This is a genomic window from Pseudomonas wadenswilerensis (genome assembly GCF_024749185.1).
Lineage (GTDB): Bacteria > Pseudomonadota > Gammaproteobacteria > Pseudomonadales > Pseudomonadaceae > Aquipseudomonas > Aquipseudomonas wadenswilerensis.
Window position 1 is genome coordinate 3,045,945 of the sequence record NZ_CP087191.1, and the last position, 913,082, is coordinate 3,959,026.

Genomic DNA, 913,082 nt, shown 5'->3' on the forward strand with positions numbered 1-913,082 from the left:
GTCGGCACTGGCGGCGCAGGTAGAGGGAACGCCGGCGCACGTCACGTGCAACCGGTCGACCTACGCCCGTTTTACCCGGCTCAACGATCTGTTGTTCTCTGCGGCCAGTGCCCATGAGAAAGAAGCCGCTTTGTTCGCGTTCATTGGCGATCACTACAGCCCGCCAACCCAGACCTTGTCGCCGCCACCGCAACGCCTTGAGCACAACCTTGAAGCGTTGCTCCAACGGCTTGCCCAGGAAGACGCCCGCAGCGTGTCGCTGGGCGAACTGGCGGACAGCGTCGGCATGGGCCGATACCAACTGATCCGGGCGTTCCGTGCCGCGACCGGCCTTACCCCCCATGCCTGGCAATTGAACCTGCGCATCAACCGCGCGCGCCAGTGGTTGCGCAAGGGCCAGGACATGGCTGACATCGCCTATCGCCTGGGCTTTGCCGACCAGAGCCACTTCCAGCGCGTGTTCAAGGCCCACACCGGCGTAACACCTGGGCTGTACCGCGGCTGAACACGCAATTTCGTTCAATACAGGCCCCTTGCACGGCACCGACAATCAGCCCCCCTCTCGCTGAAGAAGTCCGTCATTCATGGAGCAGTTTCTGATCGTGGCGGCAGCGCATTTTCTTGCCCTGCTGTCCCCCGGACCTGATTTTTTCCTGGTTGCGCGCACCTCGATGAGCGCCGGCTGGCTAAAGGCGACCGGCGCCTGCCTGGGTATCGCCCTGGCCAACGGCGTGTTCATTCTTGCCGCTTTCAGCGGAGTCTCGGCGCTGCGCCCGGACAGTGCGCTGTTCGTCGCCATCCAACTGGCCGGTTGCGCCTACCTGCTGTACATCGGCGTGTTGTTCATTCGCCATGCCGGAAGTACTTCGCTGATTCAGGTAACCGCAGCGAATGACGGGCTGGCGAGCCCCTGGATTCAGGGTTTGCTGATGGGCTTTGTGTCCGGCATTCTCAACCCGAAAAACGCCCTGTTCTATGTCAGCCTGGCAAGCATGGTCAGTGGCAGCCACACCAGCCTGGGCTGGAAGCTGGTCTACGGCCTGTGGATGTTCAGCGCCGTGCTGCTGTGGGATGTTCTGGTCGCCGCAGCCATCGGCAACCTGCGAGTACGCCGGCGCTTTTCCCGGGCACTGCCGTGGCTTGAGCGGGTGTCCGGCGCCGTGCTGATCTTATTGGCACTGGCAGTGATCATTCACCTGGGCTGGCGCTGAGCGCGGTCAGGCTGGCCAGGTCCAGCAGGCTGAACTGGCCGCTGGCCCAGCCACCGGTATCGATATGCCATATATTGCCCAGCACCTTTACTTGCCGCTGGGGGGTATGGCCGACAATCAATGCGCGCAGCCCGTCGATGGGCGTGACATCGCCGACATACAGGCGCTTACGCGACCATTGGCAGACCTCCTGGACCTCGCTCGGCGGGGTGCTCGCCAGTTGCTCACGCAAGTCGGCCCAACGGCGGTAAGGGCTATCGGCATGCAGCAGGCCGATCAGCCCCCCTGCGGTTTCGACCTCGATTGCCAGTGGCATGCGCCGAAAGCGTTCGGCAAAGCGCACCTGTTCAGCCTCGCTCAGGGCCAGGAACCAGCCGCCGCCCGCTGCGCGGTACTGGCTGTAATCAAGCAGGCCGCCATCAACGTGGGTGATCGCCAGCGCCTCGTGATTGCCTTGCACGGCGTGGAACCAGGGTTGCGCCAGCCACTGCAGCGCCTGCGGGCACTCTGGCCCGCGGTCGACCAGGTCGCCAACGCTGAACAGGCGGTCCACCGCCGGATCGAAACCGATCGCCGTCAGCCGTTCCTGCAGGCGCGAGAAATACCCGTGGATGTCACCCACGGCGATGTCCCTGCCGCGCCGATTGGCGGTGAATCGCTCGATCCTGCGCACTACCCACTCCTCTGCTTTCAATCGCCACAGGCGTACAATGAAGCCTGTGCAGCGAACTGCGCAAGGCTGCACCTGGAGGTGAATCATGCGCCCTGCCCTGACCTTGGCCACATTGAGCCTGGTGGCCTTCAACAGCCTGGCGCAAACCGCGGCCACGCCCAACGTTGAAGTCACCTTCGACAAACCCGAACACTTTCGCGACGCCAGCCTGGACAGCAACGGCTACCAACGCGGCGCCGATGCTTACGTCATGAAGGAGCTGAGCGCCTACCTGGTCAAACTGGGCCAACGCTACCTGCCCGCGGGCCAGACCCTGCGCATCGACATCCGCGACATCGACCTGGCCGGGCACTACGAGCCTTGGCGCAGCAATGCCTACTCGGTACGGATCCAGCGCGACGTCACCTGGCCCAGTATCGACCTGCACTACACCCTGTCGCAACCCGGCCAGGTGCTCAGCCAGGCCGACGCGCACCTGAGCGACAAGTTCTACCTGCAGCGCCCGGGCCGGCGCGCCGACACCGACCGCCTGTATGCCGAGAAGGCCATGCTCCAGGAGTGGTTTCGCAAGCAGTTCAGCGTGCAGCAACAGACCTCGGGCTTTTAGCCAACTCCAGTGGGTCTGTGTATGCCAAACCTGTGGAAGCGGGACTTGCCCGCGATCGACCGCGCAGCGGTCGTAGTTCAGGCAACACAGAATGTACAGGCTGCAACAGCCTCAGGCACAGCTGTCATGCTCGCCAATTTCCGGCCGTCCGATGATGACTGCAAGCACGGATGCTTATGCACAAAACCACCCGCCCCCGGGATAGCCACACCCTGAGCCTCCTCGCCCTTGCCTTCGCCGCGCTGACTATGGATGACGCTGTTGGTCACCAGAGAGTAGCGCCGAACCTGCCCGTGCCCAAGCGGTCCAATCCTAAGAGCCTGTTGTCAAGCAACAGTGCCGAGGAGGATACCAATGGTCACCCACTACAAGACCGCCGGCCACCTTGCTTGCGGTCACCACGGCAAGAACCTGGTCACGACCACCGAACTCAATCGGGTCAAATGCCGCAGCTGTCGCAACACCGAGGCGTTCAAGACTGCCCGCAAGGACCAGCGCAATGCCGCACGGCGCAGCGCACGCAAGGCCAGAACTCAACACACCGGCACTGACTGGCGCAGCGCCTGGGTCGAGCGCCTGAGCGCCCTGCCCGGCCGGCAGCGTTTGCCACGCGGGTTCGCCGGCCAAGGCTTCGTCTGAGGCAAGCCTTTACCTGGCGCGGATCAAGCGCTTGAGGGCGATGGGCGCGATAAATCGGTGAAACGGCGCGACCGGCAGCATGTACAACCGGCCGAGACGATTGTGGGTGTGCACCACGGTGGACACCACGATCTCGCGGCGGTTGTCGGCGTTCAAGGGTAGCCGCAGCAACGAGATGTAGACGTCCAGGTGCTTGTCGCGGTCGACCAGCAGCACTTCATCCGGGCTATTGCTGATCAGGGTGAAAATCCCGACGCGCTCATTGACCTGGTAAGACGCCTCGTCGCGCTGAAGGTCGACTCTCGACAAACGCCCCAGGTCTTTCAGGCCGCACAGTCGAACCAGGCGATTGCGCAGCACCATAAGGTTGTCGATCCAGCGCGGCATGCTGCTCATCAACGTCAGAAAATGCCCCAGCGCCGAGCGTTCGATATTGCCGACTGCGGCTCGGTGGGCGTCAACGAAGTCGGCGCCGGGCAGTTGCGGGTGGATCTGCGAGTTGGCAGGTACAGCACAGGCATTGATCGGTTGGTTCATCTGCAAGTGCCCTTACTGGCAGTTTCGCATTCCCAGGTTCTCGCTGAAACGTAACAGGTAGCCATCCGGGTCCTGGATGAGGAAGTTGCGCTGACCGTTCAGGCGGTCGTTACTGCGGTACCAATGCGCCTCGACCGCCCGGCGCAAGGGGTACCCCGCTGTTTCGAAGGCATCTGCCAGGTCCTGGGCGTTATCGCACAGTATCTGCAGATTGAGGCCTCGTCCGAACGGTTGTTCCAGCGGTTCCACGCGCCAGGGCGAGTCGCTGTGCCAATCCTGCTCCAGCATCAGCTGACTTTGGCCAAACGACAGGAAGGCGAATTTGTCTTCAGGGCGCTGGTATTCCAGGGTGAAACCCGCGGTGCTGCAGTAGAACTGCAGACTGCGCTGCAGGTCGCTTACGATCAGTTCGGGCACCAGGGCGTTCATCGTGAACATCGGGATCTCCATGGCAGGTTCAGGGGCCAAGCTGCGCGAGTCTACAACAGCGCGGCATCAGTATCACCCCTCCTTTTTCCTTGCTTGCGATCGGCTTCAGCCCGTTTCGGCGGGCTCTCTGTTGCAGTGGCATTCACAATCCTTTCACAAGCCAGGGTGCATAGTCTTGCCACTCCTCGTGACACCTTTGGCCCGCCTTCCTCTGCGGGCTTTTCTTTGCCAGGATGATGGGCTAAGTGCCCTGCCTTGAACGCTCGACAGCACGGGCAAGGAAGAACTGACGGGAGATCTCAGTCGGTTGCGCGACACCGGACACCCCAAAGCACTCCAAAAGCGATATTCGGCAACATCATCATCGCGAACATGCCCCAAAACCTCGTTTCAGCACACTGGGCTGGTGCACTACTCAAAGGAGATGAAATGGCATGAAAGATCAATCTGGCCCTATCCCACTTGTTATCCTTGACGTCCAAGATGCCATTGATCGGCCGAACTGGGATGGCAAAAATAATCCTGACTATTTGCTGGTCATCCTACGCCTTCTCAATCACTGGCGATTGATCGGTTGGCCGGTTCTTCACGTGAAGCACGATGAGCAGACTCCTACATCCAGCTATTACGTCCATGGCCCATGGAATGGCATTAAGAAGGACGTCGCCCCTATAAAGGGAGAAACCATCATCACCAAACAGGAAAACTGCGCTTTCATTGGCACCGAACTAGACGCCATTCTTAAACGGATGCAGGTTACGCGATTGGTGCTGACGGGTGTTGTCATTCACAACAGCATGGATGCCACAGTCCGTGCGGGAAAAGCACTCGGATACAGCATCATCCTTCCCTCAGACGCCACGACAGCTGTGCCCGTCATTGGGGCGCATGGAAAGTCATGGGACGCCATAACTGTCCATGAATTGACCTTGGCTATATTGGGTGATGAGTATGCCGATGTCATGTCATCGGATGAAGTGGTCGCTCAGTTCACCCTATGAAGTTATCTGCCGCCATGCACGGCGTGGGTTGACTATTCTCTGCGACTTCTCTTCCACCCTGAATAGGTCATGGCGACACCAATAACCAGAAGAGAAATCACGGGAATATCAATTCTCTTCGACCTCAGAAAAAAGTTTATGGCCATCCCTGTCCCGGCCAGCAAAAGCAGAAGACCAGATACAAATGAGGAGCGATTAAAAGCCTTGTCCATAGCGAACTTCTCCTAAAACGTTACGCATTGATTGGGGCTGATCGCTTGACGCGCAGGGCCTTTAATCCAAGCGTTGGTATAGAGCCAATGTGCCGGGCGAACGAGTAAAAATTAACCGAGGCTTTGCCCGGAATCTTTAGGACAAGCCTGAAAAATTCAAAAAGTACCTGTCTTGCGATGAGCGACGGACAGCCGAACCACTTGCGTCCCCCTATCCATGGCAGCGGCGAGACTCCATTCCAGACCAAGGCAACCATCCGTGGCCATGAACTGGAGGGCAGTGTCAGGGCGGCCTGTGGGTGTCGGAGCGCGAGTGGCTGGGGCGTAGCCATGATCGCCACAATCGCCCCGCCGTGAAGTACGCGGCGGCCATGGCCACGTCCACTGGTCAGCCTGGGGCGTGTATTGCGCAAACAAGCGTCTACTAGTGGTCATGCCCCCTGGCTCTACAAACAAGAAGCCAATCGAGGTGTGCCACCCATGAGACGCATCCAGAAGATCACCCAGCAGCGCCGTCGGCAACTGCATGTTCACTTGCCGCCAAGCGGATTAAAGGAGGCGTCACATGGCGATGGACCAGGCCGAGCGCGACCGGCGCAGGTGCGAGAAGTCCGCGAAGCTGCAGGAAGAAGACCTGCGCTTGAAGGTTCGACCAGGGACTAAGCAGGCCCTAGAATGGGTCAGGCTGATATCCGGCCAGATTTTCATTCAGAGACGAAGCTATCTCCTTCGCCTTTTCAATGCTTGTACCTGGGCGACGCTCAAAAGTCAGCGGCGCTTTCGGAAACGTTGGGATTTCATCAAGCGCCTCCCCGCTCTGGGAGGGAATACCATTTCCGCTTTCCTTAACGATGAATTTGACACGAGTCTTGTAGGCCATTCTCGCTCCTTGACCCGGCCCCATGCCGATCCCCCGTAATACCCCATCCCAAACCACATTGCCACCATGCCGCATCCGGCCACGGAGGACGGCGCATGCATGGAGAAAGCCACGAGCTGCTACAACTGCGACTACGTTCGCCGCCACTACAATGTGCCGGCCGAGATCGAGCGCCGCGCAATTGCCAACGGCGAGCCTGGAGTGCTCATACGGCGAAATGGCCGAGAAGCTACCGCTGAAGGAATGGAAAGTCATCCCGCCCTGGTGCGACTGGTTCAACGTCGAACACTGGGTTGGCGACGACCACCACTGGGTGCAACAGGTATGGGGCGCGACGCGCTCGCAGGCGAAGTACCTGGCCTACCAAGAGTTGCAGGACAAGCAAGGCGATGTGTTACTTCAAAGCACGGCTTGCCTGCCCCTCGTCTGCTACCCGCCAGCACACTGGTATATCAGTCCTGATCTGTCAGCTCGCACACTCCATTCGCACCACCCTTGCCGGTGTACGACACATCGGGCGAGCCATCGGGCTTGATGGTGAGCGAGATAGTTACCCCGCTGCCTTTGGCCTCGAAATAGTTGTCGTTGAATTTCTTCAGCTTCGCCTCTTTGCCATTGATGTAGATCGGGCCGCCTTCATCGGCATGCACCTCAATGTTTCCTGGGCAAGTTGCATTCACCAGTGGGATGTCCGCATTGGCAATGCCGGCGACGGAAACCAGCAAAGCGCCCAACAGTAGCTGCTTCATCGAATCACCTGCTGCTTATCGACCAGGGACAGTCACCTGACGTAGAAGATGAATATTGATATCAATCTTCGTTATCCAAGGCAGTTGCTTATTCACCGCTCGCATCGCCAGGTAGGTCCTCGTTCTGTCCTTATCGAGCCGCCACTCTCCTCTCAGGATCTGTTGGACTAAGAACCTCGGAACTCCGTAGTAACCACACACGGGGCAATCAACTTCGACAAATACAGCAGCTGTAGACAGTGCCCTCGCCTTCTCACCGCAGATTAAGCATTCCATGCTTCACCCGTTGTTTGTGCCAAAAAATCTCAATTTTAGTCGCTTCTCAGCGAGGTATCTCCATGCCCACAGAAAACCGATCCAGCAACACCGAACAGATGGTCAGCGTGCCGTGCGATGAAGTTGAGCGTCTGCTGAAGCTGCTTCAGTACCAAGCCCATCTGTGCCGGTCCCCTCATGCTGAGTTCTGGCAGAGCCTGCTTGATGCCTTAGTCGCACAGCACCAGGGTGAGCCAGGGCCGTGGCGCAGGACCTGAGCGTGGCGGTCTCGCGCAACCTGGACACCGGCACACTCGCCTTCGCTAGCCGGATCAACCTGAGCGAATGGCGCGCCAATCCAGCGTCCCGCCAGTACATCTCGTTCATCAGGCCCAAGGGCGGACGGCGCGCTGTCGGGTATTTCCGCGACTTCATTGGCGTGACCGAGGGCGTCGACTCACCGGGCGAGACTCGCACCCTGCTCAAAGCGTTAAGCGACTTCGTAAAAGCCGAGGACCTGGCCGACGATGCCGCCAGCGAGAAGACCCACAACCTCGCGAACTACGCCCAAGCGCAGGACAAGGTCGGCGAGCCTATCAGGCTGGACGAACTGTCGGCGCTGCTGAACGAGGATGCCCCAAAGACCTTCGCCGACTTCATCAAGGCCGGCAACTACGGCCTGACCGAGAACTTCGTTCCGGACAAGCGCACCATCAACCAGTTCCGTCGCTACACCGGCCGTGCTGAAGGCATTTCGATCAGCTTCGACGCTCATCTGCTCGGCAAGAGCGTCGAGTTCAACCAGGCTAGCGCCAGCTTAACCATCAGGAACCTTCCGACACAGCTGGTTGACCAGCTCAAGCGCAAAGCTACTTAACAGTGCTCGCGTCAAACAACTTTCAAGTTCCTATTCTCTGAGAGGCGGCAGCTTTATCGTAGACTTAAGAGGTACTGTAGCATCACGAATTATACTTCCATCTATCTCTTTAACCTTGGTTGTTCCGTTACCGTAAACATCCGCCGTTAGGATATAGCATTGATCGATGGCTTTTCCTCTTGCTACCCCGATGCTGCCACTGTCTGCAAAAACTTTGTCTAAGTCTCTTTTTTGCTGGGCGGTTAGATCAAGCCCCTTAACCTTATCAAGAACCTCAGCCGACTTTAACGTTCCCGACTCGTCAAATTTGAAAGATGAGTTCGCAACAGTCAATTCAGTAACACAATGCGTATAGACCGCCATAATTTCCGGGAGACAAACACCAACATCAGCATCTCTATAATAGTAGACGCTATACCCAGGATTGCACCTATCAGTTTTTGAATCCTGCCCAAGCACGGCAACCTGCCTCGGCAAGATGTAAGAACACCCGGACATTACAACTAAAATAAAGATTAATGCAAAACCCGATAATCCCTGTTTCATTTTTATGCTCCTGCTGTCATAGTGGCGTAAAGCTATTGTTATGCCACTTCGACTATAGATCAGCATGGAAAAGCTGCCAGACTCCCTTACTGATTCGTTGCCGCATTCGGTCACGGAGGTCGGTGCATGCATGGAGAATGCCATGAACTGCTACAACTGCGACTACGTTCGCCGCCGCTACAATGTGCCGGCCGAGATCGGGCGCCGCGTAATCGCCAACGGCGAGCCCGGCGTGATCATCGCCGACCGCGGCCATTACATCGGCGTCATCCTCGACAGCGACCCGAAGAAGCGCATCCGCAACTACCACCCGACCTGGGAGATGCAGTACGGCGAAATGGCCGAGACGCTGCCGCTCAAGCAGTGGGAAGTACTCACCAACGGCATGTACGACTGGGATGACGTGAAGTACATGCTCGGCGATGCGCGTCATTACGTGCGGCGCGTCTGGGCGGCCACTCGCAGCCAGGCCAAGTATCGAGCCTACCAAGAGTTGGACGAGTGCTTCGAAGACGCCACAGCGATGCTTACCTTTAAAGTCCGCGCCGCCTGACCCTCCCGCGCTGCCAGCCAGCGCCTCCCCACTTCAACGAATCACGCCACCCCGGCGAGGGTGGCGCCTGCACGAAAGGACAACACGATGGCCGAACACAACATCGCCAGCAAGAAAAGCGCCGCATCCTTCCTCGTCAGGGTGACTGATCCGACAGTTAGTTCTATTGAGTAGATCAGTGCCGAAACCCACTGAATCAATCGCATGGTTGACTGGGGGCTCACCGTACAGGGAATCCACCGGTTCGACTTGGTCAATCTCGTGGCGAGAACTGAAGCCCGGGACCAATGCTTTTCTGCCTACGCGCTCTATGAATAAGATCCACAAAATTCATAATTTTTCAATTCAATAGCTAATTACAACAGACAGTCACTCAACACCAGGCGAAAATGTCCGCTCAGGGTAAAAATATCTCTCGATTTCGGGGCAGGGGAAATAGCTTTCGCCCAAATCTACGATTCTCCACTCCTTCAGCATTTTGCGAGCAGCCTCGTATTTATACATAATACCCACCACAATAACGCACTCAGTAGGATAAATAGTATCGCGCAGTATTGATGCATAGCTCTGACGAGTACCCTTAGGCAGCTTCGAATTATTAATAAATTTGACTACCCTCATAGCCCGCTGCGCCAAAATTACACACTCAGCGCCTCCCGTAAGACTTGCCATGTGCTCCAACGCTTTATCAAGCTGCTCATCTGCTGGAAGCTTTCCAAACTCTTCATATGTCTCCCACAGACTCTCCGAAACTTCTTCCCCATAGGACGTACCATCAATCATCACCCTGAAATGCTTTTCACAATGAGACTCTAATTGGGCGATAAGTTGAAAGAAAGTATTCTCGAATTTTTCAACCTCCATGATATTTTGTTGAGCACGCATAAACTGGGTAGTTTTACGTGCCTCCATTGTCTGGATTCTGGTTGTCCGCAACAACACCAACAAAGCTAAAAAACTCAACACCGGATTTGTCAAGCCACCTATAAAATCACCTATCTGACCTACATCTTGCGGAATTCTTGGCTCATTATCACCAAAATAAACATATAGGCTGACAATCATAAAGACAAACACCAGCGCAACCCATGCTATAAAGCCTGTGTCTAACGGTTGGACTTCCTCCTTACTTTCAGCGCCCTTCAATTTCAACCAAAAATACATCGAGAGCCCAGATAGCAAGACCACTATTACTAACAATCCCTGAACCAAGTTCATGCCACCCCCTTAAAAAAATGGCAGAAGGCTATCACGGAATGCTGTCCGATTGAACAATATATACACTGCCGCGATATGGCGGCCGAGGAATCGTCATGCCTGAAGAAATCAAGCTGATCCAGCCGGCGCCTGTCGTGCGCGACGAATACGGAATGTTTGAACATCCCGATCTGCCCGACTTCAACGAGGGCGACGGCGAGAAGTGCAAGGCCTGGATCGCGCAACAGGGCCTGCAGGTTGCAAAGGTCAGCCTAGAGACCGACGCGCCGGATGAGATCGCAGATCGCTACTTCGAGGCTGGCGAACCCCATTGTGGCTTTTGGGAACCAGGCAAGCCCGACGGCGACGGCTGGTTCTGCCTGGCTATCCACGACACCGACGATGGCCCGGCGTGCTGGTGGGGTCGCCGGGTGGTGATGCCATGACGAACAAACAGCATCCGCTCGACGTGCAGAGCGTTGGCGAAGACACCTACATCGTCATGAGCAAAGGGCATCACGACCTTGAACAGTTCATGGCTGCCGCAATCAAGCGGTACCCGGGCTGGGCGCTGGGAGGCCCTGTCCACGCTTGGGTTAAGACCACCCCTGGGCACGGTACCTACGACCGTATGTATAACCTGGTTCCTGAAGGCACTCGCGGCTGCTGGCCGGCAACCTACTGCTACGAGTATGGCGACGACTACGAGCGCTACAGCGGCGAGGTACAGCCATGACCCGCCTCGCCCTCTGCCTCCTGCTGCTGGCCACCGGCGCCAGCGCAACCGAGAACGTCATCGACGTGCAGCACGACAGCCATCGCGGCGTCACCTGCTATATCCTGAACGGCGTTGGAATCAGCTGTATCCCGACAGCCAACTGCAGGACGGTGAACGGCGCCAGCTATCCCCGTACGAAAAAGAAAACATCAGGACTTCCACAAAGGCGTCAGCGCCATGGAAGGAAGACAGGTATTCGCTATGAAGGCACTTTCAATTCGCCAACCCTGGGCATGGCTCATCATCCACGGTGGCAAGGACATTGAGAACCGCAGCTGGCACACGAAATTCCGGGGACGATTCTGCGTGCATGCTTCACAGGGTATGAAGCGTACCGATTACGCCTGGGTGGCCTGGTACGCTGCTGAGCGCCGAATATCCATCCCACCTTTCGAAGAGCTGGAGCGAGGCGGCATTGTCGGTACGGTTGAACTGGTCGATAGCGTCGATGCCAGCGAATCACCGTGGTACACAGGTGAAAAGGGGTTCGTCCTCCGTGACCCGCGCCCTTGGGGCTTCATACCCGTGAAGGGCCGACTGGGTTTCTTCGAGGTACCGAAGGAGCTTCTGCCATGACCCCTACCCATCGTCGCCCCGGTCTACGTGGCGCGGCTCATTTGGAGGGGACCTTGACGAATGTGATGGCGTCGGAGAACTGCTTGGCTCGGTCAAGGCTGAACGTTCTGATGGAGGCAAGGGGGCTGCCATCAATGGCGCGAACTATCACCACGAACCGGTTACTTCGACCACGCTTCTGGTAAAGCGTTACTTCGCCTATCGAGTTGAGGTAAATGCGGCGACTGGCTTCCCGTGTAACAACCGTGCTGTTTCCCACTGCGAGTGCGCCAGTACCAATTGGAACTGCAGAACCGACGCTACTGCCCTGAGAAATGACGCCGTCCGAAAGAATTATCACTTTGTCTGTGACCAAGACCGATTGCGGGCGGGACTTCTTGCTGTAGTCCTCGAAGAAGGCTTGCTCAATCACCTCCACGGCATGGGCTCTGTCCGCGATGTGCGATCCAGACGGCGTGTACGCCAGCCTTTGGCTACCGCAGCCAGCAAGCACCGCAACTAAGAACACAATGCCGGCCCATTTCATCGACTTAGACATTCAGACGTCTTTCCCTGATGGCGAAAAGCCGCAGCTTACCCTTCCCAAATTTAACTATCCATCCACCTCTGCCGCCATGCGCGGCGTGGAGCCTATCCCATGGAAACCGAAACCAGTGGTGACGTCGACAAGGTCACCGAACAACGCATGGCTGAACTACTCGGCTGCACCAAACGAGCACTTGAAGGCCGACGCCTGCGCGGCGTACTGCCCGAAGGCGTCTGGATGAAGCACCACGGCCGCATCATTTATAGCAAGAAGAGGTACGACGAATGGCTCGAAAGCCAATGGATTTACCCCCAGGGATCGACATCAACCACGGATCGCTCCGCCTCCGATTCATGTGGGAAGGTACTCGACGCACCGAAACCCTTCCCTACCCCTCGACACCGAAAGGCCTCAAGGCTGCATTCCAGCTTCGCGATCAGGTAACAAGCCTCATCAAGTACGGGTTACTGGACCAGGACAAATACGCGGAGTTGTTCCCAAACTCCGCCACCGTCGTCGGTGGGGTGCCGGTATTCGGTGAGTACGCTCAGCTGTGGCTGGATAGTCGCGAGATCGTCGACGGCACGCGCAATGGCTACAAGAGCGCGCTCAACCTTTACTGGATGCCGCACCTTGCGCTGGTCCGGATCGACCTGCTGTCAACGACGCGGATTCGCCAAATCGTCAGCACAACGAAATGGACCTCACCTTCGGTCAAGCGCAACGCACTGGTGAAGCTGTCGACCATCCTCAAAGCCGCCGTGGGTGACGGACTGATACTGCGCAACCCTGCAGAGTCGGTACAGCTGCCCAAGCGAAGCAGAAAAGAGATCGAGCCTTTCACCCTGGACGAGGCAAACCGCATCGTCGCGAGGATGTACGCGGGAAAGCACTGGCACAGCTCGATCTATGCCGCGTTCTACGAGTTCGTCTTTTTCACTGGAATGAGGTTATCCGAAGCGTTGGCCCTTCGTTGGGACGCGGTGGATCTTGAGAAGCGAACGGCGCATGTGAAGCGCACCGTTGCATTAGGAAAGGTGGTGGAACGCACCAAGACAGGAAAGGATCGTTTCGTGCTGCTGAATGAGCGTGCGCTGCACGCGCTGGAGTTCGCCAGGCTGTAAGCGGAGCGGCGCAAGCTGGGCAAAGGAAAGGTGACTGAGACGCCGTACATTTTCCCACCGTCGAAAAACGCAGAATTTGTGCAGCAAACGTCCGATCTGCATCACCAATGTCGGCCAATCCTCAAGGAATTGGGGATCGGCTACCGGCGGCCATACAACTGCCGTCACACCTATGCGACAATATGCTTAATGTCTGGCCTCAACCCCGCATTTATCGCCCAACAGCTCGGGCATAGCGTGCAGATGCTCTTATCGACTTATGCACGTTGGATCAACTCGACCTCGGATTGGCAGGAGCTTGAAAAACTCCAGATTGGTCTCAAATTGGTCTCAGGCTGTGAAAGCGTCACATAAGTTATTGATAGGTAAGCCCTTTGATCTCCACCGCTAACATCACCATGCAGTTCGGCGCCAAGCCCTTGTTCGAGAACGTCTCGGTCAAGTTCAACAACGGCAACCGCTACGGCCTGATCGGCGCCAACGGCTGCGGCAAGTCGACCTTCATGAAAATCCTCGGCAACGACCTGGAACCGTCCGCCGGCCAGGTCATGCTCGAGCCGAACGTACGCCTGGGCAAATTGCGCCAGGATCAGTTCGCCTACGAAGAATTCACCGTGATCGACACCGTGATCATGGGCCACGAGGAGCTGTGGAAGGTCAAGGCCGAGCGCGATCGCATCTACTCGCTGCCGGAAATGACCGAAGAAGACGGCATGGCCGTTGCCGAGCTGGAAACCGAGTTCGCCGAGATGGACGGCTACACCGCCGAATCCCGCGCCGGTGAGCTGCTGCTGGGCCTGGGTATCCCGCTGGAACAGCATTTCGGCCCGATGACCGAAGTCGCGCCAGGCTGGAAGCTGCGTGTACTGCTGGCCCAGGCGCTGTTCTCGAACCCGGAAGTGCTGCTGCTCGACGAACCAACCAACCACCTGGACATCAACACCATCCGCTGGCTGGAAAACATTCTCACGGCGCGTAACAGCACCATGATCATCATTTCCCACGACCGGCACTTCCTCAACAGCGTCTGCACCCACATGGCCGACCTGGACTACGGTGAGCTGCGCCTGTTCCCGGGCAACTACGACGAGTACATGACCGCCGCGACCCAGTCGCGCGAGCAGCTGCTGTCGGACAACGCCAAGAAGAAAGCCCAGATCGCCGAGCTGCAGACCTTCGTCAGCCGCTTCTCGGCCAACGCCTCGAAAGCCAAGCAGGCCACTTCGCGGGCCAAGCAGATCGACAAGATCCAGCTGGCCGAGGTCAAGCCATCGAGCCGGGTCAGCCCGTTCATCCGCTTCGAGCAGACCAAAAAACTGCACCGCCAGGCCGTGACCATCGAGAAGATGTCCAAGGGCTTCGACGGCAAGACCCTGTTCGAGAACTTCAGCTTCACCGTTGAAGCCGGCGAGCGCGTGGCGATCATCGGCCCCAACGGTATCGGCAAGACCACCCTGCTGCGCACCCTGGTCGGTGAACTGGCCCCGGATGCCGGTGCGGTGAAATGGACCGAAAGCGCCGAACTGGGCTACTACGCCCAGGACCACGCCCACGACTTCGAAGAAGACCTCAGCCTGTTCGACTGGATGGGCCAGTGGACCCAGGGCGAGCAAGTGATCCGTGGCACATTGGGGCGCATGCTGTTCTCCAACGACGAGATCCTCAAGTCGGTGAAGGTGATCTCCGGTGGTGAGCAAGGCCGCATGCTGTTCGGCAAGCTGATCCTGCAAAAGCCCAACGTACTGGTGATGGACGAACCGACCAACCACCTGGACATGGAATCGATCGAGGCGCTCAACCTGGCGCTGGAAAACTACCCGGGTACGCTGGTCTTCGTCAGCCACGACCGTGAGTTCGTGTCGTCGCTGGCCACCCGCATCATCGAGCTGAGCCCGAGCGGTGTGGTGGACTTCAGCGGTACCTACGATGACTACCTGCGTAGCCAGGGTGTGGTGATCTGATCCAGACCTGATCGCGGGGCAAGCCCGCTCCTACAATCCTGTAGGAGCGGGCTTGCCCCGCGATGCTGGAAAATCCGTTAGCCTGCTTCCTTTTCTCTTCGCACCCAGCGATCATGGGCCCTCTCCCACCGCCCGCCAGCGAACGAGCTCATGTCCGCGCAACAACCCGCTCCCGTCGACACCAGGTCGATCACCCGGCAAATCCTCTCGATTGTCTTCTACACCTTCATCGCCTTCCTCTGCATCGGCCTGCCGATCGCGGTACTGCCCAGCTATGTGCATGATCAATTGGGTTTCAGTGCGGTCATCGCCGGTATCACCATCGGCCTGCAGTACCTGGCCACCCTGCTCAGCCGGCCCTTTGCCGGGCGGGCGGCGGACAGCCTGGGCAGCAAACGGGCAATCATCTACGGGCTGATCGGGATCGCCGCCAGTGGTGTGCTGACCTTTGCTTCGGCGCTGACTGTAACTGTGCCGCTGCTGAGCCTGCTGGCACTTCTGGGCGGGCGCGTGCTGCTGGGGGTTGCCCAAGGGCTGATTGGTGTAGGCACCTTGAGCTGGGGCATCGGTGCGGTAGGCGCCGAGCAGACTGCGCGGGTGATTTCCTGGAACGGGATTGCCTCGTACGGCGCCATCGCCATCGGCGCGCCGCTGGGGGTGATGCTGGTCGACCAGGTCAATTTCGCCACCCTGGGCCTGGCCTTGAGTGGCCTGGCACTGTTGGCGTTGCTGGTAATCCGCAACAAGCCGTCGACGCCGGTGGTGCGCGGCGAACGCCTGCCGTTCTGGGCCGCATTCGGCCGAGTGGCGCCGTGCGGCGTCAGCCTGACCCTGGCATCGATCGGCTACGGCACCCTGACCACCTTTGTCACCCTGTTCTATCTTGAGCAGGGCTTCGGCGTGTGCTTCATTCTTTCGCGACTGCTGTTCGTCAACGCGGTCAACCGCTTCGGCGGCTATCAGGTGGCAGTGGCCTGCATGGCCACCGAAGCCCTCGGCCTGGCCTTGCTGTGGCTGGCGCCAAGCCCGGCGCTGGCGCTGATTGGCGCCGGGCTTGCGGGCTTTGGCCTGTCGCTGGTGTATCCGGCGCTGGGTGTGGAGGCGATCAAACAGGTACCCAGCTCCAGCCGCGGCGCGGGCCTGGGCGCCTACGCGGTGTTCTTCGACCTGGCCCTGGCGATTGCCGGGCCGGTAATGGGCGCGGTGGCCCTGTACCTGGGCTATGCCTGGATCTTCTGCGTGGCAGCCTTGCTGTCCCTGCTAGGGGTCGGCTTGACCGTGCTGCTGTCGCGTCGCGCCAACGCTCACTGATCGGCCATAGGCAGCCCGCCCCGGTGGCGGTCACCCAGGGTGTGGTTGAAAAACCGTGCGGCCTCCGCCTGCAACGACAGGTGAATATCCTCCCGGTCGACGCCGTCCGGGTCATTGCACAAGGCGGCCATCTTCTGCCGCTGTTCGTCGTCGCACGGCGCCATGAAGACAAAATGCCCGGCGCCGGCCAGCAGCTTGTAGTTGGGTGTGACCGGCAGTTTGCGCGCCAGGGCCTGGGCGTTCTTGTCGATGGCCAGCAACTGGTCCTGGTCGCCGCTGTAGATCAACGCCGGCACCTTGACCTCGGCCAGGGCATGACGGCCGAACATCAGGCTCAGGGGCGCCATCAGCAGCAGCGCCTTGACCCGCGGATCAGGCGCAGCCCGCAGGTCGGCACGATCGGCGATCAGAATCCCCTGGGTCTTGCAGGCATCGGCGTCCAGCGGGCGCTCCCGACAGTAACGTTGCAGACGTTCCAGGTCCGGTTGCGCGCCGGACAGGATCAAGGCGGTCTCGCCACCGGCCGAGTAGCCGATCACACCCACCTGCGGGCCATTGATGTAAGGCGCCAGAAAGGCATCGCTCAGGCTGGCAGTGATCGCCGCGCTGATCTGCAAGGGACGTCCGTAGAGGTTGCTCAGGGTCCCCAGGCGGCTATGGTCGCGGGCATTGTCGCCCGGATGGGTCACGGCGACGACGATGAAGCCGCGACGTGCCAGGGCGGTCGCCAGGTCATGCAAGGCCAGGGGCGTACCGGTGTTGCCGTGGGAAAGCATCAACAGCGGATAGCGGCCCATGACCATCGGTGCGCCTTCCCAGGCCTGGATCCGATAGCCGTCGATACGGCTGCTGCGTTCGGGGCCGCTGGACGGATAGAACGCCAGTGCCTGCACCGGTTGCGCATCCAGCGGGTCGGCAAAGCTCAACCGGTGCACGCCGACACTCCAGTGCGCAGCCGGCTCGGCGTGCACCGTCAGTGGGCCGCCCAGCAGCACAAGCAGGAATAACGCGCCAAGACGCCGCATCGTTTTGCACCTTACCCAACGCTGTCGATCAATGCTGACAGTGCGCAGCATAGAACGGGCCGGATCGGCGCAGATGAAGACTCCATGAAAAAACCGACTGCAGGCCATGCCTGCAGTCGGTTTGGGTGGCGCTAGTGCAATCAGGCAGCGGCGAACAGGTCGTTGCTGATCTGCAACTGGGCAGCGTTCAGGGCCTTGACCCGGTGCTCATCGCCATAGGCCAGGCCATGGGCGCGGACGATTTCCAGGTCGGTAATGCCGATGAAGCCGAGGAACACCTTGAGGAACTCTTCATGCCCGACCGCGGTAGGCTGGCCGGCATGCAGGCCGCCGGCGGTCGATACCAGGATCACTTTCTTGTTGCCGCACAGGCCTTCAGGGCCGGCTTCGGTGTAGCGGAAGGTCTTGCCTGCCACGGCGACACGGTCGATCCAGGCCTTGAGCTGGGTCGGCACGGTGAAGTTGTACATCGGCGCAGCCAGCACCACGGCATCGGCGTCGAGGAATTCCTGCAGGGTCTCGGCGCTGAGTTTGGCCTCGTGCTGTTGCGCGGCATCGCGCAGTTCTTCCGGGGTACCGGCAGCCACCAGGGTCGCGGCCGAGAAGTGGCTGATGGCGTCGCCGGCCAGGTCACGGTAGGTCACCTGCAGCGACGGGTCGGCGGCTTTCCAGGCTTCAACCACGCTGCGGCTCAGCTGACGGGAGGCGGAATTGTCGCCCAGAATGCTCGAATCGATATGCAACAGTTTCATGGGACTCTCCTGAATGAAGACCGCGAGTGGGCGATCACGATGGGAAGAATCCTACTTGAGTGGCGAATAGCTGATAAGTCAGCAAAAATGCGTTAGTTTGTCCTACTGGCAGGACAATGGTGATATCCCATGCAAGACCTCAACGATCTTTTCTACTTTGCCCGCGTGGTCGAAGCCGGCGGTTTTGCTGCCGCCGGCCGTCTGCTCGGTATTCCCAAATCACGCCTGTCCCGGCGTATCGCCGAGCTCGAAGAACGCCTGGGTACGCGTCTGCTGCAACGCACCACGCGCCAGCTGAAGCTGACGGCCGTGGGCGAACGCTACCTGCGCCACTGCCAGGCCATGCTGCTGGAGGCAGAGATGGCCGACGAAGCGGTGGCCAGCATGACCAGCGAACCACGCGGGCGCTTGCGGGTGTCGTGCCCGGTGGGCCTGGCCCATGAATTCTTGCCCGATGTGATCAGCCGCTTCCTGCAGCAATACCCGCAGGTGCAACTGGACATGATCCTGCTCAACCGCCGCGTCGACCTGATCACCGAGGGCGTCGACGTAGCCCTGCGCGTGCGCGACCTGGGTGATGAAGACCCGGCCCTGGTCACCCGCCGCCTGCGTCAGGCGCAGATGCTCCTGGTGGCCGCACCGCAATTCGCCGCCGCGCAGGTGCTCAATCACCCGCAAGACCTGGCCAGCCTGCCGGTACTTGGCGCGGTGGACGCCGACCGCCTGGTGCATCTGCGCCTGCTCGACGCCAAGGGTCACAAGCATGAGCTGGCCATGGAGGCACGGCTGGCGATCGACGACTTTGTCGTGCGCAAGGCCGCCGCCATTGCCGGGCTGGGCTTTACCGCCCTGCCGATCATGCACTGCGAAGAAGAACTCGACCGTGGCGAGCTGGTGCGGCTGCTGCCAGACTGGTCGCTGCCCGGCGGGTATCTGCAGGCAGTCTACCCACATCGGCGCGGGCTGCTGCCGGCGGTGCGGGTGTGGATCGATCATCTGGTGGCGGAATTCGCCCAATGCGGGGAACGTTATGTCTGAAGGGAAAATCACCGAAGACCAGGTCGCGGCCTTGTGCCTGAGCCTGCCGGGTGCGCGGGAAGACTACAAGTGGGGCGGCGTGCGCGTGTTCTCGGTGGCCGGCAACAAGATGTTCGCCGTGCTTGACCTGGCCGGCGCCGGGTTGTCGTTCAAGGTCGATAGCGATCTGTTTCTGGGTTACGCCGACCGCCCCGGCGTGCGCCCGGCGCCTTATCTGGCGCGAGCGCACTGGATCAGCATGGCGCCGCCCTACCCCATGGGCCGCGCTGAACTGAGCGAGCTGCTGCAACGCTCCCACCAACTGGTGGTCAGGCGCCTGCCCAAGCGCCTGCAACCGGGTTTGCTTATCTGAGTACTGGCGCCAACGCCACACCCAACCAACGGCCGTCGAGCAGCAGGTGGTCGACCCAGAACAGCTGATGCACGGCGACAATGGCCCAAAAGCTCAGCTGGAACGACAGCTTGCGGGTCTTGTGCCGGAACCGTTGCTGGGCGAGCAAGGCGCCCGGCCAGCCGCCACACAGCTCACTGGCGTGCAAAACCTTCTCCGGCGTGCGCCAGGCCTGGTTGCGGGCCTGCTGCTTGTCGCGCCAATACAGTACAAAGCTCACCAGGCTGGCCAGCGGATAGGCCAGCGCCGGCACCCAGGACTGCCCGCTCAGCAGCATCTGCAGGGCCCCGCCCACGGGCAGCAGGCACAGGGCGACAAAAACCAGCAGCTTGCTGCGCGGGTTTTGCATGGCGCCGCTGGCAGAGGCTGCGCGGCGCTGTTGGCTCTGGCTACGGCTCATCTCAACCGTGCGCCGTGGTCCAGTCGACCCAACCGAACAGCCAGGTGCCGAGAATGATCAGGCCGAACCCGATGCGGTACCAGGCGAAAGCCGCGTAGCTGTGGTTGGCGATGAACTTGAGCAGGCCGCGTACCGCGATCATGGCGAAAATGAACGACACCACGAAGCCGATGGCAAATACCGGGAAGTCGTCGGGCTGGAACAGCTCGCGGTATTTGTAGCCCGAGTACACGGCGGCACCGACCATGGTCGGCATGGCCAGGAAGAACGAGAACTCGGTGGCCGCCTTGCGCGACAGGCCGAACAGCAAGCCACCAATGATGGTCGAGCCGGAGCGCGAGGTACCCGGGATCATCGCCAGGCACTGGGCGCAACCAATCTTCAGGGCATCGCTCCAGCGCATGTCGTCGACCTGGTCAACGCGGATCACATGCTCGCGGCGCTCGGCCCAGAGCATGATCACGCCACCGACCACCAGGGCTGCGGCCACGGTGATGGGGTTGAACAGGTACTCGTGGATCAGGTCGGCGAACAACACCCCCAGGACCACCGCCGGCATGAAGGCGATCAACAGGTTGACGGTAAAGCGCTGTGCTTCACGCTGACGTGGCAGCCCCACCACCACGTCGAAGATCTTGCGGCGAAACTCCCAGACCACCGCCAGGATCGCGCCCAGCTGGATGATGATGTTGAAGGCCATGGCCCGCTCACCACCGAAGTTGATCAGGTCGGCCACGACGATCTGGTGGCCGGTACTGGAAATCGGCAAGAACTCCGTCAAGCCTTCGACAATACCTAGAATGACAGCCTGCAGGCCGGTCCAAAGATCCATGCTTCCCCCGTGAGGCAATGCCTGCGGCATGCCCCTTTATAGTCTTTTAGTTGCCAATGGCTGTTCAGCGCCTGGCCGTTTTACAGCGACAGTTGGTCGCAAAGCCAGCAGAAAAGTTCACGCGGCCTTCAGGTTTACCCCGTCGAGGCCGAAATCCTATCAGACCTCTCGGATAAACGCTGCTGGGACGACGCAACAGACCTCAACGAATCAAGCACTTAGCCCTTGGTCGAGTAGGTTCGGGGGGCAAAGCATGCTTGGATGTAGGCAACAATAAAAAGAATTCGGGGTAAGCATTCCATGAAAACTCTTCGCAGTATGTCGATCAGCCGGCGCTTGTGGCTGATCCTGGTGGTGGCAGTGGTGATGCTGGTAACCCTGGGGCTGCTGATGCTGCGCCAGATCCACGGTGACCTGTACCAGGCCAAGGCCGAAAAGACCCGCCACGTGGTCGAGACCGCCGCCGGGGTCCTGGCGTATTACCAGGGCCTGGAAGCGGCCGGTACCCTCAGCCGCGATGCCGCCCAGCAACAAGCCTTGAGCGCGGTGCGCGGCCTGCGTTATGACCAGAATGACTACTTCTGGATCAATGACCTTGGGCCGAAGATGATCATGCACCCGACCAACCCCAAGCTCGACGGCCAGGACCTGTCGGCGATTCGCGACCCGGACGGCTTTGCCCTGTTCAACGAGATGGCCGCCCTGGCCAAGGCCAAGGGCGCCGGCAGCATCGACTACCGCTGGCCCAAGCCCGGTGCCAGCGAGCCGGTGAAAAAAACCTCCTACGTTCAACTGTTCAAGCCGTGGGGCTGGGTGATCGGCTCGGGCGTCTACATCGACGACATGCAGGCCGAGTTCATCCGCCAGTTGCGCGACGCCTCGATTCTCGGCCTGGGCATCGCCCTGGTGATGACTCTGCTGGTGGTGCTGATCGCCCGCAGCATTGCCCGGCCGCTGCAGGAGGCGGTCGATGCCATGGCCACCATCGCCAGTGGCGAGAGCGACCTGACCCGGCGCCTGGATACCCACGGCAGCGATGAAGTGACCCAGCTGGGTACCCACTTCAACAGCTTTACCGGCAAGTTGCAGGGCGTGGTCAGCCAGTTGCAGGGCGCAGTGCATGCTTTGGGGCAGTCGGCCACGGACGTTGGCAACAACGCCGGCCAGGCCCAGCAACGCAGCGAGCAGCAGTCGCAGCAGATGGAACAGGTGGCCACGGCAATCAACGAAGTCACCTACGCGGTGCAGGATGTGGCCAAGAACGCCGAACAAGCCTCCAGCGAGATGCACGATGCCCAACTGCGCGCCGAACAAGGGCAGCACAGTATCCATGGCAGCCTGCAACGTATCGATCAGCTGTCGGCGACCATCGATGAAGCCGTGCAGGTCATTCGTGCCCTGGCCGGCCAGAGCACACGCATCGGCAGCGTGCTTGAGGTGATTCGCTCGATTGCCGAGCAGACCAACCTGCTGGCCCTCAACGCCGCCATCGAAGCGGCCCGTGCTGGCGAACAGGGTCGCGGCTTTGCCGTGGTGGCCGACGAGGTGCGCTTGCTGGCCCAGCGCACCCAGCAGTCCACCGCAGAAATCCAGAGCATGATCGAGCATTTGCAAGGGCAATCCGAAGCGGCGGTGAAAGCCATCGACGCCAGCAGCGAGGCCTCGCGCCAGACCGTCGAGCAGGCCAGCGAAGCCGGGGTGAGCCTGGATGCCATCAGCCAGGCGCTGCACAACCTGACGGCGCTTAACGCCTCGATTGCCAGTGCCACCTTGCAGCAGTCCCATGTGGTCGAGGAGATCAACCGCAACGTGACCGAAACGGCAGACCTGTCCCAGCAAACCGCCCTGGCGGCGCAGCACTCCAGCGACTCGGGCAAAGCACTTGCGCGGCTGAGCACGCAGCTTGAACAACTGCTGCGACAGTTCCGGGTTTAACGCAAATCATGTAAGACTTTTGCCAATTGTCTAGTCCTGAACAGGTGTAAACCTTATTTAGGACGGGACACACTGTAGAAAAAGGCCAGTATCGGCAGTTCATCTTCTTTCGGGTTGCCCAGGCGAAACTCCGTCTGGGTCTGGAACTCGCGGGTATTGATGACCTGCCGGGCGCCCATGAAGTTTTTAAACGCGTCCACCCGCTCCTAGCTGCTCATCGGGTTGCGCATGTTGAAGCCGCACTGCAACTGATCCTGCTTCTTGTCGTTGTTGAACCTGGTGAAGTGCGCGATCCAGGCATTGGCACTGTCGATCGGCGGCTTCATCGCCTGGCATACGGCCTCGGCCTGGCCGGTATTATTGTTGTTGCCACAGCCGCGATCATCACGAAAGTCAGTCCAGGCGTCGTTGGGAAAGGCGCAGTAGATATGGACCGGCGTCTCGGGTTTGCGCACCAGATCAATCGGCGTAATGAGGTAGCCGTTCTGCGTGCTCATGCCGGGATCCTCATAGCTGATACCGTCTGCACGCATCCACGAAGCGGCAAAGGTGCCCAGCTCTTTGGCCTTGGGGCTGGGGTTCCATACATCCCATTGTTGCCCTTTGGCAGGGTCGGCACGGTGGGCACCCCTGACCAACAGTCCCGAACAGTCCGATGCCGGATCTTCGTCGCAGCTGGACACGGTCTTGTTGTACAGCGTCTCGACCTGTTTGAGTGTGACCAATCTCAATGTAAAGACCTAAAAATCGCCTATAACACTTTGTTTATAAATGATTAACAGTAATCTTCACGTGTTGCTCACCCTATACTTGTTACAACTTCGAACAACTCGCCACAGGCAAAAAAAGGCCGCCTCAATGGGCGGCCTTCACCAGCACGCGCTGGTTTAAATCAAGTAAACCTCATAGTTTTACTAAACGTCCCCCATATACCGTCGAATACTCCAAAGGTGAGGACAACCTCTTCAGCTCGGGTATGGGTAACGTCAAATTCGCAACATAGGCCGTACCAAGTGCCGGCCGCCGCCCCCGTTCGATACAGCGGCATTACCACAGTGGATCCGGGATGCCCAATAATCCTGGCTCCCCCCGAGAGTGTGACTGTGATAAAAGGTCTTTGGGTGGCTGGCGCATTAGGGTAGGCCAATTTAGAAAAAAAGACCCGATTCGAGCTTCGTCCATCGGCTCTTGCCCCACTAGCCGAGCCCCCCATGGCTTGGAAATGGGAGTTACTTATGTCTAGGGGCATTCTATCTCGGAAGTTCAACTGCGCGGTGACCGCAACGCCCCCATGGGGCACGGCGGTAAATGTCGTGCTGGTAGCACCGTAAATACCAACCTTTTCATGCCATTCACCATACGCGTCCAGTGTCACATCTTTCTGGATTGCGCCGCCAACAAAACTCGCTGGAGGATTGACCCGCAGTGTCACTCGCTGTCCCGGTGTTCCCAAGACAGTTACACCATTTGATTCGGGTCCCTTTTCATAAAGAAAGGCCACCATATTACGGGTATAGCCTCCGTTAGAGACCGCCAGCGCCGCCGTACTGAGCACCCGCATCTCATAAGCAATCACCGGCGCAACGATGTCCTCCACCCTTAAATGAATACTCAGGCGCGAACGGTCAGCCAGGCCTTCAAGGGCCGAGCGCATGATCGAACGCGTGATGCCCGCGCTCACTTCATCCGCAGACACAGGATGCGCCACCAGCAGCGGCAGCGTCCAGTTCCCACCGTTTTTGAGCGTGCCCCGCAGATCGACCCATACCCGTTGATCCCGGGCAATGCCCTGCCACCTGTCAATCCGCAGAGTGGCGTTGCCGGAAAAGGCTGCCAGTTCCAGCACATTGCCGCGTGCCTCGACAATCCGCGGATCGGTCAGGCTGATCTGCACCTGCAGGATCTGGTACTCGCGCACCGGGAACCTAATTGCCTGCGACTCTTCGGCATCCAGGCGCAATGCCACCGCCATCTCCAGGGTTATCCGGCTCTGATGGGCGAATGCCTGCAAATCTGCCCTGGTCAGCGTAGCGCTTACGCCCAAGTTGACTTCACCAGGCGAGACCGGTTGCCCGTCGGCTAGAACGATAGTCTTGGGATTACCTTGTGTATCGGTGCCACGGCAACGGAACCAGTAGCGCTGGCGCTCATTGATTCCGTTCCACTTTGCCACGGTTGCCCGCGCATTGCCGGGAAAACTCAGCAAATTGAGTGTATCGCCATTGGCCTCCTCGATCCGCGGCCGTGGCGGGTTGCTCAGTACCGGCCCGATGCCCAGGTGCAGGAAGTCCGAATAGCGTCGGCGTTCCGCCGGTTCGCTAACATAGTAGCGGATGCGTACCTCATGCCCGAGGCTGGGCACGATATCCTCCTCATAAACGGGAAACGTCACATCATCGGCAACTTGCACTGGGAAGAAGTCGATGATGTCCGCCCCCGCGACCGGGCTCAGCCACTCCATCCACACTGTCTGCCCAGGGGCCATGCCTTCGTACAGGGGAGCCTCAACGGTAGCCACCACGATACCGATCGGGTCGAGGGTATCGTTCTCGGCCTCCGGCACGGTCGGGCGGACCAGCTCGGGGGCCGGCTCACCGACCCACAATGGCAACACCTGCGACTCCCGCGGCTCGCTGCTGCCGAAGTACACCCGGTAGAACAGTTCCAGGTTACCGCCCGACAGCGCGGCAATATGCTCGGCCGGTACGATAAGCACGACCGGGTTGTCCACTTGGGACCCGGTCAGGTACCAGTCTCGCATAAAGGCGTAGGCGTGGCCGTTCTCCCGTTTGCCTTGCCAGACCAGGCGGACCTGTTGGCCGGCAAACATGCCCACCCACGGCGGAATCCGCACCACGGCTTGCGGCAATGTGTCGGGCAGAAAGTCTTCCTCGCGACTATCCACATCCGGCGGCAGCAACTCGGCCGCCTTACCCCGCACGCCGACGGCAGTGGTTCTGGACGGTATCTGCTGCCCGTCGCGGGTCACCTTGTAGGAGACATAGGCCAGGCCACCGGCGATTGACTCGGCGATGCTGTTGGGTACCTTGTGGGTAATGGTCCGCGGGGGTGGAATGATGCCCACCGGGTACGCGGGGGAGACATGCGACGGGATTTCCACCACGTCTTCGGTGTAACCGCGGAAGGTGAATACCACCTGATCGCCAACGCGAAAATCCGGCCGATCGGCAATCACCGAGATCTCGACATCGGCGCCCTGCAGAGACCCCAGGTCGAGGAAACCTTCCTCGTCAATCCCGGCCACCCCTGGCCGTGGCAACAACAGCAGGCTGACTTCGACAAAGGCATAGCTGGGCAACGAGGCGCCATCGGACTCGTTGCCCACCTCGTCTTCCAGCCAGTACAGGACCAGCAGGCGCTCATCATCGCCGCCCGCCTCGATGGTGGCAAAGTCGACGAACACCGGTATGGTCTTGCCCACCTCGCCTTCCTGGACGACGTGAGTGACCTTGGCGCCGCCCCAGCTCAAATTGAGGGTGTCGCCCACTTCCATGACGCGCCAGCGGTTGACGTACACCGTCACGCCGTCCTGGGCCATCTCCCAGTCGATCAGGCCGAAGGGCACGTCCGGTGACATCAAGCCGATATGATGAGGGCTGCCTGGGATCGGATTGGGCCCGCCGGGCAAGGTGACCTTGACCTTGACCCGCAAGCGCGCCGACGCCCGTTTGTTGCCGCTGAGCGGCTCGACCGTGAACCATACCTCGCTGACGCCTTTGGGAATGCGGTCAGCCCGCACGAACAGGGTGACCAGGTTGTTCACTTCCTCGGGCAATACCACGATCGGCAATGGCGTGGCAGGCACCTCTTCGTCGCCGAAGTGCACGTGAATCTTGTCGCCGGCGGCCATTTGCAGGTAAGGCTCGACCAGCACCAGCAACCCCTTGCTGTCGGCTTCCATGGCCCCCACGCCAATGCCGCCATCAAGGCCTGCGGGATGATCGCTGAACTCGCGCATGTGCGGGATGCGCACATGGCTGGTTTCGACGCTGCTGATCTGGTTGACGCGCATGAACCAGGGAATGCCGTCGGCCGCCACACCCCGGGCCGCATAGCGTGAAGCCAGGCTGGAGAAGTACAGGGTCTTGCTGAAGCGGGTCCAGCTGCCGCCCTGGGGCAACAGAAAGGTCACCGTCACTTCTTCGGCGACGCTGTCGACCACGTCGAACTGGCAATCACCGCTCAGTACCATCAACGGCAGGCTGACCACCTGGCCAGGGTGGCCGACAATCCGTGCACTGCCGCTCAGTTCAACCTGCACGTAAGTGACATCGGTGAAGCCGCCAGCATCAAAACACACGCGGTTGGCGGCACGGCCGTTGGCCAGCGCACCGCTGGCCGCGCGGGCGCGCACGCGTTGATCTTCCTGCTGTTGATCGAACGGGAAGACATCGGTAAAGCGCACCGGCACATGCTGGGCCTGGCCCGTGCCGATCGCCGCGCTGACCAGCACCGTCTCGGCGTAGGGGTCGCCCAGCCAGGCAATGAACTCACCCTTGGCATCCAGGGTGAAGTCCAACTGCTGGCTGTCGTTGTCGAATTGCGCCGAGCCATTGACGCTGAGGCTGCCTTGCGCGCCCGGCCGCCCGACCAGGGTCACCGCACAGGTCTGGGTCGGCAGCGTCCAGTCCTCGGGCAAGGCGGAACGGGCCAGGCCCGAATCGGAGACACCGATGTGCAGTTGCCCCTGGCGCACGGTGTAGGTCCTGACCGGGAAATCCAGCGTCGCAGCGCCACCGAAGTTGACCCTCAGGTGCAGCGACAACGCGCTGCCATCGTCGAGCTCGTCGAGAAACTCGCGCGGTAGCGCCACGGTCAGCCCCGCCACCTGCTCTACCGGGCTGTCCACCAACAGCGGCAGCGTGGCATTGGCGCTGCGCACCTCCAGCCACAGCCGCTGGCCCACGGCAATGAACGGCCAGGCGCTGACACTGATGTTGGCATCGCCCTCGAACAAGTCCAGGTCCAGTTCGCTGCCGTTAGCCTCATCGATCCTCGGGCGCGGCAAATCATCGGCGCTCGGCGCGCCAATTTGCACGGTTTGCCTGGGCGATTCGAGCGCCGCCAGTTCATTGCGCAGCACCTCATAATACAACTGCACCGAACCGTTGAAGTTCGCCGCCACCGCCGCCGCCGGCACGCTGATGGTGATGCTGCCGGTGTCACTGCCCGCACGCTCAGGCAGCACCGGGGTGCCAGCGCCCGCAGCGCCTTTCCAGAACAAGACAATCCGATCACTGTCGCGCATGCCCGGGTAGCTGATCAGCACCTGGGCGCCATGCAGCCCGAGCATCGGGTCGTAGCTGCCGTTCTGCGCGCCCGTCAGCTGCGGCAGTTGCGGCACTGGGGCGACGGAGCGCAACGCCAGCGCCCGCTCCTGGGACGGCAATCGCCGCCCGCCCAGCGCCGGCTCGACCTCGTAGCGCATCAATACCGTGCTACCCAGGCCGGCGTTGGCGATGGCCTGGGGTACGCGAAACGTTGGCAGCGCGCCGCTGCTGTCGACTGTCTTGGTTTCGCTGTAGCTGCTCTCCGCTCCGGCGCCTCGCCAGGTGAACGTGACCTTGTCGCCCACGTGCTTGCCCGGGTAGTTGACCGTCACCTGGACCCCAAGCGGGTAGAAATGCGGGTCCAGTTCATTGACCGGCTCGTCCACCTCCGGCGCCGGCAACAATCCGGCGGCGCTGATGCGCAGCTCCAGCGGTTCCGATTGCCGAAAGCCGACGCTGCGCGTGCTGAGCATGCGCACCTGGTAGTAGACCTTGACCGAGCCCGACTCCAGCAGGCGGATGTGTTCCGTGCCGACATTGATCGCCAGCTCGCGGTCCCCTGCCCCCTCCGAGGCGGTCACCACACGCCGGACTTCATGCAGGGTTGGTCTGCCGCCAAGTTGGGTGCCCTGCCACACCTGGGTAATCTGGTGGCCCGCCGTGCGCCCCTGGTACTTGGGGATCATCACGGCAGCCCGGGCGATATCGTAAGCCAGTTCGCCCGCCACAGCCTGCGCCACCCTCGGCACGCTCAACGCTTTGGGCTGCCCTTTGAAACCGATGCTCAGGCGCTGCGAGTGCTGCTCGCCGCCAGCCTTCACCAGCGTGTAGCCCACGACCGCCAGGCCGCTGGCCAGGGCCCAGGCTTTGTCATTGGCAATGCTGAAGGTCAGGGTTTGCGGCAACGTCCCGCGGAGGGTCTGGTCCAGGTCGATTTGGGTCGGCTGGCCCGAATCGATGTAGCCGGTAAAGCGCAACCTGACCGTGTCGCCGATGGCGAACGCCGGTGCGCTGGCCAGCACATGTATCAGCAGGTCATCGCTACCCAGCACCTCGAGGTTGATATAGCCCTCGTTATCGAGCCCCGGTACCGAAACAGCCGGCAATTGCGCCTGGCCGGTATCGACCACCACCGACACATGGGGCGCCCAGCTCTGGCTGGTGTTGTGGACAATATCGTGCACTTCCCAGGTCACCACCAGGTTGGGGCTGTCACCGGCCTGGCGAATGACGCTGCCGGGCACCGTGAACACCACCGGCTGATTGAGATCGGCCTCGACCAGGGTATAGCTCAACATCACGCCGCCCCAGCTCAGGCGGATCACATCGCCAACGGCGCGGTGCTCGTAGAAATAGACCTGCACCTGGACGCCGTTCTCCAGGTGTTCAGCGGTCACCGGATTGACTGCGACATCCGCCGCCACCAGGCCTTGGTGCCCGGGCTCGGAACCGCCCGGGCGGTCCAGCTTGACCAGCACTGAGAGGTCGCGGGAATTGCCATACTCGATAGTGTTGCGGCTGAAGCGGTAGCGCAGCGCATGCGCGCCCGGGGTAAACCGCTCGGTGGGCAGGTGCAGGTGCAGGGGCCCGCCGAGATCGAAACCCTCGAGCACCAGCGGCGCAACAACCGGGGTGCTGTCCGCGTCCATGTACACCCGCAGCTCGTCGCCGGCACGCACGTCGGCGAACGCCGGCACGGTCGCCAGCACACCTTTGTCGTCAGTGCTCAGGGTATGCAGGTTGACGCCCGCGTCATAGCCGCTGACCGGCGTCACCGAGGCGAACAGCGACAGCGCAGGCAGCTCGCTGGTGGTAGTGGATTCGATGGTATCGGTTTGCATGTCATTCATGGCAGACAGCCTCGGTAGCAGGGGAAACAGCGTTTCGGCCCTGCGTGCTTACCGCCATGAAAAAGGGCCGACTGGGTGAGAGTCGACCCTTATTCAATACCTCGTTATCGAGGCCAACAACTGACAAAAATGCTAGGTGGCAGTCCGAACCTCATGCCTGGGCGTCCCGCGCGTATGCCAGAAGTGGCGCCAACAGGTACAATCGCACCCTTGTGCAAACTACCAAGGAACGCCGATGTCCGGCCTCGAACTGTTCGCCGCCGTGCTCGGCGTCATCGCCGTCTGGCTGACTGCCAAGCAGAACCCCTGGTGCTGGCCGATCGGCCTGGTGATGGTGCTGCTCTACACCTGGGTCTTCTATGACGTGAAGCTGTATTCGGACATGCTCCTGCAACTGGTGTATGCCGTGCTGCAGCTCTATGGCTGGTGGCAATGGACGCGTCCGGACAGCGTGCGCGAGGCGCGCGAGGTCAGCCTGCTGACGCCGCAGGCGGTTGCCTTTGGCCTGGGCATAGGCTTGCTCGGCAGTCTGGGCCTGGGTGCGGCCATGGCCACCTGGACCGACGCCGCCCACCCTTGGCTGGACGCCGCCCTGACCGGCTTCAGCCTGGTCGCGCAGCTGTGGATGGCGCAAAAACGTCTGCAGTGCTGGCCGCTGTGGATCGTGCTGGATGTGATTTTCGTTGGCCTGTTCCTGTCCAAGGCCATGTACCTGACTGCCGCGCTGTATGCGCTGTTCACCCTGATCGCGGTGCAGGGCTGGCGCGATTGGCGGCGCGATCCGGCGCTGGCGTACACATGAAGGTACTGGTACTCACAGGCCCTGAATCCAGCGGCAAAAGCTGGCTCGGCAACGAAATCCAGGCGCACTTCGGTGGCGAGCTGGTGGGCGAGTTCGTACGTCACTTCATTGACGAACAGGCACGCGATACCTGCTATGCCGACATTCCGACCATTGCCCGCGGACAACTGGCCTGGGAAGACGCGGCCCGCGCCCGGCAACCGCAACTGCTGATTCTCGACACGCACCTGCTAAGCAACATGCTCTGGAGCCGTACGCTGTTTGACGATTGCCCGGCGTGGCTGGAACAAGCATTGTTGGCACGCCATTATGACCTGCACCTGCTGCTCAGCCCCGAGTCCATCGCCTGGCACGACGATGGGCAACGCTGCCAGCCGCAGTTGTCTGAGCGCCAGGCGTTTTTCCAGGCCACCGGTGACTGGCTGGTACGGCACCGGCAGCCTTGTCAGGTAGTACAAGGCGACTGGGAGCAGCGCAGGTGCGCAGCCTTTGCAGCGGTAACGCGCTTGCTCAAGGTATAAATGGCCGCCCAATGCGGCCAGATGTCCATTCCTGAAACACTGCTCACGGCGCAAACCCGCGATCTAAAGCGGGCCCGGCGCGTGTACGCAAAAGTGTTAAACACCTGAAACAGCCGACCTCCGGGCCCCTTGATGAGCGCGGGCGCCCACTGGATCCAGGTTTGTACGATGCCTTTGTCTCAACGGCGTTACACGAATTTTTCACAATTGCGGTGAATAAACTCAAACCGTTGTTTTTCCATGACAAATAAAAACCGGCACACCTTCTGCTCTCTTCCTCGCAACGCTGAACAGGCCTGCGCACCGAAGAAGGAATTGCCATCGTGGGAAATATTGGTAAAGGCATGTATCGCCTCCTGTTGCTCGGATGGGTACTGACACCGAGCGTCAGCCTGCCGGTTCAGGCCGAAAACGGGATCATCGTCATCACCCGCGATGTGCAACCGCGCAACGCAATGCGTCCCCCCCTGGTTCCCGACCCCTACCCGGTCACCGTCAATACCAACCCGTCCGCACATGTCATCAAACAAACCAACGAGCTGAGCGATGGTGACTTTGCCAGCATCAGCAGCGGTGCAGGCATTACCCCCCTGATCACGCAACAGACCAACAACCTGGGCGGCAACTTCGGTAATCAGACCCAACTGCCCAACCTGGCTGGCGGACGTTCCGGGGGCTCCGGCAATGGCATTTCCAACATGGTCAACTCCAACATCCAGAAAGGCCTTGCCCCCCTGCAGATCTTGACCGGAGGCCAGTGAGATGAGGCACACGCTGCTGATTCTGGCCACGTTTTGCAGTGCACCGGCCTTCGCCCAACCCCCAGTAATCAATAACGCCAACATCGACAGTTCCGGCAAGCAATACCAGGGCAACCTCACGGTCAACCAGGCTGCCGGCGATCAACAGCAGCAGGCTAACGCCCGGGCCATCGCGGTTGGCCATGGCGCCAGCGCAACCACACAGATTCGTCAACGCTTGCGCACCCATGTCGACCCGGCGATGGATGCCCGGTCCGGCATCCAGGGCGACGCCTTCAGTCACGGCAACGGTGCGCTGGGAGTCAACCAGAGCGCGGGCGCCAGTAACCAGCAAGCCAACGCACTGCGCATCAGCATCGGTGCTCAGCCGCAAAGTATCGACGACAGCGTCCTCCTGCAACAGAACGTGGCGCTGCTCAACAACTCCGATCCAACCGACTCTGCACCCGGCTATCGCCAGGTCACTACAAGTGACCAGGCTTTCACCGGTAGCCGTGGGGTGATTCAGTTGAATCAGAGTGCCGGGGTGGGAAATCGAACGGCCAACACCCTGAGCATACGGGTCGCGGACTGACCCAAACAGGTAGGAACAACACTTAACCTAAAATAAAGTACGGAGAATCACCATGAAACCCTCGATGGCATTAAAGCCTCTGGTTTTCGCAATTGCTGCGGTCATGGCTGTTGCTGTACAAGCTGGGCAGAACGATCGGCGTGGCAATGATCACCATAATAATGGTCATCATAACAACGGCCACCACACCCCTCCTCCAACCAAGATCCCTGTCTATGCGACTGCCAATGCCTATGACAGTCAGCGCAGCACCGGCAACCGGATCCACAACGAAGGGACCGAGAACTCAGCCGAGATGACCGATTCCGCCGAAGGCTCGAGCGGCAACGTCGGTGTCAACGTGGCGGCCGGTAACGGCAACCAACAAGACAACGCCGCGGCCATCGCCAACGCTCAGTCCGAATCGAGCGTCGACAACACCTTCGTGTTCGGCACTGCCGAAGCTACCGCCCGCGTCACGCAATACAGCAACAACAACAAGGTCAACAACTGGTCGACGCAAAACTCTGCGGTCATGAGCGGATCTGCCAGTGGTGCCAACGGCAACGTCGGTATCAACATTGCTGGTGGCGACCTTAACCAACAGAAAAACACCATGGCCATTGCCAATACCAATGCGCCACTCGGTAACGCAAGGGCCACCGCCTCTGCCAATCAAAACGGCCCTGGCCTGACTGTCAACAACTACGCCGATCGGGAAACCCGTCTGGATACGCTGACCTTTACCAAAACCATCAGCGGTTCGTCTTCTCGCGAAGGCACCTTCGACGCCAGTGTTGATAAGAGCGCTTCGTCGAGCTCCAGTGCCAGCGGTTCGCGCAGCTCTGAGGCCAGCGGTTCGAAGAGCTGGAGTGCCAGCGGTTCCAACAGCATGACTGCCAGCGGTTCCAACAGCTCGAGTGCCAGCGGCTCCAACAGCTCGAGTGCCAGCGGTTCGGGCAGCTCGAGTGCCAGCGGTTCCCACAGCTCGAATGCCAGTGGTTCCAACAGCCGCGATACCAGCGCAACCAGCAGTGCTTCGCTGGACGTCGCGCTGAACGCCGCCGCCGAGGCTGCCAGGTCCGTCACCACGGATGATGGCCGTCGCGAACGCACCCGCAGCGAAGAAGCCAGTGCATCGCTTGATGTAACGCTTAATGCATCGATCGATGCATCGCGCGAAACTTCGTTCGACTCTTCGTTCGACAGATCGCGCGACTCGTCGTGGGATAAATCGCGTGACTATGCGTACGACAAATCGCGTGATTCTTCCTACGATAGATCCCGTGATTCTTCTTACGATAAGTCCCGTGACTCTTCTTACGATAAGTCGCGTGAATCTTCGTACGATAAATCGTCGTCCTCCTCGTTCGAGAAAGCCTACGAAAAAGCTTCTGAGTCTTCGAGCTCCATCTCGAAAAGCTACAGCGAAGCCGACTCGTTTGAGCTGAGCAACAGTGTTTCCTTCCAAGTGCTGACTCCAATTGGCTGGGCAAACCCTGTGACCAACACTGCAACCCTGAACGGTTCGGTTAATGGTGGCAGTGGCAACCTGGGCGTCAACGTAGCTGCCGGTGTGGGCAACCAACAAAGCAACTCGCTGGCCATCTCCAACACCTCGATGTAATTGCCGTGGCCTGGAGGCCCCCTTCGGGGGGCCTTTTTTCACTACCAGCAGGGGGGCATCGAACATGCGCATTATCGCTTTGGCGTTTCTGCTTTGCCTGGCCAGTCTGAGTGAAGCTGCACAAATGCCACTTTCCGTATTGCCGGGTGGTGCGGTGATATTCAAGCCCATCCAGAGCATACGCGAGCGCAAATTCGCCGACCTGGTGCAACAGAAAACCGACTTCAGTTGCGGCGCCGCGGCCCTGGCGACCATATTGCGCCAGGCCTATTGGCTGGACGTGGATGAACAACAGATCATCGAAGGCATGCTGGCCCATGCCGATCAGGACCTGGTCCGTACCCAGGGCTTCTCCATGCTCGACATGAAGCGTTACGTGGAAAGCCTGGGCATGCGTGCCCGTGGTTACCGGGTGGCCGTCGAGACCTTGCACACCATCCGCATTCCGGTGGTGGTACTGATGGACATCCGTGGCTACAAGCATTTTGTGGTCATGCAAAAAGTCGCCAACGGCTGGGTATACATCGGTGACCCGGTACTTGGCCATAAGCGCTTCAAGGTCGACGACTTTGTCAAAGGCTGGAACGGCATCATCTTCGCCGTCATCGGCCAGGGTTACGACAAGACCAATGCCCTGCTCGACCCGCCTCTGCCGCTGACCGCCAAGAACCGCATCAACAACTTCACCCCGGTGCAAGACGCCGAGCTGATGGATTTCGGATTCATCCAAAGCGACTTCTTCTAATGACAAGGGAGCACGAGGCTCCGGGAGCATCCAATGAAGACCCCAATCTGGCTAGCGGCCGTTTGCCTGGCCGCCAGCCTGCCGACCCAGGCACAGACGCTCAAGCCGATTGAACTGAAGGATCAGGAACTGGCGAACCTGCGAGGCCGCTATGTCATGCCGGGGCGAATCATCAGTTTCGGCATTGTCATGACCAGCACCTGGCAAAATGCCAACGGTGAAGTGATCGGCGCCACGTCGTCGATGCAAATTCAACAATCGACGATCAAACCGCAGTTCTATGTGTCGATGATCGACGAAAAAGGTCATGCCTCGGCACACTCGCAAAGCAGCGGTACCGGTACCATCACGGGCGGCAGCGGCCTCAACAGTACCGAGGGCGTCACGCAGGTCGTGCGGGCTGCCGGAGACAACAACACGGCCTACAACAACGTTGATATCAACGTCACCAAGGCTAACCAGGCGCCAGCAACGCAGCAGCAGGGCCAGGTACTGGCCGCTGGCTCGACCCTGGTCGGCGCCAACGGCGCGGGCTCGCTGAGCGTTTCCTCGAGCGGTACCGGCGTGCAAATGAATATCGTCGCCAACAACAACCAGGGCAGCACCGCGCAACGCCTGGCCCAGGGTGGGCTGATGCAGAACACCACCTTGCTCGGCGGTGGCAACCGGGTCAGCAACCTCACGTCCCTCAATGTCGTGCTGCGTGACAACGCACCGACCGCAGGGTCGGTCAACGGCAACCTGGATCAGCTCAAAGGTCTTCGCACTCTCGGATTCTGATCTACGCTCAGTCTCATCAAATGTAGTCAGAAGGGACGGCCAACCCATGCATCGATCGTTAACGTTCAGAGCTATCGTCTGTTTGAGTAGCCTGACTCCGGCCACAATGCTTTACGCAGCCGCCGACCCTCAGGTAGAAGCATTAAAACAAGAACTCATGGAGTTGAAACAGCGTTACGAAGTACAGCAGCAAGCACTGATGGTCCTCGAACAACGCGTTCGCCAAGTCGAAGAAACACCTGCGACACCTGCTCCCAAACGCCTGACCAAATCCCCGGCTGAGACGGTCAAGGGTGGTCAGACAGTGGCCGCAGGCGCGCCGGGCACCACAGGCAGCTCATACGGCCAGTCACTCAAGGAAGATTCGGAGCCCGCGCAAAGCGTTTCCAACCTGTATGACGAGGCCAGCGGATTCTTCGGTGGCGGCAAGTTCAGCGTCGAAACCGGCCTGACCTACACCCATTACGATACCCGGGCGCTGGTGCTCAACGGGTTCCTGGCCCTGGACTCTATTTTCCTCGGTAACATCAACCTCGACCGCATCAAGGCGGATAACTGGACCCTGGACCTGACCGCCCGCTACAACCTGGATCAACGTTGGCAGTTCGACATCAACGTCCCGGTGGTCTACCGCCAATCCACGTATTCCTCTGGCGGCGCGGGTGGCGCCGGGCCGGTGTCATCCGACGCAACCGTCAGACGCGATCCCACAATCGGCGATGTCAACGTCGGCATAGCCTACAAGTTCCTGGACGAATCGGAAAACTGGCCCGACGCAGTCGCCACCTTGCGGATCAAGGCCCCCACCGGTGAGGAGCCCTATGGCATCAAACTGGTCAACGATCCCACCAACGACAACCTGTCGGTACCTGAAAGCCTCCCTACCGGCAACGGGGTCTGGGCCATCACCCCGGGTATCTCGCTGGTCAAGACCTTCGACCCTGCCGTGCTGTTCGGCAGCCTGTCCTATACCTACAACATGCAGGACTCCTTCAGCGACATCAGCCCTACCATCAACACCAAGGTCCCGGGTGACGTGAAACTCGGCGACTCATGGCAGATCGGCGCCGGTATTGCCTTTGCCTTGAACGAGAAGATGAGTATGTCGTTTTCGTTCTCCGACCAATTTGCCAGCAAAAGCAAGATCAAGCCTGATGGCGGCGACTGGCAGTCGGTTCCCAGCAGCGACTACAACTCGGCAAACTTCAACATCGGCATGACCCTGGCGGCCACCGATAACCTGACCATCGTCCCCAACCTCTCCATTGGCCTGACCGACGACTCGCCGGACTTCTCCTTCAGCCTGAAATTCCCTTACTACTTCTAAGCAAAAAGCCCGCTTCGGCGGGCTTGTGGTATCTACCAGGCTTAGCGGATCTGGTGCTTGTGCAGCAGCCGGTAGAAGGTCGGCCGGGAAACCCCGAGTACCTTGGCGGCAATGCTCAGGTTATCGCTGTGCCGGTTGAGCACATCGCACAAGGCCTGGCGCTCGGCCCGATGTTTGTAGTCTTCCAGGGTGCCCATGCTCGCTTCGAAATTCTGCTGGCTGTGCAACCCCAGGTCCTGCGCCTCGATCTGCCGGCCTTCGGCCAGAACCAGGCCCCGCCTCACCCGGTTGGCCAGTTCGCGCACATTGCCCGGCCAGTCATGCTTGCCCATGGCCGCCAGGGCTTCCTCGCTGAACGAACGTGGCCGGCGGCCGGTTTCCAGGCTGTAGAAGTGCGAAAAATGGCTGGCCAGCATCGACAGGTCGCCATGCCGGTCGCGCAGCGGCGCGGTCACGACCTGCAGCACATTGAGGCGATAGTACAGGTCTTCGCGAAAGCGGCCGCTATCAATGGCTTTTTCCAGGTCCACGTGGGTTGCCGCCAATACCCGCACATCCACGGCAATCGGTTGGCTGCCGCCGACCCGCTCGATGTGCTTTTCCTGCAAAAACCGCAGCAGGTTGGCTTGCAGCTCCAGCGGCAGGTCGCCGATTTCGTCGAGAAACAAGGTGCCGCCGTTGGCCACTTCGATACGGCCGATCTTGCGTTGATGGGCGCCGGTAAAGGCGCCTTTCTCATGGCCGAACAGCTCGGACTGGATCAGGTGTTCGGGGATGGCACCACAGTTGATCGGCACGAAGGGTTTGTCGCGGCGCTGGGACTGGCGGTGCAAGGTCCGCGCGACCAGCTCCTTGCCCGTGCCGCTTTCGCCACGAATCAGCACCGGCGACTCGGTAGGCGCCAGCTTGCTCAGCAGCTTGCGCAGTTCGCGGATCGGACGGCTATCGCCCAACAGCTCATGCTCGGTCTCGTCGACATGCACATTGCCCTTGCCTCGCAGGCGCGCCATGCCAAAGGCGCGGCCGAGGGTGACCTGCACCCGCGAGACATCGAACGGCAAGGTATGAAAGTCAAAAAACCATTCACAGACAAAATCGCCGACATTCTGCGCTCGCAGCTCTTCGGCGCTCAAGACCGCGATCCATTCGGTGTTGCTGCGGCTGATCAGGTCCTTGACCGCATCCGGGGGCTGCAGGTGCGAAGCCTGCAAGCGCAACAGGCCTACGTCGCAGGGATGCTCAAGGGCCGAAGACAAGGTACAGCTATGCACATCCCAGCCCACACTGCGCAAGCCTGGCAACAGGCGATGACAGTCATCGCACGGATCGACGATCAGCAGGCGGCGGTTGGATGCAGGCTCTAGCATGACCTTTTCCTTGGCGCCAATAGTTGGAATTTTAAGTAGAAACAGGGTGTTGGCAGGCCCGTTTTAACAGTAGCAACGATGCGTCAATATCCCACTACCGTCTGTCTGTTGAGAGGGCGCATTGGTCGCGGATTTCGGGTCAAAAGCGGCGCCGCAACGAGCTGGATACCGGGGCGGTATCACTGCGGCCACCGTGGGGGATTATGCAGTCAAGCGCATAAGGTGATCTGTGAGGCCTGGACTCAAGAACCGGACCGTTTCACAATTAATCCGCACCATCTCATTCTGGGACCGTACACCTAAGCCCAGTGCGCAGGGTCAGGCGAAGCAAGGGGAAGGTTACCGCGTTACTTTCCTGCGGTGTCTGGTCGAAGCTGACTTTGAACTCCACCCGAAACTCGCAGTTGTCCCGTAGCAGCAACAAACGATTGCGGGCAAGTACCCTGCTGAGGCCACTCGCAGCTTCACCTTCATTGAGCTCGCCTGCGCTGATCAACTCGATGATATCGGGCTCACCATTGAGCTTCGTACCATGACAGCGTAGCCAGACCCTTTGACCCGCCCGGGCGAAACGCCAAAGTATTAACGAGACAGCCGAGTCGCCGACAAAACGATCAAGGTCCAGAGTCGACCCGACTGCACCCGCGACCTCGGGTAGTGGCAAGCCTGCCAGGGGCTGTATACCGAGTCTCAGTAGCGGTGACTCCTGCGCTTCAGCCCCCAGGCGAGTCACGCCATAGCGGACCGCCACTTCGCGCTGGCTAGGGCCAATGTTTGCGCCTACAACGTCAGGGGGAACGGTGAACTCAAGCTCACCGGCAGGATCGCCCGTAAGCGGCCCCAGCGTGGTCGACCCCAAAGCCGTGCCTGTCCAGTGCAAGGTGATTCTTTCCTGCGTGGTCATATGCGCATAGCGAATCTTGATCCTGACGCCAGACAACGCCAGCAGCGGATCAAGTTGGCCACCACAGGCCTGGACAACCGAGGGTAACTGTAGCTCCAGGGTCTTTAGCCTGATCTGCAGCAACAGAAACCACGAGTGCCTGGCTCGTACACCCGCTTCAACCACCCAGTAACGGAAAATAATGTTGTGGCTAACGGCCGGGGTGATGAAGTCGACAGGTACGGCAAAGGTCAGATCTTGTATGTCGGTAACCTGGATATGCTGGGAATGGCTTCCGCCGACACCTGTTCTCACACACTCCAGGTACACCGTCTGCCCAGATAACATGCCATCGTAGATTCCAACCCGCACGGTGGCGGCCGTCAGGCCGACAGGATCCAGCCTGCCGTTCTCGGATTCGTCCACCAACGGAGGGGGAAGTACCAGTTCAAGGCTACCCACCTCCAGGTCAAGGTATTCAGACTCGTGCCAGCCGCTGTCATAATCGAACACTCGATAGTGCACCGACACTGTACCGTTGTTGAGCGGAGCGATATGTTCCGCCAGCACGATGAAATCGATGGCCCCTCCCACCTCATCGGCTTCAATGACACGGTCCTCGCTATGAAAATAGTGCTGGTTGTTCGCCCGCCGGCCATCCCAGATCATTCGCACCAGCTGCTGGGCGGCCATTTGCGAGTACGCAGGAATTTGCACTGTCGCACGCTCAAGTGTATCGACGAGGTTGTTTCCCACGGCCTCGAGTACAACCGGAGACTGCAAGCCCTGCCTCGCTGATGTTCCTTGGCTCATGCCTCCCCCTGTCATCATTAGTGCCCTGCGGCCGGGAGCTTATTCAACTCCCCTCCCAACCTGGCCGCTACTGACAAAAATGCCAGGTACCCCGGTATGAACCGATAAACGGTATTAAAATATTTTCCAAAGAAGTGTGACTTACCCCCCGGTCGGGTGCATCAGTACAAGTAACTCACCGCTGCGCAAACAGGCGCGCGGGTTTATTCCATGTTTGGGCCCACAGAGAGACCGAACCCATGAACGCCCCGCTGCGTGTCAACGATGCCCTGCTGATTGCCGACCACGCCTTTGAACCTTTCCAGTGTGTTGCCTGGGATGTACCCAACGGTACCGGCGAGTTGAGCCTGGCGGTCATCGACCGGACCAGCACCCGCATTGGCAGCAAGCAAGTCCCTTGCAGCACCTACTCCGACCCTGCGCAACTGGCTCATTTGATTGAAGAAGTTCGTGCCGAGTTGAGCGAGAAAGGTTATACCCTGCAGCCTTGGTCGATGCCCAAGTAATAGCGGTTAATTGCCAAAGGCGCTGTATTCGCGCACGCCTTTGGCAACTTTGCTATAACTCGCTGGACAAACTGCGACACTTGGCCGCAGTTGTTTTTATTGATACCAGGTTATCCGCCGAGTACCGCCAGTGTCTCCAGGTGCTGGTAATCGGCATGCAGTTGTTGCGCAAGTAACTGTGCCCTTCCCAGCTTGACCGGCGAACTTTCGATATCCACCAACAGCGATTGGCAAGGCAGCGGCTGTAGCGCCTGCCAAGCCTTGAGCCGGCCATCGGTCACGATCAGGCATCGCTGCAGTTCTGCCGGATAGCGTCGTTGACGCTCCTGCAGCCAACTCCGTGCCTGCTCCAGTGCCGCCAGCAATGGCGTACCGCCCCCCGCCCCCAACGCCTCCAGCCACGGCTGCAAGCTCGCCGAGGCTTTTAGCCCGTGACGTTGCCAGCGCGGCGCATTGCCGCTGGCGGTGAGCAGGGTCAGTCGCGCGCGGTTGCGGTAGGCCTGATCGAAAAACCCCGCCAGCATGCCCTTGGCCCGGCTCAGGGCCTGGTGACGGCGGGTTGACGCCGAAGCATCGACAATCACCAGCCACAGCTCTTGGGCGCTGGCCGTGCGCTGCTGCCAGCACAGGTCGTTGCGCGTGCGCGGGCGGCCCTTGAGCAAGGTCGCCGGCCAGGCCACCGCGCCGGATGCCGCCTGCTTGCCACGCCCACGCGGGCCCGCAGTCAGTGCACCGGGTCGGGGTCTGGCATCCGCGCTGGTGTGCCGGCGGATGCTCAGGGCTTTTTTGCCCAGCTCGGTACCTCGCGCCGGGCGCCGCTCGGGGTGGCTTGTGGCGGCAGTTCGCCCCATTGACCCTGGCCTTGCTGGCCGGCCGATGGCGGCATCGCCCCACCGTTGTCTGGCGCTTGCGATTGTGGCGCCGGGGCTTCACGGCGGCGATGGCGCAAGGCGAATTCGGCCACGGCATCGATATCCTCAGCTTCGATCGCCAGCGCTCCGCGCCAGGCCGCGTGGGCCCGGGCCGCACGCAGCCAGACCAGGTCGGCACGCAGGCCATCGACGCCAGCGGCAAAGCAGCGCTCGGTAATCTGCGCCAGGGCCAGGTCGTCCAGGGCAATCTGTTGCAGGCGTTCACGGGCGCCATGGCAACGCTCGCGCAGGGCCGCCTGAGCGGGTGCCCACTGGGCACAGAACGCCTCGGGATCACTGTCGAAATCCAGGCGCCTGCGAATGATCTGGCCACGGGCTTCGGGCAACGGCTGGCCCTCGAGCAGCACATTGAGGCCGAAGCGGTCGAGCAATTGCGGGCGCAACTCGCCCTCTTCCGGGTTCATGGTGCCAATCAGCACGAAACGGGCACTGTGGCGGTGGGAAATGCCGTCGCGCTCGACCCGGTTGGTGCCACTGGCGGCGACGTCCAGCAACAGGTCGACCAGATGATCCGCCAGAAGATTGACTTCATCGACATACAGCACGCCGCCGTCGGCCTTGGCCAGCACCCCGGGGGAAAACTGCGCCTTGCCCTGGCCCAACGCCGCATCCAGGTCGAGGGTGCCGACCAGGCGCTCTTCGCTGGCACCCAGCGGCAAGGTCACGAACGGCCCCGCTCCGAGCAAATCCGCCAGGCCCCGGGCCAGGGTGCTCTTGGCCATGCCGCGCGGGCCTTCGATCAGCACGCCGCCGATCTTCGGGTCGATGGCGGTCAGGCACAGCGCCAGTTTCAGCTCATCGGCGCCGACCACGGCAGCCAGGGGGAAGTGTGCAGGTTCACTCATTTCAATTCTCTTCTTCGCCGTCCAGCAGCTGTTCTTCCAGGGCTTCGCGGTACTCGCCGGGCTCCTGCCAGAGCCCGCGTTGCTGGGCTTCGAGCAGGCGCTCGGTGATGTCGCGCAGCGCCTCGGGGTTGTGCTGGCGGATAAAGTCGCGGGTCGGGCCATCGAGCACATAGGCGTCGGCCAGCGACTGGTAATGGTGGTCGTCGATCAACTGCGTGGTGGCATCGAACGCGAACAGATTGTCGACGGTGGCAGCCAGTTCGAAGGCACCTTTATAGCCGTGGCGCTTGACCCCGTCGATCCACTTGGGGTTCAGCGCCCGGGCACGGATCACCCGGTTCAGCTCTTCTTTCAGCGTGCGGATGCGCGGCCGATCCGGCTGGCTATGATCGCCGTGGTAGCTGGCGACGCTGCTGCCGCCCAGGCTTTCCACGGCGGCGAGCATGCCGCCCTGGAACTGGTAGTAGTCGTTGGAATCGAGCAGATCGTGCTCGTGGTTGTCCTGGTTCTGCACCACCGCCTGCACCTGGCTCAGGCGCCGGGCAAAGTGGGCGCGCGCCGGCGTGCCGTCATCGGCAGCGCCGTAGGCATAGCCACCGTGGTTCAGGTAAACCTCGGCCAGGTCCTGGCGGTCATTCCACAGGCGCCCGTCGATGGCATTCTGCACGCCAGCGCCATAGGCGCCCGGCTTGGCCCCGAACACCCGCCAGCCGGCCTGACGGCCCGCCTGTTCGGCATCCACACCCTGGGCCAGCAATTCAGTACGTTCGCTACGGACCTTGGCCGCCAGGGGGTTGAGGTCATCCGGTTCATCCAGTGCCGCCACCGCTTGCACAGCAGCGTCGAACAGTTTGATCAGGTTGCCGAAGGCATCGCGGAAAAAACCCGAGACGCGCAAGGTGACGTCCACCCGCGGCCGGTCGAGCAGGCTCAAGGGCAGGATCTCGAAATCGTCGACCCGCTGGCTGCCGCTGGCCCACACCGGTCGCACACCGAGCAAGGCCATGGCCTGGGCGATATCGTCACCACCGGTGCGCATGGTCGCCGTACCCCACACCGACAGGCCCAGTTGGCGCAGGTGATCGCCATGATCCTGCAGATGACGCTCGAGGATCAGGTTGGCCGAGGCAAAGCCGATGCGCCAGGCGGTGGTGGTCGGCAGGTTGCGCACATCGACAGTATAGAAGTTGCGCCCGGTCGGCAGCACGTCCAGGCGCCCGCGGCTTGGCGCGCCACTCGGGCCAGCGGGCACGAAACGGCCGTCGAGGGCAGCGAGCAGGCCGTGCATTTCTGCCGGGCCGCAGCCGTCCAGTCGCGGTGCGACCTGCTGCTCCAGCGCCTCGAGAATGGCCTGCACTTGCGCCCATTCCGGGCCGCCGACAAGCTGCACGGTGCCGTCGAGCATCTGCTCGATCAACTGGCTGGCATACAGCTCCAGGCGCTCGCGGGTATCGCCCGCCGTGCGCCATGCCTCGTCCAATGTAGCCAGCAGTGAAGGCCTCGGGCCCTGCCAGGGTTGGCCAAGGTCGCAATCGAGCGGATCGAAGCCCAGGTTCAGCGCCCTGGCCAGGGCCCGCAACAAACTGCCGTTGGCCCCGCGCCCATCACCGCGCTCCACCCGCAACAGGGCCAGCAAGGTATCGGTGCGCAAACGCCCGGCAGGCGACTCGCCGAACACATGCAGGCCATCGCGGATCTGCGACTCCTTGAGGTCGCACAGGTAGGTGTCCAGGCGCGGCAGCCACACCGCGGCATCGTCCAGCGCACCTTCGATCTGCAGCTCGCGGTCGATATGGTTGTCGCGCACCAGCGCCAGGATGTCGCGCTGCAGCTCGCGGGCCCGGCGCGGGTCGAGCAACTGCGCCTCGTAGTACTCGTCGGCCAGCAGTTCCAGGTGACGCAAGGGCCCATAGGTTTCGGCGCGGGTCAGCGGCGGCATCAGGTGGTCGATGATCACCGCCTGGGTGCGCCGCTTGGCCTGGGCGCCCTCACCCGGGTCGTTGACGATAAACGGGTAGATGTTCGGCAGCGGGCCGAGCAAGGCGTCCGGCCAGCAGCTGTCGGACAAGCCGACGCCCTTGCCCGGCAGCCATTCCAGGTTGCCGTGCTTGCCGACATGGATCAGCGCATCGGCGGCAAAGCCGTGACGCAGCCAGAAGTAGAACGCCAGGTAAGCGTGCGGCGGCACCAGGTCGGGGTCATGGTAGACCGCGCTCTGGTCCAGCTGGTAACCACGGGCCGGCTGGATGCCGACGAAGGTCAGGCCGTAGCGCAGGCCGGCGATCATCATCCGCCCGCTGCGGAACATCGGGTCCTGGCTCGGCTCGCCCCAGCGTTCGCGCACGGCTATCTGGTTGGCCTCGGGCAAGGCGGCAAACGCCGCCAGGTAATCCTCCAGGGCCATGCTCTGCATGCACGGGCGCAGGTCGAGGCTGTCCAGGTCATTGCTGACGCCACCGAGCAAGGCCTGGATCAGCGCCGTACCACTGGCGGGCAAGGGGGCCAGGGGATAGCCCTGCGCCTGCAAGGCGCGCAGGATATTCAGCGCCGCGGCCGGGGTGTCGAGCCCCACGCCATTGCCGATGCGGCCATCGCGGGTCGGGTAGTTGGCGAGGATCAGCGCCACACGCTTCTGTGCGTTGGGTAGCTGCGCCAGGTCACACCAGCGCCGCGCCAGCTCGGCGACAAAGTCCATGCGCTCGGGCTGGGCACGGTAGCAGACCACGTCGGACTGGCTGCGCTCGCTGCGCCAGGCCAGGTCCTTGAAGCTGATCGGCCGGGTGATGATGCGCCCGTCCAGCTCCGGCAAGGCGATGTGCATGGCCAGGTCGCGGGCACCCAGGCCCTGCTCGCTGGCCTGCCAGGCCGGCTCGTTGTCCTGGGCGCAGATCGCCTGCAACACCGGGACATCGCGGCGAAACGGCCGCAGGTGCGGCTGCTCGGGGCTCGACTGGGCAAAGCCTGTGGTGTTGATGATCAGTGCAGCGTCGACCTGGTCCAGCCAGTCCTCGACCTGCTGCAGGCAACCGGCCTCCTTGAGGCTGGCCACGGCAATCGGCAAGGGGTTGAGCCCGGCCAGCTGCAAACGCTCGCAGAATGTATCGATGAAGGCGGTGTTGGCCGCCTGCAGGTGCGAGCGATAGAACAGGATCGGCACCACCGGCTGCTCGACCTGCCACTCGCCGAACCAGTCCTCCAGCGCCGCAGCCGCCTTGCGCGGGTGATACACCGCAGTGCGCGGCAGTTGTTGCGGCTCGCTCCAGGAGTAGGCGCAATTCAAGTACTGGCTGGCGAGGCAGTTGAACAGGTTCAGGGCATTGGCCTTGCCGCCCTGGCGCAGAAAGTGCCAGAGCCGTTCGGCCTGCTCGGCCGGCACCGTGCTGAGGCTGGTCAGCTCCGGGTCCGGACGGTCGTCGCCCGGCACCAGGATCAGTTGTACACCACGGGCGGCCAGCTCCAGCAGCTGTTCCACACCATAGCGCCAGTAGCCGACGCCACCGTGCAGCGACACCAGGATGACCTTGGCATGGCGCAGCACCTGGTCGACATACAGGTCGACCGAGGCGTGATTCTGTACCTGCATCGGGTTGGCCAGACGCAGGCTGGGGAAATCCTCGGGCAACTGCTGGGCGGTTTCGGCCAGCAGCGCCAGGTGCGAGTCACCGCTGCAGAGGATTACCAGCTCGGCCGGGGTCTGGCCGAGGTCGGCAATGCTGTCGTCCGGTACAAAACCACCGGGCTGGGTCCGCAGCAGGTGCATCGGTCAAGCGCCCAGGGCGGCGCGCAGGCTCGCTTCCAGTTGTGCCGCATCCAGTTCCTGGCCAATCAGCACCAGGCGCGTGGTGCGCGGCTCTTCGCTGCGCCAGGCGCGGTCGAAGTGCTTGTCGAAACGGGTGCCCACGCCCTGGATCAGCAGGCGCATCGGCTTGCCCGGGATAGCGGCAAAGCCCTTGACCCGCAGGATGCCGTGCTGCACGACCAACTGGGTCAGGGCATCGAGCAACAGGCTTTCGTCGGCTTGCGGCAGCTCGATGGAGATCGAGTCGAAGGCGTCGTGATCATGGTCGTCGTGATCGTCACCGTCGTGGTGCGAATCGTGGTGGGTGCGGCGGCCATCGATATGCGCCTCGGATTCGGCGCCCAGGCCCAGCAGCACGTCCAGCGGCAGACGGCCGCTGCTGGCTTCGATCACCTTCACCGCCGGTGGCAGCTCTTCTACGACTTCGGCGCGCACCTTGGCCAGGTCGTCGGCAGCGATCAGGTCGGCCTTGTTCAGGACCACCAGGTCGGCGCTGGCCAACTGGTCGGCGAACAGCTCGTGCAGCGGCGATTCGTGGTCCAGGTTGGGGTCGAGCTTGCGTTGGGCATCGACCTGGTCCGGGTAGGCGGCAAAGGTGCCGGCGGCGACGGCCGGGCTGTCGACCACGGTGATCACCGCATCGACCGTGCAGGCGTTACGAATCTCTGGCCACTGGAAGGCTTGCACCAGGGGCTTGGGCAGGGCCAGGCCGCTGGTTTCGATGAGGATATGGTCGAGGTCGCCGCGACGGGCCACCAATTCGCGCATCACCGGGAAGAACTCTTCCTGCACGGTGCAGCACAGGCAGCCGTTGGCCAGCTCATAGACGCGGCCGTTGGCCTCTTCTTCGCTGCAACCGATGCTGCACTGCTTGAGGATTTCGCCGTCGATGCCCAGCTCGCCAAACTCGTTGACGATCACCGCGATGCGCCGCCCCTGGGCGTTGTCGAGCATATGCCGCAGCAACGTGGTCTTGCCCGAGCCGAGGAAGCCGGTAACGATGGTGACGGGGAGTTTGGCCAGTGTTTTCATGTCGATGCCCTTGGCAGGATGGCGGGCATGCGGGACGAGCGCCAAAGGTGTCACGCACCTGGCCTGTTCGCCACCGGATCACCCCGCCCGGTTGAATGTCGGAAACTGTCCGAGGCAGGTCTCCTGGCTTGCATTGCACCGGCGCCAGGGCCAGTCGAACGACGCCTTCCCGCACGCGGTGCAGTGGCTGTGTCGAACGCTTCAATGCTTACAGTTGCGGGGGCAGCCGCGGCTTCAACCGCGTTCCCGTCTTAGCTTCGGCCAGCGCCGAAGAACCTCGAAGCGGCTAGGCTACGCAGTGCCCGGTGAGCGGTCAACTGCTGTCACGATTGACGCCTGCCCGCGCCCGTGATTTGCTAACGCCATTCGTTTGGGTGCCCCTTGAGGGTGAAACTGGGAAACCGGTGCGTCATACACTTCTTTATTTGGTGTACGACAAGTCCGGTGCTGCCCCCGCAACGGTAAGTGAGAAAAGCGTCAGAACCACTGTGCCCGCTGCCTGGCATGGGAAGGTGACGCCTGTGGTGTGGCCAGCTGCCAACCCTCACCAGCCCGGAGACCGGCCCGACGCTTGACCGAACAAACCCGCGGTGGGCGGGCGCTGTTACACCCCCTGGGCGATCCTCGCGCAGGGGTTGGCTGCGCTTGCCTGTTGCCGACAACACCAAGAGGAAAGCGCCATGCGTACCAGTACCGCCAGTAATGAAGCCGTTACCCCTTCAAGCCTCAGCCAGCGCCTGCTGGTTGCTGTCGGCGCCTCGCTGCTGGGCCTGTGCCTGGTCTACTTCGCCGGTTTCTCGCACATCGAAGCGGTGCATAACGCCGCCCACGATACCCGCCACAGCGCCGCCTTCCCTTGCCACTGAGTGCTGCCCCGATGATCAAGCGTATCGCCAGTACTGCAGGCTTTACCGGCCTGCTGGCCGCCCTGCTGCTGACCCTGCTGCAAAGCTTCTGGGTCGCGCCGCTGATTCTCCAGGCGGAAACCTATGAAAGCGCCGCGCCTGCGGTCGAGGCGCCCCATGAACATGCGGCCGGTACCGCCGAGCATCATCACGACAGCGAAGCCTGGTCGCCGGAAGACGGCTGGCAGCGGGTGCTGTCGACCACCGGCGGCAACCTGGTGGTGGCGGTCGGTTTCGCCCTGATCCTCGCCGCGCTCTACACCCTGCGCGCACCGAAGACCGTGATCAGCGGCGCGCTCTGGGGCCTGGGCGGCTTTGCCGTGTTCTGCCTGGCGCCGACCCTGGGCCTGCCCCCGGAGCTGCCGGGTACTGCTGCCGCCGACCTGGCCCAGCGCCAAGCCTGGTGGGTCGGCACGGCTGCCGCCACCGCCGTCGGTCTGGCCTTGATCGCATTCGCCCACAACTGGCTGCTGAAGATAGTCGGTGCAGTGTTGCTGGTGGTGCCTCACGTGATTGGCGCGCCGCAGCCTGAAGTCCACCAGATGCTCGCCCCAGAAGCCCTGGAAGCCGAGTTCAAGGTCGCTTCGCTGCTGACCAACGCCGCGTTCTGGCTGGCCCTGGGCCTGATCAGTGCCTGGCTGTATCGCCGTTCGAGCCAGGCCTGAACGGATGCAGCTGTACCTCGGCCTGGGTTGCCGTCGCGGCTGCCCGGCCGACGCCCTGAGCGACCTGCTCACGCGTACCCTGCTCGCCCATGACCTGCCGCCCGGCGCGGTCATGGGCCTAGCCAGCATCGACCTCAAGCACGACGAACCCGGCCTGCATGAACTGGCCCGGTGCCTGGGCGTGCCGCTGCTGTTCTTCAGTGCGGCGCAACTGGCTGTTTTCGAACAACGCCTGAGCCATCGTTCTGCGGTGGCTTACCGGCACAGTGGCTGTTATGGCGTGGCCGAGAGCGCCGCCCTGGCCCTGGCCGAGCAACTTGGCGGCCCGGCCCGCCTACTGGTACCCCGCACCCTGCAGGCCGACGCCAGCCTGGCATTGGCCTGCACCAGCGGTTTTCGCTGATAATCTGCACTTTCCCCGCAAGGACTCCCCATGACCGTCTATTTCATCGGCGCCGGCCCCGGCGATCCGGAGCTGATCACCGTCAAGGGCCAGCGCCTGATCCAGCGCTGCCCGGTGATCATCTACGCCGGCTCCCTGGTCCCGGCCGCAGTGCTGGAAGGTCACCGCGCCGAGACCCTGATCAACAGCGCCGAACTGCACCTGGCGCAGATCATCGAGGCGATCAAGCGCGCCCATGATCAGGGCCATGATGTGGCCCGGGTGCACAGCGGCGACCCCAGCCTGTATGGCGCCATCGGCGAGCAGATCCGCTACCTGCGCGAGCTGGGCATTCCCTACGAGATCGTCCCCGGCGTCACCGCCGTTGCAGCCAGCGCCGCCCTGCTCGGCTGCGAGCTGACCTTGCCGGACATCGCCCAGAGCGTGATCCTCACTCGCTACGCCGACAAATCACCGATGCCCGCTGGAGAACAACTGACCGATCTTGCCCGCCACCAGACCACCCTGGCCGTGCACCTGGGGGTCAAGCACCTGGCAAAAATCGTCGAAGAACTGCGCCCGCACTATGGCGCTGACTGCCCGATTGCCGTGGTGCACCGGGCGACCTGGCCGGATCAGGACTGGGTGCTGGGGACCCTGGAGACGATTGTCGAGCTGGCCGCGGCCAAGGATTTTCGCCGTACCGCGCTGATTCTGGTGGGCCGGGTGCTGGGTAACGACACCTTCTCGGAGTCGGCGCTGTACCGCGCCGGGCATGCCCACCTGTACCGGCCCTGAGCGTATACACTGACGATTCCGATCCGCCTGCGAGGACCTGACCATGCTCGAACTGCGCCCGAACTGTGAATGCTGTGGCACTGATCTACCCGGCGAGAGCCCGGACGCGTTGATCTGCTCGTTTGAATGTACCTTTTGCCGCGACTGCAATGAGCGTCAGCTCAAGGGCCAGTGTCCCAATTGCGGCGGTGAGCTGGTCAAGCGCCCGGCGCGCTCGGTGGCCAAGCTGGTCAACAACCCGGCGTCGACCCAGCGGATCGTCAAGGAACAGGGCTGCCCGAGCCATTGAGGTAAACCTGACTGGCAAGGCTTTGCCTTGCATCGCCGGCAAGGCCGGCTCCCACGATTGATCTGTGTACGCTGCCGAACCTGTGGGAGCTGGCTTGCCAGCGATGGGTTTCGTCAAGGAACAGGGCTGCCCGAGCCATTGAGGTAAACCCGACTGGCAACGCTTTGCCTTGCATCGCCGGCAAGGCCGGCTCCCACAATTGATCTGTGTACGCCGCCGAACCTGTGGGAGCTGGCTTGCCAGCGATGGGTTTCGTCAAGGAACAGGGCTGCCCGAGCCATTGAGGCAAACCTGACTGGCAAGGCTTTGCCTTGCATCGCCGGCAAGGCCGGCTCCCACAATTGATCTGTGTACGCTGCCGAACCTGTGGGAGCTGGCTTGCCAGCGATGGGTTTCGTCAAGGAACAGGGCTGCCCCACCCATTGAGGTAAACCTGACTGGCAAGGCTTTGCCTTGCATCGCCGGCAAGGCCGGCTCCCACAATTGATCTGTGTACGCCGCCAAACCTGTGGGAGCTGGCTTGCCAGCGATGGGTTTCGTCAAGGAACAGGGCTGCCCCACCCATTGAGGTAAACCTGACTGGCAAGGCTTTGCCTTGCATCGCCGGCAAGGCCGGCTCCCACAATTGATCTGTGTACGCCGCCGAACCTGTGGGAGCTGGCTTGAACTGGCCTAATGATTTTGGACACCTTCGTCGGGCGCTATTATGGCGCCCAATTGGAGGCAAAATCAGTGCGAAAATCTTACTCGAACGAATTCAAAATCAAAGCTGCCGAGATGGTGCTGGACGATGGTGAGTCAGTCCCTGATGTCTGCGAGAGCCTTGGCCTAGGGCGGACCGCGCTTCGTCGCTGGGTCGAGCAACTGCGCCAGGAACGAGAAGGTCAAACACCAGTCGGCGCCAAGGCCATCACTCCAGAGCAGCAGCGAATCCAGGAGCTGGAAGCGCTAGTCCGGCAAAAGGACCGGGATATCGAAATCCTAAAAAAGGCCAGTGCTCTCCTGCTTCGGGACTCCAAGGATCGTTCTCGCTGATCAACGAACTGAGTGAGCAATTTGGTGTTTTCGACTGCTGTCGCGTCCTTGGAGTTCGGCGCAGCAGTTTCTACGCATGGCGAAAACGCCAAGGACGAAAGGATCCGGTCAGAGAGGATCTGCGTTCAACGATGGTCAGCCTTTTCAAGGCCTCTCGTAGCTCTGCTGGGTCGCGAACGCTGGTTCGGGAATTGCGTCGTGCTGGCCATAAAGCCGGGCGATACAAGGTACGTATGCTGATGAAGGAAGCCGGTCTGCAATGCAAGCAACGCAGGCCGCATCGTTACCGATCATCGGGCACAGAAGCATTGATCGCGAGTAACCAGCTCAAGCGAAACTTCAACGTCTCGACGGTCAACCAGGTGTGGTGCGGCGATGTCACCTACATCCAGGTAGGCAAGCGTTGGCTGTACTTGGCGGCTGTGATCGACTTGTATGCTCGCCGAGTGGTGGGCTGGGCTTTCTCAATGATCGCCGATGCCCGGCTTGCCTGCGAGGCGCTACGAATGGCGGCCGAATCTAGAGGTAGACCGGCTGGAGTGATGTTCCACTCGGATCAGGGTTGTCAGTACACCAGCCATAAATTCAGGGCTGCTCTTGAGGAGTACGGTCTGGAACAGAGCATGAGTCACCGAGGCCAGTGCTGGGATAACGCCGTCATGGAGCGCTTCTTCGGTGCATTGAAGTCTGAGTGGATGCCAGCAGAGGGTTACGAAACCGAAGCGCAAGCACAGTTAGACATCCAGGCTTATCTGATGCGTTACAACCTTAAGCGTCTCCACAGCTACAACGGCTATGAAACCCCGGTAGCCATGGAGAAAAAGCTCAAGGTTGCGGCATGAACCTAAACCGGTGTCCAAAATCTGTTGACCAGTTCAGCTTGCCAGCGATGGGTTTCGTCAAGGAACAGGGCTGCCCGAGCCATTGAGGTAAACCTGACTGGCAAGGCTTTGCCTTGCATCGCCGGCAAGGCCGGCTCCCACAATTGATCTGTGTACGCCGCCGAACCTGTGGGAGCTGGCTTGCCAGCGATGGGTTTCATGGGCTCTGGTACTGGCTCAGGTATTTATCCAGCACCGCCTTGTCCCCCGCACCATCCCCGGCCACCTGCCACAAGCGCCGTTCAATGCCCTGGGCCAGCAAGTGCCCGACCGCCGCCTCGATCGCCGACAGCACGCAGAGCTGCGCGGGCTCGTTGGTGGTGTAGCCGACCTCGGCTTCCAGCAGCTTCTTGAACTCGATGAACTTGAACACCCCGGCGCTGCGCCCGACCGAGTAGATGGTCTTGCTGGTCATGACGTTGGCCAGCACCTGGCCGCTGCGCACATCCACCGCCCGCAGGTTGACCGAGACCTGGTCGACCCGGTACTCACGCGACAGGTCGATGCCCAGGTAACGCGCGCCCTCACCGCCGCTGCGCACGTTGGTGTCGTAGGCGATGATACCGCCTTCGAGCATCAGGTTGGCTGCCTGCAGGGGCGGCAGTTCACCCAGGATATTCACCGGCGTATCGGGCTTTTTCTGCGAGGCGCGAATGATCTTGCGTTCGGTCAGCAGGTTCTGCAGCCCTTCGCGTTCGAGCACCACGAACCAGCCGCTGGCCTGCAGGGCATCCATCAGCATGCTCGCCGCCCCCTGGGTGACGCTGGTGGAAAACGAACTGGCCGGGGTCGGCTTGTATTGCCCGGTCTGGTCGCGAAAGCCATACACCACTGCCATCAGCCGGCCCTTGGGCCGCGGCATGTTGAGCAGGTCGTAGTAGGTCGAGGCCCGCGGCGTCAGGGTCGGGCTTTCGCTGTCCTGTTCGGCCGGCATCGGTTCGCGCAGGCTGCAGCCTTGCAAGGCGGCCAGGATCAGCAGTGTGCTCAGAAATCGTTTCATGGCTGTTTCTCCCCGTTGTCCTGTGCCCTTCAAGGGTTCAGGCCGTTGACCTGAATTTCCGAAATCTCACCGGTCACCCGATCGGTCACCTGAATGCTCAGGGCCCCGGAGTCGTCGATGACGTTGATGATGAAGGCGTCGGTCTGCAGGCTGCCGGTGTTGCCGTTGTTGATGTTGGTCAGCAGCTGCGACAGCAGGCGCGACTCCAGCTGGCTGGTGAAGCGCTCCAGCGCCGAGGTGCTGGCGAACGCCGAGGCGCGGTCCTTGATGGCCGGGTCTTCATGATCGTTCTGCGCCTGGGCGTTGTTGAGCAGCCAGGTGCCGTTCAGCGGGTTGCCGCCAAACGCCGGGTTGACCGGGGTGTAGACCAGTTCGGTGGCACTGGCCTGGCTGGCGAGGGCCGCCAGCAATACCAGGGAGGCCAGGCTGCAGGTTTTGTTGTTGTTCATAACTCATCCCTCTCCAGATCAGTGGTGTCCTGCAGCAGCATCTGCAGCTTGCGCTGGATAATCTGCGCCTTGACCAGGTCCGCAGCCTCATAGGCGGCGTCCTTGAGCTCAGTTGTGTTGGGTGGCAGAAAACGCCGGTACACCACCCGTTGCTCGTACTCGACCGTCACCAGGCTGCCCCAGCGCGGATCGGGCCGTTCGCGTACCACCAGGTTGAAATCCAGGCGGCTGGTGGCACGCAGCCGCTCGGCGAAGCTGTAATAGAAGTCGTGGCCGATGTGCGAAATGGTGTTGTCGACGATAAAGCCCATCATCTCGTCCTCGGCGCCGCCCCTGGCGCTGCCGGCCAGCAGCACCAGGGCCAGGGCCAAGGCACTCAGGCGGCGGTTCATTGCCCGGCTCCCTGGGCCAGGCCCTTGCGTGCGCCGGCGGCGGTCTCGGCAAAGGCCTTCTCGGCAACGAACTGCCAGTCGCTGTAGTGCTCCAGGCCCTCGAACTCCGACCACTGGGCGGCAAAGCCGGTTTGCTTGAGCGGCATGGCCTGTGAGCGGCTGTAGACGCCGGTGATGCGCCCGTCGATCGAACGCAGCAGGCCCCAGTCGTCGCTGACGGTGATCGGGTCCAGGTACAGCCTGCGCAAGTGCCGCTTGGGCTCGGGATAGCGGGCATCTTCCAGCAGTTCCTCAAGGCTCTGCGGGTACTGGGCCAGGCCCGGGGAACTGCGAAAGTAGCTGCGCAGGGCCTGGGCATACTGGCCGCCGACCCATAGCAGCTCGCGTTCGCGCTCGCGCTGGGCGACGGTCGACCACAGCGTGCCGGTGGCCGCCAGGGCCATGCCGGTGACGGCGATCAGCAGCAGCACGCCCAGGTAGGTGAAGCCTGCCTGCCCGGCATTACCACTCGGCATAAAGGCTGCCATCACGGGCCCTCCCGGTTGAACCGCTCTTGATGTCGGCGACGGAACCGGCAACGCCTTCGGGCGGCGCCACCACCTGCCAGAGGTCGCGGCGTTCGGTGATCGGGTCCAGCGGTGCGCTGCGCAGGTAGCGTTGCTCCACCAACTGTTCAAGCGACTCGGGGTAGCGGCCGGAGTCGCCGTAGTAGTGGTCCAGCGCCTCGCGCATCACCGCCAGGCTCTGGCGCAGGGTGGTCTCGCGCGAGGTTTCGAGGCTGTTGAAGTAGCGCGGCATGGCGATGGTCATCAGGGTGGCGATGATCGCCATCACCACCAGCAACTCGATCAAGGTAAAGCCCTGGCTGCGTTTCATCATGCTCACCACTGCCCGTAGGCGATGCCGTTGAGGCCCTTGCCACGGGCCCTGGAATACACGTCGAAAACATCCTGGCCGTCGCGCGGGTTCTGCGCCGAGCTGTCGTAGGCGCGTAGCCCCCAGCCGCCCTGCTCATCGTCCTTGCGCGCTGCTACCAGCGGGTCCTGGGGAATCCGGCGCAGGAAGTAGAACTTCGCACCTTTGGCGCTACGCACATCGCGCACGCCATCGACCAGTACCTGCAGGTTCGGCGGATAGCCGCTGGCATCGAGGGATTTCTCGATGTAGCCGGCGTCGAAGGCACGCTTGTAGGCATCGATGGCATCGCGCAGCTGGTACAGCGCAGTGCGCAGCGCCTGCTCCTTGTTGCGCCGCACCAGAGTCTCGGTCAGCGGCGCGGCAATCGAGGCCAGCAACCCGAGCAGCGCCAGGGTCAGCATCACTTCGATCAGGCTGAAACCTGCCATCGGCCGTTTCATGATTCAGGGCCTCACCGCGCCAGGTACCGCCACCAGCGTCTGTTCGTCCTCCACCTCGACGCTGCGGTTGAGGTTGCGGATCTGCATGCTGGTTTCGGTACCGGTGGCAAATTCCATGTCCGACGGGCTCTGGTACGGCAGGTTGCGGATGATTCGCGGGGTGATCGACAGCACCAGCTCCGACTGGCTGTTGTCGCTGCGGTTGCTGCCGAACAGCCGGCCCAGGCCGGGAATGTCGCCAAGGCCGGGGATCTTGTTGCCGCTGGCGCCCTGGTCGTTACGCACCAGGCCCGCCAGTACCTGGGTTTCGCCGTCGTGCAGGCGCAGGCTGGTCTGGGCGTTGCGGGTGTCGACCTGGACCGGGATGGTGCCCTGGCGGGTCGGCTCCAGCGGCTTGGCGTTGCTGACTTCCAGGGCCACCTTGATCGCCACTTCGTTGTTCAGGTGCACCACCGGGGTCACTTCGAGCTTGAGGCCGACATCCAGGTAGGTGACGCTTTCGGTGATCACCGGGCCCTGGGTCGAGGGCACCGAGGTGGCACTGATGATCGGTACCCGCTGGCCGATGTGGATGCGCGCCTGCTCGCGGTTGCTGACGCGGATCACCGGGCTTGCCAGGGTGTTGATGTCGTTGTCCTGGGCGTTGATCTTGGCTTGCGGTGCCGGCGCGATGCTGATGCGCGAGGAGTTGATGCCGCGCAGTTGGTCGAGAATGCCCACCGGGTTGCCGTCGGCGTTGAGCAAGCCGAAGGTGTTGGGCCATTGCAGGCCGAGCTCGAGGATCCGCGAGCGGGCCACTTCCATCACCTGCACTTCCAGCACCACTTCCGGGTTGGACTGATCCTGGGACTGCAACAGTTTCTCGGCCATGCGCACGGCATCGGGGGTGTCGCGCATGGTCAGGGTATTGAGACGCTCGTCGACGAATACGTCGCGGGTCTTGAGCATGGTCTTGACCAGGTTCAGTGCAGTGTTGGAATCGATGCTGGTCAGGTAGAAGGTACGCATCACCAGTTCCTGGTAATCCTTGGTCTTCTGTGGCGAGTCCGGGTAGATCAGCAGGGTGTTGTCGTTCACCACCTTCTGGTGCAACTGGTTCTGCTCCAGCAGCAGGGCCACGGCGTCTTCGATACGCACGTCACGGACGAAGATGGTTGCCTTCATGTCCGGGCGCAGGTCCTTGTCGAAGATGAAGTTCAGCCCCGCCACCTGCGACAGCACCTCGAAGATGGTCTTCAGGTTGGCGTCGCGAAATTCCAGGGTCACCGGCCGTTCGAGCTTGCTGCGCAGTTGCGGGTTGGGCTGGGCGGTGCGGCTTTGCACCAGCTCGATGTCCTTGCGCAGGGCCAGGCCGCCTTCGTTCTGCGGGTCGAGCAGCAGCACTTCGCGCATGTGCCGCTCGGCGCCGAACAGGTCGCCGCCACGCAGCGCCGCCTGGCCCAGGGCGATGCGCTCGCCAAGGTTGCGCATCTGTTCGATCTGGCGTACCGCATCCAGGGCCCGGCGGTTGTTCGGCTCCAGCGTCAGCACCCGGCCGTAGCCGCTGCGCGCACCGCCGAAATCATGGCGGCTGCGGTCGCTGTCGGCCTGGGTCAGCAGCGCTTCGATTGCCTGGCGCCGGCCCTGGATCAGGGCGATGTTCAGCTCGGTGTCGCGCGGGTGTTGCTTGAGCGCTTCTTCGAGCTGAGCGATCCCGGCCTCATATTGCCCTTCACCGATCAGGGCCTGGGCGTCCTTGCGCACACCGGCGGTGCCGCAACCGGCCAGGGCGACACACAGGGCAAGCATCAGGTACGGCGCTTTGTGGCTGAGCCTTGGCAAATTCATGGTGCGCTCCCTACAGACAAAGTCTGGGACAGGTGCAACGGCAGGTAGACCAGGCTCAGCTCCGTGGCGGAGATCTGCTCGATCCGGTAGGTGTCATCGATCACGTCGCCGCGACGCACGACGTAGAGTTTTTCGCCGCTTTGCAGGAACACCTGCTGATCGTCGCGATCATCCAGGCGGCCAACGAACTGGAATGGCAGGGCTGGCACGGCAGGCGCCAAGGCCACCGGGGCCATGGCGACGGGTTGCTCGGTGACCGTGGTCATCTGCACCGCCAGCTTCCAGCTTTTGCTCGGGAACAGGTCGCGAGGCTTGAGGGCTGCGGGTTTGGCGTCTTTCTGCGCCAGCGCTGTCTCGGTTGCTACGGCCTTGCTGGTAACGACAACACCTGCCTCGCCGTCTTCAGCCGCCTCTTCGAAGAAGTACCCTGGCCCCCAGGCCAGCACCGCGGCGGTGCCGAGAAAAACCAGCCAGGCCAGGCTGCGTTGAGTGTTCATCATGACCTCGACAGGTAAAGGGTCATACGCAGGCGCCCGGTCAATTCGCGGTCGCCGATCTTCTTGCGTTGCAGGTCGATGTCTTCCAGCACCAGCGCCGGCAGCTGGCCGAGCATGGCATGCACGTAGCGGCGGATCTGCGGGTAGCTGCCGCGCACCGGCAGGAGGATCTGGTAACGCGCCAGCTGGGTCTTGGGGTCGACACCCAGGGCGTACTCGCCGCGGGCCAGGGTGATCTGCTCGGCCTTGGCCAGGGCGTAGATGCGGTCGATGGCCACGGTGGCCTGGGGCTGGGCCGGCAGCTGCTTGTGGAAATCTTCCAGCTCGTGCTGTGGCACCTGCGGCAGCTTTCGCGTGCCCTGCTTGAACTGCGCGACCTGCGCCAGGGCCTGATCGCGTTGTTGCTCCAGCTGTTGCAGCTGTTGCCATTGCGCCAGCAGCACGGTGACGCCGTACAGCAGCGCCAGGGCCAGCAGCCCGGCACCGGCCAGGCCGACTACACCGAGCTGGCGGGCGCGTTCATGCAGGATCAGGCTAGGGATGCGCATTGCCGTTCTCCCAGGTGGCCGACAGGTTGAACTGCACCGGATGCTCGGCCTGCTTGGCGATGATTTCGTGGTTGAGCAGCGACACATCGCGCAGCTCGGCACTGGCTTCCAGGCGCTTGTGGAAGGCCAGCATGGCTTCCAGGTCGCGGGCCTCGGCGCTGATGCGCAGCTGGCCCTTGCGCGCGTCGGGGGTCAGGGTGAGCAAGGCGATGTCGTCTTGCGGCAGCCCTTCAAGCATGCCGAACAGCCGCTCCCAAGGCCGTTGCAGTTGCTGCGAGACGCTACGCATCTGCGCCAGTTTCTCGGCCTGCTCGCGGCTTTGCGCGGCATTGAGCGGTTGTCCGGCCTGCGGACGTTTACCCAGTTGGCGGTCGAGCTGTTCGAGGTGCTGCTCAAGGTCGGCCTGTTGTTGATCGAGGCCGTGCTGCAGTAGCACGGCGCCGAGCAGCAGGCTCAGCCCACAAGCCAACAGCACCCAGGCGTGCAGGCCGGTGCGGGCGGGCTGCAAATCCAGCATCAGGCGGCGCATCTCAGGCCACCGCCCGGGACATGCTGCACAGCACGTCGCGTACCGCTAACGGGGTGGGCGCCAGCTCGCACAGCTGCACACCCTGCAGCGCTGGCGGTTGTTCCAGGCGACCGGGCGCATGCAGGTACACCGGCAACTGCCCGTGGCCCTGGTGCAGCTCGGCCTGGCGGGCAATCAAGGCGTGCAGGGCCTGGTCGCTGTCAGCACAGCCCTGGGCGCTGACCTGTTGCCAGGCGCCGTTCTGTGCCAGCAGGCAGACACTGCGTTGCGGCTCGGCCAGGACGAAGAGAAAGTCGCCCTGCCCCAGTTGCTCGGCAAAGTGGTTATAGGCCGCCATCAGGTAAGGCCTTGCCGAGCGCAGGCGCAGCCCCAGGCTGCGGCACAGGGCATCGAGCTGATCGAGCAAGCCTTGCGGCGTAGCGCTGGCGATGCGCGGGCAACCGGCGGCTTCGGGCGAGACGACGATGCGCCAGCCTTCCAGGCTCTGCCCGTAATGCGCCTCGAAACAGGCGCGGGCGTACTGCTGCAGTTCGTCCGGACGGCTGATGGCGGCGCTCCAGGGCACCAGGCAGAAGCGGCTGTACTGGGCCGAGAGCAACACTTGCAACTGTGCGCCTTTGCACGGTTGTTCAGCCAGCAGGTGCTGCAGCGACTCCAGGGCAACCGCCCAGACCTGGCTGCGTTCGGCGCTAAAGTCCAGGCTGCCGAGCCACTGTTGCCGGGTGCCCTGGCGTTGGCCCAAACCCACACCCTGGGCGCCGAGCACGGCGATAAAGCGATCAGGCGATAAAAGTGACACGATTGATCTCCTCCAGGGTGGTCCGGCCATCACGCACCAGTTCCAGCGCCGAGCTGCGCAGCAGGCGCAGGCCGCGTTGACAGGCCAGGGTCTTGATCTGGGCCAGGGGCTTGCGCTCGACGATCATCTGGCGCAGGTCGTCGTCCAGGTGCAGCAGCTCGGCAATCGCCGTGCGCCCGCGGTAACCGCTGCCCCGGCACTGGCCGCAGCCGCTGCCGTGAACGAAGCGGTAATGGCCGACCTGGCCGGGCTCCAGGCCCGAGGCGCCGAGTTCGTCATCCGTGGGTTGCTGAGGGGCGGCGCAGTGCGGGCAGACCAGGCGAATCAGGCGCTGGGCCAGCACCGCGTTGAGCGCCGAGACGAAGCTGTAGGGGTCGACCTGCATCTGGCTGAAGCGGCCGATCACATCGAAGACGTTGTTGGCATGAATGGTGGTGAACACCAGGTGCCCGGTGAGCGCCGACTGCACGGCGATCTGCGCGGTGTCCGGGTCGCGGATCTCACCGACCATGATCTTGTCCGGGTCGTGACGCAGGATCGAGCGCAGCCCGCGGGCGAAGGTCAGGCCCTTCTTCTCGTTGACCGGGATCTGCAGCACCCCCGGCAACTGGTATTCGACCGGGTCTTCGATGGTGATGATCTTGTCCACGCCATGGTTGATCTCGCTGATCATGGCGTAGAGGGTGGTGGTCTTGCCGCTGCCGGTGGGGCCGGTGACCAGGATCATGCCGTAGGGTTCGCTGGCCAGGCGGCGCAGGCTGCGTAGGGTCTGCTCTTCAAAGCCCAGGGCCTGCAGTTGCACGCCGCTGACGCGGTCGGCCAGGTCCTGTTTGTCGAGCACCCGCAGCACCGCGTCTTCACCGAAGATGCTCGGCATGATCGAGACCCGGAAGTCGATCTGCCGGGCGCTGATGCCGATCTTGAAGCGGCCGTCCTGGGGCACGCGTTTTTCGCCGATGTCCAGCTCGGCCATGACCTTGATCCGCGAGATCACCTGGTCGGCGAACTCACTGCCGCTGACCTTGCTGATGCTGTTGAGCACGCCATCGATGCGGTACTTGATCACCAGGCCGCTGCCGGTCACGCCCAGGTGGATGTCACTGGCGTGCATCTTCAGGGCATCGTACAGGGTCGAGTTGACCAGCTTGACCACCCGGCTCTGGTCTTCGCTGATGCTGGCCAACGACAGGCTCTGCAGGCTGTCGAGCTCGTTGACCGTTTCGTTTTCGGTGTCCAGTGAATCGACGGCGTGAAAGCTTTCTTCGTGGCGGGCGAGAAAGCCCTTGAGTTCGGCGGCTTGCACCAGGTACAGCGGCGCACCTTGCAGGCACTCGTCGATCCAGGCCAGGCGGGCGTTGTCGAAGGGGTCGGCGAACACTCCGAGGGTCAAGCCGGCATGTTGCAGGAGGATGAATTCGCGTTTCAGGCACTGCGCCAGGCTGACCCGTTCGAACAAGGGCATGGCGGCAAACAGCGACGGGCCATCGAGCACCGGGTAATGCAGGGTGGCGCCCAGGCACTGGACGAAATCGGCAGGTTCAAGACCGCTGAGTGCTTGCAGGGTATCGAGCAGGCGCTCGCCGCTGAGTTCGGCACTGGCCCTGGCCTGGGCCAGCAACGCGCGGCCAAGGGGCGCCGGGGTGCTGGCAACAACGGAAGGAACGAGCGACAACGGTTCCATGGCTTGCTCTCCAACGCGGGGCGCGGAGAGCCTGGTTCAGCCCTGCTCGCGCGTCATTCCCCGGTGAGCAGCTGGTCGTCGTCGGGCCCCGGCGGCCGCGCGCCATTACGTCGGCGATCGGCCAGGACCCAGCTACCGTCGAACAGCTGCAGGGGGAAACTCTCACTCCTGCTTTGGCGTCGTTCGACGAACCCTGTGTCCGTGTCGGCTACGCGTCGGTTTTCTCGCTTGATGCCCATCAGGTCGAGGACTGCGCGGGCCAGTTCCGCCAGGGGAAACGGCTTGAACAGGATATGACTGACACCCAGTTGGCCGGCCCGCTCACGGACCTCGGCGGTCGGGTGGGCGGTGATCAGCACGAAATGACAGTCCCTGCGTTTGCGCACAGCGTCCAGAACCTGAAAACCCTCCATATCGGGCAAGCGATAATCCAGCACGATCACGTCAGGGGTGGTGCGCTCGGCCAGGCCGATGGCACTTGCTCCGTCGTGGGCAACATGGACGTTCAGGCCTTGGGCTTCCAGGTACGCCTGGATATTGCCGGCAAGGGTCTGTTCGTCATCGACTACCAATACTGTGTTCACCAAGGTCCACTCCCTGAAGCATTGCTGGCCCGGTTTCCCGACCCGGCAGAAGTGCGGCCTTGTAGAGGCTTACGCATGCTTCGTGCCAGGCGTGATACCGCGCAAATCGCTGTGCTATGTCGTTGATTCTGTAAGCATAGACGCAAACGGGCGCTAGCCCCTTCCCCAATCCCGGGGGGTAGATGGCGTTTTGCCCCTTGGCCTGCCCCAACATTGGGGGGGCGGCCTGGCGCTCAGTCGATACGCTGCAGTTGGCCGCTGTCGCGCAGGCGTTGCAACAACGCCTGACGCGCCTGCGCCTGCAGCTGATCGATAAGAAGGGTTTTAGCCAGTGCAAGTCCCTGCTCGCGTTGGACAGGGCCTTGCTGGCTTTGGTTCTGCGCGCCGGCAAAGGTTTTGCCATTGGCCGCATAGAAGGCCAGGACCTGAGCCTGGCTGGGCTCTGGCACGCGGCTGGCGGCAAAGAACACCTGCTGCGCCGCCAGCTCCTGACGGGTATAGGCGGCAAAGCTCTGTACATCGAAGCCGGCTTCGGCCAGGCGCCGTTCGAACACTTCATTTGAGCCGAAGGCCTGGCGCAGGTGGCCGATACGCGCCTGGACTTCGTCATTGCTGACCGTCACGCCCTGGCGCTGGGCTTCCTGCCACAGCAGCTCGCGGTCGATCAGGTCGTTCAGCGCCTGTTCGCGCAGGCGTTTGTACACGCTGGGGTTGCGGATGCTGGTCAGCGCCCTGCCCTGGTCCTGCAGGTATTCGGCAAAATAGCGCTCCAGGCGCAACTGGCTGATTTCCACGCCGTTGACCCGCGCCGCGGGCGGAGCGTCTGCGGCGTGCAGCGAAAGGGCCAACAGGCACAGCAGCAACGGCATCAGGCGGTTCATGGCGACCTCGTCTCAAGCACACTCTGGTAGGCGGCGACCGGGTAGAACACCGGGCCGGGCATTTCAACCGTTACCACATGGGCCCCGTTAAGGCCCTGGCGCCGGCCCGGGCCAAAGCCCAGGGCCGGGGTCAGGCCGGTCTGCACGTCGTGCAGGCCTTCCAAAGCCAGGGTGAGTTTCTCGCGGCTGGCATCGCGCCCGGCGCGCTTGAGCGCTTCTTCCAGCAGTTGCATGGCGCACCAGGTGCTGACCTGCAACAAGCCCTGGCGGCCATCCAGGCCCTGGCGCTGGCGCATGGCGGTGAGCGCCGCGCGGCCTTGCGCTGTCCAGTCGCCGGGAATAAACGGATAGGCGAGAAACACGCGCCGCGACCAGGCTGGCGGCACCAGCAGCAGCTCACTGGCGACCTGGTTTGAAGACGCGAACAGGTAAGGCGTGCGCCCCGCCTGTTGCAGGGCTTCGGTCAACCGGCTGAAGCCCGAAGCCTTGCCCAGGTAAAACAGCGCCTGCGCCGCCGGTGCCTGCTGCTCGAATGGCTCGGCGCTGACGTTGCGCCAGCCACGCTCAAGCAATGCCTGACGCAGGTTGGCCGCCAGGGCGGCAAAACTTGCGTCGGCATATACGATGTTGACCTCGGCCCCCTGCAACGACAGGCTGCCCTGGGCGTAGTCGGCCAGGCTCAGCAGTTGTTCGCGCAAACCGGGCAACGGGTCGAACACCTGGCGGCTGCTGGCCAACTGCGGCGCTGCGCCGATCAAGGGCAGGCGCGCCTGTTCCAGGCGGGAGACCAGCGTGGCCTCCAGCCCCGGCGCCATGGGCGCGATCAAAGCAAACACCCGCTCCTGCCCGATCAGTTGCCCCAGCGCCTGCTCGGCACTGGCCTGATCGGGGCCGGGATCGAGGTTGATCAACTGCAAGGCGCGACCATGAATACCGCCCTGGCGGTTGATCTGGGCGATGCGGTCATTCAATACCGCCGCCACCACCCGCGCCGGCTCCGCCAGGGCGCCGCGGGTCGGCAGCAAGGTGCCCAGGCGCAGGGTCTGCTCCTCAAGCCCCGGGTCGCGGTCATCGGCCAGGCGCTTGAGGTAGGCGCTGAGGTTGCGCTGGTCGGCCATGCTCAGGACGAAGCGCGGCATCGCCGGGTCGAGGCGGTTACCGGCAGGGTCGCGGCCCTCCTGGATGGCCCGGGCAAGGCTGGCCTGGGAATAGGCCGGATAGCTGCGCCCGTTGGCCTGCCGCGCGCCCTGCCCGCCGGCCAGGCGCTGCCAGTTCAGCGACGGCGGGCGTACCCCGCCCTCGGCCCGGCCGAGGCCATCGTTGCCGTGACAACTGGCACAGGGCACGACACTGGCCGGCACCCGCATGTCGGCGGCGCCGACCCGTGCCGAGACCTGGGCATCGCTGCTCGACAGGCCTTCGCGGTACAGGCGCTTGCCGGCCTGCTCCTGCGGGTTGAGAGCGAGGGCGCTGGCCAGCGGGCTGACCAGCAGCACGCTCAACAGCAGGCCGATGCGCAGGCGCGCGGACATGACTCAGCGCCCCGCCAAAGGTTGCGACAGCAACTGCAGGCGCTGGGCGATGGCTGGCGCCGGCGCGTCAGGGCGGATCTTGCTCCAGCGCTTGTTGGCCACGTCGCCGGCAATCAACTGGGTCGAGTGCTGCTCGGGGCTGGGAATCAGGTGGCCCAGGCGTGCCAGCACCCGATCCATCTGCGCTTTGTCGCCGGTGAGGAACAGCCAGTTGGGGCCATCTACTCCCTGTTTTTCGGCGAAGGCCTTGAGCACCGCCGGGGTGTCGTTCTGCGGGTCGCTGCTCAACGAAATGAACGTGACCTTGCTGGCCGCCTCCTCGCCCAGGGCTTCGCGCACTTCACGCAACTTGCGGGTGATCAGCGGGCAGGCATCGTTGCAGTGGGTGAAGATCACATTGAGCAGCACCACCCGGTCTTTCAGGACATCTTCGTAGAAGCGCAGGCTGCGGCCGTTCTGGTCCTGCAGCACGGTGTCGGTGAAGTAGCTGCGGGCGTCGCGGGTACCGCCCTCGGTGGTTACCGGGGTGGCGCTCGGGGTCGGCGAAGCGTGGCCTTCATGGGCCAGGGCCACGGAGCTGAGGATCCACAGGCACAGCGCCAGGGCCAACCAGTCGGTGCTGCGCATGCCACGGCTGGCGGCGCTCATGGTTGCACCTCCTGGGCAATGGCGGTGTGCTTGGCATGCACCCGGCGAGCGCTGAGGCGGTCGATCTCGCTGATCAGCAGTTGCGGGTCGGTGAAGCCGTAGAAACGGGTCCAGTGGCCGCTGTGGCCATCGCCGACGAGGATCAACGGCGGGTGCTGGCCCAGGTCGGCACTGAAGCTGCCCAGGCCCTTGAGGGTTTCGTTGATCGCATACGGGGTGCCGGTCAGCCAGCTCCAGCCCGGCCCGTTCTGGAAGGTCTGTGCGTAGCCGAGCAAGCGTTTGGGATCATCGCGCTGCGGGTCAACGCTGATCGACACCAGTTGCACCTCGGTGCCGACCCGGCCACCCAGCTGCTTCTGCACCTTGGCCATGATCGACGAGACCACCGGGCACACCGTGGTGCAGCTGGTGTAGATAAAGCCCATGACCACCAGGTGATCGGCTACCAGGTCCTGTTCCAGGCGCACCGGCATGCCGTTCTGATCAAGCAGCGAGACATCGGCAAAGCGCACCGAGGTCTTTTCCTGATGGGCGGCGGGCGCCCCGTGGGCACTGTGGTCGACACCGTTATGGGCCTGGGCGAGGCCGCAGCTGGCGGCGAGCAGGCAGAGGCTGAACAGTCTGCAGCGATCGAGCAGTTTCATTGCACACTCCTTGGTCCGGCGTCGGATGCTTGCTGTGCGCCAGCGGGCAGTACCCGCAAGCTGGTGTAGTTGTTCTCGGCAAAGCGCTTGCCCAGCGAGGGCGCCTGCACATGCAGGTACCAGGCGCCCGCTTCCAGTTGCTCCAGGGGCGCCTCGTAGATGCCCTCGCCCACTTCCCTGACCACGCTGGTGCGGGCCCGCGAGGTGGGTGCGAGGAAGTAGCGCAGGCTCAGGTCCTTGATTCCGGTACGCGGCGTGCCGTTGCCCTCGCTGATGCGAAAGCGCGCGACAACGGGCCGGCCCTGGTCCACCACCGAGGCGCCGATGAGGAATTCCACCTGCGGCGTCTGCCGGTGCGGTGCGCTGCTGGAGGCCGCCACTTCAGTGCTGAAGCAGTGGATGATCTGTGGCTGGTTGAGCAGGAAGGCGACATCGAAGGTACCGGCGGCCGGCAGCTTGACCGTCGAGCTGTACACCCCCGGCGCCACCTCGCGCAGGCTGCGGTCGATGACCAGCGCGGCGCGGGCGCTGTGGCCACGGTTGGCGTAGCCGGACATCGGCGCGTTCATGCCTTCGGCGTAGAAGTAGGTGGTGTTGTCCACCGGGTTGACCACGAACACCGAGTTCTCGTCACGGGCCACGGTCAGGCCCTGGGCCAGCGGCAGGTCACCGGCCTGGCGTGGCGCCGCAGGCCCGGCTTCAAAGCCCTGGACAATCGGCTGGCGGCCTTCGCCCAGGCTGCCGAGGTTGATCATGCTGACCTTGGGCGACGCCAGGCCACGGATGTAGGCGTAGGCCTGGGTGAAAGTCAGCTGGTAGGGTTCGGCGGCCACCGGCAGGCTGTGGATCAACCGGTCGGTACTGGCGTCGATGACCATGGCCTGGCTTTCCAGGGTGTTGAGGACGATGCCGAAGCGCCCGTCATTGCTGAAGCGCATCGGCCCCAGGCCCTGCTGGCCTGCGATCAGGTGACGCTGGGTGTGGCTGCGGGCATCGATGACGCTGATGCTGCCGTCACGCCCATCGGCCACATACACCGCCTGGGACAGCGGCGAATAAGCCACCGACAAGGGGTGCGAGCCCACCTTGAGGGTTTTCACCAGGCGCATCTCGCTGGCGTCGATCACGCTCAGGGTGGCGCTGTCGCGGTTGCTGACAAAGGCGTAGCGCGAGTCGGCGCTGAAGGCGATTTCATGGTGGCCGGCGCCCGTGGCGAAAAACTTCAAGGTCGTGCGGCTGGGCACATCGATGACCGTCACCCCGCTGTTCTCAGGATCGCTGGCGTTGTTGCCGACCCACAGCAGGCGCTGGTCGGGCTGCATGGCCAGGCGCAGCGGTTGCTTGCCGGCCGGCAGGTTGGCGACGCGCTGGAAGGTCTCGGTGTCGATCAGCGCCACTTCACCGCGCTCGGGGATAGACACGTAGACCTGCTTGTCATCCTTGCTCGCCACCCAGTCCATCGGCGTGCCTGGCAGCTCGATGCGCGCCAGGGTGCTGGTGACGCCGCCCACCGACACCGACGGGTCGATCACGGTGAGGCTGGCATCCTTGTTCAGCACCAGCAGGAAGTAGCTGTTGAGGTCCAGCAACGGCCGCGCGCCGATGCTGCTTTTGAGGAACAGCGCCACCCGTGCCTTGCAGCTGTTGCTGCGGTCCTTGGCGGCATCCCCGGTCAGCGCCGGGTCCAACCAGGCGCCGGGGGAAAGCCCCGACAATGGCTGACCGCTGTTCTGCTCGGTGATGGTGAAGCGCACATTGGCGAAGCTGCCTTCGGTCAGCGTCCCGCCCGAGCCCAACGGCCGCGCCTCGAACTCGACGGTGACACCGTCGCGGCTGAGGCTATGCAAGCCCTGCGGGTCACTCTCGGCCAGCTCGCTGCGCGGGTCGCACCACAGGCTTTCGTAACTCACCCCCAGGCCCATCAGGGTCAGGCCCGCCAGCAGGCCCAGGTACAGCGGTCGATTCTTCTTGGTCATGACCCTTCCCCTCACTCACTGTGCTGGCGGCGTGGCCGGTGGTGTTTCGTTGGTCACCCGCAGGATCCCCCACAAGCCGGACACGTTGCCGTAGGCGGCGTAGTCGCGGAACAGGTAGTCGCCCGGCACCGCGTTGCTGCCGCCGGCGCTGGGCAGCATGAAGCTGAAGTGCGCGGCCGGCAGCACGCTCTCCTGGGCGCCGATGTACATGGCCTGCGGGTTGTAGCCAAAGCGCACCGAACCGATACCCGGCAGGTACATCGGGTAGCCGCCCGGGTCGGCCTTCTCCGGCTGGTAGGCATGCAGCGGCCACAGGTGCCCGTCGAGCTGGTAGGTGATGCCGCGGCTGCCGCCGGTGGGCATCAGCACATGGTTGCGCAACGGCTGGCCAGGTTTGGCCCAGAGCACCGGGGTTTGTGGGTCGCCGCCGACCAGGGCATTGCTGTAGGCCATGTGGGCGTTGGGCACGTCGGCCCAGCCATTGCCATCGGCATGGCCGAACGGCGCATCCGGGGCCAGGCCGAAGCGGAACCACAACGGCTCGGTCTTGTAGTTGATGGCCATGTTCGAGTTGTCCTTCGGATCACCCGGCACGCCGTTGCCTTCAGTGGCAATGCCTTCCACCGGCCGGCCATCGGCCCAGCGCATGTTCAGCGAGCGCTGCCACAGCGTGGCGAAGTCGCGGTAGGCGGTTTGCCCCGGTACCTGCACCGTGGCCGAGGCCCGGCTTGCCGTGTCTTCGCTCCAGGTGGCGTTGAGCGGCAGGATGCTCATGGCGCCGATCAGGCCCTTCTGCCCCTGCTTGATGACATCGGCCGGGGTGATGTTCAAGCCGCCGAACTCGATGGCGGTGGTGTTGATGTTGTCCACCGCGCGGCCCATCTGCAGCACCGGCTTGCCTTCGCGCTCCAGATGCCCGGCGTAGTACTGGTAGACCTTGTTCGGGTACGCGCCGCTGTTGCCTGCGCGGGGCGGCACGGTCTGTACCGGGTTCTGGCCGACGTTGGCGCCGTCCGACTTGGTGATGTCGTAGGCCAGCAATTGGGTATGCAGGCCGACATGGCTGGAGGGGCGCATCAGGTTGTTGTTGAAGGCGGTGGAGCCTTCACTGCCATTGCGGTCGCGCTTGACCACGTTCTGCATCACGGCGGTGCTGGCCAGGTCCGGCATGACCAGCGGCAGGCGGTTCTCCAGGGTGACCTTCAGGCACTCGCCGGCAGCGGCGCGCAGCACCAGCGGTTCCACCGGCACACCGGGCTTGAGTTTGCCGGTGCCGGGGTCGAGGTCGGCCTTGCGCACATAGAGGATCGCGGTCGGGTCATGCAGTGGCCCGCTATGGCCGCCGATGGTGAAGGTCTCGCCATCTTCCGGGTCGGTCACCGTCACCTGCGGGATGCTGGTACGCCGGCTGTTGTACACCAGGGTACCGCCGTTGGCCTTGAGCGGGCCGCCGACATGCTGGCCGACACCGGCCGGGTCGTTGATGCTCACACCCAACGCGTTGCCGAGGATGTCGTTGGCCAGGGCGGCGACGATTTCATAGCTGCGCTGCACCGTCGGCCGGGTGCCGATGCCGTTGCTGTTGGCGGTAAAGCGCGGGCAGATCCCGTCAAACGCCACGGTGTTGCGCGCCGCCATCGGCAGCGGGTTGTTGGGCAAGGCAAACAGGTCGTTGCGGCTGCTGGTGTAGTTGCGCATTACCCCCCAGATACCGTTCCAGTAGCCTTCGTGGGCGGCATCGAGCGAGTACAGGTAATCGCCGTTGGGCGCAGACGCGCTGGAGATCATCGACACCGGCGCCATGAAGCCCAGCTGTTCGGAAATGCCCACCATCTGCGAGGCTTTCCAGCCGGAGTTCGAGCTGTTGCCGAAGCCCGAGCCGTTCTGCAGCCACTTGACGCCGTGCAGGGTCACGTTGTGCTCCTCTTCATGGCCACCGGCATGCATGCGCAGGCGCACGTTGTCACCGGAGTAAGTGCGCAGCATCGGCGTGAACGGGTCGCCCGGCTCTGCCCCGGCGGTATTGATGTGCGGCGGGAACCGCGTGGTGCCACCGGTCGGGCCGACCGCCGAGGTAATCGCCGCCGGCGACAGGTTCATCGCCGGGATGGCGCGGTCGGTGCGACTTTGCATGGCGTAGGCCAGGTCACCGGCCAGGCCATCGGCCTGCATGCCGCGCTTGCCGTCCGGGGCCACCTTGTTGGGGTCGTAGACGCGCAGGGCCAGCGGTTCGTTGCGGTAGTTGACGACGAACATGCCTGGATCGTCCACCGAGATAGCCTGCGGGCACGGCCGGCTCGGGCAGCCCGGGTTCAGGCCGCCGCGCGATTCGACCACCGACTCCAGCAGGTTCGAGGCCTTCTGCCGTACCGGCGGGTTGATCGCATAGCGGAAGCTGTCGGCGCTGGCCGGGTACGCCTGGGCATTGGGGATGCCATCCGGGCCTGCACCGACATACACCCCGGCTTCATAGGCGTGCTGGAAGTCGCTGTACTCAAGGAAGAACTCGCGGTAGCTGTCGTTGCGTCCGTCACCGTCGAGGTCGCCGGTTTTCACCACCGCCTGCCAGGACGTCGGCCCGCCGTCTTCGCGCAGGGCGCTGTTGTACAGCAGCTCGCCGGTTTCGGCGTGGTACCAGGTGGAACCGGCCGGTTCCGCCAGTACGGTGGCGTACAGGCCCAGTTGCTGGTGGGTCGATGGGCCGAGGTGGTCGTGGGTGAAGATGGTGCCCAGGCCACGGTCGACGTTATGCACGTTGACCACCGGGTCGACGAACCAGCGCTGCATGGCGGTACGTGCGCCCAGCCAGTCGGCGCGCCCGTAGCGGCCGAAGAACGGGTGAGCCTTGGCCACCGGGCACTCGGCCGTGCCTTCGCGGGGGTCACCGGCGCGGCATTGATTGAACTCGCGAATCGCATGAATGCGCTCGACCACGGTGCCGGGGGAAAGAATGCCGTCTTCGTAGTTCCAGCCGTTGGCCGAGCCGTCGGCGGCGGTCAGGTCCCATTTCGGCAGGTGGATATGCTGGCCGATGACGTCGGTCGGCGTGCGCACCTGGTAGTCGTCCATCTCGTAGTACGAGGGGATCAGGTTGGTGTGCTGGTACATCACGCAGTCGAAGGTGTTCATGCGCATCACCAGCGGCTCAGGTGGGCGCTGCTTGTTGATCACCGGCCAGGCGTCTTCCCAGAGGCTGATGATCCGCGCTTGCGGGAAGTGGTAGCCGACCTTGTTGTACACCGCGTCGAACTGGATGTTGGCGCCCTTGTAGATGCGCGGGCGGTCGGCGGTAAAGGTCGAGCTGCCGGTAAAGCTCATGCCGTCCAGGCGCTCGCCGCTGTTGAACTCACCGGCCCCGGAGAACTGGGTCAGACGCTTGGCGCGGTCGTCCATGCACGGCTCGTAGTACGGCGCACCGGCGGTGGGCGCCGCGCCGTTGGTGCGAAAGTTACGCGCCACGGTCTGCTTGCCCGGCAGCACGGCATAGCTTGGGTGTTCCAGCTTGGAATGGAAGCTCATCGCCGCCTGTTCGACGTCGGTGCCCTCCTCGGGCAGGAACACCGCCTTGGCCTTGGTGATCGCCTTGGTGAAGTCCAGTGCGGTGGTCGTGACCACGGCTTCGCCACCGGCAGACAGTCCATCCAGGGCATGCCGTGGCAAGCCGCCGTCCCAGCCACCGACCTGGGCCGGGTCGAGGTTGGCCCACAGGGCGTTGCCGGAGTTCTTCAGCTGTTGCGCCTTGGCCGGATCGAGCATGTCCAGCGGTGGAGTTGGCGGGCGTTGGCCGACGGTATTTTCCATGCCGCCGATCCAGAACGGGAAGCCCGGGTTCTTCAGGCTGCCGTCGGCGTTGCGGTTGGCTTCGCTGCGATCGACCAGGGCCAGGGAACCGACAGCGCGTGGCGCGGTGTCGTGATGGCCGGAGTCGTCATCGCCCTCCTCTTGCTCGTCGTCATCGTTTTCCGCGACCAAGGTTTGCGCCAGCTTCGGAATCACCGCGACCTTGCCCGGCATCGGCGCCATGGCCTTGCCTGGCAACGGTACGATGGCCGGGATGGGTGTACCGGCGATGATCTCACCGTCCGGCAAGGCCCGGGCGCCCGCGGCAGGCTTGCCGCTGCGCAAGGCGAACGGCACGCTGTGAAAACCGCTCTCGCTCTGGCCCGACACTTCCAGGCGGGTGCCTTCCTCGAACACATCGTGGACCCGCCACATGCTCCACATGCCCTGGGCAAAGTGCGGGTAGAAGTGGCAATGGTAGATAGCGTCGCCGGCCACGCGGTTGCGGTTGCCCGAGCCGCCGTTGGCGATTTCGTAGGTGTAGCCGACACCCGGGCCGATGCCCTGGGCATCGACATAGTCGGAGTTGTCGTCATTGGGGTTGAACAGCCACTGGTGACCGTGCAGGTGGAAGATATGCTGCTCGTGGCCGTTATGGGTGTTGCGGAACTTGACCATGTCGCCGATGTAGCTGTGGTTGACGTTGGCCGGTTCCGCCGGGTAAAGGGCCATGGTGGCCTTGACCCCGACCTGCTCGGCGCTCGGGGTCTGGCCCGGGCGAATGTTCTCAAGGCCGACGTTGGCCGGTACGTCCACCAGCATCGCCACGTCGCCGACGGTGTGCGAACTCAGGAAGAACTCTTCGTAGGCGCAGGACAGGCAGTCATGCATCGGGCCCACGCCCAGACGGTTGGCCACCACCTCGGCGCCCATGCCGCCGGAGCCGTAGTTGATCATGAACGAATCGCGGGTCGGCTCCAGAACATGCCCCATCACCGGGTCGGCCCAGTAAGCGGGAAAGGCCTGGGTCGAGGCGGCTTCATCGGTGAACTGCGCAGCGAAATCGCGAAACGGCTCCAGGCGGTTGGGGATGGCCGGGTTACGTTTGCCGAGGCTTTCCAGCGGGTAGGTCGAGGCCGGGAAGCTGCCATCGGCGTTGGGCCCCATGACGATGGCGTCGGACTCACTGGAGATGATCTCGTTGCCGTCGGTCATGGCAATGATCGGCGCGCCGGCCTTGCCCTCGCTGATCCAGGGTTCCTGCTGCGGGTAGCGCGCCTGGTAGTCGACGATCGGCTGGCCAGTGGGGGTGCGGCCGCTGCTGCTCAGGCGCATTTCTTCTTCGGTGAGGGTATTACGGAAGGTGCGCCCACCTTTGGGCAGCACCACGACCTGGCCGAACAGGCCGTTGGCGACGTTGCCGGCAGCGCCTTCACCGCCGAAGGTCGCGCCCTGGCTGGTGGCGGCAAACGCGCCTTCGCGTTCGGCATACAAGGTGTAGGAGCGGCTGGCGCCGGGGGCGATCAGGAAGTTGCCATTGCGCCCGGTGTTGGCGGCGATGTCGGCGATGCTGTTGACCGCCTGCATGCCGTTGACCTGAAAGCCGACATGGCGGTCGGTAACCTGTTCGTCGGCGACAAAATGCTCGCCGCCTGGCTCGTTGCCTGCGGCGGCTTCGTTCTCTTCAGCTTCGTTTTCCTCGCCTTCGACCTCGTTCTCTTCTTCGTGGTCGATACCGTGCTTGTTCGGGTTGGCCTGGTAGGCCAGCAGGTTCTGCAGGTTGATGGTCAGGCAGTCGCCCGCCGCCACCCGCAGCACGATCGGCCGCGGGCGCTTGTCCGGGCGCAGGCTGACTTTACCCGGCACTGCCGCTCCGCCACTGGCCAGCGACACCTGGTGCTCGTCGACCACATCGCGGCGCAGGGCGAACATCATGCCGTTGGCATTCTGCGCACCCAGGCGGTTGAACATCAGTGGCTGATCGATCGCCACCACATTGGCCACCAGGTTGCGCTCGCAGCGCACGGCGGCTTCGCTGAGCGGCTGCCAGCCCAAGCTGGCGGCGGCGATCAGCAGTGAAGTCAGGACTGAGCCTTTGATTGGAGTCATCATGGCGTGCCTCTGTGGTGCAAGGGAACTCTGGAGGGGCTGGAGCAAGGCCCATGCCATATTTTTTATTGTTGTTTTTCAGTTACTTACAAAGATGAGTGAATCCTGATTGGGGGTGATTCCCCGGTATTCCCCACTAATCGGGGGTTGCCTCTGGGTTGCGACCGCTGCGCGCTCGATCGCCGGCAACGCCGGCTCCCACGGGACAGGACTACTGTGGGAGCCGGCGTAGCCTTGCCGTTCACAAAGGCGCATCCACCGCCAGGCCCTGCAGCCGCCGGTACTGGCGCAACACCTTGGGCACATAGCGCTGGGTTTCGGCGAACGGCGGTACCACCCGGCCGCGGCGCAGCACCGCGTCGGGCCCGGCGTTATAGGCGGCCACTGCCAGGGTGATGTCATTGTCGAACAGGGTGAGCATGCGTTTGAGGTAGCGCGCCCCACCCTGCACGTTCGCGGCCGGGTCGAGGACATTCTTCACCCCCATCTCCTTGGCGGTGTCCGGCATCAACTGCATCAGCCCCGCCGCGCCACTGGTGGAGCGGGCATTGGGGTCGTAGCGCGATTCGGCCTGGATCACTGCATGCAGCAACGCGGCTGGCAGGTCATGGGTTCTAGCGGCGGCCGCCACGACTTCGGCGTATGGCATGCCGGTGATCAATTGCCGACCATTGCCGGCCAGGCTCGGCGCTGTCTCGCTGACCACCCGCTGGTACGTTCGGCCCGGCCGGTGGACGTTGCTCAACACATAGCTGCCATCGGCCTTGACCGAGATGTACACATCGGCCTGAGCCGGATTGCTTGTGGCCAACCAGGCCAGGATTCCCGCAGTGAGCCAGCGCATCGTGCCACCCTCCCCGTTGCGTCCCCCAGAAAGTGGGGCATATGCCCCGATTGCCAGGGCTTCACCCTCCTGACGCAAGCACTGTGCCGCCTTGCCAGGGCCGTGCGGCAAAGGCCCGGCGCAGACGCGCACGGCATTTGCATAAGCCCTTGCAGCGCACCTACGGAGGGCCTGGCAATGAACAACAACCATCGCGCGCAACGTGGCTTCACCCTGCTTGAACTGTTGGTGGTCCTGGTGGTGCTGGGGCTGCTGGCCGGCATCGTCGCACCCAAGTACTTCAGTCAGCTGGGGCGCTCGGAGGCCAAGGTGGCCCGGGCCCAGATCGAAGGCCTGGGCAAGGCCCTGGACCTGTACCGGCTGGAGGTGGGGCACTACCCCAACTCCGAACAAGGCTTGCAGGCGCTGGTGGTCCCCCCCAGCGATGAGGTGCGCTGGTCAGGCCCGTACTTGCAGAAAAAGGTCCCGCAAGACCCCTGGGGGCGTAACTACATCTACCGCCAGCCAGGTGAAAACGGCGAGTACGACCTGCTGTCGATGGGCAAGGACGGCCAACCCGGCGGCGATGGCGAGAACGCCGAGATCACCAGTTGGCAATAGTCGGGAGGGGCTGCACATGCGCTACGAACTCAAGGCACTGGGCAAGGCCGGCGTGGTCTTGCTGCAGGTCGACGCCCAGGACGCAGGCCTCGCCCGCGAGCAGGTCGAGCAACAGGGCTTGCGGGTGGTCAGCGTGCGCAGTTGCCAGCGCCTGGCCGGCTTGCGCTGGCGGCGTGGCGAGGTGTTCGACCTGGTGCTGTTCAGCCAGGAGCTGACCACCCTGATCAACGCCGGCCTGCCGCTGATTGACGCCCTCGAGAGCCTGGCCGAGAAAGAGACCGCGCCCCAGGCGCGCAAGACCCTCGGTGAGCTGGTGCGCCTGCTGTACGAAGGCAAGTCGTTGTCCCAGGCCCTGGCGCAGTTGCCCAGCGTGTTCCCGCCGCTGTACGTGGCCCTGGTGCAGTCGAGCGAGAAGACCGGCGCCCTGGGCGATGCCCTCGGCCGCTATGTCGCCTACCGCCAGCGCATGGACGAAGTGCGCCAGAAGATCATCAGCGCCTCGATCTACCCGCTGCTGCTGTTGCTGGTCGGTGGTGGCGTGGTGCTGTTTCTGCTGGGGTATGTGGTACCGCGCTTCAGCCTGGTGTTCGAAGGCCTGGGCACCGAACTGCCGTGGATGTCGCGCTGGCTGATGCAGGCCGGGATGTTCCTGCACGCCCATCAGATGGCCATGGGCAGCGGTTTCGTGCTGCTGATGGTGCTGCTGTTTGTCATGCGCCGCGAGCCACGGGTACGCCGCTGGCTGAACCGCCAGCTGGAGCGCCTGCCGGCCCTGCACAAGCGCCTGGTGATGTACGAACTGGCGCGTTTCTACCGCTCGCTGGGGATCCTCCTGCAAGGCGGCATCCCGATCCTCACCGCCATGGCCATGGCTCGCGGCCTGCTCGGTGCAGCCGGCGCGCAGCGCCTGGAGCAGGCCTGTGAACGGGTCACTGAGGGCCTGTCGCTGTCGGCGGCGCTGGAAGCCGGGCAACTGGTGACGCCCGTGTCATTGCGCCTGCTGCGCGCTGGCGAGCAGTCCGGCAACCTCGGGCAGATGATGGAGCGCAGTGCCGACTTCTACGACGCGGAAATCAGCCGCTGGATCGAGTGGTTCGTGCGCCTGTTCGAGCCGCTGCTGATGACCTTCATCGGCCTGCTGATCGGCCTGATCGTGATCCTCATGTACATGCCGATCTTCGAACTGGCCTCGAGCATCCACTAGCACGCGACGTGACAATCATCGGCCCTTGCTGTATAGATTCGGCCACCAAGGGGAGCCCGGCAACGGGCTGAGAAACCGCTGGCACTTGCAGCGCGGTGACCCTTCGAACCTGATCCGGATCATGCCGGCGAAGGGATGGGTATTGTGCACCTGCCTTTTTGCCGGCCTCACTGCGGGGCCGACCATGCCTGATATTGCCGGCTCCGCTGTCGTCACTCTAAAAAGGACAGCAGCATGAGCGCGCGCTTCACCGACAGCCTTCGCCAGCAAAGCGAGCCAAGCTGGACCCAGTGCATCGAGCACCGCTTCGTCAACGAACTGCTCGAGGGCCGTTTGGCCGACCCGGTACTGGTCAACTACCTGATCCAGGACCACCGTTTCATCGATGCCTTCCTGACCCTGCTCGGTGCAGCCATCGCCACGGCGGATACCTTCGAGGCGCGCATTCGCCTGGGGCGCTTTACCGGGGTGATTGCCGGTGAAGAGAACACCTACTTCCTGCGGGCCTTCGAAGCCCTTGGCGTCAGCGAGGCCCGGCGCCTCGAAGCGCCGGATTCAGTACCGACTGCCGGCTTCAAGGCGATCATGCGCGAAGCCGCGGCCACCCGCTCCTACGCCGCCGCCCTGGCGGTGCTCAACGTTGCCGAAGGCCTGTACCTGGACTGGGCCCTGCGGGCCAACCAGCAGCTGCCGCCGCGCTTCGAGCATGCCGAGTGGATCACCCTGCACGACAACCCGGCCTTCCAGGACTTCGTCGCCTTCCTGCGTGCCGAGCTGGACCGGGTCGGGCCCGATCACCCGCAAATCAGCAGCGACTTCTTCCTGCGCACTGTGGCGCTGGAGCAGGCGTTTTTCGACGCAGCCTACGACATCGAGGGGTAAGCCATGGATATCTTCGAGCGCCTGAAACAGGCCGCCAGCGCCGATTGGCACAGCTATGTAGAGCACGATTTCGTTCGCCAGATGGGCGCCGGCAACCTGGCGCAAGCGGCGTTTCGCAAGTACCTGGTGCAGGACTACCTGTTCCTGATCCAGTTCGCCCGCTCCTGGGCCCTGGCCGCCTACAAGAGCCGCACCCTCGCCGATATTCGCGCCGCCCAGGCCGGGCTTGCGGCGATCCTCGACGAAACCGAGCTGCACGTGCGCCTGTGCCAACGCTGGGGCCTGTCGCCCGAAGACCTCGCGGCGACGCCAGAGCACCAGGCCACCGTGGCCTACACCCGTTTCGTGCTGGACTGCGGCGCCGCCGGTGACCTGCTCGACCTGCACGTGGCCCTGGCGCCGTGCGTGATCGGTTACGCCGAGATCGGCCGCAACCTGACCCCCAATGGCGTTGAGGCGCTGGGCGATCATCCTTATCGCGAGTGGATTGGCGAATACGCCGGCGCCGGTTACCAGGGCGTGGCCACCGCTGCCCGCGCGCACCTGGATGACCTGGCTTCACGGACCATGACCGAACGGCGTTTCGAGGAACTGGTCAAGGTCTTCGCCCAGGCCTCGCGGCTGGAAGCGGACTTCTGGCAGATGGGGCTGGAGGCCGCGAGGCCGTAATACTGCACCGGCTCCTGTGGGAGCTGGCTTGCCAGCGATCGAGTGCAAAGCGCTCGCATTCCAGTCAGTACATGGTGCACTGACTGTACCGGCCTAATCGCTGGCAAGCCAGCTCCCACAGGGGGCGTAGGCTGCAGGGCCCACAGGTCAGTAATCGTAGCGATCCACCGCCCGCCGCCGCTCGTTGTCATCGCGCATGTCGTAGTTGGCGGTGGTCTGGATGTTGGTGTGATGGGCAAGCTTTTGCGCGATCGACAGGTCATGTTCCTCGATCACCCGGGTGATGAACGAGCGGCGAAAATCATGGGGCATGATCTTCACGCCGACCTGGGTGCCGCGCTGACGGGCAATGTAGTAGATCGCGTGCTTGGTGATGCGCTCGCGGGTGATGTGGCTGCCGCGGCGGATGCGGTTGAACAGGAACTCATCGTCAGCCTGCCCTTCAGGCAACTGCTCGCGGCGAAACGCCAGCCAGGCATTGAGCTTCTCGAAGGCCCAGGGCGGTGCGTACTTGATCAGTTGCTTGTTGCCTTTGCCCAGCACCTGCAGGCTACGTTCGTCGAAATCCACCTGGCTTAACGTCAGGTTGACCGACTCCGACTTGCGCATGCCGGTGCCGTACAGCAAGGCGATTACCGCCGCATCACGCAGGCCCTGGGGCCGCGGGTCGGCGGCGCAGGCATCCATCAGTTCGCGGATCAGGCTGCGCTTGAGGTTGCGCCCGGCCGGCAGGCGCGTGCCCTGGGTCGGCTTGACCGTGCGAATCTTGAGCAACTGCTCCTGGCTGATCAGGCTCAGGCGCCACGCCTCGTTCATTACCCCACGCACCGCGTTGACGTACAGCGACGAGGTGTTCGGCGCATAGCCGTCGGCGCGCAAGGCCGCCACCAACGCGGTGACATGCCCGGGTTCAAGCTGGTGCCAGGGCACCTCGGCAATATCGCAATCCTCGAAACCCAGGCGGTCGGCGGCATCCTGGAGGATGTACTTCATGGTCAGCTGGCTGGAGGGCGCCAGGCGCGCGAGGTATTGCAGCAAGGGGTTTTGCAGTGAATCGGACAAACCGGGAATCCTGTAGAGCGCAACAGAGGTCAGGGGCCTGCAACGGGCCAGTCTGACTCGTCACAACGCCGCGGCAACTGACCTGCATCACAATCAGGTCATTGATTGGCAAGTCTTTTTAGCCACGGCAAGAATCCCGATAGTACCTCATCGATGCCCCCGGAATCGATTGAGGGCAATTTCATGGCACCGGATCTTCCACGTACAGCTTTACCGTCTCCCGGGTCAGCGACAGCACTTCATGGGTCAGGCCGTCGAAATCGCTCTCGCCATGCTCCAGGTAGCCGTCACTGCGTTTGACCACGTAGGGCACATAGCCGCGCGGCTTGCCGGTGTCGGTGTCGATGATCTGCATCCGGTCACTGTAGAGCGGCAACGGGTCGATCAGCGGCACCAGGGGCGCACGACCGACCACTATCGGGTCGGGCACCCACTCCGGCAGCCGGTCGCGGTGCTTGGCCACTTCGCTGAGCACCTGGGCGACCGGCAGTTGCATGGTTTTCGAGTAGTAGGCGTTGTAGGCAAAGGCGGTAATGCTCAGCTTGCAGGGGATGCTGGTCTTGCCCTCCAGCAGGCGATGGATTGCCGGCTTGAGCAGCGCCGTCTCGGTAGAACGGTCCGGGGTGGTCTTGTTGAAACGTGCCCAGACCACATAGTTGTAGCCCCGAATTTCAGAAATGCCCTCGAAGTCCACCCCGCCACCCAGGTTGTAGATCATTGCATGACCGACAGTGAAGTCCTGGTCGTCACCCAGGGCGCACTTGAGCCACTCACCGATCTGGCCATCGCCGGTGTGCCGTTTGAACAGGCTGACAATCTCTTCGTCGCTGCGAAAGCGCAGGTAATAGGAGCCGTCGTGATAGGTGAAGGAGCTGAACTCCAGCGGCATCGATTCGATACCGTGGCTGCAACCGCCGAGCGACAGTGCAGCGCCCAGGGCACAAGCGGCCAGGCGAAAAGAAGGGGCAAACAAAGGCGGCGTCATCCATGAGCATACAAGGCGCGCAAGGATGCCCAAGGCCACGCCTGCCAGCAAGCATTTCCGTGTCCGGTGGCCGCAGCAATGGGCTACAGTTGCCCAGGTACCCCCCCGACCTGAGGCACCATGGCTTTCCATCGACTGACCCGCACCCACCCGCGCCTGAGCTTTTCTGCCGTCGCCGGTTGCCTGGGGGGCTGGCTGATTCCCGCCGACAACCTGGTCCAGCATATTCTTACCGGCTGGAACATCGGCGTCTGGCTGTACCTGCTGCTGGTGCTGTGGCTGACCTTGCGCGCCAGCCCCGAGAAGGTTCGCGAAGTCGCCTGCATCGAGGATGAAAACGCCGGCCTGGTGCTGTTCACCGTCAGCATCGCGGCGATCGCCAGCCTCGCCGCAGTGACCCTGCAACTGGCCGCCAGCCGAGGGCTGGCCGGTGGCCCGCAACTGCTGCACTACGCCTACACCGGCTTCACCGTCGCGGGCTCCTGGCTGATGATCGGCATGATCTTCAGCCTGCACTACGCCAGGCTGTTCTACACCGCCGGCAGCAAGGAGCCTTTACTGCGCTTTGCCGACGGCGAGCTGAACCCCGATTACTGGGACTTTCATTATTTCTCGTTCACCCTCAACGTCGCGGTGCAGACTTCGGACGTGGGGGTTGCCGATCGGCAGATGCGCCGCATCGTCCTGGCCCACTCCCTGGTAGGCTTCGTGTTCAATACCGCGATTCTGGGCTTTACCATCAACATCGCGGCCGGTTTGCTGAACTGACGGCAAGCCTTCAAGGACTTGTACGGCGCAGCGGGCAATGCGCTGGCAGGCCTGCTCCAGGCGTTCGCTATCAAGTACCAGGCCAAAGCGCAGGTGCCCAGCGGCGCTGGGGCCGAAAGCATCACCGGCCAGCACCGACACCCCATGTTCCTCCAGCAGGCGCTCGGCAAAGGCCTGGGCGCCGATTCCGGTCTCGCGGATATCAATCATCACGAACATGCCGCCATCGGGCTTGTGCACGCGGATACCCGGGCAGCCTTCGAGGCTGGCGCAAACCCGGTCGCGCCGCTCGCGGTAGGTTTCGCGCATCTGCCGCACCTCGGGCAGATCCTGCTCCAACGCCACCTGGGCGGCGTTCTGGATAAAGTCCGGCAAGCCATAGAGCATGCACAGGGCCAGGTTGCCCAGGTGCTCGGCCAATACCTGCGGACCAATCACCCAGCCTACCCGCCAACCGGACATCGCGTGGGACTTGGACAGGCTGTTGATGGTCGCGCTGCGTGCGGCCATGCCCGGCAGGCTCGCCGGGCTGAAATGCTCGCCCTCAAACAGCAGCTCGCTGTACACCTCATCGGAGATCAGCCACAGGTCGTGGTCGATGCACAACTGCGCCAGGCGCTGCCAGGTAGCCTTGGGCAGGCTCGCGCCGGAGGGGTTGTGCGGACTGTTGAGCAGCAAGGCGCGCGTGCGTGCGGTGATCAGCCGGGCGACATCGTCGGGGTCGACCCGAAAGCCCTGCTCCGGGTGCACCGGCACCGGTACCACCCTCGCGGCGCAGGCGCCGAACACGGCCTCATAGGTGACGTACATCGGCTCGGCGACGATGACTTCGTCACCCGGGTCGAACAGGCACTGGGCCACGCCATACAGCGCGCATTGCGCACCGGCCAGCACCACGACTTCCAGCGGGTCGACCGGCTGCCCACTGCGGCGGGTGTGGTGAGCGGCGATGGCGCTGCGCAAAGCCTCGCTGCCGCGCACGTCGGAATAATGGGTATGGCCGGCACGCAGGCTGTCGATGGCGGCGTCGACGATGGGTTGTGGCGTATCGAAATCCGGGTCACCGATCGATAGCAGGATGATATCCCGGCCCTGGCCTTGCAGTTCGACGGCGCGGTAGTGAATGTTCCAGGCTGCAGCACCGTCACCGGCGATACGTTGGGTGAGCGCGGAATAACGCATGGACGGTCTCCTTGACTGAACCTGGACGCGCCATTGGTCTGAAACTCCCTGGCAAGCATCCCAGCCGACTGCCGGTAAAAATAGCAGAACGGTATTGCCCGACGCGGGGAAATATTCCGTGCAAACGTTTGCCTGGCAAACAAATGTGTTCGCCCTGCCCTGCACCGCGCGTGACCTGGGTCAAACAAACGAAAAACCGTCATGATCGGCGGCGGACACTGATGCCGGTGATGCTATGTTTAGGTTTCTGTCCGGGTCACCTCGGCCCGCCCACTCTTGCGTGAGGTTCACCGTACAAGGAGGCCGGCATGAACAAGCTGACGTTCCCCAACGCCTGCCAGATGATGCGCTGGCATTTTCATCCGCTGGGCTTCGAGGCCAGCATGGACGCTCCGCGAAGCATGGTTGCGCGCCTGTTCGACCGGGCCACCGGCGAAACCCTGCTGGCGATTGCCGGCATTCCCTGTGCCACGCTGATGCAGGCGGCTGACGTCGAACGCATCATCGAAGCGGTGGAGGCGGAACTCGACGCCTTCGAACCCTCCTGCAACCTGCGCGCCGTCGGCTGATCAGCTGGCGGCCAGGGGCTCGCGCCCTCGCTCGATATCGGCAATGAAGCGCTCGGCCGGCTGTGGCTGGCCGAGCAGGTACCCTTGCAAGGAATCACAACCCAGCCGGGTCAGGAAGCTCTGCTGGCGATCGGTCTCTACGCCTTCGGCAACAATCCGCAACCCCAATGCCTGCCCTAGCGCGACAATCGCCGAGACGATGGCGGCATCGTCGCTGTCCTGCTCCAGGTCGCGAACAAAGCCACGGTCGATCTTCAGCTCGTTGGCCGGCAGACGCTTGAGGTACATCAGGCTCGAATAGCCGGTGCCGAAGTCGTCGATGGACAGGTCCACCCCCATGTCTGCAAGCTGTTGCAACACTTGCATGCTGGCGTCGGCATCGCGCATGGCGGTGGTTTCGGTGATCTCCAGGGTCAGGCTGTTGGCCGGCAACTGATGGCGCTCCAGGACCTTGGCCACGCTCTCGACCAGCCCGCTGTGGCAGAACTGGATGGCCGAGAGGTTCACGGCGATGCGCCAGTCGCTGTGGCCCTGGTCGATCCAGATGCGCATCTGCCGACAGGCCTCGTCCAGTACCCACTCGCCAATGGGGATGATCAACCCGGTTTTCTCCGCCTGGACGATAAAGCGGTCCGGCAGCAGCAGGCCGTGCTGCGGGTGTTCCCAGCGCAGCAGCGCTTCGGCACCGATCGGCTGGCAGTTGTGGGCATCGAACTTGGGCTGGTAATACAGGCGGAACTGGCCCTGCTCCAGGGCCACGCGCAAATCCTGCAGCAGTTGCAACTGCAGGCGCGCGTTGCTGTTCATTGACACGTCGAAGAAGCTGTAGCCGTTCTTGCCGGCGCTCTTGGCGTGGTACATGGCGGCATCGGCGTTGCGCAGCAGCTCGTGCTGGTCGATGCCATTACCCGGGTACAGGACGATACCGATGCTCGCCGAGATCTGCAGGTTCTGCTCGGCAACGCGAAAGCTGCGCGAGATCAGGTTGACCTGCTTGGCCGCCACGCCCACGGCGTCATCGGCTTCCTGCAGGTCCACCAGCAGCACGAACTCATCGCCGCCGATCCGCGCCAGGGTGTCCTGGCTATGCAGATGTCCGCGCAGGCGCAGGGCGACTTCCTTGAGCAACTGGTCGCCCATATGGTGGCCGAAGGCATCGTTGACCGGCTTGAAGCCATCCAGGTCGATGAACATCAGGGCGAAACAGCCACCCTGCTCGGCCACCTTGCTGATCGCCTGGTCGATTCGGTCGGCCAGCAGCGTGCGGTTGGGCAGGCCGGTGAGCGTGTCGTGCAGGGCCAGTTGGGTGAGTTCCTGATTGGCCAGGGTCAGCGAACGGGCAAGTTCGGCGGTCCGGGCTTCCAGGCGAGCATCCAGCACCGAGGTCAGCAAGGCCGCGGCCAGCACCGCCAGGGTGGTAATCAGCACCAGGTAATCCAGGCCGTTGCCGCTCAGGCCATTACCCAGGGCGCCGCAGTAACTGCCTTCAGGGAAGTTCGCCGCGGCCATGCCGGTGTAATGCATGCCGACGATTGCCACGCCCATGACGATCGCCGCGCCGCCACGGATCTGCCGCACGTAGAGGGTCTGCTGGCGCAGGCGGAAGGCGATCCACAAGGCCGCCGCCGAAGCGCCGACGGCGATCAGCAACGAGGCGCTGAACAACGTGGGGTCGTAGTCGATGCCCGGCGCCATGCGCAGCGCGGCCATGCCGGTGTAATGCATGCTGCTGATACCGGTGCCCATGATCAGTGCGCCAAAACCCAGCTGCAACCAGGGCAAGGTCGGCTGGCTGACCAGCCACAGGGCAAAGCCCGACGACAGCCCGGCGATCAGCAGCGACAGCAAGGTCAGGGTAATGTCATAGCCCAGCTCGATCGGCAGGCTCAGGGCGAGCATGCCGATAAAGTGCATCGACCAGATCCCGGTGCCCATGGCCAGCGCCCCGCCAGCGATCCACAGGTACACCGCACGGCCCTTGGCGGTGGTGATCCGGCCGGTCAGGTCAAGGGCGGTATACGAAGCAAGGATGGCCACACACAGCGAAATCAATACCAGCGAAGAAGAGTAACTACCGATCAGCATGAGGCCTTCCACAACCCGTAGACCGGGCACTGGCAAGGCCCGGATAAAAGCCGATGATTGTACTCAACCTTTGGCGAAACGCACGGAGTTTCGGTGGAAGATGGCAATAACGAATCATCGCCTCTTCAGATAATTTCTAGAATATATTTATCATATAAAACAGTAAGTTAAGATCAAAAATTAAAGCCATATGGCAGAATTCAATGCAATCTGCATCGAAAGCCGCCATACCGAACATATGACTTTAACAAATTTATCTATTCACTTGTTTTATAAGGATTTATCTTCATCTTCCCGCTCAACAAACGCCGCCTGCGAGTCCCAGCCACCACCCAGCGCCGCAATTAACTGCACGCTGGCCACCAGCCGCCCCTGCAGCAGGTTGAGCACGCTGCGCTCGTTGCTCAGGGCGGTGGTCTGCACGTTGACCACGTCCAGGTAGGCGATCAGCCCGGCCTTGTACTGGTTGTTGGTCAGGCGCAGGGATTCGCGGGCCGAGTCCAGGGCTTCGCTGCGCACCCGGGCTTCGTCTTCGTAGACCTTGAGCTGCACCAGGTAGTTTTCCACTTCCTTGAAGCCGTCGAGCACGGTCTGGCGGTACTGGGCCACGGTCTGGTCGTAGACCGCTTCGCTGCGGTCCACTTCGGCGGCGCGCTGGCCGGCGTCGAACAGGGTCATGGCCAACTGCGGGCCGACCGACCAGAAGCGATTCGGCAGGCTGATCCAGTCGCTGAAGCTGCTACTGCTGTAGCCACCGCTCATGCTCAGGGTCAGGTCCGGGAAGTAGGCGGCGCGGCCCACGCCGATGCTGGCGTTGGCCGACATCACGTTGCGCTCGGCCTTGGCGATGTCGGGGCGGCGTTCCAGCAGTTGCGAGGGCAAGGCCAGCGGTACCTGCGGCAGTGCCGGGATGTCCTTGCTGTCGGCCAGGGCGAACTCGGCCGGGACCTTGCCCAGCAGCACGGCGATAGCGTTTTCCAGTTGCGCGCGCTGCCACACCAGGTCGATCAGGTCGGCCTGGGTGCTTTTCAGCTGGGTTTGCGCCTGGGCTACCGCGTCCTTGCCCGAGACGCCGGCACGGTACTGGTTCTCGGTCATTTTCAGCGAACGCTCATAGGCCTCGACGGTGGCCTCGAGCAGGCGCTTCTGCTCGTCGAGCACCCGCAGCTGCAGGTAGTTCTGCACCAGCTCCGACTGCAGGCTCAGGCGGATCGCCGCCATGTCGGCAAGGCTGGCCTCGGCGCTGGCCTGGTTGGCGGCCAGGCCGTCACGCAGCTTGCCCCACAGGTCGGCCTCCCAGCTCACCCCCAGCTGGGTGCTATAGGTGTTGCGGATGCCGCTGCTGTTGTTGCTCAGGCTCGAGCTTGAGCTGCCGGTGCCCTGGCTGGAACGGGTCTTGCCGGCCGACAGGTCGAGGCTTGGGAACAGTGCGCCACGGGCGCTGCGCACCAGGGCCTGGGCCTGGCGGTACTGGGCTTCGTACTGGGCGACGGTCTGGTTGCTGGCATTGAGCTGCTCGACCAGGCCATTGAGCTGGGCGTCGCCGTACAGCTCCCACCAGGCGCCGCGGGCAATGGCGTCCGAAGGGTTGGCCTGGGTCCAGCCTTCGGCGTGCTTGAACGCCACCGGCGCCGGGGTCTCGGGCCGGTGGTAATCCGGGCTCAGGGTACAAGCGCTGAGCATCGCCAGGCACAGGGCCGAGGCCAGCAGGCGCGAGCCGCGGGCAGCCAGCAGCGGCTGCAGCGAACGGTCGGAAAAAAGCGGACGTCGGGTCATAGCGGGGTTTCCAAAGCAGCGTCGGTACGCACGCCGCGCCAGCGGTTGAAGCGATGGCGCAGGCGGTCCAGATAGAGGTAGACCACCGGGGTGGTGTAAAGCGTGAGGATCTGGCTGAAGACCAGCCCGCCGATGATGGTCAGGCCCAGTGGCTGGCGCATCTCGGCGCCTTCAGCGTGGCTGAGCAGCAGCGGCAAGGCGCCGAGGATGGCCGCCAGGGTAGTCATCAGGATCGGCCGCAGGCGCAGCAGGCAGGCACGGCGGATCGACTCCTCCGGGCTCAGGTGCTCGTGACGCTCCAGTTGCAGGGCCAGGTCGATCATCATGATCGCGTTCTTCTTCACCACGCCGATCAGCAGGAACAAGCCGAGCAGGGAGATCAGGCTGAACTCGCTGCCGACCACGTAAAGGGTCAGCAAGGCCCCTACCCCGGCCGATGGCAGCGTCGAGAGGATCGTCAGCGGGTGAATGTAGCTTTCGTAGAGGATGCCCAGCACCAGGTACACCGCCAGCAAGGCGCCGAGGATCATGAACGGCTGGCCCTTCTGGCTTTCGGCGAAGGCATCGCCGGTACCGCCGAGCTTGGCGATCACGTCCTCGGGCAGGCCGACCTTGGCCACCGCCCGCTCCACCGCAGCCAGGGCCTGGTCCTGGCTGTAGCCTTCGGCGATGTCGAAGTTGATGCTCTCGGAGGCGAACTGGTCCTCGTGGCTGACGCGGTCGTCGGCCAGGCTGTTCTCGTAATGGGCGAAGGTGGCCAGCGGCACCCTTGCGCCATCGGCAGTAATCACCTGGACCTGCTCCAGGGTACGCGGGTCCTGGGCGTACCTGGGGTTGATCTCCATCACCACCTGATACTGGTTGAGGCTGTCGTAGATGGTCGAAATCTGCCGCTGGCTATAGGCGTTGTTGAGCACCGAGGTGACCATGCTCATGTCGATGCCCAGGCGCTTGGCCTGCTCGCGGTCGACCACCAGGGTTATCTGCTGGGTGCCACCCCCCTCGCGGGCGTCGATGGCAGTCAGCTCCGGCAGCGCCTTGAACGCGGCGACCACCTTCGGGTACCACTCGCGCAGGGCCGACAGTTCGCTGCTTTGCAGGGTATAGAGGAACTGCGAGCTGCTCTGGTCGCGGCCGCCACCGAACTGCAGGTCCTGGTCGGCCATCAGGAACAGCCGCCCGCCGGGCACCTTGGGCATCTCTTTGCGCAGGCGCTCGATGATCTTCTGCGCCGACACCTTGCGCTCGCTGAGCGGCTTGAGGCGCACGATCACCATGGCGTTGTTGGTGCCGCTGTTGCCGCCGATGAAGCCGGCGACGCTTTCCACCGCCGGGTCGGCCAGCAAGGCGCGGCGGTAGATTTCCATCTTCGGCTGCATCACCTGGAACGACAGGCCGTCGTCGCCGCGGACAAAGCCCATCAGCTGGCCGGTGTCCTGCTGCGGCAGGAAGGTCTTGGGCACCACCACGTACAAGGCAATGTTGACCGCGATGGTCACCAGCAGGCTCAGCAGGGTCAGGCGCCGGTGGCGCATCACCCAGTCCAGGCTGCGCCCGTAACCGGCCATCATGCGCTGGTTGAGCTGCGCGCTCCAGCGTTGCAGGCGAGTCTGCTCGCCCTCTGGCTGGGCTTTGAGCCAGCGTGCGCAGAGCATCGGCGTGAGGGTCAGGGAGACCAGCAGCGACACCAGGATCGCCACCGCCAGGGTGATGGAGAACTCGCGAAACAGCGAACCGACGATACCGCCCATGAACAGGATCGAGACGAACACCACCACCAGCGACAGGTTCATCGACAGCAAGGTGAAGCCGACTTCCTTGGAGCCCAGGTACGCGGCGCGCATCGGCGGCACGCCCTCGTCGATATGCCGGGAAATGTTCTCCAGCACCACGATGGCGTCGTCGACCACCAGGCCGGTGGCGAGAATCAGGGCCATCAGCGACAGGTTGTTCAGCGAGAAGCCGCACAGGTACATGGCCGCAAACGTGCCGACCAGCGACACCGGCACCGCCAGGGTCGGGATCAACGATGCGCGCAGGTTGCCAAGGAACAGGAACACCACCAGGACCACCAGCACCACGGCGATGATCAGGGTGTGCTCGGCTTCCTTGAGGGTCGCCTTGATCACCGGCGAGCGGTCCATGGCCACGTCCAGCTTGACGCTGGCGGGCATCAGCGACTCCAGGGCCGGCAGCTGCTCCTTGATCTTGCTTACGGTCTCGATGATGTTGGCGCCGGTCTGGCGATTGATCACCAGCAGCACCGCGTCCTGATCGTTGAAGAACCCGCTGTTGTAGCGGTTCTCCACCGCGTCGCTGAGCTTGGCCACGTGGCTCAGGCGCAGCACCGCGCCGTCCTGGTAGCGAATCACCAGGGGCTCGTAGTCCTTGGCTTTCTCCAGTTGGTCGTTGGCCTGCACCTGCCAGTTGCGCTGGCCATCTTCGATAAAGCCCTTGGGCCGGCGCTGGTTGGCATTGGCGATGGTCTGGCGCACGTCATCGAGGGCCACGCCATACTGGTTGAGCAACTGCGGCTCGAGTTCGACGCGCACCGCCGGCAGCGAACTGCCGCCGATCTGCACCTCGCCTACCCCCGGCACCTGGGACAGGCTCTGGGACAGGATGGTCGAGGCCAGGTCGTACAACTGGCCCTTCTGCAGCACGCTGGAGGTCAGTGCCAGGACCATGATCGGCGCCTGGGACGGATTGTATTTCTTGTAGGTGGGCATGCTGCGCATGCCGCTGGGCAACAGGTTGCGCGAGGCGTTGATGGCGGCCTGCACCTCGCGCGCCGCCGCGTCGATGTCACGGCCCTGGTCGAAGCCGAGGATTACCCGGGTCGAGCCCTGGCTGGAACTGCTGGTCAGGGTGTTGACCCCGGAGATCGCGCCCATGGAGCGCTCCAGCGGCGTGGCCACGGTCGAGGCCATGACCTCGGGGCTGGCGCCCGGCAGGCTGGCCTGGACCACGATCACCGGGAACTCGATCTGCGGCAGCGGCGCCACCGGCAACAGGCCGAAGCTGACGCCACCCAGCAGCATGATTGCCAGGCTCAGCAGCATCGTCGCCACTGGGCGGGCGATGAACGGAGCTGAGAGGTTCATGGGTGGCTCCAGTTGCAAGCTGCAAGCTGCAAGCTGCAAGCAACTTGAGGTGACCTTCGATGCACAGATCGAACACCGGACCGCTTGCAGCTTGCAGCTTGCGGCTTGCAACTGGAGCCGATCATACCAAGTCTCCGGTCAAGCCACGGGAGCGAAGGCGCCTCGACAACCGATCAAAGTACAAGTAGATGACCGGCGTGGTGAACAGCGTCAGCACCTGGCTGACCAGCAGCCCACCGACCATCACCAGGCCCAGCGGCTGGCGCAGCTCGGCGCCGGAACCGGTGGCGAGCATCAGCGGGATGGCGCCGAACAGCGCCGCCAGGGTGGTCATCAGGATCGGCCGGAAGCGCAGCAGCGCCGCCTGGTAGATCGCCGCCTCGGGCGCCATGCCCTGGTTGCGCTCGGCCTCCAGGGCGAAGTCGATCATCATGATCGCGTTCTTCTTGACGATACCAATGAGCAAAATGATGCCGATGATGGCGATCATGCCCAGGTCGTTGCCCGAGAGGATCAACGCCAGCAAGGCGCCCACCGCCGCCGACGGCAAGGTCGAAAGGATGGTCACCGGGTGGATGTAGCTCTCGTACAGCACACCGAGCACGATGTACATGGTCACCACCGCCGCCAGGATCAGCAGCAAGGTGCTCGACAGCGAGGCCTGGAAGGCTTCCGCCGCGCCCTGGAAGCGGGTTTGCACGCCCACCGGCATGCCGATGTCCTGCTGCACCTGCTCGATGACCTTGACCGCCTCACCCAGGGCCACGCCATCGCCCAGGTTGAACGACATCATCACCGCCGGGAACTGGCCGATATGGGCAATCGCCAGTTGCGCCTGGCGCTGCTCGATGCGCGCCAGGCTCGACAGCCGCACCTGGCCGCCGTCGCTGGCCTTGACGTGAATCTGCTCCAGCACCTGCGGGCCGATGCTGGACGCGGCCTCGGCCTGCAGCACCACGCGGTACTGGCTGGCCTGGGTGTAAATGGTCGAGATCTGCCGCTGACCGAAGGCGTCGTACAGGGCGTTGGTGATGTCGGCGACGTTGATGCCCAGGCGGCTGGCAGCGTCGCGGTCGATCACCAGGAACACCTGCAGGCCCTTGTCCTGCAGGTCGCTGGCGACATCCGTCAGCTCCGGGCGCTGCTGCAGGGCATCGACCAGCTTGCCGCTCCACTGCGCCAGCAGCTCGGCATCGGGCGATGACAAACTGAACTGGTACTGGGTGCGGCTGACCCGGTCTTCGATGCTCAAGTCCTGCACCGGCTGCATGAACAGGCGGATGCCGACCAACTTGTCGACCTCCCCCTGCAAGCGGGCAATTACCTGGGTAGCAGTGAGGTCACGCTCGCCATGGGGCTTGAGGTTGATCAGCAGGCGGCCGCTGTTGAGGGTGGCGTTGTCACCATCGACGCCGATATAGGACGACAGGCTCTGCACCGCCGGGTCCTTGAGGATCACTGCGCTGAGCTCCTGCTGGCGCTGGCTCATGGCGGTGAACGACACCGACTGCGGTGCCTCGGAAATACCCTGGATCACCCCGGTGTCCTGCACCGGGAAAAAGCCCTTGGGCACCACCAGGTACAGCAGCACGGTCAGCCCCAGGGTCGCCACGGCCACCAGCAGGGTCAGCGGCTGGTGCCTGAGCACCCACTGCAGGCCGCGGCCGTAGTAGTCGATCATCCAGTCGATCCAGGCACCGCTGGCCCGGTAGAAGCGCCCTTGTTCTTCTTCCTTGGGCTCGCGCTTGAGCAAGCGCGCGCACATCATCGGCGTCAGGGTCAGCGACACCACCAGGGAAATCAGGATCGCCACCGCCAGGGTAATGGCGAACTCGCGGAACAGCCGGCCGACCACGTCGGCCATGAACAGCAGCGGGATCAGTACCGCGATCAATGAGAAGGTGAGCGAAATCAGGGTGAAACCGATTTGCCGGGCGCCCTTGAGCGCGGCTTGCATCGGCGTTTCGCCCTCTTCGATATGCCGCGAGATGTTCTCCAGCATGACGATGGCATCGTCGACCACAAAGCCGGTGGCAATGGTCAGGGCCATCAGGGTCAGGTTGTTGATCGAAAAGCCGGCCAGGTGCATGACCGCAAAGGTGCCGATCAGCGACAGCGGCACGGCCACCGAGGGAATGAGGGTGGCACTGAAGCGGCGCAGGAACACGAAAGTGACCATGACCACCAGGACAATGGCGATCAACAGCTCGTGGCGCACGTCCTTGACCGAGGCGCGGATGGTCTGGGTGCGGTCGGTAAGCACGCTGACGTCGAGGCCCGCCGGCAGGTTGTCGGTGATCGACGGCAGCATGGCCTTGATCCGGTCGACCACCTCGATGACATTGGCCCCGGGTTGGCGCTGGATGTTCAGCAGCACTGCCTGGTTCTGGTTGGCCCAGGCCGCCAGGCGCTCGTTCTCGGCGCCGTCGACGATCTCGGCGACGTCTTTCAGGCGCAGCGGCGCGCCGTTGTTGTAGGCGAGGATCAGGTTGGCGTATTCCTCGGGCGAACGCAGCTGGTCGTTGGCGTCGAGCATCGATACCCGGGTCGGGCCATCGAAGTTGCCTTTGGGCTGGTTGACGTTGGAAGCGCCGATCAGGGTGCGCACGTCAGCCAGGTTCAGCCCGGCCGAAGCCAGGGCGTCGGGGTTGACCTTGATCCGCACCGCCTGGCGCTGGCCGCCGGCGATGCTGACCATGCCGACGCCGCCAATCTGGGCGATCTTCTGTGCCACCCGGGTGTCGACCAGGTCGTTGAGCTTGGGCAACGGCATGGTTTTCGACGAAATCGCCAGGGTCAGCACCGGTGTGTCTGCCGGGTTGACCTTGTTGTACACCGGCGGTGCCGGCAGGTCGCTGGGCAGCAGGTTGCTGGCAGCGTTGATCGCCGCCTGCACCTGTTGCTCGGCAACGTCCATGTTCATGTCCAGGCTGAAGCGCAGGGTCAGCACCGAGGCGCCACCGGAGCTGGTCGAGGCCATCTGGGTCAGCCCGGGCATCTGCCCGAACTGGCGTTCAAGCGGCGCGGTGACCGCGCTGGTCATCACCTGTGGGCTGGCGCCGGGGTACAGGGTCATGACCCGGATGGTCGGGTAATCGACCTGGGGCAGTGCCGCCACCGGCAGCATCTTGTAGGCGATCAGGCCGGCCAGAACGATGGCCAGCATGCTCAGGGTGGTCGCCACCGGGCGCAGGATGAACAGCCGCGAGAGGTTCATGCGCCGGCCTTGCCCTGTTCAGCGGGAGCGACGGAGGCGTCTTTTTTATCCTGGCCCTGCAGGTGCTGGCCGGGAGTGACCGGTACTTCGGCGCTGTCGTTGACCACCTCGACGTCACTGCCATCACGCAGGCGGTCGGTGCCTTCGAGCACTACCCGCTCGCCCTGGGCCAGGCCCTCGTTGACCACGGTGTGGTCGCCATCGCTGGCGCCGAGGGTAAGTTTGCGGATACGCACCTTGTTGTCGCCTTCCATGACATAGACGAACGAGCCGTCGGTGCCAAACTGGATCGCCGCTGACGGTGCCAGCACCACGCCCTTCAGGGTATCGGCCAGCAGCCGCACGTTGACGAACTGGTTGGGGAACAGCGCTTCGTCCTGGTTCTCGAAGAAGGCCTTGAACTTCAGGGTGCCGGTGGTGGTGTCGATCTGGTTGTCGAGGCTGCGCAGCACGCCGACTGCCTGTTGCTTGATATCGCCACGGTCCCAGGCTTCAACGGGCAGCTGAGCGCCGCTGCGATAACGCGCCAGCACCGTGTTCAGCTCCGTTTCAGGCAAGGTGAAGGCCACGGTGATCGGCTGGGTCTGGGTGATGACCACCAAGGCGGTGGTGTCGTTGGCCGCCACCAGGTTGCCGACGTCAAGCTGGCGTAAGCCCAGGCGGCCGTTGATCGGCGCGCGGATACGGGTGAAGTCGAGGTTGAGCTTGGCGTCACCCACCGCCGCCTGGTTGGTCTTGATCGTGCCCTGGTACTGGCCGACCAGTGCTTCCTGGGTGTCCAGCGTCTGCTTGGCGATGCTGTCTTCGGCGTACAGGCCTTTATAACGCTGCAGGTCGATCTGGGCGTTTTTCAACTGCGCCTGGTTCTGCGCCAGCGTGCCTTCGGCCTGTTGCAGGGCGATCTGGTAAGTGCGCGGGTCGATCTCGGCCAGCAGGTCACCGGCCTTGACCTTCTGCCCTTCCTGGAAATTGACCTTGACCAGCTCGCCGCCCACCCGGCTGCGCACGTTCACCGTGTTGGTCGCGGTCACCGTACCCAGGGCCTTGAGGTACACCGGGAAATCACCCACCGTCGCCGATTCAACCCGTACCGGCACCGGCCCACCGAACGCGCCAAAGCCCGGCCGCCCGCCCTTGCCGCCTGGCGCAGCGCCGGCCTTTTGCGCGGCCGGCGACGGCCACAGCCACCAGCACAGGCCGGCGACCAGCAACAGGATCAGCAGGCCGACAAGCCAGCGACGAGGGGAACGGGAACGAGAAAGCATCGGGTGATCGACCATTGTGCGGGAAAGAATTCTTTTGAGGAGGCTGAACGATAAGCACTGAAGACGGATAAGCAAAGCGCCTTTACCGGCACTTTACCTTGAGCTTACGTTGCTAAAGTAATGAACTATAAATAAAAACGGCCTGGACGAGGGCCAGGCCGCAACAACTCTTAGCAATTATTAACAATAATCGCGTCGCCTTCATCGCCGGCAAGGCCGGCTCCCACAGGAACAGCGTACGCAGGTGCATTGTGGGAGCTGGCCTTGCCAGCGATGGGCTGCGCAGCAGCCCCGGCGGGGTCGCTATTACTTCAGGACTGCCAAAGCAGCCTCATAGTTTGGTTCTTCGGCGATTTCGCCAACCAGCTCGCTGTGCAGCACCTTGTCGTTCTCATCCAGCACCACCACGGCACGGGCAGTCAGGCCGGCCAGCGGGCCGTCGGCGATTTCAACGCCGTAGTTGCCGAAGAACTCACGGCCGCGCAGCAGCGACAGGTTCTGTACGTTCTCCAGGCCTTCAGCACCGCAGAAGCGCGCTTGAGCGAATGGCAGGTCAGCGGAGATGCACAGCACGACGGTGTTGTTCAGTTCACCAGCCTTCTTGTTGAAGGTGCGCACGGAAGTCGCGCAGGTCGGGGTATCGACGCTTGGGAAGATGTTCAGCACTTTGCGCTTGCCGGCCAGGGAGGCCAGGGTCACGTCGGCCAGGCCAGCACCAACCAGGGAAAACGCAGGTGCCTGGGCGCCTACTTTCGGCAGTTCGCCTTTGACCTGAACCGGGTTGCCTTTGAGAGTCACTTGAGCCATGAACGAAGTCCTTATGCGGGGGTGAGTAAAGGACCAGAGTTAACCATGAAAGTGCCCGTCTACCTATGGGCCAGTGTTAAATTGTTGAATTGCCAGACAACTTTTGTGGACAATCTTTAGTTGTTCGGGAGCCGATTGCCGGCTCCCGAACCCAGCGGTTTAACTCAGCAGCGAGTAAACCAGCGCCGAAATGGCCACCAGGCCCACGGCGACGACGAAGACGTTGGACATCTGCCCGCGGTACTTGCTCATGGCCGGCACCTTGCGGATGGCGTACATCGGCATCAGGAACAGGATCGCGGCAATGACCGGGCCGCCGAAGCTTTCGATCATGCCGAGAATGCTCGGGTTGAGGGTGGCGACGATCCAGCAGATGACCAGCATGAAGGCCGCGGTCATGCGATCCAGGGCCTTGGCGCCAGGGCGCTTGCCGGTCTTGACGACCAGGCCCTTGAGGCCTTCGCTGGCGCCAATGTAGTGGCCCAGGAACGACTTGGCGATGGCGATGAAGGCAATCAGCGGCGCGGCGAAGGCGATGGTCGGGTTACTGAAGTGGTTGGCCAGGTACGACAGGATCGACAGGTTCTGCGCCTTGGCCTCGGCCAGTTGCGCCGGGGTCAGGGTCAATACGCAACTGAACACGAAGAACATCACCATGGCCACCATCAGCAGGTGGGCACGGCACAGGATCTGCCCGCTGCGTTCGTCGGCGTGCACGCCATAACGGCGCTTCTGATCAACGGCAAAGGCCGAGATGATCGGCGAATGGTTGAACGAGAAGACCATCACCGGGATCGCCAGCCACAGGGTGTGCAGGAACGCCGAGCCCGATGGCAGTTCGGTAGCAGTGCTAAGGATGCCGCCGTTCCAGTGCGGAATCAGGAACACCGCCAGGAACGCCAGGGCGACGATGAACGGATAGACCAGCCAGCTCATGACCTTGACCGTGGCCTGTTCGCCACAGCGCACGATGGCCAGCAGGCCGAGGATCAGCACAAAGGACAATACCGCGCGCGGTGGCGGCTCGATGTGCAGCTGGTGCTCCATGAAGCTGCCGACGGTGTTGGTCAGGGCCACGCTATAGATCAGCAGGATCGGGAAGATGGCAAGGAAATACAGCAGGGTGATCAGGGCACCGGCGCTGAGGCCGAAATGCTCCTCGACCACGTCGGTGATGTCGGTGCCGTCGCGCCCGGAGAGCACGAAGCGAGTCAGGCCGCGGTGCGCGTAGAAGGTCATCGGGAACGCCAGCAGCGCCAGGATCAGCAGCGGCCAGAAGCCGCCGAGGCCGGCGTTGATCGGCAGGAACAGGGTCCCGGCGCCAATCGCCGTGCCAAACAGGCCCAGCATCCAGGTAGTGTCCTGACGGGCCCAGCTGCCGAGGGCGGCGGGGGTCGATTCGAAGCGTTGTTCAACGCTTGGGGCCTGCTCATTCATCCGGGTGCAACTCCACTCGCAAGACTGCAACAGGGCTGAGAGTGGCGAAACAGACGCCTCACCCCTCTTAGCCATACAAAGAGGGGCGCGATTGTGCGCCGTTTGGTTGCACTTGCAAAGCCCTGGCCGAGGAGTGGTTGCACCTTGGGCTGAAAGCATCGCGGTGCAAGCCCGCTCCCACCGGAACCACCCCATCCTTGAAATCAGGTGAGTAGCGGTGGGAGCGGGCTTGCCCCGCGATTGAAGTGACTTACTGGACCGCAGCGAACGCCTTGGCCACTTGCTGCAGGTTGTCCGGACGCAAGCCGGCCATGCACACCCGGCCGCTGTCGATCAGGTACACCCCGAACTCGTCACGCAGGCGCCGCACCTGCTCGACGCTGAAGCCGGTGTAGCTGAACATGCCGCGCTGGCGCAGGAAGAACTGGAAGTCCTGCCCCGGCAGCAGCTCGGCCAGGGTATCGACCAGAGCCTGGCGCATGTCGAGGATACGCAGGCGCATCTTCTCCACTTCCGCTTCCCACTGGGCGTTGAGCTCAGCATCACCGAGCACCGCGGCCACCAACTGGGCACCGAAGCTTGGCGGGCTGGAGTAGTTGCGGCGCACGGTGGCCTTGAGCTGGCCGAGCACGCTTTGCGCGGTGTCGGCGTCATCACAGACCACCGACAGGCCGCCGACCCGCTCGCCATACAGCGAGAAGATCTTCGAGAACGAGTTGCTCACCAGACACGGCACGCCGGCGCGGGCCACTTCGCGAATGGCATAGGCGTCTTCAGCCAGGCCTTCGCCAAAGCCCTGGTAGGCGATGTCGAGGAACGGGATCAGCTTGCGCGCCTTGACCACTTCAATCACTTGCTGCCATTGCGCCTGGCTCAGGTCGACCCCGGTGGGGTTGTGGCAGCACGGGTGCAACAGGACGACGCTGTTGGCCGGCAAGCCCTTGAGGGTGCCGAGCATGCCGTCGAAGTTGACGCCGCGGCTGGCCGGGTCGAAGTACGGGTAGCTGTTGACCTTGAAACCTGCGCCTTCGAAGATCGCCCGGTGGTTGTCCCAGGTCGGATCACTGACCCACACCTGCGACTCGGGGAAGTAGCGCTTGAGGAAGTCGGCACCGACTTTCAGCGCGCCGGAACCGCCGACCGTCTGCACGGTGGCGACGCGGCCGCTTTCAACGGCTGGATGGCCAGCACCGAACAACAACGCCTGGATCGCCTGGCGGTAGCTGCTCAGGCCTTCCATCGGCAGGTACATCGAGGCTTCGTGAGGCTGGGCGGCAAAGCGCTGCTCGGCTTCGCGCACCGCGGCCAACTGTGGCACCACGCCTGCGGCATCGTAATACAGGCCGATACTCAGGTTGACCTTGGCGGCGCGGGGATCGGCCTTGAAGGTCTCCATCAGGGAGAGAATCGGATCGCCGGCATAGGCATCGACATGTTTGAACACAGCGCACAGCTCCTTGGGTCAGGACAGTTCGGACTAAAAGCTGTGTCGAGGATACCTGTACTGGGGGCTGAGGAACATTACCCTTGGTGCAACTGATCAGTGCATGTGTGCACAGTAATCGCTGGCAAGCCAGCTCCCACAATGATCAGCAAAAACCCTGTGGGAGCTGGCGTGCCAGCGATAGCGTGCTCAAGTTCGCTATTGGGCCAAGCCCTGCAACTGCTCAAGCTCCGCCACTGTCAAACTCACGCCGATCTTCGCCGACTGCTCACGCTCACGGAAACGGCGCTCGCCCGGCAGGCGCTGCAAGCCCACCGCCTGCATCTGCCGCACCAGGTCACGGCTGCGTTCGGCAAAGCGGTTGCCCACCGACCTGGCCGGGTCGATGACGATGATCAGTTGCCCGGTCCAGGGCGTCTTCGCCCCCGGGTGCTGCGACCAGTCGAACTCGAACGAGAAATTGCCGCCGGTCAGCGCCGCCGCCAGCAGTTCGACCATCATCGACAGCGCCGAGCCCTTGTGCCCGCCAAACGGCAGCAGCGCACCGCCGTCGAGAATCGCCTGCGGGTCGCGGGTCGGCTCGCCTTTGTTGTCGACGCCCATGCCTTCAGGCAGCAGTTCACCCTTGCGCGCGGCGATCTGCACATCGCCGTGAGCCATGGCGCTGGTGGCCATGTCGAAGACGATCGGGTCGCTGCCGGCGCACGGCGCGGCAAAGGCGATCGGGTTGGTGCCGAACAACGGTTGCTGGGCACCATGGGGCACCACGCAAGTCATGCTGTTGACCACGCTCAGGGCCACCAGGCCTTCATCGGCAAAGGGCTCGACGTCCGGCCACAAGGCGGCGAAATGGTGGGAGTTGTGGATCGCCAGCACGGCAATCCCGGCACTGCGAGCCTTCTCTACCAGCAGCGTTCGGGCTGCCGCCAGGGCCGGCTGGGCAAAACCGCCCTTGGCGTCGACGCGCACATAACCGCTGGCAACATCTTCGACTTCGGGTACGGCCTGGCCATTGACCCAATGGCTGGCCAGGGTCGAGACATAACCGGGAATACGGAACACACCGTGGCTGTGCGCGCCATCGCGCTGGGCGCTGGCGCAGTTGAAGGCCAGGACCCGGGCCACCGCTTCGCTGCAACCATGACGGACGAAAATGCGCTGCAACAAGGCCTGCAGGTCGGCAAAAGCAATCTGCGCGACAGCAGTGTCGGGACGTGCGGACATCTGAAGCTCCCTTATTGGATTTGGAGTGGGCGACAGCGATGGGCAATGGCCAGACTTTCCTCCAGTGACAGCAAACTGTCAAATATTGACTTGATGACAGAAAACATTCATTTTCTGATTCACCTGCCGCCGCCTTCGAGAATCGCCCTGTGAGCCAACCGATCAAACAGCGCCTGGAACACAGCCTGCACAACGCAGCAGCGTCCGGGCGCAAGATCGCCAGCCACATGCTCGCCAACCTCACCGACCTGCCCTTCGAAACCTCCGCAAGCCTTGCGGCAAAAATCGGCGTCAGCGAGTCGAGTGTCGGGCGCTTCTGCCGCTCGTTGGGTTACGAGCACCTCAAGGCCCTCAAACATGACCTCAAGGACGATCTGGGTGAAGGCCCGTGGCTGGTCGGTGATCGTCTGCAAGAATTTCGCCAGCAGCACGGCAAGGACGCCGCCGGCCTTGCGCGCAGCCTTGAACAGGAAGTTGGCGCGCTGGTGCGGGTTTACGAATACAGCCGCACCGCGGCGTGGGACACCGTCAGCCAGCGCCTGGCGCAGCGACGCAAGGTATTCGTCGCCGGCTTTCAGACCGAGCGCGGCATCGCCCAGTGCATGGCCCACCTGCTGCAATACCTGCGCGATGGCGTGCAGGTGGTCGATGGCAGTGCCGGGCATTTTGGCGAGGTACTGCTCAGCGCTCCGGCCGATTGCGCCCTGGTGGTGTTCGAGGCGCGCCGCTATTCCCGCCATGCCCTGACCCTGTGTCGCAAGGCGCATGCGGCAGGCATTCCGGTAACCCTGGTTACCGACACTTTTTGTGACTGGGCCGATGCCAACGCCAGTGAGGTGTTTCGCATCCCCACCGAATTCAATCTGTTCTGGGAGTCCACCGCGACGATGCTGTCGTGGGTACACCTGATGGTCAACGAGGTCTGCAAGAAGCTAGGACCGGATGTTGAAAAACGCTTGGAAGCAACTGCAGCTCTACACAACGAATTCGTTGGCTACACGTCAACGAGCAAACAATAGCAAGAGTGCAAACAACAACAGATCGAGGTGTGTCATGAAACCCGTTATCCGCTTCGCAGGGGCTTGCGCCCTGCTGCTCGCCGGCTCGACCATGGCCCAGGCCGAAACCCTGAAGATCGCCACCGAAGGCGCTTACCCTCCGTTCAACTACGTCGATTCAGACAACAAACTGCACGGCTTCGACGTCGACATCACCCACGCCCTGTGCGAGCAGATGAAGGTCGAATGCACCCTGGTGGCCCAGGACTGGGAAGGCATCATCCCGGCCTTGATGGCGAAGAAATACGACGCCGTGGTGGCGTCGATGATCAATACCGAAGAACGGCGCAAGAAGATCGCCTTCACCAACCACTACTACAAGACCCCGTTGTCGGTGGCCGTGGCCAAGGACAGCGAAATCACCGACGCGCAGACTGACTTCAAAGGCTACACGGTCGGCGCGCAGTCCTCCTCGACCCAGGCCATCTATGCCGAGGACGTCTACGGCAAGGCCGGCGCCGACGTCAAACTCTACCCGACCCTCGATGAAGCCAACGCCGACCTCGCCGCCGGGCGCCTGGACGGGGTGATTGCCGACAAGTTCCCGCTGACCGAATGGCTGGGCAAGGCCGGCAAGGACTGCTGCAAGATCCTTGGCGACGTCAACGGCACCAAGGCCGACGCCTCGATTGCCGTGCGCAAGGAAGATGAAGCCCTGCGCGAACGCCTGAACAAGGCCCTGGACGCAATCGTCGCCAACGGCACCTACCAGAAGATCGCCAGTCGTTACTTCGACTTCGATATCTACCAGTAAATCTCACGTCCTGTGAGGGACCTGTGGGCGCTGGCCTTGCCAGCGATGCAGACGCCGCGCACTGACTGACTGCGTGTCGATGCCATCGCCGGCAAGGCCGGCTCCCACGGGGCTGTGTGTCTGTCTTGCGAGAGGGTTTGAGCATGCTCGAACAACTGTCACTGCTTTCCTTCGCCAGCGGCGGCTGGGGCCAGGCTCTGCTGGCCGGCGCCCTGGTGACCATTTCCCTGGCCCTGGCCTGCCTGCCCATCGGCTTGCCGCTGGGCCTGGGCGTCGCGCTCGCCGCCCGTTCCTCCAAGCGCTTCCCGCGTGCTGCCGCCACGGTGTTCTCCACCGTGTTTCGTGGCCTGCCGGAGCTTCTGACCCTGCTGATCATCTATTACGGCTGCCAGATTGCCGCGCAGAAAATTCTTGCCGCCATGGGCTACGAAGGTGAAGTGCTGATCAACACCTTCCTGGCGGCGATGATCGCCTTCAGCCTGGTGTTTGCCGCGTTCTCCAGCGAGATCTGGCTGGCGGCGTTCAAGACTGTCGCCAAAGGCCAGTACGAAGCCTCGGCGGCGCTGGGCCTGAGCAAGGCCACTACCTTTCGCAAGGTGGTCTTTCCACAGCTGGTGCGCATCGCCCTGCCGGGCCTGTCGAACAACTGGCTGTCGCTGCTCAAGGACACTTCGCTGGTGTCGACCATCTCCCTGGTCGACCTGATGCGCCAGACCAACCTTGCGGTCAGCGTGACCAAGGAGCCGATGTTCTTCTACGGCGTTGCCTGCCTGGGTTATCTGCTGTTCTCGGCGTTGTCGGGCCGGGTGTTCAATTTCATCGAGCAGTACTTCAGCCGTCATCTGCGGGGGGCACGTACATGAGCTTCGATCAACTGCTGGCCCTGGTGCTCGACCCCGACCTGCTGGAACGCTACGGCCCGCGCTTTCTCGACGGCCTGCTGGTGACCGGCAAGCTGGTGGCACTGTCCTTCACCCTCGGCGCCCTGCTTGGCATGCTGCTGGCCCTGGCCAGGCTGTCGAACAACCTGGTGCTGCAACGCCTGAGCGCAGGTTACATCTACTTCTTCCGCGGCTCGCCGCTGCTCGCCCAGCTGTTCTTGCTGTACTACGGCCTGGGCTCGCTCAAGGGCTTCTGGCAGGACGTCGGTCTGTGGTGGTTCTTCCGGGATGCCTGGTACTGCACGGTGCTGGCCTTCACCCTCAACACCGCCGCTTACCAGGCCGAGATCTTCCGCGGCAGCCTGATGGCGGTCGCTCCCGGTCAGTACGAGGCAGCCAAGGCCCTCAGCCTGAAGCGCTCGACCACGTTCTTCAAGGTGATCCTGCCGCAATCACTGATCGTCGCCATCGGCCCGCTGGGCAACGAACTGATCCTGATGATCAAGGCCAGCGCCATCGCCTCGCTGGTGACCATCTACGACCTGATGGGGGTGACCAAGCTGGCGTTCTCGCGCAGTTTCGACTTCCAGATCTACCTGTGGGCCGCCGTGCTCTACCTGCTGATCGTCGAGATCGTGCGCCGCAGCCTCAAACACATAGAAGCCCGCCTGGGCCGCCACCTGCGCTGACCGCCTGCTTGTGAGGAACGTTCCAATGCATTGCCAAACCATTGTTCTGGGCGCCGGCATCGTCGGTGTCTCCACGGCCCTTCATCTGCAGGCACGCGGGCGCAAGGTGATCCTCATCGACCGCGAAGAGCCCGGCAGCGGCACCAGCCACGGCAACGCCGGGCTGATCGAGCGCTCCAGCGTCATCCCCTATGCCTTCCCCCATGATCTGTCGAGCCTGCTGCGCTATGGCCTGAACCGCCAGCCCGACGTGCGCTACAGTTTCACCCACTTGCCGAAGATCGGCCCGTGGCTGTTCAAGTACTGGAAAAACTCCTCGCCAGCGGGCCTGGCCGTGGCCACGCAGGCCATGCTGCCACTGGTGCAGCGTTGCGTCGAAGAACACGACGCGCTGATCGACGCGGCGGGCCTCGGCGAACTGGTCAAGGCCAACGGCTGGATCGAGGTGTACCGCAATGAGGACGCCTACCAAAAAGCCGTGGCCGACGCCCATGCGCTGCAAGCCTATGGCTTGAAGTACGAAATCCTCGATCGCCAGCAACTGCACGCGCGCGAAGTGGACCTCAGCGACAACGTGGTCGGCGGCATTCACTGGCTCGACCCCAAGACCGTCAGCAACCCCGGCGGCCTGACTCGCGGCTATGCGGCGCTGTTCGTCCAGCGTGGCGGCCAGTTCATCCACGGCGACGCCCGCACCCTGCGCCAGATCGGCAGCGAGTGGCAGGTCGACAGCCGCCAGGGGCCAATCACCGCACCCGAGGTGGTGGTCGCCCTCGGGCCACAGTCGGCCGAGCTGTTCAAGCCGCTGGGTTATCGCATTCCGCTGGAGATCAAGCGCGGTTATCACATGCACTACCGGGCGCGTGACGGCGCCGAACTCAAGCATTCGATCTGCGATGCCCAGGGCGGTTACGTGCTCGCGCCGATGGCCATGGGCATCCGCCTGACCACCGGCATCGAGTTCGCCGCCAGCACCGATGCTGCCAACCAGATCCAGCTGCAGCGCTGCGAAGCCTTGGCGCGCAAGGTCTTCCCGCTGGGTGAGCGGGTCGATGCCGAGCCCTGGCTGGGCCGCCGCCCGTGCCTGCCGGACATGCGCCCGGTGATCGGCCCGGCCGCTCGCCACAAAGGCCTGTGGTTCAACTTCGGCCATGCCCACCACGGCCTGACCCTGGGCCCGGTGACCGGCCGCCTGCTGGCAGAAATGATGACCGGCGAAACCCCATTCACCGATCCTGCGCCGTACCGCGCGGACCGCTTCAACTGATCGCGGGAGAATAACAACATGACCGCTTCACTGAGCCTTGCTAGCCCTTCCCCTGCCCCTCAGGTTGATCCACGCAAGATCGTGGTGACCATTGAGGGCCTGAACAAGCACTACGGCGCCTTCCATGTGCTGCGCGACATCAACCTCAACGTGCGTGAAGGCGAACGCATCGTCCTGTGCGGGCCTTCCGGGTCGGGTAAATCGACACTGATCCGCTGCATCAACCGCCTGGAAATTGCCGAACAGGGCAACATCCGTGTCAACGACACCGACCTTGCCCTGACCACTCGCCAGGCTGCCGACATGCGCAGCGAAATCGGCATGGTGTTCCAGCACTTCAACCTGTTCCCGCACATGAGCGTGCTCGACAACTGCACCCTGGCCCCCATGAGCGTACGCGGCCTGTCGCGCAAGGAAGCCGAAGATCGAGCGCGTTTCTACCTGAACAAGGTGGGGATCGAAAGCCAGGCCGGCAAATACCCCAGCCAGCTGTCCGGCGGCCAGCAGCAACGGGTGGCGATAGCCCGGGCGCTGTGCATGAAACCGAAGATCATGCTGTTCGACGAGCCGACCTCGGCGCTGGACCCGGAGATGGTCGCCGAAGTGCTGGATGTGCTGGTGAAACTGGCCGATACCGGCATGACCATGCTCTGCGTCACCCATGAAATGGGCTTTGCCCGCCAGGTGGCGGAACGGGTGCTGTTTCTCGATGGTGGGCAGATCATTGAAGACGCCAGCCCCGAGGCGTTCTTCAACAACCCGCAGAGTGCGCGGGCCAAAGGGTTTCTGGCGCAGATACTGCACTGAGGCCTTTGGGCAAGGCTTCGCCTTGCATCGCCGGCAAAGCCAGCTCCCACAAGTTCTGCGCAGCTCTCAAGGCCAGCGCCAATCCTGTGGGAGGCGGCCTTGCCGGCGATGGGCTGCGCAGCAGCCCTTGTTCATTGCCTGGCATATTAGTTATGTTATAACGCATAACTTAGCAATTCCACGCCAGCGACCTCACCCATGCCAACCGCCCCACCCGCCAACCAACGCCTGCTCTGCATCGACGCCCTGCGCGGCCTGGTCATTGTCTTCATGCTGCTCGACCACGTGCGCGAAACCTTCTTCCTGCACCGTCAGGTCAGCGACCCGATGGACGTCGCCAACACCGACCCCTGGCTGTTCCTCAGCCGCACCCTCGCCCACCTGTGCGCCCCGGTGTTCGTCCTGCTCACCGGCCTGTCGGCTTATCTGTATGGTGAAAAGCACCAGGGCAAGGCCACGCTCTCGGCCTTCCTGTTCAAGCGCGGACTGGTGCTGGTGCTACTGGAATTTACCCTGGTCAGCCTGGCCTGGACCCTGGAGCTGCCACCCAAGGTGATCTACCTGCAGGTGATCTGGGCCATCGGCCTGAGCATGATCGCCCTGGCCGGCCTGGTGTGGCTGCCGCGATCGCTGGTGCTGGTGCTCGGCGCGCTGATCGTCGCCGGGCACAACCTGCTCGATCCGCTGCACTTCGCTGCAGGTTCGGCGATGCACATCCCTTGGGCGATCTTGCATGACCGCGGCTGGATCGAAGTGTCGGACAGCTTGCGCCTGCGCACCTCGTACCCACTGCTGCCGTGGATCGGCGTAATTGCCTTGGGCTATGCCATGGGCCCCTGGTTTGCCAGGGGTGCGGACGCGCTGGCACGTCAGCGCAAATTGCTAGTCACCGGCCTGGGCGCCCTCGTCGGCTTTGTGCTGCTGCGCCTGCTAAACGGTTACGGCGAAGCGCAGTGGCAGGTCGGTGAAACCACGCTGCGCACCCTGATGAGCGTCTTCAACATCACCAAATACCCGCCGTCGCTACTGTTCCTGGCCCTGACCCTGGGCGTCGGCGTGTTGCTGCTGCGCAGGTTCGAGCACCTGCAAAGCAACCGCGCGATACAGGTGCTGAGCGTGTTCGGCGCAGCACCGATGTTCTTCTACCTGCTGCACCTGTACGTACTGAAGTTGCTGTACCTGATCGCCGTCGCCTGCTTTGGCCTGAACCAGGACAGTTACTTTGGTTTCGACGGGGTCTGGGCGATATGGCTGACGGCAATTGTCTTGAGCATTGCGCTCTATCCGTCGGTTTGCTGGTTCGCCAGGCTCAAGGCCCGGCGCCGGGATATCGGCTGGCTCAAATACTTCTGAGCCAAGGCGTGCCCCTGCAAGCAGGGGCAGCCCCGTCACCGCTTACTGGGTATGCATTTTCGACTTTATAAAACCGGCAATGAAGGTCAGCACCGCGCCGCCGACACCGCCGCTGACGATACTGCTGATCAGCGCCGGCAGATCGAGTGAACCGCCCGCCGCCACTGCAGCGCCGGGTTCACCGGTCAAGGCCGCGAGTATCTGCCCGACGATCACCCCGCCAACCCCACCGAAAATCGAGTTGAGTAACGGGCCCATGCTCTGCTTGCTCATACCGGCTGCGTTGCCGCCCACCACACCGGCAACAATCTGAATGATCAGACTGACAATATCCATGATCCAACCCCTTTGTAGCGTTATGAATTGACGACTCGCGTCCGGCTACTACAGAAAGTCACGACCACGGGAACAGAGGCGCCTGGCTCCGGTCAACGACGGCACGCTGTTGCGGATGGGCACAGTATAGGTAGCAAGCGGCCAGCGCGCCAAAACGGCGCTCAGGGCTTGATGTTCTTCAGGCTATTGAGCAGCCCCAGCAGTGCTTGCAGTTTGTCTTCGCCGAACTGTTCGAGGATGCGCTGGTAGTTGTGCTCCATGTCTTCGCTCATGTCGACGAAGCATTGCTGGCCCTGTTCGGTCAGGCCTACGAACACCCGGCGCTGGTCCTGGGTCGACTTCTTGCGCCGCACCAGGCCATCGCGTTCCAGACGCGCCAGCACGCCGGTCATGCTCGGCTTGAGGATGCAGGCCTGCTCGGCCAGTTGATGGCTTTCCAGTTCGCCTTGCTGGCGCAGGATGCGGATTACCCGCCATTGTTGTTCGGTCAGGCCATGGGCATTGAGCGAGGGGCGGAAGAAGGCCATGGCGGCTTCGCGGGCTTGCAACAGGGTCAGGGTCAGGGACGGTCTTGGAGTGGGCATGGTTCAGGCTGGTAGTCATCGGTGACAGCCAGCTTAAGAGAAACTGCGCGATGCAGCAAAGCTGCACGGGCGCTGCTTCGGCCATACACCGGACGCTTGTTAAATATAATTAACTGGCCGTAGCAGGCGCCACACCGGTTACCGGGGCCTGCAGCCAATAATTGCATTCAGGCAATCTCAAGCTTCGCCCGTGCAATCTGAAGTCGTTTGACATATTAAACGGCTCTGGCAAGCTATATGACAGGTTTCGACCGGATACAGCCCCTTGCTTGGCGTACCGGCAGTGCTCGAAACCTCAGGCAGCGCAAAGGTTTCAGCGGCGCGCCTGCACAATAATGACAGGCTGCGCCTGTCCCAAGGTGACATATGCCCAACAGCAACATTGGCAATAAGAATCAAACCTCTCGCAAACCCGTCGTGCTGATGACCATGGGCTCCCAGGAGCGCAAAGGCCACGACTATCAGGTAATGACCCACAAATACATCGTACCGCTGGTTGAACACGCCGGTTGCGTACCTGTGCTGGTGCCGACCTGCTGCGGTACAGACGACCTCGAAGCCTACCTGGACATGGCTGACGGTGTTTACCTGACCGGCGCCGGCAGCAACATCGACCCGGCCCTTTATGGCCAGGAGAATGAAACCCCAGGCAAGGCCCAGGACCGTGACCGCGACCTGTTCGACCTGCCGCTGGTGCAACTGGCCATCGCCCGTGGCCTGCCGATCTTCGGCATCTGCCGTGGCATGCAGGAAATCAACGTGGCCCTGGGTGGTGACATCTACCAGAAGGTCTACGCCGAGCCAGGCTTCAACGACCACCGGGAAAACCCGGACGATCCGGTCGACGTGCAGTACAGCGCTGTTCACAGCGTCAAACTGGAGCAAGGCAGCTGGCTGCAAAAGCTGCTGCAGAGCGATGAAATCCGCGTCAACTCGCTGCACGGCCAGGGCCTGAAAAACCTCGGCGAAGGCATCGAACCCCTGGCCCGCGCCGAAGACGGCCTGGTCGAAGCCATCCATGCCCCGAGCCTGTCGCCTTTCCTCTTCGCGGTGCAATGGCACCCGGAATGGCAAGCGGCGAAAAACCCGGACTCGGTGAAGATGTTCCAGGCCTTTGGTGAAGCCTGCCGCAAGCAGGCTGCCAAGGGTCAGGCGGTGAAGAAGCTGGGTACGGCTGCCTGATTGCAATCGCGGGGCAAGCCCGCTCCTACACTGTAGGAGCGGGCTTGACCCGTGATAAACCCAGACTTAACTCCCCAAGCCCCAGCGCTCCCCCTTCGCCTCACCAGTCCCCTTGAACCCGCCCTTGCCATCCGAGCGCCAGCCGCTGCCTTCATTGGCACCGGTACCGATGTAGCCACCCCGGCCATCCGGCTCCAGGCCCCGTCCTTTGTTCCTGCCGGTGCCTTCATAGCCGCCGTTGCCATCCGGCTTGTAACCGCGTTCGGTATACAACCCGGTGCCCTCGTAACCGCCCCTGCCGTCGGCCTGCCAGCCACCGCCGAATGCTTCGCGGCTGCCGGAATAGCGCGTGCTGTCATCTGGCTTGTAGTGTTCGCCATAGTTACTGCCGGTACCTTCGTAGCCGCCTTGGCCGTCGTCCCTGAAGCCGCTGCCGCGATTACTCCCGGTACCGCTCAGGCCACCCCTGCCGTCAGGCTCGTAACCGCTGCCCCAGTTGCGCCCGATGCCCTTGAGCGAGCCGTCCGCCTGCATCTCGTAATCGCCACCGGCATTGCTGCCGGTGCCCTTGAAGCCGCCGCGCCCATCCGGCTCGTAGCCACTGCCAAGGCTCACGCCAGCGCCAACATAACCACCTGCCGCAAACACAGCAGTGCCCAGGCCGAGCACGACTGCGCCCAGCAACGATTGCATGACTTTCTTCATGGGGTATTCCAGATCCTGTGGAATCGAGAGGTGCCGACTGGCGGCACACTCTAAAGACCGCCGCCGCGGAAAAGATTCCAAGGATGCTGGCAATTTGATACAGGAGCTTATTTCAAGATACTTCGACGCCCGGCCCTTGCAGCCGCGGTGCCCAGTCCTCGACTTCGGCCTTTTCCAGACGCCGCGAAAGCGTCCGGCGCCAGGAGGCAGCCAACGGCAGTTCCAGGCACTGGCGAATGACCTCAAGGTCGACCTGCTTGTCGAAGAGCACTGACGACAAGCGTGCCACCGACCACTGCGGATGCGGCCGCTCGATCAGCGCGATGCTCATACCGGCGGCCAGCACGCCCTCCTCCAACACCCGGTAGTACCAGCCGGTGCGGCCGCTTTGCTGCACCCGCAGCGACATGTCGTTCACGCCAAAGCGGTCATTGAGCTTCCAGCACGGCATGCGCCCCTGGGAGATTTCCAGCAGGGCGCTGCCAGCGCGAAAACGGTCGCCCAGGCAGACGGTCTGTTCGGTCCAGCCAAAAGTGCTGAGGTTTTCGCCGAAAGCACCCGGTGCTTGCAGCAGCGGATGCTCGCCCAACTCCGCAGCCCAGACGGCATAGTGCTCACGCGGATAGTGGTGGATGGCCTTTTCGATCCCGCCATGCACCCGCAGGTCGCCCTGCTCGTCGCCGGCCAGGCCCAACACGGTCACGGCCACCTCGCCGTCGCGCGGGGTCTTGGCGATGGCGCTGGCTGAACCCGGGCGGGTGAAGGGCACGGCACGGCCGGTCAATACGCTTTGCAGTTGTAGTTGCAGTCCCAGCATGGGCGATTCATTCCTCTACGGATTTGGCCAGCTCAAACACGTCCGGCGGCCTCAACGCAGCGAGCGTATCGGATAAATACGCTACCGACAAAGCGCATCATCGAGCCCATGGCAGAGAGCAACGGATTCGCTATGCTGCAAGGCATGAACGCCACCCTGCCCACCCGCACCCCCTGCCCGCCCGACGCCTGCGATTGCGGCCGCGAGACGCTGCAGGACCCGCGCATCCTGCTGCTGACCCGCCAGGAAGAAAAGCGCCTGCTCGAACGCCTGGAAAACCTGCAGAGCCTGGCGGACCTGGAGCACATGCAACGACGCTTGTATGAGCAGTTGGGCATTCGCGTGCAGATCACCCCGAGCTTCAATGAAGTGCGGACCATGCGTGGCATCAATATTCAAATCGAGGACCTGCCGGGCTTGTGTCGCAAGACCCGGCAGAATATTCCGGCGGCGATCCGGCGGGCGCTGGAGAAGCAACCGGAGATTGCCTACCGGCTGCTCGATGCCCATGACCTGTTGCGCGATGCCTGACACAGCAGCGCGGCAAGCTGACTGCGACCTAAATATCCCGGCCGATAAAACGGTCCGGATCCTCCGCCGCCACCCGCCGCCACTTCAGCAAGCGCCCGTCGATCGCCGCCAACCCCAGGGCAATCAGCCCCATACCGATAAAGTGCCTGGTCTCCAGACGCTCCCCCAGCACCAGCACGCCGAGCACGATGGCACTGAGCGGAATCAGGAAGGTCACCAGCATCAGGTTGGTCGCCCCGGCCGTGGCCAGGATACGAAAGAACACCACATAGGCCAGCGCGGTGGAAAGCAACACCAAACCGGCCACCGCCGCCCAGGTTGTCAGGCTTGGCGCGGCCAGCTTCCAGGGTAGGTCGATCAGCAACGCCAGCGGCACCAACAAGACGGCCGACGCACTGATCTGTCCGGCGGCAGTGATCAGCGGCGCCACCCCCATGACCTTGAAGCGCCGCCCGTAAACCCCGGCCACGGCGTATGACAAGGCCGCCGCCAACACTGCCAGTTGTGCCCACAGGTTGCCGTCCAGGCCGGACCAAGCCGCCGAGCCAATCATGATCGCCACTCCGACAAAGCCCAGCGCAACACCGGCCAGCTTGTTGACGCTGATGTTTTCGTCCTCGGTCAGCAGGTGCGCAACGATCACCGCAAACAGCGGCGTGGTGGCATTGAGGATCGAGGCCAGGCCGCTGCCGATGCGGGCCTGGCCCCAGACGATCAGGCAGAATGGCAGCAGGTTGTTGAGCAGCCCCATGGCCAAAAACGCCCGCCAGATCCGCCACTCTCGCGGCATGTACAGCCCCAGCAGCCGTACCAGCGCAAGCAGTACCAGCGCCGCCAGCCCCACGCGCAGCATCACCAGGGTGAAAGGCGGCAGTTCCTTCACGGCAATACCATTGAAGAAGAACGAACCACCCCACAGTAGCGACAGGGCAATCAACAGGCCCCACTCCCTCAGGCTCATGACTTTGTTCATCGTGGCTAACTCCTCAAACGGGCGATCGAGATTGAGCTCTGCTAAGGTCAGTTGGCAGCCTCTGGAGCCCTTCAATGCCAGTATTCATGGGCACCAGCACCACGACAAACGAGCATTTTTCGCCAGATGATTGAGGTGAACTAAAGCATCATGACCCTCCCCTCACTCAGCGCCTTGCGCGCCTTCGAAGCCGCCGCCCGGCATGTCAGTATCAGCCTTGCCGCCCGCGAGTTGTGCGTCACCCCCGGTGCGGTCAGCCTGCAGATCAAGGAACTGGAAGCGGCCCTGGGCGTGCAGTTGTTCGTCCGCCGCCCGCGCAGCCTCAGCCTCACCCCGGAGGGCGAGGACTACTTCGCGACCCTGCGCAGCGCCTTTCGCATGATTCGTGAGGCCACCAGTGCCCTCACTGCTCGCGCCAGACAACAGGTACTGACGCTCAGTTGCACACCCGGGTTTGCCGTACAGTGGCTGCTGCCACGGCTAGGCGGTTGCGAGGCGCAGCAGAGCGGTGTCGATGTACGCATCAGCGCCTGCAAGCGCCTGGTGGATTTCGCCCGCGACGGCATCGACCTGGCGGTGCGTCATGGCTATGGCCGCTATGACGGGCTGGTCGCCGAACGCTTGCTGGATGACGATCTGGTGCCGGTGTGCAGCCCGCACTTGCGCAACATCCACGCCCTGCACCAACCCGGCGACCTTGCCAGCGTGCACCTGCTGCACGATGAGCACCGCCACGACTGGCGGATGTGGCTGGATGCAGCCGGGGCGCCACAGGTGGAGGCCAGTGGCGGTACCTTGTTCGTAGACAGCAACGGCGCGATTGAAGCGGCCAAGGCGGGGCTGGGCGTGGCGCTGGTGCGCCGCGGCTTTGTCCAGCGGGAGCTGGATGAAGGCATGCTGGTGACGCCCTTTGCACAGGGCATCGCCAGTGAGCTGGCGTATTACCTGGTGTACCCGGCGACGGCACTGGAACGGCCGCAGGTGGCCGGGTTTCGTCAGTGGTTGCTGGCTTGTCGCTAGCAGGGATTGCTTTGCAGCCCATCGCCGGGCAAGTCGGTCTTACCAGTTATAGGTCAGGTCAGTGGTAATGGTCCGCCCTTCGCCGTAGTAGCAATCCACGTCACTGGTGCAACGGCTGACATACACCTTGTCTTCCAGGTTCTGCAGGTTGACCTGCAACTTCACCCCTTTCAGGCGCAATGGCGACTGCTGCAAGTCGTAGGAGACCATGCCGTCGTACACGGTGTAGGACGGGATGCTGAAGTGGCCATCGGCAAAATCGGTGCCGTCACTGCCGCGCACATAACGTGCACCCAACCCCATGCCCAGGCCGGCAATCGGGGTATCACCGGTGAAGTGATAGTCCAGCCACAGCGATGCGGTCATCGGCGGGGTGCCCGACGGATGACGACCTTCACGGCCATCGTTGTCCTTGGTGTAAACCACGTCGTTGCGCGATACCGAAGCGATCAGGCCCAGGTTATCGGTGAGGTTGGCCTTGCCTTCAAGCTCGACGCCGCGCGAGCGCAGTTCGCCGACCTGGCTGTTGAAGCCGGGGTTGCCGACGTCGGCGGTGAGGATGTTCTGCTGGTTGATCTCGTACACCGACAACTGAATGAAGCTGTCCTGGCCAGGCGGTTGGTACTTGATACCCGCCTCGACCTGCTTGCCGGTGGACGGCTCGAACGCCTTGCCCGCGTAGTCGGCGCCGCTCAGCGGCAGGAACGACTCGGAGTAGCTGACATAAGGCGTCACGCCATTGTCGAAGGCATAGCCAAGCCCCGCGCGGCCGGTGAACTTCTCGTCCTTGACGGTGGTATGGGTGCCAGCGATCGGCTCCTTGTTATCGGCCTCGGCCCAGTCGTAGCGGCCACCGAGGGTCAGGAACCAGTTGTCCCACTTGAGCTGATCCTGCACGTACAGGCCGGTCTGATTGATGGTGCGGTCCCATTTGAACGGCTGGCCGAAGTTCATTGGCTTGCCGTACACCGGGTTGTACAGGTCGATGACCGGCGGATTGCGGTCGTACAGGCCGAGGAATTTGGAGTTGGAGTGGTAGTAATCAACGCCGATCAACAGGGTGTGGGCGACGTCGAAAGTGTTGAACTTGGCCTGGGCCATGTTATCGATGCCAAACACCTTGTTGCGCTGGGCCCAGTCGACCCCGTAGCGGGTCATCGCGCTCTGGTCGTCGGCCCCGGTGACCGGGTTGGGCACGAAGGCGTAGCCGTGCAGCGGCGCCCGGTATTTGTCATCGACGTAGGCGTAGCGGGTGTTCTGCTTGAGGGTCCAGACGTCGTCCAGCTCATGACTGACTTCATAGCCAAAGGTGTACTGCTCGCGATCGTAGGAGTTGACCCCCGGCTCGCCGATGAATCGGCTGCGCTTGATCCGCCCATTGGGGCTGGCAAACACCGTGCCCACCGCCGGCAGGCCCTGGGCTTCCGGCACGCCGTTGTCGCGCTGGTAGTGGCCGTAAACGGTCAGGCGCGTCTGCTCGTTGGGGTTCCAGGTCAGGCTCGGGGCGATCATGTAGCGCTGCTGTTCGACGTAGTCGGCCTCGCCGTTCTTGTCCAGGCCCATGCCGGTCACGCGGTACTGGTACTCGCCCTGGTCATCCACCGGGCCGGCAAAATCGAACGCGCCGTAACGCCGGTCCTGGCTGCCGCCACCGAGTTTGACTTCATGCAGCGGCGTCGCGGTCGGGCGCTTGGAGACCATGTTGATCAGGCCACCTGGCTGGTTCTGGCCATAGAGCACCGAGGCCGGGCCCTTCATCACCTCGATACGTTCCAGCGCGTACGGATCGATCTGCAGCGCACCGCCAGTACTGCCGCCGCCATAAGGCAGGTGCAGGCCGTCCAGGTACAGCGGCGTCGGGCTGAAGCCGCGGGAGGTCGGCTCGTCGAAGATCCCGACCCGGTCGGAGAAACCACCACCGGTGATACCCGGGGTGTAGCGCAGGGCCTGGGTGACCGTCTGCGAGCCAAGCGCCTTGATTTCATCCTGGGTGATGACGTTGATGGTCTGCGGCACTTCCAGCACTGAGGTGTCGGTCTTGGTCGCAGTGCCGGTGCGCTTGGCCACATAGCCCTGGACCGGCCCCCAGGCCTCTTCGCCGGCGTTGGAAACGATCTGGGTCAGGCCCAGTTCCAGCGCCCCGCTCTGCTCGGCCGGCACCAGGTTCCAGGTGCCGCCGGCGGTGATGTTGAGGTTGAGACCGCTGCCATTGAGGGCCTGGGTCGCCGCTTGCTCGGGAGTGAACTGACCGCTGACCGCTGCCGAGCGCTTGCCCTGCAACAGTGCCGGCTTGACCGACAGCACCCGGCCGGACTGGCGGGCAATGTGGCTCAAGGCTTCGCCCAGGTCCCCGGCCGGGATATCAAAACGCTGGCTGGCGCTGACGCTGCTGTCGGTTTGCGCCTGCGCGTACAGCGGCGCACTGCTGCCCAGGGCGATGGCAAGGGCCAGCAGGCTGGGGCGGATCATGGAGTCGGGCATGGAGGTGTTGGCTCGTTCGAGGTTGTTGTCCATAACGAGGACACGCCAGTGACCGAATCCCCTCAGCGAAATCGTAATTATTTTTATTCAGATCACATCGATACGGGTCAGCCAGCCGCCAAAGCTGTCGACCCGGATCGGCAGGGTCTCGGCCAGGGAGCGCAAGGTGCGCTCGCTGTCATCCAGCGGGAAGCTGCCATAGACGCGTACCTGCGCGGCCTGCGGGCTGATGCGCAACAGCCCGGCGCGGTACGGGCGCAAGGCCTCGATCAGCTCGCCCAGAGGCTCGTCGCGGACATCGATGCGGCCATCGGCCCAGCTCGCCCGGGTGCGCAGTGAGGCCGCCACAGGCTGGCTGCCGTGGCCATCAAAGCGGAAGGCCTGGCCCTCTTCCACACGCTGGGCTGGCGCGCTGCCGCTGCTGAGCATGACGCTGTGCTGTTGCACCGAAACCAGGCTCTGGCGCTCTTCCAGGCGCACGCTAAAGCGCGTGCCCAGGGCTTGCACCTGGCCTTCGCGGGTAGCGACGATAAAGGGCCGGCCCGGCTCTGCGGCCACATCGGCTTGCAGCTCACCGTCGCGCAGCAGCACCAGCCGCTGCCCGGCGCTGAAACGCACATCCACCGCGCTGCGCGCGTTCAGGCACAGGCGCGAACCATCGGCCAGGGTGAAGGTACGCCGTTCACCGGTGCCGGTGCGCAGGTCGGCAAGCAAATCGCCCAGCGGCGCCACCCGATTACCAATTGCCCCGGCGCCCAGCCCCAGCAACAACATTGCCAGACCGCCGCCCAGTGCCTTGCGCCGCGACGGCGAAGGCAAGGCACGCAAACTGCGGCTGGCCATGGCCAGCTGGCCGGGGTTGCGCTGTTCGGCTTGCTGCAGATCGGCCAGGGGGTCGCCGAGCAAGGCATTGACCCGCTGCCAAGCGGCCTGATGGCCAGGAGACTGTTCGAGCCAGCTGTTGAACGCCACCAGCAACGGGCTGCCGGCAGCAACATTCTCCAGCTTGAGCAGCCAGTCCACTGCTTCGTGGGTGGCGCGGTCCAGTTGTGTGTTGCTCATTCCGGCCTCGCGCTCAGGCAATGCACGAAGGCCCGGCGCAGGTCGCGCTCGACCGTGGCCAGCGACACCCCCAGATGCTCGGCAATGCTCGGCTGGCTCATGCCTTCGAGGCGATGCAGGATAAAGGCGTGACGCACCCGCACCGGCAGGCCATCGAGCACGCGGTCGATTTCGGCCAGCGCTTCACGCACCAGCACCACGTCTTCGGCCGAGGGCATGCAGTGTTCGGGCAGGCACGCCAGCTCGTCGAGGTAGGCCTGCTCCAGCGCACGACGCCGAAACAAGTTGCTCAGCAGGCGGCGGGCGACGGTGGCGAGAAAGGCGCGGGGTTCTTCAAGGGCGGGCAAGGCGCTGCTGGTCATGGCCCGGACAAAGGTGTCCTGGGCCAGGTCCGCTGCATCGTGCGGGCAGTTCAGCCGGCGGTACAGCCAGGCGCGCAACCAGCGATGATGGTCGCTATAGAGGTGGGCGACGATAGCCTTGGAGTCGACAGAGCTCGGCACGAGGGTGATCACACATTAATGGTAATTACTCTCATTATCATGATGCGTGGGAAATTTCACAATCCCCTTTTCGCGGGGCAAGTCGGATCGCCGCACCGCCGCTCCTACAGATCTTGCCCCGCCACCACGGTCGCCAGCTTCTGTGGCTGAACGACGCGTTTAAACGCCGCCTTGACTTGCGCAGGCGTCACCGCCTCAAGCTGTTGGCGCCAGGTCACCAGGGTATCGTCCGGCAAGCCGTTCAAGGCGATCTGCGCAACATGCTCAAGCAGGCGGTGGCGGCTGGTGCCGGCAAAAAGCTCGAGTAGCCGCGCCTTGGCCTCAGCCAGTTCCTCGGCGCTCGGGCCCTCGCTGACAAAGCGCGTCAACGCCTGATGGGCCGCCTTCTGTGCCTGCTCCTGATGCCCGGCAGGGACTTCCAGCGAGATCACGAAGGCCCCGGCCTGTTGGCCCATGGCGAAGTAGCTGGCCGATTCCCAGCTGACATCGCCGCCAAGCTCAGCGCCCACGGCCCGATTGAGCCGCGTCGGCCAGTGCTCGCCACCGAGAATGTCGCTGCCCAGCAGCAACGGGAAAAAGTCCGGGTCGCTGCGTGGCACTGCCGGCTGGCCGATCTGTATCCAGATCGTACCCTGCTGCGGTTCCAGTTGCTCGCGGCTGGCCTGGCTCAACGCCTGCACTTTGGGCAGCGCTGGCAACGCGGTGCAATCACCGTTCGGCAAGCGCCCAAGCACTGCATTGGCCACGGCATCGGCCTGAGCCCGGTCAAGATTGCCGACCAGGCTGACCGTGGCCCGGCATGGCAGCATCATTGCACGGTAATGCGTGCGCAAATCTTCCATGCGGGTGCGCTCGACCATGGCCGGGGTCAGGGCATAGCCGAACGGTAGCGCGTACTCGTCCAGGTCGATCTGCTTGTTGCGCTGCAGCCCCGGGCGGGTCAGTTCGCGGCCATAGGGATGGTCGCCATACACCGCCTGGGCAAAGCGCTGCCCTACCCCGGCAAAACGCCGGGTGGTTTCGCCGTTGACCTGGCGAATGTAATACGGCTTGGCCCGGAACCAGATGCTGCCGGCAAAGGCCGGTTCGGCAATCTGCCGACCGAGCAACGCCGTGGCCTCGGCCTGGCGCTGGGCACTGGTGTCGGTGATCTTCAGGATGTAGCTGAAGCGGTCGGCATCGACCTGGGTATTCAGTTCACTGTCCAGGCGCATCCAGGCCATTCGCAGCGCGTTGCCGTTCAGCTCCGGGGCATCGCCCTGGGCATGGATACCTTCCACCGCAAGCGCTGCGCCAAGCACCGCCAGGCCCGGTTGGTCCAGTGGGTCGCGGCGGCTGCCGGCATCGAAGTCAACCTGGATCTGCAGGTCGCTGGCCTGGCTTTGAGGCAACAGGTAGACCCGCGCGCCGCTGGGCTGGGTCCAGTGTTGAATGGCCAGGTTGTCGGCAGCCAGGGCCGGGGCCATTGCGCTCAATCCAAACGCGCAGGTGAAGAGTCGTTCCATCAGGGTCATAGCGGTTACTCAAAAGGCCAAGGCGCGGACGCTACGCACTTGGCCGCGGCAGATCAAGCCCTGGCGCACTGGCTGACACTGGCGCCGGCAGGCTTTATGCTCGAACCCCATTTTGCCTATGCCATGCACCTTGAGAGGGGGAACCGATGCCAGCCCTGAGCGCCCGTGAGGTTTGCCAGCAACTGCGTGATGCCGCCCTGGGCGTTCGTCCGTTGCGGCGTGTCGGCACTGAAGTCGACATCGACGGTTGGCGCCTGAGCCTGGATTTCGACGGTACCCACCTGCACCATTGCCTCAAGTGCTGCAGCAGTGACGGCCGTGAGGGCACGCTGGACCGTTGGCAATGGGGCACCGATCCGGTGAGTTTGCTCAGCACCTGGGAGCTGGCGCAGGTCGAGCGCTTGTTGCGCGGGGCTACTGCGTAGCCCATCGCCGGCAAGGCCGGCTCCCACAGGGTTGGTGCAGGGCCTGTAGGAGCTGGCTTGCAGCAATGAGGCCTTACAACAACTGGCGCTTGACCGCCTCGTCCAGCGTGCTTTGGGTCAACTGGCGGACCAGTTCGCGGGTGTCCTGCTGGAACGGAATCCCGACGATCAGCACCAGGTGCATCCAGGTGCGTACCGACTCGCTTTTGCTGATGCGCCCCAGCTCCTTGCCGTCCTTGTCCTTGAACACCGTGTCGAGGGTAAAGGTGTTGCGCGCTGTCGACGGGATGATGAAGAAGGTCGCCCCGGTAATGATCGCCGACGCCACGCTGTACTGCTCATGGTTGGTCAGGGTCGATTCGGCGTAGATATCCGCCGCGACTTTCTCGGTGCTCACCCGGGCGAAGCGCCCGGACTGATTGTAGGTCTCGACCAGCGCTTTCTCCCAGGCTTCGGCCGGCCCGCCGGCGGTGGCATTGGGCTGGCCGCGATTGACCTGGTACTGGGCGGTGGTACGTACGTAGGCGGTCGGCTTAACCGCCTGCGCTTGTGCCTGTGGCGGCCAGCTCTGGACCGGCGCCAATTCGTGTTGCGAGTAAGAGACGCAGCCAGTCAGCAGCACAGCGCCGAGCAGCAGGTTGGCCTTGATGATACGCAGCATGGGAATCTTCCTGGAAATTACTGTTTGGCCAGTTTCAGCGTGGCGTCGTCAAGCAGCTTGGCAACCACTTCGTTGAGTTGCGGCGCACCCAGGGTCGGGGCCCAGTATTCGCGGCGGTAGAGGCCGACATTGCGCTCGAGCTTGAGCGCCTGGCGGGAGCTGGCCAGGGTCTTGCCGTTGCGATCCTCGATCACCAGGTCACCGGCGACGTCGAAGCTGTCGACATAGATCGGGCCGTTGACCCAGATCCACACGGTCAGGGTCAGCAAGGCCCCCGGCACGTAGCCTGGATGTGGCCCGCGATGGCCCTTGAGCGAGGTCATGTTGAACTTGAGCATCACGTCCTGCTCATCCAGGCGGGTCGGGTATTCACTGACCTGCTTGAAATACTTGCCGGCCTCGACGTACTGGTCGAGCTGCGCGGTCAGCGAGCGGCTGATGGCCTTGCGCGTGGCCTCGTCGATACCCGGTGCGGTGACCGCCACATCGGCCACTTGCGCCGTGCGCGGGCTGGTGCTGGCGGCAGGATGTTGCGGGGCGCCCAATGGGCCGGTGACGTTGTAGGACACGCAGCCAGTCATCGACAGGGTGGCGATGATAGCGGTGGCCTGGAGCAGCTTTCTCAACACGGGATGTCCTTATTTTTGAGCGGAGGGCCAGAGTGCTTCGGCGCAAGATGGCGAAACTTGAGCGCGGCATGCACCGAAGCTGATGTGCTGGCTGCACCGGCCTCATCTTGGCACCAGCCCTGGCCTTAGAAGCTCCAGCGCGTGGTCAGCATGAAGTTGCGCGGATCGCCGTACAGGTTGCCGCCGTAGCCGGTATTGCCGGCAATGCTCTGGTAGTACTTCTTGTCGAACACGTTGTTGAGGTTCAAGCGCACATCGAGGTGCTCGGAAGCCTGGTAGTTGAGCATCAGATCGACCAGGGTATAGGCCTCCTGCTCGATACGGTAACGGCTCTCGGTGGCATAGAAATTGTTGCCCTTGTTGTAGATCTGGTTCTGCCGGTACAGGCCGCCACCGACCTTCCAGCGTTGCAGTTCACCCGGCAGTTGATAGGTGGTGAAGGCCTTGAACACATGCCGGGGAATGTCAGTATCGAACAGGCGTCCCTCGTTGGCCGGGTTGCTGTCCTTGACGTATTTGACCTGGGCAAAGGTATAGCCCGCGCCCAACTCCCAGCCCGGCAGAACGGTGCCGTTGAGCTCAAGTTCGATCCCTTCGCTGCGCAATTTGCCGGCAGCCTCCGCGCAACTGGGCACCAGCGCCGAGCACTCATCGAGCTCAAGCGTCTTGGCGCGGTTTTGCTGGTCGATGCGAAACACTGCGGCACTGGCATTCAAGCTGCCGTCGAAGTACTCGCCCTTGATCCCGAGCTCATAGTTCTTGCCCTCCATCGGCTCGATCGCGGCGCCCGCCGCGTCCAGTTCCGACTGCGGCTTGAAGATGTCGGTGTAGCTGGCGTATAGCGAATGGTGCACATCCAGGTCATAGATGATGCCGGCGTAACGCGTGACATGGCGCGTCACCGAGTAGTCGCTGCCGGTTGGCGCGCGGCTGCCGTTGCGGGTGCTGGTGTCGTTGTCGTACCAGTCCAGGCGCCCGCCGAGGATCAGCTTCAGGTCATCGGCCAGGTTGAAGCGGGTGGTCAGGTAGGCGCCGGTCTGCGAGGTCTCGCGGTCCTGATGCCAGTAGCTCAGGTCCAGCTCGCGCTTGGGCAGCGAGCCCGGGTCCCAGTTGTAGATATCCATACCGATTGCGTCGTCGCTGTAGTTGCCCTTGCCTTCGAAGGTCAGCTCACGCCGGCTGGCCCCGACCACCAGTTCATGGGTCCGCCCGAGCAACTGGAAAGGCCCCGATGCGTAGGCGTCGTAACTGCTCTGCTCATCGTCATAGTGGTACTGGCCCAGGTACTGACCGAACACCTCGCCCCCGTCGCCCATGCGTTCGGTCATGGTGCCCAGCATCTTCAGGTCCGACCAGGTGCGGCTGGCGGCCAACAGCAGTTTCCAGTCGTTGTCGAAGCGGTAATCCAGGCGGCTGAACACCGTGGTGTTGTCCTGGTCCCAGTACTCCCAGTCATTGCCCAGGTAGGTCTTGCGCGACAAATGCAGGTCGCTGCCATCGATGGCCGTTGGCAAGCCGCCCCAGGTCGCGGTGTTGTTGACACGCTGGTTGGAGACGCCGAGGGTCAGGGTGCTGTTGTCGCTGAGGTCGGCTTCGCCAATGGCGTAGAACACCGAACGCTCGCTGTCGGTGACATCCTGAAAGCTGTTGCGCGTCTGGTACGCCGTGACCACCCGCCCGCGCAAGGTGGCGTTGTCGTTGAGTGGCCCGGAAGCATCCACTTCGCTGCGGTAGTTGTCCCAGCTACCGGCGCTGGCGGTGATGCTCACGCGCGGGTCCGCGGTCGGGCGCTTGCGCACCATGTTGATGGCCGCCGACGGCGTACCCGCCCCCTGCATCAACCCGGTGGCGCCGCGCACCACTTCGACGTGGTCGTAGATGGCCATGTCCGGCGCCGAGTTCATGTCCCGCGACAGGTAATGCGACAGGTCGTTGGACAGCCCGTCGTTCATCAGGTTTTCCACGGTAAAGCCACGCGCGTAGAACGTCGGGCGCTGCGGGCCATCCTTGGTCATGGACATGCCCGGGGTGCTCTTGAGCACATCTTCAAGGCTGCGCAGGTTCTGGTCGTCCATGCGCTGACGGGTGATCACCGTCACTGACTGCGGCGTCTCGCGGATAGTCAGCGGCAGTTTGGTCGCCGTCTGCATCGGCCCGGTGGTGTAGGAACCACTGTCTTCGGTGATGCTTCCCAGCATCTGTCCATTGATACTGGTGGCGCCCAGTTCCAATGCCCCATTGGCGGCGGGCACCTCGACCAGCACATAGCCATCGCTGCTCGCCTGTGCCTGCAATGCATGGCCCCGCAGGACCTGGGCGAACCCTTCCTGCACCGCGTAACTGCCCTGCAGACCGGCACTGGCAAGGCCTGCCACTTGCCCGGCATTGAACGAGATGGCCAGGCCGCTCTCGCGGGCAAAGCGGCTCAGCACGTCACCCAAAGGGCCGCCAGGAATGTCGTAGCGTTTTATCTGCTGCTGGGCCTGTAGCGGCTGGGCTGCCAGCAGAGGCACGGCGCCAAGGGCGAAATGGACCGCCAGGGTCAACGCACGGCAGGGCTTGAATGGCTTGGGTGAAAACATGTTCCCGACTCTCCGATGTATTGGGCTAATACAAGGACGCTCGGGTAACAAGAACTGGAAGCGCTTGATAATAATTTTTATTCGAGTCTGACACGGGTCAGCCAAGGCGTGTAGTGCTCCACCCGGATCGGGAAACTGCGCGCCAGCAGGCGCAAGGCCCGCTCACTGTCGTCGGCAGGCAGCACCGCAGTGACGTTCAGGTGCGCCAGGGCCTTGGCGTCGAACAGCAGGTAGCCCTGATGATTGCGGGCCAGGCGCTCCAGCACCTCGCTCAAGGGTTGTTCGCGCACCAGCATCTGCTGCCTGGCCCATGCCTGCTCCAGGCCCGAGGCATCCACTGCCTGCAGCGCCTGCATGCCCGCGGCACTGAACTGCACCTGCTGCCCGGCACTCACCGTCTGGGTGCTGGCGCCGCTGCGCACTTCGGTGCTCGACTCGATCATCACCAGGCGCGTGCTATCGCCCAGGCGCTCCACTACGAAGCGCGTGCCCAGCGCGCGAATACTGCCGTGCTCGGTGACCACCTTGAATGGCCGAGTGGCGTCCTTGGCCACTTCCACGAGGATCTCGCCACTGACCAGGCGCAAGGTGCGGGTCTGTGCATCGAACTGCAGGTCGACCGCCGAACGGCCATCCAGGCTGATGCGGCTGCCGTCCGGCAATTGCTCGCTGCGCCACTGGCCAGTGCCCGTGCGCAGATCGGCCATCAGGTAGGCTGGCGGATAATGCTGGAGCAACGCCGTGGCCGGCAACAACAGTGCCAGGCCGACGGCCAGCGCCTTGAGTGCGTGCTTGCCGGGGCTTGCTGCCGTCACCCGCTGCAAGGCAGCGCGGGCCGGGGCACGAGGCAGCTGGCGCAGCGACGCGAGGCTACCTTGCAAGCGTTGCACGGCGTCCAGGTGTTCGTCGGATTCAGCCAACCAGGCGCCGAACGCCTGCTGGTCGGCAGCGCTCGGCTCATCGTCCAGGCGCACCAACCATTCGGCAGCCTCGCGCAATACCGCGGCGCTGGGTGACGGGCTCATCGTGCCGACTCGCTGGCGGCGTGACACTGCAACAGAGCCTGGACCAGATCGTTCTGCACGGTTTTGCTCGAGACCTGAAAGCGCTCGGCGATTTGCGCATGGCTCAGGCCTTCCAGGTGACGCAGGATGAACACCTGACGTACGCGAGAGCTCATCTGTTCCAGGGCACGGGCAATGTGTTCAAGGGCATTTACCGCCGCCAGCAGTTGTTCGGGGGATGGGGCCTGGTCGAGGTGCTCGACGTACCGGGCAAGTTCTTCACGGTAAGCTTGTTCGAGCTTTTGCCGACGGCTGCGGTCGACCAGCAGCCGTCGCGCCACCGTGGCCAGAAACGCCCGTGGCTCGCGCGGCGCCACGTAGGCACCCGCACTGAGCAGGCGCACGAAGGTGTCCTGCGCCAGGTCGGCGGCATTGTGCGGACAGTCCAGGCGTCGCCGCAGCCACCCCAGCAACCAGCCGTGATAGCCCTTGTACAAGGTGTCGAGACTGTCAGCAGGAGGAGGCACGTTCATTGGCGCAGGCATTAAATGAGAATGGTTATATCTTAAGTGCCTGAGCCGGGCGGACGCAATCCGCCAGGGCCCTACCGGATGGAAATGCAGGTTAAATATTCTACAGTAAGTTGATATTTCAACTATCTGTTGATAGCTTGATCGCCATTATTCAACTCTCTCGAAGGTCCTGATGAAGGTTTCCAGCGCATTGAGCAGCGAACGACGGCTGATTCTTGGCGTACTGCACAGCACGCTGAAAATGCTCAGCCATGCACTCGGCTCCCACACCGAAATTGTCCTGCATGACCTGCTCAAGCCGCAGCGCTCCATCCTCGCCATCGCCAACGGCCATGTCACCGGGCGCCAGGTCGGTGGTTCGGTATTGGGCGGGCCACGCCATGACCTGGGTTTCGCCGCCGTGCGCCGGGCTATGGACGATCGCTCAAGTAGCGATCCCGTCGTGATCGAGAACTACGCCACCCTCGCCCCCGACGGCCGTCCCTTGCGCAGCGCTACCGTGGTGTATCGCGACAGCAGCGGGCAGCCGTTTGCCAGCCTGTGCATCAACACTGACCTCAGCGCAATCGCTGCCGCGCATCAAGTGCTCGGTGGGCTACTGGGGCTGGCGAGCGCACCTGCGCCAGCACCGGATGAATCCAGAGACATGACGCAGCTGATGGCCGAGATCATCCAGGACGCCTGCCCCGGTGGCGTGCTCGGCATGAAGAAAGCGCAAAAAATCGAGGCCGTGCGGCAAATGCAGGAGCGCGGCCTGTTCATCGTCAAGGGCGGCATCGAAAAGGCCGCCGCCACACTCGGCGTAACCCGCTACACCATCTACAACTACCTGGAGCAGATCCGGGCAGCAGATAACGGACAGGAATGATCAGCATGCAACTTGAAATGTTCCAGGTAGACGCTTTCTCGGCCACGGCGTTTGGCGGCAATCCGGCCGCGGTGTGCCCATTGGAAGCCTGGCTGCCGGATGCCACGCTGCAGCAGATTGCTGCCGAGAACAACCTGTCGGAAACCGCCTATGTAGTAGGCAACGGCGAGCTGTTCGAGCTGCGCTGGTTTACCCCGACGGTAGAGGTCGACCTGTGCGGCCACGCCACCCTGGCGACCGCCTGGGTATTGTTCGAGCAACTGGGTGAACAGTGCGACACCCTGCGCTTTGCCACCCGTAGCGGCGAATTGCGGGTTCGCCGTGACGGTGCTCGCCTGGCCATGGACTTCCCGGCCAAGCAGCCACAAGCCGTGGCAGTGCCCGATGGCTTGTTGCAGGCCCTGGGCCTGGAGCGGATCGAGGCGCTGTACCGCACCGATGACTACCTGGTGGTGGTCGAGGATCAAGCGCTGATTGCCGGTCTTGAACCCGACTTTGCAGCGCTGGCCGCGTTTGACGTGCGCGGCATTGCGGTCACTGCCGCCGGCACGCACTTCGACTTCGTCTCGCGCTGGTTCGGCCCGCGGGTAGGCGTCAACGAAGACCCGGTCACCGGTTCCGCCCACACTTCGCTCGCGCCCTACTGGGCCGAGCGCCTGGGCAAGCGCAGCCTGACAGCCGAGCAAGGCGGTGCGCGCAAGGGCCAGTTGCACTGTGAAGTGCAGGACAACGGCCGGGTGATCATCAGCGGTCAGGCTGCGCTGTTCATGCGCGGTACGATCTTCATCTGAGCAGGCTCAACAACTGGCCGCCCAGGCCACAAGCAATCACCACCAGCCAGGGCGGCAGTTTCCAGAACAGCAGCGCCACCAGTGCCAGCAGCGCCAGGCCAAAGTCCAGGGGCTGGAGGATGGCGCTGGTCCACACCGGCTGATAAAGCGCCGCCAGCAACAGCCCCACCACCGCCGCATTGATGCCGAGCATCGCCGCCTGCATGCGCTGGTTGGTGCGCAAGCGCTCCCAGAACGGCAGCGCACCGAGCACCAGCAAAAACGACGGCAGGAAGATTGCCAGCAGGCACAGGACGGCCCCCGGCCAGCCGGACTGCGGCCCGTGCATCGAGGCACCGAGAAAGGCGGCAAAGGTGAACAGCGGGCCGGGGACTGCCTGGGTGGCGCCGTACCCCGCCAGAAACGTCTCGTTGCTGACCCAGCCAGTGGGCACCACCTCGGCCTGCAGCAACGGCAGCATCACGTGACCGCCACCGAACACCAGGGAGCCGGTGCGGTAGAAGGCATCGATCATGTTCAGGGTCGGGCTGGCCCAGAGTTCGGCCAACAGTGGCAAACCTAGCAACAGGGCAAAAAACAGCAGCAGCCAGAGGCTGCCCGCGCGGTGGCCGATGGCGATCGGCAAGGGATCGTGTTCGACGCTGTTGCCCGGCTTGAACAGCAACAGGCCGGCGACGCCAGCGGCGGCAATTATCGCTACCTGGGCCCAGGCCGCAGGCACCAGCAGCACCAGGCAGGTGGCAATTGCCATCAGGGAGATCCGTGGCACATCCGGGCACAGGTTGCGTGCCATGCCCCAGACCGCCTGGGCGACGATCGCCACAGCCACCACTTTCAAACCATGGAGGATGCCGGCGGGTACCGCTTCAGCGTAACCGGCCAGCCCCAGGGCAAGCAGGATCAGCGCCAGTGCCGAGGGCAGCGTAAACCCGGCCCACGCAGCCAGCGCTCCGGCATAACCTGCGCGCGACAGCCCCAGGGCGATGCCGACCTGGCTGCTGGCCGGCCCCGGCAGAAACTGGCAAAGCGTCACAAGATCGGCATAACTGCGCTCGCTCAGCCAGCGACGGCGGCTGACGAACTCGTCGCGAAAGTAGCCAAGATGGGCGATGGGGCCGCCGAAGGAGGTCAGGCCCAGGCGCAGGAAGATCAGGAATATCTGCCATGGCGTGTGATCGTTGGCGTGGGGCATACGACGCTCGTTTTACCGGACTGCGCCCATCTTGCCAGCGATGGGCTTTGTGCAGCCAGCAAATTACGAGCGCTGCGCGCTCGATCGCGGGGCAAGCCCGCTCCCACAGGTTTGGCGCTACCTACAGGATTGGATTGATGCTGGCTTAGAACGCCTTGCTGGCACTCACCACCACGGTCGCCGAGCACAGGTCGTCATAGCCATACCAACTGCTGCATTCGCTTTTGGACAGGTCGGTATCGATATAGCTCAAGCCCCAGGTCACGCCGACGAACTCGCGACTCAGCCTGGCCTCCCACTCATAGTACGTATTGCGCTCATCACCACTGGCCGACCAGAACGCCGGGTCCTTGACATCGTTGCGCCCTGCCCGCAACTCCAGGCCAACCTCGGCCGGCAAGGCGAAACTGTAGGCAACATAGCTGTACAACGTGTCCTGGTCCTTGCCAAAGGCATTTGGCGCATCATTGGAATAGTAGGCGCCAAGCTTGAGCCCATAGAGGTCAACAATGGCGTAAACCTCGCTCATGTTGAACTGGCCTTCCTTGGGGTAGCTGTACTTGAGATAACCAAGGTCCAGGCTGATGGCCTCGGTAGCCTGCCAGTACCAGCCGGCGTAGTACTCGATTTCCTGGCGGGTCTTGTAGTCGAAGCCGTAATCCACCGTCGAGGCCCAGGCGCCGACGTACAGGCCACTGCTGTGCATCAGCGTGGCACCGGCCTGCAGCGCCGGGTCGCCGAGGCTTTGCGAGATGCCACGGGAGCGGTAGTCGCTGGTGGCGGCAAGGCTCATGTCGAGGCTGAAGTCATCGTTGAGTGGCAGTGCCTGGGCCGTCAGCGGCGCCAGGCAGGCGAAAGCAATGAGCAAGCGTGTGTTCATACCAGACCCTTGTTGTTATGAGTGTGCGGGTAACAGCGGTTTCAGGACTCGCTGGCGTAGACCTGCTTGCCGGCGAAGTAGGTGTTGAGCACCCGGGTCTCGAACAGGTCCTCGGCACTGACCTTGAACACATCGCGATCGAGCACGATCAGGTCGGCCTGCTTGCCGGGCGCCAGCGAGCCGATCTGCCGCTCCAGGCGCAGGGCTTTGGCGGCATTGAGGGTGTAGGCCTGGAACATGACCTGGCGATCGACGCTTTCCCCGGCGTTGAGCACACCCAGCGGGCCCTTGCGGGTCATGGCCTGGGCAATGGCGTTCCACGGGTTGGGGCTGGACACCGGCCAGTCGCTGGCGCCGGCGATCACTGCACCGGCCTGTTGCAGCGAGTGCGCCGGGTATTGGTAGGCGTAGGCCTGGGCGCTGACGTAAGGTTTGACCAGCTCGACCGTGTAGTTCTCGCCGGTTGCCCACAGCAGTTGCATGGAGGCGATTACCCCCAGTTGCTTGAAGCGCGCAAAGTCCTTGGGGTCGACCAATTGCAGGTGGCTGATGCTGTGGGCGAGCGGCGTGCCCTGCAGCGTGCGCGCATAGGCGACGCCATTGAGCGACTCGCGCACCGCCCGGTCGCCGACCGCATGCATGTGCACGATCCAGTCACGCTGCTCGGCCGCCGCCACCAACTCGCCGAAGTGCTGCGGCTCGATCAGCAGTTGGCCATTCTTGTGGCTGTTGCTGTACGGGGTGATCACCGCCGCCGTCTGCCCGGGGTATTCCAGCACGCCATCGACGAACACCTTGATGCCCGGAAAGCTCAGGTTGGGCACGCCTTCGAACTGCTTCACGACCTTGGCCAGCACCTCAAGGTCCGCCGGCCGGCTCTTGGGGTTGGTGATCATCAGCGCCGCGACATGGGCATTGAGCTCGCCCCGTTCGGCCAACGCCCGGTACAACGGCAGCACGCCAACCGTCTGCGCGGTGGCCTTGAAGTCGAACAGCGAGTCACCGCTGCCGGCATTGGCCGCGGCATCCATCCAGGCGGTGACGCCGTACTGGTTGTTGACCCTGACCGCCTCGCGCGCGGCCTTGAGCATCACTTCCTGGCTGGCCGCAGGAATCTGGCTGCGTACCTGGTCCCAGCGCGCTTCGGCAAAGTAGCCGTTGGGGGTGAAGTCGACGTCATGCCCGACATAGCTGCGGTCCTGTTCGGAGAGGCCCTTGACCAGCGCAGCATCGATCTGCAAACGCTTGAGCATGGCCTGGTTGGCCCAGCCGGTGTGGCCGTCGATGCCACTGAGCACCAGCGGCTGGCGGGCCCAGCGGCCCTGGTTGAACAGCTGGCCAAGCTCGCGGCTGTTGTCCCAGTAGGCCGAACTCACCCCGGCGATACTGATCACCTCACCCGCCTTGCCACGGCCTTGCCCGACCTCGGCGAGGATCCACTGCTCAAGCTCGGGCAGCGGCTTGACCTCATCCTGCAGGTTGGCCCCGAGGCTGTCGAAGGCCGCCACCACCGGGTGGCTGTGGCTGTCAATCATGCCGGGCATCAGCACCTTGCCCGCCAGGTCGATACGTTGCGTGTGGGCATCGGCCAGGGCCTGGATCTGTGCGTCGCTGCCCACTTGCAGGACCTTGCCATCCTTGACCGCGACCGCTTGCATCAGGCCCTGGCCGGGTTCGGCGGTGAACACCTTGCCGTTGAACAGCACCAGGTCCGCAGCGGCCAATGCCGGCAGCGCAGAACAGGCCAGCGCAGTGGCCAACAGCGTGGGAATCAATCGTTGCATTGCAGCGCTCTCTTGTTGTTATCGGGGCTGGTCACACCCTATAGAGCGCAGCAAGGCAAGGGACCTCTGCAAATGAGGAGGGTCAGGCAGTTTTTTCCGCCACCGGCAGCGCCGCACGCAAGGCCGCGCCCAGTTCCACCTTGCTCTTGACCCCCAGTTGCACGTAGCAATTGCGCAGGTAGGTGCGCACGGTTGCCGGGCTCAAGGACAGGATCCGGGCGATTTCCTTGTAGGAGTGACCGGCAGCGAACAGCATGGCTGCGGTGCGCTCGCGGGGGGCCAACAGCACCCCTGGGGGTGGCGCCTCCAGCGACAGGATTACATGCTCGCCGTTGCCACTGAGGGTCAGGCTGCTGCGGCCCAGGCGCATCACGCAGGGCGCCCTGGCAAGTTGCGCGCTCACCTGCGGCGGCAGCAGCGAGCCGCTCCAGCCCGGCAGCGCTTGCTCGATCGCCGCGCACACGCGCGCGCCCACATACAGCAGGCTGCCATCCAGACGGGCAATGCCAAAATCGGCAGCGGCGTTGCCGGTATCGAGACGGATCATGTCCTGCACCTGAAAGCGCCACAGTTGCAGCAGTTGCTCGCAGAAGGCGGCGAACAGTTCATCCTCGCTGTCGCTGAAAGCAGCGTCGTGCTGGCCTCGGTACAGGCAGACGTAGAAATTCAGACCGCTCTGTGGCAACTCGAAGGTGATGCACATCAGGTGGTAGAGGTCGTAACGGCGGGCGAACACATTGACCGCTTCGTTGGGGTCGGTGAACTCGCTGTCGCGCACGACCTGCCCCGGCCGCTCCAGGGTGGTGTGGGCGAAGCAGTCGATGCCGGCGACCTCGCTCCATTCGCGGGCAAAGGCCGGCGGCAGGTCGATGCGCCCGTGCATCCAGCTTTGCGGCGGCGCACTGGCGACAGCGCCGGACATCTCGCCCCACCAGGCCGAGGCGAACGGCACGAGCGAGCGAAACGCCTGCAGGCCCTCGGCGATGAAATGCGAACCGCCGCGCTCGCGGGCAAGGCTGGCCAGTTGCAGGACACAACGATTGAATGCCTTGAACTGGGTACTGCTGAGCATTGGCCAACCCCGCTTGCTGCCGATCTGTGGCGCCGACAGTGCCACAGGGGGTGGGATAGCGTCCAGCCTGCGCCGCTGTGGCTAAACGGTCGTCGGCAAACCCGATTGCAGTTGCCGCTCTACCCACCAGGACAGCGGCAGGGTCAGCAGCAGGATTGCCGCGAGCGTCATCACTGCCGCCGTGATGCCGGCCCCATCGCCTACCCGCCCAAACACCACCGGTGCCAGCGCGCCACCGCCGATGGTGCCGGTGTAGAACAAGGCAAAGGCCTGATCGCGCTTGCCCGCCCCCGTCAGTTCCGGCACCACCCCGTACAGCACTGACGAAGTGCCATTGAGCACCAGGCCCAGCAGCGGCAACAGCGCCAGCATCGCCGTCAGCGGCAAAAACAGCATCAACACGATCAGCAGCGCGGTCAGCGACTCGGTGCACCACACGGTTTTCATCATGCCGATGCGCGCGCCCAGGTAGCCGCACAGCAGCTTGCCGAAAGCGCCGCCGACGAACAGCAGCATCAACGCCAGGCCGATACCCGCAGAGCCTGCGCCCTTGCCTTGCAGCAGGAACGGCAGAAAGGTCAGAAAACCCATGCGCACTGCGCTATCGAGGGTGCCGGTCAGCAGCAATGCGGCCAGGCCATTGCTGGACTCGTTGCCACTGGCAATGACGGGTTTGCGCGGGCTCGACGCCAACGAGGTCTGCGGTGCAACCAGCCACCAGAGCACGGCAGCGACAGCCAGGCCTAGCAGGCCCAGCACGGTCACACTGGTCTGCCAGCTGGTCACCAGCAACAGCAAGCCGACCCCGGCGGGCACCAGCATCTTGCCGATATCACCGGCAAAATTGTAATGCGCCAGCGCCTCCTTGACCCCGCCCCCGGTCTCATGGGTGTCGGTGACCAACGAGGACGCCAGGGGGTGTTGGGTACTGGCGCCAAGGCCGCCCAGCAACAACGCGAACAGCAGCATGCCCAGGCCACCGGCCTGCCCGGCAACCAGGTAAGCCAGCCCGGCCAGGGCGGTGCCGCCCACTAACAGCCGCTCCCGGCCCCAGCGTTTCGCTGCGCGGCTGGCCAGCAGCTGCAGGCCAGCCATCATCCCGGCATAGGCGCCACGCAGCAGGCCGACCTGGACGAAGCTCAGGGCAAACTGCGCCTGCCACAGCGGCAGCAATACGTAGATGACGTCGGTGAGGCCATCGTGCACGGCGTGGGCCATGCTCGCGGCGAACAGTGAACGGCGACGGATGTTCATGCAGTGAAGGCTCTGGCCGGAAGACCAGAGCCTTTATAGACCACAGGTTTTGCTGAACACCAATACCGATTTCAGACCGATTGATACCGGAATCAGTACACCGCGCCCACCGGATAGACGAACGCATTGACGTCATAGAACGGCGTGCGCTGGTAGAACCAGTGCAGGCGGGCGCTGGGGCTGGCGGCGAAGGCCTTGTCGCTCTTGAGTTTCTTGTCGAACTCGGCCTTCAAGTCCGGACTCTCGGCGAGCATCTTGCGCGCCATTGGCTCCATCACGTATTCCTCGGGCTCTTCAGCCGCCACCAGGGTCGCGTTGAAAAAGCCCCAGGCCCAGAACGAGTCCGGGCTTTCGGGGTACAGCAGGTTGACCGCCAGCACGCCCAACGGCTGGTCGGTATCGATCACCACCGAACCCGCCGGGAAGGTCTGCAAGCGCTCCAGCGGTTTGGCCACGCCGCTGACCAGCAAACGCCCTTCGTAACCCGGGATCTGGTTGCTTTGCGTGCGATCGGGCTCGAAGCCACCTGCCACTTTCACCTCATCCATGCGATACAGCGTCACCGCAATCGGCGTCGGTTTGTCGAGGGTAGTCATGTGAATGCCATGGGCCTTGAGCCGGGCAATCACCTCGCGCCACTGCCCCGGCACCACGTACTGCCGGGGCCGTTTGACCACCAGGTCGGGCTCGGTGTTGCCGGTGACCGGCACGTTGAGTTTTTTCGGTGTGTTGCTCCAGACGATAGTCCTGGCGCCGGTGATCGGCGACTGCTCATAGCGGTAGTCACCGACGGTGAACGCCGTGGTCTGGGCCTTGCCCGGTTTCCAGGTCAGGGTCACCTGCTCCTGGGCCTCCAGGCGCTCGCGGTCCTGGCGGATGGCTTCGTTGAGCGACACTGCCTGATCGCCGATCACCTGGAACATGCTCTTGAGCATCACGTAGTTACCCAGCACCTGGGTCTGGTAAGGGTGCAAGGCGTGTTGCTCGATCAGGATCGACGGTACGTTGCGAATGTCGCCGTACTGGTTGGAAAAGCGCGCATAGTCGGTGCGGTACGGGTAGTAACCCTGGCCCGGGTCCTGGTTGCTGTTGAGGCTGATGCACTCATGCACCACATGGCCGTCGGCCTCCAGCGCCTGGTACACCGGCGCACGCATGACGTTGTCCATCCAGGCGCTGCTGGCTGGCGACCAGCCGTTGCCGTTGTGGCAATAGGAACTGTCGTAGGGGTACATGGCGCCGTCGGTGGAATGGGTGTCGGCAAAAAAACTCAGCTGGTAGGTGTTGAACACCCAGGCGACGTTACGGATCTCGGCGCTGTCGAGCTTGGTGAAGTCACGGTTGAGGTTGTAGTTCAGGCCATTGACCCGCCAGCCGGTTTCGTCCGGGCCATTCTGGTTGATCCGCCCGTAGGCGCTGCGGCGCAGGTCGCCGTCGACGTTGACGGTGGGAATGAACAGGATGTTGACCTTCTCCAGCAAGGCGGCCAGCGGCTTGTCACCGGTGGTCATGTCACGCAGGAGCATGAACATCGCGTCCTTGCCATTGGCCTCGCCCGGGTGAATTTCGGCTTCGACGAAGATCGTCGGCTTGCCGGACTCATTCAACCCGGCGGGTGATTTGTCGACCTCAAGGGAGGCAATGGCCATCAACATCGGGTGGCCTTCGGCGCTTTTCTCCGGCAGGTCGTTGAGCACGATGCTGCCACCGGAGGCGGCGGCCAGGCGGGTCATGTAGGCGCGGGTTTCATCGTAGTTGCTGGTCTGGCGGAATTCGCTGGCTTCGGCCTGGGTGATCAGCGGGTTGTCCGGCTTGGCAAGGTAGCGGGTGCTGGCCAGGGTCTGGGCGAACATCGGCGGCAGGATGCGCTGCTTGGCAGCCGGCGAATACAGGCTATCGTCGATGTAGGACGGTGCGCTGGGCAAGGCCGCCAGGGCTGGCAGCGCAGTGCCCAGCAACATCGCGACAACGAGGGGCTGCAAAAGCGGGTGTTTCATGATCGATCCCTGTCATGAGAAGCAGGTGCCCACCTTAAACCACAATCTGCAACCAGACGAGAGCCAGGCCGCCATGCTCGACAACCTGTTCAGCCCCCTCCCCACTCCCGGCGCGCAAGAGCACTTCGAAGCCCTGCTGGCCCGGCCGGGGCTGCGCATCGAGCGTATCGTCTCCCATGGCCAGGCCAGCCCGCCGGGGTTCTGGTACAACCAGGCGCAGGGGGAATGGGTGGTGTTGCTGGCGGGGTCTGCCGGGTTGCGGCTGGAGCATGAGCCTGCCGAGCGAGTGCTGCGGCCGGGGGATTTTGTCGAGATTCCGGCGCACTGCCGGCATCGGGTGGAGTGGACCGACAGCACCCAGGCCACGGTGTGGCTCGCCGTGCATTATGACTGATGGGTAGGAGCGGGCTTGCCCCGCGATGAGGCCCGTGCAACCAGCACATCATCTGCCGCCTGGATTGCGACCGCTTCGCGCTCGATCGCGGGCAAGTCCCGCTCCTACAGGTGTAGCGCTACCGATACAGCTGTTCTTCCCCCGGGCTGCGCTCGAAATGGCGTTTGTACTCACGGCTGAACTGCGACGTGCTCTGGTAGCCCACCCGGTGCGCCGCCTGGGCCACGCCCAGGCCTTCACCAATCAGCATCTGCTGGGCCTTGAGCAAGCGCAGGCGCTTGAGGTACTGCATCGGCGACAGCAAGGTGCTGCGCTTGAAATGCTCGTGAAAGGTCGAGGCACTCATGTTTGCACACGCCGCCAGGGCTTCGACGCTCAGCGGCTCGGCATAGTGCTCGCGCAAGTAGCTGAGCGCCGCCGCGATGCGGGCAAAGTGGCCCTGCTGCTCCACCAGCGCCCGCAACACCCCGGATTGCGGCCCGCGCAAGGCCACATACAGCACTTCCCTCACCCGCGCCTGGCCCATCACCTGGCAGTCCAGCGGGTCGTGCAGGCAGCGCAGCAAACGCTCGACACTGTCACGCATGGCCTCATCCAGCGCCGCCGAAGTCATCGACTCCGGGGTCTGCGCCTTGATCGCCCGGTCCGGCGCCAGACCCATGCTCTGCACCAGCTCACCCAGGACGATTCGGTCAATGGCCACCGACACCCCCAGCAACGGCTCTTGCGGGGTGGCGAAGGTCTCGCACATGAACGGCACCGACAGCGCCTGCACCAGGTAATGCCCGGCGCCGTATTCCAGGGTACGCGGCCCGAGGCGCGCCAGTTTGCTGCCCTGGGCGAGGATCATCAGGCTCGGCTCGTAGATCTGCGGGCTGCTGGCCACGTAGTGACTGGCCGACAGCACCTGCACCTGCGCCAGGCGCGTGTCGACGAAGCCCGGGCGCAGCGCCAGGGAGCGGATCAGGGAGCACAGGGTGGCGTTGGCATCGGAGTGGCGAGTGAGCTGCATGGAGAACCGCACGGAGGATTGGACACTGACATCATCGCAGCTTCGCAGCCAGGCGCCAGGGCCCGGCGACCAACTACGGAGTTTTAGGCATGACAGGCGGAGGAATGACGATGGGCGGCGCGGCGCTTGATGCGCAGAATGCGCAGCCTTCACTGATCACCGTTTTTGAGGCCCTATGTACACAGCCATCGGTTACGCCGCCCAGTCTGCCACCGCGCTCCTGGCGCCCATGACCTTCCAGCGCCGCAGCCCGCGTGCCGACGATGTGGCGATCGAGATTCTCTACTGTGGCGTGTGCCACTCCGACATTCACCAGGCCCGCAACGAATGGGGCATCGCCGTCTACCCGCTGATGCCCGGCCACGAAATCGTCGGCAAGGTCACCGCCGTCGGCGCCAACGTCAGCCGCTATCAGGTCGGTGACCTGGTCGGCGTCGGCTGCATGGTCGACTCCTGCCGTCACTGTGAAGCATGCCAGGCGGACCTTGAGCAATACTGCCTGGAAGGCCCGACCATGACCTACGCCACCCCCGACCGGGTCGACGGCAGCAACACCATGGGCGGTTACTCCAGCAGCATCGTGGTCAGTGAGCACTTCGTCGTGCGCATTCCGCAAGGCCTGGACCTGCCCAGCGCCGCGCCGATCCTCTGCGCCGGCATCACCACCTACTCGCCGCTCAAGCATTACGGGGTCAAGGCCGGCGACCGCGTCGGCATCCTCGGCATGGGCGGCCTGGGCCATATGGGCATCAAGTTCGCCAAAGCCATGGGCGCCGAAGTCACCCTCTTCACCCGTTCACCGGGCAAGGCCGAAGAAGCGCGGCGCCAGGGTGCCGACCATGTGATCGTGTCCACTGACGCAGCGCAGATGCAGGCCGCCGCCGGCTGCTTTGATTTTCTCCTCGACACCATCCCGGTCCAGCACGATCTCAACCCCTACCTGGAAACCCTCACGTTCGACGGCGTGCACATCCTCGTCGGTCTGATCGAACCGGTCGACCCGGCGCTGCATGCGGCCAACCTGGTAATGAAGCGCCGGGTACTGGCCGGTTCGTTGATCGGCGGCATCGCTGAAACCCAGGAAGTACTGGAGTTCTGCGCCGAACACGGCATCAGCTGCGATATCGAGATGCTTGATATCGGCAACATCAACGAGGCTTTCAGCCGCATGATTGCCGGCGATGTGAAGTACCGCTTCGTGATTGACATGGCCACGCTAAAGGCCTGAGCCCTTCAGGCGAACACCACGCTGTACTCATGAGCGCGGTGCAGGGAAATGCCCTTGGCCTGCTCCATGGCCAACGGGTGGCTGCTGGTGCTCAGCGTCACACTGGGGCGCGAGGTCGGGCCGCTCAATTGCAGCAGGCCTTCGAGCCCCAGGGTCTGTGGCAGGGTCGGGATACTGTTGGCCAGGCGTACGGTAAAGGGCGGCTCGGCCGCCTGGCGTTCATCGCGCCACAGCTCGCAGACGCGCTCAAAGGCGCTCGGCTGCAGTTCGACCCAGATGCCGATGCAGTAGCTGTCGTTAAGCTCCACCACGCTCAGTGGCAGTAATGCCCGCAGGAAAAACCGCTCGCCAGCGATCACGCACCAGTCGTTGCTTTGCTTGACGCTGTGCTCGCGTTCTTCGGGGGAAAGTTCGAATAGCGCATCGGGGCGGCGAAACGCCAGTTCCCCCAGGTCATCCGCATGGTCCTTGCCGCACTGACTGCACGTGTTCAAAGCTGCCTCCTGCAATGGGTCGAGTCATCAGGGGGGCGACTTTATCAGGCCGGCAGCGCAATGTTGAGCTGCGGCTGATTGCCCTACTCGGCAAGCCGCCGGTTTTCTGGTCTATGGTTAAAGGTTCAGCCCTTGCAACCCACCTGCGCAGGACGCCCAGGTGCTTATTGAAAGGAATGCCTCATGGACGAGAAACCGCTGCTGCATAAATGCCTCGGATTGCTCTACAGCCTGTTCTGCTATGTCTACTCGATGCTGGTGCTGGTGTATTTCGTGGGCTTCATCGGGCCGCCGCAGGTGCCCAAGGACATCGACTCGGGACCGGCGACTGCCTGGTATTTCGCGGCTTTGATCGACGTAGCGCTGATCAGCCTGTTCGCTCTGCAACACAGTGGCATGGCGCGCAAAAGCTTCAAATCATTCTGGTTGCAGTGGGTAGCGGCCCCCATCGAAAGGGCCACCTATGTGCTGTTCAGCAGCCTGGCGCTGAGCCTGATGTTCCTGCTCTGGCAACCGATCCCGCTGACCCTTTGGGATATCGAGACACCTGCGGCGCGCGGGCTGATCAACGGCCTTTACTGGCTCGGCTGGATCATCGCCCTGCTGGCCACCTTCCTGCTCAGCCACTTCGAACTGTTCGGCCTCAAGCAGGCGCTGGACGTTTTTCGCCCGCACCGGGGTGAATCCCGCACCTTCAAGACGCCCTGGCTGTACAAGCTGGTGCGTCATCCGCTGTACCTGGGATTTGTCATGACCTTCTGGGCGACACCGCACATGACGGTTGGCCACTTGCTGTTTGCCGGGGTGGGTACCTTGTACATCCTGATTGGCACGCTGCTGGAGGAGAAGGACCTGGTGCAGTTGTTTGGCGAGCAGTATCGGCAGTATCAGCGCAAGGTCGGGATGTTGTTGCCGTTTCTGGGGCGTAGATAGATTGATCGCGGGGCAAGCCCGTTCCCACAGGATTGCGCGGCCCCGCGATGCTTTTGGCTACACCGGCACTTTCAACATCCCCCGCTCGACGATGAAATCGATCACCCGCTGCAAGCCCTGCCCGGTCTTGAGGTTGGTGAACGTCCACGGCCGTTCCGGGCGCATGCGCTGGGTGTCTTTTTCCATCACCTCCAGCGAAGCACCGACGTAAGGCGCCAGGTCGATCTTGTTGATCACCAGGAAATCCGACTTGGTGATGCCCGGCCCGCCCTTGCGCGGGATCTTCTCGCCCTCGGCGACGTCGATCACATACACGGTCAGGTCCGCCAGTTCCGGGCTGAAGGTGGCGCTGAGGTTGTCGCCGCCGCTCTCGACGAAGATCACTTCGAGGTTGCCGAACTTGCGCGCCAGCGCTTCCACCGCCGCCAGGTTCATCGAGGCGTCTTCGCGGATCGCCGTATGCGGGCAACCGCCGGTTTCCACCCCGACGATACGTTCCGGCTCCAGGGCGCCGGCCTCGGTGAGGATGCGCTGGTCTTCCTTGGTATAGATGTCGTTGGTCACCACGGCGATTTCATAATGGTCGCGCATGGCCTTGCACAGCGCTTCGAGCAGCGCGGTCTTGCCGGAGCCGACCGGGCCGCCGACACCGACGCGCAGGGGTTGCTGATAGCTTTGCATGGGGCTTTCCTCAGGATCGGAACAATCGGGTGTATTGGGTTTCGTGCCGCGCCGAGGCGATGGCCAGCAACGGCAGGCCGCCGCCGAGCTGGTCATCGCCGAGGGCCAGGGCGGTTGCCAGGGCATCGGGCAAGGCTTCGCTCAGATCACGCAACAGGGTTTGCGCCGCTTGCTGGCCGAACGGCACCAGCTTGACCCCGGCCATCACTGCACCTTCGAGCCAGGCATAGCCGTGAGCGAGGGCCAGATCAGGCAACGGGAGCCGCCAGTGCACCGCCAGCCAGGCCATGCCGCCAAGCTGGCTGAGCTCCAGCGACGCACGCCATTCGGGCGCCTGGCCCAGTTGCCAGCCATCGAGCAGGCGGGTCAGGGCCATGCCACGCTGGCGCTCTTCCAGGCGCAGTTCAGCGGTTTCGCGGTTGGCCAGCAAAAAGCGGCTCCAGCGCGCGAACGCCTCGGCATCATCATCGAGGCAAGCTTGATACAGCCGCGCCAGCAGCGGCCAGTCGAGGTGGCACAGGGTGTCCTCGACCTGCTGGCGTTGCCAGGCGCGAAAGCCTTCGGCGCCCTGCACCCAGCCGGCCTCCACCGCCCACTCCAGGCCTTGCGAATAGGTAAAACCACCCACCGGCAGACTCGGGCTGGCCAGTTGCAGCAGGCGCAGCAGCTTGAGGTCGTTGCCCATCAGCCAGCCAGCACGAACGCGGCACCGGCCAGCAGCCCGCCAGCGAAGGCTTTCTGCAGGCCCTGGTGCCGGCGCAGCAGGCAACCGGCGCCAAAGCCGACCAGCAGCAACAAGCCACTGACAGTGACGAAACCTGCGCTGAACACCCAGAACGCACCCGGGCTGGCTTCAACGCCATGGGCCCAGCCATGGAACAGGGCAAACAGCGGCATGGCCAGGGCCAGCAATACCTGACGGCTGGGCAACAGCAGCGCGGCGGCGGCCACCAACAGTGAACCGATGATCATTGCTTCCATGCCGATCACATCACCGAACAGGTGGCCCATCAGCGCCCCGCCGAACATCGCGCCCAAGGTCAGCAACGGCAGTGCCAGGGTGCGCCCGGTCAGGGCCGCGAGCACGCCGGTACCGAGCAGCATCAACAGGTGATCAAGGCCGGTCAGCGGGTGCAGCAAACCGTCCTGCAGCGGGTTGGCGTCATGGCCAGGGTGGGCGAAAGCCGGTACGGCCACCAGCAGCAGTACGAGGGGGACGAGTTTTTTCATGGGGCAATCTCCTTATCAGTAATCAGTGGTGAGCGACGCGAACGAACAGGTGGTCACTGTGGGCGTGGCTGTGCGGTGCACTCTGGTAGGCACCGGCTTCAGGCTCGAACGGCGCCTGCTCGACCGTCACCTGCAGGCCCAGGCCACGGACCATCTCGTCCAGCACATGGTCGTGCTGATAACGCACCAGCCCGGCCTCGATCTGCAGCGGTACATGGCGGTTGCCCAGGTGATAGGCGGCGCGGGTCAGCAACAGCGGATCGGCGCAGCGCACGCTGGACACCTGCTCGGCCGCCGCCAGCACGCGGATCACCTCGCCGCCCTGCGCCTCGCCGAGCAGTTCGCCACCGCGCAGCAACTGACCGCGCTCAAGCATCAAGCCGGCCTCGCGGCCATCGTCGAGGGTGACGCGCACACGGCTCTTGATGCGCGTGTCGACAGTGAGGGTGACGGTGCCGCTTACCGTGGCGGCGTCGCTCAGGCGACGGGTCAACAGGATCATGCTCGCTCCTTAAAACAGAAAATAACGCTGGGCCATCGGCAGCACCGTGGCGGGTTCGCACACCAGCAGTTCACCGTCGGCGCGCACCTCGTAGGTTTGCGAGTCGACCTCGATCATCGGCAACAGGCCGTTATGGACCATGTCGCCCTTGCGCACCGTGCGGCAGCCCCGGGCCTCGCCGATCAGGCTGTGCAGCCCCAGTTGCCGGTGCACGCCACGGTCGATCGCCGCCTTGGACAGAAACGTCATGCGCGTGGCATGGCGCGCGGCACCGAGGGCGCCGAACATCGGCCGGTAATGCACCGGTTGCGGGGTCGGGATCGAACCGTTGATATCGCCCATGGGCGCCATGGCGATCATCCCGCCCTTGATCACCAGCGCAGGCTTGACCCCGAAGAACGCCGGGGCCCAGAGCACCAGGTCGGCCAGCTTGCCAGCCTCCACCGAACCCACTTCGTGGGCGATGCCATGGGTCAGCGCCGGGTTGATGGTGTACTTGGCGATGTAGCGCTTGACCCGGAAGTTGTCGCTGCGTGCGCTATCCGGTGCCAGGGGCCCACGGCGCAGTTTCATCTGGTGGGCCACCTGCCAGGTGCGCAGCACCACTTCGCCGACCCGGCCCATGGCCTGGGAGTCGGACGAGGTCATGGAGAACGCGCCCAGGTCGTGGAGGATGTCTTCGGCGGCAATCGTCTCGCGGCGGATGCGCGACTCGGCGAAGGCCACGTCCTCGGCAATGCTCGGGTCCAGGTGGTGGCAGACCATGAGCATGTCCAGGTGCTCATCGACAGTGTTCTGGGTGTAGGGCAAGGTCGGGTTGGTCGAGGACGGCAGCACGTTGGCAAAGGCCGCGGCGCGGATGATGTCCGGCGCATGGCCACCGCCCGCGCCTTCGGTGTGGAAAGTATGGATGGTGCGATCGCCGATGGCCGCCAGGGTGTCCTCGATGCAGCCGGACTCGTTGAGGGTGTCGGTGTGGATCGCCACCTGCACGTCATGTTCTTCAGCCACGCTCAGGCAGCAGTCGATGGCCGCCGGGGTCGACCCCCAGTCTTCGTGCAGCTTCAGGCCCACGGCCCCGGCTTCGATCTGCTCGCGCAGGGCTTCGGGCCGCGAGGCATTGCCCTTGCCCAGCAAGCCGATATTGATCGGCAACTGGTCGGCGGCCTGGAGCATGCGCGCCAGGTACCAGGGCCCGGAGGTGCAGGTGGTGGCATTGGTGCCCGTGGCCGGCCCGGTGCCGCCGCCGATGAAGGTGGTAATGCCCGAGGTCAGCGCCTCTTCAACTTGCTGCGGGCAGATGAAGTGAATGTGCGAATCGATGCCGCCAGCGGTGACGATCTTGCCTTCGGCGGCGATCACCTCGGTGCCCGGCCCCACCGGCAGGGTCACTCCCGGTTGCACATCGGGGTTGCCGGCCTTGCCGACGCCGACGATGCGCCCGTTCTTGATGCCGATATCAGCCTTGACGATGCCCCAGTGGTCGATGATCAGCGCGTTGGTCAACACCAGGTCCAGCGCCTCGCTGGCGAGCATCTGGCCCTGGCCCATGCCGTCGCGGATGACCTTGCCGCCGCCGAACTTGACCTCCTCGCCATAGATCGTGAAGTCCTTCTCGACCTCGACCCACAGCTCGGTGTCGGCCAGGCGCACGCGGTCGCCGACCGTGGGGCCGAACATGTCGGCATAGGCCCTGCGGGAAATCCGGCTCATGCCTGCGCCTCCAGCTTGCCCATGACCTTGCCCTGAAAGCCGTAGACCTCGCGCTTGCCGCGATACGGCACCAGGTTGACGGTGCGCGCCTGACCCGGCTCGAAACGCACGGCGGTACCGGCGGCGATGTCCAGGCGAAAGCCGCGGGTGGGCTCGCGCTCGAACACCAGGGCGTTGTTCACCTCAAAAAAGTGATAGTGCGAGCCGACCTGCACCGGTCGGTCGCCGTGGTTGGCAACGGTGACGCTGATCAGCGCCAGGCCGGCATTGAGTTCGATGTCGCCGTCGGCAACCTGTATTTCTCCGGGAATCATCCTGTGCTCCTAGACGATCGGGTCATGGACGGTGACCAGCTTGGTGCCGTCGGGAAAGGTCGCTTCCACCTGCACATCGGGGATCATTTCGCTGACCCCTGCCATCACCTGGTCGCGACGCAGCACCTCGCGGCCCAGGTTCATCAGCTCGGCCACCGTGCGCCCATCGCGGGCGCCTTCCATCACCGTGGCGCTGATCAATGCCACCGCCTCCGGGTAGTTGAGCTTCAGGCCACGGGCCAGGCGCCGCTCGGCCAGCAGCGCGGCGGTGAACAGCAGCAGTTTGTCTTTCTCTCGCGGGGTCAGCTCCATGGTGCTCTCTCAAGTGGCCCAGATACGCGGCGGGCATGGCGCCAGGCCGACCACGGCGGGTCGCAAGGCATACCAGAGCCGCTGCAAGGTGGATTGCAGGCGTTGGTTGTCGTGGTCGAGCAGGCGCACCACCAGCAGTTGGCCGAGCAGGGTCGCGCCGGCGGGGGCGCCAAGGTCTTCAATCAGTGCGCGGCTCTGCTCAAGCAGTTCGGTACTGGCCGGATAGGCGCAAAAGGTCGCTTGCAGGGGGAAGCCGGCGAGTTTTTCCAGGTGCCCGCCTTCGATGCGCAGGCGCTCGTGCAGGCCCGGGTCATCGGGCACTTCTATCTGCAGGCGGCTGTCGAGCGCGCCGTGACTGAAAGTCTCACCCATCACCGGGCGGCCCAGGCACAGGGTCTCCCAGGCCAGCAGGCGGGCGCCGGGCGCGAGGGTAAAACGGTTTTCCAGGCGCACTCTGGCGCCGGCAAAGCAGATGCTGCCCTGGGGCAGCCATTCGAGAATGCTGGCTTCGCCCAGGTAAAAATGCTGCTGGAGGACCGAGGTCGGGCCGCCACTGCGGTAGAACTTGGTCGCCCCGGGCATGGTCAGCAGCGCATGGCTACTTGGCTCCAGGTGCACATCGAGCAGCAGTTTGTCGCCACCGACCACACCCCCAGGCGGGTGCAGTACATAGACGTGGCACGGCGCACCCTCGGGATAGAACGGTCGCTGCACCAAAAGAGGACCGAAATGCCGCCGCGCACCAATACAGGTCTTGCTCTCGCCCCGGACGAAACGCAGCCTCAGCTCGGCGCGCCAGCCGGCGTCAGCGGTGACCAGGTCGGGGGTTTCGGGGAGCGACATGCCTCAGGTTCCAGTAAACGCTGCACCTCTCCGGGTGCAGACGCATTTGCAAGAAACAACCTGCGCGCTCAAGCGAATGCGGCGACGTGCAGGTTTGACCAATCGATCAGTAATCGATGGGTGAGGCAAAGCACATAGCGGGCCAAGATGGCGCGCTGGAGGGGTTTGTTTAAACAGCGGGCATGCACCGGTTTAGCGCTGCCCGGTTGCCGCGTGTTTAAACCTGGGCATCAAACCCTGCCTACGGGCGGCTACTCCTGGCGCAGGCGCTTACGGTGTTCGGCGACCTTATGCCGGTTGCCGCACACCGCCATGCTGCACCAGCGCCGGCGGTGGGATTTGGTGCGGTCGTAGAACCAGAGGATGCAGTCCGGGTGTTCGCAGGTTCTGACCAGGCTGAAGTCGCCGCCCGCCAGCAGCTCGGCTGCTTGCTCGGCCAGGGGCGCCAACAGTTGCTCGGCCGAACGCTGCTCGGCCACTCGCCTCAGCTTCGGCTGGTCGTCCTTGTCCCACACCAGTTGCGCATGGCTGGCGCCCTGGGCCAGGAAGCGGTTCAGGGTAGCCGGATCGCCGCGCCCGCCCGCCTTGCGTTGCTCGACCAGCGCGCGCAACGACTCGCGCAAGGTCACTGCCGCCTCCAGCAACGCGCCCTTGGCCAGGCGTGGCGCGGGTCCCTCTAGCACGCCCATACGTTGCAGCCAGGCCAGTACGTCGGCATCGCTGTGCCAGAAATCGGTGCGCTGGCCGTCGACGATGGCGACGGTGTTGAGCATGTCCAGCACCGGGTGGTCGGCAAGGACATAGGGTTCGGTGATGGCGTCGGTCATGGCCGTTCTCGGCAGCGGGCGTTGCTCCATGGTAACCCTTATTTTCAGCGTTTCAAGTTACACGGCCGATCATCACCGCACTATGGTAACCTCTTAAATTGTATTTGACAGGTTACAAACTCCATGCAAGATTTGTTTGCGCAGTAACCTAATAAATCAATTTACCCGGTTACAGAGGACCAGTCCGATGAGCACTCCTGCCCCAACCGTGCGCTACCAGTTCGTCGACGCCGACGGCGTTCGCGTGTTCTACCGTGAAGCCGGCGAGCCCGGTGCCCCGGTGTTGCTCCTGCTGCATGGCTTCCCCAGTTCATCCCATCAGTTTCGCGACCTGATCCCGCTGCTGGCCGCGCACTTTCACCTGATCGCCCCGGACCTGCCGGGTTTCGGCTTCACTGAAGTACCGGCCGAACGCGAGTACCGTTACAGCTTCGATGCCCTGGCGCAGACCCTGGGCGCCTTTGTCGATGCGCTGAACCTCAAGCGCTATGCAATGTATGTGTTCGACTACGGCGCCCCCACCGGCCTGCGCCTGGCCGTGGCGCACCCGCAGCGGGTCACGGGGTTCGTGTCGCAAAATGGCAACGCCTATCTCGAAGGACTGGGCGATGCCTGGGCGCCGATTCGCCAGTACTGGGCTGACCCGTCGGCAGCCAACCGCAAGACCGTTGGCGATGCGGTTCTGCATCTGGAAGGCACTCGCTGGCAGTACCTGCATGGCGTGGCCGATCCGACCCTGGTCGCCCCGGAGTCCTACACCCTCGATGCACTGTTGCTGGAGCGCCCGGGCAACAAGGAGATCCAGCTCGACCTGTTCCTCGACTACGCCAACAACCTTGGGCGCTACCCGCAGTTCCAGGCGTTTTTCCGCGAGTATCAGGTGCCGTCGCTGATCATCTGGGGCAAGCATGACCCGTTCTTCATTCCACCAGGGGCTGAGGCCTACAAGCGTGACAACCCCAACGCCGTGGTGGAGCTGCTGGATACCGGCCACTTTGCCCTGGAGACCCATGCGGCGCACATTGCCCGGCGGATTGTCGAGGTGCTGGGTTGAGCATCGCAGGGCTTCGACTTGCCCCGCGATAGGGTCACAACCCATGCATCAGGTGCAGCAATGATCTGCAACCAACCCGATTGCTGCGCCATGACCGGATCAATACCCTCGACCACACTCACACTGTGCTCCAGGAACCCGATCATGGTCATGCAAATCCGCCTTCAGCAAACCGGTGCCCCCGCCGTCCTGCACCTCGAACAGACCAGCGCGCAAGCACCCGGCCCCGGCGAGGTCTGGCTCGAACAGGCGGCCATCGGCGTCAACCCGCTGGACGTCAGCCAGCGCAAGGGCGATGTGCCTATCGCCCTGCCTTCGGGCCTTGGCCTGGAAGGTGCCGGAACCGTGGCCGCAATCGGCGCACAGATCACCGGGATCAATGTCGGCGACCGCGTCGGCTATGCCACCGGCCCGCTCGGCGCCTACGCCAGCGCCCGGCTGTACCCCGCCGAGCGCCTGGTCAAACTCCCGGACAATCTCGGCCTGGACGAAGCGGCCGCCCTGCTGTTCAAGGGCATCACCGCCCACTACCTGCTTCACAGCACCTACCCGGTCGGGCCCGGCACGCGGCTGATGATCTACGGCGCGGCAGGCGCGCTGGGTCAGCTGCTGGTGCCCTGGGCCAAACATCTGGGCGCGTTTGTCATCGGCGTGGTATCGAAGCCGCAAAGTGTCGCCCGCGCCCGCGCCTCCGGCTGCGATGAAGTGCTGGTGTTCGACGCCGCCACCCTCGCCGCGCAGGTGCTGGACGTGACCCACGGGCAAAAACTCGATGTGGTCTACGACCCGATCGGCCGGGTGTCCTTCGAGGCTTCGCTGGACAGCTTGCGGCCGCGCGGCCTGCTGGTGTCTTGCGGCATGGCCTCGGGCGCGCCGCCGGCCATCGAGCTCAGTACCCTCAACGCCAAGGGTTCGTTGTTCATCACCCGCCCGTCGCTGGCCGCGCACACGGCAACTGCCGGCGAGTACCAGCAACGTGCCGGGGAGGTGCTGGCGGCGGTGGCGACAGGTATCATTCGGCCGCAGATCTGGAAGCGCTATGCACTGGCCGACGCCGCCATGGCCCATGACGACATGCAACAAGGACGCTCACAGGGCGCGGTCATCCTGACGCCCTGACCTACCGAGGTAACCCCCATGGACCCGTTCGACAGTCGCCAGGCCGATGAGCTTGCCACCCTCCTGGCGTTGTTCGAGCAAGGCTCCTTTGCCGCTGCCGGGCGCCTGCTGCAGCGCCATCCCTCGGTGCTGTCCAAGCGCCTTGGCGCACTGGAGCAGCGCCTGGGTATTCGCCTGGTCGAGCGAACCACCCGCCAGTTGCGTTTCACCGATGAAGGCGCGCGGCTGGTAGAGCGCCTGCGCCAGGCCGCGAGCCTGATCAGCGAGGCCGAACGCGAAGCAGCCCAAGGCGCTACGCAGATTCGCGGGCGGCTGCGCATCGCCCTGCCCTCGTCCATGGGCCGCCTGTGGCTGAGCCCGCTGCTCGCCGAGTTTGCCCTGGCGTTTCCCCAGGTACAGCTGGAGACCGAATACGCCGAACGCTTTGTCGATATCGTCGCCGAAGGCTTCGATGCCGCGATCCGCATTGGCGAACTGGCCGACAGCCGCCTGGTGGCGCGCAAGCTCTGTGAGCATCGGCGCATCCTCTGCGCGGCGCCGGCCTACCTGCAACAGCACGGCCAGCCGCAGACACCGGCCGACCTTGCCAACCATAACTGCCTGGGGTTTACCGGGCTGCGCTCGTACCCGGAATGGCGCCTGGCCAGCCAGGGCCAGCAGCAGACGGTGAAGGTGCGCGGCTCGCTGGTCAGCAACGACAACGAAGCGCTACTGGCCGCCGCCCGCGCCGGGGTCGGCATCCTCGCCGGCGGTGACTGGCTGATGCAGCACGACCTGGACAGCGGCCGCCTGCTGCCGGTGCTGCCCGACTGGCAACTGGATGCCGACGCCGGCATTTACCTGGTGCGCCCGGGCGCCCGCTACAACAGTGCCGCGACCCTCGCCTTCAAGCAGTGGATCGAGGCGCGTTTTGCCAACGGCGCGCCCTGGCGCAGCCGCTAAAGCGCTGCTGCCAATCTCGGCGTATGGGCGAGCAGGCTCTGGGTGTAGCCGTCGACGGGCCGGTCCAGCACCTCATCCACAGGGCCCTGCTCGACAATCCGTCCTTGCTTGATCACCACCAGCCGATCGGCAATCGCCCGCACCACACCCAGGTCGTGGGTGACGAACACCAGGGTCATGCCCTCACCTTGCAATTGCTTGAGCAGGGCCAGGATCGCCGCCTGGACTGAAACGTCCAGTGCCGAAGTCACTTCATCGCAGATCAGCACGCTCGGTTCGCACACCAGCGCGCGGGCAATCGCCACCCGCTGGCGCTCGCCGCCGGAGAGGTGATGGGGATACTTGGCGGCCACCGAAACCGGCAAGGCCACCCGCTGCAGCGCCGCCTCGATACGCGCCCGGCACGCCTGGCCCTTGAGCTTGAAGAAGTGCTCCAGCGGTGCCTGTAGGCACTGGGCCACAGTCTGCCGGGGGTTCAAGGCCCGGTACGGGTTCTGGAAGATGTACTGGATGCGATGACGGGTTGTGCCGGGACGTTGCCGGGCCAGCAGGCTCAGCGGCTGGCCCTCGAAGCTCAGCTCACCGCTGGCATTGTCGCCCAGGCCTGCCAGGGTGCGGGCCAGGCTGGTCTTGCCCGAGCCAGACTCGCCGACCACTGCCAGGCATTCCCCGGCCTGTACTTCGAGGGCCAGGTCAAACAGCACCTGGCGGTCGTAGGTCAGGTTCAGGTTGCTGATCGCCATTAATGGCGCCTGATCCACCCGCGTCGCCCGTACCTGCAGCGCCGCTGTGGGCGCCGGCGCCTCAAGCTGTGGATGCAGGCAAGCCACTTGCTGATGGGGCTCAAGTGTTTGCAGGCCCGGCTCAGCCTGCTCGCAGGCCGCCGTACGCCGCGGGCAGCGTGGCGCGAAAGCACAGCCGTTGGGGCGCTGGCCCGGCGCCGGGGCATGGCCGGGAATCGCCTGCAGCGGGTGCTGGCGGGCAACATCCGGGATCGCCGCCAGCAAGCCCAAGGTGTAGGGATGGCTGGGACGGGCGAACAGCCGTTGGCGACTGGCGACTTCAACGATGCGCCCGGCGTACATGACCATCACCCGGTCGACCAGGTCCTTGATTACCGCCAGGTCGTGGGACACATACACCGCCGCCACGCCCTGCTCCTTGCACAGCCGGCGCAGGGTTTGCAGGATGTGCGCCTGGGTGCTGACGTCCAGTGCCGTGGTCGGTTCGTCGAGGACAATCAGCCGCGGGCGCAGGACGAACGCCAGGGCGAGCATCACCCGCTGCTGCTGGCCGCCGGACAGTTGATGGGGGAAGCGCCGCAGGAATTCCGCGTCGCCGGGCAGGCCGACGTCGATCAGGGTCTGTTGCAGGCGCTGTTGCTGCGCATTTTTTTGCAACTGCGGTTCATGGGCGTGCAGGGTTTCCAGTAATAAAGGCCCGATGCGCAGGGCCGGGTTCAGGGCTTGCGCCGGGTCCTGGGCGACATAGCCGATCAGCCCGCCACGGGCTTGGCGCAAGGCCTCGCCGCGCAGCTCGAGCAGGCTGGCGTCGGCGACCTGGATGCGGCCTGCGGCGATGCGCGCACCGCGCCGGGCATGGGCCAGCAAGGCGGTGGCCAGGGTGGTCTTGCCCGAGCCGGACTCACCGACCAGGCCGAGGATTTCGCCGGGGGCCAGGGTGAAGTTGATGTGGTCGATGATGTCGGCGCCAGTGTTGAGTTCAACCCGCAGGTTTTGCACTTGCAGGGCCGGCCTCTCGCTGGCAAGACCGGCTCCCACAGGTTCGGCAGCAGGCCAAGGATCCTGTGGGAGCTGGCTTGCCAGCGATGGGGCCAGTGGGGCATATGAGTTCATCGACGTTCTCCCGCGCTGTGCCGGGCAATGCCTTCGGCGAAGATATTGGTGCCGTAGGCGAACACCCCGATCAGCAGCGCCGGGGCCAACACCGCCCAGGGCTGGACCAGCAGGCCAGCCTGGTTTTCATTGATCATCAGGCCCCAGTCGGCGGCCGGTGGCGCCACGCCGTAACCCAGGTAGCTCAGCCCCGAGAGCATGCCGATGCCCCAGGTGAGCATGTTGCCAAAGTGCACCAGCAACGGCGTCAACACGTTGGGCAGTATCTCGCGCAAGAGGATGCGCGTGCGCGAGAAACCCATCATCTGCGCTGCCTCGACGAACTCCTGGCTGGCCACCGCCACCGCGCTGCCACGGGCCAGGCGGATCACCCCGGGGGTGAAGGCGATGGCCACGGTGAGCACGATCAGCCACGGCGCCCGGCCCAGCATCGAGACAATCAACAGCACCAGGATCAGGTCGGGAAACGCCAGCCAGACATCCGCCAGCCAAGTGATCGCCTGATCCAGGCGCTGGCGCGACAAACCGGCCAGCAGCCCCAGCACGGTACCGGCAATCAGCGCGATGGCGGCCGCCGCCAGCGACATCCACAAGATCGACAGCCCGCCATTGAGCAACCGCGACAGCACGTCATGGCCGAGAAAATCATGGCCCAGCGGTGCGTCGCCGGCGGGGGCGCCATACACCCCGCCCACCATGTCGGTGGGGGCATGGGGCGCCAGCCAGGGACCGACCAGGGCCAGGAGGACGATGGCCAGGGTCACCAGGCCGCCGCGGCGAATCTGTGGCTCACGCCACCAGCGTGCATTGAACATGGACTACTCCTCTCAAGGGGCTTTGGCCGCCGGGCGCCGCCACCAGCTCTGGATGCCGCGGCGGTTGCGCTGGATCAGCGTGGCGCGGCGGGCGGTGCGCAGTTTCGGGGTGAGCAAGACGGTGAGCAGGTCAGCCACCAGGTTGATCAGCACCACCCCCAGGGTGATGACCAGCACCACGCCCTGCACCAGCGGCAGGTCGCGCATCTGGATCGCGCTGTTGAGCTGGGTGCCGATGCCCGGGTAGCTGAAGATCACCTCGGCCAGCAAGGCGCCGCCGATCAGCGTGCGCAGGGTCAGGGCCACGCCCTGGATCGCTGGCACCAGGGCATTGGGCAAGGTGTGGCGCCAGACGATGCGCCATTCGGCGATGCCGCGCAGGCGCGCCGCGCTGACGTAGTCCGAGTCCAGCGCTTCGATCATCGAGGCGCGGACCATGCGCGCCAGGTACGGCAGCGACGACAGGCTCAGGGCGAAGATCGGCAGCAACAGGTATTCAAGCTGCTGCCACAGGGCTTTGTCCGGATCGAGGATCGACACCGCCGGCAGCAGGTTGACCTGGGGCATGGAGAACAGCAGCACCAGGCCGATGGCGAGCAGAAAGCCCGGCGTGGCCTTGAGGAAAATCAGCGCCGACAGGCCAAAGCGGTCCAGGCGGCTGTCGCGGCGCAGGGCCAGGCTGACGCCGATGCTCAAGGCCAGCGGCACCACCAGCACCAGCACCCCGGCCAGCAGCGCCAGGGTATTGCCGAAGCGGCTGAAGATGATCGCCGCCACCGGCTGGTTGGAGTCCAGGGAAACCCCCAGGTCGCCGCGCAGCACCTGGCCGAGCCAGCTGAAGTACTGCACCAGGATCGGCCGGTTCAGGCCCAGTTGCTCGCGCAGGGTCAGCACGCTTTCCAGCGGTGCCTCGGGGCCGAGGATGACCCGCGCCGGGTCCGAGGGCAGCGCCTGGGTGGCGATGAACACCACCAGGCTGATGACCCAGGCGGTGAGCAGGCCGTAGCCCAGGCGGCCGATGAACCACGGCAACCAGGCAGGGAGTCGGGAAGTGCGTGCGCAAGGTTCAGGCATGGTTCAACCACAGGCTGTCAAAGCGCCAGGAGGCGAAAGTGGTCTGTTCGCCGTGCAAGCCGCCGACCTTGCTGGAGGCGGCATCGAGCACGTCGGTAAAGCCCCAGATCAGCAAGCCGCCGCGCTGGTGCTGGATGGTCTGGGCCTCGTGCACCAGTTGCTTGCGTCGCTCAAGGTCAGGCTGGCCGAGGGCCTGGGTGAACAGCTCAGAGAAACGCTCGTCGCGAAAATTGCTGCGGTTGTAGATCGCCAGCGGCGCGTCGTTGTGCAGGCCGGTGGCCAGGAAGCCACGGGCCGGCGTGGAGCCTGGCGACATCAGCCACTGCTCTTTCTGCGGGCCGTTGAACACCGAGCTGTCCACCGGGGTGACCTTGACCTCGACCCCGGCCTTCTTCGCCTGCTGGGCGAACACCAGGGCGGCGTTGACTTCGTTGGCGGTGGTGGTCAGCTCGACCCGCAGGTCGCTGGCGCCGGCCTGGCGCAGCAGCGAGCGGGCCTGGTCGAGGTCATAGCCGCGCTGGGCAATGGCGTGGTTGTAGGTCGGGTCCTGCGGCGAGTACAGGTCGTTGGCGATGCGCCCGAAGCCATTGAGGCCACGGCCGATCAGCTCCTGACGATCGGCCAGCAGGCGGAAGGCCTGGCGTACCCGTTCGTCCTGGAACGGCGCCTTGGCGGTGTTGAGGTTGAAGCCGCTGAACGAAGTGCTCGGCGACACCACCAGTTGCAGCCGCGGGTCGGCCTTGATCAAGGCGCTGTGCTCGGCCTGCACGCCGCTGGCAACGTCGATCTGCCCGGCGCGCAACGCCGCAACCCGCGACACCTGGTCCTTGAATTCGATGATCTCCAGCTCGTCGGCATACGGTTGGTTGGGTTTGAAATAGTTCTCGAACCGGGTGAACAGCGCGCGCTGGCCCGGCACGAAGCTTTTCAGCCGGTACGGCCCCGCCCCCACCGGGTTGCTCACCGGGTCGTAATCGGTCGGCACGATGCCGCCGAAGGCGATCAGGGTTTCATCCAGCGGGAAGAAGCTGCGGCCCTGCTTGAAGCGGATCTCGATGGTGCGCTCGTCGAGCTTGCGCAAGGCCTGGCGGTCGATGGCGCCGACCAGCCCGGCAAACGGCGAGGCCAGTTTTGGGTCGGTCAGGCGCAGGATCGAGAACAGCATGTCATCGGCGGTGATGCTCTTGCCGTGGTGGAACTCCAGGCCCGGCTTGATGCGGATGGTCCAGGCGCTGGCATCGGCGTTGGGCTCGGCGAATTCGGCCAGGCCCAGGCGCGTGCTGACGTCGTCGTTCCACTCCCAGAACTTGCTGTACAGCGCCCAGCCGCGAATGATCCCGCCGCCAGACGGCTTGTGCGCATCGAGGTTGCCGGCCTGGTCGCCGTCGATGATGCCGACGCGCAGGCGCCCGCCACGCACCGGCTGGGTCGGCCGGGCGATGGCTGCGCCTGCGGCCGGTTCAGCACCGCCGCAACCTGTGAGCAGGCTGGAGCCGAGCAACAGGCCGCCACCGACGGCCAGGCTGTTGCCGAGGAACACCCGGCGGGAAAATTCGTTTGGCATGGGCAACTCCTTAAGCCGGTTCGGCAACCGTGCGCGCACTCAGGCGCGGAATGTCGAAACCGTGGTCCAGGTCGAGCAAGGGGAACAGCAGGTCGGCGACCCGGTGGGCTTCATCGATCAGCGGGAAACCCGAGAGGATGAACGCCGAGGTGCCCTGGGCTTCGTACTCGCGAATCCGTGCGGCCACCTGCTCGGCGCTGCCGACCAGGTAGGTGCCGGCCGCAGGACCGAGGATGTTGAAGCCGAACAGGCTCGGGCCGGTCCAGACGTTGGGGTAGATCTCAAGCTCGCGGGCCGTGGGCAGGCGGCCGTCGCGGATGCTCTGCACATTGCGCTGGATTTGCGGATTGTCGCTGCTGAAGGTCTCCAGGGTCTGGCCCGCAGGCAGTTGGCGTTCAATGGCGGCGCGGGCGGTTGCCAGCGAGGTCTGTTGCAGCAGCTTTTCAGCGTGGGCCCAGGCCTCTTCTGCGGTTTCGCGGACGATGATCTGCAGGCGCGTGCCGAAGCTCAGTTCGCGGCCGATCTTCGCGGCCTCTGCCGCTACCCGGCGGAACTTCTCGCCCAGCCTTGGCGGGGTGTCGGCGAAGCTCAGGTAGACATCCAGCAACTGCACCGAATGGGCCACGCCCGGGCCGGAAGTGCCCGCCCCCCACAGCGGCACGGAGGCGCGTTGTGGCGGATGCCAGCCGCCCAGCGGGTGACGTGCCGCCGCAGCCGGACGTGGCGCCAGCTTGACGTACTGGCCGTCAAAGCCTGCGGTTTCACCGGCATAAATACTCTGGAAGGCGCGCCAGTACTCCAGGCTGAACTGGTAGCGCTCATCGTGCGGGTAATGCACGCCCAGGGTGGCCAGGCCGGCGTCGCTGCCGTTGACCACGTTGAACAACAGGCGGCCGTTGGAGAACTCATCAAAAGTCAGCGCCCACTTGGCCAGTACCGCCGGCGATAACTCGCCCGGATGCTGGGCCACCAGAAAGCGCAGGCGCTCGGTGGCGTCGATCAGCGCGGCGGCCACCGCCAGGCTCTCGTTGGGGCTCGAGCCCAGCAGCGAGCCGTAATAGCCCAGGCGGTCGCTGGCCACCGCCAGTTGCTTGAGGTGGGCGAAATCGGTTTTCCAGCGTCCTTGCGGCTCCCACGGATAGGGACCATCGGGGCTGGTGAGGTACCAGAGAATTTTGACAGCCATGGTCTTTCCTCAGGCGCGAATGCGGTCGGTGGCGGGAATCAGGCCCAGCTCGTTGGCCTTGTCGATCAGCTTGCTCATCCGCCATTGCTGGGTGAGCACGCCCGGGCCGAAGGGCCGCGAGCCGCCGATGGCTTCGGCCAGCAGTTGCAGTTGCGCCCCCTCCTCCAGCAGCACGATGAACTCGGCGGTCGCGCGCAGGCCCTGCTGGCCCCAGACCGTGGCGCCACCGTTGGCTTCGAGGATGGCCGGGGTGAACGGGTTCTCGGCCAGGCGTTCGAGGATGAAATCCACCTCGTCCTGGCGCCGGTCGATGTAGGTCGGCAGCTCGCGGGCCAGCTGGAAGCGCTGCACCGGCACGTAGTTGAACGGCAAGGTACGCTGGGTCTGGGCCCAGGCACCGAGGTACGGCGAGTGCACATGCGACACCGTGGTGATCTGCGGTTGTTCGCGAAACAGCTTGGCGTAACGGCCCAGGCCACCCTTGCCCTGGCCATGCACCAGGTTGCCGGCCAGGTCGCTGACCGTGGCCTGCAGCGGCTTGCGGTACTCCCACGGCCCCGGGTAGTTGACCGATACCAGCAACTCGCGGCCCGGTACCCGTTCGATAAAGCCGACGGTGCCGTTGGCGGTGATGGTGTTGGTTTCACGGAACACGGTGAAGGCCTGGTCGGCCTCGTTGATCACCTGCTCGATGAAGGTGTTCAGCGCGGCATCGATCAGGTGCTCGGTAGTCAGTACGGTCATGGCATTGCTCCTTTAAGCGCGGGCGCGGCGTTCGGCCAGCAGTTGCTGGGCGGCTTGCAGTGGGCGCGGGTCGACCCAGTCGGCCAGGGCAAAATCGGCTTCGAGAAAGCCGTGCAGGTTGAGGAAGGTTTTCTGGATATCGAGAAACGCCAGGCGCTCGCTCGAGAGGTCCGGGGCCAGGGTGGTATGGAAGTCGCCGCGGTAGGCTTGATCGACGCCCTGGGCGCCGGCGCGGGTTTCGTCCTGAAGGATGCGCAGCAGGCCGTCGCGGTTGTCGCGGGCCCAGTCGGCGGCGCGCAGGGTCTGGGCGAGAAAGCGCACCACCAGGTCGAAGTGATCGTCGAGCATGCTCTGGTGCACGGTGATCGGCCGTGGCGTGCCGTTGTTGATGCGCAAGCGCGGGTCTGCGATCTGGTCCAGGTCGATCCCCACCACCAGGCCCAGGCGCCGGGCCGCATCGGCGGCGGCAGCGCCCTTGACGTAGACCGCATCGACCTCGCCGCGCACCAGGTAATCCAGGCCCGACCACAGACGCTGCAACCCCTGCTGCGGGGTCGGCGCATCGTCCTGGGATTGCAGCGCCACTTCCACCAGCTGGACATCATCGAAGCTCAGCCCGGCCAGGCTCAGGGCGCCTTTGTAGCCGTGCAGGCTCATGGCCCGGGCGATGCTGCCGGGGCGGTTGGCGCCCCAGGCCGGCAGGGCCAGACGCTTGCCTTTAAGGTCGGTGGCGCTGCGAATCCCTGAGTCGGGGCGAACCAGGATGGTCTGCCATTCCTCGATCCAGGTCAGGCCGATCAACCGGCTCGGGGCGCCAGCAGCGCGCGCCGCCAGGGCCGGGACATTACCGCCCTCGCGAAACAGCCCGGGCAGTTGGTGATCGTAGTGGTGATGGCCCAGCTGCCGGGCTTCCTGCAGGGTTTCCACCGGCAGGCCGTCGGCGGCGAACTCTGCCGTGAGCCAGCCCAGGGTGTAGGCGATACCGGAAGCGGTCGGCACCGGGCAGCGGGTGAACCAGAGTTGCTCCAGCGCCGTTGCGGTGGGCAGCGGCAAGGTGGCGGCGATTGTCATGGGCATGCTCCATCAAGCGGATCGAATCGGCCGGCTGGCCTTTGCCTGAGGTATTGCAGCGCCCGTGCCAACTCGGCAAAGCCCTGAATTCATTGGGCTTTGCGCCTTTGCTTGAAGGTTGACTGCTGATCTGCCAGCAGTGCTGGCGCAGCCCTGCTGCTGCCAGAGCAACAATCGGCAGCCGATTGCTGCCCCAGCAACACCCGCCTTCGGCAAATTCGGCGTAAGCCTTGCTGCACGGGGCTTTGCGGCCACTGGCACAGAACCTGCTCAAGGCCCTGGGTACCCGTTCATTCAAGGAAGCCCTATCGTGAGTACCCTGCCCCGTCGCCTGCACAGCCCCGCCCAGGCCATCGCCGCGGCCCATGAGATTGCCGAGGAAATCGCCGCCCTCGCCGCCGACCCGTTGCTCAACCGCGAACTGCCCCGGCGCCAGGCGCAGTTGCTGTCCGACAGCGGCATCACCGCCATCGGCGTGCCCGCGGCGCTGGGTGGCCTTGGCGCGTCGGTGGCGACGATCGTTGAAACCGTGCGCATCGTCTCCCGCGCCGACGGCGGCGTCGGCCAGTTGCTGCAGATTCACAACGTCATGCTGCGCGGCGTGCTCAGCGGCTATCCGGACGAAGTGCGCGATCGCGTCGTCAGCGACGTGCTGGCCGGCAAACGCCTGGGCAATGCCCTGGCCGAGGTCGGTGGCAAGAACAAGTTCGCCCTCAAGACCCGGGTCGAGCGCCGCGCCGACGGCAAGCTGATCCTCAACGGCAGCAAGTTCTACTCCACTGGCTCTTATCTCGCCGAGTGGATCTCGCTGACCGCCGCCAGCGATGACGGCGGCGCCGGCGTGCTGCTACAGCGCGACACGCCCGGCCTGACCCTGGTCGACGACTGGGACGCCTTCGGCCAGAACAATTCGGTCAGCGGCACAGTGATCTTCGACAACATCGAACTGGACGAGCGCTACGTGCTGCGCCGCCAGGGCCCGATGAAGCGCACCGGCCTGACCTTCCCGCAGATCCTCCACGCCGCCATCGACACCGGCATCGCCGCCGGTGCCCTGCAGGCCGGCATCGACTACCTCAACCAGCACGCCCGGCCGTGGGTCGAGAGCGAGGTGGAACGGGCCAGTGACGAGCCGCATATCATCCGCCAGATCGGCGAGTACGCGGTGGCCCTGCGCGCCGCCGAATCGTTGCTGCGCGACGCCGCGCGGACCTTCGACGCCCATGAGCAGGACCCGGACAACAAGGCCCTGCAAGATGAGCTGATCCTTTCGGTGGCCACCGCCCGTGCCCATTCCGATGGCGCTTCGCTGAAGATCTCCAGTGACATCTTCTCGCTGCTCGGTGCCAGCTCCTCCTTGAGCAAGTGGAACCTCGACCGCTTCTGGCGCAACGCCCGGGTGCACACCACCCACGACCCGATCCGCTGGCGCCTGCACCACGTCGGCAACTACTACCTCAACGGCATCGACCCGGGCGAATACACCGCCATCCTCAATGCCAAGCAAAAGGCCGGCGCCAGCCGCTGAGCACACACTTTCCTTCTGCCGCGAGTCCTTCATGAGCCCTCGACACCCGCTGCTGCGCAGCCTGGCGATCTACCGCGAAATGCCCTGGCGTTTCGCCCTGGTCGCCGGGCTGTTCGTTTCCATCAACCTCGGGCTGGTCTGGCAGCAATGGCTGATCGGCCACGCCCTCAACGACGTCAGCGCCGGCACGGCGGTGCAGCGCCTGGCCGATGGCAGCCTCGACGGCCAGCGCGCCTGGGGCTGGTTCTGGCTTATCCTCGGCGTGGCCCTGGGCCGGGCGCTGTTGCAGTACGCCGCCGCCATCGGCTCGCTGATCCTTGGCCAGGCGTTGCTGACGCGCCTGCGCGAGCGCCTGCTCGAACAAGTGCTGCGCCTGCACCTGGGTTATCACTGGCAACACGGCATGGGCGAGATGGTCACCCGCACCACCCGCGATGCCGACAAGGTTCGCGATGCGCTGGTGAGCTTCTGGCGGCAACTGGTCGAAACGCCGCTGGTGATACTGGCCACCGTCGGCCTGCTGGCCTGGTACGACCCGTTGCTGGCACTCGGGCCGCTGCTGCTGACGGTGGTCGGGGTGTGGATTTTCGTGTTGCAGACCGAGCGCCTGGTCAACCTCGACCGCGCGGTCGGCGCCGCCTACGACCGGGTCAACCAGGACCTGGCCGAAGGCATTGGCGCGGTGCGGGTGATCAAGTCGTTCGGCCTGCAGGCCCAGCGCATCGACGGCTTCGAGCGCCAGGTTGTGCAGTTCAGCGCCCTGGCGCGCCAGGCCCTGGCCTATGCCAGCTCGCGGATTCCGCTGCCGCAGGCGGTGGTGGCGCTGGGGCATGTGTGGATACTCGTGATCGGTGCACGATTGGTCGCAGAAGGCCGGATCGGCATTGGCGAACTGGTGACCTCGCTGCTGATCGCCACCACCCTGGTGTTTCGCATCGAAGGCGTAGGCCGGGTGATGCAGACCTTCGCCGACGCCCGCGCCTCGGCCGGGCGTATCTGGCAGTTGCTGGATGCACCGGCGCTGATTGTCGGGGGGCGTCAGCGCCTCCCCGAAGGACCGTTGGGGCTGAAGCTGGAAAACGTCAGCGTTGCCGCCCCCGGCGGTGGCCAGGCGATCCTGCGCCACTGCTCTTTCCAGCTGGCGCCGGGTGAAACCGTCGCCCTGGTCGGCGCCACCGGCACCGGCAAGAGCCTGCTGGCAAGCCTGCTGCCGCGCCTGAGCGACGTTGCCGGGGGGCGTGTACTGCTGGGCAATCCGCAGTCAGGCTGGCAGGACATTCGCGAACTGGACCTGAGCGACCTGCGCCGGCGCGTGCACGTACTGCCCCAGGAGAGCTTCCTGTTCGCCGACAGCCTGGCCGCCAACCTGCGCCTGAGCGCACCCGGCGCCAGCGATGAGCAACTGCTCCAGGCCCTGCACCAAGCCGCCGCCGAGGATATCCTCGAACGCCTGCCCGATGGCCTCGACAGCCCGCTCGGCGATCGCGGCGTGACCCTCTCCGGCGGCCAGCGCCAGCGCTTGTGCCTGGCCCGGGCATTGCTCGCAGCGCCCGCCATCCTCTGCCTGGACGACGCCACCAGCGCCCTCGACGCGCACAGCGAAGGCCGGGTGCTGGACAACCTGCGCCGGCAACCACAGGCCACCACCCTGCTGTTGATCGCCAGCAAGGTTTCCACCGTGCAACGCGCCGACCGCGTGCTGCTGCTCGACAACGGCGCCATCGCCGACAGCGGTACCCATGCGCAACTGTTGCAACGCAATCCGACCTACCGTGACCTGCTGGGGATCGACCATGGCTAAGCCACTGCCGGGCAACGCCCTGAGCGATATCGAAATCGAAGAACTGCTGGCCAAAAAAGCCCTCGACCGCAGCATGTTCCAGCGCCTGCTGCCGTTGCTGCGGCCGGTGCGCAAGCAGATCGCCTGGGTGATTGTCCTGGAGCTGGTGCTGGTGTTCACCGTGTTCCTGCGCCCCTGGTTCGTCCGTGAACTGCTCGACCGCGGCCTGATCCACGACGGCAACCGCTGGCTGCTCGACCAGCCGCTGGTGCTGTGGTTGGGGTTGGGTCTGGCGGCCAGTTGGCTGGGGCGCTTTTTGCTCGCCGGGGTGTCGCAGTACATTGCCGGCAGCGCCGCCATCGGCGTGCTCAACCAGTTGCGGGTGCGGGTGTTTGCCCATGTCCAGGCCTTGAGCGTCGGCTACTTCGATCGCACCCGCGCCGGGCGCATCATTTCCCGCGCCGACCGCGACGTCGATGCCCTGGAGCCGCTACTCATCCAGGGCCCGCCCGAGCTGCTCGGCGCCCTGCTGCGCTGTAGCCTGGCGGCCGTGATGCTGTGGCTGATCGAACCGCTGTTCTTCTTCAGCCTGATCGGTAGCGTGCCCTTGCTGCTGGCGGCGACCTGGGCCTTCAAACGCATCGCCCAGCGCAACTGGGCGAAGGTCGCCGAACAACGCAGCCGCTTTACCGCGCACCTGGTCGAGAGCGTCAGCGGCGTGCGCCTGTTGCAGCAGACCGGCCAGCAAGCGCCGAACCTGGCGCGCTACCAGCAGTTGCTGCACGCCTTCAACAACGCGCTGATCGTCGGCAGTTTGCGCTCGGGCTGGTTCGCACCCTTTACCGCCCTGCTTACCGCGGCCGGCATGGCGGTGCTGGTGCTGGTCGGCGGCTACAGCCTGGCCGCGGACACCGTCACAGTCGGCCAGGTGGGCGAGAGCCTGTTCTACGTGATGCTGTTCCTGGGCCCCTTGCAAGAGCTGACCGACCTGTTCGAACGCTATGCCACCGGTTCCGCCTCGGCCCAGCGGATCTTCCTGTTGCTCGACACGGCGCCGCAGATCCTCGACCCGCTTGAGCCGGTTGACTTGCCCCGGGCCCGTGGCGAGGTGCATTTCCAGCAGGTGCGTTTTGCCTATCTGCCACAACCCACCCGCCCGGTGATCGACGGCCTCGACCTGCACATCGATGCCGGTGAAGTGCTGGCCATTGTCGGCCCGTCCGGGCATGGCAAAAGTACCCTGGTGCAATTGCTCACGCGCTTCTACGAAGTCGACCAGGGCCGCGTGACCCTGGATGGCGTCGATATCCGCCAGCTCAGCCAGCAGCAACTGCGCCGGCATGTAGGCGTGGTACTGCAGGACAACGTGTTGTTCAACGGCAGCATTCTCGACAACCTGCGCCTGGCCGCACCTGCTGCTGATGATCAAACCCTGATTGCTGCGGTGCGCGAGCTCGGTGCCGACGAGGTGCTGGAGCGCCTGCCGCATCGCTACGACACCCAGGTCGGGCCGCTGGGCAGCCACCTGAGCCAGGGCCAGCGCCAGCTGGTGTGCCTGGTGCGCGCCTACCTGGCCGACCCGGCGGTGCTGGTGCTCGACGAGGCCACCTCGGCGGTCGATGTGCACACCGAGCGGCGCATCCAGCGAGCGCTGCGACGGCTGTGCGAGGGGCGCACGGCGATCATCATCGCCCACCGCCTGGCGACCATCCGCGATGCCGAGCGGATCGTGCTGATTCGCGAGGGCAAGCTGGTGGAACAAGGGCCGCATCAGCAGTTGCTGGAAAAGGGTGGCGAATATGCAGCGCTGTACCGGCGCTATCAGCACAGTGCCGAGTTACAGGGGGAAGCTTGCTGACAAGCAGGAAGGCTTTGCCTTCCATCGCCGGCAAGACCGGCTCCCACAGTGGATCTGTGTACACCAAACCTGTGGGAGCTGGCTTGCCAGCGATGCTGTTGTGCTGCAACCGCCGCAGCCACTGCTGACCGATTGCTGCCCTGGCAACACCCCTGCCCTCAACCCCCGGTGATTCCGGGCCCGCGCGGCGTGGCATGGGCGTTGCACCTCTGTCCTTACATTCACCGAGGAACAGCCATGAGCACCGAATTCTTCTGGCGTCTGCCCCTGGGCACCGACGGCCCGCAACTGAGCACCGACAATCACAACCGCGGCAGCTTCAGCCGCACGCCCGGGCATATCGCCCCCGGCCTGCTGCAGGACGGCAGCGCCGACGGTTTCACCTACATCGACTACATCGCCCAGGTGGCCAAGGCCGCGGAACTTGCAGGCTTCGAAGGCGCGCTGTTGCCCACCGGCCCCGAGCCGTGGATCGCCGCCGCGGCCCTGGCCCGGGAAACCCGCCGGCTGCGCTTTCTGATCGCCTTCCAGGCCACCTGGACCCTGCCCGCCTACGCCGCCCAGCAGGCAGCGATCCTCCAGCACCTGAGCCACGGGCGCCTGGACTGGAACATCATCACCGGCGGCAACCCGGCCAGCCAGCGTGCCCAGGGCGACTTTCTCGACCACGACCAGCGCTACCAGCGCACTGGCGAGTTCCTCGACATCATCCAAGGGCTGTGGAACAACGAACGCTTCTCCTACAACGGCAACATCTACCGCCTGGAGAACGGCGCCCTGCCGCCGCACCTGGGCAACGAACGCAAACCCGGCGTGTACTTCTCCGGTTTCTCCGACCCGGCGCTGGACGTGGCCGCCCGTCACGCCGATGTCTACCTGAACTGGGCAGAGCCTGTTGAGCAGCTCAAACCGCATATCGAACGGGTGCGCGAACTGGCCGACAAGCAAGGTCGCACGGTGCGTTTCGGCCTGCGTGTCGACCTGTTCGCCCGTGAAACCGAAGACGCCGCCTGGCGCGACCTGCGCCGCCAGTTCGACAAACTCGACGGCAAGCCCAGCACCCTCTCCAAGGCCTTCACCAGCACCAGCGACTCGGTCGGCGGCGCACGGCAAACGGCCTATCACCAGAACATCCAGCGCTTCGACGACCTGATCATCGGTCCCAACCTCTGGGCCGGATTTGCCAAGGCCAAGCCGGGGCCGACCGTGGGCCTGGTGGGCAGCCACGAGAACATCGCCGAACGCCTGGCCGAATACCGCGACGCCGGCTTCTCGACCTTCATCCTGGCCGGCAACCCGCACCTGGAAGAGGCCCTGCGCATCGGCCAGGAGGTGCTGCCGCTGGTGCGTCAGGCGCCGGTCGCCAGCCTGCCCCTGACCGCCAGCGCCTGACCGGAGCCTTTCATGAACACACCCCTCGATACCCTCTGGTACACCCGCTGCCCGGTGCCCACGGGCCTGGGCATCGCCGTGCAGCAAGGCTGGCTGCAGGACAGCCTGCGCACCCTCGGCACCCAGGTGCAATCGATCCGCGAAGCCGACGATGCTGCGGTGCGCGAGTCGCACTTCGATCACAGCCTGCGCCATTCGGTGCGCCATGGCGGCAGCATTCCGGCGATCTGGGCCCGCGCCCAGGGCCGCGCCACGCGCCTGATCGGGCTGTCCTGGGCCGATGAGGCGCAGTTGATCCTGACCCGTGCCGACAGCGGCATTCACAGCATCAAGCAACTGGCCGGCAAGCGTTTCGGCTTGCCCGACCGCGCCCGCGCGCAGATCGACTTCACCCGCGCCCAGGCCCTGCGCGGGCTGGAGAACGCGCTGAAACTCGATGGTTTGCAGGTCGGCGACCTGCAACTGGTCAACTACCGCTACGACAGCGGCTTCAGCGACAGCCCGGTGCGCAACGTCGCCGGCAGCACAGTGGCCAGCAGTGAAGAGGCGCGCAACCTGGAGCTGATCGGCCTGCTGCGCGGCGAAGTCGACGCGATCTTCCTCAAAGGCGCCAGCGCCGTACAGCAGGCCCATGATTTCGGCCTGCGCACGCTGCTGGATGTTGGCGCCCACCCCGACCCGCTGATCCGCAGCAACAACGGTACGCCGCGCACCCTCAGCGTCGATCAGGAACTGCTCGACCAGCACCTGCCGGTCGCCACCCAGGTGCTCGACAGCGTGCTGCGCGCCGAAGCCTGGGCCCACCAGCACCCCGAACAGACCCGCCGCTACCTGGCCCTGGAAACCAACAGCAGCGAGTACTGGGTCAGCCGCGCCTACGGTGAAGACGCCCACAAGCGCCTGCACACCGCCCTCGACGAACAAGCCATCGCCGCCCTGCAGGACTTCGTTGCCTTCCTGCAGCGCTGGCGCTTTATCCGCACGGCGTTCGATGTACGCCAATGGATCGACCGCCGCCCCATGGACGGGCTGCATACCGCACTGGCCGGCTAACCGGCCACCAGACAAGGACTAGAACCGACGATGAGCACACCCCTCGACACCCTCTGGTACACCCACAGCCCGGTGCCTACCGGCCTTGGCATCGCCGTGCAAAGCGGGCGCCTGGCCGAAGCCTTCCAGCCCCTGGGCACCTCGATCCAGTCGCTGCGCGAATCCAGCGAACGCGAAGTGCGCGAAGCCCATTACGACCATCACCTGCGCAACTCGGTGCGCCACGGCGGCAACATTCCGGCGATCTGGGCCTACGCCAGCGGCGTGCAGACCCGCGTGCTGGGCCTGAGCTGGGCCGATGAGGTGCAGTTGATCCTGACCACAGAAGACAGTGGCGTGCGCACTGTGCGCGACCTGAAGAACCGCCGCTTCGGCCTGCCGAAATGGGCCAACGTGCAGATCGACTTCACCCGCGCCCAGGCCCTGCGCGGGCTGGAGAACGCGCTGAAGCTCGAAGGCCTGAACGTCGCCGATGTCGAGCTGGTCGACTACCCCTATGGCGGCACCCACAGTGATGAGCAGGTCACCCATGTGCATGGCGCCGCGGTGACCCTCGGCGTCAACCGGGTCAGCCGCCGTAACAACGAGCTGATCGGCCTGCTGCGCGGCGATATCGACGCGATCTTTTTGAAAGGCGCCGCCGCCCTGCAACTGGCCCACGAGTTCGGCTTGCGGGTGGTGATCGACACCGGTTCCCACCCTGACCCGCTGATTCGCTCGAACAACGGCACGCCGCGCACCCTGACCGTGGATATCAACCTGCTGGAGCAGCACTTCGGTGCCTGCAAGCGCATCGTTGATGTGTTGCTGCGTACCGAGCAGTGGGCCTGGGCCAATGCCGATGAAACCCGGCGCTACCTGGCCCGTGAGTTGAATACCAGCGAGTACTGGGTGGCGGCGGCCTATGGCGAGGATGCCCATCGGCGCTTGCGCACCACGCTCGATGGGCGCTCGATCGAGGCGTTGCAGGACTTCACTGACTTCCTGCATCGCTGGGACTTTATTCCGCGACGTTTCGATGTGCGTGAGTGGATTGATTTCAGGGTGCTGGAGGCGGTGATCGGCTCCACTTCGCGGGTCGCGACCTGAGGCTTTTTAGGGCTGCTTTGCAGCCCATCGCTGGCAAGCCAGCTCCCACAGAGGTCCTGCAATCACCACACTTCTGTGGGAGGCGGACTTGCCGGCGATCGAGCGCGAAGCGGTCGTAATTAGGCCGACACCTGATGTACTGGCTGGACCGGACTCATCGCTGGCAAAGCCAGCACACACAGAGGTCCTGCAATCACCCACTTCTGTGGGAGCCGGACTTGCCGGCGATCGAGCGCGAAGCGGTCGTAATTAGGCCGACACCTGATGTACTGGCTGTACCGGACTCATCGCTGGCAAGCCAGCTTCCACAGGGTTGGCGATTGCTGCTGGAGCAACAGGCATTCCACAGCGCCCTGCTGGATAGCTAGCAATCACTCACCAAAAAACCGATAAAACCCTTTAAATACAGTGCCTTACAAACATGGCACAAACCCTGCTCTATCCCTTCAACTGCACATCCGGGGAGACCAGCAGCATGCACACACTTAACCCAATCGCCAAAGGCATCGGCCTGAGCATCCTCCTGGCCAGCCAGTCGGAACTGCTCAGGGCCGAGGACGGCACCAGCAGCACACCGGCCCTGAAGACCGTCACGGTCACCGCCCAGCACCGCGAAGAAACCCTGCAGGAAGTACCTGTTGCGGTCACTGCCGTGCAAGGCACTAGCATCACTGCCGACGGCGTGCGCGCCATGGGCGACATCACCACCTTCATCCCCAACGCGTCGGCGAAGAACCCCGACGGCGACGGCCGCCCGCGCTGGTACATTCGCGGCCTGGGCACCGGTGACACCGGCGCCGCCACCGTCTACCCGGTGGGCATCTACGCCGACGACGTCTACCTCAATGCACCGGTGGCCGGCGGCGGCCCGCTGTTCGACCTGGAGCGCATCGAGATCCTGCGCGGCCCGCAAGGCACCCTGTACGGCAAGAACACCACCGCCGGTGCGGTGAACATCATCTCCAAGAAGCCGGGCTTCGAGACCGACGGCTTCGGCACAATCGGTTTTGGCAGCAAGAACGAGCGCATCCTCAGTGGCGCCATCGGCGGCGCCCTGGTCGATGAACGCCTGGCGGCGCGGGTGTCGCTGTACTCAGAAGAGCGCGATGGCTTCACCCATAACCTGACCAACGACCAGACCTACGGCGACGTCAACAAGAAAGCCGTACGCGTGCAGTTCCTGGCCAAACTCAACCCGGACCTCGAAGCGCTGTGGAAGATCCACGGCCGCCAGTTCAAGGGTGATGGCAGCAGCGGCTCGCTGCCCCTGGGCCGTTACTACAACGTCGGTTACCAGCGCCCGGAAGGCCGGCGCATCGAGCTGAACGTCGATGAAGATGCCAAGCTCGACCACAACGGCACCTCGCTGACCCTGAACTGGGACATCGGCGACTACACGCTGACCTCGATCAGCGCCTACGACTACATCCGCAACCAGCAGCTCAGCGACGCCGACTACACCCCCTATGAAGTCAACGGCGCCGCCGACAGCGACAACCGCTACGACCAGTATTCCCAGGAATTTCGCCTGGCCTCGCCGCAGCAGGAAACCCTGCGCTGGATGCTCGGCGCCCACTACTTCCACGAAACCCTCGACAGCAGCGCCCTGCGCACCGTCACCCCGGGGCCGACTCCGAATGGCACTGGTTCCAACCAGACTGGCGGCGTGGTGGACTTTCGCGACCTGAGCTACACCCACAAAACCGACAGCTACGCGCTGTTCGGCAACCTGGCTTACGACGTCACCGACAACCTGACGGTGACCGGCGGCCTGCGCTGGACCACCGAGAAAAAGGACATCGACCTGGACCTGGTGCAACTGACCCGCGCCACCGCCAACGGCCCGCTGATCCCGCTGACCGCCAATGGCAGCAACGGCTCCCAGGAAGAAGCCAAGCGCTGGGATGCCTGGACCTACGACCTGACCCCCGAGTACCGTATCAACGACAACCTGCGGGTGTTCTTCCGCTACGCCCATGGCTTTCGTTCCGGTGGGTTCAACACCGGGCTGTCGACCAGCCTCGCGCAGTTGACCACGGTCGATCCGGAAGAGCTGGACGCCTACGAGCTGGGGCTTAAATCCGAATGGCTCGACCATCGCCTGACGGTCAATGCCAACCTGTTCTACTACGACTACCAGGACATCCAGGTCAACCTGCTGACGGTCAACAACGGCATCCTCACCACGGCGCTGACCAACGGTGCCAAGGGCAAGGTCAAGGGCGCCGAGCTCGAAATCGAGGGCCAACCAACCGACGCCCTGCACCTGCGTGCGGCGCTGTCGTTCCTCGACACCGAATACACCGACTTCAAGAACACCAACCCCACCACCGGCGCGGTAACCGCCGACTACAGCGGCAACAGCTTCGTCCGTTCACCACGCTACGTGGTGTCGCTGGGGGGCGACTACACCATCCCGCTGGAAGTCGGCGGCAAGCTGGTGGCCGGTGCCGATGTCAGCTTCCGTGACCGCGAGTACTTTCTCGCCGATCGCCAGAGCAGCGCCGACCAGCCCCTCAACCAGCCGCACTACACCCTGGCCAACACCCGCCTGACCTGGTTCAGCCCGGATGAAAAACTCAGCGTCACCGGCTTCGTCAACAACCTCACCGACCGCCGCTACCAGGTCCACGGCCGCCCCAACGGCACCGCCGGCCAGTACGTAATCACCTATGGCGACCCGCGCACCGTGGGCCTGAGTGTCACCAGCCGGTTCTGATCGCTGCACCTCTTTCGCCTTACAGGAGTCCGTTGCCATGTTCCGACCTACCTCCAAGGCCAGCGCCATCGCGCTGGTCATCGGCGGCTTCGGCGCGCCCGACGTTTACGCCCAGGCGCCGGGCGCCAGCGACAGCAAGCTCGACACCGTGGTGGTGGTCGGCACCCGTCGCAGCGATGTCACCGCCCTGGAGAGCGCCGCCCCGGTGGACGTGCTCAGTGCCGAGCAGTTGCAGGAAACCGGCGCCCAGGATTTGTCCGGTGCGCTCACCGCGCTGTCGCCGTCGTTCAGCTTCCCGCAGTCGCCACAAGGGGCCTTTGCCGGCTCCATCGCCCAGGGCGCTTCATTGCGCGGCCTGGCTTCCGACCAGGTGCTGGTGCTGGTCAACGGCAAGCGCCGGCACAGCAGTGCCAACGTCACCCGCCAGGGCCTGGCCAACGGCCGCGGTGCGGCGGCGGTGGATTTGAGCCTGATCCCGCTGAGCGCCATCTCGCGGGTGGAGATCCTGCGTGACGGTGCTGCCGCCCAGTACGGCTCGGATGCCATCGCCGGGGTGATCAATATCGTGCTCAAGGAGAACGACGCCGGCGGCAACATCGGCTATCGCTTTGGCGGCTACGCCAAGGGCGACGGCCTGCAGCGCAAGCTCAGCGGCTGGAAGGGCCTGGCCCTGCCCAACGATGGTTTTCTCAACCTGAGTTTCGATGCCGGCAGCCAGGACCCGGCCAGCGACACCCGCCCGGACAACCGGATCTTTTACCCAGGCTCCACCAGCATCAACAGCGAGCGCGAACAGAACAACCGCTACCGCACCTGGAACTGGGGTTCGGGCAATGTCTCCGACCAGTACAACCTGGTGGCCAACAGCGAGATCGGCATCGGCGATGGCCTGACCGCCTACGGCTTTGCCACCTACGCGCACAAGAACACCGACGCCGAAGGCTTCTTCGACCCGCCGACAACCCTGCGCAACAACTACGGCAGCGTGGCCCTGCAGCGCTACCCGGACGGTCGTTTGCCGATCACCCGCTACAACCTTGAAGACTATGCCGTGACCGGTGGCGTGCGTTACGAAGACGAGCAACTGGGCAAGTTCGACCTGGCGGCCAACTACGGCAACGACACGCTGAAGTCCACCGACCGCAATGCCATCAACCCCAGCTGGGGCAACGCCAGCCCGCAGAAGATCTACACCGGCGAGCGCGAGAACGAACAGACCAACCTGACCCTGGACTGGGTGCGCGACTTCCCCACCGACCTGCTGGCCAAGCCGCTGACCCTGTCGGCGGGCCTGGCCTGGCGCAAGGAGCACTACAGCCTGAGTGCCGGCGAAGCGGCTGGCTGGCAGAACGGACCGCTGTTCAATACCCTCGATCCACTGAGTGGCCGGCGCATTCCCGGTTACTACTCAGGCATCACCCAGGTCGATGCCGCGTCGCTTGAGCGCAAGGTGTTCGGTGCCTATGTCGATGTCGAAGGGCAGATCACCGACAAGTTCCAGGCCGGGGTTGCGGTGCGTTCCGAGCATTATTCGGACTTTGGCGACACCACCAACGGTAAGCTGTCGCTGCGCTACGACTTCACCCCGCAAATCGCCGCACGCGGCAGCATCAGTTCCGGTTACCGCGCGCCATCGCTGGTGCAGAGCGGCCTGTCGTCGTTCAGCGTGCAGGTGGTCGAACAGCCTTCAGGCAGTGGCAACTGGGTCGAAGTGCAGCAGCGCACCCTGCGCGCCGACAGCCCGGAGGCGGCTTTGCTCGGTGGCCGCACGTTGAAGCCCGAGGAGTCCACCAACCTGTCCCTGGGCCTGGTCTGGCGCCCGCTGAACAACGCTTCGGTGACCCTGGATGCCTACCGCATCGACATCGACAACCGCATCACCCTCTCCGACCAGTTGCCGAGCAACGTGGTCGGGCCGATCTTTGCCGGCACGCCCTACGCCAACATCCAGAGTGCGGCGTTCTACACCAACATCGCCGACACCCGCACCGATGGCGTCGAGCTGGCCGGGCAATACCAATGGGACCTGCAGCGGTTCGGCCGGCTCAACCTCAACGCGGGCTTTGCCAAGACCCGCACACGGATCACCGAGCTGCGCGATGTCGGCGGTATCAGCGGCGAGCAAATCGTCGGCCGCGCCACCCAGGGCCTGATCGAACACGGCACACCGGAAGACAAGCTGACCTTGAGCGCCAACTGGCTGTATGAGAACTGGGGCGTGACCCTGACCCAGCGCCGTTATGGCGAGTGGCAGAGCCTGAACAGCAGCAACCCGAACCTGGACCAGACCTTCAGCCCGCAGTGGATCACCGACCTGGACCTGAGCTATAGCTTCGATCAGGGGCTGAAACTGTCGGTGGGCGCGATCAACCTGTTCGACAGCCATCCGGACAAGCTTGAAGGGCCGCAGTTGTACGGGGTGCCGAAGTATTCGATTACGTCGCCGGAGGGGGCGCAGGGGGCGTTTTACTATGCGAGTGTCAGTTATGACTTTTGAGGCTTGAAGACCGCCATCGCTGGCAAGCCAGCTCCCACAGGTACAGCATGCACCGAACCTTGTGGGAGCTGGCTTGCCAGCGATGGGGCCTATGGAGCTAGTAGTAGGCGTTCTCTTTCTGACTGTGGTCAGTCACATCACGCACACCCTTGAGCTGCGGAATACGCTCGAGCAAGGTCCGCTCGATGCCTTCCTTCAAGGTCACGTCGGCCTGGCCGCAACCCTGGCAGCCGCCACCGAACTGCAGCACGGCGATGCCGTCCTCGACCACTTCGATCAGGCTGACCTGGCCGCCGTGGCTGGCCAGCCCCGGGTTGATCTCGGTTTGCAGGTAGTAGTTGATACGCTCGTTGATCGGGCTGTCTTCGTTGACCATCGGCACCTTGGCGTTCGGCGCCTTGATGGTCAGCTGGCCGCCCATGCGGTCGGTGGCGTAGTCAACCACGGCGTCCTCGAGAAACGGCACGCTGACCGCGTCGAGGTAAGCGGTGAAGGTCTTGAGACCGACCGCTTCGTCTTCCGGCTTCTCTTCGCCCGGCTTGCAGTAGGCAATGCAAGTCTCAGCGTAGGTGGTGCCCGGTTGGGTAATGAAAATGCGAATGCCAATACCCGGGGTGTTCTGCTTTTCCAGCAGATCGGCCAGGTAATCATGCGCGGCGTCGGTAATAGTTATGGCGCTCATGGAAGTTCCTCACAGACTTGTCGGCAGTTTACGCCAACCTGGCCGCCGAACAAAGTCCTAGTAATTCTGTCAGGAAAGGGTTACCGCCACCGGCGTGCTGCGCCGCGCCTCGAACCAGTCGCTCATGCGCCGGTACAAACGCTGTTCCAGCAGCAGATAACTGGCCCACGACAGCCCGGCGATCAACGGTACGCACAGGGCGAATACCGCATACGGGCTGAGGTTCAGGCGCTCGCTGGCAAACCAGCCGGCATACAGCACCAGCACGTGGATCAGGTACACCGAATACGAGCAATCACCCAGCGCCTTGAGCAAGCGGTTGCCCTTGAAGTACGGCTCCAGGGCAATGCAGGCGAACACGATCAGCGCACTGGGCAGGCCCCAGTGCAGCAGGCGCATCGAGGCATCCAGGTGATAGATCGCCAGCCCCGCCGCCACCAGGATCGCCAGCGGCAGCCACAGGCCCTGGGTAATCCAGCCCCGGCAATAGAGCACACCGATGCCGATGCCAAGCAGAAACTCGTAGACGATGTTGTTGCGATAGAAGTGGTTGAGCAGCCCGGCCCGGGTCAGCACCTCGCTGACCAGCAGCAAGGCCGCCGCCAGCAAAAGCAGGCGGTGTTGCTGGCGCACCACGAACACCAGGGAGAACAGCAGGTAGAAGAACATCTCGTAGTTCAACGTCCAGCCGACATTCAAGGTCGGGTATTGGCCATAACCACCCGGGTTCTCCGCCGGAATGAACAGCAGCGACAAGACAAAATGCTCAAGCTCGATGGCCTGGTGCGGCATCCACTGGCTGGCAGAAACCAGCAGCAGGGCCATCAGCGCGGTATAGAACCAGTAGGCCGGAGCGATGCGCAGCGCCCGGTTGAGCAGAAAGCGCCGGGCCGGCATGGCCTTGTCGCGGGTCGACAGGTAAATCACCAAGCCACTGATCACGAAGAACACATCCACGCCCACTGCACCGCGGTCAGTCAGAAACTGGCCAATCGGGCCGCTGGCATGGAAGTCGAAAAAAATCTGCATGAAGTGATGGCAGACCACCACCCAGGCGGCAAGCGCCCTTAAAGCCTGAAGCGAATACAGCATCCGGTTACCTACGTCTCAAGTCCCACTCAAGCCCCGGCCGGAACCGGGGCCGCATGAGTGCTCGGACCACAAGTTGCCGGGAAAGGTCAGGCGACCTTCCCGGCGGTCATCTTCACAGGTTCTCGTAGCGGTTCATGTCGAGCACGCCCGACTCCACCGCATCGGTCTCCTTGATGTAGCTATTGAGGTCATGGAAGTACTGCCAGAACTGCGGATGGCTGCGGCGCACGCCCCAGCGCATGACGATGCGCTCGAACCTGGCGGTGTCGTCGCGGGCGGCTTCCAGGTCCTCGACGAACTCCGGCACATCACTGGCCGGGACGTTGAAGATGAAGTTCGGGTAGCTGCTGAGCACGCCCGGCACCAGGGTCAGGGTGTCCAGGCCCGGCTGGTAACGGTAGGCCTCGCCGAGCATGAAGGCGACGTTGCTGTGGGCGCGGTTGCGCAGCAGGCTGTAGACCTGACGCTGGCCACCCGGCCCTTCGATGCGCAGCATGGTCGCTTCCGGCAACTGGTTGATCACCTTAAGGCCGGCCGCCGGGCGTGATACCAGGCGGCTCAGGGCCTGTTCGACATCGCGGAACGTTTCGCTCATCTGCGGGCGCGAGCAGTAGGCGCCCTGGCAACGGTTGATCGGGTCGGGCGCGGCATTGAGGCTGCCGGTGCGCTGGATCAGCTTGAGGCCGAAGTCACGCTTGGGGTCGCGTTTGTCCAGCTTCAGCGCGCTCGGGGTGTCGGTGTCGATGTCCTCATAGTCCATCCACATCTTCACCTTGCCGCTGTTCTGGTACCAGTCGCCGAGGATCGCGCCACGGGCATCGGCCGGCATCAGGCGCAGGAAGTTGACCTCGGCGCCATTGCGGATCAGGTCGAAGTACAGCCGCGTCTGCGCCTGGTGCGAGACGTTGCCATAGACGTCGAAGTTGACCGCCAGCTGGTAATAGGTGCGCTCGAACAGCGGGTAGTCGAACAGCCAGATGGTCTTCGGCACGTCACCGATCAGGCCCTTGCTCACCGAGGCGCTGTCGAAGTGGCGGAAGATGGTCAGCAGCGCGTTGTCATTGCCGGCCCACAGGGTCGACCAGCTCGGCGGCGGGGCTTCGGCATAGGCATCGCGGCGCAGCTTTTCGTACTCGTTGCGCTTGTCGCGGTAGGCATGCCAGAGGGTCAGGATGCTGCCGACGTCGTCGATCTGCCCGGGCATGGCCAGCAGCGGTGTGGCCTGGCCGCGATACTCGGCATCGGTCAGGTAGCGGTCGTGGGCCGGCTCCTGGAACAGCGTCCAGAAGTTGTCGCGGATCACGTCGGTGGCGATCTGGCCACGGCACACCGGGCCACGGATGAAGGTGCGTACGAAGTACTCGGCGTTATCGAGCATGAACTGGTAACGAGCCACCGCCGGAATCGCTTCGAAGGTCTCGAACGGGTTGGCACGGTGGCGCGGGCCGTAGCCGGGCAGCGCATTGGCGTGCCAGTCGCCGCTGTAGAACAGCTGCTTGACGCGCTTGAGCTTGTGCGGGCCCATCGGGTAGGTGATGTGGGTTTTATGCACGATCACGCCCTGCACCGGCATCAGCCGGTAATAGAAGTCGGTGCCCGGCGGGTCGTTGGGCCGGCGCGTGGCAATCAGGTCGATCGGCTGGCCGCTTGGCGTGCGCGAACGCACCCACTGGAAGAAGTGCCCCTGCTCGCCGCCGACAAAATGAATGTGGGCGAGGAACAGGTGCTCGTACAGCCAGCGGCCGACCAGCGCTTCGGTCGAACCCGGGCGGTTGAGCAGCGCTTCCCAGTCGGCGATCTGCGCGGCCTCGTTGGCGCTCGGCTGAATCGGGTTGTGCTCCACCGGCGCACCGGCCGCCAGCCAGCGTTGCAGGGTCTGGTACTGGGCATCGGTGAGGCCGGTGACCGCCAGCGGCATGCCCTCTTTCGGGTGCGCGCCGGCATAGGCGTCGAACTCGCCGGGCAGCGGGCACATGTTGTTGCGGTTCAGGCCCAGGACGATCTCTTCGGGCAGCTTGGCGTTGGGCGTCAGCGGGGTCTTGTGCCCCAGCTCGAGCATCCGCGCCATCAGCGCAGCCTGGCTGCCCTGGTTGTCGAGTACCGAGTAAAAGCCCTTGCGCTGCCAGGCTTGCATGCTGTTGGCGTCGTAGAACAGCCGCGTCGGCGCCACCGCCGTGCTGCGGTCGCCCTGGTACACCGGCACTTTCGAAGCGCCCCGCGAGGCACCCTCGGCACTGCCCAGGTTCAGCTGGCAGGCCGCGTCGTTGCAGGCGTGGCAGGCCACGCATTTCTCGGTGAAGATCGGTTGGATGTCCCGGGTATACGAAATAGCCGAGCTTGATTGAGGGGCTTGCCCCAACGCCACGCCGCTGATGAACAGAGCGAAAGCGCCGGCAAGTAAGCGATGCACCATGTGCCGAATGTCCTGGGTATTGATAGCTTCACGATTCTACCGGTGCTGGCGGCGTGCCAACATGAATGAAATTCATGTAAATCTTCAACACGTCTAAAAACCGCGCAGCTTTGTTATTATTCCGCAACTTTTGTATTTGCCCGACCAGGTAGTCCTATGTCTGACCGCAGCGCTCGTTACCAAGCACTTCAGCAAGCACTCAAAGAGCGCATCCTGATTCTCGATGGCGGCATGGGTACTATGATCCAAAGCTACCGCCTCGAGGAACACGACTATCGTGGCACGCGCTTCGCCGATTGGCCAAGCGATGTCAAAGGCAACAACGACCTGTTGCTGCTGTCGCGCCCCGACGTCATCGCCGCCATCGAGAAGGCCTACCTGGACGCCGGCGCCGACATTCTCGAAACCAACACCTTCAACGCCACGCAGATTTCCCAGGCCGACTACGGCATGGAAGCGCTGGTCTACGAGCTCAACGTGCAAGGCGCGCGCATCGCCCGCCAGGTGGCCGACGCCAAGACCCTCGAAACCCCGGACAAACCGCGCTTCGTCGCCGGCGTGCTCGGCCCGACCAGCCGCACCTGCTCGATCTCCCCCGACGTCAACGACCCGGGCTACCGCAACGTCACCTTCGATCTGTTGGTAGAAAACTACATCGAGGCGACCCGTGGCCTGATCGAGGGCGGCGCCGACCTGATCCTGATCGAGACCATCTTCGACACCCTCAATGCCAAGGCGGCGATCTTCGCCGTGCAGCAGGTGTTCGAAGAAGACGGCGTCGAATTGCCGATCATGATTTCCGGGACCATCACCGACGCCTCCGGCCGTACCCTGTCCGGGCAGACCACCGAAGCTTTCTGGAACTCGGTGCGCCATGCCAACCCGATCTCGGTGGGCCTGAACTGCGCCCTCGGCGCCAAGGACCTGCGGCCGTACCTCGAAGAGCTGTCGACCAAGGCCGGCACCCATGTTTCGGCGCACCCCAACGCCGGCCTGCCCAACGCCTTCGGTGAGTACGACGAAACCCCGGCCGAGATGGCCGAGGTGGTCGAGGAATTCGCCGCCAGCGGCTTCTTGAACATCATCGGCGGCTGCTGCGGCACCACGCCGGGGCATATCCAGGCGATTGCCGAGGCGGTCAGCAAGTACCCGCCACGGGCCATTCCGGACATTCCCAAGGCGTGCCGGCTGTCGGGTCTGGAGCCGTTCACCATTGACCGCAACTCGTTGTTCGTCAACGTCGGTGAGCGCACCAACATCACCGGTTCCGCCAAGTTCGCCCGGCTGATCCGCGAAGAGAACTACACCGAAGCCCTGGAAGTCGCCCTGCAGCAGGTCGAGGCCGGCGCCCAGGTGATCGACATCAACATGGACGAAGGGATGCTCGATTCCCAGGCGGCCATGGTCAAGTTCCTCAACCTGATCGCCGGTGAGCCGGACATCTCCCGCGTACCGATCATGATCGACTCCTCCAAATGGGACGTGATCGAAGCCGGTCTCAAGTGCATCCAGGGCAAGGGCATCGTCAACTCGATCTCGATGAAGGAAGGCGTCGAGGCCTTCAAGCATCACGCCAAGCTGTGCAAGCGCTACGGCGCCGCCGTGGTGGTGATGGCCTTCGACGAGGTCGGCCAGGCCGACACCGCCGCGCGCAAGCGCGAGATCTGCCAGCGCAGCTACGACATCCTGGTCAATGAAGTGGGCTTCCCGCCGGAAGACATCATCTTCGACCCGAACATCTTCGCCGTCGCCACCGGCATCGAAGAGCACAACAACTACGCCGTCGACTTCATCGAAGCCTGCGCCTACATCCGCGACCATCTGCCCTACGCCCTGACCTCGGGCGGGGTATCCAACGTGTCGTTCTCGTTCCGTGGCAACAACCCGGTGCGCGAGGCGATCCACTCGGTGTTCCTCTACCACGCGATCCAGAATGGCCTGACCATGGGTATCGTCAACGCCGGGCAGCTGGAGATCTACGACGAGATCCCGCCAGCCTTGCGCGAGAAGGTCGAGGACGTGGTGCTCAACCGCACCCCGCATGGCACCGACGCCCTGCTCGCTATCGCCGACGACTACAAGGGCGGCGGCGCGGTCAAGGAAGTCGAGAACGAGGAATGGCGCTCGCTGCCGGTTGGCAAGCGCCTAGAACACGCGCTGGTCAAGGGCATCACCGCCTTCATCGTCGAAGACACCGAAGAATGCCGCCAGCAGTGCGCGCGCCCCATCGAGGTGATTGAAGGCCCGCTGATGAGCGGCATGAACGTGGTCGGCGACCTGTTCGGCGCCGGCAAGATGTTCCTGCCCCAGGTGGTCAAATCGGCGCGGGTAATGAAGCAGGCGGTGGCCCACCTGATCCCGTTCATCGAACTGGAAAAAGGCGACAAGCCCCAAGCCAAGGGCAAGATCCTCATGGCCACGGTCAAGGGTGACGTGCACGACATCGGCAAGAACATCGTCGGCGTGGTGCTGGGTTGCAACGGTTATGACATCGTCGACCTCGGCGTCATGGTGCCGGCCGAGAAGATCCTGCAGACCGCCCGCGAGCAGAAGTGCGACATCATCGGCCTGTCCGGGCTGATCACCCCGTCGCTGGACGAGATGGTCCATGTTGCCCGCGAGATGCAGCGCCAGGACTTCCACCTGCCGCTGATGATCGGCGGCGCCACCACCTCCAAGGCGCACACGGCGGTGAAGATCGAGCCCAAGTACAGCAACGACGCGGTAATCTACGTCACCGACGCCTCGCGTGCCGTGGGGGTCGCCACCCAGTTGCTGTCCAAGGAGCTCAAGCCGGGCTTCGTCGAAAAGACCCGCCAGGACTACGTTGAAGTCCGCGAGCGCACCGCCAACCGCAGCGCCCGCACCGAGCGCCTGAGCTACGAACAGTCGATTGCCGCCAAGCCACAATACGACTGGGCCGCTTATCAGCCGGTGGTACCGAGCTTCACCGGGGTGAAAGTGCTGGAGGACATCGACCTCAAGGTGCTGGCCGAATACATCGACTGGACGCCGTTCTTCATCTCCTGGGACCTGGCCGGCAAGTACCCGCGCATCCTCACCGACGAAGTGGTCGGTGAAGCGGCCACTGCGCTGTTCAAGGATGCCCAGGACATGCTCGCCAAGCTGATCGACGAGAAGCTGATCAGCGCCCGCGCGGTGTTCGGCTTCTGGCCGGCCAACCAGGTCAACCATGACGACATCGAAGTCTATGGCGCCGACGGCCAGCCGCTGGCGCAACTGCACCACCTGCGCCAGCAGACCATCAAGCCGGACAACAAGCCGAACTTCTCCCTGGCCGACTTCGTCGCGCCAAAGGAAACCGGTATCACCGACTACGTCGGTGGCTTCATCACCACCGCCGGCATCGGCGCCGAGGAAGTGGCCAAGGCTTACCAGGACAAGGGCGACGACTACAACTCGATCATGGTCAAGGCCCTCGCCGACCGCCTGGCCGAGGCCTGCGCCGAGTGGCTGCACGAACAGGTGCGTAAAACCTATTGGGGTTACGCCAAGGACGAGCACCTGAACAACGAAGCGCTGATCAAGGAACAGTACTCGGGTATCCGCCCTGCCCCGGGCTACCCGGCCTGCCCGGACCATACCGAGAAGGAAACCCTGTTCCGCCTGCTCGACGGCACCGCCATCGGCGAAACCGGGCCGAGCGGCGTGTTCCTCACCGAGCACTTCGCCATGTTCCCGGCGGCGGCGGTCAGCGGCTGGTACTTCGCCCACCCGCAGGCGCAGTACTTTGCCGTGGGCAAGGTCGACAAGGACCAGGTGCAGAGCTACACGACGCGCAAGGGGCAGGACCTGAGCGTGAGTGAACGCTGGTTGGCGCCTAACCTCGGCTATGACATCTGAAGCTGCAAGCTGCAAGCTACAAGCTGCAAGCGAGCGCATCAGCCTCTTGTAGCTTGAGGCTCATAGCTTGCAGCTTCCGTCTACACTGAGGGAGATGCCTTCTACAAGGAGCCCCTCATGGACGAACCCGCCCAAGGCAAACCCCCGACTTTCTGGCAGATGCTGCAAAGCATCCTGGCAGCAGCCTTCGGGGTGCAGAGCGGCAAGAACCGCGCCCGCGACTTCAACCACGGCAAGGCCAGCCATTTCATTGCGCTGGGCACCGTGTTCACCTTGCTCTTCATTCTGGTACTGATCGGGCTGGTGCAATTGGCCATGCACCTTACCGCCCGCTGAACAGCAGTCCGCCCGCAGATGTCCATTCTGCGGGCGGTTTACTGTTACCCATCGCGTGATGTCACTGGTGGCTGACCCAATACACCGCGGTCACCACAACCAGGATGATCAGACAGAGTATCGCCCAGGCATCGACACTGCTGTCATTCTTACCCGCTTTGGTCGAGTTTCCCATTGCATCGCCTCTTGTAGTGGTTATGGGAATGCATGTCACCCGTTGCAGTTAAGTCCAGCAATGCCCATTGCTCAAGCAGGGGCTTTTCAATAATCGACGGGGGCCTTGAGAAACGGATAACGGTAATCGGCCGGATGCCCCTGGGCGCTGTAGCGGTTGAAATCCAGGCCGTAGTCGGCCTGCTCCTGCAGGTTCAACCAGCGCCGCGCCCGCAGCGGGTCGATCAACTGCAGGACCGGTACCTGAAATTCGCGACGGCCATCGAGCTCGCTTGGCAGTTTCAGCGCATCATCGTGCAGTAACACCATAGCCCAGCCGCCCAGCGAGAAGTGCCCGCCCATCAGCACGCTCAGGCGCCCGTCAATGCGCGCCTGCAAGGCCGCCTGCGAACTGTTGACGGCGCTGAACAGCACGTCCTTGCCCGGCACGCGCCCTACTTCTTCAAACGCCTGCATGGCACCCAAGGCCATCTCGTCGTTGGCCGACCACACCAGCTCGATCTTCGGGTAACGCTGCAACAGTTGCGTTGCCTGCTCGTACGCGCGCTGCCTGCCCCAGCCGCCATACACCACCTGGCGCAGGCGCACTTCAGGGTGCTCGGCCAGGGCGCGGCGCATGCCTTGCTCGCGCAGCTGCGAAGCCGGGGTGTTCTTGAGCCCGGAAAACGCCAGTAATTCCAGCGGCCGGGTCAGGCCAGGCTGGGCACGCAAGGCTATCAGCATCTTGAGCATCTGGTAGCCGGCCTGCTCGTCATTGCCCACCAGGGTCCCGAGCAACGGCGGGTACTTGTCCGGGTTGTTGTCGATCAGCTCGGCCTGGTTCGGCGTCAGGCCGTTGTTGACCAGAAACAGCTTGACCCCGCTGCCGCGGGACAGGCGGATAATCTCCGGAGCGATGTACTGTTCGTTGACCAGCACCAGGTAGTCCGGGCGCTGCTGGCCTTCGAGCACTTCAACGGCCTGGGTCAGTGCCAGCTCCGGCCGGCGCTCGCTGTACCTGATACTCAACTGCATGCCCAGGTCGTCGGCGGCGGCCTGCATGAAACGCGAATAACTGACCCAGAAGGTCTCGTTGGAATAGCCCGGATTGAGAAACACCACTGAAGCCGCCTGCGCGCCAGCCACCAGTGGCAGGCTCAGGCAAAGGCTTTGGCACAAGGCCTTGAGCATGCGTTGACGCTCCCGCTATTCAAACCACTCATTATAACCGGCCGTAGTGGCACATTGGCTAAACGCCATTCAGTCTCACTTAGTCCAAATGGTTCTTTTCATATGCAAAAACTTCACTTTTGCGCATAAACGCAAACTGCTATCTTTCTTCGGCTCCGCATCGGAGTGCGCGGCCGTGCGCGCGATTAGCTGCAAGCAGCTTGAGAACAGGACCCCTATGTACGTATACGACGAGTACGATCAGCGGATCATCGAGGACCGCGTCAAGCAGTTCCGTGATCAGACCCGCCGCTACCTGGCCGGTGAACTGAGCGAAGAAGAGTTCCGCCCCCTGCGCCTGCAAAATGGCCTCTATGTCCAACGTTTTGCCCCGATGTTGCGGGTCGCCGTGCCGTATGGCCAGCTGACGTCGCGCCAGACACGGATGCTGGCGAAGATCGCGCGCGACTACGACAAGGGCTACGCCCACATCAGCACCCGGCAGAACGTGCAATACAACTGGCCAGCCCTGGAAGACATCCCGGAAATTCTGGCAGAGCTGGCCACCGTGCAGATGCACGCGATCCAGACCAGCGGCAACTGCCTGCGCAACGTCACCACCGACCAGTTCGCCGGTGTCGCTGCCGATGAAGTGATCGACCCGCGCCCGTGGTGCGAGATTGTCCGCCAGTGGACCACCTTCCACCCGGAATTCGCCTACCTGCCGCGCAAGTTCAAGATCGCCATCAATGGCTCGAGCAGCGACCGCGCGGCCATCGAAGTGCACGATATCGGCCTGGAGCCGGTGTACAACGCAGCCGGCGAACTGGGTTTCCGCGTACTGGTCGGTGGCGGCCTGGGCCGTACCCCGGTGGTCGGCGCCTTCATCAACGAGTTCCTGCCCTGGCAGGACCTGCTCAGCTACCTTGACGCGATCCTGCGGGTGTACAACCGCTACGGCCGTCGCGACAACAAGTACAAGGCGCGGATCAAGATCCTGGTCAAGGCGCTCACCCCTGAAGTGTTTGCCGAGAAGGTCGAGGCCGAGATGGTCCACCTGCGCGGCGGCAGCAGCACCCTGACCGAAGCCGAAGTGCACCGCGTGGCCAAGCACTTCGTCGACCCGGACTACAAGGCGCTGGACAACCTCGACTTCAGCGAACTCGAACAACAGCACCCGGGCTTTGCCCGCTGGCGCACGCGCAACGTGCTGGCGCACAAGAAGCCCGGCTACGTGGCCGTGACCCTGTCGCTCAAGCCCACCGGCGTGGCGCCAGGCGACCTGACCGACAAGCAACTGGATGCCGTCGCCGACCTCGCCGAGCGCTACAGCTTCGGCCAGCTGCGCACCTCCCACGAGCAGAACATCATCCTCGCCGACGTCGAGCAGAGCCAGTTGCACGCCCTGTGGCTGGAGCTGCGCGAAAATGGCCTGGCCACGCCGAACATCGGCCTGCTGACCGACATCATCTGCTGCCCGGGCGGTGACTTCTGCTCCCTGGCCAACGCCAAGTCGATCCCGATCGCCGAATCCATCCAGCGCCGTTTCGACGACCTCGATTACCTGTTCGACATCGGAGAGCTGGACCTGAACATCTCCGGTTGCATGAACGCCTGTGGTCACCACCACGTCGGCCATATCGGCATCCTCGGGGTGGACAAGAAAGGCGAAGAGTTCTACCAGGTCTCCCTGGGTGGCAGCGCCAGCCGCGACGCCAGCCTGGGCAAGATCCTCGGCCCTTCCTTTGCCCAGGACGACATGCCGGATGTGATCGAGAAGCTGATCGACGTCTACGTTGAAAGACGTACCGAAGACGAGCGCTTCATCGACACCTACCAACGTATTGGCATCGACCCATTCAAGGAACGCGTCTATGCAGCGAATCATTAAGAACAACGAGATTGTCGATGAAACCTGGCACCTGCTGCCCAAGGACTTCAGCATCGACGAAGTGACCAACTGCGACGACTACATTGTTCCGCTGCAGCTGTGGCGTGAACACGGCCATATGCTCATGGCCCGCGACGGCGGCCTGGGCGTATGGCTGGACGCCGATGAAGAAGCGGAAGAGATCGGCGAAGTCGCCAACCAGTTCCAGGTCATTGCCCTGAACTTCCCGGCCTTCACCGACGGGCGCAACTACTCCAATGCGCGCCTGCTGCGCGACCGCTACAAGTTCACCGGCGAACTGCGCGCCATTGGCGACGTGCTGCGTGACCAGCTGTTCTACATGAAGCGTTGCGGCTTCGATGCCTTCGCCCTGCGTGCCGACAAGGACCCGGTCGAAGCGCTGCAAAGCCTGCAAGACTTTTCGGTGACCTACCAGGCCGCCACTGACGAACCGCAACCGCTGTTCCGTCGTCGCTGAATGCATCGCGGGGCAAGCCCGCTCCTACCGATGTCATCTGGTGGGAGCGGGTTTACCCCGCGATCAACTTCAATTGCCAGGCACGGCAGCCGGCTATTTACAGACGGGTGACCTGATCGGGGATGCTGTTCCAGATCTGCGTGGTCAAGGTCTCGATCAAACGCTGCTCATCGGCGCCGCGACGTTGCTGGATGGTTTCCACTCGCGTGCGATAAACCTGATCGCGCATTGAACCCTTGTCTGCCTCCAGCGCTTCGAGCCGGGCAAAGAAAGGCTTGTTGACCTCGTCGAAACGCTCACCGTAGCGCGATTTGAGAAAGGTTATCCAGAAGTCCCGACTGGCAATCGCGCTTTTCATGGCCTCGGGGGTCTCCGCTGCCAGCACTTCGGCTGCGGCGCTGTCCAGTTGCGCCGCAGTGACATTGGCCATGTTCGCGAACCGCATGGTTTGCGGTTGCCCCGGAAGCCCCAGACGCTGCGCCAGCTTTATTCGATAGAACAGGCGTACTTCCACCTCGTCCACGCGAATTCTGGCTGCACGGCGCGCGGCGATGTCGCGCAAGGCAATGCGCTCGACACTGTCCAGGCGACCCAGGCCACGCGCCAGGTCGATCAGCGCATATTCCGTGCCCACCGCAGTGCCTGCCTCGTAGGCCTCTTGCACCAGCACCAGTACCTCCAACTGGCTGAACACCAGGATGACGCCGTCTGAACAGGTATTCGGATGCGCCACGAACTCGAACAGCTCTTCACGCAGACGGGTACTGTCGCTGGCGGCCTTGAGCATCCGCCAGACCCGCTCACACAACGCCCGGTAAGCCTGAGTGAAATCGGTACTCTCACCCAGATCATTGAGCAAGCGGAAGAACTCGCCACTGGCCGGGTCTTCCGACAACGCCTGCCAGTAGCCGCGGATCTGCGCCGCTCGGCTCGCGTCCGCCCCCACCAGCCAGCGCGCCGAGGCTTGCGCCGTTGATGCAGGCGCCTGCAGATGCGCACCGCGCACCGTCGGCAGCACCCCCAGGGTCACGCCCGTGCGCTGACGATAGGCCTCCAGGCGTTCGAGGCTGCCTGCATCCAGCGGGTTGCCATGCAGACTGGTGATGCCATTGATCCGCTCGACTCGCTGCGCCTGGCCGGCCGGCTCGAAAACGGTGTCGGGGATGTGGATGATACGGTTGTCGCGCAGGTCCAGTACCGCCAGATTTTCAAGCTCGAACACGCCGACTGGCCAAGTACTGATAGCGGTGTTTTTCAAGGACAGGTTGATCAGCTCCGGCATCGTCGCAACAGCGGGTGGCTGACCAAGCGGGTTGTCGTTCAAGTACAGCAGCTTCAACCCCGGCAATCGCGAAAGTACCGCGCTCATCGCCTCGTTCATCACCAGACGGTTGCGTTGCAGCTCCAACTTGGTCAAACCCTGCAACTCAGCCAGCGCATCAGCAAGCATGGTCAGGCGATTATTGCTGAGGTTGAGCCAGCGCAGCCTGGTGAACACCTGCAAAAAACCCGACGGTACCGATTGCAGGTTCATGCCTGAAAGGCGCACGTCAGCCACATGACTGAAGTCTGCCGTCAACGTCGGCAGCGCGCCGAGGCGCAGGTTGCTCAGATCCAGGCGGTAACCGATGAAACGCCCGTCGCCGGCACGCACGCTGGCGGTTTCCCGGCGCCAGGCTTTCCTGATTTTCTCGGCAACCTGACGCAACACCCGTTCATCGACAACTTCGATGCGATCGTTGCCCGCATCCGTGTATTGCCCACGCTCGACCCACTGGTTCAAGGTATCGGTCAACTGCCTGTATTCACTGCGACGACGCTCCAGTGCTGCGAGCCTTTCGGCATCGGTCAGCCCCAGCTCTTCAAGGAAGCGTTCAGCCTGTTCCGGCTCCAGGATCGGGTAGAGGCTGCGCAGCTGATTGAGCAAGCCACTGTCGAAATGGCGGTCGGCAGCACCGCGACCGCTGAGCGGATAGCCGATACGGCCATCGGCCAGGCGCATGGGCGTACGCAGCCAGGGGCGCACAGGTTGCTGGCCGATTAATTTCGCGGCCCGAAGCCGGTCACCGCTCGCCAGTGCCATCAATTGCGTACGCAGGCGCATGGGTTGGTAAAGCTGCAGCCCCAGTGCCTGGCGCTCACTGTCAGGCAGGGCCTTGAGCAGTGCGCCGGCCATATCGTCGTTGACCGTCAACTCGTTACCTTCGGCATCATAGGCACTGTAACGGCCGTCTTTGCGCAGCAAGGTCTTCAGTGTTGCGTCAGGCTCTCCGGCGGCCATAAGCAACTGGCCATCAGCCGAACCTTCATGCACCTGCAGGCGCACCTGGCCACTCCAGCCGGGCAAGTGCTCCAGCAGGCCGACCATCAGCCGGTCACTGTCCAGGCTCGCCAGCCTGGGCTCGAACATCCCTTCCATGGCGCGGTTCAGGCGAACCTGGCGCTGGTACAGCCGGGCTTCCTCCGCCAGGCGCAGGGGAACCCGGGCAAGCACTTGGCGCATTTGCTCCAGCTCAGCCGGGGTCGCATGGCCAACCAGCTCTTCGGCGGCTTGCAGCGCCAGCGCAGGGAAGCTTCGCTGCAGCAGGCGCACTTCAGCGCTGGCCTGCTCGCCTGGGGTGGCATAGATACTGTCGAAAATGGCCTCGCGCCGTTGTTCAGCACGGGTCGCCAAGGCGTCGCGCAGCACCTGCAGTCGTTCGCTTCGCGGCACATGGACACCCACCAGGCGCTTGATCGCCGGTTCATCCAGACGCTGCAGGATCACTTCCGGCAAGCGGTTGTCGTGCAGCTCACTCATCAACACCTTGAACGTCTCGGTATCGGGCCACCGATCGAGGCCGTAGATCGCTGAGTCGCCCGATAACCCGGCGCCTCGAAATACTTCGATCGGCAGGTTCAGCCAGCCTGGCAGCTCTGTCGCCAGTACCGCACTGAATCCGCGGCCAATACCTCCTGGCGAGCCGCTGCGCAGCTTGCCGATCCAGGTATCGAGCTGACGGTCCAGGCGCAAACGCTGCAGGGTATCGGCCAGCAGCGGCGGCAGCGCCCGCTGGCCAGCATGGACCGCACGCAAGGTATTGTCATCGATACCACTGATTTCGCCCGCCAGCAGCAACTCAGTGTCAGTCAGCCCCTCGGTTGCGTGTCCTGAACGGCGCAGCAGCTGCAGACGGCTCCAGGCCAATGGCTGCTCGCCATGGGCCAGCCAGGCACCGTCGCTATTGTGATCGAGCAAGGGGCGGTAGGCCGTTGGGTCAGATGGGTGCAAGACCTGCCACTGGCCGTCGCCTGCCTGGGCAACCTCGAAGGTGTCGCTGCCCAGGCGGATGTAGCGCTTGCCATCTGCCAGGTAATGGCCATTGGCATCAGGTTCGATCCCTTGCAGATTAACTTCACGGGCGTAGTCGTCCAGCGCAGGCTGCCACAATCGCTGCTGACCGTCTGGCAGCCTGACCTTGACCAGGCCATTGATCGTCTCGCTCGCCGCGACCGGCTCGAGCGCCCTGCCGGCGACGCCCAGCCCGGCGACGACGGCGATGTTGAGGCCGACCGACTTGAGGTGCGCCCAGGCTTCGTCCAGATCGCCAGCCTCCCAGGCATGGGCCCCTTCGACCACCTCGCCGATCAGTTGCGCCGCAGCCACTGCAGCCATCACGGCACCGAGCGACGGGACAAAGAACGCGGCGGCATTGAGCAGGTTGAAACCGATCGACTCCCAGTAAGCGAGACGGGCGCGCCAGGCCTGGTCGTCGACGTCAGCACTCGGCACCGCCAGGGCACGGGCGTCATCCTTGATCTTCTGCACATGGCGATCCTGCAAATAGCCAAACAGCTCCTGGTCGATGAACGTCTCGCGCACATGCAGGTTGGCGCCCGGGTTCGGCCGCCGCCAGTACAGGCCATCGCCATCATTGACCAGGTGATACAGGGTATCCTGCAGCCGCGACAACACATGTTCTTGCGACGAGTGCGGCACATAGCTGCGCAGCAGTGCCTGGTAGGCGGGTTGGCGTAATCTGACCTTGAGGTCATCCCTGGCCGCGCGCACCGACGGGTACTCCTTGAGCGGCGCGTCAGGCGCCCCCGGCAGGTAGAGGAGCACCGGCTCGACGCCATTGTCGTCACGCTCGGGACCGATCACCAGCACCTCGGACAACGGCACGCCAAACATGCTCAGCTGGCTGCAGCGCACCGGCTTGCCACCCCAGCGTGGTGCCCGCCCGCCCTGGACCAGCTCCAGCAGCACCGCGCGGGCCTGCTCGCTGATCTGCTGTTTGAGAAAAGCGACCTGCAGACGGACCCGCAGCAGGTCCTTGTACAGTTCGATGGCCAGGGTACGGCGCCTGGTGCTGCTGCGCGGATGCTCGAACACCTCGCCCAGGTGGCGCTGGTACTGCCCACCCAGATCCAGGTCATGGCACAAGCGGGCAAACGCCTGGGGTTCGATATCGAGCTTTTGCGAGTAGCGATAGCGAAAACGCGGGTAGCCCTGCTCGCTACCCGGCACCAGCTCAAGGAAGAACGCATCCTTGGGGGCCAGCGCGGTACCGTCTTCAAACTCGCTGTCGGCGGCAAAGTTCTGCAACGCGGCCTGCATCAGGCGCTGGCGGCGCGGGACGGTCTTGAGCATTGACCCCAGCAACACCGATTCGCGCTCGATACGCACGAACTCATCGTTGTCGATATCAGGCTCGACACCGAGGTCAGCCTTGAGGCGGGCCTTGAGCAAGGGTTCGCAAAACGCGCCGATGCCCTTGAAGTCCTTCAGCTCACGGGCCAGGCGCTGCCCGGAACGGCGGCTGCGCACCTGGTAATCGGCCAACAGTTTTTTTTCAACTTCGCTGGCGCTCGCAAACCAGTCGCCCTGGTCGCGACCATGCTGTTCCGGCAGCAGGTGGGCGCCCATCTGGTCGAAGTTTTCGGGCCTGGCGTGCCTGATCCAGGCGGGCAGGCGTTGCAAGATGAAGGGGCCATGCAGGCCGGGAACGGATACTGGAGGGGGGGTGGTCATGGCAGGTCTCCTGTTGGCTTGAACGCCTAGGAGACCTGCCGGTAGCACCACCTGGGTGCTAATTAATGCTTGCGCATTGCGCGCCGCGGGGGTTGCCGGTTACCAAAGACGCCCACTGAGACGGCTCCAGAGCTTGACCGCCAGATGCTCGAGCGAACCACTGGCCGCCAGGCCGACGCGCTCCTGCAGGCTTTTGCGTTCGGCAAAGTGCAGGTGGTAGAGGTTGGCTTCGCGGGCTCGCTGACTCAGGTACTCATCGCTGGTCATCAACTGGTCGACCAGTTGCTTGTTCAGCGCCGCAACGCCGAGCCAGACTTCACCGGTAGCCACATCATCAATGTGCAACTGCGGGCGATAGCGCGAAACAAAATCCTTGAACAGCTGGTGGGTGATATCCAGGTCTTCCTGGAACTTTTCCCGGCCCTTCTCGGTGTTCTCGCCAAACACGGTCACGGTGCGTTTGTATTCACCGGCGGTGAACACCTCGAAGTCGACATCGTGCTTTTTCAGCAGGCGGTTGACGTTGGGCAACTGCGCCACCACGCCGATCGAACCGAGGATGGCAAACGGCGCGCTGACGATCTTGTCGCCGATGCAGGCCATCATGTAACCACCACTGGCAGCGACCTTGTCGATGCACACCGTCAATGGCACGCCGGCCTGGCGAATTCGCGCCAGTTGCGAAGCGGCCAGGCCATAGCTGTGAACCATGCCGCCGCCGCTTTCCAGGCGCAGCACCACCTCGTCCTGGGCCGTGGCCAGGCTCAGCACGGCGCTGATTTCATGGCGCAGGCTCTCGGTGGCCGAGGCCTTGATGTCGCCGTCAAAGTCGAGGACGAACACCCGGCTTTTTTCTTCGGGCTTTTTCTTCTGCTGTTTTTCGGCCTTGGCCTGCTGCTTGCGCAAGGCCTTGAGCTGGGCCTTGTCCAGCAGGCTGCTTTCCAGGCGCTCGCGCAAGTCCTTGTAGAACTCGTTGAGCTTGTTGACCTGCAACTGCCCGCCGCCCTTGCGCCGGCCCTTGCCGCGCAAACCGGCAATCGCCGAGAGGACAATCAGAAACGCGATCACCAGGGTCGCGGTCTTGGCGAGAAAGCTTGCGTACTCTGCAAGAAACTCCACAGTAACTCCTTAACATGCCTGCGCCCGTACGGCGCGAACCGATATTCAAGCATACCGAGGCCGCCCTGCCCCTGCCAGCGTAGGAAATGTTCGGCAATGCAGTTCAAACGCTCTTTTCAAACGCTTGTATGTTTTTTCGTTGACAGCCCGACGGTGGCAACCTAACCTCGGCTCATCCTTAGCGCAGGCGGACGACGTGGGCAGTATCTACCTGATTCGACATGGCCAGGCTTCATTTGGTGCAGACGACTATGACGTCCTCTCGCCCGTGGGCATGCGCCAGAGCGAAGCCCTCGGCGAGCATCTGGCGCAACTGGGCCTGCGCCTGGACCGCTGCCTGGCCGGCGACCTGCGCCGCCAGCAGGATACCGCGCGCCTGGCCCTGGCACGCCTGCAGGCAGCCGGTGCTGCGGTACCGGCGCTGGAAACCGACAACGCCTTCAACGAATTCGATGCCGATGGTGTAATCCGCGGCCTGCTGCCCGGCCTGTTGCCGGACGAGCCTGAGGCCTTGCACGTGTTGCGCAACGGCACGCAGAACCGCAGCGAGTTCCAGCGCCTGTTCGCCCTGCTGGTGCAGCGCTGGCACGCTGGCGAACATGCCTGCGAAGGCGCCGAGAGCTGGCAGGGGTTTGTCCAGCGTGTCGACGGCGGCCTGCAGCGGGTGCTGCAACAGGCCGGCAACGGCGACAACATTGCGATCTTTACTTCGGGCGGCACCATCGCCGCCCTGCTCCACCTGGTGACCCGTATCACTGCCGGCCAGGCTTTCGAGCTGAACTGGCAGATCATCAACACCTCGCTCAGCCAATTGAAGTTTCGTGGCCGCGAGGTGGCCCTGGCTTCCTTCAACAGCCAGGCCCATGTGCAGCTGTTGAAGGCGCCGGAGCTCATCACCTACCGATGAACCCCGGCTCGTTGTGACCTCAACCGTCACGCAAATCACTTAATAAGGAACACACCATGAGCGATGTAGCAAAAGCCGTCGAAGCGATGAAAGCCAAATTCAACCCAGCCGCTGCCGCCGGCCTGGACCTGGTTTTCGGTTTCAACATCACTGACGAAGACAAGCACTACGCCCTCATCGTCAAGGATGGCACCTGCGAAATCCAGGAAGGCGAAAACGCCGACGCCAACTGCACCCTGGTGCTGGACAGCGAAACCCTCAAGGGTATCGTCAGCGGCGAGACTGACGGCATGCAGGCTTTCATGGGCGGCAAGCTGCGCGTTGAAGGCGACATGATGCTGTCGATGAAACTGAGCGAGCTGTTCCCGACCTGATCGGCTTGCAGCGATAAAAAACCGAAGCCTGGGCTTCGGTTTTTTTTTTGCCGTACATCGCAGTGTCAGGCCGGCGCCACCGGTGTGATGACTTCCTCGGTCAATGTCACAGACAGCGCTGCACGCTGCTGACCGACAAGGGTCTCCAACCTGTCACGCCATTGCGTCATACGCTCAGGATCATGAGCCACCGTCGCAACCGATGCCGGCTGCACTTGCATGGCCATCGCCAGCAGATCTCTCACTTCATCGTCCGGCGCCTCTGGTTGCTCGCGCCCTTCAGCCAGCGCATTGAGGTAATCCCTGGCCATTCGTGCGCGCTCATTGAGCAACCCATAACGCTCTGCAAACACCGCTCGCAGGTAGCCGGCCCAGTAGCCTTCAGTGCGAAGCCAATTGCCCAGTTCACGGGCTTCGCTGCTCGACACCGCATCCAGCGCCGCTTGCAAGTGGGTCTCTGTGATCCAGTCGTGGGGGGTGCGAATCGCCCGCCCCAGCAATGGCAGGGTCATCGGCAAGCGCTGGGCCAACCTGAAGTGAAAGTCCTCGAACACCTCGTACTGTTCGATTGCCCGCCCAGGCTGGCGCCACTCATGAAAATGCGCCTCGACGTAACGAAACAAGGCGCGCGAGCGGCCGCGCAAACGCCCTTGAGTGATCAATACGCTGCGTGCGTCCCCCCTCTGCTGGATGGCTCGTTGCGCCTGCGCGTACTCCAGCACCTGGTCAAGGATGTAGAAGTCATCACGCGCCTCGTTGGTGTAGAGCACCACGGCTCTACCAATCGCTTCGCGCAGCACCTGCCGCTCATACATCTGGTCAAACAGAGAATGCACTGTTTGCAAGAATGCATCGCGGTTGAGCCAGGCGGACTCGGTACGACTCATGCGTTCAAGGACATCGAAGAGCAGACGCATGCCAACGCCCTGATTCTCGCGCATGATCTGCCAATTGACTCTTTGCAAAGCATTACCACCTTCGACCAGGTTCATGACCGGTTCGTGCTGCGCCCACTCCATCGCACGATGGGGGTTGCCCGCTGCGATCATTTCCCCCTCCACCCTGGCGCGTTCAGCCTGCGGCAGGTACGGCAGCGTCAGCCTCAATCCCGGCACCCGCCCAGCCCCCGCCGGGACTTGTGTGAAACGGTTACCCAGCAGCGATACCAGGGTCAACGAGGGCAAGGTTTCCAGGCCCTGCGGCCACTCGGTGATCCCGGTCTGGTCCAGGCGCAGTCGCTGCAGCCCCGTCAGGCTGCCCAGCTGAGGCGCCCTCCCCAGAGGGTTGCCGGAGAGGTCAAGGTGCTGCAGGCGGGTCAAACCCTGCCACTGGCCCACGGTGTCGGCGTCGAGGGTGATCTGGTTGTTGATCAGCATTAGTCGGTGCAACTGCGCCAACGACGCCAATGCCCCAGCTTCGAACCGGGCCTGACTGGCAAAAATGGACAACTCCCTGAGGGTATCGATGGCAGCCAGTGCCGCAAGATGCTCCGTGGTCCAGAGCGTCGGGGCAGGTGTGGCAAACTCGATGTACAACGCTGTAAGACTGGTTGAGTGACGCAATGGCGCCAAGGCTTCGGGGCTCATACCCGGACAGGTAAGGAGCAGATACTCCAGCGCCGGCAACTGACCGATGTCGGTGGGCAAGGATTGCAGCGCAATACCTTCGATCTGCAGGTCGCGCAGATTGGGAAACGCCCGCAGAAATCCATCGGGAATGCTGGTGATGTCCAGGGCGCTGAGCACCAGAATCTCCACCCCCGCCAGCTCGCCGTTCAATACTGGCAGGCTGTCGAGCGCCAGCCCGCTCAGACGCAACTGGATGCCGCCCGATGGCAGCCTGATCACCCGGTTGTCGACCGCGCGCAAGCGCCACGCAGCGCTAAGCAGTTGGGCAATTTGCTGGCGTTGCTGACTCCTCACCCAGTAATGCTGGTCATGCCCGTGCAGCACGATATCGAATGCACGGCCCTCTACCCAGTTGTCCAGTGAAACGCTGAATGCAATCGATGCTCGCTCAAGCGCTGCCACGGCTTGTTCACTCTGCTCCTGACTGCCGGCCAGGCGTTCAAGCCGCACGGCGATCTGCTCGGGCGTGTCGTCGACGAACATGGCCTCCAGGCGCTGTTGCAGTGTGCGCGAGCCGAACAACCTGTTGACCACGCTATGGCCCGGGTAGGCCCGGCGCCCCGCCACAGCCGGCAGACTGGCTTCAAGCCAGCGCGGCGGTGCCGCGATCCCCAGCAGCCTGCGCGCGCGCTCCGGCTGCTCGGTCGCCAGGTCACGCAGCCTGCGGCGCAACGCTTCGGCACTGGCCATGGAGGTCGGCAAGGCGTTTCTCGTGAGTGCCGGCAAGGCGGCGAACAGGCCGGCAAAAAACCCATAGCGTGCGCTGCTGGTGGTACCAAGGCCCAGGCCGCCGGCGTCATACAGGTGCCAGTTCTGTTCGGTGCGCACCAGCACACGGCTGTTGGTAGCGCTTACCTCGCCCACGCTCGCTACCAGGCGGCCAGTGCGGGTGGACTCACGTAACTCCAGGCGCAATTGCCCAGGCCAGCCGGGTAGATGCTCCAGGAGGTTCAATGCCAGTCGCTGGGTGTCTTCGTTGTGCAGATAGCCAAGCTCGAAGTCGGTGAAAGCCTGACTCAGCCGAACACGGCGCGAGACTTCCACCACACGCTCGGTCAATTCCATGGATGGCTCTTGTCTGGCTTGCCAAAGTGCTCGCTCGCGTACATCCACCGTACGTAGCACCTGCGCCGCTACCGACCGGGTCAAGCCGGGGAACAGTCGCTGCAAGGTCATCAGTACCTGCTCGTCATCCACCGGTACATCCAGCAAGGAGGGCGCAGAATGGTGGTAGAACTGTTCGAAAAGGGCTCGACGCACGCGCTCCAGGCCGTTCGCCAGGTCGGCGCACACTGAAGCCCACCGGGATGCGTTACCCTCCTGCGGTTCTTCCTCGTCGTCGCTCAGGTCACGTCGACGCCGTGGCGCATCCGCCAGCACCTCGACTACCCGGTCGATCAGGCGATTATGCTGCAGATCAGCGCGAGACACCTTCAAGGGCTCTACCCCTTCTTGGCCATCACCGTGCACTTGCAACGGCGCCCCCCAATACTCGACGCTGTCATAGAGCTCTATGGTTTTACCAGGTGGCCAGTTCGGCAGCTTCACCAGAATTTGCACGACGGGCGAGTAGTCCTCAGCCAGCAGGCTTCCCCGGCGAGCCCGGCTGATCAAACCCAGCACCTGACGATCCGCGGCAAGGCGCAACAGCGTTTCGTGCAGCACGATAGGTAGTGGCAGGTCGTCTCGGAAAACCTGACGCAGTTCATCGATCGTCACGCCGCTGATGTCGCCAAGCAGTTGCAGTTCTGCTGCTGCGAACCGCTCAACGACAGTTCCCAGGCGGCGCAGCAAGGTCGCTTTGCTCCAGCGTTGCGGTTGCTCCATCACATGGTGCCAGGCGCCCTGACCATTATGTTCCAGCACCGGGCGGAACAACGACGGGTCCCTGGGCGACAGGATTCGCCATTTATCCAGTTCGGTGTCTTTCTCGACCTGGTAGATATCGTTGTCGATCCGTACCCACTGTTTACCGTCGGCATCATAGATTCCGTTCTGACGGTTCGGCGCCAACTGGTTCTTCCAGCGCACGTCCTGCGCATAAGGCAACAGGTCGGGATGCCATAGCTGTTCACGGCCATCGTCCAGGCGTACCACAACCAGGCGGGCCATGGCTGAAGGCACCGTCAGCTCATCCTCTTCTTCGCCATCGGCAATCGCGGCGTTGAGCAAGATCGCGCGCAAGAAAGCTTGCCCGGTCTCCTGCACCCTTACATTCCAGTGATCGGCGCCATGGAAGAATCTCGCCAGCAGTTTTGCCGCCAGAACGACAGTGAAGGCTACCCCCATCACGGGCATGAACAGCGTCGCGCCCCCCAGAACCGCCAAAGTGGTGTTGTAGCCTGCGTCCAGATCACCACGAAGCATCTCATCACAGTCCTGACTGCTCACCACCAGCGCACGAGACTGATCCTTGATGTACTGAACGCTTTCGTTATAGAGCACATCGAACAGCTCGCGGCGTACGTCAACCTGCTGCCAATGCTGGGCACGGCGCAGACTTTGCGGGTCCACCAGCAGGTCAAGAAAACCTGGCCGTTCCTTGATTGTGGCAAAGCTGGCGAGAAACCGCCGAAACCCCCGATCCGCCAGTCGACTGATCAGGTCAGTCTTGAAGGCCTCGAGCGATGCATACTGCTTGAACGGATGCAGCGGATCGCCCGGGATGTAGACAATGCAGGGGACAATCTCAGTCGAGTCGACTGTGGCAGGCGCTATGATCACGATCTGCGTCAACGCCACACCGAACAGCGCCAGACGGGTACACAGGCTGGCGTCGAAAACATTGCCCTGGGCCAAGGCAACTTTCAGGGGCGCATCGGCCGGTGCGTCAGCGGACTGTCTCAGCAACGCCCGCACCGTTGCATACCCCTGTTCGTCGAGATCGTCCCTGATACGGGCAATGTTGGCTTGCACCTCCATCAGGTCGCGCATAGCGGTCTTTTTCTTGCTGCGCAGAACATCCTTGTCGCCGCCCATGAGCAACACGTTTTCCAGGTGTTCCTGATAGCGTTTGCCCAAGTCCAGCTCGCGACAACCCTCAGCGAAATCAGCCGCAGAGATCGAGAGCAGGTCAGGATAGGGAGCTTCACTGTCGGTTGCGGTCAGCACGCTGGTCTTGTCGCTTGCCAGCGCGATCAGTTCATCGCGGCTGAAGTTCTTCAACGCTGCCTCGAACAGCGAAACGCTGGAAATTCGAAAGCCGGCGGTGCGCCTCACAAAACGGGCCTCGAGGATATCAACAGTCACGTTGAAGCGGGTCTGGAGCCAGTTTTCAAGTACAGGTTCGCAAAATTCATAGGCGCTTTGCAGGTCGGCGAAGGCCCGGGCAGCTTCGTGGCGCGAAGCATGGCTGCGGGCCTGGCTGGCATGCAAGGCGTTGCGCATTGGCCGGGAGGCGCTGCGCAACCATTGCGGCTGGCTGGAGGTTGCACTGTCGGGCAGCATGGCCGCCAGCTCCGAGCGTTTGAGCCGCGCGATCCAGGAGGGGACGCGCGCCTGTAGAAAGGCGACGTTAGGGTGAGAGGATGTCATGGTGTACGTCACTCCAGCGGTTTGGGATAGGCCAGTTGAATTCAACCCGCCCGCTTCGGTGCGTTAGATATATGTAGCCTTGCCGGTCATGGCGGCGCAGGCACATCAGGCACAGTGATCGCAGCGCAACACAGCGGTCTATAACAGCTGGGCAACGCTTGTTAGGGGATGGGCAACCTATTAAATTGCCAATGATCCGCCCCACCGATCATAAGGGAAACGAATGACGCTCACCGACCAGTCCACCCAGGTCCGCCCCGGCGAAGAACTCGACGCTGCGGTGATCGACCCTTATCTGAAGGCGCACATCCCGGGCCTGAGCGGCTCACCGAGCATCAGCCAGTTCCCTGGCGGCGCCTCGAACCTGACCTATCTGGTGCAGTACCCCGGGCGCGAGTTCGTACTGCGTCGGCCACCCTTTGGCCACAAGGCCAAATCCGCCCATGACATGGGCCGCGAGTTTCGCATCCTCAACCAGCTCAACAGCGGTTTCCCCTACTGCCCCAAGGCTTACGTGCACTGCACCGACGAGGCGCTGATCGGCGGTGAGTTCTACGTCATGGACCGGGTCAAGGGCATCATCCTGCGCTCGGACCTGCCACCGGAGCTGGGCCTGGATGCGCAGCGTACCGAGGCGCTGTGCAAGAGCTTCATCGAGCGCATGGTCGAACTCCACCAGGTGGACTACAACGCTTGCGGCCTGGGTGACCTGGGTAAACCCGAAGGCTATGTGCAACGCCAGATCGAAGGCTGGGCCAGCCGCTACGAAAAAGCCCTGACCGCGGATGCGCCACGATGGGAAAAGGTCATCGCCTGGCTGCGCGAGAAGATGCCCGCCGATCACCCCAAGCCTGCGATCGTGCACAACGACTATCGCTTCGACAACGTCATCCTCGATGCCGACAACCCCATGCGCATCATCGGTGTGCTCGACTGGGAAATGACCACCCTCGGCGACCCGCTGATGGACCTGGGCAACACCCTGGCCTACTGGATTCAAGCCGACGACCCGGCGCCGGTGCAACTGATGCGCCGCCAACCGAGCAATGCCCCGGGCATGCTGACCCGCCAGCAGTTCGTCGACTACTACGCTGAACGCGCCGGCATCAAAATCGACAACTATGACTTCTATTACACCTACGGCCTGTTCCGCCTGGCCGGCATTGTCCAGCAGATCTACTACCGGTTCTTCCACGGCCAGACCCAGGACAAGCGCTTCGCCCAGTTCATTCACATGAACAAGCTGCTGGAGCACATGAGCCTGCAGGTCATCGCCAAGTCCCCACTCTGACGACTACAACAAGGAAAAGACCATGTCCAAGACTCACCTGTTCGACCTCGACGGCAAAGTCGCCTTCGTTTCCGGCGCCAGTCGCGGCATCGGCGAAGCCATCGCCCACCTGCTGGCCCAGCAAGGCGCCCACGTGATCGTCTCCAGCCGCAAGCTAGAGGGCTGCCAGCAGGTTGCCGATGCAATCATCGCCGCCGGTGGCAAGGCCACTGCGGTTGCCTGCCATATCGGTGAGATGGAGCAGATCGGCCAAGTCTTCGCCGGCATTCGCGAGCAGTTCGGGCGCCTGGACATCCTGGTCAACAACGCTGCCACCAACCCGCAGTTCTGCAATGTGCTGGACACTGATCTTGGCGCCTTCCAGAAGACCGTCGACGTCAACATCCGCGGTTATTTCTTCATGTCGGTGGAAGCCGGCAAGCTGATGCGCGACAACGGTGGCGGCAGCATCATCAACGTCGCCTCGATCAACGGCGTGTCGCCGGGGATCTTCCAGGGTATCTACTCGGTGACCAAGGCGGCGGTGATCAACATGACCAAGGTCTTCGCCAAGGAATGCGCGCCGTTCGGTATCCGCTGCAACGCCCTGCTGCCGGGCCTGACCGACACCAAGTTCGCCTCGGCGCTGGTCAAGAACGATGCGATCCTCAACACCGCCCTGCAGCAGATCCCGCTCAAGCGCGTGGCCGATCCGAAGGAGATGGCCGGCGCGGTGCTGTACCTGGCCAGTGATGCGTCGAGCTATACCACCGGTGTGGCGTTGAATGTCGATGGTGGGTTTTTGTCCTGAGTACCGTGTGGGAGCTGGCTTGCCAGCGATGAGGCCATTGCAGCCTACGACCGCTTCGCGCTCGATCGCGGGCAAGTCCCGCTCCCACACGTTCGCGGCTGCCTTCAGGATCGATGAGGCGCCTGACAGACGGCCTCGATCTCCATTACCATATCGACCCTTCGGCGCAGCCCTTCTGCGCCCAGTCGATTAAGCCCAGACCATGCCTTTCGAACTCAGCGTAGACCTCACCACCCTCGCGATTCTTGCCGCCGTCGCTTTCGTTGCCGGCTTCATCGATGCCATTGCCGGAGGCGGCGGCCTGCTCACCACCCCCGCCCTGCTCACCGCCGGCATGCCACCGCACCTGGTGCTGGGCACCAACAAGCTCAGCTCGACCTTCGGCTCGGCCACCGCCGGCTTCACCTATTACCGGCGCAAGCTGTTCCATCCGGCGCAATGGCGCCACGCCCTGGTCGGCACGTTTATCGGCGCCTTGATTGGCGCGGTGGTGGCCCACTACCTGCCAGCCGAATGGCTGAACAAGATGCTGCCGGTGATCGTCTTCCTCTGCGGCGTGTACCTGCTGTTCGGCGGCACGCCCAAGGCGCCGCTGGACGCCGACGCACCGGTGAAAAAGAAGTGGCAGATCCCCCAGGGCTTCACCCTGGGCTTCTATGACGGCGTGGCCGGCCCCGGCACCGGGGCATTCTGGACCGTCAGCACGCTGCTGCTCTACCCCATCGACCTGGTCAAGGCCAGCGGCGTGGCGCGCAGCATGAACTTCGTCAGCAACGCTGCAGCCCTGTCGGTGTTCATCTTCTCCGGCCAGGTCGACTGGCTGGTCGGTCTGTCGATGGGCTCGGCGCTGATGGTCGGCGCATTTTTCGGCGCGCGCACCGCCATCAGCGGCGGCAGCAAGTTCATCCGCCCGGTGTTCATCACCGTGGTGCTGGCATTGACCGTGCGTCTAGCGTGGCAGCATTGGTTCGGGCAGGTGTAAGCCCTGCGCCCGCCCATTGAATGCAATAGGCAGGCGCTGGATCAAAGGCGGGTAATTTCGACACCGGCGAAATGATCGATCACCAACTGTTTGAACACGTCGATCTCGTCTTTGGCCTTGTCACAGCTCAACTGCTCGATATAAAAACGGTACAGCCCGTCCTCCAGATGGGGCTGGGCTGCTTCAAGGTCTTCAAAGCGTTCGTTGAAGACTGCGTCATGCTCGCGAAAACGCGTGGGATGCTCCTCTCTGAAGAACCCTTGCCACTCGCTTTGTGCATCAAGCAGAAACTCCGGCACAGCGGCCTTGAGTTGTCGCTCGTCCATTCTGAAAGCCTGTGCAAGCTGCGTCAGCTCAGCAAGCATGTTGTCCTGGCCTTTTCGCTCAATCGCTCCCCACCCCTCATCAGGGCCCAGCAGAAGGCGGCCACTTTCAATAATTACCGCATTGCGCCGCTCCAGGCGCTGGACCGGGATATCAAGCAGTGCGCTGAATGGATTACCCGGTGGCGATGGGCGGACTTCAAGCTCCCAGGGGAAGCTCTCCAACAGGGCATCTGCACCCGAGAACGCGTCCGCGCCGCCGGTACGATCGAAATACACGCACGCCCCCAGATCGCTGTCCTCAAATACCGCCACCCCAAGCTGATGTTCAGGCGCCCCCTCCTGCGCAGGTGCCGACACGTTACGGGGCAGAAGTCGGGGTAGCAGTTCGAAGGGGTTGGCGTCAGTGCCAGAGAGCCCTGCCTGATACAGTATCTGCTCAGCCAGCGCCTGCTGTTCTGACGACATTTGCGTTTCGCTGATACTTGCCGCCAGAAACGCCAATAGATTTTGATAGGCCTCGGGACGTGAACCCCGGCCCTCGCCCAACGCCACGCAAGCCTGCTCCAGCTGCTCGCGTAGTTCATAAGCGCCCGGCGACTCTGCCTGAAGGTCAACAGAATGACTGTAGCTGCTGGCTGCTGGATTCAACTCCACGACGATCTTTCCCGGCTGGTTAGTAAAGTCGGGCAGTTTCTTCTGATAGGGTCCAGGCACCTAGAGGGAATACTTTCCCTGTCAGCTTGTGTCAGCTGAGCAGCACCGGCTCCTGCAACCCCAAGCGCCGCGCCACGTACAAGTCGATCAGGTAACGGGCAATCGAGCGCCCCGCCGGCAACGGCGGCAGCGCGTCGACCCGGAACCACTGGGCGTCCTCGATCTCGTCCGCTTGCATGATGATCTCGCCGCCGGCGTACTCGGCATGAAAGCCGAGCATCATCGAATGCGGGAACGGCCAGCACTGGCTACCGACATACTGGATGTTCTGCACCTCGATCGCCACCTCTTCGCGCACCTCGCGCACCAGGCAATCCTCAGCCGACTCACCCGGCTCGGCAAAGCCGGCCAAGGTGCTGTACACGCCGGTGACAAAGCGTGGAGAACGGGCCAGGAGGATTTCATCGCCACGGGTGACCAGCACGATCATGCTCGGCGAGATGCGTGGGTAGCTGCGCAGCTCGCACGGCGCGCAGTACATGGCCCGCTCCCAGTGGATCTGCGCCATGGGCTGGCCGCAGCTGCCGCAGAAGCGGTGCTCGCGGGCCCAGGTGCCGATCTGCGCGGCGTAGCCAAGGATCTTGTAGGTATCGAAGTCGCCTTCGAGCATGAACTGACGCAAGCCGCGCCAGCTGCAGCCCGCTACCGCCTGCGGGCTGCGCAGCTCGAGAAGGAACACCGGCTGGCCATCGAAATGGCCAATGCCGTGCTCGCACAGTACGTCCAGTTCCTGACGCCTGAGCCAGTCGCGCGGGAACAGCGCACCATTGTCATCGACCAGGAACCCTTCGCTGCTGCGGGCTACTGCCCAGCCGCCGCTGATGTTCGTATCCAGTACTGCGGTGATCCAGCGCGCTGACATCGTGCGGTTCCTTGCGGGGGTTCGCCGCCGGGCGTCAGTCGGCGAACTCGGGTTTCTGTTTGCTCATGTGGGCGGCAACCGCCACCCGCAGATCGGTGGACTGCAGCATGGCGGCGTTCCAGGTGGCGATGTACTCCAGGCCATCGTCGATGCGGTGATCGCGCATGTAGCTGATCATGTGCTTGGTGCCGGCCACGGCAAGCGGCGATTTTCCCGCAATTTCAGCGGCAATGGCAAAGACTCCGTCAAGCAGCGCCTCATTCGTGTCGAACACCCGGTTGACCAGGCCGATGCGCAGGGCTTCGTCAGCCGCGACATTGCGCCCGGTGTAGGCCAGCTCGCGCATGATGCCGTCGCCGATGATCCGTGGCAGGCGCTGCAGGGTGCCGACGTCGGCGGCCATGCCCATGTCGACCTCCTTGATCGAGAACTGCGCGTCACTGCTGCAGTAGCGCATGTCACAGGCCGAGACCAGGTCGATGGCGCCGCCGATGCAATAGCCCTGAATCGCCGCCAGCACCGGCTTGCGGCAGTTGTCCACGGCATTGAACGACGCTTGCATGCGCAGGATGGTCCGGCGCAGCAGGCGTGCGTTGCGGCCGACGTCCTTGCCCAGCTCGTTGGCCACCGAGGCCAGCAGCATCAGGTCGATACCCGCGGAGAAATGCTTGCCCGCGCCGCTGATCACCACCGCGCGCACTTCGTCGGTTTCATCGATCCAGCGGAAGATCTCGACGATTTCGCTCCAGAACGCCGCGTTCATGGCGTTGTACTTTTCCGGGCGGTTGATCTGCACGTGGGCGATGTGGTGAATCAGTTCGACCTTGAACGCTTGGTAGTCAGTCACGGTGCTTTCCTTGATGGCGGCGAGGTTGATCGCAGGACTATAACAAGGTGGCCGTCGGCGCCAAGGCCGCGCTTGTGCCAAAACCGGGACTTTTACCTTGATCTCCTTTCGCACATGCGGCACTTTGCCCAGCTGTTGAATCATAAGGATACATTTTCATGTCCCGCTCCCTGGCCGGCGCCCTGGCCCACAATTTTCTCGGGCAGTCGCCGCGCTGGTACAAGGCCACCTTGTGCCTGTTCCTGCTGCTCAATCCCCTGCTGCTGTTCACCCTTGGCCCGGTGGTGGCCGGCTGGGTGCTGGTGATCGAGTTCATCTTTACCCTCGGCATGGCGCTCAAGTGCTACCCGCTGATGCCCGGCGGCCTGCTGATGGTCGAAGCCCTGCTGCTGGGCATGACCACGCCGCAAGCGCTGTATGAAGAGCTGCAGCACAACTTTCCGGTGATCCTGCTGCTGATGTTCATGGTCGCCGGCATCTACTTCATGAAAGACCTGCTGCTGTTCGTGTTTTCGCGCATCCTGCTCGGGGTAAAGTCCAAGACCCTGCTGGCCTTGCTCTTCTGCTTTCTCTCGGCGTTTCTCTCGGCGTTTCTCGATGCCCTGACGGTCACGGCGGTGATCATCAGCGCGGCGGTGGGCTTCTACTCGGTGTATCACCGGGTCGCTTCCGGCGGCAACCCGCGGGAAGACTCGGACCTGGACAGCGACCAGCAGATCGCTCACCTGCACCGTGACGACCTGCAGCAGTTCCGCGCCTTTTTGCGCAGCCTGCTGATGCATGGCGCCGTCGGTACGGCCCTGGGCGGTGTGTGCACCCTGGTGGGTGAACCGCAGAACCTGCTGATCGGCCACGAGATGGGCTGGCACTTCGCCGAGTTCTTCCTCAAGGTTGCGCCGGTGTCGCTGCCGGTGCTGGCCGCCGGCCTGGTGACCTGCGTACTGCTGGAGAAACTGCGCTGGTTCGGCTATGGCACCCTGCTGCCGGACAACGTGCGCCAAGTGCTGGCCGCCTATGCCGCCGAAGACGACGCCCAGCGCACGACTCATCAACGTGCCGCCTTAGTGGTGCAAGGCCTGGCGGCGCTGATCCTGATCATCGGCCTGGGCCTGCATGTGGCCGAAGTCGGCCTGATCGGCCTGCTGGTGATCGTGTTGATCACCGCCTTTACCGGCATCACCGACGAACACCGCCTGGGCCGCGCGTTCCAGGACGCCATGCCGTTTACTTCGCTGCTGGTGGTGTTCTTTGCCGTGGTGGCGGTGATTCACCAGCAGCAGCTGTTTACCCCGCTGATCCAGTGGGTGCTGGCGCTGCCGGCGGATCAGCAGCCGGGCATGCTGTTTATCGCCAACGGCCTGTTGTCGGCGATCAGCGACAACGTGTTCGTTGCCACCATCTATATCACCGAGGTCAAGCAGGCGTTTGTCAACGGTGGCATGAGTCGCGAGCACTTCGAGACCCTGGCGGTGGCGATCAATACCGGCACCAACCTGCCAAGCGTGGCCACGCCCAATGGCCAGGCGGCGTTCCTGTTCCTGCTGACTTCGGCGATCGCCCCGCTGATTCGCCTGTCGTATGGGCGGATGGTGTGGATGGCGCTGCCCTACACCGTGGTCATGGGTGGGCTGGGGTGGTGGGCGGTGACTTACTGGTTGTAGGAGCGGGCTTGTCCCGCGATGGGTTTCACCCGATGCGGTGCCAGACCCTCCGGTCCCGGGCCAGCAACTCATCCGCCGCCGTCGGGCCATTTTCGCCGGCGGCATAGGGCTGCACCTCGCCGCCCTCCTTCCAGGCATCGAGAAACGGTTGCACTGCGCGCCAGCCGTTCTCGATGTTGTCGGCGCGCTGGAACAACGTCTGGTCGCCGGTCAGGCAATCGTAGATCAGCGTCTCGTAGCCCGTGGACGGCTGCATCTTGAAAAAGTCCTTGTAGGCAAAACCCAGCTCGACGTTCTCCATGGCCAGGGCCGGGCCCGGGCGCTTGGCCTGCAGGTCGAACCACATGCCTTCGTTGGGCTGGATCTGGATCTTCAGGTAGTTGGGCTTGAGCCGCTCGACCTCGGTGTCACGAAACTGGGCATAGGGCGCTGGCTTGAAGCAGATGGCAATCTCGGTATCGCGCACGCTCATGCGCTTGCCGGTGCGCAGGTAGAACGGCACGCCGACCCAGCGCCAATTGTCGATCATCACCTTGAGCGCGACGAAGGTTTCGGTGTTGCTGTCGGGCTCGACCCGCGGCTCTTCGCGGTAACCGGGCACGTTCTTGCGCCCCTGCTTGCCCGCCGTGTACTGGCCGCGCACCGAGTGCTTCAGGGCCATGTTTTTCGACCAGGGCCGGATCGCGCCGATGACCTTGGCTTTCTCGCTTCGGACCGCATCGGCGCCAAAGGCTGCCGGCGGCTCCATGGCGACCATGGCCAGTAACTGGAACAAGTGGTTGGGCACCATGTCCCGTAATGCGCCGGTATTGTCGTAGAAGGCGCCGCGGCTTTCGACGCCGACGGTTTCGGCAGCGGTAATCTGCACATGATCGATGTAGTGGTTGTTCCAGAACGCTTCGAACAGGCCGTTGGAAAAGCGGCTGACGAGGATGTTCTGCACCGTCTCTTTGCCCAGATAGTGGTCGATGCGATAGATCTGCTTTTCGCTCATGACCTTGAGCAGGCAGGCGTTGAGCGCTTCGGCACTGGCCAGGTCCGAGCCGAAGGGTTTTTCCACCACCACCCGGCGAAAGCCATCGGTTTCGTCGAGCAGGCCGGCGGCGCCCAGGCGCTGCACCACTTCGCTGAAAAAGCGCGGCGAGGTGGCCAGGTAGAACACCGCGTTGGCACTGGGGTTGCTGCGGATGCGTTCGGCGATGGCCTGGTAGGTGGCTTCGTCGAGAAAGTCGCCGGTCAGGTAGCCGATGCGCTTGGCCAGGCGCGCCCAGAGCTTGTCATCCAGGCACTTGCTGGCGCCTTCACTGGCCTTGTCGCGCTCGCACATGAAGGCTTCCAGGCGCGCGGCGAATTCACGGTCGGTGGCGGCGTTATGGTCGACGCCGATGATCCGCAGGCCCTTGTCGAGCAAGCCGTCGCGGCTCAGGTTGTACAGCGCCGGCATCAACAGGCGTTTGACCAGGTCGCCGTTGGCGCCAAACAGGAACAGGTTGCAAGGCGGGGCCGCTTCGATTTGTGTTTTGCTCATTCGGCGTTCTTCTCGACATGACCACCAAAGCCGAAGCGCATGGCCGACAGCATGCGGTCGGCATAGGTGCCCTGCTGCTGGCGCGAACGAAAGCGGGCGAACAGGGCGCTGGACAACACCGGCACCGGCACCGCCTGCTCCACCGCCGCATCGATGGTCCAGCGCCCTTCGCCGCTGTCGGCCACAGAGCCACTGTAGCCACCCAGTTGCGGATCGGCCACCAGGGCATCGGCGGTGAGGTCGAGCAGCCAGGAGGTGACCACGCTGCCACGGCGCCAGACTTCAGCGATTTCGGCCAGGTTCAGGTCAAAGCGCTGCTCGGCCGGCAAGGCATCGCTGCCCTTGCTCTTGAGCAGGTCGAAACCTTCGGCATAGGCCTGCATCAGGCCGTACTCGATGCCGTTGTGGATCATCTTCACGTAGTGTCCGGCACCTGCAGGACCGGCATGGATATAGCCTTGCTCGGCACGCTCGGCCGGGCCCTGGCGGCCCCGGGTGCGAGGAATCTCACCGACCCCGGGGGCGAGGGTTGCGAACAGCGGATCGAGACGATCGACCACGGCCTTTTCGCCGCCGATCATCATGCAGTAGCCCCGTTCCAGGCCCCAGACACCGCCCGAGGTGCCGACGTCGATATAGTGCAGGTTGCGCGTGCCCAGCTCGGCGGCACGGCGCATATCGTCCCTGTAGAAGGTGTTGCCGCCATCGATGATCACATCGTCGGCATCCAGCAGGTCGGCCAGTTGCGCAATGGTCTGCTCGGTCGGCTCACCGGCCGGCAACATCACCCACACCGCGCGTGGTTTCTCCAGCTTGCCCACCAGTGCGCCAAGGTCGTGGGCGCCATTGGCACCTTCCTTGACCAGGGTTTCCACCGCCTGGCGATCACGGTCATGCACCACCATCCGGTGCCCGCCACGCATCAAGCGCCGTGCAATATTGCCGCCCATGCGGCCCAGCCCCACGATTCCCAATTGCATGTGCGATGCTCCCCTGGAATGAAAAATGCCGGTTCAGGCCTTCAAGGTTAGTCCAGCCATCGCCCACTTGGTTCAGCGACGAACGGCAAGACACCCAGAAACAAAAAAGTTCCCATGACCGACAAAAGAATTCAGAATCGCCGCCGATCAAGCAGCTACGCTGTTAGAAAAACGACCCACCCTATGCGAGGTGTGCAATGGGAACCCTTCTGCCGAAAATGCCTGCCCAGACCCTCTACGTGACGGTTCACCGCGACGAGTTGCGTCGCCTCAAAGAAGAACGCGACCAGTTGCAACAACAAGTCGCCCGGCTCAACCTGCTGCTGCAGCAAGCGCAGGACGGCCAGGTGCCCGCTCGCGCCTGACGGCGCCGCCTCTATCGTTGGAATGGCCAGCAGTGGCTGATCAGCAGCCACCATTCCTCGCTGTTGCCGCGCGGCTGAATTTGCGCCATGACCTGCGGTACAAATGCTGCAGGTTTTCCCGCCAGCAAAAGTGACCAGCGGGTCACATATTTCACGATATCTCTCCTACACTCGGTATTCGGCCAGACATCGCCCGGAAAACTCGACTGAAATTAGTCGAAACTTCTGGAATCGCGGTAGGTCAGGAACTAAGTAGGCCATCGATTCCGCTTCAACGGACGCGGCCCACCCATCCCATATCGTCACCACGCCGTCGGCAGGACGCCGGCTTGCGTAGCGCTTGTGCGCTTGGCTTCGGGGCATGGAATGCAAGGCAAGACCACTTATAGAGAGAAGTATCAGCAGAGAAACAACAACGGGCGCCCACGCCCGCACAACATAGGGACGGAGAGAAGTATGATCAGTGCCGCTGTCGAACCTCATGTAGAGCATTTCACCCCGGATACGCGTGAGTCGCTTGGAGCGGATTTCACGCCGACAGCCAAGGCACTGGGTGCTGACCCCAGACGTTCATCGAAGAAGCGCAAAGTGTTGTTCGTTACCTCGGAAATCGCCGACCTGGTCAAGACCGGCGGCCTGGGCGATGTCTCGGCGGCATTGCCGCGAGCCATGCGCCACTTGCACGATGTGCGGGTGCTGATCCCCGGTTACCCGCAAGTGCTGGAGAGCGACAACCCGATCCACCTGGTCGGCGAACTGGGCGGCCACGCAGCGCTGCCGCCATGCAAGATCGGCCGCATGGACCTGGCCGACGGCCTGGTGATCTACGTGCTGATCTGTCCCGAGTTGTACCAGCGTGAAGGCACCCCCTACGGTGCCAACAACGGCCGCGACTGGCCCGACAACCATATCCGCTTCGCCCGCCTGGGCCTGGCCGCCGCGGAAATCGCTGCCGGTGAAGGCATGGTCCACTGGAAGCCCGACCTGGTCCACGCCCACGACTGGCCCGCCGGCCTGGCCCCGGCCTACATGCACTGGCGCGGCCTGCAGACCCCGACCCTGTTCACCATTCACAACTTGGCCTACCAGGGCGTGGTCAGCCGCGCCTGCTGCCCGGAGCTGGCGATTCCCAACCATGCCCTGCAGCAGGAAGGCATGGAATTCTACGGCAAGCTGTCGTTCCTCAAGGCCGGCCTTGCCTATTCCAGCCACATCACCACGGTCAGCGCCACCTACGCCCGAGAGATCACCACGCCGTCGTTCGGCTGCGGGCTGGATGGCTTTCTAGCCAGCAAGGCTCAGCAAGGCCTGCTCAGCGGCATTCCCAACGGCATCGACGAAAGCTGGGACTCGGCCAGCGACCCGCACCTGGCCCACCCCTTCAGCCTCAACGACTGGGAGGGCAAAGCCGTCAACGCCCGGCAGGTCCGCGCGCTGTTCGAGCTGCAGCCCTCGACCGGGCCGCTGTTCGCCGTGGTCTCGCGCCTGGTGTACCAGAAAGGCCTGGACCTGACGCTGGGGGTGGCCGACTACATTGTTCGCCAAGGCGGCCAGATCGCGATCATCGGCCGCGGCGAGCCAGAAGAAGAGCAAGCCATGAGCGAACTCGCCCTGCGCTATCCCGGGCAGATCGGCGTGCGCATCGGCTTCAACGAAACCGATGCCCGGCGCATGTTCGCCGGCAGCGATTTCCTCTTGATGCCATCTCGCTACGAACCCTGCGGCCTGAGCCAGATGTATGCCCAGCGCTTCGGTTCGCTGCCGGTGGCACGCAACACCGGGGGCCTGGCCGACACCATCGAGAACGGCGTCACCGGTTTTCTGTTCGATGAGTCCACTGTCGACAGCTACCGCGAAGCCCTGAGCCGGGCGTTTTACGTGTACGGCAAGCAGAACCTGCTCAACGCCATGCGTTGCCTGGCCATGACCCAACCCTTCAACTGGTGCCAGGCCGTCGAGCCTTATGCCCGTCTCTACGAGGAATTGGTTGAAAACGCCCGTGTAACCCCACGCTGACGCGAGGTGGCAGGTATGCCCTTGAGGTCACAGGAACAAGCGACCCACGGGGCCGCGATGCTGGACAGTAGCAGCGCCCGGTTTGCCCTCTGGGCACCGGACGCGCAACGGGTTGAAGTCGAGTTCGAAGCGGGCCCGCGTGAACCTTTGCAGGCACAGGCCGACGGCTGGTTCGTCGGCCGCCTCGCCTGCAAGGCCGGTAGCCGGTACCGCTACCGGATTGACGCTGAGCAGACGGTCGCCGACCCGGCATCGCGCTACCAGCCCGAAGGCGTGCACGGCCCCAGCGAGCTGGTGGACCAGGCGGCCTACCGCTGGCAACATCCGAACTGGCACGGCCGCCCCTGGCACGAAGCGGTCATCTATGAGCTGCACGTCGGCCTGTGCGGCGGCTATACCGGGGTCATCGAGCGCTTGCCGGCCCTGGCCGAGCTGGGTATTACCGCGATCGAACTGATGCCGATCGGGCAGCTCCCCGGGAATCGCAACTGGGGCTATGACGGCGTGCTGCCATTCGCCCCGCAGCACAGCTATGGCACCCCGGACCAGCTGCGCCAACTGATTGACCAGGCGCACGGGCATGGCCTGATGATCGTGCTGGATGTGGTCTACAACCACTTCGGCCCGGATGGCAATTACCTCGGCCGCTACGCCAGCGGGTTTTTCCGTGAGGATCGCCAGACCCCCTGGGGCGCGGCGATCGATTTTCGCCGCCGCCAGGTGCGCGATTTCTTTATCGAGAACGCCCTGATGTGGCTGCAGGACTACCGCGTCGATGGCTTGCGCCTGGACGCCGTGCATGCCATCGACGATCCGGACTTTCTCGCCGAACTGGCGCGCCGGGTGCGCAGCCAGATCACCCCGGGGCGTCAGGTATGGCTGAACCTTGAGAACGAACACAACCAGGCGCACCTGCTTGAACAGGGCTTCGATGCGCAGTGGAACGACGACGGTCACAACGCCCTGCACGTGCTGCTCACCGGCGAACAGGAGGCGTATTACGCCGACTACAGCGAGTCGACCATCGAGAAGCTGGCGCGCTGCCTGAGCCAGGGCTTTGTCTTCCAGGGCCAACCCGACCGCAACGGCCGTCCCCGCGGCGAGCCCAGCGGGCACTTGCCGCCCACAGCCTTCGTGCTGTTCCTGCAGAACCACGACCAGATCGGCAACCGCGCGTTCGGTGAGCGCCTGAACCAGCTGTGTCCGCCACAGGCCTTGCGGGCAGCCACCACCCTGTTGTTGATGTCGCCGATGATCCCGCTGTTGTTCATGGGCGATGAATGGGGCTGCGAGCAACCTTTCGTATTTTTCACCGACCATCACGACGAACTTGCCGACGCCGTGCGCGAAGGGCGACGGGCCGAATTTGCCGGCTTTGCCGCCTTCCAGGACGCAGCCACCCGGGCACGCATTCCCGACCCCAACGCCATCAATACCTTTAACGCCTCACGGCCACGCCCGCCTGAATCGCGCCAGCGACCCTGGCTACAGTTCTACCGGCAGCTGCTGGCTCTGCGCGCCCGGCACATCGTCCCGCACCTGCCGGGTATCCATGCCCTCGGCGCACATGTACTGGGGCCACAGGCCCTGAGTGTGCGCTGGCAATTACAGCAGGGTGGCGAGCTGCGTATCGACCTGAACCTGGGCCCGACTGCGCAACTTGCCGATCTTCCCGATGGCCCTTCGCGGCTGTTCACCTGCAGCCAGGCCAGTGTCGGCACTACACAACTACCGCCTTACACCACCCTGGTCAGCCTGACGCCGACCACCCCAGCGGAGCCTGCCCATGACTGACCCACGCTTGCAGCAACTGGCCGAACTGGCAGGCCTGGCAGTGGACTGGATCGACGCCAATGGCCGTGCCCAGCGAGTCAACGACCCGGCGCTGCAACGGGTTCTGGCAGGGCTTGGCCACCCGGCAGGCAGCGCTGAAGCGATCGAAGTCAGCATCCAGGCCCTGCTCAGCGCCCACGATGCCCGCCACCTGCCGCCGCTGTTGACGGTCGACCAGGACCTGGCACTTGAGCTGTCCGGCTATTTCCCTGCCGCGATGGATTGCCGGGTGCAGCTTGAGGATGGCAGCGAACAGTTGCTGCAATTGGACGCTCAGGCCAGGCTTCCCGCCGGGTTGCCCATCGGCTATCACCAGGTGCAAATCGACCGGCAGCACTTTACCCTGGCCGTAGCACCGGCACGCTGCTACAGCATTGCCGATGCCCTCGACACACCGACGCCGCGCTGCTGGGGCCTGAGTGCCCAGCTGTACAGCCTGCGTCGCCCCGACGACGGTGGCTATGGTGACTGCCTGGCCCTCGAAGCGCTGGTACGCAGCGCCGCCGAGCGCGGTGCCGATGCCCTGGCGATCAGCCCCCTGCACGCCATGTTCGCCAGCGACACCCAGCGCTACAGCCCTTACTCGCCGTCCAGCCGGCTGTTTCTCAACAGCCTCTATGCCAGCCCCGCGGCGCTGCTCGGTGATCGCGCCGTGCGCATGGCCATTGAAGCCTGTCAGTTGCATGGCCCACTGGAGCAGCTTGAACAGCTGCCGCTGATCGACTGGCCCCAGGCAGCGTCGTTCCGCCAGCGCCTGCTGCGGGCGCTGTATCGCGACTTTATCGCCGCCGAGCACCCGTTGTTCGCCGATTTCGACAGCTATCGCCAGCACGCAGGTCCCGCCCTTGAACGTCATTGCCGTTTCGAGGTGCTGCTGGAACACGCGCTCAAGCGCGATATCGGCCAGGACTGGCGCGACTGGCCCGCCGCCTGGCACGACCCGCACAGCCCGGAGGTGAGTGCGTTCGCCCGCCAGCACAGCGAAGAGGTGGAGTTTCACGCCTTTTGCCAATGGTTGATCGAACGCAGCCTGCAGCGCGCCCAGGATGCGGCACGCAGCAATGGCATGAGCATCGGCCTGATCGCCGATCTGGCGGTGGGGGCCGACGGCGCCGGCAGCCAGGCCTGGAGCCGCCAGGACGAGCTGCTGGCCGGCCTCAACGTCGGTGCCCCGCCCGACATCCTCAATCGCGCCGGGCAGAACTGGGGCATCTGCGCGTTCTCGCCCGAAGGTCTGCGGCGCAACGGCTACCGCGCCTTTATCGAAATGCTGCGGGCCAACTTCGCCCATGCTGGCGGCTTGCGCATCGACCACGTGATGGGCCTGCAACGCCTGTGGCTGATTCCCCAAGGCGCCACCCCGGCCGAAGGCGCCTATTTGCATTACCCGCTCGATGATCTGCTGCGCCTGCTGAGCCTTGAGTCGGTGCGCCACCAGGCCATCGTCCTCGGCGAAGACCTGGGCACCGTGCCCGACGGCCTGCGCGAAAAGCTCGCCGCACGGGCGATCCTTGGTATGCGCGTACTGTTGTTCGAACAGGACCCGCCCGGCCATTTCAAACCCATCCTCGACTGGCCCGACAGTGCCCTGGCCACCACCAGCACCCATGACTTGCCGCCGTTGGCCGGCTGGCTGCAGGCGCGCGATATCGACTGGAACCAGCGCCTGACCCTGATCGACGGCATCACCGAACGCCACTGGCGCGAAACGCGCCAACACGAACGCCAGGGCCTGCGGCGGATCCTTGAGCAGAACTACGGCCAGCCCCTGCAAGACAGCGACGCCCTGATCGATGCCAGCATCCGCTACCTCGGCCATACCCGCGCGCCGCTGGTGCTGGTGCCGCTGGAAGACCTGCTGGGCATCGACGAGCAACCCAACCTGCCGGGCACCACCGACAGCCACCCGAACTGGCGCCGGCGTTTTGCCCTGACCGCTACCGGCCTGCTCGACGACGAGGACGCGGCGCGGCGCCTGGAGCTGCTGGCGCAAGCCCGCGAACAAGCCTGGGAGCGTGACCGATGAAAGCCCTGACGGCGACCCTGCGCCTGCAGTTTCATGCCGACTTCAGCCTCGACGATGCCGTGCCTCTGGTGCCCTACTTCGCCCGCTTAGGTATCAGCCACCTGTACGCCTCGCCGCTGCTGCGCGCCCGCCCCGGCTCGCGTCATGGCTACGATGTGGTCGACCCCGGCCAGGTCAGCCCGGAGCTGGGCGGCGAAGCGGCGCTGGAGCGGCTGGTGGCAGCGCTACGCCTGCATGGCATGGGGCTGATCCTCGACATGGTCTCCAACCATATGGCTGTCGGCAGCGACAATCCCTGGTGGCAGGACCTGCTGGCCTGGGGCCGGCGCAGCCGTTATGCCGAATTCTTCGACATCCAGTGGCACTCGCCGGACCCGTTGCTCGAAGGCCAGCTGTTGCTGCCGTTTTTGGCCAGTGACTACGGTGCGGTGCTACAGGCCGGAGAAATCCCCCTGCGGTTCGATGCCGCTACGGGCCAGTTTCATATCCAGCACCACGAACACCGTTTTCCGATCTGCCCCGCAGATTATGGGGTGATTCTCACCAACGGCGGCGCCGCCCTGCAGGAGCTGGGTACACGCTTGAGTGGTTTGCGCAGCGGTGCCGATGCGCCGCTGCGGGCCAGGCCACTGCTGGCTGAGCTGGCAGCAGTGGCCCGGCAGCAGCCTCTGGACGATGTGTTCACTGCGTTCGACAGTCGTACGCCTGAAGGCTTCAAGCGCCTGCACGCCCTGCTCGAACGCCAGCCCTATCGCCTGGCCAGCTGGCGCACCGCCGGCGACGATATCAACTGGCGACGCTTCTTCGACGTCAATGAGCTGGGCGGCCTGCGGGTGGAGCGTGCGGCGGTGTTCGAGGCCACCCACAGCAAGGTGTTCGAGCTGATCGGCCGCGGCCTGGTCGACGGCCTGCGGGTTGACCACATTGACGGTCTGGCCGACCCCCGTGGCTACTGCCGCAAGCTGCGCCGCCGGGTGGACGGGCTGCTGGCCCAGCGCCCGCTTGAGGCGGCGCTGGAGCACTTTCCGATTTTTGTCGAGAAGATCCTCGGTGCCGACGAGCAGTTGCACCGCGACTGGCAAGTCGACGGCACCACCGGCTACGAATTCATGAACCAGGTCTCGCTGTTGCAGCACGACCCGGACGGCGAAGGCGAACTGGCAGCGCTGTGGAGCGCGGTGAGCGACCGCCCGGAGTTTACCGAGGAAGTGCGCCTGGCTCGCCAGCAGATCCTCAGCGCCAGCCTGGCCGGCGATTTCGAATCGGTGTCCCAGGCATTGTTGCAGGTTGCCCGTGACGACCTGATGAGCCGCGACCTGACCTTCGGCGCCATTCGCCGTGCCCTGCAGGCACTGATCGAGCACTATCCGGTGTACCGCACCTACATCAATGCTTGCGGCCGTCCCGCAGAAGACGAAGCGTTCTTCCAGCAGGCCATGCGCGGTGCCCGCCAGTGCCTGAGCGAGGCCGACTGGCCGGTGCTCGATTACCTGCAACGTTGGCTCGGTGGTGAACCCTGGTGCCGCTTGCCGCCAGGACGCCCGCGCAAGCACCTGCGCCATGCCTGCGTACGCTTTCAGCAGCTGACTTCACCCACGGCCGCCAAGGCCGTGGAAGACACCGCCTTCTACCGCTCGGCGCTGCTGCTGTCGCGTAACGATGTCGGCTTTGATGCCGAGCGTTTCAGTGCGCCGATCGAAGACTTCCATCAGCATTGTCTTGTGCGCCTGGAGCAGTTCCCGGACAACCTGCTGGCCACCGCCACCCATGACCACAAACGCGGTGAAGACACCCGTGCGCGCCTGGCGGTGCTCAGCGAACGCAGCAGCTGGTTTGCCAGCCGGGTCGAACACTGGCGTGAACTTGCCAGTCCCTTGCGCAGCACGCTGGCCGACGGCGAGGCACCGGGCGCCGCTGATGAACTGCTGCTGTACCAGACCCTGCTCGGGAGTTGGCCGCTGGACCTGGACGAGAACGATCCGACGGCGCTCGAAGCCTATGCCCAACGCTTGTGCCAGTGGCAGCGCAAGGCCCTGCGCGAGGCCAAGTTGCGCAGCAGCTGGAGCGCACCCAACGAGGCCTATGAGCGGGCTTGCCTGGACTTCATCGACACCCTGTTGCTGGAGCGCGCCAGCCAGCAGTTGCGGCACTCACTGGCCGAGGCGGCGCAGGCGATCGCTTGCCCGGGCGCCCTCAACAGCCTGGCGCAGTGCCTGCTGCGCATGACCGCGCCAGGCGTGCCCGACCTGTACCAGGGCAACGAATTCTGGGATTTCAGCCTGGTCGACCCCGACAACCGCCGCCCGGTGGATTTTGCCAGCCGCCGTCAGGCGCTGGTGGACGGCACCACAACGGCGCAGCGGCTGCAGGACTGGCGCAGCGGCCGGATCAAACAGGCGCTGATCAACCAGGTGCTGGAGTGGCGTCAACAATACCCGCAGCTGTTCCTGCGCGGTCAGTACCTGCCGCTCGAAGTGCGCGGCAGACACGCCGACCGGGTCCTGGCGTTTGCCCGCGTGACGGCTGGCGAGCGCGCCATTGTCGTCGTGCCGCGCCTGGCCTGGGGCTTGCTTGCACAGTCCCCGATCCCCCTGATCCCGGCACAGAACTGGGACGATACCCGGCTGATCCTGCCGTTTGCCTTGTCGCCTGCCACTTGCTCGGGACTTTTTGCCACGGGCGCAGTCACAGCCTCAAAGGAGCTGTGGCTGAGCACTGCACTCAAGGAGTTTCCGGTCAATCTGTTCGTTGAACATACTTAAGTCCTCAGGAGCGTAGAGATGAGTGTCGAAGAAAAACGTATCCGTGAATTCGCCTATCAGATCTGGGAGTCGGAAGGTAAGCCCGAAGGCCAGGAAGAGCGGCACTGGGCGATGGCGCGCAAGCTCGCCGAAGCCGAAGCGCTGGCACCCAAGGTGACGCCACGCAAGCCAGCCAAGGCGCCGGCGGCCAGCACCAGCAAGGCCAAACCGGCCAGCGCGGCGGCGGCGCCGAAAAAGCCCAGGGCAGCCAAGAAGCCACCGGTGGCTTAAGCCGTTGAAAGCATCGCTGGCAAGCCAGCTCCCACAGGGGCTGCTTGCACCGAATCCTGTGGGAGCCGGCTTGCCGGCGATGGGCTGCAGAGCAGTCCCAGCCTCATCAAGGAGCACAAATGACCATCCGCAAAGCCAAGCCTACCGCCGAAGTTCACCTCGAACCCTCGCGCATCCGCGAAGGCCTGCCCTTCCCCCTGGGGGCTACCTGGGATGGGCTGGGGGTCAACTTCGCGCTGTTCTCGGCCAACGCCACCAAGGTCGAGCTGTGCCTGTTCGATGCCAGCGGCGAGGTCGAGCTCGAACGTATCGAGCTGCCGGAATACACCGATGAGATCTTCCACGGCTACCTGCCCGACGCCCACCCCGGGCAAATCTACGGCTACCGGGTACACGGCCCGTACGCCCCGGAAAACGGCCACCGCTTCAATCCCAACAAGCTGCTGATCGACCCCTACGCCAAGCAACTGGTCGGTAGCCTGAAATGGTCCGAAGCACTGTTCGGCTACACCATCGGCCACCCCGATGGCGACCTCAGCTTCGATGAGCGCGACAGCGCGCCGTTCGTACCCAAGTGCAAGGTCATCGATCCGGCCTACACCTGGGGCCGCGACCAGCGCGTGGGCATCCCCTGGGAGCGCACCATCCTCTACGAAGCCCATGTGCGCGGCATCAGCATGCGCCACCCGGCGGTGCCGGAGGCCAACCGCGGTACCTTTGCCGGGCTGATGTGCGACGAGTTGCTCGGCCATATCAAGCAGCTCGGGGTATCGTCGATCGAGCTGCTGCCGATTCATGCCTTCGTCAACGACCAGCACCTGCTGCAAAAAGGCCTGAACAATTACTGGGGCTATAACAGCATTGCGTTTTTTGCCCCACACCCGCGCTACCTGGCCAATGGCAAGATCGCCGAGTTCAAGGAGATGGTCGCGCACCTGCATGACGCCGGCCTCGAGGTGATTCTCGACGTGGTCTACAACCACACTGCCGAGGGCAACGAGCTAGGACCGACCCTGTCCATGCGCGGCATCGACAACTCGTCCTATTACCGCCTGATGCCCGACGACAAACGCTTTTACATCAACGATTCCGGCACCGGTAACACCCTCGACCTCAGCCACCCCTGCGTGCTGCAACTGGTTACCGACTCGCTGCGTTACTGGGCCGGCGAGATGCACGTGGACGGTTTCCGCTTCGACCTGGCGACCATTCTCGGGCGTTATCACGAGGGCTTTGACGAACGTCACAGCTTCCTCGTCGCCTGTCGTCAGGACCCGTTGCTCAGCCAGGTCAAACTGATCGCCGAACCCTGGGACTGCGGCCCGGGAGGTTATCAGGTGGGCAACTTCGCCCCCGGCTGGGCGGAATGGAATGACCGCTTTCGCGATACCGTGCGGGCCTTCTGGAAAGGCGACGAAGGGCAACTGGCCGACTTCTCCGCGCGCATGACCGCCTCCGGCGAGCTGTTCAACCGCCGCGGGCGCAGGCCCTATGCTTCGGTCAACTTCATCACCGCCCACGACGGGTTCACCCTGCGTGACCTGGTGTCGTACAACGACAAGCACAACCTGGACAACGACGAAGACAACCAGGATGGCAGCAACAACAACCTGTCCTGGAACCATGGCGTCGAAGGCCCCACCGACGACCCCGGGATCAAGGCCCTGCGCCTGCGCCAGATGCGCAACTTCTTCGCCACCCTGCTGCTGGCCCAGGGTACGCCGATGATCGTCGCTGGCGACGAGTTCAGCCGTACCCAGCACGGCAACAACAATGCCTACTGCCAGGACAGCGAAATCGGCTGGGTCAACTGGGAACTGGATGACGATGGCGCGGCGCTGCTCAAGTTCGTCAAGCGCCTGACCAAGCTGCGCCTGGCCTATCCGGTGCTGCGCCGCTCGCGTTTTCTGGTCGGTGACTACAATGAGGCGATCGGGGTCAAGGACGTCACCTGGCTGGCGCCGGACGCCAGCGAGATGAGCGTCGAGCAATGGCAAGACGCCCACGGGCGCTGCCTGGGCATGCTGATGGATGGCCGTGCCCAGGTCAGCGGTATTCTGCGCCCCGGCGCCGATGCCACCTTGCTGCTGATCGTCAACGCTCATCACGAAGCGGTCGCCTTCACCCTGCCCGAGGTGCCGGAGGGCGAATACTGGAACTGCCTGATCGACACCGACCGACCACAATTGCGCAAAGGCGAGCATCATGACTTTGGCAGCGAGTTTCAGGTCAGCGGGCGCTCGCTGCTGTTGCTCGAGCTGTACCGCGACGACGATGCCTGAATGCCGGGGAACTGGAGGTTCCCCGGCAAGTCCGATGCTATAGATTTGTCGACTAGGAGTAACCGTGAGCGTCGAATCGGACACCAGCAACACCGCCACTGCCCGCCAGGCTGCTGCGATCAAGCGCCTGCGGGTACTGACCGTCAATACCCACAAGGGCTTTACCGCCTTCAACCGCCGCTTCATCCTCCCCGAACTGCGTGAAGCGGTGCGCAGTACCCGCGCCGACATCGTCTTCCTCCAGGAAGTGCTCGGTTCCCACGACCGCCATGCCGCGCGCTACGCCGGCTGGCCGCAGACCTCGCAGTACGAATTCCTGGCCGATAGCATGTGGAGCGATTTCGCCTACGGGCGTAATGCCGTGTACCCGGACGGCCATCACGGCAATGCGCTGTTGTCCAAGTACCCGATCATCGAACACCGCAACCTTGATGTCTCGATTACCGGCCCCGAGCGCCGCGGGCTGCTGCACTGCGTGCTGGACGTGCCCGGGCAGAGCGAGGTGCACGCCATTTGCGTGCACCTGTCGTTGCTCGAAAGTCATCGGCAAAAACAGCTGCAACTGCTGCGGCGGCTGCTGGACTCGCTGCCGGCCGACGCCCCGGTGATCATCGCGGGTGACTTCAACGACTGGAAACTGCGCGGCAATCGCACCCTGAACCTGCACCGCGACCTGCACGAAGCCTTCGAGCGCCATCACGGCCTGCTCGCACGAACCTACCCTGCCCGCCTGCCACTGCTGCGTCTGGACCGCATTTACCTGCGCAATGCCAACAGCCATGCCCCGCAAATCCTCGGCAACAAGCCCTGGAGTCACCTCTCCGATCATCTGCCATTGGCGGTGGAAGTGCAGCTTTAGCAATGATTCGGCATAGCCGCGACCCTGGAAAGAGCGGTTGCGGCTATCAGATATATATTTTTGTTTGATTTCAGCCTATTGGCGCTTCCAATAGCTTGATAACGGTTGTTTCACGCTTTCTTGACGCACGCCCCGTCCTCTCCTTAGCTAGAAGTAATGCAGCAACTGCAGACTCCATTCCGAACCTCTAGCTCGCGCTTTTCAGCGCGTGACAGGGAGCGGTTTGCTGGTTTGGGTCGCCCTCTGGTTATGCCTTACAGCCGTGACATCAGGCCAGACCTTGGCTGTTAAACACAGAGGAGATCCGCCATGAAAAAAACTCCAAATCCTACGGGCTTTGAGTATGTTTTCTATGCGGTTTCCACGTCGCTGCTCTTGGCAACCCCGTTGGAAACCCATGCATTGGGCCTGGAGGATAACGACCCGTTGATTAATCTTGTGCAAGCCCAGCCTGTACTCTCGCTGACCCCGGTCAGCGCCAGCGGCTTGGGCCTCGGTGCCCTTGGCGCCTTTTCCGAGCGCCTGGCCGAGCGCAACGCCCCGGCCGCCACCGACAGCATCGCCAGCCAGTGGGCGCAGTTTTTCCCGACGCCGGTGCGTACCCCGGGCCCGGAAATCGATCAACTCGATACCCCGAACCAGAGCCTGCAGATCAGCCCGGACCTGTTCATTCGTGAAACAGCCGGCGGCAATACTCACCGTGCCGGTTTCTTCGTCGGCCACAGCACCCTGCAAAGCGGTTTTGACGGCCTGCGCAGACCCCAGGTCGGTGACCAGAAGACCGTCGTCAACCTCGACGGTGAAAGCCTGGGTGTGTACTGGAGCATGACCCACGACCAGGGCTGGCACCTGGATGCAGTGGCCATGGGTACACGCTTCGATATCAATGGCCGCAGCGAAACCGGCCAGCGCCTGGACGGCAACGGCCATGCCCTGACGCTGTCGATCGAAGGCGGCTACCCCATCAGCCTGGGTAGCAACTGGACCCTGGAGCCGCAAGCGCAGTTGATCAACCAGCAGTACTTTCCGGGCAGCCAGAGCCAGACTGACACCCAGGAAGCGTTCGACCAGCAACCGAACTGGACCGGGCGGGTCGGTGCCAGGTTGTCGGCACGCTACAACGTGCACGGCATGCCGATCGAGCCGTTCGTACGTACCAACGTCTGGTATGACTTCACCAACGCTGAAACCGTGAGCCTGGGCCAGGTCGACAAGATCAGTAGCGGACGCAACTCCGCCACCGTCGAGTTGGGGTTGGGCCTGGTGGCGCGGGTAACGCCGAAGGTCGCGCTGTTTGTCAGTGCCGATTACAGCAGCGATGTGGACGACAATGACTTGAATGGCTTGATCGGCAACCTGGGGATCAGGGTGCGCTGGTAAAGGCGCGCTATTACCAGCGCGTGCGACTGTACAGCGCCGGTGCCGCACCCAGGTCCTTGACCGTCAGGCCCTGATTCAGCGGCACCGCCTGCATGGCCGCCGGGTCTATGACCTCGACGCGAAAGTGTGGCAGCGACTCAGGCACAGCAAGCCCATAAGCACTGAGCATGGGTCTTTGGGAAAAGTAGTGCTTAAGTACCGAGCTGTAACCCGACAAGGAATCGGCCGAGATCAGGCCGATGTTGGGGTCATAGAAGTGGAATACCGAGCGCCCTTGTTCCTGACGCACGGCCATCAGCATGGAATGGTTGGGGGTATTGATCTGCAGATAGGCGTTGTGTCGCTCATCCGCCAGGCGTTTGATGACTGCCTCCAGCTCAAGGTTGCCTGGCAGGGTCCTCACTGCAGACCCACCGCTACCGTGCAGCACCCCAAGCGCTTTGCTGAACAGAACCGCTTCGCTGCTCTGGGCATCCGCCGCCACCAGATACATCCTGTCCATCAGCGCGTGTTCGCTGCCCCCTTCCAGTGCTACAGCCATGGTGCGTGCCAATGGCAGACAGCGGCCGTTGTCCGGGCGGGTCACCAGGATTTGCGGCGCCGGCCGGTAACTCCTCGCCCCATGCAGACGCAGCTTTCTGCCATGAGCTCCGGCACGGGCGAAGGCTTGCTGCCAGTGCTGCTCAAGCTCCAAGCGATTGATCCTGCCTGCCAGTGCGCCAAGTTGATGAGGTGTGAGGTTCGAATCGGGACGTATGAACAGCCGTTTCAAATGCACCAGATCACGCCGGGCGCGCAGATCCACACCGGGGACGGTAAGCATTCCGTAATCCCGCAGTCCCTGTTGAAACTCCGTCTTCTTGTTGCTGAGGTTTTGCCAGTCCTTGCACAGCTTGGCGTAACGTTGCTCCACCTGCTTTGCCGGCATGAGCTCGTGACGGGCAAAATTCCCTCCCCCGAGCAGCTCTTCTGTTCGTACCCATTCACGCCCCGACTCGACTTTGTAGAAATCCGGAGCCATCAACAAGACGGACCGTTCCTGATACGCAGTGGCTGCCGTGCTGCGTGCCAACCGCGCCGACGTCCTGGCACTGGGTAGATCGACGAAATCCTGGTATTTCATCAGCCGGTTGCCGCCAGCCTGTTGAAAGCGGGCCGCCCAGACCGGCTCGGGGACAACCATCGGCTCCAGGTCCAGGCGGGTGCGCCGGGCAGCCATCAGGTCGAAAGCCATGTGACCGTGCTCCGGGTGACGACCTACCAACAGGAAATGGCTGCTACTGGCCTTGTTGACCTTGTCCCAGCTGTGCACCACCCTGACCTTGATATCGAAGAAGCCGTGCTTTGCCATGTAGGCTCTGACTGTTCGCAAAAGCGGGCCAGGGCGTTGCTTGCCGGTGGCGAGCAAGCGCGAGACTTTCGGATACTTGCGCAAATCGGCGAGGAAGCCCTGCTCAAGCAATGTTTGCGACTCACTGATTCTGGCTGCTTGTGCACTGCGCAGTTCCTCGGCCCTGAATTCGGGCGCAGCGTGCTCGACAACAATCCGTACGTCGCGGCCGTCCGCCAGCTTGCCCGCCTGTCGCTCGAACCTCAGCAACCGAGCATCCGCCAGGTTCAGCTCATGCCAGCCTTTGACCGATTCACCCAAGGTGAGCGCACTGTTATCGAGGCTGATGACCTTACCCTCGCCCAGGCTCAAACCCGCCTGCAGCACCTTGTTGCTGTCCTTTGCCAATACCACTACGCGGTAACCGGCTGGCAAGCGCTTGATGTCATCCAGGCAATAAAGCTGTTGACCGCTCCCCCCCAGAAACCCCTCGACAGTATCGGCCCCGGGCAGGCTCACCAGCCGTTGCAGCGTCTGCGCATCAATCACCCCGGCGCGTTGCTGCAGATGCAGAACGCCTTCCAGCGGGCCGGCAGCGTCACTGATGGCAGCCGGCACCAAATTCAGTTGCGCCAGCATCAGCGCACGCTGGCGGGGCGACAGGCTGATCAACAGGTCCAGCGACTTGCTGTAGCCTTCGGTTAGCGAAGATGAACGAATCAGCGCGACCAGGTTGCGCACGTCGGCGGCCAAGTGCGCCGCTGCCGACACCGCGCGAGCCACAGGCCTGGCCAGGACCGCCAGATCGCCAGCGCCGACGAAAACCAACGTCAGCTTGCCCAGGGCAATATCCGCCTGGGCCTGGCGGTAGACATCGCCCCGATCAGCAACGTCCAGCATCCGCTCATCGAAGTACAGAGTGCCCGCCGCCAGTGCCACGTCCATCGAGGCAAGTGCCATCGGCATCGCCAAGCCTTCGAATGGCACCATTACCACCATCGAGACCAAGGTCGTGCCGAACTGCATCAGGCGTTCTGCAGCCTGCGTCCAGCGTTGCTGATTCTCTTCCTGGGCAGTGAAGACCGCGCTATTGAGGTTGCTTTTGATCATCTCCAGATCAGCCGCAAGCAACTGTGGCATGACCTCACCACCGCCAAAGGTCAACTGCGATTGATAAAAAGTCACATCGGTCAGCCTGAGCGAGCGCTTGGCGATAATGGCGGTGCGCTCGATCACGCCGTTGTCAAAATCCGACAGATGCGAGCGGATGAACCGCTCCAGGGCAACCGAGGTATCGTCGGCCACCCACGGATATACACTGCCAGTGGTCAGTGAAACCAGAAAGCCGCCAGCGTGGTCTCTCACCGCCAGTAGATTGGGTACAACCTTGTCCGTGACCTTTACCACCTCGGCAACCAGATCACCCGACACCCAACGATCAAGAACATGGCGCAAGGGGCCATTGGTGCTGGCCAGCAGTCGTGTCATTACGCCATTGAAACGGTGATGGGCAAAGCTCTGGTATTGCTGCTTGAACGCGTCATCACTCGCCAACTGGATAAAGTCCTCCATCACCGCGGCCTGCACGCGAGTACGCAGTTGAGCATCGAGGACCAGTGGCAGCAGCGGCGCGGGTAGCCCAGGTGAGGCTGACGGCAATTGATCGACGTAGTTTACGAGGTTGCGTTGATGCTCACCCAAGGCTACCTGACGGACGCTGAACACTTCCTTGCGTGAATGACTGGCGCTGCCCAGGAAAGTCACCGGCGTTTTCGGCTGAAAGGACAGCGTCTGGTTCAGCAGCGCCAGGTTGATGGACCGCGGATCCATACCTGCTGCCTGCGCATCCTGCTGCAAACAGCGGATGATGGTCTCGTCGATATGCTGCGCCTGGCCGAGGACCAGCCCCGTGGTTTGGGAAGTGTCCAGCGCGGGAGCCGCCACAGTGCCAGTGTCTTTCGGCTGCGGCTGCTTCAAGCCCTGCAGTTGTCGGTAGCGCTCGCTGATGGTGAACGCAGCCTTGAGCGCCTCGCGCTGCAACTTTTCTGCCTTAAGCGATAGCACGGCTTTTACCGTGACCAGCCCCAACAGGTCAGGAACCGCTTGCTTGGCATAGGCGGGCGCTGCTGCGGCGCGCTTGCGTAGCCGCGTGGCCTGACGCTCCAATTGCTGATTGTGCTTTTGCAAGCGCTGGATATCCGCTAGCAATTGGGCCTGAGACGTCGAGGTGGGGGCTTCGCGTGCTTGTCGCCTTTTGCCTTGTGCCTCAACCAGCGGCACCTGCCAAGGCTCCGAACGCCAGGGCAGTTGGACCGCCGGTTGAGTATATTCCTCTGCTGCGACGAATGATCCTGCTGAGGAATACGCGACTGCCGAATCCTTTGCTTGGGTGACGACACGCTCGCTGCCATCCTGCTCGCGAACAACCTGGGTAAGCTGCTTCAAATTCAAAGGGGGCTTGCCGGCATAGTATTTTTCACCCGGTATAAAGCCTGGCGCACCCCAGCCCACCAGTAACTCAAGCCCTGCCCCCAAGAGCGTCGGCTTCAGGCTCAGGTCGGGTCTGGACTGTTCCTTTTCGCGGGTATCGCGCAACCAGTCCCAGGGATTGATGCGCTCCAGCAGCTCATTGCCCGTCATGTTCGGGGCGCGCTGTGCGAACTGGCTTCTGAGGTTGTCGACAACGACTTCAAGATCCAGATCGGCCAGCTTCCCGTCAAGTGCCTGCAGCAGGATGTGCAACTGAGCATCGTCGAGCCCGGGCAGTTTCCTGGCGAGCGTCAACACCAGCGCCTCGCGGGTGTCCCGCTGTGACTGGTTACCCAACTGCACCGCTGCCGCCATCGGCAACCCCAGATACCAGGCACCAAGCACCACCGGCAAGCCAAAGGCACCGAACACCCCGAAGCTGGCGGGGATTGCAGCCAGGACGCTAGCGCGCATCACCAGGCTTGCCGGGTTGAGCGGCGCGCCTTGCGGGTTCACCTCCTCAACCGCGGGGTGCGCCTGCGCCCAGATCCGTGCCATCAGCGGATCCGCCATCAGTACCCGCTCGGCCAATTCATTGCGCAGCTCTGCTACTTGCTGATCAGTGATCAACTGCGGATCACAGTCGTTGACCATGGCTACCACCACCTTGAAGAAAGCATCGCCCTCAAGGTCGAGTGAACGGTATTCACCGCGGCTTACTGCACCGATACGCGTAGGCTCCAGCCTGATCCTGGCAGCCTGCTCCAACTGCACAGCGTCCAGTTGTCCAGGCTCCAGCAGGCAAGCCGGATCGGTAATGTCGACCCCGTACAGCACCTGGCCATCCACACCCTCGAGCACCAGGGTGTTGCATTCGAGCACACCACTGGCCACCAGTAGCCCCGGTAGCAGGGTCATGGCAATGTTTTCTTCAACCGCGGCCGTGCGCAGGGCCTGGGCAACACGTTGCAGGTTCGTACCGGGCAGATTCGCAACCGCCGCCTGCCGTTGTTCGCTGACAAGGTACTCGGTCGGTGTGTACTGACGGTTGAGTGGTGGGTTAGAGACCAAGGGCATGGCTGCGCTTCCATGAAAAACCGGAAGCGCAGTAGACACCGATACCCTGCCCCGGGCTTGTACAGAACGCTCAAGCCGTCATTGCGGGCGCAAAATCAACACCCCCAGCGGCGGCAGGTTCAACCCCAGCGACAACGGCTGGCCATGGCTGGACAACGCCTGGCTGGCCACTTCACCGAGGTTGCCGTAATTGGACCCGGCATAACCCTCGGCATCGCTGTTGAACACCTCGACCCAGCGCTCGCCAAACGGCACACCGATGCGATAACCCTCGCGCGGCACCGGGGTGAAGTTGGCCACCACCAGCAACGGCTCGCCGCCAGCGCTCCAGCGCAGCCAGGCATAGACACTGTTGTGCGCATCATCGCCGATCAGCCACTGAAAGCCTTGCGGCAGGCAGTCCTGCTCGTGCAGGGCCCGCTCGTCGCGGTACAAACGGTTGAGGTCGCTGACCAGGCGCTGCACGCCCAGGTGCTCGGGGTACTTGAGCAGGTACCAGTCCAGTTCGCTGTCATGGTTCCACTCGCGCCACTGGCCGAACTCGCAGCCCATGAACAGCAGCTTCTTGCCCGGATGGGTCCACATGAAGGTCAGGTAGGCGCGCAGGTTGGCGAACTTCTGCCAGCGATCGCCAGGCATCTTGTCGATCAGAGAGTGCTTGCCGTGCACCACCTCGTCATGGGAAATCGGCAGGATGAAATGCTCGGAATAGGCATAGATCAGGCCGAAGCTCATCTCGTTGTGGTGATAGGTGCGGTGGATCGGGTCGTTCTGGATGTAGTGCAGGGTGTCGTGCATCCAGCCCATGTTCCACTTGTAGGCAAAGCCCAGGCCGCCCTGCTGGGTCGGCTGGCTGACGCCCGGCCAGGCCGTGGACTCTTCGGCGATCACCAGGGCACCGGGGGCTTCCAGCGCCACCACGTCGTTAAGGTGACGCAAGAAGTCGATGGCTTCCAGATTCTCGCGGCCGCCGTGGCGGTTGGGCACCCACTCCCCGGCCTTGCGTGAATAGTCGCGGTAGAGCATCGACGCCACGGCATCGACACGCAGGCCGTCGATATGGAAATGCTTGAGCCAGTGCAGCGCCGAGGCCAGCATGAAACCGTGCACTTCGGTGCGGCCAAGGTTGTAGATCAGCGTGTCCCAGTCCTGGTGGAAACCCTCCAGCGGGTTGTCGTACTCGTACAAGGCGGTGCCGTCGAAGCGCGCCAGGCCGTGGGTGTCGGTCGGAAAATGCGCCGGCACCCAGTCGAGAATCACCCCGATGCTCGCCTGATGGCAGGCATCGATGAACGCGGCAAAGTCTTCGGCGCTGCCGTAGCGCGCGGTCGGCGCGAACATCGACAATGGCTGGTAACCCCAGGAGCCGCCAAAGGGATGCTCCATGATCGGCATCAGCTCGATATGGGTGAAGCCCAGTTGCTGGATATACGGCACCAGGCGCTCGGCCAGTTCGCGCCAGTTGTAGAAGCGTGCCACTTCACCGTTGTCGTCCAACTCGCACTGCCAGGAGCCGGCGTGCAGTTCGTAGATAGACAGCGGCGCGCTGGTGACCTGGCGTTCCCCGCGCTGCTGCATCCAAGCCTGATCCTGCCAGTCATGGGCCAGGGGGCCGGCGACCCTCGAGGCGGTGCTCGGCGGCAACTCGGTGGCACGGGCCAGCGGGTCGGCCTTGAGCGGCAGGATGCCTTCGCGCCCGAGCACTTCGTATTTGTAGGCTTCGCCAGCCTGCAGGCGCGGCACGAACAGCTCCCAGACCCCGGACGGATGGCGCAGGCGCAGGGGATGACGGCGCCCGTCCCAGTTGTTGAAATCGCCCACCACCGAGACCCGCCGCGCATTCGGCGCCCACACCGAAAAGCGCACGCCGTCGACACCTTCGACCGTCACCGGTTGCGCCCCCATGGCACCGGACAGGTCTCGATGATTGCCCTCGGCGAACAAGTACAGGTCCATGTCGCCGAGCAGTGGCCCGAAGCTGTACGGATCTTCAGTGATCTGCTCACCGCCCGCCCAGTTGATCTGCAACAGGTACGGCTGCGGCTCCCGCAGATGAGTGATGAACAACCCCGGTACCGGGCCCTGCTCCAGCTCTGCCAATACGCGACTGCCGTCGCGAGCCAACACCCGCACGTTCAGGGCATTGGGCAGATAGGCGCGGACAAACTGGCCACCAGCACCATCCGGGTGCGGGCCGAGCACCGCGAACGGGTCGGTGTGTTCGGCTCTTACCAGGGCATCGATATCGCGCTGCCCCAGTCCTCCTTCCTCGCGCTTGCGTTGAATCATTTACTGCTCTCCCCAGGTACTGATCAGACCATGCAGGCCCTGCAAAGGCACGGCCAGCCAATTCGGACGGTTCTCGGCTTCGTAGAGGATTTCGTAGGCGGCCTTCTCGAGACTGAACAACGCCAGCGCCGCCTGCTCGCCGTCGCCATGCTCCCAGGCATGGGGCATGGCCGCACTGGCCAGACCATAAGCCTCGACAAAAGCATGCCGGGCCTGGTGCAGGTAACGCCGGGCGACGCGTTGACGTGCCTGGCGGGCAGCCTCGGAAAGGTCGACAGCGGAAGCACTGCGCAGCACCATCGCTGCAGCATAGTCGAAGGAACGCAGCACGCCGCTGACGTCCTTGTACGGGCTGTGCTTGGCCCGGCGCTCATCGAGTGGCCGCGCCGGTTCACCCTCGAAATCGATCAGGTAGGCATCGCCCTGAACCACCAGCACCTGGCCCAGGTGCAGGTCACCATGCACGCGCATCAACAGCCCACCCACCGCTTGCTTGCTGAGTTCGGCAATGTGCTTGAGCAAGCTCTTGCGCTGCTGTTGCAGATCGTCGATCAGGGCCTGGCTGTCGCTGTCGAGGCTGGCACGGTGTTCCAGCAGCAGGTCCAGGGCGCGGGTCAGCTGGGCACCGACCTGTTTGTTCCAGGCCTGGCTGTCGCGGCGGGTGCTGGCCCGCGACTGGAACGCAGGGTCGGCGCTGGGCGCGGCCAGCAGCAGGTGCATCTCGCCCAGGCGCTGGCCGAGCAAGGCGGCGAAGTCGGCCAGATCCTGCAGGGCATCGGTGTGCACATCCTGGTCTTTGCTCGAAGGCTCCATCTCGTCGCGAATGGCCCGTTCCAGGTTGTTCTGAGTCCAGTCCCAGGCGTCGCCCTGGTTGCTCAGGTAGCCCTGCGCGATCATCAGCAGATGCGGCTGGGCCTGGGCGTCCACGCGGCTGACCCAGCCCAGCAGCGGCGAGATATTGGCAAAACCGGCGGTGGTCAGGTAGGCGCTCATTTCCAGTTCCGGGTGCACCCCGGGGTTGACCCGGCGGATCAGCTTGAGCACCAGGCTGGCGCCGACCACCACCGAACTGTTGGACTGCTCGGCGCTCAGGTAGCGGACTACCGCGTCGTCCCCCAGGTTCAGCGCCGCCAGCTGCCCGGTGGCCTCAAAACGCAGCTCACCCTCGCTGCAGGGCAGACGCAAGCCGTCCCGGCAGCCGCTGAGCACGGCGCGCACGAAGCTCTCCAGGACGAAGCCATCGGTGATCAAGCCCACCTGACGACCGCGACGGACCCGGGCCAGGGCCAGTTGCTGCGGCGCCGGGCTGTTGATGTGCTCTTCGGCGATCAAGCCGAATGGCAATTGATAGCGGCTGCTCTGGCCACCGCCCTGCACTTCGATCTCGCTGAGCAGCACCGGGCTGGTCGCGGCGCCAAAGCGCACGCCATAGATGATCTGCACCTGTTCGATGCGGGTTTCCTTGCCGGCGAACCAGCGGCGCTTGGGCAGGTACTGGGGCAGGATGCCGTCTTGCAAGGTGACCCGTGACGGCGCTTCCAGCAGCTCTTCCATGCGTTTTTTCAGCACCAGGGTGGTGAACTCCGGCAGGCTCTGGGCCGGTTCCACATGCCAACTGGGCATCTGGTCCTTGTCGGCCAGCAGGAACCAGTAAAAACCATAGGGCGGCAGGGTCAGCAGGAACGGCAACTGGCCGATTGGCGGGAAGGCACTGCCACCGAGCATTTCCACCGGCACCTTGTCGGCGTACTGCTGCAGCTCAAGCTCCGCCGCCTGCGCAGCGCGCGATACGTTGGCGACGCAGAGGATGATCTCGCTCTTGCCATCAGGGCCGGTGTACTCACGGACATAGGCGAGGATCCGCCGGTTGCTCGGCGTGAGCATCTTCAGGGTGCCGCGGCCAAAGGCCTTCTGCTGCTTTCGGACCGCCAGCAGGCGCCGGTTCCAGTTCAGCAGCGAGTGCGGGTCATGGGCCTGAGCTTCGACGTTGACCGCCTGGAAGCCGTACAGCGGGTCCATGATCGGCGGCAGCACCAGGCGCGCAGGGTCGGCACGGGAGAAACCACCGTTGCGGTCGATCGACCACTGCATTGGCGTGCGTACGCCATCGCGGTCGCCCAGGTAGATGTTGTCGCCCATGCCGATCTCGTCGCCGTAATACAAGGTCGGCGTGCCGGGCATCGACAGCAGCAGGCTGCACAGCAGCTCGACCCGCCGCCGGTCCCGTTGCAGCAACGGCGCCAGACGCCGGCGAATGCCGAGGTTGATCCGCGCGCGGCGGTCCTCGGCGTAGTAGTTCCACAGGTAATCGCGCTCGCGATCAGTGACCATTTCCAGGGTCAGCTCATCATGGTTGCGCAAGAAGATCGCCCACTGGCAGTTGGCCGGAATCTCCGGGGTCTGGCGCAGGATGTCGGTGATCGGGAAGCGGTCTTCCTGGGCCACGGCCATGTACATGCGCGGCATCAGCGGGAAGTGAAAGGCCATGTGGCATTCGTCGCCCTGCCCTTCGCCAAAATACAGCTGGGTGTCTTCCGGCCACTGGTTGGCCTCGGCCAGGAGCATGCGGTCGGGGTAGTTGGCGTCGATTTCGGCGCGGATCTTCTTCAGCACCTGATGGGTTTCGGGCAGGTTCTCGTTGTTGGTGCCGTCACGCTCGATCAGGTACGGGATGGCGTCCAGGCGCAGGCCGTCGACGCCCAGGTCGAGCCAGTAGCGCATGACCCCGAGCACCGCCTTGAGCACTTGCGGGTTGTCGAAGTTGAGGTCCGGCTGGTGCGAGTAGAAACGGTGCCAGAAGTACTGGCCGGCCACCGGGTCCCAGGTCCAGTTGGATTTCTCGGTGTCGAGGAAGATGATCCGCGTACCGTCGTACTTCTGGTCGCTGTCGGACCACACATAAAAGTCCCGGGCCTTGCTCCCCGGCTTGGCGCGCCGGGCCTTCTGGAACCACGGGTGCTGGTCGGAGGTGTGGTTGATGACCAGCTCGGTGATTACTCGCAGGCCGCGTTTGTGCGCCTCGGCAATGAAGCGTTTGACGTCGGCCAGGGTGCCGTAGTCGGGGTGCACCGCCTTGTACTCGGCGATGTCGTAGCCATCGTCGCGGCGAGGCGAAGGGTAGAACGGCAGCAGCCACAGGGTGTTGACCCCAAGCTCGGCGATGTAGTCGAGCTTGGCGATCAGGCCGGGAAAGTCACCGATGCCGTCGTTGTTGGAATCGAAGAAGGACTTGACGTGTACCTGGTAGATGATCGCGTCTTTGTACCACAGTGGATCATCGATAAAGGCGGCTGGGCGGGCGCGCTTGGCCATGCTCGACTCCTTTCTAGAGGGCTTTTTCGATACGCCAGATAGCAAACGGCAGGTGCCAGGGCTCGATGCGCATCCATTGGGTCTTGCCGTGCCAGGTCCAGCGATGGCCGCTCATCAGGTCTTCGCCGAGGGTGTCGGCAGTGTCGTCCAGCCCCAGCTCCCACAGCGGCAGTTCGAAATGCGCCTCCTGGGCGTTGTGCGGATCGAGGCTGACGGCGACGAGGATGAAGTTGTCGCGCTCGGCGGTGCGTTTGCCGAAGTACAGGATGTTGTCGTTCCAGGCGTGATAAAAAGCCACGCCCAGGTGGGTTTGCAACGCAGGGTTCTGCCGACGGATACGATTGAGCTGGGCGATTTCGGCAATGATGTTGCCGGGCTGGGTAAAGTCCCGCGGGCGGATCTCGTACTTCTCGGAATCGAGGTATTCCTCCTTGCCCGGCACCGGCGTCGCCTCGCACAGCTCGAAGCCCGAGTACATGCCCCACAGGCCCGAGCCCATGGTCGCCAGGGCGGCGCGGATGAGAAACCCGGCGCGCCCGGACTCATGCAGAAAGTACGGGTTGATGTCCGGTGTATTGACGAAGAAGTTCGGCCGGTAGCAGTAGCGCCAGGGTGGCTGGTTGAGCTCTTCGAAGTAGCTTTGCAGCTCGGCCTTGGTGTTGCGCCAGGTGAAGTAGCTGTAGCTCTGGGAATAACCGACCTTGCCCAGGCGCGCCATCATCGCAGGCTTGGTGAAGGCTTCGGCGAGGAAGATCACCTCCGGGTACTGGCTGCGGACATTGGCGATCAGCCAGTGCCAGAACGGCAAGGGTTTGGTGTGCGGGTTATCGACCCGAAAACTCTTGACCCCCTCCTTGACCCAACCCACCACCACGTCGCGCAGGGCCAGCCACAACGCCGGTACCGCATCGGCGGCGTAGAAGTCGACATTGACGATGTCCTGGTATTTTTTCGGCGGATTCTCGGCATAGCGAATGCTGCCGTCCGGGCGCCAGGAAAACCAGCCCGGGTGCTCCTTGAGCCAGGGGTGGTCCTGGGAACACTGAATGGCAAAATCCAGGGCGATTTCCAGGCCATGCTCGGCAGCGGCAGCCACCAGCCGGCGAAAATCCTCGCGGCTGCCCAGTTGCGGATGAATCGCCTCGTGCCCGCCTTCGGCACCGCCGATGGCATAGGGGCTGCCGGGGTCATCCGGCTCGGCCTGCAAGGCATTGTTGCGGCCCTTGCGGTGGCGCACGCCGATGGGGTGGATGGGCGGGAAGTACAAAACGTCAAAGCCCATGTCACGGATCATCGGCAGGCGTTCGTGCACGTCATTGAAGGTGCCGTGGCGCTCAGGGTCGTCGGTGACCGAACGGGGAAACAGCTCGTACCAGCTGGCAAACTGCGCCTGGATACGCTCGACATCCAGCGGGTATTCGGGGCTGCGGCTGAGGTAGGTGCGGTGCTCGGCTTCGGCCATCAGCAGCGCAGTGTCCGGATGCAGCAGCAAGGCCACCTGCTCGTCGGCGGACAGGCCCGGCAGGTGCCGGTGCAAGGCCTGCAACTGGTCGCGCAACGGCCCGTTGCTGCGGCCGATATTGTTTTCGATCAGCAGTTGCCCCTCCTGCAGCTCCAAGGGCACCGCGACGCCGGCGTTGAACTTCTTCTCCAGGTCATGGCAATAGGTGGCGAACGGGTCGATCCAGGCCTCGATGCTGAACAGGTGGCGACCCTGCTCGCTGACGGTGAATTCGGCCTGCCACAGGTCGTTGCCGGCAAACTGCATCGGCAGGCAATGCCAGCGCCGGCTGTGGGCCTGGCGCCAGTTGAGCATCACCACCAGGGCGTCATGGCCATCGGCATAGACCTTGCTGCTGACCTGCACCGGCTCGCCCACCACCGCCTTGACCGCAAACAGCCCGCCATCGAGCACCGGCAAGGTGTTCTCGATCACGATCCGCGGTTCGAGCAAGGCCTGGGACAGGCTCAGGGCCTGGTCCGGGTGGTCGTTTGCCGGGGTCATGCGGTCGGTTTCGAAGGGCTCATCGCGGGTCATCGAACGTTGCTCCGTTATGAAGTGGCACTAAAGGTTCAGAGCGGGGGCGCGGCCCGGGGTTCAAAAAAAATGAGCGATTGGCCAAGGCCAGGGTCGAAACCCCGAGCCGACACGGCCAACACCGCTGAAAGAGTAGTATCCAATCGCTGGCAAGCCAGCTCCCACAAGGTTCTCAGAGCACTCAAGGGCTCTGCTGCACCTGTGGGAGCTGGCTTGCCAGCGATAGCAGCGCCGCGGACTCAGCGCTTGATCAGCTCTTCAATGCTGATCTCGCGCATCCTGAACTTCTGCACCTTGCCAGTTACCGTCATCGGAAACTCTTCGACAAAGCGGAAGTAACGCGGGGTCTTGAAGTGGGCAATGCGGCTCTTGCACCACTGTTGCAGCTCGATCTCGCTGGCGCTGTGGCCGGGGTGGAACTTGATCCAGGCGACGATCTCTTCGCCGTAACGCTCATCGGGAATACCGATCACCTGCACGTCCGCCACCGCCGGGTGGGTAAAGAAGAACTCCTCCAACTCCCGCGGATAGATATTCTCGCCACCCCGGATGATCATGTCCTTGTTGCGCCCGGCGATGCAGACATAGCCCGCCTCGTTCATGGTCGCCAGGTCGCCGGTGCGCATCCAGCCCGCCGGGTCGATGGCTTCGCTGGTCGCCGCCGGGTTGCCCCAGTAGCCAAGCATCACGCTGTAACCGCGAGTGCACAGCTCGCCGATCTGCCCGCGCGGCACGATGCAGCCCTGTTCGTCGATGATCTTGCTTTCCAGCTGCGGCTGGGTGCGCCCGACCGTGGTCACACGCAGTTCCAGGTCGTCATCCGGGCCGGTCTGCATCGACACCGGGCTGGTTTCGGTCATGCCGTAGGCGATTTGCACCTCGCTCATGTGCATCTCGCCGATCACCCGGCGCATCACCTCGATCGGGCAGGTGGCGCCGGCCATGATCCCGGTGCGCAGGGTCGACAGGTCCATGCCAGGCCGTTGCGGATGGTCGAGCATGGCGATGAACATGGTCGGGACGCCATACAGCGCCGTGGCCTTCTCCTCGGCGACGCAGCTCAAGGTCAAAAGCGGGTCGAAGGCATCGTTGGGGTAGATCATGGTGCTGCCATGGGTGATGCAACCGAGGTTGCCCATTACCATGCCGAAGCAGTGGTACAGCGGCACCGGGATCACCATGCGGTCGTGCTCGCTCAGGCCCAGGCTCTCGCCGACCATGTAGCCGTTGTTGAGGATATTGTAGTGGCTGAGCGTGGCACCCTTGGGGAAGCCGGTGGTGCCGGAGGTGTACTGGATGTTCACCGGCTGGTCGAACTGCAGGCTTTGCTGGCGGGCCTGGAAATCAGCGGGAGCGGTTTCGCTGGCCAGCCAGCCCAGGCGCTCCCAGGGCAGAAAGCCGGCTGGCGGCTGCGGGTCGAGGCTGATCAGCCCGCGCAGCTCCGGCAGGCGCTCGCTGCGCAGTTGACCGGGTGCTTGCTGGGCCAGGTCCGGCAGCAGTTCACCGAGCATGGCGTGGTAATCGGAGGTCTTGAAGGCGCCGGCGCTGATCAGCCATTGGCAACCCGACTGCTTGAGCACGTATTCAAGCTCGCTGGTGCGGTAGGCCGGGTTGATGTTGACCAGGATCACGCCGATCTTGGCGCTGGCGAACTGGCTGATGCACCACTGTGCGCAGTTCGGCGCCCAGATGCCCAAGCGATCGCCGGTTTTCAACCCCAGCGCCATCAGCGCCCGGGCATGCAGGTCGACGCTGGCGGCCAGCGCCTGCCAGGTGTAGCGCTGCTGTTGATGACGTACCACCAGTGCCTCGCGCTCGGCAAAGCGTGACACGGTCTGGTCGAACGCCTGGCCGATGGTCATGGCCAGCAACGGCTTGTCCTGGCGGCCCTGGGTATAGCTCGGTTGATTCATGGCGGTCCCTTTTTGTGGTTGTTCTGGGAGCTGATTCAAGCGGATCTTACTCTGGCCCATATTTACGTTAACGTAAAGGTCATGGCGAGATTGACAGCATCCGGCGGCAGGTTTACGTTAACGTAAAGGTTATAAGCCCCATCGCTGGCAAGCCAGCTCCCACAGTGTTCGGTGCACTCGCTACTTGTGGGAGCTGGCTTGCCAGCGATGAGGGCAGACACCACACCCTGATCCAAGAACAAATAGAAGGTGCCAGCATGCGTTATCCGACCCTGAACTTCGCCCTGGGCGAAACCATCGACATGCTTCGCGACCAGGTCCAGTCCTTCGTCGCCGCTGAACTGGCGCCGCGCGCCGCGCAGATCGACCAGGACAACCTGTTCCCCGCCGACATGTGGCGCAAGTTCGGCGACATGGGCCTGCTCGGCATCACCGTCCCGGAAGAATACGGCGGCGCCGGTCTCGGTTACCTGGCCCACGTGGTGGCCATGGAAGAAATCAGCCGCGGCTCGGCCTCGGTCGCCCTCTCCTACGGCGCCCACTCCAACCTCTGCGTCAACCAGATCAACCGCAACGGCAACGCCGAGCAGAAAGCCAAGTACCTGCCCAAGCTGATCAGCGGCGAGCACATCGGCGCCCTGGCCATGAGCGAACCCAACGCCGGCTCCGACGTGGTATCGATGAAACTGCGCGCCGAACAGCGCGGCGACCATTTCGTCCTCAACGGCAGCAAGACCTGGATCACCAACGGCCCCGACGCCAACACCTATGTGATCTACGCCAAGACCGACCTTGAGAAAGGCGCCCACGGCATCACCGCCTTTATCGTCGAGCGCGACTGGAAGGGCTTCAGCCGCAGCAACAAGTTCGACAAGCTCGGCATGCGCGGCTCCAACACCTGCGAGCTGTTCTTCGACAACGTCGAAGTGCCCAAGGAGAACATCCTCGGCGTGCTCAACGGCGGCGTCAAAGTGCTGATGAGTGGCCTGGACTACGAGCGCGTGGTGCTCTCCGGCGGCCCGACCGGGATCATGCAGGCCTGCATGGACCTGGTGGTGCCCTACATCCACGACCGCAAGCAGTTCGGCCAGAGCATCGGCGAGTTCCAGCTGATCCAGGGCAAGATCGCCGACATGTACACCCAGCTCAACGCCGGCCGCGCCTACCTGTACGCCGTGGCCCAGGCCTGCGATCGCGCCGAAACCACGCGCAAGGACGCCGCCGGGGTCATCCTCTATACCGCCGAGCGCGCCACCCAGATGGCCCTTGAGGCAATCCAGATCCTGGGGGGCAACGGCTACATCAATGAATTCCCGGCCGGCCGCCTGCTGCGCGATGCCAAGCTCTACGAGATCGGCGCCGGCACCAGTGAGATCCGCCGGATGCTGATCGGCCGCGAACTGTTCAACGAAACCCGCTGAGCACAAGGAATCGCGCCATGGCTACCTTGCACACCCACATCAACCCGCGCTCGGCGGAATTCGCCACCAACAGCGCGGCCATGCTTGAACAGGTCAACGCCTTGCGCAGCCTGATCGCCCAGGTTCACCAGGGCGGCGGGCCCAAGGCCCAGGAGCGGCACACCTCGCGGGGCAAACTGCTGCCGCGCGATCGGATCGACCGCCTGCTCGACGCCGGCTCGCCGTTCCTCGAAATCGGCCAGCTGGCCGCCCATGAGGTGTACGGTGAAGACGTCCCGGCCGCTGGCGTGATCGCCGGCATCGGCCGGGTCGAAGGCGTCGAATGCATGATCGTCGCCAACGACGCTACGGTCAAAGGCGGCTCCTACTACCCGCTGACGGTGAAAAAACACCTGCGCGCCCAGGCCATCGCCCTGCAGAACCGCCTGCCGTGCCTGTACCTGGTGGACTCCGGCGGCGCCAACCTGCCGCGCCAGGATGAAGTGTTCCCCGACCGCGAGCACTTCGGGCGGATCTTCTTCAACCAGGCCAACATGAGCGCGCTCGGCATTCCGCAGATCGCCGTGGTCATGGGCTCGTGCACCGCCGGTGGCGCCTATGTGCCGGCGATGGCCGACGAAGCGATCATGGTCCGCCAGCAGGCGACGATCTTTCTCGCCGGCCCCCCGCTGGTCAAGGCCGCTACGGGTGAAGTGGTCAGCGCCGAAGACCTCGGTGGCGCCGACGTGCACTGCAAGACCAGCGGCGTGGCCGACCACTATGCCGACAACGACGAGCACGCCCTGGCCATCGCCCGGCGCTGCGTGGCCAACCTCAACTGGCACAAGCTCGGCGAGCTGCAGCAACGCGCCCCGGTGGCGCCGCTGTACAGCAGCGAAGAGCTGTACGGCGTGGTCCCGGCCGACGCCAAGCAGCCCTTCGATGTGCGCGAGGTGATCGCGCGGCTGGTCGACGGCTCGGTGTTCGATGAATTCAAGGCGCTGTTTGGTACCACCCTGGTGTGCGGCTTTGCCCACCTGCACGGATACCCCGTGGCGATCCTGGCCAACAACGGCATCCTCTTCGCGGAAGCGGCGCAAAAAGGCGCGCACTTCATCGAACTGGCCTGCCAGCGTGGCATCCCGCTGTTGTTCCTGCAGAACATCACCGGTTTCATGGTCGGCCAGAAGTACGAAGCCGGCGGCATCGCCAAGCACGGCGCCAAGCTGGTTACCGCCGTGGCCTGCGCCCAGGTGCCGAAGTTCACGGTGATCATCGGTGGCAGTTTCGGCGCCGGTAACTACGGCATGTGCGGCCGCGCCTACGACCCGCGCTTCCTGTGGATGTGGCCGAACGCGCGAATCGGCGTGATGGGCGCCGAACAGGCGGCCGGCGTGCTGGCCCAGGTCAAGCGCGAGCAGAGCGAGCGCAGTGGCCAGGCCTTCAGCGCCGAAGACGAAGCGCGCCTCAAGCAGCCGATCCTCGACCAGTACGAACACCAGGGCCACCCCTACTACTCCAGCGCGCGGCTGTGGGACGACGGCGTCATCGACCCGGCGCAAACCCGCGAGATCCTTGGCCTGGCGTTGTCTGCTGCCCTCAACGCACCGATCGAACAGAGCCGTTTCGGCATTTTCCGGATGTGACCATGAGCGACTTCAGTACCCTTGAACTGATCAAGGACCCCCGTGGTTTCGCCACCCTGTGGCTGAGCCGGGAAGACAAGAACAACGCTTTCAACGCGCAGATGATCCGCGAGCTGATCATCGCCATCGACCACATCGGCGCCGACAGCAGCCTGCGTTTCGTATTGCTGCGTGGCCGTGGCCGGCACTTCAGCGCCGGCGCCGATCTGGCCTGGATGCAGCAGTCGGCAGCGCTGGACTACAACACCAATCTTGATGACGCCCGCGAGCTGGCCGAGCTGATGTACAACCTGGCCCGGCTCAAGGTGCCGACGTTGGCCGTGGTGCAAGGCGCAGCCTTTGGCGGCGCCCTGGGCTTGATCAGTTGCTGTGACATGGCCATTGGCGCCAGTGACGCGCAGCTGTGCCTGTCCGAGGTGCGCATCGGCCTGGCGCCGGCAGTGATCAGCCCGTTCGTGGTCCAGGCCATGGGCGAGCGCGCCGCGCGCCGCTACGCGCTGACCGCCGAACGCTTCAGTGGCGACCGCGCCCGTGAGCTGGGCCTGCTGGCCGAAGCCTACCCGGCCGCGGAACTGGAACAGCAGGTCGGCATATGGATCGACAACCTGCTGCTCAACAGCCCGCAGGCCATGCGTGCCAGCAAGGAGCTGTTGCGTGAAGTCGGCCACGGCGAACTGACCCCGGCCATCCGCCGCTACTGCGAGAACGCCATCGCCCGCATCCGCGTCAGCCCCGAAGGCCAGGAAGGCTTGCGCGCTTTCCTGGAAAAACGCAGCCCGGCCTGGCAGAGCGAACCGTCGAACAAGGAGCCGCGCCCATGAGCCGCACCCCGTTGACCACCCTGCTGGTTGCCAACCGCGGCGAGATCGCCTGCCGGGTGATGCGCACCGCCAAGGCCCTGGGCCTGACCACTGTCGCCGTGCACAGCGCCATCGACCGTGAAGCGCGGCACAGCCGCGAGGCTGATATCCGCATCGACCTCGGCGGTGCCAAGGCGGCTGAAAGCTACCTGGACATCGACAAGCTGCTGGCCGCGGCAAAAGCCAGCGGTGCCCAGGCGATCCACCCCGGTTACGGCTTTTTGTCCGAGAACGCCGGCTTCGCCCGCGCCATCGAACAGGCCGGGCTGATCTTCCTCGGCCCACCGGCCAGCGCCATCGATGCCATGGGCAGCAAGTCGGCAGCCAAGGCCCTGATGGAGCAGGCCGGCGTGCCGCTGGTGCCGGGGTATCACGGCGAAGCCCAGGACCTGGAAACCTTCCGCGCCGCCGCCGAGAAGATCGGCTACCCGGTGCTGCTCAAGGCCACTGCCGGGGGCGGTGGCAAGGGCATGAAGGTGGTCGAACACGAAAGCCAGCTCGGCGAAGCCCTGGCCTCGGCCCAGCGTGAAGCGCAGTCGTCGTTCGGCGATGCGCGCATGCTGGTGGAAAAATACGTGCTCAAGCCCCGCCACGTGGAGATCCAGGTATTCGCCGACCAGCACGGCAACTGCCTGTACCTCAACGAGCGCGACTGCTCGATCCAGCGTCGGCACCAGAAGGTTGTCGAAGAAGCCCCTGCCCCGGGCCTGAGCAGCGCCCAGCGCCAGGCCATGGGCGAAGCGGCGGTCAAGGCGGCCCAGGCGATCGGCTATGTCGGCGCCGGCACCGTGGAGTTCCTGCTCGATGCCCGTGGCGAATTCTTCTTCATGGAGATGAACACGCGCCTGCAGGTCGAACACCCGGTTACCGAGGCGATCACCGGCCTCGACCTGGTGGCCTGGCAGATCCGTGTCGCCTGTGGCGAGCCGCTGCCGATCACCCAGAACCAGGTGCCGCTCAATGGCCACGCCATCGAAGTGCGCTTGTATGCCGAAGACCCGGCCAATGATTTTCTGCCGGCCACCGGTCACCTGGCGCTGTACCGCGAGTCGGCACCGGGCGAAGGACGGCGGGTCGACAGCGGCGTCAGCGAAGGCGACGACGTCTCGCCGTTCTACGACCCGATGCTCGGCAAACTGATCGCCTGGGGCGAAACCCGCGAGCAGGCCCGCTTGCGCTTGCTGGCGATGCTCGATGAGTTCGCCATTGGCGGGCTGAAGAGCAACATCGCCTTCCTGCGGCGCATCCTTGCCCACCCGGCATTTGCCGAGGCCGAGCTGGATACCGGGTTCATCCCGCGCTACCAGGAGCAGCTACTGCCTGCGCCACAAGCCTTGCCAGCGGCGTTCTGGCAGGCAGCGGCCGAAGCTTTCATCCAAAGCCAGCCGTTGCAACCGCGGACAGATGATCGTTATTCGCCGTGGGCAGCCAACAGCGGCTTTCGTGCCGGCGTTCCGTTGCAGATCAGCCTGCACCTGACCTGCAACGGTGAAGCCCAGGCCATCAACCTGAACCAGGCGGCGGCCTCGAACCTGAAGCTTGACGGCGAGCAACTGCTGATCGACCAGGACGGCTTGCGCCGTCGGCACCTGGCGATCCGCCGTGGCGAGACCCTGTACCTGCAATGGGATGGTGAGCTGCACAGCGTCAACCGCTATGACCCGATTGCCGAAGCCGACGCCAGCCACAGCCATCAGGGCGGCCTGGGCGCGCCCATGAACGGCAGCATCGTGCGGGTGCTGGTGGAGGTTGGCCAGGCAGTCGAAGCCGGTACGCAACTGGTGGTGCTGGAGGCCATGAAGATGGAACACAGCATCCGCGCGCCCCATGCCGGGACGGTCAAGGCACTGTTCTGCCAGGAAGGCGAGATGGTCAGTGAAGGAGCTGTGCTGGTGGAGCTGGAAGAGGCTTGAGTCCAAGGGGCTGCTAGCGCAGCCCATCGCCGGCAAGGCCGGCTCCCACAGTAAGGGTAGATGCAGGCCCATTGTGGGAGCCGGCGTTGCCGGCGATGCGGGCAACGCGCAATTTCAGAATTTCACCAATGCCTGCACCACCACCCCCAGCAACTCACACTGCTCGGTGCACAAGGCCTTGGGATAGGTCGGGTTGAGCGGGCGCAAATAGCGCTGGCCACCCTCCTCGCTCAACTGGCGAAAACTCGTCGCCGTGCTGTCGGGCGAACGCGCGATCACCAGCTTGCCGGTTTCGGCCTCAAGCCCGGTATCGACCAGGATCAACATACCTTCCGGCACGCTCAAGCCCAGCGGCGCCGTCATCGCATCGCCTTCGACCTTGAGCCAGAACGCCCTCCCCTGTGCTTTATAGTCAGTTGACTGCAGCGCACGGTCTTCGGCCACCTCGACCTCGTCGAGATTGCCCCAAGCCAGAATCGGATAGCGAAAATACAGTTCGTGCTGTAGGCCATCGGCGCCAGTAACAGTAGTCGGGTTGCCCGCGACTGCGTAGGAACCGTTGTTTTCCGCCACCTGGTGAGGGAAGACCATTTGCAGCGGCGGCAGGCCCACTTCCACCAGAATCTGGTTGAGCACCCTGAGTTTCGGCTCGCGCTCCTCGCGCAGCCAGTGGCCCACGGCGCCCTGGGTGACCCCAATGCGTTCGGCGAGATTTTCCTGCGTGACCTTCAGCTCACGCATCCTGGCTTTGACCAGGTCAGTCCATTTATCCATCGCTGGCACGATACGGACTGCCTCCTGGCGCTCAATACACATATTGTAGTATTTAAACAATAGTCATAACTACAGAGCGTATTAATATCTGTCGGCACCTTTCATTGCTTACCCAGATAGCAGGCAGCCGAATGAAACCGACATTTCCTGAAACGGACCTCAGCCTTGATTCCGAAGCATTAAGTAACAGTGATGCCGCCCGGCGTGCGCTGGACTACTACCTCAACCCGGCACCGGTGACGTTTGGCCCCGACGAACCGCTGCTGGTCGCCCGTCAAGGCCTCAGCGATGCCCAGGCGACCGCCCATGCCACCAACCTGTTGCGCTGCGCCGCCGCCACCGCCTGCGAATCAGCTGACGGCCTGCAAGGGGTGCCGCGCGACCTGGCGCTGGCGTCGATGCACATGATCAACATGGCCAGGGCCATGCTCGAGCGCACAGCGGCCAATCAGGACCAGGCCTGAGCATATTTCTGCAAGTTACGTGGAGAGTCGACCAAAAGCGGGTGTTGGTGTCCGCCGGTCAGGAGGGAGCGCATTCGGTAAAAGATTTTTACGGAATGACAGAAAATTCATTTGACTTGCAAATGATAACGATTATTATTGCTCACAACTGGTCGCGAGACTGGTTGGATAACCTGAAAGCCCTTAGGTCGGACTCTCAGATTATCTCCTCATCAGGCTAATCACGGTTTTTGACCCGGCTTTTTGCCGGGTCTTTTTTTTGGTCTTCAGGCTAATGAAGATGGGTGTTGCTCGAATGGCCGCGATGATAGCAAATGTATGTCGCGCAGTGAATGGTTGTAACAGCGCTTTGCAGAATTAGCACTTGAGAATCAATCTCGTTACGAATAAGCTGGTGCAGCGTCACGGAAGACGCCCCCACTCCACTGACCAGCAAGGAGCTTGTACATGACCCGTCTGTTGCTGCCCCTTGAACACACTCCCCTTTCCCACGAGCTTGCCGACGATGCCTTGCTGCAGCGTCTGAAAAAACTGCCGCGTCGCGTTCAACAGGTATTCCTGCTCAGCCGCCTCGACCAACTGTCGTTCGCCAGCATCGCCGAGCGCCTCGACCTGCCCGCGATCACCGTTGAGCGCCACATGAACCAGGCGCTGCAGATTGCCCGCGAAGAACGCGACGCCCTGGCGAGCATCGCCGGCCAATGGTACGTGCGCCTGCAAAGCCCGCAGGTGACCGCCAGTGAACGCATCGATTTTCGCCGCTGGCTCGATAGCGCCCCCGAGCACCGCGAAGCCTTCCATGCCACCGAGCTGCGCTGGCGCACCTTGCTGGCCCCGGCCCGCCAGCTGGGCGAGGACGGCTGGTACCGGCAACCACGGGCAGCCTTGTCGCTGGGTGGTTGCTCGGTGGCCATCGGCCTGGGCCTGGCCGCCTTGGCAGCGATCGGTTTCTGGTCCTGAGCCAGGCGTGTAGAGTAGTTGCCACAACAACTCTACATGGAGCCTGGTGATGACCGTGACGCTGTCCCCCCTGCACATCGACTGCGATTTCGATTCCGGCAACATCCTCGTCAAGGATGCCAGTGACCCCAAGCGGGTGCGCCTGGATATCCGCCCCGACACCAGCAGCGACCACTTCCAGTGGTTCCACTTCAAGGCTGCGGGGCTGACCCCGGGCCAGACCCATGGGTTCAGCCTGGAAAACGCCGGCGCCTCGTCCTACCACGAGGCCTGGAGCGGTTACCAGGCCGTGGCCTCCTACGACCAGCAACAGTGGTTCCGGGTGCCCACTACTTTCGATGGCAAGGCCCTGAACTTCAGCCTCAAGGCCGAGCAGCCCCAGGCCTGGTTCGCCTACTTCGAGCCCTACCCGCGCGCGCGCCACAACCAGTTGATCGAGCGTGCCAGCACCCTCCCAGGTGTCGAACTGCTGGCCACCGGCCGCAGTGTCGAAGGCCGCGACATCCAGTTGCTGCGTGCCGGCAGCGGTGCGCCGGGCAAGCGCAAACTGTGGATCATCGCCCAGCAGCACCCGGGCGAGCACATGGCCGAATGGTTCATGGAAGGGGTGATCGACCGCCTGCAACACAATGACCCGACCATCCAGGCATTGCTCCAGGAAGCCGACCTGTACCTGATTGCCAACATGAACCCCGACGGCGCCATCCATGGCCACCTGCGCACCAATGCCAAGGGCCAGGACCTGAACCGCGCCTGGCAGGATGCAAGCATCGACAAAAGCCCGGAAGTGTTCTTCGCCCAGCAGCAAATGAAGCTGCATGGCGTCGACCTGTTCCTCGACGTGCATGGCGACGAAGAAATCCCCCACGTGTTCACCGCTGGCTGCGAAGGCAACCCCGGCTACAACGCGCGTATCGCCGCACTGGAAGCCACCTTCCGCGACAGCCTGTGCAAGCGCACCGTGGACTTTCAGCAGGTGCATGGCTATCCGCTTTCCGCTCCTGGCCAGGCCAACATGACCCTGGCCTGCAACAGCGTCGGCCAGGCCCATGACTGCCTGTCGCTGACCCTGGAAATGCCGTTCAAGGACCACGACGACGCACCCAATGCCGAGACCGGCTGGAACGGCCTGCGCAGCAAGGACCTGGCCAGCGCCGTGCTCGATGTGTTCGGGCAGATGGCCGGCACCCTGCGCTAACCCTGCTGGCGAGCAGGATCAACCGCCCTGGCAGGCAAAGCAAAGACCTGCCAGGGCCTTCCCACCCTAAATGACGGCCACCAACGCCGCCGTTTAGGAACCCGTGCCATGACCACCCGCCTCCTCCCTTCGCTCAAGGCAACCGGCCTGTGCCTGCTGCTTGTCCTGCCCCCGGTTCAGGCCCTTGAGCTGTATGCCGATGACGATACTCACCTGAATGCCAACTTCCTCGCCGTGTATGGCCTGTTCAACAGCCGCAAGAACTACGACGGCACCGGCGGCGGCTCGACCTGGCGCGAGGGCTTCATCAAATATGGCCTCAGCGCCGACCAACTCCTGGGCGAGCTGGGCACGGTCTACGGCACCGCCAACCTGGTCAGCTCGGCCACCTGGGGCGACGGCGATGCCGCCGGCATCAGCGATGGCAGCGAACGCACCACCAAGTTCGACGAAGCCTTCGCCGGCTGGCGCTCGGGCAAGCTGATCCCGGCCCTGGGTGACGATGGTCTGGACCTGTCGTTCGGCCGCCAGGTCATCACCCTCGGCGATGGTTTCATCATCAACGACGACGGCCTGAACTTCGGCAAGGGCCCGGCCGATGGCGAGCTCAATCGCGGCGGCGCCTATTACCTGGCCGCCCGCCACGCCTTCGACAAGACCGCAGTGCTGCGCCTGGGTGGCAAGGATGGCCTGCACGGCAGCCTGCTGTGGATGAAGTCGGACAACCGCGCCCAGGCCAACAGCGAACTGGCTGCCAGCACCCTGGCCTACAGCGCCGCCCCCGGCACCCTGGAGCTGACCTACATCCGCGGCTTGAATGTCGATGATCGTTACGCCAGCGAATTGCAGAAACAGCGCGAAGGCATGGACATCTACAGCCTGCGCGGCGCCGGTGACGCCGGGGTCGAGAACGCGCATTTTGCCTTCGAGTACGCCTGGCAAAACAAGGACGCAGGGCCGGAGAAAGCCTGGTATGCCGAAGCCGGCTACACCTTCGCCGAACTGCCCTGGCGCCCGGACCTGACCTACCGCTACAGCCGTTATTCCGAAGGTTGGGACGCGATGTTCAACGGCATGAACCGCGGCTACGGCACCTGGTTCCAGGGCGAGGTCACAGGCAACTATTCAGGCCCGTTCAACAGCAACAACGATGTGCACTTTGTCGGCCTCAAGGCTACCCCGGTCGAGGCGCTGACCCTCGGCGTGCTGCTGTTCAACTACAAGACCCTGCACGAGCGCGACAGCCTCAACCTCGATGGTCGCGAGCTGGACCTGTACGCCGAATGGGCGGTAAGCGAGCACCTGATCATCAGCCCGCTGCTGGGCCTGTACCAGCCGCGCAAGAGCAGCGATAACGGTGGCAACCAGGTGGGCGGCAACGGCACCAACGTCTACAGCCAGTTGACCATTGCCGTGCCGTTTTAAGCGGTGCCGTGGGCCTTGTGCTTGAGTTTTTCAGTATCGACGCGGACGAACACCGAGTCAGCGGTGACGGTCAGCACGTCGTCGGCCCAGACTTCGCAGATCACCCGGGTCTTGCGCCCGACTTCGCCTTCGACCCGGGCCTTGAGCAGCAGTTCGACGCCCATGGGCGTGGGCTTGAGGTAAGTCAGGTTGAGCTGGCCGGTGACGCAGTCGATGCGCGGCAGGCTGCCGGGCTCCCGGCCTTCGGCACGGTAGTGGTAGGCCATGGCGGTCCAGTTGGAATGGCAGTCGACCAGCATGGCGAGCAAGCCGCCATACACCAGCCCCGGCCAACCAAGGAAGGTGCTGTCCGGCGAATGGCGGCACAGCAGGTGGATACCGTCGGCGTCCCAGTGACTCTTCAGGTGCAGGCCGCTGGGGTGGGAACAGCCGCAGCCGTAGCAGACGCCTTCGGGGGCGGCCAGTTCCTGCAGGGATAAGGCTTGGGTACTCATAGGCTTCCTGATTGTCTGTTATTGGTGGGAAAGCGACCCCGATAGTAACGCCGCACAACGAAAAAGCCCATGAACCGGTCATGGGCTTTTGCCTTGCCAGCCGCAGCGCTAGAGGCCTTTGCCCGATACCGCCGGGCTGCCGACCGGCTCGTTGGCCGGCGTTTTGCGCCGGGTCAGCGAGATCAGCAGGATGGCCAGGGTCACACCGGCGGTCATCAGGGTTTCATAGCGGTAGGCCGGGCTGATCAGCATGTAGCCGAGCACCAGCGTGATCAGGCCGATCACCAGCCAGGTCAGCCACGGGAACAGCCACATCTTGAACGCAAGCTCGGTGCCCTGGCGATCAGTAATGGCGCGCATGCGCAGCTGCGACACAGCGATCACCAGGTACACCAGCAAGGCGATGGCGCCGGTGGTCGACAGCAGGAAGCCGAAGACCTTGCCGGGGAACACGTAGTTGACCAGGCAACCGGCGAACCCGGCGAAGGTCGAAAGGATCACTGCCACGGTCGGCACGCCATTGCCGGAGATGCGCTTGGTGATCTTCAGCGCTTCGCCGCGCGAGCCCAGCGAGTAGAGCATGCGCGAGGCGGTGTAGAGGCCCGAGTTCATGCAGCTGGTCACCGCCACCAGCACCACCAGGTCGACCATCAGTTTGGCGCCCGGCACATTGAGCACTTCCAACACGCGCTGGAACGAACCCACCGCCTTGAGGCCCGGGTCGTTCCAGGCCACCAGCGAAACGATGAAGAAGATCGAGACGATGTAGAAGATCGCGATGCGGTACACCACCAGGTTGGTGGCCTTGCGGATCTTGTCCTTGGGGTTGGAGGTTTCGTCGGCAGCGATGGTGACGATCTCGGCGCCGAAGAACGAGAAGATGGTCACCAGCACACCACCGAGCACCGCGCCAAAGCCATTGGGCATGAAGCCCCCGGTCGCCCACAGTTGCTGCACGCCCGAGACTTCGGCCAGTGGCCAGAAGCCGAACACCGCCAGGGTGCAGACGCCGATGAAGGCGAGAATGGCAATGACCTTGATCAGGGCGAACCAGTATTCGAATTCACCGAAGTTCTTCACGCTGATCAGGTTGGTGCCCGACAGCACGATCATGATCAGGAAGGCGAACAGCCACGACGGCACACCGGGAAAGTACGCATGCAGCATATCGGCGCCGGCGATCGCCTCGACCGGAATGATCAGCACCCAGAACCACCAGTACAACCAGCCAATGGTAAACCCGGCCCAGGGCCCGATGGCCTGGCTGGCGTAGGTGGAGAACGAGCCGCTGTTGGGATTGGCGATGGCCATTTCCCCGAGCATGCGCATGACCAGCAGCACCAGCAGGCCGGTCATGGTGTAAGAGATCAGAATGGCCGGCCCGGCCGTGGCGATGGCGGTGGACGAGCCAATGAACAACCCGGCACCGATGATCCCGGCAATGGAGATCATCGACACCTGGCGCGAGGTCAGACCGTGTTGCAGCGAACGCTGTTTCTTTTGTTGTAGCGATGCCATGGGTAACCCTCAACTGGTAGGGTGAAAGCGGTTTTTATTGTTCCACTGGCGGGATCGGTGGCGCGGCCATCGCTGGCAAGCCAGCTCCCACAGAGTCCTTGTGGGAGCTGGCTTGCCAGCGATGGGGCCGACTCGGTAATCAGTCGAACACAATCCCCTGCGCCAACGGCAGCTCACGGGAATAGTTCACGGTATTGGTCTGCCGACGCATGTAGGCCTTCCACGAATCCGAGCCTGACTCACGGCCACCGCCGGTTTCCTTCTCACCGCCAAACGCCCCGCCAATCTCCGCACCGCTGGTGCCGATGTTGACGTTGGCAATCCCGCAGTCACTGCCTGCCGCACTCTGGAAGCGCTCGGCTTCACGCAGGTCGGTGGTGAAGATGCACGACGACAAGCCTTGCGGCACTTCGTTGTTCAGGCGCAGGGCTTCGTCGAATTCGTCGTAGGCCAGCACGTAGAGGATCGGGGCGAAGGTTTCATGACGAACCACGGCGCTCTGCGCGGGCATCTCGGCTATCGCCGGCGCCACGTAGTAGGCATTCGGGTACCGGTCCTCAAGCTGCCGCTCACCGCCAAACACCTGCCCGCCCTCATCGCGGGCCTGGGTCAGGGCGTTCTGCATCGCACTGTAGGACTGCTTGTCGATCAGCGGACCGACCAGGTTGTCCTTGCGCGGGTCACCGATACGCACCTTGGCGTACGCGGCTTTGACCCGGGCCACCACTTCGTCCTTGATCGAACGATGAACGATCAGCCGGCGCAGGGTGGTGCAACGCTGGCCCGCAGTGCCAACGGCGCTGAACAAGATGCCGCGCACGGCCAGGTCCAGGTCGGCGCTGGGCGCGAGGATCATCGCGTTGTTGCCACCCAGCTCGAGGATGCTGCGACCGAAACGCGCGGCCACACGCGGGCCGACTTCACGGCCCATGCGGGTGCTGCCGGTGGCGCTGACCAGCGGCACGCGCGGGTCGTCGACCAGGGCTTCGCCGGCATCGCGATCACCGATGATCAGCTGGCTCAGGCCTTCTGGCGCTTCGCCAAAGGCTTTCAGGGCTTTTTCGAACAGCGCCTGGCAGGCCAGCGCGGTCAGCGGGGTTTTCTCCGACGGCTTCCACACCACGGCGTTGCCGCACACCAGTGCCAGGGTGGTGTTCCAGGCCCAGACCGCGACCGGGAAGTTGAAGGCGCTGATCACCCCGACCACTCCCAGCGGATGCCAGGTTTCACGCATGTGGTGGCCCGGGCGCTCGGAGGCGATGGTCAGGCCGTACAGCTGACGCGACAGACCGACGGCGAAGTCGCAGATATCGATCATTTCCTGCACTTCGCCCAGGCCTTCCTGGGTGATCTTGCCGGCTTCGATCGACACCAGCTCACCGAGTTCGGCCTTGTGCTTGCGCAGTACTTCGCCAAACAGGCGCACCAGTTCGCCACGGCGCGGCGCCGGCACATCGCGCCAGTGCAAAAAGGCCGCATGGGCGGCGTCGATTCGGCGGGTGACCGCCTCTTTGCTCTCCAGGGTAAGCGCTGCGATCTGGCTGCCGTCGATGGGCGTAAAAACAGCATGAGTGCCGCCGTTATATAAACTTTCGGGCACGCCCAAACGGGTAAGTAGTTCAGCAACCATCTTATTATTCTCCTACAGCGGATACGGGTTGAAATCATTGATGCAGGTCAGTATTAATCTATAGGGCCGCTGCTCACAAACGACCTTTTAGAAGCACATGATTCCGTAACGGAATGACCTTATCTCTTTTTCGCCCGGTTGATCCCGCCCATGTCCAAACGCCTGATGCCCTCCACCACCGCCCTGCAGTGCTTCGAAGCCGCCGCCCGGCACCTGAGCTTTACCCGCGCCGCGCAAGAGCTGCACCTGACCCAGAGCGCGGTGAGCAAGCAGGTCGCGCAGCTTGAAGAGATGCTCTCGCACCCGCTGTTCCAGCGTATCCGCCGGCGCCTGCACCTGACCCCGGCCGGCGCCCTGTACCTGGCCGAGGTGAACAAGATCCTGGTGCAACTGGACATGTCCAGCCGCTACATCCTCAGCTACGGCGGCGAAACCGAGGTGCTGCGCATTGCCACCCAGCCGACCTTCGGCGAGCGCTGGCTGGTGCCCAACCTCAAGGGTTTCGGCGAGCGCCATCCGCGAATCCACCTGGACATTCGTAACGAACTGGAGCCCTTCGACCTGGTCCAGGCCAAGGCCGACATCGCCTTCTTTTTCGGCCAGGGCACCTGGCCCGGGGCAACCTGCATCGAGCTGTTCAAGGAGCAGGTGGTGCCGGTGTGCGCGCCGGAGCTGCTGGCCCGACAGCGTTTCGACAGCGCCGAATCGCTCACCGAACACCGCCTGCTGCAGTGCACCTCGCGGCCCGAGGCCTGGCACGAGTGGTTCCTCGGCCAGGGCCTGCACACGCAGAACAGCTACCACGGCCCGCGCTTCGACACCTTCTACATGTGCATCCGCGCCGCCCAGGCCGGCTGCGGCATCGCCCTGATCCCGCGCTACCTGGTGGCCGAAGAGCTGGCCGAGGGCAAACTGGTGATCCCCTGGAACCACCCCAAAACCAGTGAAGGCTCGCACTTCATCGCCCATGCCGAGCATGCTGCCGAGGTGCCCAAGGTACGTGCCTTTGTCGAGTGGATTGCCGCACGTGTACGCGTGGCCGGGCAAGTTCCCGAATTGAAGGAATGATTGCAATCCTTTATTTCGTTTGCACTCAATTACCGTGCCTCGCTTAGATAATAAGAAACTGCAGCGAGGGCACGGGTAAATGAGTCACGAAACTATCAGCCAGTCTATTTCCGTAGTTCACCCTATTACACTGTCCCACGGTAAAAACGCGGAAGTCTGGGACACCGACGGCAAACGTTATATTGATTTCGTTGGCGGCATTGGCGTGTTGAACCTGGGCCATTGTCACCCGCGGATTGTCGCCGCCATCCAGCAGCAGGCCACGCGTCTGACTCACTACGCTTTCAACGCCGCCGGGCATGAACCCTACCTCGAATTGATGAACCGCCTGGCGCAGTTCGTACCGGTGTCCTACCCGCTCAGCGGCATGCTCACCAACAGCGGTGCGGAAGCGGCAGAAAACGCCCTGAAGATCGCCCGCGGTGCCACCGGCAAGACCGCGATCATCGCCTTCGACGGCGGCTTCCATGGCCGCACCCTGGCGACCCTCAACCTTAACGGCAAGGTTGCGCCCTACAAGCAGCGGGTCGGCGTGTTGCCGGGGCCGGTGTATCACCTGCCCTACCCCAGCCGGGACACCGGCGTCAGCAGCGAGCAGGCGCTTCAGGCCTTGGCGCGGTTGTTCAGCGTCGAGATCGACGTCAACGATGTGGCTGCATTCATCTTCGAACCGGTGCAGGGTGAAGCCGGCTTCCTGGCAATGGAACCAGACTTCGCCAAAGCCTTACGCAGCTTCTGTGACCAGCACGGCATCCTGATCATCGTCGATGAGATCCAGTCGGGGTTTGGCCGCACCGGCCAGCGCTTCGCCTTCCCGCGCCTGGGCATCGAGCCGGACCTGCTGTTGCTGGCCAAGAGCATCGCCGGCGGCATGCCGCTGGGCGCAGTGGTCGGCCGCAAGGCGCTGGTCGACAACCTGCCCAAAGGCGGCCTTGGCGGCACCTACTCCGGCAACCCGATGGCGTGTGCGGCAGCCCTGGCGACCCTGGATGAAATGAGCGACGCCAACCTTTCGACCTGGGGCGAACGCCAGGAAGCCGCACTGGTCAGCCGCTTCGAGCGCTGGCAGGCCAGCAAGCTCTCGCCTTACCTGGGCCGCCTGACCGGCACCGGGGCCATGCGCGGCATCGAACTGCTCAAGGCCGACGGCACACCGGCCACCGAGCAGCTGACGCAACTGTTGGCAGCGGCCAGGAGCGCCGGCCTGCTGCTGATGCCCAGCGGCAGGGCCCGGCACATCATCCGTTTGTTGGCGCCACTGACCATCGAGCCTGCAGTGTTCGAAGAGGGCCTGGACATCCTCGAACGCTGCCTCGCCGAGCTAGGCTAGTCCTGCAGTAGCCCCGGCCACTGTTCGACACCCTGAAGATAGTGCCGCGCCCTGAAGCCCCCGGCTTTCAGGGCCGTCACCGCATCACGGGAAAACACGCACCAGGGCCCGCGGCAATACGCGACCACTTCGTGGCTGGCCGGCAACTCGCCCAGGCGCTGTTGCAGTTCAGTGAAGGGAATGTTGATCGCCCCCGGCAAATGCCCCTGGGCAAACTCCTCGGCCGGGCGCACATCGAGCAGGGTCACGCTGTGATCCTGCAAACGCTCCAGCAACTCTTCCCTGCTGATCCCCTCCAGGTGCTCGGGCGCGCTCACGCTATCGCTCATCAGCTCACGGATCGCCGCGCGGTTGAACGCCGCCAACTGGCCGAGCGCCGCCAGTACTTGCGGGATCGGCCCGGGACTGAGCCGGTAGAACACGCGCTTGCCATCGCGGCGGGTCTGCACGAAGCCGGCGCGACGCAAGTGCTGCAGATGCTGGGAAGCATTGGCCACCGACAGCTCGCACTGCTGGGCCAGTTGCTCGACGGCAAGCTCGCCGGCGGCGATCTGTTCGAGCAGATTGAGGCGATGGGCGTGGCCAAGGGTCCGCGCCAGTTCGGCGATGTGCTGGTGCTGCTGGGTTTTCATATCGGTCATTGACAGGAAGGTAGCATTGGCCAATCATTCAATCAATCTATTGAATGATGACGACTGGAGCACGCCATGCTTGAAGGATTAACCCTAGCGGTACTGATTGGCCTGACGGCCACCGCCCTGGCCGACCTCTGGTCGCTGTTCCAGCAGCGCGTGCTGGGCATGGCTGGGCCGAATTGGGGTTTGGTCGGACGCTGGATCGGCCATATGCCACAGGGGCAGTTCACCCATCAGAGCATCGCCAAGGCGCCGGCACTGGCCAATGAACGGCTGATTGGCTGGAGTGCGCATTACACCATCGGGGTGATTTTCGCCGCGTTGCTGCTCGCCCTCTGTGGGCTGGAGTGGGCGCAGCAGCCACGCTTTGTGCCGGCGTTCGTGCTTGGCCTGGCGACCGTAGCGGCGCCCTACCTGATCATGCAGCCCGGCATGGGCGCGGGCTTCTTCGCCTCGAAAACCCCCAAGCCAAATGCGGCGCGGGGCCGCAGCCTGCTGGCTCATGGGGTGTTCGGCGTGGCCTTGTACCTGGCCGGGTTGTTCTGGGCTGCTGTGCTGTAGCCCAACGGATTACAGGCCCAGTTCTTGCGGAGTAAGCATGTCGCATTCAAAGGCGATCCAGCCGCCTTCCAGCTCGGCATGGCCGTTAACGATCGGGCCGTAGTAGCTCAGGCCGTTGTCGAGGGTCACGCAGATGTGCGTCGCCTTGTCCGGAGCGGCCAGGGCACCGACAAAGTGGACCTTCTTCAGCGACTCGGTAACGGCTTCAAGACCCACCCGAATCGCAACGTTTTCCACGGCTTCAACGTCTGCATGCAGGTCGTCGCTGACGGTCACGGTGGCTGTGTAGTTGTACATGGTCGAACTCCAACGACAATTCTATCGGCGTCTGCTGACGCTCACGGGCGCATAGGGTAATGGAGCAGCACGGAAAAAGCCCGCGCCCTTCGACGAGGCGACGCACGAAGGTACCCTCGGCCCGCCCCGGCTGGTATTGTGCCCCCCGGTAAAAACCTGTCAGAGGAATGACATTGAGTGCTGAACAGAACCTGACCTCGGACATGTTCGAGGTCGACAAGCGCCTGGGGCTCAAGCCCGTGGTGGATTTCAACAACTACCTGGGCAAAGCCTTCGGTGATGGTCCGTGCACCTGCATCCGCTGCCGCACCAGCGGCGGTGACGAAACGGGCTACGAGTACCAGCATACCTTCGTCCTCGACGGCCAGACCCTCAACCGCCGCTTTGCCAACACGGCGGGCAGCGATGTGCTCAATGCGTTGAAGAAAGCCTGGCTCTCGTACACCAAGGCCGACCTGCCGGCGCTGGGTGCGCTGGACCTGACGGCAGTGAAAGGCTTCGTCGAACCGCAGCTGCACAAGCGCTTGCTGCCGTTGTTCCTGGCCAGCGGCCTGGTGCGTGAGGTTGACGGGCAATGGATGCTGCAGGTGCAGGCCGGCGATTGAGTACCCGGGGCTGCTCTTCGCAGCCCATCGCCGGCAAGTCCGGCTCCCACAGTTCTGTGGCACCTGTGGGAGCTGGCTTGCCAGCGATTAGGCCTGTCCTGCCAAATGCGCCCTCACCCGCCCACCGCCAACGCAAACGGCCCCTCAGCCAGTTGCTCACGCAAGAACGCCACGCAACTGCGCACCTTCGCCGAACTGCTCGAACGCGCCGCCGTCACCGCCCAGACATCCGCAGGCTGGTGATACGCCGGCAGCACCCTCAGCAATGAGCCCTCCTGCAAGCTGCCCGCCACGTCCCAATACGAGGCCATGATGATGCCGTGCCCGTCCATGGCCCACTGGCGCACGATATCGCTGTGGTTGGCGGCCATGGGCCCGGTAACCTTGACCGTTTCCGGCCCGCCCGGGCCAACCAGCCGCCACACGCCGAAACGATCGTCGCGGCTGCGAAACAGCAAGCAATCATGCTGGGCCAGTTCCGCCGGTACCCGCACCGGGCCGCGCCGGGCCAGGTACTCCGGCGATGCCGCCAGCACCCGCTTGTTCTCGGCAATGCGATGGGCGATCAGGTGTTTTTCCTGCACCTCACCGACGCGAATGTCGATATCGAAATTTTCGCCAATCAGGTCAACCCGCCGGTCGAGCAGCTCCAGCCAGATATCCAGGGTCGGATAACGCTTGCGCAGCAGCGACAGGATCGGCGCGATGTGCTCGCGGCCCAGGCGCAGGCTGGTGCTGATGCGCAAGGTGCCGCGCGGCTCGCTGTGCGCTCCGGACAGCGACTCGAGCATCGACTCGACGTTCTCGAGAATCTTCTGCGCCCAGATGAACGCCGCCTCGCCATCGCTGGTGATGTTCACCCGCCGCGTGGTGCGGTTGAACAGCTTGACCCCGAGCAACGTCTCGAGGGTGGCGATGCGCTTGCTGACGTGGGCCGGCGACAGGCCGATCTCGGTAGCCGCGGCGATGAAGCTGGAGCGCCGCGCCACTTCGCAGAACAACTGCAGGTCGCGCAACAGCGGTTCATTATTCGCTAGTAGCGCATTCTGAATCTTCATCTGGCCCGATTATCTCCTGGGATTTTTTTATTAGCCTCTCACAAAACCGCTGTCGCGGTCCGCATAACAATAATGAGAGCGCCATGCACAAGATCCGTATTGCCGTCGCCGGTGCCGGCCTGATCGGCCGCCGGCATATCGAACTGATCCAGGCCAGCGCCGAGTGCGATCTGGCCGCCCTGGTCGACCCGGCCCCGGCCGCCGCCGAATTGGCTGCCGCCCACGGCGTTGCCCTCTACCCTTGCCTTGAGCAGTTGTTCGCCGAGCAACGCCCGGACGGCGTGATCCTGGCCACGCCCAATCACCTGCATGTCGAAGGCGCCTTGGCCTGCGTTGAACACGGTGTCGCCGCGCTGATCGAAAAACCCGTGGCCCACACCCTGGAGGAAGGCAAGCGCCTGCTGGCCATCGCCGAGCAAACCGGGGCGCGGCTGCTGGTCGGCCATCATCGCGCACACAGTGCGATCCTCGCCAAGGCCCGCGAAGTGATCGCCGAGGGCCTGCTCGGCAAGCTGGTGGCGGTCATGGGCAGCGCGCTGTTCTACAAACCCGACGACTATTTCGACGCTGCGCCCTGGCGCCGCCAGATCGGTGGCGGGCCAGTGTTGATCAACATGATCCACGAAATCGGCAACCTGCGTTCGCTGTGCGGCGAGATCGTCGCCGTGCAGGCCCAGGCTTCCAGCACCACCCGCGGCTTTGCCGTCGAGGACAGCGTCGCCATCAGCCTGCGCTTTGCCAGCGGCGCCCTGGGCACTTTCATGCTGTCCGACACCGCCGCCTGCGCCCGCAGCTGGGAACAGACCGCACGGGAGAACCCCGATTACCCCAGCTACGCCGACGAAGACTGCTACGTGATCAGCGGCACCCGGGGCACGCTGTCAATCCCGACCATGCGCCTGAAGTTCTACGAGCAGCGGGCCGAGCGCTCGTGGTGGAAGCCCTTCAGCACTGCCGTGGCGCCGCGGCAAAACGCCGACCCGCTGGCCCGCCAGCTGGCGCACTTCTGCCAGGTAATTCGCGGCGAGCAACAACCGCTGGTAACCGTGCGTGACGGTCTGCGCAATTTGCAGATCGTCGAAGCCATCAGCAGCGCCGCGCGCAGCGGCCAGATCGTCCACACCGCCAGCCTCTGAGCCCTTTTTACCCGCCTACGACGCCCTGTGCGCCAACACCCTGACTGGAAACCTGCACCATGAAAACCCTGCTCGTGCTCAATGGCCCCAACCTGAACATGCTCGGTCTGCGCCAACCGGAGGTCTACGGCCGCGAGACCCTGGCCGACGTCGAAAGCCTCTGCCAGCGGGCGGCCAGCCGGCTGGAACTGAAGCTGGAATTCCAGCAGACCAACCACGAAGGCCAACTGATCGACTGGATTCACCAGGCCCGGGGCCGGATCGCCGGGATTGTCATCAACCCCGGGGCCTGGACCCATACTTCGGTGGCGATTCATGACGCCTTGATTGCCGCCGAGGTGCCGGTGATCGAGGTGCACATCTCCAACGTCCACCGCCGTGAAGCCTTCCGCCACCACTCCTATGTGTCGCTGGTGGCCAAGGCAGTGCTGGCCGGCTTCGGCAGCCACGGCTATGTGCTGGCGATCGAACATTTTGCCCGCGAGCTCACGCCATTGGCACGCCTGTGCACGACGGCCGAGGTCAGCTGAGCACACACCCCTGCAACCACTCAATCATCACCCGCAAGCGCAGCGGCAAAGGATCGTGCGGCGGATGCACCAGGTAATAGCCCTGCCCCGGCGTCTGGCTGAAGCCGACCAGGGGCAGGATCAGCGCGCCCTGATCAAGCAACGGCTGCACCAGGCGCTGGCGCCCCATGGCCACACCGGCATGGTGGCTGGCGGCGGCGCTGCACAGGTCGGAGCGGTCGAAGGTCAGGTGGCTGGCGGGCAGGTGCTGCTGCACGCCCTGCTCGCGGGCCCAGCGTTGCCACTCGGCGTCAAAGGCAGCGTGTTCCCAGGCCAGGGCATCGTGCAGCAAGGTGCACTGGGCCAGACGCTCGGGGTGGCCGATCAGGCCGTGGCGTTCGGCGTACTTCGGGCTGCACACCGGGGCGACCCGCTCGTCCATCAACAATTGGCTGACCAGCCCCGGAAACTCGCCGTCGCCATACAGCAAGGCCAGGTCCACCGGACGGGTGCGAAAATCCACCGGGTCGTTGCCGGTGCGTATGTCCAGGCTGACCTGCGGATAGCGCTGCTGAAAATCCGCCAGGCGCGGCACCAGCCAGTGCTGGGCCACCGAAGGCCGCACATAGAGGCTCAGGGATCCGCTGACTTCCTGCGTCGAAGGCTGCAGGGCTTCCTGCAGTTGCGCTTCGAAGCCTTGCAGCACCTGATAGAGCCGCTCGCCTTCGACGGTCAGGCGGATGCGCCGGGTCAGGCGTTCGAACAGGCGTAGCGCCAGGGCCTGCTCCAGGCGGGCGATACGATGGCTGACGGCGCTGGCGGTCAGGCACAGCTCCTGCGCCGCCAGGCTGAAGCTCAGGTGCCGGGCGACCGCGAGGAAGGTGTGCAGATTGGCGAACTGGGCGCCGCTCAAGCGGATGCCGAGGCGATCGGGCAGGTTGAGCATGCTCAATTGCCGGCCAGCACGGCGCGGCCCTTGGCCAGGTAGCGGTCCATCTCGTCGCGCGGCACCATGCTGCCGCCGGTGCCCCAGACCAGGTGGGTGGCGCGGGCCATGCGCTCATCGCTCAGACCCAGACGCTGACGGTAGCCTTGCTGCTCTTGCAACACGCTGAACATGCCCGCCAGCCCGGCCAGTGCCGACGGTTCCAGCTCGATGCCTTCACACGCCTGCATTTGTGCGAGCTGGCGGTACAGGGTGGCATCGCTGACGGTGTAGTAGCCGTCGATCAGGCGCTGCAGCGAGCGCCCGACAAAGCCCGAGGGCCGCCCCACCGCCAGGCCGTCGGCGGCAGTCTGGTTGTCGATGCCGAAGTCATACACCGACACACCGTCGTGCAAGCCGGTGTACACGCCAAGGAACATGCACGGTGAATGGGTCGGCTCGGCGAACAGGCAATGCACCGCATCGCCGAAGATATGCTTGAGACCGAAGGCCACGCCGCCAGGGCCACCGCCGACGCCACAGGGCAGGTAGACGAACAGCGGATGCTCGGCGTCGACCTGTATGCCCTGCGCTGCCAGCTGGCGCTGCAGGCGCTCGGCCGCCACGGCGTAACCGAGGAACAGGTTCAGCGAGTTTTCATCATCGACAAAATGGCAGTGCGGGTCGGCCTCGGCCTCCTGGCGCCCCTGCTCCACCGCCACGCTGTAGTCGGCGCTGTACTCACGCACCTCGACACCGCAGGCGCGCAGGCGATCCTTCTTCCACTGGCGGGCATCGGCGGACATGTGCACCGTGGCCTTGAAGCCCAGGCGCGCACTGATGATGCCGATCGACAGGCCCAGGTTGCCGGTGGAGCCGACCGCCACACTGTACCGGCTAAAAAAGGCCCGGGCCTGATCGCTGTCGAGCTTGGCGTAGCTGTCGCCCGGCTGCAGCAGGCCACCGGCCAGGGCCAGGTCTTCGGCGTGCTTGAGCACTTCATAGATGCCGCCGCGGGCCTTGATCGAGCCGGAAATCGGCAGCAGGTTGTCGGCCTTGAGCCACAGGGCGCCGGTTGGCGGCAGTTGCTGTTCGGCACAGAGCACCGCCTGCAGGGCATGCAGCGGCAACAACGGCGATTCGATGATGCCGGCAACGGCTGCGGTCTCGGGGAAGGCCGAGGCGATGAACGGGGCAAAGCGTTCGAGCCTGGCGCTGGCCTCGTGAATATCTTCAGCGCTCAGCGCCACATCACCCAGGGCTTCGGCGCTCGGCGCCAGGGCCGGGTTGAACCAGCTGGTCGGGCGCAACGCCACCAGTTCAGCGATAAGCGGATGGCTCTGGCACCAGGCGTTCACGGATTTTTCCAGCGGCATTGTCGTACTCCAGCAGGCATCGAATAGAACGATTAAGCGTCAGCACCACTGGCTTTACAACCGATGGTTACTCAGGCCATGGATGAAGCCTGTTCAGCCATGCCGCGCCGTGCAAGCCGGCGCACTTCTGCTACCTTGGGAGTACCCTCTTCATCCGCATCACACACAGGTGACCCCTCATGGCGCGCACCACCCCCATCGAGCTGTACCGCAACATCGGCATCGTCGCCCATGTTGACGCCGGCAAGACCACGACCACCGAACGCATCCTGTTTTACACCGGGGTCAACCACAAGATGGGCGAGGTGCACGACGGCGCCGCGACCATGGACTGGATGGCCCAGGAGCAGGAGCGCGGCATCACCATCACCTCGGCGGCGACCACGGCGTTCTGGCAGGGCTCAAGCAAACAGTTCGCCGACAAGTACCGCTTCAATATCATCGACACCCCCGGCCACGTCGACTTCACCATCGAGGTGGAGCGCTCGCTGCGCGTGCTCGACGGCGCGGTGGTGGTGTTCAGCGGCGCCGACGGCGTCGAGCCGCAATCGGAGACGGTCTGGCGCCAGGCCAACAAGTACCATGTGCCGCGCCTGGCCTACGTCAACAAGATGGACCGCCAGGGCGCGGATTTTCTGCGCGTGGTCAAGCAGATCGACCAGCGCCTGGGTCACCACCCGGTGCCGATCCAGCTGTCGATCGGCGCCGAGGAACACTTCGCCGGGCAGATCGACCTGGTGAAGATGAAGGCCATCTACTGGAACGAAGACGACCAGGGCACCAGCTACCGCGAAGAAGAGATTCCGGCCGACATGCTCGAGCTTGCCAACGAGTGGCGCGCGCACATGATCGAAGCTGCTGCCGAGGCCAATGACGAGTTCATGGAGCTGTACCTCAACGGCCAGGAGCTGAGCAACGAACAGATCAAGGCCGGCCTGCGCCAACGTACCCTGGCCAACCAGATCGTGCCGGCGATCTGCGGCTCGTCATTCAAGAACAAGGGCGTGCCGCTGATGCTCGACGCGGTCATCGACTACCTGCCGGCGCCGTCGGAAATCCCGGCGATCAACGGCACCGACCCGGACCACGAAGACAAGCACCTGGAGCGCCACGCTGACGACAACGAACCGTTCTCGGCGCTGGCGTTCAAGATCGCCACCGACCCCTTCGTCGGTACCCTGACCTTCGCCCGGGTCTACTCCGGCGTGCTCAGCTCCGGCAACGCCGTGCTCAACTCGGTCAAGGGCAAGAAGGAACGCATCGGCCGCATGGTGCAGATGCACGCCAACCAGCGCGCCGAGATCAAGGACGTATGCGCCGGCGACATCGCCGCGCTGATCGGCATGAAGGACGTCACTACCGGCGACACCCTGTGCGACATCAACCAGCCGATCATCCTCGAACGCATGGACTTCCCGGACCCGGTGATCTCGGTGGCGGTCGAGCCGAAGACCAAGGCCGACCAGGAGAAAATGGGCATCGCCCTGAGCAAGCTGGCCCAGGAAGACCCGTCGTTCCGGGTGCGCACCGATGAAGAGACCGCGCAGACCATCATCTCCGGCATGGGCGAATTGCACCTGGACATCATCGTCGACCGCATGCGCCGCGAGTTCGGCGTCGAGGCCAATATCGGCAAGCCCCAGGTGGCCTACCGCGAGAAGATCCGCAACACCTGCGAGATCGAAGGCAAGTTCGTTCGCCAGTCTGGCGGGCGCGGCCAGTACGGCCACTGCTGGATCCGCTTCGCCCCGGGCGAGGAAGGCAAAGAGGGCCTGGAATTCGTCAACGAAGTGGTCGGCGGCGTAGTGCCGCGCGAGTACATCCCGGCGATCCAGAAAGGTATCGAAGAGCAGATGCAGAACGGCGTGCTGGCCGGCTATCCGCTGATTGGCCTCAAGGCCACGGTGTTCGATGGCTCGTACCACGACGTCGACTCCAACGAAATGGCCTTCAAGGTCGCGGCGTCAATGGCCACCAAGCAACTGGCGCAAAAAGGCGGCGCGGTGCTGCTGGAGCCGGTGATGAAAGTCGAAGTGGTGACTCCCGAGGAGTACCAGGGCGACATCATGGGTGACCTGAGTCGCCGGCGCGGGATGATCCAGGAAGGCGGCGAGACCCCGGCGGGCAAAGTGGTACGCGCCGAGGTGCCATTGGGCGAGATGTTCGGTTACTCCACCCAGATGCGCTCCATGACCCAGGGCCGCGCCAGCTACACCATGGAGTTCACCAAGTACGCCGAAGCGCCGGCGAGCATCAGTGAGGCGATTATCAAGAAACAGGGCTGATACGGCGACCGCTTCGCGGTCGATCGCCGGCAAGCCGGCTCCCACAGGATAGCGGCGCACTCGAATCCTGTGGGAACCGGCCTTGCCGGCGATGGGGTGCGCAGCAGCCCCACCTCGAACAAAAGCCGATTGAACTCCCAGCCCTGCCGCCCAATCCCAATGCTTAGGACCCGTCCAAAAGCCGCAGGACACCGCCATGGCCAAGCCGTTGCAGGAGTACGCGCGCAAGCGCAATTTCGACGCCACACCGGAGCCGGCTGGTAACCCTGTCCGAGGCAAAAAAACCGCCCACGCCCTGCAATACTGCATCCAGAAACACGACGCCAGCCACCTGCACTACGACTTTCGCCTGGAGCTGGACGGTACCCTGAAAAGCTGGGCCATCCCCAAGGGCCCGTCGCTGGACCCAAAGGTCCGGCGCCTGGCCGTGCACGTCGAAGACCACCCGCTGGACTACGCCAACTTCGAAGGGCAAATCCCCGAAGGCCATTATGGCGCCGGTGACGTGATTGTCTGGGACCGTGGTGTGTGGATCCCCGAAGAAGATCCGCACACGGCCTATGCCAAGGGCAAGCTGCGCTTTCGCCTGCAGGGCGAGAAACTCTCGGGGATCTGGAACCTGTTTCGCACCCACCTGGCCGGCAAGCAGGAGCAGTGGCTGCTGATCAAGTCCGACGATGCCCAGGCGCGCCCGCAGGCGGACTACGACATCCTCGAGGCCGAACCGGACAGCGTGCTCAGCGAACGTACGCTGATCGCGCGCAAACCCAAGGCCGCGACGAGCAAAGCCACAAGCAAGACCAGGCCCGCGAGCAAAACCGAACTCAGCGGCGCCAGGAAAGCCGCCCTGCCCGATTCGCTCAAGCCGGAGCTGGCGACCCTGGTGGAAACTCCGCCCGAGGGCGACTGGCGCTACGAAGTGAAATTCGACGGTTACCGCATCCTCGCCCGCATCGACGGCGACGCGGTGCGCCTGTTCACCCGCAACGGCCATGACTGGACCGCCAAGCTGCCCAAACAGGCCAAGGCCCTGGCCAAGCTCGGCGTGCAATCGGCCTGGCTCGATGGCGAGATGGTGGTGGCCAACGAACATGGCGTGGCGGATTTCCAGGCCCTGCAAAATGCCTTCGACCAGGCCCGCGACGAGCAGATCCTCTACTACCTGTTCGACCTGCCGTACCTCAACGGCATGGACCTGCGCCAGTGCCCGCTGGAGCAGCGCCGCGCGGCGCTGGCGAAGGTGCTGGAGAAAGCCGATGAAAAACGCCTGCGCTTTTCTGCCGACTTTGACCAGACCGTCGAGTCGCTGCTCGACAGCGCCTGCAAGATGGCGTTGGAGGGCCTGATCGGCAAGCGCCTGGGCAGCAGTTACCTGAACCGGCGCAGCAGCGACTGGATCAAGCTCAAGTGCAAGCAGCGCCAGGAGTTCGTGATCGTCGGCTTTACCGACCCCAAGGGTTCGCGCGAGGCCTTCGGCGCACTGCTGCTGGCCCTGCACGATGAGCGTGGCGAGCTGCGCTATGCCGGCAAGGTCGGCACCGGTTTCAACAGCGCGACCCTGGCGCAGATTCACCAGCGCCTGGCGCCGCTTGAAGTCGCCAAGCCGCAGTTCCGCAGGCCGCCAACCGGCGCCGAGGCCAAAGGTGTGCACTGGCTCAAGCCAACGCTGCTGGCCGAGGTCGCCTATGCGCAGATGACCCGCGACGGCGTGGTGCGCCATTCGGTGTTCCATGGCCTGCGCGACGACAAACCGGCCAAGGCCATCGGCCTGGAGCAGCCCGTGAAAACCCCGGCAAGCCCCCCCTCCAACCTGCACCTGACCCACCCTGAACGCGTCATCGATGCCAGCACCGGCATTACCAAGCGCCAGGTGGCCGAGTACTACGCCCAGGTCGCCGAGTGGATCCTGCCCCATCTCAAGCGCCGCCCCGTGGCCCTGGTACGGGCACCCGATGGCCTGGCCGGCGAGCTGTTCTTCCAGAAGAACGCCGCGCAACTGAACATCCCCGGCCTTGAAAGCCACGACAAGGCCGAAGCCGGCCAGGCACTGATGATCATCGACCAGGCTGAAACCCTGCTGGGCGCGGTGCAGATGAACACCCTCGAACTGCACACCTGGAACGCCACCGCCAAGGACTTCGACAAGCCCGACCGGCTGATCCTCGACCTCGACCCGGACCCGGCATTGCCGTGGAAGGCCATGCTCGAAGCCACCCAACTGACCCTGGCGCTGCTCGACGAACTGGGGCTGCAGTCCTTCCTCAAGACCAGCGGCGGCAAGGGCATGCACATTGTCGTGCCGCTGACCCGCCGTGCCGGCTGGGACGAGGTCAAGGGCTTCAGCCAGGCCATGGTCCAGCACCTGGCCGGGCTATTCCCCGAGCGCCTGTCGGCGGTGTCCGGGCCGAAGAACCGGGTCGGACGAATCTTCATCGATTACCTGCGCAACGGCAAAGGCGCGACCACGGTCTGCGCCTATTCAATCCGCGCCCGCGAAGGCCTGGCGGTGTCGGTGCCGATTCGCCGGGAAGAGCTGACCGCGCTCAAGGGCGCCAACCAATGGCACCTGCTCAACCTCGGCGAACGCCTGGCCGAGGGCGATGACCCCTGGGCCGACTACGGTCAGGTACGCCAGTCGATCAGCAAGGACCTGCGCCGCCGCCTGGGGCTTGAATAATGGACGACCTGGACTGGATCGACCTGCTGCAATGGCCGGCCATGTTCGCAACGATCCTGGCCGCCTGGTGGATCGGCTCGCGTCAACCGCGGCGGCGGCGGATCGGCTTTGTCTGCTTCATCGCCAGCAACCTGCTGTGGGCAGTCTGGGGCTGGCACGCCCAGGCCTGGGCGCTGATCGTGCTGCAGGTATGCCTGTGCGCGATGAACCTGCGCGGCCTGAAAAAGAACACCAACGGCACCCCCCCTTCGCCCCGGGAGTCTACTTCATGAACGATGCTCACCTGGGCCGGCAATTGAGTGCAGCACCCGACGGAGGCTGGCAGCTATGACCCTGCAGCAATCGCAAAATCCGATGCGCGCACCCGGTACGCCGCTGGTGCACTGGCAATCCTCGGCGACGCTGCAGGCGGTGCCGGCCATCACCCATGCTCAACTGGTACCGGTTGGCCGCCGCCTGGTGGTGGTCGCCCCACACCCGGATGACGAGGTGCTCGGCTGCGGCGGCGTGCTGGCCGGCATGCGTGGCCGCGAGCAGGATCTGCTGCTGATCTCGGTCAGCGATGGCGAAGCCAGCCACCCTGATTCGCGCCACTGGACCAGTGAACGCTTGCGCCAGCAACGCCCGCGGGAAAGTGCCGACGCCCTGCGTCGCCTGGGCCTGGATCTGACCCGCTTGAACTGGCTGCGCCTGGGCCTGGCTGATAGCGCCGTGGCCAACCATGAACGCTGGCTGGCTGAACGCCTGGTGCAGCTGTTAAGCGCCAGCGATCAGGTACTGACCACCTGGCGCCTGGACGGCCATTGCGATCATGAGGCTGTGGGCCGCGCCTGTGCCCGGGCCTGTGAAACCGTCGGCGCGCGCTTGATCGAGGTGCCGGTCTGGGCCTGGCACTGGGCCCGTCCGAGCGATCCGCGGCTGCCCTGGCAGCGCGCCCACAAGCTGTTTCTCGACCGCGCGGTGCTGGCCCTCAAGCAGCAGGCCATCGCTGCCCATACCAGCCAGCTGCAGGCCGACGAGCAGACACCGCCGGTACTTGACCGCGAGGCGCTGGCACGGCTGCAGCAACCTTTCGAGCTGGTATTCACATGAGCGTATCGGCGAGCTATTTCGAGCAACTGGGTGATCCGACCCAGGCGTCGTGAACAGCACAGCGTAGAAGCCATAACCGCGCGGTGCACTTCTTCACAAAATCCCTCAGGTTAAAAACCATCATAACCATTATGATTTTTTCGCTTGCCTGACGCCTGTCCGACGGTTGCGCAGCATTGAACCGACACGACAGGCAGCAGGTTGAAGTTTCTCAGGTTGTTAACCAACAACCTGCAATTCTGATCGTTGCACCTGTAAAAAATCGTAAGGGAGAACACCATGGATGTCAGTTGGCTGTTTCTGAGTACGCCGGCAGCCGAACATTTTAGCCAGGTGGTTCAGACCACACCTGCGCAAGTCAAAAACGACATGGGCCGAATTTTCAAGGAGCTCTCCAGAAAAGCTGGCCCAGGTTGTGTGTTCAGTGCCGAGAAAGAGAATGCCTTTGTCATACAAGGCGCGACAGGGTTTGCTGACATCGAGAAGAAAAAGCCGCTGACTGCAGATTCGGTATTCAACCTCGCGTCCGTGTCCAAGCAATTCACCGCGTTTGCCATTCACCTCTTGGCCACTGAGAAAAAACTGTCGCTGGATGACTCTGTTCGCCAGTACGTTCCTGAACTGGGCAGCTACGCCGATCCGGTGACCCTGCGCCATTTACTCCATCACACCGGTGGCCTGCCAAGCTACGAGGACGCGGCCGAGGCGCAAGGCATACCTGATACCAAGCCACTGAGCCAGGCCACGGCGTTGCAATTGCTGGCAGCGGAGAAACAACCGTTATTCGCTCCCGGCACCCGGTTTTCGTACAGCAATACCGGCTACTTCATGTTGTCGCTGGTGGTCGAGAGGGTCAGCGGAAAAAGCATTCGCCAGTTCTCCGAACAGGCCATCTTCAAGCCGCTGGAGATGAACCACACCCAGATCGTCGACACCTACCCTTTGACCTTCGAGGTCGCCCGCGGCTACAAGCGCTCGTTCTGGGGGGCGCTCGATTGTATGAAAGCCCGTGGGAGGTGACCGGCGACGGACAAGTGCACTCCACCGTCGGTGACTTGATGAAATGGGGCGCCAATCTGCAAAACGGTACTGTCGGTGGCCCCAACCTGTTGGCCGTCATGTCCAGAGCCGGCCCACGGGTCGCCATCGATCATGAGGATTATGCGATGGGCTTGTCGCCCAAACTGTACAAAGGGACGCGGCTGCTCGAACACTCAGGCGGCTGGGCCGGTTACTCGACTCAGTTCCTGGATTTCCCCGACGCCCATATCACCGTCGCAGTCCTGTGCAACGCAGAAGACCTCGATGCCGCAACCTACAGCGAGAAAATCGCCGATGTACTGGCCGTGGAAAAGTGGGCCAGCGCGCGTTAAGCAGGCGCCCTGAATCTGTTGCTCAGCCATGAACCGCCGGCCTGCCACGCCTTGTGGCAGCTCGGCGGCTGATTACCTGCCCCGTACCCAGGCCGACAGGGCCGCTGCCAGCCTTGCCGTTTGACCATGGCCCTTGCCGGCCGGCTTGAGATGTTTGGCCTGCTGCTTGCGCAAAACATAATAACCGTTATGATCTTTTTCGTTGAGCCGTGTTGTCCATCCACAGCGGAGAACGCCATTGACCCCTCACCCGAGATTTGCCCGCATCGGCCGCATCACCCTCGCCTACGAGACCCTCGGGCCCGAACATGCGCCACCGGTGCTGTTGGTCCATGGCCTTGCCCAGCAGCTGACCGCATGGCCCGACGCGCTGGTACACAGCCTTGTCAAAGCGGGCTTTCGGGTGATCCGTTTCGACAACCGCGACATCGGCAAGTCCAGCCGCATGTGCGGTACACCGCACCTGGCCTGGCACTACCTGAACGCACAGGTTGGCCGCCGCAGCCGCGCGCCCTACTCGCTGGATGACATGGCCCATGACACGCTGGGCTTGATCGACAGTCTCAAGCTGGGCCCGGTGCACCTGGTCGGCGCATCGATGGGCGGCATGATTGCCCAGATCGTCGCCGCGCGTTTTCCCTATGCGGTGCGTTCACTGACCTCGATCATGTCCAGCTCCGGTGATCGACGCCTGCCCAACGCCCGTGCCGACGTGCGCAAGCTGTTGCTCAACCCGGTGCGCCAAACCTCCTTGCAGCGCGAGATCGACCATAACCTGCAGCTTTGGGAGCTGATCGCCAGCCCAGGCTACCCGACACCACGCGAACAATTGCGAGCGCGGCTTGAAGACGATCTCAGGCGCAACGCACCTGCGGCCGGAGGCATCGAACGACAGTTCGCCGCGATCCTGGCCTCGGGGTCGCGCGTGCCGTTGCTGTCGCAGATCGACACCCCCACCCTGGTGCTGCATGGCCTGGAAGACCCGCTCATACCTTTCGAGGCCGGACGCAGCACCGCCGAGCACATCCCCGGTGCGGTGTTCGAAAGCATCGCCGGAATGGGTCACGACCTTCCAGCGGCACTCCTGCCGACACTGGCTGAGCGCCTGCTCAAGCATTTTCGCCAAGCCGTTCGCGCACAGCTGCCCCCTCTGCAGTCGCGGCAGTGCGCCAAGCCCCTGACCTACAACAAAACCAACTGACAGGAACACGACCATGAAGGTGATTGCATTAGGCGGCTGTGGCCATATGGGCCGGCACTTTGTCGAGACGGCGATCCAGCTCCAGGCCTTTTCCTGGCTGACGGTAGCCGACCGCAACGCCGAGGAGGCGCTACGCTACGTGGCCAGCCTGGGCCGATCGAACATTGATGCGTTGCAGGTCGATGCGCGCAATCCCGAGGCCCTCACCCGGGTCTTGCGCAACTACGATGTGGTGGTCTCGACCATCGGGCCTTACTACCTGTTTGGTACGACGGTGCTGCAATGCGCCATCGACGCGGGCTGTCACTACATCGATATCTGTGATGACCCCGAACCCACCCTGGCAATGCTCGACCTCGATGCGCGTGCACAAGCCGCGAACATCACCGCCATCGTCGGCATGGGCGCCAGCCCAGGCGTGGCCAACCTGCTGGCCAGCAAAGCCATCCGCCAGGTCGGTGCCCCGCACCGCGTGGTCACCACCTGGGGCAGCGCCTCGCGTGCCAAGGAAGCAGCCAGTCACGATACCGACATGGGCGCGGCACTCGATCACTGGGTCGAACAACTGACCGGCAACATCCCGGTGTTTCGCGGTGGTCGCATCGCCAGCGGCCTGCCATTGACCGAAATAGACCTGCTGGTGCCCGGCATCGGTGCGGTGCGCGCCCATACGGTGGGGCATCCGGAACCTGTGACCTTGCCGACGACTTTCGCCTCGATCCGCGAATGCGCCAACGCGATGGTGTTTTCCAACAGCCTGATCAGCCTGCTGAAGTTGATCCAGGCCCGCGTCGACCAGCGCGGCCACAGTGTCAGCCAAGCGGCGTCCGAATTGCGCAAAGTCGCGCTGAACAACGACCTTTCGGGCCTGAGCCTGGGTGAGTCCCTGTCCCTGCTAGTGGGTTCGGCAAAAGAAAGTCTGTTTGGCCGGCGCTACATTCCAGCGGAAATGTCCGCTATCGCCGAAGGCCTGAGCCAGGGCCGGCGACATGTGTGCAGCGCCTGGATCAATGGCGAAATCCCCGGCGGCATGGGGCCCAACACCTGCATTCCGACGGCAGTGGCCCTGCTCATGCTGGTGCAGGGCAAAATCAGCCGCAAAGGTGCATTCGCCCCCGAGGCAGGCATCGATGCCGACCAGTTTTTCACCTTGCTGCAGCCCTTCATCAAGGCCGAGGATACCCAGCAACCGGTGATCACGCTGCGTGAGGTTGTACTGTGAAAGGCGTGCCGCCGGGGCTGGTGTTGACCCGCGAACGCCAAGCCATGCTGACGGAGCTTGAACAACTGCTGGGACAGCCGGTGCACGCCTATGTCTGGGCCTTTCGCCAGATCCACCCCGGCTGGCTACTGTTCGTCAGCTTCATGACTTCACAGGTCATCAACGAACTCATCATCTACGAGCTTTTCGAGGCGCGTGGCCGCTACGGCATCGAGCGCACCCTGTTTGAAATCATCTCGCCGCTGCTGCTGTGGTTTCTGCTCGACACGGCCATCCAGCTCGCCTTGACGCTGGCCGGCCGTGGCCATCGCCTGCTGGTACAGACGTTGAATGGCGAACTGCTGGTGTTTCATCGCCGGCTCTTCAGCGCCAGGCCCGAACGCCTGGAGCGGCGCATCAAGGGATCATTGGCGCTGAATGCGCAACTGATGGGCTTTGCGATAGACCGCCTGGACACCGACATCGGGCGCTTTTACGTGTGGGGCCGTTGGCGCGACGTGCGGGTGCTGATGCGGCCTGCCAGGGAGGCTTGCGATGCGCACCACTGAAGCGTACGCCTCAGGCCTGTGGGGTGAGAAACGCCGCGATGTGGCGCTTGACCAGCATGCGCTGCTGCTCAGGGTCAAAACGCTCGGGATCGATGACTCGCCCAACGCCCAGGCCATCGGCCAGGGCAACCATGGCATCGGCTTCGAGCTTCAGGTCGAGGCCGGCCCGGATCGCCTTTTGCGCCTGCAGGCGGGTCAGTTCGTCGACCAGCGCACTGCGCATGAAGGCATACCGCCGTTGGTGTTCGGCACCCAGTTTTTCATTGCCCACGCACGTACGCAGGAACGCCAACCAGATACGCCAGGCAGTTTCACCGGCCTCATCGAGCGGCAACGAAGCGTGCAGGATGCACTCCAGGCGAGCGATACCCTCGACACCTTCAAGGCACTCGGTCACCTCCTCGACCATGCCGGTAATGAGGTGGTCCAGCGCATACAGCAGCACTTCGTCCTTTGTCCTGAAGTAGTGCACGACCGCCCCGGTGGTGGCCTGCAGTTCACCTGCTATCTCGCGGATCGTGACGTTCTCGACCCCCACACGAAGAATCGCTCGCCACGTGGCCTCCAGCACCTCCTGGCGCTTGCGTTCATTGTTGGAAACCGCAGCGCCCGCCTTGCGTCGGGTGCGGGCCGGGGCTTCTCGGGATATCGCCATGGGCATTGATCTCGCTGTTGGCAGGTTCGACTCGTCGCACATCATAACAATGATGATCAAACAATAAGATGCTCGATAACGGAGAACGCTGTGATCAATCAACCAAGAGCCAAGCTTTCGACGGAACTGGACGCCGACGTGATCATCGTCGGCAGCGGCTTCTCCGGGCAGTGCATGGCGATCAAGCTTCGCGAGGCCGGTTTCCACTCCGTATTGCTTCTGGAGCGCGGCGCCACGGTGGGCGGCACCTGGCGTGACAATCACTACCCCGGCGCAGCCTGCGACATCCCTTCGCACCTGTATTCCTTCTCGTTCATGCTCAACCCGAACTGGTCACGCACCTATCCGGGCCAGGCCGAAATCCTCGGTTATCTGCATGCCACTGCCGAACGGCACGGGTTGCTCGAACACATGCGTTTCAACACCCTCGTCAGCGGCGCAAGCTTTGATGCGGGCCGCCTGACCTGGCAGGTAGGAACCGACGGTGGGCCACTACGCTGCCGCTTCCTGATCCTGGGTACCGGCGGTTTGAGCGAGCCTGTGGTACCCCGCCTGGCGGGGCTGGACACCTTTGCGGGACGCACCTTCCACTCGGCGCGCTGGGACCACGACTATGCCCTGCAAGGCAAGCGCGTGGCGGTGATCGGCAGCGGAGCCAGCGCCATCCAGTTCGTGCCGCAGATTGCGCCGCGCGTCGAGCGGCTCAGTGTGTTCCAACGCACCCCGGCGTGGATCGTACCGCGCCAGGACCGCCCGTTCAGCGCCTTGCAAAAAGCGCTTTACCGCTACCTGCCGGGGGTGATGCGGCTCAAGCGCTGGGGCATTCACTGGCTGAACGAAGTGCAGGCCCTTGGCACGGTGGTCGACCCCAAGTACATGGCCCTGGGTGAGAAAATCGCGCTTCAACACCTGCACCGGCAAGTCGCCGATCCCCAGCTGCGGGCCCGCCTCACGCCCGACTATGTGATGGGTTGCAAGCGCATCCTGATCTCTGATGACTGGTACCCCGCCCTGCAACGGGCCAATACCTCGCTGGTGAGCGATGCCATCGAACGCATCACCCCCACCGGCGTCTTGACCTGCGATGGCCGCTTGCACGAGGTCGACGCGATCATCTTCGGTACCGGCTTCCAGGCCACCGAAGCGCTCGGCAAGCTGCGTATTCGCGGGCGCCTGGGACGTGAACTGAACGAGGTCTGGGCCCAGGGTGCCGAAGCCTATGTCGGCGCCAGCGTCAACGGCTTTCCCAACCTGTTCCTGATCACCGGGCCGAACACCGGATTGGGGCATAACTCGATGGTGTTCATGATCGAGGCAAACGTGGCACACATCGTCGGTGCGCTGAAAGCTGCCCGGCAAGCCGATGCCCAGGTAGTAGAGGTCAAGCGTGAGGTCCAGGCGCGCTACAACCAGAATCTGCAGCGGCGCCTGGAAAAATCGGTCTGGGTGACCGGCTGCAAGAGCTGGTACCAGGACAAGGCCAGCGGCAAGGTCACCACGCTCTGGCCTGGTTTCAGTACTCAGTATTGGGCAATCGCCCATCGCTTCAAGGCTGACGACTACCTGCTGCTGGCAGCAGGTTCGCCTCAGGCCCCCGCGCCCGTTTCGGCGAGGTAAGCCTTGATGAAATCGATCCAGGCACGGACCTTGCGCGGTACATGGCGGCTTGCCGGATACAACGCGTAGACACTTTGTCGGGCGAAGCGGTAAGCGGGCAACGCATCGAGCAACTGTCCACTCGCCAGGTCATCGGCCACCAGCCATTCCGGCAGCAAGGCGACACCCGCACCCTGCACGGCGAAAGCACGCAGGATTGACGCGTTGTCGGTCACCAGCAAGGGCGTGCCGTGCGTCTCAAACACCGCACTGCGACCAGCGTCCCCCTGCAGTTCCCAGCGACTGTTCTGCTCGAAGCGGCTGTGCACCAGCTGCGCCACGGCGGCCAGGTGCGAAGGTGAGTCGATGATCTGCGGGCCATGGGCGGCCAGCAGGCTGGGCGCCAGCACCAGGCGCACGTCGTAAGTGGCCAGGCACACGCCACGGTAGCTGGAATCCTGGGCCTGGCCCAGGCGGATGGCGACATCGAAACGCTCGCGCACCAGGTCGACCTGGGAGGTGTGGGTTTCCAGGCGCACGCTCAGGTCAGGGTGCAACCGGCAGAACGCCTGCAACGCCGGGGCGAGGACTTTCAGCCCGTACTCGACGGTGGAGGTAATGCGCAGGCTGCCCTGCAAGCCAGCATGCTCGGCGCGCGCCTCGTCGATGGCGACGCGCGCATCTTCGACCACCTGCAGGCAGCGCTGGTAAAAGCGCTCGCCGGCATCAGTGAGGGCAATTCGGCGGGTGGTGCGGGTCAGCAAGGTCACGCCCAGTTCAGCTTCCAGCTGCTTGATGCTGAAGCTGACGGCGGCGCGGGTTTGCTGCAGGCGCTCGGCGGCGCCGGTGAAGGAGCCGGCCTGGACCACCGCGCAGAACAGTTCGAATCGGTCGAGACTGACCATGCAATGCCTTCGCCATTGTCAAAATAATTTGACCAATCTGCCGGTTTTTTGCGTCTTATTCAAGCACCTGCAAGCCTCTAGACTGCGCCTTTCTCCGGCCCGTCGAACTGCTCATGCCCTATCGCTCGAAAGTCACCCTGATCTATTTGCTGGGTTTCACCCTCGACCTGCTCAACATGTTCGCCCTCAACGCCGCCTACCCGGCGCTGGGCCAGGAACTGCACGCCTCGGTGGCGCAACTGAGCTGGACCAGCAACCTGTACATGCTCGGCCTGACCCTGGTGATACCGCTGGGCACCTGGATGGCCGCGCGGCTGGGCGAACGCCAGACACTGCTGCTGTCGCTGGCGCTGTTCGGCCTGGGCTCGGCACTCGCCGGCAGCGCCGGCACCATCGACAGCCTGCTTGGCTGGCGGTTGTTGCAAGGGCTCGGTGGTGGCTTGTTGATTCCGGTAGGCCAGGCCATGGCTTATCGCTTGTATGCGCCTGAGCAACGCCACCACCTGACCTCGCTGGTAATGATGGTAGCCCTGCTGGTACCGGCGTTGTCGCCGGCACTGGGTGGCGTGGTGGTCGATCAGGGCTCGTGGCGGTGGATCTTCTTTGCCATGCTGCCGCTGACGTTAATGGCTGGCGTACTGGTGCTGGCCTGGCTGCCTGCAAACCAGCCGTTACCGGCCCCTCAGCCAATCCTTGACCTGCACCTGCTCGGCCAGCCGCTGCTGCGTACGGCGATGCTGGTCTACCTGTGCGTGCCGGGCGTGTTCATCGGCGCCAACCTGGTCGCAGCCCTGTACCTGCAACAACGCCTTGGGCTTAGCGCCACGGCCACCGGAGCGCTGATGTTGCCCTGGTCGCTGGGCGCCCTGGGCGCCATTGCTTTTGTGCGCTGGCGTTTCAACCTGACCGGGCCCAAGTGGCTGCTGAGCGCCGGCATACTGATCCAGTGCGCCGCACTCCTGTGGCTGGCCTTGCCCTGGGTAGCCGCGCATCACGCCTGGCTGGCGCTGATCTTCGCCCTGCTTGGCCTGGGCAGCAGCCTGTGCAGCAGCAGTGCGCAAAGCCTGGCATTCCTGGCCATAGCGCCGGAGCAAATGGGCCAGGCCAGCGCCCTGTGGAACCTCAACCGGCAACTGAGTTTCTGTCTCGGTGTGGCCGTGCTCGGCGCTGTGCTCAATCAGCTGCTGCCGGCGCCGCAAGCGTTTGCGCACACGTTCATCCTGGCCGCGCTGCTAACCCTGCTACCGCTGCCAATGGTTTTCAAACTGCCCGGGACTCGCGCCCTGGGGCTTATCACCCGCACTCACTGAGACCTGCCCATGAGCCAACGCAACCCCGCCTTCAAGGAAGTCCTCGACGCCCACGTCGCCATCCAGCAATGGTTGTCCGGCACTGCCCCGGCCGATCGGCTCGATGTGCTGATGGCGCGTTTCAGCCCGCTGTATTCGATGATCACCCTGCCCGGCCAGGTGCTCGATTACCAAGGCCTGCGCGCGCTGTTTCAGCAAGCCCACGGCAAGCGTGCAGGTCTGGAAATAAGCATCGATGAACTGCACCTGATCGCCGAAGGCCCGAGCCTGGCGGTGGTCGGTTATCGCGAGTGGCAGGCCGATGCCGCAGGCAACCGCTCAGTACGCCGTTCGACCGTGGTGTTTGAACGCGCCAATGGCGCCTTGCGCTGGCGCCATCTGCACGAAACGCAGGCATCCGGCTGATCAGGCCTTTTTGCGCGGCTTGCTGGTGCCCGCGGGCTTTTTCGCCGCTGGCGCCGCTTTCTTCGCCGCCGGCTTGCGCCCACCCAGGCTGCGTTTGAGCAGTTCGGTGAGGTCGATGATGTCGGCGCTTTTCTGTTCGCCTTCGCCTTCCAGCGGCTCGACCGTGGCGATCTTGCCCTGGCTGGCTTTTTCTTCGACCAGGCTCATGATGGTGTCCTTGAAGTCATTGCGGTAATCCTCCGGCGTCCAGTGCCCGCTCATGTCCTCGACCAAGCGCTTGGCCATCTGCAGCTCGCGCTTGTCGATACTCGCGTCGCGCACGCTGGCATCCAGTTCCAGGCTGTCCAGACCACGCACTTCCTCAGGCCAGCGCAGGATGATCATCACCATGGCATCCTCCAGCGGGCGCAGCAGCGCGAGGTGCTGCTGGGTGTGCAGCACCACCTTGGCCAGGGCGACCTTACCGGTGCTCTCGAGGGTTTCGCGCAGCAACGCGTACACCTTGCCGCCGCGACGGTCGGGGCTCAGGTAGTACGGGGTAGCAAACTGCTGCAGGGGGACTTCGCCGCTGTCGACGAAAGAAAAGATATCGATGGTCTGGGTCGCCTCCGGCCGGGCCTTGCGGATCTCCTCTTCGCTGATCACCACGTACTGGCCCTTCCGGTACTGCACGCCCTTGACGATATGCTCACGGGCGATCTCCTTGCCAGTGACCTTGTTCACCCGCTTGTAGCCCACCGGCTCCATGCTACGCTCGTCGAGCCAGTCGAAGTCGACCCGGTCGCTGCTGATCGCGGTACTCAACGACACCGGGATGTGCACCAGGCCGAAGCTGATTGCACCTTTCCAGATGGCTCTGGCCATGACGTTCTCCCACAGGCAATTGAAAGGCCCTTTGTCAGTCTGACTGCGCCGGGCCGTGAAGGTTTGCCGCAGCCCGCACCAGGGCCACAAGATCCAGACCCGCCAGCTGCCTTTGGAAAAAACCGAATCGGCTGAAGTAAAGGCGTTTGCCCCGCAGATGATCAAGGATCACACTAAAGCCAATCAGCACCTGCTCGATCTTGCCAAACAGCACGATTTCAGCGTCCCGGATGACGCCCATGAACAGGCGGTGCGCCTGTTCGATGAAGAGAGCCGGTCCACCTCGGACCCTGACGAGCAGAACGCGCACCGCCCGAACTGAAGGAGGCCTCTGGTATGAGAAAGGTCAGCCCGGCCTGCCCGACCTGCCTGCAGATCGATTTTGTCCAGGACACGCTGTTCGGCCCCGTGGCCCACAGCGCCGAATGCGAGGTGCAACTGGCGCCGCTGAACATCAACGGCCTGCCGGGTTTGCGCATGCAGGTGCGGGCGCCCGTGCCCGCCAAGCTCGAGCGCTCGCACAGCGTGGCGTTTGTCTGGGAAGGCCGTACCTATCGCGGGATCGTCCAGTATCACCGGCGCTGTGATGACGGCGGCTTGCAGCTGCAGCTGGAACTGCAGTAACCGCTTCGCTGGCAAGCCAGCCCCCACAGGTCCGGCTTACACAAACCGATTGTGGGAGCTGGCCTTGCCAGCGATGGGCCCAGCGTGGTCGTCAGCCCTGCGGCTTGGCCGCGCAGCCACAGCCACTGCCGTTGCACGGTTTGCCGGACGGATGGTGGTCGTCACTTGTCAGTGACCGGACGCTGCGGTGAGTGGTTCAAAAAAAATGAAACCCCAACGCCGCCCAGGCCTCCATAGAACAGGGAGAGGTGTTTCCTGCCCTGCTTACCCGGAGGTCACCATGAGTACCCATCTGGTTCAACTGTTCACCCACCCCGATGACGCCTGGATGGAAATCCGCCAGGAAGAAGAACTGCACCCGCGTCACTACCTGCCGCACCTGCTGCTGATGGCGCTGATTCCTGCCTTGTGCCTGTTCATCGGTACCACCAGCGTGGGCTGGAGCCTGGCCGGTACCGAGCGGGTACGCCTGAGCGTGGCCAGCGCCGCCGAGCTCGGCGTGTTGCTGTACGCCTGCAGCGTGGTCGGGGTGATGATCATGGGCGGGTTCATTCGCTGGATGTCGCGCACCTTCGATGCGCGGCCAAGCCTGAACCAGTGCATCGGCTTTGCCGCCTATACCGCCACGCCGTATTTCGTTGCCGGTATCGCCGGGCTCTATCCCGGACGCTGGCTGGCGCTGATCGTGCTGGGCGCGGCTTCGGCCTATGCGACCTTCCTGCTCTACGTCGGCCTGCCAACCTTCCTGCGCCTGCGCAAGGAAGACGGCCTGTTGTATTCGACCAGTGTGTGGGCGGTCGGGCTGCTGGTGCTGGTGACCATCCTGGTGTCGATGATTCTGTTCTGGTTCAACGTGCTCAGCCCTGAATACCTGCGCCCGGCCAGCCTTGGCTAACCGGTGGCAGACTGCGTGGTTCAGGCCATCGCCTGGGGTTTGAACGGAATCTGGCTACGCCCCAGGCGCTGTTCTTCGCGCACCTGGGCAACCAGGGTGGCAAGCTCGTGGCAGGTGGTCAGGCTGTGCACATGGATACCTGTGACAGTCAGGCAATCGCCCAGGCTATCGCCCTGCCCCAATTGAATGGTCAGGTGCTCGCCATCGGCGCAGGATACGACACAGCGATCAGGCAGGAACGCCTGTTCGATCAGATGGCACAACTCAAGGGTGGAAACTCCAATCAGTGACATGCTGCGATCCTCGTATCGGAGGGCCCGACTATTGAGTTAGTACCCAGCCAGTCCTCGATGCCAATTGAATTTGCCGATGCCGCGCCGTTGCCCCCATGCAGTGCAGCAATGATCTCTCGGAAGAGCCGTCTGCCCTTGGCCAAGTTCCAGGTATTCGGGCCTGTGGCAGATGAACGGCATGCCTTTACCGTTCGTCTCGCATCGCTGAAATATTTAAAACTTTGCCCACGGCGGCCGCCTCCCAACCTGTGTAAGGCAAACGCCTTGCGAATATTCACAAGAGGAAGAGAATCATGGCTAACAAAGGCACTTCGAATCCCGGGAATTTCGCTAACGACAAGCAAAAAGCGTCTGATGCCGGGAAAAAAGGTGGCCAGGCCTCCGGCGGTACCGCAGGTGGCCAGACCCGCAAGCCTGACATGGACAAAGACCAGGCCCGCAAACCAAGTGGTGGCGGCCGTAGCTAACGGACGAAAGACCGGCGCACTGCACGTGCGTCGGTCCTGAGGCACTGCAATGAGCCAACAGGTGATCCACTTTCATTGCCAGATCGACCAGGACACCACCGAGCGCTTTCGCGACCGGTGCCTGCAGGCCGTCGATGACGGCGCTACCTCGTTGCTGCTGTTTCTCTCGACCACTGGCGGCAGCACCAACTTCGGATTCTCGCTGTACAGCTTTCTCAAGTCCTTGCCGGTGCCGCTTTGCGCAGTCAATGCCGGCAACATCGAGTCCATGGGCATCATCATGTACCTGGCCGCCGCCGAGCGTGTCGCCGCTCCCCATTCTCGCTTTCTCATCCATCCCATGACCTGGCACTTCAGCCAGAGCGCGGTGGACCATTCGCGCCTGCGTGAATACCTGTCGAGCCTGAACAACGACCTGGAGCGCTACGTGCGTATATTCGAACTGGAGACCGCCCAGGCCGAGCGCAAGCTGGACATCTTTCATTGCCTGTCGACCGAAGAAAAGGTCATCCCCGCCTACGACTCGCTGCCCTACGGCATTGCCCATCGCCTGGAGCAGGTGGTGTTTGAAAAGGACGCCCGGCACCTGACCGTCAGCGGCGCCCATTGACCAGGGAAATCCGATGGAATTTTTTCCATCGCCCAGCACTCACTAGAGGCATTGAAGGGATTTTCTTGGTCACTGCTCTGTAAGGATCCTGCCAGCCCCATGAACAACGCAAAACTATTCGTCATCGACTATCAGCTGCACGGCGATCACAAGTCTTTCATCATCCGCGCCGAGACGATGGACAACGCCGAAGCCTGGCACTGGGCAAGCTGCGACGCCGGGCTCGGTCGAATAGGCCGCTACGGCCGCGAGAAGGTCAGGAAAGTCAGCAAGCCCCTGGCCGAGCGCTACGGCATTACCGATGTGAAGTGGCGCCAGTCCAGCTAAGTCAGCTCAATGACGCCCACAGGTGCTGGGCGGCATAGGCGCGCCACGGGCTCCAGGCCTGAGCACGCTGGGCCAGTTGTGCGTCGGCGCCTTCAAGCAGGCGCAAGGCCTTGATCAGGGCCACATCCCCCAGCGGCAAGGCGTCGGCCGCGCCCATCTGGCGCAGGGCCAGATAGTGGGCGCTCCACGGGCCGATGCCGCGCAAGCGGCACAGCCGCTGGACCCAGGCCTCCAGATTGCGCTCAGGGCGTAACAGCTGCGGGTCCTCCAGCAATGCCCGGGCCAGGGTCGACAAGGTCAAGGCCCGCGAGCGCGGCATGCCCAGGCCACTGAGGTCGACGTCTACAATGGCCTCGGCCCTGGGGAACACATGGGTCAAGCCGGGCCACTGCTGGACATGCGCGGGGAGTCGCTGGCCGTAACCCGCCACCAGGCGCCCGGCCAGGGTGATAGCCCCGGCCACACTGATCTGCTGGCCCAGCACGGTGCGCATGGCCTGCTCGAACGCGTCCCAGCCCCGCGGCACACGCAGCCCCGGACGCAGGTTGATCAGTTGCGCCATCAACGGGTCTCGACTGAGCTGTGCCTGGATCTTGTGCAGTTCGGCATCCAGATCAAACACCCGTCGGACCCTGGCCAGCAAACCCGGCAGTGCTCGCGCAGAAGCACCGACCACGGTGACCTTCAGCCGGGACCCACGCGCCTGAGACACCTGGACGATGCCCTGGCCCTGGGCGAGATCAAAACTGCGCGTATACACCCCCGCCGCCACCGTCTCGACCCCTGTGATCGCCCGCGCGGCAAGAAACCCCAGCAGCGATGGCCAGTGCAACGGTGGCTGATAGGGCAGCCAGAAGCTGATGACGCTGCCGGGCCGCACGGTGCGACGATGGCCAGCGAAGGTGGGAGCAGGTTTCATGCGCTGATCATCACCTGCGCAAACGTCACCACACCAGCGGTTTCGCTGAATTTCGGCGCCGCAAAGGTCTGCCCTTCAGGGCGATGTCGAGACGACGACGGCCGGGCTACGCTAGCGCCCGGCCGCCGATCGGTTAACGGCGTTACTTGCCGTTGGTGAGGGTGTTGTAGCTGGTCATCAGGTTGCGGTAGTCGGGGATGTGGTTGGAGAACAAGGTACCCAGGCCTTCGATGTCGTTGCGCCAGTCGCGGTGCAGCTCACAGGCCAGGCCGAACCAGGTCATCAGTTGGGCGCCGGCTTGCGACATGCGATTCCAGGCCGAGTCGCGGGTCAACTCGTTGAAGGTGCCGGAGGCATCGGTGACCACGAACACGTCAAAGCCTTCTTCCAGGGCCGACAGCGCCGGGAACGCCACGCATACTTCAGTTACCACACCGGCGATGATCAGTTGCTTCTTGCCGGTGGCCTTGACCGCCTTGACGAAGTCTTCGTTGTCCCAGGCGTTGATCTGCCCCGGACGAGCGATGTACGGCGCTTCGGGGAACTGCGCCTTGAGCTCGGGCACCAGCGGGCCGTTGGGGCCGGTTTCGAAGCTGGTGGTGAGGATGGTCGGCAGCTTGAAGTACTTGGCCAGGTCGCCAACGGCCAGCACGTTGTTCTTGAACCGGTCCGGGTCGATGTCTCGAACCAGCGACAGCAGGCCGGTCTGGTGGTCGACCAGCAGGACGGCGGCGTTGTTCTTGTCCAGGCGGACGTAGGGCTTGGTCATGGTCTTACTCCTTGCATTGAGACGCCGGTGCCGGGCACCGGACATGAGGGATCAGCGTTGGGAATCGAGCAGTTCGTTGTCGCGTGCGACCTGTTGCGCCTTGAGATAGCTTTCGATCAGCAACTGGTAATGCGGGAACACAGCGCTGTAGGCTTCGGCCCATTGCTGGGCGTCTTCACGGTTCCAGGTACGCTGGACTTCCGAGCACACCGCGGCGGTGTCCATCGGCACCACGCCGGCCTGCATGATGCGCGCCAGGGTGATTTCCTGAGCCATCTTCGAATAGGTGCCGCTGGCATCGATCACCGCAAATACCTTATAGCCCGCATTGACCGCGCTGATGCTCGGGAAGGCCATGCACACACTGGTGATGGTGCCGGCGATGATCAACGTCTTGCGTCCGGTCTGCTCTACCGCGGCAACGAACTCGGGATTGTCCCAGGCGTTGATTTCACCTTTGCGTGCCACGTACCGGGCGTGGGGGGCGGCTTCATGGATTTCCGGGATCAGCGGGCCGTTGGGACCTTGCGGCACGGAAGCGGTGGTGATGACCGGGATCTTGGCGAGCGATGCGATCTTTGCCAGGGTAATGGCGTTGGCCCGCAGCTCGGTCATGGGCATGTCCTTGACCGTCTGGAACAGGCCGCTCTGATGGTCGATCAACAGCATCGCGGCGTCATCGGGGTCGATGCGCGGCACCTGGCCGTTGAAGTTGGCAACGTTGGCAAAAGTACTCATGGCACGTTCTCCTTCGGGATCAGGCTGGGCGTTTTGCGCGCAGCCCGGGTCGAAGGCCGGCCCTGCGGCCGACCTTCGGGTTAATGAGACTAGTTGTGGTGTCGCGGACCGGCCTGCCCGCTCATCTGGCCGAAGCGCCCGGCGCGGAAATCGTCGAAGGCTTCGGCGATTTCGGCATCACTGTTCATCACGAACGGGCCGTAACCGACAATTGGCTCATCCAGCGGCTCGCCGCTGAGCAGCAGCACCGACACATCGCTTTGCGCTTCGAGCAGCAGCTCGTCACCGGCGCGGTCGAACAGCACCAGTTGCGCGGCACCGACCTGACGCTCGCCGTTGACCAGCAACTGACCGCGCAACACCACCAGCGCGGTACTGCGCCCGGCGGCACTGGGCAGGCGCACGGGCGCGCCGGCCTTGAGCTGCAGGTCCCAGACATCCATGGGCGAGAAGGTCTGGGCCGGGCCCTGGTGGCCGCGGAACGCACCGGCAATCACCCGCAGGCTGCCGGCACCGTTGCCCAGCGGCACCACCGGGATGTCGGTGCCGAGCAAGGTCTGGTAGCCGGCGGGCGCCGATTTGTCCTTGGCCGGCAGGTTGACCCACAACTGGACCATCTCCAGGGTGCCGCCTTGGGCGGCGAAGGCTGGCGAGTGGAACTCCTCATGGAGAATCCCGCCGGCGGCGGTCATCCACTGCACATCGCCCGGGCCGATCAGGCCGCCGGCGCCGGTGGAGTCGCGGTGCTCCAGTTCGCCCTGGTAGACGATGGTCACGGTTTCGAAACCGCGATGGGGGTGCTGGCCGACCCCGCGACGCGCCGTGGTCGGGGTGAAGTCGTGGGGGCCGGCATAGTCCAGCAGCAGGAACGGGCTGATGTGCTGGGCCAGGTTGTCGTAGGTGAACAGGCTACGGACCGGGAAGCCATCACCCACCCAATGTGGGTGCGGGCTGCTGTAGACGCCTTGGATCTTTTTCATCAGATGCCTCCTCTCGTGCATGGCTATAACCATACGAGCGCAACGACATCGGCGGTAGATCAGTTAAACTGCCTTCAGCGTTCCATATGGAGAACACTGATGGAAGACCTCAACGACCTTTACTACTTTGCCCAGGTGGTCGATCACGGCGGCTTCGCCCCGGCCGGTCGCGCCCTGGACATGCCCAAATCCAAGCTCAGCCGGCGCATCGCCGGGCTGGAAGAACGCCTGGGCGTGCGCCTGATCCAGCGCTCGACCCGGCACTTCTCGGTGACCGAAATCGGCCAGGCCTACTACCGCCATTGCGTGGCCATGCTGGTGGAAGCCGAAGGCGCCGCCGAGTTGATCGAGCGCAACCGCGCCGAGCCGCAAGGCATCGTGCGCTTGAGCTGCCCCACTGCCCTGCTGGATTTCTGGGTCGGGGCCATGCTCACCCGCTTCATGGTCCAGTGCCCGCTGGTGCAGCTGCATATCGAAAGTACCAACCGCCAGGTCGACCTGATCCAGGAAGGTATCGACATCGCCCTGCGCGTACGCGTGCCGCCACTGGAAAGCAGCGACCTGGTGATGAAGGTGCTGGCGCGTAGCACCCAATACCTGGTGGCCGCGCCCTCCTTGCTCGAGCGCCTGCCACAGCGCCCGGTGCCGGCTGACCTGAGCGCCCTGCCCAGCCTGCACTGGGGTTACCCGCAGCGCGATTACCACTGGCACCTGCTCGGCCCCGACGGCGCCCGTGCCAGCCTGCGGCACAACCCGCGGCTGGTGACCGATGACCTGATCGTCTTGCGCCAGGCGGCGGTGGCTGGCGTGGGGGTGGTGCATTTGCCGCTGGTGGTCATACGCGAAGAACTCGAAGCCGGGCGGCTGGTGCAAGCCACGCCGAACTGGGCACCGGAGTGCGGCGTGGTGCACGCGGTATTCGCCTCGCGGCGCGGGTTGCTGCCGTCGGTGCGCAGCTTGCTGGATTTTCTCGCGGCGGAGTTCGAGGCCAGTGATATCGCCTGACTGTGGGGGGCTGGCGTGCCGGCGATCGAGCGCGCAGCGGTCGCAGTCAACGCCCTTTTTGCTACCATCGCGCTTCCCGCTCAACACGGCCCTTGCTCATGTCGCCTGCCGCCCGCCAGGAAAAGCCCATCCTCACCCTGGCCGAAAACTACCGCCACGGCGAACGCATTGCCGCGCACTGCCACAACCGCGCGCAGTTGATCCATGCCCTGAGCGGGGTGATCACGGTCAATTCGCTGCAGGGCAGCTGGGTGGTGCCGCCAGGGCGTGGGGTGTGGGTGCCGAGCGCAGTCGAACACGACCTGAAGATGGCCGGAGCAGTACGCATGCGCACCCTGTTCATCGACCAGAAAGCCCGCACCGACCTGCCACAGGACTGCCAGGTGATCGACATCTCGCCGCTGCTGCGCCAACTGATCATCAGTGCCATGGACATTCCCGCCGACTACCCGCCCGGCGGTCGCGATGAGCGGGTGATGCAGCTGATCCTCGATGAGATCCGCGTGCTGCCGATCATGGCCCTGCATGTGCCCACCCCCCGCGACCCGCAGTTGGCCGAGCTGTGCCAGGCCCTGCGCAATGCGCCCGGTGAAGACTGGAACCTTGCCCGCGCCGCCCGCCTGATCGGCAGCAGCGCCCGCACCCTGACCCGCGCCTTTCAGCGCGAGACCGGCTTGAGCTTCATCCAGTGGCTGCGGCGCATGCGCCTGCTGGCCAGCCTCGACTCCCTGGCCGCCGGGCATCCGATTCTTGATGTGGCGCTGGACCTGGGCTACGACAGCCCCAGCGCCTTCAGCGCCATGTTCCGCCGCACCCTGGGGGTTTCGCCCTCGGCCTATTTCGGCAAGGCCCAGGCCTATGGCACGGCACAGCCGGACTGATCAACCGTCCTTCTGGCGCAGCAGCAATGCAGCCAGGGCGCAGACGGCCAGGGCCAGGCAGGCCAGGTAGAAGGCATCCGAGTAGGCCATCAGGTAGGCCTGCTGGCGCACACTGTGGTCGATCAGGCTCAGCGTCTGCATCACCGCCGGCGACTGCACATCGACCAGCCCGTCCGGCAGGCGCTGCTGCAAGGCGCCATCGAACATCGTCAAGCCCTCGCCGATACGCTCGGAATGAAAACGCTCACGCTGGGACACCAGTTGCGTAAGCAACGCCGTGCCCACCGCGCCACCGAGGTTACGCAGCATCGAGATCAGCGCCGAGGCCGAGCCCGCCTGGGCCTTGTCCAGGCCTTTGACCGCCAGCACCGAGAGCGCCACCATGATCAGCGGCTGGCCGATACCGCGCACCACGGTAGAGGGGATGATCACGTTGGCGGCGGCATCGTCCGACAGGTGCGCCCCCAGCCAGCAGCCCAGGGCCATGATCGCGAAGCCACTGGCGACCAGCAGTTTAGCGTTGAGCCAGCGCATCAACCGCGGCAGCAACGGCGCCAACAGCAGCTGGACCATGCCGTAGGCGATCAGGCTGATGCCGATCTCGCGGGCGTTGTAACCCTGCACCAGCGACAAGTAGTTGGGCACCAAAAATACCAGGCCGAACGTTGCCGCGCCGAACACTGCCATGGCCAGGCTGGCGACGCCAAAGTTGTAGCTGGCCAGCAGACGCAGGTTGATGAACGGGCGATCCCCCCATAACTGCCGCTGGATGAACAGCGCCAGGGCAAAACCGGCAACCAGGCTGAAGGCGATGATGAACGAAGAATCGAACCAGTCCTTGCGCCCGCCCTCTTCCAGCACGATCTGCAACGCCCCCAAGCCCAGGGCCATGGCGGCGATGCCCAGCCAGTCGGCCTGGCGCAGCTTGCGCCGGTCCCCGGCCTGGGCGCCGATCGACCAGGCCACCGCCGCAATCAGCGCCACCCCCGGGAGCAACTGCAACAGGAAAATCCAGCGCCATGAATAAGCGTCGGTGAGCCAACCGCCAATCGACGGCCCGGCCGCCTGGGCAACGCTGTTGGACAGGCTGAACAAGGCCATGCCCAGGGGGATCTTGCTGGCCGGCAGTTCGGTGATGATCAGTTGCATCGACAGCGGAATCAGCACCGCCCCCGAGGCGCCCTGGATGACCCGGATGGCGATCATCGCCTGCAGGCTTGGCGCCAGGGCGCAACTGACCGAACTGAGCAGAAACACCACCGAGCCCACCAGCATTACCCGGCGCAGGGAGAACACCTGCACCAGCCAGGCGGTGAGCGGGATCATGGTAATTTCGGCGACCAGATAGGCCGTTGAGATCCACGAACCTTCCTCGAAACTGGCACCCAGCGCACCTTCGATCTCCGGCAAGGCGGCGCTGGTGACGTGCACGTTCATCCCGGCCATGAAGCAGCCGAACAAGCCGCCGATTACCGCCACCCAGGCGCGTAACGAGACCTTGTCTTCAACTGCCATGGCGAGCCTCGCGGGTATCGACCGTGGCGATCACCGACATGCCGGGCAGCAGTTGCGCTTCACCGGCGGGCGGCGCATCGAGCTGGATGCGTACCGGGAAGCGCTGGACGATCCTGGTGAAGTTGCCAGTGGCGTTGTCGGGCGGCAGCAGCGCGAACACCGCGCCGGAGCCGGGCGACACGCTGTCGACGGTCCCCTGCCAGTGACGGCCAAACGTGTCGACTTCCAGGGTGACCCGCTGGCCGGGGCGCAAGTGCTCAAGCTGGGTTTCCTTGTAGTTGGCGACCACATAGGCCTGAGCCACCGGCACCACCGCCAGCAACGGCAAACCGGGGGTGACGTACTGCTGCTGGCGAACCTTGCGCTGGCCGACCACGCCATCGAAAGGCGCGCGAATCTCGGTGTCGGCCAGGGCATTCTCGGCCAGACCCAACTCCGCTTCGGCCTGCTCCAGCGCAGCCTGGCGCGAAGCCAGGTCGGCCTGAGCCTGTTGCCGCTGGCTGCTCAGCACCTGTTGCCGCGCCTGCTGGCGCTCAAGCTCGGCAGCGGCCCCGCGTAACAGCGCCTGGGCTTTGACCCGGCTGGCGGTGGCGCTTTCCAGGCGTTGGGCGCTGGCGGCTTGTTGCCCGGCCAGTTGCCGGTAGCGCTGCCAGTCGAGTTGCGCACGCCGGGCCTCGCCTTCACTGGCAGCGCGTTCGGCCTGGGCACGGGCGATGGCCTGGCGCTGCTCATCAAGTTGCGCGCCAAAGGTAACCAGGTGCGCCTGTTGTGCCTGCACTGCCGCTGCGCTGACGGCCTGTTGCGCGCGGGCCTGGCGCAAGCGCTGCCGGTAGTCGCGATCGTCCAGGCGCACCAGCACGTCGCCGGCCTTGACCCTGGCGTTGTCGGCCACGCGCACCTCGGTGACATAGCCTGCCACCCGCGCGCTGACCGGTGCCCAGTCGGCACGCACATAGGCGTCGTCGGTCTGTTCAAAGAAGCGCGCGCTGCTCCACCAGTAACCGCCATAGGCCAGCACGGCCAACAACCCGGCAGCGCCGAGCACATGGATGGCTTGCCGGCGGCGGGTCAGTTTCACGCTGACAATCTGCGGATCAGGGCTAACGGCCTGGTTCATGGGCGGGCTCCGGTGTGCAAGGCAAGGGATCGAGGGGTGTGGACACGCTGCCAGCCGCCACCGAGGGCACGGAACAGCGCGACCTGGCGCTCCAGCAGGCGCAAGTCGGCTTCGGCCAGTTCGGCCTGCTGGCGGACCAGGGTGCGTTGACTGTCGAGCAGCTCCAGGCCATCCACGGCGCCGGCGTCCAGGCTCAGCCGGGCCAGTTCATAGGCGCGCTGGCTCTGGGCCGTGGCGCGGGCCAATGCCGCGCGCTGCTGGCGTTCTCCGGCATACAGCGCCAAGGCCTGCTCGGTGTCGCGCAAGGCTTCCAGCACCACGCTGTCGAAACGCGCCAGGGCACCCTCGCTGCTCGCTTGCGCTTGCTCGACCCGGGCATGGGCCTGCTCGCGGTTGGGAAAGCGCCAACTGATCAAGGGGCCGATGGCAAAGGTCAGCGCCTTGCTGTCACCCATCGCACCGAAGGATGCCGCTGACGATTCCAGTGCCGCGCCAAAGTGCACCTGCGGATACAGTTCGGCTTTGGCGGTGTCGATCCGTGCCCGAGCGGCGAACAATTGGCGTTCGGCCTGGCGGATATCCGGGCGGCGTTGCAGCAGGCTCCAGGCGTCGCCCACTGGCAATGGCCGGGCAATGCTGGGCAGGCGCTGGCAATGGCTGGCCTGCTCATCCAGATGCTGCGGCGGCTGGCCGCTGAGTACCGCCAGTTCGAACAAGGCTGCCTGACGCTGGCCCTGCAACCGGGGCAACAACGCGCGGGTCTGCTCCAGCAGGCTTTGCTGGCGGCTGACATCCAGCTCGGTGAGGACCCCGGCGGCTTGTTGCCGGCGCGTCAGGTCCAGGCTGCTTTGCAACAACGCCACTGACTGCTGCTGCACCTCGCGGCGAGCGCCCAGGGCACACACCCGCAAATATGCACGCGTGGTTTGCGCCGCGACGCTGACCCGCAACAGGTCACGGGCGGCCTGCGCCGCTTCAGCATCGGCGCGGGCCGCAACGATGCCAGCGGCAACCCGGCCCCACAGATCAAGCTCGTAATCCAGGCCCCATTGCGCTTCATGCTTGAACTGGCTGTCCGCATGGCTGGCGGTGGCGTCTGCCAGGGTCTGGTCATCCCCATCACGGCCGTAGCGGTAGCCATAACCCAGCCGTGTGGTTGGCCAGCGCCCGGCGGCGGCACCACGCAGGCCGCCAAGCAACACCTGCACATTCGCCTGGGCAGCGGCCAGCTCGCGGTTATGCGCAAGGGCTGCGTTTACCAGGCGATCCAGCTGCGGGTCCTGGTACAGCGACCACCAATCCTGCGGTAACGCATCCGCACGCGTACCCGCGGTGCGGCTCAGCTCGACTGCAGGCCGCTGCGCCGCGGTCAGCGCCCGGCCCTCGTCGAAATGACTACACGCACCGCTCAGCACGGCTCCCACGCACAGCAACGGCCAACGCGCCTGTCCCATGCTGCTTCTCCTGTTGTTGTCATTGGAGGAGCAGCTTAGGCAAAGGCGCGCTGTCGTTCGCTCGCGATAAGGCCAGCTATCGTCGCAAAATGGACAACAGCCAGATCAACCCAGCAGGAAGGCCTCGACCCGCTCACTGCACGCCGCCGGATCTTCCTGCATGAAGCAGTGCCCGCCCGGCACCTGGGTCGCGGTCACCTGGCGATTGACCTGGGCCCAGCGTTGTACCGATTGCGGCACGAAGGGATAGGTGGATTCGCCATAGAGCACCAGGCTCGGAGTGGCCACCTGGGTCAACGAAGCCCACATGCGCCGGGGGAAGGAGCTGAAGATTTCCACTTCACGGCTGGGCCGGCACTTGAGCACCACGCCTTCACCGCAATCGCCGATGGCGTGTTCGATATAGGACTGCAACGCCGATTCGCTCCAGCCCTTGAAGATCCCCCGCCCCTCCAGCGACGCCCGTGCCGTGCCGCGATCAGGCCAATGGCTGCGACGGGTGGCGGCCTTGCGTGCCAGGGCATGACGACGGTGCAGGCCGACCAGCGCGGCGGCCCCCATGATGCCCATCATCGCCCGGGTAAACAGCACCGGGTCGAGCAGCACCGCGCGCTGGAACAGCTGTGGCTGCTGCGCCAGCATCAAGCCGGTGAGCACCCCGCCAAAACTGTGGCCGACGGCAAAACGCGGCACCTCGCCGTACTCGCCACGGCCCGCCTCGAAGGCCTCGATGGCCAGCTGCGCAGTGCGATTCCAGCCGGCGAACGGGCCGCCATGGTCACTGTCGCCATGGCCCTGGACATCGCACAGCCATAGGTCGAACTGTTCGGCCAGGCGCGCCAGCAACGGCTGGTAGGCCAGGCAGCAAAAGCCGTTGCCGTGCAGAAAATGCAGCAACGGTTTGCCACTGGCCGGGGAGCGCCAGCCGCGCAGGGTGAAGCCAGCACTTGTGTCATGGGACCAGGGAATCAACTGCATGTGCCAGCGTACTCACGTCAGGAAAAACTCGATTCTACAAACAGCAAGGGGTACAGGGATATCACCAGCAGCGCCGCCATCAGCAAATTGAACAGCATCAGCCAGCGCGGGTTCTGCAGCACCGTGCGCAAGGCGCTGCCAAACATCACCCAGACGCACACGCTGGGCAGGTTGACCAGGGCGAACACGGTGGCGATGACGATGACGTTGGTGACGTAGCCCTGGGCCGGGGTGTAGGTGGTAATTGCGCCCACGGCCATGACCCAGGCTTTCGGGTTGACCCACTGGAATGCTGCCGCGCCCCAGAAGCCCAGGGGCTTGCGGCTGGCCGAGTCGCTGACCGACAGCGGCCCGGATGTGGCAATCTTCCACGCCAGGTACAGCAGGTAGGCGGCGCCGACATAGCGCAGCACGGTGTAGATCGGCGGGTAGGCCTTGAACACTTCGCCCAGGCCGAAACCCACCGCCAGGACCATGACCATGAAGCCCACGCTGATGCCCAGTGCATGGGGAATCGAACGGCGCACGCCGAAGTTCACTCCGGAGGCCAGCAACATGGTGTTGTTGGGCCCCGGGGTGATCGAGGAAACGAAGGCGAACAGTACGAAGGCAGTGATCAGGTCCAGTGAGCTGAGCATGGCAGGCATCCGGTTTTTTTATTGGGCTGCACTGACACTATCGGAGTCCCGACCCGCCTCGACCATACAGTTAGTGAAAATAATGCCGCTACACTTGACTGTCCTGCTCAGCCCAACGCTTCCACTACAAACTCCAGGCGATCCTGGCCGAAGAACATCTGCTCGCCGACAAAACACGTGGGGGCACCGAACACGCCTCGGCGCACCGCTTCTTCAGTCGCATCCTTGAGCGCGGTCTTGACCTCGGGCTCGGCCGTCCAGGCCTGGTACTGCTCGGGGTCGAAACCGGCCGCTTGCAGCACACCCGCCAATACCTGCAGGTCGCCAAGATTACGCTGCTGCACCCACAGGGCCTGGAACATCGCACTCAGGTAAGCCTCGAAACGCTGCGGTTGATAGCGCTGCACGGCAACGGTGCCGCGCATCAGGCCCAGGGTATTGATCGGAAAACCCGGTGGCAACGCCAGGGTCACGCCATAGCGCTTGGCGTAGCGCTGAAAGTCGACGAACACATGCCGGGCCTTGGCCGGCACCATCACCGGCGAGGCATTGCCGGTGGCCTGAAACACCCCGCCCAACAACATCGGCCGGTACACCAGTTGCGCATCGTGCCGGGCGCAGAGGCTTGGCAGTTGGGTCCAGGCCAGGTAGCTGGCCGGGCTGCCCAGATCAAAGAAGAATTCGACAATCTTGCTCATGTGCAGCAGTTCCTTTCTTGTTGTTATACGGGTTGTTGTGAGAGGGCTTACCAGCGTTCCATCCACGGCCGCAGGTCGAGTTCGAAGGTCCAGGCATCGCGGGGCTGGCTGTGCAGGAACCAGTAGCTGTCGGCGATATGCTGCGGGTCGAGAATGCCGTCCTGGTCCTTGAGTGCATAGCGCTCGGGGAAGCTGTCGCGGATGAACGCGGTATCGATGGCTCCGTCCACCACCACATGGGCGACATGAATATTGCGCGGCCCAAGCTCGCGGGCCATGCTCTGGGCCAGGGCGCGAATGCCATGCTTGGCGCCGGCGAAGGCGGCAAACCCGGCAGCGCCGCGCAAGCCAGCGGTGGCACCGGTAAACAGGATAGTCCCGCGCTCACGGGTGACCATGCGCCGCGCGACGGCCTGAGCGGTCAAGAAGCCGGCGAAACATGCCATTTCCCAGATTTTGAAGTACTTGCGCGCGGTCTCGTCGAGAATGCTGCAGGGCACATTGGCGCCGATGTTGAAGACAAAGGCTTCGATCGGGCCGAGGGTGCTTTCGATCTCCTCAACCAGCGCGGCCACCTCCTCTTCCTTGCGCGCATCCGAGGCAAAACCATGAGCCTCGCCGCCGGCGGCGCGGATCTCGCCCACCAGCGGCTGCAGCTTGTCGGCACTGCGCCGGGTCACACAGGCGACATAACCTTCGCGGGCAAAACGCTTGGCAATCGCGCCGCCGGTTGCATCGCCGGCCCCTACCACCAGTACCACCTTCTTGCCTTGGGTCATCTGTCGCCTCCATTGGTAAACGATCATTTAGTAAACGAACGCTATGCTATGATTCAGGCTTCGTCAAGCCAGCCCTGCGGAGATTGCCGGCGTGCGCTATTCCACCCAGCACAAGGAACAAACCCGGCAAAAGTTGCTGGAGAGCAGCGGCGCCCTGGCCAAGCGCGGCGGCTTCGCTGCCACGGGTGTGGCCGGGCTGATGAAGGCCATCGGCCTGACCGGTGGCGCTTTCTACAACCACTTCCCGTCCAAGGACGACCTGTTCAGCGAAGTGGTACGCCGCGAGCTGTCCCAGAGCCCCATCGCCCAGCAGCCGATGAACCGTGCGCGGCTGGAGCGCTGCCTGGATCAATACCTGAGCATGGCTCATCTGCACAATGTCGAAGGCGGTTGCGCGATACCAACCCTGGGCGCGGAAATCGCCCGTGCCGAGCAACCGGTGCGTGCAGAAGCCGAACACTGGCTGTGCAGCCTGCAGCAAGCCTGGGCGCAAACCCTCGAAGACCCTGGCCTGGCCTGGGCGCTGATCAGCCAGTGCGTGGGCGCACTGGTGATTGCGCGCATGCTCGCCAGCGAGCCGATTCAGGAACAGGTGCTCAAGGCCTCCCGCGACTTTATTGCCGGGGCTTTGCATGAAGCCTCTTGAGTCGCTATTGCTGAGCTTTGCCCTGACTGCCCCACTCACCGCCCTCGCCGCCTGCCCGGCCGGCCAGTACGAAATCTGCCTGGGCAGTTGCATCTGCTCGCCCATCGACCCGGGCCAGGCCGGCACCGTGCTCGACGACCTCGGGCGCATGGCCAGCAGTTCCCTGGCCCTGGCCTTGCAGCAGGCGCGCGATACTGCGGCGGCCGGCACGGTGCTGCCGATCCCCCTGCACATCCGCGCCCAGCTCGAACCGTTCTATGACTTCCAGGTGCTCGACGCGGCGCGCTACAAGGTCGGCGATCAACAGGCCCTGGACAGCGCCAATGCCCTGCTGCAGAACCCCGACGTCAACGCCGTGACCCTGATCGACATCATCGTCTTTCGCAACGAAGCCGACGCCCAGGACAACGTCGCGCTCTGGGCCCACGAACTGCACCATGTGCAGCAGTACCAGCAATGGGGAGTGGCGGAGTTCGCCCGGCGCTACTCGCGCGACTTCGACGCGGTCGAAACGCCGGCCTACGAAATCCAGGCAAAGGTCAGCAAGGCCCTGCGTGAGCGGGCCTCCGGCCAGGCGCGCTGAATCAGGCCTGGGCCGCGCGCAGTGCGCTTAGTGCCGGTTTGATCATCGCCTGCAGGCGCGCCGTGGCAATGCCGTCGCGGGCCTGGATGGCAATGCCGTGCAGCAAGGTGGCGAACAGGTCGCCCAGTGCCTGCGGATCGGCATCGGCCTTGAGCTCGCCACGGCCATGGGCCTGCTGCAGCAAGTCGATGATCGACTGGGTGCGCTGGCGGCGCAGCTCGCTCATCCAGTCGAGCACGCCGCTGATATCCGGCCCGCCGCTGGCGGTCGATGACACCGCCAGGCAACCGCGCGGGCCGTCCGCCGCGGTGTAGGTGGCGATGGCCTCAAGGAGGATTTGCTCCACGGCCTGGCCCACTGCCAGGTCGCGGTGGATGACCCGCTCGGCAAAGCCGCCCTGCTCGGCCAGGTACAGCGCCACCACTTCGCGAAACAGCTGCTCCTTGCTGCCAAAGGCGGCGTAGATGCGCGCCGAGGCAATGCCCAGGGCACTGACCAGCAGGGCCATCGAAGTGCCTTCGTAACCGTATTGCCAGAAGGTCGCCAGGGCCTTGTGCAAGGCCTGGTCGCGATCGAATTCCCGGGGACGTCCGGCCATGGGTTGTGTGTCCATCAAATCAGGTGTGGCGGATTCTACCCTGCAAAACAGTTGACGCAAGCCTGTTGCCGACCTATTGTTTGTCGATCGACAAACAATAGGAAGTCACCATGCGTACCCTCAAAGGACCCAGCCTGCACCTGGCCCAGTTCAGCGCTGAGCAAGCCCCTTTCAACAGCCTCCCCGAGATCGCCCGCTGGGCGGCCGGCCATGGTTTCAAGGCCTTGCAGGTGCCGGCCTGGGACCGGCGCCTGATTGACCTGGAACTGGCTGCCGAAAGCCAGGGCTACTGCGATGAGCTGCGTGGCATGCTCGCCGAGCACGGCCTGCAGGTCAGCGAGCTGAGCACCCATCTGCTCGGCCAGCTGGTCGCGGTACACCCGGCGTACGACGCCCTGTGCGACAACTTCGCCCCGCCGGCCCTGCACGGCAAACCCCAGGCGCGCACGGCCTGGGCGCTGGAACAATTGCACCTGGCAATCAAGGCCTCGCAACGCCTGGGCCTGACCGACATGGGCACGTTCTCCGGCTCGCTGGCCTGGCCTTACCTGTTCCCCTTCCCGCAGCGCCCGGCCGGCCTGATCGAGGCGGCCTTCGAAGAGCTGGCGCGGCGCTGGCGGCCGGTCCTCGATGCCTGCGAAGACCATGGCATCAACCTCTGCTACGAGATCCACCCCAGTGAAGACCTGCACGACGGCAGCAGCTTTGAACGCTTCCTCGACCTGGTGGATCAGCACCCGCGCTGCAACCTGCTGTTCGACCCCAGCCATTTCGTCCTGCAGCAACTGAACTACCTGGACTACCTGGACATTTACCACGCGCGCATCCGCATGTTTCACGTCAAGGATGCCGAGTTCAACCCAACTGGCCGCCAGGGCACCTACGGCGGTTACTGCGACTGGACCGAGCGGGCCGGACGCTTCCGTTCCCTGGGCGACGGCCAGGTCGATTTCAAGGCGATCTTTTCCAAGCTGGCGCAATACGACTTCCCCGGCTGGGCCACCCTGGAATGGGAGTGCTGCCTCAAGGATCAGGAAGACGGCGCCCGCGAAGGCGCAGCGTTCATCCGTGAGCACATCATCCAGGTCACCACTCGCACCTTCGACGACTTTGCCGGCGCGCCGGTCGACCCGCAACAGATCCAGACCCTGCTGGGCCTGGTTTGAATGCCCTTTTCACATGGAGTGCAACACATGTCAGCAACCCCCGAAACCGACTTCGAACATCACTACCTGATCCTCGAGCCTGGCCGCCGCCTGCACTGCGTACAACTGGGCAGTGGCCAGCCGGTGCTGCTGATCCCGGGCTGGCCGCAGACCTGGTACACCTGGCGGCATGTGATGAAAGCCCTGGCCCGCCAGGGTTACCAGGCCATTGCCGTCGATCTGCCGGGCACCGGCCTCTCCGACCCGGCCGCCGAAGGCCATGACACCGGCAACATCGCCGCGCTGCTGCACCGGGCCATGGGCCAACTGGGCCACCAACGCTACCGGCTGGCGGGCCACGACGTGGGCATGTGGGTCGGTTATGCGCTGGCCAGCGATTACCCCGACGCGGTCAGCCAACTGGTGCTCAGCGAGGCGGTGATTCCGGGCCTGGCCGAGGCGCCGCCGATCTTTGTCAGCGCCGAGCAGAACATTTTCATCTGGCACTTCTTGTTCAACCAGTTGCAGGACTTGCCCGAAGCCTTGATCAGTGGCCGTGAGGACCGCTACCTGACCTTCATGTTCGAGCGCTGGGCGCACCATGTCGACCGCGTTGCCGTCGATACCTACATCAAGGCCTACAGCAAGCCCGGCGGCTTGAGTGGCGGGCTGGCCTACTACCGCTCGATCAGCCAGACCATCGCCCAGAACCGCCAGCGCGCCGGCAAACGCCTGAACATGCCAGTGCTGGCCATCGGCGCCGAGCATGCTACCGGCGAGGTGCCGTTGCAGACCTTGCAAGCCCATGCCGACAACCTGCGCGGCAGCGTCATCGCCGACTGCGGGCACTTCGTCATGGAAGAAGCGGACGAAGCGTTCAGCGCACAAGTGCTGGCGTTCTTCGAAGCGAACTAGACTTAAGAGTTGCCCCCGCAACACATTGGCCCGAGGTTGCCGGCCCCGCTGGCAACCCCGTTGACGTTGGACTTCTTGCAGGAGAACACGCAATGGACGAAGCCAGACTCAATGACTTCATGGGCAAGCTGGTCACCGACATGGGTGCCGCGGCCATGCTTGCCAACCTGATCCTCGGCGATGAGCTCGGTTTGTACCGGGCCATGGCCGACAGCCAATTCATCACACCCGAACAACTGGCCGACAAGACCGGCTGCAATCCCCGCCTGCTGCGCGAATGGCTGAGCGCCCAGGCCGCTTCCGGCTACATGGAGCACAGCGATGGGCGCTTTCGCCTGCCGGAAGAACAGGCCATGGCCCTGGCCATCGAAGACTCACCGGTGTATGTCGCTGGCGGTGCCTCGGTGATTGCCGCGCTGTTTCACGACAAAGACAAACTGGTTGCCGCCATGCGCGGCGATGGTGCCCTGGCCTGGGGCGATCATCACCCGTGCATGTTCAGCGGCACCGAGCGCTTCTTCCGCCCTGGTTACCGCGCCCATCTGGTGGCCGAGTGGCTGCCGAGCCTGACCGGCGTGATCGACAAACTGCAGGCCGGGGCCAAGGTCGCCGATGTCGGCTGCGGCCATGGCGCCTCGACGGTGATCATGGCCCAGGCCTTCCCGGCCTCGCGCTTCAGCGGCTTTGACTACCATGGCCCATCGATCAGCATCGCCAGCGAACGTGCTGCCGAAGGGGGCGTGACCGAACGCACGGAGTTTGTCCAGGCCAGCGCCAAGAACTTCCCCGGCAACGACTACGATCTGATCTGCTACTTCGACTGCCTGCACGACATGGGCGACCCGGTCGGCGCCGCCCGGCATGCCTATGAGTCGCTGAAAGCCGACGGCACGGTGCTTTTGGTCGAGCCGTATGCCAACGACACCCTGGATGAAAACAGCACGCCGGTCGGGCGGCTGTTCTATGCCGCCTCGACCTTTATCTGTACGCCGAACTCGCTGTCTCAGGAAGTTGGCCTGGGGCTGGGTGCACAGGCGGGTGAAGGCAGGCTGCGAGCGGTGTTCGAGGAAGCCGGGTTCAAGCGCTTTCGCCGGGCGACCGAGACGCCGTTCAATTTGATCCTCGAAGCGCGCAAGTAAGCGCTGATCGCGGGTCAAGTCGACTCGACTTGCCCCGCGATGCTTTTCTACCTCCCACCCGTCCCCCAGGCAGAGAAATTTGCAGCAAGCCCTTGCGCGTCAAATATTATGGTATACCATCAGACAACAAGACCAACCCACCCTGCACGGGAGCTGCCCATGAGTTTCGAAATCCGCAAGATCGTCACCTACACCGAACAAACCCTGATTGAAGGCGGCAAGGCCACCGACAAGCCGGTGACCATGGTCGGCCTGGCTGTGGTGATCAAGAACCCGTGGCTGGGTCGCGGTTTTGTCGAAGACTTGAAGCCAGAGATTCGCGCCAACTGCTCGGACCTCGGTGCGCAGATGGTCGAGCGCCTGTGCGCGGCCATCGGTGGTGCCGACAAGATCGAGGCCTACGGCAAGGCCGCCGTGGTCGGCGCCGATGGCGAGATCGAACACGCCTCGGCAGTGATCCACACCCTGCGCTTTGGCAACCATTACCGCGAAGCGGTCCAGGCCAAGAGCTACCTGAGCTTCACCAACAAGCGCGGCGGCCCTGGCACCTCGATCCAGATCCCGATGATGCACAAGGACGACGAAGGCCTGCGCTCGCACTACATCACTCTGGAAATGCAGATCGAAGACGCCCCGCGTGCCGACGAGATCGTCGTGGTGCTCGGTTGCGCCGACGGCGGCCGCCTGCACCCGCGCATCGGCAACCGCTACATCGACCTGGAAGAGCTGGCCGCTGAAAAAGCGCAATAACAATAATTACGCCCTAGGAGCGACCGATGATTCAGCCTGCTGCTGAACGCACCCCGGCCGGCACCAGTTACCTGGCGACCGGCCAAGGCCAACCCGTGGTCCTGATACACGGCGTGGGCCTGAACAAAGAAATGTGGGGCGGGCAGATCGTTGGCCTGGCCAGCGATTACCGGGTCATTGCCTACGACATGCTCGGCCACGGCCAGAGCCCGCGTCCGGCATCCGGCACCGGCCTGCCCGGCTATGCCGCGCAACTGGCCGAGCTGCTCGAGCACCTGCAAGTGCCTCAGGCAACCATCATCGGCTTCTCCATGGGCGGCCTGGTGGCCCGCGCCTTCGCCCTGCACTACCCGCAGCGCCTGGCCGCGCTGGTGGTGCTCAACAGCGTGTTCAACCGCAGCGCCGAACAGCGCGCCGGGGTGATCGCACGCACTGCCCAGGCGGCCGAACACGGCCCCGACGCCAATGCCGAAGCAGCCCTGGCACGCTGGTTCAGCCGCGAATACCAGGCGGCCAACCCGGCGCAGATCGCCGCTATTCGCCAGATCCTGGCCAGCAACGATCCGCAGGGTTACCTGACCACCTACGAACTGTTCGCCACCCAGGACATGTACCGCGTCGATGACCTGGCGAGCATCCAGGTGCCGACCCTGATCGCCACCGGCGAATGGGACCTGGGCTCGACCCCGGACATGACCGTGCAACTGGCCCAGCGCATTCCCGGGGCCCAGAGCGTGGTGCTGGCCGAGCAACGGCATATGATGCCGGTAGAGTCGCCGCGCCTGGTCAACCAGATGCTCCTGGACTTTCTCGGGCACGCCCGAACCCTCTCCGATTCAGCCAAGGGGATCGTTGCATGACACTTGTACCCTTCCAGATGTGCATCGACGGCCAGTGGCGCGATGCCGTCAGCGGCAAGACCTTCGACAGCCTCGACCCGTCCACCGCGCAAGCCTGGGCGCAACTGCCCGATGCCGCTGAAGCCGATGTCGAACTGGCGGTACAGGCCGCGCAAAAAGCCTTCGAAAGCCCCGCCTGGCGTGGCATCACCGCCACCGCCCGGGGCAAGCTGCTGCGCCGCCTCGGCGACCTGATCAGCGACAACAAAGAGCGCCTGGCCCAGCTGGAAAGCCGCGACAACGGCAAACTGATCCGTGAGACCCGCGGCCAGGTCGGCTACCTGCCGGAGTTTTTCCACTACACCGCGGGCCTGGCCGACAAGCTTGAAGGCGGCACCCTGCCGCTGGACAAGCCCGACCTGTTTGCCTACACGGTGCACGAGCCGATCGGCGTGGTGGCGGCGATCATTCCCTGGAACAGCCCGCTGTACCTGACCGCGATCAAACTGGCACCGGCCCTGGCAGCCGGCAACACCATCGTCATCAAGCCGTCCGAGCATGCCTCGGCGACCATCCTCGAACTGGCGCGCCTGGCCCTTGAGGCCGGCTTCCCGCCGGGGGTGGTCAACGTCGTCACCGGCTACGGCCCGAGCACCGGCGCCGCCCTGACCCGCCACCCGCTGGTGCGCAAGATCGCCTTCACCGGCGGCGCCGCCACCGCCCGCCATGTGGTGCGCAGCAGCGCCGAGAACTTCGCCAGGCTGTCGCTGGAGCTGGGCGGCAAGTCGCCGAACATCATCTTCGCCGACGCCGACCTGGACAGCGCCATCAATGGCGCGGTGGCCGGCATCTACGCCGCCTCCGGGCAGAGCTGTGTAGCCGGCTCGCGCTTGCTGGTGCAGGACGAGATCTTCGATGAGTTCGTCGAGCGCCTGATCGAACGCGCCAAGCGCATCAAGATCGGCAACCCGCAGGATGAAAGCAGCGAAATGGGCCCGATGGCCACCGCCCAGCAACTGGCCGTGGTCGAAGGCCTGGTAGCGGCGGCCAAGGCCGAGGGCGCCAAACTGCGCCTGGGCGGCCAGCGCGCCGAGGTCGAAGGCGCTGGCTGGTACTACCAGCCGACCCTGTTCGAATGCGACAGCCACTCACTGAAGATCATGCAGGAAGAAGTCTTTGGCCCGGTGGCGGCGGTGATCCGCTTCAAGACCGAGGCCGAGGCCCTGGCCATGGCCAACGATTCGCAGTTCGGCCTTGCCGCCGGCATCTGGACCCGCGACCTGGGGCGGGCCCATCGCCTGGCCCGGGACGTGCGTTCGGGGATCATCTGGATCAACACCTACCGTGCGGTGTCGGCCATGGCACCGATCGGCGGTTTCAAGAACAGCGGCTACGGCCGTGAAAGCGGCATCGATTCGGTGCTGGCGTATACCGAGCTGAAAACGGTGTGGATCAACCTCTCCACCGCGCCCATGCCCGACCCCTTTGTCATGCGTTAGGAGCGCCAGTCCATGATCGAACCCGGCATTTACAAAGACGTGATGGGCTCCTTTCCGTCCGGCGTCACGGTGGTCACCACCCTGGACGCCGACGGTGGCATCGTCGGCATCACCGCCAGTGCCTTCAGTGCACTGTCGATCGACCCGGCGCTGGTGCTGTTCTGCCCCAACTACGCCTCCGACACCTACCCGATCCTGCGCGACAGCAAGCAGTTCGCCATTCACCTGCTGGCCGCCGGGCAAACCGCCGAAGCCTACGCCTTCGCCGGCAAGGGTAAAGACAAGGCCAAGGGCATCGACTGGCACCTGAGCGAGCTGGGCAACCCGCTGCTAGGCAACGCCACGGCGATCATCGAGTGCGAACTGTGGCGCGAGTACGACGGCGGCGACCACGCCATCATCGTCGGCGCGGTCAAGCACCTGATCCTGCCCGAGCAACCGGCAACACCGATGATCTACCACAAAGGCAAGCTCGGCGCCCTGCCGCCGCTGGCCTGATTGATTGGGAGCGCAGCGATGAACAACGAGAAGTACGAAAAAGGCCTGCAGATCCGCACCCAGGTGCTGGGCCAGGACTACGTCAACAAGTCGATCGAGAACGCCGATGACTTCAACCGGCCCTTGCAGGAGCTGGTCACCGAGTACTGCTGGGGGCATGTCTGGGGCCGCGACGGCCTGTCGCTCAAGGAGCGCAGCATGATCAACCTGGCAATGATTTCCGCGCTCAACCGCCCTCACGAACTCAAGCTGCATATACGTGGCGCCTTGCGTAACGGTCTGAGTCGTGAGCAAATACGCGAAATCCTGCTTCAAGTCGGTATCTATTGCGGTGTGCCCGCAGCCGTGGACAGTTTCCGGCTGGCCCGCGAAGCCTTCGCCGAGGCCGACTCGGAGCCCACCCGATAACGACGGGCTGTGCAACCGCAACAGCCCTCTGCAGAGCACCGATGATGAAACGCCAGCCCCTCGACGACAGCTTCAAGGTCAACCGCAACCCCGTCACCCTGCGTGAAATCGTCCTCGACAAACTGCGCGGGGCGATCATGAGCTTCCAGTTGCTGCCGGGCGACCGCCTGGTCGAGCGCGACCTCTGCGACCGCCTCGGCGTCAGCCGCACCTCGGTGCGTGAAGCCCTGCGCCACCTCGAATCCGAAGGCCTGGTGGAGTTCGCCGACGCCAAGGGCCCACGGGTAGCCATCATCACCCTCGAAGACGCCCGCGACATCTATGAGCTGCGCTGCGTGCTCGAAGGCCTGATCGTTCAGCTGTTCACCCTGAACGCCAAGGCCAAGGACATCCGCGCCCTGGAAAAAGCCCTGGAAGTGAACCGCAAATCCCTGGAAGAAGGCGAACTGCAACAGGTGATCGACTCGGTGCAGGGCTTCTACGACGTGCTGCTCGAAGGCTCGGGCAACCACGTCGCCGCCACCCAGTTGCGTCAGTTGCAGGCGCGCATCAGCTACCTGCGGGCGACTTCGGTGTCCCAGGAAAACCGCCGCGGCGCCAGCAACCAGGAAATGGAAAAGATCGTCGAGGCAATCAAGAGCGGCGACCCGCTGGCCGCCCACCAGGCCTCGGTCGATCACGTGCGCGCCGCCGCCAAGGTGGCGCTGGACTACCTGCGCCTGAAACAGAACGACAACAGCAAGGTGCGCGACATCGCCGCGCCGATTGCCCTCAAAGAACCCCGCATAGGCCGCTGACCATGCCCGCCGCCGTCCCGCGTTACTGCCCGCATTGCACTGCCGAGCTGCACCAGGGACGGCCCAGCGGCGATACCCACGAGCGCTTGCTGTGCAGCGCCTGTGGCTACATCCACTATGTGAACCCGAAGATCATCGCCGGTTGCATCATCGAGCAGGACGGCAAGTACCTGCTGTGCCAGCGGGCGATCCCGCCGCGGCCGGGCACCTGGACCCTGCCGGCAGGCTTCATGGAAAGCGGCGAGACCACCGAACAGGCGGCGCTGCGCGAGGCCTGGGAAGAAAGCGGCGTGCGCGGCGAGATCATCTCGCCCTACTCGATCTTCAGCGTGCCGACCATCAGCGAGGTGTACATCATCTTTCGCGCCATCGCCCTGGAGATCACCGGCCAGTACGGGCCGGAGACCCTCGACTACCGCTTCTTCGCCCCCGAAGACATCCCCTGGGACGAGATCTACTACCCGGCGATCCGGCAGATTCTCGAGCGCTACATCGAAGAGCGCCAGGCCGGGGTGTACGGGATCTACATGGGCAATGACGACACCGGCAAGGTGCATTTCATCCGTTAGCCTTACCCCTGCGCTGTCCGTCGGGCATGTCTGGCGCCGTACCTGGATAGTTTCGTATACCATATCCAGAAATAACTTCGGACGACGCCACCGTGACCGTACCCCGCCTCAACGCCCCGGACCTGGGCAATACGCCTTCGACCTCGGAAATCATCACCCGTCACCTGCGCGATGCCATCATTGCCGGGCACTTCGCCGAAGACGAACCGATCCGCCAGGACGACATCGCCCGTCAGTTCAACGTCAGCAAGATCCCGGTGCGCGAAGCGCTCAAGCGCCTGGAGGCCGAAGGCCTGGTGATGTTCCAGCGCAATCGCGGGGCGATGGTCACGCGCATGTCCGAATCGGAATTGGCGCAGATGTTCGAAGTGCGCATGCTGCTCGAAGACAAGGCCCTGCGCCTGGCCATCCCGAACATGACCGAAGCGACCTTCGCCCGCGCCGAAGGCATCTGCCAGGAGTTCGTCGGCGAGAACGACGTCGGCCGTTGGGCCGAGCTCAACTGGGAGCTGCACGCCTGCCTGTACGAGCCTGCGCAGCGGCCGTTCCTGGTCAACATGATCCGCTCGGTGAACGACAAGCTGGAGCGCTACCTGCGCATGCAGATGAGCCTGTCGGCAGGCAAGGAACGCGCCGACCACGAACACCGCGACATCCTCGACGCCTGCCGGGCCAAGGATGTCGAACTCGCGGTCAGGCTGCTCGACGAACATATCGCCGGTGTCTGCAAGACCCTGTTCGAGCACCTGCCGCCGAGCAAATAATGGGAATCTAATGGACTGGACCTGTGAGAGCTGGCCTTGCCAGCCCGCCTGCCGTACTGAATTTACCGGCCTCATCGCCGGCAACGCCGGCTCCCACAGTGGATCTGCATGCACCAACCTGTGGGAGCTGGCCTTGCCAGCGATCGAGCGCGAAGCGGTCGTAATCCAGACAACACTAAATGTGTTTGATCTACCGGCCTCTTCGCCGGCAACGCCGGCTCCCACAGAGGTTGCGCATGCCGGCCCATAGTTGCCAGGGCACAACCACTGTGCCGATTTCGTCATGGGCGTGGCGTAAAGGCATCAAGCCTGCGCACTGGGGGACAGGCCACTCTGTCGTTCACTTCCCTGAACGGACGCGGCCTTCGATGAAACGCATTACCGTGATCGACTCCCATACCGGCGGCGAACCGACCCGCCTGGTCACCGACGGATTCCCCGACCTTGGCAACGCCAGCATGGCCCAGCGCCGCCAGCGCCTTGCCCAGGAACACGATCAATGGCGCACTGCCTGCATGCTGGAGCCACGCGGCAGCGATGTGCTGGTCGGCGCGCTGCTGTGCGAACCGGTGGACCCGAGCGCCTGCGCCGGGGTGATCTTCTTCAACAACAGCGGTTACCTGGGCATGTGCGGTCACGGCACCATCGGCCTGGTGGTGTCGCTGGCGCACCTTGGCCGGATCGAGCCAGGCGTGCACCGCATCGAAACCCCGGTCGGCACCGTTCAGGCGACGCTGCACAAAGACCACTCGGTCAGCGTGCGCAACGTGCCGGCCTACCGTTACCGCAAGGACCTGTTGCTGGAGGTGCCGGGCCTCGGCCGGGTGGTTGGCGATGTGGCCTGGGGCGGCAACTGGTTCTTCCTGATCGCCGACCACGGCCAGAAGGTCGCCGGCGACAACATCGAAGCACTGACGGCCTACACCTACGCCGTGCAACAGGCGCTGGAGCATCAGGGCATCCGCGGCGAGGACGGTGGCCTGATCGACCATATCGAACTGTTCGCCGACGACCCCGACGCCGACAGCCGCAACTTCGTGCTCTGCCCCGGCAAGGCCTACGACCGCTCGCCCTGCGGCACCGGCACCAGCGCCAAGCTCGCCTGCCTGGCCGCCGACGGCAAGCTGCAACCAGGACAGAGCTGGCACCAGGCCAGCGTGATCGGCAGCACCTTCGAGGGCTCGTTCGAGGTCGACGGCGAGCGCATCATCCCGACCATTCGCGGCCGCGCGCACATCAGCGCCGAAGCCACGCTCATCCTCAAGGAAGACGACCCGTTCGCCTGGGGCATTCGCCCGTGAGCGGCGCTGCCGTGGCCGATGTGATCGTGATCGGCGCCGGGATCATCGGCGCGGCCTGCGCGCAGTCGCTGGCCGCCCGTGGCTTGCGCGTGCTGGTGCTGGACGCCGGGCTGCATGGCGCCACGGCAGCCGGCATGGGCCACCTGCTGGTGCTCGACGACAACCCTGCGGAGCTGGCGCTGAGCCAATATTCGCTGCAACGCTGGCGCGAACTGGCCCCGCAGCTACCCGCGGACTGCGCCTACCGCAGCAACGGCACCCTGTGGCTGGCGGCCAACGCCGAAGAGATGGCCGTGGCCGAGCACAAGTTCAACGTCCTGCAAGCACAGGGGGTGACCTGCGAGCTGGTCGCCGGGCACGCCCTGCGCCAGCGCGAACCAGCGTTGCGCGAGGGGCTCGAAGGGGGGCTGCTGATCAACGGCGACGGCATCCTCTACGCACCGGCCACCGCTCGCTGGATGCTGCAATCGCCACGTATCGAACAGCGCCGGGCGCGGGTCACTGCGCTACAAGGCAAGCGCGTGCGCCTGGATAACGGCCAGTGGCTGAGCGCCGAGGCCGTGGTGCTGGCCAACGGCATCCAGGCCGTTGACCTATGTCCGGAGCTGCCGATCGAACCGAAAAAAGGCCACCTGCTGATCACCGACCGCTACCCCGGCACTGTCACCCACACCCTGGTGGAGCTGGGTTACGTGACCAGCGCCCACACTGCCAGCGGCCCGTCCACCGCGTGCAATATCCAGCCGCGCCCGACCGGCCAGCTGTTCATCGGCGCTTCGCGCCAGTTCGGCACCACCGACCCGGCCGTGGAAGGCTGGATGCTCGCGCGTATGCTCAAGCGCGCGACTGAGTACATGCCAGGCCTGGCACACTTGAACGGCATCCGCGCCTGGACCGGCTTTCGCGCCGCCAGCCCCGACGGCCTGCCGCTGGTGGGCCGCCATCCGCACCAGGACGGCCTGTGGCTGGCGGTCGGCCATGAAGGGCTGGGGGTCACCACCGCCCCGGCGACCGCCGACCTGCTGAGCGCGCAACTGTTCGCCGAAACGCCGCCGCTGGCGGCCAGCCCCTACCTGCCAGATCGTTTCCTGGGAGCACTCGCCCATGCCTGACCTGACCCTCGATGGCCGCCCGCTGCACGTGGCCGACGGCACCAGCGTTGCCGCCGCCCTGGCCCTGGGCGGCGATGGCTGCTCGCGCATCTCGGTCAGCGGCCAGCGCCGCGCACCGCTGTGCGGCATGGGCATTTGCCAGGAATGCCGGGTGCGCATCGACGGCCGCCAGCGCCTGGCCTGCCAGACCCTGTGCCGCGACGGCATGCAGGTGGAGACCCGCGCATGAACGAATACACCAACCTGCTGATCATTGGCGCCGGCCCCGCCGGGCTGGCCGCGGCACTGGCCGCCGCGCCGCGGGCCGCGCGCATCGTGCTGCTCGACGACAACCCGCTGCCGGGCGGGCAGATCTGGCGCGACGGGCCGCAGGCCAAGCTGCCTGCCCAGGCCCGACAACTGCGCGAACAGGTACTCGCCTGTGCCAATGTGCAGTACTACAGCGGCACACGGGTGATCGCCCAACCCGGCCCGGACACCCTGCTGGTGGAAGACGCCGAGCGCGGCTGGCAGATCCGCTACGACCGGTTGATCCTCTGCACCGGCGCCCGCGAGCTGCTACTGCCCTTCCCCGGCTGGACGCTCCCTGGCGTGACCGGTGCCGGTGGCTTGCAGGCGCTGATCAAGGGCGGGATGCCGGTGCACAACCAGCGTATCGTCATCGCCGGCAGCGGCCCCTTGCTGCTGGCCAGCGCCGCCACCGCCAAGGCTAACGGCGCCCGGGTGCTGCGCATCGCCGAACAGGCCTCGCGCGCTGCCGTCGCCGGCTTCGCCGCGCAACTGCCGCGCTGGCCGCACAAGCTGCTGCAATCGCTCAGCCTGTTCGACCGCCAGTACCGCACCGCCAGCCATGTACTGGCCGCACTGGGCACCGACCGGCTCGAAGGCGTGCGCCTGAAGTACAATGGCAAGGTGGTGGAAATGGCGTGCGACCGACTGGCCTGCGGCTTCGGCCTGATCCCCAACATCCAGCTCGCCCAGGCATTGGGCTGCACCGTGGAGCAGCAGGCGATTGCCGTGGACGCCTGGCAGGCAACCTCGCAGCCCGGTGTCTACGCGGCAGGCGAATGCACCGGTTTCGGCGGCAGCGAGCGCGCTCTGGTTGAAGGCGCGATTGCCGGTTGTGCCGCCACCGGCAATCGTCAGGCGGCGCAGCGGCTGTGGCGCCGCCGCGCGCGCTGGCACGGTTTTGCCAACGCGCTGAACAACGCCTTCGCCCTGGACCCTGCGCTCAAATCGCTGGCCACTGCCGACACCCTGGTGTGCCGCTGCGAAGACGTGCCCTATGCCGCCCTCGTCGGCCATAGCGACTGGCGCCAGGCCAAGCTTGCCAGCCGGTGCGGCATGGGCGCCTGCCAGGGCCGGGTGTGCGGCGCGGCCACCGCGCACCTGTTCGGCTGGCAACCTTCGGCGCCACGCCCGCCGTTCAGCCCGGCGCGCATCGACACCCTGCTGAGCCTGGACGAAACCGGCGACGCTTGAGATAAACGCCGGGGGCGCTCTATGATCCCGACGGTCGCCCCCGGAACGTCAGCGCCATGCACGCCACGCTCAACCACTTCGCGCCCTGCGACCTGCCGACCCTGCTCAGCAGCCTGCAGCCCATCGCGCCGCTGCTCGACACGCTCAACGATGTGGTGTTCTTCATCAAGGACCGCGAGGCGCGCTACGCCTTCGTCAACCAGACCCTGGCCCGGCGCTGCGGGCGCAAGCACCGCGAAGAGTTGCTCGGGCTCACCGCCGAGCACGTATTCCCCGCTCGCTTCGGCCCGCTCTACACCGAGCAGGATCGCCGCGTGCTCAGCAGTGGCCGGGAACTGACCGACCAGCTCGAACTGCACCTTTACTTCGGCAACCAGCCCATCTGGTGCCTGACCCACAAACGGGCGCTCAAGGATGCCGAGGGCAACATTGTCGGGCTCGCCGGTATTTCCCGCGACCTGCAATTGCCCCAGTCGAACCACCCGGCGTTCCACAAGCTTGCCGCCGTCGACGCGCATATCCGCGCCCACTTCACCCGCCCGATCAGCCTCGCCGAACTGACCGCGATCGCCGGGCTGTCGGTGGCGCAACTGGAGCGCCACTGCAAACGCATCTTCCAGCTCACGCCGCGGCAGATGATCCACAAGGCACGGCTGGAAGAAGCCTCGCGCCTGCTGCAAGACCTCGACCTGCCCATCACCGACATCGCCCTGCGCTGCGGTTACACCGACCACAGTGCCTTCAGCCGCCAGTTTCGCGCCCTCACCGGGCTTTCACCCAGCCAGTACCGCGACAGCCAGCGCTGAGTGTTCCTTTATCGGGCGCTGCGCGCAGGCAGTGCTCCGATATGTAACACCTGCGCGGTGCCCATCTTGCAGCGGTGAAACCGCCTACAACAGCCCTCCTTTGCTTCAGACGCCCTAGCCCATGGGTCGAGGGATTATTCCTACAGCAAGAACAAAACAGGCACGGCCATTGCACTAAAAAATATCGTATACGAAATCTCCAATACGATATCTAACAGCACTTCTCCGACCACGAGGCACCTATGAAAAACCGCACATTTGCCGTAGCCCTCAGCGCTGTTCTCAGTACCGCCTGCATTGCCAATGCCCAGGCCGACAAACTCGACGACATCATCGGCTCCGGCAAGCTGCGCTGCGCCGTGACCCTGGACTTCCCACCGATGGGCTTTCGCGATGAAGCCAACAAACCCGCCGGGTTCGACGTCGACTACTGCAGCGACCTGGCGAAGGTGCTGGGAGTCGAGCCCGAAGTGGTCGAAACGCCCTTCCCCGACCGCATCCCGGCGCTGGTCTCCGGCCGCGCCGACGTGATCGTGGCGTCCACCTCCGACACCCTGGAGCGGGCCAAGACCGTCGGCCTGACCGTGCCCTACTTCGCGTTCCAGATGGTGGTGCTGACCCGCGACAACACCGGCATCAACAGCTTCGATGACCTCAAGGGCAAAGCGCTGGGCAACACCAGCGGCACCTACGAAGCCATTGCCCTGGAAAAAGATGTGAAGAGCTGGGGCAGCGGCACCTTCCGCGCCTACCAGTCGCAGAACGACACCCTGCTGGCCGTCGCCCAGGGGCACATCGACGCCACCGTGGTCACCAACACCGTCGCCGCGGCCACCCTCAAGTCCGGCAAGTACAAGAACCTCAAGGTCGCCGGTAACGCGCCCTACGTGATCGATTACGTGTCGCTGGGCGCCAAGCGCAACGAGTACGGCCTGCTGCGCTACCTGGACCTGTTCGTCAACCAGCAGGTGCGTACCGGGCGCTACAAGGAGCTGTTCACCAAGTGGGTAGGCACTGAAATCGCCCCGACCGACCTGACCGTGCCACAGGTCTACTACTGAGGTGGGCAGCATGACCAGCACCCCCATCCCCCTGACCGGGCGCAGCCTGGCCGCGGGCGCGGCCCAGGGCCCCTTGCTGTTCGCCGATACCGGGCTGAGCTTCTGGGGCGGGGTCGACGCCTCAAGTGGCGAAGTCATCGACCGTCATCATCCACTGAGCGGCCAGCGCATCGCCGGGCGCGTGCTGGCGATTCCCAGCGGGCGCGGCTCGTGCACCGGCAGCAGCGTGATGATGGAACTGATCAGCAACGGCCACGCACCGGCGGCACTGGTGCTGGCCGAAGCCGACGAGATCCTGACCCTCGGCGTGCTGGTCGCGCAGACGCTGTTCCAGCGCTCCCTGCCGGTGCTGTGCATCGGCAAGGAGGCCTTCGCCGGCTTGCGCGGTGCCGGCTGGGCGCGGGTCGAAGGCGAGCGCCTGAGCCTGTATGCCCAGGCGCCAGGCGATCACTGGCAGGCCCCGTCACCGGCCCAGGGCGACCAGCCTTTCAGCACCCGCCTGAGCCTGGAGCCACAGGACCAGGCGCTGCTCGACGGCAGCCACGGCAAGGCGGCGCAGATGGCGATGCAGATCGTCCTGCGCATGGCCGAACTGCAAGGCGCCGAGCAGTTGCTGGACGTCACCCGGGCACACATCGACGGCTGCATCTACACCGGCCCCGCCAGCCTCGGCTTTGCCGAGCAACTGCTGCGCTGGGGCGCGAAGGTGCGGGTGCCGACCACGCTCAACGCCATCTCGGTCGACCAGCGCCGCTGGCGCGAGCTGGGTATCGACCCGGCGCTGGGCGAGCCGGCCAGCGCCCTGGGCGATGCCTACATGGCCATGGGTGCGCAGATGAGCTTCACCTGCGCGCCCTACCTGCTGGACAACGCGCCGAGCCAGGGCGAACAGATCGTCTGGGCCGAATCCAACGCCGTGGTCTACGCCAACAGCGTGCTGGGTGCGCGCACCCTCAAGTACCCCGACTACCTCGATATCTGCATCGCCCTGACCGGCCGCGCGCCGCGCATCGGCTGCCATCTGGACAGCCAGCGCAAGGCCCAGCTGATTGTTCAGGTGCCGGCGCTGGCGGCGCTGGACGACAGCTTCTACCCCCTGCTCGGCTATCACATCGGCGCCCTGGCCGGCTCGCGCATTCCCCTGGTGTACGGGCTGGAACAGGCGCAGCCGAGCCTGGATGACCTCAAGGCCTTTGGCGCCGCCTTTGCCACCACCTCGGCCGCACCGCTGTTTCATATCGCCGGGGTCACCCCCGAAGCGCTGGACCCGGCGCAGGTACTCGAGCCTGGCGCCAGCCTGGCCACCGAGCGTATTGAACTGAAGGGCCTGCTGCACAGCTGGCGCGCGCTCAACAGCGCCCGTGAGCCGCAGGTGGATGTGGTTTCCCTGGGCAACCCGCATTTTTCCTTGAGCGAATTCACGGCGCTCGCGCACCTGTGCCAGGGCCGGCACAAACACCCGGAGGTGGTCGTGGCCATTACCTGCGGCCGCGCGGTGCTCGAACAGGCCCGCGCCGCCGGGCTGATCGCCGGGCTCGAACGCTTCGGCGTGACCCTGGTCACCGACACCTGCTGGTGCATGCTCGGTGAGCCGGTGATCCCGCCAGCGGCGCGCACGCTGATGACCAACTCTGGCAAGTACGCCCACTACGGGCCGGGCCTGGCCGGTCGCCCGGTGCATTTCGCCAGCCTCGCCGAATGCGTCGAGTCGGCCTGCAGCGGCCAGGCCAGCGGCCGCTTGCCGGCCTGGCTGCAACCGGCTGCCTGCAAGGAGGGCCCCGCACATGTTTGACTACACCTTCCAGTGGCGCTCGGCACTGCGCGCCCTGCCAGACATGCTGGCCGGCGCCTGGGTGACCTTCGAGACCGCCGCGCTGTCGATGATCTTCGGGGTGCTGATCGCCCTGGCCCTGACCGTGATGCGCGAAGGCAAGCAGCCGCTGCTGCGCGGCTTTGCCAATGGCTGGGTGTCGATCGCGCGCAACACGCCGTCGCTGTTCCAGATCTACATCCTGTACTTCGGCCTGGGCTCCCTGGGCCTGCATGTCAGTTCCTGGATCGCCCTGCTGGCAGGGATCACCTTCAACAACGCGGGGTACCTGGCGGAGAACTTTCGCGGCGGCCTCAAGGCCGTACCGACCACGCAAATGCGCGCGGCGCGCTCGCTGGGCATGAGCGCCTTCCAGACCTACCGGATGATCGTCATCCCGCAACTGCTGCGGGTGGTGTTCTACCCCTTGACCAACCAGATGGTCTGGGCGGTGTTGATGACGTCGCTGGGGGTGATCGTCGGCCTGAACAACGACCTGACCGGCGTGACCCAGGACTACAACGTCAAGACCTTCCGCACCTTCGAATACTTCGCCCTGGCGGCGGCGCTGTACTACGTGATTGCCAAGGCGATCGTCGCGCTGGCCCGGCTGATGGCCTGGCGGCTGTTCCGTTACTGAGGAGCTCGGCATGTTTTCCACCGGTTTTACCTGGAACGACTTCGTGTTCCTGCTCGACGGGGCGCGCATCACCTTGCAACTGACCTTCTGGGCGATCCTGCTGGGTACCTTCGCCGGGCTGCTGTTCGGCCTGGCCCGGGCCCTGTGGCCAAGGCTCAGCCTGCCGCTGGCGTGGGTGCTGGATGTGTTTCGCAGCGTGCCGCTGCTGATCCAGTTCGTACTGTTCAACTCGTTCAAGAGCATCGTCGGCCTCGACATCAGCGCCTTCAGCGTCGGCTGCATCGTGCTCGGCGTCTACACCGCCGCGTACTTCACCGAGATCGTCCGCGGTGGCGTCCTGGCGGTGTCGCTGAGCGTGCGCCGGGCCAGCCGTTCGCTGGGCATGAGTTACCTGCAGGACCTGCGCTGGATCGTCCTGCCGATGGCCACCCGGGTGGCGTTTCCCGGCTGGCTGAACCTGGTCCTGGGGGTGATGAAAGACACGGCGCTGGTGATGTGGATCGGCATCGTCGAACTGCTGCGCGCCTCGCAGACCATCGTTACGCGGATTCAGGAACCCCTGCTGGTGCTGTGCATCGCGGGCCTCATCTACTACGTCATGAGCCTGGTGGTTGCCCGCCTGGGCGCCCGTCTGGAAAGAAGGTGGCAGGAAAATGATTGAGATCGAGAACGTACACAAATCCTTCGGCGACCTCGAAGTGGTCAAGGGCGTGAGCCTGACCGTGGACAAGGGCGAGGTGGTGTCGATCATCGGCGGCTCGGGCTCGGGCAAGTCGACCTTGCTGATGTGCATCAACGGCCTGGAGCCGATCCAGAAAGGCAACATCCGCGTCGACGGCGTCGAGGTCCACCACCGGGCCACGGACCTCAACCGCCTGCGCCAGAAGATCGGCATCGTGTTCCAGCAGTGGAACGCCTTCCCGCACCTGACGGTGCTGGAAAACGTCATGCTCGCGCCGCGCAAGGTGCTCGGCAAGAACAAACAGGATGCCGAGGCGCTGGCCGTCAAGCAACTGACCCACGTGGGCCTGGGCGACAAGCTCAAGACCTTCCCCGGCAAACTGTCCGGCGGCCAGCAACAGCGCATGGCGATTGCCCGGGCGCTGGCGATGTCGCCGGACTACATGCTGTTCGACGAGGCCACCTCGGCGCTCGACCCGCAGCTGGTGGGCGAGGTGCTCGACACCATGCGCATGCTGGCCGAGGACGGCATGACCATGGTCCTGGTGACCCACGAGATACGTTTTGCCCGGGATGTGTCGGACCGGGTGGCGTTCTTTCGCAACGGCCTGGTGCACGAAATCGGCTCGCCGGACCAGGTGATCGGCAACCCGTTGCAGCCGGAGACGGCGGCGTTCTTGAAGTCGGTGAAATAGAAGCATCGCGGGGCAAGCCCGCTCCTACAGGGATCTCTGTAGGAGCTGGCTTGCCAGCGATGAGGCCTGCCCTAACAACACAAGGAGTCCTGTGAATGCGCTCATCGAAAATCATCCACATCGTCAATTGCCACGCCGAAGGCGAAGTCGGTGACGTCATTGTCGGCGGCGTCGCCCCGCCCCCCGGCGCCACCGTCTGGGAGCAATCGCGCTGGGTCGCCGCAGACCAGACCCTGCGCAACTTCGTCCTCAACGAGCCGCGCGGCGGCGTGTTCCGCCACGTCAACCTGCTGGTCCCGCCCAAGGACCCGCGCGCGCAAATGGCCTGGATCATCATGGAGCCGGCCGACACCCCGCCGATGTCCGGCTCCAACTCGCTGTGCGTATCCACCGTGCTGCTCGACAGCGGCATCCTGCCAATGACCGAGCCCGAAACGCGCCTGGTGCTCGAGGCCCCCGGCGGCCTGATCGAGGCCGTCGCCCAATGCCGCGACGGCAAGGTAGAGCGGGTGGAAGTGAAGAACGTGCCCTCCTTCGCCGACCGCCTCGATGCCTGGATCGAGGTCGAAGGCCACGGTTCGCTGCAGGTCGACACCGCCTATGGCGGCGACAGCTTCGTCATTGCCGATGCCCGACAACTGGGCTTTGCAATACGCCCCGACGAAGCCAAGGACATCGTCGAGATCGGCCTCAAGATCACCCGCGCCGCCAACGAACAACTGGGTTTCAGCCACCCGCTGAACCCGGACTGGGCGCACATTTCCTTCTGCCAGATCGCCGCGCCCGTCGAGTACCAGGACGGCGTCGCCAGTGGCGCCAACGCCGTGGTCATCCGCCCCGGCAAGATCGACCGCTCGCCCTGCGGCACCGGTTGCTCGGCGCGCATGGCGGTGCTGCAGGCCAAAGGCCTGATGAAGGTCGGCGAGCGTTTCATCGGCCGCTCGATCATCGGCTCGCAGTTCGACTGCCGCATCGAATCACTGACCGAGATCGCCGGGCGCCCGGCCATCTACCCGTGCATTTCCGGCCGTGCCTGGATCACCGGCACCCATCAACTGCTGCTCGATCCAAGCGATCCCTGGCCGCAAGGCTACCGGTTGTCGGACACCTGGCCCGGCGCTTGAAGCCTAACCCGTTGATTTCGAAACACCCTTGAAAACCGATCAGCCACAGCCGTGAAAAAACGCTGGTCCATATTAACCACTTGAAATATCGTATACGAAATACAATAAACAACCGGAGAACACCATGAGCAAGTACGTAAACTGGAGCGGCGTCTTCCCTGCGGTCACCACTCAATTCAACGACGATTTCTCGATCAACCTGGAAAAGACCCACGAGGTGATTTCCAACGTGATCCGCGACGGCGTCTCGGGCCTGGTGGTCTGCGGTTCGGTGGGTGAGAACACCTCGCTGAGCGCCGAAGAGAAAATCGCCGTCACCGAGGTCGCCGTCGATGCCTCCCGCGGCCGGGTTCCGGTGATCTGCGGCGTGGCCGAGTTCACCAGCGTGCAGGCCGCCAAGGTGGCCAACGCGGTGCGCCAGGTTGGCGTCGACGGGGTGATGCTGATGCCGGCGCTGGTCTATGGCTCCAAGCCGTTCGAGACCGCCGAGCACTACCGTTACGTGGCCAAGCACACCGACGTGCCGCTGATGGTCTACAACAACCCGCCGATCTACAAAAACGACGTCACCCCGGACATCCTGATTTCCCTGGCCGACTGCGACAACGTGGTGTGCTTCAAGGACTCCTCCGGCGACACCCGCCGCTTCATCGACGTGCGCAATGAAGTGGGCGATCGCTTCGTGCTGTTCGCGGGCCTGGACGACGTGGTCCTGGAAAGCATCGCCGTCGGCGCCCAGGGCTGGGTCTCGGGCATGTCCAACGTGTTCCCCAAAGAGGGCGAGACGATCTTCCGCCTGGCCAAGGCCGGGCGCTTCGCCGAGGCCATGCCGATCTACGAATGGCTGATGCCGATCCTGCACCTGGACGCCCGCGCCGACCTGGTGCAGTGCATCAAGTTGTGCGAAGCCATCGCCGGTCGCGGCAGCGCGCTGACCCGTCCGCCACGCCTGGCCTTGCCGGAAGCGGATCGCGTCTACGTCGAGCAGATCATGGCCAAGGCCCTGGCCAACCGTCCGCAGCTGCCGGACGTCGGCCTCTGAGTGATTGCCGGGCCGGCTCCGTCCTGGAGACCGGCCTGCCTGTTTTGCGCCCATACAGGAAACGTCAGCATGTCCAGTCACCCTTCCAGCGCAACCAGCCCTTCGGGATTGAAACGTGTCGTGGCCGCGGCCATGGCCGGCACCGTCGCCGAATGGTATGAATTCTTCCTCTACGGCACCGCCTCGGCCCTGGTCTTCGGCCAGCTGTTCTTCCGCCAGACCGACAGCCCCGTCGACGGCATCATCGCCGCCTTCGCCCTCTATGCCGTGGGCTTTCTCGCCCGCCCGCTGGGCGGCCTGGTGTTTGGTCACTACGGTGACAAGTTCGGCCGCAAGCGCCTGCTGCAACTGAGCCTGGTGGTGGTCGGCATCACCACCTTCCTCATGGGCTGCCTGCCGGGCTTCGACAGCATCGGGTATGCCGCGCCGGTGTTGCTGGTGCTGCTGCGGCTGATCCAGGGTTTCGCCTTCGGCGGCGAATGGGGTGGCGCCATCCTGCTGGTGTCCGAGCACTGCCCGGACAACCGCCGCGGCTTCTGGGCCAGCTGGCCGCAGGCCGGAGTGCCGGCCGGCAACCTGGTGGCAACCGTCGCCTTGCTGCTGTTGTCGAGCAACCTGTCGGAAGAGCAGTTCCTGGCCTGGGGCTGGCGTGTCGCCTTCTGGTTCTCGGCGGTGGTGGTGCTGATCGGCTACTGGATCCGCACCAGTGTCGACGACGCGCCGATTTTCAAAGAGGCCCAGGCCCGCCAGGCACAGAAAGCCGAGCAGCAACTGGGCGTGGTCGAAGTGTTGCGCCATCACTGGCGCGCGGTACTGGTGGGGATCGGTGCGCGCTTTGCCGAGAACATTCTCTATTACACCGTGGTGACCTTCTCCATCACCTACCTCAAGCTGGTGGTGCACAAGGACACCTCGCAGATCCTCCTGCTGATGTTCGGCGCGCACCTGCTGCACTTCTTCATGATCCCGCTGATGGGTTACCTGTCCGACCTGGTCGGGCGCAAGCCGGTGTACCTGACCGGCGCGGTGCTCACGGCGTTCTGGGGCTTCGTCGGTTTCCCGCTGATGGACACCGGCAACAACTGGCTGATCATGGCCGCGATCACCCTGGGCCTGGCCATCGAGTCGATGACCTATGCGCCCTACTCCGCGCTGATGGCCGAGCTGTTCCCCACCCATGTGCGCTACACCGCGCTGTCGCTGTGCTACCAGGTGGCACCGATTTTCGCCGGTTCCCTGGCGCCGCTGATCGCCATCAGCCTGCTCAATGAGTTCCACAGCTCGACGCCGATCGCCTGGTACCTGGTCGGCGCCGCGCTGATCTCGATCGTCGCCGTCGGCCTGACCCGCGAGACCCGCGGCAAGTCGCTGCACCAGGTAGACGCCGAGGCCGCCGCGCGCATCGCTGCCGGGCAAGCCGCGCCTGTTCGCCAAGGCCGTTCGCTGGCCTGACCCCCCCATTTTTTCAGGAGTGTTCCATGCCGGATATCATCGGCCACAACTACATCGGCGGCGCGCGCAGCGCCGCTGGCACCCTCACCCTGCAGAGCCACGACGCGGTCAGCGGCGAGGCCTTGCCCTATCAATTCCACCAGGCCACAGCCGACGAAGTGAATGCCGCCGCCAACGCGGCTGCCCACGCTTACCCGGTGCTGCGCAGCCTGTCGCCAGAGCGGCGAGCGCAGTTTCTTGAGGCCATCGCCGCGCAACTGGAGGCCCTGGGGGATGATTTCATTGAGCTGGTGAGCCGCGAAACGGCGCTGCCCGCTGCCCGGATCCGCGGCGAGCGCGGGCGCACTTGCGGGCAGATGCGCCTGTTCGCCCAGGTGCTGCGCCGGGGCGATTTTCTCGCTGCGCGGATCGACCGCGCGCAGCCGGATCGCCAACCGCTGCCACGCGCCGACCTGCGCCAATATCGCCTGGGCGTCGGCCCGGTCGCCGTGTTCGGCGCCAGCAACTTTCCGCTGGCCTTTTCCACCGCTGGCGGCGACACCGCCGCCGCGCTGGCCGCCGGTTGCCCGGTGGTGTTCAAGGCCCATAGCGGCCACATGGCCACCGCCGAGCGGGTCGCCGACGCGATCATCCGCACAGCCGATCTCACCGATATGCCCAAGGGCGTGTTCAACATGATCTACGGCGCCGGCGTCGGCGAAGCGCTGGTCAAGCATCCGGCCATCCAGGCCGTGGGCTTTACCGGCTCGCTCAAGGGCGGCCGTGCGCTATGCGACATGGCGGCCGCGCGGGCGCAACCGATCCCGGTATTCGCCGAAATGAGCAGCATCAACCCGGTGCTGGTACTGCCCCAGGCACTGGCCCAACGTAGCGCGCAGATCGCCCGCGAGCTGGCCGCCTCGGTGGTGCTCGGCTGCGGGCAGTTCTGTACCAATCCGGGGCTGGTCATCGGCCTGCGCTCGCAGGCGTTCAGTGCATTTACCGAACAACTGACCGCGCAACTGGCCGAGCAACCGGCACAAACCATGCTCAATGCCGGCACCCTGGTCAGTTACCGCAAGGGCGTCGAGGCGCTGCTCGCACATCCGGGTATCCGCCACCTGGCGGGGCACCCGCAACAGGGCAACCAGGCGCAGCCGCAGCTGTTCAAGGCGGATGCGCGCCTGCTGATTGAGGGCGATGCGCTGTTGCAGGAAGAGGTTTTCGGGCCGGCCACCATTTTGGTCGAGGTGGCCGACAACGAGCAATTGCAGCAGGCCTTGCACGGCCTGCACGGTCAGCTCACCGCCACCCTGATCGCCGAAGCTGCGGACCTGCACGCCCACGCCGGGCTGGTGCCGCTGCTGGAGCAAAAAGTCGGTCGCGTGCTGTTCAACGGCTACCCGACCGGCGTCGAAGTCTGTGATGCGATGGTGCATGGCGGGCCGTACCCGGCCACCTCGGATGCCCGCGGCACCTCGGTCGGCAGCCTGGCCATCGAACGTTTCCTGCGCCCGGTGTGTTACCAGAACTGCCCGGATGCGCTGCTGCCGCCGGCCCTGCAGAATGCCAACCCGCTGGGCATCGCTCGCCTGGTCGATGGCCAGAGCAGTCGCGCCGCTTTGTAGGAGCGGCGGCGACCCGAACAGGGGCTCAGGCCAGCAGCGCCCTGAGATCGTGGTACAGGGCCTGCGGGATCTCCACGCCCTCCACCAGGCTGCGCGCGCGTGCTGCATAACGGCGCGCAGACGGCAGCCGCGCGCCCTGCCCTTCGATGCTCTCGAATACCGCTTCGGCGCGGGCCAGGTGCTGATCGGCGGCATCGCCCAGAAACCTGCGCGGGTCCAGGGCGATCAGCAATTCGCCGTGGTACGGCGAGGCTTTGCTGCCGTCGGCATGGGCCAGGGATTCGGCACTGGTCAAGTCGCCGATCAAGGGACCGGCGATCAGCTCGACCATTGCCGCCAGCGCCGAGCCCTTGTGCCCGCCGAAGGTCAGCATCGCACCCCGATCCAGCACGACGTTGGGGTCGGTGCTGGGCTGGCCGTGCTCGTCGACGCCCCAGCCTTCGGGAATGGCCTTGCCCGCACGCCGATGCAGTTCGATGTCACCCCGGGCGATGGCACTGGTGGCGAAGTCGAAGACATAAGGATGCTGGCCCGCCCGCGGCCAGCCGAAGGCGATGGGGTTGGTGCCGAACACCGGCCGATGCCCGCCGGCCGGCGCGACCCAGGCATGGCTGGGGGTGAACGCCAGGGCCACCAGGCCGGCCTCGGCCAGTTGCTCGATCTCGACCCATAATGCGGAAAAGTGCACACAGCGGTTGATCGCCAGGGCCGCGATGCCATTGCTGTGGGTCTTGGCTTGCAACAACGGCAAGCCGGCCTGGAACGCCAGCTGGGAGAACCCGCCGCCGGCGTCCACGCGCACGATAGAAGGCGCCTGGTCAACGACCTCGGGGCGGGCATCGGCAACCACCTTGCCGGCCTTGAGCGAGCTGACGCACCCCAGTACCCGGTACAGGCCATGGGATGCGCAGCCATCGCGTTCGCCGGCGACGATGGTGTCGCTCACCGCCTTGGCGTGGTCGGCACAAAAGCCGTTGTGCAAGAGGATCGAACAGGCAAGCGAATGGGCTTCGGACAGGGTCAGTCGGATCATGGTCATCTCCTTGGGCTGACTGTCCAGCCTGCCCTAAGCCCAGCTGCGCCGACTTGATCGCTTTAGCCCCGTGTGATGACGAACTCGGCACAGTGGGCGCGGCGGTGCGACGACTCGACTTGCCCCGCGATGGCCTCACCCGACAATTAACTACCGCAGGCCGCCCCTGTCTCGATGATTCCATGCCACCTCACTCACCACGAGATGCTTGTGATCATGTCCTCCTCCCAAACTTCCTCCTCTGAAAGTACCGTGCGCCATTTTCGCACCCTGCTCTCCCCGCTTGAAACCGCCGAGCAACCACAATGGTTGCTGGCGGCAACCCCGCCCCAGAAGCGTTTGCTCGCCAAACTGCAGCAGCACGGTCGCCAGGCCCGCAAGGCGGCCATGGAACACTTTGCCAGGCTTTCCACCGTGTACGACTACGCCAGGCAATTCGATGACTTCGGCATCAAGGACAGCAAGGACATCACCCCCGCCGACCTGGCCAGGCACAGCAACGCCGACCTTGTGACTTATACCGATTACCTGAAGCCGTATTTTCGCCTGGCATCGCTGCGCGAGGCCAAAATGGATGCCTTCGAGGCGAGCCTGCGTGAAGAAGCGCTGATTGCGCAGATCCAGGGCCATGTACAGGCGAGCGGTTCGAGTTGCCTCAACCAGGTCCTGGCCAATCTGGCGCAAGACAAGCAAGGGGAAACACCCTCCCAGGCGCTCTTGAGCACTCGTCATCCGCTGCTGCACCTGAATGTGCTGGGTAGCATCGCCGTGCCGCAGATCCTGTTGATCTGCCACGACAGCAGCGACGATAGCCACTGCGTTGCCTTCGTGCCGGGCCACCCGCAACACCCGCTGAAGGAATACCCCAACCGCCGGCACTTCCTTGCCAGCCTGCAGCGGGAACTGGAGAACGCCGAGTACCAGGCATTCTTCGAACGTTTCATCCCCGTGCGTCATCATTCGGCCTTCTGGGCCGGCTTGCACGCCACCAGCGATGCCGCCACCGGCCCGGCGCTGGCCACCGCAGCAGTGGCATCCGGGTTGCGCGGCTGGGCGTTCGACAAGATGGTCGAACGTATCACCGACGATGCCTGGACCCTGGTGCGGGCCACCTTGCCGGATGGCCTGGGTAGCAGCGGCGAGATGCGCAATTTTTCCACGCTGATTCAGAGCCACCTGATGTTGGGTGCGGGAGTCGGCGTCAGCGCAGGCGAAGAAGCGGAAGGACGCAGCCCCTCCGACAGCATCGCCCCCCTGCGCTGGGTGCGCTTGCCCGACGGCAGCCTCGAGCGCTGGCCTGTGGACCTGAGCCGCTACCGTCTGCGCGGCGATGTCGAGGCCGGCGAGCCTGATGAGCAAGGCCTCTACCAGATCAACGGCGACACTGCGATCTGCATCAACGGGCGCTTCTACCTGGTCGAGTGGCACAACGCACTGAAAAAATGGCGTATCACCAGCCGGACCGAAGAAAACCGCTACGCGCCGATCCTCGAGCACAACCAGCACGGTGCCTGGCACCATAGCCTGGAGCAGCCGCAGCATTGGAGCAGGCTGGCGCTGCTGCGGCGCCTGGGGCCGATGGTGCAGGGCTTCAGCGATGATCAACTGCTGGATTTCGCCTGCATCAGTGGCGTCAGCAACGCCCAACTGCGCCGGGTCTACAGCCTCGACGAAGCGCCGCCGGCAATGTTGCGCGAAACCCTGCTGCGCGCGCGCATCCACGCCTCGGTGACCGAAACCCTGCAACTGATCAAAGAAGGCAAACCCCTGCCCGACGGCGATGAAGTGCCCGTGCTGTACAGCTTCCGGCAATTAGTGGACATTCGCCTGGACCGCGGCCCGACGTACAGCCGCCCGCGGCGCAGCCCGGGAGATGCCCCGCCGACGGGTACCTGCTCGGCCGATCAGGCCTGCAACAGGCCACCCGAGGACGTCTACCAGGAGTGGGTCAGCCGCCTGAACGCGGCCATTTTCAACCACCGCTACGAACTGGCGCAGGTCAACGTCGACATCGCCGTGGTGGAACTGCAACGCCACTACCCGGACATCCCTCTGACCCTGACCCGCTTTGCCCTCGACCGCGTCAGGGCAGAAGTGCGCAATGCGTTGCGCGCCCCCGGCCAGGGTCTGCTGCGCAGCCTGAGCGAAGACTTCGACCCGTTGCAGGAAGACCTGCGCATGACCCGGGCACTGGAGGGCTTCATCAACCCATCGACCGCCAACTGGGACACCTATCGGCTGGCTGTGGGCTTGCTCGAATATCTGCAGGGCTGGCCACCGGGCACCGGCCTAGTCCTGCGCGAAAGGTACCTGGGGCCCGTCCAGGCTTCGGTCGGGCCGGTACACGTAGATTCCACCAGTGTGTACCGGGACGAGGAAGAAGGCTGGTTCGCCAGCAGTGCGCATCAGGTCCTGCATAGTCAGGACTCCACCGCGCTGGGCTTTTACCGCAGCGTGCTGTACGCCCTGGGTGAATCACTCAGCCAGGGCCTGGGCTTTGGCCTGAACGAGCCTGAACGGCTGTACCAGCAGCTTGGCGAGCTGGCCATGGCCCGCCCGGTGCGCGCGCGACTGCTGTTGGGAATGCCGGTGCATCGCCCCTGGCTCACTCCCGTAGCCCTGGATCCAGCCCAGCGCAGCGACCCGCAAGGCGGCGGCCCCGGCCTGTTCGAACGTGAATCTGTCGCCGTGCGTCTGCGCGCGCTGCACAGCGGCCAAGGCATGTTCGTGCTGAGCGCCCCCTTCGCCGAAGACTTCATTCGGGAACTGCTCAGGCGTGATGAACCGGTTCTGGAGCGGGTCCAGCAACTGGAACGCGAACATCACGCCCTGCGCAGCTTGCAGGCCTGGGTCGCAGGCGGAGCGGACATTCGGACCCGGGCTGCCCGTGCCAATGCGGCAGACCGGGTGAGGTTTGCCTGGGAATCGCAACTCAACCTGCGCATGGTCCAACTCGATCTGACTGACGCGAATCTGGACGAGTTGCCACCTGTTCCAGTGCCATTGCCGGCTGTCGAAGCGCTGACCATCAGCGAGGTGCCCATCACCACAGTCGGCGATGGCTTCCTGCAACGCCTGCCCAACCTGCGCCATATCGACCTCAATAGCCCCACGCTTGCCAACCTGCCGCAATCCCTTGGCGACCTGGCGCACCTGACGCACCTGGATCTGTCACGCACGCAAGTGCTGCCCGGGACCTTGCACATGCTGAGCCGGGCGCGCCATCTGCAGAATCTTTACCTCAATGACATGAACGTCAATGGCTTCCACTGGACTGCGCAGGACATGGCCGCTGTCAGCACAAGCCCGGTCTTGAGTACCCTGACGATAGAGCGCACCGACACCTCATTCGCCGACGGGGTCTTCGAGGTGCTGAGCCGTGCGCCCAGCCTTGTTGCCCTCAGACTGGGCGAAAGCCACTTGCACCTGGGGGCAAGCGAAGTAGCGGCACTGGCCCGGATGACCCGCTTGCGCATGCTTGATCTGTCTGGCAATACACTGGTTGCCGCACCTGACTTCAGCCAGATGAGCGACCTGGAGGATCTCAACCTGCGCAACACCGGCCTTACCCATTGGCCTGTCGGCCTGGAGCGGCTTGGGCATCTGGCCGAAGTGGATCTGCGCGGGTTGTTCTTCTACAGCGTGCCACTGGGTGCCGGGAGCAATGCCGCCCTGCAGATCCGTGAAGAGTCGATCCCCGAGGAGGATCGCGTGCGTTTTCGCAGTGAACTGGAGGCCGCCGGCGGGGATTTTTTGCTGGCGGATCACTCCAGCGCCTCGAGTGCCGGTTCAGAGAGCAGTGGCTCCGGGAGTGGCGGCCCCCTGCCCCCCGCGGCCCTCGCTGCACAGCTGCTCGTCGGCCTTTCACCGCAGGACCGCCAGCAAGCAGACACCCTGCGCGCCGACCCGGCGGCGGCGAATTTTTTCGCGGTTCTGTGGCGCATGCACGGGCGCAATCGCACGCGGCTGGCTGACATCCAGGCCGTGCTTCGCGCGGCATTCAGCGACGAGGTACGCCGCGCGCTGTTTGAAGTGGTCGACGAAATCACCTGCGTCGACCGGGATGCACTGATGTTCTCGCAAATGCAGAACCTGGCCGAAGCCGCACGGATCATGTCCGGCATCCCGGAAGACAGCACACCCCATGAGATGCTCGGCTTTGCCATCAGCCAATGGCGTTCGGCACGGCTGCAGGAGTATGTGGCCGAAAGTACTGGCGCCTGGCGTCGCCAGGGCTTTGATGTCAGCGACCCAGTGGAGGTTGAGCTGTACTTTCGCCGGCACCTGGCCGAGCGCCTGGGCCTGAGGCACCCGCCCACCGAGCAGGCCTACAGTGTCTACACCCGCTGGGTAACCCCGAACATGCTTGAGCAGGCGGCCCGCAGCGTGATCGCCGAGCAGCAGAACCTGCTTGAGCTCTATCTGGTCAGGCAGGCGTTCTGGCAACGCTACCTGCGATTCGCCCACGCGCGCCAGATGTCGTTGATCGACACCTGGCGCGCGCAGGTGGGGGGTTACCTGGATAGCCTGGCCAGCGAAGCAGAACTGCCTGGCGAACTGCCCGAGTTCGAGCACCTGCAACTGAGCCGGGTGCTGGCCCAAGTACGCGGCGTGCCAGTAGCGGAGGCACTTCCCGTCGGTCTACGGCTGAACTCAGTCCAATACACCCGAGCCTACGAGGTACTGGCCACCTTGGTCGAGCAAGCCATGATCGAGCTGAGCACGCCGTTGCTCAGTGCTTACCAGCAGCAAAGCGGCGAACCGCGTCCGGGGCCGTCCTGGCGTTCTTGAGCCAGTAACCCATCGCAGGGCAAGTCCGCTCCCATGGTTGGAGCGGGCTTGCCCCGCGATGAGTGATTTTCACACCCCCTCGACAATAATCACCTCGGCCCTCGCCACTCCCTGCCTGAACGCGCACGCCTGTTGATACTCATCCGACCGGTAACACGCCAGCGCCCGCTCATAGGATTCGAATTCGATCACCACACTGCGCTGCGGCGTCACCCTGCCCTCCACGGCCTCGCTGCGCCCACCCCGGGCCAGCAGCTTGCCGCCAAACGCGGCAAAGGCTGCCGGTGCCCGCTGGGTGTACTGCTGATACTGCTCGGGGTCGCTGACATCGACATGAGCAATCCAGTAAGCCTTCATTGCACGCTCCCGCCTCAGGTTAATTTGTATTATGGTATACCATAAAATCTAACCCAGACAGCGAGCACGCCGCAATGCCCTTCAACAGCATCGAAGACATTCTCGAGGACTACCGCCAGGGCAAGATGGTCCTGCTGGTGGACGACGAAGACCGCGAAAACGAAGGCGACCTGCTGATCGCCGCCGAACGCTGCGACGCCCAGGCCATCAGCTTCATGGCCCGTGAAGCACGGGGGCTGATCTGCCTGACCCTGACCGAGGAGCACTGCCAGCGCCTGGGCCTTGAGCAGATGGTGCCGGCCAATGGCAGCGCCTTCAGCACCGCCTTTACCGTGTCGATCGAGGCGGCGCGCGGGGTGACCACCGGCATTTCCGCCGCCGACCGCGCCTGCACGGTCGCGGCTGCCGTAGCGCCCGGTGCCCGCGCCGAAGACCTGGTGCAACCCGGGCATATCTTCCCCCTGCGCGCCCGCGAAGGCGGCGTGCTGACTCGCGCCGGGCACACAGAAGCCGGTTGCGACCTGGCACGCCTGGCCGGCTTCAGCCCCGCCTCGGTCATCGTCGAAGTGCTCAATGACGACGGCACCATGGCCCGGCGCCCGGACCTGGAAGTGTTCGCCGCCCGCCACGGGATCAAGATCGGCACCATCGCCGACCTGATTCACTACCGCCTGAGTACCGAGCAGACGGTCAAACGCATCGGTGAGCGCGAGCTGCCTACCGTGCACGGTGTCTTTCGTCTGGTGACCTATGAGGATTGCGTCGAAGGCGGTGTGCACATGGCCATGGTCATGGGCGATATCCGCCGCGAACAACCAACGCTGGTGCGGGTGCATGTGATCGACCCGCTGCGCGACCTGGTCGGTGCCGAGTACACCGGCCCCGCCAACTGGACCCTGTGGGCGGCGCTGCAGAAGGTGGCTGACGAGGGCTGCGGGGTGGTGGTGATCCTCGCCAACCATGAGTCCTCGCAAGCCCTGCTTGAACGTGTCCCTCACCTGACCCAGCCACCGCGCCCCTACCAGCGCGGGCAATCGCGCACCTATTCGGAGGTGGGTACCGGTGCGCAGATTCTCCAGGACCTGGGCGTGGGCCAACTGCGTCACCTGGGCCCACCGCTGAAGTATGCAGGACTTACCGGCTATAACCTGGAAGTGGTGCAGAGCATCCCGTTCGGCGCTGCCTTGTAGGGCCTACCGCGGGGCAAGCCCGCTCCCACAGTGTGGTTCCCCGGGCTAGTCCTCAGCCTCGGGGAAATTGCGGCAACTCTTGCGCTCGGCCAGCTCCTTGTCGCTCGGACGCTGCGCCACGAACACGGCGCGGCCATCCTTGTAGATCTCCAGATAGCCCCATTCCAGGTCCTGTTCATGCTGACCGGGCTTGGGCGGATTGCGCCACCAGGGTTCGCGACTGATCAATTCCATGGCAATGGCTCTCGCTGAAACACATTACTTCACTATAGACGGTGAGTTCCGAGCGCTCTGGCCCGGGCCTCCCTACCCGTACAAGTGACCCGGGTGATAGCCGGTAGCCTGCAGCCTCTTGTCAAAAGTTTGGAATACCATAATATGATATCCCGTAGACCGAAAAACAATTGATGCTCCCCACTACAAGGCGGGCAACACAAAGCCCGCTCAAAACACAAGAAACGAGGGCGTACCTATGCTGTTCTCCAAACGCGCAAGCGCAGTGCTGGCTGCCAGCCTGCTGACATTGACCTGCCAGGCCGCCCTGGCCGCCGATAGCCTGAACTTCGTCAGCTGGGGCGGTACCACCCAGGATGCGCAGAAGCAGGCGTGGGCCGAGCCCTTCAGTGCCAGCAGCAAGATCCGCGTGGTCCAGGACGGCCCCACCGACTATGGCAAGCTCAAGGCCATGGTCGAAAGCGGCAACGTGCAGTGGGATGTGGTCGATGTCGAAGCGGATTTCGCCCTGCGTGCCGCAAGTGAAGGTCTGCTCGAACCGCTGGACTTCACCACCATCAAGCGTGATCGCCTCGACCCGCGTTTCGTCTCCGATCACGGTGTAGGATCGTTCTTCTTCTCCTTCGTCCTCGGCTACAACGAAGGCAAGCTCGGCGCCAACAAGCCACAAGATTGGACCGCACTGTTCGACACCAAGACCTACCCCGGCAAACGCGCCCTGTACAAGTGGCCGAGCCCCGGCGTGCTCGAACTGGCCCTGCTGGCCGACGGCGTCACTGCCGACAAGCTCTACCCGCTGGACCTGGACCGCGCCTTCAAAAAGCTCGACACCATCAAGAAAGACATCGTCTGGTGGGGCGGCGGCGCCCAGTCGCAGCAGTTGCTGGCCTCCGGTGAGGCGAGCCTGGGCCAGTTCTGGAACGGCCGGGTCTACGCCCTGCAACAGGATGGCGCGCCAGTCGGCGTGAGCTGGAAGCAGAACCTGGTCATGGCCGACTTCCTGGTCATCCCCAAGGGCGCAAAAAACAAGGACGCGGCAATGAAGTTCCTGGCCAATGCCAGCGGCGCTCAGGGCCAGGCCGACTTTGCCAACCTCACCGCCTATGCCCCGGTCAACCTCGACAGCATCAGCCTGCTCAAGCCCGAGCTCGCGCCCAACCTGCCGACCGCCTACGCTCAGGATCAGGTGACCCTCGATTTCGCCTACTGGGCCAAGAACGGCCCGGCCATCGCCACCCGCTGGAATGAGTGGCTGGTCAAATGAAAGTCGCCATCAATGCCCTGCAAACCCCGTCCGGCGCTGCGGCCGGCGCCAAGGGAGCAGCGATGAAGCACACGCCACCCCTGCGTGAACGCTGGCGCGGCAGCCGCAACCTGCTGCCGGCCCTGTTGTTCCTCGGCCTGTTCTTTTTCGCGCCGCTGATCGGCCTGCTGCTGCGCGGCGTGCTCGAGCCCGTCCCGGGCCTGGGCAACTACGAGCAACTGTTCGCCAACTCGGCCTACGCCCGGGTACTGTTCAACACCTTCTCGGTGGCCGGCCTGGTCACCCTGATCAGCGTGCTGCTGGGCTTTCCCCTGGCCTGGGCGATCACCCTGGTGCCACGCGGCTGGGGCCGCTGGCTGCTGAACATCGTGCTGCTGTCGATGTGGACCAGCCTGCTCGCCCGTACCTACTCCTGGCTGGTGCTGCTGCAGGCCTCGGGGGTGATCAACAAAGCGCTGATGGCCCTCGGCATCGTCGATGCGCCGCTGGAAATGGTGCACAACCTCACCGGCGTGGTGATCGGCATGAGCTACATCATGATCCCGTTCATCGTCCTGCCGCTGCAGGCGACCATGCAGGCCATCGACCCGATGGTGCTGCAGGCCGGCTCCATCTGCGGCGCCAGCCCCTGGAACAACTTCTTCAAGGTGTTCCTGCCGCTGTGCCGTTCCGGGTTGTTCTCCGGGGCCTTGATGGTGTTCGTCATGTCCCTGGGTTACTACGTGACCCCGGCGCTGCTCGGTGGCGCGCAGAACATGATGCTGCCCGAGTTCATCGTCCAGCAGGTGCAGTCGTTCCTCAACTGGGGCCTGGCCAGTGCCGCCGCCGCGTTGCTGATCGCCATCACCCTGGTGCTGTTCTACTTCTACCTGAAGCTGCAACCGGAATCCCCGGTCGGCAACAGTAACGCGAGGTAAGCCAAGATGCTCCTGACGCCCAATGCCATGAGCCGGCGCCTGCGCTTCGGCCTGTACACCACCACCGGGGTGATCGCGCTGTTTTTGCTGCTGCCGATCGTGTTCATCGTCCTGCTGTCGTTCGGCTCGTCGCAATGGCTGGTGTTCCCGCCACCGGGCTGGACGCTCAAGTGGTACGAGCAGTTCTTCTCCAACGCCGAGTGGATGGAAGCGGCCCTGGCCAGCCTCAAGGTCGCGCTGCTGACCACGGTGTTTGCCGTGGCCCTCGGCCTGCCCACCGCCTTCGCCCTGGTGCGCGGGCGTTTCCCTGGCCGGGAGATGCTCTACGGCCTGTTCACCCTGCCGATGATCGTGCCGCTGGTGATCATCGCCGTGGCGGTGTATGCCCTGTTCCTCAAGCTCGGCTACACCGGCACGCTGTTTTCCTTCGTGGTCAGCCACGTGATCGTCGCCCTGCCCTTTACCATCATCTCGATCATCAACTCGCTGAAGCTGTTCGACCAGTCGATCGAAGACGCCGCGGTGATCTGCGGCGCCTCGCGCCTGCAGGCGATCGTCAAGGTGACCTTCCCGGCGATTCGCCCGGGGATGATCGCCGGCGCGCTGTTCGCCTTCCTGGTGTCGTGGGACGAGGTGGTGCTCAGCGTGATGATGGCCAGCCCCAACCTGCAGACCCTGCCGGTAAAAATGTGGACCACCCTGCGCCAGGACCTGACCCCGGTGATCGCCGTCGCTTCGACGCTGCTGATCGGCCTGTCGGTGCTGGTGATGATGATTGCCGCCGCTCTGCGCCGGCGTAACCCGGTCAGCGCCTGAGCGCCTGGAGAATAACAAGATGAGTGCAGTCCTCAACGACAGCCAACAGGCCAGGACCCTGGTCAGCCTGCGCAACCTGAACAAGCACTACGGCGACTTTGCCGCCGTGGACGACATCAGCCTGGACATCCAGGACGGTGAATTCCTCACCTTCCTCGGCTCCAGCGGCTCGGGCAAGAGCACCACCCTGTCGATGCTCGCCGGCTTCGAAACGCCGAGCAGCGGCGAGATCCTGGTCAATGGCGCGTCGCTGGTCAACGTGCCGCCGCACAAGCGCGACATCGGCATGGTGTTCCAGCGTTACTCGCTGTTCCCGCACCTGTCGGTGCGCGACAACATCGCCTTCCCCCTGGCCATCCGCAAACGCAGCGCCGCCGAACGCGACAAGCAGGTCGATGCGATGCTCAAGCTGGTGCAACTGGACAGCTTTGCCCACCGTCGCCCGGCGCAACTGTCCGGCGGCCAGCAACAGCGGGTGGCGATCGCCCGGGCGCTGGTCTATGAGCCACGCATCCTGCTGATGGACGAACCGCTGGGGGCGCTGGACAAGAAGCTGCGCGAAGACCTGCAGGATGAACTGCGCCAGTTGCACCGGCGCCTGGGCATCACCATCGTCTACGTCACCCACGATCAGGAAGAAGCCATGCGCCTGTCCCAGCGCATCGCCATTTTCAGCCACGGCAAGATCGTCGGCCTGGGCACCGGCTACGACCTCTACCAGAACCCGCCGAATGCCTTTGTCGCCTCGTTTCTGGGCAACTCCAACTTCTTGCGGGTCAAGGCCCATGGCAATGGCGCGGCGAGTTTCGAGGGGCAGCCGGTGGCGATGCGCCTTACCCCGGGGCTGGCTGAGGGCCAGGAAGTGCTGCTGATGGTCCGCCCGGAAAAAGCCCTGGCCCTGAGTGTCGAGCAAGCGGCGCGCGAGGCATTGCCAGCGGGCTGGAACGAGGTGACGGCCAGGGTCGGGGAAGTGTTGTTCCTGGGCGAGAGCCAGACCTGCAGCGTGGTGACCGCGGGCGGTACGGCGATGACGGTCAAGGCGCTGTCAGCGGCGGGGATGCCGATGCAGCCGGGCGATACGGTGAAGGTACGCTGGGCGGTGGCGGATGCTTGCGTGTATACCCAGTGGGCGGAAAGTGACCTGAACAAGGCCGCTGGGGCGCATTGAAGCCATCGCCGGCAAGGCCGGCTCCCACAGTGGATGTGTGCACGCATGACATGTGGGAGCAACTGTCTTGATCAGGCTGTTTGCTCTCGCCAAGGGGTATTGTCCCGCAGCATTGCATTCAGCCTGACGATCAGCACCCGCATGCAAGCTACGAGTGCCACCTTGGCGCACTTGCCACGTGCCCGAAGTGCTTCGTAGCGTGCTTTAAATTCTGTGTTGTGACGGATGATGATCCAGCTCGACATGTACAGCACTCGCCTTACATGGGCCCGACCACCCCATATCTGGCGGTGCCCTCGATGGCTACCACTATCGTTGTTGTAAGGCGCTACGCCCACCAGAGCGGCGATCTGACGGCGGTCCAACTGCCCCAGTTCAGGCAGTGAGGCGAGCAGATTTGCGGCGGTTACTCGACCGATTCCGGTCACTGCCAATAACTGACGCGCCCTGGTATCGTCCAGTTGCACCATCGCCTGATCAATTTCTTCGTCGAGGCGTTTGATCAGCACTTTCAGCTGCTCTATATGCTCATCGAAGTGGGCCATCACTGTTGCCGAGCGACATTGCTGGCGACGCCGCTTGTCGTCATCACGGCTCTGCACAAATTGGGCGCGCTGCTTCACCAGCTCTCGCAGCTCTTCGCGTTCAGGGCTGACCGGTTGGCCTTGAGGGGCGCTGAGGTGTGCAGCGAAGTCCGCAAGGACTTCGGCGTCGATCTTGTCGGTTTTGGCTTTTTTACCCATGGCATCGGCGAATTTTCGGGCACGGGCTGGGTTGATGCAGATGGTTTCCAGTCCTGCTGAGGCCAGGGCGATCAACACATCTTTCTCGTAGCCGCCTGTCGCTTCGATCAGCACTCGACTGATATTGAAGTCCTTCAGACGCTCAAGCAACGCCTCGAAGCCTGCGGAGTTGTTGGCCACTTCGAAGCGGATTTTCTGAGGTTTGATGCAGATTTCCAAAGTGGCTTTGGCAGTGTCGATTCCAACAGAAGACAACATGGCTGAACCCTCTTACACTCAGTTGTGAGAGCGCTCTGGCTTGGCCCACGCTTGTGATTCGAGAGGCGCTCAATCAACTGTTCGGGCTCGGGCCAGAGTGGAGAGGTGAATGGCAGCTTTGCTCCCACACGTGCTTTAAGCACTACTGGCGTACAGCTTGCCATTCACCGCTCTCACTTCTGATTCTATTCCTACCTCAAGACACAAGCTGGCCTTGCCAGCGATGGGCCGCAAAGCGGCCCCACAATCGGTCAGGCTGGCGCCGAGCTGCGGATCAAGTGATCAAACGCCGCCAACGAAGCCTTGGCGCCCTCGCCCAGCGCAATCACGATCTGCTTGTACGGCACGGTGGTCACGTCACCGGCAGCGAACACACCCGGCAAGTTGGTCTGGCCGCGGGCATCGACGATGATCTCGCCGCGCGGGGTCAGTTCGACCGTGCCTTTGAGCCAGTCGGTATTGGGCAGCAGGCCGATCTGCACGAAGATCCCTTCCAGCGCGAGGTCATGCAGCTCATCACTGTTGCGGTCCTTGTAGCGCAGGCCGTTGACCTTCTCGCCGTCACCGAGCACTTCGGTGGTCAGCGCACTGGTGATCACCTTGACGTTCGGCAGGCTGTGAAGCTTGCGCTGCAGCACCGCGTCGGCACGCAACTGGCTGTCGAACTCGATCAGGGTCACCTGGGCGACGATACCGGCCAGGTCAATGGCCGCTTCCACACCCGAGTTACCGCCACCGATCACCGCCACGCGCTTGCCCTTGAACAGCGGGCCATCGCAGTGCGGGCAGTAGGCAACGCCGCGGCTACGGTATTGCTGCTCGCCCGGCACGTTCATTTCGCGCCAGCGCGCACCGGTGGCGAGGATCACGGTCTTGGCCTTGAGCGAGGCACCGCTGGCCAGGCGCACTTCGTGCAGGCCGCCGTCAGTGGCTGGAATCAAGGCTTCACCGCGCTGCAGGTTCATGATGTCGACGTCGTACTGCTTGACGTGCTCCTCAAGGGCCATGGCCAGCTTCGGCCCTTCGGTTTCCTGCACCGAGATGAAGTTCTCGATCGCCATGGTGTCGAGCACCTGACCGCCGAAACGCTCGGCGGCAACACCGGTGCGGATGCCTTTACGGGCGGCATAGATCGCCGCTGCGGCGCCCGCCGGGCCACCACCGACCACGAGAACGTCAAAGGCGTCCTTGGCGTTGATCTTCTCGGCCTGACGCTCACCGGCGCTGGTATCGAGCTTGGCGAGGATTTCTTCCAGGCCCATGCGGCCCTGACCGAACACTTCGCCGTTGAGGTAGACGCTGGGCACGGCCATGACCTTGCGGCTCTCGACTTCGGCCTGGAACAGCGCACCGTCGATGGCGACGTGGCGAATATTGGGGTTGAGCACCGCCATCAGGTTCAGCGCCTGGACCACGTCCGGGCAGTTCTGGCACGACAGCGAGAAGTAGGTTTCAAAGTTGAACTCACCCTTGAGCGCGCTGATCTGCTCGATCACCTCTGCGCTGGCTTTGGACGGATGACCGCCGACCTGCAGCAGGGCGAGCACCAGCGAGGTGAACTCGTGGCCCATGGGGATGCCGGCAAAGCGCAGGCTAACGTCAGCTCCGGGGCGATTGAGCGAGAACGACGGACGACGGGCGTCGCGGCCATCTTCACGCAGGGTAATCAGGCTCGACAGGCCGGCGATTTCCACCAGCAGGTCGCGCAATTCGCGGGACTTCGCGCCGTCATCGAGGGAAGCAACGATCTCGATCGGCTGAGTGACCCGCTCCAGGTAGGCTTTCAACTGAGTTTTAAGCGTGGCGTCCAACATACGGGCGATTCCTTTTTCAAACGGTAGAAATAACAACGCCCGGGCGAAAGCGCCCGGGCGTTTTGCGGGGCGGTGACAACGTCAGGTGCGGTAGACCACCGCCCTCGGCTGGCTCACGGTCTTAGATCTTGCCGACCAGGTCCAGCGATGGCGCCAGGGTCGCTTCGCCTTCTTTCCACTTGGCCGGGCAGACTTCGCCTGGGTGGGCGGCAACGTACTGGGCGGCCTTGACCTTGCGCAGCAGCTCGCTGGCGTCACGGCCTACACCACCGTCGTTGAGTTCGACGATCTTGATCTGGCCTTCAGGGTTGATCACGAAGGTGCCACGGTCAGCGATACCGGCTTCTTCGATCAGCACGTCGAAGTTGCGCGAGATGACGTGGGTCGGGTCACCGATCAGCGGGTACTGGATCTTGCCGATGGTGTCCGAAGTGTCGTGCCAGGCTTTGTGGGTGAAGTGGGTGTCGGTGGACACGCCGTAGATTTCCACGCCCAGGTCTTTGAACTGCGCGTAGTTGTCGGCCAGGTCGCCCAGCTCGGTCGGGCAGACGAAGGTGAAGTCGGCCGGGTAGAAGAACACCACGGACCATTTGCCTTTCAGATCGGCATCCGAGACTTCGACGAACTTGCCCTGGTGGTAAGCGGTAGCTTTGAACGGTTTGACCTGGCTGTTGATGATAGGCATGAGTGACGCTCCTTCAGGGGGTTGAAAAAACTGATGGGAGAATCGTAGCCAATGCATTGGATTAATGCTCATTGGCAAAGCTCATGTTGTTGATTGGTTTTGGCTATAAGGCGGGGATATTAATAGAAGGGAATGATACTGAGGCTGCTGTGCAGCCTATCGCTGGCAAGCCAGCTCCCACAAAGCCAGTTGTACCTGTACCTGTGGGAGCCGGCCTTGCCGGCGATAACTTACGCCGCTTAACGCGAAGGCGTACGCAGGGTGACGAACTCTTCCGCCGCCGTAGGATGCACGCCAATGGTCTCGTCGAACTGCTGCTTGGTCGCCCCGGCCTTGAGGGCGATGCCCAGGCCCTGGATGATCTCGCCGGCGTCCGGACCGACCATATGGCAACCCAGCACGCGGTCGGTGTCGGCATCGACCACCAGCTTCATCAGGGTCTTTTCCTGTACATCGGTGAGGGTCAGCTTCATCGGCCGGAAGCGGCTTTCGAAGATCTGCACCTTGTGCCCCTGCTCCAGCGCCTGCTCTTCGGTCAGGCCAACGGTGCCGATCGGTGGCTGGCTGAACACCGCCGTGGGGATGTTCAGGTAATCCACCGGGCGGTACTGCTCAGGCTTGAACAGGCGCCGGGCCACTGCCATCCCTTCGGCCAGGGCCACCGGGGTCAGCTGCACGCGGCCGATCACATCGCCAATGGCCAGGATCGACGGCGCGGTGGTCTGGTACAGGTCATCGACACGGATAAATCCACGAGGGTCGAGCTCGACGCCGGTGTTTTCCAGGCCCAGGTTGTCGAGCATCGGCCGCCGGCCGGTGGCGTAGAACACGCAATCGGCAACCAGCTCGCGACCGTCCTTGAGCGTGGCCTTGAGGCTGCCGTCATCCTGGCGCTCGATGCGCTGGATGTCGCTGTTGAACTGCAGGTCCATGCCGCGTTTTTCCAGCTCCTCCTTGAGGTGATCGCGCACCCCGCCGTCGAAGCCGCGCAGGAACAGGTCGCCGCGGTACAGCAGCGAGGTCTTGGCGCCCAGGCCCTGGAAGATCCCGGCAAACTCCACGGCGATATAACCGCCGCCGACCACCAGCACGCGCTTGGGCAGATCCTTGAGGTAGAACGCCTCGTTGGAGCTGATCGCCAGCTCCTTGCCCGGAATGTCCGGGATCTGCGGCCAGCCGCCAGTGGCAATGAGGATGTGCTCGGCGCTGTAGCGCTGGCCATCGACTTCTACCTCATGGGCCCCCGTCAGTTTGGCGTGGCCTTCAAGCAGGGTCACACCGCTGTTGACCAGCAGGTTGCGGTAGATACCGTTGAGCCGCTCGATCTCGCGGTTCTTGTTGGCGATCAGCTGGCCCCAGTCGAACTGGGCATCTTCCAGCGACCAGCCAAAGCCTGCGGCCTGCTCGAAGTCGTCGGCAAAGTGCGCGCCGTAGACCAGCAGTTTTTTCGGCACGCAGCCAACGTTGACACAGGTACCGCCCAGGTAGCGGCTTTCGGCAACCGCCACTTTTGCACCGAAGCCTGCGGCAAAGCGCGCAGCGCGCACACCGCCAGACCCGGCACCAATCACGAACAGATCAAAATCGTAGGTCATCTCGATGCTCTCAAGCTGCAAGTCTCAAGCTACAAGCTACAAGAAAAAGCCACCCGAAGGTGGCTTTATCAAACCGCTAGCTACCAGGCTCAGTACGCTTTGCCGGTCTTGTAGAAGTTCTCGAAGCAGAAGTTGGTCGCTTCGATGTAACCTTCGGCGCCACCGCAGTCGAAACGCTTGCCTTTGAACTTGTAGGCAATGACACAGCCATCCTGGGCCTGTTTCATCAGGGCGTCGGTGATCTGGATTTCACCGCCCTTGCCCGGCTCGGTTTCTTCGATCAGTTTGAAAATGTCCGGAGTCATGATGTAGCGGCCGATGATCGCCAGGTTCGACGGGGCATCTTCAGGCTTTGGCTTCTCGACCATGTTGCGTACACGGTACAGGTCGTCGCCGATCAGGTCACCGGCGATCACACCGTATTTGCTGGTTTCCTGCGGGTCGACTTCCATGATGGCAACAATGGTGCAGCGGTACTGTTTGTACAGCTTGACCATCTGCTTGAGCACGCCGTCACCTTCGAGGTGGACGCACAGGTCGTCCGCCAGCACCACGGCGAACGGCTCGTCGCCGATCAGCGGGCGACCGGTAAGGATCGCGTGGCCCAGGCCTTTCATTTCGGTCTGACGGGTGTAGGAGAACGAGCACTCGTCGAGCAGACGACGGATGCCGACCAGGTATTTTTCCTTGTCGGTGCCCTTGATCTGGTTTTCCAGCTCGTAGCTGATGTCGAAGTGGTCTTCCAGGGCGCGCTTGCCGCGACCGGTGACGATGGAAATCTCGTTCAATCCAGCTTCCAGCGCTTCTTCAACGCCGTACTGGATCAGTGGCTTGTTCACCACCGGCAGCATTTCCTTGGGCATGGCTTTGGTAGCAGGCAGGAAGCGAGTGCCGTAACCGGCTGCCGGGAACAAGCATTTCTTGATCATATACGTCCTTAACAAGGGCTTTGCGTACGAAATTCGGCGCAGTCTAATCAGGCGGCGGTCACCTTACAATGCCCCACCACCGGGCGGCCAATGCCATCATAGAGAAATCCTGGGGTGGATAGTTCCCCCGGATCATAAATATTGCGCCGGTGGCTGACCACCGGCACGTAAATCCGGGGGCATCGAGGTCCTTACAGGCCCTGCCCGACCAGTACCCCGTCTACCTTCTGGCCATAGAGGTTGACGCCATCATTGGCGTGGAACTTCAGCCGGGTTTTCTCGATCGAGCCGTCTACCAGACGCGGATCCTGCGGCCGCTCGTGGCGGTTGATGTAAGCGGCCACGTCCCAGGCCTGCTGGTCGCTCAGGCTGCCGGGCTTGCCCAGGGGCATATTGTGCTTGATGAAAGATGCGGCCGTATTGATCCGGTGCATGCCGGCGCCCCAGTTGTAGGAGTCCTTGCCCCACAACGGCGGCATCACGTAGTCCTTGGCCACTTTCTGCCCTTCGCCATTGGCGCCGTGGCAAATGGAGCACTGGGCCTGGTACACCTGCTCACCCCGTTTGAAGTCATAGCCTTCGGCCGATTGCGGTACGTCCGGGTAGCCGCGGCCAGCGCTCTCGACACCAATCGGCGCCTTGCTTGCCAGCCAGTAGGCATATACCGACAAGGCAGTCATCTGCGGGCTGTCAGCCGCCGGTGGCTTGCCGTTCATACTGAACTGAAAGCAGCCCTGGATACGCTCGGCGAAGGTGTTGACCTTGTCGTTTTTCTTGCGATAGGCCGGATACATGGGATACGCGCCCCACAGCGGCGCCGAGTTGCCCAGGCGACCCTGGTCGAGGTGACAGTTGCTGCAGTTAAGGCCGTTACCGACGTATTCGGGCATCAACCTGCGCGTGTCGACGAACAAGGCATGGCCATCGCGGACCATCTTGCCGTAGGCATTGTCGGGCAGTTCGCTTTCCGCTGGCGGGGTGAAGCCTGGCGCGGCAGCAGGCGCGGACTTGAGCTGCGACTGGTCTTCCATGGCAATGGGTGCAGCATGGACGTTGCCCAGGCTCAGGGCCAGGGCGGCGAGGATCATCGGCTTCATGGCTTGACCTCCGGGCTGACAGGGTTGGCGAAGTAATTGGCCACGGCCTTAATCTCGTCATCGGTCATGGCCTTGGCCACACCGACCATCAGCTGGTTGGGGTCGTTGCTGCGGCTGCCGTCGCGCCAGGCGTTGAGCTGGGCAACCAGATAGCTGGCAGGTTGATGCGCCAATGGCGGGAAATGTTCGCCGACACCTGCACCACCAGGGCCGTGGCACTGCACGCAACCGGGGATTTTGCGGTTCCAGTCGCCATACAACGCCAGCTTCTGTACCGGATCTGCGGCCATTTGCTGGCGATGGCTGGCGCTGGCCGGTTCACTGGGCATGGCGGCCAGGGTGGCGGTGACCGCCTGGATTTCTTCAGCACTCAAGGCCTTGGCCAGCGGCTCCATGATCGGATGCTTGCGGCTGCCGGACTGAAAGTCCTGCAACTGCTTGCTCAGGTAGGCTGCCGGCAGGCCGGCCAAGCGCGGAAAGCCGGCTGCGGCGATGCCCTTGGCATCCGGGCCATGGCAACCCAGGCAGGCCATGGCGGCAGGGTTCTGGCCACCCTGGGTAAATACTTTCTGGCCGTCGGCGGCGTGGACGGCAGGCAGTGAAAACAGCAGCAGGCTGCTGATCAGGATTCGATCCAGTGGGATCATCACGGACTCCATTTTCTTGTTATAAGCTTAGGCTTAATAGATATAAGCCTATGGATAGTAGGCCTATACGCCGTGAGCTACAACGCAGAAAGATGGCGAGATGCCAGCTGAATCGGTTAGTTGCTGACGAAATTACCCGGAGATGCAGCGCGTCGCCGCGGTCTTCACATCACCCAGGCGCAGCGGGAAATTATTCAACCGCTCATACAGCTTGATGCTGCTGCCGCTGCCACGCTTGTCGATATCCACCAGCGCGGCCGGGCCGGCACCCACCTTTTGCGGCACGACCAGGCGCAAACCGTCGTGGCGTTCCTCCACGGCCAGCTGCCCACGCGACTCACTCAACTGCTGCTGCACGCAGTCGGCATATTCCTGGGGTTTCTTGCCAGAAATCACATTGAGGGTTTCCGGGCTGCGCTCCAGCTCCGACACACTTACACAGCCACCCAGCGTTACTGCCAACGCTGCTACGACCCACTTCATCAAGCACACCTCCACCACGGAAAAAAGATATGACCACGCGCAGACCATTTCGCTCCCTTGATTGGCAGTTTTATCCTGGGCCTGGCACGAAGGCCGACAGTGTAACCGACATCATGGTATCGTTTTGATTTGCTGACAGATCCAATGCGGAGTGCAACATGAAATTCGTACACCAGCGCGAGCACCTCAACGAAGATGACATCGTGGTCATCCATTGCTCCCAGCGCTGCAATATCCGCCTGATGAACGACGCCAACTTCCGCAGCTTCAAGAACGGCGGCCGCCACACCTATCATGGCGGCGCCTTCGTCGACTTCCCGGCCAAGATCACCGTGCCCAGCACCGGCTTCTGGAACATCACTATCGACACCGTGGGCCCGCGTGCATTATCGGCAGTCACCAAGCCAACCTTCACCCACACGGTGAAGATCATCCGTCGTTCGTCGTCGAAACTGAGATAAGCCCATGAGCCAGACCACCAAGTTCGTGATCAAGTACAAGATCGATGGCGAGCAACGTTTCGACTTCGCCCAGTTGACCAGCGATGCTCCCGAGCAAGTGCAGGCAGCGCTGCAACAGCTCCACGGCGAAGACGCCAAGAAGATCACTGATATCAAGGTGAGCAAAGCGCTGTAAAACCACCTCAGCACAAGGAACCCCAGGCATGAGCCAATGGCCGGACACCCGCCTCCTCGATCTGTTCGGCATCGAACTGCCGATCCTTCAGGCGCCCATGGCCGGCTCCACCGGTTCGGCCATGGCCATTGCCGTGAGCAACGCTGGCGGCCTGGGTTCACTGCCTTGTGCCACCCTGAGCCTGGAACAGATCCGCGCCGAGCTTCAAGCCTTTCGCGAGGCAAGCAACGGCCCGCTCAACGTCAACTTCTTCTGCCATCAGCCGCCCGAGCCAGACCCGGCCCGCGACGCAGCCTGGAAGCTGGCGCTCAAACCGTACTATGAAGAGCTGGGTGCCGATTTCGAGGCACCGACGCCGGTCTCCAATCGTGCGCCCTTCGACGACGCCACCTGCCAGTTGCTCGAGCAATTCAAGCCGGCGGTGGTCAGCTTCCACTTTGGCCTGCCCGAAGCCAGCCTGCTCAAGCGGGTCAAGGCCACTGGCGCCAAGGTGCTGTCCAGCGCCACTACGGTGGATGAAGCCCTGTGGCTGGAAGATCACGGCTGCGACGCAATCATTGCCATGGGCTATGAAGCCGGCGGCCATCGCGGGATGTTCCTCAGCAGCGACCTCAATACCCAGGTCGGTACGCTGGCGCTGGTGCCGCAGATTGTCGATGCGGTGAACGTGCCGGTGATTGCCGCCGGCGGCATTGGCGACCATCGCGGCATCGTTGCCGCCCTGGCCCTGGGCGCTTCGGCGGTGCAACTGGGCACCGCCTACCTGTTCTGCCCGGAAGCCAAGGTCTCGGCGGCCCATCGCCAGGCCCTGCACAGCGCCAAGGAAAGCGACACGGCAGTCACCAACCTGTTTACCGGGCGCCCGGCACGCGGTATCCGCACGCGAATCATGCGCGAACTGGGGCCCATGAGTGACCTTGCGCCCCGCTTCCCCCTGGCTGGTGGTGCGCTGATGCCGCTGCGGGCGATCAGCGAGCCGAAAGGCAACAGCGATTTCAGCAACCTCTGGTCGGGCCAGGCGCTACGCCTGGGCCAGGCCCTGCCGGCCGGTGAACTGACGCGCACACTGGCTGAAAACGCCCTCGCCCAGCTCAAACGCTGAAGCAGTACTTCCCGTTGGCCGGGCATTCGCTATATATTCACCTATATAACGAATACCCCTCAGCCTGTGGAGCTGTTTTTCATGAGTAAGTGCGCACCGCGTTTTGCCCTGGCCGCCCTGGCCACCTTCATGACCTTGAACAGCGCCTGGGCCGATGAGGTACAGGTGGCTGTTGCCGCCAACTTCACCGCACCGATCCAGGCGATTGCCAAGGACTTCGAGAAAGACACCGGCCACACGCTGGTTGCCGCCTATGGCGCTACCGGCCAGTTCTATGCGCAGATCAAGAACGGCGCGCCGTTCGAGGTGTTCCTCGCCGCCGATGACAGCACGCCGGAAAAACTCGAAAAAGAAGGCGACACGGTCAAGGGCTCGCGCTTCACCTACGCCATCGGCACCCTGGCGCTGTGGTCGGCCAAGGATGACTATGTCGATGGCAAGGGCGATGTGCTGAAGAAAAACCAGTTCAAGCACCTGTCGATTGCCAACCCGAAAGCCGCACCTTATGGCCTGGCGGCGACTCAGGTGCTGGACAAACTGCAACTGACCGAGGCCACCAAGGCCAAGATCGTCGAAGGCCAGAACATCACCCAGGCCTTCCAGTTCGTCTCCACCGGCAATGCCGAACTGGGCTTTGTCGCCCTGTCGCAGATCTACAAGGACGGCAAGGTCAGCAGCGGTTCGGCCTGGATCGTGCCGTCCAACCTGCATGAGCCAATCAAGCAGGACGCGGTGATCCTCAACAAAGGCAAGGACAGCACCGCAGCCAAAGCCCTGGTTGAATACCTCAAAGGCCCGAAAGCCGCTGCCGTGATCAAGTCCTACGGTTACGAAATCTGATGCCACTGGATGCCAGCGACCTCGGCGCCATCTGGCTGACCTTCAAACTGGCCAGCCTGACCACGCTGATCCTGTTGCTCATCGGTACTCCCATCGCCTGGTGGCTGGCGCGCACACGCTCGTGGCTGCGCGGGCCGGTGGGCGCGGTGGTGGCCCTGCCCTTGGTGCTGCCACCGACGGTGATCGGCTTCTACCTGTTGCTGGCCCTGGGGCCCAACGGCTGGATCGGCCAGACCACCGAAGCGCTGGGGCTGGGCACCGTGGTGTTCAGCTTCAGCGGCCTGGTGATCGGTTCGGTGGTTTATTCGATGCCCTTCGTCGTGCAACCCTTGCAGAACGCCTTCAGCGCCATTGGTGAACGGCCGCTGGAGGTGGCTGCGACCTTGCGCGCCAGCCCCTGGGACTGTTTCGTTCATGTGGTGTTGCCCTTGGCGCGCCCTGGCTTCATCACCGCCAGCATCCTCGGCTTTGCCCACACCGTCGGCGAGTTCGGCGTGGTGCTGATGATCGGCGGCAATATTCCCGACAAGACCCGGGTGGTGTCGGTGCAGATCTTCGACCATGTCGAGGCCATGGAGTACCTGCAGGCCCACTGGCTGGCCGGGGCCATGCTGGTGTTCTCTTTCCTCGTGCTGCTGGCGCTGTATTCCAGCCGCCGCGGCAAATCGGCCTGGAGCTGAGCATGGCAGCGATGATTCACGCCCGCTTGAAACTGGCGCGCGACGACTTCAGCCTGGATGTCGACCTGCAACTGCCCGGGCGCGGCATCAGCGCCCTGTTCGGCCATTCCGGCTCGGGCAAGACCACGTGCCTGCGCTGCCTGGCCGGGCTTGAGCGCGCGACCGAGGCTTACATCGAGGTCAACGGCGAAATCTGGCAGGACTCGCGCCGCGAACATTTCGTCGCCCCGCATCAACGCCCGATCGGCTATGTCTTCCAGGAGGCCAGCTTGTTTGCGCACCTGTCGGTGCTCGCCAACCTGACCTTCGGCTACAAACGCATCCCCGCCCAGCTGCGCAAGGTCAGCCTTGAGCAGGCCTGCGAACTGCTCGGCATCGAGCACCTGCTGGAGCGCAAGCCTGCGACGCTTTCCGGCGGCGAAGCCCAGCGCGTGGGCATTGCCCGGGCGCTGCTGAGCAGCCCGCAACTGTTGTTGATGGACGAGCCGCTGGCGGCCCTCGATGGCCCGCGCAAGCGCGAGATCCTGCCGTACCTTGAGCGCCTGCACAGCGAACTGGAGATTCCGCTGATCTACGTCAGCCATGCCCAGGACGAAGTCGCGCGCCTGGCCGATCACCTGGTGCTACTGGAACAGGGCAAGGTCCAGGCCAGCGGCCCGATCGCCGCCACCCTCGCCCGCCTCGATCTGCCCCTGGCCCAGGGCGATGATGCCGGGGTGATCATCGAAGGCCAGGTCAGCGCCTACAACAGCGACTACCAGTTGCTCAGCCTGCAACTGCCGCACAGCGACTTGCAGGTGCGCGTTGCCCACGAACCGCTGGCCGTCGGCATGCCGTTGCGCCTGAAGGTCCAGGCGCGTGACGTCAGCCTGAGCCTGGGCGCCGATCAGCAATCGAGCATCCTCAATCGCCTGCCGGTGACGGTCAGCGGCCACCGCCCGGCCGACAACAGCGCCCATGTGCTGGTCAGCCTGGACGCGGCCGGCACCACCTTGCTGGCGCGCATCACCCGCTATTCCGCCGACCAGCTCAAGTTGCATGCCGGGCAGTCGCTATGGGCACAGATCAAGTCGGTGGCACTGTTGGGTTGACGTTGCGGTCCATAGTACAAGCCCCGTCACTGGACCCGCGCCATGCCCGACACCGCCCTGCCCGCCGCCTTGCAGTATGTCGATGACACCCAGCCCGGCCTGCGCCGCAAGACGCTGCGCGGCAGGTTCGTCTACCTCGATGCACAAGGCGACCGGGTCACCGACCCGGCCACCCTCGAGCGGATCAGGGCCCTGGTGATCCCGCCGGCCTACACCGATGTATGGATCTGTGCCGACCCGCGAGGCCACCTGCAGGCTACCGGCCGTGATGCCCGCGGACGCAAGCAGTACCGCTACCATGCCGACTGGCGCAGCTATCGCGACAGCCACAAGTACTCACGCATGCTGGCCTTCGCCAGCCTCTTGCCCAAGGTGCGCCGGCAACTGGACAGTCATCTGGCGCGGCCGGGGCTTGATCGACAAAAGGTCATGGCCCTGGTGGTCAGCCTGCTCGACAGCACCTTGATCCGCATCGGCAATCGCCAGTATGCCCGCGACAACAAGTCCTTCGGTCTGACCACCTTGCGCAACCGTCACGTCAAGGTCAACGGCAGCGCCATCCGCTTTCAGTTTCGCGGCAAGAGCGGCATCGAACATCGGGTGACCCTGAAGAACCGGCGTCTGGCCAACCTGGTCAAACGCTGCATGGACCTGCCCGGCCAGGACCTGTTCCAGTACCAGGATGAACAGGGCCAGCGCCACAGCGTCGGCTCGGCCGACGTCAACGCCTACCTGCAGGAACTGACCGGCAGCGATTTCACCGCCAAGGACTACCGCACCTGGGCCGGCAGCGCCCTGGCCCTGAGCCTGTTGCGCCAGCTTGAGTGGCAGCCGGAGCAGGAAGCCAAGCGGCAGATCGTCGAGACCGTCAAACAGGTCGCCAGCCGCCTGGGCAATACCCCGGCAGTATGCCGGCGCTGCTATATCCATCCGGCGCTGCTGGAGCATTTCACCCTGGGCGGGCTGGCCAAGCTACCACGGCCACGCACCCGCAAGGGGCTGGAGGCCGAGGAAGTGGCCCTGGCGTTGTTTCTGCAAAACCTCCCTGCCCCTTGAAAAGCCATTCAGCGAAACCCACCTTCACTATCATGCAGAGAAATTTCCCATATTCCTTCAACCCCCCTATGCTTGCGGGTATGAGCAGTACTCGCTGTTCGGGAGCGCTCATCCAGCCAATCGGCACCTGCGACTAAAGACTCACTACAGAATCTGTGTTCGGGGGAATTAATATCCGCCGAAAGCGTCTTTAATGAAGGGAAAGAGGGATGCACCCCCTGTGTGATCCCGGCTTCTGCGGGCTACGCCTGCAAGGCAACTTACGTTACCAAGGAGAAATACATGCTGATACTCACCCGCAAGGTTGGCGAAAGCATCGTCATCAACGATGACATCAAAGTCACCATTCTGGGCGTCAAAGGGATGCAAGTGAGGATCGGCATCGATGCACCGAAAGATGTACAGGTGCACCGCGAGGAGATTTTCAAACGCATTCAGGCCGGTAGCCCGGCACCGGAAAAAGGAGGCGACGAGCACTAAGTAGCCCCCAGCTCACTCAAGCCGCACGGATGCGCTTGATCCTGACCCTGACAACCCTCCAGGTTGCAGTCGCAGGTCTCAAGGCGCCTCAGGCGCGCCAACCAGTTCCTTCACTTTGGCAATCAGTTGATCGATGTCGAAGGGTTTGTCGAACACGGCAGCGAACAGCCTGGGATTATCCCGCCCCTTGTGAGCCTGTGCCCCGCTCATCAATATGATCGGCAAGGCCTGTAGCAGCGGCTCTGCACGAATACTGACGGCCAGTGCCTCGCCATCCATCACCGGCATCATGTAATCGGTGATCACCAACTCCACTCGTTTGCCTTTCAGCAAGTCCAGGGCCTTTTGCCCATTACCGGCCAGTTCCACGTCGAAACCTTCGTCCTCCAGGGCCCAGCCCAGGATATTGGCGATCAGGTACTCGTCGTCGACGACCAGAATGGTACTCATGGTGTTGCCGGCCCCATTCTCATGATCCAGGCACCTGCGAGGGCGTCCCGGACATCACCCCCGTGGCCTGGGAAAAGGCCTTTTGCAGATCGATACCGTGGTCGCTGATGATCAGTTCCAGCAGCGCCGGATCGTAATAGCTGTCGCGCACCTTGAGGATCGACAGCAATCGCTTGAGCTCGGACTCCATCTCGACAAAGCGCATCAACAGCAGGTTGTCGACGATGCTCGAGAGGTCGGGCGCCGGTGCGTTGATTTCCGAACCGAAGATATCGCGCATTTCCCAGGTGGCCAGGACACTGACGTCACGGGCGCGCAGCTCGCCGGTCAGGGCGCGAAAGAATTCGTTCAGCCGCATCGGATTGCTTGCCAGGCGGGTGAAAGCACCGAGGCTGTCGATCAGCACACGCTTGATGTTGTGCTGCTCGACCAAGCGCAGCAAGCGCATGCCGACATCATCAAGCACGCCTTCGGTGGTCGGTTGCCAGGCAATACGCAAGGCCCCGGCGCGCTCCATGGCGGCAAAGTCGTAGCCCAGGGCGCCGGCCTTCAGGCGCAGGCGATGCGGCGTTTCATAAAAGCCGAAATGCAGACCGGGTTCTGCGACTGTCGCCGCGCCCAGAAAGCTCACGCCCAGGGAGGTTTTACCGATGCCCGACGGGCCCATTGCCAGGGTCACCGAGGCAGCGGGCAACCCGCCTCCGAGCATGCTGTCAAACACCGGCACGCCGCTGGGGACGCGGGTCAGCTCGCCCGTGCCAGGCCCGGTCGGGTGGCTGTACAGCGACTCCAGGCGCGGGTACACCTGGATGCCGTCCTCGGTGATTTCACACTCGTGGATACCCGACAGGGCGCCGCTGCCGCGGGTCTTGCGCAACTGGATGCGGCGCACCGAGCGGCTGCCGAACAGCTCGTCACCCAGTTCGATGACACCATCGACCATGGTGTGTTCCGGGCTGCCATCGTCCAGCCGCGAGCTGGTCAGAAACAGCACGGTGCAACCGGCAAACGCCGCATGGCCATGCAGCTCGGCGATGAATTTCTTGGTGTCCAGCGGGGTTTCCGCCCGCGAGCGGGCATTGAGCAGGCCATCTACGATCAGCAGGCTGGCCTGATGGCGGCTGATTTCCCCGCGCAGCAGTTTCACCACTTCGTCCAGCCCCTCCTGCTCCATGGTGTCGAAAGCACTGACGAACTGCAGTTGCGCGCCGATTTTCGCCGGATCGAAAAAGCTCAAGGTCGACAGGTACTGGAACAGACGCTCGTGGGACTCGCTCAACAGCGTCGCCACCAGCACCCGTCCGCCATGCGCCACATGGTTGAACGCCAACTGATTGGCCAGGATGGTCTTGCCTGAACCGGGCCGCCCTTGAACGATATAGGAAGCACCGACCACCAGCCCGCCCTTGAGCAGTTCGTCGAGCCCGGGGATACCAGTGGCGAGGCGTTTGAGTGGTTCCACGATGCTATGCACCTCCGTGTTCAGGGACGGGGTCAATGGAGGCTGTGTACACCGGCAGGTAGACACTCATGCAGGTACCCTTGCCCGGCTCGCTGCTGACGCTGACCGCGCCATTGCTCTGCTTGGCAAAACCATAGACCTGGCTCAGGCCCAGCCCGGTGCCCTTGCCAAAGCTCTTGGTAGTGAAAAAAGGCTCGAAGATGCGCGGCAGCACCTTGCTGTCGATGCCGCGGCCGGTGTCGCTGATGCTGATGCAGACAAAGCGCCCCACCAGGCCCTCGGGGCGGCCTGTAAGCGTGCAGTTTTGCGCCTGCATGCTGATCAGCCCCTCGCCATCGATGGCGTCGCGGGCATTGAAGATCAGGTTGAGCAATACCATCTGCAACTGCCCGGCATCGACTTCGACATCCCACAGGTTGTCGGCCAGCAGCACCTGCAGTTCCACCGACGCGGGCAGGGTCTGGCCGAGCAGCACGCGCGTCGACTCGATCAGTTCCGGCACTTTGACGCGACCGAACTTCAAGGCCTTGTGCCGGGCGAAACTGAGCAGTTGCTGGGTCATCTGGCTACCGCGCTCGCCCGCATCGAGGATGTGTTCGAGCAGGCGCTGGGTACGTTGCGGGTCTCGGCTGTTAAGGGCCAGGCGAGCCGAGCCGATGATGATGGTCAGCAGGTTGTTGAAGTCATGCGCCATGCCCCCGGTCAATTGCCCGAGGGCTTCAAGCTTTTGCGACTGGAACAGCTGGGCGCGCATTTCATCGAGTTGCAGTGCGGCCTCGCGGCGGTCGGTAATGTCGCGGGTTATCTTCGCCAACCCCACGACTTCGCCATCGGGTGCCCTGATCACGTCCAGCGCCACCAGTGCCCAGAACAGCGTGCCGTCCTTGCGCATGCGCCAGCCTTCATCCTGGGCACCGCCAGTACTCAAGGCACGCTCAAGCAGCCAGTCCGGCTTGCCGTCGGCACAATCCTGAGGGGTGAAGAACATCGAGAAATGCTTGCCGATCACTTCATCGGCACGATAGCCCTTGATGCGCTGTGCGCCGGCATTCCAGGACACCACGTGACCTTCGAGGTCGAGCATGTAGATAGCGTAATCAACCACCGTTTGTACCAGTTGCTCGAAGCGACTGGCATGCATCACATGAAGTTCGGAGTCGGATGAGACCATGGCTGCCCCACGAAGCCGTAGATGGCTTGTCTGGATATGACAGCATACGCTGCAAGCGATTCCCTGCGCTGGTCTAAAACTTAGTCGGATTCTTCAGGCACTGCCAGTCGACGGCGTGGTGAAAGCAACAGTGGCCCAATGACAGCAAGGAATCAATTGCTCTATAGTCGCCCGGCACTTCAGACCTGCCACCTACCTCGAGGGAACGACGCGTGGCCGCAGACCTACGAATGAAAGCTATCCATGATGACCTGCAGCACACCGCCGCCGACCTTGAGCGGGTGTCGCTCGACCTGCGCGGGCACGTGCTGTACCTGCAGCACTCGGTACACCAGGCTGACGCCGCCGCAGTGCTGGGTAGAATCGCGGGCCTGCAATCGTCGGTGGATGACTTGCGCGGCGTCGCCGATACGATCAGCTACTGATCACGAACACTGCGTGGCGCTGGCGGCGACTGCGACATACTGAATGACGGCCATTGCCGATTTCGGCACGGAGGCGCCGTCCAGAGCCCTGCACGCGGTTGACTCGAATATAACGATGGGTTATAAAGCTCGCTTGATTGAGGGAGCAAATGCATTTTCCTCAACCCAGTGCGAGTGTGGTGGAATTGGTATACACAGCAGACTTAAAATCTGCCGGCGTGAGCCTTGCGGGTTCGAGTCCCGCCACTCGCACCATCTTCTGAGAAGGCGCCTTAGCGGCGCCTTTTTGCTGTCTGGCGTTCGCCCAAACAACCCTTATGCCCTTTTTATGCTGGGCTGGCCGCAAATCCTTTCGGCAACTGCTAAGGTAAAATTGCCCAACAACAAAGGAAGGCCGCCATGCGCTATACCCTGTTCGACAACCAGCGCGACGTCATCATCCTGCTGGCGCGGATACTGCTGATGATCCTGTTCGTGATGTCTGGCTGGAGCAAGCTCACCGGCTTCGACGGCACGGTTGACTATCTGGCATCCCTGGGAGCTCCGGTGCCAACAGTCGCAGCTGCGGTGGCGGTGGTGATGGAGTTTTTTGTCGCCATCATTCTCATCCTCGGCTTCTACACTCGCCCGCTGGCCTTCCTGTTTGCCCTGTTCGTGATCGGTACCGCCGTTATCGGCCACCCATTCTGGAATATGGTCGACCCGGCCAAGGCGGCCAACACCGTGCAGTTCTTCAAGAACATGAGCATCGTCGGCGGCCTGCTGCTGCTGTCGGTTACCGGTGCCGGGCGCTTCTCGGTGGATGGGCGTTAACCCGCAACCGCCTCCAGGCGCCAGCGCCGCTGCTGGCGCCTAGAGGTCGTCGAGGGTGTCTACGCCTTCATCCCAGAATGCATCGTCATCACCTGCACAATCGCTGGCATTCGGCTCGTCGTCATCCTGCGGATCGAACAACGGGTTGACCTCTTCCTGCGCTTCGTAATCATCCTCGGCGAAGTCATGGTCGAGCAGGTGATCATGCTCAGGTTCGTGAATGTCCAGATCGTCGTCGTTCATTGCAGGGCCTGCCTTGCCGGTGTGGGGGGCGCCTGTATAAGCGCACTCTGCCCCGCCGTCAACTACGGTTTCAATCGAGCACGTGAGTCAGCACTTCGTAGATGATGCCGGTGGCGATCGCTACCAGAATCAGGTCGGTCCCGGCCTGGCGCCATTCGTAGCCATCGTAGTGCGGCAGCCTGCCGATCAGGCGGTCATCGAGCTTTTTCGCGATGCCGGGTGGCAGGGGTTTGCCGCGCGCCAGGTTCTTGCGTACACCCGGGGGCAGGTCGGCGCCACGACTCCAGTAATCGGGATAGCCCAGCAGCACATTGATGACACGGCTGCGATCGATGGCCGGGCCATGACTCCATTGGTCAGCGCTCTTGCCACCTTTCTGGCTGGCACCCTGACCACCCTGCTTGCCCTGGCCATGCCCCGGATTACCTTTGCCATTGCCCGGATCGGCAACAGCGCCAAGTGAACCGAGTGCCAGGCTCAACGAGGTGGCGACGACAACCAGCAAGCGCGATCTGAACATGATGATGTGCTCAAGAATGGGACATCCCACATCAGCTTAGACGTTGTGCAGGCACAAGGTTCCGTGACAGGGTAATGGCACCAGGGACGGGCAAGCCAAGGAGCGACAATGAAGTACCTGCTGATTTTCATCGCCAGCTATGGCGCGACATTCTTCGTGGTCGGCTCGATCATCGAGGCCCGCTTGCATGACCTGGCCGAGCACCTGCGCTATCGCGAGCGGGCGCCGACCAAGGCGCAATACCTGCGCGAAGTTCGCGCCAGCGTGCAACGTTCGAAGTTCGAAGCCTGCGCCTGGCTGGGCACATTGTTGGCTCTGGTGGTATCGCTCTTGGTCTGGGTGCTGAGCTGACCGTCGCAGGAGCGGGCTCGCCCCCCGATAGCGTCTATCCTCCACCGGTAGGCACCTCGCGGAGCTTCGCAGCATGTGCGGCAGGTTATCCCAATACCATGGCATCCACGATTTCGTCGAGGCCCTGAGCATGCCCGGCGCCCTGGTCAACAGCGTCGGTGATCAGCCCCTTGGCCACTACAACGTGGCGCCGACCACCCGCGTGGCGCTGCTGCATATCGAGGCTGACATCCTCCACGCCGACCTGCTGCCCTGGGGCTGGCGCCCGCACTGGGCCAGGGACCGCGCCGCCCCCATCAACGCGCGGGTGGAAAAGGTCGCCCATGGCGCCTTCTTCCTTGCCATCTGGCCACACCGGGCCATCGTGCCGATCGACAACTGGTTCGAATGGGTCGATGAAGGCGGCCCGAAAAAGCAACCCTACCTGATCCGCCGCGGCGATGGCCGCCCTGCCCTGTGCGCCGCGATCGGCCAGTGCAGCGGCGAGCATGCGGGGTTCGTCATCCTCACGGCTGACAGTGAAGGCGGTCTGCTCGACGTGCATGACCGCCGTCCAATCGTGCTGGCGCCGGCTTTTGCCCGGCAATGGCTGGACCCGGCCACCGCTGGCGAACACGCCGAGCAGATGGCCTTGAATCTGGGTGAGCCGGCAGCGCAGTTCGAGTGGTACCCGGTCAGCGCTGCGATCGGCAATGTGCGTAATCAGGGCGCCGAATTGATCGCCCGCATCCCGGGGTAGTGGCTGATGGCAGGTAGCTCATTGAGTTCGATGACGTCGGCGGCAATTGCGCGACAACGTTTTACGCCCCAGATAATCGCCCGGGTCAGGGTGACTTCATCGAGATGGTCGTGATACTCCTCCACGATGGGTAGACCGGCACTGGTGTAAACCCCGAGAAACAACTGAGTGCAACCGCTGCGCGACAGCCGCGCCTTGACATCAAGTGTGATTCCCGACTCCAGCGATTCTTCATGCTCCTGGCTGTGCAGTTGGCAGTCTGCCCAAGCCCAATAGTGTGCGCCTCTGTACCTCATTATTATTTTCCTTGTGAGTCGGCAGCACACGAAAGATATATAAAAAAAGTATGAAACAGAAGAACTCAATTAGGTGTTGGACAGTGTGCAATAGAGCCAGTCGCTATAAAGCAGGCAGGCACAACTTCACATCAGCGAAAGATACCATCCAATAAAGGCGATCAGCCCTATCGCCTGCAAAATCAATAGCGTACCGGCACCTGCCGGCTTCCCGGCGAGCACCCAATAAGTGCCGACCAGCGGCAGGCACAAACCATTGGTTACACCCAGGGTAAATATTGCCAGCGCGCGTCCAAGGCTGGGAAAAGGACCTCCAGGGGCTAACAGAAAAAACACGAAAATGCCGCCACCTATTGCCGCGACAATGATCGCGGCCAATGCAAACAAGCGTTGCGCCAGAGAAGGGTCGTCCATGATCAGTCCTTTGCATTTACGAGGCGGGCATCTTACCCATGCGTTGGCGTTTTATCACGCACGGCCCCATCAACGCGCTCCAGGCAGCCGACTGCCTAGTCGTTGGGCAACGGCATATCCTTGTCGTCGGGATACTGTTCCTCATTGTCGCCCTCTTGCCAATCGCCTGGGCGCTCCTGCGGAATAACCTGAGGCCGGGTCAAGGGATCGTATTCTTCGTCAGGCTCAGATTCGGGCCGTGGGGGTATTTGCATCGAGACATTAGGCATAAGCACCTCGGTTGCAAGGCACAGGAGGTCTGGGCCGTATTCATTCGAGCGGTACGCTGTGGGCAGCGTGCCGTTCGAGCGACGAATGGCTAGAGCTTGGAGCTCGCCCGCCCTTCGCCCAGGCCGTCAACCAGGCACCAACCGTTGCGGCCCTTGTCCTTGGCCAGGTACAGCGCCGAGTCGGCCGCGCCCATCAGCATGTCTGCGCCAACCGCCTCCTTGCCCGGGTAGCCGAGGGCAATGCCGGCACTGGCGGTCACCCTGCCCGAGGGGCTTTTCACATGCTCGATGTGCAACTGGCGGATCGCCTCGAGAATGTCCTCGACAATCCTGCTGGCCCCCGCCGCATCGGTGTTGGGCAGCAGCAGGGTGAACTCTTCGCCACCGTAGCGCACGGCCAGGTCGCCGGGACGCTTGAGGCTGCCCTGAATGGCAGTGCCCACGGCGCGCAGGCAGTCATCCCCGGCGGGATGTCCATAGTTGTCGTTGTACCGCTTGAAGTAGTCCAGATCCATCATCACCAGCGCCAACGGATACCCCTGACGCCTGGCCCGACGAATTTCCTCAGCCAGGGCAGTGTCCAGCCGCCGGCGGTTACCCAGGCCCGTCAGGCTGTCGCTCAACGCCAGGTCACGGACCGTCTGGTGTGCACGCCGCAGCGCGGTCTCCATCACGATTCGCTCGCGCAGTTGCCTGAGCACCAGGGCGCCGAAACCGCTCAAGCCCACCAGCAACAACAGCAAGACCATGGCGGTCTTGATCAGATCATCACGCCAGGGGCCAATGATCGAGGCCCGGGAGAGCCCGGCTTCGACCACCAATGGATAGGCGTCCAGGGCCTTGTAGGCGTACAACCGCTGGGTACCGTCGACCACTGCGGTGGTTTCGACCACGCCCTCGGATGAGTGCGGCAGGTACTCCTGGAAGATCTCGCTGCCGGCCAGGCTGCCGCCAATCACCCGCTCGACAAAAGGCCGGCGGAGCAGGATGGTGCCGTCCCGTTTGGCCAGCACCAGCGCGCCACGGTCATCGATCTTGAACGCACCGTAGAACTCGACGAAATAATCGACCTTGACGGTGCCCAGCAGCACCCCGAAAAAAGACCCGTCGGGGTTATCGAGGCGCCTGGAAACGGGAATGATCAACTCGCCGGTAGAGCGGCTTTTCACCACGGCGCCGATGTATACGCCACGGTCCACATGGGTGCGGTGATACTCGAAATAATCGCGGTCGGCGTTATTGGCATTGGTCGGCGTTTCGCTCTTGTCGGTGACGATCCAGTGACCGTCCGAGCCATACACAAACAACCCGTGCAACTGTGGCATCAACGCCGCCTGCTGCTTGAGCAGCCTGTGCAGCCGCGGAATATTCATCCGCGCAAAGCCGTCACCTTCAAGCCGCTCGCCAAGCATCGCGGTCACCACATCGACCTGGCGGATAGCATCTTCGGCATGCTGGGCGGTGGCGCTGGCAAGGTTGGTCACCGAGTCATGGGCGCTGGCAAAGGCGTGCCGGTAGTCGCGCCAGATCCGCCAGCCTTCAATGCCGACGAACAGCAGCACGACCACCAGCATGAAACTCAGGATCAGGCGGAACAGTGGCGCCGAACGCCCTTCGCGTGGCGAGAACGATTCTGCGGCTTCGTCCCCGTTCAGGTCATCGGATGGGTGCATACAGGTCCCTGTTCCATAAAACTCCCACCACTGTGATAAACCACCTCCAGACTGTCCAACAGCGCCTGGCGTTTAACATAGACCACCGGGACGTGCTCACCTAGGCAAGCATGCAAAAAAGCCCCACAGCGCCATGAGCCTGAGGCCTTCACTTGACTGGGAGGGGAAATGTTACCTTTCAGAGCCAGCAAAAAGGCAGGGAAGCGGTATCCGCCACAAGCGTGAAAGGCAGGTCGACAAGCACGAATGGCCCGATGAATTGCGCGAGCTGGTACTCGGTTTCCAGCCCGCCATAGCAATCGTATGAACGGTCGCGATTGCCGACGGCGGCCAGCCAGGCGCAGCCGTTCAGTTGTGAAAGGGCGACCATCAAGATGAGTTTACGTACCACGCAATGTCCTTATCGCTATTGAGCTGTCGATACATAGACGCTGCTATAACCGGTGAGTCACCTAAGCCCTGCATCGGCTCGCGCTAACCGCAGAAGGCTGCAAAAATCCGGCGCTGTCCATTCACCTCAAGATTCAGCCGATCGGGTACGTAACTCAGGTCGCGACCGGGCGCCGACAACACACGCACCGAACTGACACCCGATAACATCTTGGCAATCAGCAGTACTTCCTTGCCCACCTCCTGGCCGAACAAGATCTGGACGGGCTCTGACGAGCACTCCTGCACATCGCTGGTGTAGGCACTGGAATCATCGGTAATGGCGTCTGTGAGTTCGACGATCACCACGCTGAACACCAGCCAGCCGACCAGCGCCAGGGCGAGCCCGAGAATGAGGGTGGGGAGCGCGTCGAGCACACTTCGTGCTGCACTGTTGTCCATAAAAAGAGAGCCTTGAAAGTCAGCTCAGACCGAATAGACAAACTCAAGTTCCCTGGCCGCAGGTCAACCGCGAATGCGTTTGAAGTAGACCAGCTCCGGGTCCTGCTCATCGAGGTTTTCGATGACGCCACTGGGCACAAAACCGGCTTTCAGAATGAGCCTGCGCGACGGCAGGTTGGACTGGTTGGTCGAGATGAACAGCTTTGCTGTCTTGCACGCCGCTTCGGCTGCGGCAAGAAGCTGAAAAGCTACACCCTGGCGCCGATGAGCAGGGGCAACCACCACCAGGGCAACGAAACCGTAATCAAAAAAATGGTAGGTCAGCACCACATAGCCGATCACAGCCCCTGAACAAAGCGCAACCAGGCACTGGTGCTTGCCGACGGACTCTTCAAGAAAATGCCCACGCCCAGGGTTAGTACTGGCGTAGGTATCGAATGCGAGCATTGCGCTCAGGTCGTCGGGCGTGGCCTGACGGACAAGGGTCAGCTCTTGTGTTGCGCTCATTCGGCCTCCTGCCTGGATGTGAACCAAACCTGATTCTACCGCTGGCCCAGCAACGCCGCATTCGCTTGACGGACCATAGCCACCCACTCCCCCGGGCTGACCAGACCGGACTGCTCGAGCTGCTGCGCTGCCACCAGAGCCTGGTCGTAATCAGCCTCCTGCAAAGTACCTTCATCCAGGAAGCGGGCCCTCCACTCCAGAATCGCCGCCATCCCTTTCTTCGTCTCCATTCCCGCCCCCACGTGCACTGAAAACAGGTGCGCGACCGGGTCGCCACCTGAGCGGCGGCGAGATTACAGGAGAACGATAGTTTTGAGAATGCTTCGTAATACCGTTTGTCGTTGAAAGCCCTGCAACCCTTCGTTACCAGCACAACGACAAACAGCCACTAGCCCCGCGCGCCCCTGCGTTGTTCGAGGACAACGGCCAGCACCGCCAGCACAATGGCCAGCGTGTAGGCAAACAGGCCGAGATTGATCCCCAGGATCATCTTCTCTGAACCGTCGCTGAGCACCATCGATCCACCGTAACCATCGCGCAACCAGTACGCGATCAAGAAGCCACCGGTGACGAACAGGGTGAGCAGGCTCGCAAGTTTGAGATGGTCTTTGATCCACACCAGCCAGACGCTATAAACGCCAATTGCGGTGTTGGTAAACAGTTGCCAGGTTTCATGTAGCCGCGCGTGAGGCTCCCACGCCGGGTTGAAAACGTGAGTCTGGTTGACCTCAAGAAGAGGAACCACAACGGCGTAAAAGACGATGCCGATCGTTACCAGCAACTTCGCAAGCATTACAAACCTCCTTGTCTGTATTGACCGAGCAGATCGCCAGCGCTCCGGCAGATGCCTACCGGGCAAAGTTTTGCGGACACGCCTGACTTAAAATGAAGTGGGACGCACCGTCAAAATACAGGTTCCATATACCAATTTAAACAATATTTCGTCGCCCGTAAGGCGTGTTGAATCTCTTCAGTTTCGCCCGTCGAATCGACCACAACACCAACGCCGCCGGCCGCTGGACCGGGCGCCACCAGGAAAAACCTCGGCACGCGGGGAAGCGGGACGACGCCACGGGGGCATCACCTACAGGGAATAATGCGGAATGTGAACGGTGAAATGGGCGTGCATGACCCCTGGCATTTTGAATTTCGGTAATAATCACCGCCAACTTCAGCACGGACGCGCCACATGAAATTCTTCAGCACTCTACTGATCTCGATCTCGTTAACCGGTTGCGGGACGATCAACACGGTCTTCAGGGATGACATGATCTCCAGCAACAAGCTTGCCCGTTGGCACTCCAATTGCGATTCAATTCCACGAATCTACAGCGGTGCGGCATTGAATTACTGCACACTGGACGCAGCGCCCCGCCGTTCTGTCGGCTTTGATGGGTACCCTGCCGCGCCGTTGATACTTTTCGACCTGGCCCTGTCTGGCGTAGCAGATACCGTAGTGTTGCCCTACTCCATCTACCTGCAGAACGAGCACGGAGATATTCAAAAGGCACGTTTCGAGTAGCGGCGGTTACTGCCGCAGGTTGGCGAACAAGTGTTGTACGTAATCAGCTTGCCCAAGCGGTACGCAATCGAACCGGCGTAGACGGGTTTCGCCTGGATGCTCAACTTGCCGCACGGATGCGGCAAGTTGATAGGTGCTTGCTGAGGAAGCTCAACAGCGGATTTCGGAACGACGACTTTCAGCTAGAAAATCGCCCCCGCAATGCCCTTTGCAATAGCACCCTACAAGGTAAATGACAGCGCAGAAAACACCATTCCGCCACTTCCTGCCCAGCCCATGCAGAACTGCCCTTTCTCGGCCTCCCCTCGGCTAACCGCATCAAAAATACCAAAGGGGATCGACGCAGTAATAATATTACCTGTTTTATGTCCAACGTGATGCAGCTTGCTATCAATACCAATCAACTGGCCAATGTGCTCCCACATTTTTGGCGAGCCGGTATGAATGAATACTTTATGGACATCCGCAGCCGAGACGTTTTGCAGATTGAACACTTTTATCGCTTCATTTCGACCATCTTCATGCAAGGCTGCTGCGTAGGAGTTGAACAGATACTGCCCACCGGTTGGTGCGATACGCGCAATATCCTCCTCATTGCAAAACAGCTTCCAGTCCGGCAGGGAAATAGTCGACAAGTCGCTCAGGTCAGGCCTGTTGATGTACGAAAATTTAAAATTCCCCGGGGCTTCATTACTGAGGATGGTGACGGTGGCCGCTTCACCGATGGTAAAACTGGGGAACTTGTAAGCCAGTTCTGCCGGTGACTGCAAAGAAAAGTTCTTTGGCATGACCGGCCCGCCATCCGACATGCCAAATTCCATGTTAACGATGGCTGCGTAGCGGATCTCCCCCGCTTCCATTTTGCTATTGATCACATCCATGGCCGTCACCCAACCGTTGCAGGCGTCGACAACATCAAAATTTCTGCAGTTCAGGCCCAGCGCCTTGGCAATGAAGGTACTGTTGGCAGGCTCGATGAACCCTCGCGTTACGTTCGGATAAATCAATAAATCCAGGTCTGCCTTGTTGATATCAGCTTGCGCGAGCGCCGAATTGAATGCTGCTTCCATCAGCTCCATCGGCTTCTCGTTGGCCGCCAGCCAATGCCGTGTTTCGCTGCCACTTTTCTCAAGCAGCTTGCCGATGGTCTTCAATGTTTTTGGCAAGTCATCCTGAAACGTATTTCTTGAGTGCTCCTCGACCAGGTTGATAACGTCCTGATTGGTGACGACGCGTGACGGAAGCGACCCAGACAGCCCAACTATCTTCATATAACGTCCTTGTTTGAAGTATTCATCCATTGCAATGGCTGCGCATGAGTAGAGGCTTACTCATCCCTGTAAGCAACCACTGGCCGCCTCTATTTCTAGCACAAAAAAACAGTAAATCAAGGCCGCTAACAAAATTTTCAACCTGCCATTCTGGCCAAGTAAACCACCCACTAAACACTCAATTATGTGCCTTAACAAAGGCTCAATAATGACGCAAATCAAGATTTAGCCAATTGACGGCTGGCGTAATGCCATACAGCCAGGTACGCAGCGCGCTATGAACTTGCTTCAGATACGCAGCTGTTTACCAACCACTTTGCTCCCCCGGCAGCCGATGAGATGCATTGCTCTATATCCAATGCGACCGATGGCGAATTCCTTGCTGTACCATCAGCCTTATAACGTCAGACTGATGTGGGTCATTCGCCTGGAAGACGATGTTTTTATAAACATCATGATTGAAACTTCCACACTTGGTGGCTTTATTGATACTTTGATTGATTAGGCTGCAACGCTTAGGCGCAGGCGCTCGACTTCCTGGGCAGACTGACCTGAATCCTGGGCAGCGTGGTATCGGCGCTGCGCATCGATGGCCGCTTCAACCCAACGCAGCTATTTCTGGATCGCTATGTCATTCACCGTTGCTCAATTGACCAGAAAGTCTTTAAAGTCCAAAATTAAAGGCTATGGATATGCGTGGCCTGGTGCCTTCAAAGCGTTGTACAGAATGCATAAGCCACGATGGAAACATAATGAATTTTCCACTTTCTGCAACACACGCACTACTAAACCCTGCAGTAAGACAGTCTTCAACTCTCATCCGTAGTGCCGGATTGTATGTCGAGGCGATCATGCCGCGCGGGTCCATAAACTCTATATCACCGCCAACAGCCGGATCTTCCTCTCGGCCGCCGTTGTCGACCCAGTAAACGCCTGACCAAAATGCACCAGGATGCCCATGAAGAGCATTACTGTCGCCAGCCTCAGTAACATTCACCCATGCATTAATCGTCCATTCGAAGCGGGGTTCAATAAATCCGAACTTCTCACTATGGACCGCTGTCAATTGAACGGCAAACGCTCTAGCAAATCGCACTAACGCATCACAGGCTTCCCCACCCCATTCAGTGAAGTCGCTTGCCGACTGCCAACCGCCTTCATTGCTATGCTTAACACCGTTTCGATTTTCCGCCATACGGCGGCTGATTAGGTTTTTCAGCTCGACATTGAGACTTTCTGCGTCAGGGTAGTGAATACTGGCCAAAGGGGTCGCAAACAAACGCCGAATATTTATAAGTTCAGGGTTGAGTAAGTCAATGCTGGGCTGCATACATTTTTCCAAATTGCGTCAGTTACACTGCTGGACGTCGATGCCCCTGAGCTTGGTTAGATCGTTAATTGGCGTCATCGTCCCTGGATGTAGAGCGGTGTTAGTAAGGTGCTCGAAAATTGCTATTTGGCACCCTTCAACCACGAACAACAATCACCCCCGGCCAGATCAGGTCAGAGCGTTAAGATGGTGCACGCAAGTTGCTGGTCCGATATGCGGGAGACATCAAGCACCTCGCGAATCCTGACAAATGCTGCTTCAAGGCGAACGCCTCGAATGTCTCCATCGCTGGCGACGAAGGCGGCGGCGTCCTCCTTGGCGGCCAGAACGATTTTGTCGTCCTTGAACGAACTGCTGGTACCTTTGCTGGCACTCATACTCAGGCTTACGCTGAGGTCCGTGGTCATCACGAAGCTGGTGGCCTGCGCATGGGCGCCTACCAGGCAACCGACCAGGCAGAGCAGACGAAGCAGGGGGGTGGTTTTCATGAAGAGCTCGAAGTACGGCGAATGGGAGCGCACCTTAGCAAGAGCGACCACTTGATAACTTTATGAACATTGCTAAGTATTGTTAAAAAAATCTTTCCCAAGGCCCAGTCAATCGCCTTCGTAACTCATCAAGCCAGGCCCATTGGCATCGCCAATCAATATTGCTGCCGGTACCTGCGCTGGCATCGGCAGTCGGCGGACGTCTCGGTTTAGCGAGGCGCGGGACAAGGTGGCGCGGAAGCTAACTGCCGACGGCAATGCGGACCTGGCTGTCAAAGTACGGCAGTTCCAGTCTCGCGTTATCAGGCCGAAGGCGGCCTCAAAGATCGAGGACGTCGCGTTGGCGAGGTGGTCAGCCCGACCAAGTAATACGCTGATGCGGAAACGGCGCCTGATTATGCGGAAATGATCGGCTTTTCCGACCCACAAAGAAAAACCCCGCAGACGTTAATCTGCGGGGCTTTCAATAATGGAGGCCGAGGTCGGAATCGAACCGGCGTAGACGGATTTTTAGTTCCAAAACTTTCAGTTTTCAACGCCCGTGAAAGCCGCATTCTACAAGGGTGCCCACGTTCAGTTTTGGAACTGATTTTTTCCCCTCCTCCGGCGTCCTGCCGACCGAACACAATCCCCTCTTCCCCTGTAACCCGTCACCCTTAGCTGGTCAGAATTACCTTGCCTCGATTACTGCACATCCAAACAGCATTGATAGACCGAACCGTGATCATTGAAGAGGGCAGCTTCGCACTGGGTAAGCGCTCAGCCAAGTCACCTAGCATGGCTCAGGCAGGCAGCCAACCATTGGGTCAACAGTTGAGTGAGATGTAGACACGCTGCTAAACGCCGTGCTCAGATACCCCGCGAATGAAAAACGGATTAAATAGGGAGGATATATGATGTTTGAACTGCCTCGACTAGGCTGCGGCGCTGCGATAGTCCGCGATGGCCGCATTCTATTAATCCAGCGCCTGAAGGAGCCGGAAGCAGGTTGCTGGGGCTTACCCGGGGGGAAAGTAGATTTTCTCGAGGAGGTTGAACACGCTGTCGTGAGAGAGATCGATGAGGAGTTGGGTATCCAGCTTCGCGATATGACTCTCCTTTGCGTAGTCAACCAAATTGACTCAGAGAAAAAAACTCACTGGGTAGCGCCCGTTTATAAAGTTTCGCGGTTTGATGGCGATCCGTATTTGGTCGAGCCCGAGAAACATTCAGCTATCGGCTGGTTTTCTCTAGAGATGCTGCCCACGCTGTTAACTGTCGCCACTCGGGCAGCGTTGCCGCTGTTACGCAAGCAACTAACCTAATTGGCGCTTCAAGGGTTTTCGTTCAAAACCTAGAATAGCTCATCCAACTGCTCGAAAAATACACGCTTCGCAGACTGGTCAGGCTCGCCAAGCCCACGAAGAAGGTTGTTTGCTGCATTGTCCGAAACATCTTCGCGCAAGTTTCGATGAGCAAACGCAATGTCCAGCCAGCGATCCGCGATACCGCCACGCCCCAGATCGATAAAATGTAACTGGTCATGGGCGTCAACGAAAACATTGGTGTCACATAGGTCGCCATGACTGAACACACTCTCCTCGACCGGTCGCGTGGCGTGCAGGTGGGCCAGCAATTTCCTGGGTGTGCCAAGATTCGGCCATTGCTCCAGGTCGACATCATCAGCACACAACTCGCGGGAGATGAGATATCCCAGTTCATTCAGGCGCACCGAAGCACTTGAGTCAAAAGGGCAATTTGTGATCGGCACAGCCTGCAGTTGCCGCAGTGCTTCGCGCAACAGCGCCAACATTGCGTCCTGATCATCGCAGCGTGCTTGTATCGGTTCTCCAGGCACACAACGCGTGATCATGAACTCCCCGGCATCGCTTTCGGAAACGACTGCAACCTCGGGAACGTTCAGCCGGCCATCTAGCCATTGCAGCACACGAGCTTCACGCAAGACGCTGTAGGTCGTGGGCGTATAGATCGCTGGGCAGATTTTAAGGAAAAAACGTTCATTGCCTCGGGTGAAGCCGTAAACGCTGGCGGGAGACTCGCCCACCTCGTCGGCTACAAGTTGATTACCGCCAATAAATTGGGCAATGGCGCTGGGTAATTCGAAAGGAATCTGCAAGGACATATGCCCGTAACGGTGGATACAAGATTATACGCAGACCGGTTTACAGCTAACCGGAGGATGCTGCATGAAATATTGTTACAGAGCCTACCGTTGAGTCGTGTTCAATGCAGCAAGCGTGCAGGCCCACCAAGCGACCGCAGCTAGTACTCAGTAACAGCCTGGTACAGCGACTCAGCCTCCTGCCGCAAGCGTTCAACTTCCTTTGCTGGCTGGCCGGCGTCCTGGGCTGCTTGGTAGCGCCGCTGCGCATCGATGGCCTGCTGAATCAGCGCCTCGCCGGCCTCGATAACTCCAGCCAGAGTCTTCTTCATTGCCCTACCTTCCACTCGCATGCAGATCGGGTGTCATACAGTTTCGCTGCACCTTGAAATCCGGCATCCAACCATAATCGAATTTCTTTACTAAGCTTGGGGTATTTTAGCTCACAGCCTGTGAGCGGCATGACTACAAGGAGTCTGTCATGGGTCGTGAAATACCTGAAAAATACATCAAGCAGCAGAAATTTTTTAAACGAAAAGAACTGGTCTGGTCGATTACTCATTACGCGCTCGGGGTATCAGCAGGGGTACTAGCTTTCCTTGCAGCCAGCACTACAAAGCTCGGCACACCCACAGCCAGCACTCTAGCGATGCTGTCTGGAATAGTAGCGGCAGTGTTAACTTTTCTATCGCCAGCATCAAGGCGAAAAGCATATACGGAAGCTAGGGATTTAATGAGAATCGCTCGAATGCGGCATGAGGAGGATGGTAGTCGTACGATGGCGCAACTCATTGACGCGATGGAAACGGCATCTCAAGTTGTACGACGACGATAAGGAAGAGCGCGACTTAAAGCCGGGATCTATCCCTATTTTGTTATTTCTCGCACATAGGCTTGGCACGCCCGCAAGGCAATCAGCCCTTCGTCCCTTCCCCGGTGACAGCGACAATTCGTCGAGCAGCCTCTGGGTCAAGTTCGCCTCGCGGGGCTCCATGAACCACGCCGCCGGCGCCGGCAGAGGCTGGCACCCCACAGCCACTACCCTGGGCTGGGGCGGCGAAGATTTCCGTCAGCCTAATGCTTGGCGTTCGTTACTTCTTGGACATGATCCGCAGGATGCGTAGGAACAGGTTGATGATGTCCAGGTACAGCGCAGCGGCACTGTCGATCGCGTTGTCAACGGTGCGCTCGATCTGGTTGGCGCGTCCCCAGTCCACGCCGATGTAGCCGCAGAAGACCGCGGCGACGATGTAGTCCATGACCGCCAGATGAGTGCCGAACAACAATGCCTGGCCCAGCTCGACGACGATCGACACCACCAGGGCGATGAACAGTGACGACTCGATCCGTTTGAAGAATGCCGGGAACACGGTCCCCAGTATCATCATCCCCGCAGTGAGCAGGATGGTGGTCTGCACAGCCTGAACGATGTGCTCATGCGAGTACCTGGGCAGTACCACTACAAGCAGCAGGCCGATCGGCACCACGATCAGGTTGTAGCCGAGGAAGCTGTACATCGGCTCCTGCGAGCGGAAGATGATAGCGACGCCGGACATCGCCAGGACGAAGTAGCCAACGTAGAACAGTATCGGGGGAATGGCCAGAATGACCTCGGCCGGAACCGTGGTGACCAGATACCAGTTCACCGCAAAACCCCACAGCAGCACGGCACCGAGTATGAGGTTGTAGATGTTGGCCGAAATCTGGTGGTTGGTACCGACCCGACTGAAGGTATCGTTTTCAATCATGTGTTGGGCTTTCCTTTGCTCAATATCCATGCCACGACAAGGCCGACGAAGGCTGGCACGATATCGTTCGATGATTGACCATGATGGCACATGGCTGCATCGCTATTAAAGAGACAAGATGGCATCCGCAAGAGCACGAGAAAAGGCCTGGGACAAAACAAGATCAGTGAGACTGATCAGCTCTGAAGACTGATTCTCTTGGTTGTTCTGAATCGCCCCGGATTCTCTAGACACCTTGCAAGTGTGTTCTAGCCTGCTCAACTGGCCCGCCATTCATAAATGGTGTTAGCCAATCCGGAACGACATGTTGCTTGGAAAGCCTACTTCCTCCGCAGAAAATGCAGGCGCCCTGCTTTTGTTTCCCTGCCATGCCACCCTCACTTAAGAATCTGGATTCAGCTCATTTAGAACAGGTGCGCTTAATGCACCGCCGGCTTCTGAGTGAATACCCCACTTCAACGAATCACGCCACCCCGGCGAGGCTGGTGGCTGCCCGGAGACCACCATGAGCACATTCGCAGTCTTCGGCATGACCGCCGACGTAGCGCTGGCCGAGGCCAGGAAGACCAGGCCGAGCGGTAAAGCTGGCCGCCCCCCTGGAGCTATCCCTGCCTGAGTGGAATCTGGCCGTTGAGCAACAGGCGGCCAAGATCATCGCCGGCGAAAAGGTGAAGCAGTTAAGCCAGATGTTCGACGCACCGCAGTACGCCCAGCAGTTCATGGAGCTTGCGAGGAAGACCGGCAAGTGCCGAGACCTGCGTATCAGGGCCAAGGCGGTGATCACCGACGCCAAGGGCGAGCCCGTGATCAACCAGAAAACCAAGATGCCGAAGGTCGGGTGGACTGACTTCACCCCCGACATTGCGAAAGTCGCCTAAGTAAAGGATTCACCCATGACAAAAGCAATCGACCTATTCGCCGGCTTCGGCGGATGGAGCACCGGCGCGCGCACCGCAGGCGTCCAGGTTCTATGGGCGGCAAACCACTGGCCTGAGGCCGTGAAATGGCACAGCGCCAACCACCCAGACACGCAGCACGTCTGCCAAGACTTGCACCAGGCGCGGTGGGAGCAGGCGCCCGCTCATGACATCCTGCTCGCCTCGCCCTGCTGCCAGGGTCACGCCAAGGCCCGGGGCAAGAAGTCGGGCAACCCTGAGCACGATGCTTCACGCTCGACGGCCTGGGCCCCGGCGTCGGCGCTGGAGGTGCACCGGCCGCCGGCCGCAGTGATCGAGAACGTACCAGAGTTCACCGAACTGTGCCGACCTCGGCGTGCCGCAGCACCGGGTACGTCTGTTCATGGTGCTGACGCGCAGCAAGGCGCCGCTGATGCTGCAATTGCCGCAGGAACGACATGTGCCGGCGAGCAGTTTCCTCGACTTCGACGCCGGGCGCTGGTCACCCATTGAAAAACCGGGACGCGCCCAGGCTACGCTGAATCGCGTACGCAACGGCCGCGAACGCTTCGGTGAGCGGTTCATCATGCCCTACTACGGCAAAGGCTCCGGCACCACCGGGCGTGACATCAACCGGCCGATCGGCACCATAACCACCCTTGACCGCTGGGCCCTGGTCGATGGCGAGCGCATGCGTATGCTCAGTGCCAACGAGGCCCTGGCCGCGCAGTCTTTCCCCGCTGGCACCCTGCGCCCGGACAATCACAGGCTGACCATGCACATGGCGGGCAACGCGGTACCTCCACTGGCGGGACAGCGGGTGATTGAAGCGCTGCTGAAGTCCGCATGATTAACGCCGACACGCGCGCCTTCAAAATCGAGGAAGGTCAGAAATCCGCCTACCCGGTATGCACTGATCCTCGGCCAAGGATCCTTTGCCATCAGGAACTATTGAGCCCGCAGGGGCTCCTTCCGAGCGAAAAAACAGGTGGAAGCTATCTCCACCCTCTATCAACTCCAGCACTTCCGAAATAGAGAAATCACGAACCTTGCTGGATATTTCAGGCAAGGCAGCCGGCGAGCCGTGCGTTTCCTGCCCCTGAAGCGCTACCAGCTGTATGTCTTCGTTATATCTAGCAGCAGTCACCAAGTAAGTAGCCATAGCCATTACCTCCCCATGAATCGTGAATTATAGCTGCCCACGAGGAATCCCCATGCCCACAGAAAACCGATCCAGCAACACCGAACAGATGGTCAGCGTGCCGCGTGAGTGGTTGGCGCTTGCCGTGGGAGCAGCGGACGGCTATGACATTGAGGCTGCAATGATTGCCGGTGGCAAGCTTCGCACCCTTCTCGCCCAGCCAGCCGCCCAGCACCAGGGCGAGCCGGTGGCCATAGTCGACGAGAGTGACGACGGCCTGTTCATCGACTTCATCTACGGGAAAGACGGAAGCCCGCTCCGGTGCGGTGACAAGCTCTACCGCCACCCACCAACCTCCGACGGTTTCAGCGCTGGTGACATGGCCGACCAGGGTGCCAAGGCGTTTGGGGATGGGCAGCGGGCTGCTGAAACGCTGACCTTCGAGTTTTTGCACCCTGACACCCAAGAGCGCCACCTCCTCACCGTGACACGTGAGGAGGTGGCTGATCGAATGGATGACGTGCTGTTTGAAAAGCTGGTTGGCGAGCTATGCCGGTGCGAGACGGTTGGCGAAACCAACGTGCTGGATTGCTGCTGCGACGAAATAGCTGAGCAGTTCGAGCTGGTGAAGCCATCCTGACCAAGGAGTACATTTGTACTCCACCCCATTTTAACCCCTCTCCCTTCAAAGTCAGCCGCTAAAGCAGCAGGCGCCAAGATTGGGATGGGGGCGTAACACCAGGCTCCACTACGCTTCGGTAGAGGCTCGATTAATTACAGCCTCAACTCGATAGCCGTCGGGATCGATCAAGAACGCTGCGTAATAATGGGCGCCATAATCTGAGCGCAAACCCGGGGCTCCGTTATCAGTACCTCCAGCGATTAGAGCCCTTAGATGGAACGAGCCGACGGCACCTCTTGATTGAGCAGAGAACGCCAAATGGAAACCAGGACCTGGAGCTACCGCATCCGGGCGAAGCTTTAAGCAAAACTTATCTTTCCCGTCCTCTACGCCATACCCAATAGCAGTCTCATCCTCGAAGACCCTACGAAACCCAAGCGCCTCCAATGCTGCATCGTAAAACCGCCCGGATTTGTCTAGATCTTTCACGCCAATTGAAAGGTGGTGGAGCATTGGTGGGAACCTCTTGCAAGCAATAAGGCTGTATATAAACACAGCAAATCGCAGCGCGCATTACTCGCGCGCCGATACTTAACCCCCCCCCTTTAAAGTCAGCCGCCATAGCGGCAAGGACGAAGTCATGCCTGAAGCAAAGGAATGCCCGATCTTGTTCAACGGGCCGATGGTCCGCGCCGTGCTGGATGGTCGGAAGACAGTTACCCGGCGCGCCCTCAATGCCCAGTCACTCAAGGAAATCGGCTACGGCGTCCAGCTGGGCGAATGCCACGAGCTGCCGGCCGATGGCCAGGTCCACCCGAACAGCGCCAGCTATTACGCCGAACTTTGCCCTTTTGGCCTACCCGGTGATCGTCTGTGGGCGCGCGAGACCTTCGCACTGCTCGGCAACGAGGATGGCGTCTGTATTGACTGGAATGACCAGGTGCAGAAAGGCGACGAGCGCCAGGCTGCACGAATCTACAGGGCAAGCTGCAGCGTCGGGGATTATGGCCTGTGGCAGATTCCTGATCAGGCCGACTGGAAGCCGGAGACCAAAAGCCTGCAGTACGAGGGCGCTTGGCGTCCGAGCATTCACATGCCGCGCTGGGCCAGCCGCATCCTGCTGGAAATCACCGATGTGCGCGTAGAACAGCTGCAGCACATCACCATCGGCCAGATCTGCAAAGAAGGCCTGGCCCGATCGATGTACGAATTCATCCCGGTGACCACGGCTTTCGATGCCTTCGCCGAGCTGTGGAACTCTACCGGCGGCGACTGGGATGCCAACCCCTGGGTCTGGGTCGTCGAGTTCAAGAGGATCGAGCCATGATCCTCCTACCCATCGCCGCCCCGCTCTACATGGTCTGGTTGATCTGGAAGGGACCGAGGCCATGACTGAGGTCAGCCTTCACCATGGCGACTGCCTGGAGGTGATGAGGTCGATACCAAGCCGGATCAAGAGCCATCCTTTTTGCGAGCAAAGACTTCGTCCAGCAGCTTCTGAACCTCCTTACACTCTTTCAAACTGTTTTTTCGGACAGTGTCTATGTGCTTAGACTTAACACGCTCAAGAGGCCCTGGCTGTCGTACTTCGTTTGCAGGGTTTTCTTCAGGAAAGTCTTCAAAATAATCAGACCAGTCACCCATCTTGTGCTCCTCCAAGTGTGAGCTTAATTAAAGCTCACATTCGGCACCGTCGAGGCCCTCCACCCCACAACAACTCAAGCCTGCCGATAGGCGGGCGAGGATGAGTCATGCCTGAAATAACCTGTCACCAGGGCCACACCATGCGAGTCAGCACGGACCAGTGGGTTGAGACATTGACCCTGGACCAGATGCGCTACGCCCGCGACAAGATGGCCGAGAAGATCAAGGCGGCCGAGGCCCAGCCCAAGCGCAGCGTGTGGCGCGTGTGCCGTGGCGGTCTCGCCGAGGGCAACTACCGCGAGGAGGACTTCGAGAAGGCAGCAGACCACCTACTCCTGACGAGCTGAAGGATGCGATGGATCTGGCGTACCTGACCGGCCAGCGGCCGTCAGACGTGCTGTCCATGCGGAAGGACGACATGGAAGGAATCTACCTGCTGGTCAGCCAAGGCAAGACCGGCAAGCGATTGAGGATCGTCCTGGAAGCGGATGATTTGAAGAACAGCCTGGGGCTGCTGCTAGAGCGCATCATGCGGCGAACCAGCGAGCACTTGTCCCCGTTCTTCATCGTGAACGAGCACGGCAAGCGGATGAGCTGGCCAATGTTGCGCAACCGGTGGGCGGACGCACGCGAGGCCGCGAGGGTGAAAGCAGAGCTGGAGAAGAAGCCTGACCTTGCCAATCGAATAGCCCAGTTCCAGTTCAGGGACATCCGACCGAAAGCGGCATCGGAGATCAACGATCTGAGCGATGCGAGCGTGCTGCTCGGCCACTCGAAAGAGGGAATCACCGAGCGCGTTTACCGTCGCGTCGGGGCCATCGCCAAGCCCTCGAAAGGCTGAAGTTTCGGAACTCCATGCCTTAAGTTTCGGAACTCTCGACTTTTCCGACCCACAAAGAAAAACCCCGCAGACGTTAATCTGCGGGGCTTTCAATAATGGAGGCCGAGGTCGGAATCGAACCGGCGTAGACGGATTTGCAATCCGGAGCATAACCACTTTGCTACTCGGCCTCAAATGCCCGAGACCCTGATACTGCGGTCTCAAACATATACAACTCTTTAAGGAAACAACTCGCTAAAACCGCTATCTCCTTGAAAACGCTAGGCTTTTTTCGTGCCTCGTTTTCGATGGACGCAATTATGTACTCATTCCCCAGCTCTGGCAACCCCTTGAATTCAAAAAGTTTTATTTTTTTATTCGAGAGACGCTACGGGCCCCGAAGTGCGGGCTTTGGCCGCAACAAACAGGGTGACAGCCCCCATTGCCAAAGCGCGTTACTATACAGGCTCTACACCCTGCCCGCTGCCTGAATTGCCGATCATGATGCAAACCGAACTGGATCTGTTCAACCCCGCCAGCCCCGCCGAACCACAATGGATCGGTAAACAGGCGGTGGTGCTGCCCGGTTTTGCCCTGGCCTGGGTAGACGTGCTGCTGCCTGAGCTGCGCCAGATCATCGCCCACGCGCCGTTCCGGCATATGCTCACCCCCGGCGGCCTGAACATGGCCGTGGGTTTGACCAACTGTGGGGCGCTGGGGTGGATCAGTGACCGTCGCGGCTATCGGTACAGCCCGGTCGATCCGCTCAGTCAGCAGCCCTGGCCCGCGCTGCCACCTGCATTCATCGAACTGGCGGCCCTCGCCGCTTCGGCCGCAGGCTTTGCCGATTTCCGGCCGGACGCTTGCCTGATCAACTGCTATAAACCCGGCAATCGCCTGAGCCTGCATCAGGACCGTGATGAGCGCGATTACAGCCAGCCGATCGTCTCTGTGTCGCTGGGCTTGCCAGCGGTGTTCCAGTTCGGCGGGCATACCCGCAGCGAATCGACACGGCGCATCGGCCTGCGTCATGGCGATGTGATGGTTTGGGGTGGTGAAGACCGTCTGCGCTTTCATGGGGTACTGCCACTCAAACCGGGCAGTCATCCGCTGCTAAACGGCCGGCGGATCAACCTGACCTTGCGTAAGGCAGGCTGAGGTCTATGTTTTACAAAACCTCACAACCCCACGCGCAGCACCTATCGATAATGGAATGATTATCCGCACTGACAGGAGTCTTGCTCGCCATGCAATGGATCAAAGCCCTGGCCCTGATCGTCGCCCTGCCGTGCTGCGTAGCCATGGCCGGTGAGGAAGCGACCCTGCAGATCCCTGGCCCTCAAGGCCCACTGAGCGCAACCTGGCTCAAGGCCCAGAGTACCGCGCCGGTGGTGGTCATCATCCCGGGTTCCGGTGCCACCGACCGTAATGGCAACCACAAGGGCGCAGGTTTGCGCCCTTTCACCTATAAATTACTGGCCGAAAGCCTCGCTGCCCAAGGCATCAGCAGCCTGCGCATCGACAAGCGTGGCGTGCGTGACAGTGCCGGAGCGGTTGCCGATGCCGATCAGGTGACCATCGACGACTATGCCAGCGATGTCCGCGCCTGGGTCGCAGCCTTGCGCGAGCGTCAGCCGCAGGCGCCGGTGTGGCTGCTGGGGCATAGCCAGGGCGGCCTGATTGCCATGCTCGCAGCCCGGGACAACCCCGATGTCAGCGGCCTGGTGCTGGCGGCCAGTGCCGGGCGGCCAATCGCGACGATCCTGGTCGAGCAACTCCAGGCCCACCCTGAAAACGCGCCACTGGTCGAGCCTGGAATAGCCCTCATCCGCCGCCTCGAGGCGGGCGAGACGGTGTCGAACTCACAGATCCCCGATGAGCTCAAACCGCTGCTGCGCCAGGAGGTGCAAGGCCTGATCCGCAGTGAAATGGCCCACGACCCGGCGCAACTGATCGCGCCCCTGAAGCAGCCCGTGCTGATCATCCAGGCAGGTCAGGATTTGCAGATCACGGCGGCCGATGCCAAGGCCTTGCAGCAGGGCCAGCCGAAGGCGCGGCTGGTCTTGCTGGAGCGCGCCAACCATGTATTCAAGGATGTGCCCGAGGGTGACCGGCTGGCCAATCTCATGGCTTACAGCGATCCGCGTTTGCCATTGTCGGAAGGTTTGGCCGAAGCCGTGGGCGAATTTGTACTGGGACACTGAGCCCGTTCCACGGGCCTTGACCGTCACTCCCTACCCGCTCCATGCTCTAGCCCCTCCCCCGACTTTCAAGGAAGATTGCATGAAGCTGGAAACCCTGGCCATCCACGCGGGCTTCAGCCCCGACCCGACCACCAAGGCCGTCGCGGTACCGATCTACCAGACCACCTCGTTTGCTTTCGACGACACCCAGCACGGCGCCGATCTGTTCGACCTGAAAGTCGCCGGCAACATCTATAGCCGGATCATGAACCCTACCAACGACGTGCTCGAGCAGCGCATGGCGGCGCTCGAAGGCGGTGTCGGTGCCTTGGCCGTGGCCTCGGGCATGGCGGCGATCACCTACGCGATCCAGACCGTGGCCGAAGCCGGCGACAATATCGTCTCGGTGGCCAAGCTCTACGGCGGTACCTACAACCTGCTGGCCCATACCTTGCCGCGCTTCGGCATCCAGACCCGCTTCGCCGCCCATGACGACATCGCCGCCCTCGAAGCGCTGATCGACAGCCGCACCAAGGCAGTGTTCTGCGAGTCGATCGGCAACCCGGCCGGCAATATCGTCGACCTGCAGGCCCTTGCCGATGCCGCGCACCGCCATGGCGTGCCGCTGATCGTCGACAACACCGTCGCCACGCCGATCCTCTGCCGCCCGTTCGAACACGGCGCCGATATCGTCGTGCACTCGCTGACCAAGTACATCGGCGGCCACGGCACCAGCATCGGCGGCATCGTCATTGACTCGGGCAAGTTCCCCTGGGCCGAAAACAAAGAGCGCTTCGCCCTGCTCAACACCCCGGACCCGTCCTACCACGGCGTGACCTACACCGAAGCCTTTGGCCCTGCCGCCTTTATCGGCCGCTGCCGGGTGGTGCCGCTACGCAATACAGGGGCTGCGCTATCGCCATTCAACGCCTTCCTTATTCTGCAAGGCCTGGAGACGCTGGCCCTGCGCATGGAGCGTCACACCGAGAATGCGCTGAAGGTCGCCCGCTACCTGCAAGACCATGAGCAGGTCGCCTGGGTGAAGTACGCAGGCCTGCCCGATCATCCCGAACACGAACTGGCCCGACGCTACACCGAAGGCAAACCGGCCTCGATCCTGTCGTTCGGGATCAAGGGCGGCCAGCAAGCTGGCGCGCGTTTCATCGATGCGCTACAGCTGGTGGTGCGTCTGGTCAATATCGGCGATGCCAAATCACTGGCCTGCCACCCCGCTTCCACCACTCACCGCCAGCTCAACGACGAAGAGCTTGAACGGGCCGGTGTACCACGGGACATGGTGCGCCTGTCGATCGGCATCGAGCACAGCGATGACATCATTGCCGACCTGAGCCAGGCACTGGAGGCCAGCCGCGGGTGAAGCAGTCAGACTACTACGCAGCTTCACGCGAGGCTGCGGTGTACCCGCACCTGCGTCAGGCGGTTGACCTGGTCGCCGCAAATGCAGGCAACATTGCCGTGGATGTCGGCTGCGGCGCGGGCCGAAACACGCGTTTTTTGCTGCAACGCGGTTTTGTCGTGCATGCCTATGACAATAATCCCGAGGCCCTGGAACATACCCGCGCCTTGGGCAACCAGCCGCAACTGTTCACTGCCTGCAGCAGTTTCGAAACCTTCGACTACCCGCAGGCGGCGTTGATCACCGCCAGCTCCAGTCTGTTTTTTTGCCAAGCGCAACACTTCGATGAAGCCTGGCGGCGGATCGTTCAGGCGTTACGCACAGGCGGGATATTTTGCGGACACTTCATGGGGCCGATGGACTCCTGGGTACAGCTGGAGCGTCGCGACTTGAGCGTGCATGACCGTGCACAGACCGAACAATTGTTCGACGGCTTCGAGCTGCTCGATCTTTATGAATACAACCAACCCGGCAAGACCCTGCTGGGCCGCAGCAAACACTGGCACACCTACTCGGTGCTGGCCCGCAAGACCGCTCAGGGCTTGCCGGCCAGCACCGGTTCACTCAGGCGATGACGACCTGCGCCGCGCCAAGGCTGTCTGCCGATACCCCCACCAGGGTCACGCTGTCAGTACCAAAGCGCAGCACGGTATCGTTGCCCACCTGGTTCAGGTGCTGACGAAAATCTGCTTGCGCGGTGCCGCCATCAACCCCCATGAACACCAGACGGTCATCAGCGCCAAAGCCCTGAACCTGATCCTGGCCAAAATGGCCGCTGAACAGGAAGGTGTCCCGGCCGCCGCCTGACACCAGTACATCATTACCGGCGCCGCCGACGAACACATCGTTGCCACGGCCACCCTGCAGGTGGTCATTGCCATCGAGGCCAAACAGCCAGTCGCCCTGGGCGCTCGCGGTCAGGCCGTCATTGCCCGCCGTGCCGCTCTGGCTGGTGGCGTAGGCATGCAGCTTGCCGCTGCTCAGCAGCCCCGCCGGGTCGATCTGGTGGCTGACTTCCTTGCTGAAGAACACCAGGCTGGACTCCTTGCTGACCAGGGTCTCGACCTGGTTGACCAGGCTGATGCCGCCCGCTGCGTCGCGCAGGTACAGCGTGCCATTGCCATCGCGGGCGATGTCGACGTTGCCCAGCGCCTGCCCGAGTTTCAAGGTGTCGTGGCCGGCGCCGCCGTCGATCAGGTTGTAGCCGCCTTCGTCACGGAAGGTGTCATTGCCGCCGCGCCCTTCGAGGTAGTCGTTGCCACGCCCGCCTTGAATCAGGTCGCCGGCTTCGGAACCGATGATAAAGGTGCTGCCCTTGTGGGTTTCGGCGTTGCGGTTCAGATCCTCGACCCAGGTCGAGCCACGGGTGACGTCGGACAGGTTGCTGACGATGATGGTCGAGTCCTTCGCCGTCCATTCATAGAATGTCGAGTTCAGCACCCGGCCCAGGCCATCGCCGTAAGCGGTGGGCAAATGCGACAGCCAGGTGACGATGTTGGCAATCGAGTACGGCAGCAGGTTCCAGGCATCCGAGGCGTAGTGGTCGTTGAAGTTGACGATGTTGTCGGTGCTCGAGGGCTTGGCGGCATCATGTACGCCGAAGGTTGCCCAGTCGGCTTTCGAGCCGTTGAGGGCGCGGAACACCGGGTCGTTCTCGTAGCCGATGTTCAGCACCTTGCTGCTGTCGCTGGCCTGGGTAGGTGAAGCAAAAGCAACATAACGGGCATCTTTATAAAAACCGCCCCACTTTTCGTTGCTGAGCTCGGCCAGGCTGTTGACGCCGAGGCCACCAAGGCTGTGGCCGCTGACGGTGATGTCGGTGCCGCTCAGGCCGTTGGCCTTGGCGAATCTGGCGACATCCTCGAACAGCCTGCCGAAGGCATTGGCGGCGTAGTTCTTGGCATAGTCAGCCGGGCCAATGGCGGCCATAAGGTCGTTGATGGCGTCGCTGATGGTGTCGCCAATCAGGTTTTCCCGCGGCCCGCTGGTGCCGCGAAAGGCGATGCCCAGGCCGCTCAACTGGCCAGCAGCGTCATACTTGCCGAGGATCTCGACCTGGGCACTGGTGTAGCCGGCGGTTTCGCCATGGATGGTGCCACGAAAATCCGTGCTGCCCTGATAGCCCAGTTGCTGGGCGCTGATCGGCGTCCAGCCTGCGGCCTTGACTGCGGCCAGGGCCTGGGCTTCGGAGTCGGGGTTCCAGGGGAGACCGGGGATCGCGCCCTGGCTGTCGGTGCCGCCAATCAACGCCTTGATCAAGGTGGCGGGCAAGCCGAGGCCGAAACCGTACTGCTGGTAGCCAACGGCGAAGCCGTTGTCGATGCCGTGGTAGGCATACAGGCTCAGCGCCATGGCGTCGCTGTACAGGGCTTTGGAAGCGGTGCTGTCGAGGTTGCGATAATCGAAAACAGGCATGGCATACATCCTTGTGCAGGTGGCAGAAAACCCTGGCGACAGCGTCCGTTGACACACCCGTGGGCAAGGTCAAACGCTGCCACAACGGTAAATTGCCCGTCCATGGTAACGTCGAGGGCAAGCTGGCCAAATGCGAGGAGTTTTCGTTGTCATCGACGGCAACATCGAGCTGTATATCCATACAGATAAAACTTGCCATGCCTGTCAATCCTGCGCATCCTATGGCCTTTTCCAGCCATAGATCGAACGGCATGCGCCTGTTTCTCTGCGAAAAGCCCTCCCAGGCCAAAGACATCGCCAAAGTCCTCGGTGCCAACCGCCGCGGCGACGGCTGCTGGGTCGGCACCGACGTTACCGTTACCTGGTGCATCGGCCATTTGCTCGAGACCGCCCCACCCGACAGCTACGACGCTCGGTACAAGCGCTGGGTGCTGGCCGACCTGCCGATCATTCCCGAGAAGTGGAAGATGCTGGTCAAACCCAAGACCGCCAGCCAGTTCAAGGCAGTCAAACGCCTGCTCGGTGAAGCCCGCGAGCTGGTGATCGCCACCGACGCCGACCGTGAAGGCGAGATGATCGCCCGCGAGTTGGTCGAGCATTGCCGCTATCGCGGGCCGATCAGCCGGTTGTGGCTGTCGGCGCTGGACGACGCCTCCATCCGCAAGGCGCTGGCAGCGCTCAAGCCCGGTACCGAAACTTTCAGCCTTTACCATTCGGCCCTGGGTCGCTCGCGGGCCGACTGGCTGATCGGTATGAACATGAGCCGTCTGTTCACCCTGCTCGGCCGCCAGTCCGGCTACCAGGGCGTACTGCCGGTGGGCCGGGTGCAAACACCGACGTTGCGCCTGGTGGTTGACCGCGACCGCAGCATCGCCGATTTCGTGCCGGTGGCTTACTGGGCCATCGACGTGCAGTTGCAAAGCGCTGGCGAACAGTTCACTGCACAGTGGCGGGCACCCGAGGATGCCTGCGACGATCAGGGTCGCTGCCTGAACCAGGCCCTGGCCCAGCAGGCCGCCGCAGCCATCGGTGCCGCCAGCAGTGCCCGGGCGATGAAAGTGGCCACCGAACGGGTTCGCGAAGCAGCGCCGCTGCCCTTCGACCTCGGCACCCTGCAGGAGCTGTGCTCGAAGAAGTTCGGCCTCGGCGCCCAGGAGACCCTGGACATCGCCCAGGCCCTGTACGAAACCCACAAGCTGATCACCTACCCGCGCAGCGACTGCGGCTACCTGCCGTTGAGCCAGCACAGCGAGGCCCCGGCCATTCTCGCCGCCTTGCAGCGCGCGGATACCAGCCTTGCGCCCTTGCAGCCGCACCTGCAGGCCCAGCGCCGTTCAAGGGCCTGGAACGACGCCAAGGTCAGCGCCCACCATGGCATTATCCCCACGGCCGCCGCCAGCGACCCGTCGCGCTTGCCGGCCAAGCACAAGGCGGTCTATACCCTGATCCGCGCCCGCTACCTGGCGCAGTTCCTGCCCAACCACGAATATGACCGCACCCAGGCCGAGTTCGATTGCGCAGGTTTTGCCTTGCGTGCAGTGGGCAAGCAAATTGTCGAACCGGGCTGGCGCCGCGCCCTGCCTGAAGCCCTGACCCCGGCCAAAGGCCGTGAAGCGCCGGTAGCCCAGGTGCTGCCGCTGCTGCACGAAGGCCAGGATTGCACGGTGGCCGGGGTCAACCTCAAGGACCTCTGGACCCAGCCGCCCAAGCCATTCACCGAAGGCGACCTGATCAAGGCGATGAAGAACGTCGCCAAGCTGGTGGACGACCCGCGCCTCAAGCAAAAGCTCAAGGACACCACCGGTATTGGTACTGAGGCTACTCGTGCGGGGATCATCCAGGGCCTGCTCGATCGCGGTTACCTGGTCAAGCACGGCAAGGCCCTGAGTGCCACCCCGGCGGCCTTCAGCCTGATCGATGCCGTGCCAAGGGCGATTGCCGACCCGGGCACCACGGCGATCTGGGAGCAGGCGCTGGACATGGTGCAAAGCGGCGAGATGAGCCTGGAAGAGTTTGTCGCCAAGCAGTCGGCGTGGATGAGCAAGCAGGTCGAGCGTTGTGCCGGCCTGCGCCTGACCATCAGCGGCCCGGCGACTCCGGCGGGGCGTAGTGGTACGCCGTGGAAGAAAAAGCGCAAGAGCGGTACTGCGGCGGGTAAACGAACCCGTAAGCCGAAGACGGCAGCGCAATGAGGCTGCCGGCCTCATCGCTGGCAAGGCCAGCTCCCACAAGATCGGCGTCTACCAAGCCATTGAGGGAGCCGGTCTTGCCGGCGATGAGGCCCTCAAGGTCCACAGCCGTTAGCCCTGCTTGACCGCCTGCAGGGTATAACTCAACGGCAAGCGCCAGCGATCCTTGTCCAGCGACCACTCACCTGCTGCGTCTGTACTCATCTGTCCCGGCAACGCCTCCCAGGGAATGCTGTCATGCTCCACCAACGCGGTGATCTGCAGCCCATGCTTGAGCAAGGCGCTGATGATCTCGCCCAGGCCATGGTTCCACTCATGGGTGACAGTCTGTTCCAGCAATCTGTCGGTCTCGACATAAGTCTCGCCGCTGTCCCACACCGTTGGCGCCTCGCGCTCGAAGTACGGGTACTCGATGACCAGTTTGTCCTGATAGTCCTCGTTCACCGCCAGTAGCATCGGATGACCTTCGCGCAGGAACAGCCGTCCACCCGGCTTGAGCAAGGCCGCCACGGTACGCGCCCAGCGCTCGATGCTCGGCAGCCAGATCAGCGCGCCGATACCGGTGTATACCAGGTCGAAAGAATTGGGTGCCAGCACCCGGTCAGCGGCATACACATCCGCCTCGACGTAATCAATCCTTGCCCCACAGCGTTCAGCCAAAGCCCGCGCCTGGGCCAGAGACTGCGAAGAGAAATCCAGCCCGCTGACTTCGGCGCCCAGGCGCGATAGCGACAAGGTGTCGGTACCGATATGACACTGCAGGTGCACAGCGCGCAGGCCCTGGATATCACCCAGGCGCGGCAGGTCGAAACGCACCACTTCGGAAAGGTGTGCGGGGTCTGCGACGAATTTTTCCACTTCATAGTCGGTGGATGCGGCGTGCAGTGGCGCACGCTCATCCCAGTTGCGGCGATTGAGTTCAATCGGATCAGTCATCATGGCTCTCCATTGCAGACGCAACCATAGCGATGTACCCAAGCATCCGGCAAGTACGGTATAAACCGCCCACGCCCTCTTCAATCAAGGAAGCATTGATGAAACTCGGATACACCATCGTCTACGTCCCGGATGTCGCTGCCTCGCTGACGTTCTTCGAACAGGCCTTCGGCCTGAGCCGGCGGTTTCTGCACGAGTCGGGCGACTATGGCGAGCTGGACACCGGCGCCACCACCCTCGCTTTCGCCGCCCTGGCACTGGGTAACAGCCACTTTCCGGGCGGCGTGCTGGCGGCCAGCGAATCGCCAAAACCACTGGGCATGGAAATCGCCCTGGTCACCGACGACGTCGCAGCCGCCCATGCCCGCGCCGTGGCGGCGGGCGCCGTCGAGCTGAAAACACCTGAAGCCAAGCCATGGGGGCAAACACTGTCGTATGTGCGCTGCCCCGATGGCACCCTGGTGGAGCTGTGCACCCCCGTAGGCAACTAGCCCGGAGACGAGACAATGGACGTTGCAACCTACAGCGGTGGCTGCCTGTGCGGGGCGATCCGCTTTGAAGCCACGGGCCCGGCACTAAACCCCCATTGCTGCTCGTGCAAGTGGTGCCAGCGCCATACGGGCGCGCTGACGGCCACCTGGGTTGAGTTTGCCCGCGAGCAAATACGCTGGACCGGCCCCGGCGCAGCGCCGGCAACTTTTCGCTCCTCGGACTATTCCAGCCGGGCCTTCTGCCCCAGCTGCGGCAGTTCGCTGGGCGCCATCGATGATCAGCCAACGGTGGCCCTGCTGCTGGGCAGCTTCGACAGCAACCAGCACCAGGCCCTGGCACCGATAACTCACTCGTTCAACGACCAGCTGCCGCGCTGGTGGTGCGTGCAATAAAGCACCGTCGGCTTACAGCGCCAGGCTCAGGCTGACCATGACGTTGCGCGGCTCACCCGGCAGGTTCCACGCCGCGTTGTAGCCGCGTTCGTAGTACTTGCGGTCGAACAGGTTATTCAGGTTCAGGCCGATGGTTGCCTGCTCACTGACCTTGTAGTGGGCCAGCAGGTCGACAGTGCTGTAGCTTGGCAGACGGAAGCTACTGCCGGCCTGGCCTGAACGCTCGCCCACGTAGTTGGCCGCCGCGCCGAAATCCGAGCCGAGCAATGGACCGCTCTGGAACTCATACACCGCCATCAGGCTGCCGCTGTGCTGCGGGATGCCCAGCAGGTCGCTGCCTTTGGGCAAGGCGGCATCGCCCTTGGTCACTTCGGCATCGATATAGGCATAGGCGCCGATCACGCGCACGGCGTCGCTGAGTTGGCCGCTGAACTGCAGGTCGACACCCTGGCTGCGCGCCTTGCCGGCGGCGATGCTGTCACCGAAGGCATCGGTGGTGATGACGTTTTCCTTGTCGATCTGGAACAGCGCGATGGTCGCCCCCAGGCGGCTGTCGAACAGATCCAGCTTGAGCCCGGTTTCATAACCCAGGCCTTTTTCCGGTTTGTAGATCTGGCCCCGGGTACCGATGCTGTTGGGCTTGAACGAGGTCGAGGCATTGGCGAACACGCCAACTTCTGGCGTCAGTTGGTACAGCAGGCCGACACGCGGCGTGGCAACGTCTTTTTCCTGGCTGTTGCTCAGTTGTGTAGTGCGGTTTTGCGCGGTCTGCTCGATGTGCTCCAGGCGCACGCCCACCAGGCCGCGCAAACGGTCGGTAAAGGCGATCTGGTCCTGCAGGTTGAGGGCATAGCTTTCAGTGCGCTCGAAGAAGTCATTGGGGTTGATCAGCGGCGGTTTTGCCTGACCGTACGCCGGGTTGTAGATGTCCAGGCCATAGCCGAGCGAGGTGGCGCTTTGCGGGTACTTCTGGCTGTTGCGGTAGTTCTCGTATTCCAGGCCGATCAGGCTCTGGTGCTCCCAGCCGGCAAACTGGAACTGGCCATGCAGTTCAGCCTGGGTAATGTTGTCGTTCCACTCGAAATCGCGCTCCCGGTAGAACCGGCTGATGGTGGTACCGACCACCCGCGATGGTTCCGAGCTGTTGCCCTTGAGCCGGCCCTGGGTGTAGTGATTGGCCAGGCGCAGCTTCCAGCTGTCGTTGAGGTGGTGTTCCAGGGTCAGGTCGAGGGTCTGGTTGTCGTTGCGAATGCGCCCGTCGTTGGGCTCGCCCAGAAAGGTCGAACGGCTGACAGAGCCCAGCTCATTGTTGACCGCCGGGATACCACGGTCGAACACCGACTCGGTGCGCGAGAACTCGGTGTCGATCGACAGCAGGGTCTCGGGGCTCAACTGCCAGCTCAGCGACGGGCTGACGATGCGCCGCTCACTGCCGACGTAATCGCGGAAGCTGCCGTTATCCTCCACCGCCATGTTCACCCGCGACAGCACCCGGCCGTCTTCGCTCAGCGGCGTATTCACGTCCAGGCTGCTGCGGTAGCGGTCCCAACTGCCGGCGCTGGCCTTGAACTGGGTAAAGGCTTCGGCTTGCGGGCGCTTGGTGACGATGTTCACCAGCCCACCCGGATCGCCGCGCCCATACAAACTGGCCGCCGGGCCCTTGAGCACTTCGATGCGTTCGATGTTGGAGGTATCCGGGGCGCTGTAGCTACCGCGATTGACGGCAAAGCCGTTCTTGTACAACTCGCCGGTGGTAAAGCCGCGCACGCTGTAGTTGAGGAAGGTCAGGCCACCAAAGTTGTTCTGCCGGCTGACACCGCCGGCAAAGTCCAGGGCGCGGTCGATGCGCGTGCTGTTCAGATCCTCGAGCACTTGGCTGGGCACCACGGCAATGCTTTGCGGGGTGTCGCGGATGTCAGTGTCCGTTTTGGTCGCGGTGCTCGAGCGGCTTGCGCGATAGCCCTGCACCGGCCCGGTCGCAGTTTCTTCGTAATGGCGCTCGTTGACGTTGAGGGCATCGAGTACTACGGCGTCGGCGGCAACGGCTGGCAGGGCGAGCAGCGAGGCGGACAGACCCAGGGATAACCTTCCTACGGGGTAGTTCATGGGGGCTCCTTAAAATATATGTAATAACATAACAATTTAAGGAGAAATATAAAAGCATCGCGACGCAAGCGCTCCTGCAGGAGCGGGCTTGCCCCGCGATCAAACTTCAACAGCTGCGAATCACCGCCTGCAGCACGGTCTTGAAGGTCGCAATCTGCTCCTCGCTGAACGTCCCGAACACCTTGTCCTGCTGCTCGCGGGCGATACTCCACAGGCCCTCGGTCTGGTCGATGCCGGCGATGGTCAGGCGCACATGCCCGGCCGCTTCGCTGTCGCACACCAGGCCCTTGCGCTTGAGGTTGGCCACCGCCTCGTCGATTTCCCGCGCCGGCATGGCCACTTCGCGCTGCAGCTCGGCCAGGTTCAGCCCGGCGTCGTTCTCCAGCACCATGAGCATCCGCGCCTCGCTGGTGCGCAGGCCACTGGACAGCTGCCGCGGCTGGTAACTGGCCTGGTAGGCGCGCAGGGCCTGGGTCATCAGGTAGTAGAGGTTGTGGCTCAGGCGCCCCTGGAAATGGCTGCTCGGCGGCTGGCCTTCTTCACGGCAGGTCATGCGGGTGTGCGGCAGCACCATGGAATAGGCACCCTGGTGATAGAGCAACGGTGAACGGCCGCAATCATCGAAGGCCAGCACCTTGCCGAGCATGATCCAGTGATCGCCGCCATCGAGGATCTGGTGGGTTTCACACTGGAAGCACGCCGAGCAATCCGCCAGAATCGGCGCCCCGCCCTCGCCGGCCTGATAGCGGATGCCGGCAAAGCGATCGTCCTTGGGCTTGGCGAAGTTATTGGACAGATCGATCTGGTCGGCGGCGAGAACGTTCACCGCAAAATGGCTGGCCGCCTCGAACACCGCCAGGCTGCTGGAGCGCTTATCGAGGCTCCAGAGAATCAGCGGCGGGTCGAGGGACACCGAGTTGAAGCTGTTGGCAGTGACCCCGACCAGATTGCCCTGCGGGTCGGCGGCGGTGACCACGGTAACGCCAGTGGCGAAATTGCCCAGGGCGCGGCGAAAGGCGCGGCTGTCGAAGGCCGTTGCGGTTGCAGTAGACATGCAAGACTCCCCGGCTGCCTAGAGCGGCAGCCGTCATTGTTGTTATTGGCGGTGTACTTCAGACCATGCTCGGATCGGGCTCCAGGCCCATCAGTTCGCGGCCGAGGATCTGTGCGCAAACGTCGTAGTCGGTGTAGGCATGGGCGCCGGTCATGTGTGCATCGCGCCACAGCCGCTGCATCTCGTTGCTGTCGAACCAGGCGGTGCCGCCAGCGGCTTCGAACAACCGGTCGACCGCCTGGATGCACATCTTCACCGCATAGCCCTGGTTGGTGCGCCAGAACGCCAGGGTCTCGCGCGTCGGATATTGGTGACGCTCGCTGTGCTCGGCGTGTTCCTGCCAGGTTTTTTCCAGAAATGCGCGGGCGGCGGCAACCTGGTGGGTGGATTCGGCCAGGCGCATCAGTGCGGGGGTGGCGGCACCGACATTGACCCCGGTGTAGGCGCGCACACGGTTCTTGGTCTTTTCGCGGAAGGCTTCAAGCATGCGCTCGGCAATGCCGAGGCTGACGGTCGAAAAGCCACTGGCGAAATACGGCCGGTACGGCGAGTAGAACACCTTGCTGTCCGGGTACAGGCCAAAGCCTGCCGACTTGCCTTCCATCATGTCCTTGGCTTTCTGGATGCGGTGCTCGGGGACGAACACCTTGTCGATCACCAGGGTCTTGGTGCCGCTGCCTTTCATGCCGGCGGCGAACCAGTCGTCACGAATCTCGTAATCGCTGCGCGGCAGCACGGCGAAGCAGTAATCCTGGCTGCCTTCGGCGTTGACCCGACGGCAGCCGACAATGGCCCATTCGGCATGGTCGCTGCCGCTGCTCCAGCCCATCTCGCCGCTGAACAGCACACCGCCCTCGACCTCCTCGACCTTGCCGAACGGGGCGATACTGCTGCTGGCGGTGGCGTCGGGGTTGTCGCCCCAGATTTCGTCCTGGAGCTTGGCCGGGAACATCGCCAGCTGATGGCTGTGGGTACACAGCAGGCTCATGGCCCAGGCGGTACTGGCGCACGCGCCGGCGAGCAAGGCGATGCAGTCGGCAAATTGCGGCAGGGAAATTTCCAGGCCGCCATAGGGTTTAGGCAGGAAGGCGCGGTGCAGGCCGATGCTTTTGAGCAGGGCAATGTTTTCGGCCGGAACCTTGCGGTCTTGCTCGGCACGGGCGGCATTGGTGGCGATGGTGGGCAGAATCGAACGGAGGTCTTCGAGCAGCGGATTTGGCTTTTTCATGAGGGGCCCTGCTTATTATTGGATGTCCGCCGAGGCCTGCGAAGTGGCAGGTGGCAGCGGATGCAGGGGCCAGTATGGGAGGCTTGGCTCAGGGGGAAAATGCAACTTCCACAGGCAAGATTGTACTTTTCATAGCGTTTTTTGTGGGTTCAAGGGCCTCATCGCTGGCAAGCCAACTCCCACAGGGTCAGCATGCACCGGCCCCTGTGGGAGCTGGCTTGCCAGCGATTGGGCCCTGAAGGTTACCCTTGAACCACCTGCTGCAAATTCCGCCAAAGCTCAGCCACATGCTCACGCTCGGTCGGCAACGCCCCCACCGACACCCGTACCATCCAGCGGCCATTCAAGGTCGCCGGGGTGACATAGGCCACCCCTGACGCATTGAGCCGATCAGCCCAACGGCGGGTATGCGCATCCAGCGCCTCACCTTCCAGGCCATCACCCCGATGGCGAATGCACAGGGTCTGCAACTGCACCGGCGCCAGCAATTCCCAGCCCTGGGCATTACGCACCTGCTCGGCCAGCCATTGGGCATTGTCCAGGTCGCGGCGCAAGCGCTGCTGCAGATTCTCGATGCCTTCGCTGCGCAGCATGAACCACAGTTTCAAGGCACGGAAGCGCCGCCCCAACGGAATGCCCCAGTCGCGCAGGTTCTTGACCTTGCTGTCGACCGCCGACTGCAAGTAGCTGGGGTTGGTGCTCATGACCCGGATCAGGTGCTGCGGATCACGGACGAAATACAGCGAGCAATCAAAGGCCACGCCCAGCCACTTGTGCGCGTTGACCACGATGGAATCGGCCTGTTCGATGCCATCCCACATCCAGCGGCATTCCGGAAGGATCATCGCGGAGCCGGCCATGGCCGAATCGACGTGCAGCCACAGGCCAAACTGACGCGCGATCTCACCGATTGGCTGCAGTGGATCGAGGGCGGTGGTCGTCGTGGTACCGGTGGTTGCCACCACCGCGCAGGGCTGCAGGCCGTTGGCCAGGTCCTCTTCGATGGCCGCGGCCAGTGCCTGCGGGCGCATGGCGAAGTGTTCATCGGTTTCGATATAGCGGATGTTGTCCTTGCCAAAGCCTGCCAGCAGCGCGGCCTTGTCCACCGAGCTGTGGGCCTGGGCGCTGGTGTAGATCATCAACGGCTTGCCCTGCCCTTGCAGGCCGCCCTTGGCCAGGGCGTAATCGCTACTGCGCTCGCGGGCGCTGATCAGCGCCACCAGGGTACTGGTGGAGGCGGTGTCCTGGATCACCCCGCTCCACTGATCCGACAGGCCGACCATCTGCCGCAGCCAGTCGACGGTGGTTTCTTCCAGTTCGCTCAACGCCGGGCTGGATTGCCACGACAGGCCGAGTACGCCAAGGCCGGTGCTGAGGAAATCGCCGAGCACCGACGACAAGGTGCCGTTGGAGGGGAAGTAACCGAAAAAATCCGGATGCTGCCAGTGGGACAGGCCGGGCATGACCAGTTGGTCGACGTCCTTGAGGATCTGCTCGAACGGCTCACCCTGAGCCGGCGCCGAGGTTGGCAATGCCGCCTTGAGGTAACCGGGCTCAACCTGGGCCATGACCGGCAATTCGCCGACACCCTGGCGGTAGTCGGCGATCAGGTCGATCAGTTGGTGGCCATGTTTGCGAAATTCTTCCGGGCTCATGCAGCGGCTCCTGTTGTTGTCGGTAAGTGGGCCTGAGTCTAGGCCCTGGCCAACCGACAAAAAACGCCGCCCGGCGCATAGCTGCTATGGCGAATGCGCATGGCCGCCGTGCACGCCGAACTGTGACCGCTGCCACTGCTCGAACACCAGGTTGCGCAACCAGCGGTGCTCGGCCGAGGCGTGCAGGCGTTGATGCCAGACCACCCAGTAGCGCTGGGTGTGCTCGACAAAAGCCAGCGGCCGCCAGGTCAACGGGTGCAAGCGGCTGAGCTGGCGGGCGATGTGCTCGGGCACGGTGACCAGCGCCTGGCTGCTGCCGACCACCTGCACCGCCGCCGAGTAGAACGGCACCTGCAGACTGATGCGCCGGCTCAGGCCCTGCTCGCGCAGGTGGCGGTCGATAAAGCTGTCCTTGTCGCCACCGCCGGAAATGCGCACATGGTTCCAGGCCCGGTAATCGTCCTGGGTCAGTTCGGTTTTGCTCGCCAATGGGTGCTCGCGGTGCATCAGGCACACGGCGCGGTCTTCACCGAGCATACGCCCGTGGAGGTTGGCCGGGGCGTCGTCGAACAGCGTAGTGGCCAGGTCGACTTCGCCACTGGCGAGCAGTTCATACTGCCCCGGCTGCCAGGTGCGGTACTCGATAGACACCCCCGGCGCTTCGCGCTCCAGGGTGCTGACCAACAATGGCAGCATGTGCTCGGCGATGTAGTCCGAGGCCGCCAGGCAAAAGCGCCGCTCGCAGCGTTGGGGGTCGAAGGCCTGCGGTTGGCGCAAGGCCTCAAGCTCGGCCAGCACCTGGCCCAGCGGCACGAGCAGGCTTTCGCCGCGTTCGCTCAACACATAGCCGCGGCCCTGACGCACCAGCAGCGGGTCGTCGAACGCCTCGCGCATATGTGCCAGCTGACGGCTGAGCACCGACTGGCTGCTGCCCAGGCGCTCGGCGGCATGGCTGAGGTTTTTCAGTTGCAGCATGCTTTGCAGCGCACGCAGGTGGGCGATGCTCAGGGAAGCGAAAATCGGGTTCAAGGGGCGCTCCTGCACAGGCGGATGCCGCAGCCTACGGGCAAAACCTGCAGATTACAAAGCACCTGGCAGGCCGGTGCATGGCCGGCGGCAGACTCAGTCAAGCCGGCGCGGGTAGGCTGCGCTAGGGTCGAGGCTTTGCTTTTCCTTGAGGTTCGTCCCATGAGCAACATCAGCCTTTTGCCCCAGGTGCGCGGGTTTCTTCAACGTGAGCACAGCAGCTTTATCGACGGTCGCCAGCAGCCTGCAGACAATCCCCACTACCTTGAGGTGATCGACCCGGCCAGCGACCAGGTCATCAGCCGTGTGGCCGAAGCCTGCGTGCACACTGTCGACGATGCCGTCGCGTCTTCCCGTCGCGGCTTTGCCCAGTGGTCACAGGCCGCCCCTGCCGTGCGTGCCAGCGTGCTGCTGAAACTCGCCGATCTCATCGAACAACACCGGGAAGAGCTGGCGCAGCTGGAGACTTGCCAGTCGGGCAAGCTGATCAATATCTCGCGCAATTTCGAGGTCGATCAGGCCGCGCACTTCCTGCGTTACTACGCCGGCTGGGCGACCAAGCTCAGCGGCCAGACCCTCACCCCGTCGCTGCCCTCGTTCAGCGGCGAGCGCTACACCGCCTTCACCCTGCGCGAGCCGGTCGGCGTGGTAGTCGGCATCGTGCCCTGGAACTTCTCGACCATGATCGCCCTGTGGAAGCTCGGCTCGGCACTGGTCACCGGTTGCAGCATCATCATCAAGCCCAGCGAATTCACCCCGCTGACCATTCTGCGCATTGCCGAACTGGCCATTGACGCCGGCCTGCCCGCAGGGGCGTTGAATGTGGTGACCGGTGGCGGCATGGCCGGCAAGGCGCTGATCGAACACCCGGGCACCGACAAGGTCTCGTTCACAGGCTCCGTGCCCACCGGCCTTGCCGTCGGCCAGAGCGCCATGGCCGCCAACCTGACCCGCACCACCCTGGAACTGGGCGGCAAGAATGCGGCCGGGTTCCTGCGCGATGTAGCCTTGAGCAAAGCAGTAGACGGCATCATCGAAGCGGGCTTTTTGCATTCCGGACAGATCTGCGCGGCAGCCGAGCGCTTCTATGTGCATCGCTCGCAGATCGAGGCGGTGACCGGGGCCTTGAGCGAGCGCCTGGCAAAGTTGAAGATCGGCTCGCCGCTGGATGAAACCAGCGAATTCGGCCCGGTGAGCAACAAGCAGCACCAGGCCAGACTCCGCGCGTTGTTTGCCAAGGCACGCAGCGAGAACAGCCAGATCATTCATGGCGGCCGCTTGCTCGAAGGCCCGGGGTGCTACGTGGAGCCGACGGTGATCCTGGCCAATTCAGTGAACGACAGCCTGCTCAATGAAGAGACCTTCGGCCCGGTGGCGACTTTCCTGCCCTACGACGATGAAGAGCAACTGATCGCGCTGATGAACGACAGCCCCTATGGCCTGAGCGCCAGCCTGTGGACCAACGACCTGAGCAAGGCCTTGCGCCTGGTACCGCAGGTGCAGGCCGGCACGGTGTGGGTGAACATGCATACCCTGCTGGACCCGGCGGTGCCGTTTGGCGGAGTGAAGGCGTCGGGGATTGGACGGGAGTTTGGTGGCGCGTTTATCGAGGACTATACCGAGCTCAAGTCGGTGATGATTCGTTACTGACTGACAGCATCGCGGGGCAAGCCCGCTCCCACAGGTCGTGTGGGAGCGGGCTTGCCCCGCGATTACGCACGAACCACCACACCCCTGCCCTGCACCCGCCAGTACGCCAGCGCCAACCCGACAAACCACAACGGCATCACACACAACGCCAAGCGGGTGTCCGGCTTCAGTGCCAGCAACGACAGCACAAACAGCAGGAACCCCAACGCCACCCAGGCCATCACCACCCCGCCGGGCATCTTGTAGATCGAGCGCGCATGCAGATCCGGCCGTGCGCGGCGATAGCACAGGTAGGCGACCAGAATCGTCGACCAGGTAAAAATCACCAGGATCGCCGAGATGGTCGAGACGATAGTGAACACCGTCATCACCTCCGGGAAGATGAACAGCAGCATCACCCCGAACAACATCAACAGCGTCGAAAAGCCCAGGCTCGCCAGCGGCACGCTATTACCGGAAAGACGCTTGAACACCCCCGGCGCATTGCCCTGACCGGCCAGGCCGAACAACATCCGGCTGGTGGAGAACACCCCGCTGTTGGCCGACGAGGCCGCCGAGGTCAGCACCACGAAGTTGACGATCCCTGCCGCCGCGGGAAACCCCGCAACCAGAAACAGCTCCACAAACGGGCTCTTGTTCGGCGACACATGGGCATATGACGTCACCGCAATAATGCACGCCAGCGACACCACATAAAACAGGATGATACGGATCGGGATGGCATTGATCGCCTTGGGCAGTACCTGCTCCGGCGACCTGGTTTCTGCTGCCGTGGTACCGATCAGCTCGGTACCGGCAAAGGAGAAAATCGCGATCTGGAAACCCGCGAAAAAGCCGCTGATGCCATGCGGGAACGCTGCCTCGGCCTGGAACAGATGCCCCAGCGACGCCGTCACCCCGGTGGGCGAAACAAACGAGGTCGCCACCAGCACCACACTCACGCCAATCAGCGTCAGCACGGCGATGATCTTGATGATCGCGAACCAGAATTCCACCTCGCCGAACAGCTTCACTGTCAGTACGTTGAGGGCGAACAAGGTCAGCATCATGCCGACTGCCGGTATCCAGGCCGGCAGGTCCGGGTACCAGTGCTGGAAGAAACCGCCGACCACCACCGCATCGCCCACCACCGCCACGCACCAGCTCAGCCAGTACGACCAGCCGAGAAAGAACGCCGCCCGCGGGCCGATGTAAGCGCCGGCAAAATCGGCGAACGACTTGAACTTCAGGTCCGACAGCAGCAACTCGCCCATCGCCCGCATGACGAAATACAGAAAGAATCCGATGATCATGTAAATCAGCAGAATCGAGGTGCCGGACAAGGCGATGACCTTGCCCGAGCCCATGAACAGCCCGGTGCCGATGGCGCCACCGAGGGAAATCAACTGAATGTGGCGGTTGCTCAGGGTGCGCTGCAGCCCCCTGTGCCGGGGGCCGTGGGTCACTGGTTTCATAGCTCAATCTCTTGGTTTTTGTTGTCGAGTCGAGGCAGTAAGGAAGCAATCTTTTTTTGTTGTTCAGGCGCAAGCGCCTTCGAAGCCCTGCAGCACGTTCACCGCATTGATGCCGATTTCATCAACCATGTAACCGCCCTCCATCACGAACAGCGTCGGCACCCCGACTTTGGCGATGGCTGCACCCATGGCGAAGTAGTCCTCGCTTTCCAGCAAAAAATGGCTGATGGGGTCGTCCTTGAAGGTGTCGACGCCGAGGGAAATCACCAGCAGCTCGGGGGCATAGGCGCGCAGGCGCTGGCAGGCATCTTCCAGCGCCTGCTGATAGGCGGACCAGCGGGTGCCTTTGGCCAACGGATAGTTGAGGTTGAAGCCTTCGCCTGCGCCGCTACCTCGTTCACTGGTCGCGCCGGAAAAATACGGGTACGACACCGCCGGATCGCCATGGATCGAGGCGAACAGCACATCGCTGCGTGCATAGAAAATGTTCTGCGTGCCGTTGCCGTGGTGAAAGTCCACATCCAGCACCGCCACCCGTTTGGCGCCGAGGGTCAGGCTATGCTGGGCGGCGATGGCGGCGTTGTTCAGATAGCAGTAGCCGCCCATGTATTCCCGTGCGGCGTGGTGCCCCGGTGGCCGGCACAGGGCAAAGGCGCTGTGCTGGCCTTCGTTGATCAGGGCCAGGCCGGTCAGGGCCAGGTCGGCGCTGGTTTTCACCGCCTGCCAGGTAGTGGCGGTAATCGGTGCGCCGGCATCCATGGCGAAAAAACCCAGCTTGCCGTCGATGAACGCCGGTACCCGGTCGTTGGCCAGATCACGCACCGGCCACACCAGCGGCAAGGCGTCGTGGCTGCGACCGATGGCGGTCCATTCGCTCCAGGCATTTTCGAGAAAGGCGACATAACGCTCGCTATGCGCTGCGACGTAACAGGCGCGGTCGAACGCGCGCGGCGAGACGACATCGCCCAGGCCAGTGAGCCTGACCCGTTCGCACACGGTATCGGCGCGGCTGGGTTGTTCGAACGAAGGTTTGAGCACCCCGTCCTTGAGTTCGGTGCCGTGGTGCAGGCGGTGGTCGGGGCTGAAGATGGTCAGCATGGCGCAGGTGCCTTGATCAGTGGGTGTGCAAATAGCCTATTCCGACGGCACTGATCTTTTTTTGCTTTATCTTCTCGTCGTGTTAGCGTTTTGAGGCGAATTATCCCCTTGAGGCAACCATGGCGAAAAAATCATCCAGAAGCGTCACCCTAGACGACACCGACCGCGCCATCCTCGCCTTGCTCCAGGCGGACGCGAGCATGTCCAACGCCGAACTCAGCGAGCGCTTGTCATTGAGCCTCACCCCCTGCTGGCGCAGGCGCAGGCGTCTGGAAGAAGAAGGCGTGATCAAGGACTACCAGGCCAACCTCGACCGGCGTTTGCTGGGCCTGGAAATCATGGCCTTCGTCCAGGTCCGTTTCGCCACCCACAGCGACCAGGCGCCGGATGATTTCGAAGCGGTGGTACTGCAACTGCCGGAGGTGATCGCCTGCCACAAGATCACCGGCGATGCCGACTACCTGCTGCAAGTACTGGCCACCGACCTGGACGCCTACAGCGACTTCATCGAGCAGGTGCTGCGCCGACAACTGGGCATTGCCTCGATCCAGTCGAGCCTGGCCCTGCGCGAGGTCAAGTCCACCCACCGCGTGGCCATTCCTGGAGGCAGGAGCGGGCTTGTCCCGCGATCTAGTGCCTAGTACTTGTCTCGCCCCAAACCGGTGCAATACCACTAGAATAAGCCACCCCAGAACCAGGCTGCCCCCATGGATATCGAGCTGGCCCGCACCTTCCTTGAAATCGTTCGCACCGGCAGCCTGGTGTCCGCCGCCGAGCGCCTGCACGTGACCCAGACGGCCATCACCGCCCGGGTACAAAAGCTCGAACAGCAACTCGCCTGCCAGCTGTTCATCCGCAGCCGCAGCGGCGCCAGCCTCACCGCCGACGGCGAGGCCTTCGTGGTTTACGCCAACCAGCTGGTGCAAACCTGGGAAGCCGCGCGCCGCGACCTGCCCTTGCCCGAAGGCTGCCACCAGGTGCTGCACATCGGCGGCGAAGTCAGCCTCGGCAACCCCATGGTGCTTGGCTGGGTCAGCGCCCTGCACCGGGAAATGCCCGGCCACGCCATTCGCAGCGAAGTCAGCGACGGCGAATCCTTGCTGCACAAAGTGGAAATGGGCGTGCTCGATGCCGTGCTGGTCTACCAGCCCACCTACGGCCCGGGCCTGCAGGTGGAGCAGTTGATGGAAGAAAAGCTCATCCGGATCCGCCGCAAGGACAAACCCGAGCCCTACGTGTACATCGACTGGGGCCAGGCCTTCCGCCGCCGCCACGACGCCGCCCTGCCCGAATGCGCGCGCCCGGCACTGAGCTTCAACCTCGGACCGCTGGCGCTGCAGTACATCCTCGAACACGGCGGCAGCGGCTACTTTCGGACCCGCGTAGTGCAGGCATACCTGGACAGCGGCGTATTCGAACGCGTGCCGCAAGCACCGGAGTTCACCTACCCCACCTACCTGGTGTATGCCCGCGAGCGCGACAGCGAGGCATTGCAGCAGGCGTTCAGGGTGCTGCGCGAAGTGGTGGCCGGTGAGAGTGACTGGTCACAGCGCTGGGATCCGGTGATCTGAGCGCGCCACCTCACTCAACAACTGTCGCTTGAGCCCGGCAATCAAATCAGTCTGGGTAATAACCCCCACCAGCGCCTCGCCGTCCATCACCGGCAAACAATGCAGGCCCTGCTCGCTGAGCAACGGAATCAGCGCCACCGCCGGCTCGTCACTGCGCACGGTGATCACCGGCCGGCTCATGATCTGCTCCAGCAGCACCTTGGGCCGGCGCCCGAACAACCCGCGCCAGCTGAAACGCCCCAAAGTCATGGCCGGGCCGACCAGGTCCGTCAGGCTGACAATCCCCACCAGCCGCCGCGCGTCATCCAGCACCGGCAAGGTGTGCAAATGGTGGCTCGACAACAGCTGCCAGGCCTGCTGCAAGGTGGTCTGCGGCGTCGCCAGCTGCACGTCCCGCGACATCACCGAAGCGGCGGTAATGCCGCCCAGGCTGCGCTTGAGCGCGTGTTGCTCGGTGGCCATGATGATGCGTTCGAGCTCATCGCGGGTGACGTCGACAAACTCGCCGAGCTCTTCCAGCGCCTGGTCGAGGTCCTCGCCACTGACCCCGACCCGCTCACCCGGCAACACATCGGCGGTGTGGTGCAGGTCTTTGCGCGGCGCGGCGGTTTTCGGGTAGCGCACCCCGGTCAGGCGGTTGTAGATCACCGCAACCGCTACCAGTACCAGGGCATTGAGCATGATCGGCTCGAACACCTGGTCACCCAGCGCCGCCAGCGATGAGTCCGCCAACACCACACTCACCGCCACGCCGCCACCCGGCGGGTGCAGGCAGCGCAGCAGGCACATCACCAGGATCGCCACGCCCAGGGCCAGCGCCGCGACCCACAAGGCCGAACCAAAGCAGTGATGCAGCACCAGCCCCACCGCTGTCGCGCTGGCATAGCTGCCAACAAAGGGCCAGGGCTGCGCCAGCGCCCCGGAGTGCACGGCAAACAGCAGCACTGCCGACGCCGCCAGCGGCCCGAGCAGGTGCAGTGCCACTGTCGGGCCAAAGGCCAGGCTGCAGGCAGAACCTGCGAGAAACAGACCGAGCAACGCACCGACACCTGCACGTAGCCATTCTTTCGGGGGGATGTTCAGAGAGGCCGGCAGCAGCCGGCTGAACCAGTTGTTCAGACCGCGGGTAGACATGGGTAAATCGGGCACCTGGGCAGTAAAAAAAGCCCGGCCAAAATGGCTGGGCTGAGTATTGCGAGGGGCAATACCAATGGGCTCCGTCCGTGGAGATGGAATTTTTTGGGTGTTGCGTGGGCGGGGATTTTGCCGGGGTTGGGCTGGCGGGTGGTAATTCAAAAAAGTGAGGGGTGGCTGCAGTTTTTTTGAGGGATGGCGCGGGAGTATAGGTGTCGGCGGCAAGGCCGCCGACATCGCCTGGCAATCAATGCATAAACAGTGCGATCAGGATGATCACGGGAATAGGCACACCCAACATGAACAACAGTAGCGAACGCATGATAGTTCTCCTCGGTTCAACGGACTCGGGCGTTGATATAGTCATCGACCGGCATCACCGCATCGCGACGGCGGCCACCATAGGTTGCGGCGAGACTGGCGAAAAATGCCCCGCACAACAAAGCGATGAACATCCACAATGCCGACACCGCAGCCACCTTGCTGGCGGCATCGGCCGCTTCACGGGCAACCCTTTTGGCGTCGTCTATTGCCTGACGCGCCTGGGCGAACACCTCGTCGACCCGCTGCTCGGCTTGGGCCGGGGTCAGGTTGGTGCGCTGGCTGACCAGTTGCGCCAGGTACAGTCGGTCTTCGGCCTTAAGCTGCCCGCCGCTGCGCAACGAGCGAGTCATGATCCGGGTTACCACCCCCTGGGTTGCATCCTCATTGACCGCTACAGTGCTATCGCCACGAAAAAGGCTGTCGACAAAGTAGCCATAGGGGTCGCTGTCCGTGGTGCTAGCGGCAGCCGACGCTGCTGACGTGATGCCGCCTGCGGCGCCCGCTGCAACTTGAGCACCTGCCTGCACCCCACCGCCCACGATACTGCTGACCGAACCGACCACCAGCGTTGCCGTTACCAGCGTGGCAACGGCCCATGCCAGAAAGCCATGGGCCGTATCGCGAAAGTAAACCTCATCACCCTGCACGCTCGCCCACTTGACCCGCAGGCGACCCGCCAGGTACCCCCCCAGGCCGGAAGCGATAATCTGGGTCAGCGCCAGCCAGACAATCGTGGATATTCCCAGGCTCTTGGCGCTCATTCCGTCGCCAGGCCACGGAGAAACGGCCGAAAAGCCCAGCCCAAAACCGAGCAGTACCAGTATCAGCGACAACGCCGCCGCACCTGCCGCGCCTGCAAAAATTGCCGGCCATGACACGCCGGAGCGGTTTTCCACTTCGGCGATGGTGGTCGAGTGGGTTTCTGATGTTGTAATCATTGTTTTTGAGCTCCCGTGAGGAACATCGAATGTTCAGTAGAACGGGTGCATGCCCTGTGCCAAGCCTGCTCAATTGGTAATGCCTGTGAATTCAATATGTTGCAGCGATTGCAGAGCATTCCCATCATGCAAAGTGCATGATCGGGAAGCCGCTAGCGGGTGTTCTGCATACCAGGGCAGCGATTTGCAGAAACTGCTGTGGGTGATGGGCAGCCAAGGGGTGTTGGCGAGCAGTCGTGACAGGCTGCTAACGGCCAGAAGCGGACGGTCGAACGCTTACCTTTCTCGATGGCTATTGCACAGGCTGGATTGCAGCGCTCCGGGTACCGGCGAACGCACTCGTGCCAAGCCAGCGCCACAAGTTTTCCGCATCCTGCTCAGCGCCGTCTACACGCAACTCCCGCGACTGAAGCACCTCCCTGGGTGTGCGGTCGCCTGTCCATACTTCGGTCAACGCGCGCACGCTTGAGTCCACGACGAGCGTGAGTTCGCGTCCCGGGTCGTCGCGGCACAGATCTGCCACACCCTGTTCGACCACCAGCCACCACGCTTGCTCGCCGGAGCGCGCGTCTCGGAACCTGAAGTGGATGACCACCGACCGGGACGGGAACAGCTCGATGCGCGCAAACCGGCGCACGTCCCACATGAGCAGGCCCGCGTCGAGTTCGTTATCGCGAAGGCGACTCCCTATCCAGCGCGCACCCCAATGGCCTAGCGCCATTATGATGGGGCGCAATTCCTCGCCTGCCTCGGTCAGGCTGTACTCCCAGACTTTGCCTGCGGCCGTGCGATGTACGACACCGATAGCTTCCAAGTGGCGCAGCCGCTGTGCCAGCAAGCTGGTGGACATCCGTGGTACGCCGCGGTGCAGTTCATTGAAGCGCTTGCTGCCGCATAGCAGCTCGCGCACGACCAAAGGCGTCCAGCGCTCGCACAGTGCTTCGGCACCGCGCGCGACCGTGCAGAACTGACCGTAGCTTTCATCCATCGCCTGTACTCCGCAACTACAACGCTTCAGATTCTGAACTAGCCTCGTGCCTTCGACGCGTGCACGCTGAAACCTGTGAAAGCCACCGCCTCAGGAGAACGCCATGACCAAGATAGCCATCATTCAGCGTCCGCCCGTGCTGCTCGATCGCAGCGCGACCATCGCCCGGGCCGTGCAATCGGTCGCTGAGGCCGCGGCGGCGGGCGCCTCGCTGATCGTTTTGCCCGAATCGTACATTCCAGGTTACCCGTCGTGGATCTGGCGGCTGGCGGCGGGAAAAGACGGGGCTGCAATCGGCCAGTTGCACACGCGTCTGCTGGCCAACGCCGTTGATATCGCCAACGGCGACCTGAACGAATTGTGCGAGGCCGCCAGCGCTCACGCCGTGACAATCGTATGCGGTATCAATGAATGCGACCGGCGTAATGGCGGCGGCACGCTCTACAACAGCGTAGTCGTTATCGGTACGAACGGCGAAGTGCTCAACCGGCATCGCAAGCTGATGCCAACGAACCCCGAGCGCATGGTCCATGGTTTCGGTGATGCGTCAGGGTTGCGTACGGTCGATACACCCGTCGGGCGCATTGGTGCGCTCATCTGCTGGGAAAACTACATGCCCTTGGCGCGCTATTCTTTGTATGCCCAAGGAGTGGAAATCTACGTCGCCCCCACGTACGACACCGGCGAGGGCTGGATCAGCACGATGCGTCACATTGCACTCGAAGGTCGATGCTGGGTGCTCGGCAGTGGCACCGCGTTGCGCGGCAGCGACATTCCCGATGACTTTCCGGCGCGCACGCAACTGTTTCCCGATCCGCAAGAGTGGATCAACGACGGCGACTCGGTGGTGGTCAACCCGCAAGGCCGGATCACAGCCGGTCCATTACACCGAGAGGCAGGCATTCTGTATGCAGACATTGACGTGTCACTCGTGGCGCCGGCGCGGCGGGCGCTTGACGTCACCGGGCACTATGCGCGCCCTGACATTTTCCAGTTGCAGGTGCGACGCACGCCGGCGACAGCGGTGCGCTTCACCGACGGATGAAGCTAACCGACCCTCAGGCGATCCATTCCCACTTCAGCGATGTGTGTAGCAACTGATCAAGGAGTCATTCCATGAGCATTCAAAAGTCTTACAAGGGCAGTTGTTTTTGCGGCGCAGTCGAGTTCACCGTCAGCGGTGAGCCAGCCGCAATGGGCTATTGCCATTGCGAGTCGTGTCGACATTGGTCAGCCGCGCCGGTCAATGCCTTCACGCTGTGGAAACCCGAGGCAGTGCAAGTAACGCGGGGGGCTGAGAACATTGGCACTTACAACAAGACACCGCAGAGTTTTCGCAAATGGTGCAAGCATTGCGGCGGGCATATTTTCACCGAACACCCGGGGATGGGGCTCATCGACGTGTATGCCGCCGTCATCCCGGATTTCGCGTATTCGCCAGGCGTTCACGTCCACTATCAGGAGACCCACCTGCGCATCAAAGACGGGTTGCCCAAGCTGAAGGATGTCCCTAGCGAATTAGGCGGATCGGGTGTCAGCGTGGACGAATAGCGCTAGCACGATAGTGTGCGGCGCTCCGACCTTGCCTGGCGAGTGCGCCGCCGTTAATCGAGGGTAAACAGGTCCCCTTCGACACTCCGGTCACCGTGTTTACGACGCTGCGCGGCAGCGTCGTAGACGATCAGCAAAAGCTCCCTGCTCTCCTCAGCCGATTTGAACAAACACATGCCCTCTGCATGGTCGTCGCCTTTGCCGAACGGCACCTCCAGCACCGTCTCCAATTGATCGGCGAACACCACCTGCTCTTCATCGGCTGCGAAGCCGCCGCGCCAACGGAACACCGTGACCGGGCCGTCCAGGTCCATGGTCGGCCCCGCCAGAATCAGCAGGTCATCGCCGCGGGTACACAGGTCTCGCACCCCCAGGCCATTGAGCGAAAAAAAGTGTTTGCGGTAGCGACGCCCACCCGGGCCGATCTTCTTCAGCACCAGGGTGTCGGTGGAGTCGCCGTCGGCTTCGGGTTCGATCTCCAGCAGCACGGTCCAGCCGCGCAGCACTGGCCCCCGAAGCCCCAACAGCAGGCGCGAGCCGATGACGGCCAAGCCTTCAATGTCGAAACCGTTGTCTTTGCCCGGGATGCGCAGAAAGTCGCGCAGCTGATCGTCCTTGGCGATTTCCGCGGTCAGGTCGTTGCCGAGCGCGTTGCCATGCAACTGCGCCGCCGTACGTCCATCGCCATCCACCTTTTCGGCGAGCTCATAGCGGTCGTTCTGCTGCACCACAGGGAGACGCGCCAGCAGAAAGCGATTGCCGTCAGCCTCTACGGTCGACAGGCGCTTGATGTTCTTCTGCGCGGATTTGTCGGCATCCGCCTTCTTGCGCTTGAGGCTATGGGAGCCGACGACCCAGAGATACCCCCCGTCAGGGGCATAGGCCAGGCCCTCGATGTCGATCTCGGCGTCTGGATCGGGTATGGGCAGGCTCAGGTATTCCATGAGCGGGAAGGCGTGGTGCTCATCGCACATCACAGCCTCGCCGGGTGCTGCGGACTGGATGGTCAGGCGTTCCAGGCTGGTGGTTTCGTCGTTGGCCAGCCACAGCGTGTCGCCGATCTGCAAGGCAACCGAAAGGCCGTCACGCAATGACGCAAATGCCGGATCAAAGCGCAGCATCACGGTATTGCCTGGCTTGCTCATGGGTGCTCTCCTGCCTTGAGGGGGTGACGCGAAGATGTGTAAAGGCTAGTGGTTACCCGTCAACAATCAAGGCTATTCGCCAGGTTCCCAGCCTGCAGTGCAGTCTTTGTAGACAAGCACCGCCCCCCCTAATACTGATGGTTTACAACATGTCCTCGCTGTTGCCAGATGACTGCGTCAGAAACTCAGTGATCAGCGAGGTAATCTGCTGCTGGATCAACCCACGTGGGCGGCCGTTGTCGCCATCTCGGCAGATGATGCCATCGCCTGGTACTGCTTCTTCGAGCACTGCCACCGCACCAGGTTTGCACACCGACATGAAGCTGAAGTGGCTTGCGTCGCTGATTTCGACGTAACGGCTTGACGCTTGGGGCAGGCGTTTGGCCAAGTTGGCGGACTCCAACTGAGCGGGGAGCTCTTGCGACGGTACGCCGGCAGCGATCACTAGCGCTGGTACCGGCAGCGCCGCAAGGCTTTCATCGGTCAGCCCGCGTGAAAGGCCCAGGTCCAGTGTAACCACCGCGGTGACGCGTTTATCGCGCAAATCACCGGCCAACCCGGCCTTCAATGCTGAAGTGCTTTCGGCGTTCATCTGTTGATAAACGGTGCAACTGACCAACTGCGGGTGGGCTTTGCAGTCACGGGCAAATCGGTCTGGGTCGAAACGGGCCCCGACGATCTCCATGGCGGTCCAGCCACCCAGTGAATGGCCCACTACCGCAATTCGGCGCTCCGCGACCTGGCCAAATTTTTCAGGTTGAGTCGTGACCGCTTCAATGGCTCGGCTCAGATCCACGGGCCGTTGCCATAACTGCGCCGCTGCTTGAGGGCTACGGTCACGGCTAGTGGTGCCGGGGTGGTTGACCGCGGCGACGATGTAACCCTTGTGGGCCAGCGCACTGGCAAGCCAGGTCTGGTTGCCCCAGTTGCCCCCGAAACCGTGGGAGAGCACTACCAATGGGTGTTCGCCAGCAGCCGGTGGCGTGTTACGAACGGCAGAGGCACCGACAAACACTGCATTATCGGCGATCAATTGCGTGGTGGCGGTGGTTGCACTGGGGTACCAGACGACCATCTCCAGCGTGCGATTATCATGCGTGTCCAGCAGCGTGGAGGACTGGAAGCCAACCGGGTTATCGTCAGCGAATGCGCTGGCAGTCAGGCAGATCAGAAACAGGGCGCCGAAAGCTGTTTTCAATGTTGTTATCTTCCTTGATCGGACAAGCGCATAGCATTCTGAAGCGGGCTGTTGGGCCCATCTCGCATGCGGTCGAAATCCAATGTTGAGCACAGGTGCGTTGCACGGACATTAAAGCCCATATTCGCGCCGACGTGCATGGGACTTTCATCGTTAGCGCAACGGCATCACACCACCACAGCGGCGATGGCGTGCCGCCAGTCCTTGTTTAATTTCCCCGGCAAAACCGGCACAATCGCCGGCTTTTTTTCCCGACAAGGTAGTCCCTCATGCAACGGATCGTCATTCTGGGCAACGCTGGCAGCGGAAAGTCCACCCTCGCCCGCGCCCTCGGCAAACAACTGGGCTTGCCAGTGGTGCACCTGGACAGGCTGTTCTGGGAACCCGGCTGGGTCGAACCCGATGCCGAGCAGTTCCGCTCGCGGGTGCGCGAGGCGGTGTCGCAGGACACCTGGGTGTGTGAAGGCAACTATGCGCGACGCACGTTTGACCTGCGCCTGCCCCGGGCTGACCTGGTGGTCTGGCTGGATACGCCGCGCCTGACCTGCTTGATGCGGGTGATCAAGCGCAGTGTGTTGAATCGCCCTCGGCCTGACCTGGCGGACGGCTGCAGCGAAAAGCTCGACCGGGCGTTTCTGACTTTCTTGAAGTTTGTCTGGACCTTCAATCGCGGTTATCGCCCGGGGATCGAGGCGGTGCGCGAGGCCATCGGCCCGCAGGTACCGGTGGTGCATGTGCGCGGCAGCCGCCAGATTGCGGCATTTGTCGAAGGGTTGCCGGCTGGCGCGGTTGGCGCAGAGGGGCTGCAGCGTCAGCGCTGATCCCCAAAGCATTCACTCCTGCCCCGCTCGCCCCTGTTCCAGCAGCCGTTCCATCAGCATCCTGGCATTGTCGGTGCAGTCGCGGTCCTCGGGGCGGTTTTCGATACTGTCGATGGCCACCAGCAACTGCTCGCGGTTCTGCGCCAGTTGCGCTTGCAGTACTTCGATCTCGGCGACCTTGCGCTTGAGCCCGGCCAGCAGCGCGTCATGCTGCCAGCCGTCGGCATTGGCCGGCAGCAGCTGACGAATCTCCTCAAGGCTAAACCCTGCGCCCTGGGCGCTGGTGATGATCTGCAGGGTCCACAGCGCTTGCGGGGCGTAGTCGCGATAGCCGTTGGCCTTGCGCGCCACCGATCTGATCAGGCCGCTGGTCTCGTAAAAGCGAATTCGCGAGGCACTCAGGCCGCTGCGTTTCGCCAGTTCTCCTATTCTCATAGCTCGCCTTCAACAGGGCAGTGACCTTAAACCTTACTTTAACCCTAGGACGCAGCAAACACATCACAGAGGAGCAACGAACATGGCATTCGTCACAACCAAAGACGGCGTTGAAATCTTCTATAAAGACTGGGGCCCGCGCGATGCCCAGGTGATTTTCTTCCACCACGGTTGGCCGCTCAGCGGTGACGACTGGGATGCGCAGATGCTGTTCTTCCTGGCCCAGGGTTATCGGGTTATCGCCCATGACCGCCGCGGCCACGGGCGCTCCAGCCAGGTCTGGGATGGCCACGACATGGACCATTACGCCGATGACGTGGCGGCGGTGGTCGATCACCTGGGGGTACGCGGCGCAGTGCATGTCGGACATTCCACCGGCGGCGGCGAGGTGGTGCATTACCTGGCCCGCCACGGCCAGGACCGCGCCAGCAAGGCGGCGATCCTGGCGGCGGTGCCACCGTTGATGGTGCAGACCGCCAGCAACCCCGGCGGCCTGCCCAAGTCGGTGTTCGACGACCTGCAGGCGCAACTGGCGGCCAACCGCGCGCAGTTCTACCACGACATTCCCGCCGGGCCGTTTTACGGCTACAACCGCCCCGGGGCGACACCTTCGCAAGGGGTGATCCTCAACTGGTGGCGCCAGGGCATGATGGGCAGCGCCAAGGCCCACTACGACGGCATCGTCGCCTTCTCGCAGACCGACTTTACCGAGGACTTGAAGCGCCTCACCCTGCCAGTGCTGGTGATGCACGGCGACGATGACCAGATCGTGCCCTATGAAAATTCAGGCCTGCTGTCGGCCAGGCTGCTCAGCAACAGCACCCTGAAAACCTACAAGGGCTACCCCCACGGCATGCCCACCACCCATGCCGATATCATCAACGCCGACCTGCTGGCCTTCATACGCAGCTGATACTGCGGTGCCAGGGCCCTGCCCTGGCACCCTGCTTCACCCCCTGAAAAAGCCTGTTGACATTAAAGTTAACTTTAAGGTTATGGTTTGAACACGATCAAACGAGGCACTCCCCATGAACGTGTTCGACAAGCTGACATTGCCCAACGCAAGCGAGATCCCCAACCGCCTGGCCAAGGCCGCGATGGAAGAGAACATGGCCGACGCCGACCAGGCGCCGTCCGCAGAGTTGCTGCGTTTGTACCAGGCCTGGGCCGACGGTGGCGCGGGCCTGCTGATCAGCGGCAATGTGATGGTCGACAGCCGCGCCATGACCGGCCCGGGCGGTGTGGTGCTCGAAGATGACCGGCAACTGGCCAAGTTCAAGCGCTGGGCCAGCGTCGGCCGTAGCCATGGGGCGCAGTTCTGGCTGCAGATCAACCACCCCGGGCGGCAGATGCCGGCCAACCTCGGTCAACCGACCTGGGCACCTTCGGCGGTGGCGCTGGAAATGGGCAAACTGTCCAAACACTTCAACACGCCCCAGGCGATGACCGAAGCGGTGATCGTCGAGGTCATCCAGCGCTTTGCCCGTACCGCGCAACTGGCCGAACAGGCCGGCTTCACCGGGGTTGAGATTCATGCCGCGCATGGTTACCTGCTGAGCCAGTTCCTCTCGCCGCTGAGCAACAAGCGCAACGACGCCTGGGGCGGCTCGCTGGAAAACCGTGCACGGCTGCTGCTGGAGATCGTCAAGGCGGTGCGCGCCGTGGTGGCGCCGCAGTTTGCCGTGGCGGTCAAGCTCAACTCCGCCGACTTTCAACGCGGCGGCTTCAGTGCCGACGATGCCCGCCAGGTGGTGCAACTGCTCAACGGCCGGGGCGTCGACCTGGTGGAATTGTCCGGTGGCAGTTACGAAGCCCCGGCCATGCAGGGCGAGGCTCGCGACGGACGCACCCTGGCCCGGGAAGCCTACTTCCTGGAGTTCGCCCGCGACGTACAGAAGGTGGCGAGCATGCCGCTGATGGTCACTGGCGGCATCCGTCGCCTGCCGGTGGCCCAGCAGGTGGTCGACAGTGGCGTGGCCATGGTCGGCATCGGCACGGCGCTGGCCATCGACCCCAACCTGCCCCGCGCCTGGCAGCAAGGCAAGGGCACGGCGCCGGCGCTGGCGCCGATCACCTGGAAGAACAAGCCGCTGGCATCGCTGGCCAACATGGCCCTGGTCAAGTTCCAGCTGCGCAAGCTCAGCCAGGGCAAGGCGCCCCGCCCGCAGGTATCGCCGCTGTGGGCGCTGATCGGCCAGCAACTGGGCAATGCGCTGCGCGCCCGCCAGTACCGGCAGTGGATTGCCCAGCGCGTGCGTTGAGCCACTTCGCGCTCAATCGCGGGTCAAGCTCGCTCCTGTAGGAGCGGGCTTGACCCGCGATGAGGCCAGCACAGCTCTATCAGGGTCCATCAGCTCTGGCAGAAGCGAATCCGGTTGCCAAACGGATCATAGACCTCCAGCACCTTGCCCCAGCCCTGCTCGACGATGTCCGGCCGGCCATAGCCGTAGCGCTTGGCCTGCAGTTCGTCGCGCAGTTGCTCGATATTGTGCATGGGCACGAAGATCGTCGCCCCCGGGCTGGCATCGCCGTGATGCTCGGACAGGTGCAACTGCAGGCCATCGCGGTTGATGCCCAGGTACAGCGGCAAATCGGCCTCGAAGCGGTGCTCGAACTCGACGCTGAAACCGAGAAAACCCAGGTAGAACTCGCGGGCCTTGGCTTCATCGAAACTGCGCAGGATGGGGATGGGCTTGTCGAAGCGGATCGCCGCTGGCGGGGTGTCTGGGGGCAACAGCGCGGCGGCGGTGTTCCAGTCCTTGTAGCCCAGTTGCTGCGCCACCAGTTCCAGCGCAGCAGCGTGTGAAAGCGCTGGGCTATGCGCTTGCAGCGACACGCGCAGGCGCTTGGCCATCTGTTTGGCTTGCTCGTTTGAAATCATCGTTCCTCCTGAAGCCGAGGCCGTGTGGTGCTCGCGTTGCCAAACCTCGACTGCAAGAAAAGCGACAGGGTTCGGGTGCTTCTTTACATGCTTTCACCATGCCCTTGTGGGCGCGAGCGGCAGGCAGCATTGGCCTGGGCGCGATAGTACACAGATGATCAGCGCGCTGTCGATTTCACCCTTGCCCAGCGGTGTGCTGGTGGCGCGTTATGTACGGGGTCGTTTGCCTAGTTGCGCCAACAGCGGCGATGCACTCTAAGAATCGCCTGATGTTCGCGTCTGGGCATGGACACTAGAGATGCATCGCATCTTCATCACCGTGTACCGTCATCACCATGATTTTTTCAACCTGGCAGCGCATTTTATTGGGCATCGCTTGTGTAGTCGCATGGGCAGTTGGCCCCGATGCAATGGCTGCCAATTGCACCTTTACCTTTAGTGACAAGCACAACAAAGAGACCACGGTGAACTTCGGCGCCGGTTTGACCGCTGACAGCTTGACGATCCCCCAGGACGCCCCCATCGGCACTATCGTTTATCAGCAAAGCCTTAACTCAGCAGAGCATGTCTTCACGTGTGCGGCAGCAACACGATACGGATTCGCCATGAACCCTGCCCTGGGTATACCGGTAGACAGTACTTACCCCCTGGGCAAGAGCGGGCTTTCATTTCGCGTGGGCACCCCCAACCCGAACATCTCCTACATGCCACCGCCGTTTAACGTGGGCGCAGGGACCTATACAACCAACGGCGGTAACTACACGCTCGAAGTGTTCAAATCCGGCGATTTGTCAGCGACCAACGAAATTCCCGCCGGTTTTCTGGGCAACCTGCAAGTTACTGACCTGGTGTTCATCAAGTTCAACCTGCTCAAGCCCATTCACCTGAATACCGCCTCCTGCCAAACACCCTCGGTGCCGGTATCGATGGGTGACGACTACCGCCTGCAGGAATTCGAAAAAAGTGGCGATACCCCGCGGGTGATCAAGTTCAACATTGCCCTGAACCAGTGCCAGCGCGGCATCAAGAAAGTGACGTACCAACTCAAGGCCACCACTCGGGTCATCGATGCAAAAAACGGTGTCGTGGCACTGAATGGCGAATCCACGGCCAAGGGCATCGGCTTGCAGTTGATGAACGATTCAGGACAACCCATTGCCCTGGACACCTCGTATCCGTTCAATGGCTTCGACCCCTTGGGTACCGACTTCAAAATCCCCTTGGCCGCCGCCTACTACCGCCTGGCCGAAGATCACCTTGAAGCAGGCAGCGCCAACACTGCCGTGACCTTCATCATGAGCTACCTGTAGTCAATTAAGGATCGTCTTATATCGCCGGCACCCCCGCGTGCCTAAAGTGCCGGCATGAGATTGAAGACGTACCTGCATCAGATCAACCCGATCCTTTCCACCCCCCATGCGGCGCGACGCTTGTTGCGCATTTTCGCTGTGGTGTTGCTGATCGGCATTCTGGGCGGGGTGTACAACTTTTTGTTGTTCACCTTCACCAATGAAGTGTCGCAGCGTCGTGGCTACATGAGCAGCGCGATCGCCGAGGCCCATACGTTTTTCACCACCCGCCAGGCCCTGCTCGAGAGCCTCAGCCTGTCGGCCACGCGTAAATCCCGAAGCGTGCCACCGATGTCCGATGAAGAAATCCACCTGCTGCTGGGCACCACGCCCGGCAAGCAGTGGCGCATCGGGCTGACCCAGCGCATGCGCGACAACTTGAAAGCCAAGCAGGTCAATCTGATTTACGTCAGCAGCGGCACCGACGCACAGGTAAAACGCCTGTACACCGCGACGCCGATGCCGAGAACCTTTCCTCAGGCGATGCTCAAAAGCCTGGAAACCTTGAAGCGCGAAAACAACTCACCCCATGAAGAGCTTTGGCTGACTCATCAATCGGCCAAGCATGCACAGCTGTACATTTTCATCCGCCTGGACGAACGTGACGTGGACTCCGGCTGGCTGGGCCTGGAAATGGATGGCCGTAAAGTCTCCAGCGCCTTGAACGACCAGAGCGCCGGCGAGTTCATGATGTTCAACGCCCAGGGCATGCTGTTGTTTACCAATAGCCACAGCGCACACTTGAGCCAGAACCTGTTGCAACTGCAGCGCGAGAACTTCTTCGGGCTGGTTGGCGAACGCTGGCTGCCCGATCACCTGGTGATTCGCAAACAACTCAAGTCATCCGACTGGCAACTGGTGTATTCCATCAGCCTGCAGGCGCTGCTCGCCGCGCTGGTATCGCAACTGTTGGGCGCCCTGCTGTTCTGCCTGCTGAGTATCAGCCTGGTGTGGCTGCTGATCCGGCGCCTGGAGCATCGTTTCATCACCCCGACCATCCACCGGATCCAGGCCGTGGTCGAAAGCGAGCTGTTCAGCCGCGACGTGATCCAGACCGCCCCTGTGGCGCTGTGCGTACTGCGCCGCGCCGATGGCCAGGTGGTGCTGGAAAACACCCTGTCCCAACAGTGGCTGGGCCAGGGCGGTGAGCGCGAGCAGTTGTGCCCCGGCTGGATTTGCCAGGCCTTTGCTGGCACGTCGGCGACCTTCACCGACTATTTTGAAACCGCCGATGGCCGCCACCTGTACTTGAGCAGCTCGCCCACCCGCTACAAGGGCGAGGACGTGCTGTTGTGCGCCTTCAGCGACATCAGCGCCCGCACCCAGATCGAAGAGGCGCTGCAACAGGCGCGGCAACTGGCCGATGCCGCCAACGAAGCCAAGACGTTGTTCCTGGCAACCATGAGCCACGAAATCCGCACCCCGCTGTACGGTGTGCTGGGCACCCTGGAACTGCTCGCGCGTACGCCACTGGACGTCCAGCAGCGCGACTATCTGCGGGCGATCGAAGGCTCCTCGGCAACCTTGTTGCAGTTGATCTGCGATGTGCTGGACGTGTCGAAAATCGAAGCGGGCCAGTTGGTGCTGGAGTCGAGCGAGTTCTGCCCGCTGGGGCTGGTACAGGAAGTCATCCAGAGCTATGCCGCCGCCGCCCGCAGCAAAGGCTTGCAGCTGTATGCCTGCCTGGACCCGCAGTTGCCGGAGCGGGTTATCGGCGATGCCACGAGAATCCGCCAGATCCTCAACAACCTGCTGAACAACGCCGTGAAGTTCACCGACGCTGGACGGGTGGTCCTGCGGGTCAGGCTGCTGTGCCGCGAAGGCGAGCGCGCTACCTTGCAATGGCAAGTCTCGGACACCGGCAAAGGGATCAGCCAGGACGATCAGGCGTTGATTTTCGATCCGTTCTACCAGATCGATGGCAACACCAATGTGGTGGCGGGTACGGGGCTTGGCCTGCCCATCTGCCAGCGCCTGACCCATTTGATGAACGGCAGTATCCGCATGGTCAGCGAGCTGGGGCTGGGCAGCAGTTTTTCCCTGACCCTGCCACTGGAGCAACCCTCGGGCAATACCCTGCCAAGCACCATGTCCAGCCTGCTGCCGGAGATCGTCCATGTGGTTTCACCGATCCGCGAACTGGCCGAGGTCGTCAGTGGCTGGTTGCGTCGCTGGGGCGCCCGTCCGCAAATCGGTCGCCCGCCCAGCGCCGACCTTGCCACGCAAAGTGTCCTGATCGAACTGCACGCCAGCGCTTTCGAGCAGCGCCTGGAGCCCCATTGGCTCGGCCCGCTGGTGCTGGCCTGCGGCGATGGCAGCAACGAACCGCAGATCATGTCCGGCGCCTGGAAGGTCAACCTCAACGACTTGCCGGCCATTCACCAGGCCGTCAGCCTGGCCCAAGGGCTGTGGGTGGCAAGCCCCCGGGAGGCGTTCGATCCGTACGACCTCAAGCAGCTGAACCTGCACATCCTGGTCGCCGAAGACAACGTGATCAATCAACTGATCCTGCGCGATCAACTGGAAGAGCTCGGCTGCACCGTGGAGCTGGCCGCCAATGGCAACGAGGCCTTGTCGCTCTGGGACAACGGAAAATTCGACGCGGTCCTCAGCGACGTCAACATGCCTGGGCTCAATGGTTACGAGCTGGCTCGGGAGCTGCGTCGCCTGGGCTGCACGGCGCCCATCATCGGTGCCACCGCCAACGCCCTGCGCGGTGAAGCGGCCTTGTGCCTGGCGGCGGGTATGAATCACTGCCTGGTCAAGCCTTTCACGCTCAGAGCCCTGTTCAATTACCTGGCGCCTTATGAAAGAACTCCCCATGAAGCCCTGTAGCATTTTGATTGTCGAAGACCACCCCTTCCAGCACCTGTACCTGCAACACCTGTTCAGCGAACTGGGTGATTTCCATCTGGAGGTGGCATGCGATGGCGCCGAAGCGCTCGCTCGCTTGAAACGGCGTCAGTTCGACCTGGTCCTCACTGACTTGCTGATGCCCGGCATGGATGGCGTGCAGTTCATCCAGGGCCTGGCAGCCCTGCGCTGCAGGCCAGCCCTGGCAATCATGAGTGCAACCTCGCGGCGTATGCTGATGGCGGCCAGCCTGGTGGCGCGCAACCTGGGAGTGAAGGTCATCGGCCTGATCTCGAAACCGGTCAAGGCCGCCGCCCTGCGCAGCCTGACCGATCAACTCATGGGCTTGCGCAATGCCGCGCAGCCCGAGCCCACTCCGGGCTTCGAGCGCCAGGCGATCCTCGATGCCCTCGACAACGGTCAGCTGCAGGCCTGGTTTCAACCCAAGAAGGCCCTGGCCAATGGTCGCATCGTCGCCGCCGAGGCACTGGTGCGCTGGATGCACCCCGAGTACGGGGTGCTGTTGCCGGGCATGTTCCTCACCGCGCTCAAGCTTTACGGCCTGGAAGAACCCCTGTTGTGGCACGTGCTGGGCCAGGCGATCAAAGCCCAGGCGCAGTGGCGTGAGCAGGGCTATGACATTCCGGTGTCCATCAACCTGCCCACCCACCTGCTCAACAGCCATGACCTGGCCGATCGCATTCTGGCGTTTGTTCACGATCAGCAAGGGGTACCGGGGAAAATCTGCTTCGAGCTGATGGAGTGCTCGGTACCGCAGGACATCAGCAATTTCTACGCCGGCGCCTGCCGGCTGCGGATCATGGGGTTCGGCCTGTCGCAAGATGATTTCGGCAAGGGCTACAGCTCCTACATGAACCTGGTGTCGACGCCCTTTACCGAGCTGAAGATCGATCGGGCGCTGGTCCAGGGCTGCAACGAGAACGAAGAGCTGGCCCAGGCGTTGACCAGCATTGTCGCGCTGGGCCGGCAATTGGGTCTGACCGTCGTGGCCGAAGGTGTAGAAACCGCGCAGGAACTTGCTCTGTTGCGTAAAATCGACTGCACTCAGGTCCAGGGTTTCCTGATTTCCCAAGCCGTGTCTTCGAGTCAGTTCCAGCAGTTGTTGACCCATGACGGTCCGGCAAGCGCGTATTGACCCGCAGGCATGTGCGTTTGAACGTCTCTTGCTTCGAGGTCTCCGTGCACAACCGCTTTGCGCTCACCTACCGGGTGGCCCCGCGATGAATCATCCCAACGCTTTCTTCGAGAAGCTGGCCAACAGCTCGCTGCGCCTGAACAGAGGCCTGACCGTGCTGTGCACCACCGTACTGCTGTTGATCGGCGTCAGCTATTGGGGGGTGCAGCGCACGCTCGAAGAACAGCACGACACGGTGCGGTTCCACTTTGCCCGGGTGCTGGAGAACCTGCGCGAGCAGGAAGCCTTTCTCGACACGGTGTCTGCGCAGAGTGCCAAAGGTGAGCTGCTGGACTCACTGGTCTCCCCCATATCGCTACAAAAGGCACTGCCCGATGAAGGCCCTGACATCTATCAGGGGCAACAGTTTTCGTTCTCGTTGCCGTTCAGCGTGAAGATCAACCCGGACAGTGTTGCACCGAGCCAACAGGCGAAAGTCTTTACCCTCGGGGCGCACCTGGCCGATTACTACAGCGCCTTCTGGTCTGCCTCGCACTTTCAGTCACCACAGGTGTTTCTGTTCAACGTTCCGGACAACTTCGACATTGCCGTGCCCGCCGCCGGACGCTTGCGCGACGCAGGTCAGATACAGGGTGGCGAGTTCGTCGCAGTGATGAAGCAGGTGCTGCAGCGGCTGCACGACAACAATCCCAAGCCGCTGGACAACCAGGTTCACTGGGTGCAGTACAACGAAGCATCCGATAACGTTGCCATCCCGTCCGTGCTCGGCTACGTCAATATCGACCTGTCCTCGACCCATCTGAACATCCAGGGTGCCAGCCCCTGGGTGGTGGTCGCGTCTCTGCTGAACCTGTCCCAGGTCAACGACGTCGAGCGGATCATGCAGTGGACGATCTACGACCATTTCACCCTGATCGCCCCCTCCGGCGAAGCGCTGATCGGTGCGGTGAAGCCTGAACTGCACCTGCATGAAGGGCTGAACTTCAACAGTGACGGGCTGGTGTTCAAGGTATCCAGCACCCAGGGGCGACCCTGGACGGGGATCTACGTCATCAGTATCAAGAGTTTCCTCAATTACGCCCGCTGGCCGTTGCTTGGCTTGTTGCTGGCGCTGCTGGCGGCGCTGGGCGGCGGCTGGGCCTTCAACCGCTGGTACAAACGCCGGGTGGTGCTGCCGGCCCACCAGGCCCATGAGAGCATCGCCGAAAGCGAGGCGTTCAGCCGCACTGTCATCGACACCGCGCCGACCGGGCTGTGCGTGGTCCGCCGCAGCGATCATCAGGTGTTGATGGAGAACCCGCGCGCCCAGCAATGGCAGGACAGTGCCAAGCTGATCAACGCCCTCAACCGCCAGCACGACCTTACCCGCTCCGGGCAGACCGACCTTGAGGTCGACGGCCGTCACCTGCACGTCGATTTCATTTCCACCCGCTATCACGGCCAGGATGTCTGGCTGTGCGCCATCCATGATGTCACCCGCCGGGTCGAGGACGCCGTGGCGCTGGAACAGGCACGCAAAGCCGCCGACTCGGCCAACGAAGCCAAGACCCGGTTCCTGGCGACCATGAGCCACGAGATCCGCACGCCGCTGTACGGCGTGCTGGGCACCCTCGAATTGCTGGGGCTGACGGCGCTTGAGCCGCGTCAGCAGCAGTACCTGGACACCATCCAGCGTTCCTCGGCAACCTTGTTCCAGTTGATCAGCGATGTACTGGACGTGTCGAAGATCGAGTCCGGGCAAATGACCCTGGAAGCCCAGGACTTCTGCCCCCTGGAACTGACCGAAGACACCGTGCGCACCTACAGCGCCTCCGCCCAGGCCAAGGGGTTGCAGCTCTATGCCTGCATTGACGCCACACTCCCTGACCGGGTGCGCGGCGATCCGCTGCGCATCCGGCAAATCCTCAATAACCTCTTGAGCAACGCGATCAAGTTCACCGATCACGGCCGGGTGGTACTGCGCCTGCGGGTACTGCAACGCAGTGGCGAGGAAGCCAGCCTGCAGTGGCAGGTCAGCGACTCGGGCATCGGTATTTCCCAGGCCCAGCAGGCGCAGTTGTTCGATCCGTTCTACCAGGTGCGCGACGCCTCCAGTGAAGCCGGTGCAGGGTTGGGCCTGGCAATTTGCTGGTGGCTGTGTGAATTGATGGCCGGCCAGCTCAAGGTCGTCAGCGAACCTGGCCTGGGCAGCAGTTTTTCCCTGCAACTGGCACTTGAGTGCCGACCGGGCGAGCTGGCCGATTGCCCGGCGTTCGAGCCGGGCGCTGCGCCGGTTTGCGTGCGTGCTCCGACCCAGGAGCTGGCGCAGCACCTGTGCACCTGGCTCAATCGCCTGGGCGCACAAGCCTGGCCCGCAGGTGCCGAGATGAAACCGGCAGCGGCCTCGACACTGTTGGTGGATATGTTGCCGCTGGGCAACGAAACGCCCTGGCCCGGAGCGCGGATTATCGCCGCCGCAGGCGCCCGTAACCCGCCGCAGCATTCGGCCCAAGGCTGGGAAGTCGATGCCCACGATGTGCGCGCTATCGCCTGGGCGGTCTACCTGGCGCAGCAAGGGGGCAACCCCCAACACCAGGCACCGGTGCCGCACCAGGCCCTGGCCCTGAACCTGCGGGTACTGGTGGCTGAAGACAATCCGATCAACCAGGCGATCATCAAGGAACAACTGGAAGCGCTGGGTTGTACCGTAACGGTTGCCGACAATGGTGAACAGGCGCTGGCCCAATGGCTGCCCGGGCGGTTCGACCTGGTCCTGACCGACGTCAACATGCCAATCACCAATGGCTACGAACTGGCCTCGGCCTTGCGCCAACGGGATACTCAGGTGCCCATTATCGGCGTCACTGCCAATGCCCTGCGCGAGGAAGGTGAACGCTGCGCGGCCGTGGGCATGAATGCCTGGCTGGTCAAGCCGCTGAACCTGCAGACCTTGCGCACGCAATTGCTCAAGCACTGCAGAGCGAACCAGTCGGCGCATGCCATCGGCGCCACCCTCCCCCCGCTCCCGCAAGCGCCTGCAACACCGCTGCAGTTGTCAGCGAAGATGCGGGCGCTGTTTGTCAGTACCCTGCAACAGGACATGCAGGACACCCGCACCGCGCTTGAGCGTGGCGATGCCGACGGCGTGGCACAGAAACTTCACAGCATCGCCGGGTCATTGGCCGTGGTGCAGGCCCTTGCCCTGGCGCAGACCTGCGCCGAGCTCGAGTGCCGGCTGACCGGGCTGACCATCACCCCGGCCCTGGCGCAGGAGGTGCTTGACGTCCTTGAAGCGCTGGGCGCTGTGCTGCTCGCCGTCGAATGACTACCCCCCACTTTTTCAGCAAACCTTACGGACGACCGGTCATGAAAAAACTAAACGTTGTCATCGCTGACGATCACCCTATCGTGTTGCTCGGCGTACGCGAACTGGTAGAGCGCGATGTGCATTTCAGCGTGGTCGGCGAAGCCGTCAGCTCCGTCGGCCTGATCAAGCTGCTGGAACAGCAGCCGGTCGACCTGGTGATCACCGACTTCAACATGCCCGCCGACTCCCCCTACGGCGATGGCCTGAAGCTCGTGGGGTATTTGCAGCGACACTTCCCGAACGTGCAGGTCCTGGTGCTGACCATGATCTCCAACCCGTTGATCCTGACCCGGCTCCATGAGCTGGGTGTACTCGGGGTTATCCAGAAGAGCCAGTTGCACAACGAAATTGAAATCGCGCTCAAGGCCGTCGCCAGCGGCAAGCCGTTTCACAGCGCCGGGGCCGCCCCCACGTCGGTGGTGGAGTCCAGCACCGCCCTGGACGAACGCTTTGCCCGGCTGTCGCCCAAGGAGCATGAAATATTGCGCCTGTTTGTCGCCGGGCTGAGTGTCAATGAAATTGCCCGCAGCCAGAATAGAAGCGCCAAGACGATCAGTGCGCAGAAGATCGCGGCCATGCGCAAACTGGAAGTTGCCAGTGACCAGGACTTATTGGCGTACTGCCTGGAGCGCAAACTGTTCAATTAACCGGCGTTATCGAGCCTGCCGAAACCCGCCGTTAGTGCTTATAAGGATCGTCTGATTCTTTCTTCCGATTGGCCTCCGTATTGTGTAACTGCACTTTCATGCAGCACTTAAAACACCTATGGAAATCAGAATGAAGAAGTTCACCCTGGCCTTTATGACCCTCTCGATCCTCGCCGCCACTGGTCACGCGCTCGCCGCCGACCCCGTGCCGACCAAAGCCGGTTCCGGCACCATCAACTTCACTGGAAAAATCAACAACGACGCCTGCTCCGTTGAAAGCTCGGACATGAACAAGACTATTTCCGTGCCCATGGGTGAAGTGTCGATCAAAGACATGGGCACCGCCGCCGCGCCGATTGGCAGCGGCAAGCTGAGCGCGGAAAACTTCGACATGAAGATCAACTGCAACAAGGGCACCAAAGTGTCGATGATCTTCCAACCGAAAAAAGCCGACGGTTCTGGCCTGGTCGAAGGCACCAAAGTACTGAGACTGATTGATGGTCTGGGCGCGGCGAAAAACGTCGGTATTGCCCTGCTCGACGCCAATGGCGCGCTGATCGACCTGACTTCCGACGCCACCGCCCGCGTCGAGAACACCCTGCAGGATGGCAACACCACCCTGAAATTCTCCGCTGCCTACGTCACCACCGGGGCCCTGGACACTGTCGTTGCCGGTCGCGGTGACGCCACCCTGCCATTCGTTCTGCAATACGAATAACTCCAGAGCAGGCTCTGACCCGGAGCGGGGCAACTCGCCCCGCTTTTTTCTTGGCAATGACGCGGTAATTATCATGTTGGTTCGTCAACCCCTTTCCTTCTGCCTGGGCATCCTCGGCATGCTCGCGGTTGCCCAGGCCTCGGCCGGCATCTCTTTGAGCGGCACTCGCCTGGTCTTTGATGGCAAGCACAAAGAGGCCGGCATTACCGTGCGCAACACCGGTGATGACGTGCTGATCCAGTCTTGGGTCGACAGCGATGGCCCTGACTCGACGCCAGTGCCGTTCGCGGTTACGCCGCCCCTGGCGCGGGTCACCGGCAACGAGCAGCAGTTGTTGCGGGTGATCTATGAAGGCACCGGCATGCCGTCGGATAAAGAGTCTGTGGTCTGGCTCAACGTCCAGGAAATCCCCCAGGCGGCAAAAACCGAAAACACCTTGCAGCTCGCGGTTCGCCAGCGCATCAAAGTGTTCTTTCGCCCATCAGGCCTGACCGCCAACGCCTATCTGGCCCCCACAGAACTGCAATGGCAATTGCGCGAGCGCGCAGGGAAAACCGTCCTGGGGATTGATAACCCCGGCCTCTACCACGTGTCCATGGGGGATATAAAACTGCAATCCGGCCAATCAACGGAAATCGTCGTTGATTCCATGATGATCGCCCCGGGTGAACACAAAGAGTTAGCGGTAAAGCAACTCAACGCAGCCGGCACGGCAAACTTGTCATTCACCAGTATTAACGATTATGGCGCCCAAGAGCATTACACCACGCAACTTGTCAATGCCACGGCAACAAAGGCCAGCCTGACGAAAGCGTCACCTTGAGCCACCGGTTTGACTATTCATCGTACTTCCACCGCACTTTACTTCGCTCCGCACCGTTACTCGTATCGGGGGTGATATAGGTTATTTGCATGTCTTTACTCACTGGCAGCAAACACGATCATGGCGTAAACCAGCCAAAGCGACCGGCAACGCCCCCCACCCTATTACACCCGTCGACCCTTTGCCCCCTGCTCATCGCCATCGTCTCATGCCTGCCCACGACAGCGGGCGCAGCCACCCCCGCAGCCAGCGATATTGAGCAGGAACAGTTCAACACCTCGTTCCTCCAGGGCGCCCAGTCGTCGGTGGACCTGCAATTGCTACTCTCGGCCAACAGCGTGCTACCGGGTAACTACCGGGTCGACCTTTACAGCAACGAAGTACTGGTAGGCCGTCGTGATATTGAATTCCGGCGCACACCCAGCACCGGCAAAGTCGAGGCCTGCCTGACCCTGGACCTGCTCCGGCAACTGGGCATCGACATGAAAAAGCTGGAAGCCACGAACAAGCTCACCCCGGCTGAGCCAGAGGCCTGCTACGACCTGTCCGCGCTGATCGACAAAGCCACCCAGCGCTATGACGTCAGCCGGCTGCGCTTGATGGTGAGCGTGCCGCAAGTCGCCATGCAACGCGGCATGCGCGGGTATGTCGACCCGGCGCTGTGGGATGACGGCGTATCGGCGGCGTTCATCAATTACCAGTTGAGCAGCAACCGCAACAGTACGGACACCGCCACCACGCTGTCCAACAATCTGGGCCTGCGCAACGGTATCAACCTGGGCGCCTGGCGACTGCGTAATGAGTCGAACTTCAGCAGCAGTACCGATCAGCCCAACAAGTTCAAGAGCAACCGCAGCTACGTTCAGCATGATGTGACCGCGTTGAAGGGGCAATTCAGTGCCGGCGATATCTTCTCCGACGCCGACCTGTTCGACAGCGTGCGCTATCGCGGCCTGAAACTGGCCTCGGACGAAGGCATGCGCGCCGACAGCGAGCGCGGCTACGCGCCGATCATCCGCGGCGTGGCGCAAACCAGCGCCACGGTCGAGATCCGCCAGAACAACTACATCCTCTACACCGCCAACGTACCGCCGGGCCCGTTTGAAATCAGTGATATCTATCCCAGCGGCTCGAACGGTGACCTGCAAGTGACCATCATCGAGGCCGATGGCAGTCGTCGGGTTAGCGTGCAGGCGTTCTCCAGCTTGCCGATCATGGTTCGTGAAGGCCAGCTGAAGTACAGCGTCTCGGCGGGCAAGTACAACAGCAACAGCGAGGGCCTGGCGTCGCCGAAATTTGTCAGCAGTACCCTGGCCTATGGCATCAGCAGCAACCTGAGTGGCATCGTCGGCGTCCAGGCCAGCGACAACTTCCAGGCGCTGGCACTCGGTGCCGGGCGCAACACTGCCATTGGCGCGGTCTCGGTCGACCTGACCCACTCCTCCAGCCGTACCCCGGGCCAGTCGGTCCGGGGCAATAGCCTGCGGGCGCTGTACGCGAAAACCTTCACCGGTACCGACACCAGCTTCACCCTGGCCGCCTACCGTTACTCGACCGAGGGCTACCGGACCCTGACCAACCATGTCGAAGAGCTCGATACCGATAGCCCCAAGCGTACCGGCAACTCGAAAACCCGTACCGACCTCACCATCAACCAGAGCCTCGGCCGCAACCAGCAATATGGCAGCGTCTACCTCAATGCCAGCGATCAGCGCTATTGGGGCCGGGGCGGTTCCCAGAGCCTGTCCGCCGGTTACAGCAACTATTGGGGTGAGCTGAGCTACAACCTTGGCGCCACCTACAGCAAAGATGTCGGTGATTACGGCCCCTCGAACAATGACACCCTGGTCAACCTGTCCGTGTCCTTCCCGCTGGGCTCCAAGCCCCGGGCGCCGCGCGCCTTCGTCTCGGCCAGCACCCAGAAGAACAGCGACAGCACGCAAGTTGGCATCAACGGCTACCTGTCGCAAGACAGCGACACTTACTACTCGCTGCAAGGCGGCAACAGCAGCACTGGCGGCAGCTCGGCTTCAGCCAACATCACCACCCGCACCAGCGTTGCCGATATCGGTGTCGGCTACAGCCAGGGACGTGGCTACAACTCGCAAAACCTCAACCTGGCCGGTTCCGTCGTCGCCCATGCCGGCGGCATCAACCTTGGCCAGACGGTGGGTGAAACCTTCGCCCTGGCTGAAGTTCCCGGTGTTGCAGGGGTCAAGATCGGCAGTTACAGCGGCGCGCAAACCGGCGCCAACGGCTTTGCCGTGGTGCCGAACGCGCAACCCTATCGGGTCAACTGGATCAGCCTGGATACCCGCGACCTGGGCGCCGACATCGAGATGGACAACGCCACCCGGCAAGTGGTGCCAAGGCGCGGTGCCGTGGTGCTGGCCCGCTACGCCAGCAAGAGCGGCAGACGGGTGCAATTCGAGCTGTTCGATGCTCAGCACCAGCGCATCCCGTTCGGCGCCTCGGTTGAAGACCAAGCTGGCAAACAGCTGGCAATCTCTGACCCTGGCGGCAACGCCCTGGCCCTGGTCGAAAAGGATTCGGCCACGCTCCTGATCAAATGGAATGACCAGCAATGCACGACGTCCTACGCGCTCCCCGAGCGCAACCCGGCACTGAACTACGAGCGCGTGCCGCTGGTGTGTCAACCGGCGTTGCCTTGATCACGGGGCAAGCCTGCTGCGCTTACTGACGCAAATGTTCGTCGAAGGTCCTCCATAGTTGTCCTATCCTTGTGGGCAACTCCACCCCGGACAGCGCCATGGCCACCCCCGATGCCGAACTTCTGCAGAGCTGGCAACACAATGCCCGCGCCTGGATAGAGGCCGTCCGTAGCGGCGCCATCGAAAGCCGCCTCAAGGTCACCGACCAGGCAATTCTGCTGGCCGTGCTCTGCCGCCAGCCCGAGCGCGTGCTCGACCTGGGCTGCGGCGAAGGTTGGCTGTTGCGGGCGCTGGCCGAACGGGGCATCGAGGCCGTGGGGGTGGATGGCGACCCGACGCTGGTCGAGGCCGCACGAGCGGCAGGCAATTCATCGGTGCATCTGGCCAGCTACCAGGCATTGGCAGACGCAAAGGTGGATATCGGCAGCAACTACCATGTGATCTGCGCCAATTTCGCCCTGCTGCACCAGGACATCATCCCCCTGCTCGCCGCCATGAACGCCCTGCTCGCCCCTGGCGGTGCCCTGGTGATCCAGACCCTGCACCCGTGGACGGCAGCCGCAGAGGTCTACCAGGATGGCTGGCGCAAGGAGGACTTCGCCGGTTTCCAGGGCCAGTGGCAACCCATGCCCTGGTACCTGCGCACCCTGTCCAGCTGGTTCAATGCGCTGGACATGGCGGGTTTCAAATGGGTCGGTTTGCAAGAGCCGCAACATCCGCAAAGCGCCGTGCCGCAGTCATTGTTGTTGGTGGCTGAGGCGACACTGCCAGTCAATTCGCTTGAAAGGAGCCTGGATCATGAGTGAGGAGCAAAAAGTAAAAGGACCCGCCTCGTACTTCCCTTCGATCGAGAAGAAGTACGGGCAACCCATAAGCCACTGGCTGACGCTGCTCGGCTCAGTCAGCGCCAGGAAGCATATGGAGATGGTGGCCTGGCTCAAGGCCGAACATGGCATGGGCCATGGCCATGCCAATGCGCTGGTTGCGCACTTTCTGGCAGCCGCTAAAAAGGGCTGAAGGTTGGCTGCCGCGCCCCCCGGTCAATGCTTGCTGAAAGCGCTTTTCGCGCATTGACCGGGAGGCGACAAGCCATCGCTAGAAGAGGTCAATCAACCGGTCGGCACAACGCTGGGCGTCATGACCGATGTGCCGCACTCTTACTGTCGATCCTTGGCCGCCCCGGATCGGCGGCGAAAGCTAAACTGTGGGTGGCGGATCTGCGCAACAACCGCAGCCCCGCACCAGATGGGCCTTCGCAAGGAACCCCCAGCCAATGCTGGTCATCGAACAACTGTACAAGTCCTTCAGCACCGCCCAAGGCCCGCTAGCGGTTTTGCAGGGCGTCGACTTGCAGTTGGCCCAGGGCGGCAGCCTGGCGTTGATGGGCGAGTCCGGCAGCGGCAAAAGCACCCTGCTGCACCTGGTCGCCGGCCTCGATCGCGCCGACCGCGGGCGCATCCTGATCGATGGCCAGGCCCTCGACGGTCATTCGGAGTCAGCCTTGTCACGCTGGCGCCGGCACGGCATGGGCCTGGTGTTCCAGCAGTACAACCTGATCAGCAGCCTCGACGTGGCGGCCAATCTTGCCTTTCAGGCCAGGCTAGCGGCGCGGCTTGACCGCCAGTGGCTGGATTACCTGACAACCCGCCTGGGCCTCGCCAGCCTGTTGCCGCGTTACCCGGAGCAGTTGTCCGGCGGCCAGCAGCAGCGGGTCGCCATTGGCCGGGCGCTGGCCGCCCGCCCGGCGCTGGTGCTGGCCGACGAACCCACCGGCAGCCTCGACGAGGCCACCAGCGATGAAGTGCTGGCGCTGATGCTGCAGCTGGTCGGCGAGGCCGGCAGCAGCCTGCTGATGGTGACCCACAGCCCGCGCCTGGCTGCGCGTCTTGAGCAGCGCTGCGTCCTGCGCGCCGGGCGTGTGCAGGTCGAGGCGCGCTGATGAGCCCGCTGCTGATTGCCTTGCAGGCGCTGCTCAGCCACTGGCGGCGCCATCGCTTGCAGTTTTTCAGTATCTTTACCGGCTTGTGGCTGGCCACCGCGCTATGGACCGGGGTACAGGCGCTCAACAGTCAGGCCCGGGCCGACTACGCCCGCGCCAGCGCGGTGTTGACCGGCCCCGCGCAAGCGCAGCTGGTGGCCCGCAGCGGTGAACGCTTCGAGCAATCGCTGTATCTGCAACTGCGCAAGCTCGGTTGGCAGGTATCGCCGGTGCTGGAAGGCCGCTTGCGCTTCGCCGGGGAGCAGCCGCTGACGGTACGCTTGATCGGTATCGAGCCGCTGAGCCTGCCACCGGCAATGACCGTCGCCGGCACCCCGTTGCAAGGGTTCGACTTGCAGGCATTCATTGGCACGCCCGGGCAAGCCTGGATTGGCCCCGATACCCTGCGGCAACTGGCTGTGGATGCTGCCGGGCAAGCGACCAGCAGTGACGGCCAGAGATTGCCGCCGTTGGTTGTGCAGCCACAGTTGGCACCGGGCGTGATTGTCGTGGATATCGGCCATGCACAAGCGTTGCTGCACGCTTCGGGGCAACTGTCGCGATTACTGTCGAGCGATGAGGCCAGGCCCTTGCCGGCAGAGATCGCCGAGCGCCTGACCCTGCAAGCGCCCAGCGACGACGGCGACCTGCAGCGCCTGACCGACAGCTTTCACCTCAACCTCACCGCCCTCGGCCTGCTGGCCTTCGTCGTCGGGCTATTCATTGCCCACGCCGCCATCGGCCTGGCCCTCGAACAGCGCCGTGGCCTGATTCGCAACCTGCGCGCCTGCGGCATCAGCCTGAAAACCCTGTTGCTCGGCCTGGCGCTGGAGCTAGGCGTTTTCGCCGTACTCGGCGGCCTGGCCGGGGTCGCCAGCGGGTATGGGCTCGCCGCCTTGTTGCTGCCCGATGTCGCCGCCAGCTTGCGTGGCCTGTACGGCGCGCAGGTTGCCGGGCAACTGAGCCTGCCGGCCTGGTGGTGGCTGGCAGGGATCGTGGTGAGCGTGCTTGGCGCCTTGCTGGCCGGCGCCAGCAGCGTGCTGCGCGCCGCCCGTTTGCCGCTGCTGGCCCTGGCCCAGCCGCAGGCCTGGCGCCTGGCTCAAGGGCCCTGGTTGCACCGTCAGGCACTGGTAGCGGCATTTTTGCTGGTGGTTGCGCTGGGTTGCTGGCAATGGGGCAACAGCCTGACCAGCGCCTTGATCCTGCTTGCGGCGCTGTTGTTGGCGGCAGCGTTGCTGCTGCCCGCCCTGCTCGACGGCACACTGGCCTGGCTGGCACGCGTGTGCCACGGCCCGCTGAAGGAATGGTTTATCGCCGACAGCCGCCAGCAGCTCCCCGCGCTGAGCCTGGCGCTGATGGCGCTGTTGTTGGCCTTGGCCGCCAGCGTCGGCGTGGGCAGCATGACCGAGGGCTTTCGCAAGACCTTCAGCGGTTGGCTCGACCAGCGCCTTTCAGCCGATCTTTACCTCACCCCGCAGGACACGACACAAGCCCTGCAAATCAGCGACTGGCTCGCCCGGCAACCGGCCGTCACTACACTGTTGCCCAGCTGGCGTGCAGAAATACGCTTGCAACAGTGGCCGGTGCAGGTCCAGGGCATCATCGATCACCCCGCCTACCCCGCGCGCTGGCCATTGCTGGAACAAAGCCCGCAGGCCTGGGCGCAACTGGCCAGCGGGCGGGCAGTTATGCTCAGTGAGCAACTGGCCCGGCGCCTGAACTTGCACCTGGGCGACAAGCTGCAGTTAGCCAATCAAGCCATGACCGTCGTAGGCCTCTATGCCGACTATGGCAACCCCAAGGGCCACCTGCTGGTCAATGCCGACTGGCTGCGCGGGCACCTGGCGCAGGCGAAGCTGAGCAATATCAGCCTGAACCTTGCGCCCGATCGCGTTGCGGCGCTGAAGGCCGACTTGCAACAACGCTTCGCCCTGGACGACAGCCGCGTGGTCGAGCAAGCCACCTTGAAGCGCTGGTCCAGCGAGATCTTCAGCCGCACCTTCGCCGCCACCACGGCGCTCAACAGCCTGACCCTGGGGGTGGCGGGCATCGCCTTGTTCATCAGCCTGCTGACCTTGAGCCAGAGCCGCCTGGGCCAGTTGGCACCGCTCTGGGCGTTGGGCGTGCGGCGAACGCAACTGGTGTGGTTGTCGCTGGGACAGACCCTGATGCTGAGCAGCCTGACCGTGCTGTTGGCAATCCCCCTGGGGCTGTTGCTGGCCTGGTGCCTGGTGGCGGTGGTGAATGTCCAGGCCTTCGGCTGGCGCCTGCCGCTGCATGTATTTGCCGCGCAACTGCTGCAGCTGGCGGTGCTCGGCCTGTTGACCAGCCTGCTGGCCAGCGCCTGGCCGCTGTGGCAACTGGCGCGACGCCAGCCCAGCGAGCTGTTGAGGCAATTTGCCGATGAAATTTAACGTCTGCGTGTTGATCGGCCTGTTGCTGCTGGGCGGATGTGACCCGCCTGCGCCAGTGCCCAAAAGTTTTGCCGGGTTGGGTCAGGACGCTGCGGCCTTCAAGCAGGTGACGCGCAATCATCCGCTGGTGTTCCCCCTCGACCACGCTGCCCACAATGGCTTTCGCATCGAGTGGTGGTACGTCACCGCCAACCTCAGGGATCGCCAGGGGCGTGACTGGGGCGCGCAGTGGACGCTGTTCCGCTCGGCCCTGCGAGCGGGCCCGGAAACTAGCGACTGGGACAGCCCGAACCTGTGGATGGGCCATGCGGCACTGACCGGCCCCGGCGGCCATCAGGTCAGCGAAAGCCTGGCTCGGGGCGGTATAGGCCAGGCGGGGGTCGAAGCCCAGCCATTCCGGGCCTGGATCAACGATTGGTCACTGCAAGGCAGTGACGACATCAGCCACTTGCAGATGACCGCAAGCGGCAAGGGCTTTGCCTACCGCCTGAACCTGGTCAGCCCCGGCCCGCTGGTGCTGCATGGCGCCCGGGGCTACAGCGAAAAATCCGGCAAGGGCCAGGCGTCGTACTATTACAGCCAGCCGTTCTACCAGGTCAGCGGCGAGGTGGAACGCGACGGCCAACGCCTGACGGTCACCGGCAACGCCTGGCTCGACCGCGAGTGGAGCAGCCAGCCCCTGGCGGCCGGGCAGTCGGGTTGGGACTGGTTTTCCCTGCACCTGGACAGCGGCGCCAAACTGATGCTGTTTCGCGTGCGCGAGACCCAAGGCACACCTTACCGCGCAGGTACCTGGATCAGTGCCGAGGGTAGCGCCCAGGCACTGCAGGGTGAGCAGATCCAGCTGCAGGAGCTGGCCTGGAGCAAGCAGGAAAACGGCCGCGAGGTGCCTACCCGCTGGCGCGTGCAGGTGCCGGCGCATGACGTGGATGTGCAGGTCGATGCACTGGAGCCGAACGCATGGATGTCTACGCGCTTTCCGTACTGGGAGGGGCCGGTGCGCTTTAATGGAAGTGTGAGCGGCAAGGGCTACCTGGAGATGACCGGCTACTGACTTTGCAGGAGCGGGCTTGCCCCGCAACAGCATTGTGTCAGCCACATCGCATCGCGGGGCAAGCCCGCTCCCACTCTGGCCCTGCATGCACCCAACCCTGTGGGAGCCGGACTTGCCGGCGATCGAGCGCGTAGCGGTCGTAGTTCGGCCAGCAGCTGATGTGCTGGCCGTACCGGCCTCATCGCTGGTAAGGCCCGCGCCCACCAAGGGCAGTTTCTCCCACACCATGCCACGAACACACAACAGGAGACGCACCATGGACCACTTCACCGGCGGTTGCCTGTGCGGCAACGTGCGATTTGCAGCCTCGGGACGTCCCTATCGGGTCGGCCTTTGTCACTGCCTGGACTGCCGCAAACACCACGGCGCGCTGTTTCATGCTTCGGCGATCTTCCCCGAGGATGCGCTCAGCATCGAAGGCGAAACCCGTGACTACGCCGGGCGCTATTTTTGCCCCCGTTGCGGCTCGTCGGTGTTCGCCCGCTCAGGCGATGAAGTCGAAGTGAACCTCGGCTCGCTGGATGCCCCGGACCTGCTCACGCCCACCTACGAAAGCTGGACCATCCGCCGCGAGTCCTGGCTGCCGCCCTTCCCGCTCAGCAAGCACTATGAACGGGATCGCGACCCTTCAGGGCGCTTCGAGGATTAAGCGCTCAGCTGTCGCTGCATCCCCTGCGACATCAGGCTGGAACCCTCGCGCAGTGGCTCCGGCGCGCCGACCGGCTGGAAGCCATGGGCCTGGTACAAGCGCATCGCCGGGCTATCGGCGAGGGTCACGCCCAGGCCAACCCGGCGCACCGCAACGCTGGTAGCCCAGTCCAATGCCGCCTTGAGCAAGGCACCGCCAGCGCCCAGGCCGCGCGCAGCCGGGTCGACCCACATCTGATAGATGTCAGCCACACCCGGCTCGGCGGCGGACAATTTGCACCAGACCAGCCCGCATACCACGTCGCCATTAACCGCGAAAAACGCCCGGTCTTTGCCGCTGGCATGGGCCGCCGCAATCCGCGCCGCCCAGTTTTCATCGGTTCGTTGCGACTCTGCTGCGAAGGTGCTGCCAAACGCATCCGGCGAGTCCTGCAATGCCTGCAGGCGCAGGTCGCGGTAGGTTGGCCATTCATGGGGTAAAACGGGACGGATGGAGATCACAAGGCTTCCTGCGCTGATTGCCCCTAAACAGCTGCCAGACTACCACCAAGGTGCGATCATGCCGCCCTTCATCGACACCGCAGGATCAACCCACGATGTTTTCAGCAAGATGGACCTGGCTGGCCCTTACCCTGTTACCCGCCCTGACCCAGGCCGCAACACCGGAACCGGTGCCACTGACCCGGGTGTTCCAGGACTGGCGCGTGGCCTGCGACAACACCCGCCGCTGCACCGCCGTATCGGGCAGCACCGACAATCCGGGGATGGGCCTGTACATCGTTCGCGAAGCCGGTGCCAAGGGCAGCACCCGGCTCAGCGCGATCAGCTACGACGACTTCGCCCTGCGTTACGAATTTCACCTCGATGGCCGCCCCACCGAACCCTGGAAATACGGCTCGAAGGGCCGTGAGTACTATTACCTGGAAAACGACGCCGCCGTTGAGAAGCTGCGCGAGCTGCGCAACAGCGACACCCTGAGTTCCAACAGCAACTTTGGCGAACGCCGGGTATCGCTGCAGGGCTTGAGTGCCGCCTTGTTGCTGATGGATTCGGTGCAAGGCCGCATCGGCCACCCCAGTGCCTTCGTGCGCCCCGGCTACCAGGCGGACAGCCGGGTGCCGCCGGCCCCGGCCATTCCCAAGCTGCCACGCTTCACCCTGGCGCCGGCCTTGAGCGAGGCCGAGCAACAGGCCATCGGCGACTACATGATTGCCCTGAGCAAAGACGAGTTGAGCGCCGCGCCTCATCAAAACTGGCAGGCCCAGGCCGAGGTTTACTCTCTGGACCCGACCCACGCCCTGGTGCGCCTGCGTTACGGCTGCGCCGAGGACGGCTGCAACCACAGCCTCTACCGCGTCTCGCGCACGGCGCCTTACCAGGCGACGCCGCTTGAGCTCAAAGCGGCCCCCGAGGCTGATGTTGCCCCTGAACTGTACGGGCAGATCAGCTTCAACCCGGTCAGCGGCCAGTTGAAGATTTTCCGCGAGATGGGCAAGGACTGCGGCGATAGCTCGATCTGGCAATACGACGGTACGGCCATGCAGCTCAAGGACCGCCGGACCATGTGGCGCTGCGACAGCATCAACGAGGACTATTGGCCGGTGACCTGGCGCGCCAAGGGTTGACTCAAGCGCCCAGGTCATCCCAGTACGGCGGCGTGCCGATGGCGTCGAGAAAGTAGTCCCACACCCGCCGCACCTTCTGCGAGCGCAGGCGGTTTTCCGGTGACAGCAGGTGGATCTGGCTCGGCGTCGCCTCCACGGCGCCTTCCCAGTCGGGCAACAGTTGCACCAGGGCCTTGCTGGTAAAGCTGTGCTTGCTGAACAGCCAGGACGGAAAGAACACGATACCCCGCCCGGCCAGGGCCGCCTCGACCAGCACCTGGGCATTGTTGCTGCGCAGCGGCCCGTGCACGTCGACCACTTCAACGGTATCGCTGCCCGGGCGGCGCAAGTGCCAGCGCTGCGCCCCGCCGGTGCCTTTGTAGACCAGGCAGCAGTGCTGGCGCAGGTCCTGCGCGGACGTCGGCTGGCCATATCTGTGCAGGTAATCGGGACTTGCGCACAGCACATACCGCTGGGTGCAGATCTGCCGCCCGATCAGCCCCGAATCCTCCAGGTGGCCGACGCGGAAGGTGATGTCGGCGCCCTCCTGCACCGGGTCGATATAGGCATCGGTGGCCGTCAGTTCAACGGTCAGCTCCGGGTACTGCTCATGCAAGCCATTGAGCAGCCGGACGATGTGCAAATGGGCGAAGGCCACCGGCGCGTTGATCCGCACCAGGCCGCGAATGTCGCCGGTCTTGCCGCTGATCGATTCGTCGGCGGCATCCAGCAGCTCCAGCACTTCGCGAATCTGCAGGTAATAGCGCTCGCCGGCGTCAGTCAACTTGACCGCGCGGGTGTTGCGGTACAGCAACTGCTGCCCGACCTCGCGCTCAAGCGCGGCGATGAAGCGTGACACCGATGAGGCCGGCACCTGAAAGTGCCGGGCGGTGGCGGAGAAGCTGCCGGTTACCGCCACCATGGCGAAAAAGCGGTGGGCTTTGAGGTGCATGGGCGGCTCCTGCGACGGGAAATCCGCCCAGTATAGGGGCATAAATTGCTGTAGCAGCAATAGTGTTTTGCAATTTGCCTTGATTGTGGCTGTTTTCGCAAGATCCTAGGATGGCGCCATCCCACCGAGAGGCCCCACTCATGAATGACCTGTTTGCCCCTTATGACCTCGGCTCGCTGCAACTGAGCAACCGTTTCGTCATGGCGCCGATGACTCGCTCACGCGCCCCCGAAGACATTGCCACCGAACAGATCGCCCTGCATTACACCCAACGCGGCACCGCCGGTTTGATCGTCTCCGAAGGCACGCCAATTTCCCGCGAAGGCCAGGGTTACCTGTTCAACCCGGGCATTTTCACCGAGCAGCAAGTCCAGGGCTGGAAGCTGGTGACCGACTCGGTGCACAGCGTCGGCGGTAAGATCTTTGCCCAGCTGTGGCATGTCGGCCGGGTGTCGCACACCTCGATCCAGCGCGATGGCCAGGCCCCGGTCAGCGCCACCAGCAAGGTCGCCCAGGGCGCGATTGCCTTCGGCTACACCGACAGCGGCGAGCCCGGCTTTGTCTCGACTTCGACACCGCGCCCGCTGAACACTGAAGAGGTCGGCCGGGTAGTCGAAGACTTCGCCCAGGCCGCCGCCAACGCCATTGCCGCAGGCTTCGACGGCGTGGAAATCCACGGCGCCAACGGTTACTTGATCGAGCAGTTCCTCAACCCGCTGGTCAACGACCGCAACGACCGTTACGCCGCAGACACCCTGGAAAACCGCCTGCGCTTCGTTTTTGAAGTGGTCGATGCCGTCGTCAGGCGCATCGGCGCCGACAAGGTCGGCATCCGCATCTCGCCGTACGGCCAGCTGTTCGACATGCCGATCTACGCGCAAATCGACGAGACCTACTCGGCCCTCTGCGCCGGCATGGGTCAACGCGGCATCGCCTATGTGCATGTGATGGACCAGACCCACTTCTTCCTCGCCAGCGAAGGCGCGGTGGCCCAGGAGCAGGCACTGCGTGAGCTGCTGGCGCAGTGCAAGGCGCAACTGGGCCAGACCGCGCTGATCCTGGCCGGGGACATGACCCTGGAGCGTGCCCAGGACCTGGTGGACGCAGGCTTGATCGACCTGGCGGGCTTTGGCCAGCCGTTCATCGCCAACCCCGACCTGGTTGCCCGTCTGAAAAACGGCTGGCCGTTGACCGCGCCGGATCGCGACACCTACTACGGTGGCGGCGCCAAGGGTTACCTGGACTACGCCCCGTACGTCCCGGCCTGAACCGCGAGCAGACCCGCCCTCGTCATGCGTGGCATTATTTGCGCAAACCTCTGTCCCCTTTTGTTCGCTCGCTTGTCATCAAGGGCATGTGAACCTAAAAGAGAGCGCAACAATGCCCGCACTGACACGCCACCGAACGCGCCTGGCGTCTTCGTTTTCGTCCCCTACCCTGTGCCTGATGCTCGGCCTGGCGTCGTTGGCCCCGCTAGCGGCGCTGGCCGACAGCGCCACCCGCAGCTACCAGGTACCGGCTGGCGAACTGGGCGCGGCGCTGACCCGTTTCGCCGCCCAGGCCGGGGTCAGCCTGTCGGTGGACCCGGGCCTGGTCAATGGCCGGCGCAGTGCCGGTCTGAATGGCAGTTTCAGTGTGGATGAAGGTTTTGCCCGGCTGCTGCAGGGCTCTGGCCTGCAACTGCAACCGGTGGCTGCGGGCGCCTACACCTTGGTGCCTGCCCCGCAAAGTGGCGACGCCGTGGAAATCGCCCCGACCAGCATCCTCGGGGCCCATAACGGTGCTGACGACGATGGCCAGCGCTATGCCGGTGGCCAGGTCGCCCGCCGTGGTTCGCAAGGCTTGCTGGGCTCGCGGGACTTCATGGAAACGCCCTTCAGCATGACCACCTATACCAGCGAGGCGATCAAGGGCCAGCAGGCGCGGACCCTCGGCGACCTGATCGCCAGCGACCCGTCGGTGCGCGCCACCAACCCCGCCGGTGGGCGCTTCGAGCAATTCACCATTCGCGGCTTCAGCCTGTTCAACAGCGATGTGGCCTACAACGGCCTGTATGGCATCCTGCCGACCTATTCCATCGACATGGAAATGGCCGACCGCGTCGACATCATCAAAGGCCCCAGCCAACTGATCAACGGCATCTCGCCGCGGGGCAGCGTCGGCGGCGGCATCAACGTGGTGCCCAAGCGCGCCAGCGACAAACCGATCACCGAGCTCACCGGCAGCTACGCCTCAGACAGCCAGCTCGGCGGCGCCGTGGACATCGGCCGGCGCTTTGGTGAGGACGGCAAGTTCGGCCTGCGCTTCAATGGCGTCAAGCAAGCTGGCGACACCGAGTGGGACCAGCAGAGCGTCGACCGCGAGATGGCCGTGCTCGGCCTGGACTTTCGTGGCGAGCGGCTGCGCCTGTCCACCGATATCGGCCATACCGAGCGCAACACCGATGCGCCCCAGGAGCGGGTGATCGTTGGCGCCAATGCCAAGGTGCCGGATGCCGAGGAGGTGCGGCGCAACTACGCCCAGGCCTGGAGCAAGGCGCGCACCAACGATACCTTCGGCACAGTGAACGCCGAATACGACATCAACGACTCGCTGATGGCCTACGGCGCGGTCGGCGCGCGCAAGAGCAACCACGACTTCCTCCGCCATAACGTGCCGGTCTCCAACGATGCCGGCGACTTCAGCGTCCAGCCGCGCGACTTCACCCGCGACGAAAACGTGCGCACCGCCACCGCCGGCCTGCGCAACTGGTTCGAAACCGGCCCGGTGAGCCACGAGGTCAACCTGGCGGCCAACTATTTCTACATGGACTTCGAGAACGGCGGTGGGCGTTATGCGGCCGGCCCGAGCAACCTCTACAACCCGCGCCCTACCCCCACCCCCGGCACCCTGCTGCGCTCGGACCCCAAGGTCTATACCGAGAACCGCTTCAGCGGCGTGGCGTTGTCCGACACCCTGGGCTTTTTCGACCAGCGCCTGTTGCTGACCCTGGGCGCGCGCTGGCAGCGGGTCCAGGTCGATGACTGGAGCGACGGCATCAAGGGCGACACTGCCTATGATGAGGAGAAGCTCTCGCCCTCGGGCGGCATCCTGTTCAAACTCACCGACCAGCTCTCGCTGTATGCCAACTACATGGAAGGCCTGAGCCAGGGCAAGATCGCCCCGTCGACTTCGATCAACGAAGACCAGATCTTTGCGCCGTTCATCAGCCGCCAGGTGGAAGTCGGCGCCAAGTATGACCTGGGCAGCTTCGCCCTGACCGCCAGCGCCTTTCGCATCAAGCAGCCGGCCTACGAGACCAACGCCACTACCCGGGTGTTCGGGCCCAACGGCAAGCGCGAGAACAAGGGCGTCGAGCTCAACGTGTTTGGCGAGCCGCTCAGGGGCTTTCGCTTGCTGGGTGGGGTGATGTACATCGACAGCGAACTGACCGACACCGTCGGCGGCAGCTTCGACGGCAACCGCGCCCCGGCAACACCGGAGTACAACGTCAGCCTGGGCGCCGAGTATGACGTGCCTGCCCTCGCCGGCCTGACCCTGACGGCTCGTGGCCTGCATTCCAGCTCACAATACCTGGACCAGGCCAACAGCAAGCAGATCGACGGCTGGGAGCGCTACGACCTCGGTGCGCGCTATGCCTTCAAGGTCGATGACAAGGACATCACCCTGCGCGCCAGTGTCGAGAACGTGCTGGACGACCGCTACTGGGCTTCGGCGGGTGCCTCGGATGACAGTGAGGCGGGGCTGACCCTGTCGACGCCGCGGACCTACCTGGTGTCAGCGACCCTGGGTTTTTGAGGGCACAGCGGTTAGCTGCAACAGGATCCCTGTGGGAGCTGGCTTGCCAGCGATGAGGCCAGTCCAGTCAATACATCAAGTGCTGACCGGGCTACGACCGCTGCGCGCTCGATCGCTGGCAAGCCAGCTCCCACAGTTCAACCCCTGACTGCCGCCTCAATCACCGCAATATCAATCTTGCGCATTCCCATCATCGCCTCGAAGGCGCGCTTGGCCGCGGCGCGGTCTGGGCTGGTCACCGCCTCGACCAGCACCCGTGGCGAGATCTGCCACGACAGCCCCCACTTGTCCTTGCACCAGCCGCAGGCGCTTTCCTGGCCGCCATTGCCGACAATGGCATTCCACAAGCGATCGGTTTCCGCCTGGTCTTCGGTCGCGACCTGGAACGAGAACGCCTCGTTATGCTGGAACATCGGGCCACCGTTGAGCCCCACGCAGGGGATGCCCAACACGGTAAACTCCACGGTCAGCACATCCCCCTCCTTGCCTGAGGGGAAGTCGCCCGGCGCCCGGTGCACCGCACCGACCTTGCTGTCGGGGAAGGTTTGCGCGTAAAAGGTCGCAGCCTCCAGTGCGGTGCCGTCGTACCAGAGGCAGAGGGTCGTTTTATGGCTCATCCTGGTTCTCCACGGTTGGTGAATGGCAGGTTGATTCTAGTCAGGAAGACAGCGGACATACGTGAGGATTTATACAGCATGACCAGAATCAGCATTGCCTGCGCCTCACCCAGCAGTGACCTGGAAATCGCCAAATTTCTGCATCAACGCTTGAAGATGTCGATCAGCGGCGCACGCCAACTGCTGGCCAGCGGCGCCCAGGGCTGTTTCTTCAGCGCCGAACTCTATGGCAATGATCATGTCCAGCGCGATCAGGACATTCGCGACATCCTCGCCTTCTTCCGGCAACAGCAACTGCCCCTGCTGCTGGTTGAAAGCGACGAGGGCCAGGCGCCGGAGGCGCTGCCTGCAGAGGATCTGGAGCAATACTCAATCGCCGAAGAGCACCTGCTCAATGCGCTGGATGCGGCCCAAGGGCGTTACTGCTAGCGCGGGGTTCACAACGCGCCATTCAACTGCCCCAGGTCCGCCGCCAGTTGCAACCTGGCGGTGTACCAGTTGACCAGCGACTCCACTCGCCGCTGCTCGGCGATGGCCAGTTCATTCTGCGCCCTGAGCAGTTCGATAATGCTGCCCACCCCGGCCTTGTAGCGCCCCAACGCGACCTGATGGGATTGTCCGGCACTGGCGACGAAGCTGCGGCTGAGCGCCAGGGCGCGGGTGCGCGCATCCAGGGCCTGGCGGCTTTTCCAGACGTTGAGAGCGACGCTGCGTTCGGTCTGCTCCAGCGCCTGCTCGCGGGCGCCGGCTTCGTAGTCGGCGGCGCGGGCACGACGACGGCTGAGGAAGCCGTCGAAGATCGGCACGGTGATCTGTACACCCACGCTCCAGGTCTCGATCTGCTGACGCGTCGACACCTGGTCGATCGGCGTGTCCTCCTGCTGGTAGCTGCTGAACAGCGACACCTTCGGGCGCCCTTCGGCACGCGCTTCATCCGCCTTGGCGCGCGTGGCGAACCAATCCGCGCGGGCCTTTTCGATGGCCGGATGCTGGGCCTTGGCCTGCGCCATCAGGGCATCGACACTGGCCATGAACTCGCCCTCCTGCCCCGCCGGCTCGTTCATGGCGCTGAGCGTCAGCGGTGCCGAGGGTGACAGCCCGAGGGCACTGGCCAGGGCACCCTGGGCCGCCGCGTATTCACCCTCGGCCAGCACCCGTTCGAGTTGCGCCTGGTCGTGAGTGGCCTGGGCCTGCAGACGGTCGGTCTGCTCGCCGGCCCCGGCCTGGTACTTGGCTGTTGCCGCCTTGAGGCTGTTGGCCGCCAGGGATTCGGCGCTGCGCTTGGCTTCGAGCAACGCGGCGTTGGCCTGGACCTGGTAGAAGGCTTTGCTGGTGTCGAGCACCGTGGCCTGGATTTTCTCCACGCGACTGCTGCTGGCAGCGTTCAACAACTGGCGGGCGCCCTCGACTTTCGCCGCCCGCAGGCCAAAGTCATACAGCACCCAGCTCAGATTCAGGCCATAGCTGTTGGTGCGGGTGTTCAAGGTCGAGTCGGCTTCGGGAAAGTTGTCAAAGCGCGTCTTGCGGCTTGCTCGTCCGCTGCTGGCCTGGGCTTGCACGGTCGGCCAGTAGGCCGAGTACTCGGCATCGAGGCTGGCCTGGCTGCTCAGTTGCGACAGCCAGGCTTCACGCACTTCAGGATCGGCGCACAGGGCGATGGCCACGGCACTGGACAACGCCAGCGGCTCTGCCGGGCTTAACCTGCCCGGGCAGGCATCGAGGGGTTCGGCGGCCATGCCCGGCGCGACCCTCCAGACTGCCAGCAAGGCAGCCAGACACAACCTCAGCAGGTGGTGGTTCATGACGAAGACGCCGCACCACGGGCAACTTCACCTGGCTCGGCTGGCGCCTGCTCATCCGCCTCGATCAGCGGCCCGTCATAGACCACTCGGCCGTTGTCCAGCGCCAGCACCCGGCGTGCCGAGCGAATGGTATCGGGGCGATGGGCGACAATGATGCGGGTGATGTTCAGCGCTTGCAGGGCATGGTTGACCGCCGCCTCCCTGGCGATGTCGAGGTGGCTGGTGGCCTCGTCGAGAAACAGCAGCCTGGGCCGCCGGTACAGCGCCCGGGCCAGCAGGATGCGTTGCTTCTGCCCACCCGACAGCACCGTGCCCATGTCGCCCACCAGGGTGTTGTAGGCCATGGGCATCTGCGCGATGTCGTCATGCACCGCCGCCATGCGCGCGCACTGCTCGACCCAGCGCGGGTTGGCCTCGGCGCTGAAAAAACTGATGTTGTCGGCAATCGAGCCGGCAAACAGCACATCATCCTGCAGCACCGTGGCGCTGACCCGTCGCAGCCGCTCCAGGTTATGGCTATCGATGGCAACACCGTCGAGCAGCACGCTGCCGCTGCTGGGGGCCAGAATGCCGAGCATGACGTTGAGCAAGGTGGTCTTGCCGCCACCCGAAGGGCCGACAATCGCCAGCGAGTCCCCGGCTTCGATACGCACCGACACGTCATCGAGCACATAGGGCTCGTGCTCGGAATAACGGAACTTGAGCTGGCGCACTTCCAGGCTCGGCACGCTGTCGACGGCGTCATTGTCGTCAACGGACGGGGACTGCCTGGGCTCGGGCACCTGCAGGAGGATATCGGCCAGGCGCTCGCCATGCAGGCGCAGCATCAGCACATCCACCAGCTTGTCGATCAGCCCGGCCACACGGCTGTTGAACTGCTCCTTGTAGGCGTTGAAGGCAATCAGCATGCCGGCGCTGAACTGGCCATCGAGCACCAGCCTGGCGCCGAGCCAGATCACCAGCACGGTCACCAGGCCGAACAGCAGGCCATTGAAGGCACGGTAGGCCAGCTCCAGCTTTTGCGGGCGCAAACCGGCGTTGATTTCCTCGACCAACAGGCTGCCCCAGGCGCTGGCGCGTTGCTCCTGATGGCCGAACAACTTGATGGTGCGCACCCCGCGCATGCTTTCCAGAAAGTAGCTCTGCTGCCGGGCGGCATGCACCAGTTGCTCTTCGCTGGCGCGGCGCAACGGGCCGAACCAGGCCCAGCGGGCCAGCGCATAGACAACCATGGCCAGCAGCGCGATCAGTGCCAACGGCGGGCTGTAGGCGAACATCAGGCCGAGGGTCACCAGGGTCATCAGGCCGTCGAGCAGGGCTTCGACAAACGAGGTGGTCAGGGTGTGCTGGATCGATTTCAACGAGCCAAAGCGCGAGACGATATCGCCCAGGTGGCGGCGCTCGAAGAAGGCCACGGGTAAGCGCACCAGGTGGCTGAAGACGTTGATCTGCCATTGCGCGCTGAGCATGGTGCCCAGGTACATCAATGCCCAGGAACGGCCCAGCGCCAGGGTTTGCTGCATTACCAGCAACAGGCCGAAGCCGATCGCCAGCACCGCCAGCAGGTCCAGGTCGGCGCTGACCAGCACCTTGTCGATCACCGTTTGCAAAAAAAACGGGCTGAGCACCATGCACAGCTCCAGCGCCGCCGCCAGCAACAGCACATGGCTCAGTACCCCGCCAAAGCCTTGCACCCGGCCCAGCAACTGACGCAACCGCAGCGGCGGGTTGGCCGGCCCCGGCTGGAAATCGCTCTGTGGCCACAACTCCAGGGCCACGCCGGTGAAGGCTGCCGAGACTTCATCGAACGACAGTTGGCAAACGCCGCGCCCCGGATCGTGCAGGGTCACCCCGCGCGGGCCGACCTCCTTGAGCACCACGAAGTGGTTGAAGTTCCAGTGCAGCACACAGGGCAAGCGCAATTGCCCCAGCGCTTGCAACTCCAGACGCAACGGCCGGCTGGCCAGGCCCAACTGGCTGGCCATGGCCATCAACTGCTTGAGGGTTGCGCCCTTCATCGACGGCGACAGTTTCTGGCGCAGCGAGAACAGGTCGTGGCGCTGGCCGTGGAAGCCGGCGATCATCGCCAGACAGGCCTGGCCGCACTCGGCGGCTTCGGCCTGGAGCACCATGGGCAGCTTGCGGCCGATGCCGAAAGCCAGCGGTTGGCGAATGTTCAAAGGCGTTTCCCTATGCCGCGCAGGGGTTCAAGCAGCCACTCGTAGAGGGGCATGTTTTCCTGCAGGATGTCTGCGTCCAGTTGCATGCCCGAACGCAAGCGCTCGTTCAGCCCGCGCCCGAGCATGCTTTGTTGTTCGAGGGTGACCCTGACCCGGTACATCGGGCCCAGCTCGCGCTGCTGCTCGGAGACGCCGCCCACGCTCATGATTTCATCGGCCGGCAGCGCGCTGCGTGACACCGACGCTACCGTGCCGCGGGCCAGGCCGAAGTGCTGGTAGGGATAGGCCTGATAGCGCAGCAGCACCGCATCGCCGGCACGTACGAAGCCCGCCGCACGGCTGGGCACATAGAGTTCGGCATACAGCTGGGCATCCGTGGGCACGATGCTCAGCAACGGCCGGTTGCTGTCGGCGCGGGTGCCATTGACCACGCCAACGGCCGTCACCTCACCACTGGCCGGCGCGGTAATCACCACCTGGCGTTTGACTTCGCTTTCCAGCAGGCTGCCCTGGCTCTCCGACAAGCGCCGCTCAAGCTCGGCCAGTTGCTTGCCCTGGTTGAACGGCAACTCGGCAAGTTCGGCGCGCAAGGTCGCGATATCGTTACGCAACGACAACAACGAACGGCTCAGTTCCTCGCTACGCAGGCGCACTTCCAGCACGGCATCCTGCTTTTCCTGCAACTGGTCGCGGGACACATAGTCCTGACGTTGCAGGTCGGCATAGCGCGCGGCAATACCCTGGGCTAGCCCCAGGCGCTGGCGGCTGATGTCCATTTGCGTGACGATTTTCTGCTGCTCGCTTTCCAGCACCGCCAGGCGTCGGCGCTTGCCCTCCAGCTCCTGCAGGTGCAGCGCGCGGGTGGTAGCGATTTCGTCTGTCAGGCTGTCGTTACGGCGCTTGATCAAGCGGCTGATGGCGACGTGCGCACCACCGGCCTCGGCGTACAGGTCACTGCCCAGCGCCATCAGCGTAGCGCCCGCGGCAACGGTCTGCCCCTCGGCTGCGGCAAGGTCTTGGACAACTCCCGGCTGTGGCGCAAATACCTTGATCAGGCCACCCTGGGGCACCAGCACGCCGGTCACGGTGGCGCGGCGGGTATAGGTGGCGCAGGCCAGAAACACAATCAACAACACGCTGAACAGCAGCGCAGCAAGTGCCGCCCAGCGCAGGGGCACGGGCGCCACCAGCAGCACACTGCCCAACTCCTTGTCACGCCGTGCATGCACGGCTTCGCTCCTGAATAACATGCCAATCCATGACCCGGCGGATAACGTTAATAACACTGAACAGACCATTCAGCTGAGTCCGTAGCAGCATAACGGCGGATTAATCCGCAGGCACTAGCACACTTGTACTATTGCACTTTGATCCGGGGCATCACTAACTTGTCCGGGGATCGAAACAGCGAACAACTGCAATTAAAACTGTGATCGGTCTCTCATTTTTAAAATGAGTAATACGTTGCGCCCAGGCCCTCTCCTGGGGGGGATCAACCTAGGACGAACCCACTGTATCAACGAGGTAACTATCTCATGACCCATGCCCAAAACATCGACATGACCACCGCCACGCCAGCCGCCCTGCGGGTGCTGGACGATCAGGAAGTAGACCAGGTAAGCGGCGGATTTTCCGTCAGCGCAGGCTCCTGGACACTGACCGGTGGTTCCTACAACTTCGGCGCTGGCGCCGGTTACCGCTTTGACTTGTACAAAGGCGGCGCCCATCAGGGCAGTTACACCATGTGCAAATAAACTCAGCGATTATATGAGTTTGAAGTAAGCGAAGGGCCATTGCGGCCCTTCGTTCTATATACAAGGATGATAGTTAATTGCCATCAGCCACCTTGCGTTCAATCTCGGCGATCTTGCGGCTGAGCTCTTCGGCGGCGTCTGCCTGGGTACGATGGGTGGTCGGGGTGATCGGCCGGTTGGCAGGGTCGTTGTCTTCAGCAGGCTTGTCCGTCTCGTTGGCGGGCTTGTCGCGGTCATGGCTGTTCATTGCAGTTACCTCCCGTGTCATACCCGTTGGATAGCACGCCAGCCTCGGAGTTCTCATCGGCAACGGCTTGAAGTTGGCCAGGCTTCTGCGATGATGCGCGGCCAAAACGCACGTTCGCTTACCCCGCAGGATTGAAACCCAATGGTTGACGCAAGATGGAACTGGCTGCCCTTGATGCTCCTGCCCGCCCTGACCCTGGCCGCGCCCGAACCGGAGCCGGTGCTCAAGCAGTTCAAGGAATGGGTCGTGGGCTGCGACAACACCCTGCGCTGTACCGCCGTTTCACGTAGTGTCGATCAGGGCGTGGGCCTTGAGCTTGTGCGCGAAGCCGGGGCCGAAGGTGCCACCGCCTTGACCCTGTTCACCGACGCCAGTGTCGACCTGGGCGCCAGGCTGCTGGTCGACGGCGGCCCGGCGCCAACGGGATTTCGCCCAGGCTCCCAAGGGCAAATGCGCTATCACGCAAAAGGCGACGTCGCGGTACGGTTGTTGCGCCAACTGCGCAACGGCCAGACCCTGACCTTGGACACTACCAACGGCCAGCACCCGGTATCGCTGCAGGGCCTGAGTGCATCCTTGCTGTTTATCGATTCGCTGCAAGGACGTATCGGTCACCCCAGCGCCTTTGTAAACCCCGGCACGCGGCCAGACAGTCAACTGCCGCCAGCACCGCCGACGCCCATGCTTGCCCCCTTCACCCCGGCGCCAGGCTTGAGCGACGCCGAGCAACAAGCCATCGCTGACGCAGTCATTGCCATCACCCGGCTTGAGTGGAGCGAACCCGAGCATGACAACTGGCAAGCCGAAGCCGAGGTCTCGCCGCTGGACGCGACCCATGTGCTGGTAGGCCTGCGTTACGGCTGTGGGACCCAGGGCTGCATGTACAGCTACTACCGCGCCTTGCGAACAGCGCCCTATCAACCCACCGCGCTGCACATCTCGGTCCCCAAACATGATGTACTGGGCGGCGAGATGTATGGCTTTTTCAAGTTCGACCCGGCCCGCGGCGAGCTGACCCAGTTGCAGCCGGGAGGGCGCTACTGCGGCGCCAATGCAACCTGGCGCTATGACGGCGCGGTGATGCAGCTCAAGGCATTCAGCCGGATGAGCTGGTGCGACAGTGTCGATACCGCCCATTGGCCACAGATCTGGCGTACCGAGGGATAGCGCCAGGCATACAGCTTGGCGCAGGCATTCGGTACACTCCGCGCTTTGACCCTAGAGCTCATGCGCATGGATGCCTTCGCCCGCTTCGTCCTCAAGCCGCTTGCTGCGGGCCTCGGTGTGTTCACCCTGGCCGCTTGCAGTCTCATCCCAGCAGGTGGCGAGACCGAGCCGACAGGCGACGGCCACCTGCCCATGCACCAGCGTCAGGCCCCCGACTGGCGAGCCCTGAACCTGGACGCGGATCAGGACTGGCTGCTGATCGACCTAAACAGCCTGCAGCATGAGGGCGGCATTACCTACGCCTGGACCGGCATCCAGCGCCACCGCTATCCGATGCAATACGGCCACGCGGTGATGGCCCTGCACAGCCGCGAGCACCTGGCGTTTTATTGCGAGCGCCAGCTCATCAGCCGGCAAAGCCAGTTCTTCCTCGACAACGACAACCGCGTAGACAGCACCCGGCTCAAGTCGCAGCCCTTCAGCGCGTTCTACCGGCAGGCCCCGCTGTACTATCAGCAGTTGTTCAACGCCGCCTGCCAACCGCCGGCCGAGCTTGCCAAGCTTGCGCCGCTCAAAGCCCGTACGCCGTTGCCGCCGCCGTTCCTGCCGCCCAGGGCCAGGCCTGAAGTGCTTGCGGCCATCGCCGCCCTGGAGCTGCCGGCGCCACGCCTGACCCTGCACAGGCTGGACTATCGCTACGAGGCGAAGCTGACCGACGGGAACGCTACCGTCGACAGGCCGCGCCAGGTGTTCCTCAGCAAAGACAGCCGCTCCGGCCAGTTGTTGCTACAGGCCGTGGACCCGACGATAGCGCAACAGCTGCAACTGAGCTTTCGCGGCCTGTTCGATCTGGCCGCACGCGGTATCGACATCATGACCGGGCAGGAACAGGACGCCAGCGACAGCTTGACCGCGCTGTCATTCACCGGCGCCTGGCAAACCCTGCCCGCCCATGCGCAACTGAGCTACACCATCAGCTATGCCGGGCAAACCGCGAGCATTACCCGCACCACCCACTGCCAGGTCGGCAAGGCGCGACCGGCCAGCACCTTGCACCCGGCCCTGCAGGGCAGCGCCAAGCCGTTGACCTGCACCTGGCAGAGCCCACGCGGCAACCGTTGGGTCGAAGGCTACAGCTACCTGAGCGACTATGGCGTGTTCGTCCGTACCCGAGAAGACAACCCGCTGGGCACCTGGCGCTGGAAAATCGAGTCGCTGCAGTGAGTCAATGCAGGACGGTGGCGAAAGTCGCGTCCATGCGCTCGCGGTCGTAGTCCAGCAGCCACGGCTGGTGCTGGCGGTACAACAGCGAGAGCACGTCGTGGTTGGGGCCCACCACATCCATGCCCCGATCGTCATAGGGCAAGGCCATCAGCCGCTGGTTGAGGTTGAACAGGTAGACACCGCAGCAAGGGCTCGGGCGAATGGTCCCCGGATTATCGGCCAATGCGCACCAGAGCACCGGTTGCAGCAGCGACAGTGGCGCCTCGAAGGCGAGGTGCAGCCAGTACTCGGGCTGATGCTCTTCGAACCAGTCGTCCGGGTCCAGCCGCTGGCTCCACAGCGAGCGCTGGGCGGGGATGCGAATACCGGCGGCACGCAGGTCGCGCAACACATCGCGGTGGGCAAAACCGTTACCGTTGGAGTGCACGCGCAGGCACACCACCATCGATTGCTCACCGGCAAACAGGTCGCGGCACACCGTGGTTGCCTTGCTGACCGCCAGCAGAAACCGTTCGATGTCGCTACCGCCTTCGGCCAGCTCGAAGCGCAGGCCTTGCGGGTAGGTATAGAAAAGCGGCCTGGCGAAGGCCAGGCCGCTGAAAATGTGCTGGATTTGCAGTTGTAGAGTCACGATACCTTCCTGGCTGTCGGCCCCACACTTCAGGGGCCAGAGTCCGTTCAGGCATACTACTGGAAATCAGCCGGCCACTGCCACGCTGTCAACGGGAAGGGGTTCACATGGACGTACGCTGCACATCGATTGAAGAAGTTCGCGAGCACATTGATCGCATCGACCGCGAACTGGTCGCCCTGCTCGCCCGGCGCGGCAACCTGGTCAACCAGGCGGCGGCGTTCAAGAAAACCCGCGACGACGTCCGCGCCCCGGCGCGGGTCGAACAGGTGATCACCAAAGTGCGCGCCCTGGCCACGGAATCTGGCGCGCCCGGTGACGTGGTCGAGCGGGTTTATCGGGCGATGATCGCGGCCTTCATCGAGGAAGAGCTAAAGGCGCATGCGGCGTTGCCAGTGCAGCCAGCACCTTAGGACGATCGCGGGGCAAGCCCGCTCCCACAGGCCCCGCGATGCCTCACTCAGTGCGGTGCGCGGGGGATGGTCTTGAGCAGGTCTTCAGGGCTGATATGCCCGACCACCTGCTGCACGCTGCCCGGTTGCGGCAGGCCAAGAATGTGGCCTTTCATCTTGCCGATCACGTGCATCTCGCACGGCTTGCAGTCGAACTTCAGGGTCAGCACTTCATCGCCGTGAATCAGCTGCATCGGCGCCACCTTGGTGCGCACGCCGGTGACGCCCTTGGCCTGCTTGGGGCACAGGTTGAAGGAGAAACGCAGGCAGTGCTTGGTGATCATCACCGGCACTTCGCCCGCCTCTTCGTGGGCCTCGTAGGCGGCGTCGATCAGCTTGACCCCGTGACGGTGATAGAAGTCGCGGGCCTTCTGGTTGTAGACGTTGGCCAGGAACGACAGGTGCGACTCCGGGTACACCGGCGGCGGGTTGGTCTCGGCCTTGCGGCCGCCACGCGGGTGGGCCTGGATACGCGCTGCAGTCAGTGCTTCGATGACCTCGCGGCGCAGCGCCTTGAGCTGCGAATTGGGGATGAAGTACGCCTGCGGTGCATCGAGCTGAACGGCGGTGGCGTGATACTCGGTGGTCCCCAGCTGGCCGAGCAGGTCGCGCAGTTGCTCCAGCGCCTGCTCCGGCTTGTTGGCCAGGCCGAACGGGCCGTCCAGGGCGACGCTGGCACTGATGCCCTCCTCGCTGGTGGCGGTCAGGGCCAGACGCTGTTCGTCCAGCTTGGCGACCCAAGCCAGGCCGATACGGCGCTCGGCCGAAGTCTTCTGCAGGGCCTGCTGCCAGTTGTGGTCGAGGTTGCGGCTCAGCGGATGGTTGGGCCGCAGCTGGTGCATGCCCTTGGGCATCTCGTTGGGTTCGACACGGTAGCGGTAGCGCTTCTCGCCGTCTTCATCGAACTCGCCTTTGGCCTCGGCGATGTTGGCACGGAACCCCACCACTTCGCGCTTGACCAGCACATTGAGGCCGTCGCCGTTGGACAGCGGCTCATGGGTGACCACCTGCAGGTCGCGCTTGCCGACTTTCTCGACCACGCCCACCGGCAGGCCGGTGAAGGTCGGCGAGTCGAAGGCGCCGATGTCGATCTTGCGCTCGCTGACAAAGTAGTCGGTGCTGCCGCGGTGGAAGGTCTTGTCCGGGTCGGGCAGGAAGAAGTGCGCGGTGCGCCCGCTGGAGGCGCGGGCCAGGTCCGGGCGGTCTTCGAGCACGGCGTCCAGGCGCTGGCGGTAGTAGGCGGTGATGTTCTTCACATAGCCCATGTCCTTGTAGCGCCCTTCGATCTTGAACGAGCGCACGCCGGCTTCGACCAGGGCGCGAATGTTGGCGCTCTGGTTGTTGTCCTTCATCGACAGCAGGTGCTTTTCGTAGGCGATCACCCCGCCCTTTTCGTCCTTGAGGGTGTACGGCAGACGGCAGGCCTGGGAGCAGTCGCCACGGTTGGCGCTGCGGCCGGTCTGGGCGTGGGAGATGTTGCACTGGCCGGAGAAGGCCACGCACAGCGCGCCGTGGATGAAGAACTCGATCGCCGCTTCGGTTTCGTCGGCGATGGCACGGATTTCCTGCAGGTTCAGCTCACGGGCCAGCACCAGCTGGGAAAAGCCGGCCTGGTCGAGGAACTTGGCCCGGGCCAGGGTACGGATGTCGGTCTGGGTGCTGGCGTGCAGCTCGATCGGCGGGATGTCCAGTTCCATCACCCCCAGGTCCTGGACGATCAGCGCGTCGACGCCGGCATCGTACAGTTCGTGGATCAGCTTGCGCGCCGGCTCCAGCTCGTTGTCGTGGAGGATGGTGTTGATGGTGGTGAACACCCGGGCGTGGTAGCGACGGGCGAATTCCACCAGTTGGGCGATATCGCTGACTTCGTTGCAGGCGTTATGGCGGGCGCCAAAGCTCGGGCCGCCGAGGTACACGGCGTCGGCGCCATGCAGGATGGCCTCGCGGGCGATGGCGACATCGCGGGCGGGGCTGAGCAATTCCAGGTGATGCTTGGGCAGGGACATGTTTTTTTAGTCAGGCTGTCACGGTCGAGGCGCGCATTGTAGCGGCGAAACGCCCGATCGGCACCCGTAGCCTGCCCGGTGGCCTGTGTAGGCCAATCGCTGGCAAGCCAGCTCCCACAGGTTCGGCGGGCGCAAGACCTGTAGGAGCGGGCTTGACCCGCGATGAGGCCAGCCCAGCCACCGCAACAACTCAGGCCTTGGCCGCCATCGCCGTCACTTCCACACGCATGCCTTCCACCGCCAGCGAAGCCACGCCAACCGCGGCGCGTACCGGCCAGGGCTTGGCGAAGAAGCGCTGGTACACCTCGTTGAAAGCAGCCCGCTCGGCCATGTCGGTGAGGTAGATGGTCAGGTGCAATACCCGGTCCATGGAGCTGCCGGCGCGCTCCAGGGCGACTTTCAGCGCCTGCAGGGTGCACTCGCTCTGGGCAGTGATGTCACCCAGTTCCAGGCTGCCGTCGGCACGGGTGGGGATCTGGGTCGAGACCAGGATGCCACCGAAACCGGCAACGTCGGAGGAGATCGAGTCGGCGTCCGGGTCGGGGATGAAGCTGATGTCTTGGTTAGCCATGGGTATCTCGTGTCTGGGGAAATAAAAAGGGCGGTCGCCCGCCCCTTTTTGTTACTTGCCGCTGGCCAGCGCTGGCGTACGCGGTGGCACCAGGCGCTTGGACCCGGTCGACTCGAATGCAGCCGCCAGGCGCAGCAACGACGAATCGTCGTAGGCGCGACCGGCAAAGGTCAAGCCCACCGGCATGCCGATATCGGCCATCACGCCCATCGGCACGGTCACCGTCGGCACGCCCAGGTGACGGATCGCCAGGTTGCCGTTGGCCACCCACACGCCGTTGCTCCAGGCAATGTCGGCGGACGCCGGGTCGACATCGGCGTTGGCCGGGCCAACGTCGGCGACGGTCGGGAAGATCACCACGTCGAGCTTGAGCGCATCCATCCAGTCTTCAAGGTCAACGCGGCGGGTCTGTTCCAGGCCGCGCAGGCCATCCGGCACGGTGCTGATCTGGTCCCACGGGGTGATGCCGCGCTCGGCCATGCGCACGTACTCGTCCATACCAGCGGCCAGGTCGCCTTCGCGGTTGGGCAGCGTGCCCGGATCATGCGGGAAAATCTTCGGCCCGTCGACGTCGACCAGGCGGTTGAGTTTGGGGTCGCCGTTGGCCTGGAGGAAATCATCGAAGGCCCAGGCGGTCAGGTCCCATAGTTCATGGTGGAGGAATTCCTTGGACACCAGGCCGCGGTTGAACACGGTCGGCGCGCCCGGGCGGTCGCCCTCGCAGTTGGACACCAGCGGGAAGTCGACTTCGATCACTTCGGCGCCGGCCGCTTCCAGCGCCTTGCGCGCCTGCTCCCACAGGGCGATCACCGACGCTCGGGTGTTGATCCGCTGCCCGGTCGGGCCACCGATGCCGGGGGCTTCGCTGGTGCCGGCTTCAGGGTCGGCGTTGATGTACATGCGCGGCACGCCGAAACGCTTGCCCTTGAGCGCTTCGGCATCGGCCGCCAGCTCGTGATAGGACGCCGGGCGCACCGAGTCGACGCTGGGGATTGGCACCCAGGGCTGCAGGCGCCACAGGTCGCCGCGTTTGTCCGGGTCTTCGGCGACGACGATGTCGAGCACTTCCAGCAGATCGGCCATGGTCCGCGCAAAGGGCACCACCACGTCCATGGTCGGCGTCAGCGGCCAGTTGCCGCGCACCGAGATGACCCCGCGCGACGGCGTGTAGGCGCACAGGCCGTTGTTCGACGCCGGGCCACGACCACTCGACCAGGTTTCTTCCGCCAGGCCGAAGGCCGCGAAGCTGGCGGCGGTGGCGGTACCGGCACCGTTGGACGAGCCGGAGGCGAACGGTGCGGTCAGGTAATCGGCGTTGTACGGGCTTTCGGCGCGGCCATAGACACCGCGCTGCATGCCGCCGTTGGCCATCGGCGGCATATTGGTCTTGCCCAGGCAGATGGCGCCGGCAGCGCGCAGGCGTTCAACGGTGAAGGCGTCGCGGTAGGCCACAAGGTCAGCGAAGGCCGGGCTGCCGGAGGCGGCAGTCAGGCCCTTGACCAGGTAGCTGTCCTTGGCGGTGTAAGGAATGCCGTCGAGCGGGCCGAGGGTCTGGCCCTTGGCGCGGCGTTCGTCGCTAGCTTGTGCTTCTTTCAGGGCTTCGAGGTTGCGCACCACCACGGCGTTGAGCTTGGTGGCGGTATTCGGGCCGTCGTAGGCGTCGATGCGCGCCAGATAGGCCTGGACCAGTTCAACCGCGGTGGTCTGGCCGGACTCGAGCGCAGCGCGCAGCTGGGCAATGGAAACCTCTGTGACTTCGATCATGCTGCTACCGCCGACTGTTGATGGGTGACTGGATGAAGGCTTCCATCACAAGGGGTCTGGAGCACAGGGACTTCACGAATTTCAAGATGGGTTGTCATAGTTGTTCTCATTGCACGGCATGACGCGGCAGGGTCTGGACGAATTACCTGAGCGGCCTATTTAGCACCAAAAATGCCCACAGAGGAACGGGGGCCCAGTGGGCAGCGGTGCATTGAGCCAAGTGCGAGGCTGCACAATCAGCCCAAGCGCGATCTAGCGGGGTGACTTCGCGTCAGAAGACAGTACGGTTCAACGAGTAGCACGCCAATAGACATACTGAGGCAGAAGAGCGACCACATAAGCAATACCAAAACATCCGAGCACCAAGGCGTAGTCCTTGCTTCCAAAGAAATGCAAGTCCAATGCGACGCCAAGTACAACACCTGTCACGGCCGTCCCGGCCTTGGCCGACAACCACTCAAAGAGCCAGAAGAGAGAAAGCAACGCATAGGTGGCCTTACCCAACACTTTTGCTTTGCTCAGCGGAAAGAGCATGCCGAATGAAAAGTCCTTATTAGCCCGCAATACAGCTCGACACTGCGCAAAATGTTTCGGGTCCCGCTTGTTAATGCCATACAGCAACGCAGTAATGCCCAACCCTGGCAACATGCAGACAATAAGTATTGTGGCGGCAACTTTCGTATTCAAAGCCTCTTCGATAAAAAACTGATTCGCGCCACACAGATAACTTGAAAAACACGGCAACCACCAACCTTGGGCACAACCGCGAGTCAGGACAAACGTAAGGATGGCCGTCCCGAGAAAAGCCAGAATCAAAAAACGCTTGGGAATTAAACGCACACAGACTCCAACATCCAACAACAATCAAATCACGACCCACGGGCAAATCTGGAGCCATTGTTCAAACGCGGAGTATTCCAATGCAACAGCACGACCGTAATCACCGAACACAAGCGTGCCACAAGTAATAACTAAATGCCAGTAAGTGCATTTTGCTTGCGCCAGTATTCAACCCTGCAATGGCGTAAGGTTTAAGCCACCAGAGTTCGGCATGTTCAGCTTTACCCCTCCCGACGCAACAAGCATCATGCACAGTTCACGCTCACGGAGGATTTCGCACATGTTCAGGGCACTTTTCGACAGGCTCTTCAAGCGCACACCTACCGAGGATGAGTTTGCCCGGACCTTCATCAAGGCCGCTCGCACAGGTGGTTATGGCGAGCCTCTCGAGTACCTGGCAGATGAATTTCGCCTGCACTACGGCGACAGCGGCTACTTCAACCTGCACAACGCCTACCGCGACTACCTGAACGCCGACAAATCGCGCAAAGCCGACGTGCTCAACAGTTACCTGCGCGCCCTGATCGACACCCGCAACACCAGTGCAGCACAGACCCTGGAGCAGGTTCGCCCGCTGCTGCGGCCGGTGATCCGCAACCTGGCCATGCTCGAAGAGATCCGCCTGCACCATGTGCGCAGCGAAGGCTGGGACTCGCCCTGCCCGCTGGCCTGGCAACCGCTCTCGGAGGATTGCGCGACCTTGCTGGCAGTCGATCACCCCGACACCACCTCGACCCAGACCATGGGCCCGCCAAAGGATTGGGGCATTACCCTTGAGCAAGCATTGGCAATCGCTCTCGACAACCTGCGCGACGCCAGCCCCGATGCCTTCGAACCGATCCTGCCCGGTTTGTACCAGGGCGCCTGGAAGGACGGCTACGACACCAGCCGGGTGCTGCTGCCCGACGTGCTGCAGCGCGCGCCGGTTTTGGGCCAGCCGGTGTTCATGATGCCCAGTCGTGATGTGTTGATGGTCACTGGTGACAAAGATGACGAAGGCTTGCGCCAGATGGTCGAGCTGAGCTTCCACGCTCTGGAGAACGGCCGTGCGCAGTCCAGCCAGATCTACACCTATCACGACCGCCGGATCGTCCCGTTCCAGGTGCAGGATGCGCACCTGCAAGCGCGCCTCGGCGACTTGCAGCGCCTGTTGCGCCACGGCATCTATAGCTCGCAGAAAGAGTTTCTCGACAAGATCCACGAAGCCCATCCGGAGGACATCTTCGTCGCCACCCACAGGCTCTACAGCGATGCCGACCACCCCGGCGGCAGCTTTTCGATAGCGGCCTGGACCGAGGGCGTGTTCACCTCGTTGCCGAAAACCGACCGGGTGATCCTGGTCCAGCCTCAGGCGGACGGTTCGGCACACACCCGGGTGGTTGCCTGGCATGAGGTCGAGTCGCTGCTGGGCGAGCTGCTGACTAAAGACGGCGAGCTCTATCCACCACGCTTTCGCACCCTCGGTTTTCCCAGCGCCGAGCAGTTGAGCCAGCTGACGCCCATGGGTGAATAAACGGCGTTGTGGACGGCGGCGTGGCAGTTGGACCTGCAGACCGTACGATGCCCAGGCTAAAACCGTCGGCCACCGCCTGGTCCTGGCGGTGGGCAGCCAACTGATGCGAGCGGCCCTGGGCGAGGCCAGCGATGAGCTGGGGCTGGATAAAAGTGGCACAAAGCGCCATCCTCCCCGCCTTTTGCCTGCGCGCCTGACCTGCCAAGGAGATTCCCATGCACGACCTGCCACTTGCCGCCGCCGACTTCGAGTTCCTCGAAGCCACCTTGCAGAGGTACGGCGATGACCATTCGGTGCTCAACGCCTCGGAGCTCGACGGTTATTTCACCGCGCTGGTTTCGAGCCCGGTGCAGGTGGACATCAGCGAGTGGTTCCCGGCCATCTGGGGTGGCCAGAACCCGGAATGGCAAAGCGCGCAGGAGTGCCAGCGCTTTGTCGAGCTGTGTGCCCGTCATTTGAACAGCCTGGCGACCCAGCTGGTTGAGGCGCCACAGGCGTTTGCGCCTCGTCTGGAGCAGACTGAACACCTGGGCCAGCCACTGCCGCTGGCGGAGGAATGGTGCTTTGGTTACCTGCGCGGCATGGCCATCGCCAACTGGCCTGCGCTACCGGCGCCACAGGCGCAGGCGTTGCAGGTGATTACCGGGTGGGCCGAGCAGGATGAATTCGAGCTGCCGGCGGATCTGGACGTGACCTTGCACCGTCAGCGGGTAGTGGCGATTGCCCCGGCGGCGCGGGCGTTGCATGACTACTGGCTGGCGCAGCGCTAGAACGCTTGTGCCTGTGTCGCCTGGATTGCGACCGCTGTGGGAGCTGGCCTTGCCAGCGATGAGGCCGGTACAGCCAGCACATCAGGTGGTGTCTGGATTACGACCGCTGCGCGCTCGATCGCTGGCAAGGCCAGCTCCCACAGGTTCGGCGTACACAAATCCATTGTGGGAGCTGGCTTGCCAGCGATGAGGCCGGTACAGCCAGCACATCAGGTGTCGCCTGGATTACGACCGCTGCGCGCTCGATCGCTGGCAAGGCCAGCTCCCACAGGTTCGGCGTACACAAATCCACTGTGGGAGCTGGCTTGAACTGGTCAACAGATTTTGGACACCGGTTTAGGTTCATACCGCAACCTTGAGCTTTTTCTCCATGGCTACCGGGGTTTCATAGCCGTTGTAGCTGTGGAGACGCTTAAGGTTGTAACGCATCAGATAAGCCTGGATGTCTAACTGTGCTTGCGCTTCGGTTTCGTAACCCTCTGCTGGTATCCACTCAGACTTCAATGCACCGAAGAAGCGCTCCATGACGGCGTTATCCCAGCACTGGCCTCGGTGACTCATGCTCTGTTCCAGACCGTACTCCTCAAGAGCAGCCCTGAATTTATGGCTGGTGTACTGACAACCCTGATCCGAGTGGAACATCACTCCAGCCGGTCTACCTCTAGATTCGGCCGCCATTCGTAGCGCCTCGCAGGCAAGCCGGGCATCGGCGATCATTGAGAAAGCCCAGCCCACCACTCGGCGAGCATACAAGTCGATCACAGCCGCCAAGTACAGCCAACGCTTGCCTACCTGGATGTAGGTGACATCGCCGCACCACACCTGGTTGACCGTCGAGACGTTGAAGTTTCGCTTGAGCTGGTTACTCGCGATCAATGCTTCTGTGCCCGATGATCGGTAACGATGCGGCCTGCGTTGCTTGCATTGCAGACCGGCTTCCTTCATCAGCATACGTACCTTGTATCGCCCGGCTTTATGGCCAGCACGACGCAATTCCCGAACCAGCGTTCGCGACCCAGCAGAGCTACGAGAGGCCTTGAAAAGGCTGACCATCGTTGAACGCAGATCCTCTCTGACCGGATCCTTTCGTCCCTGGCGTTTTCGCCATGCGTAGAAACTGCTGCGCCGAACTCCAAGGACGCGACAGCAGTCGAAAACACCAAATTGCTCACTCAGTTCGTTGATCAGCGAGAACGATCCTTGGAGTCCCGAAGCAGGAGAGCACTGGCCTTTTTTAGGATTTCGATATCCCGGTCCTTTTGCCGGACTAGCGCTTCCAGCTCCTGGATTCGCTGCTGCTCTGGAGTAATGGCCTTCGCGCCGACCGGTGTTTGACCTTCTCGTTCCTGGCGCAGTTGCTCGACCCAGCGACGAAGCGCGGTCCGCCCTAGACCAAGGCTCTCGCAGACATCAGGGACTGACTCACCATCGTCCAGCACCATCTCGGCAGCTTTGATTTTGAATTCGTTCGAGTAAGATTTTCGCACTGATTTTGCCTCCAATTGGGCGCCATAATAGCGCCCGACGAAGGTGTCCAAAATCATTAGGCCAGTTCAGCTTGCCAGCGATGAGGCCAGTACAGCCAGCACTTCAGGTGTCGCCTGGATTGCGACCGCTGCGCGCTCGATCGCTGGCAAGGCCAGCTCCCACAGGTTCGGCGTACACAAATCCATTGTGGGAGCTGGCTTGCCAGCGATGAGGCCGGTACAGCCAGCACTTCAGGTGTCGCCTGGATTGCGACCGCTGCGCGCTCGATCGCTGGCAAGGCCAGCTCCCACAGGTTCGGCGTACACAAATCCATTGTGGGAGCAACTGTCTTGATCAGGCTGTTTGCTCTCGCCAAGGGGTATTGTCCCGCAGCATTGCATTCAGCCTGACGATCAGCACCCGCATGCAAGCTACGAGTGCCACCTTGGCGCACTTGCCACGTGCCCGAAGTGCTTCGTAGCGTGCTTTAAATTCTGTGTTGTGACGGATGATGATCCAGCTCGACATGTACAGCACTCGCCTTACATGGGCCCGACCACCCCATATCTGGCGGTGCCCTCGATGGCTACCACTATCGTTGTTGTAAGGCGCTACGCCCACCAGAGCGGCGATCTGACGGCGGTCCAACTGCCCCAGTTCAGGCAGTGAGGCGAGCAGATTTGCGGCGGTTACTCGACCGATTCCGGTCACTGCCAATAACTGACGCGCCCTGGTATCGTCCAGTTGCACCATCGCCTGATCAATTTCTTCGTCGAGGCGTTTGATCAGCACTTTCAGCTGCTCTATATGCTCATCGAAGTGGGCCATCACTGTTGCCGAGCGACATTGCTGGCGACGCCGCTTGTCGTCATCACGGCTCTGCACAAATTGGGCGCGCTGCTTCACCAGCTCTCGCAGCTCTTCGCGTTCAGGGCTGACCGGTTGGCCTTGAGGGGCGCTGAGGTGTGCAGCGAAGTCCGCAAGGACTTCGGCGTCGATCTTGTCGGTTTTGGCTTTTTTACCCATGGCATCGGCGAATTTTCGGGCACGGGCTGGGTTGATGCAGATGGTTTCCAGTCCTGCTGAGGCCAGGGCGATCAACACATCTTTCTCGTAGCCGCCTGTCGCTTCGATCAGCACTCGACTGATATTGAAGTCCTTCAGACGCTCAAGCAACGCCTCGAAGCCTGCGGAGTTGTTGGCCACTTCGAAGCGGATTTTCTGAGGTTTGATGCAGATTTCCAAAGTGGCTTTGGCAGTGTCGATTCCAACAGAAGACAACATGGCTGAACCCTCTTACACTCAGTTGTGAGAGCGCTCTGGCTTGGCCCACGCTTGTGATTCGAGAGGCGCTCAATCAACTGTTCGGGCTCGGGCCAGAGTGGAGAGGTGAATGGCAGCTTTGCTCCCACACGTGCTTTAAGCACTACTGGCGTACAGCTTGCCATTCACCGCTCTCACTTCTGATTCTATTCCTACCTCAAGACACAAGCTGGCTTGCCAGCGATGAGGCCGGTACAGCCAGCACATCAGGTGGTGTCTGGATTACGACCGCTGCGCGCTCGATCGCTGGCAAGGCCAGCTCCCACAGGTTCGGCGCTATACCTGTGGGAGCGGTGCCCCTCCCCGCCTCAACTCACTTGAGGTCAAACCGATCCAGGTTCATCACTTTCGTCCACGCAGCAACGAAATCCGTGACGAACTGCTCCTTGGCGTCGGCGCTGGCATAGAACTCCGACAGCGCCCGCAGCTGCGAGTTGGAGCCAAACACCAGGTCAACCCGGGTGCCGGTCCACTTCACCGCACCGGTCTTGCGGTCACGCCCTTCGAACGCCTCGTTGGCCGCCGATACCGGTTTCCACTCCACGCCCATGTCCAGCAAGTTGACGAAGAAGTCGTTGCTCAGCGTGCCCGGCTGTTGGGTGAAGACGCCGTGCTTGCTCTGCCCGCCATTGGCCCCCAGCACCCGCAGGCCGCCCACCAGCACGGTCATTTCCGGGGCGCTCAGGGTCAGCAGTTGCGCCTTGTCGATCAACAGGGCCTCGGCTGGTACCCGATAGCTGTTCTTCAGGTAGTTACGGAAACCATCGGCAACCGGCTCCAGGAAGCCGAACGACTCGACGTCGGTCTGCTCCTGGGAGGCATCCATTCGCCCAGGGGTAAACGGCACGGCAATGTTGACCCCGGCGTTTTTCGCGGCCTGTTCAACCGCCGCACTGCCCGCCAGCACGATCAGGTCGGCCAGGGAGATTTTCTTGCCACCGCCCTGGGCACCGTTGAAGTCGTTCTGGATGCCTTCCAGGGTGCTCAGCACCTTGGCCAGTTGCTCGGGCTGGTTGGCTTGCCAGAACTTCTGCGGCGCCAGGCGCAGGCGCCCACCGTTGGCGCCACCGCGCTTGTCGGAGCCGCGGAAGGTCGACGCCGCCGCCCAGGCGGTAGACACCAGATCGGCCACCGACAGCCCCGAGGCCAGTAGCTTGGCCTTCAGTGCGGTAACGTCGCTGTCGTCGACCAGGGGGTGATTGACCTCCGGGATCGGGTCTTGCCAGAGCAGTTCTTCGCTGGGCATTTCCGGGCCCAGGTAGCGCGACAGCGGCCCCATGTCGCGGTGGATCAGCTTGAACCAGGCACGGGCGAAGGCGTCGCTCAATTGCTCGGGGTTTTCCAGGAAGCGCCGGGAGATCTTCTCGTAGATCGGGTCGAAGCGCAGCGACAGGTCAGTGGTGAGCATGGTCGGGTTGCGGCGTTTGGCCGGGTCGTGGGCATCGGGAATGATCCCGGCGCCGGCGCCGTTTTTCGGCGTCCACTGATTGGCCCCGGCCGGGCTCTTGGTCAGTTCCCATTCGAAGCCGAAGAGGTTTTCGAGGTAATTGTTGCTCCAGCGGGTCGGCGTGGTGGTCCAGGTCACTTCCAGGCCGCTGGTGATGGTGTCGGCGCCCTTGCCGCTACCGAAGCTGTTGCGCCAGCCCAGGCCCTGCTCCTCCAGGCCGGCGGCTTCAGGCTCGGGGCCAACGTTGTCGGCGGGGCCGGCGCCATGGGTTTTGCCGAAGGCATGGCCGCCAGCGATCAGCGCCACGGTTTCTTCATCGTTCATGGCCATGCGCGCGAAAGTTTCGCGGATGTCCTTGGCGGCGGCGACCGGGTCGGGGTTGCCTTCCGGGCCTTCCGGGTTCACGTAGATCAGGCCCATTTGCACTGCGGCCAGCGGGGTTTCCAGGTTGCGCCCCTGGTCGGTGCGGCTTTCTTCGTTGCCATGCTGCTCGGGCTCGGCCACCAGGGTGCCTTCGCCAGGCTCCTGCATCGGCTGAGGGCCCTTGCCGTAACGGGTATCGCCACCCAGCCACTTGTTTTCCGAGCCCCAGTACACGTCTTCATCCGGCTCCCAGACATCCGGGCGACCGCCGGAAAAGCCGAAGGTCTTGAAGCCCATGGATTCCAGCGCCACGTTGCCGGTGAGCACGATCAGGTCGGCCCAGGAAATGCTCCGGCCATACTTCTGCTTGATTGGCCACAGCAGCCGCCGGGCCTTGTCCAGGCTGACGTTGTCGGGCCAGCTGTTGAGCGGGGCGAAACGTTGTTGACCGGAACCTGCGCCACCCCGCCCATCACCGGTGCGGTAAGTGCCGGCGCTGTGCCAGGCCATGCGGATGAACAGCGGCCCGTAATGGCCGAAATCCGCCGGCCACCAGTCCTGGGAATCGGTCATCAGCGCTTGCAGGTCTTGCTTGAGGGCTTGAAAGTTCAGGCTTTTGAATGCTTCGGCATAGTTGAAGCCATCGCCTTGGGGATCGGACTGCGGCGAGTGCTGGTGCAGGATCTTCAGGTTCAGTTGGTTCGGCCACCAGTCGCGGTTCGTCGTACCACCGCCAGCGGCATGACTGAACGGGCATTTCGATTCAGTAGACATGGGTGAGCTACCTTTGAGTCCAGCGTTTTAGTTATCTCCACATCAGGTCCGGCCGGCACATGCCAGCGCATCATAAAGGCTAGTCCCGGCCCCGGTAGTCAGCAAATAGACGCAGTATTACCCGCTGATAGCCATAATCTCTTATACCAACCCCAGGGATGGAGCAGATCGTAGGTGTAGCCGCCTCCCCCTGAGGTTCAGATCATGCACAGCCGTCCGCGTCGCACCGCCTTCCACGAAGCCGGCCATGCCCTGGCCTTCTGGTGGAACGGCCTGGCGATCAGGCGGGTGACGGTGCGCACCCGGGCCGAAGCGCTGATCGGGCCGATGGTCGATTTGCGCGGCAACCTGCAGCCGGTCAAGGGCCTGGTCGAAGCGGACTACCTGGTGCCTCTGCCCGCCTTCGAGCCGCCGGGCATCGCCGAGTACCTGCCGTCGATGATCGAGCTGATCGAACGCGATCTGCTCAACTGCTTCGCCGGCCCCGTGGCCGAAGCGGTTTACCGGCACGGTCCGGATAATCGCTTTCTCACCACCAGCGGTGCCGGTGACCGGCGCCGGGCCTGCGAGCTGATCGCCCTGCTCCCTCCGCGCCAAGTGCTTGATGCCGAGTCGATTGCACTGATGCGCTGCCACAACCTGGTGCGCCACTACTGGCCTGCGTTGCGCACGGTCGCCGAACTGCTGCGAGACCGGGGAACGGTGGATGGCGATGCGCTGATCGGGCTGCTGTGCCAGTTGACCGGCGAAACACCACAGCGGCTTACCAATCCACTGGCAACCCTGGATATCCCGCCGCGCAGCCGTGGGAGCGGCGGTGCGTCGCCTCGCCGTGCGCCGCGATAAACGCATCAGCCCACCGACGGCACCTTGGCCGGCTGGCCATGCTGGCGGGTGGTGATGATGCCAATGAAGGAAATCACCAGCGCCAGGCCGATGGTGGTGGTGACCTCGGCGCGGTGCTCCGGGGTCACCAGCATGACCCCAAGGGCGGCGCTGATGAAGGCGATGACCAGGTAGGTCAGCCAGGGGAACAGCCACATGCGAAAGGTCAGCTCGACCTTCTGCTTGAGCAGCATCCGGCGCATGCGCAACTGCGACACGGCAATCACCAGGTACACCAGCAAGGCAATGGCACCGGAGCTGGCGAGCAGGAACTGGAACAGGCCGGCCGGGGCAAAGTAGCTGACCACGGTGATCACCGCGCCCAGCACGGTGCTGGCGATGACTGCGGCGCGCGGCACGCCGACCGCCGAGGTCAGCTTGACCTGCCGGGGCGCCTCACCGCGCTTGCCGAGGGAAAACAGCATGCGCGAGGCAATGTAGATCGAGGAGTTCATGCAGCTGGCCACCGCTACCAGCACCACCACATCCATCATCAGCTTGGCGTGGGGAATGTTCATCAGTTCCAGGGCCCGCTGGTAAGAGCCCACCGAGGCCAGCTGCGGGTCGTTCCAGGGCACGATGGAAATGATCACGGCAATCGACAGCAGGTAGAACACGCCGATGCGCCAGATTACCGAGCGGGTGGCCCTGGCGATGTTCTTCGCCGGGCTCTGGGATTCGGCGGCGGCAATGGTCACCGCCTCGGTGCCGATAAAGCTGAACATCACGGTAATGAAGGCACCGACCACCGCCGACACGCCGTTGGGCGCAAAGCCACCATGGGTTTCGAGCAAATGGCCCAGGCCGCTGACCTCGCGTTCCGGCACCCAGCCCATCAGCACCGCAGCGCCAAGGGAGATGAAGGCGATGATTGCCACGACCTTGAACATGGCGAACCAGAACTCGAACTCACCGTACTTGGACACGCTGAACAGGTTGGTCGCAGCCAGGGCGATGATCGACAACAGGGCAAACAGCCAGGCATCGACCATGGGCATCCAGGTGTTCAGCACATGCCCGGCGGCCAGGGCTTCGATGGGGATCACCAGCACCCAGAACCACCAGTACATCCAGCCGATGGTAAAACCGGCCCAGGGCCCGATGGCCTGGTCGGCGTAGGTCGAAAACGAACCGGTGTCGGGGTTGGCCACGGCCATCTCGCCGAGCATGCGCATCACCAGGATCACCAGCAGGCCCGACAGCACATAGGCCAGGATTGCCGCGGGTCCGGCGGCGGCAATTGCATGCCCGGAGCCGACGAACAGGCCGGCGCCAATGATGCCGGCGATGGAAAGCATGGTGACATGGCGTGGCTTGAAACCCTGCGCCAACTGACCGCTCGAATCCTTGGAGCCCAGGCTGATCATTATATTTATTCTCTTGTGATCGGAACGCATGGCATTGACTGCTGGCGTCACCTTACCTGTGCTGCTTGACGGCGGATTTGCCTGAGCGCGCCGTTCGCTGTGTCTGATCTCGCCATGAAACGTTCGTGCCAGCTCAGTGCAACGCCCGCGTCACCAGGAAGCTAACCAACTCCGGCTCGTCGTCCAGTTCGATCGAACGCACCGGGCGCGGCAGGTTGTCGAGCACCGTGCGCCAGAAGGCGTGAGCGGTTTCGTCCTGGTCGTAATAGCGCACCAGCCACTGGTTCTGCCCGCTCGCCAGCACCTGGCTGGCCAGGGCGCTGCCGATACCCTTGCGCCGGTAGCGCTTGAGGATGAACAGGTCGGCCAGCTCCAGGGCATCGAGCCCGGGCAGCTCGCTGCGTTCGATCAGCAAAAAGCCGGCGATGTAGCCGTCGACCAGGATCAGGTTGGCGCTCCATTGCGGCTCTTGCCAGTAGCGTTGCAGGTGCTCGTCGTGCACGTAGAAACGGCCGTCGACCTCGACGTCTTCCTGTTCCCAGTCCGAAGACTCGTAGGCGTAGAACTGGTAGAGGTTGCGAATCAGCTCGGCCTGCTCGGGGCCGGTTTGCAAGAGCTCGACAGTGAGGTCACTCATGACAGGACCTCATACAGCGGAAAAATCGACGGCATTGGTATCTCGATAAGTGAACGAACAGCGCGTTTTGCGGGCGCTATTGTTTACAAAAGCCGGGGCCAATGCCATCGCTAAAACGCGTTACCTGGCCGGCAGCGCGGCGACCGCGTCGATTTCGATCTGCATGCCATCCAGGGCCAGGCGCGGCACCGGGATCAGCGTGCAGGTCGGGGTCATGTTGGCGCCCCAGGCGCGCTGGGCTTCGGCGCCCCACAGGCGCAACTTGCTTTCGTCGTGATCGACGATCAGCAGGGTCAGCTTGAACACATCGGCCAGGGTTGCGCCTTTTGACGCCAGGGCGATCTGCAGGTTGGCCAGGGCCTGGCGCGCCTGTTCGGCAAAATCGCTCGACAGCCGGCCCTCGAGGTCTTCCCCGCCCTGCCCGGCGATGTACAGCAGCCGGGCATTGGCGGCGACCTCGGCGACATGGGAGTAGGCATTGGCACTGGGGTCGTAGAGGCCTTCGGGGTTGGACAGGTGGAAAGCTGCGGTCATGGTGCTGCTCCGAATGGTGGGAGCGGCGAGTATCAAACCTCGACCTAAGTAGAGGTCAAGCCTGATGTTGCCAGCGCTGCGCGCTGGATCGCTGGCAAGCCAGCTCCCACAATGAACCTGTGTACATCGACCCTGTGGGAGCTGGCTTGCCAGCGATGTGGGCTGCAGCGGGTAAAGTCTCATTGCTCATGGCTCGCCCTCCTCAAGGATCAATGACGACTGCCGTGTTAATGTAGCCCTTCGCACGGATTCGACCAGAGAGCAGACATGCCCATAGACCTACCTGAAACCATCCGCCCGCTGTTCATTGCCGCCGGCTGGCCTGCCCAAGTGACTGCCCCAGAGGCGGACATCGGGCCCAAAGGCCACCCCGCCAACGACTTGCTCAGGGCGTTCAATGGCCTGTGCGTCGGCCACTGCGGCGCCGGTGAAGAATGCGCCGCCGGCGACATCGAGTTCAGGCCCAAGCCCGGCCTGCACGACGAAAAAGTCATCGTGGCGATGCAACACAAACTGAATACCACCCTGGTGTGCATCGGCGATGTGCACCACGGCCATGGCGCGCTGTTTGTCGACAGCCGGGGCGCCTGCTACCTCATGAGCCAGGTGCACGACGCCTTCTGGCTGCAGGGAAACACCTTCGCCGTTGCCGCAGAAGGCCTGTTGCTGGGCCGCAAATCACAAACACAACTGCTGTGAAATTCAGGCGCAAATAAGGCAAATTGCTGGCCCCCTGCTACCCGCTTCGTAGGCAAACTCGCTTTCTTTTCAGCGAGTTAGGTAGGTGCTATGCGGGCTTATGGATTGACCCTGGCAGCGTTTTTTCTTGTCGCACTCCCGCTCGGCGCCCAGGCCAAGGCCCTGGGCAACAATGACCGCTACATGTGCAGTTGGGGTTCGGACATTGCCGCCGGCGCCCAGCAGTCGAAGCTCTCCGGGGTGACCCTGTACGCCGCGCGCAAACGCCTGCAAGTGCGTAAATTCAGCAAGCCGTGGATGCGCATGACCGCCATGGGCATCACCGAACAGACCTACAACAGCCAGTCACGCCTCAAGCCTGCGGCCATCAAGCAGACCTACTACGAGCAATGCGTCAGCCATGCGCTGGCGCGGCGCTGAACACGCCGGCTGATTCGAGGGTTTCAATCAACCGCTCCGGCCACACCGTGTCGGTGGTTTGCCGCAGTTCCTCGGCCGACCACCAGCGATGATCGGCCATTACCTCGACCTCCGAAGGCGTCCATCCCTGGCGGCACAGTTGCTGGTCCTGCGCCTGGATCAGGTAGTACTGCTCGACCGACGTGACCCACTCGCCGCTGGGCAACTGCATGGCGAAGCGGCGCTCGTTCAAGGGTGCGCCCACGGCGTCGACCTGGATGCCGGTTTCTTCGCGTAGCTCACGAATCGCGGCTTGCTCGAAGGTTTCCCCCTCCTCCACGCCGCCCCCCGGTGTTGCCCAGTAATCGTCGCCGGCCAGCGCGCCGTTGCGATGGACGAAGCGAAACAGCAATACGCTTCGGGAGGGGCTGATGACCAAAAGCCGGGCTGATTTTCGCTCACGCATCGTGGTGTTCCTGTCCTTGGTTTATGATCGCGGGCGAGATTCTACCGGGATCCAAGGATGAACAACGACAAATCTGCGCTGACGACCATTGATTATCACGGCAGCTGCCTGTGCGGCGCCGTCAGCTATCATATCGACACCCAGATCAAGGCCGTCACCCATTGCCATTGCAGCCAGTGCCGCAAGGCCCATGGCGCAGCCTTTGCCACCTATGGCAGTGTGCCTGCTTCGGCCTTGAGCTGCAGCGATCCGCAACGTCTATTGCGGGTGTTCAAGTCATCGCCAACCGTCAGCCGCAGCTTTTGTTCAGCCTGCGGGACGAGTTTGTTCTGGGCCAATGCCAGTGGCGATTATCCAGACTGGATCAGTGTTGCGCTGGGCACCCTGGACACACCTTTCGAACCCACCCGACAAAAACATGTGCATGTGCAGTCCAAGGCCTGCTGGCTGGTGATTGGCGATTCATGGCCGCAACACCAGTGACCCGTAAAACATCAAAGCAAGGACGCCCCATGTATCGTTTGATCTACCCCTGCATCGGCGCATTCATGGCGCTGACTAGCACGGTTCAGGCAAGCAACCTGTGCCCTGGCGCCAACACCGAAACGCAGATGCTTGAATGCATGCAGCAGTCGTTGAAAAAATCCGATCGGCAATTGAATGAGCTCTATCAGGCCTTGGTCGCACGCTTCAAGGCGGAGGGTTCGGCGCCCGGACAACCCACCCAGGACCTGGCGCTGAAAAAAGCCCAGCGCGCCTGGATTGCCTTTCGTGATGCCAGTTGTGAGTTAGAGACGTACGAGTCCGTTGGCGGCAGTGGCTTCGCTACAATCCATACCCATTGCCTGCTGAAGCAGACGCAAGCCAGAGTCCAGTACCTGAAGCGGGTTACCGGTATGCCTTGAAGGCCTGCAACAGCGGCGGCAGCGCGGCGTTGATCTTAGCGCCGTTGGACAAGCGCACAAAGCCCACCATACTGAGTCGTCACTGCGGACAAGTACGCCCGCAGCCTACCCAGGCTTATCTGCGAAATAAGGAGTTCCCATGGCAGGTTGGTTCGAGTTGAACACCAGCAGTGACGGTCAGTACCGCTTTGTCCTCAAGGCGGGTAATGGCGAAATCATTCTTACCAGCGAGTTGTACAAGGCCAAAGGCTCAGCCGAAAGCGGCATCGCCTCGGTCCAGGCCAACAGTGGCGTGGACGAGCGCTACGAGAAAAAAGAGGCCAGCAATGGCAAGTTCCACTTCAACCTCAAGGCCGCCAATCACCAGGTCATCGGCACTAGCCAGATGTACGCATCGACGCAGTCGCGCGACGCGGGCATCGCTTCGGTGAAGAGCAACGGCAGCAGCAAGACCATCAAGGACAACACCTGAGTCCGAACCGTCAGCGGGCAGTGATGCCCGCTGCCTCACACCTGATACTCGACCCGATCCGCCTCCACCGGCGTCGGCACTTCCCAGCGAAAATACATGCGTTCGATGTCCTTGTTGCGCAGCGTGGTGTCCCGGCGGGCATTGCGGCGCATCAGCTCGCGCTCGCTTTGTTCCAGGTACACCAGCTGCACGTCGGCGTCATAGCTGTAGAGCAGGTCGAGGGTCTTCTTGCGCATCTGCTGCGACAGGTGCGTGCTGTTCCACACGAAAGGTTCGCGGCGGCGCAGCAAGGCCTTGGCCTTGTCGATCGCGTACTGCGCCACCGGCCCCTTGTCACCGTGGCTCAGGCCCAGCTCCTGGCGGGCATCGTCGAACGACACCACGGCAAGCTTGGGCGCATGCTCGTTGACCCAGGTGTCCTTGCCGCTGGCCGGCAGCCCCGCCAGCACGATCACCTGCGAGCCCCGCACTTCGCGGTACAGGCTGTACTGCGGCAGCACCGAGGCCCCGCGAAAGTAACTGCGCCGGGTGTAGTCGTCGGCAAAGGCCTTGGGTTGATCCAGGCAGCCCTCGTCCTCGGCCAGCAGGCGGAACACTTCGATGTCGTCGAGTACCCCTTGCTTGCCGGCAAAGCCGCGGCCCTGCATGTCGGCGCTGGCCACTGCGCAGAGCATCCACACCGGCACCTCCCACGACAGGCGATGGAGAATCTGCTCGGCCGAACGCCCGCTCTTGTCCCCGGCCAGGGCAAAGAACGGCAACTGGTGCACGTTGATGATCCGGCAGATGGTTTCGCGCAGCTCAAACGGCACACCGGCCTGCCACAGCAGGATTCGCGCATCCACCGCTCCCCGGCGTGAGTGCCCGGGCTGGCCGATCTTGCCGGTGATTTCATCGATCACCGTGCACGACGGCTTGGCGATGTCGTGCAGGACTGCGGCGTAGAACAGCACGAACTGCTGCTCGGGGTTGGCGCGTTGGTATACCGGGTCGGCGAGCAAGGCATCGACCACCATCATGGTGTGGGTCCAGACGTCGCCTTCCTGGTGGAAGACCGGGTCCTGGGGGGTTGCCGCCAAGGCGCGCAGCGACGGAATCGCCTCCAGCAGCGCCGGGTAGTCGACCGCGCGGCCGGGGCTGGGCATCAGCCCTTGCAATGTGTTCATGTCCATATCATTCAACTCCTTGTTCGGCGGCCTGCAGGCTGGCCCAGGTGACCTGGGGCTCGGGCGCATACAGGTCGACACCGGCGGCCAGCAGGTTGGGGATGTACGGCTGGCGCAGGTGGTGTTCATCAGCTTCGAGGATGGCCTGGACGAAGTCGTGGCGCACCCATTTGATCCGCCCGGTGGTGTGCTCGGCGGTTTCGATTTTCAGGTACAGGCCCTCCATCAGGTCGGAGCGGTCGCCCTGGTTCCAGGCCTTGGCAAAGTCCAGTTGCTGACGGGCGATGACTTCGGCGAAGGCGTCTTTCCAGCGCCGGGACTTGGCCTGCGAATGGCCGACCAGGGCCAGCAGGTCCTTCAGCCGTGGCGGTGCGATGCCTTCGAACAGCACCGGCACCGACAGCACCGGACCACCCGCGAGCAACTGCTGGCGCCGCGCCGTAGAGAGGAACACCTGCTCCGCGCGGTCCCAGATATCGAACTCGAAGAACAGGTGCGGCAACTGGTCGTAGAACACGCTGTGGCGCTTGCTCATCACCTCGCCAAACAGCACGTAGCGGTCTTCCAGGTGCTCGAGCAGCCAGTCTTCGTGACAGGCCGCCCATTGCTTGAACTGGCTGAACTGACGCTCGCGGCTGCCACCGGCCAGGTAATGGCCACGCGACTGCAACAGCAGCTCGCCGGCGGCGGAAAAACTGATCGCGGCATTGGCGCCGTCGAGCTTTTCCTCGACCACCAGGTACTGACCGTTCAGACGGCTGTAGGGCAACTGATCATGGTCGCTATCGCCGGCTTGCAGGCGAGAACTTTGCAGGTGCGGGGTGCGCGGGTACTTGTACAGGTCGAGCTGCGCGAGCTCGCGGATATCGAGTGTCATGGGTCTTCTCCAAAAGGGGGAAAACCGACGACAGCGGGCAGGTGAAAGTGCGTGCGCAGGCAGGCACCAACAGGCTTAAACGTCCGTCGTCGGCATCAGGCGTGTTGGTTGGCGTGGGGCACTGGCTTCACCTAAATAATGAGGGGTGGATCTGAGGGTGCGGATTGGAAACGAGATGGGGGTGGGCTGTCAAGTGCTATGCCGTCTGGGATGGCCTCATCGCGGGGCAAGCCCGCTCCTACAGGTACTGCGCCAATCCTGTGGGAGCGGGTCTTGCCCGCGATCGAGCGCGCAGCGGTCGTAATCCAGACAACACTTCATGTGCAGACTGCACTGGCCTCATCGCTGGCAAGCCAGCTCCCACAAATGCATCTGTGCAAACCTCAGGCAGATTGCCGCTGCGCGTCGTTGAGCGCACTGCCCTTCGCGCTTTTACGCTCATGTCCCTGGCGATCGGGCTGTGGCAAAACTGACGGGCCAGAAGTGCTGAACCCACAGCGGCCTCGTCAAAGACCTCTGCAGGCACTGCACGCGGTAACGCAGCTACTCCTCTTCGTTCACCCTGCATTCAAGCTCGATGTCTTCAGATTGTTTTGACTTATTGGATGGATCCGCCCGCGATTGCTTCTCGGCATCCTCGACACTGGATGCTTGATAAGAGTCGTATCCAAAATCCCTTCTCTGGTTGTCTTCCATCTTGCTGTATTCACAACTGTACTCTTTGGTATCGGCCCAGCCTGCCAGCGGCGACGTCATCAAGATCAACGCGCAGACCAACACTGCTTTTCTGGATGTATTCATCAGCTTGTGCTCCTGCACAAATTCGATTTACAGGGTGGTTGTTGCCCGGTGCCTGAAACCTTTGCTGACTGCCTGCAACCAAACACCTCGGCACTGTTGATGCTATCGATCGAGAAGAGCAGCGTCACCTGACAGAAATGCCAGGTACCCCCGTGCAGCACCAGGGGTGCAAACGGCTGCGAATACCGCTATTGCGCCATACATTCAGCAGCCTAGAAAACGCGCTCCATGACAATGACCCGCTCCTCCCCCTCCATCACCTCGCGGACCTTGGCATAGCCCAACCGGGCATAGAACGCCTCTGCGGTAATCGATGACGGCACTCGCAACAGCGCCTGCCCCGTTTGCCGGGCCAGATCTTCAATCGCCTGCATCAGCGCACGGCCAACGCCGGTGCCCTGCAACCCTGGCACCACAAACACGCTGCGCACCACATTGCCTTGCAGGCTGGCGGGGCGAATGTGCAAGGTCATCGGCTCGTTCCGTGAGGCAGTGTCGGAGCGCCAGTGTGCCGTGTGTTCAGGGAGGCGAACCAGCGGTAGTTTCAGCCACTACCGAGGTGCCTCGCAGCTTGCCGGGCAGCGCCAGGGCAATCAGCACGCCGAACAGGGCGATCCCGCCGCTGACCAGTACTGCCCGCTGCAGGCCCAGCGCATACCCTTGCTGCCAGGCGGCCCCGCTCAAGCCATCGAGGCCCTGGTTGGCCAGCCCCACCAGCAGCGCCAGGCCCAATGCCCCACCGATCTGCTGGACGGTGGAGGCCATGCCCGAAGCCACGCCTTGTTCGCCTGCTGCAACGCCCTGCCCGGCGCACACCCACATGGCGGTCCAGGTCATGCCCTGGCCGATGCTGAGCAAGGCAATCGGCGTCAACAGGCGAACGAAAGCGCCATCGCTGGGCAACATCCAGCCAAGCCAGAGAATACCCACGCCACCGGCCAGCAAGCCGATGATCAAGGTGCTGCGCAAACCCAGGCGGGCCAGCGCCCGTTCGGCTATGCCGATGCCCAGGGTGCACACCAGCGTCGCCGGCAAAAACGCCAGGCCACTGGCAAGCACGCTGTAGCCGTAGATCTGCTGGAAGTACAGGGCCAGGAAGTAGTACTGCACACTGAAGCTGGCCATGAACACTGCGGTCAAACCCATGGCCGCGCGCAAGCCCGGGGTGCGCAACAGGCGCAGCGGCATCAAGGGATCGCGGCTGCGGGTTTCGATCACCACGAACACCGCCAGGCAGATGAGTGCAGCCGCCAGCACCGTCCAGAACAGTGGCCGTTGCCAGCCCCAGCTCGGCCCTTCGATCAGCGCCAGCACCAGCAGGCTGCCACCCAGGGTGATGGTGAGGGCGCCGGCCAGGTCGAACGAGCGGCCTTGCGCCGGTGCTGGATCGGCTGGAATCCAGTACCCGGCGGCCCAGGCACAGGCCCCCGCCAGCGGTACGTTGACCAGGAACACCGCCTGCCAGCCCAACCACTGGGTGAGGACCCCGCCGAGCAAGGCACCGAGGGCCAGGCCTGCTGCCGAGGCGGCGCTCCAGATGGCCAGGGCGCGGGTACGCGGCGCCCCTTCGGCGTACTGGCTGTTGATCAGCGCCAGGGTGGCGGGGAACAGCAAGGCGCCCGCCAGCCCTTGCAGCGCCCGCGCCAGAACCAGCACTTCAGCCTGGTCGGTGAGGCCGCCGGCCAGCGAGGCGATGGCGAACAAGGCCTGGCCGAGCCGATACAGACGCCGCCGGCCCAGCAGGTCTGCTGCACGGCCGCCGAGCAGCAGGCAACCGCCAAAGGCCACGCCGAAAGCGCTGATGATCCACTGCAGCTGGCGCGGGCCGATGGCCAGGTGTTCGCCAATGGTCGGCAAGGCGACGAAGACGATGGTGTAGTCCAGGGCAATGATCAGCTGGGCGCAGGCCAGCAACAGCAGCATCAATGCGGGGTGGCGCGGGATTGGAATCGACATGCGGGGCATCCTTGGCAAGAAGGCGCCAGTGTCATTCATGCGCCAGGCATGATAAATACGCTGCCAGTTCTTTCAGTAATGACTTTAATCATGGACCTGAACACCGTTGCCCTGCTGCTCAAGGTCGCCGAGCAGCGCAGCTTCACCGCCGCGGCCGCCAGCACCGGCTTGACCCAGTCCGGGCTGTCGCGGGCAATTCGCCGCCTGGAAGAACAACTGGGGGTCAAGCTGCTGCACCGCAACACCCGCAGCGTCAGCCTGACCGCCGACGGCCTGCTGTTGCGCGAGCGTTGCGCACCGTTGCTGGCCGGGTTCGAGGAGGTCGAGCAACTGCTGCTTGACCGCCGCTGCGAGCCCAGCGGCACCCTGCGCCTGAGCCTGCCGTCGGCCTTTGGCCGCATCGTCATCCTGCCGCTGCTGGGTGAGCTGACCCAGCGCCATCCCGAGCTGGTGGTGGACGCGACCATGACCGACCGCCTGGTTGATCTGACCGAAGAAGGCTTCGACGCCGCCGTGCGCATCGGCCCGTTGAGCGATGTGCGCCTGGTGGCCCGGCCCCTGGCACCGATGCACTGGGTGACCGTCGCCGCCCCCGCCTACCTTGCCCGCCATGGTGTGCCGCAAACCCTCGAAGACCTGGCCCGGCACAACTGCCTGGTGGTGCATAACCCCTACCTCGGGCGCCGGGTTGACTGGCAGTTCGTGCAGCACGGTCGGCTGGTCGATCTGCAGGTCAGCGGGCAAATGCTGTTCGATGTCGGCGACCCGCTGATCGATGCGGCGTTGCAGGGTTTCGGCATTGTCCAGGTGATGGATTTCGTCGCCCGCCAGGCCCTGGCCGACGGGCGCCTGATACCGGTGCTGGAGCCATTCGCCGGCCGCTGTCGTGAACTGGCGTTGGTGTATCCACCGTCACGCCAGCATTCGCCGCGCCTGAAGGTGTTCAGCGATCTGCTGCAGGAGCGCTGGCCGTCAGCCTGGAGCTGACGATTGTATTTTGCCGGGCGCCGGGCCTATAGTCGCAGCCGGCGTCATCCACGCCACCCGTCCGCGGAAAGGGCTGCGCCCAGGCTGTACACCCCACATTCTTGTCTACGACTCCCGGCCTGACAGCGGACAAGGCTCGCACAAGGAGTTCGTATGTCCGCTCGACTGTCGTCGCCGTCCCATGACGGGCGCATCAACCTCGAACAACAACGCAAGCGCGCCAAGGAGCTGCTCCAGCGCCTGCGCTCGGGTGCCGCGCCCGCACAGCTGGCACAACTCAGCCCTGCCTCACCACGCCTGGCCGATGCCCAGTGGCTGATCGCCCGCGACCTGGGCTTTGCCAGCTGGCCCAAGCTCAAGGCGCATATCGACGCCATCGACTTTGCCGCCCGCCACCCGCAATTCATCGCCGATGACGAAGCCGCTACCCAGCATTGGCGCTGCGGCAACGACATCAGCCACGGCTTGCGCCTGGCCGGGTTCACCGGCGCCTTTCACATGCTCAGCGACCCCCTGGTCATGGGCCCGGTGCGTGATGTGCCGGCAGCGCCTTACCGCGCCCTGCGCTGCGACTACATCAGCCAGGCCTATGGCCTGGAGCACCCTGAGGTGCAGCGCAAGATGGAGGACGAATACGCCGACCTGGCCCGGCTCGACGGCTGCCCCGGCGCGGTGCTCTGGTGCGAGGCGGATGCCTATGACCAACTGTTCCTGATCCGCGTGCTGGCCGGCTTGCACAACCCGCCGCAGCGCCTGGAACTGATCGAGATCGACCGCATGCCCGGGGTCGAGCGCTTTATCGGCATCGGCCAATTGGCCCCCGATGTGCTGGCCTGGTTGTGGCCGCAGCGCCGGGCAGTGGATGTGCCAATGCTGCAACTGGCGCGCGAGGCCTGGGCTGCTTATAGCGCACCGTCGCCACACGCCTGGGCGCAGTTGGCCCATCGCCAGGACCTGGCCCTGCCCTTGCTCGCCGCTGCGCTGTTGCGCCAGTTGCAGGAACTGCCGGGCGTGGAGGATGGCCTGTCGCTCAGCGAACGCCTGGCGCTGCAGATCATCAGCGAGTTCGGCCAGGTGCCGTTCGGCCGGGTATTTGCCGAACTGATGGGCAAGCGCGAGCCGCTGCCCTATCTGGGTGACATGATGTTCCATGCCCTGCTGCGGCCGCTGATCGATTCGCCCACGCCGCTGCTCATCGAAGCGCAGGCCGAGCTGGAATGGCCGCGTCGACCTTTGAGCCTCACCCCTTTGGGCGAGCGGGTGCTGGCGGGCCAGGCCAACTGGCTTGACCAACAGGCCCCCGAGCGCTGGGTCGGTGGTGTGCGCGTGCTGGCCGGGCAAGGTCACTGGGCGCTGGACCGCGACCTGTGGCCGGTGTGGCGCGGGTAAAAACTCCGGCGATGCGCTCCTGGGTTTCGCGGGGCGCATGTCACGTCCCTGTGCACGGGGTCAGCGTTGCACGGCGGTGGTTTTCAGCCAGGTCTGAAAGTGCAGCGAGCCGACGATGGCATCGGCATCCGGGGTCAGTGAACGGTCGTCGATCGGCGCGCCGAAATAGGTGGCTGCAGGGTCGGCAATCACTTCCCGAGCATCTTGATTGTGTTGCAGGTAGCTGCGCACGAAATCGGCAAGCGGCAGTCGATCGGGGCCGGCGACTTCGAGGGTACGGTTGGCCGGCGCTTGCTCGGCGAGGTTGGCCAATGTCAGGGCCACGTCGGATGAGGCCACCGGCTGCAGGGCGGCGGCGGTGAGGCGCACGCGGTTGCCGTCGGCGCCGGAATAGGCAATGGCGCCCATGAACTCGAAGAACTGCGTGGCGCGCAGGATGGTATAGGGCATGCCCGAGGCCCTGATCAGTTGCTCCTGGGCCAGCTTGGCGCGGAAGTATCCGCTGTCCTGCATGCGCTCGGTGCCGACCACCGACAGGGCGATATGGTGACGAACCCCGGCCTTCTGTTCAGCGGCCAGCAGGTTGCGCCCTGAAGTCTGGAAAAACGCCAGCACCGCGGCGTCTTCGAAAGACGGTGAGTTGGCGACATCCACCACCACATCGGTGCCCTGCAACGCCTGCTCCAGGCCTTCGCCGGTGAGGGTATCGACGCCGGTCTTGGGCGAGGCGGCGAGCACCTTGTGGCCGTTGGCGCGCAGGTTGTTGCACAGCTGGGTGCCGATCAGGCCGGTACCACCGATCACGACGATTTTCATGGCTGCTTCTCCCGGGGCGTGTCGCAACCCATTATTTTACGCCGCGCAGCTGTAGCCCGCGCGCCAGCAGACGAGCGTCATGCTGGCTGATCCGGTACAGTACGCGCCGCTCGAGAGATGGATCCCGGGCCAATTGTCATGGAGTTATGCAGTGAAAAACCTGAGCAAAGTTGTCGCCTCCGGCCTGTTCGTCCTGGCCCTGGCAGGTTGCACCGGCACCCCGATGAAAACCCAGCACTACAACGCCGACCAGTACACGGTGATCGGCCACAGCGAAGCGAGCGCCACCGGCCTGTTGGTACTGGGCATGATCCCGGTGCGTCAGAACAGCCGCTTTGTCCGTGCACAAAATGCCGCGATCAAGGCCAAGGGCGGCGACGCGATGATCAACACCCAGGTCCAGGAAAACTGGTTCTGGGCCTGGGTACTGACCGGTTACACCACCCGGGTGTCGGGTGATGTGGTCAAGCTGAACAACGTTCAGTAACGCCTGAACTGCGAGCGCTTCGCGCTCGATCGCGGGGCAAGCCCGCTCCCACAATGGAACTGTACACACCGACCCTGTGGGAGCTGGCTTGCCAGCGATGAGGCCGGTACAGCCAGCACACCAGGTGTTGCCTGAATTACGAGCGCTTCGCGCTCGATCGCGGGCAAGCCCGCTCCCACAATGGAACTGTACGCACCGACCCTGTGGGATCTGGCTTGCCAGCGATGAGGCCGGTACAGCCAGCACACCAGGTGTTGCCTGAATTACGAGCGCTTCGCGCTCGATCGCGGGCAAGCCCGCTCCCACAATGGAACTGTACGCACCGACCCTGTGGGATCTGGCTTGCCAGCGATGAGGCCGGTACAGCCAGCACACCAGGTGTTGCCTGAATTACGAGCGCTTCGCGCTCGATCGCGGGCAAGCCCGCTCCCACAATGGAACTGTACACACCGACCCTGTGGGAGCTGGCTTGCCAGCGATGAGGCCGGTACAGCCAGCACACCAGGTGTTGCCTGAATTACGAGCGCTTTGCGCTCGATCGCGGGCAAGCCCGCTCCCACAGGGTTGGCGCTGGACCCGCGATCAGGCCATCACCATAGCAAAAGCCGGTGATGCCAACCTTGCCGGTGGTTGCCGGATGCTTCATCAGCCATTCGATGGCCCACAAGCATAGTAGGCGTGGGCAAATAGCGTATGATCTGCCCGCCCTTCCACGAGGCTCCTCATCCCATGCCAATGAGCAAACGCGAACAGGCGCAGCTTGACCGCCGTCTGGTCGCTACCCTGACCGATGCCTGCGAGACCGCCAAGGCCGAAATCGTCGGTTTTGCCTGGCTCACTCACCTGGTCGACTACACCCGCTTCCCTTCCAGTTTGCAGGTGATCTGGGTATTCGAAAGCCGGGCCGCCAAAGACCACGCCCTGGCCAGCGGGCAAGGTGAGCGGATGATCGAGCTGACTGCTTTAGCGTTGCAGGATGCCGACGTCGAATTGCGCCCGCTTGCCCCCCACGTGCAGTTCGACGTCGAAAAACGAGGCTGACACATGGCCAAGGACATCGAGAACCCCTGCATCGCCGTGTGCCAACTAAGCGGCGACCTGTGCCTGAGCTGCGGCCGCAGCAAGGACGACATCCGCAAATGGAAGCGCATGAAACGCCCGGAAAAAATGGCCGCCGTGCAACGCGCCACCCAACGGATGAAAAGCCTGAAAAAAGCCAAAGGCTAGCGCTTCAGGCACCCGCACCCTGGGTCAGAAAATCAATGAAGGCCCGAACCCGTAGTGGCACATGGCGGGCATGAGGGTAGAGCAGGATGAACGGCCGTGAAGTGCCGCCATAGGGCGTCAGCACTTCCAGCAGCTGGCCGCTGTCAAGCTCCTGCTGCACAGTAAAGCGATACGCCTGCATCAACCCCGCGCCGCTTTTGACCAGGGTGACGGTGGCCAGAAAATCTTCCAGGCAGGTGATGCCACCGGACACCTCCAGTTCCTCGCGCTTGCCCCCGACCAGAAACGACCAGGGCACCTTGCGCCCGCTGCTGGGCAGTTCGAACTGGATGCACTCGTGAGCGGCCAGGTCTTGCGGCGTCTGCGGTGTGCCCGCTACACGCAGATACTCCGGCGTCGCCACGATCACCAGCTCGGCGTCTTCCAGGCGCCGGGCGATCAGGCTGGAGTCGGCCGGCTCGCGGCCGCGGATGGCCAGGTCGTAGCCTTCATCGGCAAAGTCGATGTTGCGGTTGCTGGCGTGAATGTCGATCTGCACCTGCGGATACAACTGGCGGAACCCGGCCAGCCTGGGCAGCAAGCGAAAGTGGGCATAGGGTGTCGGCACGCTGATGCGTAGCAGCCCGGACGGCACAGCCTGGCCACCGCTGAGCGCACGTTCGGCCTCCACCAGTTGGCTCAGGGCCTGGCGGCATTGTGCGTAGTAACTGCGCCCGCCTTCGGTCAGGCGCATCTGCCGGGTGGTGCGCACGAACAGGCGCACACCCAGGCGTTCTTCCAGGCGCGCCACCGAACGGCTGACCGCTGCCGGCGTCACCCCGGCCAGGGTCGCCGCACCGGTGAAGCTGCTGGTTTCGGCGGCCAGGCAGAACAGCTCGATACTGCCCAGTTGAAGGTCATCGAAGTGGCGGGTCATGGCGGCTCAATTGATTACATGAAGTATCAATTCAAATTCCATACACGACATTTTTCAAGACCTGATTGCAAATTAAAGTCTGCCTCACTTGCCCGGCGACCCGCCTGGCCCACTGGAGACTGACCATGCACACCGCCAAGACTGTCATCGTAACCGGCGCCTCGAGCGGCCTGGGTTTCGCCATCGCCAAGGCTTACCTTGAGCGCGGCGACAATGTCGTCGGCAACGCCCGCACCCTCGCCCGCCTGCAGGAGGCCGCCGCCAAACTCGGCAACCCGGCCAATCTGCTGCTGGTCGAAGGCGATATCGCCCAGCCGCAAACGGCGCGAAAACTGTTCGACCAGGCCATCGAGGCGTTTGGCAAGGTCGATATCCTGGTCAACAACGCCGGGATCTTCATTGCCAAGCCGGTGACCGACTACACCGAGGCCGAGGTCGAAGCCATCGTCGACACCAACCTCAAGGGCTTCTTCTACCCGGCCCAGGCCGCAGCACGGCACATGGCCAAGAATGGCGCCGGGCATATCGTCAACATCACCGCGTCGATCGCCCTGCAGCCGAACATCAAGGTGCCGGCGCTGCTGCCGGTGCTGATCAAGGGCGGCATCAACCAGGCGGTGCGTGCCCTGGCCCTGGAGCTGGCACCGTCGCAGGTGCAGGTCAATGCCGTGGCCCCGGGGATCATCGATACCCCATTGCATGGCGACGACTCGCAGGCCCGCGAGGCCCTCAAAGCGCTGGCGCCGACCGGGCAGATCGGTTCGCCCGAGGATGTGGTCGACGCGGTGCTATACCTGACGGACTCGACTTTTGTCACCGGCACGGTGATTGCCGTGGACGGTGGTTCGGCGACGGGTACCTGGTAATTACAGCGAGGAAATGAACATGCCGTATGTCCATATTCGCGTGACCGATGAAGGCGTCACCCGCGAGCAGAAACAGCAGTTGATCGAACAGACCACCGCGATGCTCGAGCGGGTGCTGAACAAACCGCCGGCGTCGACCTTTGTGGTGATCGAGGAAGTGAACACCGACAACTGGGGGGTGGGTGGCGAAACAGTGACGACACTGCGCAAGCGAGAGAAAACAGAGTAGGCATCTGTCGCGGGGCAAGCCCGCTCCCACAGTAATCCCCTGTGGGAGCGGGCTTGCCCCGCGATAGCGTCAACACGATCTGACCTCTTGCAGCAACTCCCGCACCACTGCCAACATCCCCTGCTGCGCCATCGCCAACTGCCGGTCCGCACTGCTCCCCTGAGCGATAATCACCGCAGCCCGGGCAAAACTGCGATCACCGTCAAAACCCTGCGCAGCGTCAGCAAACACCGCCCGCGCCCGGGCCAGCCATTGCCCGGCGCTGCCCTGCCCTTCGTCCTCCAGGCAGATGAACCGGCCATGCCGGCCATGGCGCATGGCCCGCCAGTAGTTCTCCTGGGCAATCCAGTGCGCCTCGCGGCTCAGGTGCACGGCAGCGCGTGGTTGCGCCAGATAATGTTCGACCATGCAGCGGAACATGCCGGCAATGCACAATGCCTCTTCAAGGTTCGGGCAGGCATCGGCGACTCGCAGCTCCACGGTGGGGAAACGCCGCGACGGCCGGATCGCCCACCAGCAGTCAAACCCCTCGCGCAACGAGTCGGTGCGCCGCAGCAGGGCCAGGTAACGCTCGTAAGCCTGCCAGTCACTCAAGCGCTCCGGCAGGCCCATGTGCGGCCATTCCCCGCACGCCACCTGGCGATAGCTCATGTAGCCCGTGGCCTGGCCTTCCCAGAACGGCGAGGAGCTACTGAGCAGCAACAGCAACGGCAACCAGGGCAGCAACTGGTTGATCAGTTGAATGCGGTCGTGCCCGGGCGGCACGCCAACGTGCACATGCAGGCCACACAACAGGCTGCGCCGGGCCACCTGCTGGTAGTCAGCGAACAGCTGGCGAAAGTGCTCATCGTCGGCAGGCTGCTGGTTGCGCCAGCCGCCCATCGGGTGACTGCCGGCGGTCAGCAGGCCGATGCCTTCCTCGGCCAGTACCTGCACCAGTTGCGTTCGACATCCGGCCAGAAATTCCCGGGCCTGGGCCAGGCTGCAGAACACTGGCGACGCCACCTCGATCTGGCCCTTGAACATCTCCTGGGCAAAGTGCGCGCCGAGCACCTGGCGGCACAGGTCGATCTGCGCCGCCGAGGGCGCGGCGAGCATGCGCCCGCTGGCCAGATCGACCAGCAGGTATTCTTCCTCGATGCCAAAGCCGCAGGGGCTGTTCATCGACGGGTGACGCTCAAGGCCACCGCGGCAATGCGTTCGACCTGCTGGTAACCGGGTTCGAGCAGTTGCTCGCCGAACACATCCGGGTCCAGTTCGTGGTAATGCCAGGCCCAGTCGGGTGACGCCAGCGGCGCTTGCAAGGCTGCCAGGAACGGGTCGCGCCCTTCGAGCATGGCCACCCCGGTGTACAGCAGCAAGGTGCCGCCCGGCGCCAGGCGTGGCAGCGCTTCTTCGACTATCCGCAACGACAGCCCGGCCCCCAGGGCACCGCCACCATGACGGTAGGCACGCTCGCTGGCGTCGAGCATGTAGGGTGGGTTGGCGACAATCAGGTCGAACGTACCGGTGATGCCCTGAAGGACATCACTGTGCTCGACCGAAACGTTGGCCAGCTCCGCCAGGGCCACGTTGATGGCGGTCAGGCGCAGGGCCTGCGGGTTGATATCCACGGCGCTGACCTGCGCATGCCGGCGGGCACGGGCGATCAGCACCGCGCCGACCCCGGCGCCACAGCCGATATCCACGGCGTGATTGATGCAGGCGAAACTTTGCTGCAAGTGCGCTTCGATCAACTGGGCGAAGCGGTAGCTGTCCGGGCCGAAGAACACCGCGTCGCTGCTGTCGGTGGGAAAGGCGGAATGAACGAACAACAGATCATGCAGGCTCGACCAACGCACCCGGCTGCGCAGCAGCTCTCCCTGTTCGTCGATGATCTGCGCCAGTTGCATCTGCGCCACCTCGTCCGGCGACAGCAACGAGGAGGAAAAGGGCCGGTTCCAGCCGAAGATATCGCGCAGAGTGCCGGCCTGTTGCGCGCCTTCACGCTGGTTATTGCGCAACTGGGTCAACGGCGTGACGCTGGTAAAGCGATAGCCATCGGCCAACAGCCGCCGCCCCAGTTGCAGCAAGGCCTGGTCGGCCTGGCGTTGAGCCTCGGTCAATTGCATGGTCACCCTCCCTCAAGATTCAAGCCCGGTCATCTGTGCGTATTTGCGGGTCGCCGCCAGGCCCTGGGGCAAAGCGTGGCGGGCGCCGGCCATTTCACTGATCAGGTAGGCGATCCGCGCTTCAGGGGGCAGGTCGTGGAGCTCGCGCTCAAGCGCATTCAGCACGGCATCATCGTGCATGGGCACTTCAGCTTTAACCGGCCCATGGCGCGGCCGGCGCGGCTGCCAGCTGACAGCGATCCAGTCATGCAGCAGCTGCTTTTCATAGGGGCTGAAGACGCCGAACATCGCCGCTGCCGGGCCTTCGATCAGTTGCCAGAAGCGGCTGTGCGCCGGGTCCTCGCCGCGTTTGATCCAGCCCTTGTCCTGCAAGGCGGCGAGAAAGCCTGGAATGCTGCCAGGCTCGGCCAGCCACTGGTTGACCGTGCGCCCTTCGATGCGACAGTAATCGGAGTGCATGTGCTGGCCAAAACTGCGCTTGCGCTCGAAGGCCGCCAGCAGCTCGGTTTCCAGGTCAAAGCCGGCAATGATCGTGGGAGAACAAGGGCCCAGCTCGTTGAGCCGATAACCCCGGGCAACCCGCCGATAGAACTCGCTGCCCCCCTGCTCCGGCCACAGCTGCGCCAGCGCCTGCACCGCCTTGCAGGCATGGCCGCTGCTGGCGTTGTCGATGGTCACGTGCAGGCGAAAGTACTGCGGATCGATACCCAGTTCGTCCAGCTCATAAGCGCTTATCAGCAAATGCAGGGGCAGCTGTTCATAGCCCAGGTTATAGCCGATCACCTCGGGCAAGAAAGCCTCGGTGTTGAAGCCCAGCGCCAGTTGCAGTGCGCCCTGCCGGTAACGGTCGTCAGCCAGCGGCAACACCTCGTGGCAGCCCAGCTCGCTGAGCAGGCGCCGGTAGATCAGCACATGGTTGCAGGCCGGGTCGCCATCGCCGAGTTCTTCCAGGTAGATGCGGATCAGGCCGTGGTAGCGCGGGTCGGCCCAGTGCCTGAGCATGCCGAACAGCCAGGCGCCATCCACCGCCTTGGTCGGAGCGACATGCTGGAGAAAATACAGGGCATGGGCGCGGTTGCTGAAATAACGCCGGGCACCGCCCGCCTTGCGTTCGGCCAGGTACCCGGCGTAGTGCCCGGCCACGGCCGCCGCGCGGTCGGCGGTCCATTGCCCGAGCTCGGCAGGGTTGTTCGGCAGTTCATCAGGCAACGCTTCGGCCTGCTGCAGCTGCTCGGCCAGCCAGGTGGCGCTGCCGCTCAGGTCGCCCCGCAGCAAGGCATGGTAGCGTGCCTCATGGCCGGCACGGGGGTTCAAGGCCAACGGGTCGAGCGCGGGTGCGGCGGTCATCACGGTCATGGCGGCAGCCTTCGGCAGTCGGGCGAAAAGTGCCCTCTAAGCAAGGGAGCGCTGCGCTGAAGATGAAGTTCAGATCAACCGCGCGTTGAAGGGACGGATGGCAGGCCCGCGCGGTAGAATCGCGCCATTGCCGTTTTTCCCTGGAGTCACCCCTACCGATGCCCGCCCTCCACCACTTCGTCGCCCCGCCAGCGGAGCCGATCAAAAGCCAGATCCTGCAGATGGTGGTCGACTACCTGACCGACATCAGCAGCGTCGCCCTGCCGCCGAGCAACCCGCTGTACAGCCTGTACCAGTACGGCATCGGCTTCGAAGTGCACCTGTACCTGGAGGCCATGAACGGTTCGCGCGGCATTCCGGTCGAACTGATCGTGGCCATGGACCTCGACGATCCCGAGCAGGTGGTGGGTTTCTTGCTGTACTTGCCGCTCAAGGATGATCCCGAGGCGTGTTCCGTGGCCTACCTCGCCGTCCAGGCCAGCCACCGTCGCCAGGGTATCGCCCGCGCCATGCTGGCGCAGATGACCGCACGCTACCCCCATGCCGAGCTCGGCTGCGTGGCAAGCAAAGTGCCGGTCTTCGAGTCCCTGGGCTTCCAGGTGACCGGCGCACGCGGCCCGCAGGTGTTGCTCAACACCCGCGCCCAGCCCAGCACCGGCATGGCGGCGGTACTGGACGTGGCGCCGATCTACCGCACCCTGGAAGTGCAGCAGATCCACAGCTACCTGCTCAAGCAACACGGCAAGCGGGCGATGGTCGATGCCGAGAAACAGCGCGACCGCCACCTCGACCAGCTCAGCCGCAAAGCGCGCACCCTGGCCCTCGAACGCCTGGGTGAAGGGCCGTGGCTGGACGGCGGCAGCGGGCCGCGGCTGGTCTAGCTTTTCGCTACCTGGCTCATCAGCACCTGCAGCACGAAGCGGGCCCCCTGCTCCACCTCGCCCTGGCGGCAGGCGATGCCCAGGTGCCGCCACAAGCCTGGGCGCAACGGGCGCATGCAGATACGCGGATCATGCTCCGGCGCTGCCGATTCATGGGGCAGCAAGGTGGCGCCATAGCCCGCGGCTACCAGGCTTTTCACCGCATCGTTGTAATTGAGCTGGATGCGCGCCGGCGGCTGCAGGCCGGCGCTGGCAAACCAGTCGCTGGTGACCCGTGACAGCTGGGTGCTGTTGTCGTTGAGGATCAGCGCGCGGCTGGCCAGCCAGCCCGGGCTGATGCGCGCCGGTGGCGACCAGCTCGACGGAATGAAAGCCATGATCGGGTCGCGCCGCCACGGACGGATCTCCAGGCCCTTGATCGCCGCTTGCGGCAGCGCCACCAGGCCAATGTCGAGGCTGCCATCCTGCAGGCGCGCCAGGGATTCGCTTGAAGTCAGTACCTGCACCTGCACATCGATGCCCGGATGCTGCACGCCGAGGATGTCCAGTGCCTGCGGCAGCAAGTGGGCAATGGCGCCGGTCGAAGCGCCCAGCCGTACTCGCCCGGCCAGGCCCTGGACCTGACGCTGGACATCATCCAGCGCCTGTTCGACATCGGTCAGCAGACGCCGGGCGCGTTCGAGCAGGGTTTCACCGATGGCCGTGGGGCGGACCTGCCCGCGTTTGCGCGACAGCAACGGTGCGCCAATGCGCGCTTCAAGGTCTGCAATGTGCAGGCTAACCGTGGGCGGCGCCAGGTTCAGCGCCCGCGCCGCCTGGGCAAAGGAGCCGAGGTCGGCGATCACTACCAGGGTACGTAGCCGGTCGAGGCTGATCTCGCGCATGGGCTTGTCGTTCAGAAAAGATGAAGGTGAGCATCATGATATTCAAATTTTCTTTCGTCCAGCCACAGGTGAAGATGGCCGCTCATTTGTAGCCTTTGCACGAGAGCACCCATGCACCAGCCCCTGGTTTTTATCGACGGCGATCAAGGCACCACCGGCCTGCAGATCCACGCCCGCCTGAACGGCCGCAACGACCTGCGCCTGCTGACCCTGCCAGCGGCCGAGCGCAAGAACCTGCAACTGCGCGCCGAGGCCATCAACAGCGCCGACGTGGCGATCCTGTGCCTGCCGGACGATGCCGCGCGTGACGCAGTGGCGGCCATCGTCAACCCGGACGTGCGGGTGATCGACGCCAGTTCTGCGCACCGCACGACACCAGGTTGGGTGTATGGCTTGCCGGAACTGGACGAACAACAGGCCGAGCGCATCGCCCGGGCCAAGCGGGTCAGCAACCCTGGCTGCTACCCGACGGGCGCCATCGCCTTGCTGCGGCCGTTGATTGCCAAAGGCCTGCTGCCGGCGGACTATCCGCTGACAGTGAACGCGGTGTCGGGTTATTCCGGTGGTGGCCGTGCCGCGGTCGAGCGCCATGAAGGGCCCGACGCGCAGGCGGCCCAGGGCGTGCTGGTGTATGGCTTGCACCTGGACCACAAGCATGTGCCGGAGATTCAGCAGCATGCCGGTTTGTCGCAACGGCCGGTGTTCGTGCCCAGCTATGGCAGCTACCGTCAGGGCATCGTGCTGACCATCGCCCTGCAGACCCGGCTGCTGCCGGCGGGCGTCACTGCCGCGCGTTTGCAGGCGTGCCTGGCTGAACATTACAACGGCGCGCGCTATGTCCAGGTGGCGCCGCTGCAACTGGGTGCATCAGCGGTGCAACTGGACCCGCAAGCGGTCAACGACAGCAACGACCTGCGCCTGGCCGTGTTTGCCCATGAGCAGCACGGCCAGGTATTGCTGACGGCGGTGTTCGACAACCTCGGCAAAGGTGCGTCGGGGGCAGCGGTGCAGAACCTGGAGCTGATGCTGGCGGCCATGGGCTGAGTATCGGGGCTGCTGCGCAGCCCATCGCTGGCAAGGCCAGCTCCCACAGGTCTGGTGTACGCAAGACTATTGTGGGAGCCGGCCTTGCCAGCGATGGGGCGCGAAGCGGCCCCTCATTTGTCCCGTAACACTCGCAACGGCACCCACCCCGACGCACTCCCCTTGCGACACCACACCCAGCCGTTCAACTGCCGGCCACCCACCAGGCAATCGCCCACCTCCACATCCAGCTCCCGGGCGCAGTAGTCTTCCAGGGCGATACCCTGATCATCGCCAAGCCGCTCGATCACCTGCCCCGGCACCCAGCCATCCTGTTGCCCGGGTGTGCTGCACAAGTACCAGTTATCCCAACCCTCCTCACCGTCATAGCGCTCGCCGATGTTCAGTGGCGCGCCTTTGGCAAAGGTAATGGGCGCAGGGTATTCACTTCGATGCGCTTCGATCACCATGAACTTCACTGGGTTTCACCTCCATTTGAAAATCGACGGCACTGGCGCCATGCTCAGCGGTCTGCCTCTTATGCGGATCGGTCAGCAGGGAAGAATATCGCCATGTGCGCAAAACCAGTAGGTCCCGCCAACGCCAGCGGTTGTGTCCGGGTGCGCGGCGCCCGTGAACACAACCTGAAGAGTGTCGACGTCGACATTCCCCGCGATGCGCTGGTGGTGTTCACCGGGGTGTCCGGCTCGGGCAAATCGTCGTTGGCATTCTCCACCTTGTATGCCGAAGCCCAGCGCCGCTATTTTGAATCGGTGGCGCCCTATGCCCGGCGCTTGATCGACCAGGTCGGGGTGCCAGCGGTGGATTCGATCGAGGGCCTGCCGCCAGCAGTGGCCCTGCAGCAACAACGCGGCACGCCCAGCGCGCGCTCATCGGTCGGCAGTGTCACCACCCTGTCGAGCCTGATCCGCATGCTCTATTCGCGTGCCGGCAGTTACCCGGCCGAGCAGCCGATGCTGTTCGCCGAAGATTTTTCGGCCAATACCCCGCAAGGCGCCTGCCCGCAGTGTCATGGCCTGGGCCGGGTGTTCGATGTCAGCGAGGCGTCGATGGTGCCCGACCCGTCGCTGACCATCCGCGAACGGGCGGTGGCCTCCTGGCCCATGGCCTGGCAGGGGCAGAACCTGCGCGACATCCTCGTGACCCTGGGCTATGACGTCGACATCCCCTGGCGCGAGCTGCCCCAGGAACAGCGCGACTGGATTCTGTTCACTGAAGAAACCCCGACCGTGCCGGTGTACGCGGGAATGACGCCTGCGCAGACCCGCCAGGCGCTCAAGCGCAAGCTCGAACCCAGTTACCAGGGCACCTTCAGCGGCGCCCGACGCTACGTGCTGCACACCTTCACCCATTCGCAAAGCGCGCTGATGCGCAAACGCGTCTCGGCCTTCATGCGCGCCAGCCCCTGCCCGGCCTGCGCCGGCAAGCGCCTGAAAGCCGAGGCACTGACAGTGACCTTTGCCGGCAAGGACATCGCCGAGCTGTCGCGCCTGCCGCTGCTGGCCCTGGCCGAGCTGCTCAAGACCGTGGCCACCGCCGACTACCTGAGCCAGCCTGACGAAGCCGGCGCGGTGCTCAGCCATGCGCAAACCCGCCAGGCGCGCCAGCAACGCGCGGCTCGGGGCGACAACCCCCACGCAGGCGGCGCGGACGTGCGCCACACGCCCAACCTGTCGGTGGAAAAACGCCTGGCCGCGCAACGCATCGCCGAGGAGCTGCTGGAGCGCATCACCACCCTGATCGACCTGGGCCTCGGTTACCTGGACCTGGAACGCAGCACGCCGACGCTGTCCTCGGGCGAACTGCAACGCCTGCGCCTGGCGACCCAGCTCAACTCGCAGCTGTTCGGGGTGATCTACGTGCTCGATGAGCCTTCGGCCGGGCTGCATCCAGCCGACAGCGAGGCGCTGTTCGAGGCCTTGCAGCGGCTCAAGCAGGCGGGCAACTCGGTGTACGTGGTCGAGCACGACCTGGACACCATGCGCCACGCCGACTGGCTGGTGGACGTCGGCCCGGATGCCGGTGAACACGGCGGCCAGGTGCTGTACAGCGGCCCGCCGGCCGGCCTGGCGAAGATCGATGCCTCGCGCACCCGCCATTACCTGTTCAACGACAACCTGCCTGCGCCTCGCCAACCGCGCCAGGCTCAAGCATGGCTGCAGCTGGAAGGCATCAGCCGCAACAACCTTGACCAGCTCGAGGTGGCCTTCCCGCTGGGCTGCTTCAGTGCGGTCACGGGGATTTCCGGCTCGGGCAAATCGAGCCTGGTCAGCCAGGCGCTGCTCGACCTGCTCGGCGAGCACCTGGGCCAGGCCCGCAGCCAGGAAGAGCCACCAGAGCAGAGCCTGGAAGATGAACCGAATCAAACCAGCGACGGCTGGATCAGCGCCGGGCTTGAGCATATCCGCCGCCTGGTGCCGGTGGACCAGAAGCCCATCGGCCGTACCCCGCGCTCGAACCTGGCGACCTACACCGGCCTGTTCGACCACGTGCGCAAGCTGTTCGCGGCAACATCCGCGGCGCAGGCGCAAGGCTTCGATGCCGGGCAGTTCTCGTTCAACGTCGCCAAGGGCCGCTGCGAAACCTGCGAAGGCGAAGGCTTTGTCAGCGTCGAACTGCTGTTCATGCCCAGCGTCTATGCGCCCTGCCCGACCTGCCATGGCGATCGCTACAACCCCGAGACGTTGGCCATCACCTGGCAAGACCTGAACATCGCCCAGGTGCTGCAACTGACCGTCGACCAGGCCAGCCAGCGTTTCGCCGAACAGCCCGCCATCAGCCGCGCCTTGCGGGTACTGCAGGAGATCGGCCTGGGTTATCTGCGCCTGGGCCAGCCGGCCACCGAGCTGTCGGGCGGTGAAGCCCAGCGCATCAAACTGGCCACCGAGCTGCAGCGCCTGGCCCGTGGCGCCACCCTGTACGTGCTGGACGAACCCACCACCGGCCTGCACCCGCAGGACATCGACCGTTTGCTGGTGCAGTTGCAGCGCCTGGTCGAGGCCGGGCATACGGTGATTGTGGTCGAGCACGACATGCGCGTGGTGGCCCAGAGCGACTGGGTCATCGATATCGGCCCCGGGGCCGGCAGCGCAGGCGGCAAGGTGGTGGTCAGCGGGCCACCTGCGCAGGTCGCGGCCTGTGCCGACAGCCGCACGGCGGGATTCCTGGCCAGGGCGCTGGCTTGCGATCGGGAAATTACGTAGCATCCTACGCTTTTTTCCCGGCAGCACCCCGCTGCCGGGCCGTTTTTCAGGTAGGTCATGAGAACAACCCCGCTACGCGCCGATGTCCTGGCAGGACTCACCACAGCCTTCGCCCTGGTGCCCGAGTGCATCGCCTTCGCCCTGGTGGCGCACCTCAACCCGCTGATGGGCCTGTATGGCGCCTTCATCATCTGCACCCTGACCGCCCTGCTCGGTGGCCGCCCGGGGATGATTTCCGGCGCGGCCGGCTCCATGGCCGTGGTCATCGTCGCCCTGGTGGTGACCCACGGCGTGCAGTACCTGCTGGCCACGGTACTGCTCGGCGGGCTGATCATGATCGCTTTCGGCCTGCTGCGCCTGGGCAAGCTGGTGCGCATGGTGCCGTATTCGGTGATGCTCGGCTTCGTCAACGGCCTGGCGATCATCATTGCCCTGGCCCAGCTTGAGCACTTCAAGGCCGATGGCGCCTGGGTCAGCGGCTCGCCGCTGTACCTGATGCTGGGGCTGGTGGCGCTGACCATGGCCATCGTCTACTTGCTGCCACGCCTGACCCGCAGCGTGCCACCGGCATTGGTCGCGATCCTTGGCGTAGGCGTCGGGGTCTACCTGCTCGACCTGCCGGCCCGCACCCTGGGAGACCTCGCGCACATCGCCGGGGGCCTGCCGGCCTTGAGCTGGCCGCAAGTACCGTGGAACCTCGAAACCCTGCAGGTCATCGCCCCCTACGCGCTGCTCATGGCCCTGGTCGGTCTGCTGGAAACCCTGCTGACCCTCAACCTCACCGACGAGATCACCGAAACCCGCGGCCACCCCAACCGCGAGTGCGTGGCCCTGGGCGTGGCCAACATGACCTCCGGGCTGTTCGGCGGCATGGGCGGTTGCGCGATGATCGGCCAGACCGCGATCAACCTCAGTTCCGGCGGCCGCGGGCGGCTGTCCGGGGTGGTCGCCGGGGTGATGATCCTGATGTTCGTGCTGTTCCTCTCGCCGCTGATCGAGCGTATTCCATTGGCGGCGCTGGTCGGGGTGATGTTCGTGGTTGCCCAGCAGACCTTCTCGTGGGCGTCGTTGCGGGTGCTGCACAAGGTGCCGGTCAACGATGTGCTGGCGATCATCGCCGTGACCCTGGTGACGGTGTTCACCGATCTTGCGACTGCGGTGCTGTGCGGCATCGTCATCGCCGCGCTCAACTTCGCCTGGCAACAGGCCCGCGAGCTGTATGCCGACAGCCATGACGAAAGCGACGGCAGCCGGTTGTACAAGGTCCATGGCACGCTGTTCTTCGCCTCGACCACGCCGTTCCTCAACCAGTTCGACCCGGCCAATGACCCGGCCCGGGTGACCCTCGACTGTCGTCACCTGAACTTCGTCGACTACTCGGCGATTGCCGCGCTCAAGACCCTGCGCGAGCGCTACAGCAACAACGGCAAGCACCTGCGCGTGGTGCACCTGTCCGAGCGCTGCAAGCAACTGCTCAAGCGTGCCGGGCTTGAGCACTAAGGCCCATCAGGGCGCGCCGAACATCGCTGTCCAGTAGATCCCGGCGTCACTCTTGGGATCGACCGCGTAGGCCGCGCCCAGCTCGCTGAACTGCGGGTTCATCAGGTTGGCGCAGTGACCGGCGCTGGCCAGCCAGCCATCGACCACCTTGCGCGGGGTGTCCTGCCCGGCAGCGATGTTCTCGCCGACCTGCTGGCCGGCATACCCGGAGAGCTCGGCGCGATCCCCCGGGGTACGGCCGTCGCGGTCTTTGTGGTCAAAGAAGTTGTTGTTGGCCATGGCCCGCGTGTGGCTCTCGGCGGCGCCGGCCAGGGTGGCGTTCCAGGCCAGCGGCGTGGTGGCGTTGAATGCCTGGCCACCGCATTGGCGCGTCTGGCTGCGCGCCGCGTTGATCATCTCCAGGACCTTCTGCCCTTCGGCCTGCCAGTCGCCCAGGCGCCCTGCCAGCAACGGCCGCGCCAGGACGATGCGCCAGTCGCGGCCCTCGCGGCTGACCCCGACATCGACGAACTGCGGGTTGAGCACCACCTGACAGAAACTCTCCTGCACCGCCTTCATGGCCGACTGCACATCCCGCGGCCCGGACAGGCTGATGGCCTGGACGTTGACCATCGGGTAGCTCTTTTGCGCCAGGGCCTCGCGCAGATCGCCCATGCTGTTGGCCGGCAACACCAGGCGCGGATCGCTGGCCAGCGGCGGCAGCTCCATCGAAACCTGGCCGGCACAGCGCTGGGCCTGGCTGCGGTAGGCGTTGATCGACTCGACCAGCTGCGACTCGTCGCTGGCCTGGGCCGTCACGGTAGACGCCAGGCCCAACGCCAACAAGGCCAGAGGTGCAACAGATGACGTGACGCGCATGGAAATCTCCCTTGATCGGACTGCGTAGATGATGCACGAAGTTGCCCGTGGTCTGACAGCGGGAATGTTTTGCGCCCGGCGCGGTCGACCCTGTAACGGGAAGTTGTACTTCTACGCCACCCAAAGGTTCGAGCATGCGCCTGCTAACGATTGCAACGTGCCTGGTACTGGCGCTCTCCGGCGCCGTGGCAGTGGCGGCTGACTCCAAGGCCCAGGTGGCCGAAGAAAAGGCCCAGGTGCTGGAGCAAAAAGCCGCGAGCAGCCCCGATGCCCCGCCCGCACCAAAGTCCCAAGCCATCACCAAGACCGAAGTCCAGGCCGTCGACCCGGCCGGCGCAGCCGCGCTGGACGATGCCATCACCTGCCTGGCGCGCAGTATCTACTGGGAATCGAAGGGCGGTAAATCAGCGGACATGGAGGCGGTGGCCAACGTGGTGATGAACCGGGTCGGCCACGAGGGCTTTCCCGATTCGGTCTGCGGCGTGGTCAAGCAAGGCTCGGAGAAAGGCGCCTGCCAGTTCTCCTGGTGGTGCGATGGCCGCTCGGACGATGTCCAGGAAGAAGTGCGCTACACCCTGGCCAAGGAGATCGCCCGCAAGGCGCTGAACAAGCAGTTGCCTGACCGTACCGGTGGCGCCCTGTACTTCCACGACCGGCGCGTGCGCCCGGACTGGTCGAAGACCTTTGCCAGGACTGCGCAGACCTCCGAGTTTCTGTTCTACAAGCCGCGTAACGGTGCGTCGCACTAGCTCAATAGAAGTCGTAGTAGATCGTCCACTCGCCGGTGTCGCGGTGCTTGAAGAACATCAGGCTGCCGCTGTCGACCACGTTGAGGTTGATCTTGGCATCGGATGAAACCTGGAAGACGAACTCGAAGCCGTCGCCCGGGTATACGCCCGACTGGCAGAACGACGGATAGCCGCCGATCTTGTGCTCGTAGGCGTGGGTGATGACCTCGTAGTAACACTCGATGTCCCCTGCCCGTTCGAGCTTGACGATTTCCGTGACCAGCTCATCCGGCACACCGCCGCCATCCCACAGTGGATAGTCTTCGGCGAGTTCTTCAGCGCGCAAGGGAAAGGCTTTGAGGAAAGAGTTGGCGACCGGCAGGTCCTTGCGTACCAGCTCATCGTCGGCGCGGTATTCACGGATCAGCCAGTTGTCGCCCATGGCCTCGAACTCATCCGGAAACGGGTAGCCGACGAACAGGGTGAGGACGCGGATGTCCTTGAGCGCCGGGCTGCTGAACGGCAGGCTGGGCAGGTGGAACTGGGCCACCGGCAACAGTTGTTCGCCGGCAGCGTTGGTCGGTACGCCTTCGTCGGGGCGGTAGAGGAACACCCGGCCGAGCCAGCTTTCTTCATCGCTGTTAGTGGGGCGAAAGCCACCGGCGAAAAAGCGCGTGGCGGGTTTGGCCAGGCGTTGCTTGATTTCTTGAATGTCCATATTTCTCGTCCGCTTAATAAGGCCCTATCGCGGGTCAAGCCCGCTCCTACAGGGGGGTGAGCAGCCTGTGGGAGCGGGCTTGCCCCGCGATGTATTTTAACTGCGCACCACCATCGCCTTGATGGTCTCGAACAACTCCTGCTGCGCCTGCTCCGCCGTAATCTCACCGTTCGCCGCAGAATGAGACAACGCCTCGGCCGCGCCGATCATCGCCCGCAATCCCGCGACGCCAATCTCGCCACGGCCACTGAACGGCTCCAGCAGCGCCCGGCATTTGCCCATGAACACCGCCTCGTACTCGCGCTTGAGCTGCTCAAGCTCCGGCGAGCTGGCCAGCGCGGCGATCACCCCGGGAATCTCCCGGCCCTGGGTCAAGACGCAGTCGACGTAGGAGCTGGCAATCACCGCAGCGGTACTTTCAAGCGTCGGCTCACAGGCGGCCAGGGCGGCATCCATCACTGCTGTCTGGCGCACATCAAAGGACTGATACAGCGCCGCCAGCAACCCCGAACGGGTACCAAAATGGTCATACACCACCGGTTTGGTAACCCCGGCCAACTCAGCCAGGCGCCCCAGGGTCAGGGCTTCGGTGCCCTCTTCACGGATCAGGTGCCAGGCCACGTCCAGGAGTTGTTGCTGACGGTCTTGACGCGACAGACGACGACGCGGTTGCGGATCGCTTGACATGCTTACCTACCAAAAGTAACTTACCAAAAGTAACTTATGCCCAGCATACAACTTACGCCCCTTCCCCGCAATTCGCAGGAGTCCTTGCCATGCACGCACTTGTGGTTGTCGCTCATCATGATCCACGCTCGCTGACCCACAGCCTGGCCGCCAAGCTCGCCGAAGGCCTGGTGCACAACGGCCATAGCGCCGAGGTCGCCGACCTGTTCGCCGAAGCCTTCAACCCGCTGTTCGGCCCGGCCGACCACGCTGTTCATCATCGCACCGCAGCGCCTGCCGATGATGTGCTTGCCGAGCAGGCACGCATCGACCGCAGCGACGCTCTGGTGCTGGTCTTTCCGGTGTATTGGTGGTCAATGCCGGCGCTGCTCAAAGGCTGGATTGACCGGGTGTTCAGCAATGGCTGGGCGTTCGACTTCAGCACGCAGGCGCCGATGGTAAAAATGCTTGGCCGCTTGAACGTACACCTGATCGGTGTCGGTGGCGCCGATGCCGCGACCTTCAGCAAACATGGCTATGAGCGGGCGATGAAAACCCAGATCGACCACGGCATCTTCGATTACTGCGGCGCCCGGGTACTGAGCTCGACCTTGCTGCTGGACTCGGAAAGCGCCGACCCCAGCGCCCACCTTGAAAGCATGTTCGAGCACGGCCGCACGCTGTTCGCCGAAGTCGCCGAGCCCGCCTGAAACCGCGCCTTACTTGCTGTCGCGGCGGTCGTTGATCCACCTGACCACCTGGGTGGAAAACTCCGCTGGCGCCTTGCGCCCCAAGCGCCGCGACAGATCGAGGATGGTCTGCTGGGCCAGGGCTTCTTCCATGCGCTTTTGCGCGGTCAGCATCACCGCGTGAATGGCACAGGTGCCGTCAATGGCCCAGGCCGGCGGCGCACCGTCGAACAGCGTGCAGCGGTCGCGCACATCGCGGCAATCGAAGATCGCCTTGTGCCCGTCGATGGCCGTGACGATATCCAGCACGGTGATTTCGTCCGCAGGCCTGGCCAGCTTGAAGCCGCCACGCACACCTTCGGTGGCAACCACCAGTCTGGCCTTGGCCAGTTTGGTAAAGACCTTGGCCAGGTATTCATGGGGCACACCCTGCAGCTCGGCCAGGTCGCGCACGCTGGCTTCGCGGCTTTCGCCCAGGTCGTCGACCAGAAACAGCAGGCAGTGCAAGCCGTACTCGACGCCGGCGCTATACAGGGACATGTCAATCTCCGACTGGATTTGTCGCCAATACTACCAGTTCACTACGACCACCAGCAAACCGGGGCAGGCACAAACCGGTTTGAAAAAAAACTTGCACTTGATAACTACGACCAATAGAGTCGTAGTTATCCGCTCCGGGTCACGACGTACCTGCGACCGGCAAACAACAGCCCTTCTTTCTCGGAGCAGAACATGAAACAGCACATCCTGATCATCGGCGCCGGCTTCGGCGGTATGTGGAGCGCCCTCAGCGCCACTCGCCTGCTGGACCAGCACGGGCGCAACGACGTCAGCGTCAGCGTGCTCGCCCCCCAGGCCGAACTGCGCATCCGTCCGCGCTTCTACGAAACCGATGTGCAGCAGATGAAAGCGCCGTTGGCTGAACTGTTTACCGCCGTGGGCGTGAACTTCATCCAGGGCGCGGTGGACGAGATCGACGTGGCCGGCAAGCGTGTCGGCTACCGCGACGGCCAGGGCCTGCAGCAGGTACTTGGCTACGATCGCCTGGTCATGGCCAGCGGCAGTGGCGTGGTCCGGCCAAACCTGGCCGGGCTTGATGAGCACGCCTTCGACGTCGACCAGATCGAATCGGCCAGCCGCCTGGAGCAGCACATCAAGGCCCTGGCGCAACGGCCTGGATCAACGGCGCGCAACACCGTGGTGGTGGCCGGCGGCGGCTTCACCGGCATCGAGACCGCGAGCGAAATGCCCGCCCGCCTGCGCGCAGTGCTGGGCCAGGACGCTGAGGTGAAGGTGATCATTGTCGATCGCGGCAACAAGATCGGCGCGGCCCTGGGCGAAGGCATCAGCCCGGCGATCGTCGAAGCCAGCGCGGCACTGGGGGTCGAGTGGCGGCTCAATGCCTCGGTGGCCGCCGTGGATGCCGACGGCGTGACCCTCGCCGACGGCCAGCGCATCGAGGCCAGCACCGTGGTCTGGACCGTCGGCGTCCGCGCCAGCGCGCTCACCGAACAAGTGCCGGGGCAACGCGATGGCCATGGCCGCCTGCATGTCGACGGCAACCTCAAGGTCATTGGTCAGGAGCATGTATTCGCCACCGGTGACGTGGCCTACGCCGCCACCGACGACCTCGGAAACCACGCCTTGATGACCTGCCAGCACGCCATCGCCCTGGGCCGGCATTCGGGCAACAACGTCGCCGCCGACCTGCTGGGTGTCGAACCGCTGCCGTACCGCCAGCCCAAGTACGTCACCTGCCTGGACCTGGGGGCCTGGGGCGCGGTGTACACCGAGGGCTGGCAGCGTGAGGTCAAGCTGATCAAGGACGAAGCCAAGACCCTCAAGCAGCAGATCAACTCGGTGTGGATCTACCCGCCCGTGGCCGATCGTGCGATTGCCCTCGCCGCTGCCGATCCGCTGATTCCGGTGGTGGCCTGAGCGACTCAGGCGTGTGACAGCAACGGAAACATCAGCCTGGCATGCTCGATGAACTGACCGGCCTGGCCGAGCACGAACAGGCTGTCATCCGACTCAAGCGGCTGCGCCTCGAAGCCGCTGACATCCAGCGGCGTAAACCCCAGTACCACCCGGGTGGTCTGGGGTGTCCTCAGTTCTGCAATCAGTGCCTGCAGGTCGAGCGCTTGCCTGGCGAACACCTCATAGAGCGTCATCACGCCGTCGACGATTTCCATCACCACATAGGCCTGCAGCGCTGCCGAGTAGTGAACGCAGTCTTTGAAAAACGACGTGCAATAGAACATCGTCTGATCAGGATTACTGCGCATCGCCAACCGTGCAGCGGGTACCGCGCTGGCGACCGCGCTGATGAAGCGCAGGCGCTCGAGCACGTCGCTCATGTCGACCCTGTAGAAGCTGCAAGGCTGCGCTGATGGGCTTAACGCCGCGCTGTACTGATGTTCGAGCACCCGGCGAAAACCGAACCTGGGGTAGTAATCCAGCACTGTATCGTTGGCAAACAGGTAGATCAGCTCGCACTGGCCCTGCCATCTGTCCAGCACCCGCTCCAGCAGCACGCGGCTCAGGCCTTTGCCACGATACTCCGGCGCGACCATGACCGTGCCTAGCTGGATGCAGCGCTTAGGCTCGCCGAGCACCTCGAAGTGCATGAGGTTGACCGAAAGGTTGGCGACGATGCGCCCGTCATGGGCCAACGCACAGGGCTGGTAGCCTTCGCCCCAATAGCCGTCCTGGTACCACTGTTCGAAATCGAATTCGAACGTCTGGTGGGTCAAGGCGTTGAAGCTGGCGCGCAGCCGTGTATCGTCCTTGAAGTTCTCCAGCAGGGTGAACCGCTGGCCCGCGAGCGACAGGTCCATTCTCTTTTCCCTCGATTCGTCTGGCCGCCACCCTATTACTGCGCCCAAGGGCAGTCTGTAGGAAAATTGTAAAGCACGGTTGGCGGCGGTGATTGCACCTTGCCTCGCCGCACAGGTAAGATTGAGAACGATTCACACTAACACCTTCGGGAACGCCAACCGGTGCCAACCTCCTCCACCCGCAAGCTGGGCTTCTTTTTCAGCGACCACCACCGTTGGCTCCTGCAGCACATCCACAAGCGCCTGCGCAACCGCGCCGACGCCGAAGACACCGCCGCCGAGACCTTCTGCCAGATGCTCGCCGCCCAGGTCGATCCGGCGAGCATCCAGCAGCCGCGCGCCTATCTGTCGACCATCGCCCGCCGGTTGATCTTCGATCGCCATCGCCGTCGCCAGCTGGAGCAGGCTTACCTGGAACGTTTGGCGGCCCTGCCTGAGCCGCTGGCGCCCTCCCCGGAAGAGCAACTGCTGCTGATCGAAGCACTGGTGAGCATCGACCAGGTGCTCGACGGCCTGCCGATGATCGTCAAGGCCACCTTCCTCTACAGCCAGCTCGACGGCATGAGTTATGTCGATATCGCGCGCAAGCTCGACCTCTCCGAGCGCACTGTCAGCCGCTACATGAAGCAGGCCCTGAGCCAGTGCTACCTCAGTGAGCTGGCGCCATGAGCCAGCGCCGTCTCGACCCCAGCGCAGAAGCCGCCATCGACTGGATGGTGCGCTTGAGTTCGGGCAACACCGACGCCCAGCTGCACAGCGACTTCAGCCAGTGGCTGGGCAGCGACCCGGCCCACGCCCAGGCCTGGGCACGCTTGCAGGAACGCCTGGGCGGCGCCTGCCAGACCGTGCGCAATTTCGAGCGCCGCGCCCCGGGGCACACCGGTGAGGTTCGCCAACTGTTGCTGCAGCCCAACGGCTCGCGGCGCGAACTGCTGCGCGCCTTCGTCGGCATCGGCGTGCTCGGCGGTGGCCTGTGGCTGGGCGCGCGCAGTGAGGTGGGTGAAGCACTGCTGGCCGATTTGCGCACGGCCAAGGGCGAGCGTCGCGACTTCACCCTGGCCGATGGCAGCCGCCTGAGCCTGAACGCCGGCAGCGCCGTCGACTTGCAGTTCGATGGCCATCAGCGGTTGCTGATCCTGCGCCAGGGCGAGCTGATCATCCAGGTCGCCGCCGACCCGCAGCGGCCGTTGCGGGTGCGTAGCGCCCAGGGTGAAATGCGCGCCCTGGGCACGCGCTTTCTGGTCAGCCAGGAGGCCGAGGCCACGCGCCTGGTGGTGCTTGAGCATTCGGTACGCGCGCGGCTGTTCAACGGCAGCGAACTGGATGTACCGGAAGGCCAGGCCGCGCTGCTGCACGGCGAACGCATCGAAGCCCTGGGCAATGACGAGCGTCAGCGCGCCGACTGGCTCAGCGGACGCCTGAATGTGCTGGATGATTCCCTCGAGTCAGTGGTCGAGGCGCTGCGCCCTTACTACCGTGGGTTTGTCCGGGTCGAACCCGAGGTGCGCGGGCTGCGGGTGCAGGGGGTCTTCCCGCTGGACGAACCGCAGCGGGCCTTCGCCGCACTGGCCGAAACCCTGCCGGTCAAGGTCGATCAGTACAGCCCGTGGCTGACGCTGATTCGGGCGAAAACCCCGCTGCAAAAATAATTTATGCAAATCACTCGTATTTGTGTCCGGTTTTCATTTCTCATCGCACCTATCTCCTGACACGCCAACATAATCAGGAGAATTCCGTGCTCAACCCTTGGTCTCACGCCCTTCCTGTCGCCGTGGCCCTGGCCACGCTGGCCAGCACCGTCCAGGCCCAGGAACAGGCCCTGAGCTTCAACCTGCCCGCCGCCTCCCTGGCCAGCACCCTCAATGCCATCGCCAGCCAGAGCGGCCGCATCGTTTCGCTGGACCCAGCGCTGGTACAGGGCAAGCAGGCGCCGGCGATCATCGGCAGGATGAGCGCGATGCTGGCCATGCAGAAGGCCCTGGCCGGCAGCGGCCTGCAGTTGCTGGTCACCGAACAGGGCAACTTCAGCGTGCTGCCGAGCATCGACGCCGGCAACGCCCTGGAGCTGGGCGCCACCAGCATCAGCGGCATCGGCGGCGATCTCAATGCGGCCACCACCGAGGGCACCGGCTCCTATGCGGCGCGGGCGATCACCATTGGCAAGGGCAGCCATACCCTCAGGGAAATTCCCCAGTCGGTCACGGTGATGACCCGCCAGCAGATGGACGACCAGAACATCGTCGACCTCAAGGACGCGGTCAACCAGACCACTGGCCTGGTCGGCCTGCAGGGCGTGGGCCCGGGCCTGATCATTTATTCGCGCGGCTTTCAGATCGACGACTGGCAGTACGACGGCGTGGCGATCCCGCGTAACACCTATTCGCTGGGCAACTGGGCGACCCAGGACCTGATCTTCTTCGACCGCATGGAAGTGCTGCGCGGCGCTTCCGGCCTGTTGCAAGGCACCGGCAGCCCGGGCGGCGCCGTTAACCTGGTACGCAAGCGCGGCCAGGCTACGCCGACCGTGACCGTCACCGGCAAGGCCGGCAGCTGGGACCACTACGGCCTGCAACTGGACGCCGGCGGCCCGTTGAACGATGCCGGCACCGTGCGCGGGCGCTTCGTCGCCGACGAGGACCAGAGCGATTCGTTCGTCGACTACGAATGGAGCAAGACCCATTCGCTGTACGGCGCGCTGGACTTCGACCTGAACGAGGCCACCACCCTGGGCTTCGCGGTCAGCCAGTCCAACGCCGAGTCGCGGCCAATGCTGCGCGGGTTGCCGCGCTATGCCGACGGCAGCGGCCTGGATGTGCCGCGTTCGACCTTTACCGGCTCGCGCTGGAACCATTCGGAAATCGACGTCACCACCCTGTACGCCGACCTTGAGCACCGCTTCAACGACGACTGGAAATTCCACGTTGGTGCGATTCGCATGAGTGAAACCAACGAGTCGACCCACCAGCGCGTACAGACCGTTGACGATGCCATCAACTTCGATGGCAGCGGTGTCAGCTATGCCGACTGGGTGACCGATTTCGACTCCACCAAGGTGGGTGTCGACATGAACCTGGTGGGCAAATTCAACGCCTTCAACCTCGAGCAGGAAATCACCCTGGGCGGCAACTACTCGAAGCTGACCACCGATGATCTGTTCGCGCGCACGTTCAACGACAGCACTGACAACATCTTCGATATCGACCATCACCGCCCGGATATCAGCTACGACAGCTTGCTCGACAAGCCCAACGGCCGTGGTTTCAGCAGTGCCTATGACGTGCGCCAGAAAGGCCTGTATGGCGCCTGGCGGGTCAAGCTGGCCGAGCCGTTGACCCTGGTGCTGGGTTCGCGGGTCAGCTGGTTCGACTACAGCTATGACACGACCATGCATGCCGGTGTCACCCGCGCCCCTTCGGTCAGCCCGACCAGCACCATGACCGAAAGCGGTGAAGTTACCCCGTACCTCGGTATGGTCTACGACCTGAGCCGCGAATGGTCGCTGTATGCAAGCTACGCCGACGTCTTCGTGCCGCAGACCGAACGCAGCGTCGGCGGCGCGGCGCTCAAGCCGATCATTGGCAGCAACTACGAAATGGGCATCAAGGGCGAATTGCTCGATGGCCGCGTCAATACCTCCCTGGCGGTGTTCCGCTACGACCAGGAAAACCGCGCGATCATCGACAAGGCCTCGGGCTTTGCCTGCGATGACTGGTACTGCTCCACCGCCGCCGGCAAGGTGCGCAGCCAGGGCATCGAGGCTGAAGTCAGCGGCGAAGTGCTTAGCGGCCTGCAGCTGTTTGCCGGCTACACCTACAACACCACCACCTACCTCGACGACCCGGACGACAAGGGCAAGGTGTTCAGCACCTGGACGCCCAAGCACATGCTGCGCATGTGGGGTAACTACCAACTGCCGGGTGACTGGAGCAAGGTCAGCGCCGGCCTGGGCTTCACCGCGCAGTCGCATACCCTGGGCTACGAGCACACCTACGACGTGCCCGGCTACGCGGTGTGGAACGCGCGCCTGGCGTACCAGCTGAGCCCGGAAGTGGGCCTGGCGCTGAATGCCAACAACCTGTTCGACAAGCACTACTACATTGCGGCCTACAACCAGCTCAACGGCAACAACAACTTTGGTGACCCGCGCAACTTCACCTTTACCGTGAAGTACACGCCGCAGTTCTAGGTTGCCAGCCAATCGCCGGCAACGCCGGCTCCCACAGTGGGTCTGTGTACGCCGGGTTTGTGGGAGCGGGTCTTTCCCGCGATCGGGCGCGAAGCGGTCGTAATCCAGACACTACCTGATGTGTTGGCTGTACCGGCCTCATCGCTGGCAAGCCAGCTCCCACAGGTAACGCGCCGATCCTGTGGGAGCGGGTCTTGCGAAGCGGTTGTAATCCAGACACTACCTGATGTGCTGGCTGTACCGGCCTCATCGCTGGCAAGCCAGCTCCCACAGGTAACGCGCCGATCCTGTGGGAGCGGGTCTTGCGAAGCGGTTGTAATCCAGACACTACCTGATGTGTTGGCTGTACCGGCCTCATCGCTGGCAAGCCAGCTCCCACAGGTATCGCACCGATCCTGTGGGAGCGGGTCTTGCCCGCGATCGGGCGCGAAGCGGTCGTAATCCAGACACTACCTGATGTGTTGGCTGTACTGGCTTCATCGCTGGCAAGCCAGCTCCCACAGGTAACGCGCCGATCCTGTGGGAGCGGGCGCGAAGCGCGTCGTAGACTATAACGGCCACTGCGCCAACGGCCAGTACTGGCCCTTGCGCGACTCGAACAAGGTGAAGTGCCGCGCACGCAGCACAAATTCCGCCGGCACCAGCGCCTCCGGCTCACTGCCACGGTAGTCACGGGCCAATGTCAGGTGCGGGCGGTAGTCCCGTGGGTCCTGGGCAAAGCCCAACGGCAGCATGGCCTGCTGCAGGGCATAGGCCAACTGGCGCAAGGCCGCCGGCATCTGGCTGGGCACCAACACCAACGCCTTGGCCGAGCGCCACACCTCCAGCCGGTCGAGCACCAGCGTCAGCGCCTCACCCGGCACCTTCACGCCCGCAGCGGCGGCGAGGATCGCAGGTAACTGCGCAGTGCCCGCCGCACCGATGAACATCAGGGTCAGGTGAAAATTCGCCGAGGGCACTGGCCGCCCCGTTTCCATATCCAGCTCACTGCGCCACCGGGCAATGGCCCGGCGTTGCTCTGCCACGCAGTCGAGGGCAAAGAACAGGCGCTTGAAGGGTTCACCGGTTTCGCCAATGCCTGGGTCCATGCCATGCACTCCTGGGGTCGAGTGCTTGAGTCTACCGCCTGGACGGAGGTGCCGTCAGTCGGCCGATTGATATTTATATTTTCATGAAATTGATTTCTGAAATAAATCATGTCATTTCTATGCGCACCCCACCCACCGGAGTCAAGAATATGAACAAGACCGGACTTCTCGGCGCACTGGCCCTCTGTGCCTGCAGCGCAATGACCCAGGCCGACCAAGGCAGCCTGCGCATCGGCATCGAAGCTGCCTACCCGCCTTTCTCCTACCGTACGCCGCAAGGCGAACTGACAGGGTTTGACTACGACATCGGCAACGCCCTGTGCGCACAGATACAGGTCAAGTGCCAGTGGGTGATCCAGGAGTTCGACGGCATGATTCCGTCGTTGAAGGTCCGCAAGATCGACGCTGTGCTGTCGTCGATGTCGATCACCGAAGACAGACTGAAATCGGTCGACTTCACCGACAAGTACTACCACACGCCCGGCAAGTTCGCGATGAAGGCCGGCAACCAGATCAGCGACCCGGCCACCGACCTCAAGGGCAAGCGGGTCGGCGTGCAGCGCGCCTCGACCTATGACCGCTTCGCCACCGAGCAGCTGGAAAGCGCCGGGGTCGAAGTGGTGCGCTACGCCTCGCAGAACGAAGCCTTTCTCGACCTTACCGCCGGGCGCCTGGACGCAACCCTCGCCGACATCGTCAACACCGAAGAAAGCTTCATCAAGACCCCCGCCGGGCAAGGCTTTGCCCTGGTCGGCCCGGATATCAGCGACCCGCAATACTTCGGCCGTGGTGCCGGAATTGCCGTGCGCAAGGGCGACAGCGCCAACCTGGCCAGGCTCAACGCCGCCATCGCGGCAATCCGCGCCAACGGCACCTACCAGCAGGTGCAAAGCAAGTACTTCCCGTTCGATATCTACGGCCACTAACCCCGGCTGGCGAGGACTTTCATCATGCTTCATGGCTACGGATCGAGCATTCTCGATGGCGCCTGGCTGACCATCAACCTGGCTTTGCTGGCCATGGCCATGGCCATCAGCCTCGGCCTGATCGGCGCGGCCTGTCGCTTGTCGCCAGTCAAATGGCTGGCAGGCCTGGGCGAGTTGTACACCACGGTGGTGCGCGGCATCCCCGACCTGGTGCTGATCCTGCTGGTGTTTTATGGCGGCCAGGACCTGGTCAACCGCCTGGCACTGGCCCTGGGTTACGAGCAGTACATCGACATCAACCCGTTCATTGCCGGGGTCTGCACCATGGGCTTCATCTTCGGCGCCTACCTCTCGGAGACTTTCCGCGGTGCCTTCCTGGCCATTCCCAAGGGCCAGGCCGAAGCCGGCGCGGCCTATGGCATGAGCCCCCTGCAGGTGTTCTGGCGGATCAGCGTGCCGCAGATGGTGCGCCTGGCGCTGCCGGGCTTTACCAACAACTGGCTGGTGCTGACCAAGTCCACCGCGCTGATTTCGGTGATCGGCTTGCAGGACATGATGTTCAAGGCCAAGAACGCGGCCGATGCCACCCACCAGCCGTTCACCTTCTACCTGGCCGTGGCCGGCCTGTACCTGCTGCTGACCAGCCTGTCGCTGCTGCTGTTGCGCGGCGTCGAGAAACGCTACTCGGTCGGCTGCAAAGCCGCCGAACTCTGAGGGGAGTTGCCTGATGCTCGACTATCACCTGATCTGGCAAAACCTGCCGCTGTACCTCAACGGCATTCTGCTGACCTTGAAGGTGCTGATGATCTCCCTGGCCTGTGGCCTGGCGCTGGCAATTCCGCTGGCCCTGATGCGGGTCTCGCGCAACTGCCTGCTGCGTTACCCGGCCTGGCTCTACACCTATGTGATCCGCGGCACGCCGATGCTGGTGCAGCTGTTTCTGATCTACTACGGCCTGGCCCAGTTCGAGGCGGTGCGCAACAGTGTGCTGTGGCCGTACCTGTCCAGCGCGACCTTCTGTACCTGCCTGGCCTTTGCCATCAACACCAGCGCCTACAGCGCCGAGTTGCTGGCCGGCAGCCTGCGGTCCACGGCCCGTGGCGAGGTCGAGGCGGCCCGGGCCATGGGCATGTCGCGCCTGACGATGTACCGGCGCATCCTGCTGCCCTCGGCCCTGCGCCGGGCCCTGCCGCAATACAGCAATGAAGTGCTGATGATGCTGCAGACCACCAGCCTGGCCTCGATCGTCACCCTGGTGGATATCACCGGCGCGGCAAAAACCTTCAATGCCCGTTACTACCTGCCCTTCGAGGCCTTCATTACCGCCGGGCTGATCTACCTGGTCCTGACCTTCATGCTGGTGCGCCTGTTCAAGCTGGCCGAGCGCCGCTGGCTGGTCTACCTCGCCCCGCGCAAGCACTAAGGAGCTTTCATGCAGCAAATTGACCATGTTCTGCCCTGGAGTGCCTGCGGCACCCAGCGCACCCTGCGCCTGTTTCGCTTCGGCAGCGGCGCACGCAAGGCCTATATCCAGGCTTCGCTGCACGCTGATGAACTGCCCGGCATGCGGGTGGCGGTCGAGCTCAAGCGGCGCCTGGCCGAACTCGAGGCCCAGGGCCGGCTCAGCGGTGTGATCGAGCTGGTGCCACTGGCCAACCCGATCGGCATCGGCCAGATGTTCCAGGCCACGCACCAGGGCCGATTCGAGTTCAACAGCGGCAAGAACTTCAACCGCGATTTCCCACCCTTGACCGAAGCGCTGGTAGCGCGCCTGGAGGGCCAACTGGGCAGCGATGGCGAAGCCAACGTGGCAACGATTCGCCAGGCCATGGCCGCGACCCTTGCCGAGCTGCCCGCAGCGCGCAGCGAGCTCGACGGCCTGCGCCGCCTGTTGCTGCAAAGCGCCTGCGATGCCGACCTGGTGCTCGACCTGCACTGCGATTTCGAATCGGTGATGCTGCTCTACGCCCTGCCGCAGAACTGGCCAACCCTGCGCTCGCTGGCAGCACGCCTGGGTGCCGAAGCGGTGCTGCTGGCCGAAGACGCCGGCGGCGACGCATTCGATGAAGCCTGTGCGGTGCCCTGGTTGCGCTTGCGCGAGTACTTCCCGGAGGCCGAGATTCCCCTGGCCTGCGTGGCCACCACCGTCGAACTGCGCGGCATGGCCGACACCGGGCGCGAAGCATGCCAGGCCAGCGCCGAACAGATTCTCGGCTACCTCGCCGACCAGGGCCTGATCAACGGCGACTGGCCCGCGGCGCCCAGCCAGTGCTGCGCCGCCACACCCTTTGCCGGCGCCCAGTATGCCTATGCCGAACATCCCGGCGTGGTCAGCTATCTGCAACCTTTGGGGGCGCGGGTCACGGTCGGCGACCCGCTGTTCGAAGTGATCGACCCGCTGACCGATCGCCACAGCGTGGTCCGCGCCAGCACCGACGGCGTCCTCTATGCCCGCGAACGCCTGCGCTTTGCCCAGCCCGGTCTGTGGCTGGCCAAGGTCGCCGGCACCACACCGATTCGCCAGGGCCGCCTGCTCACCGACTGACCCACCGAGTACCTACTGATGAACAAACTGCAAATCAACGACCTGCATAAAAGCTACGGCAACCATCAGGTGCTCAAGGGTGTCTCGCTGCAGGCCAGCGCCGGTGACGTGATCAGCATCATCGGCTCCAGCGGCTCGGGCAAGAGCACCTTCCTGCGCTGCATCAACCTGCTCGAGCAACCCAACGCCGGCGAGATCCTGGTCAACGGCGAGCAGCTCAAGCTGCGCAACTGCTCCCGCGGCGGGCTCAGGGCCGCCGACCCGCGTCAGCTGCAACGCCTGCGCGCACGCCTGAGCATGGTCTTTCAGCACTTCAACCTGTGGTCGCACATGAGCGCCCTGGACAACGTCATGGAAGCGCCGGTGCAAGTGCTGGGCATCAACCGCAAGGAAGCCCGCGAGAAGGCCGAACACTACCTGCACAAGGTCGGCGTCAGCCATCGCCGCAATGCCTACCCTGCGCACATGTCCGGCGGCGAACAGCAACGCGTGGCGATCGCCCGCGCCCTGGCCATGGAGCCGGAAGTGATGCTGTTCGACGAACCGACTTCGGCGCTTGACCCGGAACTGGTCGGCGAAGTGCTCAGGGTCATGCAGGACCTGGCCAGCGAAGGCCGGACCATGGTGGTGGTCACCCATGAAATGGGTTTTGCCCGCGAGGTGTCCAACCAGTTGCTGTTCCTGCACCAGGGCATTGCCGAAGAACGCGGCCACCCCCGTGAAGTGCTGGCCAGGCCGCAGTCCGAACGTCTGCGCCAGTTTCTTGCCGGCAGCCTCAAGTAAGCCTCCAGGCCACGCCCCGGCTGCACGCCGGGGAGTGGCTTGGGATACACTGCGACCCATCTTTCAGGGAGCCTTGCGCCGGATGTCGAGCACTTCGAAGAACACCACCGTCTACGCCTCGCCGGTCATGCGCAAGCTGTCGGAAAGCCTCGCCGAACTGCAACCCTCGTTGCGCAAGGTGGCCGATTACATCCTGCGTCACCCGCTCAAGGCGGCGACCCTGACCATCGAAGAGATGGCCCAGGCCACCGCCACCTCGCCCGCCGCGGTCAACCGCCTGGCCAAGGCCCTGGACCTGGGCGGCTACAGCGGCATGAAGGCCGAGCTGGTGAGCACCCTGCAACAGATGGTCTCGCCCGTGGACAAGCTGCGTAATGAACTGGCCCAGCGCCCCGGGGGCGAGTTCGGCCTGCACGAGCAGATCCATAGCGCCAGCAGCAACCTGGCGACCACCCGCGACATCAACCAGGCGGAGACCTTCGAGGCCTTCATCGCCAGCCTGACCCAGGCGCGCAAGGTGTACGTGCTGGGCTTTGGCAACAGCGTCTACCTCGCGGGCCTGGCGGCCTCGACCCTGGTGCCGTTCTGCGCCGATGCCTGCGCCATCAGCATGGAAGGCGGCAACGAAAACGCCGCCTACCGCCTGGCAGCGATCACTGACCAGGACGTGCTGCTGGCTATTTCGCTGCCGCGCTACTCCCAGGACACCCTGCAACTCTCGCGCTTTGCCCATGAGCGTGGCGCCACGGTGCTGGCCATTACCGATTCGCCAGCCTCGCCGCTGACGCCGATTGCCCGTCACGTGCTGTTCGCCGCTGCCGATCACCCGGTGCTGACCAGTTCCAGCATTGCCGTGCTGGCGCTGATCGAAGGCCTGGTGGCCGGGGTCATGGCGCGCAACAAGGAAGCGGTGAAGCTGGCCACCGAGCTGACCGAAAGCGTGATGTCGTACCTGCATGTCCCTGGCGGCAAAATCACCCGCAAGTGAGGCGGCAAAAGCGCGCAAGCTGGATTACGCTGTGTACGCGCACTCGCGCCATCACTACCCCAGGAGCTGAACGACAATGGATTGTTTTTCACCCAGCGATAAGCTGTTCATGCACCAGGCCCTGAGCGAAGGCCGCCGCGCCTTGCCCACCTGCCTGCCCAATCCCCCGGTGGGCTGCGTGCTGGTGCGCGACGGCCGGATCATTGCCCGCGGCTTTACCCAAGCACCAGGGCAACACCACGCTGAAGCCATGGCCATGGCGCAGTTCGACGGCGATGCCGACGGGGTGACGGCCTACGTGACCCTCGAGCCCTGCTCCTTCCATGGCCGCACGCCGTCCTGTGCCACAGCCTTGATCAAGCGCGGCATCAAGCGCGTGTTCGTTGCCATGCTCGACCCCGACCCGCGCAATGCCGGGGCGGGTATCGCGTTGCTCGAACAGGCCGGCATAGAGGTGATCATCGGCTTGCTCCAGGCACAGGCGGCGGGTGACCTGACGCCCTACCTGAACAGGGCCGGGGCAGCGCTCGACGTTTGCTGAGGGACAACCGCGCAGGCTGAATCGTTAAGGCAAACGGTTGCGCCTAGCACTATGGTCGGGCACATAACCGGTAACATTTAGTTCAAACCGTGGACATGATTGTTTATGCTGGCGGGCTTATGCCATGGCGCATCGCCACATCGACAAGTATTCGCCCATGAAAATTTTCTTAGTTCTACTGTTTGTTTTCTCGATTGCCTACGTCCATTTCCGCGGCCGGGTACGGCACAAGGTCACCCGTCAGCTGGGTGATCACTCGAGCTTCCTGGCCCCGGTCAACGTGTTCCTGTACCTGTTCTCCAAGCTGCCGGCCAAGCCGTACCTGCCAGTCGAGTCCTTCCCCGAGCTCAAGCCGTTGCAGGACAACTGGCAGGAAATCCGCGCCGAGGCCCAGCAACTGCTGCACGTCGGCGAGATCAAGAGCTCGCAGAACTACGACGACGTCGGCTTCAACTCGTTCTTCAAGAGCGGCTGGAAGCGCTTCTACCTGAAGTGGTACGGCGAGAGCCACCCTTCGGCAATGAAGCTGTGCCCACGCACCACCGAGCTGCTGCAGGGCATCGGCTCGGTCAAGGCGGCGATGTTCGCCACCCTGCCGCCGGGCTCCAAGCTGGTGCGCCACCGCGACCCTTACGCAGGCTCGTACCGCTACCACCTGGGCCTGGACACGCCAAACGATGACGGTTGCTACATCTGCGTCGACGGCGAGAACTACGCCTGGCGCGACGGCGAGGCGGTGGTGTTCGATGAAACCTACATCCACTACGCCTCGAACCAGACCGAGCACAACCGCATCATTCTGTTCTGCGACGTCGAGCGTCCGCTCAAGTACCGCTGGGCCACGGCGTTCAACCGCTGGTTCAGCCGCAGCGTGATGGCCGCGGCCGCCGCGCCCAACGATGCCGGTGACAAGACCGGCGGCATCAACCGCCTGTTCACCCGCATCTACAAGATCCGCGAGCGCGGCAAGGCGCTGAAGAAGCGCAACCGCACCCGTTACTACCTGGAGAAATGGGCGGTGGTGGCGGCGCTGGTGCTGGTGTTCATCTATATCTGACTCAGACCGCTATCGCTGGCAAGCCAGCTCCCACAGGTTCAGTGCATGCTTTCTCTGTGGGAGCTGGCTTGCCAGCGATGAGACCCTCTCCCTCCCAAAGTCTTGCCTTTCCCCGACCATCGAGCAACGGCGCCCTGCCGCAAAAAAAACTAACGTCACTGTTCTAGTTGCCAACCACACCAAGGTGAAGACAATGAGCATGATGGACTGGGATGCCTACCGTAATCAGTTGATGGGCGGCATCGGCGATCTCAAGCAACTCTCTCCCGACACGGTTAACGGTTACATGACCGCCAGTGGCGCCGGAGCCAGGACCAACCACCTGGACGCCAAGACCCGTGAGCTGATTTCCCTGGCCGTGGCAGTCAGCACCCGCTGTGACGGCTGCATCGCCGTGCACTCGGCCCAGGCGGTCAAGCAAGGCGCGACCCGCGAAGAAATCGCCGAAGCCCTGGGCGTGGCCGTGGCCATGAACGCCGGGGCGGCGCTGGTGTATTCGGCGCGGGCACTGGATGCCGTGGGCAAGGCTGGGCTGTAACCTCTCCCTCACGTGAGCGCGCGGTCGCGCCGCGCCTCACCCACTTCCTGGCGTTTTCGCATAAGCTAGCGGGCGAACCGTTTTCAGGAACCACCATGATCCACATCCGCCCCATGACCGCCGCCGACTTCGAGCTTTTCTGGCCGACCTTCCAGGGCATTGTCAGCGCCCGCGAAACCTATGCCTTCGACCCGGCCATGAGCCAGGAGCAAGCTCGCCAGCTGTGGCTGGAAGCGCCGCTGCGAACCCTGGTGGCCGAAGAGGATGGCGTGCTGCTCGGCTCCTACTTCCTCAAGGCCAATGCCGCCGGCCCCGGCAACCATGTCAGCAATTGCGGCTACATGGTCTGCGACGCCGCCCGTGGGCGCGGTGTCGCCAGGTTGATGTGCGAGCACTCGCAGCAGCTGGCCCGGGAGCTGGGTTTTCTGGCCATGCAGTTCAACTCGGTGGTGTCGAGCAACGAGGTCGCGGTGGCCTTGTGGCAGAAGCTTGGCTTTGCCATCGTCGGGCGTTTGCCCAATGCCTACCGGCATGCGCACCTGGGGCTGGTGGACAGCCTGGTGATGTACAAGTGGCTGGAAGAGCCGAAGCAGCCAATGCTGATCGGGCGCAAGAATATCGAGGCGGTGGTGTCGCGCAAGCGCGGGCGTTGAGACGTCGCTGTCTGAGCTGGACTCATCGCTGGCAAGCCAGCTCCCACAGCTACGGTGCACACCGAACCCTGTGGGAGCCGGCTTGCCGGCGATGCTGTTGACCTAGAAGCGCCACCCAAAAACTGATCTGCTCAGATACGCAAGCCGTTGACTGCAAAGGTTTTCGGTGTTCAGATGCGCGCCAGTTTCAGGTGTCCTGCGCCGCCGTGCGCAGGGTGAAACGGGAAGCCGGTGCGTCATGCAAATGACCAGTCCGGCGCTGCCCCCGCAACGGTAAGCGAGCGAAGCCTTCGAAACACCACTGTGCCTCGGCATGGGAAGGTGAAGGCCTTCATGACCCTCGCAAGCCCGGAGACCGGCCTGAAGCTTCTGTTTGGCAACCCCGCGGTGGGCGGGCGCAGGCCGGTTGGCGTCCGCCTGCGCGTGCGCCATGCCTCCATGCGTTGTTCCCTCCGGGATTCATTCTTCCTGTTGACTGTGGAACGACATGTCCCGAAATTCCAAGCTTCATACCCTGGCGGCCAATGCCCTGGCCCCCTGCCTGGCATTCTCCGTGCCGGCTTTCGCCGAAGACACCAACCCCTCTGCCCTGGCCCTGCCCTCGACGGCCATCACCAGCAGCAGCGACAACCAAACCATCAGCCTGGCCACCCCGCTGCCGACCGGCTCGCGCCTGGACCTCAGTGCCATGGACACCCCGGCCAGCACCAGCAGCCTCGCCAGCGAGGTCATCGACGGGCGCAACAACCTCACCGTGCAGGACGCCGTGACCCGCTCGCCGGGCATCACCTCGGTCGCCACCCCGGGCAACGGCAATACGGCGCTGTCGGCCCGCGGCTTCAGCGGCCACGGCTCGGTGATGACCCTGTTCGACGGCTCGCGCATGTACACCGGCGCCGGTACCCAGAGCTTCCCGGTCGACCCGTGGATGGTCGAGCGCATCGACGTGATCCGTGGCCCGGCCTCGGTGCTGTACGGCGAAGGCGCCACGGGTGCGGTGATCAACGTGATTCCGAAAAAACCTTTTACCGGCGAGATCCGTAACCACCTGCGCCTGGGCTATGGTTCCTACGACCGCCAGCAACTGGGCCTGGACAGCGGTGGTTCGCTGAGCGAGCGGCTGAGCTACCGGGTGACCCTCAACCGCCAGGAAAGCAACGGTTGGGTCGACCGCGGCGACTCGAAGAACCTGGCCATGAGCGCCGCCCTGCGCTTCGATGCCAGCGACGACCTGAGCTTCACCCTCGCCCACGAGCGCGGCGATGCCGACCCGATGAACTACTTCGGCACGCCGCTGATCGACGGCCATTATCGCGACAGCCTGCGCAAGAAAAACTACAACCTCAAGGATTCGGCCCAGCACTACCACGACGAGTGGACCCGCTTTAACACCGACTGGGCCATCAGCGATTCGATCAGCGCCAGCAACCAGCTGTACTACCTCAAGAGCCGCCGGCACTGGCGCAACGCCGAGGACTACACCTGGAACAGCGGCGTCGGCCAGCTTGAGCGCGGCAGCTACCTGGAGATCAGGCACGACCAGGAACAGGTCGGCGACCGCCAGAGCTTCACCTTCGACCATTCGCTGTTTGGCCTGGCCAGCAAAACCGTGGTCGGCGCCGAGTACAACCGCATCCGTTTCGGCATCGACAGCAACTCGCCGTACAACGACATTGGCGGCGATTTCATCGACCCGTGGCAGCCGGCGCCGGGCTACTTCCACAGCGCCAGCCCGACCCGCCCGCAAACCGACAGCACCACCCGCACCTTCGCCCTGTTCGCCGAGAACCGCACCCAGCTGTCGGAGCGCTGGTCGCTGGTCACCGGCATTCGTCGCGACCAGAACCACATCGACCGCAACAACCTGGTCAACGACACCCGCACTGACCGCAGCCTCAACGGCGGCAACTGGCGCGCCGGGCTGGTGTTCGCAGTCAACGACGAGCTGAGTCTGTACGGCCAGTACTCCACCAGTGAAGATGGCGTCAGCGACCTGGTGACCTTGAGCCCGAGCCAACAGAAGTTCGACCTGACCGAAGCCAAGCAGACCGAGTTCGGCCTCAAGCAGCTGTTCTGGGATGGCCGTGGCGAGTGGACCCTGGCGGCCTATCACATCGTCAAGAAGAAGCTGTTGGTCGACAACCCCGACACCCACCAGAAGGAACAGGCCGGGCAGCAGACCTCCGATGGCCTGGAAGCGACCCTGGAGCTGGCCCTGGCCAACCAGTGGCATGTCTCGGCCAACGCCTCGGTGGTGCGCGCCAAGTACGACGATTTCGACCAGACGGTGGGTGGGCAAACCGTTTCCCGTGCTGGCAATCGCCCAAGCAACGTACCGCGGCGGACCGCCAACCTGTGGGTCAGCAAAGGCTTCAGCCACAACGTAGACGCCGGCATGGGCCTGCGTTATGTCGATGAGCGCTATGCCAACACCGCCAACTCCCAGAGCGTGCCGGGCTTTACCGTGGTCGATGCCAACCTGGGCTGGCAGGTGCTGCCGGATGTGCGTCTGGGCCTGCAGCTGAACAACCTGCTCGACCGCCGTTATGCGGCCACTGCGCACAGTGGCGAGCAGTGGCTGATGGGTGAGCCGCGGTCGTATTTTGCGACGGTGGATTACACGTTCTGAGGTGAACCGGGGCTGCGTTGCAGCCCATCGCCGGCAACGCCGGCTTGTGTCTTGAGGTAGGAATAGAATCAGAAGTGAGAGCGGTGAATGGCAAGCTGTACGCCGGTAGTGCTTAAAGCACGTGTGGGAGCAAAGCTGCCATTCACCTCTCCACTCTGGCCCGAGCCCGAACAGTTGATTGAGCGCCTCTCGAATCACAAGCGTGGGCCAAGCCAGAGCGCTCTCACAACTGAGTGTAAGAGGGTTCAGCCATGTTGTCTTCTGTTGGAATCGACACTGCCAAAGCCACTTTGGAAATCTGCATCAAACCTCAGAAAATCCGCTTCGAAGTGGCCAACAACTCCGCAGGCTTCGAGGCGTTGCTTGAGCGTCTGAAGGACTTCAAGATCAGTCGAGTGCTGATCGAAGCGACAGGCGGCTACGAGAAAGATGTGTTGATCGCCCTGGCCTCAGCAGGACTGGAAACCATCTGCATCAACCCAGCCCGTGCCCGGAAATTCGCCGATGCCATGGGTAAAAAAGCCAAAACCGACAAGATCGACGCCGAAGTCCTTGCGGACTTCGCTGCACACCTCAGCGTTCCTCAAAGCCAACCGATCAGCCCGGAACGCGAAGAGCTGCGCGAGTTGGTGAAGCAGCGCGCCCAATTTGTGCAGAGCCGTGATGACTACAAACGGCGTCGCCTGCAATGCCGCTCGGCAATGGCGATGGCCCACTTTGATGAGCACATAGAACACCTGAAAGTGCTGATCAAACGCCTCGACGAAGAAATTGACCAGGCGATGGTGCAACTGGACGATACCAGGGCGAGTCAGTTGTTGGCGGTGAGCGGAATCGGTCGGGTAACCGCCGCAAATCTGCTCGCCTCACTGCCTGAACTGGGGCAGTTGGACCGCCGTCAGATCGCCGCGCTGGTGGGCGTAGCGCCTTACAACAACGATAGTGGTAGCCATCGAGGGCACCGCCAGATATGGGGTGGTCGGGCCCATGTAAGGCGAGTGCTGTACATGTCGAGCTGGATCATCATCCGTCACAACACAGAATTTAAAGCACGCTACGAAGCACTTCGGGCACGTGGCAAGTGCGCCAAGGTGGCACTCGTAGCTTGCATGCGGGTGCTGATCGTCAGGCTGAATGCAATGCTGCGGGACAATACCCCTTGGCGAGTGCAAACAGCCTGATCAAGACAGTTGCTCCCACAATGGGCCTGTGTACACCGGCCCTGTCAACCTAGCTCAGGCAAGCTATAGCGCTCGGCAAAATACTGGCGAAAAAACTCCACCGCCACCCGCACCTTGGCCGAACTGGCCAGCGGCGAGGTATACACCGCCCAGATGTCCGCCGGCTGGTGATACTCCGCCAGCACCTGCACCAGGCGCCCATCGGCCAGGCTGTCGTGCACATCCCACCACGAGCGCAGCAAAATTCCTCGCCCATCCAGGCACCACTGGTGCGCCACTTCACCATGGTTGCTCGACAGGCTGCCGGTCACCCGCACGCTCTCCTCGCCCCCCGGCCCTTCCAGCTGCCAGACGCCAAACGGGTGGTCACGCTCCTTGATCACCAGGCAATCATGGCTGGCAAGCTCGGCCAGCACCTTGGGCGTGCCGCGCCGGGCCAGGTAGGCCGGGGAAGCGCACAGCACCCGGCGGTTCCTGGCCAGCGGCTTGGCAATCAGGTTGGGAGCGATGGCGTTACCGACGCGAATATCCAGGTCGACGCCCTCTTCAATCAGGTCCACCAGGCGGTCATGCACGTCCAGGCGCACATCCAGGCGCGGGTAGCGCTCGGCCAGTTCCGACAACGCCGGGGCCACAAATCGCCGGCCCAGGCCAAGGCTGCTGGCAATCCGCAGCTGGCCCACCGGTTCGCGGTGCTGGGCGCTGATGTCGTCGCCCATGCGCTGCACCGCATCGAAAATCTGCTGCGCCCACTGGTACACCCGCTCGCCCTCCTCGCTCACCGTCACCCGCCGGGTGGTGCGGTGCAGCAGGCGCACTTCAAGGGTTTGCTCAAGCACGCGGATGCGTTTGCTGATGAACGCGGCCGACATGCCGAGCTCTTCGGCCACCGCCGCGAAGCTGGCGCGCTTGGCCACCTGGAGGAAGATATTGAGGTCGTCGAGGCTGGGAAGATTATTCACGATGCGTGCACTAAGAATCCATGAATCACGAGATTATCTCTGAATCCTGCCCTTATAGCATGAGCCGCACCTGTTCCCTAGACAACGAGTGCGCCCCTCATGAGCAAGACTTTCAGAATCGCCGCAATTCCCGGTGACGGCATCGGCAACGAAGTACTCCCCGAAGGCATCCGCGTGGTCGAGGCCGCCGCGCGCAAGCATGGCCTGGACATCAGCTTCGAATTCTTCGAATGGGCCAGCTGCGACTACTACCTGGCCCACGGAAAAATGATGCCGGACGACTGGTTCGAGCAGCTCAAGGATTTCGACGCCCTGTACTTCGGCGCCGTGGGCTGGCCAGACAAGGTCCCGGACCACATTTCGCTGTGGGGCTCGCTGCTGAAGTTTCGCCGCGACTTCGACCAGTACGTGAACATCCGCCCGGTGCGCCTGTTCCCCGGCGTACCCTGCCCGCTGGCCGGCCGTGAGCCTGGCGACATCGACTTTGTGGTAATCCGCGAGAACACCGAAGGCGAATATTCGTCCCTGGGCGGGCGCATGTTCGAAGGCACCGACAACGAGTTCGTGCTGCAGGAGTCGGTGTTCACCCGCCGGGGTGTCGACCGCATCCTCAAGTACGCCTTCGAGGTGGCGCAAACCCGCGAGCGCAAGCACGTGACCTCGGCGACCAAGTCCAACGGCATGGCCGTGAGCATGCCCTACTGGGACGAGCGCACCGCGGCCATGGCTGCCAATTATCCGGAAATCAGCTGGGACAAGCAGCACATTGATATCCTCTGCGCCCGCTTCGTGCTGCAGCCGGATCGCTTCGACGTGGTGGTGGCCTCGAACCTGTTCGGCGACATCCTCTCCGACCTCGGCCCGGCCTGCGCCGGCACCATCGGCATCGCGCCATCGGCCAACCTCAACCCCGAGCGCAAATTCCCGTCGCTGTTCGAACCCGTGCACGGTTCGGCCCCGGACATCTTCGGCAAGAACATCGCCAACCCGATCGCGATGATCTGGTCGGGCGCGCTGATGCTCGAGTTCCTTGGCAACGACGGCGCCGACCCGCGCTACCGCGCCGCCCACGACGACATTCTCAAAGCCATCGAGCAGGTCATCGCCGCCGGCGATACCACCCGCGACATGGGCGGGCAAAAGTCGACCCAGCAAGTCGGTGAAGCTATCAGCGCGCTGATCGAAGGTTGATGACCAGGGGCCGATTGTCAGAATTGTCTGACAAAACGGCCCCTTGGCTCTTGCGGGTGAAGCGGATTATCTGCAGAATCTGTTAACCAAAAGATTCACGTTAACTTTAAGTTAACAACGAAGCAGGGAGTGCTGCCGCAACACCCCGGAGTGCCTGCCGGGTATAGCTAAGAACGCCAACGTCCAGGAGACGATGATGTCGCACAAAAATAAAAAGATTGATGTGTTCCTGATTACCGTGAGTTTGATTGCCGTGCTGCTCACCGTCATCGGCCTTGCAGCCTTCCCGGGCGAAGCCGAAAGCGCGGCCAACCAGTTGTTCGAACTGTCGACCCGGACCTTCGGCACCAGTGTTCAGGTGCTGGTGTTCGGCAGCTCGCTGGCGGTGCTGTACCTGGCCTTCAGCAAGTACGGCAACATCCGCCTGGGCAGTGGCAAACCCGAGTACGCCACCGCCACCTGGGTGTTCATGTTCATCTGCGCCGGCATGGGCTCTTCGACCCTGTACTGGGGCGTGATGGAATGGGCCTACTACTACCAGACCCCGGGCCTGAACATCGCCGCCGCCACCCCCAAGGCACTCGAGTACAGCATCAGCTACTCGTTCTTCCACTGGGGCGTCAGTGCCTGGTCGATCTATGCCCTGGCCTCGCTGGCCATGGCCTATCACTTCCACGTGCGCAAGAAGAGCGGCCTGAACCTGGCCTCGATCGTCGAAGCGGTGACCGGCTTCAAGGCCACCGGCCCGGTCGGGCGCAGCGTCGACTTGATCTTCCTGCTGACCATGATGGGCGCGCTGACCGTGTCGCTGGCGCTCACCGCCTCGACCCTGACCCGCGGCCTGCATGACCTGGCCGGCACCCCGGACACCTTCACCGTGCAACTGCTGGTGATCGGTGCGGTGGCGGTGATGTTCTCGCTCAGCTCCTACATCGGTATCGATGGCGGCCTGCAGCGCCTGAGCAAGATAGTCTGCATCGGCGCCCTGGTGTTTGCCCTGGTGGTGCTGCTGGTCGGCCCGACCCAGTTCACCATCAACAACACCGCCAACTCGATTGGCCTGATGATCCAGAACTACGTGCACATGAGTCTGTTCACCGACCCGGCGGGCGACGGTGCCTTCACCCGCAACTGGACAGTGTTCTACTGGCTCTGGTGGGTGTCCTACGCGCCAGGCGTGGCCATGTTCGTGACCCGCGTGTCGCGTGGCCGGCAGATCAAGGAAGTGGTCATGGCCCTGCTGCTCGGTGGCAGCTTCGGTTGCTGGTTCTTCTTCGGCGCCCTGGAAAGCTACAGCATGCACCAGTTCATCACCGGCGCCGTGGACGTGCCGAAGATGCTCAGTGAACAAGGCGGCGAATCGGCGGTGACCCACCTGCTGCTGGCCTTGCCGTGGGGCCAGGTGTTCCTCGGCGTGTACCTGTTCATCATGGCGATCTTCTGCGCTTCGCACATGGACGCTGCCGCTTATGCCGTGGCCGCCACCAGCACCCGCAACCTGCGTGAAGGCGACGACCCGACGCCGACCCACCGCCTGTTCTGGTGCGTGGTGCTGACCCTGGTACCGCTGGCCATGCTGTTCGCCAAGGCTTCGCTGTCGACCATGAAAACCGCCGTGGTGCTCACCGCCATTCCGTTCATGGTGATCCTGCTGGTGAAGATCTACGGCTTCTTCAAATGGATGATCGAAGACTACGGCCAGGTGCCGGCCTACCGCATCGAGGAAGAAGCGGCGCGCATGGCCGGTGAAGAGCCTGCGCAACAAGCGCCGCGCAGCGCCGCTGCCGTGCACTGATCACACACCCGTGGGAGCGGGCTTTCCCGCGATAGCGATCTGAGCCTTGTACGGGCCAGATCGCGGGGCAAGCCCGCTCCTACAACAGCAGTAAATTTTTTTGCCTGGCTTGTTAACTGATAGATACGCGTTAACCAACAACTAAAAACCGTGCTTGTGAGACCCCAACCATGAATGACTTCAAACGCCTGCCCGCCGATTTCTGCGCCAACGCCGAAGAGGCGTTCACCATTCCCGCCAGCTTCTATACCCAGGCCGCAGTGTTCGAGCACGAGAAAGAAAACATCTTCGCCCGCAGCTGGATCTGCGTCGGCCACCGCAGCGAAGTGGCCGAGAACAACGCCTACATCACCCGTGAAGTGATCGGCGAAAGCATCATCGTCGTGCGCGGCCGCGACAGCGTCCTGCGCGCCTTCTACAACGTCTGCCCGCACCGTGGCCACCAGTTGCTCAGCGGCAGCGGCAAGGCCAAGAACGTCATCACCTGCCCGTACCACGCCTGGACCTTCAAGCTCGACGGCGACCTGGCCCACGCGCGCAACTGCGACAACGTGGTCAACTTCGACAAAGAAAACTCGACCCTGGTGCAGCTGCGTGTCGAAGAATACGCAGGCTTCATCTTCATCAACATGGACATGGAGGCCGGCTCCGTCGAAGACCAGCTGCCCGGCCTGCAAGCGCGCATGCGTGCAGCCTGCGCGGTGATCGACGACCTGCACCTGGCCGCGCGCTTTGTCAGTGACACCCCGGCCAACTGGAAGTCGATCGTCGACAACTACCTCGAGTGCTACCACTGCGCCCCGGCCCACCCCGGCTTCGCCGACTCGGTCGACGTCGGCCAGTACAGCCACAGCATGCACGGCAACTGGACCCTGCAGTACGGCCTGGCGAAACCTTCGGAGCAGTCGTTCAAGTTCGACGAAAGCGTCAAGGATCCGTCCTTCGCCGGTTTCTGGGCCTGGCCGTGCACCATGTTCAACGTGCCGCCAGGCGCCAACTTCATGACCGTGATCTACGAGTTCCCGGTCGATGCCGAAACCACCCTGCAGCACTACGACATCTACTTCCTCAACAAGGACATCAGCGAAGAGCAGCAGAAGCTGATCGACTGGTACCGCGAAGTGTTCCGTCCGGAAGACCTGCGCCTGGTCGAAAGCGTGCAGAAGGGCCTCAAGTCCCGCGGCTACCGTGGCCAGGGCCGGATCATGGCCGACCGCGAGCGCAGCGGCATGAGCGAGCACGGCATTGCTCACTTCCACAACCTGATCGCCGTCGCCCACCTCAACGACTGATACCGCTCGCCGCAGGCTTCACCGCCTGCGGCGCGCTTCGGAGTGCCTTGCGTGAAACTCAATGACAACAAGCTGTTCCGCCAGCAGGCCTACATTGCCGGGCGCTGGTGCGACGCCGATGACGGGCGCAGCCTCAACGTGACCGACCCGGCCAACGGCGAGCTGCTCGGCAACGTGCCGCTGATGGCCGGTGCCGAAGCCGTGCGCGCCATCGAAGCCGCCGAAGCGGCCCTGGCCGACTGGCGCGGGCGTACCGCCAAGGAGCGTGCGCAGGTGCTGCGCCGCTGGTTCGAACTGCTGCTGGAACACGAGCAGGACCTGGCCCGGCTGATGACCTTCGAACAGGGCAAGCCGCTGCACGAAGCCCTGGGCGAAATCCGCTACGCCGCCTCCTTCGTCGAATGGTTTGCCGAAGAAGGCAAACGCGTCTACGGCGACGTGATCCCCAGCCCGTCCAACGACAAACGCCTGCTGGTGATCAAGCAAGGCATCGGCGTATGCACCGCCATCACGCCGTGGAACTTCCCGGCGGCGATGATCACCCGCAAGGTCGCCCCGGCCCTGGCCGCAGGCTGCACCATGGTGGTCAAGCCGGCCAATGAAACCCCGTTCTGCGCCCTGGCCCTGGCCGCGCTCGCCGAACGCGCCGGCGTGCCTGCCGGTGTGTTCAGCGTGGTCACCGGCGATGCACCGGCGATTGGCGCGCAGTTCACTGGCCACCCTTCGGTGCGCAAGCTGAGCTTCACCGGCTCGACGCCGATCGGCCGCCTGCTGATGGGCCAGTGCGCCGAAACCATCAAGAAGGTCAGCCTGGAGCTGGGTGGCAACGCGCCGTTCATTGTCTTCGCCGACGCCGATATCGACGCTGCGGTCGAAGGCGCCATCGTCGCCAAGTACCGCAACGCCGGGCAGACCTGCGTGTGCGTCAACCGCTTCTACGTGCACGACAGCGTGTATGAGCAATTTGCCCAGCGCTTCGTCGAGCGCGTGCGTGCCCTGGAGGTTGGCCATGGCAGCGCCGCCACCAGCCAGATCGGCCCGTTGATCAGCGACAAGGCGGTGGCCAAGGTGCGCAGCCTGATCGACGACGCCCTCGGCAAAGGCGCCGAGCTGGTGCTCGGCGGCCAGGCCCATGCCCTGGGCGGCAACTTCTTCGAGCCGACCGTGCTGGCCGGCATTGGCCCGGGCATGGAGCTGCTCGAAGAAGAGATCTTCGGCCCGGTAGCGGCGCTGGTGCGCTTCAGCAGCGACGACGAGGTCATTGCCCTGGCCAACGCCACTCAATACGGCCTGGCCGCCTACTTCTACAGCCGCGATATCGCCCGGGTATTCAAGGTCGCCGAGCAGCTGGAATACGGCATGGTCGGGGTCAACACCGGGCTGATCTCCAACGAGGTCGCGCCATTCGGTGGCATCAAGCAATCGGGCCTGGGCCGTGAAGGCTCCAAGTACGGCATCGAGGATTATCTGGAAATCAAATACCTGTGCCTGGCGGTCTGAGCACAGGTTCCGCCACGCGGCAGGGCCTGCCGCGTGCTGTTGCAGTCGAGGTGAAACATGGCCAACAAGTATGAAATGTTCAGCGTGCTGGTAACTGAAGTCGAACAGGCAACGCCGCTGATCAAGCGCTTCACCCTGGCCCGCGAAGACGGCGCGCCGATGCCCGCCTTCACCGGCGGCAGCCATGTCATCGTACAGATGCAAGGCGCCGATGGCAGCCAGTTCAGCAATGCCTACTCGCTGATGAGCGACCCGCGCGACACCCGCAGCTACCAGATTGGCGTGCGCCTTGAAGAGCAGTCCAAGGGCGGTTCGGCGTTCATGCACCAGCAGGTGCAAGTCGGCAGCCGCCTGACCCTTTCCTCGCCGAACAACCTGTTCGCCCTGGACCCCAGTGCCGGGCGTCATGTGCTGATTGCCGGCGGCATCGGCATCACCCCGTTCCTGGCCCAGTTGCACGAGCTTGAGGGCGGCGCCAGCGATTACGAACTGCATTACGCCTTCCGCGCCCCGGAGCACGGTGCGTTCCAGCAGCAGCTGGAAAGCGGCCCGCATGCTGGCAACACCCGCTTCTACATCGACAGCCTCGAGCGCAAACTCGACCTCACCGCGCTGTGCGCCGGCCTGGCCGAGGATGCTCACCTGTATGTATGCGGGCCCAAGCCGCTGATCGATGCAGTGATCGCCACTGCCGCCAAGGCAGGCATCGCCGAGCAGCGCGTGCACTGGGAACAGTTCGCTGCAACACCGGTCACCGGCGCCGCCTTCACCGTGGTACTGGCCCGTTCCGGTACCGAACTGCAGGTCGAGGAAGGCATGACCATCCTCCAGGCCATCGAGAAGTCCAAGGCGGCCAAGGTCGAATGCCTGTGCCGTGAAGGCGTTTGCGGCACCTGCGAAACGGCGATCCTTGAAGGTGAAGCCGAGCACTTCGACCAGTACCTGAGTGATGACGAAAAGGCCGCGCAGCAAAGCATGATGCTCTGCGTATCGCGGGCCCGCTCGGCGCGGTTGGTGCTGGATTTGTAGGCATCAAGCTCCAAGTTTCAAGCCTCAAGCTGCAAGACAGGTACGCTCAGGCTCCTCTTGCAGCTCGAAGCTTGAAGCTTGAAGCTGCCCCACAGGTATACTGGCAGGCTCTTGGCCCCCGATCAGGACACCCTGCCGATGATGGAAAACAGTTTCGCCTTCCGCCTCAAGGAACTGCTCGAGCATCACAAGCTGACCTTGCAAGCCGTCGGCACGGCCCTGGGTATCTCGCGCACCGCGGTGCACAAATGGACCCGCGGCGGCGAAATCGATTACGACAACCTGCGCAAGCTGGCCGACTTTCTCAAGGTCAACTGGATCTGGCTGCGCTACGGCGAAGAAGCCCTGCAGAACATCCAGCAGCCACAGGTGGTCGAGCTGCCGATGACCGACCTGCGCCGGCGCTACACCGCCGAGATCATGGAAAGCGAAACCCGCATGAAGCTGGCCCAGGAAGGCGCGCGCATCGTCACCTGGGAGTGGAACCTGATCAGCGACGAAGTCACCTACTCGCCCAACGTCGAGCAGGTCTACGGCTGGCCGGTCAACCGCAACGAAGACTTCTGGGCCCACCTGCCGCCTGAAGACATCGAGCACATGCAGGCCATGTACGCCCAGGCAGTGGCCGATGGCAGTGGCTGCGAATGCGATTTTCGTATCACGCGCCCCGACGGCGAAGTGCGCTGGATTTCTTCCCGCGCCACGGTGGTGCGCGACAGTGCCGGCCGTTCGGTGAAGATGGTCGGCATCAGCATGGACAACACCGAACGCAAGGTCGCCGAAGAGGAACTGCGCAACAGTGAGGAGCGCTTCCGGGCGATCTTCGAACTGGCCTGGGGCGCCCTCGCCTACATCGACCCGGACGGCACCTGGCAGCGGGTCAACAACAGCCTCTGCGAACTGCTCGGCTACCGCGCCGAAGAACTCTACGGCATGACCTTCCAGCAGATCACCCACCCCGATGACCTCGCCGCCAACCTGCAACTGCTGCAGGGCATGCTCGAGGGCCAGAGCGAGCGCTACGAGGTGGAAAAACGCGTGCGCCACAAGAACGGCGAGTACCTCTGGGTCCGTGCCCGCACCTCGCTGCAACGCCGCCAGGACGGTGCGCCGGAGCACCTGATCAGCGTGTTCGAAGACATCAGCGCCGAACGTTGCGAGCACGAGCGCCTGGAGGCGCATATCGCCGGGCTCGAAGCACGGCTGACGGAAAAAAGCTAAGCCCACTCATCGCGTATCGGGAGCGCCAAGGATGCTGCCAGGTTCCACTTCCACCTCTGCCAGGGTCGCCCGCCTGCGTGGCAAGGTCGGCCTGTACTTTGTCGCCGCGCTGTCGGTGCTGGCCGGCATGACCGATGCCATCGGCTTCATGGCCACCGGCGACTTCGTTTCGTTCATGAGCGGCAATACCACGCGCCTGGCGGTATCGCTGGGCGAAGGCGAACCGGGGCCGATCCTGCGCATTGCTGCAGTACTGCTGGCCTTTGTCGTGGGCAATGCCCTGGGCGTGGTGATCGCGCGCCTGAGCGGCCGCCGCCCGTGCCCGTTGCTGCTGATCATCGCCGCGCTGCTGGCCCTGGCGGCGTTGCTGCCCACTGCGCTGCAGTTGCCGGCACTGGTGTCGGCAGTCACCGCCATGGGCATGATCAACGCCGTGGTCGAGGAAGTGAACGGCCTGCCGATTGGCCTGACCTATGTCACCGGCGCGCTTTCGCGTTTTGGCCGCGGCCTCGGCCGGGCGCTGCTGGGCGAGCGCCGGCAAGGCTGGCGGGTGCAGCTGATCCCCTGGACCGGGATGTTCGTCGGCGCCGTGCTCGGGGTGTTGCTGGAGCAGGCCTTCGACCTCGCCGCGCTGCTGTTCAGCGCCCTATTGGCGGCGGCGCTGGGCTTGATCTCGCTGAAGATCCCGCGGCGCTGGCAACTCAGGTACATGCCGCGCTAGGCAAATTTACAGGCAGGTGGCCAGGGCCGCCATGCGCCGCAGGGCGACGTTGTCGTTGTGCTTCGCGTAGTAGCTCACTGCGGTGCTGGCGCCCTGGGACTTGATGTCGGCAAAGGACTCCGCCTCGCGGGTATAGACGGTGAAGCCGCCTTGTTTGGCAGGCTCAAGGTAGCCGCTGGCATCGACGCCGAACACTGCTTCATCCTGCCAGCCGAACTGGATGCACTGGGCAACCACATCCGCCGACTTGCTCGAAGTAAACGCCTTGGTCGGCGCCTGGCTGCGCGCCGCCTCCATGGCCGAAGACGCACACCCGGCCAACAACGCTGCAGCGACCATCGCCATTACTACCCGCATGACTCTTCCTCGTCAGAAAAAAGACGTGACTGTAGCATTGCCTGGGCATCAAAGAGACAACCCGGAGGCAGACTTCATCGTTTCACTGCCGGTGGACCTGACCCAGGATGTCGTGCTGCTGCCCTACGACATTGCCCGTCGCTGAATCGGCACGCATTCACCGCGTGGCAATGATGAAGGTACGCTTGAACGGAAACAGCGTGCGCCCGTCGTCCTCCTGCGGGTAGTGCGCGTGCAGCAGCTTCAGGTACTTGCCGAGAAAGGCTTCACGCTCGGCATCGTCCAGGGCAATGAGCACCGGGCGCAGGGCCGAGACCTTGACCCAGTCGAAGATCGGCGAGTTGCCCTCGACCACCTGCAGGTGCTCGGTTTCCCAGATATCCAGCTCACGGGTCAGCGGCGCCAGCAGGCGGTAGTAACCGTCCAGCGACAGCACATTGCGCGAGGCCATGAACTTGCGCAATTCCAGGGTTGCCAATGGCCGGCCGCTGGGCCCGGGCTCGCCGAGGGCCCGGAGCATCAGCTGATACCAGGGCGCATCGCGCCAGTTGGGCATGTGCACGGCCAGGCAGCCGCCCTCCTGCAACTGCCCGAGCAGGCGCGGCAACAGGCTTTGGTGGTCCTCGATAAAGTGCAGCACTGCGGCGGCGAACAGCAGGTTGGCCGGTTTTTGCGCCTGCCACTGGCTGACATCGACATGCAGCCAGTTGACGCTGATCGGCAGGGCCAACGCCTCCTGGAGCATCTCTACCGAACTGTCGACGCCGAACAGCTCGGCCCGTGGCCAGCGCTCGGCCAGCAGACGCGTCGCGATGCCGGTACCGCAGCCCAGGTCGTAGATGCACTGGGGCGAATCGAGGTGCAGGCGGTCGAGCAGTTCCAGCACCGGGCGCTCGCGCAAGCGGGCAAATTGCAGGTAGCTTTTCGGGTCCCAGGCGCTATTGGCGCCGGGTGCGGTGGAGCGTTTACGCTGTTCGAGCATGACGGTGGTCCTCTAGCTCCGTGCGATCAATCCTGTCGTCCAATGACATTCAATATTCTGAGTACCAGGGCAAGCCCTCGACGGGTTTGCGGGTCTCGTAGCAGCAACAGCAGGCCATACAGGCTGGGAGTGGGTTCATTGCGGGTTTGCGCCGAGGCCATGCGCATGGCATTGCCCAGGTTCCAGCTCAGGGCCGTGGCCTCCTCGAACAGCCCCGAGAGTTTCTCGACCATGGCCGCATCGAGCAGATCAACGAGGTCGGCGCTCAGCGACAGCAGATCGACCACGTTGTCCATCCGGCCGCTGTCGAGCAGCGGTTGCAGTTTGCGCAACAGGGCGTCCAGCCCCGGGTTGGCGTTCAAAACCGCGGGTAAATCGGTGGCATCCATGACAATCGGCTCCTCCCGTCGTCGGGTCAAAGCATTCCACGGGCCACGGCCCAATACAGGCCGCGGTTGAAACCATTGCGCAGCAGGCTGCCCAGCTTGGTCGGCGGCGTCGGCAAGACGTCGTGACGGTAGTCGTAGCACAGCGGCATGCCCGCCCCCAGGCCCATCTGCGCCGCAGCCTGGACCTTGCCGTCGTACACCGCGCAGGTGCTGCCCAGGCGGATTTCGCCGGCGATATTGTTGGCGATCACCGGTGCCTGGTTGTGGCAGGCACCGCCGGCCTTGCTGATCGGCAGGTCGACGGTGTCGCCGATCACGTAGACGCCTTCCAGGCCGTAAACCTGCAGGGTTTCGTGGTTGGTCGGCAGCCAGCCTTCGTTGTTCGGCGCGCGGGAGGCCCCGCTTTGCAGCACGGCGTCCACCGCACGGATCGGCGGTGTGGCCATGAGAATGTCGAACGGCTGCGCGTCGCCTTCTTCGGAGTAGGCGATGCGTTGCTCGGGGTCGACCTTGCTCAGGGTGAAGCCGCGCTGAAAGCGGATGTTCTTTTGCTCGAAGATGCTCGGCAGGATCTCGCCGGTGGGCCGCTGCAGGAACAAGCAGTTGCGCAACAGCTGAGCGGTGGTCGGGTAGGTGTAGATGATCTCGACCTTGTCGCGCACCCCGCGCTGGCGCAGGTAGTCATCGAGCATCAGGGTGGTTTCCACCGGGGCGATGCCGCACTGGTGCGGCACGTTGGGGGTTTGCGGAAAGGACACGGTGATGAAGATCCGCCCCTTGTCGATGCTCGCCAGGCGCCGTGCCAGTTGCCGCGCCGCTTCGTACTGGTAGAAGTGATCGCCCGCCTGTTGCAGGCCCTCGATGCGCTCGGGGGCAGGCACGCAGCCGGTGGCGATTACCAGGAAGTCATAGCCGTAGCACCGGCCCGAGCGGGTGTGCAGGGCCTGTCCGGTAAAGTCGAAGCGGGTGACTTCCTGCACCTGGAAGTCGATTTCCGGGCGCAGCAATGACCGCTGCGGGCGCTTCAGCTCTTCCTGGAAGAACTGATTGAAGGCCACGTACATGAACGCGGGTTTGTAGTAGTGATCGGGGGAATTGGACAGCAGGGTAATGCGCACCTGCTCGCGGAGCACTTCCGGGTAGAGTTTGCTCACCAGTTGATTGGCCAGCATCGTACCGCCGACGCCGCCGCCCACAATGACAATATGCCTGGCCATTGAGTCGCATCCTTGCTGTGGAGCCAATGCCCATGGTTCAAGCACTGGCGACAATAAGCAAATACTCCTTGGCTATAAGTATTAATCCGTTGGCGCAAGAAGTGTGAGCGTATCAGGGGCTGCTCTGCAGCCCATCGCCGGCAACGCCGGCTCCCACAATGGGTTGGCATACATAGATCCCGTGGGAGCTGGCCTTACCAATCCAGGCCGTGCTTTACAGCGGCAAGAATGCGACCATCGCCCCACCTCGCAAGGATCAGCGCAACCACCATGCACGTCTCCCGTACCACCCTGATCATCCGCCGCATCGGCGCCTGGCTGCTCGATACCCTGCTCGCCCTCGGCGCCTGGTTCGCGCTGGCCGTGGTGGGCTATGGCCGCGGCGAAGACGGCATGCTGCTGATGCAGTTGCTGTACTTCCCGCTGTTCGAGTACCTGATGCGCGGGCAAACACCGGGCAAGGTGGTGTTCCGGCTCTCCGTGATCAACCGCGCCGGCCAGCCGCCGAGCCTGCTGCAGGCGCTGGTGCGCGGCATCTCCCGGCCGTTCGAGGCCGCCTTTGGCCTGATCGTCATCTGGCTGTGCGCCGAGTCGCGCCATTGCCAGCGGCCCGGCGACTGGCTGGCGCGCACCTATGTGATCGACAGCCGCGACCTCAAGGTGCTGCGCCAGCAATTGAACGAGGCCTGAGCTACAGCTCCTCGTCGGCCTCTGCAGCGTCCATCGCGCGCTTGTTGCCAAAGCCGATGGCCAGGCCGATCGCGCCGGCCAGGTACAGCCCGGCCAGGCACAGGATCACCGAGGGCTCGACGCCGAAGATCATCTGCGAGATACCCGCTATCACCAACACCAGCAGGCCGCCGAATACATTGGTGTCGATGTTGTGGTGATTGAGCAGGAACGTGCCCAGCAACGCCAGGGCCACCAGGCTGAAGCAAATGGCGATGTAGGAGTAGGCCTTGAAATCCCAGATCAGAAAGACATTGATCTTCGAGGTGTAGTCGATGATGTAGCCGATCAGCGTGATGCAGCCGATCAAACCGAAGGCCAGGGCGGTGCCCTTCCAGTTGCTGGTGTTCGGGTCCAAAACATTCTTCCTTGATTGATCAAAAACGGCGGCAACTCTACCACCGATCAGCACTGATGCCGCACCCGCTGCAGCACATCAACAAACGCGCGACGAATTTCTGCCAGACTTGCAGCCTTCACCGATCAGGATGACTGCATGAATCACGAACTGCTCTGGGTACTCGGCCTGCTGTTCACCGCCGTGGCCCTGTTCATCGCCAACCGGCCACGCATGGACGTGGTCGCCCTGCTGGTGATCGTCGCCCTGCCGCTGCTGGGCATCATCAGTGTGCAGGAAGCCCTGGCCGGTTTCAGCGACCCCAACGTGGTGCTGATCGCCGCCCTGTTCGTGATCGGCGAAGGCCTGGTGCGCACCGGCATCGCCTACCGGATTGGCGAGTGGATGGCCGACCGCGCCGGCAACAGTGAAGCGCGGCTGATCGTGTTGCTGATGGTCTGCGTGGCCGGGCTGGGTTCGGTGATGAGTTCCACCGGGGTGGTGGCGATCTTCATTCCGGTGGTGCTGAGCATTGCCGCACGGATGAAGGTCTCGCCCAGCCGCCTGATGATGCCGCTGGCCTTCGCCGGGCTGATCAGCGGCATGCTCAGCCTGGTGGCAACACCGCCCAACGTGGTGGTGCACAGCGAGCTGGTGCGTCATGGCGAAAGCGGTTTCAGCTTCTTCAGCTTTACCCCGTTCGGCCTGGTGGTGCTGTTGCTTGGCGTTGGCTACATGCTGCTGACCCGCCACTGGCTCGGCGGCGAGGTGCGCAAGGACGGCAGCGCGCAAACCCGGCGTACCCTGCTCGACCTGATCATCGACTACAAGCTCGCCGGCCGCGAACGGCGCCTGCGCGTGCGCCCGGGCTCGCCGTTGATCGGCCATAGCCTCAGCGAGCTGAAACTGCGCACCGAACACGGCGCCAGCGTGGTCGGCATCGAGCGCCAGCACAAGTTCACCACCCGCGTACTCAGCCCCGATTCGAGCACGACGGTGCACGAAGGCGATGTGCTGCTGCTTGACCTGTTCGCGCCCAAGGACGACCTGCGCAGCCTGTGCCAGAACATGCAGCTGGAGCCATTGCACTTCAAGGCCGCCTACTTCATCGACCAGTCACAGGAAGTGGGCATGGCCGAAGTGGCGGTGCCGCCTGGCTCGCAGCTGATCGGCAAGACCCTGCTGGAGCTGACCTTCCGCAGCCGCTGGGGCCTCAACGTGGTCGGCCTGCGCCGCGACCAGAACGCCATCGAAGAGCAATTGGTGGAAGAAAAACTCAAGCTCGGCGACACCTTGCTGGTGATCGGCACCTGGAAAGCCATTCGCCAGTTGCAGACCCAGCCACGGGACTTCCTGGTATTGAGCCTGCCGGCAGAAATCGACAATGTCGCCCCAGCGGGCAATCGCGCGCCCTACGCGCTGATCAGCCTGGCGGTGATGGTCGGCTTGATGGTCAGCGGCGTGGTACCCAACGTGATTGCCGCGCTGATCGGCTGCCTGCTGATGGGCGCCGGGCGCTGCATCGACATGAACAGCGCCTACCGGGCCATCCACTGGCAAAGCCTGGTGCTGATTGTCGGCATGCTGCCCTTCGCCCTGGCCCTGCAGAAAACCGGCGGCATCGCCCTGGCCGTGCACGGCCTGGTGCAGATGCTTGGCAGTGCCGGGCCCTATGTGATTCTCGCCAGCCTGTTCGCCATCACCGCAATCATCGGCCTGTTCATCTCCAACACCGCCACCGCGGTGCTGATGGCGCCGGTGGCAGTGACCACCGCCGAGCAACTGGGTGCCTCGCCCTACCCCTTTGCGATGATCGTCGCCCTGGCGGCTTCGGCGGCGTTCATGACCCCGGTGTCGTCGCCGGTCAACACCCTGGTACTCGGCCCCGGCCAGTATCGCTTCGGCGATTTCGTCAAGGTCGGGGTGCCGTTCACCCTGCTGGTAATGGTGGTCAGCGTGGTCATGGTGCCGTGGTTTTTTGCCCTGTGACGGCGCTGCGTTTTTGCTCCTGGAGCGTCTCGGCGGCCACGCGCCAGTCCCGCGCCCAGGCATCGAGCACCACCTTGAGGTTGTCGGCGCTCATCACCTGATTGTCGTTCTCCAGCGGCAGGCCGGTACCCTTGCGCACCACCTCGGCGACCACCGCGCGGCTGCCGCCATCGAGGAACGCCGCCTCGGTGGCGATCACGCTGTCGAGGTCGCGGATACCGACGGCACTGCTGACCCCGGCGGCCACCAAGGTCACCGGCAGGTATTCATAGAAGTGCAGCGCCTGGGTATGGGCGCCCACCGAGGTGATCGCCGGGCGCACGATCAAGGTGTGCGGGCCGGGCTGCTCGACCAGGTTGAGGACCTTGCCCAGTTCACGCTTGAGGGCCGTATCGTAATAGGTGGTCACCGCTTTGAGGGTGGTCTCGGGGATTCGCGTGCTGGCCTTGGGCATCGGGTAGAACTGGCTGGGGGCGATGTACACCTGGCTGTAGCGTTCCATGCGCAGCTTGGGGCTGACCCAGCGCAGCACGGTGTCGCCGGAGGCGGTCTTGTGTTCGCTCAACTGGTCATAATTGCGCAGAAAGCCCGAGTACTCCTTGGGGTTGACCTTGTTCTGGCTGCAACCGGCCAGCAGCAGCGAGGCACTCAAAAGCGGTACGATCAATTGCTTGCGCATGCTCAGCCTCCAAAGCCGTCGTTGGCCGGGCTTGGCGTGCTGGTGGAACGGTCCACGTGCAGCTCGCCCTGGCTCATGATCCAGTGCACCAGTTCACCCAGGGGAATCTTGTAGCTGTACTCCATCCACTGGTTGCTGGTGGGGCTGTAACGCTCGAAATAGTGGCTGAGGACCATGTGCCTGCCGTCGCTGGACAAACCCAGGCGCGAGTCCTGGTAGCTGAGCAGCGCATTGCGCCACAGCTCCTGGGTACGCAGGTCGAGGGTCAGCGACTGGCTGCTGTCGAAGCCGTTGGTCGGGTGTGTGGCCGGCATCTGGAAAACTCCCTTGAGTGAACTGGCCACAGCGTGCCCCAGGGCTTTTGCTGGCTGATGTCCGCTTTGTGTCGGCGCTGCAGGAATGTTGCGAGATTGAAATAAATGACCAGCAGCGCAGAATGGTTTTAGATACGCACTTTTCACGGCCCGTGGACCACAACGTGAGCAGACTGCTGATCGTCGATGACGACATGGAAATTTGTGCCCTGCTGAAGAAGTTCTTTGTCCGCCACGGCTATGAAGTCGACCTGGCCGGCAACGGCGAGGCCATGTGGACGGCCATCGAACAGCAGCGCCCGGACATCATCATCCTCGACCTGATGCTGCCCGGCGAAGGCGGGCTGAGCCTGTGCCAGAAGCTGCGGGCCAACACCGGTATCCCGATCATCATGCTCACCGCCATGGACGAGCTCAGCGACCGCATCGTCGGCCTGGAGCTGGGCGCCGACGACTACCTGGGCAAGCCCTTCGATGCCCGCGAACTGCTCGCCCGCCTGCGTGCGGTACAGCGCCGGGCCGGTGAGCAGCTGCGGCCGAGCCAGGAAGAAACCCGCCCGCTGATTCACTTCGACCACTGGCAACTGGACGTCACCCGGCGCGAGCTGCGCACCCCCGAAGGGGTCATGGTGCCGCTGTCGGCCGGCGAGTTCGACCTGCTGCTGGTGTTCCTCGAACACCCGCAGCGCATCCTCACCCGCGAGCAGCTGATCGACCTGGCCCGCGGCCAGGGCCACGAAGCCTTCGACCGCAGCATCGACGTGCAGGTCAGCCGCCTGCGGCGCAAGATCGAGCCCGACAGCAAGCGCCCGGAGCTGATCCGCACGGTGCGCAATGGCGGTTACCTGTTCAGCGCCAAGGTCAGCCGCTCGTGATCCGCCTCGACCTGCGCCGCGACAGCATCAGCCGGCGCATTGCCCTGACCATCATCGCGGCGATGCTGACCTCGGTGGCGCTCAATGTGCTGTTCGTGCAGATGGCCGGGGTCTGGGCGCGCCCGCCGTTGACCCAGACCGGCCTGCTCGAACAGATCGCCGTGACCACCCGTACCCTCGAAGCCGCGCCGCCCGAGCTGCGCCCGACGCTGGCACGGGCAGCCAGCAACCCGTTGCTGGAGGTGCAGTGGAGCCGCCAGCGCGCCGACCTGCAACTGCCCGGGCCAGGGGCACGGATTACCCTGGAGGAAGCCCCGCCGCTGCAGCGCCTGCTGGCCGACAGCCCGCGACAGCTGGAGGGCTTCCAGCCCAGCGACTGGCCGGCGGACAGCCCCGATGCCCATTACAAACTGGTCATGCAGATCAACGACGGCAGTTGGCTGGCTTTCACCCCGCCGTACCGCAGCTGGGGCCTGAGTTCGGCCATGCGCTTTACCATCATCGGCGTGCTGGCGCTGGTTGCCGCGCTGCTGGTGGCCTGGGTCGGCACCCGTCAGCTGGCTGGCCCGCTGCAGCGCTTCGCTCGTGCGGCGCGGCGCTTTGGCAGTGATTTTCGTGCGCCGCCCATTGGCCTTGAAGGCCCGCATGAATGGCGCCAGGCGATCACTGCCTTCAACACCATGCAGGCGCAGATCCAGCATTTTGTGGCCGAGCGCACGCAGATGCTCGCGGCCATTTCCCACGATTTGCGCGCCCCCTTGACGCGCATGCGCCTGCGCGGCGAGTTCATCGACGACCCGGAGCAACAACGCAAGCTGTTCCGTGACGTCGATGAAATGCAGAGCATGATCACCGCCGCACTGGGCTTCTTCCGTGACGAAACCCGGCTGGAGGAAACCACCCCGTTCGACCTTGCCGAACTGCTGCAAACCCTGGTCGACGACTATCGCGATCAGCAGATCAATGTAGCCTTCGAAGGACCGGCCAACCTGGTCTTCAACGGTCGGCCCCTGGGATTGAAACGCGCCGTGACCAACCTGCTGGAGAATGCCCTGAAGTATGCACGCGAGCCTGAGGTACAGTTGAGCAGCAGCGCCCACAACATCGTTATCGAAATCAGTGACCGCGGCCCGGGAATTCCCGAAGCGTCGCTGGACCAGGTGTTCATGCCGTTCTTTCGCCTGGAGTCCTCGCGCAACCGCGATACCGGTGGTGTTGGCCTGGGGCTGTCGTCGGCGCGCTCGGCGGTTCGCGAACAGGGGGGTGAGCTGCTGCTGAGCAACCGCCAGGGCGGCGGCCTGGTGGCGCGTATCGAGTTGCCACGGTGATCAAATGGCGCCCGCGACGGCTTGAGCCACGAGACCTGGGGCTGGCCCTCTACCTGCTCAGCCTGGTGCTACCCGCAGTGCACAGCGAGGAGCACAACTGGCTGCACGAGGTATACAGCCAAACCACCAACTCCGGTTTGCTGGCCTCCATCCTGGGCTTGCCGGTCATGCTGTTCGGCTACTTCGCCTGGCTGGCGAACCCATTGTTCCTGGCGGCGTACCGGACCCGCAGCGCCAGACGCAGGCTGATCTATGCCCTGCTGGCCTTGCTGGCCGGGTTGTCGGTGCAGTGGCAATTGGTGAGTTTGTATGACGAGGACGGTCAGTTCACCGTTACCGGATACACCTATGGGTATTACGTCTGGTTGCTGTCCTTTGTATGGTTGGGTGTTTGCGGCGCCAGGCGAGCAGGCGCCAGCTGATGAGTCGACTGGGCGGGCCTCATCGCTGGCAAGCCAGCTCCCACAGTGATCTGTGTACGCCGGACTTGTGGGAGCTGGCCTTGCCAGGGATCGTAATCCAGACGCCACCTGATGTGCTGGCTGTATCGGCCTCATCGCTGGCAAAGCCAGCTCCCACAATAGATCTGCATGCACCGAACCTGTGGGAGCTGGACTTGCCAGCGATCGAGCGCGAAGCGGTCGCAACCCAGACACCACCTTATGTGCCGGCTGCACTGGCCTCATCGCTGGCAAAGCCAGCTCCCACAATAGATCTGCATGCACCGAACCTGTGGGAGCAACTGTCTTGATCAGGCTGTTTGCTCTCGCCAAGGGGTATTGTCCCGCAGCATTGCATTCAGCCTGACGATCAGCACCCGCATGCAAGCTACGAGTGCCACCTTGGCGCACTTGCCACGTGCCCGAAGTGCTTCGTAGCGTGCTTTAAATTCTGTGTTGTGACGGATGATGATCCAGCTCGACATGTACAGCACTCGCCTTACATGGGCCCGACCACCCCATATCTGGCGGTGCCCTCGATGGCTACCACTATCGTTGTTGTAAGGCGCTACGCCCACCAGAGCGGCGATCTGACGGCGGTCCAACTGCCCCAGTTCAGGCAGTGAGGCGAGCAGATTTGCGGCGGTTACTCGACCGATTCCGGTCACTGCCAATAACTGACGCGCCCTGGTATCGTCCAGTTGCACCATCGCCTGATCAATTTCTTCGTCGAGGCGTTTGATCAGCACTTTCAGCTGCTCTATATGCTCATCGAAGTGGGCCATCACTGTCGCCGAGCGACATTGCTGGCGACGCCGCTTGTCGTCATCACGGCTCTGCACAAATTGGGCGCGCTGCTTCACCAGCTCTCGCAGCTCTTCGCGTTCAGGGCTGACCGGTTGGCCTTGAGGGGCGCTGAGGTGTGCAGCGAAGTCCGCAAGGACTTCGGCGTCGATCTTGTCGGTTTTGGCTTTTTTACCCATGGCATCGGCGAATTTTCGGGCACGGGCTGGGTTGATGCAGATGGTTTCCAGTCCTGCTGAGGCCAGGGCGATCAACACATCTTTCTCGTAGCCGCCTGTCGCTTCGATCAGCACTCGACTGATATTGAAGTCCTTCAGACGCTCAAGCAACGCCTCGAAGCCTGCGGAGTTGTTGGCCACTTCGAAGCGGATTTTCTGAGGTTTGATGCAGATTTCCAAAGTGGCTTTGGCAGTGTCGATTCCAACAGAAGACAACATGGCTGAACCCTCTTACACTCAGTTGTGAGAGCGCTCTGGCTTGGCCCACGCTTGTGATTCGAGAGGCGCTCAATCAACTGTTCGGGCTCGGGCCAGAGTGGAGAGGTGAATGGCAGCTTTGCTCCCACACGTGCTTTAAGCACTACTGGCGTACAGCTTGCCATTCACCGCTCTCACTTCTGATTCTATTCCTACCTCAAGACACAAGCTGGACTTGCCAGCGATCGAGCGCGAAGCGGTCGTAAACCAGACACCACCTTATGTGCCAGCTGCACTGGCCTCATCGCTGGCAAAGCCAGCTCCCACAATAGATCTGCATGCACCGAACCTGTGGGAGCTGGACTTGCCAGCGATCGAGCGCGAGGCGGTCGTAAACCAGACACCACCTTATGTGCCGCCTGCACTGGCCTCATCGCTGGCAAAGCCAGCTCCCACAATAGATCTGCATGCACCGAACCTGTGGGAGCTGGACTTGCCAGCGATCGAGCGCGAAGCGGTCGTAAACCAGACACCACCTTATGTGCCGGCTGCACTGGCCTCATCGCTGGCAAAGCCAGCTCCCACAATAGATCTGCATGCACCGAACCTGTGGGAGCTGGACTTGCCAGCGATCGAGCGCGAAGCGGTCGTAAACCAGACACCACCTTATGTGCCGGCTGCACTGGCCTCATCGCGGGTCAAGCCAGCTCCCACAGTGGAGCTGTGTCCGCTGGACCAGTGGCTGCCAAGACAAAGGCCGGTTGCTCGCCTCAGCGTTGCAGCGACTCCAGGGTCAAGCCAGCCAGGTAGGCCACCTTCGGGTCAGCATCATTGAGGCATTCGCGTAGCGCGGCCAGGGCCGGGGCCAGTTTGCGCTTGCCCAGCCGACGGTTGTCGAGCACGCAGGCGGCATGGCGGCGAATGGCGACATGCTCAGACGCCAGGCCGCGCACTGCTTCCTCGATGTCGCCGTTGCTGAGGGTGCAAAAACTGGAGCCCGGTTTGATCGTCTCCTCGGCGTCCGCTGCGCACTGCGGATAACGCTGCAACAGGGTTTCAAGCGGACGGTAATCCAGTACCCCTGGCTGCGCACCCTGATCGCGAAACGCCCTGAGACTGGCGCAGCAGCCAACCACCGAAAAGCCCGCCAGCTGGGTATCTGCCGCCTGCGCCAGCAACCAGTCAAAATCGCCCAGATAACCCAACGCGTTGGCACTCCACCTGCGCGTGCTCGGCTCTGTGCCGTTGACCACTTGCAGACGCAACGCTTCGATTGCCGCCGCCTCGGCCACCCCGGCAAGGCCCAGGATCATCGCCGCCCGCCAGCGCTCCGGGCCCTTCTGCAGCAGGTGCACCAACGCAGCCGTTGCACTGGCGCCACGGGCAATCAGCCAGCGGCTGGCCTCCTCGCCGTCAATAGGCTGAGGACGCGAGAGGCAGCTCAGGTAGTAGTTCACCTGCTGGTCGTCTGCCAGCGCGGCAACGCGCCGGCGCTCCTGCTCGGTGGCATCCTGCTCGGGGAAATGGTGCAGGAACTGACGTGGCGACAGGCTTCTGGCCGCCAGCTCCGGCCCGCCGTATTCATCATGGAAAAACACAATGAAGTCCTTGGCCACCCGTGGATCTTTAGCGTAAATGCGGTTCAGGGCCTTGGCGGCGCGCGCCACCGTCCTCAGAAAGCGCTGCTCGGTCGCCGCCCAGGCATCCGGCCCGGCACGATTGGCATAAGCTTGCAGCGGCGCCTCCAGGGCACTGAGGGCAGCGTTGGCGTAATCGTCCAGCAACCAGTCCCAACGCCAGTCCACCGGGTTCCACTGCACGCCCCAGAAGCCTTCCTGCTTGCGCCGGGGATGATCCTCATCCAGCGCCGCCAGGCTGTTGGCCGCAAACGACGGCAGGTCGATGACCCGTTCCTCTTCACGGTAGCTGGCATGAAAGGCCGCGCCATACAGCGGCCCGACACCGTCGTCGAGCAGCGCCTCAAGGGTGGCCCGTGCCGAGTCGACCAGGCTGTTTTCCAGGGTTTTCCAGTCCATGCTTCAGCGCACCACCCGCGCCGCTCGTTGCGGGCGCAGAAAATAGCCCATGAAAAACGCGATCATCACCAGCATCGCGCCCAGGTCGGTGTTGCCGCCAGGCCCGACGAACTGGAACAGCCCGGTGCCCATGACAATGCCAGAGGTGATGCACAGGACAAACCACACGGCTTTCTTGAGAAACTTCACGATCGACATCCCTGCCCGAAAAAACAAAAGCCCGACCGAGGTCAGGCTTGAAGGCGGCCAACTTGGCCCAGATGCGGGCGCCTGTCAACTTCGCGGAAACGTCACGGTAAAGGTGGTGCCCGCCTGCGCGGATGAACTGACCACCACCTCGCCACCATGGGCACGGACGATCTCGCGCACGATGAACAACCCCAATCCGACGCTGCGCAGCTCGGCATTGTCATGGCTGCCGCGGATCATCGGCTCGAACAGGTTATCCAGCAGCTCCGGCGGAATCGGCGTGCCGTGGTTGTGCACCGACAGCAACACCCGGTCGTCCTCGAAGCTCGAACTGACACTGACCTCGCTGCCCGGCGCGCCGTAGGCCATGGCGTTGGCCACCAGGTTGCCGACCAACTGGTAGAGCCGATCACTGTCGGCGATGAACTCGCCGTCACCCAGCGCCTGATGAATCAGCCGATGGCCGGGAAACACCAGGCGTAGTTCTTCCAGGCACTGGCCGATCAGCGCGTGCAGGCGCACGGGCTGCACGCTCACGGCGATACCGCGCCCGACCTGCACCAGGGTGAAATCGAGCAAATCAGCCACCAACCGTTGCGCCCGGTCCGCCGAATGGGTGATATGGCCCAGCACCTGGGTCTGCTTGGCATCCAGCAGGCCACGCCCGAGCAGGTCTGCCGCCATCTTGATCGCCGCCAGGGGGTTGCGCAGGTCGTGGCTGACGATGCCGACCATTTGCTCGGCAAACAACGCGCGGTTCTCGGTCGCGGCATGAATGACGCGCAACTTGCCCTGGGCGATGTCCAGGGCACGCCGGGTTTTCAGGTGTTTGGCCAGGTGCTGTTCGGCAAGCATGCGCGCGTTGAGCAGCGCCCGCTCGTAGCGCGGGCGGCCTTCGGCCCTGAACAGCGCCAGTTCGTGAAAGACGCCACTGTCGTGCTCGCAACTGATGGCGCTGAGCATCATCGGCAAGGTGTAGCCATCATGGTGCATCAGGTCGAATTTGACATCGACCACCGAGCCCTGGATTTGCAGCAACGGCAGCCAGTAGGCCTGGTGAAAGGTGCGCGCATCCAGGCTCATCAGGCTTTGAATGGGGCGGCCCAGCAGTTCGTCGCGGTGATAGCCGATCCAGCGGCAGAAGGTCAGGTTGACCCGCTCGATCTGACCGTTTTCGGCGGTCAGCAATAAACCGCAATCAGCATCGTCGAAGAGGATCTGCGACGCAGGGAGCGGCTCATTCTCTGCAGGCATGGCGGCACCGACCCGGGGCGGGATGTGGTTGGCAAGACGGGTAAATCGAAAAAATTATAGACCCTGCCCGCCCTTAACGACGGCTTAACCGGCCAGGTTTTATCCTGAGCGTCCTCCCTTCAGAACGTTTGGCCCACTCCGGTGGGCCTTTTTTGTTGCCGCAAATTACAACGCCCATCCGGAAACAAAATCCCGGAAACACAGTCTGAGCTAATACCTTCCCTACCGCTCTGCGGATCAAGGACCCTCAGTGCTGAAACAGCTGACGCAAATCGCCGTGATCGCCAGCGTACTGGCCGCCTCTGGCTGCTACTACCACGATTACGACCGCGACGATTACCGCCGTGGCGACCGTGACCATCGTTACTCCCGCGACTGGGATGACCGCGACGATCACGACCATCGCAAGTACAAGCGCTACCGCGATGACGACCGCTACCGCAACTACGACCATGACCGCCGTCGCGACCGTGACGACGATGATGATGACGATTGATTTACCCTGCTGCTCCCCTAACCCCCGTATTTCTTGAGGCTAACAACATGCGTATCTCATTACCTGCATTGACGCTGGGTATCCTGCTCTCCCAGGGCGCCATGGCTGCCGGGGATGGTACTGCCGCCATTGGCGGTGGCCTCGGCGGGGCGTTGGGTAACGTGGTCGGTCAGCAGATCGGCGGCAGCACCGGTGCAGCCATTGGCGCTGGTGTTGGCGGCGCAGCTGGCAGCGCCGTCGGTGCGCGCAAGGGCAACCGTACCGAGGCCGCAATTGGCGGCGGCCTGGGTTCGGCGGGTGGCTCGGTGATCGGTAACCAGTTGGGCGGTCGTACCGGCTCGACCATCGGCGCCGGCCTGGGTGGCGCGGCCGGTGGTGCCCTGGGCAACAACATCGCCGACGATAACCGTCACGATTCCGGTGGGCATAAACACAAGCACAAGCGTAAGCACAAACACCGCTGAATGAAAAAGCCGACCGCTGCGTGGTCGATCGCTGGCAAGGCCAGCTCCCACAGAGTCCCCATGACGCCAGCCTCTGTGGGAGCCGGCCTTGCCGGCGATGAGGCCGCCGCGGACGGCAAAGTCAATTCACCCCAACAACGCCCGAGGCCACCCCAGAATCTGCTTCTGCCGCGGCGGCGCATAAGTGCGCACCTTCGACGTACTCAACTTCAAGCGCACCAACGACTCCGCCAACGCCACCGCCGCCGTCACCCCGTCCACCACCGGCACCCCGGTGCGCGCCTGGATCCGTTCCTCCAGCCCGACCATGCCGCCACAGCCCAGGCAAATGACCTCGGCCTTGTCGAACTGCACGGCCTCCTCGGCTTCACGCACCACTGACTCGATGGCCCGCTCCGGGTCTTCTTCCAGCTCCAGCACCGCCAGGCCACTGGCACGCACCGAAGCGCAACGGCTGTCCAGCCCGGCCAGCTTCAGGCGGTCTTCGATCAGCGGCACGGTGCGATCCAGGGTGGTGACCACCGAATAGCGATGGCCCAGCAACATGGCGAGGCTGGCCGCCGCCTCGGTGATGTCCACCACCGGCACATTGAGCAACTCCTGCAGGCCTTCGCGCCCGTGCTCGCCGTACCCGGCCTGGATCACCGCATCGAACGGCTGGTCATAACTGAGCACCCGCTCCATCACCGCCACTGCCGCCAGGTAACTCTCGAAATTACCCTCCACCGATTCTGCGCCAAAGCGCGGGGTCAGGCCGACGATCTCGGTGCCTGGCGAAGCCACGCTGCGCGCCTGGCGGGCGATGGCGTCGGTGATCGACACCGTGGTGTTGACGTTTACGACCAAAATTCTCATTGCGGTATTCCTTGTGCAGAACTCAGTGCTGGGCGCTGTCGACGGCAAAGTGCTCGCCGGAACAGTCCACGTAGTGTTTGTTGCGATCGGAGATCAGGTAGTACACGCCGCCGGCAATGGCGGCGCCGAAGAACCAGGAGAACGGCGTCAGGGCGCTGAAGGCCGGCACCAGCGACAGCACCACGGCGGCAATGGCCGAGGGCACCAGGGCGGCCACCGCCTTGTAGTTGACCCCGCGGGTGTAGTGGTAGGTGCCGCTGGCCGCTTCGCTGTAGAGGTCGGGCACATGCACCTGGGCTTTGCGGATCAACCAGTAGTCGACCATGATGATCCCGTACAGCGGCCCCAGCAGCGCGCCCAGGCCGGAGAGGAAGTAAACGATCACCAGCGGGCTGTTGTAGAGGTTCCAGGGCAGGATCAGCACCGCCAGGGTGGCGCTGATCAATCCTGCGCGGCGAAAGTTCAGGCGGCTCGGCGCCAGGCTCGACAACACGAACGCAGGCGCAACGAAATTGGCCATGATGTTCACCGCCACGGTGACGATCAGAAAGGCCAGGCAACCGAGCACCAGGAAGGTCTTGTCGGGGATCGCGGCAACGATCTGGGTCGGGCTGTCGATCACCCGGCCATCGATGCTGAACTGCGCCCCGGCCAGCACGAAGCTGATCACCGCAAACACCAGGATATTCACCGGCAGGCCCCAGAAGTTACCGATGCGGATGGTCTTGCGGCACGGCGCCGAACGGGCGAAGTCGCAGAAGTTGAGGATCAGCGTGCCGTAGATCGCCAGCCACAGCGCGCCACCGGCAAACACCTGGGTCCACATCGCCCACCCGGTCAGCGGCTCGCCGACCGACCAGGCCAGGTTCCCATCGACCCGCAGGTACATCCACACCGCCAGGATCAGCACGGTGGAAAGAATCACCGGCCCGGCGAAAGATTCGTACTTGCGCACCATCTCCATGCCGAAGGTCAGGATCACCAACTGCACCAGCCAGATGGCGATAAAACTCGCCCAGCCGAGGCTGGACAGGCCGAGGATCGCGTCATGGTCGAAGCGTGCCAGGTCGGGCGACACCGCCACCAGCAGCACCCGCAACACCACCGAGGCCAGGTAGGTCTGGATGCCGAACCAGGCGATGGCGATCACCGCGCGGATGATCGCCGGCAACTGCGCACCGTAGATGCCGAAACTCATGCGGCTGATCACCGGGAACGGCACTCCGGTTTTCTGCCCCATGTAACCCGAGAGGTTCATGAAGAAGTACACCAGCACGGCACCGATGCTCAGTGCCGCGAGCATCTGCCAGCCGGACAGGCCGAGGGCGAACAGGCCCATGGCGAAGGAATAGTTGGCGATGTTGTGCACATCGTTGGTCCACAAGGCAAAAATGCTGTAACCGCCCCAGCGCCGGCCTTCAGCCTTGGTCGGCGCAAGGTCGGCGTTGTGCAGCCGGGGGCTCAGGGCCCCCTGCTCGACCGGCGCGGCCTGCGGTGGCAGGTAGGAGGTTTGCAGCGGGTTGGAAGTATCCAATTGCATGTTCCCCGGGCTCCTTCTGCAGCGCCTGAATGCAGGTGCTGCAGCGAATTATTGTTGGATTTGAAGAGTGGGACCGCAGTGTTGGCGCTGCCCTGCGCCGATGCATACAAATATTGCATACAATTTTTGTCTAACGATTTTCGACGAACAATATGTGTGCCAGATGGCAGGTAGCGGCCAACCTGCCGGCCGCGTTGCAGGCATTTATCCATTTGATTTTTATCCGGTAATTTTTTTTGCGGGGTTGCTGAAAGGCTGATTAAGCTGACCAACTGGTCAAACGCCAGGGGGAGAAAATTGAGAAATCAGGTAACGAGACGAGCAACATGTATCCACTTGAACGCTACTCAAGTACACACAACCAGCAATATATGTACCCACTAAACACTGTAGGAGCGGGCTTGACCCGCGATGAAGCCAGTACATTCAGCACATCAGGTTTTGCCTGGACCAATCGCCGGCAAGGCCGGCTCCCACAGGATTGGGTGCAAGCAGCTCCCACAGGTTCATCTGCCACACAGTGGTGCACAGCAGCCCACATTTACGGCATGCTTATAAGGTCAAGGCATATCGGAGCTGGTAATGACGGAAAAACACCCCGCATCGACGGTAGAGCGCGTCTACCAAGGGGTTCACGAGGCCATCAGAAAACGCACCCTGCGCCCCGGCATGAAGCTGGGCGAGTCGTCGTTGGCCGAGCTGTTCAAGGTCAGCCGCACCTCGGTGCGCGCAGCGCTCAAGCAACTGGAAGCCGACGGCCTGGTGTCCACCGAACTGAACAAAGGCGCCTGGGTATCACTGCCCAGCGACGATGACATCCGCTCGGTGTTCGAAACCCGTCGGCTGATCGAAATCGGCATCGTCACCGAGCTGTGCCGACGCGCCGACCCCGACATCCTCGCACCGCTGCACCAGCACGTTGCCGAAGAAGAAGCCGCCGCCGACGCTGGCGACCATGGGCGCTACGTCAACCTGCTCGGCGAGTTCCACCTGCGCCTGGCCGAAGTGCTCGACAACCCGGTGCTGCTCGACTGGTTCCGCAAGCTGATCGAACGTGGCTCGCTGTACGCCTCGACCCTGGATGACGAGCGCCATGAGGCCTGCCGCGGCAACGAGCACCTGCGCCTGCTGGGCTTCATCGAAGCCGGTGACCAGGCCGCGGCCATCGAGCTGGTGTGCACTCACCTGCGCGGCATCGAAGAGGCGATTCTCAAGGCCACGCAAACGCTCAAGGCCGACTATCACCCGCTCAAGCACCTGCTGGGCTGAATCAGCGCCAGGCCAGGGTTCGCATTCAGAAATCCACTGCAACCGATTCCAATATTTAATTTGTGGATAGGTACGGTCTTTCTATAGGGTGTGAATCAGTAGTAGGCAAAGGGCTGTGAAATGATCGATCGTGTATTCGTCAACGCTGTTGCTGCCGATGGCAGCCCGCTCAACCTCGCGGTTGCCGACGGGCGCATTGTCAGCCTGGGCCGCGAACGTCCGGCCAGCGCAGGCGCCGAGGTCATCGACCTGGCAGGCCACCTGGTGCTGCCCGGTTTGGTTGACGGTCACATCCATCTGGACAAGAGCTTTGTCGGCGACCGCTGGCACCCGCATCAAGCGGTCAGCAGCCTGCGTGAACGCCTGGCCATCGAAAAGCGTGAACTGGCCGCTGCCCCGCCGATGCTCGAGCGTGCCGAGGCACTGATCCGCCAGGCGGTGTCGTTCGGCACCGTGGCCATGCGCAGCCATGTCGACGTCGACGCCACCACCGGCCTGCGCAACCTGCAAGCGGTACTGGAGGCGCGGGAGAAATGGCGCGGCATCGTCGATATCGAACTGGTGGCGTTCCCGCAAGCTGGTGTGATGTCCTGCCCAGGCACCGCCGATGTGCTCGATGCGGCGATCCGTGAAGGCGCCGACGTGATTGGCGGTATCGACCCCACCACCCTCGACGGCGACGCCGACGGTCAGCTCGATGTGGTCTTCGGCATTGCCGAGCGCCATGCTGTGAAGATCGACATCCACCTGCACGAGCCCGGCCTGCAAGGCATCGAACAGCTGCAACGGATCGCCGCCCGCACCCGCGCCGCCGGTCTCAATGGCCGGGTCGCAGTCAGCCATGCCTATGCCCTGGGCCAGGTCGACGACGAGGTAGTGGCGCACACCGCCACCACCCTCGCCGACGCCGGGGTGGCAATCATGACCAACGCCCCGGGCGACCATGGCTTCCCGCCGATTTTGCGCCTGCGCGCCGCCGGGGTGAACGTGTTCGCCGGCAACGACAATATCCGCGATGCCTGGTGGCCCTACGGCAACGCCGACATGCTCCAGCGCGCCATGCTGATCGGCTACCGCTCGGGCTTCTACAGTGATGAAGAATTGAATGTGGCACTGACCATGGCCACCACGGCCGGCGCAGCAGTGCTGGGCAAAAGCGACTACGGTCTGAAGGTCGGCAACGAGGCGACCTTTATCGTGCTCAAGGCCGACAACGGTGCCGCCGCAGTCGCTGCCGCGCCGGCCGAGCGGCGCCTGGTACGCCGCGGCCAGCTGATTGCACCCGCGCCGGCGCTGCACTTCGAGGTGCGCAGCGGCTGACCCAACACATTTCTGCCGGCTTGCGCCGCAGAGAAAGACAATCGCCCAGGGCAACACCCGGGCGATGCAACACAAAACCCCAGAACAACAACGACAGAAGGTGTTCCATGTCGAAGTCCAATTACTACGCTCCCCACGGCGGCCATCCGGCGCAGACCGAACTGCTGACCGACCGTGCCATGTTCACCGAAGCCTACGCGGTCATCCCCAAAGGCGTGATGCGTGACATCGTCACCAGTCACCTGCCGTTCTGGGACAAGATGCGCATGTGGGTCATCGCCCGCCCGCTGACCGGTTTCTCCGAGACCTTCTCGCAGTACATCGTCGAAGTGGCGCCGGAAGGCGGCAGCGAGCGTCCTGAACTGGACAAGAACGCCGAAGCGGTACTGTTCGTGGTCGAAGGCGAAATCGACATCACCCTGCAGGGCAAGCCATACACCCTGAAAGAAGGCGGCTACGCCTTCATTCCACCGGCCGCCGAGTGGAGCCTGCGCAACAACAGCGCCAAGAACGTCACCTTCCACTGGATCCGCAAGCACTACCAGGTGGTTGAAGGCCTGGCCCTGCCGGAAGCGTTCGTCACCAACGAAAAAGACATCGCGCCGATCCCGATGCCGGGCACCGATGGCGCCTGGGTCACCACCCGCTTCGTCGACATGGCCGACATGCGTCACGACATGCACGTCAACATCGTCACCTTCCAGCCGGGCGGCGTGATTCCGTTCGCTGAAACCCACGTCATGGAACACGGCCTGTACGTGCTCGAAGGTAAAGCCGTTTATCGCCTGAACCAGGACTGGGTCGAGGTGGAAGCCGGCGACTTCATGTGGCTGCGCGCCTTCTGCCCGCAAGCTTGCTACTCCGGCGGCCCGGGCCCGTTCCGCTACCTGCTGTACAAAGATGTAAACCGTCACATGAACCTGGTGCTCAACCCACAGCGCTAAGTTTCACGGTTGCATGAAAAATCCCGCAGGCCACACGGCCTGCGGGACTTTTTGTTTATGGCGTCGGTGAATCAGCTGGCCGGTTTCCAGGCGCCCTGCTCTGCTGCCTCGCGGAATTTCGCCCGGTTGGCCGGAGTATCGGCGGGCTCCGACTCGCCAAAAATGGCCTTGAGCCAATGGCCGTCGGTGGGGTTGGGGAAGATGATGTACTGGCCACCGAACTTGCTGCGGCTGGCGTCTACCAGCTGGGCACGCTGGTCGACGTTGTCGACATAGAAGCTGCGCTCGAAATCGTTGAGGTTGTCACCGAGCATCAGCAGCACGTTGTACTGCTCGGCGATCTTGTGCTGGGCCGGCTCCTTGTTCGAGCTTTCGCGCAGGATGGTCACGTGGGCTTCGTCGGCGTACGGCACCTTGAGCGCGCGCAGGTTGTTGAGCGCGTACTCGTAAGTCTTGTCGCCCTGGTCGCGGCTCGAGACGTAGAAGATCTCCACGCCACGGGACTTGGCGTAGTCAAGAAACTCCAGCGCCCCCGGGGTCAGGGTCGGGCCATTGGCGGCGACCCAGCGGTCCCACACCGCATCATCGAAAAACTCCTTGTCCTGGCCGATCAGAAAGCCCCAGTAGGTGTTGCTGCTGAGGATGGTGTCGTCGATATCGCTGATGATCGCAGGCTTCTTGTCGCCCGGCTTCTGGTTGGCCAGGGCCTGGTCCAGACGCGCCTTGGCGACGTTGAAACCCTGGTAGTACAGCGCGCGGAATTCCGCCGCGGTCTGGCGCCAGGCCACCGCATCGACCAGCAGGTTGGAGCGTACGGCGGCTTCGGGGTTGGCGGTCTGTGCATGGACCAGGGGCGTGGCCAGCAACAGCAAGGCCAGGGAGATCGCGTTCTTGAGCTGAGGCATTCGGGGCGTTCCTTGTGATCTCCCGCTCTTGGGCGGCGGGAGTGGGCTACTCATACCGCACGCCGGCAAGTGCCACAATCGCCGCGACGCGCGGGCGCAACAATGTGGCGCACCCGCGCATCTTGGCGTGCTTCAGGTCCCCGATTTGAGCCGGCTGAAGGCGCGGGTCAGCTCGCGGTTGAAGGCTTTGCTGTTGTCGTTCTTGCTGTACAGGCGCGCCCGCACCTCGGCGGGCGGATAGGTGCCGGGAGCGTTGCGTATCGCCGGATCGACCAGGGCATTGGCCGCAGTGATGGCATTGGCGTACTGGATATTGTCGGTGATCGGCGCGATCACCTCCGGGCGCATCAGGTAGTCCATCAAGGCCAGGGCAGCTTCCGGGTGCGGCGCGTCCTTGGGGATCACCAGGGCATCGAGCCAGATCAGCGTGCCCTCGCGGGGGATGCTGAAGGTCAGGTCGATGGCCTTGTTGGCCTGGCGCGCCTGGTTTTGGGCGATGGCGACGTTGCCGTTCCACGACATCGCCAGGCAGGTCTCTCCATTGGCCAGGTCGTTGATGTTGCGGTCGTTGTCGAAGTAGCGGATGTACGGCCGCACCTTCTGCAACAGGGCCTCGGCCTGGCGCAGGTCCTCGACGCGCTGCTGGTTGATGTCCAGGCCCAGGTAGCGCATGGCGGCGGCGAACACCTCGTTGGGGTCGTTGAGCAGGCTCACTCCGCAGCTGGCAAACTTCGACACCACCTGCGGATCAAACAGCATCGCCCAGCTGTCGGTCGGCGCCTCGGGCAGGCGCGCCGCCAAAGCCTGCTGCTGGTAACCGAAGCCGGTGGTGCCCCACGCATAGGTGCCGGCATAGCGATTGCCCGGGTCGTACACCGCCATGTGCTGGCGGAACTCCTCGCCGATGCCGGCCAGGTGCGGCAGGCGGGCTTTGTCCAGCGGCTGCAGGGCGCCGCTGCTGATCGCCCGCGACAGGTGCTGGCCGGCGGTCAGCACCAGGTCGTAGCCGCTGCGCCCGGTCAGCAGTTTGGTTTCCACGGTTTCCAGCGAGTCGAAGTGGTCGGCCACCACGCGGATACCGGTGCTTTTTTCGAAGTTGCTCAGGGTATCCGGGGCCAGGTACTCGCCCCAGATGTACAGGTTGACCGTCGGCTGCTCATTGCTGGCAGCCAGCGCCTGCGTCATACCGCACGCCAGCGCTACGGCCAGGCCACAGGCGCGCAGGCTCATGAGATTTTTGCTCCGGCGTATTGCGGCATGGTGATGCAGGCAACGTTGCCACCGCCGAGCAGAATCTCCCGCGAGTTGTCGATGCCGATGATGCGATGGCCAGGGAACAGCTCGGCCAGGGTCGCCTGGGCCACCTGGTCGTTACGGTCGCCAAACAGCGGCACGACGATCGCCGAGTTGCCGGCGTAGTAGTTGATGTACGACGCGCAGATCCTGGTCCCGGCCTGGCGCAGGTGGGTGCCGTCGACCTGGTCGAGGCCGGCGGCTTCTTCGGCGGTCCATTCCAGTACATCCGGCTGCGGCAGCTTGTGCACCTTGAGCTCGCGGCCGCGGCTGTCGCGGGTGCTGCGCAGGATGTCGTAGGCCTCCTGGTAGATTTCCCACTGCGGGTCGTCACGGTTGTCGGTCCATTGCAGCACCACTTCGCCGGGCCGTACGAAGCAGGCCAGGTCGTCGACGTGGCCGTCGGTTTCGTCGAACTTGCAGCCGCGCGGCAGCCAGATCACCTGCTCGGCGCCGAGGTAATCCTCCAGGCGGCGGGTCACTTCAGCCTTGCCCAGGTGGGCGTTGCGGTTGCGGTTGAGCAGGCACTGTTCGGTGGTCAGCAGGCTGCCCTGGCCGTCGCTCTGGATTCCGCCGAGTTCGGCAATCAGCGGCGCACGGTAGCGGTCGAGGTTCTCGATTTCGAGGATCTTCTGGGCGATCTGGTCGTCCTTGTCCCAGGGGTAGTACAGACCGCCATCCAGCCCGCCGTAGGCGTTGAACTCGAAGTCGACGCCGCGCACTTCGCCACGGGCATCGTTGACCACGAACACCGCGCCGCTGTCGCGGAACCAGGTGTCGTTGCAGGTCATTTCCACCACCCGTACCTGCGGCGGCAGCAGGCGCCGGGCGTTGGCGTACTGGGCGGCGGAGGCGCAGACGGTGACCGGCTCGCTGGAGGCGATGGCGCTGACGATCTCGACCCAGACTTTCTGCGCAGGCTTTGCGCCGTTGCGCCAGACGTCCGGGCGCTCCGGCCAGCCCAGCCAGCAACCGGCCTTGTGCTCGAATTCGCCGGGCAGGCGGAAACCATCGGCCTTGGGAGTGGTGGTAAGTGAACGCGCCATGAGCAACCTCTGCGGTGGGTGGGGATAGCTGCACGCTACGCCGCCCGGGCCAAGGCTTCCAACGATGAAATCTAAGCGATTGATGAATTCAATTCACGGTTCGGCGATCTGAGTGGTGAACCATTCTATGAAATCGGCCACCGCGCCGCGCTCCAGGCGCAGGCGTTCGCACACCAGCGCGTATTGCCCCAGCGCGGTGACGCTGGCGTTGAACGGCCGCACCAGGCGGCCACTGACCAGGTCGGCCTGGCAGGTCAGGTTGTCGCCCATGGCCACGCCCTGCCCCAAGGCCGCCGCCTCAAGGGCCAAAGCTGCATGAGGGAAGTACAGCTGGCGCCCGGGCTGGGCATCCTCGGCGTGGGTGGCGAGCCAGGCGGTCCAGGTCTTGCCGTCCTGGTCGTCGTGCAGCAGGCAGTGGCGCACCAGGTCGCGCGGGCGCTTGAGGCCGCCGAGGTTGAACAGCCCGGGGCTGCACACCGGAAAGAACTGCAACAGCGGCAAGGGCCGGACGAAGTGGGTGCTGGCATCCACCGAACTGGTGCCGTAGGTGATCGCCAGGTCGATATCGGCGGCCGGCGCCCCGGCATCGATCGGCTGCTCGTGCAGGTGCAGGGTGATATGCGGGTAGCGGCTGCTGAAATCGGCCAGGCGCGCCACCAGCCACTTTTGCGCAAGCTCGGCGGTCACGGCCAGGCGCAGCACCGCCTGGGAGGCCGGGTCGCGCAGCTCGTCGCAGGCCTTGCCGATCAGCTCGAAGGCCTGCTGCAAATGCTGGAGCAGGCGCCCCGCCTCGCTGGTCAGGCGCACCTGGCGGCCTTCGCGGACGAACAGCGCAACGCCCAGTTGCTCTTCGAGCTGGCGAATCTGATGGCTGACGGCACTGTCGGTGACGCACAGTTCGGCGGCGGCGCGGCCAAAATGACCGTGGCGGGCGGCGCACTCGAAGGTGCGCAAGGCGGTCAGCGAAGGCAGTCTGGGCATGGGTGGTCCGCCGATTGAGGATCGGCCAGCAGCATAACCGAAGCCTGTCCTGAAGGCAGCGAGCGGCTGGCAAAGTGGCACCTGCTCGGCTAGCATGCCGCTGAAAACCGGCGCTGGCCGGTTGGCCACCCGGCCATGAGCGGAGAGCGATACCCTTGCTGCTGAGCATCCCGACCCTGTTGCTGGTGGCCATTTTCATCTTTGCCCTGATGGGCCTGCTGACCCTGCATGCCTGGAGCCGCGGCGTACGCGAGCGGACCCTCGGCTACCTGGGCAGCATGCTCCTGCTCGCCGCCTGCGGCGTGACCCTGATCAGCCTGCGCGGCCTGACCCCCGACTTTATCGCCCTGGTGCTGGGCAACATTGTCCTGCTGCTCGGCGCGGCGCTGAACTGGACCGCCATGCGTGTGTTTACCGGCCGCCCGCCGCACCTGCCGGGGATCCTGGCCGGCGCACTGTTCTGGTCGCTGTGGGGGCTGATGCCGGGTTTCTACGACGACCTGGGCCTGCGGGTGACGGTGTATTCGATGCTGGCGGCGACGTATGGCGGCCTGTCGATCTTTGAACTGTGGCGCAGCCGCCAGCAGCTTGAAGTCTCCTACCTGCCAGCGCTGCTGCTGATGCTGGTGCACACCGGTTTCTACTGCGTGCGTACCGTTGCCGACCACGGCGTGTCGCTGGACCAGGCGATCACCAGCAACGGCCGCGGCACCGGTTTCTTCTCGTTCATGCTCTTTGAGTCGATGCTCTACGCCATCGGCATCGCCTACGTGACCCTGGCCATGGTCCGCGAGCGCACCGAGCTGAAATTCAAGGCCGCCGCCTATGCCGACCCGTTGACCGGCGTCGGCAACCGCCGCGCCTTCATGTCCCGTGGCGAAAAGCTGTTGGCCGACTGCGCCCGCCGTGGCGAGCCGGTGGCTTTGCTGCTGTGCGACCTCGATCACTTCAAGCGCCTCAACGATACCCACGGCCACCAGACCGGCGACCAGGCGCTGATCGCCTTCGCCCAGGTCACCCGCAACAGCGTGCGTCAGGAGGATGTCTTCGCCCGTATCGGCGGTGAAGAGTTCGCCTGCCTGCTGGCCAACACCGACGCGCAGACGGCGCAGCAGGTAGCGCAACGCATCTGTGAAAGCTTCTACGCGCTACCGATGCTGGAACCGGGATTCCTCAGCGTCAGTATCGGCATCGTCGGCGCCAGCGGCCCTGGCGAACACGACCTTTCGCGCTTGCTGTCCAAGGCCGACAACGCCCTGTATGCCGCCAAGCACCAGGGCCGTAATCGCGTGCACCTGTACCAGCCCTCTAGATGGCTGCCAAGCGGGCATCCTGCAGATACGCTTTAAGCGCGTCGATAAATACCCGCACCTTGCGGGTATTGCGCCGGTGCGGCAGGTACAGCACATGCACCCAGGGCCCGAACGCACTCTGGGCTCGCCACAGCCCGGCCATCAACTCCACCAGTTCGCCGCGCTCAAGGTACGGCGCAGCGCTCCAATGCGGCACGAATTGCACGCCCTGGCCTTCGAGCAGGCAGGTCAGCAGCAGGTCGTAGTTGTCGCTGGCCAGGCGCGGCACCGGCTGGCGCAGGCGAATGCTCTGCCCTTCGCTCTCCACCCACCAGAAGCTGCGGCTGAGCTGCGGGTGACGGAGGATCAGCCAGTCATGCTGGGCGTAGTTGTCCAGGGTCACGTCCATGCCCTTGCGCGCCAGGTACGCGGGGCTGGCGCAGAGCATCACGCGGTTTTCCAGCAGCGGCTGGGCGATCAGCTCCGGCAGGTCGGTGGGGCCGTCGCGCAGGGCCAGGTCATAGCCGCCGTCCACCAGGTCATCGTTGTTGTCGTTGAGGTCCACCTCCAGGCGCACCTGCGGGTACTCGGCCATGAAGCGTGAGCACACCTGGCTGAGGAACGCCGGGCCGAAGGCAGGCGGTGCGGTGATGCGCAGGCTGCCGCGCAGTGCGTGCTGCAACTGGTCGACCTCTTCGCCGGCCAGCTGCAACTGCATCAGCGCCTGACGCGCGCCCTCCAGGTAGATCTGCCCGGCTTCGGTCAGGGCCATGCGTCGAGTAGTACGCTCGAACAATAGGGTACCCAGCTCGCTTTCCAGCTGGGCAATGGCCTTGGTGATGGCCGACGGGGTTTTGCCCAGGTGCTCGGCGGCGCGGCTGAAACTGCCGTGGTCCGCCGCCGCGACGAACATGGTCAGCGCGGTCATTTTATCCATTCATTTATTCCCGACAGGCACAAAAGTTATGTAAGAACCGAGCATGATCAATCCGCCAGGGCCTGGATAATCTAGCGCAACGCCAATAATAATTTAAGGCAGGCCCATGAAACGGTTGCTCCCCACCCTGCTCTGCAGCGCCCTGGTTATTTCCTCAGCAGAAACTATCGCCGCCCCGGAACTGATCCTGCATGGCGGCAAGGTCTACACCGCCGTTGCCGGCCAGCCGCTGCAACAGGCCGTGGCCATCGAGAACGGCAAGATCCTCGCCGTCGGCTCCGACGCCCAGGTGCTGCGCCTGAAACAGGCCAGCACCCAGCTGATCGACCTGCAGCAGCAGGTGCTGCTGCCCGGCTTTATCGACTCCCACGCCCATGCCCTGCGCGGTGGCCTTCAGCGCCGCCAGGCCAACCTCGACGGCCAGCTACTGAGCTTCGACCAGCTTGAGCAGCGCCTGCGCAGCGCCGCCAGCGACGGCACTGCGCGACGTGGCGACATCCTCACCCTCGGCGGCCTGCCTTCGGCTTACTGGGGCCAGCTCGAGCAGTTCCAACAGCGCTTCAACCAGGGTGAATGGGCCCGGCAACCAATCCTGCTGATCGGCTGGGACTACCACACCGGCTGGGCCAACGACGCCATGCTCGCCCGCGCCGGGATCGCCACCGGCGGCAAAGACGCAGGCTTTCTCACCGAAGGCGTGCTGTACCAGGTGATCGACCACCTACCGCCGGCGCCCACCGAGCAACTGCTGGACGCCGGCCGCGAAGCCATCGCCTACTACCACAGCCTGGGCATTACCGCCTGGATGGACCCGACCGCCAACGATGCGCCGGGCGTGACCCTGACCAATACCTCGCTCGGCGTGCTGCCGATCTACAAGCAACTGGCCGACAACGGCGAGCTCAACCAGCACGTCGCCGCCCTGCTGGTGGCCGACTCGAAAGCCAAACCCGCCGACCTCGATGAGCTGGCCAAGGTGCGCGCGCAGTTCCAGGGCGTGCCCAACCTGAGCATTCCCGGGATCAAGGTATTCGCCGACGGCGTGGCCGAGTTTCCGGCGCAGACTGCCGCTCTGCTCGAACCCTACAAGAACTCGAAAAAGACCGGCGATTTGCTGATCGACCCGGCGCATTTCGGCGAACTGGTCGACGCCGCCGATGCCCGTGGCTGGCTGGTGCACGTGCATGCCATTGGCGATCGTGCCGTGCGTGAATCGCTCAACGCCGTCGAGCAGGCGCGCCAGCATCGCCAGAGCGGCGTGCCGCACTCGATCACCCACCTGCAAATGGTCAACCCGAAAGAGTTCGCCCGCTTCAAACCCCTGGATGTGATCGCCTCGATGCAGCTGTACTGGGCCAGCGCCGATGAGCTGGCCACCGACCTGCTCCAGCCCTACGTCAGCGCCATGGCCTACCACTACCAATACCCGGCGCGCTCGCTGCTGAAAAACGACGCGACCATCGCCGGTGCCAGCGACTGGCCGATCACCACCCCCGACCCGTGGCAGGCCATTTACCAAGCAGTCAGCCGCAAGGGCCCGAAAGGCGTGCTCAACGCCGAAGAGGCCATCGACCTCGACAGCATGCTGCGCGCCTACACCGTCAACGCCGCCCGCGCCCTGCGCCTGGAGCAGCAGATCGGCTCGCTGGAACCGGGCAAGCAGGCCGACCTGGTGCTGGTCGACCGCGACATCTTCCATGCCGATACCGAGCACCTGCGCGACACCCAGGTGCTGCAGACCTGGTTCGCCGGCAAATCCGTTTACCAGCGCGCCGCCGCGCGCTGAAGCCTTCCCCCTCTGGAGTCGCTGTTGTGAAAATCCACACCCACGTCACTGAACAACGCCAGCCGCTGGCCCGCGGGCGCGAAATCGGTGAGCGCTTTGCCGAGCAGATCCGCCACACCACCGCGCTGTACCTGGGCTTCTTCCCCCGGGTCGGCATCGACAGTGCGCAGGTCCAGGCCATTGGCGAGCGCAGCCTGGCGGCCCTGGAAAGCTGGAGCCCGGCGCTGGCCGCCGAAGTCATCGGCATCGCCCAGGGCACCGGCCTGCCGCTGTGGCAACTGGCAAGCCTGAACGCGCGCACCGAGATTCTCGCGGCCATGCCCGCCACCCACGGTGAATGCTCGACCACGGTGTTCGCCCCGGCCGGCGCGCAACTGCCGCGCAGCCTGCAAACCTGGGACTGGCACGACAGCCTGGCGCCCCACGGCCTGCTGCTGCAACTGACCACCGAGCACGACATGACCGTCAAGCAGTTCAGCGAGTTCGGCATGCTCGGCAAGATCGGCGTCAACAGCGCCGGCGTCGGCCTGCACTTCAACATCCTCCATCACCACAGCGACAACGACAGCGGCGGCGTACCGGTGCATGCCATCGCCCGCCGGGTGCTGGAAGACGCCAGCAGCGTGCAGGAAGCCATCGAGCTGGCGCGCTCGGCGCCGGTCAGCGCCTCGACCGTGCTGACGGTGTTCTCCCGCGAGGACAGCAGCCCACGGGCGGTGAGCATCGAGATGAGCCCGGCCCACACCGGCCTGGTACTGCCTCGCGAAGATGGCTGGCTGCTGCACACCAACCACTTCCTCGACCCGCAGCTGGCCCTGGGTGAACGCAGCGCCGACCGCGCCGATACCGAAGGCCGCCTGCAGCACCTGGACGAGGTGGTTGGCGCGATGAACAGCGCCGACCTGCGCGTTCGGGCTCAGGCAATGTGCGGCGGCGCGGGCGGCCAGGCGCCGATCTGCTTCCACCCCGACCTGAGCCAGCCCGACACCCAACGCTGGGAAACCCTGCTGAGCATCGCCATCGACACGCAAAACTGCCAGCTCGAATACACCGCCGGCAACCCGAGCGTGCTGGCGAGCCAGGGCTTCGAACGCTTCTAGTCCTTCCATCCACCCCCGCTGGCGCCGCCCTTGTGTGCACGCGTGCGCCAGCCACTGCACGAGAACAACAACAATGATCGGGGAAACTGCAAACGGCGCGCTGCCAAGGTCGGCCGCCAAGACCTTCTGCGTATCCGGGCTGGGCACCGCCCTGGAGTTCTATGATTTCGTCATCTACGGCACCGCCGCAGCGCTGGTGTTCCCGCAGGTGTTCTTCCCGGACATGGACCGCCTGACCGCCACCCTGGTGGCCTTCGCCGCCTTCGGTTCGGGCTTCTTCGCCCGGCCCATCGGCGGCATTGTCTTCGGCCATTTCGGTGACAAGGTCGGGCGCCAGAAAGTGCTGGTCACCACCTTGCTGCTGATGGGCCTGAGCACCCTGCTGATCGGCTGCCTGCCGGGCCACGCCACCCTCGGCGTGTACGCGCCGTTGCTGCTGGTACTGCTGCGCCTGGTGCAGGGCTTTGCCGCTGGCGGTGAATGGGGCGGCGCGGCGCTGTTCGGCATCGAAGCAGCGCCACCCGGAAGGCGCGGGCTGTGGGGCAGCTTTACCAGCATGGGCATCGGCGTTGGCGGGATTCTTGGTGCGGCGGTGTTTGCCATCGTCAGCGCCCTGAGCGACAACCTCGCCGACTTTGCCTGGCGCATCCCCTTCTGGCTCGGCGGCGCGCTGGTGTTCGTCGGCCTGTATGCGCGCCTGCGCATTGTCGCGGTCGAGCCGCCACAGGCGAAAAAACCGCGGCCGATGCCGCTGGCCGAAGCCCTGCGCCAGCGCCCGCGCGAGCTGCTGCTGTGCACCGGCATCGCCTTTGGCTACTGCACCATTGCCTATATCGGCAGCACGTTCTTTCTCGCCTATGCGACCCAGGTGGGTTATGGCAGCACCGATGCGCTGATGTTCGACCTGACCCTGTCGATTGCCATCGTCATATCAGCGCCGCTGTTCGGCTTGCTCTCCGACCGCTATGGCCGGCGCAGCGTGATGATCTTCGGCGCGCTGATCATGGCCTTGGGGCTGTTCGCCTTCTTCCCGCTGGTGAACCGCCACGACCTGCTGACTTCACTGCTGGCCTATGCCGCCGTCGGCGCCTTGATGGGCGCGACCCAGGGGCCGATCCCGGCGTTTCTCGGCGAGCAGTTTCCACGGGAGATGCGCTACTCGGGGATCTCCGCCAGCTACCAGATTGGCGCGGCACTGGGCGGTGGCACGGCCTCCAGCGTGGCCACGGCGATCCTTATCGCCACCGACCACAACCCGCTCGGCGTGGCGATCTACGGCGCCGCCGCACTGGCCCTGCTGGCGTTGTGTTCTTACCTGCTGCGCGAGACCGCGCACCTGAGCATGGCGCAGATCGATGCAGGCCTTACTCGCTCGCCAGGGTGCGCGCCAGCTCCGCGGCCAGTTCCTTGACCATGGCGTCGGCGGTCGGCCGATGAATGATCGCCACCTCCATGGCATCGATCGACGGCAGGCCGTGGGCCGAGGTCAGCTGCAAATGCTCGGCGGTGACCGCGCGCAGCGGCAGCAGGCTGATGCCCATGCCGTTGGCCACCGCCGCCTGCAGGCCGCTGAGGCTGGAGCTGGTGAAACTGATGCGCCAGCGGCGGCCCATGCGCTCGATGGCGCCGATCATGTCGTCGCGGTACAGGCCGCGTGGCGGGAAGGTCACCAGCGGCACCGGGTCCTGGTCGAAGGCGGGGTTTTTCGCGCTGTCGATCCATTGCAGCTTCTCCGGCCAGCAGGCCACCGCCTCACGGCTGTTGCGTCGCTGCTTCAGCAGGATCAGGTCGAGCTCGCCGTTGTCGTAACTGGCGCTGAGGTCGCGGCACAGGCCACTGGTGACCTCCAGTTTGACCTGCGGGTGCTTGCGATTGAAGGTCGAGAGCAGATGGGTGGTGCGCCCGGCGGCAAAGTCTTCCGGCACGCCCAGGCGCACGGTCACCGCCACCGTCGCGCCCGACATCGCCTCGAGCATTTCATCGTTGTAGGCCAGCATCTGCCGGGCGTAGCCGAGCAGCGTCTGCCCGGCGTCAGTGGGCAGCACGTCGCGGTTGCCACGTTCGAGCAGCTTGTGCCCGACCATCTCCTCCAGCCGCCGGACCTTCTGGCTGACCGTCGACTGGGTCGAGTGCAGGCGCGCCGCCGCCGTGGTAAAGCTGCCGCAGTCGCTGACCATCACCACCGCCCGCAACAGGTCGAGGTCGAACAGCGGCCTATTCGATTTTTCACTGACAGACATGCTTTTATTTAACTTCTAAATAAGGAGCCCGACTTTTAACATGGCCCGAACCAGCGAGCAATCGCCCACCAGGAGGTACTGCCATGCTCCTCGAACGCCTGTCCACTCACCTTGCCGTGGTATTTGCCATGCTCACATCGCTGACCGCCAGTGCCGACGGCGGCACCCTCGAAAGCCAACTGCGCAGCGCAGCCGAACAAGGCCAGGCCGCACAGGTGCGCAGCCTGCTCGACCAGGGCGCGAACCGTGAAGCCCGCGACAAAATGGGTCGGACCCCACTGTTGCTGGCCACCCACAACAACCAGGTCGAAGCCGCCAAGGTACTGATCGACGCCGGCGCCGACGTCAACGCCAAGGACTCCATCGAAGACAGCCCCTACCTGTACGCCGGCGCCCGTGGCCACAACGACATACTAAAACTGACCCTGGCCCACGGCGCAGACCTCACCAGCACCAACCGCTACGGCGGCACCGCGCTGATACCGGCAGCCGAACGCGGCCACGTCGACACCGTGCGCCTGCTGATCGCCGCAGGTGTGGCGGTTGATCACGTCAACAAACTGCACTGGACCGCCCTGCTTGAGGCGATCATCCTCGGCGACGGCGGCCAGCGGCATGTCGAGATCGTGCGCGAGCTGATCAAGGCCGGGGCGGATGTGAACCTGGCCGATGGTGAAGGCGTGACGCCGCTGCAGCATGCGCGGCAGCGGGGTTACAAGGAAATGCAGGTGCTGTTGGAACGGGCCGGCGCCCGCGCCTAGCTGCTTTCCAGCAACCGATCGAGCAACCACAACCCCGCCGGCCCTGGCGGGGTCAGCTTCGACCACGCCACATCCACCGCGATTGGCCGTGGCCAGCCGCGCAGTTTCAGCTCAGTGAGCTGGCCATGGCCGTACTGCCTGACCAGACCGTGGGGCAACTCGGCCCAGCCAAAGCCCTCCTCGGTCATCTCCAGCAGCATCAGATAATCCGGCGCCGACCACACCCGCCCCTGGGGTTTGTTCACACTGTCGGTGTAGGTATTCAAGTACAACTGCCGATGCCCGACCAGATGCGCCTGAGTCGGCTGCGCAAGCTGCGCCAGCGGGTGACTGCTCGCCACAAAAATCCCCATCTGCGCCTGCGCCGCCAGCCGCGTAGCGGCCACATCCGGCGGGTAACCGGGTTGCGCGGCGAGCATGCCCAAGTGTGCGCGGCCGCTCTGCAGCAGGTTCAGCACATCGCCGGCCTCGGCGATCATGCATTCCAGCTCGATGTCCTGGTAGCGCTGCTCGAAGAGCTGCATCACCCGGTTGTCCGGGTTGAGCTGGTGCATGTCGGAAAACACGATCGTCAGCCGCGGCTCGACCTTGTCCGCCAGGCGGATGCTCAACTGGTCCAGGCGTTCGCTGGCGGCGAGGATCTCCTGTACATGGCCGAGCACCTTGCGGCCGGCTTCGGTGAGAATGGGTTGACGGGCTTGGCGGTCGAACAGGGTTACGCTCAGGTCGGCTTCGAGGTTGGCGATCGCGGCGCTGATGGTGGATTGGCTTTTGCGTAGCTTGCGAGCGGCGGCGGAGAAGGAGCCTAGGGCGGCGGCTTCTACGAAGGCTTGGAGGGCTTCTGGGGAGTAGCGCATGAGGGGGTATCGGTTTTTTCGATGGGGTTTTATTTTAGTGCAAGGAGAAAAACGATGGCAATGGAGGTAAGGCGCGGATGAATGTCAGCGTAATGCTTGTCCCTCAAACTGAGTGGTGGGCTAACGGGTTGCGCGGCTTCTCAGTTGGCCAATATTTGGCTATCGCAAACGGCAGCTATCGGCCAATACCGGACGCTCACTCCAGGCCGCTTCGGCCATAATCAGGCTGTGGTCACCGGCCTAAGCCAAAGCTTGATCCGAACGCTTCAAAACACCCGCCAGTCATGAAAATTGTTAGGCCAAAACTGCGGGTTCTGCCTGAACCGCTAAGGCCCGTACTTGTGCTTGAGAAGAGGGCGGCACTGGAGTAGCTATGCCCACGCTGCGATGGCGATGGCGATGGAAGCGGGTGGGTACCTAGTGCGATAGAATACGATCTTTTCTATCGTCCGGATCTTCTAACCGGAGTAAATTCGTGTATCTCGAATGCCGATTACTTAGGTGGATATGGGGGCGCTCATTTTCGAGAAATTGATGGTGGATTGGTACGATCCCCAGCTAAGACGATTACGGTTAAGAAGTCCTAGGCTGCCCCGCTACCACAGCAAGCTAGGTCGGATTGCTGCGGGCGCAGGAGGGAGCCGGTTAGGTGTTAGCATTAGGATCTGGATAATAATACGCGCCCTCTAGTGGGTGTGTGGTCCTCTTAAGACAACGAACTTCAACTTTATTAGTACCGCGGGATAGGAAGGCATTCAGGTCGCGTATCAGGTCCTTCTGCTTAAAGCTGCGATCTAGGTAATTAAAGCCTTCAAGGTGTCTATCGCCATTTTCTCTCGCTGTATAAAAAAGAGGCTTCAATAGGTCGAATGCAGTCATGGTTTGCCACGGAAAGCTTATGATGCCTGTATGGACTAAATTATTTGACCAATAATTTATGTCCTTAATAATGCTGATGCTCATTGGTATTTTGGCGTATTTTTTGTATTTATGATTAGAAAAAAAGTTCAAAAGCTCAGCTATCGATAGTGGATATGGTTTGATCTCTCCCTTCCTATCCCCTGCCAGGCATTCTGTTTTTGCATCTATAAATCCAATCATATTTTTAAAGTAGATCTCAATGGCGAGTCTTAGCTTTAAAGGGGCAATAGACAGCTCTAGATCACCTTGATATAAGCTTGGTATAAATTTCCGGAATGACGAAATCGCCGACAAGTATAAGTTTTGGCTTGCGATGTAGTTGTCGCCTTGAGTGCCGCCGTTTAGATTTATGGATTTAGTGATTTGGTCAAATGTGGTGATACCTTTACAGAATTCTAAATGAACTGCTTCTTCTTTAAAGTTCTCGTAGGTAGGGTTTAATACCTTGCCCAGCTGTGTTTTGATAGCTTTGAGGTGAGCACTCACTACCGCGCCTCCATTTTGTACTAGCTCCCCTCTGAACAGGAATTTCGAAAAATCCTCGTCATTTTTGAAGTGCTCTGGTACATCGACTGCATCTATTTTGTTTTTCGCTTTGATAAGGTTTATTATGTGTATCGCCTTGACTAGCTCTTTCATGGATCAATGACTCTTAATCTTAGTGTCGCAGGGTTGCAATTGAGATACTCGCTTCGATGGTTCTGCTTGCGCTTTAGGAAACAACTATTCCTCCTTGTATGGTAAACCTTGGCACAGTATCGTGAGTGGCATGATTGATGAAGGGAGCGACTTAAACTCTTCACGTTCGCCGCGAAGTAACTTTCGCAACTTTTTCGCATTGTTGATATTTTTTACTAATACTGTGTGGGGGTCCGTTGGTAAGGAGAAATGTCCTTTTCTTCTCCACTCCCTTTCATGTACCCAATTTATCCCTTCCCCATCAACACCTTCTAGACGCACAACTCTCCAGAGCTCTTCATTGGGAATGTTGATTTTACGAAGCTCTTCATTTGAAAGGTACATGACGGGTCTGCACCCGTTTCTATGTGCAAATGTCTTGGATACTATGATGCCGTAGGGCTCATAGCGCGGACTATCAGACTTCGTATTGCTTGAATTTAGTATGTATTTTAATGCTGAAAATGGTACATCCATGAAGCATGCTGCCTTGTTGGGCCCCTTAATAAACCCCTTTTCTTTGGTGCTGCCCCATATTTTCCCGGTCTTTAATATGCGTACCAAATTGTCGAAAGCAGAACATCCATCGTCAGCTTTAGTATTTTTAGTAAGATGGATTAAAAAAGGGGATAGGTCGGGGCGCTCGATGAATGGCAGGCTGTTGGACTCTTTGGTTTTCACAATGACATCCTTGTTGAGGGTAGAAATCCACTAAGTGGGAGCAGGGGTTGTATGGCTAACTTGAATTATACTTGGACGAAGGTAGTTTCGTCATGAAGTTATAACATTTAGCCATATACTATTTTGTGGTGGCTATTTTGTCGCTTGGCTAGGATCAGGTAAGGGGCTCGTATGCCGAATATGAATAATACTAAATACGCATTAATGGAGTTCTACGGGCAGAATATTCCGGAGACTGCGTAGTGATTGTTAAATATAGACGATGTTGACGAGTGCGTACAGGATTCATTGAAGGAAAATTAAAGGAGCGGATTGAATGATGCACTGAATTGCACGTTCGGGGTTTGAAGTTACGGATGTAGCATCGGAACTTCTGAACTTTTTAGTATCGAAATGCGCCACCTCATAACCTATGACCTGCTAAATTTCAGATCTCTCCGCCTTCGACGCCCACAGAAGTGAACGCCGTTTCAAATCCTAGTTCGGTCAATAAGCGTTGTGCATAACTACCTTGAATTCAAGCCCTGCTCCGCTGGTATGATTTCTGAAGGCTTCGTGACCTTGAATCCGTGCAACTCAACGTAGTTGGATAATAAGTCATCTTTAAACTTTGCTACATTTGACCATCCCGGGAGAGTAAAAACTTTCCCTCCGCTCCCCAGATAGCTCAGGTGTGGTGCTAGTTCCGGAATCTCATGGCCATAAAAAGCGCCGAGATTCACATAAAAGTCTCTAGCGTATCTGAACGCCGCCACTATCTCAGCCGCCGTGGTGCCTACAGTCAAATACTGAGTAACCTCTTGACCGGATTTGTAAGGAGGTTGCACAAGCAAGCTTTTACCTGCCATGTCGCGATAAATCTCGGGCAAACCTAGTAGTCTCGAAATATTATGTACCGCGACGCAGGCGTTACATAGATAGATATTGAATACCTTCTCTGAATATTCATCGAGAAATAACGCATTAAGAAATGTTGCCGCAGATTGGAAGCTTGAATCAATTTCGGTGAAATATTTTTCGTTTCGCTTTGGAATCCCATCGCGGGGGTCTCCGGGGGAGCAATTATTATAAAGCAATGGGTGCGGCATGAATTCGCCACTTAGTACGCCGAGGTAATTAACTTCCCCATGCCGTTCAAAATGTTTAAAGAATTCTGTTCGATGGAGGTAGTAGGTGTCTAATTTATTTTTTACGTGTGCTTCTCGTATTTGCTCCGCTGTTTGCTGTGTTGAATGGAAGCTCGCCACAACGACGCCCAGCGGAATTGCAGCGGAAAGTAGTGCTAGCGGGAAAGTGCTAATATTCCAAAAGGTTGAGATGCCACTTTGCGTCAAGTCAATTTTATATCCACTCCAAGTGACAACCCCAAACGAGAAAAACAATGTGGCAGGGACGATTAGGCATAGCCAAAATAATCGCTGTTTAATAAGGCTTTCTCGGGAATCCAGAGAAAACAGATTATTCAATCGTTTGGGTATAGAACCTTGCTGCATCAGCAGGAATATAATTATAGGCACAATTACCGGTAGTGCCACATGGCAAAAAAGATAGAAATATTTCAACTACCACTCCTAAAAAAAACCAGAATCCAGCGGGCAAGTCAGTCGGTGTAGCATAGCGAAGTGGATGCGAAGAAGTCTTGGGTGCGGGAGTATTTCAGCAGCAAAGCGACGCATAGAACCAACGCCCCTTGGAACGCGGCGGGCTGCAAGAAATGCCTGAGGCAGGATCGTTCGCATTCAGGTGTATCTGCCAGTTTCAGGCCCCAAGGCCGTCTCTAGACGGCCGCCTCCGCTGGAACTCTTCCGAGGAGGCCATTCACGTGATGGCGGCGCGCCACTGGTGACCTTCCGCGAAGCGGCTTCAGCCAGCTTAATCTTACATCTGCTGAGAATTGCCTAGCCTTCAGCAGCACCATCAAAAAGGGTACAAAGTCTTTTCCGTAAATTTGAACCTCCCGGATCGCACCGAACATACCCTTTTCGCTCATACCATCTAATCAGGGTTTCGTCGGTATACTGGTCTCGATCCAAGGACTTAGCCGCCAGTTTGATGCTTGTGCAGCCAAGGTCAATTGCAAGACGCTCAGCCTCCCCAAGCACCCAAGCTCCGACCCCATCTCTCCTGTCTTCTCTAAGCACGAAAATCTCGTAAATGAAGCCCTCTGGCGGTCCCCAATTTTCATAGATGAGCAATCCTATCTCCACACAGTCTCGGAGAACCACAAAGGTCTGGGTCCTAGGGTTGCTTCCCTGATCATAACGCTCACGTAGACAGGTGTTCAGCAAATCCTCAGAGGCCGATATCTCGGATATTGTAATCAATTTCCTTCTCGTCCAAGCTTCCTAATCTATCCCAAAGAATAGCCTAGGTGCTTGGCAGCAGCCACTGAAACCCTCGAAACAGGCAGTGTTCTGGCCGCCGCGAGTACGAGGGCTTCAACGACCTCATCCAGCTAAAAAAGGAACTGCTCGGAGAGGGCCTTGGTATAGGCATTGGTGGTAATGCCATAGTACTTTTATATGGCACCCAACTTTATCAGCACGTATTCTGGCATCTTATAGGGCGGCAGCCCGATTTTGATCAGCGAGTCTAAGGCAAGGAAATATACGCCAAGCAAGCAGAGGAGCGCTTACAAATTGAAATTCGGAAATGAAATCGATGCCGTCATAAAAGACGTGTTTGGGATCGATCAGAGCGTAGATTTTATTCACTTCGAAGTAATATACAAAGATAACGATTCGGAAAAATATTCCTCAATAAAAGACGGCTATGAAGCCCGCCTTCAGAATCATGATGAGCGAGAACGACTAGCAAAGCAGCTTTATATTGGGGAAGATTTTATTCTGCACACAACAGTCGTCTTTCCAGTATCAGAAATTAAGGGGTTAAAGAGAAGTAGTTTATTTTACTATCCTATTTGTACGCGTGAAGAGATACAGAGAATTGAACGCGTCGCGAACGCTGAGGATTATCTTCTGGCCTTGCGAGCCAGAAGCGTCGCTAGTTGCCCCAGGCTCACCAGAGTATTTTTGCGCCGGAGAGAGGAAAATATTCAAAATTGGTCGCTCTCTTCATATTACGAATCATACGACTTTGATCATTATATCAGCAGACTACCTGATGATATGGCGGAGATCTGTCAAGACATAGCGGCTGGGTACGCTTTGTCCAGAGAGCCTCATGGTGTATGCATTAGCAACGAGCATGGCAAGATCGTTGTTGTTTCTGAGGCGCTAAAGCATTTTCTGTTTTACATGAATGCTTATTTCAAGGGTGTGATGGAAGACCTGGCTCCCGAGGATACAAGCGCGTGCCTATTTATCGCTTGTCGAACAATGCTGCTCACCGAAACCCAAGATTTTGACCTCGACCCCAGGGGGGATCTGCCTGATAGCGTAAAGCAGTACTGCACCAAGATTGTGAGCGACCAGCTAGATTTTGTTATCGGCCATGAGTATGCGCACGCATTACTTGGTCACTTTGGTAAGGACGCAAACCTTATCTCACATTCCGAGTTGCTGATGATTAGTGATGGCCTTGGTCGTGCAGAAAAATATTTTACACCAAGACATCATCAGGAATTTGAAGCCGATGCAGGATCAATTCTGCATGCGGATTATGATGATGAAGAGTGTGCTGACGTACTGAATGGTGCGGTGCTATTCTTTCTGTACATTGATATATTTTATGCAATATCAAATTATATCAACCCGCCATTTAACCCCTCTAGAACGCATCCTGACCCTATAGAGAGGCTTTGGGCTTTGAGGGAGGCCGTTTTGAAGGCTAGGACTGTCGATGTGGAAAGTCTCTACACGGACCAAGAGGTCGAGGATTGGATTGAGAACATGAAGGGGATCAAAGACCATTTTGTAAATGAGTTACTTCCGTTCGGCATTGAGCATTTTGAGTTCTATGGATCGGTGTATCTACCTTCCTACCGACAATCCGCGATGGTCGATAGACTAGACTTTTGATTACCTTGCTTCTGCCTTTTTCAGTTAGGGCGCGCTATTGGGGCTGCATGCATCCCACTGACTGGCCAAGCACGTGGCGGACTGTCCCGAGGCCTGTCTTGGCATCCTAAGGCTTAGCCCTTCGGTCATTTTGCCGTAGCAGGCTCGCAGAAGCAGGCAGTGGGATAGTCCTATCTGGCCCTTCAACTAACCTGCGACGGTGCATCACAAGTCAGGCAGAGAGGTTCGCCTTTAGTCCGTACGGTGACCAACCAGCTCAGCATCGGGGTCATGAGCGTGAACGCAAGGACGGCAGCTCGCAGCTAAGAGCCACCAGTCGCGACTGTCCACTTTGGGTCGATAGCGGTCACTCGCGAACGGCTGCTATCGACCCATTTCTGCCGGCGGCGAAAGGCAACAATCGGCCAAAAAATGTCGCTTTTGAGCATGATTGTCTGACACCGGCCTGATGATTCTCCCAGTACACGTTGACCAGCAATGCGTGCCGTGATATCAATTTACCATCGGGCTCGGGGCACGATTTAACTTTCCACTGACTATATGCGGTGGCCACTGCAAGGGTAGCTTTGCCTGTTCGCGCTATACGTTGACGTTATCGATGGCGCTGGTAGAAGAGAAAATAGCCCCGAGACCCGGTACTACGAATGGATATCGACGAAATTTTCAAGAATTTGTTTGGCCCCGGCTTTAGTAGCCTTGATGGATTTTGCCAGTTACTTAAGGTTGATCAAAACAAACTACTGAGCTTTCTTTACAAAAAGAAAGGCAGCCATTACGTAAGCTTTTCTATTTTAAAGAAAAACAAAACCCATCGCACCATCAAAGCCCCAAAACGGGTGATGAAAACAATTCAGCATGCACTATTGCCTCATCTGGAAAAATTTTATTCTCCAAAATCTTCCAGTCATGGCTTCGTCAAGGGCAGGAACGTTAAGACAAATGCTCAGATCCACGCCAGAAAGAGATATGTATTCAATATTGATCTGAAAGATTTTTTTGAAAGCATTCACTTCGGACGAGTCAGAAACCTATTCATGGCTCATCCATTTAATGCACCCCATAATGTTGCGACGGTCATGGCACAAATCTGTTGCAGCGATGGGAAATTAGCTCAGGGCGCCCCTACGTCACCGCTGATATCTAACATGATATGCCGCAAGCTTGACTCACAACTGCAGGCGTTAGCAAAGTCAGGCAAATGTCACTTCACCAGGTATGCTGACGACATCACATTTTCGTTTACCAGCACCGCAAAACATCTGCCTAAGGATATTGTCGAGATTTCCGAGGACGGCAGAGCAATACCTGGGCGCGAGCTGGAAGAAATCATCAAATCCAATGGATTCATCATAAATCCTGAAAAAACGCGTCTTCAGCACCGCACGCAGCGACAAATGGTAACCGGGCTTGTCGTTAACGATATTCCGAACGTCACGAGAGAGTTCATCCGTTTAACGAGCTCAATGATCAACGCCCTCAAGCGCTACGGGCCTGAGCTGGCAGAAGCCAGATATCTGGAGATCCTCAATGGCGAGAATAAGTCACTGCAGCCTCGACAAATTATGCGGACAAAGGACAATGTTGGCGATTTTTATATCAAGGTGGTCAAAGGACGACTGAACTACATCCAGATGGTTCGGGGACGAGGTGACAAGATATATCGTCGATTGGCGTACGAGTTTACAGTAGCAATAGGTAAGGAAAATACTGAGTTCAAAAAATCACCAGAAGAAATTTTAGGAAACTCAATTTTTGTCGTAAACAATATCATTGACGAAAGCCAAGGAACAGCCTTCCTTCTGGAGGGGGTCGGCATAGTGACCAACGAACACGTTGTGACCGGGATATCCAAAACCATCGCCCGCCACTCCATTTCATTCCACCGTGCCGGTGACCCGAAAGAATATTCCGCAGAGCTTATCCTTTCGGACAAGAAAGCAGACTTGGCTATTTTTCATCCCAATGAGGATTTTAAAAACATACCTGCCCTGCAAAAATGCGACAAGACTATTATTCGCCCCACCGATCCGGTTCTGTCTATCGGCTTTCCTAAACATCGAGACGGTACAGCACACTACATCGCGAAAGGTAATACTACCCAACGGCGTCGACAGGTTGACCTAGACCTTTGGCTGGTAGATTTCACGCTAATGGAGGGAAACAGTGGAGGTCCTATGTTTAACGACTCAATGGAAGTAATCGGCATCACAGCCAGAGGCGCTAAAAACAATATCGAAGCAGCGCTTTACGGTTTTATACCATTAGAGAGCTTGAACAACTTTACAAAAAGAGCCGACTTTTTGCTCCTAAAAAAGTTGTATGACTATATGGGCGACGGAACGCTAAACCTCTTACCGAAAATTCCCGGCAAAGGGATTTTTAGCAGCACCCATCAAACAAGGCTTCATAAGCAGGAGCATCCCTAGTGCTTTGGGGCGGGGCGGGTTTTGCTGAATTGGACCTCTGCCTCAGTCTATCCCGCCTGCTGCTTGGTTTCGCTCCGTTCACGGATGTCCGCATTTGGCCGAAAGCAGCCGGTTACGACTAGTCGCTAACGCCCCACAGCTGCCGGCGGCGAACTGCAGGAATTGTATTGGGTCAAATGCCCCCCATTCAGAATCCCCCTTGTATCCCCACCCCAACCCCGTTACCCTCCCCCAGTCGCTGCAAATTCAGCGACTCGGGCTTGGCGGTCCGAAACGAAGGCGCAAAGCGCCCCACAATCACCCTCGCAGGCGCTTTTTTTGTGCCCGCGATGATGCTTTATGGCGGGCTGCGCATGGACTTCTTCGGAAGTGCCGGGTTCCTTCGTACCGGTCCGCCAACCTTGCGTAGTCCGTCACCCTTCCCTGCTTGGCGGCAGTCGGTGGCGGATCCTTTCTACGAAGGAGCACCACCATGACCAAACCCGTTCCCGATCCACCTCTCACCACCCAAACCAGCACCACCTTCGGCTCCTGCAACGGCAGCCACGATCCGCTGTTCGCCGTCCGCGCCGGTGTCTCGTCCGAAGACGCCCTGATCCACACCTCCATCCTGCTCAAAAGCGCCTACCAGACTAACGCCCACGCGTGTGAATTGGTCGATGCCGAGGTGCGCGGATTGCTCTGGGCCACCGAGCAATCGCTGGAGATGAGCCTCGCCCTGGTCGAGGCGTTGCTGGATGAGGTTGAAGCGCGCTCGGTAACCGCAGCGTTGTTGCGGCGCTCGCTGCAAGCAGGGCAATCGGCGGTGGAGTGATCGCCAGCGGTTGTCCTGGGCCGCCGATGCGGCCCGCTCATCCAGTGCCGTAAGCCTCGGTACCCGCCTCGCCCCCCACTCTATTGATTCAGTGCCCTCTCCGAATGGCCGATAGCTACCGTGAGGGACAGCAACCGTCCAGAAGCGGCCTTCAGACGGTGGGAGCGGGCTTGTCCCGCGATAGGGTCATGGCAGCATGACAGACAATTTTCAGAGTCAGAATCGCGGGGCAAGCCCGCTCCCACCTGGACGCCATACACCGGCAGCAACCGGCCAGAAGCAGCCGGTGGTCGTTGCGTTTCGTTTGTCGTTGGCGTGTGGCTAAGCTTAATAAACCGGGGCGAATTGAAACTTGGCTGAAAGCGGCCATCAGTGGACCTGGAGATTAGCATCGAGGCGGCGCCCCAAAGGAGACGAACATGTATGCGGTTATCAGAACCTACCTAGGTGCTGGAGCGAAGCAGCTTTTCGAGCTTTTGGAAGAGCGCAAAGCCGACGTCGAAGCTACCCTGCGGACAGTGCCAGGGCTGGTCAGCTACACGCTTCTGAATACGGGTGATGGCGGTACGTCGGTGACTGTCTGCACGGACAAAGTCGGCAGCGATGCGAGCTTGAAAGTCGCACGTGACTGGATTCAGAAAAATGCGCTAAATATTCACGCGGAACCGCCGATCGTAACGGAAGGTCCGGTCATCGTGCAGATCAAATAGCGGGCCCTTGCGCTTGATCTCGCGACACTCTCGCTGTCGCAGGCTTGGTATGTCTGCTTCGTAGTGGCGTGATCGTCCGCAAACCATAAAATTGGGTTTAGCCTGTCTCAATAGGCTGCAATCGGCCAGAAGCGGCCTTCAGACGGTGGGAGCGGGCTTGTCTCGCGATAGGCTCATGGCAGCATGACAGTCAATTTTCAGAGTCAGAATCGCGGGGCAAGCCCGCTCCCACCTGGACGCCATACACCGGCAGCTTTGGGTCGAAAGCAGCCATCCGAATGCATCCGCTTTCGCCCAAGATCAGCTCCTGGTACTCACCTCCTCAACGCCGACGATTTGCCCCACAACGCACCGGCACAAGATCGATTGCAATCACAGGACAAGCCAGCCCCCACGGAAGCTTGATACACCCCCGCTTCAAGTTGATGGCCAACTCCATCGTAACCCTCCAAGTCCATATCCCTTGCTCTACCCACCCACCACGTTACTCTCCCACCATTGCTGCAAATTGTGCGCGGGGCGCCTTCGTCCGCGCCGGTGAGTGATCGCCTGCGATTGTCCTGGGCCGCCGATGCGGCCCGCTCATGCACCCACCCTGCATGAAGGATTACTCGCTCAAAGCGCCGCATAGACAAGCGATGACAGCAGGCCAGGACGGGGGTCAATCATCGTATGGCTGCCCGAGGTCGTGGTGACAAAACCAAAGCTCACGTGCCTTTCCGGATCGGCGAAACTTATCGGACCGCCAAGGCCGATATGCCCAAAGGTGTCTGGGCCCATTGCGTGGGAAGCCGTCGGGTCGACTTGCTGTTCCAGCATGCAGCCTAATCCATAACGCATTGGCCGCATCCATACCCGGTCCATGCCATGACTGTGCTCTCGAGTGAACTCACTGAGCAGTTCGCGACCGATAAAGTTTCCCGCCAGCAATGCACTATAGAAACCGGCCAGGCCGTGAGCCGTGCCATGTCCACACACAGCCGGTTGCCGATAGGCCCACCAGCGAGGGTCGCTGGTTCGTCTGGGCACCATTCCGGGGTTGGTGAAGGCGAATGTCGCGATATGCGCTGGCTCGCTTTTTAGCACTGTGCGCAGCGCTTGCGAGTAAGGATCACCGACTCGCCCGGTGGCACTGTCGAAACGCGCGATACGATGAAAGTGTTTTTCGTCCACACCGAGGTGAACGTCGAGGTCATGGGGGTCCAGAATCTTTTCGTGGATAAAGGCACAGGGGTCTCGTCCATCCACCCGACGAATCAACTCACCGAGAATCCAGCCAAAGGTAGTGGTGCCGTACCCCAGGTCTGTTCCCGGCTCCCACCAGAGCGGCTCGGCTTCCAGTACCCGCAGCATATGCTCCCAGTCATACATCATGGCGTTATGGTCGGGTGCTCGCAGCGCCGGCAGGCCCGCGGTGTGGTTCATCACCTGACGCAAGGTGACCTTGGCTTTGCCGTTCTGGGCGAACTCAGGCCAGTAACGGGCCACCGGCGCGTCCAGCTCCAGCTTGCCCTCCTCGACCAACATCAGAACGGCCACCGCGACATAGGGTTTTACAACGCAAAAAGTGTTGGCCAGCGTATCCCGCGTCCAAGGCCTGGTGCCCTCTTGATCCGCCATACCGGCCCACAGGTCGACAACCATCTCTCCGCCTACCTGCACGCAGAGCCCGGCGCCACGCTCCTGCGGATCGTCAAACATGTCCTCGAAGGCCTGCTTGACCGCTTCGAACGGCTTCGCACACATCCCTTGCGCTTTCATACCTAAGACTCCTCGTATTTGCAGTGCAGCCCTTGCTACTTGCCTAACTTGACCGTTAGCAAGTCTGCCAGGCGACAAGAAAGATCCCGCCGCCTGGCAGACCGGGCTCCACCTATCAACAGATCATGGTTATCGGGGAATTCACCCCCGCGAGCGAGTTTGAGAGTGCCCCATGGAAAAACGGTTCGCTCGTTTATAGGTACCGAAGTCATTGAACCTGACACCGGCCTCCGCCATGACCTTATGCGCATAAGGTGCGGTCATCTGACGAAGATAGAACGGGTCTCTCACAACGAAGTGGTGAATACTGTGAGTGCTACCGAAGTTGAAACAAAACAGCTGAAACGGCCACAACCACCAAGCGTTCATTACCTGGGTTTGCTGCAACGCATTACGCGGGGCAACATCGCCGTAATAGTGCATATTGGAACTTATAAAAAACAGGCAGAACTGCCGTATCATGTTTGGAGCGACAAGTATAACCACTGCGCTATTGACGACATCCATTAACGCCAATGTCGCAGCACTACTGTGGACCTCCGCCCCGATGATTGACCCAAAGCCCACATACAGATGGTAGCCGAGGAACACATACCAGCACCCCCAATACAAAAGCCCGAACGGTGTATTGAGCCGAATGATCTTGCCTAACAATCTTACCTTTTGCCGCCATCCCGGCGCAAAAACCGCGTTTAGAAAACCAAATACAAACCCATCCATCAGTTTCAACAACCGCAGTATTCCCCAGGGGTTGCCACTGGTCGTGATCCATGCCTCGACATCCGTATCAGTTCCGGACTCCTTATGGTGATGAAAATGCAGATTGCGCCTTAGCCAGGGGCTGGGCATTCCCGGCCGAGCCAGCCAGCAAAAAAACATCATGGCATTATGGGCCAGCGGCTGTTTTCTGAAATAAAGGCGATGAATCAAGTCATGTTCGATTTCATGAATGAACGATGTCAGCAGCGCATTGATCAAAATGCACATCCATGCGGGGATATAGCCCGTTAGGTAGAGCCCTCCGGTGACGACCATCCCTGCCAGGGAAAACACCATGACACTCGCACCCAGCGCATTCTGATGCTGCAAGATCGGATAGCGCTTGCGTAGGTAGTTTCCGTGCTCGGTAATGCTCCGGGTGACAGTAGCAATCTTTTCCTGATCGGTATTCGGGTGATCCGTTTCGATGGTTTTTTCCATGACCTTCATCACTGCATCCTCTGCGTGCGCCGGATAATTACCAGCCTCATCAAGCGGGTTAAATCAATTGCTTGAGCTATCAAACAGCAGGCATTCAAATTCACTGCATGAATGCATGCGCGTTATTCAATAAACACGAAATCGACTGCTTGCCGAAAAATTTGTTAGACTCATTCCAAGCTTCAAAATGATAAGACAAGCCAAATTCTTTGCAACTGTGTATTTTGGGTGGACTCAGTGTTACAGGCATGTGTAAGAATTTATTGATTTAGTTACAGTTTGTACAAGTCTGGAACGACGGTGTACAAGTATTGCCAAGGAGGCACCATGAGATTGCATCGCATCAAATATTTCCGGCTCTCTCTACAAGAACCCGAGGACAGCGTAGAGAAATCAACCCGCCATGATGTATTTGACGCCGTGTTTTTCGATGAAACTGCAGACGATGCCGCGAATCGCGCAGGCCTTGAAAAGCTAATTCGCTACATACAGTGCGGGGATACTGTGGTAATGGACAGCATGGCATCGCTCAGCTCCAGTACCGAGCAGCTGTGTACCCTCATTCGCCGGCTGATTGAAAAGCAGGTAACCCTGGAGTTCTTGAACGAAGACCTGATTTTCCGCCATGACTGTCTTGAAGTTGTGGAGCCCATCATTGCAGTAATGGAGGCGCTGGCAGAGTTCGAGCGCGCTGCAGCGAGGGAAAAACAGGCAACAGGCATTGCTGCCGCAAAGATCCGTGGGTTATACAAAGGTCGCAAGAAAAAACTGTCTGACAATCAGGTTGTAAGTTTAATTGACCGCGCCCGCGCTGGAGAAAGTAAATCTAAATTGGCGCGTGATTTTGATATCAGTCGGCAGACGCTTTATCGGTACTTGAGATCAACATAGGGGGCTCTTCAGGCACCTGCCTCGCCTCCCCCACTCCTTTGACCCAAATCAAGCCGCCAGGCCTGGTTCGCGAGACGATGGCGGCAAGCAAGGAATGGATCGAAACCGGCCAACGCCATCGATCCCTGTGCACAGCATTGCATAAGGAGCCCCACATGAGCCCGTTGAACCACGTACTGGTAGCCACCGACCTGTCCACTTCTGCCCGCAACGCGGCAGAGCGCGCTGCACTCTTGAGCAAGGCGCAACAGGCAGCGCTGGACCTGCTCTACGTTGCCAATCCAGCGCCCTACGAGCGCTTGAAGCAGGTGCTGGTGCCTGATGAAGACTTGTTGAATCGCGTGCTGGAGACCGCCGGAGAGAAAGTGCACGCACTGGCAGCCATGCTGTTCCAGCGCTATGACATCGCCCCTGGCGTACAGGTCGCGCCCGGCTCGGTGGTCAGCGAAATCACCCGTGTGGTACAGGACAAACGCAGCAACCTGCTGGTGTGTGGGGCGAAGGGCCAGAGTGTGGCGCGCCGTCTGCTGCTGGGCTCGACCGTACAACGAATGCTCAACCGCATGCTCTGCCCGATGCTGGTGGTCAAGCAGGCACCTCGCGACACCTACCGTACCGTGCTGGTTCCGGTGGATTTCTCGCCTTCATCGCTGCGCGCCATCGAGCTGGTAAAAGCGGTTGCCCCGCAGGCCGAGATCATCTTGCTGCATGTGTACGAAGCGCCCTTCGAAAGCAGCATGCGCTTCGCTCACATCGACCAGGACACCCTCACTCACTACCGCAATGTCATCCGCAAAGATGCCGTGCAACAGCTCGCGGCCCTGAGCGAAGCCGCCGGGGTGAGCGATGCGCGGCAAGTCGTGGTACACGGCGACCCCGCCTGGCGGATCGTCGAGAAGGAGCAGGAGCTGGACTGCGATCTGATCGTGATCGGCAAGCAGGGGGACAGCGCGCTGGAAGAGCTGTTGATCGGCAGCGTCACCAAGCATGTGCTCAACGAATCGCAGTGTGATGTGCTGGTGTCGCTGTAGGGTGCCTTAGTGGCGAGGACGCTGAACGAGTGTCCTCGCCCCACTGCTAATCCACAATGAACAACTTCGCCCCAGTGGTGGTGAATGAGCGATGCCCCTCGGCATTGCTACCCACCCGCTGGCCGCTGCCGCGGGAACTTCAAGGTACTGGCCAGGTCAATTGGGGCCCTGCATCGGAAGTACCGAGCAGCGCTGTGGTCTGTTTTACGGCAGTGCCGTCCGAGATCAGTCGAGTCCGCCCCCCTGATGCCAACCAAGAGTTTTCTGCCGGGTCTCATCCTGGTGTTCAGCGCCGTCGCGTCGCTTTGTTCGGTTGCTGCTGAGCGAAGTGCGGCAGCGCAAAGTAACAGCGCATCAACCGCCCTGATCGAAACCGCCTCGCGGCAGTATGAGAACGGCCAGCCGGACCAAGCCGCAGCCACGCTGGAGCGAGCCCTGCAAATCCAGCCGAACAATCCGGCGACGCTGCATTACCTCGGTGTGTTGCGTCTTCAGCAAGGGCAGTACCAGCAGGCTGAAACCTTGGCGGCGCGCTCGAACATGCGAGTTGGTCGCAACGTCGAGTTACGCAACCGCAACTTCCAATTGATCCAGGCGGCGCAGCAGGCCCGGTCTTCGGGCACCCTACCCAACGCCAAAGCGGACCTGGCCGCAGTACAGAAGAGGCAGGAAGTGGAGACTCAAGGGCACGACGCCGGCAACATCGCTCGTGCAAAGGCAGACCGGGTATCGGATTTACCGACGGTTGACAGGCCTCGGCCCAAAGGGAAACTGCAAACGGCTTCCGTCGAGCCAGAGTCTGGGTACGATGAGGTTGAAGTTCCCCGCGGCCATTTACCGCCTCCGGGTAAATGCCGAATCTGGTTTCCGGATCGCCCGCCAGGGCACCAGCCCGCACCCGGCAAATGCAAGAAGCTGCGATATCGGGTTCCGCCAGGGGCCTTCTTGGTGCACGGTTGAGCCCAAGGCAACGCCATCGGTCCCTGTGCGCAGCATTGCATTAGGCAACTTTACGGGGGGCGTCTGTGAAGATTGAAAAAATGAACCGGTATTGGCGGGACGCCAATCAGATCACAACGTTCGAAGCAGGCGATCCGGACGAAAACCCATGGGTTATGGGCCAGCCGAAAAGCGATCCTATTGAAGTGCAAGCCTACGACCCCACCTGGGCGGAGCTGTTTCAGGCATTGAGGGCAGACATCGCCACCGCGCTGGCGGGGAAAACGCTGGCCATCGAATATGTTCGCCACGTGCTTTTCCGCGATTGGCTCCGCACGCATCCGCAAGACCGGACGCTATACGCTGAAGCCAAGATTCAAGCGAAGGATGGGGCCGATACATTCCAGGCATACAACATGAGAAAGCAAACCGTAGTCAGGGAAATCTACACCAGAATATTCGAATCCCATGGCCTGTTGAAAACGCGAAGTCCAGGATGAATGACCTAATGTCCGCTTGTGGCCGGTAGCGGTCATTGTCAGCCGCCGCTATAACCCGCCAGCTGCCCTCCGTGAAGGGCAGCTATAGGTCGACCCCGGTCATACAGCGCCAAGGGCCGGCAGTGCCCAGAACAGGATACCTTCCTGGATTTCACAAGCCCGGTAGGTGCTGCAGGCAAGATGAGGGCTTAGTCCACCATCACTTCGTCCAGTGCCTGCTCGAGGGTGCTGACCGTGCGCTCGATATTGTGCAGCTTTTCGAGGCCGAACAGACCGATGCGGAAGGTCTGGAAGTCGGCCGGCTCGTCGCATTGCAACGGCACTCCGGCGGCGATCTGCAGGCCGTGGTCGGCAAATTTCTTGCCGCTCTTGATGTCGGCATCATCGGTGTAGCTCACCACTACGCCAGGGGCCTGAAAGCCGGCTGCGGCCACGCTTTTGATGCCTTTGCCGGTCAACATTGCGCGCACCCGATCGCCCAGCGCCTGTTGTTCGCCGCGGACCTTGTTGAAACCGTAGGCTTGCATCTCTTTCATCACGTCGTTAAAGCGCGCGAGGGAATCGCTGGGCATGGTCGCATGGTAGGCATGCCCGCCCTGTTCGTAGGCCTGCATGATCTGAAGCCACTTTTTCAGGTCGCAGGCAAAGCTGCTGCTATGCGTCTGCTCGATGCGCTCGAGGGCCAAGGCACTGAACATCACCAGGGCGCAGCAAGGGGAGGCGCTCCAGCCTTTCTGCGGCGCGCTGATCAGCAGATCGACTGCGCACTTGTGCATATCAACCCAAATCGTGCCTGAGGCGATGCAGTCCAGCACGAACAGGCCACCCACCGCATGTACGGCGTCGCCGACGGCCCGCAGGTAGTCGTCGGGCAGGATAATCCCTGATGAGGTTTCAACGTGGGGGGCGAAGACAATCTGCGGCCTCGAAGCCTGAATGGCTGCCAGCACTTCGTCCAGAGGGGGTGGTGCGTAGGCAGCCTGGCGGCCCGTGTCGACCGGTCGGGCTTTCAGCACCGTGGTGGCCGCCGGGATGTTGCCCATCTCAAGGATCTGGCTCCAGCGATAACTGAACCAGCCGTTGCGTATCACCAGGCATTGCTGGTCGGTGGCAAACTGTCGCGCTACCGCTTCCATGCCGAATGTGCCGCTGCCCGGCACTACCGCAACAGCCTGGGCGTTGTAGACCTGTTTCAGGGTGCTGGAAATGTTCTTCATCACGCCTTGAAATTGCTGCGACATGTGGTTGAGCGAGCGGTCGGTGTAGACCACCGAGTACTCGACCAGCCCCTCAGGATCAATACTGGGATATAGCTTTGACATGCGGTCACTCCTTTGGCAGAGATGTCAGTGGTATCGACCCTGCCCTAAGCGTTGGCAAATGACAAGATTGCTCGGGACTGATTGCGACTTCTGTCGAACGGCAGTTACCGACCCAGAGCTGCCGGTGTACGGCGTCCAGGTGGGAGCGGGCTTGCCCCGCGATTCTGACTCTGAAAATTGTCTGTCATGCTGACATGACCCTATCGCGGGACAAGCCCGCTCCCACCGTCTGAAGGCCGCTTAGCAGCTATCCCCCACCGCTCAAATCCGCGCCAACGCCTGAGCCAGATCACCCCGCAGGTCCTCGACATCCTCGACACCCACCGACAAACGCACCAACGCATCACCGATGCCCAGTTGCGCGCGGTTCTCTGCCGGGATGCTGGCGTGGGTCATGATCGCCGGGTGTTCGATCAGGCTTTCGACCCCGCCCAGGCTCTCGGCCAGGGCGAAGATCTGCACCGCTTCGAGGAAGCGTTTGGCGCCAGCCAGGTCGCTGTTCAGGTCAAGGGAAATCATCCCGCCGAAGCCGCGCATCTGCCGCCGCGCCAGTTCGTGCTGCGGGTGCGAGGCCAGGCCCGGATAGTAGACCCGCGCCACCTGCGGCTGACGCTCAAGCCATTGCGCCAGCTCCAGGGCATTGCTGCAGTGACGCTCCATGCGCAGGGCCAGGGTCTTCACCCCGCGCAGGGTGAGGAACGCGTCGAACGGCCCGGCGATAGCGCCCACCGAATTCTGCAAAAAGCCCAGGCGCTCGGCCAGTTCCGGGTTCTGCCCGACCACGGCGATGCCGCCGATCACGTCGGAGTGGCCGTTGAGGTATTTGGTGGTCGAGTGCAGGACGATATCGAAGCCCAGCTCCAGCGGGCGCTGGACCCACGGGCTGGCAAAGGTGTTGTCGGCCACGCAGAGGATGCCGCGCTCGCGACAGATGCGCGCGACCGCGGCGAGGTCGGTCAGGCGCAGCAAGGGGTTGCTCGGGGTCTCGACCCAGACCATCCGCGTGTCTGCCTGCAGCGCCGCTTCAAATGCCGCCAGGTCAGCCAGGTCGACGAAGCTGAAGCGATGCCCGGCGCTGCGCCGGCGCACCCGTTCGAACAGGCGGAAGGTGCCGCCATACAGGTCATTGCCCGAGACGATGTGCGCGCCGGCGTCGAGCAGCTCGAGCACGTTGGCGATCGCCGCCAGCCCGGAGGCGAAGGCGAAGGCCTGGGTGCCGCCCTCAAGGTCCGCCACGCAGCGCTCCAGGGCCCAGCGCGTGGGGTTGTGCGAGCGGCCGTAGTCGAGGCCCTTGTGCACCCCGGGGCTCTGCTGCAAATAGGTGGAGTTGGCGTAGATCGGCGGCATCAGTGCCCCGGTGGATGGGTCCGGCGCCTGTCCGGCATGGATCACCCGGGTGGCGAAGGCGCGTGGCGCGCCGCTTTCATCGTGCTGACTCATGGTAGGGACCTGCGTAAGTGATTGAGCAAATCGACGCGGGTAATCACGCCGTGAAACCCCGCAGCGTCTTCAATAATCGCCACCAGCCCACGGTCGAGCTCGGCCTGCAGTTCAGCCAGGCTGGCGCCGGGGGCCAGGGTTTCCAGCTTGAGCTTGTCGGTCATCGCGCTGGCCACGGTCATGTGAAAGTGCGAAGCGTCGTGGTGCACGCCGAGCAGAATGTCGGACTCATCGATCACCCCGACCAGATCCTGGCCATTGACCAGCACCGGCAGTTGCGATACATCGGCCAGGCGCATGCGCTGAAAGGCGGTAAGCAGCGTATCGTCGGGGCCGACGCTGATCACCCGGCCGTCCTCGAAGCGCCGCGCAATCAGGTCGCGCAAGTCGCCATAGCGCTTGCGCGCCAGCAGGCCCTGGTCGGTCATCCACTGGTCGTTGTAGACCTTCGACAGGTAGCGGGTGCCGGTGTCGCAGACAAAGCTGACCACCCGCTTCGGCTCGGTTTGTTCGCGGCAGTAGCGCAGCGCCGCCGCCAGTAATGTGCCGGTCGAAGAGCCGCCGAGAATGCCCTCGGCGCGCAGCAGTTGACGGGCATGATCGAAGCTCTCTTCGTCGCTGATGGAGTAGGCCTGGCGCACACTGGAAAGGTCGGCAATCGACGGAATGAAGTCTTCGCCGATGCCCTCCACCGCCCAGGAGCCGGGCGTGCCGAGGGTGCCGCTACGGCTGTATTCGGCGACCACCGAGCCAACCGGGTCGGCCAGCACCATCACCAAGTTGGGCTGCAGGCGGCGAAAGAAGCGGGTCAGCCCGGTCAGCGTGCCGGCCGAGCCGACGCCGACGACGATGGCATCGACATCATGCTGGGTCTGCGCCCAGATCTCCGGCGCGGTGCTGCATTCGTGGGCCAACGGGTTGGCCGGGTTGTTGAACTGATCGGCGAAGAAGGCGTCGGGAATCTCCTGCGCCAGCCGCGCGGCAACATCCTGGTAGTAGTCGGGATGGCCCTTGCCAACGTCAGAGCGGGTGATGTGCACTTCGGCGCCCATGGCCTTGAGGTGCAGGACCTTCTCGGTGGACATCTTGTCGGGCACCACCAGCACCACCCGGTAACCCTTGGCGCGGCCGACCAGGGCCAGGCCCAGGCCGGTGTTGCCGGCGGTGGCTTCGACGATGGTGCCGCCGGGGCGCAGGCGACCATCGCGCTCGGCGGCGTCGATCATCGCCAGGCCGATGCGATCCTTGATCGAACCGCCGGGGTTTTGCGATTCGAGCTTGAGGAACAGTGTGCACGGGCCGGTATCGAAGCGGCTGACACGCACCAGCGGCGTATTGCCGATCAGTTCGAGCACGGCCGGGCGGGAGTCGTTCGGCATGGGGTCACCTCGCTGCGCAGGTAAAGCCTCGCATGGACCATAGGCCCGGATTGCTCGACCCGCAACCGTGCGCAGCCAGCCGGTAGATTTAGCGAGCCAGCGCGTTGCTTGAAAGTCCGCCAGGCAGAAAACGCCCCATGGCAAATCCCTCAAAGCCACCGTTCGGTGGCAGAATCTCCAGAATTTGATCGTTGTGGAGACCACCATGCTTCGTGCGTTTGAACGAAGGCTCGACCCCTTTCCTCCTGACGAGGTACCCCCACCGCCCGAGGGCCTGGCTCGCTTCCTGTGGGCCTGCACACGGGGCGCGCGCGGCTATATTCTTGCGTTTGCACTGTTGAGTGCTGGCGTGTCGATCTACGAAGCCTGGCTGTTTGCTTTCCTCGGTCAGGTCGTGGATCTGCTCTCGACCTGGCAGGCAGGTGGTGATGCGGCGGCGCAGGAAAGCCGCGTGTTGTGGGGCATGGGCATCGTCATGCTGGCCAGCGTCGGGCTGGTGGCATTGCGGACCATGGTGCAGCACCAGATATTGGCGATAAACCTGCCGTTGCGACTGCGCTGGGACTTCCACCGCTTGATGCTACGGCAAAGCCTTTCGTTCTTTTCCGATGAGTTTTCCGGCCGGGTCACCACCAAGGTCATGCAGACGGCGCTGGCCGTGCGCGATCTGCTGTTCACCCTGATCGAGATCCTCCCCGGGATAGGCGTGTATTTCATTGCGATTATCACCCTGGCGGGCGGTTTCGCGCTGAAACTGATGCTGCCTTTCGTTGCCTGGGTCGTGTTGTTCGGCCTGGCCATGCTGTACTTCGTGCCCCGCCTGGGCAAAGTCGGCCAGGAACAGGCCAATGCGCGGTCGATGATGACCGGGCGTATCTCGGACGCCTACACCAACATCACCACGGTGAAGCTGTTCTCCCACTCCAATCGTGAAGCGCACTTCGCCCGTGCAGCGATGGAGGACTTCAAGCAAACCGGCTTTCGCCAGATGCGCCTGGTCAGCCAGTTCGAGATCGTCAACCAGGCCCTGGTGGTGGCGTTGATCATGGCAGCTGGCGGTTATGCCCTGTGGCTGTGGCACCAGGGTGAGGTCGGCGCCGGTGCCGTGGCGGCCATCACCGCCATGGCGTTGCGTATCAATGGCATGTCGCACTGGATCATGTGGCAAATGACTTCGCTGTTCGAGAGCATCGGCACCGTGCAGGATGGCATGGCCACCCTCACCCGCGGCCCCAAGGTGAAGGATGCGCCGGATGCCGGTGTGCTGGTGACCTCCGGCGGCGCGGTCACCTTCGACAATGTGAGCTTCAACTACAATGGCGAACGCCAGGTGCTCGATGGCCTGAGCCTGAATATTCGCCCGGGTGAAAAAATCGGCCTGGTAGGCCGCTCCGGCGCGGGCAAATCCACGCTCATCAACTTGCTGCTGCGCTTTTATGATGTCGACAGCGGGCAGATTCGCATTGACGGGCAAGACATTGCACAGGTGACGCAAGACAGCCTGCGCAGCGCCATCGGCATGGTCACCCAGGATACTTCACTGCTGCACCGCTCCATTCGCGACAACATCGCCTACGGCCGACCCGATGCGAGCGACGCCCAGGTCCGCAGTGCCGCGGCCAGTGCCCAGGCCGATGAGTTCATCAGCCAACTGAGCGACCGGCAAGGCCATAGCGGCTACGACACCCTGGTGGGCGAGCGTGGCATCAAGCTTTCCGGCGGCCAGCGCCAGCGCGTCGCGATTGCCCGCGTGATGCTCAAGAACGCCCCGATCCTGCTCCTTGACGAGGCTACCAGCGCGCTGGACTCCGAAGTCGAAGTGGCCATTCAGGAAAGCCTCGATGAGATGATGGAGGGCAAAACCGTGATTGCCATCGCCCATCGGCTGTCGACGATTGCGGCAATGGACCGGCTTATTGTCATGGATGACGGCCGCATCATCGAACAAGGTACCCACGCAGAACTGCTCGCCAAAAACGGCATCTATGCGCAGCTGTGGCACCACCAGAGTGGCGGTTTTCTGGGTGAGGATCGGGGGGTGACCGAGGTTATGGATCAAGTGTGAGCGTGGACGGCATCCAACGGCATTCTGTACTCGATAACACCAGGCTTTTCGGCTATCCAGTTATATAGCCTTTGCGCGGTGTGGTTAGTCTCCTGGGTGTGCCAGTAAAGCCGGTCGCAGTTTTTCTCGCGGGCTTGCCCTTGCACGTATTCGATCAGTTGTTTGCCGATCATCTGGCCGCGTACGCTTGGGCAAACGTACAAGTCCTCCAGGTAGCAGAAGTCATTGCGGCCCCAGGTGGAGCGGTGAAAGACGAAGTGGACGAAACCGTAGATCTGCTCCCCAATCGAGGCGACCGCACAGTGCACAGGCTCGCTGCTGTCGAAGAAGCGGGCCCAGGTTAACTGGGTGGTCTGCATGCCCACATCGACCTTGTAGAACTCTTGGTACTTGGCCCAGAACTCGCACCACTTGGCGAAGTCCTTCTGCGCTACTGGGCGAACCGATAAAACCTGTTGTAGTGCTGTCATGATCAATCCTTAATGACTGTAGAAACGGCAACGTGAACCTGTCGAAAGCGCACGGTACGGCGCCGCCCCAAGTGGTATCAGCTCACTTGGTGATTGATTTATATCGCGCCAATGGTCTGGGTTGCCCATCCAGTTTTTGAAAATAAGCCAGACCACTTGCCTATCTCCACAGACAGCGGTGTTCGCACGCGCAGCCACTTCGGTGATTGAAGCCAACGGCCAGGCAACTGGACGCCACGATGGGCATCAAGTTATTTTGCCCATGCTACCCCAGCCGGAAAAGGCGAAGTGAACAATATATTTGGCTCCAACGGGCATGACGTGGATGGTTCTCATGTTGATATTTCAACTATTTCGATTGGACAACCGCTGCGTTTTTTACCGCCAGGGGTATTTACATCGCTGCCCCTTCAACACATAAGAGCGGCGGAACACCTCAGCATTATTAGAAAACCGAAGAAGCACTAGAGCAGTGCGGCTTCGCGATTCACCACAACCAAACAGAGAGCATGCAAATTCATTGTAACTTTAAAGGGTAGGCTGGGGCATTCGGCTCTTGCGCAAAATCATCAACCACCCTCTGTGATTGAGACAAGCTTAAAATCGTACCACCCTCCTCTTTTTAGAACCCCAGAATCTTCGCCTGCCATCTCCGGAGCTCCGGCAGGAGCTAATACGCCAAAGCTGATCATGTTGTGTGCACGTGATTAATTTTTGCAAAAATCTAGACATCTGGAACACGCAGAACATTGTAAACATTTGTTATCGTTTGTTGTACTTTGTTGCTGTATTATTTACAAGAATACCAGCAAAATTTATACTTTCTTATCGCTAATCTCCTTACCAAAAGGATGCACCCATGCTGCCACCTCATAAATTGCTCAAAGGTTCATTTGAGCCAGCTGGACAGCCTTTTGTGACGCCCGTCTCAGATCCTGTCAAGCGCGTCATCGTAATTGGAGCTGGGTATTCGGGTATTGCAGCAGCCAATGCCCTCAGAACATATGGAATCGAAGTAGTTGTCCTGGAGGGCCAGGCAAATATTGGTGGGCGCACTCAAACTGTGTCTTTAGCGGGTGCACATGCAGAAGCCGGTGGTGGGTGGATTCATGCGCCGATCGGCAATCCTTTATCCGAGCTGGCAGACTTTCTTTCTCTAGCACGCCAAGCTTTCCCACTGAGTGGGGTTTTTTCTAACCTAAAACTAGTTAGCCATATGGACAGAGCGCTTGATAAGTTTGAGCGCGACCGGATAATGGCGCTAGTAGATGTCATTGAGGAAGAACTGATAGAGTCTGCATCTCTATACGCACCGTCGCAAACCATTGCTGAACTGATTGATTCGAGACTGCAGGAGATCCCCGACAAAGACCTACGCGAATGGGTTAATTTCGTTCTAACTACGGGCTTTGAGGCTGATCTGGCATGCTCTGCAAGTGATATTTCCGTGATCAACTATACGGGCGATGCAGGTTATCAGGGGGGAGACGACTGTATCATTGACGGCTATAGCGCGATGCTCAATCTATTGGCAAAAGGCGGCCAAATTCACTGTAATTCAGTGGTCAGCGAGATTGTGCAAACACCGACGGAAATTACGGTACGCTGTACCAATGGTCATATCGAACACGGCTCCCACGTTCTTCTCAGCGTTCCGCTGGGGGTTTTGAAGGCGGGCTCAATAACGTTTTCCCCAGCACTATCAACGCAGAAGCGTTTTGCCATTGAGCGACTAGGCTTTGGTGCGTTCGAAAAGCTAATCTTTCAGTTTGAAAATGCTTTCTGGCGAACTGTGGACAATGACGTTAGCGGGATATTGATCAAGGGCCATCCCGTTTTTCCGTATTGGCTCGATGTGTCTGCCAGTTCCGGTCGCCCCACGTTAGCTGCGCACGTATCTGGTCCACAAGCATTGGCGCTTGCTAAGCTGGATGATGATGTCGCATTCGATATGGCGATGTCGGCGCTTTCAAGTGCGTGTGGCGGTGTCCCCACAGTACCAGTGGAATGGCATCGAACTAACTGGGTGACTGATCCTTTTAGTCGTGGTGCTTACACACACCTCCCTCCCTCGATTTCCCTGCAGGAAATACACAACCTCAGCCAACCTGAAGGACGTTTACTTTTTGCTGGTGAAGCAACCTCTACGGAGCGCTTTGGCTATGTTGATGGAGCTTACGTCTCTGGACTTCGGGAAGCGCGAAGATTGACCGGTGGTCGACCCGTGAAAATCTCGATCAGTGCGTGACAAGCCCAATACAATGATCGAATACCCACGTTTCCGGCTTCGGCCGGTCAGTGCGAGAAGCTGAAGGAGTTCAAATCCCTACCCACGCCTCACACAAGGCCGCGCCGCAATGATCGTATCCAACCAAAGCTGCCCTTCTCGGAGAGCAGCAATCGGCCAATTCCGGCCTTGAGCGACCGTCGGCTTTGGGTTGTGGATTCAACCGGTCGATGCTACACACTAGACCATTCAACTTATCTTGCTGCGATACCAGACGGCAGTAGGTTTATTATCAGCTTGGGATTTTCGTATTTCGAACTGCCGTGACTCGTGCAGGGCATGCCTCCAGCTACTGCAACCGTAGCGCTTGGGCATCTGCTCTGGATAGGTACCGCCAATCCAGCGGATGGCTGCTTCCAGTCGAGTCCAGCCACCTTCGGCAAGCTTGGTTTCGGCTTCACGTAAACAGCGGCATATCCCACTGCCAGGCCAATCGACTGAGCCATCCACCCGGATACCGTCGAACACATCTTCCAATGATTGGCTCTGTATAAACGACGCTATTTTAGCTCGTGCCTCAAACAGGGTTTTGACCCAACATTGCAGATTCAGACAATGCCGATTGATGGTTTCGTAGCTTTCCTCCAGAAAACCATCCGCCGCCTGGCAACCTGATTCAGACCAGAGATCGAAACGCTCAATGAAGTGGTGAACCAGTTTATTGCGCAGGTCAACCAGCTCCTTGAGATCGGCCTTCATTGCCTCATAGTGCTCGGCTGTCATTTCCAACCGGCATCCATACCTGAGCCCGATCTGGTCACCGACATTGGCTTGTATCTGTGACTCTTCTTCATTTGGGAGCGGCGGGGTCAAAAAGCTTTCGGTCAATATCCCCATCAACGTACCCATCGTCTTATTTTGGGCATATGCGATCTTTTGCTCACGGATGATAGACAGCCGATCCGCGGCACCGCTCAGCTCGACATGCGCGACAATGGCTTTCAGCTGCCGTTCGTATTGTTGCAAGCGCAACAGACAGCGTCCGAGCTTGCGCTGCACTATATGTTGAATAGCAGGTACATCATCCGAGGGCATGGTAGTGACTTCATCCATGATTAACGACTCAGGCATAAGTGGTAGGGCTGGAGCGATTCACTGCAATACGCTTGCCCTGCCAGAAGGGCTTGCAACGCGTAAATCGGACACTTTTCAAACTCAGTGTAGGTTGAGTCAATCCACTCGGACTTTTTCAACAGAATCGGTCGAATGCGGCCGCTCACGACCCACCGCAATCAACCCGAATCCGTCTTGATGTCTGCTTGTTGTAACCGTACGCTAGCAACATTCATGGAGGATTCTGGCTGATGGCACGCGTGGGTTTGATACTGACACCAGGTTTTGCAGACTGGGAATATGCATTCATTGCTGGAACTGCGTCCCCGTTTTACGGGATCGACGTCAGGTTTTTCGCTCCTACTCCAGGGCAGTTCCACTCGCAGGGCGGGTTGGCTGTAACGGTCGATAGCAGTTTGCAACAATGCCTGGACTGGAAACCGGACGTTGTTGTGGTCATTGGAGGAATGGCCTGGGAACGTGCAGAAGCACCAGATATTCGAGACTTTCTTCATGCCAGCCGCTCAAGTGGAGCGACAATTGCCGGCATCTGCGGCGGAACGCTGGCACTTGCGAGGGCCGGGCTTCTCGACACGGCTCCTCATACCTCGAACAGCGCTGACTTCTTGCAACAGAATGCCCCGGGTTATGACGGGCGCGCGCTTTATCGAAGCAGTCCAGTCGCGGTGATTGCCGACCGCATCATCACTGCTCCAGGCCCTGCACCCGTTAGCTTCACCTGCGCCGTGTTCGAAGGTGCCGGGCTGTCTTCGGAGCTCATTGCTCAGTTCAGGTCGATGTTGGCAGCGGAACATGAGCCTTGCCCGTGCGCCGATCCAGGGCCTCCATGTCCGCTGGCAGGCTGAAGCGCAAATTACCTTGATCACTGCGCACCTGAGTGCCTTGTGGATAGTGAACAGAGCCGAAGTCGACGGCACGGTTCAAGTAGCCATCCCACATCAGCACATCACCGTCAGGCCCGGTCACGCGCATGCGCAGCCAGCGCAGTTCCATCCCCAGCAGGTGGACCGGTGTATCTTCGGACCTCGCCTCCCATCCTCTCTCGGTGGAAAACACCGTCACCGGCCCCGGCCCCGGCCAGACGATGCCGCCCAAGCGGGTGCCTGGCGCCAGCATGCATTCTTTCAGGCTCCACTCGGAAAACTTGAAATGGGCACCGAACGGAAAGTTGAACTCGACCTTGCCTGCCTCACATTTCCAGCCTTCAAGGTCGTGGGTGGACACGGTCTCGACCGTCGCGTTGCCATGGCTTTGCCACAGTTCTAGACGACGCACGCGCATCCCCATGATAAGGAAAGCCACCAGGCAGGCAATCAGCAGCCAGAGGAAAACCTCGGAGAAAATCAAGATCATGTAGCCGACCGCCATGGCCAGCGGATCGACAGGAATCATGGACGTCCTTGTAAACCTGGAAACTGACCGCGCAGAGTAATCCAGTCTACGGCGCTCTCCCAACTCGGCATGATGCCCCACGACGCCAAAGGTGGGAGCTCCGAGCTTACTGGCCGTGAGGCATAGCCCGCGGCAAGCGGCCGCTTAGGCGCAAGCCATCGCGCACGTTCAGCCCCATCAATGCAAGGTTGGTTGCCCCGGCGACGAGCTCGATGACCTGTACGACGTAGAAACGCGTGTCGAAGCTTCCTGCCGACGCCCATAAGTTGAGTGCAATTGCGCAGGGCACAAGCACCAACAGGCCATTGGCGGAGATGAATGGCATGCGTTTCTTCTTCGCGCTCACCAGGCGCCCTGGTCGAGCCCGACTCAGCAGCATTCCGCTTGCCCCGGCCAGTGCCATCACCGGCACCAGCAGCCAAAGTCCGGGGCTCACGATCAAGTGCTTGAGCTGAGCTATCGAACGCTGGGTTCCCAGGATTTCGACAAGAAGGGTCGATAGAAAGAAAGTAGCGATGCACAGCAGTGCCAGCATGCTGGCTGTCAGGTGGAGTCGTTTGAGCATGTATCGAATACCGTCAGTTAATTGGGCACGGGTTGACCAGTACCGCCGGAGATTCGCTGCACTGGAGCTGCTGCCTGCGGATGGGTGCGACTGGATCAAGTGGGTGAATAGAAAGCATGGAGACTTCCAGACTTGTAAACATGGTGACAACCTGGCACCACGCATCCAACCCTACAAAATTGACATCATCATGTCAATGTGGAAAAGTTCGCGCCATGAACAAGCCAAACCACACCCCCGCTGGACGCGCCATGACCGATCTGGTCCTTGAGCTCTTTCGAGCAAGTGCGCGAATGCTCACCGCAGGCGATCGCCTCGTTGCCGAGACAGGTCTCACGAGCGCCCGTTGGCAGCTGCTTGGAACGATCGTCAATGCCGATCGAGCGCAGCCTGTCTCATGGATTGCCCGCGACATGGGCGCGAACCGCCAGAACGTTCAGCGGATCGTCAACGATCTCGTCAAGGATGGAATGCTGGAATTTCAGCCGAACCCTCACCATCGCAGGGCGCAGCTGGTTGTGCTTACCGACGCTGGAAAACAAGCATTCAATCTTGCAATGAAGCTGCAAGCGCCTTGGATCAACGAGCTTTCGCAGGGTTTGAAGGTCGAAGACATCCAGACGACCTACCAGGTGCTGCACCAGCTGCGCAGTCAGCTTGAAGACGAGCAAAGGGACTAACCTGGCAACACCACACCATCGCTTTTTTCGATGGAACCTATTTTCCACATAAGCAAAAAAGCGATGAAAATGACCTCACCGAAACACACCTTCAGGTGAAGTCATGAAACTGCAAGCCACCCAAAAATCCTTCGCTGAACGCATCGTCCACGCCGTCGGCTTTGAAGTCATCGCCGTGCTGATCTGCGCGCCGATCGGCGCCTGGCTGCTCGACCGCTCGATGCTGGAAATGGGCGCGCTGGCGGTGATGCTGTCGACCGTGGCGATGATCTGGAACATGCTCTACAACGCGGCATTCGACCGCCTCTGGCCCGTCAGCCGGGTAGCGCGTACGGTCAAGGTCCGCGCCCTGCACGCCGGCGGCTTTGAAACCGGTTTCGTGCTGATCGGCGTGCCGATTGCCGCGCTGATGCTCGATGTGTCGCTGGTGCAGGCGTTCCTGCTGGAGATCGGCTTCTTCGCCTTCATGCTGCCCTACACCATGGCCTACAACTGGGGCTATGACCTGCTGCGTCAGCGCCTGATGAGCGCACCGGTCAGCGCGGTACAGGCACAACAAACACGCGGGTAAAGTTGTGCCGGGCTCTTTAGCATCGAGCTAAATAGTGGCATTCTGCACCCCATGGACATCTACGCAATTCGCAAGAGCAATCTGCTGCAGTTGATCGGTACCCAGCGCAAGGCCAGTTGTGCCGAGCGCTGGGGCATGAGCCCGGCGCACCTGAGCCAGATTCTCTCGACCCGCACGGAAAAAAACCTCGGTGATGAAGTCGCCCGGCGCATCGAGCAGGCCGAGCACTTGCCCGCGGGCTGGATGGATGTGCTGCAAGGCGAAGCTGGCGTACCTGCCAGCAGCGGCACGGCGCTGAGCAGCGAGTTCGTCAGCATCGCCCACTTCGACATCCGCGGCTCCATGGGCAACGGCAACACGCCGCCAGCCCATGTCGAGGTGATCCGTGAGCTGACCGTGCACCTGGACTGGCTGCGCGGCCAGGGCATCAGCTTTTCCGGCGCGCACAACCTGGCGATCATCAGCGGCGATGGCGACAGCATGGCCGGCACGTTCAACGACGGCGACGCGTTGCTGGTCGACCGCGGCATCAACGAGGTGCGCAGCGATGCCATCTACGTCTTCAGCCTCGACGGCGACCTGTTCGTCAAACGCCTGCAGCGCCTGATCGATGGCACCTTGCGGATGATTTCCGACAACCCGCTGTACCCGCCGGTGCTGATCGAGGGTGCGGCGCTGGAAAAACTGCACATTCATGGCCGCGTGCTACTAGTTTGGAACGCGCGAAGAGTATGATGGCAAAACAACCGACCGCTCTGGTCGGTTAATGAACACTAGACAACAGCAGTAGGATGTAGCGATTCCAGCAACGGATTGCTCGACCGAATCCGTGTGACTGAGATCGAATCATGAGCGGTAATCTGTGGGTGTGGGAAGAAGAAGAGCTGCTGGCCCTGCGCAAGGCATTTGCCGCACTCAAGGCCGGGCAACGCCAGGCCGACCGGGTCTCCCAGCGGCGCATGGCCGTGGAGCTCGGGGTCAGTGTGACCACCCTCAACGCCTACATGACCGGCAAGCGCGCGCTGGACATGAAGTTCGCGCTGATGTTCGAGCGCCTCACCGGCATCCCCACGCGCAGCTACAGCCCGCGCCTGGCCGACGAGATCGAAAGCACCCGGCACCACCACAAACCTGCGGTCTAGAGCCGCCGGGCTGATTGCATCCGGGCTTCGCTTGGCCCTGTGAAATTTATCTGGTAGTTTTTCATGAAAAAATACCAATAAAAATTCATGAGGTCCGTCGTGTTCAAGCAATCCGCCCAGCATGTCGCCAGCTATTACGCCCAGACCTACCCCGCCCCTATCCCTCTGCGCCCTACCCTGCAGGAACGCCTGGATACCGAGGTGCTGATCATCGGCGCCGGTTTCAGCGGCCTGCACACCGCCCTGCGCCTGGCTCTGGCCGGCAAGCGGGTGATTTTGGTGGAAGCCAGCCGGGTGGCCTGGGCGGCGTCCGGGCGTAACGGCGGTCAGGCGTTGCTGGGCTGGTCGTGCGACATGGCGCCACTGGAGAAATCCCTTGGTCAGGAACGCGCACGGCGCCTGTGGGACAGCATGCGCTGGGCCGCCAGTGAGATGCGCGAGCTGCCCGAACGCCACGGCTTTGAGGTCGACTACCGGCGCGGCAGCTTATGGGCCGCAGTCCTGCCCCGGCGCGTGGCCATGCTCCATGCGGCCCGGCACGAGGCCGAAATGAAATGGGGCTATGACCCGCTACGGGTAATCGAGCGCGACGAGTTGCCCGAGTGGATCGGCAGCCCGCGCTACCAGGCTGCGCTGTATGACGCCGAAGGTGCCCACCTCAACCCGCTGAAGCTGGCCCAGGGCCTGGCCAGCGCCATCGAAGCGGCCGGCGGGCGGATCTTCGAACAGAGCCGGGTGCTCAGCTACCGCGATACCCCGGCAGGCTTTGTCGCCCGTACCGACCAGGGCGAGATCCGCAGTGATGTGCTGGTGCTGGCCTGCAACGCCTACATCGACCAGCTCGACCGCCCGCTGTCACAACGCCTGCTGCCGGTGGGTTCCTATCAGGTGGCCACCGCGCCCCTGGACCCGGCCCTGGCCCGTTCGCTGCTGCCACAGAACAGTTGCGTGATCGACAACCAGTTCGTCCCCGACTACTTCCGCCTGACCCCGGACCAGCGCCTGCTGTTCGGCGGCGGTTGCACCTACCTGGGCGGTATCCCCAAGGACGTTGCCGCTGCCACCCGCCCGGTCTTGGAACGAGCCTTCCCGCAGTTGCAAGGCGTGCAGATCGACTATGCCTGGGGCGGCCATATCGACTGCAGCCTGCGCCGCACCCCGGACATCGGCCGCCAGGGCCAGCGCTACTGGCTGCAGGGCTTCTCCGGCCATGGCGTACTGCCAACCCTGGCCGGCGCCCGGGCGGTCAGCGACGCCATTCTGGGCGACAACCATTTGCTGGACCTGTACCAGGCCATCGACAACGGCCGCTTCCCTGGCGGCGACCTGCTCGCTGCCCCGCTGGAAGCGGCAGCCAAGGCCTGGTACCGCCTGCGCGACACTATTTGAGAGGGCCCACCCATGGACATGCAGGAAGAAATCGAAAGCCTGGCGATCCTCATCCGCGACCTGCGCAAGCATCGCAACCTGACCCTCGGCGAGCTGGCCGACCGCATCGACCGCTCGGTGGGTTTCCTGTCCCAGGTCGAGCGTGGCCTGTCGCGCCCGACCGTGGCCGACCTTACCGCCATCAGCGAAACCCTGTGCGTGCCCACCACCTACTTCTACAACCTGAGCAAGCCGCGCGAAGTGGACTGGGTCACCCGCCCCGGTGAGCGGCGCACCCTGTACTACGCCGCCGGGATTACCGACGTGCTGGTCTCGCCCAAGCTCAACGGTGGCTTTTCGATGCTCGAAAGCCACCTGGCGCCGGGCGCCAGCAGCGGTGACGGGCACCTGGACGACAGCTCCGAGCAAGGTGGTTTTGTGCTCGAAGGCGAATTGAGCATCTGGCTCGATGACGCTGAGATGCCGGTCACCCTGCAGGCCAACGACAGCTTCCAGCTGCCACCGCACAGCCAGTTCCGCTACGCCAACCTGACCGAACACACTACCCGGGTGCTCTGGGTATTCCGTTGAAACCAAGCGCAGGATCGCACGTGATGACAACAATAAAAGACTGCCCTGATCTGCTTAGTGAAGTACGCGCATTTCGCGCCGAGCATCCTCAGGTGCGTTATGTCGACCTGATCAGCCTGGACATCCCCGGGCATTTTTATGGCAAGCGCTACCCGATCGACATGCTCGAAAAAGTCGCTGCCGGCAGCGCCCTGAAACTGCCGCAGAACTGCGTTTTGCTGGGTGTCCAGGGCGGCCTGCACCCGATTGGCGACTACTGCTTCAACGACGGTGACCCCGATGCGCCACGGCGGCTGATTCCCGGCACCCTCAAGCCGGTGCGCTGGGAGAACCAGCCGCTGGGGCAAATGCTGATCAGCTCCGACGGCACCGCCGCACCGATCGAGTTCGAGCCCCGCGAAGTGCTGGCCCGGGTGCTGCAGCGCCTGGAGCGTCGCGGCATTCGCCCGGTGGTGGCCTTCGAGCTGGAGTTCTACCTGTTCGACCGCACGCTGAAAGACGGCCTGCCGCAGTTCCCCCGCGACCCGTTCAGCGGTGATCCGGACGACCAGCCGAACATGCACATCGAACGCCTGTCGCGTTACTCCGACGTGCTGCGAGAGATGGTCGAAGCCGCCAACGAGCAAGGCGTGGACGCCAACGTGATCACCGCAGAACTGGGCCCCGGGCAGTTCGAGATCAACTTCGGCCACTGCGACGACGGCCTGCGCGCCGCCGACTGGGCCGCACTGTTCTGCCGCAGCACGCGTGGCGTGGCGCTCAAGCACGGCATGCGCGCCAGTTTCATGAGCAAACCCTACCTGGACGCGCCGGGCAGCGGCATGCACGTGCATGTCAGCCTCTACGACCAGCAAGGCAACAACCTGCTGGCCGCCGATGCCCAGCGCCCGCTGCGCCATGCCGTGGCCGGTTGCCTGGAACTGCTGCCGCAGTGCATGCCGATCTTCGCTGCCAACCACAATGCCATGCGTCGCTATGGTGCCATGGTCAACGCGGCGAGCCGCGCCAGCTGGGGCTTTGAAGACCGCGACGCGTGCATCCGCATCCCCGAATCGGACCCGCGCAACCTGCGCATCGAACACCGCCTGGCCGGCGCCGATGCCAACCCATACCTGGTGCTGGCGGCGATTCTCAGTGGCATGGAGCATGGCCTGGAGGCCGGCCAGGAGCCGATTGCACCGCTCAACGACGACCGCAGCAGCGGCATCGATTTTCCCAAGGACATGCTCGCGGCGGTGGCGGCCATGCGTCATCACCCGGTGGTCAATGAGCGGCTGGGCAGTGAGTTCGTCATGGTCTATTGCGAGAACAAGCGGCAGGACCACCTGGCGTTCATGCATGAGGTGAGTGCGCGGGAGTATCGCTGGTTTCTCTAGGCTGTACCGGCCCTATCGCGGGGCAAGCCCGCTCCCACAGGATTGGTGCAAGACCTGTGGGAGCGGGCTTGCCCCGCGATCGCAATCCGGGCGACAAGATCAGCGGTAGATCTCACTTCCCGCATCCGGCGCCAGCGTGCGGAACACCAGCGCCGAGGCCATGCATGCCAGCGCACTCACGCCAATCACCAGGGCAATGTCCGCCACCCCCACCTGCTGCGCGCCCTTCACGCTCATCAACAGACTCAGCAGCGAAGCCGCCATCCCTACCGACAAGCTCATGGTCAACTGCACCGTCGCCGCCGACAGGCTGCTGGCCCGGCTGTGCAACTCGGCCGGCACATCGGCATAGGTCAAGCCGCCCATGGCACTGAACTGCAAGGAGCGGATCAGGCCGCTGGCGAACAGGATCAACACCACCAGCCAGTACGGCGTGTCGAGGTTGAAACTGGCGCAGGCGCCCAGGCTCAAGCCGGTCAACAACGCATTGAAAGTCAAGGTGCGGCGAAAGCCGAAGCGGCGCACGATGCGCACCGCCAGCAGCTTGACCACAAAGGCGCCAACGCCACCGGTAAAGGTCAGCAAGCCGGCCTGCAAGGGGCTCAGGCCAAAGCACAGCTGAAACAGCAAGACCATCAAGAACGGCTGCGCCGCCGTCCCCAGGCGGAACAGGTTGCCGCCCCAGAAGCTCAGGGCAAAACTGCGCACGCGCAAGGGTGCAAAGTCCAGCAGCGGCTGAACGCAGCGCCGGGCATGACGCACATACAGCAGCGCTGCCAGCCCCCCGAGCAGCAGCAACAGCACCACCCAACGCCGCGCCAGCAAGCCGTGGCCCAGGGCTTCAAAACCGAACACCAGTGACGCCAAGGCCACACTGGCCAGCAGCAAGCCTCGCACATCCAGGCGTTGCTGACTGTCGCCGGGATAATCGGGGATATAGCGCAGCACCAGGTAAACCCCAAGCAGGCCGATGGGCAAGTTGACCAGGAAGATCCATTGCCATGACAGCAGGGTCACCAGCAAACCACCCAGGGGTGGGCCGAGCATTGGCCCCACCAGCGGCGGAATGGTCAGGTAGGACATGTTGCGCAGCAGGTGCTCACGCGGCGACCAGCGCAGCAGGATCATCAACCCCACCGGCACCATCATCGCCCCCGCTGCGCCCTGGCACAGGCGCGCCAGGCACAGCTGCAGCAACGAGCCCGCCAGGGCGCAGGCCAGTGACGACAGGGTAAACAGGACGATGGCCAGGACGAACAGCCGCCGTGGCCCATAGCGGTCCGCCGCCCAGCCACTGACCGGCACCGCCAGTGCCGCCGCAAGCATGTACAGCGACACCACCAGGTTCATGCGCACGCTCGGGGCGCCGAACTCGCTGGCCATCTGCGGCAAGGCGGTCATGACCACGGTGGAATCGATCAGCTCCATCAGCAGCGCACAGCCGATGATCATCGGTACCCGCCGTGAGTGCCGGGTGCTGTGGCTCAGCAATGGCGCCTGCACGCTGCCCAAGTCAGAACAACCCCGAGGTCGGTGGTGGCGTGCCGGTCAGCTGCCAGGCGCCCACCGCCGCGGCTTTCCAGTGCCGTGGGTTGTGGTTGGCGACCGTGCGCGCGTTGCGCCAGTGACGGTCGAGGTTGTGGCTTCGGCCGGTGGTCGAGGCGCCGCCTACGTCGAACAGCAGTTCGGCGGCCTTGAGCGCCGATTCGGCGGCGATGTACTGCGCCTGGGCGACGTCGATGGCGGCCTGGTCGACCTGCTGCGGGTCGAGGCCCGCGGCCCAGGCACGGTCGATGGACGCGGCGGCGCGCAATACCACGGCCTCGGCGGTAAAGGCGCGGGCGGCGATTTCACCGACGCTGAGCTGCACGTAGGGGTCATCCACCGAACGCGTGGCGCTGCTGTGCTTGATCGGCCGTGCGTGCTCGCGGGCAAACCGGGTGGCATCGTCCAGGGCGTTACGGGCGATGCCGGCCTGCACCGTGGCCAGAAACAGCTGCAGGAACGGCGTGACGATGGTGCGCTTGCCCTCCTCCACGGTGCGCGTGCGGATCTCGTCGGCGTACACCAGCACATCGTTCAGGCGCGTGGTGCCGCTGGCGGTCAGGCGCTGGCCCATGGCGTCGAAATCGTCGAGCAGCTCCAGGCCCTGGCGCTCGCGCGGCAGCACGAACGACACCGGCTGATCGTTTTCGTCCAGGGCCACGGCGCTGACCCAGTCGGCGTACAGCGAACCGGTGCTGTAGTACTTGCTGCCGCTGGCGCGGTAATGCTCGCCGTCACGCACGATGCGCGCACTGATCGCGCCATTGGCGCCGCCCACTTCCCAACCGGCATTACCCAGCACCGCGCCTTGCAGGTAGCGGGCGAACCAGCGCTGGCGCTCGGCCTCGGCGCCGTCAGCGGTTGAAGACAACAGCCCCTCGATGAAGCCAAAGCCCGGACGCAACGCCTGGGCGACGTTGGAGTCCACCGAGGCGATGCGCAGCAGCAGGCCGATCACATCGCTGACACTACCACCCGGGCCGCCATAGGCCTCGGGAATGCGGCAGGTGTAGAGCCCGGCCCGGGCAATCTGGCGCACCGCTTCATAGGGCAGCTGGCGCTCGCGCTCACGTTGCGCGGCACCAGCGGCAATCAGCGGCAGGAGGTTCTCGGTATTGCCCTTGAGGTCGTCGAGGTTGCGGCGATCAAACTGGGGGACTGCAGATAAACCAGGCATGGACTTTCCTTGTGCGGATCAGGCGATCAGATCGCCAGGCGGAGAAATTCGAAACTGACCTTGCGGCCGCTTTCCAGGTGCGGAATGGCATCGAGCAAGGCACGGGTATAGGGGTGTTGCGGGCGGTCGAAGACATCGCGCACGGCGCCGCTTTCCACCGCCACGCCGTCTTTCATCACCAGCACCTGGTCGCTGACATGGTTGATCACCCCGAGGTCGTGGGAGATGAACAGGCAGGCCAGGCCCAGGCGCTGCTTGAGGTCGTCGAGCAGCTCGAGGATCTGCGCCTGCACCGACACATCCAGCGCCGACACCGGCTCGTCGCACACCAGGATCTGCGGCTGCGCGGCCAGGGCACGGGCGATGGCGATGCGCTGCCGCTGGCCGCCAGACAGCTCGAGCGGGCGCCGTTCCAGCAGGCTTTCGTCGAGGCGCACCAGCTTCAGCAGTTCGACGGCCTGCGGGCGCCACTGCCCGCGCAGGTGCCCGGCCACTTGCAGCGCCTCGAACAACACCCGCTGCACGGTGTAGCGCGGGTCGAAGGAACTCAGCGGGTCCTGGAACACCACCTGGATACTGCGGCGCAACTGGCGTTTCTCCTGGTCATCGAGTTGCAACCAGGGCCGGCCCTTGATCTGGATCTCACCGCTGTCGGGGGTTTCCAGGCCGAGGATCATCCTGGTAAGGGTGGTCTTGCCCGAGCCCGACTCGCCGACGATGCCCAAGGTGCGGCCCTTGTGCAGTTGCAGCGAGACCTTGTCGACCACGGTGCGCAAGTTGCCGTCCGGGCCCTTGAAGGCCTTGCTCAGTTGCTGCACCTGCAGCAGCGGCGCGCTGGTTTCCACCACGGGCGGCGCCACGGCGGCCAGCTTTGGTGCCTGGGGCCGGCGAAAATGCACGGCGGCGCCGGCCTTGAGCAGGTACTGGGTGTAGGGGTGCTGCGGGTCTTGCAGCACCGCCTCGACACTGCCCTGCTCGACGATCACGCCGTTGTGCATCACCGCCACCCGGTTGGCCAGGCGCGAAACCACCGCCAGGTCATGGCTGACGATCAGCATCGCCGTGCTGTCGCCGCGCAGGGATTCGAGCAGGCTCAATACCTGGGCCTGCACCGTGGCATCCAGCGCCGTGGTCGGCTCGTCGGCAATCAACAGGCGCGGGTTGCAGGCGATGGCCGAGGCGATCAGCGCGCGCTGGCGCAAACCGCCGGAGAGCTGCCAGGGGTACTGGCGGGCGCGCAGCTCAGGTTCCGGCACGCCGACCGCGCGCAGCAGCTCCAGCACTCGCGCCTGGCGTTGTGCGCGACTCAGGTCGCTGTGCAGTTGCAGCGGTTCGGCAATCTCCTTGCCCACCGGGCGCAGGGGGTCGAGCGAGCCCAGCGCGTCCTGCATGACGAAACCAATCTGCGCGCCGCGCACCCGGCGCCAGGCGCGCTCGTCGAACTGGCGCAGGTCCTGCCCGGCGAAGGCCAGGCGGCTGGCCTGCACCTGCGCATGGGCACCGGTAAGCCCGGCCAGGGTGCGCGAGGTGACGCTCTTGCCCGAGCCCGACTCACCCACCAGCGCCAGGCATTCACCTTGCTGCACGGTGAAACTGATGCCCTTGAGTACCGGCGCGCCCTGGCCGAAACGCACCTGCAAGTCGCTGACTTCGATCAGCGGCGCAGGGTGTTGGATAACAGCGGTCATAGGCGTTTACCTTCGTTGCGGCGCAGCAGTTCGCGGCCAATGGCAGTGATCGAAACCACGGTGAGGGTGATGGCCAAGGCCGGCCAGGCCACCAGCCACCAGGCGTTGGCCAGGTAGTTGCGGCCGATGGCGAGCATGCCGCCCCACTCCGGCTCCGGCGGCGGCGCGCCAAAGCCGAGAAAGCTCAGGGCGGCGCCGGCGACGATGGTGCTGCCGATGCCGATGGTGGCGAGAATCAAAATCGGTTTGATCGCATTGGGCAGCACATGCCGCCAGATCACCTGGCGCCGTGGCAGGCCGAGGGTGGTGGCCGCCTCGACATAGCCGGCATTGCGCACCACCAGGGTTTGCGCGCGCACCAGGCGCGCATAGCGCGGCACGCTGGCGATGCCCACGGCGATGATGGTGTTGAGCGCGCCCTGGCCGAAAAAGGTGATGATCACCAGCGCCAGCAGCAGGTCGGGAAAGGCCAGCAGCACATCGACCAGGCGCATCACCGCGCCGTCGACCAGCCGTGGGCCAAGGCCGGCCAGCAGCCCCAGCACGGTGCCGAGCAACAGCCCCAGCGCCGTGGCACTCAGGCCCAGCACCAGCGACGGGCGCACGGCGTATACCAGCCGCGCGAGGATGTCGCGGCCGTTCTCGTCAGTGCCCAGCCAGTGCAGGCTGCTGGGCGCCTGGAAGGCCTGGCGGGCGCTGGCGTCGAGCGGGTCGGCGGACACCAGCCAGCCCGGCTGCAGCGCCGCCAGTACCAGCAGCGCGACGAACAGCGCAGCCAGCAGCAGCCCCGGGCGCAAGGCCAGTTGCCGACGGCTGGCAAAGCGCGCCTGGGCCTGGATCAGGCCGTTGACGGGCAGCACCGCCGCCGTTGAATTGATCGGCGCCATCGGGCACCTCCATGAACTGAACGTTAGGGAGCAGGGTTCGGGATCTGCCGGTGGATCTGCTCGATGCGCGCCAGGGCTTCGCTGTCGAGCTTCACCTGCAGCGCGCCGAGGTTGTCGGCCAGTTGCGCAAGGCTGGTCTGCCCGGTCAGCGCACTGCTGACAAACGGCTTGCTGATCACATAGGCCAGGGCCAGTTGCGCCGGGGTTATCGCCAGCTCCTGGGCCAGCGCCACATAGGCGGCAATCGCCTGATGGGCGCCGGGGCTGTCGTAGCGGTTGAAGGTGCGGTACACCGACGACAGGCGCGAGCCCTGCGGCAAGGCGCCATTGAGGTACTTGCCGGTCAGCGCGCCGAAGGCCAGCGGCGAATAGGCCAGCAAGCCGATGTTGTCGCGCTGGCTGAACTCCGACAGGCCGCCCTCATACAGGCGGTTGAGCAGGCTGTAGGGGTTCTGGATGCTGACGATGCGCGGCAGGTTCTGCTCGCGGGCCTGGCGCAAGAACTCTGCCACGCCCCAAGGGGTTTCGTTGGACACGCCGATATGGCGGATCTTGCCCGCCGCCACCTGTTCGGCCAGCACCTGCAAGGTTTCGGCGATGCTCACCGCCTCGCGGTCATCTTCGCCATAGGGGTATTCACGCTGGCCGAAAATGTTGGTGGTGCGGTCCGGCCAATGCAATTGGTAGAGGTCCAGGTAATCGGTCTGCAGACGCTTGAGGCTGCCATCCAGGGCTGCCACGATGTTGGCCCGGTCATGGCGGGTGCGGCCCTCACGAATATGCGCCCCTGCCCCCGGCTGGCGTGCCGGGCCGATGATCTTGCTGGCCAGCACCACCTCGGCGCGCCGCCCGCTTTGCGCCAGCCAGCTGCCGATAAAGCGTTCGGTGCTGCCCCAGGTTTCAGCATGGGTGGGCGTCGGGTACATCTCGGCGCTGTCGATCAGGTTGATGCCGGCAGCCAGCGCCGCGTCGAGCTGGCGGTGGGCATCGGCTTCGCTGTTCTGGTGGCCCCAGGTCATGCTGCCCAGCCCCAGCACGCTGACCTGGATGTCGCTGTGGCCCAAAGTACGTTTGATCATGCTCGCTCCGTCGCGAAAGTGAAAAGGCTCAAACCGCCTCGGCGGCGCGCTGGTACTGGCTGGCCGGGTACGGCAGGCCGAGGTGGTCGCGCAAAGTGCTGCCCTGGTACTCGTGGCGGAACACGCCGCGTTTTTGCAGCAGCGGCACCACTGCGTCGACAAACACCTCGACGCCGGAGGGGAACATGTCCGGCATGATGTTGAAGCCGTCGGCGGCACCGGCGCGGAACCAGTGCTCGAGGGTGTCGGCGACCTGTTCCGGGGTGCCGACGATCAGCCGGTGGCCGACCAGGATGCGCCGCGACAGCTCACGAATGGTCAGGTTCTCGCGCCGCGCCAGGTTCAGTTGGGCTTCGAGAAAACCGTGGGAGCCGCGCTCGAATTCCGCCACCGGGCCGATCCGCTCCCAGGGCAACGGCGCGTCCAGCTCCAGCTCGCTGACCGCCAGCCCCACCCGCGCCGCCACCTGATGGATCAGCCCTGCTTCGCCGTACCAGGCGTTGAGCTCGTCGAAGCGCGCCTGGGCCTCGGCCTCGCTGCTGCCGATCACCGTCGACAGCCCCGGCATGATTTTCAGGTGCTCGGGGTTGCGCCCCCACTGGCGGGCGCGCTGCTTCATTTCCTGGTAGAAGGCCTGACCGTCGACCAGGGTGGTCTGGGTGGTGAAGATCGCATCGGCATAGCGCGAGCCGAGGGCTTTGCCGCCTTCGGAGGAACCGGCCTGGACCAGCACTGGCCGGCCCTGGGGCGAGCGCGGCAGGTTCAGCGGGCCCTTGACCGAGAAATGCTCGCCGACAAAGTCGATGGCGTGGACCTTGGCCGGGTCGGCAAAGCGCCCACGGCGGGCATCGCCGATCACCGCGTCATCTTCCCAGCTGTCCCACAATTTAAGGGTGACGTCGATGAACTCATCGGCGCGGGCATAACGGTCGACATGCCGCGGCACCCCGGCCAGGCCGAAATTCTGCGCCGCGGCATCACCGGCATTGGTGACCACGTTCCAGGCCGCACGGCCGCGGCTGATATGGTCCAGCGAACTGAAGCGCCGGGCCAGGTTATAGGGGTCGTTGTAGCTGCTCGACGCGGTGGCGATCACGCCGATATGACGGGTGGCCAGGGCCACGGCGGTGAGCAGCACGGTCGGCTCCAGGCGCCCGGCCGGGTGCTGGCCAATATCGCCGAACAGCGCCGGGCCGTCGGCGAGGAAGATCGCATCGAGCTTGCCGCGTTCGGCGATGCGCGCGATGTTGCTGTAGTACTCGGGGTCCAGGTAGGCATTGGCCGGCACCTCGGCCTGGCGCCAGGCGCCGGCGTGGGCGCCGAAGCCGAGGATGTTCATGCCGATGCTCATGTGTTTGGCGGGCTGACTCATGGCAACTCCTTATGTGGGGATCAGACCGCGCTGGCTTCGTCGCGGGCGGCGTTGTCCTGGGCGTGCAACTGGCGCCAGGCGGCGCCGGGGCTGACGCCATTCAGGTAGTAATTACCCAGGGCCCGTTCGCGGTAGATCGCCGGGTTGTGCGATGCCAGGGTGCGGGCGTTGCGCCAGTGCCGGTCGAGGCGCCGGGCCTGGCTGGTGGCCGAGGCGCCGCCGACTTCAAACAGCAAGGTGGTGGCTTCTAGCGCCTGCTCCAGCACCACCTGCTGGGCCTGGTAGGTGCGGATATCGGCCTCGACGTAGTGCGCTTCGCCGACCGTGCCGTCGAGCTCGGCTTCATGCACGGTTTGCAGCACCTGGGCGACATCCAGCACCAGGGCCTGGGCGGCATAGGCCAGGCTCGACAGGCGGCCGATCACCCGCTGCACCAGCGGGTCGTCCTGGGGGCTGGACTGGCCGGGCACGCCAAAGGCGCGGGTGCGGCCCTGGACGAAGGCGACGGCATCGCGCTGCACGGCGCGGGCAATCCCGGCCAGGGTCGCCAGGTGGAACAACTGGTAGAACGCCGACAGGTAGGATTCGGCGCGCAGCTCACCAGGCTTGAAGCGACGCAGCACCTGCTCCGGCGGCACCGCCACATCGGCGAAACGGGTGGTGCCGCTGCCGCTCAGGCGCTGGCCGAAACCGTCCCAGTCGTCTTCCAGGCTGACGCCGGGAGCCGTGGTGGACACCACCACGCTGACATAGTCCTCGTCGAGCATGGCCACCGCCGCCACCCAGTCGGCGTAAATGGCGCCGGTGCAGTAGTACTTCTCGCCCTGCAGCAACCAGCCGGCCTCTGGTGCCTGCGGGTCGGCGGCAGTGAGCCGCACCGAGTTGCCGGTGGTGTCGGTGCGTTCGGCCATGGCCGCGCCCCACAACTGCCCCGCCGCTACCTTGGCCAGCCAGTAACGCTGGGAAGCGGCATCGCCGCTGGACAGCCGGCCTTCGACAAAGCCGAAGTGCGCGCGAAAGATCTGCGGCAGGTTGGAGTCGGCTGCGGCCAGATCGATCAGCAGGCGAAACAGCACCGGCAAGCTGACCTGCGCGCCGTTCAATGCCTGGGGCACGCGCAAGGCGCCGAAGCCCGCGTCGCGCAGCCAGCTCACCGGCTCATGGGCCAGCTCGCGTTGCTGTTCGCGGTCAACCGCGCCTTCGGCAATGCGGGCAAACAGGGGGCAAAACGCACCTGCAGTTGGGCATAGTCCTGGCCTGCGTCGTTCGCGGCCAGGGGTGTTGGCAGATCATGGGCACTCATGGCTGGTCCTTGAAAATCGGGTTCATACGCTTTTGCTGCGTGGGTCGACCCAGTGGTTGATCAGGTCGACGAGAAAGTTGACGACCACGTAAATCGCCGCCGCCAGCAGGGTGATACCCAGCAGCAACGGCATGTCCTTGGTCACGGCGGCGTCGAGCATCAACCGGCCGATGCCCTGGCGAGCGAACAGCATTTCGATGATCACCGCGCCGCCCAGCAGGCTGGCGAAGACGAAGCCGGACAGCGTCACCAGCGGCACCAGGGCATGGCGCAAGGCGTGCTTGAGGCGCACGCCGGTCTCGGACATGCCGCGGGCGCGGGCCATGGCGATAAAAGGCTGTTCGAGGATGTCTTCCAGCTCCTGGCGCAGCACCTGGGTCAGCACTGCGGCAATCGGCAAGGCCAGGGCCAGGCTCGGCAAAATCAATGCTTGCCAGCTGTTGGAACCGGACGGCGGCAGCAGGTGCCAGCCGAACGAGAACAGCAGCAACAGCACAATGCCGATCACGAACGACGGCGCCGACGACAGCACCAGCTCGCTGCCGGACACCAGCGAGCGCACCCAGCGCGGACGGTTGGCCGTCAGCACTGCGCAGGTCACCGCGAGGATGATCGACAGCGCGGCGGCGGCCAGCGACAACTGCACCGTGGCGCCCAACTGGCTGCCGATCACCTGCAGCACCGGGATGCGCAGGCGGTAGGACTCGCCCAGATCCCCCTGGGCCAGGCGCGCCAGGTACTGGCCGTATTGCACCCACAGCGGCTGGTCGAGGCCGTATTCGACGCGCACCTGGGCGATCAGCTCGGCGCTGGGCATGGCATCGGGGCCGCCAAGAATCGCCAGGGCCGGGTCGCCGGCACTGAGGTTGATGGCCAGGAAGGTCAGGGTCGCCGCGCCCCAGAGCACGCCGATGCCGGCCAGCAGACGCCAGGCCAATCGTTGCAAGCTAGTCATTTGCCCTCCGGGTCGAGCCAGACGCTGGTGAACAACGGGGTGTTGTGCGAGGTGTCGAAAATCAGCCCCTTGACCTGCTTGCGGTAGGCCAGCAGCACATGGCTTTCGAACACCGGCACCGCCGGGATGGTTTGCGCCAGGCGCTCCTGGGCGATCCGGTAGAGGCCGCTCAGCTCAAGCGGGTCGGTGGTCTGGCGGGCGGCGCTGAGCACCCGGTCGAGTTCGGCATCGCGAAAGCGCCCGGCATTCTGGCCGATCAGCTTGGCGGTGCTGATCGCCTGGCTGTGGTAGAGGATGTACAGGCCGTCGGGGGTGTTGGTGTGCCAGTAGCCGCCACCGATCACCTGGAAGTCACTGGCGTAACGGCGCTGGGTGACCTGGGCCAGGGGTAGCAGGTCGATGTCGATCTGCAGGCCGATCTTCTTCAGGTCGGCCTGGATGGCCACGGCGATACTGCTTGGGTAGGCCGCGGTTTCGTAGGTCAGCAAGTGCGCGGCCAGACGCTGGCCGTTCTTCACCCGATACCCCTGGGCGTCGCGCTCGCTCCAGCCGGCCTGGTCGAGAATGCGGTTGGCCTCGGCCACGTCATAGGCCAGCACGTCCTTGAACGCCGGGTCGTAGTAGCGGGTGTTGGCGGCGAGAAAATCACCCTTGGCCAGGTACTCGCCAAAGCCGGTGATCCAGGCCAGGCCGTCACGGTCGATGGCCTTGGCCACGGCGCGGCGCACCTGCACATCGTCGAAGGGAAAGCGCTCGACGTTGAAGGTCAGGCTGCGAAACGGGTTGGCCTTGCGGATGCGGCTGCGCATCTGCAAGTCCGGGTTGTCGCGAATGGCCCGGGCGTTCTGGGTCGGTGCGTCGACGGTGAAATCCGACTGGCCGGCTTCCAGAGTACTGAAGCGGATCATCGGTTCGGGAACGATGCTCAGCTCAAGGCGGTCGAGGTAGGCCTCGCCCTGGTGCCGGGTCACCGCAGGCGCCCAGTTGTAGCCTTTGCGCTTGACGAAGTTGGCGCCCTGGTCGCGGGTGTAGCTTTCCAGCACGAAGGGCCCGGAGCCGATCGGGTGTTCGGCGATGGTCTTCGGTGCTTCGAGGATCTGCCGGGGCGAGATCATGCTCAGCCAGGATTGCGCCAGCACATCGAGGAACGGCGAATAGGCTTCGCGCAGGTGCGCTTCGAAGGTGTACTCATCGACGATGCGCCCATCCACGTAGGGGGCGATATAAGCGGCGGCCAGCGGCGACTTGGTTGCCGGGTCGCGCATGTGTTCGAGGTTGACCTGCAGGGCGCGGGCGTTGAATATCTCGCCATCGCTGAAGGTCACGTCATCGCGCAGATGAAAGGTGTAGGTCTTGCCGTCGTCGGAGATCTCCCAGGACTTGGCCAGCCACGGCGAGATATTGCCCTGCTCGTCCTGGTACAGCAGGCAGTCGAACAGAATGCGCCCCAGCCACTGCACATTGCCGTGGGAAATCGAATGCACGTCCAGCGTCGTGGTGTCGGATGCCGTCGACACCCGCAGGGTGCCACCGGGCTTGCCTGGGGCGGCCTCGTAATAGTCTTGCGCGGCATAGCTCAGGGTGCCGTTGTGCAGCGTGCCGTCGATGCCGCTGCTGCCCTGCCCCGGCGACTGCTCCACCGGCTTGCAGGCGCCCAGGGCCAGCAGCGCGCCAAGCACGGCAGGCGCGCCCAGCCTTGCGATTACTCTCATGCGGTTCTCCTGCAGGTGCCGCGCGAACGGCACCCGCCCCTGGCTCAGAAGTTGTAGGCAATCCCGGTGTAGGCGCCGAAGCCGTCACCCGGGTACAGCGATGCGGTGTCCTGGCCCTTGGCGTCGTAACTGGGCACCAGGGCGGTGACGTAGTCCTTGTCGGTGAGGTTTTTCAGGTCCAGGTACACCTGCCAGGTCTTGTTCGGCGCGTCGTACCCCAGGCGTGCACCCCACAGGGTGTAGGACGGGGCGTAGAAGCTGTTGGCGTAGTCCACCGCCGTGCTCGACGCCGAGCGCACGTTGACCCCGGCGTAGAAGCCGTTGGCGTACTGGTAGAACAGCTCGCCCTGGTAGATGTGCTTGGGCAGGCCCGGCAGCTCGTTCTTGGCGAACAGCGGGTCGTTGCGGTAGTGGAAGTCGTTGAGGGTGTAGGCCTGGCGCCAGCTCAGCACATCGCCGTTATCGCGCTGCCAGAGCTTGGTGGTCAGGCCCGCCTCGATGCCCTGGTGGATGGTCGGGCTGGCGTTGGCGGTCGAGACCACGGCGGCCGAAGTGTTGGTGGCCGGGAGAATTTCGACGTTGAGCAGCTCGTCCTTGATCCAGGATTTGTACAGGGTCAGGCTGCCGTCGAAGATCTCCGAGCGCCCGCGAATCCCCAGTTCGACGGTGTTGGCGCTTTGTGGCACCAGGGTCTTGGCGAAGTTGGTGGTCACCCCCGAGCCGGAACTGGACCAGGAGCTGGGCGGGTCGATCGAGCGGCTGACGTTGCCGAATACCTGCACGTCCGGGGTCAGGTAGTAGCGCAGGCCGACCCGTGGCGCCAGTTTCCATTCCTGGTAGCGGTAGTGGCTGGGGATGCCGCTGGTGTTGGGCCGGTCGCTGAAATTGACATCGACGTTGCGCTTGACCTCGATGGCCGACAGGCCCGTGGACAGGTACAGGTTGTCGGTCAGGCCGAGGTCGTTGCCCAGCGAGAACACATGGTCGAACGAGCCGTCGTACTCGACCTGCTTCTGCAACCTGCCCAGGTCCTTGTCACCGCTGTAGGTGCGCACCCCGGAGCGGATGTGCTGGGTGCTGCTCCAGCCGACGCTGGTGGTGCTCGGCAGGCCGAACAGCTGGTCGCTGCGGGTGTACTTGAGCGAGTAGTTGATGTCGCGCCAGTCCCAGTAGTTGGGGTTGACCGTGCTCTTCTTGCTGAGGATCTGCGGGTAGTTGTGATAGACCAGCCCGGCCACCAGGGTCGAGTCGTCGTCGAAGGTGTAGGTGGTCTTGCTGCCGACCCAGGTCGAGCCTTCCTTGGTCGAGTCGCCACGGGTGGCGCGGGTGCTGGGGTTGGTTTGCGAGGAGTTCTTCTTCAATTGTGCCAGGGTCAGCGCCCCGGAGTTTTCGTGGTATTCCTCGCGGTAGCGGATGTACAGGCGGGTTTCCAGTTTCGGGTTGAAGCGATAGCCGAAGTTGGTGACCACGCCCTTGGCCTTGGTGAAGGTGAAGTCCTGGTAACCGTCGCGCTTGGAGTTGTCGACGCTGATGAAGTAGTCGGCATTGCCGGCCACGCCACCGGTGCTGAGGGTCTGCTTCTGCCAGCCGAAGCTGCCGCCCTCGACCTTGATGCGGTTGCCCGGTGCGGTCAGCCCGGAGTTGGTGACGAAGTTGATCGCCCCGCCCAGGGACAAGGCGCCGTACTCGAAGGCGTTGGCGCCGCGCAGCACTTCGGTGTAGCTCAGGCCCTGGGTGTCGAGCAGCTCATAAGGCGTGCCGCCGGCGCCGGTCAGGGCCAGGCCGTCGAACAGAAACTTGGTGCCTTCGCGAAAATAGCCCGGCGAGGTGTTGGCGCCCGAGCCACGGATGGAAATCTTGATTGCATCGTTACCGCCGGCGGCCTGGGCATACACCCCCGGTTGATAGGCCAGGGTGTCTTCCAGGGTGGCCGACCGGCCCTTCTCCACCTCGGCCTGCTGGACCAGCCCGGTACCGCCGGGGATCTCGTCCAGTTGCGCCTGCGCCGCTTGCACCGGGGTGGCTTTGGCCGCCTGGACGGTGACCGTCTCCAGACGTTTTTCAGTCTGTGTGGCGTCCTCGGCCTGGGCCAGCGGCGCCAGGCTCAACAGGGCGGCGCCAACGCTGGCAAGCTTCCAGTCCTTGCCTACTACTTTGGTCGAAGAATTCAATATTACGGATGTTGCCCGAGGCACGAAATTCAAGGTCTTGCTCCCCACCTGATTAAAAAATAGGCGAGTTTCTATTGGTATAGTCAATCTCGAAGGGAGCTGTTGCAGCGACCGTGCCAACCGGCAAAACCCTTGTATTACCTGTGTTTGAGCGGTTACGACGGTTTAAACAATTGTTCGAATTTCGAGTATCTGTCCAACTGCTGTTGCCTGGCGAACAGTTGATCATGGCCGGGCCCTTGATAGATCCCGTCGATAGACCTATCAACAAGGTCGATTAGTCCCACATTCCGTACGGGAATACACTAGCGCGCATACGTCCGCTCAAAACCCTGCAGCAGACAGGGACCTGCGACACACCGTGCTTTTACCCCAGCCAACTGCGCTTGCGACGCCTTGTTGCCGGGCATGCCTATGCCCGCAGCTTTGTGCAGCCGATAAGAATGAGGAGATACCCATGGGACTTGGCAGACGACAGTTCTTCAAGCTGTGTACCGCCGGCGTCGCCACCGCCACCTGCGCGAGCCTGGGCTTTGCCCCGGGCGTGGCCCAGGCGACCCAGTCGCGCCAGTACAAGCTGCTGCGCGCCAAGGAAACCCGCAACAACTGCACCTATTGCTCGGTCGGTTGCGGGATTCTCATGTACAGCCTCGGCGACGGCGCCAAGAACGCCAAGGCGCGGATCTTCCATATCGAAGGCGACCCCGATCACCCGGTCAGCCGCGGCTCGCTGTGCCCCAAAGGCGCCGGCCTGGTCGACTACGTGCACAGTGAACAGCGCCTGCTCTACCCCGAGTACCGCGCGCCGGGCTCGGACAAATGGCAGCGCATCAGCTGGGACCACGCCATCGAGCGCATCGCCCGGCTGATGAAGGACGACCGCGACGCCAACTTCATCGAGAAGAACGCCAAGGGCACCACGGTCAACCGCTGGCTCAGTACCGGCATGCTCTGCTCGTCGGCGGCCAGCAGCGAAACCGGCTCACTGGACCAGCGCTTTACCCGCGCCCTGGGCATTCTCGGCACCGACAGCCAGGCCCGGGTCTGCCACGCACCGACCGTTGCCGCGCTGGCGCCGACCTTCGGCCGTGGTGCGATGACCAACAACTGGGTCGATATCAAGAACGCCAACGTCGTGCTGATCATGGGCGGCAACCCGGCCGAGGCGCACCCGGTGGGCTTCAAATGGGTGATCGAGGCGAAAATCCGCAACGGCGCCAAGGTCATCGTCGTCGACCCGCGCTTCAACCGCAGCGCCGCGGTGGCCGACATCTACTCGCCGATCCGCGCCGGCTCCGACGTGACCTTCCTGATGGGCGTGGTCAACTACCTGATCAGCCACGACAAGATCCAGCACGAATACGTACGCCACTACACCAACGCCAGCCTCATCGTGCGCGAGGACTACCACTTCGACGACGGTCTGTTCAGTGGCTATGACGCCAAGAAGCGCAACTACGACCGCAGCTCCTGGACCTACGAGCTCGACAGCAAGGGCTACGCCAAGCGCGACCTGACCCTGCAGCACCCGCGCTGCGTGTGGAACCTGCTCAAGGCCCACGTCAGCCGCTACACCCCGGACATGGTGACTAACGTCTGCGGCACGCCCAAGGACGACTTCCTGCAGATCTGCGCGATCCTTGGCGAAACCAGCGCCCCGGACAAGACCGCGACCTTCCTCTACGCCCTGGGCTGGACCCACCACACCAACGGCGCGCAGATGATCCGTGGCTCGGGCATGATCCAGCTGCTTTTGGGCAACATCGGCATGGCCGGTGGCGGGGTCAACGCCCTGCGCGGCCACTCCAACATCCAGGGCTACACCGACCTGGGCCTGTTGTCGCTGCGCCTGCCCGGCTACATGAACCTGCCGTCCGACGAGCAGACCACGCTGGCCACCTACCTCAAGCAGACGACGCCGACGGCGCTGCTGGAGGACCAGGTCAACTACTACAAGCACACGCCGAAATTCTTCATCAGCCTGATGAAAAGCCTCTGGGGCGACAAGGCCACCAAGGACAACGACTGGGGCTTCGACTGGTTGCCCAAGTGGGACGACAGCTACGACGTGCTCAATTACAGCAACCGCATGTACGAGGGCAAGGTCAACGGCTACATCGCCCAGGGCTTCAACCCGGTGGCGGCGTTCCCCGACAAGAACAAGGCCCAGGCGGCGCTGGCCAAGCTCAAGTTCCTGGTGATCATCGACCCGCTGGCCACCGAGACCTCGAGCTTCTGGCAGAACCACGGCGAACAGCATGACGTCGATACCGCGTCGATCCAGACCGAAGTGTTCCGCCTGCCCTCCTCGTGCTTTGCCGAAGAAGACGGCTCGATCGTCAACTCCGGGCGCTGGCTGCAATGGCACTGGGCGGGCGCGGCGCCACCGGGTGAAGCCTGGCATGACGGCAAGATCCTCGGCCACCTGTTCCTGAAGATCCGCGAGCTGTACGAAAAGGAAGGCGGCGCCAACCCGGCACCGATCCTCAACATGGCCTGGGACTACGCCGACCCGCTGGACCCCAAGCCGGAAGAAGTGGCCAAGGAGTCCAACGGCCGCGCCCTCGCCGATCTGCACGACGAGCAAGGCAACCTGATCCTGCGCAAGGGCCAGTTGCTCAATGACTTCTCGCAGCTGCGCGACGACGGCACGACCCAGTGCTTCAACTGGATCTTCGCCGGCTCCTGGACCGAACAAGGCAACCAGATGGCCCGTCGCGACAACGCCGACAGCGGCCTGGGTTGCACCCCGGGCTGGGCCTGGGCCTGGCCGCAGAACCGGCGCATCCTTTACAACCGCGCCTCGGCCGACCCGCAGGGCAAGCCGTGGGACCCGAAACGCAAGCTGATCGGCTGGGACGGCGTGCGCTGGAGCGGCGTCGACGTGCCGGACTTCGCCGTCACCGCCGCCCCCGGTGGCAAGGTCAACCCGTTCATCATGCTGCCTGAAGGCCTGGGCCGGCTGTTCTCGGCCGGCGCCATGAACGACGGGCCGTTCCCCGAGCACTACGAACCCACCGAAAGCCCGCTGGCGAGCAACCCGCTGCACCCGAACGTGACCTACAGCCCGACCGCGCGGCTGTATGAAAGCGACCGCCAACGCATGGGCAAGCGCGAAGAGTTCCCCTACGTGGCGACCACTTACTCGATTACCGAGTTGTTCCGTCACTGGACCAAGCACGCGCGGCTGAACGCCATCGTCCAGCCCGAGCAGTTCATCGAGATCGGCGAGAAGCTGGCTGCCGACAAGGGCATCGTTCAGGGCGACCTGGTCAAGGTCAGCACCAAGCGTGGCTACATCAAGGCCAAGGCGGTGGTGACCAAGCGCATCCGCCGCCTGGCGGTCGACGGCCAGGATGTCGACACCATCGGCATTCCCTGCCACTGGGGTTACGAGGGCAGCACGCGCAAGGGCTTCCTGGCCAACACCCTGACCCCGGGCATTGGCGAGTCGAACACCCATACGCCGGAGTACAAGGCGTTTCTCGTGAACATTGAAAAGGTCTGAGGGCGAAAACCATGTCCATGCAATCCCAAGACATCGTCCGCCGCTCAGCCACCAACGTGCTGACCCCGGCGCCGCACACCCGCGATCACCAGGCCGAAGTGGCCAAGCTGATCGACGTGAGCATCTGCATCGGCTGCAAGGCCTGCCAGGTGGCATGCAACGAATGGAACGACCTGCGCGATGAGGTCGGCCACAACGTTGGCGTGTACGACAACCCGGCCGACCTGTCGGCCGAAACCTGGACGCTGATGCGCTTCGATGAAGTCGAAGACGAAAGCGGCAAGCTCGAATGGCTGATCCGCAAGGACGGCTGCATGCACTGCGCCGACCCCGGCTGCCTGAAAGCCTGCCCGCAGCCGGGGGCGATCATCCAGTACGCCAACGGCATCGTCGATTTTCAGTCCGAGCACTGCATCGGCTGCGGCTACTGTATCGCCGGCTGCCCGTTTGATGTGCCGCGCATCAGCCAGAAAGACAACAAGGCCTACAAGTGCACGCTGTGCGTCGATCGCGTGTCGGTCGGCCAGGAGCCGGCCTGCGTCAAGACTTGCCCGACCGGAGCGATCAACTTCGGCAGCAAACAGGACATGCTGCACCAGGCCAGCGAGCGGGTCACCGAGCTGCAGGGTCGCGGCTTTGCCGGCGCCGGCATCTATGACCCGCAGGGCGTCGGCGGCACCCACGTGGTCTACGTGCTGCAGCATGCCGACAAGCCGCAGCTGTACCACAAGCTGCCCACCGACCCGCGCATCAGCAACGCCATCCAGGGCTGGAAAGGCTGGATGAAACCGGTGGCTGCGGCGGCGTTCTTCGCCACCCTGGCCGGCACCCTGTTCCACTACATCGGCGTCGGCCCCAACGAAGTCGACGAACAGGACCAGAAGATCGAAGAGGATACCCACGCATGAACAAGGACAAACTGATCCTGCGCACGCGCTTCATCGAGCGCGCCAGCCACTGGTTCATGGTGATCTGCTTCTTCGCCGTGGCGCTGTCGGGGCTGTCGTGGTTTTTCCCGTCGCTCAACGGCCTCAACGCGGTATTCGGCACCCCGCAGCTGGCGCGCATCCTCCACCCGTTCTTCGGCGTGGTGGTGTTCCTGCTGCTGATGTTCCTGTTCGTGCGCTTCGTGCGCTACAACCTGCCGGAACGCGAAGACCTGCAGTGGTTCAAGAACGTCAAGCAGGTGCTCGCCGGCAAGCATGAACCGGCGCTGAACATCGGCAAGTACAACGCCGGGCAGAAGATCCTGTTCTGGGGAATCATGGGCCTGATCAGCCTGCTGCTGCTCAGTGGCGTGGTGATCTGGCGGCCGTACTTCGCCCCGCTGTTCAGCATCCCGACCATCCGCATCGGCCTGCTGGTGCATGCACTCGCCGGCATCAGCCTGATTCTGCTGATCATCGGCCACGCGTACCTGGCGTTCTGGGTCAAGGGCTCGATCCGCGGCATGGTCACCGGCTACGTCAGCCGCAGCTGGGCCAAGACCCACCACGACCGCTGGTACCGTCAGCTGAACAACAAGCAGGGCAAGGCCGGGAGCGATAAATGAACAGCATCCAGATGACCCCGGTGCAGACGCCCAGCGGTGGCGTCAACGAGATCGTCGCAGTGCTGCTGCCGTCGCTCAAGGAACGTTACCGCAAACGCGCGGCGCGCCTGCGGCAACTGGCCGACGAACATGCCATGGGCGATTACCTGGGCTTTTGTGCCGGCATCGCCGAAGCTCAGCAACACCTGCTTGAAACGATGCCGCTGCCTGAGGCGCTGGCGTCCGGACTGGCGGCGCGCCTGGCCGCTGGCCGGGCGCCGCTGGCGAGCACAGAGTACCCACGCGACGCTTACTGGCAGCAGTTGCTCGGCGCTTTGATCGATACACTCTACCGCGACGCCAATCCGACGGTTCGCAGTACCCTGGAGACCTTGCGCGGCTACTCGGCGGCGCAACTGGAAGACCTTGCCAGCGCCTTGCTCGCCGGTGACTACGACCAGGTCGACAGCGGCCAGGCGCTGTTCCTCTGGGCCGCGCTGTCGCTGTACTTCACCCAGCTGGCCAATGCCCTGCCGGCCTCGGCCAAGGCCGCCCTGGGCGAGCAGCGCCAGCATTGCCCGGTATGCGCCAGCGCGCCGGTGGCCAGCGTGATCATGACTGGCGCCCAGGCCGGGCTGCGTTACCTGCATTGCAGCCTGTGCGAAAGCCGCTGGCACATGGTTCGGGTAAAATGCAGCAACTGCGAAGCCACCGGCGCCCTGGACTACTGGTCCCTGGAGCGTCAGGATGCCGCGATCAAGGCCGAGAGCTGCAACGACTGTCACAGCTACCTGAAAGTGCTGTACCCGGAAAAGGACCGCGACCAGGAAGTACTGGCCGATGACCTGGCCTCCCTGGCGCTGGACGCCGAAGTGGAGCGCGAAGGGTATGGGCGCAGTGGTGTCAGCCCGTTTCTGTTTCCTGGCTGATACAGCAATCGCCGGCAAGGCCGGCTCCCACAGGTGCAGTGTGCACCTTGGCATTGTGGGAGCCGGCCTTGCCGGCGATGGGCTGCACCGCAGCCCGCTCACAAGCACCACCCCACCAAGAGACTCCCAATGGGCATCAAGAAATCTTCCGCCGAACTCAAGCGCGACCTTAAAACCGTCGCCAGCAACCTGGAACGCACCGCCGGTGAAATCAGCAAACTGGCCGAGCGCATCGACGGCGTCGATGTGGTTGCCGTGCTGCACCTGATGAACCGCCTGTACAAAGACTCGGACAAGCTCAAGGCCTACGCCGACGAAATCAAGGTCGGGCGCATCGTGCGCGGCAAGGCCGAGTAATCAGGCGCCGACGACCGGCGAGCAAAACCACACAGGGGTCTTACACTTCAACTCAGAGCCTGCAACACGTACCGAGGAGCGCCTGCGATGAACCGCTGTGACGTCCTGATTATCGGCGCCGGCCCCACCGGGCTGGTGCTGGCGCTATGGCTGAGCAAGCTTGGCATCAAGGTGCGGATCATCGACAAGACCGCCGCCCCCGGCACCACCTCCCGGGCGCTGGCGATACAGGCACGGACCCTGGAGCTGTACCGCCAGCTGGACTTGACCGAGGCTATTATCGGGCAGGGTCACCAGGTGCCGGCGGCCAACCTTTGGGTCAAGGGCAAAACCGCCGCGCGGTTGCCGTTCAGTGCCATTGGCGCCGGCTTTACCCCCTACCCGTTCCTGCACATCTACCCCCAGGATCAACATGAACAGCTGTTGATCGAGCGTCTGCAACACTTCGGCGTGGACGTCGAACGGCACACCGAACTGCTCGGTTTCAGCCAGGACAGCGGCGGTGTCACCGCCCGGCTACGGCTGGCCGATGGCCTGGAAGAGGTCTGTGAAGCGGACTACCTGGCCGGTTGCGACGGCGCCCGTTCGACGGTGCGCAAGGTCCTGGGCATCGGCTTTCCCGGCGGCACCTATGAGCAGGTGTTCTATGTTGCCGATGTCGACGGCGCAGGTCCTGCGTTTAATGGCGAGCTGCATGTGGACCTGGACGAAGCAGACTTTCTCGCCGTGTTCCCGCTGGCCGGCAGTGGCCGCGCACGATTGATCGGCACGGTGCGCGACGAACGCGCCGAGCACCCGCAGAACCTGCGCTTCGAAGATGTCAGCCAGCGGGCCATGGAGCACCTGAAGGTCGAGATAAAGCAGGTCAACTGGTTCTCCACTTACCGGGTGCACCACCGGGTGGCCGAGCAATTTGGCCGCGAACGTGCCTTCCTGCTGGGTGATGCCGCCCATGTGCACAGCCCGGCCGGTGGCCAGGGCATGAACACCGGCATTGGCGATGCCATCAACCTGGCCTGGAAACTGGCTGCCGTGTTGCAAGGCCAAGCCACTGACACCCTGCTCGACACCTATGAAATCGAGCGCAGCGCCTTCGCCCAGCGGTTGGTCTCGACCACCGACCAGGTGTTCAACTTCATCACTGCCGACGGCCGCCTGGCCGCCCTGCTGCGCACCCGTCTGGCGCCGATGCTGCTGCCACGGGTGGCGGCGCTCAAGTCAGCACGGGAGTTCCTGTTCCGCACTGTCTCGCAAATCACCCTGAACTACCGCGACATGCCCTTGAGTGTCGGCAGCGCCGGCCAGGTGCATGGCGGCGAGCGCCTGCCCTGGGTCAGCGATGGCAAGCACGACAACTTTGCCGGGCTGGCGCGTCTGTGCTGGCAGGTACAGGTCTATGGCGCTGCCAGCGGCAGCCTGGTGGCCTGGTGTGCCGAGCGCGGCATGCCGCTGGAAGTGTTCGAATGGCATGAGGCGCATGAAGCGGCCGGGTTGCAGCAAGATGGCGTGTACCTGTTGCGGCCGGACAGCTATGTGGCGCTGGCCCAGGTCGATGCCGGGCCGGAGGTGCTGGAAGATTACTTCAGTGCACGCGGGTTGCGCGGATACTAGCGTTGTTGTGCGAGAATGCGCGCTGGTCTCGCGTCTCTATCTGCTAAGGAATGGCATCATCAGAACCCTCACCTCTTTGCTCCTGGCCTCGACCTTGTTCCTGGCCAGTTGCGGCACCTTTGTCGCGCGCGGCTCCAACAGCTACAGCAGCGGCGCCGACTACTACAAAGGCACCCAGGCCAATGTCCAGTTGCTGACCATGATCGGCGCCAGTGGCTACGACGGTTACTCAACGATGTTCTGCTGGGTGACCATCGTCTGCCCGGTGTTTGCCATTGCCACCCTGCCGGTGGACATGGTGGTCGACACCGCCCTGCTACCCCATGATGCGATGAACTGAAATGCCACAACTCGAATACTTCCGCGTGGCGTTTCTGAACATCTATATCAATGACTTCAGCATTTATATCGGCGCGCCGCTCATGTTGCTGACGGTGTTCGACTGGATGCCCAAAAGCGTTGCCGCGACCTACATGCTGGTGATTTTCGGCCTGTGCTTTCTGAGTTTTCCGCTGGCGATGCTGGTGCGCTGCCCGCTGTGCAACGCGGCGATGCTGCACCTGTACAAGGACGAGCCGGGGACTGCGCTGTCACGCCGGGTCGGCTTTAGCGAAGTGCGCGGGTTGAAGAAGGTACGTTGCCTGAAGTGCGACGGGCTGATGAAGATTCGCGATTGATCGCGGGGCAAGCCCGCTCCCACAGGCTTTGCGCAGTCCGTGTGGGAGCTGGCTTGCCGGCGATGGGCTGCAAAGCAGCCCCCCTCGTCACGCCACCTCGGCCCGGGCAAACCGGTAGGTAGTCACCCCGCACAACAGCAACCCCGCCAGGGCCAGCGATCCGCCGACAAAACCGATATTACCCAGGCCCATGTGCACGCTGACCAGGCTGCCGATCAACGCCCCGGCGCCAATGCCGATGTTGTAGATGCCGGAGAACATGGCCATGGCCACGTCAGTGGCATCCGAGGCGAGGATCAGCACCCTGGACTGCAGCGCCAGGCTGAAGCACATGATCGCAACACCCCAGAACACGCTCAAGGTGCCCAGCAGGCTGAAGTCGCCAGACAACGGCAGCAACAGCAGCAGACAAGTCGCCAGCATGGCGATCGCACCGAGCAGAAAGCCCTGCGGGAAGCGCTCGCTGTAGCGGCTGAACAGCACCGACCCAAACACCCCGGCACCGCCGAACAGCAACAGCAGCACGGTGGTCAGCTCACCGCCGATCTGCGCCACATTCAGGGCAAACGGCTCGATGTAGCTGTAGGCGGTGAACTGCGCGGCAATCACCAGCGCCACCAGCACATACACGGTCACCAGCGCCGGGCGCTTGAACAGCACCGGCACGCTGCGCAGCGAGCCGGAGTTCTGGCTCGGCAGCAGCGGCAGGGATTTGACCAGGCACAGCAAGGTCGCCAGGGCCACCCCGGCAATCGCCAGGAAAGTGGTACGCCAGCCCAGGGCCTCGCCGACCACCCGCCCCAGCGGAATGCCCATGACCATCGCCAGGGTGGTGCCGGTAGCCAGCAGGCCCAAAGCCTTGGCCTGTTGCCCCGGCGGCGCCACGCGCACCGCCAGCGAGGCGGTAATGGCCCAGAACACCGCATGGGCCAGGGCAATGCCGATACGGCTGAGCAGCAGCATGCCGAAGCTCTGCGCCACCCCCGAGAGCAAATGGCTGAGGATGAACAGGGCAAAGACGATGATCAGCAACTTGCGCCGCTCGATGTTGCGCGTCAGCAGCATCATCGGCAACGAGGCCAGGGCCACCACCCAGGCGTAGATGGTCAGCATCAGGCCAACCTGGGCGGTCGACATGTCGAAACTGCGGCCGATGTCGCTGAGCAGCGCCACCGGGACGAATTCGGTGGTGTTGAAAATGAAGGCCGCCAAGGCCAGGGCGATGACACTCAGCCAACTGCCGGTTCGCGCATCCACGGATGTATTCATGAGTAAAGCCTTGCTCCGAGTCGTTTGCGGTTGCCGGGAACGAAAACGCGCCCAGCGCCAGACACTCACGCCGGTCGGGCCTGAGTGAAGCGTGTGCGCTGAGGAATGAGTTATAAGTATGCGGGGTATCGCTTGCTGGCAAGGATAGTACGTCAGCACCGATGCTGTCACAACCGCGCAGGCGTGGAGTACCATGACCCGATTCGTTCATGGAAGATTCCCCGCTATGTCTGCCCCCTCCCCCGCTTTGGCCAATATCCTCGACAATGACAGCCTGATCGCTGCCCTCGACCAGGGCCTGGAGCCCTCCTACCTGTACTTCTGGGGCCACCGGCAAAAGGTCGAGGGCAAGCCGGACAAAAGCTGCTTTAGCCAGTGGTTCGAGGCCGGGTTCAAGCAGCAGGGCATCCACTACCCCAGCGCCGAGCACTACATGATGGCCGGCAAGGCGCGGCTGTTCGACGACCAGGTCACCCTGGAGAAAATCCTCGCCGCGCGCACGCCCGCTGACGCCAAGAAGCTCGGCCGCGAAGTCGCCGGGTACGATGACGCCGCCTGGGTGGCCGAGCGCTCGGCCATCGTCGAACAGGCCAACCTGCTCAAGTTCGAACAGAACCCGGGGCTGCGCACGTTTTTGCTGTCCACCGCTGGCCAGGTGCTGGTCGAGGCCAGCCCGGTGGACCGCATCTGGGGCATCGGCCTGGACGCCAAGGCGCCGCAAGCGGCTGACCCACGCCAGTGGCAAGGCCTGAACCTGCTCGGCTATGCGTTGATGCGCGTGCGCGAGCGCCTGGCCGGCTGAGGCCCCGGCGCAGGATTTTTCTGCGCTGCTACACTTTATTCGCGCAGATGGAGGATTCCCTCATGTCCGATAAAGAGATCACCACAGCCCTTAACCTGATCAACCAGCGCCAGGCCCGGCTCGCTTCGGCGTGCAAGGAGATTGCCGACTGGATCGACCGCCAGGGCGATGTGCCGGTGGCCGGCAAGATCCGCGACACCCTCAAGGCCGTCGAAGCCGACGATCAGCTGGTCAGAAAAACCCTCACCTCGCTGAGCGTTGAACGCCCACTGCCCCGGTTCCGCTAGCCCACAGAGGCTGGCGGCGGGTGGTAGGCGCACTTCAGGTTGATCCTTCAAGACCCTGGGTCGCCGGTACCAGGCGCCGTTCTTCGCCTTCGATTTTCCGCAGCTTCTGGCACCTTCCGGTGACTGGCCGTCAATGAATATCCTTTACGACGAAAACGTCGATGGTGCCCTGCCCGCAGTCGACAAGCAGGCGCTGCTGCAGGCCTTGCAGCTACAACTGCCGGATCTCGATGTCCTCCACGCCGAGGAAGACCTCAAGCCCTACGAATGCGATGGCCTTTCGGCCTACCGCACCACGCCGATGCTGGTGGTACTGCCGCATACCCTCGAACAGGTCCAGGGCATCCTCAAGCTGTGTTTTGCCCGCAAGGTGCCGGTGGTCGCGCGCGGTGCCGGCACCGGCCTGTCGGGCGGCGCCTTGCCGCTGGAGAAAGGCGTGCTGCTGGTGATGGCGCGCTTCAACAAGATCCTCGCCATCGACCCGGTCGCCCGCACGGCACGGGTGCAGCCTGGGGTGCGCAACCTGGCGATTTCCCAGGCCGCCGCGCCCTTTGACCTGTACTACGCGCCCGATCCGTCGTCGCAGATTGCCTGTTCGATCGGTGGCAACGTTGCCGAGAATGCCGGCGGCGTGCACTGCCTGAAGTACGGCCTGACCGTGCACAACCTGCTCAAGGTCGAGATCCTCACCGTCGAAGGCGAATGCCTGACCCTCGGCGCCGACAGCCTCGATGCCCCGGGCTTCGACCTGCTGGCGCTGTTCACCGGCTCCGAAGGCATGCTCGGGATCATCACCGAAGTGACGGTCAAGCTGCTGCCCAAGCCGCAGGTGGCCAAGGTGCTGCTGGCGGCCTTCGACTCGGTGGCTAAGGCCGGCCGAGCGGTCGGCGATATCATCGCGGCCGGGATCATTCCCGGTGGCCTGGAGATGATGGACAACCTGGCCATCCGCGCCGCCGAAGACTTCATTCATGCTGGCTACCCGGTGGAGGCCGAGGCGATCCTGCTGTGCGAACTGGACGGCGTCGAAGCCGATGTGCACGACGACTGCGACCGGGTTCGCGCCCTGCTCGAGCAGGCCGGCGCCAGCGAAGTGCGCCAGGCCCGGGATGAAGTGGAGCGGGTGAAGTTCTGGGCCGGGCGCAAGAACGCCTTCCCGGCGGTCGGGCGGATTTCTGCCGATTACTACTGCATGGACGGCACCATCCCGCGCCGCGAGCTGCCCCATGTGCTGCAGCGCATCGCTGCGCTGTCGCACAAGTACGCGCTGCGGGTGGCCAACGTTTTTCATGCCGGCGACGGCAACATGCACCCGCTGATCCTCTTCGACGCCAACCAGCCGGGCGAGCTGGCGCGGGCCGAAGCCTTTGGCGGCGAAATCCTCGAACTGTGCGTGAGCGTCGGCGGCAGCATCACCGGCGAACATGGCGTGGGCCGCGAGAAGATCAACCAGATGTGCGCGCAGTTCAGCAGCGACGAGCTGACCCTGTTCCACGCGGTCAAGGCAGCCTTCGACCCCCATGGCCTGCTCAACCCCGGCAAGAACATCCCCACCCTGCAGCGCTGCGCCGAGTTTGGCGCCATGCATGTGCACGCCGGGCAACTGCCCTTCCCCGACCTGGAGCGCTTCTGATGCTTGCGCACAACAATGATGCCAGCCAGGCGCTGCTGGAGCAGGTCAACCAGGCCCGCGCCGAAGGCACGCCGTTGCAGATTCGCGGCGGCGCCAGCAAGGCCTTTCTCGGCCGGCAGGTCGCCGGCGTTGCGCTCGATACCCGTGAACACCGCGGCATCGTCAACTACGACCCGACCGAGCTGGTGATTACCGCCCGTGCCGGTACGCCCCTGCACGAGCTGTCGGCTGCGCTTGAGGCCGCCGGGCAGATGCTGCCCTGCGAGCCGCCACACAGCGACGACGGCGCCACCCTCGGCGGCATGGTTGCTGCCGGCCTGTCCGGGCCACGCCGGCCCTGGGCAGGCTCGGTGCGCGACTATGTGCTGGGTACCCGGGTGATCAGCGGCCTGGGCCTGCACCTGCGCTTTGGCGGCGAGGTGATGAAGAACGTCGCCGGTTACGACCTGTCGCGCTTGATGGCCGGCAGTTTCGGCTGCCTGGGGCTGATCAGCGAAGTGTCGCTGAAGGTGCTGCCCAAGCCGCGCAGCGAAGCGCACATCGCCCTGCACATCGACCCGCAACAGGCCCTGCTCAAGCTGGCGCAATGGGGCCAGCAACCGATCCCGATCAGCGCCGCCTGCCATGACGGCACGGTGTTGCGCCTGCGCCTCGAGGGCGGCGAAGGCTCGGTCAAGGCCGCCCGCGACCGGCTCGGTGGCGAGCGTTTCGAGGCCAGCTGGTGGCAAAACCTGAACAACCGTCGCCTGGCTTTTTTCGCCGACCCGCGCCCGCTGTGGCGTTTGTCGCTACCCAACAACAGCCCGGCGCTGGCGCTGCCTGGCGCGCAACTGCTGGACTGGGCCGGTGCCCAGCGCTGGCTCAAATCCGAGGCCCGGGCCGAGACCATTCGCGCCGCTGTCAGCCGCCTGGGCGGCCATGCCACTTGCTACAGCGCCAGCGACAGCCCGTTCCAGCCGCTGCCCGCAGCCTTGCTGCGCTATCACCAGCAACTCAAGCAGCGCCTCGACCCACAAGGGATCTTCAACCCCGGGCGGATGTACGCGGAGATCTGAGCCATGCAAACCACCTTGAGCGATGCCGCCAAACGCCTGGCCCGCGCCGAAGAAGCCGAAAGCATCCTGCGCACCTGCGTGCACTGCGGCTTCTGCAATGCCACCTGCCCGACCTACCAACTGCTCGGCGACGAGCTGGACGGCCCGCGCGGACGCATCTACCTGATCAAGCAGGTGCTCGAAGGCCACCCCGCCAGTGCCAAGACCCAACTGCACCTGGACCGTTGCCTGTCGTGCCGCAACTGCGAAACCACCTGCCCGTCCGGCGTCGATTACCACAACCTGCTGGATATCGGCCGCGCCGTGGTCGATCAGGCCGTGCCTCGCCCGCCCCTGCAACGGGCCTTGCGCCGTGGGCTGCGCAACCTGGCCAGCCACCCGGCGGCCTTCAAGCGCCTGGTGCAGCTGGGACGCAGCGTCGACAGCCTGCTGCCGGCACCGCTCAAGGCCAAGCTGCCGCGCTCGGTGCCCCGCGCGCAACCCCGTCCACAGCCCCGCCATGCCCGGCGCGTACTGCTGCTCGAAGGCTGCGTGCAACCGACCCTGTCACCCAACACCAACGCCGCCACGGCGCGGGTGCTCGATCGCCTGGGCATCAGCGTCACCGCGGCGCCCCAGGCCGGCTGCTGCGGTGCTGTCGACTATCACCTGGATGCACAAGCCAGCGGCCTTGAGCGCGCCCGGCGCAACATCGACGCCTGGTGGCCGGCCATCGAGGCCGGTGCCGAAGCCATCGTGCAGACGGCCAGCGGTTGTGGCGCCTTCGTCAAGGAGTACGCCAAGCTGCTGCAGGGCGATGCGCAGTACGCCGCCAAAGCCCGGCGGGTCAGCGAACTGGCCAGGGACCTGGTCGAGGTCATCAGCGTCGAGCCCCTGGAACCACTGGCCTGCCACAGCGGCCAGCTGCTGGCGGTGCATTGCCCGTGCACCTTGCAGCATGCGCAGAAGCTTGGCGGCAGCGTCGAAGCCCTGCTCAAGCGCCTGGGATTCAACCTCAGCAACGTGCCCGACGGCCACCTGTGCTGCGGCTCGGCCGGCACCTATTCGCTGACCCAGCCGACGTTGGCCAGGCAGTTGCGCGACAACAGGCTCGATGCCCTGGAAAGCGGCCAGCCGGACCTGATCGTCACTGCCAACATCGGCTGCCAGACCCACCTCGACGGCGCCGGACGCACGCCGGTGCGCCACTGGATCGAGCTGCTGGACGAGGCGCTAGCGAAGTCGCCAACCCTGGCATAAGCTCAATCGGGCAACCCCTGTTCGACAACCCGAGGACTCGTCATGCGTCAGCTTCTACTGGTCTCATTGCTCGTCGTAAGCCCGGCCGTTCTGGCCAAGACCGAATGCAGCACCGCCGACAAGGTGCAATGGCAAGACCAGAACAACTTCCAGGAAGAACTGAAAAAACAGGGCTACGAGATCAAGAAGTTCAAGGTCACCGATGGCAACTGCTACGAGATCTACGGCAAGAACAAGGACGGTAAAAAAGTCGAGATCTACTTCGATCCGGTCACCGGTAAAAAGGTGAAGGAAGAGATCGACTGAAGTGAGCGGCGATAGCCTGCGCCTCTGGGACCCGGTGGTGCGCCTGTGCCACTGGTCGCTGGTGGTGGTGTTTGTCGGCGGTTATTTTCTCACCGAAGAAGGCGACGGCTGGCACCGCTGGCTGGGCTATTACGGCCTGGCGATCGTGCTGCTACGTAGCGTATGGGGCTTTGTCGGCACCCCGGCGGCGCGCTGGGCGGACTTCTGGCCGACGCCAACGCGACTGCAGTGGCACCTGCAGGCGTTGTACCGCGGCGAAAACTGCCACCGCCTCGGGCATTCGCCGTTGGGCGCACTGGTGATGGTACTGATGTTGCTGCTGATGGCCGGCCTTGGCGTCAGCGGTTTCATGATGGAAGAGATCTATTACTTCTGGGGTGAAGACGGCCTGCGCGATATCCATGAGTTGATGGCCGACGCCCTGCTGGCGCTGGTGTGCCTGCACATTGCGGCGGCGCTGTTCGAGAGCTGGCGGCTGAAGGAGAACCTGCCGCTGTCGATGCTCACCGGCCGGCGGCGCCAGCGTTGAAACGGGGCAACGCAGCCGCTGCTGCATTGCCCCGGCACTGGCGTCAGAAGCGGTAGTTGGTGCTCAGCTCGAGGGTCCGGGGCGCCCCGGGGGTGATCAGGTCCACCGAGCCGTGGGCCGAGGCGTAGTAGTCGCGGTCAAAGACGTTACGCAGGCGCAGGGCCATGTCCCACTTCGGCTGGTTGTACAGCAGTGCAGCGTCCACGGTGGTGTAGGACGGCATCACCACGACGTTATCCAGCGCGGTATAGCGCTCGTCCACATAGTTGGCGCCCATGCCCACACGCCAGTGTTCGGTCAACGAGCGCACCAGCCACAGGTTGGCGCTGGTGCGCGGGGTCAGGGTCGGGGTCTGGCCTTCGTTGGCCACGCCGTTGGTGCGGCTGGTGGACTTGGTGATTTCGGCATCGAGGAAGGCAAAGCCGCCGTAGACCTGCCACTTGTCCGTCAGTTGCCCGCTCAGCGTCGCTTCGAAACCGTCGGTACGTTGCTCACCCGCCAGCACCAGCTGCGCCGGGTTGGCCGGGTCGGTGGTTTTCATGTTGGTGCGTTCCAGGCGGAACAAGGCCGCAGTCAGTGCCAGGCGGCTGTCGAGCAAGTCCCACTTGGCGCCGATTTCGTAGTTGGTGGTCTCTTCCGGTTCCAGGCCCTGGTTGCCGGCACTGAGGGCGAACACTTCCGACGAAGGTTGGTAGGAGCGGCTGACCGACACGTAATAGGACTGGATCGCGTCCGGCTGGTAGACCAGGCCGATGCGCGGGCTCCAGGTGGTGTCGGTACGCGACAGGTCGGTGCGGGTCAGGTCGTCGGCGTACTCCTGGTCAAACACGTCGTAACGCACCCCGAGCAGGGCCTTCCACTGCGGCGCCAGCTCAATCAGGTCCTGTACGTAGAAACCTGCGGTGTCCTGGGTGGTGGTGCCCTTGGCGGTCTGGCGGTTGGCCTGGAACGGCACATCGACCAGGCCGTCGCGGAACACCGGCACCTGGGCCACGTTGTTCTGGCTGAACACACTCTGGTCCTTGACCTGACGGCCGAGCTCCACGCCGTACAACAGGTTGTGGTTCATGCCGGCCAGCACGGCCTGCTGCTTGAGCTCGGTCTGGTTGAACCAGCCGTCTTCGGTGCGTTGCACGTTGCCGCGATTGAGCTTGACCAGCAGTTCACCATTGGCAGCGGTGACGAAGCGGGTCGGGCTGGAATCAGCCAAGGTGTTGTTGCGGTCCAGGTCGTAGTGGTAGTAGCGGCTGGTGTTGCTCAGGGTGAAGCTGTCATTGATCCGGTAGTCGACGCCGGCGCTGAAGGAAAACACCTCGCTGCGGGCGTAATCGTCATCCGGGTCGGCGGCGCCGAAGCGCTTGTCGCGATCGACATCGACCGGGCGCTTGCCCAGGGCCGGGATGCCGAAGTCGATCAGGCGCTTGTCGTACAGGTAGGTGGCGCCCAGGTTCAGCTCCAAGTCATCGGACAGCTTGAAGTAGGCCGAGGGTGCCAGGGCCTTGCGGTCGATGTAGCCATCGTCGCGGAAGGTGTCGCTGTCTTCCAGGGCGCCGGTCAGGCGAAACGCCTTGTCACCCTGCTGCTGGTCGGCCCAGCCGGTGTCGAACTGGGTACGGCGCTTGCCCTCGCTGTCGAAGCTGACCCCCACTTCCTGCACCGGGTTGAAGGTGGGCTTCTTGCTCACGCTGTTGATCAGGCCGCCGGAGGAGCCACGGCCATAGAGCACGGCCGCCGGGCCCTTGACCACCTCGACCCGCTCGACATTGGACAGATCGCGGTAATACAGGGCGTCGTCGCGCATGCCATCGACATACATGTCGCCAATGGCACTGAAACCGCGAATCGTCACCTGGTCGCGCTGGCCGTCACCGTTGGACAGGCCGATACCCGGCACGTTCTTCAGCACATCCTCCATCGATTGCGCGCCCTGATCCTTGATCACGCTTTGCGGCACGACGTTGACGGTTTGCGGAATATCGCGCAGTGGCGCGTCGATTTTCAGCGCACTGCGGCTTTCACTGGCCTTGTAGCTTTGTTCTTCATAGTTGCTGTTGACCGAGGTTGCCGGAATAGCCAGGGTTTCAGCGTGCAGCGCTGGAACGACCAGGACACCGAGCACGGAGAGAGAAGCCGGGTGAATGCGCGAAAGAGCCACCATGCGTTCCTTTTTTTGTAAAGATTGTAAAGGGGCGCAAATGGTAACGATTTGTAATTGCGAATTAAATACTATTACGATTTAAATATTTTGACGTCACGCACAAAAAAGCCAGGCTGCGGTTCTTGACTGCAGCCTGGCTTGTTGTCGAGCGCGTGGCGGCGATCAATGCATGTGCTGGTGGCCCGACATGGCTTCAGCATTCAGCGCCCGCACCGGCGCCTTCACTTCAATGCTCTGCTTGACGCCCTTGGCATCCTCGACCACCAGGGTCAGCGGCACCTGCTCGCCTTCCTTGAGCTGCTGGTTCAGGTCCATGAGCATCACGTGATAACCGTTAGGGTCGAGGCTCACTGCCTTGCCTGCCGGCAGCGGCACACTGTCGACCTCGCCCATTTTCATCACGTCATTTTCCATGGTCATCTGGTGCACCTGCACGGTCCTGGCCACCGGCGAGGCTACGCTGAGCAGCTTGCTGTCAGTGCTGGCAGTGAGGATCATGAAGGCACCGCTGGACTTCTGGTGTGGCACGGTGGCCCGCGCCCAGGCGTCGCTGACGGTGGTTTCAGCCATGGCCGGCAAGGCCAGGCCGATCAGGGCCAGCGCGGCCAGGGTACGTTTGACAGGGTTGCGAAGCATTAACACACCTCCATGACAGTGAGCAGGTCTTCTGCGCACTCTTTTGCATTGAGCGAATGGGACAGGCCCAGGCGCAGCTGGCCGCGGGAATCGAAGACGTAGCTGGTCGAGGTGTGCGAGATGGTATAGGTATCGCCGGCTGGCACCTTCTCGTAGAACACCCCGAACTCCCGGGCTGCCGCCGCGGTTTCTTCAAGGGTGCCGGACAACGCCACGAACGACGGGTCGAACGCCTTGACGTAGGCGTCGAGCACCTCGGGGGTATCGCGCTCGGGGTCGAGGCTGATGAACACCACCTGCAAGAAGCCGGCGTCGCGGCCCATCAGCTTCTTGATCTGCGCCGCGCGCGCCAGGGTGGTCGGGCACACCGCCGGGCACTGGGTGAAACCGAAGAACACCATCGGCATCGAACCCCAGAAACTCGACAGGGTTCGGACGTTGCCTTGGGTATCCTTGAGCTTGAACGAACGGCCGAGGATCTTGTTGCTCATGTCCTTGCCGTACTTGAAGTCCAGCGCGCCTCCGGAACGGGGGTCGCAACCTGCAAGGGCGCCGAGGCCCAGCAGGCTGATCCCGGCAACAACCTGGCGCCGGGTCAGTAAATCAGTCATGTAACCATCCTTTTGGGAAGGTGCCAGCCCCTGGATAGAGGGCATGTCGAGAAACCTTCGCATTTTGTCATGGCGGTGGACGCAGGTTCCAGCGCGCAGCGACCCGTACGTCTGTATCCCAGTATTTACGGGGTGCGGCCTGTTGTCGCAGGCAGTGACAAGAAACATCCGGCAACGTCTACGGTAATAGTGATGCATCCCGTCCCGCCCATCATTCGTGGAGCCCTCCCCATGCTCAGCAAAGCCGTACTGACCCAACAGGAAGTCGCGCAACTGCTTGCCGCCGCCCGCGCCGAAGCCCAGGCCAACCAGTGGGCGGTGAGCATCGCCGTGGTCGATGACGGCGGCCACCCGCTGGCCCTGGAACGCCTGGACGGCTGCCCGCCGATCAGCGCCTACATCGCCCAGGAAAAGGCCCGCACCGCAGCCCTCGGGCGCAAGGAAAGCAAGGTCTATGAAGACATCGTCAACGGCGGGCGCACGGCCTTTCTCTCGGTGCCTGTGCTCAACGCCACCCTGGAAGGCGGCGTACCGCTGCTGGTCGATGGCCAGGTGATCGGCGCGGTCGGCGTCTCCGGGGTCAAGTCCGAGCAGGATGCGCAGGTGGCCAAGGTGGCGATCGCCGCACTGCTGGCCCAGTTGGCCGGCTAAACACTGACAAACTCGAACTGGGTGTATTGCACCCCTTCGGGCGTCTCAATGGTTTGCGCATGTGCCCCCGCCGGCAAGACCCTTGGCCAGAAGCGCAGGCCGGCGAGGTTGTCCGCCAGTACCGATAGCTCCCACGGGCCACGGTGCAAATCGAACAGCCCCTGCGCCGCAGCATGGCCGACCCCTGCCAGGCGATAGGCACTGACGACATAGAACTCGGCCAGTTCGTACACCGCGCGCTCTGGCTGCTGGCGAACCAGGGCAAACCCTGCTATTTCGTCCTCAACCAGCAGCAGGTAGGCAAATCGCCCTGGCTCCTGCCAGTAGAGCGGTAAATAAGGGTAGTCCCCGTCGACACCGAGTTCGCGCAAATACTCCGGAAGCATCGCCTCAAAGTGTTGTTTTTCACGCTCAAGTGCAGGTTTGATCTGAACCTTCATGCCGTTAATTTCCTACATCAGTCACAAAACGGTACACATCCTGCTTGCTGCGACGCGGCGCATCCTATGATGCGCCTTTCGTAACGACACATAAGGAAAAGTGCCGTGTTCAAACCGTTAGCAGTCGCTGTAAGCCTGGGTTGTGCAATGTTGTCATCCGGCGCCAGCGCCTACGAATATGGCGAGTATGCCGGTCAGACCCTGGACCGTCTGATCAACGACTACCCCGGGCGTTACCGGGGTACCGCCAGTTTCGAAGGTGCTACCGCCCTGATGCAAGCGCAACTGGGCTACGGCTACCAGACCCGTCGCCAGGACTTCACCTGGGCCGGCAACCGCAGCTCGCAGAACGTCATCGCTTCAGCCCCGGGCCAGAACAGCACCTACGTGGTGCTCGGCGCCCACTACGACACCTACTTCGGCCGCCCCACCCTGCAAGGCCTGGACGACAATGCCTCGGGCGCTGCGGTACTCACCGAGATCGCCCGCAACCTCGGCGGCGTGGCCCTGGAGAACGGCCTGGAAGTGGTCGGTTTTGGTGCCGAGGAAGAAGGCCTGCGCGGTTCGCGTGCCTACGTCGCCTCGTTGAGCGACAGCCAGCGCGCCAACCTGCTGGGCATGATCAACCTCGACAGCCTGATCACCGGCGACAAGATGTACGCCCACGCCGCCAGCAACAGCGTTGCCAACCCGGCCCTGGGTGCCTACCGCGACCAGCTGTTGCGCATCGCCCAGGAGATGAACATCCCGCTGTTCACCAACCCTGGCCTCAACCCCGCGTACCCGGCCGGCACCGGCTGCTGCAGCGACGGTGAAAGTTTCAAGGACCTCAACGTGCCGGTGCTGTTCATCGAAGCGACCAACTGGGAGCTGGGCGAGCTGGACGGCTACGAGCAGACCGACAACCCAGCGATCCCCGGCGGCTCGACCTGGCACGACCCGGCCGAAGACAACCAACAGGTGCTGACCAACGCCTTCGGCCAGCAGCGCATCGACCAGCGCTTGAGCGACTTCTCGCGGCTGCTGACCCGCCTGGTGCTGGAGCTGACCAACGCCGACCTGCTCGCCGCCACTGCTTCCGGCGGGGCCATGGCCCGGCAGATGGAAGACCAGCTGCAACGTCAGCACCAGGCCCTGACCCGCCTGCATGACCGCCGATGGCTGAGCCTGCTGGACGCCTCACGGGCGGTCGGCAGTTTTGACGGTGAGGTGGGTGTGGAAGGCGAGGTTTCGCCTGACAGCGGCTTCGATGCGCCGGGCAATCCGGAGTCGAAACGCGTGGGGGTCTATGGTGTCGGGGACTACCGCCTCAACGAAGCCCTCACCGTCGGCGCCAGCCTGAGCTTCCAGCGCAGCCGCGATTCCCTCGACCATGGCGGGCGCATCGAAGGCGACGCCTGGCAGGCCGGGCTGTTCGCCCTGCTCAACGATGGCGGCCCGCAATGGCTGGCCGGCGAGCTGAGTGCCGGGCATACCCGCTTTGATAGCAAGCGTTCGGTGTACATCCAGGCCAGCAACGGCCCGGTGCTGCTCGACCAGCGCCTGAGCGGCGACACCTCGGCGTGGTTCTGGGGCGCGCGGGTGGACGGCGGTTACGACTTCAGCTTCGGCGCCTTGAAGACCGGCCCGGTCGCGGGCCTGGACTACATGCACTACCGCATCGACGACTTCCACGAAGACGAAAGCCTGCGCACCGCCCTGGGCTACGAGAAGCAGAACTACGACGCCCTCGAAGCCAGCCTCGGCTGGCGCCTGCATGGCAGCGTCGGCCTGGGCGCGAACATGGCCCTGCAGCCCTACGCCAGCGTGCGCTGGGTCCGCGAACTGGCCGATGGCCGCCTGGATGAGATCGACCTGACCAGCAATGCCGACGGCCGCGTGCGGGTGGCGGACATGGGCAGTGTCGACAAGGACTTTGGCCGCGCGCAGTTGGGTGCGCAGTTGATGTTCACCGAGCAACTGGGGGTGTTTGCCGAAGTCAACAGCCGCTTTGCCCACAGCGAGGGCAATCAGGCCGGCTACTCGCTGGGCGTGCAATGGCAGTTTTAACCCTGTAGGAGCGGGCTTGCCCCGCGATAGCGGTCTGTCAGTCATATCGCAATCGCGGGGCAAGCCCGCTCCTACAGGAATAAAAGGATATAAAAATAACTAAACAATCTAACTATTTGGAATAAAAAAATTGAAGGGCCTGGCCGGGCTCCTTATATTTTCGGGCATGCCTTGCCCTTGAATCCCAGGAGTCCGCCCATGTCGCACACGCCCCATTCCCCCCTGCGTCGCCTGCTCACCGGCGGCCTGTTTGCCGCCTTCGCCGCGCTGCTGCTGCCCGGCCCGCTGGCCCATGCCGAACCGAGCAAAACCCTGCGCATCGGCTACCAGAAGTTCAACAGCATCAACATCCTCAAAGGCAGCGGCGCCCTGGAAAAAGCCCTGGCACCGCAAGGGGTGAACGTCAGCTGGTACGAATTCGCCGCCGGCCCACAACTGCTCGAAGCCTTGAGCACCGGCGCCATCGACCTTGGTCATGCCGCCGATGCGCCGTCGGTGTTTGCCCAGGCCGCCGGCAAGCCGGTGGTGTACCTGGCTGCCGAGCAGCCCTACCCCAAAGGCATCGGCCTGGTGGTGCGCGAGCAGGACCACATCGCCAACGTCGCCGCCCTCAAGGGCCAGCGCGTGGCCACCGGACGCGGCTGGAACGCCCAGTACCTGCTGGCCGTGGCCCTGCAGGACGCCGGCCTGAGCTACAAGGACATCACCCCGGCCTACGTCAACAATGCCGCCGACGCCGTGGCCGCACTGCAGTCGGGTAGCGTCCAGGCCGTTACCCTCTGGGACCCCTTCCTCGCCGCCGCGGAAAAACAGCCGGGCCTGAAGAACCTGCGCGACGGCAGCGGGATGTCCAATAACCGCACCTTCTACCTGTCGTCGGCGGCCTTTGCCGACGACAACCGCGCGCTGTTGAAAACCTTCTTCAGCGAATTGGCCAAGGTCAGCAGCTGGGCCAACCAGCAGCCCGACGAAGTCGCCGCCCTGCTGGCGCCGCAACTGGGTATCGGCGCCGACGTGTTGCAGGTAGCCAGCGAGCGCCGCAACTACAACGCCGTGGCCATCGACGCGAAGATCACCGCCGAACAGCAGAAGCTCGCCGACACCTTCCAGGGCCTGGGCCTGATCCCCAAGCCGCTGAACGTGGCTGACGCGGTCTACCCGGTGTCGGTCCTGCCCTGAGTGCAGCCCATGTCCAGCCAGATCTGACGCCAGGCACTATGCTCTGAACATTTGCCCGGTAATGGAACCGTTCATGAGCCTTCGCTTTGCTCTCTGTGCGTTGCTGGCCGTCAGCACCTGCGCCAGCGCGGCCGAACCCTGGCATCTGGTGCAGGACGACGACGGCATTCAGGTCTACCTCAGCGACGTGCCGGGCTCCCGGTACCAGCAGTTTCGCGGCGTCGCGCTGATCAAGGCCAGCGTGCCCACCCTCAGCGACCTGCAGGAGAACCTGCGGGTCGCCTGCAAATGGCTGTACGGCTGCGCCGACATGCGCCTGCTCAAGGTCGATGGCGACAGCACCTGGGTCTACCTGACCACTGCCCTGCCCTGGCCGGCCAGCACCCGGGACATGGTGATCCAGGTGCAGAGCGAGCGCCGCGACGACGGCAGCCTGGTGCGTCGTCTCAAGGCCGTGCCCGGCATGGTCAAGCATGTACCGGGGCAGATCCGCGTGCGCCAGCTCAAGGGCCTGTGGACCTTCGTGCCCAAGGGCGAACAGCTCACCGAAGTGACCTACGAACTACAGGCCGACCCGGCCGGGGACATCCCCTCGTGGCTGGCCAACCAGTTCGTCCTCGATGCACCTGTCATCTCCTTGCGCACCTTGCGTGCAGTGGCTGAACGCCAGGGCGGCGCAGCGCCCTGAGCAGGGCCTGCATGGATTTTGTCGTCCACGGCTTGTTGCCGGGCCAGGGCCGAGCCTTAGCCTCGAAGCCGTGTGCCATAACGACAAAAAATGGAGTTGCCATGCCCTGCCTACCCCTGCACCCGCGTACGCGCCTGGCCAGCCTGATTGCTGCCGCCTGCCTGAGCCAGACCCTGCATGCCGCCCAGGCACCGGTTGGTGCCAGCGAACAGACCCGCAGCAGCAATGCCGCCGTGCTGACGCAACTGCCCTTCAGCGACCGCGCCGATTACGAAGCAGTCACCCGCGGCCTGATCGCGCCGTTCGACGGCCAGGTCAGCGATGCCGCCGGCAAACCGGTGTGGAACCTTGAGGGCTATAAATTCCTCGCCGCGCAAGACCGCCCCGACAGCGTCAACCCCAGCCTCTGGCGCCTGGCCCAGCTCAACGCCCACGCTGGCTTGTTCGAAGTAGCGCCGCGGCTGTACCAGGTGCGTGGCCTGGACCTGGCCAACATGACCCTCATCGAAGGCGACGACGGGCTGATCATCATCGACCCGCTGACCACCGCCGAAACCGCCCGCGCCGCGCTGCAGCTGTACTACCAGAACCGCCCGCGCAAACCGGTGGTGGCGGTGATCTACAGCCACAGCCATACCGATCATTTTGGCGGCGTGCGCGGGGTGATCGACGAGGCCGACGTCAAGGCCGGCAAGGTCAAGGTGTTCGCCCCCAGCGGCTTCATGGAACACGTGATGAGCGAGAACGTCTACGCCGGCAACGCCATGAGCCGTCGCGCCCAGTACCAGTTCGGTCTGTACCTGCCGCGCGGCGCCCAGGGCCAGGTCGACACCGGGATCGGCAAGGCGTTGGCCACCGGCGGCAGCATCACCCTGATCGAGCCCAGCGACCTGATCAGCAAGCCGTACGAGACCCGCACCGTGGCGGGCATCGAGCTTGAATTCCAATTGACCCCTGGCACCGAAGCACCGGCGGAAATGAACCTGTACCTGCCGCAGTTCAAGGCCCTGGGCATTGCCGAAAACGCCTCGCAGACCATGCACAATATCCTCACCCCGCGCGGCGCCCAGGTGCGCGATGCCAAGGCCTGGTCACAGTACCTGGACGCCAGCCTGACGCGTTACGGCGACAAGACCGAAGTGCTCTTCGGCCAGCACAACTGGCCGACCTGGGGCGCTGAACAGGTGCGCACGCTGATCGCCGACCAGCGCGACATGTATGCCTTCCTCAACGACCGCACCCTGCACCTGCTCAACCAGGGCCTGACGCCGATGGAGATCGCGCAGAACATGCAGACCCTACCCGGGGAGCTGGCGAAGAAGTGGTACACCCGTGGCTACTACGGCTCGCTGAGCCACAACGCGCGGGCGGTGTACCAGCGCTACATGGGCTTTTACGACGGCAACCCGGCCAACCTCAACCCGTTGCCGCCGGTCGAGAGCGCCCAGCACTATGTCGAGGCCATGGGCGGTGGCGAGGCGGTGCTGGCCAAGGTGCGTGCGGCAATGGACAAGGGTGAGTATCGCTGGGCGGTGCAACTGGGCAACCAGCTGCTGTTTGCCCAGCCGGACAATGCCCGGGCACGTAGCGTGCAGGCTGAGGCGATGGAACAGCTGGGTTACCAGAGCGAGAACGCCACCTGGCGCAACATGTACCTGACCGGTGCCATGGAGTTGCGCAATGGTGTGCCGAGCCAGGCGGGCAGTTCGGTGTCGGTGGACATGGTGCGGGCGCTGACTGCGGACATGTTCTTCGACTACATGGCGGTGCGGGTCGATGTCGACAAGGCGGTGGGCCATGACCTGAACCTGAACTGGAGCTTCACCGAGCCGGATCAGGCCTTCAACCTGACCTTGCGTAACGGCGTGCTGACCCATCGTGCGGGTTTGAACCCCAAGGCTGATGCGAGCTTGAGCATGAACAAGGCGACGCTTGAGCAGATCAGCCTCAAGCAGCTGGACTTCCCGACGGCGATGCAGAAGGGCTTGATCAAGGTCGAAGGCAACGGCAAGAAAATCGCCGAGTTGCTGGGCACCCTCGACAGCTTCAGCCCGCAGTTCAATATCGTCACGCCTTGAGGGCCTCATCGCGGGTCAAGCCCGCTCCTACAATGGATCGGTGTACACCGGACCTGTGGGAGCAACTGTCTTGATCAGGCTGTTTGCTCTCGCCAAGGGGTATTGTCCCGCAGCATTGCATTCAGCCTGACGATCAGCACCCGCATGCAAGCTACGAGTGCCACCTTGGCGCACTTGCCACGTGCCCGAAGTGCTTCGTAGCGTGCTTTAAATTCTGTGTTGTGACGGATGATGATCCAGCTCGACATGTACAGCACTCGCCTTACATGGGCCCGACCACCCCATATCTGGCGGTGCCCTCGATGGCTACCACTATCGTTGTTGTAAGGCGCTACGCCCACCAGAGCGGCGATCTGACGGCGGTCCAACTGCCCCAGTTCAGGCAGTGAGGCGAGCAGATTTGCGGCGGTTACTCGACCGATTCCGGTCACTGCCAATAACTGACGCGCCCTGGTATCGTCCAGTTGCACCATCGCCTGATCAATTTCTTCGTCGAGGCGTTTGATCAGCACTTTCAGCTGCTCTATATGCTCATCGAAGTGGGCCATCACTGTCGCCGAGCGACATTGCTGGCGACGCCGCTTGTCGTCATCACGGCTCTGCACAAATTGGGCGCGCTGCTTCACCAGCTCTCGCAGCTCTTCGCGTTCAGGGCTGACCGGTTGGCCTTGAGGGGCGCTGAGGTGTGCAGCGAAGTCCGCAAGGACTTCGGCGTCGATCTTGTCGGTTTTGGCTTTTTTACCCATGGCATCGGCGAATTTTCGGGCACGGGCTGGGTTGATGCAGATGGTTTCCAGTCCTGCTGAGGCCAGGGCGATCAACACATCTTTCTCGTAGCCGCCTGTCGCTTCGATCAGCACTCGACTGATATTGAAGTCCTTCAGACGCTCAAGCAACGCCTCGAAGCCTGCGGAGTTGTTGGCCACTTCGAAGCGGATTTTCTGAGGTTTGATGCAGATTTCCAAAGTGGCTTTGGCAGTGTCGATTCCAACAGAAGACAACATGGCTGAACCCTCTTACACTCAGTTGTGAGAGCGCTCTGGCTTGGCCCACGCTTGTGATTCGAGAGGCGCTCAATCAACTGTTCGGGCTCGGGCCAGAGTGGAGAGGTGAATGGCAGCTTTGCTCCCACACGTGCTTTAAGCACTACTGGCGTACAGCTTGCCATTCACCGCTCTCACTTCTGATTCTATTCCTACCTCAAGACACAAGCCGGCCTTGCCGGCGATCGAGCCCGCAGGGGTCGCAATCCTGCCAGCACCTGATGTGCTGGCTGGACTGGCCTCATCGCTGGCAAGCCAGCTCCCACAGTGGATCTGTGTACGCCGGACCTGTGGGAGCCGGACTTGCCGGCGATCAAGCGCGCAGCGGTCGCAATCCTGCCAGCACCTGATGTGCTGACTGGACTGGCCTCATCGCTGGCAAGCCAGCTCCCACAGTGGATCTGTGTACGCCGGCCTTGCCGGCGATCGAGCCCGCAGGGGTCGTAACCCAGGCAACACTGATGTGCTGGCTGGACTGGCCTCATCGCTGGCAAGCCAGCTCCCACAGTGGATCTGTGTACGCCGGACCTGTGGGAGCCGGCCTTGCCGGCGATCGAGCCCGAAGGGCTCGTGCTTCACTTGGCCCAGCGACGCAATTCCGAAGGCGTGTAGTCATCGGTCTTGGCGGTAAACCCCACCCGCATCGGCGCCTTCTCTTCGTTGCTCAAGCCACCCGCGTAGTACCGCCCCGAAATCAGGTCGTACGAGGTTTCCAGCACGTTGTAGGTAAAGTCATGATCATAGTGCTGGATCGCATGCAGTTCGGAACTGCGCCACAACTCGCCACGGCTGTCGTACTGGTCCACCTGGGCGATCTGCCAGCTGTCTTCGTCCACATAAAACCGGCGCTTGCTGTAGATATGCCGCGCCCCCGGTTTGAGCGTGGCTTCAACCACCCACACCCGATGCTTCTCATAACGGGTATACGCCGGGTTGATGTGGTTGGGCTTGACCAGTTCATCGAGTTTCAATGAACGACTGCCCAGGCAATAACTGTTGTAGGGAATGTACAGCTCCTGCTTGCCGATCAGCTTCCAGTCAAAACGGTCCGGCGCACCATTGAAACCATCGATGTTGTCGGCCGTGATCAGGCCGTTGCTGTAGCGCGCACTGTTGTCATACGCCAGCATCGGCGCGCGACGCACCCGGCGTTGCGCCGGCAGGTACTGCCAGGCGGCACGCGGCTCGACCACCTGGTCAACCGGCTCATGCACCAGCACGGTCTCGCCCGCCAGGCGCGCCGGCTCCAGCACCCGGCTCTTGAACATGAACAGCACGTTGGCATTGGGCTCAAGCCCCGTCACCGCTTCGGCGAAACTCACCAGCGACTGCGCGCGGATATAGCTGACCGCACCGTTCTCACGTACCAGGGCAATACTGCTGAAGCGCTCGTAGCTGCCGCCACGCCAACGGGTCATGTGGTTCCACATCACTTCCATGCCTTCGGTCGGCAGCGGGAACGGAATCCCACGGGCGTAATCATGCAAGCCGTTGCCGCCGTCGGCCAGGGTGGTCTTGCCGGCGTTGGTGCGGCTATCGGCGAGGATCGGCGCCGGCAAACGGGCGCTGCGGTGGCTGGGGTACACCGGCATCTGGTAGCTGTCCGGGTAGCGCTTGAACATCGCCAGCTGGCCGGGGCTCAGCGCCGCCTGGTACTGCCCGAGGTTCTGCGCGGTAATGGTGAACAGCGGCTTTTCACTGGCGAACGGGTCACTGTAGCCGCCGTTGCCATCCAGGCTGCCGGCCGCTTTGTCGAGGCCGCCGGTCCAGGCCGGGATGCTGCCGTCGGCATTGCCGGCGCGCTCCGAGCCCATCGGCGTGAGCGTCTTGTCCATGAGGCCAAGGTCGTTGCTCTTGGCCTGGGCCAGGGCGCTGACGCAGGTCAGGGCTAACAACAGGGGATGAATACGCATTTTTATTGTTCTCCTTAGAAATCGACCTTGAAGCTGACCGAGGCAAAATCGCGGTCATCGAGGGTGCTGTAGTCGTTGGAACCGAAGAAGCTGTTGTAGGCCAGTTCTACGCTGTAGTCGTTGAGGTAGTTGGCGGTAAGACTCAGCCCCAGGGCCTGCTGGCCTTCCTGGAATGGCCCGAGCGGGTCGTAGGAATAGCCCTCGACGTCATGCCGCCAGTTGACCGCCGGGATCAGGTTGACCCCCGGCAGCACATCGCTGTATTCAAGGCTGGCGCGCAGGCGATAACCCCAGGACCAATCGGTGGCAAAGCCCTTGTCGGTGCAGTAGCGGTTGGTCACTCCGGAGGCAACGGTGTTGCACGCGCTGCCATTGCGCGGCGCGCTGCGGCCAAAGGCGGCATTACGGCCCAGGCGCTCATCACCGAGGCCGTCGATGTGCACCACGCCGACTTCACCGAACAGGCTCAGGCGGGTGGCACCCAGCACGTTGTCGATGGCCTGGGTTGCCGAGGTGGTCACTTGCCACACGCCTTTTCGCTCCCAGCCATCGAAGCGATCACCTGCGCGATTGTTGAAGCCCTCGGGCAGTGCTACCCACGCGTTGCCGGCAGCACCGGAGACCACCGCCGTGGTGACATCCGGGGCGTTGAAACTCAGCGGCATGTTGGGCCGATAGCTGAGCTCGGCCGCCAGCGACACCCCGCTGCTGGGCTCGACACCGTTGATGCTCAGCCCGTACAGGCGGATGTTCTCGGGGAAGGCCGCAGCATACGAAGGCCCCTGTCCGCCCCCGGGGAAATTCCCCGGCAGCGCGGTGTTGCGCGCATCGAGGGTCAGGTACGGCAGGCGCGAGTGGTAGTTGATGAAGTACAACGCCGCCTCGGCGTCGTTGAGCGCCGGCAACAGCTGGCGCAGGGCGAAACCGAACTGGCCGTTGTCGGACGGCGACTCGTTGCCCCGTGAACTGGCATACAAGCCGTTGGCCTGCATCTGCGGGTCGGTGAGCACCTGGCCCAGGTACAACGGCCCGCAGCCTGGCTGAATCACATCGCTTGTGGCAAAGAAGGTGCCGCAACCGTCCAGCACGCTGGCGCGCCAGTTGTACTGGTAGAAGCCTTCGAAGTTGAGGGTGTCGGACACACCGAAGCTGAACGAAAGCATCTCCACCGGCAGCTGGCCTTCCTTGATCTCGACCCCGGGGCGGTTGAAGGCGGTGATGTCCAGCGGGTTGATGACGTTGATGCCGTTCTGGATCAGCAGCGCCTCACCCCACGACAGCACCTGCTTGCCGAGCTTGAAGCTGAGCGGATGGCCGGCCAGCTCGACGTCCTTCCACAGGTAGGCGTCGAGCACTTCCAGGCCCTGGAATTTGGCCAGGTCATCCCAGCCACTGTCGTCGAAATCCTTGAAGCGGCCGTCGCGGGTTTCATAGGCATGGTCGTACCAGTATTTCAAGCGCACAAAGGCGCCCTGCCCCTGGCCGTCGAGACTGAAATCGCTCAGGCCCTTGACGGTCTGCGAGATCGGGTCGCCTTTCTTGAAGTTAAGCCGGTTGTCGTCGGCGCTGACCCCGCTGCCATCGGCATGCACGCCTTGGGCCTGCAGGGCATTGGCGCGGGTCATCAGGTGTTTGTCGGGGCTTTGGGTCGACCAGCTGCTGCCCAGGCTCAGGGTGCTGCGGGTGGTGAAGCTCCAGTCTTCATTGAGATCAAAACTGCTGGCCTGGGCAGGCACGGCGAAGGAGGCCAGCGCCGCCAGTAGCCAGGGAGACGGCGTTGAGCTTGTTGTTGTCATTATCGAGCTCCATGAGGATTAAGCTCGATCAAGATGCCCAAGCGCCCGCCGCCAGGCGCAAGCGGCGCACGACAAAAAACGATCATCCGCGCGCTATGAAAAGTCCCCCTAGGCCGGCTGCAATGCGCTCAGGCGAAACTGCTTGGGGGTGACGCCAAACTGCTTGCGAAAGGCGCGGATGAAGTTGCTCGGCTGACGGTAACCGAGGCGCTCGGCAATCCGCTCGATGGGCTGGTCACCGGCGGCCAGCCAGTGCCGCGCCAGTTGCAGGCTGTCTTCGCGCGCCTCGCTCATGCCTGCGCCTTGCCACTGGCGCAGCATGCTCTGATGGAGGAAGGCATTGGCACCGGGCAGGTCCAGCTCGAGGGCGCCTGGCGCCAGTTGCAGGCTCGGCCATTGAGCGCTGACCACCGCCACCCCCCAGGCCTGCAACCAGCGCCCGGCCGCCTGCTGCGGCAACACGCTGACCTGGGTGAACATCTGGGCCGGCGTGCGCCCGGCACGCCTGGCGATGTTGCGCACCAGGCTCAGCACCGCAGCATCGAGCATGTAGTAATGCGGTTGATGCTGATAGCGACGCATGTGCAGCTGTGCACCTTCCAGGCTGACCAGCACACAGTTGGTCACCAGCGGCAGGTAGCGGATAAAGCAGGCAAGGCTGTCGCGCACGCTGGCGGCCGAATCGAGCAGTATGTTCAGCCCCTGCAGCGAATGGGTGGCCATGCCCGGCACCAGCTCACAGCCGAACTCGCGCCCGGCACCGGCGAGCTCACATTCGAGCAGCAACTGCTCGACCTGCATGGCCGGGATCTGGCCGTGCCCGTGCAACTGCGCGGGCGTGAGCCCGGCACGCTGCAACAGCACATCCACAGGCAGGCCGCAGCCCTGGGCGTGAGCGACCAGGGTGCGGGTCAAGGCGGCGCAAACAAAAGGCGAAGCAAGCATGGCACGTCACGCAAAATGATCAGGCCATGAGTTATGCCAGCCGCTACACTATCGATCAAATGCATAAAAAGTATCTGCTGCATGCAAGGGGCGCATGATGGACCTTCGACAACTTCGCCACTTCGTGGCCCTGGCCGATTACCGTGGCTTCGTGCGCGCCGCCGATGCCGTCAACCTCAGCCAGCCCGCGTTCAGCCGCAGCATCCAGACCCTGGAACGCGATCTGGATTGTGCCCTGGTCGAGCGCGGCAGCCGCGAATTCCGCCTCACCGGCCAGGGCCAACTGGTGCTGCAGCACGCCCGGCGCCTGCTGGCCAGCAGCCAGAGCCTGCACAACGAGCTGCTGCAGTACAACGGCCTGGAAGGCGGCGAGCTGAGTTTCGGCAGCGGCCCCTACCCGGCCCAGTTGCTGGTGCCCGAGGCGCTGGCGCAGTTCATCCACGACCACCCGCTGGTGCGCGCACGTTTTCATCAGGGTGACTGGGAGCAACTGGGCAGTTGGCTCAAGGAGCAGCAGATCGAGTTTCTGGTCGCCGACTCGCGCTACTTCAAGGACGACCCGCGCTATCAGGTGCAGGCCCTGCGGCCCCGGCGCGGGCGCTTCTTCTGCCGCGCCGGGCACCCGCTGGCAGGGCGTGGCCCGCTGCAGCTCAGCGCCCTGCTCGATTACCCGATTGCCGGCACGCGGATCCCGCCGATGATCCGCAAGATCCTCGCCCGCGCCCAGGGCACCCAGGACTTTGTCACCAGCGTCGAGTGCGCGCAGTTCGATGCCATACGTCGGGTGGTGATGCGCTCGGACGCCATCGGCCTGGCCACCGCCGAAGCCCTGCACGAGCGGGTCGATGCCGGTGAAATCCGCTTGTTGAGCTTTGCCGACCTGGATGCCGACGACCCTGATCTACAGTTGCAGTACGGCATTGTCAGCCGCGCCGGCGACAGCCTGACACCGGCAGCGCAGGCAATGATCGAAGCCATTTTCAAGGTGGATCAACAGCTGCAGGTGAACCCGTCATGACCCTCGTGCCGCCCAACGCGTTCTACGCCCCGACCCTGCTGCCGGCCATCGAAGAGCTGCAGGGCCGCGGGGTATCCCTGGAACTGATCGAGGCCGTGTTCCGCCGCAGCCTGTTCGAGATGCGTACACCGTTCCTGCGTGTGCCGCTGGTGCTGTCGCGGCGCTTCTGGACCCTGGCCCTGAGCGAGAGCAGCGACCCGTTTGTCGGCCTGACTGCCGGCAGGCGGTTCGTCTCCACCGCGACCAATGGCCTGACTTACCTGTTCGATGCCGCCGCCTCGCTGGACAGCGCCTGCGCCTACTTCGTCGAATACTTCCCGTTTTTCAACGGTCATTTTCGCGCCCGCATCGAGCGCAGTGATGGCCAGGTCAGCCTGTGCCTGGAGGATTGCGGCAGCCTCAAGGCCACTGCACCCATCACCGACTACATGCTCACCAGCCTCTGCAGCCTGCTGCGCCGCAAGCTGCTGGCCAGCGGTCTGGAGCATGACCCGATCCTGGCCATTGAACTGGCCCACCCGGCGCCGGCCGACATCAGCGTGCACCCCCACGCCTGGCGCGCGCCGGTGAGCTGGGGTCACGTTGAACATGGCATCCGCCTTGACCCAAAGCTGTTCGAGCAAGCGCTGACCCCCGGCAATCAGGCACTGGAACTGATGCTGGTGGAACTGCTGCAACAGACCCAACGCAACAGCCAGCCAACGCTGCTGGAGCTGGCCAGCGATCACCTGGCCGTGAACCTTGCCGACAGCAACCGCTGGCCGGCCTTCTGCAGCCGCCAGCACCTGCTCGAACGCACCGCGGCCCGGCGCCTGAAGGCACTGGGCTGGAGTTATTCCGAGCTGCTGGATGAGTACCGCCGCTACCGCGCGGAAGACCTGCTGCAGGTCAGCGAACTGGAGCTGGTACAGATTGCCGATCAACTCGGCTACAGCGACGTGCAGAGTTTTCACCGCGCCTGCCTGCGCTGGTTTGCCTGCGCGCCCGGGGCCTACCGCGGGCGCTGACGGCTCAGAGCACCTCGAACAAACCGGCGGCGCCCATGCCGCCGCCCACGCACATGCTCACCACCACGTACTTGACGCCACGGCGCTGACCTTCAAGCAAGGCATGGCCGACCATGCGCGCGCCGCTCATGCCATAGGGATGACCGATGGCGATGGCACCGCCATTGACGTTGAGCCGCGCAGGATCGATGCCCAGGGTCTGCGCGCAGTACAGTACCTGGCAGGCGAAAGCCTCGTTGATTTCCCACAGGCCGATATCATCGACGCGCAGGCCGTGCTGACGCAGCAACCTGGGGATCGCCAGCACCGGGCCGATGCCCATCTCTTCCGGCGCCAGGCCGGCCACGGCGATGCCGCGATACAAGCCCAGCGGCCTGACCCCGGCACGCGCCGCCAGCGCCCCGCTCATCAGCACGCTGGCACTGGCACCATCGGACAACTGGCTGGCATTGCCGGCGGTGATGCAGCCGCCTTCGCGCACGGGCGCCAGGCCTTGCAGGTCGGCCAGGGTGGTGTGCGGGCGGTTGCCTTCATCCTGGCTCAGGTGCACGTCCTGGTAGGTGACCGCCCCGCTGAGCTTGTCGACCACTTTCTTGCGCACACTGACCGGCACGATCTCACCGGCAAACAGCCCCGCGCCCTGGGCCGCCGCCGTGCGCTGCTGGGACTGCAGGCTGTAGGCGTCCTGGGCTTCGCGGCTGATACCGTAGCGCTTGGCGACGATCTCGGCAGTGAGCAGCATCGGCATGTAGGCATGCTCGGCCATGCGCACTACGCTGGCATCCTGCTCCACCGCTGCCGCCTGCATATGGGCGGTCTGCACCAGGCTGATCTGCTCCTGGCCGGCGCCAATCGCCACCTGCATGCCGTCGACCATGATCTGCTTGGCGGCAATCGATATCGCCATCAGCCCCGAGGCGCACTGGCGGTCGATAGTCTGGCCACTGACCGATAGCGGCAAGCCGGCCGCCAGGGCTGAAAGGCGCGCCAGGTTGGTCGAGGCAGTGCCGCTCTGCATGGCGGTGCCCATCACCAGGTCGTCGATCTCGCCGTGTTCGATACCGGCCCGTTCGACTGCCGCGCGAATGGCCACGGCACTCATCGACGGCGACTTGAAGTCGTTGAAGGCGCCGCGAAAGGCCTTGGCGATCGGCGTGCGGGCGGTGGAGACAATTACGGCATCTTGCATGGCAAAGCACTCCAGTCAGTCACAGCGCAAACGGCTCAATGCCGCCCGCAGGGGTTCAGGGATAGCGACCGGGCGGTTGCTGGCGCGCTCGACGAACACGTGGACAAAGCGCCCCGCCGCGCAGGCCTGCGCCTGCCCGGCCTTGAAGATGCCCAGGGTGTAGTGCGCCGAGCTGTTGCCCAGCTTGCTCACCGCCAGGCCCACCTCGATGCACTCCGGAAAGGCAATCGAGGCAAAGTAGTCGCAGCTGGAATTGACCACGAAGGCGATCACTTCACCCTGGTGGATATCCAGCCCGCCCTGCTCGATGAGGTAGCTGTTCACCGCGCTGTCGAAGAAGCTGTAGTAGACGACGTTGTTGACGTGGCCATAGAGGTCGTTGTCGTGCCAGCGCGTGGTGATCGGCTGGAAGTGGCGAAAGTGCTCGCGCCCGGGGTGCTCCATCAGAACGCCTCCCGGTAGATCGCCAGGGCATCGGCCTCGCTGACCTCACGCGGGTTGTTGACCAGCAAGCGCTGCTGTTGCATGGCGTCGCGGGCCAGATGTTCGAGGCTGCTCTCAGGCACGCCAGCATCGCGCAAACGCGTCGGCAGGCCGCAGCGCGGGTTCAGTTCAGCCAGCTCGTTGATCAACTGGGCAGTGAGGCTGTTTACGTCACCTGCCTGCAAGCGCGCACCCAGCAACAGCGGCGCCAGCTCGGCATACAAGGGCGCCGCCGCTTCGGCGTTGAAGCGCAGCACATGGGGCAGCACCAGGGCATTGGACAGCCCGTGGGGGATCTGGAAATGCCCGCCCAGCGGATAGGCCAGCGCATGCACCGCCGCCACCGGTGCGTTGGCAAAGGCCTGGCCGGCCAGGCAAGCGCCGAGCAGCATGGCCTGGCGTGCCTCGCGGTTGCGGCCGTTGTGCACCGCCTCGTCAAGATTGCCGGCCAGCAATTGCAACGCCTCGCGGGCCAGCAGGTTGGACAGCGGATTACGCTTGAGCTTGCTGGTATAGGCCTCGATGGCGTGGACCATGGCGTCAATGCCGGTGGCGGCGGTGACCGCCGGCGGCAGGCCGAGGGTCAGGTCGGCATCGAGCAGCGCCAGGTCCGGCAGCAACAGGGTCGAGACCACGCCCATCTTGCTGTGCTCGCCGGTGGTGACGATAGCGATCGGCGTCACTTCCGAGCCGGTGCCCGCCGTGGTCGGCACCTGGATCAACGGCAGGCGCCGGCCACGGGCCTGGTCGACGCCGTAGATGTCGCCGAGCAATTGCGAGCACTGCGGGTGCGCCAGCAGCGCCACCAGCTTGGCCACGTCCATGGAACTGCCGCCGCCAAAGCCGACGATCAGGTCGGCCTGCATCGCCCGCGCTTGTAGCACCACCTCCAGCACACAGGCTTGCGGCGGGTCGGCCAGCACCTGGTCGAACACCGCCACAGTCAGGCCCTGCGCCGCGAAACCCGGCAGCAATGGCTCGAGCAAACCCAGGCGGGCGATACCCGGATCGGTGACGATCAACACCGCCCGCGCCCCGCGTTCGCGGCACAGGCTGGCCAGGCGCAAGGCGGCGCCGGCTTCGCAGAGGATCTGCGCGGTGGTAGCAAAACTGAATGACTGCATGCGGCGTCCCTCGTTGTTGTTGTGATGTCCGCAAGGTGAAATCAGAAGGCGAAATCGGCCTCTGGCAAACTCATCAGGCAGCCGGCGCCGGCCAGCAACGCCTGGCGATGAGCGCCTGCACGCGGCAAAATCCTGCGAAGGTAAAAGTCCGCAGAATGCAGCTTGGCCTGGTAGAACGGCGCTTCACTGCTGCCGGCCGCGAGGGCGGAACTGGCACGCTCCGCCGCCTGCAACCACAGCGCCGCCAACAACACATAGGCCGAGTAGGCGAGAAAATCCACCGACACCGCGCCGATCTCTTCGGGGTCCTGGCGGCAGGCTTGCAGCACCGACTCGCCCAGCGCCCGCCACTCCTCCAGGCACTGCCCTACCCGCTCGGCCATCGGCGGCTGATGGGTAGCCTGGGCCACCTGCGTTGCCAGCTCATCGATCAGCGCATTGAGCTCACTGCCGCCATCGCCGAGCAGCTTGCGGCGAATCAGGTCCAGGGCCTGGATGCCATTGGTGCCCTCGTACAGCTGGGTGATGCGGCTGTCGCGCATCAGTTGCTCCATGCCCCACTCGCGGATAAAGCCATGGCCGCCGTACAGCTGTACGCCGAGGCTGGCGACTTCCTGGCCGCAGTCGGTGAAGAAGGCTTTGACGATCGGGATCAACAAGGCCGCGCGCCGCCTGGCATTGCTGCAGCCGTGTTCAAGGTCGAGCTGGCGGGCGGTGTAGGCGGCGAGCATGCGGCAGCCTTCGCTCAGGGTTTTCTGGGTCAGCAGCATGCGCCGCACATCGGGGTGGACGATGATCGGGTCGGCGGCTTTGTTCGGCGCCACCGGGCCGCTGATGGCCCGCGACTGCAGGCGCTCACGGGCATAGGCCAGGCCGCCCTGGAACGCCGCTTCGGCGATGCCCAGGCCCTGCAGGCCGACCTGAAAGCGCGCGTCGTTCATCATGGTGAACATGCAGGCCAGGCCCTGGTTGGCCTCCCCCACCAGCCAGCCGGTGGCGCCGTCGAAATTCATCACACAGGTGGACGCGCCCTTGATGCCCATCTTGTGTTCCAGCGCACCGCAGCTCAAGGCATTGCACTCGCCGAGGGTGCCGTCGGCATTCACCAGCACCTTGGGCACCAGGAACAGGCTGATGCCTTTGACCCCGGGCGGTGCCTCGGGCAAGCGCGCCAGCACCAGGTGGATAATGTTGGCGCTCAGGTCCTGCTCGCCGCCGCTGATGAAAATCTTGCTGCCGCTGAGCTGGTAGCTGCCGTCGGCCTGGGGCAAGGCACGGGTACGCAGCAAGGCCAGGTCGGTGCCGGCCTGGGGTTCGGTGAGGCACATGGTGCCGGTCCATTCGCCGCTGACCAGTTGCGCCAGGTAGCGCTGCTTGAGCTCGGCGCTGCCGTGGCGCTCCAGCGCCAGCACCGTGCCTTCGGTGAGCCCGGAATAGACTCGGAACGACAGCGACGCAGCCATCAGCATCTCGTGAAAACTGGCCGAGACCATCTGCGGGAAACCCTGGCCGCCGAATTCCAGCGGCCCGGTCATGCTCGCCCAACCCTGCTCGACGTACAGCTTGTAGGCCTGACGAAAGCCATCCGGGGTAGTCACCTGGCCGTCCTGCAAACGGCAGCCCTGCTCGTCGCTGTTGCGATTGAGCGGCGCCACCACTTCGGCGGCAAAGCGTGCGGCTTCTTCGAGCACGCCATCGATGGTTTCGCGGTCCAGGCCATTGCCCAGTTGCTGGCAATGGCCACTGGCATCGAACAGCTCGTGCAGCACGAAACGCATATCGCGCAGCGGTGCCTGGTAACTCATACCCGACCCTCCTGCACAGCGGCAAAGCCTTTGCCAGCGGCCACCAGCCGGGCAATCAGCGCGGCTGGCCGCCAATGTTCGCCGAGCATGCGTTGCAAACGTTGCAGACGCTCCTGGATCGAGGCCAGGCCCTGGCCATCGGCCCAGTGCAGCGGTCCGCCGACCGCGGCCGGGAAGCCGTAACCGTTGAGGTAGACCAGGTCGATGTCGTGGCTGTTGGCGGCGATATTCTCCTCAAGGATCTTCGCCCCTTCGTTGACCAGCGCCAGCAGGCTGCGCTCGACGATTTCCGGGTCGCTGATCAGCCGGCGGCGATAGCCCAGGCCGGTAGCGATTCGCTCGATCAGGGCATCGACCTCAGGATCATGCTCGGCTTCGCGGCTGCCCTCGGCATACTGGTAATAACCAAGGCCGGCCTTCTGGCCGAAGCGGCCGAGGTCGCACAGGGCGTTGTCGACCTGCACCAGCGGGCTGTCCATGCCCTGCCCGGCCAGTTTCCGGGCGCGCCACTCCAGATCGACGCCAACCACGTCGTACATGCGAAACGGGCCCATGGCAAAACCGAACGCCTGCAAGGCGCCGTCGACCTGCTGTGGCAGCGCACCTTCAAGGAGCATCTTGCGCGCCTCGTCGGCGTAGGTTTTGAGCATGCGGTTGCCGATAAAGCCGCGGCAGTTGCCGGCCACCACGGCGATTTTGCCCAGGCGCTGGCCCAGGGCTTTGGCCTGGTCGAGCACGGTGGCCGAGGTCTGCTGGCCGCGGACGATCTCCAGCAGCTTCATGATGTGTGCCGGGCTGAAGAAATGCAGGCCCAGTACCTGCTGCGGACGCTGGGTGACAGCGGCAATCGCATCGATATCCAGCGCCGAGGTGTTGCTGGCGAGGATCGCACCAGGCTTGAGAGTGCGGTCCAGGGTGCGGAAGATTTCCTGCTTGAGCTCGAGGTTTTCGTACACCGCCTCGATCACCAGGTCGACATCGGCCAGCGCCGTGTAGTCGTCCACCGCCTGAATGCGCGCGAGGTTTCGCTCGGCCTGTTCCTCACTGATGCGGCCCTTGACCACCTGGTGGGCCCAGGTGTCGGCGGCCATCTTCAGGCCTGCGGTGACCATCTGCGGGCTGGCATCGAGCCACAGCACCGGGATGCCGGCACTGGCCAGGCTGATGACAATCCCCCGGCCCATGGTTCCCGCCCCTACCACCGCAGCCTGTTGCCCATCGAATGCATTGCTCACACCGGCACCCCTAAGTCGAAAAGAAGGATTGCCGACACCGTAAGCAGCTGCCTACTATTTGAGAAATTTCATTTTCATATGCGTGATATTTGCGAAATGAATATAAACACCTTCGACCTCAACCTGCTGCGCATCCTCGACGTGCTGCTGCGCGAGCAGAACGTCTCACGCGCCGCCGAGCGCCTGGCCCTCAGCCAACCGACGGTGAGCAACGCCCTGGCGCGCCTGCGCGAATTGCTCGACGACCCGCTGCTGGTGCGCATCGGCCGGCGCATGCAACCGACGCCCAAGGCCCTGGCCCTGGAAGGGCCGATCCGCTCGGCGCTGCAACAGATCGAGCAGACCCTCAACGTCGGCGAAAGCTTCGACCCGCGCCTGAGCCGGCAGACCTTTCGCATCGCCATGACCGACTTCGTCGAGCAGTTGTGCATGCCAGGCCTGCTGCGCCGCCTGCAGGACCGTGCGCCGAACCTGCGCCTGGACATCGCCCCGCTGGCGCCGAGCCTGCCGGTGGATGCCCTGGACCGGGGCCAGCTGGACCTGGTGCTGGGGCGCTTCGATGAGATTCCGGCGCGTTTTGCCCGTCATCACTGGCGCAGCGAGACCCTGCAGATTGCCCTGCGCAAGGAGCATCCGCTGGTGAGCGGCGCACTGGACCTCGACACGTTTTTGCGCCTGCGTCACCTCTGGGTGCATGGCGGGCAGACGCGCGGCATGGTCGATCAATGGCTCGGGGAGCAAGGGTTGGTGCGGCAGATCGTCTACACCACGCCCAACTACCTGCAGGCGGCGCACCTGGTGGCGACGTCGGATTTGTGCGTGGTGCTGCCGACGCAACTGGCACGCCACTTCGCCACGCTGCTGCCGTTGCAGCTGCATGACTTGCCGTTTGCGTTGGAGGCGTTTGAGCTTGAGCTGGTGCACCTGGCCCAGCGCGGTCAGGACCGGGCGCTGGGCTGGCTGGTGGGGGAGATTTTGCGGGTGGTTTGAGGGCCTCATCGCTGGCAAGCCAGCTCCCACAGGTCATGTGTACAACACAAATCCTGTGGGAGCGGGCTTGCCCCGCGATCGGGCGCTTCAGGACAACGCTTTTTTCGCCGCCCGCACGTGCAACACCGCGCCCATCAAGGCCACGACAATCGCCGCCGCACCGGTGGAGAACACCAGCACCTGGTAGTCCGGCACAAACGCCATGGTCACCAGGCAGCCGATGATGAACACGATCACCAGGTAGGTCAGCCACGGGAACAGCCACATTTTCAGGCGGATCGGCTTGCCTTCGGCTTCCAGCTTGCGGCGCATCTTCAGTTGCGAGAAAGCAATCACCAGGTACACCAGCAAGGCGATCATGCCGGTGGTGTTCATCAGCACATCGAGCACGTCTTTCGGGCGCAGGGTTTCGCTGAAGTTGATCAGGGCCACGAACACCGCCACCGAGCACGAGCCGATGATCGAGAACACCGGCACGCCGGTACCGGCACGGGTGATCTTGAAGAACGACGGCGCATCACCACGGGTCGACAGCGAGAACAGCATGCGCGAGGCGGTGTAGTGCGCCGAGATCAGGCAGCTGCTCACCGAGGTCAAGACCACAAAGTTCATCACCAACTCGGCACCGGGAATGCCCAGCAGTTCCAGGGTCCGACGGTACGAGCCATAGCCCGAGGTGCCCATCAGCGGGTCGTTCCACGGCACCAGGGCGACGATCAGGAAGATCGAACCGACATAGAACAGGCACACCCGCCAGACCACCGAGTTGGTCGCCTTGACGATCTGCTCCGAGGGGTTCTTCGACTCGGCGGCAGCGATGGTGACGATTTCCGCACCGAGGAAGGCGAACATCACCCCGAGCATGGCCACCACCACCGCCTCCATGCCGTTGGGCATGAAGCCTTGCGCCGTGAGGTTGCTCAAGCCGTGGACTTCACCGGTGGGCCACAGGTTGACCACCGCCAACCCGCAGACCACAAGGAAACAGATGATCGCCACCACTTTTATCAAGGCGAACCAGAACTCGAACTCGCCGTAGTGCTTGACGTTGAAGAAGTTGACGCTGATCAGCACCAGGGTGGTGGCCAGGACGAAGACGTTGACGCTGATCGAGGGGAACCAGCCGTGCAGGATCTTGCCGGCGACATAGGCTTCCCAGGCCATCAGGATGACCCAGAACCACCAGTACAACCAGCCGATGGTGAAACCCGCCCAGCGGCCAATGGCGCGCTCGGCATAGGTGGAGAACGAGCCGGTGTCGGGCGACGAGGTCGCCATTTCACCGAGCATGCGCATGATCAGCACCACCAGGATGCCGCCGGCCAGGTAGGCCAGAATGGCCGCGGGGCCGGCGCTGTGAATCACACTGCCGGAGCCGACGAACAATGCGCCGCCGATAACCCCGGCGATCGACATCATGGTCAGGTGACGAGACTTGAGCGAAGCGCTGAGCTTGCTCTCGTGCTCCACCTTCGCTGTGGAAGTGGATGTGGATGTTGCGTCCATCAGTAGCTACCTCGTGTTCTTTTTATGCAAGGAAACTCGAGAGACCGCCTGCTACAGCGGTCTCACCCATTCGAATCGGTAAACGTGCGGGCAGCCGAAATCGCCCGGCCCAGGTCATGGGTCGGCGACGCTGCTCACGGGGCCAGCGGAGTGCCTCTGGTCGGATTGAACGGTGCAATGGCGCGATGGCGGGTCAGTGCCATCTGTGCGCAAGGAGCGGTTGGGCGGCGCCCAAGGGTAAAAGCATCAGTGTCATTGTGATTATTCATACTGCTTCAACGTGCTTTAGCTAGCGATAACAGACCCCTAATGTAAAAATGTCCGACAAATAGAGCCATGCACAGCGCGATGAAAAATCCACTGCACTGTACAGGCCGCCGATGCAGTACACCGCGATTTCCTGCAGGCGCCCGGCGTTACGCACACCTGAAGGCACAGCTTCCCCATGCTTGAATTACGACCCGACGCATCGCCCCCGCTGGTCAACCAGATCATCAACGGGCTGCGTGAGTTGATCGAGAACCAGACCCTCAAACCCGGTGCCAAGGTCCCCTCGATCCGCGCCTTCGCCGCCACCTATTCGGTCAGCACCTTCACCGTGGTCGAGGCCTACGACCGCCTGGTCGCCCAGGGGTTGCTGGTCAGCCGCGGCAATGCGGGGTTCTTCGTCAACCGCTCGGCGGTCGAGCTGATCGAAAGCCAGGCCAGCGAACCTGCGCCAGGCAAGCCGGAATTCAACTCCGAGTGGTACCTGCAGCAGATCTTCGAAAGCCGCCAGCTCGAGTTCAAGCCCGGCTGCGGCTGGCTGCCCAACGACTGGATGTTCGAAGACGGCCTGCGCCGGGGCATGCGCCAGGTCGCCAGCAGCGTGCTGGAACTGAGCGGCTACGGCGACCCCATGGGCCTGCTGGAGCTGCGCACCCTCACCGCGCAGAACCTGCAACAGGACCTGCGCATCGTCGCCAACCCCAACCAGCTGATGCTCACCCACGGCGCCAGCCAGGCCCTGGATCTGGCAGTGCGTACCCTGGTGCGCCCCGGTGACGTGGTGCTGGTGGACGACCCCGGCTACCCCAACCTGATGAGCATCCTGCGCTTTCAGGGCGCGACCTTGCTCGGCGTACCGCGCACGCCAAACGGCTACGACCTCGATCACCTGGAGCGGCTGCTTGAACACCATCGTCCGACGGTGTTCTTCACCCAGCCGCACCTGCACAGCCCGACCGCCTCGCGCACGCCGCTGGCGCAATTGCACCGCCTGCTGCAGCTAGCCGCGCGCCACGGCTTTCGCCTGGTGGAGAACAACCTCTACGCCGACATGATCAGCGAACCGCTGCCGTGCCTGACCAGCCTCGATCATTTGCAGCAGGTGGTGTACGTCGGCAGCTACTCGAAAAGCATCTCGCCGAACGTGCGGGTCGGCTTCATGCTGGCCAATCCCGAACTGATGCAGCAACTGCTGCAACTGAAAATGCGCTCGGGCCTGACCACCTCGCAGGTGATGGAACGGGTGGTGTACGCCGCCATCACCGACGGCCGCTGGCGCAAGCACCTCAAACGCCTGCGCCAGCGCCTGGCCGAGGCTCAGCAGCAGGTCAGCGAACAGCTCACGCGGCTGGGTTTCGAGCGCTTTATCGAAGGCGACGAAGGCATGTACCTGTGGACCCGCCACCCGGCCATCGCCGACAGCGCGGCGCTGGTGGATGACGCCCTGGCGCAGGGCATCATGCTCGGCCCCGGGCAGTTGTTCATGGTCGATTCACAGGCGACCGGGTGGATGCGTTTCAACGTGGCGTTCAGCACCGAGCCTGCGTTGTGGGAGAAGCTGGAGAAGTTGCTGGTCAAGCATGGGCGGCGGCAATAGGTGCAGCGGATATTGTCGATATAAATCGGCGATCTACAAAAATTGCCTTAAGGCCGTCTGTTTTTATAAACAGGCTAATTTCGCTGAAACCGGCAAACTAGAGCCACCCAGATCAGAAACCCCGTAAAAGCTCGACATAAGCCTGAAACACTTCGTGAAAATTTAATTGACACGCCTCTGTCACTCTTCTTATTTTCACAAACAAAACAAGGACATCCCCATGCTGCTGCGCCGCCTGCTCATTCAATGGAAGATCACCTTGCTCGCCGGCCTGTGCCTGCTGGCCATCGTGGTGGTGCTGATGGCGGCCACGCTGATGCAGTCGAGCCGCAGCGCCGCCCTGGTCAACACCGCGAACACGCAGATGCTCGACCACAACGCACGGCTGCGCCTGCACACCTCGGCCCAGCTGCAGGCGGCGAACATCCAGCGCTACTTTCGTGACGCGTATTTGTATGGCGATGGCGTCGCGCAGTTGGTGATGTTCTTGAAGGCCCAAGGCAACGACAACCTGCGCCAGGACCTGACCGAACAGGCGCGCAAAGCCCTGGGCAAAAACCCCGACCTGCTCGGCCTGTACCTGGTGTTCCTGCCCAACGCCCTGGACAGCAAGGACGCCGCCTTCGTCGACCAGGCCGCCGTAGGCAGCAACGAAAGCGGGCGTTTCTCGCTGTACTGGTCGCAGCCCAAGCCCGGCGAGCTGGAATCCGAAGCCATGCCCGAATCGATGCTCGCCGACACCAGCCTGTCGGCCAACGGCTCAGCCTACAACCGCTGGCTCACCTGCCCGCTGGAAACTGGCGAGGCCTGCGTAGTCGATCCGTACTTCGACAGCGTCGGCGACCGCACGCCGCTGATGACCAGCGTCGCCTTCCCGCTCAAACAGGACGGCAAGATCGTCGGCGTGATGGGCCTGGACATCAGCCTCGACAACCTGCAGCAACTGAGCCTGGACGGGCGCAAGGAGCTGTTCGACGGTAACGGCCAGGTCAGCATCGTCAGCCCCGCCGGCTTGCTGGCCGGGCATAGCCGCGATGCCGCGCAACTGAGCAAGAAATTCGAGCAGGTGTTCGGCCAGCACGCCAGCGCCCTGGCCGCGCAGATGCGTGCCGGCAAAGCAGCGGAGTTCAGCGATAACGGCTTGCTGCAGGTCAGCCAGTCGTTCGCCCCGGTGCCCGGCGCGCAGCCGTGGAGCGTGTTGCTGGAAGTGCCGGAACAAGTGCTGCAGGCTCCGGCCATTGAACTCAACGCGCGCCTGGACGCGCACAACAGCAGCGCCAACCTCAGCAGCCTGCTGATGGCCCTGGCTGCCGCGGTGCTGGGCCTGGTGGTGATCTGGCTGACCGCCCGTGGCGTCACTCGACCGATCTTGGGTGTGGCGGCGATGCTCAAGGACATCGCCAGCGGCGAAGGCGACCTGACCCGGCGCCTGGACTACGCCAACAAGGACGAACTCGGCGAGCTGACCAACTGGTTCAACCGCTTCCTCGACAAGCTGCAACCGGTGATTGCCGACGTCAAAGCCTCGGTGCACGACGCGCGCAGCACCGCCGACCAATCGGCGGCGATTGCCAGCCAGACCAGCGCCGGCATGCAGCAGCAATACCGCGAAGTCGACCAGGTGGCCACCGCCTCCCAGGAAATGAGCGCCACCGCCCAGGACGTCGCCCGTAACGCCGCACAAGCGGCGGAAGCGGCGCGTGGCGCGGACCTGGCCAGCCGCGAAGGCTTGAGCATGATCCGCAACACCACCCAGGCCATCGAACGCCTGGCCAATGAAATGACCGCCGGCATGGAAGAAGTCCAGCACCTGGCCAGCCGCAGCGAGCAGATCGGCTCGGTGCTGGAAGTGATCCGCGCCATCGCCGAGCAGACCAACCTGCTGGCCCTCAACGCCGCCATTGAAGCAGCGCGTGCCGGTGAAGCCGGGCGCGGCTTTGCCGTGGTGGCCGATGAAGTGCGCAACCTGGCCAAACGCACCCAGGACTCGGTGGACGAAATCCGCGTGGTGATCGAAGGCCTGCAACAAGGCACCCGCGAAGTGGTCGAGGCCATGCACAGCAGCCACCGCCAGGCCCAGGACAGCGTGGCCCAGGCCGAACAGGCGCTACCGGCCTTGCAGCGTATTGGCGAAGCGGTGACGGTGATCACCGACATGAACCTGCAGATCGCCTCGGCGGCCGAGGAGCAAAGCGCCGTGGCGGAAGAAGTGAACCGCAACGTAGCGGGGATTCGGGATGTGACCGAGTCGCTGTCGGGGCAAGCGGAGGAGTCGGCGCAGATCAGCCAGGCGCTGAACCGGCTGGCCAATCATCAACAGGGGTTGATGCAGATGTTCCGGGTGTAGCGCTCTCCTGTGGGAGCGGCGGTGCGACGACTCGACTTGACCCGCGATGAGGCTAGGATTGCGACCGCTGCGCGCTCGATCGCTGGCAAGTCCAGCTCCCACAGGTCGCCGGCATGCACAAATCCACTGTGGGAGCTGGCTTGCCAGCGATGAGGCCTGCAGCCAATGCACCCTCTCACCGCCGCCGATAACTCTTCTTGCCACTGGGCGTCAGGCAATACACCCCACCCCGCGGCCCAGTGCAGAAGTTCCCGGTCCCACAACCACAACCCTCACTCGCCCCGCGAAATGGCTGCAGCGCAGGCCGTGCAGCACTGCCGCCCATGTACGCCGTGCAACTACGTTTCGACGCACTGATCGACCCGTCATTACACAAAAACAGATCGCCATCACACCCGGCAATCCCACCCTTGCGCCCGGAGCAAGGCTTGTTGGCCGCCAACGCCGTGGACGCCGCCAACACCAGTACCAGGGCCAACCCTACCCGCCCGGAAAAACAACGCGCCACAGCATTCCCTCCCTAGAATATGGCCTAATGCTATCAGCCTTGCCATAGCACAGCAAAACTCACCCATCCGTGCCCCCAGCGCAAAACTGATTGTCCCCAACCCGGCTGTTTCCCCGGCCCCACCTTGCACAGAATCGGCCCCCTCAATTGCACAGGACCGACTCATGAAGCCTCTCAAGCCCCTGCTCCTCGCCACCGCCCTGGCCATCACCAGCCAAACCACCCTGGCCGCCGACTGGTACCCTTCCGCCTACGGCGCCAACGACGAAATCGGCGCCGCCAACCTGCTCACCCCTGAAGTGGTCAAAAACGCCATCGGCCTGGTCACCACCGGCAAGACTTACGCCCTCGGCGTACCGGTCAGCAAAGACCTCCCGGCCTTCCGCCACCGTAGCTTCCACCTCTACAACGTCCAGCCGGGTGAACAAGCCGGGCAGACCCTGGGCAAAAACAAATTCACCTTCAACGACGAACTGGTCAACGGCTGGACCGGTGTCGGCACCCAGCTCAACGGCATCGGCCATATCGGTATCGACAACGTCTACTACAACGGCCACAAGTCCGCCGACTTCGTCACCGTCGAAGGCGTCACTAAGCTTGGCATCGAAAAAGTCCCACCCATGGTCACCCGCGGCGTGGTGCTGGACATGACCGCCCGCTACGGCAAAGCCATCGTCCCGGGCGGCACGGTATTCACCGTGGAAGACGTCAAAGCGGTGCTGAAGCAACAGAACATCACCCTGCGCAAGGGCGATGTGGTGCTGTTCAACACCGGCTGGCTGGAGCTGATCGGCAAGGACCACCAGCAGTTCCTCGCCACCGAACCCGGCATCGACATGCCCGCCGCGCAGTGGCTGGCCGACCAGGGCATCGTCGCCTTTGGCGGTGATACCTGGGCTTCGGAGGTGTACCCGAACCCGTCGGGCGAAGAGTTCCCGGTCAACCAGTTCATGCTGGCCAAACGCGGCATCTACAACCTCGAACTGATCGACACCCGCGCGCTGGTGCGCGACAAGGCCTGGGAGTTTCTGTTTGTGCTGGGCCAGCCCCTGTACAAAGGCTCGACCCAGGTGAATATCAACCCGGTGGCGATCCGCTAAGGAAACGCCGAAGCAGTTGCTCAGCAAACGGCAGTGAGCGGTTTGCTGATTCAGGCCAACTCGCTTTCGGGCGCTGAGCGTCAGTTGGACAAACTGGTGCATCAAGGTGAGTTCGTACAGCGCTTCCTGCCGATTCAGGATCGCGGAAATGACCTTGCAAAACGCTGCGTTGCACTTATTCTATGAATTCAGGACGTTTATTTCCGTTTTCTCTAGCGCCCCCTAATGGCCTAGCGCGTGTTTCTGTCAAGCGCTAGAAATGGAGGCATTTACCAGGGTAAGCCGGCGATATATCCCCGATGTTGCTCAATACAAGTGAAGGAACACTTATGTACATTGAGTCAGATGGTGCAAGGTACGAGTTTGCAAAGTCACGCTCCGATAATTATAGAGCGGCCGTTGGGTCGATAGGGCGTGTGTGGGATGAGGATCTGGATGCCATGTATGCGTATCTCGATCCGGAACCTGGTGACAATATTCTGGAGGTGGGAGCAGGCTCTGGATTCTTTAGCTTCCCCATCTCGCGTGGGATTGGCGAGCAAGGGCTGTTGTATGTAACAGACCCCTCCATTGAGCAACTTCAATCTGTGCTGGAACAACAATCGGCCAACATGATCATTCTGGCGCAGGGCGCGGAAGAGATGGGTTCGTCGCGAGGTCTTGCGTGACGGGCCATGAAGTCTCTTACCTGAGCAAAGACTTCGCGACCAGCCTGTGTGCAAATACCGGCTGGCGTGAACCCGAGTTTCATGACATCGACTTGAAGTGGAGCTTTGAAAACGAACAGCACCTGGGGCGTTTTCTGGGGCTGCTGTTGGCCAATAAAGCTTCCTTCTCCGAGGCTGACTCGGTCGCTGCGGCCAAGCACTATCTTGGCGTGCGGGATACCGATGACGGCTTGAGCCTGGATTGGCCGATGACGATGATGACCAGCTCTGCGCTGCCAGGTTACGAATGATGCTTGCGTCAACACTTCTGACCTACTTCCTGACCTGTGCAGTGGCGGCAGCCACCCCAGGCCCTGGGACAATCAGCGTGATTACCTACAGCGCCTTCCTCGGGTGGCGTAGAACCCTTCCGGTCATCCTCGGTATTCAGGTTGGCATGCTGGCCATGGCGGGACTGGCGCTTTCCGGTGTTGCCGCTGTGTTGATTTCGTCTCCGCTGTTGTTCGTTACCCTGCAACTGGTGGGGGCCTTGTACATTGCTTATCTGGGCGCTTCCTCCATCCGCTATGCCCGGCAGGGTGTTGAAATCATTGCCCAGCATGACGACAGTGGTAACTGGCGAAATTTCAGGCACGGAGCGGTTGTAACCTTTGCCAGCCCGAAAACGCTGTTGTTCTTCACGTCGTTCTTCCCGGTGTTCATCGATCCGACAAAAAGTGCGCTCTCGCAAATGCTGTTGCTGTTGGCGCTACTGTTGCTGATCACCTTGCTGGTTCATCTCGTTTATGCGTATTTCATGAAGTACCTGAAGGACATATTGGTACGTTACAGTTATACGTTTAACGTGGTGGTCGGCGTGACGTTCATCTCCTTGGCGGTATATATGGGCGTGCAGTCGTTGAAATGACGTTCTCTCGGAAATGGGTCGAACCTTGCCAATGATCGCTTTTTGGCGGTGTCGGGGTCATGCAGCACAGGTCAGATGGCCTGTGCTGACTTGATCGGCGTATCCCTAAAGGCGTAATGAGTAACGTTCACAGCAAAGTCCAGCGAAATATTCAACTTTATTCGCTAAGCGATTGATCCATATCAATATTTAACTAGTTAACCAGTTAAGAGATGTCCGCAATTGCCCACTTAATGTCGACAATGTCTCCACCCTTTACGGTGGAGAGTAGAGTTGAAGCGCATCAAGATAGTGTTGTGGACGTTGTTCATCGGGTTAACCCTGCTATGGGCACTGGCAGATACCTTTGTGCCCACCCCACTGACTTATTTCTCGCTACGTTCGGTACTGGTGCAATACACCGGCGTCATCGCCATCGCCGCCATGAGCGTGGCGATGATGCTGGCCGTGCGCCCGCGCCGCCCGGAGCCGCTGCTGGGCGGGCTCGACAAGATGTACCGGCTGCACAAGTGGCTCGGCATCAGCGCCCTGCTGTTCGCCAGCGTGCACTGGGTCTGGGCCAAGGGCACCAAGTGGGCGGTCGGCTGGGGCTGGCTGGTCAAGCCGGCCAAGGGCGGCGGTGCGGCGCCGGAACTGGGCGCGATCGAGCAGGTGCTGCGCAGCCAGCGCGGCCTGGCCGAAACCCTGGGGGAATGGGCGTTCTACGCCATCGGCGTGTTGATCATCCTGGCCCTGATCAAGCGCTTCCCGTACCACTGGTTTGCCAAGACCCACACTGTGCTGGCGGCACTCTATCTGGTGCTGGTGTTCCACACCGTGGTGCTGCTCAAGTTCGACTACTGGCTGCAACCTATCGGCATCGTCACCGCCCTGCTGCTGATCGGCGGCACGCTGGCGGCATTGCAGGCGTTGTTCAAGCGCATCGGCAAGCAGCGCAAGGTCCAGGGCCACATCCAGACCCTTGTCCACTACCCAGAGGCGAACCTGCTGGAAACCCATATCGCCCTGCAAGCGGGCTGGCCCGGGCACCAGGCCGGCCAGTTCGCTTTTGTGACCTCATCCGAGTCGGAAGGGCCGCACCCTTACACCATCGCCTCGGCCTGGGACCCGCAAGCGGCGCAACTGCGCTTTATCACCAAAGGCCTGGGCGATCACACCCGCCGGCTGCCAACGCGCCTGAAAGAAGGCGACCGGGTGACGGTGGAAGGCCCGTACGGCTGCTTCACCTTCGAAGACCAAAAGCCGCGGCAGGTCTGGATCGGTGCCGGCATTGGCATTACGCCCTTCATCGCCCGGCTGAAGCAACTGGCGCTGGAGCCGGACCGGCAACACAGTATCGACCTGTTCCATCCGTGCGGCGTGTATGCAGCCGACGCCATCGACAACCTGCGCGCCGACGCAACGGCTGCGGGCGTGCGTTTGCATGTGTTGGTGTCGGGCCAGGATAGCCGGCTCAGTGGCGAACGCCTGCGCCAGGAAGTTGCCGACTGGCAGCAGGCGAGTTTCTGGTACTGCGGGCCTGCGGACTTTGGCCAGGCCCTGCGCGAAGACCTGGTGGCCCATGGGCTGAAGCCGAAAGACTTCCATCAGGAACTGTTCCAGATGCGCTAGGCCACAAATCGCACACCGCCCTGATCACCTGCCAGCCTTACGCAATCGCAACCGACGAACCACCGCAAAGCGCTTACAAAACTGCCGATGGTGATGACTGTTCAGCAAAACCAGCGCCACCAACGGCAGCGCAATTGACGAAGCTGTAAACAACGGATGGATTCCGGCTGCAACACTTGCGATGGCCATGAGCAGACTCGTCACCGCAACCGCGACGAGACACCACACTCCCCAGGCAAAACCGTTGGCGATCAGACCGGCGCCTACGCCACACACAGCCGCCCCGACCAAAATCACAATCACCACATCCCCCATGTTCTCGAGATGCTGGGCAAAATAGGCGTACTCCACCTGCACAGTTGCCAGCGCAATGGAGGCCATGGTCAAGAAAAAAGCAGCGCAGAAGCGGCCCATGTAACGCCTTGAAAACGCCGCCATCCCCGGATACCGCAGCACGTCCACAGGTTCACCCGGCAAGCGCTTGGCGCGGGGCGCCTTGCTGATCTCGACGAGCCTTGCATATATCCGTCGATAACCCTGGCTGTTGAGCACCAGCAGGCCAGCCAGGGGACAGAAAAGCGCCAGGTAATAAATCAGCCCAGGTGGACGCTGGGTATACAACCCCAAAGTGACCAGCAAGCAACACACCAGCAGTGCCGCCAGCCACCAGATCAACCGGGTGCTCCCCCACACCAGCAAGAGGTGCAGCATGGTCGGGATAACCACGCCGTTTTTCACGCTGCGCAGGATGTCGGATGAACTCATGGAACTCGGTGAGTGTTTCCCATCAATCACGAGCATAAGGCTCATGAGGGAAGCAACTGCCAGCAACCAGCTCAAGGTCAGGAGCGGGAAATTGCGGCATAGACAGGCGTTGATTTGTTCTTGGTGATTCATCCGTGAACCTTTGTTGGTGGGGTTCGATTTTATCGTTTGCCAGACACAGGCTTGAAGCGATTGCGCCGGATATCCGACAGGGCTTTGCTCATCTCCCGATAACGGCGGCTGTTATACGCCAGCAACGACAACAAGGGGGCGATAACTGAAACCACTGCCAGGAGTGCATCGTGAGAAAAGGGATAGGTCAGCACGCCGGCAATAAGGCAAATGAGCAACAGCCCAACCACTGCACGGTTCCCGGCCGAATAGCCACGGATTACGACGAACTGGCCGATGCCGAGGGTGAATGAGCCCAGCATGATAAAAGCGACGATGTATCCGGGCTCGGCGGGGTTGCCTGCGAAGATAGTCTCTCCAGCGCGAATGGATGCGCAGGTGAGGGATATAACTGCGAGGAAAAATCCGGTCCACAGCGTGAGGTAGTAGCGACGTATAAAAGCCGGCAATTGCGTTAGATCTAGCACTGGCTCGCTCTCCTTGCCGTACTTGCTAAGTGGCCCCGTCCTTTCATCGGTTCTCCCTCTCCCGCAACCTCATCAACCGCCGCCGCATCTCGCGGTGTCGTTCGCTGTTGAACAAAAGCAGAGCCAGCAAGGGTGCTAACAGCGCCAATGTAAAAAGTGGCATGGGCGTGCGGGGGCCATATGTGGAAAGGGTTAGCAGCATGCACGCGCCAAGCACCATGACGACAAGCCACATGCCGGAGCGCCGCCCTCGAAGCTGAAGCATGTTGCCCACGCTCAGCAGCAAAGAGCAGACCACGATTGAAGAAATGATGTACTCGGGTAGGTCGGGATGGGTCTTGAAATGAAGCAGGCTCGCGAGTGCTATCGCCAGTGAGAAGGAAAAACAGCTCAGCATCAATGCTGCGGCGTACACGGGGAAGTAGCGCTGTGAAAACCGCGGAAGAATGCTCATCTCAGCGGACTCTCCACTTTTTACGCTGCTTACGTATCACCACCAGACGTTTGCACATCATCCGGTAGCGGCGGCTGTTGATCGTGAGCAGGGCAGACAAGGAGGTGGCCAACGACACTGCGAAAAACATCCGGTGGGTGGAGGGTCCGTATGTCGAGAGCGTTGCCAGCAGGCTAATCACAACAAATGTGACGCTGATCCAGACCGTGCTGGTAAAGCCGCGTAGCAACATGTAATGGCCCACGCACAACACGAATGTAGCCGCCAGTAATACAAGAAATAACCGTTCGATGTCATACACATAAACGCCAATGACGTGCACCACCGCAAATGTCATGGAAAAACCTATAAGAAAAAACCCGGTGACGAAACGGGGAAAATATCGTTTCATCCGTTCAACGACTGCAGGGACGAGGTTCATTCCTCTACTTCCTCATAAAGACCGAATGCAATTGTCTGGACGGAAGAACTGCTGCCAACTCCCAGTACCACTCCTAACGCGTCCTTAATCAACGTGATTGTTGAATGTTTGATTTCCGCGGGAGTAAATTGTTTGGGGAGCGTGCCCAATCGCTGCTGCAGCTTAATTTGCTTCGCTGTCAAAGAGGGATGTTTTATCGAGAGTAATTCTGCAGTCAGTCTCTTGCGTTGTTGGCGACTCAACCCCCTGAATAAGTCAAACCAACCTCTCCCTGTAGCCGCCTTACGAATCTGCAAAAACTTAACGATGTTCATCGAGGCGGTAGCTGCGCCCATTAACGAAACGGTTTCAAGCAGCGACTCAACAACACGCATGGCAACCAGATCATCCAAGAAATCATTCCATTCCGGATTAACAACCTCAATAGCGGTTCTGCCACCCGCAACAAAACATAATCCGGCACCAGCCCAAAGGGCAGTTATGCTCACAGCCCCGATAGCCATACCAACTGGCCCTCCGAAAGCCACTGCAATGGAACCGCTGTATAGCACCCGCCAACTGATGTATGTACTCACGCAGGTTGCAGCAGTACCCAATAGCCTCTCGAAAACTCTAGGCTCTCGTGGATCGCTGCTGAGCTGCTCCAGATACTGTGCAGGAGCCAAATACCTTTTTACCTCCCGCAACACCACCCGCTTAGTCAACACACTACAAATCGGCCGAAACTCCCGCAACGTCACCACGTTGTAGTCCGCATCGATGTACACCACCCCTGCCCCGACAATCCCGGGGTCGGCGTCAATCGCTACGAACAACCTCGGCACATTGACCAGGCTTTCAATCCGCTGGCGCGCAAAGTACTGCGACGGGCTCGCGCCAAGCCCGCTCATCCTTGAGTCGTTCATGGGGGTCTCCTGAAACGTGAAAGCGCCCGCAAACCCGAAGGTTGCAGGCGCTTGAGCGGCCTAGTTTTAGCAGCTAAAAATCAACGTTTCAGAAGCGTATTTTTGCCGGGTATGTCGTCCTACACATTCAAAACAAGAATAAAAACAATGCCTTGTAGGAAGAAACCATTGAGGCTCTTGTAGACGTATTACCCAGCCGTTGTTTCCACCGGGTCAATCACCCGCAACGCTACGTTTGAGCTCAGTTCGACCAGGCAGAGCAGGTGCGAAGTTCCATCACCGCCGAAGAACTTGTCCGCTCGATCACCGGTCAGTTTTTCCTGGAACTTGAACGGTGTAGTGATAATCCGCTTGATATCTTCCTTGAAGCTCTCGGTATTGGCGTTGATCCATTCGGCTGCCTTGCGTCGCTCGGCAATCGGCGCTTTGGGCGTGTCTGTGCTCCTGAGCAAGACGGCAGGATCGATATCAAGGTCTTCGGTGTTGTAGCGCATGAACACATGGCACAGCTCCTTACCCTGGTGGTCAGCAACCGCCACACGCAAGTTGTACCCGCCCCTCCTCGCCTTGCACGCCTGCTCGGTTGCATCAACGCCAACCTCCCAGTGCACCTGGCCTCTGATTTCACCTCGTTCCATATCGATCTGATTTTCAATGAACGAGTACACCGTTCTGTTCACCCTGACCCAGCCGAGCTTCCCGGCACCGGATATGCACAAATAGCGGTGCTGAGGCTTGAGCTCGTGGGGGGCCTTGCCGATGGACCAGCTCAACAGCTCTTCGCCTTTCAACGAATGTTGAAGCTTGGCGTTTTTTTCATCGTAGCGAGAAACGATGGTGCACTTTCTGGGATTGGACTGCAGCCGCTTGGCCAACTCCGAGCGAACCTCGGCATCGATTGCCCGCTCGCCGCGTTGCGCACTTGCGCGCGATTTCTCGGCAGCAATCAAGTCGCGATCCAGTTCTTCGGCCTGCTTGCGCAACGCATCATATTTGCCAGCCAGCGCCTTCGCAGCATTGTTAACCGACTCCAGAAAGCCCGGTGTCAACAAGGTGGCCTTACGCTCCATCTTCGCCACCAGCGCCTCAACGCCCTTGCTGACCCCGCGAACGCGAACGTTGGTTTCAAAATTCGCACCCGCACCCCGCTCGGTAAAATTCTGGCTGCCCAAGGTCACAAAACGGTCCTTGGCAACGACCATCTTCGCGTGAAGATTGGGCAGGTAGTAAACCGGGATCTTTTTCTTCAGGAGGGCTTTGATGGCACTGTAACTGGAGGCGCCAGAGGCAAGCACCTGCACATTGACCAACGTATAAACCTTGGCGCTTTTACCCAGCAGGGCAATCTCCAGCGCTGCCGAACCGGTCAGGTACGGCGAGAAAATCTTCAGATCAACCTTGTGGTTTTGCAGCTGTTCTTTTATCAGCGGCACGATATTGCTAGTGAACTTCAATCGTCGGCATCCTTGTTCGAACCTCTGCCGATAATACTACATTGCCACTACTGAACGATTAGCCCAAAATCCCGCCCCCAGCACGCCCAAGCCGCCCTACAAGGAAACCGCCATGGCCCAGCCCCTGCTCGATGCCTTCATTGCATGGATGAGCGCCAACCTGGACAACGCCACCTTCGCCCATCGGTACCAGAACCGCATGAGTGGCAAGCCCTGGCACTGCAGCAGCCTGTTCAATGCGTATGAAAAGTACCACTGGCCGCACCCGGCAATAGAGCATCTGGACGTCGACAAGGGCAGCAACATCACCAGCAACACCCGCGCGCTGGCGGCGCTCCAGCAGCAACTGCAACGCGCCCTCGCGCCCGCGCCCGAAGACCAGGCCGCCAGCCGCGCAGCCATCGATGTGATGATCTGGGGTGGCGTACAGAACGGTAACGTCAGCTGGCTGACCAACAACTGCGACGGCCTGGCCAACCTACTGATCAGCACCCGCGACGCGATCGACAGCGGTGAATTGAACCACTCGGTACTGGTTGACCCCGAGCTGCGCTTCAATGCCGGCATGACCAAGGTCTACTCGCTGATCTGCAAGCAACTGGTGATCTACGACAGCCGCGTTGCAGCCGCGCTGGGTTGGGCAGTGGTGAAGTTCTGCCAGCAGGCGACCCCCAAACTTACCCAGGTGCCGCCTGAGCTGGCCTTCCCCTGGGCTGCGGCCAGGCCGACCAAGGGCATATCCAAACAGCGCGATCCGTCCCAAGGCAACTTGCGGTTCCCATCGCTGCAGCCCGGTACGGTGCATGCGCAGTGGAACATTCAGGCCAGCCAGATACTGGCCGCCGTACTCGCCCACGCCAATGCAAAGGACAGCGGCTTCAACAAGCACGACGATTCGGGTAGCAGCCCGTTGCGGCGTTTGGAAGCGGCATTGTTCATGATTGGCTATGACCTGGGCGGCGGCGCTGCGACTGTTATGGAAACAGATGCCAACCAAAACGCGATGCCCGCGCCAACAGCTGGATGGGTCGAATGCTGGACGCCCAGCCATCGCAAGCCTTTTCACTACCGCGTGACCGGTCAGGGCTTCGAGACCCACGGCAAGAGCATCACCCGCTACTCGCTGCAGGTGGTCAACGATACCCTCAACTACCTGTGGCGGCAGTTCGGGCGCGGGAAATTTCCCCTGGCCAACAGTGCCGACGGTGTGCCGGCCGGCACCAGCGAAGAAGGCATCGGTACCGCTTACTACCATGCAATCAACCGGCAACAGCGGGTGCCGGAGTCGAGCCGCCTGGCTGCCATCCTTGAGGACCTCGGGGTGATTCAGCTAGTGAGCCGTGGGAAAAAGCACTGGCTGCTGAACCTGGAGTTGCTGGAAGCTAACGATAAAGGCACCCTGGATATCGCGCCGCTGTTGCTGCGCCTGCTTGAAGACCAAGCGCAGGACTGACCTCACGATATGCAACGGTGACCGGCCCCACATGGCCGGTGACCCCGCTGCCCATGCTATTGGCAGCCAGGACAATCGAGCAGCTATTGCTCTCAAGGACGTTGATGAACCAGCAAAGCATTGTGCGGTACTGGCATGCGGTTGAACTGCTGCAACCGCAATCGGTCCCGAAGCTGAAAAAGCGCGACGACGACTATCAGCCTTATTACCACGACATCCCCGCCACGGCCCGGGTACTGCCCTGGATGCCGGCCAGTGTATTGAGCACGCAGACGCTGCCGAAAAAACGCGTCTGGAGCCACACCCTCTATGCTCACCTGTACGACAACCTCGATGTCGCCAAGCAATTGGAAGCGCTCTACGGTGCCGACCAGGGTTACAAGGAGCCGCAGCGCCGCGAATCGGCTCTGTTTGCGCTGAAGTTCAGTGCCGACGGGGTAATGATTGCCGACAGCCTGGTGCTCTCCAGCGAGGCCTGGTTCGTGGGGTGCGCCATCGCCGGTGAAGACTGGACCCGTGGTTTCGACGACGCTCAGGACCGCGCCCGTGAACAGGCCAATATGCTGTTGGGTGGCGTGGTAACGGCCGACAGCCTTGAGCGGATGACTGACTATATACGCCAGAGTCTCGGCCTCGATGGCTTTTTCGGCGACCTGAACCAACGACGCCACCGGTTTCGCTCGGCCCCCATCGACCCGAAGAAACCCGAGCAGGAGGACGATCCGCTCAACAGTTTCCTGCTGGGCGACCTGGCCGATGTGGCCGAGGCAGTAGCCCGGGGCACGATCAGCCAACCGTTGGCGTACTACCTTCAGCAACATGACGCCGGTAACCGCCTGCACCTGGATACTCCACAAGCCTCCCTGGCGCTGATTGATCGCCTGTCCCCTTCCCGCTACGCCCCCGGCTGCTGGCCCGCGGAACGGCACCTGGGTCTGGTGCACTCGCAACAGGTGGCGGTCAACAGCATCTTGCAGACACTGTCTGACGCCTCCGGTGTACTGGGCGTCAATGGCCCGCCTGGCACCGGCAAAACTACCCTGCTGCGCGACCTGATTGCCGCCGTGGTGACTCAGCGCGCCGATGTACTGGCGTCGTTCAACCGGGCCTCTGATGCCTTCGTCAAGGACGGTCGCGAAACGGCCAATGACAGTGGCCGCGAGCGTGCAGCCTACCGGCTGGTGCCTGAGTTGTTCGGCTTCGAAATGGTGGTGGCCTCCTCCAACAACGGTGCAGTCGAGAATGTCACCTTGGAGCTGCCGCAACGCGACAAGATCGACCCCTCGTGGCTGCCCGAAGCGGAGTACTTCAGTCACCTCGGTGAGCTCACCAGTGGCAAGCCGGCATGGGGCATGATTTCTGCCGCGCTGGGCAGCAAAGCCAAACGCACCCAGTTCGTCAAACGCTTCTTTTATGGTGAGCAGCCAGCCAAACCGACAAAGCCCATGACAGACGCCGCAGCCCAGGTTGACCTTGAGGAGCTCGATGCCCTGGCCCAGGACGAAGACCTTGACAACACTGAGCACGAACAGGCCAACGAAGCGCCTGTGGCCGATGCTGCAGAGCCGGCGCAAGTGCCAAAGGGCTTCCTTGGCTGGTTGATGAGCGCCGCAGTATCGCCCGAGGAACGCCCAAGCACCTGGCAGGCCGCCGTGCAGCAGTACAACGAAGCCAAGCGCAACGAGCAAGCGCTGCGAGCCCGCGCCTGCGCGATCATCGACCTGATCAAGGCAGTGATCAGCGCCAAAACCCGAATCGCCGAGAAGGAACAGCAACGTCTGGACCACTTGGCCAAACGCCAAGGCCTGGAAAGCGAACAAAGTGCCCAGGAAACCAAGACCCTGACGCCTGCACGGAGCACACTCGAAACCCAGCTCCAGGCCCTGCAAGCCCACCTGAAAACCAAGCCCGGCTTCTGGGCCAACCTGTGCAGTTGCTGGGCGTCCCACCGCGCCTGGTCGGCACAGCAGCGCTTGCTCGACGCCAGCCATGCCCTGGCCAAGGACGCGTTTGACACTGCCCAGCGTCAGGTGCAGCGCCTGGTTGCACAGGTGATGGAAGTGAACAAGCAACTGGCAAGCGACGAGCAAGCGCTTGCTGCCCTCTACCAGCACGCCACCTTGCAGATTGACAACGCCCGACGCCTCGCCGAGGAAGGCCAGGCCGCGCACCTGTTGGCCTGGCTGGACACCGGCGAGATCGGCCGCGGTGACGCCATCGAGCTGCTTGAGCCCTGGGTCCTTGAAAACTGGCGCCAAGCCCGCGCCAAGGTCTTCATCGAAGCCCTGAGCCTGCACCGCACCTTCTTCCAGATCGAAGCCAAACGCCTGACCGCCAACCTGTACTTCATCACCAGCGTACTCACCGGCGGGCGCTACCAGGGCGTGTCGCGCGAGCTCGTGCGTTCAGCCTGGGCTTCGTTGTTCATGGCCGTCCCGGTGCTCAGCAGCACCTTCGCATCCTTTGCCCGCTCGTTCGGCAGCCTCGGTTGCGGCGAGATCGGCTGGTTGCTGGTCGACGAAGCCGGCCAGGCCACTCCGCAAGCCGCCGTCGGCGCCTTGTGGCGCGCACGCCGGGCCGTGCTGGTGGGCGATCCGCTGCAGCTCAAACCGATTGTCACCGTCTCCGACGCGGTGCTGGAACACATGCGCTGTCGCTACCAGGTCGATGCCCATTGGCTGCCCAACCGCCAGTCCGCACAAACCTTGGCAGACCAAGCCACCCACTGGGGCAAAATGGCCGGCCCGCGTGGCCAGAAGTGCTGGGTGGGTTTGCCGCTGGTGGTGCATCGTCGCTGTGACCGGCCGATGTTCACCCTGGCCAACCGCATCGCCTACGACAACGCCATGGTCTACGGCACCCTCGCCCCCTCGGCAGAAAAAGAGACCCGCGCCAGCCTGTTGACCGGCTGGATTCAGGCCAGCGGCCCCTCCTCCGGCAACTGGGTACGCAACGAAGGCATCGCCCTCAAACAGCTGTTGGCCAGCCTCAAGGCCGATGGTGTACCTGAAGACAGCATCGCCGTGATCACCCCCTTCCAGGATGTGCGCCAACGGCTGAGCAGCTTTTTGCCACGCAAAATCGTCTTCGGCACCATCCACACCATGCAAGGCAAGGAAGCCGCGGTGATCATCCTGGTGCTGGGCGGCAACACCGAAAGCCCTGGCGCCCGCGACTGGGCCGTGTCCGAGCCGAACCTGTTGAATGTCGCCGCTACCCGCGCCAAGCGGCGCCTATATGTGATTGGTGATCGCAACGACTGGCAAGGCCGCTCGTTGTTCTGCGAGGTGATGCAGCTGTTGCCGACGCAGCAGCAGGTGGTGCTGAGCCCAGCGGGCAATACGACTGTTTGATGAGTGCGGGGGCCAGCGTGGTGGAGTGCCACGCTGGAGCGCTTCAGCGTTGAGCCACTGACTACTGCTCAGCGCCCATTCCGTGCGCCACATCCTCCACCAACGCCTTGGCCATGCCGCTGAGGTAATGCGACGCCCAGACCAACGCCGCGTCATGCTCGATCCCGGCTTGCAAGGTCAGCCGATGCACGCAGCCCATCAGCACCGCCGACTGCTCCAACGCGAATGCCGCACTGTGGCCAGGCTCGACACGGAACAGCCTTTGTGTGGAATGCCCACTCTCACCTTCACCGAAGGCGGCGATGCCGGCTGTCTCAAAGGTGCTGGCTGCATTCAAATCCTCATCCATTGATAGGTCCTCCTGCTGAAATCGCTAGCCCGCGTTGCTGAGCGGTTTCGTCAGCAACGTGGCGTCTGCTCATTGGCAACTCAGTGGCGTGACTGAACCTTGCTCAAAGCCACTTCGACCAGAACACGGGCGTGCTCGATTTCATGCATGGTCGCCAAGGTGAGGACCTGCCCAGGAGCTTTGGGGTGGAGTAGAACGGTTTGTTGGGCGATGGTCAGGGCGCGGACCAGGTATTCGGAGGTTTGGACCAGGAGGTCTTCGAGGGATTGGTTGGGGTTGAGGGGTGGGTCGGGGTCGATTTTTAACATGGTGAATCTCCTTGCTAGTGGAGCCACCACACATCCGCTGTCAAACAGAAAGGTGGCAGCTGTACGCGGGTTGACAGACCGAGAGCAAGGGAACCCGGCGCACACGAATGTGCCCCACGTACAGCCGCCATAAAGCGTGCCGAAGCGGTACTTGCGAAATCGGTCTGTCAAAACCGGTCGTTGAATTAGCAACGACTGGCGGAGACTAGAGCGCTGAAGGAACCACTGCAATGGCTTAAAAGCGGTGGGAGTATGATTGGGAAATGGACTACATGGAATCAGGAAATTCTGAAGAATTTGATGGGGCGGATGTTCATCAGCAAGGTCATCGAAAAGAACGGCAAAAGCCTGCCAGAGTGCGCAGGCTGTTCGCCATTCACTAGCGTTTTGCCATAAAATGGCCGGTTGCCGAAAGAACCGTCATGGCCATAGCCATGAAGGGCTTTCATTCTTTCCAAATAACTGTGGTGAAGATGAACAAGCCTTTCATTTCGCTGTGCCCGGAAATTACTCGGGCACACGCACTGACGCTCATGGATTGGTTGGAAGATGAGCGCGTTACCTGCTACTTGAGCGATTCGCGTCATGTCTCCCGCTCCATCGAGCAAGTTATCGATCGAACTCAATTGCCGATCCTGACCCATCTATTCAACCGGGGCGGCCGATTCTTCATGGCCTACGACCGGCATGATGCCCCGGTGGGCTTTGTCCGTCTCATCAAGACCGGCCCGAATTGCGAGATCGTCCTGGTCATCGGAGACAGCGACAAATGGGGCCGAAACCTTGGCGCCCGCACGATCCGTGAAGGCATGAAACTGGCCTTTCTCGACATGCGCGCCGAGAAGCTCATCGCCAAGATCCACCCCGACAACTCCCGCTCGCTGAAAGCCTTTGTGCGCAGCGGTTTTCTGCTTGAAAGCGAAACGCCGACATTAAAGTCATTTTCCATGACGGCGGCGCGCTATCTGCAGTTCTTGCGCGAAGGTGCCGTTGCCGACTCCACTGAGATCTACATCACCGAAATCGACAAGGCCAGGCTCGAGAGCCTGATCGCGCTCGAGCAAGGCCCGGCCGTTGTTGAACTCGAACATGAGCTTGAGCGAGCCATTGTCGTCAAGCCACAGCAGGTGGCGCGCAATGTCGTCACGATGAACTCCAGGGCCTTGTTGCAGCTGGACGACGAAGAGATCGAAGTGGCCCTGGTCTACCCTGAGGACGCGGACAGCAGCGCCGGAAAGTACTCCGTGTGCTCCGACATCGGTGCCGCCATCCTGGGCTATCAGGAGGGGGACGCCATCGACTGGCGAGTTTCTGACCGCACCCGCCGGATCGGGATCAGGAAAGTGCTGTACCAGCCGGAGGCTGCGGGCGATTTCCACCTGTAACTGCGCCTTTAGCTAAGTGCTCCATCAGGCACGAAGATCCCCAACGATTTCCGTGCCTGATGCAGACATGGTGGACAAGGTCAAGACTTGGCCAGAGGACCTCCTTCCTGCGCTCAATTTGGTAACAGCAAGTAGGACCAATCCTTCATTTTCGTAGGATCTCGCGGTATGGTTGCTGGCGATATGCCAGACCTGTAAGGACGCGAGATGCAATTTTTCTGGGTGAACCTAGGTACGACTCACAAGGAAGCCAGGTCCGGCAATTTTCTCTGGGCCCCGCTGAGTTCGCGTACACAAGCCGGCAAGGTACAAACCCGTCGCCACTGGGACAACGTCGGTAAGGTTAAAGCCGGAGACTTGATCTTCTGTTACCACGACAACTACCTACGCGCGATTGCTAAAGCCGAAGGCGATGCCTACCAAGCCGAACGCCCTCCAACTCGCTCGTTCAACGAGTGGAGCAATCAAGGGTATCGAGTCGATATCAGCCTCACCGACCTCAAGCACCTCTTGCGCAGCGACGACATTGCACCCACCTACCAGGCGCAATTCGATGCCCGCACAGAGCCATCGTTGTTCAACAACAAAGGCAGTGTGAATCAGATCTACATGGCGCAGTTGCCTGCCGATGCTGCGCTGTATTTGTTGGAACAAGCCGAGGTTGTTGCTGACTACGAAGACCAGCTCGTAGATGCCGGATCGCCAGGAAAAAGCCCTTCCGTTACGACTCGAGAAGCGCTCGTAAAGGCTCGAGTTGGCCAGGGCGCGTTTCGAACAGGGCTGCTCAAACGCTGGGGGAAAAAGTGTGCGTTGACCGGGCTAAAAAATCCCAACCTCCTAGTCGCCTCGCACATTCAAGCTTGGGCCTTAGCCGACAACAAAGCCCGACTGGATACAGACAACGGATTGCTGCTGGCCACCCACATTGATCGACTCTTCGACTGTGGATTGATTTCTTTTGGTGAGGATGGGCGACTGCTGATCAGCGACGAGTTGGCAGCGGAGGAACACAAAATTCTAGGGCTGGACCAGTACACATCGATTCCCACCTTGAGTGAGGGCAATCGCCGCTACCTTGAGAAGCACCGCAAGCGATTTAGTTTTGCGTAGGGGGGCGTTTTCCAGATCGAGTAAACTCCGCCCATAGACTTTCTGACCTACATATCCACGCAGCAAAGACACCTCCGGCAAGCACGAATTATGCGAGCAACTATCCAACGACGCTGGCAACATGACAATCCTTGGACCTGGCAGGTCAAGCATGTGCGCTGGTTTCTTAGGCTCTTTACGAAAATAGATGTCGCAAACACCGCATGGAGCAAGCCAGTGAAACCATGGCGGCATAGTTTTTCGCGAGCTTGTCGAAGCGTGTCACGATCCGGTGGTTCTCTTTCAGCTAGTGTAGAGACCGGACACATGGTGGACACATGTGCGGGGACATGGTTGACACATTATGGACCGTAGTCAGGCTTGTTCACGTCGATAGTCCGCAGGTGCTGATTGCAGAAATAGATTTCAAATAGGTCCTCGCCATCGGGGCTCGGACGTATCGCAATGTGTTGCCCGCCCAAGCCTTTCGCGGCCCTGAAGTAGCGTTTTTTGAAGCGAAAGCGACCGTGATAGACCTTGGCTAATATGTCGTCAGGCCCATATTCGAACTCGGTCAGTTGCTGCAAACTGAGCGCCTGTGGTGACCCACCACTGCCATAATCAGACTGGCATGTTTAGCAATATTACCTACCCGCCGAAAATGAGAATTGCAGAGGTCGCAGGGCTTTTTATGTGGTGGTATGGCTGCGTCTCTAACCGTGCGCAGAACCAGGCACTATCTGCATTGATGTCGACCGACAGGTTTGGGTGGATAGTCCCTCTTGGGCGACCAGGGTGGGGATTGAACCGGATCTTATGCAGTAGCCTGGCAATTACCTTGAAATGTCAAAGCCAGACGACCAAGTCACGCCTATAGCGATGGCCGTCGAGTATGGGGCTTCGCCCCAATACTCGGCTGCTCCTCCAACTGGTCGAAAATGTCGAGTTGGATCTATACTAAACATAGTAATGCGAAATGCCCTGCATAGCTCAAAACTTCTCCGTGCGGCTATTTTCAGACTGTATAGACTGCACGTCCTAGTCTCAGCCTACCGCGCCCCCATTTCACCTACCTAAACTCGCCTCAAAATCATTCCCATCTAACTTTAGAACATTCAGAGCACTTGCCTTACTGCCATCTATATTGATCAAAACATCACATATGACGGCAAACAAACCACACTTATCAGCGCACTCTTCTATTTTTGGCTTCGACAAATAACTAGATGACGAATGCGCCCCCACATTCGAGAGCTTAACTGCACTTGCGAAGGCGGCCAAATCCAGAAGATTACTCAATGTACTAAAAGTAATACCAGAAACCTCAGAAACCACAGTCATTAGCTTCTGGTTTTTCTTCAACAGAAGAAGCACATGCACAACATCAAACAACAGCTCACCTTTCAACTCCTTTTTCAACTCCAAGCTCAGACCAGCCGTATTTATCTTGTCAAACCAATGCTTTCTAACCCTTAATACCTTTCTGACAGAAACATCAAATATGCACCTAATAGAGCTAGCAATGAGAGGAAGATAGTGCTCCTTATCCTTTGACTGATAAGCCTTATCAATCGCATATATAAGATTAGAAATGATGCCCTGCGTGATATTATAGCCCGACTCCGACTCAATCTTAAAAAGCGATGTACCTTGGGGGCTTCCAGTCACATTAGATATTTTTTTGATGAACTTTAATACAATTTCACTAGAAACCAATCCGGTATATTGGTCATGATATCGAAAGCCAATTAATTTCTCACCCGGTTCCTCGATAGATTGCAGTATCCTATCAGCTGACGCTTCGCCATCAATAGTAATCTGGACTTCATTTTTATCCGAGTCTTCACCAAGACTATTCCTGACCTGAAAAACATATTGTGCCAATTCAACTTGATCTGACGGAGTATGAAACTCTACAGGTATTTTCCTGTCAATCAAGATTGATGCTGCTTTCTTTTTATGTTTGCCTGCAGTTGAAGTCGGAGCTGCCTTACTCGTCGGTACTACTTTCTTGAGAGTCTTTTTCTGCAGCTCCCTCTTTAACTCCGAACCTTGAGTTTGGATTATCTCATTAAGAATTCTGAGATTTTTGCCGAGACTCTTTGTCAGTGTGCTTTCAACAAAATTTGTTCTATCCGAATTAAACTCAATCTCGTCACTTTGACTTCTTAAGCTAACACGACCAATCATCTGAGGTAACGAGCTACCCGAGCTGGTTTTTCTTAGGAGTTCCGGATCAAAAAGAACAGTATTATTAAAAAGATTACGATTAAAATAGACCAAAGGATAAAGGGCGTCGTCATGTACCCTTTTATTCAAAGCAGAAATCGACTTTGAGTTCCTGCCCCTACCAAAGTGAAAAACTATGAGTTCCAGATTTATTTCGTAGTCTGTTCGCCGCGCATGCTCAGGCAGGCCTGGAATAGACCTCAAGAGTTCCCCACCGTGATAAAAATCAATACTATTATCTTCAGACTGGAAAGAAACATAAAAGAGCTGATCACTTTCACTTTCCTGCTTAAAGTCTTTCAGCTTTTTAGTTGAGAACCCATTCAATTGGTTCTCAATTTCAATCTTTATGTCAAATGCCTCATCCACAATTGCTGCAGCGAGCTTCTCCAAGACTTTCTCATCATTAAGATCATCCAGCAACTCCGCAACATCTTTGTCACTTGAACTAATAATTATTGTAGTCCCCTTACCTTCATGGGGCTCAGTTATTATAGGAATTTTAGTTCCTGCAAGATCTTCTCTAGCAACCAAATCGGATTTCTTTAGAGAAAAAGTGCTTTGCACTCCATTTCTACGCGTAACCCATGTAACTTCATCACCAAATTTAAAGGCAGCAAGAAAACCTAGCCCCTTGGAACCCTGAGTTATTCTAACTAGATCACCCTGCTCAATAGCATGCCCGTATTTTTTGGAACTTTTAGAAACATGGAAAAGTCCCTGTATTTCGCTATCACCCATGCCGTTACCGTTATCAGCAACAGTCACCGTACCACATGATGAGTCAACTTTAATAGTCACATCTGGCGAAAAGGCATCATATGCATTCTTAATCAACTCATTTAACGCAAACAATGAAGACGGTATCTTTTGAGACAACTCCTCAATTATCCTTCCATCAAACCTCAAAGAAGCTTCTAACATATGAAATTCCTTTCCACCTGAAAAGCAATGCTTATCAAAAATCAGAGACCTAAATCTGCCCAGACTACCGCTTTCTCATTATTAGCACTTGTTCTTCATTCATAGTTTGAGAGCTACTATTCCTACTTGCCATTCTTTTATGAGGTATAGCTCGGTCTATCTCAACTACGAACTGACATCCGCGCGCTTCTAACAACTCCCGAAGTATTTCGTTCAACGGGATTTTCTGACCTGACATATGCCTATTCCCCAACGTCCAGACAAGATAGCCGTCTGACTTAATCCTGTAGAGCATACCATCCAAAGAATCATTCAAATCGTTTATGAAAGAAGAAAGACGTTTCGGGGCGTTATTATCAAATTTCAACAGTGAGTCTATGCTACTTGAAAAGCTTTGAGACATCCCTCTAAGCTGCTCAACACTTTTAATAGCACCTTTAAGCCCACCCCCTAAACTTGCCCGATCAATTGCGGATGCATTTTCAAGCAATTTAGCTGGAACTTTGTTACGCAAATCTGCTGTATCAATCCACATAAGGGGGAGGTATGAGAATTGCCCATAGGGAACCGTAGTAGGATTATCGCCATATGGCGGCGAAGTTATCAGCATATCATGCCGACAAGATTCGCTTTTTTTGGGGGGGCTTTGTATATTCGATATAGATAGATCAATATCACTTGACAAGGCCGACCTTAACAACAGCCCTTTTGAGTCAAGCAAACTCATCTGCTGCTTCTTTAACTCGAAGTTTGCTTTAATTTTATTTTTAAACAATTCAAAGCAGCAACCCAACTTTTCCAGCTCATCCAGGGGCTTTATATGAAGCTTATAAGTTGACGTTCTAGAGTTGCAAGCACCTCTTACGGTATCGCTAAGTGCAACCCAAAAAAATCTTCTCGCCCATTTGCTTGGTTCAACCATTATCGCTCGCCTGATTTTACTTAATTCAAGCTGAACTCTTGGAATAAACCATTTATTTATCTTTGGGAATACAACATCAACAGTGTCTCGCTTATCATTTCCCAAGCGAGCATTCAGTTCAGAAATTTTCTCCTCAAGAGAAGAAATATAAAAAACATCCGACTTTGTTTCACAAGCTAGAATAGCTAGAGGATTGATATCTATCCCCTGAAAATCAAGACCTCTAACTATTGCCTCACCCATAGTTGTTCCAGACCCCACAAACGGGTCGAACACCGACTTAATGGAAGGCTTATGTTTTAAGAAAATATCAATTAATTCCCCCTGCATCTCAGGAACCATCATCGCAGGATATTTTATAAACCCATGACAATGTGTTCTTTTTGACCTGCGAGAAAATGACCAATACTCTTTATCAAGCTCACCCAACGAAGTGATTTGACTTATTATTTGTTCATCTATAGAGGACAACATATCAAATCCCTTGCATAATTCTTTGCAGAGCAATGATAGATGCCCTGCCTTAGAAAGCTCCAGCCATTCTTGAACCGGCTTTCCCGAATAGAAGGCATTCTAACATCATTGAAGAAGAGAGTGGAGCGATGTTCCAGCTGCATGATCGTTAGGCCCTAACAGCCATTTATATTCGCTTAAGTGCTCCATTGGCCTTTGAAGATGCCACCTCCTGCTATGCCAACGGCATCCCATTGCGCTTTTCTCTGTTCGTTTGTCATGTCAGCGACCAAAGCTGACCTTACACTGCCACCTTTTGGCCAAGCGAATGTCACTGGGCTGGCTTAGCGCTCCTCCGAGCTTACAGAGAAGCGAATAGTCACATCGCCCCGGCCTAGAGCTTCGGCTAACTCGTTTGGGCTATCGACACGACCAATCCGGGTGTAAGAGTAGGTCGACTCGAACGTCCGGTAGAAAATCATCAGCGTATCCGTACCGTACAGCATCAGGTCGCCATTCGAATTGTACCGGGCCTTACTAGACGGGCCGGCAGCCGCTGCGACAAACCCGCATGTTTCACGCTGGCATTGAGATTGGTCATTTCCAGGGTAAAGGGTAGTTGCTGTGCGAGTGCCCATGAGGTCTCACTATCATCCAGCGTGATTGCGAGGCGCTGTTCGCCAATGGTCAACCACATGCGATCCTCCGTCAGAGTTGATTCCGACATAGCCTGAGCAATTGGGCCTCCACTGAGCATTAACAGCAGGCATAAACGGATACCCGAAACGCAGAAACGTTGGCTGGGCTTCTCCATCTGACGACCTCAACCTGGATGACTCGACTGCGCTCGCATGGCCAGAACGGTAAGGGGCGAACCGAACAACAGAATGACAGCACTTGCAGAAAAGGTGCTCTGGTAGCCGCTGTTATCGAACAGCAAGCCACCCAGGGTTGAGCCCGTTGCAAGGGCAAACTGCACCACTGTAACCATCAGCCCACCACCTGTCTCGGCATGATCGGGCATTGCTTGTGCAATCCAGCGCCACCAGCTAACGGGCGCTGCCGTTGCCATCAGCCCCACAGGCCCAACAACACCGCCACCGCAAAGACCCAGTTCCCAGCAGGGATCAACGCAAGGGCAATGACCGCCACCAGTATCGGAAGAGTAAACCAGCGTGCGATGCAGACCCTTTTTTCAACAATGAGCCGATGAACAACGTTCCTAGCAAACTGGCTATACCGATTTCAACTGCAACAACTGGGCGAAGTGCTAACCAGGTGCCGGGACGACATCCTGTCGCCGTATCTGGTGCACCGCCGGCCGGAAAGAAAGAAGAAACGCGAAGGAAAAGATCACTGGACGAAGGTGGACGAGAGGTTTCTCACCCGGGCCTTCAAGGATGCGAGGGATGCCGCCGGCTGCTACAACGACCTCAAAGAGGAAGAGATGCCGGGGTTTCATGAAGTGCGCGCCCTATCCCTTCACCTGTACAAACGAGCAGGCAAAGACGGGCAGAAGATCGCCGGGCATGCTACCGAAGGCATGACCAGGAACTACCAGAAAGGGCACGAAGATGTGGTGTGGTCCGAGGTCGAAGCTGACCTGGATATCGGCGATTTCGCCGGGTAGTTTTGCGCGAGTTTTGCGCATGTTTTGCGCGGGCACAAAAAAGCCGGTTCAGATAACCGGCTTAACTGCCTGATTTTACTCAGTAAATAATGGTCGGGACGGAGTGATTCGAACACTCGACCCCTTGCACCCCATGCAAGTGCGCTACCGGGCTGCGCTACGCCCCGACTGGGCTTGAAGCATGTTCCCCTAGTTGCTGAGAACGTTGAAGAATGTACCCTAACCTTTTGAATTATGGAAGCATTTTTTCCAAAATTCCGGGCCCGATAAGGGTTACTTCTTCAGCACCACCAACACGTCTTCCAACTCGACAATCATCTGCCGGATCAGTTGTTTGTACTGGGTGGTGTCGTCCTTGGCTTCATCGCCAGAGAGGCGCAGGCGCGCCCCGCCGATGGTGAAGCCTTGGTCGTACAGCAGCGCGCGGATCTGGCGGATCATCAGCACGTCCTGGCGCTGATAGTACCGCCGGTTACCGCGGCGCTTTACCGGGTTGAGTTGCGGGAATTCCTGCTCCCAGTAGCGGAGCACGTGCGGTTTTACCGCGCAAAGCTCACTCACTTCACCAATGGTGAAGTAGCGTTTGCCTGGAATCGGCGGAAGCTCGTCGTTATGACTTGGTTCCAGCATAGGCCTCAACTCGGGCTTTCAACTTCTGCCCTGGACGAAAGGTGACGACTCGACGCGCCGTGATCGGGATCTCTTCCCCGGTCTTGGGGTTGCGGCCCGGCCGCTGGCGTTTGTCACGCAGGTCGAAATTGCCGAATCCGGACAATTTGACCTGCTCGTTGTCTTCTAGAGCGTGCCTGATTTCCTCAAAGAACAGCTCGACCAATTCCTTGGCCTCGCGCTTGTTCAGGCCCAGCTCCTCGTACAGCCGTTCGGCCATCTCAGCTTTCGTCAGAGCACCCATACGCTATTTCCTTAACGTGGTGTTCAACCTTTGTTCGAGCGAGGTGAGGATGTTCTGGGTTGCAGTATTCACCTCTTCATCATTAAGAGTGCGCGATGGATGCTGCCAGGTCAAGCCGACGGCCAGGCTTTTTCTATCAGGATCAATGCCTTTACCCTGATAAACATCAAACAGCCTGAGGTCTGTGAGCCATTCGCCTGCATTGTCACGAATTACTTCAAGCACCGAGCTCGAAGCAACATCACGTCCTGCCACCAAGGCCAGGTCACGACGCACTTCCGGGAACTTCGACAGTTCGCTGAACTTCGGCAGGCGGCCGTCGGCCACTTCGCCCAGGACCAGCTCGAAGACGTACACCGGACGATCCAGGCCCAAGGTCTTGGCCAGCTCTGGGTGGATGGCACCCAGGTAGCCGACTTCGCGACCGTCACGCTCGATGCGTGCGGTTTGGCCCGGGTGCAGCGCCGGGTGTTTGCCTGGCACGAAGCTGAACTCGGCCAGCGAGCCGGAGAAGCCCAGCAGCGCTTCAACATCAGCCTTGACGTCGAAGAAATCGATGCTGTCGCGACCGTTTGCCCAACCTTCCGGCAGGCGGCTGCCGCAGACGACACCGGCGAGCATCGGCTGCTGCTTGAGGTCGCCCAGCTGGCCGACGAAGCGCAGGCCGCTTTCGAACATGCGCACGCGGTCTTGCTGGCGGTTGAGGTTGTGCTGCAGCGACTTGACCAGGCCCGGCCACAGGGAGGCACGCATGGCCGCCATGTCACTGGAGATCGGGTTGGCCAGCAGCAGCGGCTCGACGCCCGGGCTGAACAGTTCGAACAGTTTCGGGTCGATGAAGCTGTAGGTGATGGCTTCCTGGTAACCACGGGCCACCAGCAGGCGGCGCAGGGCTGGCAGTTCGCCACGGGCTTCAGCCTTGGCCTGCGGGGCCAGGCGCGCTTGCGGGTAACGTACCGGCAGGCGGTTGTAGCCGTACAGGCGCGCCAGTTCTTCGATCAGGTCGACTTCCAGGCTGATGTCGAAGCGATGGCTAGGTACTTCGACCTGCCACTGCCCTTCCCCGGCGGTGGTTTTCAGGCCCAGGCCGTTGAGCAGCTGCTCGACGTCGGCACTGGCCATTTCCATGCCCAGCATCTGGGTCAGGCGCTCGGCGCGCAGGGTGACCGGTGCAACCTTCGGCAGGTGCGCTTCGCTGGTGACGTCGATCACAGGACCGGCTTCGCCGCCAACGATCTCCAGCAGCAGGCCGGTGGCGCGCTCGATGGCTTCGCGAGCCAGCTGCGAGTCGACGCCACGCTCGTAGCGGTGCGAGGCATCGGTGTGCAGGCCGTAGGAGCGGGCCTTGCCAGCGACGGAAATCGGCTCGAAGAAGGCGCTCTCGAGGAAGATGTCGCGGGTGCCAGCGGCAACGCCACTGTGCTCGCCACCCATCACGCCGGCAATGGCCAGGGCGCGGCTGTGGTCGGCGATCACCAGGGTGTCGGGGCGCAGGGTAACTTCCTGACCGTCGAGCAGTACCAGCTTCTCGCCCTCTTCTGCCATGCGCACGCGGATGCCGCCGTTGATCTCGGCGAGATCGAAGGCGTGCATCGGCTGGCCCAGCTCGAGCATCACGTAGTTGGTGATGTCGACGGCAGCGTCGATGCTGCGCACGTCGGAGCGACGCAGGCGCTCGACCATCCACAGCGGGGTCGGCTTGGTCAAGTCGACGTTACGGATAACGCGGCCCAGGTAGCGCGGGCAGGCAGCGGGCGCCAGCACTTCAACCGGACGCACTTCGTCGTGGGCGGCAGCAACGGCCGGCACTTGCGGACGGGTAACCGCTACGTCGTACAAGGCACCGACGTCACGGGCCAGGCCCGCCACAGACAGGCAGTCGCCACGGTTCGGGGTCAGGCCGATCTCGATGCTGGCGTCGTCCAGGTCCAGGTACACGCGAATGTCTTCGCCAACCGGGGCGTCGGCAGCCAGCTCGAGCAGGCCGTCGTTTTCTTCGCTGATCTGCAGCTCGGCTGCCGAGCAGAGCATGCCGTTGGATTCAACGCCACGCAGCTTGGCTTTCTTGATCTTGAAGTCGCCCGGCAGTTCGGCGCCGATCATGGCGAACGGGATCTTCAGGCCAGGGCGCACGTTAGGCGCGCCGCACACTACCTGGAAGGTCTCGCTGCCGTTGCTGACCTGGCACACGCGCAGCTTGTCGGCATCGGGGTGCTGTTCGGTGCTCAGCACCTCACCGACGATGATGCCGCTGAACTGGCCGGCGGCCGGGGTGACGCTGTCGACCTCAAGGCCGGCCATCGACAGACGGGCGACCAGATCGTCACGGGATACCTGCGGGTTGACCCAACCGCGCAGCCACTTTTCACTGAATTTCATCCTGCTCTCCTGAAAGATTCGTTACGGGTGCGCGACCTAGCGAAATTGCGCAAGGAACCGCAAGTCGTTGTCGAAGAACAGGCGCAAATCGTTGACGCCGTAACGCAGCATGGCCAGGCGCTCGGCGCCCATGCCGAAGGCAAAGCCCTGGAATTCTTCGGGGTCGATGCCCGACATGCGCAGCACGTTCGGGTGAACCATGCCGCAGCCCATGACTTCCAGCCAGCCGGTCTGCTTGCACACGCGGCAGCCTTTGCCGCTGCAGATGACGCACTGGATGTCGACTTCAGCCGAAGGCTCGGTGAAGGGGAAGAACGACGGACGGAAACGTACCGCCAGCTCTTTTTCGAAGAACACCCGCAGGAATTCTTCGATGGTGCCTTTGAGGTCGGCGAAATTGATGTCGCGATCGATCAACAGGCCTTCGACCTGGTGGAACATCGGCGAGTGGGTCAGGTCCGAGTCGCAGCGGTAAACGCGGCCCGGGCAGACAATGCGGATGGGCGGCTGGGTGGACTCCATGGTCCGCACCTGCACCGGCGAGGTGTGGGTACGCAGCAGCATGTTGGCATTGAAATAGAAGGTGTCGTGCATTGCCCGGGCCGGGTGGTGGCCGGGAATGTTGAGCGCTTCGAAGTTGTGGTAGTCGTCTTCGACCTCAGGGCCTTCGGCGATGCCGTAGCCGATGTGGGTGAAGAACTGCTCGATGCGTTCCAGGGTACGGGTGATCGGATGCAGACCACCGGAGGTCTGGCCACGGCCCGGCAGGGTCACATCAATGCACTCGGCAGCCAGACGGGCGCTGAGCTCGGCTTCTTCAAACGCCGCCTTGCGCGCGTTGAGCACCTCGGTGACGCGTTCCTTGGCGTCGTTGATCAGCGCGCCAACTTTTGGCCGCTCTTCGGCAGGCAGGTTGCCCAGGGTCTTCATCACCTGGGTCAGTTCGCCTTTCTTGCCAAGGAATTGCACCCGGATCTGTTCCAGGGCATTGATGTCTTCAGCGCGTTCCACGGCCTCCAGGGCTTGGGAGACCAGCGCGTCCAGGTTTTCCATGTACAGACTCCAGATACGAAATAGGGGAAGAGCGCAGGCTCTTCCCCTATTAAGACGTTTAACACCAGGCGCCGGAAATGACGCCAGGTGATTGTCGGGGGTACTTAAGCCAGCGAGGCTTTAGCTTTCTCGACAATCGCAGCAAACGCCGCTTTTTCGTTCACTGCCAGATCGGCCAGAACCTTGCGGTCGATTTCGATCGACGCTTTTTTCAGGCCAGCGATCAGGCGGCTGTAGGACAGACCGTTGATACGCGCACCAGCGTTGATACGAGCGATCCACAGAGCGCGGAACTGACGTTTTTTCTGACGACGGTCGCGGTAGGCGTATTGGCCTGCCTTGATGACCGCTTGCTTGGCAACACGGAATACGCGCGAGCGAGCGCCGTAGTAGCCTTTAGCCAGTTTCAGAATTTTCTTGTGACGCTTACGAGCGATGACGCCACGCTTTACACGAGCCATGAGTAACTTCCTCTATCTAGAACCAAAAATTAACGAAGGCGCAGCATGCGCTCGACTTTTGCCACGTCCGACGGGTTCAGCAAGCTGCTACCACGAAGTTGACGCTTACGCTTGGTCGACATTTTGGTCAGGATGTGGCTCTTGAAAGCGTGTTTGTGCTTGATGCCGTTAGCCGTTTTCAAGAAACGCTTGGCTGCACCGCTTTTGGTTTTCATTTTTGGCATGTTCGGATACTCCGCATTCAGTTGATAAACATAACCGCAAGGCCTGCCGTGCCCTGGTGGTTATTTCTTTTTCTTGGGTGCGATGACCATGATCAGCTGGCGTCCTTCCATCTTAGGATGCTGTTCGACAGAACCGTATTCCACGAGGTCACCTTCAACCCGCTTCAGCAGTTCCATACCCAGCTCCTGGTGGGCCATCTCACGACCGCGAAATCTCAAGGAAATCTTGGCCCTGTCCCCATCACTCAGGAAACGTACCAGGTTGCGTAGTTTTACCTGGTAATCCCCCTCCTCCGTCCCTGGACGAAACTTGATTTCTTTAATCTGGACCTGCTTCTGATTCTTCTTGGCCTCGTTGGCTTGCTTCTTCTTTTCGAAGAGGTGCTTGCCGTAGTCCATGACCTTACAGACAGGCGGTACTGCGTCGGCAGAGATCTCTACCAGGTCCAGCTTCGCTTCTTCAGCGATACGAAGCGCTTCATCAATCGAGACGATGCCAATCTGCTCGCCGTCAGCGCCAATTAACCGAACCTCGCGTGCCGAGATATTCTCGTTGATCGGGGCCTTCGGTGCAGCTCGTTTATCGTTTCTCATTTCACGCTTAATAGTAATTACTCCGATTCTTGGCGACCACGCCGGGAAACCGCTTGAGCGAGGAATTCAGCGAATTGAGCGACGGGCATCGAGCCCAGGTCAGCGCCTTCACGAGTACGCACAGCGACGGTTTGCGTTTCGACTTCGCGATCCCCTATAACCAAAAGGTAAGGGACCTTGAGCAAAGTATGCTCGCGGATTTTAAAGCCGATTTTCTCATTTCTCAAGTCGGACTTGGCACGGAACCCGCTTTCGTTGAGAGTTTTTTCAACATTCTGGGCGAATTCGGCCTGCTTGTCGGTGATATTCATGATCACCGCCTGGGTTGGCGCGAGCCAGGCCGGGAATGCACCTTCGTAGTGCTCGATGAGAATTCCGACGAAACGCTCGAACGAACCGAGGATTGCACGGTGCAGCATCACGGGATGCTTGCGGCCGTTGTCTTCGGAAACGAATTCGGCGCCCAGACGGATCGGCAGGTTGAAATCGAGCTGCAGGGTACCACACTGCCAGACGCGGCCCAGGCAATCTTTCAGCGAGAACTCGATCTTCGGCCCGTAGAAGGCACCTTCGCCCGGCTGCAGGTCGTACGGCAGGCCGGCGCTGTCGAGGGCGGCGGCCAGTGCAGCTTCGGCGCGATCCCACAGCTCATCGGAACCGACGCGCTTTTCAGGGCGGGTCGAGAGCTTCATTTCGATGTCTTTGAAGCCGAAGTCGGCGTAGACATCCATGGTCAGCTTGATGAAGGCGGCGGACTCGGACTGCATCTGCTCTTCGGTGCAGAAGATGTGCGCGTCGTCCTGGGTGAAGCCACGTACACGCATGATGCCGTGCAGTGCACCCGACGGCTCGTTACGGTGGCAGGCACCGAACTCGGCCAGACGCAGCGGCAGCTCGCGGTAGCTCTTCAGGCCCTGGTTGAACACCTGCACGTGGCACGGGCAGTTCATCGGCTTGATGGCGTAGTCGCGGTTTTCCGACTGGGTGGTGAACATGTTGTCGGCGTAGTTGGCCCAGTGGCCAGACTTTTCCCACAGCGAACGGTCAACAACCTGCGGAGTCTTGATCTCCAGGTAGCCGTTCTCGCGCTGAACCTTGCGCATGTACTGTTCCAGAACCTGGTACAGGGTCCAGCCGTTCGGGTGCCAGAACACCATGCCCGGCGCTTCTTCCTGGAGGTGGAACAGACCCAGGCGCTTGCCGATTTTACGGTGGTCGCGTTTTTCGGCTTCTTCGATGCGCTGAATATAAGCAGCCAGCTGCTTCTTGTCGGCCCAGGCGGTGCCGTAGACGCGCTGCAGCTGCTCGTTTTTAGCGTCGCCGCGCCAGTAGGCGCCGGACAGCTTGGTCAGCTTGAAGGATTTCAGGAAACGGGTGTTCGGCACGTGCGGGCCGCGGCACATGTCGACGTATTCTTCGTGGTAGTACAGGCCCATGGCCTGTTCATCCGGCATGTCCTCGACCAGGCGCAGCTTGTAGTCTTCGCCGCGGGCCTTGAACACTTCGATCACTTCGGCGCGCGGAGTGACCTTTTTGATGACGTCGTACTCGGTTTCGATCAGCTGCTGCATGCGCTGTTCGATCGCCGCCATGTCTTCGGGCGTGAAAGGACGCTCGTAGGCGATGTCGTAATAGAAGCCTTCGTCGATGACCGGACCGATGACCATGCGCGCAGTCGGGTACAGCTGCTTGACCGCGTGGCCGACCAGGTGGGCGCACGAGTGACGGATGATCTCCAGCCCCTCTTCGTCCTTGGGCGTGATGATTTGCAGGCTGGCATCGTTCTCGATCAGGTCGCAGGCGTCGACCAGCTTGCCGTCGACCTTGCCGGCGACGGTGGCTTTGGCGAGGCCCGCACCAATGGATGCGGCGACTTCGGCAACGGAAACTGCCTTGTCGAATGAACGTTGACTGCCATCGGGAAGAGTAATAATGGGCATGGCGCCTCCTCTCCTAGTGGTGACCCCTACCAAAGGTCACGTGGGTTGGGATGAGCCAGTACGCGATCCGCCCCTGCCTTTGCACAAGCAAAGCCTGCCTCACAGTGGCAGAAGCCCGAAGGCCTGTCAGGGAACGAACCAGAGTGACTGGAATAGTAAAAAAACAGTTGGGAGCTGCAAGCCGCAAGCTGCAAGAAAAAGCCGGCGGCGAGCTTAAGCCACGCATGCTAGCACAAAGCTTTCGGGCGATTGCGGGCAGATTGACCGGCTGGGCAGAAATATTCGGAAATTGAGCCTTGGCGGTGAACTTGCGCGGATTTTTTCCGCTCAGAGTTTGTGAAGCGTCCTACTCTTGTGAGACTCGACCCCAAGGAGTGTTTGGTTATGCGACTTCAGTCTCTTCTGGCCCTGGCGGCTGCCGGAGCCCTGCTGCTGCCTTTCAGCGCCCATGCCGAATGGTCTGCCGAGAGGAAAGCTGCCTATATGACGCAATGCGTGCAGGTGGCGACCCAGCAAGGCGTCGACGCCAAAAAGGCGGACCAGCATTGCAAATGTGGTGCTCAGGCCATCGGAAAGAACTTCACCCAAGCCGAAATCGAGGATCTGGACAGCAAAGATGGCGTCGATGCCAAGCTGATGCAGAAAGCTCATAAGGTGGTGCAAGAGGCTTGCGCCCCGAAAACATAGGCCTTTTGGCCAGTTATCCATCGCTAATTTGCTCCAGATCAGCAATCTGCGAAGGTAAAAGGGGCTACAAGCCCATAATTAGACTATGATGGTCGGCGTGCACCCTGTTGGCCTCGGCAACACCGCACTACTGAAAATCATGTTTCCTGGAGATACACCCATGTCTAATCGCCAAACCGGCACCGTAAAATGGTTCAACGATGAAAAAGGCTTCGGCTTCATCACTCCACAAGGTGGCGGCGACGACCTGTTCGTTCACTTCAAGGCTATCGAAACCGACGGTTTCAAAAGCCTGAAGGAAGGCCAGACTGTCTCCTTCGTTGCCGAAAAAGGCCAGAAGGGCATGCAGGCTGCACAAGTTCGTCCAGAGTAAGATCTGACCGAATAAAAAAACCCGTCCTTGTGGCGGGTTTTTTTGTGCCTGTATTTTGGGGCTGCTTTGCAGCCCATCGCTGGCAAGCCAGCTCCCACAGGGGCTTGTGGGAGCTGGCTTGCCAGCGATGAGGCCCCGGGCTTAGCCGCAGTTCACGCGGGTGATCACGCCTTTTTCGTCGGCGTTGAGGTTCAGGCGCTCGGAGCGGTATTCCAGGGTCATGACGTCGTGAGGCTTGAGCACACGGGCCAGTTGCGAGCCACTGGCTTTGCGCGCCTGCTCGAGCAACTCGGGGGTGGCCGGCTTGCCGATGGCGAACTCGGCGCCGCTGGCCTGGCAACGGCCATCGGTATTGGCGGCAACGTCTTCCGGGGCCTTCGACGATGAGCCACCAGTGCTGCTGCAACCTGCCAATACAGCGACAGCCAACAGGCTTGCCAATGATGCACGCGTGCGGAACATGAATCCTCCTTAAATACTTGAATGCTGCCCATATGACAGCACTCCTGGTTTTTCGTTGCAAAACCGGACCATTGTGCCCGAGCCAGAGCGCTCAAGACCAAGAGCAATCGTGACCGGATTTTGCACACGCTCAATACAGGTCGATGTAATCGTTGGCCGGATTGGGCCAGTTATTCTTCAGGGCGTTGTACACCTGTTGTATCCAGCGCTCGTCGGCGGCCATCTGCGGGCCGACGCAACCTGAGCCCGCGGCCCAGGTTTCCAGACGAAAGGACAGGCCGTCCAGGTCTCGGCCACCGGTGACCTGGGACAACCAGGCGATGCCGTCGCGATTGACCCGCAGCTGGTTGTGTACCGCGCCATTTCCGGCCACCAGCAGGGCCCGCACGTTATCGAGGGTGAAGTCTTGGGGGTTGGTCAAATCGATCTGCACTGCGCTGTCCCGGCAAGCTAAAACACCGTTAGTTTGCCACGCCCCTGTGCTTATGCCTAAGTCGCAGTGCGCGGCAAGCGGCCCGCATGATTTACTGCAAGCATCGGCGGAGTGCAGGCCAGCCTCCCCTTCAAACGCCAGGGCCCGGCATTTGAACCGACAGCGTGCGCAGTTTTCATTCGAGAATCTTCATGACAAGCCACACCATCGATGCCGACATCAAGGTCAAATGGCCTGAGGGTCAGAGCGCCTACAGCCCGGCCAGCGCCGAAGAATTGCTGCTGATCGCCCTGGACTTGCTGGTCAAAGACCTGGGCCCGGACGACGCGCGCAGCTACGTCGACCAGGTCTTTGAACGTTACACCCAGCCGCCGGTCATGGCAGACGCGCCAGACGAGCACTCAACAGATCAAAAAAGCCCTGGGCATCACCCTCTGTAATCCAGGTGACATTGCCCGGCTCCTTCAGGGTGCCATACCAGTCGGTGATGGTCTGGCCAAAGGTCGGCCCATCGCGGCTGTCGACCTGCATGAATACCTGCCGGCCGGTGAACAGCTCAGGCTTGAGCAGGTAGGCAATCACCGTGGTGTCATGCACCGGGCCGCCGGGGATGCCGTAGTGCTTCATGTCCGCCTTGACGTAGGCGTTGAGAATATCCACCACGCGCTTGCTCGCCGCATTGTTCAGGTCAGCAATCTGTTTCAGCCGCGCCTCGCTGGTCAGCACCTTGTGGGTGACATCCAGCGGCAGGTAAGTCAGCTTGACCCCGCTTTTGAGCACCACTTCGGCAGCGTGGGGATCGGCGAACAGGTTGAACTCGGCCACCGGCGTGATATTGCCGCCATTGAAGTGGGCGCCGCCCATGACGATCACTTCCTTGATGCCGTTGACGATCTCCGGCGCCTCGATCAGCGCTAACGCCAGGTTGGTCTGCGGGCCGAGCATGGCCACGGTGATGCTGTGCGGCTTGGCACTGCTCAAGGTGTCGATCAGGTAGCGCACCGCATTGCCGTTGGCCAGCCCCTTCTGCGGCTCGCTGACTGCCACACCGGGTAAACCTTCTTCGCCATGGATGTCGGCGGCGTAGATCGGCGTGCGCAGCAACGGCCTGGGCGCACCGGCGTATACCGGAATCTCTTCGCGCCCCGCCCACTCCCGGGCCAGGCGGGCATTGCGCGAGGTCTTTTCCAGGCGCACGTTGCCGGCCACGGTGGTGATGGCACGGATCTTCAGCTCATCAGGCGAAGCCATGGCCAGGAACAGCGCCACTACGTCATCGGCGCCGGGGTCGGTATCGATAATCAGGTCAATGGGCGCAGCCTGGGCGCCAGCCGACAGCATGGACATCAGCAGTACTCCTTGGAGCAAACGTTTGGCACAGTTCAACATGAGACACGTCCTTATGATCAGATGGAAAAACGCTAGAAGGTCACCCCGGCAACCAACGCGATATTGCTGTAGGGCTGACATTCACCGGTCCGCACGATGGCGCGGGCACTGCGGCTCAAGTGCTTGAACTCGTCATGGCTGAGCAGGCGTCGGACGCCCAGCTCGCCCTGGGCAGTCAACTGCTCGACCGCTGTCAGACCAGGCGGCTGATGCTGGAGGATTTCGTCCGCCAGCACGTGGCTTTCGACCTGCATTTCACTCAGCACTATGCGCAGAGTAGTGGCGAAATCCGGAATGCCCGGCGTCAGCGCCAGGTCGATCAGCTCCACACCCGGCGGCACCGGCAAACCGGCATCGCCGATCAGCAGGATGTCGCCATGGCCAAGGGAGGCGATCAGGCGCGACAGGGCGATATTGAGCAACGGCGTCTTCTTCATGGCTGCAGCTCGGCGAGGTGCGGAATCGACGGCTGTGCACCCGCACGAGTGACCGACAGGGCCGCTGCCCGCTGGCCGAAGGCGATGGCCGCGCCCTCCTCTTCGCCGCGCGCCAGGGCCGCGGCGAAACCGCCGACAAAGGTGTCGCCCGCCGCCGTGGTATCCACCGGCTTCACCACCGGCGCCGGGAAATGCCTGAATGCCTGAGCATCGGCAAACAACGCCCCCTGAGCCCCCAGGGTGACAATCACCTTGCCAACGCCCATGGCCAGCAACCGGCTGGCGGCCGCCTTGGCGCTTTCCAGGTCGTTGACCGGCAGCCCGCTGAGGGCTTCGGCTTCGCTTTCGTTGGGGATCAGGTAGTCGATATTGGCAAACCATTCTGCCGGCAGCGGGCCGCTGGCCGGCGCCGGATTGAGAATCACCGTCTTGCCCAGCGCCCTGCCCCGCTCAAGGGTGTAGGCAACGGTCGCCATGGGCACCTCCAGCTGACAGATGATCACGTCAGCTTTCTGCAGCAAGGCATCGAAGCGCTGCACCGACTCGGGCAGCAACTGGCCATTGCCACCGGCAATGATGACGATGGCGTTCTGGCTGGCAGCATCGACCACAATCAGCGCCACACCGCTGGACACCCCGGTGGCAATGCTCACCGCCTGGCAGTCGATCTGTTCATCGGCCAGGGCCTGGCGCAGTTGCTGGCCATAGGCATCGTCACCGACGCAGCCAACCATCGCCACCTGCGCCCCCAGGCGCGCCGCCGCCACCGCCTGGTTGGCGCCCTTGCCACCCGGCACCGTGACGAAGGTTTCACCCACCAGGGTTTCGCCACCGCGCGGCAGGCGCTGGGCGCGCGCCACCAGGTCCATGTTCAGGCTACCTACCACTACTACATTGGCTTGCATGTGCGGGCTCGTTCTCAGCGGTAATCATTGAAAAGGTCGGGGCGCGGCGCCGTGGATTCGCGCAGGACGATGCTCGGCGCGACGATGCGCTGCTCCGGGGCACCGCGCAGGGGTTCGGCGATGCGCCGCAGCAGCAGTTCGGCGGCGCTCTCGCCCAGTTCGCGGATCGACTGGCCGACGGTGGTCAACGCCGGGAACACGTACTGGCTGATCTGGATGTCGTCGAAGCCGATCACCGACAGCTCGCTGGGCACGCAGATATTGCGCTCGGCGGCGGCACGCAATACGCCGATACCGATCATGTCGTTGCCGGCAAAGATCGCCGTCGGCCGCTCGCCTTCAAGCAGCGCCGCCGCCGCGGTATAGCCACCGATACTGGTGAATTCGCTGCTCAGCAGCCAGTCCTGGCGCGGGGTAACGCCGGCTTCGGCGAGCGCCCGATGGAAACCGGCCAGGCGCAACTGGGCGACGCTGGTGCTGGCCGGGCCGCCAATGCAGGCGATGTCGCGATGGCCCAGTTCCAGCAGGTGCCGGGTCGCCAGGTATGCACCCTGCTCGTGGTCGATTCGCACCAGGTCGGCAGCCACGCCTTCCAGCGCGCGGTCGACGATGACCATCGGCGTGCGCACGCTGGCCAGGCTGTCGAGCAGGTCGCTGTCTTCACCGACCGAAGCGACGATCAGGCCGTCGATGCGTTTTTCCAGCAAGACGCGCAGGTAACTGCGCTGCTTCTGCGGGTTGTCATCGGAGTTGCAGAGGATCACGCAGTAACCGTTGCGTTCGCAGCCGTCCTCGATACCGCGAGCCAGCTCGGCGAAGTACGGGTTGACGCTGTTGGGCACCAACAGGCCGATGGTTGCGGTGCTGCGGGCCTTGAGCGAACGCGCTACGGCGCTGGGCACGTAGTCGAGCTCGGCGATCGCCGCTTCGACTTTAAGGCGCACCGGTTCGCTGACCGGGCGGGTCTTGTTCAGTACATGGGACACGGTGGTGTAGGAAATCCCCGCCAGTGCCGCAACATCTTTGATGGTTGCCATTGTTTCAGTTCCGCCTGCGCGCGCGCCGGCTGCGGTAAGTGTCGAGGACCACGGCGATGACGATCACCGCCCCGGTGATGATGCGTTTGGTCGGCTCCGAGGCGCCAATCTGCGCCAGGCCTGCGGCCAGCACCGAAATGATCAGCACGCCGAAGAAGGTACTGATCACCGAGCCGCGCCCGCCCATCAGGCTGGTGCCGCCGATCACCACGGCGGCGATCACCTGCAGTTCGAGGCCGGAGCCGGCATTGGGGTCAGCGGCTTCCAGGCGGGAAATCTGGAACAGCGCGGCAAGACCTGCGAGCAGGCCCATCAGCGAGAACACCAGGATCTTGTACGGGCGCGGGTCGATACCGGCCAGGCGCACCGCCTCTTCGTTGGTGCCAATGCCGATCAGGTAGCGGCCAAACACCGTGCGGGTGAGGACCAGTTGGGCGAGGATGATCACCAGCAAGGCGATCAGGAACGACGGCGAGATACCGAAGGCCAGCGGGTTGGACAGCCAGGCAAAGGCGTCGCCGATGTAGGCGGTGCGCGAATCGGTCAACTGATAGGCCATGCCCCGGGCCATTTCCAGCACGCCGAGGGAAACGATGAACGACGGGATGCGCCAGGCCACGGTGATCGAGCCGGTGATGCTGCCGGCCAGCGCCGCCACGCCCATGCCGAGCAAGGCCGCCGGCATCACGCTCCAGCCCCAGCCGAGCATCGCCACGCTGACCGCGGAACCGGCCAGGGCCAGCACCGAGCCCACCGACAGGTCGATGCCGCCGATAATCAGCACGAAGGTCATGCCCACCGCCAGCACCATCAGGTCGGGGATCTGGTTGGCCAGGGTGCTGAAGGTGGCGTACGACAGAAAGTGGCTGCTCAACAACGAGAACAGCACGATCATCGCCAGCAAGGCGCCGGCCAGGCCCAGGTAGGTACCGAGGCCGAAGTAGGTGCCGCTGCGCTTGGCGCTGGGGGCGGCGGTGTCCAGTTGCGTGGTTTTCATGGGGTTGTCCTGGGTGCCGCTTCATGCAGCAACGCATCACGTTTCTGATAGCCGGCAAAGGCTGCGGCCAGTAGTTGGTCCTGGGTCCAGCTGTCGCGCTCGAAGGTGTCGATCAGGCGCCCGGCGCTGAGCACGCCGATGCGGTCGCAAATCAGCATCAGCTCGCGCAGGTCGCTGGACACCACCACCAGCGCCTTGCCCTGGCGCGCCAGTTCGGCCAATAGGCCATAGATATCGAACTTGGCGCCCACGTCGATGCCGCGGGTCGGTTCATCGAACAGCAGCACCGCACAATCGCGCTCCAGCCAGCGGCCGATCACCACCTTTTGCTGGTTGCCGCCCGACAGCTCGCCGACCACCTGCTCGGGGCTGGAGCTGCGGATACGCATGGCGGCGATCTGGCGTTCGGCCAGTTCGCGCTCGGCGCCACTGTTGACCACCCCAACGCGGGAAATCGCCGGCAGGTTGCCCAGGGCGATATTGGCGCTGATCGACTGGCTCAGCAGCAGGCCTTCGCCCTTGCGGTCTTCGGTGATCAGGGCAATGCCCTGGCGCACCGCGGCCACGGGCGAATCGACCCGCACCGGGCGCAAGGGCTTGCCCAGCTCGAGGCTGCCACTGTCGGCGCTGTCGGCACCGTAGATCAGCCGCAGCAACTCGGTGCGCCCGGCGCCGATCAGGCCGGAGATACCGAAAATCTCGCCGCTGCGCACCTCGAACGAGACATCCTTGACCTTATCGCTGCGGCTCAGGCCGTTGACCTTGAGGATCGGCGCGCCGATGTTGCGCACGCCCAGGTCGATATGCTCGCCGAGTTCGCGGCCGACCATCAGGTTGACCAGTTGCTCGCTGTTGTAACGCTGCATCGGCTCGACACACACCAGCTTGCCATCACGCAGCACGGCAATGCGCTGGGCGATGCGCTTGAGCTCTTCGAGGCGATGGGAGATGTAGACGATGGCCACACCGCGCTGCTGCAGGCGCTCGATCTGGGTGAACAGCAGCTCCACCTCGCGGGCGGTGAGCATCGCCGTGGGCTCATCAAAAATCAGTACATGACAATCGCCGATCAGGTTGCGGGCGATCTCGACCATCTGCTGATGACCGATGCCCAGCTCGCCGACCGGGGTATCCGGGTCGATGGCGTCCAGGCCGACCTGGGCCATGGCCGCCACCGCCAGTTGGCGCAGGCGCTTGCGATTGATCCAGCCGGCGCGCCCGGGCAAATTGTCGAGAAACAGGTTCTCGGCCACGGTCAGGGTCGGCAGCAGGTTGAGCTCCTGCATGACCATGCGCACGCCCAGCCGCTCGGCGGCGGCGCGGCTGCCCGGCTGGTAAGGCTGGCCTTGATAGAGCATGTGCCCGGTGGTGGGCACTTCGAGGCCGCCGATGATCTTCGACAGGGTGCTCTTGCCCGCCCCGTTTTCGCCGGTCAGGGCCAGCACTTCACCCCGGCGCAGGCTCAGGTCGATATCGCCGAGTACCGGCTGGGCGTAGGTCTTGCCGATCGCGCTGACTGAAAGTACGACATCCGCAGTCGCTGACATTGCCTGTTCTCCTGGCGCCCGCCGCACGACGGGCGCCCATAGTGCGACTACTTATTGGGTGACCAGCTCGACCGGCGTCTGGATGACGTTGTCGGCGTCGACATCGGTTTTCTCGCCCTTGAGCATCTTCAGCGCCGCCTCGATGCCGAACACCGCCTGCTTGGCGGCGTACTGGTCGGCGGTGGCGAGCACGCGGCCGTCCTTGAGCATCGGTTTGATCGCATTGATGTTGTCGTAGCCAACCACTTGCACCTGCCCGGCCTTGCCTGCGGCACGCACCGCCGAAACAGCGCCCAGGGCCATGCTGTCGTTGCCGACCAGCAGCGCCTTGAGGTCAGGGTTGGCGTTGAGCAGGGAGGCCGCCACGGCGTTGCCCTTGGCAATTTCCCAGTCGCCCGACTGCACCGAGACGACCTTGATCTGCGCCGCTTCCATCGCATCCTTGAAGCCTGCGGTGCGCTGCTGGGCGTTGGTGGTGGTCGAGACGCCTTCAATGATGGCGACCTGGTCACCGGCCTTGAGCTTCTGCGTGGCCAGGTACTCACCTACCAGGCGTGCGCCCTTGCGGTTGTCGGGGCCCACGAACGGCACGCTGAGGTTCTTGCTCTTGAGCACCTCGGGGTCGAGGCGGTTGTCGATATTGATCACGGTGATACCCGCGTCCATGGCCTTTTTCACCACGGGCACCAGGGCCTTGGAGTCGGCCGGGGCGATGACCAGGGCATTGACCCCGGAGACGATCATCTGCTCGACGATGCGGATCTGGTTGCCGGCATCGGTCTCGTCCTTGATGCCGTTGGACACCAGGTCGAAGTCATTGGCGTGATCTTTCTGATAGGCCTTGGCGCCATCTTCCATGGTCCGGAAGAATTCGTTGGCGAGCGACTTCATCACCAGCGCGACTTTGGGCTTGGCTTCATCGGCCAGGGCTTGGGAAAAAGGGGTAGCGAGGGACAGCGAGGAAAGTACGGCGACCGCCAGCAGGCGTCCAGCAAAGGGCAGCTTCATGGGTTTACTCCGGATCTTATGATTTTTATCGGGTCGCAAACGTTTGCGTTAAGCCACTATGGGAATGTAACCAAATTTTGTCAAATCCACCGCCGGAGACCATTTGGAAAATTTGGAAAGTGCGCGTAGGAATTATCCTAAAAATAACCGGAAAACCGAACACCTCTTGTACACAATATTCGGAATTCCGAATAGAAAAATGCTTTGCCGGTGTTTCGCAAAGCCCGCAAAGCCCATGAAAATCAATAGATTGAAGATGAAAACCGACGAACGGCTGTTCTGGTACGGAATCTGCTCCTGTAAGCGCGTTACACAGCGAACTCCAGACAGAAGAGAGATCAACGATGAAAGCTGCGCTTAATTCCTTCGTTCCGGGCGCTTTGGCCCTGCTGCTGTTACTGCCCGCAGGCGTCAACGCCAAGGAAGTCGAGAACCAACAGAAACTGGCCAACGTGGTGATCCTCGCCACCGGTGGCACCATCGCCGGCGCTGGCGCCAGCACCGCCAACAGCGCGACCTACCAGGCTGCCAAAGTCGGTGTCGACAAGCTGATCGCCGGCGTCCCGGAACTGGCCACCCTGGCCAATGTGCGCGGCGAGCAAGTCCTGCAGATCGCCTCCGAAAGCATCAGCAACGAAAACCTGCTGCAACTGGGCAAGCGCGTCGCCGAACTCGCCGACAGCAAGGACGTCGACGGCATCGTCATCACCCACGGCACCGACACCCTGGAAGAGACCGCCTACTTCCTCAACCTGGTCGAAAAAACCGACAAGCCAATCGTCGTGGTCGGCTCCATGCGCCCGGGCACCGCGATGTCGGCTGACGGCATGCTCAACCTGTACAACGCCGTGGCCGTTGCCAGCAACAAGGATTCGCGCGGCAAGGGCGTGCTGGTCACCATGAACGACGAGATCCTGTCGGGTCGCGACGTCAGCAAGACCGTGAACATCAAGACCGAAGCCTTCAAGAGCCCATGGGGCCCGCTGGGCATGGTCGTGGAAGGCAAGTCCTACTGGTTCCGCCTGCCGGCCAAGCGTCACACCGTCGACTCGGAATTCGACATCAAGAAGATCAGCAACCTGCCTGCCGTTGATATCGCCTATGGTTACGGCAACGTCACCGACACCGCCTACAAGGCACTGGCGCAAAATGGCGCCAAGGCGATCATCCACGCCGGCACCGGCAATGGCTCGGTTTCCTCGCGTGTAGTGCCTGCCCTGCAGGAACTGCGCAAGCAAGGCGTGCAGATCATTCGTTCGTCCCACGTCAATGCCGGCGGCTTCGTGCTGCGTAACGCCGAGCAGCCTGACGACAAGAACGACTTCGTCGTCGCCCATGACCTGAACCCGCAAAAAGCCCGCATCCTGGCCATGGTCGCCATGACCAAGACCCAGGACAGCAAAGAGCTGCAGCGGATCTTCTGGGAATACTGATCGAGTAACCCCCAAGTGCTTGCCCGCCCTGTAGGACGGGCAAGCCTGCTTCCCCTACCCTCGCAAAAAATACTTTAAACAGACCGCAGCAAACCGCGCGGTTTGCGGTCACATGCGCTCTTTCACCGACGAGCTGTTGCGAAATTGCTTACAGTAAAATACTGTATGCGCATACAGCTAAAAAAGGAACGCTTCGTGGCCACCACTTCCGCCCCTGCCAGCAGTTACGAGCAACTGGGCACCCGCATCCAGAAAATCATCAATTCCCCCACCGCGCAAAAAGCCCGGGCCGCGCTGATCTTCTGCCTGGAGCACGAATCGCCTGAAGACTGGGCCACCCTGCTCGACGAAATCGCCGAGAACGACAACGTCACCCTCGCCTACCGCGATGACGGTGGCGTGCAGATTTTCTGGGTTGTGCCGAAGGAAGATTGAAAGCGCATGAGATTTCCGTTTTTTGCAGTAGCTTGTCTGTTGTTCAGTGTCACCACCGCCCACGCCGATGCACCGCGCACCTTCAACGAAGCCAAGAAGGTCGCCTGGCGCCTGTACGCGCCGCAGTCCACCGAGTTCTACTGCGGCTGCAAGTACAACGGCAACAAGGTCGATTTGAATGCCTGCGGTTATGTGCCGCGCAAGAATGCCAACCGCGCCTCGCGCATCGAGTGGGAGCATATCGTCCCGGCCTGGCATATCGGCCATCAGCGTCAATGCTGGCAAAGCGGCGGGCGCAAGAACTGCTCGCGCAATGACAAGGTCTACCAGCGCGCCGAGGCCGACCTGCACAACCTGGTGCCGAGCATTGGCGAGGTCAATGGCGATCGCAGCAACTTCAGTTTCGGCTGGCTGCCCGAGCAGCGCGGGCAATACGGCTCGTGCCTGACCCAGGTGGACTTCAAGGCCAAGAAGGTCATGCCGCGGCCGTCGATTCGCGGGATGATCGCGCGCACCTACTTCTATATGAGCAAGCAGTACAGCCTCAAGCTGTCCAAGCAGGACCGCCAGCTGTACGAAGCCTGGAACAAGACCTACCCGCCGCAGCCCTGGGAGCGCCAGCGCAACCAGCGAGTGGCCTGCGTGATGGGCCATGGCAATGAGTTCGTCGGACCCGTGAACCTCAGCGCCTGCGGTTGAGGCTCAGGCCAGCGCCTGCAGGTAGGCGCTGGCCTGCTGGTAACGGGCCAGGCGGGCAATGTCTTCAGGGCTGGGGATACTGATGCGCGACAGGTCGCTGTTGTCGGCAAGGTCAGCCAGCTTGACCACCCGCGCCAGCGGGTCATCGCCAACCCGCACAACGAAGGCTTCGTAGCTTTCGTCATCTCGCCGGCTCAGCGCCTGCACCGCCGCAAGGATCTTCAGGGCGAAGCCTTCGCGAGCAAGGTCGGAGAGTGTCATCGGTGAATCCTCGAGCACGTCGTGGAGCACCGCGACAATGCGCTGCTCGGGCGTCGTCACCCTCAGCATCACCCGCAACGGGTGGAGGATATAGGCTGCCCCACCTTTGTCGTGCTGTCCTTCATGTGCCCTCGCCGCAACCGCAATGGCCCGCTCCAGCGTAGACATATGGCCCTCCTGCTCAGCCTGGCTGTCGTCGCAGACGCGCCATGCTGTAGACATCGATCAACTCACCGTCACGCATAGCATAGTCAATCAATTGACCTTCAACCGTAAAGCCGAAGCGTTTGTACAAGGCCAGCGCCGGATGATTGTCGGTGTACACGGTCAGCTCGACGCGCTGCAGGCCCATCCAGTTGTCGGCCACCTCCAGTACCGCCTCCAGCAGGCGACTGCCGACACCTTTGCCTTGCCAGGCTGGCGCCACGCCCATGCCGATACCGCCACAGTGGGCACGGCGGATTCGCGCGTATTGCTCCAGCGAGCAACTGCCGATGACTTCGCCCTGGTGCAGCGCCACCAGAAACAGCATCCGCTCGTTGTCCAGGCTCAGTCGCTTGCGCCATATCTCCGGTGACTGGTAAGGCATCTGCAGCACCTGGCGCGCCACCCGCGGGTCGTTGTACAGCGCGGTCAGGCCCTCGACATGCTGTTCGGTACAACGCTGCAGGGTAATGGCGGCGGATGAATCACTCATGACGGCTCTCCTTGCGTAGAGCCGTGAGTGTACGAGGACCGGGAAGTCGCTGGCTAGCGCGGGGCGTCGTGCTGGATGACGATCGAGTCGGTGCCCAGGCGGGCCATGACGTCGGCTTGCTGCGCTTGCGCTTGAACCTTGTCGGGATAAGGGCCGAGCAGCACCACCGGCTTGCCGTTGCGGTAGACCACCGAGGACGGGATCTGCTTTTCGATCAGGCGGGCGGTCATGTCGCTCAAGGCGCCCATGTTCGCCCCCTGGACGATCTCGACATCCCAGCCCTGCGGCGCTGGCTGGTCAGCGGCGGCGTCGGCGGCGCGCTGCAGGTCGGCGCCGCCGCATTTTTCGCGAATGGCCAGGTTGCTGCCCTGGTCGGCAATAATGAGCTGATAGTCGCCGCCGGCCTGCTTGATCGCCACGTAGCTGCGATACGGCACGAAGACGCCAGCGTCATCCTTGCCACGCACCTGGCCGCAGATAATGCCTTGCTGGTCGAATCGCACGTTGGCGAACTTGGCTGTCTTGGGGTTCTGCAGGTGTTCGGCCACCTGCTTGTGCACGCCTTCGACTTCGTTCTCGCAACCGGCCAGAGCCAGCACCGCCATTACCACCGCCACTTTGCGCACGCGTCTATCTCCTGAATGCAAGCGGCGGATTTTAGCATCTGCAGGCAGGGCAATGGTTACTATCGACGGCTTATCGCGATCACTGTGGGAGCTGGCTTGCCAGCGATGAGGCCCGCGCGGTTGCCGCCTGAATTGCGACCGCTTCGCGCTCGATCGCTGGCAAGCCAGCTCCCACAGGGGCATTGGCCAGCCTTGGGACTGAAATGCAAAAAGGGCGACCCTTGCGGATCGCCCTTTCTGTTACCACACAGCAGTGTGGATTTGTTTGGTAGGCACAATTGGATTCGAACCAACGACCCCCACCATGTCAAGGTGGTGCTCTAACCAACTGAGCTATGTGCCTGCTGTGGGGCGCATAATACGCAGGTCTTTAACCTTCGTAAAGCGAAATTTCATAAAAAAATCAGCAGCTTTGCTTTACCAGCAAAAATACCGCGCAAACAAAAAAGGCGACCCTTTCGGATCGCCTTTTTCAGTACCGCCAGCAGGGGCGGATTTGATTTGGTAGGCACAATTGGACTCGAACCAACGACCCCCACCATGTCAAGGTGGTGCTCTAACCAACTGAGCTATGTGCCTGCTGTGGGGCGCATTCTACGCAATCGCCGAACAGTGTCAACTCTTTTTTTAACGCTAAGCCACTGAATAACAAAAGTATTTGCGAAAACCCGGGGTAAAGGATTTTCAACACACGACTAGCGGGTGTTTATTATTATTGATAGCATCGGTACAGTCGTAAAAAATATAAAACAGAGGTTTCGCAGCATGGCCAATACCCCCTACCCTCAGTCCTACTACGCCGCATCGGCCAATCCGGTTCCGCCGCGCCCGGCGCTGCAGGAAGAGGTACAGACCGATGTCTGCGTGATCGGCGCCGGCTACACCGGCTTGTCCAGCGCCCTGTTCCTGCTTGAAAGCGGCTTCAAGGTCACCGTGCTGGAAGCCGCCAAGGTCGGCTTCGGCGCCTCTGGCCGTAACGGCGGGCAGATCGTCAACAGCTATAGCCGCGACATCGACGTCATCGAACGCACCGTCGGCCCCAAGCAGGCGCAACTGCTGGGCCACATGGCCTTCGAGGGCGGGCGCATCATCCGTGAGCGCGTGGCCAAATACAACATCCAGTGCGACCTCAAGGACGGTGGCGTATTCGCCGCCCTGACACCCAAGCAGATGGGCCACCTGGAATCGCAAAAGCGCCTGTGGGAACGCTTCGGCCACACCCAGCTGGAGCTGATGGACCAGAAGCGCATCCGTGAAGTGGTCGACTGCGACCAATATATCGGCGGCATGCTCGACATGAGCGGCGGCCACATCCACCCGCTGAACCTGGCCCTGGGCGAAGCCGCCGCGGTCGAGTCGCTGGGCGGCAAGATCTACGAGCAATCGCCGGCCATCCGCATCGAGCGCGGCGCCAACCCGGTAGTGCACACCCCACAAGGTAAAGTGCGCGCCAAGTTCATCATCGTTGCCGGTAACGCCTACCTCGGCGGCCTGGTGCCGGAGCTGGCGGCCAAGTCGATGCCCTGCGGCACCCAGGTGATCACCACCGAGCCACTGAGCGAAGACCTGGCGCGCAGCCTGCTGCCGCAAGACTACTGCGTCGAAGACTGCAACTACCTGCTCGACTACTACCGCCTGACCGGCGACAAGCGCCTGATCTTCGGCGGTGGCGTGGTGTACGGCGCCCGTGACCCGGCCAACATCGAAGCGATCATCCGCCCGAAAATGCTCAAGGCCTTCCCGCAGCTCAAGGACGTGAAGATCGACTACGCCTGGACCGGCAACTTCCTGCTGACCCTGTCGCGCCTGCCGCAAGTGGGTCGCCTGGGCGACAACATCTATTACTCCCAGGGCTGCAGTGGCCACGGCGTTACCTACACCCACCTGGCGGGCAAGGTGCTGGCCGAGGCCCTGCGTGGCCAGGCCGAACGTTTCGATGCCTTCGCCGAGCTGCCGCACTACCCGTTCCCAGGTGGCCAACTGCTGCGCGTACCGTTCAGCGCCCTGGGCGCCTGGTACTACAGCCTGCGCGATCGTCTGGGCTTCTAATCGCCCTGCCCGGCCTGCGCCGTCACTGCCCCAGGGCGCTGACGGCCTGCCGGGCCGCTTGTTCCTGGCCCGCCTGGGCCAGGTCATTGGCCGCTTTCAGCCAGCGCTGACGGTCGACCTGGGCCGGCAACTGGCCCGGCTGCTGGACCAACACCGCCCAGCTCCCCTGCTTCTGCCAGGCTGATTCGAAGTCATCGAACTCCATCAGCAGGCGCCGGTTCATCCCCGCCCGCAACAATACCCGCTGCTTGTAGCGGTCGTAGCCGACCAGCAAGGCATAGCGCGGCTCGCTCCAGAACGCCGAACCTTCCTGAAAGCGCAGCAATACCGGATTACCCGCCGCGACTTGCGCCAGCAAGGCCTCCAGACGCGGATCGAGCGGATAGACCACCATGCCGTATTCGCGGCCAACCCGCTGGATCGAGCCTTCAAGCTTGTCGATGTTCTCCGGCAGGCCCAACGACTCGTCGAGCAATCCTGGGGTGATGCGTACACCCTGTTGCGACAGCAATGCCGCCAGGGCCATCGATGCGCTCTGGTTGGCTTCGCCACGGTAGAACGGTACCGAGCCGATCTCGACCCGTTGCGGCAGGTTTTTAAGCTGGGATGGCGGCTGGCTGGCGCAACCGGCCAGGGCCAGGCCTACCGCGCAGGCCGCCAGCAGGCGGCGTGGGGTGAAGCCGATTAGGGAAGTCAGTGGAGGCATGAACACTCGCTCGATGACGGCCGGCAGCCACTGCCCGGCCCTGAGCGCTGATCATAGGCTGGCGCGCGCCTCGGGTATAGCCCGCCGCAGGCTTAGAACAAAGCGGCCCAAGCCTCTAGACCATCGGTCAATAGCCTGCAACATGCAACGGGCTAGACTGAAGACGTGTCCGCGTTGGCGAGCCTTGTTGCCTTGCCGCGGACCTAAGGAGGCACACATGAGCCTGACAATGGCAATTTTGATGCTGGTCGGCGCCTGGTTGAGCGTCGCCGCCGCCATGCTCTGGGGGGTGTTGCGCATCGCCCGGCGTCATCATCCGCATCATCGTATTCAGCCCGAAGGCAAGGACGCGGTACCGGCGCGGCGTAGTCGCCGGCATGCCGGGGCGCATTAGATTCATAGCTGGCATAAAGCACTGTGGGAGCCGGCTTGCCAGCGATGCGGACACCGCGCAGTAACAAGCACCGCGCTGATCCCATCGCCGGCAAGGCCGGCTCCCACAGTTTCTACTTCAGCAATTATTAAGCTTCAGTAGCCTCGCGCTTCAAGCGCGCCCGGCGCGACATGATGTTGAGCACCTCGATCGCCGTCGAGAAGGCCATCGCCGCATACACATAACCCTTGGGTACATGAGCACCGAAACCTTCGGCGATCAGGGTCATGCCGATCATGATCAGGAAGCCCAGGGCCAGCATCACCACGGTCGGGTTATCGTTGATGAACCGGGCCAGCGGGTCGGCCGCCACCAGCATCACGATCACGGCACTGATCACGGCGATGATCATGATCGGCAGGTGCTCGGTCATGCCCACGGCGGTGATGATGCTGTCGATCGAGAAGACGATGTCCAGCACCAGGATCTGCCCGATCGCCGCAGCAAAGCCCAGGGTGATGGTCGACGACGCCTTGGCTTCAGCCTGGGCGCGCGGGTCGACGCTCTCGTGGATTTCCTTGGTCGCTTTCCACAGCAGGAACAGGCCACCGGCGATGAGGATCATGTCCTTCCAGGAGAAGGTATGACCAAACACATCGACAACCGGCTCGGTGAGCTGGACGATCCAGGCCACGGTGCTGAGCAGGCCCAGGCGCATCACCAGCGCCATGCTGATACCAATGCGCCGCGCCTTGGAGCGAAATTCTTCAGGCAACTTGTTGGTCAGGATCGAGATGAAGATCAGGTTGTCGATACCGAGGACGATCTCCATGGCCACCAGGGTGGCCAGGGCGACCCAGGCGGTCGGGCTTGCAGCGAGTTCCAACAAGTATTCCATGAATCAAATCCTGCATCGGGGTAAGGGGTGGGTCAGATGTCCTGGGCGCTGTCGTCGCGCTCGGGTTTACCAGCCTTGTCGCTGCCTTCGGAGCCGGTGGCTTCGCTCAGGGCCTGCTGGGCGGCTTCGTTGGTTTTATCGATGGCTTCCTTGGCCGACTCCGCCGCCTGGTTGAGCATCTGCTGGGCGGACTTTTCCGCCTGCTCGCAACCGCTCATGGCCAGCAGGGCCAGCAGCAACACCAGGGGTGTACCGATGGATTTGAAGTGAAGCATCTGTGGATCTCCGTGCAATTAAATCGGTGCTCATTCAGGGGCACCGTGATGGCAAGGGATTCTAAAGAGCTGAATACATCAGGAAAATTCGTATTTTCAGCGGTTATACTTCGGTTTTTACGAATCGGGAATCAGCATGCTCAATTACCGGCAACTGCATTACTTCTGGGTGGTGGCCAAGACCGGCAGCATCGTGCGGGCCTGCGAGCAGTTGAACCTGACCCCGCAGACCATCAGCGGGCAGATCACCCTACTCGAACAAACCTATGGCATCGAGTTGTTCCGCCGGGTCGGGAGGCAGCTGGAGCTGACCGAGAGCGGCCGGCAAACCCTGACCTACGCCGAACAGATGTTCCAGATTGGCGGCGAGCTCGAAGCCATGCTGCGGGCCCGGCCTGATGAGCAGCAGATCCTGTTTCGGGTCGGGGTGGCGGATGTGGTGCCCAAATCCATCGTCTATCGCCTGCTGGCACCGACCATGCACATGGAAGACGCCCTGCGCCTGAGCTGCCGCGAAGACAAACTCGAACGGCTGCTGGCGGACCTGGCGATCCAGCGCCTGGACCTGGTGATTTCCGACAGCCCCATGCCCAGTCACCTGGACATCAAGGGCTACAGCCAGAAGCTCGGTGAATGCGGCATCAGCTTTTTTGCAACGCCCGTGTTGGCCGAGCAGTACGGGCGCAACTTCCCGGCCTGCCTGCAACACGCGCCGCTGCTGATCCCCGGCCAGGAAACCGTAGTGCGCAGCCGCCTGCTGCGTTGGTTTGCCGAGCAGCAACTGCAACCACGGATCGTTGGCGAGTTCGACGACAGCGCCTTGATGCAGGCCTTCGGCCAATCCGGCAGCGGTATCTTCATTGCCCCCAGCGTGATTGCCGACGAGGTGTGCAAGCAGTATGGCGTCGAGCTGATCGGCCAGACCGACGCGGTCAACGAGTCGTTCTACGCCATCTCGGTGGAGCGCAAGGTCAAGCACCCGGGCATTGTCGCCATCACCGAAGGCGCCCGACGCCAGTTGTTCAACTGGTAGCCGGTTGCAGGCGCGGGCTCATCAGCCCCAGCGCCAGCAGCACCGACAGGCCGATGAGGATAGCGGCGGCGTAACCGAGGTTGGCCAGGCCCAGGGTATCGATCACCCGCCCGCCAATCACCGCGCCCAGGCCAATGCCCAGGTTGGCCCCGGCGATGTTCAGCGAAGCGGCAAAGGCCGGTGCCTGGGGCGCGGCCTTGATCAGCCGCACATGGCTGACCAGAAACAGCGCCGCCTGGGTCATGCCCCAGATCGCCAGGGCCAGGCCCAAGCCGTACACCGTATGGATCGCTGGCACCACGGCGATCATGCCGACCATCATCAGGGCACAGAAGGCAGCCGAGGCTTTCAACGGATGCCGATCGACCGCGCGACCCCCCAGGCTGTTGCCGATCAGGCCGACCGCACCAAAGCCCATCAGGCACCAGCCGACCAGCGCGCCGTCAAAGCCGGCCAGGCGCTCGAGCATGTCGGCCAGGTAGGTGTAGGCGGTGAACATGCCGCTGAACACCAGCACCGAGAGCAGCACATGGCCTTGCAACAGGCGGCTGCGCAGGATGCCGAACTGGCCAAGCAGCGAGGTGGCCTGGTTATGCCGGGGCGTGCGCGGCAGGTAGACGTACAGCAGCAAGGCCTTGGCCAGAGCCAGCAGCGCCAGCACCGCAAAGGCCGCGCGCCAACCCAGGGCGTCGCCGATCAGGGTACCGACCGGAATGCCGAACACCGTGGCGCACACTACGCCGAAGCTGATCTTGGAAATGGCCCGGCCGGCATAGGCCGGGCCGACGATGTCGACTGCTGTTTCACTGGCCAGGGCCCAGAACACCGGCAAACCCAAGGCCGGGATCAAGCGCGCCACGCCCATCACATAGAGGTTGTCGGCCATGGCCGCCAGGGCGTTGGACGCGGCGAACACCAGCAAAATGCCGACGAACAGGCGCTTGCGCTCGAAGCGCGCCGCCCAGGCGGTGAGAAATGGGCCGAAGCAAGCCACGGTGAAGGCGAACAGGGTCACCAACAGGCCCGCCTGGGACACGCTGACCTCAAGGTCGCGGGCAATGCCCGGCAGCAGGCCGACGATGACGAACTCGGTGGTCAGTACAGTGAAGCCGGCCGCAGCCAGCAACAAAATAGGCAGTAACATCTACACTCCGCAGCTAAACAAAAAACGGCCAGGGCCGTTTGCAAAGGGCGCGCATACTACACGCCCGCCCTACCGTCTGACACAGCGCAATCACTAAATGTGCCCTGCTGTGCTAAAGTCGCGCCCTTTTTCTCGGCCCTGCCCCGCCAGGTGCCCCATGCTCCAGCGCCGTGGTTCGCCCGCCGCCCCTGAACAAGACAGAGAAACACCTGACATGACCCCTGTTCTAAACCTGTTGAACCGCACCAGCCTGGTGGTCCAGATCATGATCGGCCTCGTCGCCGGTATCGCCATGGCGGTGTTCGCCCCCGACACCGCCGCCAGCCTCGGCTTTGTCGGCAAGGTGTTCGTTTCCGCACTGAAGGCGGTGGCGCCGATCCTGGTGTTCATCCTGGTCATGGCTTCCATCGCCAACCACCGTCACGGCACGGAAACCCATATCCGCCCGATCCTGGTGCTGTACCTGTTCGGCACCTTCGCTGCCGCTGTGGTCGCGGTGATCGCCAGCATGGCCTTCCCTTCGAACCTGGCGCTGAGCACCTCGGACGTTGCCCTGAGCGCACCCGGCGGTATCACTGAAGTGCTGCAGAGTTTGCTGCTGAGCGTGGTCGACAACCCGGTGAGCGCGCTGATGAACGCCAACTTCATCGGCGTGCTGGCCTGGGCCATCGGCCTCGGCGTGGCGATTCGTCATGCTGGGGAAACCACGCGGACGGTGGTTGCCGACCTGTCCAACGGGGTGACGCTGATCGTGCGCGTGGTGATTCGTTTCGCGCCGCTGGGGATTTTCGGCCTGGTCGCCTCGACCCTGGCGCAGTCCGGGCTGGACGCCCTGCTCGGCTACCTGCACCTGCTGGCCGTGCTGATCGGTTGCATGCTGTTCGTGGCGCTGGTGGTCAACCCGATCATCGTCTTCTGGAAGATTCGCCGCAACCCCTTCCCGCTGGTACTGCTGTGCCTGCGTGAAAGCGGCATCACCGCCTTCTTCACCCGCAGCTCGGCGGCCAACATCCCGGTGAACATGGCCCTGAGCGAAAAACTCGGCCTGCATGAAGACACCTACTCGGTGTCGATCCCGCTGGGCGCGACGATCAACATGGCCGGCGCAGCCATCACCATCACCGTGCTGACCCTGGCCGCCGTACATACCCTGGGCATTGCCGTCGACATCCCTACCGCGATCCTGCTCAGCGTCGTCGCCGCCGTGTGTGCCTGCGGCGCCTCGGGCGTAGCCGGTGGTTCGCTGCTGCTGATCCCGCTGGCCTGCAGCCTGTTCGGCATCCCCAGCGAGATCGCCATGCAGGTGGTGGCCGTTGGCTTCATTATTGGTGTGCTGCAGGACTCGGCGGAAACCGCGCTGAACTCCTCCACCGACGTCCTGTTTACCGCCGCGGCCTGCCTGGCCGAGGAACGCCAGGCCGCCTGAGCCTGACCGGCAGCCGGTGCGTCCTGCACCGGCTGCTTGTGTTTTACCCTGTTGCGCACCTAGGCTAGAGGCCTTTCTTCGCATAGAGACAGGGCCATGTCCGCCGAACACGAAACCCCTTCCGACGCCCGCTTCACCAGCACCGAGATTCGCGTGCTCGGTTCGCTGATCGAAAAACAGGCCACCAGCCCGGAAACCTACCCCCTGACCCTCAACGCCCTGGTGCTGGCCTGCAACCAGAAGACCAGCCGTGAGCCGGTGATGAACCTTAGCCAGGGCCAGGTCGGTCAAGCCCTGCGCGCGCTGGAAGGCCAGGGCCTGACCCGCCTGCAGATGGGCAGCCGCGCCGACCGCTGGGAGCAGCGCGTGGACAAGGCCCTGGAGCTGGTACCGGCGCAGGTGATCCTGCTCGGGCTGATGTTCCTGCGCGGGCCGCAGACCGTTAACGAGCTGCTGACCCGCAGCAGCCGCATGCATGAGTTCGAAGATGCCGAGCAGGTCGTGCACCAGCTCGAGCGCCTGATCGCCCGCGGCTTTGCCCTGCACCTGCCGCGTCAGGCCGGGCAGCGAGAGGATCGCTATACCCATGCACTGGGGGATCCGGCCGAGATCGAGGCGATTCTGGCGGCGCGTCAGCAAGGGCCGGAGCGCTCGGCCGGCGGCGCAGTGTCGGTAGAGCGGATTGAAGCGCTGGAAGCACGGATCGCGGCGCTGGAAGAGCGCTTGGCGCAGTTCGAGTAAACCCGGGGCTGCTTTGCAGCCCATCGCTGGCAAAGCCAGCTCCCACAGGGTTTGGTGCCAACAGATCCATTGTGGCAAACCAGCTCCCACAGGGTTTGGTGTACACGGATCCACTGTGGGAGCCGGCCTTGCCGGCGATGGGGCCTACGCACTACCCGCGGGCAAACGCCACCGCCCGCGCCACCTGCTCCGCCGTCGGCCGCACCCCGGTGTACAGCACAAACTGCTCCAGCGCCTGCAAGGCAATCACCTCAAGCCCGGTAATCACCGGCTTGCCCAAGCGCTGGGCCTCGACGATCAACGGTGTCTGCGCCGGCATCGCCACCACATCGAACACCTGCTGGGCCGCCGCAATCGCCTCGGGCGCGAACGCCAACTGTTCTGCCTCGACCCCACCGGCCATGCCAATCGGCGTGACATTCACCAGCATCGGCGGGCACAGGTCGCCCAGCTGCGCCTGCCAGCGATACCCGCAGCTATCGGCCAACTGGCGGCCTGCCTGTTCATTGCGGGCGACGATAATGCCCTGGGTGAAACCGGCATCACGCAAGGCACTGGCCACCGCCTTGGCCATACCGCCACTGCCGCGCAGGGCGAAGGCCGTGGATGGATCGATCCGGTGCTGCGCCAGCAGCTGACGTACAGCCAGGTAATCGGTGTTGTAGGCCTTGAGATGACCGTCGGTGTTGACGATGGTGTTGATCGACTCGATGGCCGCCGCCGACGGGTCGATTTCATCGACCAGGGCCATGCAGGCTTCCTTGTACGGCATCGACACGCCGCAACCGCGAATACCCAGCGCGCGAATACCCGCGACCGCCGCCGGCAGGTCCTGGGTGGTCATGGCCTTGTAGTAGTAATCCAGCCCCAGCTGCTGATACAGATGGTTATGAAAGCGCACGCCAAAGGTGCCCGGACGCCCGGCCAGCGAGATGCACAGCACGGTGTCTTTGCCTGGAACAGTTGCCATTTGATTCTCCCCCTCAAGCGAATCGGCATTATGCCCAAACGCCAAGCATGGCGATGATGTTCACTATCACTCAGGTTGATTTCAACCGCCAGGCACTGGCCGTTAAGGTAGGCCCATGATTCGCAGGAGGAACCCACAATGGCCCCTATCAACATCATGTCCGTCATCGGCAGCGCCGTCCCCACTTCGCTCAGGGAGCTGGGCCTGCTGGCCTGCTGGTACCTGGTGCGCAATGGCGAAGCGATCTCCGGGCCATTGACCTCGCTGCCCGCCGCCCAGGCCCTCGCCGACCGGCTCGAAGGCCCCGGCCTGCAAGCCTGAGGCTAGCCACCGTTTTATCGTGCGTTGCTCCGCACAGCCCCTTGCCCCGCCCTTTGGCGGGGCTTTTTATGGGCGGTCGATCCGTTTGGCGGGGATTGCTATCATCGTCCCGGTTTTGAATGACCAAGCATGCTATCGGGAAGTTGTCATGAAGGTAATCAACTGGGGAATGATCGGCTGCGGCAGCGTTGCCGAGCGCAAGAGTGGCCCGGCGTTCTACAAGGCGCCGGGTTCGGCGCTGGTGGCAGTGATGGGCCGGCGCCCCGCCGCCGCCCAGGACTATGCCACGCGCCATGGCATCGCCAAGGTTTACAGCGATGCGGCGCAGCTGATCGCCGACCCGCAGATCGATGCGGTGTACATCGCCACCCCACCCGACAGCCATTTTGCCTACAGTCTGCAGGTCGCAGCGGCCGGCAAGCACTGCTGCGTGGAAAAACCGATGTCGCTCAATGCCGACAGCAGCCAGCAGATGCAACAGGCCTTTGTCGACGCCGGGCGGCATCTGTTCGTGTCCTATTACCGACGTTCATTGCCGCGCTTCCAGCAAGTTCGCCAATGGCTGCAGGACGGCCGGATTGGCGAGGTCCGGCACCTGAGCTGGACCCTGACCAAACCCCCTACCGATGGCGACCGTAGCGCCAGCCCCAACTGGCGCACCGATCCGCAAATCGCCGGTGGCGGTTACTTTGCCGACCTTGCCAGCCATGGCCTGGACCTGTTCCAGTACCTGCTCGGCGATATTGTCGAGGTTACCGGCTACACCGCCCGCCAGGCCGGCCTGTATGCCGCCGAAGATGCCGTGGCTGCCAGCTGGCGTTTCGCCAGTGGCGCGTTGGGCATGGGCTGCTGGAACTTCGTTGCCGACCGACGCGAAGACCGCGTGGATATCATCGGCAGCAAAGGCCGGATCGGCTTCTCGGTATTCGACGAATACCCGGTACGCCTGGACGCCGACCAACAGCTCAGCCTGCAGATCGCCAACCCCGAGCACATCCAGTGGCATCACGTACTGGGCATGAATGCGCATATTCGCGGTGAGGCCAGGCACCCGGCGGTCGCCGCGCAAGCGCTGAAAACCGACTGGGTGATGGACCGGATCCTGGGGCGCGAATGATTGTTGCCAGCCTTGTTCAGAGCAGCTTTCGCATGAAGTAGCGGGTATGCCCCGACGGATAGTCGGCGAGCTCACCGAAGACGGTAAAACCGAGCTTGCGGTAAAACGCCGGTGCCTGGAAGCTGAAGGTATCCAGCCAGATACCGGTACAGCCCGCGCTTCGTGCCTGCGCCTCGGCCTGAATCATCAACTGGCGTCCTACACCCTGGCCGCGCAAGGATTCGGGCACGCTGAGCAGCTCGATGAACATCCACCCGGCAGAAATCTTGCCGTACAACCCGCCAATGACTTCGCCACCCTGAGGGTCGCGCAGCAACCAGGCGATGGTTTGCAAACGAGGCTCACCGGCCTGGCTGATGTTATAGGCCCGCAACGGTTGGAGGATGGCTTCGCGGTGCTGCTCGGTGGGGCTTTGAGTGAACTCGATGCTGACTGTCATGAGGAGGTCGTCCGGTTGACCAAAGAAGGTCACGACAGTAACAAATACGCATCAGTGCCAGCCATCCTCGACATCATCGAAACCTGAACAGCACTGAGCAACGACTCCGGAGCAAACCTTCAAAGCCCTGGGAACGATGCCCGCGAAATGGCCTCGCGCGCTTGCAGGGCGCGTTCCGAAATGACATGCCAGGATGCCTCAAGCGCGATCGCTTCCATCGCCGAGGACCACTTGAGGTAAGCATGGCTGACCGTCAGGTACCCTGCCGGTGGTTTCTTGCTAGAAGTGTAGTAATGGTCAAAGTAGTAGTTGTCGACGATGGGCACCGAGCGCTTGCTGCAGCCGACCGGAGAGGTTTCGACGTATCTGTCCAGACACCTTTCAAGCGACCTGGACATCAATTGCACCACGTTCTGTTCTGCCGAGCGGCTGGAGCTGATCTGCCCACTGAGCCACTCTTCATAGCTGGGGTTTTTGGCCCTGTCCTTGGCCCATAACGCTTCGGCAAACTCGCGCTGCTGCTTGACCTCCTCTTCTGTCATCTCCTTCCATTTCGGCTGGCACGCAGAAAGCGCCATTGCCACGAGCACTAATGCAGCAGAACGTTTGAACATTTGATCTTCCCTGTGTCGCAAGTTGATTGATGATAGTGAAAATCGGGAAGCTGGAATACTCAACTGGTGGGTACAAAATGGGTAAGGGATTAAATCTTTTTCATGATCCGCCCAACGGATACAGGGCAATCGACAGGATCTGGGCCATACTCCAGAATGCAGCGGTTTTTTGGGGGAAAACCCTTGCACAGCCAACGACATAACAACTTTTAGTGAGCCTCAACGTGAAAACTTCCCTTTCGATTCTTAGCCTGCTCCTGTTGCTCACAGGTACTGCGACCCTCACGTCGACCGCTGCTGCTCAACCCCCGGCCCAGCAACAACGCGATCCAGCGAAATTGCACCTGGCCTCCGGCAGCGCCCTGCTGATCGATCTGCAAACCAACAAGGTGCTCTACGCCAACAATCCCGACCGGGTGGTGCCGATCGCTTCGGTGACCAAGCTGATGACCGGTATGGTGGTGCTCGACGCCAAGCAGAACATGGACGAGATGCTCACGGTCACCATCGCCCAGAACAAGGAAATGAAAGGGGTGTATTCGCGGGTCAAGCTGGGCAGCCAGCTCAACCGCAAGGACATGCTGCTGATCACCCTGATGTCGTCGGAAAACCGCGCCGCCTCGACCCTGGCGCACAACTACCCGGGCGGTTACCACGCATTCATCAAGGCGATGAACGCCAAGGCCAGGGCCCTGGGCATGAGCCACACCCGCTATGTGGAGCCCACTGGCCTGTCGACCAGCAACGTCTCCACCGCCCGCGACCTCAGCAAGCTGCTGATGGCGGCGCGCAACTACCCGCTGCTGAGCAGTTTGAGCACCACCCGCGAGCAGACCGTGGCGTTCAAAAAACCCAACTACACCCTGGGCTTTCGCAACACCGACCACCTGGTCAACAAGAGCAACTGGGATATCAAGCTGACCAAGACCGGCTTCACCAACGATGCCGGCCACTGCCTGGTGCTGTTGACCAAGATGGACAACCGCCCGGTGGCCATGGTGATCCTCGATGCCTTCGGCAAGTACACCCACTTTGCCGATGCCAGCCGCATGCGCCAGTGGCTGGAGACCGGCAGTACCAAGCCGGCGCCGGCGGTGGCCATGCGCTACAAGTCCGAGCGCACGCAGAACCGCCAGATGGCTGACTGAAAACGACAGGGCCTGTGCATGCACAGGCCCTGTTTCAAACGTCAGGCGTTGGTACTGACCAGCGAGCCCGAGCTGCTGCCACCGGCTTCGGTCAGCGCCTTGAGCAGCGCCGCCGTGGCGTTTGCGATCGACGCCGTGGTCGCGCCCACTGCCGATTGCGCGGCAGCGACAGCCGTAGCCTTGAGGACCGGCTCCATGTCGCTGGCCATGGCCTCCTGCAAGCGTTTCTGCTGCTCGGCCAATTGTTTTTGCATTTTCTTGATCATCTCGCGCAATTGCTTGATGTGTGCCGGTTCTTCGCCGGCACCGGCGTCTTCCTTTTCCTTGGCCTCTTCGGCCTTGCCGCTATCACGCACCTTGGACAGGTCGACGCTAACCACGCCCGCCGCTTCCATCCCGGCCTGCCTTTCCTGGCCGGTGACGGTGATGCCGGTGTTGATGCCGCTGTTCAGTGGGGTCCCGTTGATTGATACGGCGCTAAAACCTGCCATGTTTCTATCGTCCTGATGGTATTGGGGTTAACCCGGCTATCGGCCGCGCAGGCTGAAACTTGAGCCAGGCGGGCCTCTGGATAAATTTGCCCTGCCGCCATTCGTCCCTCCTGATACCCGAGCTTTGCCCCCGGCACGCCAGTGCACCGGGCAAACCGTTCCGATCAGCCCAGTGTCGAGATGGCAATGACCAAATCCCGTTTCCGCAAAGTCCTCTACATCGGCCTGCCCCTGGCCCTGGCAGTGGCCGCTGCAACCGCCGGCTACCTGTACTTCAAGCCGCAGCACGGCTACCCGCGCCAGATCGTCGAGCAAGCCAATGCCCTGCATGAACACATGCTGTCATTCGACAGCCATGTCACTGTGCCGCTGAACCTGGGCAGCGCCGGCAATGAAATCGACAAGAACGGGCACGGCCAGTTCGACCTGGTCAAGGCCGGGCAAGGACGCTTGTCCGGCGCGGCCCTGACCATCTTCGGCTGGCCGGAACTGTGGAACGGCCCGAATGCCCCGCACCGCCCTACCCCGGGTTTTGTCGACGAAGCCCGGCACCAGCAGGAAGTGCGCTACAAGATCATCAGCAACATGGTCCGCGACTTCCCCAACCAGGTCGGCATCGCTTACACCCCGGATGATTTCCGCCGCCTGAACGGCGAAGGCAAGTTCGCCGTGTTCATCAGCATGCTCAATGCCTATCCGCTGGGCCACGACCTGTCGCAGCTGGACCTGTGGGCCCAGCGCGGCATGCGCATGTTCGGCTTCAGCTACACCGGCAACAACGACTGGGCCGACTCGTCGCGCCCGCTGCCGTTCTTCAATGACACCGCCGACGCCCTCGGCGGCCTGTCGCCATTGGGCGAGCAGGCGGTCAAACGCCTCAACGAGCTGGGGGTGATCATCGATGTGTCACAGATGTCGACCCTGGCCCTGGAAGACGTCGCGCGCCTGAGCCATGCACCGATCGTCGCCTCGCACTCGGCGCCGCGCGCCCTGGTGGATATTCCGCGCAACCTCAGCGACAAAGAGATGCAGCTGATCAAGGACAGCGGCGGGGTGATCCAGGTGGTCGGTTTCGGCCAGTACCTCAAGCCCCTGACCAAGCCGACCCTGGACAAGCTCGAAGCCCTGCGCGTGCGCTTCGACCTGCAACCGCTGCAGGGCCTGGCCAACGCCCTGATGCCCGGCGACGCGGTAATTGCCATCTGGCCGGAGGCGCGCTTCGGTGAGTATGCCAGCAGCCTCTACGGCATCCTCGAGCAAGAGCCCAAAGCCACGCTCAAGGACTTCGTCGACGCCATCGACTACACGGTGAAAAAGGTCGGCATCGACCACGTCGGCATCAGCTCCGACTTCAACGACGGCGGCGGCCTGGATGGCTTCAAGGATGTCAGCGAGATCCGCAACGTCACCGCCGAACTGCTGACCCGCGGGTACTCCGAGGCCGATATCGGCAAGCTCTGGGCCGGCAACTTCCTGCGCGTGTGGGAACAGGTGCAAAAAAGCGCCCAGCCCGTTGCCACCACTGCCACCCCTTGAGCCGGAAAGCGCCTGACATGACTGACCGCCGTACCTTTCTCAAGCAGGCCGGGGTACTCGCCGCCAGCCTGCCACTCGCCGGCTCGCTGCTGCCCGGTGCCCTGGCTGCGGGCGCACCGCCGCTGAGCGGCAAGGACAAATGGCAGCAACTGCGCCAGCTGTTTCCGCTGGACCCGAGCTATGCCCACTTTGCCAACTTCCTGGTTACCGCCCACCCCAAGCCGGTGCAGGACGCCATCGACTACTACCGCGCGCAAATCGACCGCCACCCCGCCAGCTGGGTCGACTGGGAGACGCAAAGCGAGTGGAAGCGCGAAGGCGAAGTGCGCGACTGGGCTGCGCGTTACCTGCAGGTCAAACCCCGGCAGATCGCCCTGACCGGCAGCACCACCGAAGGCCTGGGGATGATCTACGGCGGCCTGAAGGTGCGCGCCGACCAGGAGATCCTGACCACCGAGCACGAGCACTACTCGACCAACAGGATCCTCGGCTTTCGCCAGCAGCGCCAGGGCACCCAGGTGCGCAAGCTGCGCCTGTTCAACCAGCCGCGGGAGCTGTCCACCGACCAGTTGCTGAGCACGCTCGACCAGGCCATCAAGCCCAACACCCGGGTGCTCGGCATGACCTGGGTGCACTCTGGCAGCGGGGTCAAGCTGCCGGTCGGCGAGATCGGCAAGCTGGTCCGCCAGCACAACCGTGATCGTGATGAAAACGAGCGCATTCTGTATGTGATCGACGGTGTGCACGGCTTCGGCGTAGAGAACCAGAACTTCGCCGACTTCAACTGCGACTACTTTATCGCCGGCACCCACAAGTGGATGTTCGGCCCGCGCGGCACCGGGATCATCTGCGCCGCCTCAGAGAAAATGCAGCACCTGGTGCCAACCTTCGCGACCTTCTCCGAAGACGAAGACTTCGCCACCATCATGACCCCCGGCGGCTACCACGCCTTCGAACACCGCTGGGCGCTGGGCAAGGCCTTCGAGTTGCACCTGCAACTGGGCAAGGCCGATGTCGAGCAACGCATCCATCAACTCAACGACTACCTCAAGGCGCAGCTCAAGGAGCACAGCGCCATCGAACTGGTGACGCCGCAGAGCCGCGAATTTTCTGCCGGTTTCACCTTTCTGCGCATCAAGGATCGCGACCCGGACGCCATCGCCGCCTACCTCAACGAACAACGCGTTGTCGTCGATGCCGTGCACCGCGATGTCGGCCCGGTGCTGCGCATGGCGCCGGGCCTGCTCAACAACGAGCAGGAAATCGATCGGGCCATGGCCCTGCTGGTTAAAAAACTCTGAAAAGGCTCTCCCATGTCCTCATCCCTGCGCTTCCCGTTGTCCCTGCTCGCCCTGGTGGCCAGCATCGCTACCGCACACGCCGCCGAGGCGCCGCAGCCCGGCAAGGTGTTTCGCGACTGCAAAAGTAGCTGCCCGGAAATGCTCGTACTGCCGGCCGGCAGCTTCACCATGGGCACCCCGGAAAACGAACCCGGCCGCCAGGCCGATGAAGGCCCGCAACACCGCGTGACCTTCGCCAAGCCGTTCGCCATCAGCCGCTACCAGGTCACGGCCGGTGAATGGGACGCCTACCTGCGCGAGTCCGGCGTCAAGATCGCCGACGGCGACAGCCGTCCGGGTCGCGAGTGCAAGGCCAGCAAGCCGCGCTACCAACAAGGCCCGCGGCAACCGGCGGTGTGCATGAGCTACCACGACGTCCAGGCCTATGCCGACTGGCTGACGAAAAAGACCGGCAAGCACTACCGGATGATCAGCGAAGCCGAGCGCGAGTACGCCGCCCGCGCCGGCAGCAGCGGGCCGTTCCCGTTCGAGCTGGACCCGGATGGCGACTACCAGATCAGCCGTAACGCCAACGTGTACGGGCCCAAGGATGGCTTCAGTTTCAGCTCGCCAGTGGGCAGTTACCCGGCCAATGCGTTGGGTGTGTATGACATGCACGGCAACGTCTACGAGTGGGTCGCCGACTGTTATCACGACAGCTACGAAGGCGCCCCGAATGACGGCAGCGCCTGGCAACAAGCCGAGTGCAAGGTGGTGGTGATCCGCGGCAACGACTGGGGTGAGGCGCCGATTTTCTCGCGCTCGGGGAACCGTAACGCCAGTGTCCCGGACAACCGTGGCGACTGGATCGGGGTACGCCTGGTACGCGAACTCTAAGCCGCCGCGCTGGCTAAATTGTGCCCCGCCCTGCTCGTCCTATCGATGTACTCCCGCAGGCCCTGGGGCCGCCTCCTCGATGCGCCCGCCTCGACACTTCAAGGAATCACAGCATGAGCCAGACCCTTACCTCCAAGAAGGTCCACGACCTCATCGGCGTGGGCTTCGGCCCTTCCAACCTGGCCCTGGCCATTGCCCTGGAAGAGCTCGCCGAGACCAATGGCTACGCCCTCGATGCGCTGTTCATCGACAAACAGGTCGATTACCGCTGGCACGGCAATACCCTGGCGACCCAGAGCGAACTGCAGATCTCTTTCCTCAAGGACCTGGTGTCGCTGCGCAACCCCACCAGCCCCTACAGCTTCGTCAATTACCTGCACCAGAAGCAGCGCCTGGTCGATTTCATCAACCTGGGCACCTTCTATCCTTGCCGCCTGGAGTACAACGACTACTTGCGCTGGGCCGCCGAGCACTTTGCCAACCAGGCGCAGTACGGCGAGGAAGTGGCGCGGATCGAACCGGTGCTGGAGGCCGGCAAGGTGCAACACCTGAACGTGATTTCCCGCGATGCCCACGGCCACGAACACAGCCGCCTGGCGCACGCCGTGGTGGTCGGCACCGGCGGTACGCCGAAGGTGCCGGCAACCTTCACCGCGTTCAAGGATGACCCGCGGGTGTTTCACCATTCGCGCTACCTGAGCAGCCTTGAGGCACTGCCCTGCGCCCAGGGCAAGCCGATGCGCATCGCCATCATCGGTTCGGGACAAAGCGCCGCCGAAGCCTTCATCGACCTCAATGACAGCTACCCGTCGGTCAAGGTCGATATGATCGTGCGTGCCTCGGCCCTCAAGCCGGCCGACGACAGTCCGTTCGTCAACGAGATCTTCGCGCCGATGTACACCGACCTGGTGTTCAACCAGAGCCATCCCGAGCGCAAGAAGCTCATCGACGAGTATCACAACACCAACTATTCGGTGGTCGATGTCGATCTGCTCGAGCGCATCTACGGCATCCTCTACCGGCAGAAAGTCGCGCACCAGTTCCGCCATGCCGTGCTGTGCCGACGCCAGGTTGAATGCGCCACCGCCACCGCCGAGGGCATCGAGCTGACCCTGCAGGACCTGGCCACCCACCAGCAACAGACCCACCGCTATGACGCAGTGATCCTGGCGACCGGCTACGAGCGCCGCTCTCATCGCGAACTGCTGGCGCCACTGCAAGGTTACCTGGAGGACTTCAGCGTCGATCGCGACTATCGCGCCCTGGCCAGCCCCGACCTGCAGGCGGCGGTCTACCTGCAGGGTTTCTGCGAAGCGTCCCATGGCTTGAGCGATACCTTGCTTTCGGTGCTGCCTGCCCGTGCAGCGGAAATCGGCCAGTCGCTGTATCACAGCCTGGCGCACAAAGCGCAGCCCGTCCCCCTGCAGGCCGACATCGTCGCCCTCTCCCGCGCCTGAAACAGGAACCGCGTCATGAGCAATCACCCACCCGGCGCGATCCGCCAACTCTTTGCCCTGCTCAAGCCATTCTGGCCGACCGTTGGCCTTGCCACCTTGCTGGGAATGCTCGGCGGCCTGTCGGTCACGGCCCTGCTGGCGACCATCAACAATGGCCTGCACGCCGAGAACGGCCTCAGCCAGGGCGTGGTGCTGGCTTTTTGCGGACTCTGCGTGGTGGCGTTGCTGAGTAGTATCTGTTCGGACATCGGCACCAACTATGTCGGTCAGCATGTCATTGCCGCGCTGCGCAAGAACCTCGGTGAGAAGGTCTTGTCGGCGCCCATCGAGCAAATTGAGCGCTACCGCAGCCACCGCCTGATCCCGGTGCTGACTCATGACGTCGACACCGTCAGCGATTTTGCCTATGCCTTTGCCCCGCTGGCCATTTCCCTGACGGTAACCCTGGGTTGCCTGGGCTATCTGGCCTGGCTGTCGCTGCCGATGTTCCTGCTGATCCTGGTTGCCATCGGCCTGGGCACGGCCATCCAGTACGTGGCCCGGGCGCGCGGCATCCGTGGCTTCGTGGCGGCGCGCGAAGCCGAGGACCAGTTGCAGAAGCATTATCATGCGGTTGCCGAGGGCGCCAAGGAACTGCGCATGCACCGCCCCCGGCGCCAACGCATGCTGATCGATGGCATTCGTCGCACCGCTGACAGCATCTGCAATACCCAGGTGCGTTCGATCAACACCTTTGTCATCGCCAAGAGCCTTGGCTCGATGCTGTTCTTTGTCGTGATCGGCCTGGCGCTGACGCTGCAATCCCTCTGGCCGAGCAACGACAAGACGGTGATGAGCGGTTTCGTGCTGGTATTGCTGTACATGAAAGGCCCGCTGGAACACTTGATCACCACCCTGCCGATTGTCAGCCGCGCACAGATTGCCTTCAGGCGCATCGCCGAGCTGTCCGAGCAGTTCTCGTCGCCCGAGCCGCACCTGCTGCTCGATGCTGCAGCACCTGCCGCAACGACGTTGCACAGCCTGGAACTGGTCGATGTGCGTTACACCTACCCCGCCAGCCCTGGCGTCGAACCGTTCAGTGTCGGCCCGGTAAACCTGCAGTTGGCACCCGGGGAGATCGTGTTCATCGTCGGCGAAAACGGCTGCGGCAAGACAACCCTGATCAAGCTGCTGCTGGGCTTGTACGAACCGCAACAAGGGCATATCGCGGTCAACGGCGAGGCCGTGGTGGCAGCAACCCGGGATGACTACCGCCAGTTGTTCACGACCATCTTCGCCGACTACTACCTGTTCGACGAGCTGGTCGAGGGCACGCAGAGCGTCCCCAAGGATGCCGACAAGTACCTTCAGCGGCTTGAAATTGCCCACAAGGTCAGTATCCACAATGGCGCCTTCAGCACCACCGACCTGTCCACCGGACAACGCAAGCGCCTGGCCCTGCTCAATGCCTGGCTGGAGGGGCGGCCCGTCCTGGTGTTCGACGAATGGGCCGCCGACCAAGACCCGACCTTCCGCCGCATCTTCTATACCGAGCTGCTGCCCGACCTCAAGCGTCTGGGTAAAACCATCATCGTCATCTCCCACGACGATCGCTATTTCGGCGTTGCCGACCAACTGGTGCGCATGGAACGCGGCCACGTCAGCACGGCGCTCGAGCCCGTCTGACCGGAGCGGGGCAAACTCCCGGAAAAATATTTGTACGGTTTTGCCCCGCTCGTGCGTTTCATTGAAAGTTAATAAAAATTATTACCACTTGCCACCTTGGGAGCATTCATTCGTGCAGGTTCGCCATTCACTTACACCCCTCACCCACGCCTTGCTGCTGAGGCATTACCTCAAGGCGCCGGTTGCCGCAGTGGTCCTGGGGATGACCGTCGCTGCACCGGTACAAGCTCAGGCGCAGACCCAGCAATACGATTTCAACATTGCTGCCCAGTCGATGACGGCGGCGCTCAACCAACTGGCCGAACAGACCAACCTGCAGGTGCTCTACAGCCCTGATTCGGTCCAGGGCCTGCGTACCCAGGGGGTACAGGGGCGCTTGAGCGTGGCCCAGGCAGTCCAGCAACTGTTCAACGGCACGTCGCTGCGCTACTCCCTCGATGGCAACACCCTGACCCTGCTGGCCAAGACCGACGATGGCGCGCTGAACCTGGATGCCAGTGTCATCTCCTCGACCCTGGTCTCCGACTCACCCTACGGTGAAACTCCCGGCTATATCGCCCGCCGCACCCTGACCGGCACCAAGACCGATACGCCGATCCTGGAAAACCCGCAGGCCATCTCGGTCATTACCCGCGAGCGCATGGACGACCTCGGTGCCCAGCGCCTGTCCCAGGCCCTGAGCTACACCTCCGGCGTGCGTGCCGACTCCGGTGGTGCGAGCAACGCAGCCGACAACATTTTCCTGCGCGGCTATGCCATCTCGTTCACCTACCGCGATGGCTTGCGCCTGCGCCCCCTGGGTTTCTTCGGCATGATCGGCGAAGAGCCCTACGGCATGGAGCGGGTCGAGGTACTCAAGGGCCCGACCTCGATCCTCTTCGGGCAGAACGAGCCCGGCGGCATGGTCAACTCGATCTCCAAGCGCCCGACCGACTATGAGCGTGGCGAAGTCGCCATTTCCGGCGGTAGCGGTCATCGTCGCCAGGCCAACTTTGACATCAGCGGCCCGCTCAACGAAGACAAGACCCTGTCGTATCGCCTGGTCGGCCTTGGCCGCGAAGCCGATGGCGTCTACGACCATACCGACGACGACCGTGCCTACGTGGCGCCGAGCCTGACCTGGCGGCCGAACGAGCAGACCAGCCTGACCGTGCTCACGGCCTACCAGAAGAACAAGGCCCTGGCCCCGACCACCATTCCCTGGGCCGCCGTCAACGGCAGCAGCCCGTACGGCAAGGTGCCCATGGATCGCTTCATCGGTGAACCCGGCTTTGACACCGAAGAAGTCGAAAGCACCTCGCTGGGCTACGAGTTCAGCCACGAGTTCAACGACACCTGGACGGTCCGCCAGAACCTGCGCTGGAGTACCTTCGACAACCAGGAAAACTACCTGGCCCGGGTCAGCGGGCTGGTCACCGGCCCCGACGGCGTACCCAACGCTTCGGTAAACCGCGACTACCAGATCCGCCATGCCTATGGCGATCTGTTCACGGTCGACAACCAGCTGCAGGCACGCTTCGACACCGGCCCGATCGCGCACACCACCCTGATGGGCGTGGACTACAGCTGGAGCAAGTCGATCCGTAACGAACGCTGGGGACGCGCCACGCCGATCAACGTGTTCGATCCCAGCTACGGTGCCCCGGTCGACACCTCGGTCTACACCGCCTGGGTCAATACCGTGCAGCGCAATACCCAGGTCGGTTACTACTTCCAGGACCAGATGAAATGGGATCGCTGGGTGCTGACCCTCGGCGGTCGCCAGGACTACGCACGCAACCGCACCGAAGACCGCTTCACCGACGTCGAAACTGCTGACCAGGACTGGGATGCCTTCACCGGCCGCGCCGGCCTGGTGTACCTGTTCGACAACGGTTTCGCCCCCTATGTGAGCTATTCCGAATCGTTCAACCCGATCGCCGGTACCGGAGCGCCGCAACGCGGCAGCAAGACTTTCGAACCGGAAACCGGCAAGCAGTACGAAGCGGGCATTCGTTACCAGCCACCGGGCACCGAGACGCAACTGACCTTGTCGGTGTACGACCTGACCAAACAGAATGCCCTGACGCCGGACGCCGAATTCATCGGCTACAGTATCCAGACTGGCGAAGTGCGTTCCAAAGGTGTCGAGTTCGAAGCCATCACCACCGTCGCCGAGGACCTCAAGCTCACCGGCTCGTTCTCCTACAGCGACGTGGAAGTGACCAAGAGCAACAGCGGCAACGAAGGCAAGCAGCCGTTCAAGGTACCGGCCAAGCTGGCCTCGGTCTGGGCCGACTACAGCTTCCCCTTCGATCCGCTGCAAGGCCTGAGCATCGGTGTCGGCGCCCGGTACACCGGTTCCACCTACGGCGATGCCATGAACACCTTCAAGGTGCCCTCCTACACCTTGTATGACGCCGCCGTGCGTTACGACCTGGGCAAGCTCGACCCGAGCCTGCGCGGGGCCCAGGCCAGCGTCAACGTCAACAACCTGACCGACAAGTACTATGTCGCCTCGTGCTTCTTCTCGCTGGCGTGCAACATGGGTGAAGGCCGTTCGGTCGTCGCCGAAGTCAGCTACAAGTGGTGAAGTCCTGACAGACAAAAGCCCCCTGTACAGGGGGCTTTTTTTTGGGTTCTTCACGGGTTGCCGGGGGCTATGATCCTTGGGTTGGGTTGGGTTGGGTTGGGTTGGGTTGGGTTGTTGAGGCTACGGCTGTGGGCTTATCCATTCGATGTGGCGCCGCTACCGGCCCCTTCCGCCCTTACGGCGGGTCCCTTTTGTCTTGGCAAAAGGAACCAAAACCGCTCGCTCCAGCATACGGCCCTACGCTGCGCTCCGGGCTCCTTCGCTACGGTGCCTTCCAGGGGCATCGCGGCCTACGACTTGTTACGCCAAGTCTACGTCTCGCGACTTCGGCCTGGGCCGAAGGGTGCTGCGCACCAGCCCCCTCCAGACACCTACGCTCAGCCTCCTGAAGTCGCGAAGTTACGGGCGGCGCCTGCACTGACGTATCTGCGAAAGCAGATTATGGCGGCGCCAAGCTGACGCTGAAGCGAGGACCGACTGCTTCATCTTGATGTTGATCTTGATCTTGATCTTCATGCGCGTAATTCCAGGCGCCGCCAAAAGCGACTTCAGGAGGCCGAGCGGAGGTGCCTGTAGGGGCGGTGCGCAGCACCTTCGGCGTCAGCCGAAGACGCGAGACGTAGACTTGGCGTAGCAAGTCGTAGGCCGCGATGCCCCGGAAGGTGCCGTAGCGAGGGGACCCGAAGCGCAGCGTAGGGCCGTATGCAGGAGCAAGCGGTTTTGCCTACCTTTTCCCAAGAGAAAAGTAGGCCGCCGTAAAGGCGGAAGGGGCCAGCAGCGGCGCCACATCGAATGGATAAACTCGCGCCCCCCCAACCCAGGATTCCATGAACAACCTTTTTTTGCCCGCACCTTCAGCCCAACTGGTTCAGCGCCCAGTTCTCAAGCTCGGCGTAAATAGCCTCGACATCCGCCACCATCCCTGACATGCGCAGGTAGTCATGGGTCATGTCCTCGACCCGGCGCAGGGTCAGCGCAACCCCGGCCTGCTCCAGAGCCTGGGCATAGGCCAGACCTTCATCGTGCAACGGGTCGAAACCCGCCACCGCCAGGTAGGTAGGCGGCAAGCCGCGCGGGTCCGGGTGCAGCAGCGGTGAAACCCGCCAGTCCGTCGCCGAGCCATGCGCCCCCAGGTACTGGCGATAGAACCAGCGCAAGGTGGCGGTTTCCAGCAAGTAGCCTTCAGCGTAGGTGCGGTGCGAGTCACGCTCACGGGACAGGTCGGTCACCGGGTACAGGAGCATCTGCGCCCGCGGTGCAAGGTTCAATTGATCGCGGTGGTGCACGGCGGTCAGGCTCAGCACGCTGGCCAGCGAGGCACCAACGCTGTCGCCGATGAAGATCACCTGCTGGCTGTCCAGTTGCAGCGCAGCGGCTTGCGTCGCCAGCCAGTTGGCCGCGTCGAGCGTATCGTTGAGCGGTACCGGAAATCCATGTTCCGGCGCGCGCCGATAGGATGGCGCAAACACCGCGAAGCGGCCGCTGGCCGCCAGACGCCGGCACACCGAATCATGGGAGTCGAGGCTGCCGACCACGTAACCACCGCCATGCAGGTAAAACAGCACCGGTAACGGCTTGCTGTCGCTGCCCGGCCGGCGGTACAGGCGCGCCGGCAACAACACCCCATCCCGCGCCGGCAGGGTCAGTTCGCTGACAGTCAGTAGCGCCGGCGGCGTCGGGTCGAGCACCGCCGAAGCCTGTTCGAACACTTCGCGGGCCTGGGTCACCGGCAATTCATGCAGAGGCCGGTTGCTCCCGGTCAGCCGGCCCAGCTCGGCCAGTTCGAGAAACGCCGCCAGGTCAGGATGCACATGCATCATCGTATCCTTCAATAAAGTGAAAAACGGGCCCTGCAAGCAGGGCCCGGGAAGACTCAGCCGTCGATTGCTTCCAGGCTGCACAATTGATCGCGCAGAGACTGCAACAAGGCCGGATGACGTGGAATCTCATCGTGACGGGTAGCCAGCACTTGCCGCTCTTGCCGGTTCGTCAGGCCCTGCTCGAAGCGCTCGACATCGGTGCCCTGCGGCTCGCCCGCCCACCAGCAATGGACCGGGGCGCTCACCTCAGGCAGCGTCTGCAGTTGCTCGCTCAAGGCCTTCAAGCGCATGGCGACCATGAAGCCATGGGCCAGGTCCTGTGCATCAAAGCCCATTCCAGGTTCAGCGCCTTGCTGCAAGCTGCCGACCAGCTCCAGCAACGCCGGGTACTGCAACGGGGCCTGGCAGGTCAGCGCGGGCAGGCTGTGCACCTCGCGCTGCAAGGCCACGGCCAGGAAGGCCTGCAGCTCGCCGGTGTAATCGCTGGTGGGCGCGACCGGTTGCGCCGATGGGATGAAGCTGTCGACCAGGGTAACGAACGCTACCTGCTGGCCCTGGCGTACCAGTTCATCGGCCACCAGCAACGCCAGGGCGCCACCCAACGACCAACCCAGCAAGCGGTAAGGGCCTTGCGGCTGTTTCTGGCGAATGTACTGGGCGTAATCGATGGCCATGGCCGGCAGCGATTCGTCCTGCCAGTCCCGGTCCAGCAACATTCGGCATTGCAGACCATAGACACTGCACTGCCCATCCAGCTGACGGGCCAGCGGCTCGTAGTCGAACACAGTGCCGAAACCGGCATGCAGGCAGAACAACGGCGGCACCTGCGGGCAGCGAGCATTGAGCAACAGCAACGGGTCGAGCCCTTGCTCCTGCACCGGTTCATAGCCGCTGAGCTGAGCAATGCTCGGGCTGTTCATCATGTCCCGCAGCTTGAGCTCGAAACCCAGCGCGGGACGACTACGGACCTTGCTCAAGACCTTGAGAATACGCAGCGAATCACCACCGAGCTCGAAGAAGTTGTCGGTGATACCGAGCTGTTCGACCTCCAGGACTTCCTGCCAGATCTGCACCAGCGCCTGTTCCAGCTCGTTGCGCGGCGCCACGTATTTGCGTTCGATGGCCTCCGGGTCCGGCAGCGCCTTGCGCTCGACCTTGCCATTGGGGCTCAGCGGCAAGGCATCGAGCACCAGGATCCGGCTTGGCACCATATAGTCCGGCAGCACCTGCTGCAGCGCACCGCGCAAGCGCTTCTCTAGCCCGGCCACGCTGTTGGCCACCACATAGGCGATCAACTGGTTGCCATGGGCATTGCGGCGCGCGACCACGACCGCATCGCGGACACTCTCCTGCTCACGCAGACGCGCCTCGATTTCACCCAGCTCGATGCGAAAGCCGCGGATCTTCACTTGATGGTCAAGACGCCCGAGGTAATCGAACACGCCGTCCTCGCGTTGGCGCACCAGGTCGCCGGTACGGTAGAGGCGACCACCCTCGCTGCTGAACGGGTCGGCGACGAAGCGCTCGGCACTCAGCCCCGGGCGTGCATGGTAGCCACGGGCAAGCCCTTGGCCACCGATGTACAGCTCACCGGCGGCGCCCATTGGCAGCGGGTTGAGCTGGCTGTCGAGCACATACAGGGTGCGCTCGCCGACCCGTGTGCCGATCGGCGCGTAGGCGGCGTTGCACTGGGCGTTGGCGTCGACTTTCCACAGCAGTGGCGTGACCACGGTCTCGGTCGGGCCGTAGCCGTTGGTCAGGTAGCGCGGTTTGAGCGTGCGTTTGACCCGCTCGAAATTGGCCTCGGCCACCGCATCCCCCCCAAAGCAGTAGACCTGCACCGCCGGCGGCACGCGGCCTTCGGCATACTCGGCAAGTTGCTGCAGGTAAGCCGGCGGGAAACAGGCGATAGTGATCGCCTGCTCGTGCAGGACATTGAAGGTTTGTTCGGCTGTCCACAGCTGATTGTCGCGCACGATCAGGCACCCGCCGCACAGCAGGGTCGACAGCCAGCGCTCCTGGGCACCGTCAAAGGCGAACGACATGAACAACAGCTCGCGTGTTTGCGTGTTCATGGCGTAACGCTCGGCAATGGCCCGGCAATGCATGGCAATCGGGCCGCGGGCCACGGCAACGCCCTTGGGCTTGCCGGTAGAGCCGGAGGTATAGATCAGGTACGCCAGGTTGTCGGCCTCGGCGCGTGGCCATGGCCGTTGCGGCGCATCGGGCTGCAAGGTCAGTTGGTCCAGTTCCAGCAGCACCGGCACCCGGGCGTCCCCCAGCCGCTCACGGACGCTGCGCTGGGTGATGAGCACGGCCATGGCCGAGTCCTCGATGATCCAGTCGAAGCGTTCGCGCGGGTAGTCGATGTCCAGCGGCACATAGGCGCCGCCGGCCTTCATCACGGCATAGAATGCCACGATCACCTCGACCGAACGCTCCAGCGCCACGCCGACAAAGACTTCCGGCCCCACCCCCTGGGCCATCAGGTGCTGGGCCAGCAGCGAGGCACGTTGTTCCAGCTCGACATAGGTCAGTTGCTGATCGGCGCAGACCACCGCCACGGCATCCGGACGCAGCCGGGCCTGGGTGGCAATCGCCTCGCTCAGGGCCTGGGCCTGGCCTGCCTGCGGCAGGGCATTGCGCTGTTGCAGGGCATGCAGCCCGGCATCGTCAAGCAGGCCAAGACTGCCGACTGTCGCGTGCGGCTGGTCGAGCAAGGCCCGCAGCAGGTTCTCGAAGCCTTGCATGAGTTGTGCGCAGGCTTGCGGCGTAAAACGCTCGCGCAGGTAGAGGAACTCGATCGACAGCGTGGCATTGAGGCTGACGGCCAGGTCCATGGCGTAGTTGGTGACATCGCGGCCACTGGTCTTGCCAAAGCGCAAGCCGGTCTCGCTGCCTTGTTGCAAGCGCTCGTCCACCGGGTAGTTTTCAAACACGATGATGCTATCGAACAGGGCCTGCCCCCCCTGCCCGGCCCAGCGCTGGATATCGGCCAGCGCCGTCTGTTCATGGTCACGGGCTTCCAGGTTGTAGGCCTGCAGCTGCGTCAGCCACTGGTGGACACTGACCTCAGGTTGCACGGTCTGGATGATCGGCAAGGTGTTGATGAACAAGCCGAGCATTTCGTTGGCCCCGGCCAGGGAGGCCGGTCGACCGGCGACCACCGCACCGAAACTGACCGTCTGCTGGCCGCTGTAACGCTGCAGCAGCAACAGCCAGGCGGCCTGTACCAGGGTGTTGGGGGTGACGCGCAGGCGCTGTGCAGCGGCCTTGAATACCTGGGTCTGCGCTTCGTCCCATTTCAGGTACAACGCATCATGGCCCTGCAAGCCGGGCGCCGGTTGCGGGCCGATACTGCTGGCCAGCAGGGTTGGCCCTTCAAGTTCGCGCAGGCGCTCCTGCCAGAACGCCTGGCGGCTGACCGCTGACTGGCGCTGCAGCCAGTCGATATAGTCGCGGTAGCGCCCTTGGCGCATTGGCAGTGCCTGCCCGGCATAGGCCTGGAGCACTTCACCGAGCAAGCGCGAATTGCTCCAGCCGTCCATCAGGATGTGGTGGCTGGTCCAGATCAACTGGTGCTGGTCGGCGCCGGTCTGTACCAGGGCCAGGCGGGTCAACGGCGCGCTCGGCAGGTCGAAGCCTCTGGCGCATTCGGCGGCCGCCAGGGCCTGCAGTTGCTCCTGGGTCACCTCGCGGTCACGCCAGTCCAGGCAGTTGATCGGCATACGCGCCTGCTTGTAGACCAACTGCAAGGGCTGCTCAAGGGTTGCGCTATTGCAGAAGCCAGTGCGCAGGATCTCGTGCCGTTCGATCACCTGGTTCCAGGCCGCTTCGAAGCGAGCGCTGTCGAGGCCTTCGACCTGGACACTGATCTGGTTGATATACAGGTCGGCGCCATTGCCTTCCTGGGTATGGAACAGCATGCCCTGCTGCATCGGCGACAGCGGGTAGATGTCCTCGACCTGCTCCAGGGCCACCGGCAGTTGCTCAAGCTGGGCCTGGCTGAGCCCGGCCAGGGGGAAGTCCGACGGCGTCGCCGAGCGTACCTTCAGTTCACAGCAGTGCTCGATCAGTGCCTGCAGTTCGGCGACATAATCGTCGGCCAGGCGCTGCACCGTGGCTTCGTCGAACATCTCCCGGCTGAAGCGCCAGCCCAGGCTGAACTCACCGGCATACACCCGGCCGTTCAGGCTCAGCCAATTGCCCAGGTTGGCCTGCGGGCTTTGGTCCGGCCCCACCGCTTCGGCCGCCGGTACGAACAGCGCCCCCTCTTCGGCATCGAAGCTGGCGTCGAACTGGCCCAGGTAGTTGAAGGTGATCCGTGGCACCGGCAGCGCCGCCAGGCTCTCGCGGCTGGCGCTGTCACCGAGGTAGCGCAAGGCGCCCCAGCCCAGGCCCTTGTCCGGGATCGCACGCAGCTGTTCCTTGACCTGCTGGATGCTGCTGCCCAGGGCGTCGGTGGCGCTGATGCGCAGCGGGAACAAGCTGGTGAACCAGCCCACGGTGCGGGTCAGGTCGAGGTCGTCGAACAGCTCTTCACGGCCATGGCCTTCGAGCTGGATCAGGGTATCGGCCTGGCCGCTCCAGCGCCCGATCACCCGCGCCAGGGCGCTGAGCAACAGGTCGTTGACCTGGGTGCGGTAAGCCGCCGGCGCTTCCTGCAACAGGCGCCGGGTCAGCTCCGGCGACAAGCGGCTGTGCACCGAGCGAGCATGCCGGTTGGCCAGGCTGGCGTCCGGGCGTGCGCCCGGCAGCACCGTCTGCACCCCGGCCAGTTGCCCCTGCCAGTAGCTGCGCTGGGCCTGGACTTCAGTGCTCAGGGCATAGGCCTGCAGGCGCTGGGCCCAGTCACGCACGCTGTGGGTGCGGGCCGGCAGTTGCACCGCCTGGCCCTCGCGCAGTTGCTCGTAGGCCTGCTGCAGGTCTTCGAAAATGATCCGCCACGACACGCCGTCCACTGCCAGGTGATGGATCACCAGCAGCAGGCGTTGCTCGCCATTGCCCAGGGTCGCCAGCACCGCACGCAGCAGCGGGCCGTGGTTCAGGTCAAGGCTGCGCTGGGCCTGCTGGCCGAGTTGTTCCAGCGCCTCGGCATCGGCGACCTCGCGCTGCCACAGCACGCGGTGGTTCGGCAGGCCATGGTAGGTCGCCTGCCACTCGCCGTGGTTTTCGACAAAGCCCAGGCGCAGCGCATCGTGCTGTTCCAGCAGCGCCTGCAAGGCCTGCTCCAGCACCGCGCCGTCGATCAGCTGGTGCGGTTTGAGCAGCACCGACTGGTTCCAGTGATGGCGCTCGACCTGCACTTCGTCGAAGAACACCCGGTGGATCGGCAGCAGCGTGCTCGCCCCTTCGACCCGGTTCTGGTCGACCGCAAGGCCGCTGGTCCCGAGGCTCGCCACCGTCGCCAGGCCCTGTACGGTCTGGTGCTGGAACAGTGCCTTGGGAGTGAAATGAATGCCCGCCTGACGCGCCCGGCTGACCACCTGGATCGAGATGATCGAGTCGCCGCCCAGTTCGAAGAAGTTGTCGCTCAGGCCGACCCGTTCCAGCTTGAGCACGTCCTGCCAGATGGCGGCGATGCGCTGCTCCAGGTCGCTGTGCGGAGCCACGTAGGCGGCTTGCAGCTGGCTCAGGTCCGGCATCGGCAAGGCCTTGCGGTCGAGCTTGCCGTTGGGCGTCAGTGGCAGTTGTTCAAGCTGCAGCAGGTGCACCGGCACCATGTAGTCCGGCAGGTGCTGGCGCAGGCCGGCCTTGAGCTGCTCGGCATCGAGCCCCTGGCTGGCCACCACGTAGCCCACCAGTTGCTGGCCGCTGGCGCCGTCGACCGCCAGCACCACCGCTTCGCGCACCGCCGGTTGCTGGAGCAGGCGCGCCTCGATCTCGCCCAGCTCGATACGGAAACCGCGAACCTTGACCTGGTGGTCGATACGGCCGATGTACTCCAGCACGCCGTCGGCGCGGTAGCGGGTCAAGTCGCCGCTGCGGTACATGCGCTCGCCCGGCGGCCCGTACGGGTTGGGCACGAACTTCTCGGCGGTCAGCCCCGGGCGCAGCAGGTAGCCGCGGGTCAGGCCGTCGCCGGCCAGGTACAGCTCGGCGGCCACGCCTTGCGGTACCGCTTGCAGCTGGGCATCGAGCAGGTAGCTGGCGGTGTTGAACAATGGCCGGCCGATGTTGGCCTGGCCACCGGCCTGGCGGCGGCTGAAGGTCGAATAGGTGGTGTCTTCCGACGGCCCGTACAGGTCGTAGACCTGCTCCACCGCGGTCTCGGCGTACAGCGCCTCGACCAGCGCCTGCTTGAGCGGCTCGCCGGCCAGGTTGATGATTTTAACGCTCGCCGGGATGTCGCCGGCACGCTGCAAGGCGGCAATCGCCGACGGCACGGTGTTGATCAGGCGTACCTGCTCACGGGCCGGCAACTGCGGCAGTTCCAGGGCGTTGCGGGCCATGACCAGGAAACCGCCATTGGCCAGGGTGACGAAGATCTCCCAGACCGACAGGTCGAAGCACACCGAGGTCGAGGCCAGCACGCCCTGGATGTCTTCGCTGCGGTACACCTGCTGCGACCAGTGCGCCAGGGCCGCGACGTTGCGGTGGGCGATGGCCACGCCCTTGGGCTGGCCGGTGGAACCGGAGGTGTAGATCACATAGGCGAGGTTCTGCGCCGTGGCACGGGGTGTCGGCGGGGTGTCGGGGTAGCGGGCGTCGTCTTCGACCAGCACGGTGACGATGTCGTCCGGCCAGGCCTCGAGCACCCCGGCCTGGGTCAGCAGCACTTGCGCCTGGCTGTCTTCGAGCATGTAGCTGAGCCGCTCGCGCGGGTAGTCCGGGTCCAGCGGCACATAGGTGCCGCCGGCCTTGAGCACCGCCAGCAGGGCCACCACCAGCTCGGCGCTGCGCGCCATGGCCACACCGACCCGCACCTCGGGGCCGACGCCCAGTTCGATCAGGCGGTGGGCCAGGCGGTTGGCGCGGCTTTGCAGCCAGGCGTGGGAATAGGACTGTTCGCCGTCGATCAGCGCCAGGGCTTGCGGTGCAGCCTGGGCACGTTGCGCGATCAGTTGGTCGATGCAACGGTCACTGGCAAAAGCTGCGGCCGGCGGATTCCAGCCATGCAACTGCAACTGCTGCTCGTCATCGCCCAGTATCTGCAACTCACCCAACGGCTGCCCGGTCTGGGTAATCATTCGCTCCAGCAACTGCAGCACCTGCACGCCAAAGCGTTGTACCTGGGCCGCGCTGAACAGCGCCGTGTCATAGCTCAGGTGCAGTACCAGGCTCTGGGCATGAACCACCGCCAGGGTCAGCGGGAAACTGGTCTGTTCCTGGTTGCGCACCTCACTGAAGCGCAGGCCCTCTGGTGCACCTTGTTGCAAGGCTTCGGAAATCGGGAAGTTCTCGAACACCAGGAGAGTGTCGAACAGGCCCTCGCCCAGACCGGCCCAGCGCTGCACGTCAAACAAGGCGGTGTGTTCGTGTTCACGCAGCGCAAGGTTCTGTTGCTGCAACTGTTGCAGCCACTGCGCCAGCGGCTGCCCGGCATCCAGGTGGGTCACCACCGGCAAGGTGTTGATGAACAGGCCCAACTGCTGCTCCACCCCTTTGAGCTCAGCCGGTCGGCCAGACACCGTGGCACCGAAGGCGACCGTCTGCTGGCCGCTGTAGCGTGCCAGCAGCAAGGCCCAGGCGGCCTGCACCAGGGTGTTCATGGTGACCTTCTGCTGACGGGCGAAATCACTCAGACGGCGAGTCGCTTGCGGCGCCAGTTCGGCGAAGTGCTCGGCCTGGCCTGTGGCACCGTCAGCCTGGTGTGGCAAGGCCTGGGCCAGGCGGGTCGGCACCTGCAGTTCACGCACCTGGGCGGTCCAGAATTGCTCGCTGAGCGCTGCGTCCTGTGCCTGCAACCAGCCGATGTAATCGCGGTAACGACCGGCCGGGCGACTCACCGGCTGCTGGCGATAGCGCTGCAGCACTTCCCCCATCAGCCGTGAGTTGCTCCAGCCATCCATCAGGATGTGGTGGCTGGTATAGATCAGGTGGTAGTGCTGCGCACTCAGCTGTACCAGCAACAGCCGCAGCAGCGGCGGCTCGGCCAGATCAAAACCACGTTGGCGCTCGGCGTTGGCCAGCGCGTCGAGGGCCTCTGGCACATCCGCGCGCGCCTGCCAGTCCTGCACCTCGAAGGCCAGGGGCAAGGACTTGCGAATCACCTGGAGCGGGCGCTCCAGCTCACCTTGCCAGACAAAGCCGCTGCGCAGAATGTCATGGGCATCGACGCTTGCCTGCCAGGCGCTACGGAAGCGCTCGACATCCAGCCCTTCCACGTCCAGACGCATCTGGTTGATGTAGTCACCGCGCTGTTCATACAAGGTATGAAAGAGCATGCCCTGCTGCATCGGCGACAGTGGGTAGATGTCCTCGACCTGCTCCAGGGCCACCGGCAGTTGCTCGAGCTGGGCCTGGCTGAGCCCGGCCAGGGGGAAGTCCGACGGCGTCGCCGAGCGTACCTTCAGCTCACAGCAGTGCTCGATCAGTGCCTGCAGCTCGGCGACATAGTCGTCGGCCAGGCGCTGCACCGTGGCTTCGTCGAACATCTCCCGGCTGAAGCGCCAGCCCAGGCTGAACTCACCGGCATACACCCGGCCGTTCAGGCTCAGCCAGTTGCCCAGGTTGGCTTGCGGGCTCTGGTCCGGGCCCACCGCTTCGGCCGCCGGCACGAACAGCGCCCCCTCTTCGGCATCGAAGCTGGCGTCGAACTGGCCCAGGTAGTTGAAGGTGATCCGTGGCACCGGCAGCGCCGCCAGGCTCTCGCGGCTGGCGCTGTCGCCGAGGTAGCGCAAGGCGCCCCAGCCCAGGCCCTTGTCCGGGATCGCACGCAGCTGTTCCTTGACCTGCTGGATGCTGCTGCCCAGCGCGTTGGTGGCGCTGATGCGCAGCGGGAACAAGCTGGTGAACCAGCCGACGGTGCGGGTCAGGTCGAGGTCGTCGAACAGCTCTTCACGGCCATGGCCTTCGAGCTGGATCAGGGTATCGGCCTGCCCGCTCCAGCGCCCGATCACCCGCGCCAGGGCGCTGAGCAACAGGTCGTTGACCTGGGTGCGGTAGGCCGCCGGCGCTTCCTGCAACAGGCGCCGGGTCAGCTCCGGCGACAAGCGGCTGTGCACCGAGCGGCCATGCTGGTTGGCCAGGCTGGCGTCCGCGCGGGCGCCCGGCAGTGCCGTCTGCACCCCGGCCAGTTGCGCCTGCCAGTAGCTGCGCTGGGCCTGGACTTCAGTGCTCAGGGCATAGGCCTGCAGGCGATGGGCCCAGTCACGCACGCTGTGGGTGCGGGCCGGCAATTGCACCACCTGGCCCTCGCGCAGTTGCTCGTAAGCCTGCTGCAGGTCTTCGAAAATGATCCGCCACGACACGCCGTCCACCGCCAGGTGATGGATCACCAGCAGCAGGCGTTGCTCGCCATTGCCCAGGGTCGCCAGCACCGCACGCAGCAGCGGGCCGTGGTTCAGGTCAAGGCTGCGCTGGGCCTGCTGGCCGAGTTGTTCCAGCGCCTCGGCATCGGCGACCTCGCGCTGCCACAGCACGCTGTGGTTCGGCAGGCCATGGTAGGTCGCCTGCCACTCGCCGTGGTTGTCGACAAAGCCCAAGCGCAGCGCATCGTGCTGTTCCAGCAGCGCCTGCAAGGCTTGCTCCAGCACCGCGCCGTCCAGCAACTGGTGCGGTTTGAGCAGCACCGACTGGTTCCAGTGATGGCGCTCGACCTGCACTTCGTCGAAGAACACCCGGTGGATCGGCAGCAGCGTGCTCGCCCCTTCGACCCGGTTCTGGTCGACCGCAAGGCCGCTGGCCCCGAGGCTCGCCACCGTCGCCAGGCCCTGTACGGTCTGGTGCTGGAACAGTGCCTTGGGAGTGAAATGAATGCCCGCCTGACGCGCCCGGCTGACCACCTGGATCGAGATGATCGAGTCGCCGCCCAGTTCGAAGAAGTTGTCGCTCAGGCCGACCCGTTCCAGCTTGAGCACGTCCTGCCAGATGGCGGCGATGCGCTGCTCCAGGTCGCTGTGCGGAGCCACGTAGGCGGCTTGCAGCTGGCTCAGGTCCGGCATCGGCAAGGCCTTGCGGTCGAGCTTGCCGTTGGGCGTCAGTGGCAGTTGTTCAAGCTGCAGCAGGTGCACCGGCACCATGTAGTCCGGCAGGTGCTGGCGCAGGCCGGCCTTGAGCTGCTCGGCATCGAGCGCCTGGCTGGCCACCACGTAGCCCACCAGTTGCTGGCCGCTGGCGCCGTCGACCGCCAGCACCACCGCTTCGCGCACCGCCGGTTGCTGGAGCAGGCGCGCCTCGATCTCGCCCAGCTCGATACGAAAACCGCGAACCTTGACCTGGTGGTCGATGCGGCCGATGTACTCCAGCACGCCGTCGGCGCGGTAGCGGGTCAGGTCGCCGGTGCGGTACATGCGCTCGCCCGGCGGCCCGTACGGGTTGGGCACGAACTTCTCGGCGGTCAGCCCCGGACGCAGCAGGTAGCCGCGGGTCAGGCCGTCGCCGGCCAGGTACAGCTCAGCGGCCACGCCCTGCGGCACCGCTTGCAGCTGGGCATCGAGCAGGTAGCTGGCGGTGTTGAACAATGGCCGGCCGATGTTGGCCTGGCCACCGGCCTGGCGGCGGCTGAAGGTCGAATAGGTGGTGTCTTCCGACGGCCCGTACAGGTCGTAGACCTGCTCCACCGCGGTCTCGGCGTACAGTGCCTCGACCAGCGCCTGCTTGAGCGGCTCGCCGGCCAGGTTGATGATTTTAACGCTCGCCGGGATTTCGCCGGCACGCTGCAAGGCGGCAATCGCCGACGGCACGGTGTTGATCAGGCGCACCTGCTCGCGGGCTGGCAACTGTGGCAGTTCCAGGGCGTTGCGGGCCATGACCAGGAAACCGCCATTGGCCAGGGTGACGAAGATCTCCCAGACCGACAGGTCGAAGCACACCGAGGTCGAGGCCAGCACGCCCTGGATGTCTTCGCTGCGGTACACCTGCTGCGACCAGTGCGCCAGGGCCGCGACGTTGCGGTGGGCGATGGCCACGCCCTTGGGCTGGCCGGTGGAACCGGAGGTGTAGATCACATAGGCGAGGTTCTGCGCCGTGGCACGGGGTGCCGGCGGGGTGTCGGGGTAGCGGGCGTCGTCTTCGACCAGCACGGTGACGATGTCGTCCGGCCAGGCCTCGAGCACCCCGGCCTGGGTCAGCAGCACTTGCGCCTGGCTGTCTTCGAGCATGTAGCTGAGCCGCTCGCGCGGGTAGTCCGGGTCCAGCGGCACATAGGTGCCGCCGGCCTTGAGCACCGCCAGCAGGGCCACCACCAGCTCGGCGCTGCGCGCCATGGCCACACCGACCCGCACCTCGGGGCCGACGCCCAGTTCGATCAGGCGGTGGGCCAGACGGTTGGCGCGGCTTTGCAGCCAGGCGTGGGAATAGGACTGTTCGCCGTCGATCAGCGCCAGGGCTTGCGGTGCAGCCTGGGCACGCTGGGCGATCAGCTGGTCGATGCAGCTATCGGCATCGAAGGGTTCACGCGCCGGGTTCAGGGCAAACAGCTGGTCACGCTCGTGAACGGCGAGCAATGGCAGCTCACCCAGGGCCTGTCCCGGTGCCTGGACAATGGCCTGCAGCAGGCGCAGCCAATGGTCTGCCATACGCTGGACAGTACCGGCTTCGAACAGGTCGGTGGCATAGGTGAACGAAGCCGCCAGGCTATCGGCACTCTCGTGCGTGCTCAGGGTCAGGTCGAACTGGGCATTCTCGCCCGACCAACCGAGGCTGGTGATCTGCAGGTCGAGCGGGCCACCGCCACGCTGCGCACCTGCAGCCTGCTCGGCCTGGTGGTTATACATCACCTGGAACAACGGGCTATAGCTGAGGCTGCGCTCCGGCTGCAGGGCATCGACCAGTTGTTCGAACGGCAAGTCCTGATGTTCCTGGGCTTGCAAGGTGACCTGACGCACTTGCTTGAGCAATGCGTCGAAGCCTTGCTGGCCATCAAGGTCGGCTTGCAACACCTGGGTGTTGACGAAAAAGCCGATCAGGCGCTCGGTTTCCAGGCGGTTACGGTTGGCGATCGGCACCCCGACGCGAATGCGCGACTGCCCGCTGTAACGGAACAACAGTGTCTGGTAGGCGGCAAGCAGCAGCATGAACAGGGTCACCCCCTGCTGCTCGGCCAACTGGCGCAACGCTCGATGCAACTGACTACTGATCGGCAACTCCAGTCGCGCACCGCGCAAGCTTTGCTGCACCGGCCGGACATGATCGGCGGGCAGCTCCAGGACCACACTCTGACGCCCGAGCTGCTCTTGCCAGTAGTCGAGTTGCCGCTCACGCTCACCCGCCTCCATCCACTGGCGCTGCCAGGCGGCGTAGTCGGCGTACTGGATTGGCAGAGGCGGCAACTGCGGCACCTGGCCCTTGCACAGCGCGGCGTAGCACTGCAGCAACTCGTCGATCATCACCTGCATCGACCAGCCATCCGACACGATATGGTGCTGAGTCACCACCAGCACATGGCGCTGTGGGCCGACACCAAGCAGGTCGGCGCGCAGCAGCAGGTCGTGCTGCAGGTCAAAGGGCTTGCACACCGCCTGGCGTACGAAACTGTCGCTGAGCGCTGTTGCATCGCCGTCTTGCGCCAGGGTATGGCGCCGCACCTGGAAATCCACCTGGTCACGGATCAGCTGCACGCACTGGCCATCGCGCTCGGCAAATCCGGTACGCAGGCTTTCATGCCGTTCGAGCAAGGTCACGAACGCTTGCTCAAGCGCCTCGCCATCGAGCTCGCCATCGAGCTGCAGGACCATGGGAATCACATACGCGGTACTGTGCGGATCGAGCTGCCAGAGAAACCACTGACGCTCCTGGGCATAGGACAACGGCACGCCCGCCCTGCGATCGACGGCCTGCATCGGCAGCTGATTGCTGCTCGGCGCCTGGCACAGCGCGGCAACGAAGGCCTGCAAACGGCTGTGCTCGAACACCGTGCGCAGCGCCACCTCCACCGCCAGTGCCTGACGCACCCGTGAGACCAGCTGGGTAGCCAGCAAGGAGTGGCCACCCAGGGCAAAGAAGTCGTCGTCCAGGCCAACCTGCTCGCACTTGAGCAATTGCTGCCAGATTTCGGCCACGGCCTGTTCCTGGGCGCTGACCGGCGCCCGGTACACTGCCTGTACGCTATTCAGATCAGGTGCAGGCAAGGCCTTGCGGTCAAGCTTGCCGTTGGGCGACAGCGGCATGGCCGGCAAAAAGATCATCTGCGTCGGCACCATGTAGTCTGGCAGGCCCCGGCCCAGCTCAGCCTTGAGCTGATCGGCCAGGGCTTGCTGGCTGGCCTGGTCGGCCATGGCCACAGCGCCATCGCTGGCCACCACATAGGCCAGCAACTGCACCCCCGTCGCGCCCTGCCCGGCAATGACCACGCACTCGCTGACAGCGGCTTGCTCCTGCAAGCGCGCCTCGATTTCGCCAAGTTCGATGCGCAGGCCACGAATCTTCACCTGATGATCTATGCGCCCGGCATATTCGATCACCCCATCCTCGCGCTGACGCGCCAGGTCGCCGGTGCGATACAGCCGTTGCCCACTGGCGAACGGGTTGGCGATGAAGCGCTCGGCCGTCAACCCCGGGCGGCGGTGATAGCCGCGAGCCAGGCCTTCGCCACCCAGGTACAGCTCACCGATCACCCCCGCCGGCACCGGGTTGAACCCGGCGTCGAGGATAAAAGTACTGAGGTTGGCAATCGGCTGGCCGATCGGCACGCTGTGGTGCTCCTGGGCCTGGCAGGTCCAGTGGGTGACGTCGATTGCCGCCTCGGTCGGCCCGTAGAGGTTGTACAGTTTCGCCTGGGCCAGCTGGGTCAGCACCTGCTGCTGGACCTCCAGCGGCAGCGCTTCACCACTGCAGATGATCCGTTGCAGGCTGGTGCAGGTGGCGGCCTCGCTATCGAGCATGAACGCCTGCAGCATCGACGGAACGAAATGCACGGTGGTGACCCGGGACTCGCGAATCAGCCGGGCCAGGCGGGACGGATCACGGTGATCCCCCGGCTGGGCCACGACCAGGCGCGCGCCGCTCATCAGCGGCCAGAAAAACTCCCACACCGATACATCGAAACTGAACGGGGTCTTTTGCAGGACGGTGTCACCGGCATCGAGGCTGTACGCCTGCTGCATCCAGTACAGGCGGTTGCTCAAGGCCCGATGGCGGTTGGCAGCCCCTTTCGGCCGGCCGGTAGAACCCGAGGTGTAGATCATGTACGCCAGGTGCTCGCCATCGTTGACGATGTCCAGATCACCCTGCGCCTCGCCTGCCAGGTCCAGCTCATCGACCGTCAGGGCATGCACAGCCGCAGGCAATGGCAACCCCGGCATCAAGGCAGCACTGGTCAGCACCAGGCTGACGGCGCTGTCTTCGATCATGTACGCCAGGCGTTCGCGGGGATACTCAGGATCCAGCGGTACATAAGCGCCGCCGGCCTTGAGCACCGCGAGCAAGGCAACCACCATCTCCACGCTGCGTTCGAGGGCGATCCCGACCAGTTGATCGGGACCGACACCGGCACTGACCAGCCGCCGCGCCAGCTGGTTGGCCCGGGCATTGAGCTGCGCATAACTGAGCGCCTGGCCGGCAAACTGCAGCGCCGGCGCCTGCGGTGTACGCCGCACCTGGGCCTCGATCAGGCGATGGATGCACACCTCTTGCGGATAGTCGACGCCGGTCGCATTCCAGTCACCGGTGATGCGCTGGCGCTCGTTTGCATCGAGCATGCCCAGTTCACCAACCACCTGTTGTGGGTTGGCAACGATGGCGCGCAACAGATTGCGCCAGTGGCCGGCCATTTTTTCTGCGCTGGCGGCACTGAACAGATCGGTCGCATAGGTCAGTGCCGCCGTCAGGCCCTGGGCGTGCTCTTCGGTGGCCAACGTCAGGTCGACCTGGGCCGTGCTGGCCTCCCGCGCCAGGGGCTGCACCTGCAAACCCAGCCCGTCGTTGCCTGGCGCAGGGCGTTGAAGCGCACTGCCCTGGTGGTTGAACATGGCCTGGAACAACGGGTTGTGACTGAGTGAGCGCTCCGGCGCCAGGGCTTCGACCAGTTGCTCGAACGGCAGATCCTGGTGCGACTGTGCACCCAGCACCCGCTGTTTGACCTGCTGCAGCAGGGAGGCAAAAGACAGCAATGGGTCGAACTGCGCAGCCAGTACCTGGGTGTTGGCGAAAAAGCCGATCAGGCCTTCGGTCTCGACCCGGGTACGGTTGGCCACCGGCACGCCGACACGCACAGCCTGCTGGCCGCTGTAGCGGTGCAACAGGGTCTGGAACGATGCCAGCAACAACATGAACACGGTGACATTGTGCTGTTGCGCCAGCCGCTTGAGCCCTGCCGCCAGCGCCGGATCGATATCGATCTCCAGGCGCGCACCGCGAAAACTCTGGCGCAGCGGCCGCGGATGATCGGTGGGCAGTTCGAGCACCAGCGGCTCACGCCCGAGTTCGCCGACCCAGTAGCCGAGTTGCCGCTCACGCTCCCCGGCGTCCATCCATTCACGTTGCCACAGGGCATAGTCAGCGTAGTCGACAGGCAACTCGGCCAGCTGCACCGGCACCCCACGAACCTGCCCGGCATACACCTGCATCAGTTCGCGGACCAGCACCTGCATCGACCAGCCATCGGCAATGATGTGATGCAAGGCCAGCGCCAGCACATGCTCATCTTCTGCCACCTGCAATACCGCCGCGCGCAGCAGTGGTTGCAGTTCCAGATCAAAGGGCTCGCCCAACTGCGCCGCAAGGAAGGCCTCGATGGCAGTCTCGGTCGCCACGCCTTCGCCGAGAGACTGGATCGCCAGCTTGAAATCACCTGACTGACGAATCACCTGCAGGGTCTGCTCGCCTTGCTGGACGAAGCCGGTGCGCAAGGCTGCATGACGGGCGATCAGCACCTCGAAAGCGGCCTGCAAGGCAGGCAGGTCCAGGGCCCCGCGCAAGCGCAAGGCAGCCGGGATGTTGTACGCCGCGCTCTGCGGCTCCAGTTGCCAGAGAAACCACTGGCGCTGCTGGGCGTAGGACAGCAACAACGGTGCGCCAGCCTCCCGCTTGAAGATCGGTGCAACAGCAAAGAGATTGATACCTTTCTCTTTGAGCATGATGGCCAGGGCCTTGCGCTCTTTTGCCGACAATGCCCCAACCGCACCGATCAATTCTTGCACGTCAAAAACTCCTTTAGGAAATCAGCTTTTCAAGCTCTGCGCTTGATAAACGTTTGAGAGCCTCCAAAGATTTAGCCAATTCGTCTTCAAGGGGTTTTGCCTCGTTTCGCAGCCCGCGCGCCTGGTTGCAGAACGCTGCCAGGTCGCTGGCCAGGAACAGATTTTCCAGGGGCACCTCCAGCCCCATCTGCCCGCGCAGACGAACAATGACCTGGGTCGCCAGCAACGAATGCCCACCCAACTCGAAGAAGTTGTCCGCCAGCCCGACCTGTTCGACGTGCAGAACCTGTTGCCAGATCAGCGCCACCTGTTGCTCGAACTCATCGCGAGGTGCCTGGTAGGCCGCAACGGCCTGGTTCAGGTCCGGCAGCGGCAGCGACTGCCGGTCAAGCTTGCCGTTGGGGCTGAGCGGCAGGCGCTCGAGCATGACCCAGTGAGCCGGCACCATATAGGCAGGCAGCGCTGCGGCGACCCAGGCCTTGCAGGCATCGAGCGCAAGCCGGGCTTGCCCGCCAGCTGGCACAAGGTAGGCCACCAGTTGCGCGCCGGTTGCCCCCTGATGCACCTGCACCAGCGCCTCGCCTACCTGCGGGTGCTCAAGCAGGCGGGCTTCGATTTCACCGGGCTCGATCCGATAACCCCGCACCTTGACCTGTTGGTCGAGCCGGCCAAGGTAACCCAGCACCTGGTCCGCGCCTGCCCAGACCAGGTCACCGGTGCGGTACTGGCGCGCCCCCGGCCCGGCAAAGGGATCGGGGATGAAGCGCTCGGCCGTCAAGCCCGGGCGCCCGTAGTACCCACGGGCAAGCAACTCGCCGCCGATACTCAGCTCGGCGGCGACTGCGGCCGCCGCCGGTTGTCCCTGGCTGTCGAGCAGGTACAGCCTGCGCCCGGCCAGGGGCCGGCCGATAGGCAGTACACTCGGTACCGTCTGCTGCGGGTCGAGGTAGACACTGCAGTCATGCGCGCTGGCGGTCACCGTCGCCTCGGTGGGGCCATAGGCATTGAGCAGTTTTACCGGCGTGGCGAGGGCCTGGCGCCAATCGGCCACGGCGGCGGCCGACATGGCCTCGCCACCGCAGATCATCAGGCGCAGCGCGGCCATGTCCTGCGGCCCGCCGTGGGCCAGATCACGGGCAATGGTCGCCCAATAGGCGGTGCTCAGGTTGGCCACGGTAATCCCCTGGCTACGGACCTCCTGCAGCCAGCGCTCACTGCTCCACAGCTGGTCGCCGCGCATGATCACCGTCGCGCCGACCGTAAGGCTGGCAAACAGCTGCTCAACGAACGGGTCGAAGTTGAACGTGGCGAACTGCAGCACCCGGTCCCGGGCACTGAGCTGCAACATCTCGATTGCCGCTTGCGTGTGGCGGGCCAGCGCCGCATGACTTACCGCCACACCCTTGGGCCTGCCGGTCGAACCGGAAGTGAAGATCACGTAGGCCAGGTTATCGGCCAACAGCGGTGTCTGCGGATCATCGCTGGCAAAGCCTTGCAGATCGTCATCCAGACTCAACACCTGCAAACCGGCCAGCGCCGGCAGGCGTTGCAGCAAGGCATTGCGGGTCAGCAGCAAGCGGGCGCCGCTGTCGGCGACCATGGCACTCAGGCGCTCCACCGGGTACTCGGGGTCCAGCGGCACATAGGCCGCCCCGGACTTGAGCACCGCCAGCACCGCAACCACCAGGTCGCTGCAACGCTCGATGGCGATCCCCACCAGGGTTTCCGGCCCGGCGCCTTCGCCGCGCAATCGGTGGGCGAGCTGGTTGGCCCGGGCATTGAGCTCGCCATAGCGCAAGTGCTGGCCTTCACAAATCAGCGCAATGGCCTCGGGAGTGCGCGCGGCATTGGCGGCGAAAGCCTCGTGTACCAGCGGGCCAAGGGCGCCGTCCTCGAGCAGGCGCTGCTGCAGATGCTCGGCGTCCAGCAGCGACAACCGTCCAAGGGCTTGGCCGGGATCCTGGGCAAGCCCCATGAGCAGGATGTGCAAATGACCGGCCAGGCCCGCTACGGCGGACGCAGAAAGCGCGGCACGGTCGTAGCTGAACTGGAACTGCAAGGTGTCGCCCAGCCCTGCAGCCAGGGTCAACGGGTAGTTGGTACGCTCGTGTTGTTGCACCCCGTCAAATTGCAGGGCCTGGTCACCCGCCTGCTGCAAGGCCTCGGCGATCGGGAAGTTCTCGAACACCAGAATATGGTCGAACAAGGCCTCGCCACCGCGCCCGGCCCAGCGCTGAATTTCGTACAGCGGTGTGTGCTCATATTCGCGCAAGGCCAGGTTGAGCGCTTGCAACTGTTGCAGCCACGCACCTACGGGTTGTTGCGGGTCCGGGCTGACGATCACCGGCAAGGTGTTGATGAACAGCCCCACCTGTTGCTCGATACCGGGCAATTGCGCCGGACGCCCCGATACCGTGGCACCAAAGCACACGCTGTCCTGCCCTGTGTAGCGTTGCAGCAACAAGGCCCAGGCAGCCTGCACGAGGGTATTCAACGTCAGTCTCTGGCTACGGGCAAAGCCCTTCAACCGCTCGCTGTCGTCGGCGCTCAGGCAGCTGTCGAAGTGACCGATGCCCGAGGCTTGCTCGGGCTTGCTGACAATCGCATCGAGCAACCGCGTGGGCGCTTGCAGGCCAGCCAGCTGCGTCTCCCAGAACGCCTGCGCGGCTGCCGGATCCTGCTCCTGCAGCCAGCCGATGTACTCGCGAATCGAGCGCGCCGGGCGCCCCGGGTCCTGGCCCTGATAGCGCTGCATCACCTCCCCCATCAGGCGCGAGCTGCTCCAGCCGTCCATGAGGATGTGGTGGTGGGTGTAGATCAACTGGTAGGACGATTGCGCGCATCGCACCAGTGCCACGCGCATCAGCGGTGCCTGGGCCAGCTCAAAAGCGCGGGCCCGCTCGCTTGCTGCCAGTTCCTGCAAGGCGGCCTGCAAGTCAGGGCGGCTGCGCCAGTCCAGCAGCTGGAATTCCAGCTCGGCGTGCCGATAGACCGCTTGCAGCGGCTGCGCCTGCTCACCCTGCCAGATGAACCCGGTGCGCAGGATATCGTGCGCATCGACCGTGGCTTGCCAGGCGTGATGCAGGCGCTCGGGGTCCAGGCCGCGCACGGTACAGTCGAGCTGGTTAATGTAAGCCCCGGTCTCGGTCTGGTAGAGCGAGTGGAACAGCATGCCCTGTTGCATCGGCGACAGCGGGTAGAGGTCCGCCAGCAGATGGCTGGCCACCGGCAAGGCGTCCAGCGCGGCCTGGTCAAGCCCGGCCAGCGGCGCATCCGAGGGCGTCAGGCCACCCTGCCCGGGCGCCAGGCAATGGCCGACCAGGGCATTCAACTCGGCGCCATAGTCATCGGCCAGGCGCTGGATCTGCGCCGGCTCGAACATCGCGTCGCTAAAGGTCCAGTCCAGGCTCAAGCGTCCCTGGTAGACCTGGCCGCTGACCGTCAGCCAGTTGCCCAGCGGCGCCTCCGGGCTGCGTTCGTCACCCTTGGACTCGGTGGCGGGCAGCAACAGCGCCTGGGCATTGAAGGCCCCGTCGACCTGGCCCAGGTAGTTGAAGGTGATACGCGGCGTCGGCAACCCCTGCAAGCGCTCACGGGCAGCTTGCGGGCCGAGGTATTTGAGCGCCCCGAAGCCGATACCACGCTGTGGCACTGCGCGCAGTTGCTCCTTGATCTGCTTGATCGAGTCGGCCAGCGTCGACGCAGGGGCCAGGCGCAGCGGAAACAGGCTGGTGAACCAGCCCACCGTGCGCGAAAGGTCAACATCGTCGAACAGCTCCTCACGGCCATGGCCTTCAAGCTGGACGTTGATCGCCGCCTGGCCGGTCCAGCGGCACAGCACCCGGCTCAGGGCCGTCAGCAGCAGGTCATTGATCTGCGTGCGGTAGGCGCCATTGGCCTGCTGCAACAACCGGCTAGTGGTTTCAGCGTCCAGGCGGGTGACGCACACCTGTTTGCTGGCGCTGCTGGCCGCCTGTGCGAAACGCATGCCTGGCAGCGAAGCGGGAACATCTGCCAACTGCGCCTGCCAGTAATCCAGGCGCGCCTGCTGGGCAGGCGCATGCGCCCATTGCGCCAGGCGCTGCGCCCACTCGCGCAGCGAACTGGTGCGCGGCGGCAATTGCAGCGGCTGCCCGGCCAGGCATTGGCCGTAGGCACTTTGCAAATCTTCCAGCAGGATTCGCCAGGACACGCCGTCGACCACCAGATGATGGGCCGCCAGCAGCAGACGCTGGCTGCCGTCTTCAAGGTTCACCAGCAAGGCGCGCAGCAAGCTGCCGCCGTCCAGGCGCAGGCTGCGCTGCGCCTGGTTGACCAGGCTATCGAGGTCGGCGGCGCTCACCTGATGCCGCTGCCACAGTAGTTCGGCCACCGGCGCCGGCGCCTGCAGGTGGCAGTGCCAGCCAGCGGCGCCAGGCTCGAAGCGGGCACGCAGGGCATCATGCTGATCCAGCAGGGCCTGCAAGGCTTGCTCCAGCACCGGCCCCTGCAGCGCCACCTGCGGGCGCAGCAGAATCGACTGATTCCAGTGCTGGCGCTGGGGAATGTCGGTGGCGAAAAAGCCCTGCTGGATCGGCAACAGCTGACATACGCCTTGCTCGGCCCCGCGCTCGACCACCTGCCGGGCAGCGCCCTGGGTCGCCTGGGCGGCCAGGCTGCGCACGGTCTGGTGCTGGAAGATATCCCGGGCGCTGAAATGGATACCGGCGCTACGGGCACGGCTGACCAGTTGAATGGAAACGATGGAGTCGCCACCCAGCTCGAAGAAGTTATCGTCCAGCCCCACCTGCGGGCGGCGCAACACCTCTTGCCACACACTCGCCAAACGCAGTTCCAGGGCCGTCCCGACGCCCTGGCTGGAGGCCACCGACACAGGTGTGACAGGCGCGGGCAAAGCCTTGCGATCAAGCTTGCCGTTGGCGGTCAGCGGCAAGCGTTCGAGGACCACCCAGCGGCTGGGCAGCATATAGGCCGGCAGGCGTTCGCGCAGTGCATCAGCCACTTGTGCACTCAACTCGGCAGGCGCTGCAGCGGGGTCGACGGGCACCAGATAAGCCAGCAAGTGCTGTTGCTCGCCTTCCTGCCAGGCCATCACCAGGGCCTCGGCCAGCGCCGGATGACGCCGTAGGCACGCCTCGATCTCGCCGGTTTCGATCCGGTAGCCTCGAATCTTCAACTGCTGGTCAGCCCGACCGATAAACACCAGCTGGCCATCGCCGCCACGACGCACCAGATCACCGCTGCGGTACATCCTGGCACCGGGCTGGGCGGCGAATGGGTCCGGCACGAAACGCTCGGCAGTCAGCCCGGGCTGTTCATGATAACCGCGGGCAATACCCGCGCCGCCCAGGTACAGCTCGCCCGGGCAAGTGCTGGCCATCAATTGCAACCCGGCATCGAGCACCAGCGCCTGACGGTTTTGCAGCGCACGGCCAAGGTGGATGGCCGTGTCACCCTCAAGCTCACCGGCCAGCGCACCGACGGTACATTCGGTCGGGCCATAGTGGTTGAACACCCGGCAATCCGGTGCCAGGCGCTTGATACGCTCGAGCAACCCGGGTGTCGGCGACTCGCCGCCGAGGATCAGGCAACGCTGGGGAATGACCGCCTGGTTGTCCTGGCCCAGCAGCGCGGCAAAATGCGAAGGCACCACTTTCAGGGCATCGATGCGCTGCTGCTGCAGGTACTGGCCAAAGCCGTGGCCATCGAGTGCCAGGTCACTGTCGATCAGGTGCAGGGTCCGCCCCTGGCACAAGGCCCCGAACACCACGGTATGGCCGAGGTCGGCTGCCAGGGTCGAGACCAGGGCCAGCCGCTGCACGTCAGCCAGCGGCAGGCGCGCTTCCAGGCCCTGCAGGTAATGCAGCAGCGCCCCATGACTGACCATCACCCCTTTGGGCTGGCCAGTGGAACCGGAGGTGTGAATCACATAGGCCAGTGCCTCAAGCTCGCTCCGGCATTGCGGGTCGTGCTGCGCCGGGGCATAGGCCTGCGCATCATCAAGGGCCAGGGTCGCCAGTTGCGCGCACGGCGCCAGCGCTTGCAGCGCGCCGGCGCGCCCGAGCACCAGGCTACAGCGACTGGCCTCGACCATCTGCTGCAGGCGCCGTGGTGCCAGCTGGGGATCGAGCGGCACATAGGCCGCCCCACTCTTGAGCGTTGCCAGCAGCGCGACCAGCGATTCCAGCGAGCGCTCGGCAAGTATCGCGACCTTGTCCTGCGCACCGACTCCCAGGGCAATCATGCGGTGCGCCAGCTGGTTGGCGCGGGTGTTGAGCGCGGCGTAGCTCAGTTGTCGTTCGCCCTCCACCAGCGCCAGGCGCTCGGGATGCAACCTGGCCTGTTGCTCGATCTGCCCGTGCACACTGCCCTGCAGCGTCAGCGCTTGGGCTGGCGCCGCACTGGCCAATAGCGCCTGCTGTTGCTGCGGCGTGAGCAGTGCCAGTTCACCCAATGGCCGCTGCGGTTCGGCCAGCGCTGCACGCAACAGGTTAAGCCAGTGCCCGGCCATCTGTTCGATGGTTGCGGCGTCGAACACATCCTCGGCGTAGACCAGCGATGCCTGCAGCTGGCTACCCAGCTCATGGGTGTTGAAGGTCAGGTCGAAACGGGCCGATTCGCTGCCGCTGTCCAGTGCCTGCAGGCGCAAGCCCGGCAGGTTCCGCTCGGTTGCTGGCGCAGCACTGGCCTGGTGATTGAACAACACCTGAAACAGCGGCGTCTGGTTAAGGCTGCGATCAGGCTGCAGGGCATCGACCAGTTGCTCGAACGGCAGGTCCTGATTGGCCTGGGCCTCCTGCACCCGTTCCCGGACCTGGGCAAGCAGTTGCTCGAAGCTCATCCACGGTTCAATCTCGGCCTGCAACACCTGGGTGTTGACGAAGAAACCGATCAGGTGCTGGACCTCGGCACGGCCGCGGTTTGCCACCGGGGTGCCGACCCGCACCGTGCCTGCGGCGCTGTAGCGATGCAACAAGGCCTGGATGCCGGTCAGCAGCACCATGAACAGGGTCGCCCCCTGGCCACTGGCGAAGCGCCGCAAGTCCTGCCCCAGGCCCGGCTCCAGCGCCAGCGTGTGGCGGGCACCGCGCTGCTCGCGCAGCATCGGCCGCGGGCGATCCAACGGCAACGCCAACGACACCGGTTCGCTGCCCAGCCGTGCCTGCCAGTAGGCCAGTTGCCGATCGGCTTCCCCGGCCTGCAACCACAGACGCTGCCACTTGGCATAGTCGGCATAGTGCACGCTCAAGGCCGCGGGTTGCGCGCCCGCCTGGCCCTGACTGATACGCGCATAGTGACCGCTTACTTCATCGACCAGAATCGGCATCGACCAGGCATCGGTAACGATATGGTGCGTACAGAACACCAGCACATGCTCGTCATGCCCCAGACGAATCAGCGTGGCACGCAGCAACAGATCGGTTGCCAGGTCAAAGGGCTGCGCAATCAAGGCGGCCAGTTCGGTCTGCAGAGCCGACTCATCCAGGCCGCTGCGATCCAGCACCTGCAAGCTCAACGAGCGGTCAGCGTGACAGCGCTGCACGACCCTGTCGTCGATCAGTTCGAAGTTGGTGCGCAAGGCTTCATGGCGGTTGATCAGCGCCTGCAGGCTAGCGCCCAGCGCCGCGCAGTCCAGTGCGCCTTGCAGGCGCAACACGGCCGGTTGATTGTAGGCACTCGATTGCGCATCAAGTTGCCAGAGAAACCACAGCCGTTGCTGGGCATAGGAGGCCTGGATGAGTTCGTCGGCCTGCTGGCGCGGCGGGATCGGCAGCATCTCCAGCGACAACCCCTGCTCGATCATTCGCGCCTGCAGTGCTTTCTGCTCCAACGGCCCCAGCGCGGCAAAGCGCTTGGCCAGGGTGAGCATGCGTTCGTTCAGCTGGCTCATACCTGCTCCGCCGCGTCGAACAGGGCTTCGAGGGCAGCGACCTTGCTTTCACTCAGGCCGGAATCGCGATACTGCGCCACTTGCTCCGCCAGCAAGGCGACGGTCTCACCCTCGAAGAACACCCGCAGCGGCAGGTTAAGGTTCAGGCGCGCCTGGACTTCGGAGCGGATACGCGTCGCCAGCAGCGAATGGCCGCCCAGGGCAAAGAAGTTGTCATGGATACCCACCTGCTCCAGGTGCAGCGCCTCCTGCCAGATTGCTGCCAGGGTTGCTTCCAGCTCATTACGCGGCGCCACGAACTCGTGGCTCTGCGGCTGCAGCGCCGCCAGGGCATTGCGGTCGAGCTTGCCATTGGGGGTCAGCGGGAAACGCTCGAGCACGCGCACGAAGGCCGGCACCATGTACTCGGGCAGTTGTTCGCGCAAGGCATCGAGCAAGGATTGTTCGGTACTCGCTGGGGTCTGCCCGTCTGTGTGCAGCACATAGGCCGCCAATTGCGCCCCGGCAGCGCTTTCGCGCACGACCACCGCCGCTTCGCGGACACCCGGCAACTGCGCCAGGCGCGATTCAATCTCGCCCAGTTCGATACGAAAACCGCGAATCTTCAGCTGGAAATCCAGGCGCCCAAGGTAGTCAATGCAACCATCGACCCCGGCGCTGACCCGATCCCCGGTACGGTACAGGCGCTGCCCGGGCTCCTTGGCAAAGGGATCGGGAACAAAGCGGCTGGCGGTCAGCCCCGGACGCTGCAGGTAACCCCGCGCAAGCCCCGGGCCACCGACGTACAACTCACCTTCACAACCGAAGCCGGCCATTTCGCCAGCCTCATCCAGGGCCAGCAGGCGGGCGCCAGCGATCGGTGCGCCGATGGGCACCCGCTCGCCTTGCGGATCCTGTTCCAGGGCATGGGCCGAGCACCACACGGCACTTTCCGACGGCCCGTATTCATTGACCAGCAGAGTTTGCGCCAGGCGCTGGCGGTGACGCACGGCGAGCTCCGGCGGACACGCCTCGCCAGCGACGATCACACAACTCAGCGCCGGCTGTTCCAGGTGTTCGAGGATCTGCGCATAGAACGAGGGCAGCGCGAGGAAGTGGGAAATCTGCTCGCGCTCGATCAGTGCGGCAAGGCGTTGCGGATCCTTGTGTTCCTCTTCGCCAGGCAGGCACAGGGTGCCGCCCTGGGCCAGGCTCCAGAAAATCCCGGCAACCGAACTGTCGAAGGAAAACGACGAAAGCATCAGGAAGCGCAACAGCGGCTGGCGATAGAACAGGCCGCGGGCGCGGGTCGAGGCACAGGCATTGGCGTGGCTGATCATCACGCCCTTGGGCTTGCCGGTTGAGCCGGAGGTGTAGATGACGTAAGCCAGGCTCGCCGCAGAATGGCGCTTGCGCAAAGGCAGCAGGTCGCTGGGCGGCAAGGCATCCAGCTGCAAGCGCTGGACCCCGGGCGCCACCTCGATGTCGTCGGCCAGCGGCTGCAGGCTGATCAGGCACTGTGCCCGGGCATCATGCAGCATGAACGACAGGCGCTCGGCCGGATAGCCAGGATCCAGCGGCAGGTAGGCGCCACCCGCCTTGAGAATACCCAGCAAGGCCACGACGATTTCCACCGAGCGCGAACCATACACCGCCACCACGCTGTCGCCACCCACACCGCATGCCTGCAGGGCGCGCGCCAGTTCATCCGCCCGGCGGTCCAGTTCGGCATAGCTCAGGCGCTGATCGCCAATCTGCAAGGCGATGCGTTGCGGATGCAAGGCCGCCATCTGCTCGAACAGACCATGCAAGGCATCATCGGCGGCAGCCGGCAGCGCCAGGCTGCGGTCAAAACGCGCCAGCAAGGCTGCGGCCTGCTCGGCATCGACAGTGTTCAGCTGCTCAGGCGCACAGCCAAGATCAGCCGCCGCGTTGAGCGCAAAGGTGTCAAATTGCGCCAGCCAGGCCTGCAATTGAGCAGGTGCGAACCCTTGCCCAGGCGCAGACAGTTGCAGGCAGACGCCATCCGCTTGCGCCCGCGCACTCAGGAAAAGCTTGTCGTTGCGATAGTCATCCAGTTCGACCCGCCACTGTTCAGCCGCTGGCGCCTGGGTGTAGGCGCAGGCAAACACTGGCAGCGCCCCGGCAGCGCTCATGTCCGGTTCATTCAGGCAATCGAGCCAGGACCGGCCCTCGGCCAGTTGCACGGCGAACGCTGCCAACTGCTCGCGCAACGCCAGGCCAGGCTGCAGGTTGAATGCCTGCGGCAGGCGTCGGGCAAAATGGCCAAGCGTGTGCTGCAGCTGGTCATTGCGTCCGTCGACCTCCAGCGCTACCAGCAGCGGCTGTTGCCGGGTCAGCACGCTGAGGAAACTGCCCCAGAGAAACAGCAGCGCCTCTGGCGGTGCAAGCCCGGCCTCGGCCTGCATTACGGCCAATGCCGAGTTCAGGCCAGGGCTCAAGCGTTGACACTGGTTGCGCTCCCCTGCGCCCTGTTCGATCGCTTCGAAGGGCAAGCGCCGCCCAGGGGCCTGTGCTGCTGCCAGGCCACGCCAGTAGGCTTTGCCCTGGCGAGCGAACGCCTCTTCATCAAGATCGGCCTGCCAGGCGGCGTAGTCGGCATACTGCAAGGCCTCGAAGGGCGCCAGGGTGTCACCCCGGTACAACGCCAGGATCTCTTCTGCCAGTTGCCCGAGCGCTTGCTCGTCGGCGCTGGCCAGGGCCACGCCGACCAGCACCTGCGCGCCGGCCACGCAGGCCACCAGAGGCGCTTGCTCAAGCAACGCATTCAACTGCGCCCGCGCCTGGGCTTCGGTGTGCACAAGGGCAATGCTCACGCGAACCTGCTCGGCGATTTCCTGCACCGGCAGCTTGAGCCCCGCGACCTGGGTGTAACGGGTGCGCAGAATCTCGTGGCGCCGGCCCAGTTCACTCAACACCGCCTCGAGCCGCCCTGGCTCGACCGGCTCGGCAAAATTCAGCCACAGCCGGGCAATGCGCGGTTGTTCGCTCAGGGCCTGGAGAATCAGCGCCTGCTGCGCCGAAGTCTGGAAAATCTCTGCTGGGTTCGCGTCTGTCATGGGGTCTTCCTTAGCCGATCGCCACTTCGCTGCTTTTGAGCGGGATGGCCATTGCCGTGAGTATTTTTCGCGGACCGGCATAACCGTTGCGCGCATGAATAGTGAAAATGTTGTCGAGGATCACCACGTCGCCCTTCTGCCAGGGGAACTCGACCATGACCTCGCGGTAGAGCTGCTGAAGATGGCGCACGTAGTCCTCGGGAATCGGGCTGCCGTCACCAAAGAAGGTGTTTTGCGGCAGGTCGTCGTCGGCGAACTCGGCACGCAGGCTGTCGCGAATGCTCTCGGGTAAGGTCAGGGCGTTGAAGAAGGTCGCGTGGTTGAACCACACCGTTTCGCCGGTACGCGGGTGGCGCACCATCGCCGGGCCTTTTTGCCGGGTGCGCAGGCGATTACCGGGCTTCCATTCGGGGGTGATGCCGATCTTCGCGCAGTAGGCTTCGACCTCGGCGCGATCCTCGGTCTGGAACACCGTCTGCCAGGGCAGGCCCATGCCGTCGCCATAGTTGCGCACGTAGAGCACGCCTTGGCGCTGGAAGGCCTCGCGCACCTGTGGGTCGATACGCGGCAGAATCAGCCGGGTATCGCCAAACGGCGTCTCGCCACCGCTGGCCGATGGCAGGTCGCAGTAGAAGTACAGGTGCAACGGGAATACCGGCGAGTAGGAGTGCTCGTTGTGCGGGAAGATCTTCTCCGCCGAGGGGTAGTCGGTCGAGCTGTAGACATTGTGCTTGCGGCTGATCTGGGTCCGCGGCGAGGCACGGAACAGGTACTCCAGCGCGCCGCCGGAGATCGCATCGACGCACTGGTTGAATTCGCCGATATCCTCTACCGCAAACCCCCGAAACAGGATGGTCGCGTGCTGGTCGAGCTTGCGTTCGATCAGTTCACGGTTCTGACCGGCCCACTCGGCCAGGTTCACCCCGGCCACCCGCGGGGTGCACAGCAGCGGAATGCTGCTGCCTTCGAACAACGGCGAGAAACTCACCAGGCTGTCCTGGTCCATGTTCAGACTCTTTCGCCGCCCCTTGGCCAGCACCGGTATGGCTTGCGGCTCGCACTTGGACATTTCCCTCTCCCCGTTCGGTAAGGCCGGCAAGCCCCTGGGCCCACCGGCGTGACTATGTCTATTGCACTTGCAGGCGGCTGGCCCGACGCCGAATCGGGTGGTGCGCCTGCAGTTGCGCCTGGCGCGCAGCGACGCGTGCCTGCTCGGCTGCCGCACGAATGTTTGCGGCCTCGGCCAGCACCGCTGCCAGGGTGGCCTGTGGCGCACTCAGCAACTGCTGGAAAATCCCTTGCAACTGAGCGAACAGATCGTCCATGTCGGTGGCCGTATACAGGCTGCCATCGCACTTGAACGCGACCCGAATGGCGCTGGCGTCGTTGACGAACTCGGCGATCAGGTCCAGCTCCGTCGCCGCCTGCCCCGCCTCGCAACTCTCTACTCGCAGCCCTTGAGGGTGCGGCATGGCCGCACTGCCCTCCTGGTAGATGAACTTGATTGCAAACAGCGGCGAGCGCCCCGCCTGGCGCGGTAAGCGCAAGGCCTCGACCAGACGATCGAATGGCAGGTCCTGATGGTCCGAAGCCTCGATCACCGTGGTCCGGCAACGGCTCAGCCATTGCTCGACCGTGGCTTGTTCGTTCACCTCTAGTTGCAGTACCAGTTGGTTAACGAAGAAGCCGACCATTTCTTCAATGCCGGCATGGTTGCGGTTGGCGATATCGGTACCCAGGCGCACGCGCTGGCTGTCGCTGCGCTGGGCCACGGCCAGGGCAAAGCCCGACAGCAGGAGCATGTACAGGGTCAACCCCCGGTCCTTGGCATGGGCGCGCAAGGCTTCGCTCATGGATGCGCTGAAAGCGAACCCGTGAACCTGGCAGCCGCCCTCGCCGGTGATTGCCAAGGGCAGCTGCGAGCCCGGCAAGCGGGTCAGCGCATGCTGGTCACCGAGGGTGCTGCGCCAGTAGGCGAGCTGTCGCTGCATTTCGCCAGCAGCCAGCCACTGACGCTGCCAGACGGCAAAATCCACGTAGCCCAGTTCAACCGCCGGCAGCGGCGCGGCCTGGTGTTGCGCGAAGGCGTCATAGAGGGTGACAAACTCACGCAGCAGGATGGCGAAGGACCAGTGGTCGGCGACGATATGGTGCAAAGTCACCAGCAGGTAATGCTGCTCGGACGCCACCTGCACCAGCGCTACCCGCAGCAATGGCCCTTTGACCAGGTCGAACGGCGCGTTGGCTTCGCGCTCCAGCACCTGCTCCAGCCTGGCCTGGCGTTGCTCGGCGCACAGCTCGCGCAGGTCGATCCGCTGCAGCGCCAGCGGCATGCTCGCGTGTTGCAACTGCCAGCTGTCCCCGCCTTCCTGCAGGTAAGTGGTGCGCAGCACCGCATGGCGTTGAATCAGCCCCTGGAACGCCTGTTCGATAGCGCCGACATCGAGCACGCCGTCGAGCCTGAGGGCGCGAGGAATGTTGTACATCGAGCTTTCCGGCGCCAGCTGCCAAAGGAACCAGAGCCGCTGCTGGGCATAGGACAACGGCTGAAGCGGCTGCTGTGGCGCTCGCTGCAACGGCGGGGCAACGCCCACTGGCTGCTGGTCGAGGCTTTGCAGGGCCTGGGCAAAAGCGCCCAGGTCGGCAGCTTCGAACAGTAGCCGCAACGGAACATCCAGCCCCAGGGCATGACGCACCCGGCTGATGACCTGGGTGGCCAGCAACGAATGGCCGCCGAGGTCGAAGAAGTTGTCGCGCAAGCCGACCCGGGCAACCTCCAGCACGTCAGTCCAGTACTGCGCCAGCTGGCGCTCCAGGGCCGTGACCGGCGGCACATGATGGTGCTGCAGCAAACTGGCATCCGGCGCCGGCAAGGCCTTGCGATCCACCTTGCCGTTGGGCGTCAGCGGCAGTCGCTCGAGAATCTGCCAGTGCGCCGGCAGCATGTAATCGGGCAACCCCTGGCTCAGCGCCTGACGCAAATGGTCGCGCAAGGCCATGCGTGTGGCGACGTCTTCAGCGGCCAGTGGCTGCTCCGGCACCACGTAGGCCACCAGTTGCTGCCCGCTCGCGGCCGGCACGGCCAGCACCACCGCCTGGGCGACTTGCGCCTGTTCCAGCAGCCGCGCCTCGATCTCGCCGATCTCGACGCGAAAGCCGCGAATCTTCACTTGATGATCGATCCGCCCGATGTACTCCAGCGCACCGTCGTCCAGGTAGCGCACCAGATCGCCGCTGCGATACAGGCGGGCCCCGGGCGAGGCGGCAAAGGGGTCAGGTACGAAACGCTCGGCGGTCAACGCCGGCCGACCGTGATAACCGCGGGCCAGGCAGGTGCCGCCGATATACAACTCACCCACCGCCGCGCGCGGCTGCAGGCTCAGATCCTCGGCCAGCACGTAGGCACTGCGCTGGGCAACCGGGCGACCGATCGGTGCGTAAACCGAATCGATGCCGGTGTGCGTGTCGGCTTCCCACAGAAACGGCGTGATCACAGTTTCGGTCGGGCCGTAGCCGTTGACGATGTACTGGGGTTGCAACACCGCCTGAATCTGCTCGAAGCCCTCTTTCGGGAACGCCTCGCCGGCAACGTTGAACGAGCGCACTTTCACCCGACGCTCAGAGGTTGCGGCCCAGGCAGCCAGCTGGCAGGCATACTGGGTCGGGAAATAGACGATGCTGGCCTGCTCGGTCTCGATCACCTGCAGCGCCTCTTCGGCGCTCCAGAGCCCCTCGCCGCGCAAGATACAGCGGGCACCACTGACCAGCGGCAACAGCCACTGCTCGGTGCCCCAGTCGAAATTCAGCGAAGCGAAATGCAGGAACCGGTCATCCGGCGAAACCCGGTAGCAGTCCTGCATGGTGCGAATATGGGTGAGCAAGGCCCCCTGCTCCAGGGCCACGCCCTTGGGCTGACCGGTCGAGCCGGAGGTGTAGATCAGGCACGCCAGGTTGTGCGCCGACAGTTCGACCAACGGGTTGCTGTCATCAGCGGCCAGCTCCAGGCTGGCGTAGTCCAGCACCCGGACGTTGTCGGTGCCGACCAGCCCGGCACACTGCGCCTCGGCCAGGATCAGCCTGACACCGCTATCGGCGATCATGTAGGCCAGGCGCTCGGCAGGGTACTCAGGGTCCAGCGGCACATAGGCGCCACCGGCCTTGAGAATCGCCAGCAAGCCGACGATCAGCGCCTCGCTGCGGTGCATGCAGATCCCCACCAGCACATCCGGGCCAACGCCGTCGCTGATCAGCCGCCGGGCCAGGCGGTTGGCCCGGGCGTTGAGCGCCTGGTAGCTCAATTGCCGTTCCCCGACCACCAGCGCCACAGCCTGCGGCCGGGAGTGGGCCTGGGCCGCAATCATCTGCGCCAGCCCGAGCGGCGGCTCGGCAACAACCCGGGCTTGCGGCCAGGCCAGCAGCGCCTGACGCTCGGCGGCCGTCACCAGGTCGAAATCAGCCAGCACCCGGTCACCACCCTCAATGAACTGTTCGAGCAGGCCGTGCAACTGGGCCGCCAGCCCGTCAATGGCCGGGGCAGCAAACGCCGCCTGCTGATAGCTGTAGTGCAGGTCCAGGGTCTGGCCCAGGGTCACGGCGATGGTCAAGGGATAGTTGGTGCGTTCAAGGTTACTGACGGCACCGAACTGCACACCCAGCCCTTGCCCTTCGGCCAGGGCAGCGTCCAGCGGGTAGTTCTCGAACACCAGCAAGGTATCGAACAGCGCATCGCTGCCCTGCCCCGACCAGCGCTGGATATCGAACAACGGCGTGTGCTCGTGCTCGCGCAGGGCCAGGTTGGTCTGCTGTACCTCCTGCAACCAGCAACTGAGGGTGTGCCCGGACTGCGGCCGGGCAATCACCGGCAGGGTGTTGATGAACAGGCCAATCTGTTGCTCGATGCCGCGAATCTGCATCGGCCGCCCAGCCACGGTAGCCCCGAAGGCCACCGTGTCCTGCCCGGTGTAGCGTTGCAACAGCAGCAACCAGGCCGCCTGCACCAGCGTATTGAGGGTGACTTTCTGCTGGCGGGCAAAACCGCTCAGGCGCTCGGTGATCTCGCTGCCCAAGTGCTGATAATGATCGCCATGGGCACAACGCTCGGCGACGGCCGCGGGAGCCCGCAGGGCATTGGCCAGGCGTGTGGGCAGGGCCAGGTTGACCAATTGCGTACGCCAGAACGCTTCACTGGCCTGCGCATCCTGATGCTGCAGCCACTCGATGTAGTCCCGGTACCGACCCGCTACCACCGGCACCGCCTGGCCGCTGTAGCGCTGGAGGACTTCGCCGAGCAGGCGAGCGTTGCTCCAGCCATCGAGCAACAGGTGATGGCTGGTCTGGATCAGGTGGTAGCGCGCTGCTGCGGTGCGTACCAGGGTCAGGCGCAGCAAGGGCGCCCGGCTGAGCGCGAAGCCATCCAGGCGTTGCTGCTCGGCCAGTTGCCCAAGGGCCTGTTCAAGGTCGTCGCGATCACGCCAGTCCAGTACCTGCCACGGCAGCTCGACCTGCTTGTAGACCATCTGCAGCGGGCGCTCCAGCTCACCTTCCCAGACGAACCCGCTGCGCAGAATATCGTGGGCCTGCACCGCACCTTGCCAGGCAGCGTGCAAGCGCTGTGGGTCAAGGCCATCAACATCGACGCGCATCTGGTTGATGTAATCGCTGCCACCTTGCTCGTACAGGCTGTGGAACAGCATGCCCTGCTGCATCGGTGACAACGGGTAGATGTCTTGCAGTTCGCGACTGCACACCGGCAGACGGTCAAGGGCGCCTTGATCCAGGCGTGCCAGGGCAAAGTCCGAGGCAGTGGCCTGGCCCGGCGCCTGCTGGCAGCAATGGGCAATCAGTTCGCGCAGCTCGTCGCTGAAGGCGTCGACCAGCGCCTGGATGCTGTCGGGGGCGAACATCTGCTGGCTGAAACCCCAGCGCAAGGCCAGCTCGCCGCCGTACACCTGCCCCTCCACGGTCAACCAGTTGGCCAACGGCGCCTGCGGGTCCTGGGCCCGGCCGCCGCTAGCGCTAGCCGGGACGAACAGCGCCTGCTCGTCGAACTGGCGATCGAACTGGCCCAGGTAGTTGAAGGTCACCCTTGGCTTTGGCAGCACAGCCAGGCGCGCAGCCAGCTGCGGCGCCCCCAGGTAGCGCAGCAAGCCATGACCGATGCCCTTGCCGGGGACGCCGCGCAATTGCTCCTTGACGCCCTTGATGGCCTCGCCGATCTCGGTTGCCGGCACCAGTAGCAGCGGATACAGGCTGGTAAACCAGCCGATGCTGCGCGACAGGTCGAGGTCATCGAACACGTCCTCGCGGCCATGCCCCTCAAGCTCGATCAACACCCCCGGAGCCTTTGTCCAGCGGCTCAGCACCCGCGCCAGAGCCGTCAGCAACAAGTCATTGACCTGGGTGCGGTAGGCCGCTGGCGCCACTTGCAGCAACTGCCGGGTGGTGTCGGCATCGAAGCGGCACTCGATCTTCAGTTCATGGCGGTTTTCCAGGCTGGCCCCAGGGTCGGCGGCAGGCAACTCGGCAACGCTGCTGGCCTGCAGTTGCGATTCCCAGTAATCCACCTCGTCGCCGCGCCGCTGCGCTTCCTGCTCAAGCTGCAACGCCCAGTCCTGGTAGGCGCTGGTGCGAGGTGCCAGGGTGGGCACTTGCCCCTGCTGGACCTGGCGGTACAGCGCTTGCAAGTCTTCCAGCAGAATCCGCCACGACACCCCGTCGACCACCAGGTGATGAAGCACCAGCAGCAGTTGCTGGGTCCCGTCAGCCAGGTCCAGCAGCAACACCCGCAGCAATGGGCCGTGCTGCAGATTCAGGCTGCGCTGCGCTTGTTCGCAGCATGCCAGCGCCTGCTGCGCGTCACTGGCCTGGCGTACCCAGAGCACTGCGCCCGGCTGCGCCGCGTACTGTTGCTGCCAGCCAGCGGCCTGCGGGGTAAAACGCAAGCGCAAGCTGTCGTGATGGCCCAGCAGGTGGTCCAGCGCCAGTTGCAGGTGCTGCGCATCCACCGGCTCACGCGGGGTCAGGAGCAACGACTGGTTCCAGTGCTGGCGCTGCTCGATCGCCTGGTCGAAGAACCAGCGCTGGATCGGCGTCAGGACGACATCGCCACTGGCCGCCGCCCGCGCCACCACCGCCTGGCCGCGACCGGCCACCTGGGCCAGGCTGCGCACCGTCTGGAACTGGAAAATGTCCTTGGGACTGAGGACCAGACCTACCTGGCGAGCGCGGCTGACGACCTGCATGGAGACGATGGAGTCGCCGCCCAGCTCGAAGAAGTTGTCCAGCACACTGACCTGCTCAAGCCCCAGCAGGTCCTGCCAGATCGCCACCAGCGCCTGTTCGTGTTCATCGGCGGCGTCCACGTGCTCGCGCGCCGCCAGGAGCGTATCGGCCGCCGGCAGCGCCTTGCGATCGAGCTTGCCGTTGGGCGTCAGCGGTAGCTGCGCCAGGAATATCAGCGCCGCAGGCACCATGTAGTCCGGCAGGTGCTCGGCCAGTGCGGCCTTGAGCTGTTCGCGCAGGGCGATCTGCCGGGCAGCCTGGGCATCAACGATCGTCGAGTCGACGGGCACCCCGTAGGCGACCAACTGCTGGCCGGCCGGTCCTTCCTGCACCAGCACCGCCACTTCCCGTAGCAACCGGGTGCCCAGCAGGCGGGTTTCGATCTCGCCCAGCTCGATCCGAAAACCGCGGACCTTGACCTGGTGATCGATACGCCCGACATACTGGATTTCGCCGCCGTCGCGGTACCGCACCAGGTCGCCGGTGCGGTACAGGCGTTGACCTTCGCCGGCAAACGGATTGGGCAGGAACTTCTCGGCGGTCAGCCCCGGCCGGCCCAGATAGCCGCGCGTGATGCCGGCCCCCGCCAGGTACAGCTCGGCAGCCCGCCCCTGGGCTACCGGTTGCAACTCGGCATCGAGCAGATAACTGGCGGTATGTGGCAACGGGCGCCCGATACTGGCCCGCCCACCGGCCTGGCGACGGGTCCAGGTCGAATAGGTGGTGTCTTCGGACGGCCCGTACAAGTCGTAGACATGCTCCAGGCCTGGGAGTTGATAGAGGCTGTCGACCAGGCTCTGTTTCAGCGGCTCGCCTGCCAGGTTGATAATCCGCACGCCCGGCGGGATCTGTCCGCTGCGCTGCAATGCGGCAATCGCCGACGGCACGGTGTTGATCAGGCGCACCTGATCACGCCCAGGGAGTTCGGGCAACGCCAGGGCATTGCGCGCCAGCACGATGAAGCCACCACCGGCCAGGGTCACGAACAATTCCCAGACTGACAAGTCGAAACAGATCGACGTGGACGCCAGCACCCCCTGAATGTCTTCTGGGCGATAGGCCTGCTGCGACCAATGCACCAAGGCCAGGACATTGCGATGAGTAATCGCAACCCCCTTCGGACGCCCGGTGGAGCCGGAGGTATAAATGACATAGGCGAGGTTGCTGGCGCTGCCGCGCAGGCCGGGGGCAGTAGGTGGCCAGCTGCTCAGCGCCGACTCTTGAGGTTCGACCAGCATTACCTGTGCACGGGTTTGCAAGGCCAGTTGCTCGACCACCCCGGCATCACTGAGCAGCACCCGCGCACCGCTGTCCTCAAGCATGTACGCCACCCGCTCGGGCGGGTAATCCGGATCCAGCGGCACATAGGCACCGCCGGCCTTGAACACTGCCAGCAACGCCACCAGCAGGTGTGGGCTGCGCGGCAAGGCGATGCCCACTCGCACCTCCGGGCCAACCCCGGCGGCGATCAGGCGATGGGCCAGGCGGTTGGACCAACGCTCGAGCTCAAGGTAGCTGTAACCCTCGTGACCGTGCAGCAACGCCAGCGCATCGGGCTGTGCGGCGGCCTGCTCAGCGATCAGCTGGTGCACACACAGGTCCTGACGGTAGCCTGGGCCGACCGGGTTCCAGTCATGAACCATGCGCTGGAATTCAGCAGGGTCGAGCAGGCTCAGTTGGCCGATGCTTTGCTGGGGCGAGGCGACCATTGCACGCAGCAGGTTCAACCAGTGCCCGGCCATGCGCTGGATCGTTTCCAGCGTGAACAGGTCTTCGGCAAAGGTCAGTGCCGCCTGCAACTGCCCGGCCTTTTCCCAGGTGTCCAGGCTCAGGTCGAACTGAGTGGTGCGCCCCTGCTGTTCGATCAAGCCCAGGCTCAGGCCCGAAGCAGTCTTCACCGAGGTAATGTCGGTGACCACTGGCTGGTGGTTGTACATCACCTGAAACAGCGGGTTATGGCTCAGGCTGCGCTCCAGCTTGAGCGCTTCCACCAGGCGCTCGAACGGCAGCTCCTGATGTGCCTGCGCCCCTAGCGCGGCCTCGCGCACCCTGGCCAGCAGTTCGCTCACGCACGTCTGGCTGTCGACCTGGCAACGCAATACCTGGGTGTTGACGAAAAAGCCGATCAGGCCCTCGACCTCATTGCGATTGCGGTTGGCAATCGGCACGCCGACGCGCAGGTCGGTCTGCCCGCTGTAGCGATGCAACAGGCATTGGAATCCGGCCAACAGGACCATGAACAAGGTCGATTGATGGGCCTGGGCCAAACCCCGCAGTTGCTCGGCCAGCGCCGTATCGACCGTGAAGGTGTAGCGCTTGCCACGGTGGCTCGGCAACGCCGGCCGGGGGAAATCACAGGGCAGCTCCAGCACCGGATGCTCGTCGCCCAGCACCGATTGCCAGTACTGCAGTTGGCGCTCCTGCTCTCCGGCTTGCAACCAGCAACGCTGCCACAGCGCGTAGTCGCTGTACTGGATCGGCAGCGCTGGAAGCTCGGGAGCCTGGCCGCACTCATGGGCGTCGTAACAGCGAACGAACTCATCGATCAGCACGTTCATCGACCAGCCGTCGGAGACAATATGGTGCAAGGTCAACAGCAGTACGTGACGCTCGGGGTCAAGCTGCAGCACGGCCACCCGCCACAAGGGGCCCTGCTCAAGATCAAAAGGCCGCAGCGCCTGTTGTTGCGCATGTTCACGGACGACGGCGTCCTGCTGCGCCGGGCGCAGTGCACTGAGGTCGATGCATTCTATCTGCAGCGCTTGCGGCGCCGGCACTTGCAGCAGGCTCCCGTCGTCCTGCCGGGCGAATGCGGTACGCAGGGTCTCGTGCCGCTCACTGAGGCTGATGAACGCTTTTCGCAGGGCCTGTTCATCCAGGCGGCCCTGCAAGCTGACCGCCCCCGGCAGGTTGTAGGCGGCGCCTTGCGGCTCCAGTTGCCAGAGAAACCACATGCGCTGCTGCGCATAGGACGGCAGACCGCGCTCGGCTGCCTGAACCTGGGCGGGAATGGGAAAGAGCGCGAAATCGACCCCTTCACGGGCCAGTGCTTGCAGAAAGATCCGGCGCTTTTCCGGCGGCAATTCTAGGAATCGGCTGGCAAGTTTACGGGAGTCTTGTGCATTCATCGGCGTTCATCCATCCAGTGGGGCAGCGAGCCGGGCAGCTCGGTATCCATGGGAAACGGATGGCCAACGGGGAAAATTAACCGTTGTAGCGGGGCGCCACCGGTCGGCTGAAACATTTGCTTTCAACTAACCCTGCGGGTTTTACGATTCTCGTTCGTCTTATCTATTGCAGTCCCAAGGCTGAGCATCGGCTCGACCTCAATTTCTCTGAAAAGACACCTGCAATGTCCCAGAAAGCGAAAAAGTCCAAATCCAGGCTGTGGTTCCTGGTCCATAGCTGGCTCGCCCTGCCGATCTGGTTTTTCGTCCTGATCGTCTGCGTCACCGGCACCCTGGCGGTGGTCAGCCAGGAAATCGTCTGGCTGGCCAACCCCGATGTGCGCGCCAGCAAGCCTGATGGCGACGCCGAGCGGCTGAGCTTCCAGCAGGTGCTCGATGCCCTGCACAAGGCCGAGCCGGACATGGCCGTGAACTTCATCAGCCAGCCGGATGGCTCGCACTTCGCCCTCACCGCCTCCGTGGTATTCCCCGACGGCAGCGCGCCGACCCTGTACGTCAACCCCTACACCGGGGCGATCCAGGGCAAGAGCCCGTCGTTCAGCTTCGAGGCCTTCACCCGTGCCCTGCACGGCTGGTGGCTGGTGCCGTTCACCAATGGCTACAGCTGGGGCTGGTACCTGGTGTCGCTGCTCGGCCTGCCGATGCTGGCCTCGCTGGTCACCGGGCTGGTGGTCTATAAACGGTTCTGGAAAGGTTTCTTTAAGCCGACCTTGCGCTTCAACCATGGCGCGCGGATCTTCTGGGGCGACTTCCACCGCCTGAGCGGCATCTGGTCGATCTGGTTCATTGCGGTGATTTCCATCACCGGCACCTGGTTCCTGATCCAGGCGATCCTGGGTGACAACCACATCACCCTCTCCACGGAACCGGTGGTGCCGGTGATTGCCCGTGAAGACGTGCCACGCACCGAATCGGGTGCACCGGCCCCGCGCATCAGCCTGGATGACGCCACGCGCATCGCCAAGGAGCAGATCCCTGGCCTGGACGTGAGCTTCGTCTCCCTGCCCGGCAATGCCTATGCCCACGTCTACCTGGGCGGACGCGGCTGGTACCCGTTGATGTTCCAGACCGTCAACGTCAACCCGTACAACAGCAAGATCGAGTCGCAGTTCCTGATCGACGACCGCTCGACCCTGGAGTTCGTCACCGAATCCATGCGCCCGCTGCACACCGGCGACTTCGGCGGCCTGGCGATCAAGCTGATCTGGGCTTTCTTCGGCCTGGTGCTGTCGATGATGGTCTTGAGCGGCCTGCTGATCTGGACCAAGCGTACTGCCCAGGCCACCGCCGCCGCCCTCAAACGCGAGCAGAGGCCTCGCAAGCAAATCGCCACCGCTACCGATACCGCCACGGAGGCCAGCCTATGAGCAAGGCAGCAGTTGCGCCGCAAAGCCCGTTGAGCCGTTTCTGGCACAAATGGCGCTTTCACCTGAACATCCTGTTGTTGCTGATTCCGCTCGGCTTCATGCCCAAGTACTTTGCCGACGCGGCGTTGTTTCGCGGTGACAGCGGCCTGGGCGAGCGTGAGCTGGGCGAGATCAAAGTCGGCCCCTGGAGCGTGCAGCTGGCCGAGTTGCGCGATGAAGCTCCGCGCGCCGATGGCCCTGCCGGTTACTTCAAGGCCTTCAATCTGGCCCTGTGCCAGGCCTGTATCCCCGAGGTCAAGGCGGCTTACCTGCGCATCGGCAAGCCGCGCAGCCTGCGTGCCGCCGGGACAATCTTCTTCGGCACCCCGTACCGCATGAGCACCGGCCTGCCAATCCCGCTCAAGACCCGCGCGGACGCCGACATCTGGATCACCCTCGAAGGCTGGGACGGCAGCATGCACCAGGCCGCCGTGCCGCTGAGCAAGGCTTCGCCGGCCACCGTTGCCTGGCTGAACAAACAAGGAGGCAAATGATGAAGTCCCGCAAGCTGCTCCTGCCGTTACTGCTGCTCGGCGCTGCCGGCCCGGCCCTGGCCCACAACCCGATGTGCGAATGCAAGCCGATCGATGGTGAGCAGATCGAATGCACCGGCGGCTTTTCCGACGGTAGCGGCGCGCCCGGTGTAACCCTCGATGTGATCGGCTACAACGAAGAGATCCTCGTGCCGGGCAAGCTCGGTGAAAACTCCAAGCTGACTTTCAAGCGCCCGGACGGCGAGTTCTACGTGCTGTTCGACGCCGGCCCCGGCCATGTGGTGGAAATCGACTACGCAGATATCGAGCAATGAGCCGCGTCCAGGTGGTGCGCCCGGCCGGCGCCGGGCATGAAACCTTGTACGTGCTGCTGGTCAGCCTGCTGATCCTCGCGGTGGCCGCCGGCATCGTTGCCCTGCGCGGCGAACGGCATGACGAGGTGAGCATCGAGGCCCACCAACTGGATGCCCGCCGCGACCTCAATGCGGCCGAGCAAGGGGTGTACGCCGACCTGCGGGTGGCCTTCGACGAGATCCAGGCACGCCGCGAAGAGGAGCCGCAACTGCTGGCTGTCGAAGTCCTCGCCGAAGAAGGTTTCCCTCCATTTGTGCTCGACGCCAGTAGCGCCAGCCGCGGCCAGCACCAGTGGCAACTGCTGCAGGAGCGTGCCTATCTGGGCCTGAGCCAGGCCAGCGCGGTGGCCGGCAGTTTCCTCCTGCTGGTGCCTGAAGCCCAGGACGGCGCCGCCGATGTCTGGCTGCAGCGCAGCCCCGCCGCCGCCGTGCCAGCCGACTTCAGCCAGGCCGCCCTGATCGCCGCCGGCTGGCAACAGATCGCCGCCCACTACGACGCCGGCGTCACCCGCCAGCATAGTCACTGACACAAGGACGCCCCATGTTTCGCGCCACCCTCGCCCGTCGTCTTCTAAGTGTGTTCCTGGCCTGCGCCCTGCCCGCCCTGGCCCTTGCCGATAACGGCAAGCCGCTGCGCATCGGCATCACCCTGCATCCGTACTACAGCTACGTGAGCAATATCGTCGGTGACAAGGCCGAGGTGGTGCCGCTGATTCCGGCCGGCTTCAACCCCCACGCCTACGAGCCACGGGCCGAGGACATCAAGCGCATCGGCACCCTGGATGTGATCGTGCTCAACGGTGTTGGCCATGACGATTTTGCCGACCGCATGATCGCCGCCAGCGAAAAGCCCACCATCGCCACCATCGAATCGAACAGCAACGTACCGCTGCTGGCCGCTACCGGCGTGGCTGCACGCGGTGCCGGCAAGGTGGTCAACCCGCACACTTTCCTGTCGATCAGCGCCAGCATCGCCCAGGTCAACAACATCGCCCGCGAGCTGGGCAAGCTCGACCCGGACAACGCCAAGTACTACAGCCAGAACGCCCGCGCCTACGCCAAGCGCCTGCGCAAGCTGCGCGCCGAGGCCCTGGCCCAGGTCACCGAAGCGCCGGGCGCGGAGTTTCGCGTGGCAACCATCCACGCCGCCTACGACTACCTGGTGCGCGAGTTCGGCCTGGAAGTCACCGCCGTGGTAGAACCGGCCCACGGCATCGAACCAAGCCCCAGCCAGCTGAAAAAGACCATCGACCAACTCAAGGCCCTGGACGTGAAAGTGATCTTCTCGGAGATGGACTTCCCCTCGGCCTACGTCGAAACCATCCAGCGTGAATCGGGGGTGAAGATCTACCCGCTGACGCACATCTCCTACGGTGATTACAGCAAGGAGAAGTACGAAGTCGAGATGAAGCGCAACCTCGACACCGTGGTGCGGGCGATCAAGGAGTCCCAGGCATGACCGTGGCGCAACCGCTGCTCAACCGCGCCTGCGGGCCGGACATCGCCTTTGCCGAGGTCGACCTGACCCTGGGCCGCACGCGAATCCTCGACAAGGTCAGCTTCAACGTCGCCGCCGGCAGCGTGCATGCGCTGGTCGGGCCCAATGGCGGCGGCAAGAGCTCGCTGATCAAGACCCTGCTCGGACAGATGCCGCACCACGGCCAGTTGACCCTGACCTGGCCGGGTGAAGAGCAGATCATCGGCTACGTGCCCCAGGCACTGGAATTCGACCGTGGCCTGCCGATGACCGTGGATGATTTCATGGCCGCCATGTGCCAGCGTCGCCCGGCTTTTCTCGGCTTGTCACGCAAGGTGGCGCCCGCCATCGATGCCGCGCTGCAGCGGGTCGGCATGCTCGACAAGCGCAAGCGGCGCATGGGCGCCCTCTCCGGTGGCGAGCGCCAGCGCGTACTGCTGGCCCAGGGGCTGATCCCGGCGCCGCAACTGCTGGTGCTCGATGAGCCGATGTCGGCGCTGGACGAGGCTGGTATCCAGGTGTTCGAACGCCTGCTGCACGAGTGGCGCGCCGCCGGGACCACGGTGCTGTGGATCGAGCATGACCTGGAAGCCGTGGCACGCCTGGCCGACCGCGTCACCGGCCTCAGCCGCCGGGTGCTGTTCGATGCGCCACCGAAACAGGCGCTGACCCCGGACCGCCTGCTCAGCCTGTTCTCCATCCACCCGCGCAGCGAGAGCATCGCCTGATGAACTACGAAGAATTTCGCCTGCTGATCCAGGGTTGGGCTACCGCCGGCTACCTGCCCGAAGCCCTGGCCTATGGTTTTGTGGTCAATGCCCTGCTTGCCGGCCTGATGATCGGCCCGGTGCTCGGCGGCCTCGGTACCCTGGTGGTGGTCAAGCGCTTTGCCTTCTTCTCCGAAGCCGTCGGCCATGCGGCGCTGACCGGTGTAGCCATCGGCATTTTGCTCGGCGAACCCTACACCGGCCCCTACGGCAGCCTGTTCGGCTACTGCCTGCTGTTCGGCATCCTGCTGAACTTTCTGCGCAACCGCACCGGCCTGTCGCCCGACACGTTGATCGGCGTGTTCCTCTCGGTGTCCCTGGCCCTGGGCGCCAGCCTGCTGCTGATGCTGGCCGGCAAGATCAACGTGCACATCCTCGAGAACGTGCTGTTCGGCTCGGTGCTGACCGTCAGCGGCCAGGACCTGCTGGTGCTCGGCATCGTCGGCAGCCTGGTGCTGGCCCTGGCCCTGCCACTGTACAACCGCATCATGCTGGCCAGCTTCAACCCGCAGCTGGCAGCGGTGCGCGGCGTCGCGGTGAAGCGCCTGGACTACCTGTTCGTGGTGCTGGTGACCCTGGTCACCGTGGCCGCGGTGAAAGTCATCGGCGCGATCCTGGTCGGCGCCCTGCTGGTGATTCCGGCAGCGGCGGCGCGCTTGATCAGCCAGTCGCTCAAGGGTTTTTTCTGGGCCTCGGTGCTGATTGCCACCCTGAGCACCCTGGTGGGCATCCTGCTGCCGATCGTCTTCGACCTGCCGGTGCCTTCGGGTGCGGCGATCATCCTCGTCGCCGGCTGCTGCTTCGCCCTCGCCGCCCTCGCCCGCGGCCTTGTTCCACGCCTGCAAGGAAACCCGGCATGACCTTCAAACTCCAGCACCTGTGCCTGGCCCTGGCGCTCGCCGGCCTGCCGACCCTGAGCCTGGCCCAGAGCGCCCCCGCGGCGGCCAGGCAACAAGCGGCCGGGGTCACCGTACTGGCTTCGCTGCCGGTGACCAACACCCTGGCCAGCGCCCTGCTCGACGGTACTTCGGTAAAAGTGCAGCGTGCGGCGCCGGCGAACATTCCGGCCTCGCGCCAGCCGTCGTACTTCAGTGGCCGCGGTGGTGCCAGCCTGCAAAAAGCCGCTGGCGGCGCCGACGCGGTGATCGGCCTGCGCTCGATCTGGAGCGACGACCCGCTGTACCCGGTGGCCCGGCGCAGCAATATCCGCATCGTCGAGATCGACGCCGCGCGCCCGGTCGATGGTGCCCTGCCGGGCATCGCCGTGCAGGGCAACAACGCCTTTGCCGGCTACCCCTGGCTCAACCCGAGCAACCTTGGGCGCATGGCCGATGTGCTGGCCAACGACCTGGGGCGCTTGAGCCCGGCGGACCAACCGAAGATCCAGAGCAACCTGGCCGCCCTCAAGCGCCAGCTGCTGGAGCTCAGTGCCGGCAGCGAAGCGCGCCTGGCCGAAGCGGACAACCTCAGTGTGGTCAACCTGTCGGATCGCCTGGACTACCTGGTCAGCGGTTTGAACCTGGACCTGATCGATCACCCGCAAGTGGCCGATGACCAGTGGGATGCGGCGGCGCTCAAGCGCCTGGGCGATGAGCTCAAGGGCCAGGAGGTGGCGCTGGTGCTGCATCACAAGCAGCCAAGCAAGGCAGTGGCCGAGGTGATAGCAGCGTCCGGAGCCAAGCTGCTGGTGGTGGAGACCGATGCCCAGGATTCGCTGGCGGGGTTGAAGGCCAGTGTCGAGCAGGTGGTGGGGGCGTTGGTGGCGGGTAGCAGCTGACCTTGGCTATTTTGGGGCTGCTTTACAGCCCATCGTCGGCAAAGCCAACTCCCACAGGTATTGTGGGAGCTGGCTTGCCAGCGATAGCTTCACCACCGACTCATCGCTTCATACAGCGCTGATAGCGCTCATCCACCCGTTTGGCAAACCAGGCCGTGGTCAGTTTGCGGGTGATCTTCGGGCTTTTCAGCTCGATCCCCGGCAGCTGCGCCCGTGCCACGGCCTTGCCCGCCGCGCCATCGGCCAGGGCATAAACGCCCTTGTACAAGCGGGTGTCTTCAAACTCCAGGCTGTCGCCCTTCTCCAGCTGGTTGCGGATGCTGACATTGCGCAAATCCAGCTTCAGCCCCAGGCGCCTTGCCGCCTGCTCGGTGGTACCGGGCATGATCGCCCCCGGCGCGATCAGGTCGCCGTCCAGCGCCAGCGCCACGCCCGTGGCCCGGCTCAAGGCACTCTGGAATGCCGCGTTGCGGCTGGCGTACCAACCGGCATTGAAGTCACCAAAGCGATAGAGCTGGCGATCATAGTGGGTGGGGTAACCGAGCAGGTGGGCGATGCCGAAGTACATGCCGCCGCGCCGACTGAAGACTTCCTGGCGGATGGTGCCGCCATAGGGATAGGGATAGTCCTGGGCATGCTGTTCGGCAAAGTCGATGCTGACCTGCATCGGCCCGCCGGTGCGCACCGGGTTCAAGCCGCCGAGCAGGGTCTTGCCCATGGGCAAGGCACCGATCAATTCATCGAACAGGTCGCTGAGCTCTTTTTCGCTGCGCACCGCATCCAGCCGCTGGCCATAGGTCTTGCCGGTCGGCGAGCGGGTTTGCAGGGTGGCGTCGATCAGCAGGTTGGGGATATGCAGGCTGGCGGCGCGGCGGTCGATCTCTTGCCGGGCGATGCGGCCCAGACCCGGTACTTTCGGGTCGGCCTGGAAGGTCGACTCCTGTTCGGTGACCGCCAGCACTGCGCACAGGTTGCTCTTGCTGGCGGTGATCTTCTGCGCGGCAAAGGCGCTCTGGATATCCCGCGCCCAGCCTTCGCGGTCCTTGGCGGTGGCCGGCAGCAGGCGCACGATCTGGGCACGCACCTTGGCCGGGGCCTGCTCAGGCGCTTCACGCTGGGTGACGCAGCCCTGAACGGCCAACGCCACGCTGATAACAACCAGCCAACCGGGTAATTGCATGGGCTCTCCCGCCGCGTCTGGCAATAGCTGCACAGTAGCGGCGGGCGGCCACGACTGCAATCAGCAGCCTGGTTTGGTCAGTTGCGTACCAAGGGTCACTGCGGTGATGGCCACCGGCTTGAAGCTCTGCAGGGCGACCGGGTCGAAGCTGCGTTCGCAGTTGTATTTGTTGTCGATGACAAAGTCATCGCCCTTGCGCTTCTTCATTTCGTCCGCCCATTTTTGCGAGGCAGCAATGGCCTCATCATCGATGAGTATGGCTTCCACCAGGACCTGGGTGAAGCCGACCGCACGGGGCCCTTCCCACAGCGCATACACCGATGGATCGAAGGCGTTGCCACACATCGTCAGACAGTCGGCATAGAACTCCAGCGGGCCACCGGTGGACTCATGCAGGGCGGCAAAGGTCAGCGGCTGGTTGGCGGGCGGGGCGAAGGTGCCGATGAACGAGCCGAGGTCGGCCTTGCAGGTCGGCGACAGCTCCAGGCGCAGGTCGTTGATGCTGCCACCGGTTGCGTCGGCAGTGATTTCGCAGCCCTGCACCTTGTAGGTGTGCTTGTCGCCGAAGCTGGTGCGGGCGACGCCTGCGACCGATTCGAAATACTTGAGGTTGGTGCCGAGCATTTCACCATTGAAGACCTGGGCAACAGTGGCGTTGGCCTGGGCGATCATCGGCAGGCAAGCCAGGGCCAGGGTCGAGCCGATAGTCAGCAGTGCACGCGATTTCATCTGAACATCCTGTAAGCAATCAAGTGCCGCGCACTTTAATGCAGCGCCGCGCGCAACACCACTGGCCAGCGTCTCAGTTCGACGCTTACGGCTGCTCGCCCACCATGTAGGTCTTGCTGATATGACGGAACTGCTCATGGGCCGAGCTGCCCATCAGTTCGAACACCACCATCTCGCGGGTGACGATCTGCGCCCCGGCCGCGCGCATGCGGGCAATGGCGGCGTCGCGATTGTGGGCCCCGCGACAATCGCAGGCATCCTCGACCACGAATACCTGCTTGCCCAGTGCCAGCAGGCCGAGCACGGTTTGCAGCACGCAGATGTGGGTTTCCATGCCGCACACAACCACCTGCTCGCGAGCCAGCAGCGATGCGGGCAGGCATTCGGCAGCGACGCAGGAGAAGTGCAGCTTCTCCACCACCTGGGCACCTGGCGAAGCCTCCTTGAGCTCGGCCACGGTCGGCCCCAGGCCCTTGGGATACTGCTCGGAAAACACCGTCGGCAGCCCCAGGGTGGCGGTCGCTGCCAACAACCAACGGGTGCGCGCCAGGGTGCCGGCCGGGTCGCTCACCGCGCCAATGAGTTTTTCCTGAACATCGATGACCAGCAAGCTGGCCTGGTTCGGCTTGATCAACATCGCGTGCACCTGTGTTCCGGGTAAACCTCAAGGCTCGCCCATTCACCGTCGCTGCGTCAATGTTCAAGCCGACAGGCGATGGGGCTCCAGGGCCGCGCTGAGCACGCCGAGGACGCGCTCTTCATGCTCATGGATGAAGAAGTGTCCCCCTGGGAATACCTCCAGCGAGAAGTCGCCGACACTCTCCTGACGCCAGGCCAGCAATTGCGCCTCGCTGGCTTTGTCGTCTTCCCCGCCCAATACATGCAAGGGGCAATGCAGGGGCGGACGCTGACGATAGACATAACGCCCGCACAGCAGAAAATCGGCGCGCAGCACCGGCAGGGTCAGGCTCATCAGCTCCTGGTTGGCCAGCACCTCTTCCGGCGTACCCTGCAGCTTGCGCAGCTCGTCGATCAGCACCTCATCGCTCTTGGGCTCACGCCAGTTTCCGCCGTCATAGTCTTCACGCCGGGTTGGCGCGGCCGTGCCGCAGGCAAACAGCGCCACCGGCGGCGGGCAGCCCAGCGCCTGCAGCTCGTGGGCCAGCTCGAAGGCAAGCAAGGCCCCCAGGCTGTGGCCGAGCAAGGCATAGGGCTGACTGGCTGCCAGACGCTGCTCGCTGGCCAACTGGCGGGCCAGCACCTGCATGTCAGTCAATAATGGCTCGCCCAGGCGCGCACCGCGCCCGGGCAGCTCCACCGGGCGCACGCTCAACCAGGCCGGCAGCTTGCGCCGCCAGCGGCTGTAGACCATGGCACTGGCACCGGAGTACGGCAGACACAGCAGGGTCAATGCAGACACGCGCGCCCCTTACTGCGTCGCAGCGGTTTCGGCCATCTTCTGGCGCAGGCTCAAGGGGCGCATGTCGGTCCAGACTTCGTCGATATACGCCAGGCACTCCTTCTTCAGGCCGCTTTTGCCAACCGTGCGCCAGCCCGCCGGGATCGCCTTGTAGTCGGGCCAGATGGAATACTGCTCTTCGTGGTTGACCACTACCTGGAACACGATGTCTTCGCGATCGAATACGGATGTCATTGCCTGTCTCCTGGATTGATTGGGCCCGTCACGCCGGTGGCGTACGGTGGCTTTCTAGAGAACGAACGACAGGCGCGACAAATTAATCCGCAGTGACCAGCACACTGGCCAGCTCACAACGCTGAAACGGACCCGAGGCCTGGCTGTCGCCGCTGACCACCACCTGCACGCTGTATGAACCCGGCACCGGGGTGTCGAGCCAGGTACCGAGCTGACCGGCAGCGGCCCCCAGGTGCACCACGCGCTGCTGGTGGGCGAGGATGTCCAGCTCCGGCAATAGCGTATGGCGCAACGCGGCGAGCCTGGCCAGGGGCTCGGCAATGCCGGTGGCACGGTCGAACGGCAGCGCCTGCACCGTGCGGAGTTGATCGTGGTACTTGACCAGGGCGTCAGCCAGGCTGAGGGTCGGCCCCTGCACGATGGCATGGGCGCGGACATTGCTGATCACCTCGCCACCGGCCTGCAGGTGCGCCGTGAGTGCCAGCGGCTGGCCAACCGCGTGGCGCGCGGCCATTTCGACGCCCAGGCGAATGTTGGCAGGCCCGCTGCGTGCCGTCACCGAGTGCTGCAACGCCCCGGCCGTGCAACTGATCGATTGCCCGCTGCCGGCGAACTCGACCTGCAGGTACCACTGCCCCGGTTCCGGGTGGGGAAGATTGAAGATGACAAAACCGGCGCCGATGATACTCGGCGCCAGCGGGCTGGTGACGCCACTGGGGTCGACCAGAGTCACCGACAGCTGATTGCCCCGCGGGCTGCCACTGGTATAGCTCACCTCGCGACTCGACCACACCAGCGACAACTGCGCCGCACCCGGACGCTGGCCGATGACCAGCGGAATCAACTGGTAGCCATGCTGGGCGATGTCGTTGAGCTGGTTGGTCAATAGCGCTGCATTGGCGCTGGTTGCGCGGATCTGGTTGTAGACCTTCATCAGGTCCACCGCGCGGGGCGCATAGAAGTAGCGCCCGCCGGTGCGCTGGGCAATCTGCTGGAGCAGGTGCTGATCGGCCTGGGGGCCCAGGGCGCAGGCCATCACCGGATAGATCGGCAGCACCTCCAGCGGTGACGGCCCGTCATTGTGCTGGCCGTCGCTCAAGAGCACGCAGGCACGCGACAACCTGGACGAATCGAGAAAACTGCGGCTGTGCTGCAAACCCAGGCCGATGGCGCTGGACAGGCCGTCAAAAGCCAACCCGGCCACCGCGGTGGCGGCACTGGCGGTGATATTGAGCAGCGGGTCGACCGTGGCCAGGCCGCCGTTGCCGGTGAACACCGTGCGCGCCTTGTGATCACAGGCCACCACGGCCAGCTTGTCACCCGCCTTGAGCAAACGCAGGAACGCCTGGGTATCGATCAGCGCCTGCTCGACGTGACCGTATTGGCTCATGCTTTCCGATATATCGATTATCGGCACTACTGAAACCGTGCTCATGCCCTGTGCTCCCTGCTCATGGGCTTTTTCTGGATCATAGCTACGGCGAATACCCTGTCAAACGACCTGGGTGACATAAAAACACCATTGGTCGGCGCAGGGTACTCAAGACAGCGCGGGTCGAGGGACGACACCCGCCCCTCGCAGCACCGGCACTCAGGTGTTGGACTTGAGCTTGGTCCACAGCCGCGTGCTCAGGCGGGCGATGGCCGGTGGCAGGTCTTCGACGGTGAAGAGTTTTTCCAGCACGTCCTTCGGCGGATAAATCGCCGCATCCTGCTTCACCGCAGGCGTGAGGAACTGATCCGCAGCGCTGTTGGGGTTAGCGTAGTGGATGCTGTTGCTGATGTTGGCGATCACTTCAGGGCTGAGCAGGTAGTTGAGGTAGGCGTAGGCGTTCTTCTCGTGGGGCGCGTTTTTGGGAATGACCAGCATGTCCATCCACAGGGTCGAGCCCTCCTCCGGGATCGAGTAGGCGATATCGATGCCGTTGTTGGCCTCCCTGGCGCTGGCCGCAGCCTGGACCACGTCGCCGTTGAAACCGATCACCGCGCAAACGTTACCGTTGGCCAGGTCGCTGATGTACTTGGAGGCATGGAAGTACTGCACATAAGGACGGATCTTCAGCAGTGCCTGCTCGGCCTGCTTGTAGTCCGCAGGCGTATGACTGTGGTGCGGCAGGCCCAGGTAGTTGAGGGTGATCGGCAGGATCTGCGTCGGGTTGTCGATGATCGCCACGCCGCACTGGCTGAGCTTCTTGATGTTCTCTTCGTCGAAGAACAGGTTCCACGAACGGGTGACGTCGGTGCTGCCGAAAATTGCCTTGATCTTCTCGACGTTGTAGCCGATGCCGGCGGTGCCCCACATGTACGGAAAACCGTACTGGTTGCCGGGGTCGTTGACCTCGAGCTTTTTCATCAACAGCGGGTCGAGGTTCTTCCAGTTGGGCAACTGGCTCCTGTCCAGGGGCTGGATCGCCCCGGCCTTGATCAGCCGTGACATGAAGTGGTTGGAGGGGCTAACCACGTCATAGCCGGTGTTGCCGGTCATCAGCTTGGATTCGAGCACTTCGTTGCTGTCGTGAATGTCGTAGGTCGCCTTGATGCCGGTGGCCTTGGTGAAGCTGGGCAAGGTGTCGTCGGCGATGTAGCCGTTCCAGTTGGAGATGTTCACTGCTTCGACAGCGTATGAAGCGGCGGAAAAAGTCGCGAGCAAGGCAACCAGGGGCAGCGTTTTGAATTGCATGATCATTCACCTTTCAAAGGAGCTTTGTTCTTGTTGGGATAGACGGTGTTCTAGATTTCAGTCCTGGCTCGCAGCGCTTCCACACGCATCCGCAGCATGGCACCGATATCGAGCAGCGGCTTGGGGGGCAACCAGCCGGGTTGCGCCCGGGCCATGACCGAGGTCAGCAGCGGCGAGCTCGCCCCGCTGGCAAGCTCTGCCAGCAAACGCCCCCACAAGGTGCCGCGGGCAACCCCGGAGCCATTGCAGCCGGCCACGGCAAACACGCCTTCTTCGACCTTGGCGAAGTACGGCTGGCCGGAGCGCGAGGCGCTGAGGTGGCCGGTCCAGGTGAACTGGATGTCTTGTGCGCTGAACCACGGAAAGCGTCGCTGCAAGCCCCGCAGATGATGCTGCTGACGTTGCTGCAGTTCACTCGGGCCAAGGTCCCGCGCGCGGTATTCGGCGGTGTTGCGGATCATCACCCGGCGGTCCGGGGTCAGCCGTACTGTGGCGCCCAGTGGCCGGGTCGAGAGCACGCCCCACGGCTCGACGTTGCCGATGGCGCTGAACTCGGCGTCGGTCATCGGTCGGGTGAGGCTGGCGCTCAATTCCATCGCGAAGGTGCCACTGGTGTCGATGCCGGCCCGTGGAACAAAGGCGTTCAGGCACACCAGTACCTGTTTAGCCTCGATGCTGCCATCGGCACTGTTGGCGCGCACACGGCCCTGATCGAGGCGCTCAAGGCTGTTGATATCGGTGTTTTCATACAGTGTGACACTGGCTGGCAGTGCATCGAGCAAGCCCTTCACGTACTTGGCCGGTTGCAGCAAGGCGTTGCCGTTGCCGCACCAGATCGCTGCCTGGTAATGGCTGCTGCCGAGCTTGTGCTTGAGCGCCTCACCTTGCAGGAACTGCGCCTCGGCGCCGACGGCACGCAGGGTCGCCAGCTTGGCTTCGACATGGGTGAGCTTGTCCGGGTCGTTAACCGCGAAAAAGTAGCCGTCGTCGCGAAACTCGCAGTCGATGTCGTGGCGCACGATGCGCTGGCGCACTTCGTTGCTGGCGACCTGGCCGATCGCGGTATCGGTTTCGTAGTCGGCAAAGCCCCCATGGCCAAGCAATTCGTTGTCGGCCGGGTGTTCATGAGCGACGACAAAACCGGAGTTGCGTGCCGACGCGCCTTGCGCGGCGTGCTGGCGATCAACCACGACAACCCGCGCCTGCGGGTGCATTTCAGCCAGGGTATGGGCGGCACTGAGCCCGGTGATGCCCGCGCCGATCACCAGCCAGTCGGCTTTTTGCGCGCCGCTCAGGCGAGCGCGTACCGCTGAACTGCCCGCCAGGGCAATCCAGCCACATTGGTTTTTCATGCATCACCTCTCGACCTGTATGCACACAGCGCATGGACGTTTTATGCTGGTGGCGGTTGCCATGGCCAGAATCTAAAAGGTCTTTGCTGATACAACCAACGTTATAAATTCATCGGGGCATTCGAAAAACGCATGGATAAAGTTCGCCACCTGCCTTCGCTGCAAGCCCTGCAGGCGCTGGTCGAAGTCGCCGATACCGGCAGCTTCACCCAGGCCGCGCATAAGCTGTGCCTGACCCAGAGCGCGGTAAGCCGCAAGATCCAGCTGTTGGAGAGTCATTTTGGCGTAGCCATGTTCGTGCGCAGCAGCCGCAGCTTGCAGCTCACTGCCGAGGGCGAACAGGTGCTGGCCAGCGCACGGAGTATTCTCGAGCAACTGAAAACCCTCGAAGAACGCCTGTCGCCGCAACAGCGCCCGTTCCGCATCCGCATGCACGTGTCGCTGGCGGTGCGCTGGTTGCTGCCCAGGCTTAGCGAGTTCTACCGCTTGCACCCGGACATCTCGTTGTCGATCGAGACGGTGGCCACCGAGATTGTGGAACCGGCCACGGACAGTGATGCGTACATCCTTTACCTGCCCGAGCCTTCCAGTGATTCGGCCTGCTCGACACTGTTCGAGGAAACCCTGGTGCCGGTGTGCACGCCCGGCCTCGGGCTGGATTCAGAGGCAGACCTGGTGCGCTTTGCACTGCTGCATGGCTCCACCGACCAGCAGACCTGGAGCCAGTGGCTGGCGGCGCGGGGCGGCAAAGCGCTGGCGGATTACCGGCACATACCGTTCAACCTCGACGAATTGGCGCTGGATGCGGCGGCGCGAGGCTTGGGGGTGGCGATGACCGACCTGACCCTGGCCGCCGAATCGATTGATCGCGGCGTGCTGATCGTGCCGTTCGGGCAGCCACTGAAGACCGGCGGGGTGTATTCGTTGTGCCTGCAGGCCGCAGGAGCCGGGCATCCGGCGTGCGCGGTGGTGATGCAGTGGTTTGCCGAGCAGCGCGGTGGCTGATCCTGTTACATTTACCGCCTGTCCAACCCTCCAGAGCCTGAAAATGGATCTTCACGCACTTCTCGCCTTCACCCTGGTTGCCGCGATTGCCATCGCCAGCCCCGGCCCCGCTACTTTGATGGCGATCAACAACAGCCTGGCCTACGGGCCGCGTTATGCGGTGTGGTCCTCGCTGGGCAACGCCAGCGGGCTGTTCTGCCTGTCAGCGGCGGCCATGCTCGGCCTCGGCGCGCTGCTCGCCAGCTCCGAGTGGTTGTTCAACGCGGTGAAGATCCTCGGTGCCGGCTACCTGTTCTACCTCGGTGCCAAACAGTTGATGAAAAAGAGCCCGATGCTGGCAAGCGATGTTGCAGCGGGCCAGGCACCGGTCAAGCCCTCACGCTGGAAGCTGTACAAATCGGCCTTCCTCACCGCCGCCACCAACCCCAAGGCAACGATGTTCTTTACCGCCCTGTTCCCGCAATTCATCGACCAGAGCGCTGCGCTGTTGCCGCAGTTCCTGATCCTCACCGCGATTTTCATGGGCTTGTCGCTGACCTCCCTGAGCCTGTACGCCGCCCTCGCCTCGCGGGCCAAAGGCGTGCTGACCCGGCCGGCGTTCTCGCGCTGGGTGAGCCGGGTGGTGGGCTCGACGTTTATCTTCTTTGGTGCGGCAATTCTGACCATGCGCCGTCAGGGTGCTTGATCTAGAGAGCAGCGCAAATCCTGTGGGAGCTGGACTTGCCAGCGATCGAGCGCGTAGCGGTCGTAATTCAGGCAATACCTGATGTGTTGGCTGTACGGCGACATCGCGGGTCAAGCCCGCTCCCACAGACAATGCATCAACCCTGGTCGACACCACGCTTGAATACCCACCCCAACCCCGTTACCCTCCTTCAGTCGCTGCCAATTCAGCGACCGGGTGTGCAAGCCCGAACGATGTGGAGCAATCAGTACCTTGAGACCTTCCCGGCGCGTCTTTGCGTCCGAGGAATAGTTTTATGGTGGCTGTGCGTGGGAGGCCTTCGGGTCTGCCGGGTCCTATATCCTCGGTCTTGCACACCTGCGCACAGCTGCCACCCATTCGTGTGCAAGCGGATGCTGGCAGTTTCCTGGCTGATATAGGAGATGCAGCATGATCAAGATCGTTCCTGATCCACCGCCAGCCGGCGCCCTTCCTCACACTGCCGACGCGCCTTTCGGGGCTTGTGCTGCAGGTCATCCCCCGTTGTTTTCTGTACGCGCCGGTATCGAGGCGCATGACGCGTTGGTGCATGCGTCGATGTATTTGCGTTGCGCCCATGACACTGGCATGCAGGCATGCGACAAGGTTGATGCCGACGCCCGCGGAATGATTTGGGCAACACTGCACTCGGTCGAGATGGCCAAGGGGCTGGTGGATGCGTTGCTTGATGGGATCGAGACACAAGCCTTGGAGCGCAAGGCAGCCAGGTAACAATCCAGGGGGACGCAAGCGCCTGGTTTTGGGGCCGCAGGTGCGGCCCATCGCTGGCAAGGCCAGCTCCCACAAATCCTGCGTCCAACCTCCAGAGACCTACCCAACGATGAACTATCAAGCCCCGACTCTCTGGGCTGGACATCAATACTGGCCACTTAGTAGCATCCAATCAGCAGGACTGCGTAACTCAATACGACTATCACCAGCCAGGGAGGCTGAATGAACACGATTGTCCATCGACCCATCCACGCAGCTCTACGCCCCACCCTCGGCTGGTCCGATACCTGGCAGGGCCCTGACCAAGGTCTGATCCGCTGCTGGGAGGCTGGTCGTGAACGAGCCCTCAAACATCCCGACATTGCCCAGCGCTGCATCGCCGGTGAGCTCCCCGTGCTGGGCTGGAAAGGTGGTGTCGAACGCACCTTGAAGAAACTCGAGAAGTTCGGCTCGCTCAAGTATCTGGCTCACTGGCAAGGTTTACGCGGTGACGACCTGCAAATCGATACCACAGCGGAACTGACGATTAGTTGCAGCCGTACAGGGATGGTCGTGACTTTCACACCCGAGCAAAGCAAATACTACAACTCACAGGTTGATAACGAAGAGTAAGGAAGCTTGCATCATGGTCGACTTGCATCAGGAATTCGAAAACAGTCGTTTCTACCACCAGGCCCGTATCGACCGACGCTCGGCGGACGCCTTACTCGGCATTGCCGCAGGGCTCACTGCAGATAACACCATCAACCAGCGAGAGGCTGAGTTTCTAAAAAACTGGATCGAGCATCATCTGGCACACCTGGATGATCCAGTGATCAACCTGCTCTACCGACGCCTGGCCAATATGCTCAGCGATGGAATTCTGGATGCCGACGAGTCGGCGGAATTGTTGGAGATACTCCAGCAATTTACCGGCGCCCCCAGTAATAGTCCTCGCCCTTTTACTGCGCCCACCACACTCCCCCTTAATGATCCAGCACCTGCCCTCGACTGGCCAGACAGGGTGTACCTTTTTACTGGCGCCATGGCCTATGGGCCACGTAAGGAGTGTGAGGCCCTCGTGCTAGATCGCGGAGGCTTGATTGGCGGCTCGGTGAGCAAAAAGGTGCACTTCCTGGTGGTGGGGAGTGTCGGGAACGAGCAATGGCTGCACAGTAGTTATGGTACGAAGATCAAGAAGGCTGTGGAGATAAGAGAGGCTGGGGGCGGGATCGCGATTGTTAGCGAGGAGCATTGGCAGAAGGCGGTATTTGGGCAAAATTGACCCTAACAAGAAAACTTCGCTAACACTCCACTCACCGCCTGCCAGAGCGATTAGTCCGCACACTAAAAAAGAGAAAACGATGCCTGAGAAAAAATCCTCCTATGTAAAAAATGGACGCTTAGGTGAGGTACTAGCCCTGATACAGGTTTTGGCTTACGACCGTAATACTAGTCGTAGCGAAGCGGGTTTGAAAGATGAATTAAAAGAAAAACCGGAGTCAGAAAACTCGTGGATCAACCTTGCTAAAAACCACCCAGAACTCTTCCGTGTTCGCGAAGAACAGGGGGCTATTGATAGAGTATCTCTAGTTTCACGCTACGTTCTCCCCCACACGACAGAAAACGGAAAAAAAGTAAGACCTCCGCTGGACACCTCTGTAGTTAACAAATTAATAGAAGTAGCAATCGAGCTCCATGATCGAGAAAGAAAGCATGCCGAACGCTGGAAGATTTTTATTCCTATGCTAGTCGCAGCCATCAGCGCTAGCGCCGCGATCACCGCAGCCTTAATATCCAAAACTTAACCTCCCAGAAAATCATAAAACTTTTCGGAGCCCCAACAATGCTTGAACACTTTAAATACATAGCCCCACTTGCAACCTTTGCATTAGGTATATGGGCAACACCGCTAATAGAAAACAGAAAAGAGAAGGCAAAGGCCAAGGCCATCTTTAACAACCTCAGCTTAGAGCTCGACGATGAGCTAATCGAGCTTGAAGCAAAATTAAAGAAAATGGCCGCCGCGCTGATATCACTAAAAAAACTAAAAAACGGAGAGCCCGAAATCGGCCAGCCATTCTACTATGTCCCTAGAGATACAATCTGTCAGTTCCTGAAGCCCGCAACCGAGACATCTTTTAGGCGTTTCAACAAAAGCCAGCGCTTTGCAATCAAGTCACTCAGCGTCCAGGTAGAAGCAATTAATGGCTATAGAAGTCAAATAAAAAACACCCAAGCAACACACGAAACATTCGACGAAGTTATCAAAATCTACAAGCGTTACTTGCATACAGGCAGCTGCATGCTTAACACCATGCGCATAATCTCAGGCAAACCCCAAGCCAATTTAAGCGGCGACGACAACGCAATAATCAATACAGTCTTGAGCGAGTTAAAGATCGAGCTAAACGCGAGTGATCTCATCATTACCTCAACCCTCCAAATAGAGAACCCTAGTAAAAACCTGACAACGCAAGCAATTCGCTAGCCTTGGTAACCCCCTCAATGCCTACTCCGCTGAAAACCTGCTGGCCCTCAAGCTGGCGCAACGTGCCCGGCATTGACTACAGCGCGCCGACCCTCGACCTGCAGGCCATTGTGCCGAAAGCCGGCGACAAGACCTGGGCACAGTTCGATAGGCACGACAATGTGCAGGCTGGCGAGACCGTGCAACTGCTATGGTGCCCGCCGCTGTCCGCCGTCAATGGCTGGAGCGAACAGCCTTCGGAAATTGCCCTGAGCTACCTGCTGAAGGCGCTCGTGCTCAGTTGCATGGGCGACACCTATGAACTCGACATCCTTGGCAGCGAGCGGCTACTGCCAATGCTCAGGTCCCTGCCCCACGATCAGGGCGCCTGGGCACTGCAGCAAGTCGGTGGCGAGGAGGCGCAGATCTTTGCCCTGGAGGAAGCCTGCTGGAGTGCCTGCGCGGTGGTCGAGGGGCTGACCTACCTGAGTGCCTGCACGCCGTTCGAAGCGCATATGGAGCTGATACTCGAGGTGACAGGCGATGAGGTTGTCGGGCTGTTCTCGGCGCATGTCGACCCGGGCGGGGCTTTCTATTCGTTTGGCCGGCGCAAGCTGGAAGGTCGGGAGCTGAGGGCGGTCGAGCAGGTGCTGAAGGTTGCGCAACCGCTCAAAGACTCTCAGGGCCGCTACCTGCTGACTTGAAGGCCTCATCGCTGGCAAGCCAGCTCCCACAGGCCCTGCACCATTCCTGAGAACAGCGGCAAACCTGTGGGAGCTGGCCTTGCCAGCGATGGGTTGCAAGGCAACCCCGAGGGCCTACTGGCCGAGTAGCTCCCGCGACATCAACCACTGCTCCTTGCCCCAGGCCTCGAACCGCTCGCGCACGCTCCAGCCGCGTTTGGCGTAGTACGCGCTCTGGTCATGGGTGTGCAGGTACAAGGTGGCCACGCCGCGCTCCCGGGCTCGCTGACAAATCCCTTCAATCAGTTTTTCCGCCAGGCCCTGCCCGCGTGCCTGCGGCTCGACCAGCACACAAGCAAGCCAGGGCCCTAGCTCCGGGCGCCCGGGCAGGTCATCGCGGGCCAGCGCAGCGCCACCGAGCAAGCGTCCTTGATCGAGCGCAACCAGGCATTGCCAGTCACCGTTGCGCTGGCCCTCGGCGAACTCTCGCCGCCATGCTTCCAGCGAAATATCGGCGTACTCATAGCTGAACTGCCGATACAGCCGCTCGGCGAAGGTGTCGCAGTGCTGCATGTGGTGTTCAAGCCATTCCAGGTTCGGCATGTGCAGTCCTTTTTATGTTTTGCTCAGGTGCCCGAGCGCTCGGGCAACAGACTACGGTCAAACACGAAGGGCGTCTCGGCTTTCGGCGTGTGTTCGAACAGTTGCTGGGGCCGGCCCATTTTCGGGAAGTTCTTTTCGCCGGTGTCGCGAATCCAGCCCTCGTCCTTCATGCGCTCCAGGCGCTTGCGCAGGGAGGTGTTGTTGACCGGGTGACCGAGGCAGGCCTGCACGGCGTTGAGTGCATCGAGCACGGTGAAGCGCTCGGGCGCCAGGTACAGCGGCAGGTTGGTATACACCGCCTTGGACGCCAGGCGCTCGCACGCCAGCTGCACCAGCAGGTTATGGTCGAACGGCAGCACCCGCTTGCGCCCGATGACGCTGGCGACGTCGACAAAGCACAGCTGCTCAGTGCCGGCCTCGACCTCCGGGCCGAGCAAGGCCAGGTAGTAGGTACTCATCGACCAGCCACGCGGGTCGCGAAAGGCGTTGCCCTCGGTGCCCACCTGTTCCAGGTGACGCGGCAGGATCCGGGCCTTTTCGCTCATCGCCCGGTCAGCCGCGGCCGCCAGGGTATTGTCCGGGGTGCGGCCGTTGACGATCACCCCCGGCAGCGCCCACTCACCTTCGTGGGGCGCGCGATCGCGCCGGTACAGCAGCACTTCCAGCTGCTTGCTCTCGGGGTTCAGGCGCAACGCGACGATGTCGACGCTGGCCAGTACTTCTGCAGCACTCACTGTGGACTCCTATACACCTCAAACTCTGCAACGATGTCGGGCAGGCACCAGGCTGCCGGCAGCGCCTGGCCATTGCGCAGGCCGGCGCGAATCGCCGAGCTGTGCACGCCCAGTTGCTCCTCGGCCACCAGCAGGCCGAAGTCTGCCAGCAGTTCCCGGCCTCGATAGAAGCCAGCAACATTGGCCTGGTTATCCTCGCCGATGACCAGGGCGATATCAGCGCGGGCAATACCGCTGCGCTCGCTCAACGCGCACAGCAGGTCATAGCTGTACACCGCCCCGCCCTCGCCGCCCAGCTCACGCTCCACGGCCGAGCAACTGACCCGCTCGCTCCCGAGCCGCTCGATCAGCCGCTGCAACCAACGACAACGCAGGTCGAAGTCGACCATGCGCTTGCCATGGGCATGCCGGTAACTGGGCACCACGAGCACCTGATCGGCCCACTCCAGCGCCCGGGTGATCACGCTCAGGTGGCCGGGGTGCGGTGGGTCGAAAGCACCACCGTACACGGCCAGACGAAACCGCACCGGGCCCGACTCATATATTTCACTATGCATACTATATCCACCGTGGTTGCTTCTGAAAAAGAAAAAGCGGTTGACATACATATTACACCTAGTGAATTATGTGTCCACACCCAGTGCAGGAGCCACCCCATGAAAATCGCCAGCTTCGATGTCGACGCCCAAAACGGCTTCACCGACAACGCCCCCTCCGAGTTGCCAGTCCCCGGCGGCGCCGAGATCGCCCCGGCACTCAACGCCATGGCCAAGCGCGCCAGCCTGCGCATCGGCAGCAAGGATGCCCACACGCCGAAAGCCGCCTGGGTGGTGGGTAGTCACGCCGAGATGCTGCAGCCACTGGACATGGCCAACGCCGACCTGACCTGGGTCAGCCACTGCGTGCCGGGCACGCCGGGCTTCGAGCTGCTGGCCGGCCTGCCTGCGCCGATCGACTACGACTTCTTCGTGTGGAAAGGCATCGAACCCGACCTGCATCCCTACGGCGCCTGCTACCACGACCTGGCCAGCCGCCGCTCCACCGGGGTTATCGAGTACCTCAAGGTGCAAGAGGTCAAAGCCGTGATTGTCGGCGGCCTGGCCCTGGATTTCTGCGTCAAGAACACCGCCCTGCAACTGCAGGCCGCAGGCTTGCAGGTGTTTCTCTACCAACCGGCATGCCGGGCGATTTCCGCCCAGGGCGCCGCAGCGGCCATGGCCGAGATGACCGGCCAGGGCATCATCGCCTGCGCCGACCTCGCCAGCCTCGACCAGCAACTGAACGCATTCAAGGGAGCATGAACATGAGCGAGAGCGTCTTCGGCCCAAGCATCATCCAGAACCTGCTGGACACCGACTTCTACAAGATCACCATGATGCAGGCGGTGCTGCACAACTACCCCAACGCCGAGGTGGAATGGGAATTCCGCTGCCGCAACAGCGAAGACCTGACCCCGTACCTGGCCGAGATCCGCTACCAGATCGAGCAGCTGGCCGAGGTCTCGATCACTCAGGACCAGCTGGCTTACCTGGGGCGCATCCCTTTCATCAAGCCGGACTTCATCCGCTTCCTCAGCCTGTTCCGCTTCAACCTGCGCTACGTGCACGTTGGCGTCGATGATGCCGGGCAACTGGCGATCCGCCTGCGCGGGCCCTGGCTGCACGTGATCCTCTACGAGATCCCGCTGCTGGCGATCGTCTCCGAAGTGCGTAACCGCTACCGCTACCGTGAAGTGGTGATGGAGCAAGTGGGTGAGCGCCTGTACGAAAAACTCGACTGGCTCAAGGCCGAAGCGTCGCCTGCGGAACTGGCCGGCCTGCAACTGGCTGATTTCGGTACCCGTCGGCGCTTCTCCTACCGGGTCCAGGAGCACGTGGTGCACACCCTCAAGCAGGACTTCCCGGGGCGTTTTGTCGGCACCAGCAACGTGCACCTGGCGCGCGAACTGGACATCAAGCCGATCGGCACCATGGCCCACGAGTGGTTCATGGCCCACCAGCAACTGGGCCCGCGGCTGATCGACAGCCAGGTTGCCGCGCTGGAATGCTGGGTCAAGGAATACCGCGGGCTACTCGGCATCGCCCTGACCGACTGCATCGGCATGGACGCCTTTCTCAAGGACTGCGACCTGTACTTCGCCAAGCTGTTCGACGGCCTGCGCCACGACTCCGGGGACCCGCTGCTCTGGGCCAACAAGGCCATCGCCCACTACGAGAAACTCGGCATCGACCCGAAGAGCAAGACCCTGGTGTTCTCCGATGGCCTGAACTTCGCCAAGACCCTGCACCTGTACCGCGAGCTCAGCCCACGAATCAACGTCAGCTTCGGCATCGGCACCAACCTGACCTGCGACATTCCCGGCGTTGAGCCGATGAACATCGTGATCAAGATGACCGCCTGCAACGGCGCTCCGGTGGCGAAGATCTCCGACAGCCCAGGCAAGACCCAATGCCGTGACGAGAACTTCGTCAGCTACCTCAAGCACGTGTTCAAGGTTGAAGGCCAGTAAAGGAGAAGCACATGAACAGTCGCCAGATCGAGATTGCCAAGGCCCTGGGCGTGGTGGCGCCCTTCGCAGATAACGCGGCAGTACAGAACGAGATCCGCCAGCGCATCGATTTCATCAAGCAGACCCTGCTCGATGCGCGCTTGAAGGTGTTGGTGCTGGGCATCAGCGGCGGCGTCGACTCGTCAACCGCCGGGCGCCTGGCGCAGCTGGCGGTCGAGCAATTGCGCAGCGAACAGGCCGACAGCGACTACCGCTTCATCGCCATGCGCCTGCCGCACAACACCCAGCATGACGAGCCCGATGCCCAGGCCGCACTGGCCTTCGTCGGCGCCGATGAGTGCATCACGGTGAACATTGCAGACGGCGTCAACGGCCTTGCCGGGCAACTGCCGCAACTGGCCGAGCTCGCTGACGGGCAACGGGATTTCGTCCTCGGCAACGTCAAGGCGCGCCTGCGCATGCTGGCCCAGTACACCCTGGCCAACGCCCGCAATGGCCTGGTGATCGGCACCGACCATGCCGCCGAAGCGGTGATGGGCTTCTTCACCAAATTCGGCGACGGCGCCTGCGACCTGGCCCCCCTGAGCGGGCTGTGCAAGGGCCAGGTGCGGGCTATCGCCGCCGCGCTGGGTGCGCCGGAACACCTGGTGCACAAGGTGCCTACCGCCGACCTTGAAGAACTGCGCCCGGGCCTGGCCGACGAGCAGGTACATGGTGTCAGCTACGGGCAGATCGATGCCTTCCTGCAGGGTGAAAACGTCGATGACGCGGTCGCAGCCATCATCAATGCCTACGACAAGACCCGGCACAAACGCGAATTGCCCAAGGCACCGGCGGCACGATTCGCTACAATGCTGCCATCCTGAATGGACTCACCGGAGACTGTTGTGCAACGCCTGATCCTCACCGCCCTGTCCGCCGCCGCCCTCGCCGGCTGCGCGACGCCCTCCAAGGAAAGCCTCGACCAGTACATCGGCACCATGCTCGCCCAGCCGCTGTCGACCTACAGCCTGTTTCGTGAAGGCGATGTGCTGAGTTTCCAGGTTAACGTACCGGCCAACAACGGCTTGACTGATCGCAGCTTCCAGCTCGAAGCCTCCTGCGTTGAGCCGAACGTGGCGATCATGTACCTGGACGCCGACCAGCGCGCCTACTTCAAGAACCCCAGCGGCTACGCCCCGCCGCAGCCGATGCCTGATCGCTTCCATGCCATCCTGCTGAACAACCCGAGCTTCGCCGGGGCCTGCAAGACTCAAGCAAAGCCCGACTGGCGCAAGCTTAAAGGTGAAGATGGCGAGCCATGGGTGCTGGTCGACCGCAACAGCATCAACAAGATGGGCAACGACGTCAGCCTGTGGGCCGCCTTCGACCAGCCGAGCATCCTCCTCGACCTGCCATACAACGCGCCCTACGCGCAAAAGCGTGAGCATCATCGCTTCAACTGCAGCGCCGGTACCTACACCCTGCTGGCCGGCTACGATGTCGATGCCAACAACCGGGTCACCGACGGCATGGTCCCGTCACTGCCCAAGCCCGAGCCTGTGGCCGACAGCAACGCCGACTACCAGGCGCTGTTCGCCCTGGCCTGCGCCACGCCGGATAAAGTCGCGCAACTGGCGCCATTCAGCCCGCGCTTCAAGGCACCGATCGTCACGGCTGTGTTGCCGCCGGTCAGCCCGTCGGTGATGGTCGCCCTCGAGCGCCTGCAACTGCCCAAGCCGGCGCAACCGCTCACGTACCTGGATGCCGTCGGCACCTCGACCATAAAAGGCAAGACCTCGCCCATGCGCGAGGAGCAGTTCCTGTCGGTTGATGCCAATAGCCAGCAACTGATGGTGATCCTGCGCGGCAAGGGCTATGAGGCGCAAAAGATCACCTGGCGCGGATTGATCCCGCTGGTGAGCAAGACCGACTTCACCGGCATGAGCGAAAGCAGCGCGCTGACCAGTCTGAGCTTCAAGGGAGACTGGAAGACCATGGCGGTGGGCAGCAAGCTCAGCTATTCACAGCAAGGTGCGACCAACAACAACGTGATCGGCCAGTACGGCAAGGACCTGAAGATCACCGAGTGCACGGTGCAACAGCAACTGCCGGCCAGCACCCTCAACGCCAGCTTGAGCGGCAGCGCCAAGGCGCTGGACTGCAGCGTGCAGGGTGACGAGGATAAACGCGTCAACCACCTGTTCTACCTGGAAGACTACGGCTACTTCTTCAGCGCCAGCATCGACAAGAATACCTTCTACTACAATGATCTGCGCCTGCAGACGGTGAAGTGAACCCTGGGGCCGCTGACGCGGCCCATCGCCGGCAAGCCGGCTCCCACATTGGGTCGGCATGCACCATTGCCTGTGGGAGCTGGCTTGCCAGCGATCGACCGCGAAGCGGTCGCAAACCAGGCGACTCAGTCAAGCAGGCTGTCCCCCCGATTTGCAGCCCCCACGCTTTGGCTGGCAAACTTCGCCCATGCACGATACCCCGCTACAACCCGCTCAGCTCGGCGTCGCCCTGCGTCGCTGGCGCCTGCTGCACCGCATCAAGCAAGCGCATGCCGCACAGCTGTTCGGCGTGGCGCAATCGACTGTCTCGCGCTGGGAAAATGGCAGCCAGGCCATCGAGCCCAACGAACGCGCGCTGATCGAATCCCGGCTCGCCGCGCGCCTTGACGCCCCTGCCGAACAGGCCCTGGCCCGCCTGGTCAACGACAGCCCACGCCCCGTGCACCTGGTCTGCGACCTCAGCCACCGCTTGCTGGCCTGCTCCCCGGCCCGCGCCGCGCAGTTCAGCATCCCGTTGAGCGAGCTGCTCGGTCGTTCGCTGTGGCGCTATTGCAGCGCAGAAATCATCAGCAAGGAGGCGGCCCTCGACAGTCTCGGCTGGCGCGAGGTACTCGCCCCGCCAGCGCTGGAATTCGCCAGCGGCTGCAATGACTCGGCGCTCGTCCCCATCACCCAGAGCCTGTGCCGCTGGACCCGCATCACCCTCTCCGACGGCAGCGCCGCGCGGCTGGTGGAAACCCTCTGATACCCCACGGATTCTTTATCCATGGACGTTTGGCCCTCGCCCTCCTAGGCTTTGCCCCATGCCCACCACCTGGATCGACAACCCCATGAGTAGCACCACCCTCACGGGCCGCCTGGCATTCCTGCGCGAGGCCGAGAAACTCAAGGATGTATTGCGCAGCGCCCATACCTCCAGTGGCCGCCCGGAAAGCACCGCCGAACACAGCTGGCGCCTGTGCCTGATGGCCATCGTCTTCGCCGACCAGTTGCCCGCGCTGGATATGCTCAAGGTGCTCAAGCTCTGCGTCATTCACGACCTGGGCGAAGCCCTGCACGGCGACATCCCCGCGGTCAGCCAGGCTGACCACCCGGATAAGAGCGAACAGGAGCGCGCCGACCTGCTGGAGCTGACCCGTTCACTGGATGCTCCAATACAAGCCGAAATCCTCGCCTTATGGGAAGAGTACGAGCATGCCAGCAGCGAGGAAGCCCTTGCAGTCAAGGCCCTCGACAAGCTGGAGACCCTGCTGCAACACACCCAGGGCGATAACCCGAGCGACTTCGACTACGCCTTCAATCTGGGTTACGGTCGCAAATACACCAACGCCAGCCCACTCTTCCAGAACCTGCGCGCGCTGATTGACGAAGACACCCGCCGCCTTGTCGCCAATACTGGTTCAAACCCCGAGAACGCCATGATCCTGCGCCCCGAAACCCTGGCCGACTGCCCGGCCATCGAACTACTGACCGCTGCCGCCTTTGCGCACGCGCCACACTCGAGCCACACAGAGCATTTCATCGTCAACGCCCTGCGCCGCGCCGGGCAGTTGTCGGTGTCGCTGGTGGCCGAAGAGGCCGGGCACATCATCGGCCATGTGGCCTTGTCGCCGGTGAGCCTGTCCGACGGTTCTACCGGCTGGTATGGCCTGGGCCCGATCTCGGTGGCGCCCGAGCGCCACGGCCAGGGCATCGGCAGCCAGTTGATGCACGCGGCGCTGCAGGCCCTGCAAGCGTTGGGCGCTGCCGGCTGCGTGGTACTGGGCGATCCTGGCTACTACGGGCGCTTCGGCTTTGTTGTGCGCCCGGAGCTGGTATTGCCCGGTGTACCGCCCGAGTATTTCCAGGCCCGGAGCTACACCAGCCGGTGGCCACAGGCCCAGGTCAGCTATCACCCGGCTTTCGAAGCCACGAGTTGATCACAACTGCCGACGGAATGATTTGCACACGCGGCGAACCTTGTACAAAATCGCCGCCTTTGCCTCGAAAGGATGCGTGCAATGAAGTTCGAAGGGACTTTCCAATACATGGGCCAACACGGGATCGTCTTCAACGTCTCGCAGATCACCCTCACCGACAGCGAACGCGGGCGCCTGCGCGAGCTGCATTTTGGCGAAGCGAAAAGCGCCCACTACGAGGTTAACAGCAAGGTTGTCGAGGTCTACGACAAGATGCTGGCCAAGAACCTGCCGTGCACCATGATGATCGGCATCTCCAAGCCGCTGACCCGCCAGCAGGGCGACGTGCTTAACGCCCAGCGCACCAAGATCGCCAACCTCGCCGCCTCGGCCTTCGCCGGCGCCACCAGTTCCGTCGCCTCCCCTTATGTCGGTGTGCCTGTAGGCGCCGGTGTGCGCATGTACGCCAACGAAATCCTGCCCACCTACCATGCCGGCGACGTGCTGGTCAGCATTGAAGCGCGGGTCAACGGCGGCATCGGCCCGCAGAGCACTATCTCGACCCTGATCATCAAGACCTGAGTGGAGCCGCACATGTCCGAGATTACCCAGCTGGTTTTGGCCCTGGTGCTGTTCTTTTTGCTCGATCGCTTTCTCAAGCCCTACCCGCTGCGCAAGTGGCTGGGGGTCGCGCTGGTGGCGGTGGGTGCGGTCGGCTGCGTAGCGGCGAGCCAGACCCGCCTGCTGGGGGCGGACCTGGGGTTGCTGTCGATCTTCGCCGTTGCCCTGGGGGTCGGACTGTTCCTCAAGCGCCGTCGGTTTGAGCAGGTTGGCTGAGGCTTTGTAAGGGCTGATCGCTAATTTGGGATCGGTCCTACCTTCATGTCGGAGTAGTACGACATACGCCCGAAGTTGATTTGGGCATCTTTCCCTGCATGTCGATGAGGTGCGCGTGGCGCGTCTGCATTACACAGGGAAGGTTGTTGTGCAGATCGAAAAAACCTATGAGTACGCCGGAAACTTCGGCATCGTTTTCCACGTTTCGCAACTCGTGGTCATGCCGGATGATCGCGCACGGCTGCGCGAGTTGTATATCAGCGAGGCGAAGGGAGCGCACTACCAAGTCAATACAATGCTGGTGGCGCTCTACGACAGAATGCAGGCCGGCAAGCGTGTCTGTGAGATGAAAGTCGCTATTTCCCAGCCGCTTAATCGGCGTCAAGCCGATAAGTTGAACGACCAGAGAACATATACTTCCGGTACTGTCGGCAGCACTGCAGGGGGGCCTGTCGGCCTGCTTACAAAGGCGATCGTCGGAACAGCCGTTACTGCAATAACCGCTTACTTGGCTAAGCGCAGACTCCCGACTCACCACGCTGGTGACGTAATCATCAGTATCCAGGCATCTGTCAGTGGCGGCACCGGCACTCAGCAGTCAAGCGTTTCGACGATCATCAAGAATCAAGGCTGAAAACACATGTCGGAATTCGGTCAATTTTTTATCGCCTTCGTCTTCTTCGCACTGATTGAGCGCCTGCTCAAACCCTCCAAACTACGAAAATGGCTAAGTTTAACGTTCTTGCTGGGAGGTCTGCTGGGTAGAGTCACGCTGAGCGAAAAAAGTTACTGGGGCGGTTTTGACCTGTATCTGGTTTCGCTTTTTTCAATTGTCGGAGGCCTTGAGTTGTTCTTCAGGCGCAACCGCCACGAAGAGGATGCCTGAGCAGAGCACACATCATGTCTGAAGTTACGCAACTATGTTACGCGTTGATCCTGATCGCATTTCTGGATCACTGCCTGAAACCCTATTTAATTCGTAAATGGCTAGGACTTTCCCTATGCGCTGCCGGCATCACTTTACTGTTTAAACCAGGTGGCACCTATTGGGAGGCTAGGGATCTGTTCCTAGTGCCTTTGCTCGTATTCTGCGCAGGCACGACGCTGATCATCGGACGCCGCAAGTTTCAACCTGACGAATGAGTGAATATTTTCTAGTTGGGGCCTTTGCCATCTTCTCCATCTACGAGAGTCAAGGCTGAAAAGACCATGTCAGAGTCCAATCAACTCTTCCTCGTCCTGGCGTTTTTCATCCTGATAGATCGTCTGATCAAGCCGTACAGGCCGCGAAAATGGCTCGGCCTGACGTTCCTGGGTGGCGGCTTGCTGGGCAGATTAACGTTGACCGAAAGCCATTGGCTTGGCTTTGACTTGCACCTCGTTTCACTCTTTGCCGTTGTCGGCGGGCTGGAGCTGTTCTTCAGACGTCACCGATTCAATCCCGACCTCTGGGCCTGAGCAGGGCATACGCCATGTCTGCAATTACACAACTGTGCTACGTAATGATCCTGATGTCAGTGGTAGACCACTGCCTGAAACCCTACCCGGTCAGAAAGTGGCTGGGGATTTCGCTTTGGGGGGCCGGTACTTATGGTCTCTTCGCCTTTCCTGACAAGTACTGGTACGGGCTGGACATCTGGCTAGTGTCATTGCTCATCTTGAGTTCCGGCTCCAGTTTATTCTTCAGGCGCCGCAGGTTTGACCACCTGGACTGAATGGTTCTTTACCTGCAGCGCTCTGCGCCCTAAGCTGTCCCCTTCACCCATCTCCCCGAGGTATTCGTCCAATGCGCCATTAATGCCGCCGTCTTTGCGACGGCCAGTCTTCAGCCCCTTTCCCGGGGGACGTCGCGGGCATTTTATGGAGCATTCCATGACGAATACGTCGATCCTGACGCTGGACAGCGTCACCCTGGCCTTGCCGGATGGCAGGTTGTTGTTTTCCGATCTTGTCGAGACGTTCGACCAGCGCCGCACCGGCCTGGTCGGGCGCAATGGCGTGGGCAAGTCGCTGCTGGCGCAGATATTGGCCGGGCGGTTGCAGCCCAGCGAAGGACGCTGCCTGCGCGGCGGCCGGGTGCACTATGTGGGTCAGCATCCCACCGCTGCCAATACCACGGTGGCAGATCTGGCCCAGGTGCGCGAGGTGGTCGATGCCCTGCTGCGCATCGAGGCCGGCAGCAGCCAAGCCGCCGACTTCGATACCGTCGGCGAGCGCTGGGACGTCCGCGAACGCCTGCAGGCGCAGCTTGATCAGCATGGTCTGGCGCAACTGAGCTGGGAGCACCGCGCAGCTGTTCTGAGCGGCGGCCAGGCCATGCGCGTGGCGCTGCTCGGGGCCTTTATCGGTGATGCCGATTACCTGATCCTCGACGAACCCAGCAACCATCTGGACGCCGCCAGCCGCGAGACACTGATGACCCTGCTCGAGGGCTGGAACAAGGGCCTGCTGGTGATCAGCCATGACCGCGCACTGCTTGAACGCATGGAGCGCATCGTCGAACTCTCGCCCCTGGGCCTGAGCAGCTACGGCGGCAATTACAGCTTCTATGCCGAGCGTAAAGTCGAGCAGACCGGGCAGGCCGAACGCACGCTCGAACGCCTCAAGCTCGAACGCCAACGCCAGGCCCGCGAACTGCAACAACAGCGCGAGCGCCTGGAGCGCCAGCAGTCGCGGGCCAGCAAGGCGGCGCGCTCGGCCAATCAGGCGAAGATCCTCCTCGACCGCAAGCAGGAGCGCAGCGAGAGCACCGCCGGCAAGCAGCAACGTGACCATCAGGTGGCGCGCCAGGCCCTGAACGCACAGGTGCGCGACGCTGCACAGCAGGTTGAAACTTGCAGCCCGATCGTGATCCATGCGCCCGCGCCACAGCAGCCGATTGGCAGCCAGGTGGTGGTGCTCACGGACCTGCAGTTGCCCTTCGCCCGCCAAGGCCCGCTCAATGCCCGCCTGTACAGCGGTGAACGCGTGGGCCTGAGCGGTGCCAATGGCAGCGGCAAATCAACCTTGCTCAAGGTGCTGGCGAGTCAATTGGCACCAGCCGCAGGCCAGTGTGAGGTACGCGGGGAAGCCGCCTTGCTCGACCAGCACTGCAGCCTGCTGCCCGCCGAACAATCGGTGCTCGATTACCTGCGCAGCGCCACCGGCAATCCGGATGAGAGCCTCCTGCGCACCCGCCTGGCGCAACTGGGCCTGGGCGCTGAGCGCGTCACCTTGCCCAGCGGCGTGCTCAGCGGCGGCGAACGGCTCAAGGCAACACTGGCCGGGGTGCTGTACCGCGACACCCCGGTCCAGTTGTTATTGCTCGACGAGCCGAGCAACCACCTCGACCTGCCCTCCCTCGCCGCCCTGGAAGCCATGCTGCGCCAGTATCGCGGGACCTTGCTGGTGGCGTCCCATGACCGGGTGTTCATGCAGCAACTGGCGCTGGACGGCTACCTGCAGTTGGGCGAAGGCTCAGAACTGCACATCCGCCGTTGATTGCAGGCTGGTAAAGGCGCCGCCCAGGGTCAGGTTGTGGTGGGCGATGATCGCCTCGGCCGGCAAGCCGGGCGTGTCCATGCAGGTGTGGGCATCGCTGACCAGTACCACGTTGAAGCCCAGTTCACGGGCAACCCGGCAGTTGGTGTCGACGCAGTACTGGGTCTTGAGGCCGACGATGACCAGCTCATCAATGGCGGCCTCTCGTAACTGGTCCGCCAGCGACGTGGCAAAGAAGGCGCTGGGGCGGGCCTTGTCGAACACGATGTCGCGTGCAGGATCGACCGCCAGCGCGGGCAACAGTTGCCACGCGGGGCTGCCTGCGGCAATTGGCGACCCCTCGGGGCCGGTGTGGCGAACCGCAAAAACGGGGGCGTGGGCGGCGTGGGCGGCAGCGATCAGGGTGTTGACCCTGTTCAACACCTGCTCACCCTGCCAGGGCTGTTCGGGGCCATGGAACAAACCCACCTGCATATCCAGGACCAGCAGTGCGCGTTTTGCGTGCATCTTCATCTCTCCGTGATTGGCCAGCCCGGACGGAGAAAAGACAAGGCCCCGTCCATTGCTGGCGGGGCCTTGGTTTACCTGCTGCCTAAGGTTAAGCAGCCGTACCCGCCCCGCGTATAGCGGTGGTAGTGGTACGCGACGAGGTCAGCAGGCAAAGCTTCATGCTTCGATAATGCGCCCGGACTGTGGAACGGTCAATGCCTGTCGCGCCAGGCAGCGGCAAAGATTTTCCCTGCGACCAAGGTCCAATCTATGACTGGGCGTTCCCGATCTGCACGGGATGTATTATCGTGGCCAAGTGCGCAATAAGAACCGCCTGCCAGAGCAGGCATCTGCAACCGAATCGAGGGTGCCATGAGTAACGAAAGCATTAACTGGGACAAGCTGGGCTTCGACTACATCAAGACCGACAAGCGCTACCTGTCCTATTTCCGTAACGGCGAGTGGGACAAGGGCACCCTGACCGAAGACAACCAGCTGCACATCAGCGAAGGCTCGACCGCGCTGCATTATGGCCAGCAATGCTTCGAGGGGATGAAAGCCTACCGCTGCAAGGACGGCTCGATCAACCTGTTCCGCCCGGACCAGAACGCCCTGCGCATGCAGCGCAGCTGCGACCGCCTGCTGATGCCGCAGGTGCCGACCGAACAGTTCATCGACGCCTGCAAGCAGGTGGTCAAGGCCAACGAGCGTTTCATTCCGCCGTACGGCAAGGGTGCGCTGTACCTGCGACCGTTCGTCATCGGCGTGGGTGACAACATTGGCGTGCGGACCGCGCCGGAGTTCATCTTCTCGATCTTCGCCATCCCGGTCGGCTCGTACTTCAAGGGCGGCATGACCCCGCACAAGTTCCTGATCTCCGACTACGACCGCGCCGCGCCACAAGGCACCGGCGCTGCCAAGGTGGGCGGCAACTACGCGGCCAGCCTGCAACCGGGCTACAAGGCCAAGCAAGCCGGCTTTGCCGACTGCATCTACCTTGACCCGCTGACCCACACCAAGATCGAGGAAGTCGGCTCGGCCAACTTCTTTGGTATCACCGCCAACAACGAGTTCATCACGCCGAAGTCCGCTTCCGTGCTGCCGGGCATCACCCGCCTGTCGCTGATGGAACTGGCGCAATCGCGCCTGGGCCTGAAGGTCATCGAAGGCGACGTGCTGATCAACAACCTGGACCGCTTCGTCGAGGCTGGCGCCTGCGGTACCGCCGCGGTGATCACCCCGATCGGCGGCATCCAGTACGGCGACAAGCTGCACGTGTTCTACAGCGAAAGCGAAGTCGGCCCGGTCACCCAGAAGCTCTACAACGAGCTGACCGGCATCCAGAGCGGCGACATCGAAGGCCCGGCGGGCTGGGTTGTGAAAGTCGCCTGACCTGCAACAGGGGCCGCGTTGCGGCCCATCGCCGGCAACGCCGGCTCCCACAGGGGTCGGTGCAGGCCGGCCCATTGTGGTCCCTCTCCTAGATGAATTTTTCTTTAACCCGGGCACCGCCTATTCTTTGGCACAATCAAGTCTCTACCCGCCGCCCAGGTAAAAGCATGCCCCGCGTACTGACTATCGAAGACGACGCTGTCACCGCCCAGGAAATCGTCGCCGAACTTTCCAGCCATGGCCTGGAAGTGGAATGGGCCGACAACGGCCGTGAAGGCCTGGCCAAGGCCATTGCCGGCGGCTACGACCTGATCACCCTGGACCGGATGCTCCCGGAGGTCGACGGCCTGACCATCGTCACGACCCTGCGCACCCTGAAGATCGCCACGCCAATCCTGATGATCAGCGCCCTGTCGGATGTCGACGAACGGGTCCGCGGCCTGCGCGCCGGCGGTGATGACTACCTGACCAAACCGTTCGCCTCCGATGAAATGGCCGCCCGCGTCGAGGTGCTGCTGCGGCGTAACAGCGTGCCCCTGGCACAGACCCGCCTGCAAGTCGCCGACCTTGAACTGGACCTGATCAGCCACGAGGCCAAGCGCGGCGAGCAGACCCTCAACCTGCTGCCCACCGAGTACAAGCTGCTGGAATTCCTCATGCGTCATGCCGGTCAGGTGATTACCCGGATGATGATTTTCGAGGAGGTCTGGGGCTATCACTTCGACCCGGGCACCAACCTGATCGACGTGCACATCGGACGCTTGCGCAAGAAGATCGACGCCGCTGGCCAGACTCCGCTGATTCGCACCGTGCGGGGCTCGGGCTATGCCATTGCCGAACCCGTCTAAGGGCTGGAGCTCGTCCACCAGCCGCCTGCTGGCGCTGTACAGCTTCCTGTTCGTGGCCTGGAGCAGCATCCTCATGGGGGTGCTGTACTTCGAGGTCTCGGGCTACCTGAACAAGCTCACCCGCCATTCCTTGCTGCAGCGCCAGCACCTGTTCGCGCACATGAGCGGCAAGCAGCTCGATGATGCATTGATTGCCAGCCAGGCCTTTGAGGAGCGCAGTTTCGATGCCTATGGCCTGTTCGACGGGCAGTTCAATCCGCTCGGCGGGCAGATCCGCCAGGTGCCGCCCGAGCTGGGCCTGGATGGCAAGATTCATGAACTGAGCCGTTGCCTGGACGCCGACGACCCGCACCTGCCCCGCGACAGCTGCGATGCGGTGGCGATCAAGGTCCGCGATGGCCGCTGGCTGCTGCTGGTGCGCGACAACGGCTCGCTGTTCGTGGTCACCCGGATCATCCTCCACGCGCTGCTCTGGGGCCTGTCGCTGACCATCATCCCCGGCATCGCCGGCTGGTACCTGCTGCGCCGCAGGCCGCTCAAGCGTATCCGCGCGATCCAGGCCAGCGCCGAGCAGATCGTTGCCGGCGACCTGACCCGGCGCCTGCCGCTGTCGGCGCGGCGCGACGAACTGGACATGCTGGCGGCCATCGTCAACGCCATGCTCGATCGCATCGAGCGCCTGATGCATGAAGTCAAAGGCGTGTGCGACAACATCGCCCACGACCTGCGTACCCCGCTGACCCGCCTGCGCGCCCAGCTCTACCGCATTCGCCAGCAGGCCGGCGATGACTCGCCGCAGGCCGAAGCGCTGGAGCAGGCGATTGGCGAAACCGACACCTTGATGGCGCGTTTTCGCGGCTTGCTGCGCATCAGTGAACTGGAAGACCGCCAGCGCCGTGCAGGCTTCGTCGAGCTTGACCCCCACGGGCTGCTGCAGGAACTGCATGACTTCTACCTGCCCCTGGCCGAAGACGGCGAGATCGACCTGACCCTGGAGATGCCCGAACAGCTACCGGCGCTGCATGGCGACCGCGAGCTGCTGTTCGAGGCACTGGCCAACCTGGTGGGCAATGCCATCAAGTTCACGCCAGAGCAGGGCCAGGTGCTGATGCGGGCGCTGAGCGATGCCAAGGGTGTGCATATCGAGGTGCACGACAGCGGCCCGGGGATTCCCGAGAACGAGCGTGGGGCGGTGTTGAAGCGCTTTTATCGCAGCGAGGAAGGCCAGCGCCACCCGGGGTTCGGGCTGGGGTTGTCGATCGTTGCGGCGATCGTCGACCTGCATGGCTTTGAGCTGGAGGTGGGAGGGAGTGAGCTGGGTGGGGCGAAACTGGTGTTGCACTGCAGGACGGGTGTCGTGAGTTAGGGGCTCATCGCGGGGCAAGCCCGCTCCCACAGAGGATTGCAGTCTTCTGTGGGAGCGGGCTTGCCCCGCGATTGCTTAGTCAGCCAAGCGCCAGGTCGTGCCGCCCTTGCCGTCTTCCAGCACCACGCCCATGGCGGTCAGCTGGTCGCGGATGCGGTCGGACTCGGCCCAGTTCTTGTCGGCACGCGCTTGCAGGCGCGCCTGGATCAGGGCTTCAACCTCGGCAGCATCGACCTTGCCTTCGGCACCGGCACGCAGGAAGTCATCAGCTTCCAGTTGCAGTACACCCAGCAGATCACCCAGCTCACGCAGACGGCCAGCCAGGCCAGCAGCGGCCTGTGGATCGCTCTCGCGCAGGCGGTTGATCTCGCGCACCAGGTCGAACAGCACGGCGCAGGCTTCGGGGGTGCCGAAATCGTCGTTCATCGCCGCCGTGAAGCGCTCGACGTACTCTTCGCCACCCTTGGCCGCCACTCGCGGCAGGCCGCGCAGGGCGTGGTAGAAACGCTCCAAGGCACCCTTGGACTCACGCAGGCTGTCTTCGGAGTAGTTGATCGAGCTGCGGTAGTGGCTCGACACCAGCAGGTAGCGCACCACCTCCGGGTGATACTTGTCGAGCACGTCGCGAATGGTGAAGAAGTTGTTCAAGGACTTGGACATCTTCTCGCCATTGATGCGAATCATGCCGCAGTGCATCCACGAGTTGGCGTACTGCTTGCCGGTCGCGGCCTCGCTCTGGGCGATTTCGTTCTCGTGGTGCGGGAACTCCAGGTCGTTGCCACCGCCGTGGATGTCGAAGCTCTCGCCCAGGCAGCAGGTGGACATCACCGAGCACTCGATGTGCCAGCCCGGACGGCCCGGACCCCAGGGCGACTCCCAGCTCGGCTCGCCCGGCTTGACGCCCTTCCAGAGGACGAAGTCGAGCGGGTCCTGCTTGGCTTCGTCGACCTCGATGCGGGCACCGATGCGCAGGTCTTCGATCTTCTTGCGCGACAGCTTGCCGTAGCCGACGAACTTGCCGACCCGGTAGTACACGTCGCCGTTGCCCGGCGCGTAGGCATACCCTTTGTCGATCAGGGTCTGGATCATCGCGTGCATGCCGGCGATATGGTCGGTGGCACGCGGCTCCTGGTCCGGCGGCAGGATGTTCAGGCGGCGCTCGTCTTCGTGCATCGCGTCGATCATGCGGGCGGTCAGGGCGTCGAAGGATTCGCCGTTCTCGTTGGCCCGGTTGATGATCTTGTCATCGATGTCGGTGATGTTGCGCACGTAGGTCAGGTCGTAGCCGCTGTAACGCAGCCAGCGGGTCACCAGGTCGAAGGCGACCATGCTGCGCCCGTGGCCCAGGTGGCAGAAGTCGTAGACGGTCATGCCGCAGACGTACATCCGTACCTTGTTGCCTTCAAGCGGTTTGAAGACTTCCTTGGTCTTGCTGAGCGTGTTGTAGATGGTAAGCACAAGAGTTCCTTAGCTGCCCCACGAATCGCGCAGGGTCACGGTGCGGTTGAACACCGGGCGACCCGGCTGGGAGTCTTTCAGGTCGGCGCTGAAGTAGCCTTCGCGCTCGAACTGGAAGCGGTCTTCTGGCTGGGCCTGGCCCAGGGAAGGTTCCGCACGACAACCGGTCAGCACCTGCAGCGAATCAGGATTGATGTTGTCAAGGAAGTTGCCGCCATCTTCGGTCTTCTCGGGGTTGGCCGAGCGGAACAGGCGGTCGTACAGACGCACTTCGCATTCGACGCTGGCGTCGGCCGGCACCCAGTGGATCACGCCCTTGACCTTGCGGCCCTCGGGGTTCTTGCCCAGGGTGTCCGGGTCGTACGAGCAGCGCAGCTCGACGATGTTGCCGTCGGCGTCCTTGATCGCCTCGTCGGCGCGGATCACGTAGCTGCCGCGCAGGCGCACTTCACCGGCCGGCTCCAGGCGCTTGTAGCCCTTTGGCGGCTCTTCCATGAAGTCGTCGCGGTCGATGTAGATCTCGCGGGCGAATGGCAGCGCGCGCACGCCCATGTCTTCTTTCGGGTGGCGCGGCAGTTCGAGGTTCTCGACCTGGCCTTCAGGGTAGTTGGTAATGACCACTTTCAGCGGGCGCAGCACGCACATGGCGCGTGGCGCAGTGCGGTCGAGGTCGTCACGGATGCTGAATTCGAGCATCGACATGTCGACCACGCCGTCGGAGCGGTTGGTGCCGACCATTTCGCAGAAGTTGCGGATCGACGCCGGGGTGTAACCACGGCGGCGGAAGCCCGACAGGGTCGACATGCGCGGGTCGTCCCAGCCGTTGACGTGCTGCTCGTCGACCAGTTGCTTGAGCTTGCGCTTGCTGGTGATGGTGTAGTTCAGGTTCAGGCGGCTGAACTCGTACTGGCGCGGCTTGGCCGGCACCGGCAGGTTGTCGAGGAACCATTCGTACAGCGGGCGATGGCCTTCGAATTCGAGGGTGCAGATCGAGTGGGTGATGCCTTCGATGGCGTCCGACTGACCGTGGGTGAAGTCGTAGTTCGGATAGATGCACCACGCGTCACCGGTCTGGTGATGGTGGGCATGACGGATGCGGTAGAGGATCGGGTCGCGCAGGTTCATGTTCGGCGAGGCCATGTCGATCTTGGCCCGCAGCACGCGCTCGCCGTCCTTGAACTCGCCGGCTTTCATGCGCGCGAACAGGTCGAGGTTCTCGTCAACCGAACGCTCGCGGAACGGGCTGTTCTTGCCAGGCGTGGTCAGGTTGCCACGGTATTCCTTGGCCTGTTCCGGGGTCAGGTCGCAAACATAGGCCTTGCCGGCCTTGATCAGCTCGACCGCCCAGTCGTGCAGCTGGTCGAAGTATTGCGAAGCGTAGCGCACCGGGCCGGTCCACTCGAAGCCCAGCCACTTGATGTCGCTCTGGATCGCGTCGATGTACTCCTGGTCCTCTTTGGCCGGGTTGGTGTCATCGAAACGCAGGTGACAGGCCCCGCCGAATTCCTGGGCCAGGCCGAAGTTCACGCAGATCGACTTGGCATGGCCGATGTGCAGGTAACCGTTGGGCTCTGGCGGGAAACGGGTGACGATGCTGCTGTGCTTGCCCGAGTCCAGGTCTGCCTGCACGATCGGACGCAGGAAGTTCGCAGGGATGGCGGGAGCGCCTTTGGCAGCGGCGTTGGGAGCGGTGTCGGCAGTGGGCTTGCTCATAGGATCCTTGAATACGGGGTGCACGGCCTGGGTAGGCCGACTGAATCAAAGCGCTTATCATAGCCGAAGCGGTCGAGCTGCCGACAGCATCGCGCCGACAAACTGGCGCGATATTCGCCGGCGAATGCAAAAAAACTGCCGCGAACCACGTATCGCGGGCTGTAGACTGTGCGTCAGGTGTGTATCGCGATACTGCGCGAACTATTTTCCAATGCCTTGAATAGCGAGAATTTGAGCATGACCCAAGTCAAATTGACTACCAATCACGGCGACATCGTCATCGAACTGAACGCCGAGAAAGCCCCGATCACCGTGGCCAACTTCATCGAATACGTTAACGCTGGCCACTACAGCAACACTGTATTCCACCGCGTCATTGGTAACTTCATGATCCAGGGCGGCGGTTTCGAGCCAGGCATGAAAGAGAAGAAAGACAAGCGTCCAAGCATCCAGAACGAAGCCGACAACGGTCTGAGCAACGACAAGTACACCATTGCCATGGCCCGCACCATGGAGCCGCATTCGGCTTCGGCACAGTTCTTCATCAACGTCGCCGACAACAGCTTCCTCAACCACAGCGGCAAGAACGTGCAGGGTTGGGGCTATGCAGTGTTCGGTAAAGTTACCGAAGGCACCGACGTTGTCGACAAGATCAAAGCCGTTGCCACCGGTTCCAAGTCCGGTCACCAGGACGTGCCGAAGGACGACGTGATCATCGAGAAAGCCGAGATCATTGAGTGATACTGCTGATCTCTGATCTGCACCTGCAAGAAGAACGCCCGGACATTACCCGGGCGTTTGTTGATCTGCTCGACGGTCGTGCGCGGCACGCCGAGGCGCTGTACATCCTCGGTGATTTCTTCGAGGCGTGGATCGGCGACGACGCCATGACGCCCTTCCAGACTTCGATTTGCCAAGCCCTGCGCGCCTTGAGCGACAGCGGCACGCAGGTCTTCCTGATGCACGGTAACCGCGACTTCCTGCTTGGCCAGGCCTTTTGCAAGGCCGCGGGCTGCACCCTGCTGGCTGACCCCAGCGTGGTCGAGATGGGCGGTGAGCCGGTGTTGCTGATGCACGGCGACAGCCTGTGCACCCGCGACCTGGCCTACATGAAAATGCGCCGTTACCTGCGCAATCCGCTGAGCCTGTGGATTCTCCGGCACCTGCCGCTGAGCACCCGCCAGAAGCTTGCGCGCAAGCTGCGCAGCGAAAGCCGAGCGCAGACGCGGATGAAGGCCAACGACATTGTCGATGTGACCGCGGAGGAAGTGCCGCGGATCATGCAGCAGTTCGGCGTGCGCACCCTGGTGCATGGCCATACCCATCGCCCGGCGATTCACAAGCTGGTGGTCGGCGATCAACCGGCGCGGCGTATCGTGCTGGGAGATTGGGACCGGCAAGGCTGGGCGTTGCAGGTGGATGAGCAAGGGTTTCAGTTGCAGCCTTTTGCTTTTCCCTGATTGAAGGCCCTGCGGGCCTTATCGCTGGCAAGGCCAGCTCCCACAAGGGGCCTGTGCATACAGTTCCTGTGGGAGCCGGCCTTGCCGGCGATGCTTTTACTTCAATGCCCCGCCGACGCCGGCCCGGCCTTGGCCGCGAACGGCGGCTTGGCCAGCCATACCAGCAGAACCAGGCCAGCGAAAATCCAGCCCATCAGGGTGAAGTAATCCACCGTCGACATCATGTACGCCTGACTGCTGAGCATTCGCTCCAGCTGCGCATACGACTGCCCGTTCGCCCCGCCCAGCTGGTTCAGCGCCTCACGGGTGGCCGGATCAAAGGTGCTGATGTTCTCGCTGAGGTAGGCATGATGCTGGTCCGCCCGGCGAATCCAGATCCAGGTAGTCAGCGACGCGGCAAAACTGCCGCCCAGGGTCCGCAGGAAAGTCGCCAGCCCCGAGCCATCGGCAATCTGCTGCGGCGGCAGGTCGGAAAGCAGGATGCTCAGGGTCGGCATGAAGAACAGCGCCACGCCGATACCCATGAACAACTGCACCAGGGCGATGTGCTGAAAGTCGACTTCGTTGGTAAAGCCGGCGCGCATGAAGCAACTGGTGCCAATCGCCAGGAATGCCAGCCCCGCCAGCAAGCGCAGGTCGAACTTGTGCGCGTACTTGCCGACAAACGGCGACATCAGCACCGGCAACAGGCCGATCGGCGCCACCGCCAGGCCCGCCCAGGTGGCGGTGTAGCCCATCTGCGTCTGCAGCCACTGCGGCAGGATCAGGTTGATGCCGAAGAACCCGGCATAACCGCCGACCAGCACGATGGTGCCGATGCGAAAGTTGCGGTGCACGAACAGGCGCAGGTTGACCACCGGGTGCTTGTCGGTCAGTTCCCAGATGATGAACACCGCCAGGAACACCACCGAGATCAGGCTGCCGATGACGATGAAATTCGACTCGAACCAGTCCAGGTCATTGCCCTTGTCCAGCACGATCTGCAAGGCCCCGACGCCGATGATCAGGCTCAACAGGCCGATATAGTCCATCGGCTGACGGCTGGTGCTGACCGGGCGGCTGCGCATCTGCTGGCGCACCACGACAGCCGCGAACAGGCCGATCGGCACGTTGATGAAGAAAATCCACGGCCAGCTGTAGCTGTCGGTGATCCAGCCACCGAGAATCGGCCCGGCAATCGGCGCCACCACCGTGACCATCGCCAATAGCGCGAGTGCCATGCCACGTTTCGCCGGCGGATAGACCGCGATCAGCAGGGTCTGGGTCATCGGATAAAGAGGCCCGGCAACAATCCCCTGGAGCACGCGAAAGCCGACCAGCTCAGGCATCGACTGGGCGATGCCGCACAGGAACGAGGCCAGCACGAACAGCAGCGTGGCCCAGATGAACAGCTTGACCTCACCGAAGCGCCGGCTCAGCCAGCCGGTCAGCGGCAAGGCAATGGCATTGCTCACCGCAAACGAGGTGATGACCCAGGTGCCCTGCTCCGAACTCACGCCGAGGTTGCCGGAAATGGTCGGCAACGCCACGTTGGCGATGGTGGTGTCGAGCACCTGCATAAAGGTCGCCAGCGACAGGCCGATGGTGGTCAGCAACAGGCTCGGCGGTGTAAAGGAAGCCTGATTGCCGCTCATCGCTGCGCCGTCTTGCTAGAGCCTGCACTGTTGTCATGGATCAGCTTGCTGATCAGGGTATCGGCCTCGACCAGCTGACGGTCGTACACCTGGGTGGCGAACGAAGCCTTCTGCGGCGGCTGCTGGGCCAGGACCGGGCCGCTCTGGTCGTGCAGGTCGACTTCGACCTGGGTCGACAGGCCGATGCGCAGCGGGTGCTTGGCCAGTTGTTCGGCATTGATATGGATGCGCACCGGCACCCGCTGGACGATCTTGATCCAGTTGCCGGTGGCGTTCTGCGCCGGCAGCAGGGCGAAGGCGCTGCCGGTACCGGCGCCGAGGCTGTCGATGGTGCCGCTGTACTTGACGTCGCTGCCGTACAGGTCGGCAACAATATCCACAGGCTGGCCAATGCGCATGTTGCGCAGCTGGGTTTCCTTGAAGTTGGCGTCGATCCACAGCTGGTCCAGGGGGATCACCGCCATGGTCGCGGTGCCCGGCTGCAGGCGCTGGCCCAGTTGCACGGTGCGCTTGGCCACGTAGCCCGTGACCGGCGCCACCAGGGTGGTGCGGGCGTTGTTCAGATAGGCCTGGCGCAGTTCAGCGGCAGCGGCCATCACCTCGGGGTGCGACGACACCACGGTGTCATCGACCAGCGCGGTAGTGGTGTTGAGTTGCTGCCTGGCATTGCTCAGCGCACTCTGCGCCGATGACAGGTCGTCACGGGCGTGGGACAGCTCCTCCTGGGAGATGGCCCCGCCGGCGGCGAGGGTCTTGCGTCGATTGAAGTTTTCCTGGGCCTTGCTCAGCTCGGCCTGACGCGCCGCCACCTGGGCTTTCATGCCGTCGACATTGCTGTACAAGCCGCGCACCTGGCGTACGGCGCGGGCCAACTTGGCTTCGGCGGCCTGCAGGCCGACCTCGGCATCGCTGGGGTCGAATTCGAGCAGCACCTGGCCTTCGTGGACCAGGTCGCCATCGTCAGCGCCGATGCTGACTACGGTGCCGGTAACCAGCGGAGTGATTTCCACCACGTTGCCGTTTACATAGGCATCGTCGGTCTCTTCGCTCCAGCGCCCGTAGAGCTCGTGCCAGGCCCAGACCGCGCCGCCAGCGACGACGATCAGCAGCGCAAGGGCCAGCAGCCAGGTCTTGCGCTTGCGCTGGTTGTCGAGGTCCTGCGTGGTGTCATCCGCAGAAGAAGTAGTGGCCATTGCTAATTCCTTGGCTTAGTGAATACGTGAAGTCGAAGGCAGCGCGGCTGCCTGGGTGTCGCCCTGGAAACCACCACCCAGGGCTTGCATCAGCTGGATCGACATGTCGATCTGTTCGGCATTGAGCTCGGCCAGTTGGCGCTGGGCCTGGAGCAGCTGCTGCTCGACGCTGAGTACATCGAGGTAGTTGCCGATGCCGGAGCCGTAGCGCTGCATCACCGTGTCGTAGGACTGCTGGGCGATGTCGGTGGCGTGCTGCTTGGCGACGATCTGCCGGCCCAGGGCATGCAACTGGTCAATGCTGTCGCTGACCTCGCCGAGGGCACTGACCAGGCGTTTGTTGTACTGGGCCACGGCCAGGTCGTAGTCGGCGTCGCGGGCATCGAGGTCGGCGCGCAGGCGGCCTCCATCGAAGATCGGCAGCGACACCGCCGGGGCAATATTGAAGAAGCGGCTCGGCGCACCGAAGATCGCATCGCCCAACAGCGCCTGAGTGCCAGCGGCGGCACTGAGGTTGAGGTTGGGGTAGAAGCGGGTCTTGCTGGCGTCGATCTCCTTGCTTGCCGCCTCGACCCGCCAGCGTGCGGCCACCAGGTCCGGGCGACGCCCGAGCAGCTCGGCCGGCAAGGCTGAAGGCAAGGCCACGGCGCCAGGCTTGAGCACGGCCGGGCGGCTGATCTGGCCACCGCGATCCGGGCCTTTGCCAAGCAGTACCGCCAGGGCGATCTGGGCGCTGCGCAGTTGTTTCCCGGCGTTGATCGCCTGCTCTTCGGAGCTGGCCGCCAGGCTTTCGGTCTGCTGGTACTGGTAGGTACTGTCGATGCCCGAGGCCAGGCGGCGCTGGCCCAGTTCGAGCATCTGCCGGGTGCGCTTGAGGTCGTCCTGGGTCAGGTCATGGACGATATAGGCCTGGCCCAGCTGGCTGTAGGCGCGGGCGACATCGGCAGCGAGGGTCAGGCTCGCGGCCTGGCGGTCGATCTCGGCGGCGCGGGCTTCGCCCAGGGCAGCTTCCCAGGCATCACGCTGGCCACCCCAGAGGTCGAAGGTGTAATTGAAGTCGACACCGAGGCTGCGCAGGGTCGAGTAGCTGCCGCCCTGCCCGCTCGGGTCCTGGTCGCGAGCCAGGCGCGAACGGCTGACGCTGGCCTCGGCATCCAGGGTCGGCGTGCGTGCAGCATCGGCGGCATAGGCCGCAGCGTTGGCCTGGTGGGCACGGGCGCTGGCGATCTGCATATCAGGGCTGTCCTGCAGGGCTTCACGGATCAGGCCGTCGAGCTGTGGATCGCCCAACTGGGTCCACCAGTCGCTTTTCGGCCAGGCGGCGGGCGACAGTTTGACGCCGTTCAGGGTCTGCGCGGCGTTCAACCCTGCAGCGTTAATGCTGCTGGCTTCGGTGTGCAGGCCACGGTAGCTGGCGCAACCGGCCAGGGTCAGGGCCAGCACCAGCAGGCTCAGGCCGGCACGCAAGGGTCTGGCGCTCATTTGGCACCTACACGCATGGCCGTCAGGGTGTCGCCGGAAGCCAGCAGCACCTTGGTCAGGATGGCTTCGAGGGTAGCCAGCTCGCTCGGCTCGAGCACGCCCACCAGCTCGTTCATCGCTGCTGCGCCGATCTGCGGCAACTGGTCGGCGAGCTTCTGGCCGTCTTCGCTCAGTTCCAGACGAATTTGCCGACGGTCGTCAGGGCAACGGCGGCGGATGATCAGGTCTTTCTGTTCGAGACGGTCGAGCATGCGCGTCATCGAACCGCTGTCTACCGACAGGTAGCGACACAGCTCGGCCGGGGTGTCGACGCCGTACTGGGCGACGATGATCAGCACCTTGAACTGCGCAGCGGTAACGCCGTAGGGCTGCATGTGGCTGTCGATGATGCGGTCTTTGACCAGCGCGGCGCGGCCCAGAAGCATGCCGAGGGTGCAGTTCTGGAAGTTTTCCGGGGTGTAATGCTGCATGGACGGAGATACCTGCTTAGGCAGTAAGTTACACAATGTTACTGCTTAGGCAGCTAACGTCAAGGCATTAATTAGCTTGCTTATTATTTTCACGACAAAAGGGGCTGCGTCGCAGCCCATCGCCGGCAACGCCTGCTCCCACAGTGGTTCAGTGCACGCAGCACTATTGTGGGAGCTGGCGTTGCCAGCGATGGGCTGCAAGGCAGCCCCCATTCAAAGCAGGTCAGTCAGGCAGGCACGCCACTGTGAAAGCGAAACTCTTCATCCGGGCTGCTGATCAGTTCGGCCTCGACCGCCCTGACCTTCTCCACCACCCGTTCGATATCCGCCGCATCACCGTACTGATGGGCGAGCTTCAGGTAACCCTGGTAATGCCGCGCCTCGCTGTTGAGCAGGCCGTGATAGAACTTGCCCAGCTCTTCGTCCAGGTGCGGCACCAGTGCGGCAAAGCGCTCGCAACTGCGCGCTTCAATAAAGGCACCGACGACCAGGGTGTCCACCAGTTTCACCGGCTCATGGGTCCGCACCACCCGGCGCAGGCCCGAGGCATAGCGCCCGGCCGACAACGGACGCAGGGCAATCTTGCGCCGTTTCATCAGGCGCAGCACCTGCTCGTGGTGCACCAGCTCTTCACGGGCCAGGCGCGACATCATGTTGATCAGGTCCAGGTGCGTGTTGTACTTGGCCATCAAGCTCAGCGCGGTGCTGGCGGCCTTGAACTCGCAGTTCTTGTGATCGATCAGCAGGGTCTCCTGGTCGGCAAGCGCCGCCTGGACCCAGGCGTCAGGGGTACGGCAACCAAGGAAGGCTTCGATTTCGGGAATAAGGGACATAGGCTCACAAACAGGCAGGGCAAACGGCAAGACCGGCGATTATACCGGCAGCAGCGCCGATCACCAGTGAACTATGCTTGATACATATCAACGCCCATTGCAGTTGGCGCCGACTATAGTCAGGCATTGGCCGCCATTTATGAAGGGAGTTCACGCTCATGCTAGAAGTACGCAGCATCCTGGTGGTACTTGATCCCGAACACGCGCACAGCCGGGCGCTGACCCGGGCCAAACTGATCGCCGGGGTCACCGGCGCGCGCCTGCACCTGCTGATGTGCGACAAGAGACAGGACCACAGCGCGCTGCTCAGCCTGCTGGCCAGCCAGCTGCATGATGACGGCTACGATAACGTGACCCATGAGCAGGCCTGGCACGACTCCCTGCACGAGTCGATCATCGACGTGCAGCAGGCCGAAGGCTGCGAGCTGGTGATCAAGGAACATCGCCCGGACAACCCGCTCAAGCGCGCCCTGCTCACCCCCAGCGACTGGAAGCTGCTGCGCCAGTGCCCGTGCGCGGTGCTGATGGTCAAGACCGAGCGGCCGTGGACTGGCGGAGTGATCCTCGCCGCGGTGGATGTCGGCAACCACGACGAGGCCCATCGCCTGCTGCACACCAGCATCATCGACCATGGCTACGCGATTACCAGCCTGGCCAAGGGCGAGCTGCATGTGATCAGCGCCCATCCGTCGCCGATGCTGTCAGCGGCAGACCCGGTGTACCAGCTCAAGGACACCATCGAACGCAAGTACCGCGAGGAATGCGCGGCGTTCCAGGCCGAGTTCGACATCAGCGATGAGCACCTGCATGTCGCCGAAGGCCCGGCGGATGTGCTGATCCCCTATACGGCGAGCAAGTACGACGCGGTGGTGACGGTGATCGGTACCGTGGCCCGTACCGGGATTTCCGGCGCGCTGATCGGCAACACCGCCGAGGTGGTGCTGGATGCGCTGGAGTGCGATGTGCTGGTGCTCAAGACCGAGGAAGTTAAGGTGCACCTGACGGAACTGGCACAAAGCTGAGGGCCTCATCGCTGGCAAGCCAGCTCCCACAGGGATTGCATGCACTGATCTTGTGGGAGCTGGCTTGCCAGCGATGGGCTGCAAAGCAGCCCCGGCTTTTAGCCCAAGGCATCCTTGAGAAACCCCGGCGCGATATAGCGCTGGTAATGGGCCTCGGACAGCAAGAAGAATTCCCGATCAATGGCATCGCGCAACTCGGGCAGTTCCCAGTCACGAAACTCCGGCAACAACACCATGCCGTAAGCCTCCAGCTCACGGATCACCCGCGCCCCGCGGGCAATCAGTTGATACGCCCAGCAATATTCGGACTGGTGCGGCACGAAGCGGATCTTGCGCAGCTCCAGTTGCTCGCGCAGGCGCGTGGCATCAAAGACTTCAAGTTTGGCCACCATGACCTGCACCAGCAATTGCTCCAGGCGCAGCCACACCGCACGCTTTTCGTCTTCGTTGTAGCCGTTCCAGTTGATCACTTCATGGTGAAAACGCTTGCAGCCACGGCACACCAAGTCCCCGTAAACCGTGGAGCAGAGGCCGACACAAGGCGTTTTAATTGACTGATTGGACATGAAAAAATCGACAGTTTGGCGGTGGAACAGGCTGCCATGTTAGCCCTTTGTCTAACGAGGGTCACCCGCTAAAGTCATCCAGCGCGCCTTACCTTTATCGACTTTTTACCGTAGAATCATCCGGCCTTTTTAAGGCAGCAATGTCCGTTAGAAGCTGTTTTCAAAGCGTCACGAGCACAGTTCATCCGGTAGAACGGCGTTGGCCCGGGATATTCGTCAAGCGCATGTCCCGCGCCAGCCCTCATCAGCCTCCGTTCTACAGGCGTAAAACTTTGAAAGCAGCTTCTGTAAGGATTTCCTGCAACCCTGGCTACGCGGCCCAAGAAGCCGTATTGCGCACGGGTGCCGGAATTTCTGGATGAGCGTCCCGGACACCCATTTGGGACCACTGATGAGGGTAATAACTGTGCTTGAAGCCTACCGCAAACACATCGAAGAGCGTGCCGCCCAGGGTATCGTGCCCCAGCCGCTTAACGCCGAACAAACCGCAGGCCTGGTCGAGCTGCTGAAGAATCCCCCTGCTGGCGAAGAAGCAGTCCTCGTCGACCTGATCACCAACCGCGTTCCACCAGGAGTGGACGAAGCCGCCTACGTCAAGGCCGGCTTCCTTTCCGCCGTCGCCAAAGGCGAAGCCAACTCCCCGCTGATCGACAAGAAGCGCGCCGTTGAGCTGCTGGGCACCATGCAGGGCGGCTACAACATCGCCACCATGGTCGAGCTGCTGGACAACGCCGAACTGGCCCCTGTCGCCGCCGAACAGCTCAAGCACACCCTGCTGATGTTCGATGCGTTCCACGACGTCGCCGAAAAAGCCAAGGCGGGCAATGCCCACGCCAAGGCCGTGCTGGATTCCTGGGCCGCCGGTGAGTGGTTCACCAGCAAGCCAGCCATCGCTGACAAGTACAGCCTGACCGTGTTCAAGGTCCCTGGCGAAACCAACACCGACGACCTGTCCCCTGCCCCGGACGCCTGGTCGCGCCCAGACATCCCGCTGCACGCCCTGGCCATGCTGAAAATGGCCCGTGACGGCATCGTGCCTGAGCAACAAGGCGCCATCGGCCCGCTCAAGCAGATCGAAGAAGTCAAAGCCAAGGGCTTCCCGGTTGCCTACGTCGGCGACGTGGTCGGTACCGGTTCTTCGCGTAAGTCCGCGACCAACTCGGTACTGTGGTTCTTCGGCGACGACATCCCGTACGTACCGAACAAGCGTGCTGGCGGCTTCTGCTTCGGCTCGAAAATCGCCCCGATCTTCTACAACACCATGGAAGACGCCGGCGCCCTGCCGATCGAGTTCGACGTGTCGAACCTGAACATGGGCGACGTCATCGACGTCTACCCGCACGCCGGCAAAGTCTGCAAGCACGGCACCGAAGACGTCATCACCACCTTCGAACTGAAGACCCCGGTGCTGCTCGACGAAGTCCGCGCTGGCGGCCGTATCCCGCTGATCGTCGGCCGTGGCCTGACCGAGAAAGCCCGTGCCGAGCTGGGCCTGGGCCCAACCGACCTGTTCAAGCTGCCTGAAGCACCTGTCGACACCGGCAAGGGCTACACCCTGGCACAGAAGATGGTCGGTAAAGCCTGCGGCCTGCCGGAAGGCAAAGGCGTGCGTCCAGGCACCTACTGCGAACCGAAGATGACCACCGTCGGCTCCCAGGACACCACTGGCCCGATGACCCGCGACGAGCTGAAAGACCTGGCGTGCCTGGGCTTCTCCGCCGACCTGGTCATGCAGTCGTTCTGCCACACCGCGGCCTATCCGAAGCCGATCGACGTCACCACCCACCACACCCTGCCGGATTTCATCCGCACCCGTGGCGGCGTGTCCCTGCGTCCAGGCGACGGCATCATCCACAGCTGGCTGAACCGCATGCTGCTGCCGGACACCGTCGGTACCGGTGGTGACTCGCACACCCGCTTCCCGATCGGCATCTCGTTCCCGGCCGGTTCCGGCCTGGTCGCCTTCGCCGCTGCCACCGGCGTCATGCCGCTGGACATGCCGGAGTCGGTACTGGTGCGCTTCAAGGGCAAACTGCAACCGGGCATCACCCTGCGTGACCTGGTCCACGCCATCCCTTACTACGGCATCCAGAAAGGCCTGCTGACCGTCGAGAAGAAAGGCAAGATCAACGCCTTCTCCGGCCGCATCCTGGAAATCGAAGGCCTGGACGAGCTGACCGTCGAGCAAGCGTTCGAACTGTCTGACGCCTCGGCTGAACGTTCGGCTGCCGGTTGCACCATCAAGCTGCCAGAAAAAGCCGTTGCCGAGTACCTGAAGTCGAACATCACCCTGCTGCGCTGGATGATCAGCGAAGGCTACGGCGATGCCCGCACCATGGAACGTCGCGCCCAAGCGATGGAAGCCTGGCTGGCCAACCCGCAGCTGCTGGCTGCCGACAAGGACGCCGAATACGCCGAGATCATCGAGATCGACCTGGCCGACGTCAAAGAGCCTGTGCTCTGCGCCCCGAACGACCCGGACGACGCCCGTCTGCTCTCCTCCGTACAGGGCGAGAAGATCGACGAAGTGTTCATCGGTTCGTGCATGACCAACATTGGTCACTTCCGCGCTGCCGGCAAGCTGCTGGACAAGGTCAAAGGCTCGATCCCGACCCGTCTGTGGCTGTCGCCGCCAACCAAGATGGACGCTCACCAGCTGACCGAAGAAGGCTACTACGGCATCTACGGCAAGGCTGGCGCGCGCATGGAAATGCCGGGCTGCTCGCTGTGCATGGGTAACCAGGCACGTGTTGCAGCGAACTCGACCGTTGTGTCGACTTCGACCCGTAACTTCCCGAACCGTCTGGGTGATGGTGCCAACGTCTACCTGGCGTCTGCCGAGCTGGCCGCTGTTGCCTCGATCCTGGGCAAGCTGCCAACCGTCGAAGAGTATATGGAGTACGCGAAGAACATCGACAGCATGGCTGCCGACGTTTACCGCTACCTGAGCTTCGACCAGATCGCCGAGTTCCGTGAAGCGGCTGCGAACGCCAAGATCCCGGTTGTTCAAGCGTAAGCTGACTTAGCGTGAAAAAAAGCCCCGCCAATTGGCGGGGCTTTTTATTGGGCCTGCTTTGCAGGCCATCGCTGGCAAGGCCAGCTCCCACAGGGAATGTCTACACAGGACCACTGTGGGAGCAACTGTCTTGATCAGGCTGTTTGCACTCGCCAAGGGGTATTGTCCCGCAGCATTGCATTCAGCCTGACGATCAGCACCCGCATGCAAGCTACGAGTGCCACCTTGGCGCACTTGCCACGTGCCCGAAGTGCTTCGTAGCGTGCTTTAAATTCTGTGTTGTGACGGATGATGATCCAGCTCGACATGTACAGCACTCGCCTTACATGGGCCCGACCACCCCATATCTGGCGGTGCCCTCGATGGCTACCACTATCGTTGTTGTAAGGCGCTACGCCCACCAGCGCGGCGATCTGACGGCGGTCCAACTGCCCCAGTTCAGGCAGTGAGGCGAGCAGATTTGCGGCGGTTACCCGACCGATTCCGCTCACCGCCAACAACTGACTCGCCCTGGTATCGTCCAGTTGCACCATCGCCTGGTCAATTTCTTCGTCGAGGCGTTTGATCAGCACTTTCAGGTGTTCTATGTGCTCATCAAAGTGGGCCATCGCCATTGCCGAGCGGCATTGCAGGCGACGCCGTTTGTAGTCATCACGGCTCTGCACAAATTGGGCGCGCTGCTTCACCAACTCGCGCAGCTCTTCGCGTTCCGGGCTGATCGGTTGGCTTTGAGGAACGCTGAGGTGTGCAGCGAAGTCCGCAAGGACTTCGGCGTCGATCTTGTCGGTTTTGGCTTTTTTACCCATGGCATCGGCGAATTTCCGGGCACGGGCTGGGTTGATGCAGATGGTTTCCAGTCCTGCTGAGGCCAGGGCGATCAACACATCTTTCTCGTAGCCGCCTGTCGCTTCGATCAGCACTCGACTGATCTTGAAGTCCTTCAGACGCTCAAGCAACGCCTCGAAGCCTGCGGAGTTGTTGGCCACTTCGAAGCGGATTTTCTGAGGTTTGATGCAGATTTCCAAAGTGGCTTTGGCAGTGTCGATTCCAACAGAAGACAACATGGCTGAACCCTCTTACACTCAGTTGTGAGAGCGCTCTGGCTTGGCCCACGCTTGTGATTCGAGAGGCGCTCAATCAACTGTTCGGGCTCGGGCCAGAGTGGAGAGGTGAATGGCAGCTTTGCTCCCACACGTGCTTTAAGCACTACCGGCGTACAGCTTGCCATTCACCGCTCTCACTTCTGATTCTATTCCTACCTCAAGACACAAGCCGGCGTTGCCGGCGATGAGGCCCTTCAGATCACGAACAAATCCACAAACCGCTGCACCGCCGCCGCCTCAAGCGCCGCCTGGTCTTTGCACAAGGCAAAGATCTCGGCGCTGCGCTGCCCGGTAAAACGCGTCGCCAGGTTGGCCTTGAACTTCTCTTCCAGCAATGGGATCCCCTCGGCCCGACGGCGACGATGGCCAATCGGGTACTCCACCACCACCTGCTCGGTGCTCGAACCGTCATTGAAAAACACCTGCACGGCATTGGCGATCGAACGCTTGTCGGCCTCCAGGTATTCACGGGTATAACGCGGCTCTTCGACGATATCCATCTTCTCGCGCAGGCGGTCGATGATCGGGTGCGCGGCATGGAAATCATCTTCGTATTGTTCGGCCACCAGGTTGCCGAAAATCAGCGGCACGGCGGTCATGTACTGGAGGCAGTGATCGCGGTCGGCGGCATTGGCCAGGGTGCCGACCTTGGAGATGATGCGGATCGCCGATTCATGGGTGGTAATGACAATACGCTCGATTTCATGCAGGCGGTTGCGCACCTGCGGGTGCAGAATCACCGCCGCCTCACAGGCGGTCTGGGCATGGAATTCGGCAGGGAAGCTGATCTTGAACAGCATGTTTTCCATCACGTAGCTGGCGTATTTCTGCGTCAGGCTGAAGGCGCGCTTGTCTTCAGGCTTGAGCGCCAGGTCCTTGTTGGTGTGACTGAACAGCACATCATAAAAGCCCCACTGCGGCGCGCTCAGCACCCCGGGAATACCCATCTCGCCACGCAGGGCGATATCGGCCAGGCGCACGCCACGGCTGGAAGCATCGCCCGCCGCCCAGGACTTGCGCGAGCCGGCATTCGGCGCATGGCGATAAGTACGCAGCGCCTGGCCGTCGACGAAGGCATGGGAAAGTGCCGCCAGCAGCTGTTCGCGATTGGCGCCCATGAGCTTGGCGCACACGGCCGTCGAGGCGACCTTGACCAGCAGCACATGGTCCAGCCCGACGCGGTTGAAGGAGTTTTCCAGGGCAATCACACCCTGGATCTCGTGGGCCATGATCATCGCCTCAAGCACCACGCGCATGCTCAAGGGCGCTTCGCCATTGGCCACACGTTTTTGCGAGAGGTGATCGGCCACGGCCAGGATGCCGCCGAGGTTGTCCGAGGGATGCCCCCACTCGGCGGCCAGCCAGGTGTCGTTGTAGTCGAGCCAACGGACGATACAACCGATGTCCCAAGCGGCCTTGACCGGGTCCAGGCGGTAGCTGGTACCCGGCACCCGCGCGCCGAACGGCACCACGGTCCCCTCCACCAGCGGCCCCAGGTGCTTGGTGCATTCGGGGAAGCGCAACGCCAGCAGGCCGCAGCCCAGGGTATCCATCAGGCAGTTGCGCGCCGTGTCCAGCGCCTCCGGCGATTCGGCCTTGAAGCCCAGGACGTAATCAGCGATGTCCTGCAGCACCCGGTCATAATCGGGGCGGTTGTTCAGATCAACGTTGGCACTCATTTCACATCTCTCTGTTGACGTAGGTAACAGGGAGCCAAGCGCCGCTACTGGTTAGAAGGCATCACCGGGTACCCGTACCCAGCCCTCCATCAGTACGCGAGCGCTACGGCTCATGATTGCTTTGGTGACAGTCCACTCACCGTTCACCTGCCGGGCTTCGGCGCCAACGCGCAGGGTGCCCGAGGGGTGACCGAAACGTACGGCCGTGCGCTCGCCACCACCGGCGGCGAGGTTGACCAGGGTGCCAGGCACTGCCGCGGCAGTACCGATGGCCACGGCGGCAGTGCCCATCATGGCGTGGTGCAACTTGCCCATGGACAGCGCCCTTACCAATAGATCAACGTCGCTGGCGGCCACGGCTTTACCGCTGGATGACTGATAGGCCGCCGGTGGCGCGACAAAGGCGACTTTCGGTGTGTGCTGGCGCTTGGCGGCTTCGTCGACATGCTCGATCAGGCCCATGCGCACCGCGCCATAGGCACGGATGGTCTCGAAACGGGCCAGGGCTTGCGGGTCGCTGTTGATCGCGTCCTGCAGCTCGGTGCCGGTGTAACCGATGGCTTCGGCCTGGATGAAGATGGTCGGAATGCCGGCATTGATCAGCGTGGCCTTCAGCGTGCCGACACCGGGTACCACCAGGTCGTCGACCAGGTTGCCGGTGGGGAACATCGAGCCGCCCTCGCCGTCTTCATCGGCGGCCGGGTCCATGAACTCGAGCTGCACCTCGGCGGCCGGAAAGGTTACGCCGTCCAGTTCGAAGTCGCCGGTTTCCTGGACTTCGCCATTGGTGATCGGCACATGGGCAATGATGGTCTTGCCGATATTGGCCTGCCAGATGCGCACCACGGCCATGCCGTTGTGCGGGATGCGGCTGCTGTCGACCAGGCCGGCGCTGATGGCGAACGAGCCGACGGCTGCCGAGAGGTTGCCGCAGTTGCCGCTCCAGTCGACGAACGCGGTGTCGATCGAGACCTGGCCGAACAGGTAGTCGACATCGTGCTCGGGCTTGATGCTGCGCGAAAGGATCACGGTTTTGCTGGTACTGGACGTCGCGCCGCCCATGCCGTCGATCTGCTTGCCATAGGGGTCGGGGCTGCCGATCACCCGCAGCAGCAGCGCGTCGCGGGCCGGGCCCGGGATCTGCGCGCTTTCCGGCAGGTCGTCGAGGCGGAAGAAAACGCCCTTGCTGGTGCCGCCACGGATGTAGGTGGCGGGGATTTTGATCTGGGGTACGTGAGCCATGGGGGTCTTGTCCTGTTGTCGTTCAGCAATCTTCAGGCTATTCACCTTCCCTGTGGGAGCCGGCTTGCCGGCGATGGCATCGACGCGGTCTATGCACTGCGCGGTGCCGGCATCGCTGGCAAGCCAGCTCCCACAGAGGGCAAGTTGCCTGTACCTCAACCCATCAAACCGCTACCGCCGATTCGAGGAAGTCCTGGGCAAAGCGCTGCAGCACCCCGCCGGCTTCGTAGATCGACACTTCTTCGGCGGTATCCAGGCGGCAGGTCACCGGCACTTCGACACGTTCGCCGTTGGCCCGGGTGACAACCAGGGTCAGGGTCGCCCGCGGGGTGCGCTGGCCGAGCACGTCGAAGGTTTCGGTGCCGTCGATGCCCAGGGTCTTGCGGTTGACGCCCGGCTTGAACTCCAGCGGCAACACGCCCATGCCCACCAGGTTGGTGCGGTGGATTCGCTCGAAGCCTTCGGCGACGATGGCCTCGACACCGGCCAGGCGCACGCCCTTGGCCGCCCAGTCACGGGACGAGCCCTGGCCGTAGTCGGCACCGGCAACGATGATCAGCGGCTGCTTGCGCTGCATGTAGGTTTCGATCGCTTCCCACATACGGGTGACCTTGCCTTCCGGCTCGATGCGCGCCAGCGAACCCTGCTTGACCTTGCCGCCTTCCTGGACCATTTCGTTGAACAGTTTGGGGTTGGCGAAGGTTGCGCGTTGCGCGGTCAGGTGGTCGCCACGGTGGGTCGCGTAGGAGTTGAAGTCCTCCTCCGGCAGGCCCATTTTCGCCAGGTACTCACCGGCCGCGCTGTCGAGCATGATGGCGTTGGACGGCGACAGGTGGTCGGTGGTGATGTTGTCCGGCAGCACCGCCAGCGGGCGCATGCCCTTGAGCGTGCGCTCGCCGGCCAGGGCGCCTTCCCAGTACGGCGGGCGGCGGATGTAGGTGCTCATCGGGCGCCAGTCGTACAGCGGGGTGACCTTGGGCCCGGTGTCTTCCTGCACGGCGAACATCGGGATGTACACCTGGCGGAACTGCTCGGGCTTGACCGCCGCCTTGACCACCGCGTCGATCTCTTCGTCGCTTGGCCAGATGTCTTTCAGGCGGATTTCCTTGCCATCGACCACGCCCAGCACGTCCTTCTCGATGTCGAAGCGGATGGTGCCGGCAATCGCATAGGCCACCACCAGCGGCGGCGATGCCAGGAACGCCTGCTTGGCGTACGGGTGGATACGACCGTCGAAGTTGCGGTTGCCCGAGAGCACGGCGGTGGCGTACAGGTCGCGATCGATGATCTCTTGCTGGATGACCGGATCAAGCGCACCGGACATACCGTTGCAGGTGGTGCAGGCAAAGGCGACGATGCCGAAACCGAGCTGCTCCAGCTCGTCATCCAGGCCCGCCTCTTTCAGGTACAGGGCCACGGTTTTCGAGCCCGGTGCCAGCGACGATTTCACCCACGGCTTGCGCACCAGGCCAAGCTTGTTGGCGTTGCGTGCGAGCAAACCGGCGGCAATCACGTTGCGCGGGTTGCTGGTGTTGGTGCAGCTGGTGATCGCAGCGATGATCACCGCGCCATCGGGCATTTGCCCCGGCACTTCGTCCCACTGGCCGGCAATGCCTTTGCTCGACAGGTCGCTGGTGGCGACCCGGGCGTGGGGGTTGGATGGCCCGGCCATGTTGCGCACCACGCTGGACAGGTCGAAGCGCAGCACCCGCTCGTACTCGGCGTTGGCCAGGCTGTCGGACCACAGGCCGGCGACCTTGGCGTAGGTTTCCACCAGCTTGACCTGCTCGTCTTCACGGCCGGTGAGCTTGAGGTAGTCGATGGTCTGCTGGTCGATGGAGAACATCGCCGCGGTGGCGCCGTATTCCGGGGCCATGTTGGAGATGGTCGCGCGGTCGCCCAGGGTCAGGGCGCGAGCACCTTCGCCGTAGAATTCCAGGTAGGCGCCAACCACCTTTTCCTTGCGCAGGAATTCGGTCAGGGCCAGCACCACGTCAGTGGCGGTGATGCCCGGCTGCGGCTTGCCCGAGAGCTCGACGCCGACGATCTCCGGCAGGCGCATCCACGAGGCGCGGCCGAGCATGACGTTCTCGGCTTCAAGGCCGCCGACGCCGATGGCGATCACGCCCAGGGCATCGACGTGCGGGGTGTGGCTGTCGGTGCCGACACAGGTGTCCGGGTAGGCCACACCGCGCTCGGCATGGATCACCGGCGACATCTTCTCCAGGTTGATCTGGTGCATGATGCCGTTGCCTGGCTGGATCACGTCGACGTTCTTGAACGCCTTCTTGGTCCAGTTGATGAAGTGGAAACGGTCTTCGTTGCGGCGGTCTTCGATGGCGCGGTTCTTCTCGAACGCCTGCGGGTCGAAACCACCGCATTCCACCGCCAGGGAGTGGTCGACGATCAGCTGCACCGGCACCACCGGGTTGACCTGGGCCGGGTCACCGCCACCTTCGGCGATGGCGTCGCGCAGGCCGGCGAGGTCGACCAGCGCGGTCTGGCCAAGGATGTCGTGGCACACCACGCGGGCCGGGAACCAGGGGAAGTCGAGGTCGCGCTTGCGCTCGATCAGCTGGCCCAGCGAGGCATTGAGGCTGGCCGGATCGCAGCGGCGCACCAGGTTTTCCGCCAGTACGCGGGAGGTATAAGGAAGACGGTCATAGGCGCCGGGCTTGATCGCATCGACCGCCGCGCGGGCGTCGAAATAATCCAGGCCAGTGCCCGGCAGGTTCTTGCGAAATTCACTATTCATGGCACAGGGACTCAATCACGGTAAGGTCGGTGGCACAGCGGCCAGCCCGGAACCCTGTGGGAGCTGGCTTTGCCAGCGATGCAGCCAGCGCGATGCACCTGACACCGCGTCGATTCCATCGCCGGCAAGGCCGGCTCCCACAACAGCACAAGCTCCAGTGCTGGCCCAGTGAGCCAGTCTCAGCGTTGTTCGATTGGCACGAACTTGCGCTGTTCGACGCCGGTGTACTCGGCGCTCGGGCGGATGATGCGGTTGTTGGCACGCTGCTCGAATACATGCGCCGCCCAGCCGGTCAGGCGCGAGCAGACGAAGATCGGGGTGAACAGCTTGGTCGGGATGCCCATGAAGTGGTACGCCGAGGCATGGTAGAAGTCGGCGTTGGGGAACAGCTTCTTCTGCTCCCACATGGTCTTGTCGATGGCTTCGGACACCGGGTACAGCACAGTGTCGCCCACCTCATCGGCCAGCTTCTTCGACCAGGCCTTGATCACTTCGTTACGCGGGTCGGACTCTTTGTAGATCGCATGGCCGAAGCCCATGATCTTGTCCTTGCGCGCCAGCATCTGCAGCAGCTCGGTGACCGCTTCCTGCGGGCTCTGGAAGCGCTCGATCAGCTCCATCGCCGCTTCGTTGGCGCCGCCATGCAACGGGCCGCGCAGCGAGCCGATGGCCGCGGTGACGCAGGAATACAGATCGGACAGGGTCGAGGCACAGACCCGCGCGGTGAAGGTCGAGGCGTTGAACTCGTGCTCGGCGTAGAGGATCAGCGAGACGTTCATCACCTTGACGTGCAGCTCGCTCGGCTTCTTGCCGTGCAGCAGGTGCAGGAAGTGGCCGCCAATGGTGTCTTCATCGCTGGTGCAGTCGATGCGCACGCCATCGTGGGTGAAGCGGTACCAGTAGCACATTACCGCCGGGAACAGCGCCAGCAGGCGGTCGGTCTTGTCGTGCTGCAGGTCGAAGGTCAGCTCCGGCTCCAGGGTGCCGAGCACCGAGCAACCGGTGCGCATGACGTCCATCGGGTGAGCATTCGCCGGAATGCGTTCGAGCACTTCTTTCAGGGCTTGCGGCAGGTCACGCAGGGCCTTGAGCTTGTGCTGGTACTCGGCCAACTGCGCCTTGCTCGGCAGCTCGCCGTACAGCAGCAGGTAGGCGACTTCTTCAAACAGCGCGTGCTCGGCCAGGTCGCGCACGTCATAACCGCGATAGGTCAGGCCGGCACCGGCCAGCCCTACGGTCGACAGTGCGGTTTGCCCGGCCACTTGACCACGCAGGCCGGCACCGCTGAGTACTTTTGCTTCGGCCATGTCTTTCTCCACTTTTGAAATTGTTATGGAATCTTGGCTAATCGCGGGGCAAGCCCGCTCCTACAGGCTCGGGCATTCAGCCCTTTTTCTGGGCGAACAGTGCGTCGAGCTTCTGCTCGAACACGTGGTAGTTGATGGCGTCGTACAGCTCCATGCGAGTCTGCATGGTGTCGATGACGTTTTTCTGCGTGCCGTCGCGACGCAGCGCGGTGTAGACGTTTTCGGCAGCCTTGTTCATGGCGCGGAAGGCCGACAGCGGGTAGAGCACCAGCGAGACATCGACCGAAGCCAGTTCTTCGGTGGTGTACAGCGGCGTGGCGCCGAATTCGGTGATGTTGGCCAGGATCGGGGCTTTGACCCGGTCGGCGAAGGTCTTGTACATCGAAAGCTCGGTGATGGCTTCCGGGAAGACCATGTCGGCACCGGCCTCGATGCAGGCGGCGGCACGGTCCAGGGCCGCTTCCAGGCCTTCGACGGCCAGCGCGTCGGTACGCGCCATGATCACGAAGCTGTCGTCGGTACGGGCGTCGACGGCGGCCTTGATGCGGTCGACCATCTCCTGCTGGGAGACGATTTCCTTGTTCGGGCGGTGGCCGCAGCGCTTGGCACCGACCTGGTCTTCGATATGAATGGCGGCGGCGCCGAACTTGATCATCGACTTGACGGTACGCGCAACGTTGAACGCCGAGGAGCCAAAACCGGTATCGACGTCCACCAGCAGCGGCAGGTCGCAGACATCGGTGATGCGCCGTACGTCGGTCAGCACGTCGTCCAGGCCGCTGATGCCCAGGTCAGGCAGGCCCAGCGAGCCTGCGGCCACGCCGCCACCGGACAGGTAGATGGCCTTGAAACCGGCACGCTGGGCCAGCAGCGCGTGGTTGGCGTTGATCGCACCGACCACCTGCAACGGGTGTTCGGCGGCAACTGCATCGCGAAAGCGCTGGCCGGGACTGCTTTTCTGACTCATGACTCACCTCGTGGGCTGGTAGCGTCCAGATAGTGACGCTCGATGTTGCGTTTGGAGGCGCCGATGTGACGGCGCATCAAGAGCTCGGCCAGTTCACCGTCACGGTCGGCGATGGCATCGAGAATCCGGTGGTGTTCGGCGAACGCCTGGCGTGGCCGGTTGGGCGTGGCGGAGAACTGGATGCGATACATGCGCACCAGCTGATACAGCTCGCCGCAGAGCATCTGCACCAGGGTGCGGTTGCCGCTGCCCTGGATGATCCGGTAATGGAAGTCGAAATCGCCTTCCTGCTGGTAATAGCCAAGGCCGGCCTGGAAGGTGGCGTCGCGCTCGTGGGTGTCGAGCACCCGGCGCAGCTCGTCGATCTCGGCTACGCTCATACGCTCGGCGGCCAGGCGGCAGGCCATGCCTTCGAGGGACTCGCGAATCTCGTACAGCTCGATCAGCTCGGCATGGCTGAGCGACACCACCCGTGCCCCGACATGGGGCACGCGCACCAGCAGGCGCTGGCCTTCCAGGCGGTGGATCGCCTCGCGCAGCGGCCCGCGGCTAATGCCGTAGGTGCGCGCCAGCTCAGGCTCGGAGATCTTGCTGCCGGGGGCGATCTCGCCTTTGACGATAGCCGCCTGGATACGCCGGAAGACGTTTTCCGAGAGGGTTTCGCTGTCGTCTGCCACTGTGCCGGGGGCTTGGGCTGTGTCCAGCATATTGTCGACACCTCATAAATCAATGAGGGCAAAACTAGCCAAACCAGCATGAATAGTCAAAGACAAAATCAACATTGTCGACAATCGTCTAAGAACGAACTTCAAGGTCCCCGCTGTTGTCTGAGTGCAGCCGCTGGCGCCAGCACACCAGCGTGATAGAATGCCGCGCCTCCCGACGGGGCACGAATAGTGTGTCTGTCATCTGTTCATGCAGGTGCCAGGTAAACGAGGATGCTTGCGCAGTACTGCCAGTGGCCTTGACCCGAACATCGCACAGCACCGCGCCAGGATTTATGAGACTTACGCCCCTCCCACTGTTGTTCAGCCTCTGTCTGTTGCCGGCCCTGGGCCAGGCCGCGGAAAAGACCGTGTACGGCCTTAATGAATACGCCCGCCTGGCCGATATCGACCTGGAAGTGGCGGCCAAACTCGACACCGGGGCCAAGACCGCCTCGCTCAGTGCCCGCGACATCAAGCGCTTCAAGCGCAACGGTGAGTCCTGGGTGCGCTTCTACCTGGCAATTGACGCTGCCCACTCGCATCCGATAGAACGACCACTGGCCCGCGTCAGCAAGATCAAGCGACGCGCCGGTGATTACGACCCGGACGAAGGCAAGGCCTATACCGCCCGTCCGGTGATTGCCATGAACATCTGCATGGGTACGGCCCTGCGCAGCATCGAAGTGAACCTGACCGACCGCAGCGCGTTCCAGTATCCGCTGCTGATCGGCTCCGAGGCCCTCAAGCACTTCGACGCGCTGGTCGATCCAAGCCTTAAATACGCTGCCGGCAAACCCGCCTGCGCCACTGACGCTCACACCGCAGAGTAATCCTGATGCGCTCTCTTACCCTCCATCTGAAAGTCCTGATTACCGTCCTGGTGCTACTGGGCATCCTGGTCACGGCCTATCAGATCTTCTTTCTCGGCATTCCGGTGACCGAGGATGAAACCGATGACCTGTGGAACATCGACGCCAAGGTCGAGTTCGTCGCCAGCCCCAAGGACCCGGTCAAGGTCCAGATGTTCGTACCACCGCTGAGCCGCGACTACGTGAGCCTCAACGAGAGCTTCATCTCCAATAACTATGGCGTCAGCGTCAACCGCGTCGACGGCAACCGCAAGGTGACCTGGTCGGCACGCCGCGCCAACGGCAACCAGACCCTCTACTACCGCCTGGTGCTGACCAAGCGCTACAGCACCGAAAAGGCCAAGATCAAGGGCCCGACCTTCCGTGACAGCCTGGCCGTCGAAGGCCCCGAGAAGATCGCCGCCGAAGCCCTGATGGCGCCTATTCGCCAGCATTCGGCCGACGTCGAAACCTTCGTCGGCGAAACCATCAAGCGGGTCAACAACCTCAACGACGACAACGTCAAGCTGCTGCTGGCCGGCGACACCTCGTCGCTGAACAAGGCCAAGGTCATCGACCTGCTGCTGTCCATCGCCCACGTACCGGTCGAGAAGGTCCACACCATCCGCCTGGTCGCCGACCAGCCGCAAACCCCGGAACTGTGGCTGCGCAGTTTCAACGGCACCGACTGGCTGTATTTCAACCCGGACACCGGCGAGCAAGGCCTGCCTGCCGACCGCCTGCTGTGGTGGACCGGCGATGACAACCTGATCACCGTCGATGGCGGCAAGAAAGCCAACGTCAGCTTCAGCCTCAACAACAGCGAAATGAACGCCATTCGCCTGGCCAAGCTGACCGACGAGAACACCGACGCCGACTTCCTCGAATACTCGCTGTACGGCCTGCCGCTGCAGACCCAGCAGACCTTCATGATCATGGTGATGATCCCGATCGGCGTACTGGTGATCCTGGTGCTGCGCAACCTGATCGGCATCCAGACCCTGGGTACCTTCACCCCGGTGCTGATCGCCCTGGCCTTCCGCGAAACCCAGCTGGGCTTCGGCATCATCCTGTTCACGGTGATTACCGCGCTCGGGCTGTCGCTACGCTCCTACCTCGAACACCTTAAATTGCAGATGCTGCCGCGCCTGTCGGTGGTGCTGACCTTCGTCGTGGTGCTGATCGCCGCGATCAGCCTGTTCAGCCACAAGCTGGGCCTGGAACGCGGCCTGTCGGTGGCGCTGTTCCCGATGGTGATCCTGACCATGACCATCGAGCGACTGTCGATCACCTGGGAAGAGCGCGGTGGCGGCCATGCCATGAAAGTGGCGATCGGCACCCTGTTCGCCGCCTCCCTGGCGCACCTGCTGATGAGCGTGCCGGAGCTGGTGTACTTCGTCTTCACCTTCCCGGCGGTGCTGCTGGTACTGGTCGGCTTCATGCTGGCGATGGGTCGCTACCGCGGCTACCGCCTGACGGAGCTGGTGCGTTTCAAGGCTTTCGTGAAGGCTGACGCCTGATGTTCGGTCTCTGGAAAACCTGGAAAGCCCTGGAGGCCCGGGGCATCATGGGTATCAACCGGCGCAATGCGGACTACGTCCTCAAGTACAACAAGCGCCACTTGTACCCGATCGTCGACGACAAGATCATCACCAAGGAGCGTGCGATCCAGGCCGGCATCCATGTGCCGGAAATGTACGGGATCATCTCCACCGAGAAAGAGATCGACAAGCTCGGGGAAATCATCGGCGGGCGCAGCGACTTTGTCGTCAAGCCTGCCCAGGGTGCCGGCGGTGACGGCATCCTGGTGGTTGCCGATCGCTTCGAAGACCGTTATCGCACGGTCTCGGGCAAGATCATCAGCCACGAGGAAATCGAGCACCAGATCTCCAGCATTCTCACCGGCCTCTACTCCCTGGGCGGTCACCGCGACCGCGCTCTGATCGAGTACCGGGTCACCCCGGACCAGATCTTCAAGAGCATCAGCTACGAAGGCGTGCCGGACATCCGCATCATCGTGCTGATGGGCTACCCGGTGATGGCCATGCTGCGTTTGCCGACCCGCCAGTCCGGCGGCAAGGCCAACCTGCACCAGGGCGCCATTGGCGTCGGCGTGGACCTGGCTACCGGCGTGACCCTGCGCGGCACCTGGCTGAACAACATCATCAGCAAGCATCCGGACACCACCAACGCGGTGGACGGCGTGCAACTGCCGAACTGGGACGGCTTCATGAAGCTTGCCGCCGGCTGCTACGAGCTGTGCGGCCTGGGCTACATCGGCGTCGACATGGTCCTGGACCAGGACAAGGGCCCATTGATCCTCGAGCTCAACGCCCGCCCCGGCCTGAACATCCAGATCGCCAACGACTGCGGCCTGACCCTGCGTACCCACGCAGTCGAGGCGCACCTGGAGCAGCTGGCCAAAGACGGCCGTCAGGAAAGCGTCGAAGAGCGCGTGCGCTTCGCCCAGGAGCTGTTCGGCCACGTGCCGAGCTGACTCAACACTCCGCCTGCGTCAGCCTGCCCGGCTGGCGCGGGCTGGAGACTCAATGTCGTAGTCAGCGCTAGGAGCATTTCCTACAGAGGACTACAATCGCCTCCCCCGCATTCATAGCTGTTACTTGCATGCCGACCTGTACGCTCCATCCCCTGCCCTACCAGGCCAACCCTGCGGCCTACTTCGCGCGCGTCCGCAAGGCTCCCGGCGCCGTGCTGCTCGACAGCGCCCGGCCGACCGCCGAGCGTGGCCGCTTTGACCTGCTCAGTGCCTGGCCACTGCAGACCCTGGCGCCCACTGTGGATGAAAGCGGCAGCGCCTACCTGCAGCGCCTGCGTGAAAGCCTGGCGCAACTGGGCCGGGCGGATGTACCCGATGGCATCGAACTACCGTTTGCCGGTGGCCTGATCGGCTACTTGAGCTACGACTTCGGCCGGCGCCTGGAGCATTTGCCCAGCATTGCCGTCGACGACCTGGGCCTGGCCGATGCCAGTCTTGGCCTGTATGCCTGGGCGCTGATCAGCGACCACCAGCTCAAGCGCAGCCAGCTGCTGTTTCACCCAAGCCTGGCCGAGGCCGAGCGCCAGCGCCTGATCGAACTGTTCGAGGCTCCCGCCCCCGCCGACGCCACCGGTTTCTCGCTGCAAGCACCGATGCGCGGCGATATCAGCGCGCAAACCTACCGCCAGGCCTTCGACCGCGTGCAGCAGTACATCCATGCTGGCGACTGCTACCAGATCAACCTCACCCAACGCTTTCGCGCGCCGTGCCAAGGCGACCCCTGGCACGCCTACCAGGCCCTGCGCCAGGCGTGCCCGACACCCTATTCGGGTTTCCAGCTACTGGCCGATGGCAGCGCGCTGCTGAGCTTCTCGCCGGAGCGTTTCATCCAGGTCAGCAATGGCCAGGTAGAAACCCGGCCGATCAAGGGTACCCGCCCACGCAGCAGCGATGCCGCTGAAGATGCGCGCAACGCCGCCGAACTGCTGGGCAGTCGCAAGGATCGTGCAGAGAACCTGATGATCGTCGACCTGTTGCGCAACGACCTGGGGCGCACCTGCGAGATCGGCTCGGTGAAGGTGCCGGAACTGTTCAGCCTGGAAAGCTACCCCAACGTGCATCACCTGGTCAGCAGCGTCACCGGGCGCCTGGCCGCCGGCAAGGATGCCCTGGACCTGATCGCCGACAGCTTCCCCGGTGGCTCGATCACCGGTGCCCCGAAAATCCGCGCCATGCAGATCATCGACGAGCTGGAGCCCAGCCGCCGGGCGCTGTACTGCGGATCCCTGCTGTATGTGGACGTGCGTGGTGAGATGGACAGCTCGATTGCCATCCGCAGCCTGCTGGTCAAGGACGGTCAGGTGTGCTGCTGGGGGGGTGGCGCAGTGGTGGCGGATTCGGACTGGCAGGCGGAGTACGAAGAGTCGATCACCAAGGTCAAGGTGTTGCTCGAGACCTTGCAAAGTCTCTAAAAGCATCGCTGGCAAGCCAGCTCCCACAGGTTGGGTGGTGAACCTGTGGGAGCTGGCTTGCCAGCGATGAGGCCCCTACAGGCTCAACGACCGGTTCGAAGCCTTGATGAACTCTTTCTTCAGCGCCTCGAAATCATGCACCGCCGGGAACTGCGGAAACTCGCGGATCACGTTCTCCGGCGCATGGAACAGAATCCCTGCATCCGCCTCGCCGAGCATGGTGGTGTCATTGTACGAATCCCCCGCGGCAATTACCCGGTAATACAGGCTCTTGAAGGCCAGCACCGACTGGCGCTTGGGATCTTTCTGGCGCAACTGGTAACCGGTAACCCGATCGGTTTCGTCTGTGATCAAGCGATGGCAAAGCAGCGTCGGGAAGCCCAGCTGGCGCATCAGCGGCTGGGAGAATTCGTAGAAGGTGTCGGAAAGGATCACCACCTGGAAGCGCTCACGCAGCCAGTCGACGAACTCGATGGCGCCGTCCAGCGGCTTGAGCGTGGCGATCACCGCCTGGATATCGGAAAGCTTCAGGCCATGCTCATCGAGAATGCGCAGGCGTTGCTTCATCAGCACGTCGTAATCGGGAATGTCGCGGGTGGTGGCCCGCAGCGATTCGATTCCGGTTTTTTCCGCGAAGGCGATCCAGATTTCCGGGACCAGCACACCTTCCAGGTCGAGACAGGCAATTTCCACAGCACACTCCTCGAACAACGCCAAAAATGGGAAGCCGCACTCTACATGCGCGGCGTCGACACCGGCAATTTTTGTTAAGATCGCAGGTATTACGAGCGCCAAGCGCCATTCAATGACCGGAAGCCGCCTGATGAGCCAACCCTTCGACGTCGCCGCCCTGGCCGCGACCTACGCCAACAAGTCGCCACAAGACATCCTCAAGCTGGCCTTCGAGCACTTCGGCGATGACCTGTGGATTTCCTTCAGCGGTGCCGAGGACGTGGTGCTGGTGGACATGGCCTGGAAGCTCAACAAGAACGTCAAGGTCTTCAGCCTCGACACCGGCCGCCTGCACCCGGAAACCTACCGCTTCATTGACCAGGTGCGCGAACAGTACAAGCTGCCGATCGAAATCCTCTCCCCCGACCACAGCAAGCTCGAGCCCTTGGTCAAAGAGAAAGGCCTGTTCAGCTTCTACAAGGACGGCCATGGCGAGTGCTGCGGCATCCGCAAGATCGAACCACTGCGGCGTAAGCTGAGCACCGTCAGCGCCTGGGCCACCGGCCAGCGCCGTGACCAGAGCCCGGGCACCCGCAGCCAGGTCGCCGCGCTGGAAATCGACAGCGCGTTCTCCACCCCCGAGCACACCCTGTACAAGTTCAACCCGCTGGCGCAGATGAGCAGCGAAGAAGTCTGGGGCTACATCCGCATGCTCGAGCTGCCGTACAACAGCCTGCACGAGCGCGGCTTCATCAGCATCGGCTGCGAACCCTGCACGCGCCCGGTGCTGCCGAACCAGCACGAGCGCGAAGGCCGCTGGTGGTGGGAAGAGTCAACCCAGAAGGAGTGCGGGCTGCACGCCGGCAACCTGATCACCAAGGGCTGACCGCCTCGCCCTGACAATAGCGTTCCAGGTGCTGCTCGAGATCGACAATCGCCTGTCGCAACATCTGCACCAGCTGACTGATACGGTGGGCTGGAGCCCGCGAGGTGCAGGCCTGTTCCAGCTGGACACAGATTGCCAGCACCTCATGCGCCCGGATCATCCGGGCGCCGCCCTTGAGACGGTGCACAAGGTCGGCCAGCGCCACCAGGTCCTTGCCGTCATGCAGCCGGTCCAACTGCCGCAGATCCTGGCGATTGCTGCTGACCAGATCGCCGAGCAGGGCCTGCACCTTGCCCTGATCACCTGCGGCCAGCACCAGCAGGCTGGAAATATCCATGCCTGGCAGCACCGGTAATGCCTCAGCCGCCACCGGCACCACGGTGCGGCCCGCCACACCCCCCAACGCCTGCGCCAGGTCATCGATGCTCAAGGGCTTGAACAGGCAGGCATTCATCCCCGCCGCCAGGCAACGGGCGCGCTCCGACGCCTGCGCGTTGGCGGTCACCGCCAGCACCTGGCAGGCCCGCCTGCCTGTCCGTCGTTCATGCTCGCGGATCGCCCTGGCCAGCCGATAGCCATCGAAGATCGGCATGTTGCAGTCGGCGAGGACCACATCGAACGACTCTCGCAGCCAGCAACGCAACCCCTCGCCGCCGTGCTCGCAAACCCGCACACGATGGCCCAGATAGCCCAGCTGATGCATGAGCAGAATGCGGTTGGCCGGATAGTCATCCACCACCAGCACCTTGAGCGGCTTCACCCCGCCAGCGTTTTCCCGGCGCCCACCTGGCACGTCGCTGGAAGCCGAAGGTGGCAGGCAGGTCAGGCTCAACTGCAGCTCGACGCGCGTACCAACACCGATACTGCTGTCCAGCTGCATGCGCCCGCCCATCAGCTCGCACAGCATCCGGCAGATGCTCAGCCCCAGCCCCGCACCATTGCGCCCCGCCTGCCGGTTGTTGCTGGCCTGGCAATAGGGTGTGCCCAGGCGTGCCAGGTCGGCCATGGGAATGCCGACGCCGGTATCTTCCACCACCAGGGTGACCGCGACCCGGTGGCGCTGCCGTTGAGTTTCCAGGCGAACCCGCACTGAGCCTTCACGGGTGAACTTGATGGCATTGCTGATCAGGTTGGACAGAATCTGCTTGAAACGCAGGGCGTCGAGCAACACATCGCTTTCCAGCGCACCGACAACCTCCAGATGTAGGCGCAGGCCCTTGCTCAAGGCCTGCTGTTCAAACATGCGCACCACCCCTTCGACCTGCTGACGCAGTGGGGTGCGGCGCGGCTCGAGCAGCAGATGGCCGGACTCGATGCGGGTGACATCCAGCACATCGCCCAACAACTCAAGCAGACCGCGCGCCGAGCTTGAGGCCACCTCGATGGCCAGCCGATCGAGCACGCCCTGATCGGCCTTTTCCTGGGCGAGCTCCAGCATGCCCAGCAGGGCATTCATCGGCGTGCGGATCTCGTGGCTCATGGTCGCCAGAAACGTCGTCTTGGCCTGATTGGCCGCCTCTGCCTGTTCCTTGGCCGCTTGCAGTTCGGCGTACATCGCGGTCAGCGCCCGTTCGGCCCGTTCACACTTGCGGATCGACTGGCGCAGGTAGTGAATCCAGATCAGCGCCAATGCCAGCAAGCTGCCGACCACCGCACAGGCCTGGGCGATCAAGCGCCCGTTCTCGTGCCAAAAGCTGTCGACTCTCGCCAGCGTGGGGTTTTGCACCACCGCCGCGTGTGCGTGAGCCTCTAAGGCGTGCAAGCCGCGGATTGCATCCGGCCATATGCTCTGCGGTACTTCCTGGGCGCCTGCCACCCCGGCCAGGCACAGCAGTGCCAGCAACACCAGCGCTTGCAGCAAGCGAGCATGCACAAAATTCGGCAACCTAAACGAGCAGGTTGCGCTTGGCGACATCCGCCAGGTCCACCAACGACTTGACCCTCAACTTTTCGATCAGACGGGTTTTATAGGTACTGATGGTCTTGTTGCTCAACAGCATCGCATCGCCGATGGCCTTGTTGCTCAAGCCGCGGGCCAGCTGTTGCAGCACCAGCAGTTCACGATTGGTCAGGCTGGCGATGCACTCGGCCTCCGAGGCCCGGACATCGACTCTTCTCACAGAGCTGAGGGCAACTTCAGGGAAGTAGGTGTAGCCAGACATGACCGCATGCACGGCCTTGCTCAGTTCGCACAGGTCATCGGTTTTCGACACATAGCCGACCGCGCCCGCCTTCATGCAGCGCAGGGAAAAATAATCGGCCTGTTGTGAGGTCAAGATCAGAACTTTCAGCGCCAGCTTCATCGCCTTGACCCGGGCAATGACCTCCAGGCCGTCGAGCCCCGGGATGCTGATATCCAGGATCATCAGGTCAGGGGTCAGCTCACGCGCCAGGCGTACGGCATCAATGCCGTTATCGGTCTGGCCGACCACCTTGAAGCGTTCGCTGATCAGCAGCAGGTTGACGCTGGAGCGAATAAACGGGTGATCATCCACGATCAGGACACTACTCATGCTTTCCCTCATACCACGATGGTGACTGGGTCCGATTCACCCCTTGAAGGCAATTTCGCGGCTCTGCTCGCCCTCGACCAGCTCGAAGCGGTAGTGGCGTCCGGCCTTTTTCTCGAATGCGCGGGTATTGCCCGGTAACACATGGTGCTTGGTCGCCGGGGCACAGTCCTTGTTGCCCGCAGCGCAGTCATTGAAATGATCAAGGACAATCGTGGTGTTGCCCCTGTTGGGGACCAAGAAGCGCCCTGCCTCATGCTCAATGGCAGTCTGGTAGCGACTTGCCTGTGGCCGTATAAAGAGTATCGAGCCGTAACCGGCAAGAATGTTGACGCCGACCTTCAGCGCGTCCTCATAACGCTCGGCCTCGTCCTCGGTAATCGCGAAGCCGTCGTTGACCTCCGGCAGCACCGGGATGAAACGCAACCTGAAGTAGCGCTCATGGTCACGCTCCCCGCGATAGAGCAAGCGCACCGCCTGCATGCCATTGGCGGGGATGATCAGCCGCGCGGGACTGACCACCAGGCCACGCTGCAACGCCTCGCGGCCATCCATCTCGACCTCGCGCGCCTGACCCTGGTTGTCGTAGACCATCTCGACGACGCTGACCTTGACGAACGCAGTGGTGTCGCCGCCATTGCGCACGCGTTTGAGCAGCGTGCTCTTGCCGCCGTCCAGATAGTCGTAGAACGTACCGATATTGAGCTCGGGACCGGCAAGCGCGGTGGTGACCATCGACATCAACAGCAGCGGTACTGCCAGCGTTCCTTTCATCTATTTAGCTCCCAGCATAACTGGCTAATTAATATCATTCTCTTGCACTAGACGAGACCGAGCAACCGGCAGGGCCCGTAGGAAACGTCCTGATCTAACAGAGAAATTTCCATTGCCGACGGTTAGCGGTCGTCTACAGCGCAGCATCCAGCACCAGCGTCACGTCGCCCTGATAGGTTTCACCCGGGTACAAGAGCATCGAGGCGGTGTCGGCCTGTGACACTTCGAATAGCAGGCGCGCCTGGCGGTCGAGCGTGGCCTCGACGGTTTCGATGGTCAGCGAGGACGGAGCGCCAACCGGCAACACCAGGTTGTCCACCGGCGCACCGAGGTGCCTCATGCTTGCCGGCAGCGTCAGGGCAACCTTCAGCGGAACCTGATGGCCGCCACGACCGCGAATGCCACAACGCCCACCCAGGTCGTATTCGCAGCGGGTATGCACGCTGATTGCACCGGTGGTCCAGATCCGGAACGGCAGGATCCGGTACAGGCGCTGGGGCGGCGCGCCGCGATTGATCCAGCCCATCCAGCCGCCTGGTGGTTCAAGCACCGCCCGCTCGGAACCGGCCGGAAACTCGACCTTCAAGGGGTGTTTGACAGTGAACTCGAAATTCAGCGTTAGCAGGTCGGTGCTGACGCTGGTGACTCGGTTGCCCAGGTCGAAGTCCGCCCCGCTACCCCCGACGCTCAACTGCAACTGAGCCCGGTAGATGCCACTTTTCAACGAAAGAGGCGACGGCAACACCAGCTCAAAGCCCAGGCCCGTGACGGTGCTGTCGACGTTCACAACAGACCCGGCACTGCCGCTTCGTGCGTCCATGTAGCAACCGCCGGGCACCAGCATATCGACCCGGCCCAGGTACTGGGTAACGGCTTGATGTTCAGTAAACGCCGCAGGTACGCAAACACCCTGACTTGGCCCGACCAGGACCATGAGGCCCGGCTGAATCCTCAAACCGAAATGCGTAGGCCTGAACCGGACAGAAAAAGACTCTCCTTGCTCATTGACCAGATTCAGGGTTCTGGTAGCTGGCAGCCGGAAGTAGTACTTGTCACGAGCTTGCAGTGCACGGTGGATGAACGCCGTAGAGAATCTCAGCGGCAAACTGACCGTGTATCGATACTCGCTGCCGGCGCAAGGCACAAACCCCGAGCAGAATTCCGCCCGCGGCGTGGTGTTGACGAAACCACTGGGCGGCCTGCCGCTATAGCCTGGCGCGTACTCGCCAGTAATGTCCACCACGCTGGCCTGGGCAACGCCTGCGAGCGGCCCCAGGCACAACGCTGCCAGCGTCGCGAGAAGTGCGGCAAAGGCTGCGCACCGAGGTTTTTCCAGCCATCGCATCAAGCATCCTCCTTTGTTTGTTTCAGCTCGGCCTGGGCCACATTGGCCCCGGCGCAGGTCAGGTCACCGACCAGCAGAACGTCGTTCTCCCGGGTGTACTTGCCCTGATCGAAACTGACCAGGCACAAGGCATCGGCGCCCCGGCGAATTTCCAGGGTCGGTGTCGACTCGCTCATCTCGATGGCGAAAAAGCCATCCGCTTCGCTGACACTGCGGCTGGCGTGATTGATTACCAGCGCGCCCCTGAGCGGCTGCCCCTTGGCGTCGACCAGGCGACCGATCACGGTGAGGGTCTGCATCACGCGGATGCGGTGATAGTCGACCCCGCCACGGTTGAGGTGATACTCGACCGTCGAAGGCTGGATGACCGCCGTATGGGCGTCGTTACCGTCGAAGTCGAAGTGCACCTGGCCGGCCTTGTAGGCGCTGACCGGAATGACGTTGCGCCCCGGGCGCAGCACGGCGCTGTGGCCGTGGTGGTCATCGGCACGCATGCGCACACCTTGCAGGTCCGAATCGACATCGACGATCAGGCCTGCCTCGTGGGGCAGGTACTGCCCGGACATCGCCACTTTGCCGGCGCCGACCGCCAGCACACTGTCGAGGTTCAAACCCGCGGTCAGCTCGCCGTTGTAGGAGGAGCGCTGGGCATAGGCATCGCCATGCAGCAGCGGGCTCTCGAACAAGGCGCTGCCGCCAAACCCGGTACCGTAGCGGTCCAGCGCAACCGTGCCGGCCAGGCTCTGCAGGGCGCCGTAGTCAACGTCCTGCTGATAGGTCAGCGAGGCGTTCTGGTCGCGCGCACCGTCGCGGGACGTGCGACTGCCCAGGGTTGCCGAAATCCTTCGTCCCGGCCCGCCAAGGCTCATGCTCATGCTCAAGGTGACGCCACGGTTGCGCGCGTCGCCGGAGCTGCTGGTGCCCGGGCGATCGAACAGCGACAGGCGCCAGTTGGTGTCGGAGTTCAGCAACTTGCCGAAGTAGCCCCAGCCGACATCGAAGCCCATGCCATCGGCCCCTGTGCCGCTGCTGTGCGACACCCGCAAGGTCGCGGTACTTTGCCGATCGACCCGGTGGTTGAGCGACAGCGCACTCTGGCGGACTTCGCGAACGCTGTAGTCACGGTAGGAGACGGGCTGTTCCTCCTCGAAGCGGCGGCTGTCCAGCCAGGAACGGCTCTGGCTGAACACCAGCGAACCCGAGGCGTAGTTGTAGATGCCTTGCAGGTCATAGCCGTTGCCGTGGTCTTCGGTGTGAAAAACACTGCCATAGAGCTTGAGCGGATCGAGCACATCCCAGTCCAGCGAACCGCCATACTGCAGAAGCTCGTCGATTCGCTGGGCAGAGAGCCCGAGCACCGCCCGCGGATGCAACAGGTAGTTAGTGAAGACGCCGGCCGTCAGGCTGTTGTCATAGTCCTTGTCCCAATTGCTCCACAGGCTGCTTTGCTGCCCCATGTAAACGTTGTAGCGCCACGGCGACTCGGCGTTGCTCCAGTTGGAGGGCTTGTAGATGAAGGCTTCGCTGCGTGAGGTTTCCTGGTTGTCTTCAATCAGGCGGATCTCCACCTCATAGATCCCCCCGGGCAGCACCCGGGTATCCAGCGCCTGCAAGCCGGCCTGCACCGCCTGGCTGTTGATCAGCACACCATCACGGTAGATTTCGACGATCCCGGCGCGGTTCGGCGTGACATAGACCGGAGTGGCGCTGGCCTGGCCGTTGTTGACCGCCAGGCTGTCGCTGCTGCCGAGCATCAGGCCACGGGTGGTGTCGGGCAGGTTGCCGAGCAAGCGCGGCTGGCGGGTCAGGCCCTGGGCGCCCGGGGTGAAGTAACCCAGGCGAAAGAAGTGCTTGTCGTGCAAACGCTCGGCATAGAGCTGGTCCACGCGGTGCCGGGTTTGCTCGACGTAATCGCTGTTGCGGTCGAACCGCGCCTCGCCCACGGTGGTCCAGTTGCCGAAACTGCCCTGCCCTTGCACAGCATAACGACCGGTGGTTTCCAGGTCGCCACCGACCAGGTTCAACTGGTTGCGCAGCAGCAAGCCGTGGCTGCCACGTTCGGGCAACTGATGATAAAGCGCCGGCTGATCGCTGCGTTCCGCCGCCGTGGTAAGAATCGACAGCTGCGAATTCACCAGGCTGTAGTGCAACGCCACCAGCCCTCGCGGGCAACTGGACAGGCAGTTGCCCAGCGCCCTTGGCTCCTGGAGCTGTTCGCGCCAGCGCGAACGCTCGGTGTCGGAGGCGTGGCTCTCGAAGGTGTCGGTGAAGTCGAGCAGTTGCACCTGTTCATCGCGCGACAGCACCACCAGGGCATCGCCCAGGTAGCGCCCATCGAGGTCGACGCGAACGGCCAGGGGCACATCGAAAAAGTGCTCGCCAAATTCCTGCGGCAAGCCTTGCGCCTGGCTCAGCACCCCCAAGGGCCCGGCCTGCCCTCGGGCTTCGGCCCAGGCACAGGCTGTACCTGAGAGCACAAGGCACCCCAGGGCCAGTCGAATGGATGCAGCGAGAGACAAGTAATTAGCCATGTCCATTTTTTCACAGGCAATACTCACCCCGCACTCGTTCGAACGAATGAGCAGCGGGGTGAATAGAAGGGGATGGAACAGCGCTTGGCTGGCGACTTACGGCGAGACGGTCTCGAACAACATGTTGACGATGCCCTGGTAGTTGCCCGGCACGTAGCCACTCGGGCCGGCCGACTGGGCGGCTACGTCAAAGGCGACCAGGGTGCCTGCCGCTGCCGCGGCTGCCGGCACCACCGGAACCGAAGTGGTGGTCAAACCGGTGCCGTTGACCGCAACGTCCAGGCCGATGCTGTTGGCGCCGCTGTTAATCACCGCCGGGCTGAGCAGGCGCGCAGAAATCGCCCCGGTGGTGCTCTTGACCTGCAGCTGCTTGCGGATCGGCTCAAGCGATTCGCGCAGGGCATTCCAGGCCATGTTTTGCGGTTCGTTCATCCAGTTGCCGCCCACCGGCTCGACATAGAAGTTCTCGGTCGGGATGGTGGCCGTTACGGTAACTTGTTTCTCCAGCGGGTCGGCGGCGAATACATTACCAACGGCCAGCAGGGCGAGAGGTAGGGCCAGAAAAGTGCGCTTCATGAATAATTCTCCTCGAATAGACCTGTGAAAACGTCACAGACGACGTGCCGACGGCGAGTGTGTCCGCCGGCTTGTGCCGCACCGCGCAGGGCGGTTGACGAGGAGGATTATTCGGCAGATGTCCGACGCAAAAAGTCGGACCACTCCCAGCAAGATTGGGAAATTTCCCAAAGAAAAACAGGGTTCAATCGCACAAAAAAACGCCCCAAAAGGGGCGTTTTCTGAACATCGGACAACCACGCGCAGATCAGTGCACCGGCAACTCGACACCGTCGAACAGCTCTTCAAGCTCTTGCTTGTTGTGACATGCGATAGCCTTGGCCATCACTTCACGGGTCAGGTGCGGGGCGAACTTCTCGATGAAGTCGCACATGAAGCCGCGCAGGAAAGTGCCACGGCGGAAACCGATCTTGGTCACGCTGGACTCGAACAGTTCGCTGGCATCGAGCACTACCAGGTCATTGTCGAGCTTGGTGTCGACGGCCATCTTGGCGACGATGCCGACACCCAGGCCCAGGCGCACGTAAGTCTTGATCACGTCGGCGTCGGCGGCGGTGAATACCACTTTCGGGGTCAGGCCGCGGTGACTGAAGGCTTCGTCGAGCTTGGAACGGCCGGTGAAACCGAACACGTAGGTGACGATCGGGTATTCGGCCAGGGCTTCAAGGGTGAGCTTCGGCAGCTTGGTCAGCGGGTGGCCTTGCGGCACCACCACGCAGCGGTTCCAGCGGTAGCACGGCATCATCACCAGGTCGCCGAACAGCTCCAGGGCTTCGGTGGCGATGGCGAAATCGACGGTGCCGTCAGCGGCCATCTCGGCAATCTGCATGGGCGAACCCTGATGCATGTGCAGGGCCACTTCCGGGTACTGCTTGATGAAGCTGCTGATCACCGGCGGCAGGGCATAACGCGCCTGGGTATGGGTCGTGGCGATCGACAGGGTGCCCTTTTTCTCGTTGGAGAATTCCTGGGCGATCTGCTTGATGCTTTCGACCTTGCGCAGGATCTCACCGGCGGTGGTGATGATGCGCTCACCGGCCGGAGTCACGCGGGTCAGGTGCTTGCCGCTGCGGGCGAACACTTCGACGCCCAGCTCGTCTTCGAGCAGGCGGATCTGCTTACTGATGCCCGGCTGGGACGTATACAGGCTCTGCGCTGTCGCGGAGACGTTGAGGTCGTGGTGCGCCACTTCCCAGATGTAGCGCAATTGTTGAAGCTTCATAGGTATCCCTCAAATCAGCTGGGCGTCACCGGCAGCAGCGACGATTTATAACTATATTAGTGGTTTGAAGAATAAATCTAGAACTATTTTAGCAGTCTTCCAGGAACCCACCTACCCCACGCAGTTAAGACTTCCTACGCCCCAAGTGTTGCGCGAGCGGCACCATATACACCGGCACCGGCGACAGTTGCAGCAAGCGCACCGCGGTGCGTCCGATCGGGATATCGACGCCAGCGCCCTGGCTATGGCTGCCGAAGATCAGCAGGTCGACACTCAGGCGCTGGGCCTGCTCGAGAATCACCTGCGCCGGATCGCCCTGACGCACGCGTACGGCCTTGATCAGGGCCAGGTCAGCCTCCTCGCCCAATTCGTCACGAAAGTTTTCCAGAACCCTTTGTTCGATGTTGGCCATCACCGTGGTGACGCCTTCGCTGTGCAGTTCATCGAGGGTCTGTTCGTCCAGATAGCTCTGCAGCAGCGATTCGGCGAACTGGCCCATGGGCTCGACCGCATGGATGACGTAGAGCTCTGCGTTGAAGGTCCGCGCCAGTGCCAGCGCGTGTTGCATGACAAAAGGCGCGTACACACCGAGGTCAGTGGCATACAGCATGGAATGGATCATTCGACCTCCTCGACTGCCATGACGGCAGAGCAAGCTTCAGCTTAGCAGCGCCAAGAACCGTCGCAGGGCCGTCCGGCGCCGAGGTTTACCCGTTAGCCCAGGGTCGGTTCGTTGCTGATGCCATGGGGCACATGGCCAGTGGCGACGACGCTGCGGGCCCGTTCGCAGTGGCCGGCCTGGTCGTCGAAAAACACATCGGCGGCGAAGGCTTCGAGGAACGCCGATTTGTCCAGACCGCCGAGGAACAGCGACTCGTCCAGGCGGATATCCCACTCGCGCAAGGTACGGATCACTCGCTCGTGGGCCGGTGCCGAGCGGGCTGTTACCAGTGCCGTGCGGATCGGACAGGCGCCTTCGGGGAACTCCTTCTGCAACAGGTTCAGTGCCGCCAAAAATGGTTTGAACGGCCCGCCGCGCAACGGCTCGCGGGCTGACTGGCGCTCGCTGGCCTGGAAGGCTTCGAGACCGCCAAGCTGGTAGACCCGTTCGGACTCATCGGAAAACAGCACCGCGTCACCGTCGAAAGCGATGCGCAGTTCGTCACTGGCAGCGCGCCGGGCACCACCGGAGAGAATGGTGGCAGCGGCAAAACCGGCCTCCAGGGCACTGCGCACATCATCGGCATCGGTGGACAGGAACAGGTGACAGCCAAACGCCGCCAGATAAGGATAAGGACTACGGCCGCCAACGAAGGCAGCGCGGTAGATACCCAGGCCATGATGCTCGATCGAGTTGAATACCCGCAGACCGGTGTCGGCGCTGTTGCGCGACACCAGCACCACCTCGACCCGGGGCTGGCCAAGACTGGCGTTCAGGCCCAGGAGCTTTTGCACCAGGGGGAAGGCGTCACCGGGTTCGAGCACTTCGTCTTCGTGTTCGATCTGGTACTGGCGATAGGCTTCAACGCCCTCGGCCAGGTACAGGCGGTGACTCTCGCTGAGGTCGAACAGCGCTCGGGAGGAGATGGCGACGACCAGTTTGTCGCCTAGATTCTTGCTCATGTACTGTTCCCCTTGGGGCCTTATCGCGGGGCAAGCCCGCTCCTACATTGTGGGAGCGGGCTTGCCCCGCGATGCTGTTTGCCGATCAATAAAGGCCAAAGCCTGATACAGCGCCTGCATCTTCGGCAATTCACAGCCCGCCGCCCTGGCCTGGGCCAACGGCTCGGCATAAATCGCCGCCAGCTCCAATGGCCGCTGCTGGATAAAATCGTGGTACATGCTCGGCCAGTAGTCGGGCATCTTCTCGGTCACCGCAAACAGGTGTTCGGCATAGCCTGGCGGCAACGCGTAACCGCAGGCGCGCGCGCCCTGCACCACCTCGGCCATCAGCGCCTGGATCAAGGCGCGGCTGTCGGCATCGGTCATCAGCGGTGTGGTGCTGGCCTTGAGCAGCACTGACAAACCATTGTAGGGCACATTCCACACCAGCTTTTGCCAACGCGCCTGGGCCAGGTTGGTCATGGCCTGGGAGTCGATGCCAGCGGCATGGAACAACGCAGCCCCGGCCTCGACAATTTGCTGACGGCTGTCTTCATCCGCCGCCGGACCACTGTGATACCCCAGGTTCACCGCCCCCAGCGACTGATGGCGGATCACCCCCGGCGCTTCGCGGTTGACGCAGATAAAGCACAAGCCGCCGAGCAGGTGCAGATTGGCGGGTAACAGCGGCCGCAGTTGGTCCTCGACGCCCAGGCCGTTCTGCAGCAGCAGCACCTTGGCATCAGGCGCCGCTACCTTGGCGATCAAGGGTGCAAGCTCGGCGTTGCTGGTGGTCTTGGCGCCGACCAACAGCCAGTCGCAGGGCGGCATGTCGGTGGCATCGGCATAGGCCCGGACCTGCATCTGCACGGTGCCATGCACGGCGCTGTCGACCCGCAATCCGTTGAGCTGAACGGCGTCGAATTCACTGCGCAAGAGGAAATGCACCTCGAACCCGGCACGCGCCAGCATCAGGCCATAGAAGCCACCAATGGCGCCGGTTCCGATCACGCCGATACGCGGGCTGCTCGTGTTCATCCTGCTCTCCTCAACCGTTCATTTTTTGTTCAATTTTTTTACACGTAAATCAACCGCTTTACGATCCTTAACTATACTCAGGCGAACAAGGTCAAAAAATCGACACGGAGTCGAGCATGCGTGGCTTCCTGCTGCACCCGGACGATGTTCCGGTGGAGCTGACCCTGCGTCAGTCGCCCAAACTGTTCCGCCAACGGCTGCACACTATCAGCCTGGGCGGAATCGCCTGCAACCACCCACGGGCCTACCGACGGGGCATGGCGGTGGAAATGCTCATCCCCTCCCTCGGCGCCGAGGCACGCTATCCCGGTTATGTGGCCTGGTGCCAGAAGCAACAGGACGGCTATCGGGTGGGCATTGCCTTCATCGACGAGCAAGCGCTGTTTGGCGCACGCATGGGCGAACAGGTGTGTCAGATCCAGCACTTCTGCCAGGCCGAAAGCCCCGATGCGGACGTCGAAGCCCTCGCCCAGCAGTGGGTCAGCCTGCACGCCGGCGAGTTCTCCGATGCCAGCCTTGAGGCAAGTCATACCCGGGAAATCCTCGTTCCTGGGTAAAAACCCCGTGCCTATGGGCCTTTCCTTGCAGGAAAGCGGCCCGTGCCCATTGTCGAGCCACAGTGTAACGCGCTAAGGTTCGGCTCCCCGCTGCGTACAATTTTCGCTGCTCCGCCGCACGGGGATCGCTGGCGGCCGGCACCCGTGACCTGACGAGTAACACGATGGCTGATTTACCGATCGATGACCTAAACGTTGCCTCCAACGAGACCTTGATCACCCCCGATCAGCTCAAGAAGGAAATCCCCCTCAGCGCTACCGCCCTGCAGACCGTGACTGCCGGTCGCGAAGTGGTGCGCAATATCCTCGACGGCAAGGACCACCGCCTGTTCGTGGTGATCGGCCCCTGCTCGATCCACGACATCAAGGCTGCCCACGAGTACGCCGAGCGCCTCAAGGTGCTGGCGGCAGAGGTGTCCGACACCCTGTACCTGGTCATGCGCGTGTATTTCGAAAAGCCGCGGACCACGGTCGGCTGGAAAGGCCTTATCAACGACCCGTACCTGGACGACTCGTTCAAGATCCAGGACGGCCTGCACATCGGTCGCCAGCTGCTGCTGGACCTGGCGGAAATGGGCCTGCCTACCGCCACCGAAGCACTCGACCCGATCTCTCCGCAGTACCTGCAGGACCTGATCAGCTGGTCGGCCATCGGCGCCCGTACCACCGAATCCCAGACCCACCGCGAAATGGCCTCGGGCCTGTCCTCGGCGGTCGGCTTCAAGAATGGCACCGACGGCGGCCTGACCGTTGCCATCAACGCCCTGCAGTCGGTTTCCAGCCCGCACCGTTTCCTCGGCATCAACCAGGAAGGCGGCGTGTCCATCGTCACCACCAAGGGCAACGCCTACGGCCACGTGGTGCTGCGCGGCGGCAACGGCAAGCCCAACTATGACTCGGTCAGCGTCGCCCTGTGCGAACAGGCCCTGGCCAAGGCCAGGATCAAGCCGAACATCATGGTCGACTGCAGCCACGCCAACTCCAACAAAGACCCGGCCCTGCAGCCGCTGGTGATGGAGAACGTCGCCAACCAGATCCTCGAAGGCAACCAGTCGATCATCGGCCTGATGGTCGAAAGCCACCTGAATTGGGGCTGCCAGGCGATCCCGAAAGACCTCAACGACCTGCAGTACGGTGTGTCCATCACCGACGCCTGCATCGACTGGGAGTCCACCGAGAAGACCCTGCGCAGCATGCACGCCAAGCTCAAGGACGTGTTGCCCAAACGCCAGCGCGACTGACAGGCAGATACAACAACGCCGGGCAATTGCCCGGCGTTTTTGTTGGTGCGTTGAAGAGCAGCACTAATGGCTGCCCTTCGCGATCCTCAGGCCTTGTTGGTGGCGTGCTTTTGCTGACGTTCCATGTAACGTTCGACGTAGGAGCACGACGGGATCACGGTATAGCCCATGTCTTCGGCGTACTTGAGCGCCTGTTTGGTGAGTGCCGCAGCGATACCCCGGCCACGCAATGCGTTCGGTACGAACGTGCGGTAGATATCCAGGGTCTGCTTACCCAGGTCCATGTAGGTCAGGTAAGCACGATGACCGTCCACATTGGTCTCGAACTGATGACCAGCCTGGTCATGGTGGATGGACAACGCCTCGCTCATCACTACTCCTCGCGGGTCTTGTGCTATGACCCCTACCTTACCGATGTTTGTCCGGCGAAGGAACCTCTACGCCACCCCGTGCCCCTTTGGACAGCGAGAAGAGCATGGCTGTTCTCTGGCAAGTGAGCACGTACAAATAGTAGGCGCCCCATGCCCAGATGCTCAAGGTGGCTGGTCGCAAATTTCATCCACTTGGGGCACGCGGACAGGGCGACGAGCATCGGCCTGAACAGTTGCCGGATGTTGTAGTGCTATGACGAAGGATGACACTTTAAGTCACTTTTAGTTCAACAAAATACACACTTGCTACACTTGTTAGCACCCGCGCATGCGGCGCCTTCACAGTTTTTCTACATAAGGCTGTGGCGGACCCGGGACAGGCGCATTTTTTTGCAGTTCTTGCGCTCTGTCAGTTTACTTACTACAAGTAATGGGTACTATGTACGCCGGCCAGTTTCTCTTTCTTGAGAGATGGCTATTTAATAGAAAGTCCTTGAAGGGGAACACGATGAACAACGTTCTGAAATTTTCTGCTCTGGCTCTGGCCGCAGTTCTGGCAACCGGTTGCAGCAGCGTATCCAAAGAAACCGAAGCTCGTCTGACCGCTACCGAAGACGCAGCTGCTCGTGCACAAGCTCGTGCCGATGAAGCCTATCGCAAAGCTGACGACGCTCTGGCTGCTGCTCAAAAAGCACAACAGACCGCTGACGAAGCTAACGAGCGCGCTCTGCGTATGCTGGACAAAGCCAGCCGCAAGTAATAGTCCTTCGGGATTGTTATTGGAAGCCGACCCACTTGTGGGTCGGCTTTTTTATTGCCGCCAGCAAAGTGCAACGCCAGAAACGACGAGGCCTGCACGATGGCAGGCCTCGGGTATAGCAGGAATGGCTTACTGCATGTCGTAAGGCACGCTGGAAACCATCGGTGCCGGGCCGCCAGCGCCATTGGGCACGGCGATCTCCACCGGCATGCCGTCTTCGGCGGCGACCACGTCACGGACCATGTCCCAGTTCATGCGCAGGTTGTTGGCCAGGTCTTCACGCTTGAGCAGCGCGTTGATGACCGCGGTGTGCTTGTCGACCACCGACGGGTCGCCCTTGTCGTCAAGCGGCGTGTGCGCCTCGAGGTAGACCTTGCCGGCACTGAGGCCGAACTTGTACGGCTCGTTGATGATGCGTACCGGCACGCCGACCGGGGCCATCTTGGCCAGCTCCAGCACGTTGTTGTTGAACATGCGGAAGCAGCCGTGGCTGGTGCGCATGCCGATGCCGAACTTCTTGTTCGAACCGTGGATCAGGTAACCCGGCACGCCAAGGGTGAACTTGAACGGCCCCAGCGGGTTGTCCGGGCCAGCCGGTACCACGGTCGGGAGGATATCGCCGTCTTCGGCGTGTTCCTTGCGGATCGAGGCCGGTGGCGTCCAGGTGGGGTTCGGGGTCTTGGCGGTAACCTTGGTATTGGCGATCGGCGAGCCCCAGCCTTCACGACCGATACCCAGCGGGTAGGTGTGCACCACGTTCTGCCCTTTCGGGTAGTAGTACATGCGGTACTCGGCCAGGTTGATGACGATGCCTTCGCGCGGCCCCGGCGGCAGGATAAAGCGGGTCGGCAGGATGATTTCGGTGCCGGCGCCCGGCAGCCACGGGTCGACGCCGGGGTTGGCGGCGATCATTTCCAGGTAGCCCAGGTCGTTGGCGGTGCCGATGTCGGCAAAGGTGTCTTCGTACTTGGCCTTGATCACCTGGACCTGGCCGATGACGTCTTCACCGGGAGGCGGCAGGGGGAACTCCAGCGCAGCGGCGGGACCTGCCGCCAACAGGGCGGCCAGGGACAGGCAACGGGTGACGGCGGGAAAGCGCGGCAACATCCGGGAAATCCTTCGCTAATTCAATTGAGTCAAGCAATCGATTGTACACCGGCACCCGCGTAATCGGGAGATGTCCCGGGCGCAGTTGGCCGTACAGGGGATGAAAGGTTATATCGGCAGGTTACAGCTCGGGCCATACCGGCCGTGTGCCACGGCGCTGGGCCTCGAGAATCGCCCGGCACAGCGAACACAGGCGGCGGTCACGGTAAATGCTGCGCTCGGCCTGCGACCAGCGCGGTTGCGCCGGCAACAGGGTGCCGCACAGGGTACGGTCGGCCGAGCCACCGAGCTCGAGCTGGCGGGCTACCAGGTGGACGCGGATCTCCTGGCAGGCGAACAGGTCAAGCTGTTCGTCAGGCTCGATCAATTGATAGGCATACAGGGACCAGGCGGGACGCGGCATCGGGGGCTCCAAATCGGGGGCGCAACATTAGCCGAAAGCCGGTCACTATAAAAGCGTCAAAGCAGCGGTTTTAGTTGCGGCCAGGCATTTTCCAGCAACCTGGCCTGGGCGCCCTGCCCCGGATGAATGCCATCGGCCTGCATCAGCTCGGGCACACCGCCCACCCCTTCGAGAAAGAACGGCACCAGCGGCACCTGTTTTTCCGTCGCCAGGTTTTCATACACCTTGGCGAAGGCCTCGTTGTAACGCTTGCCGTAGTTGGGCGGCAGGCGCATGCCCAGCAACAGCACCTTGGCGCCGGCAGCTCGCGACTTGTCGATCATCGAGGCAAGATTTTGTTGCAATTGCGTTGGCAGATGCCCGCGCAGGCCATCGTTGCCGCCCAATTCAAGCACCACCAGCTCAGGCTTGAGCTCTGCAAGCAGCGCCGGCAGCCGCGCCTGGCCTCCGGCACTGGTGTCGCCGCTGATCGAGGCATTGACCACCTTGGCGTCGAAACCCTCGTTCTTCAGGCGTTTTTCCAGCAAGGCAACCCAACCCTCGCGGGTATCCAGGCCGAAAGCGGCACTGATACTATCGCCGACAATCAGCACGGTCCCCGCTGCTGCGCCCTGGGCCATGCACATCAAGGCCAGGCCAGCACTCAATAACCACACTCGCATCGGATTCTCCATGGGCCCCAGCATTCTCAGTGCGCGCAACCTTAGCAAAGTGGTCCCCAGCGCGGAAGGCGACCTGACCATCCTGCACGAACTCTCGCTGGAATTGAAACAGGGCGACAGCCTGGCGATCGTCGGCGCCTCGGGCTCGGGCAAATCGACCCTGCTCGGCCTGCTGGCCGGGCTCGACCTGCCCAGCGCCGGCTCCGTGACCCTGGCCGGCCACGACCTCGGCCCGCTGGATGAAGACCAGCGCGCGCGGGTGCGGGCCGAGCATGTCGGCTTCGTGTTCCAGTCGTTCCAGTTGCTCGACAGCCTCAACGCGCTGGAAAACGTCATGCTGCCACTGGAGCTGGACGGTCGCCGCGATGCCCGCGAGCACGCCCGCAGCCTGCTTGAGCGGGTCGGCCTGGGCCAGCGCCTGAGCCACTCGCCACGCCAGCTGTCCGGTGGCGAGCAACAACGGGTGGCGATCGCCCGCGCCTTTGCCGCCGAGCCTGCGGTGCTGTTTGCCGACGAGCCCACCGGCAACCTCGACAGCCATACCGGCGAGCGCATCAGCGACCTGCTGTTCGACCTGAACAAGGAACGCGGCACCACCCTGGTACTGGTCACCCATGACGAACGCCTGGCCCAGCGCTGCCGTCGCCTGATCCGCCTGGACGCCGGCCACCTGGTCGCGCCGCTGGAGCCTTGATGAAGCGCTTGCCGTTGTTCCCCCTGGCCCTGCGCCAGTTGCTTCGCGACGCCCGCGCCGGCGAGTTGCGCGTGCTGTTCTTCGCCCTGCTGGTAGCGGTGGCGGCCAGTACCGCCATCGGCTATTTCGGCGCCCGCCTCAACGGCGCCATGCTGTTGCGGGCGACCGAGTTCCTCGGCGCCGACCTGGTGCTGCAGGGCAGCTCGCCCGCAGAGCCCGGGCAGGTCAACCGCGGCACCGCGCTGGGCTTGCAACACGCCCGGGTGGTCGAGTTTTCCAGCGTGATCGCCACCGACAACGGCATTCAGCTGTCGAGCATCAAGGCGGCCAACGATGCCTATCCGCTGCGCGGCGAGCTGCGCAGCGCCGCCGAACCCTATGGCGTCGAAACCGCTGGCGGCGGCCCGGCGCCGGGCGAGGCCTGGGTCGAACCGCGGCTGCTGGCAGCGCTGGACCTGAAAATAGGCGACAGCATCGATGTAGGCATGAAAACCCTGCGCATGAGCCGGGTGCTGACCTACGAACCCGACCGTGCCGGCAACTTCTATAGCCTGACCCCGCGAGTACTGATCAACCTCGCCGACCTTGAGGCCACCGGGGTAGTGCAACCGGGCAGCCGGGTCAGCTACCGCGAACTCTGGCGTGGCGAGCCCGACGCCCTGGCCAGCTACCGCGATGCGCTCAGCAACAACCTCGCCGCCAACCAGCGCCTGCAGGATTCACGGGATGGCAACCAGCAGATCGGCGGCGCCCTGGGCAAGGCCGAGCGTTACCTGAACATGGCCAGCCTGGTGGCGGTGCTGCTCGCAGGTGTTGCCGTGGCGCTGTCGGCCAGCCGCTTCGCTACCCGGCGTTTCGATGCCAGCGCCCTGCTGCGCTGCCTGGGCTTGTCGCGCCGCCAGGCATTGAGCCTGTTCTGCCTGCAACTGGCGATTCTCGGCAGCATCGCCGCCGTGTGCGGCGCAGCGCTTGGCTGGCTGGCCCAACTGGGCTTGTTCGAATTGCTGCAAGGTCTGATGCCGGCGCAGATTCCTCCTGGCGGTGTCGGTCCGGCCCTGGCCGGTATCGCCACCGGCCTGGTGGCCCTGGCCGGGTTCGCCCTGCCGCCGCTGGCCGCCCTTGGCCGGGTGCCACCCCTGCGGGTGCTGCGTCGCGACCTGCTACCAGTACCGGCCAGCAGCTGGCTGGTGTACGGCGCTGCGCTGTTCGCCCTGGGCCTGATCATGTGGCGCCTGAGCCTCGACCTGCTGCTGACCTTCGCCCTGCTCGGCGGCGGCCTGGTCGCCGCCTTGCTGCTGGGCGGGCTACTGTTGCTCGGCCTGCGCAGCCTGCGGCGCTTGCTTGCCGACAGCCCGCTGGCTTGGCGCCTGGGCCTTGGCCAATTGCTGCGCCACCCACTGGCGGCTGCCGGGCAGTCCCTGGCCTTCGGCCTGATCCTGCTGGCCATGGCCCTGATCGCCCTGCTGCGTGCCGAGCTGCTCGACACCTGGCAGAACCAGTTGCCCAAGGACGCGCCCAACTACTTCGCCCTGAACATCCTGCCCGACGACAAGAACAACTTCGCCCAACGCCTGACCGAGTTCTCCGCCGAGGCCGCACCGCTGTACCCGGTAATCCCCGGGCGCCTGACCGCCATCAACGGCGAGCCGGTGCAACAGATTGTCAGCAAGGAATCCACCGGCGACCGCGCCGTGCAGCGCGACCTGAGCCTGACCTGGGCCGCCGACCTGCCGCAGGGCAACACCCTGAGCGAAGGCCAGTGGTGGCAGGTCAAACCTGCAGCCGATGCCTTGCCCGGTGTTTCAGTGGAAGCCGAGCTGGCCCTGAGCCTCAAGCTCAAACTCGGCGACCAGTTGACCTTCACCATTGGTGGCCTGCAACGCCAGGTGCAAGTCACCAGCCTGCGCACGGTCAACTGGGACAGCTTCCAGCCCAACTTCTACATGATCTTCCAGCCTGAAACCCTGCAGGACCTGCCGACCACCTACCTGACCAGCTTCTATCTGGCACCCGGGCATGACCAGCAGGTGGTCGCGCTGTCGCGGGCGTTCCCGGCGGTGACCATCCTCCAGGTCGACGCGTTGCTGGCGCAGCTGCGCAGCATCCTCGCCCAGGTCACCCTGGCGGTGGAGTACGTGCTGTTGTTCGTGCTGGCGGCAGGCCTGGCGGTGCTGTTCGCCGGCTTGCAGGCGACCCTCGACGAACGCATTCGCCAAGGCGCCCTGCTCCGCGCCCTGGGCGCCGGGCGCGGGTTGCTGGTCAAGGCACGGCGTATCGAGTTCGGCCTGCTGGGGGCGGCCAGCGGCCTGCTGGCAGCGATCGGTTGCGAGCTGATCACCCTGGTGCTGTACCGTTATGCCTTCGACCTGCACTGGAGCCCGCACCCGTGGCTACTGCTGCTGCCGGTCATCGGCGCCCTGCTGGTCGGCGGTGCCGGGGTCTACGGCACGCGCCGGGCGCTCAATGCCAGCCCGTTGGCAGTACTGCGCGAGGGCTGATCAGGGTTTGACGTAGTCGATGGCGTTGACCCACCAGCACATCTCGCCGGAAGGGGTCTGGACGATGACTTCATCGCCGACCTCTTTTTTCAGCAACGCGCGGGCCATGGGTGAGTCGATCGAGATGTAGTCCATGCGCCCGTAGATCTCGTCGTAGCCGACGATGCGAAAGCGCTTGGTCTCGCCCTCCTCGTTCTCGATCTCGACCCAGGCGCCGAAAAACACCCGGCCCTCCTGCTCCGGCGAGTACTCCACCACACGCATGTCTTCCAGGCGCTTGCGCAGGTAGCGCACGCGGCGGTCAATCTCACGCAGAAGCTTCTTGTTGTACTGGTAATCGGCGTTCTCGCTGCGATCGCCCAGGGACGCTGCCCAGGTGACTTTCTGGGTGATATCGGGACGCTTTACCCGCCACAGATGGTCCAGCTCCTGCTTGAGCGCTTCGTGACCTTCCTTCGTGATGATTTGCGTACTCAACAAAAATTCTCGCTTCCAGGCTGACTGAGTGGCTTGCAGGGCCTGATCATCAACCCTGTCGAGGCGCGGCGCAACTGCACGTGACTTGTGCCTGTCAGCTCCAGTCCCAAGAGTGAAACCGCAGACAACCACAACAATACGGTCTGACCCGCATGCACGCCCAACGCACCGCCTTGCACAACGAGCTGCACGCCCGTCCGTCGCTGTACTTCGACGAACCGGCGCATGTCTTCCATCTGGCGTTTCTCGGCACCGATGCCGACTGCAATGCCCTGTTGCAGCGTTGCTGCCCGGACGCCTTCGAGCCCGATGCCGCACAGGGCATCACCCGGCTGGACGGTCATCCGTTCAAATGGGAGCGCCATTCCGAGTTCTTCACCCTGACGCTGGTGGTGCCCGCCGCCAGCGGCGAGCTGAACTGGACCACCCTGCCCCCGGCCCTCGCCGCAGGCGTCGAGCCCTACCGCGAGCAGATGATCAACGCGGTGCAGGTGCTGGTGCGCGACGAACATGACCTGGACCTGAGCCGTTATGGCTTCAAAGACCCCTGCGGCTCCTGCGTAGGCGGCGGCGATGCCGTGGTGTGGAGCGATTTTCGCCTGACCGCAGATGGCACCAACCGCTTCCTGTTCATCAACCGCCGGCTCAATGCCTACCGCCAGGGACGAATGATCCGCCGCCTGCTGGAGATCGAGACCTACCGGATGATGGCGTCATTGTCGCTGACCGCCGCCAAGGCCCTGAGCCCGCAACTGGACGCCTATGACCGCAAGCTGGTCAGCCTGTCGGAGCGTAACGTCAGCAGTGACGGCGGCAATGCCAAGGCATTGCTCGCCGACATCGCTCAGCTGTCGCGCCAGGTGGTCGGCAGCACGGTCAAGCACCGCCATCGCTTCAGCGCCACCCAGGCCTACGCGCAACTGGTGTTCGAGCGCCTGGGCGAGCTGCGGGAGAGCCATGTCGGTGATTGCCAGCGCCTGGGAGTGTTCATCGAGCGGCGTTTCAAGCCCACCGTGCGTTATTGCGCGGTCACCGAACAACGCCTTGAGCACCTGGCCGAGAGCGTGGCCAACCTTGGCGACCTGCTGCAGGCGCGGGTGCAGGTCGAGATGGAAGAACAGAACGCCGAGATCCTGCGCAGCCTCAACGCCCGCGCCGACACCCAGATCAAGATCCAGCGGGCAGTGGAAGGCCTGTCGATCATCGCGATCAGCTACTACCTGCTGAGCCTGTTCAAACTGTTCTATGCCGGCCTGCACACCCTGGGCGCGCAGATCAGCGCACGCGAGGCGCTGCTGGGTATGGCGCCGGTGGTGGTATTGATCATGCTGGTGATTGTGCTACGGATCAGGAAAGCCAAGGCACATTGAGCGGCTAACCCGGGCTGTCACTCAAGCCCGGGTGATCAGGCCCTGTCGAGCGACACGGGTCAGGTGACCGAGAACTTCGGCGGCATCTTCGGCGCTGGGCGACTGAATCACCGCCAGATCGAAACGGTCGTTGGCGAACTGGCCAAGCGAGGCGCAGGTGTCGGCAAACTGGATCAGGAAGGCAGTGGCACGGCCTTTACGGCGTGGCCAGCCATCGAGGTAGCGCAGAAGTGTTGGCTGATGGCTGCCGCCCAAGAGAATACGCGGCGTGCGCGTAGCCTGGCTGGCAGGCAAGGGGGTCAGGCAAACACTGGAACGTGGACAACTCATGGAGTAGATCTCCGCCTCGCAAAACCCGCTGGGCTGCGGTGGGAGGCGTCACCGAACCAGCGTTTTAGCGGTATTTGGTGAAACCCCCGAAGAGGAAACCCTGCGCCCCGCAAGTAGCTGTTTAAATCGGCGCAAGTCAGCATCCTAGAGAAGCTGCGGGTGGGATGTCAACATGTGACTGTAGGAGCGGGCTTACCCCGCGATAGCGTCCCGCCTGCCACATCGCATCGCGGGTCAGGTCGAGTCGTCGCACCGCCGCTCCCACAGAGTCAGGCAAGCAAGAGCGAAGCGTAGGGCCCCTGGTGGGCGGGAATTTTGGCTTACTATTGTTTCGACTGAACAAAGTAAGGCGCCGTAAAGGCGCAAAGGTGAGGCAGCAGCGCTGCCTCACCCGGATCGACCCAACCTTAGCGAGCAATCAACCGGTCCAAAGACCCCCGCCCTGCCCCCTCGACCAGCACCGCCAGCGTCCCCGCCATCAACGCCAGGGCAAACTCATAGCCGTTGTTGGCCATGAACAGCCCATTGCCGATATGCACCGAGAAGATCGCCACGATCAACGTCACGGTCAGCGCCAGCGCCGCTGGCCGTACCAGCAAGCCGATCACCAGGGCCAGGCCGCCGAAGAACTCGGCACCGCCGGACAGCAGCGCCATCAGCAGGCCAGGCGCCAGGCCAAGGCTTTCCATGAACTGCGCAGTCCCCGCCAGGCCGCCGCCGCCAAACAGGCCGAAGAGCTTCTGCGCGCCATGGGCCATGAAGATGATACCGACCAGAATACGGATGATGCTCAGGCCCCAGCTGGCACGGCTGGCAACTACGGCGTTGAGGATGTTGTTGTTCATGAGTGTTCCTTAAGGGGTGTGATGTGTGGTGTTGGGCGCCATATTAATCGAATCAACCAATAGTAAAATCGCAATATTTGCGATATTAAAATCGAATTATTCGATTATTTTTGCCCCACACCTTTACCCCCTTTCGGCTCCAGGGATGCGCGCTCACGGTCAAAGGCCAGGAAGTACTTGTTGACGCTGTTCACATAGCTCACCGGCCCCATGCCCACCTGTTCCATGGCGATGCGCTCGGTCTGGAAGAACCACTGGTTGCCATTGAGCCCACGCCGCCGCGCTTCGGCACGCATCGCCTGAACCCGCTCCGGGCCCAGGTTATAGGCCGCCAGGGTGAACGCCATGCGTTCACGCTCGTTAAGCTGGTTGCTGGAAAAGAACTTGCGCCGGATCAGCGCCATGTAGCGGGCGCTGGCCTGAACATTGCCATCGACATTGGCAATATTGCTGACCCCCACCCGCTGGGCGGCGCTGGGGGTGATCTGCATCAGCCCGTGGGCGCCCCCTGCCCCGCGGGCAGTCGGGTCAAGGGAGGACTCCTTGAAGGCCACCGCAGCCAGGTTCAACCAGTCGATCTTCTGTTCGCGGGCATGGCGCTGCAGCACCGGCCGCAAGGCCTCCAGGCGCTTGCGATCAGTGCGTGCCAGGGGATTGTGGACCCGGTACAGACGCCGGTAGATCCGCTCAAACGCTGCATCCTGATTGGCCGGCGCCTTGTAGCCCTGAAGAAAGCGGTCGACGCTGGAGTGCAGCATTACCGCGTCACGGCGCACGTACCAGCGCATGGCCTCGGGGCTGGCCACATGCAGCTTGCGCTCGACCCGCAGCTTGGGCATGACCTTGGCCCAGCGTTCGGCAATCGGCTGCTCGACCACGGTCAGGTGAAAAATCCCGGCCTGGACCATCTCCAGCACATCTTCGACCGCCAGCGTCGGGTCGACCCACTCGACCTTGATCGGCGCCAGCTTACGCAGGGCCAGCTTCTGGTTGATCTCATGCAAGGTATCGCCGGCGGCACTTGAGCTGGTCAGCGCCAGGGTGCGCCCGGACAGCTGCTCGACGCGCTGGAAACTGCGCTCGCCCTTGCGCCCGACCAGCACCAGGGGCACCTTGTCGACCACCGGATCGCTGGCGCTGAGGCCACGGGTAGAGGTGGGGTCGACCAGTTCGCCCGGTGCCACCAGGTCGGCTTCGCCGCGCTGCAATGCGGCCAGCAGTTGTTCCTTGGCGCGGGGGATGATCTTCAGGCGGATTTCCTCGCCATCGCGGGCGCGGGCGTTGAGGTAATGCTCGAAGGCTCGCAGACGATGGTACTCGACGCCCACCGGCTCGCCCTTGACTTCACCGGAGCTGTTGCGGCTCTGATTGACCAGCACCTTCAATACCCGGCTGCTGCGGATCTGCGCCAGGTCGCGCGCCTGGGTCTTGGGCACCGCCTGTTGCGGCCCGGCCAGACGCGCACTGGCCGGCCCTGCAGGCAGCAGCGAGAGGCTCAGCACGATCAACAAAAACAGCGCTCGGGTCATCCGTTGCAAGGTCCGCGCGTGTGGGGTTGGCGCCATAGTCTGCAGTCGTTCCATGACAATTGACCGCAACAGACCACGACAACTCGTTGAAGTTCTTGGCTTTATCGATTTTCGCCGAGCTTTGTTATGCTGGCCGGCCCCCGGCCTGAGGTAGCACCATGCAACTCATCGACATCGGCGTCAATCTGACCAACCCAAGTTTTGCCGACAAACATCAGGCGATTCTCGAACGCGCCGTGGCTGCCGGGGTGGTACAGATGATGGTCACCGGCACCAGCCTCGAGGGTAGCGAACAGGCCCTTGAGCTGTGCCAGCAGCTCGATGAAAGCGCCCAGCGCCTGTTCAGCACCGCCGGTGTTCATCCCCATGACGCCAGCAGCTGGAGCGCCGACAGCAGCCGCCAGTTGCGCGCGCTGCTTGGGCAGCCGCGGGTGCAGGCCGTGGGTGAATGCGGGCTGGACTTCAACCGTGATTTCTCGCCGCGCCCGCAGCAGGAAAAGGCGCTGGAAGAACAGCTGGCCCTGGCCGTGGAGCTGCAGATGCCGGTGTTCCTGCACGAGCGTGACGCCAGCGAACGCCTGCTGGCGATCCTCAAGGAGTTTCGCGATCGCCTGCCAGCAGCGGTAGTGCACTGCTTTACCGGCGAGCGCGCGGCGCTGTTCGGCTACCTCGACCTGGACCTGCACATCGGCATCACTGGCTGGATCTGCGACGAACGACGCGGCACCCACCTGCACCCGCTGGTCAGCAGCATCCCCCAGGGCCGCCTGATGCTCGAAAGCGACGCGCCGTACCTGCTGCCGCGCAGCCTGCGGCCCAAGCCGAAAAGCGGGCGCAACGAACCGGCCTTTCTCACTGAAGTGCTGCGCGAAGTAGCCCTGCACCGCGGCGAAAGCCCTGAGCAACTGGCTGCCCACAGCACCGCCAGCGCCCGCGCCTTCTTTAACCTGCCCGCGATTATTTGACGCATATCAAAACGTCTTGATGATCGAGTCGGCACAATGATGGCACCTTGCCAACAATGTTTCCGCTCAATCAGAGAAGACCTACCATGGGTGCCTGGCTTAGCAATATCTCCCTGAAGTACAAGTTCTGGGCCGTGAACGCGGTCGCCTTCGTCACCACGCTGTTCCTGGTGCTGTATGCCGTGCATCTGGAGCAACAGGCCCGGGCCCAGAGTGCACAAAGCAAAGCCCAGGCCGAGGCGCAGTTGCTGGCGGCCTGGCCCGCCGGGCAAGCCCTGCCGAACAATGCGCTGTGGCTGACTTACAGCCCCGGCCAGGCGCCGCAATTCGAAGGACAAAGCCTCGATACGCTGGCCACGGCCCAGGGCTGGGTCGAGCTCGAAGGCTTGCCGTTGCTGGGCCGCGATCCGCTGACCGGTGCCCAGGTCATCAGCCGTGATAACCAGCAGATCGCCGTGCTCGCCCCCTCCCCCAGCCTGGTCCAGGTGTTCACCGACCGCTTCACCAACTACGCCGTGTGCGTGCTGATCCTGATGCTGGCGATGCTTTGCGCCTCGCAACTGCTCATCCGCTTTCTGCTCAGCCAGCTCAACACCCTCAAGGACGTAATGCTGCACGTGGAAAAAACCGGCGACCTGTCGGCCCGCGTACCCCTGGCCTGTGGTGATGAAGTCGGACAGATGGCCAGTGCCTTCAACGCCATGCAAACCACCTACCACCGGGTGGTCAACACCGTCGCGCGCACCGCCGCACAACTGGATTCCGGCGCCGCGCGCCTGGCCGCGAGCATGAACGACGTGCGTCACGGCATGCTTGGCCAACAGAGCGAAACCGATCAGGCCGCCACCGCCATCAACGAAATGACCGCCACGGTCTATCACATCGCCCAGCACGCCGGCGCCACCCGCGACCTGTCGCAGAGCGCCGACACCCTGGCTGGCAGCGGCCAGGAAGTGGTCAGCCGGGTACAGACCTCGATCGCCGGGCTGTCCAGCGGCGTACAACAGACCGCCGAAATGATCCGCCAGCTGGCCGACGACAGCCAGAAGATCAACGGCGTGGTCGGGGTGATTCACAGCATTGCCGAGCAGACCAACCTGCTGGCCCTCAACGCCGCCATCGAGGCCGCCCGCGCCGGCGATCTGGGCCGTGGTTTTGCGGTGGTCGCCGACGAAGTACGCAACCTGGCCAAACGGGTGCAGGCTTCCACCGACGAAATCACCACCATGGTCTCGGCGCTGCAGGCCGGTACCCGCGACGCCGTGGATTTCATGCAGGAAAGCTCGTTCAAGGCTGACGACTGCGTACAGCAGGCCCAGGAAGCCGGTGCCGCGCTGGCAGAAATCACCAGCGCGGTGGCGCAGATGCGTGAAAGCAACACGCAGATTGCCGTGGCCGCCGAGCAACAGAGCCAGGTGGCCGAAGAAATGAACCGGGCAGTGGTAAGTATCCGCGACGTAACCGAAGAGACCGTGCAGCAAACCGTCGACTCGGCCACCACCAGCAGCGAACTGGCGACCCTGGCCGGCGAACTGAACAAGGCCATCGGCCAGCTCAAGCTATAGGCGTCATAGCCGCCATCGATTGGCCCCTTCACCGGGGCCGCACTATTCTTCAGGCAAGCCCCTGAGGAAAATTTCCATGAGCAAACGCCTGCCCAACCTGCCCGCCTGGCAATGGCGTGGCTACCACCACAACCACCGCAACCCGACCAACCTGGTGCTGCACCTGATTGCCGTGCCGTTGTTCATCCTCGGCGTATTGCTGGTGCTTTCGGGGTTGTTCTCGCTGGACCTGGGGCAACTGGCCGTTGGCATCATCGCCCTGATCGCCGGGCTCGGCCTGCAACGCCAGGGTCACCGCCTGGAAGCCGAACAACCCGAGCCGTTCGCCAACCGCAAGGATGCCATTGGCCGCCTGCTGGTCGAGCAGTTCGTCACGTTCCCGCGCTTTGTACTCAGCGGTGCCTGGTGGCGCGCCTGGCGCGACCGGCACCGCCATTGAGCCGTCTCAGCCGAACACGGTCACGGTCTGGCGGCTGAGCGCCAGCAACTCGCCCTTGTCGCTCCACAGCGCGGCCGCCGCATGCCCGTAACCATCTCGGGCATGTTCGGTTTCGACGTGGTAGCGGCACCAGTCCAGGGTGGTCAGGCTCGGCACCGGCTGGATGAATTCGATGGTCCAGGTCAAGGTGCTGCCGGACGCCGGTTTGTTCAGGTGCGAAAGCAAGGTCGGGGGCCAGGCGTCAACCAGCGCCAGCAAGTGCGCTTCACTGACCGGCTCTTCACGTTCGCTGTCGCGAAAACGTACCCAGCCGCCCATGTCCCGGGACTTGTTATTGCTGAACGGAATGCCGCCGATGGCCCAGCGCAGGGACACATGGCGCATGAACTCCGGGGTCACCCCCTTGATGTACGGAAGCTCTGTGCTCGATTGCTCAAGCGGCTTCATCTCTACCGCCGGCAAGGCCGGCACATCGATCATCGAATCGCGGCCGCTGCCAAAGCTGCCCTGCATCAGGGTAACCACCTGGCCGTTCTGCAGGGCGCGCCCGAGCAGCGAGCTGACGGCCTTGCCCTCGCGCAGCAGTTCCACTTCGAAACTGATCGGCACCTCAGGTTCGGCCGGGCCGACAAAGGTGATGGCCAGGGAGCGCACCGGACGCCCCGGCGAGGTCTTGGCCAGCATGGCCTCATACAGCAAGGCAGCCATCAGCCCGCCAAAACAGGCGCGACCCTGGGCCCAGCTTGAATCAATGGTCACGGCCTGGGGATGCTGGCGGACCGCCGTGAGCAATTGTGAGAAGTTCATGCCGACCTCAGCGATTTGAAAAGAAACTGATCTTAACCAGCCAGCAAGTGGTCTACAGCACGCATTTCGGCCATTTCAGCGGGCTATCGCTGCGCAAGCTGCTCCTGCAGGCGATCGAGGGTGGCATCGGCGCATTGTTCGGCCTTGGTCAGTTGCATTTGCCAATGGCTGACACACGGGGCCAGGTCGCTTTGCTGCTCGGCTTGCAGCAGCCACTGCAGCAGGTCGTGCCAGCTGCCCAGATCGCCCTGGGCACGCCTGAGGGCCTTTTGCAGGCGTGGGTTGGAGTGCTGCAGTTGCGGGTAGGCTTCAGCCGCGTAGCGCACCCGCTTGATCAGCAGGCGCAGGCGATGACGGTCGTGGGCAGGATCGTCGAGGGCCTGGCGTAGCTGCTTCCACTGCTTTTCCAGGCGTTTGTCGATGCGCTGTTGCAGCCGGCGGATCAAGCCCTGGCGCTGCGCCGCGCGCAGAAACACCGGGAAGGCGTCGACGATTGCCAGCAGGCGCGCCAGTTCGGCACTGGCGGCGACGCTGGCGAAGGTCTGCGCGCGATGGGCCAGGCGCGTATGCGCCGCGACCGTCTGGCGGCGCTCGAGCAACTGCGCGGCCAGTACCTCACGGTCGCGCATTGGCGTGGTCAGGCTACCCAGCGCCTGGGCAGCCGCTTCCAGCTGCTCGACTCCGGGCAATTCACGCAGCGGCCGCAGCAGGCTGCGCAAGCGCCGCACGCCGATGCGCAGGTCGTGCAGCGCCTCGCCGTCGGTATCGGCGGCCAGGCGCGCCTGGCAGGCCAGCAGGCGCACCTGCAGGCTCAGTACCTGGGCAATGACGTGGTCGAGCATGGCCGACGACATGGTCTACTCCTGTATCAGCGCCCGGCGCGGGATTCACGAATGTAGAAACGGGCCTTCTCGGCCTTCTTGCTGCAGCCCTCGAACGCTTCGAACTGCTGCTGGGTCTTGGCCCCGGTCAACAGCGACAGCGCCTTGGAGTAACTGACGGTACCGGCGAAACCTTCGGCCTTGGCCAGGTCGAGCTCTTTCCAGGCCGAGTCCAGCTGATTGGCGCAGCTGTCGCGGTAGGCTGTCTTGCCAGCGCAACCGGTCAGGACCAGGGCAATCAGGGGCAGGCAAATCCAGGCTTTCATCGGCAATACCTCAAAAAAAAAGTTCAGGGTGGCGACTTCGACGGTAAACAGCGAGAAAAGTGCCCTGTTCAGCGTAGCGCAGCGCCAGCGACGATTGAAGCACAGACACAATTGGGCGCATTGTTAGACCATGGAAGCAGAACACCGGGGAAGCATCATGAAAAAACGCGTCGCACTGGTTCTGGGTTCAGGCGGGGCCCGGGGCTACGCACACATTGGTGTGATCGAAGAAATCGAGCGCAGAGGCTACGACATCGCCTGTATTGCCGGCTGCTCCATGGGCGCGGTGATTGGTGGCATCTATGCCGCCGGCAAGCTCGATGAGTACCGCAACTGGATCGAGAGTCTGGACTACCTGGACGTGCTGCGCCTGGTCGATGTGAGCTTTCGCCTCGGGGCGATTCGGGGCGAGAAGGTCTTCGGGCAGATCCGCAAGATTGTCGGCGAGGTCAATATCGAAGACCTGCACATCCCCTACACGGCGGTGGCCACCGACCTCACCAACCAACAGGAAATCTGGTTCCAGGAGGGCTGCCTGCACCAGGCCATGCGCGCCTCGGCAGCGATACCGAGCCTGTTCACCCCGGTGGTGCAAGGCAACCGCATGCTGGTCGATGGCGGCATCCTCAACCCCTTGCCGATCATCCCGGTGGTGTCCAGCCACTGCGACCTGATCATTGCCGTGAACCTCAACTCGACCAACCAGAAGCAGTATCAACTGCCGGTGATCGAACGCCCGGCGGCGTTCAAGCTGCGCTTTGACAACCTGATCAACTCCCTGGGCTCGCATTTGCCGTTCCGGCGCAAACCGGCCGAGCAACTGATGCGCATCGAGCAGGAGCTGCAACCCGAGGCAGCGCAGATTCCCAACCCCTGGCTCAGCGATGCCGCCGATCCCGAAGCCCAGCAACCGGCGGCAGCCCCGGAGATTGAAGGCGCGCCAAAATCGGCCACTGGCTCGTTTATCATCGACAACGTCGGGCCGGCGTCGCTGCTGGACTTGATCAACCAGAGCTTCGAGGTGATGCAGACATCACTGGCGCAGTACAAGATTGCCGGGTACCCGCCAGATGTACTGATCAACGTGCCCAAGCGGGTATGCCGGTTCTTCGAGTTCTACAAAGCGCCGGAGCTGATTGCCCTGGGGCGGGAGATTGCCCGGGATACCCTGGACAACTATGAGGCGGAGCGGCGTTGACGGCTCTGGCCTCATCGCTGGCAAGCCAGCTCCCACAGGTAAAGTGCACACCGGACCTCGTGGGAGCTGGCTTGCCAGCGATGAGGCCAGCAAAATTCAACTCCAGCCCTCAGCCCTGTTCCGGCCCGATCAACCGATAGCCGACCCCGGGTTCGGTAACGATAAACCGCGGCGCCGTCGGGTCATCGCCGAGCTTCTGCCGCACATGGGCGACGACGATGCGCAGGTAATGACTGTCATCGACATGGGTCGGCCCCCAGATATCCTTGAGCAATTGCTGCTGGGTGATCACCCGCCCCGGATGGCTGGCCAGTTGCGCCAGCAAGGCATACTCCTTGCGGGTCAGCGCCACCTCGATGCCGTCCAGGGTCACCCGGCGAAACGCCAGGTCGACGGTCAAGGGCCCGAAGCTCAAGGCCGAGGCGGTGGTGGAAGCCTGCGGCGCCTGGCGCAGCAAGGCACGCACCCGGGCAAGGAATTCCTGAATGCCGAAGGGCTTGGTCACATAGTCGTTGGCACCGTTGTCCAGCGCCTCGACCTTCTGGACTTCACTGGCCCGCACCGACAGCACCAGCACCGGCACCGCGCTCCACTCACGCAGCTCACGCAGCACCTGCTGGCCGTCCATGTCCGGCAGGCCGAGGTCGAGCACCACCAGGTCGGGGCGCGCCAACGCCGCCTGGGTCAGGCCCTCGGCGCCGGTGCCAGCTTCCACCACCTTGTAGCCCTGAGAGCTCAGGCTGATACGCAGGAACTTGCGGATTTGCGGTTCGTCATCGATGACCAGCAGGGTCGCGCTCTGGCTCATGGGGCTTCGCTTTCAGGCTCGGGTTGGGTCGGCAGCGGCAAGCATAAAGTGATGCAGGTGCCCTTGCCATCGATACCGTCGGCCACCCGGATGTGCCCGCCGTGGGCGCCGATCATGCCCTGGCAGATCGCCAGGCCCAGCCCCGTGCCCTGCCCGCCCCGGTCACCGCGCGCAGCGGTGTAGAACATGTCGAAAATGCGCTCGCGGTCGGCCTCGGGAATGCCCGGCCCTTCATCGCTGACGGCAAAACACAACAACTCGCCCTCAGTGCTGACCTGAAGCTCCAGCCGCCCAGCGGCCGGAGAAAAACGTGCAGCGTTCTCCAGCACATTGATCAGCGCCTGCTCGATCAACGCGGCGTGAACGAACAACAGCGGCAAGTCGGCCGGCACCTCGGTGCGCAGTTGCAACGGCGCCAGCACCACCCGCAGGCGGTTCAGGGCGCTGCCGACGATATCGGTGGGCGCCACCCAGTCGCGCGCCAGTTTCAGCCCGCCATGGCCCAGGCGGGTCATGTCGAGCAGGTTCTGGATGTAGCGGTCCAGACGCTCGGCTTCATTGCGGGTGCCTTCGAGCAGCTCCTGACGGTCAGCCTTGGGGATCGCCTCACCGAGGGCCAGCAGGCTGTCGATGCTGCCGCGCATGGCGGTCAGTGGCGTGCGCAGGTCGTGGGACACCGAGGCCAGCAAGGCGCTGCGCAACTGTTCGGTTTCGCCATGCAGGCGTGCCGATTCGAGCTGCTCGGCCAACCGCGCCCGGGCCAGGGCCTGGGCCAGCGGCTGGCTCAGGGCCTTGAGCAGGCGGCAATGCTGGGCGGTCAGTTGCTCGTCCTTGCGCGGGCGCACACCGAGCAGCGCCAGGCGCGCGTCATCTACCGACAGCGGCCACCACCACCAACGGCCATTGGGCAAGGTATCGCTGCCCAGGCCAGCCGCCTGGTCATGCTGCCAGGCCCAGTCGGCAGCGGCGCGTTCGTTGTCGCTCAACTGCAGGTTGCCGCCACTGGCCACCTGCAGACGGCCCTCGGCGTCGCGCTCAAGCAGGCACACCTGCAGGTCCTGCCAGCCATCCAGATGCTGGCCGGCGGCGGTGAACACCGCCTGGCGGTCGGTGGCAGCGGTGAGCTTGCGCGACAGTTCGAGCAACTGGCTGGTCTGCTCCTGGGTTTCGCGCAGGGCCTGCAACTGCCGACGCTGGCGCGCAGCAAGGTTACCGGTGAGCGCTGCCATCAACAGGAAGAACAGCGAAGTCAGTACGTCCTCTTCACGCTGGATGCTGAACGAGAAAGTCGGCGGGATGAACAAAAAATCGTAGGCCAGGAACGACATCACCGCACAGGCCAGTGCCGGGCCCAGGCTGCTGCGCACCGCCACCAGCAGCACGGCGGCGAGAAACACCAGGGAGATGTTCGGCAAAGCCAGCACGCTGGCCACCGCCCAGGCCAGGCCGGACGCCAGCATCGTGGCGGCCAGGGCCAACAGGTAATGGCGCCACACCCAGACCTTTTTCACCGCCGCGCTCGGCGGCTCGGGCTGGGTGTCGCGGTCGAGCACGTTGATTTCCAGGCCATGGGCGTCACGCAGCAAGCGCGTCGCCACCCCGGCGCCGAACAGGCGCCGGCGCAGGCGATCGCGCGACTGGCCGACCAACACCAGGCTGGCGCGCCGTTCCAGGGCATGCTGGATCAGGGTTTTGGCCACCTCGCCAGCACGCAGCAGCACCACTTCGCCGCCCAGGCGCTCAGCCAGTTGCTGGGCCGCCTGCAAGCGCTGGCGCGCGGTTTCGTCGCGCAGCCGGCCGTTGTCCACGTGCACCAGGGTCCAGGGCAGATGCCGCCGCTGCGCCACCCGGCTGGCGTGGCGTACCAGGCGTTCGGCCTGGGCATCGCCATCGACGCCGACCAGCAAACGCCCGCGCAAGGCCGGAGCGTCCTGGCCGAGCTGGCGGTAGCCGTGGGCCAGGTCGGCATCGACCTGGGCCGCGGCCGTCTGCATGGCCAGCTCGCGCAAGGCAGTAAGGTTGGTTTGGGAGAAAAACGCATCGATCGCCGCCCGGGCCTGCTCCGGCACGTACACCTTGCCTTCGCGCAGGCGTTCGAGCAGCTCGCGCGGTGGCAGGTCGATCAGCACCAGTTCGAAGGCTTCCTGCAGCACCCAGTCCGGCAGGGTTTCGCGTACCTGCACGCCGGTGATGCCACGCACCTGGTCGTTGAGGCTTTCCAGGTGCTGGACGTTGACCGTGGTGTAGACGTCGATGCCAGCGGCGAGCAGTTCCTGGACGTCCTGCCAGCGCTTGGCATGACGACTGCCTGGGGCGTTGCTGTGGGCCAGCTCGTCGACCAGCACCAATTGCGGGCGGGCCTTGAGCAGGCCGTCAAGGTCCATTTCTTCCAGCAGCATGCCGCGATAGTCGCTGCGCAGCAGGGGCTGCTGGGGCAAACCGCCGAGCAGCGCTTCGGTTTCGCTGCGCCCGTGCGTCTCGACCACCGCCGCCAGCAGCGTCACCCCCTGGCGCAGCTGGGCATGGGCGGCCTGGAGCATGGCGTAGGTCTTGCCCACCCCAGGTGCCGCGCCCAGAAATACCTTGAGCCGGCCGCGCCCTTCGCGCGGCAGCCCGGCCAACAACGCATCAGCGCGTTCGGAATTGCTCATGCTCACTGCCTGTCCTTATTTCGACGCCGGCGACAGCCGCTCAAGGGCGCTGTTCAGGGCCAATACATTGACCACCGGCGGGCCGATCAAGGGGTGCAGGGTGGACTGCTCGACCAGTACTTGCAAGGCCTCGGGCGCAACCTGGCGCGCCGCTGCCACCCGCGGCAGCTGGTAGGCCACCGCGGCTGGCGACAGGTGCGGGTCAAGGCCGCTGCCGGAGGTGGTCAGCAAGGCCAGCGGCACCGGCCCTTGTGCTTCGATGTACAACTGCGCAGCGCTGTTGGTGACCCGCTCGGCCAGCGCCGGGTTGCTCGGCGCCAGGTTGCTGGCGCTGCTCGATACCGTGGCGTAGTCGCCCGCCGAAGGCCGCGACTGAAACCAGCCCTCGCCCTCGAAGCGTTGCGCGATCAACTGCGAGCCACGCACCTGGCCCTGGTCGTCGCGCAGCAGGCTGCCATTGGCCTGCTCGGGGAAGGCCACTTGGGCGATGCCGGTAACCACCAGCGGGTACACCGCGCCGGTGATCAGGGTCATCAACAGGATCAGGCTCAGGGCCGGACGAATATGGGTAGTCATGGTCATCTCCTTGGTTCAGACCAGCTTCAGGGCGGTGAGCAACAGGTCGATCAGCTTGATCCCGGCGAACGGCACGATCAGCCCGCCCAGGCCGTAAATCAGCAGGTTGCGGCGCAGCAGGTGGGCGGCGCTGGCGGCCTGCACCCGTACTCCGCGCAGGGCCAGCGGGATCAGCACGACGATGATCAGGGCGTTGAAGACGATCGCCGAAAGGATCGCGCTTTGCGGGCTGCTCAGGTGCATCAGGTTGAGCACGCCCAGTTGCGGGTAGATCGCCGCGAACAGCGCCGGGAGGATGGCGAAATACTTGGCCACGTCGTTGGCAATCGAGAAGGTGGTCAGCGCGCCACGGGTTACCAGCAGCTCCTTGCCGACCTGGACCACATCCAGCAGCTTGGTCGGGTCGCTGTCCAGGTCGACCATGTTGGCCGCCTCGCGGGCTGCCTGGGTACCGTCGTTCATGGCCATGCCGACATCGGCCTGGGCCAGCGCCGGGGCGTCGTTGGCACCATCGCCGCACATGGCTACCAACCGGCCGTCATTCTGCTCCTGGCGAATGCGCGCCAGCTTCTTCTCCGGGGTGGCTTCGGCGAGCACGTCGTCGACCCCGGCTTCAGCGGCAATGGCGGCGGCAGTCAGTGGGTTGTCACCGGTGACCATCACCGTGCGGATGCCCAGCTTGCGCAGCTCGGCAAAGCGCTCGCGGATGCCCGGCTTGACCACGTCCTTGAGGTGGATAACCCCCAGCAGGCGCTTGTCGACACACACCAGCAGCGGCGTGCCGCCGCTCTGGGCGATCTTGTCCACTTCCCGGGCCAGCGGCACTGGCATTTCCAGGCGCTGCATGGCGACGAAAGCCAGCACCGAATCCACCGCGCCCTTGCGGTAGCGACGCTGCTGATAGTCGATGCCGGACAGCCGGGTTTCGGCGCTGAAGGCTACCGGTGTGAACTGGTCGGCCGCCGGTTCGTTGAAGTCATGCAACTGGCGCAGGTATTCAACGATCGACTTGCCTTCGGCGGTATCGTCGGCCAGCGACGCCAGCAAGGCGCCCTCGCCCAGCTCCCGCGCAGTGACGCCCGGTGCCGCATGCAGGGCGCTGCAGCGGCGGTTGCCGAAGGTGATGGTGCCGGTCTTGTCGAGCATCAGCACATGCACATCGCCTGCGGCTTCTACCGCACGGCCGGAACGGGCAATCACGTTAAGGCGTACCAGGCGGTCCATGCCGGCAATACCGATGGCCGACAGGAGGCCGCCGATGGTGGTCGGAATCAGCGTGACCAGCAGCGCCACGAGGAACACCAGCGGGATGCTGCCACCGGCAAAATGGGCGAACGGCTGCAGGGTCACCACGACCACCAGGAAGATCAGGGTCAGGCCGATCAGCAGGATGTCCAGGGCGATCTCGTTGGGCGTTTTCTGCCGTTTGGCGCCTTCGACCAGGGCGATCATGCGGTCCAGGGTCGACTCGCCGGGGTTGCTGGTGATGCTGATCAGCAGCCAGTCGGACACCAGCCGGGTGTTGCCGGTGACCGCCGAACGATCACCGCCGGACTCGCGGATCACCGGCGCGGATTCACCGGTAATCGCCGCCTCGTTGACCGCGGCGATGCCTTCGAGCACCTCGCCGTCGCCAGGGATCATCTCCCCGGCCGAGACCTTGACCACATCGCCCTTGCGCAGGCTGGTGGCCGGGACAATCTCGAAGCTGCCCGAGGCCGTACGGCGACGGGCACTGAGGCCCTGGCTGCCGGCCTTGAGGCTGTCGGCGCGGGCCTTGCCACGGCCCTCGGCGAGGGCTTCGGCGAAGTTGGCAAACAGAACGGTGAACCACAGCCACAGGGCGATCTGCACCGCTACGCCGGTCGGCACGCGGCTATCGGGCAGCAAACACAGCAAGGTGGTGAAAATCGCGGTCAGTTCCACCACCAGCATCACCGGCGAGCGCTTGAGCTGACGCGGGTCGAGCTTGACGAAGGCCTGCACCAGCGCCGGGCGCCACAGGGCAGCAAAGGTGGTGCGCGCAGCCTCGGGGGCCTGCGCCTTTACTTCAGGAATCGGCATGTTCATCAGTTGTTCCTCACAAGCCCAGGCTCAGGTATTCGGTCACCGGCCCCAGGGCCAGGGCCGGCAGGAAGGTCAGGCCACCGACCAGCAGGATGGTCACCACCAGCAAGGTGACGAACAGCGGGCCGTGGGTCGGGAAGCTGTTCTGCCCCACCGGTGCGGATTTTTTCAGCGCCAGGCTACCGGCCAGGGCCAGCACCGGCAGGATGTAGCCGAAGCGGCCGATCAGCATGCCCAGGCCGATCATCACGTTGTGGAAGGTGGTGTTGGCACCGAGGCCGGCGAAGGCCGAACCGTTGTTGGCGCTGGCCGAGGTGTAGGCGTACAGCAGCTGGCTGAAGCCATGGGCACCGGGGTTGCTGATCGCTGCTGCCGGGCCTGGCAGGCTGGCCGCCAGGGCGCCGAGCACCAGCACGCCGACCGGCATCACCAGCAAGGTGGCCACCAGCAACTGCACTTCCCGCGCCTGCAGTTTCTTGCCCAGGTATTCCGGGGTGCGGCCGATCATCAGACCGGCGAGGAACACCGCGATCAGCACGTTCAGCAGCATGCCGTAGAGCCCGGCACCGACGCCGCCGAAAATCACCTCGCCAACCATCATGTTGACCAGCGCGACCATACCGCTGAGCGGGTTGAGGCTGTCGTGCATGTTGTTCACCGAGCCGTTGGAGGCGGCGGTGGTGGTCACCGTCCAGAGCACGCTGGCGGTGGTGCCAAAGCGGCTTTCCTTGCCTTCCAGCGGCGCGGTCTGCTCAACCAGCGGGCTGTTCAGCGTCGGGTTGGCCTGGTGCTCGCTCCACAGCGCGGTGCCGCCGCCGATCAAGAACAGCGCGAGCATGCCGGCGATGATTGCCCGGCTCTGGCGCATGTCCTTGACGTAATGGCCGAAGGTAAACACCAGGGACACCGGAATGAGGATGATCGAGGCCACCTCGAACAGGTTGCTCCAGGCCGTCGGGTTCTCGAACGGGTGCGCCGAGTTGACACCGAAAAAGCCACCGCCGTTGGTGCCCAATTGCTTGATCGCGATCTGGCTGGCGGCCGGGCCGAGCGGGATGGTCTGGTCGGCGCCTTGCAGGGTCAGGGCATGCACGTAATCGGCGAAGGTTTGCGGTACACCCTGCCATACCAGCAACAAGGCCAGCAGCAGGCACAGCGGTAGCAGGCCGTAGAGGGTGGCACGGGTCATGTCGACCCAGAAATTTCCCAGGGTCCTGGCCGAACGGCGGGCGATGCCGCGGCACAAGGCAACCAGTACGGCGAGGCCGGTGGCGGCGCTGACGAAGTTCTGCACGGTCAGGCCGAGCATCTGGCTCAGGTAGCTGACCGAGGCTTCGCCGCTATAGGACTGCCAGTTGGTGTTGGTGACAAAGCTCACCGCGGTGTTGAACGCCAGCGACCACTCCTGCCCCGCCAGCTGCTGCGGGTTGAGCGGCAGGTAGCCCTGCAACAGCAGCACGGCGAACACCAGCACGAAACCGGCGAGGTTGAAGGCCAGCAAGGCCAGGGTGTACTGCTGCCAGCTCTGTTCCTTGCTGGCGTCGACCCCGGCCAGCCGGTAGCAGCCACGCTCGACCGGCCCGAGCAGCGGCGACAGCCAGGTGCGCTGGCCCTCCATTACCTTGAAAAAGAAACGCCCGAGCAAGGGTGCCGGGAGCAGTACCAGCGCAAAGAACGCCAGCAGCAACGCGTAATCGTAACTGTGCATGGTCGCTCCTAACCCCGATCGGCGCGCAGCAGCGCGACCAGCAGGTAGATCATCAAGGCCACTGCCAACAGCAGTGACACCCCGTCCAGAATGCTCATGAAAACTCTCCGTCCTTACGGCACGTGCCGCTGACGGTCATTGTCGGTAGAGGGGCTGTAAAGGGGCGAGATCGAGAGCCTGGGCCGGGCATAAAGAATGCGTAAATAACGCAACCCAGCGTCGCCTGGATTGCGACCGCTGCGCGCTCGATCGCGGGGCAAGGCCCGCTCCCACAGGGGCAGCGCATAGATATTTGTGGGATGTTTCCGATTCCGCCCAGCGGTGCGCCAGGTCGAGATTGTCGGTGCTAGGTTCCGGGCCTCTTTGCCTGAATGCATCTATGAGGCACAGCGATGATAGATATCAATACCTGGCCCCTGAACGCCCAGATCGGATTCGGCCTGGCGCCTTTCGTTATCGCGTTATCCGGCGTTGCCATCGACGTGCATATCGCCTGCTCACGACATTTCGAGGTTATGTGTACAGCGCTGCAGAACAATCGCGGGCTGGAGCAACAAATTCAGCTATGGGGACGCAGGGGCGTTATGTCACGCACCCTGGTGGTTGCATCTATCAGTGGCGCGCTAGCTTGGCCGAGCACCGGCATTGGCAGGAGGGTCCTTGAAGTGGAAGAAATTCACGAGCTTCCTACCTACCTGCAGCGCCGAATGAAGGTGTCTTGCTGGTTGACGCTTGTAGGCGGCATCTGGCTGATGATCGGCGCCGGCTTGGTACAGTTGGGGAGGTACTAGTGAGCCCGGCGTCGCCTGGCGTGCGACCGCTGCGCGCTCGATCGCTGGCAAGCCAGCTCCCACAGAGGACCAGCGCTGGTAGGAGAGGATTCCAGGCCCGCCCCTACTGGATTTGCCACTGCAGGGGTTGCTGGTAATCGGCAACCCAGTCGATCACCTGCTCAGCCGGCATCGGCCGGGCGATGCAGTAGCCCTGGGCGACGTCGCAACCCAGGCCCATGAGCAATTGTCCATGCTCGACCGTCTCCAGGCCCTCGGCGATCACCTGGCGGCCAAAGGCCCGGGCCAGGCCGATCACGGCGCGGGTCAGGGCCAGGTCGTCCTGGTCGTGGAGGATGTCGCGGACGAAGGATTTGTCGATCTTGATGGTCCGCGTCGGCAGGCGCTTGAGGTAGCTGAGCGACGAATAGCCGGTGCCGAAATCATCCAGGGAGAACTGCACGCCCAGGCGCTGGCAGGCCTCCAGGCACTGGCTGACGCGCTGGATGTTTTCAATGGCGACCGACTCGACGATTTCCAGGTCGAGCATGGCCGGGGCTACATCCGGATGACGGCCCAGCAACAACTTCAGGCGTTCGACAAAGTCATCACGCTGCACATGGCGGGCGGCGATATTGACGCTGACCGGCCACTGGTGACCCAGCGCCTGCCAACGCTGCATCTGGCTCATGGCCTGATCGATGACCCATTCGCCGATCTCGACGATCAGGTCGGTCTGCTCGACCTGCGGCAGAAAATCGCCGGGCATGACCAACCCCTTGCTTGGATGCTGCCAGCGCAGCAACGCTTCGAAGCCGATGACCGCGCCGCTGTGCATGTTGACCTTGGGTTGGTAGTGCAGGCACAGCTCGCCCTTGTGCAGGGCCTGGCGCAGGCGCGCCACGGTCTGGTGGGTAGCCTTGACCTCCTGGTCCAGCGACACGTCGAACAGGTGGAAGCGATTGCGCCCGCTCTGCTTGGCCACGTACAGCGCCTGGTCGGCGTGGCGCACCAGGGTGTCGGTGTCTTCGTTGTCCTGGGGGAACAGGGTCACGCCGATACTGGCGCTGACGCGAATCTCCTGGTCGCGGATCTGGTAAGGCGCGGCTATCGCGGTCAGCACCCGGTCGAGCGCCGCCTGCAAATGCGCCGGGTTCTGCACATGGCGCAAAATCAGCACGAACTCGTCGCCCGACAACCGCGCCACGGCATCACCACCGCGCAGGATGCCCTTGAGGCGCGTGGCCACTTCGACCAGCAGCAGATCGCCGCTGGCATGACCGTAACCGTCGTTGACCGCCTTGAAGCCATCCAGATCGAGCATGCACACGGCCAGCGGAATGTCCTCGTTGCGCGAGAACTCCAGGGCCTGGTTGAGCAGGTCGGACAGATAGGCACGATTGGGCAGACCGGTGAGCACATCGTGGCCCACCCGCCATTGCAGGGTGTGCAGCAGCTGGCGTTTCTCGGTGACGTCGAAGCGGATCGAGACGAACTTGCGCACCTTGCCAGTGGCCGGATCAATCAACGGCACCATGGTGCTGTCGACCCAGTACAACGAACCGTCCTTGGCCCGGTTGCAGATCTCGCCCTTCCACACCCGCCCGGCGACCAGCGCGCGCCACATGCCGATGAAGAATTCCGGGCCGTGCAGGCCGGAGTTGAGGATCCGGTGATTGGCCCCCAGCAGTTCCTCGCGGCTGTAGCCGGAGATGCTGCAGAACTGCTCGTTGACGTACGTGATCCGGCCACTGAGGTCGGTTTCGGAAAAGATCGCGGCGGCATCGACAGCCGCGCGGTAGTTATCGTCCATGAATTCCTCTGCACCCTGGTGGTTAGCGATTGAAACGCTCGACCAGGGCCCGCAGGCCCGAAGAAATGCTTTCCAGCTCGGTGCCGCGGCTGGCCGCGGCATTGGCGTTGCGCGCGGTGGCCTGCACCGTGCTGGCAACGTTGTTGATCTGCTCGGAGACTTCTTCGGCCACCGAGGATTGTTCTTGCGAGGCGGCAGCCATCTGCTGGCTCATGTCGCTGATGCGCTCGACGGCGGCACGAATGCCCTGCAAGGCGCGCTGCGCCTCCAGCACCTGGGCCACGCCCTGCTCGGCCTCGTGGATGCCGAGGCTGGCGATGCTCACCGCTTCGTCGGCGCCGCTGCGCAGGTTCTCGATGATACCCTGGATCTGCACGGTCGAATGCCGGGTCTTGGCCGCCAGGGCGCGAACCTCATCGGCGACCACGGCAAAGCCACGACCCTGCTCGCCGGCGCGGGCCGCTTCAATGGCGGCGTTAAGTGCCAGCAGGTTGGTCTGTTCGGCAATCGCGCGGATCACTTCAGCGGCGAGCATGATGTCCTGGGTCTGCCCGGCCAGGTGGGTGACCGCCTGGTTGATCTGGCTGACAGTATTGGCCAGTAACTGGATGGCCTCGCGGCTGGTGCCGGCGACCTGGCTGCCCTGCTCGGCCAGTTGGTTGGCGGTCTGTGCCTGGACTGCGGTCTGCTGCACATGCTCGGCCACCTCGCCGATGGACGCGGCCATTTGCGTCATGGCGGTGGCGGTCATGTCGGTTTCGGCGCGCTGTTCAAGCAACGCGGTTTCGGTGCTGCTGGACAGGCGACTGGAATCGCTGGCGGCTTCGGCCATCTGCGTGGCCAGGTCGCTCAGGCGGGTGAGCGCGGTTTTGAGCCGCGCTTCCTCGCTGATCAGGATCATCTGCAACTGCGCCGCCGGGCCCAGTTGATCGCTGTAGGTCAGGGCGCTGATCTGATCGGCAAAGGTGTTGTTCGAGCACGCCACGATCTGCCCGAGTTGGCGGCCCAACCGGTTATGGGCCCAAAGGCCGATCATCGCGAACAGGCCAAGGGTGATGCCCTGGCCCGGCCAGCCCGGCAGCGCCTGGTTGGCCGCCACTGCCAGCGCGCCGGCAGCCAGGGGCAGGCTCATCACCTGGCTCAACTGGGCCAGACGGCGCCCGGCCGAGACCGCCGGCTTGCCTTCACGCAACCGCGCATAGAGTACTTCGGCGCGGCGCACCTGCTCGCGGCTCGGCTTGACCCGCACCGACTCGTAGCCGACCAGGCGGCCGTCTTCGAGTATTGGCGTGACATAAGCGCTGACCCAGTAGAAGTTGCCGTTCTTGCAGCGGTTCTTGACGATCCCCATCCAGCTCTGGCCGGCCTTGAGGTACTGCCACATCAGGGCAAACACCGCCGGCGGCATGTCCGGGTGGCGGACCAGGTTGTGCGGGCTACCGATCAACTCGGCCTGGCTGAATCCGCTCATAGCGGCGAATTCGGCATTGCAGTAGGTGATGTTGCTGGCGATGTCGGTGGCGGAAATAAGCCGCTGATCCTCGCCGAAAGTCTGTTCGACCGAGGTGACCGGCATGTTGAGACGCACGATAAAACTCCATTTGCAGTGGTCTGCCAGGTTGTCCTGTGCAGCGCACAAACCATTCGTCCGACACCGAGATCAGCCTTCTGCAGGGGTGCTTTGCTGAAGAGTCTCAGCTGGCTCACCCCGGTTGAAACTCGATGGCTTTTGACCTGTCCAAACGATCAATTCTACGAATTACATCACATTATGCAAACAAAGGTGATGAATTGTGGCGTTGTCTCTTGCGGATAGATATCGTTAAGTTCTTGATTCTAAATGGGAATTAAGCGATGACAATTTCAAGTTTGGGTTCGGCCATCAGACGCTACCGCAAGGTAGCCGGGCTCACTCAGGCTGAACTTGGCGAGAAAACCGGTTTTGACCCCAAGACCATCAGTCGCTTCGAAACCGGCACCTACACTCCCAGCGTGGAAGCCCTGCTGACCTTTGCCGAGGTACTGGGCATCAAACTCAAAGCCTTCTTCGCCGAGCAGGACGACGAAGACGAGCAACGTGCCTACCTCTTTGGTGTCATTCACAAGGCCCCACGCCAGGACCTGGGCAAGCTGATTGCGGCGGTAGACCTGGCCTTGTCCAAGCCTTAGTCCCGGCAACACGGAAAAAGCGGCAGGCTGAACCTGCCGCTTTTTTCTGCCCGCGCATTGCACCTCAACTGGTCAGACCGGTAAAGCCAATTCTTGCCCTTTCGACCGAAAACCCCTTGCAAAGCTGAAAAATTCGCGCCTACACTGACCCCGCACTGGACATACCGGTAAGACCACAATAATTAAGTCCTCCGCTCTTTCGCCCCTCGTGGCATCGAAGCAGGGACACCGACCAGAGATCCCTCCCATGCTCAAATGGTGCTCGCGTTCGATCTTCCTCCAAGTGGTGTTGGGCCTTGTGCTAGGCATAGCCTGCGGCCTGAGCTTTCCTGAAGTTTCCCTGCAACTCAAACCCCTCGGTGACGGCTTCATCAAGCTGATCAAGATGTTGATCGGGCTGATCGTGTTCTGCGTGGTGGTCAGCGGCATCTCCGGTGCCGGCGACCTGAAAAAGGTCGGGCGCATCGGCCTGAAATCGGTGATCTACTTCGAAATCCTGACCACCATCGCCCTGGTGATCGGCCTGGTATTCGCCTTTACCTCCGGCATCGGCAGCGGCGCCAACATTCACCTGGACCAACTGGCCAGCAGCGAAGCCAGCAACCTGGCCGAACGCGGCCAGCACATCCACGGCACTGCCGCGTTCCTCATGGACCTGATTCCGACCTCGGTGGTCGGTGCCTTTGCCGACAACAACATCCTCCAGGTCTTGCTGTTTTCGGTACTGTTCGGCAGCGCCCTGAACCTGGTGGGTGAAGCGGCCTCGGGCATCTCGCGGCTGATCAACGAACTGAGCCATATCATCTTTCGCATCATGGGCATGATCGTGCGCCTGGCACCCATCGGCGTATTCGGCGCCATTGCCTTCACCACCAGCAAATATGGCCTGGAATCGCTGCAGCACCTGGGCGGCCTGGTCGCCTTGTTCTACCTGACCTGCACCGGCTTCGTGCTGCTGATCCTGGGCACCGTGATGCGCCTGTCGGGGCTGAAGATCCTGCCGTTCATCAAGTACCTGCGCGAAGAGCTGACCATCGTCCTCGGCACCGCTTCTTCCGACGCCGTGCTGCCGCAGATCATGCGCAAGCTCGAGCACCTGGGCATCGGCAGCTCGACGGTAGGCCTGGTGATTCCTACCGGTTACTCGTTCAACCTCGACGGTTTCTCGATCTACCTGACCCTGGCGATCGTGTTCATCGCCAACGCCACCGGCACACCGCTGGCCATGACCGACCTGCTGACCATTCTGCTGGTGTCGCTGATCACCTCCAAGGGCGCCCACGGCATCCCCGGCTCCGCCCTGGTAATCCTGGCCGCGACCCTGACTGCCATCCCGGCGATCCCGGTGGTCGGCCTGGTGCTGGTGCTGGCGGTGGACTGGTTCATGGGCATCGGCCGGGCGCTGACCAACCTGATCGGCAACTGCGTGGCCACCGTCGCCATCGGCCGCTGGGAAGGCGATATCGACATGGAGCGGGCCAACAATGTGCTGTCGGGTAAACAGGGCTTCGGCTTTGCCCAGCGCAAGACCCCGAATGCCCATCAACAAGAGTTCTGAGCAATAGGGCCGGCAGCCCCACTGCCGGCCACAGGAGCAAACCATGCAAGTGTTCTCATGGAGTGAACAATGATTACTTCATCGACAGTAGTGAACTCAGTGGTGGAAAAACTCCGCCAGGCCCTGGCCCGCGGCCAGTGGCGTTCCGGTGACATGCTTCCGGGCCAGCGTGAACTGGCCGAACAACTGGGCATCAGCCGACCGAGCCTGCGTGAAGCGGTGACCGTATTGGAAACCCTCGGCCTGGTGCGTTCGATGCCAGGCAAGGGCGTGCTGGTGCTGGACGCCGATGCGGCAGAAACCGCCATGCCCCAGAGCGGTGTCGCCGAGGCCAGCCTGGAAGACGTGCTGCAACTGCGCTACACCCTCGAACCCTTCATCGTCGGCCTGGTGGCACAGTCGATCAGCAGCAAGGAAATCGGCCAGTTGCGCCTGACCCTTATGGACATGCGCGAAGCGCTTGAGGCCGAAGACAGCGAAGCCGGGGTCAACGCCTACATCGCCTTCCACGAAGAGCTGTTCACCCTGACCGCCAACCCGATCTTCCAGAGTGTGGTGCAACAGACCAGCAATGCCCTCAAGCAAAGCGCCGCAGTGCTGCGCAATTCGCCCGAGCATCTGGCGGCAAGACTTGAGGAAAACGAAGCGGTGGTGCGCGCCATCCGCAACAAGAACAGCGCCCAGGCCAGCGCGCAGATGCGCCACCATATCCTACAGGAAGGCCGGCGCATGGGTATCGAACTGAACATCCCGGACGATCATCCGGGCAACTGACCCCAGGAGTGCGACCATGAACGCCAGCGCCCACGCCCATGACACCGCCCTGCCCTCGCTGCTCGCCCAGGGTGAGCGCCGATTGTCGGCCGAGCAGATCTACCCGCGCCTGTTCGATGCCATCCTCGAACAGCGCCTGGCCCCTGGCAGCGCCTTGACCGAACAAGCGCTTGGCGATGCCTTCGGGGTCAGCCGCACGGTGATCCGCCGGGTGCTCGGGCGCCTGTCGGATCAACAGGTGATCGTCCAGCGCCCAAGCCACACCGCGCGCCTGGCCGCACCCGACCCACAGCATGCGCGGCAGATCCTCAGCGCCCGGCGCCTGGCCGAAACCACCCTGATCAGCCTGGCGGCCAAACGTTCACGACCGGCGAAGATCCGCCAACTGCGCGAGCTGGTGGCCCGCGAGCGTCAGCACCATGAGCAAGGTCAGCGCTGCACGGCGATTCGCCTGGGTGGCGAGTTTCACCTGAAACTTGCGGAAATGGCCGACAACGTGCCGTTGGCGCGTTTTCTCAACGGCCTGGTACCGCAAACCTCGCTGATCATTGCCCAGTACGAAGCACGGCCGTGCAGCCATTGTGCCTGGCAGGAACACGCGGCGATTATCGATGCGCTGGAGGACGGCAATGGCGAGGCCGCGTTGGCGTTGATGCATGAGCATCTGGACCATATCGAGGCCAAGCTCGACCTGGATGATTGAGGATTTTCACCGGGAACAGCGGTCTGGTGTAGGAGCGGGCCTTGCCCCGCGATACGATGTGGCAGACAGGACGTTATCGCGGGTCAAGCCCGCTCCTACACATAGATGAGCATGCTGATGAACGAAAGGATCACCCCGGTAGACCCCGACCAGTACCCGACCCTGACTGCCGTCTGGGAAGCCTCGGTACGCGCCACCCATGACTTTCTGCCCGAAGGCTACGTCGACCAGCTGCGCCCGCTGATCCTCAACGACTACCTGCCCGCTGTCGAGCTGCGTGCCTGGCACGACAACCAGGGCCAGATCCGCGGCTTTGCCGGGGTCAGCAAAGGCAAGCTGGAAATGCTTTTCGTCGATCCGCAAACGCGCGGCCAGGGCGTCGGCAAGGCCTTGCTCAGGCAAGTAATCAGCGAACTGGCCGTGCGCGAAGTCGACGTCAACGAGCAAAATCCCCAGGCCGTCGGCTTTTATCTCAAGCAAGGCTTCGAACAAGTAGGCCGCTCGGCCCGCGATGGCCAGGGCAACCCCTACCCGCTGCTGCACCTGCGCCTCAAATGACGCCGCAGCAGCGCCGCCAGGTGCAAGTGGCGATGTCCGATGCGTTCGTCGACACCCACATCGAATACCTCTGGATCGCCCGCCACCTCGTTGGCTTTGACCGCGAGCTGCTGAAAGAAATCTTCTACAGCGAAGTCGCCCCCGCCTGCTACAGCAACATCATGACGCCAGTGCCGCCGATCTGGACCGGCTTCGACGAAACCTGGCTGCACGAGGAGATCGAGCAATCCCTGCAAGCCCGCCGCGACAGCTGGTGGCGGCGCCATATTGACCGCGTGCTGAACGCCACCTGGGTGTGGTTTTTCTGCCGGGAAATCTGGGCAGAGATCGTCGAGGCGCTGGATCAGGCCGAGGCCGAACAGCAGCCCGAGTGACGGCACCTATACTCAAGTAACCACCGCGTTCGACCTTTCCCAAACCACAAGGGGGCTGCGAGTTGATGCCGCGTTCCCCGCTCATCGCCCTGTTGCTCGCCTTTTTACTGGCGCTGGGCGGCTGCGGCTCACGGCAAAAGGCCCCGGAACTGCCGCCCATCCCGGTCAGCGCCGCGACCTGGCAACAGATCGACCGGGACATCATCGACGCGTCGCTGGCCACCACCAGTTCGGTCAACGACTATGCCCGGCGCTCCATGCGGGTGTGGAAGGAGCGTGTGCAGCAGTACACCGAAAGCGACTTCATCCCCTGGTTCACCGGTTATTGGACCCAGCAATGGCTGACCATGAAAGTGGCCTGGTACAAGATGAACAGCGGCGACGGCAAGGACCCGCCGGAAAAACGCCTGGCCCTGTACCTGCAGCAGCAGTACCACGAGCGGGTGCTGGACCCGGTGGCCAAGGAAATCGACCCCGAAGCCATTCGCGACCGGGCCATGGAGCTGTATATCCAGCTGCTTGGCCAGCAGTTGCAGCAGATTGCCCAGCGCTACCGCGCGCCACCCGAGCAGTTCAACCTGCACCTGACGCGGATCCAGGCCATCGGCCTCGGGCCACCGGCCAATAACAACGCTTCGCTTCATCAACTGCTGTACAGCAAACCGCTGGAGCAGCAACCCGCTTATGCGGCGCTGATCAAACGCATGCACAGTGCCGTGCGCGCCGGCACCCAGCGCTCGGACATCGGCTTGTCATCGGTCGCCCGGCAAGCCAGTGAAAAGCTCGGCGCCACCCTGGCGCCACGGGGCATTGCCAGCGCAGTGGCGGCGGCCGTCGGTCGCGCGGCGGGCACGGTGATTTCCCTGGCGGCAACCGGTATCGGCGTCATGACCCACAACCGTGAACAACCGGCGATGATCGAGCAGCTGCGAGTGATCCTCAACGTGGCACTGAACGAGGAATGGCGCGAACTGATGGAGAACCGCAAGACCGGCGCCATGGCCGGGGTCTACTACCTGTCGGGGGAGATAGAAGACAGCCTGCTGGCCGCCGAAGGCCCCGAGCGCGAGCCACAGCCCGCCGCCCAGGTGATCACCCTGCCCGCCCAATAAAGGCGCGGTTTACGCGGTGACGCGATTGTCCGGCTGGGCCTGGGCCGAGGTCGGCAAGCCGAAGATCCGGTCGAACAGCCAGTTGTAGATGAAGGTGTAGCACGGGATGAGAATGATAAAGGCCAGGTCGACGACAAAGGCCTCAAGCAGGCTCATGTCCAGCCACCAGGCAATCAGCGGAATCAAGTACACCACCAGGGTCAGCTGAAAGCCGATCGCATGCGCCAGCCGCCGGGCAACACTTCGACCGCGCTTGGCCTGACGGCTTTCCCAGTACTCGAACAGCGTGTTGTAGATGAAGTTCCAGGCCATGGCGATGGTAGTGATCATTACCGCCAGCGGCCCGGTATTGCTCGGCGCGCTGTCGGCCAGGTAGGCCAGGCCCAGGGTCGACATGCACAGGCCGATCAGTTCATAGGCGGTCACATAGACCAGTTTGCGTTTGACACCTTGCACGTTGCTAACCTCGGTTTTGCCGTAAAAACGCCGCCCTTCAGGGCAGCTGAGGCGGGCAAGCATGCGTCAATCTTCTTGACAGCCAAAGTCAGCAGCTATCAGATTGACTGACAGGAGATTGCCATGAACTTTTCCAGCGACAACATTGAACTATTTCTCGCCGTGCTCGACCGCGGCTCGTTTTCCGCCGCCGCCCGGGCTTTGGGCCGAGTGCCTTCGGCAGTGAGCATGGCGATCGGCAACCTCGAAGCGGAGCTGGGCTTCACCCTGTTCGAACGCACCCACCGGGAAACCCGCCCCACCGCCATGGCCCAGGCCCTGGAACCCCACGCACGGATGATCGCCAATCAGCTCGGGCAGTTGCAGGTGCATGCACTGGAGTTGTCCCAGGGGCTGGAAAGCACCCTGAGCATCAGCGTGGTGCCAGACATCGACCACACGCGCCTGCTGGCAGCGATCAGAACCATCAGCGAGCGTCATCCCCTGTTGGATGTCGAGGTGCTGACGACCCCGCAGGAAGATGCCCTGCAACTGCTGCACGACGGCCGCGTCAGCCTGTGCCTGGCCTTTGCCGGGCTGGCGGTGGACGCCCGGCAGCGCTTTCAGAACATCGGCATGGAATCGCTGGTGGCCTGCATCGGCCCACAGCACCCGGCCCTGCAGCAACGCCCACGGCAAATCGTCTACCTTGAAGACCTGGCCAACGTAAGGCAGATCCTGGTAGCCAGCCGCGACCTGCCGCTGAGCGACACCCGCGCCCTGATCGGCAAGGCGCACTGGCGCACCGACAGCCTGGCCATGGCCATCGAGATGGTCGAAGCCGGCCTTGGCTGGGGCGACTTCCCGCTGTCGCGCGTGGCGCCTTTATTGGGCGCGGGACGCTTGGTGCGCCTGGATTTCAGCAACACCCGCAACGAGCTGCAACTGCCGGTGCATGCGTTCTGGCGCCAGCACCAGCCGCTGCAAAAAGCCGCCCAGGAACTGGTGCGTTTACTGGGCGTGCAGTAACGCACCGGGCTGCAACACGCACGCCAGAGCAGGCCGTAGGAAAATCCTGTCAGCCCCTGCGGCAAAACTTCCTATCAATTTTTCAGTTTCGCGGCCGATACCCGTCTGGATAGGTACGAGCACACGCCAAAAGCGCCGCTCGGCACTCCTCTTTACTGGCACAAGGTCTCGGAACATGAACCTGAAATTTCGCCACAAGATCCTGCTGTGCGCCTGCGGCGTCGTGGTTCTGGCATTTGCACTGTTCACGCTTTACAACGATTATCTGCAACGCAGCACCATCCGACAGAACATCGACTCGTCGGTCAAGCAGGCCGGCGCGCTGGCCGCCAGCAGTGTGCAGAACTGGATGAGCGGACGCATCCTGGTCCTGGAAAACCTCGCCCAGGACGTCGCCCACCAGGGCGCCAACGCCGACCTCCCGGGGCTGGTCGACCAGCCTTCGTACACCAGCAACTTCCAGTTCACCTATGTCGGCCAGTCCAACGGCGTGTTCACCCAGCGTCCGGACGCGAAGATGCCCGACGGCTACGACCCGCGCCAGCGTCCGTGGTACACCGCTGCCGTGACCGCCAACCAGACGATGCTGACCCCGCCATACATGGCCGCGGTCGGCGGCCTGGTGGTCACCATTGGCATGCCGGTGAAGAGCAAGGCCAACGGCGAGCTGCTCGGCGTGGTCGGCGGCGACCTGAGCCTGGCAACCCTGGTCGACATCATCAATGCCGTGGACTTCGGCGGTATCGGCCACGCCTTCCTGGTCGACCGTAACGGCCAGGTGATCGTCAGCCCGGACAAAGACCAGGTGATGAAGAACCTCAAGGACATCTACCCGGGCAGCAACCTGCATATCGCCCCGGGCACCCACGAGGTGACCCTGAACAAACAGGACCGGATCATTTCCTTCGCCCCGGTCAGCGGTCTGCCGACGGCTGACTGGTACATCGGCCTGTCGATCGACCGTGACAAGGCCTACGCAGGTCTGAGCCAGTTCCGCACCTCGGCCATCATCGCCATGTTGATCGCCGTGGCTGCCATCGCCGGCCTGCTGAGCCTGCTGATTCCAGTGCTGATGCGTCCGCTGACCACCATGGGCCGTGCCATGCAGGACATCGCCCAGGGCGAAGGCGACCTGACCCGCCGCCTGGTCGTCGAGAACAAGGACGAGTTCGGTGAATTGGCCGGTGCCTTCAACCAGTTCGTCGAGCGGATTCATGCCTCGATTGCCGAAGTGTCCTCGGCCACTCGCCAGGTTCACGACCTGTCCGAGCGTGTGATGAGCGCCTCCAACGCCTCGATCACAGGGTCCGAAGAACAAAGCATGCGCACCAACAGCGTGGCCGCAGCGATCAACGAGCTGGGCGCCGCCACCCAAGAAATCGCCCGCAACGCCGCCGACGCCTCGCAACACGCCAGCGGCGCCAGCGAGCAGGCCAACGACGGTCGTCAGGTGGTGCAGGAAACCATCTCGGCAATGACTTCGCTGTCGCAGAAGATCAGCGAATCCTGCGAGCAGATCGAAACCCTCAACGCCAGCACCGATGACATCGGCCAGATCCTCGACGTGATCAAGGGCATCTCCCAGCAGACCAACCTGCTGGCGCTCAACGCTGCCATCGAAGCGGCCCGTGCCGGTGAAGCCGGGCGTGGTTTCGCCGTGGTTGCCGACGAGGTCCGCAACCTGGCCCACCGCACCCAGGAGTCGGCCGAAGAAATCCACAAGATGATCACCACCCTGCAGGTCGGTTCCCGCGAGGCGGTGCACAACATGAACGCCAGCCAGGTCTCCAGCGAAGAAAGCGTGCTGGTCGCCAACCAGGCCGGCGAGCGCCTGAGCAGCGTGACCCAGCGCATCGGCGAGATCGACGGCATGAACCAGTCGGTGGCTGCCGCGACCGAAGAGCAGACCGCCGTGGTCGAAAGCCTGAACCTGGACATCACCCAGATCAACGTGCTGAACCAGCAAGGCGTGGCCAACCTCAATGACACCCTGCGTCATTGCGATGCCCTGGCCCAGCAGGCCGGGCGCCTGAAGCAACTGGTCGACAGCTTCAAGATCTGACACGCGTAAACAACAAAGGGGCCATTTGCGGCCCCTTTGCTTTACCCCTCCCCGCTACACCGCCAGCACCCGCTTGGCCCGCCCCAGGCGCAACCAGCCGATCAATACCGCCAGCATCAGCACGAAGCCCAGGTAACCGAAGAACGGATAGACCTGGCCGACCAGGCTGATAAAGCCGATCAGGCTGCAGACAAACGCCGCCACTCCCGCCGCCACCGAGCCCAGACGAAAACTGCGGGTGCCCGCCGGCAACAGCCGCGCCAGGAACGAATACAACGTGCCCACTGCGGTGTTGACGATCATGCCGAAGATGATCACGCACATGATCACGCCCAGTGCCGGGGAAATTTCGCTGGCAATCGACAGCATCGGCATCGGCAGATCGGCGACGGTATCCAGGCGTGACAGCAGCCCTGCGCTCATCACCAACATCAGCCCGCCCAAGGCCGCACCGCCAAGAATCCCGCCCCAGATCGCGGTCTTCTCCAGGTGTGCCGAGCCGCCGAGAATCGCCAGGATCGGCGCACCGGCGACGATGTTGTACGACACGTACAGGAACGCACCGAGCAACCAGTGGCTGGTACCCGCCTCCTGCTGGCTGGCCACCTGGTCCAGGGCGGCAAAGCTCAGCTCGCGGGTGAACACCGCGTACAAGGCAATGGCCGTGGCGATGAGGATCAGAAACGGCGTCACCGCACCGATCAGCAGGATCACCTTTTGCACATCCAGGCACACCACCGCCACCACCAGCACGGTGACCAGCATGCTACCGGCCAGCGCCGGAATGGCGAACTGCTGTTCCAGCAAGGCCCCACCGCCAGCAAGCATCACTACGGTGACCGCGAACATGAAGAAGGTGATCAACAGGTCGACTAACAAGCCCAAGTGGCGCCCGCAGATGGCATACACCACATCCTTGTGCGAGGCCGCCTGCAAGCGATTGCCCAGCCCGGCCAGGGCCATGCCGAGGAAAGTGAACAACGCTGCGCTGACCAGCGCCCCGAGCAGGCCCCAGAGGCCGAAGTCGACAAAGAACAGCAACAGCTCCCGCCCCGAGGCGAAACCCGCGCCAACGATCACGCCGATAAAGGCGCCTGCAATTTTCAGCTGCTCTTTCATTTCCAACCCTCTGGTATCGATGGCCCTGCCCGGGCCTTGTTGTTGTTTTTACCCAGTGTTGCCTTGCTGACTCAGTCGTTGCCGATCCAGGCCTGTACCTCGATCTCGACATCCACGCCCAGGGCCAGGCCGGCACTGACGGTGGAGCGCACCGGGTAGCCGTTGGCGAAGAAGCTTTTGTACACCTCGTTGAAACCAGCGAAATGGGCCATGTCGGACAGCCACACAGTGGCCTTGATCACCTGATCGAAACCGACGCCGCATTCGGCCAGGGTTTCGCCGATGCGTTCCAGAGCGGCCCGGGTCTGAACCTGAATGTCGCCACGCACCACTTCGCCGTCGGCGCGCATGGGGATCTGCCCGGAAAGGAACAGAAAGCCGCCGACCTTCACCGCCTTGGAAAACGGATACGGCAGGTGGCTGGGGATACGCTGGATAGTTGAGCTCATGGGAAATCTCCTTCGGGGGTTAACGAAAGCGCGCCGGGGACAAGCGTTGCGGCTCGACCCCTTCGGCGCTCAAGGTTGCTGCAAGCGGCTGCTCAAGCAGCAGCGCGCACGCCAGTTGCGAAGCGCCAGCGGCGGACTGGATACCGTAACCGCCTTGCGCCGCCAGCCAGAAAAACGCCGGATTCTGCGGGTCGCGGCCGATCACCAGGTCGCCATCGGCAACGAACGAACGCAGCCCGGCCCAGGTATGGCTGGGCCGGCGAATCGCCAGGGTGGTGATGGCTTCGATGTTGTAGATGCCGATGGCCACGTCGAGCTCTTCGGGCATCACGTCCTGGGGCTCGACCGGGTCGGCGTTGGCCGGCGAGCCGAGCAACTGCCCGGCATCGGGTTTGAAATAAAAGCTTTCATCGACGCCGATCACCGCTGGCCATCGGCTGAAGGCCTGGTCCTGCGGGCCTTCGAAGGTAAACGCCGAGCGTCGGCACGGCTGCAGGCCGATGGGCTGGATACCACAGACCGCAGCGATGCGATCGGCCCAGGCGCCCGCGGCATTGACCACCTGGCGGGCCTGAATGCCGCTGCCGTCGGCCAGGCTCAGGTGCCAGTGGCCCTCGTGATAGCGGCCCTCCACCACCTCGGCGTTGCACCGCAACTGGCCGCCGGCCTGGCGGTAACCGCGCAGAAAGCCCTGGTGCAGCGCATGCACATCCAGGTCCATGGCACCGGGCTCCAGCACTGCTCCGGCCAATACCTCGGCACGCAGGCTCGGCACCAGCGCCAGCGCCCCATCGCGGTCGAGCAAGGTGACCTCGGTGCCGTTGGCCAGGCTTTGGGCATAGGTGCTGTCGAGCAGCGCCTGTTGCTCCAGCGTCGCCACATACAGACAGCCCCGCGGCTCCAGCAGCGCATGCTCGCAGAAGCCTGGCGGCGGCGACTCATAGAAGGCCCGGCTGGCGCGAGTCAGCGCCTGGATCTGCGGTGTGCCGTAAGCCTCCATGAACATCGCGGCCGAGCGCCCTGTGGAGTGGTAACCGGCCTGGGCTTCGCGCTCGAGCATCAGCACCCGTTGTCCGTCAGCCAGGCGATAGCCCAATGAAGCGCCGGCAATACCGGCGCCGATGATCACGATATCGAAGGTCTCTGTCATAGCCGTGCAATCGCCTGCGCAGTGAAATTATCATTTGTGAGAATTCTAATATATGAGAATTTCGGATTATGCAAGCCGCCACGGTAAGATGCGGGTCCGTTTTGTCTGACCGAGATGCTTGATGAGTGCCGACCGCTCCCCTGCCGACGACCGCCCTGGTGCGCTGCCACTGATTGACCGCGCCGAAGTCGGAGCGCGCCTGCGTAGCGTACGCAAGGCCCAGCAACTGACGCTCAAGCAACTGTCAGCGCTGTCCGGGGTACCGGTGTCGACCCTGTCGAAAATGGAACTGGCCCAGGTCTCGGTGAGCTACGAGAAACTGGCGGCGGCGGCGCGGGCGCTGAAGGTTGATATTGCCCAGCTGTTTCGCGCTTCAGGCGTGAGCGATATGCCGGTGCCGACCACGGTGGTGGTCAACTCCCTGCCCACAGCGCCCGGCTACAGCACTGGGACCTACGACTACCACCCGATCGCCGGGGAATTTCCCGAGCGGCTGATGACGCCAATGTATGCGCGGATCATCGCCCGCGAGCGGCAACAGTTCGATGAATTCATCCGCCACCCGGGGCAGGAATTTGCCCTGGTGCTCAGCGGGCGCGTGCGCATTGTGTTCGAGACGGGTGAAGCCGTGAGCATTGGCCCGCAGGAGACGGCGTACTTCAACAGCAATGTCGGGCATATTTATCTGTCGGAGACGGAAGATGGCGGGGATGCGCATGTGATGGTGGTGATGACGGATCGGTGATGCGCTGCCTGTGATATCGCATCGCGGGTCAAGCCCGCTCCCACAAGAGCAGCGTAGCGCCCTGGTGGGGCAAGCATTTTTGCTGGAGCTGTCCCCTGGCAAACGGATAGTCTTCTCCCTCCCGACACCTCACACAGTTATAACCTAATAACGAACTAGTCTATTTAGCTATAAAAAAACCTTTATGCTGGCTGCCATCCGATCACGGGCACGTTGGGCGTTTAGGTTACTTATGGATGTAGGTTCTTTCGGTTTTACCCTTGCAGGCCTGGTAGTAGGATTCATCGTCGGCATGACCGGCGTCGGCGGCGGCTCCCTGATGACCCCGATCCTGCTGTGGTTCGGCATCAACCCCGCCACCGCCGTAGGCACCGACCTGCTCTACGCCGCCATCACCAAAGCCAGCGGCGTCTGGGTCCACGGCAAGAACAAGAATATCGACTGGAAAATCACCGGCTGGCTGACCCTCGGCAGCGTCCCGGCCGCAGCCCTGACCCTGTGGTTCCTCGCCAGCCTGGACGCCGACACCCAGGCCGCCAACGCCATCATCAAGCAAGGCCTGGCCGTCGTTCTGGTCCTCACTGCCCTGGCCATCCTGTTCAAAAGCAAACTCCAGGCATTCGCCAGCAAACATGCCGGCGACCGCTATCACCTGAGCGGCACCAGCCTCAACCTGCTGACCGTAGCCACCGGTGTGGTGCTCGGCGTCATGGTCTCGCTGACCTCCATCGGCGCTGGCGCCCTGGGGACCGTGGCGCTGTTCCTGCTCTACCCCTACCTGGTTACCCGCCGCCTGGTCGGCACCGAAATCGCCCACGCCGTGCCACTGACCCTGGTCGCAGGCCTGGGCCATGCGAGCATGGGCAACATGGACTGGTCGCTGCTCGGCTACCTGCTGCTGGGCTCGCTGCCGGGCATCTACATGGGCAGCCACCTGACCGGACGGATTTCCGACAGCATCCTGCGCCCTTGCCTGGCGGGCATGCTGCTGATGATCGGCTACAAGCTGGCGTTCTGAGTGTGTCGCTTGATCTACGAGTGCTACGCACTTAATCGCTGGCAAGGCCAGCGCCCACAGGGGTAGCAGGCGACATCACCCCCTGTGGGAGCCGGCCTTGCCGGCGATGGGCTACGCCGTAGCCCCAAGGTTCAATCCTGCGTGCGCCACAGCACCGGCCACTTGTCCGGCCAGCTGGCGCTGCAACTGCCCATCCGCGCCAGCGAGCGCAGTTGCATGCGCTCACCATCGAAACGCCAGCTCTGGTCGACACCACAATCGCCTATGCCTCGGGCCAGGATGAAACTGCTGAGCACGCCGGTGTCCGGGTCATAACCCACCGAACCACCGAAATCGCCCCACTGCTCCTGCCCGGCAATATTCTCGAACTGCAACGCCTTCGCCTGCTCGGGGTGAGCCCGCGAAGTGGTGTACAGCACATATTCGCAGTTGTAGGCGCCGCAGCCGAAACGAAAGCTGACCAGCGCAGTATCCCGGCTCAAGGCATAAGCCTGGGCGCTGTCCGGTGTCCAGTCCGCGTCAGGATCGCGCCAGTCGCCTGCGGTGGCCGCCATGACCACCTCGGTAATACGCCTGGCCTCTGCTTCGCCCATCGGTTCGGGGCGTACAAATGGCGCCAGCTTCGGCAGCGCCGGCGCCGGCGGCACGGCGCTGTCCGACGCCACACCTGGGCGGACGAAGGCACTGCGATGCCCCACCCGCCCCTGCACCGAATCGATCAGCAACAACGAAGCACTCAGACCGTTGAGAGAACTGCCGAGCTGGCCATCATTGCTCTGCGAGGTCAGCTGCGAACCATTGCGCAAGGCCTTGAGCAGGGTCATGGCCTGCTCGCCACTGGCGTGCCAGTAAACCACGCCGTTGGCCTGTGCCTCGTTCAACGGTAGCGCCAGCGGCTTGCCATCGAGCTGTAACGGCCCCTCCAGCGAGCTCCTGCTGTAAATCGTCACCTGCAGTTGGCCATCGCTGCCAGCCCCTCGCACCACCTGGACTCCAAGCGGCATGTCGGCCCTGGTATCGGCCGCCAGCGCCGTGCACTCGCGGGTGTTGTCACAGCCCACCACCCAGTCCTTGAGGGGCTGGTACAGCGGTACCGGTTCTGCGGGCGCGGCCTGGGTAGCGCCAGGCAAGGCCAGCAGGGAGAGAAAGGCGGCATGCAGCGGTGCGGTCATGATGAATTCCGTTTCAGGTGAGCGGCGCATTCTACCGCTGGGCATCCTGATCGGGGAGCTGCTGGCCGGTTAGCACATCGGGCTTGCCATATATATGCGGATATCCGTATATTCGATTTTCCACATATTACCCTCGGGTCGATTCGATGCTTACCCCTGCCGCCCTGTTCAAATGCCTGGCCGATGAAACCCGCGCCCGCGCCACGCTGCTGATCGTTCGCGAAGGCGAGCTGTGCGTGTGCGAGCTGATGTGCGCGCTCGACGACAGCCAGCCGAAAATCTCCCGGCATTTGGCCCAACTGCGCACCTGCGGCCTGTTGCTCGACCGCCGTCAGGGCCAGTGGGTGTATTACCGGCTCAACCCGCAACTGCCGACCTGGGTGAGGGAAGTGCTGCAACTGACCCTTGAGACCAATGGCCAGTGGCTCGACGCCGACAGCACCCGTCTCGACGGCATGGGTGATCGCCCTGCCCGTGCAAGCTGCTGCTAAGGAGTTGTCCCATGCGAGTCCTGTTCATGTGCACTGCCAATAGCTGTCGCAGCATCCTGTCCGAGGCGCTGTTCAATCACCTGGCTCCGGCCGGTTTCGAAGCGGTCAGCGCCGGTAGTTTTCCCAAGGGCCAGGTGCATCCTCGCAGCCTGTCGACCCTGCAACGCGCGGGTATCGACATCCGCGGCCTGACCAGCAAAGGCAACGACGCCTTCGCCAACAACCCGCCGGACATTGTCATCACCGTTTGCGACAACGCCGCTGGCGAAGCCTGTCCGCTGTACTTCGGCCCGGCACTGAAAACCCACTGGGGCCTGGCAGACCCTTCCGAAGTCCATGGCAGCGAAGCCCAGCTCGATGCCGCCTTCGACGCCTCCCTGGCGCACATAGAGCTGCGCTGCAAAACCTTCCTCTCCCTGCCCTTCGAGCGCCTGAGCCGCGACCAGCTCCAGGCTGAAATCGACCGCATCGGCACTTTGTAAACGGAGCCCCAATGAGCGACCACCTACCCAATCTCGATCTCGACCTGATCCCGGCCAACGCCGCACATGACGGACACAAACCACGCATCCTGCTGCTCTATGGCTCAACCCGCGAACGCTCGTTCAGCCGCCTGCTGACCGAGGAAGCCGCACGCCTGCTCGAACACTTCGGCGCCGAAACGCGGATCTTCAACCCCAGCGGCCTGCCCCTGCCTGACGACGCGCCCGACAACCATCCCAAGGTCGTCGAACTGCGCGAACTCATGCAATGGTCCGAAGGCCAGGTGTGGTGCTCGCCGGAGCGTCACGGCGCCATGTCGGCGGTGTTCAAGGCGCAGATCGACTGGGTGCCATTGGCCATGGGTGCAGTGCGCCCGACCCAGGGCAAGACCCTGGCGGTGATGCAGGTGTGTGGCGGCTCGCAGTCGTTCAACGTGGTCAATCAGCTGCGTGTACTGGGGCGCTGGATGCGCATGTTCACCATCCCCAACCAGTCCTCGGTACCCAAGGCCTGGCTGGAGTTTGACGGTAACGACCGGATGAAACCTTCGGCCTACTACGACCGCGTGGTCGACGTGATGGAAGAGCTGGTCAAGTTCACCCTGCTGCTGCGCGGGCGTAGCGATTACCTGGTGGACCGCTACTCCGAGCGCAAGGAATCGGCAGAGGCGTTGTCACAGCGGGTTGGCCAGCGTTCGATCTGAACGGCGGCCTGCAGGAAGGTGTCGGGAAGTCCTTTTCCAGGTGAGTTCATTGCCGTTGTGCAGGGGATGATCGAGTCAAGACAAGCCTTGCCACAGCTATCTGACCAGCCGACACCCGGCCCGCTCACGCCCCATGACAAACTGCAGCAACCTGTCCATCGGCAACGGTCGGCAGAACCAGAAACCCTGACCGAAACTGCACCCCTGTGCCTTGAGGTAATCCAGCTGCTCGCGGGTCTCCACGCCCTCGGCCACCACCTGGATCCTCAAGCTCTCGGCCAGCATCAGGTAGCCTTTGACGATGGCCTGGTCAATCGGGTTGCCCTGGACCTCGCTGATGAACACCCGGTCGATCTTGAGCTTCTCGAACGGCAAGGCGCGCAAGGTACTGGGCGATGAATAGCCAGTACCGAAATCATCGATCGACACCCGCACGCCCATACCTTGCAACAGCAAAACGTTCTGCCGGGCCTGCTCGATATCCTTGAGCGCGGCCGTTTCGGTCACCTCGATTTCCAGGCGGTTGGCCGGCAGGCCGCTGCGCTCGAGGATGGCCGTAAGCTTGGCGACAAAATCGCACTGCATGAACGAATAGCCACTCATGTTCACCGCCACCGGTACGTCCAGCAGGCCGGCCTCGATCAGCGCACGGTTGTCCGCACATGCCCGTGTAACCACCCAGGCGTTGAGCGCTGACATCAGGCCGTTCTGCTCGGCCAGGGGGATGAACACCTCGGGCGACACCGGGCCATTGGCCCCGTCGTTCCAGCGCAGCAAGGCCTCAAGCCCGGTGATCCGTTGCGGGTCGGCCAGCCCGAACTGCGGCTGGTAATGCAGCTCCAGCTGCTGAGTTTCGATAGCCTGGCGCAAGCGCTCCAGACGCTGCTGTTCGCGGTGCTGGGTGATGCGCATGGCCGGGTTGAAACAGGCGATGCGACTACCGCCGGCCTTCTTCGCCTGATACATGGCAAAGTCGGCATCGATGATCAGTTGATCGGGCGCCGGCATTACGCCCTCGGGGCAATTGGCGCAGGTGCTGACCCCGAGGCTCGCGCGCACGGTCAGGGCCATGCCGTCGATCCGCAGCGGTGCCTGCAGGCAGTCGAACAGGCGCGTGGCCAGGCTCATGCCGCCCTGCTCGGCAAATGGCTGGCGCACGACCACGACAAACTCGTCACCGCCGACCCTGGCCAGCAGGCCCATGCCGGCCAGGCACTGGCGAAAGCGCTCGGCGACGCCGACCAGCACACGGTCACCGACGTAATGGCCATGGTTGTCGTTGATGTTCTTCAATCCATCGAGGTCGATGAACACCAGCACCAGTTGCTGCACATGGGCTACCGCCAGGGCGATCTCCTGTTGCAGGCGCTCATGCAGGGCGCTGCGGTTCATGCAATGGGTCAGGGTGTCGTGGCTGGCCAGGTGGTTGATGCGCCGATGCATCTGCAACTGCTCACTGATGTCATAGCAGACCCCGATCAGCAACTGCCGGCCGCCTAGCAACAGCTCGCCGACACTGACGTGCAGGTCAAACAACGAACCGTCCTTGCGCTTGCCGAGCAGCTCGCGCACCAGGCCATTGAGCTTGCGCCCGGCGCCGGCGCGGTAGGACGCCAGGCACTGATCATGACGCTCGGCGTAGGCCCTGGGCATCAGCCGGGCAATATTCGCGCCGGCAAGTTCGGCAAAACTGTAGCCGAACAATTTCTGCGCGGCCGCGTTGATTGCCTGCACCCGCCCCCACTCATCAGTGATGACAATAGCGTCGGCGGCGGCTTCGAAAATCGCATAGGGAATGCTGGTCAGCTCGCGCTCGGCGTTGGCCGCGAGCTTGTCGAAATCTTCTCGGGTCATGATCGCGGCCTAGCGGTTGAACCGGTCCACCAGCGCATACATCTCATGCGCCGTGTGCTCAAGCTCACGGCCGATGGTCGCGGAGCTGGCGGCGATATCGACGTTCTGCTCCGAGACCTGGGCGATGGTGGTGATCTGCCGGCTGATGTCTTCGGCGACATGGGCCTGCTGCTCGGAGGCGGCGGCCATCTGCTCGGTCATCTGGTGGATATGCTCGACCGCCACGCCGATGCCTTCCAGAGCGTTCTGGGTGGCGATCACCTGATCGACACCGGCATGGGCCTCGTCACTGCCCTGGCGGGCGATATCCACCGCCTGGTTGGCAGCGCTGTGCAGCGACTGGATGATGGTCTGGATGGTTTCGGTCGACTCCTGGGTCTTGAACGCCAGCGCCCGTACCTCATCGGCGACCACGGCAAACCCACGGCCCTGCTCGCCGGCCCGCGCCGCTTCGATGGCGGCGTTGAGGGCCAGCAGGTTGGTCTGGTCGGCGATCTGGCGAATCATGTTCGAGGCGATCTGGATCGACTGGGTTTCGTCGGCGAAGTTCTCCACCGACTGGCTGATCTGGTTCACCGTGTCCTGCAGTTTCTCGATTACCAGACGGGTCTTGCCAGCCTCTTCAGAGCCTACGCGAGTCAGCTGGTTGACGTCGTCGGCTTCGCGGGCAGTGTCGTGGATGTGGGTCGACACCTCGGAGATCGATGCGGCCATCTGGGTCATGGCAGTGGCTGCCATGTCGGTTTCATCGCGCTGGCGTTGCAGCGACGACTCGGAGGCCTGGGCCAGCTTGCCGCTTTCGCCGGCCATGCTTTCAGTCTTCTGCGCATAGTCGCCTGAGCGGCTCAAGGCCGTGCGCACCTTGGCCTGTTCGCTGATCAGCGCCATCATCAACTGCGCTACAGCGCCCTGCTCGTCGGTGTAGGTGCGGGCAATCAGCTCGCTGTCGAAACTGTCGCCGGTGGCGCGCCTGGCCAGGGCGAACTTGTGCTGCAGATTCCAGTGGGCGGCCACCTGCATGCCGACAAAGCCACAGGCCAGCACACCAAGGGCAGCCCAGGTGTCCAGGTAGATCACCGCGGCAAGGCCCGGCACACCCAGCGCCACGGGCGCCAGTGCCTGTTCCTTCAACACCTGTGCCAGGCCTTTCAGGTTCCAGTTTTTTTTGCCCGTACGCATACGCTCATAGAGCGCGGCGGCGCGCTCGATATCGGCACGCTGCGGCTTGACCCGCACCGACTCGTAGCCCACCACCACGGCCCCTTCGAGGATCGGCGTGACATAGGCGCTGACCCAATAGTGATCGCCATTGCGGCAACGGTTCTTGACGATGCCCATCCAGCTCTTGCCGTCCTTGAGGTACGACCACATGTGGGCAAACACCGCCTCCGGCATGTCCGGGTGACGGACGATATTGTGCGGGCTGCCCAGCAGTTCGTCACGGCTGAAGCCACTGATGGCCACCAGCTCATCATTGCAGTAGGTCAGGTTGCCGTGCAGGTCGGTGGCAGAAATCAGCCGCTGTTCGTTCTGGAAGATGACTTCCTGCTGGGTGACCGGCAGATTGCTTCTCATGCGCTGGGTATCCGTTATTGCGGGATCAATCGGTACCCGCATTGTAGGTGTGGCCATTAGCCATACCTCATGAATAGAGCGGCTTCAGCTATAGCGATATGGAATAGCGGGTTAATTTTGCGCATTGGGCCGATTGGCCAGGGTCAGGCATTCGCGGAACAGCCGGCTGGCCGGGTCGAGGTTGCGATTGGCCGAGTAGAAGCAACCGATACGGCCGAAGCTCAATGGCTTGCCGAGGTCGAACGCCTTGAGCTTGCCGCCATGAGCCAACTGCTGGGTGGTTTGCAGGGGGAAGAAGCCGACGGTCTGTTGGTCCTGCATCAGTTCGTAGTTGGTCAGGGCCGCAATCGATTCGATGACATTGGCCGGTGGACCCAGGTCCAGCTCCTCGAACAGACGGTCGACGGTGCGCCGCAGCAGGCCGCTGCGCGGCGGCAGAATCCACGGGAACGGATGCAGCTCGGCCAGGCTCACCGGTCGACCGCTGGCGTGCAGCGGGTGTTCGGCGCCGGCTACGATGCACAACCCTTCCTCGCACAGCACATCGACCTTCAGCCGCGGCTCGTACTCATGCCAGCGCCAATCGTCCGGGATGCGCCCGACGACAATATCCAGCTCACCGGCCAGCAGGCTTGAGAACAGCTGGTCCATGTGCCCGACCCGCACCGTCACCAGCACCCCCGGCGCACTCTCCTTGAGCAAGCGCAGGGTATGCGGCAACAGCAAGGCCGATGACGAGGTCAGCGAACCGACCATCACCTGGCCGGTGGTGCCGCTGTGGTAGGCGTTGACCTCATCGGTGAGGCTGCGCAGTTCGGTGAGCATGGCATGGGCCCGGCGCACCACCACCCCGCCCAACTCGGTGGCGCGCACCCCGCGGTTGCCGCGCACCAGCAAGGCGGCGCCGAGGAAGGCTTCCATTTCGTGAATGATCTTGGTCACCGCCGGCTGGGTCAGGTTCAACGCCTGGGCCGCGCCCACCAGCGAGCCGCTGCGCAGCACCTGGTCGAAGACCACCAATTGATAGAGTTTGAGTTTGCGGGCAACAGAGACAACGGTCGACTTCATGGGTAACACCGGATGATGATCGAGTGCACTGCGTAACAGCACTCAACCTAACGGGCGATTCCTTATTGTTTTATAAACTTTCACACCAAAACTTCGCAGCGTGGCGGGGAGAGTTATTCATTCCTTTAAATTCAATATAGAGGGCGCAGGCGAGCGAAAAACTGATGTAGATCATCAATTTAGGTGAGAAAAATAGGTAAGGAGAAAGTGTGCGGCGGGAGTTATTTTCCGAGCATAACATACTTTCAGACATCAGCAAGGCAGCGACGGCTTTGTTATTCCAACCAGCGTATAAGCAGGGCACTGAAAGTAGAAATAAAAATAATGAACTCAACTATAACAACTTGGAATATCTGCAGAACTTAATACTTCTACTTTCCGCCAGGCATGAAAAACCCCGCTTGGGGCGGGGTTTGGTCTGGCGTTGACGGTCAGAAGGATTCGACCGGCTTCTGCGCCGCCGCTTCGGCTTTTTCCATCTCCAGGTTGGGGAAGGAGAAGCGGATGTACAGCGCCGAGTCAGCCCCCTCACCGGTCAGCATCAGCTCGGCGCAGCGGATGTTATCTGCAGAGCCATTTAGCAAGGTTGGGACACTGGTGTATTTCTTCGAGGTATCGGCCCCTTCAAGGAAGGTATAGGTGAAATCCCCCGCCGCAACGCCCACTTCTTCATAGCGGGTGTACCGGGTCAAGTAGTCGTCGCGATTGCGCGCACTGCTCGCCAGCTCGATCAAGTCCAATTGCGTGTTGGCGTCCGACATCGAACTCAACATGAACGTCTTGTTCAGTGCTGTCATGGCGTTGGTGTAGATCTCCTGATCAAAGTCACTGATCAGCGAAACCGTGTTCAGTTTGCCGCCTGCAAACACCAGGGCCAGGGTAAATTTGTGGCCGATAAAGTCCACATCATCCTTGCACATGGCGGGAGCGAGAAGATCTTCCGAGCAGTCGTAATAGCCCTTGGCTTCGGTATAGGCTGACCGTGGCGAGTCAAAGGCAAAATCCTTGAACAGCTTTTCTTCGGCCATTGCCGACGAGCTGGCTCCGAGGGTCATGGCCAACGCCAATCCGAGAGAACCCATTTGTTTCGACATCAGACATTCCCTTGCAGGTGAGCAAAATCTTCGTTAATGGCTCAATGCTATCGCATCCTGAGCACTGATGTCCCAACCTTGCTCCTTGACGCCTCCCAAGCGTCCAGTTTTCTTGACACATCGAAAGAGACTCAGTAATTTTTTCGCCCCTCCTTTTCGGCTACCTCTGCCGTGCACTGCCCAGGCGTTAACTCGCGAAGCGGTCATACAGATGCCGACACTTATACGGTCGCTAGCCACTGGCGTGCCTCCATCTCCGATATCAAGTGTACAAGGATGATTTTATGATCATTCGTCAGGCTAATACTGCCGACTACCCGCTACTGCTCGACATTTGGCTGCGCTCCGTGCGCGCTACTCACCACTTCCTGCAAGCGTCCGACATAGACGCGTTGCTCCCGCAACTGCGCGACGTCTACCTACCCGCTGTTGAGTTATGGGTTGCAGTAGATACTGAAGACTGCCCACTGGGTTTTGTTGGGCTCAATCAAACGCACGTAGAAATGCTCTTCATTGATCCAGACCTGCGTGGGCAAGGCATTGGCCGAGCGCTACTGGATTACGCCCGCGGTTCACGCGATACGATGAGCGTTGACGTAAACGAGCAAAATCCCCAGGCGGTGGGGTTTTATCTGCATTACGGTTTTGTTCAAACCGGCCGCTCCCCTCTGGATGGCGAAGGCCGACCGTTCCCGTTGCTGCACATGAGCTTGCCGGCTGCAACGGCCTGAAACGGTCCTGGGTTCTGTACGAAAACTGCAAGCAGGCGTTGGGTCAGTGCGCCAGTGACGGTTGAGTAGCGACCGAGACGGTGAAGATCACTATGAACAGCACAACGAGTACCCAGAACATCACCACGATTGTCAGCATGACAACCTTCAGGCTTTGATATAGCCAGCGCAACCAATGACCTTCGGGTCTTACTGCTGAGCGGGTTCTGAGTACGCCTTTCAAATAGAAGCCGAGCAGGGCCAATAGTGCGCCATCAATCAATAGCGCGGGCAGCCCGGCTACGGGGAAAATGCTTTCCCACCGATAGAATGGCGAGCGGCTCAGGAATACCACATAACACGTGAGGCTACCGTAGGGGATGGCTCGCCATCCTTTACCGGCCAGCGCCCCGGCCATCAGACACATAACCACCATGAACGGATTGAGGAGAATATCGATCATCCATTCCAGTACGCTGGGGAAGTAGCCCGGGGAATGGATGCTGCGCCAGATGTGTTCGAACAATGTTCAGGCTCCTGCCTTTTATGGACCTTGCGCTGCACGGTATCGGCGTATTGTCGGGTTACATGAGTCCTGTTTAGGGGCTGTACGAAAAGCTATCGGCTCGCTGTTGGTGAAGCCCGTTCATCTGCCGCCATTCGAAAATCTGGCGCGGGCTGCGGGGCAGAAAAACAGTGCAGCGCTACCGGCGAAGAAGTTCTGCCTCTCGTCGCAGCCTGCTTACGAGCGAACGCTCGGCACTCTTGGTAGACTAATGCACCCCTGTTTTTGCTTCTCGCCGGCAAGCTGTAACAAACCGCGCAGAGCAAAACACCCCTGAATCGCTGCAAACGCGTCGTAGAACATGCCCCTAGAATCCGCCTCAACCCCAGCAAACCCGCGCCCTGAGCCGTCCCGCCGCTTCAGCGTTGCACCTATGATGGATTGGACCGACCGCCATTGCCGGTTCTTCCTGCGCCTGCTCTCCAGCAACGCCCTGCTCTACACCGAAATGGTCACCACCGGTGCCTTGCTGCACGGCGATGCCGAGCGGTTCCTGCGCCATGACGAGGCCGAGCATCCGTTGGCTTTGCAGTTGGGCGGCAGCGTGCCGGCTGACCTGGCCGCGTGCGCCAAGCTGGCCGAGGCCGCAGGCTATGACGAGGTCAACCTCAATGTCGGCTGCCCAAGCGATCGGGTGCAGAACAATATGATCGGCGCCTGCCTGATGGGCCATCCGGCGCTGGTCGGCGATTGCGTGAAGGCGATGCAGGATGCGGTGCAGATCCCGGTAACGGTCAAGCACCGCATCGGTATCAATGGCCGCGACAGCTACGCCGAGCTGTGCGATTTCGTCGGCCAGGTGCGCGACGCCGGTTGCCGCAGTTTTACCGTGCATGCGCGGATCGCGATTCTCGAGGGCCTGTCGCCGAAGGAGAACCGCGAGATTCCACCGCTGCGTTATGACGTCGCCGCGCAGTTGAAGGCGGATTTTCCGGACCTGGAACTGGTGCTCAACGGCGGTATCAAGACCCTGGCCGAATGCCAGGAGCACTTGAAGATTTTCGACGGGGTGATGCTCGGCCGCGAGGCTTATCACAACCCGTACTTGCTGGCCGAGGTCGATCAGCAGTTGTTCGGCAGCACGGCGCCGGTGATCAGCCGCAGTGAGGCGCTGGCCAAATTGCGTCCTTACATTGCCGCGCACCTGGCATCCGGCGGCGCCATGCACCACATCACCCGCCATATTCTCGGCCTTGGCCAGGGCTTCCCGGGGGCGCGCAAGTTCCGCCAGTTGCTGTCGGTGGATATCCACAAGAGCAAGGACCCGCTGGCCCTGCTCGACCAGGCCGGCGAGCTGCTGCAGGGGCGTTAGTTCTGGAACCTGTGGCCCGTTCGGCACTCGAAGGCTTATCCCCTTCGCCCCGCCTGCCAGCCAGCCCTTGAGCGGCTGGCAGCGCTCGGGTAATGTCGATCCATTGCACAGGACAGAGCACGCCCATGACTTCCAAGCTGGAACAACTCAAGCAGTTCACCACTGTGGTTGCCGACACCGGTGATATCGACGCCATCAGCCGCCTGAAACCGGTCGATGCCACCACCAACCCTTCCCTGCTGCTCAAGGCTGCGGCCATGCCCGGTTATGCCGAGCTGCTCAAGCAATCGGTCGAGCACAGCAAGGGCGATGTCGGCGTTGCCTGTGACGCCTTTGCCGTAGCCGTTGGCGCCGGCATTCTCAAGGTGATTCCGGGGCGTATCTCCACCGAGGTCGACGCCCGCCTGTCCTTCGACCAACCGGCGCTGCTGGCCAAGGCCCGGCAGTTGATCGCGCTGTACGACCAGGCCGGTATCGGCCGTGACCGGGTGCTGATCAAGCTGGCCTCGACCTGGGAAGGCATCCGCGCCGCCGAGGTGCTGGAAAAAGAAGGCATCCAGACCAACCTGACCCTGCTGTTCTCCTTCGCCCAGGCCCAGGCCTGCGCCGACGCCGGGGTGTTTTTGATTTCGCCGTTCGTGGGGCGCATCTACGACTGGTACAAGAAGTCCACCGGCAAGGACTACGTCGGCGCCGAAGACCCGGGCGTGCAGTCGGTAACGCGCATTTACGACTACTACAAGACCAATGACTACAAGACCGTGGTCATGGGCGCGAGCTTCCGCAATATCGGCCAGATCGAACAACTGGCCGGCTGTGACCGGCTGACCATCAGCCCCGAGTTGCTGCAGCAGTTGAGCGATGATCAGGGCGAGTTGCCGCGCATCTTGAAGCCAGGCAAAAACGGCGAGGCGCGCCAGGTGCTTAGCGAAAGCCAGTTCCGCTGGGCGTCGAACGAAGATGCCATGGCCACCGAGAAGCTGGCCGAGGGGATTCGCCAGTTTGCCCGGGATCAGGAGAAGCTTGAGGCGTTGTTGGCGGCAAAGGCCTGATACAAATCTGGGTTTGCCAGTGAGGTAGATTGCGCGGAGCATCAATCAGTTCGCGTCGCCTGCAATCGCTGGCAAGCCAGCTCCCACAAGGTCCGATGAATGCAGTACCTGTGGGAGCTGGCTTGCCAGCGATGGGCTGCACAGCAGCCCCAGATCAACCTGACCTCCCAATCTTGTGGTGCCTTCTCCGTTGTCGATAACCGATGCATCTTCTTTGCCCTTGGTACTGGCCGGCCCGTTGCTGCGCCGCCTCGAACCCACGCGAATCGTGTTCTGGCTGGTAGCCTCCGAGCCGCTGCAAGCCGAGCTGCAACTGAGCTGCGCAGGCATTACTGCCGATATCAACTGCACGGTTATGCCGATCGGCCGGCACGCCTTTGTCCATCTGCTCGACATCACCCTCGACAGCCCGCTGCCGCGCGATGAGCAGATCGACTACGACCTGATCCTCAACACCCAAGGCATCGCCCGGTACGCCCCGCACCTGCTATATCCGGGTGCGCAACGGCCGAACTTCGTGTTGCGTTCGCAGCTGGAGCAATTGCTCCACGGCTCATGCCGTAAACCCCATCACCCGGCAGCAGACGGCCTGCTGTGCGCCGACCGCCTGTTGCTGGAAAACCCCGCGCCATTGCAGCGCCCTGCCCTGCTGATGATGAGCGGCGACCAGGTGTATGCCGACGATGTCGCCGGCCCCATGCTGCGGGCCATTCATGCGCTGATCGAGCGCCTGGGGCTGTTTGGCGAGCACCTGCAAGGGGCGGTGGTGGACAACAGCGCTGCGCTTTACCAGCATCCGGCCAGCTATTACCACCGCGCCGACCTGTTGCCCGCACTGGAGAGCAACGAAACCCTGCGCGAGCGATTTTTCGGCGGCACGCGCAAGCCGATCTTCACCAGCAGCAACGCCGACAACCACCTGGTGACCTTCGCCGAAGTCATGGCCATGTACCTGCTGGTCTGGTCACCGGTGCCCTGGGGCCTGATCGAGCCGCAGATGCCGCCCGGCCTCAGCACCGAGCGCCAGGCGCGCTATCGCCAGGAACAACAGCTGATCAACGGCTTTACCAGCGGCCTTGGCGGGGTTGCCCGGGTGTTGGCACACTTGCCGAGCCTGATGATCTTCGACGACCACGACATCACCGATGACTGGAACCTGTCGGCGCAATGGGAAGAAACCGCCTACGGCCACCCTTTCTCCAAGCGCATCATCGGCAACGCCCTGCTCGGCTACCTGCTGTGCCAGGGCTGGGGCAACAACCCGGATGCCTTTACCAGGCTGCTGGAGCACTGCCAGGCCTTCAGCCACAGTGCCGACGCCGACGACTACCTCGACACGCCGCTGCAGGATGCGCTGATCAACGAGGTGCTGCGCTTTCAGGGCTGGCAGTTCGTCCTGCCCAGCAGCCCGGCGCTGCTGGTGCTCGATACACGCACCCGGCGCTGGCGCAGTGAAAGCAACTTCAACAAACCCTCAGGCCTGCTCGACTGGGAAGCCCTCAGCGAGCTGCAACAGGCGCTGCTCGACCATCCTTCGGCGATCATCGTCTCGCCGGCACCGATCTTCGGCGTCAAGCTGATCGAGAGCGTGCAACGGGTGTTCAGCTGGCTGGGCTATCCGCTATTGGTGGATGCCGAGAACTGGATGGCCCATCGCGGTGCGGCGCAGGTGATTCTGAATATCTTCCGCCACTCGCGCACACCGGGGCACTACGTGATTCTCTCCGGTGACGTGCACTACTCGTTCGTCTATGAGGTGCTGATTCGCCACCGCCAACGCGCCCCGCACCTGTGGCAGATCACCAGCAGCGGCATCAAGAACCAGTTCCCCAAGCGCCTGCTGGACACCTTCGACCGCCTCAACCGCTGGCTGTACTCGCCCCGCTCACCGCTCAACTGGTTTACCAAGCGCCGGCAGATGCAAGTGATCCCGCGTACACCCGCCCACAGCAAGGCCGGCGAGCGGCTGTGGAACAGCGCGGGCCTGGGCCAGGTGTTTTTCAATGAACAGGGGCAACCGGCGCGGATTTTCCAGCTCAACGCCGATGGCAGCGAGGCAACGGAATTTCCACCACGGCAAGCTGACTGCAAAGAGGTTTGACCGGCACCAGAACGGCGCCCTGGTCGGTGATCAGGTGCGCTCGAGGGCGTTGACCAGGTCGTGGAAGGCTTCGCGGTTGGAGTCGTTCAGACCCATGAGGATCTTGTGCGCTTCCAGTACCTTGGAACGCACCACGTCTTCGTTCTGGTCCTGGGACGGCAGGTCGGTCAGGCACTCCGGGCACGGGATTGGCCGGTCAACGATGTTGAACACCTGGTCGAAGCCCATCGACTGCAGCAAGCGGGTGATGTCGGCGTGGGTGGTGACCACCGTTGGCAACAGCCCGACCTTTTGCCGCGACAGGATCGAGAGCTTGGCCAGCAAGCCCAGGGTGGTGCTGTCGATGCTGTTGGTTTCTGTCAGATCGATGACGATCGCCGAGAAATTCAGCGCCGTGAAGATCTTTTCAATCGTCGCATCCAGCGCCGAACACAAGGTCAGGCGCACTTCACCGACAAACTTCAGCACGAAGGTGCCATTCTGCTCGGCGAACTGGATTCTACCCGTACTCATTGAAGGTTCCTGCTCAACACCAATAGGGCGATATCATCCGGCATCTCCCCAAGCGTAGCTAATCCGAATCGTTGGCGCAGCCCATCCAGACTACCGCCTGCGGCCTTGATGATTTCAGGCAGGGCCGCCTCTTTATCTTTGAGTGTTTCACCCGGCAAAAGGTCCAGAATGCCATCAGATAGCAGGGTCAGGCTGAACTGCGGCGGCAACTCCAGGATATGGTCCTGGTAGACAGCCTCCTCGAACAACCCGACCGGCAACCCACGGCCCTCCAGATAACGGCTCTGGCCCGGGGTATAAAGCACTGGCAACGGCAGGTGACCGCCGATGCTGTAGGTCATGATACCCGTATCTTCATCGATAACACCGCCGACCATGGTCACATGCTTGCCCAGCTTGCAGTTGATCAAGCCGCGGTTGATGTGCCCGAGTACTTCGGAAGGCTTGAAATCGCGCAACTTGCCGCCGCGCTTGAATTCAAACAGCAGGCGCGTGGTCATGAACTTCAGCAGCACGGTGACGAAGGCCGAAGAAGCGCCATGCCCGGAAACGTCTGCCAGATAAAAGGCGATTCGCCTTTCATCGACGCGGAAATAGTCGGCAAAGTCGCCCGACAGGTACAACGACGGAATGATCTGGTGCTCGAACGACAGGTCGTCGGCCACCCAGGGGCTTTCCGGCAGCATGTTCATCTGCACCTGACGCCCGGCAGTCTGGTCCTCCTGCAGCAGGTGCAGGCTGGCCTCGAGCTCGCGGTTGGCGGTTTCGAGCTTTTCCCGGTAGCGCTGGTTTTCCAGCACCAGTCGCGCGCGGTCCAAGGCCCGGCGAACCGAATGCTCGAGTACCGCGAGGTCTTCCAGCGGCTTGATCAGGTAGTCGGCCGCACCCAGGCGCAGGGCTTCGACGGCGTCGTTCATCACCCCGGCACCCGAAACCACGATTACCGGTAATTCCGGCGCGCGCTCGGTCACCTGGCGAATCAGCTCCAGGCCGCCCATTTGCGGCATGCGCAGATCGCAGATCACAAGATCAGGGTGTTCCTGTTCGAAGACCTGGAGGCCCTGCTGGCCATTGGCTGCCTGCAGGACGCTGAAACCGCTGTCTTCCAGGTAGGCGGCAAGACTCGCACGTACGACGTCGTCGTCATCGATTATCAGCAGCGTTGCACTGGTTTTCTGCATGTGGGCAAACGGCGCCAGGAATAAGTTGGGCGTAGGTGAGCATCGGCCCACGTACTGGATTCACTTCGAGCTACTCTTCTATGAGTTGTAGGACATGAAAACCTGTCCGGCAAATAGCAGAGGTGCCTTGTAAGGCGCAGACGGTACTCCCATCCGCCGGGCGTTTCAAGGGTACACCGATGGTCGCCGATGCTCTTTACAGCCGAAAGCACCGGGAGTTATAAAAACCTCTCCAACCGCAACGCAATGAAAGGATGCAGACATGAGTTCAGTGCACATGGACTACAGCGAGAAGCGCGATTTCATTCGCATGCGGGTGGATGCAGATGTCAGCCTGATCCACGCAGGCCAAGTCATCACTGCGGTCTGCCTGGACCTCTCCAGCAGCGGCATGCAGGTCCAGTCGCCGCGCCAGTTCAAGGTCGGCGATAACCTCGAGGTGCGTATCGATTCCGAGCACACGGCGCTGAAAGGCCTGGAAGCAAGCACCGAAGTGGTGTGGATCGCCGACCAGGCAGACGGCGGACAGAAGCTCGGCTTGCGCATCCTCAGCATGAAATAAATGCAGACACAAAAAAGGCGACCTGAAGGTCGCCTTTTGCTTGCCCGCCCGGATCAGAAGTCGTCGACGACTTCGCCATCCTTGACCTTGAATTCGCGATTCTGCAGATAAGCGTTGCGAATGAAGATGTATTTGTCGCCATTGATCAGCTTTTCTGCCGACAGCAGGCTCGCGCGGGTGTCGACCACATCGACGGCGGCGGCGGTGTTGCGGGTCGGTACGTGGTCGATGTAGCGGTAGGGTTCGGTGTAGGTGTCCGGGTACTTGGCGATGGCATCACGCACGGTGCTCGGGCCGAGCAACGGCAGCATCACGTACGGACCACTGCCCACGCCCCAGTAGCCGAGGGTCTGGCCGAAGTCTTCGTCGTTGCGCTGCAGGCCCATCTTGGTGCCGACATCGAAGAAGCCGCCGATGCCGAAGGTGGTGTTGACGATCAGCCGCGCAGTGTCGACGCCAGCCGCGTGCGGCTTGAGCTGCAGCACGTTGTTGGCCAGGTTGGTGACATCGCCCAGGTTACGGAACATGTTGTGGATGCCGTCTTCGAGGAACTGCGGGGTGACCGCCTGGTAACCCTGCGCCAGCGGCTTGAGGGCATAGGTGTCGACCGTGTCGTTGAAGCGGAAGATCGGCCGGTTGATGCTTTCCCATGGATCTTCCTCAGTCGCCGCCTGGGCCGCGACTACAGGCGCCAAAAGCAGGCCGGCACAGACACAGGCCCGGGTCATCCGATCGATCAGGCCGATCCTAAGCATAGAGTTACTCCTCGAACTGGGGCAGACGCTGCGCGTCCTACGCCGAAAAATGAAGCCAGTATAAAGCCTCCGCTGCCGTTAAACAGCTTGGCATAAACAGCGTCGCAAAAATGTGAACAACTGTGTATCGGCAGCGTCACCAAAAGGTCACAACCCCAGCGTAGCCTGCAAGTTATTTCAGGGACGTTGCCATGTCAGACTCCCCCGCCATCACTGCCCTGCTGTTCGGCTTGCGCGGCTGCCTTGTCGAAGTGAATCCGGGTCCTGATGCTCGAACCCCCTGCCCGACTCCCGGCGCGCTACCCACCCTTGACTGGCTGTACCAGCAAAAGGTTCCTTGCGCCTGGCTCGATGAGCTGCCGGCAGCGGATGGCAACCATCTGGCAAGCCCCTTGCCCGCCTGGCTCAGTGGCTACCCCGATTGCCAAACACCCTGGCCTGCTCCAGATGCCTGCTGGCGGGCGCTCATGCAGCTGAAGGCGAGCAAACTCGACGGTTGCGTGCTGGTCAGTGACGAACCGCGCCTGTTGCAATCAGGCCTCAATGCCGGATTGTGGACCATCGGCCTGGCGTCCTGCGGGCCCAGCAGCCAGTGGCAGGCCCTGAGCCCCAAGGAGCAGGAACGCCAGCGCGGCCAGGCCACCTTGCAGTTGTTTGCCCTGGGCGTGCATTCAGTGGTCGACCACCTTGAAGCCCTGGCCGATTGCCTGGCGGATATCGGCCAGCGCCGGCGCAAAGGCGAAAAACCCTGAAACAGCGCCATTGATCAGGGTCATGCAAAGCGCTGGCCGGTGGATTACTCTAGTAGACAGGGCATGGACCTTTCACCCACTGCCGGGGTCCATGACTGTGCCTATTCATAGAGGGAGAACACCCATGCCTGCCCGCGAACTGCAAGAGCAACTTGACGCCCTGCGCGAGCAACTGGAGCAAAATCCACCGCTCTCGCTGGAAGAGCGTGATCATCTGCAAGAACTGATGCAAAAGATCGAGGCCGAGATGAAACTTGAGGCCGCGACCCCGGACAACAACCTGGTCGATGGCGTCAACCTCGCAGTGGAGCGCTTTGAAGTCGAGCACCCGGGCCTGACTGCCACCTTGCGCAATATCGTTCAGAGTCTGCAAAGCATGGGCATCTAAGCCCACCTGAATAAAAAAGCCCCGTCATCGAACGGGGCTTTTTCGTTACTGGCGAACCAGTCGCAGGTTCGCCAGGGTCACCTGCCCGGTGCTGCGGTACGGGTTGATGTCCAGCCCGCCGCGGCGCACGTAACGGGCATAGACCGTCAGGTGCTCGGGGTTGAGCAGGCGCTTGAGGTCGAGGTAGATACGCTCGACGCACTGCTCATGGAAGTCGGCATGCTGACGGAAGCTGATCAGGTAGGTCAGCAGGCTGGCATGATCCAGCGCCGCGCCGCGGTAATGCACAGTGACACTGCCCCAGTCCGGCTGGCCAGTGACCGGGCAGTTGGACTTGAGCAAATGGCTGTGCAGGGTTTCTTCCACAATGTTGCTGCTGTCGCAACGCAGCAGCTCCGGTTGTGGCTGCTCGTAATTGCTGATGCTGACATCCAGCTCATCGATGCACACACCTGGCAAGCCGACCACGCCCTGCCCTTCGACCTCGGCCAGGCTGCGGATCTGCACGCCCACCGGCTTGCCGGCAGCAGCGGACAGGTCCTTGACCAGGCACGCCTGCAACGCCGCTGGCGACTCGAACACGGTCTGGTTCAGCGAATTGAGGTACAGCTTGAAGGACTTCGACTCGATGATGTTCGGCGAATCGGCCGGGATGGCGAACTCGCCAATGGCCACCACCGGCTTGCCCGACGGCAGCAGCCAGGACAGCTCGAAGCAGTTCCAGAAGTCGACACCCAGCCATGGCAGGGTCTCGGCGCTGACGCCCAGCTCGGCCCATTTTGCCGCCCGCGGGATCGGGAACAGCAGCGAGGGTGTGTAAGTAGCGACGTATTCGCTGGATTTACCCAGCGGAGAATGTTCGGCGGCAGGATGCATGGCTAAAACCTGTAGGAGCAAATGCGCCTAGTTTATCGGTTTTAGGCCATGCATTGGGCAATCGGCTGTTATTGGCCGATGGTCAGCTTGCCGACCATGCCCGCCTGGTAGTGGCCGGGCACGTTGCAGGCGAACTCGATCGGCGTCGACTGGCTGAAGGTCCAGGTCAGCTCAGCGCTTTTGCCGGGCTCGACCATCACCGTGTTCGGATCGTCATGCTGCATGCTTGCGCCATGGTCCATACCGCCGTGCCCCATGGCGGAATGGTCCATCTGGCCTTGCATGGCGAGCATTTCTTTCTGGTGCCTGGCATGCATTACAGCATCGCCCAGGCTGAATTCATGGACGACCGCCCCCTTGTTGACCAGCACGAAACGCACGGTCTCCCCGGCCTTGACCTCAAGGCTGCGCGGCGCGTAGTACATGTCGCCCATCACCACCTCGACGGTGCGAGTCGCCTTGCTCGCTGGCGCAGGCTGCCCGAAGGCGTAGGAATGCGCGGGTGATGCCAGGACCGGAAGGCTGAACAGCGCCAGAGCGCCAACAATAAAAAGGTGTTTCATTTCAAGCCCACTCCAGGGTTGCGACGATTCAGCCTTCACTGTAGAAAACCGCCGCTGGCAGTCACCTGACAAAAAGATTACAACTTTGTCAGCTTGGCCACCCGGCACACCCGGCGCGGTATAACCCTCCGGCAATTCACGCTAAAGAGCCAGCCGATGAAACTGTTGATCGTCGAAGACCAGACCAAGACCGGCCAGTACCTGTGCCAGGGCCTCAGTGAAGCGGGCTTCGCCACCGAGCTTGCCAGCGACGGCAATACCGGCCAGCACCTGGCCCTGACCGGCGACTACGATTTACTGATCCTCGATGTCATGCTGCCCGGCCGCGATGGCTGGCAGATCCTCCAGGCCGTGCGCGCCGCCGGCCTGGAAATCCCGGTGCTGTTCCTCACTGCCCGCGACGCCGTGGAAGACCGCGTGCACGGCCTGGAACTGGGCGCCGACGATTACCTGGTCAAGCCTTTCGCCTTTTCCGAGCTGCTGGCGCGGGTGCGCAGCCTGCTGCGCCGTGGCAGCAGCCCGGCACAGGAAACCACCCTGGGCCTGGCCGACCTGCGCCTGGACCTGATCCGCCGCCGGGTCGAACGCGCAGGCCAGCGCATCGACCTGACCGCCAAGGAGTTCGCCCTGCTCGAACTGCTGTTGCGCCGCCAGGGCGAGGTGCTGCCCAAGTCGCTGATCGCCTCGCAAGTGTGGGACATGAACTTTGACAGCGACACCAACGTCATCGAAGTGGCGATCCGCCGCCTGCGCCTGAAGATCGACGACGCCCATGACAACAAGCTGATCCATACCGTGCGCGGCATGGGTTATGTGCTTGAAGAGCGCGGCGCCTGATGCGTCGCTTGTCCCTCGGGAGCCGCCTGGCGTTGCTGTTTGCCGCCTGCACTGCAGTGGTGTCGCTGACCGCCGGCATCCTCTTCAGCCGCGCCAGCGCCACTCACTTCATCGAACTCGACCAGCAATTGCTCAACAGCCGCCTGTCGCTGTTGCGCCAGATGCTCGAAGGCGTAGATAGCCCAGCCAGCCTCGCCCCGCGCCTGCCCGCTCTGCAGACCGAACTCAGCCACCAGGCCGACCTTGCCGTGCGCATTGGTGGCCGTGACGGGCGCATCTGGTTCGACAGCCAGGCCGGCCTGCCCGACTCGCCGCAGGTGGTCGGGCTCAGCACCTTGCACGCCAGTGGCGTCGACTACCGCAGCCTGTGCGTCAACCTCAACGACGGCGACGCACAGCTGACGCTGTTTCTCGACATCACCCACCACCAGCATTTTCTCCAGCGCATGCAGCAGTTGATCTGGCTCACCGTCGGCCTCTCGGCCCTGGCCACCGCACTGCTCGGTGCCTGGGCAGCGCGCAGCGGGCTACGGCCATTGCGCCAGATGGGTGAAGTGGCCTCCGGGGTTTCGGCGCGTTCGCTGACCACGCGCCTGCCGGAGGGGCAGATGCCAGTAGAGCTGGCGGAGCTGGCGCAGACCGTCAATGCCATGCTCGAACGCCTGGACGATGCCTTTCAGCGCCTCTCGGCGTTCTCCGCCGACATTGCCCATGAGCTGCGCACGCCACTGTCCAACCTGCTGACCCACACCCAGGTGACCCTGACCCGGCCGCGCAGCCTGGATGAATACCGCGAGGCGCTGCACAGCAACCTCGAAGAACTGCAATGGATGGCGCAACTGGTCAACGACATGCTTTACCTGGCCAAGGCCGACCACGGTTTGTTGATGCCCAGCCGCCAACAGCTGGCGCTTGAGGACGAGGCCGATGCCTTGCTCGAGTACTACGCCCCCTTGGCCGAAGATGCCGAAGTGAAGTTGAGCCGTGAGGGGCAAGCACCCTTGGCAGGCGATCGGCATATGCTGCGCCGGGCCCTGTCCAACCTGCTGGACAATGCCTTGCGCTTCACCCCGGCCGGTGGCGAGATTCGCGTGACGATTGAACAACGGGAAGGCCTGGTGCGGCTGCAGGTGGCCAACCGTGGCGAGCCGATTGACCCGGCGCTGCTGCCGAAGTTGTTTGACCGCTTCTACCGGGCGGATCCGGCGCGGCGCGAAGGCAGCAGTGAACATGCGGGATTGGGACTGGCGATTACCCGCTCGATCGTGCAGGCGCACGGGGGGAGTATTCGTGGGGAGTCGGCTGGGGGCTGGACGCGGTTCGTGATCGACTTGCCGACGGTGTAACCCTTATCGCCGGCAAGGCCGGCTCCCACAATGGCTCTTGTGGGAGCTGGCCTTGCCGGCGATCGGCCGCAGCGCGGCCGTAACGGCCATCACTCGTAACGCAAGGCGTACGCCGGTTCCACCTGCGATGCCCGCCACGCCGGGTACAGCGTCGCCAGGAAGCTCATGATCAAGCCGGCACTGCAGATCAGCGCCACGTCGCCCCACTGCAGCTCCGACGGCAAGGTGCTGATGAAGTACACGTCCGAGGTGAAGATATGCTGGCCGCTGACCCGCTCCAGCCAGCCGACGATCTGGCTGACGTTCAGCGCCGCGACCACCCCGAGCACGCCGCCAATCAAGGTACCGACGATACCGATCAGGCTGCCCTGCACCATGAAGGTGCCCATGATCTGCGCCGGCGTGGCGCCGATGGTGCGCAGGATGGCGATGTCGGCACCTTTGTCGTTGACCACCATGATCAGCGTGGCAATGATGTTGAACGCCGCCACGGCGATGATCAGCAGCAGCAACAGGCCGATCATGGTCTTTTCCATCTTCATCGCGCTGAACAGGCTGCCCTGGGTGTGGGTCCAGTCATCGGCGCGGTACTGCTCGCCGAGGCTCGCGGTAATCGCCTTGGACACCTGCGGCGCCGCATACAGGTCCTTGACCTTCAGGCGCACGCCCTGCACCTGGTTCGGCGCCCAGCGCTGCATCTGCGCGGCGTCAGCCATGTGCATCAGGCCCAGCGAGCCATCCAGCTCGGCGCCCACCTTGAATACTCCGACCACGTTCAGGCGCTGCATGCGCGGGGTGATGCCACCTGGCGCGCTGCTGACTTCCGGCACGATCAGGGTCAGCTTGTCGCCGACGTTGAGGCGAAAACGCCGCGCGGTGATTTCGCCGATGACCACGCCGAACTCGCCCGGCTTGAGGTCTTCGAGGCGGCCCTGAACGATATGCTGGGCGACGATCGAGACCTTGCCCTCCTCGGCCGGGTCGATGCCGCTGACCTGGATCGGCTGCATCGAGCCTTTGTAGGAAAGCATGCCTTCCATCTCGGTCAGTGGCGCGGCGGCGATCACTTCAGGGTTCTTCAAGGCTTCGGCCGCCACTGGCCGCCAGTCGTCCAGCGGCTGGGCACCGAGCACGCTGGCGTGCGGCACCATGCCGAGGATGCGCGAACTCATTTCGCGCTGAAAGCCGTTCATCACCGACAGCACCACGATCATCGCCAACACGCCCAGGGACAGGCCGATCATCGAGGTCATGGAGATGAACGAAATGAAATGGTTGCGGCGCTTGGCGCGGGTGTAGCGCGCGCCGATGAAAATAGACAAGGGTCTGAACATGAACGAAGCACCCGGGTAAAGAAAAGAAACCAGGTGCCCGCCTAACCCGGCGGGCACATTGCGCGGGCCGTCAGATCGGGACCAGGTGCCCGTCTTCCAGACGCAGCACACGGTCCATCTGCCGCGCCAGGTTGAGATCGTGGGTCACCACCAGGAAGGCCGTCTGCGAAGCGCTGCTCAGCTCCTGCATGAGGTCCTGGATGCCCTGGGCGGTGTGGTGATCGAGGTTGCCGGTCGGCTCGTCAAGCATTACCAGCCCCGGACGGTTGACCAGCGCCCGGGCGATGGCCACGCGCTGGCGCTCACCACCGGACAACTCGGCCGGCTTGTGGCTCAGGCGATGGCCCAGGCCGACGCGCTTGAGCAACGCTTCGGCGCGCTCGCGAGCTTCAGGGATGGCGGTGCGGCCGATCAGCAGCGGCATGCACACGTTCTCCAGCGCGGTGAACTCCGGCAGCAGGTGGTGGAACTGGTAGACGAAGCCCAGGGCGCGGTTGCGCAGCAGGCCACGGGCGCGTTCGCCCAGCGCCGAGAGTTCTTCGCCGGCCAGCCAGACGCTGCCTTCGGAAGGCGTGTCGAGGCCACCGAGCAGGTTGAGCAAGGTACTCTTGCCCGAACCCGAACTACCGACGATCGCCACCCGCTCGCCCGGGTGCAGCTCCAGCTGCAAACCGGACAACACCTGGACCTTCTCCGGGCCTTCCTCGTAGGACTTGCCCAGGTTGCGGCAACTCAGCACTGCTTTATCACTCATGCCCAACTCACTCATAACGTAGCGCCTCCGCAGGCTGGGTGCGTGCCGCACGCCAGGCCGGATACAGGGTGGCGAGGAAACTCAGGACCAATGCCGCACCGCAGACCATCCACACGTCCTCGGCCATGATCTGCGAAGGCAGGTAGTCGATGAAGTAGACGTCGGCATTGAGGAACTTGTGCCCGATCAGGGTCTCGATGCCGGCAATCGCGGCGCTGACATTGAGCGCGGCAAAAATGCCCACCAACGCGCCGATCAGGGTGCCGACCACGCCGATCACCGTGCCCTGGACCATGAAGATGGCCATGATCTGCCCAGGCGTCGAACCCAGGGTGCGCAAGATGGCGATATCGCCCTTCTTGTCGTTGACCACCATCACCAGGGTGGAAATGATGTTGAACGCCGCCACCGCGACTATCAGCAGCAACAGCAGGCCGATCATGGCTTTTTCCATGCGGATCGCCTGGTACAGGTTGCCGTGGCTGCGGGTCCAGTCGCGGGCGTAGAACTCCTGCTCGCCGAGTTTCTGCGCGATGTCCCAGGCAACTCGCGGGGCCTGGAACAGGTCGTCGAACTTCAGGCGCAGGCCCTGGACCTGGTCGGACTTCCAGCGGTGCAGGCGGGACAGGTCCGACAGGTTGGTCAGGCCCAGGTAGCCGTCGATTTCGCCGGCGCCGACATGGAAGATGCCGACCACGGTGAAACGCTTCATGCGCGGGAACATGCCGGCCGGGGTCACGGTGACCTCCGGGGCGACGAAGGTCAGCTTGTCGCCGATGCCAACGCCCAGTTTGGTCGCCGCCTTGTCGCCGATCATGATGCCGAACTCGCCGGGAGCCAGGTCATCGAGCTTACCCTCGCGGATAAAGTCGTCGATGATCGAGACCTTGCGTTCCTGGGCCGGGTCGATGCCATTGAGCAGCACCTTCTGCACCTTGCCGTCATGGGTCAGCAGGCCCTGCATCTGGGTGAAGGGCGCCACCGCCAGAACCTGCGGGTTCTGCTTTACTTGACTGGCAAGGGCGGGCCAGTCGTTGATCGGCTGGCCGGTTTCCAGTGTGGCGTGGGGCACCATGCCCAACACCCGGGTGCGCATCTCGTGATCGAAGCCATTCATGACCGACAACACCACGATCATCACGACAACGCCCAGGGCGAGGCCGATCATCGAGGTCAGGGAAATGAACGAGACGAAGTGGTTGCGACGCTTGGCACGGGTATAACGCGTGCCGATGAATACGAAGAGAGGTCTGAACATGTCGGGGCTTGTTCGGATGAAAGAGGAACGTCCTTGTGGCGGGGCTTGAATAGCAGCTTTACACTCAGACCACCGCCGCTACCATGGGTTCGCCATGTCGACATTAGATGAAGAAGATCGCCGCGAATACTACCGTATCGAGGATCAGATCGCACTGGAAATTAGCCCGTTGAGCGCCACCGAAGCGCCTGGCGCGGACTTGTTGCAAGATACTTCGCCGCTGTTCAACCTGCTCAGCGAACTGCACCTGAGCGAGTTCGAATCCCAGCACCTGCTGCGCCAGCTCAGTGACAAGGACCGCACCCTGGCCGCCTTTCTCAAGGCTCAGAACAAGCGCATCGACCTGCTTAGCGCGGTGGTCGCGCAGACCTTGCTCGGGCAACTGAGCGCGCCACAGACGGTGGTGCTGTCCGAGGGCGGCATCGAGTTCAGCCAGGCCGAGCCGGTGGCTGCCGGCGCACGTATCGCGGTGAAGATGGTGCTGATGCCCCAGGCCCTGGGCCTGTTGCTGCGCGCCAAGGTTACCCATTGCGATCGCAACGCCGATGGCCTCTACGAGATCGGCACCGAATTCGTCGACACCACCGATGCCCAGCGCCAGCTGCTGGCCCGCTACATCCTGCAACGCCAAGCGCAACAACGACGCCAGGCCCTGGAGCAGAACGAGCCAAGCGCCTCCTGAGTTTCACTTATTTGTTGAAGGAACAAACGTGACCACGATTTACGGCCACCGCGGCGCCAAGGGCGAAGCCCCCGAAAACACCCTCGCCAGCTTCCAGCAGTGCCTTGGGCACGGCGTGCGTCGCTGCGAGCTCGACCTGCACCTGTCAGCCGACAACCAGTTGATGGTGATCCACGACCCCAGCCTCAAGCGCACCACCGGCCGGCGCGGCAAGGTCGTCGAACACAGCGCGGCAGACCTTGCCACCTATGACGCGCGCAAGGGCGGCCCGGGCTGGGTCTCGCCCTGCCCTGTCCCGCGCCTTGAGGAACTGTTCGAGAAGTGCGATTTCGAGCACTGGCAGCTGGAAGTCAAGAGTGCCTCGCGCACCCGCGCCGCCACCACCGTGCTGGCAATCCGCGAAATGGCCCAGCAGTTCGGCCTGCTCGACAAGATCACCATCACCTCGAGCTCACGGGAAGTGCTGGGCGCAGCGCTTGAGCTGACACCGGATATTTCCAGGGGGCTGGTCGCCGAATACGCCTGGCTCGACCCGCTGAAGGTCGCCCAGAACTATGACTGCAACTTGCTGGCGTTGAACTGGACACTGTGCACCCCCGAGCGCCTGATCAAGGCCCAGCGCCAGGGGTTGCACGTGTCGGTGTGGACAGTCAACGAGCCGGCGCTGATGCGCAGGCTCGCCGACTTCGGCGTAGACAGCCTGATTACAGACTTTCCCGGTTTGGCCAGCGCCACCCTCGAGAATCGCTGAAATCGGTCTCCCCGGCCGGCTCAGGCCACCGGCCGGAGCCGCTCAAAAAAGCCGGTTGAGGCCGTCGTAAGCCGCTACCCGATAGGCTTCGGCCATGGTCGGATAGTTGAAGGTGGTGTTGACGAAGTACTTCAGAGTGTTGTGCTCACCCGGCTGATCCATGATCGCCTGGCCGATGTGGACGATCTCCGACGCCTGGTAACCGAAGCAGTGCACGCCGAGGATTTCCAGGGTTTCGCGGTGGAACAGGATCTTCAGCATGCCTTGTGGCTCACCGGCGATCTGCGCCCGGGCCATGCCCTTGAAGAAGGCCTTGCCCACTTCATACGGCACCTTGGCCTGGGTCAGTTCCTGCTCGTTCTTGCCGATCGAGCTGATCTCCGGAATGGTGTAGATACCGGTCGGCACATCGTTGACGAAGCGCCAGCTGCCGTTGTCGACGATGCTGCCAGCGGCCGAGCGGCCCTGGTCGTGGGCGGCGCTGGCCAGGCTCGGCCAGCCGATCACGTCACCGGCACCGTAGATGTTCGGCACATGGGTGCGGTAGTTCTCGTCGACTTCGATCTGGCCACGGCTGTTGACCTTGATGCCGATGTTTTCCAGGCCCAGCTTGTCGGTGTTGCCCGTACGGCCGTTGCACCAGAGCAAGGCGTCGGCCTTGATCTTCTTGCCGGACTTGAGGTGCAGGATCACACCGTTGTCCAGGCCTTCGACACGCTCGTACTCTTCGTTGTGGCGCACGGTGATGTTGTTGTTGCTGAAGTGGTAGCTCAACGCCTGGGAGATTTCCGAGTCGAGGAAGCTCAGCAACTGCCCGCGGTTGTCCACCAGCTCTACCAGCACACCCAGACCACTGAAGATCGAGGCGTATTCACAGCCAATCACGCCAGCGCCGTAGACGATCAGTTTGCGCGGGGTGTGGCCGAGGCTGAGGATGGTGTCGCTATCGTAGATTCGCGGGTGGTGGAAATCGATATCGGCCGGGCGATACGGACGCGAACCGGTGGCGATGATGATGTGCTTGGCCACCAGCTTCTCGACCACGCCGTTGGCGCAGACCACTTCGATGGTCTGCTCGTCGGCGAAGCTGCCGGTGCCGAAGAACACGTCGACGCGGTTGCGCGCGTAGTAGCCGGTGCGCGAGGCGACCTGCTTGGAGATCACCTTCTCGGCGCTTTTCAGAACGTCAGGGAACGAGAACCAGCGCGGCTCACCAATGGCCCGGAACATCGGGTTGGTGTTGAACTGCATGATCTGGCGCACCGAGTGACGCAGGGCCTTGGACGGGATGGTGCCCAGGTGGGTGCAGTTGCCGCCGACCTGGCGACGGCTATCGACCATCGCCACCTTGCGTCCTGCTTTGGCAGCATTCATTGCCGCCCCTTCTCCTGCGGGGCCGGAACCCAGCACCACTACGTCGTAGTTGTAGACAGCCATGCGTACTCCTTCAGAACAGGCCCGCGCGCCACATCGGCGGGCGGGGCTACCTCATGTCGCCAGCGGCGCCATGAAAAAATTCGGGTGCAGTCTAATCAAGCTTGAACGCCGCGCACATTAACCCTTGGTCGCGTCGTAGGCTATTTTTCTCTGCACTACATGTCATTTACACAAACCCTGTGGGAGCCGGCCTTGCCGGCGATGGCATCAGCGCAGTGTCAGCGATTGCGCGTCGCCTGCATCGCTGGCAAGGCCAGCTCCCACAAAAACTGGTTACTGCTTGTTCACCTGGGCAAACGCCGGCGTACTGCGGGAGACGAAACCATCGGCAACCCGGGTCACGAACACTGCAGCAATCTCGTGCTGGAGGGCAAATTCCCAGCCCCGCTCAGGCCCGAGGATAAACAACAAGGTCGAATACCCATCGGCCATCAGCGTCGATCGGTCAAACACCGTCACCGCCGCCAGGTCGTGTTTCACCGGTTTACCCAGACGCGCATCGAAGGTGTGCGAATAGCGCTGGCCATTCTCCTCGAAATAATTGCGATAGTCACCGGAGGTAGACACACCAAAACCGTCCACCGCCAGCACTTGCTGGGCAATCTGACGATCATCGCGGGGCAATTCCAGGGCCACGTTCCAGTGACTGCCGTCCGGTTTGCGCCCGATGGCCTTGAGCTCGCCTGTGGCTTCGACCAGCAAATCCGCGACACCCAGGGCTTTTAGCCGCTCCACCAGCAAGTCCACCGCATGCCCGGCAGCGATGCTGTTGAAGTCCACTTCCACCGGCGCATCCTTGCACAACTGCTCGCCAACTATGCGCAAATGCCCATGCCCGACCCGCTGGCGAGTGGCTGCCAGGGCCTGGGCATCCGGTACTTTTTCACTGCGCGACTGCGGGCCGAAGCCCCACAGGTCGAGCAACGGTTCCACGGTCAGGTCAAACGCGCCGTCACTCTGCCGCGCCAGTTGCTCGCCAACCCGCACCAGCTCAAGCACATCAGCCGGCATTGGCTGGCAACTGTTCGCTGGCAGTCTGTTAAAGGCTTCGGTCAACGAATCACTGCGGTAGGTGGAAAAGCGCTTATCGATGCCCTCGAGAATCCGCTCCACCTCGCGCCTGACCTGCTCCGGCGCCGGGCCCCGGGGTGTACGCACATACTGCACGGTATAGCTGCTGCCCATGGTCGGGCCACTGATGCGCTCGAGACTGTCGCCTTGCCCGCATCCGGCCAGGCTCAGCAACACGCCTGTCAACACTGCCTTGCGCATCCAACCTCCTGGAGAAATTCAGGCAAAAAAAACGGGAACCCTGAGGTTCCCGTCTTTCACGACCAAGCCAAGCTTAGCGTGGGAAAGCAGGCGGATTGACGCCAGCCATGTCTTCCATCACGCGCACTACCTGGCAGCTGTAACCGAATTCGTTGTCGTACCAGACGTACAGGACAACACGGTTATCGTTGCAGATGGTGGCTTCGGCATCGACCACACCGGCGTGGCGCGAGCCGACGAAGTCGGTGGAGACCACTTCCTGGGAGCTCACGTAGTCGATCTGCTTGTGCAGGTCCGAGTGCATGGCCATCTGGCGCAGGTACTCGTTGATCTCTTCGCGGTTGGTGGCTTTTTCCAGGTTCAGGTTCAGGATGGCCATCGACACGTTCGGCGTAGGTACGCGGATCGCATTGCCGGTCAGCTTGCCCTTGAGCACTGGCAGTGCCTTGGCGGCTGCAGTGGCGGCACCGGTCTCGGTGATTACCATGTTCAGCGGCGCGGCACGGCCACGACGGCTGCCCTTGTGGAAGTTGTCGATCAGGTTCTGGTCGTTGGTGAACGAGTGAACGGTTTCAACGTGACCGTTGATGATACCGAACTTGTCGTTGACCGCCTTCAGCACAGGAACGATGGCGTTGGTGGTGCAGGAAGCCGCGGAGATGATCTTGTCATCGGCGCTGATCTCGCCATGGTTGATGCCGTGCACGATGTTCTTCAGCGCGCCCTTGCCAGGTGCGGTGAGGATCACGCGAGCAGCGCCCGGGCAGGCCAGGTGCTGGCCCAGGCCGTCGGCGTCACGCCATACACCGGTGTTGTCGACGATCAGGGCATTCTCGATGCCGTACTGGGTGTAGTCGACTTCGCTCGGGTTCTTGGCGTAGATAACCTGGATCAGGTTGCCGTTGGCGGTGATGGTGTTGTTGGCTTCGTCGATGGTGATAGTGCCATCGAACGGGCCGTGCACCGAGTCACGACGCAGCAGGCTGGCACGCTTGACCAGATCGTTCTCGGCGCCTTTGCGCACGACGATGGCGCGCAGACGCAGGCCGTCGCCACCACCGGTTTTCTCGATCAGGATACGCGCCAGCAGACGGCCGATACGACCGAAGCCGTACAGCACGACGTCAGTGCCTTTGCGCGCCGAAACGTTTTGCTGGCCAACCACGTCAGCCATTTCTTCACGCACGAACTGCTCGGCGCTACGGCCGTTGCCTTCTTGCTTGAATTTGTTGGCCAGCTTGCCCAGGTCGACCGAAGCGGCGCCCAGTTTCAGCTCGCTCATGGCTTTGAGCAGCGGGAATGTCTCGTGTACAGACAGTTCGGTTTCGTCGGTCTGGCGATGACGGGCAAAGCGGTGTGCTTTGAGGATCGAGATCACCGAGCGGTTGATCAGGCTACGGCCATAGATCGAGCTCACCACATTGTTATTGCGGTAGAGCTGACCGATAAGCGGGATCATCGCTTCTGCAAGCGCTTCACGATCAATCCACTCACCAAGACACTGGTCGGGCTTCTGAGTCACGGGAACCTTCCACATGTAGGGACAGAAAAAAGGGGCTACATTATGACGCCCCGCAGCCCATCGGGCAATGAGCGCCTGTCGCCGGCAATTCACTACATGCTTTTAGCCTGCACAAACCTGACAGCGCGGGCCTGTGCCCGCTACAATTGGCGTCTTTGTCGCAACGCTTGGAGCTCGACCTCCCGTGCCTGTTCTGCGTCTACCGCACCTGCCGGCCACTGCCGGCAAACAAACCTGGGGCAACCTGCCGGGCGCCGCCCTGAGCCTGGCCATTGCCGAAGCGGCCAGTGCCGCCAAACGCTTCACCCTGCTGCTGACCGCCGACAGCCAGAGCGCTGACCGCCTCGAGCAGGAGCTGCGTTTCTTTGCGCCCGAGCTGCCGGTGCTGCCGTTCCCCGATTGGGAAACCCTGCCCTACGACCTGTTCTCGCCGCACCAGGACATCATTTCCCAGCGGATTTCCAGCCTGTACCGGCTGCCGGAGCTCGATCACGGCATTCTCGTGGTACCGATCACCACGGCCCTGCACCGCCTGGCGCCGACGCGCTTCTTGCTCGGCAGCAGCCTGGTCCTGGACATCGGCCAGAAGCTTGATGTCGAGCAGATGCGCACGCGCCTTGAAGCCAGCGGCTACCGCTGTGTCGACACGGTGTACGAGCATGGCGAATTCGCCGTGCGCGGCGCCTTGATCGACCTGTTCCCGATGGGCAGCAAGCTGCCGTACCGCATCGATCTGTTCGATGACGAGATCGAGACCCTGCGTACCTTCGACCCGGAAACCCAGCGCTCGATCGACAAGGTCGACTCGGTGCGGCTGTTGCCAGCCCGCGAGTTCCCGCTGCAAAAAGATGCAGTGACGCGCTTCAAGGCGCGCTTTCGCGAGCGTTTCGATGTCGATTTTCGCCGCTGCCCGATCTTCCAGGACCTGTCCAGCGGCATCACTCCGGCCGGTATCGAGTACTACCTGCCGCTGTTCTTCGAAGACACCTCGACCCTGTTCGACTACCTGCCCCAGGACACCCAGGTGTTCTCCCTGCCGGGCGTCGAGCAGGCTGCCGAGCACTTCTGGAGCGATGTGCGCAACCGTTACGAGGAGCGCCGCATCGACCCGGCACGGCCATTGCTGCCGCCGGCCGAGCTGTTCCTGCCGGTGGAAGACTGCTTCGCCCGGCTGAAAAGCTGGCCACGGGTGGTGGTCAGCCAGGATGACGTCGACAGCGGCGTCGGCCGCGAGCGCTTTGCCGCCCAGGTCCTGCCCAACCTTGCCATCGAAGCCAAGGCCAACCAGCCATTGGCGGCGCTGTCGGGCTTTCTTGAGCAATTCCCCGGCCGCGTGCTGTTCACCGCCGAGTCGGCGGGCCGTCGCGAAGTGCTGCTGGAGCTGCTTGAGCGCCTGAAGCTGCGCCCGCAAACCGTCGACAGCTGGAGCGCCTTCGTTGCCGGCAAGGAGCGCCTGGCAATCACCATCGCGCCGCTGGACGAAGGCCTGCTGCTGGATGAGCCGGCCATTGCCCTGGTCGCCGAGAGCCCGCTGTTCGGTCAGCGGGTGATGCAGCGCCGGCGCCGCGACAAGCGCAGCGACGCCAACAACGACGCGGTGATCAAGAACCTCACCGAGCTGCGCGAAGGCGCGCCGGTGGTGCATATCGACCACGGTGTCGGCCGCTACCTGGGCCTGGCCACCCTGGAGATCGACAACCAGGCCGCCGAGTTCCTCACCCTCGAATACGCCGAGGGCGCCAAGCTCTACGTGCCGGTGGCCAACCTGCACCTGATCGCCCGCTACACCGGTAGCGACGACGCCCTGGCGCCGCTGCACCGGCTCGGCTCCGAAACCTGGCAGAAAGCCAAGCGCAAGGCCGCCGAACAGGTGCGTGACGTGGCCGCCGAACTGCTCGACATCTATGCCCGCCGCGCCGCGCGCAAAGGTTATGCCTTCGCCGACCCGTCGGTGGATTACGCCACCTTCAGCGCCGGTTTCCCCTTCGAGGAAACCCCGGACCAGCAGAGCGCCATCGAAGCGGTGCGCGAGGACATGCTCGCGGCCAAGCCGATGGACCGCCTGGTGTGCGGCGACGTCGGCTTCGGCAAGACCGAAGTGGCCATGCGCGCCGCGTTCATCGCCGTACACGGCGGCCGCCAGGTAGCGATCCTGGTCCCCACCACCCTGCTCGCCCAACAGCACTACAACAGCTTCCGCGACCGCTTTGCCGACTGGCCGGTAACGGTCGAGGTGATGAGCCGCTTCAAGTCGCCCAAGGAAGTCGCCGCTGCGGTGGCGGACCTGGCCGAAGGCAAGATCGACATCGTCATCGGTACCCACAAGCTGTTGCAGGACGACGTCAAGGTCAAGGACCTGGGCCTGGTGATCATCGACGAAGAACACCGTTTCGGCGTGCGCCAGAAAGAGCAGCTCAAGGCCCTGCGCAGCGAGGTGGACATCCTTACCCTGACCGCCACGCCGATCCCGCGCACCCTGAACATGGCCGTGGCCGGCATGCGCGACCTGTCGATCATCGCCACGCCGCCGGCGCGCCGGCTGTCGGTGCGCACCTTCGTCATGGAGCAGAACAAGAGCACGGTCAAGGAAGCACTGCTGCGTGAGCTGCTGCGCGGCGGCCAGGTGTATTACCTGCACAACGATGTGAAGAGCATCGAAAAATGCGCCGCCGACCTTGCCGAGCTGGTACCGGAAGCCCGCATCGGCATCGGCCACGGGCAGATGCGCGAACGCGAACTCGAACAGGTGATGAGCGACTTCTACCACAAGCGCTTCAACGTGCTGATCGCCTCGACCATCATCGAGACCGGCATCGACGTGCCAAGCGCCAACACCATCATCATCGAGCGTGCCGACAAGTTCGGCCTGGCCCAGCTGCACCAGCTGCGCGGCCGGGTCGGGCGCAGCCATCACCAGGCCTATGCCTACCTGCTCACCCCGCCGCGCCAGCAGATCACCCCGGACGCCGAGAAGCGCCTGGAAGCCATCGCCAACACCCAGGACCTGGGGGCTGGCTTCGTCCTGGCCACCAACGACCTGGAAATCCGCGGCGCCGGCGAGCTGCTCGGCGAAGGCCAGAGCGGGCAGATCCAGGCGGTCGGTTTTACCCTGTACATGGAAATGCTCGAGCGCGCGGTCAAGGCCATTCGCAAAGGCACCCAGCCGAACCTCGACCAGCCGCTGGGCGGCGGCCCGGAAATCAACCTGCGTTTGCCGGCGCTGATTCCCGAGGACTACCTGCCGGATGTGCATGCGCGGCTGATCCTCTACAAGCGCATCGCTTCGGCGGTGGACGAAGACGGCCTCAAGGACCTGCAGGTAGAGATGATCGACCGCTTCGGCCTGCTGCCGGAGCCGACCAAGAACCTGGTGCGCCTGACCCTGCTCAAGCTGCAGGCAGAGAAACTCGGCATCAAGAAGGTCGACGCCGGGCCCAATGGCGGCAAGATCGAATTCGAGGCCGAGACCCCGGTCGATCCGCTGGTACTGATCAAGCTGATCCAGGGCCAGCCCAAACGCTACAAGTTCGAAGGCGCCACCCAGTTCAAGTTCCTGGTGCCGATGGAGCGCCCGGAAGAACGCTTCAACAACCTTGAGGCGCTGTTCGAGCGCCTGACCCCACAATCTGCGTGAAGGAAGATCCATGCGTGCAATGCGTAGCCTGACCCTGCTGCTGGCGCTGATTGCCCCGGCGGCATTTGCCGATGGCACTTTTCAGGTCGAAATGATCCTGGTGCGGCAGAACGCCGTGCCGGCAATCACCAGCAAGTCGGCCCCGGAAGACTGGCGCAACGGCGCCCAGGTCGTCGCCGAGGCTGACCTGCGCCAACCGGTACTGAATGACGAGGCGGCCAAGCTTGCGGCCGACCCACAGTACACCGTGCTGCTGCACAAGGCCTGGAAACAGGACGCCGGCACGGTGGCGATCAGCGATGGCGAAGAACACTTCGGCCAGTTCCCCATCGCCGGCAACCTGACCCTCAAGGAAGAGCGTTTCATCGCAGCGGATGCCAACTTCTGGGTCAACCAGTTCGACGGCAATGGCAGCGTGATCCAGAGCGAGCCGCTCAAGCAGAGCAACAGCAACATCAAAAATGGCGAGCTGACCTTTCTCGACGGCGGCCACCTGGCCCTGCTGCTCAAGGTCACAGCCAACCGGCCAGTGAGCGCGCCGACGCCTGCGCCGGAGATGATGGAGCAGTAGCCGGATGCCCGCCCCTGGAAAACTGGCTCGACAGACTGGCCAAGCCGTCAGCCACGTCGGGCGCATGCTGGTGTACGAGCTGGACCTGATGCCAGAGGGCAAAGCCTCGATTACCCCGTACACCTGCAACCGCCGCAAGGATGGCAGTACTACTTTGATCCGGCCGAGGAAAGGATTGGCCGCCTGCGCCACAGCTATGATCAAGTCATTGCTTCGTACCTCGCTTCGGCGCCGGTGGTTCCGCAAAGCCAGGTGGTAAAATTCAGCCACCGGATCCACACCCTCAATCGGCAGATCCCCACCCCCAGAACATTGAGCGAGAAGATCATCGACGGTATTGCCCCCACGCCCCACCTGATTCTGGGCAGCCACGAATTCAGCGCCTACGTGCCGCAAACCGGCAGGATGCAGCGCCAGCACCAGCACCGGGCGGCGCTGTCGTTCAACTATGACGGCATTCGCGCCAGCGGCAGGCAAGGCAAGGAAGTCACCCGCCTGGATGGCACCACCAGCCAACGCATACAGCGCCACACCGAGATCGAAAGCCAGATCCGCCAGACCCTTCAGCGCCTGGGTTTCAAGGTCGCCACCCGGCAAAGCAAGGCCTTGCCGGAGAGCGCCGGCGACCTGCTGGAACTGGCTTCCGAAGCGGCCTGGCTGCGCTTCATGCTCAACGACCTGCCTGCCCTGCGCGAGCAAGGCTGGGAGATCGAGTACACCGACGACTTCGCCTTCAATCTCGCCGAGGTTGACGACTGGTACGCGCAGATCGACGAGGCCAGCGGCCGCGACTGGTTCGACCTGGAACTGGGCATCGAGGTCAATGGCCAGCGCCTGAGCCTGCTGCCGATCCTGCTCAACGTACTGCGCAGCCATCCGGAACTGCTCAACCCGGCGCAATTGCACAAGCGCCGCGATGATGAACAGTTGCTGGTGCAGATTCCCGCCCCTGCGGGCGAAGCACGGCGCAGCCTGCAAGTGGCCCTGCCCTACGGCCGCCTCAAGCCGGTACTGGCAACCCTCGGCGACTTCTACCTGCGTGAGCCCGGTGAAACCAGCGTGCGCCTGCCCACCCTCGACGCCACCCGCCTCAACGCCCTGGAAGACCTGCCACTGAGCTGGCAAGGCGGCGAGCGGGTACGCGGCCTGGGCGAGCGCCTGCGCGACATCCGCCTGCAGCCGGCGCAAACCCCGGATGGCCTGAATGCTACCCTGCGCCCCTATCAGATCGAAGGCCTGAGCTGGATGCAGGCCCTGCGCGAGCTGGAGGTCGGTGGCATCCTCGCTGACGACATGGGCCTGGGCAAAACCCTGCAGACCCTCGCCCACCTGCTCAGCGAAAAGAACGCCGGGCGCCTGACCCGTCCGGCCATGGTGGTGATGCCCACCAGCCTGATCCCCAACTGGCAGGACGAAGCCGAACGCTTCGCCCCCGGCTTGCGGGTTCTGGCCCTGCAGGGCATCGGCCGGCGCAAGCATTTCGACAACCTGCAGGACTACGACCTGCTGCTGACCACCTATGCCCTGCTGCCCAAGGACCTGGCGCACTTCAAGGGCCTGATCCTGCATGTGCTGATCCTCGACGAGGCGCAGTACATCAAGAGCCCGGGCAGCAAGGCGGCCCAGGCGGCGCGTCAGCTCGAAGCCCGCCAGCGCCTGTGCCTGAGCGGCACGCCGCTGGAAAACCACCTGGGCGAGCTGTGGTCGCTGTTTCACTTCCTGCTGCCTGGCTGGCTGGGTGATGCCAAAGCCTTCAACCGCGACTACCGGGTGCCGATCGAGCGCCAGGGCAATGGCGAACGCCTGCAGCACCTCAACGCCCGGATCAAACCCTTCCTGTTGCGCCGCACCAAGGAACAGGTGGCCACCGAACTGCCGGCCAAGACCGAGATGATCCACTGGGTCGAGCTCAGCGATGCGCAGCGCGACGTGTACGAAACCATGCGCCTGGCCATGGACCAGAAAGTCCGTGCGGAAATCACCCGCAAGGGCGTGGCGCGCAGCCAGATCATCATCCTCGAAGCGCTGCTCAAGCTGCGCCAGGTGTGCTGCGACCTGCGCCTGATCAACAGCGAGGCCTCGACCGCTCGGGGCGCTCATTCAGGCAAGCTTGCGAGCCTGATGGAGATGCTCGAAGAGCTTCTCGCCGAAGGCCGGCGGGTGCTGCTGTTTTCGCAGTTCACCAGCATGCTGCGATTGATCGAGGCAGAGCTGCAGCAACGCGGTATCGCCTACGCCCTGCTGACCGGCGAAACCCGCGATCGCCGGGCGCCGGTGCAGGACTTCCAAAGCGGCCAGCTGCAGATCTTTCTGATCAGCCTCAAGGCCGGCGGCGTTGGCTTGAACCTGACCGCGGCTGACACCGTGATCCACTACGACCCGTGGTGGAACCCGGCAGCGGAAAACCAGGCCACCGACCGCGCTTATCGCATTGGCCAGGAGAAGCCGGTGTTCGTCTACAAGCTGATTACCCGGGGCACGGTGGAAGAGAAGATCCAGCAGTTGCAGCAGGAGAAATCGGCGCTGGCGGCGGGTGTGCTGGATGGACGGCAGGCGGGGGACTGGCGTTTGGCGGCGGAAGATATCGATGCGCTGTTGGCGCCGTTGCCGGGGAAGCGGCACGGCGCTAGTGCGCGGTGAATCCATCGCTGGCAAGCCAGCTCCCACACGGACCCTGTGGGAGCTGGCTTGCCAGCGATGGGCTGCAACGCAGCCCTGCAATCAATCTACCAGTTGAGCTTCCTTGAGCGCCCCAAGCGCCTCCAGCCAGCGCGGCTGTTGACGATAGTCGGTACGGGCAAAGCCCTGCCCGCGCATCTGCGCGATACGTGGCGAAGGTTTGACCTTCAGGCGCTGGGCCGCTGTCAGCGCAAGCTCGGCTGCTGCCCGGTCATTGCACACCAGGCCCATGTCACAGCCGGCGCTCAGCGCCGCCTCGATTCGACTGGCCGCGTCACCGACCACATGGGCACCGGCCATGGACAGGTCGTCACTGAAGATCACCCCATTGAAACCCAACTCGCCGCGCAGGATGTCCTGCAGCCAGCGCCGGGAGAAACCGGCCGGCTGGTTGTCGACCTGTGGATAGATCACATGGGCCGGCATCACCGCCGCCAGCTGCCCACTCAAACGAGTGAACGGCACCAGATCGGCCGCGCGGATCTGCTCCAGGCTGCGCTCATCGGTGGGAATCGCCACATGGGAATCGGCCTCGGCCCAGCCATGGCCGGGGAAATGCTTGCCACAGGCGGCCATGCCCGCGGCGTTCATACCGCGGATAAAGGCACCGGCCAGTAGCGTGGCGCGCTGCGGATCACCTTCGAAGGCGCGGCTGCCGACCACGGCGCTGCGCTGGTGATCGAGGTCCAGCACCGGAGCGAAGCTCAGGTCCAGGCCCACCGCCAGCACTTCGGTGGCCATCAGCCAACCGCATTGCTCGGCCAGGTATTCAGCATTGTCGTTATCGGCAATCGCACGCATCGCCGGCAGGCGTACAAAACCCTGGCGCAGGCGCTGGACCCGACCACCCTCCTGGTCCACCGCCAGGATCAGCTCCGGGCGAATGGCGCGGATCGAAGCGCACAGCTCGCGCACCTGGCGCGGGCATTCGATGTTACGGGCGAAGATAATCAGGCCGGCCACTTCGGGCTGGCGCAAAAGCTGGCGGTCCTCGGCGGTCAGCCAGGTACCGGCGATGTCGACCATCAGGGAGCCTTGCAGGCTGGCACTCATAATTGATCCTTCAGTTGACGCTGATGTGAGCCCATTGGGGGCATGCGGCTTCGTCGATCTGCACCGGGCAATGCACCGGCACCTGGTCGAACAGGCTCAGCAGGTCGGCGTTGCGCAAGCGCACGCAGCCATGGGACAACGGCACGCCCATAGGTTCACTATCGGGAGTGCCATGCAGGTAGATGTAACGACGAAAGGTGTCGACCGGCCCCAGGCGATTGATGCCCGGCTCACAACCGCTGAGCCAGAGTATGCGCGTGAGGATCCAGTCGCGACCGGGAAATTGTTCGTGCAGTTCAGGCGACCAGGTTTCGCCGGTCCAGCGTCGACCTCGCAACACCGCGCCTTGCGCCAGGCCGGCACCGATCTTGGCGCGCACCTGATGGCGCCCACGCGGCGTGCAGCCCGAACCCTTGAGCTCACCGGCACCGTTGCGCGCGGTGGACACCTCAAGACGCAGGCGCAACTGCCCCTGGGCGAACCCATAAAGGCATTGATCAGCGAGGGAAATGTGCAGGAAATCGAGACTGGCCATGGGGCGCTAGCTTAGCCGATGCGGCTCGCCGCGCCCAGCCGTGACGTCAGGCCTTGGCGGCGACCGGGGTGCTGCCGGACTTGCTGCGTGGGCGCAGTTGTGCGGCAGCCATGGCCTCGTCGGTGACGCCACTGTCGGCGCGCATGCCGGCGGCCAGGAACGGCACCATCAGGCGCATGACCTGTTCGATCGAGGTATTGATGCCGAAATCGGTTTCGGCAATGGCGCGCAACGCCTTGATCCCGGACATGCTGAACGCCGCGGCGCCGAGCATGAAATGCACGCGCCAGAACAACTCGATCGGCGGAATACGCGGTGCGGCTTCGTTGACCAGCAGCATGTAGCGGCGGAACACCTTGCCGTACATGTCTTCAAGGTAACGCCGCAGGTGGCCCTGGCTCTGGCTGAAGGCCAGGCCCAGCAGGCGCATGAAGATCGACAGGTCATTGCCGCTGCGTGGCTGCACCACCAGCGCCTGCTCAACCAGCATCTCCAGCAGCTCTTCAAGGGTGGGCTTTTGTTCGGGGCGCGCCTGGCGGCGCTCCAGCTCGCGCTCAAGGCTCGCGCAGAAAGGCCCGAGGAAGCGCGAGAAGACCGCCTGAATAAGGGCCTTCTTCGAACCGAAGTGGTAGTTCACCGCAGCCAGGTTGACGCCGGCCTTGCTGGTGATCAGCCGTAATGAGGTTTCGGCAAAACCTTTTTCCGCGAACAGCTGCTCGGCAGCATCGAGAATGCGTTCTACGGTTTCCGACTGGGCCATGACTACTCCGCCTGACAAACACTTGTTTGAAACATACGTTTCAAAGCGGTGTTTTGTCAAGTCCGTGCAGCCGTTTTGCGGCCATGCGGTCACGTATTAAACCATAGCTGCAAGCCACAAGCTGCAAGCTGCAGGAGCGCCCATGCGCCGTTTCTTGAAGCTTGGCGCTTGCAGCTTGCCACCCACTGTATATAATCCCAGTCACTGTATAAAAAGACAGAGCGATCGACATGCTAAAACTGACGCCACGCCAAGCTGAGATTCTGGCTTTTATCAAACGCTGCCTGGAAGACAACGGCTTCCCGCCGACCCGCGCGGAAATCGCCCAGGAACTGGGCTTCAAGTCGCCCAACGCCGCCGAGGAACACCTCAAGGCCCTGGCCCGCAAGGGTGCGATCGAAATGACCCCGGGGGCGTCACGGGGCATTCGCATCCCCGGCTTCGAAGCCAAGCCCGACGACAGCGGCCTGCCGATCATCGGCCGGGTGGCAGCCGGTGCGCCGATCCTCGCCCAGCAACACATCGAAGAATCCTGCAACATCAACCCGGCGTTCTTCAACCCCCGCGCCGACTACCTGCTGCGCGTTCACGGCATGAGCATGAAGGACGTCGGCATCGTCGACGGCGACCTGCTGGCCGTACACACCTGCCGCGAAGCCCGTAACGGCCAGATCGTCGTTGCCCGCATTGGCGATGAAGTCACGGTCAAGCGCTTCAAGCGCGAAGGCAGCAAGGTCTGGCTGATTGCCGAGAACCCCGAATTCGCCCCCATCGAAGTCAACCTGAAAGACCAGGAGCTGGTGATCGAGGGCTTGAGTGTCGGCGTCATACGCCGGTAAAGGAGGCATCATGCAGTTTCCCCCTGCGTCACAGAACGTACCGCTGCAAGCACAATTGCCACTGTTCGAAGCATTCCTGGCCCAGCCGGTGCTGCCCGGACTGAAAAACGCCAAGCCTGCGCCCCACCCCGGCGCGGCCCAGGTTTTCAGCGAGCTGTCTTTGCGTGGCGCACTGGGTAGCTGCCAGAGCCTGCTGGCCCCGATGCTGCGTGAACTGAGCGAGTTGAGCGAAGAACATGACGCCCGCTGGCTAACCCTGATCGCCCCACCCGCCAGCCTGACCCAGGCCTGGCTGCGCGAGGCCGGCCTGAACCGTGAGCGCATCCTGCTGCTGCAACCACGCGGCAACCAGAGCGCACTGCAACTGGCCTGCGACGCCCTGCGCCTGGGCCGTAGCCACACCGTGGTCAGCTGGCTCAACACCGTCAGCAGCAGCGCCCGCCAGCAACTGAGCAATGCAGCTCGCGCCGGAGACGCACAAAGCCTGAACATCCGCCTCGGCTGATACTCAGGTCTGTTTCAACAGTTGATTTCGCCAGGCTTCCTCAGGACGAGGAAGCCGCACAGGCGATCAGTGCAGGACTCGCGGCCCTTCATCGCGATCGATCTCGCCTTCTACCAGCTTGCCAGCCATCTGCACGCCAACACTGAGCATGGCCTTGGCCACTTCCACGTGCTGACCTTGCAAAAAGGCTTTGGCGTCCTCGGAGAAATCCAGGGTTACCAACGAACCCTCGTCCTCGGCGCGGCGCAGCTCGATCCGGCCATCAGGCAACTCGACAATTTCTAGAAAGGACGTTGGCATAAAGGGCTGTTCTCCACGAAAGGCCGGCATTGTACCAGCCACCGCCCCAATCAGCACTCACTCAAGCCTTCACGAAAACGAACCGTGAGGCCCTTGAGATTCTGCCGCCAGCTTTCCAGCTCTTCACGCGACAGCGCTGGCGCCTCGGGTTCATCGAGGCTCACCGCCTGGATCAGCGGCTGGGTAACGTCGGTTTTTGGCGCTTTTTTCGCGACCGGCGGTCGGAACAAATCGGCATAAGCGCTGAGCAGTTGCGCCAGCCAGGTTTCGCGTTGTTCGGCCAGTTCCACCAGTTCGGCCATTTCCGGGATGGCGATGGCTTCAAGGACTTCGCGGGTGAGCAGCAGCTCGGCACGGGGAGCGCCCGCCTGGGGTAAGCGGTAAAACCCGGCAATCTCGTGACATAAGCCCAACAGCGCGCCGTAGAGGTGGAACAGCGCCGATTCACGCTCGGCCTGGATCAGCGCCTGGGCATTCATGGCCCGGCTCTCCTGCGCCTTGCCAAGGGCTTCGAGGGCCAGGCCTGCGAAGAAAATCTTCTGGTTGGTGCGGGTGTAGAGTTCCTGGGCCATCTGGGTGCCCTCCGAAAGGCTGCAAGGCGGTCTGTGAGTGTCACGGATTGCCCCGCCCTACTGCAAGTCTAGGTGGCGACCGCTTTGCGGTCGATCGCCGGCAAGGCCGGCTCCCACAGAGTCGGCGGCGATTGCACTCCCTGTGGGAGCCGGCCTTGCCGGCGATGGGCCGCGAACAGCGGCCCCAAGCTCGATCAGCGCTTGTCTTCGACCTTCCAGGCATTGCCGTCGTAGAACGCACGCCAGCCAGTCGGCTTGCCATCAACCTCGGTCTGCACGTACTGCTCCTTGGTCTTGCGGCTGTAGCGGATCACCGCCGGGCGACCGTCCGGGTCTTTCTTCGGCGCTTCGCAGAGGAAGTGGTACTTCGGATCGATCTCGTCCTTGTGCGGGATGATCTCGATCACCAGCGGTGCGCGGGTCTCGCGGTTTTTCGGGAACTGACTGGCAGCCAGGAACAACCCCGAAGCGCCGTCACGCAACACGTAGGTGTCGTTGACTTTCTCGCACTTGAGCTCCGGCATCTTCACCGCATCCATCTTCGGCGGCGCCGCCTCGCCGCTCTTGAGCAGCTTGCGGGTGTTCTTGCACTCGGCGTTGGTGCAACCGAAGAACTTGCCGAAACGGCCGGTCTTGAGCTGCATCTCGCTACCGCACTTGTCGCATTCCAGGCTCGGCCCTTCATAGCCCTTGATGCGGTAGTTGCCCTCTTCGATTTCATAGCCGGTGCAGTCCGGGTTGTTACCGCAGATGTGCAGCTTGCGCTTCTCGTCGAGCAGGTAAGCATCCATGGCTGTCGAGCAGATCGGGCAACGGTGCTTGTTGAGCAGCACCCGCGATTCCGATTCACCCTCGTCGTCGGCCGCGATTTCATCGCCCGGGACCAGGTTGACGGTGGCCTTGCAGCGCTCTTTGGGCGGCAGGCTGTAGCCCGAACAGCCAAGGAACACGCCGGTGGAGGCGGTGCGGATCATCATCGGCCGGCCACATTCCTTGCAGGCAATGTTGGTCAGGGTCGGCTGGTTGGCACGCATGCCCTTCTCGCCGTCTTCGGCCAGCTTCAGCTTGTTGCTGAAGTCGCCATAGAACTCGTCCAGCACGTTTTTCCAGTCGCGTTCGCCCTGGGCCACGTCATCGAGGTTCTCTTCCATGCCGGCAGTGAAGCCGTAGTCCATCAGGTTGGAGAAGCTCTCGGACAGGCGCTCGGTGACGATGTCGCCCATCTTCTCGGAGTAGAAGCGGCGGTTGTGCAGGGTCACATAACCGCGATCCTGAATGGTCGAGATGATCGCAGCATAAGTCGAAGGACGACCGATACCGCGTTTTTCCATCTCCTTGACCAGGCTGGCTTCGGAGTAACGCGCTGGTGGCTTGGTGAAATGCTGGCTTGGGTCGATCTGGATCAGCTTGAGCACTTCGCCCTGGTTCATTTCCGGCAGCACATCGTCATCGCCCGGCTTGCTCTGTTGCGGCAGCACGCGGGTGTAACCGTCGAACTTGAGGATACGGCCCTTGGCACGCAGCTCGAAGTTGCCTGCGGTGACGCTGACGGTGGTCGACAGGTACTGCGCCGGTGGCATCTGGCAGGCCAGGAATTGACGCCAGATCAGCTCGTACAGACGCTCGGCATCGCGCTCCATGCCGCTGAGCTTGGTCGGATGGGTGTTGACGTCGGATGGACGAATCGCTTCGTGTGCTTCCTGGGCACCCTCTTTGCTGCCGTAGACGATCGGCGCTTCGGGCAGGTACTTCTTGCCGAACTCGGTTTCGATGTAGCTGCGGGCCATTTCTACCGCATCGACCGAGAGGTTGGTCGAGTCGGTACGCATGTAGGTGATGTAGCCGGCTTCGTACAGACGCTGGGCCATCATCATGGTTTTCTTTACGCCGAAGCCCAGGCGGTTGCTCGCGGCCTGCTGCAGGGTCGAGGTGATGAACGGCGCCGACGGCTTGCTGCTGGTCGGGCGGTCTTCACGCTTGGCCACGGTGTAGCTGGACGACTTGAGCTGCGCCAGCGCTGCCATGGCCTGGGCTTCATTCAGCGGCTTGAAGGCTTCGCCGTTCTCGCGGGCCACCTCGAAACGCACCTTGGCGTCCTTGGCAGTGCCCAGGTCGGCGTGCACTTCCCAGTATTCCTCGGGGATGAAGGCACGGATCTCGCGCTCACGCTCGACCACCAGCTTCACCGCTACCGACTGCACGCGGCCGGCGGACAGGCCACGGGCGATCTTGGCCCACAGCAGTGGCGAGACCATGTAGCCCACCACGCGATCGAGGAAGCGTCGTGCCTGCTGGGCGTTGACCCGGTCGATATCCAGCTCGCCAGGCTGCGAGAACGCTTCCTGGATAGCTTTCTTGGTGATTTCGTTGAACACCACGCGCTTGTAGCGGCTGTCGTCACCACCGATGGCTTCGCGCAGGTGCCAGGCAATGGCTTCCCCCTCGCGATCCAAGTCGGTTGCGAGATAGATGGTGTCGGCATCCTTGGCCAGGCGACGCAGCTCGTCGATGACCTTCTCCTTGCCCGGGAGAATCTCGTACTTGGCTTTCCAGCCGTGGTCAGGGTCGACACCCATGCGCGCGACCAGCTGCTTGCGCGCCTTCTCTTTCGGCGACAGGGCCGGCGCCTCGCCCGCGGCGGCCTTGCCGCGCTTGGCGGCAGGCTCCTTGCTGGCGCTGGCCGAACCGCTGGTGGGCAGGTCTCGGATATGGCCGATACTCGACTTCACCACGTACTGGCTGCCCAGGTACTTGTTGATGGTCTTGGCCTTAGCCGGGGATTCCACAATGACCAGCGATTTGCCCATGGATCGGAAAATTCCTGAATACTGAAAATAAAAACACGGCAGGTACCTGACGCGGCACCGCTATATATAGTGGCAACAGAGTGAGGTCAAGCGCGGGGCTTTAGCCACCCTTGGCTTCGGACCCGGAAATCAGCCCGGTTTCAGCCTTGACCAAAGCAAAGCGCGGCACTTGCTCGCCGTCAACCTCGACCGACTCGAGA

General features: G+C 62.9%; 822 protein-coding genes, 5 tRNA genes, 21 pseudogenes and 4 riboswitches (2 of these 852 cut by a window edge). Of the genes and pseudogenes, 427 read left to right on the top strand and 421 right to left on the bottom strand.

The window, feature by feature from the left end; genetic code table 11:
- Both LOY45_RS13905 and LOY45_RS13910 read left to right on the top strand, forming a co-directional pair.
- Positions 1 to 505, top strand: partial view of an AraC family transcriptional regulator gene (locus tag LOY45_RS13905; RefSeq protein ID WP_258577838.1) — the 3' portion only. It extends 314 nt beyond the left edge of the window; 505 of the gene's 819 nt are visible here — the last part of the coding sequence; the start codon falls outside the window, past its left edge; it ends in the stop codon at positions 503 to 505.
- Positions 506 to 584: 79 nt separating this feature from the next.
- Positions 585 to 1,211, top strand: a complete 627-nt coding sequence (locus LOY45_RS13910; RefSeq protein WP_233674112.1) for a LysE family translocator — start codon at positions 585 to 587, stop codon at positions 1,209 to 1,211.
- Here the strand turns inward: LOY45_RS13910 and LOY45_RS13915 are convergent.
- Positions 1,189 to 1,884: a metallophosphoesterase gene (locus LOY45_RS13915; RefSeq protein WP_233674113.1), complete on the bottom strand. Its 696-nt coding sequence runs from the start codon at positions 1,882 to 1,884 to the stop codon at positions 1,189 to 1,191. The genes LOY45_RS13910 and LOY45_RS13915 overlap by 23 nt on opposite strands.
- 85 nt (positions 1,885 to 1,969) lie before the next feature.
- On the opposite strand from LOY45_RS13915, the gene LOY45_RS13920 reads away from it, so the two are divergent.
- Together LOY45_RS13920 and LOY45_RS13925 are read left to right on the top strand one after the other, a co-directional pair.
- On the top strand, positions 1,970 to 2,491 hold the full coding sequence (locus tag LOY45_RS13920; RefSeq protein ID WP_258577839.1) for a DUF3016 domain-containing protein: 522 nt from the start codon (positions 1,970 to 1,972) through the stop codon (positions 2,489 to 2,491).
- 354 nt (positions 2,492 to 2,845) lie between these two features.
- Positions 2,846 to 3,130, top strand: coding sequence for a hypothetical protein (locus tag LOY45_RS13925; protein WP_115086731.1), 285 nt, complete (start codon positions 2,846 to 2,848; stop codon positions 3,128 to 3,130).
- Between the two features lie 9 nt (positions 3,131 to 3,139).
- Here LOY45_RS13925 and LOY45_RS13930 read toward each other — a convergent pair whose 3' ends face one another.
- Together LOY45_RS13930 and LOY45_RS13935 are read right to left on the bottom strand one after the other, a co-directional pair.
- Complete coding sequence (locus LOY45_RS13930) at positions 3,140 to 3,667, bottom strand: DUF2867 domain-containing protein (RefSeq protein ID WP_258577840.1); 528 nt, start codon at positions 3,665 to 3,667, stop codon at positions 3,140 to 3,142.
- 12 nt (positions 3,668 to 3,679) lie between these two features.
- Positions 3,680 to 4,105, bottom strand: coding sequence for a bleomycin resistance protein (locus tag LOY45_RS13935; RefSeq protein WP_115086733.1), 426 nt, complete (start codon positions 4,103 to 4,105; stop codon positions 3,680 to 3,682).
- 425 nt (positions 4,106 to 4,530) lie between these two features.
- On the opposite strand from LOY45_RS13935, the gene LOY45_RS13940 reads away from it, so the two are divergent.
- The gene (locus tag LOY45_RS13940) at positions 4,531 to 5,097 is read left to right on the top strand and encodes an isochorismatase family protein (protein ID WP_134064960.1); all 567 of its coding nucleotides are present in this window, start codon (positions 4,531 to 4,533) and stop codon (positions 5,095 to 5,097) included.
- 882 nt (positions 5,098 to 5,979) lie between these two features.
- On the opposite strand, the gene LOY45_RS13945 is transcribed toward LOY45_RS13940, so the two are convergent.
- Together LOY45_RS13945 and LOY45_RS13955 are read right to left on the bottom strand one after the other, a co-directional pair.
- Positions 5,980 to 6,189 (bottom strand): hypothetical protein, encoded by a 210-nt coding sequence (locus LOY45_RS13945; RefSeq protein WP_167458890.1) that lies wholly within the window; start codon positions 6,187 to 6,189, stop codon positions 5,980 to 5,982.
- Between the two features lie 452 nt (positions 6,190 to 6,641).
- On the bottom strand, positions 6,642 to 6,938 hold the full coding sequence (locus LOY45_RS13955; protein ID WP_115086738.1) for a hypothetical protein: 297 nt from the start codon (positions 6,936 to 6,938) through the stop codon (positions 6,642 to 6,644).
- Between the two features lie 517 nt (positions 6,939 to 7,455).
- Here LOY45_RS13955 and LOY45_RS13960 point away from each other — a divergent pair.
- Positions 7,456 to 8,070 (top strand): nucleoid-associated protein, encoded by a 615-nt coding sequence (locus LOY45_RS13960; protein WP_258577842.1) that lies wholly within the window; start codon positions 7,456 to 7,458, stop codon positions 8,068 to 8,070.
- Between the two features lie 30 nt (positions 8,071 to 8,100).
- Here LOY45_RS13960 and LOY45_RS13965 read toward each other — a convergent pair whose 3' ends face one another.
- Positions 8,101 to 8,616, bottom strand: coding sequence for a hypothetical protein (locus tag LOY45_RS13965; protein WP_258577843.1), 516 nt, complete (start codon positions 8,614 to 8,616; stop codon positions 8,101 to 8,103).
- 142 nt (positions 8,617 to 8,758) lie between these two features.
- Between LOY45_RS13965 and LOY45_RS13970 the strand changes: the two genes are divergently transcribed.
- Positions 8,759 to 9,169: a hypothetical protein gene (locus LOY45_RS13970; protein WP_258577844.1), complete on the top strand. Its 411-nt coding sequence runs from the start codon at positions 8,759 to 8,761 to the stop codon at positions 9,167 to 9,169.
- Between the two features lie 369 nt (positions 9,170 to 9,538).
- Here the strand turns inward: LOY45_RS13970 and LOY45_RS13975 are convergent, their stop codons facing one another.
- Positions 9,539 to 10,387, bottom strand: a complete 849-nt coding sequence (locus LOY45_RS13975) for a hypothetical protein (RefSeq protein ID WP_258577845.1) — start codon at positions 10,385 to 10,387, stop codon at positions 9,539 to 9,541.
- Between the two features lie 95 nt (positions 10,388 to 10,482).
- On the opposite strand from LOY45_RS13975, the gene LOY45_RS13980 reads away from it, so the two are divergent.
- The 4 genes and pseudogenes from LOY45_RS13980 (at position 10,483) to LOY45_RS13995 (ending at position 11,720) form a co-directional block, all read left to right on the top strand.
- A complete protein-coding gene (locus LOY45_RS13980) occupies positions 10,483 to 10,812 on the top strand; it encodes a hypothetical protein (protein ID WP_258577846.1) in 330 nt (109 codons plus the stop codon).
- Entirely contained in the window at positions 10,809 to 11,102 is a 294-nt protein-coding gene (locus LOY45_RS13985; protein ID WP_258577847.1) for a hypothetical protein, read from the top strand. The genes LOY45_RS13980 and LOY45_RS13985 overlap by 4 nt, the downstream gene beginning before the upstream one ends.
- A pseudogene (locus tag LOY45_RS13990) lies at positions 11,099 to 11,349 on the top strand (hypothetical protein). The gene LOY45_RS13985 and the pseudogene LOY45_RS13990 overlap by 4 nt, the downstream one beginning before the upstream one ends.
- The gene (locus tag LOY45_RS13995; RefSeq protein ID WP_258577848.1) at positions 11,346 to 11,720 is read left to right on the top strand and encodes an ASCH domain-containing protein; all 375 of its coding nucleotides are present in this window, start codon (positions 11,346 to 11,348) and stop codon (positions 11,718 to 11,720) included. Before LOY45_RS13990 ends, LOY45_RS13995 begins: the two are co-directional and overlap by 4 nt.
- A 37-nt stretch (positions 11,721 to 11,757) precedes the next feature.
- Here the strand turns inward: LOY45_RS13995 and LOY45_RS14000 are convergent, their stop codons facing one another.
- Complete coding sequence (locus LOY45_RS14000) at positions 11,758 to 12,258, bottom strand: hypothetical protein (RefSeq protein WP_258577849.1); 501 nt, start codon at positions 12,256 to 12,258, stop codon at positions 11,758 to 11,760.
- A 272-nt stretch (positions 12,259 to 12,530) separates the two neighbouring features.
- Here LOY45_RS14000 and LOY45_RS14005 point away from each other — a divergent pair.
- The 3 genes and pseudogenes from LOY45_RS14005 (at position 12,531) to LOY45_RS14015 (ending at position 16,642) form a co-directional block, all read left to right on the top strand.
- Positions 12,531 to 13,724, top strand: a pseudogene (locus LOY45_RS14005) (tyrosine-type recombinase/integrase).
- 20 nt (positions 13,725 to 13,744) lie between these two features.
- Complete coding sequence (locus LOY45_RS14010) at positions 13,745 to 15,331, top strand: ABC-F family ATPase (RefSeq protein WP_115086750.1); 1,587 nt, start codon at positions 13,745 to 13,747, stop codon at positions 15,329 to 15,331.
- Positions 15,332 to 15,481: 150 nt separating this feature from the next.
- A complete protein-coding gene (locus LOY45_RS14015; RefSeq protein ID WP_258577850.1) occupies positions 15,482 to 16,642 on the top strand; it encodes an MFS transporter in 1,161 nt (386 codons plus the stop codon).
- Here LOY45_RS14015 and LOY45_RS14020 read toward each other — a convergent pair.
- Together LOY45_RS14020 and LOY45_RS14025 are read right to left on the bottom strand one after the other, a co-directional pair.
- Complete coding sequence (locus LOY45_RS14020) at positions 16,636 to 17,667, bottom strand: alpha/beta hydrolase family protein (protein WP_115086752.1); 1,032 nt, start codon at positions 17,665 to 17,667, stop codon at positions 16,636 to 16,638. The two genes, LOY45_RS14015 and LOY45_RS14020, sit on opposite strands and share 7 nt — an antisense overlap.
- 140 nt (positions 17,668 to 17,807) lie before the next feature.
- Positions 17,808 to 18,419, bottom strand: a complete 612-nt coding sequence (locus tag LOY45_RS14025) for an FMN-dependent NADH-azoreductase (RefSeq protein ID WP_115086753.1) — start codon at positions 18,417 to 18,419, stop codon at positions 17,808 to 17,810.
- A 129-nt stretch (positions 18,420 to 18,548) separates the two neighbouring features.
- Here LOY45_RS14025 and LOY45_RS14030 point away from each other — a divergent pair, with 129 nt between their 5' ends.
- Together LOY45_RS14030 and LOY45_RS14035 are read left to right on the top strand one after the other, a co-directional pair.
- Positions 18,549 to 19,457, top strand: a complete 909-nt coding sequence (locus LOY45_RS14030; RefSeq protein WP_115086754.1) for a LysR substrate-binding domain-containing protein — start codon at positions 18,549 to 18,551, stop codon at positions 19,455 to 19,457.
- A complete protein-coding gene (locus LOY45_RS14035; RefSeq protein WP_258577852.1) occupies positions 19,450 to 19,809 on the top strand; it encodes an MmcQ/YjbR family DNA-binding protein in 360 nt (119 codons plus the stop codon). Before LOY45_RS14030 ends, LOY45_RS14035 begins: the two co-directional genes overlap by 8 nt.
- Here LOY45_RS14035 and LOY45_RS14040 read toward each other — a convergent pair.
- Together LOY45_RS14040 and LOY45_RS14045 are read right to left on the bottom strand one after the other, a co-directional pair.
- On the bottom strand, positions 19,802 to 20,248 hold the full coding sequence (locus LOY45_RS14040; RefSeq protein ID WP_258577853.1) for a DUF1294 domain-containing protein: 447 nt from the start codon (positions 20,246 to 20,248) through the stop codon (positions 19,802 to 19,804). The genes LOY45_RS14035 and LOY45_RS14040 overlap by 8 nt on opposite strands.
- A gap of 1 nt (position 20,249) precedes the next feature.
- Positions 20,250 to 21,080, bottom strand: a complete 831-nt coding sequence (locus LOY45_RS14045; protein WP_100782726.1) for an undecaprenyl-diphosphate phosphatase — start codon at positions 21,078 to 21,080, stop codon at positions 20,250 to 20,252.
- 390 nt (positions 21,081 to 21,470) lie between these two features.
- On the opposite strand from LOY45_RS14045, the pseudogene LOY45_RS27005 reads away from it, so the two are divergent.
- Positions 21,471 to 22,157: pseudogene (locus tag LOY45_RS27005) on the top strand (cache domain-containing protein); the annotation flags it as partial.
- A gap of 123 nt (positions 22,158 to 22,280) precedes the next feature.
- Positions 22,281 to 23,015, top strand: coding sequence for a methyl-accepting chemotaxis protein (locus LOY45_RS27010; protein WP_415842498.1), 735 nt, complete (start codon positions 22,281 to 22,283; stop codon positions 23,013 to 23,015).
- A gap of 62 nt (positions 23,016 to 23,077) precedes the next feature.
- Here the strand turns inward: LOY45_RS27010 and LOY45_RS14055 are convergent.
- Together LOY45_RS14055 and LOY45_RS14060 are read right to left on the bottom strand one after the other, a co-directional pair.
- Positions 23,078 to 23,734 (bottom strand): annotated as a pseudogene (locus LOY45_RS14055) (DUF2599 domain-containing protein); the annotation flags it as partial.
- A gap of 173 nt (positions 23,735 to 23,907) precedes the next feature.
- Positions 23,908 to 30,156, bottom strand: coding sequence for a hypothetical protein (locus LOY45_RS14060; RefSeq protein WP_258577854.1), 6,249 nt, complete (start codon positions 30,154 to 30,156; stop codon positions 23,908 to 23,910).
- A 235-nt stretch (positions 30,157 to 30,391) separates the two neighbouring features.
- On the opposite strand from LOY45_RS14060, the gene pnuC reads away from it, so the two are divergent.
- The 8 genes from pnuC to LOY45_RS14100 all read left to right on the top strand — a co-directional run bounded on the left by pnuC (position 30,392) and on the right by LOY45_RS14100 (position 37,272).
- Entirely contained in the window at positions 30,392 to 30,958 is a 567-nt protein-coding gene (pnuC, locus tag LOY45_RS14065; protein WP_115086761.1) for a nicotinamide riboside transporter PnuC, read from the top strand.
- Positions 30,955 to 31,479 carry an AAA family ATPase gene (locus LOY45_RS14070; protein WP_115086762.1) on the top strand — a complete coding sequence of 175 codons (525 nt, stop codon included), beginning with the start codon at positions 30,955 to 30,957 and terminating at the stop codon, positions 31,477 to 31,479. Before pnuC ends, LOY45_RS14070 begins: the two co-directional genes overlap by 4 nt.
- 344 nt (positions 31,480 to 31,823) lie before the next feature.
- Entirely contained in the window at positions 31,824 to 32,240 is a 417-nt protein-coding gene (locus LOY45_RS14075; RefSeq protein ID WP_115086763.1) for a hypothetical protein, read from the top strand.
- Position 32,241: 1 nt separating this feature from the next.
- Complete coding sequence (locus LOY45_RS14080; protein ID WP_115086764.1) at positions 32,242 to 32,814, top strand: adhesin; 573 nt, start codon at positions 32,242 to 32,244, stop codon at positions 32,812 to 32,814.
- 52 nt (positions 32,815 to 32,866) lie between these two features.
- Positions 32,867 to 34,420, top strand: a complete 1,554-nt coding sequence (locus LOY45_RS14085; RefSeq protein WP_115086765.1) for a heme utilization protein — start codon at positions 32,867 to 32,869, stop codon at positions 34,418 to 34,420.
- A gap of 64 nt (positions 34,421 to 34,484) precedes the next feature.
- Positions 34,485 to 35,165: a C39 family peptidase gene (locus LOY45_RS14090; RefSeq protein ID WP_115086766.1), complete on the top strand. Its 681-nt coding sequence runs from the start codon at positions 34,485 to 34,487 to the stop codon at positions 35,163 to 35,165.
- Positions 35,166 to 35,198: 33 nt separating this feature from the next.
- A complete protein-coding gene (locus LOY45_RS14095; protein ID WP_134065015.1) occupies positions 35,199 to 35,945 on the top strand; it encodes a hypothetical protein in 747 nt (248 codons plus the stop codon).
- Positions 35,946 to 35,991: 46 nt separating this feature from the next.
- Positions 35,992 to 37,272: a coiled-coil domain-containing protein gene (locus LOY45_RS14100; protein ID WP_038995107.1), complete on the top strand. Its 1,281-nt coding sequence runs from the start codon at positions 35,992 to 35,994 to the stop codon at positions 37,270 to 37,272.
- Between the two features lie 41 nt (positions 37,273 to 37,313).
- Here LOY45_RS14100 and LOY45_RS14105 read toward each other — a convergent pair whose 3' ends face one another.
- Entirely contained in the window at positions 37,314 to 38,639 is a 1,326-nt protein-coding gene (locus tag LOY45_RS14105; RefSeq protein ID WP_115086769.1) for a sigma-54 dependent transcriptional regulator, read from the bottom strand.
- Positions 38,640 to 38,919: 280 nt separating this feature from the next.
- Positions 38,920 to 40,335, bottom strand: a complete 1,416-nt coding sequence (locus LOY45_RS14110; RefSeq protein WP_258577855.1) for a hypothetical protein — start codon at positions 40,333 to 40,335, stop codon at positions 38,920 to 38,922.
- A 239-nt stretch (positions 40,336 to 40,574) separates the two neighbouring features.
- Between LOY45_RS14110 and LOY45_RS14115 the strand changes: the two genes are divergently transcribed.
- Entirely contained in the window at positions 40,575 to 40,841 is a 267-nt protein-coding gene (locus tag LOY45_RS14115; RefSeq protein ID WP_115086771.1) for a hypothetical protein, read from the top strand.
- 110 nt (positions 40,842 to 40,951) lie between these two features.
- Here LOY45_RS14115 and LOY45_RS14120 read toward each other — a convergent pair whose 3' ends face one another.
- From LOY45_RS14120 to cobW, 4 genes are read right to left on the bottom strand one after another with little or no spacing between them, the layout of a single operon-like run.
- Positions 40,952 to 41,692 (bottom strand): vWA domain-containing protein, encoded by a 741-nt coding sequence (locus LOY45_RS14120; protein ID WP_258577856.1) that lies wholly within the window; start codon positions 41,690 to 41,692, stop codon positions 40,952 to 40,954.
- The gene (locus tag LOY45_RS14125) at positions 41,617 to 42,618 is read right to left on the bottom strand and encodes a magnesium chelatase ATPase subunit I (protein ID WP_134065023.1); all 1,002 of its coding nucleotides are present in this window, start codon (positions 42,616 to 42,618) and stop codon (positions 41,617 to 41,619) included. The genes LOY45_RS14120 and LOY45_RS14125 overlap by 76 nt, the downstream gene beginning before the upstream one ends.
- Before the next feature lies 1 nt (position 42,619).
- Complete coding sequence (cobN, locus tag LOY45_RS14130; RefSeq protein WP_258577858.1) at positions 42,620 to 46,378, bottom strand: cobaltochelatase subunit CobN; 3,759 nt, start codon at positions 46,376 to 46,378, stop codon at positions 42,620 to 42,622.
- Positions 46,379 to 46,381: 3 nt separating this feature from the next.
- Positions 46,382 to 47,449, bottom strand: a complete 1,068-nt coding sequence (gene cobW, locus LOY45_RS14135; protein WP_115087114.1) for a cobalamin biosynthesis protein CobW — start codon at positions 47,447 to 47,449, stop codon at positions 46,382 to 46,384.
- 96 nt (positions 47,450 to 47,545) lie between these two features.
- A riboswitch (cobalamin riboswitch) is annotated at positions 47,546 to 47,744 on the bottom strand.
- A gap of 59 nt (positions 47,745 to 47,803) precedes the next feature.
- A riboswitch (cobalamin riboswitch) is annotated at positions 47,804 to 48,031 on the top strand.
- 98 nt (positions 48,032 to 48,129) lie between these two features.
- Between cobW and LOY45_RS14140 the strand changes: the two genes are divergently transcribed.
- The 6 genes from LOY45_RS14140 to LOY45_RS14165 all read left to right on the top strand — a co-directional run bounded on the left by LOY45_RS14140 (position 48,130) and on the right by LOY45_RS14165 (position 52,365).
- Entirely contained in the window at positions 48,130 to 48,315 is a 186-nt protein-coding gene (locus LOY45_RS14140; protein ID WP_115086775.1) for a CbtB domain-containing protein, read from the top strand.
- 11 nt (positions 48,316 to 48,326) lie between these two features.
- A complete protein-coding gene (locus LOY45_RS14145) occupies positions 48,327 to 49,019 on the top strand; it encodes a CbtA family protein (RefSeq protein WP_258577860.1) in 693 nt (230 codons plus the stop codon).
- 4 nt (positions 49,020 to 49,023) lie between these two features.
- Positions 49,024 to 49,422, top strand: a complete 399-nt coding sequence (locus tag LOY45_RS14150; RefSeq protein WP_258577861.1) for a cobalamin biosynthesis protein — start codon at positions 49,024 to 49,026, stop codon at positions 49,420 to 49,422.
- A gap of 30 nt (positions 49,423 to 49,452) precedes the next feature.
- Positions 49,453 to 50,199, top strand: a complete 747-nt coding sequence (cobM, locus tag LOY45_RS14155; RefSeq protein ID WP_258577862.1) for a precorrin-4 C(11)-methyltransferase — start codon at positions 49,453 to 49,455, stop codon at positions 50,197 to 50,199.
- 43 nt (positions 50,200 to 50,242) lie between these two features.
- Positions 50,243 to 50,488, top strand: coding sequence for a DUF1272 domain-containing protein (locus LOY45_RS14160; protein ID WP_258577863.1), 246 nt, complete (start codon positions 50,243 to 50,245; stop codon positions 50,486 to 50,488).
- Between the two features lie 675 nt (positions 50,489 to 51,163).
- Positions 51,164 to 52,365 (top strand): IS3 family transposase gene (locus tag LOY45_RS14165; RefSeq protein ID WP_233674886.1). Its coding sequence is split into 2 segments (ribosomal slippage): positions 51,164 to 51,470 and positions 51,470 to 52,365, totalling 1,203 coding nucleotides; the frame shifts between segments, so codons are not numbered across the junction.
- A 196-nt stretch (positions 52,366 to 52,561) separates the two neighbouring features.
- Here LOY45_RS14165 and LOY45_RS14170 read toward each other — a convergent pair.
- The 20 genes from LOY45_RS14170 to LOY45_RS14265 all read right to left on the bottom strand — a co-directional run bounded on the left by LOY45_RS14170 (position 52,562) and on the right by LOY45_RS14265 (position 74,482).
- Complete coding sequence (locus tag LOY45_RS14170) at positions 52,562 to 53,404, bottom strand: CsgG/HfaB family protein (protein ID WP_115086780.1); 843 nt, start codon at positions 53,402 to 53,404, stop codon at positions 52,562 to 52,564.
- 29 nt (positions 53,405 to 53,433) lie between these two features.
- Positions 53,434 to 53,853 carry a curli assembly protein CsgF gene (locus LOY45_RS14175; RefSeq protein WP_115086781.1) on the bottom strand — a complete coding sequence of 140 codons (420 nt, stop codon included), beginning with the start codon at positions 53,851 to 53,853 and terminating at the stop codon, positions 53,434 to 53,436.
- Positions 53,850 to 54,245, bottom strand: coding sequence for a curli production assembly/transport protein CsgE (csgE, locus tag LOY45_RS14180; RefSeq protein WP_115086782.1), 396 nt, complete (start codon positions 54,243 to 54,245; stop codon positions 53,850 to 53,852). Before csgE ends, LOY45_RS14175 begins: the two co-directional genes overlap by 4 nt.
- The gene (locus LOY45_RS14185) at positions 54,242 to 54,772 is read right to left on the bottom strand and encodes a type II secretion system protein (protein ID WP_115086783.1); all 531 of its coding nucleotides are present in this window, start codon (positions 54,770 to 54,772) and stop codon (positions 54,242 to 54,244) included. Before LOY45_RS14185 ends, csgE begins: the two co-directional genes overlap by 4 nt.
- Positions 54,747 to 55,121, bottom strand: a complete 375-nt coding sequence (locus LOY45_RS14190; RefSeq protein ID WP_115087115.1) for a type II secretion system protein — start codon at positions 55,119 to 55,121, stop codon at positions 54,747 to 54,749. The genes LOY45_RS14185 and LOY45_RS14190 overlap by 26 nt, the downstream gene beginning before the upstream one ends.
- A gap of 5 nt (positions 55,122 to 55,126) precedes the next feature.
- Complete coding sequence (locus LOY45_RS14195; protein WP_115086784.1) at positions 55,127 to 55,603, bottom strand: prepilin-type N-terminal cleavage/methylation domain-containing protein; 477 nt, start codon at positions 55,601 to 55,603, stop codon at positions 55,127 to 55,129.
- Between the two features lie 3 nt (positions 55,604 to 55,606).
- Positions 55,607 to 57,430, bottom strand: a complete 1,824-nt coding sequence (locus LOY45_RS14200; protein WP_134065031.1) for a secretin N-terminal domain-containing protein — start codon at positions 57,428 to 57,430, stop codon at positions 55,607 to 55,609.
- Positions 57,427 to 57,927, bottom strand: a complete 501-nt coding sequence (locus tag LOY45_RS14205) for a hypothetical protein (protein WP_258577865.1) — start codon at positions 57,925 to 57,927, stop codon at positions 57,427 to 57,429. The genes LOY45_RS14200 and LOY45_RS14205 overlap by 4 nt, the downstream gene beginning before the upstream one ends.
- Positions 57,927 to 58,475 carry a type 4a pilus biogenesis protein PilO gene (gene pilO / locus LOY45_RS14210; RefSeq protein ID WP_258577866.1) on the bottom strand — a complete coding sequence of 183 codons (549 nt, stop codon included), beginning with the start codon at positions 58,473 to 58,475 and terminating at the stop codon, positions 57,927 to 57,929. The genes LOY45_RS14205 and pilO overlap by 1 nt, the downstream gene beginning before the upstream one ends.
- Positions 58,462 to 59,004, bottom strand: coding sequence for a pilus assembly protein (locus LOY45_RS14215; RefSeq protein ID WP_258577867.1), 543 nt, complete (start codon positions 59,002 to 59,004; stop codon positions 58,462 to 58,464). Before LOY45_RS14215 ends, pilO begins: the two co-directional genes overlap by 14 nt.
- 1 nt (position 59,005) lies before the next feature.
- On the bottom strand, positions 59,006 to 59,833 hold the full coding sequence (locus tag LOY45_RS14220; protein WP_258577868.1) for a hypothetical protein: 828 nt from the start codon (positions 59,831 to 59,833) through the stop codon (positions 59,006 to 59,008).
- Positions 59,784 to 61,484, bottom strand: a complete 1,701-nt coding sequence (locus LOY45_RS14225) for a GspE/PulE family protein (RefSeq protein WP_258577869.1) — start codon at positions 61,482 to 61,484, stop codon at positions 59,784 to 59,786. The genes LOY45_RS14220 and LOY45_RS14225 overlap by 50 nt, the downstream gene beginning before the upstream one ends.
- Before the next feature lie 53 nt (positions 61,485 to 61,537).
- On the bottom strand, positions 61,538 to 62,071 hold the full coding sequence (locus LOY45_RS14230; RefSeq protein WP_115086791.1) for a response regulator: 534 nt from the start codon (positions 62,069 to 62,071) through the stop codon (positions 61,538 to 61,540).
- Between the two features lie 230 nt (positions 62,072 to 62,301).
- A complete protein-coding gene (locus tag LOY45_RS14235) occupies positions 62,302 to 62,949 on the bottom strand; it encodes a SurA N-terminal domain-containing protein (RefSeq protein ID WP_258577870.1) in 648 nt (215 codons plus the stop codon).
- Positions 62,946 to 64,481 carry a cytochrome c/ABC transporter substrate-binding protein gene (locus LOY45_RS14240; RefSeq protein WP_258577871.1) on the bottom strand — a complete coding sequence of 512 codons (1,536 nt, stop codon included), beginning with the start codon at positions 64,479 to 64,481 and terminating at the stop codon, positions 62,946 to 62,948. Before LOY45_RS14240 ends, LOY45_RS14235 begins: the two co-directional genes overlap by 4 nt.
- Positions 64,482 to 64,484: 3 nt before the next feature.
- Positions 64,485 to 65,129, bottom strand: coding sequence for an SCO family protein (locus tag LOY45_RS14245; protein WP_415842496.1), 645 nt, complete (start codon positions 65,127 to 65,129; stop codon positions 64,485 to 64,487).
- Positions 65,126 to 65,773 (bottom strand): SCO family protein, encoded by a 648-nt coding sequence (locus tag LOY45_RS14250; protein ID WP_134065043.1) that lies wholly within the window; start codon positions 65,771 to 65,773, stop codon positions 65,126 to 65,128. The genes LOY45_RS14245 and LOY45_RS14250 overlap by 4 nt, the downstream gene beginning before the upstream one ends.
- Positions 65,770 to 67,749, bottom strand: coding sequence for a cytochrome D1 domain-containing protein (locus LOY45_RS14255; protein ID WP_258577872.1), 1,980 nt, complete (start codon positions 67,747 to 67,749; stop codon positions 65,770 to 65,772). Before LOY45_RS14255 ends, LOY45_RS14250 begins: the two co-directional genes overlap by 4 nt.
- Before the next feature lie 15 nt (positions 67,750 to 67,764).
- Complete coding sequence (mnxG, locus tag LOY45_RS14260; RefSeq protein ID WP_233674129.1) at positions 67,765 to 73,641, bottom strand: manganese-oxidizing multicopper oxidase MnxG; 5,877 nt, start codon at positions 73,639 to 73,641, stop codon at positions 67,765 to 67,767.
- A gap of 238 nt (positions 73,642 to 73,879) precedes the next feature.
- A complete protein-coding gene (locus LOY45_RS14265) occupies positions 73,880 to 74,482 on the bottom strand; it encodes a lytic transglycosylase domain-containing protein (protein ID WP_115086797.1) in 603 nt (200 codons plus the stop codon).
- A 177-nt stretch (positions 74,483 to 74,659) separates the two neighbouring features.
- Here LOY45_RS14265 and gspG point away from each other — a divergent pair, with 177 nt between their 5' ends.
- The 4 genes from gspG to LOY45_RS14285 all read left to right on the top strand — a co-directional run bounded on the left by gspG (position 74,660) and on the right by LOY45_RS14285 (position 77,837).
- Positions 74,660 to 75,082 carry a type II secretion system major pseudopilin GspG gene (gene gspG, locus LOY45_RS14270; protein WP_115086798.1) on the top strand — a complete coding sequence of 141 codons (423 nt, stop codon included), beginning with the start codon at positions 74,660 to 74,662 and terminating at the stop codon, positions 75,080 to 75,082.
- Between the two features lie 16 nt (positions 75,083 to 75,098).
- The gene (locus LOY45_RS14275; RefSeq protein WP_258577873.1) at positions 75,099 to 76,286 is read left to right on the top strand and encodes a type II secretion system F family protein; all 1,188 of its coding nucleotides are present in this window, start codon (positions 75,099 to 75,101) and stop codon (positions 76,284 to 76,286) included.
- Positions 76,287 to 76,324: 38 nt separating this feature from the next.
- Positions 76,325 to 76,439, top strand: a riboswitch (TPP riboswitch).
- Between the two features lie 81 nt (positions 76,440 to 76,520).
- Positions 76,521 to 77,168: a TenA family protein gene (locus tag LOY45_RS14280; protein ID WP_115086800.1), complete on the top strand. Its 648-nt coding sequence runs from the start codon at positions 76,521 to 76,523 to the stop codon at positions 77,166 to 77,168.
- A 3-nt stretch (positions 77,169 to 77,171) separates the two neighbouring features.
- A complete protein-coding gene (locus LOY45_RS14285) occupies positions 77,172 to 77,837 on the top strand; it encodes a TenA family protein (protein ID WP_115086801.1) in 666 nt (221 codons plus the stop codon).
- Between the two features lie 147 nt (positions 77,838 to 77,984).
- On the opposite strand, the gene LOY45_RS14290 is transcribed toward LOY45_RS14285, so the two are convergent.
- Together LOY45_RS14290 and LOY45_RS14295 are read right to left on the bottom strand one after the other, a co-directional pair.
- Positions 77,985 to 78,899, bottom strand: a complete 915-nt coding sequence (locus tag LOY45_RS14290) for a site-specific integrase (protein WP_115086802.1) — start codon at positions 78,897 to 78,899, stop codon at positions 77,985 to 77,987.
- 181 nt (positions 78,900 to 79,080) lie between these two features.
- The gene (locus LOY45_RS14295) at positions 79,081 to 79,872 is read right to left on the bottom strand and encodes a hypothetical protein (protein WP_115086803.1); all 792 of its coding nucleotides are present in this window, start codon (positions 79,870 to 79,872) and stop codon (positions 79,081 to 79,083) included.
- 132 nt (positions 79,873 to 80,004) lie between these two features.
- Between LOY45_RS14295 and LOY45_RS14300 the strand changes: the two genes are divergently transcribed.
- Complete coding sequence (locus tag LOY45_RS14300) at positions 80,005 to 80,652, top strand: DUF1345 domain-containing protein (RefSeq protein ID WP_115086804.1); 648 nt, start codon at positions 80,005 to 80,007, stop codon at positions 80,650 to 80,652.
- A gap of 9 nt (positions 80,653 to 80,661) precedes the next feature.
- Here LOY45_RS14300 and LOY45_RS14305 read toward each other — a convergent pair.
- Positions 80,662 to 81,834, bottom strand: a pseudogene (locus LOY45_RS14305) (pyridoxal phosphate-dependent aminotransferase); the annotation flags it as partial.
- A gap of 308 nt (positions 81,835 to 82,142) precedes the next feature.
- On the opposite strand from LOY45_RS14305, the gene LOY45_RS14310 reads away from it, so the two are divergent.
- Complete coding sequence (locus tag LOY45_RS14310; RefSeq protein ID WP_115086805.1) at positions 82,143 to 82,403, top strand: DUF1652 domain-containing protein; 261 nt, start codon at positions 82,143 to 82,145, stop codon at positions 82,401 to 82,403.
- Here the strand turns inward: LOY45_RS14310 and LOY45_RS14315 are convergent, their stop codons facing one another.
- The 9 genes from LOY45_RS14315 to LOY45_RS14355 form a co-directional block, all read right to left on the bottom strand.
- Positions 82,404 to 84,488: a putative bifunctional diguanylate cyclase/phosphodiesterase gene (locus LOY45_RS14315; protein ID WP_115086806.1), complete on the bottom strand. Its 2,085-nt coding sequence runs from the start codon at positions 84,486 to 84,488 to the stop codon at positions 82,404 to 82,406.
- A 270-nt stretch (positions 84,489 to 84,758) separates the two neighbouring features.
- Entirely contained in the window at positions 84,759 to 86,264 is a 1,506-nt protein-coding gene (locus LOY45_RS14320) for an efflux transporter outer membrane subunit (RefSeq protein WP_258577874.1), read from the bottom strand.
- Positions 86,261 to 89,368 (bottom strand): efflux RND transporter permease subunit, encoded by a 3,108-nt coding sequence (locus LOY45_RS14325; RefSeq protein WP_233674133.1) that lies wholly within the window; start codon positions 89,366 to 89,368, stop codon positions 86,261 to 86,263. The genes LOY45_RS14320 and LOY45_RS14325 overlap by 4 nt, the downstream gene beginning before the upstream one ends.
- A 121-nt stretch (positions 89,369 to 89,489) precedes the next feature.
- The gene (locus tag LOY45_RS14330; protein WP_134065059.1) at positions 89,490 to 92,585 is read right to left on the bottom strand and encodes an MdtB/MuxB family multidrug efflux RND transporter permease subunit; all 3,096 of its coding nucleotides are present in this window, start codon (positions 92,583 to 92,585) and stop codon (positions 89,490 to 89,492) included.
- Complete coding sequence (locus tag LOY45_RS14335; RefSeq protein WP_115086810.1) at positions 92,582 to 93,865, bottom strand: MdtA/MuxA family multidrug efflux RND transporter periplasmic adaptor subunit; 1,284 nt, start codon at positions 93,863 to 93,865, stop codon at positions 92,582 to 92,584. Before LOY45_RS14335 ends, LOY45_RS14330 begins: the two co-directional genes overlap by 4 nt.
- Positions 93,866 to 94,156: 291 nt before the next feature.
- Positions 94,157 to 94,657, bottom strand: a complete 501-nt coding sequence (tpx, locus tag LOY45_RS14340) for a thiol peroxidase (RefSeq protein ID WP_115086811.1) — start codon at positions 94,655 to 94,657, stop codon at positions 94,157 to 94,159.
- Between the two features lie 159 nt (positions 94,658 to 94,816).
- Complete coding sequence (locus tag LOY45_RS14345; protein WP_115086812.1) at positions 94,817 to 96,094, bottom strand: serine/threonine transporter; 1,278 nt, start codon at positions 96,092 to 96,094, stop codon at positions 94,817 to 94,819.
- Positions 96,095 to 96,344: 250 nt separating this feature from the next.
- Positions 96,345 to 97,538 (bottom strand): amino acid aminotransferase, encoded by a 1,194-nt coding sequence (locus LOY45_RS14350; RefSeq protein WP_258577875.1) that lies wholly within the window; start codon positions 97,536 to 97,538, stop codon positions 96,345 to 96,347.
- Between the two features lie 198 nt (positions 97,539 to 97,736).
- A complete protein-coding gene (locus LOY45_RS14355) occupies positions 97,737 to 98,762 on the bottom strand; it encodes an Ldh family oxidoreductase (protein WP_258577876.1) in 1,026 nt (341 codons plus the stop codon).
- Positions 98,763 to 98,911: 149 nt separating this feature from the next.
- Here LOY45_RS14355 and LOY45_RS14360 point away from each other — a divergent pair, with 149 nt between their 5' ends.
- From LOY45_RS14360 to LOY45_RS14390, 7 genes are all read left to right on the top strand, one after another.
- On the top strand, positions 98,912 to 99,781 hold the full coding sequence (locus LOY45_RS14360; protein ID WP_115086815.1) for a MurR/RpiR family transcriptional regulator: 870 nt from the start codon (positions 98,912 to 98,914) through the stop codon (positions 99,779 to 99,781).
- 34 nt (positions 99,782 to 99,815) lie between these two features.
- Positions 99,816 to 100,574 carry a transporter substrate-binding domain-containing protein gene (locus tag LOY45_RS14365; protein ID WP_010222010.1) on the top strand — a complete coding sequence of 253 codons (759 nt, stop codon included), beginning with the start codon at positions 99,816 to 99,818 and terminating at the stop codon, positions 100,572 to 100,574.
- A 143-nt stretch (positions 100,575 to 100,717) separates the two neighbouring features.
- Complete coding sequence (locus LOY45_RS14370; protein ID WP_115086816.1) at positions 100,718 to 101,437, top strand: ABC transporter permease; 720 nt, start codon at positions 100,718 to 100,720, stop codon at positions 101,435 to 101,437.
- On the top strand, positions 101,434 to 102,144 hold the full coding sequence (locus tag LOY45_RS14375; RefSeq protein WP_258577877.1) for an ABC transporter permease: 711 nt from the start codon (positions 101,434 to 101,436) through the stop codon (positions 102,142 to 102,144). The genes LOY45_RS14370 and LOY45_RS14375 overlap by 4 nt, the downstream gene beginning before the upstream one ends.
- Before the next feature lie 25 nt (positions 102,145 to 102,169).
- On the top strand, positions 102,170 to 103,411 hold the full coding sequence (locus LOY45_RS14380; protein WP_258577878.1) for an NAD(P)/FAD-dependent oxidoreductase: 1,242 nt from the start codon (positions 102,170 to 102,172) through the stop codon (positions 103,409 to 103,411).
- A gap of 18 nt (positions 103,412 to 103,429) precedes the next feature.
- Positions 103,430 to 104,218 carry an amino acid ABC transporter ATP-binding protein gene (locus LOY45_RS14385; protein WP_276542954.1) on the top strand — a complete coding sequence of 263 codons (789 nt, stop codon included), beginning with the start codon at positions 103,430 to 103,432 and terminating at the stop codon, positions 104,216 to 104,218.
- 198 nt (positions 104,219 to 104,416) lie between these two features.
- Positions 104,417 to 105,571 carry an acetyltransferase domain-containing protein gene (locus LOY45_RS14390; RefSeq protein ID WP_258577879.1) on the top strand — a complete coding sequence of 385 codons (1,155 nt, stop codon included), beginning with the start codon at positions 104,417 to 104,419 and terminating at the stop codon, positions 105,569 to 105,571.
- A gap of 42 nt (positions 105,572 to 105,613) precedes the next feature.
- On the opposite strand, the gene LOY45_RS14395 is transcribed toward LOY45_RS14390, so the two are convergent.
- Positions 105,614 to 105,907, bottom strand: coding sequence for a hypothetical protein (locus LOY45_RS14395; RefSeq protein WP_258577880.1), 294 nt, complete (start codon positions 105,905 to 105,907; stop codon positions 105,614 to 105,616).
- A 161-nt stretch (positions 105,908 to 106,068) separates the two neighbouring features.
- A complete protein-coding gene (hpaR, locus tag LOY45_RS14400) occupies positions 106,069 to 106,491 on the bottom strand; it encodes a homoprotocatechuate degradation operon regulator HpaR (RefSeq protein ID WP_010222002.1) in 423 nt (140 codons plus the stop codon).
- Between the two features lie 366 nt (positions 106,492 to 106,857).
- On the opposite strand from hpaR, the gene LOY45_RS14405 reads away from it, so the two are divergent.
- On the top strand, positions 106,858 to 107,673 hold the full coding sequence (locus tag LOY45_RS14405) for a gamma-glutamyl-gamma-aminobutyrate hydrolase family protein (RefSeq protein WP_115086822.1): 816 nt from the start codon (positions 106,858 to 106,860) through the stop codon (positions 107,671 to 107,673).
- 66 nt (positions 107,674 to 107,739) lie between these two features.
- Here the strand turns inward: LOY45_RS14405 and LOY45_RS14410 are convergent, their stop codons facing one another.
- Entirely contained in the window at positions 107,740 to 108,378 is a 639-nt protein-coding gene (locus tag LOY45_RS14410) for a hypothetical protein (RefSeq protein WP_258577881.1), read from the bottom strand.
- Positions 108,379 to 108,490: 112 nt separating this feature from the next.
- A complete protein-coding gene (locus LOY45_RS14415; protein ID WP_258577882.1) occupies positions 108,491 to 109,195 on the bottom strand; it encodes an MOSC domain-containing protein in 705 nt (234 codons plus the stop codon).
- 144 nt (positions 109,196 to 109,339) lie between these two features.
- Between LOY45_RS14415 and LOY45_RS14420 the strand changes: the two genes are divergently transcribed.
- Positions 109,340 to 109,726 carry a hypothetical protein gene (locus LOY45_RS14420; RefSeq protein WP_258579310.1) on the top strand — a complete coding sequence of 129 codons (387 nt, stop codon included), beginning with the start codon at positions 109,340 to 109,342 and terminating at the stop codon, positions 109,724 to 109,726.
- A 28-nt stretch (positions 109,727 to 109,754) separates the two neighbouring features.
- Here the strand turns inward: LOY45_RS14420 and LOY45_RS14425 are convergent, their stop codons facing one another.
- The gene (locus LOY45_RS14425) at positions 109,755 to 110,699 is read right to left on the bottom strand and encodes a DMT family transporter (RefSeq protein ID WP_258577883.1); all 945 of its coding nucleotides are present in this window, start codon (positions 110,697 to 110,699) and stop codon (positions 109,755 to 109,757) included.
- Positions 110,700 to 110,849: 150 nt separating this feature from the next.
- On the opposite strand from LOY45_RS14425, the gene gcvA (LOY45_RS14430) reads away from it, so the two are divergent.
- Positions 110,850 to 111,719: a transcriptional regulator GcvA gene (gcvA, locus tag LOY45_RS14430; protein ID WP_258577884.1), complete on the top strand. Its 870-nt coding sequence runs from the start codon at positions 110,850 to 110,852 to the stop codon at positions 111,717 to 111,719.
- Between the two features lie 39 nt (positions 111,720 to 111,758).
- Here the strand turns inward: gcvA (LOY45_RS14430) and LOY45_RS14435 are convergent, their stop codons facing one another.
- From LOY45_RS14435 to LOY45_RS14450, 4 genes are all read right to left on the bottom strand, one after another.
- Complete coding sequence (locus LOY45_RS14435; protein ID WP_415842489.1) at positions 111,759 to 114,233, bottom strand: TonB-dependent siderophore receptor; 2,475 nt, start codon at positions 114,231 to 114,233, stop codon at positions 111,759 to 111,761.
- A 54-nt stretch (positions 114,234 to 114,287) separates the two neighbouring features.
- On the bottom strand, positions 114,288 to 115,262 hold the full coding sequence (locus LOY45_RS14440) for a FecR family protein (RefSeq protein ID WP_258577885.1): 975 nt from the start codon (positions 115,260 to 115,262) through the stop codon (positions 114,288 to 114,290).
- The gene (locus LOY45_RS14445; protein WP_134065087.1) at positions 115,259 to 115,765 is read right to left on the bottom strand and encodes a sigma-70 family RNA polymerase sigma factor; all 507 of its coding nucleotides are present in this window, start codon (positions 115,763 to 115,765) and stop codon (positions 115,259 to 115,261) included. The genes LOY45_RS14440 and LOY45_RS14445 overlap by 4 nt, the downstream gene beginning before the upstream one ends.
- A gap of 104 nt (positions 115,766 to 115,869) precedes the next feature.
- Positions 115,870 to 117,231, bottom strand: coding sequence for a M16 family metallopeptidase (locus LOY45_RS14450; protein ID WP_258577886.1), 1,362 nt, complete (start codon positions 117,229 to 117,231; stop codon positions 115,870 to 115,872).
- 194 nt (positions 117,232 to 117,425) lie between these two features.
- Here LOY45_RS14450 and LOY45_RS14455 point away from each other — a divergent pair, with 194 nt between their 5' ends.
- Entirely contained in the window at positions 117,426 to 117,704 is a 279-nt protein-coding gene (locus tag LOY45_RS14455) for a DUF7693 family protein (RefSeq protein WP_115086827.1), read from the top strand.
- 73 nt (positions 117,705 to 117,777) lie between these two features.
- Here LOY45_RS14455 and LOY45_RS14460 read toward each other — a convergent pair whose 3' ends face one another.
- The 5 genes from LOY45_RS14460 to LOY45_RS14480 all read right to left on the bottom strand — a co-directional run bounded on the left by LOY45_RS14460 (position 117,778) and on the right by LOY45_RS14480 (position 123,113).
- Positions 117,778 to 118,365: a hypothetical protein gene (locus LOY45_RS14460; RefSeq protein WP_115086828.1), complete on the bottom strand. Its 588-nt coding sequence runs from the start codon at positions 118,363 to 118,365 to the stop codon at positions 117,778 to 117,780.
- A 17-nt stretch (positions 118,366 to 118,382) separates the two neighbouring features.
- On the bottom strand, positions 118,383 to 118,994 hold the full coding sequence (locus LOY45_RS14465) for a hypothetical protein (protein ID WP_115086829.1): 612 nt from the start codon (positions 118,992 to 118,994) through the stop codon (positions 118,383 to 118,385).
- Between the two features lie 125 nt (positions 118,995 to 119,119).
- On the bottom strand, positions 119,120 to 121,576 hold the full coding sequence (locus tag LOY45_RS14470; RefSeq protein ID WP_258577887.1) for a TonB-dependent siderophore receptor: 2,457 nt from the start codon (positions 121,574 to 121,576) through the stop codon (positions 119,120 to 119,122).
- Positions 121,577 to 121,653: 77 nt separating this feature from the next.
- Complete coding sequence (locus LOY45_RS14475) at positions 121,654 to 122,601, bottom strand: FecR family protein (protein ID WP_258577888.1); 948 nt, start codon at positions 122,599 to 122,601, stop codon at positions 121,654 to 121,656.
- Positions 122,598 to 123,113 (bottom strand): sigma-70 family RNA polymerase sigma factor, encoded by a 516-nt coding sequence (locus tag LOY45_RS14480; protein WP_166675755.1) that lies wholly within the window; start codon positions 123,111 to 123,113, stop codon positions 122,598 to 122,600. Before LOY45_RS14480 ends, LOY45_RS14475 begins: the two co-directional genes overlap by 4 nt.
- 172 nt (positions 123,114 to 123,285) lie before the next feature.
- On the opposite strand from LOY45_RS14480, the gene LOY45_RS14485 reads away from it, so the two are divergent.
- Both LOY45_RS14485 and LOY45_RS14490 read left to right on the top strand, forming a co-directional pair.
- The gene (locus LOY45_RS14485; RefSeq protein ID WP_115086833.1) at positions 123,286 to 123,981 is read left to right on the top strand and encodes a helix-turn-helix transcriptional regulator; all 696 of its coding nucleotides are present in this window, start codon (positions 123,286 to 123,288) and stop codon (positions 123,979 to 123,981) included.
- A gap of 5 nt (positions 123,982 to 123,986) precedes the next feature.
- Positions 123,987 to 124,772: a PhzF family phenazine biosynthesis protein gene (locus LOY45_RS14490; RefSeq protein ID WP_115087121.1), complete on the top strand. Its 786-nt coding sequence runs from the start codon at positions 123,987 to 123,989 to the stop codon at positions 124,770 to 124,772.
- Here the strand turns inward: LOY45_RS14490 and chrA are convergent.
- The 6 genes from chrA to LOY45_RS14520 form a co-directional block, all read right to left on the bottom strand.
- Entirely contained in the window at positions 124,765 to 125,964 is a 1,200-nt protein-coding gene (gene chrA / locus LOY45_RS14495; protein ID WP_115086834.1) for a chromate efflux transporter, read from the bottom strand. The genes LOY45_RS14490 and chrA overlap by 8 nt on opposite strands.
- 145 nt (positions 125,965 to 126,109) lie before the next feature.
- Entirely contained in the window at positions 126,110 to 126,844 is a 735-nt protein-coding gene (locus LOY45_RS14500; RefSeq protein WP_115086835.1) for a TorF family putative porin, read from the bottom strand.
- A 41-nt stretch (positions 126,845 to 126,885) separates the two neighbouring features.
- Positions 126,886 to 128,628: an amidohydrolase gene (locus LOY45_RS14505; RefSeq protein WP_134065097.1), complete on the bottom strand. Its 1,743-nt coding sequence runs from the start codon at positions 128,626 to 128,628 to the stop codon at positions 126,886 to 126,888.
- Positions 128,629 to 128,710: 82 nt separating this feature from the next.
- Positions 128,711 to 129,700, bottom strand: coding sequence for a helix-turn-helix transcriptional regulator (locus LOY45_RS14510; RefSeq protein ID WP_258577889.1), 990 nt, complete (start codon positions 129,698 to 129,700; stop codon positions 128,711 to 128,713).
- 81 nt (positions 129,701 to 129,781) lie between these two features.
- Complete coding sequence (locus LOY45_RS14515) at positions 129,782 to 130,954, bottom strand: MFS transporter (RefSeq protein ID WP_258577890.1); 1,173 nt, start codon at positions 130,952 to 130,954, stop codon at positions 129,782 to 129,784.
- Between the two features lie 92 nt (positions 130,955 to 131,046).
- Positions 131,047 to 132,951, bottom strand: coding sequence for a M14 family metallopeptidase (locus LOY45_RS14520; protein ID WP_115086839.1), 1,905 nt, complete (start codon positions 132,949 to 132,951; stop codon positions 131,047 to 131,049).
- A gap of 73 nt (positions 132,952 to 133,024) precedes the next feature.
- Between LOY45_RS14520 and LOY45_RS14525 the strand changes: the two genes are divergently transcribed.
- Complete coding sequence (locus LOY45_RS14525; protein ID WP_233674158.1) at positions 133,025 to 133,345, top strand: cupin domain-containing protein; 321 nt, start codon at positions 133,025 to 133,027, stop codon at positions 133,343 to 133,345.
- Positions 133,346 to 133,463: 118 nt separating this feature from the next.
- Here the strand turns inward: LOY45_RS14525 and LOY45_RS14530 are convergent, their stop codons facing one another.
- Positions 133,464 to 134,357, bottom strand: coding sequence for an AraC family transcriptional regulator (locus LOY45_RS14530; protein WP_115086841.1), 894 nt, complete (start codon positions 134,355 to 134,357; stop codon positions 133,464 to 133,466).
- 175 nt (positions 134,358 to 134,532) lie between these two features.
- On the opposite strand from LOY45_RS14530, the gene LOY45_RS14535 reads away from it, so the two are divergent.
- Complete coding sequence (locus LOY45_RS14535) at positions 134,533 to 135,585, top strand: NAD(P)-dependent alcohol dehydrogenase (RefSeq protein ID WP_258577892.1); 1,053 nt, start codon at positions 134,533 to 134,535, stop codon at positions 135,583 to 135,585.
- 5 nt (positions 135,586 to 135,590) lie between these two features.
- Here LOY45_RS14535 and LOY45_RS14540 read toward each other — a convergent pair whose 3' ends face one another.
- Positions 135,591 to 136,079: a DUF2199 domain-containing protein gene (locus LOY45_RS14540; RefSeq protein ID WP_258577893.1), complete on the bottom strand. Its 489-nt coding sequence runs from the start codon at positions 136,077 to 136,079 to the stop codon at positions 135,591 to 135,593.
- A gap of 183 nt (positions 136,080 to 136,262) precedes the next feature.
- Between LOY45_RS14540 and mddA the strand changes: the two genes are divergently transcribed.
- Positions 136,263 to 137,012, top strand: a complete 750-nt coding sequence (mddA, locus tag LOY45_RS14545) for a methanethiol S-methyltransferase (RefSeq protein WP_134065107.1) — start codon at positions 136,263 to 136,265, stop codon at positions 137,010 to 137,012.
- Between the two features lie 57 nt (positions 137,013 to 137,069).
- Here the strand turns inward: mddA and ureG are convergent, their stop codons facing one another.
- From ureG to LOY45_RS14590, 9 genes are all read right to left on the bottom strand, one after another.
- Complete coding sequence (ureG, locus tag LOY45_RS14550; protein WP_115086845.1) at positions 137,070 to 137,693, bottom strand: urease accessory protein UreG; 624 nt, start codon at positions 137,691 to 137,693, stop codon at positions 137,070 to 137,072.
- 10 nt (positions 137,694 to 137,703) lie between these two features.
- Positions 137,704 to 138,378, bottom strand: a complete 675-nt coding sequence (locus LOY45_RS14555) for an urease accessory protein UreF (RefSeq protein ID WP_115086846.1) — start codon at positions 138,376 to 138,378, stop codon at positions 137,704 to 137,706.
- On the bottom strand, positions 138,378 to 138,923 hold the full coding sequence (locus tag LOY45_RS14560) for a HupE/UreJ family protein (RefSeq protein ID WP_115086847.1): 546 nt from the start codon (positions 138,921 to 138,923) through the stop codon (positions 138,378 to 138,380). The genes LOY45_RS14555 and LOY45_RS14560 overlap by 1 nt, the downstream gene beginning before the upstream one ends.
- 22 nt (positions 138,924 to 138,945) lie before the next feature.
- Positions 138,946 to 139,425 (bottom strand): urease accessory protein UreE, encoded by a 480-nt coding sequence (ureE, locus tag LOY45_RS14565; RefSeq protein ID WP_115086848.1) that lies wholly within the window; start codon positions 139,423 to 139,425, stop codon positions 138,946 to 138,948.
- Positions 139,426 to 139,434: 9 nt separating this feature from the next.
- Positions 139,435 to 141,138 carry an urease subunit alpha gene (gene ureC / locus LOY45_RS14570; RefSeq protein ID WP_115086849.1) on the bottom strand — a complete coding sequence of 568 codons (1,704 nt, stop codon included), beginning with the start codon at positions 141,136 to 141,138 and terminating at the stop codon, positions 139,435 to 139,437.
- A complete protein-coding gene (locus tag LOY45_RS14575; RefSeq protein WP_115086850.1) occupies positions 141,135 to 141,452 on the bottom strand; it encodes an urease subunit beta in 318 nt (105 codons plus the stop codon). The genes ureC and LOY45_RS14575 overlap by 4 nt, the downstream gene beginning before the upstream one ends.
- Before the next feature lie 9 nt (positions 141,453 to 141,461).
- Positions 141,462 to 141,764 (bottom strand): urease subunit gamma, encoded by a 303-nt coding sequence (locus LOY45_RS14580; RefSeq protein ID WP_038994905.1) that lies wholly within the window; start codon positions 141,762 to 141,764, stop codon positions 141,462 to 141,464.
- Between the two features lie 9 nt (positions 141,765 to 141,773).
- On the bottom strand, positions 141,774 to 142,607 hold the full coding sequence (locus tag LOY45_RS14585; RefSeq protein ID WP_134065114.1) for an urease accessory protein UreD: 834 nt from the start codon (positions 142,605 to 142,607) through the stop codon (positions 141,774 to 141,776).
- A 251-nt stretch (positions 142,608 to 142,858) separates the two neighbouring features.
- On the bottom strand, positions 142,859 to 143,434 hold the full coding sequence (locus LOY45_RS14590) for a CGNR zinc finger domain-containing protein (protein ID WP_258577896.1): 576 nt from the start codon (positions 143,432 to 143,434) through the stop codon (positions 142,859 to 142,861).
- Between the two features lie 187 nt (positions 143,435 to 143,621).
- Between LOY45_RS14590 and LOY45_RS14595 the strand changes: the two genes are divergently transcribed.
- The 3 genes from LOY45_RS14595 (at position 143,622) to LOY45_RS14605 (ending at position 146,549) form a co-directional block, all read left to right on the top strand.
- Positions 143,622 to 144,488, top strand: a complete 867-nt coding sequence (locus LOY45_RS14595) for an alpha/beta fold hydrolase (protein ID WP_233674148.1) — start codon at positions 143,622 to 143,624, stop codon at positions 144,486 to 144,488.
- Positions 144,489 to 144,632: 144 nt separating this feature from the next.
- Positions 144,633 to 145,607, top strand: a complete 975-nt coding sequence (locus LOY45_RS14600; protein WP_258577897.1) for a quinone oxidoreductase family protein — start codon at positions 144,633 to 144,635, stop codon at positions 145,605 to 145,607.
- Positions 145,608 to 145,625: 18 nt separating this feature from the next.
- Complete coding sequence (locus tag LOY45_RS14605) at positions 145,626 to 146,549, top strand: LysR family transcriptional regulator (RefSeq protein ID WP_115086855.1); 924 nt, start codon at positions 145,626 to 145,628, stop codon at positions 146,547 to 146,549.
- On the opposite strand, the gene LOY45_RS14610 is transcribed toward LOY45_RS14605, so the two are convergent.
- The 7 genes from LOY45_RS14610 to LOY45_RS14640 are packed head-to-tail and all read right to left on the bottom strand — an operon-like array spanning position 146,546 to position 154,859.
- Complete coding sequence (locus LOY45_RS14610; RefSeq protein WP_258577898.1) at positions 146,546 to 148,405, bottom strand: dipeptide ABC transporter ATP-binding protein; 1,860 nt, start codon at positions 148,403 to 148,405, stop codon at positions 146,546 to 146,548. The genes LOY45_RS14605 and LOY45_RS14610 overlap by 4 nt on opposite strands.
- Complete coding sequence (locus LOY45_RS14615; RefSeq protein WP_258577899.1) at positions 148,402 to 149,220, bottom strand: ABC transporter permease; 819 nt, start codon at positions 149,218 to 149,220, stop codon at positions 148,402 to 148,404. The genes LOY45_RS14610 and LOY45_RS14615 overlap by 4 nt, the downstream gene beginning before the upstream one ends.
- 12 nt (positions 149,221 to 149,232) lie before the next feature.
- Entirely contained in the window at positions 149,233 to 150,294 is a 1,062-nt protein-coding gene (locus LOY45_RS14620; RefSeq protein ID WP_233674151.1) for an ABC transporter permease, read from the bottom strand.
- Positions 150,287 to 151,858, bottom strand: a complete 1,572-nt coding sequence (locus LOY45_RS14625; protein ID WP_115086858.1) for an ABC transporter substrate-binding protein — start codon at positions 151,856 to 151,858, stop codon at positions 150,287 to 150,289. Before LOY45_RS14625 ends, LOY45_RS14620 begins: the two co-directional genes overlap by 8 nt.
- A gap of 10 nt (positions 151,859 to 151,868) precedes the next feature.
- Positions 151,869 to 153,044, bottom strand: a complete 1,176-nt coding sequence (locus tag LOY45_RS14630; RefSeq protein WP_134065130.1) for an LLM class flavin-dependent oxidoreductase — start codon at positions 153,042 to 153,044, stop codon at positions 151,869 to 151,871.
- Positions 153,045 to 153,053: 9 nt separating this feature from the next.
- Positions 153,054 to 153,788: a class II aldolase/adducin family protein gene (locus LOY45_RS14635; RefSeq protein ID WP_115086860.1), complete on the bottom strand. Its 735-nt coding sequence runs from the start codon at positions 153,786 to 153,788 to the stop codon at positions 153,054 to 153,056.
- Positions 153,789 to 153,800: 12 nt separating this feature from the next.
- Positions 153,801 to 154,859: an ABC transporter substrate-binding protein gene (locus LOY45_RS14640; protein WP_258577900.1), complete on the bottom strand. Its 1,059-nt coding sequence runs from the start codon at positions 154,857 to 154,859 to the stop codon at positions 153,801 to 153,803.
- Between the two features lie 310 nt (positions 154,860 to 155,169).
- On the opposite strand from LOY45_RS14640, the gene LOY45_RS14645 reads away from it, so the two are divergent.
- The 8 genes from LOY45_RS14645 (at position 155,170) to LOY45_RS14680 (ending at position 168,775) form a co-directional block, all read left to right on the top strand.
- Entirely contained in the window at positions 155,170 to 156,387 is a 1,218-nt protein-coding gene (locus LOY45_RS14645; protein WP_258577901.1) for an acyl-CoA dehydrogenase family protein, read from the top strand.
- A 31-nt stretch (positions 156,388 to 156,418) separates the two neighbouring features.
- On the top strand, positions 156,419 to 158,188 hold the full coding sequence (locus tag LOY45_RS14650) for an ABC transporter ATP-binding protein (RefSeq protein ID WP_115086863.1): 1,770 nt from the start codon (positions 156,419 to 156,421) through the stop codon (positions 158,186 to 158,188).
- Positions 158,181 to 160,025 (top strand): ABC transporter ATP-binding protein, encoded by a 1,845-nt coding sequence (locus LOY45_RS14655; RefSeq protein ID WP_115086864.1) that lies wholly within the window; start codon positions 158,181 to 158,183, stop codon positions 160,023 to 160,025. The genes LOY45_RS14650 and LOY45_RS14655 overlap by 8 nt, the downstream gene beginning before the upstream one ends.
- 237 nt (positions 160,026 to 160,262) lie before the next feature.
- Positions 160,263 to 161,417, top strand: a complete 1,155-nt coding sequence (locus LOY45_RS14660; protein ID WP_258577902.1) for an LLM class flavin-dependent oxidoreductase — start codon at positions 160,263 to 160,265, stop codon at positions 161,415 to 161,417.
- A 12-nt stretch (positions 161,418 to 161,429) separates the two neighbouring features.
- A complete protein-coding gene (locus LOY45_RS14665; protein WP_258577903.1) occupies positions 161,430 to 162,470 on the top strand; it encodes an ABC transporter substrate-binding protein in 1,041 nt (346 codons plus the stop codon).
- Between the two features lie 30 nt (positions 162,471 to 162,500).
- Entirely contained in the window at positions 162,501 to 163,559 is a 1,059-nt protein-coding gene (locus LOY45_RS14670; RefSeq protein ID WP_134065144.1) for an ABC transporter substrate-binding protein, read from the top strand.
- A gap of 475 nt (positions 163,560 to 164,034) precedes the next feature.
- Complete coding sequence (locus LOY45_RS14675; RefSeq protein WP_258577904.1) at positions 164,035 to 166,278, top strand: TonB-dependent receptor; 2,244 nt, start codon at positions 164,035 to 164,037, stop codon at positions 166,276 to 166,278.
- Between the two features lie 37 nt (positions 166,279 to 166,315).
- Positions 166,316 to 168,775, top strand: coding sequence for a TonB-dependent receptor plug domain-containing protein (locus LOY45_RS14680; RefSeq protein ID WP_258577905.1), 2,460 nt, complete (start codon positions 166,316 to 166,318; stop codon positions 168,773 to 168,775).
- Positions 168,776 to 168,872: 97 nt separating this feature from the next.
- Here the strand turns inward: LOY45_RS14680 and nfuA are convergent, their stop codons facing one another.
- From nfuA to LOY45_RS14695, 3 genes are all read right to left on the bottom strand, one after another.
- Positions 168,873 to 169,457, bottom strand: a complete 585-nt coding sequence (gene nfuA, locus LOY45_RS14685) for a Fe-S biogenesis protein NfuA (RefSeq protein ID WP_115086870.1) — start codon at positions 169,455 to 169,457, stop codon at positions 168,873 to 168,875.
- 69 nt (positions 169,458 to 169,526) lie between these two features.
- Positions 169,527 to 170,549 (bottom strand): acyltransferase family protein, encoded by a 1,023-nt coding sequence (locus LOY45_RS14690; RefSeq protein ID WP_115086871.1) that lies wholly within the window; start codon positions 170,547 to 170,549, stop codon positions 169,527 to 169,529.
- A gap of 112 nt (positions 170,550 to 170,661) precedes the next feature.
- Complete coding sequence (locus LOY45_RS14695) at positions 170,662 to 172,962, bottom strand: fatty acid cis/trans isomerase (protein WP_115086872.1); 2,301 nt, start codon at positions 172,960 to 172,962, stop codon at positions 170,662 to 170,664.
- Positions 172,963 to 173,118: 156 nt separating this feature from the next.
- Here LOY45_RS14695 and metH point away from each other — a divergent pair, with 156 nt between their 5' ends.
- Together metH and LOY45_RS14705 are read left to right on the top strand one after the other, a co-directional pair.
- Positions 173,119 to 176,826 carry a methionine synthase gene (gene metH, locus LOY45_RS14700; RefSeq protein ID WP_258577906.1) on the top strand — a complete coding sequence of 1,236 codons (3,708 nt, stop codon included), beginning with the start codon at positions 173,119 to 173,121 and terminating at the stop codon, positions 176,824 to 176,826.
- Between the two features lie 117 nt (positions 176,827 to 176,943).
- Positions 176,944 to 177,162, top strand: coding sequence for a DUF2970 domain-containing protein (locus tag LOY45_RS14705; protein ID WP_010223692.1), 219 nt, complete (start codon positions 176,944 to 176,946; stop codon positions 177,160 to 177,162).
- A gap of 261 nt (positions 177,163 to 177,423) precedes the next feature.
- Here LOY45_RS14705 and LOY45_RS14710 read toward each other — a convergent pair whose 3' ends face one another.
- A complete protein-coding gene (locus LOY45_RS14710) occupies positions 177,424 to 178,506 on the bottom strand; it encodes an ABC transporter substrate-binding protein (protein ID WP_115086874.1) in 1,083 nt (360 codons plus the stop codon).
- 217 nt (positions 178,507 to 178,723) lie between these two features.
- On the opposite strand from LOY45_RS14710, the gene LOY45_RS14715 reads away from it, so the two are divergent.
- Both LOY45_RS14715 and LOY45_RS14720 read left to right on the top strand, forming a co-directional pair.
- Positions 178,724 to 180,376, top strand: a complete 1,653-nt coding sequence (locus tag LOY45_RS14715) for a nitrite/sulfite reductase (RefSeq protein ID WP_115086875.1) — start codon at positions 178,724 to 178,726, stop codon at positions 180,374 to 180,376.
- A complete protein-coding gene (locus LOY45_RS14720; protein WP_115086876.1) occupies positions 180,360 to 180,854 on the top strand; it encodes a DUF934 domain-containing protein in 495 nt (164 codons plus the stop codon). Before LOY45_RS14715 ends, LOY45_RS14720 begins: the two co-directional genes overlap by 17 nt.
- Before the next feature lie 97 nt (positions 180,855 to 180,951).
- Here the strand turns inward: LOY45_RS14720 and LOY45_RS14725 are convergent, their stop codons facing one another.
- Together LOY45_RS14725 and sohB are read right to left on the bottom strand one after the other, a co-directional pair.
- A complete protein-coding gene (locus tag LOY45_RS14725) occupies positions 180,952 to 185,868 on the bottom strand; it encodes an NEL-type E3 ubiquitin ligase domain-containing protein (RefSeq protein WP_258577907.1) in 4,917 nt (1,638 codons plus the stop codon).
- A gap of 99 nt (positions 185,869 to 185,967) precedes the next feature.
- A complete protein-coding gene (gene sohB / locus LOY45_RS14730; protein WP_115086878.1) occupies positions 185,968 to 186,987 on the bottom strand; it encodes a protease SohB in 1,020 nt (339 codons plus the stop codon).
- Between the two features lie 196 nt (positions 186,988 to 187,183).
- Here sohB and LOY45_RS14735 point away from each other — a divergent pair, with 196 nt between their 5' ends.
- Positions 187,184 to 187,894 carry a histidine phosphatase family protein gene (locus LOY45_RS14735; protein WP_115086879.1) on the top strand — a complete coding sequence of 237 codons (711 nt, stop codon included), beginning with the start codon at positions 187,184 to 187,186 and terminating at the stop codon, positions 187,892 to 187,894.
- Between the two features lie 56 nt (positions 187,895 to 187,950).
- Positions 187,951 to 188,268 carry an SCP2 sterol-binding domain-containing protein gene (locus LOY45_RS14740; protein WP_258577908.1) on the top strand — a complete coding sequence of 106 codons (318 nt, stop codon included), beginning with the start codon at positions 187,951 to 187,953 and terminating at the stop codon, positions 188,266 to 188,268.
- A gap of 65 nt (positions 188,269 to 188,333) precedes the next feature.
- Here LOY45_RS14740 and LOY45_RS14745 read toward each other — a convergent pair whose 3' ends face one another.
- On the bottom strand, positions 188,334 to 193,430 hold the full coding sequence (locus LOY45_RS14745; RefSeq protein WP_338106138.1) for a dermonecrotic toxin domain-containing protein: 5,097 nt from the start codon (positions 193,428 to 193,430) through the stop codon (positions 188,334 to 188,336).
- 223 nt (positions 193,431 to 193,653) lie between these two features.
- On the opposite strand from LOY45_RS14745, the gene LOY45_RS14750 reads away from it, so the two are divergent.
- The 3 genes from LOY45_RS14750 (at position 193,654) to LOY45_RS14760 (ending at position 196,493) form a co-directional block, all read left to right on the top strand.
- Positions 193,654 to 194,721 carry a phosphotransferase family protein gene (locus LOY45_RS14750; RefSeq protein WP_115086881.1) on the top strand — a complete coding sequence of 356 codons (1,068 nt, stop codon included), beginning with the start codon at positions 193,654 to 193,656 and terminating at the stop codon, positions 194,719 to 194,721.
- Between the two features lie 22 nt (positions 194,722 to 194,743).
- Positions 194,744 to 195,511, top strand: a complete 768-nt coding sequence (locus LOY45_RS14755; protein ID WP_115086882.1) for an SDR family oxidoreductase — start codon at positions 194,744 to 194,746, stop codon at positions 195,509 to 195,511.
- Positions 195,512 to 195,713: 202 nt separating this feature from the next.
- Positions 195,714 to 196,493: a TSUP family transporter gene (locus LOY45_RS14760; RefSeq protein WP_115086883.1), complete on the top strand. Its 780-nt coding sequence runs from the start codon at positions 195,714 to 195,716 to the stop codon at positions 196,491 to 196,493.
- A gap of 41 nt (positions 196,494 to 196,534) precedes the next feature.
- Here the strand turns inward: LOY45_RS14760 and LOY45_RS14765 are convergent, their stop codons facing one another.
- The 3 genes from LOY45_RS14765 to LOY45_RS14775 are packed head-to-tail and all read right to left on the bottom strand — an operon-like array spanning position 196,535 to position 199,242.
- A complete protein-coding gene (locus tag LOY45_RS14765; protein WP_134065158.1) occupies positions 196,535 to 197,533 on the bottom strand; it encodes a hypothetical protein in 999 nt (332 codons plus the stop codon).
- A 31-nt stretch (positions 197,534 to 197,564) separates the two neighbouring features.
- On the bottom strand, positions 197,565 to 198,395 hold the full coding sequence (gene nudC / locus LOY45_RS14770) for an NAD(+) diphosphatase (protein ID WP_115086885.1): 831 nt from the start codon (positions 198,393 to 198,395) through the stop codon (positions 197,565 to 197,567).
- A 34-nt stretch (positions 198,396 to 198,429) separates the two neighbouring features.
- A complete protein-coding gene (locus tag LOY45_RS14775) occupies positions 198,430 to 199,242 on the bottom strand; it encodes a crotonase/enoyl-CoA hydratase family protein (protein ID WP_115087123.1) in 813 nt (270 codons plus the stop codon).
- A gap of 158 nt (positions 199,243 to 199,400) precedes the next feature.
- On the opposite strand from LOY45_RS14775, the gene nhaB reads away from it, so the two are divergent.
- On the top strand, positions 199,401 to 200,903 hold the full coding sequence (gene nhaB, locus LOY45_RS14780) for a sodium/proton antiporter NhaB (protein ID WP_115086886.1): 1,503 nt from the start codon (positions 199,401 to 199,403) through the stop codon (positions 200,901 to 200,903).
- Between the two features lie 25 nt (positions 200,904 to 200,928).
- Here nhaB and zwf read toward each other — a convergent pair whose 3' ends face one another.
- Together zwf and gnd are read right to left on the bottom strand one after the other, a co-directional pair.
- Positions 200,929 to 202,431: a glucose-6-phosphate dehydrogenase gene (zwf, locus tag LOY45_RS14785; protein WP_258577910.1), complete on the bottom strand. Its 1,503-nt coding sequence runs from the start codon at positions 202,429 to 202,431 to the stop codon at positions 200,929 to 200,931.
- Complete coding sequence (gene gnd, locus LOY45_RS14790; RefSeq protein ID WP_476261647.1) at positions 202,428 to 203,411, bottom strand: phosphogluconate dehydrogenase (NAD(+)-dependent, decarboxylating); 984 nt, start codon at positions 203,409 to 203,411, stop codon at positions 202,428 to 202,430. Before gnd ends, zwf begins: the two co-directional genes overlap by 4 nt.
- A gap of 197 nt (positions 203,412 to 203,608) precedes the next feature.
- Here gnd and LOY45_RS14795 point away from each other — a divergent pair, with 197 nt between their 5' ends.
- Complete coding sequence (locus LOY45_RS14795; protein ID WP_166675757.1) at positions 203,609 to 203,776, top strand: DUF6026 family protein; 168 nt, start codon at positions 203,609 to 203,611, stop codon at positions 203,774 to 203,776.
- A gap of 11 nt (positions 203,777 to 203,787) precedes the next feature.
- Here the strand turns inward: LOY45_RS14795 and LOY45_RS14800 are convergent, their stop codons facing one another.
- Positions 203,788 to 203,931 carry a hypothetical protein gene (locus LOY45_RS14800; protein ID WP_166675758.1) on the bottom strand — a complete coding sequence of 48 codons (144 nt, stop codon included), beginning with the start codon at positions 203,929 to 203,931 and terminating at the stop codon, positions 203,788 to 203,790.
- A 301-nt stretch (positions 203,932 to 204,232) separates the two neighbouring features.
- Here LOY45_RS14800 and glgA point away from each other — a divergent pair, with 301 nt between their 5' ends.
- The 8 genes from glgA to LOY45_RS14840 all read left to right on the top strand — a co-directional run bounded on the left by glgA (position 204,233) and on the right by LOY45_RS14840 (position 217,204).
- Complete coding sequence (gene glgA / locus LOY45_RS14805; protein WP_258577911.1) at positions 204,233 to 205,792, top strand: glycogen synthase GlgA; 1,560 nt, start codon at positions 204,233 to 204,235, stop codon at positions 205,790 to 205,792.
- Positions 205,793 to 205,807: 15 nt separating this feature from the next.
- Positions 205,808 to 207,586, top strand: a complete 1,779-nt coding sequence (gene treZ / locus LOY45_RS14810; RefSeq protein WP_258577912.1) for a malto-oligosyltrehalose trehalohydrolase — start codon at positions 205,808 to 205,810, stop codon at positions 207,584 to 207,586.
- Positions 207,579 to 209,651, top strand: a complete 2,073-nt coding sequence (malQ, locus tag LOY45_RS14815; RefSeq protein WP_134065164.1) for a 4-alpha-glucanotransferase — start codon at positions 207,579 to 207,581, stop codon at positions 209,649 to 209,651. The genes treZ and malQ overlap by 8 nt, the downstream gene beginning before the upstream one ends.
- Positions 209,648 to 212,413 carry a malto-oligosyltrehalose synthase gene (locus LOY45_RS14820; RefSeq protein WP_115086892.1) on the top strand — a complete coding sequence of 922 codons (2,766 nt, stop codon included), beginning with the start codon at positions 209,648 to 209,650 and terminating at the stop codon, positions 212,411 to 212,413. The genes malQ and LOY45_RS14820 overlap by 4 nt, the downstream gene beginning before the upstream one ends.
- Positions 212,414 to 212,431: 18 nt before the next feature.
- On the top strand, positions 212,432 to 212,683 hold the full coding sequence (locus LOY45_RS14825) for a DUF2934 domain-containing protein (RefSeq protein WP_134065168.1): 252 nt from the start codon (positions 212,432 to 212,434) through the stop codon (positions 212,681 to 212,683).
- A 119-nt stretch (positions 212,684 to 212,802) separates the two neighbouring features.
- A complete protein-coding gene (gene glgX / locus LOY45_RS14830; protein WP_258577913.1) occupies positions 212,803 to 214,965 on the top strand; it encodes a glycogen debranching protein GlgX in 2,163 nt (720 codons plus the stop codon).
- Positions 214,966 to 215,029: 64 nt separating this feature from the next.
- Positions 215,030 to 215,824 (top strand): endonuclease/exonuclease/phosphatase family protein, encoded by a 795-nt coding sequence (locus tag LOY45_RS14835; RefSeq protein ID WP_115086895.1) that lies wholly within the window; start codon positions 215,030 to 215,032, stop codon positions 215,822 to 215,824.
- 309 nt (positions 215,825 to 216,133) lie between these two features.
- Complete coding sequence (locus tag LOY45_RS14840) at positions 216,134 to 217,204, top strand: autotransporter domain-containing protein (protein WP_115086896.1); 1,071 nt, start codon at positions 216,134 to 216,136, stop codon at positions 217,202 to 217,204.
- Positions 217,205 to 217,214: 10 nt separating this feature from the next.
- On the opposite strand, the gene LOY45_RS14845 is transcribed toward LOY45_RS14840, so the two are convergent.
- From LOY45_RS14845 to LOY45_RS14865, 5 genes are all read right to left on the bottom strand, one after another.
- Complete coding sequence (locus LOY45_RS14845; protein ID WP_258577914.1) at positions 217,215 to 222,080, bottom strand: hypothetical protein; 4,866 nt, start codon at positions 222,078 to 222,080, stop codon at positions 217,215 to 217,217.
- Positions 222,081 to 222,158: 78 nt separating this feature from the next.
- A complete protein-coding gene (gene glgB, locus LOY45_RS14850; protein ID WP_134065174.1) occupies positions 222,159 to 224,369 on the bottom strand; it encodes a 1,4-alpha-glucan branching protein GlgB in 2,211 nt (736 codons plus the stop codon).
- The gene (gene treS, locus LOY45_RS14855) at positions 224,370 to 227,681 is read right to left on the bottom strand and encodes a maltose alpha-D-glucosyltransferase (protein WP_258577915.1); all 3,312 of its coding nucleotides are present in this window, start codon (positions 227,679 to 227,681) and stop codon (positions 224,370 to 224,372) included.
- Between the two features lie 13 nt (positions 227,682 to 227,694).
- Positions 227,695 to 229,719, bottom strand: a complete 2,025-nt coding sequence (locus LOY45_RS14860; protein ID WP_233674543.1) for an alpha-1,4-glucan--maltose-1-phosphate maltosyltransferase — start codon at positions 229,717 to 229,719, stop codon at positions 227,695 to 227,697.
- A gap of 239 nt (positions 229,720 to 229,958) precedes the next feature.
- On the bottom strand, positions 229,959 to 231,632 hold the full coding sequence (locus LOY45_RS14865; RefSeq protein WP_258577916.1) for an AMP-binding protein: 1,674 nt from the start codon (positions 231,630 to 231,632) through the stop codon (positions 229,959 to 229,961).
- Positions 231,633 to 231,889: 257 nt separating this feature from the next.
- On the opposite strand from LOY45_RS14865, the gene LOY45_RS14870 reads away from it, so the two are divergent.
- From LOY45_RS14870 to LOY45_RS14885, 4 genes are read left to right on the top strand one after another with little or no spacing between them, the layout of a single operon-like run.
- Positions 231,890 to 233,053, top strand: a complete 1,164-nt coding sequence (locus LOY45_RS14870; RefSeq protein ID WP_010223751.1) for an isovaleryl-CoA dehydrogenase — start codon at positions 231,890 to 231,892, stop codon at positions 233,051 to 233,053.
- A 17-nt stretch (positions 233,054 to 233,070) separates the two neighbouring features.
- Positions 233,071 to 234,678, top strand: coding sequence for a carboxyl transferase domain-containing protein (locus LOY45_RS14875; RefSeq protein WP_115086902.1), 1,608 nt, complete (start codon positions 233,071 to 233,073; stop codon positions 234,676 to 234,678).
- Positions 234,679 to 234,680: 2 nt separating this feature from the next.
- Entirely contained in the window at positions 234,681 to 235,499 is an 819-nt protein-coding gene (locus tag LOY45_RS14880; protein WP_115086903.1) for a gamma-carboxygeranoyl-CoA hydratase, read from the top strand.
- Positions 235,496 to 237,451: an acetyl/propionyl/methylcrotonyl-CoA carboxylase subunit alpha gene (locus LOY45_RS14885; protein ID WP_134065180.1), complete on the top strand. Its 1,956-nt coding sequence runs from the start codon at positions 235,496 to 235,498 to the stop codon at positions 237,449 to 237,451. The genes LOY45_RS14880 and LOY45_RS14885 overlap by 4 nt, the downstream gene beginning before the upstream one ends.
- 114 nt (positions 237,452 to 237,565) lie before the next feature.
- Here the strand turns inward: LOY45_RS14885 and LOY45_RS14890 are convergent, their stop codons facing one another.
- Positions 237,566 to 238,225 carry a LexA family protein gene (locus LOY45_RS14890; protein WP_233674558.1) on the bottom strand — a complete coding sequence of 220 codons (660 nt, stop codon included), beginning with the start codon at positions 238,223 to 238,225 and terminating at the stop codon, positions 237,566 to 237,568.
- Positions 238,226 to 238,356: 131 nt separating this feature from the next.
- Here LOY45_RS14890 and LOY45_RS14895 point away from each other — a divergent pair, with 131 nt between their 5' ends.
- From LOY45_RS14895 to LOY45_RS14910, 4 genes are all read left to right on the top strand, one after another.
- A complete protein-coding gene (locus LOY45_RS14895; protein WP_115086906.1) occupies positions 238,357 to 238,689 on the top strand; it encodes a DUF6124 family protein in 333 nt (110 codons plus the stop codon).
- A gap of 447 nt (positions 238,690 to 239,136) precedes the next feature.
- A complete protein-coding gene (locus LOY45_RS14900; protein WP_115086907.1) occupies positions 239,137 to 239,649 on the top strand; it encodes a DUF4880 domain-containing protein in 513 nt (170 codons plus the stop codon).
- Positions 239,650 to 239,698: 49 nt separating this feature from the next.
- Positions 239,699 to 240,847: a M14 family metallopeptidase gene (locus LOY45_RS14905; protein ID WP_115086908.1), complete on the top strand. Its 1,149-nt coding sequence runs from the start codon at positions 239,699 to 239,701 to the stop codon at positions 240,845 to 240,847.
- 108 nt (positions 240,848 to 240,955) lie between these two features.
- Positions 240,956 to 242,272: an alginate export family protein gene (locus LOY45_RS14910; protein ID WP_258577917.1), complete on the top strand. Its 1,317-nt coding sequence runs from the start codon at positions 240,956 to 240,958 to the stop codon at positions 242,270 to 242,272.
- On the opposite strand, the gene LOY45_RS14915 is transcribed toward LOY45_RS14910, so the two are convergent.
- From LOY45_RS14915 to amaB, 3 genes are all read right to left on the bottom strand, one after another.
- Positions 242,269 to 242,766 (bottom strand): PaaI family thioesterase, encoded by a 498-nt coding sequence (locus tag LOY45_RS14915; RefSeq protein ID WP_258577918.1) that lies wholly within the window; start codon positions 242,764 to 242,766, stop codon positions 242,269 to 242,271. The two genes, LOY45_RS14910 and LOY45_RS14915, sit on opposite strands and share 4 nt — an antisense overlap.
- A 108-nt stretch (positions 242,767 to 242,874) precedes the next feature.
- Positions 242,875 to 244,284 (bottom strand): amino acid permease, encoded by a 1,410-nt coding sequence (locus LOY45_RS14920; RefSeq protein ID WP_258577919.1) that lies wholly within the window; start codon positions 244,282 to 244,284, stop codon positions 242,875 to 242,877.
- Between the two features lie 139 nt (positions 244,285 to 244,423).
- Positions 244,424 to 245,914, bottom strand: a complete 1,491-nt coding sequence (gene amaB / locus LOY45_RS14925; RefSeq protein WP_258577920.1) for an L-piperidine-6-carboxylate dehydrogenase — start codon at positions 245,912 to 245,914, stop codon at positions 244,424 to 244,426.
- A 150-nt stretch (positions 245,915 to 246,064) separates the two neighbouring features.
- Between amaB and gcvA (LOY45_RS14930) the strand changes: the two genes are divergently transcribed.
- Entirely contained in the window at positions 246,065 to 246,982 is a 918-nt protein-coding gene (gene gcvA, locus LOY45_RS14930) for a transcriptional regulator GcvA (RefSeq protein ID WP_258577921.1), read from the top strand.
- 79 nt (positions 246,983 to 247,061) lie between these two features.
- On the top strand, positions 247,062 to 248,312 hold the full coding sequence (locus LOY45_RS14935; RefSeq protein ID WP_258577922.1) for a 2-aminoadipate transaminase: 1,251 nt from the start codon (positions 247,062 to 247,064) through the stop codon (positions 248,310 to 248,312).
- Here LOY45_RS14935 and LOY45_RS14940 read toward each other — a convergent pair.
- Positions 248,309 to 248,944 carry an ArsR/SmtB family transcription factor gene (locus LOY45_RS14940; RefSeq protein ID WP_233674803.1) on the bottom strand — a complete coding sequence of 212 codons (636 nt, stop codon included), beginning with the start codon at positions 248,942 to 248,944 and terminating at the stop codon, positions 248,309 to 248,311. The genes LOY45_RS14935 and LOY45_RS14940 overlap by 4 nt on opposite strands.
- Positions 248,945 to 249,019: 75 nt before the next feature.
- On the opposite strand from LOY45_RS14940, the gene LOY45_RS14945 reads away from it, so the two are divergent.
- Entirely contained in the window at positions 249,020 to 249,508 is a 489-nt protein-coding gene (locus LOY45_RS14945) for a DUF2938 domain-containing protein (protein ID WP_115086915.1), read from the top strand.
- A gap of 9 nt (positions 249,509 to 249,517) precedes the next feature.
- Here the strand turns inward: LOY45_RS14945 and LOY45_RS14950 are convergent, their stop codons facing one another.
- The gene (locus LOY45_RS14950; RefSeq protein WP_115086916.1) at positions 249,518 to 249,805 is read right to left on the bottom strand and encodes a hypothetical protein; all 288 of its coding nucleotides are present in this window, start codon (positions 249,803 to 249,805) and stop codon (positions 249,518 to 249,520) included.
- A 167-nt stretch (positions 249,806 to 249,972) separates the two neighbouring features.
- Here LOY45_RS14950 and LOY45_RS14955 point away from each other — a divergent pair, with 167 nt between their 5' ends.
- The gene (locus LOY45_RS14955; protein ID WP_115086917.1) at positions 249,973 to 250,410 is read left to right on the top strand and encodes a hypothetical protein; all 438 of its coding nucleotides are present in this window, start codon (positions 249,973 to 249,975) and stop codon (positions 250,408 to 250,410) included.
- Between the two features lie 113 nt (positions 250,411 to 250,523).
- Here LOY45_RS14955 and LOY45_RS14960 read toward each other — a convergent pair whose 3' ends face one another.
- The gene (locus LOY45_RS14960; protein ID WP_258577923.1) at positions 250,524 to 251,468 is read right to left on the bottom strand and encodes a LysR family transcriptional regulator; all 945 of its coding nucleotides are present in this window, start codon (positions 251,466 to 251,468) and stop codon (positions 250,524 to 250,526) included.
- Positions 251,469 to 251,551: 83 nt separating this feature from the next.
- Here LOY45_RS14960 and LOY45_RS14965 point away from each other — a divergent pair, with 83 nt between their 5' ends.
- Positions 251,552 to 252,604: a Gfo/Idh/MocA family protein gene (locus LOY45_RS14965; RefSeq protein WP_258577924.1), complete on the top strand. Its 1,053-nt coding sequence runs from the start codon at positions 251,552 to 251,554 to the stop codon at positions 252,602 to 252,604.
- Positions 252,605 to 252,663: 59 nt separating this feature from the next.
- Positions 252,664 to 253,134, top strand: a complete 471-nt coding sequence (gene aroQ, locus LOY45_RS14970) for a type II 3-dehydroquinate dehydratase (protein ID WP_258577925.1) — start codon at positions 252,664 to 252,666, stop codon at positions 253,132 to 253,134.
- Here the strand turns inward: aroQ and dsdC are convergent.
- Both dsdC and LOY45_RS14980 read right to left on the bottom strand, forming a co-directional pair.
- Positions 253,127 to 254,059, bottom strand: coding sequence for a DNA-binding transcriptional regulator DsdC (gene dsdC / locus LOY45_RS14975; protein ID WP_258577926.1), 933 nt, complete (start codon positions 254,057 to 254,059; stop codon positions 253,127 to 253,129). The genes aroQ and dsdC overlap by 8 nt on opposite strands.
- A 2-nt stretch (positions 254,060 to 254,061) precedes the next feature.
- On the bottom strand, positions 254,062 to 255,414 hold the full coding sequence (locus tag LOY45_RS14980; protein WP_134062745.1) for a D-serine ammonia-lyase: 1,353 nt from the start codon (positions 255,412 to 255,414) through the stop codon (positions 254,062 to 254,064).
- A 179-nt stretch (positions 255,415 to 255,593) separates the two neighbouring features.
- On the opposite strand from LOY45_RS14980, the gene fusA reads away from it, so the two are divergent.
- From fusA to LOY45_RS15020, 8 genes and pseudogenes are all read left to right on the top strand, one after another.
- Positions 255,594 to 257,699 carry an elongation factor G gene (gene fusA / locus LOY45_RS14985; RefSeq protein WP_115086923.1) on the top strand — a complete coding sequence of 702 codons (2,106 nt, stop codon included), beginning with the start codon at positions 255,594 to 255,596 and terminating at the stop codon, positions 257,697 to 257,699.
- A gap of 196 nt (positions 257,700 to 257,895) precedes the next feature.
- Positions 257,896 to 260,376 carry a DNA ligase D gene (ligD, locus tag LOY45_RS14990; protein ID WP_258577927.1) on the top strand — a complete coding sequence of 827 codons (2,481 nt, stop codon included), beginning with the start codon at positions 257,896 to 257,898 and terminating at the stop codon, positions 260,374 to 260,376.
- Entirely contained in the window at positions 260,376 to 260,648 is a 273-nt protein-coding gene (locus LOY45_RS14995; RefSeq protein WP_115086925.1) for a hypothetical protein, read from the top strand. The genes ligD and LOY45_RS14995 overlap by 1 nt, the downstream gene beginning before the upstream one ends.
- Before the next feature lie 55 nt (positions 260,649 to 260,703).
- A complete protein-coding gene (locus LOY45_RS15000; RefSeq protein ID WP_233674796.1) occupies positions 260,704 to 261,468 on the top strand; it encodes a PIG-L deacetylase family protein in 765 nt (254 codons plus the stop codon).
- 369 nt (positions 261,469 to 261,837) lie between these two features.
- Positions 261,838 to 262,841 (top strand): annotated as a pseudogene (locus LOY45_RS15005) (serine hydrolase domain-containing protein).
- Between the two features lie 238 nt (positions 262,842 to 263,079).
- Entirely contained in the window at positions 263,080 to 264,042 is a 963-nt protein-coding gene (locus LOY45_RS15010; RefSeq protein ID WP_233674795.1) for an alpha/beta fold hydrolase, read from the top strand.
- Positions 264,043 to 264,055: 13 nt separating this feature from the next.
- Entirely contained in the window at positions 264,056 to 265,264 is a 1,209-nt protein-coding gene (locus LOY45_RS15015; protein ID WP_115086928.1) for a saccharopine dehydrogenase family protein, read from the top strand.
- The gene (locus tag LOY45_RS15020; RefSeq protein WP_233674794.1) at positions 265,261 to 265,812 is read left to right on the top strand and encodes a hypothetical protein; all 552 of its coding nucleotides are present in this window, start codon (positions 265,261 to 265,263) and stop codon (positions 265,810 to 265,812) included. Before LOY45_RS15015 ends, LOY45_RS15020 begins: the two co-directional genes overlap by 4 nt.
- Positions 265,813 to 265,822: 10 nt before the next feature.
- Here the strand turns inward: LOY45_RS15020 and LOY45_RS15025 are convergent, their stop codons facing one another.
- A complete protein-coding gene (locus LOY45_RS15025) occupies positions 265,823 to 266,467 on the bottom strand; it encodes a TetR/AcrR family transcriptional regulator (RefSeq protein WP_167458895.1) in 645 nt (214 codons plus the stop codon).
- 90 nt (positions 266,468 to 266,557) lie between these two features.
- Between LOY45_RS15025 and LOY45_RS15030 the strand changes: the two genes are divergently transcribed.
- Complete coding sequence (locus LOY45_RS15030) at positions 266,558 to 268,084, top strand: flavin-containing monooxygenase (RefSeq protein WP_258577928.1); 1,527 nt, start codon at positions 266,558 to 266,560, stop codon at positions 268,082 to 268,084.
- Here the strand turns inward: LOY45_RS15030 and LOY45_RS15035 are convergent.
- Entirely contained in the window at positions 268,054 to 268,968 is a 915-nt protein-coding gene (locus LOY45_RS15035; RefSeq protein ID WP_258577929.1) for a LysR family transcriptional regulator, read from the bottom strand. The two genes, LOY45_RS15030 and LOY45_RS15035, sit on opposite strands and share 31 nt — an antisense overlap.
- A 113-nt stretch (positions 268,969 to 269,081) precedes the next feature.
- On the opposite strand from LOY45_RS15035, the gene LOY45_RS15040 reads away from it, so the two are divergent.
- The gene (locus LOY45_RS15040) at positions 269,082 to 270,278 is read left to right on the top strand and encodes an MFS transporter (protein WP_134062763.1); all 1,197 of its coding nucleotides are present in this window, start codon (positions 269,082 to 269,084) and stop codon (positions 270,276 to 270,278) included.
- Between the two features lie 9 nt (positions 270,279 to 270,287).
- On the top strand, positions 270,288 to 270,683 hold the full coding sequence (locus LOY45_RS15045; protein ID WP_258577930.1) for a nuclear transport factor 2 family protein: 396 nt from the start codon (positions 270,288 to 270,290) through the stop codon (positions 270,681 to 270,683).
- Here the strand turns inward: LOY45_RS15045 and ku are convergent, their stop codons facing one another.
- Positions 270,684 to 271,547, bottom strand: a complete 864-nt coding sequence (gene ku, locus LOY45_RS15050; protein ID WP_258577931.1) for a non-homologous end joining protein Ku — start codon at positions 271,545 to 271,547, stop codon at positions 270,684 to 270,686. It lies immediately after the preceding gene.
- Positions 271,548 to 271,602: 55 nt separating this feature from the next.
- On the opposite strand from ku, the gene LOY45_RS15055 reads away from it, so the two are divergent.
- The 3 genes from LOY45_RS15055 (at position 271,603) to LOY45_RS15065 (ending at position 273,066) form a co-directional block, all read left to right on the top strand.
- Complete coding sequence (locus LOY45_RS15055) at positions 271,603 to 271,869, top strand: DUF4142 domain-containing protein (RefSeq protein ID WP_233674788.1); 267 nt, start codon at positions 271,603 to 271,605, stop codon at positions 271,867 to 271,869.
- A gap of 14 nt (positions 271,870 to 271,883) precedes the next feature.
- Positions 271,884 to 272,171: a hypothetical protein gene (locus LOY45_RS15060; protein WP_115086936.1), complete on the top strand. Its 288-nt coding sequence runs from the start codon at positions 271,884 to 271,886 to the stop codon at positions 272,169 to 272,171.
- Between the two features lie 280 nt (positions 272,172 to 272,451).
- Positions 272,452 to 273,066, top strand: a complete 615-nt coding sequence (locus LOY45_RS15065) for a Yip1 family protein (RefSeq protein WP_115086937.1) — start codon at positions 272,452 to 272,454, stop codon at positions 273,064 to 273,066.
- A 20-nt stretch (positions 273,067 to 273,086) separates the two neighbouring features.
- On the opposite strand, the gene LOY45_RS15070 is transcribed toward LOY45_RS15065, so the two are convergent.
- Positions 273,087 to 273,359, bottom strand: coding sequence for a DUF1652 domain-containing protein (locus LOY45_RS15070; protein ID WP_115086938.1), 273 nt, complete (start codon positions 273,357 to 273,359; stop codon positions 273,087 to 273,089).
- A gap of 293 nt (positions 273,360 to 273,652) precedes the next feature.
- On the opposite strand from LOY45_RS15070, the gene LOY45_RS27015 reads away from it, so the two are divergent.
- The 3 genes from LOY45_RS27015 to LOY45_RS15085 all read left to right on the top strand — a co-directional run bounded on the left by LOY45_RS27015 (position 273,653) and on the right by LOY45_RS15085 (position 274,763).
- Positions 273,653 to 273,826 carry a KGG domain-containing protein gene (locus LOY45_RS27015; protein WP_080764720.1) on the top strand — a complete coding sequence of 58 codons (174 nt, stop codon included), beginning with the start codon at positions 273,653 to 273,655 and terminating at the stop codon, positions 273,824 to 273,826.
- Between the two features lie 49 nt (positions 273,827 to 273,875).
- Positions 273,876 to 274,436, top strand: a complete 561-nt coding sequence (locus LOY45_RS15080; protein ID WP_115086939.1) for an ATP-dependent Clp protease proteolytic subunit — start codon at positions 273,876 to 273,878, stop codon at positions 274,434 to 274,436.
- 99 nt (positions 274,437 to 274,535) lie between these two features.
- Positions 274,536 to 274,763 carry a DUF6555 family protein gene (locus tag LOY45_RS15085; RefSeq protein ID WP_115086940.1) on the top strand — a complete coding sequence of 76 codons (228 nt, stop codon included), beginning with the start codon at positions 274,536 to 274,538 and terminating at the stop codon, positions 274,761 to 274,763.
- Between the two features lies 1 nt (position 274,764).
- Here LOY45_RS15085 and LOY45_RS15090 read toward each other — a convergent pair whose 3' ends face one another.
- From LOY45_RS15090 to LOY45_RS15105, 4 genes are all read right to left on the bottom strand, one after another.
- Positions 274,765 to 275,682, bottom strand: coding sequence for a DNA-3-methyladenine glycosylase family protein (locus LOY45_RS15090; protein WP_115086941.1), 918 nt, complete (start codon positions 275,680 to 275,682; stop codon positions 274,765 to 274,767).
- A 142-nt stretch (positions 275,683 to 275,824) separates the two neighbouring features.
- Positions 275,825 to 276,451, bottom strand: coding sequence for an isochorismate family cysteine hydrolase YcaC (gene ycaC, locus LOY45_RS15095; RefSeq protein WP_010223830.1), 627 nt, complete (start codon positions 276,449 to 276,451; stop codon positions 275,825 to 275,827).
- Positions 276,452 to 276,502: 51 nt separating this feature from the next.
- Entirely contained in the window at positions 276,503 to 277,189 is a 687-nt protein-coding gene (locus LOY45_RS15100) for a hydrolase (RefSeq protein ID WP_115086942.1), read from the bottom strand.
- Positions 277,190 to 277,278: 89 nt separating this feature from the next.
- Positions 277,279 to 278,169, bottom strand: coding sequence for a pirin family protein (locus LOY45_RS15105; protein ID WP_115086943.1), 891 nt, complete (start codon positions 278,167 to 278,169; stop codon positions 277,279 to 277,281).
- Between the two features lie 96 nt (positions 278,170 to 278,265).
- On the opposite strand from LOY45_RS15105, the gene LOY45_RS15110 reads away from it, so the two are divergent.
- Positions 278,266 to 279,174 carry a LysR family transcriptional regulator gene (locus LOY45_RS15110; protein WP_166675694.1) on the top strand — a complete coding sequence of 303 codons (909 nt, stop codon included), beginning with the start codon at positions 278,266 to 278,268 and terminating at the stop codon, positions 279,172 to 279,174.
- Positions 279,175 to 279,272: 98 nt separating this feature from the next.
- Positions 279,273 to 280,055 (top strand): AraC family transcriptional regulator, encoded by a 783-nt coding sequence (locus tag LOY45_RS15115; protein WP_134062771.1) that lies wholly within the window; start codon positions 279,273 to 279,275, stop codon positions 280,053 to 280,055.
- Here the strand turns inward: LOY45_RS15115 and LOY45_RS15120 are convergent, their stop codons facing one another.
- From LOY45_RS15120 to LOY45_RS15150, 7 genes are all read right to left on the bottom strand, one after another.
- A complete protein-coding gene (locus LOY45_RS15120; RefSeq protein ID WP_115086945.1) occupies positions 280,056 to 281,570 on the bottom strand; it encodes an MDR family MFS transporter in 1,515 nt (504 codons plus the stop codon). It lies immediately after the preceding gene.
- A complete protein-coding gene (locus LOY45_RS15125) occupies positions 281,560 to 282,687 on the bottom strand; it encodes an HlyD family secretion protein (protein WP_258577933.1) in 1,128 nt (375 codons plus the stop codon). Before LOY45_RS15125 ends, LOY45_RS15120 begins: the two co-directional genes overlap by 11 nt.
- Positions 282,684 to 284,141, bottom strand: coding sequence for an efflux transporter outer membrane subunit (locus LOY45_RS15130; RefSeq protein ID WP_258577934.1), 1,458 nt, complete (start codon positions 284,139 to 284,141; stop codon positions 282,684 to 282,686). The genes LOY45_RS15125 and LOY45_RS15130 overlap by 4 nt, the downstream gene beginning before the upstream one ends.
- Before the next feature lie 105 nt (positions 284,142 to 284,246).
- Positions 284,247 to 285,119 carry an alpha/beta fold hydrolase gene (locus LOY45_RS15135; RefSeq protein WP_115086948.1) on the bottom strand — a complete coding sequence of 291 codons (873 nt, stop codon included), beginning with the start codon at positions 285,117 to 285,119 and terminating at the stop codon, positions 284,247 to 284,249.
- Between the two features lie 17 nt (positions 285,120 to 285,136).
- Positions 285,137 to 285,766, bottom strand: a complete 630-nt coding sequence (locus tag LOY45_RS15140; RefSeq protein WP_177414870.1) for a LysE family translocator — start codon at positions 285,764 to 285,766, stop codon at positions 285,137 to 285,139.
- Positions 285,767 to 285,864: 98 nt separating this feature from the next.
- Entirely contained in the window at positions 285,865 to 286,455 is a 591-nt protein-coding gene (locus tag LOY45_RS15145; RefSeq protein ID WP_258577935.1) for a 2-hydroxychromene-2-carboxylate isomerase, read from the bottom strand.
- A gap of 47 nt (positions 286,456 to 286,502) precedes the next feature.
- Complete coding sequence (locus LOY45_RS15150) at positions 286,503 to 287,234, bottom strand: SDR family oxidoreductase (RefSeq protein ID WP_258577936.1); 732 nt, start codon at positions 287,232 to 287,234, stop codon at positions 286,503 to 286,505.
- A 91-nt stretch (positions 287,235 to 287,325) separates the two neighbouring features.
- On the opposite strand from LOY45_RS15150, the gene LOY45_RS15155 reads away from it, so the two are divergent.
- Both LOY45_RS15155 and LOY45_RS15160 read left to right on the top strand, forming a co-directional pair.
- Positions 287,326 to 287,880, top strand: a complete 555-nt coding sequence (locus LOY45_RS15155) for a TetR/AcrR family transcriptional regulator (RefSeq protein WP_115086952.1) — start codon at positions 287,326 to 287,328, stop codon at positions 287,878 to 287,880.
- Positions 287,867 to 288,463: an eCIS core domain-containing protein gene (locus LOY45_RS15160; protein WP_115086953.1), complete on the top strand. Its 597-nt coding sequence runs from the start codon at positions 287,867 to 287,869 to the stop codon at positions 288,461 to 288,463. The genes LOY45_RS15155 and LOY45_RS15160 overlap by 14 nt, the downstream gene beginning before the upstream one ends.
- A 1-nt stretch (position 288,464) precedes the next feature.
- Here LOY45_RS15160 and LOY45_RS15165 read toward each other — a convergent pair whose 3' ends face one another.
- The gene (locus LOY45_RS15165; protein WP_115086954.1) at positions 288,465 to 289,061 is read right to left on the bottom strand and encodes a TetR/AcrR family transcriptional regulator; all 597 of its coding nucleotides are present in this window, start codon (positions 289,059 to 289,061) and stop codon (positions 288,465 to 288,467) included.
- A gap of 110 nt (positions 289,062 to 289,171) precedes the next feature.
- On the opposite strand from LOY45_RS15165, the gene LOY45_RS15170 reads away from it, so the two are divergent.
- The 25 genes from LOY45_RS15170 to LOY45_RS15290 all read left to right on the top strand — a co-directional run bounded on the left by LOY45_RS15170 (position 289,172) and on the right by LOY45_RS15290 (position 313,197).
- Positions 289,172 to 290,227, top strand: coding sequence for a sugar phosphate isomerase/epimerase family protein (locus LOY45_RS15170; RefSeq protein ID WP_115086955.1), 1,056 nt, complete (start codon positions 289,172 to 289,174; stop codon positions 290,225 to 290,227).
- 27 nt (positions 290,228 to 290,254) lie between these two features.
- A complete protein-coding gene (locus tag LOY45_RS15175; RefSeq protein ID WP_258577937.1) occupies positions 290,255 to 291,121 on the top strand; it encodes an alpha/beta fold hydrolase in 867 nt (288 codons plus the stop codon).
- 92 nt (positions 291,122 to 291,213) lie between these two features.
- Positions 291,214 to 292,260 (top strand): class I SAM-dependent methyltransferase, encoded by a 1,047-nt coding sequence (locus LOY45_RS15180; RefSeq protein WP_115086957.1) that lies wholly within the window; start codon positions 291,214 to 291,216, stop codon positions 292,258 to 292,260.
- A 159-nt stretch (positions 292,261 to 292,419) separates the two neighbouring features.
- Positions 292,420 to 293,010: an amino acid synthesis family protein gene (locus tag LOY45_RS15185; RefSeq protein ID WP_115086958.1), complete on the top strand. Its 591-nt coding sequence runs from the start codon at positions 292,420 to 292,422 to the stop codon at positions 293,008 to 293,010.
- A 26-nt stretch (positions 293,011 to 293,036) separates the two neighbouring features.
- Entirely contained in the window at positions 293,037 to 293,870 is an 834-nt protein-coding gene (locus tag LOY45_RS15190; protein WP_258577938.1) for an alpha/beta fold hydrolase, read from the top strand.
- Complete coding sequence (locus LOY45_RS15195; RefSeq protein ID WP_258577939.1) at positions 293,867 to 295,348, top strand: aldehyde dehydrogenase; 1,482 nt, start codon at positions 293,867 to 293,869, stop codon at positions 295,346 to 295,348. Before LOY45_RS15190 ends, LOY45_RS15195 begins: the two co-directional genes overlap by 4 nt.
- 12 nt (positions 295,349 to 295,360) lie before the next feature.
- Complete coding sequence (locus tag LOY45_RS15200) at positions 295,361 to 295,846, top strand: flavin reductase family protein (RefSeq protein WP_115086961.1); 486 nt, start codon at positions 295,361 to 295,363, stop codon at positions 295,844 to 295,846.
- Between the two features lie 18 nt (positions 295,847 to 295,864).
- Positions 295,865 to 296,254, top strand: coding sequence for a carboxymuconolactone decarboxylase family protein (locus LOY45_RS15205; protein WP_100783306.1), 390 nt, complete (start codon positions 295,865 to 295,867; stop codon positions 296,252 to 296,254).
- Positions 296,255 to 296,298: 44 nt separating this feature from the next.
- A complete protein-coding gene (locus LOY45_RS15210) occupies positions 296,299 to 297,051 on the top strand; it encodes a GntR family transcriptional regulator (protein ID WP_115087128.1) in 753 nt (250 codons plus the stop codon).
- A 2-nt stretch (positions 297,052 to 297,053) separates the two neighbouring features.
- Positions 297,054 to 297,620 carry an NUDIX hydrolase gene (locus LOY45_RS15215; protein WP_258577940.1) on the top strand — a complete coding sequence of 189 codons (567 nt, stop codon included), beginning with the start codon at positions 297,054 to 297,056 and terminating at the stop codon, positions 297,618 to 297,620.
- A gap of 92 nt (positions 297,621 to 297,712) precedes the next feature.
- Positions 297,713 to 298,384 (top strand): GntR family transcriptional regulator, encoded by a 672-nt coding sequence (locus LOY45_RS15220; protein WP_258577942.1) that lies wholly within the window; start codon positions 297,713 to 297,715, stop codon positions 298,382 to 298,384.
- Between the two features lie 368 nt (positions 298,385 to 298,752).
- On the top strand, positions 298,753 to 299,685 hold the full coding sequence (locus LOY45_RS15225) for a 4-hydroxyproline epimerase (protein ID WP_258577943.1): 933 nt from the start codon (positions 298,753 to 298,755) through the stop codon (positions 299,683 to 299,685).
- Complete coding sequence (locus LOY45_RS15230) at positions 299,682 to 300,797, top strand: NAD(P)/FAD-dependent oxidoreductase (RefSeq protein WP_258577944.1); 1,116 nt, start codon at positions 299,682 to 299,684, stop codon at positions 300,795 to 300,797. The genes LOY45_RS15225 and LOY45_RS15230 overlap by 4 nt, the downstream gene beginning before the upstream one ends.
- Positions 300,790 to 301,026 (top strand): (2Fe-2S)-binding protein, encoded by a 237-nt coding sequence (locus tag LOY45_RS15235; protein ID WP_134062789.1) that lies wholly within the window; start codon positions 300,790 to 300,792, stop codon positions 301,024 to 301,026. Before LOY45_RS15230 ends, LOY45_RS15235 begins: the two co-directional genes overlap by 8 nt.
- The gene (locus LOY45_RS15240; RefSeq protein WP_258577945.1) at positions 301,023 to 302,279 is read left to right on the top strand and encodes an NAD(P)/FAD-dependent oxidoreductase; all 1,257 of its coding nucleotides are present in this window, start codon (positions 301,023 to 301,025) and stop codon (positions 302,277 to 302,279) included. Before LOY45_RS15235 ends, LOY45_RS15240 begins: the two co-directional genes overlap by 4 nt.
- Positions 302,280 to 302,335: 56 nt before the next feature.
- Positions 302,336 to 303,085 (top strand): AraC family transcriptional regulator, encoded by a 750-nt coding sequence (locus LOY45_RS15245; RefSeq protein ID WP_115086968.1) that lies wholly within the window; start codon positions 302,336 to 302,338, stop codon positions 303,083 to 303,085.
- 242 nt (positions 303,086 to 303,327) lie between these two features.
- A complete protein-coding gene (locus tag LOY45_RS15250; protein WP_010223880.1) occupies positions 303,328 to 304,146 on the top strand; it encodes an ABC transporter substrate-binding protein in 819 nt (272 codons plus the stop codon).
- A 10-nt stretch (positions 304,147 to 304,156) separates the two neighbouring features.
- Positions 304,157 to 305,938 (top strand): cis-3-hydroxy-L-proline dehydratase, encoded by a 1,782-nt coding sequence (gene lhpI, locus LOY45_RS15255; RefSeq protein WP_258577946.1) that lies wholly within the window; start codon positions 304,157 to 304,159, stop codon positions 305,936 to 305,938.
- On the top strand, positions 305,931 to 306,596 hold the full coding sequence (locus tag LOY45_RS15260) for an amino acid ABC transporter permease (protein ID WP_115086970.1): 666 nt from the start codon (positions 305,931 to 305,933) through the stop codon (positions 306,594 to 306,596). The genes lhpI and LOY45_RS15260 overlap by 8 nt, the downstream gene beginning before the upstream one ends.
- A gap of 10 nt (positions 306,597 to 306,606) precedes the next feature.
- A complete protein-coding gene (locus LOY45_RS15265) occupies positions 306,607 to 307,257 on the top strand; it encodes an amino acid ABC transporter permease (RefSeq protein WP_045196748.1) in 651 nt (216 codons plus the stop codon).
- Positions 307,250 to 307,972, top strand: coding sequence for an amino acid ABC transporter ATP-binding protein (locus tag LOY45_RS15270; protein ID WP_258577947.1), 723 nt, complete (start codon positions 307,250 to 307,252; stop codon positions 307,970 to 307,972). Before LOY45_RS15265 ends, LOY45_RS15270 begins: the two co-directional genes overlap by 8 nt.
- 95 nt (positions 307,973 to 308,067) lie before the next feature.
- Positions 308,068 to 309,096, top strand: a complete 1,029-nt coding sequence (locus tag LOY45_RS15275) for a trans-3-hydroxy-L-proline dehydratase (RefSeq protein ID WP_233674577.1) — start codon at positions 308,068 to 308,070, stop codon at positions 309,094 to 309,096.
- A gap of 124 nt (positions 309,097 to 309,220) precedes the next feature.
- Entirely contained in the window at positions 309,221 to 310,138 is a 918-nt protein-coding gene (locus LOY45_RS15280; RefSeq protein WP_010223887.1) for a dihydrodipicolinate synthase family protein, read from the top strand.
- 69 nt (positions 310,139 to 310,207) lie between these two features.
- Entirely contained in the window at positions 310,208 to 311,590 is a 1,383-nt protein-coding gene (gene abaF, locus LOY45_RS15285; protein ID WP_258577948.1) for a fosfomycin efflux MFS transporter AbaF, read from the top strand.
- A 26-nt stretch (positions 311,591 to 311,616) separates the two neighbouring features.
- A complete protein-coding gene (locus LOY45_RS15290) occupies positions 311,617 to 313,197 on the top strand; it encodes an aldehyde dehydrogenase (NADP(+)) (protein ID WP_258577949.1) in 1,581 nt (526 codons plus the stop codon).
- 25 nt (positions 313,198 to 313,222) lie between these two features.
- Here the strand turns inward: LOY45_RS15290 and LOY45_RS15295 are convergent, their stop codons facing one another.
- Complete coding sequence (locus LOY45_RS15295) at positions 313,223 to 314,230, bottom strand: Ldh family oxidoreductase (protein ID WP_115086974.1); 1,008 nt, start codon at positions 314,228 to 314,230, stop codon at positions 313,223 to 313,225.
- 216 nt (positions 314,231 to 314,446) lie between these two features.
- Between LOY45_RS15295 and LOY45_RS15300 the strand changes: the two genes are divergently transcribed.
- Positions 314,447 to 319,021, top strand: a complete 4,575-nt coding sequence (locus LOY45_RS15300; protein WP_258577950.1) for an NEL-type E3 ubiquitin ligase domain-containing protein — start codon at positions 314,447 to 314,449, stop codon at positions 319,019 to 319,021.
- A 69-nt stretch (positions 319,022 to 319,090) separates the two neighbouring features.
- Here LOY45_RS15300 and LOY45_RS15305 read toward each other — a convergent pair whose 3' ends face one another.
- A complete protein-coding gene (locus tag LOY45_RS15305) occupies positions 319,091 to 319,378 on the bottom strand; it encodes a DUF1330 domain-containing protein (RefSeq protein WP_115086976.1) in 288 nt (95 codons plus the stop codon).
- A gap of 74 nt (positions 319,379 to 319,452) precedes the next feature.
- On the opposite strand from LOY45_RS15305, the gene ribBA reads away from it, so the two are divergent.
- Positions 319,453 to 320,568: a bifunctional 3,4-dihydroxy-2-butanone-4-phosphate synthase/GTP cyclohydrolase II gene (gene ribBA, locus LOY45_RS15310; protein ID WP_134062801.1), complete on the top strand. Its 1,116-nt coding sequence runs from the start codon at positions 319,453 to 319,455 to the stop codon at positions 320,566 to 320,568.
- A gap of 45 nt (positions 320,569 to 320,613) precedes the next feature.
- On the opposite strand, the gene LOY45_RS15315 is transcribed toward ribBA, so the two are convergent.
- Complete coding sequence (locus LOY45_RS15315) at positions 320,614 to 320,802, bottom strand: hypothetical protein (RefSeq protein WP_134062803.1); 189 nt, start codon at positions 320,800 to 320,802, stop codon at positions 320,614 to 320,616.
- Between the two features lie 238 nt (positions 320,803 to 321,040).
- Between LOY45_RS15315 and LOY45_RS15320 the strand changes: the two genes are divergently transcribed.
- Genes LOY45_RS15320 through LOY45_RS15335 form a run of 4 tightly spaced genes read left to right on the top strand, consistent with a single transcriptional unit; the run spans position 321,041 to position 324,967 of the window.
- On the top strand, positions 321,041 to 322,066 hold the full coding sequence (locus LOY45_RS15320) for an ABC transporter substrate-binding protein (protein ID WP_258577951.1): 1,026 nt from the start codon (positions 321,041 to 321,043) through the stop codon (positions 322,064 to 322,066).
- Positions 322,063 to 322,983 carry an ABC transporter permease gene (locus LOY45_RS15325; protein ID WP_115086980.1) on the top strand — a complete coding sequence of 307 codons (921 nt, stop codon included), beginning with the start codon at positions 322,063 to 322,065 and terminating at the stop codon, positions 322,981 to 322,983. The genes LOY45_RS15320 and LOY45_RS15325 overlap by 4 nt, the downstream gene beginning before the upstream one ends.
- Positions 322,984 to 322,989: 6 nt before the next feature.
- Positions 322,990 to 323,799 (top strand): ABC transporter permease, encoded by an 810-nt coding sequence (locus LOY45_RS15330; RefSeq protein ID WP_115086981.1) that lies wholly within the window; start codon positions 322,990 to 322,992, stop codon positions 323,797 to 323,799.
- A 19-nt stretch (positions 323,800 to 323,818) separates the two neighbouring features.
- Positions 323,819 to 324,967, top strand: a complete 1,149-nt coding sequence (locus LOY45_RS15335) for an ABC transporter ATP-binding protein (RefSeq protein WP_258577952.1) — start codon at positions 323,819 to 323,821, stop codon at positions 324,965 to 324,967.
- A gap of 71 nt (positions 324,968 to 325,038) precedes the next feature.
- Here the strand turns inward: LOY45_RS15335 and LOY45_RS15340 are convergent, their stop codons facing one another.
- The 8 genes from LOY45_RS15340 to LOY45_RS15375 all read right to left on the bottom strand — a co-directional run bounded on the left by LOY45_RS15340 (position 325,039) and on the right by LOY45_RS15375 (position 333,218).
- The gene (locus LOY45_RS15340) at positions 325,039 to 325,968 is read right to left on the bottom strand and encodes an IS110 family RNA-guided transposase (protein WP_115085006.1); all 930 of its coding nucleotides are present in this window, start codon (positions 325,966 to 325,968) and stop codon (positions 325,039 to 325,041) included.
- 251 nt (positions 325,969 to 326,219) lie between these two features.
- Positions 326,220 to 327,782: an alkyl hydroperoxide reductase subunit F gene (ahpF, locus tag LOY45_RS15345; protein WP_258577953.1), complete on the bottom strand. Its 1,563-nt coding sequence runs from the start codon at positions 327,780 to 327,782 to the stop codon at positions 326,220 to 326,222.
- A gap of 121 nt (positions 327,783 to 327,903) precedes the next feature.
- Positions 327,904 to 328,467 (bottom strand): alkyl hydroperoxide reductase subunit C, encoded by a 564-nt coding sequence (gene ahpC / locus LOY45_RS15350; protein ID WP_010223911.1) that lies wholly within the window; start codon positions 328,465 to 328,467, stop codon positions 327,904 to 327,906.
- Between the two features lie 239 nt (positions 328,468 to 328,706).
- Positions 328,707 to 330,062 (bottom strand): glutathione-disulfide reductase, encoded by a 1,356-nt coding sequence (gene gorA, locus LOY45_RS15355; protein WP_115086984.1) that lies wholly within the window; start codon positions 330,060 to 330,062, stop codon positions 328,707 to 328,709.
- Between the two features lie 89 nt (positions 330,063 to 330,151).
- On the bottom strand, positions 330,152 to 330,991 hold the full coding sequence (gene galU, locus LOY45_RS15360) for a UTP--glucose-1-phosphate uridylyltransferase GalU (protein WP_107023102.1): 840 nt from the start codon (positions 330,989 to 330,991) through the stop codon (positions 330,152 to 330,154).
- Positions 330,992 to 331,182: 191 nt separating this feature from the next.
- The gene (locus LOY45_RS15365) at positions 331,183 to 332,088 is read right to left on the bottom strand and encodes a c-type cytochrome (protein WP_115086985.1); all 906 of its coding nucleotides are present in this window, start codon (positions 332,086 to 332,088) and stop codon (positions 331,183 to 331,185) included.
- Positions 332,085 to 332,735: a c-type cytochrome gene (locus tag LOY45_RS15370; RefSeq protein ID WP_134062813.1), complete on the bottom strand. Its 651-nt coding sequence runs from the start codon at positions 332,733 to 332,735 to the stop codon at positions 332,085 to 332,087. Before LOY45_RS15370 ends, LOY45_RS15365 begins: the two co-directional genes overlap by 4 nt.
- Before the next feature lie 132 nt (positions 332,736 to 332,867).
- Entirely contained in the window at positions 332,868 to 333,218 is a 351-nt protein-coding gene (locus LOY45_RS15375) for a hypothetical protein (RefSeq protein ID WP_115086987.1), read from the bottom strand.
- Between the two features lie 158 nt (positions 333,219 to 333,376).
- Here LOY45_RS15375 and LOY45_RS15380 point away from each other — a divergent pair, with 158 nt between their 5' ends.
- The 8 genes from LOY45_RS15380 (at position 333,377) to csrA (ending at position 339,103) form a co-directional block, all read left to right on the top strand.
- Complete coding sequence (locus tag LOY45_RS15380; RefSeq protein WP_115086988.1) at positions 333,377 to 333,679, top strand: DUF1883 domain-containing protein; 303 nt, start codon at positions 333,377 to 333,379, stop codon at positions 333,677 to 333,679.
- 4 nt (positions 333,680 to 333,683) lie between these two features.
- On the top strand, positions 333,684 to 333,854 hold the full coding sequence (locus LOY45_RS15385; RefSeq protein WP_166675690.1) for a hypothetical protein: 171 nt from the start codon (positions 333,684 to 333,686) through the stop codon (positions 333,852 to 333,854).
- 28 nt (positions 333,855 to 333,882) lie between these two features.
- Positions 333,883 to 334,956: an NAD(P)H-dependent flavin oxidoreductase gene (locus LOY45_RS15390; protein WP_115086989.1), complete on the top strand. Its 1,074-nt coding sequence runs from the start codon at positions 333,883 to 333,885 to the stop codon at positions 334,954 to 334,956.
- 81 nt (positions 334,957 to 335,037) lie between these two features.
- Positions 335,038 to 335,796 (top strand): molybdate ABC transporter substrate-binding protein, encoded by a 759-nt coding sequence (gene modA, locus LOY45_RS15395; protein ID WP_134062817.1) that lies wholly within the window; start codon positions 335,038 to 335,040, stop codon positions 335,794 to 335,796.
- A complete protein-coding gene (gene modB / locus LOY45_RS15400; protein ID WP_115086991.1) occupies positions 335,796 to 336,476 on the top strand; it encodes a molybdate ABC transporter permease subunit in 681 nt (226 codons plus the stop codon). The genes modA and modB overlap by 1 nt, the downstream gene beginning before the upstream one ends.
- Positions 336,477 to 336,478: 2 nt before the next feature.
- Complete coding sequence (gene modC / locus LOY45_RS15405) at positions 336,479 to 337,567, top strand: molybdenum ABC transporter ATP-binding protein (RefSeq protein WP_115086992.1); 1,089 nt, start codon at positions 336,479 to 336,481, stop codon at positions 337,565 to 337,567.
- 42 nt (positions 337,568 to 337,609) lie between these two features.
- On the top strand, positions 337,610 to 338,623 hold the full coding sequence (locus tag LOY45_RS15410) for a DNA topoisomerase IB (RefSeq protein ID WP_258577955.1): 1,014 nt from the start codon (positions 337,610 to 337,612) through the stop codon (positions 338,621 to 338,623).
- Positions 338,624 to 338,905: 282 nt separating this feature from the next.
- Positions 338,906 to 339,103, top strand: a complete 198-nt coding sequence (gene csrA / locus LOY45_RS15415; RefSeq protein ID WP_010223936.1) for a carbon storage regulator CsrA — start codon at positions 338,906 to 338,908, stop codon at positions 339,101 to 339,103.
- Positions 339,104 to 339,181: 78 nt separating this feature from the next.
- Here the strand turns inward: csrA and LOY45_RS15420 are convergent, their stop codons facing one another.
- From LOY45_RS15420 to LOY45_RS15430, 3 genes are read right to left on the bottom strand one after another with little or no spacing between them, the layout of a single operon-like run.
- Positions 339,182 to 339,553 (bottom strand): response regulator, encoded by a 372-nt coding sequence (locus LOY45_RS15420; protein WP_115086994.1) that lies wholly within the window; start codon positions 339,551 to 339,553, stop codon positions 339,182 to 339,184.
- Between the two features lie 19 nt (positions 339,554 to 339,572).
- Positions 339,573 to 341,018 carry an ATPase domain-containing protein gene (locus tag LOY45_RS15425; protein WP_233674602.1) on the bottom strand — a complete coding sequence of 482 codons (1,446 nt, stop codon included), beginning with the start codon at positions 341,016 to 341,018 and terminating at the stop codon, positions 339,573 to 339,575.
- A 1-nt stretch (position 341,019) separates the two neighbouring features.
- Complete coding sequence (locus tag LOY45_RS15430; protein WP_115086995.1) at positions 341,020 to 342,186, bottom strand: two-component system sensor histidine kinase NtrB; 1,167 nt, start codon at positions 342,184 to 342,186, stop codon at positions 341,020 to 341,022.
- 230 nt (positions 342,187 to 342,416) lie between these two features.
- On the opposite strand from LOY45_RS15430, the gene LOY45_RS15435 reads away from it, so the two are divergent.
- The 3 genes from LOY45_RS15435 (at position 342,417) to LOY45_RS15445 (ending at position 343,424) form a co-directional block, all read left to right on the top strand.
- The gene (locus tag LOY45_RS15435; protein WP_134062821.1) at positions 342,417 to 342,611 is read left to right on the top strand and encodes a hypothetical protein; all 195 of its coding nucleotides are present in this window, start codon (positions 342,417 to 342,419) and stop codon (positions 342,609 to 342,611) included.
- Between the two features lie 170 nt (positions 342,612 to 342,781).
- Positions 342,782 to 342,866 (top strand) — tRNA-Leu (locus LOY45_RS15440).
- Positions 342,867 to 343,010: 144 nt separating this feature from the next.
- Positions 343,011 to 343,424, top strand: a complete 414-nt coding sequence (locus tag LOY45_RS15445; RefSeq protein WP_115086997.1) for a DoxX family protein — start codon at positions 343,011 to 343,013, stop codon at positions 343,422 to 343,424.
- Positions 343,425 to 343,463: 39 nt separating this feature from the next.
- Here LOY45_RS15445 and LOY45_RS15450 read toward each other — a convergent pair whose 3' ends face one another.
- Both LOY45_RS15450 and LOY45_RS15455 read right to left on the bottom strand, forming a co-directional pair.
- Positions 343,464 to 343,667: a hypothetical protein gene (locus tag LOY45_RS15450; protein WP_115086998.1), complete on the bottom strand. Its 204-nt coding sequence runs from the start codon at positions 343,665 to 343,667 to the stop codon at positions 343,464 to 343,466.
- Positions 343,668 to 343,737: 70 nt separating this feature from the next.
- Positions 343,738 to 344,187: an anti-virulence regulator CigR family protein gene (locus LOY45_RS15455; protein WP_115086999.1), complete on the bottom strand. Its 450-nt coding sequence runs from the start codon at positions 344,185 to 344,187 to the stop codon at positions 343,738 to 343,740.
- Between the two features lie 108 nt (positions 344,188 to 344,295).
- Between LOY45_RS15455 and LOY45_RS15460 the strand changes: the two genes are divergently transcribed.
- Entirely contained in the window at positions 344,296 to 344,538 is a 243-nt protein-coding gene (locus LOY45_RS15460) for a hypothetical protein (protein ID WP_115087000.1), read from the top strand.
- Positions 344,539 to 344,611: 73 nt separating this feature from the next.
- Positions 344,612 to 345,277 (top strand): SOS response-associated peptidase family protein, encoded by a 666-nt coding sequence (locus tag LOY45_RS15465; protein ID WP_258577956.1) that lies wholly within the window; start codon positions 344,612 to 344,614, stop codon positions 345,275 to 345,277.
- On the opposite strand, the gene LOY45_RS15470 is transcribed toward LOY45_RS15465, so the two are convergent.
- The 8 genes from LOY45_RS15470 to LOY45_RS15505 form a co-directional block, all read right to left on the bottom strand.
- Positions 345,241 to 345,573, bottom strand: coding sequence for a hypothetical protein (locus LOY45_RS15470; RefSeq protein WP_115087002.1), 333 nt, complete (start codon positions 345,571 to 345,573; stop codon positions 345,241 to 345,243). The two genes, LOY45_RS15465 and LOY45_RS15470, sit on opposite strands and share 37 nt — an antisense overlap.
- 126 nt (positions 345,574 to 345,699) lie before the next feature.
- Positions 345,700 to 345,987 carry a hypothetical protein gene (locus tag LOY45_RS15475; protein ID WP_115087003.1) on the bottom strand — a complete coding sequence of 96 codons (288 nt, stop codon included), beginning with the start codon at positions 345,985 to 345,987 and terminating at the stop codon, positions 345,700 to 345,702.
- A gap of 358 nt (positions 345,988 to 346,345) precedes the next feature.
- On the bottom strand, positions 346,346 to 347,929 hold the full coding sequence (locus tag LOY45_RS15480) for a sensor domain-containing diguanylate cyclase (protein ID WP_115087005.1): 1,584 nt from the start codon (positions 347,927 to 347,929) through the stop codon (positions 346,346 to 346,348).
- Between the two features lie 178 nt (positions 347,930 to 348,107).
- Complete coding sequence (locus LOY45_RS15485; RefSeq protein ID WP_115087006.1) at positions 348,108 to 348,320, bottom strand: YceK/YidQ family lipoprotein; 213 nt, start codon at positions 348,318 to 348,320, stop codon at positions 348,108 to 348,110.
- A gap of 83 nt (positions 348,321 to 348,403) precedes the next feature.
- Complete coding sequence (locus LOY45_RS15490; RefSeq protein WP_115087007.1) at positions 348,404 to 348,760, bottom strand: I78 family peptidase inhibitor; 357 nt, start codon at positions 348,758 to 348,760, stop codon at positions 348,404 to 348,406.
- 63 nt (positions 348,761 to 348,823) lie between these two features.
- Positions 348,824 to 349,267 carry a GNAT family N-acetyltransferase gene (locus LOY45_RS15495; protein WP_233674587.1) on the bottom strand — a complete coding sequence of 148 codons (444 nt, stop codon included), beginning with the start codon at positions 349,265 to 349,267 and terminating at the stop codon, positions 348,824 to 348,826.
- A 35-nt stretch (positions 349,268 to 349,302) separates the two neighbouring features.
- Positions 349,303 to 349,497, bottom strand: coding sequence for a hypothetical protein (locus LOY45_RS15500; RefSeq protein ID WP_115087131.1), 195 nt, complete (start codon positions 349,495 to 349,497; stop codon positions 349,303 to 349,305).
- Between the two features lie 158 nt (positions 349,498 to 349,655).
- The gene (locus LOY45_RS15505) at positions 349,656 to 350,060 is read right to left on the bottom strand and encodes a hypothetical protein (RefSeq protein WP_233674588.1); all 405 of its coding nucleotides are present in this window, start codon (positions 350,058 to 350,060) and stop codon (positions 349,656 to 349,658) included.
- A gap of 396 nt (positions 350,061 to 350,456) precedes the next feature.
- Between LOY45_RS15505 and LOY45_RS15510 the strand changes: the two genes are divergently transcribed.
- Positions 350,457 to 350,789: a YceK/YidQ family lipoprotein gene (locus tag LOY45_RS15510; RefSeq protein WP_115087011.1), complete on the top strand. Its 333-nt coding sequence runs from the start codon at positions 350,457 to 350,459 to the stop codon at positions 350,787 to 350,789.
- 221 nt (positions 350,790 to 351,010) lie between these two features.
- Here the strand turns inward: LOY45_RS15510 and LOY45_RS15515 are convergent, their stop codons facing one another.
- From LOY45_RS15515 to LOY45_RS15525, 3 genes are all read right to left on the bottom strand, one after another.
- Positions 351,011 to 352,090 carry a 3-oxoacyl-[acyl-carrier-protein] synthase III C-terminal domain-containing protein gene (locus LOY45_RS15515; RefSeq protein ID WP_258577957.1) on the bottom strand — a complete coding sequence of 360 codons (1,080 nt, stop codon included), beginning with the start codon at positions 352,088 to 352,090 and terminating at the stop codon, positions 351,011 to 351,013.
- Between the two features lie 634 nt (positions 352,091 to 352,724).
- Positions 352,725 to 353,390, bottom strand: coding sequence for a 2OG-Fe(II) oxygenase family protein (locus LOY45_RS15520; RefSeq protein WP_258577958.1), 666 nt, complete (start codon positions 353,388 to 353,390; stop codon positions 352,725 to 352,727).
- A gap of 173 nt (positions 353,391 to 353,563) precedes the next feature.
- Positions 353,564 to 353,878 (bottom strand): DUF2388 domain-containing protein, encoded by a 315-nt coding sequence (locus LOY45_RS15525; RefSeq protein ID WP_134062831.1) that lies wholly within the window; start codon positions 353,876 to 353,878, stop codon positions 353,564 to 353,566.
- A gap of 893 nt (positions 353,879 to 354,771) precedes the next feature.
- On the opposite strand from LOY45_RS15525, the gene LOY45_RS15530 reads away from it, so the two are divergent.
- Positions 354,772 to 355,182, top strand: a complete 411-nt coding sequence (locus tag LOY45_RS15530; protein WP_258577959.1) for an NUDIX hydrolase — start codon at positions 354,772 to 354,774, stop codon at positions 355,180 to 355,182.
- Between the two features lie 29 nt (positions 355,183 to 355,211).
- Here the strand turns inward: LOY45_RS15530 and LOY45_RS15535 are convergent, their stop codons facing one another.
- Together LOY45_RS15535 and LOY45_RS15540 are read right to left on the bottom strand one after the other, a co-directional pair.
- Positions 355,212 to 356,000, bottom strand: a complete 789-nt coding sequence (locus LOY45_RS15535) for an APH(3') family aminoglycoside O-phosphotransferase (protein WP_258577960.1) — start codon at positions 355,998 to 356,000, stop codon at positions 355,212 to 355,214.
- A 140-nt stretch (positions 356,001 to 356,140) separates the two neighbouring features.
- Positions 356,141 to 356,311: a hypothetical protein gene (locus tag LOY45_RS15540; protein WP_258577961.1), complete on the bottom strand. Its 171-nt coding sequence runs from the start codon at positions 356,309 to 356,311 to the stop codon at positions 356,141 to 356,143.
- A 149-nt stretch (positions 356,312 to 356,460) separates the two neighbouring features.
- Between LOY45_RS15540 and LOY45_RS15545 the strand changes: the two genes are divergently transcribed.
- On the top strand, positions 356,461 to 356,814 hold the full coding sequence (locus LOY45_RS15545; protein WP_134062835.1) for a hypothetical protein: 354 nt from the start codon (positions 356,461 to 356,463) through the stop codon (positions 356,812 to 356,814).
- Between the two features lie 32 nt (positions 356,815 to 356,846).
- Here LOY45_RS15545 and LOY45_RS15550 read toward each other — a convergent pair.
- Together LOY45_RS15550 and LOY45_RS15555 are read right to left on the bottom strand one after the other, a co-directional pair.
- Positions 356,847 to 357,040 (bottom strand): annotated as a pseudogene (locus LOY45_RS15550) (lysis system spanin subunit); the annotation flags it as partial.
- Between the two features lie 30 nt (positions 357,041 to 357,070).
- Positions 357,071 to 357,727 carry a Bax inhibitor-1 family protein gene (locus tag LOY45_RS15555; protein ID WP_134062837.1) on the bottom strand — a complete coding sequence of 219 codons (657 nt, stop codon included), beginning with the start codon at positions 357,725 to 357,727 and terminating at the stop codon, positions 357,071 to 357,073.
- 686 nt (positions 357,728 to 358,413) lie between these two features.
- Between LOY45_RS15555 and LOY45_RS15560 the strand changes: the two genes are divergently transcribed.
- The 3 genes and pseudogenes from LOY45_RS15560 (at position 358,414) to LOY45_RS15570 (ending at position 360,404) form a co-directional block, all read left to right on the top strand.
- Positions 358,414 to 358,605, top strand: coding sequence for a hypothetical protein (locus tag LOY45_RS15560; RefSeq protein WP_233674593.1), 192 nt, complete (start codon positions 358,414 to 358,416; stop codon positions 358,603 to 358,605).
- Positions 358,606 to 358,620: 15 nt separating this feature from the next.
- Positions 358,621 to 359,473: pseudogene (locus tag LOY45_RS15565) on the top strand (DNA cytosine methyltransferase).
- Positions 359,474 to 359,837: 364 nt separating this feature from the next.
- Entirely contained in the window at positions 359,838 to 360,404 is a 567-nt protein-coding gene (locus LOY45_RS15570; protein WP_258577962.1) for a hypothetical protein, read from the top strand.
- Positions 360,405 to 360,512: 108 nt separating this feature from the next.
- Here LOY45_RS15570 and LOY45_RS27020 read toward each other — a convergent pair whose 3' ends face one another.
- On the bottom strand, positions 360,513 to 360,899 hold the full coding sequence (locus LOY45_RS27020; RefSeq protein WP_420832693.1) for a VOC family protein: 387 nt from the start codon (positions 360,897 to 360,899) through the stop codon (positions 360,513 to 360,515).
- Positions 360,900 to 361,026: 127 nt separating this feature from the next.
- On the opposite strand from LOY45_RS27020, the gene LOY45_RS15575 reads away from it, so the two are divergent.
- A complete protein-coding gene (locus LOY45_RS15575; RefSeq protein WP_258577963.1) occupies positions 361,027 to 361,713 on the top strand; it encodes a morphogenetic protein in 687 nt (228 codons plus the stop codon).
- A 125-nt stretch (positions 361,714 to 361,838) separates the two neighbouring features.
- Here LOY45_RS15575 and LOY45_RS15580 read toward each other — a convergent pair whose 3' ends face one another.
- Positions 361,839 to 362,030 (bottom strand): hypothetical protein, encoded by a 192-nt coding sequence (locus LOY45_RS15580; RefSeq protein WP_134062076.1) that lies wholly within the window; start codon positions 362,028 to 362,030, stop codon positions 361,839 to 361,841.
- A 107-nt stretch (positions 362,031 to 362,137) separates the two neighbouring features.
- Here LOY45_RS15580 and LOY45_RS15585 point away from each other — a divergent pair, with 107 nt between their 5' ends.
- Together LOY45_RS15585 and LOY45_RS15590 are read left to right on the top strand one after the other, a co-directional pair.
- A complete protein-coding gene (locus LOY45_RS15585) occupies positions 362,138 to 362,377 on the top strand; it encodes a hypothetical protein (RefSeq protein ID WP_233674595.1) in 240 nt (79 codons plus the stop codon).
- Positions 362,365 to 362,871: pseudogene (locus LOY45_RS15590) on the top strand (tyrosine-type recombinase/integrase); the annotation flags it as partial. The gene LOY45_RS15585 and the pseudogene LOY45_RS15590, both read left to right, overlap by 13 nt.
- Before the next feature lie 96 nt (positions 362,872 to 362,967).
- On the opposite strand, the gene LOY45_RS15595 reads toward LOY45_RS15590, so the two are convergent.
- A tRNA-Cys gene (locus tag LOY45_RS15595) sits at positions 362,968 to 363,041 on the bottom strand.
- 310 nt (positions 363,042 to 363,351) lie between these two features.
- Here LOY45_RS15595 and alkB point away from each other — a divergent pair.
- The 4 genes from alkB (at position 363,352) to LOY45_RS15615 (ending at position 367,025) form a co-directional block, all read left to right on the top strand.
- The gene (alkB, locus tag LOY45_RS15600; RefSeq protein WP_258577964.1) at positions 363,352 to 364,008 is read left to right on the top strand and encodes a DNA oxidative demethylase AlkB; all 657 of its coding nucleotides are present in this window, start codon (positions 363,352 to 363,354) and stop codon (positions 364,006 to 364,008) included.
- A gap of 89 nt (positions 364,009 to 364,097) precedes the next feature.
- Positions 364,098 to 365,054, top strand: a complete 957-nt coding sequence (locus LOY45_RS15605; RefSeq protein ID WP_134062080.1) for an alpha/beta hydrolase — start codon at positions 364,098 to 364,100, stop codon at positions 365,052 to 365,054.
- A 79-nt stretch (positions 365,055 to 365,133) separates the two neighbouring features.
- Entirely contained in the window at positions 365,134 to 366,411 is a 1,278-nt protein-coding gene (locus LOY45_RS15610) for a bifunctional O-acetylhomoserine aminocarboxypropyltransferase/cysteine synthase (RefSeq protein ID WP_115087016.1), read from the top strand.
- Positions 366,408 to 367,025, top strand: coding sequence for a class I SAM-dependent methyltransferase (locus LOY45_RS15615; RefSeq protein WP_258577965.1), 618 nt, complete (start codon positions 366,408 to 366,410; stop codon positions 367,023 to 367,025). Before LOY45_RS15610 ends, LOY45_RS15615 begins: the two co-directional genes overlap by 4 nt.
- On the opposite strand, the gene LOY45_RS15620 is transcribed toward LOY45_RS15615, so the two are convergent.
- A complete protein-coding gene (locus LOY45_RS15620) occupies positions 367,015 to 368,865 on the bottom strand; it encodes a polyurethane esterase (protein ID WP_258577966.1) in 1,851 nt (616 codons plus the stop codon). The two genes, LOY45_RS15615 and LOY45_RS15620, sit on opposite strands and share 11 nt — an antisense overlap.
- Before the next feature lie 251 nt (positions 368,866 to 369,116).
- Here LOY45_RS15620 and LOY45_RS15625 point away from each other — a divergent pair, with 251 nt between their 5' ends.
- Complete coding sequence (locus tag LOY45_RS15625; RefSeq protein WP_258577967.1) at positions 369,117 to 371,057, top strand: DNA topoisomerase III; 1,941 nt, start codon at positions 369,117 to 369,119, stop codon at positions 371,055 to 371,057.
- A 108-nt stretch (positions 371,058 to 371,165) separates the two neighbouring features.
- Here the strand turns inward: LOY45_RS15625 and LOY45_RS15630 are convergent, their stop codons facing one another.
- Positions 371,166 to 371,990, bottom strand: a complete 825-nt coding sequence (locus tag LOY45_RS15630; RefSeq protein ID WP_115087020.1) for a class I SAM-dependent methyltransferase — start codon at positions 371,988 to 371,990, stop codon at positions 371,166 to 371,168.
- A 98-nt stretch (positions 371,991 to 372,088) separates the two neighbouring features.
- Here LOY45_RS15630 and LOY45_RS15635 point away from each other — a divergent pair, with 98 nt between their 5' ends.
- Together LOY45_RS15635 and LOY45_RS15640 are read left to right on the top strand one after the other, a co-directional pair.
- Positions 372,089 to 372,481 (top strand): VOC family protein, encoded by a 393-nt coding sequence (locus tag LOY45_RS15635; RefSeq protein ID WP_115087021.1) that lies wholly within the window; start codon positions 372,089 to 372,091, stop codon positions 372,479 to 372,481.
- Between the two features lie 15 nt (positions 372,482 to 372,496).
- Entirely contained in the window at positions 372,497 to 372,874 is a 378-nt protein-coding gene (locus LOY45_RS15640) for a GFA family protein (protein WP_115087022.1), read from the top strand.
- A 12-nt stretch (positions 372,875 to 372,886) separates the two neighbouring features.
- Here the strand turns inward: LOY45_RS15640 and LOY45_RS15645 are convergent, their stop codons facing one another.
- The 5 genes from LOY45_RS15645 to LOY45_RS15665 form a co-directional block, all read right to left on the bottom strand.
- Positions 372,887 to 374,980, bottom strand: coding sequence for a TonB-dependent siderophore receptor (locus LOY45_RS15645; RefSeq protein WP_177414855.1), 2,094 nt, complete (start codon positions 374,978 to 374,980; stop codon positions 372,887 to 372,889).
- A gap of 106 nt (positions 374,981 to 375,086) precedes the next feature.
- Positions 375,087 to 376,034 (bottom strand): p-hydroxyphenylacetate 3-hydroxylase reductase component, encoded by a 948-nt coding sequence (locus tag LOY45_RS15650; RefSeq protein ID WP_258577968.1) that lies wholly within the window; start codon positions 376,032 to 376,034, stop codon positions 375,087 to 375,089.
- Between the two features lie 58 nt (positions 376,035 to 376,092).
- Positions 376,093 to 377,262 (bottom strand): p-hydroxyphenylacetate 3-hydroxylase oxygenase component, encoded by a 1,170-nt coding sequence (locus LOY45_RS15655; RefSeq protein WP_115087024.1) that lies wholly within the window; start codon positions 377,260 to 377,262, stop codon positions 376,093 to 376,095.
- A gap of 242 nt (positions 377,263 to 377,504) precedes the next feature.
- Positions 377,505 to 378,917: a DOPA decarboxylase gene (locus LOY45_RS15660; protein WP_115087025.1), complete on the bottom strand. Its 1,413-nt coding sequence runs from the start codon at positions 378,915 to 378,917 to the stop codon at positions 377,505 to 377,507.
- 84 nt (positions 378,918 to 379,001) lie between these two features.
- Positions 379,002 to 379,946, bottom strand: coding sequence for a LysR family transcriptional regulator (locus LOY45_RS15665; RefSeq protein WP_233674865.1), 945 nt, complete (start codon positions 379,944 to 379,946; stop codon positions 379,002 to 379,004).
- Between the two features lie 159 nt (positions 379,947 to 380,105).
- Between LOY45_RS15665 and LOY45_RS15670 the strand changes: the two genes are divergently transcribed.
- The gene (locus LOY45_RS15670; RefSeq protein WP_258577969.1) at positions 380,106 to 381,593 is read left to right on the top strand and encodes an aldehyde dehydrogenase family protein; all 1,488 of its coding nucleotides are present in this window, start codon (positions 380,106 to 380,108) and stop codon (positions 381,591 to 381,593) included.
- 62 nt (positions 381,594 to 381,655) lie between these two features.
- On the opposite strand, the gene LOY45_RS15675 is transcribed toward LOY45_RS15670, so the two are convergent.
- The gene (locus LOY45_RS15675) at positions 381,656 to 383,047 is read right to left on the bottom strand and encodes an amino acid permease (protein WP_233674867.1); all 1,392 of its coding nucleotides are present in this window, start codon (positions 383,045 to 383,047) and stop codon (positions 381,656 to 381,658) included.
- A 63-nt stretch (positions 383,048 to 383,110) separates the two neighbouring features.
- Entirely contained in the window at positions 383,111 to 384,145 is a 1,035-nt protein-coding gene (locus LOY45_RS15680; RefSeq protein ID WP_115087029.1) for a histone deacetylase family protein, read from the bottom strand.
- Between the two features lie 119 nt (positions 384,146 to 384,264).
- Here LOY45_RS15680 and LOY45_RS15685 point away from each other — a divergent pair, with 119 nt between their 5' ends.
- Positions 384,265 to 384,786 (top strand): Lrp/AsnC family transcriptional regulator, encoded by a 522-nt coding sequence (locus LOY45_RS15685; protein WP_115087030.1) that lies wholly within the window; start codon positions 384,265 to 384,267, stop codon positions 384,784 to 384,786.
- Positions 384,787 to 384,852: 66 nt separating this feature from the next.
- Entirely contained in the window at positions 384,853 to 385,716 is an 864-nt protein-coding gene (locus LOY45_RS15690; protein ID WP_045196624.1) for a LysR family transcriptional regulator, read from the top strand.
- On the opposite strand, the gene LOY45_RS15695 is transcribed toward LOY45_RS15690, so the two are convergent.
- From LOY45_RS15695 to LOY45_RS15705, 3 genes are all read right to left on the bottom strand, one after another.
- Entirely contained in the window at positions 385,690 to 386,850 is a 1,161-nt protein-coding gene (locus LOY45_RS15695; protein ID WP_258577970.1) for an HPP family protein, read from the bottom strand. The two genes, LOY45_RS15690 and LOY45_RS15695, sit on opposite strands and share 27 nt — an antisense overlap.
- Positions 386,851 to 387,188: 338 nt before the next feature.
- On the bottom strand, positions 387,189 to 388,112 hold the full coding sequence (locus LOY45_RS15700; RefSeq protein ID WP_233673674.1) for a hypothetical protein: 924 nt from the start codon (positions 388,110 to 388,112) through the stop codon (positions 387,189 to 387,191).
- A gap of 292 nt (positions 388,113 to 388,404) precedes the next feature.
- Positions 388,405 to 389,100 (bottom strand): winged helix-turn-helix transcriptional regulator, encoded by a 696-nt coding sequence (locus LOY45_RS15705; protein ID WP_233673675.1) that lies wholly within the window; start codon positions 389,098 to 389,100, stop codon positions 388,405 to 388,407.
- Between the two features lie 103 nt (positions 389,101 to 389,203).
- Here LOY45_RS15705 and LOY45_RS15710 point away from each other — a divergent pair, with 103 nt between their 5' ends.
- Together LOY45_RS15710 and LOY45_RS15715 are read left to right on the top strand one after the other, a co-directional pair.
- Positions 389,204 to 390,145, top strand: a complete 942-nt coding sequence (locus tag LOY45_RS15710) for a carbon-nitrogen hydrolase family protein (RefSeq protein ID WP_233673676.1) — start codon at positions 389,204 to 389,206, stop codon at positions 390,143 to 390,145.
- 71 nt (positions 390,146 to 390,216) lie between these two features.
- The gene (locus LOY45_RS15715) at positions 390,217 to 390,651 is read left to right on the top strand and encodes a GFA family protein (protein ID WP_115087035.1); all 435 of its coding nucleotides are present in this window, start codon (positions 390,217 to 390,219) and stop codon (positions 390,649 to 390,651) included.
- Positions 390,652 to 390,704: 53 nt separating this feature from the next.
- On the opposite strand, the gene LOY45_RS15720 is transcribed toward LOY45_RS15715, so the two are convergent.
- Positions 390,705 to 391,796 carry a DUF3616 domain-containing protein gene (locus tag LOY45_RS15720; protein ID WP_115087036.1) on the bottom strand — a complete coding sequence of 364 codons (1,092 nt, stop codon included), beginning with the start codon at positions 391,794 to 391,796 and terminating at the stop codon, positions 390,705 to 390,707.
- A 142-nt stretch (positions 391,797 to 391,938) separates the two neighbouring features.
- On the bottom strand, positions 391,939 to 392,994 hold the full coding sequence (locus LOY45_RS15725) for an alpha/beta hydrolase family protein (protein ID WP_258577971.1): 1,056 nt from the start codon (positions 392,992 to 392,994) through the stop codon (positions 391,939 to 391,941).
- A gap of 269 nt (positions 392,995 to 393,263) precedes the next feature.
- Here LOY45_RS15725 and LOY45_RS15730 point away from each other — a divergent pair, with 269 nt between their 5' ends.
- Entirely contained in the window at positions 393,264 to 393,815 is a 552-nt protein-coding gene (locus LOY45_RS15730) for a P-loop NTPase family protein (RefSeq protein ID WP_258577972.1), read from the top strand.
- A 12-nt stretch (positions 393,816 to 393,827) separates the two neighbouring features.
- Here the strand turns inward: LOY45_RS15730 and LOY45_RS15735 are convergent, their stop codons facing one another.
- A complete protein-coding gene (locus LOY45_RS15735) occupies positions 393,828 to 394,250 on the bottom strand; it encodes a MerR family transcriptional regulator (RefSeq protein WP_258577973.1) in 423 nt (140 codons plus the stop codon).
- An 82-nt stretch (positions 394,251 to 394,332) separates the two neighbouring features.
- Between LOY45_RS15735 and LOY45_RS15740 the strand changes: the two genes are divergently transcribed.
- Both LOY45_RS15740 and LOY45_RS15745 read left to right on the top strand, forming a co-directional pair.
- Positions 394,333 to 395,163, top strand: coding sequence for an alpha/beta fold hydrolase (locus LOY45_RS15740; protein ID WP_010225637.1), 831 nt, complete (start codon positions 394,333 to 394,335; stop codon positions 395,161 to 395,163).
- A gap of 115 nt (positions 395,164 to 395,278) precedes the next feature.
- Positions 395,279 to 396,511, top strand: coding sequence for an NADH:flavin oxidoreductase/NADH oxidase family protein (locus LOY45_RS15745; RefSeq protein WP_134062106.1), 1,233 nt, complete (start codon positions 395,279 to 395,281; stop codon positions 396,509 to 396,511).
- A gap of 89 nt (positions 396,512 to 396,600) precedes the next feature.
- Here LOY45_RS15745 and LOY45_RS15750 read toward each other — a convergent pair whose 3' ends face one another.
- Positions 396,601 to 397,131 carry a glyoxalase superfamily protein gene (locus LOY45_RS15750; RefSeq protein ID WP_115087041.1) on the bottom strand — a complete coding sequence of 177 codons (531 nt, stop codon included), beginning with the start codon at positions 397,129 to 397,131 and terminating at the stop codon, positions 396,601 to 396,603.
- A 335-nt stretch (positions 397,132 to 397,466) separates the two neighbouring features.
- Here LOY45_RS15750 and LOY45_RS15755 point away from each other — a divergent pair, with 335 nt between their 5' ends.
- From LOY45_RS15755 to LOY45_RS15820, 14 genes are all read left to right on the top strand, one after another.
- A complete protein-coding gene (locus tag LOY45_RS15755) occupies positions 397,467 to 398,441 on the top strand; it encodes a fimbrial protein (RefSeq protein WP_258577974.1) in 975 nt (324 codons plus the stop codon).
- Positions 398,442 to 398,495: 54 nt separating this feature from the next.
- Complete coding sequence (locus tag LOY45_RS15760) at positions 398,496 to 401,315, top strand: ATP-binding protein (protein ID WP_258577975.1); 2,820 nt, start codon at positions 398,496 to 398,498, stop codon at positions 401,313 to 401,315.
- Positions 401,302 to 402,489: a response regulator cyclic di-GMP phosphodiesterase PvrR gene (pvrR, locus tag LOY45_RS15765; RefSeq protein WP_115087044.1), complete on the top strand. Its 1,188-nt coding sequence runs from the start codon at positions 401,302 to 401,304 to the stop codon at positions 402,487 to 402,489. Before LOY45_RS15760 ends, pvrR begins: the two co-directional genes overlap by 14 nt.
- A gap of 85 nt (positions 402,490 to 402,574) precedes the next feature.
- Positions 402,575 to 405,793, top strand: a complete 3,219-nt coding sequence (locus LOY45_RS15770) for a hybrid sensor histidine kinase/response regulator (RefSeq protein ID WP_258577976.1) — start codon at positions 402,575 to 402,577, stop codon at positions 405,791 to 405,793.
- Positions 405,794 to 405,834: 41 nt separating this feature from the next.
- Positions 405,835 to 406,482 (top strand): response regulator, encoded by a 648-nt coding sequence (locus tag LOY45_RS15775; protein ID WP_258577977.1) that lies wholly within the window; start codon positions 405,835 to 405,837, stop codon positions 406,480 to 406,482.
- A gap of 130 nt (positions 406,483 to 406,612) precedes the next feature.
- The gene (locus LOY45_RS15780) at positions 406,613 to 407,200 is read left to right on the top strand and encodes a fimbrial protein (protein WP_134062110.1); all 588 of its coding nucleotides are present in this window, start codon (positions 406,613 to 406,615) and stop codon (positions 407,198 to 407,200) included.
- 73 nt (positions 407,201 to 407,273) lie between these two features.
- Positions 407,274 to 408,023 (top strand): fimbrial biogenesis chaperone, encoded by a 750-nt coding sequence (locus LOY45_RS15785; protein WP_115087048.1) that lies wholly within the window; start codon positions 407,274 to 407,276, stop codon positions 408,021 to 408,023.
- A gap of 89 nt (positions 408,024 to 408,112) precedes the next feature.
- On the top strand, positions 408,113 to 410,695 hold the full coding sequence (locus LOY45_RS15790; RefSeq protein ID WP_258577978.1) for a fimbria/pilus outer membrane usher protein: 2,583 nt from the start codon (positions 408,113 to 408,115) through the stop codon (positions 410,693 to 410,695).
- A 98-nt stretch (positions 410,696 to 410,793) separates the two neighbouring features.
- A complete protein-coding gene (locus LOY45_RS15795; RefSeq protein ID WP_115087050.1) occupies positions 410,794 to 411,501 on the top strand; it encodes a class I SAM-dependent methyltransferase in 708 nt (235 codons plus the stop codon).
- Positions 411,494 to 411,712: a DUF4287 domain-containing protein gene (locus tag LOY45_RS15800; RefSeq protein ID WP_115087051.1), complete on the top strand. Its 219-nt coding sequence runs from the start codon at positions 411,494 to 411,496 to the stop codon at positions 411,710 to 411,712. The genes LOY45_RS15795 and LOY45_RS15800 overlap by 8 nt, the downstream gene beginning before the upstream one ends.
- 256 nt (positions 411,713 to 411,968) lie before the next feature.
- Positions 411,969 to 412,634, top strand: coding sequence for an ABC transporter ATP-binding protein (locus LOY45_RS15805; RefSeq protein ID WP_115087052.1), 666 nt, complete (start codon positions 411,969 to 411,971; stop codon positions 412,632 to 412,634).
- Positions 412,634 to 415,087: an ABC transporter permease gene (locus LOY45_RS15810; protein WP_258577979.1), complete on the top strand. Its 2,454-nt coding sequence runs from the start codon at positions 412,634 to 412,636 to the stop codon at positions 415,085 to 415,087. The genes LOY45_RS15805 and LOY45_RS15810 overlap by 1 nt, the downstream gene beginning before the upstream one ends.
- Positions 415,077 to 416,141: a lipocalin-like domain-containing protein gene (locus tag LOY45_RS15815; protein ID WP_115087054.1), complete on the top strand. Its 1,065-nt coding sequence runs from the start codon at positions 415,077 to 415,079 to the stop codon at positions 416,139 to 416,141. The genes LOY45_RS15810 and LOY45_RS15815 overlap by 11 nt, the downstream gene beginning before the upstream one ends.
- A gap of 256 nt (positions 416,142 to 416,397) precedes the next feature.
- The gene (locus LOY45_RS15820; protein ID WP_258577980.1) at positions 416,398 to 416,790 is read left to right on the top strand and encodes a GFA family protein; all 393 of its coding nucleotides are present in this window, start codon (positions 416,398 to 416,400) and stop codon (positions 416,788 to 416,790) included.
- Here the strand turns inward: LOY45_RS15820 and LOY45_RS15825 are convergent.
- Positions 416,787 to 417,290, bottom strand: coding sequence for a GNAT family N-acetyltransferase (locus LOY45_RS15825; RefSeq protein ID WP_258577981.1), 504 nt, complete (start codon positions 417,288 to 417,290; stop codon positions 416,787 to 416,789). The two genes, LOY45_RS15820 and LOY45_RS15825, sit on opposite strands and share 4 nt — an antisense overlap.
- Positions 417,291 to 417,385: 95 nt before the next feature.
- On the opposite strand from LOY45_RS15825, the gene LOY45_RS15830 reads away from it, so the two are divergent.
- Positions 417,386 to 418,414, top strand: coding sequence for a DUF1176 domain-containing protein (locus tag LOY45_RS15830; protein ID WP_258577982.1), 1,029 nt, complete (start codon positions 417,386 to 417,388; stop codon positions 418,412 to 418,414).
- A 1-nt stretch (position 418,415) separates the two neighbouring features.
- Here LOY45_RS15830 and LOY45_RS15835 read toward each other — a convergent pair whose 3' ends face one another.
- Positions 418,416 to 419,345 (bottom strand): LysR family transcriptional regulator, encoded by a 930-nt coding sequence (locus LOY45_RS15835; RefSeq protein ID WP_010225615.1) that lies wholly within the window; start codon positions 419,343 to 419,345, stop codon positions 418,416 to 418,418.
- 140 nt (positions 419,346 to 419,485) lie between these two features.
- Between LOY45_RS15835 and LOY45_RS15840 the strand changes: the two genes are divergently transcribed.
- Entirely contained in the window at positions 419,486 to 420,613 is a 1,128-nt protein-coding gene (locus LOY45_RS15840) for an alkene reductase (protein WP_115087060.1), read from the top strand.
- 112 nt (positions 420,614 to 420,725) lie between these two features.
- Positions 420,726 to 423,143: a TonB-dependent receptor gene (locus tag LOY45_RS15845; RefSeq protein WP_258577983.1), complete on the top strand. Its 2,418-nt coding sequence runs from the start codon at positions 420,726 to 420,728 to the stop codon at positions 423,141 to 423,143.
- A 137-nt stretch (positions 423,144 to 423,280) separates the two neighbouring features.
- Here LOY45_RS15845 and LOY45_RS15850 read toward each other — a convergent pair whose 3' ends face one another.
- Positions 423,281 to 423,760 (bottom strand): VOC family protein, encoded by a 480-nt coding sequence (locus LOY45_RS15850; RefSeq protein ID WP_115087062.1) that lies wholly within the window; start codon positions 423,758 to 423,760, stop codon positions 423,281 to 423,283.
- 78 nt (positions 423,761 to 423,838) lie between these two features.
- Between LOY45_RS15850 and LOY45_RS15855 the strand changes: the two genes are divergently transcribed.
- Complete coding sequence (locus tag LOY45_RS15855) at positions 423,839 to 424,189, top strand: hypothetical protein (protein ID WP_115087063.1); 351 nt, start codon at positions 423,839 to 423,841, stop codon at positions 424,187 to 424,189.
- 8 nt (positions 424,190 to 424,197) lie between these two features.
- On the opposite strand, the gene LOY45_RS15860 is transcribed toward LOY45_RS15855, so the two are convergent.
- The 3 genes from LOY45_RS15860 to LOY45_RS15870 are packed head-to-tail and all read right to left on the bottom strand — an operon-like array spanning position 424,198 to position 428,992.
- Positions 424,198 to 425,562, bottom strand: coding sequence for a TolC family protein (locus LOY45_RS15860; protein WP_115087064.1), 1,365 nt, complete (start codon positions 425,560 to 425,562; stop codon positions 424,198 to 424,200).
- Positions 425,559 to 427,694, bottom strand: a complete 2,136-nt coding sequence (locus LOY45_RS15865) for a peptidase domain-containing ABC transporter (RefSeq protein WP_420832723.1) — start codon at positions 427,692 to 427,694, stop codon at positions 425,559 to 425,561. Before LOY45_RS15865 ends, LOY45_RS15860 begins: the two co-directional genes overlap by 4 nt.
- 44 nt (positions 427,695 to 427,738) lie before the next feature.
- Entirely contained in the window at positions 427,739 to 428,992 is a 1,254-nt protein-coding gene (locus LOY45_RS15870; protein WP_258577985.1) for an HlyD family secretion protein, read from the bottom strand.
- Positions 428,993 to 429,277: 285 nt separating this feature from the next.
- Between LOY45_RS15870 and LOY45_RS15875 the strand changes: the two genes are divergently transcribed.
- On the top strand, positions 429,278 to 429,496 hold the full coding sequence (locus LOY45_RS15875; protein ID WP_115087066.1) for a hypothetical protein: 219 nt from the start codon (positions 429,278 to 429,280) through the stop codon (positions 429,494 to 429,496).
- A 73-nt stretch (positions 429,497 to 429,569) separates the two neighbouring features.
- Here LOY45_RS15875 and LOY45_RS15880 read toward each other — a convergent pair whose 3' ends face one another.
- A complete protein-coding gene (locus LOY45_RS15880; protein WP_166675674.1) occupies positions 429,570 to 429,743 on the bottom strand; it encodes a hypothetical protein in 174 nt (57 codons plus the stop codon).
- A gap of 141 nt (positions 429,744 to 429,884) precedes the next feature.
- On the opposite strand from LOY45_RS15880, the gene LOY45_RS15885 reads away from it, so the two are divergent.
- On the top strand, positions 429,885 to 430,910 hold the full coding sequence (locus tag LOY45_RS15885) for a DUF1176 domain-containing protein (protein WP_258577986.1): 1,026 nt from the start codon (positions 429,885 to 429,887) through the stop codon (positions 430,908 to 430,910).
- A 66-nt stretch (positions 430,911 to 430,976) separates the two neighbouring features.
- The gene (locus LOY45_RS15890) at positions 430,977 to 432,134 is read left to right on the top strand and encodes a hypothetical protein (protein ID WP_258577987.1); all 1,158 of its coding nucleotides are present in this window, start codon (positions 430,977 to 430,979) and stop codon (positions 432,132 to 432,134) included.
- A gap of 1 nt (position 432,135) precedes the next feature.
- On the opposite strand, the gene LOY45_RS15895 is transcribed toward LOY45_RS15890, so the two are convergent.
- Positions 432,136 to 432,765: a DUF3885 domain-containing protein gene (locus LOY45_RS15895; protein WP_115087069.1), complete on the bottom strand. Its 630-nt coding sequence runs from the start codon at positions 432,763 to 432,765 to the stop codon at positions 432,136 to 432,138.
- A 107-nt stretch (positions 432,766 to 432,872) separates the two neighbouring features.
- On the opposite strand from LOY45_RS15895, the gene LOY45_RS15900 reads away from it, so the two are divergent.
- A complete protein-coding gene (locus LOY45_RS15900) occupies positions 432,873 to 433,178 on the top strand; it encodes a chorismate mutase (protein ID WP_258577988.1) in 306 nt (101 codons plus the stop codon).
- Positions 433,179 to 433,225: 47 nt separating this feature from the next.
- On the opposite strand, the gene LOY45_RS15905 is transcribed toward LOY45_RS15900, so the two are convergent.
- The 4 genes from LOY45_RS15905 to LOY45_RS15920 all read right to left on the bottom strand — a co-directional run bounded on the left by LOY45_RS15905 (position 433,226) and on the right by LOY45_RS15920 (position 438,398).
- Positions 433,226 to 435,223 (bottom strand): peptidase U32 family protein, encoded by a 1,998-nt coding sequence (locus LOY45_RS15905; RefSeq protein ID WP_115087071.1) that lies wholly within the window; start codon positions 435,221 to 435,223, stop codon positions 433,226 to 433,228.
- 190 nt (positions 435,224 to 435,413) lie between these two features.
- Positions 435,414 to 435,794, bottom strand: a complete 381-nt coding sequence (locus LOY45_RS15910) for a RidA family protein (RefSeq protein ID WP_115087072.1) — start codon at positions 435,792 to 435,794, stop codon at positions 435,414 to 435,416.
- Between the two features lie 51 nt (positions 435,795 to 435,845).
- Positions 435,846 to 437,558 carry an amidase gene (locus LOY45_RS15915; RefSeq protein ID WP_258577989.1) on the bottom strand — a complete coding sequence of 571 codons (1,713 nt, stop codon included), beginning with the start codon at positions 437,556 to 437,558 and terminating at the stop codon, positions 435,846 to 435,848.
- 288 nt (positions 437,559 to 437,846) lie between these two features.
- Positions 437,847 to 438,398 (bottom strand): hypothetical protein, encoded by a 552-nt coding sequence (locus LOY45_RS15920; RefSeq protein ID WP_233673697.1) that lies wholly within the window; start codon positions 438,396 to 438,398, stop codon positions 437,847 to 437,849.
- A 280-nt stretch (positions 438,399 to 438,678) separates the two neighbouring features.
- Between LOY45_RS15920 and LOY45_RS15925 the strand changes: the two genes are divergently transcribed.
- Positions 438,679 to 439,911, top strand: a complete 1,233-nt coding sequence (locus LOY45_RS15925; protein ID WP_115087075.1) for a DUF1444 domain-containing protein — start codon at positions 438,679 to 438,681, stop codon at positions 439,909 to 439,911.
- Positions 439,912 to 440,126: 215 nt separating this feature from the next.
- Complete coding sequence (locus LOY45_RS15930; RefSeq protein ID WP_115087076.1) at positions 440,127 to 440,681, top strand: UPF0149 family protein; 555 nt, start codon at positions 440,127 to 440,129, stop codon at positions 440,679 to 440,681.
- Positions 440,682 to 441,023: 342 nt separating this feature from the next.
- Here LOY45_RS15930 and LOY45_RS15935 read toward each other — a convergent pair.
- From LOY45_RS15935 to katG, 3 genes are all read right to left on the bottom strand, one after another.
- A protein-coding gene (locus tag LOY45_RS15935) for an IS3 family transposase (protein ID WP_476705459.1) occupies positions 441,024 to 442,123 on the bottom strand; the annotation gives its coding sequence in 2 pieces (ribosomal slippage) (positions 441,024 to 441,919 and positions 441,919 to 442,123; 1,101 coding nt in all).
- 379 nt (positions 442,124 to 442,502) lie between these two features.
- Positions 442,503 to 443,432, bottom strand: a complete 930-nt coding sequence (locus LOY45_RS15940) for an IS110 family RNA-guided transposase (protein ID WP_115085006.1) — start codon at positions 443,430 to 443,432, stop codon at positions 442,503 to 442,505.
- Between the two features lie 352 nt (positions 443,433 to 443,784).
- A complete protein-coding gene (gene katG / locus LOY45_RS15945) occupies positions 443,785 to 446,055 on the bottom strand; it encodes a catalase/peroxidase HPI (RefSeq protein WP_233673699.1) in 2,271 nt (756 codons plus the stop codon).
- Positions 446,056 to 446,259: 204 nt separating this feature from the next.
- On the opposite strand from katG, the gene LOY45_RS15950 reads away from it, so the two are divergent.
- Complete coding sequence (locus LOY45_RS15950; protein ID WP_258577991.1) at positions 446,260 to 446,901, top strand: M41 family metallopeptidase; 642 nt, start codon at positions 446,260 to 446,262, stop codon at positions 446,899 to 446,901.
- Between the two features lie 5 nt (positions 446,902 to 446,906).
- On the opposite strand, the gene gabP is transcribed toward LOY45_RS15950, so the two are convergent.
- From gabP to LOY45_RS15965, 3 genes are all read right to left on the bottom strand, one after another.
- On the bottom strand, positions 446,907 to 448,307 hold the full coding sequence (gene gabP, locus LOY45_RS15955; protein WP_115087079.1) for a GABA permease: 1,401 nt from the start codon (positions 448,305 to 448,307) through the stop codon (positions 446,907 to 446,909).
- A 133-nt stretch (positions 448,308 to 448,440) separates the two neighbouring features.
- On the bottom strand, positions 448,441 to 448,944 hold the full coding sequence (locus LOY45_RS15960) for a GNAT family N-acetyltransferase (protein WP_258577992.1): 504 nt from the start codon (positions 448,942 to 448,944) through the stop codon (positions 448,441 to 448,443).
- Between the two features lie 120 nt (positions 448,945 to 449,064).
- Positions 449,065 to 449,478, bottom strand: coding sequence for a RidA family protein (locus tag LOY45_RS15965; RefSeq protein ID WP_115087081.1), 414 nt, complete (start codon positions 449,476 to 449,478; stop codon positions 449,065 to 449,067).
- A gap of 267 nt (positions 449,479 to 449,745) precedes the next feature.
- Here LOY45_RS15965 and LOY45_RS15970 point away from each other — a divergent pair, with 267 nt between their 5' ends.
- Both LOY45_RS15970 and LOY45_RS15975 read left to right on the top strand, forming a co-directional pair.
- Entirely contained in the window at positions 449,746 to 450,177 is a 432-nt protein-coding gene (locus LOY45_RS15970; protein WP_115087082.1) for an SUKH-3 domain-containing protein, read from the top strand.
- 90 nt (positions 450,178 to 450,267) lie between these two features.
- On the top strand, positions 450,268 to 450,597 hold the full coding sequence (locus LOY45_RS15975; RefSeq protein WP_115087083.1) for a hypothetical protein: 330 nt from the start codon (positions 450,268 to 450,270) through the stop codon (positions 450,595 to 450,597).
- On the opposite strand, the gene LOY45_RS15980 is transcribed toward LOY45_RS15975, so the two are convergent.
- A complete protein-coding gene (locus tag LOY45_RS15980; RefSeq protein ID WP_115087084.1) occupies positions 450,572 to 451,042 on the bottom strand; it encodes an NUDIX hydrolase in 471 nt (156 codons plus the stop codon). The genes LOY45_RS15975 and LOY45_RS15980 overlap by 26 nt on opposite strands.
- A 57-nt stretch (positions 451,043 to 451,099) precedes the next feature.
- Between LOY45_RS15980 and LOY45_RS15985 the strand changes: the two genes are divergently transcribed.
- From LOY45_RS15985 to LOY45_RS15995, 3 genes are all read left to right on the top strand, one after another.
- Entirely contained in the window at positions 451,100 to 451,525 is a 426-nt protein-coding gene (locus tag LOY45_RS15985) for a GFA family protein (RefSeq protein WP_115087085.1), read from the top strand.
- 29 nt (positions 451,526 to 451,554) lie between these two features.
- On the top strand, positions 451,555 to 451,947 hold the full coding sequence (locus tag LOY45_RS15990) for a lysozyme inhibitor LprI family protein (protein WP_166675675.1): 393 nt from the start codon (positions 451,555 to 451,557) through the stop codon (positions 451,945 to 451,947).
- Between the two features lie 139 nt (positions 451,948 to 452,086).
- The gene (locus tag LOY45_RS15995) at positions 452,087 to 452,419 is read left to right on the top strand and encodes a YegP family protein (RefSeq protein WP_115087087.1); all 333 of its coding nucleotides are present in this window, start codon (positions 452,087 to 452,089) and stop codon (positions 452,417 to 452,419) included.
- A gap of 35 nt (positions 452,420 to 452,454) precedes the next feature.
- Here the strand turns inward: LOY45_RS15995 and LOY45_RS16000 are convergent, their stop codons facing one another.
- The 5 genes from LOY45_RS16000 to LOY45_RS16020 form a co-directional block, all read right to left on the bottom strand.
- Positions 452,455 to 453,591, bottom strand: coding sequence for an AAA family ATPase (locus LOY45_RS16000; RefSeq protein ID WP_115087088.1), 1,137 nt, complete (start codon positions 453,589 to 453,591; stop codon positions 452,455 to 452,457).
- Position 453,592: 1 nt separating this feature from the next.
- Positions 453,593 to 454,462: an RNA ligase family protein gene (locus tag LOY45_RS16005; protein WP_115087089.1), complete on the bottom strand. Its 870-nt coding sequence runs from the start codon at positions 454,460 to 454,462 to the stop codon at positions 453,593 to 453,595.
- 543 nt (positions 454,463 to 455,005) lie between these two features.
- Positions 455,006 to 455,263 (bottom strand): hypothetical protein, encoded by a 258-nt coding sequence (locus LOY45_RS16010; RefSeq protein WP_233673706.1) that lies wholly within the window; start codon positions 455,261 to 455,263, stop codon positions 455,006 to 455,008.
- A 212-nt stretch (positions 455,264 to 455,475) separates the two neighbouring features.
- A complete protein-coding gene (locus LOY45_RS16015; RefSeq protein ID WP_258577993.1) occupies positions 455,476 to 455,736 on the bottom strand; it encodes a GNAT family N-acetyltransferase in 261 nt (86 codons plus the stop codon).
- 46 nt (positions 455,737 to 455,782) lie between these two features.
- On the bottom strand, positions 455,783 to 457,186 hold the full coding sequence (locus tag LOY45_RS16020; RefSeq protein WP_258579312.1) for an MFS transporter: 1,404 nt from the start codon (positions 457,184 to 457,186) through the stop codon (positions 455,783 to 455,785).
- Between the two features lie 123 nt (positions 457,187 to 457,309).
- Between LOY45_RS16020 and LOY45_RS16025 the strand changes: the two genes are divergently transcribed.
- Positions 457,310 to 458,206 (top strand): LysR family transcriptional regulator, encoded by an 897-nt coding sequence (locus LOY45_RS16025; protein ID WP_258577994.1) that lies wholly within the window; start codon positions 457,310 to 457,312, stop codon positions 458,204 to 458,206.
- A 153-nt stretch (positions 458,207 to 458,359) separates the two neighbouring features.
- A complete protein-coding gene (locus tag LOY45_RS16030) occupies positions 458,360 to 459,595 on the top strand; it encodes a DUF1835 domain-containing protein (protein ID WP_258577995.1) in 1,236 nt (411 codons plus the stop codon).
- 60 nt (positions 459,596 to 459,655) lie between these two features.
- On the opposite strand, the gene LOY45_RS16035 is transcribed toward LOY45_RS16030, so the two are convergent.
- On the bottom strand, positions 459,656 to 460,411 hold the full coding sequence (locus LOY45_RS16035; RefSeq protein WP_115087093.1) for an SDR family oxidoreductase: 756 nt from the start codon (positions 460,409 to 460,411) through the stop codon (positions 459,656 to 459,658).
- 151 nt (positions 460,412 to 460,562) lie between these two features.
- Here LOY45_RS16035 and LOY45_RS16040 point away from each other — a divergent pair, with 151 nt between their 5' ends.
- Positions 460,563 to 460,898, top strand: coding sequence for a hypothetical protein (locus LOY45_RS16040; protein ID WP_115087094.1), 336 nt, complete (start codon positions 460,563 to 460,565; stop codon positions 460,896 to 460,898).
- Positions 460,899 to 461,481: 583 nt separating this feature from the next.
- Here LOY45_RS16040 and LOY45_RS16045 read toward each other — a convergent pair.
- Positions 461,482 to 461,559: pseudogene (locus LOY45_RS16045) on the bottom strand (YghX family hydrolase); the annotation flags it as partial.
- A gap of 68 nt (positions 461,560 to 461,627) precedes the next feature.
- Between LOY45_RS16045 and LOY45_RS16050 the strand changes: the two are divergent.
- Both LOY45_RS16050 and LOY45_RS16055 read left to right on the top strand, forming a co-directional pair.
- Positions 461,628 to 461,939: a hypothetical protein gene (locus LOY45_RS16050; RefSeq protein WP_115087651.1), complete on the top strand. Its 312-nt coding sequence runs from the start codon at positions 461,628 to 461,630 to the stop codon at positions 461,937 to 461,939.
- Positions 461,940 to 461,942: 3 nt separating this feature from the next.
- Positions 461,943 to 462,125 carry a DUF1289 domain-containing protein gene (locus tag LOY45_RS16055; RefSeq protein ID WP_010225542.1) on the top strand — a complete coding sequence of 61 codons (183 nt, stop codon included), beginning with the start codon at positions 461,943 to 461,945 and terminating at the stop codon, positions 462,123 to 462,125.
- A gap of 4 nt (positions 462,126 to 462,129) precedes the next feature.
- Here LOY45_RS16055 and LOY45_RS16060 read toward each other — a convergent pair whose 3' ends face one another.
- Entirely contained in the window at positions 462,130 to 463,041 is a 912-nt protein-coding gene (locus tag LOY45_RS16060) for a LysR family transcriptional regulator (RefSeq protein ID WP_115087650.1), read from the bottom strand.
- 125 nt (positions 463,042 to 463,166) lie between these two features.
- Between LOY45_RS16060 and LOY45_RS16065 the strand changes: the two genes are divergently transcribed.
- Positions 463,167 to 463,907, top strand: coding sequence for an SDR family NAD(P)-dependent oxidoreductase (locus LOY45_RS16065; protein ID WP_115087649.1), 741 nt, complete (start codon positions 463,167 to 463,169; stop codon positions 463,905 to 463,907).
- A gap of 19 nt (positions 463,908 to 463,926) precedes the next feature.
- On the top strand, positions 463,927 to 464,136 hold the full coding sequence (locus LOY45_RS16070; RefSeq protein WP_258577996.1) for a tautomerase family protein: 210 nt from the start codon (positions 463,927 to 463,929) through the stop codon (positions 464,134 to 464,136).
- Positions 464,137 to 464,205: 69 nt separating this feature from the next.
- Here the strand turns inward: LOY45_RS16070 and LOY45_RS16075 are convergent, their stop codons facing one another.
- From LOY45_RS16075 to LOY45_RS16085, 3 genes are read right to left on the bottom strand one after another with little or no spacing between them, the layout of a single operon-like run.
- On the bottom strand, positions 464,206 to 465,300 hold the full coding sequence (locus LOY45_RS16075) for a carboxylate-amine ligase (RefSeq protein WP_258577997.1): 1,095 nt from the start codon (positions 465,298 to 465,300) through the stop codon (positions 464,206 to 464,208).
- Positions 465,297 to 466,247, bottom strand: coding sequence for a methyltransferase (locus LOY45_RS16080; protein ID WP_115087646.1), 951 nt, complete (start codon positions 466,245 to 466,247; stop codon positions 465,297 to 465,299). The genes LOY45_RS16075 and LOY45_RS16080 overlap by 4 nt, the downstream gene beginning before the upstream one ends.
- A 12-nt stretch (positions 466,248 to 466,259) precedes the next feature.
- The gene (locus LOY45_RS16085; RefSeq protein ID WP_115087645.1) at positions 466,260 to 467,603 is read right to left on the bottom strand and encodes an iron-containing redox enzyme family protein; all 1,344 of its coding nucleotides are present in this window, start codon (positions 467,601 to 467,603) and stop codon (positions 466,260 to 466,262) included.
- A gap of 158 nt (positions 467,604 to 467,761) precedes the next feature.
- Here LOY45_RS16085 and LOY45_RS16090 point away from each other — a divergent pair, with 158 nt between their 5' ends.
- Positions 467,762 to 468,484, top strand: a complete 723-nt coding sequence (locus tag LOY45_RS16090; protein WP_258577998.1) for a GNAT family N-acetyltransferase — start codon at positions 467,762 to 467,764, stop codon at positions 468,482 to 468,484.
- Here the strand turns inward: LOY45_RS16090 and LOY45_RS16095 are convergent.
- The gene (locus LOY45_RS16095; RefSeq protein ID WP_134061479.1) at positions 468,481 to 469,368 is read right to left on the bottom strand and encodes a LysR family transcriptional regulator; all 888 of its coding nucleotides are present in this window, start codon (positions 469,366 to 469,368) and stop codon (positions 468,481 to 468,483) included. The two genes, LOY45_RS16090 and LOY45_RS16095, sit on opposite strands and share 4 nt — an antisense overlap.
- A 111-nt stretch (positions 469,369 to 469,479) precedes the next feature.
- On the opposite strand from LOY45_RS16095, the gene argC reads away from it, so the two are divergent.
- On the top strand, positions 469,480 to 470,412 hold the full coding sequence (gene argC / locus LOY45_RS16100) for an N-acetyl-gamma-glutamyl-phosphate reductase (RefSeq protein WP_258577999.1): 933 nt from the start codon (positions 469,480 to 469,482) through the stop codon (positions 470,410 to 470,412).
- A gap of 113 nt (positions 470,413 to 470,525) precedes the next feature.
- Here the strand turns inward: argC and LOY45_RS16105 are convergent, their stop codons facing one another.
- On the bottom strand, positions 470,526 to 470,861 hold the full coding sequence (locus tag LOY45_RS16105) for an SH3 domain-containing protein (RefSeq protein WP_233673815.1): 336 nt from the start codon (positions 470,859 to 470,861) through the stop codon (positions 470,526 to 470,528).
- 102 nt (positions 470,862 to 470,963) lie between these two features.
- Here LOY45_RS16105 and LOY45_RS16110 point away from each other — a divergent pair, with 102 nt between their 5' ends.
- Together LOY45_RS16110 and LOY45_RS16115 are read left to right on the top strand one after the other, a co-directional pair.
- The gene (locus LOY45_RS16110; RefSeq protein ID WP_258578000.1) at positions 470,964 to 473,615 is read left to right on the top strand and encodes an excinuclease ABC subunit UvrA; all 2,652 of its coding nucleotides are present in this window, start codon (positions 470,964 to 470,966) and stop codon (positions 473,613 to 473,615) included.
- Positions 473,616 to 473,672: 57 nt separating this feature from the next.
- A complete protein-coding gene (locus LOY45_RS16115; RefSeq protein WP_258578001.1) occupies positions 473,673 to 475,115 on the top strand; it encodes a SulP family inorganic anion transporter in 1,443 nt (480 codons plus the stop codon).
- Between the two features lie 6 nt (positions 475,116 to 475,121).
- Here the strand turns inward: LOY45_RS16115 and LOY45_RS16120 are convergent, their stop codons facing one another.
- Positions 475,122 to 475,973 carry a CAP domain-containing protein gene (locus LOY45_RS16120; RefSeq protein ID WP_115087638.1) on the bottom strand — a complete coding sequence of 284 codons (852 nt, stop codon included), beginning with the start codon at positions 475,971 to 475,973 and terminating at the stop codon, positions 475,122 to 475,124.
- Between the two features lie 134 nt (positions 475,974 to 476,107).
- On the opposite strand from LOY45_RS16120, the gene LOY45_RS16125 reads away from it, so the two are divergent.
- Positions 476,108 to 476,722, top strand: a complete 615-nt coding sequence (locus LOY45_RS16125) for a cell wall hydrolase (protein ID WP_258578002.1) — start codon at positions 476,108 to 476,110, stop codon at positions 476,720 to 476,722.
- A 1-nt stretch (position 476,723) separates the two neighbouring features.
- Here LOY45_RS16125 and LOY45_RS16130 read toward each other — a convergent pair whose 3' ends face one another.
- Both LOY45_RS16130 and LOY45_RS16135 read right to left on the bottom strand, forming a co-directional pair.
- Positions 476,724 to 477,419: a DUF1963 domain-containing protein gene (locus LOY45_RS16130; RefSeq protein WP_233673711.1), complete on the bottom strand. Its 696-nt coding sequence runs from the start codon at positions 477,417 to 477,419 to the stop codon at positions 476,724 to 476,726.
- A gap of 96 nt (positions 477,420 to 477,515) precedes the next feature.
- The gene (locus LOY45_RS16135) at positions 477,516 to 478,106 is read right to left on the bottom strand and encodes a TetR/AcrR family transcriptional regulator (RefSeq protein ID WP_115087635.1); all 591 of its coding nucleotides are present in this window, start codon (positions 478,104 to 478,106) and stop codon (positions 477,516 to 477,518) included.
- Between the two features lie 89 nt (positions 478,107 to 478,195).
- On the opposite strand from LOY45_RS16135, the gene LOY45_RS16140 reads away from it, so the two are divergent.
- A complete protein-coding gene (locus tag LOY45_RS16140; protein ID WP_258578003.1) occupies positions 478,196 to 478,795 on the top strand; it encodes an NAD(P)H-dependent oxidoreductase in 600 nt (199 codons plus the stop codon).
- 9 nt (positions 478,796 to 478,804) lie between these two features.
- Here LOY45_RS16140 and LOY45_RS16145 read toward each other — a convergent pair whose 3' ends face one another.
- Positions 478,805 to 479,314 (bottom strand): RrF2 family transcriptional regulator, encoded by a 510-nt coding sequence (locus LOY45_RS16145; protein ID WP_115087633.1) that lies wholly within the window; start codon positions 479,312 to 479,314, stop codon positions 478,805 to 478,807.
- A gap of 192 nt (positions 479,315 to 479,506) precedes the next feature.
- On the opposite strand from LOY45_RS16145, the gene LOY45_RS16150 reads away from it, so the two are divergent.
- The gene (locus tag LOY45_RS16150; RefSeq protein ID WP_134061473.1) at positions 479,507 to 480,712 is read left to right on the top strand and encodes an NAD(P)/FAD-dependent oxidoreductase; all 1,206 of its coding nucleotides are present in this window, start codon (positions 479,507 to 479,509) and stop codon (positions 480,710 to 480,712) included.
- 5 nt (positions 480,713 to 480,717) lie between these two features.
- On the opposite strand, the gene LOY45_RS16155 is transcribed toward LOY45_RS16150, so the two are convergent.
- Positions 480,718 to 481,611 (bottom strand): GNAT family N-acetyltransferase, encoded by an 894-nt coding sequence (locus tag LOY45_RS16155; RefSeq protein WP_115087631.1) that lies wholly within the window; start codon positions 481,609 to 481,611, stop codon positions 480,718 to 480,720.
- Positions 481,612 to 481,773: 162 nt separating this feature from the next.
- On the opposite strand from LOY45_RS16155, the gene LOY45_RS16160 reads away from it, so the two are divergent.
- The 3 genes from LOY45_RS16160 to LOY45_RS16170 all read left to right on the top strand — a co-directional run bounded on the left by LOY45_RS16160 (position 481,774) and on the right by LOY45_RS16170 (position 485,797).
- The gene (locus LOY45_RS16160) at positions 481,774 to 482,280 is read left to right on the top strand and encodes a sigma-70 family RNA polymerase sigma factor (RefSeq protein WP_115087630.1); all 507 of its coding nucleotides are present in this window, start codon (positions 481,774 to 481,776) and stop codon (positions 482,278 to 482,280) included.
- Positions 482,277 to 483,260: a FecR domain-containing protein gene (locus LOY45_RS16165; RefSeq protein ID WP_258578004.1), complete on the top strand. Its 984-nt coding sequence runs from the start codon at positions 482,277 to 482,279 to the stop codon at positions 483,258 to 483,260. The genes LOY45_RS16160 and LOY45_RS16165 overlap by 4 nt, the downstream gene beginning before the upstream one ends.
- 86 nt (positions 483,261 to 483,346) lie before the next feature.
- Positions 483,347 to 485,797: a TonB-dependent siderophore receptor gene (locus tag LOY45_RS16170; RefSeq protein WP_258578005.1), complete on the top strand. Its 2,451-nt coding sequence runs from the start codon at positions 483,347 to 483,349 to the stop codon at positions 485,795 to 485,797.
- A 548-nt stretch (positions 485,798 to 486,345) separates the two neighbouring features.
- On the opposite strand, the gene thpR is transcribed toward LOY45_RS16170, so the two are convergent.
- Positions 486,346 to 486,885 carry an RNA 2',3'-cyclic phosphodiesterase gene (gene thpR, locus LOY45_RS16175; protein ID WP_115087627.1) on the bottom strand — a complete coding sequence of 180 codons (540 nt, stop codon included), beginning with the start codon at positions 486,883 to 486,885 and terminating at the stop codon, positions 486,346 to 486,348.
- Positions 486,886 to 487,034: 149 nt separating this feature from the next.
- On the opposite strand from thpR, the gene LOY45_RS16180 reads away from it, so the two are divergent.
- From LOY45_RS16180 to LOY45_RS16235, 12 genes are all read left to right on the top strand, one after another.
- Positions 487,035 to 487,811: an ABC transporter substrate-binding protein gene (locus LOY45_RS16180; RefSeq protein ID WP_258578006.1), complete on the top strand. Its 777-nt coding sequence runs from the start codon at positions 487,035 to 487,037 to the stop codon at positions 487,809 to 487,811.
- Between the two features lie 24 nt (positions 487,812 to 487,835).
- Complete coding sequence (locus LOY45_RS16185) at positions 487,836 to 488,525, top strand: ABC transporter permease (protein ID WP_134061469.1); 690 nt, start codon at positions 487,836 to 487,838, stop codon at positions 488,523 to 488,525.
- Between the two features lie 13 nt (positions 488,526 to 488,538).
- Positions 488,539 to 489,234 carry an ABC transporter permease gene (locus LOY45_RS16190; protein ID WP_420832694.1) on the top strand — a complete coding sequence of 232 codons (696 nt, stop codon included), beginning with the start codon at positions 488,539 to 488,541 and terminating at the stop codon, positions 489,232 to 489,234.
- Positions 489,235 to 489,243: 9 nt separating this feature from the next.
- Positions 489,244 to 490,356 (top strand): succinylglutamate desuccinylase/aspartoacylase family protein, encoded by a 1,113-nt coding sequence (locus LOY45_RS16195; protein WP_115087623.1) that lies wholly within the window; start codon positions 489,244 to 489,246, stop codon positions 490,354 to 490,356.
- An 18-nt stretch (positions 490,357 to 490,374) separates the two neighbouring features.
- Positions 490,375 to 491,139 carry an ABC transporter ATP-binding protein gene (locus LOY45_RS16200; RefSeq protein ID WP_115087622.1) on the top strand — a complete coding sequence of 255 codons (765 nt, stop codon included), beginning with the start codon at positions 490,375 to 490,377 and terminating at the stop codon, positions 491,137 to 491,139.
- 82 nt (positions 491,140 to 491,221) lie between these two features.
- Complete coding sequence (locus LOY45_RS16205) at positions 491,222 to 492,127, top strand: MurR/RpiR family transcriptional regulator (protein WP_115087621.1); 906 nt, start codon at positions 491,222 to 491,224, stop codon at positions 492,125 to 492,127.
- Between the two features lie 76 nt (positions 492,128 to 492,203).
- Positions 492,204 to 492,668, top strand: a complete 465-nt coding sequence (gene ribD, locus LOY45_RS16210; protein WP_115087620.1) for a bifunctional diaminohydroxyphosphoribosylaminopyrimidine deaminase/5-amino-6-(5-phosphoribosylamino)uracil reductase RibD — start codon at positions 492,204 to 492,206, stop codon at positions 492,666 to 492,668.
- Between the two features lie 157 nt (positions 492,669 to 492,825).
- Positions 492,826 to 493,725 (top strand): lipid A hydroxylase LpxO, encoded by a 900-nt coding sequence (gene lpxO, locus LOY45_RS16215; RefSeq protein WP_258578007.1) that lies wholly within the window; start codon positions 492,826 to 492,828, stop codon positions 493,723 to 493,725.
- 193 nt (positions 493,726 to 493,918) lie between these two features.
- Positions 493,919 to 494,263, top strand: coding sequence for a carboxymuconolactone decarboxylase family protein (locus LOY45_RS16220; protein ID WP_115087619.1), 345 nt, complete (start codon positions 493,919 to 493,921; stop codon positions 494,261 to 494,263).
- Between the two features lie 95 nt (positions 494,264 to 494,358).
- Positions 494,359 to 494,916 (top strand): GNAT family N-acetyltransferase, encoded by a 558-nt coding sequence (locus LOY45_RS16225; protein ID WP_258578008.1) that lies wholly within the window; start codon positions 494,359 to 494,361, stop codon positions 494,914 to 494,916.
- Positions 494,917 to 495,088: 172 nt separating this feature from the next.
- A riboswitch (cobalamin riboswitch) is annotated at positions 495,089 to 495,294 on the top strand.
- A gap of 109 nt (positions 495,295 to 495,403) precedes the next feature.
- Complete coding sequence (locus LOY45_RS16230; RefSeq protein ID WP_258578009.1) at positions 495,404 to 497,545, top strand: TonB-dependent receptor; 2,142 nt, start codon at positions 495,404 to 495,406, stop codon at positions 497,543 to 497,545.
- A gap of 251 nt (positions 497,546 to 497,796) precedes the next feature.
- The gene (locus tag LOY45_RS16235) at positions 497,797 to 498,726 is read left to right on the top strand and encodes an IS110 family RNA-guided transposase (RefSeq protein WP_258578010.1); all 930 of its coding nucleotides are present in this window, start codon (positions 497,797 to 497,799) and stop codon (positions 498,724 to 498,726) included.
- Positions 498,727 to 498,770: 44 nt separating this feature from the next.
- Here the strand turns inward: LOY45_RS16235 and LOY45_RS16240 are convergent, their stop codons facing one another.
- Positions 498,771 to 499,688 (bottom strand): LysR substrate-binding domain-containing protein, encoded by a 918-nt coding sequence (locus LOY45_RS16240; RefSeq protein WP_134061467.1) that lies wholly within the window; start codon positions 499,686 to 499,688, stop codon positions 498,771 to 498,773.
- Positions 499,689 to 499,787: 99 nt separating this feature from the next.
- Here LOY45_RS16240 and LOY45_RS16245 point away from each other — a divergent pair, with 99 nt between their 5' ends.
- The 7 genes from LOY45_RS16245 to LOY45_RS16275 all read left to right on the top strand — a co-directional run bounded on the left by LOY45_RS16245 (position 499,788) and on the right by LOY45_RS16275 (position 508,437).
- Positions 499,788 to 500,879, top strand: coding sequence for a tartrate dehydrogenase (locus LOY45_RS16245; RefSeq protein WP_115087615.1), 1,092 nt, complete (start codon positions 499,788 to 499,790; stop codon positions 500,877 to 500,879).
- A 196-nt stretch (positions 500,880 to 501,075) separates the two neighbouring features.
- On the top strand, positions 501,076 to 502,674 hold the full coding sequence (locus LOY45_RS16250) for a BCCT family transporter (RefSeq protein ID WP_276543034.1): 1,599 nt from the start codon (positions 501,076 to 501,078) through the stop codon (positions 502,672 to 502,674).
- A gap of 170 nt (positions 502,675 to 502,844) precedes the next feature.
- Positions 502,845 to 503,966: an aromatic ring-hydroxylating oxygenase subunit alpha gene (locus LOY45_RS16255; RefSeq protein ID WP_115087613.1), complete on the top strand. Its 1,122-nt coding sequence runs from the start codon at positions 502,845 to 502,847 to the stop codon at positions 503,964 to 503,966.
- A 51-nt stretch (positions 503,967 to 504,017) separates the two neighbouring features.
- Complete coding sequence (locus LOY45_RS16260) at positions 504,018 to 505,466, top strand: NAD-dependent succinate-semialdehyde dehydrogenase (protein WP_258578011.1); 1,449 nt, start codon at positions 504,018 to 504,020, stop codon at positions 505,464 to 505,466.
- Between the two features lie 57 nt (positions 505,467 to 505,523).
- On the top strand, positions 505,524 to 506,495 hold the full coding sequence (locus LOY45_RS16265) for a PDR/VanB family oxidoreductase (RefSeq protein WP_258578012.1): 972 nt from the start codon (positions 505,524 to 505,526) through the stop codon (positions 506,493 to 506,495).
- 138 nt (positions 506,496 to 506,633) lie between these two features.
- Positions 506,634 to 507,716, top strand: coding sequence for a helix-turn-helix domain-containing protein (locus tag LOY45_RS16270; RefSeq protein WP_115087610.1), 1,083 nt, complete (start codon positions 506,634 to 506,636; stop codon positions 507,714 to 507,716).
- 31 nt (positions 507,717 to 507,747) lie between these two features.
- Positions 507,748 to 508,437: a YoaK family protein gene (locus LOY45_RS16275; RefSeq protein WP_115087609.1), complete on the top strand. Its 690-nt coding sequence runs from the start codon at positions 507,748 to 507,750 to the stop codon at positions 508,435 to 508,437.
- A gap of 6 nt (positions 508,438 to 508,443) precedes the next feature.
- Here LOY45_RS16275 and LOY45_RS16280 read toward each other — a convergent pair whose 3' ends face one another.
- From LOY45_RS16280 to LOY45_RS16295, 4 genes are all read right to left on the bottom strand, one after another.
- On the bottom strand, positions 508,444 to 508,794 hold the full coding sequence (locus LOY45_RS16280; protein WP_134061464.1) for a hypothetical protein: 351 nt from the start codon (positions 508,792 to 508,794) through the stop codon (positions 508,444 to 508,446).
- A 157-nt stretch (positions 508,795 to 508,951) separates the two neighbouring features.
- Positions 508,952 to 509,776 carry a methyltransferase domain-containing protein gene (locus LOY45_RS16285; protein WP_134061463.1) on the bottom strand — a complete coding sequence of 275 codons (825 nt, stop codon included), beginning with the start codon at positions 509,774 to 509,776 and terminating at the stop codon, positions 508,952 to 508,954.
- A gap of 26 nt (positions 509,777 to 509,802) precedes the next feature.
- On the bottom strand, positions 509,803 to 510,165 hold the full coding sequence (locus tag LOY45_RS16290; protein WP_115087606.1) for a DUF1641 domain-containing protein: 363 nt from the start codon (positions 510,163 to 510,165) through the stop codon (positions 509,803 to 509,805).
- Positions 510,166 to 510,191: 26 nt separating this feature from the next.
- Complete coding sequence (locus tag LOY45_RS16295) at positions 510,192 to 511,382, bottom strand: NAD(P)/FAD-dependent oxidoreductase (RefSeq protein WP_115087605.1); 1,191 nt, start codon at positions 511,380 to 511,382, stop codon at positions 510,192 to 510,194.
- A 270-nt stretch (positions 511,383 to 511,652) separates the two neighbouring features.
- On the opposite strand from LOY45_RS16295, the gene LOY45_RS16300 reads away from it, so the two are divergent.
- Positions 511,653 to 512,072 carry an RDD family protein gene (locus LOY45_RS16300; protein ID WP_258578013.1) on the top strand — a complete coding sequence of 140 codons (420 nt, stop codon included), beginning with the start codon at positions 511,653 to 511,655 and terminating at the stop codon, positions 512,070 to 512,072.
- Position 512,073: 1 nt separating this feature from the next.
- Here the strand turns inward: LOY45_RS16300 and LOY45_RS16305 are convergent, their stop codons facing one another.
- Positions 512,074 to 512,469 carry a hypothetical protein gene (locus LOY45_RS16305; protein WP_115087603.1) on the bottom strand — a complete coding sequence of 132 codons (396 nt, stop codon included), beginning with the start codon at positions 512,467 to 512,469 and terminating at the stop codon, positions 512,074 to 512,076.
- Between the two features lie 138 nt (positions 512,470 to 512,607).
- On the opposite strand from LOY45_RS16305, the gene LOY45_RS16310 reads away from it, so the two are divergent.
- Positions 512,608 to 514,437, top strand: coding sequence for an SLC13 family permease (locus LOY45_RS16310; protein WP_134062852.1), 1,830 nt, complete (start codon positions 512,608 to 512,610; stop codon positions 514,435 to 514,437).
- On the opposite strand, the gene LOY45_RS16315 is transcribed toward LOY45_RS16310, so the two are convergent.
- Together LOY45_RS16315 and LOY45_RS16320 are read right to left on the bottom strand one after the other, a co-directional pair.
- Complete coding sequence (locus LOY45_RS16315; protein ID WP_115087601.1) at positions 514,409 to 515,116, bottom strand: DUF3313 domain-containing protein; 708 nt, start codon at positions 515,114 to 515,116, stop codon at positions 514,409 to 514,411. The genes LOY45_RS16310 and LOY45_RS16315 overlap by 29 nt on opposite strands.
- 2 nt (positions 515,117 to 515,118) lie before the next feature.
- Positions 515,119 to 515,430, bottom strand: a complete 312-nt coding sequence (locus tag LOY45_RS16320) for a hypothetical protein (RefSeq protein WP_134062854.1) — start codon at positions 515,428 to 515,430, stop codon at positions 515,119 to 515,121.
- Positions 515,431 to 515,552: 122 nt separating this feature from the next.
- On the opposite strand from LOY45_RS16320, the gene LOY45_RS16325 reads away from it, so the two are divergent.
- From LOY45_RS16325 to LOY45_RS16335, 3 genes are read left to right on the top strand one after another with little or no spacing between them, the layout of a single operon-like run.
- Positions 515,553 to 516,305: a response regulator gene (locus LOY45_RS16325; RefSeq protein WP_420832695.1), complete on the top strand. Its 753-nt coding sequence runs from the start codon at positions 515,553 to 515,555 to the stop codon at positions 516,303 to 516,305.
- A complete protein-coding gene (locus tag LOY45_RS16330) occupies positions 516,302 to 517,633 on the top strand; it encodes a sensor histidine kinase (protein ID WP_115087598.1) in 1,332 nt (443 codons plus the stop codon). The genes LOY45_RS16325 and LOY45_RS16330 overlap by 4 nt, the downstream gene beginning before the upstream one ends.
- Positions 517,630 to 518,055: a hypothetical protein gene (locus LOY45_RS16335; protein WP_258578015.1), complete on the top strand. Its 426-nt coding sequence runs from the start codon at positions 517,630 to 517,632 to the stop codon at positions 518,053 to 518,055. Before LOY45_RS16330 ends, LOY45_RS16335 begins: the two co-directional genes overlap by 4 nt.
- A 329-nt stretch (positions 518,056 to 518,384) precedes the next feature.
- On the opposite strand, the gene LOY45_RS16340 is transcribed toward LOY45_RS16335, so the two are convergent.
- The 4 genes from LOY45_RS16340 to LOY45_RS16355 form a co-directional block, all read right to left on the bottom strand.
- A complete protein-coding gene (locus LOY45_RS16340; protein ID WP_115085006.1) occupies positions 518,385 to 519,314 on the bottom strand; it encodes an IS110 family RNA-guided transposase in 930 nt (309 codons plus the stop codon).
- Positions 519,315 to 520,063: 749 nt separating this feature from the next.
- Positions 520,064 to 521,329, bottom strand: a complete 1,266-nt coding sequence (locus tag LOY45_RS16345; RefSeq protein ID WP_258578016.1) for a DUF4303 domain-containing protein — start codon at positions 521,327 to 521,329, stop codon at positions 520,064 to 520,066.
- A 3-nt stretch (positions 521,330 to 521,332) separates the two neighbouring features.
- Positions 521,333 to 521,518: a hypothetical protein gene (locus LOY45_RS16350; RefSeq protein WP_134062860.1), complete on the bottom strand. Its 186-nt coding sequence runs from the start codon at positions 521,516 to 521,518 to the stop codon at positions 521,333 to 521,335.
- 84 nt (positions 521,519 to 521,602) lie between these two features.
- Entirely contained in the window at positions 521,603 to 522,772 is a 1,170-nt protein-coding gene (locus LOY45_RS16355; RefSeq protein ID WP_134062862.1) for a PAS domain-containing sensor histidine kinase, read from the bottom strand.
- 250 nt (positions 522,773 to 523,022) lie between these two features.
- Here LOY45_RS16355 and LOY45_RS16360 point away from each other — a divergent pair, with 250 nt between their 5' ends.
- Positions 523,023 to 523,268 carry a hypothetical protein gene (locus LOY45_RS16360; RefSeq protein ID WP_115087593.1) on the top strand — a complete coding sequence of 82 codons (246 nt, stop codon included), beginning with the start codon at positions 523,023 to 523,025 and terminating at the stop codon, positions 523,266 to 523,268.
- Positions 523,269 to 523,315: 47 nt separating this feature from the next.
- Complete coding sequence (locus LOY45_RS16365; RefSeq protein ID WP_115087592.1) at positions 523,316 to 523,732, top strand: glycine zipper domain-containing protein; 417 nt, start codon at positions 523,316 to 523,318, stop codon at positions 523,730 to 523,732.
- Positions 523,733 to 523,858: 126 nt separating this feature from the next.
- Here the strand turns inward: LOY45_RS16365 and LOY45_RS16370 are convergent, their stop codons facing one another.
- A complete protein-coding gene (locus LOY45_RS16370; protein ID WP_115087591.1) occupies positions 523,859 to 524,587 on the bottom strand; it encodes an aspartate/glutamate racemase family protein in 729 nt (242 codons plus the stop codon).
- Positions 524,588 to 524,609: 22 nt separating this feature from the next.
- Positions 524,610 to 526,127: an NCS1 family nucleobase:cation symporter-1 gene (locus LOY45_RS16375; protein ID WP_134062866.1), complete on the bottom strand. Its 1,518-nt coding sequence runs from the start codon at positions 526,125 to 526,127 to the stop codon at positions 524,610 to 524,612.
- Positions 526,128 to 526,709: 582 nt separating this feature from the next.
- On the opposite strand from LOY45_RS16375, the gene LOY45_RS16380 reads away from it, so the two are divergent.
- The 3 genes from LOY45_RS16380 (at position 526,710) to LOY45_RS16390 (ending at position 529,660) form a co-directional block, all read left to right on the top strand.
- Positions 526,710 to 527,396: a GntR family transcriptional regulator gene (locus LOY45_RS16380; protein WP_115087589.1), complete on the top strand. Its 687-nt coding sequence runs from the start codon at positions 526,710 to 526,712 to the stop codon at positions 527,394 to 527,396.
- A gap of 120 nt (positions 527,397 to 527,516) precedes the next feature.
- Positions 527,517 to 528,716, top strand: a complete 1,200-nt coding sequence (locus LOY45_RS16385; RefSeq protein WP_258578017.1) for an amidohydrolase family protein — start codon at positions 527,517 to 527,519, stop codon at positions 528,714 to 528,716.
- A 107-nt stretch (positions 528,717 to 528,823) separates the two neighbouring features.
- A complete protein-coding gene (locus LOY45_RS16390; RefSeq protein WP_010225345.1) occupies positions 528,824 to 529,660 on the top strand; it encodes a bifunctional allantoicase/(S)-ureidoglycine aminohydrolase in 837 nt (278 codons plus the stop codon).
- A gap of 71 nt (positions 529,661 to 529,731) precedes the next feature.
- On the opposite strand, the gene LOY45_RS16395 is transcribed toward LOY45_RS16390, so the two are convergent.
- The 4 genes from LOY45_RS16395 to LOY45_RS16410 all read right to left on the bottom strand — a co-directional run bounded on the left by LOY45_RS16395 (position 529,732) and on the right by LOY45_RS16410 (position 533,885).
- The gene (locus LOY45_RS16395; RefSeq protein WP_134062870.1) at positions 529,732 to 530,565 is read right to left on the bottom strand and encodes a 5'-nucleotidase, lipoprotein e(P4) family; all 834 of its coding nucleotides are present in this window, start codon (positions 530,563 to 530,565) and stop codon (positions 529,732 to 529,734) included.
- A gap of 132 nt (positions 530,566 to 530,697) precedes the next feature.
- Positions 530,698 to 531,750: an extracellular solute-binding protein gene (locus tag LOY45_RS16400; RefSeq protein ID WP_233673816.1), complete on the bottom strand. Its 1,053-nt coding sequence runs from the start codon at positions 531,748 to 531,750 to the stop codon at positions 530,698 to 530,700.
- A 41-nt stretch (positions 531,751 to 531,791) separates the two neighbouring features.
- On the bottom strand, positions 531,792 to 532,904 hold the full coding sequence (gene aguA / locus LOY45_RS16405; protein WP_115087585.1) for an agmatine deiminase: 1,113 nt from the start codon (positions 532,902 to 532,904) through the stop codon (positions 531,792 to 531,794).
- A gap of 93 nt (positions 532,905 to 532,997) precedes the next feature.
- Positions 532,998 to 533,885: a LysR substrate-binding domain-containing protein gene (locus tag LOY45_RS16410; protein WP_134062874.1), complete on the bottom strand. Its 888-nt coding sequence runs from the start codon at positions 533,883 to 533,885 to the stop codon at positions 532,998 to 533,000.
- A gap of 155 nt (positions 533,886 to 534,040) precedes the next feature.
- On the opposite strand from LOY45_RS16410, the gene LOY45_RS16415 reads away from it, so the two are divergent.
- Positions 534,041 to 535,234: a GGDEF domain-containing protein gene (locus LOY45_RS16415; RefSeq protein WP_233673725.1), complete on the top strand. Its 1,194-nt coding sequence runs from the start codon at positions 534,041 to 534,043 to the stop codon at positions 535,232 to 535,234.
- Here LOY45_RS16415 and LOY45_RS16420 read toward each other — a convergent pair.
- Positions 535,194 to 536,114, bottom strand: coding sequence for a LysR family transcriptional regulator (locus tag LOY45_RS16420; protein ID WP_258578018.1), 921 nt, complete (start codon positions 536,112 to 536,114; stop codon positions 535,194 to 535,196). The genes LOY45_RS16415 and LOY45_RS16420 overlap by 41 nt on opposite strands.
- 106 nt (positions 536,115 to 536,220) lie before the next feature.
- Between LOY45_RS16420 and LOY45_RS16425 the strand changes: the two genes are divergently transcribed.
- From LOY45_RS16425 to LOY45_RS16435, 3 genes are all read left to right on the top strand, one after another.
- Entirely contained in the window at positions 536,221 to 537,900 is a 1,680-nt protein-coding gene (locus LOY45_RS16425) for an amidohydrolase (RefSeq protein ID WP_258578019.1), read from the top strand.
- A 26-nt stretch (positions 537,901 to 537,926) separates the two neighbouring features.
- A complete protein-coding gene (locus LOY45_RS16430) occupies positions 537,927 to 539,000 on the top strand; it encodes a C45 family autoproteolytic acyltransferase/hydrolase (RefSeq protein WP_134062882.1) in 1,074 nt (357 codons plus the stop codon).
- Between the two features lie 73 nt (positions 539,001 to 539,073).
- On the top strand, positions 539,074 to 540,411 hold the full coding sequence (locus tag LOY45_RS16435; protein ID WP_258578020.1) for an MFS transporter: 1,338 nt from the start codon (positions 539,074 to 539,076) through the stop codon (positions 540,409 to 540,411).
- On the opposite strand, the gene LOY45_RS16440 is transcribed toward LOY45_RS16435, so the two are convergent.
- Entirely contained in the window at positions 540,365 to 541,240 is an 876-nt protein-coding gene (locus LOY45_RS16440; protein ID WP_115087582.1) for a LysR substrate-binding domain-containing protein, read from the bottom strand. The two genes, LOY45_RS16435 and LOY45_RS16440, sit on opposite strands and share 47 nt — an antisense overlap.
- An 83-nt stretch (positions 541,241 to 541,323) precedes the next feature.
- On the opposite strand from LOY45_RS16440, the gene LOY45_RS16445 reads away from it, so the two are divergent.
- Positions 541,324 to 542,001, top strand: coding sequence for an ankyrin repeat domain-containing protein (locus LOY45_RS16445; protein ID WP_258578021.1), 678 nt, complete (start codon positions 541,324 to 541,326; stop codon positions 541,999 to 542,001).
- On the opposite strand, the gene LOY45_RS16450 is transcribed toward LOY45_RS16445, so the two are convergent.
- The 5 genes from LOY45_RS16450 to LOY45_RS16470 form a co-directional block, all read right to left on the bottom strand.
- Positions 541,998 to 542,858 (bottom strand): LysR family transcriptional regulator, encoded by an 861-nt coding sequence (locus LOY45_RS16450; RefSeq protein WP_258578022.1) that lies wholly within the window; start codon positions 542,856 to 542,858, stop codon positions 541,998 to 542,000. The two genes, LOY45_RS16445 and LOY45_RS16450, sit on opposite strands and share 4 nt — an antisense overlap.
- A 645-nt stretch (positions 542,859 to 543,503) precedes the next feature.
- Positions 543,504 to 544,418 (bottom strand): hypothetical protein, encoded by a 915-nt coding sequence (locus tag LOY45_RS16455; RefSeq protein WP_258578023.1) that lies wholly within the window; start codon positions 544,416 to 544,418, stop codon positions 543,504 to 543,506.
- An 84-nt stretch (positions 544,419 to 544,502) separates the two neighbouring features.
- A complete protein-coding gene (locus LOY45_RS16460; protein WP_258578024.1) occupies positions 544,503 to 545,138 on the bottom strand; it encodes a hypothetical protein in 636 nt (211 codons plus the stop codon).
- Positions 545,139 to 545,644: 506 nt separating this feature from the next.
- Positions 545,645 to 546,700 carry a hypothetical protein gene (locus tag LOY45_RS16465; protein WP_258578025.1) on the bottom strand — a complete coding sequence of 352 codons (1,056 nt, stop codon included), beginning with the start codon at positions 546,698 to 546,700 and terminating at the stop codon, positions 545,645 to 545,647.
- Positions 546,701 to 547,036: 336 nt separating this feature from the next.
- A complete protein-coding gene (locus LOY45_RS16470; RefSeq protein ID WP_338106139.1) occupies positions 547,037 to 547,462 on the bottom strand; it encodes a GNAT family N-acetyltransferase in 426 nt (141 codons plus the stop codon).
- A 315-nt stretch (positions 547,463 to 547,777) separates the two neighbouring features.
- On the opposite strand from LOY45_RS16470, the gene LOY45_RS16475 reads away from it, so the two are divergent.
- The 4 genes from LOY45_RS16475 to LOY45_RS16490 all read left to right on the top strand — a co-directional run bounded on the left by LOY45_RS16475 (position 547,778) and on the right by LOY45_RS16490 (position 553,068).
- Positions 547,778 to 549,118 carry a M48 family metalloprotease gene (locus LOY45_RS16475; RefSeq protein WP_258578026.1) on the top strand — a complete coding sequence of 447 codons (1,341 nt, stop codon included), beginning with the start codon at positions 547,778 to 547,780 and terminating at the stop codon, positions 549,116 to 549,118.
- Between the two features lie 644 nt (positions 549,119 to 549,762).
- A complete protein-coding gene (locus LOY45_RS16480; RefSeq protein ID WP_258578027.1) occupies positions 549,763 to 551,544 on the top strand; it encodes a reverse transcriptase domain-containing protein in 1,782 nt (593 codons plus the stop codon).
- A gap of 472 nt (positions 551,545 to 552,016) precedes the next feature.
- Positions 552,017 to 552,358, top strand: coding sequence for a DUF3077 domain-containing protein (locus LOY45_RS16485; protein WP_258578028.1), 342 nt, complete (start codon positions 552,017 to 552,019; stop codon positions 552,356 to 552,358).
- Positions 552,359 to 552,777: 419 nt separating this feature from the next.
- Positions 552,778 to 553,068 (top strand): hypothetical protein, encoded by a 291-nt coding sequence (locus tag LOY45_RS16490; protein WP_233673733.1) that lies wholly within the window; start codon positions 552,778 to 552,780, stop codon positions 553,066 to 553,068.
- A gap of 615 nt (positions 553,069 to 553,683) precedes the next feature.
- On the opposite strand, the gene LOY45_RS16495 is transcribed toward LOY45_RS16490, so the two are convergent.
- A complete protein-coding gene (locus LOY45_RS16495) occupies positions 553,684 to 554,829 on the bottom strand; it encodes a serine hydrolase domain-containing protein (RefSeq protein WP_134062893.1) in 1,146 nt (381 codons plus the stop codon).
- A gap of 141 nt (positions 554,830 to 554,970) precedes the next feature.
- Entirely contained in the window at positions 554,971 to 556,038 is a 1,068-nt protein-coding gene (locus tag LOY45_RS16500) for a fatty acid desaturase (protein ID WP_258578029.1), read from the bottom strand.
- A gap of 318 nt (positions 556,039 to 556,356) precedes the next feature.
- Here LOY45_RS16500 and LOY45_RS16505 point away from each other — a divergent pair, with 318 nt between their 5' ends.
- Entirely contained in the window at positions 556,357 to 556,920 is a 564-nt protein-coding gene (locus LOY45_RS16505) for a recombinase family protein (RefSeq protein WP_233673736.1), read from the top strand.
- A gap of 155 nt (positions 556,921 to 557,075) precedes the next feature.
- The gene (locus LOY45_RS16510) at positions 557,076 to 557,951 is read left to right on the top strand and encodes a universal stress protein (RefSeq protein ID WP_134062897.1); all 876 of its coding nucleotides are present in this window, start codon (positions 557,076 to 557,078) and stop codon (positions 557,949 to 557,951) included.
- A 46-nt stretch (positions 557,952 to 557,997) separates the two neighbouring features.
- Here the strand turns inward: LOY45_RS16510 and LOY45_RS27105 are convergent.
- A pseudogene (locus tag LOY45_RS27105) lies at positions 557,998 to 558,066 on the bottom strand (DHCW motif cupin fold protein); the annotation flags it as partial.
- 131 nt (positions 558,067 to 558,197) lie between these two features.
- Here LOY45_RS27105 and LOY45_RS16515 point away from each other — a divergent pair.
- Both LOY45_RS16515 and LOY45_RS16520 read left to right on the top strand, forming a co-directional pair.
- Positions 558,198 to 558,911: a tetratricopeptide repeat protein gene (locus LOY45_RS16515; protein ID WP_258578030.1), complete on the top strand. Its 714-nt coding sequence runs from the start codon at positions 558,198 to 558,200 to the stop codon at positions 558,909 to 558,911.
- A 65-nt stretch (positions 558,912 to 558,976) separates the two neighbouring features.
- Positions 558,977 to 559,390, top strand: a complete 414-nt coding sequence (locus LOY45_RS16520) for a GrpB family protein (RefSeq protein ID WP_208644386.1) — start codon at positions 558,977 to 558,979, stop codon at positions 559,388 to 559,390.
- 188 nt (positions 559,391 to 559,578) lie between these two features.
- On the opposite strand, the gene LOY45_RS16525 is transcribed toward LOY45_RS16520, so the two are convergent.
- The 3 genes from LOY45_RS16525 to LOY45_RS16535 all read right to left on the bottom strand — a co-directional run bounded on the left by LOY45_RS16525 (position 559,579) and on the right by LOY45_RS16535 (position 563,531).
- Entirely contained in the window at positions 559,579 to 560,712 is a 1,134-nt protein-coding gene (locus LOY45_RS16525; RefSeq protein WP_258578031.1) for an aminotransferase class V-fold PLP-dependent enzyme, read from the bottom strand.
- Between the two features lie 261 nt (positions 560,713 to 560,973).
- Positions 560,974 to 562,152 carry a trans-sulfuration enzyme family protein gene (locus LOY45_RS16530; RefSeq protein ID WP_115087571.1) on the bottom strand — a complete coding sequence of 393 codons (1,179 nt, stop codon included), beginning with the start codon at positions 562,150 to 562,152 and terminating at the stop codon, positions 560,974 to 560,976.
- Positions 562,149 to 563,531, bottom strand: a complete 1,383-nt coding sequence (locus LOY45_RS16535; protein WP_258578032.1) for a cystathionine beta-synthase — start codon at positions 563,529 to 563,531, stop codon at positions 562,149 to 562,151. Before LOY45_RS16535 ends, LOY45_RS16530 begins: the two co-directional genes overlap by 4 nt.
- A gap of 205 nt (positions 563,532 to 563,736) precedes the next feature.
- Here LOY45_RS16535 and LOY45_RS16540 point away from each other — a divergent pair, with 205 nt between their 5' ends.
- Positions 563,737 to 565,596 (top strand): ABC transporter ATP-binding protein, encoded by a 1,860-nt coding sequence (locus tag LOY45_RS16540; RefSeq protein WP_258578033.1) that lies wholly within the window; start codon positions 563,737 to 563,739, stop codon positions 565,594 to 565,596.
- Here the strand turns inward: LOY45_RS16540 and LOY45_RS16545 are convergent.
- Entirely contained in the window at positions 565,587 to 566,066 is a 480-nt protein-coding gene (locus LOY45_RS16545) for a GNAT family N-acetyltransferase (RefSeq protein WP_258578034.1), read from the bottom strand. The two genes, LOY45_RS16540 and LOY45_RS16545, sit on opposite strands and share 10 nt — an antisense overlap.
- Positions 566,067 to 566,925: 859 nt before the next feature.
- On the opposite strand from LOY45_RS16545, the gene LOY45_RS16550 reads away from it, so the two are divergent.
- Positions 566,926 to 568,314 (top strand): flavin monoamine oxidase family protein, encoded by a 1,389-nt coding sequence (locus LOY45_RS16550; RefSeq protein WP_258578035.1) that lies wholly within the window; start codon positions 566,926 to 566,928, stop codon positions 568,312 to 568,314.
- Between the two features lie 228 nt (positions 568,315 to 568,542).
- Here LOY45_RS16550 and LOY45_RS16555 read toward each other — a convergent pair whose 3' ends face one another.
- Positions 568,543 to 569,406: an OST-HTH/LOTUS domain-containing protein gene (locus LOY45_RS16555; RefSeq protein ID WP_258578036.1), complete on the bottom strand. Its 864-nt coding sequence runs from the start codon at positions 569,404 to 569,406 to the stop codon at positions 568,543 to 568,545.
- Between the two features lie 251 nt (positions 569,407 to 569,657).
- On the opposite strand from LOY45_RS16555, the gene LOY45_RS16560 reads away from it, so the two are divergent.
- The gene (locus LOY45_RS16560) at positions 569,658 to 570,272 is read left to right on the top strand and encodes a DJ-1/PfpI family protein (protein ID WP_258578037.1); all 615 of its coding nucleotides are present in this window, start codon (positions 569,658 to 569,660) and stop codon (positions 570,270 to 570,272) included.
- On the opposite strand, the gene LOY45_RS16565 is transcribed toward LOY45_RS16560, so the two are convergent.
- Positions 570,196 to 570,819, bottom strand: a complete 624-nt coding sequence (locus LOY45_RS16565) for a hypothetical protein (protein WP_258578038.1) — start codon at positions 570,817 to 570,819, stop codon at positions 570,196 to 570,198. The genes LOY45_RS16560 and LOY45_RS16565 overlap by 77 nt on opposite strands.
- A gap of 106 nt (positions 570,820 to 570,925) precedes the next feature.
- Complete coding sequence (locus tag LOY45_RS16570; RefSeq protein WP_233673743.1) at positions 570,926 to 571,384, bottom strand: hypothetical protein; 459 nt, start codon at positions 571,382 to 571,384, stop codon at positions 570,926 to 570,928.
- A 251-nt stretch (positions 571,385 to 571,635) separates the two neighbouring features.
- Between LOY45_RS16570 and LOY45_RS16575 the strand changes: the two genes are divergently transcribed.
- The 7 genes from LOY45_RS16575 (at position 571,636) to LOY45_RS16605 (ending at position 577,112) form a co-directional block, all read left to right on the top strand.
- Positions 571,636 to 572,064, top strand: a complete 429-nt coding sequence (locus tag LOY45_RS16575) for a MarR family winged helix-turn-helix transcriptional regulator (protein WP_115087562.1) — start codon at positions 571,636 to 571,638, stop codon at positions 572,062 to 572,064.
- Positions 572,065 to 572,167: 103 nt separating this feature from the next.
- Entirely contained in the window at positions 572,168 to 572,635 is a 468-nt protein-coding gene (locus LOY45_RS16580; protein WP_166675695.1) for a multidrug/biocide efflux PACE transporter, read from the top strand.
- A gap of 51 nt (positions 572,636 to 572,686) precedes the next feature.
- Positions 572,687 to 573,370, top strand: coding sequence for a S24 family peptidase (locus tag LOY45_RS16585; RefSeq protein ID WP_115087561.1), 684 nt, complete (start codon positions 572,687 to 572,689; stop codon positions 573,368 to 573,370).
- A gap of 113 nt (positions 573,371 to 573,483) precedes the next feature.
- The gene (locus tag LOY45_RS16590) at positions 573,484 to 573,777 is read left to right on the top strand and encodes a helix-turn-helix domain-containing protein (protein WP_258578039.1); all 294 of its coding nucleotides are present in this window, start codon (positions 573,484 to 573,486) and stop codon (positions 573,775 to 573,777) included.
- A gap of 99 nt (positions 573,778 to 573,876) precedes the next feature.
- A complete protein-coding gene (locus tag LOY45_RS16595; RefSeq protein WP_115087559.1) occupies positions 573,877 to 575,166 on the top strand; it encodes an NAD(P)/FAD-dependent oxidoreductase in 1,290 nt (429 codons plus the stop codon).
- A gap of 12 nt (positions 575,167 to 575,178) precedes the next feature.
- Positions 575,179 to 575,736, top strand: a complete 558-nt coding sequence (locus tag LOY45_RS16600) for a helix-turn-helix domain-containing protein (protein WP_115087558.1) — start codon at positions 575,179 to 575,181, stop codon at positions 575,734 to 575,736.
- A gap of 23 nt (positions 575,737 to 575,759) precedes the next feature.
- Positions 575,760 to 577,112 (top strand): glutamine synthetase family protein, encoded by a 1,353-nt coding sequence (locus LOY45_RS16605; RefSeq protein WP_115087557.1) that lies wholly within the window; start codon positions 575,760 to 575,762, stop codon positions 577,110 to 577,112.
- Positions 577,113 to 577,211: 99 nt separating this feature from the next.
- Here LOY45_RS16605 and LOY45_RS16610 read toward each other — a convergent pair whose 3' ends face one another.
- The 11 genes from LOY45_RS16610 to LOY45_RS16660 all read right to left on the bottom strand — a co-directional run bounded on the left by LOY45_RS16610 (position 577,212) and on the right by LOY45_RS16660 (position 591,001).
- Positions 577,212 to 578,564 (bottom strand): MFS transporter, encoded by a 1,353-nt coding sequence (locus tag LOY45_RS16610; protein WP_233673817.1) that lies wholly within the window; start codon positions 578,562 to 578,564, stop codon positions 577,212 to 577,214.
- Positions 578,565 to 578,625: 61 nt separating this feature from the next.
- A complete protein-coding gene (locus tag LOY45_RS16615) occupies positions 578,626 to 579,834 on the bottom strand; it encodes an acyl-CoA dehydrogenase family protein (protein ID WP_134062924.1) in 1,209 nt (402 codons plus the stop codon).
- Between the two features lie 26 nt (positions 579,835 to 579,860).
- Positions 579,861 to 581,522, bottom strand: a complete 1,662-nt coding sequence (locus LOY45_RS16620; RefSeq protein WP_233673746.1) for a dipeptide ABC transporter ATP-binding protein — start codon at positions 581,520 to 581,522, stop codon at positions 579,861 to 579,863.
- Positions 581,519 to 582,409, bottom strand: coding sequence for an ABC transporter permease (locus LOY45_RS16625; protein ID WP_115087553.1), 891 nt, complete (start codon positions 582,407 to 582,409; stop codon positions 581,519 to 581,521). The genes LOY45_RS16620 and LOY45_RS16625 overlap by 4 nt, the downstream gene beginning before the upstream one ends.
- A 23-nt stretch (positions 582,410 to 582,432) precedes the next feature.
- Positions 582,433 to 583,488 (bottom strand): NADP(H)-dependent aldo-keto reductase, encoded by a 1,056-nt coding sequence (locus LOY45_RS16630; protein WP_115087552.1) that lies wholly within the window; start codon positions 583,486 to 583,488, stop codon positions 582,433 to 582,435.
- 28 nt (positions 583,489 to 583,516) lie between these two features.
- Positions 583,517 to 584,860, bottom strand: a complete 1,344-nt coding sequence (locus tag LOY45_RS16635) for an LLM class flavin-dependent oxidoreductase (RefSeq protein WP_258578040.1) — start codon at positions 584,858 to 584,860, stop codon at positions 583,517 to 583,519.
- Positions 584,861 to 584,880: 20 nt separating this feature from the next.
- The gene (locus tag LOY45_RS16640; RefSeq protein WP_258578041.1) at positions 584,881 to 586,014 is read right to left on the bottom strand and encodes an acyl-CoA dehydrogenase family protein; all 1,134 of its coding nucleotides are present in this window, start codon (positions 586,012 to 586,014) and stop codon (positions 584,881 to 584,883) included.
- Entirely contained in the window at positions 586,011 to 586,163 is a 153-nt protein-coding gene (locus LOY45_RS16645) for a hypothetical protein (RefSeq protein WP_258578042.1), read from the bottom strand. Before LOY45_RS16645 ends, LOY45_RS16640 begins: the two co-directional genes overlap by 4 nt.
- Positions 586,164 to 586,185: 22 nt before the next feature.
- A complete protein-coding gene (locus LOY45_RS16650) occupies positions 586,186 to 587,118 on the bottom strand; it encodes an ABC transporter permease (protein ID WP_258578043.1) in 933 nt (310 codons plus the stop codon).
- Positions 587,115 to 588,830, bottom strand: a complete 1,716-nt coding sequence (locus LOY45_RS16655) for an ABC transporter substrate-binding protein (protein WP_258578044.1) — start codon at positions 588,828 to 588,830, stop codon at positions 587,115 to 587,117. The genes LOY45_RS16650 and LOY45_RS16655 overlap by 4 nt, the downstream gene beginning before the upstream one ends.
- Positions 588,831 to 588,874: 44 nt before the next feature.
- Positions 588,875 to 591,001 carry a TonB-dependent receptor family protein gene (locus LOY45_RS16660; protein ID WP_240047859.1) on the bottom strand — a complete coding sequence of 709 codons (2,127 nt, stop codon included), beginning with the start codon at positions 590,999 to 591,001 and terminating at the stop codon, positions 588,875 to 588,877.
- Positions 591,002 to 591,458: 457 nt separating this feature from the next.
- On the opposite strand from LOY45_RS16660, the gene fdnG reads away from it, so the two are divergent.
- From fdnG to LOY45_RS16700, 8 genes are all read left to right on the top strand, one after another.
- Positions 591,459 to 594,509 (top strand): formate dehydrogenase-N subunit alpha, encoded by a 3,051-nt coding sequence (fdnG, locus tag LOY45_RS16665; protein ID WP_115087547.1) that lies wholly within the window; start codon positions 591,459 to 591,461, stop codon positions 594,507 to 594,509.
- Between the two features lie 17 nt (positions 594,510 to 594,526).
- Positions 594,527 to 595,417: a formate dehydrogenase subunit beta gene (gene fdxH, locus LOY45_RS16670; protein WP_269467564.1), complete on the top strand. Its 891-nt coding sequence runs from the start codon at positions 594,527 to 594,529 to the stop codon at positions 595,415 to 595,417.
- The gene (locus LOY45_RS16675) at positions 595,414 to 596,061 is read left to right on the top strand and encodes a formate dehydrogenase subunit gamma (RefSeq protein ID WP_038995892.1); all 648 of its coding nucleotides are present in this window, start codon (positions 595,414 to 595,416) and stop codon (positions 596,059 to 596,061) included. Before fdxH ends, LOY45_RS16675 begins: the two co-directional genes overlap by 4 nt.
- A complete protein-coding gene (gene fdhE / locus LOY45_RS16680) occupies positions 596,058 to 596,969 on the top strand; it encodes a formate dehydrogenase accessory protein FdhE (RefSeq protein WP_258578045.1) in 912 nt (303 codons plus the stop codon). Before LOY45_RS16675 ends, fdhE begins: the two co-directional genes overlap by 4 nt.
- Positions 596,970 to 597,098: 129 nt before the next feature.
- Positions 597,099 to 597,326 (top strand): hypothetical protein, encoded by a 228-nt coding sequence (locus LOY45_RS16685; protein ID WP_115087545.1) that lies wholly within the window; start codon positions 597,099 to 597,101, stop codon positions 597,324 to 597,326.
- Positions 597,327 to 597,413: 87 nt separating this feature from the next.
- Complete coding sequence (locus LOY45_RS16690) at positions 597,414 to 598,937, top strand: FAD-dependent oxidoreductase (RefSeq protein WP_258578046.1); 1,524 nt, start codon at positions 597,414 to 597,416, stop codon at positions 598,935 to 598,937.
- A 76-nt stretch (positions 598,938 to 599,013) separates the two neighbouring features.
- Positions 599,014 to 599,277: a YceK/YidQ family lipoprotein gene (locus tag LOY45_RS16695; RefSeq protein WP_233673755.1), complete on the top strand. Its 264-nt coding sequence runs from the start codon at positions 599,014 to 599,016 to the stop codon at positions 599,275 to 599,277.
- Position 599,278: 1 nt separating this feature from the next.
- Positions 599,279 to 599,614 (top strand): hypothetical protein, encoded by a 336-nt coding sequence (locus LOY45_RS16700; protein WP_115087543.1) that lies wholly within the window; start codon positions 599,279 to 599,281, stop codon positions 599,612 to 599,614.
- Between the two features lie 87 nt (positions 599,615 to 599,701).
- Here LOY45_RS16700 and LOY45_RS16705 read toward each other — a convergent pair whose 3' ends face one another.
- Entirely contained in the window at positions 599,702 to 600,883 is a 1,182-nt protein-coding gene (locus LOY45_RS16705; protein ID WP_258578047.1) for a sugar transporter, read from the bottom strand.
- A gap of 226 nt (positions 600,884 to 601,109) precedes the next feature.
- On the opposite strand from LOY45_RS16705, the gene LOY45_RS16710 reads away from it, so the two are divergent.
- The 7 genes from LOY45_RS16710 (at position 601,110) to LOY45_RS16740 (ending at position 606,734) form a co-directional block, all read left to right on the top strand.
- The gene (locus LOY45_RS16710; RefSeq protein ID WP_233673756.1) at positions 601,110 to 601,685 is read left to right on the top strand and encodes an NADAR family protein; all 576 of its coding nucleotides are present in this window, start codon (positions 601,110 to 601,112) and stop codon (positions 601,683 to 601,685) included.
- Positions 601,686 to 601,747: 62 nt separating this feature from the next.
- Positions 601,748 to 601,972: a hypothetical protein gene (locus LOY45_RS16715; protein ID WP_010222367.1), complete on the top strand. Its 225-nt coding sequence runs from the start codon at positions 601,748 to 601,750 to the stop codon at positions 601,970 to 601,972.
- Positions 601,973 to 602,105: 133 nt separating this feature from the next.
- On the top strand, positions 602,106 to 603,605 hold the full coding sequence (gene glcD, locus LOY45_RS16720) for a glycolate oxidase subunit GlcD (RefSeq protein WP_115087540.1): 1,500 nt from the start codon (positions 602,106 to 602,108) through the stop codon (positions 603,603 to 603,605).
- Positions 603,605 to 604,660: a glycolate oxidase subunit GlcE gene (gene glcE, locus LOY45_RS16725; protein WP_115087539.1), complete on the top strand. Its 1,056-nt coding sequence runs from the start codon at positions 603,605 to 603,607 to the stop codon at positions 604,658 to 604,660. Before glcD ends, glcE begins: the two co-directional genes overlap by 1 nt.
- 3 nt (positions 604,661 to 604,663) lie before the next feature.
- Complete coding sequence (gene glcF, locus LOY45_RS16730) at positions 604,664 to 605,899, top strand: glycolate oxidase subunit GlcF (protein WP_258578048.1); 1,236 nt, start codon at positions 604,664 to 604,666, stop codon at positions 605,897 to 605,899.
- A gap of 42 nt (positions 605,900 to 605,941) precedes the next feature.
- The gene (locus LOY45_RS16735) at positions 605,942 to 606,205 is read left to right on the top strand and encodes a PepSY domain-containing protein (protein WP_115087537.1); all 264 of its coding nucleotides are present in this window, start codon (positions 605,942 to 605,944) and stop codon (positions 606,203 to 606,205) included.
- A gap of 1 nt (position 606,206) precedes the next feature.
- Positions 606,207 to 606,734, top strand: a complete 528-nt coding sequence (locus LOY45_RS16740) for a cytochrome b/b6 domain-containing protein (RefSeq protein ID WP_258578049.1) — start codon at positions 606,207 to 606,209, stop codon at positions 606,732 to 606,734.
- A 43-nt stretch (positions 606,735 to 606,777) separates the two neighbouring features.
- Here the strand turns inward: LOY45_RS16740 and LOY45_RS16745 are convergent, their stop codons facing one another.
- The 3 genes from LOY45_RS16745 to LOY45_RS16755 all read right to left on the bottom strand — a co-directional run bounded on the left by LOY45_RS16745 (position 606,778) and on the right by LOY45_RS16755 (position 610,139).
- Positions 606,778 to 608,892: a TonB-dependent receptor gene (locus LOY45_RS16745; RefSeq protein WP_258578050.1), complete on the bottom strand. Its 2,115-nt coding sequence runs from the start codon at positions 608,890 to 608,892 to the stop codon at positions 606,778 to 606,780.
- Between the two features lie 162 nt (positions 608,893 to 609,054).
- A complete protein-coding gene (locus tag LOY45_RS16750; protein ID WP_115087534.1) occupies positions 609,055 to 609,528 on the bottom strand; it encodes a copper chaperone PCu(A)C in 474 nt (157 codons plus the stop codon).
- Positions 609,528 to 610,139: an SCO family protein gene (locus tag LOY45_RS16755; protein ID WP_036996237.1), complete on the bottom strand. Its 612-nt coding sequence runs from the start codon at positions 610,137 to 610,139 to the stop codon at positions 609,528 to 609,530. Before LOY45_RS16755 ends, LOY45_RS16750 begins: the two co-directional genes overlap by 1 nt.
- A gap of 231 nt (positions 610,140 to 610,370) precedes the next feature.
- Here LOY45_RS16755 and LOY45_RS16760 point away from each other — a divergent pair, with 231 nt between their 5' ends.
- Positions 610,371 to 610,790 carry a heme-binding protein gene (locus tag LOY45_RS16760; protein WP_115087533.1) on the top strand — a complete coding sequence of 140 codons (420 nt, stop codon included), beginning with the start codon at positions 610,371 to 610,373 and terminating at the stop codon, positions 610,788 to 610,790.
- Here LOY45_RS16760 and LOY45_RS16765 read toward each other — a convergent pair.
- On the bottom strand, positions 610,787 to 611,230 hold the full coding sequence (locus tag LOY45_RS16765; protein WP_258578051.1) for a GNAT family N-acetyltransferase: 444 nt from the start codon (positions 611,228 to 611,230) through the stop codon (positions 610,787 to 610,789). The genes LOY45_RS16760 and LOY45_RS16765 overlap by 4 nt on opposite strands.
- A 105-nt stretch (positions 611,231 to 611,335) precedes the next feature.
- Between LOY45_RS16765 and LOY45_RS16770 the strand changes: the two genes are divergently transcribed.
- The 4 genes from LOY45_RS16770 to LOY45_RS16785 all read left to right on the top strand — a co-directional run bounded on the left by LOY45_RS16770 (position 611,336) and on the right by LOY45_RS16785 (position 617,224).
- The gene (locus tag LOY45_RS16770; protein ID WP_115087531.1) at positions 611,336 to 613,279 is read left to right on the top strand and encodes an autotransporter outer membrane beta-barrel domain-containing protein; all 1,944 of its coding nucleotides are present in this window, start codon (positions 611,336 to 611,338) and stop codon (positions 613,277 to 613,279) included.
- Between the two features lie 198 nt (positions 613,280 to 613,477).
- Complete coding sequence (locus tag LOY45_RS16775; RefSeq protein WP_258578052.1) at positions 613,478 to 614,458, top strand: aliphatic sulfonate ABC transporter substrate-binding protein; 981 nt, start codon at positions 613,478 to 613,480, stop codon at positions 614,456 to 614,458.
- Between the two features lie 73 nt (positions 614,459 to 614,531).
- Positions 614,532 to 615,146 (top strand): START domain-containing protein, encoded by a 615-nt coding sequence (locus LOY45_RS16780; protein ID WP_233673762.1) that lies wholly within the window; start codon positions 614,532 to 614,534, stop codon positions 615,144 to 615,146.
- Between the two features lie 101 nt (positions 615,147 to 615,247).
- The gene (locus LOY45_RS16785; protein ID WP_258578053.1) at positions 615,248 to 617,224 is read left to right on the top strand and encodes an alkyl/aryl-sulfatase; all 1,977 of its coding nucleotides are present in this window, start codon (positions 615,248 to 615,250) and stop codon (positions 617,222 to 617,224) included.
- Positions 617,225 to 617,298: 74 nt separating this feature from the next.
- Here LOY45_RS16785 and LOY45_RS16790 read toward each other — a convergent pair whose 3' ends face one another.
- The 4 genes from LOY45_RS16790 to LOY45_RS16805 form a co-directional block, all read right to left on the bottom strand.
- Positions 617,299 to 618,228, bottom strand: coding sequence for an IS110 family RNA-guided transposase (locus LOY45_RS16790; RefSeq protein WP_115085006.1), 930 nt, complete (start codon positions 618,226 to 618,228; stop codon positions 617,299 to 617,301).
- A 614-nt stretch (positions 618,229 to 618,842) separates the two neighbouring features.
- Positions 618,843 to 620,180 carry a DUF1329 domain-containing protein gene (locus LOY45_RS16795; RefSeq protein WP_258578054.1) on the bottom strand — a complete coding sequence of 446 codons (1,338 nt, stop codon included), beginning with the start codon at positions 620,178 to 620,180 and terminating at the stop codon, positions 618,843 to 618,845.
- Positions 620,181 to 620,194: 14 nt separating this feature from the next.
- Positions 620,195 to 621,976, bottom strand: coding sequence for a DUF1302 domain-containing protein (locus LOY45_RS16800; protein WP_258578055.1), 1,782 nt, complete (start codon positions 621,974 to 621,976; stop codon positions 620,195 to 620,197).
- A 108-nt stretch (positions 621,977 to 622,084) separates the two neighbouring features.
- Positions 622,085 to 622,921 carry an AraC family transcriptional regulator gene (locus LOY45_RS16805; protein WP_258578056.1) on the bottom strand — a complete coding sequence of 279 codons (837 nt, stop codon included), beginning with the start codon at positions 622,919 to 622,921 and terminating at the stop codon, positions 622,085 to 622,087.
- Positions 622,922 to 623,018: 97 nt separating this feature from the next.
- Between LOY45_RS16805 and LOY45_RS16810 the strand changes: the two genes are divergently transcribed.
- On the top strand, positions 623,019 to 623,939 hold the full coding sequence (locus tag LOY45_RS16810; protein WP_258578057.1) for a LysR family transcriptional regulator: 921 nt from the start codon (positions 623,019 to 623,021) through the stop codon (positions 623,937 to 623,939).
- Complete coding sequence (locus LOY45_RS16815; RefSeq protein WP_258578058.1) at positions 623,936 to 624,946, top strand: AraC family transcriptional regulator; 1,011 nt, start codon at positions 623,936 to 623,938, stop codon at positions 624,944 to 624,946. The genes LOY45_RS16810 and LOY45_RS16815 overlap by 4 nt, the downstream gene beginning before the upstream one ends.
- 4 nt (positions 624,947 to 624,950) lie before the next feature.
- On the opposite strand, the gene LOY45_RS16820 is transcribed toward LOY45_RS16815, so the two are convergent.
- Genes LOY45_RS16820 through LOY45_RS16840 form a run of 5 tightly spaced genes read right to left on the bottom strand, consistent with a single transcriptional unit; the run spans position 624,951 to position 630,782 of the window.
- Complete coding sequence (locus tag LOY45_RS16820) at positions 624,951 to 626,135, bottom strand: acetyl-CoA C-acyltransferase (RefSeq protein WP_258578059.1); 1,185 nt, start codon at positions 626,133 to 626,135, stop codon at positions 624,951 to 624,953.
- 15 nt (positions 626,136 to 626,150) lie between these two features.
- Positions 626,151 to 626,579 carry an acyl-CoA thioesterase gene (locus tag LOY45_RS16825; RefSeq protein ID WP_258578060.1) on the bottom strand — a complete coding sequence of 143 codons (429 nt, stop codon included), beginning with the start codon at positions 626,577 to 626,579 and terminating at the stop codon, positions 626,151 to 626,153.
- Positions 626,579 to 627,742 (bottom strand): iron-containing alcohol dehydrogenase, encoded by a 1,164-nt coding sequence (locus LOY45_RS16830; protein ID WP_134062967.1) that lies wholly within the window; start codon positions 627,740 to 627,742, stop codon positions 626,579 to 626,581. Before LOY45_RS16830 ends, LOY45_RS16825 begins: the two co-directional genes overlap by 1 nt.
- A 41-nt stretch (positions 627,743 to 627,783) precedes the next feature.
- On the bottom strand, positions 627,784 to 629,547 hold the full coding sequence (locus LOY45_RS16835; RefSeq protein WP_258578061.1) for an acyl-CoA dehydrogenase C-terminal domain-containing protein: 1,764 nt from the start codon (positions 629,545 to 629,547) through the stop codon (positions 627,784 to 627,786).
- The gene (locus tag LOY45_RS16840) at positions 629,544 to 630,782 is read right to left on the bottom strand and encodes a 3-hydroxyacyl-CoA dehydrogenase (protein ID WP_258578062.1); all 1,239 of its coding nucleotides are present in this window, start codon (positions 630,780 to 630,782) and stop codon (positions 629,544 to 629,546) included. The genes LOY45_RS16835 and LOY45_RS16840 overlap by 4 nt, the downstream gene beginning before the upstream one ends.
- A 96-nt stretch (positions 630,783 to 630,878) precedes the next feature.
- On the opposite strand from LOY45_RS16840, the gene LOY45_RS16845 reads away from it, so the two are divergent.
- Complete coding sequence (locus LOY45_RS16845; RefSeq protein ID WP_258578063.1) at positions 630,879 to 631,772, top strand: LysR family transcriptional regulator; 894 nt, start codon at positions 630,879 to 630,881, stop codon at positions 631,770 to 631,772.
- Between the two features lie 87 nt (positions 631,773 to 631,859).
- Here the strand turns inward: LOY45_RS16845 and LOY45_RS16850 are convergent, their stop codons facing one another.
- Complete coding sequence (locus tag LOY45_RS16850; RefSeq protein WP_115087518.1) at positions 631,860 to 633,278, bottom strand: amino acid permease; 1,419 nt, start codon at positions 633,276 to 633,278, stop codon at positions 631,860 to 631,862.
- Positions 633,279 to 633,723: 445 nt separating this feature from the next.
- Here LOY45_RS16850 and LOY45_RS16855 point away from each other — a divergent pair, with 445 nt between their 5' ends.
- The 3 genes and pseudogenes from LOY45_RS16855 to LOY45_RS27030 form a co-directional block, all read left to right on the top strand.
- Positions 633,724 to 635,142, top strand: a complete 1,419-nt coding sequence (locus tag LOY45_RS16855; RefSeq protein ID WP_115087517.1) for an aminotransferase-like domain-containing protein — start codon at positions 633,724 to 633,726, stop codon at positions 635,140 to 635,142.
- Between the two features lie 481 nt (positions 635,143 to 635,623).
- Positions 635,624 to 636,631, top strand: a pseudogene (locus LOY45_RS27025) (PDC sensor domain-containing protein); the annotation flags it as partial.
- A gap of 333 nt (positions 636,632 to 636,964) precedes the next feature.
- Positions 636,965 to 637,489, top strand: a pseudogene (locus tag LOY45_RS27030) (methyl-accepting chemotaxis protein); the annotation flags it as partial.
- Between the two features lie 175 nt (positions 637,490 to 637,664).
- Here LOY45_RS27030 and LOY45_RS16865 read toward each other — a convergent pair.
- Positions 637,665 to 637,997, bottom strand: a complete 333-nt coding sequence (locus LOY45_RS16865) for a YdcA family protein (RefSeq protein WP_258578065.1) — start codon at positions 637,995 to 637,997, stop codon at positions 637,665 to 637,667.
- A gap of 164 nt (positions 637,998 to 638,161) precedes the next feature.
- On the opposite strand from LOY45_RS16865, the gene LOY45_RS16870 reads away from it, so the two are divergent.
- The 5 genes from LOY45_RS16870 to LOY45_RS16890 all read left to right on the top strand — a co-directional run bounded on the left by LOY45_RS16870 (position 638,162) and on the right by LOY45_RS16890 (position 642,283).
- Entirely contained in the window at positions 638,162 to 639,097 is a 936-nt protein-coding gene (locus LOY45_RS16870; protein ID WP_258578066.1) for a cyclase family protein, read from the top strand.
- Positions 639,098 to 639,537: 440 nt separating this feature from the next.
- Positions 639,538 to 639,765: a class I SAM-dependent methyltransferase gene (locus LOY45_RS16875; RefSeq protein WP_166675696.1), complete on the top strand. Its 228-nt coding sequence runs from the start codon at positions 639,538 to 639,540 to the stop codon at positions 639,763 to 639,765.
- Positions 639,762 to 640,055 carry a hypothetical protein gene (locus tag LOY45_RS16880; protein WP_134062983.1) on the top strand — a complete coding sequence of 98 codons (294 nt, stop codon included), beginning with the start codon at positions 639,762 to 639,764 and terminating at the stop codon, positions 640,053 to 640,055. Before LOY45_RS16875 ends, LOY45_RS16880 begins: the two co-directional genes overlap by 4 nt.
- On the top strand, positions 640,007 to 640,672 hold the full coding sequence (locus LOY45_RS16885) for a LysE family translocator (protein WP_258578067.1): 666 nt from the start codon (positions 640,007 to 640,009) through the stop codon (positions 640,670 to 640,672). Before LOY45_RS16880 ends, LOY45_RS16885 begins: the two co-directional genes overlap by 49 nt.
- Before the next feature lie 273 nt (positions 640,673 to 640,945).
- On the top strand, positions 640,946 to 642,283 hold the full coding sequence (locus LOY45_RS16890) for a ferredoxin reductase family protein (RefSeq protein ID WP_258578068.1): 1,338 nt from the start codon (positions 640,946 to 640,948) through the stop codon (positions 642,281 to 642,283).
- Between the two features lie 24 nt (positions 642,284 to 642,307).
- Here the strand turns inward: LOY45_RS16890 and LOY45_RS16895 are convergent, their stop codons facing one another.
- The 6 genes from LOY45_RS16895 to LOY45_RS16920 form a co-directional block, all read right to left on the bottom strand.
- Positions 642,308 to 643,180, bottom strand: a complete 873-nt coding sequence (locus tag LOY45_RS16895; RefSeq protein ID WP_258578069.1) for a hypothetical protein — start codon at positions 643,178 to 643,180, stop codon at positions 642,308 to 642,310.
- A 29-nt stretch (positions 643,181 to 643,209) separates the two neighbouring features.
- A complete protein-coding gene (locus LOY45_RS16900; protein WP_258578070.1) occupies positions 643,210 to 643,647 on the bottom strand; it encodes a hypothetical protein in 438 nt (145 codons plus the stop codon).
- Between the two features lie 43 nt (positions 643,648 to 643,690).
- Positions 643,691 to 644,101 carry a hypothetical protein gene (locus LOY45_RS16905; protein WP_258578071.1) on the bottom strand — a complete coding sequence of 137 codons (411 nt, stop codon included), beginning with the start codon at positions 644,099 to 644,101 and terminating at the stop codon, positions 643,691 to 643,693.
- 1 nt (position 644,102) lies between these two features.
- The gene (locus tag LOY45_RS16910; protein WP_254282819.1) at positions 644,103 to 644,522 is read right to left on the bottom strand and encodes a hypothetical protein; all 420 of its coding nucleotides are present in this window, start codon (positions 644,520 to 644,522) and stop codon (positions 644,103 to 644,105) included.
- A complete protein-coding gene (locus LOY45_RS16915; RefSeq protein WP_258578072.1) occupies positions 644,519 to 645,427 on the bottom strand; it encodes an NAD synthetase in 909 nt (302 codons plus the stop codon). Before LOY45_RS16915 ends, LOY45_RS16910 begins: the two co-directional genes overlap by 4 nt.
- 188 nt (positions 645,428 to 645,615) lie before the next feature.
- Positions 645,616 to 646,881 (bottom strand): phospholipase D-like domain-containing protein, encoded by a 1,266-nt coding sequence (locus LOY45_RS16920; RefSeq protein ID WP_258578073.1) that lies wholly within the window; start codon positions 646,879 to 646,881, stop codon positions 645,616 to 645,618.
- Between the two features lie 112 nt (positions 646,882 to 646,993).
- Between LOY45_RS16920 and LOY45_RS16925 the strand changes: the two genes are divergently transcribed.
- Together LOY45_RS16925 and LOY45_RS16930 are read left to right on the top strand one after the other, a co-directional pair.
- Positions 646,994 to 648,334, top strand: a complete 1,341-nt coding sequence (locus LOY45_RS16925; RefSeq protein WP_258578074.1) for a hypothetical protein — start codon at positions 646,994 to 646,996, stop codon at positions 648,332 to 648,334.
- Positions 648,335 to 648,438: 104 nt separating this feature from the next.
- The gene (locus LOY45_RS16930) at positions 648,439 to 651,687 is read left to right on the top strand and encodes a DEAD/DEAH box helicase (RefSeq protein ID WP_258578075.1); all 3,249 of its coding nucleotides are present in this window, start codon (positions 648,439 to 648,441) and stop codon (positions 651,685 to 651,687) included.
- Between the two features lie 61 nt (positions 651,688 to 651,748).
- Here the strand turns inward: LOY45_RS16930 and LOY45_RS16935 are convergent, their stop codons facing one another.
- The gene (locus tag LOY45_RS16935) at positions 651,749 to 652,036 is read right to left on the bottom strand and encodes a DUF3077 domain-containing protein (RefSeq protein WP_258578076.1); all 288 of its coding nucleotides are present in this window, start codon (positions 652,034 to 652,036) and stop codon (positions 651,749 to 651,751) included.
- A gap of 80 nt (positions 652,037 to 652,116) precedes the next feature.
- Positions 652,117 to 652,344: a hypothetical protein gene (locus tag LOY45_RS16940; protein ID WP_258578077.1), complete on the bottom strand. Its 228-nt coding sequence runs from the start codon at positions 652,342 to 652,344 to the stop codon at positions 652,117 to 652,119.
- Positions 652,345 to 652,766: 422 nt separating this feature from the next.
- On the opposite strand from LOY45_RS16940, the gene LOY45_RS16945 reads away from it, so the two are divergent.
- Both LOY45_RS16945 and LOY45_RS16950 read left to right on the top strand, forming a co-directional pair.
- Positions 652,767 to 653,729 carry a bifunctional GNAT family N-acetyltransferase/nucleoside diphosphate kinase regulator gene (locus tag LOY45_RS16945; protein WP_258578078.1) on the top strand — a complete coding sequence of 321 codons (963 nt, stop codon included), beginning with the start codon at positions 652,767 to 652,769 and terminating at the stop codon, positions 653,727 to 653,729.
- 207 nt (positions 653,730 to 653,936) lie between these two features.
- On the top strand, positions 653,937 to 654,839 hold the full coding sequence (locus tag LOY45_RS16950) for an HNH endonuclease (RefSeq protein ID WP_258578079.1): 903 nt from the start codon (positions 653,937 to 653,939) through the stop codon (positions 654,837 to 654,839).
- A gap of 175 nt (positions 654,840 to 655,014) precedes the next feature.
- Here LOY45_RS16950 and LOY45_RS16955 read toward each other — a convergent pair.
- The 7 genes and pseudogenes from LOY45_RS16955 to LOY45_RS16985 form a co-directional block, all read right to left on the bottom strand.
- Positions 655,015 to 655,125, bottom strand: a pseudogene (locus LOY45_RS16955) (IS5/IS1182 family transposase); the annotation flags it as partial.
- A 55-nt stretch (positions 655,126 to 655,180) separates the two neighbouring features.
- A pseudogene (locus tag LOY45_RS16960) lies at positions 655,181 to 655,402 on the bottom strand (IS481 family transposase); the annotation flags it as partial.
- A gap of 481 nt (positions 655,403 to 655,883) precedes the next feature.
- Positions 655,884 to 657,971, bottom strand: coding sequence for an ATP-binding protein (locus LOY45_RS16965; RefSeq protein ID WP_258578081.1), 2,088 nt, complete (start codon positions 657,969 to 657,971; stop codon positions 655,884 to 655,886).
- A gap of 64 nt (positions 657,972 to 658,035) precedes the next feature.
- On the bottom strand, positions 658,036 to 659,367 hold the full coding sequence (locus LOY45_RS16970) for a site-specific DNA-methyltransferase (protein WP_258578082.1): 1,332 nt from the start codon (positions 659,365 to 659,367) through the stop codon (positions 658,036 to 658,038).
- Between the two features lie 323 nt (positions 659,368 to 659,690).
- Entirely contained in the window at positions 659,691 to 659,852 is a 162-nt protein-coding gene (locus LOY45_RS16975) for a cyclophilin-like fold protein (RefSeq protein WP_338106140.1), read from the bottom strand.
- Entirely contained in the window at positions 659,852 to 660,043 is a 192-nt protein-coding gene (locus tag LOY45_RS16980) for a cyclophilin-like fold protein (protein WP_258578083.1), read from the bottom strand. Before LOY45_RS16980 ends, LOY45_RS16975 begins: the two co-directional genes overlap by 1 nt.
- A gap of 126 nt (positions 660,044 to 660,169) precedes the next feature.
- Positions 660,170 to 660,370 carry a hypothetical protein gene (locus tag LOY45_RS16985; protein ID WP_258578084.1) on the bottom strand — a complete coding sequence of 67 codons (201 nt, stop codon included), beginning with the start codon at positions 660,368 to 660,370 and terminating at the stop codon, positions 660,170 to 660,172.
- 234 nt (positions 660,371 to 660,604) lie between these two features.
- On the opposite strand from LOY45_RS16985, the pseudogene LOY45_RS16990 reads away from it, so the two are divergent.
- Positions 660,605 to 660,976: pseudogene (locus LOY45_RS16990) on the top strand (site-specific integrase); the annotation flags it as partial.
- Positions 660,977 to 661,066: 90 nt separating this feature from the next.
- Here LOY45_RS16990 and LOY45_RS16995 read toward each other — a convergent pair.
- From LOY45_RS16995 to thrS, 9 genes are all read right to left on the bottom strand, one after another.
- Positions 661,067 to 661,143, bottom strand: a tRNA-Pro gene (locus LOY45_RS16995).
- Between the two features lie 106 nt (positions 661,144 to 661,249).
- Positions 661,250 to 661,606, bottom strand: a complete 357-nt coding sequence (locus tag LOY45_RS17000) for a MerR family transcriptional regulator (protein ID WP_010222411.1) — start codon at positions 661,604 to 661,606, stop codon at positions 661,250 to 661,252.
- Complete coding sequence (gene ihfA / locus LOY45_RS17005) at positions 661,587 to 661,889, bottom strand: integration host factor subunit alpha (protein WP_002553164.1); 303 nt, start codon at positions 661,887 to 661,889, stop codon at positions 661,587 to 661,589. The genes LOY45_RS17000 and ihfA overlap by 20 nt, the downstream gene beginning before the upstream one ends.
- Before the next feature lie 3 nt (positions 661,890 to 661,892).
- Positions 661,893 to 664,268 carry a phenylalanine--tRNA ligase subunit beta gene (gene pheT, locus LOY45_RS17010; protein WP_258578085.1) on the bottom strand — a complete coding sequence of 792 codons (2,376 nt, stop codon included), beginning with the start codon at positions 664,266 to 664,268 and terminating at the stop codon, positions 661,893 to 661,895.
- A 36-nt stretch (positions 664,269 to 664,304) separates the two neighbouring features.
- The gene (pheS, locus tag LOY45_RS17015) at positions 664,305 to 665,321 is read right to left on the bottom strand and encodes a phenylalanine--tRNA ligase subunit alpha (RefSeq protein ID WP_038994580.1); all 1,017 of its coding nucleotides are present in this window, start codon (positions 665,319 to 665,321) and stop codon (positions 664,305 to 664,307) included.
- A gap of 104 nt (positions 665,322 to 665,425) precedes the next feature.
- Positions 665,426 to 665,782 carry a 50S ribosomal protein L20 gene (gene rplT, locus LOY45_RS17020; RefSeq protein WP_010222414.1) on the bottom strand — a complete coding sequence of 119 codons (357 nt, stop codon included), beginning with the start codon at positions 665,780 to 665,782 and terminating at the stop codon, positions 665,426 to 665,428.
- Between the two features lie 29 nt (positions 665,783 to 665,811).
- Positions 665,812 to 666,006 (bottom strand): 50S ribosomal protein L35, encoded by a 195-nt coding sequence (gene rpmI, locus LOY45_RS17025; RefSeq protein WP_045194535.1) that lies wholly within the window; start codon positions 666,004 to 666,006, stop codon positions 665,812 to 665,814.
- Positions 666,007 to 666,066: 60 nt separating this feature from the next.
- On the bottom strand, positions 666,067 to 666,618 hold the full coding sequence (infC, locus tag LOY45_RS17030) for a translation initiation factor IF-3 (RefSeq protein ID WP_177414878.1): 552 nt from the start codon (positions 666,616 to 666,618) through the stop codon (positions 666,067 to 666,069).
- Positions 666,618 to 668,540, bottom strand: coding sequence for a threonine--tRNA ligase (gene thrS, locus LOY45_RS17035; RefSeq protein ID WP_115086335.1), 1,923 nt, complete (start codon positions 668,538 to 668,540; stop codon positions 666,618 to 666,620). The genes infC and thrS overlap by 1 nt, the downstream gene beginning before the upstream one ends.
- A 384-nt stretch (positions 668,541 to 668,924) precedes the next feature.
- Here thrS and LOY45_RS17040 point away from each other — a divergent pair, with 384 nt between their 5' ends.
- Entirely contained in the window at positions 668,925 to 669,227 is a 303-nt protein-coding gene (locus tag LOY45_RS17040) for a hypothetical protein (RefSeq protein WP_233673802.1), read from the top strand.
- 160 nt (positions 669,228 to 669,387) lie between these two features.
- A complete protein-coding gene (locus LOY45_RS17045; protein WP_007956027.1) occupies positions 669,388 to 669,600 on the top strand; it encodes a cold-shock protein in 213 nt (70 codons plus the stop codon).
- Between the two features lie 141 nt (positions 669,601 to 669,741).
- On the opposite strand, the gene LOY45_RS17050 is transcribed toward LOY45_RS17045, so the two are convergent.
- Both LOY45_RS17050 and LOY45_RS17055 read right to left on the bottom strand, forming a co-directional pair.
- The gene (locus LOY45_RS17050) at positions 669,742 to 670,062 is read right to left on the bottom strand and encodes an I78 family peptidase inhibitor (protein WP_115086333.1); all 321 of its coding nucleotides are present in this window, start codon (positions 670,060 to 670,062) and stop codon (positions 669,742 to 669,744) included.
- A 130-nt stretch (positions 670,063 to 670,192) separates the two neighbouring features.
- Positions 670,193 to 670,495: a hypothetical protein gene (locus LOY45_RS17055; protein WP_134063032.1), complete on the bottom strand. Its 303-nt coding sequence runs from the start codon at positions 670,493 to 670,495 to the stop codon at positions 670,193 to 670,195.
- Positions 670,496 to 670,686: 191 nt separating this feature from the next.
- Here LOY45_RS17055 and LOY45_RS17060 point away from each other — a divergent pair, with 191 nt between their 5' ends.
- On the top strand, positions 670,687 to 670,935 hold the full coding sequence (locus tag LOY45_RS17060) for a hypothetical protein (RefSeq protein ID WP_115086331.1): 249 nt from the start codon (positions 670,687 to 670,689) through the stop codon (positions 670,933 to 670,935).
- Here LOY45_RS17060 and LOY45_RS17065 read toward each other — a convergent pair.
- From LOY45_RS17065 to LOY45_RS17095, 7 genes are all read right to left on the bottom strand, one after another.
- Positions 670,871 to 671,842 carry a nucleoside hydrolase gene (locus LOY45_RS17065; RefSeq protein ID WP_420832698.1) on the bottom strand — a complete coding sequence of 324 codons (972 nt, stop codon included), beginning with the start codon at positions 671,840 to 671,842 and terminating at the stop codon, positions 670,871 to 670,873. The two genes, LOY45_RS17060 and LOY45_RS17065, sit on opposite strands and share 65 nt — an antisense overlap.
- Positions 671,843 to 671,916: 74 nt before the next feature.
- Positions 671,917 to 672,321 (bottom strand): D-ribose pyranase, encoded by a 405-nt coding sequence (rbsD, locus tag LOY45_RS17070; protein WP_233673804.1) that lies wholly within the window; start codon positions 672,319 to 672,321, stop codon positions 671,917 to 671,919.
- Positions 672,318 to 673,226 carry a ribokinase gene (gene rbsK, locus LOY45_RS17075; RefSeq protein WP_258578086.1) on the bottom strand — a complete coding sequence of 303 codons (909 nt, stop codon included), beginning with the start codon at positions 673,224 to 673,226 and terminating at the stop codon, positions 672,318 to 672,320. Before rbsK ends, rbsD begins: the two co-directional genes overlap by 4 nt.
- Before the next feature lie 14 nt (positions 673,227 to 673,240).
- Entirely contained in the window at positions 673,241 to 674,263 is a 1,023-nt protein-coding gene (locus LOY45_RS17080) for a LacI family DNA-binding transcriptional regulator (protein WP_115086327.1), read from the bottom strand.
- Between the two features lie 4 nt (positions 674,264 to 674,267).
- Positions 674,268 to 675,260: an ABC transporter permease gene (locus LOY45_RS17085; RefSeq protein WP_115086326.1), complete on the bottom strand. Its 993-nt coding sequence runs from the start codon at positions 675,258 to 675,260 to the stop codon at positions 674,268 to 674,270.
- On the bottom strand, positions 675,257 to 676,807 hold the full coding sequence (locus tag LOY45_RS17090; protein WP_258578087.1) for a sugar ABC transporter ATP-binding protein: 1,551 nt from the start codon (positions 676,805 to 676,807) through the stop codon (positions 675,257 to 675,259). Before LOY45_RS17090 ends, LOY45_RS17085 begins: the two co-directional genes overlap by 4 nt.
- Before the next feature lie 51 nt (positions 676,808 to 676,858).
- Positions 676,859 to 677,815, bottom strand: coding sequence for a sugar ABC transporter substrate-binding protein (locus LOY45_RS17095; protein ID WP_233673807.1), 957 nt, complete (start codon positions 677,813 to 677,815; stop codon positions 676,859 to 676,861).
- A gap of 344 nt (positions 677,816 to 678,159) precedes the next feature.
- Here LOY45_RS17095 and LOY45_RS17100 point away from each other — a divergent pair, with 344 nt between their 5' ends.
- The 3 genes from LOY45_RS17100 (at position 678,160) to LOY45_RS17110 (ending at position 680,382) form a co-directional block, all read left to right on the top strand.
- Positions 678,160 to 679,248 (top strand): asparaginase, encoded by a 1,089-nt coding sequence (locus tag LOY45_RS17100; RefSeq protein ID WP_115086322.1) that lies wholly within the window; start codon positions 678,160 to 678,162, stop codon positions 679,246 to 679,248.
- A 165-nt stretch (positions 679,249 to 679,413) separates the two neighbouring features.
- The gene (locus LOY45_RS17105) at positions 679,414 to 679,683 is read left to right on the top strand and encodes a DUF1654 domain-containing protein (RefSeq protein ID WP_258578088.1); all 270 of its coding nucleotides are present in this window, start codon (positions 679,414 to 679,416) and stop codon (positions 679,681 to 679,683) included.
- 6 nt (positions 679,684 to 679,689) lie between these two features.
- Positions 679,690 to 680,382: an endonuclease gene (locus LOY45_RS17110; protein WP_258578089.1), complete on the top strand. Its 693-nt coding sequence runs from the start codon at positions 679,690 to 679,692 to the stop codon at positions 680,380 to 680,382.
- A gap of 3 nt (positions 680,383 to 680,385) precedes the next feature.
- Here LOY45_RS17110 and LOY45_RS17115 read toward each other — a convergent pair whose 3' ends face one another.
- The 5 genes from LOY45_RS17115 to LOY45_RS17135 form a co-directional block, all read right to left on the bottom strand.
- Positions 680,386 to 680,811: a bifunctional (p)ppGpp synthetase/guanosine-3',5'-bis(diphosphate) 3'-pyrophosphohydrolase gene (locus LOY45_RS17115; protein ID WP_115086320.1), complete on the bottom strand. Its 426-nt coding sequence runs from the start codon at positions 680,809 to 680,811 to the stop codon at positions 680,386 to 680,388.
- 13 nt (positions 680,812 to 680,824) lie between these two features.
- On the bottom strand, positions 680,825 to 681,340 hold the full coding sequence (locus LOY45_RS17120; protein WP_233673808.1) for a GNAT family N-acetyltransferase: 516 nt from the start codon (positions 681,338 to 681,340) through the stop codon (positions 680,825 to 680,827).
- Positions 681,341 to 681,393: 53 nt separating this feature from the next.
- Complete coding sequence (locus LOY45_RS17125; RefSeq protein WP_115086318.1) at positions 681,394 to 681,966, bottom strand: SPOR domain-containing protein; 573 nt, start codon at positions 681,964 to 681,966, stop codon at positions 681,394 to 681,396.
- A gap of 266 nt (positions 681,967 to 682,232) precedes the next feature.
- Positions 682,233 to 682,309, bottom strand: a tRNA-Val gene (locus tag LOY45_RS17130).
- A gap of 159 nt (positions 682,310 to 682,468) precedes the next feature.
- Positions 682,469 to 682,545 (bottom strand) — tRNA-Val (locus tag LOY45_RS17135).
- 186 nt (positions 682,546 to 682,731) lie between these two features.
- On the opposite strand from LOY45_RS17135, the gene LOY45_RS17140 reads away from it, so the two are divergent.
- Positions 682,732 to 684,015, top strand: a complete 1,284-nt coding sequence (locus LOY45_RS17140; RefSeq protein ID WP_115086317.1) for an NAD(P)/FAD-dependent oxidoreductase — start codon at positions 682,732 to 682,734, stop codon at positions 684,013 to 684,015.
- Between the two features lie 22 nt (positions 684,016 to 684,037).
- Here LOY45_RS17140 and LOY45_RS17145 read toward each other — a convergent pair.
- Positions 684,038 to 684,776: pseudogene (locus tag LOY45_RS17145) on the bottom strand (peptidase C39 family protein).
- Positions 684,777 to 684,938: 162 nt separating this feature from the next.
- On the opposite strand from LOY45_RS17145, the gene LOY45_RS17150 reads away from it, so the two are divergent.
- A complete protein-coding gene (locus LOY45_RS17150) occupies positions 684,939 to 685,115 on the top strand; it encodes a hypothetical protein (RefSeq protein WP_166675699.1) in 177 nt (58 codons plus the stop codon).
- A 127-nt stretch (positions 685,116 to 685,242) separates the two neighbouring features.
- Here LOY45_RS17150 and LOY45_RS17155 read toward each other — a convergent pair whose 3' ends face one another.
- Entirely contained in the window at positions 685,243 to 685,992 is a 750-nt protein-coding gene (locus tag LOY45_RS17155; RefSeq protein ID WP_115086315.1) for a TerC family protein, read from the bottom strand.
- Positions 685,993 to 686,024: 32 nt separating this feature from the next.
- Positions 686,025 to 686,267, bottom strand: a complete 243-nt coding sequence (locus LOY45_RS17160; RefSeq protein ID WP_115086314.1) for a hypothetical protein — start codon at positions 686,265 to 686,267, stop codon at positions 686,025 to 686,027.
- A gap of 136 nt (positions 686,268 to 686,403) precedes the next feature.
- Here LOY45_RS17160 and nhaR point away from each other — a divergent pair, with 136 nt between their 5' ends.
- Positions 686,404 to 687,300: a transcriptional activator NhaR gene (gene nhaR / locus LOY45_RS17165; protein WP_115086313.1), complete on the top strand. Its 897-nt coding sequence runs from the start codon at positions 686,404 to 686,406 to the stop codon at positions 687,298 to 687,300.
- On the opposite strand, the gene LOY45_RS17170 is transcribed toward nhaR, so the two are convergent.
- On the bottom strand, positions 687,290 to 688,444 hold the full coding sequence (locus LOY45_RS17170; RefSeq protein ID WP_115086312.1) for an MFS transporter: 1,155 nt from the start codon (positions 688,442 to 688,444) through the stop codon (positions 687,290 to 687,292). The genes nhaR and LOY45_RS17170 overlap by 11 nt on opposite strands.
- Before the next feature lie 214 nt (positions 688,445 to 688,658).
- Here LOY45_RS17170 and sstT point away from each other — a divergent pair, with 214 nt between their 5' ends.
- Both sstT and LOY45_RS17180 read left to right on the top strand, forming a co-directional pair.
- A complete protein-coding gene (gene sstT / locus LOY45_RS17175) occupies positions 688,659 to 689,870 on the top strand; it encodes a serine/threonine transporter SstT (RefSeq protein ID WP_115086311.1) in 1,212 nt (403 codons plus the stop codon).
- Positions 689,871 to 689,966: 96 nt separating this feature from the next.
- Positions 689,967 to 690,611 carry a YceH family protein gene (locus tag LOY45_RS17180; RefSeq protein WP_115086310.1) on the top strand — a complete coding sequence of 215 codons (645 nt, stop codon included), beginning with the start codon at positions 689,967 to 689,969 and terminating at the stop codon, positions 690,609 to 690,611.
- A 151-nt stretch (positions 690,612 to 690,762) separates the two neighbouring features.
- Here the strand turns inward: LOY45_RS17180 and LOY45_RS17185 are convergent, their stop codons facing one another.
- A complete protein-coding gene (locus LOY45_RS17185; protein ID WP_134063050.1) occupies positions 690,763 to 691,581 on the bottom strand; it encodes a shikimate 5-dehydrogenase in 819 nt (272 codons plus the stop codon).
- 138 nt (positions 691,582 to 691,719) lie between these two features.
- Between LOY45_RS17185 and LOY45_RS17190 the strand changes: the two genes are divergently transcribed.
- On the top strand, positions 691,720 to 691,902 hold the full coding sequence (locus LOY45_RS17190) for a hypothetical protein (protein ID WP_115086308.1): 183 nt from the start codon (positions 691,720 to 691,722) through the stop codon (positions 691,900 to 691,902).
- A gap of 148 nt (positions 691,903 to 692,050) precedes the next feature.
- Positions 692,051 to 693,019: a Gfo/Idh/MocA family protein gene (locus tag LOY45_RS17195; RefSeq protein WP_258578091.1), complete on the top strand. Its 969-nt coding sequence runs from the start codon at positions 692,051 to 692,053 to the stop codon at positions 693,017 to 693,019.
- A gap of 16 nt (positions 693,020 to 693,035) precedes the next feature.
- Here LOY45_RS17195 and LOY45_RS17200 read toward each other — a convergent pair whose 3' ends face one another.
- Both LOY45_RS17200 and LOY45_RS17205 read right to left on the bottom strand, forming a co-directional pair.
- Positions 693,036 to 693,458: a GNAT family N-acetyltransferase gene (locus LOY45_RS17200; protein WP_115086364.1), complete on the bottom strand. Its 423-nt coding sequence runs from the start codon at positions 693,456 to 693,458 to the stop codon at positions 693,036 to 693,038.
- A 119-nt stretch (positions 693,459 to 693,577) separates the two neighbouring features.
- Positions 693,578 to 694,072: a hypothetical protein gene (locus LOY45_RS17205; RefSeq protein WP_134063054.1), complete on the bottom strand. Its 495-nt coding sequence runs from the start codon at positions 694,070 to 694,072 to the stop codon at positions 693,578 to 693,580.
- A 224-nt stretch (positions 694,073 to 694,296) separates the two neighbouring features.
- On the opposite strand from LOY45_RS17205, the gene pbpG reads away from it, so the two are divergent.
- Entirely contained in the window at positions 694,297 to 695,220 is a 924-nt protein-coding gene (pbpG, locus tag LOY45_RS17210; protein WP_134063056.1) for a D-alanyl-D-alanine endopeptidase, read from the top strand.
- Positions 695,221 to 695,261: 41 nt separating this feature from the next.
- Here the strand turns inward: pbpG and LOY45_RS17215 are convergent, their stop codons facing one another.
- Positions 695,262 to 695,711, bottom strand: a complete 450-nt coding sequence (locus tag LOY45_RS17215) for a hypothetical protein (RefSeq protein ID WP_233674874.1) — start codon at positions 695,709 to 695,711, stop codon at positions 695,262 to 695,264.
- Between the two features lie 186 nt (positions 695,712 to 695,897).
- Here LOY45_RS17215 and pvdM point away from each other — a divergent pair, with 186 nt between their 5' ends.
- From pvdM to LOY45_RS17245, 6 genes are all read left to right on the top strand, one after another.
- Positions 695,898 to 697,247: a pyoverdine-tailoring dipeptidase-like protein PvdM gene (pvdM, locus tag LOY45_RS17220; protein WP_115086251.1), complete on the top strand. Its 1,350-nt coding sequence runs from the start codon at positions 695,898 to 695,900 to the stop codon at positions 697,245 to 697,247.
- 17 nt (positions 697,248 to 697,264) lie between these two features.
- Complete coding sequence (gene pvdN / locus LOY45_RS17225) at positions 697,265 to 698,548, top strand: pyoverdine-tailoring periplasmic protein PvdN (RefSeq protein ID WP_258578092.1); 1,284 nt, start codon at positions 697,265 to 697,267, stop codon at positions 698,546 to 698,548.
- 12 nt (positions 698,549 to 698,560) lie between these two features.
- Positions 698,561 to 699,424: a dihydropyoverdine dehydrogenase gene (pvdO, locus tag LOY45_RS17230; protein ID WP_038994541.1), complete on the top strand. Its 864-nt coding sequence runs from the start codon at positions 698,561 to 698,563 to the stop codon at positions 699,422 to 699,424.
- 113 nt (positions 699,425 to 699,537) lie between these two features.
- On the top strand, positions 699,538 to 700,881 hold the full coding sequence (locus LOY45_RS17235) for a lysine N(6)-hydroxylase/L-ornithine N(5)-oxygenase family protein (protein WP_038994540.1): 1,344 nt from the start codon (positions 699,538 to 699,540) through the stop codon (positions 700,879 to 700,881).
- Positions 700,882 to 700,896: 15 nt separating this feature from the next.
- Positions 700,897 to 702,546 carry a cyclic peptide export ABC transporter gene (locus tag LOY45_RS17240; RefSeq protein WP_115086248.1) on the top strand — a complete coding sequence of 550 codons (1,650 nt, stop codon included), beginning with the start codon at positions 700,897 to 700,899 and terminating at the stop codon, positions 702,544 to 702,546.
- Between the two features lie 112 nt (positions 702,547 to 702,658).
- Entirely contained in the window at positions 702,659 to 705,118 is a 2,460-nt protein-coding gene (locus LOY45_RS17245) for a TonB-dependent siderophore receptor (RefSeq protein ID WP_233674878.1), read from the top strand.
- 854 nt (positions 705,119 to 705,972) lie between these two features.
- On the opposite strand, the gene LOY45_RS17250 is transcribed toward LOY45_RS17245, so the two are convergent.
- The 6 genes from LOY45_RS17250 to LOY45_RS17275 are packed head-to-tail and all read right to left on the bottom strand — an operon-like array spanning position 705,973 to position 744,538.
- Positions 705,973 to 706,935, bottom strand: a complete 963-nt coding sequence (locus tag LOY45_RS17250; protein ID WP_233674880.1) for an alpha/beta hydrolase — start codon at positions 706,933 to 706,935, stop codon at positions 705,973 to 705,975.
- A gap of 56 nt (positions 706,936 to 706,991) precedes the next feature.
- Complete coding sequence (locus LOY45_RS17255; protein ID WP_258578093.1) at positions 706,992 to 723,179, bottom strand: non-ribosomal peptide synthase/polyketide synthase; 16,188 nt, start codon at positions 723,177 to 723,179, stop codon at positions 706,992 to 706,994.
- Positions 723,180 to 723,192: 13 nt separating this feature from the next.
- On the bottom strand, positions 723,193 to 731,070 hold the full coding sequence (locus LOY45_RS17260; RefSeq protein ID WP_258578094.1) for a non-ribosomal peptide synthetase: 7,878 nt from the start codon (positions 731,068 to 731,070) through the stop codon (positions 723,193 to 723,195).
- Positions 731,067 to 734,129, bottom strand: coding sequence for a non-ribosomal peptide synthetase (locus LOY45_RS17265; RefSeq protein WP_258578095.1), 3,063 nt, complete (start codon positions 734,127 to 734,129; stop codon positions 731,067 to 731,069). Before LOY45_RS17265 ends, LOY45_RS17260 begins: the two co-directional genes overlap by 4 nt.
- Positions 734,130 to 734,139: 10 nt before the next feature.
- A complete protein-coding gene (locus LOY45_RS17270) occupies positions 734,140 to 735,198 on the bottom strand; it encodes a TauD/TfdA family dioxygenase (RefSeq protein WP_115086244.1) in 1,059 nt (352 codons plus the stop codon).
- 58 nt (positions 735,199 to 735,256) lie between these two features.
- A complete protein-coding gene (locus tag LOY45_RS17275; RefSeq protein WP_258578096.1) occupies positions 735,257 to 744,538 on the bottom strand; it encodes a non-ribosomal peptide synthetase in 9,282 nt (3,093 codons plus the stop codon).
- A 224-nt stretch (positions 744,539 to 744,762) separates the two neighbouring features.
- Here LOY45_RS17275 and LOY45_RS17280 point away from each other — a divergent pair, with 224 nt between their 5' ends.
- From LOY45_RS17280 to LOY45_RS17315, 8 genes are read left to right on the top strand one after another with little or no spacing between them, the layout of a single operon-like run.
- On the top strand, positions 744,763 to 745,965 hold the full coding sequence (locus tag LOY45_RS17280) for a PepSY-associated TM helix domain-containing protein (protein ID WP_115086242.1): 1,203 nt from the start codon (positions 744,763 to 744,765) through the stop codon (positions 745,963 to 745,965).
- A complete protein-coding gene (locus tag LOY45_RS17285; RefSeq protein ID WP_233674645.1) occupies positions 745,962 to 746,498 on the top strand; it encodes a thiamine pyrophosphate-binding protein in 537 nt (178 codons plus the stop codon). Before LOY45_RS17280 ends, LOY45_RS17285 begins: the two co-directional genes overlap by 4 nt.
- A complete protein-coding gene (locus LOY45_RS17290) occupies positions 746,495 to 746,812 on the top strand; it encodes a hypothetical protein (protein ID WP_420832699.1) in 318 nt (105 codons plus the stop codon). The genes LOY45_RS17285 and LOY45_RS17290 overlap by 4 nt, the downstream gene beginning before the upstream one ends.
- Positions 746,809 to 747,378: a DUF6162 family protein gene (locus LOY45_RS17295; RefSeq protein WP_115086239.1), complete on the top strand. Its 570-nt coding sequence runs from the start codon at positions 746,809 to 746,811 to the stop codon at positions 747,376 to 747,378. The genes LOY45_RS17290 and LOY45_RS17295 overlap by 4 nt, the downstream gene beginning before the upstream one ends.
- Before the next feature lie 14 nt (positions 747,379 to 747,392).
- On the top strand, positions 747,393 to 748,310 hold the full coding sequence (locus tag LOY45_RS17300; RefSeq protein ID WP_115086238.1) for a metal ABC transporter substrate-binding protein: 918 nt from the start codon (positions 747,393 to 747,395) through the stop codon (positions 748,308 to 748,310).
- A complete protein-coding gene (locus LOY45_RS17305) occupies positions 748,307 to 749,056 on the top strand; it encodes a metal ABC transporter ATP-binding protein (RefSeq protein ID WP_115086237.1) in 750 nt (249 codons plus the stop codon). The genes LOY45_RS17300 and LOY45_RS17305 overlap by 4 nt, the downstream gene beginning before the upstream one ends.
- Positions 749,056 to 749,955, top strand: a complete 900-nt coding sequence (locus LOY45_RS17310; RefSeq protein WP_115086236.1) for a metal ABC transporter permease — start codon at positions 749,056 to 749,058, stop codon at positions 749,953 to 749,955. Before LOY45_RS17305 ends, LOY45_RS17310 begins: the two co-directional genes overlap by 1 nt.
- Positions 749,952 to 750,872, top strand: coding sequence for a metal ABC transporter solute-binding protein, Zn/Mn family (locus tag LOY45_RS17315; RefSeq protein ID WP_233674647.1), 921 nt, complete (start codon positions 749,952 to 749,954; stop codon positions 750,870 to 750,872). Before LOY45_RS17310 ends, LOY45_RS17315 begins: the two co-directional genes overlap by 4 nt.
- A 100-nt stretch (positions 750,873 to 750,972) precedes the next feature.
- Here the strand turns inward: LOY45_RS17315 and LOY45_RS17320 are convergent, their stop codons facing one another.
- The 8 genes from LOY45_RS17320 to LOY45_RS17355 form a co-directional block, all read right to left on the bottom strand.
- Positions 750,973 to 752,052, bottom strand: a complete 1,080-nt coding sequence (locus LOY45_RS17320) for a DUF1615 domain-containing protein (protein WP_166675666.1) — start codon at positions 752,050 to 752,052, stop codon at positions 750,973 to 750,975.
- Between the two features lie 60 nt (positions 752,053 to 752,112).
- Positions 752,113 to 752,781 carry a hypothetical protein gene (locus LOY45_RS17325; RefSeq protein ID WP_258578097.1) on the bottom strand — a complete coding sequence of 223 codons (669 nt, stop codon included), beginning with the start codon at positions 752,779 to 752,781 and terminating at the stop codon, positions 752,113 to 752,115.
- An 85-nt stretch (positions 752,782 to 752,866) separates the two neighbouring features.
- Positions 752,867 to 753,418: a hydrolase gene (locus LOY45_RS17330; protein ID WP_115086233.1), complete on the bottom strand. Its 552-nt coding sequence runs from the start codon at positions 753,416 to 753,418 to the stop codon at positions 752,867 to 752,869.
- Between the two features lie 63 nt (positions 753,419 to 753,481).
- Complete coding sequence (locus tag LOY45_RS17335) at positions 753,482 to 754,201, bottom strand: thioesterase II family protein (protein WP_115086232.1); 720 nt, start codon at positions 754,199 to 754,201, stop codon at positions 753,482 to 753,484.
- Positions 754,202 to 754,210: 9 nt separating this feature from the next.
- Positions 754,211 to 754,435 carry an MbtH family protein gene (locus LOY45_RS17340; RefSeq protein ID WP_115086231.1) on the bottom strand — a complete coding sequence of 75 codons (225 nt, stop codon included), beginning with the start codon at positions 754,433 to 754,435 and terminating at the stop codon, positions 754,211 to 754,213.
- An 82-nt stretch (positions 754,436 to 754,517) separates the two neighbouring features.
- The gene (locus LOY45_RS17345) at positions 754,518 to 755,870 is read right to left on the bottom strand and encodes a vWA domain-containing protein (RefSeq protein WP_233674650.1); all 1,353 of its coding nucleotides are present in this window, start codon (positions 755,868 to 755,870) and stop codon (positions 754,518 to 754,520) included.
- Positions 755,871 to 756,026: 156 nt separating this feature from the next.
- Positions 756,027 to 757,115 (bottom strand): polyamine ABC transporter substrate-binding protein, encoded by a 1,089-nt coding sequence (locus tag LOY45_RS17350; protein ID WP_258578098.1) that lies wholly within the window; start codon positions 757,113 to 757,115, stop codon positions 756,027 to 756,029.
- 50 nt (positions 757,116 to 757,165) lie between these two features.
- On the bottom strand, positions 757,166 to 758,467 hold the full coding sequence (locus tag LOY45_RS17355; protein WP_258578099.1) for an NAD(P)/FAD-dependent oxidoreductase: 1,302 nt from the start codon (positions 758,465 to 758,467) through the stop codon (positions 757,166 to 757,168).
- Between the two features lie 132 nt (positions 758,468 to 758,599).
- Between LOY45_RS17355 and LOY45_RS17360 the strand changes: the two genes are divergently transcribed.
- From LOY45_RS17360 to LOY45_RS17395, 8 genes are all read left to right on the top strand, one after another.
- Positions 758,600 to 759,472, top strand: coding sequence for a LysR substrate-binding domain-containing protein (locus LOY45_RS17360; RefSeq protein ID WP_115086228.1), 873 nt, complete (start codon positions 758,600 to 758,602; stop codon positions 759,470 to 759,472).
- Between the two features lie 43 nt (positions 759,473 to 759,515).
- Complete coding sequence (locus LOY45_RS17365) at positions 759,516 to 760,157, top strand: LysE family translocator (RefSeq protein WP_134062025.1); 642 nt, start codon at positions 759,516 to 759,518, stop codon at positions 760,155 to 760,157.
- 429 nt (positions 760,158 to 760,586) lie between these two features.
- Complete coding sequence (locus tag LOY45_RS17370) at positions 760,587 to 760,907, top strand: DUF6124 family protein (RefSeq protein ID WP_115086226.1); 321 nt, start codon at positions 760,587 to 760,589, stop codon at positions 760,905 to 760,907.
- A 222-nt stretch (positions 760,908 to 761,129) separates the two neighbouring features.
- The gene (locus LOY45_RS17375) at positions 761,130 to 761,519 is read left to right on the top strand and encodes a hypothetical protein (protein ID WP_115086225.1); all 390 of its coding nucleotides are present in this window, start codon (positions 761,130 to 761,132) and stop codon (positions 761,517 to 761,519) included.
- A gap of 13 nt (positions 761,520 to 761,532) precedes the next feature.
- Positions 761,533 to 762,171, top strand: coding sequence for a BRCT domain-containing protein (locus LOY45_RS17380; protein WP_115086224.1), 639 nt, complete (start codon positions 761,533 to 761,535; stop codon positions 762,169 to 762,171).
- A 79-nt stretch (positions 762,172 to 762,250) separates the two neighbouring features.
- Entirely contained in the window at positions 762,251 to 762,694 is a 444-nt protein-coding gene (locus tag LOY45_RS17385; RefSeq protein ID WP_258578100.1) for a hypothetical protein, read from the top strand.
- Positions 762,695 to 762,732: 38 nt separating this feature from the next.
- Positions 762,733 to 763,377 (top strand): hypothetical protein, encoded by a 645-nt coding sequence (locus LOY45_RS17390; RefSeq protein WP_258578101.1) that lies wholly within the window; start codon positions 762,733 to 762,735, stop codon positions 763,375 to 763,377.
- Positions 763,378 to 763,394: 17 nt separating this feature from the next.
- Positions 763,395 to 764,060, top strand: coding sequence for a hypothetical protein (locus LOY45_RS17395; RefSeq protein WP_244211897.1), 666 nt, complete (start codon positions 763,395 to 763,397; stop codon positions 764,058 to 764,060).
- Positions 764,061 to 764,174: 114 nt separating this feature from the next.
- On the opposite strand, the gene LOY45_RS17400 is transcribed toward LOY45_RS17395, so the two are convergent.
- From LOY45_RS17400 to LOY45_RS17410, 3 genes are read right to left on the bottom strand one after another with little or no spacing between them, the layout of a single operon-like run.
- A complete protein-coding gene (locus LOY45_RS17400) occupies positions 764,175 to 764,642 on the bottom strand; it encodes a GNAT family N-acetyltransferase (protein ID WP_010222493.1) in 468 nt (155 codons plus the stop codon).
- Positions 764,643 to 764,665: 23 nt separating this feature from the next.
- Positions 764,666 to 765,376 (bottom strand): NrtR DNA-binding winged helix domain-containing protein, encoded by a 711-nt coding sequence (locus LOY45_RS17405; RefSeq protein WP_115086221.1) that lies wholly within the window; start codon positions 765,374 to 765,376, stop codon positions 764,666 to 764,668.
- A complete protein-coding gene (locus LOY45_RS17410) occupies positions 765,373 to 765,933 on the bottom strand; it encodes an adenylyltransferase/cytidyltransferase family protein (RefSeq protein WP_115086220.1) in 561 nt (186 codons plus the stop codon). The genes LOY45_RS17405 and LOY45_RS17410 overlap by 4 nt, the downstream gene beginning before the upstream one ends.
- A 99-nt stretch (positions 765,934 to 766,032) precedes the next feature.
- Between LOY45_RS17410 and LOY45_RS17415 the strand changes: the two genes are divergently transcribed.
- The 14 genes and pseudogenes from LOY45_RS17415 to LOY45_RS17480 all read left to right on the top strand — a co-directional run bounded on the left by LOY45_RS17415 (position 766,033) and on the right by LOY45_RS17480 (position 776,376).
- Positions 766,033 to 766,677: an isochorismatase family protein gene (locus tag LOY45_RS17415; RefSeq protein ID WP_115086219.1), complete on the top strand. Its 645-nt coding sequence runs from the start codon at positions 766,033 to 766,035 to the stop codon at positions 766,675 to 766,677.
- A 2-nt stretch (positions 766,678 to 766,679) separates the two neighbouring features.
- Positions 766,680 to 767,885 carry a nicotinate phosphoribosyltransferase gene (gene pncB, locus LOY45_RS17420; protein WP_010222497.1) on the top strand — a complete coding sequence of 402 codons (1,206 nt, stop codon included), beginning with the start codon at positions 766,680 to 766,682 and terminating at the stop codon, positions 767,883 to 767,885.
- Positions 767,886 to 767,896: 11 nt separating this feature from the next.
- Positions 767,897 to 768,751, top strand: a complete 855-nt coding sequence (nadE, locus tag LOY45_RS17425) for an ammonia-dependent NAD(+) synthetase (protein ID WP_258578102.1) — start codon at positions 767,897 to 767,899, stop codon at positions 768,749 to 768,751.
- A 21-nt stretch (positions 768,752 to 768,772) separates the two neighbouring features.
- Entirely contained in the window at positions 768,773 to 770,161 is a 1,389-nt protein-coding gene (locus LOY45_RS17430) for a hypothetical protein (protein ID WP_115086217.1), read from the top strand.
- A gap of 187 nt (positions 770,162 to 770,348) precedes the next feature.
- On the top strand, positions 770,349 to 770,906 hold the full coding sequence (locus LOY45_RS17435; RefSeq protein WP_134062013.1) for a helix-turn-helix domain-containing protein: 558 nt from the start codon (positions 770,349 to 770,351) through the stop codon (positions 770,904 to 770,906).
- 85 nt (positions 770,907 to 770,991) lie between these two features.
- Positions 770,992 to 771,552 (top strand): annotated as a pseudogene (locus LOY45_RS17440) (HD domain-containing protein); the annotation flags it as partial.
- A gap of 27 nt (positions 771,553 to 771,579) precedes the next feature.
- Positions 771,580 to 772,080: a GNAT family N-acetyltransferase gene (locus LOY45_RS17445; protein ID WP_233674668.1), complete on the top strand. Its 501-nt coding sequence runs from the start codon at positions 771,580 to 771,582 to the stop codon at positions 772,078 to 772,080.
- Between the two features lie 81 nt (positions 772,081 to 772,161).
- Entirely contained in the window at positions 772,162 to 772,641 is a 480-nt protein-coding gene (locus tag LOY45_RS17450; RefSeq protein ID WP_115086215.1) for a hypothetical protein, read from the top strand.
- A gap of 12 nt (positions 772,642 to 772,653) precedes the next feature.
- Entirely contained in the window at positions 772,654 to 772,896 is a 243-nt protein-coding gene (locus LOY45_RS17455; RefSeq protein WP_115086214.1) for a hypothetical protein, read from the top strand.
- Between the two features lie 115 nt (positions 772,897 to 773,011).
- A complete protein-coding gene (locus LOY45_RS17460; RefSeq protein WP_258578103.1) occupies positions 773,012 to 773,530 on the top strand; it encodes a hypothetical protein in 519 nt (172 codons plus the stop codon).
- Between the two features lie 6 nt (positions 773,531 to 773,536).
- Complete coding sequence (locus LOY45_RS17465) at positions 773,537 to 773,782, top strand: hypothetical protein (protein ID WP_115086213.1); 246 nt, start codon at positions 773,537 to 773,539, stop codon at positions 773,780 to 773,782.
- 14 nt (positions 773,783 to 773,796) lie between these two features.
- Complete coding sequence (locus tag LOY45_RS17470) at positions 773,797 to 774,039, top strand: hypothetical protein (protein ID WP_148708526.1); 243 nt, start codon at positions 773,797 to 773,799, stop codon at positions 774,037 to 774,039.
- 66 nt (positions 774,040 to 774,105) lie between these two features.
- Positions 774,106 to 774,354, top strand: a complete 249-nt coding sequence (locus LOY45_RS17475; RefSeq protein ID WP_115086212.1) for a hypothetical protein — start codon at positions 774,106 to 774,108, stop codon at positions 774,352 to 774,354.
- Positions 774,355 to 774,768: 414 nt separating this feature from the next.
- Positions 774,769 to 776,376, top strand: a complete 1,608-nt coding sequence (locus LOY45_RS17480) for an ABC-F family ATP-binding cassette domain-containing protein (protein WP_115086210.1) — start codon at positions 774,769 to 774,771, stop codon at positions 776,374 to 776,376.
- Here LOY45_RS17480 and LOY45_RS17485 read toward each other — a convergent pair.
- Positions 776,353 to 776,889 (bottom strand): cysteine hydrolase family protein, encoded by a 537-nt coding sequence (locus LOY45_RS17485; protein ID WP_115086209.1) that lies wholly within the window; start codon positions 776,887 to 776,889, stop codon positions 776,353 to 776,355. The two genes, LOY45_RS17480 and LOY45_RS17485, sit on opposite strands and share 24 nt — an antisense overlap.
- Positions 776,890 to 777,237: 348 nt before the next feature.
- Here LOY45_RS17485 and LOY45_RS17490 point away from each other — a divergent pair, with 348 nt between their 5' ends.
- The 3 genes from LOY45_RS17490 (at position 777,238) to LOY45_RS17500 (ending at position 780,471) form a co-directional block, all read left to right on the top strand.
- On the top strand, positions 777,238 to 778,257 hold the full coding sequence (locus LOY45_RS17490; protein ID WP_115086208.1) for a branched-chain amino acid aminotransferase: 1,020 nt from the start codon (positions 777,238 to 777,240) through the stop codon (positions 778,255 to 778,257).
- Between the two features lie 167 nt (positions 778,258 to 778,424).
- The gene (locus LOY45_RS17495) at positions 778,425 to 779,105 is read left to right on the top strand and encodes a response regulator transcription factor (protein WP_115086207.1); all 681 of its coding nucleotides are present in this window, start codon (positions 778,425 to 778,427) and stop codon (positions 779,103 to 779,105) included.
- Positions 779,083 to 780,471, top strand: a complete 1,389-nt coding sequence (locus tag LOY45_RS17500) for a sensor histidine kinase (protein WP_134061995.1) — start codon at positions 779,083 to 779,085, stop codon at positions 780,469 to 780,471. Before LOY45_RS17495 ends, LOY45_RS17500 begins: the two co-directional genes overlap by 23 nt.
- 75 nt (positions 780,472 to 780,546) lie before the next feature.
- Here LOY45_RS17500 and cysS read toward each other — a convergent pair whose 3' ends face one another.
- Positions 780,547 to 781,929 carry a cysteine--tRNA ligase gene (cysS, locus tag LOY45_RS17505; RefSeq protein WP_258578104.1) on the bottom strand — a complete coding sequence of 461 codons (1,383 nt, stop codon included), beginning with the start codon at positions 781,927 to 781,929 and terminating at the stop codon, positions 780,547 to 780,549.
- A 9-nt stretch (positions 781,930 to 781,938) separates the two neighbouring features.
- Complete coding sequence (locus LOY45_RS17510) at positions 781,939 to 783,642, bottom strand: glutamine--tRNA ligase/YqeY domain fusion protein (RefSeq protein WP_115086204.1); 1,704 nt, start codon at positions 783,640 to 783,642, stop codon at positions 781,939 to 781,941.
- 237 nt (positions 783,643 to 783,879) lie between these two features.
- Here LOY45_RS17510 and LOY45_RS17515 point away from each other — a divergent pair, with 237 nt between their 5' ends.
- Both LOY45_RS17515 and lpxH read left to right on the top strand, forming a co-directional pair.
- Positions 783,880 to 784,383 carry a peptidylprolyl isomerase gene (locus LOY45_RS17515; RefSeq protein ID WP_115086203.1) on the top strand — a complete coding sequence of 168 codons (504 nt, stop codon included), beginning with the start codon at positions 783,880 to 783,882 and terminating at the stop codon, positions 784,381 to 784,383.
- Positions 784,380 to 785,102, top strand: a complete 723-nt coding sequence (gene lpxH, locus LOY45_RS17520) for a UDP-2,3-diacylglucosamine diphosphatase (RefSeq protein ID WP_036996340.1) — start codon at positions 784,380 to 784,382, stop codon at positions 785,100 to 785,102. Before LOY45_RS17515 ends, lpxH begins: the two co-directional genes overlap by 4 nt.
- A gap of 101 nt (positions 785,103 to 785,203) precedes the next feature.
- On the opposite strand, the gene LOY45_RS17525 is transcribed toward lpxH, so the two are convergent.
- The 5 genes from LOY45_RS17525 to LOY45_RS17545 all read right to left on the bottom strand — a co-directional run bounded on the left by LOY45_RS17525 (position 785,204) and on the right by LOY45_RS17545 (position 790,714).
- Complete coding sequence (locus tag LOY45_RS17525; protein ID WP_233674666.1) at positions 785,204 to 786,736, bottom strand: DHA2 family efflux MFS transporter permease subunit; 1,533 nt, start codon at positions 786,734 to 786,736, stop codon at positions 785,204 to 785,206.
- A complete protein-coding gene (locus LOY45_RS17530) occupies positions 786,733 to 787,929 on the bottom strand; it encodes an HlyD/EmrA/EmrK family protein (RefSeq protein ID WP_115086201.1) in 1,197 nt (398 codons plus the stop codon). Before LOY45_RS17530 ends, LOY45_RS17525 begins: the two co-directional genes overlap by 4 nt.
- A 15-nt stretch (positions 787,930 to 787,944) precedes the next feature.
- On the bottom strand, positions 787,945 to 789,411 hold the full coding sequence (locus LOY45_RS17535; RefSeq protein WP_258578106.1) for an efflux transporter outer membrane subunit: 1,467 nt from the start codon (positions 789,409 to 789,411) through the stop codon (positions 787,945 to 787,947).
- Positions 789,408 to 789,881, bottom strand: a complete 474-nt coding sequence (locus LOY45_RS17540; protein ID WP_115086199.1) for a MarR family winged helix-turn-helix transcriptional regulator — start codon at positions 789,879 to 789,881, stop codon at positions 789,408 to 789,410. Before LOY45_RS17540 ends, LOY45_RS17535 begins: the two co-directional genes overlap by 4 nt.
- 227 nt (positions 789,882 to 790,108) lie before the next feature.
- Complete coding sequence (locus LOY45_RS17545) at positions 790,109 to 790,714, bottom strand: MiaE family protein (RefSeq protein WP_115086198.1); 606 nt, start codon at positions 790,712 to 790,714, stop codon at positions 790,109 to 790,111.
- 158 nt (positions 790,715 to 790,872) lie between these two features.
- Here LOY45_RS17545 and LOY45_RS17550 point away from each other — a divergent pair, with 158 nt between their 5' ends.
- Positions 790,873 to 791,736: a universal stress protein gene (locus tag LOY45_RS17550; protein WP_134061981.1), complete on the top strand. Its 864-nt coding sequence runs from the start codon at positions 790,873 to 790,875 to the stop codon at positions 791,734 to 791,736.
- 98 nt (positions 791,737 to 791,834) lie between these two features.
- Here LOY45_RS17550 and LOY45_RS17555 read toward each other — a convergent pair whose 3' ends face one another.
- A complete protein-coding gene (locus LOY45_RS17555) occupies positions 791,835 to 792,302 on the bottom strand; it encodes a DUF1289 domain-containing protein (RefSeq protein WP_134061979.1) in 468 nt (155 codons plus the stop codon).
- 406 nt (positions 792,303 to 792,708) lie between these two features.
- On the opposite strand from LOY45_RS17555, the gene acnB reads away from it, so the two are divergent.
- Positions 792,709 to 795,318 carry a bifunctional aconitate hydratase 2/2-methylisocitrate dehydratase gene (gene acnB, locus LOY45_RS17560; RefSeq protein ID WP_166675671.1) on the top strand — a complete coding sequence of 870 codons (2,610 nt, stop codon included), beginning with the start codon at positions 792,709 to 792,711 and terminating at the stop codon, positions 795,316 to 795,318.
- 134 nt (positions 795,319 to 795,452) lie between these two features.
- Here acnB and LOY45_RS17565 read toward each other — a convergent pair whose 3' ends face one another.
- The 7 genes from LOY45_RS17565 to LOY45_RS17595 all read right to left on the bottom strand — a co-directional run bounded on the left by LOY45_RS17565 (position 795,453) and on the right by LOY45_RS17595 (position 805,078).
- A complete protein-coding gene (locus LOY45_RS17565) occupies positions 795,453 to 796,382 on the bottom strand; it encodes an IS110 family RNA-guided transposase (protein ID WP_258578010.1) in 930 nt (309 codons plus the stop codon).
- A 233-nt stretch (positions 796,383 to 796,615) separates the two neighbouring features.
- Positions 796,616 to 798,100 (bottom strand): 2-methylcitrate dehydratase, encoded by a 1,485-nt coding sequence (gene prpD, locus LOY45_RS17570; RefSeq protein WP_258578107.1) that lies wholly within the window; start codon positions 798,098 to 798,100, stop codon positions 796,616 to 796,618.
- Positions 798,101 to 798,151: 51 nt separating this feature from the next.
- Positions 798,152 to 799,342 (bottom strand): 2-methylaconitate cis-trans isomerase PrpF, encoded by a 1,191-nt coding sequence (gene prpF / locus LOY45_RS17575; protein WP_258578108.1) that lies wholly within the window; start codon positions 799,340 to 799,342, stop codon positions 798,152 to 798,154.
- A gap of 163 nt (positions 799,343 to 799,505) precedes the next feature.
- Entirely contained in the window at positions 799,506 to 802,097 is a 2,592-nt protein-coding gene (gene acnD, locus LOY45_RS17580) for a Fe/S-dependent 2-methylisocitrate dehydratase AcnD (RefSeq protein ID WP_134061973.1), read from the bottom strand.
- Positions 802,098 to 802,276: 179 nt separating this feature from the next.
- Positions 802,277 to 803,404, bottom strand: coding sequence for a bifunctional 2-methylcitrate synthase/citrate synthase (gene prpC, locus LOY45_RS17585; RefSeq protein ID WP_115086190.1), 1,128 nt, complete (start codon positions 803,402 to 803,404; stop codon positions 802,277 to 802,279).
- Between the two features lie 76 nt (positions 803,405 to 803,480).
- Positions 803,481 to 804,371, bottom strand: a complete 891-nt coding sequence (prpB, locus tag LOY45_RS17590) for a methylisocitrate lyase (RefSeq protein ID WP_010222526.1) — start codon at positions 804,369 to 804,371, stop codon at positions 803,481 to 803,483.
- Positions 804,368 to 805,078, bottom strand: coding sequence for a GntR family transcriptional regulator (locus LOY45_RS17595; RefSeq protein ID WP_045194728.1), 711 nt, complete (start codon positions 805,076 to 805,078; stop codon positions 804,368 to 804,370). The genes prpB and LOY45_RS17595 overlap by 4 nt, the downstream gene beginning before the upstream one ends.
- A 293-nt stretch (positions 805,079 to 805,371) precedes the next feature.
- Here LOY45_RS17595 and rloA point away from each other — a divergent pair, with 293 nt between their 5' ends.
- The 4 genes from rloA to pabB all read left to right on the top strand — a co-directional run bounded on the left by rloA (position 805,372) and on the right by pabB (position 809,895).
- Complete coding sequence (rloA, locus tag LOY45_RS17600; protein ID WP_026001282.1) at positions 805,372 to 805,908, top strand: retropepsin-like aspartic peptidase RloA; 537 nt, start codon at positions 805,372 to 805,374, stop codon at positions 805,906 to 805,908.
- 5 nt (positions 805,909 to 805,913) lie between these two features.
- Positions 805,914 to 807,446 (top strand): osmotic stress tolerance membrane protein RloB, encoded by a 1,533-nt coding sequence (gene rloB / locus LOY45_RS17605; RefSeq protein ID WP_115086189.1) that lies wholly within the window; start codon positions 805,914 to 805,916, stop codon positions 807,444 to 807,446.
- The gene (locus LOY45_RS17610) at positions 807,446 to 808,423 is read left to right on the top strand and encodes an alpha-L-glutamate ligase-like protein (protein ID WP_115086188.1); all 978 of its coding nucleotides are present in this window, start codon (positions 807,446 to 807,448) and stop codon (positions 808,421 to 808,423) included. The genes rloB and LOY45_RS17610 overlap by 1 nt, the downstream gene beginning before the upstream one ends.
- A gap of 128 nt (positions 808,424 to 808,551) precedes the next feature.
- The gene (gene pabB, locus LOY45_RS17615) at positions 808,552 to 809,895 is read left to right on the top strand and encodes an aminodeoxychorismate synthase component I (protein ID WP_258578109.1); all 1,344 of its coding nucleotides are present in this window, start codon (positions 808,552 to 808,554) and stop codon (positions 809,893 to 809,895) included.
- A 75-nt stretch (positions 809,896 to 809,970) separates the two neighbouring features.
- Here the strand turns inward: pabB and thrH are convergent, their stop codons facing one another.
- Entirely contained in the window at positions 809,971 to 810,588 is a 618-nt protein-coding gene (gene thrH, locus LOY45_RS17620; protein WP_038609216.1) for a bifunctional phosphoserine phosphatase/homoserine phosphotransferase ThrH, read from the bottom strand.
- Between the two features lie 130 nt (positions 810,589 to 810,718).
- Here thrH and LOY45_RS17625 point away from each other — a divergent pair, with 130 nt between their 5' ends.
- A complete protein-coding gene (locus LOY45_RS17625; protein WP_115086352.1) occupies positions 810,719 to 811,453 on the top strand; it encodes a phosphoadenylyl-sulfate reductase in 735 nt (244 codons plus the stop codon).
- Here the strand turns inward: LOY45_RS17625 and LOY45_RS17630 are convergent.
- From LOY45_RS17630 to LOY45_RS17675, 10 genes are all read right to left on the bottom strand, one after another.
- The gene (locus LOY45_RS17630; protein ID WP_233674003.1) at positions 811,440 to 813,326 is read right to left on the bottom strand and encodes an ATP-binding protein; all 1,887 of its coding nucleotides are present in this window, start codon (positions 813,324 to 813,326) and stop codon (positions 811,440 to 811,442) included. The genes LOY45_RS17625 and LOY45_RS17630 overlap by 14 nt on opposite strands.
- Before the next feature lie 13 nt (positions 813,327 to 813,339).
- Positions 813,340 to 813,966 carry a response regulator transcription factor gene (locus LOY45_RS17635; RefSeq protein ID WP_233674004.1) on the bottom strand — a complete coding sequence of 209 codons (627 nt, stop codon included), beginning with the start codon at positions 813,964 to 813,966 and terminating at the stop codon, positions 813,340 to 813,342.
- Positions 813,967 to 814,002: 36 nt separating this feature from the next.
- A complete protein-coding gene (locus tag LOY45_RS17640) occupies positions 814,003 to 814,737 on the bottom strand; it encodes a fimbrial biogenesis chaperone (RefSeq protein WP_134061965.1) in 735 nt (244 codons plus the stop codon).
- Between the two features lie 133 nt (positions 814,738 to 814,870).
- Positions 814,871 to 815,671 carry a hypothetical protein gene (locus LOY45_RS17645; protein ID WP_258578110.1) on the bottom strand — a complete coding sequence of 267 codons (801 nt, stop codon included), beginning with the start codon at positions 815,669 to 815,671 and terminating at the stop codon, positions 814,871 to 814,873.
- Positions 815,672 to 816,081: 410 nt separating this feature from the next.
- Positions 816,082 to 818,613 carry a TcfC E-set like domain-containing protein gene (locus LOY45_RS17650; protein ID WP_233674063.1) on the bottom strand — a complete coding sequence of 844 codons (2,532 nt, stop codon included), beginning with the start codon at positions 818,611 to 818,613 and terminating at the stop codon, positions 816,082 to 816,084.
- 96 nt (positions 818,614 to 818,709) lie between these two features.
- Positions 818,710 to 819,189, bottom strand: a complete 480-nt coding sequence (locus tag LOY45_RS17655; RefSeq protein WP_115086182.1) for a CS1 type fimbrial major subunit — start codon at positions 819,187 to 819,189, stop codon at positions 818,710 to 818,712.
- Positions 819,190 to 819,436: 247 nt separating this feature from the next.
- Positions 819,437 to 820,411, bottom strand: coding sequence for an HTH-type transcriptional regulator CysB (gene cysB, locus LOY45_RS17660; RefSeq protein WP_115086181.1), 975 nt, complete (start codon positions 820,409 to 820,411; stop codon positions 819,437 to 819,439).
- A 124-nt stretch (positions 820,412 to 820,535) separates the two neighbouring features.
- On the bottom strand, positions 820,536 to 821,033 hold the full coding sequence (locus LOY45_RS17665; RefSeq protein WP_010222541.1) for a universal stress protein: 498 nt from the start codon (positions 821,031 to 821,033) through the stop codon (positions 820,536 to 820,538).
- 92 nt (positions 821,034 to 821,125) lie between these two features.
- Positions 821,126 to 822,034: a 5'-nucleotidase gene (locus LOY45_RS17670; RefSeq protein ID WP_115086180.1), complete on the bottom strand. Its 909-nt coding sequence runs from the start codon at positions 822,032 to 822,034 to the stop codon at positions 821,126 to 821,128.
- A gap of 42 nt (positions 822,035 to 822,076) precedes the next feature.
- The gene (locus LOY45_RS17675; protein WP_115086179.1) at positions 822,077 to 823,051 is read right to left on the bottom strand and encodes a putative 2-dehydropantoate 2-reductase; all 975 of its coding nucleotides are present in this window, start codon (positions 823,049 to 823,051) and stop codon (positions 822,077 to 822,079) included.
- A gap of 116 nt (positions 823,052 to 823,167) precedes the next feature.
- Between LOY45_RS17675 and LOY45_RS17680 the strand changes: the two genes are divergently transcribed.
- Positions 823,168 to 823,608, top strand: a complete 441-nt coding sequence (locus tag LOY45_RS17680) for a PilZ domain-containing protein (protein WP_115086178.1) — start codon at positions 823,168 to 823,170, stop codon at positions 823,606 to 823,608.
- 164 nt (positions 823,609 to 823,772) lie between these two features.
- On the top strand, positions 823,773 to 824,849 hold the full coding sequence (locus LOY45_RS17685) for a 3-deoxy-7-phosphoheptulonate synthase (protein ID WP_115086177.1): 1,077 nt from the start codon (positions 823,773 to 823,775) through the stop codon (positions 824,847 to 824,849).
- A gap of 86 nt (positions 824,850 to 824,935) precedes the next feature.
- Here LOY45_RS17685 and LOY45_RS17690 read toward each other — a convergent pair whose 3' ends face one another.
- A complete protein-coding gene (locus LOY45_RS17690; RefSeq protein ID WP_258578111.1) occupies positions 824,936 to 825,220 on the bottom strand; it encodes a GNAT family N-acetyltransferase in 285 nt (94 codons plus the stop codon).
- 508 nt (positions 825,221 to 825,728) lie between these two features.
- Between LOY45_RS17690 and oprI the strand changes: the two genes are divergently transcribed.
- A complete protein-coding gene (oprI, locus tag LOY45_RS17695) occupies positions 825,729 to 825,980 on the top strand; it encodes an outer membrane lipoprotei OprI (RefSeq protein WP_003259780.1) in 252 nt (83 codons plus the stop codon).
- 129 nt (positions 825,981 to 826,109) lie between these two features.
- On the opposite strand, the gene LOY45_RS17700 is transcribed toward oprI, so the two are convergent.
- The 3 genes from LOY45_RS17700 to LOY45_RS17710 form a co-directional block, all read right to left on the bottom strand.
- Complete coding sequence (locus LOY45_RS17700; RefSeq protein WP_115086176.1) at positions 826,110 to 827,087, bottom strand: L,D-transpeptidase family protein; 978 nt, start codon at positions 827,085 to 827,087, stop codon at positions 826,110 to 826,112.
- A gap of 121 nt (positions 827,088 to 827,208) precedes the next feature.
- Complete coding sequence (locus LOY45_RS17705; protein WP_258578112.1) at positions 827,209 to 827,490, bottom strand: hypothetical protein; 282 nt, start codon at positions 827,488 to 827,490, stop codon at positions 827,209 to 827,211.
- Between the two features lie 56 nt (positions 827,491 to 827,546).
- Positions 827,547 to 828,152, bottom strand: a complete 606-nt coding sequence (locus LOY45_RS17710; RefSeq protein ID WP_258578114.1) for an arylesterase — start codon at positions 828,150 to 828,152, stop codon at positions 827,547 to 827,549.
- A gap of 10 nt (positions 828,153 to 828,162) precedes the next feature.
- Here LOY45_RS17710 and LOY45_RS17715 point away from each other — a divergent pair, with 10 nt between their 5' ends.
- Together LOY45_RS17715 and LOY45_RS17720 are read left to right on the top strand one after the other, a co-directional pair.
- Positions 828,163 to 828,846, top strand: coding sequence for an ABC transporter ATP-binding protein (locus tag LOY45_RS17715; RefSeq protein WP_010222550.1), 684 nt, complete (start codon positions 828,163 to 828,165; stop codon positions 828,844 to 828,846).
- The gene (locus LOY45_RS17720) at positions 828,846 to 831,344 is read left to right on the top strand and encodes an ABC transporter permease (RefSeq protein ID WP_115086174.1); all 2,499 of its coding nucleotides are present in this window, start codon (positions 828,846 to 828,848) and stop codon (positions 831,342 to 831,344) included. The genes LOY45_RS17715 and LOY45_RS17720 overlap by 1 nt, the downstream gene beginning before the upstream one ends.
- On the opposite strand, the gene greB is transcribed toward LOY45_RS17720, so the two are convergent.
- Positions 831,345 to 831,821 (bottom strand): transcription elongation factor GreB, encoded by a 477-nt coding sequence (gene greB, locus LOY45_RS17725; protein WP_010222552.1) that lies wholly within the window; start codon positions 831,819 to 831,821, stop codon positions 831,345 to 831,347.
- A 152-nt stretch (positions 831,822 to 831,973) separates the two neighbouring features.
- Between greB and LOY45_RS17730 the strand changes: the two genes are divergently transcribed.
- On the top strand, positions 831,974 to 833,191 hold the full coding sequence (locus LOY45_RS17730) for a DUF3422 domain-containing protein (protein WP_233674006.1): 1,218 nt from the start codon (positions 831,974 to 831,976) through the stop codon (positions 833,189 to 833,191).
- 21 nt (positions 833,192 to 833,212) lie between these two features.
- Here LOY45_RS17730 and LOY45_RS17735 read toward each other — a convergent pair whose 3' ends face one another.
- The 3 genes from LOY45_RS17735 to LOY45_RS17745 all read right to left on the bottom strand — a co-directional run bounded on the left by LOY45_RS17735 (position 833,213) and on the right by LOY45_RS17745 (position 835,895).
- Entirely contained in the window at positions 833,213 to 833,521 is a 309-nt protein-coding gene (locus tag LOY45_RS17735) for a hypothetical protein (RefSeq protein WP_115086172.1), read from the bottom strand.
- Between the two features lie 407 nt (positions 833,522 to 833,928).
- Positions 833,929 to 834,366, bottom strand: a complete 438-nt coding sequence (locus tag LOY45_RS17740; RefSeq protein ID WP_115086171.1) for a DoxX family protein — start codon at positions 834,364 to 834,366, stop codon at positions 833,929 to 833,931.
- 104 nt (positions 834,367 to 834,470) lie between these two features.
- Positions 834,471 to 835,895: an MltF family protein gene (locus tag LOY45_RS17745; protein ID WP_258579316.1), complete on the bottom strand. Its 1,425-nt coding sequence runs from the start codon at positions 835,893 to 835,895 to the stop codon at positions 834,471 to 834,473.
- 158 nt (positions 835,896 to 836,053) lie between these two features.
- On the opposite strand from LOY45_RS17745, the gene LOY45_RS17750 reads away from it, so the two are divergent.
- The 3 genes from LOY45_RS17750 (at position 836,054) to LOY45_RS17760 (ending at position 838,864) form a co-directional block, all read left to right on the top strand.
- Positions 836,054 to 836,860 (top strand): TatD family hydrolase, encoded by an 807-nt coding sequence (locus tag LOY45_RS17750; RefSeq protein ID WP_115086169.1) that lies wholly within the window; start codon positions 836,054 to 836,056, stop codon positions 836,858 to 836,860.
- Between the two features lie 86 nt (positions 836,861 to 836,946).
- Positions 836,947 to 838,425, top strand: a complete 1,479-nt coding sequence (locus LOY45_RS17755) for a methyl-accepting chemotaxis protein (protein WP_115086168.1) — start codon at positions 836,947 to 836,949, stop codon at positions 838,423 to 838,425.
- 76 nt (positions 838,426 to 838,501) lie between these two features.
- On the top strand, positions 838,502 to 838,864 hold the full coding sequence (locus LOY45_RS17760) for an Mpo1-like protein (RefSeq protein ID WP_115086167.1): 363 nt from the start codon (positions 838,502 to 838,504) through the stop codon (positions 838,862 to 838,864).
- 6 nt (positions 838,865 to 838,870) lie between these two features.
- On the opposite strand, the gene LOY45_RS17765 is transcribed toward LOY45_RS17760, so the two are convergent.
- The 3 genes from LOY45_RS17765 to LOY45_RS17775 all read right to left on the bottom strand — a co-directional run bounded on the left by LOY45_RS17765 (position 838,871) and on the right by LOY45_RS17775 (position 840,818).
- Positions 838,871 to 839,671 carry an acyl-CoA thioesterase gene (locus LOY45_RS17765; RefSeq protein ID WP_115086166.1) on the bottom strand — a complete coding sequence of 267 codons (801 nt, stop codon included), beginning with the start codon at positions 839,669 to 839,671 and terminating at the stop codon, positions 838,871 to 838,873.
- An 83-nt stretch (positions 839,672 to 839,754) separates the two neighbouring features.
- Positions 839,755 to 840,525, bottom strand: a complete 771-nt coding sequence (locus LOY45_RS17770; RefSeq protein WP_115086165.1) for a CHAD domain-containing protein — start codon at positions 840,523 to 840,525, stop codon at positions 839,755 to 839,757.
- 14 nt (positions 840,526 to 840,539) lie between these two features.
- Positions 840,540 to 840,818 (bottom strand): hypothetical protein, encoded by a 279-nt coding sequence (locus LOY45_RS17775; protein WP_028941416.1) that lies wholly within the window; start codon positions 840,816 to 840,818, stop codon positions 840,540 to 840,542.
- Positions 840,819 to 840,975: 157 nt separating this feature from the next.
- Between LOY45_RS17775 and LOY45_RS17780 the strand changes: the two genes are divergently transcribed.
- On the top strand, positions 840,976 to 842,016 hold the full coding sequence (locus LOY45_RS17780) for a patatin-like phospholipase family protein (RefSeq protein ID WP_258578115.1): 1,041 nt from the start codon (positions 840,976 to 840,978) through the stop codon (positions 842,014 to 842,016).
- A 109-nt stretch (positions 842,017 to 842,125) separates the two neighbouring features.
- Here the strand turns inward: LOY45_RS17780 and LOY45_RS17785 are convergent, their stop codons facing one another.
- The 6 genes from LOY45_RS17785 to kdpF are packed head-to-tail and all read right to left on the bottom strand — an operon-like array spanning position 842,126 to position 849,924.
- Positions 842,126 to 842,824 carry a response regulator gene (locus tag LOY45_RS17785; RefSeq protein WP_233674008.1) on the bottom strand — a complete coding sequence of 233 codons (699 nt, stop codon included), beginning with the start codon at positions 842,822 to 842,824 and terminating at the stop codon, positions 842,126 to 842,128.
- Positions 842,821 to 845,475 carry a sensor histidine kinase gene (locus LOY45_RS17790; protein ID WP_115086162.1) on the bottom strand — a complete coding sequence of 885 codons (2,655 nt, stop codon included), beginning with the start codon at positions 845,473 to 845,475 and terminating at the stop codon, positions 842,821 to 842,823. Before LOY45_RS17790 ends, LOY45_RS17785 begins: the two co-directional genes overlap by 4 nt.
- A 15-nt stretch (positions 845,476 to 845,490) precedes the next feature.
- Positions 845,491 to 846,051 (bottom strand): potassium-transporting ATPase subunit KdpC, encoded by a 561-nt coding sequence (gene kdpC / locus LOY45_RS17795; RefSeq protein WP_134061951.1) that lies wholly within the window; start codon positions 846,049 to 846,051, stop codon positions 845,491 to 845,493.
- A gap of 15 nt (positions 846,052 to 846,066) precedes the next feature.
- Complete coding sequence (gene kdpB, locus LOY45_RS17800; protein WP_115086160.1) at positions 846,067 to 848,121, bottom strand: potassium-transporting ATPase subunit KdpB; 2,055 nt, start codon at positions 848,119 to 848,121, stop codon at positions 846,067 to 846,069.
- A gap of 10 nt (positions 848,122 to 848,131) precedes the next feature.
- Positions 848,132 to 849,826, bottom strand: a complete 1,695-nt coding sequence (gene kdpA, locus LOY45_RS17805; RefSeq protein WP_115086159.1) for a potassium-transporting ATPase subunit KdpA — start codon at positions 849,824 to 849,826, stop codon at positions 848,132 to 848,134.
- Between the two features lie 8 nt (positions 849,827 to 849,834).
- Complete coding sequence (gene kdpF / locus LOY45_RS17810; RefSeq protein WP_036996387.1) at positions 849,835 to 849,924, bottom strand: K(+)-transporting ATPase subunit F; 90 nt, start codon at positions 849,922 to 849,924, stop codon at positions 849,835 to 849,837.
- A gap of 294 nt (positions 849,925 to 850,218) precedes the next feature.
- Here kdpF and LOY45_RS17815 point away from each other — a divergent pair, with 294 nt between their 5' ends.
- The gene (locus LOY45_RS17815) at positions 850,219 to 850,617 is read left to right on the top strand and encodes a hypothetical protein (RefSeq protein WP_115086158.1); all 399 of its coding nucleotides are present in this window, start codon (positions 850,219 to 850,221) and stop codon (positions 850,615 to 850,617) included.
- Positions 850,618 to 850,720: 103 nt separating this feature from the next.
- On the opposite strand, the gene LOY45_RS17820 is transcribed toward LOY45_RS17815, so the two are convergent.
- Both LOY45_RS17820 and LOY45_RS17825 read right to left on the bottom strand, forming a co-directional pair.
- Complete coding sequence (locus LOY45_RS17820) at positions 850,721 to 852,409, bottom strand: putative bifunctional diguanylate cyclase/phosphodiesterase (RefSeq protein ID WP_115086157.1); 1,689 nt, start codon at positions 852,407 to 852,409, stop codon at positions 850,721 to 850,723.
- 22 nt (positions 852,410 to 852,431) lie between these two features.
- Positions 852,432 to 853,997, bottom strand: a complete 1,566-nt coding sequence (locus LOY45_RS17825; RefSeq protein WP_115086156.1) for a methyl-accepting chemotaxis protein — start codon at positions 853,995 to 853,997, stop codon at positions 852,432 to 852,434.
- Positions 853,998 to 854,263: 266 nt separating this feature from the next.
- Here LOY45_RS17825 and LOY45_RS17830 point away from each other — a divergent pair, with 266 nt between their 5' ends.
- From LOY45_RS17830 to LOY45_RS17860, 7 genes are all read left to right on the top strand, one after another.
- Positions 854,264 to 854,578, top strand: a complete 315-nt coding sequence (locus LOY45_RS17830) for a helix-turn-helix domain-containing protein (protein WP_115086155.1) — start codon at positions 854,264 to 854,266, stop codon at positions 854,576 to 854,578.
- A 247-nt stretch (positions 854,579 to 854,825) separates the two neighbouring features.
- Positions 854,826 to 856,136, top strand: a complete 1,311-nt coding sequence (locus tag LOY45_RS17835; protein WP_038994418.1) for a C4-dicarboxylate transporter DctA — start codon at positions 854,826 to 854,828, stop codon at positions 856,134 to 856,136.
- Between the two features lie 69 nt (positions 856,137 to 856,205).
- Positions 856,206 to 856,910, top strand: a complete 705-nt coding sequence (locus LOY45_RS17840) for a FadR/GntR family transcriptional regulator (protein WP_134061945.1) — start codon at positions 856,206 to 856,208, stop codon at positions 856,908 to 856,910.
- Between the two features lie 16 nt (positions 856,911 to 856,926).
- A complete protein-coding gene (locus LOY45_RS17845; protein WP_134061943.1) occupies positions 856,927 to 857,613 on the top strand; it encodes a GntR family transcriptional regulator in 687 nt (228 codons plus the stop codon).
- A gap of 111 nt (positions 857,614 to 857,724) precedes the next feature.
- Positions 857,725 to 858,171, top strand: coding sequence for a GNAT family N-acetyltransferase (locus LOY45_RS17850; protein ID WP_420832701.1), 447 nt, complete (start codon positions 857,725 to 857,727; stop codon positions 858,169 to 858,171).
- Positions 858,168 to 858,545: a DUF7079 family protein gene (locus tag LOY45_RS17855; RefSeq protein ID WP_115086152.1), complete on the top strand. Its 378-nt coding sequence runs from the start codon at positions 858,168 to 858,170 to the stop codon at positions 858,543 to 858,545. The genes LOY45_RS17850 and LOY45_RS17855 overlap by 4 nt, the downstream gene beginning before the upstream one ends.
- A gap of 65 nt (positions 858,546 to 858,610) precedes the next feature.
- Entirely contained in the window at positions 858,611 to 859,657 is a 1,047-nt protein-coding gene (locus LOY45_RS17860; RefSeq protein WP_134061941.1) for a hypothetical protein, read from the top strand.
- Positions 859,658 to 859,666: 9 nt separating this feature from the next.
- Here LOY45_RS17860 and LOY45_RS17865 read toward each other — a convergent pair whose 3' ends face one another.
- A complete protein-coding gene (locus LOY45_RS17865) occupies positions 859,667 to 860,113 on the bottom strand; it encodes a PACE efflux transporter (RefSeq protein WP_115086150.1) in 447 nt (148 codons plus the stop codon).
- A gap of 123 nt (positions 860,114 to 860,236) precedes the next feature.
- On the opposite strand from LOY45_RS17865, the gene LOY45_RS17870 reads away from it, so the two are divergent.
- From LOY45_RS17870 to LOY45_RS27040, 3 genes and pseudogenes are all read left to right on the top strand, one after another.
- Positions 860,237 to 861,121, top strand: coding sequence for a LysR family transcriptional regulator (locus tag LOY45_RS17870; RefSeq protein ID WP_134061939.1), 885 nt, complete (start codon positions 860,237 to 860,239; stop codon positions 861,119 to 861,121).
- Positions 861,122 to 861,296: 175 nt separating this feature from the next.
- Positions 861,297 to 862,280 (top strand): annotated as a pseudogene (locus LOY45_RS27035) (cache domain-containing protein); the annotation flags it as partial.
- 162 nt (positions 862,281 to 862,442) lie between these two features.
- Positions 862,443 to 863,183 carry a methyl-accepting chemotaxis protein gene (locus tag LOY45_RS27040; RefSeq protein ID WP_412034235.1) on the top strand — a complete coding sequence of 247 codons (741 nt, stop codon included), beginning with the start codon at positions 862,443 to 862,445 and terminating at the stop codon, positions 863,181 to 863,183.
- 54 nt (positions 863,184 to 863,237) lie between these two features.
- On the opposite strand, the gene LOY45_RS17880 is transcribed toward LOY45_RS27040, so the two are convergent.
- From LOY45_RS17880 to LOY45_RS17890, 3 genes are all read right to left on the bottom strand, one after another.
- A complete protein-coding gene (locus LOY45_RS17880; RefSeq protein WP_258578116.1) occupies positions 863,238 to 864,302 on the bottom strand; it encodes a YkvI family membrane protein in 1,065 nt (354 codons plus the stop codon).
- A 71-nt stretch (positions 864,303 to 864,373) separates the two neighbouring features.
- Positions 864,374 to 864,751, bottom strand: a complete 378-nt coding sequence (locus LOY45_RS17885; RefSeq protein ID WP_010227046.1) for a RidA family protein — start codon at positions 864,749 to 864,751, stop codon at positions 864,374 to 864,376.
- 19 nt (positions 864,752 to 864,770) lie between these two features.
- Positions 864,771 to 865,901, bottom strand: a complete 1,131-nt coding sequence (locus LOY45_RS17890) for an NAD(P)/FAD-dependent oxidoreductase (RefSeq protein ID WP_134061933.1) — start codon at positions 865,899 to 865,901, stop codon at positions 864,771 to 864,773.
- 121 nt (positions 865,902 to 866,022) lie between these two features.
- On the opposite strand from LOY45_RS17890, the gene LOY45_RS17895 reads away from it, so the two are divergent.
- Together LOY45_RS17895 and LOY45_RS17900 are read left to right on the top strand one after the other, a co-directional pair.
- On the top strand, positions 866,023 to 866,646 hold the full coding sequence (locus LOY45_RS17895) for a helix-turn-helix domain-containing protein (protein ID WP_010227048.1): 624 nt from the start codon (positions 866,023 to 866,025) through the stop codon (positions 866,644 to 866,646).
- 232 nt (positions 866,647 to 866,878) lie between these two features.
- Complete coding sequence (locus tag LOY45_RS17900) at positions 866,879 to 867,664, top strand: sulfite exporter TauE/SafE family protein (protein ID WP_115086145.1); 786 nt, start codon at positions 866,879 to 866,881, stop codon at positions 867,662 to 867,664.
- Positions 867,665 to 867,795: 131 nt separating this feature from the next.
- Here the strand turns inward: LOY45_RS17900 and LOY45_RS17905 are convergent, their stop codons facing one another.
- A complete protein-coding gene (locus LOY45_RS17905; protein WP_258578118.1) occupies positions 867,796 to 868,836 on the bottom strand; it encodes a DUF1176 domain-containing protein in 1,041 nt (346 codons plus the stop codon).
- Between the two features lie 146 nt (positions 868,837 to 868,982).
- Here LOY45_RS17905 and LOY45_RS17910 point away from each other — a divergent pair, with 146 nt between their 5' ends.
- From LOY45_RS17910 to arsH, 3 genes are read left to right on the top strand one after another with little or no spacing between them, the layout of a single operon-like run.
- Positions 868,983 to 869,327, top strand: coding sequence for a metalloregulator ArsR/SmtB family transcription factor (locus LOY45_RS17910; RefSeq protein ID WP_258578119.1), 345 nt, complete (start codon positions 868,983 to 868,985; stop codon positions 869,325 to 869,327).
- An 11-nt stretch (positions 869,328 to 869,338) separates the two neighbouring features.
- Positions 869,339 to 869,809 (top strand): arsenate reductase ArsC, encoded by a 471-nt coding sequence (locus tag LOY45_RS17915; protein ID WP_115086142.1) that lies wholly within the window; start codon positions 869,339 to 869,341, stop codon positions 869,807 to 869,809.
- Positions 869,810 to 869,820: 11 nt separating this feature from the next.
- The gene (arsH, locus tag LOY45_RS17920; RefSeq protein WP_100782374.1) at positions 869,821 to 870,513 is read left to right on the top strand and encodes an arsenical resistance protein ArsH; all 693 of its coding nucleotides are present in this window, start codon (positions 869,821 to 869,823) and stop codon (positions 870,511 to 870,513) included.
- A 96-nt stretch (positions 870,514 to 870,609) separates the two neighbouring features.
- Here the strand turns inward: arsH and LOY45_RS17925 are convergent, their stop codons facing one another.
- The 5 genes and pseudogenes from LOY45_RS17925 to LOY45_RS17940 all read right to left on the bottom strand — a co-directional run bounded on the left by LOY45_RS17925 (position 870,610) and on the right by LOY45_RS17940 (position 876,104).
- Positions 870,610 to 872,367, bottom strand: coding sequence for a putative bifunctional diguanylate cyclase/phosphodiesterase (locus LOY45_RS17925; RefSeq protein ID WP_233674013.1), 1,758 nt, complete (start codon positions 872,365 to 872,367; stop codon positions 870,610 to 870,612).
- A 9-nt stretch (positions 872,368 to 872,376) separates the two neighbouring features.
- Positions 872,377 to 873,324, bottom strand: a pseudogene (locus LOY45_RS27045) (methyl-accepting chemotaxis protein); the annotation flags it as partial.
- A gap of 360 nt (positions 873,325 to 873,684) precedes the next feature.
- A pseudogene (locus LOY45_RS27050) lies at positions 873,685 to 873,999 on the bottom strand (PAS domain S-box protein); the annotation flags it as partial.
- A 54-nt stretch (positions 874,000 to 874,053) separates the two neighbouring features.
- Positions 874,054 to 875,010, bottom strand: coding sequence for a LysR family transcriptional regulator (locus tag LOY45_RS17935; RefSeq protein WP_115086139.1), 957 nt, complete (start codon positions 875,008 to 875,010; stop codon positions 874,054 to 874,056).
- Positions 875,011 to 875,441: 431 nt separating this feature from the next.
- Complete coding sequence (locus LOY45_RS17940) at positions 875,442 to 876,104, bottom strand: hypothetical protein (RefSeq protein ID WP_148708524.1); 663 nt, start codon at positions 876,102 to 876,104, stop codon at positions 875,442 to 875,444.
- A gap of 284 nt (positions 876,105 to 876,388) precedes the next feature.
- Between LOY45_RS17940 and LOY45_RS17945 the strand changes: the two genes are divergently transcribed.
- Complete coding sequence (locus tag LOY45_RS17945; protein ID WP_115086137.1) at positions 876,389 to 876,835, top strand: acetyltransferase; 447 nt, start codon at positions 876,389 to 876,391, stop codon at positions 876,833 to 876,835.
- A 43-nt stretch (positions 876,836 to 876,878) separates the two neighbouring features.
- On the opposite strand, the gene LOY45_RS17950 is transcribed toward LOY45_RS17945, so the two are convergent.
- Positions 876,879 to 877,340, bottom strand: a complete 462-nt coding sequence (locus tag LOY45_RS17950) for a hypothetical protein (protein WP_115086136.1) — start codon at positions 877,338 to 877,340, stop codon at positions 876,879 to 876,881.
- A 340-nt stretch (positions 877,341 to 877,680) separates the two neighbouring features.
- Here LOY45_RS17950 and dusA point away from each other — a divergent pair, with 340 nt between their 5' ends.
- The 3 genes from dusA to LOY45_RS17965 all read left to right on the top strand — a co-directional run bounded on the left by dusA (position 877,681) and on the right by LOY45_RS17965 (position 881,844).
- Positions 877,681 to 878,691 carry a tRNA dihydrouridine(20/20a) synthase DusA gene (dusA, locus tag LOY45_RS17955; protein ID WP_258578120.1) on the top strand — a complete coding sequence of 337 codons (1,011 nt, stop codon included), beginning with the start codon at positions 877,681 to 877,683 and terminating at the stop codon, positions 878,689 to 878,691.
- 125 nt (positions 878,692 to 878,816) lie between these two features.
- On the top strand, positions 878,817 to 879,743 hold the full coding sequence (tal, locus tag LOY45_RS17960; protein ID WP_258578121.1) for a transaldolase: 927 nt from the start codon (positions 878,817 to 878,819) through the stop codon (positions 879,741 to 879,743).
- Positions 879,744 to 879,939: 196 nt separating this feature from the next.
- Positions 879,940 to 881,844 carry an alkaline phosphatase D family protein gene (locus tag LOY45_RS17965; protein ID WP_258579317.1) on the top strand — a complete coding sequence of 635 codons (1,905 nt, stop codon included), beginning with the start codon at positions 879,940 to 879,942 and terminating at the stop codon, positions 881,842 to 881,844.
- Positions 881,845 to 881,874: 30 nt separating this feature from the next.
- Here the strand turns inward: LOY45_RS17965 and rssC are convergent, their stop codons facing one another.
- Complete coding sequence (gene rssC / locus LOY45_RS17970; protein ID WP_010227140.1) at positions 881,875 to 882,357, bottom strand: anti-sigma factor antagonist RssC; 483 nt, start codon at positions 882,355 to 882,357, stop codon at positions 881,875 to 881,877.
- Positions 882,354 to 883,538 carry a two-component system response regulator RssB gene (gene rssB / locus LOY45_RS17975; RefSeq protein WP_115086107.1) on the bottom strand — a complete coding sequence of 395 codons (1,185 nt, stop codon included), beginning with the start codon at positions 883,536 to 883,538 and terminating at the stop codon, positions 882,354 to 882,356. The genes rssC and rssB overlap by 4 nt, the downstream gene beginning before the upstream one ends.
- Before the next feature lie 262 nt (positions 883,539 to 883,800).
- Between rssB and LOY45_RS17980 the strand changes: the two genes are divergently transcribed.
- Positions 883,801 to 884,100 (top strand): PilZ domain-containing protein, encoded by a 300-nt coding sequence (locus LOY45_RS17980; protein ID WP_233674021.1) that lies wholly within the window; start codon positions 883,801 to 883,803, stop codon positions 884,098 to 884,100.
- A gap of 53 nt (positions 884,101 to 884,153) precedes the next feature.
- On the opposite strand, the gene LOY45_RS17985 is transcribed toward LOY45_RS17980, so the two are convergent.
- The gene (locus LOY45_RS17985) at positions 884,154 to 884,855 is read right to left on the bottom strand and encodes an MlaA family lipoprotein (RefSeq protein WP_115086105.1); all 702 of its coding nucleotides are present in this window, start codon (positions 884,853 to 884,855) and stop codon (positions 884,154 to 884,156) included.
- A gap of 191 nt (positions 884,856 to 885,046) precedes the next feature.
- Between LOY45_RS17985 and LOY45_RS17990 the strand changes: the two genes are divergently transcribed.
- Positions 885,047 to 885,607, top strand: a complete 561-nt coding sequence (locus LOY45_RS17990) for an HAD superfamily inactivated hydrolase PcrP (protein WP_115086104.1) — start codon at positions 885,047 to 885,049, stop codon at positions 885,605 to 885,607.
- A 124-nt stretch (positions 885,608 to 885,731) separates the two neighbouring features.
- Positions 885,732 to 885,995: a DUF4404 family protein gene (locus LOY45_RS17995; protein ID WP_115086103.1), complete on the top strand. Its 264-nt coding sequence runs from the start codon at positions 885,732 to 885,734 to the stop codon at positions 885,993 to 885,995.
- 45 nt (positions 885,996 to 886,040) lie between these two features.
- On the opposite strand, the gene queF is transcribed toward LOY45_RS17995, so the two are convergent.
- Complete coding sequence (gene queF / locus LOY45_RS18000) at positions 886,041 to 886,871, bottom strand: NADPH-dependent 7-cyano-7-deazaguanine reductase QueF (protein ID WP_115086102.1); 831 nt, start codon at positions 886,869 to 886,871, stop codon at positions 886,041 to 886,043.
- A gap of 68 nt (positions 886,872 to 886,939) precedes the next feature.
- Positions 886,940 to 887,434 carry a cupredoxin domain-containing protein gene (locus tag LOY45_RS18005; protein WP_115086101.1) on the bottom strand — a complete coding sequence of 165 codons (495 nt, stop codon included), beginning with the start codon at positions 887,432 to 887,434 and terminating at the stop codon, positions 886,940 to 886,942.
- A gap of 156 nt (positions 887,435 to 887,590) precedes the next feature.
- Between LOY45_RS18005 and LOY45_RS18010 the strand changes: the two genes are divergently transcribed.
- Entirely contained in the window at positions 887,591 to 888,271 is a 681-nt protein-coding gene (locus LOY45_RS18010) for a heavy metal response regulator transcription factor (protein WP_115086100.1), read from the top strand.
- The gene (locus LOY45_RS18015; RefSeq protein WP_115086099.1) at positions 888,268 to 889,617 is read left to right on the top strand and encodes a heavy metal sensor histidine kinase; all 1,350 of its coding nucleotides are present in this window, start codon (positions 888,268 to 888,270) and stop codon (positions 889,615 to 889,617) included. Before LOY45_RS18010 ends, LOY45_RS18015 begins: the two co-directional genes overlap by 4 nt.
- 89 nt (positions 889,618 to 889,706) lie before the next feature.
- Here the strand turns inward: LOY45_RS18015 and LOY45_RS18020 are convergent, their stop codons facing one another.
- The 3 genes from LOY45_RS18020 to LOY45_RS18030 all read right to left on the bottom strand — a co-directional run bounded on the left by LOY45_RS18020 (position 889,707) and on the right by LOY45_RS18030 (position 892,963).
- The gene (locus tag LOY45_RS18020) at positions 889,707 to 890,951 is read right to left on the bottom strand and encodes a lipoprotein-releasing ABC transporter permease subunit (RefSeq protein ID WP_115086098.1); all 1,245 of its coding nucleotides are present in this window, start codon (positions 890,949 to 890,951) and stop codon (positions 889,707 to 889,709) included.
- 70 nt (positions 890,952 to 891,021) lie between these two features.
- Complete coding sequence (lolD, locus tag LOY45_RS18025) at positions 891,022 to 891,705, bottom strand: lipoprotein-releasing ABC transporter ATP-binding protein LolD (RefSeq protein ID WP_177414845.1); 684 nt, start codon at positions 891,703 to 891,705, stop codon at positions 891,022 to 891,024.
- 7 nt (positions 891,706 to 891,712) lie between these two features.
- A complete protein-coding gene (locus LOY45_RS18030; protein WP_115086096.1) occupies positions 891,713 to 892,963 on the bottom strand; it encodes a lipoprotein-releasing ABC transporter permease subunit in 1,251 nt (416 codons plus the stop codon).
- Between the two features lie 94 nt (positions 892,964 to 893,057).
- Here LOY45_RS18030 and LOY45_RS18035 point away from each other — a divergent pair, with 94 nt between their 5' ends.
- Positions 893,058 to 893,645: a PilZ domain-containing protein gene (locus LOY45_RS18035; RefSeq protein WP_115086095.1), complete on the top strand. Its 588-nt coding sequence runs from the start codon at positions 893,058 to 893,060 to the stop codon at positions 893,643 to 893,645.
- Positions 893,646 to 893,673: 28 nt separating this feature from the next.
- Positions 893,674 to 894,396 (top strand): glycerophosphodiester phosphodiesterase, encoded by a 723-nt coding sequence (locus tag LOY45_RS18040; protein WP_115086094.1) that lies wholly within the window; start codon positions 893,674 to 893,676, stop codon positions 894,394 to 894,396.
- Positions 894,397 to 894,438: 42 nt separating this feature from the next.
- Here the strand turns inward: LOY45_RS18040 and sthA are convergent, their stop codons facing one another.
- The 3 genes from sthA to LOY45_RS18055 all read right to left on the bottom strand — a co-directional run bounded on the left by sthA (position 894,439) and on the right by LOY45_RS18055 (position 898,642).
- Complete coding sequence (sthA, locus tag LOY45_RS18045; protein ID WP_115086093.1) at positions 894,439 to 895,833, bottom strand: Si-specific NAD(P)(+) transhydrogenase; 1,395 nt, start codon at positions 895,831 to 895,833, stop codon at positions 894,439 to 894,441.
- A 273-nt stretch (positions 895,834 to 896,106) separates the two neighbouring features.
- Positions 896,107 to 897,105 carry an FAD:protein FMN transferase gene (locus LOY45_RS18050; protein ID WP_258578122.1) on the bottom strand — a complete coding sequence of 333 codons (999 nt, stop codon included), beginning with the start codon at positions 897,103 to 897,105 and terminating at the stop codon, positions 896,107 to 896,109.
- Positions 897,106 to 897,178: 73 nt separating this feature from the next.
- Positions 897,179 to 898,642 carry a glyceraldehyde-3-phosphate dehydrogenase gene (locus tag LOY45_RS18055; RefSeq protein WP_115086091.1) on the bottom strand — a complete coding sequence of 488 codons (1,464 nt, stop codon included), beginning with the start codon at positions 898,640 to 898,642 and terminating at the stop codon, positions 897,179 to 897,181.
- Between the two features lie 169 nt (positions 898,643 to 898,811).
- On the opposite strand from LOY45_RS18055, the gene mfd reads away from it, so the two are divergent.
- The 3 genes from mfd (at position 898,812) to LOY45_RS18070 (ending at position 905,472) form a co-directional block, all read left to right on the top strand.
- Positions 898,812 to 902,261 carry a transcription-repair coupling factor gene (gene mfd, locus LOY45_RS18060; protein WP_115086090.1) on the top strand — a complete coding sequence of 1,150 codons (3,450 nt, stop codon included), beginning with the start codon at positions 898,812 to 898,814 and terminating at the stop codon, positions 902,259 to 902,261.
- A 10-nt stretch (positions 902,262 to 902,271) separates the two neighbouring features.
- Positions 902,272 to 902,832 carry a CsiV family protein gene (locus LOY45_RS18065; RefSeq protein ID WP_115086089.1) on the top strand — a complete coding sequence of 187 codons (561 nt, stop codon included), beginning with the start codon at positions 902,272 to 902,274 and terminating at the stop codon, positions 902,830 to 902,832.
- Between the two features lie 294 nt (positions 902,833 to 903,126).
- Positions 903,127 to 905,472 (top strand): DEAD/DEAH box helicase, encoded by a 2,346-nt coding sequence (locus LOY45_RS18070; protein WP_420832724.1) that lies wholly within the window; start codon positions 903,127 to 903,129, stop codon positions 905,470 to 905,472.
- 81 nt (positions 905,473 to 905,553) lie between these two features.
- Here the strand turns inward: LOY45_RS18070 and nagZ are convergent, their stop codons facing one another.
- From nagZ to LOY45_RS18085, 3 genes are read right to left on the bottom strand one after another with little or no spacing between them, the layout of a single operon-like run.
- Positions 905,554 to 906,552: a beta-N-acetylhexosaminidase gene (gene nagZ / locus LOY45_RS18075; protein ID WP_177414849.1), complete on the bottom strand. Its 999-nt coding sequence runs from the start codon at positions 906,550 to 906,552 to the stop codon at positions 905,554 to 905,556.
- Positions 906,553 to 906,574: 22 nt separating this feature from the next.
- A complete protein-coding gene (locus LOY45_RS18080; RefSeq protein ID WP_115086085.1) occupies positions 906,575 to 907,099 on the bottom strand; it encodes a L,D-transpeptidase in 525 nt (174 codons plus the stop codon).
- A gap of 46 nt (positions 907,100 to 907,145) precedes the next feature.
- Positions 907,146 to 907,859 (bottom strand): TetR/AcrR family transcriptional regulator, encoded by a 714-nt coding sequence (locus LOY45_RS18085; protein ID WP_115086084.1) that lies wholly within the window; start codon positions 907,857 to 907,859, stop codon positions 907,146 to 907,148.
- 230 nt (positions 907,860 to 908,089) lie between these two features.
- Between LOY45_RS18085 and lexA the strand changes: the two genes are divergently transcribed.
- On the top strand, positions 908,090 to 908,698 hold the full coding sequence (lexA, locus tag LOY45_RS18090; RefSeq protein WP_115086083.1) for a transcriptional repressor LexA: 609 nt from the start codon (positions 908,090 to 908,092) through the stop codon (positions 908,696 to 908,698).
- Positions 908,699 to 908,708: 10 nt separating this feature from the next.
- Complete coding sequence (gene sulA, locus LOY45_RS18095) at positions 908,709 to 909,203, top strand: SOS-induced cell division inhibitor SulA (protein WP_115086082.1); 495 nt, start codon at positions 908,709 to 908,711, stop codon at positions 909,201 to 909,203.
- A 66-nt stretch (positions 909,204 to 909,269) separates the two neighbouring features.
- Here sulA and LOY45_RS18100 read toward each other — a convergent pair whose 3' ends face one another.
- The 4 genes from LOY45_RS18100 to LOY45_RS18115 form a co-directional block, all read right to left on the bottom strand.
- Entirely contained in the window at positions 909,270 to 909,503 is a 234-nt protein-coding gene (locus tag LOY45_RS18100) for a hypothetical protein (RefSeq protein ID WP_115086081.1), read from the bottom strand.
- 50 nt (positions 909,504 to 909,553) lie between these two features.
- Complete coding sequence (locus tag LOY45_RS18105) at positions 909,554 to 910,075, bottom strand: DUF6586 family protein (protein WP_233674028.1); 522 nt, start codon at positions 910,073 to 910,075, stop codon at positions 909,554 to 909,556.
- Between the two features lie 194 nt (positions 910,076 to 910,269).
- Complete coding sequence (topA, locus tag LOY45_RS18110; protein WP_115086079.1) at positions 910,270 to 912,882, bottom strand: type I DNA topoisomerase; 2,613 nt, start codon at positions 912,880 to 912,882, stop codon at positions 910,270 to 910,272.
- Between the two features lie 100 nt (positions 912,883 to 912,982).
- Positions 912,983 to 913,082, bottom strand: the end of a protein-coding gene (locus tag LOY45_RS18115) for a DUF1653 domain-containing protein (RefSeq protein ID WP_038999245.1). The gene runs 152 nt beyond the window's last position; the window shows 100 of its 252 coding nt (coding positions 153–252); its start codon lies beyond the right edge, outside the window; its stop codon occupies positions 912,983 to 912,985.

Coding starts and splice junctions, on each gene's coding strand:
- LOY45_RS14440 (WP_258577885.1), bottom strand. CDS start 115,262: ATGAGCAACACACAACTGGACCGCGCCACCCACGAAGCAGTGGACTGG.
- LOY45_RS15200 (WP_115086961.1), top strand. CDS start 295,361: ATGATCGAACCCGGCATTTACAAAGACGTGATGGGCTCCTTTCCGTCC.
- LOY45_RS15390 (WP_115086989.1), top strand. CDS start 333,883: ATGAGCCAATGGCCGGACACCCGCCTCCTCGATCTGTTCGGCATCGAA.
- LOY45_RS14720 (WP_115086876.1), top strand. CDS start 180,360: ATGCAGCGAATCATTAAGAACAACGAGATTGTCGATGAAACCTGGCAC.
- LOY45_RS15525 (WP_134062831.1), bottom strand. CDS start 353,878: ATGAAAACCACCCCCCTGCTTCGTCTGCTCTGCCTGGTCGGTTGCCTG.
- LOY45_RS14025 (WP_115086753.1), bottom strand. CDS start 18,419: ATGAAACTGTTGCATATCGATTCGAGCATTCTGGGCGACAATTCCGCC.
- prpB (WP_010222526.1), bottom strand. CDS start 804,371: ATGAGTCAGAAAAGCAGTCCCGGCCAGCGCTTTCGCGATGCAGTTGCC.
- nfuA (WP_115086870.1), bottom strand. CDS start 169,457: ATGAGCGCCATAACTATTACCGACGCCGCGCATGATTACCTGGCCGAT.
- LOY45_RS14695 (WP_115086872.1), bottom strand. CDS start 172,962: ATGGTGCATCGCTTACTTGCCGGCGCTTTCGCTCTGTTCATCAGCGGC.
- LOY45_RS14175 (WP_115086781.1), bottom strand. CDS start 53,853: ATGAACAACAACAAAACCTGCAGCCTGGCCTCCCTGGTATTGCTGGCG.
- LOY45_RS16525 (WP_258578031.1), bottom strand. CDS start 560,712: ATGTCAAAGCTATATCCCAGTATTGATCCTGAGGGGCTGGTCGAGTAC.
- nhaR (WP_115086313.1), top strand. CDS start 686,404: ATGCTCAATTACCGGCAACTGCATTACTTCTGGGTGGTGGCCAAGACC.
- LOY45_RS17760 (WP_115086167.1), top strand. CDS start 838,502: ATGAGCAAACGCCTGCCCAACCTGCCCGCCTGGCAATGGCGTGGCTAC.
- LOY45_RS15500 (WP_115087131.1), bottom strand. CDS start 349,497: ATGGAGACGAAGAAAGGGATGGCGGCGATTCTGGAGTGGAGGGCCCGC.
- LOY45_RS15620 (WP_258577966.1), bottom strand. CDS start 368,865: ATGCCTGTTTTCGATTATCGCAACCTCGACAGCACCGCTTCCAAAGCC.
- LOY45_RS14370 (WP_115086816.1), top strand. CDS start 100,718: ATGCTCGAACAACTGTCACTGCTTTCCTTCGCCAGCGGCGGCTGGGGC.
- rplT (WP_010222414.1), bottom strand. CDS start 665,782: ATGGCTCGTGTAAAGCGTGGCGTCATCGCTCGTAAGCGTCACAAGAAA.
- ihfA (WP_002553164.1), bottom strand. CDS start 661,889: ATGGGTGCTCTGACGAAAGCTGAGATGGCCGAACGGCTGTACGAGGAG.
- LOY45_RS17820 (WP_115086157.1), bottom strand. CDS start 852,409: ATGGACGATAACTACCGCGCGGCTGTCGATGCCGCCGCGATCTTTTCC.
- LOY45_RS14640 (WP_258577900.1), bottom strand. CDS start 154,859: ATGACAATCGCCGCCACCTTGCCGCTGCCCACCGCAACGGCGCTGGAG.
- LOY45_RS16435 (WP_258578020.1), top strand. CDS start 539,074: ATGATCGGGGAAACTGCAAACGGCGCGCTGCCAAGGTCGGCCGCCAAG.
- LOY45_RS15785 (WP_115087048.1), top strand. CDS start 407,274: ATGTTGGTTCGTCAACCCCTTTCCTTCTGCCTGGGCATCCTCGGCATG.
- LOY45_RS15675 (WP_233674867.1), bottom strand. CDS start 383,047: ATGAAACCAGTGACCCACGGCCCCCGGCACAGGGGGCTGCAGCGCACC.
- LOY45_RS16565 (WP_258578038.1), bottom strand. CDS start 570,819: ATGATTCCTGTCGATCCGCTGGCCATGGCGGTCGGCTACATGATCTTG.
- LOY45_RS16030 (WP_258577995.1), top strand. CDS start 458,360: ATGTCCGCTCGACTGTCGTCGCCGTCCCATGACGGGCGCATCAACCTC.
- LOY45_RS16095 (WP_134061479.1), bottom strand. CDS start 469,368: ATGCGCGAGATCAGCCTCGACCGGCTACGTACCCTGGTAGTGATCGCC.
- LOY45_RS14335 (WP_115086810.1), bottom strand. CDS start 93,865: ATGGTCGATCACCCGATGCTTTCTCGTTCCCGTTCCCCTCGTCGCTGG.
- LOY45_RS14760 (WP_115086883.1), top strand. CDS start 195,714: ATGCCTTTCGAACTCAGCGTAGACCTCACCACCCTCGCGATTCTTGCC.
- LOY45_RS15450 (WP_115086998.1), bottom strand. CDS start 343,667: ATGAACGACGACGATCTGGACATTCACGAACCTGAGCATGATCACCTG.
- katG (WP_233673699.1), bottom strand. CDS start 446,055: ATGTCTACTGAATCGAAATGCCCGTTCAGTCATGCCGCTGGCGGTGGT.
- LOY45_RS17285 (WP_233674645.1), top strand. CDS start 745,962: ATGAGCAAGGCAGCAGTTGCGCCGCAAAGCCCGTTGAGCCGTTTCTGG.
- LOY45_RS15775 (WP_258577977.1), top strand. CDS start 405,835: ATGAAAAAACTAAACGTTGTCATCGCTGACGATCACCCTATCGTGTTG.
- LOY45_RS15035 (WP_258577929.1), bottom strand. CDS start 268,968: ATGGTCAGTCTCGACCGATTCGAACTGTTCTGCGCGGTGGTCCAGGCC.
- LOY45_RS16555 (WP_258578036.1), bottom strand. CDS start 569,406: ATGGATGAAGTCACTACCATGCCCTCGGATGATGTACCTGCTATTCAA.
- LOY45_RS15210 (WP_115087128.1), top strand. CDS start 296,299: ATGAAACGCCAGCCCCTCGACGACAGCTTCAAGGTCAACCGCAACCCC.
- LOY45_RS15970 (WP_115087082.1), top strand. CDS start 449,746: ATGCCCATAGACCTACCTGAAACCATCCGCCCGCTGTTCATTGCCGCC.
- rloB (WP_115086189.1), top strand. CDS start 805,914: ATGCGCTCTCTTACCCTCCATCTGAAAGTCCTGATTACCGTCCTGGTG.
- LOY45_RS16070 (WP_258577996.1), top strand. CDS start 463,927: ATGCCGTATGTCCATATTCGCGTGACCGATGAAGGCGTCACCCGCGAG.
- LOY45_RS16505 (WP_233673736.1), top strand. CDS start 556,357: ATGAGATTGCATCGCATCAAATATTTCCGGCTCTCTCTACAAGAACCC.
- LOY45_RS15715 (WP_115087035.1), top strand. CDS start 390,217: ATGAGCATTCAAAAGTCTTACAAGGGCAGTTGTTTTTGCGGCGCAGTC.
- sstT (WP_115086311.1), top strand. CDS start 688,659: ATGACCCCTGTTCTAAACCTGTTGAACCGCACCAGCCTGGTGGTCCAG.
- LOY45_RS17190 (WP_115086308.1), top strand. CDS start 691,720: ATGGCCCCTATCAACATCATGTCCGTCATCGGCAGCGCCGTCCCCACT.
- LOY45_RS14030 (WP_115086754.1), top strand. CDS start 18,549: ATGCAAGACCTCAACGATCTTTTCTACTTTGCCCGCGTGGTCGAAGCC.
- LOY45_RS15570 (WP_258577962.1), top strand. CDS start 359,838: ATGCCCACAGAAAACCGATCCAGCAACACCGAACAGATGGTCAGCGTG.
- LOY45_RS16685 (WP_115087545.1), top strand. CDS start 597,099: ATGGGCATCAAGAAATCTTCCGCCGAACTCAAGCGCGACCTTAAAACC.
- LOY45_RS13965 (WP_258577843.1), bottom strand. CDS start 8,616: ATGAAACAGGGATTATCGGGTTTTGCATTAATCTTTATTTTAGTTGTA.
- LOY45_RS14840 (WP_115086896.1), top strand. CDS start 216,134: ATGAAAAAAACTCCAAATCCTACGGGCTTTGAGTATGTTTTCTATGCG.
- LOY45_RS17200 (WP_115086364.1), bottom strand. CDS start 693,458: ATGACAGTCAGCATCGAGTTCACTCAAAGCCCCACCGAGCAGCACCGC.
- LOY45_RS14900 (WP_115086907.1), top strand. CDS start 239,137: ATGACCCGTCTGTTGCTGCCCCTTGAACACACTCCCCTTTCCCACGAG.
- LOY45_RS16540 (WP_258578033.1), top strand. CDS start 563,737: ATGCTTCGTGCGTTTGAACGAAGGCTCGACCCCTTTCCTCCTGACGAG.
- LOY45_RS16410 (WP_134062874.1), bottom strand. CDS start 533,885: ATGCCCAGACTGCCTTCGCTGACCGCCTTGCGCACCTTCGAGTGCGCC.
- LOY45_RS15635 (WP_115087021.1), top strand. CDS start 372,089: ATGAAACTCGGATACACCATCGTCTACGTCCCGGATGTCGCTGCCTCG.
- LOY45_RS17205 (WP_134063054.1), bottom strand. CDS start 694,072: ATGTTCAAACGTTCTGCTGCATTAGTGCTCGTGGCAATGGCGCTTTCT.
- LOY45_RS15555 (WP_134062837.1), bottom strand. CDS start 357,727: ATGATTGAAAACGATACCTTCAGTCGGGTCGGTACCAACCACCAGATT.
- LOY45_RS16760 (WP_115087533.1), top strand. CDS start 610,371: ATGCTCAGCAAAGCCGTACTGACCCAACAGGAAGTCGCGCAACTGCTT.
- LOY45_RS17910 (WP_258578119.1), top strand. CDS start 868,983: ATGCTTACCCCTGCCGCCCTGTTCAAATGCCTGGCCGATGAAACCCGC.
- LOY45_RS16185 (WP_134061469.1), top strand. CDS start 487,836: ATGCTTCATGGCTACGGATCGAGCATTCTCGATGGCGCCTGGCTGACC.
- LOY45_RS17350 (WP_258578098.1), bottom strand. CDS start 757,115: ATGCAATTCAAAACGCTGCCCCTGGTTGCCTTGCTCGCGACTTTTTCC.
- LOY45_RS14090 (WP_115086766.1), top strand. CDS start 34,485: ATGCGCATTATCGCTTTGGCGTTTCTGCTTTGCCTGGCCAGTCTGAGT.
- LOY45_RS14505 (WP_134065097.1), bottom strand. CDS start 128,628: ATGCAACGATTGATTCCCACGCTGTTGGCCACTGCGCTGGCCTGTTCT.
- LOY45_RS14890 (WP_233674558.1), bottom strand. CDS start 238,225: ATGGATAAATGGACTGACCTGGTCAAAGCCAGGATGCGTGAGCTGAAG.
- LOY45_RS17515 (WP_115086203.1), top strand. CDS start 783,880: ATGACCCAAGTCAAATTGACTACCAATCACGGCGACATCGTCATCGAA.
- LOY45_RS17110 (WP_258578089.1), top strand. CDS start 679,690: ATGAGATTTCCGTTTTTTGCAGTAGCTTGTCTGTTGTTCAGTGTCACC.
- LOY45_RS16910 (WP_254282819.1), bottom strand. CDS start 644,522: ATGAACCTCGTCCCTGCAGTCGTTGAACGGATGAAACGATATTTTCCC.
- LOY45_RS13975 (WP_258577845.1), bottom strand. CDS start 10,387: ATGAACTTGGTTCAGGGATTGTTAGTAATAGTGGTCTTGCTATCTGGG.
- LOY45_RS17250 (WP_233674880.1), bottom strand. CDS start 706,935: ATGCATGTGCATCCTGACCTGGCGGCGTTTCTCGAACTGGCCGAGCTG.
- LOY45_RS17940 (WP_148708524.1), bottom strand. CDS start 876,104: ATGTCGAAACAAATGGGTTCTCTCGGATTGGCGTTGGCCATGACCCTC.
- LOY45_RS15445 (WP_115086997.1), top strand. CDS start 343,011: ATGCGCTATACCCTGTTCGACAACCAGCGCGACGTCATCATCCTGCTG.
- LOY45_RS18080 (WP_115086085.1), bottom strand. CDS start 907,099: ATGGCCAGTCTCGATTTCCTGCACATTTCCCTCGCTGATCAATGCCTT.
- LOY45_RS15890 (WP_258577987.1), top strand. CDS start 430,977: ATGGATGCCTTCGCCCGCTTCGTCCTCAAGCCGCTTGCTGCGGGCCTC.
- LOY45_RS14705 (WP_010223692.1), top strand. CDS start 176,944: ATGGACGAACCCGCCCAAGGCAAACCCCCGACTTTCTGGCAGATGCTG.
- LOY45_RS16895 (WP_258578069.1), bottom strand. CDS start 643,180: ATGAATCACCAAGAACAAATCAACGCCTGTCTATGCCGCAATTTCCCG.
- LOY45_RS15225 (WP_258577943.1), top strand. CDS start 298,753: ATGAAACGCATTACCGTGATCGACTCCCATACCGGCGGCGAACCGACC.
- LOY45_RS17485 (WP_115086209.1), bottom strand. CDS start 776,889: ATGAAGATGCACGCAAAACGCGCACTGCTGGTCCTGGATATGCAGGTG.
- LOY45_RS15720 (WP_115087036.1), bottom strand. CDS start 391,796: ATGAGCAAGCCAGGCAATACCGTGATGCTGCGCTTTGATCCGGCATTT.
- LOY45_RS14745 (WP_338106138.1), bottom strand. CDS start 193,430: ATGACATCCTCTCACCCTAACGTCGCCTTTCTACAGGCGCGCGTCCCC.
- LOY45_RS15660 (WP_115087025.1), bottom strand. CDS start 378,917: ATGAGCCCGGAAGAATTTCGCAAACATGGCCACCAACTGATCGACCTG.
- LOY45_RS17180 (WP_115086310.1), top strand. CDS start 689,967: ATGTCCGCCGAACACGAAACCCCTTCCGACGCCCGCTTCACCAGCACC.
- zwf (WP_258577910.1), bottom strand. CDS start 202,431: ATGAGCAAAACACAAATCGAAGCGGCCCCGCCTTGCAACCTGTTCCTG.
- LOY45_RS14145 (WP_258577860.1), top strand. CDS start 48,327: ATGATCAAGCGTATCGCCAGTACTGCAGGCTTTACCGGCCTGCTGGCC.
- LOY45_RS17085 (WP_115086326.1), bottom strand. CDS start 675,260: ATGAAAACCACGCAACTGGACACCGCCGCCCCCAGCGCCAAGCGCAGC.
- LOY45_RS15370 (WP_134062813.1), bottom strand. CDS start 332,735: ATGATCCCACTGGATCGAATCCTGATCAGCAGCCTGCTGCTGTTTTCA.
- LOY45_RS14910 (WP_258577917.1), top strand. CDS start 240,956: ATGACCACCCGCCTCCTCCCTTCGCTCAAGGCAACCGGCCTGTGCCTG.
- LOY45_RS15630 (WP_115087020.1), bottom strand. CDS start 371,990: ATGACTGATCCGATTGAACTCAATCGCCGCAACTGGGATGAGCGTGCG.
- LOY45_RS16015 (WP_258577993.1), bottom strand. CDS start 455,736: ATGACCTTGCACATTCGCCCCGCCAGCCTGCAAGGCAATGTGGTGCGC.
- LOY45_RS17990 (WP_115086104.1), top strand. CDS start 885,047: ATGTCAGACTCCCCCGCCATCACTGCCCTGCTGTTCGGCTTGCGCGGC.
- LOY45_RS15000 (WP_233674796.1), top strand. CDS start 260,704: ATGACCCTGCAGCAATCGCAAAATCCGATGCGCGCACCCGGTACGCCG.
- LOY45_RS14515 (WP_258577890.1), bottom strand. CDS start 130,954: ATGAACATCCGTCGCCGTTCACTGTTCGCCGCGAGCATGGCCCACGCC.
- LOY45_RS16200 (WP_115087622.1), top strand. CDS start 490,375: ATGAACAAACTGCAAATCAACGACCTGCATAAAAGCTACGGCAACCAT.
- LOY45_RS14885 (WP_134065180.1), top strand. CDS start 235,496: ATGAGCCGCACCCCGTTGACCACCCTGCTGGTTGCCAACCGCGGCGAG.
- LOY45_RS17120 (WP_233673808.1), bottom strand. CDS start 681,340: ATGAGTGATTCATCCGCCGCCATTACCCTGCAGCGTTGTACCGAACAG.
- LOY45_RS14615 (WP_258577899.1), bottom strand. CDS start 149,220: ATGTTCAATGCACGCTGGTGGCGTGAGCCACAGATTCGCCGCGGCGGC.
- LOY45_RS14710 (WP_115086874.1), bottom strand. CDS start 178,506: ATGCTCAAGGCCTTGTGCCAAAGCCTTTGCCTGAGCCTGCCACTGGTG.
- LOY45_RS15750 (WP_115087041.1), bottom strand. CDS start 397,131: ATGATTTCAAACGAGCAAGCCAAACAGATGGCCAAGCGCCTGCGCGTG.
- LOY45_RS17445 (WP_233674668.1), top strand. CDS start 771,580: ATGATCCTGCGCCCCGAAACCCTGGCCGACTGCCCGGCCATCGAACTA.
- thpR (WP_115087627.1), bottom strand. CDS start 486,885: ATGGACCCAGGCATTGGCGAAACCGGTGAACCCTTCAAGCGCCTGTTC.
- gorA (WP_115086984.1), bottom strand. CDS start 330,062: ATGACCTACGATTTTGATCTGTTCGTGATTGGTGCCGGGTCTGGCGGT.
- LOY45_RS17195 (WP_258578091.1), top strand. CDS start 692,051: ATGAAGGTAATCAACTGGGGAATGATCGGCTGCGGCAGCGTTGCCGAG.
- LOY45_RS14480 (WP_166675755.1), bottom strand. CDS start 123,113: ATGAACGTGCCTCCTCCTGCTGACAGTCTCGACACCTTGTACAAGGGC.
- LOY45_RS15855 (WP_115087063.1), top strand. CDS start 423,839: ATGACCAGAATCAGCATTGCCTGCGCCTCACCCAGCAGTGACCTGGAA.
- prpD (WP_258578107.1), bottom strand. CDS start 798,100: ATGAGTGCCAACGTTGATCTGAACAACCGCCCCGATTATGACCGGGTG.
- LOY45_RS15800 (WP_115087051.1), top strand. CDS start 411,494: ATGAGTGAGGAGCAAAAAGTAAAAGGACCCGCCTCGTACTTCCCTTCG.
- LOY45_RS17395 (WP_244211897.1), top strand. CDS start 763,395: ATGCCTACTCCGCTGAAAACCTGCTGGCCCTCAAGCTGGCGCAACGTG.
- LOY45_RS17985 (WP_115086105.1), bottom strand. CDS start 884,855: ATGCTTAGGATCGGCCTGATCGATCGGATGACCCGGGCCTGTGTCTGT.
- LOY45_RS16870 (WP_258578066.1), top strand. CDS start 638,162: ATGAAGCCTCTCAAGCCCCTGCTCCTCGCCACCGCCCTGGCCATCACC.
- LOY45_RS15305 (WP_115086976.1), bottom strand. CDS start 319,378: ATGAAGGCTTACTGGATTGCTCATGTCGATGTCAGCGACCCCGAGCAG.
- LOY45_RS17325 (WP_258578097.1), bottom strand. CDS start 752,781: ATGAAATCGCGTGCACTGCTGACTATCGGCTCGACCCTGGCCCTGGCT.
- LOY45_RS16975 (WP_338106140.1), bottom strand. CDS start 659,852: ATGCTGTACGGTACGGATACGCTGATGATTTTCTACCGGACGTTCGAG.
- LOY45_RS14880 (WP_115086903.1), top strand. CDS start 234,681: ATGAGCGACTTCAGTACCCTTGAACTGATCAAGGACCCCCGTGGTTTC.
- LOY45_RS16820 (WP_258578059.1), bottom strand. CDS start 626,135: ATGCAAGATGCCGTAATTGTCTCCACCGCCCGCACGCCGATCGCCAAG.
- LOY45_RS14935 (WP_258577922.1), top strand. CDS start 247,062: ATGAGTCACGAAACTATCAGCCAGTCTATTTCCGTAGTTCACCCTATT.
- LOY45_RS16120 (WP_115087638.1), bottom strand. CDS start 475,973: ATGCGCGTCACGTCATCTGTTGCACCTCTGGCCTTGTTGGCGTTGGGC.
- LOY45_RS16510 (WP_134062897.1), top strand. CDS start 557,076: ATGAGCCCGTTGAACCACGTACTGGTAGCCACCGACCTGTCCACTTCT.
- LOY45_RS14460 (WP_115086828.1), bottom strand. CDS start 118,365: ATGCTGCGTATCATCAAGGCCAACCTGCTGCTCGGCGCTGTGCTGCTG.
- LOY45_RS15585 (WP_233674595.1), top strand. CDS start 362,138: ATGCCTGAAATAACCTGTCACCAGGGCCACACCATGCGAGTCAGCACG.
- LOY45_RS17530 (WP_115086201.1), bottom strand. CDS start 787,929: ATGGCCACTACTTCTTCTGCGGATGACACCACGCAGGACCTCGACAAC.
- kdpB (WP_115086160.1), bottom strand. CDS start 848,121: ATGAACATGCCGATTCCTGAAGTAAAGGCGCAGGCCCCCGAGGCTGCG.
- glcF (WP_258578048.1), top strand. CDS start 604,664: ATGCAAACCACCTTGAGCGATGCCGCCAAACGCCTGGCCCGCGCCGAA.
- LOY45_RS15730 (WP_258577972.1), top strand. CDS start 393,264: ATGCAACGGATCGTCATTCTGGGCAACGCTGGCAGCGGAAAGTCCACC.
- LOY45_RS16780 (WP_233673762.1), top strand. CDS start 614,532: ATGAGCCTTCGCTTTGCTCTCTGTGCGTTGCTGGCCGTCAGCACCTGC.
- LOY45_RS13985 (WP_258577847.1), top strand. CDS start 10,809: ATGACGAACAAACAGCATCCGCTCGACGTGCAGAGCGTTGGCGAAGAC.
- glgB (WP_134065174.1), bottom strand. CDS start 224,369: ATGATTCAACGCAAGCGCGAGGAAGGAGGACTGGGGCAGCGCGATATC.
- LOY45_RS14170 (WP_115086780.1), bottom strand. CDS start 53,404: ATGAAACGATTTCTGAGCACACTGCTGATCCTGGCCGCCTTGCAAGGC.
- LOY45_RS17855 (WP_115086152.1), top strand. CDS start 858,168: ATGACGCCGCAGCAGCGCCGCCAGGTGCAAGTGGCGATGTCCGATGCG.
- LOY45_RS15040 (WP_134062763.1), top strand. CDS start 269,082: ATGCCCTATCGCTCGAAAGTCACCCTGATCTATTTGCTGGGTTTCACC.
- LOY45_RS16315 (WP_115087601.1), bottom strand. CDS start 515,116: ATGCGCAAGCAATTGATCGTACCGCTTTTGAGTGCCTCGCTGCTGCTG.
- LOY45_RS16545 (WP_258578034.1), bottom strand. CDS start 566,066: ATGACAGCACTACAACAGGTTTTATCGGTTCGCCCAGTAGCGCAGAAG.
- LOY45_RS15060 (WP_115086936.1), top strand. CDS start 271,884: ATGAGAAAGGTCAGCCCGGCCTGCCCGACCTGCCTGCAGATCGATTTT.
- LOY45_RS14660 (WP_258577902.1), top strand. CDS start 160,263: ATGAGCACCGAATTCTTCTGGCGTCTGCCCCTGGGCACCGACGGCCCG.
- LOY45_RS15865 (WP_420832723.1), bottom strand. CDS start 427,694: ATGGTGCTCCAGGCCGAAGCCGCCGAGTGCGGCCAGGCCTGTCTGGCG.
- LOY45_RS14265 (WP_115086797.1), bottom strand. CDS start 74,482: ATGCGCTGGCTCACTGCGGGAATCCTGGCCTGGTTGGCCACAAGCAAT.
- LOY45_RS15515 (WP_258577957.1), bottom strand. CDS start 352,090: ATGGATGAATACTTCAAACAAGGACGTTATATGAAGATAGTTGGGCTG.
- LOY45_RS17215 (WP_233674874.1), bottom strand. CDS start 695,711: ATGGCAGGTTTTAGCGCCGTATCAATCAACGGGACCCCACTGAACAGC.
- LOY45_RS17370 (WP_115086226.1), top strand. CDS start 760,587: ATGATCAAGATCGTTCCTGATCCACCGCCAGCCGGCGCCCTTCCTCAC.
- LOY45_RS15975 (WP_115087083.1), top strand. CDS start 450,268: ATGCGGGCTTATGGATTGACCCTGGCAGCGTTTTTTCTTGTCGCACTC.
- LOY45_RS14965 (WP_258577924.1), top strand. CDS start 251,552: ATGCACAAGATCCGTATTGCCGTCGCCGGTGCCGGCCTGATCGGCCGC.
- LOY45_RS16425 (WP_258578019.1), top strand. CDS start 536,221: ATGAAACGGTTGCTCCCCACCCTGCTCTGCAGCGCCCTGGTTATTTCC.
- LOY45_RS16440 (WP_115087582.1), bottom strand. CDS start 541,240: ATGTCTGTCAGTGAAAAATCGAATAGGCCGCTGTTCGACCTCGACCTG.
- LOY45_RS14250 (WP_134065043.1), bottom strand. CDS start 65,773: ATGAAACTGCTCGATCGCTGCAGACTGTTCAGCCTCTGCCTGCTCGCC.
- LOY45_RS17705 (WP_258578112.1), bottom strand. CDS start 827,490: ATGCCGCGTCCCGCCTGGTCCCTGTATGCCTATCAATTGATCGAGCCT.
- LOY45_RS15335 (WP_258577952.1), top strand. CDS start 323,819: ATGAGTGCAGTCCTCAACGACAGCCAACAGGCCAGGACCCTGGTCAGC.
- LOY45_RS14820 (WP_115086892.1), top strand. CDS start 209,648: ATGAAAGCCCTGACGGCGACCCTGCGCCTGCAGTTTCATGCCGACTTC.
- rpmI (WP_045194535.1), bottom strand. CDS start 666,006: ATGCCAAAAATGAAAACCAAAAGCGGTGCAGCCAAGCGTTTCTTGAAA.
- LOY45_RS17680 (WP_115086178.1), top strand. CDS start 823,168: ATGCGTGGCTTCCTGCTGCACCCGGACGATGTTCCGGTGGAGCTGACC.
- LOY45_RS14105 (WP_115086769.1), bottom strand. CDS start 38,639: ATGCTAGAGCCTGCATCCAACCGCCGCCTGCTGATCGTCGATCCGTGC.
- LOY45_RS14560 (WP_115086847.1), bottom strand. CDS start 138,923: ATGAAAAAACTCGTCCCCCTCGTACTGCTGCTGGTGGCCGTACCGGCT.
- LOY45_RS16645 (WP_258578042.1), bottom strand. CDS start 586,163: ATGAGTGCCCATGATCTGCCAACACCCCTGGCCGCGAACGACGCAGGC.
- LOY45_RS16155 (WP_115087631.1), bottom strand. CDS start 481,611: ATGGACCTGTCGCTCGCGGGCCAGCGGTTCACCCTGCTGGAGAACTTC.
- LOY45_RS17295 (WP_115086239.1), top strand. CDS start 746,809: ATGAGCCGCGTCCAGGTGGTGCGCCCGGCCGGCGCCGGGCATGAAACC.
- LOY45_RS16630 (WP_115087552.1), bottom strand. CDS start 583,488: ATGATCAAACGTACTTTGGGCCACAGCGACATCCAGGTCAGCGTGCTG.
- LOY45_RS17995 (WP_115086103.1), top strand. CDS start 885,732: ATGCCTGCCCGCGAACTGCAAGAGCAACTTGACGCCCTGCGCGAGCAA.
- argC (WP_258577999.1), top strand. CDS start 469,480: ATGCACCAGCCCCTGGTTTTTATCGACGGCGATCAAGGCACCACCGGC.
- LOY45_RS16810 (WP_258578057.1), top strand. CDS start 623,019: ATGGACCTTCGACAACTTCGCCACTTCGTGGCCCTGGCCGATTACCGT.
- LOY45_RS14865 (WP_258577916.1), bottom strand. CDS start 231,632: ATGAATCAACCGAGCTATACCCAGGGCCGCCAGGACAAGCCGTTGCTG.
- LOY45_RS16635 (WP_258578040.1), bottom strand. CDS start 584,860: ATGAGTCAGCCCGCCAAACACATGAGCATCGGCATGAACATCCTCGGC.
- LOY45_RS15375 (WP_115086987.1), bottom strand. CDS start 333,218: ATGAAGTGGGTCGTAGCAGCGTTGGCAGTAACGCTGGGTGGCTGTGTA.
- LOY45_RS14610 (WP_258577898.1), bottom strand. CDS start 148,405: ATGAACTCATATGCCCCACTGGCCCCATCGCTGGCAAGCCAGCTCCCA.
- LOY45_RS17935 (WP_115086139.1), bottom strand. CDS start 875,010: ATGAAGTCGACCGTTGTCTCTGTTGCCCGCAAACTCAAACTCTATCAA.
- LOY45_RS14435 (WP_415842489.1), bottom strand. CDS start 114,233: ATGGACAACAACCTCGAACGAGCCAACACCTCCATGCCCGACTCCATG.
- LOY45_RS15495 (WP_233674587.1), bottom strand. CDS start 349,267: ATGAGCGCAACACAAGAGCTGACCCTTGTCCGTCAGGCCACGCCCGAC.
- LOY45_RS15025 (WP_167458895.1), bottom strand. CDS start 266,467: ATGGCGATATCCCGAGAAGCCCCGGCCCGCACCCGACGCAAGGCGGGC.
- LOY45_RS14955 (WP_115086917.1), top strand. CDS start 249,973: ATGACATTGAGTGCTGAACAGAACCTGACCTCGGACATGTTCGAGGTC.
- rloA (WP_026001282.1), top strand. CDS start 805,372: ATGAGACTTACGCCCCTCCCACTGTTGTTCAGCCTCTGTCTGTTGCCG.
- LOY45_RS14240 (WP_258577871.1), bottom strand. CDS start 64,481: ATGTCCGCGCGCCTGCGCATCGGCCTGCTGTTGAGCGTGCTGCTGGTC.
- LOY45_RS14860 (WP_233674543.1), bottom strand. CDS start 229,719: ATGACCCGCGATGAGCCCTTCGAAACCGACCGCATGACCCCGGCAAAC.
- LOY45_RS16825 (WP_258578060.1), bottom strand. CDS start 626,579: ATGGAGCACCCCGGGCGCGAGCACTTTCGCCACTTCCAGCCGATCACC.
- LOY45_RS16715 (WP_010222367.1), top strand. CDS start 601,748: ATGTCCGATAAAGAGATCACCACAGCCCTTAACCTGATCAACCAGCGC.
- LOY45_RS14405 (WP_115086822.1), top strand. CDS start 106,858: ATGCCCAACAGCAACATTGGCAATAAGAATCAAACCTCTCGCAAACCC.
- LOY45_RS14000 (WP_258577849.1), bottom strand. CDS start 12,258: ATGTCTAAGTCGATGAAATGGGCCGGCATTGTGTTCTTAGTTGCGGTG.
- LOY45_RS17480 (WP_115086210.1), top strand. CDS start 774,769: ATGACGAATACGTCGATCCTGACGCTGGACAGCGTCACCCTGGCCTTG.
- LOY45_RS15065 (WP_115086937.1), top strand. CDS start 272,452: ATGAGTACCCATCTGGTTCAACTGTTCACCCACCCCGATGACGCCTGG.
- metH (WP_258577906.1), top strand. CDS start 173,119: ATGTCTGACCGCAGCGCTCGTTACCAAGCACTTCAGCAAGCACTCAAA.
- LOY45_RS16420 (WP_258578018.1), bottom strand. CDS start 536,114: ATGGATAAAATGACCGCGCTGACCATGTTCGTCGCGGCGGCGGACCAC.
- LOY45_RS14245 (WP_415842496.1), bottom strand. CDS start 65,129: ATGAGCGCCGCCAGCCGTGGCATGCGCAGCACCGACTGGTTGGCCCTG.
- LOY45_RS16750 (WP_115087534.1), bottom strand. CDS start 609,528: ATGCTTCGCAACCCTGTCAAACGTACCCTGGCCGCGCTGGCCCTGATC.
- LOY45_RS15770 (WP_258577976.1), top strand. CDS start 402,575: ATGAATCATCCCAACGCTTTCTTCGAGAAGCTGGCCAACAGCTCGCTG.
- LOY45_RS14420 (WP_258579310.1), top strand. CDS start 109,340: ATGAACGCCACCCTGCCCACCCGCACCCCCTGCCCGCCCGACGCCTGC.
- LOY45_RS17340 (WP_115086231.1), bottom strand. CDS start 754,435: ATGACATCCGTATTCGATCGCGAAGACATCGTGTTCCAGGTAGTGGTC.
- glgX (WP_258577913.1), top strand. CDS start 212,803: ATGACCATCCGCAAAGCCAAGCCTACCGCCGAAGTTCACCTCGAACCC.
- LOY45_RS14750 (WP_115086881.1), top strand. CDS start 193,654: ATGACGCTCACCGACCAGTCCACCCAGGTCCGCCCCGGCGAAGAACTC.
- LOY45_RS16020 (WP_258579312.1), bottom strand. CDS start 457,186: ATGCTGCTGTTGCTGGCCTGCGCCCAGCTGATCATTGCCCTGGACTAC.
- LOY45_RS17140 (WP_115086317.1), top strand. CDS start 682,732: ATGGCCAATACCCCCTACCCTCAGTCCTACTACGCCGCATCGGCCAAT.
- LOY45_RS15850 (WP_115087062.1), bottom strand. CDS start 423,760: ATGAGCCATAAAACGACCCTCTGCCTCTGGTACGACGGCACCGCACTG.
- LOY45_RS16060 (WP_115087650.1), bottom strand. CDS start 463,041: ATGACCCGCCACTTCGATGACCTTCAACTGGGCAGTATCGAGCTGTTC.
- LOY45_RS14920 (WP_258577919.1), bottom strand. CDS start 244,284: ATGGCATCGCTACAACAAAAGAAACAGCGTTCGCTGCAACACGGTCTG.
- LOY45_RS15175 (WP_258577937.1), top strand. CDS start 290,255: ATGTCAGCAACCCCCGAAACCGACTTCGAACATCACTACCTGATCCTC.
- LOY45_RS16145 (WP_115087633.1), bottom strand. CDS start 479,314: ATGTCCCTGTATAGCGCCGGCGTCGAGTACGGCTTGCACTGCCTGCTG.
- pheT (WP_258578085.1), bottom strand. CDS start 664,268: ATGAAATTCAGTGAAAAGTGGCTGCGCGGTTGGGTCAACCCGCAGGTA.
- LOY45_RS14535 (WP_258577892.1), top strand. CDS start 134,533: ATGTACACAGCCATCGGTTACGCCGCCCAGTCTGCCACCGCGCTCCTG.
- LOY45_RS15115 (WP_134062771.1), top strand. CDS start 279,273: ATGTCGCCTGCCGCCCGCCAGGAAAAGCCCATCCTCACCCTGGCCGAA.
- LOY45_RS15280 (WP_010223887.1), top strand. CDS start 309,221: ATGAGCAAGTACGTAAACTGGAGCGGCGTCTTCCCTGCGGTCACCACT.
- LOY45_RS16610 (WP_233673817.1), bottom strand. CDS start 578,564: ATGATCATCGGCTGTGCGCTGCTGATGGAGCTGATCGATTCCACCGTG.
- LOY45_RS16700 (WP_115087543.1), top strand. CDS start 599,279: ATGCCACAACTCGAATACTTCCGCGTGGCGTTTCTGAACATCTATATC.
- LOY45_RS17685 (WP_115086177.1), top strand. CDS start 823,773: ATGGCTGATTTACCGATCGATGACCTAAACGTTGCCTCCAACGAGACC.
- LOY45_RS14490 (WP_115087121.1), top strand. CDS start 123,987: ATGCAACTTGAAATGTTCCAGGTAGACGCTTTCTCGGCCACGGCGTTT.
- LOY45_RS15205 (WP_100783306.1), top strand. CDS start 295,865: ATGAACAACGAGAAGTACGAAAAAGGCCTGCAGATCCGCACCCAGGTG.
- LOY45_RS14945 (WP_115086915.1), top strand. CDS start 249,020: ATGCTTGAAGGATTAACCCTAGCGGTACTGATTGGCCTGACGGCCACC.
- LOY45_RS16930 (WP_258578075.1), top strand. CDS start 648,439: ATGAACCAGCAAAGCATTGTGCGGTACTGGCATGCGGTTGAACTGCTG.
- LOY45_RS14070 (WP_115086762.1), top strand. CDS start 30,955: ATGAAGGTACTGGTACTCACAGGCCCTGAATCCAGCGGCAAAAGCTGG.
- LOY45_RS17780 (WP_258578115.1), top strand. CDS start 840,976: ATGAAAAAACGCGTCGCACTGGTTCTGGGTTCAGGCGGGGCCCGGGGC.
- LOY45_RS14635 (WP_115086860.1), bottom strand. CDS start 153,788: ATGACCGTACTGACTACCGAGCACCTGATCGATGCCGCGCTGAACACC.
- LOY45_RS16310 (WP_134062852.1), top strand. CDS start 512,608: ATGAATCACGAACTGCTCTGGGTACTCGGCCTGCTGTTCACCGCCGTG.
- LOY45_RS15840 (WP_115087060.1), top strand. CDS start 419,486: ATGAATGACCTGTTTGCCCCTTATGACCTCGGCTCGCTGCAACTGAGC.
- LOY45_RS16765 (WP_258578051.1), bottom strand. CDS start 611,230: ATGAAGGTTCAGATCAAACCTGCACTTGAGCGTGAAAAACAACACTTT.
- LOY45_RS16265 (WP_258578012.1), top strand. CDS start 505,524: ATGGCCAACAAGTATGAAATGTTCAGCGTGCTGGTAACTGAAGTCGAA.
- LOY45_RS18100 (WP_115086081.1), bottom strand. CDS start 909,503: ATGCCAACGTCCTTTCTAGAAATTGTCGAGTTGCCTGATGGCCGGATC.
- rssB (WP_115086107.1), bottom strand. CDS start 883,538: ATGCAGAAAACCAGTGCAACGCTGCTGATAATCGATGACGACGACGTC.
- LOY45_RS17645 (WP_258578110.1), bottom strand. CDS start 815,671: ATGGTCCTGGTCGGGCCAAGTCAGGGTGTTTGCGTACCTGCGGCGTTT.
- LOY45_RS15270 (WP_258577947.1), top strand. CDS start 307,250: ATGATTGAGATCGAGAACGTACACAAATCCTTCGGCGACCTCGAAGTG.
- LOY45_RS17850 (WP_420832701.1), top strand. CDS start 857,725: ATGCTGATGAACGAAAGGATCACCCCGGTAGACCCCGACCAGTACCCG.
- LOY45_RS16605 (WP_115087557.1), top strand. CDS start 575,760: ATGACAACAATAAAAGACTGCCCTGATCTGCTTAGTGAAGTACGCGCA.
- LOY45_RS15745 (WP_134062106.1), top strand. CDS start 395,279: ATGAACGTGTTCGACAAGCTGACATTGCCCAACGCAAGCGAGATCCCC.
- LOY45_RS16235 (WP_258578010.1), top strand. CDS start 497,797: ATGTTGTCTTCTGTTGGAATCGACACTGCCAAAGCCACTTTGGAAATC.
- LOY45_RS15645 (WP_177414855.1), bottom strand. CDS start 374,980: ATGAACTACCCCGTAGGAAGGTTATCCCTGGGTCTGTCCGCCTCGCTG.
- LOY45_RS15540 (WP_258577961.1), bottom strand. CDS start 356,311: ATGAAGAAGACTCTGGCTGGAGTTATCGAGGCCGGCGAGGCGCTGATT.
- LOY45_RS16195 (WP_115087623.1), top strand. CDS start 489,244: ATGCAGCAAATTGACCATGTTCTGCCCTGGAGTGCCTGCGGCACCCAG.
- LOY45_RS15295 (WP_115086974.1), bottom strand. CDS start 314,230: ATGATCCGACTGACCCTGTCCGAAGCCCATTCGCTTGCCTGTTCGATC.
- LOY45_RS15300 (WP_258577950.1), top strand. CDS start 314,447: ATGTCCTCCTCCCAAACTTCCTCCTCTGAAAGTACCGTGCGCCATTTT.
- LOY45_RS14620 (WP_233674151.1), bottom strand. CDS start 150,294: ATGCCTGAACCTTGCGCACGCACTTCCCGACTCCCTGCCTGGTTGCCG.
- LOY45_RS15670 (WP_258577969.1), top strand. CDS start 380,106: ATGAGCAACATCAGCCTTTTGCCCCAGGTGCGCGGGTTTCTTCAACGT.
- pheS (WP_038994580.1), bottom strand. CDS start 665,321: ATGGAAAACCTGGACGCGCTGGTCTCCCAAGCCCTGGAGGCCGTGGAA.
- LOY45_RS14330 (WP_134065059.1), bottom strand. CDS start 92,585: ATGAACCTCTCGCGGCTGTTCATCCTGCGCCCGGTGGCGACCACCCTG.
- LOY45_RS15505 (WP_233674588.1), bottom strand. CDS start 350,060: ATGCTTGCGAAGTTGCTGGTAACGATCGGCATCGTCTTTTACGCCGTT.
- LOY45_RS16280 (WP_134061464.1), bottom strand. CDS start 508,794: ATGCGGGTAGTAATGGCGATGGTCGCTGCAGCGTTGTTGGCCGGGTGT.
- LOY45_RS15260 (WP_115086970.1), top strand. CDS start 305,931: ATGTTTGACTACACCTTCCAGTGGCGCTCGGCACTGCGCGCCCTGCCA.
- LOY45_RS15470 (WP_115087002.1), bottom strand. CDS start 345,573: ATGAGGTACAGAGGCGCACACTATTGGGCTTGGGCAGACTGCCAACTG.
- LOY45_RS15180 (WP_115086957.1), top strand. CDS start 291,214: ATGGACGAAGCCAGACTCAATGACTTCATGGGCAAGCTGGTCACCGAC.
- LOY45_RS14555 (WP_115086846.1), bottom strand. CDS start 138,378: ATGGGCAACGACCTCAAGCTGCTGCGCCTGCTGCAACTGGCCAGCCCG.
- LOY45_RS16075 (WP_258577997.1), bottom strand. CDS start 465,300: ATGAACAGCCCCTGCGGCTTTGGCATCGAGGAAGAATACCTGCTGGTC.
- LOY45_RS14385 (WP_276542954.1), top strand. CDS start 103,430: ATGACCGCTTCACTGAGCCTTGCTAGCCCTTCCCCTGCCCCTCAGGTT.
- LOY45_RS17380 (WP_115086224.1), top strand. CDS start 761,533: ATGGTCGACTTGCATCAGGAATTCGAAAACAGTCGTTTCTACCACCAG.
- LOY45_RS14425 (WP_258577883.1), bottom strand. CDS start 110,699: ATGAACAAAGTCATGAGCCTGAGGGAGTGGGGCCTGTTGATTGCCCTG.
- LOY45_RS16370 (WP_115087591.1), bottom strand. CDS start 524,587: ATGAGAATTTTGGTCGTAAACGTCAACACCACGGTGTCGATCACCGAC.
- LOY45_RS17115 (WP_115086320.1), bottom strand. CDS start 680,811: ATGTCTACGCTGGAGCGGGCCATTGCGGTTGCGGCGAGGGCACATGAA.
- LOY45_RS15830 (WP_258577982.1), top strand. CDS start 417,386: ATGTTTTCAGCAAGATGGACCTGGCTGGCCCTTACCCTGTTACCCGCC.
- LOY45_RS15885 (WP_258577986.1), top strand. CDS start 429,885: ATGGTTGACGCAAGATGGAACTGGCTGCCCTTGATGCTCCTGCCCGCC.
- pnuC (WP_115086761.1), top strand. CDS start 30,392: ATGTCCGGCCTCGAACTGTTCGCCGCCGTGCTCGGCGTCATCGCCGTC.
- LOY45_RS17715 (WP_010222550.1), top strand. CDS start 828,163: ATGGGCCCCAGCATTCTCAGTGCGCGCAACCTTAGCAAAGTGGTCCCC.
- LOY45_RS14530 (WP_115086841.1), bottom strand. CDS start 134,357: ATGCAGCTCACTCGCCACTCCGATGCCAACGCCACCCTGTGCTCCCTG.
- LOY45_RS13925 (WP_115086731.1), top strand. CDS start 2,846: ATGGTCACCCACTACAAGACCGCCGGCCACCTTGCTTGCGGTCACCAC.
- LOY45_RS14665 (WP_258577903.1), top strand. CDS start 161,430: ATGAACACACCCCTCGATACCCTCTGGTACACCCGCTGCCCGGTGCCC.
- tpx (WP_115086811.1), bottom strand. CDS start 94,657: ATGGCTCAAGTGACTCTCAAAGGCAACCCGGTTCAGGTCAAAGGCGAA.
- LOY45_RS15365 (WP_115086985.1), bottom strand. CDS start 332,088: ATGAAGCCGATGATCCTCGCCGCCCTGGCCCTGAGCCTGGGCAACGTC.
- LOY45_RS16000 (WP_115087088.1), bottom strand. CDS start 453,591: ATGGACATGAACACATTGCAAGGGCTGATGCCCAGCCCCGGCCGCGCG.
- LOY45_RS16110 (WP_258578000.1), top strand. CDS start 470,964: ATGTGCGCAAAACCAGTAGGTCCCGCCAACGCCAGCGGTTGTGTCCGG.
- LOY45_RS14100 (WP_038995107.1), top strand. CDS start 35,992: ATGCATCGATCGTTAACGTTCAGAGCTATCGTCTGTTTGAGTAGCCTG.
- LOY45_RS17650 (WP_233674063.1), bottom strand. CDS start 818,613: ATGGCTAATTACTTGTCTCTCGCTGCATCCATTCGACTGGCCCTGGGG.
- LOY45_RS17750 (WP_115086169.1), top strand. CDS start 836,054: ATGCAACTCATCGACATCGGCGTCAATCTGACCAACCCAAGTTTTGCC.
- LOY45_RS16220 (WP_115087619.1), top strand. CDS start 493,919: ATGAGCATGATGGACTGGGATGCCTACCGTAATCAGTTGATGGGCGGC.
- LOY45_RS17915 (WP_115086142.1), top strand. CDS start 869,339: ATGCGAGTCCTGTTCATGTGCACTGCCAATAGCTGTCGCAGCATCCTG.
- lolD (WP_177414845.1), bottom strand. CDS start 891,705: ATGAGTGATAAAGCAGTGCTGAGTTGCCGCAACCTGGGCAAGTCCTAC.
- LOY45_RS13920 (WP_258577839.1), top strand. CDS start 1,970: ATGCGCCCTGCCCTGACCTTGGCCACATTGAGCCTGGTGGCCTTCAAC.
- LOY45_RS18065 (WP_115086089.1), top strand. CDS start 902,272: ATGCGTGCAATGCGTAGCCTGACCCTGCTGCTGGCGCTGATTGCCCCG.
- LOY45_RS14160 (WP_258577863.1), top strand. CDS start 50,243: ATGCTCGAACTGCGCCCGAACTGTGAATGCTGTGGCACTGATCTACCC.
- LOY45_RS16445 (WP_258578021.1), top strand. CDS start 541,324: ATGCTCCTCGAACGCCTGTCCACTCACCTTGCCGTGGTATTTGCCATG.
- LOY45_RS14190 (WP_115087115.1), bottom strand. CDS start 55,121: ATGAAACGCAGCCAGGGCTTTACCTTGATCGAGTTGCTGGTGGTGATG.
- LOY45_RS16710 (WP_233673756.1), top strand. CDS start 601,110: ATGTCTGCCCCCTCCCCCGCTTTGGCCAATATCCTCGACAATGACAGC.
- LOY45_RS16365 (WP_115087592.1), top strand. CDS start 523,316: ATGCGTATCTCATTACCTGCATTGACGCTGGGTATCCTGCTCTCCCAG.
- chrA (WP_115086834.1), bottom strand. CDS start 125,964: ATGCCCCACGCCAACGATCACACGCCATGGCAGATATTCCTGATCTTC.
- LOY45_RS16775 (WP_258578052.1), top strand. CDS start 613,478: ATGTCGCACACGCCCCATTCCCCCCTGCGTCGCCTGCTCACCGGCGGC.
- lpxO (WP_258578007.1), top strand. CDS start 492,826: ATGAAAATTTTCTTAGTTCTACTGTTTGTTTTCTCGATTGCCTACGTC.
- LOY45_RS17090 (WP_258578087.1), bottom strand. CDS start 676,807: ATGTCAGCGACTGCGGATGTCGTACTTTCAGTCAGCGCGATCGGCAAG.
- LOY45_RS14715 (WP_115086875.1), top strand. CDS start 178,724: ATGTACGTATACGACGAGTACGATCAGCGGATCATCGAGGACCGCGTC.
- LOY45_RS13935 (WP_115086733.1), bottom strand. CDS start 4,105: ATGTTCACGATGAACGCCCTGGTGCCCGAACTGATCGTAAGCGACCTG.
- LOY45_RS16950 (WP_258578079.1), top strand. CDS start 653,937: ATGCAATTTTTCTGGGTGAACCTAGGTACGACTCACAAGGAAGCCAGG.
- LOY45_RS15190 (WP_258577938.1), top strand. CDS start 293,037: ATGATTCAGCCTGCTGCTGAACGCACCCCGGCCGGCACCAGTTACCTG.
- LOY45_RS14870 (WP_010223751.1), top strand. CDS start 231,890: ATGCGTTATCCGACCCTGAACTTCGCCCTGGGCGAAACCATCGACATG.
- LOY45_RS17510 (WP_115086204.1), bottom strand. CDS start 783,642: ATGAGCAAGCCCACTGCCGACACCGCTCCCAACGCCGCTGCCAAAGGC.
- LOY45_RS17050 (WP_115086333.1), bottom strand. CDS start 670,062: ATGTTCCGCACGCGTGCATCATTGGCAAGCCTGTTGGCTGTCGCTGTA.
- LOY45_RS17640 (WP_134061965.1), bottom strand. CDS start 814,737: ATGAAAGGAACGCTGGCAGTACCGCTGCTGTTGATGTCGATGGTCACC.
- LOY45_RS17105 (WP_258578088.1), top strand. CDS start 679,414: ATGCGCATACAGCTAAAAAAGGAACGCTTCGTGGCCACCACTTCCGCC.
- LOY45_RS14285 (WP_115086801.1), top strand. CDS start 77,172: ATGGATATCTTCGAGCGCCTGAAACAGGCCGCCAGCGCCGATTGGCAC.
- arsH (WP_100782374.1), top strand. CDS start 869,821: ATGAGCGACCACCTACCCAATCTCGATCTCGACCTGATCCCGGCCAAC.
- LOY45_RS17870 (WP_134061939.1), top strand. CDS start 860,237: ATGAACTTTTCCAGCGACAACATTGAACTATTTCTCGCCGTGCTCGAC.
- LOY45_RS15915 (WP_258577989.1), bottom strand. CDS start 437,558: ATGATCGAAGTCACAGAGGTTTCCATTGCCCAGCTGCGCGCTGCGCTC.
- LOY45_RS16690 (WP_258578046.1), top strand. CDS start 597,414: ATGAACCGCTGTGACGTCCTGATTATCGGCGCCGGCCCCACCGGGCTG.
- LOY45_RS15950 (WP_258577991.1), top strand. CDS start 446,260: ATGCACAGCCGTCCGCGTCGCACCGCCTTCCACGAAGCCGGCCATGCC.
- LOY45_RS15995 (WP_115087087.1), top strand. CDS start 452,087: ATGGCAGGTTGGTTCGAGTTGAACACCAGCAGTGACGGTCAGTACCGC.
- LOY45_RS15150 (WP_258577936.1), bottom strand. CDS start 287,234: ATGACCCAAGGCAAGAAGGTGGTACTGGTGGTAGGGGCCGGCGATGCA.
- LOY45_RS18055 (WP_115086091.1), bottom strand. CDS start 898,642: ATGTGGAAGGTTCCCGTGACTCAGAAGCCCGACCAGTGTCTTGGTGAG.
- nadE (WP_258578102.1), top strand. CDS start 767,897: ATGAACAGTCGCCAGATCGAGATTGCCAAGGCCCTGGGCGTGGTGGCG.
- rbsK (WP_258578086.1), bottom strand. CDS start 673,226: ATGCAAGCCAATGTAGTAGTGGTAGGTAGCCTGAACATGGACCTGGTG.
- LOY45_RS14310 (WP_115086805.1), top strand. CDS start 82,143: ATGAACAAGCTGACGTTCCCCAACGCCTGCCAGATGATGCGCTGGCAT.
- LOY45_RS14940 (WP_233674803.1), bottom strand. CDS start 248,944: ATGAAAACCCAGCAGCACCAGCACATCGCCGAACTGGCGCGGACCCTT.
- LOY45_RS14275 (WP_258577873.1), top strand. CDS start 75,099: ATGCGCTACGAACTCAAGGCACTGGGCAAGGCCGGCGTGGTCTTGCTG.
- LOY45_RS15245 (WP_115086968.1), top strand. CDS start 302,336: ATGCACGCCACGCTCAACCACTTCGCGCCCTGCGACCTGCCGACCCTG.
- dusA (WP_258578120.1), top strand. CDS start 877,681: ATGCCCCTAGAATCCGCCTCAACCCCAGCAAACCCGCGCCCTGAGCCG.
- LOY45_RS14755 (WP_115086882.1), top strand. CDS start 194,744: ATGTCCAAGACTCACCTGTTCGACCTCGACGGCAAAGTCGCCTTCGTT.
- LOY45_RS15575 (WP_258577963.1), top strand. CDS start 361,027: ATGCCTGAAGCAAAGGAATGCCCGATCTTGTTCAACGGGCCGATGGTC.
- LOY45_RS15640 (WP_115087022.1), top strand. CDS start 372,497: ATGGACGTTGCAACCTACAGCGGTGGCTGCCTGTGCGGGGCGATCCGC.
- LOY45_RS15290 (WP_258577949.1), top strand. CDS start 311,617: ATGCCGGATATCATCGGCCACAACTACATCGGCGGCGCGCGCAGCGCC.
- LOY45_RS15605 (WP_134062080.1), top strand. CDS start 364,098: ATGCAATGGATCAAAGCCCTGGCCCTGATCGTCGCCCTGCCGTGCTGC.
- fusA (WP_115086923.1), top strand. CDS start 255,594: ATGGCGCGCACCACCCCCATCGAGCTGTACCGCAACATCGGCATCGTC.
- LOY45_RS15690 (WP_045196624.1), top strand. CDS start 384,853: ATGGATATCGAGCTGGCCCGCACCTTCCTTGAAATCGTTCGCACCGGC.
- LOY45_RS14150 (WP_258577861.1), top strand. CDS start 49,024: ATGCAGCTGTACCTCGGCCTGGGTTGCCGTCGCGGCTGCCCGGCCGAC.
- LOY45_RS14045 (WP_100782726.1), bottom strand. CDS start 21,080: ATGGATCTTTGGACCGGCCTGCAGGCTGTCATTCTAGGTATTGTCGAA.
- LOY45_RS14980 (WP_134062745.1), bottom strand. CDS start 255,414: ATGCCGCTGGAAAAATCCGTGAACGCCTGGTGCCAGAGCCATCCGCTT.
- kdpC (WP_134061951.1), bottom strand. CDS start 846,051: ATGACTACCCATATTCGTCCGGCCCTGAGCCTGATCCTGTTGATGACC.
- LOY45_RS17045 (WP_007956027.1), top strand. CDS start 669,388: ATGTCTAATCGCCAAACCGGCACCGTAAAATGGTTCAACGATGAAAAA.
- rbsD (WP_233673804.1), bottom strand. CDS start 672,321: ATGAAGAAGACGCCGTTGCTCAATATCGCCCTGTCGCGCCTGATCGCC.
- LOY45_RS15685 (WP_115087030.1), top strand. CDS start 384,265: ATGGCGAAAAAATCATCCAGAAGCGTCACCCTAGACGACACCGACCGC.
- LOY45_RS14075 (WP_115086763.1), top strand. CDS start 31,824: ATGTATCGCCTCCTGTTGCTCGGATGGGTACTGACACCGAGCGTCAGC.
- LOY45_RS15140 (WP_177414870.1), bottom strand. CDS start 285,766: ATGCCTGCCATGCTCAGCTCACTGGACCTGATCACTGCCTTCGTACTG.
- sthA (WP_115086093.1), bottom strand. CDS start 895,833: ATGGCTGTCTACAACTACGACGTAGTGGTGCTGGGTTCCGGCCCCGCA.
- LOY45_RS15530 (WP_258577959.1), top strand. CDS start 354,772: ATGATGTTTGAACTGCCTCGACTAGGCTGCGGCGCTGCGATAGTCCGC.
- LOY45_RS15860 (WP_115087064.1), bottom strand. CDS start 425,562: ATGAACCACCACCTGCTGAGGTTGTGTCTGGCTGCCTTGCTGGCAGTC.
- LOY45_RS16490 (WP_233673733.1), top strand. CDS start 552,778: ATGTATGCGGTTATCAGAACCTACCTAGGTGCTGGAGCGAAGCAGCTT.
- LOY45_RS14325 (WP_233674133.1), bottom strand. CDS start 89,368: ATGAACCTCTCAGCTCCGTTCATCGCCCGCCCAGTGGCGACGATGCTG.
- mnxG (WP_233674129.1), bottom strand. CDS start 73,641: ATGATGACTCCAATCAAAGGCTCAGTCCTGACTTCACTGCTGATCGCC.
- LOY45_RS27020 (WP_420832693.1), bottom strand. CDS start 360,899: ATGCTCCACCACCTTTCAATTGGCGTGAAAGATCTAGACAAATCCGGG.
- LOY45_RS17555 (WP_134061979.1), bottom strand. CDS start 792,302: ATGTCCAATCAGTCAATTAAAACGCCTTGTGTCGGCCTCTGCTCCACG.
- LOY45_RS14590 (WP_258577896.1), bottom strand. CDS start 143,434: ATGACCGACGCCATCACCGAACCCTATGTCCTTGCCGACCACCCGGTG.
- hpaR (WP_010222002.1), bottom strand. CDS start 106,491: ATGCCCACTCCAAGACCGTCCCTGACCCTGACCCTGTTGCAAGCCCGC.
- LOY45_RS13970 (WP_258577844.1), top strand. CDS start 8,759: ATGAACTGCTACAACTGCGACTACGTTCGCCGCCGCTACAATGTGCCG.
- LOY45_RS15710 (WP_233673676.1), top strand. CDS start 389,204: ATGACCAAGATAGCCATCATTCAGCGTCCGCCCGTGCTGCTCGATCGC.
- LOY45_RS16980 (WP_258578083.1), bottom strand. CDS start 660,043: ATGTGGTTGACCATTGGCGAACAGCGCCTCGCAATCACGCTGGATGAT.
- LOY45_RS17330 (WP_115086233.1), bottom strand. CDS start 753,418: ATGTTGATCAAGCCGAACCAGGCCAGCTTGCTGGTCATCGATGTTCAG.
- LOY45_RS16150 (WP_134061473.1), top strand. CDS start 479,507: ATGAAACAGCACATCCTGATCATCGGCGCCGGCTTCGGCGGTATGTGG.
- LOY45_RS15835 (WP_010225615.1), bottom strand. CDS start 419,345: ATGCACCTCAAAGCCCACCGCTTTTTCGCCATGGTGGCGGTAACCGGC.
- LOY45_RS17770 (WP_115086165.1), bottom strand. CDS start 840,525: ATGTCGTCGGCCATGCTCGACCACGTCATTGCCCAGGTACTGAGCCTG.
- LOY45_RS14510 (WP_258577889.1), bottom strand. CDS start 129,700: ATGCTCAGCAGTACCCAGTTCAAGGCATTCAATCGTTGTGTCCTGCAA.
- LOY45_RS17860 (WP_134061941.1), top strand. CDS start 858,611: ATGCCGCGTTCCCCGCTCATCGCCCTGTTGCTCGCCTTTTTACTGGCG.
- LOY45_RS17755 (WP_115086168.1), top strand. CDS start 836,947: ATGGGTGCCTGGCTTAGCAATATCTCCCTGAAGTACAAGTTCTGGGCC.
- LOY45_RS14625 (WP_115086858.1), bottom strand. CDS start 151,858: ATGCCAAACGAATTTTCCCGCCGGGTGTTCCTCGGCAACAGCCTGGCC.
- LOY45_RS15100 (WP_115086942.1), bottom strand. CDS start 277,189: ATGAGTACTTTTGCCAACGTTGCCAACTTCAACGGCCAGGTGCCGCGC.
- LOY45_RS16795 (WP_258578054.1), bottom strand. CDS start 620,180: ATGCGTATTCATCCCCTGTTGTTAGCCCTGACCTGCGTCAGCGCCCTG.
- LOY45_RS16115 (WP_258578001.1), top strand. CDS start 473,673: ATGAGAACAACCCCGCTACGCGCCGATGTCCTGGCAGGACTCACCACA.
- LOY45_RS15655 (WP_115087024.1), bottom strand. CDS start 377,262: ATGAAAAAGCCAAATCCGCTGCTCGAAGACCTCCGTTCGATTCTGCCC.
- treS (WP_258577915.1), bottom strand. CDS start 227,681: ATGGCCAAGCGCGCCCGCCCAGCCGCCTTTATCGATGATCCACTGTGG.
- LOY45_RS17160 (WP_115086314.1), bottom strand. CDS start 686,267: ATGCTTCACTTCAAATCCATCGGTACACCCCTGGTGTTGCTGCTGGCC.
- LOY45_RS15905 (WP_115087071.1), bottom strand. CDS start 435,223: ATGTCCCTGCCCAAGCATCACCTGGAATTGCTCAGCCCCGCCCGCGAT.
- LOY45_RS17540 (WP_115086199.1), bottom strand. CDS start 789,881: ATGCAGCATTACACCCCGGAAAACTTCCAGAACTGCACCCTCGGCATG.
- LOY45_RS15080 (WP_115086939.1), top strand. CDS start 273,876: ATGAGCCAACAGGTGATCCACTTTCATTGCCAGATCGACCAGGACACC.
- LOY45_RS16705 (WP_258578047.1), bottom strand. CDS start 600,883: ATGAATACATCCGTGGATGCGCGAACCGGCAGTTGGCTGAGTGTCATC.
- LOY45_RS16255 (WP_115087613.1), top strand. CDS start 502,845: ATGAATGACTTCAAACGCCTGCCCGCCGATTTCTGCGCCAACGCCGAA.
- LOY45_RS17790 (WP_115086162.1), bottom strand. CDS start 845,475: ATGAGCAATTCCGAACGCGCTGATGCGTTGTTGGCCGGGCTGCCGCGC.
- ribBA (WP_134062801.1), top strand. CDS start 319,453: ATGCCCTTCAACAGCATCGAAGACATTCTCGAGGACTACCGCCAGGGC.
- LOY45_RS14315 (WP_115086806.1), bottom strand. CDS start 84,488: ATGCTGATCGGTAGTTACTCTTCTTCGCTGGTATTGATTTCGCTGTGT.
- LOY45_RS17900 (WP_115086145.1), top strand. CDS start 866,879: ATGGATGTAGGTTCTTTCGGTTTTACCCTTGCAGGCCTGGTAGTAGGA.
- LOY45_RS14255 (WP_258577872.1), bottom strand. CDS start 67,749: ATGACCAAGAAGAATCGACCGCTGTACCTGGGCCTGCTGGCGGGCCTG.
- LOY45_RS15795 (WP_115087050.1), top strand. CDS start 410,794: ATGGCCACCCCCGATGCCGAACTTCTGCAGAGCTGGCAACACAATGCC.
- LOY45_RS17595 (WP_045194728.1), bottom strand. CDS start 805,078: ATGCTGGACACAGCCCAAGCCCCCGGCACAGTGGCAGACGACAGCGAA.
- LOY45_RS14215 (WP_258577867.1), bottom strand. CDS start 59,004: ATGCGCCGCCTGATGCTGGATTTGCAGCCCGCCCGCACCGGCCTGCAC.
- LOY45_RS15070 (WP_115086938.1), bottom strand. CDS start 273,359: ATGTCACTGATTGGAGTTTCCACCCTTGAGTTGTGCCATCTGATCGAA.
- LOY45_RS17545 (WP_115086198.1), bottom strand. CDS start 790,714: ATGTCCCTTATTCCCGAAATCGAAGCCTTCCTTGGTTGCCGTACCCCT.
- glcD (WP_115087540.1), top strand. CDS start 602,106: ATGAATATCCTTTACGACGAAAACGTCGATGGTGCCCTGCCCGCAGTC.
- LOY45_RS16230 (WP_258578009.1), top strand. CDS start 495,404: ATGTCCCGAAATTCCAAGCTTCATACCCTGGCGGCCAATGCCCTGGCC.
- LOY45_RS14455 (WP_115086827.1), top strand. CDS start 117,426: ATGCCAGCCCTGAGCGCCCGTGAGGTTTGCCAGCAACTGCGTGATGCC.
- LOY45_RS15480 (WP_115087005.1), bottom strand. CDS start 347,929: ATGCACCCATCCGATGACCTGAACGGGGACGAAGCCGCAGAATCGTTC.
- LOY45_RS15490 (WP_115087007.1), bottom strand. CDS start 348,760: ATGGACAACAGTGCAGCACGAAGTGTGCTCGACGCGCTCCCCACCCTC.
- LOY45_RS14825 (WP_134065168.1), top strand. CDS start 212,432: ATGAGTGTCGAAGAAAAACGTATCCGTGAATTCGCCTATCAGATCTGG.
- LOY45_RS16755 (WP_036996237.1), bottom strand. CDS start 610,139: ATGACTGATTTACTGACCCGGCGCCAGGTTGTTGCCGGGATCAGCCTG.
- LOY45_RS17095 (WP_233673807.1), bottom strand. CDS start 677,815: ATGAAGCTGCCCTTTGCTGGACGCCTGCTGGCGGTCGCCGTACTTTCC.
- LOY45_RS16135 (WP_115087635.1), bottom strand. CDS start 478,106: ATGTCAAGCGATCCGCAACCGCGTCGTCGTCTGTCGCGTCAAGACCGT.
- LOY45_RS17675 (WP_115086179.1), bottom strand. CDS start 823,051: ATGAACACGAGCAGCCCGCGTATCGGCGTGATCGGAACCGGCGCCATT.
- LOY45_RS16800 (WP_258578055.1), bottom strand. CDS start 621,976: ATGACAACAACAAGCTCAACGCCGTCTCCCTGGCTACTGGCGGCGCTG.
- LOY45_RS15610 (WP_115087016.1), top strand. CDS start 365,134: ATGAAGCTGGAAACCCTGGCCATCCACGCGGGCTTCAGCCCCGACCCG.
- LOY45_RS15845 (WP_258577983.1), top strand. CDS start 420,726: ATGCCCGCACTGACACGCCACCGAACGCGCCTGGCGTCTTCGTTTTCG.
- LOY45_RS14500 (WP_115086835.1), bottom strand. CDS start 126,844: ATGAACACACGCTTGCTCATTGCTTTCGCCTGCCTGGCGCCGCTGACG.
- LOY45_RS16025 (WP_258577994.1), top strand. CDS start 457,310: ATGGACCTGAACACCGTTGCCCTGCTGCTCAAGGTCGCCGAGCAGCGC.
- LOY45_RS15925 (WP_115087075.1), top strand. CDS start 438,679: ATGTTCAGGGCACTTTTCGACAGGCTCTTCAAGCGCACACCTACCGAG.
- LOY45_RS15990 (WP_166675675.1), top strand. CDS start 451,555: ATGTATCGTTTGATCTACCCCTGCATCGGCGCATTCATGGCGCTGACT.
- LOY45_RS17290 (WP_420832699.1), top strand. CDS start 746,495: ATGATGAAGTCCCGCAAGCTGCTCCTGCCGTTACTGCTGCTCGGCGCT.
- ureC (WP_115086849.1), bottom strand. CDS start 141,138: ATGAGCCGGATTTCCCGCAGGGCCTATGCCGACATGTTCGGCCCCACG.
- LOY45_RS16165 (WP_258578004.1), top strand. CDS start 482,277: ATGAGCCAGCGCCGTCTCGACCCCAGCGCAGAAGCCGCCATCGACTGG.
- LOY45_RS14605 (WP_115086855.1), top strand. CDS start 145,626: ATGGACCCGTTCGACAGTCGCCAGGCCGATGAGCTTGCCACCCTCCTG.
- LOY45_RS15870 (WP_258577985.1), bottom strand. CDS start 428,992: ATGTTATTCAGGAGCGAAGCCGTGCATGCACGGCGTGACAAGGAGTTG.
- LOY45_RS17740 (WP_115086171.1), bottom strand. CDS start 834,366: ATGAACAACAACATCCTCAACGCCGTAGTTGCCAGCCGTGCCAGCTGG.
- LOY45_RS17240 (WP_115086248.1), top strand. CDS start 700,897: ATGAGCAATCACCCACCCGGCGCGATCCGCCAACTCTTTGCCCTGCTC.
- aroQ (WP_258577925.1), top strand. CDS start 252,664: ATGAAAACCCTGCTCGTGCTCAATGGCCCCAACCTGAACATGCTCGGT.
- LOY45_RS17830 (WP_115086155.1), top strand. CDS start 854,264: ATGACAATTTCAAGTTTGGGTTCGGCCATCAGACGCTACCGCAAGGTA.
- LOY45_RS14120 (WP_258577856.1), bottom strand. CDS start 41,692: ATGGGGCGAACTGCCGCCACAAGCCACCCCGAGCGGCGCCCGGCGCGA.
- LOY45_RS14585 (WP_134065114.1), bottom strand. CDS start 142,607: ATGTCGCTCCCCGAAACCCCCGACCTGGTCACCGCTGACGCCGGCTGG.
- LOY45_RS16375 (WP_134062866.1), bottom strand. CDS start 526,127: ATGCAATTGGATACTTCCAACCCGCTGCAAACCTCCTACCTGCCACCG.
- LOY45_RS17385 (WP_258578100.1), top strand. CDS start 762,251: ATGCCTGAGAAAAAATCCTCCTATGTAAAAAATGGACGCTTAGGTGAG.
- LOY45_RS15535 (WP_258577960.1), bottom strand. CDS start 356,000: ATGTCCTTGCAGATTCCTTTCGAATTACCCAGCGCCATTGCCCAATTT.
- LOY45_RS14040 (WP_258577853.1), bottom strand. CDS start 20,248: ATGAGCCGTAGCCAGAGCCAACAGCGCCGCGCAGCCTCTGCCAGCGGC.
- LOY45_RS17895 (WP_010227048.1), top strand. CDS start 866,023: ATGAGTGCCGACCGCTCCCCTGCCGACGACCGCCCTGGTGCGCTGCCA.
- LOY45_RS14995 (WP_115086925.1), top strand. CDS start 260,376: ATGGACGACCTGGACTGGATCGACCTGCTGCAATGGCCGGCCATGTTC.
- LOY45_RS17300 (WP_115086238.1), top strand. CDS start 747,393: ATGTTTCGCGCCACCCTCGCCCGTCGTCTTCTAAGTGTGTTCCTGGCC.
- LOY45_RS16805 (WP_258578056.1), bottom strand. CDS start 622,921: ATGCTTGCTTCGCCTTTTGTTTGCGCCGCCTTGACCCGCACCCTGGTC.
- LOY45_RS17655 (WP_115086182.1), bottom strand. CDS start 819,189: ATGAAGCGCACTTTTCTGGCCCTACCTCTCGCCCTGCTGGCCGTTGGT.
- LOY45_RS15085 (WP_115086940.1), top strand. CDS start 274,536: ATGAACAACGCAAAACTATTCGTCATCGACTATCAGCTGCACGGCGAT.
- LOY45_RS15330 (WP_115086981.1), top strand. CDS start 322,990: ATGCTCCTGACGCCCAATGCCATGAGCCGGCGCCTGCGCTTCGGCCTG.
- LOY45_RS16965 (WP_258578081.1), bottom strand. CDS start 657,971: ATGTTAGAAGCTTCTTTGAGGTTTGATGGAAGGATAATTGAGGAGTTG.
- LOY45_RS15960 (WP_258577992.1), bottom strand. CDS start 448,944: ATGAGTGACCTCACTGTCGAGCTCTTGCAAACCGGCCCCGAGCAGGCC.
- LOY45_RS14125 (WP_134065023.1), bottom strand. CDS start 42,618: ATGAGTGAACCTGCACACTTCCCCCTGGCTGCCGTGGTCGGCGCCGAT.
- ureE (WP_115086848.1), bottom strand. CDS start 139,425: ATGATCCTGTTGACCCGTCGCCTGAGCGACGCCGCCACGGTAAGCGGC.
- LOY45_RS16205 (WP_115087621.1), top strand. CDS start 491,222: ATGTCGAGCACTTCGAAGAACACCACCGTCTACGCCTCGCCGGTCATG.
- LOY45_RS16105 (WP_233673815.1), bottom strand. CDS start 470,861: ATGGTGATCGAAGCGCATCGAAGTGAATACCCTGCGCCCATTACCTTT.
- LOY45_RS17925 (WP_233674013.1), bottom strand. CDS start 872,367: ATGACCCGAGAAGATTTCGACAAGCTCGCGGCCAACGCCGAGCGCGAG.
- LOY45_RS16275 (WP_115087609.1), top strand. CDS start 507,748: ATGCTGCCAGGTTCCACTTCCACCTCTGCCAGGGTCGCCCGCCTGCGT.
- fdhE (WP_258578045.1), top strand. CDS start 596,058: ATGAACAGCATCCAGATGACCCCGGTGCAGACGCCCAGCGGTGGCGTC.
- LOY45_RS14740 (WP_258577908.1), top strand. CDS start 187,951: ATGAGCGATGTAGCAAAAGCCGTCGAAGCGATGAAAGCCAAATTCAAC.
- LOY45_RS16550 (WP_258578035.1), top strand. CDS start 566,926: ATGCTGCCACCTCATAAATTGCTCAAAGGTTCATTTGAGCCAGCTGGA.
- LOY45_RS15695 (WP_258577970.1), bottom strand. CDS start 386,850: ATGTCTACCCGCGGTCTGAACAACTGGTTCAGCCGGCTGCTGCCGGCC.
- LOY45_RS17730 (WP_233674006.1), top strand. CDS start 831,974: ATGCACGCCCAACGCACCGCCTTGCACAACGAGCTGCACGCCCGTCCG.
- treZ (WP_258577912.1), top strand. CDS start 205,808: ATGCCCTTGAGGTCACAGGAACAAGCGACCCACGGGGCCGCGATGCTG.
- LOY45_RS16625 (WP_115087553.1), bottom strand. CDS start 582,409: ATGGCGCCGATCAATTCAACGGCGGCGGTGCTGCCCGTCAACGGCCTG.
- LOY45_RS17315 (WP_233674647.1), top strand. CDS start 749,952: ATGACCTTCAAACTCCAGCACCTGTGCCTGGCCCTGGCGCTCGCCGGC.
- LOY45_RS18020 (WP_115086098.1), bottom strand. CDS start 890,951: ATGTTCAGACCCTTGTCTATTTTCATCGGCGCGCGCTACACCCGCGCC.
- LOY45_RS16010 (WP_233673706.1), bottom strand. CDS start 455,263: ATGAATACATCCAGAAAAGCAGTGTTGGTCTGCGCGTTGATCTTGATG.
- LOY45_RS16500 (WP_258578029.1), bottom strand. CDS start 556,038: ATGAAGGTCATGGAAAAAACCATCGAAACGGATCACCCGAATACCGAT.
- LOY45_RS17365 (WP_134062025.1), top strand. CDS start 759,516: ATGGATCTTCACGCACTTCTCGCCTTCACCCTGGTTGCCGCGATTGCC.
- ribD (WP_115087620.1), top strand. CDS start 492,204: ATGGATTGTTTTTCACCCAGCGATAAGCTGTTCATGCACCAGGCCCTG.
- LOY45_RS14655 (WP_115086864.1), top strand. CDS start 158,181: ATGGCTAAGCCACTGCCGGGCAACGCCCTGAGCGATATCGAAATCGAA.
- LOY45_RS14345 (WP_115086812.1), bottom strand. CDS start 96,094: ATGAATGAGCAGGCCCCAAGCGTTGAACAACGCTTCGAATCGACCCCC.
- LOY45_RS16050 (WP_115087651.1), top strand. CDS start 461,628: ATGCCAATGAGCAAACGCGAACAGGCGCAGCTTGACCGCCGTCTGGTC.
- LOY45_RS16790 (WP_115085006.1), bottom strand. CDS start 618,228: ATGTTGTCTTCTGTTGGAATCGACACTGCCAAAGCCACTTTGGAAATC.
- LOY45_RS14060 (WP_258577854.1), bottom strand. CDS start 30,156: ATGAATGACATGCAAACCGATACCATCGAATCCACTACCACCAGCGAG.
- LOY45_RS17185 (WP_134063050.1), bottom strand. CDS start 691,581: ATGGCAACTGTTCCAGGCAAAGACACCGTGCTGTGCATCTCGCTGGCC.
- LOY45_RS14395 (WP_258577880.1), bottom strand. CDS start 105,907: ATGGATATTGTCAGTCTGATCATTCAGATTGTTGCCGGTGTGGTGGGC.
- LOY45_RS16285 (WP_134061463.1), bottom strand. CDS start 509,776: ATGCTCGAACAGCGTAAACGCTCCACCGCACCCGGCGCCAATAGCGCC.
- LOY45_RS15275 (WP_233674577.1), top strand. CDS start 308,068: ATGCGCTCATCGAAAATCATCCACATCGTCAATTGCCACGCCGAAGGC.
- LOY45_RS15475 (WP_115087003.1), bottom strand. CDS start 345,987: ATGGACGACCCTTCTCTGGCGCAACGCTTGTTTGCATTGGCCGCGATC.
- LOY45_RS14015 (WP_258577850.1), top strand. CDS start 15,482: ATGTCCGCGCAACAACCCGCTCCCGTCGACACCAGGTCGATCACCCGG.
- LOY45_RS16055 (WP_010225542.1), top strand. CDS start 461,943: ATGGCCAAGGACATCGAGAACCCCTGCATCGCCGTGTGCCAACTAAGC.
- LOY45_RS15900 (WP_258577988.1), top strand. CDS start 432,873: ATGGACGTACGCTGCACATCGATTGAAGAAGTTCGCGAGCACATTGAT.
- LOY45_RS17565 (WP_258578010.1), bottom strand. CDS start 796,382: ATGTTGTCTTCTGTTGGAATCGACACTGCCAAAGCCACTTTGGAAATC.
- LOY45_RS16830 (WP_134062967.1), bottom strand. CDS start 627,742: ATGCAGTCATTCAGTTTTGCTACCACCGCGCAGATCCTCTGCGAAGCC.
- LOY45_RS15160 (WP_115086953.1), top strand. CDS start 287,867: ATGAAGCCTCTTGAGTCGCTATTGCTGAGCTTTGCCCTGACTGCCCCA.
- LOY45_RS15105 (WP_115086943.1), bottom strand. CDS start 278,169: ATGAAAAAGATCCAAGGCGTCTACAGCAGCCCGCACCCACATTGGGTG.
- LOY45_RS16130 (WP_233673711.1), bottom strand. CDS start 477,419: ATGGACATTCAAGAAATCAAGCAACGCCTGGCCAAACCCGCCACGCGC.
- pvdO (WP_038994541.1), top strand. CDS start 698,561: ATGTCCTCATCCCTGCGCTTCCCGTTGTCCCTGCTCGCCCTGGTGGCC.
- LOY45_RS15735 (WP_258577973.1), bottom strand. CDS start 394,250: ATGAGAATAGGAGAACTGGCGAAACGCAGCGGCCTGAGTGCCTCGCGA.
- LOY45_RS13995 (WP_258577848.1), top strand. CDS start 11,346: ATGAAGGCACTTTCAATTCGCCAACCCTGGGCATGGCTCATCATCCAC.
- LOY45_RS17150 (WP_166675699.1), top strand. CDS start 684,939: ATGAGCCTGACAATGGCAATTTTGATGCTGGTCGGCGCCTGGTTGAGC.
- LOY45_RS17390 (WP_258578101.1), top strand. CDS start 762,733: ATGCTTGAACACTTTAAATACATAGCCCCACTTGCAACCTTTGCATTA.
- LOY45_RS16590 (WP_258578039.1), top strand. CDS start 573,484: ATGAGCGGTAATCTGTGGGTGTGGGAAGAAGAAGAGCTGCTGGCCCTG.
- ureG (WP_115086845.1), bottom strand. CDS start 137,693: ATGCAAAGCTATCAGCAACCCCTGCGCGTCGGTGTCGGCGGCCCGGTC.
- pvrR (WP_115087044.1), top strand. CDS start 401,302: ATGAAGCCCTGTAGCATTTTGATTGTCGAAGACCACCCCTTCCAGCAC.
- tal (WP_258578121.1), top strand. CDS start 878,817: ATGACTTCCAAGCTGGAACAACTCAAGCAGTTCACCACTGTGGTTGCC.
- LOY45_RS16480 (WP_258578027.1), top strand. CDS start 549,763: ATGGATATCGACGAAATTTTCAAGAATTTGTTTGGCCCCGGCTTTAGT.
- LOY45_RS17305 (WP_115086237.1), top strand. CDS start 748,307: ATGACCGTGGCGCAACCGCTGCTCAACCGCGCCTGCGGGCCGGACATC.
- pvdM (WP_115086251.1), top strand. CDS start 695,898: ATGACCAAATCCCGTTTCCGCAAAGTCCTCTACATCGGCCTGCCCCTG.
- LOY45_RS16735 (WP_115087537.1), top strand. CDS start 605,942: ATGCGTCAGCTTCTACTGGTCTCATTGCTCGTCGTAAGCCCGGCCGTT.
- LOY45_RS14115 (WP_115086771.1), top strand. CDS start 40,575: ATGAACGCCCCGCTGCGTGTCAACGATGCCCTGCTGATTGCCGACCAC.
- LOY45_RS13940 (WP_134064960.1), top strand. CDS start 4,531: ATGAAAGATCAATCTGGCCCTATCCCACTTGTTATCCTTGACGTCCAA.
- LOY45_RS17835 (WP_038994418.1), top strand. CDS start 854,826: ATGCTCAAATGGTGCTCGCGTTCGATCTTCCTCCAAGTGGTGTTGGGC.
- LOY45_RS15265 (WP_045196748.1), top strand. CDS start 306,607: ATGTTTTCCACCGGTTTTACCTGGAACGACTTCGTGTTCCTGCTCGAC.
- LOY45_RS16815 (WP_258578058.1), top strand. CDS start 623,936: ATGACCCTCGTGCCGCCCAACGCGTTCTACGCCCCGACCCTGCTGCCG.
- aguA (WP_115087585.1), bottom strand. CDS start 532,904: ATGGCGCGTTCACTTACCACCACTCCCAAGGCCGATGGTTTCCGCCTG.
- gcvA (WP_258577884.1), top strand. CDS start 110,850: ATGACCCTCCCCTCACTCAGCGCCTTGCGCGCCTTCGAAGCCGCCGCC.
- LOY45_RS15320 (WP_258577951.1), top strand. CDS start 321,041: ATGCTGTTCTCCAAACGCGCAAGCGCAGTGCTGGCTGCCAGCCTGCTG.
- LOY45_RS17270 (WP_115086244.1), bottom strand. CDS start 735,198: ATGTCCAAGTGCGAGCCGCAAGCCATACCGGTGCTGGCCAAGGGGCGG.
- ku (WP_258577931.1), bottom strand. CDS start 271,547: ATGGCCAGAGCCATCTGGAAAGGTGCAATCAGCTTCGGCCTGGTGCAC.
- LOY45_RS15340 (WP_115085006.1), bottom strand. CDS start 325,968: ATGTTGTCTTCTGTTGGAATCGACACTGCCAAAGCCACTTTGGAAATC.
- LOY45_RS13930 (WP_258577840.1), bottom strand. CDS start 3,667: ATGAACCAACCGATCAATGCCTGTGCTGTACCTGCCAACTCGCAGATC.
- LOY45_RS16535 (WP_258578032.1), bottom strand. CDS start 563,531: ATGCCGAACGACTCCCGCCCGGCCGTGCTCGAACTGATCGGCAATACG.
- LOY45_RS16495 (WP_134062893.1), bottom strand. CDS start 554,829: ATGAAAGCGCAAGGGATGTGTGCGAAGCCGTTCGAAGCGGTCAAGCAG.
- amaB (WP_258577920.1), bottom strand. CDS start 245,914: ATGGTTGCTGAACTACTTACCCGTTTGGGCGTGCCCGAAAGTTTATAT.
- LOY45_RS16340 (WP_115085006.1), bottom strand. CDS start 519,314: ATGTTGTCTTCTGTTGGAATCGACACTGCCAAAGCCACTTTGGAAATC.
- LOY45_RS27010 (WP_415842498.1), top strand. CDS start 22,281: ATGGAACAGGTGGCCACGGCAATCAACGAAGTCACCTACGCGGTGCAG.
- LOY45_RS16270 (WP_115087610.1), top strand. CDS start 506,634: ATGATGGAAAACAGTTTCGCCTTCCGCCTCAAGGAACTGCTCGAGCAT.
- lhpI (WP_258577946.1), top strand. CDS start 304,157: ATGACCAGCACCCCCATCCCCCTGACCGGGCGCAGCCTGGCCGCGGGC.
- LOY45_RS16325 (WP_420832695.1), top strand. CDS start 515,553: ATGGTTTTAGATACGCACTTTTCACGGCCCGTGGACCACAACGTGAGC.
- LOY45_RS16080 (WP_115087646.1), bottom strand. CDS start 466,247: ATGCAATTGACCGAGGCTCAACGCCAGGCCGACCAGGCCTTGCTGCAA.
- LOY45_RS15090 (WP_115086941.1), bottom strand. CDS start 275,682: ATGAAACCTGCTCCCACCTTCGCTGGCCATCGTCGCACCGTGCGGCCC.
- LOY45_RS17535 (WP_258578106.1), bottom strand. CDS start 789,411: ATGAGCGCCAGACCCTTGCGTGCCGGCCTGAGCCTGCTGGTGCTGGCC.
- LOY45_RS15580 (WP_134062076.1), bottom strand. CDS start 362,030: ATGGGTGACTGGTCTGATTATTTTGAAGACTTTCCTGAAGAAAACCCT.
- LOY45_RS14280 (WP_115086800.1), top strand. CDS start 76,521: ATGAGCGCGCGCTTCACCGACAGCCTTCGCCAGCAAAGCGAGCCAAGC.
- LOY45_RS17355 (WP_258578099.1), bottom strand. CDS start 758,467: ATGAAAAACCAATGTGGCTGGATTGCCCTGGCGGGCAGTTCAGCGGTA.
- mddA (WP_134065107.1), top strand. CDS start 136,263: ATGGACGAGAAACCGCTGCTGCATAAATGCCTCGGATTGCTCTACAGC.
- LOY45_RS14905 (WP_115086908.1), top strand. CDS start 239,699: ATGACCGTGACGCTGTCCCCCCTGCACATCGACTGCGATTTCGATTCC.
- LOY45_RS16970 (WP_258578082.1), bottom strand. CDS start 659,367: ATGTTGTCCTCTATAGATGAACAAATAATAAGTCAAATCACTTCGTTG.
- LOY45_RS15755 (WP_258577974.1), top strand. CDS start 397,467: ATGATTTTTTCAACCTGGCAGCGCATTTTATTGGGCATCGCTTGTGTA.
- LOY45_RS17665 (WP_010222541.1), bottom strand. CDS start 821,033: ATGATCCATTCCATGCTGTATGCCACTGACCTCGGTGTGTACGCGCCT.
- LOY45_RS17450 (WP_115086215.1), top strand. CDS start 772,162: ATGAAGTTCGAAGGGACTTTCCAATACATGGGCCAACACGGGATCGTC.
- LOY45_RS16290 (WP_115087606.1), bottom strand. CDS start 510,165: ATGGATGCCACCGATTTACCCGCGGTTTTGAACGCCAACCCGGGGCTG.
- alkB (WP_258577964.1), top strand. CDS start 363,352: ATGATGCAAACCGAACTGGATCTGTTCAACCCCGCCAGCCCCGCCGAA.
- LOY45_RS15170 (WP_115086955.1), top strand. CDS start 289,172: ATGCGTACCCTCAAAGGACCCAGCCTGCACCTGGCCCAGTTCAGCGCT.
- LOY45_RS27015 (WP_080764720.1), top strand. CDS start 273,653: ATGGCTAACAAAGGCACTTCGAATCCCGGGAATTTCGCTAACGACAAG.
- LOY45_RS14205 (WP_258577865.1), bottom strand. CDS start 57,927: ATGAACACTCAACGCAGCCTGGCCTGGCTGGTTTTTCTCGGCACCGCC.
- LOY45_RS15465 (WP_258577956.1), top strand. CDS start 344,612: ATGTGCGGCAGGTTATCCCAATACCATGGCATCCACGATTTCGTCGAG.
- LOY45_RS17710 (WP_258578114.1), bottom strand. CDS start 828,152: ATGCGAGTGTGGTTATTGAGTGCTGGCCTGGCCTTGATGTGCATGGCC.
- LOY45_RS17155 (WP_115086315.1), bottom strand. CDS start 685,992: ATGGAATACTTGTTGGAACTCGCTGCAAGCCCGACCGCCTGGGTCGCC.
- LOY45_RS16035 (WP_115087093.1), bottom strand. CDS start 460,411: ATGAAAATCGTCGTGATCGGTGGTACCGGCCTGATCGGCACCCAGCTG.
- LOY45_RS16345 (WP_258578016.1), bottom strand. CDS start 521,329: ATGGACTGGAAAACCCTGGAAAACAGCCTGGTCGACTCGGCACGGGCC.
- LOY45_RS15520 (WP_258577958.1), bottom strand. CDS start 353,390: ATGCAGCCCAGCATTGACTTACTCAACCCTGAACTTATAAATATTCGG.
- LOY45_RS14365 (WP_010222010.1), top strand. CDS start 99,816: ATGAAACCCGTTATCCGCTTCGCAGGGGCTTGCGCCCTGCTGCTCGCC.
- LOY45_RS16675 (WP_038995892.1), top strand. CDS start 595,414: ATGAACAAGGACAAACTGATCCTGCGCACGCGCTTCATCGAGCGCGCC.
- cysB (WP_115086181.1), bottom strand. CDS start 820,411: ATGAAGCTTCAACAATTGCGCTACATCTGGGAAGTGGCGCACCACGAC.
- LOY45_RS16085 (WP_115087645.1), bottom strand. CDS start 467,603: ATGACCGTGATGACCGCCGCACCCGCGCTCGACCCGTTGGCCTTGAAC.
- LOY45_RS16915 (WP_258578072.1), bottom strand. CDS start 645,427: ATGAACGACTCAAGGATGAGCGGGCTTGGCGCGAGCCCGTCGCAGTAC.
- cobM (WP_258577862.1), top strand. CDS start 49,453: ATGACCGTCTATTTCATCGGCGCCGGCCCCGGCGATCCGGAGCTGATC.
- LOY45_RS17815 (WP_115086158.1), top strand. CDS start 850,219: ATGATAGATATCAATACCTGGCCCCTGAACGCCCAGATCGGATTCGGC.
- fdxH (WP_269467564.1), top strand. CDS start 594,527: ATGCAATCCCAAGACATCGTCCGCCGCTCAGCCACCAACGTGCTGACC.
- LOY45_RS14020 (WP_115086752.1), bottom strand. CDS start 17,667: ATGCGGCGTCTTGGCGCGTTATTCCTGCTTGTGCTGCTGGGCGGCCCA.
- LOY45_RS14575 (WP_115086850.1), bottom strand. CDS start 141,452: ATGATTCCCGGAGAAATACAGGTTGCCGACGGCGACATCGAACTCAAT.
- LOY45_RS14895 (WP_115086906.1), top strand. CDS start 238,357: ATGAAACCGACATTTCCTGAAACGGACCTCAGCCTTGATTCCGAAGCA.
- LOY45_RS14140 (WP_115086775.1), top strand. CDS start 48,130: ATGCGTACCAGTACCGCCAGTAATGAAGCCGTTACCCCTTCAAGCCTC.
- LOY45_RS16925 (WP_258578074.1), top strand. CDS start 646,994: ATGGCCCAGCCCCTGCTCGATGCCTTCATTGCATGGATGAGCGCCAAC.
- LOY45_RS17775 (WP_028941416.1), bottom strand. CDS start 840,818: ATGAAAGCCTGGATTTGCCTGCCCCTGATTGCCCTGGTCCTGACCGGT.
- LOY45_RS15240 (WP_258577945.1), top strand. CDS start 301,023: ATGAACGAATACACCAACCTGCTGATCATTGGCGCCGGCCCCGCCGGG.
- LOY45_RS16385 (WP_258578017.1), top strand. CDS start 527,517: ATGATCGATCGTGTATTCGTCAACGCTGTTGCTGCCGATGGCAGCCCG.
- LOY45_RS16450 (WP_258578022.1), bottom strand. CDS start 542,858: ATGCGCTACTCCCCAGAAGCCCTCCAAGCCTTCGTAGAAGCCGCCGCC.
- LOY45_RS18105 (WP_233674028.1), bottom strand. CDS start 910,075: ATGGCCCAGGAACTCTACACCCGCACCAACCAGAAGATTTTCTTCGCA.
- LOY45_RS14200 (WP_134065031.1), bottom strand. CDS start 57,430: ATGAATTTGCCAAGGCTCAGCCACAAAGCGCCGTACCTGATGCTTGCC.
- LOY45_RS15980 (WP_115087084.1), bottom strand. CDS start 451,042: ATGCGTGAGCGAAAATCAGCCCGGCTTTTGGTCATCAGCCCCTCCCGA.
- LOY45_RS14185 (WP_115086783.1), bottom strand. CDS start 54,772: ATGGCAGCCTTTATGCCGAGTGGTAATGCCGGGCAGGCAGGCTTCACC.
- LOY45_RS17945 (WP_115086137.1), top strand. CDS start 876,389: ATGATCATTCGTCAGGCTAATACTGCCGACTACCCGCTACTGCTCGAC.
- LOY45_RS17720 (WP_115086174.1), top strand. CDS start 828,846: ATGAAGCGCTTGCCGTTGTTCCCCCTGGCCCTGCGCCAGTTGCTTCGC.
- LOY45_RS17845 (WP_134061943.1), top strand. CDS start 856,927: ATGAACGCCAGCGCCCACGCCCATGACACCGCCCTGCCCTCGCTGCTC.
- LOY45_RS13945 (WP_167458890.1), bottom strand. CDS start 6,189: ATGGCCTACAAGACTCGTGTCAAATTCATCGTTAAGGAAAGCGGAAAT.
- LOY45_RS16940 (WP_258578077.1), bottom strand. CDS start 652,344: ATGTTAAAAATCGACCCCGACCCACCCCTCAACCCCAACCAATCCCTC.
- LOY45_RS17980 (WP_233674021.1), top strand. CDS start 883,801: ATGAGTTCAGTGCACATGGACTACAGCGAGAAGCGCGATTTCATTCGC.
- LOY45_RS14475 (WP_258577888.1), bottom strand. CDS start 122,601: ATGAGCCCGTCACCCAGCGCCGCGGTATTGCGCGAGGCTGCCGAATGG.
- LOY45_RS14450 (WP_258577886.1), bottom strand. CDS start 117,231: ATGGCCCCGGCCCTGGCTGCCGACAACCTGGCCATTCAACACTGGACC.
- nudC (WP_115086885.1), bottom strand. CDS start 198,395: ATGTCAGCGCGCTGGATCACCGCAGTACTGGATACGAACATCAGCGGC.
- gabP (WP_115087079.1), bottom strand. CDS start 448,307: ATGATCAGCCTGGGCTCCAAGGATTCGAGCGGTCAGTTGGCGCAGGGT.
- LOY45_RS17040 (WP_233673802.1), top strand. CDS start 668,925: ATGCGACTTCAGTCTCTTCTGGCCCTGGCGGCTGCCGGAGCCCTGCTG.
- queF (WP_115086102.1), bottom strand. CDS start 886,871: ATGCATCCTGCCGCCGAACATTCTCCGCTGGGTAAATCCAGCGAATAC.
- LOY45_RS27040 (WP_412034235.1), top strand. CDS start 862,443: ATGCGCACCAACAGCGTGGCCGCAGCGATCAACGAGCTGGGCGCCGCC.
- rssC (WP_010227140.1), bottom strand. CDS start 882,357: ATGAGTACGGGTAGAATCCAGTTCGCCGAGCAGAATGGCACCTTCGTG.
- LOY45_RS15420 (WP_115086994.1), bottom strand. CDS start 339,553: ATGAGTACCATTCTGGTCGTCGACGACGAGTACCTGATCGCCAATATC.
- LOY45_RS17275 (WP_258578096.1), bottom strand. CDS start 744,538: ATGAATGCACAAGACTCCCGTAAACTTGCCAGCCGATTCCTAGAATTG.
- LOY45_RS15815 (WP_115087054.1), top strand. CDS start 415,077: ATGAAATTTAACGTCTGCGTGTTGATCGGCCTGTTGCTGCTGGGCGGA.
- LOY45_RS16620 (WP_233673746.1), bottom strand. CDS start 581,522: ATGACCGCTGTTATCCAACACCCTGCGCCGCTGATCGAAGTCAGCGAC.
- LOY45_RS15740 (WP_010225637.1), top strand. CDS start 394,333: ATGGCATTCGTCACAACCAAAGACGGCGTTGAAATCTTCTATAAAGAC.
- LOY45_RS17235 (WP_038994540.1), top strand. CDS start 699,538: ATGAGCCAGACCCTTACCTCCAAGAAGGTCCACGACCTCATCGGCGTG.
- LOY45_RS16140 (WP_258578003.1), top strand. CDS start 478,196: ATGCACGCACTTGTGGTTGTCGCTCATCATGATCCACGCTCGCTGACC.
- csrA (WP_010223936.1), top strand. CDS start 338,906: ATGCTGATACTCACCCGCAAGGTTGGCGAAAGCATCGTCATCAACGAT.
- abaF (WP_258577948.1), top strand. CDS start 310,208: ATGTCCAGTCACCCTTCCAGCGCAACCAGCCCTTCGGGATTGAAACGT.
- malQ (WP_134065164.1), top strand. CDS start 207,579: ATGACTGACCCACGCTTGCAGCAACTGGCCGAACTGGCAGGCCTGGCA.
- modA (WP_134062817.1), top strand. CDS start 335,038: ATGAGTAAGTGCGCACCGCGTTTTGCCCTGGCCGCCCTGGCCACCTTC.
- LOY45_RS17170 (WP_115086312.1), bottom strand. CDS start 688,444: ATGTTACTGCCTATTTTGTTGCTGGCTGCGGCCGGCTTCACTGTACTG.
- LOY45_RS15760 (WP_258577975.1), top strand. CDS start 398,496: ATGAGATTGAAGACGTACCTGCATCAGATCAACCCGATCCTTTCCACC.
- LOY45_RS17410 (WP_115086220.1), bottom strand. CDS start 765,933: ATGCATAGTGAAATATATGAGTCGGGCCCGGTGCGGTTTCGTCTGGCC.
- LOY45_RS14690 (WP_115086871.1), bottom strand. CDS start 170,549: ATGCTGTATTCGCTTCAGGCTTTAAGGGCGCTTGCCGCCTGGGTGGTG.
- lexA (WP_115086083.1), top strand. CDS start 908,090: ATGCTAAAACTGACGCCACGCCAAGCTGAGATTCTGGCTTTTATCAAA.
- LOY45_RS17065 (WP_420832698.1), bottom strand. CDS start 671,842: ATGTCCATGCTGTCGGCTGGCGCCCAGGCTGCGCCCATTGACCTGATT.
- acnD (WP_134061973.1), bottom strand. CDS start 802,097: ATGAATAGTGAATTTCGCAAGAACCTGCCGGGCACTGGCCTGGATTAT.
- LOY45_RS14220 (WP_258577868.1), bottom strand. CDS start 59,833: ATGGCCGGACCACCCTGGAGGAGATCAATCGTGTCACTTTTATCGCCT.
- LOY45_RS17495 (WP_115086207.1), top strand. CDS start 778,425: ATGCCCCGCGTACTGACTATCGAAGACGACGCTGTCACCGCCCAGGAA.
- LOY45_RS16180 (WP_258578006.1), top strand. CDS start 487,035: ATGAACAAGACCGGACTTCTCGGCGCACTGGCCCTCTGTGCCTGCAGC.
- LOY45_RS16485 (WP_258578028.1), top strand. CDS start 552,017: ATGACCAAACCCGTTCCCGATCCACCTCTCACCACCCAAACCAGCACC.
- LOY45_RS13980 (WP_258577846.1), top strand. CDS start 10,483: ATGCCTGAAGAAATCAAGCTGATCCAGCCGGCGCCTGTCGTGCGCGAC.
- LOY45_RS14915 (WP_258577918.1), bottom strand. CDS start 242,766: ATGAGTACCCAAGCCTTATCCCTGCAGGAACTGGCCGCCCCCGAAGGC.
- nhaB (WP_115086886.1), top strand. CDS start 199,401: ATGTCCCGCTCCCTGGCCGGCGCCCTGGCCCACAATTTTCTCGGGCAG.
- LOY45_RS15700 (WP_233673674.1), bottom strand. CDS start 388,112: ATGATTACAACATCAGAAACCCACTCGACCACCATCGCCGAAGTGGAA.
- LOY45_RS14380 (WP_258577878.1), top strand. CDS start 102,170: ATGCATTGCCAAACCATTGTTCTGGGCGCCGGCATCGTCGGTGTCTCC.
- LOY45_RS14080 (WP_115086764.1), top strand. CDS start 32,242: ATGAGGCACACGCTGCTGATTCTGGCCACGTTTTGCAGTGCACCGGCC.
- glgA (WP_258577911.1), top strand. CDS start 204,233: ATGATCAGTGCCGCTGTCGAACCTCATGTAGAGCATTTCACCCCGGAT.
- LOY45_RS14670 (WP_134065144.1), top strand. CDS start 162,501: ATGAGCACACCCCTCGACACCCTCTGGTACACCCACAGCCCGGTGCCT.
- LOY45_RS17550 (WP_134061981.1), top strand. CDS start 790,873: ATGCTAGAAGTACGCAGCATCCTGGTGGTACTTGATCCCGAACACGCG.
- LOY45_RS15015 (WP_115086928.1), top strand. CDS start 264,056: ATGAAGGTGATTGCATTAGGCGGCTGTGGCCATATGGGCCGGCACTTT.
- LOY45_RS15325 (WP_115086980.1), top strand. CDS start 322,063: ATGAAAGTCGCCATCAATGCCCTGCAAACCCCGTCCGGCGCTGCGGCC.
- LOY45_RS18050 (WP_258578122.1), bottom strand. CDS start 897,105: ATGCGCAAGGCAGTGTTGACAGGCGTGTTGCTGAGCCTGGCCGGATGC.
- LOY45_RS17635 (WP_233674004.1), bottom strand. CDS start 813,966: ATGAGTAGTGTCCTGATCGTGGATGATCACCCGTTTATTCGCTCCAGC.
- LOY45_RS16530 (WP_115087571.1), bottom strand. CDS start 562,152: ATGAGTCAGCACGATGAAAGCGGCGCGCCACGCGCCTTCGCCACCCGG.
- LOY45_RS16250 (WP_276543034.1), top strand. CDS start 501,076: ATGTCGCACAAAAATAAAAAGATTGATGTGTTCCTGATTACCGTGAGT.
- LOY45_RS15215 (WP_258577940.1), top strand. CDS start 297,054: ATGCCCGCCGCCGTCCCGCGTTACTGCCCGCATTGCACTGCCGAGCTG.
- LOY45_RS14525 (WP_233674158.1), top strand. CDS start 133,025: ATGCTCGACAACCTGTTCAGCCCCCTCCCCACTCCCGGCGCGCAAGAG.
- LOY45_RS17700 (WP_115086176.1), bottom strand. CDS start 827,087: ATGTTGCCGCGCTTTCCCGCCGTCACCCGTTGCCTGTCCCTGGCCGCC.
- LOY45_RS15805 (WP_115087052.1), top strand. CDS start 411,969: ATGCTGGTCATCGAACAACTGTACAAGTCCTTCAGCACCGCCCAAGGC.
- galU (WP_107023102.1), bottom strand. CDS start 330,991: ATGATCAAGAAATGCTTGTTCCCGGCAGCCGGTTACGGCACTCGCTTC.
- LOY45_RS14415 (WP_258577882.1), bottom strand. CDS start 109,195: ATGCTGGGACTGCAACTACAACTGCAAAGCGTATTGACCGGCCGTGCC.
- LOY45_RS15045 (WP_258577930.1), top strand. CDS start 270,288: ATGAGCCAACGCAACCCCGCCTTCAAGGAAGTCCTCGACGCCCACGTC.
- LOY45_RS15250 (WP_010223880.1), top strand. CDS start 303,328: ATGAAAAACCGCACATTTGCCGTAGCCCTCAGCGCTGTTCTCAGTACC.
- LOY45_RS17455 (WP_115086214.1), top strand. CDS start 772,654: ATGTCCGAGATTACCCAGCTGGTTTTGGCCCTGGTGCTGTTCTTTTTG.
- LOY45_RS16585 (WP_115087561.1), top strand. CDS start 572,687: ATGGACATCTACGCAATTCGCAAGAGCAATCTGCTGCAGTTGATCGGT.
- LOY45_RS15820 (WP_258577980.1), top strand. CDS start 416,398: ATGGACCACTTCACCGGCGGTTGCCTGTGCGGCAACGTGCGATTTGCA.
- LOY45_RS17360 (WP_115086228.1), top strand. CDS start 758,600: ATGGATAAAGTTCGCCACCTGCCTTCGCTGCAAGCCCTGCAGGCGCTG.
- LOY45_RS16835 (WP_258578061.1), bottom strand. CDS start 629,547: ATGAGTTACCAGGCACCGCTGCGCGATATGCGTTTCGTGCTGCACGAG.
- LOY45_RS15430 (WP_115086995.1), bottom strand. CDS start 342,186: ATGGTCTCATCCGACTCCGAACTTCATGTGATGCATGCCAGTCGCTTC.
- LOY45_RS14320 (WP_258577874.1), bottom strand. CDS start 86,264: ATGACCCGACGTCCGCTTTTTTCCGACCGTTCGCTGCAGCCGCTGCTG.
- LOY45_RS16905 (WP_258578071.1), bottom strand. CDS start 644,101: ATGAGCATTCTTCCGCGGTTTTCACAGCGCTACTTCCCCGTGTACGCC.
- LOY45_RS15460 (WP_115087000.1), top strand. CDS start 344,296: ATGAAGTACCTGCTGATTTTCATCGCCAGCTATGGCGCGACATTCTTC.
- LOY45_RS16560 (WP_258578037.1), top strand. CDS start 569,658: ATGGCACGCGTGGGTTTGATACTGACACCAGGTTTTGCAGACTGGGAA.
- ligD (WP_258577927.1), top strand. CDS start 257,896: ATGGCCAAGCCGTTGCAGGAGTACGCGCGCAAGCGCAATTTCGACGCC.
- LOY45_RS17465 (WP_115086213.1), top strand. CDS start 773,537: ATGTCGGAATTCGGTCAATTTTTTATCGCCTTCGTCTTCTTCGCACTG.
- LOY45_RS16600 (WP_115087558.1), top strand. CDS start 575,179: ATGGACATGCAGGAAGAAATCGAAAGCCTGGCGATCCTCATCCGCGAC.
- LOY45_RS16935 (WP_258578076.1), bottom strand. CDS start 652,036: ATGGATGAGGATTTGAATGCAGCCAGCACCTTTGAGACAGCCGGCATC.
- LOY45_RS16985 (WP_258578084.1), bottom strand. CDS start 660,370: ATGCCCGATCATGCCGAGACAGGTGGTGGGCTGATGGTTACAGTGGTG.
- LOY45_RS15380 (WP_115086988.1), top strand. CDS start 333,377: ATGAAATTCGTACACCAGCGCGAGCACCTCAACGAAGATGACATCGTG.
- LOY45_RS13955 (WP_115086738.1), bottom strand. CDS start 6,938: ATGAAGCAGCTACTGTTGGGCGCTTTGCTGGTTTCCGTCGCCGGCATT.
- LOY45_RS17100 (WP_115086322.1), top strand. CDS start 678,160: ATGAAAGCTGCGCTTAATTCCTTCGTTCCGGGCGCTTTGGCCCTGCTG.
- gcvA (WP_258577921.1), top strand. CDS start 246,065: ATGTCCAAACGCCTGATGCCCTCCACCACCGCCCTGCAGTGCTTCGAA.
- LOY45_RS15145 (WP_258577935.1), bottom strand. CDS start 286,455: ATGAGCAAGATTGTCGAATTCTTCTTTGATCTGGGCAGCCCGGCCAGC.
- LOY45_RS14520 (WP_115086839.1), bottom strand. CDS start 132,951: ATGAAACACCCGCTTTTGCAGCCCCTCGTTGTCGCGATGTTGCTGGGC.
- LOY45_RS16390 (WP_010225345.1), top strand. CDS start 528,824: ATGTCGAAGTCCAATTACTACGCTCCCCACGGCGGCCATCCGGCGCAG.
- LOY45_RS16065 (WP_115087649.1), top strand. CDS start 463,167: ATGCACACCGCCAAGACTGTCATCGTAACCGGCGCCTCGAGCGGCCTG.
- LOY45_RS17670 (WP_115086180.1), bottom strand. CDS start 822,034: ATGAGCAAGAATCTAGGCGACAAACTGGTCGTCGCCATCTCCTCCCGA.
- LOY45_RS17625 (WP_115086352.1), top strand. CDS start 810,719: ATGAGCCAACCCTTCGACGTCGCCGCCCTGGCCGCGACCTACGCCAAC.
- LOY45_RS16615 (WP_134062924.1), bottom strand. CDS start 579,834: ATGCCTGGTTTATCTGCAGTCCCCCAGTTTGATCGCCGCAACCTCGAC.
- LOY45_RS14035 (WP_258577852.1), top strand. CDS start 19,450: ATGTCTGAAGGGAAAATCACCGAAGACCAGGTCGCGGCCTTGTGCCTG.
- LOY45_RS15545 (WP_134062835.1), top strand. CDS start 356,461: ATGGGTCGTGAAATACCTGAAAAATACATCAAGCAGCAGAAATTTTTT.
- LOY45_RS17905 (WP_258578118.1), bottom strand. CDS start 868,836: ATGACCGCACCGCTGCATGCCGCCTTTCTCTCCCTGCTGGCCTTGCCT.
- LOY45_RS15930 (WP_115087076.1), top strand. CDS start 440,127: ATGCACGACCTGCCACTTGCCGCCGCCGACTTCGAGTTCCTCGAAGCC.
- LOY45_RS18010 (WP_115086100.1), top strand. CDS start 887,591: ATGAAACTGTTGATCGTCGAAGACCAGACCAAGACCGGCCAGTACCTG.
- gspG (WP_115086798.1), top strand. CDS start 74,660: ATGAACAACAACCATCGCGCGCAACGTGGCTTCACCCTGCTTGAACTG.
- pilO (WP_258577866.1), bottom strand. CDS start 58,475: ATGCGCATCCCTAGCCTGATCCTGCATGAACGCGCCCGCCAGCTCGGT.
- pabB (WP_258578109.1), top strand. CDS start 808,552: ATGCCGACCTGTACGCTCCATCCCCTGCCCTACCAGGCCAACCCTGCG.
- LOY45_RS17375 (WP_115086225.1), top strand. CDS start 761,130: ATGAACACGATTGTCCATCGACCCATCCACGCAGCTCTACGCCCCACC.
- LOY45_RS18035 (WP_115086095.1), top strand. CDS start 893,058: ATGTCGACATTAGATGAAGAAGATCGCCGCGAATACTACCGTATCGAG.
- cobW (WP_115087114.1), bottom strand. CDS start 47,449: ATGAAAACACTGGCCAAACTCCCCGTCACCATCGTTACCGGCTTCCTC.
- LOY45_RS16400 (WP_233673816.1), bottom strand. CDS start 531,750: ATGACGCAGGCGCTGGCTGCCAGCAATGAGCAGCCGACGGTCAACCTG.
- pvdN (WP_258578092.1), top strand. CDS start 697,265: ATGACTGACCGCCGTACCTTTCTCAAGCAGGCCGGGGTACTCGCCGCC.
- LOY45_RS15125 (WP_258577933.1), bottom strand. CDS start 282,687: ATGAACCAGGCCGTTAGCCCTGATCCGCAGATTGTCAGCGTGAAACTG.
- LOY45_RS16575 (WP_115087562.1), top strand. CDS start 571,636: ATGACCGATCTGGTCCTTGAGCTCTTTCGAGCAAGTGCGCGAATGCTC.
- LOY45_RS16655 (WP_258578044.1), bottom strand. CDS start 588,830: ATGAGAGTAATCGCAAGGCTGGGCGCGCCTGCCGTGCTTGGCGCGCTG.
- LOY45_RS16515 (WP_258578030.1), top strand. CDS start 558,198: ATGCCAACCAAGAGTTTTCTGCCGGGTCTCATCCTGGTGTTCAGCGCC.
- LOY45_RS14470 (WP_258577887.1), bottom strand. CDS start 121,576: ATGTTTTCACCCAAGCCATTCAAGCCCTGCCGTGCGTTGACCCTGGCG.
- LOY45_RS14410 (WP_258577881.1), bottom strand. CDS start 108,378: ATGAAGAAAGTCATGCAATCGTTGCTGGGCGCAGTCGTGCTCGGCCTG.
- LOY45_RS15790 (WP_258577978.1), top strand. CDS start 408,113: ATGTCTTTACTCACTGGCAGCAAACACGATCATGGCGTAAACCAGCCA.
- LOY45_RS17475 (WP_115086212.1), top strand. CDS start 774,106: ATGTCAGAGTCCAATCAACTCTTCCTCGTCCTGGCGTTTTTCATCCTG.
- LOY45_RS14195 (WP_115086784.1), bottom strand. CDS start 55,603: ATGAAACGGCCGATGGCAGGTTTCAGCCTGATCGAAGTGATGCTGACC.
- kdpF (WP_036996387.1), bottom strand. CDS start 849,924: ATGAGCATTCTGGACGGGGTGTCACTGCTGTTGGCAGTGGCCTTGATG.
- LOY45_RS17320 (WP_166675666.1), bottom strand. CDS start 752,052: ATGCAATTACCCGGTTGGCTGGTTGTTATCAGCGTGGCGTTGGCCGTT.
- LOY45_RS16320 (WP_134062854.1), bottom strand. CDS start 515,430: ATGCCGGCCACACACCCGACCAACGGCTTCGACAGCAGCCAGTCGCTG.
- LOY45_RS17435 (WP_134062013.1), top strand. CDS start 770,349: ATGCACGATACCCCGCTACAACCCGCTCAGCTCGGCGTCGCCCTGCGT.
- LOY45_RS16875 (WP_166675696.1), top strand. CDS start 639,538: ATGTATGCGTATCTCGATCCGGAACCTGGTGACAATATTCTGGAGGTG.
- oprI (WP_003259780.1), top strand. CDS start 825,729: ATGAACAACGTTCTGAAATTTTCTGCTCTGGCTCTGGCCGCAGTTCTG.
- LOY45_RS14095 (WP_134065015.1), top strand. CDS start 35,199: ATGAAGACCCCAATCTGGCTAGCGGCCGTTTGCCTGGCCGCCAGCCTG.
- prpF (WP_258578108.1), bottom strand. CDS start 799,342: ATGGCTCACGTACCCCAGATCAAAATCCCCGCCACCTACATCCGTGGC.
- LOY45_RS15315 (WP_134062803.1), bottom strand. CDS start 320,802: ATGGAATTGATCAGTCGCGAACCCTGGTGGCGCAATCCGCCCAAGCCC.
- LOY45_RS17000 (WP_010222411.1), bottom strand. CDS start 661,606: ATGCTGGAACCAAGTCATAACGACGAGCTTCCGCCGATTCCAGGCAAA.
- LOY45_RS14950 (WP_115086916.1), bottom strand. CDS start 249,805: ATGTACAACTACACAGCCACCGTGACCGTCAGCGACGACCTGCATGCA.
- LOY45_RS14390 (WP_258577879.1), top strand. CDS start 104,417: ATGCCAACCGCCCCACCCGCCAACCAACGCCTGCTCTGCATCGACGCC.
- cobN (WP_258577858.1), bottom strand. CDS start 46,378: ATGCACCTGCTGCGGACCCAGCCCGGTGGTTTTGTACCGGACGACAGC.
- LOY45_RS17735 (WP_115086172.1), bottom strand. CDS start 833,521: ATGAGTTGTCCACGTTCCAGTGTTTGCCTGACCCCCTTGCCTGCCAGC.
- LOY45_RS17890 (WP_134061933.1), bottom strand. CDS start 865,901: ATGACAGAGACCTTCGATATCGTGATCATCGGCGCCGGTATTGCCGGC.
- ycaC (WP_010223830.1), bottom strand. CDS start 276,451: ATGACCAAGCCCTACGTCCGCCTGGACAAGAACAACGCCGCCGTCCTG.
- LOY45_RS17280 (WP_115086242.1), top strand. CDS start 744,763: ATGTCCCAGAAAGCGAAAAAGTCCAAATCCAGGCTGTGGTTCCTGGTC.
- LOY45_RS17525 (WP_233674666.1), bottom strand. CDS start 786,736: ATGAGCGGCAATCAGGCTTCCTTTACACCGCCGAGCCTGTTGCTGACC.
- LOY45_RS17880 (WP_258578116.1), bottom strand. CDS start 864,302: ATGAAAGAGCAGCTGAAAATTGCAGGCGCCTTTATCGGCGTGATCGTT.
- LOY45_RS17840 (WP_134061945.1), top strand. CDS start 856,206: ATGATTACTTCATCGACAGTAGTGAACTCAGTGGTGGAAAAACTCCGC.
- LOY45_RS14630 (WP_134065130.1), bottom strand. CDS start 153,044: ATGGCTGTCAAAATTCTCTGGTACCTCACCAGCCCCGATGGTCCCTAT.
- LOY45_RS14960 (WP_258577923.1), bottom strand. CDS start 251,468: ATGAAGATTCAGAATGCGCTACTAGCGAATAATGAACCGCTGTTGCGC.
- LOY45_RS15985 (WP_115087085.1), top strand. CDS start 451,100: ATGAACAACGACAAATCTGCGCTGACGACCATTGATTATCACGGCAGC.
- LOY45_RS15780 (WP_134062110.1), top strand. CDS start 406,613: ATGAAGAAGTTCACCCTGGCCTTTATGACCCTCTCGATCCTCGCCGCC.
- LOY45_RS14355 (WP_258577876.1), bottom strand. CDS start 98,762: ATGTCCGCACGTCCCGACACTGCTGTCGCGCAGATTGCTTTTGCCGAC.
- LOY45_RS13910 (WP_233674112.1), top strand. CDS start 585: ATGGAGCAGTTTCTGATCGTGGCGGCAGCGCATTTTCTTGCCCTGCTG.
- LOY45_RS16190 (WP_420832694.1), top strand. CDS start 488,539: ATGCTCGACTATCACCTGATCTGGCAAAACCTGCCGCTGTACCTCAAC.
- LOY45_RS17345 (WP_233674650.1), bottom strand. CDS start 755,870: ATGAGCACGGTTTCAGTAGTGCCGATAATCGATATATCGGAAAGCATG.
- sulA (WP_115086082.1), top strand. CDS start 908,709: ATGCAGTTTCCCCCTGCGTCACAGAACGTACCGCTGCAAGCACAATTG.
- dsdC (WP_258577926.1), bottom strand. CDS start 254,059: ATGCTCAACCTGCCCGATCGCCTCGGCATCCGCTTGAGCGGCGCCCAG.
- LOY45_RS15810 (WP_258577979.1), top strand. CDS start 412,634: ATGAGCCCGCTGCTGATTGCCTTGCAGGCGCTGCTCAGCCACTGGCGG.
- LOY45_RS14225 (WP_258577869.1), bottom strand. CDS start 61,484: ATGGAACCGTTGTCGCTCGTTCCTTCCGTTGTTGCCAGCACCCCGGCG.
- ahpC (WP_010223911.1), bottom strand. CDS start 328,467: ATGCCTATCATCAACAGCCAGGTCAAACCGTTCAAAGCTACCGCTTAC.
- LOY45_RS14845 (WP_258577914.1), bottom strand. CDS start 222,080: ATGCCCTTGGTCTCTAACCCACCACTCAACCGTCAGTACACACCGACC.
- modB (WP_115086991.1), top strand. CDS start 335,796: ATGCCACTGGATGCCAGCGACCTCGGCGCCATCTGGCTGACCTTCAAA.
- LOY45_RS14680 (WP_258577905.1), top strand. CDS start 166,316: ATGTTCCGACCTACCTCCAAGGCCAGCGCCATCGCGCTGGTCATCGGC.
- LOY45_RS14595 (WP_233674148.1), top strand. CDS start 143,622: ATGAGCACTCCTGCCCCAACCGTGCGCTACCAGTTCGTCGACGCCGAC.
- LOY45_RS15185 (WP_115086958.1), top strand. CDS start 292,420: ATGAGTTTCGAAATCCGCAAGATCGTCACCTACACCGAACAAACCCTG.
- LOY45_RS17265 (WP_258578095.1), bottom strand. CDS start 734,129: ATGACAGACGCGAACCCAGCAGAGATTTTCCAGACTTCGGCGCAGCAG.
- kdpA (WP_115086159.1), bottom strand. CDS start 849,826: ATGCACAGTTACGATTACGCGTTGCTGCTGGCGTTCTTTGCGCTGGTA.
- LOY45_RS17690 (WP_258578111.1), bottom strand. CDS start 825,220: ATGAGCGAGGCGTTGTCCATCCACCATGACCAGGCTGGTCATCAGTTC.
- LOY45_RS14795 (WP_166675757.1), top strand. CDS start 203,609: ATGGGAACCCTTCTGCCGAAAATGCCTGCCCAGACCCTCTACGTGACG.
- prpC (WP_115086190.1), bottom strand. CDS start 803,404: ATGGCCGAAGCAAAAGTACTCAGCGGTGCCGGCCTGCGTGGTCAAGTG.
- LOY45_RS15135 (WP_115086948.1), bottom strand. CDS start 285,119: ATGCAGTTGATTCCCTGGTCCCATGACACAAGTGCTGGCTTCACCCTG.
- LOY45_RS15625 (WP_258577967.1), top strand. CDS start 369,117: ATGCGCCTGTTTCTCTGCGAAAAGCCCTCCCAGGCCAAAGACATCGCC.
- LOY45_RS16845 (WP_258578063.1), top strand. CDS start 630,879: ATGAATATAAACACCTTCGACCTCAACCTGCTGCGCATCCTCGACGTG.
- LOY45_RS16850 (WP_115087518.1), bottom strand. CDS start 633,278: ATGGACGCAACATCCACATCCACTTCCACAGCGAAGGTGGAGCACGAG.
- LOY45_RS16455 (WP_258578023.1), bottom strand. CDS start 544,418: ATGAAAGAGCTAGTCAAGGCGATACACATAATAAACCTTATCAAAGCG.
- LOY45_RS14875 (WP_115086902.1), top strand. CDS start 233,071: ATGGCTACCTTGCACACCCACATCAACCCGCGCTCGGCGGAATTCGCC.
- LOY45_RS16945 (WP_258578078.1), top strand. CDS start 652,767: ATGGCCATAGCCATGAAGGGCTTTCATTCTTTCCAAATAACTGTGGTG.
- LOY45_RS14235 (WP_258577870.1), bottom strand. CDS start 62,949: ATGAACCGCCTGATGCCGTTGCTGCTGTGCCTGTTGGCCCTTTCGCTG.
- LOY45_RS15650 (WP_258577968.1), bottom strand. CDS start 376,034: ATGTCTACTGCAACCGCAACGGCCTTCGACAGCCGCGCCTTTCGCCGC.
- LOY45_RS14375 (WP_258577877.1), top strand. CDS start 101,434: ATGAGCTTCGATCAACTGCTGGCCCTGGTGCTCGACCCCGACCTGCTG.
- LOY45_RS17260 (WP_258578094.1), bottom strand. CDS start 731,070: ATGAGCCAGCTGAACGAACGCATGCTCACCCTGGCCAAGCGCTTTGCC.
- LOY45_RS15120 (WP_115086945.1), bottom strand. CDS start 281,570: ATGGCAGTTGAAGACAAGGTCTCGTTACGCGCCTGGGTGGCGGTAATC.
- LOY45_RS16300 (WP_258578013.1), top strand. CDS start 511,653: ATGCACGTCTCCCGTACCACCCTGATCATCCGCCGCATCGGCGCCTGG.
- LOY45_RS17765 (WP_115086166.1), bottom strand. CDS start 839,671: ATGAACTTCTCACAATTGCTCACGGCGGTCCGCCAGCATCCCCAGGCC.
- LOY45_RS16225 (WP_258578008.1), top strand. CDS start 494,359: ATGATCCACATCCGCCCCATGACCGCCGCCGACTTCGAGCTTTTCTGG.
- LOY45_RS18005 (WP_115086101.1), bottom strand. CDS start 887,434: ATGAAACACCTTTTTATTGTTGGCGCTCTGGCGCTGTTCAGCCTTCCG.
- LOY45_RS16570 (WP_233673743.1), bottom strand. CDS start 571,384: ATGCTCAAACGACTCCACCTGACAGCCAGCATGCTGGCACTGCTGTGC.
- LOY45_RS16580 (WP_166675695.1), top strand. CDS start 572,168: ATGAAACTGCAAGCCACCCAAAAATCCTTCGCTGAACGCATCGTCCAC.
- LOY45_RS17415 (WP_115086219.1), top strand. CDS start 766,033: ATGAAAATCGCCAGCTTCGATGTCGACGCCCAAAACGGCTTCACCGAC.
- LOY45_RS14650 (WP_115086863.1), top strand. CDS start 156,419: ATGAGCCCTCGACACCCGCTGCTGCGCAGCCTGGCGATCTACCGCGAA.
- LOY45_RS18030 (WP_115086096.1), bottom strand. CDS start 892,963: ATGTTCAGACCTCTCTTCGTATTCATCGGCACGCGTTATACCCGTGCC.
- LOY45_RS15165 (WP_115086954.1), bottom strand. CDS start 289,061: ATGGCCGGACGTCCCCGGGAATTCGATCGCGACCAGGCCTTGCACAAG.
- gnd (WP_476261647.1), bottom strand. CDS start 203,411: ATGCAATTGGGAATCGTGGGGCTGGGCCGCATGGGCGGCAATATTGCA.
- LOY45_RS17610 (WP_115086188.1), top strand. CDS start 807,446: ATGTTCGGTCTCTGGAAAACCTGGAAAGCCCTGGAGGCCCGGGGCATC.
- LOY45_RS16745 (WP_258578050.1), bottom strand. CDS start 608,892: ATGGTGGCTCTTTCGCGCATTCACCCGGCTTCTCTCTCCGTGCTCGGT.
- LOY45_RS15940 (WP_115085006.1), bottom strand. CDS start 443,432: ATGTTGTCTTCTGTTGGAATCGACACTGCCAAAGCCACTTTGGAAATC.
- csgE (WP_115086782.1), bottom strand. CDS start 54,245: ATGAACCGCCGCCTGAGTGCCTTGGCCCTGGCCCTGGTGCTGCTGGCC.
- LOY45_RS14085 (WP_115086765.1), top strand. CDS start 32,867: ATGAAACCCTCGATGGCATTAAAGCCTCTGGTTTTCGCAATTGCTGCG.
- pncB (WP_010222497.1), top strand. CDS start 766,680: ATGAGCGAGAGCGTCTTCGGCCCAAGCATCATCCAGAACCTGCTGGAC.
- LOY45_RS16355 (WP_134062862.1), bottom strand. CDS start 522,772: ATGCCTGCAGAGAATGAGCCGCTCCCTGCGTCGCAGATCCTCTTCGAC.
- LOY45_RS15965 (WP_115087081.1), bottom strand. CDS start 449,478: ATGACCGCAGCTTTCCACCTGTCCAACCCCGAAGGCCTCTACGACCCC.
- LOY45_RS16380 (WP_115087589.1), top strand. CDS start 526,710: ATGACGGAAAAACACCCCGCATCGACGGTAGAGCGCGTCTACCAAGGG.
- modC (WP_115086992.1), top strand. CDS start 336,479: ATGGCAGCGATGATTCACGCCCGCTTGAAACTGGCGCGCGACGACTTC.
- LOY45_RS16395 (WP_134062870.1), bottom strand. CDS start 530,565: ATGCCTCAGCTCAAGAACGCGATCTCCCTGGCCTTGCTGTTGCTGGCC.
- topA (WP_115086079.1), bottom strand. CDS start 912,882: ATGGGCAAATCGCTGGTCATTGTGGAATCCCCGGCTAAGGCCAAGACC.
- LOY45_RS17885 (WP_010227046.1), bottom strand. CDS start 864,751: ATGAGCTCAACTATCCAGCGTATCCCCAGCCACCTGCCGTATCCGTTT.
- LOY45_RS15560 (WP_233674593.1), top strand. CDS start 358,414: ATGTTCGACGCACCGCAGTACGCCCAGCAGTTCATGGAGCTTGCGAGG.
- LOY45_RS15410 (WP_258577955.1), top strand. CDS start 337,610: ATGCCCGACACCGCCCTGCCCGCCGCCTTGCAGTATGTCGATGACACC.
- LOY45_RS18085 (WP_115086084.1), bottom strand. CDS start 907,859: ATGGCCCAGTCGGAAACCGTAGAACGCATTCTCGATGCTGCCGAGCAG.
- LOY45_RS14485 (WP_115086833.1), top strand. CDS start 123,286: ATGAAGGTTTCCAGCGCATTGAGCAGCGAACGACGGCTGATTCTTGGC.
- LOY45_RS17490 (WP_115086208.1), top strand. CDS start 777,238: ATGAGTAACGAAAGCATTAACTGGGACAAGCTGGGCTTCGACTACATC.
- LOY45_RS14725 (WP_258577907.1), bottom strand. CDS start 185,868: ATGACCACCCCCCCTCCAGTATCCGTTCCCGGCCTGCATGGCCCCTTC.
- LOY45_RS15455 (WP_115086999.1), bottom strand. CDS start 344,187: ATGTTCAGATCGCGCTTGCTGGTTGTCGTCGCCACCTCGTTGAGCCTG.
- LOY45_RS17745 (WP_258579316.1), bottom strand. CDS start 835,895: ATGACCCGAGCGCTGTTTTTGTTGATCGTGCTGAGCCTCTCGCTGCTG.
- ahpF (WP_258577953.1), bottom strand. CDS start 327,782: ATGTTGGACGCCACGCTTAAAACTCAGTTGAAAGCCTACCTGGAGCGG.
- LOY45_RS15130 (WP_258577934.1), bottom strand. CDS start 284,141: ATGGGACAGGCGCGTTGGCCGTTGCTGTGCGTGGGAGCCGTGCTGAGC.
- glcE (WP_115087539.1), top strand. CDS start 603,605: ATGCTTGCGCACAACAATGATGCCAGCCAGGCGCTGCTGGAGCAGGTC.
- LOY45_RS15510 (WP_115087011.1), top strand. CDS start 350,457: ATGAAATTCTTCAGCACTCTACTGATCTCGATCTCGTTAACCGGTTGC.
- LOY45_RS16245 (WP_115087615.1), top strand. CDS start 499,788: ATGAGCAAGACTTTCAGAATCGCCGCAATTCCCGGTGACGGCATCGGC.
- LOY45_RS17785 (WP_233674008.1), bottom strand. CDS start 842,824: ATGAGCCAGAGCGCGACCCTGCTGGTCATCGATGACGAACCGCAAATC.
- LOY45_RS15705 (WP_233673675.1), bottom strand. CDS start 389,100: ATGGATGAAAGCTACGGTCAGTTCTGCACGGTCGCGCGCGGTGCCGAA.
- LOY45_RS14580 (WP_038994905.1), bottom strand. CDS start 141,764: ATGGAGCTGACCCCGCGAGAGAAAGACAAACTGCTGCTGTTCACCGCC.
- LOY45_RS16650 (WP_258578043.1), bottom strand. CDS start 587,118: ATGACTAGCTTGCAACGATTGGCCTGGCGTCTGCTGGCCGGCATCGGC.
- LOY45_RS14600 (WP_258577897.1), top strand. CDS start 144,633: ATGGTCATGCAAATCCGCCTTCAGCAAACCGGTGCCCCCGCCGTCCTG.
- LOY45_RS14300 (WP_115086804.1), top strand. CDS start 80,005: ATGGCTTTCCATCGACTGACCCGCACCCACCCGCGCCTGAGCTTTTCT.
- LOY45_RS16785 (WP_258578053.1), top strand. CDS start 615,248: ATGCCCTGCCTACCCCTGCACCCGCGTACGCGCCTGGCCAGCCTGATT.
- LOY45_RS16295 (WP_115087605.1), bottom strand. CDS start 511,382: ATGGCCAGGCATATTGTCATTGTGGGCGGCGGCGTCGGCGGTACGATG.
- LOY45_RS16005 (WP_115087089.1), bottom strand. CDS start 454,462: ATGACACTCGATATCCGCGAGCTCGCGCAGCTCGACCTGTACAAGTAC.
- LOY45_RS17310 (WP_115086236.1), top strand. CDS start 749,056: ATGAACTACGAAGAATTTCGCCTGCTGATCCAGGGTTGGGCTACCGCC.
- fdnG (WP_115087547.1), top strand. CDS start 591,459: ATGGGACTTGGCAGACGACAGTTCTTCAAGCTGTGTACCGCCGGCGTC.
- LOY45_RS15875 (WP_115087066.1), top strand. CDS start 429,278: ATGACCCATGCCCAAAACATCGACATGACCACCGCCACGCCAGCCGCC.
- LOY45_RS15680 (WP_115087029.1), bottom strand. CDS start 384,145: ATGCTGACCATCTTCAGCCCCGACCACCGCCTGCACCACGGCACCGAA.
- thrS (WP_115086335.1), bottom strand. CDS start 668,540: ATGCCCATTATTACTCTTCCCGATGGCAGTCAACGTTCATTCGACAAG.
- LOY45_RS17500 (WP_134061995.1), top strand. CDS start 779,083: ATGCCATTGCCGAACCCGTCTAAGGGCTGGAGCTCGTCCACCAGCCGC.
- LOY45_RS15235 (WP_134062789.1), top strand. CDS start 300,790: ATGCCTGACCTGACCCTCGATGGCCGCCCGCTGCACGTGGCCGACGGC.
- LOY45_RS17470 (WP_148708526.1), top strand. CDS start 773,797: ATGTCTGAAGTTACGCAACTATGTTACGCGTTGATCCTGATCGCATTT.
- LOY45_RS16855 (WP_115087517.1), top strand. CDS start 633,724: ATGCTTGAATTACGACCCGACGCATCGCCCCCGCTGGTCAACCAGATC.
- LOY45_RS15880 (WP_166675674.1), bottom strand. CDS start 429,743: ATGAACAGCCATGACCGCGACAAGCCCGCCAACGAGACGGACAAGCCT.
- LOY45_RS15195 (WP_258577939.1), top strand. CDS start 293,867: ATGACACTTGTACCCTTCCAGATGTGCATCGACGGCCAGTGGCGCGAT.
- LOY45_RS17080 (WP_115086327.1), bottom strand. CDS start 674,263: ATGGCAACCATCAAAGATGTTGCGGCACTGGCGGGGATTTCCTACACC.
- LOY45_RS15910 (WP_115087072.1), bottom strand. CDS start 435,794: ATGGCTAACCAAGACATCAGCTTCATCCCCGACCCGGACGCCGACTCG.
- LOY45_RS17060 (WP_115086331.1), top strand. CDS start 670,687: ATGACAAGCCACACCATCGATGCCGACATCAAGGTCAAATGGCCTGAG.
- LOY45_RS16125 (WP_258578002.1), top strand. CDS start 476,108: ATGCGCCTGCTAACGATTGCAACGTGCCTGGTACTGGCGCTCTCCGGC.
- LOY45_RS14675 (WP_258577904.1), top strand. CDS start 164,035: ATGCACACACTTAACCCAATCGCCAAAGGCATCGGCCTGAGCATCCTC.
- LOY45_RS17400 (WP_010222493.1), bottom strand. CDS start 764,642: ATGCCGAACCTGGAATGGCTTGAACACCACATGCAGCACTGCGACACC.
- LOY45_RS15435 (WP_134062821.1), top strand. CDS start 342,417: ATGAAAGCTATCCATGATGACCTGCAGCACACCGCCGCCGACCTTGAG.
- LOY45_RS14110 (WP_258577855.1), bottom strand. CDS start 40,335: ATGAGCCAAGGAACATCAGCGAGGCAGGGCTTGCAGTCTCCGGTTGTA.
- LOY45_RS16090 (WP_258577998.1), top strand. CDS start 467,762: ATGCCCGCCCTCCACCACTTCGTCGCCCCGCCAGCGGAGCCGATCAAA.
- LOY45_RS15385 (WP_166675690.1), top strand. CDS start 333,684: ATGAGCCAGACCACCAAGTTCGTGATCAAGTACAAGATCGATGGCGAG.